838 protein-coding genes, 10 tRNA genes, 1 other RNA gene, 7 pseudogenes and 1 riboswitch (2 of these 857 only partly in view) are annotated in these 912,345 nt (G+C 70.4%); of the genes and pseudogenes, 347 read left to right on the forward strand and 509 right to left on the reverse strand.

All coding sequences use genetic code 11. The features are described 5' to 3' along the window. On the reverse strand, positions 1–960 hold the 5' portion of the coding sequence (locus tag FZ046_RS20655; RefSeq protein ID WP_070353794.1) for an LLM class flavin-dependent oxidoreductase. The gene continues 486 nt to the left of window position 1, outside the view; 960 of the gene's 1,446 nt are visible here — the first part of the coding sequence; the start codon lies at positions 958–960; the stop codon falls past the left edge of the window. A gap of 212 nt (positions 961–1,172) precedes the next feature. Between FZ046_RS20655 and FZ046_RS20660 the strand changes: the two genes are divergently transcribed. Then, the gene (locus FZ046_RS20660; RefSeq protein WP_070353793.1) at positions 1,173–5,369 is read left to right on the forward strand and encodes a SpoIIE family protein phosphatase; all 4,197 of its coding nucleotides are present in this window, start codon (positions 1,173–1,175) and stop codon (positions 5,367–5,369) included. Further along, positions 5,369–5,683 (forward strand): STAS domain-containing protein, encoded by a 315-nt coding sequence (locus FZ046_RS20665; RefSeq protein ID WP_070353792.1) that lies wholly within the window; start codon positions 5,369–5,371, stop codon positions 5,681–5,683. Before FZ046_RS20660 ends, FZ046_RS20665 begins: the two co-directional genes overlap by 1 nt. A gap of 10 nt (positions 5,684–5,693) precedes the next feature. Here the strand turns inward: FZ046_RS20665 and FZ046_RS20670 are convergent, their stop codons facing one another. The 3 genes from FZ046_RS20670 to FZ046_RS20680 are packed head-to-tail and all read right to left on the reverse strand — an operon-like array spanning position 5,694 to position 8,457. After that, positions 5,694–6,251, reverse strand: a complete 558-nt coding sequence (locus FZ046_RS20670; RefSeq protein WP_070353816.1) for a TenA family protein — start codon at positions 6,249–6,251, stop codon at positions 5,694–5,696. 10 nt (positions 6,252–6,261) lie between these two features. Next, positions 6,262–6,813, reverse strand: a complete 552-nt coding sequence (locus FZ046_RS20675) for a class I SAM-dependent methyltransferase (protein ID WP_070353791.1) — start codon at positions 6,811–6,813, stop codon at positions 6,262–6,264. Positions 6,814–6,846: 33 nt separating this feature from the next. Beyond that, positions 6,847–8,457 (reverse strand): class I adenylate-forming enzyme family protein, encoded by a 1,611-nt coding sequence (locus tag FZ046_RS20680; protein WP_083298296.1) that lies wholly within the window; start codon positions 8,455–8,457, stop codon positions 6,847–6,849. Between the two features lie 47 nt (positions 8,458–8,504). Here FZ046_RS20680 and FZ046_RS20685 point away from each other — a divergent pair, with 47 nt between their 5' ends. After that, on the forward strand, positions 8,505–9,524 hold the full coding sequence (locus tag FZ046_RS20685) for an NADP-dependent oxidoreductase (RefSeq protein WP_070353789.1): 1,020 nt from the start codon (positions 8,505–8,507) through the stop codon (positions 9,522–9,524). Between the two features lie 729 nt (positions 9,525–10,253). On the opposite strand, the gene FZ046_RS20690 is transcribed toward FZ046_RS20685, so the two are convergent. Next, complete coding sequence (locus FZ046_RS20690; RefSeq protein WP_070353788.1) at positions 10,254–12,629, reverse strand: ATP-binding cassette domain-containing protein; 2,376 nt, start codon at positions 12,627–12,629, stop codon at positions 10,254–10,256. Between the two features lie 82 nt (positions 12,630–12,711). Here FZ046_RS20690 and FZ046_RS20695 point away from each other — a divergent pair, with 82 nt between their 5' ends. After that, positions 12,712–13,116 (forward strand): NYN domain-containing protein, encoded by a 405-nt coding sequence (locus FZ046_RS20695; RefSeq protein WP_070353787.1) that lies wholly within the window; start codon positions 12,712–12,714, stop codon positions 13,114–13,116. A 45-nt stretch (positions 13,117–13,161) separates the two neighbouring features. Then, positions 13,162–14,622, forward strand: a complete 1,461-nt coding sequence (locus FZ046_RS20700) for an FAD/NAD(P)-binding protein (protein ID WP_070353786.1) — start codon at positions 13,162–13,164, stop codon at positions 14,620–14,622. A 3-nt stretch (positions 14,623–14,625) separates the two neighbouring features. On the opposite strand, the gene FZ046_RS20705 is transcribed toward FZ046_RS20700, so the two are convergent. Continuing rightward, a complete protein-coding gene (locus FZ046_RS20705) occupies positions 14,626–15,399 on the reverse strand; it encodes a DUF899 domain-containing protein (protein ID WP_070353785.1) in 774 nt (257 codons plus the stop codon). 79 nt (positions 15,400–15,478) lie between these two features. Here FZ046_RS20705 and FZ046_RS20710 point away from each other — a divergent pair, with 79 nt between their 5' ends. From FZ046_RS20710 to FZ046_RS20725, 4 genes are read left to right on the forward strand one after another with little or no spacing between them, the layout of a single operon-like run. Beyond that, positions 15,479–15,823, forward strand: a complete 345-nt coding sequence (locus tag FZ046_RS20710; protein ID WP_070353784.1) for an ArsR/SmtB family transcription factor — start codon at positions 15,479–15,481, stop codon at positions 15,821–15,823. After that, positions 15,820–16,275: an SRPBCC family protein gene (locus FZ046_RS20715; RefSeq protein WP_070353783.1), complete on the forward strand. Its 456-nt coding sequence runs from the start codon at positions 15,820–15,822 to the stop codon at positions 16,273–16,275. The genes FZ046_RS20710 and FZ046_RS20715 overlap by 4 nt, the downstream gene beginning before the upstream one ends. Before the next feature lie 10 nt (positions 16,276–16,285). Beyond that, on the forward strand, positions 16,286–16,699 hold the full coding sequence (locus FZ046_RS20720) for a GlcG/HbpS family heme-binding protein (RefSeq protein WP_070353782.1): 414 nt from the start codon (positions 16,286–16,288) through the stop codon (positions 16,697–16,699). 51 nt (positions 16,700–16,750) lie between these two features. Further along, positions 16,751–17,863, forward strand: coding sequence for a spore photoproduct lyase family protein (locus tag FZ046_RS20725; RefSeq protein ID WP_070353781.1), 1,113 nt, complete (start codon positions 16,751–16,753; stop codon positions 17,861–17,863). Here the strand turns inward: FZ046_RS20725 and FZ046_RS20730 are convergent. Both FZ046_RS20730 and FZ046_RS20735 read right to left on the reverse strand, forming a co-directional pair. Next, positions 17,831–19,213, reverse strand: a complete 1,383-nt coding sequence (locus tag FZ046_RS20730) for an NAD(P)/FAD-dependent oxidoreductase (RefSeq protein WP_407664425.1) — start codon at positions 19,211–19,213, stop codon at positions 17,831–17,833. The two genes, FZ046_RS20725 and FZ046_RS20730, sit on opposite strands and share 33 nt — an antisense overlap. A gap of 3 nt (positions 19,214–19,216) precedes the next feature. Continuing rightward, entirely contained in the window at positions 19,217–19,618 is a 402-nt protein-coding gene (locus FZ046_RS20735) for a nuclear transport factor 2 family protein (protein ID WP_070353814.1), read from the reverse strand. Between the two features lie 114 nt (positions 19,619–19,732). On the opposite strand from FZ046_RS20735, the gene FZ046_RS20740 reads away from it, so the two are divergent. Then, on the forward strand, positions 19,733–21,064 hold the full coding sequence (locus tag FZ046_RS20740) for an APC family permease (RefSeq protein ID WP_070353780.1): 1,332 nt from the start codon (positions 19,733–19,735) through the stop codon (positions 21,062–21,064). Between the two features lie 46 nt (positions 21,065–21,110). Here FZ046_RS20740 and FZ046_RS20745 read toward each other — a convergent pair whose 3' ends face one another. Continuing rightward, positions 21,111–21,788 (reverse strand): alpha/beta hydrolase family protein, encoded by a 678-nt coding sequence (locus FZ046_RS20745; protein ID WP_070353813.1) that lies wholly within the window; start codon positions 21,786–21,788, stop codon positions 21,111–21,113. A gap of 116 nt (positions 21,789–21,904) precedes the next feature. On the opposite strand from FZ046_RS20745, the gene FZ046_RS27485 reads away from it, so the two are divergent. Beyond that, a complete protein-coding gene (locus tag FZ046_RS27485; protein ID WP_170292453.1) occupies positions 21,905–22,048 on the forward strand; it encodes a hypothetical protein in 144 nt (47 codons plus the stop codon). 1 nt (position 22,049) lies between these two features. Here FZ046_RS27485 and aceA read toward each other — a convergent pair. Together aceA and FZ046_RS20755 are read right to left on the reverse strand one after the other, a co-directional pair. Next, positions 22,050–24,344 (reverse strand): annotated as a pseudogene (gene aceA, locus FZ046_RS28185) (isocitrate lyase ICL2). A 129-nt stretch (positions 24,345–24,473) separates the two neighbouring features. Further along, positions 24,474–24,701 carry a hypothetical protein gene (locus tag FZ046_RS20755; protein ID WP_070353779.1) on the reverse strand — a complete coding sequence of 76 codons (228 nt, stop codon included), beginning with the start codon at positions 24,699–24,701 and terminating at the stop codon, positions 24,474–24,476. Positions 24,702–24,795: 94 nt separating this feature from the next. On the opposite strand from FZ046_RS20755, the gene FZ046_RS20760 reads away from it, so the two are divergent. Both FZ046_RS20760 and FZ046_RS20765 read left to right on the forward strand, forming a co-directional pair. Then, a complete protein-coding gene (locus FZ046_RS20760) occupies positions 24,796–25,092 on the forward strand; it encodes a hypothetical protein (protein WP_070353812.1) in 297 nt (98 codons plus the stop codon). An 87-nt stretch (positions 25,093–25,179) separates the two neighbouring features. Next, positions 25,180–25,701 carry a COG4315 family predicted lipoprotein gene (locus tag FZ046_RS20765; RefSeq protein WP_246182827.1) on the forward strand — a complete coding sequence of 174 codons (522 nt, stop codon included), beginning with the start codon at positions 25,180–25,182 and terminating at the stop codon, positions 25,699–25,701. A gap of 3 nt (positions 25,702–25,704) precedes the next feature. Here FZ046_RS20765 and FZ046_RS20770 read toward each other — a convergent pair whose 3' ends face one another. From FZ046_RS20770 to FZ046_RS20785, 4 genes are all read right to left on the reverse strand, one after another. Then, a complete protein-coding gene (locus tag FZ046_RS20770; protein WP_070353811.1) occupies positions 25,705–29,085 on the reverse strand; it encodes an ATP-binding protein in 3,381 nt (1,126 codons plus the stop codon). After that, complete coding sequence (locus tag FZ046_RS20775; RefSeq protein WP_070353777.1) at positions 29,078–29,800, reverse strand: DUF4194 domain-containing protein; 723 nt, start codon at positions 29,798–29,800, stop codon at positions 29,078–29,080. Before FZ046_RS20775 ends, FZ046_RS20770 begins: the two co-directional genes overlap by 8 nt. After that, positions 29,797–31,338, reverse strand: coding sequence for a DUF3375 domain-containing protein (locus FZ046_RS20780; RefSeq protein WP_083298294.1), 1,542 nt, complete (start codon positions 31,336–31,338; stop codon positions 29,797–29,799). Before FZ046_RS20780 ends, FZ046_RS20775 begins: the two co-directional genes overlap by 4 nt. Positions 31,339–31,478: 140 nt before the next feature. Beyond that, positions 31,479–31,844, reverse strand: coding sequence for an Hsp15 family ribosome-associated heat shock protein (locus tag FZ046_RS20785; RefSeq protein ID WP_099045950.1), 366 nt, complete (start codon positions 31,842–31,844; stop codon positions 31,479–31,481). Between the two features lie 68 nt (positions 31,845–31,912). Here FZ046_RS20785 and FZ046_RS20790 point away from each other — a divergent pair, with 68 nt between their 5' ends. Together FZ046_RS20790 and FZ046_RS20795 are read left to right on the forward strand one after the other, a co-directional pair. Continuing rightward, positions 31,913–32,218, forward strand: a complete 306-nt coding sequence (locus FZ046_RS20790; protein ID WP_070353774.1) for an ArsR/SmtB family transcription factor — start codon at positions 31,913–31,915, stop codon at positions 32,216–32,218. After that, the gene (locus FZ046_RS20795; RefSeq protein WP_070353773.1) at positions 32,215–32,607 is read left to right on the forward strand and encodes a VOC family protein; all 393 of its coding nucleotides are present in this window, start codon (positions 32,215–32,217) and stop codon (positions 32,605–32,607) included. The genes FZ046_RS20790 and FZ046_RS20795 overlap by 4 nt, the downstream gene beginning before the upstream one ends. A 12-nt stretch (positions 32,608–32,619) precedes the next feature. Here the strand turns inward: FZ046_RS20795 and FZ046_RS20800 are convergent, their stop codons facing one another. Further along, entirely contained in the window at positions 32,620–33,429 is an 810-nt protein-coding gene (locus FZ046_RS20800) for a DNA-formamidopyrimidine glycosylase family protein (RefSeq protein WP_070353772.1), read from the reverse strand. 102 nt (positions 33,430–33,531) lie between these two features. Between FZ046_RS20800 and FZ046_RS20805 the strand changes: the two genes are divergently transcribed. Then, complete coding sequence (locus FZ046_RS20805) at positions 33,532–33,876, forward strand: VOC family protein (RefSeq protein ID WP_211372251.1); 345 nt, start codon at positions 33,532–33,534, stop codon at positions 33,874–33,876. A gap of 84 nt (positions 33,877–33,960) precedes the next feature. Here FZ046_RS20805 and FZ046_RS20810 read toward each other — a convergent pair whose 3' ends face one another. Then, the gene (locus FZ046_RS20810) at positions 33,961–35,514 is read right to left on the reverse strand and encodes an FAD-dependent oxidoreductase (RefSeq protein ID WP_070353771.1); all 1,554 of its coding nucleotides are present in this window, start codon (positions 35,512–35,514) and stop codon (positions 33,961–33,963) included. After that, positions 35,511–36,317, reverse strand: coding sequence for a carotenoid biosynthesis protein (locus FZ046_RS20815; protein ID WP_083298293.1), 807 nt, complete (start codon positions 36,315–36,317; stop codon positions 35,511–35,513). Before FZ046_RS20815 ends, FZ046_RS20810 begins: the two co-directional genes overlap by 4 nt. Positions 36,318–36,414: 97 nt before the next feature. On the opposite strand from FZ046_RS20815, the gene FZ046_RS20820 reads away from it, so the two are divergent. Together FZ046_RS20820 and FZ046_RS20825 are read left to right on the forward strand one after the other, a co-directional pair. Continuing rightward, positions 36,415–37,542: a glycosyltransferase family 2 protein gene (locus FZ046_RS20820; RefSeq protein ID WP_070353769.1), complete on the forward strand. Its 1,128-nt coding sequence runs from the start codon at positions 36,415–36,417 to the stop codon at positions 37,540–37,542. After that, positions 37,539–39,089: a phytoene desaturase family protein gene (locus FZ046_RS20825; protein WP_070353768.1), complete on the forward strand. Its 1,551-nt coding sequence runs from the start codon at positions 37,539–37,541 to the stop codon at positions 39,087–39,089. Before FZ046_RS20820 ends, FZ046_RS20825 begins: the two co-directional genes overlap by 4 nt. Here the strand turns inward: FZ046_RS20825 and FZ046_RS20830 are convergent. Beyond that, positions 38,992–39,657, reverse strand: coding sequence for a CDP-alcohol phosphatidyltransferase family protein (locus tag FZ046_RS20830; protein WP_070353767.1), 666 nt, complete (start codon positions 39,655–39,657; stop codon positions 38,992–38,994). The genes FZ046_RS20825 and FZ046_RS20830 overlap by 98 nt on opposite strands. 45 nt (positions 39,658–39,702) lie before the next feature. Here FZ046_RS20830 and FZ046_RS20835 point away from each other — a divergent pair, with 45 nt between their 5' ends. Both FZ046_RS20835 and FZ046_RS20840 read left to right on the forward strand, forming a co-directional pair. Further along, positions 39,703–40,509, forward strand: coding sequence for a YhjD/YihY/BrkB family envelope integrity protein (locus FZ046_RS20835; RefSeq protein WP_070353766.1), 807 nt, complete (start codon positions 39,703–39,705; stop codon positions 40,507–40,509). 18 nt (positions 40,510–40,527) lie between these two features. Further along, positions 40,528–40,707, forward strand: coding sequence for a DUF2256 domain-containing protein (locus FZ046_RS20840; protein ID WP_070353765.1), 180 nt, complete (start codon positions 40,528–40,530; stop codon positions 40,705–40,707). A 3-nt stretch (positions 40,708–40,710) separates the two neighbouring features. On the opposite strand, the gene FZ046_RS20845 is transcribed toward FZ046_RS20840, so the two are convergent. Continuing rightward, the gene (locus FZ046_RS20845) at positions 40,711–41,082 is read right to left on the reverse strand and encodes a hypothetical protein (protein ID WP_070353764.1); all 372 of its coding nucleotides are present in this window, start codon (positions 41,080–41,082) and stop codon (positions 40,711–40,713) included. Between the two features lie 66 nt (positions 41,083–41,148). On the opposite strand from FZ046_RS20845, the gene FZ046_RS20850 reads away from it, so the two are divergent. Next, positions 41,149–41,760, forward strand: a complete 612-nt coding sequence (locus tag FZ046_RS20850) for an NAD(P)H-dependent oxidoreductase (RefSeq protein ID WP_070353763.1) — start codon at positions 41,149–41,151, stop codon at positions 41,758–41,760. Between the two features lie 9 nt (positions 41,761–41,769). Here FZ046_RS20850 and FZ046_RS20855 read toward each other — a convergent pair whose 3' ends face one another. After that, entirely contained in the window at positions 41,770–42,408 is a 639-nt protein-coding gene (locus tag FZ046_RS20855; protein WP_070353809.1) for an FKBP-type peptidyl-prolyl cis-trans isomerase, read from the reverse strand. Positions 42,409–42,492: 84 nt separating this feature from the next. On the opposite strand from FZ046_RS20855, the gene FZ046_RS20860 reads away from it, so the two are divergent. After that, positions 42,493–43,650: an AI-2E family transporter gene (locus FZ046_RS20860; RefSeq protein ID WP_099045948.1), complete on the forward strand. Its 1,158-nt coding sequence runs from the start codon at positions 42,493–42,495 to the stop codon at positions 43,648–43,650. Positions 43,651–43,672: 22 nt separating this feature from the next. Here FZ046_RS20860 and FZ046_RS20865 read toward each other — a convergent pair whose 3' ends face one another. The 5 genes from FZ046_RS20865 to FZ046_RS20885 all read right to left on the reverse strand — a co-directional run bounded on the left by FZ046_RS20865 (position 43,673) and on the right by FZ046_RS20885 (position 46,605). Beyond that, positions 43,673–43,948: a hypothetical protein gene (locus FZ046_RS20865; RefSeq protein ID WP_070353761.1), complete on the reverse strand. Its 276-nt coding sequence runs from the start codon at positions 43,946–43,948 to the stop codon at positions 43,673–43,675. Positions 43,949–44,079: 131 nt separating this feature from the next. Beyond that, positions 44,080–44,760, reverse strand: coding sequence for a sensor domain-containing protein (locus tag FZ046_RS20870; RefSeq protein ID WP_070353760.1), 681 nt, complete (start codon positions 44,758–44,760; stop codon positions 44,080–44,082). A 162-nt stretch (positions 44,761–44,922) separates the two neighbouring features. Next, positions 44,923–45,495 carry an ATPase gene (locus tag FZ046_RS20875; RefSeq protein ID WP_070353759.1) on the reverse strand — a complete coding sequence of 191 codons (573 nt, stop codon included), beginning with the start codon at positions 45,493–45,495 and terminating at the stop codon, positions 44,923–44,925. A gap of 34 nt (positions 45,496–45,529) precedes the next feature. Then, positions 45,530–45,934: a TA system antitoxin ParD family protein gene (locus FZ046_RS20880; protein WP_070353758.1), complete on the reverse strand. Its 405-nt coding sequence runs from the start codon at positions 45,932–45,934 to the stop codon at positions 45,530–45,532. Between the two features lie 83 nt (positions 45,935–46,017). Then, complete coding sequence (locus tag FZ046_RS20885) at positions 46,018–46,605, reverse strand: TetR/AcrR family transcriptional regulator (RefSeq protein WP_070353757.1); 588 nt, start codon at positions 46,603–46,605, stop codon at positions 46,018–46,020. Positions 46,606–46,706: 101 nt separating this feature from the next. On the opposite strand from FZ046_RS20885, the gene FZ046_RS20890 reads away from it, so the two are divergent. Genes FZ046_RS20890 through FZ046_RS20900 form a run of 3 tightly spaced genes read left to right on the forward strand, consistent with a single transcriptional unit; the run spans position 46,707 to position 47,908 of the window. Next, positions 46,707–47,183: a DUF1772 domain-containing protein gene (locus tag FZ046_RS20890; protein ID WP_070353756.1), complete on the forward strand. Its 477-nt coding sequence runs from the start codon at positions 46,707–46,709 to the stop codon at positions 47,181–47,183. 44 nt (positions 47,184–47,227) lie between these two features. Further along, positions 47,228–47,533, forward strand: a complete 306-nt coding sequence (locus FZ046_RS20895; RefSeq protein WP_070353755.1) for an NIPSNAP family protein — start codon at positions 47,228–47,230, stop codon at positions 47,531–47,533. A gap of 12 nt (positions 47,534–47,545) precedes the next feature. Continuing rightward, positions 47,546–47,908 (forward strand): DUF4267 domain-containing protein, encoded by a 363-nt coding sequence (locus FZ046_RS20900; protein WP_070353754.1) that lies wholly within the window; start codon positions 47,546–47,548, stop codon positions 47,906–47,908. A 17-nt stretch (positions 47,909–47,925) separates the two neighbouring features. On the opposite strand, the gene FZ046_RS20905 is transcribed toward FZ046_RS20900, so the two are convergent. Next, positions 47,926–48,390 carry a MarR family winged helix-turn-helix transcriptional regulator gene (locus tag FZ046_RS20905; RefSeq protein WP_070353753.1) on the reverse strand — a complete coding sequence of 155 codons (465 nt, stop codon included), beginning with the start codon at positions 48,388–48,390 and terminating at the stop codon, positions 47,926–47,928. Between the two features lie 62 nt (positions 48,391–48,452). Here FZ046_RS20905 and FZ046_RS20910 point away from each other — a divergent pair, with 62 nt between their 5' ends. Next, positions 48,453–48,908: a RidA family protein gene (locus FZ046_RS20910; protein ID WP_070353752.1), complete on the forward strand. Its 456-nt coding sequence runs from the start codon at positions 48,453–48,455 to the stop codon at positions 48,906–48,908. 26 nt (positions 48,909–48,934) lie between these two features. Further along, complete coding sequence (locus FZ046_RS20915) at positions 48,935–49,783, forward strand: NAD(P)-dependent oxidoreductase (protein ID WP_070353808.1); 849 nt, start codon at positions 48,935–48,937, stop codon at positions 49,781–49,783. Positions 49,784–49,835: 52 nt separating this feature from the next. On the opposite strand, the gene FZ046_RS20920 is transcribed toward FZ046_RS20915, so the two are convergent. Both FZ046_RS20920 and FZ046_RS27490 read right to left on the reverse strand, forming a co-directional pair. Then, positions 49,836–51,236, reverse strand: a complete 1,401-nt coding sequence (locus FZ046_RS20920) for an alpha/beta hydrolase (protein WP_070353751.1) — start codon at positions 51,234–51,236, stop codon at positions 49,836–49,838. Positions 51,237–51,409: 173 nt separating this feature from the next. Next, positions 51,410–51,724, reverse strand: coding sequence for a hypothetical protein (locus tag FZ046_RS27490; RefSeq protein ID WP_211372252.1), 315 nt, complete (start codon positions 51,722–51,724; stop codon positions 51,410–51,412). 187 nt (positions 51,725–51,911) lie between these two features. Here FZ046_RS27490 and FZ046_RS27495 point away from each other — a divergent pair, with 187 nt between their 5' ends. Both FZ046_RS27495 and FZ046_RS20935 read left to right on the forward strand, forming a co-directional pair. Further along, positions 51,912–52,550 (forward strand): TetR/AcrR family transcriptional regulator, encoded by a 639-nt coding sequence (locus FZ046_RS27495; RefSeq protein ID WP_070353807.1) that lies wholly within the window; start codon positions 51,912–51,914, stop codon positions 52,548–52,550. A 2-nt stretch (positions 52,551–52,552) separates the two neighbouring features. Next, positions 52,553–55,879: an ATP-binding protein gene (locus FZ046_RS20935; RefSeq protein ID WP_170292455.1), complete on the forward strand. Its 3,327-nt coding sequence runs from the start codon at positions 52,553–52,555 to the stop codon at positions 55,877–55,879. Here FZ046_RS20935 and FZ046_RS20940 read toward each other — a convergent pair. Then, positions 55,836–56,525, reverse strand: a complete 690-nt coding sequence (locus FZ046_RS20940; RefSeq protein ID WP_170292456.1) for a hemerythrin domain-containing protein — start codon at positions 56,523–56,525, stop codon at positions 55,836–55,838. The genes FZ046_RS20935 and FZ046_RS20940 overlap by 44 nt on opposite strands. Positions 56,526–56,633: 108 nt before the next feature. On the opposite strand from FZ046_RS20940, the gene FZ046_RS20945 reads away from it, so the two are divergent. After that, positions 56,634–57,671 carry a zinc-dependent alcohol dehydrogenase family protein gene (locus FZ046_RS20945; protein WP_070353748.1) on the forward strand — a complete coding sequence of 346 codons (1,038 nt, stop codon included), beginning with the start codon at positions 56,634–56,636 and terminating at the stop codon, positions 57,669–57,671. Between the two features lie 8 nt (positions 57,672–57,679). Here FZ046_RS20945 and FZ046_RS20950 read toward each other — a convergent pair whose 3' ends face one another. From FZ046_RS20950 to FZ046_RS27695, 3 genes are all read right to left on the reverse strand, one after another. Then, the gene (locus FZ046_RS20950; protein WP_070353747.1) at positions 57,680–58,861 is read right to left on the reverse strand and encodes a S1C family serine protease; all 1,182 of its coding nucleotides are present in this window, start codon (positions 58,859–58,861) and stop codon (positions 57,680–57,682) included. Between the two features lie 106 nt (positions 58,862–58,967). Next, positions 58,968–59,783, reverse strand: coding sequence for a helix-turn-helix transcriptional regulator (locus FZ046_RS20955; RefSeq protein ID WP_149484307.1), 816 nt, complete (start codon positions 59,781–59,783; stop codon positions 58,968–58,970). Positions 59,784–59,837: 54 nt separating this feature from the next. Next, complete coding sequence (locus FZ046_RS27695; RefSeq protein ID WP_070353746.1) at positions 59,838–60,809, reverse strand: aldo/keto reductase; 972 nt, start codon at positions 60,807–60,809, stop codon at positions 59,838–59,840. Positions 60,810–60,893: 84 nt separating this feature from the next. Here FZ046_RS27695 and FZ046_RS27700 point away from each other — a divergent pair, with 84 nt between their 5' ends. Beyond that, positions 60,894–61,193: an MGMT family protein gene (locus FZ046_RS27700; protein ID WP_070353745.1), complete on the forward strand. Its 300-nt coding sequence runs from the start codon at positions 60,894–60,896 to the stop codon at positions 61,191–61,193. Here FZ046_RS27700 and FZ046_RS28190 read toward each other — a convergent pair. Next, complete coding sequence (locus FZ046_RS28190; RefSeq protein ID WP_170292459.1) at positions 61,190–62,761, reverse strand: PGRS repeat-containing protein; 1,572 nt, start codon at positions 62,759–62,761, stop codon at positions 61,190–61,192. The genes FZ046_RS27700 and FZ046_RS28190 overlap by 4 nt on opposite strands. Positions 62,762–62,950: 189 nt before the next feature. Between FZ046_RS28190 and FZ046_RS20975 the strand changes: the two genes are divergently transcribed. Together FZ046_RS20975 and FZ046_RS20980 are read left to right on the forward strand one after the other, a co-directional pair. Further along, positions 62,951–63,652 (forward strand): helix-turn-helix transcriptional regulator, encoded by a 702-nt coding sequence (locus tag FZ046_RS20975; RefSeq protein WP_070355900.1) that lies wholly within the window; start codon positions 62,951–62,953, stop codon positions 63,650–63,652. A 63-nt stretch (positions 63,653–63,715) separates the two neighbouring features. Continuing rightward, positions 63,716–64,309, forward strand: coding sequence for a nuclear transport factor 2 family protein (locus FZ046_RS20980; protein ID WP_070355899.1), 594 nt, complete (start codon positions 63,716–63,718; stop codon positions 64,307–64,309). Positions 64,310–64,313: 4 nt separating this feature from the next. Here FZ046_RS20980 and FZ046_RS20985 read toward each other — a convergent pair whose 3' ends face one another. Beyond that, a complete protein-coding gene (locus tag FZ046_RS20985; protein ID WP_070355898.1) occupies positions 64,314–65,123 on the reverse strand; it encodes an LLM class F420-dependent oxidoreductase in 810 nt (269 codons plus the stop codon). A gap of 151 nt (positions 65,124–65,274) precedes the next feature. Here FZ046_RS20985 and FZ046_RS27515 point away from each other — a divergent pair, with 151 nt between their 5' ends. Next, the gene (locus FZ046_RS27515; protein WP_170292460.1) at positions 65,275–65,424 is read left to right on the forward strand and encodes a hypothetical protein; all 150 of its coding nucleotides are present in this window, start codon (positions 65,275–65,277) and stop codon (positions 65,422–65,424) included. A 39-nt stretch (positions 65,425–65,463) separates the two neighbouring features. Here the strand turns inward: FZ046_RS27515 and FZ046_RS20990 are convergent, their stop codons facing one another. Both FZ046_RS20990 and FZ046_RS20995 read right to left on the reverse strand, forming a co-directional pair. Then, a complete protein-coding gene (locus FZ046_RS20990; protein ID WP_070355897.1) occupies positions 65,464–66,216 on the reverse strand; it encodes an SDR family NAD(P)-dependent oxidoreductase in 753 nt (250 codons plus the stop codon). An 85-nt stretch (positions 66,217–66,301) separates the two neighbouring features. Then, complete coding sequence (locus FZ046_RS20995; RefSeq protein WP_246182828.1) at positions 66,302–67,108, reverse strand: helix-turn-helix transcriptional regulator; 807 nt, start codon at positions 67,106–67,108, stop codon at positions 66,302–66,304. Between the two features lie 187 nt (positions 67,109–67,295). On the opposite strand from FZ046_RS20995, the gene FZ046_RS21000 reads away from it, so the two are divergent. Next, positions 67,296–67,790 (forward strand): GAF domain-containing protein, encoded by a 495-nt coding sequence (locus FZ046_RS21000; protein WP_070355904.1) that lies wholly within the window; start codon positions 67,296–67,298, stop codon positions 67,788–67,790. A 110-nt stretch (positions 67,791–67,900) separates the two neighbouring features. Then, positions 67,901–70,135 carry a catalase gene (locus FZ046_RS21005; protein ID WP_070355896.1) on the forward strand — a complete coding sequence of 745 codons (2,235 nt, stop codon included), beginning with the start codon at positions 67,901–67,903 and terminating at the stop codon, positions 70,133–70,135. 39 nt (positions 70,136–70,174) lie between these two features. Here FZ046_RS21005 and thiD read toward each other — a convergent pair whose 3' ends face one another. Further along, on the reverse strand, positions 70,175–71,032 hold the full coding sequence (thiD, locus tag FZ046_RS21010; RefSeq protein WP_070355895.1) for a bifunctional hydroxymethylpyrimidine kinase/phosphomethylpyrimidine kinase: 858 nt from the start codon (positions 71,030–71,032) through the stop codon (positions 70,175–70,177). A gap of 75 nt (positions 71,033–71,107) precedes the next feature. Beyond that, entirely contained in the window at positions 71,108–71,716 is a 609-nt protein-coding gene (locus FZ046_RS21015; protein WP_083298556.1) for a class I SAM-dependent methyltransferase, read from the reverse strand. 128 nt (positions 71,717–71,844) lie between these two features. Between FZ046_RS21015 and FZ046_RS21020 the strand changes: the two genes are divergently transcribed. Beyond that, positions 71,845–72,279: a pyridoxamine 5'-phosphate oxidase family protein gene (locus FZ046_RS21020; RefSeq protein ID WP_176749662.1), complete on the forward strand. Its 435-nt coding sequence runs from the start codon at positions 71,845–71,847 to the stop codon at positions 72,277–72,279. An 8-nt stretch (positions 72,280–72,287) separates the two neighbouring features. On the opposite strand, the gene FZ046_RS21025 is transcribed toward FZ046_RS21020, so the two are convergent. After that, positions 72,288–73,058, reverse strand: a complete 771-nt coding sequence (locus FZ046_RS21025) for a class I SAM-dependent methyltransferase (RefSeq protein WP_070355893.1) — start codon at positions 73,056–73,058, stop codon at positions 72,288–72,290. Positions 73,059–73,134: 76 nt separating this feature from the next. Continuing rightward, the gene (locus FZ046_RS21030) at positions 73,135–74,166 is read right to left on the reverse strand and encodes an NADPH:quinone reductase (protein WP_070355892.1); all 1,032 of its coding nucleotides are present in this window, start codon (positions 74,164–74,166) and stop codon (positions 73,135–73,137) included. Positions 74,167–74,281: 115 nt separating this feature from the next. Here FZ046_RS21030 and FZ046_RS21035 point away from each other — a divergent pair, with 115 nt between their 5' ends. Next, positions 74,282–74,701: a hypothetical protein gene (locus FZ046_RS21035; protein ID WP_070355891.1), complete on the forward strand. Its 420-nt coding sequence runs from the start codon at positions 74,282–74,284 to the stop codon at positions 74,699–74,701. Positions 74,702–74,705: 4 nt separating this feature from the next. Here FZ046_RS21035 and FZ046_RS21040 read toward each other — a convergent pair whose 3' ends face one another. Further along, positions 74,706–75,308 carry a TetR/AcrR family transcriptional regulator gene (locus FZ046_RS21040; protein WP_070355890.1) on the reverse strand — a complete coding sequence of 201 codons (603 nt, stop codon included), beginning with the start codon at positions 75,306–75,308 and terminating at the stop codon, positions 74,706–74,708. Between the two features lie 67 nt (positions 75,309–75,375). Here FZ046_RS21040 and FZ046_RS21045 point away from each other — a divergent pair, with 67 nt between their 5' ends. Then, complete coding sequence (locus FZ046_RS21045) at positions 75,376–76,527, forward strand: aromatic ring-hydroxylating oxygenase subunit alpha (protein ID WP_070355889.1); 1,152 nt, start codon at positions 75,376–75,378, stop codon at positions 76,525–76,527. Between the two features lie 78 nt (positions 76,528–76,605). On the opposite strand, the gene FZ046_RS21050 is transcribed toward FZ046_RS21045, so the two are convergent. Further along, complete coding sequence (locus FZ046_RS21050; protein ID WP_070355888.1) at positions 76,606–77,157, reverse strand: YaeQ family protein; 552 nt, start codon at positions 77,155–77,157, stop codon at positions 76,606–76,608. 66 nt (positions 77,158–77,223) lie between these two features. On the opposite strand from FZ046_RS21050, the gene FZ046_RS21055 reads away from it, so the two are divergent. Next, a complete protein-coding gene (locus tag FZ046_RS21055; RefSeq protein WP_070355887.1) occupies positions 77,224–78,246 on the forward strand; it encodes an LLM class flavin-dependent oxidoreductase in 1,023 nt (340 codons plus the stop codon). A 61-nt stretch (positions 78,247–78,307) separates the two neighbouring features. Then, positions 78,308–79,270 (forward strand): alpha/beta hydrolase, encoded by a 963-nt coding sequence (locus FZ046_RS21060; RefSeq protein WP_070355886.1) that lies wholly within the window; start codon positions 78,308–78,310, stop codon positions 79,268–79,270. 320 nt (positions 79,271–79,590) lie between these two features. Here the strand turns inward: FZ046_RS21060 and FZ046_RS27520 are convergent, their stop codons facing one another. Next, a complete protein-coding gene (locus FZ046_RS27520; RefSeq protein WP_099046077.1) occupies positions 79,591–79,749 on the reverse strand; it encodes a hypothetical protein in 159 nt (52 codons plus the stop codon). Positions 79,750–79,863: 114 nt separating this feature from the next. Between FZ046_RS27520 and FZ046_RS21065 the strand changes: the two genes are divergently transcribed. The 4 genes from FZ046_RS21065 (at position 79,864) to FZ046_RS21080 (ending at position 82,574) form a co-directional block, all read left to right on the forward strand. Next, a complete protein-coding gene (locus FZ046_RS21065; RefSeq protein ID WP_070355885.1) occupies positions 79,864–80,115 on the forward strand; it encodes a hypothetical protein in 252 nt (83 codons plus the stop codon). Positions 80,116–80,126: 11 nt separating this feature from the next. Further along, positions 80,127–80,429 carry a hypothetical protein gene (locus tag FZ046_RS21070; protein WP_070355884.1) on the forward strand — a complete coding sequence of 101 codons (303 nt, stop codon included), beginning with the start codon at positions 80,127–80,129 and terminating at the stop codon, positions 80,427–80,429. 129 nt (positions 80,430–80,558) lie between these two features. Continuing rightward, the gene (locus tag FZ046_RS21075) at positions 80,559–80,807 is read left to right on the forward strand and encodes a DUF3297 family protein (protein ID WP_070355902.1); all 249 of its coding nucleotides are present in this window, start codon (positions 80,559–80,561) and stop codon (positions 80,805–80,807) included. Positions 80,808–81,530: 723 nt separating this feature from the next. Next, positions 81,531–82,574, forward strand: coding sequence for an NAD-dependent epimerase/dehydratase family protein (locus FZ046_RS21080; RefSeq protein ID WP_211372253.1), 1,044 nt, complete (start codon positions 81,531–81,533; stop codon positions 82,572–82,574). 199 nt (positions 82,575–82,773) lie between these two features. On the opposite strand, the gene glmS is transcribed toward FZ046_RS21080, so the two are convergent. The 3 genes from glmS to FZ046_RS21095 form a co-directional block, all read right to left on the reverse strand. After that, positions 82,774–84,642, reverse strand: a complete 1,869-nt coding sequence (glmS, locus tag FZ046_RS21085; protein ID WP_149484308.1) for a glutamine--fructose-6-phosphate transaminase (isomerizing) — start codon at positions 84,640–84,642, stop codon at positions 82,774–82,776. Positions 84,643–84,701: 59 nt separating this feature from the next. Next, positions 84,702–85,460 (reverse strand): SDR family oxidoreductase, encoded by a 759-nt coding sequence (locus FZ046_RS21090; RefSeq protein WP_070354023.1) that lies wholly within the window; start codon positions 85,458–85,460, stop codon positions 84,702–84,704. A 206-nt stretch (positions 85,461–85,666) separates the two neighbouring features. Further along, on the reverse strand, positions 85,667–86,245 hold the full coding sequence (locus tag FZ046_RS21095; RefSeq protein ID WP_246182829.1) for an SDR family NAD(P)-dependent oxidoreductase: 579 nt from the start codon (positions 86,243–86,245) through the stop codon (positions 85,667–85,669). Positions 86,246–86,460: 215 nt separating this feature from the next. Between FZ046_RS21095 and FZ046_RS21100 the strand changes: the two genes are divergently transcribed. After that, positions 86,461–89,253: an AAA family ATPase gene (locus FZ046_RS21100; protein WP_328514402.1), complete on the forward strand. Its 2,793-nt coding sequence runs from the start codon at positions 86,461–86,463 to the stop codon at positions 89,251–89,253. Between the two features lie 48 nt (positions 89,254–89,301). On the opposite strand, the gene FZ046_RS21105 is transcribed toward FZ046_RS21100, so the two are convergent. Genes FZ046_RS21105 through FZ046_RS27525 form a run of 6 tightly spaced genes read right to left on the reverse strand, consistent with a single transcriptional unit; the run spans position 89,302 to position 93,122 of the window. Beyond that, positions 89,302–89,955, reverse strand: coding sequence for a nitroreductase (locus FZ046_RS21105; RefSeq protein ID WP_407664426.1), 654 nt, complete (start codon positions 89,953–89,955; stop codon positions 89,302–89,304). Between the two features lie 7 nt (positions 89,956–89,962). Then, on the reverse strand, positions 89,963–90,691 hold the full coding sequence (locus FZ046_RS21110) for an SDR family NAD(P)-dependent oxidoreductase (protein ID WP_070354026.1): 729 nt from the start codon (positions 90,689–90,691) through the stop codon (positions 89,963–89,965). Next, positions 90,688–91,431 carry an SDR family oxidoreductase gene (locus tag FZ046_RS21115; RefSeq protein WP_070354027.1) on the reverse strand — a complete coding sequence of 248 codons (744 nt, stop codon included), beginning with the start codon at positions 91,429–91,431 and terminating at the stop codon, positions 90,688–90,690. The genes FZ046_RS21110 and FZ046_RS21115 overlap by 4 nt, the downstream gene beginning before the upstream one ends. Further along, positions 91,431–91,832, reverse strand: a complete 402-nt coding sequence (locus tag FZ046_RS21120) for a cupin domain-containing protein (protein ID WP_070354057.1) — start codon at positions 91,830–91,832, stop codon at positions 91,431–91,433. The genes FZ046_RS21115 and FZ046_RS21120 overlap by 1 nt, the downstream gene beginning before the upstream one ends. After that, positions 91,825–92,985: an NAD(P)/FAD-dependent oxidoreductase gene (locus FZ046_RS21125; protein ID WP_070354028.1), complete on the reverse strand. Its 1,161-nt coding sequence runs from the start codon at positions 92,983–92,985 to the stop codon at positions 91,825–91,827. Before FZ046_RS21125 ends, FZ046_RS21120 begins: the two co-directional genes overlap by 8 nt. Continuing rightward, the gene (locus FZ046_RS27525; protein WP_170292461.1) at positions 92,982–93,122 is read right to left on the reverse strand and encodes a hypothetical protein; all 141 of its coding nucleotides are present in this window, start codon (positions 93,120–93,122) and stop codon (positions 92,982–92,984) included. The genes FZ046_RS21125 and FZ046_RS27525 overlap by 4 nt, the downstream gene beginning before the upstream one ends. 887 nt (positions 93,123–94,009) lie before the next feature. Between FZ046_RS27525 and FZ046_RS21135 the strand changes: the two genes are divergently transcribed. The 8 genes from FZ046_RS21135 to FZ046_RS21170 all read left to right on the forward strand — a co-directional run bounded on the left by FZ046_RS21135 (position 94,010) and on the right by FZ046_RS21170 (position 101,841). Next, positions 94,010–95,209 carry a hypothetical protein gene (locus FZ046_RS21135; RefSeq protein WP_070940868.1) on the forward strand — a complete coding sequence of 400 codons (1,200 nt, stop codon included), beginning with the start codon at positions 94,010–94,012 and terminating at the stop codon, positions 95,207–95,209. A 103-nt stretch (positions 95,210–95,312) separates the two neighbouring features. Beyond that, on the forward strand, positions 95,313–95,777 hold the full coding sequence (locus tag FZ046_RS21140) for a TnsA-like heteromeric transposase endonuclease subunit (RefSeq protein ID WP_170292462.1): 465 nt from the start codon (positions 95,313–95,315) through the stop codon (positions 95,775–95,777). 96 nt (positions 95,778–95,873) lie between these two features. Beyond that, complete coding sequence (locus FZ046_RS21145) at positions 95,874–97,109, forward strand: IS256 family transposase (protein ID WP_070356446.1); 1,236 nt, start codon at positions 95,874–95,876, stop codon at positions 97,107–97,109. Positions 97,110–97,270: 161 nt separating this feature from the next. Next, positions 97,271–97,507, forward strand: a complete 237-nt coding sequence (locus FZ046_RS21150; protein WP_170292463.1) for a hypothetical protein — start codon at positions 97,271–97,273, stop codon at positions 97,505–97,507. After that, positions 97,504–99,567 (forward strand): Mu transposase C-terminal domain-containing protein, encoded by a 2,064-nt coding sequence (locus tag FZ046_RS21155; RefSeq protein ID WP_246182830.1) that lies wholly within the window; start codon positions 97,504–97,506, stop codon positions 99,565–99,567. The genes FZ046_RS21150 and FZ046_RS21155 overlap by 4 nt, the downstream gene beginning before the upstream one ends. A gap of 7 nt (positions 99,568–99,574) precedes the next feature. Then, complete coding sequence (locus FZ046_RS21160) at positions 99,575–100,606, forward strand: TniB family NTP-binding protein (RefSeq protein ID WP_070354033.1); 1,032 nt, start codon at positions 99,575–99,577, stop codon at positions 100,604–100,606. 9 nt (positions 100,607–100,615) lie between these two features. Further along, positions 100,616–101,524 carry a TniQ family protein gene (locus FZ046_RS21165; protein ID WP_083298321.1) on the forward strand — a complete coding sequence of 303 codons (909 nt, stop codon included), beginning with the start codon at positions 100,616–100,618 and terminating at the stop codon, positions 101,522–101,524. A gap of 2 nt (positions 101,525–101,526) precedes the next feature. Further along, positions 101,527–101,841: a hypothetical protein gene (locus FZ046_RS21170; RefSeq protein ID WP_125939735.1), complete on the forward strand. Its 315-nt coding sequence runs from the start codon at positions 101,527–101,529 to the stop codon at positions 101,839–101,841. 13 nt (positions 101,842–101,854) lie between these two features. Here FZ046_RS21170 and FZ046_RS21175 read toward each other — a convergent pair whose 3' ends face one another. After that, on the reverse strand, positions 101,855–105,334 hold the full coding sequence (locus tag FZ046_RS21175) for a DEAD/DEAH box helicase (protein WP_149484311.1): 3,480 nt from the start codon (positions 105,332–105,334) through the stop codon (positions 101,855–101,857). Positions 105,335–105,458: 124 nt separating this feature from the next. Between FZ046_RS21175 and FZ046_RS21180 the strand changes: the two genes are divergently transcribed. The 10 genes and pseudogenes from FZ046_RS21180 to FZ046_RS21220 all read left to right on the forward strand — a co-directional run bounded on the left by FZ046_RS21180 (position 105,459) and on the right by FZ046_RS21220 (position 120,583). Continuing rightward, positions 105,459–108,869 (forward strand): helicase-related protein, encoded by a 3,411-nt coding sequence (locus tag FZ046_RS21180; protein WP_070354036.1) that lies wholly within the window; start codon positions 105,459–105,461, stop codon positions 108,867–108,869. Between the two features lie 47 nt (positions 108,870–108,916). Next, positions 108,917–109,063: pseudogene (locus FZ046_RS28010) on the forward strand (DUF1156 domain-containing protein); the annotation flags it as partial. 618 nt (positions 109,064–109,681) lie between these two features. Next, positions 109,682–111,121 carry a DUF1156 domain-containing protein gene (locus FZ046_RS28015; protein ID WP_246183106.1) on the forward strand — a complete coding sequence of 480 codons (1,440 nt, stop codon included), beginning with the start codon at positions 109,682–109,684 and terminating at the stop codon, positions 111,119–111,121. Positions 111,122–111,197: 76 nt separating this feature from the next. Next, the gene (locus FZ046_RS21190; protein WP_070356442.1) at positions 111,198–112,604 is read left to right on the forward strand and encodes an IS1380 family transposase; all 1,407 of its coding nucleotides are present in this window, start codon (positions 111,198–111,200) and stop codon (positions 112,602–112,604) included. Between the two features lie 205 nt (positions 112,605–112,809). Next, the gene (locus FZ046_RS21195; RefSeq protein WP_149484313.1) at positions 112,810–113,337 is read left to right on the forward strand and encodes a DUF8807 domain-containing protein; all 528 of its coding nucleotides are present in this window, start codon (positions 112,810–112,812) and stop codon (positions 113,335–113,337) included. 19 nt (positions 113,338–113,356) lie between these two features. Continuing rightward, positions 113,357–115,180 (forward strand): GmrSD restriction endonuclease domain-containing protein, encoded by a 1,824-nt coding sequence (locus FZ046_RS21200; RefSeq protein WP_246182831.1) that lies wholly within the window; start codon positions 113,357–113,359, stop codon positions 115,178–115,180. Continuing rightward, positions 115,180–118,542: a Swt1 family HEPN domain-containing protein gene (locus FZ046_RS21205; protein ID WP_176749585.1), complete on the forward strand. Its 3,363-nt coding sequence runs from the start codon at positions 115,180–115,182 to the stop codon at positions 118,540–118,542. Before FZ046_RS21200 ends, FZ046_RS21205 begins: the two co-directional genes overlap by 1 nt. Before the next feature lie 33 nt (positions 118,543–118,575). Continuing rightward, positions 118,576–119,091, forward strand: a complete 516-nt coding sequence (locus FZ046_RS21210) for a T3SS (YopN, CesT) and YbjN peptide-binding chaperone 1 (RefSeq protein WP_070354038.1) — start codon at positions 118,576–118,578, stop codon at positions 119,089–119,091. Beyond that, positions 119,066–119,998, forward strand: a complete 933-nt coding sequence (locus FZ046_RS21215) for a S1C family serine protease (RefSeq protein WP_246182832.1) — start codon at positions 119,066–119,068, stop codon at positions 119,996–119,998. Before FZ046_RS21210 ends, FZ046_RS21215 begins: the two co-directional genes overlap by 26 nt. Positions 119,999–120,157: 159 nt before the next feature. Beyond that, positions 120,158–120,583, forward strand: a complete 426-nt coding sequence (locus FZ046_RS21220) for a hypothetical protein (protein WP_246182833.1) — start codon at positions 120,158–120,160, stop codon at positions 120,581–120,583. 624 nt (positions 120,584–121,207) lie between these two features. Here FZ046_RS21220 and FZ046_RS21225 read toward each other — a convergent pair. The 4 genes from FZ046_RS21225 to FZ046_RS21240 form a co-directional block, all read right to left on the reverse strand. Continuing rightward, on the reverse strand, positions 121,208–122,188 hold the full coding sequence (locus tag FZ046_RS21225) for a hypothetical protein (protein ID WP_070354064.1): 981 nt from the start codon (positions 122,186–122,188) through the stop codon (positions 121,208–121,210). Between the two features lie 263 nt (positions 122,189–122,451). Further along, complete coding sequence (locus tag FZ046_RS28335) at positions 122,452–124,179, reverse strand: macro domain-containing protein (RefSeq protein ID WP_081343674.1); 1,728 nt, start codon at positions 124,177–124,179, stop codon at positions 122,452–122,454. 689 nt (positions 124,180–124,868) lie between these two features. Continuing rightward, positions 124,869–126,122, reverse strand: a complete 1,254-nt coding sequence (locus FZ046_RS21235) for a spinster family MFS transporter (protein ID WP_070354065.1) — start codon at positions 126,120–126,122, stop codon at positions 124,869–124,871. Between the two features lie 23 nt (positions 126,123–126,145). Beyond that, positions 126,146–126,907 (reverse strand): IclR family transcriptional regulator, encoded by a 762-nt coding sequence (locus FZ046_RS21240; RefSeq protein ID WP_070354041.1) that lies wholly within the window; start codon positions 126,905–126,907, stop codon positions 126,146–126,148. A 171-nt stretch (positions 126,908–127,078) separates the two neighbouring features. Between FZ046_RS21240 and FZ046_RS21245 the strand changes: the two genes are divergently transcribed. Continuing rightward, a complete protein-coding gene (locus tag FZ046_RS21245; protein WP_070354042.1) occupies positions 127,079–128,368 on the forward strand; it encodes a DUF6986 family protein in 1,290 nt (429 codons plus the stop codon). Further along, positions 128,365–129,192, forward strand: coding sequence for a bifunctional allantoicase/(S)-ureidoglycine aminohydrolase (locus FZ046_RS21250; protein WP_070354043.1), 828 nt, complete (start codon positions 128,365–128,367; stop codon positions 129,190–129,192). The genes FZ046_RS21245 and FZ046_RS21250 overlap by 4 nt, the downstream gene beginning before the upstream one ends. A gap of 18 nt (positions 129,193–129,210) precedes the next feature. Here FZ046_RS21250 and FZ046_RS21255 read toward each other — a convergent pair whose 3' ends face one another. Beyond that, a complete protein-coding gene (locus FZ046_RS21255; protein WP_070354044.1) occupies positions 129,211–129,933 on the reverse strand; it encodes an aspartate/glutamate racemase family protein in 723 nt (240 codons plus the stop codon). A gap of 7 nt (positions 129,934–129,940) precedes the next feature. Then, positions 129,941–131,449, reverse strand: a complete 1,509-nt coding sequence (locus tag FZ046_RS21260) for an NCS1 family nucleobase:cation symporter-1 (RefSeq protein ID WP_070354045.1) — start codon at positions 131,447–131,449, stop codon at positions 129,941–129,943. 222 nt (positions 131,450–131,671) lie between these two features. On the opposite strand from FZ046_RS21260, the gene allB reads away from it, so the two are divergent. Continuing rightward, entirely contained in the window at positions 131,672–133,039 is a 1,368-nt protein-coding gene (gene allB / locus FZ046_RS21265; RefSeq protein ID WP_070354046.1) for an allantoinase AllB, read from the forward strand. 13 nt (positions 133,040–133,052) lie between these two features. On the opposite strand, the gene FZ046_RS21270 is transcribed toward allB, so the two are convergent. The 3 genes from FZ046_RS21270 to FZ046_RS21280 form a co-directional block, all read right to left on the reverse strand. Continuing rightward, positions 133,053–133,919: a helix-turn-helix transcriptional regulator gene (locus FZ046_RS21270; protein ID WP_070354047.1), complete on the reverse strand. Its 867-nt coding sequence runs from the start codon at positions 133,917–133,919 to the stop codon at positions 133,053–133,055. 27 nt (positions 133,920–133,946) lie between these two features. Beyond that, positions 133,947–134,771 (reverse strand): SDR family oxidoreductase, encoded by an 825-nt coding sequence (locus FZ046_RS21275; RefSeq protein ID WP_211372296.1) that lies wholly within the window; start codon positions 134,769–134,771, stop codon positions 133,947–133,949. A gap of 138 nt (positions 134,772–134,909) precedes the next feature. Continuing rightward, positions 134,910–135,812: a LysR family transcriptional regulator gene (locus FZ046_RS21280; protein ID WP_070354049.1), complete on the reverse strand. Its 903-nt coding sequence runs from the start codon at positions 135,810–135,812 to the stop codon at positions 134,910–134,912. A gap of 141 nt (positions 135,813–135,953) precedes the next feature. Here FZ046_RS21280 and FZ046_RS21285 point away from each other — a divergent pair, with 141 nt between their 5' ends. The 4 genes from FZ046_RS21285 to FZ046_RS21300 all read left to right on the forward strand — a co-directional run bounded on the left by FZ046_RS21285 (position 135,954) and on the right by FZ046_RS21300 (position 137,980). Further along, entirely contained in the window at positions 135,954–136,727 is a 774-nt protein-coding gene (locus tag FZ046_RS21285) for an SDR family NAD(P)-dependent oxidoreductase (RefSeq protein ID WP_070354066.1), read from the forward strand. 115 nt (positions 136,728–136,842) lie between these two features. Further along, a complete protein-coding gene (locus tag FZ046_RS21290; protein WP_070354067.1) occupies positions 136,843–137,271 on the forward strand; it encodes a nitroreductase family deazaflavin-dependent oxidoreductase in 429 nt (142 codons plus the stop codon). A 3-nt stretch (positions 137,272–137,274) separates the two neighbouring features. Next, positions 137,275–137,568, forward strand: a complete 294-nt coding sequence (locus FZ046_RS21295; RefSeq protein ID WP_070354050.1) for a putative quinol monooxygenase — start codon at positions 137,275–137,277, stop codon at positions 137,566–137,568. Positions 137,569–137,662: 94 nt separating this feature from the next. Then, positions 137,663–137,980 (forward strand): hypothetical protein, encoded by a 318-nt coding sequence (locus tag FZ046_RS21300; protein WP_125939736.1) that lies wholly within the window; start codon positions 137,663–137,665, stop codon positions 137,978–137,980. A 48-nt stretch (positions 137,981–138,028) separates the two neighbouring features. On the opposite strand, the gene FZ046_RS21305 is transcribed toward FZ046_RS21300, so the two are convergent. Then, positions 138,029–138,799, reverse strand: a complete 771-nt coding sequence (locus FZ046_RS21305; RefSeq protein ID WP_070354052.1) for a CDP-diacylglycerol diphosphatase — start codon at positions 138,797–138,799, stop codon at positions 138,029–138,031. Positions 138,800–138,860: 61 nt separating this feature from the next. Between FZ046_RS21305 and FZ046_RS21310 the strand changes: the two genes are divergently transcribed. The 7 genes from FZ046_RS21310 (at position 138,861) to FZ046_RS21340 (ending at position 145,284) form a co-directional block, all read left to right on the forward strand. Continuing rightward, complete coding sequence (locus FZ046_RS21310; RefSeq protein ID WP_070354053.1) at positions 138,861–139,628, forward strand: DUF2127 domain-containing protein; 768 nt, start codon at positions 138,861–138,863, stop codon at positions 139,626–139,628. Between the two features lie 100 nt (positions 139,629–139,728). Further along, entirely contained in the window at positions 139,729–139,968 is a 240-nt protein-coding gene (locus FZ046_RS21315; RefSeq protein ID WP_125939737.1) for a hypothetical protein, read from the forward strand. Between the two features lie 64 nt (positions 139,969–140,032). Then, positions 140,033–141,307 (forward strand): GTP cyclohydrolase II, encoded by a 1,275-nt coding sequence (locus FZ046_RS21320; protein WP_070354054.1) that lies wholly within the window; start codon positions 140,033–140,035, stop codon positions 141,305–141,307. Further along, on the forward strand, positions 141,304–142,542 hold the full coding sequence (locus tag FZ046_RS21325) for a URC4/urg3 family protein (RefSeq protein ID WP_070354055.1): 1,239 nt from the start codon (positions 141,304–141,306) through the stop codon (positions 142,540–142,542). Before FZ046_RS21320 ends, FZ046_RS21325 begins: the two co-directional genes overlap by 4 nt. Positions 142,543–142,597: 55 nt before the next feature. Then, positions 142,598–143,173, forward strand: a complete 576-nt coding sequence (gene upp / locus FZ046_RS21330; RefSeq protein ID WP_070354068.1) for a uracil phosphoribosyltransferase — start codon at positions 142,598–142,600, stop codon at positions 143,171–143,173. A 46-nt stretch (positions 143,174–143,219) separates the two neighbouring features. Further along, positions 143,220–144,587: a D-alanyl-D-alanine carboxypeptidase/D-alanyl-D-alanine endopeptidase gene (gene dacB, locus FZ046_RS21335; protein ID WP_149484314.1), complete on the forward strand. Its 1,368-nt coding sequence runs from the start codon at positions 143,220–143,222 to the stop codon at positions 144,585–144,587. Between the two features lie 130 nt (positions 144,588–144,717). Next, complete coding sequence (locus FZ046_RS21340; RefSeq protein ID WP_070351380.1) at positions 144,718–145,284, forward strand: hypothetical protein; 567 nt, start codon at positions 144,718–144,720, stop codon at positions 145,282–145,284. On the opposite strand, the gene FZ046_RS21345 is transcribed toward FZ046_RS21340, so the two are convergent. Next, the gene (locus FZ046_RS21345; protein ID WP_070351381.1) at positions 145,262–146,473 is read right to left on the reverse strand and encodes an acyl-CoA dehydrogenase family protein; all 1,212 of its coding nucleotides are present in this window, start codon (positions 146,471–146,473) and stop codon (positions 145,262–145,264) included. The genes FZ046_RS21340 and FZ046_RS21345 overlap by 23 nt on opposite strands. A gap of 165 nt (positions 146,474–146,638) precedes the next feature. On the opposite strand from FZ046_RS21345, the gene FZ046_RS21350 reads away from it, so the two are divergent. After that, complete coding sequence (locus FZ046_RS21350; protein WP_070351474.1) at positions 146,639–147,796, forward strand: epoxide hydrolase family protein; 1,158 nt, start codon at positions 146,639–146,641, stop codon at positions 147,794–147,796. 13 nt (positions 147,797–147,809) lie between these two features. On the opposite strand, the gene FZ046_RS21355 is transcribed toward FZ046_RS21350, so the two are convergent. The 3 genes from FZ046_RS21355 to FZ046_RS21365 are packed head-to-tail and all read right to left on the reverse strand — an operon-like array spanning position 147,810 to position 150,281. Next, complete coding sequence (locus FZ046_RS21355) at positions 147,810–148,298, reverse strand: phosphate-starvation-inducible PsiE family protein (RefSeq protein ID WP_070351382.1); 489 nt, start codon at positions 148,296–148,298, stop codon at positions 147,810–147,812. A gap of 7 nt (positions 148,299–148,305) precedes the next feature. Further along, positions 148,306–148,785, reverse strand: a complete 480-nt coding sequence (locus tag FZ046_RS21360; RefSeq protein WP_070351383.1) for a TspO/MBR family protein — start codon at positions 148,783–148,785, stop codon at positions 148,306–148,308. Positions 148,786–148,787: 2 nt separating this feature from the next. Further along, a complete protein-coding gene (locus FZ046_RS21365; protein WP_070351384.1) occupies positions 148,788–150,281 on the reverse strand; it encodes a purine-cytosine permease family protein in 1,494 nt (497 codons plus the stop codon). 221 nt (positions 150,282–150,502) lie between these two features. Between FZ046_RS21365 and FZ046_RS21370 the strand changes: the two genes are divergently transcribed. From FZ046_RS21370 to FZ046_RS21385, 4 genes are read left to right on the forward strand one after another with little or no spacing between them, the layout of a single operon-like run. Further along, positions 150,503–151,720, forward strand: coding sequence for an ABC transporter ATP-binding protein (locus tag FZ046_RS21370; RefSeq protein WP_083297973.1), 1,218 nt, complete (start codon positions 150,503–150,505; stop codon positions 151,718–151,720). A 51-nt stretch (positions 151,721–151,771) separates the two neighbouring features. Then, positions 151,772–152,953 (forward strand): polyamine ABC transporter substrate-binding protein, encoded by a 1,182-nt coding sequence (locus FZ046_RS21375; protein ID WP_070351385.1) that lies wholly within the window; start codon positions 151,772–151,774, stop codon positions 152,951–152,953. A 1-nt stretch (position 152,954) separates the two neighbouring features. After that, positions 152,955–153,830, forward strand: coding sequence for an ABC transporter permease (locus tag FZ046_RS21380; RefSeq protein ID WP_070351386.1), 876 nt, complete (start codon positions 152,955–152,957; stop codon positions 153,828–153,830). After that, positions 153,827–154,699 carry an ABC transporter permease gene (locus FZ046_RS21385; protein WP_070351387.1) on the forward strand — a complete coding sequence of 291 codons (873 nt, stop codon included), beginning with the start codon at positions 153,827–153,829 and terminating at the stop codon, positions 154,697–154,699. The genes FZ046_RS21380 and FZ046_RS21385 overlap by 4 nt, the downstream gene beginning before the upstream one ends. Positions 154,700–154,727: 28 nt before the next feature. On the opposite strand, the gene FZ046_RS21390 is transcribed toward FZ046_RS21385, so the two are convergent. The 3 genes from FZ046_RS21390 to FZ046_RS21395 form a co-directional block, all read right to left on the reverse strand. Then, the gene (locus tag FZ046_RS21390) at positions 154,728–156,521 is read right to left on the reverse strand and encodes an MMPL family transporter (RefSeq protein WP_246182834.1); all 1,794 of its coding nucleotides are present in this window, start codon (positions 156,519–156,521) and stop codon (positions 154,728–154,730) included. 12 nt (positions 156,522–156,533) lie between these two features. Beyond that, entirely contained in the window at positions 156,534–156,920 is a 387-nt protein-coding gene (locus FZ046_RS28025; RefSeq protein ID WP_246182835.1) for a hypothetical protein, read from the reverse strand. A gap of 95 nt (positions 156,921–157,015) precedes the next feature. Beyond that, positions 157,016–157,888, reverse strand: coding sequence for an EamA family transporter (locus FZ046_RS21395; RefSeq protein ID WP_070351388.1), 873 nt, complete (start codon positions 157,886–157,888; stop codon positions 157,016–157,018). Between the two features lie 96 nt (positions 157,889–157,984). Between FZ046_RS21395 and FZ046_RS21400 the strand changes: the two genes are divergently transcribed. Together FZ046_RS21400 and FZ046_RS21405 are read left to right on the forward strand one after the other, a co-directional pair. Continuing rightward, complete coding sequence (locus FZ046_RS21400) at positions 157,985–158,614, forward strand: flavin reductase family protein (RefSeq protein WP_070351476.1); 630 nt, start codon at positions 157,985–157,987, stop codon at positions 158,612–158,614. A gap of 119 nt (positions 158,615–158,733) precedes the next feature. Beyond that, positions 158,734–159,636: an alpha/beta hydrolase gene (locus tag FZ046_RS21405; protein WP_070351389.1), complete on the forward strand. Its 903-nt coding sequence runs from the start codon at positions 158,734–158,736 to the stop codon at positions 159,634–159,636. A gap of 9 nt (positions 159,637–159,645) precedes the next feature. Here the strand turns inward: FZ046_RS21405 and FZ046_RS21410 are convergent, their stop codons facing one another. Genes FZ046_RS21410 through eltD form a run of 8 tightly spaced genes read right to left on the reverse strand, consistent with a single transcriptional unit; the run spans position 159,646 to position 168,528 of the window. After that, the gene (locus tag FZ046_RS21410) at positions 159,646–160,113 is read right to left on the reverse strand and encodes a ribose-5-phosphate isomerase (RefSeq protein WP_070351390.1); all 468 of its coding nucleotides are present in this window, start codon (positions 160,111–160,113) and stop codon (positions 159,646–159,648) included. Then, positions 160,110–161,867, reverse strand: a complete 1,758-nt coding sequence (gene derK, locus FZ046_RS21415; protein WP_070351391.1) for a D-erythrulose 4-kinase — start codon at positions 161,865–161,867, stop codon at positions 160,110–160,112. Before derK ends, FZ046_RS21410 begins: the two co-directional genes overlap by 4 nt. After that, positions 161,864–162,997 carry an ABC transporter ATP-binding protein gene (locus FZ046_RS21420; protein WP_070351392.1) on the reverse strand — a complete coding sequence of 378 codons (1,134 nt, stop codon included), beginning with the start codon at positions 162,995–162,997 and terminating at the stop codon, positions 161,864–161,866. The genes derK and FZ046_RS21420 overlap by 4 nt, the downstream gene beginning before the upstream one ends. After that, a complete protein-coding gene (locus tag FZ046_RS21425; protein ID WP_070351393.1) occupies positions 162,994–164,136 on the reverse strand; it encodes an ABC transporter ATP-binding protein in 1,143 nt (380 codons plus the stop codon). Before FZ046_RS21425 ends, FZ046_RS21420 begins: the two co-directional genes overlap by 4 nt. Further along, positions 164,136–165,014: a carbohydrate ABC transporter permease gene (locus FZ046_RS21430; protein ID WP_070351394.1), complete on the reverse strand. Its 879-nt coding sequence runs from the start codon at positions 165,012–165,014 to the stop codon at positions 164,136–164,138. The genes FZ046_RS21425 and FZ046_RS21430 overlap by 1 nt, the downstream gene beginning before the upstream one ends. 3 nt (positions 165,015–165,017) lie before the next feature. Then, a complete protein-coding gene (locus tag FZ046_RS21435; protein ID WP_070351395.1) occupies positions 165,018–165,974 on the reverse strand; it encodes a carbohydrate ABC transporter permease in 957 nt (318 codons plus the stop codon). Between the two features lie 32 nt (positions 165,975–166,006). Continuing rightward, the gene (locus tag FZ046_RS21440; RefSeq protein WP_099045801.1) at positions 166,007–167,425 is read right to left on the reverse strand and encodes an extracellular solute-binding protein; all 1,419 of its coding nucleotides are present in this window, start codon (positions 167,423–167,425) and stop codon (positions 166,007–166,009) included. A 14-nt stretch (positions 167,426–167,439) separates the two neighbouring features. Next, entirely contained in the window at positions 167,440–168,528 is a 1,089-nt protein-coding gene (gene eltD, locus FZ046_RS21445; RefSeq protein ID WP_070351478.1) for an erythritol/L-threitol dehyrogenase, read from the reverse strand. Between the two features lie 140 nt (positions 168,529–168,668). Here eltD and FZ046_RS21450 point away from each other — a divergent pair, with 140 nt between their 5' ends. Beyond that, entirely contained in the window at positions 168,669–169,718 is a 1,050-nt protein-coding gene (locus FZ046_RS21450; RefSeq protein WP_070351396.1) for a sugar-binding transcriptional regulator, read from the forward strand. Between the two features lie 9 nt (positions 169,719–169,727). Next, a complete protein-coding gene (locus FZ046_RS21455; RefSeq protein ID WP_083297981.1) occupies positions 169,728–170,018 on the forward strand; it encodes a hypothetical protein in 291 nt (96 codons plus the stop codon). Positions 170,019–170,022: 4 nt separating this feature from the next. Here FZ046_RS21455 and FZ046_RS21460 read toward each other — a convergent pair whose 3' ends face one another. Continuing rightward, positions 170,023–171,516 carry an FGGY-family carbohydrate kinase gene (locus FZ046_RS21460; RefSeq protein WP_070351397.1) on the reverse strand — a complete coding sequence of 498 codons (1,494 nt, stop codon included), beginning with the start codon at positions 171,514–171,516 and terminating at the stop codon, positions 170,023–170,025. Between the two features lie 48 nt (positions 171,517–171,564). Then, on the reverse strand, positions 171,565–172,377 hold the full coding sequence (locus FZ046_RS21465; RefSeq protein ID WP_070351479.1) for an acyl-CoA thioesterase domain-containing protein: 813 nt from the start codon (positions 172,375–172,377) through the stop codon (positions 171,565–171,567). Positions 172,378–172,445: 68 nt separating this feature from the next. On the opposite strand from FZ046_RS21465, the gene FZ046_RS21470 reads away from it, so the two are divergent. After that, positions 172,446–173,393 carry a LysR family transcriptional regulator gene (locus tag FZ046_RS21470; protein ID WP_070351398.1) on the forward strand — a complete coding sequence of 316 codons (948 nt, stop codon included), beginning with the start codon at positions 172,446–172,448 and terminating at the stop codon, positions 173,391–173,393. Here the strand turns inward: FZ046_RS21470 and xylB are convergent. Next, a complete protein-coding gene (gene xylB / locus FZ046_RS21475; RefSeq protein ID WP_070351399.1) occupies positions 173,377–174,774 on the reverse strand; it encodes a xylulokinase in 1,398 nt (465 codons plus the stop codon). The two genes, FZ046_RS21470 and xylB, sit on opposite strands and share 17 nt — an antisense overlap. 149 nt (positions 174,775–174,923) lie before the next feature. Here xylB and FZ046_RS21480 point away from each other — a divergent pair, with 149 nt between their 5' ends. Further along, a complete protein-coding gene (locus FZ046_RS21480) occupies positions 174,924–176,036 on the forward strand; it encodes a DoxX family protein (RefSeq protein WP_070351400.1) in 1,113 nt (370 codons plus the stop codon). Between the two features lie 68 nt (positions 176,037–176,104). Here the strand turns inward: FZ046_RS21480 and FZ046_RS21485 are convergent, their stop codons facing one another. Together FZ046_RS21485 and FZ046_RS21490 are read right to left on the reverse strand one after the other, a co-directional pair. Beyond that, entirely contained in the window at positions 176,105–177,502 is a 1,398-nt protein-coding gene (locus FZ046_RS21485; protein WP_070351401.1) for a GntP family permease, read from the reverse strand. Continuing rightward, positions 177,502–178,008, reverse strand: a complete 507-nt coding sequence (locus FZ046_RS21490; RefSeq protein ID WP_070351402.1) for a gluconokinase — start codon at positions 178,006–178,008, stop codon at positions 177,502–177,504. The genes FZ046_RS21485 and FZ046_RS21490 overlap by 1 nt, the downstream gene beginning before the upstream one ends. A 125-nt stretch (positions 178,009–178,133) precedes the next feature. Between FZ046_RS21490 and FZ046_RS21495 the strand changes: the two genes are divergently transcribed. Both FZ046_RS21495 and FZ046_RS21500 read left to right on the forward strand, forming a co-directional pair. Beyond that, positions 178,134–178,838, forward strand: coding sequence for a FadR/GntR family transcriptional regulator (locus FZ046_RS21495; RefSeq protein WP_070351403.1), 705 nt, complete (start codon positions 178,134–178,136; stop codon positions 178,836–178,838). An 8-nt stretch (positions 178,839–178,846) separates the two neighbouring features. Continuing rightward, the gene (locus FZ046_RS21500; protein WP_070351404.1) at positions 178,847–179,740 is read left to right on the forward strand and encodes an SCO6745 family protein; all 894 of its coding nucleotides are present in this window, start codon (positions 178,847–178,849) and stop codon (positions 179,738–179,740) included. A 10-nt stretch (positions 179,741–179,750) separates the two neighbouring features. On the opposite strand, the gene FZ046_RS21505 is transcribed toward FZ046_RS21500, so the two are convergent. Both FZ046_RS21505 and FZ046_RS21510 read right to left on the reverse strand, forming a co-directional pair. Further along, positions 179,751–180,077: a YnfA family protein gene (locus FZ046_RS21505; RefSeq protein ID WP_070351405.1), complete on the reverse strand. Its 327-nt coding sequence runs from the start codon at positions 180,075–180,077 to the stop codon at positions 179,751–179,753. Between the two features lie 28 nt (positions 180,078–180,105). After that, positions 180,106–182,112 carry a DUF7064 domain-containing protein gene (locus tag FZ046_RS21510; protein WP_246182836.1) on the reverse strand — a complete coding sequence of 669 codons (2,007 nt, stop codon included), beginning with the start codon at positions 182,110–182,112 and terminating at the stop codon, positions 180,106–180,108. A 205-nt stretch (positions 182,113–182,317) separates the two neighbouring features. On the opposite strand from FZ046_RS21510, the gene FZ046_RS21515 reads away from it, so the two are divergent. Then, complete coding sequence (locus FZ046_RS21515) at positions 182,318–183,118, forward strand: class I SAM-dependent methyltransferase (protein WP_246182837.1); 801 nt, start codon at positions 182,318–182,320, stop codon at positions 183,116–183,118. A gap of 10 nt (positions 183,119–183,128) precedes the next feature. Here the strand turns inward: FZ046_RS21515 and FZ046_RS21520 are convergent, their stop codons facing one another. Continuing rightward, positions 183,129–184,637, reverse strand: coding sequence for a carboxylesterase/lipase family protein (locus FZ046_RS21520; protein WP_070351407.1), 1,509 nt, complete (start codon positions 184,635–184,637; stop codon positions 183,129–183,131). Positions 184,638–184,725: 88 nt separating this feature from the next. On the opposite strand from FZ046_RS21520, the gene FZ046_RS21525 reads away from it, so the two are divergent. Beyond that, entirely contained in the window at positions 184,726–185,409 is a 684-nt protein-coding gene (locus FZ046_RS21525) for a hypothetical protein (RefSeq protein WP_070351481.1), read from the forward strand. Positions 185,410–185,423: 14 nt separating this feature from the next. On the opposite strand, the gene FZ046_RS21530 is transcribed toward FZ046_RS21525, so the two are convergent. The 8 genes from FZ046_RS21530 to FZ046_RS21565 form a co-directional block, all read right to left on the reverse strand. Next, positions 185,424–186,521 carry an LLM class flavin-dependent oxidoreductase gene (locus FZ046_RS21530; protein ID WP_070351408.1) on the reverse strand — a complete coding sequence of 366 codons (1,098 nt, stop codon included), beginning with the start codon at positions 186,519–186,521 and terminating at the stop codon, positions 185,424–185,426. Positions 186,522–186,529: 8 nt separating this feature from the next. Further along, on the reverse strand, positions 186,530–187,564 hold the full coding sequence (locus FZ046_RS21535) for an ABC transporter substrate-binding protein (RefSeq protein WP_070351409.1): 1,035 nt from the start codon (positions 187,562–187,564) through the stop codon (positions 186,530–186,532). Between the two features lie 29 nt (positions 187,565–187,593). Next, positions 187,594–188,331, reverse strand: a complete 738-nt coding sequence (locus FZ046_RS21540; RefSeq protein ID WP_070351410.1) for an ABC transporter ATP-binding protein — start codon at positions 188,329–188,331, stop codon at positions 187,594–187,596. Next, on the reverse strand, positions 188,328–189,143 hold the full coding sequence (locus FZ046_RS21545) for an ABC transporter permease (protein ID WP_176749493.1): 816 nt from the start codon (positions 189,141–189,143) through the stop codon (positions 188,328–188,330). The genes FZ046_RS21540 and FZ046_RS21545 overlap by 4 nt, the downstream gene beginning before the upstream one ends. A gap of 154 nt (positions 189,144–189,297) precedes the next feature. Beyond that, positions 189,298–190,023: a hypothetical protein gene (locus tag FZ046_RS21550; RefSeq protein WP_070351482.1), complete on the reverse strand. Its 726-nt coding sequence runs from the start codon at positions 190,021–190,023 to the stop codon at positions 189,298–189,300. A gap of 115 nt (positions 190,024–190,138) precedes the next feature. Continuing rightward, complete coding sequence (locus FZ046_RS21555; protein WP_099045802.1) at positions 190,139–191,329, reverse strand: alpha/beta hydrolase; 1,191 nt, start codon at positions 191,327–191,329, stop codon at positions 190,139–190,141. 160 nt (positions 191,330–191,489) lie between these two features. After that, positions 191,490–193,169: a RecQ family ATP-dependent DNA helicase gene (locus FZ046_RS21560; RefSeq protein WP_070351413.1), complete on the reverse strand. Its 1,680-nt coding sequence runs from the start codon at positions 193,167–193,169 to the stop codon at positions 191,490–191,492. Positions 193,170–193,202: 33 nt separating this feature from the next. Continuing rightward, a complete protein-coding gene (locus FZ046_RS21565) occupies positions 193,203–193,553 on the reverse strand; it encodes a hypothetical protein (protein WP_407664485.1) in 351 nt (116 codons plus the stop codon). 129 nt (positions 193,554–193,682) lie between these two features. On the opposite strand from FZ046_RS21565, the gene FZ046_RS21570 reads away from it, so the two are divergent. Beyond that, positions 193,683–194,018, forward strand: a complete 336-nt coding sequence (locus FZ046_RS21570) for an RNA polymerase-binding protein RbpA (protein ID WP_070351483.1) — start codon at positions 193,683–193,685, stop codon at positions 194,016–194,018. 3 nt (positions 194,019–194,021) lie between these two features. Here FZ046_RS21570 and FZ046_RS21575 read toward each other — a convergent pair whose 3' ends face one another. The 6 genes from FZ046_RS21575 to FZ046_RS21600 are packed head-to-tail and all read right to left on the reverse strand — an operon-like array spanning position 194,022 to position 199,475. After that, complete coding sequence (locus tag FZ046_RS21575; protein WP_070351415.1) at positions 194,022–194,783, reverse strand: polyprenol monophosphomannose synthase; 762 nt, start codon at positions 194,781–194,783, stop codon at positions 194,022–194,024. Then, on the reverse strand, positions 194,780–196,546 hold the full coding sequence (lnt, locus tag FZ046_RS21580; RefSeq protein ID WP_083297975.1) for an apolipoprotein N-acyltransferase: 1,767 nt from the start codon (positions 196,544–196,546) through the stop codon (positions 194,780–194,782). The genes FZ046_RS21575 and lnt overlap by 4 nt, the downstream gene beginning before the upstream one ends. Further along, positions 196,539–198,107, reverse strand: coding sequence for an amidohydrolase (locus tag FZ046_RS21585; RefSeq protein WP_176749497.1), 1,569 nt, complete (start codon positions 198,105–198,107; stop codon positions 196,539–196,541). The genes lnt and FZ046_RS21585 overlap by 8 nt, the downstream gene beginning before the upstream one ends. A gap of 43 nt (positions 198,108–198,150) precedes the next feature. Continuing rightward, positions 198,151–198,636, reverse strand: coding sequence for an FxsA family protein (locus tag FZ046_RS21590; protein ID WP_176749494.1), 486 nt, complete (start codon positions 198,634–198,636; stop codon positions 198,151–198,153). Between the two features lie 6 nt (positions 198,637–198,642). Further along, on the reverse strand, positions 198,643–199,074 hold the full coding sequence (locus FZ046_RS21595; RefSeq protein ID WP_070351418.1) for a PPOX class F420-dependent oxidoreductase: 432 nt from the start codon (positions 199,072–199,074) through the stop codon (positions 198,643–198,645). Between the two features lie 2 nt (positions 199,075–199,076). After that, entirely contained in the window at positions 199,077–199,475 is a 399-nt protein-coding gene (locus tag FZ046_RS21600) for a PPOX class F420-dependent oxidoreductase (RefSeq protein ID WP_070351419.1), read from the reverse strand. A 389-nt stretch (positions 199,476–199,864) separates the two neighbouring features. Here FZ046_RS21600 and FZ046_RS21605 point away from each other — a divergent pair, with 389 nt between their 5' ends. Both FZ046_RS21605 and cobG read left to right on the forward strand, forming a co-directional pair. Next, positions 199,865–200,812: a TauD/TfdA dioxygenase family protein gene (locus FZ046_RS21605; protein WP_070351420.1), complete on the forward strand. Its 948-nt coding sequence runs from the start codon at positions 199,865–199,867 to the stop codon at positions 200,810–200,812. A 5-nt stretch (positions 200,813–200,817) separates the two neighbouring features. Next, positions 200,818–201,951 (forward strand): precorrin-3B synthase, encoded by a 1,134-nt coding sequence (gene cobG / locus FZ046_RS21610; RefSeq protein WP_070351421.1) that lies wholly within the window; start codon positions 200,818–200,820, stop codon positions 201,949–201,951. Here the strand turns inward: cobG and FZ046_RS21615 are convergent. The 6 genes from FZ046_RS21615 to FZ046_RS21640 all read right to left on the reverse strand — a co-directional run bounded on the left by FZ046_RS21615 (position 201,948) and on the right by FZ046_RS21640 (position 207,383). Further along, positions 201,948–202,289, reverse strand: coding sequence for a glycerol dehydratase reactivase beta/small subunit family protein (locus FZ046_RS21615; RefSeq protein ID WP_246182838.1), 342 nt, complete (start codon positions 202,287–202,289; stop codon positions 201,948–201,950). The genes cobG and FZ046_RS21615 overlap by 4 nt on opposite strands. Continuing rightward, entirely contained in the window at positions 202,286–204,133 is a 1,848-nt protein-coding gene (locus FZ046_RS21620) for a diol dehydratase reactivase subunit alpha (RefSeq protein ID WP_070351422.1), read from the reverse strand. Before FZ046_RS21620 ends, FZ046_RS21615 begins: the two co-directional genes overlap by 4 nt. 4 nt (positions 204,134–204,137) lie before the next feature. Further along, the gene (locus FZ046_RS21625; protein ID WP_070351423.1) at positions 204,138–204,758 is read right to left on the reverse strand and encodes a propanediol/glycerol family dehydratase medium subunit; all 621 of its coding nucleotides are present in this window, start codon (positions 204,756–204,758) and stop codon (positions 204,138–204,140) included. A gap of 2 nt (positions 204,759–204,760) precedes the next feature. Further along, the gene (locus tag FZ046_RS21630) at positions 204,761–206,470 is read right to left on the reverse strand and encodes a propanediol/glycerol family dehydratase large subunit (RefSeq protein ID WP_070351424.1); all 1,710 of its coding nucleotides are present in this window, start codon (positions 206,468–206,470) and stop codon (positions 204,761–204,763) included. A 9-nt stretch (positions 206,471–206,479) separates the two neighbouring features. Next, positions 206,480–206,908 (reverse strand): diol dehydratase small subunit, encoded by a 429-nt coding sequence (locus tag FZ046_RS21635; protein WP_070351425.1) that lies wholly within the window; start codon positions 206,906–206,908, stop codon positions 206,480–206,482. 76 nt (positions 206,909–206,984) lie between these two features. After that, on the reverse strand, positions 206,985–207,383 hold the full coding sequence (locus tag FZ046_RS21640; RefSeq protein ID WP_070351426.1) for a GlcG/HbpS family heme-binding protein: 399 nt from the start codon (positions 207,381–207,383) through the stop codon (positions 206,985–206,987). 251 nt (positions 207,384–207,634) lie between these two features. Here FZ046_RS21640 and FZ046_RS21645 point away from each other — a divergent pair, with 251 nt between their 5' ends. The 5 genes from FZ046_RS21645 to FZ046_RS21665 all read left to right on the forward strand — a co-directional run bounded on the left by FZ046_RS21645 (position 207,635) and on the right by FZ046_RS21665 (position 214,187). Next, the gene (locus FZ046_RS21645) at positions 207,635–208,906 is read left to right on the forward strand and encodes a sigma-54-dependent transcriptional regulator family protein (protein ID WP_070351485.1); all 1,272 of its coding nucleotides are present in this window, start codon (positions 207,635–207,637) and stop codon (positions 208,904–208,906) included. 99 nt (positions 208,907–209,005) lie between these two features. Then, entirely contained in the window at positions 209,006–210,913 is a 1,908-nt protein-coding gene (locus tag FZ046_RS21650) for an AMP-binding protein (RefSeq protein ID WP_070351427.1), read from the forward strand. Positions 210,914–210,956: 43 nt separating this feature from the next. Next, on the forward strand, positions 210,957–211,583 hold the full coding sequence (locus FZ046_RS21655) for a precorrin-8X methylmutase (RefSeq protein WP_070351428.1): 627 nt from the start codon (positions 210,957–210,959) through the stop codon (positions 211,581–211,583). Next, positions 211,580–213,064 (forward strand): precorrin-2 C(20)-methyltransferase, encoded by a 1,485-nt coding sequence (locus tag FZ046_RS21660; RefSeq protein ID WP_070351429.1) that lies wholly within the window; start codon positions 211,580–211,582, stop codon positions 213,062–213,064. The genes FZ046_RS21655 and FZ046_RS21660 overlap by 4 nt, the downstream gene beginning before the upstream one ends. Positions 213,065–213,107: 43 nt before the next feature. Further along, entirely contained in the window at positions 213,108–214,187 is a 1,080-nt protein-coding gene (locus FZ046_RS21665) for a phosphotransferase family protein (RefSeq protein WP_070351430.1), read from the forward strand. Between the two features lie 22 nt (positions 214,188–214,209). On the opposite strand, the gene FZ046_RS21670 is transcribed toward FZ046_RS21665, so the two are convergent. Beyond that, positions 214,210–214,953 carry a decaprenylphospho-beta-D-erythro-pentofuranosid-2-ulose 2-reductase gene (locus FZ046_RS21670; RefSeq protein WP_070351431.1) on the reverse strand — a complete coding sequence of 248 codons (744 nt, stop codon included), beginning with the start codon at positions 214,951–214,953 and terminating at the stop codon, positions 214,210–214,212. A 34-nt stretch (positions 214,954–214,987) separates the two neighbouring features. Here FZ046_RS21670 and FZ046_RS21675 point away from each other — a divergent pair, with 34 nt between their 5' ends. Beyond that, the gene (locus tag FZ046_RS21675) at positions 214,988–215,413 is read left to right on the forward strand and encodes a F420-dependent biliverdin reductase (RefSeq protein ID WP_070351432.1); all 426 of its coding nucleotides are present in this window, start codon (positions 214,988–214,990) and stop codon (positions 215,411–215,413) included. Positions 215,414–215,417: 4 nt separating this feature from the next. Here the strand turns inward: FZ046_RS21675 and FZ046_RS21680 are convergent, their stop codons facing one another. Next, the gene (locus FZ046_RS21680) at positions 215,418–216,569 is read right to left on the reverse strand and encodes a M24 family metallopeptidase (protein WP_070351433.1); all 1,152 of its coding nucleotides are present in this window, start codon (positions 216,567–216,569) and stop codon (positions 215,418–215,420) included. Between the two features lie 171 nt (positions 216,570–216,740). Between FZ046_RS21680 and FZ046_RS21685 the strand changes: the two genes are divergently transcribed. Further along, positions 216,741–217,697 carry a 5'-3' exonuclease gene (locus tag FZ046_RS21685; RefSeq protein ID WP_070351434.1) on the forward strand — a complete coding sequence of 319 codons (957 nt, stop codon included), beginning with the start codon at positions 216,741–216,743 and terminating at the stop codon, positions 217,695–217,697. A 6-nt stretch (positions 217,698–217,703) separates the two neighbouring features. Here FZ046_RS21685 and FZ046_RS21690 read toward each other — a convergent pair whose 3' ends face one another. From FZ046_RS21690 to dop, 15 genes are all read right to left on the reverse strand, one after another. Continuing rightward, the gene (locus FZ046_RS21690) at positions 217,704–218,489 is read right to left on the reverse strand and encodes a DUF4333 domain-containing protein (protein WP_070351486.1); all 786 of its coding nucleotides are present in this window, start codon (positions 218,487–218,489) and stop codon (positions 217,704–217,706) included. Positions 218,490–218,537: 48 nt separating this feature from the next. Beyond that, positions 218,538–221,345 carry a DEAD/DEAH box helicase gene (locus tag FZ046_RS21695; RefSeq protein WP_070351435.1) on the reverse strand — a complete coding sequence of 936 codons (2,808 nt, stop codon included), beginning with the start codon at positions 221,343–221,345 and terminating at the stop codon, positions 218,538–218,540. Then, positions 221,329–222,273, reverse strand: a complete 945-nt coding sequence (gene tatC / locus FZ046_RS21700) for a twin-arginine translocase subunit TatC (RefSeq protein WP_070351487.1) — start codon at positions 222,271–222,273, stop codon at positions 221,329–221,331. Before tatC ends, FZ046_RS21695 begins: the two co-directional genes overlap by 17 nt. A 61-nt stretch (positions 222,274–222,334) precedes the next feature. Then, positions 222,335–222,586 (reverse strand): Sec-independent protein translocase subunit TatA, encoded by a 252-nt coding sequence (tatA, locus tag FZ046_RS21705; protein ID WP_070351436.1) that lies wholly within the window; start codon positions 222,584–222,586, stop codon positions 222,335–222,337. Positions 222,587–222,616: 30 nt separating this feature from the next. Next, positions 222,617–223,600 (reverse strand): helix-turn-helix transcriptional regulator, encoded by a 984-nt coding sequence (locus FZ046_RS21710; protein ID WP_070351437.1) that lies wholly within the window; start codon positions 223,598–223,600, stop codon positions 222,617–222,619. Next, on the reverse strand, positions 223,597–224,610 hold the full coding sequence (locus tag FZ046_RS21715) for a helix-turn-helix transcriptional regulator (protein ID WP_176749495.1): 1,014 nt from the start codon (positions 224,608–224,610) through the stop codon (positions 223,597–223,599). The genes FZ046_RS21710 and FZ046_RS21715 overlap by 4 nt, the downstream gene beginning before the upstream one ends. A 70-nt stretch (positions 224,611–224,680) precedes the next feature. Beyond that, positions 224,681–226,039 (reverse strand): Pup--protein ligase, encoded by a 1,359-nt coding sequence (pafA, locus tag FZ046_RS21720; protein ID WP_099045803.1) that lies wholly within the window; start codon positions 226,037–226,039, stop codon positions 224,681–224,683. A gap of 149 nt (positions 226,040–226,188) precedes the next feature. Continuing rightward, positions 226,189–227,970 (reverse strand): putative nucleotidyltransferase substrate binding domain-containing protein, encoded by a 1,782-nt coding sequence (locus FZ046_RS21725; protein ID WP_083297977.1) that lies wholly within the window; start codon positions 227,968–227,970, stop codon positions 226,189–226,191. Between the two features lie 52 nt (positions 227,971–228,022). Then, entirely contained in the window at positions 228,023–229,540 is a 1,518-nt protein-coding gene (locus FZ046_RS21730) for a GMC family oxidoreductase (protein WP_070351441.1), read from the reverse strand. Continuing rightward, positions 229,533–231,053: an APC family permease gene (locus FZ046_RS21735; protein WP_070351442.1), complete on the reverse strand. Its 1,521-nt coding sequence runs from the start codon at positions 231,051–231,053 to the stop codon at positions 229,533–229,535. Before FZ046_RS21735 ends, FZ046_RS21730 begins: the two co-directional genes overlap by 8 nt. Positions 231,054–231,074: 21 nt before the next feature. Beyond that, complete coding sequence (locus FZ046_RS21740) at positions 231,075–232,574, reverse strand: aldehyde dehydrogenase family protein (RefSeq protein WP_070351443.1); 1,500 nt, start codon at positions 232,572–232,574, stop codon at positions 231,075–231,077. A gap of 65 nt (positions 232,575–232,639) precedes the next feature. Next, positions 232,640–233,371, reverse strand: coding sequence for a proteasome subunit alpha (gene prcA / locus FZ046_RS21745; RefSeq protein ID WP_070351444.1), 732 nt, complete (start codon positions 233,369–233,371; stop codon positions 232,640–232,642). After that, positions 233,368–234,273, reverse strand: a complete 906-nt coding sequence (gene prcB, locus FZ046_RS21750; RefSeq protein WP_070351445.1) for a proteasome subunit beta — start codon at positions 234,271–234,273, stop codon at positions 233,368–233,370. Before prcB ends, prcA begins: the two co-directional genes overlap by 4 nt. Further along, the gene (locus FZ046_RS21755) at positions 234,270–234,464 is read right to left on the reverse strand and encodes a ubiquitin-like protein Pup (RefSeq protein WP_070351488.1); all 195 of its coding nucleotides are present in this window, start codon (positions 234,462–234,464) and stop codon (positions 234,270–234,272) included. The genes prcB and FZ046_RS21755 overlap by 4 nt, the downstream gene beginning before the upstream one ends. Before the next feature lie 108 nt (positions 234,465–234,572). Next, entirely contained in the window at positions 234,573–236,081 is a 1,509-nt protein-coding gene (dop, locus tag FZ046_RS21760; RefSeq protein ID WP_070351446.1) for a depupylase/deamidase Dop, read from the reverse strand. 65 nt (positions 236,082–236,146) lie between these two features. Between dop and FZ046_RS21765 the strand changes: the two genes are divergently transcribed. The 3 genes from FZ046_RS21765 (at position 236,147) to FZ046_RS21775 (ending at position 239,381) form a co-directional block, all read left to right on the forward strand. Next, positions 236,147–237,415, forward strand: a complete 1,269-nt coding sequence (locus tag FZ046_RS21765) for a metal-dependent hydrolase family protein (protein WP_070351447.1) — start codon at positions 236,147–236,149, stop codon at positions 237,413–237,415. Then, positions 237,412–238,614 carry a hypothetical protein gene (locus FZ046_RS21770; protein WP_070351448.1) on the forward strand — a complete coding sequence of 401 codons (1,203 nt, stop codon included), beginning with the start codon at positions 237,412–237,414 and terminating at the stop codon, positions 238,612–238,614. The genes FZ046_RS21765 and FZ046_RS21770 overlap by 4 nt, the downstream gene beginning before the upstream one ends. Before the next feature lie 62 nt (positions 238,615–238,676). Then, entirely contained in the window at positions 238,677–239,381 is a 705-nt protein-coding gene (locus FZ046_RS21775) for a response regulator transcription factor (protein ID WP_070351449.1), read from the forward strand. Here FZ046_RS21775 and FZ046_RS21780 read toward each other — a convergent pair. Together FZ046_RS21780 and arc are read right to left on the reverse strand one after the other, a co-directional pair. Further along, a complete protein-coding gene (locus FZ046_RS21780; protein WP_070351450.1) occupies positions 239,359–240,708 on the reverse strand; it encodes a sensor histidine kinase in 1,350 nt (449 codons plus the stop codon). The genes FZ046_RS21775 and FZ046_RS21780 overlap by 23 nt on opposite strands. 90 nt (positions 240,709–240,798) lie before the next feature. Beyond that, on the reverse strand, positions 240,799–242,637 hold the full coding sequence (arc, locus tag FZ046_RS21785; RefSeq protein WP_070351451.1) for a proteasome ATPase: 1,839 nt from the start codon (positions 242,635–242,637) through the stop codon (positions 240,799–240,801). Positions 242,638–242,782: 145 nt separating this feature from the next. Here arc and FZ046_RS21790 point away from each other — a divergent pair, with 145 nt between their 5' ends. The 3 genes from FZ046_RS21790 to FZ046_RS21800 are packed head-to-tail and all read left to right on the forward strand — an operon-like array spanning position 242,783 to position 244,115. Further along, positions 242,783–243,280 (forward strand): MTB12 family secreted protein, encoded by a 498-nt coding sequence (locus tag FZ046_RS21790; protein ID WP_070351452.1) that lies wholly within the window; start codon positions 242,783–242,785, stop codon positions 243,278–243,280. 11 nt (positions 243,281–243,291) lie between these two features. After that, positions 243,292–243,816, forward strand: coding sequence for a lipoprotein LppK (locus FZ046_RS21795; protein ID WP_070351453.1), 525 nt, complete (start codon positions 243,292–243,294; stop codon positions 243,814–243,816). 5 nt (positions 243,817–243,821) lie between these two features. Beyond that, the gene (locus FZ046_RS21800; RefSeq protein ID WP_070351489.1) at positions 243,822–244,115 is read left to right on the forward strand and encodes a DUF503 domain-containing protein; all 294 of its coding nucleotides are present in this window, start codon (positions 243,822–243,824) and stop codon (positions 244,113–244,115) included. A gap of 22 nt (positions 244,116–244,137) precedes the next feature. Here the strand turns inward: FZ046_RS21800 and FZ046_RS21805 are convergent, their stop codons facing one another. Continuing rightward, positions 244,138–244,965, reverse strand: a complete 828-nt coding sequence (locus tag FZ046_RS21805) for a tRNA (adenine-N1)-methyltransferase (RefSeq protein WP_070351454.1) — start codon at positions 244,963–244,965, stop codon at positions 244,138–244,140. A gap of 141 nt (positions 244,966–245,106) precedes the next feature. Here FZ046_RS21805 and FZ046_RS21810 point away from each other — a divergent pair, with 141 nt between their 5' ends. Both FZ046_RS21810 and FZ046_RS21815 read left to right on the forward strand, forming a co-directional pair. After that, complete coding sequence (locus FZ046_RS21810; protein ID WP_170292464.1) at positions 245,107–245,979, forward strand: RecB family exonuclease; 873 nt, start codon at positions 245,107–245,109, stop codon at positions 245,977–245,979. Further along, positions 245,976–246,770 carry a thioesterase family protein gene (locus tag FZ046_RS21815; RefSeq protein ID WP_070351456.1) on the forward strand — a complete coding sequence of 265 codons (795 nt, stop codon included), beginning with the start codon at positions 245,976–245,978 and terminating at the stop codon, positions 246,768–246,770. The genes FZ046_RS21810 and FZ046_RS21815 overlap by 4 nt, the downstream gene beginning before the upstream one ends. Before the next feature lies 1 nt (position 246,771). Here the strand turns inward: FZ046_RS21815 and FZ046_RS21820 are convergent, their stop codons facing one another. From FZ046_RS21820 to metH, 8 genes are all read right to left on the reverse strand, one after another. Beyond that, on the reverse strand, positions 246,772–248,142 hold the full coding sequence (locus FZ046_RS21820) for an FAD-containing oxidoreductase (protein ID WP_070351457.1): 1,371 nt from the start codon (positions 248,140–248,142) through the stop codon (positions 246,772–246,774). Beyond that, complete coding sequence (locus tag FZ046_RS21825) at positions 248,139–248,636, reverse strand: DUF4126 family protein (RefSeq protein ID WP_070351458.1); 498 nt, start codon at positions 248,634–248,636, stop codon at positions 248,139–248,141. Before FZ046_RS21825 ends, FZ046_RS21820 begins: the two co-directional genes overlap by 4 nt. Before the next feature lie 66 nt (positions 248,637–248,702). Then, positions 248,703–249,554: an ATP phosphoribosyltransferase gene (hisG, locus tag FZ046_RS21830; protein WP_070351490.1), complete on the reverse strand. Its 852-nt coding sequence runs from the start codon at positions 249,552–249,554 to the stop codon at positions 248,703–248,705. A gap of 5 nt (positions 249,555–249,559) precedes the next feature. Next, complete coding sequence (locus FZ046_RS21835) at positions 249,560–249,841, reverse strand: phosphoribosyl-ATP diphosphatase (RefSeq protein WP_070351459.1); 282 nt, start codon at positions 249,839–249,841, stop codon at positions 249,560–249,562. A 40-nt stretch (positions 249,842–249,881) separates the two neighbouring features. Beyond that, on the reverse strand, positions 249,882–251,354 hold the full coding sequence (locus tag FZ046_RS21840; RefSeq protein ID WP_070351460.1) for a sugar porter family MFS transporter: 1,473 nt from the start codon (positions 251,352–251,354) through the stop codon (positions 249,882–249,884). Between the two features lie 79 nt (positions 251,355–251,433). Continuing rightward, entirely contained in the window at positions 251,434–252,114 is a 681-nt protein-coding gene (locus FZ046_RS21845; RefSeq protein WP_070351491.1) for an HAD family hydrolase, read from the reverse strand. A gap of 70 nt (positions 252,115–252,184) precedes the next feature. Further along, complete coding sequence (locus tag FZ046_RS21850; RefSeq protein ID WP_070351461.1) at positions 252,185–253,420, reverse strand: HNH endonuclease signature motif containing protein; 1,236 nt, start codon at positions 253,418–253,420, stop codon at positions 252,185–252,187. A gap of 67 nt (positions 253,421–253,487) precedes the next feature. Beyond that, a complete protein-coding gene (gene metH, locus FZ046_RS21855; RefSeq protein WP_083297978.1) occupies positions 253,488–257,252 on the reverse strand; it encodes a methionine synthase in 3,765 nt (1,254 codons plus the stop codon). A 225-nt stretch (positions 257,253–257,477) separates the two neighbouring features. Between metH and FZ046_RS21860 the strand changes: the two genes are divergently transcribed. Further along, a complete protein-coding gene (locus tag FZ046_RS21860; RefSeq protein ID WP_070351492.1) occupies positions 257,478–258,329 on the forward strand; it encodes a PAC2 family protein in 852 nt (283 codons plus the stop codon). A gap of 4 nt (positions 258,330–258,333) precedes the next feature. On the opposite strand, the gene FZ046_RS21865 is transcribed toward FZ046_RS21860, so the two are convergent. The 9 genes from FZ046_RS21865 to FZ046_RS21905 all read right to left on the reverse strand — a co-directional run bounded on the left by FZ046_RS21865 (position 258,334) and on the right by FZ046_RS21905 (position 265,556). Continuing rightward, positions 258,334–259,233: an SDR family oxidoreductase gene (locus tag FZ046_RS21865; protein ID WP_070351463.1), complete on the reverse strand. Its 900-nt coding sequence runs from the start codon at positions 259,231–259,233 to the stop codon at positions 258,334–258,336. 55 nt (positions 259,234–259,288) lie between these two features. Continuing rightward, positions 259,289–260,530, reverse strand: a complete 1,242-nt coding sequence (gene mshC, locus FZ046_RS21870) for a cysteine--1-D-myo-inosityl 2-amino-2-deoxy-alpha-D-glucopyranoside ligase (protein ID WP_070351464.1) — start codon at positions 260,528–260,530, stop codon at positions 259,289–259,291. A 141-nt stretch (positions 260,531–260,671) separates the two neighbouring features. Next, a complete protein-coding gene (locus FZ046_RS21875) occupies positions 260,672–261,460 on the reverse strand; it encodes a 3'(2'),5'-bisphosphate nucleotidase CysQ (RefSeq protein WP_070351465.1) in 789 nt (262 codons plus the stop codon). Then, a complete protein-coding gene (locus FZ046_RS21880) occupies positions 261,457–262,122 on the reverse strand; it encodes a GNAT family N-acetyltransferase (protein ID WP_070351493.1) in 666 nt (221 codons plus the stop codon). Before FZ046_RS21880 ends, FZ046_RS21875 begins: the two co-directional genes overlap by 4 nt. A gap of 35 nt (positions 262,123–262,157) precedes the next feature. After that, positions 262,158–263,039, reverse strand: coding sequence for an Rv2133c family protein (locus tag FZ046_RS21885; protein ID WP_070351494.1), 882 nt, complete (start codon positions 263,037–263,039; stop codon positions 262,158–262,160). Continuing rightward, on the reverse strand, positions 263,023–263,610 hold the full coding sequence (locus tag FZ046_RS21890; RefSeq protein WP_070351466.1) for an Rv2134c family protein: 588 nt from the start codon (positions 263,608–263,610) through the stop codon (positions 263,023–263,025). Before FZ046_RS21890 ends, FZ046_RS21885 begins: the two co-directional genes overlap by 17 nt. Positions 263,611–263,677: 67 nt before the next feature. Then, positions 263,678–264,379, reverse strand: coding sequence for a histidine phosphatase family protein (locus FZ046_RS21895; protein WP_070351467.1), 702 nt, complete (start codon positions 264,377–264,379; stop codon positions 263,678–263,680). After that, on the reverse strand, positions 264,376–265,206 hold the full coding sequence (locus tag FZ046_RS21900; RefSeq protein ID WP_070351495.1) for an undecaprenyl-diphosphate phosphatase: 831 nt from the start codon (positions 265,204–265,206) through the stop codon (positions 264,376–264,378). Before FZ046_RS21900 ends, FZ046_RS21895 begins: the two co-directional genes overlap by 4 nt. A 38-nt stretch (positions 265,207–265,244) precedes the next feature. Next, complete coding sequence (locus tag FZ046_RS21905) at positions 265,245–265,556, reverse strand: hypothetical protein (RefSeq protein ID WP_070351468.1); 312 nt, start codon at positions 265,554–265,556, stop codon at positions 265,245–265,247. A gap of 160 nt (positions 265,557–265,716) precedes the next feature. On the opposite strand from FZ046_RS21905, the gene FZ046_RS21910 reads away from it, so the two are divergent. Genes FZ046_RS21910 through FZ046_RS21920 form a run of 3 tightly spaced genes read left to right on the forward strand, consistent with a single transcriptional unit; the run spans position 265,717 to position 268,027 of the window. Further along, on the forward strand, positions 265,717–266,712 hold the full coding sequence (locus FZ046_RS21910; RefSeq protein WP_070351496.1) for a YncE family protein: 996 nt from the start codon (positions 265,717–265,719) through the stop codon (positions 266,710–266,712). After that, complete coding sequence (locus FZ046_RS21915; protein WP_070351469.1) at positions 266,709–266,966, forward strand: DUF5703 family protein; 258 nt, start codon at positions 266,709–266,711, stop codon at positions 266,964–266,966. Before FZ046_RS21910 ends, FZ046_RS21915 begins: the two co-directional genes overlap by 4 nt. Next, positions 266,966–268,027, forward strand: coding sequence for a quinone-dependent dihydroorotate dehydrogenase (locus FZ046_RS21920; RefSeq protein ID WP_070351470.1), 1,062 nt, complete (start codon positions 266,966–266,968; stop codon positions 268,025–268,027). The genes FZ046_RS21915 and FZ046_RS21920 overlap by 1 nt, the downstream gene beginning before the upstream one ends. 3 nt (positions 268,028–268,030) lie before the next feature. Here the strand turns inward: FZ046_RS21920 and FZ046_RS21925 are convergent, their stop codons facing one another. After that, positions 268,031–268,564, reverse strand: coding sequence for a YbhB/YbcL family Raf kinase inhibitor-like protein (locus tag FZ046_RS21925; protein WP_070351471.1), 534 nt, complete (start codon positions 268,562–268,564; stop codon positions 268,031–268,033). 22 nt (positions 268,565–268,586) lie between these two features. Then, positions 268,587–269,921, reverse strand: a complete 1,335-nt coding sequence (locus FZ046_RS21930; RefSeq protein ID WP_070351472.1) for a M20/M25/M40 family metallo-hydrolase — start codon at positions 269,919–269,921, stop codon at positions 268,587–268,589. Between the two features lie 87 nt (positions 269,922–270,008). Between FZ046_RS21930 and FZ046_RS21935 the strand changes: the two genes are divergently transcribed. Further along, positions 270,009–270,097 (forward strand) — tRNA-Leu (locus FZ046_RS21935). A 235-nt stretch (positions 270,098–270,332) separates the two neighbouring features. Further along, positions 270,333–270,704 (forward strand): DUF732 domain-containing protein, encoded by a 372-nt coding sequence (locus FZ046_RS21940; RefSeq protein WP_099045809.1) that lies wholly within the window; start codon positions 270,333–270,335, stop codon positions 270,702–270,704. Positions 270,705–270,707: 3 nt separating this feature from the next. Here the strand turns inward: FZ046_RS21940 and FZ046_RS21945 are convergent, their stop codons facing one another. Both FZ046_RS21945 and FZ046_RS21950 read right to left on the reverse strand, forming a co-directional pair. Next, a complete protein-coding gene (locus FZ046_RS21945) occupies positions 270,708–274,712 on the reverse strand; it encodes a bifunctional nitrate reductase/sulfite reductase flavoprotein subunit alpha (protein ID WP_149484315.1) in 4,005 nt (1,334 codons plus the stop codon). After that, positions 274,709–276,127 (reverse strand): nitrate/nitrite transporter, encoded by a 1,419-nt coding sequence (locus tag FZ046_RS21950; RefSeq protein ID WP_070355539.1) that lies wholly within the window; start codon positions 276,125–276,127, stop codon positions 274,709–274,711. Before FZ046_RS21950 ends, FZ046_RS21945 begins: the two co-directional genes overlap by 4 nt. Positions 276,128–276,316: 189 nt before the next feature. Between FZ046_RS21950 and FZ046_RS21955 the strand changes: the two genes are divergently transcribed. Genes FZ046_RS21955 through FZ046_RS21965 form a run of 3 tightly spaced genes read left to right on the forward strand, consistent with a single transcriptional unit; the run spans position 276,317 to position 279,467 of the window. After that, on the forward strand, positions 276,317–276,673 hold the full coding sequence (locus FZ046_RS21955) for a molybdopterin oxidoreductase (RefSeq protein ID WP_070355538.1): 357 nt from the start codon (positions 276,317–276,319) through the stop codon (positions 276,671–276,673). A 29-nt stretch (positions 276,674–276,702) separates the two neighbouring features. Further along, entirely contained in the window at positions 276,703–279,138 is a 2,436-nt protein-coding gene (gene nirB / locus FZ046_RS21960) for a nitrite reductase large subunit NirB (protein WP_070355547.1), read from the forward strand. Continuing rightward, the gene (locus FZ046_RS21965; protein ID WP_083298506.1) at positions 279,135–279,467 is read left to right on the forward strand and encodes a Rieske (2Fe-2S) protein; all 333 of its coding nucleotides are present in this window, start codon (positions 279,135–279,137) and stop codon (positions 279,465–279,467) included. The genes nirB and FZ046_RS21965 overlap by 4 nt, the downstream gene beginning before the upstream one ends. Here FZ046_RS21965 and FZ046_RS21970 read toward each other — a convergent pair. From FZ046_RS21970 to FZ046_RS21995, 6 genes are all read right to left on the reverse strand, one after another. Beyond that, positions 279,464–280,243, reverse strand: coding sequence for a DUF1206 domain-containing protein (locus FZ046_RS21970; RefSeq protein WP_070355537.1), 780 nt, complete (start codon positions 280,241–280,243; stop codon positions 279,464–279,466). The genes FZ046_RS21965 and FZ046_RS21970 overlap by 4 nt on opposite strands. Before the next feature lie 103 nt (positions 280,244–280,346). Then, on the reverse strand, positions 280,347–282,659 hold the full coding sequence (locus FZ046_RS21975) for a beta strand repeat-containing protein (RefSeq protein ID WP_070355536.1): 2,313 nt from the start codon (positions 282,657–282,659) through the stop codon (positions 280,347–280,349). A gap of 860 nt (positions 282,660–283,519) precedes the next feature. Then, the gene (locus FZ046_RS21980; protein ID WP_070355534.1) at positions 283,520–283,912 is read right to left on the reverse strand and encodes a universal stress protein; all 393 of its coding nucleotides are present in this window, start codon (positions 283,910–283,912) and stop codon (positions 283,520–283,522) included. Between the two features lie 28 nt (positions 283,913–283,940). Next, positions 283,941–285,482, reverse strand: coding sequence for a tripartite tricarboxylate transporter permease (locus FZ046_RS21985; protein WP_070355533.1), 1,542 nt, complete (start codon positions 285,480–285,482; stop codon positions 283,941–283,943). Further along, entirely contained in the window at positions 285,483–286,013 is a 531-nt protein-coding gene (locus FZ046_RS21990; RefSeq protein ID WP_246182839.1) for a tripartite tricarboxylate transporter TctB family protein, read from the reverse strand. It lies immediately after the preceding gene. Then, entirely contained in the window at positions 286,010–286,993 is a 984-nt protein-coding gene (locus tag FZ046_RS21995; RefSeq protein WP_070355532.1) for a Bug family tripartite tricarboxylate transporter substrate binding protein, read from the reverse strand. Before FZ046_RS21995 ends, FZ046_RS21990 begins: the two co-directional genes overlap by 4 nt. Positions 286,994–287,055: 62 nt before the next feature. On the opposite strand from FZ046_RS21995, the gene FZ046_RS22000 reads away from it, so the two are divergent. Continuing rightward, positions 287,056–288,690 (forward strand): sensor histidine kinase, encoded by a 1,635-nt coding sequence (locus FZ046_RS22000; RefSeq protein WP_083298505.1) that lies wholly within the window; start codon positions 287,056–287,058, stop codon positions 288,688–288,690. After that, positions 288,683–289,348: a response regulator gene (locus FZ046_RS22005; RefSeq protein ID WP_070355530.1), complete on the forward strand. Its 666-nt coding sequence runs from the start codon at positions 288,683–288,685 to the stop codon at positions 289,346–289,348. The genes FZ046_RS22000 and FZ046_RS22005 overlap by 8 nt, the downstream gene beginning before the upstream one ends. 4 nt (positions 289,349–289,352) lie before the next feature. On the opposite strand, the gene FZ046_RS22010 is transcribed toward FZ046_RS22005, so the two are convergent. Then, positions 289,353–290,945 carry a phospholipase D family protein gene (locus FZ046_RS22010; protein ID WP_070355529.1) on the reverse strand — a complete coding sequence of 531 codons (1,593 nt, stop codon included), beginning with the start codon at positions 290,943–290,945 and terminating at the stop codon, positions 289,353–289,355. Between the two features lie 66 nt (positions 290,946–291,011). Here FZ046_RS22010 and FZ046_RS22015 point away from each other — a divergent pair, with 66 nt between their 5' ends. Further along, the gene (locus FZ046_RS22015) at positions 291,012–291,734 is read left to right on the forward strand and encodes a type 1 glutamine amidotransferase (protein WP_246182840.1); all 723 of its coding nucleotides are present in this window, start codon (positions 291,012–291,014) and stop codon (positions 291,732–291,734) included. On the opposite strand, the gene FZ046_RS22020 is transcribed toward FZ046_RS22015, so the two are convergent. Further along, entirely contained in the window at positions 291,711–293,063 is a 1,353-nt protein-coding gene (locus tag FZ046_RS22020) for a TIGR01777 family oxidoreductase (protein ID WP_070355528.1), read from the reverse strand. The two genes, FZ046_RS22015 and FZ046_RS22020, sit on opposite strands and share 24 nt — an antisense overlap. Before the next feature lie 82 nt (positions 293,064–293,145). Between FZ046_RS22020 and FZ046_RS22025 the strand changes: the two genes are divergently transcribed. Beyond that, positions 293,146–293,808 carry a phosphoribosyltransferase gene (locus FZ046_RS22025; protein WP_070355527.1) on the forward strand — a complete coding sequence of 221 codons (663 nt, stop codon included), beginning with the start codon at positions 293,146–293,148 and terminating at the stop codon, positions 293,806–293,808. Here the strand turns inward: FZ046_RS22025 and FZ046_RS22030 are convergent. Continuing rightward, positions 293,805–294,287, reverse strand: a complete 483-nt coding sequence (locus FZ046_RS22030; RefSeq protein ID WP_070355526.1) for a hypothetical protein — start codon at positions 294,285–294,287, stop codon at positions 293,805–293,807. The genes FZ046_RS22025 and FZ046_RS22030 overlap by 4 nt on opposite strands. A gap of 113 nt (positions 294,288–294,400) precedes the next feature. On the opposite strand from FZ046_RS22030, the gene FZ046_RS22035 reads away from it, so the two are divergent. Further along, positions 294,401–295,792 carry an ISNCY family transposase gene (locus FZ046_RS22035; protein ID WP_074338281.1) on the forward strand — a complete coding sequence of 464 codons (1,392 nt, stop codon included), beginning with the start codon at positions 294,401–294,403 and terminating at the stop codon, positions 295,790–295,792. 88 nt (positions 295,793–295,880) lie between these two features. Here the strand turns inward: FZ046_RS22035 and wag31 are convergent, their stop codons facing one another. The 18 genes from wag31 to FZ046_RS22125 all read right to left on the reverse strand — a co-directional run bounded on the left by wag31 (position 295,881) and on the right by FZ046_RS22125 (position 315,900). Beyond that, positions 295,881–296,699 (reverse strand): DivIVA-like cell division protein Wag31, encoded by an 819-nt coding sequence (gene wag31, locus FZ046_RS22040; protein WP_070355525.1) that lies wholly within the window; start codon positions 296,697–296,699, stop codon positions 295,881–295,883. Between the two features lie 180 nt (positions 296,700–296,879). Continuing rightward, positions 296,880–297,170, reverse strand: a complete 291-nt coding sequence (locus FZ046_RS22045; protein ID WP_070355544.1) for a YggT family protein — start codon at positions 297,168–297,170, stop codon at positions 296,880–296,882. Positions 297,171–297,289: 119 nt separating this feature from the next. Continuing rightward, positions 297,290–297,958, reverse strand: coding sequence for a cell division protein SepF (locus FZ046_RS22050; protein WP_070355524.1), 669 nt, complete (start codon positions 297,956–297,958; stop codon positions 297,290–297,292). 64 nt (positions 297,959–298,022) lie between these two features. After that, positions 298,023–298,778 carry a YggS family pyridoxal phosphate-dependent enzyme gene (locus FZ046_RS22055; protein WP_070355543.1) on the reverse strand — a complete coding sequence of 252 codons (756 nt, stop codon included), beginning with the start codon at positions 298,776–298,778 and terminating at the stop codon, positions 298,023–298,025. Between the two features lie 5 nt (positions 298,779–298,783). Next, positions 298,784–299,488: a peptidoglycan editing factor PgeF gene (gene pgeF / locus FZ046_RS22060; RefSeq protein WP_070355523.1), complete on the reverse strand. Its 705-nt coding sequence runs from the start codon at positions 299,486–299,488 to the stop codon at positions 298,784–298,786. A 23-nt stretch (positions 299,489–299,511) separates the two neighbouring features. After that, the gene (gene ftsZ, locus FZ046_RS22065; RefSeq protein WP_070355522.1) at positions 299,512–300,654 is read right to left on the reverse strand and encodes a cell division protein FtsZ; all 1,143 of its coding nucleotides are present in this window, start codon (positions 300,652–300,654) and stop codon (positions 299,512–299,514) included. A gap of 175 nt (positions 300,655–300,829) precedes the next feature. Next, a complete protein-coding gene (locus tag FZ046_RS22070; RefSeq protein WP_099046057.1) occupies positions 300,830–301,825 on the reverse strand; it encodes a cell division protein FtsQ/DivIB in 996 nt (331 codons plus the stop codon). Continuing rightward, on the reverse strand, positions 301,822–303,222 hold the full coding sequence (gene murC / locus FZ046_RS22075) for a UDP-N-acetylmuramate--L-alanine ligase (protein WP_407664486.1): 1,401 nt from the start codon (positions 303,220–303,222) through the stop codon (positions 301,822–301,824). The genes FZ046_RS22070 and murC overlap by 4 nt, the downstream gene beginning before the upstream one ends. 38 nt (positions 303,223–303,260) lie before the next feature. Then, a complete protein-coding gene (gene murG / locus FZ046_RS22080; RefSeq protein WP_246183084.1) occupies positions 303,261–304,325 on the reverse strand; it encodes an undecaprenyldiphospho-muramoylpentapeptide beta-N-acetylglucosaminyltransferase in 1,065 nt (354 codons plus the stop codon). 62 nt (positions 304,326–304,387) lie between these two features. Further along, positions 304,388–306,016 (reverse strand): putative lipid II flippase FtsW, encoded by a 1,629-nt coding sequence (ftsW, locus tag FZ046_RS22085; RefSeq protein ID WP_070356301.1) that lies wholly within the window; start codon positions 306,014–306,016, stop codon positions 304,388–304,390. Between the two features lie 272 nt (positions 306,017–306,288). Further along, a complete protein-coding gene (gene mraY, locus FZ046_RS22090) occupies positions 306,289–307,368 on the reverse strand; it encodes a phospho-N-acetylmuramoyl-pentapeptide-transferase (protein ID WP_070356302.1) in 1,080 nt (359 codons plus the stop codon). Continuing rightward, the gene (locus FZ046_RS22095; protein WP_070356303.1) at positions 307,365–308,954 is read right to left on the reverse strand and encodes a UDP-N-acetylmuramoyl-tripeptide--D-alanyl-D-alanine ligase; all 1,590 of its coding nucleotides are present in this window, start codon (positions 308,952–308,954) and stop codon (positions 307,365–307,367) included. The genes mraY and FZ046_RS22095 overlap by 4 nt, the downstream gene beginning before the upstream one ends. Continuing rightward, complete coding sequence (locus tag FZ046_RS22100) at positions 308,951–310,471, reverse strand: UDP-N-acetylmuramoyl-L-alanyl-D-glutamate--2,6-diaminopimelate ligase (protein WP_070356304.1); 1,521 nt, start codon at positions 310,469–310,471, stop codon at positions 308,951–308,953. The genes FZ046_RS22095 and FZ046_RS22100 overlap by 4 nt, the downstream gene beginning before the upstream one ends. A 52-nt stretch (positions 310,472–310,523) precedes the next feature. Continuing rightward, entirely contained in the window at positions 310,524–312,434 is a 1,911-nt protein-coding gene (locus FZ046_RS22105; RefSeq protein ID WP_149484316.1) for a peptidoglycan D,D-transpeptidase FtsI family protein, read from the reverse strand. Further along, complete coding sequence (locus FZ046_RS22110; protein WP_149484317.1) at positions 312,431–313,486, reverse strand: cell division protein FtsL; 1,056 nt, start codon at positions 313,484–313,486, stop codon at positions 312,431–312,433. Before FZ046_RS22110 ends, FZ046_RS22105 begins: the two co-directional genes overlap by 4 nt. Positions 313,487–313,506: 20 nt before the next feature. After that, positions 313,507–314,703 (reverse strand): 16S rRNA (cytosine(1402)-N(4))-methyltransferase RsmH, encoded by a 1,197-nt coding sequence (gene rsmH, locus FZ046_RS22115; protein ID WP_099046070.1) that lies wholly within the window; start codon positions 314,701–314,703, stop codon positions 313,507–313,509. Next, a complete protein-coding gene (gene mraZ, locus FZ046_RS22120) occupies positions 314,678–315,109 on the reverse strand; it encodes a division/cell wall cluster transcriptional repressor MraZ (protein ID WP_070355715.1) in 432 nt (143 codons plus the stop codon). Before mraZ ends, rsmH begins: the two co-directional genes overlap by 26 nt. A gap of 383 nt (positions 315,110–315,492) precedes the next feature. Next, entirely contained in the window at positions 315,493–315,900 is a 408-nt protein-coding gene (locus FZ046_RS22125) for an SCO2097 family morphological protein (RefSeq protein WP_070355716.1), read from the reverse strand. A gap of 247 nt (positions 315,901–316,147) precedes the next feature. Between FZ046_RS22125 and FZ046_RS22130 the strand changes: the two genes are divergently transcribed. The 4 genes from FZ046_RS22130 to FZ046_RS22145 are packed head-to-tail and all read left to right on the forward strand — an operon-like array spanning position 316,148 to position 320,172. Then, the gene (locus tag FZ046_RS22130; RefSeq protein ID WP_070355717.1) at positions 316,148–316,738 is read left to right on the forward strand and encodes a GNAT family N-acetyltransferase; all 591 of its coding nucleotides are present in this window, start codon (positions 316,148–316,150) and stop codon (positions 316,736–316,738) included. 50 nt (positions 316,739–316,788) lie between these two features. Continuing rightward, positions 316,789–317,523 carry an LppM family (lipo)protein gene (locus tag FZ046_RS22135; RefSeq protein WP_407664427.1) on the forward strand — a complete coding sequence of 245 codons (735 nt, stop codon included), beginning with the start codon at positions 316,789–316,791 and terminating at the stop codon, positions 317,521–317,523. 2 nt (positions 317,524–317,525) lie between these two features. Then, entirely contained in the window at positions 317,526–318,629 is a 1,104-nt protein-coding gene (gene idsA2, locus FZ046_RS22140) for a bifunctional (2E,6E)-farnesyl/geranyl diphosphate synthase (RefSeq protein WP_070355718.1), read from the forward strand. A 19-nt stretch (positions 318,630–318,648) separates the two neighbouring features. Next, complete coding sequence (locus FZ046_RS22145; RefSeq protein ID WP_070355719.1) at positions 318,649–320,172, forward strand: alpha-(1->6)-mannopyranosyltransferase A; 1,524 nt, start codon at positions 318,649–318,651, stop codon at positions 320,170–320,172. Here the strand turns inward: FZ046_RS22145 and FZ046_RS22150 are convergent. After that, positions 320,169–320,573 (reverse strand): Rv2175c family DNA-binding protein, encoded by a 405-nt coding sequence (locus FZ046_RS22150; RefSeq protein WP_070355720.1) that lies wholly within the window; start codon positions 320,571–320,573, stop codon positions 320,169–320,171. The genes FZ046_RS22145 and FZ046_RS22150 overlap by 4 nt on opposite strands. Positions 320,574–320,596: 23 nt before the next feature. Here FZ046_RS22150 and FZ046_RS22155 point away from each other — a divergent pair, with 23 nt between their 5' ends. Further along, positions 320,597–321,784: a protein kinase domain-containing protein gene (locus FZ046_RS22155; RefSeq protein WP_070355721.1), complete on the forward strand. Its 1,188-nt coding sequence runs from the start codon at positions 320,597–320,599 to the stop codon at positions 321,782–321,784. Positions 321,785–321,807: 23 nt separating this feature from the next. On the opposite strand, the gene FZ046_RS22160 is transcribed toward FZ046_RS22155, so the two are convergent. Genes FZ046_RS22160 through FZ046_RS22170 form a run of 3 tightly spaced genes read right to left on the reverse strand, consistent with a single transcriptional unit; the run spans position 321,808 to position 324,625 of the window. Further along, entirely contained in the window at positions 321,808–323,196 is a 1,389-nt protein-coding gene (locus FZ046_RS22160; protein ID WP_070355722.1) for a class II 3-deoxy-7-phosphoheptulonate synthase, read from the reverse strand. Positions 323,197–323,248: 52 nt separating this feature from the next. Further along, positions 323,249–323,758 carry a polyadenylate-specific 3'-exoribonuclease AS gene (locus FZ046_RS22165; protein ID WP_070355723.1) on the reverse strand — a complete coding sequence of 170 codons (510 nt, stop codon included), beginning with the start codon at positions 323,756–323,758 and terminating at the stop codon, positions 323,249–323,251. Further along, positions 323,759–324,625 carry a hypothetical protein gene (locus FZ046_RS22170; protein WP_149484318.1) on the reverse strand — a complete coding sequence of 289 codons (867 nt, stop codon included), beginning with the start codon at positions 324,623–324,625 and terminating at the stop codon, positions 323,759–323,761. Positions 324,626–324,709: 84 nt separating this feature from the next. Between FZ046_RS22170 and FZ046_RS22175 the strand changes: the two genes are divergently transcribed. After that, positions 324,710–326,050, forward strand: a complete 1,341-nt coding sequence (locus tag FZ046_RS22175; protein WP_070355725.1) for a glycosyltransferase 87 family protein — start codon at positions 324,710–324,712, stop codon at positions 326,048–326,050. 26 nt (positions 326,051–326,076) lie between these two features. On the opposite strand, the gene FZ046_RS22180 is transcribed toward FZ046_RS22175, so the two are convergent. The 5 genes from FZ046_RS22180 to FZ046_RS22200 form a co-directional block, all read right to left on the reverse strand. After that, a complete protein-coding gene (locus FZ046_RS22180) occupies positions 326,077–326,796 on the reverse strand; it encodes a lysophospholipid acyltransferase family protein (RefSeq protein ID WP_070355726.1) in 720 nt (239 codons plus the stop codon). A 107-nt stretch (positions 326,797–326,903) separates the two neighbouring features. Beyond that, a complete protein-coding gene (locus FZ046_RS22185; protein ID WP_070355735.1) occupies positions 326,904–327,302 on the reverse strand; it encodes a hypothetical protein in 399 nt (132 codons plus the stop codon). Beyond that, complete coding sequence (locus tag FZ046_RS22190) at positions 327,299–328,558, reverse strand: ArsA family ATPase (RefSeq protein WP_070355727.1); 1,260 nt, start codon at positions 328,556–328,558, stop codon at positions 327,299–327,301. Before FZ046_RS22190 ends, FZ046_RS22185 begins: the two co-directional genes overlap by 4 nt. Beyond that, the gene (locus FZ046_RS22195) at positions 328,551–328,988 is read right to left on the reverse strand and encodes an SRPBCC family protein (RefSeq protein ID WP_070355728.1); all 438 of its coding nucleotides are present in this window, start codon (positions 328,986–328,988) and stop codon (positions 328,551–328,553) included. The genes FZ046_RS22190 and FZ046_RS22195 overlap by 8 nt, the downstream gene beginning before the upstream one ends. Before the next feature lie 130 nt (positions 328,989–329,118). Next, positions 329,119–329,508, reverse strand: coding sequence for a polyketide cyclase / dehydrase and lipid transport (locus FZ046_RS22200; RefSeq protein WP_070355729.1), 390 nt, complete (start codon positions 329,506–329,508; stop codon positions 329,119–329,121). 109 nt (positions 329,509–329,617) lie between these two features. Between FZ046_RS22200 and FZ046_RS22205 the strand changes: the two genes are divergently transcribed. After that, on the forward strand, positions 329,618–331,417 hold the full coding sequence (locus FZ046_RS22205) for an AMP-dependent synthetase/ligase (RefSeq protein WP_070355730.1): 1,800 nt from the start codon (positions 329,618–329,620) through the stop codon (positions 331,415–331,417). 9 nt (positions 331,418–331,426) lie between these two features. Here FZ046_RS22205 and FZ046_RS22210 read toward each other — a convergent pair whose 3' ends face one another. The 4 genes from FZ046_RS22210 to FZ046_RS28030 form a co-directional block, all read right to left on the reverse strand. Further along, positions 331,427–332,569 carry a glycosyltransferase family 4 protein gene (locus tag FZ046_RS22210; protein WP_070355736.1) on the reverse strand — a complete coding sequence of 381 codons (1,143 nt, stop codon included), beginning with the start codon at positions 332,567–332,569 and terminating at the stop codon, positions 331,427–331,429. A 46-nt stretch (positions 332,570–332,615) separates the two neighbouring features. Then, complete coding sequence (locus FZ046_RS22215; protein ID WP_070355731.1) at positions 332,616–333,443, reverse strand: peptidase; 828 nt, start codon at positions 333,441–333,443, stop codon at positions 332,616–332,618. Next, positions 333,412–334,545 (reverse strand): peptidoglycan hydrolase RipC, encoded by a 1,134-nt coding sequence (ripC, locus tag FZ046_RS22220; RefSeq protein WP_070355737.1) that lies wholly within the window; start codon positions 334,543–334,545, stop codon positions 333,412–333,414. The genes FZ046_RS22215 and ripC overlap by 32 nt, the downstream gene beginning before the upstream one ends. A 151-nt stretch (positions 334,546–334,696) precedes the next feature. Further along, positions 334,697–334,930, reverse strand: a complete 234-nt coding sequence (locus FZ046_RS28030) for a hypothetical protein (RefSeq protein ID WP_070355732.1) — start codon at positions 334,928–334,930, stop codon at positions 334,697–334,699. Positions 334,931–335,077: 147 nt separating this feature from the next. Here FZ046_RS28030 and FZ046_RS22230 point away from each other — a divergent pair, with 147 nt between their 5' ends. Next, the gene (locus tag FZ046_RS22230; RefSeq protein WP_407664428.1) at positions 335,078–336,946 is read left to right on the forward strand and encodes a DEDD exonuclease domain-containing protein; all 1,869 of its coding nucleotides are present in this window, start codon (positions 335,078–335,080) and stop codon (positions 336,944–336,946) included. Between the two features lie 19 nt (positions 336,947–336,965). Here the strand turns inward: FZ046_RS22230 and trpD are convergent, their stop codons facing one another. Continuing rightward, on the reverse strand, positions 336,966–338,024 hold the full coding sequence (trpD, locus tag FZ046_RS22235; RefSeq protein WP_328514427.1) for an anthranilate phosphoribosyltransferase: 1,059 nt from the start codon (positions 338,022–338,024) through the stop codon (positions 336,966–336,968). A gap of 125 nt (positions 338,025–338,149) precedes the next feature. On the opposite strand from trpD, the gene ctaE reads away from it, so the two are divergent. Genes ctaE through qcrB form a run of 4 tightly spaced genes read left to right on the forward strand, consistent with a single transcriptional unit; the run spans position 338,150 to position 342,553 of the window. Further along, positions 338,150–338,761: an aa3-type cytochrome oxidase subunit III gene (gene ctaE / locus FZ046_RS22240; RefSeq protein WP_083298586.1), complete on the forward strand. Its 612-nt coding sequence runs from the start codon at positions 338,150–338,152 to the stop codon at positions 338,759–338,761. Positions 338,762–338,787: 26 nt separating this feature from the next. Continuing rightward, complete coding sequence (gene qcrC, locus FZ046_RS22245; protein ID WP_070356134.1) at positions 338,788–339,600, forward strand: cytochrome bc1 complex diheme cytochrome c subunit; 813 nt, start codon at positions 338,788–338,790, stop codon at positions 339,598–339,600. After that, complete coding sequence (gene qcrA / locus FZ046_RS22250) at positions 339,597–340,829, forward strand: cytochrome bc1 complex Rieske iron-sulfur subunit (protein WP_070356135.1); 1,233 nt, start codon at positions 339,597–339,599, stop codon at positions 340,827–340,829. Before qcrC ends, qcrA begins: the two co-directional genes overlap by 4 nt. Beyond that, complete coding sequence (gene qcrB, locus FZ046_RS22255; protein WP_070356136.1) at positions 340,826–342,553, forward strand: cytochrome bc1 complex cytochrome b subunit; 1,728 nt, start codon at positions 340,826–340,828, stop codon at positions 342,551–342,553. Before qcrA ends, qcrB begins: the two co-directional genes overlap by 4 nt. 607 nt (positions 342,554–343,160) lie before the next feature. Here the strand turns inward: qcrB and FZ046_RS22260 are convergent. From FZ046_RS22260 to ctaC, 4 genes are all read right to left on the reverse strand, one after another. Beyond that, a complete protein-coding gene (locus FZ046_RS22260) occupies positions 343,161–343,814 on the reverse strand; it encodes a DUF2561 family protein (RefSeq protein ID WP_070356137.1) in 654 nt (217 codons plus the stop codon). Then, the gene (locus tag FZ046_RS22265; protein WP_070356138.1) at positions 343,814–344,647 is read right to left on the reverse strand and encodes an MmpS family transport accessory protein; all 834 of its coding nucleotides are present in this window, start codon (positions 344,645–344,647) and stop codon (positions 343,814–343,816) included. Before FZ046_RS22265 ends, FZ046_RS22260 begins: the two co-directional genes overlap by 1 nt. Before the next feature lie 113 nt (positions 344,648–344,760). Continuing rightward, positions 344,761–345,180 (reverse strand): cytochrome c oxidase subunit 4, encoded by a 420-nt coding sequence (locus FZ046_RS22270; protein ID WP_070356139.1) that lies wholly within the window; start codon positions 345,178–345,180, stop codon positions 344,761–344,763. 16 nt (positions 345,181–345,196) lie between these two features. Continuing rightward, the gene (gene ctaC / locus FZ046_RS22275; RefSeq protein WP_070356140.1) at positions 345,197–346,225 is read right to left on the reverse strand and encodes an aa3-type cytochrome oxidase subunit II; all 1,029 of its coding nucleotides are present in this window, start codon (positions 346,223–346,225) and stop codon (positions 345,197–345,199) included. A 158-nt stretch (positions 346,226–346,383) separates the two neighbouring features. On the opposite strand from ctaC, the gene asnB reads away from it, so the two are divergent. Continuing rightward, entirely contained in the window at positions 346,384–348,327 is a 1,944-nt protein-coding gene (gene asnB, locus FZ046_RS22280; RefSeq protein ID WP_070356143.1) for an asparagine synthase (glutamine-hydrolyzing), read from the forward strand. A gap of 10 nt (positions 348,328–348,337) precedes the next feature. Here the strand turns inward: asnB and FZ046_RS22285 are convergent, their stop codons facing one another. Then, entirely contained in the window at positions 348,338–349,312 is a 975-nt protein-coding gene (locus FZ046_RS22285) for a carbohydrate kinase family protein (RefSeq protein ID WP_070356144.1), read from the reverse strand. Positions 349,313–349,421: 109 nt separating this feature from the next. On the opposite strand from FZ046_RS22285, the gene FZ046_RS22290 reads away from it, so the two are divergent. Next, complete coding sequence (locus tag FZ046_RS22290) at positions 349,422–350,078, forward strand: Rv0361 family membrane protein (RefSeq protein WP_070356141.1); 657 nt, start codon at positions 349,422–349,424, stop codon at positions 350,076–350,078. A 45-nt stretch (positions 350,079–350,123) separates the two neighbouring features. On the opposite strand, the gene FZ046_RS22295 is transcribed toward FZ046_RS22290, so the two are convergent. Then, a complete protein-coding gene (locus tag FZ046_RS22295) occupies positions 350,124–350,480 on the reverse strand; it encodes a HesB/IscA family protein (RefSeq protein ID WP_070356142.1) in 357 nt (118 codons plus the stop codon). Positions 350,481–350,537: 57 nt separating this feature from the next. After that, the gene (locus tag FZ046_RS22300; protein ID WP_149484319.1) at positions 350,538–351,635 is read right to left on the reverse strand and encodes a glycerate kinase family protein; all 1,098 of its coding nucleotides are present in this window, start codon (positions 351,633–351,635) and stop codon (positions 350,538–350,540) included. Positions 351,636–351,692: 57 nt separating this feature from the next. Here FZ046_RS22300 and FZ046_RS22305 point away from each other — a divergent pair, with 57 nt between their 5' ends. Genes FZ046_RS22305 through FZ046_RS22315 form a run of 3 tightly spaced genes read left to right on the forward strand, consistent with a single transcriptional unit; the run spans position 351,693 to position 354,209 of the window. Then, positions 351,693–352,367 carry a DUF3043 domain-containing protein gene (locus tag FZ046_RS22305; protein WP_070356260.1) on the forward strand — a complete coding sequence of 225 codons (675 nt, stop codon included), beginning with the start codon at positions 351,693–351,695 and terminating at the stop codon, positions 352,365–352,367. Between the two features lie 16 nt (positions 352,368–352,383). Then, entirely contained in the window at positions 352,384–353,484 is a 1,101-nt protein-coding gene (gene cobT, locus FZ046_RS22310) for a nicotinate-nucleotide--dimethylbenzimidazole phosphoribosyltransferase (RefSeq protein ID WP_070356259.1), read from the forward strand. Next, positions 353,481–354,209, forward strand: a complete 729-nt coding sequence (locus FZ046_RS22315; RefSeq protein ID WP_070356258.1) for an adenosylcobinamide-GDP ribazoletransferase — start codon at positions 353,481–353,483, stop codon at positions 354,207–354,209. The genes cobT and FZ046_RS22315 overlap by 4 nt, the downstream gene beginning before the upstream one ends. 4 nt (positions 354,210–354,213) lie before the next feature. Here the strand turns inward: FZ046_RS22315 and FZ046_RS22320 are convergent, their stop codons facing one another. The 3 genes from FZ046_RS22320 to gcvT all read right to left on the reverse strand — a co-directional run bounded on the left by FZ046_RS22320 (position 354,214) and on the right by gcvT (position 356,852). After that, entirely contained in the window at positions 354,214–354,531 is a 318-nt protein-coding gene (locus FZ046_RS22320; protein WP_070356257.1) for a DMT family transporter, read from the reverse strand. 11 nt (positions 354,532–354,542) lie between these two features. Next, a riboswitch (guanidine-III (ykkC-III) riboswitch) is annotated at positions 354,543–354,608 on the reverse strand. Positions 354,609–354,625: 17 nt separating this feature from the next. Next, positions 354,626–355,732, reverse strand: a complete 1,107-nt coding sequence (locus FZ046_RS22325; protein WP_070356256.1) for a branched-chain amino acid aminotransferase — start codon at positions 355,730–355,732, stop codon at positions 354,626–354,628. Between the two features lie 22 nt (positions 355,733–355,754). Then, positions 355,755–356,852 (reverse strand): glycine cleavage system aminomethyltransferase GcvT, encoded by a 1,098-nt coding sequence (gcvT, locus tag FZ046_RS22330; RefSeq protein WP_070356255.1) that lies wholly within the window; start codon positions 356,850–356,852, stop codon positions 355,755–355,757. Positions 356,853–356,890: 38 nt separating this feature from the next. Here gcvT and FZ046_RS22335 point away from each other — a divergent pair, with 38 nt between their 5' ends. Continuing rightward, entirely contained in the window at positions 356,891–358,408 is a 1,518-nt protein-coding gene (locus FZ046_RS22335; RefSeq protein ID WP_070356254.1) for a leucyl aminopeptidase, read from the forward strand. A gap of 28 nt (positions 358,409–358,436) precedes the next feature. Here the strand turns inward: FZ046_RS22335 and FZ046_RS22340 are convergent, their stop codons facing one another. Then, positions 358,437–360,203, reverse strand: coding sequence for an SDR family oxidoreductase (locus FZ046_RS22340; RefSeq protein WP_070356253.1), 1,767 nt, complete (start codon positions 360,201–360,203; stop codon positions 358,437–358,439). After that, the gene (locus FZ046_RS22345; RefSeq protein ID WP_070356252.1) at positions 360,200–360,556 is read right to left on the reverse strand and encodes an oxidoreductase; all 357 of its coding nucleotides are present in this window, start codon (positions 360,554–360,556) and stop codon (positions 360,200–360,202) included. Before FZ046_RS22345 ends, FZ046_RS22340 begins: the two co-directional genes overlap by 4 nt. A 161-nt stretch (positions 360,557–360,717) precedes the next feature. Here FZ046_RS22345 and sucB point away from each other — a divergent pair, with 161 nt between their 5' ends. The 6 genes from sucB (at position 360,718) to FZ046_RS22375 (ending at position 367,884) form a co-directional block, all read left to right on the forward strand. After that, on the forward strand, positions 360,718–362,604 hold the full coding sequence (gene sucB / locus FZ046_RS22350; RefSeq protein WP_149484320.1) for a 2-oxoglutarate dehydrogenase, E2 component, dihydrolipoamide succinyltransferase: 1,887 nt from the start codon (positions 360,718–360,720) through the stop codon (positions 362,602–362,604). A gap of 15 nt (positions 362,605–362,619) precedes the next feature. Further along, positions 362,620–363,543, forward strand: a complete 924-nt coding sequence (locus tag FZ046_RS22355; protein ID WP_070355669.1) for a TIGR01777 family oxidoreductase — start codon at positions 362,620–362,622, stop codon at positions 363,541–363,543. 19 nt (positions 363,544–363,562) lie between these two features. After that, entirely contained in the window at positions 363,563–364,264 is a 702-nt protein-coding gene (lipB, locus tag FZ046_RS22360) for a lipoyl(octanoyl) transferase LipB (protein ID WP_070355685.1), read from the forward strand. Continuing rightward, a complete protein-coding gene (lipA, locus tag FZ046_RS22365; RefSeq protein WP_070355670.1) occupies positions 364,261–365,196 on the forward strand; it encodes a lipoyl synthase in 936 nt (311 codons plus the stop codon). Before lipB ends, lipA begins: the two co-directional genes overlap by 4 nt. A 41-nt stretch (positions 365,197–365,237) precedes the next feature. Then, the gene (locus FZ046_RS22370; protein WP_070355671.1) at positions 365,238–365,993 is read left to right on the forward strand and encodes a DUF4191 domain-containing protein; all 756 of its coding nucleotides are present in this window, start codon (positions 365,238–365,240) and stop codon (positions 365,991–365,993) included. Positions 365,994–366,057: 64 nt separating this feature from the next. Next, entirely contained in the window at positions 366,058–367,884 is a 1,827-nt protein-coding gene (locus tag FZ046_RS22375) for an amidohydrolase (RefSeq protein WP_070355672.1), read from the forward strand. Between the two features lie 19 nt (positions 367,885–367,903). Here FZ046_RS22375 and FZ046_RS22380 read toward each other — a convergent pair whose 3' ends face one another. Continuing rightward, positions 367,904–368,371, reverse strand: coding sequence for an RDD family protein (locus FZ046_RS22380; protein WP_070355673.1), 468 nt, complete (start codon positions 368,369–368,371; stop codon positions 367,904–367,906). A gap of 115 nt (positions 368,372–368,486) precedes the next feature. On the opposite strand from FZ046_RS22380, the gene glnA (FZ046_RS22385) reads away from it, so the two are divergent. Further along, positions 368,487–369,923 carry a type I glutamate--ammonia ligase gene (gene glnA / locus FZ046_RS22385; protein ID WP_070355674.1) on the forward strand — a complete coding sequence of 479 codons (1,437 nt, stop codon included), beginning with the start codon at positions 368,487–368,489 and terminating at the stop codon, positions 369,921–369,923. Positions 369,924–370,102: 179 nt separating this feature from the next. On the opposite strand, the pseudogene FZ046_RS22390 reads toward glnA (FZ046_RS22385), so the two are convergent. Further along, positions 370,103–371,178 (reverse strand): annotated as a pseudogene (locus tag FZ046_RS22390) (threonine aldolase family protein). 83 nt (positions 371,179–371,261) lie between these two features. Between FZ046_RS22390 and FZ046_RS22395 the strand changes: the two are divergent. Next, entirely contained in the window at positions 371,262–371,684 is a 423-nt protein-coding gene (locus FZ046_RS22395; protein WP_070355675.1) for a DoxX family protein, read from the forward strand. Between the two features lie 37 nt (positions 371,685–371,721). Continuing rightward, positions 371,722–372,144 (forward strand): DoxX family protein, encoded by a 423-nt coding sequence (locus FZ046_RS22400; protein ID WP_070355676.1) that lies wholly within the window; start codon positions 371,722–371,724, stop codon positions 372,142–372,144. On the opposite strand, the gene FZ046_RS22405 is transcribed toward FZ046_RS22400, so the two are convergent. From FZ046_RS22405 to FZ046_RS22435, 7 genes are all read right to left on the reverse strand, one after another. Continuing rightward, entirely contained in the window at positions 372,141–373,001 is an 861-nt protein-coding gene (locus tag FZ046_RS22405; RefSeq protein WP_070355686.1) for a TIGR03619 family F420-dependent LLM class oxidoreductase, read from the reverse strand. The two genes, FZ046_RS22400 and FZ046_RS22405, sit on opposite strands and share 4 nt — an antisense overlap. Next, a complete protein-coding gene (locus FZ046_RS22410) occupies positions 372,998–373,651 on the reverse strand; it encodes a PaaI family thioesterase (RefSeq protein ID WP_070355677.1) in 654 nt (217 codons plus the stop codon). Before FZ046_RS22410 ends, FZ046_RS22405 begins: the two co-directional genes overlap by 4 nt. Next, a complete protein-coding gene (locus FZ046_RS22415) occupies positions 373,652–376,627 on the reverse strand; it encodes a bifunctional [glutamine synthetase] adenylyltransferase/[glutamine synthetase]-adenylyl-L-tyrosine phosphorylase (protein WP_070355678.1) in 2,976 nt (991 codons plus the stop codon). It abuts the gene before it with no gap. 49 nt (positions 376,628–376,676) lie between these two features. Next, entirely contained in the window at positions 376,677–378,017 is a 1,341-nt protein-coding gene (glnA, locus tag FZ046_RS22420) for a type I glutamate--ammonia ligase (protein ID WP_070355679.1), read from the reverse strand. 45 nt (positions 378,018–378,062) lie between these two features. After that, positions 378,063–379,592, reverse strand: a complete 1,530-nt coding sequence (locus FZ046_RS22425) for an alpha/beta hydrolase (protein WP_070355680.1) — start codon at positions 379,590–379,592, stop codon at positions 378,063–378,065. A gap of 88 nt (positions 379,593–379,680) precedes the next feature. Next, complete coding sequence (locus FZ046_RS22430; protein ID WP_281288479.1) at positions 379,681–381,192, reverse strand: alpha/beta hydrolase; 1,512 nt, start codon at positions 381,190–381,192, stop codon at positions 379,681–379,683. Positions 381,193–381,261: 69 nt separating this feature from the next. Beyond that, positions 381,262–382,662 (reverse strand): WS/DGAT/MGAT family O-acyltransferase, encoded by a 1,401-nt coding sequence (locus FZ046_RS22435; protein ID WP_149484321.1) that lies wholly within the window; start codon positions 382,660–382,662, stop codon positions 381,262–381,264. A 155-nt stretch (positions 382,663–382,817) separates the two neighbouring features. On the opposite strand from FZ046_RS22435, the gene panB reads away from it, so the two are divergent. Next, positions 382,818–383,666: a 3-methyl-2-oxobutanoate hydroxymethyltransferase gene (gene panB / locus FZ046_RS22440; RefSeq protein WP_070355683.1), complete on the forward strand. Its 849-nt coding sequence runs from the start codon at positions 382,818–382,820 to the stop codon at positions 383,664–383,666. A gap of 21 nt (positions 383,667–383,687) precedes the next feature. On the opposite strand, the gene FZ046_RS22445 is transcribed toward panB, so the two are convergent. Then, the gene (locus FZ046_RS22445; protein ID WP_070355684.1) at positions 383,688–384,467 is read right to left on the reverse strand and encodes an enoyl-CoA hydratase/isomerase family protein; all 780 of its coding nucleotides are present in this window, start codon (positions 384,465–384,467) and stop codon (positions 383,688–383,690) included. 163 nt (positions 384,468–384,630) lie between these two features. On the opposite strand from FZ046_RS22445, the gene FZ046_RS22450 reads away from it, so the two are divergent. From FZ046_RS22450 to FZ046_RS22475, 6 genes are all read left to right on the forward strand, one after another. After that, positions 384,631–386,121: a CYTH and CHAD domain-containing protein gene (locus tag FZ046_RS22450; RefSeq protein ID WP_070355687.1), complete on the forward strand. Its 1,491-nt coding sequence runs from the start codon at positions 384,631–384,633 to the stop codon at positions 386,119–386,121. A gap of 439 nt (positions 386,122–386,560) precedes the next feature. Next, positions 386,561–387,796 (forward strand): IS256 family transposase, encoded by a 1,236-nt coding sequence (locus tag FZ046_RS22455; protein WP_070356446.1) that lies wholly within the window; start codon positions 386,561–386,563, stop codon positions 387,794–387,796. Between the two features lie 175 nt (positions 387,797–387,971). Continuing rightward, a complete protein-coding gene (locus FZ046_RS22460) occupies positions 387,972–388,241 on the forward strand; it encodes a hypothetical protein (protein WP_070354320.1) in 270 nt (89 codons plus the stop codon). Further along, positions 388,238–388,597 (forward strand): hypothetical protein, encoded by a 360-nt coding sequence (locus tag FZ046_RS22465; RefSeq protein ID WP_070354319.1) that lies wholly within the window; start codon positions 388,238–388,240, stop codon positions 388,595–388,597. The genes FZ046_RS22460 and FZ046_RS22465 overlap by 4 nt, the downstream gene beginning before the upstream one ends. Continuing rightward, a complete protein-coding gene (locus FZ046_RS22470) occupies positions 388,594–388,965 on the forward strand; it encodes a hypothetical protein (protein WP_070354318.1) in 372 nt (123 codons plus the stop codon). Before FZ046_RS22465 ends, FZ046_RS22470 begins: the two co-directional genes overlap by 4 nt. Before the next feature lie 56 nt (positions 388,966–389,021). After that, on the forward strand, positions 389,022–389,543 hold the full coding sequence (locus FZ046_RS22475; protein WP_149484322.1) for a hypothetical protein: 522 nt from the start codon (positions 389,022–389,024) through the stop codon (positions 389,541–389,543). Between the two features lie 197 nt (positions 389,544–389,740). On the opposite strand, the gene FZ046_RS22480 is transcribed toward FZ046_RS22475, so the two are convergent. Continuing rightward, positions 389,741–389,962 (reverse strand): hypothetical protein, encoded by a 222-nt coding sequence (locus tag FZ046_RS22480; RefSeq protein WP_125939747.1) that lies wholly within the window; start codon positions 389,960–389,962, stop codon positions 389,741–389,743. 32 nt (positions 389,963–389,994) lie between these two features. Next, positions 389,995–390,450 (reverse strand): hypothetical protein, encoded by a 456-nt coding sequence (locus FZ046_RS22485; RefSeq protein ID WP_070354316.1) that lies wholly within the window; start codon positions 390,448–390,450, stop codon positions 389,995–389,997. A gap of 100 nt (positions 390,451–390,550) precedes the next feature. On the opposite strand from FZ046_RS22485, the gene FZ046_RS22490 reads away from it, so the two are divergent. Then, positions 390,551–390,772, forward strand: a complete 222-nt coding sequence (locus FZ046_RS22490) for a hypothetical protein (protein ID WP_125939746.1) — start codon at positions 390,551–390,553, stop codon at positions 390,770–390,772. Between the two features lie 12 nt (positions 390,773–390,784). On the opposite strand, the gene FZ046_RS27530 is transcribed toward FZ046_RS22490, so the two are convergent. The 10 genes from FZ046_RS27530 to FZ046_RS22540 all read right to left on the reverse strand — a co-directional run bounded on the left by FZ046_RS27530 (position 390,785) and on the right by FZ046_RS22540 (position 399,986). After that, entirely contained in the window at positions 390,785–390,961 is a 177-nt protein-coding gene (locus FZ046_RS27530; RefSeq protein ID WP_170292465.1) for a hypothetical protein, read from the reverse strand. Between the two features lie 93 nt (positions 390,962–391,054). Beyond that, a complete protein-coding gene (locus tag FZ046_RS22495) occupies positions 391,055–391,378 on the reverse strand; it encodes a hypothetical protein (RefSeq protein ID WP_070354314.1) in 324 nt (107 codons plus the stop codon). 420 nt (positions 391,379–391,798) lie between these two features. Further along, entirely contained in the window at positions 391,799–395,785 is a 3,987-nt protein-coding gene (locus FZ046_RS28195) for a transglycosylase family protein (protein WP_070354313.1), read from the reverse strand. A gap of 223 nt (positions 395,786–396,008) precedes the next feature. After that, entirely contained in the window at positions 396,009–396,764 is a 756-nt protein-coding gene (locus FZ046_RS22510; RefSeq protein ID WP_125939744.1) for a hypothetical protein, read from the reverse strand. Between the two features lie 653 nt (positions 396,765–397,417). Continuing rightward, positions 397,418–397,657 (reverse strand): hypothetical protein, encoded by a 240-nt coding sequence (locus tag FZ046_RS22520; RefSeq protein ID WP_070354310.1) that lies wholly within the window; start codon positions 397,655–397,657, stop codon positions 397,418–397,420. Beyond that, complete coding sequence (locus FZ046_RS22525) at positions 397,654–398,709, reverse strand: hypothetical protein (protein ID WP_125939743.1); 1,056 nt, start codon at positions 398,707–398,709, stop codon at positions 397,654–397,656. Before FZ046_RS22525 ends, FZ046_RS22520 begins: the two co-directional genes overlap by 4 nt. Before the next feature lie 18 nt (positions 398,710–398,727). Next, positions 398,728–399,234: a hypothetical protein gene (locus FZ046_RS22530; RefSeq protein ID WP_070354308.1), complete on the reverse strand. Its 507-nt coding sequence runs from the start codon at positions 399,232–399,234 to the stop codon at positions 398,728–398,730. Further along, positions 399,235–399,420: a zinc finger domain-containing protein gene (locus FZ046_RS22535; protein WP_070354307.1), complete on the reverse strand. Its 186-nt coding sequence runs from the start codon at positions 399,418–399,420 to the stop codon at positions 399,235–399,237. After that, positions 399,420–399,563 carry a hypothetical protein gene (locus FZ046_RS27540; RefSeq protein WP_170292466.1) on the reverse strand — a complete coding sequence of 48 codons (144 nt, stop codon included), beginning with the start codon at positions 399,561–399,563 and terminating at the stop codon, positions 399,420–399,422. The genes FZ046_RS22535 and FZ046_RS27540 overlap by 1 nt, the downstream gene beginning before the upstream one ends. A 180-nt stretch (positions 399,564–399,743) precedes the next feature. Further along, the gene (locus FZ046_RS22540; protein WP_083298351.1) at positions 399,744–399,986 is read right to left on the reverse strand and encodes a helix-turn-helix transcriptional regulator; all 243 of its coding nucleotides are present in this window, start codon (positions 399,984–399,986) and stop codon (positions 399,744–399,746) included. 106 nt (positions 399,987–400,092) lie between these two features. On the opposite strand from FZ046_RS22540, the gene FZ046_RS22545 reads away from it, so the two are divergent. Continuing rightward, positions 400,093–400,788 carry a helix-turn-helix domain-containing protein gene (locus FZ046_RS22545; protein ID WP_170292467.1) on the forward strand — a complete coding sequence of 232 codons (696 nt, stop codon included), beginning with the start codon at positions 400,093–400,095 and terminating at the stop codon, positions 400,786–400,788. Beyond that, positions 400,772–401,950: a tyrosine-type recombinase/integrase gene (locus FZ046_RS22550; RefSeq protein ID WP_083298347.1), complete on the forward strand. Its 1,179-nt coding sequence runs from the start codon at positions 400,772–400,774 to the stop codon at positions 401,948–401,950. Before FZ046_RS22545 ends, FZ046_RS22550 begins: the two co-directional genes overlap by 17 nt. 23 nt (positions 401,951–401,973) lie before the next feature. On the opposite strand, the gene rnpB is transcribed toward FZ046_RS22550, so the two are convergent. Continuing rightward, an RNA gene (gene rnpB, locus FZ046_RS22555) (RNase P RNA component class A) lies at positions 401,974–402,379 on the reverse strand. A 10-nt stretch (positions 402,380–402,389) separates the two neighbouring features. After that, positions 402,390–403,946, reverse strand: coding sequence for an FAD-dependent oxidoreductase (locus tag FZ046_RS28235; protein WP_070354305.1), 1,557 nt, complete (start codon positions 403,944–403,946; stop codon positions 402,390–402,392). 48 nt (positions 403,947–403,994) lie between these two features. Between FZ046_RS28235 and FZ046_RS22565 the strand changes: the two genes are divergently transcribed. Continuing rightward, positions 403,995–404,630 (forward strand): type II toxin-antitoxin system RelB family anti-toxin, encoded by a 636-nt coding sequence (locus FZ046_RS22565; protein WP_083298346.1) that lies wholly within the window; start codon positions 403,995–403,997, stop codon positions 404,628–404,630. Here FZ046_RS22565 and FZ046_RS22570 read toward each other — a convergent pair whose 3' ends face one another. The 3 genes from FZ046_RS22570 to FZ046_RS22580 are packed head-to-tail and all read right to left on the reverse strand — an operon-like array spanning position 404,631 to position 407,577. Then, positions 404,631–405,734, reverse strand: a complete 1,104-nt coding sequence (locus tag FZ046_RS22570; RefSeq protein WP_070354304.1) for a bifunctional RNase H/acid phosphatase — start codon at positions 405,732–405,734, stop codon at positions 404,631–404,633. Continuing rightward, positions 405,731–406,459: a zinc ribbon domain-containing protein gene (locus FZ046_RS22575; RefSeq protein WP_070354303.1), complete on the reverse strand. Its 729-nt coding sequence runs from the start codon at positions 406,457–406,459 to the stop codon at positions 405,731–405,733. Before FZ046_RS22575 ends, FZ046_RS22570 begins: the two co-directional genes overlap by 4 nt. Beyond that, complete coding sequence (locus FZ046_RS22580; protein ID WP_070354302.1) at positions 406,456–407,577, reverse strand: Nif3-like dinuclear metal center hexameric protein; 1,122 nt, start codon at positions 407,575–407,577, stop codon at positions 406,456–406,458. The genes FZ046_RS22575 and FZ046_RS22580 overlap by 4 nt, the downstream gene beginning before the upstream one ends. 47 nt (positions 407,578–407,624) lie before the next feature. On the opposite strand from FZ046_RS22580, the gene FZ046_RS22585 reads away from it, so the two are divergent. Genes FZ046_RS22585 through FZ046_RS22595 form a run of 3 tightly spaced genes read left to right on the forward strand, consistent with a single transcriptional unit; the run spans position 407,625 to position 409,607 of the window. Further along, on the forward strand, positions 407,625–408,272 hold the full coding sequence (locus FZ046_RS22585) for an HAD hydrolase-like protein (RefSeq protein WP_070354301.1): 648 nt from the start codon (positions 407,625–407,627) through the stop codon (positions 408,270–408,272). Positions 408,273–408,324: 52 nt separating this feature from the next. Continuing rightward, positions 408,325–408,762 carry an arsenate reductase/protein-tyrosine-phosphatase family protein gene (locus FZ046_RS22590; protein WP_070354330.1) on the forward strand — a complete coding sequence of 146 codons (438 nt, stop codon included), beginning with the start codon at positions 408,325–408,327 and terminating at the stop codon, positions 408,760–408,762. Continuing rightward, positions 408,762–409,607 carry an SURF1 family cytochrome oxidase biogenesis protein gene (locus FZ046_RS22595; protein WP_070354300.1) on the forward strand — a complete coding sequence of 282 codons (846 nt, stop codon included), beginning with the start codon at positions 408,762–408,764 and terminating at the stop codon, positions 409,605–409,607. The genes FZ046_RS22590 and FZ046_RS22595 overlap by 1 nt, the downstream gene beginning before the upstream one ends. Before the next feature lie 49 nt (positions 409,608–409,656). Here the strand turns inward: FZ046_RS22595 and FZ046_RS22600 are convergent, their stop codons facing one another. From FZ046_RS22600 to FZ046_RS22620, 5 genes are all read right to left on the reverse strand, one after another. Then, positions 409,657–411,495, reverse strand: coding sequence for a cellulase family glycosylhydrolase (locus FZ046_RS22600; RefSeq protein WP_170292468.1), 1,839 nt, complete (start codon positions 411,493–411,495; stop codon positions 409,657–409,659). Between the two features lie 478 nt (positions 411,496–411,973). Continuing rightward, positions 411,974–412,045: transfer RNA gene (locus tag FZ046_RS22605), tRNA-Val, on the reverse strand. A 56-nt stretch (positions 412,046–412,101) separates the two neighbouring features. Then, positions 412,102–412,566 (reverse strand): peroxiredoxin, encoded by a 465-nt coding sequence (locus FZ046_RS22610; protein ID WP_070354298.1) that lies wholly within the window; start codon positions 412,564–412,566, stop codon positions 412,102–412,104. Further along, positions 412,566–412,988 carry a DUF3052 domain-containing protein gene (locus FZ046_RS22615; RefSeq protein ID WP_070354297.1) on the reverse strand — a complete coding sequence of 141 codons (423 nt, stop codon included), beginning with the start codon at positions 412,986–412,988 and terminating at the stop codon, positions 412,566–412,568. The genes FZ046_RS22610 and FZ046_RS22615 overlap by 1 nt, the downstream gene beginning before the upstream one ends. A 95-nt stretch (positions 412,989–413,083) precedes the next feature. Beyond that, on the reverse strand, positions 413,084–413,656 hold the full coding sequence (locus FZ046_RS22620) for an Rv2240c family protein (protein WP_246182841.1): 573 nt from the start codon (positions 413,654–413,656) through the stop codon (positions 413,084–413,086). A 151-nt stretch (positions 413,657–413,807) separates the two neighbouring features. Here FZ046_RS22620 and aceE point away from each other — a divergent pair, with 151 nt between their 5' ends. The 7 genes from aceE (at position 413,808) to FZ046_RS22655 (ending at position 423,479) form a co-directional block, all read left to right on the forward strand. Further along, positions 413,808–416,597, forward strand: a complete 2,790-nt coding sequence (gene aceE / locus FZ046_RS22625) for a pyruvate dehydrogenase (acetyl-transferring), homodimeric type (RefSeq protein WP_070354296.1) — start codon at positions 413,808–413,810, stop codon at positions 416,595–416,597. Positions 416,598–416,726: 129 nt separating this feature from the next. After that, positions 416,727–418,016, forward strand: a complete 1,290-nt coding sequence (locus FZ046_RS22630; protein WP_070354295.1) for a PucR family transcriptional regulator — start codon at positions 416,727–416,729, stop codon at positions 418,014–418,016. Between the two features lie 149 nt (positions 418,017–418,165). Next, the gene (locus FZ046_RS22635) at positions 418,166–419,083 is read left to right on the forward strand and encodes an ACP S-malonyltransferase (protein ID WP_083298344.1); all 918 of its coding nucleotides are present in this window, start codon (positions 418,166–418,168) and stop codon (positions 419,081–419,083) included. Positions 419,084–419,177: 94 nt separating this feature from the next. After that, positions 419,178–419,474 (forward strand): meromycolate extension acyl carrier protein AcpM, encoded by a 297-nt coding sequence (gene acpM / locus FZ046_RS22640; RefSeq protein WP_066897787.1) that lies wholly within the window; start codon positions 419,178–419,180, stop codon positions 419,472–419,474. Further along, entirely contained in the window at positions 419,471–420,721 is a 1,251-nt protein-coding gene (gene kasA / locus FZ046_RS22645) for a 3-oxoacyl-ACP synthase KasA (RefSeq protein ID WP_070354293.1), read from the forward strand. Before acpM ends, kasA begins: the two co-directional genes overlap by 4 nt. Positions 420,722–420,749: 28 nt before the next feature. Further along, positions 420,750–422,012, forward strand: a complete 1,263-nt coding sequence (kasB, locus tag FZ046_RS22650; protein WP_070354292.1) for a 3-oxoacyl-ACP synthase KasB — start codon at positions 420,750–420,752, stop codon at positions 422,010–422,012. Positions 422,013–422,057: 45 nt separating this feature from the next. Then, a complete protein-coding gene (locus FZ046_RS22655) occupies positions 422,058–423,479 on the forward strand; it encodes an acyl-CoA carboxylase subunit beta (RefSeq protein ID WP_070354291.1) in 1,422 nt (473 codons plus the stop codon). Between the two features lie 71 nt (positions 423,480–423,550). On the opposite strand, the gene FZ046_RS22660 is transcribed toward FZ046_RS22655, so the two are convergent. Both FZ046_RS22660 and FZ046_RS22665 read right to left on the reverse strand, forming a co-directional pair. Then, positions 423,551–425,095 carry a glycerol-3-phosphate dehydrogenase/oxidase gene (locus FZ046_RS22660; RefSeq protein WP_070354290.1) on the reverse strand — a complete coding sequence of 515 codons (1,545 nt, stop codon included), beginning with the start codon at positions 425,093–425,095 and terminating at the stop codon, positions 423,551–423,553. Beyond that, positions 425,092–425,676, reverse strand: coding sequence for a TetR/AcrR family transcriptional regulator (locus FZ046_RS22665; protein ID WP_070354289.1), 585 nt, complete (start codon positions 425,674–425,676; stop codon positions 425,092–425,094). Before FZ046_RS22665 ends, FZ046_RS22660 begins: the two co-directional genes overlap by 4 nt. Positions 425,677–425,720: 44 nt before the next feature. Here FZ046_RS22665 and FZ046_RS22670 point away from each other — a divergent pair, with 44 nt between their 5' ends. Together FZ046_RS22670 and FZ046_RS22675 are read left to right on the forward strand one after the other, a co-directional pair. Continuing rightward, on the forward strand, positions 425,721–427,310 hold the full coding sequence (locus FZ046_RS22670) for an FAD-binding oxidoreductase (protein WP_149484372.1): 1,590 nt from the start codon (positions 425,721–425,723) through the stop codon (positions 427,308–427,310). Next, positions 427,307–428,227 carry a diacylglycerol kinase gene (locus FZ046_RS22675; protein WP_246182842.1) on the forward strand — a complete coding sequence of 307 codons (921 nt, stop codon included), beginning with the start codon at positions 427,307–427,309 and terminating at the stop codon, positions 428,225–428,227. Before FZ046_RS22670 ends, FZ046_RS22675 begins: the two co-directional genes overlap by 4 nt. Here the strand turns inward: FZ046_RS22675 and FZ046_RS22680 are convergent, their stop codons facing one another. Together FZ046_RS22680 and FZ046_RS22685 are read right to left on the reverse strand one after the other, a co-directional pair. After that, positions 428,228–428,743, reverse strand: coding sequence for a DUF3145 domain-containing protein (locus tag FZ046_RS22680; protein ID WP_070354326.1), 516 nt, complete (start codon positions 428,741–428,743; stop codon positions 428,228–428,230). A gap of 113 nt (positions 428,744–428,856) precedes the next feature. Next, positions 428,857–429,681 carry a serine hydrolase domain-containing protein gene (locus FZ046_RS22685; protein WP_070354288.1) on the reverse strand — a complete coding sequence of 275 codons (825 nt, stop codon included), beginning with the start codon at positions 429,679–429,681 and terminating at the stop codon, positions 428,857–428,859. Between the two features lie 122 nt (positions 429,682–429,803). Here FZ046_RS22685 and FZ046_RS22690 point away from each other — a divergent pair, with 122 nt between their 5' ends. Then, on the forward strand, positions 429,804–430,889 hold the full coding sequence (locus FZ046_RS22690; RefSeq protein ID WP_070354287.1) for an S-(hydroxymethyl)mycothiol dehydrogenase: 1,086 nt from the start codon (positions 429,804–429,806) through the stop codon (positions 430,887–430,889). A 31-nt stretch (positions 430,890–430,920) separates the two neighbouring features. Beyond that, positions 430,921–431,547, forward strand: a complete 627-nt coding sequence (locus tag FZ046_RS22695; protein WP_099045980.1) for an MBL fold metallo-hydrolase — start codon at positions 430,921–430,923, stop codon at positions 431,545–431,547. Between the two features lie 36 nt (positions 431,548–431,583). Here the strand turns inward: FZ046_RS22695 and FZ046_RS22700 are convergent, their stop codons facing one another. Beyond that, a complete protein-coding gene (locus FZ046_RS22700; RefSeq protein ID WP_070354285.1) occupies positions 431,584–432,282 on the reverse strand; it encodes an SHOCT domain-containing protein in 699 nt (232 codons plus the stop codon). 45 nt (positions 432,283–432,327) lie between these two features. Between FZ046_RS22700 and FZ046_RS22705 the strand changes: the two genes are divergently transcribed. Further along, a complete protein-coding gene (locus FZ046_RS22705) occupies positions 432,328–433,413 on the forward strand; it encodes a class I SAM-dependent methyltransferase (protein WP_070354284.1) in 1,086 nt (361 codons plus the stop codon). Between the two features lie 29 nt (positions 433,414–433,442). Here FZ046_RS22705 and FZ046_RS22710 read toward each other — a convergent pair whose 3' ends face one another. After that, positions 433,443–434,411, reverse strand: a complete 969-nt coding sequence (locus tag FZ046_RS22710; RefSeq protein ID WP_070354283.1) for a GlxA family transcriptional regulator — start codon at positions 434,409–434,411, stop codon at positions 433,443–433,445. 95 nt (positions 434,412–434,506) lie between these two features. Here FZ046_RS22710 and FZ046_RS22715 point away from each other — a divergent pair, with 95 nt between their 5' ends. After that, positions 434,507–435,160, forward strand: a complete 654-nt coding sequence (locus FZ046_RS22715; protein ID WP_070354282.1) for a DJ-1/PfpI family protein — start codon at positions 434,507–434,509, stop codon at positions 435,158–435,160. Then, positions 435,160–435,453: a hypothetical protein gene (locus FZ046_RS22720; protein WP_070354325.1), complete on the forward strand. Its 294-nt coding sequence runs from the start codon at positions 435,160–435,162 to the stop codon at positions 435,451–435,453. The genes FZ046_RS22715 and FZ046_RS22720 overlap by 1 nt, the downstream gene beginning before the upstream one ends. Here the strand turns inward: FZ046_RS22720 and FZ046_RS22725 are convergent. Genes FZ046_RS22725 through FZ046_RS22740 form a run of 4 tightly spaced genes read right to left on the reverse strand, consistent with a single transcriptional unit; the run spans position 435,450 to position 439,599 of the window. Then, positions 435,450–437,171, reverse strand: a complete 1,722-nt coding sequence (locus tag FZ046_RS22725) for an Hsp70 family protein (RefSeq protein ID WP_070354281.1) — start codon at positions 437,169–437,171, stop codon at positions 435,450–435,452. The two genes, FZ046_RS22720 and FZ046_RS22725, sit on opposite strands and share 4 nt — an antisense overlap. A gap of 1 nt (position 437,172) precedes the next feature. Beyond that, complete coding sequence (locus tag FZ046_RS22730; RefSeq protein ID WP_070354324.1) at positions 437,173–438,201, reverse strand: NAD(P)H-dependent amine dehydrogenase family protein; 1,029 nt, start codon at positions 438,199–438,201, stop codon at positions 437,173–437,175. Between the two features lie 47 nt (positions 438,202–438,248). Next, positions 438,249–439,019, reverse strand: coding sequence for a potassium channel family protein (locus tag FZ046_RS22735; RefSeq protein ID WP_070354280.1), 771 nt, complete (start codon positions 439,017–439,019; stop codon positions 438,249–438,251). A gap of 34 nt (positions 439,020–439,053) precedes the next feature. Beyond that, a complete protein-coding gene (locus FZ046_RS22740; RefSeq protein WP_070354279.1) occupies positions 439,054–439,599 on the reverse strand; it encodes a hypothetical protein in 546 nt (181 codons plus the stop codon). A gap of 88 nt (positions 439,600–439,687) precedes the next feature. On the opposite strand from FZ046_RS22740, the gene FZ046_RS22745 reads away from it, so the two are divergent. Continuing rightward, positions 439,688–440,428, forward strand: coding sequence for an SDR family NAD(P)-dependent oxidoreductase (locus FZ046_RS22745; RefSeq protein WP_070354278.1), 741 nt, complete (start codon positions 439,688–439,690; stop codon positions 440,426–440,428). A gap of 101 nt (positions 440,429–440,529) precedes the next feature. After that, positions 440,530–443,046, forward strand: a complete 2,517-nt coding sequence (locus FZ046_RS22750; protein WP_070354323.1) for a glycogen/starch/alpha-glucan phosphorylase — start codon at positions 440,530–440,532, stop codon at positions 443,044–443,046. Positions 443,047–443,058: 12 nt separating this feature from the next. On the opposite strand, the gene FZ046_RS22755 is transcribed toward FZ046_RS22750, so the two are convergent. Then, entirely contained in the window at positions 443,059–443,646 is a 588-nt protein-coding gene (locus FZ046_RS22755; protein WP_070354277.1) for a TetR-like C-terminal domain-containing protein, read from the reverse strand. A 64-nt stretch (positions 443,647–443,710) separates the two neighbouring features. On the opposite strand from FZ046_RS22755, the gene FZ046_RS22760 reads away from it, so the two are divergent. Continuing rightward, positions 443,711–444,745 carry an alpha/beta fold hydrolase gene (locus tag FZ046_RS22760; protein WP_070354276.1) on the forward strand — a complete coding sequence of 345 codons (1,035 nt, stop codon included), beginning with the start codon at positions 443,711–443,713 and terminating at the stop codon, positions 444,743–444,745. Here the strand turns inward: FZ046_RS22760 and FZ046_RS22765 are convergent. Then, the gene (locus tag FZ046_RS22765) at positions 444,729–445,661 is read right to left on the reverse strand and encodes an LLM class flavin-dependent oxidoreductase (protein ID WP_070354275.1); all 933 of its coding nucleotides are present in this window, start codon (positions 445,659–445,661) and stop codon (positions 444,729–444,731) included. The two genes, FZ046_RS22760 and FZ046_RS22765, sit on opposite strands and share 17 nt — an antisense overlap. Continuing rightward, entirely contained in the window at positions 445,658–446,284 is a 627-nt protein-coding gene (locus tag FZ046_RS22770; RefSeq protein WP_070354274.1) for a TetR/AcrR family transcriptional regulator, read from the reverse strand. The genes FZ046_RS22765 and FZ046_RS22770 overlap by 4 nt, the downstream gene beginning before the upstream one ends. Before the next feature lie 118 nt (positions 446,285–446,402). On the opposite strand from FZ046_RS22770, the gene FZ046_RS22775 reads away from it, so the two are divergent. Continuing rightward, positions 446,403–447,608 carry a cytochrome P450 gene (locus FZ046_RS22775; RefSeq protein ID WP_070354273.1) on the forward strand — a complete coding sequence of 402 codons (1,206 nt, stop codon included), beginning with the start codon at positions 446,403–446,405 and terminating at the stop codon, positions 447,606–447,608. Here FZ046_RS22775 and FZ046_RS22780 read toward each other — a convergent pair. Then, entirely contained in the window at positions 447,605–447,997 is a 393-nt protein-coding gene (locus tag FZ046_RS22780; protein ID WP_070354272.1) for a DUF732 domain-containing protein, read from the reverse strand. The genes FZ046_RS22775 and FZ046_RS22780 overlap by 4 nt on opposite strands. A gap of 211 nt (positions 447,998–448,208) precedes the next feature. Here FZ046_RS22780 and FZ046_RS22785 point away from each other — a divergent pair, with 211 nt between their 5' ends. From FZ046_RS22785 to FZ046_RS22795, 3 genes are all read left to right on the forward strand, one after another. Then, on the forward strand, positions 448,209–448,640 hold the full coding sequence (locus FZ046_RS22785; protein WP_070354271.1) for an MmpS family transport accessory protein: 432 nt from the start codon (positions 448,209–448,211) through the stop codon (positions 448,638–448,640). After that, positions 448,637–451,549 carry an MMPL/RND family transporter gene (locus tag FZ046_RS22790; RefSeq protein WP_070354270.1) on the forward strand — a complete coding sequence of 971 codons (2,913 nt, stop codon included), beginning with the start codon at positions 448,637–448,639 and terminating at the stop codon, positions 451,547–451,549. The genes FZ046_RS22785 and FZ046_RS22790 overlap by 4 nt, the downstream gene beginning before the upstream one ends. 83 nt (positions 451,550–451,632) lie before the next feature. Further along, positions 451,633–452,034, forward strand: a complete 402-nt coding sequence (locus FZ046_RS22795; protein ID WP_246183089.1) for a DUF5078 domain-containing protein — start codon at positions 451,633–451,635, stop codon at positions 452,032–452,034. A gap of 37 nt (positions 452,035–452,071) precedes the next feature. On the opposite strand, the gene FZ046_RS22800 is transcribed toward FZ046_RS22795, so the two are convergent. The 6 genes from FZ046_RS22800 to FZ046_RS22825 form a co-directional block, all read right to left on the reverse strand. Next, entirely contained in the window at positions 452,072–452,776 is a 705-nt protein-coding gene (locus FZ046_RS22800; protein WP_246182843.1) for a M15 family metallopeptidase, read from the reverse strand. Further along, a complete protein-coding gene (locus tag FZ046_RS22805) occupies positions 452,773–454,545 on the reverse strand; it encodes a hypothetical protein (protein WP_149484323.1) in 1,773 nt (590 codons plus the stop codon). Before FZ046_RS22805 ends, FZ046_RS22800 begins: the two co-directional genes overlap by 4 nt. 143 nt (positions 454,546–454,688) lie before the next feature. After that, positions 454,689–456,308 carry a dipeptide ABC transporter ATP-binding protein gene (locus tag FZ046_RS22810; RefSeq protein WP_070355955.1) on the reverse strand — a complete coding sequence of 540 codons (1,620 nt, stop codon included), beginning with the start codon at positions 456,306–456,308 and terminating at the stop codon, positions 454,689–454,691. Next, positions 456,305–457,195 carry an ABC transporter permease gene (locus tag FZ046_RS22815; RefSeq protein ID WP_070355954.1) on the reverse strand — a complete coding sequence of 297 codons (891 nt, stop codon included), beginning with the start codon at positions 457,193–457,195 and terminating at the stop codon, positions 456,305–456,307. Before FZ046_RS22815 ends, FZ046_RS22810 begins: the two co-directional genes overlap by 4 nt. Continuing rightward, entirely contained in the window at positions 457,192–458,136 is a 945-nt protein-coding gene (locus FZ046_RS22820) for an ABC transporter permease (protein WP_070355953.1), read from the reverse strand. The genes FZ046_RS22815 and FZ046_RS22820 overlap by 4 nt, the downstream gene beginning before the upstream one ends. Next, on the reverse strand, positions 458,133–459,659 hold the full coding sequence (locus FZ046_RS22825; protein ID WP_070355952.1) for an ABC transporter substrate-binding protein: 1,527 nt from the start codon (positions 459,657–459,659) through the stop codon (positions 458,133–458,135). The genes FZ046_RS22820 and FZ046_RS22825 overlap by 4 nt, the downstream gene beginning before the upstream one ends. Before the next feature lie 16 nt (positions 459,660–459,675). Here FZ046_RS22825 and FZ046_RS22830 point away from each other — a divergent pair, with 16 nt between their 5' ends. After that, complete coding sequence (locus FZ046_RS22830) at positions 459,676–461,244, forward strand: HNH endonuclease signature motif containing protein (RefSeq protein WP_070355951.1); 1,569 nt, start codon at positions 459,676–459,678, stop codon at positions 461,242–461,244. Here the strand turns inward: FZ046_RS22830 and FZ046_RS22835 are convergent. After that, the gene (locus FZ046_RS22835) at positions 461,241–462,128 is read right to left on the reverse strand and encodes an Lrp/AsnC family transcriptional regulator (protein ID WP_070355950.1); all 888 of its coding nucleotides are present in this window, start codon (positions 462,126–462,128) and stop codon (positions 461,241–461,243) included. The two genes, FZ046_RS22830 and FZ046_RS22835, sit on opposite strands and share 4 nt — an antisense overlap. Before the next feature lie 219 nt (positions 462,129–462,347). Between FZ046_RS22835 and FZ046_RS22840 the strand changes: the two genes are divergently transcribed. From FZ046_RS22840 to FZ046_RS22865, 6 genes are read left to right on the forward strand one after another with little or no spacing between them, the layout of a single operon-like run. Further along, positions 462,348–463,910, forward strand: coding sequence for a purine-cytosine permease family protein (locus FZ046_RS22840; protein WP_070355949.1), 1,563 nt, complete (start codon positions 462,348–462,350; stop codon positions 463,908–463,910). Continuing rightward, positions 463,907–464,854 carry an agmatinase gene (gene speB / locus FZ046_RS22845; RefSeq protein WP_070355948.1) on the forward strand — a complete coding sequence of 316 codons (948 nt, stop codon included), beginning with the start codon at positions 463,907–463,909 and terminating at the stop codon, positions 464,852–464,854. Before FZ046_RS22840 ends, speB begins: the two co-directional genes overlap by 4 nt. Then, positions 464,851–466,524 (forward strand): thiamine pyrophosphate-binding protein, encoded by a 1,674-nt coding sequence (locus FZ046_RS22850; protein WP_083298561.1) that lies wholly within the window; start codon positions 464,851–464,853, stop codon positions 466,522–466,524. The genes speB and FZ046_RS22850 overlap by 4 nt, the downstream gene beginning before the upstream one ends. 9 nt (positions 466,525–466,533) lie before the next feature. After that, positions 466,534–468,006, forward strand: a complete 1,473-nt coding sequence (locus tag FZ046_RS22855) for a sodium:solute symporter family protein (RefSeq protein WP_070355947.1) — start codon at positions 466,534–466,536, stop codon at positions 468,004–468,006. A gap of 36 nt (positions 468,007–468,042) precedes the next feature. Continuing rightward, positions 468,043–468,543, forward strand: a complete 501-nt coding sequence (locus FZ046_RS22860) for a hypothetical protein (RefSeq protein WP_070355946.1) — start codon at positions 468,043–468,045, stop codon at positions 468,541–468,543. 4 nt (positions 468,544–468,547) lie between these two features. Beyond that, complete coding sequence (locus FZ046_RS22865; protein ID WP_070355945.1) at positions 468,548–469,339, forward strand: LLM class flavin-dependent oxidoreductase; 792 nt, start codon at positions 468,548–468,550, stop codon at positions 469,337–469,339. Between the two features lie 5 nt (positions 469,340–469,344). Here the strand turns inward: FZ046_RS22865 and FZ046_RS22870 are convergent, their stop codons facing one another. The 3 genes from FZ046_RS22870 to FZ046_RS22880 form a co-directional block, all read right to left on the reverse strand. After that, complete coding sequence (locus tag FZ046_RS22870; protein ID WP_070355944.1) at positions 469,345–469,569, reverse strand: hypothetical protein; 225 nt, start codon at positions 469,567–469,569, stop codon at positions 469,345–469,347. 143 nt (positions 469,570–469,712) lie between these two features. Further along, positions 469,713–469,934, reverse strand: a complete 222-nt coding sequence (locus FZ046_RS22875; RefSeq protein ID WP_125939842.1) for a hypothetical protein — start codon at positions 469,932–469,934, stop codon at positions 469,713–469,715. A 51-nt stretch (positions 469,935–469,985) separates the two neighbouring features. Then, positions 469,986–471,011, reverse strand: coding sequence for an alcohol dehydrogenase catalytic domain-containing protein (locus FZ046_RS22880; protein WP_070355943.1), 1,026 nt, complete (start codon positions 471,009–471,011; stop codon positions 469,986–469,988). 36 nt (positions 471,012–471,047) lie between these two features. Between FZ046_RS22880 and FZ046_RS22885 the strand changes: the two genes are divergently transcribed. Continuing rightward, positions 471,048–471,776 (forward strand): TVP38/TMEM64 family protein, encoded by a 729-nt coding sequence (locus FZ046_RS22885; protein ID WP_083298563.1) that lies wholly within the window; start codon positions 471,048–471,050, stop codon positions 471,774–471,776. Here the strand turns inward: FZ046_RS22885 and FZ046_RS22890 are convergent. The 5 genes from FZ046_RS22890 to FZ046_RS22910 all read right to left on the reverse strand — a co-directional run bounded on the left by FZ046_RS22890 (position 471,773) and on the right by FZ046_RS22910 (position 476,721). Next, complete coding sequence (locus tag FZ046_RS22890) at positions 471,773–473,311, reverse strand: FAD-binding protein (RefSeq protein WP_070355942.1); 1,539 nt, start codon at positions 473,309–473,311, stop codon at positions 471,773–471,775. The two genes, FZ046_RS22885 and FZ046_RS22890, sit on opposite strands and share 4 nt — an antisense overlap. A gap of 37 nt (positions 473,312–473,348) precedes the next feature. Continuing rightward, positions 473,349–473,621, reverse strand: a complete 273-nt coding sequence (locus FZ046_RS22895; RefSeq protein WP_070355941.1) for a hypothetical protein — start codon at positions 473,619–473,621, stop codon at positions 473,349–473,351. Positions 473,622–473,704: 83 nt separating this feature from the next. Next, a tRNA-Ile gene (locus FZ046_RS22900) sits at positions 473,705–473,778 on the reverse strand. A gap of 58 nt (positions 473,779–473,836) precedes the next feature. Next, positions 473,837–475,207, reverse strand: a complete 1,371-nt coding sequence (locus FZ046_RS22905) for a metallopeptidase TldD-related protein (RefSeq protein ID WP_149484324.1) — start codon at positions 475,205–475,207, stop codon at positions 473,837–473,839. Beyond that, a complete protein-coding gene (locus tag FZ046_RS22910) occupies positions 475,204–476,721 on the reverse strand; it encodes a TldD/PmbA family protein (RefSeq protein WP_070356156.1) in 1,518 nt (505 codons plus the stop codon). The genes FZ046_RS22905 and FZ046_RS22910 overlap by 4 nt, the downstream gene beginning before the upstream one ends. Positions 476,722–476,767: 46 nt before the next feature. On the opposite strand from FZ046_RS22910, the gene FZ046_RS22915 reads away from it, so the two are divergent. From FZ046_RS22915 to FZ046_RS22925, 3 genes are read left to right on the forward strand one after another with little or no spacing between them, the layout of a single operon-like run. Next, the gene (locus FZ046_RS22915) at positions 476,768–477,640 is read left to right on the forward strand and encodes a carbohydrate ABC transporter permease (RefSeq protein WP_070356155.1); all 873 of its coding nucleotides are present in this window, start codon (positions 476,768–476,770) and stop codon (positions 477,638–477,640) included. After that, complete coding sequence (locus FZ046_RS22920; protein ID WP_070356154.1) at positions 477,627–478,451, forward strand: carbohydrate ABC transporter permease; 825 nt, start codon at positions 477,627–477,629, stop codon at positions 478,449–478,451. Before FZ046_RS22915 ends, FZ046_RS22920 begins: the two co-directional genes overlap by 14 nt. Before the next feature lie 11 nt (positions 478,452–478,462). Beyond that, on the forward strand, positions 478,463–479,806 hold the full coding sequence (locus tag FZ046_RS22925) for an ABC transporter substrate-binding protein (protein WP_070356153.1): 1,344 nt from the start codon (positions 478,463–478,465) through the stop codon (positions 479,804–479,806). On the opposite strand, the gene FZ046_RS22930 is transcribed toward FZ046_RS22925, so the two are convergent. After that, positions 479,803–480,636, reverse strand: a complete 834-nt coding sequence (locus FZ046_RS22930) for a CbiQ family ECF transporter T component (protein WP_070356152.1) — start codon at positions 480,634–480,636, stop codon at positions 479,803–479,805. The two genes, FZ046_RS22925 and FZ046_RS22930, sit on opposite strands and share 4 nt — an antisense overlap. Next, entirely contained in the window at positions 480,633–482,735 is a 2,103-nt protein-coding gene (locus FZ046_RS22935; protein ID WP_070356151.1) for an ABC transporter ATP-binding protein, read from the reverse strand. Before FZ046_RS22935 ends, FZ046_RS22930 begins: the two co-directional genes overlap by 4 nt. A 104-nt stretch (positions 482,736–482,839) precedes the next feature. Here FZ046_RS22935 and FZ046_RS22940 point away from each other — a divergent pair, with 104 nt between their 5' ends. Together FZ046_RS22940 and FZ046_RS22945 are read left to right on the forward strand one after the other, a co-directional pair. Then, positions 482,840–483,283 carry a MarR family winged helix-turn-helix transcriptional regulator gene (locus FZ046_RS22940; RefSeq protein WP_070356150.1) on the forward strand — a complete coding sequence of 148 codons (444 nt, stop codon included), beginning with the start codon at positions 482,840–482,842 and terminating at the stop codon, positions 483,281–483,283. Between the two features lie 29 nt (positions 483,284–483,312). Next, positions 483,313–484,560 carry an MFS transporter gene (locus tag FZ046_RS22945; protein WP_070356149.1) on the forward strand — a complete coding sequence of 416 codons (1,248 nt, stop codon included), beginning with the start codon at positions 483,313–483,315 and terminating at the stop codon, positions 484,558–484,560. 7 nt (positions 484,561–484,567) lie between these two features. Here the strand turns inward: FZ046_RS22945 and FZ046_RS22950 are convergent, their stop codons facing one another. Then, positions 484,568–485,290 carry a VIT1/CCC1 transporter family protein gene (locus FZ046_RS22950; RefSeq protein WP_070356148.1) on the reverse strand — a complete coding sequence of 241 codons (723 nt, stop codon included), beginning with the start codon at positions 485,288–485,290 and terminating at the stop codon, positions 484,568–484,570. Between the two features lie 102 nt (positions 485,291–485,392). Here FZ046_RS22950 and FZ046_RS22955 point away from each other — a divergent pair, with 102 nt between their 5' ends. Then, positions 485,393–487,381: an acyl-CoA dehydrogenase family protein gene (locus tag FZ046_RS22955; RefSeq protein WP_070356147.1), complete on the forward strand. Its 1,989-nt coding sequence runs from the start codon at positions 485,393–485,395 to the stop codon at positions 487,379–487,381. A 73-nt stretch (positions 487,382–487,454) separates the two neighbouring features. On the opposite strand, the gene FZ046_RS22960 is transcribed toward FZ046_RS22955, so the two are convergent. Beyond that, positions 487,455–487,937, reverse strand: coding sequence for an LppP/LprE family lipoprotein (locus FZ046_RS22960; RefSeq protein WP_070356146.1), 483 nt, complete (start codon positions 487,935–487,937; stop codon positions 487,455–487,457). A gap of 19 nt (positions 487,938–487,956) precedes the next feature. Next, positions 487,957–488,029, reverse strand: a tRNA-Asn gene (locus tag FZ046_RS22965). Positions 488,030–488,194: 165 nt separating this feature from the next. Here FZ046_RS22965 and FZ046_RS22970 point away from each other — a divergent pair. Beyond that, positions 488,195–488,440: a hypothetical protein gene (locus tag FZ046_RS22970; RefSeq protein WP_070356145.1), complete on the forward strand. Its 246-nt coding sequence runs from the start codon at positions 488,195–488,197 to the stop codon at positions 488,438–488,440. Positions 488,441–488,450: 10 nt separating this feature from the next. Here the strand turns inward: FZ046_RS22970 and FZ046_RS22975 are convergent, their stop codons facing one another. From FZ046_RS22975 to FZ046_RS22985, 3 genes are read right to left on the reverse strand one after another with little or no spacing between them, the layout of a single operon-like run. Continuing rightward, positions 488,451–488,753: a DUF7155 family protein gene (locus FZ046_RS22975; RefSeq protein ID WP_070356157.1), complete on the reverse strand. Its 303-nt coding sequence runs from the start codon at positions 488,751–488,753 to the stop codon at positions 488,451–488,453. Positions 488,754–488,805: 52 nt separating this feature from the next. Further along, a complete protein-coding gene (gene dnaG, locus FZ046_RS22980; RefSeq protein WP_149484325.1) occupies positions 488,806–490,746 on the reverse strand; it encodes a DNA primase in 1,941 nt (646 codons plus the stop codon). Between the two features lie 4 nt (positions 490,747–490,750). Further along, positions 490,751–491,989: a deoxyguanosinetriphosphate triphosphohydrolase gene (locus FZ046_RS22985; RefSeq protein WP_070356426.1), complete on the reverse strand. Its 1,239-nt coding sequence runs from the start codon at positions 491,987–491,989 to the stop codon at positions 490,751–490,753. Positions 491,990–492,063: 74 nt separating this feature from the next. Here FZ046_RS22985 and FZ046_RS22990 point away from each other — a divergent pair, with 74 nt between their 5' ends. After that, positions 492,064–494,133 (forward strand): TPM domain-containing protein, encoded by a 2,070-nt coding sequence (locus FZ046_RS22990; protein WP_407664429.1) that lies wholly within the window; start codon positions 492,064–492,066, stop codon positions 494,131–494,133. Between the two features lie 13 nt (positions 494,134–494,146). Here the strand turns inward: FZ046_RS22990 and FZ046_RS22995 are convergent, their stop codons facing one another. Further along, positions 494,147–495,532, reverse strand: coding sequence for a glycine--tRNA ligase (locus FZ046_RS22995; protein WP_070355518.1), 1,386 nt, complete (start codon positions 495,530–495,532; stop codon positions 494,147–494,149). Between the two features lie 87 nt (positions 495,533–495,619). On the opposite strand from FZ046_RS22995, the gene FZ046_RS23000 reads away from it, so the two are divergent. After that, the gene (locus FZ046_RS23000; protein WP_070355517.1) at positions 495,620–495,994 is read left to right on the forward strand and encodes an ArsR/SmtB family transcription factor; all 375 of its coding nucleotides are present in this window, start codon (positions 495,620–495,622) and stop codon (positions 495,992–495,994) included. Continuing rightward, a complete protein-coding gene (locus FZ046_RS23005; protein WP_070355516.1) occupies positions 495,991–496,392 on the forward strand; it encodes a Fur family transcriptional regulator in 402 nt (133 codons plus the stop codon). The genes FZ046_RS23000 and FZ046_RS23005 overlap by 4 nt, the downstream gene beginning before the upstream one ends. Here the strand turns inward: FZ046_RS23005 and FZ046_RS23010 are convergent. The 4 genes from FZ046_RS23010 to recO all read right to left on the reverse strand — a co-directional run bounded on the left by FZ046_RS23010 (position 496,385) and on the right by recO (position 498,918). Continuing rightward, positions 496,385–496,768, reverse strand: a complete 384-nt coding sequence (locus FZ046_RS23010) for an NUDIX hydrolase (RefSeq protein ID WP_070355515.1) — start codon at positions 496,766–496,768, stop codon at positions 496,385–496,387. The genes FZ046_RS23005 and FZ046_RS23010 overlap by 8 nt on opposite strands. Then, positions 496,765–497,169, reverse strand: a complete 405-nt coding sequence (locus FZ046_RS23015; RefSeq protein WP_070355521.1) for a hypothetical protein — start codon at positions 497,167–497,169, stop codon at positions 496,765–496,767. The genes FZ046_RS23010 and FZ046_RS23015 overlap by 4 nt, the downstream gene beginning before the upstream one ends. A 65-nt stretch (positions 497,170–497,234) precedes the next feature. Next, a complete protein-coding gene (locus FZ046_RS23020) occupies positions 497,235–498,116 on the reverse strand; it encodes a decaprenyl diphosphate synthase (RefSeq protein WP_070355514.1) in 882 nt (293 codons plus the stop codon). Then, complete coding sequence (recO, locus tag FZ046_RS23025; RefSeq protein WP_070355513.1) at positions 498,064–498,918, reverse strand: DNA repair protein RecO; 855 nt, start codon at positions 498,916–498,918, stop codon at positions 498,064–498,066. The genes FZ046_RS23020 and recO overlap by 53 nt, the downstream gene beginning before the upstream one ends. A 78-nt stretch (positions 498,919–498,996) precedes the next feature. On the opposite strand from recO, the gene FZ046_RS23030 reads away from it, so the two are divergent. After that, positions 498,997–500,439, forward strand: a complete 1,443-nt coding sequence (locus FZ046_RS23030) for an amidase (protein ID WP_070355512.1) — start codon at positions 498,997–498,999, stop codon at positions 500,437–500,439. Between the two features lie 73 nt (positions 500,440–500,512). Then, on the forward strand, positions 500,513–500,992 hold the full coding sequence (locus FZ046_RS23035) for a CAP domain-containing protein (protein ID WP_246182844.1): 480 nt from the start codon (positions 500,513–500,515) through the stop codon (positions 500,990–500,992). Here the strand turns inward: FZ046_RS23035 and era are convergent. The 8 genes from era to hrcA all read right to left on the reverse strand — a co-directional run bounded on the left by era (position 500,989) and on the right by hrcA (position 508,171). Next, entirely contained in the window at positions 500,989–501,903 is a 915-nt protein-coding gene (era, locus tag FZ046_RS23040; protein WP_070355511.1) for a GTPase Era, read from the reverse strand. The genes FZ046_RS23035 and era overlap by 4 nt on opposite strands. Next, positions 501,900–502,169 carry a cytidine deaminase-like protein gene (locus FZ046_RS23045; protein ID WP_070355519.1) on the reverse strand — a complete coding sequence of 90 codons (270 nt, stop codon included), beginning with the start codon at positions 502,167–502,169 and terminating at the stop codon, positions 501,900–501,902. Before FZ046_RS23045 ends, era begins: the two co-directional genes overlap by 4 nt. A 53-nt stretch (positions 502,170–502,222) precedes the next feature. Beyond that, positions 502,223–503,512, reverse strand: coding sequence for a hemolysin family protein (locus tag FZ046_RS23050; RefSeq protein ID WP_070355510.1), 1,290 nt, complete (start codon positions 503,510–503,512; stop codon positions 502,223–502,225). Next, a complete protein-coding gene (gene ybeY / locus FZ046_RS23055) occupies positions 503,509–504,045 on the reverse strand; it encodes an rRNA maturation RNase YbeY (RefSeq protein WP_070355509.1) in 537 nt (178 codons plus the stop codon). The genes FZ046_RS23050 and ybeY overlap by 4 nt, the downstream gene beginning before the upstream one ends. Then, positions 504,042–505,094, reverse strand: coding sequence for a PhoH family protein (locus FZ046_RS23060; RefSeq protein WP_070355508.1), 1,053 nt, complete (start codon positions 505,092–505,094; stop codon positions 504,042–504,044). Before FZ046_RS23060 ends, ybeY begins: the two co-directional genes overlap by 4 nt. Before the next feature lie 97 nt (positions 505,095–505,191). Then, complete coding sequence (locus tag FZ046_RS23065; RefSeq protein ID WP_070355507.1) at positions 505,192–505,950, reverse strand: 16S rRNA (uracil(1498)-N(3))-methyltransferase; 759 nt, start codon at positions 505,948–505,950, stop codon at positions 505,192–505,194. Between the two features lies 1 nt (position 505,951). Beyond that, positions 505,952–507,091, reverse strand: a complete 1,140-nt coding sequence (gene dnaJ / locus FZ046_RS23070; protein ID WP_070355506.1) for a molecular chaperone DnaJ — start codon at positions 507,089–507,091, stop codon at positions 505,952–505,954. Between the two features lie 48 nt (positions 507,092–507,139). Next, positions 507,140–508,171, reverse strand: coding sequence for a heat-inducible transcriptional repressor HrcA (gene hrcA, locus FZ046_RS23075; protein ID WP_070355505.1), 1,032 nt, complete (start codon positions 508,169–508,171; stop codon positions 507,140–507,142). 146 nt (positions 508,172–508,317) lie between these two features. On the opposite strand from hrcA, the gene FZ046_RS23080 reads away from it, so the two are divergent. After that, positions 508,318–508,647, forward strand: coding sequence for a type II toxin-antitoxin system VapB family antitoxin (locus FZ046_RS23080; RefSeq protein ID WP_070355504.1), 330 nt, complete (start codon positions 508,318–508,320; stop codon positions 508,645–508,647). Here the strand turns inward: FZ046_RS23080 and FZ046_RS23085 are convergent. The 9 genes from FZ046_RS23085 to FZ046_RS23125 are packed head-to-tail and all read right to left on the reverse strand — an operon-like array spanning position 508,638 to position 529,157. Further along, positions 508,638–509,210: a DUF998 domain-containing protein gene (locus tag FZ046_RS23085; RefSeq protein WP_070355503.1), complete on the reverse strand. Its 573-nt coding sequence runs from the start codon at positions 509,208–509,210 to the stop codon at positions 508,638–508,640. The two genes, FZ046_RS23080 and FZ046_RS23085, sit on opposite strands and share 10 nt — an antisense overlap. A gap of 34 nt (positions 509,211–509,244) precedes the next feature. Continuing rightward, positions 509,245–509,457, reverse strand: coding sequence for an MbtH family protein (locus FZ046_RS23090; RefSeq protein WP_070355502.1), 213 nt, complete (start codon positions 509,455–509,457; stop codon positions 509,245–509,247). Further along, positions 509,435–510,745 carry an NADPH-dependent L-lysine N(6)-monooxygenase MbtG gene (gene mbtG / locus FZ046_RS23095; protein WP_070355501.1) on the reverse strand — a complete coding sequence of 437 codons (1,311 nt, stop codon included), beginning with the start codon at positions 510,743–510,745 and terminating at the stop codon, positions 509,435–509,437. Before mbtG ends, FZ046_RS23090 begins: the two co-directional genes overlap by 23 nt. A 1-nt stretch (position 510,746) precedes the next feature. After that, positions 510,747–515,156, reverse strand: coding sequence for a non-ribosomal peptide synthetase (locus FZ046_RS23100; RefSeq protein ID WP_070355500.1), 4,410 nt, complete (start codon positions 515,154–515,156; stop codon positions 510,747–510,749). Then, the gene (locus tag FZ046_RS23105; protein ID WP_070355499.1) at positions 515,153–520,591 is read right to left on the reverse strand and encodes a non-ribosomal peptide synthetase; all 5,439 of its coding nucleotides are present in this window, start codon (positions 520,589–520,591) and stop codon (positions 515,153–515,155) included. The genes FZ046_RS23100 and FZ046_RS23105 overlap by 4 nt, the downstream gene beginning before the upstream one ends. Further along, the gene (mbtD, locus tag FZ046_RS23110; protein WP_149484326.1) at positions 520,588–523,575 is read right to left on the reverse strand and encodes a mycobactin polyketide synthase MbtD; all 2,988 of its coding nucleotides are present in this window, start codon (positions 523,573–523,575) and stop codon (positions 520,588–520,590) included. The genes FZ046_RS23105 and mbtD overlap by 4 nt, the downstream gene beginning before the upstream one ends. Beyond that, complete coding sequence (locus FZ046_RS23115; protein WP_070356310.1) at positions 523,575–524,918, reverse strand: beta-ketoacyl [acyl carrier protein] synthase domain-containing protein; 1,344 nt, start codon at positions 524,916–524,918, stop codon at positions 523,575–523,577. The genes mbtD and FZ046_RS23115 overlap by 1 nt, the downstream gene beginning before the upstream one ends. Then, positions 524,908–525,651, reverse strand: coding sequence for a thioesterase II family protein (locus FZ046_RS23120; protein WP_070356309.1), 744 nt, complete (start codon positions 525,649–525,651; stop codon positions 524,908–524,910). Before FZ046_RS23120 ends, FZ046_RS23115 begins: the two co-directional genes overlap by 11 nt. Beyond that, a complete protein-coding gene (locus tag FZ046_RS23125) occupies positions 525,648–529,157 on the reverse strand; it encodes a non-ribosomal peptide synthetase (RefSeq protein ID WP_070356308.1) in 3,510 nt (1,169 codons plus the stop codon). The genes FZ046_RS23120 and FZ046_RS23125 overlap by 4 nt, the downstream gene beginning before the upstream one ends. 102 nt (positions 529,158–529,259) lie before the next feature. On the opposite strand from FZ046_RS23125, the gene FZ046_RS23130 reads away from it, so the two are divergent. Continuing rightward, positions 529,260–530,915: a (2,3-dihydroxybenzoyl)adenylate synthase gene (locus FZ046_RS23130; RefSeq protein WP_070356307.1), complete on the forward strand. Its 1,656-nt coding sequence runs from the start codon at positions 529,260–529,262 to the stop codon at positions 530,913–530,915. Between the two features lie 49 nt (positions 530,916–530,964). On the opposite strand, the gene FZ046_RS23135 is transcribed toward FZ046_RS23130, so the two are convergent. Beyond that, positions 530,965–536,097: a type I polyketide synthase gene (locus FZ046_RS23135; RefSeq protein ID WP_149484327.1), complete on the reverse strand. Its 5,133-nt coding sequence runs from the start codon at positions 536,095–536,097 to the stop codon at positions 530,965–530,967. Positions 536,098–536,221: 124 nt separating this feature from the next. After that, positions 536,222–537,352, reverse strand: coding sequence for a radical SAM family heme chaperone HemW (gene hemW / locus FZ046_RS23140; RefSeq protein ID WP_246182845.1), 1,131 nt, complete (start codon positions 537,350–537,352; stop codon positions 536,222–536,224). Positions 537,353–537,413: 61 nt separating this feature from the next. Here hemW and FZ046_RS28340 point away from each other — a divergent pair, with 61 nt between their 5' ends. From FZ046_RS28340 to FZ046_RS23155, 4 genes are all read left to right on the forward strand, one after another. Next, the gene (locus FZ046_RS28340) at positions 537,414–537,539 is read left to right on the forward strand and encodes an Ms4527A family Cys-rich leader peptide (protein WP_407664430.1); all 126 of its coding nucleotides are present in this window, start codon (positions 537,414–537,416) and stop codon (positions 537,537–537,539) included. Positions 537,540–537,662: 123 nt separating this feature from the next. Continuing rightward, the gene (locus FZ046_RS23145) at positions 537,663–539,336 is read left to right on the forward strand and encodes a nitrite/sulfite reductase (RefSeq protein WP_070354835.1); all 1,674 of its coding nucleotides are present in this window, start codon (positions 537,663–537,665) and stop codon (positions 539,334–539,336) included. Further along, positions 539,333–540,037, forward strand: coding sequence for a phosphoadenylyl-sulfate reductase (locus tag FZ046_RS23150; protein ID WP_070354836.1), 705 nt, complete (start codon positions 539,333–539,335; stop codon positions 540,035–540,037). Before FZ046_RS23145 ends, FZ046_RS23150 begins: the two co-directional genes overlap by 4 nt. Then, positions 540,016–540,759, forward strand: coding sequence for a sirohydrochlorin chelatase (locus FZ046_RS23155; RefSeq protein WP_070354837.1), 744 nt, complete (start codon positions 540,016–540,018; stop codon positions 540,757–540,759). The genes FZ046_RS23150 and FZ046_RS23155 overlap by 22 nt, the downstream gene beginning before the upstream one ends. A gap of 32 nt (positions 540,760–540,791) precedes the next feature. Here FZ046_RS23155 and FZ046_RS23160 read toward each other — a convergent pair whose 3' ends face one another. From FZ046_RS23160 to FZ046_RS23180, 6 genes are all read right to left on the reverse strand, one after another. Further along, positions 540,792–541,850 (reverse strand): sulfate/molybdate ABC transporter ATP-binding protein, encoded by a 1,059-nt coding sequence (locus FZ046_RS23160; protein WP_070354838.1) that lies wholly within the window; start codon positions 541,848–541,850, stop codon positions 540,792–540,794. A gap of 31 nt (positions 541,851–541,881) precedes the next feature. After that, complete coding sequence (gene cysW, locus FZ046_RS23165) at positions 541,882–542,694, reverse strand: sulfate ABC transporter permease subunit CysW (RefSeq protein ID WP_070354839.1); 813 nt, start codon at positions 542,692–542,694, stop codon at positions 541,882–541,884. Next, entirely contained in the window at positions 542,691–543,563 is an 873-nt protein-coding gene (gene cysT / locus FZ046_RS23170) for a sulfate ABC transporter permease subunit CysT (protein ID WP_070354840.1), read from the reverse strand. The genes cysW and cysT overlap by 4 nt, the downstream gene beginning before the upstream one ends. Next, a complete protein-coding gene (locus FZ046_RS23175) occupies positions 543,560–544,591 on the reverse strand; it encodes a sulfate ABC transporter substrate-binding protein (RefSeq protein ID WP_070354841.1) in 1,032 nt (343 codons plus the stop codon). The genes cysT and FZ046_RS23175 overlap by 4 nt, the downstream gene beginning before the upstream one ends. Before the next feature lie 114 nt (positions 544,592–544,705). Continuing rightward, positions 544,706–544,798 (reverse strand): Ms4533A family Cys-rich leader peptide, encoded by a 93-nt coding sequence (locus tag FZ046_RS28240; RefSeq protein ID WP_328514413.1) that lies wholly within the window; start codon positions 544,796–544,798, stop codon positions 544,706–544,708. Between the two features lie 136 nt (positions 544,799–544,934). Beyond that, positions 544,935–545,129 carry a hypothetical protein gene (locus FZ046_RS23180; RefSeq protein ID WP_070354863.1) on the reverse strand — a complete coding sequence of 65 codons (195 nt, stop codon included), beginning with the start codon at positions 545,127–545,129 and terminating at the stop codon, positions 544,935–544,937. An 81-nt stretch (positions 545,130–545,210) separates the two neighbouring features. Between FZ046_RS23180 and FZ046_RS23185 the strand changes: the two genes are divergently transcribed. The 3 genes from FZ046_RS23185 to FZ046_RS23195 all read left to right on the forward strand — a co-directional run bounded on the left by FZ046_RS23185 (position 545,211) and on the right by FZ046_RS23195 (position 548,809). Then, a complete protein-coding gene (locus FZ046_RS23185) occupies positions 545,211–546,380 on the forward strand; it encodes an FAD-dependent oxidoreductase (RefSeq protein WP_099046013.1) in 1,170 nt (389 codons plus the stop codon). Positions 546,381–546,442: 62 nt separating this feature from the next. Further along, the gene (locus FZ046_RS23190; protein ID WP_070354865.1) at positions 546,443–548,461 is read left to right on the forward strand and encodes a glycoside hydrolase family 15 protein; all 2,019 of its coding nucleotides are present in this window, start codon (positions 546,443–546,445) and stop codon (positions 548,459–548,461) included. Positions 548,462–548,545: 84 nt separating this feature from the next. Continuing rightward, on the forward strand, positions 548,546–548,809 hold the full coding sequence (locus FZ046_RS23195) for an ANTAR domain-containing protein (RefSeq protein WP_070354842.1): 264 nt from the start codon (positions 548,546–548,548) through the stop codon (positions 548,807–548,809). A 331-nt stretch (positions 548,810–549,140) separates the two neighbouring features. Here FZ046_RS23195 and FZ046_RS23200 read toward each other — a convergent pair whose 3' ends face one another. The 7 genes from FZ046_RS23200 to lepA form a co-directional block, all read right to left on the reverse strand. Further along, positions 549,141–550,367 (reverse strand): acyl-CoA dehydrogenase family protein, encoded by a 1,227-nt coding sequence (locus tag FZ046_RS23200; protein WP_070354843.1) that lies wholly within the window; start codon positions 550,365–550,367, stop codon positions 549,141–549,143. Then, positions 550,364–551,344: a GNAT family N-acetyltransferase gene (locus tag FZ046_RS23205; protein ID WP_083298428.1), complete on the reverse strand. Its 981-nt coding sequence runs from the start codon at positions 551,342–551,344 to the stop codon at positions 550,364–550,366. Before FZ046_RS23205 ends, FZ046_RS23200 begins: the two co-directional genes overlap by 4 nt. Next, positions 551,341–552,909, reverse strand: coding sequence for an APC family permease (locus FZ046_RS23210; RefSeq protein WP_070354844.1), 1,569 nt, complete (start codon positions 552,907–552,909; stop codon positions 551,341–551,343). Before FZ046_RS23210 ends, FZ046_RS23205 begins: the two co-directional genes overlap by 4 nt. Positions 552,910–553,064: 155 nt before the next feature. Further along, positions 553,065–554,363, reverse strand: a complete 1,299-nt coding sequence (locus FZ046_RS23215; RefSeq protein WP_070354845.1) for an NtaA/DmoA family FMN-dependent monooxygenase — start codon at positions 554,361–554,363, stop codon at positions 553,065–553,067. 141 nt (positions 554,364–554,504) lie between these two features. Continuing rightward, entirely contained in the window at positions 554,505–554,627 is a 123-nt protein-coding gene (locus FZ046_RS28200) for a hypothetical protein (protein ID WP_256277858.1), read from the reverse strand. Positions 554,628–554,763: 136 nt separating this feature from the next. Next, positions 554,764–555,450 (reverse strand): sensor domain-containing protein, encoded by a 687-nt coding sequence (locus FZ046_RS23220; protein ID WP_125939809.1) that lies wholly within the window; start codon positions 555,448–555,450, stop codon positions 554,764–554,766. Positions 555,451–555,493: 43 nt separating this feature from the next. Beyond that, the gene (gene lepA, locus FZ046_RS23225; RefSeq protein WP_070354868.1) at positions 555,494–557,380 is read right to left on the reverse strand and encodes a translation elongation factor 4; all 1,887 of its coding nucleotides are present in this window, start codon (positions 557,378–557,380) and stop codon (positions 555,494–555,496) included. Positions 557,381–557,424: 44 nt separating this feature from the next. On the opposite strand from lepA, the gene FZ046_RS23230 reads away from it, so the two are divergent. Continuing rightward, positions 557,425–558,039 carry a type II toxin-antitoxin system PemK/MazF family toxin gene (locus tag FZ046_RS23230; protein WP_099046014.1) on the forward strand — a complete coding sequence of 205 codons (615 nt, stop codon included), beginning with the start codon at positions 557,425–557,427 and terminating at the stop codon, positions 558,037–558,039. 7 nt (positions 558,040–558,046) lie between these two features. Here the strand turns inward: FZ046_RS23230 and FZ046_RS23235 are convergent, their stop codons facing one another. From FZ046_RS23235 to FZ046_RS23265, 7 genes are all read right to left on the reverse strand, one after another. Then, entirely contained in the window at positions 558,047–559,291 is a 1,245-nt protein-coding gene (locus FZ046_RS23235; RefSeq protein ID WP_070354847.1) for an acyl-CoA dehydrogenase family protein, read from the reverse strand. Then, positions 559,288–560,658, reverse strand: coding sequence for an LLM class flavin-dependent oxidoreductase (locus FZ046_RS23240; protein WP_070354848.1), 1,371 nt, complete (start codon positions 560,656–560,658; stop codon positions 559,288–559,290). The genes FZ046_RS23235 and FZ046_RS23240 overlap by 4 nt, the downstream gene beginning before the upstream one ends. 1 nt (position 560,659) lies before the next feature. Next, positions 560,660–562,291: a dipeptide ABC transporter ATP-binding protein gene (locus FZ046_RS23245; protein ID WP_211372298.1), complete on the reverse strand. Its 1,632-nt coding sequence runs from the start codon at positions 562,289–562,291 to the stop codon at positions 560,660–560,662. A gap of 11 nt (positions 562,292–562,302) precedes the next feature. Further along, positions 562,303–563,169 carry an ABC transporter permease gene (locus FZ046_RS23250; RefSeq protein WP_070354850.1) on the reverse strand — a complete coding sequence of 289 codons (867 nt, stop codon included), beginning with the start codon at positions 563,167–563,169 and terminating at the stop codon, positions 562,303–562,305. Next, positions 563,166–564,137 (reverse strand): ABC transporter permease, encoded by a 972-nt coding sequence (locus FZ046_RS23255; RefSeq protein WP_070354851.1) that lies wholly within the window; start codon positions 564,135–564,137, stop codon positions 563,166–563,168. Before FZ046_RS23255 ends, FZ046_RS23250 begins: the two co-directional genes overlap by 4 nt. After that, positions 564,134–565,798, reverse strand: coding sequence for an ABC transporter substrate-binding protein (locus tag FZ046_RS23260; protein ID WP_070354852.1), 1,665 nt, complete (start codon positions 565,796–565,798; stop codon positions 564,134–564,136). The genes FZ046_RS23255 and FZ046_RS23260 overlap by 4 nt, the downstream gene beginning before the upstream one ends. A gap of 212 nt (positions 565,799–566,010) precedes the next feature. Next, positions 566,011–566,628, reverse strand: coding sequence for a GNAT family N-acetyltransferase (locus FZ046_RS23265; RefSeq protein WP_070354853.1), 618 nt, complete (start codon positions 566,626–566,628; stop codon positions 566,011–566,013). A gap of 562 nt (positions 566,629–567,190) precedes the next feature. Between FZ046_RS23265 and FZ046_RS23270 the strand changes: the two genes are divergently transcribed. The 4 genes from FZ046_RS23270 to FZ046_RS23285 are packed head-to-tail and all read left to right on the forward strand — an operon-like array spanning position 567,191 to position 571,213. After that, positions 567,191–568,189: a methionine ABC transporter ATP-binding protein gene (locus FZ046_RS23270; RefSeq protein ID WP_070354854.1), complete on the forward strand. Its 999-nt coding sequence runs from the start codon at positions 567,191–567,193 to the stop codon at positions 568,187–568,189. After that, positions 568,186–568,869 carry a methionine ABC transporter permease gene (locus tag FZ046_RS23275; protein ID WP_070354855.1) on the forward strand — a complete coding sequence of 228 codons (684 nt, stop codon included), beginning with the start codon at positions 568,186–568,188 and terminating at the stop codon, positions 568,867–568,869. Before FZ046_RS23270 ends, FZ046_RS23275 begins: the two co-directional genes overlap by 4 nt. A 38-nt stretch (positions 568,870–568,907) precedes the next feature. Beyond that, positions 568,908–569,804, forward strand: a complete 897-nt coding sequence (locus tag FZ046_RS23280) for a MetQ/NlpA family ABC transporter substrate-binding protein (protein ID WP_070354856.1) — start codon at positions 568,908–568,910, stop codon at positions 569,802–569,804. Between the two features lie 35 nt (positions 569,805–569,839). After that, positions 569,840–571,213, forward strand: a complete 1,374-nt coding sequence (locus FZ046_RS23285; RefSeq protein WP_070354869.1) for an NtaA/DmoA family FMN-dependent monooxygenase — start codon at positions 569,840–569,842, stop codon at positions 571,211–571,213. Here the strand turns inward: FZ046_RS23285 and FZ046_RS23290 are convergent. Further along, entirely contained in the window at positions 571,210–571,638 is a 429-nt protein-coding gene (locus tag FZ046_RS23290) for a CBS domain-containing protein (RefSeq protein WP_070354870.1), read from the reverse strand. The genes FZ046_RS23285 and FZ046_RS23290 overlap by 4 nt on opposite strands. A 133-nt stretch (positions 571,639–571,771) precedes the next feature. Here FZ046_RS23290 and FZ046_RS23295 point away from each other — a divergent pair, with 133 nt between their 5' ends. Beyond that, a complete protein-coding gene (locus FZ046_RS23295; RefSeq protein WP_070354857.1) occupies positions 571,772–572,647 on the forward strand; it encodes a ribonuclease Z in 876 nt (291 codons plus the stop codon). On the opposite strand, the gene FZ046_RS23300 is transcribed toward FZ046_RS23295, so the two are convergent. The 3 genes from FZ046_RS23300 to FZ046_RS23310 are packed head-to-tail and all read right to left on the reverse strand — an operon-like array spanning position 572,631 to position 576,191. Beyond that, positions 572,631–573,470 (reverse strand): transglutaminase family protein, encoded by an 840-nt coding sequence (locus FZ046_RS23300; RefSeq protein WP_070354858.1) that lies wholly within the window; start codon positions 573,468–573,470, stop codon positions 572,631–572,633. The genes FZ046_RS23295 and FZ046_RS23300 overlap by 17 nt on opposite strands. Further along, positions 573,471–574,448, reverse strand: coding sequence for an alpha-E domain-containing protein (locus FZ046_RS23305; RefSeq protein WP_070354859.1), 978 nt, complete (start codon positions 574,446–574,448; stop codon positions 573,471–573,473). It abuts the gene before it with no gap. 12 nt (positions 574,449–574,460) lie between these two features. After that, complete coding sequence (locus FZ046_RS23310; RefSeq protein WP_246182846.1) at positions 574,461–576,191, reverse strand: circularly permuted type 2 ATP-grasp protein; 1,731 nt, start codon at positions 576,189–576,191, stop codon at positions 574,461–574,463. Between the two features lie 148 nt (positions 576,192–576,339). Here FZ046_RS23310 and rpsT point away from each other — a divergent pair, with 148 nt between their 5' ends. Next, positions 576,340–576,600 carry a 30S ribosomal protein S20 gene (gene rpsT, locus FZ046_RS23315; RefSeq protein ID WP_070354860.1) on the forward strand — a complete coding sequence of 87 codons (261 nt, stop codon included), beginning with the start codon at positions 576,340–576,342 and terminating at the stop codon, positions 576,598–576,600. A 7-nt stretch (positions 576,601–576,607) separates the two neighbouring features. On the opposite strand, the gene holA is transcribed toward rpsT, so the two are convergent. The 4 genes from holA to FZ046_RS23335 all read right to left on the reverse strand — a co-directional run bounded on the left by holA (position 576,608) and on the right by FZ046_RS23335 (position 580,524). Beyond that, positions 576,608–577,561: a DNA polymerase III subunit delta gene (gene holA, locus FZ046_RS23320; protein ID WP_070354861.1), complete on the reverse strand. Its 954-nt coding sequence runs from the start codon at positions 577,559–577,561 to the stop codon at positions 576,608–576,610. Between the two features lie 12 nt (positions 577,562–577,573). Continuing rightward, complete coding sequence (locus tag FZ046_RS23325) at positions 577,574–579,046, reverse strand: ComEC/Rec2 family competence protein (protein ID WP_149484374.1); 1,473 nt, start codon at positions 579,044–579,046, stop codon at positions 577,574–577,576. A 53-nt stretch (positions 579,047–579,099) separates the two neighbouring features. Continuing rightward, positions 579,100–579,957 carry a ComEA family DNA-binding protein gene (locus FZ046_RS23330; RefSeq protein WP_149484329.1) on the reverse strand — a complete coding sequence of 286 codons (858 nt, stop codon included), beginning with the start codon at positions 579,955–579,957 and terminating at the stop codon, positions 579,100–579,102. 135 nt (positions 579,958–580,092) lie between these two features. Continuing rightward, entirely contained in the window at positions 580,093–580,524 is a 432-nt protein-coding gene (locus FZ046_RS23335; protein WP_070354196.1) for a RidA family protein, read from the reverse strand. Positions 580,525–580,647: 123 nt separating this feature from the next. On the opposite strand from FZ046_RS23335, the gene FZ046_RS23340 reads away from it, so the two are divergent. Continuing rightward, positions 580,648–581,694 (forward strand): NAD(P)H-dependent amine dehydrogenase family protein, encoded by a 1,047-nt coding sequence (locus FZ046_RS23340; protein WP_070354195.1) that lies wholly within the window; start codon positions 580,648–580,650, stop codon positions 581,692–581,694. On the opposite strand, the gene FZ046_RS23345 is transcribed toward FZ046_RS23340, so the two are convergent. The 9 genes from FZ046_RS23345 to FZ046_RS23385 form a co-directional block, all read right to left on the reverse strand. After that, a complete protein-coding gene (locus FZ046_RS23345; protein ID WP_070354194.1) occupies positions 581,691–582,308 on the reverse strand; it encodes a maleylpyruvate isomerase family mycothiol-dependent enzyme in 618 nt (205 codons plus the stop codon). The two genes, FZ046_RS23340 and FZ046_RS23345, sit on opposite strands and share 4 nt — an antisense overlap. 8 nt (positions 582,309–582,316) lie before the next feature. Continuing rightward, positions 582,317–583,153 carry a DegV family protein gene (locus tag FZ046_RS23350; protein ID WP_070354193.1) on the reverse strand — a complete coding sequence of 279 codons (837 nt, stop codon included), beginning with the start codon at positions 583,151–583,153 and terminating at the stop codon, positions 582,317–582,319. Between the two features lies 1 nt (position 583,154). Next, positions 583,155–583,898 (reverse strand): diglucosylglycerate octanoyltransferase, encoded by a 744-nt coding sequence (octT, locus tag FZ046_RS23355; RefSeq protein WP_070354192.1) that lies wholly within the window; start codon positions 583,896–583,898, stop codon positions 583,155–583,157. Further along, positions 583,888–584,556: a glucosyl-3-phosphoglycerate phosphatase gene (gpgP, locus tag FZ046_RS23360; RefSeq protein ID WP_070354191.1), complete on the reverse strand. Its 669-nt coding sequence runs from the start codon at positions 584,554–584,556 to the stop codon at positions 583,888–583,890. Before gpgP ends, octT begins: the two co-directional genes overlap by 11 nt. Continuing rightward, positions 584,553–584,942, reverse strand: coding sequence for a ribosome silencing factor (rsfS, locus tag FZ046_RS23365; protein WP_070354190.1), 390 nt, complete (start codon positions 584,940–584,942; stop codon positions 584,553–584,555). The genes gpgP and rsfS overlap by 4 nt, the downstream gene beginning before the upstream one ends. Then, positions 584,939–585,553, reverse strand: a complete 615-nt coding sequence (nadD, locus tag FZ046_RS23370) for a nicotinate-nucleotide adenylyltransferase (RefSeq protein WP_070354189.1) — start codon at positions 585,551–585,553, stop codon at positions 584,939–584,941. Before nadD ends, rsfS begins: the two co-directional genes overlap by 4 nt. 92 nt (positions 585,554–585,645) lie before the next feature. Then, on the reverse strand, positions 585,646–587,088 hold the full coding sequence (locus FZ046_RS23375) for a vWA domain-containing protein (RefSeq protein WP_070354188.1): 1,443 nt from the start codon (positions 587,086–587,088) through the stop codon (positions 585,646–585,648). 10 nt (positions 587,089–587,098) lie between these two features. Continuing rightward, the gene (locus tag FZ046_RS23380) at positions 587,099–587,983 is read right to left on the reverse strand and encodes an AAA family ATPase (RefSeq protein WP_070354208.1); all 885 of its coding nucleotides are present in this window, start codon (positions 587,981–587,983) and stop codon (positions 587,099–587,101) included. Between the two features lie 64 nt (positions 587,984–588,047). Next, entirely contained in the window at positions 588,048–589,292 is a 1,245-nt protein-coding gene (locus FZ046_RS23385) for a glutamate-5-semialdehyde dehydrogenase (RefSeq protein WP_070354187.1), read from the reverse strand. A gap of 119 nt (positions 589,293–589,411) precedes the next feature. On the opposite strand from FZ046_RS23385, the gene FZ046_RS23390 reads away from it, so the two are divergent. Together FZ046_RS23390 and FZ046_RS23395 are read left to right on the forward strand one after the other, a co-directional pair. After that, positions 589,412–590,254, forward strand: a complete 843-nt coding sequence (locus FZ046_RS23390; protein WP_070354207.1) for a PfkB family carbohydrate kinase — start codon at positions 589,412–589,414, stop codon at positions 590,252–590,254. Further along, positions 590,251–591,093, forward strand: coding sequence for an enoyl-CoA hydratase/isomerase family protein (locus tag FZ046_RS23395; RefSeq protein WP_176749590.1), 843 nt, complete (start codon positions 590,251–590,253; stop codon positions 591,091–591,093). The genes FZ046_RS23390 and FZ046_RS23395 overlap by 4 nt, the downstream gene beginning before the upstream one ends. Before the next feature lie 18 nt (positions 591,094–591,111). Here FZ046_RS23395 and FZ046_RS23400 read toward each other — a convergent pair whose 3' ends face one another. Both FZ046_RS23400 and FZ046_RS23405 read right to left on the reverse strand, forming a co-directional pair. Beyond that, on the reverse strand, positions 591,112–591,918 hold the full coding sequence (locus FZ046_RS23400) for a GntR family transcriptional regulator (protein ID WP_070354186.1): 807 nt from the start codon (positions 591,916–591,918) through the stop codon (positions 591,112–591,114). Positions 591,919–591,967: 49 nt separating this feature from the next. Continuing rightward, entirely contained in the window at positions 591,968–594,010 is a 2,043-nt protein-coding gene (locus FZ046_RS23405; protein ID WP_070354185.1) for an NAD(+) synthase, read from the reverse strand. 89 nt (positions 594,011–594,099) lie between these two features. On the opposite strand from FZ046_RS23405, the gene FZ046_RS23410 reads away from it, so the two are divergent. Beyond that, positions 594,100–594,930 carry an NAD-dependent protein deacetylase gene (locus FZ046_RS23410; protein ID WP_070354184.1) on the forward strand — a complete coding sequence of 277 codons (831 nt, stop codon included), beginning with the start codon at positions 594,100–594,102 and terminating at the stop codon, positions 594,928–594,930. Here the strand turns inward: FZ046_RS23410 and FZ046_RS23415 are convergent. After that, positions 594,927–596,201, reverse strand: a complete 1,275-nt coding sequence (locus FZ046_RS23415; RefSeq protein WP_149484330.1) for a cytochrome P450 — start codon at positions 596,199–596,201, stop codon at positions 594,927–594,929. The two genes, FZ046_RS23410 and FZ046_RS23415, sit on opposite strands and share 4 nt — an antisense overlap. Before the next feature lie 66 nt (positions 596,202–596,267). Here FZ046_RS23415 and FZ046_RS23420 point away from each other — a divergent pair, with 66 nt between their 5' ends. Continuing rightward, positions 596,268–596,897 (forward strand): TetR/AcrR family transcriptional regulator, encoded by a 630-nt coding sequence (locus FZ046_RS23420; RefSeq protein ID WP_070354182.1) that lies wholly within the window; start codon positions 596,268–596,270, stop codon positions 596,895–596,897. Here FZ046_RS23420 and proB read toward each other — a convergent pair. From proB to FZ046_RS23475, 11 genes are all read right to left on the reverse strand, one after another. Next, entirely contained in the window at positions 596,894–598,012 is a 1,119-nt protein-coding gene (gene proB / locus FZ046_RS23425; protein ID WP_070354205.1) for a glutamate 5-kinase, read from the reverse strand. The two genes, FZ046_RS23420 and proB, sit on opposite strands and share 4 nt — an antisense overlap. Positions 598,013–598,032: 20 nt before the next feature. Beyond that, the gene (gene obgE, locus FZ046_RS23430) at positions 598,033–599,481 is read right to left on the reverse strand and encodes a GTPase ObgE (RefSeq protein WP_070354181.1); all 1,449 of its coding nucleotides are present in this window, start codon (positions 599,479–599,481) and stop codon (positions 598,033–598,035) included. A gap of 89 nt (positions 599,482–599,570) precedes the next feature. After that, the gene (rpmA, locus tag FZ046_RS23435; RefSeq protein WP_070354180.1) at positions 599,571–599,837 is read right to left on the reverse strand and encodes a 50S ribosomal protein L27; all 267 of its coding nucleotides are present in this window, start codon (positions 599,835–599,837) and stop codon (positions 599,571–599,573) included. A 16-nt stretch (positions 599,838–599,853) separates the two neighbouring features. Beyond that, positions 599,854–600,165, reverse strand: a complete 312-nt coding sequence (gene rplU, locus FZ046_RS23440; protein WP_070354179.1) for a 50S ribosomal protein L21 — start codon at positions 600,163–600,165, stop codon at positions 599,854–599,856. A gap of 186 nt (positions 600,166–600,351) precedes the next feature. After that, on the reverse strand, positions 600,352–603,204 hold the full coding sequence (locus FZ046_RS23445; RefSeq protein WP_412770114.1) for a ribonuclease E: 2,853 nt from the start codon (positions 603,202–603,204) through the stop codon (positions 600,352–600,354). Between the two features lie 434 nt (positions 603,205–603,638). After that, on the reverse strand, positions 603,639–604,049 hold the full coding sequence (ndk, locus tag FZ046_RS23450; protein WP_070354177.1) for a nucleoside-diphosphate kinase: 411 nt from the start codon (positions 604,047–604,049) through the stop codon (positions 603,639–603,641). A 17-nt stretch (positions 604,050–604,066) separates the two neighbouring features. Continuing rightward, entirely contained in the window at positions 604,067–604,465 is a 399-nt protein-coding gene (locus FZ046_RS23455; RefSeq protein WP_070354176.1) for a DUF4233 domain-containing protein, read from the reverse strand. Beyond that, positions 604,462–605,880, reverse strand: a complete 1,419-nt coding sequence (gene folC / locus FZ046_RS23460) for a bifunctional tetrahydrofolate synthase/dihydrofolate synthase (protein WP_070354175.1) — start codon at positions 605,878–605,880, stop codon at positions 604,462–604,464. Before folC ends, FZ046_RS23455 begins: the two co-directional genes overlap by 4 nt. Next, positions 605,877–608,555 (reverse strand): valine--tRNA ligase, encoded by a 2,679-nt coding sequence (locus FZ046_RS23465; RefSeq protein WP_070354174.1) that lies wholly within the window; start codon positions 608,553–608,555, stop codon positions 605,877–605,879. The genes folC and FZ046_RS23465 overlap by 4 nt, the downstream gene beginning before the upstream one ends. A 45-nt stretch (positions 608,556–608,600) precedes the next feature. Further along, entirely contained in the window at positions 608,601–609,857 is a 1,257-nt protein-coding gene (locus tag FZ046_RS23470) for a saccharopine dehydrogenase family protein (protein ID WP_070354173.1), read from the reverse strand. 19 nt (positions 609,858–609,876) lie between these two features. Beyond that, positions 609,877–611,862, reverse strand: a complete 1,986-nt coding sequence (locus FZ046_RS23475; protein WP_407664487.1) for a S9 family peptidase — start codon at positions 611,860–611,862, stop codon at positions 609,877–609,879. Between the two features lie 130 nt (positions 611,863–611,992). On the opposite strand from FZ046_RS23475, the gene FZ046_RS23480 reads away from it, so the two are divergent. From FZ046_RS23480 to FZ046_RS23490, 3 genes are read left to right on the forward strand one after another with little or no spacing between them, the layout of a single operon-like run. Further along, a complete protein-coding gene (locus FZ046_RS23480; RefSeq protein WP_070354172.1) occupies positions 611,993–612,376 on the forward strand; it encodes a winged helix-turn-helix transcriptional regulator in 384 nt (127 codons plus the stop codon). Between the two features lie 2 nt (positions 612,377–612,378). Further along, positions 612,379–612,903 carry a PaaI family thioesterase gene (locus tag FZ046_RS23485; RefSeq protein WP_070354203.1) on the forward strand — a complete coding sequence of 175 codons (525 nt, stop codon included), beginning with the start codon at positions 612,379–612,381 and terminating at the stop codon, positions 612,901–612,903. Positions 612,904–612,923: 20 nt separating this feature from the next. Then, positions 612,924–614,075: an FAD-dependent monooxygenase gene (locus FZ046_RS23490; protein WP_070354171.1), complete on the forward strand. Its 1,152-nt coding sequence runs from the start codon at positions 612,924–612,926 to the stop codon at positions 614,073–614,075. A 25-nt stretch (positions 614,076–614,100) separates the two neighbouring features. Here the strand turns inward: FZ046_RS23490 and FZ046_RS23495 are convergent, their stop codons facing one another. The 7 genes from FZ046_RS23495 to FZ046_RS23525 form a co-directional block, all read right to left on the reverse strand. Next, positions 614,101–614,598, reverse strand: coding sequence for a transglycosylase family protein (locus tag FZ046_RS23495; RefSeq protein ID WP_070354170.1), 498 nt, complete (start codon positions 614,596–614,598; stop codon positions 614,101–614,103). Between the two features lie 252 nt (positions 614,599–614,850). Then, the gene (locus FZ046_RS23500) at positions 614,851–615,174 is read right to left on the reverse strand and encodes a transglycosylase family protein (RefSeq protein WP_070354169.1); all 324 of its coding nucleotides are present in this window, start codon (positions 615,172–615,174) and stop codon (positions 614,851–614,853) included. 1,043 nt (positions 615,175–616,217) lie between these two features. Next, positions 616,218–616,733 (reverse strand): molybdenum cofactor guanylyltransferase, encoded by a 516-nt coding sequence (gene mobA / locus FZ046_RS23505; RefSeq protein ID WP_070354168.1) that lies wholly within the window; start codon positions 616,731–616,733, stop codon positions 616,218–616,220. Between the two features lie 61 nt (positions 616,734–616,794). After that, positions 616,795–617,883: a 2-oxoacid:ferredoxin oxidoreductase subunit beta gene (locus FZ046_RS23510; RefSeq protein WP_070354167.1), complete on the reverse strand. Its 1,089-nt coding sequence runs from the start codon at positions 617,881–617,883 to the stop codon at positions 616,795–616,797. Continuing rightward, complete coding sequence (locus FZ046_RS23515; RefSeq protein ID WP_070354166.1) at positions 617,880–619,832, reverse strand: 2-oxoacid:acceptor oxidoreductase subunit alpha; 1,953 nt, start codon at positions 619,830–619,832, stop codon at positions 617,880–617,882. The genes FZ046_RS23510 and FZ046_RS23515 overlap by 4 nt, the downstream gene beginning before the upstream one ends. 339 nt (positions 619,833–620,171) lie before the next feature. After that, the gene (locus tag FZ046_RS23520) at positions 620,172–621,068 is read right to left on the reverse strand and encodes a PfkB family carbohydrate kinase (RefSeq protein WP_246182848.1); all 897 of its coding nucleotides are present in this window, start codon (positions 621,066–621,068) and stop codon (positions 620,172–620,174) included. Between the two features lie 62 nt (positions 621,069–621,130). Continuing rightward, positions 621,131–622,135 carry a LacI family DNA-binding transcriptional regulator gene (locus tag FZ046_RS23525; RefSeq protein ID WP_070354201.1) on the reverse strand — a complete coding sequence of 335 codons (1,005 nt, stop codon included), beginning with the start codon at positions 622,133–622,135 and terminating at the stop codon, positions 621,131–621,133. A gap of 88 nt (positions 622,136–622,223) precedes the next feature. Between FZ046_RS23525 and FZ046_RS23530 the strand changes: the two genes are divergently transcribed. From FZ046_RS23530 to FZ046_RS23545, 4 genes are read left to right on the forward strand one after another with little or no spacing between them, the layout of a single operon-like run. Then, entirely contained in the window at positions 622,224–623,390 is a 1,167-nt protein-coding gene (locus FZ046_RS23530; protein ID WP_070354165.1) for a phytanoyl-CoA dioxygenase family protein, read from the forward strand. Continuing rightward, complete coding sequence (locus tag FZ046_RS23535) at positions 623,387–624,403, forward strand: Gfo/Idh/MocA family protein (RefSeq protein ID WP_070354164.1); 1,017 nt, start codon at positions 623,387–623,389, stop codon at positions 624,401–624,403. The genes FZ046_RS23530 and FZ046_RS23535 overlap by 4 nt, the downstream gene beginning before the upstream one ends. Further along, a complete protein-coding gene (locus FZ046_RS23540; protein ID WP_070354163.1) occupies positions 624,403–625,263 on the forward strand; it encodes a sugar phosphate isomerase/epimerase family protein in 861 nt (286 codons plus the stop codon). The genes FZ046_RS23535 and FZ046_RS23540 overlap by 1 nt, the downstream gene beginning before the upstream one ends. Then, positions 625,260–626,261, forward strand: coding sequence for a Gfo/Idh/MocA family protein (locus FZ046_RS23545; RefSeq protein WP_070354162.1), 1,002 nt, complete (start codon positions 625,260–625,262; stop codon positions 626,259–626,261). Before FZ046_RS23540 ends, FZ046_RS23545 begins: the two co-directional genes overlap by 4 nt. A 9-nt stretch (positions 626,262–626,270) precedes the next feature. Here FZ046_RS23545 and FZ046_RS23550 read toward each other — a convergent pair whose 3' ends face one another. The 6 genes from FZ046_RS23550 to FZ046_RS23575 all read right to left on the reverse strand — a co-directional run bounded on the left by FZ046_RS23550 (position 626,271) and on the right by FZ046_RS23575 (position 632,342). After that, on the reverse strand, positions 626,271–626,744 hold the full coding sequence (locus FZ046_RS23550; protein WP_070354161.1) for an SRPBCC family protein: 474 nt from the start codon (positions 626,742–626,744) through the stop codon (positions 626,271–626,273). A 55-nt stretch (positions 626,745–626,799) separates the two neighbouring features. Beyond that, a complete protein-coding gene (locus tag FZ046_RS23555) occupies positions 626,800–627,624 on the reverse strand; it encodes an ATP-binding cassette domain-containing protein (protein ID WP_070354200.1) in 825 nt (274 codons plus the stop codon). A gap of 4 nt (positions 627,625–627,628) precedes the next feature. Further along, the gene (locus FZ046_RS23560) at positions 627,629–628,687 is read right to left on the reverse strand and encodes an ABC transporter permease (protein ID WP_070354160.1); all 1,059 of its coding nucleotides are present in this window, start codon (positions 628,685–628,687) and stop codon (positions 627,629–627,631) included. A 17-nt stretch (positions 628,688–628,704) separates the two neighbouring features. Continuing rightward, positions 628,705–629,724, reverse strand: coding sequence for a substrate-binding domain-containing protein (locus FZ046_RS23565; RefSeq protein ID WP_070354159.1), 1,020 nt, complete (start codon positions 629,722–629,724; stop codon positions 628,705–628,707). Between the two features lie 177 nt (positions 629,725–629,901). Further along, positions 629,902–631,323 (reverse strand): sugar porter family MFS transporter, encoded by a 1,422-nt coding sequence (locus FZ046_RS23570; protein ID WP_070354158.1) that lies wholly within the window; start codon positions 631,321–631,323, stop codon positions 629,902–629,904. Between the two features lie 14 nt (positions 631,324–631,337). After that, positions 631,338–632,342 (reverse strand): sugar phosphate isomerase/epimerase family protein, encoded by a 1,005-nt coding sequence (locus FZ046_RS23575; protein ID WP_070354157.1) that lies wholly within the window; start codon positions 632,340–632,342, stop codon positions 631,338–631,340. 142 nt (positions 632,343–632,484) lie between these two features. Between FZ046_RS23575 and FZ046_RS23580 the strand changes: the two genes are divergently transcribed. Then, positions 632,485–633,492: a LacI family DNA-binding transcriptional regulator gene (locus tag FZ046_RS23580; RefSeq protein WP_149484375.1), complete on the forward strand. Its 1,008-nt coding sequence runs from the start codon at positions 632,485–632,487 to the stop codon at positions 633,490–633,492. Here FZ046_RS23580 and FZ046_RS23585 read toward each other — a convergent pair. Further along, positions 633,462–634,193, reverse strand: coding sequence for a GntR family transcriptional regulator (locus FZ046_RS23585; RefSeq protein ID WP_070354156.1), 732 nt, complete (start codon positions 634,191–634,193; stop codon positions 633,462–633,464). The genes FZ046_RS23580 and FZ046_RS23585 overlap by 31 nt on opposite strands. 161 nt (positions 634,194–634,354) lie before the next feature. On the opposite strand from FZ046_RS23585, the gene iolC reads away from it, so the two are divergent. The 7 genes from iolC to FZ046_RS23620 are packed head-to-tail and all read left to right on the forward strand — an operon-like array spanning position 634,355 to position 641,928. Further along, entirely contained in the window at positions 634,355–635,350 is a 996-nt protein-coding gene (iolC, locus tag FZ046_RS23590) for a 5-dehydro-2-deoxygluconokinase (protein WP_246182849.1), read from the forward strand. Continuing rightward, the gene (locus tag FZ046_RS23595; RefSeq protein ID WP_070354154.1) at positions 635,343–636,245 is read left to right on the forward strand and encodes a Cgl0159 family (beta/alpha)8-fold protein; all 903 of its coding nucleotides are present in this window, start codon (positions 635,343–635,345) and stop codon (positions 636,243–636,245) included. The genes iolC and FZ046_RS23595 overlap by 8 nt, the downstream gene beginning before the upstream one ends. Position 636,246: 1 nt before the next feature. After that, positions 636,247–637,116 (forward strand): 5-deoxy-glucuronate isomerase, encoded by an 870-nt coding sequence (gene iolB, locus FZ046_RS23600; protein ID WP_070354153.1) that lies wholly within the window; start codon positions 636,247–636,249, stop codon positions 637,114–637,116. A 2-nt stretch (positions 637,117–637,118) separates the two neighbouring features. Then, positions 637,119–639,068, forward strand: coding sequence for a 3D-(3,5/4)-trihydroxycyclohexane-1,2-dione acylhydrolase (decyclizing) (iolD, locus tag FZ046_RS23605; RefSeq protein WP_070354198.1), 1,950 nt, complete (start codon positions 637,119–637,121; stop codon positions 639,066–639,068). Between the two features lie 14 nt (positions 639,069–639,082). Next, entirely contained in the window at positions 639,083–640,003 is a 921-nt protein-coding gene (locus FZ046_RS23610; protein WP_070354152.1) for a sugar phosphate isomerase/epimerase family protein, read from the forward strand. A 16-nt stretch (positions 640,004–640,019) separates the two neighbouring features. Next, the gene (locus FZ046_RS23615) at positions 640,020–641,051 is read left to right on the forward strand and encodes a Gfo/Idh/MocA family protein (protein ID WP_070354151.1); all 1,032 of its coding nucleotides are present in this window, start codon (positions 640,020–640,022) and stop codon (positions 641,049–641,051) included. A gap of 1 nt (position 641,052) precedes the next feature. Further along, positions 641,053–641,928: a sugar phosphate isomerase/epimerase family protein gene (locus FZ046_RS23620; RefSeq protein ID WP_070354150.1), complete on the forward strand. Its 876-nt coding sequence runs from the start codon at positions 641,053–641,055 to the stop codon at positions 641,926–641,928. Positions 641,929–642,011: 83 nt separating this feature from the next. Here FZ046_RS23620 and FZ046_RS23625 read toward each other — a convergent pair whose 3' ends face one another. Beyond that, positions 642,012–644,189: a glutamine synthetase III family protein gene (locus FZ046_RS23625; RefSeq protein ID WP_070354149.1), complete on the reverse strand. Its 2,178-nt coding sequence runs from the start codon at positions 644,187–644,189 to the stop codon at positions 642,012–642,014. Between the two features lie 160 nt (positions 644,190–644,349). On the opposite strand from FZ046_RS23625, the gene FZ046_RS23630 reads away from it, so the two are divergent. The 5 genes from FZ046_RS23630 (at position 644,350) to FZ046_RS23650 (ending at position 650,756) form a co-directional block, all read left to right on the forward strand. Continuing rightward, positions 644,350–645,456 (forward strand): NHL repeat-containing protein, encoded by a 1,107-nt coding sequence (locus FZ046_RS23630; RefSeq protein ID WP_070354148.1) that lies wholly within the window; start codon positions 644,350–644,352, stop codon positions 645,454–645,456. Between the two features lie 71 nt (positions 645,457–645,527). Further along, complete coding sequence (fdhD, locus tag FZ046_RS23635; RefSeq protein WP_070354147.1) at positions 645,528–646,352, forward strand: formate dehydrogenase accessory sulfurtransferase FdhD; 825 nt, start codon at positions 645,528–645,530, stop codon at positions 646,350–646,352. A 133-nt stretch (positions 646,353–646,485) separates the two neighbouring features. Then, a complete protein-coding gene (locus FZ046_RS23640) occupies positions 646,486–647,811 on the forward strand; it encodes a nucleotide disphospho-sugar-binding domain-containing protein (protein ID WP_070354146.1) in 1,326 nt (441 codons plus the stop codon). Positions 647,812–647,851: 40 nt separating this feature from the next. Next, positions 647,852–648,913 (forward strand): glycosyltransferase, encoded by a 1,062-nt coding sequence (locus FZ046_RS23645; protein WP_070354145.1) that lies wholly within the window; start codon positions 647,852–647,854, stop codon positions 648,911–648,913. A 4-nt stretch (positions 648,914–648,917) separates the two neighbouring features. Further along, complete coding sequence (locus tag FZ046_RS23650; RefSeq protein ID WP_149484331.1) at positions 648,918–650,756, forward strand: FUSC family protein; 1,839 nt, start codon at positions 648,918–648,920, stop codon at positions 650,754–650,756. A 48-nt stretch (positions 650,757–650,804) separates the two neighbouring features. On the opposite strand, the gene clpX is transcribed toward FZ046_RS23650, so the two are convergent. From clpX to FZ046_RS23675, 5 genes are all read right to left on the reverse strand, one after another. After that, entirely contained in the window at positions 650,805–652,085 is a 1,281-nt protein-coding gene (clpX, locus tag FZ046_RS23655; protein WP_070354708.1) for an ATP-dependent Clp protease ATP-binding subunit ClpX, read from the reverse strand. A 287-nt stretch (positions 652,086–652,372) separates the two neighbouring features. After that, positions 652,373–653,032, reverse strand: a complete 660-nt coding sequence (locus FZ046_RS23660; RefSeq protein WP_070354707.1) for an ATP-dependent Clp protease proteolytic subunit — start codon at positions 653,030–653,032, stop codon at positions 652,373–652,375. Continuing rightward, positions 653,029–653,631 (reverse strand): ATP-dependent Clp protease proteolytic subunit, encoded by a 603-nt coding sequence (locus tag FZ046_RS23665; RefSeq protein WP_070354717.1) that lies wholly within the window; start codon positions 653,629–653,631, stop codon positions 653,029–653,031. The genes FZ046_RS23660 and FZ046_RS23665 overlap by 4 nt, the downstream gene beginning before the upstream one ends. A gap of 141 nt (positions 653,632–653,772) precedes the next feature. Next, positions 653,773–655,194 carry a trigger factor gene (tig, locus tag FZ046_RS23670; RefSeq protein ID WP_070354706.1) on the reverse strand — a complete coding sequence of 474 codons (1,422 nt, stop codon included), beginning with the start codon at positions 655,192–655,194 and terminating at the stop codon, positions 653,773–653,775. Between the two features lie 40 nt (positions 655,195–655,234). Further along, a tRNA-Pro gene (locus tag FZ046_RS23675) sits at positions 655,235–655,308 on the reverse strand. 97 nt (positions 655,309–655,405) lie between these two features. On the opposite strand from FZ046_RS23675, the gene FZ046_RS23680 reads away from it, so the two are divergent. Further along, positions 655,406–655,476, forward strand: a tRNA-Gly gene (locus tag FZ046_RS23680). A gap of 177 nt (positions 655,477–655,653) precedes the next feature. Next, a complete protein-coding gene (locus FZ046_RS23685; protein ID WP_407664431.1) occupies positions 655,654–656,310 on the forward strand; it encodes a cutinase family protein in 657 nt (218 codons plus the stop codon). 7 nt (positions 656,311–656,317) lie between these two features. On the opposite strand, the gene FZ046_RS23690 is transcribed toward FZ046_RS23685, so the two are convergent. Continuing rightward, the gene (locus FZ046_RS23690) at positions 656,318–658,012 is read right to left on the reverse strand and encodes a hypothetical protein (RefSeq protein WP_070354704.1); all 1,695 of its coding nucleotides are present in this window, start codon (positions 658,010–658,012) and stop codon (positions 656,318–656,320) included. Between the two features lie 302 nt (positions 658,013–658,314). Between FZ046_RS23690 and FZ046_RS23695 the strand changes: the two genes are divergently transcribed. Continuing rightward, positions 658,315–659,154 carry a hypothetical protein gene (locus tag FZ046_RS23695; protein WP_070354703.1) on the forward strand — a complete coding sequence of 280 codons (840 nt, stop codon included), beginning with the start codon at positions 658,315–658,317 and terminating at the stop codon, positions 659,152–659,154. A gap of 24 nt (positions 659,155–659,178) precedes the next feature. Here the strand turns inward: FZ046_RS23695 and FZ046_RS23700 are convergent, their stop codons facing one another. The 7 genes from FZ046_RS23700 to FZ046_RS23730 are packed head-to-tail and all read right to left on the reverse strand — an operon-like array spanning position 659,179 to position 665,708. After that, positions 659,179–660,870: a cation:proton antiporter gene (locus FZ046_RS23700; protein WP_070354702.1), complete on the reverse strand. Its 1,692-nt coding sequence runs from the start codon at positions 660,868–660,870 to the stop codon at positions 659,179–659,181. Positions 660,871–660,918: 48 nt separating this feature from the next. Next, entirely contained in the window at positions 660,919–661,713 is a 795-nt protein-coding gene (locus FZ046_RS23705; protein WP_070354701.1) for an Fpg/Nei family DNA glycosylase, read from the reverse strand. A 3-nt stretch (positions 661,714–661,716) separates the two neighbouring features. Then, positions 661,717–662,196 carry a ribose-5-phosphate isomerase gene (locus FZ046_RS23710; protein ID WP_070354716.1) on the reverse strand — a complete coding sequence of 160 codons (480 nt, stop codon included), beginning with the start codon at positions 662,194–662,196 and terminating at the stop codon, positions 661,717–661,719. Between the two features lie 35 nt (positions 662,197–662,231). Then, positions 662,232–663,185, reverse strand: coding sequence for an isopenicillin N synthase family dioxygenase (locus FZ046_RS23715; RefSeq protein WP_070354715.1), 954 nt, complete (start codon positions 663,183–663,185; stop codon positions 662,232–662,234). Positions 663,186–663,222: 37 nt separating this feature from the next. Then, on the reverse strand, positions 663,223–663,648 hold the full coding sequence (locus FZ046_RS23720; RefSeq protein ID WP_176749612.1) for a nucleoside deaminase: 426 nt from the start codon (positions 663,646–663,648) through the stop codon (positions 663,223–663,225). A gap of 11 nt (positions 663,649–663,659) precedes the next feature. Continuing rightward, positions 663,660–665,051 carry a purine-cytosine permease family protein gene (locus FZ046_RS23725; RefSeq protein WP_070354699.1) on the reverse strand — a complete coding sequence of 464 codons (1,392 nt, stop codon included), beginning with the start codon at positions 665,049–665,051 and terminating at the stop codon, positions 663,660–663,662. 48 nt (positions 665,052–665,099) lie between these two features. Beyond that, positions 665,100–665,708, reverse strand: coding sequence for a mycothiol-dependent nitroreductase Rv2466c family protein (locus FZ046_RS23730; RefSeq protein ID WP_070354698.1), 609 nt, complete (start codon positions 665,706–665,708; stop codon positions 665,100–665,102). 104 nt (positions 665,709–665,812) lie between these two features. Between FZ046_RS23730 and pepN the strand changes: the two genes are divergently transcribed. Together pepN and FZ046_RS23740 are read left to right on the forward strand one after the other, a co-directional pair. Beyond that, positions 665,813–668,389 (forward strand): aminopeptidase N, encoded by a 2,577-nt coding sequence (pepN, locus tag FZ046_RS23735; RefSeq protein WP_070354714.1) that lies wholly within the window; start codon positions 665,813–665,815, stop codon positions 668,387–668,389. Positions 668,390–668,518: 129 nt separating this feature from the next. After that, positions 668,519–668,881 carry an HNH endonuclease gene (locus FZ046_RS23740; protein WP_070354697.1) on the forward strand — a complete coding sequence of 121 codons (363 nt, stop codon included), beginning with the start codon at positions 668,519–668,521 and terminating at the stop codon, positions 668,879–668,881. A gap of 10 nt (positions 668,882–668,891) precedes the next feature. Here the strand turns inward: FZ046_RS23740 and FZ046_RS23745 are convergent, their stop codons facing one another. The 3 genes from FZ046_RS23745 to FZ046_RS23755 form a co-directional block, all read right to left on the reverse strand. After that, a complete protein-coding gene (locus tag FZ046_RS23745) occupies positions 668,892–669,362 on the reverse strand; it encodes a DUF5130 domain-containing protein (RefSeq protein ID WP_070354696.1) in 471 nt (156 codons plus the stop codon). Continuing rightward, complete coding sequence (gene ctaJ / locus FZ046_RS23750; RefSeq protein WP_070354713.1) at positions 669,349–669,552, reverse strand: aa3-type cytochrome oxidase subunit CtaJ; 204 nt, start codon at positions 669,550–669,552, stop codon at positions 669,349–669,351. Before ctaJ ends, FZ046_RS23745 begins: the two co-directional genes overlap by 14 nt. Positions 669,553–669,651: 99 nt before the next feature. Next, positions 669,652–670,305, reverse strand: a complete 654-nt coding sequence (locus FZ046_RS23755; protein WP_070354695.1) for an HNH endonuclease — start codon at positions 670,303–670,305, stop codon at positions 669,652–669,654. A gap of 145 nt (positions 670,306–670,450) precedes the next feature. On the opposite strand from FZ046_RS23755, the gene FZ046_RS23760 reads away from it, so the two are divergent. Then, positions 670,451–670,855, forward strand: coding sequence for a globin (locus FZ046_RS23760; protein ID WP_170292472.1), 405 nt, complete (start codon positions 670,451–670,453; stop codon positions 670,853–670,855). Between the two features lie 63 nt (positions 670,856–670,918). Next, on the forward strand, positions 670,919–672,490 hold the full coding sequence (locus tag FZ046_RS23765) for a glycoside hydrolase family 13 protein (RefSeq protein ID WP_070354694.1): 1,572 nt from the start codon (positions 670,919–670,921) through the stop codon (positions 672,488–672,490). A gap of 63 nt (positions 672,491–672,553) precedes the next feature. On the opposite strand, the gene FZ046_RS23770 is transcribed toward FZ046_RS23765, so the two are convergent. From FZ046_RS23770 to FZ046_RS23815, 9 genes are all read right to left on the reverse strand, one after another. Then, positions 672,554–673,240 carry a DUF8185 domain-containing protein gene (locus FZ046_RS23770; RefSeq protein ID WP_070354693.1) on the reverse strand — a complete coding sequence of 229 codons (687 nt, stop codon included), beginning with the start codon at positions 673,238–673,240 and terminating at the stop codon, positions 672,554–672,556. Next, on the reverse strand, positions 673,237–673,677 hold the full coding sequence (locus FZ046_RS23775) for an acyl-CoA thioesterase (protein WP_125939797.1): 441 nt from the start codon (positions 673,675–673,677) through the stop codon (positions 673,237–673,239). Before FZ046_RS23775 ends, FZ046_RS23770 begins: the two co-directional genes overlap by 4 nt. Then, the gene (locus FZ046_RS23780) at positions 673,674–678,536 is read right to left on the reverse strand and encodes an NAD-glutamate dehydrogenase (protein ID WP_070354692.1); all 4,863 of its coding nucleotides are present in this window, start codon (positions 678,534–678,536) and stop codon (positions 673,674–673,676) included. Before FZ046_RS23780 ends, FZ046_RS23775 begins: the two co-directional genes overlap by 4 nt. A gap of 86 nt (positions 678,537–678,622) precedes the next feature. Then, positions 678,623–680,296, reverse strand: coding sequence for an energy-dependent translational throttle protein EttA (gene ettA / locus FZ046_RS23785; RefSeq protein ID WP_070354691.1), 1,674 nt, complete (start codon positions 680,294–680,296; stop codon positions 678,623–678,625). Between the two features lie 79 nt (positions 680,297–680,375). Then, on the reverse strand, positions 680,376–680,837 hold the full coding sequence (locus tag FZ046_RS23790; RefSeq protein WP_070354690.1) for a single-stranded DNA-binding protein: 462 nt from the start codon (positions 680,835–680,837) through the stop codon (positions 680,376–680,378). Positions 680,838–681,234: 397 nt separating this feature from the next. Next, positions 681,235–683,235, reverse strand: a complete 2,001-nt coding sequence (locus FZ046_RS23800; protein WP_070354689.1) for a bifunctional copper resistance protein CopD/cytochrome c oxidase assembly protein — start codon at positions 683,233–683,235, stop codon at positions 681,235–681,237. 33 nt (positions 683,236–683,268) lie between these two features. Then, entirely contained in the window at positions 683,269–685,635 is a 2,367-nt protein-coding gene (locus FZ046_RS23805; RefSeq protein ID WP_070354688.1) for a glycerol-3-phosphate 1-O-acyltransferase, read from the reverse strand. Next, the gene (locus tag FZ046_RS23810; protein ID WP_070354687.1) at positions 685,632–687,323 is read right to left on the reverse strand and encodes an HAD-IB family hydrolase/lysophospholipid acyltransferase family protein; all 1,692 of its coding nucleotides are present in this window, start codon (positions 687,321–687,323) and stop codon (positions 685,632–685,634) included. Before FZ046_RS23810 ends, FZ046_RS23805 begins: the two co-directional genes overlap by 4 nt. Next, entirely contained in the window at positions 687,320–688,795 is a 1,476-nt protein-coding gene (locus tag FZ046_RS23815) for a wax ester/triacylglycerol synthase family O-acyltransferase (RefSeq protein ID WP_070354686.1), read from the reverse strand. Before FZ046_RS23815 ends, FZ046_RS23810 begins: the two co-directional genes overlap by 4 nt. Positions 688,796–688,921: 126 nt before the next feature. Between FZ046_RS23815 and FZ046_RS23820 the strand changes: the two genes are divergently transcribed. Beyond that, a tRNA-Arg gene (locus tag FZ046_RS23820) sits at positions 688,922–688,995 on the forward strand. Here FZ046_RS23820 and FZ046_RS23825 read toward each other — a convergent pair. Then, positions 688,957–689,739, reverse strand: coding sequence for a TMEM165/GDT1 family protein (locus FZ046_RS23825; protein WP_083298417.1), 783 nt, complete (start codon positions 689,737–689,739; stop codon positions 688,957–688,959). The two genes, FZ046_RS23820 and FZ046_RS23825, sit on opposite strands and share 39 nt — an antisense overlap. Positions 689,740–690,120: 381 nt before the next feature. On the opposite strand from FZ046_RS23825, the gene FZ046_RS23830 reads away from it, so the two are divergent. Continuing rightward, positions 690,121–690,870, forward strand: a complete 750-nt coding sequence (locus tag FZ046_RS23830; RefSeq protein WP_070354685.1) for an acyl-[acyl-carrier-protein] thioesterase — start codon at positions 690,121–690,123, stop codon at positions 690,868–690,870. 26 nt (positions 690,871–690,896) lie between these two features. On the opposite strand, the gene FZ046_RS23835 is transcribed toward FZ046_RS23830, so the two are convergent. Beyond that, positions 690,897–692,837, reverse strand: a complete 1,941-nt coding sequence (locus FZ046_RS23835; RefSeq protein WP_407664432.1) for a heavy metal translocating P-type ATPase — start codon at positions 692,835–692,837, stop codon at positions 690,897–690,899. Between the two features lie 70 nt (positions 692,838–692,907). On the opposite strand from FZ046_RS23835, the gene FZ046_RS23840 reads away from it, so the two are divergent. Beyond that, positions 692,908–693,261, forward strand: a complete 354-nt coding sequence (locus tag FZ046_RS23840) for an ArsR/SmtB family transcription factor (protein ID WP_070354710.1) — start codon at positions 692,908–692,910, stop codon at positions 693,259–693,261. A 4-nt stretch (positions 693,262–693,265) separates the two neighbouring features. On the opposite strand, the gene FZ046_RS23845 is transcribed toward FZ046_RS23840, so the two are convergent. Then, positions 693,266–693,973: an SDR family oxidoreductase gene (locus tag FZ046_RS23845; protein ID WP_070354683.1), complete on the reverse strand. Its 708-nt coding sequence runs from the start codon at positions 693,971–693,973 to the stop codon at positions 693,266–693,268. Between the two features lie 80 nt (positions 693,974–694,053). Here FZ046_RS23845 and FZ046_RS23850 point away from each other — a divergent pair, with 80 nt between their 5' ends. Both FZ046_RS23850 and FZ046_RS23855 read left to right on the forward strand, forming a co-directional pair. Then, entirely contained in the window at positions 694,054–694,611 is a 558-nt protein-coding gene (locus FZ046_RS23850; protein ID WP_070354682.1) for a hypothetical protein, read from the forward strand. Beyond that, positions 694,608–695,684, forward strand: coding sequence for a PrsW family intramembrane metalloprotease (locus FZ046_RS23855; RefSeq protein WP_070354681.1), 1,077 nt, complete (start codon positions 694,608–694,610; stop codon positions 695,682–695,684). Before FZ046_RS23850 ends, FZ046_RS23855 begins: the two co-directional genes overlap by 4 nt. A 3-nt stretch (positions 695,685–695,687) precedes the next feature. On the opposite strand, the gene FZ046_RS23860 is transcribed toward FZ046_RS23855, so the two are convergent. Beyond that, entirely contained in the window at positions 695,688–697,847 is a 2,160-nt protein-coding gene (locus FZ046_RS23860) for a hypothetical protein (protein ID WP_170292473.1), read from the reverse strand. 135 nt (positions 697,848–697,982) lie between these two features. Here FZ046_RS23860 and FZ046_RS23875 point away from each other — a divergent pair, with 135 nt between their 5' ends. The 3 genes from FZ046_RS23875 to FZ046_RS23880 all read left to right on the forward strand — a co-directional run bounded on the left by FZ046_RS23875 (position 697,983) and on the right by FZ046_RS23880 (position 699,701). Next, entirely contained in the window at positions 697,983–698,516 is a 534-nt protein-coding gene (locus FZ046_RS23875; protein WP_170292474.1) for a hypothetical protein, read from the forward strand. Continuing rightward, a complete protein-coding gene (locus FZ046_RS27545; RefSeq protein ID WP_170292475.1) occupies positions 698,473–698,754 on the forward strand; it encodes a hypothetical protein in 282 nt (93 codons plus the stop codon). Before FZ046_RS23875 ends, FZ046_RS27545 begins: the two co-directional genes overlap by 44 nt. 194 nt (positions 698,755–698,948) lie before the next feature. Then, positions 698,949–699,701 carry an enoyl-CoA hydratase gene (locus FZ046_RS23880; RefSeq protein WP_070355466.1) on the forward strand — a complete coding sequence of 251 codons (753 nt, stop codon included), beginning with the start codon at positions 698,949–698,951 and terminating at the stop codon, positions 699,699–699,701. A 64-nt stretch (positions 699,702–699,765) separates the two neighbouring features. Here FZ046_RS23880 and FZ046_RS23885 read toward each other — a convergent pair whose 3' ends face one another. From FZ046_RS23885 to FZ046_RS23920, 8 genes are all read right to left on the reverse strand, one after another. After that, positions 699,766–700,947 carry a dihydrolipoamide acetyltransferase family protein gene (locus FZ046_RS23885; RefSeq protein WP_070355465.1) on the reverse strand — a complete coding sequence of 394 codons (1,182 nt, stop codon included), beginning with the start codon at positions 700,945–700,947 and terminating at the stop codon, positions 699,766–699,768. Further along, positions 700,944–701,975: an alpha-ketoacid dehydrogenase subunit beta gene (locus FZ046_RS23890; protein ID WP_070355464.1), complete on the reverse strand. Its 1,032-nt coding sequence runs from the start codon at positions 701,973–701,975 to the stop codon at positions 700,944–700,946. The genes FZ046_RS23885 and FZ046_RS23890 overlap by 4 nt, the downstream gene beginning before the upstream one ends. 2 nt (positions 701,976–701,977) lie before the next feature. Further along, complete coding sequence (gene pdhA, locus FZ046_RS23895; protein WP_070355463.1) at positions 701,978–703,069, reverse strand: pyruvate dehydrogenase (acetyl-transferring) E1 component subunit alpha; 1,092 nt, start codon at positions 703,067–703,069, stop codon at positions 701,978–701,980. A 103-nt stretch (positions 703,070–703,172) separates the two neighbouring features. Further along, positions 703,173–703,991, reverse strand: coding sequence for an HpcH/HpaI aldolase/citrate lyase family protein (locus FZ046_RS23900; RefSeq protein WP_070355472.1), 819 nt, complete (start codon positions 703,989–703,991; stop codon positions 703,173–703,175). Next, positions 703,988–704,476, reverse strand: coding sequence for a MaoC family dehydratase (locus FZ046_RS23905; protein WP_070355462.1), 489 nt, complete (start codon positions 704,474–704,476; stop codon positions 703,988–703,990). The genes FZ046_RS23900 and FZ046_RS23905 overlap by 4 nt, the downstream gene beginning before the upstream one ends. Then, positions 704,473–705,633, reverse strand: a complete 1,161-nt coding sequence (locus FZ046_RS23910) for an acyl-CoA dehydrogenase family protein (RefSeq protein ID WP_070355461.1) — start codon at positions 705,631–705,633, stop codon at positions 704,473–704,475. Before FZ046_RS23910 ends, FZ046_RS23905 begins: the two co-directional genes overlap by 4 nt. Then, a complete protein-coding gene (locus FZ046_RS23915) occupies positions 705,630–707,618 on the reverse strand; it encodes an acetyl/propionyl/methylcrotonyl-CoA carboxylase subunit alpha (protein ID WP_070355471.1) in 1,989 nt (662 codons plus the stop codon). Before FZ046_RS23915 ends, FZ046_RS23910 begins: the two co-directional genes overlap by 4 nt. Before the next feature lie 5 nt (positions 707,619–707,623). After that, complete coding sequence (locus FZ046_RS23920; protein ID WP_070355460.1) at positions 707,624–709,174, reverse strand: carboxyl transferase domain-containing protein; 1,551 nt, start codon at positions 709,172–709,174, stop codon at positions 707,624–707,626. A gap of 93 nt (positions 709,175–709,267) precedes the next feature. Here FZ046_RS23920 and FZ046_RS23925 point away from each other — a divergent pair, with 93 nt between their 5' ends. Further along, entirely contained in the window at positions 709,268–709,903 is a 636-nt protein-coding gene (locus FZ046_RS23925; protein ID WP_070355459.1) for an SACE_7040 family transcriptional regulator, read from the forward strand. Positions 709,904–709,907: 4 nt separating this feature from the next. Here the strand turns inward: FZ046_RS23925 and FZ046_RS27550 are convergent, their stop codons facing one another. Together FZ046_RS27550 and FZ046_RS23930 are read right to left on the reverse strand one after the other, a co-directional pair. After that, positions 709,908–710,063, reverse strand: a complete 156-nt coding sequence (locus tag FZ046_RS27550; RefSeq protein ID WP_099046051.1) for a DUF6131 family protein — start codon at positions 710,061–710,063, stop codon at positions 709,908–709,910. Between the two features lie 40 nt (positions 710,064–710,103). Further along, entirely contained in the window at positions 710,104–710,313 is a 210-nt protein-coding gene (locus FZ046_RS23930; protein ID WP_070355458.1) for a hypothetical protein, read from the reverse strand. A 156-nt stretch (positions 710,314–710,469) separates the two neighbouring features. On the opposite strand from FZ046_RS23930, the gene FZ046_RS23935 reads away from it, so the two are divergent. Then, positions 710,470–711,222, forward strand: coding sequence for an MmpS family transport accessory protein (locus FZ046_RS23935; protein WP_070355470.1), 753 nt, complete (start codon positions 710,470–710,472; stop codon positions 711,220–711,222). Here the strand turns inward: FZ046_RS23935 and FZ046_RS23940 are convergent. Further along, positions 711,193–712,551, reverse strand: a complete 1,359-nt coding sequence (locus FZ046_RS23940; protein ID WP_070355457.1) for an MFS transporter — start codon at positions 712,549–712,551, stop codon at positions 711,193–711,195. The two genes, FZ046_RS23935 and FZ046_RS23940, sit on opposite strands and share 30 nt — an antisense overlap. A gap of 65 nt (positions 712,552–712,616) precedes the next feature. On the opposite strand from FZ046_RS23940, the gene cmrA reads away from it, so the two are divergent. After that, positions 712,617–713,423, forward strand: a complete 807-nt coding sequence (gene cmrA / locus FZ046_RS23945) for a mycolate reductase (protein ID WP_070355456.1) — start codon at positions 712,617–712,619, stop codon at positions 713,421–713,423. A gap of 19 nt (positions 713,424–713,442) precedes the next feature. Here the strand turns inward: cmrA and FZ046_RS23950 are convergent, their stop codons facing one another. After that, positions 713,443–715,047 (reverse strand): helicase HerA-like domain-containing protein, encoded by a 1,605-nt coding sequence (locus FZ046_RS23950; protein ID WP_070355455.1) that lies wholly within the window; start codon positions 715,045–715,047, stop codon positions 713,443–713,445. A 104-nt stretch (positions 715,048–715,151) separates the two neighbouring features. Here FZ046_RS23950 and orn point away from each other — a divergent pair, with 104 nt between their 5' ends. After that, on the forward strand, positions 715,152–715,787 hold the full coding sequence (gene orn / locus FZ046_RS23955) for an oligoribonuclease (RefSeq protein ID WP_070355454.1): 636 nt from the start codon (positions 715,152–715,154) through the stop codon (positions 715,785–715,787). Positions 715,788–715,828: 41 nt separating this feature from the next. Continuing rightward, positions 715,829–715,901 (forward strand) — tRNA-His (locus FZ046_RS23960). A gap of 59 nt (positions 715,902–715,960) precedes the next feature. Here the strand turns inward: FZ046_RS23960 and FZ046_RS23965 are convergent. Beyond that, complete coding sequence (locus tag FZ046_RS23965; RefSeq protein WP_070355469.1) at positions 715,961–717,190, reverse strand: L,D-transpeptidase; 1,230 nt, start codon at positions 717,188–717,190, stop codon at positions 715,961–715,963. Between the two features lie 163 nt (positions 717,191–717,353). On the opposite strand from FZ046_RS23965, the gene FZ046_RS23970 reads away from it, so the two are divergent. Further along, positions 717,354–717,426 (forward strand) — tRNA-Lys (locus FZ046_RS23970). Positions 717,427–717,736: 310 nt separating this feature from the next. Next, complete coding sequence (locus tag FZ046_RS23975) at positions 717,737–718,192, forward strand: hypothetical protein (protein WP_070355453.1); 456 nt, start codon at positions 717,737–717,739, stop codon at positions 718,190–718,192. Between the two features lie 607 nt (positions 718,193–718,799). Here FZ046_RS23975 and FZ046_RS23980 read toward each other — a convergent pair. Then, a complete protein-coding gene (locus FZ046_RS23980) occupies positions 718,800–719,027 on the reverse strand; it encodes a DUF3618 domain-containing protein (protein WP_070355452.1) in 228 nt (75 codons plus the stop codon). Between the two features lie 119 nt (positions 719,028–719,146). On the opposite strand from FZ046_RS23980, the gene bcp reads away from it, so the two are divergent. Beyond that, a complete protein-coding gene (gene bcp / locus FZ046_RS23985) occupies positions 719,147–719,620 on the forward strand; it encodes a thioredoxin-dependent thiol peroxidase (RefSeq protein WP_070355451.1) in 474 nt (157 codons plus the stop codon). Here bcp and FZ046_RS23990 read toward each other — a convergent pair. The 3 genes from FZ046_RS23990 to FZ046_RS24000 are packed head-to-tail and all read right to left on the reverse strand — an operon-like array spanning position 719,617 to position 730,697. Next, positions 719,617–721,017 (reverse strand): dipeptidase, encoded by a 1,401-nt coding sequence (locus FZ046_RS23990; protein WP_099046049.1) that lies wholly within the window; start codon positions 721,015–721,017, stop codon positions 719,617–719,619. The genes bcp and FZ046_RS23990 overlap by 4 nt on opposite strands. Before the next feature lie 10 nt (positions 721,018–721,027). Next, positions 721,028–721,447: a holo-ACP synthase AcpS gene (acpS, locus tag FZ046_RS23995; RefSeq protein ID WP_070355450.1), complete on the reverse strand. Its 420-nt coding sequence runs from the start codon at positions 721,445–721,447 to the stop codon at positions 721,028–721,030. Between the two features lie 22 nt (positions 721,448–721,469). Next, entirely contained in the window at positions 721,470–730,697 is a 9,228-nt protein-coding gene (locus FZ046_RS24000) for a type I polyketide synthase (protein ID WP_149484334.1), read from the reverse strand. Positions 730,698–731,544: 847 nt separating this feature from the next. Between FZ046_RS24000 and FZ046_RS24010 the strand changes: the two genes are divergently transcribed. From FZ046_RS24010 to FZ046_RS24025, 4 genes are all read left to right on the forward strand, one after another. Next, positions 731,545–732,624, forward strand: coding sequence for an ABC transporter ATP-binding protein (locus FZ046_RS24010; RefSeq protein ID WP_070355491.1), 1,080 nt, complete (start codon positions 731,545–731,547; stop codon positions 732,622–732,624). 88 nt (positions 732,625–732,712) lie between these two features. Beyond that, a complete protein-coding gene (locus FZ046_RS24015) occupies positions 732,713–733,897 on the forward strand; it encodes an ABC transporter substrate-binding protein (protein ID WP_070355490.1) in 1,185 nt (394 codons plus the stop codon). After that, positions 733,876–734,766 carry an ABC transporter permease gene (locus FZ046_RS24020; protein WP_083298502.1) on the forward strand — a complete coding sequence of 297 codons (891 nt, stop codon included), beginning with the start codon at positions 733,876–733,878 and terminating at the stop codon, positions 734,764–734,766. The genes FZ046_RS24015 and FZ046_RS24020 overlap by 22 nt, the downstream gene beginning before the upstream one ends. After that, positions 734,766–735,566 carry an ABC transporter permease gene (locus tag FZ046_RS24025; RefSeq protein ID WP_070355488.1) on the forward strand — a complete coding sequence of 267 codons (801 nt, stop codon included), beginning with the start codon at positions 734,766–734,768 and terminating at the stop codon, positions 735,564–735,566. The genes FZ046_RS24020 and FZ046_RS24025 overlap by 1 nt, the downstream gene beginning before the upstream one ends. A 1-nt stretch (position 735,567) precedes the next feature. On the opposite strand, the gene FZ046_RS24030 is transcribed toward FZ046_RS24025, so the two are convergent. After that, positions 735,568–736,296 (reverse strand): MerR family transcriptional regulator, encoded by a 729-nt coding sequence (locus tag FZ046_RS24030; protein WP_070355487.1) that lies wholly within the window; start codon positions 736,294–736,296, stop codon positions 735,568–735,570. 207 nt (positions 736,297–736,503) lie between these two features. Here FZ046_RS24030 and FZ046_RS24035 point away from each other — a divergent pair, with 207 nt between their 5' ends. After that, positions 736,504–737,787: an MFS transporter gene (locus FZ046_RS24035; RefSeq protein WP_070355486.1), complete on the forward strand. Its 1,284-nt coding sequence runs from the start codon at positions 736,504–736,506 to the stop codon at positions 737,785–737,787. On the opposite strand, the gene FZ046_RS24040 is transcribed toward FZ046_RS24035, so the two are convergent. Both FZ046_RS24040 and FZ046_RS24045 read right to left on the reverse strand, forming a co-directional pair. Beyond that, positions 737,788–738,207, reverse strand: a complete 420-nt coding sequence (locus FZ046_RS24040; RefSeq protein ID WP_070355497.1) for a ChaB family protein — start codon at positions 738,205–738,207, stop codon at positions 737,788–737,790. A 106-nt stretch (positions 738,208–738,313) separates the two neighbouring features. Then, complete coding sequence (locus tag FZ046_RS24045; RefSeq protein WP_070355485.1) at positions 738,314–739,558, reverse strand: low temperature requirement protein A; 1,245 nt, start codon at positions 739,556–739,558, stop codon at positions 738,314–738,316. Positions 739,559–739,682: 124 nt separating this feature from the next. On the opposite strand from FZ046_RS24045, the gene FZ046_RS24050 reads away from it, so the two are divergent. Continuing rightward, positions 739,683–740,363: an IspD/TarI family cytidylyltransferase gene (locus tag FZ046_RS24050; protein WP_070355496.1), complete on the forward strand. Its 681-nt coding sequence runs from the start codon at positions 739,683–739,685 to the stop codon at positions 740,361–740,363. On the opposite strand, the gene FZ046_RS24055 is transcribed toward FZ046_RS24050, so the two are convergent. The 6 genes from FZ046_RS24055 to FZ046_RS24080 all read right to left on the reverse strand — a co-directional run bounded on the left by FZ046_RS24055 (position 740,332) and on the right by FZ046_RS24080 (position 747,048). Continuing rightward, on the reverse strand, positions 740,332–741,030 hold the full coding sequence (locus tag FZ046_RS24055; protein ID WP_070355484.1) for an IspD/TarI family cytidylyltransferase: 699 nt from the start codon (positions 741,028–741,030) through the stop codon (positions 740,332–740,334). The two genes, FZ046_RS24050 and FZ046_RS24055, sit on opposite strands and share 32 nt — an antisense overlap. Before the next feature lie 29 nt (positions 741,031–741,059). Beyond that, on the reverse strand, positions 741,060–741,719 hold the full coding sequence (locus tag FZ046_RS24060) for an Rv1363c family protein (RefSeq protein WP_070355483.1): 660 nt from the start codon (positions 741,717–741,719) through the stop codon (positions 741,060–741,062). Continuing rightward, complete coding sequence (locus FZ046_RS24065) at positions 741,716–742,603, reverse strand: Rv1363c family protein (protein WP_070355482.1); 888 nt, start codon at positions 742,601–742,603, stop codon at positions 741,716–741,718. Before FZ046_RS24065 ends, FZ046_RS24060 begins: the two co-directional genes overlap by 4 nt. Positions 742,604–742,748: 145 nt before the next feature. Continuing rightward, positions 742,749–744,200, reverse strand: coding sequence for a FadD3 family acyl-CoA ligase (locus FZ046_RS24070; RefSeq protein ID WP_083298500.1), 1,452 nt, complete (start codon positions 744,198–744,200; stop codon positions 742,749–742,751). Continuing rightward, positions 744,200–745,390 (reverse strand): amidohydrolase family protein, encoded by a 1,191-nt coding sequence (locus tag FZ046_RS24075; RefSeq protein WP_070355481.1) that lies wholly within the window; start codon positions 745,388–745,390, stop codon positions 744,200–744,202. The genes FZ046_RS24070 and FZ046_RS24075 overlap by 1 nt, the downstream gene beginning before the upstream one ends. Before the next feature lie 35 nt (positions 745,391–745,425). Further along, entirely contained in the window at positions 745,426–747,048 is a 1,623-nt protein-coding gene (locus FZ046_RS24080) for an AMP-binding protein (protein ID WP_070355480.1), read from the reverse strand. Positions 747,049–747,210: 162 nt separating this feature from the next. Between FZ046_RS24080 and FZ046_RS24085 the strand changes: the two genes are divergently transcribed. Further along, entirely contained in the window at positions 747,211–747,927 is a 717-nt protein-coding gene (locus FZ046_RS24085) for an enoyl-CoA hydratase/isomerase family protein (RefSeq protein ID WP_070355494.1), read from the forward strand. 31 nt (positions 747,928–747,958) lie between these two features. On the opposite strand, the gene FZ046_RS24090 is transcribed toward FZ046_RS24085, so the two are convergent. Then, positions 747,959–748,762, reverse strand: coding sequence for an SDR family NAD(P)-dependent oxidoreductase (locus FZ046_RS24090; RefSeq protein WP_170292476.1), 804 nt, complete (start codon positions 748,760–748,762; stop codon positions 747,959–747,961). Further along, positions 748,755–749,213 (reverse strand): nuclear transport factor 2 family protein, encoded by a 459-nt coding sequence (locus tag FZ046_RS24095; protein ID WP_070355478.1) that lies wholly within the window; start codon positions 749,211–749,213, stop codon positions 748,755–748,757. The genes FZ046_RS24090 and FZ046_RS24095 overlap by 8 nt, the downstream gene beginning before the upstream one ends. A 63-nt stretch (positions 749,214–749,276) precedes the next feature. Here FZ046_RS24095 and FZ046_RS24100 point away from each other — a divergent pair, with 63 nt between their 5' ends. Further along, on the forward strand, positions 749,277–749,693 hold the full coding sequence (locus FZ046_RS24100; RefSeq protein WP_099046052.1) for an Rv2576c family protein: 417 nt from the start codon (positions 749,277–749,279) through the stop codon (positions 749,691–749,693). 8 nt (positions 749,694–749,701) lie between these two features. Here the strand turns inward: FZ046_RS24100 and FZ046_RS24105 are convergent, their stop codons facing one another. Next, positions 749,702–750,313, reverse strand: a complete 612-nt coding sequence (locus FZ046_RS24105) for a TetR/AcrR family transcriptional regulator (RefSeq protein ID WP_070355477.1) — start codon at positions 750,311–750,313, stop codon at positions 749,702–749,704. Between the two features lie 191 nt (positions 750,314–750,504). Between FZ046_RS24105 and FZ046_RS24110 the strand changes: the two genes are divergently transcribed. Together FZ046_RS24110 and FZ046_RS24115 are read left to right on the forward strand one after the other, a co-directional pair. Beyond that, on the forward strand, positions 750,505–751,788 hold the full coding sequence (locus FZ046_RS24110) for a cytochrome P450 (protein ID WP_070355476.1): 1,284 nt from the start codon (positions 750,505–750,507) through the stop codon (positions 751,786–751,788). Between the two features lie 107 nt (positions 751,789–751,895). Then, complete coding sequence (locus tag FZ046_RS24115) at positions 751,896–752,384, forward strand: hypothetical protein (protein ID WP_070355475.1); 489 nt, start codon at positions 751,896–751,898, stop codon at positions 752,382–752,384. Between the two features lie 16 nt (positions 752,385–752,400). On the opposite strand, the gene FZ046_RS24120 is transcribed toward FZ046_RS24115, so the two are convergent. Continuing rightward, entirely contained in the window at positions 752,401–752,802 is a 402-nt protein-coding gene (locus FZ046_RS24120) for a hypothetical protein (protein WP_070355492.1), read from the reverse strand. Between the two features lie 199 nt (positions 752,803–753,001). On the opposite strand from FZ046_RS24120, the gene FZ046_RS24125 reads away from it, so the two are divergent. Continuing rightward, positions 753,002–753,523, forward strand: coding sequence for an Rv2253/PknI dimerization domain-containing protein (locus tag FZ046_RS24125; RefSeq protein ID WP_070355474.1), 522 nt, complete (start codon positions 753,002–753,004; stop codon positions 753,521–753,523). A 78-nt stretch (positions 753,524–753,601) separates the two neighbouring features. Here FZ046_RS24125 and FZ046_RS24130 read toward each other — a convergent pair whose 3' ends face one another. From FZ046_RS24130 to FZ046_RS24185, 12 genes are read right to left on the reverse strand one after another with little or no spacing between them, the layout of a single operon-like run. Further along, positions 753,602–755,374 carry an MCE family protein gene (locus tag FZ046_RS24130; protein ID WP_070355473.1) on the reverse strand — a complete coding sequence of 591 codons (1,773 nt, stop codon included), beginning with the start codon at positions 755,372–755,374 and terminating at the stop codon, positions 753,602–753,604. Further along, complete coding sequence (locus tag FZ046_RS24135) at positions 755,374–756,756, reverse strand: MCE family protein (RefSeq protein ID WP_149484335.1); 1,383 nt, start codon at positions 756,754–756,756, stop codon at positions 755,374–755,376. Before FZ046_RS24135 ends, FZ046_RS24130 begins: the two co-directional genes overlap by 1 nt. Next, positions 756,753–758,267, reverse strand: a complete 1,515-nt coding sequence (locus tag FZ046_RS24140) for an MCE family protein (protein ID WP_070353869.1) — start codon at positions 758,265–758,267, stop codon at positions 756,753–756,755. The genes FZ046_RS24135 and FZ046_RS24140 overlap by 4 nt, the downstream gene beginning before the upstream one ends. Next, positions 758,264–759,355: an MCE family protein gene (locus FZ046_RS24145; protein WP_070353868.1), complete on the reverse strand. Its 1,092-nt coding sequence runs from the start codon at positions 759,353–759,355 to the stop codon at positions 758,264–758,266. Before FZ046_RS24145 ends, FZ046_RS24140 begins: the two co-directional genes overlap by 4 nt. Next, on the reverse strand, positions 759,355–760,380 hold the full coding sequence (locus FZ046_RS24150) for an MCE family protein (RefSeq protein WP_070353867.1): 1,026 nt from the start codon (positions 760,378–760,380) through the stop codon (positions 759,355–759,357). Before FZ046_RS24150 ends, FZ046_RS24145 begins: the two co-directional genes overlap by 1 nt. Continuing rightward, a complete protein-coding gene (locus FZ046_RS24155) occupies positions 760,377–761,579 on the reverse strand; it encodes an MCE family protein (RefSeq protein WP_070353866.1) in 1,203 nt (400 codons plus the stop codon). The genes FZ046_RS24150 and FZ046_RS24155 overlap by 4 nt, the downstream gene beginning before the upstream one ends. A 10-nt stretch (positions 761,580–761,589) precedes the next feature. Further along, entirely contained in the window at positions 761,590–762,447 is an 858-nt protein-coding gene (locus FZ046_RS24160) for an ABC transporter permease (protein WP_070353865.1), read from the reverse strand. 10 nt (positions 762,448–762,457) lie between these two features. Then, positions 762,458–763,267 (reverse strand): MlaE family ABC transporter permease, encoded by an 810-nt coding sequence (locus tag FZ046_RS24165; protein WP_070353864.1) that lies wholly within the window; start codon positions 763,265–763,267, stop codon positions 762,458–762,460. Next, positions 763,257–764,426: a thiolase C-terminal domain-containing protein gene (locus tag FZ046_RS24170; protein ID WP_070353863.1), complete on the reverse strand. Its 1,170-nt coding sequence runs from the start codon at positions 764,424–764,426 to the stop codon at positions 763,257–763,259. The genes FZ046_RS24165 and FZ046_RS24170 overlap by 11 nt, the downstream gene beginning before the upstream one ends. After that, positions 764,423–765,658: an OB-fold domain-containing protein gene (locus FZ046_RS24175; protein ID WP_070353862.1), complete on the reverse strand. Its 1,236-nt coding sequence runs from the start codon at positions 765,656–765,658 to the stop codon at positions 764,423–764,425. Before FZ046_RS24175 ends, FZ046_RS24170 begins: the two co-directional genes overlap by 4 nt. 19 nt (positions 765,659–765,677) lie before the next feature. After that, positions 765,678–766,886, reverse strand: a complete 1,209-nt coding sequence (locus FZ046_RS24180) for a CaiB/BaiF CoA transferase family protein (RefSeq protein WP_070353888.1) — start codon at positions 766,884–766,886, stop codon at positions 765,678–765,680. 31 nt (positions 766,887–766,917) lie between these two features. Next, positions 766,918–768,420, reverse strand: a complete 1,503-nt coding sequence (locus tag FZ046_RS24185) for an aldehyde dehydrogenase family protein (RefSeq protein ID WP_070353861.1) — start codon at positions 768,418–768,420, stop codon at positions 766,918–766,920. A 286-nt stretch (positions 768,421–768,706) separates the two neighbouring features. Here FZ046_RS24185 and FZ046_RS24190 point away from each other — a divergent pair, with 286 nt between their 5' ends. From FZ046_RS24190 to FZ046_RS24205, 4 genes are read left to right on the forward strand one after another with little or no spacing between them, the layout of a single operon-like run. Beyond that, positions 768,707–769,408: an SDR family NAD(P)-dependent oxidoreductase gene (locus FZ046_RS24190; RefSeq protein WP_070353860.1), complete on the forward strand. Its 702-nt coding sequence runs from the start codon at positions 768,707–768,709 to the stop codon at positions 769,406–769,408. A 48-nt stretch (positions 769,409–769,456) separates the two neighbouring features. Next, positions 769,457–770,317, forward strand: a complete 861-nt coding sequence (locus FZ046_RS24195) for a mycofactocin-coupled SDR family oxidoreductase (RefSeq protein ID WP_070353859.1) — start codon at positions 769,457–769,459, stop codon at positions 770,315–770,317. Positions 770,318–770,360: 43 nt separating this feature from the next. Next, the gene (locus FZ046_RS24200; RefSeq protein ID WP_070353858.1) at positions 770,361–770,552 is read left to right on the forward strand and encodes a ferredoxin; all 192 of its coding nucleotides are present in this window, start codon (positions 770,361–770,363) and stop codon (positions 770,550–770,552) included. A 46-nt stretch (positions 770,553–770,598) separates the two neighbouring features. Next, positions 770,599–771,963: a cytochrome P450 gene (locus FZ046_RS24205; RefSeq protein ID WP_070353857.1), complete on the forward strand. Its 1,365-nt coding sequence runs from the start codon at positions 770,599–770,601 to the stop codon at positions 771,961–771,963. Positions 771,964–772,067: 104 nt separating this feature from the next. Here the strand turns inward: FZ046_RS24205 and FZ046_RS24210 are convergent, their stop codons facing one another. Beyond that, positions 772,068–773,243, reverse strand: a complete 1,176-nt coding sequence (locus FZ046_RS24210; RefSeq protein WP_070353856.1) for an acyl-CoA dehydrogenase family protein — start codon at positions 773,241–773,243, stop codon at positions 772,068–772,070. Further along, positions 773,227–774,225: an acyl-CoA dehydrogenase family protein gene (locus FZ046_RS24215; RefSeq protein WP_070353855.1), complete on the reverse strand. Its 999-nt coding sequence runs from the start codon at positions 774,223–774,225 to the stop codon at positions 773,227–773,229. Before FZ046_RS24215 ends, FZ046_RS24210 begins: the two co-directional genes overlap by 17 nt. Positions 774,226–774,473: 248 nt before the next feature. Here FZ046_RS24215 and FZ046_RS24220 point away from each other — a divergent pair, with 248 nt between their 5' ends. The 4 genes from FZ046_RS24220 to FZ046_RS24235 all read left to right on the forward strand — a co-directional run bounded on the left by FZ046_RS24220 (position 774,474) and on the right by FZ046_RS24235 (position 778,060). Next, positions 774,474–775,577 (forward strand): amidohydrolase family protein, encoded by a 1,104-nt coding sequence (locus FZ046_RS24220; RefSeq protein ID WP_176749576.1) that lies wholly within the window; start codon positions 774,474–774,476, stop codon positions 775,575–775,577. 19 nt (positions 775,578–775,596) lie between these two features. After that, entirely contained in the window at positions 775,597–776,742 is a 1,146-nt protein-coding gene (locus FZ046_RS24225) for an amidohydrolase family protein (RefSeq protein WP_070353854.1), read from the forward strand. Positions 776,743–776,745: 3 nt separating this feature from the next. Continuing rightward, positions 776,746–777,159: a Rieske (2Fe-2S) protein gene (locus FZ046_RS24230; RefSeq protein ID WP_070353853.1), complete on the forward strand. Its 414-nt coding sequence runs from the start codon at positions 776,746–776,748 to the stop codon at positions 777,157–777,159. 76 nt (positions 777,160–777,235) lie between these two features. Next, the gene (locus FZ046_RS24235; RefSeq protein ID WP_125939732.1) at positions 777,236–778,060 is read left to right on the forward strand and encodes an alpha/beta fold hydrolase; all 825 of its coding nucleotides are present in this window, start codon (positions 777,236–777,238) and stop codon (positions 778,058–778,060) included. A 7-nt stretch (positions 778,061–778,067) separates the two neighbouring features. On the opposite strand, the gene FZ046_RS24240 is transcribed toward FZ046_RS24235, so the two are convergent. Beyond that, positions 778,068–778,550 (reverse strand): hypothetical protein, encoded by a 483-nt coding sequence (locus FZ046_RS24240; RefSeq protein ID WP_070353851.1) that lies wholly within the window; start codon positions 778,548–778,550, stop codon positions 778,068–778,070. Positions 778,551–778,586: 36 nt separating this feature from the next. Between FZ046_RS24240 and FZ046_RS24245 the strand changes: the two genes are divergently transcribed. The 9 genes and pseudogenes from FZ046_RS24245 to FZ046_RS24285 form a co-directional block, all read left to right on the forward strand. Beyond that, positions 778,587–779,888, forward strand: a complete 1,302-nt coding sequence (locus FZ046_RS24245; RefSeq protein ID WP_246182850.1) for an NADH-ubiquinone oxidoreductase-F iron-sulfur binding region domain-containing protein — start codon at positions 778,587–778,589, stop codon at positions 779,886–779,888. Between the two features lie 8 nt (positions 779,889–779,896). Continuing rightward, positions 779,897–780,139, forward strand: coding sequence for a ferredoxin (locus tag FZ046_RS24250; protein WP_070353885.1), 243 nt, complete (start codon positions 779,897–779,899; stop codon positions 780,137–780,139). A 1-nt stretch (position 780,140) separates the two neighbouring features. Continuing rightward, positions 780,141–781,805 (forward strand): thiolase C-terminal domain-containing protein, encoded by a 1,665-nt coding sequence (locus FZ046_RS24255; RefSeq protein WP_070353850.1) that lies wholly within the window; start codon positions 780,141–780,143, stop codon positions 781,803–781,805. Then, positions 781,802–782,680 (forward strand): alpha/beta hydrolase, encoded by an 879-nt coding sequence (locus FZ046_RS24260; RefSeq protein WP_070353849.1) that lies wholly within the window; start codon positions 781,802–781,804, stop codon positions 782,678–782,680. The genes FZ046_RS24255 and FZ046_RS24260 overlap by 4 nt, the downstream gene beginning before the upstream one ends. Then, the gene (locus tag FZ046_RS24265; protein WP_070353883.1) at positions 782,680–783,498 is read left to right on the forward strand and encodes an NAD(P)-dependent oxidoreductase; all 819 of its coding nucleotides are present in this window, start codon (positions 782,680–782,682) and stop codon (positions 783,496–783,498) included. The genes FZ046_RS24260 and FZ046_RS24265 overlap by 1 nt, the downstream gene beginning before the upstream one ends. A gap of 26 nt (positions 783,499–783,524) precedes the next feature. Further along, positions 783,525–784,286: an NAD(P)-dependent oxidoreductase gene (locus FZ046_RS24270; protein ID WP_070353884.1), complete on the forward strand. Its 762-nt coding sequence runs from the start codon at positions 783,525–783,527 to the stop codon at positions 784,284–784,286. Positions 784,287–784,402: 116 nt separating this feature from the next. Then, positions 784,403–785,605 carry a cytochrome P450 gene (locus tag FZ046_RS24275; RefSeq protein WP_070353848.1) on the forward strand — a complete coding sequence of 401 codons (1,203 nt, stop codon included), beginning with the start codon at positions 784,403–784,405 and terminating at the stop codon, positions 785,603–785,605. Next, complete coding sequence (locus tag FZ046_RS24280; protein ID WP_070353847.1) at positions 785,602–785,802, forward strand: ferredoxin; 201 nt, start codon at positions 785,602–785,604, stop codon at positions 785,800–785,802. Before FZ046_RS24275 ends, FZ046_RS24280 begins: the two co-directional genes overlap by 4 nt. Positions 785,803–785,806: 4 nt before the next feature. Beyond that, positions 785,807–786,199: pseudogene (locus FZ046_RS24285) on the forward strand (hypothetical protein); the annotation flags it as partial. A 64-nt stretch (positions 786,200–786,263) separates the two neighbouring features. On the opposite strand, the gene FZ046_RS24290 reads toward FZ046_RS24285, so the two are convergent. The 13 genes from FZ046_RS24290 to FZ046_RS24350 form a co-directional block, all read right to left on the reverse strand. Further along, on the reverse strand, positions 786,264–786,551 hold the full coding sequence (locus FZ046_RS24290; RefSeq protein WP_070353846.1) for a DUF1330 domain-containing protein: 288 nt from the start codon (positions 786,549–786,551) through the stop codon (positions 786,264–786,266). Positions 786,552–786,564: 13 nt separating this feature from the next. Further along, positions 786,565–786,756, reverse strand: a complete 192-nt coding sequence (locus tag FZ046_RS24295; RefSeq protein WP_070353845.1) for a ferredoxin — start codon at positions 786,754–786,756, stop codon at positions 786,565–786,567. Beyond that, positions 786,753–788,027 (reverse strand): cytochrome P450, encoded by a 1,275-nt coding sequence (locus FZ046_RS24300; protein ID WP_070353844.1) that lies wholly within the window; start codon positions 788,025–788,027, stop codon positions 786,753–786,755. Before FZ046_RS24300 ends, FZ046_RS24295 begins: the two co-directional genes overlap by 4 nt. Before the next feature lie 80 nt (positions 788,028–788,107). Beyond that, positions 788,108–788,638 carry a carboxymuconolactone decarboxylase family protein gene (locus tag FZ046_RS24305; protein ID WP_070353843.1) on the reverse strand — a complete coding sequence of 177 codons (531 nt, stop codon included), beginning with the start codon at positions 788,636–788,638 and terminating at the stop codon, positions 788,108–788,110. Beyond that, positions 788,639–789,484: a TauD/TfdA dioxygenase family protein gene (locus FZ046_RS24310; RefSeq protein WP_070353842.1), complete on the reverse strand. Its 846-nt coding sequence runs from the start codon at positions 789,482–789,484 to the stop codon at positions 788,639–788,641. 34 nt (positions 789,485–789,518) lie between these two features. Continuing rightward, entirely contained in the window at positions 789,519–789,848 is a 330-nt protein-coding gene (locus FZ046_RS24315; protein ID WP_070353882.1) for a hypothetical protein, read from the reverse strand. 2 nt (positions 789,849–789,850) lie between these two features. Then, on the reverse strand, positions 789,851–791,122 hold the full coding sequence (locus FZ046_RS24320) for an aromatic ring-hydroxylating oxygenase subunit alpha (RefSeq protein WP_070353841.1): 1,272 nt from the start codon (positions 791,120–791,122) through the stop codon (positions 789,851–789,853). Between the two features lie 33 nt (positions 791,123–791,155). Then, on the reverse strand, positions 791,156–791,860 hold the full coding sequence (locus FZ046_RS24325; RefSeq protein WP_070353881.1) for an SDR family NAD(P)-dependent oxidoreductase: 705 nt from the start codon (positions 791,858–791,860) through the stop codon (positions 791,156–791,158). Positions 791,861–791,914: 54 nt separating this feature from the next. Beyond that, on the reverse strand, positions 791,915–792,943 hold the full coding sequence (locus FZ046_RS24330) for a ferredoxin--NADP reductase (protein ID WP_070353840.1): 1,029 nt from the start codon (positions 792,941–792,943) through the stop codon (positions 791,915–791,917). 68 nt (positions 792,944–793,011) lie between these two features. After that, complete coding sequence (locus tag FZ046_RS24335) at positions 793,012–793,464, reverse strand: MarR family winged helix-turn-helix transcriptional regulator (RefSeq protein WP_070353880.1); 453 nt, start codon at positions 793,462–793,464, stop codon at positions 793,012–793,014. A gap of 33 nt (positions 793,465–793,497) precedes the next feature. Beyond that, entirely contained in the window at positions 793,498–794,763 is a 1,266-nt protein-coding gene (locus tag FZ046_RS24340) for a metal-dependent hydrolase family protein (RefSeq protein ID WP_070353839.1), read from the reverse strand. After that, positions 794,760–795,101: a hypothetical protein gene (locus tag FZ046_RS24345; protein WP_070353838.1), complete on the reverse strand. Its 342-nt coding sequence runs from the start codon at positions 795,099–795,101 to the stop codon at positions 794,760–794,762. Before FZ046_RS24345 ends, FZ046_RS24340 begins: the two co-directional genes overlap by 4 nt. 5 nt (positions 795,102–795,106) lie before the next feature. Next, the gene (locus FZ046_RS24350) at positions 795,107–796,372 is read right to left on the reverse strand and encodes an aromatic ring-hydroxylating oxygenase subunit alpha (protein ID WP_070353879.1); all 1,266 of its coding nucleotides are present in this window, start codon (positions 796,370–796,372) and stop codon (positions 795,107–795,109) included. Between the two features lie 166 nt (positions 796,373–796,538). Here FZ046_RS24350 and FZ046_RS24355 point away from each other — a divergent pair, with 166 nt between their 5' ends. From FZ046_RS24355 to FZ046_RS24375, 5 genes are read left to right on the forward strand one after another with little or no spacing between them, the layout of a single operon-like run. Next, positions 796,539–797,993, forward strand: a complete 1,455-nt coding sequence (locus FZ046_RS24355; RefSeq protein ID WP_070353837.1) for an aldehyde dehydrogenase — start codon at positions 796,539–796,541, stop codon at positions 797,991–797,993. Between the two features lie 2 nt (positions 797,994–797,995). Then, positions 797,996–798,778 carry an emopamil-binding protein gene (locus tag FZ046_RS24360; RefSeq protein WP_070353836.1) on the forward strand — a complete coding sequence of 261 codons (783 nt, stop codon included), beginning with the start codon at positions 797,996–797,998 and terminating at the stop codon, positions 798,776–798,778. Positions 798,779–798,804: 26 nt separating this feature from the next. Continuing rightward, a complete protein-coding gene (locus tag FZ046_RS24365; RefSeq protein ID WP_070353878.1) occupies positions 798,805–799,710 on the forward strand; it encodes an NAD-dependent epimerase/dehydratase family protein in 906 nt (301 codons plus the stop codon). After that, the gene (locus tag FZ046_RS24370; protein ID WP_070353835.1) at positions 799,707–800,480 is read left to right on the forward strand and encodes a hypothetical protein; all 774 of its coding nucleotides are present in this window, start codon (positions 799,707–799,709) and stop codon (positions 800,478–800,480) included. The genes FZ046_RS24365 and FZ046_RS24370 overlap by 4 nt, the downstream gene beginning before the upstream one ends. Positions 800,481–800,492: 12 nt before the next feature. After that, complete coding sequence (locus FZ046_RS24375) at positions 800,493–801,440, forward strand: TIGR03564 family F420-dependent LLM class oxidoreductase (protein ID WP_070353834.1); 948 nt, start codon at positions 800,493–800,495, stop codon at positions 801,438–801,440. A gap of 11 nt (positions 801,441–801,451) precedes the next feature. On the opposite strand, the gene FZ046_RS27555 is transcribed toward FZ046_RS24375, so the two are convergent. From FZ046_RS27555 to FZ046_RS24425, 11 genes are all read right to left on the reverse strand, one after another. Beyond that, positions 801,452–801,628 (reverse strand): hypothetical protein, encoded by a 177-nt coding sequence (locus tag FZ046_RS27555; RefSeq protein ID WP_099045952.1) that lies wholly within the window; start codon positions 801,626–801,628, stop codon positions 801,452–801,454. Between the two features lie 37 nt (positions 801,629–801,665). Further along, a complete protein-coding gene (locus FZ046_RS24380) occupies positions 801,666–805,058 on the reverse strand; it encodes a pyruvate carboxylase (RefSeq protein ID WP_070353833.1) in 3,393 nt (1,130 codons plus the stop codon). Then, positions 805,055–806,806: a dihydroxy-acid dehydratase gene (locus FZ046_RS24385; RefSeq protein WP_070353877.1), complete on the reverse strand. Its 1,752-nt coding sequence runs from the start codon at positions 806,804–806,806 to the stop codon at positions 805,055–805,057. The genes FZ046_RS24380 and FZ046_RS24385 overlap by 4 nt, the downstream gene beginning before the upstream one ends. Positions 806,807–806,817: 11 nt before the next feature. After that, complete coding sequence (locus FZ046_RS24390; RefSeq protein WP_070353832.1) at positions 806,818–808,536, reverse strand: phytoene desaturase family protein; 1,719 nt, start codon at positions 808,534–808,536, stop codon at positions 806,818–806,820. Beyond that, the gene (locus FZ046_RS24395; RefSeq protein ID WP_070353831.1) at positions 808,526–808,843 is read right to left on the reverse strand and encodes a RedY/HapK family protein; all 318 of its coding nucleotides are present in this window, start codon (positions 808,841–808,843) and stop codon (positions 808,526–808,528) included. The genes FZ046_RS24390 and FZ046_RS24395 overlap by 11 nt, the downstream gene beginning before the upstream one ends. 1 nt (position 808,844) lies before the next feature. Next, a complete protein-coding gene (locus FZ046_RS24400) occupies positions 808,845–810,281 on the reverse strand; it encodes an aminobutyraldehyde dehydrogenase (RefSeq protein ID WP_070353830.1) in 1,437 nt (478 codons plus the stop codon). Further along, positions 810,278–810,829, reverse strand: a complete 552-nt coding sequence (locus FZ046_RS24405) for a TetR/AcrR family transcriptional regulator (RefSeq protein ID WP_170292477.1) — start codon at positions 810,827–810,829, stop codon at positions 810,278–810,280. The genes FZ046_RS24400 and FZ046_RS24405 overlap by 4 nt, the downstream gene beginning before the upstream one ends. 147 nt (positions 810,830–810,976) lie before the next feature. Next, positions 810,977–812,530, reverse strand: coding sequence for an APC family permease (locus tag FZ046_RS24410; RefSeq protein ID WP_170292478.1), 1,554 nt, complete (start codon positions 812,528–812,530; stop codon positions 810,977–810,979). 91 nt (positions 812,531–812,621) lie between these two features. Further along, positions 812,622–813,581: a 4-hydroxy-2-oxovalerate aldolase gene (dmpG, locus tag FZ046_RS24415; protein ID WP_070353875.1), complete on the reverse strand. Its 960-nt coding sequence runs from the start codon at positions 813,579–813,581 to the stop codon at positions 812,622–812,624. 56 nt (positions 813,582–813,637) lie between these two features. Continuing rightward, on the reverse strand, positions 813,638–814,582 hold the full coding sequence (locus FZ046_RS24420) for an acetaldehyde dehydrogenase (acetylating) (protein ID WP_070353828.1): 945 nt from the start codon (positions 814,580–814,582) through the stop codon (positions 813,638–813,640). Positions 814,583–814,602: 20 nt separating this feature from the next. Then, positions 814,603–815,565: a radical SAM protein gene (locus FZ046_RS24425; RefSeq protein WP_083298300.1), complete on the reverse strand. Its 963-nt coding sequence runs from the start codon at positions 815,563–815,565 to the stop codon at positions 814,603–814,605. A gap of 150 nt (positions 815,566–815,715) precedes the next feature. Here FZ046_RS24425 and FZ046_RS24430 point away from each other — a divergent pair, with 150 nt between their 5' ends. The 6 genes from FZ046_RS24430 (at position 815,716) to FZ046_RS24455 (ending at position 821,299) form a co-directional block, all read left to right on the forward strand. Continuing rightward, positions 815,716–816,489 (forward strand): IclR family transcriptional regulator, encoded by a 774-nt coding sequence (locus FZ046_RS24430; protein ID WP_070353827.1) that lies wholly within the window; start codon positions 815,716–815,718, stop codon positions 816,487–816,489. Beyond that, on the forward strand, positions 816,486–817,250 hold the full coding sequence (locus FZ046_RS24435; protein WP_246182851.1) for an SDR family NAD(P)-dependent oxidoreductase: 765 nt from the start codon (positions 816,486–816,488) through the stop codon (positions 817,248–817,250). The genes FZ046_RS24430 and FZ046_RS24435 overlap by 4 nt, the downstream gene beginning before the upstream one ends. A 76-nt stretch (positions 817,251–817,326) precedes the next feature. After that, a complete protein-coding gene (locus FZ046_RS24440; RefSeq protein WP_070353826.1) occupies positions 817,327–817,980 on the forward strand; it encodes a TetR/AcrR family transcriptional regulator in 654 nt (217 codons plus the stop codon). A gap of 18 nt (positions 817,981–817,998) precedes the next feature. After that, a complete protein-coding gene (locus tag FZ046_RS24445) occupies positions 817,999–819,297 on the forward strand; it encodes an acyl-CoA dehydrogenase family protein (RefSeq protein ID WP_070353825.1) in 1,299 nt (432 codons plus the stop codon). A 47-nt stretch (positions 819,298–819,344) separates the two neighbouring features. After that, entirely contained in the window at positions 819,345–820,331 is a 987-nt protein-coding gene (locus FZ046_RS24450) for a phosphotransferase family protein (RefSeq protein WP_070353872.1), read from the forward strand. Beyond that, a complete protein-coding gene (locus tag FZ046_RS24455; RefSeq protein WP_070353824.1) occupies positions 820,331–821,299 on the forward strand; it encodes an NADPH:quinone oxidoreductase family protein in 969 nt (322 codons plus the stop codon). Before FZ046_RS24450 ends, FZ046_RS24455 begins: the two co-directional genes overlap by 1 nt. 18 nt (positions 821,300–821,317) lie before the next feature. On the opposite strand, the gene FZ046_RS24460 is transcribed toward FZ046_RS24455, so the two are convergent. From FZ046_RS24460 to FZ046_RS24500, 9 genes are all read right to left on the reverse strand, one after another. After that, positions 821,318–821,821, reverse strand: a complete 504-nt coding sequence (locus FZ046_RS24460; RefSeq protein WP_070353823.1) for a hypothetical protein — start codon at positions 821,819–821,821, stop codon at positions 821,318–821,320. After that, entirely contained in the window at positions 821,818–822,468 is a 651-nt protein-coding gene (locus FZ046_RS24465) for a TetR/AcrR family transcriptional regulator (RefSeq protein WP_070353822.1), read from the reverse strand. The genes FZ046_RS24460 and FZ046_RS24465 overlap by 4 nt, the downstream gene beginning before the upstream one ends. A gap of 166 nt (positions 822,469–822,634) precedes the next feature. Next, a complete protein-coding gene (locus FZ046_RS24470; protein WP_070353821.1) occupies positions 822,635–823,783 on the reverse strand; it encodes an acyl-CoA dehydrogenase family protein in 1,149 nt (382 codons plus the stop codon). A gap of 16 nt (positions 823,784–823,799) precedes the next feature. Further along, positions 823,800–824,954 carry a thiolase family protein gene (locus FZ046_RS24475; RefSeq protein WP_070353820.1) on the reverse strand — a complete coding sequence of 385 codons (1,155 nt, stop codon included), beginning with the start codon at positions 824,952–824,954 and terminating at the stop codon, positions 823,800–823,802. Further along, on the reverse strand, positions 824,954–825,766 hold the full coding sequence (locus tag FZ046_RS24480; protein ID WP_070353819.1) for an enoyl-CoA hydratase/isomerase family protein: 813 nt from the start codon (positions 825,764–825,766) through the stop codon (positions 824,954–824,956). Before FZ046_RS24480 ends, FZ046_RS24475 begins: the two co-directional genes overlap by 1 nt. Then, a complete protein-coding gene (locus FZ046_RS24485; protein ID WP_070353871.1) occupies positions 825,763–826,941 on the reverse strand; it encodes a CaiB/BaiF CoA transferase family protein in 1,179 nt (392 codons plus the stop codon). The genes FZ046_RS24480 and FZ046_RS24485 overlap by 4 nt, the downstream gene beginning before the upstream one ends. A 68-nt stretch (positions 826,942–827,009) precedes the next feature. Next, positions 827,010–827,765, reverse strand: a complete 756-nt coding sequence (locus FZ046_RS24490; RefSeq protein WP_149484376.1) for an SDR family NAD(P)-dependent oxidoreductase — start codon at positions 827,763–827,765, stop codon at positions 827,010–827,012. 21 nt (positions 827,766–827,786) lie between these two features. Next, positions 827,787–828,965, reverse strand: a complete 1,179-nt coding sequence (locus tag FZ046_RS24495; protein ID WP_070355916.1) for an acyl-CoA dehydrogenase family protein — start codon at positions 828,963–828,965, stop codon at positions 827,787–827,789. A gap of 127 nt (positions 828,966–829,092) precedes the next feature. Next, positions 829,093–830,388 (reverse strand): amidohydrolase family protein, encoded by a 1,296-nt coding sequence (locus FZ046_RS24500; RefSeq protein ID WP_070355915.1) that lies wholly within the window; start codon positions 830,386–830,388, stop codon positions 829,093–829,095. A 291-nt stretch (positions 830,389–830,679) separates the two neighbouring features. Between FZ046_RS24500 and FZ046_RS24505 the strand changes: the two genes are divergently transcribed. The 7 genes from FZ046_RS24505 to FZ046_RS24535 are packed head-to-tail and all read left to right on the forward strand — an operon-like array spanning position 830,680 to position 836,499. Continuing rightward, positions 830,680–831,210 carry a carboxymuconolactone decarboxylase family protein gene (locus FZ046_RS24505; RefSeq protein WP_070355923.1) on the forward strand — a complete coding sequence of 177 codons (531 nt, stop codon included), beginning with the start codon at positions 830,680–830,682 and terminating at the stop codon, positions 831,208–831,210. A gap of 1 nt (position 831,211) precedes the next feature. Beyond that, complete coding sequence (locus tag FZ046_RS24510) at positions 831,212–832,558, forward strand: aromatic ring-hydroxylating oxygenase subunit alpha (RefSeq protein WP_070355914.1); 1,347 nt, start codon at positions 831,212–831,214, stop codon at positions 832,556–832,558. Beyond that, the gene (locus FZ046_RS24515) at positions 832,551–832,880 is read left to right on the forward strand and encodes a hypothetical protein (RefSeq protein ID WP_070355913.1); all 330 of its coding nucleotides are present in this window, start codon (positions 832,551–832,553) and stop codon (positions 832,878–832,880) included. The genes FZ046_RS24510 and FZ046_RS24515 overlap by 8 nt, the downstream gene beginning before the upstream one ends. A 2-nt stretch (positions 832,881–832,882) precedes the next feature. Then, complete coding sequence (locus tag FZ046_RS24520) at positions 832,883–834,142, forward strand: metal-dependent hydrolase family protein (protein WP_246182852.1); 1,260 nt, start codon at positions 832,883–832,885, stop codon at positions 834,140–834,142. Then, positions 834,123–834,554, forward strand: coding sequence for a nuclear transport factor 2 family protein (locus FZ046_RS24525; protein ID WP_070355912.1), 432 nt, complete (start codon positions 834,123–834,125; stop codon positions 834,552–834,554). The genes FZ046_RS24520 and FZ046_RS24525 overlap by 20 nt, the downstream gene beginning before the upstream one ends. Then, the gene (locus tag FZ046_RS24530) at positions 834,551–835,675 is read left to right on the forward strand and encodes an acyl-CoA dehydrogenase family protein (RefSeq protein ID WP_070355911.1); all 1,125 of its coding nucleotides are present in this window, start codon (positions 834,551–834,553) and stop codon (positions 835,673–835,675) included. The genes FZ046_RS24525 and FZ046_RS24530 overlap by 4 nt, the downstream gene beginning before the upstream one ends. Before the next feature lie 44 nt (positions 835,676–835,719). Further along, the gene (locus FZ046_RS24535; RefSeq protein ID WP_070355922.1) at positions 835,720–836,499 is read left to right on the forward strand and encodes an acyl-CoA dehydrogenase family protein; all 780 of its coding nucleotides are present in this window, start codon (positions 835,720–835,722) and stop codon (positions 836,497–836,499) included. Between the two features lie 25 nt (positions 836,500–836,524). On the opposite strand, the gene FZ046_RS24540 is transcribed toward FZ046_RS24535, so the two are convergent. After that, positions 836,525–837,700, reverse strand: coding sequence for an acyl-CoA dehydrogenase family protein (locus FZ046_RS24540; RefSeq protein WP_070355910.1), 1,176 nt, complete (start codon positions 837,698–837,700; stop codon positions 836,525–836,527). Between the two features lie 185 nt (positions 837,701–837,885). Between FZ046_RS24540 and FZ046_RS24545 the strand changes: the two genes are divergently transcribed. From FZ046_RS24545 to fadD12, 4 genes are all read left to right on the forward strand, one after another. After that, complete coding sequence (locus FZ046_RS24545; RefSeq protein WP_083298558.1) at positions 837,886–838,602, forward strand: TetR/AcrR family transcriptional regulator; 717 nt, start codon at positions 837,886–837,888, stop codon at positions 838,600–838,602. Between the two features lie 314 nt (positions 838,603–838,916). After that, positions 838,917–839,753 (forward strand): mycofactocin-coupled SDR family oxidoreductase, encoded by an 837-nt coding sequence (locus tag FZ046_RS24550; protein WP_070355908.1) that lies wholly within the window; start codon positions 838,917–838,919, stop codon positions 839,751–839,753. 36 nt (positions 839,754–839,789) lie between these two features. Beyond that, entirely contained in the window at positions 839,790–840,608 is an 819-nt protein-coding gene (locus FZ046_RS24555; RefSeq protein WP_070355907.1) for a lysophospholipid acyltransferase family protein, read from the forward strand. A 5-nt stretch (positions 840,609–840,613) separates the two neighbouring features. Next, complete coding sequence (gene fadD12 / locus FZ046_RS24560; RefSeq protein ID WP_246182853.1) at positions 840,614–842,260, forward strand: acyl-CoA ligase FadD12; 1,647 nt, start codon at positions 840,614–840,616, stop codon at positions 842,258–842,260. On the opposite strand, the gene FZ046_RS24565 is transcribed toward fadD12, so the two are convergent. Then, positions 842,257–843,687 (reverse strand): WS/DGAT/MGAT family O-acyltransferase, encoded by a 1,431-nt coding sequence (locus FZ046_RS24565; protein WP_176749663.1) that lies wholly within the window; start codon positions 843,685–843,687, stop codon positions 842,257–842,259. The two genes, fadD12 and FZ046_RS24565, sit on opposite strands and share 4 nt — an antisense overlap. 184 nt (positions 843,688–843,871) lie before the next feature. Here FZ046_RS24565 and FZ046_RS24570 point away from each other — a divergent pair, with 184 nt between their 5' ends. From FZ046_RS24570 to FZ046_RS24590, 5 genes are all read left to right on the forward strand, one after another. Beyond that, positions 843,872–845,101 carry a cytochrome P450 gene (locus FZ046_RS24570; RefSeq protein ID WP_246182854.1) on the forward strand — a complete coding sequence of 410 codons (1,230 nt, stop codon included), beginning with the start codon at positions 843,872–843,874 and terminating at the stop codon, positions 845,099–845,101. Positions 845,102–845,186: 85 nt separating this feature from the next. Then, positions 845,187–846,158, forward strand: a complete 972-nt coding sequence (locus tag FZ046_RS24575) for an enoyl-CoA hydratase/isomerase family protein (RefSeq protein ID WP_070355906.1) — start codon at positions 845,187–845,189, stop codon at positions 846,156–846,158. Positions 846,159–846,191: 33 nt separating this feature from the next. Then, positions 846,192–848,561 carry a CaiB/BaiF CoA transferase family protein gene (locus FZ046_RS24580; protein ID WP_407664433.1) on the forward strand — a complete coding sequence of 790 codons (2,370 nt, stop codon included), beginning with the start codon at positions 846,192–846,194 and terminating at the stop codon, positions 848,559–848,561. Then, on the forward strand, positions 848,558–849,328 hold the full coding sequence (locus FZ046_RS24585) for an SDR family NAD(P)-dependent oxidoreductase (protein WP_149484336.1): 771 nt from the start codon (positions 848,558–848,560) through the stop codon (positions 849,326–849,328). The genes FZ046_RS24580 and FZ046_RS24585 overlap by 4 nt, the downstream gene beginning before the upstream one ends. Further along, positions 849,325–850,593, forward strand: a complete 1,269-nt coding sequence (locus FZ046_RS24590) for a hypothetical protein (protein WP_070351834.1) — start codon at positions 849,325–849,327, stop codon at positions 850,591–850,593. The genes FZ046_RS24585 and FZ046_RS24590 overlap by 4 nt, the downstream gene beginning before the upstream one ends. Here the strand turns inward: FZ046_RS24590 and FZ046_RS24595 are convergent. From FZ046_RS24595 to FZ046_RS28050, 3 genes are read right to left on the reverse strand one after another with little or no spacing between them, the layout of a single operon-like run. Continuing rightward, a complete protein-coding gene (locus tag FZ046_RS24595) occupies positions 850,583–851,860 on the reverse strand; it encodes a cytochrome P450 (protein WP_070351835.1) in 1,278 nt (425 codons plus the stop codon). The genes FZ046_RS24590 and FZ046_RS24595 overlap by 11 nt on opposite strands. Positions 851,861–851,885: 25 nt before the next feature. Then, positions 851,886–852,545, reverse strand: coding sequence for a TetR/AcrR family transcriptional regulator (locus tag FZ046_RS24600; RefSeq protein ID WP_070351836.1), 660 nt, complete (start codon positions 852,543–852,545; stop codon positions 851,886–851,888). Beyond that, positions 852,542–853,465, reverse strand: a complete 924-nt coding sequence (locus tag FZ046_RS28050; RefSeq protein ID WP_070351918.1) for a DUF7064 domain-containing protein — start codon at positions 853,463–853,465, stop codon at positions 852,542–852,544. The genes FZ046_RS24600 and FZ046_RS28050 overlap by 4 nt, the downstream gene beginning before the upstream one ends. A gap of 183 nt (positions 853,466–853,648) precedes the next feature. Here FZ046_RS28050 and FZ046_RS24610 point away from each other — a divergent pair, with 183 nt between their 5' ends. Then, a complete protein-coding gene (locus FZ046_RS24610; protein ID WP_070351837.1) occupies positions 853,649–853,867 on the forward strand; it encodes a hypothetical protein in 219 nt (72 codons plus the stop codon). Between the two features lie 8 nt (positions 853,868–853,875). Here the strand turns inward: FZ046_RS24610 and FZ046_RS24615 are convergent, their stop codons facing one another. From FZ046_RS24615 to FZ046_RS24700, 18 genes and pseudogenes are all read right to left on the reverse strand, one after another. Continuing rightward, positions 853,876–856,305 (reverse strand): CaiB/BaiF CoA-transferase family protein, encoded by a 2,430-nt coding sequence (locus tag FZ046_RS24615; RefSeq protein ID WP_070351838.1) that lies wholly within the window; start codon positions 856,303–856,305, stop codon positions 853,876–853,878. After that, positions 856,302–857,267, reverse strand: coding sequence for an enoyl-CoA hydratase/isomerase family protein (locus tag FZ046_RS24620; protein WP_070351919.1), 966 nt, complete (start codon positions 857,265–857,267; stop codon positions 856,302–856,304). Before FZ046_RS24620 ends, FZ046_RS24615 begins: the two co-directional genes overlap by 4 nt. Positions 857,268–857,272: 5 nt before the next feature. After that, complete coding sequence (locus FZ046_RS24625) at positions 857,273–858,412, reverse strand: M24 family metallopeptidase (RefSeq protein ID WP_070351839.1); 1,140 nt, start codon at positions 858,410–858,412, stop codon at positions 857,273–857,275. A gap of 9 nt (positions 858,413–858,421) precedes the next feature. Further along, positions 858,422–859,597, reverse strand: coding sequence for a M24 family metallopeptidase (locus FZ046_RS24630; protein WP_083298036.1), 1,176 nt, complete (start codon positions 859,595–859,597; stop codon positions 858,422–858,424). A gap of 68 nt (positions 859,598–859,665) precedes the next feature. Continuing rightward, positions 859,666–860,832 carry an amidohydrolase family protein gene (locus FZ046_RS24635; protein WP_070351841.1) on the reverse strand — a complete coding sequence of 389 codons (1,167 nt, stop codon included), beginning with the start codon at positions 860,830–860,832 and terminating at the stop codon, positions 859,666–859,668. A 32-nt stretch (positions 860,833–860,864) separates the two neighbouring features. After that, the gene (locus FZ046_RS24640; RefSeq protein ID WP_070351842.1) at positions 860,865–862,094 is read right to left on the reverse strand and encodes a cytochrome P450; all 1,230 of its coding nucleotides are present in this window, start codon (positions 862,092–862,094) and stop codon (positions 860,865–860,867) included. Further along, on the reverse strand, positions 862,091–862,291 hold the full coding sequence (locus tag FZ046_RS24645) for a ferredoxin (protein WP_070351843.1): 201 nt from the start codon (positions 862,289–862,291) through the stop codon (positions 862,091–862,093). Before FZ046_RS24645 ends, FZ046_RS24640 begins: the two co-directional genes overlap by 4 nt. Further along, on the reverse strand, positions 862,288–862,971 hold the full coding sequence (locus tag FZ046_RS24650) for a TetR/AcrR family transcriptional regulator (RefSeq protein WP_070351844.1): 684 nt from the start codon (positions 862,969–862,971) through the stop codon (positions 862,288–862,290). Before FZ046_RS24650 ends, FZ046_RS24645 begins: the two co-directional genes overlap by 4 nt. 81 nt (positions 862,972–863,052) lie before the next feature. Continuing rightward, the gene (locus FZ046_RS24655) at positions 863,053–863,874 is read right to left on the reverse strand and encodes an SDR family NAD(P)-dependent oxidoreductase (RefSeq protein ID WP_070351845.1); all 822 of its coding nucleotides are present in this window, start codon (positions 863,872–863,874) and stop codon (positions 863,053–863,055) included. Position 863,875: 1 nt separating this feature from the next. Continuing rightward, positions 863,876–864,697, reverse strand: coding sequence for an alpha/beta fold hydrolase (locus tag FZ046_RS24660; RefSeq protein ID WP_070351846.1), 822 nt, complete (start codon positions 864,695–864,697; stop codon positions 863,876–863,878). 5 nt (positions 864,698–864,702) lie between these two features. Continuing rightward, positions 864,703–865,266, reverse strand: a complete 564-nt coding sequence (locus FZ046_RS24665) for an NADPH-dependent FMN reductase (protein ID WP_070351847.1) — start codon at positions 865,264–865,266, stop codon at positions 864,703–864,705. Positions 865,267–865,275: 9 nt separating this feature from the next. Beyond that, entirely contained in the window at positions 865,276–866,268 is a 993-nt protein-coding gene (locus tag FZ046_RS24670) for a cyclase family protein (protein ID WP_070351848.1), read from the reverse strand. Next, positions 866,252–867,154, reverse strand: coding sequence for a coniferyl-alcohol dehydrogenase (locus FZ046_RS24675; protein ID WP_083298028.1), 903 nt, complete (start codon positions 867,152–867,154; stop codon positions 866,252–866,254). The genes FZ046_RS24670 and FZ046_RS24675 overlap by 17 nt, the downstream gene beginning before the upstream one ends. A gap of 11 nt (positions 867,155–867,165) precedes the next feature. Beyond that, positions 867,166–868,476, reverse strand: coding sequence for an LLM class flavin-dependent oxidoreductase (locus FZ046_RS24680; protein ID WP_070351849.1), 1,311 nt, complete (start codon positions 868,474–868,476; stop codon positions 867,166–867,168). Positions 868,477–868,478: 2 nt separating this feature from the next. Next, positions 868,479–870,170, reverse strand: a complete 1,692-nt coding sequence (locus FZ046_RS24685) for an FAD-binding protein (protein ID WP_246183093.1) — start codon at positions 870,168–870,170, stop codon at positions 868,479–868,481. Positions 870,171–870,226: 56 nt separating this feature from the next. Further along, the gene (locus tag FZ046_RS24690) at positions 870,227–871,147 is read right to left on the reverse strand and encodes a 3-carboxyethylcatechol 2,3-dioxygenase (RefSeq protein ID WP_070351920.1); all 921 of its coding nucleotides are present in this window, start codon (positions 871,145–871,147) and stop codon (positions 870,227–870,229) included. A 130-nt stretch (positions 871,148–871,277) separates the two neighbouring features. Next, positions 871,278–872,891, reverse strand: a pseudogene (locus FZ046_RS24695) (bifunctional 3-(3-hydroxy-phenyl)propionate/3-hydroxycinnamic acid hydroxylase); the annotation flags it as partial. Further along, on the reverse strand, positions 872,888–873,754 hold the full coding sequence (locus tag FZ046_RS24700) for an alpha/beta fold hydrolase (protein WP_070351851.1): 867 nt from the start codon (positions 873,752–873,754) through the stop codon (positions 872,888–872,890). The gene FZ046_RS24700 and the pseudogene FZ046_RS24695, both read right to left, overlap by 4 nt. A gap of 108 nt (positions 873,755–873,862) precedes the next feature. On the opposite strand from FZ046_RS24700, the gene FZ046_RS24705 reads away from it, so the two are divergent. From FZ046_RS24705 to FZ046_RS24715, 3 genes are all read left to right on the forward strand, one after another. After that, positions 873,863–874,579 (forward strand): IclR family transcriptional regulator, encoded by a 717-nt coding sequence (locus tag FZ046_RS24705; protein ID WP_070351852.1) that lies wholly within the window; start codon positions 873,863–873,865, stop codon positions 874,577–874,579. Between the two features lie 14 nt (positions 874,580–874,593). Next, complete coding sequence (locus FZ046_RS24710; protein WP_070351853.1) at positions 874,594–876,213, forward strand: FAD-dependent oxidoreductase; 1,620 nt, start codon at positions 874,594–874,596, stop codon at positions 876,211–876,213. Between the two features lie 230 nt (positions 876,214–876,443). Next, complete coding sequence (locus tag FZ046_RS24715) at positions 876,444–877,124, forward strand: hypothetical protein (protein WP_125939673.1); 681 nt, start codon at positions 876,444–876,446, stop codon at positions 877,122–877,124. A 31-nt stretch (positions 877,125–877,155) separates the two neighbouring features. Here the strand turns inward: FZ046_RS24715 and FZ046_RS24720 are convergent, their stop codons facing one another. Genes FZ046_RS24720 through meaB form a run of 4 tightly spaced genes read right to left on the reverse strand, consistent with a single transcriptional unit; the run spans position 877,156 to position 880,697 of the window. Then, positions 877,156–878,052, reverse strand: a complete 897-nt coding sequence (locus FZ046_RS24720) for an enoyl-CoA hydratase (RefSeq protein WP_070351854.1) — start codon at positions 878,050–878,052, stop codon at positions 877,156–877,158. 48 nt (positions 878,053–878,100) lie between these two features. After that, positions 878,101–879,246: a thiolase family protein gene (locus FZ046_RS24725; protein ID WP_070351855.1), complete on the reverse strand. Its 1,146-nt coding sequence runs from the start codon at positions 879,244–879,246 to the stop codon at positions 878,101–878,103. A 4-nt stretch (positions 879,247–879,250) separates the two neighbouring features. Next, complete coding sequence (locus FZ046_RS24730) at positions 879,251–879,691, reverse strand: Zn-ribbon domain-containing OB-fold protein (RefSeq protein WP_070351921.1); 441 nt, start codon at positions 879,689–879,691, stop codon at positions 879,251–879,253. Between the two features lie 52 nt (positions 879,692–879,743). Beyond that, positions 879,744–880,697 carry a methylmalonyl Co-A mutase-associated GTPase MeaB gene (meaB, locus tag FZ046_RS24735; RefSeq protein ID WP_083298038.1) on the reverse strand — a complete coding sequence of 318 codons (954 nt, stop codon included), beginning with the start codon at positions 880,695–880,697 and terminating at the stop codon, positions 879,744–879,746. A 123-nt stretch (positions 880,698–880,820) separates the two neighbouring features. Here meaB and FZ046_RS24740 point away from each other — a divergent pair, with 123 nt between their 5' ends. Beyond that, positions 880,821–881,585: an SDR family NAD(P)-dependent oxidoreductase gene (locus FZ046_RS24740; RefSeq protein ID WP_070351856.1), complete on the forward strand. Its 765-nt coding sequence runs from the start codon at positions 880,821–880,823 to the stop codon at positions 881,583–881,585. Between the two features lie 2 nt (positions 881,586–881,587). Beyond that, complete coding sequence (locus tag FZ046_RS24745; RefSeq protein WP_070351922.1) at positions 881,588–882,325, forward strand: SDR family NAD(P)-dependent oxidoreductase; 738 nt, start codon at positions 881,588–881,590, stop codon at positions 882,323–882,325. 16 nt (positions 882,326–882,341) lie between these two features. On the opposite strand, the gene FZ046_RS24750 is transcribed toward FZ046_RS24745, so the two are convergent. Genes FZ046_RS24750 through FZ046_RS24765 form a run of 4 tightly spaced genes read right to left on the reverse strand, consistent with a single transcriptional unit; the run spans position 882,342 to position 886,456 of the window. Further along, positions 882,342–883,106, reverse strand: coding sequence for an enoyl-CoA hydratase/isomerase family protein (locus FZ046_RS24750; protein WP_070351857.1), 765 nt, complete (start codon positions 883,104–883,106; stop codon positions 882,342–882,344). A 29-nt stretch (positions 883,107–883,135) separates the two neighbouring features. Then, complete coding sequence (locus tag FZ046_RS24755; RefSeq protein WP_070351858.1) at positions 883,136–884,239, reverse strand: acyl-CoA dehydrogenase family protein; 1,104 nt, start codon at positions 884,237–884,239, stop codon at positions 883,136–883,138. Then, positions 884,226–885,041 carry an acyl-CoA dehydrogenase family protein gene (locus tag FZ046_RS24760; protein ID WP_070351859.1) on the reverse strand — a complete coding sequence of 272 codons (816 nt, stop codon included), beginning with the start codon at positions 885,039–885,041 and terminating at the stop codon, positions 884,226–884,228. Before FZ046_RS24760 ends, FZ046_RS24755 begins: the two co-directional genes overlap by 14 nt. Beyond that, positions 885,026–886,456 (reverse strand): class I adenylate-forming enzyme family protein, encoded by a 1,431-nt coding sequence (locus tag FZ046_RS24765; protein ID WP_070351860.1) that lies wholly within the window; start codon positions 886,454–886,456, stop codon positions 885,026–885,028. The genes FZ046_RS24760 and FZ046_RS24765 overlap by 16 nt, the downstream gene beginning before the upstream one ends. 114 nt (positions 886,457–886,570) lie before the next feature. Here FZ046_RS24765 and FZ046_RS24770 point away from each other — a divergent pair, with 114 nt between their 5' ends. Beyond that, positions 886,571–886,876: a 2Fe-2S iron-sulfur cluster-binding protein gene (locus FZ046_RS24770; RefSeq protein ID WP_070351861.1), complete on the forward strand. Its 306-nt coding sequence runs from the start codon at positions 886,571–886,573 to the stop codon at positions 886,874–886,876. Here FZ046_RS24770 and FZ046_RS24775 read toward each other — a convergent pair. The 4 genes from FZ046_RS24775 to FZ046_RS24790 form a co-directional block, all read right to left on the reverse strand. Next, positions 886,864–887,913, reverse strand: a complete 1,050-nt coding sequence (locus FZ046_RS24775) for a CaiB/BaiF CoA transferase family protein (RefSeq protein ID WP_070351862.1) — start codon at positions 887,911–887,913, stop codon at positions 886,864–886,866. The two genes, FZ046_RS24770 and FZ046_RS24775, sit on opposite strands and share 13 nt — an antisense overlap. A gap of 92 nt (positions 887,914–888,005) precedes the next feature. After that, the gene (locus FZ046_RS24780) at positions 888,006–888,962 is read right to left on the reverse strand and encodes an LLM class F420-dependent oxidoreductase (protein WP_070351863.1); all 957 of its coding nucleotides are present in this window, start codon (positions 888,960–888,962) and stop codon (positions 888,006–888,008) included. A gap of 49 nt (positions 888,963–889,011) precedes the next feature. Then, positions 889,012–889,437 (reverse strand): cobalamin B12-binding domain-containing protein, encoded by a 426-nt coding sequence (locus FZ046_RS24785; RefSeq protein WP_070351864.1) that lies wholly within the window; start codon positions 889,435–889,437, stop codon positions 889,012–889,014. A gap of 2 nt (positions 889,438–889,439) precedes the next feature. Further along, positions 889,440–891,017: a methylmalonyl-CoA mutase family protein gene (locus tag FZ046_RS24790; protein WP_070351865.1), complete on the reverse strand. Its 1,578-nt coding sequence runs from the start codon at positions 891,015–891,017 to the stop codon at positions 889,440–889,442. Positions 891,018–891,249: 232 nt separating this feature from the next. Between FZ046_RS24790 and FZ046_RS24795 the strand changes: the two genes are divergently transcribed. The 4 genes from FZ046_RS24795 to FZ046_RS24810 all read left to right on the forward strand — a co-directional run bounded on the left by FZ046_RS24795 (position 891,250) and on the right by FZ046_RS24810 (position 894,920). Then, a complete protein-coding gene (locus FZ046_RS24795; RefSeq protein WP_070351866.1) occupies positions 891,250–892,080 on the forward strand; it encodes an SDR family oxidoreductase in 831 nt (276 codons plus the stop codon). After that, positions 892,077–893,591 (forward strand): class I adenylate-forming enzyme family protein, encoded by a 1,515-nt coding sequence (locus tag FZ046_RS24800; protein WP_070351867.1) that lies wholly within the window; start codon positions 892,077–892,079, stop codon positions 893,589–893,591. Before FZ046_RS24795 ends, FZ046_RS24800 begins: the two co-directional genes overlap by 4 nt. After that, complete coding sequence (locus tag FZ046_RS24805) at positions 893,588–893,890, forward strand: hypothetical protein (protein ID WP_070351868.1); 303 nt, start codon at positions 893,588–893,590, stop codon at positions 893,888–893,890. Before FZ046_RS24800 ends, FZ046_RS24805 begins: the two co-directional genes overlap by 4 nt. A gap of 166 nt (positions 893,891–894,056) precedes the next feature. Next, positions 894,057–894,920, forward strand: coding sequence for a GAF and ANTAR domain-containing protein (locus FZ046_RS24810; RefSeq protein ID WP_070351869.1), 864 nt, complete (start codon positions 894,057–894,059; stop codon positions 894,918–894,920). A 33-nt stretch (positions 894,921–894,953) separates the two neighbouring features. On the opposite strand, the gene FZ046_RS24815 is transcribed toward FZ046_RS24810, so the two are convergent. After that, positions 894,954–895,724 carry a FadR/GntR family transcriptional regulator gene (locus tag FZ046_RS24815; protein WP_070351870.1) on the reverse strand — a complete coding sequence of 257 codons (771 nt, stop codon included), beginning with the start codon at positions 895,722–895,724 and terminating at the stop codon, positions 894,954–894,956. 58 nt (positions 895,725–895,782) lie between these two features. Here FZ046_RS24815 and FZ046_RS24820 point away from each other — a divergent pair. The 4 genes and pseudogenes from FZ046_RS24820 (at position 895,783) to FZ046_RS24835 (ending at position 899,839) form a co-directional block, all read left to right on the forward strand. Then, positions 895,783–896,936 (forward strand): annotated as a pseudogene (locus FZ046_RS24820) (acyl-CoA dehydrogenase family protein). Continuing rightward, positions 896,933–897,618: pseudogene (locus FZ046_RS24825) on the forward strand (acyl-CoA dehydrogenase family protein). The pseudogenes FZ046_RS24820 and FZ046_RS24825 overlap by 4 nt, the downstream one beginning before the upstream one ends. Then, entirely contained in the window at positions 897,615–898,805 is a 1,191-nt protein-coding gene (locus tag FZ046_RS24830) for an acyl-CoA dehydrogenase family protein (RefSeq protein ID WP_070351873.1), read from the forward strand. The pseudogene FZ046_RS24825 and the gene FZ046_RS24830 overlap by 4 nt, the downstream one beginning before the upstream one ends. After that, entirely contained in the window at positions 898,802–899,839 is a 1,038-nt protein-coding gene (locus FZ046_RS24835) for an acyl-CoA dehydrogenase family protein (protein WP_070351874.1), read from the forward strand. The genes FZ046_RS24830 and FZ046_RS24835 overlap by 4 nt, the downstream gene beginning before the upstream one ends. A gap of 32 nt (positions 899,840–899,871) precedes the next feature. Here the strand turns inward: FZ046_RS24835 and FZ046_RS24840 are convergent, their stop codons facing one another. Next, positions 899,872–900,324, reverse strand: coding sequence for a MarR family winged helix-turn-helix transcriptional regulator (locus tag FZ046_RS24840; protein ID WP_070351875.1), 453 nt, complete (start codon positions 900,322–900,324; stop codon positions 899,872–899,874). A 72-nt stretch (positions 900,325–900,396) separates the two neighbouring features. Here FZ046_RS24840 and FZ046_RS24845 point away from each other — a divergent pair, with 72 nt between their 5' ends. The 4 genes from FZ046_RS24845 to FZ046_RS24860 all read left to right on the forward strand — a co-directional run bounded on the left by FZ046_RS24845 (position 900,397) and on the right by FZ046_RS24860 (position 907,666). Then, positions 900,397–901,692, forward strand: coding sequence for a multidrug effflux MFS transporter (locus FZ046_RS24845; protein ID WP_149484337.1), 1,296 nt, complete (start codon positions 900,397–900,399; stop codon positions 901,690–901,692). Between the two features lie 83 nt (positions 901,693–901,775). Beyond that, positions 901,776–903,560: a penicillin-binding transpeptidase domain-containing protein gene (locus FZ046_RS24850; protein ID WP_070351877.1), complete on the forward strand. Its 1,785-nt coding sequence runs from the start codon at positions 901,776–901,778 to the stop codon at positions 903,558–903,560. A 46-nt stretch (positions 903,561–903,606) separates the two neighbouring features. Then, the gene (locus FZ046_RS24855; protein ID WP_070351878.1) at positions 903,607–905,973 is read left to right on the forward strand and encodes a lysylphosphatidylglycerol synthase transmembrane domain-containing protein; all 2,367 of its coding nucleotides are present in this window, start codon (positions 903,607–903,609) and stop codon (positions 905,971–905,973) included. Between the two features lie 55 nt (positions 905,974–906,028). Beyond that, positions 906,029–907,666: a peptide chain release factor 3 gene (locus tag FZ046_RS24860; RefSeq protein WP_070351879.1), complete on the forward strand. Its 1,638-nt coding sequence runs from the start codon at positions 906,029–906,031 to the stop codon at positions 907,664–907,666. 84 nt (positions 907,667–907,750) lie between these two features. Here the strand turns inward: FZ046_RS24860 and FZ046_RS24865 are convergent. Beyond that, positions 907,751–907,833 (reverse strand) — tRNA-Leu (locus FZ046_RS24865). 140 nt (positions 907,834–907,973) lie between these two features. Between FZ046_RS24865 and FZ046_RS24870 the strand changes: the two genes are divergently transcribed. Next, positions 907,974–908,372 (forward strand): hypothetical protein, encoded by a 399-nt coding sequence (locus FZ046_RS24870; RefSeq protein WP_070351880.1) that lies wholly within the window; start codon positions 907,974–907,976, stop codon positions 908,370–908,372. Beyond that, the gene (locus tag FZ046_RS24875) at positions 908,372–908,752 is read left to right on the forward strand and encodes a DUF3817 domain-containing protein (RefSeq protein WP_083298033.1); all 381 of its coding nucleotides are present in this window, start codon (positions 908,372–908,374) and stop codon (positions 908,750–908,752) included. The genes FZ046_RS24870 and FZ046_RS24875 overlap by 1 nt, the downstream gene beginning before the upstream one ends. Here the strand turns inward: FZ046_RS24875 and FZ046_RS24880 are convergent. The 4 genes in view from FZ046_RS24880 to FZ046_RS24895 are tightly spaced (at most 50 nt apart) and all read right to left on the reverse strand, a layout consistent with a single transcriptional unit that may run on beyond the window. After that, a complete protein-coding gene (locus tag FZ046_RS24880) occupies positions 908,727–910,643 on the reverse strand; it encodes an MFS transporter (protein ID WP_246182855.1) in 1,917 nt (638 codons plus the stop codon). The two genes, FZ046_RS24875 and FZ046_RS24880, sit on opposite strands and share 26 nt — an antisense overlap. Before the next feature lie 50 nt (positions 910,644–910,693). Continuing rightward, positions 910,694–911,293 (reverse strand): RdgB/HAM1 family non-canonical purine NTP pyrophosphatase, encoded by a 600-nt coding sequence (rdgB, locus tag FZ046_RS24885; protein ID WP_070351881.1) that lies wholly within the window; start codon positions 911,291–911,293, stop codon positions 910,694–910,696. A 3-nt stretch (positions 911,294–911,296) separates the two neighbouring features. Next, complete coding sequence (gene rph / locus FZ046_RS24890) at positions 911,297–912,079, reverse strand: ribonuclease PH (protein WP_070351882.1); 783 nt, start codon at positions 912,077–912,079, stop codon at positions 911,297–911,299. Between the two features lie 35 nt (positions 912,080–912,114). Further along, a protein-coding gene (locus FZ046_RS24895) for a cyclic nucleotide-degrading phosphodiesterase (RefSeq protein ID WP_070351883.1) crosses the window boundary here: on the reverse strand, positions 912,115–912,345 show its end. 543 nt of this gene lie beyond the right edge of the window; the window shows 231 of its 774 coding nt (coding positions 544–774); its start codon lies beyond the right edge, outside the window — the gene reads right to left on this strand; its stop codon occupies positions 912,115–912,117.

Consider the following 912,345-nt stretch of genomic DNA (forward strand, 5'->3'; position numbering starts at 1 on the left):
GAGGTCGATGCCCATCCAGCCGGACATGAACACCAGGGCGCCCTCGGCATCGCCGTAGGACAGGTACTCGGCGTGCTTGGCACGCGCCTCGTCCTCGGTCGCCGCGGTGATGACCGTCGACAGGTTGAAGATCTTCGCCGCATACGGGTCGCGGCCGGCCAGTTCCAGCTCGCGGCGGATGGTGTCGACCGTCTCGCGCAGGATCGCCTTGGTGGGCGCCGCGGTGAAGATGGCCTCGGCGTTCTCGGCGGCGAACCGCACCCCGCGCGGGGACGCGCCCGCCTGGAAGATCACCGGCGTGCGCTGCGGCGACGGTTCGGACAGGTGGATGCCCGGGACGCTGAAGTGCGTTCCGTCGTGGCCGATGTGGTGCACCTTGGCCGGATCGGTGAACACGCCGCGGTCGCGGTCGCGAATCACGGCGTCGTCCTCCCAGGAGCCCTCCCAGAGCTTGTAGAGCACCTCGAGGTACTCGTCGGCATGGTCGTAGCGGGCGTCGTGGGCGGGCTGGTCGGTCTGACCCATGTTGCGTGCGGCGGCGGGCAGGTAGCCGGTGACGACGTTCCAGCCGATGCGTCCGCCGGTGAGGTGGTCGAGCGTCGAGATCCGGCGGGCAAAAGGGTAGGGATGTTCGAACCCGGTGCCGGTGGTGATGCCGAAACCGAGATGTCGCGTGACGAACGCCATCGCCGAGACGAGCAGCAGGGGATCGTTGACCGGCACCTGCGCCGCCTGCCGGATGGCGGCCTCGTCGCTGGCGCCGTAGACGTCGTAGGTACCGAGCACGTCGGCGATGAAGAGCCCGTCGAAGCGACCGCGCTCGAGCAGCTGGGCCAGATCGGTCCAGTAGTGCAGGTCCTTGTAGCGCCAGGACTGGTCCTGCGGGTGGCGCCATAGACCGGGTGACTGATGGGCCACGCAGTTCATGTCGAATGCATTGAAGCGGATCGTGCGGGTCACTGGCCCGAGTGTGGGCCACCGCGAGCGAGTCGTCACCGGTTGCGTTCACGACGATTCGAAGACGGCTCGGGGCCCTTCGGCGCGGCGATCGGTTTGAGCAGCGACTTCTCGTGGTAGAGCCTTCTGAGCCCGACGCACCAATGCGCCGATTCGACCGGCACGCGGCCCGCGGGAGGGGAGACTGGTCGGGATCGTCGGAGAGGAATGCCTGGGTGAGTACGAGCGACGCCGACGAGCTGTCGTTGAGCGCGCCCGAGCCGGCGGTGTTCAGCGCCGACCCCGACGTGGGCCGCGACCTCGCGCGCGTCGACTGGGCAGCCACGCCGCTGGGCCCGCCGGACACCTGGCCGCAGAGTCTGCAGACCGCCGTCGCGATCCTGCTGTCGTCCCGGTTCTCCATGTGGATGGCGTGGGGTCCGGAACTCACGTTCTTCTGCAACGACGCGTACCGCCGCGACACGCTGGCCGCCAAGTACCCCTGGGCGCTGGGTCGGCCCGCGAGCGAGGTGTGGGCGGAGATCTGGGACGACATCGGTCCCCGCATCGACGGGGTGCTGACCACCGGCCGCGCGACCTGGGACGCCGCGCTACTGCTGTTCGTCGAACGCTCGGGGTACACCGAGGAGAGCTACCACACGTTCTCTTACAGCCCCCTGCGCGACGACGCCGGCGACGTCGTCGGGATGCTGTGCGTGGTCAGCGAGGTCACCCAGCAGGTGATCAGCGAGCGGCGGCTCGCGACGCTGCGCGACCTCGGTTCCGATCCGAGCGTGCTCCCCTCCGAGGAGCGCATGCTCAACGTCGCGGCCGATCAACTGGGCCACAACCTTCGGGACCTGCCATTCACCCTGACCTACCTCTTCGACGAGGACGGCGTCGCGCAGCTCGCCGCGGCCAGCGGCATCCAGGCGGGTCACCCGGCTGCACCCGTGGTCCTCCCGCACGACGACGGACCCTGGCCCGTCACCGCGCCGGCGCGCGGCGAGACGGTGCTGGTGGATCTCGAGCCGTTCACCGACCTGCCGACCGGGGATTGGGCCGAGCCGCCGACGCAGGCTCTGGTCGTGCCCCTGATGCAGCAGGGCACGTCGTGCGGATTCCTCGTCGCGGCGCTCAACCGCTACCGATTGTTCGACGACGAGTACCGCGGCTTCGTCGACCTGGTCGCCGCTCACATCTCTGCGGAGATCGGCAGCGCGCGCAGCTACCGCGCCGAGCAGCGCCGCGCTGAACAGCTCGCCGAACTGGACCGCGCCAAGACCACGTTCTTCTCGAACATCAGCCACGAGTTCCGCACCCCGCTGACGCTGATCCTCGGTCCGGTGGCCGAACTGCGCGCCCGCACCGCCGGCGTCGACGACGAGGCGCGCGCCGAACTCGAGGTGATCAACCGCAACGGGCTGCGGCTGGCCAAGCTGGTCAACACGCTGCTCGACTTCTCGCGTATCGAGGCCGGCCGCATGCAGGCCAGCTTCGAGGCCGTCGACCTGGCGGCCGCCACCGCGGATCTGGCCAGCGTCTTCCGCTCGGCGATCGACCGGGCGGGGCTCGACCTCGTCGTGGACTGCCCGCCGCTCGACGAACCCGTGTACGTCGACCGGGACATGTGGGAGAAGGTCGTCCTGAACCTGCTCTCGAACGCCCTGAAGTTCACCTTCGACGGCGCCGTGACGGTCCGGGTGCGCCGCGACGGGGATGACGCCGTCGTCACCATCGCCGACACCGGCATCGGCGTCGCCGAGGACGAGATGCCCCGGCTCTTCGAGCGCTTCCATCGCATCGAGAACGCCCGCGCACGGTCGAACGAGGGCAGCGGAATCGGCCTGGCTCTGGTCAAGGAACTCGTCGGCCTGCACGGCGGCATCATCTCCGCCGAGAGTTCGGTCGACGTCGGCACCACGTTCACCGTCCGGCTGCCGTTCGGCACCTCGCACCTCGCTCCCGAGTCGATCGTCGCCGCGGGCGATGCCCGTCCGGCGCCCGCCGCCGCCGACCCGTACCTGCAGGAAGCGCTGCGCTGGCTCCCGGCGGGCGTCGACGGCCAGGCCGACAACGGGGCCGCCGACACCGGCGCGGCAGAGGCCGAGGCCGCCGTGCCGATCGACACCGCCGTCTCGCCGTCACCCGGTCCGGTCACCACCGCGCGGGTCCTGGTGGCCGACGACAACGCCGACATGCGCGAGTACCTGAGCCGGTTGCTGCTCACCGCCGGCTACGAGGTCGAGGGCGTGCAGGACGGTCAGCAGGCGCTCGACCGCATCCGCGCGACGCTGCCGGACCTCGTCGTCAGCGACGTGATGATGCCCCGTCTCGACGGCCTGGCCCTGGTCGCGGCGCTGCGCTCGGACACCCGCACCGCGTCGGTGCCGGTACTGCTGCTGTCGGCGCGCGCCGGACAGGAGGCCTCCATCGAGGGACTGCAGGCCGGTGCGGACGACTACCTGGTCAAGCCGTTCGCGGCCGCCGAACTGCTCGCGCGGGTTCGCGCGAACGTCGAGCTGGCGAAGCTGCGCGGACATCATGCGCGGTGGCGCACCGCGCTCGTCGAGTCGTTGCAGGAGGCGTTCTTCGTCTGCGACGAGACCGGTGCCGTCATCGAGATCAACGCCGCCTTCACCGACGTCCTGGGCTACGGGCCGGAGGGCCTGCCGTACCACGCCGTACACCCGTGGTGGCCGGACGCCGAGCACGACCCGGAGGCGCACCGCCTCGTCGCCGAGGCGTTCGACGGGTTGGTCGGCCGCCCGCGCGGCACCTACACCGTGCCGGTGACCCACCGCGATGGGCACCGACTGTGGGTGACGTTCAGCTTCAACCACGCCTCCGACCCGGACACCGGCAGGCAGATCATGGTGGGCACGCTGCGCGACACCACCGCCGAGCACTACACCGCCCAGCGGCAGTCCGCGCTTGCCGAGCTGAATCGCGTTCTCGCGCAGGCAGATACGGTCGGTGAGGCGCTTCGCCTCGCCACCGAGGAGATGCGCAGGCTGTGGAACGCGCGCCGGGTCCTCGGGATTACCTTCCCGCCGCAGTCCGCCACGCCGCTCACCGACGAGAGCGTGACCGCCGGCGACGCCGTGTCCTTCGCCGACCTGCCGCTGACGACGCGGGAAGCGATCGAGACGCTCAGCCAACGCGACCTGCTGACGGTGGACACCGCTCGCGCCGGCGCCGTCGGCATCGTCCTGCAGCATCCGCGCGGCGTGGTGGTGGTGTGGATCGAACTGGCCGACCACCGCCGGTTCACCACCGAGGACCATACGCTGCTGACGGTGCTGGCCGGTCGCCTCGGCCAGGGCCTGCAGCGGGTCCATCAACTCGATCAGCAGCGCGAAACCGCTCTGGCGCTGCAGTTCTCGATCCTCGGACCGTCGAAGTTGCCCGACGGGTTCGCCGTCCGGTACCAGCCCGCGACGCGTCCCCTGCACGTCGGCGGAGACTGGTACGACGTGGTCGACCTCGACGACGGCCGGGTGGCGCTGGTGGTGGGCGACTGCGTCGGCCACGGTCTGGCGGCGGCCACCGTCATGGGCCAGCTCCGCAGTGCCTGTCGTGCCCTGTTGCTCGAGGACCCGAATCCGCGGGCGGCGCTGACCGGCCTGGACCGGTTCGCCGCCCGGTTGCGCGGCGCGGCCTGCACCACGGCGTTCTGCGCGGTGCTCGATCCGGCGGCCGGCGAGATGGTGTACTCCAGCGCCGGTCATCCGCCGCCCATCCTGGTGCACGCCGACCGCACCGTGTCGATCCTCGAGGAGGGGCGCACCATTCCACTCGGCATCCGCACCGACCGGGAGCGTCCCGAGGCGCGGGTGTCGATCCCGCCGCGCAGCACGCTGTTGCTGTACACCGACGGGCTCGTGGAGCGACGCCGCGACTCGCTGGACCACGGCATCGCCCGCGCCGCAGCGGCGGTGCGCGAGGGCGCCGAGTGCACGCTGGAGGACCTGGCGAGCCAGATCATGACGCAGATGGCCCAGGGGGACGGCTATCAGGACGACGTCGCCCTCCTGCTGTACCGGCAGCCGGCGCCGCTGTGTCTGACCTTCCCGGCGCACCCCAGCCACCTCGCGACGACCCGGAATGCGTTGCGCGAGTGGCTGGTCAATGCCGGTCTCGGCGACGAGCAGGTACAGAGCCTGCTCGTGGCGGTCGGCGAGGCGGTGGCCAATGCCATCGAGCACGGACACCGCGACCGGCCCGAGGGCATCGTCTCCCTGGAGGCCGTCGCGTCCGTCGACCAGGTACGCCTGTCGGTGATCGACAGCGGCACCTGGAAGCCGGTGCGGACCGTCGCCGACATCGGGCGGGGTCGCGGCATCGCGTTGATGGAGGCGCTCGCCGACCACGTCGACATCGAGCGGCACCCGTCCGGGACGACCGTTTCCCTGCAGGCGAGGATTGTCTGATGACCACACCGCTGACCATCGACTCGGGGCCGCGTGAGGATGGCTCGTACGTGGTCGCCGCCGACGGTGAGATCGACATGAGCAACGTCGCGATGTTCACGACGGCCATCGAGACGGCGGTCCGCGCATCCGACGGCGGGACCGGCGTGAAGGTCGACCTGAGTTCGGTGGACTACCTCGACAGCGGAGCGATCAACACGCTGTTCGCGCACGCCGATCACATCCGCGTGGTGGCCAATCCCATCCTGCTTCCGGTCCTCACCGTCAGCGGCCTGACCGAACTGGTGACCGTCGAGGCGGCACCGTCGGGCTGACCGGTGAGGTTCAGCGCAGCGCCATGTCCCAGAACGCCACCTCGAGGGTGAGCACCTCGGCGATCAGCTCGTCTCGACCCGACGGCACGGCGACGGCGCCGAGTTGCTCGACGTAGTCGGCGAAACCGGGATGCGTCCAGTGCTCGGTGAACTCGCGCAGCGGCGACGACGGCGACGTCGCGGTGGTCCACGCCAGCAGGTACACCCGTTCCAGCACCCACAACGCGGTGACCGCGTCGTCGAACGGAGCGGCGTCGAGCCGCTCGAGCAGTGAGCGGTAGGCGAGGGTCGCGTCGAGCGCCCGCTGGCCGAGGTCGAGGCCACGACGGGCGGCCTGCTCGTCGAACCAGTCGAGTTCGTCCACCAGGGCCGCACAGCCGCCGGCGAGCACCCGCTGCGAACTGCGCGGCGCGCGGGCCAGCAGCCGGGCCTGGAACCACAGCAGATCGGCGACGAAGAGCACGTCCTGCGCCAGCCAGCGATCGAAGGCGTCGGCGGTGATGGTGCCCTCGCGGACGGCGTCGAGGAAGGGGTGGCGGGTCGCGGCGGTCCACAGGTCGTCGAGCACGTCGCGCACCCTATCGGGTCCGTCGGGCCAGCAGCCACGCTCGTCCATCGGACTCCCCGGCCGTCACGACGTGCAGTCCGCCGAAGGCCGCGGGCAGCGCGCCGGGGCGGGCGCGGAAGCGGCCGGGCGTCGCTCCGACCTCGCTGAGCACCGAGATCGCCAACAGGCCGCCCGGCGCCAACCGTTCGACGATCGGACCGTCGAGGCGCGGGTCGCGGAACAGCTGGCAGACCAGGACGTCGACGGGTGGTCCCGGCGGCAGTCCGTCGTCGAGGTCGGCGACGGAGAACCGGCAGCGGTCGTCGACGCCGACGCGGCGAGCGAGTGCCGCAGCGCAGTCGATGGCCACCGGCGAGACGTCGACGGCGGTGACCTCGATGCCGCGCAGCGTCAGCCAGACCGCGACGACACCAGTGCCGCAGGCGATCTCGAGACCACGCCCGCCGGTCGGGAACTCGTCGGCGACGGCGGCGAAGCACTCCGGCGGCCGGGGCACCACGCCCGGTGACGGCGTCCGTGCGGCGTACCGCTCGTCCCAGCGCATCCGATCGGCGTCCGACATCGCGGCCAGCCTAGTGCCGTCGTGGTCGTCGGCTCAGAGCGCGTCGAACGCGCCCTCGCGCACGCGCGCGCGGACCGTCCTGCGGTCGAGCTTGCCGCTCGGCAGCGTCGGGATCTGGTCGGCGGCCGCACGGAACCACCGCGTCGGCACCTTGTAGACGGACAGCTGGGCACGCGTGCGTGCGGTGAGATCCGCGGCTGCGGCTTGCGGTGTGGTTGGCGTTGTGGATGGCGTTGTGGAAGGCGCTGCGGGAACGATGACGGCGCAGACCTCCTCACCGCGCTCGGGGTGGTCGAGGCCGACGACGACGCACTGCGTGACGTCGTCGAAGCGCTCGACGACGGCCTCGACCTCCAGCGGTGACACGTTGGCACCGCTGGACTTGATCATGTCGCCGGTGCGGCCGACGTAGAACAGCCGCGGGTCACCGGTGCGCCGGTAGACGCGGTCGCCGGTGTGGTACCAGCCGTCGGCGTCGAAGGTGTCCACGCGTTCGCGCTTGTTGTAGCCCGCCATGACGCCGACGCCACGGACGAGCAGCTCGCCGACCTCGCCGTCGGGAACCGGGCCGCCGGTTTCGTCGACGATCGCCATCTCGGTGTGCGCGAAGCCGCCGGCGGTCTCGGACATCGTGCGGTGCACCGGGTAGCCGTCCGGGACGTCGACCATGGCGATGTCGAGCGGACCGTCACGCAACAGCGGTGCACTCGACAGGTCGCGGTCGGCGAAGGTGGGGTGGTCGCGCAGGCGCTGGGTGAACGCGGGCCAGCCGATGACGCCGGTGGCGCGCTCCCGCTCGACGAGGTCCAGCGCGACGCCGGGGTCGAGGTTGGGCTGCACCAGCACGGTGACGGGGCCGTGCAGTGCACCGGTGGTCGCCAGCAATCCGCCGATCCAGAAGAAGGGCATCGCGCACAGCACCTTTGGCGGCCCTGGATTGCCGGTCACCGCGCGGATGGCGGCGGGCCAGGTCGCGGTCTGGCGCGTCAGGGTGCCGTGGGTGTGCAGCACGCCCTTGGGGTCGGCGGTGGACCCGGAGGTGTGCACCATCACGGCGAGGTCGGCAGGGGAGACCTCGGCCTCGGCGGCGGCGAGCACATCGGGTGAGACCAAACTTCGCTCTGAGATCCCCCCGGCCGGCGCGGCGGTGGCCCAGCCGGGGCAATCGGCGGGTGCGCCGGTGAGCACGATCGACCGGAGATGCGGCGCGGCCGGCAGGGCGATCCGGTCGGCCCGTTGGCCGGCCAGCCCGTCGAGGGCGCCTTCGAGGCGTGCGGGGACGTCGATGCCGAGCACGCGCCGCGGGGCGACGAGGGTCGAGACGTCGCTGAGCCGGAGCACCCTGGCGAGTTCGGCCGGCGGGTACAGCGTGCTGAGCGGTATCACCAGCGCACCGACGCGGGACGCGGCCAGCCACCACGTCACCCACTGCGTGCCGTTGGGGAAGTAGAGGCCGAGGCGGGTGCCCTTGCCGATGCCGCGCCATAGCAGGAAGCGGGCCAGGTGCGCGGAGCGTCGTTCGGCGTCGGCGTAGGTGAGGCGGTCGTCGGGGGCGGCGTCGGGGGTGATGACGTAGGGATGATCGCCGTGGTCCCGCGCGATGCGGTGCAGCAGGGCGGGCACCGTGAGTGCGTGGGCGGTCACGCTGGCATTCTCGCCGATACGGCGTGCTTTCTGGGTAGCGTCACGGCGTGCCCGAGTCGACGAATCGTCAGGTGGTCCTGCGGCGCAGGCCGGTGGGGTTGGTGGTGCCCGAGGACGTCGAACTCGTCTCCGCGCCCCTGCCCGAACTGGCCGACGGTGAGGCGTTGCTGCGCAACACCTACGTCGGCATCGACGCCGCGGTGCGGACGTGGCTGAACGACCAGCCCGGGTACCTGCCGCCCGTCGGGCTCGGCGAGGTGATTCGGGCCGCGGGCATCGGCGAGGTGGTGGCGACGCGCTGCGACGCCTACGCCGTCGGTGACGTGGTGACGACGCTGTCCGGGTTCCAGGAGTACTGCGTCATCCGCGACGATCTCTTCTCGACGCCGATGCCGGGACTGACCGATCAACTGGCGATCATGTCGGTGTACGGGCCCACCGGTGCCACTGCGTACTTCGGGATGATGGACATCGGCCGGCCCCGCGAGGGGGAGACCGTGGTGGTGTCGGCGGCCGCCGGCGCGACGGGATCCGTGGCCGGGCAGATCGCCAAGGTGCACGGCGCGCGGGTGGTGGGGATCGCCGGCGGTCCGGAGAAGTGCCGGGCAGTCGTCGAGTCGTTCGGGTTCGACGCGTGCATCGACTACCGCGCCGGTGACATCGCCGCGGCGCTGAAGCAGCACTGTCCGCGCGGGGTCGACGTCTACTTCGACAACGTCGGCGGCCCGATCCTCGACGCCGTGCTCGGGCGGCTGGCCCGCAACGCCCGCGTCGTGCTGTGCGGGGTGATCTCGAGCTACCTCGACGGCAGGCACCCCGGTCCGTCGAATTACGTCAACCTGCTGGCGAAGACGGCACGCATGGAGGGGTTCAACGCGCTCGACCAGTGGGGGCGGTTCGACGAGGCGTTCACGGCGCTGCGCCGCTGGGAGCAGGACGGGCTGCTCAAGCACCGGCAGACGGTGTACCACGGTGTCGAGGCGTGCGTCGACGCGCTCAACGGGCTGTTCACCGGCGCGAACATCGGCAAGATGCTGGTCGAGGTCGGCGCGCCGACCACCCGCTGAGCGCAGGATGCGCGTGACCCCCGGGTCGCAGGACCGGGATAGGCGGCCCCGTTGGGCGGCCGCGGTCGAGGCTAGCTTTAGAGGGTCCATGTCTCGAATGCCCGCCTCTGAGCGACAACTCGCGACAATGCACGTCGCGGTGTGAGCCGGCGGCCGCCGACACCAATCCGGGATAGGCGGCCCCGTTGGGCGGCCGCGGTCAAGGTTAGCTTTAGAGGGTCGGTGTCTCGAACGCCCGCCTCTGAGCGACAACTCGCGACAATGCACGTCGCGGTGTGAGCCGGCGGCCGCCGACACCAATCCGGGACAGGCGGCCCCCTTGGGCGGCCGCGGTCGAGGCTAGCTCCGGAAAGTCCCTGTCTGAATGCCCATCTTCGAGCGACAACTCGCGACAATTACTACCCGCGCACGGGCTTGTCGCGAGTTGTCGCGCAGAGGCGGGCAATCGACAAGCACTCTTCCGGGCACGGGTCTCGAAACCCCGGCGCGGCGGACCAAGACCCTCGCGAACCCTCTATATGCGCGTTGTCGCGAGTTGTCGCGCAGAGGCGGGCAATCGAGAAGCACTCCTCCCGGCGACGGGTCTCGAAACCCCGACCGCCGAAGCCAAGACCCTCGCGAATCCTCTATATGCGCGTTGTCGCGAGTTGTCGCGCAGAGGCGGGCAATCGAGAAGCACTTCTCCGGACGACGGGACCGCGCCGCCAGCTCGGTTGCAGGACCCCGCCTTCAGGCGCCCACGTACTCCGCGAGGTGCCGGCCGGTGAGCGTGGACCGGTCGGCGACGAGGTCGGCGGGCGTGCCCTCGAAGACCACCCGGCCACCGTCGTGGCCGGCGCCCGGGCCGAGGTCGATGATCCAGTCGGCGTGCGCCATCACCGCCTGATGGTGCTCGATCACCAGCACCGACTTGCCGCCGTCGACCAACCGGTCCAGCAGCCCGAGGAGCTGCTCGACGTCGGCGAGATGCAGCCCCGACGTCGGCTCGTCGAGCACGTACACCCGAGCGGCCTTGTCGCCCATGTGCGAGGCCAGCTTCAGCCGCTGCCGCTCACCGCCCGACAGCGTCGTCAGCGGCTGCCCGAGCGTCAGGTATCCCAGGCCGACGTCGACGAGCCGATCGAGGATGTCCCGGGCCTTCGGCGTCGACGTCTCACCGTCGCCGAAGAACACCGCGGCCTCGTCCACCGACATCGCGAGCACCTCGCTGATGTCCCGCCCACCGAACCGGTATCCCAGCACCGACGCGTCGAACCGCCGGCCCTCACACACCTCGCACGGCGCGGCGACGCCGGCCATGATCGCCAGATCCGTGTACACCACGCCTGCGCCCTTGCAGTTCGGGCAGGCACCGTCCGAATTCGCGCTGAAGAGCGCCGGTTTGACGCCGTTGGCCTTCGCGAAGGCCTTGCGGATGGGCTCCAACAGCCCGGTGTAGGTCGCGGGATTGCTCCGTCGCGATCCGCGAATCGGCGCCTGATCCACGGTGACGACACCCTCGACACCGGCCACCGACCCGTGCACCAGCGAACTCTTGCCCGAACCCGCGACACCGGTGATGACGGTCAGCACGCCCAGTGGGATGTCGACGTCGACGTCGCACAGGTTGTGCGCGTTCGCCCCACGCACCTCGAGCACCTGGGTCGCCCGACGCACGGAGGTCTTCAACGCCGCCCGGTCGTCGAGATGCCTTCCGGTGCGCGTACCGCTGCGCCGCAGTCCGGCGACGGTCCCCTCGAAGACGATCTCGCCCCCGCCCGCCCCAGCACCCGGGCCGAGGTCCACGACGTGGTCGGCGATCGCGATCGTTTCCGGCTCGTGCTCCACGACCAGCACGGTGTTGCCCTTGTCCCGCAGCCTTGACAGCAGGTCGTTCATCCGGGCGACGTCGTGCGGATGCAGGCCGATCGTCGGCTCGTCGAAGACGTAGGTCACGTCGGTCAGGGCCGACCCGAGATGACGAATCATCTTCACCCGCTGCGACTCTCCACCCGACAGCGTGCCCGTCGGTCGGTCCAGCGACAGGTAGCCCAACCCGATCTCGACGAAGGAGTCGAGCGTGCGCCGCAGTGCGTCGAGCAGGGGCGCCACCGACCGGTCGCCGATGCCCCGAACCCACTCGGCGAGATCGGTGATCTGCATCGCCGACACCTCGGCGATGTTCCGCCCCGCGACCGTCGACGAGCGGGCGAGCTCGGATAGTCGCGTGCCGTCGCAGTCCGGGCACGTCGTGAAGGTCACCGCACGCTCGACGAAAGCCCGGATGTGCGGCTGCATCGCCTCGACGTCCTTGGCGAGGAACGACTTCTCAATCTGCGGTATCAACCCGAGGTAGGTCAGGTTGACGCCGTCGATGGTGAGCTTCGTCGCCTCCTTGTACAGCAGCGCATCACGCTCGCGCTTGGTGAATTTGGCGATCGGCTTGTCCGGGTCGAAGAAGCCGCAGCCGCGGAAGATCCGGCCGTACCAGCCGTCCATGCTGAAGCCGGGAATGGTCAGCGCGCCGTCGTTGAGTGATTTGGTCTCGTCGTAGAGGGCCGTCAGGTCGATGTCGTTGATCGCGCCGCGCCCCTCGCAGCGCGGGCACATGCCGCCGGTGATGCTGAACTCGCGGCGCTCCTTGACCGTCGTCCCGCCGCGCTCGACGGTCACCGCACCGGCACCGCTGATCGACGCGACGTTGAACGAGAACGCCTGCGGCGACCCGATGTGGGGGTCGCCGAGCCTGCTGAACAGAATCCGCAGCATCGCCCCGGTGTCCGTCGCCGTCCCGACCGTCGAGCGCGGATCGGCGCCCATGCGCTCCTGATCGACGATGATGGCCGGCGTCAGGCCCTCGAGCACGTCGACGTCGGGCCGGCCCAACGACGGCATGAAGCCCTGGACGAACGCGCTGTAGGTCTCGTTAATCAGTCGTTGGGACTCGGCGGCGATGGTGCCGAACACCAAGGAACTCTTGCCCGAACCGGACACGCCGGTGAAGACCGTCAACCGACGCTTGGGGATCTCGACGTCGACGTTGCGGAGGTTGTTGACCCGCGAGCCCGTCACGCGGATGACGTCGTGACCGTCGGCGGCCGTCCTGCCACTGCGTACCGACGCCACCTCAGCGCACCTCGGGAATGCTCGCCACGCGGGCGATCGTGCCACGCGGGATCAAGCTTGCCTAGCACGTACGGTCGTCGGCGTGCGGTGGATCGTCGACGCGATGAACGTCATCGGCTCGCGGCCCGACGGATGGTGGCGCGACCGCCATGCCGCGACCGTGGCGCTGCTCGACGCCGTCGCGCGGTGGGCCGAGGCGCACGACGAACGGGTCACCGTCGTGCTCGAACGGCCGCCGCGCGCGCCGCTCGACCCGTCGTCCGGTTCGGGACGCGTCGACGTCGGGTGGGCCCCGTCGCCCGCGCCGAACTCCGCCGACGACGAGATCGTACGGCGCGTGTCCGCGGACCCGGAGCCGGCGAGCCTGCGAGTCGTGACCTCCGACGCCGGGCTGATCGAGCGCGTCGCCGCCGCCGGCGCCGCGACGTTTCCGGCCAAGGCGTTCCGCGATCTGGTCGATCCGCCGCCCGACGCGGGTCCGCATTGACTTTCGACCACGGCGTCGTCCAACCCGTGACGAGGACGGCCTTCGATGGTAACCACGGATGATGCCCTGCGAGTCGACGCCGTGACCATCCCCTTCCCGCACGTCGCCGTCATCGGAGGCGGGTTCAGCGGCGCGATGACCGCGGTGAACCTCGCCCGCCTCGCCGACGACCCGCTGCACGTGACGGTCATCGACCCCGTCGAGACGGTCGGCCGCGGTACGGCCTACGCGCAACGACGACCCGAGTTCCTGCTCAACGTGGCGGCGCGCAACATGTCGGCGTTCCCCGACGAGCCGGACCACTTCCTGCAGTGGCTGCGGACCCGCTCGGAGTACGCGGCAACTCCGGAGGTCGCCCTGCGGGAGAGCTTCATTCCCCGCCAGATCTACGGCGACTACCTCGCGGCGATCGTGCACCATCACCTGCGCAGCCCGGGGGAGCGGGCGCCGGTCTCGGCGACGTTCGTGACCGGCGAGGCCGTCGACGTCGACGCCGACGGCGTGGTGCGGCTGGCCGACGGGACGACGATCGCCGCCGACCGCGTCGTACTCGCCACCGGCAACGAGACGCCCGCAGGCCTGCCGGGTGCCGAGGACGTGGCGGAGCACCCGGCATGGGTGGCCGATCCGTGGCGGCCGTGGGAGGACCGCCTGCCAACAGACGACGGCGCGGTGGTCATCCTCGGTACCGGGCTCACCGCCGTCGACGTCATCGTCACGCTGCGCGCCGTGGGGTGGGCGGGCCCCATCCACGCGGTGTCCCGGCACGGATGGTTCCCGCACGGCCATTTCCGGGGCATCGAGTACCCCGAGTTCCCGCCGGCCGGCCTCGACCTCGGCGCACTGGGCTTGGACGGTCTGGTGGCCCTGGTCAACGAGCACTGCACGCGCCTGCACGAACGCAATGCGCATCCGGCGATCATCGTCGACAAGCTGCGGCCGTACACCCAGCGGCTGTGGCGCGGCTTCACCCGTGAGGAGCGGCTCGCGTTCGCCACCGAACACGCCGCCCGCTGGAACGTCCATCGACACCGGATCGCACCGGAGATCCATGGCCAGGTGACTCAGGCGCAACTGACCGGTCAGCTCCAGGTGCACGCCGCGGCGATCGACCGCGTCCACGCCGTCGACGGGCGCATCGTGACCCAGCTCGCCGGCGGTCCGAGTCTCGAGGGCGATCTGGTCGTCAACGCGACCGGCCCGTCGAGCCGGCTCACCCGCACCCGGTCGACGCTGCTACGAAACCTGTTGCACAGCGGCATGATCGCACCGGACGACGTCGATCTCGGTGTCCGCGTGGCGGGCGACCACACCGCCGTCACGGCCACCGGTGACCGCTCGCCGGCACTGCTGGTGCTGGGACCGCTACTGAAGGGCACCTACTGGGAGACGGTCGCGGTGCCCGAACTGCGCGGGCAGGCGCGCCGGGTCGCCGAGACCGTGCTCGACCGGGTGCACCAGGACGACGAGGACCGGGCCCTCGCACTGCTCGAGCACATGCTGTGACGCTCACCGGCAGCAGTGGTCACCGCTCTCGGCGGGACGCGGGGGACGGGGGTCCCGCGGGTCACTGGGGTCGGGATCGCCGAACCAGCGTGTGGGCTCGCGCACGCCGTATTCGTCGTGGCGACACCACCATTCGTAGGGGCGGGTCTGCGGATATCCCGGTGGGGAGTCCTCCCACGTCTCCTGTCGGCCCAGCGCGGTCACGTCCAGCAGTGCCCACGTCGCGACGAACGCCTCGTCGCCGCGCGCGTCGACGAAGTAGGTGCGGTACACCCGGTCGCCGTCACGGATGAAGGCGTTGGTGCCGTGCCAGTCGCGGACACCGAAGTCGACGTCGAACTCGATCCCCGCCGACGGCAGGATGGTGAACCACGGGTGCCGCCAACCCATCCGCTGCGTGATGCGCTGAAGTTCGGCCTGACCACCGCGCGAGGCGTAGACCAGGGTGGTGTCCCGCGCGTTGAGGTGCGCCAGATGTCCGACGTGGTCGGCCATCAGCGAGCATCCGACGCACCCGCGATCGGGCCAGCCGTCGAGGTCGGGATCGAAGAACGCTCGGTACACCAGCAGTTGGCGACGCCCATCGAACAGGTCGAGCAGGCCGACCTCGCCGTCGGGGCCGTCGAAGCGGTAGTCCTTCTCGACCGGGGTCCACGGCATCCGGCGTCGCCGCGCGGCGAGTGCGTCCCGCGCCCGGGTGAACTCCTTCTCCGCCGGTAGCAGTCGCGCTCTGGCGTCCTCCCACTGCTGCGCCGAGACGATCTCCGGCAACTCCATCCTCGACTCCTCATCGTTCAACGTATTGGTTCAATGAATGACGCCCAGCACAACACGTCATGCCGCTATAGTCAACGGAATGATTGAACGTTCGGTATCCCCGGCGAACCCGACGCTGGACCGCACCTACGCCGCGCTGGCCGACCCGACGCGGCGGTGGATGCTCGAGACGCTGCGCGGCGGCGACGCCCGCATCAGCGACCTCGCCGAGCCGCTGCCCATGAGCTTCGCCGGCGTCTCCCGCCACGTCGGCGTCCTGGAGGCCGCCGGTCTGGTGCACCGGGAAGTGCGGGGCCGGGAACACTGGCTGTCCGTCCAACCCGAGGCGCTCTCGGCGGCGAGTGCGTGGCTCGACCAGCAGACGGCGTTCTGGTCGACCCGTGCCGATGCGCTCGCCCGGCGGCTCGCGAAGCGCGACCGGTGACCGACGAGTCGGTCGCCCGCGTGCGGCGCGTGCTGCCGGCGCCGCCGGAGGTGGTGTTCGACCACTGGCTCGACCCCGAATCGCTGGCCGACTGGATGTGTCCGCGCCCCTCACGCTGCGTCGCCATCGTCGTCGAACCGCGCGTCGGGGGAACGGTGCGATTCGACGTCGACGACGCCGGCGCGCTCGTCCTCATCATCGGTCGCTTCCTGCGCCTCGACCGGCCGCACGGCCTCTCGTTCACCTGGAGTCACTCCGGGTGGGCCGATCCGACCGCCGCAAGCGTCGTCGACGTGTCGTTCACGCCGAGCGGTGCGGACGAGACGCTGATGACCATCGAGCACCGACTGCTGCCGCCGGAGGGGTTCGACGACCACCACGACGGGTGGTCGGTGGTCGCCGACCAGCTCGCCGGCGCGCTCGTGCGGACACGGTCGGACCCCGGCACGTAGGTTGACCGCCATGACGCTCGACACCGCCCTGCGCGCCATCGCCGCCGCCCACGCCGAAGCCCGACGGCGCGGCGTCCTGGTGTCGGCCGCCGTGGTGGACGCCGGCGGCAACCTCGTCGCGTTCGGGCGGATGGACGGTGCCGAGATCGCCGGACCGACGCTCGCCGTCGACAAGGCCTACACCGCCGTCGCCAACCGCATCGCCACCTCCGAGCTGGCCCGGCTCGCCGCCCCCGGTGGCGAGCTGTACGGCCTGCACGCCACCGCGGGTGGACGGTTCGTCATCTTCGGCGGCGGGCTGCCCGTCTTCCACGACGGTGAGGTGGTCGCCGGTGTCGGCGTCAGCGGCGCCGCCACCAGCGACGACGAGGCCTGCGCCGCACTCGGGGTGGCGGCGATCGACGGAGAGCAAACGCACTCGTGACGTTCCCGCGGAATCCGGAACCGCCTGGAGAACCGCGCCGTTGAACGTGCCATGCAGCCATCGACAGACGACGTCGAGTCGCCGCGCCGTACGCCGGCCGATCTGGCCGACCGACTCCTCGACGTCAACCGGATCTACCACGAACCGAACATCGACCGCTTCGCCCGGGCGCGCGAGGTGCTCGCCCGCTACCCGGACGCCGAACGCATCGAAGTGCTGTCCCACCAGGCCATTCCGGGCCTCTACGGCAACGAGGGCAACGTCGGCGATTGGGTGAAGAACAAGCGCGAAGTACTGGTCCTCGGCGAGAAGAAGAGCCTTTCGGCCCGCCGCAACGAGCGCTCCAGCGACTGGATCGCCCCGTCGACCGCCAACGGCTGCGCCATGGCGTGCTCCTACTGCTACGTGCCGCGACGCAAGGGCTACGCCAACCCGATCACGGTGTTCGCCAACATCGAGCAGATCCTCGGCTACCTCGAACGCCACGCCGGCCGCCAGGGCGTCAAGTCCGTGCCCAACCAGTGCGACCCGGTGGACTGGGTCTACGACCTCGGCGAGAACAGCGACTGCTCGGTCGACGCGATGGTGTCCGACAACGTCCGCGACCTCGTCGAGCTGTTCGGTCGCCTGCCCAACGCCAAGGCCAGCTTCGCGACCAAGCTGGTCAACCGCGACCTGCTGGACTACGACCCGCGCGGCGGCACTCGCGTGCGGTTCAGCCTGATGCCCGCGGAGACCTCCCGCGTGGTCGACGTGCGCACGTCGAAGATCGCCGACCGCATCGCCGCGATCGACGACTTCGTGGAGGCGGGCTACGAGGTGCACCTCAACTTCAGCCCCGTCATCGTGCACGAGAACTGGCTGGCGGACTGGGCCGAGCTGCTCGACCAGATCGCCGACGGCACCAATGAGCGCACCAAGGCGCAGCTGGCCGCCGAGGTCATCTTCCTGACTCACAACGAGCAACTGCACGACGTCAACCTCGGCTGGCATCCCAAGGGCGAGGACCTGCTGTGGCGTCCGGACCTGCAACAGCTCAAGCGCAGCCAGAACGGCCAGTGGAACGTCCGCTACAAGACGACGTGGAAGCGCCGCTGGGTCGACGAACTCACCGACCTGGTGGCCCAGAAGCTACCCAGCTGCCGAATCCGGTACGCGTTCTGACCCGTCGCGGGTGCTGTGGTGGCCCTGGTGCACGGGCGACTCCCAGGTGTACGGCTCCTCCGGATGCCCAGAGCCGCCGAGGATGAACGTGCGGTCGCTGCGGTTCGCCCGGGCGATCGATGCCATCCACGTCGTCACCGTGCTGAAGCGGTTGCGCACGCCGGTGAGGAACGCGATGTGGATGAAGCCCCAACTGAGCCATCCGAGCAGCCCGGTGAACTTGACCGGACCGGCCTGCAGCAGTGCGTGGCCGCGGCTGATGTACGCCGCCGACCCCAGGTCGCGGTAGCGGAAGTCCTTGCGCGGCTGGGCCGAGAGGTCGCGCCGGATGCACGCGGCCGCATGCAGGCCGCCCTGCATGGCGTTCTCCGCCACCCCGGGCAACCCGTCGCGGCCCGCGAGGTCGCCGATAACGAACACCTCGGGATGCCCCGGCACCGACAGGTCGGGGTTGACCGCGACGCGCCCGGAACGGTCGGTCGTGGCGCCCAGGACCTCGGCGGCGTGCCGGGCGAAGGGCACCGCTTCCACACCGGCGGTCCACAGCACCGTGCGGGCGGCGTAGTCCTCACTGGGGCCGCCACCCTTGCGCGTCACCGTGACGCCGTCGCGGCGTACGTCGGTGACGTGCACCCCGAAGTGCATCTCGACGCCGAGTTTCTTCAGGATGTCCGCGGCCCGGCCGGCCAGCGCCGGCGCGAAGCTCTTCAGTACGCGGTCGCCGCCGTCGAACAGCAGCACCCGCGCCTCCTCGGGTTCGATCTCGTGGAACTCATTGGCCAGCGCGCGGGTCGCGAGTTCCCGGATCTGTCCGGCGAGTTCGACGCCCGTCGGCCCGCCGCCGCTGACGACGAACGTCAGCCAGCCGTCGCGTTCCGGTCCCGGTGGCAGCGTCTCGGCGATCTCGAAGGCGGCGAACACCCGGCGCCGGATGCTCAGCGCGTCGTCGAGCGTCTTCATCCCCGGCGCCCATGCGGCGAACTCCTCGCGACCGAAGTAGGACTGCCGCATCCCGGCCGCGATCACCAGGTAGTCGTACTCCAGGGTGAAGGTGGTCTCGTCGGGCCGGCGGGCGGTCACCTGCCGCGCCGTCGGGTCGAGGCGCACGGCCTCGCCGAGCAAGGTCGTGACGTTGTGGTGGTCGGCCAGCTCTTCGCGCAGCGAGCGGCTGATCTGACCGATGCTCAGGGTGCCGGTCGCGCACTGGTAGAGCAACGGTTGGAAGACGTGGCACGCGGCCCGATCGAGCAGGGTGACGTCGACGTCGAGCTTGCCGAACCGCCGGGCGCAGAACAGTCCGCCGAAGCCACCGCCGATGATCAGGACCTTGGGACGTCCGTCGTTCACCACGGCCTAATCTTCCGCCAGGCGTCCCCGCGTGGCGTCCGTTTGCAGGAACGCCGCCGTGTCGTAGTAGGTCCGGAAGGCGTTGATCTGATCCTCCGCACCCTCCAGCACGCTGATGCCGTCGTAGGTGAAGGACGTGCCGTCCCGCAGCGTGCCCTTGCTGGTCCACTCCAGGTACGCGATGCCCTCGTCGGTCACCTGGTGGCTGAAGTCCGAGGAGATCTCGTCGAACACCTCGCGGTACTGCTGCCAGAACGTCCGTGCGCCGTCCTTGCCCTTCTCCTCGTGCGGCACGCCGACCTTGCTGAGCGTGGCGTCATCGGCGAACAGGTCGGCGATCGGACCGGCGTCCTTGCTGCTGTGCAACTCTTCGAGTGCGGTGACGAACCGCTGTGCGATGTCGTGCATACCGACCCGCATACCCGCCGGACCGTCGCTCACACCGACCGGTCGGCAGGCTTAGCCGGCGCCGAACCGGGTAATCCCGCTCGATTCGTCGACCGGCACACCCGCGGAGGACACATGACATCGGAGGCGCCAGCCAACGCCGTGGAGGCCGGCAGTACGGGCAAGCTCGCCCGCAGGATCACCGGCCCGCTGCTGTTCCTGTTCATCCTCGGCGACGTTCTCGGCGCGGGCATCTACGCCCTGATGGGGGTGCTTGCGAAGGACGTCGGCGGCGTGCTGTGGGCACCGCTGGTCGCGGCGCTGCTGCTGGCGCTGCTGACGGCCGGCTCGTATGCGGAGTTGGTCACCAAGTACCCGCGGGCCGGCGGTGCGGCGGTATTCGCCGAGCGCGCCTTCGGCAAGCCCTGGGTCTCCTTCCTCGTCGGCTTCTGCATGCTCGCCGCGGGCGTCACCAGCGCCGCCGGACTGTCGTTGGCCTTCGCCGGTGACTACCTGTCGACGTTCGTCGACGTGCCGCCCGTCCCGGCGGCCATCGTGTTCCTCGCCCTGGTGGCCTGCCTCAACGCGCGAGGGATCAGCGAATCGCTCAAGAGCAACGTCGTGATGACCGTCATCGAACTCAGCGGCCTGCTCATCGTCATCGTCGTCGTCGCCATCATGGTCGGCGGCGGCCGCGGCGACGTCAGCCGCATCGGCCAATTCCCCGAGGGCGCCACACCGGCCCTGGCCATCCTCGGCGGCGCGATCGTCGCCTACTACTCCTTCGTCGGCTTCGAGACGTCGGCCAACGTCGCCGAGGAGATCCGCAACCCGAGCAAGGTGTACCCGAGGGCGCTGTTCGGCGCGCTGATCACCGCAGGGGTGGTGTACGCCCTCGTTGGCATCGCCAGCGCCATCGCCCTGTCGCCCGACGAGCTGGCCGAGTCCTCGGGGCCGCTGCTCGCCGTGGTCGGCGCGTCCGGCGTCGCGGTTCCGGACTGGCTGTTCAGCGCGATCGCGTTGGTCGCCGTCGCCAACGGCGCCCTGCTCACCATGATCATGTCCAGTCGGCTCACCTACGGCATGGCCGACAACGGGCTCCTGCCTGCCGTGTTGAGTCGTATTCTGCCGCAACGACGTACGCCCTGGGTGGCGATCGTCGCGACGACGGTGGTGGCCATGCTGCTCACGTTGATCGGCGACCTGTCGACGCTCGCCGAGACGGTGGTGCTCCTGCTGCTATTCGTGTTCATCTCCACCAACGTCGCCGTGCTGGTGCTGCGCCGCGACCACGTCGATCACCCGCACTTCCGGGTGTGGACGGTGGTACCGGTCCTGGGCGTCGCGTCGTGCATCCTGCTGCTGACGCAGCAGAGCGCCAAGGTCTGGCTGTTCGCGGCCATCCTGCTCGCCGTGGGCGCCGTGCTCTACCTGCCGGTGCGCGCCGACGCCCGCCGGACGAGCTAGCGGCCCGCCGCTGCAGTTGTTTCAGTGGCCCGCCGCTGATGCACTTCTAGCGGCCTGCCGCTGTCGCAATCCGGGAGGCGACGTCGTCCGCCACCGCCAGCGTCCGCGGATCGTCGGACGGGTCGTAGCGGTCGGCCGACGGATCGAACCGCGCACCGGCGATCGACCCGTGATCGGCCGCCAGCTCCACGTACTCGGCCCGGCGGCCGCACGCCTGCAACTGCTCGGCGAACACCCGGCTCGTCTCGGTCGGGACGACGTCGTCGGCGACGCCGTGCAGCAACGTGAACGGCGTCCGCGCCGCCGAGGAGGAGCGCAGCACGTCGTCGAGCGCGACGCCGGTGAACGGGTCGTCGGCCATGAACGCTCCCGCCAATGTCACGGTGTGCGCGACCGGGACCCCGAGCCGGTCCGCGCCCAGCGTCAACCCCGCCGCGGCGGCGCCTCCCATGGACCACCCGACGACGACGAGGCCCGCGGGCTCGGCGGCGCGGCGCTGCGCGAACTCGACCGACGCCAACAGGGCGCTGCGACCGCGGTCCTCGGCGCGGGCATCCCAGTCCGGCACCACCACCTGCAGGCCGCGCGCCGCCAGCGCCTCCGCCAGCGGACCGAGTGCCGCGCGGGAGTGGCGCTGCAGGCCGTGCCACAGCAGCACGGTCGGCGCGGTGTGCTCGCCGTAGGCGTCGACGCCCAGGCCGGGGGAGTACTCGAAGGTGGTCACCGACACGGGGTTCCCGGATCGCGTCGACCCATGCTCCCGACGGGGAACCCGCCGTCGGTTGACCCGCCGCCGCTTCGGGTAGTCGAGCGCGAGCACGCACCGACGAAGGGATCGCCATGACGGCACCGGGAGGCCCGCGCGAACACGAGGAGCACCTCGCCGCGGAGGAGGACGACGGCTCGGCCGAGCTGCAACCCGAGGACGGCGGCTACGCACCGGCCCCACCCGGGAAGCCGCAGCGCCCGCCAACCCGCGACTGAGTCAGTCCTCCTTGCGGATCAGCCGGGTCAGGGCCTCGCGGTCCGGGGCCAGCAGCTCGTCGATCCGCGGCTGGTTCACGTCGGCCACGATGATCTCGCCGACCTCCTGGTAGACGTCGCTGAAGATGCCGTGCGACTTCATCTTGTCGGTCTGGTAGATGTTGTCCTCGGTCGGCGTCACGTAGTACACGATCTCGGCCTTGAAGCGGTGGATCAGCCACAGGTGGATTACGTCCATCAGGCGCTTCTGCCGCAACTTCTCGGCGAACGTGTTCTGGTCGCGCACGGTCAGGATGCTGCGGCCGTGCCGGTCCTTGATCGGGTCCACCACGACGTTCGCCAACGGGTCGTCGCCGTCGCCGAGGATCTGCAGGTCCAGCACGTCGGAACCCGCGCGGCGGGGACGGAGCTGCACGCGCAGCGTCTCGCCGAGCTGGTAATGCTCACTCCACAGTGCCAGCCACTCCTCCAGGAGCTTCTTCGGCACCTCGGTCTGCACCAGATGTTGATGCTGGGTGGACCCCTTGCCCATGGCCTTCGTCGTGGCGGTCCGGCCGGACGACGCCGCCAGTGCCGCATCGCTGCGCGGCCCGCCGACGAGCGTCTGCGGTGTGCGATAGGGGGATTCGACGAGGCGCATCTTGCGTTGCAGCCGGGCCAGCGCCAGCATGCCCTCCTGCCGCAACGACGTCGCGAACTCCTCGCAGGCGACGCCGTCGACCTGGTGGCCGCCGTAGGTGATGAAGTTGAAGACGAACCCCATCTTGCCGAGTTCCTCGGGGAACGCCCGCATCTCGTCGTCGGTCATGCCGGTGGTGTCCCAGTTGAACGACGGCGACAGGTTGTAGGCCAGCATCTGGTCGGGGTACACCGCGTGGATGGCGTCGGCGAACTGCCGGGCGTCGGCGAGGTCGGCCGTCTTGGTCTCCATCCACAGGATGTCGGCGAACTGCGCGGCCGCCAACGACTTCGCGATCGCGTACGGGATGCCGCCGCGCACCTGGTAATAGCCCTCGGGCGTCTTCGCACGCTCGCAGTCCCAGGCGACATCGGCGCCCAACTCGCGGGCCTTCTCCCGGGCGGTGTACAGCGGGGCGCTCTCGGCGAAGCGGCGCCACTCCTCGACGCTCATCGACGCGCTCTCGCCCTCGCGGTCGCGGAACTCGAGCAGTTCGGCGACCGCCTCGCCGTAGGTCTGCAGGCCCGAATCCACCTGCCACACATCGACGAACTTCGACTCGACCTCGTCGTAGACCGCGTCGACCGACGAGGCACGGCCGTCCAGCCACGCCGCCGCGGCGTCGTCGATGACGTCGGTGAGCCCTTGACGATCCAGCCACGCCTGCGCAGTGGCGTACTCGCCGTCGGGCAGCGCATAGAGCAGGTGACCGTTGAGTTCGGTGACGCCGCGGTCGTAGAACCGCCGCATCATCGCCAGGAAGCACGCCTTGTACGACGGGATCTTGAGGTTGGTGACGCCCAGCAGGAAGGGCTGGTCGCGTTCGTCGGCCCGGCTGTCGATCAGGTTGGCCGCCTCGGCGTCGGTGCGCGCCACGATGATGCCCGGCACGCCCATCACGTCGAGTTGGAAGCGGGCGGTGTTGAGGCGCTTGAGCTGTTCGTCGGACGGCACCAGCACCTTGCCGCCCTGGTGGCCGCACTTCTTGGTGCCGGGCCGCTGGTCCTCGATGTGGTAACCCGGCACGCCGGCCTCGACGAAGCGGCGAATCAGGTTGCGTACGTGCGGATCTCCGCCATGACCGGTGTCGGCGTCGGCGATGATGAACGGGCGGTAGTCGTATGCCGGCGTCGCCGCGCGCTGCTCCTCGGTCATCTGCAGGCGCAGGTAGTGCTGATTGCGGTCGGCGGTGAGCAGCGCGCGCACCAGGCCTGCGGCCTCCTCGGGCACCTGACTCAGGGGGTAGCTCGCGAGGTCGGGTCCCGGGTCCTCGCTGATCGACCCCTTGGCCGACGTCGCCCAGCCACCGAGGTAGATGCCCTCGATGCCCATGCGCTTCATGACCACGGCCTGGCCGGGGGAGTACGGGCCGAACGTCGTGATCGACCGCTTCTGCGCGAACAGCTCCCGCAGGTGCGGGTAGAACGCGGTGGCCGCCTCGCGCGCCACCACGTAGTCGCTCGGGATCGTGCCGCGCTGCTCGACCACCTGGCGCGCCGACTACAGCCGGACGATGCCCTCGAAACGGGGACTGTCGAAGTACTCCTGCACCGCGGCGACCTGCCGGTCGAACGGGGTCTGGGCGGCTGCGCTGGCGGCGTCGGCGTCGAGTGCCATGGGTTCCTGCTCCTCGTTGAGCGTGCGTCCGGCGATGGGAATTCGAGTCTATCGCCGCCGCGCCGCCCCAAACCGGAACGCCCATTTTCGCCGAAAGGGAACCGGCGGCGAGGGGACGGGGGGACGGGGTCAGACCGTCCAGCCGGTGGCGGCGGGCCAGCGGTCGACCTCGCGGTCGCCGGCGCGCAGCGTCACCCACGCGTAGCCGTGCTCGGCGGCGGTCGCCACGGTGTCGGTGTAGACGCGGCGCGCCTCGGCCTCGTCGCTGCGGGCGAGCACCTCTTCGGCCGCACCGTCGGCCGGGTCACCCGGGTTGTGCGCCGTGGCGGCGACCACCTGCCAGTCCGATTCACTCATGCCCGACGGCGTACCCACCTGCCGCGACCCGACACCCGCCGACCCGACACCCGAGGCCGACATCCGGGAAGTGGCGGCGTCCTACACTCGCCCGGTGGCCGAACCGGAGCGCACCGCGGACGGGCATTACGTCGTCATCCACGGGCGCAAGTGGCGCGCCACCGATCCCGACGTCCCGCCCGACCGCCGTACCGAACTGGTGCGGATCCTCATGGCGTGGCGACGCGAGGTGAAGCGCACCAAGGGCACCGACGGCGAGGCGGCCGCGCGCGCCGGCGTCAACGCCGCCAAGGTCGCGCTCGGCGAGCGCGGCACCCCACCGTGGTGGGAGCAGAGCGCCGACGAGCGACGCGCCCGGTGGGAGACGCTCGTCGACGAGCCCCCGTCCTGAGACCGGCGTTTCGAAACGCCTCGCGAGTGGAAACGACACGACATGCCCGTACGCCCGTCCCCGCGTCCCCTCCGACTGTGCGCAACCGTGGCGGTGCTCGCCACCGGACTGACCGGGTGCGCAGCCATCGAGAACGACAGGACCGAGCAGCCGGAGGCCACCACCAAGAGTTCGGTCGCCGCGCCGCGCACCGACGCCACCACCACGCCGAACCCGATCCCGGCGACCGACGCGAAGCCGTCGGTCGGCGACGTCTCCCTGGCCAGCGACGACCGCGGCGACCTCGGCGCCATCCTGGTCGACGGCACCGGCCGCACCGTGTATGCGTTCTCCCGCGATCCCGACGGTCAACCCACCTGCTATGACGCCTGCGCCGCCACGTGGCTGCCGGTGCTGGCGACCGGCGATCCCGCCGGCGGCATCGGCATCGACGTGGCCGCCGCCCGGACCGTGGCGCGCCGCGACGGTGGGCAGCAGGTGACCTACCGCGGGCACCCGCTGTACCACTACGCCGGCGACGCGACCGACCGCGACGCCAAGGGCCAGGGCCTCGACCTGTTCGGCGGCGAATGGCACGTCCTCACCAAGGACGGCCAGGTACTCGGCTGACGGTCAGACGCCGGCGGGCACCCGGTCACGGTCGGCGGACCGGAGTTCCTGACGCAGCGCGGTGAAGTCGGAGATCGTCTTCGTCACCACCGTGGCGACCGGCCGCGCGTCGCGTCCGGTCGCCTCCCGCTTCGACACCATGACGACGCTGTCGATGTAGGGCTGGATGGTGGTGGCGTTCTGCACCGTCGCCACGATCACCAGCTGGAAGCCGAACTTCCGGAACGCCTGCAGCGCCTGCTGCGCGAACTGCGGATCGGACTTGGAGAACGCCTCGTCGAGCATCAGCTGCGCGAACACCGGCGTGTTGTCCGGAACGCCTCCGGCGGCGCTGGGCGCGGCCAGGTTGAAGCTCAGCGCGCCGGCGAGACAGAACGCCATCAACTTCTCCTGCTCGCCGCCGGAGTTGTCGCCGGCATTGCTGTGCGTGCGGATCAGCTCACTGCTCGCGACGTCCCATTCGGCGCAGTCGAACGTGAACCGGTTCCGCACGTCCAGTGCGTCGCGCGTCCAGGCCCGGTCCTCGGGTGCCGTGGACGCCAGCCGGTTGCGCAGCCGCAGGATGTCGGCGTACTGGTCGAGGATCGCCTGCTTGTCCCCGAGGCCCACCTCGGCGATCCGCCGCGAGATGGCCCGCACGACGTCGGTGAACTCGGCGACCGCGGTCAGACTCCGCTGGGTCGCGCGCAGCGTCAGTCGGGTGCCGCGGTTGAACTCCACCGACCCGAGTCCGGTGTTCACCCGGTCGATCTGCTCGCTGATCCGCCGTGCCTCCTGGTCGGCGATGCGGTGCAGCGTCAGGATCGCGTCCGGTGCCTGCTCGGTCACCAGCCGCATCATCCGCTCGTAGGCGTCCGGCAGCTCGCGTTCGTCGATGTGGCGGCACAGGGCGACGTAGTCGTGCACCCGCTCGTCGAAGACGTCGCTGTCGTTGGGGATGGCGTCGGGGAACGCCGTGTCGAAGGTGTTGAGGATGCGGGCCAGCTCGTCGTAGGACCGCCTGCGGTTCTCCCGGAGTTGTTCGCGCTCACGGCGAATGGCCGCGAACACCGCATCGCGGTGCGGTTCCGGGTTGAGCAGCTCCAGGGTCACCGGTACCTGGCCGGCGTACCGGTCGAGCAGTTCGGTCAGCGGCTCGGACACGAACGCCGGTGCGAGGCGCTCCTGCAGTTCGAGCAGCCGGGTGCGGCGACCGTCGAGGTCGTCGCGGCGGGTCTGCGTCGCACCGCGGCGCGTCATCAGCGCCTGGATCTCCTCCCACACCCGGTCGGCCCGCGCGGTGAGCGCCTCGATGTCCGGGTGGTCGGCGAGCAGCAGTTCGAACTGCTCGCGCAGCCGGTCGGCATGGCCGTCGGCGGTGTCGGCGTCGACGTGGTTCCACTGCGGGAACTGGTCGCAGATCGCCTTGCACGCCGTCGCGCGGTCGCGCATCCGCTGCCGCTGCGCGGCGATGTCGTCGGCGGCGCGGCGGGCGGCCTGGTAGGCCTCCTCGGCGGCGGCCAGATCGACGGTCAGCGCGTCGATCTTGGCCCGCACGTCGCCCTGGTAGATGTAGTCGGACTGCCGCAGCGCCCGGCGGTCGTCCTTCACCGCGAGCCGGTCGGAGTCCTTGAACAGCCCGGTGTCGGTGACGGCCCGCCGGAACCGGGCGAACACCTCCGGGGTGTCGACGCACACGTGGTCGCCCGCCGCGGCGACGAGGTCGGCGGCCTCGGCCGCGCATACGTGCGTCGGGTCGACGACGAAGAGCTTGCCCGCCAACGTGTTCGGCTCCGCCTCGACCGGCGTGGCGCCGACCAGCTTGGCCCGCACGTGGTGCAGCTGCAGCCGGCCGCGCATGTCGGTTTCGTTGACGAAGCGGAGCACGGCGGCGTGGTGCCGGTCGGGCACCAGCAGGCGTAGACCGACGCCGCGCAGCACCTTCTCCACCGCGATGCGCCACCGGCTCTGGTCGGGCCGCAGGTCCATCAGCTCGGCGACGTAGGGCAGGTCGGCGGGGTCGATGCCGATTGCCGCGCAGATCATGTCGCGCATCGCGATCGCCGACTCGGGCAGCGCGGAACCGACGTGTTCGACGCGGCGCAGTTCCTTGGCGGCATCGTCGCGGGCGATGCGGGCCACCTTCTGGGCGTACTCGGCGTCGGTGGAGGCTTCCCGACCGCGGTCGAGGGTGGCCAGTAATTCGGTGATCTGCGCGGTCAGGTCCTCGCGCAGATTCCAGAACTCGTCGGCCGTCTCGGGCACGTCGAGGTCCAGGGCGGCGAGCATGGCCTCGTAGGCGGCGCGGCGGCGGGTGACCTCCTCGGCCTCCGCCTCCGCGGCGGCGACCTGGGACTGCAGCGGCCCGATGCTGGCACTCGATCCGCTGATCTGGGCGTTGAGCGAATCACCCTCGGCCTTGGCCAGATTGAGCTGGCGCGTGACGTCCTCGTACTCGTTGCCGAGCTGGTCGATGGTCGTGTCGAGCGCGGCGATCTGCGCCGGGCACTGCGCGAGGCGGACGTGGTCGGTCCAGGCGCGCACCATCGGCTGGTCGACGAGGTCGATGATGCCGAGGTCGGAGGACTCCAGTGCGTAGCGCTGCTGAATCGCCTCGATGTCGCCGAGGATCTTGCGCTTGCGCTGCGCAACGGCCAGCAGCTCGCGGGCGTCGACCAGGGGATCGATCTGCTTGAGCGCCTCCGGCAGTCGCGCGACGCTGTCGGGTTCGTCGAGCATGAACTCGCGGACGAACTGCTCGAGCCCACCGACGCTCTTGAGCGACTTCGCCTTGCCGAGCAGCTGCTGGGCGGCGTCGGAGGCGCGGATGCCGATCGTGGCGTACAGCTGGGCGAGGTACTGCGACTCCACCTTGGTCGAGAACCGCCAGTCGTCGGTCTTGAACACCCCGGCGTCGAAACGGCCTGCCGCCCAACGGTTGCAGACGTCCTCGATGTCGCGGTCGCCGTCGGCGAGGACGAAGCGGCTCGACGAGTCCGACCGCGACTCGCCGGTGAGCCACTTGAGCACCAGACCGGTGACGGTGCGGCCGCCGGTGCTGGCGTAGGTGACCGCGATGGCCGACCACGCCGTCCCGTCGCCGCGCAGGTACATCACCCGGCTGGTGCCCCCGTCGCTGCGCTGGCCCCAGGCGCCGCGGACGTACTTGTCGACGGTGCGCCGTCCGGCGCTCGACCCGGCGGCCGTGTTGTCGCCGGAGGCGTTGAAGTTGCGCCGGTTGAACGGCAGGAAGCCCAGGGAGATGGCGTCCAGCAGTGAGGACTTGCCGCTTCCGGACGCGCCGGCGATCAGCGCGCCGCCGGCGCTGAACGGGATGGAGTGGTAGCCGTCGAAGACGCCCCAGTTGATCACCTGCAGCCGCGACAGGTGGAACTGCTCAGTCATCGCGATCTCCTTCCTCGTCGTGGTCGCGCGGGGTCTGGCCGCCGCCACTCAGCAAGCTCTCGAACTGCTGCTGCAGCTCCGCGATCACCGACGCGGTCATCACCGCCGAGATCACGGGGCTGACGGTGTAGCTGTCCTCGTCGTCGCGACTGCGACGCAGGATCTCCAGCGACGTCAGCCGTGCGATGGCGCCGTCGATGCGCGCGGCGAAGGTGACCGCATCGCGGTCGACGTCGTTGAGCACCCCGGCGAACAGGCCGTGCACCTCCTCGCGGCTGATCAGCACGCTCTGTCCGCCGGACGCCCGCATCATCTGTGCGAGGTGCAGCGCCAGGATCGAGTCGTAGGTGCCCAGCGGTTCCCGGCGCAGCAGCTTCACACCGCGCGCGGATTCGTAGCGGGCCTGTTCGACGAAGGCGACGCCGCCGCCGTCGTAGCCGACCTCGACGACGCGCAGCAGCAGGTCGAGTTCGGACAGCCGCACGGTCAGCGGGGCGCGGTACTCGAGCACCCAGCCATAGAGGTCGCGGTCGCTCTCGGCGCTGATGTAGCGGCGGGTCAACAGGTGCTGCAGGGCCCAGCAGGCGCGGTCGGGCAACTCGCTGACGTCTCCCTCGAACCGCGGGCGGCGCTGATGCGGGGCGCGCGCGGTCTGGTCGACCTCGGGCAGCGAGGAGAAGTCGACGTCGCGGTCGGTCTGCGGATCGGCGGTCACGAGGCGGCGCTCAGCACGGTCGAGACGGGTTCGGTGAACACGAGTCGGGGGACCTCCATCGCACGGTCGCGGCCGTCGAGGGAGCGGAAGCGCACCGTCACCGGCTCCGGCGTCCGGTCGGCGTGCGGCTGCTTCAGCGCCCAGGACCACAGCACGATGACGTGGCCGAGGTAGGCGCCCTGCCCCTCGGCGGCGAGCATGTCCACCGCGTCGGGCAGCGCAAGCGGCCCGCGGGCGATGGCGTCGTTGATCATGTCGGACATCGCGGGTGCGTCGACCTGGGTGGTCAGCGCCGCGAAGCTCGTCAGGTCCACCTCGCCCTGGGCTGCGGCGGCCGGACGCGGGTGGGACAGGTCGCCGATGCGGAAGCTCAGCGCTCCCACGGAGCTGATCGCGTGCCGGGCGAGCGGCACTTCGACGTCGATCCGGGAGTCGATCAGCGACGTCTTCAACAGCGTCCGCGCCGCGCCGATCGCATCGTTCAGCTGGCGGGCGACGCCCCGGCTCTGCTCGAGCGTGCCGAATGCGGTGAACCGCTTGACGCGCTGCGCACAGCGCTGCTGGATGCGCTCCACCTCGTCGATCTGATGGCCGACGAGTTCGAAGAAGCCGGCCATGACGCGCCGCAGCGCGGGGTCCAGGGCGGGCAGTGCCCCGGCGACCGCGGCGACGTCGGCCTCGAAGTCGGCCCGCTGGTCGGGGTCGTTGATCATGCGCAGGAACGCCCGGTGGCTGTCGCGGCCCTGCGAGTCCCAGGCGGCCTGGTAGTCGGCGTACATCTGGCGCTGCCGGTCGCGGTACTCGACGTTGGTGTCGATCGGCTCGTCGAGCGCTGCGGTGGCCTGCTCGATCATCGTGCCGTACTGGCCGATGTCGGTGATGAGCCGTTCCATCTGCAGGGCAATGGCCCGCGCCTCGTCGTAGACGTCGGTCAGGTCGGTCTCACCCAGCCGGTGCCCGGCGTACGCGTCGTCGAGGGCGTCATCGGAGGCCCCATCGGAGGCGTCGTCACGGGCGTCCTCCTGGCGGGCGTCGAGCGCGTCGAGTTCGGCGCGCAGCGCGGCGATCTCGGCCTCGATTCCCGCGCGCACCCGGTCGGGATCGGAGCCGACGCGCAGGGCGACCTGCTTGAGCCGCGACGCGATGCCGGTGATGGACCCGCCGGTCGCGATGGTGTCCTGGCGCCGCATGCCGCGCACGAAGTCGAGCGCCCGGCGCGCGTCCTGGGTGAGGTAGCAGAGGTTGCGTTCGACGCCGGTGCGCTGGTCGGCGACGCGGTGCAGCCAGCCCTGGCTGGCCCACGACTTGATGAGCGCGAGGCCGGTCTGCCCGTCGGGGTGGCCGAGTTCGTCGAGGTCGCGCTCCAGCCACACGACGAGTTCGGTCTCGGGCACCACGCCGCCGCTGAGGTGACGTTCCATCAGGGTCGCGATGACGCCCAAGTTCTGCGTCGACAGCAGGCGGATGGTCGGGGAGCCCTGGATCTCGCGGTTGCGGTCGAGCAGGTCGGCGGCCGCCGGGGTCACCTCGTCGTCCACGCGTCTCCTCACTGCTGCACCGGGCACGGCACCGAGTGCCGGGCCGCCCCACAGTAGTCACGGCGGCCGCGAGCGCCCACCCGACACCCGGGGCTGAGACAACTGAGGCGGATGTGACGGACAGGTCCAGCGACGGCCGCTCAGCCCCGCCCGGCGCGCCAGGCGTCGAGGACGCGCCGGTCGCGCTTGGTGGGCCGGCCGGCGCCCCGGTCGCGGACGGCGATCGGCGCGTAAAGCAGCGGCGCACGCGGCGGTGAGTGGTCGCGGTAGCACGTCACGGCGTCGGCGGCCCCCACACGCTTCTGGATCACCCGGACCACCTCGACGATGCGGGTCCGGTCGCCGAGCATCGCCGTCACCCGGTCACCCGGCGCCACCGCCGTCGACGGCTTGGCCGGCCGGTCGTTGACGCGGACGTGACCGCCGCGGCACGCCGCCGCCGCGTCCGGCCGGGTCTTGGTCAGCCGGACGGACCACAGCCACCGATCGAGGCGGGTCGTCTCCATGCCGTCCATCATGGCCCGTCACACCGACCCATTGACATGCAAGTGGATACTTGCCTAACGTCACCGGCGTGGGAGACGTCTTCAAGGCCCTGGCCGATCCCACGCGCCGCACCATCCTCGACGAGCTGACCGCCCGCGACGGCCAGACACTCTTCGAGCTGTGTGGGCGCCTCACCACGAACCACGGCCTCGGTTCGTCGCGGCAAGCGATCTCGCAACACCTCGACGTGCTGGTCGCCGCCGGGCTGGTCGAGACCCGCCGCGAGGGCCGCTACAAGTTCCATCACGTCGACGTCACGCCGCTGCGGGACATCACTGCGCGCTGGCTGCCCACGGCCGCCTCGCACCCGGGCGGCACCGAGGAGGAGTCATGAGGATCGGCCTGACCAGCATCCTGGTCGACGACCAGGACCGGGCGCTGCGGTTCTACACCGAGGCCCTGGGATTCGCGCTCAAGCACGACGTCCCGATGGGGGTGCACCGGTGGATCACCGTGGTGTCCCCGGAGCAACCGGACGGCACCGAACTCGTACTCGAGCCCGACGAGCACCCCGCCGCGCGGCCGTTCAAGGAGGCACTGGTGTCCGACGGCATCCCGTTCACCGCCTTCACCGTGGACAACGTCGAGGCCGAGTACCGTTGCCTGACCAGGCTGGGCGTCCGCTTCACCCAGCCGCCCACCGCGATGGGGCCCGTCACCACCGCGGTGTTCGACGACACCTGCGGCAACCTCATTCAGATCCAGACCCCCACCCCTACGTGATGTCGGCGCCGGTCAGCCCGGCGGTCCCTGCGGCCCGGGCTGGCAGTGCGGACACCACCAGGTGCGGCGCCGCTCCGGGTCGTTGGCGACTTCGGCCACCACGCGGACGCGGGTGCCGCAGCGCAGGCACGGCCGTCCCGCCCGGCCCGCCACCCAGTGCTGCTCACCCTTGCGCCGGTCGCCGGTGGTCACCTGCATCGCGCCCGGCACGGTCGCGGAGTGACGCAGCGCGCGGGCACCGAGGTCGAGCAGGGCCGGCACGTCGACGTCGTCGACCGGCGTCCACGGACTGTGCCCGCGCAGGAAGCACAGCTCGTTGGCCCATAGGTTGCCGAAGCCGGCGACGCACCGCTGATCGAGCAGTGCGGCAGCGAGCGGGCGGTCGGGCGTCTCGCCGATGCGCCGGGCGGCCTCGGCCGGATCCCAGTCGGCGCGCAGCGGATCCGGGCCGAGGTGACCGATCACGTCGCGTTCGTCGCGGGTACGCAGCAGGCCGACGACCGGGAGCTTGACGCCGTAGGCGGCCGGTCCGTCGGTGCGCAGGATCACGCGCACGTCGGGCATGACCGCGGGTGGCAGCCACCGCCCGTTCGCTGACACCGTCCAGGAGCCCGACATCCGCAGGTGCGTGTGCAGGGTCAGCCCGTCCGACAACCGGGTCAGCAGGTGCTTGCCGTGCGTGTCGTGTTCCAGCACCGTCGATCCCGCGAGATTCGCGGTGGCGTGCGCAGGCACCCGGAGTTCGCCGTGCGTCAGGACGCGTCCGGTCAGCGCGGCGTCCAGGCGTCGCGCCAGTGCGTACACGGTGTCGCCTTCGGGCACGTCTCCATCGTCCCCGACGGCGACCGATGGTGTGGCGACGGCGGCAACGGGTAGTAGGAGAGCGTTGACGACGTCGAATCTGGAGGAACAGTGGCAAGTGGTGTGGCGACCGTGTGGGTACCGGTCGAGGACATGGACCGGGCGAAGAAGTTCTACAGCGAGACGCTGGGACTGGAACTGAAGAACGAGGGCGACGACTGGACCGAGCTGGACGCCAACGGCGTCACGATCGGCCTCAATGCGCGCGAGGGCACGCACAAGGGCAGTGGCGGCGGCGCAGTGCTGACGTTCCAGCCCGACGTGGACCTGTTCGACGAGGTGGTGCGCCTCACTGACGCCGGCGTCCAGTTCGCCGGTGACGTCAGCCAGCACCCGTGGGGCAAGATCGCAACCTTCAAGGACTCCGAGGGCAACGACCTGCAGCTGTTCGAAGGCCCGTCCGAGTAGGACGACACGCGAGACACGTTGCTGGCGCCGGGTTTCCGACGCCGGCAACGTCACGTTCGGGACGTCGTGTGCAAGCGCCGACGGTCAGGCTCGCACGGGGCGGCCGATCCGGGGCAGTCCGGCGAGCAGCCCGCGTTGGGGCACGCCCATGATGGGCTCGGCGGCGACGCCGAGTTCGGCGAAGACGTCGTTGGCGGCCAGCGCGCCGGACATCGCCGCGCGTTCCATGAGACCGGACAGGTAGGGCAGGTCGAGATAGTCACCGGCGAGCCGGATTCCGCGGGCGTCGGTACGCACTCCGGGACGCGTGCCCGCCGACCCCGGGGGAAACGCGGGAGCGGTGGCCTCCAGCCGGTCGGTGCGGTGCAGGACCGTCGCCGCGGTGGTCTCCGGCCACAGCACGCCGAGTTCGCGCCGAAGGGCGTCGCCGGCGGCCGTCGCGTCCGGCAGGCGACACGAGTAGGAATGCACCTCGATCACGGAACCCCCCGTGGCGCGCGCCCATTGGGCGCTCGGCTCCTCGAGACGCGAGTAGATCGCGATCGAATCGAGGGTGGGCTGGCCGCTCACGGCGCAGAACGGCGCCCGCTCCGGATCGACGTCGCGGTCCAGCCACAACCGGGTGACCGCGAACGGCGGTGCCACGCGCAGGTTCTCGGCGTACCGGGCCAGCCGCGGCGCGGCCGCCGCCGTGGCTGGCGAGCGGTCCAGCACGGCGGTGAGGGCCCCGGGGTCCACCGCGAGCACCAGGTGCGCCGTCGACAGATCCCCGTCGTCTCCGACGATCCGCCACCGCCCGCCGTCCGGCTCGATGGCGGTGACCGGTGACCCGGCGCGGACGTCCGCGCCGTGCGCTTCGAGGTGGCGCCGCAACGGGTTCCAGATCGCCGTTGCGTGGTCGGTGTTCGGCACGTCGAAGCCGATGCCCTCGGGGTTGCCAAGGAAGTAGTAGTGGAACATCGCGACCAGTTCGGCGGCGGACAGCTCGCCCTGGTTGCAGAAGAACGACCGCGCGAAGGCCTCGAACAGCATGCTGCGGCTGCGCGCGCTCATGCCGAACTGATCGAGGAAGCTCGCGGCGTCGAGGTCGTCGTACTCCGCGTACGTCGTGGCCCGGTCGTAGGCGAGCAGCGCCCGGCCGGTGTCGGCGTCGGCGCGGACGAGTTCGCGGCTGGTGAGGCTCTTGCTACGCACCGCCAGCGCGAGCAGGTTCAGCGGCGGCGCGGCGGGCAACCCGGAGAGATCCTCGGCAGGCCAGTCGGCGGAGATCACCGGGTAGCTGCGCACCGGGGCGAGGAAGGCCAGCTCCGGGTCGGCGCGCCGCAGGATCGAGCGCCACGTGTAGTAGTGCCGGAAGAACGCGTGGAAGCCGTGCTCGACGATCTGCTCGCTGCCGTCGGGCAGGCGTTCGGGCCATGCGCCGAGCCGGCCGCCGAGGTGATCGGCGGCCTCCAGCAGCGTCACCCGCACGCCGCGCTCGGCGAGCACCACCGCCGCCGAGACGCCCGCGATGCCACCGCCGACCACGACGGCCTCGGTGCCGGGCGGCACCTCGCGTGGCAGCAGCGGATCGGGCGTGACGAGGCGGCGCGGACGCATCCGCAGCGGGGCGGCACGGCTGGTCATGGCGTCGCTCACGCCGTCTCCTTCTCGAAGAGTAACCCGTCGGACCGCGCCAGGCGGGCGATCGCGACGCCGAACGGTACCGCGACGAGACCCATCAGCACGCCGCCGGTGATCGCCGACCCGGGCAGCCCGAAGAACACCGCGTGCGCGAGCACCGACGAGGCGTACACCCACAGGTACAGGGTGGCCGCGGGTGCCGATGGGCGATCGGTGCGGGGCAGGGCGTGGTGCAGGGTGATCATCACCAGCGTCGAGACCAGCAACCAGCCGGCGTAGTTCGTCAGCGGAATCCCTGGGATGAGCGGCAGGCCGTGGCCGGGGTCCAGCCAGGACCAGTGGCCGGCGGAGACCATCTGTGGGTCGAGGAAGACGTCCCACGCCGTGAGCGCGCACGCCGCCACCGCGATGACGAAGGGCCCGCGCCGCGCCAGCGTCCGCCCCACCACCAGGGCGGGCCAGGCCATCATCACCCACGCCATCGGCACCACCAGGGGCACGCCCAGCACTTCGGCGCCGAGGGTGCCGGTGTAGGCGTACTGCCCGAACGGCCACCCGGTCGCCACGCCCACCGACTCGGCGAGCAGGCCGCCGCCACCGGCGGTGGCCACCAGGACCGCGGCGCCGCGCAAGCCGTGCACGCGGGCCGCGTCGGCGACGGCGGCAAGGCAGAACACCACGACGCTCAACACGGTGACCTCGGTGCGCCACGCCTCCGGCGTCAGGGGATAGAGGATCTGCACCGCGATCGCGGCGGCCACCAACGCCCAGACGGCGGTCGTCGAACGCGCCGGCGCGAGGGGCACCGCAAACGCCACTGTGTCGTAACCTCCACCGTCGAGTCGTCTCTCACCGGCTCGTTGCCGACGCCGCCCACGAGCGGAGTGCTCGGCCCCGTCTGCGTAGAGTTCGTAGGTGCCCGATGCGCGCTCCACCAAAACCCTACGCGCCGTCGTGGCCACCGGATCGGCGCTGGCCTGCCTCGGAACGGCGCACCAGGTCGTCAACCTCTCCCGGCTGCGGCGCCCGCCGGCAGATCCGCCCGCGGTGACCGCCGCGGTGTCGTTGCTGGTTCCGGCCCGCGACGAAGCACACCGCATCGCGCCGACCATCTCGTCGCTGGTGGCTCAACGTGGGCTCGACGACGCCGAGATCGTGGTGCTCGACGACGGTTCCACCGACGGCACGGCGGACGTGGTCCGCGCGGCCGGCGGTGAGCGGGTACGGGTGCTGACCGGCACGCCGCCGCCGCCGGGCTGGCTGGGCAAGCCGCACGCCTGCGCGCAACTCGCCGACGTCGCCCGCGGCGAGATCCTCGTCTACGTGGACGCCGACGTGGTGTTGGCGCCGCATGCGGTCGCCGCCGCGGCGGCGGTCCTGCGCGGGCGGCGCCCCCTGGACCTGCTCAGCCCGTGGCCGCGTCAGATCACCAGCGGTGTCCTGGGCCGGCTGATCCAGCCGCTGCTCGCGTGGTCGTGGCTGACGACGCTGCCGCTGCGCCGCGCGGAGCGCTCCGCGCGGCCGTCGATGGCGATCGCCAACGGCCAGTTCCTCGTCGTCGACGCCGCGGCGCTGGCGCGCGCGGGCGGCTGGGGGACCGTCAAGGATGCCGTGCTCGACGACATCGGGCTCGCGCGCGCCGTGCGGGCCGCCGGAGGACGCACCGGCGTCGCGGACGGGTCGGCGCTGGCAACGTGCCGCATGTACGCCACGGGCCGCGACGTCAGTGCGGGCTACCGCAAGTCGCTCTGGGCGGCGTTCGGTTCCCCGGCCGGCGCGGTGGCAGTCGGGTCCGCGCTGGCCGTGGTCTACGTGCTGCCCGCCGCCGCGGCCGCGACGGGGTCGCCCGTCGGTCTGGTCGGGTACGCCGCCGGGGTCGCCGGCCGGGTGGCCGCCGCCCGCTGGTGTCGGGCGACGGGACGGGCCGCGGCCCTCGACGCTGCGGCACATCCGCTCTCGGTGCTGGCGATGCTGACGCTGCTGGCGGCGTCGTGGGTGGGGCACCTGCGGGGAACGCTCGACTGGAAGGGGCGGACGCTGTGAGCGACGTGGTGGTGGTCGGCGCTGGGCTGGGCGGTCTGGCCGCTGCGGCGCGTCTGGCCGCCGCGGGGCACCGCGTCACCGTCTTCGAGGCCGCCGCGACGGTCGGCGGCAAGCTCGGGGTGCTCGAGCGCGACGGCTTCACCTTCGACACCGGGCCGTCGCTGGTGACCGTGCCGGCCGTCCTCACCGAACTGTTCGCCGACACCGGCGGTGCCGCCGATCTGCCGCTGGCGCCAGTGCATCCGGCGACGGCGTACCGCTTCGCCGACGGTACCGATCTGGTGCTGCCGCACGATCCGGCCGATGTGCCCGCCGCGCTCGACGCCGCGCTGGGGGCGGGAGCCGGTGCGTCCTGGCAGCGCCTGCACGAACGGTCCCGGCGGCTGTGGGATCTGGTCGGCGAACCCGTGTTGCGACAACCGATCTCATTGTCAGCGCTGATTCGGATGAGCACCCGGCCCGCGGACCTGCGGGCGGTGGCGCCGTGGGCGACGATCGACGGTCTGGGCCGGCGCATGCTCACCGACCCGCGGCTGCGGACCTGGCTCAACCGGTACGCCACGTACTCCGGATCCGACCCGCGCCGCACGCCTGCGGTGCTGTCGGTGACGTCGTTCGTGGAGCAGGAGTACGGCGCCTGGTACGTGCCGGGCGGGCTGCGCCGGATCGTCGAGGCGCTGGCGCAGCGGTGCGAGGACCTCGGCGTCGCGATCCACACCGACTGCCCCGTCGACGCCGTGCTGACCGCGGGCGGGCGGGCGAGCGGCGTGCGGGTCGACGGCCGCGACGTCGCCGCCGACGTCGTGGTGTGCAACGCCGACGCCGCCGTGCTGTATCAGCGACTGCTGCCCGCTGCGGCGGCGCGGTCCGTGGGCCGCGCCCTGCGGCGGACCACCCGGTCGATGGCGGGTTTCGTCCTGCTGCTGGGCCTTTCGGGTCGCACGCCGGGCGCCGCGCACCGGGTGTACTTCCCGGCGGACTACGACGCCGAGTTCGACGCGATCTTCGGGCGCCGTCCGCACCCCGTCGACGATCCGACCGTCTACGTGCATGCCCCCGACGACCCGGCGCTGCGCCCCGACAACGACTCGGAGGGGTGGTTCGTCCTGGTCAACGCTCCCGCGCACGATCCGGCGGGCGGCATGGACTGGGACGCGCGTGGGCTGCGCGAGCGCTACGCCGCACGGGTGCTCGAGGTGCTGGCCGCCCGCGGCGTCGACGTGCGCCCGCGCATCCGCGTCGCCGAGACCCTCACGCCCGCCGACCTGGAACGCCGCACCGGCGCACCGGGCGGCGCCATCTACGGCACCGCGTCGCACGGGCCGCGCGCCGCGCTGCGCCGGCCGGCCAACCGCAGCCCGCTGCCGGGTCTCTACCTCGTCGGTGGTTCGGCGCACCCCGGGGGCGGCATACCGCTGGTGCTGATGAGCGCGGAGATCGTCGCGCGCCTCATCGGTCCGGCGGGAAGTGGCGCGGCATCGCGCGACGGACGCCGCGCAGCAGCTGCGCCAGGCCGACGACACCAACCACGGTCCAGGCGATCGTGAGCGAACCCGCGAAGTCCCACCCGAGCAGGGGGACCCGGGGCCCGGCGACCGCCACGCCCGCGGCGGCGACCCCCACCAGGATCAGCCGCGTCGGGCGTTCGGCGACGGTGACCGCACCGACGCCCGGCATGCCGACCGCCTGCGCCCGGGCACGGACGTACTCGAGCAGGAACACCAGGATCACCGCGGCGAGCGCCCACCCCCACGACGCACCGAGCGCCACCAGGATCGCCCCGAGCAGGAGGTCTCCGATGCGGTCGGCCACCGAGTCCACCACCGCGCCCAGCGGCCGCGCCCGCCCGGTCCGCAACGCCACCGCGCCGTCGAGCCCGTCGAGGATGCCGGCGGCCAGGACGAGCGGGACGACGGCGGCGGGCCAGCCCGGCCCGGCGACGGCCCACCACGCGGCGGCCAGGGCGACGATGCCGGCCACCGACAGGGCGTCCGGCGGGATCCGGGTCACCGGCCCCGCGGCGAGCAGCCGCACCAGTCGCAGCCAGCCACGCACCACCGGTGACGGCTGGACGCCGCCGTGCAGCTCGGACCAGCCGGAGTCCTCCGACGTCATGCGACCAGCCTGCCAGGGTGGGCACCGGGGTGCGGAGGAGATGTCGTGAGTCGACTCCGCGATCTGGCGTCCGGAGTGCGCCGAACCTTCCCTGGCAGCGACCTTGCGCTGTGGGCCGCCGGCGCCACCTACTTCGGCGTGATCGGACTGGTGCCGTTGGCCCTGGCGTCGCTGTGGGCGGTGGGGGCGCTCGCCGGCCACGACACCGTCACCGGGGCTATGGAGGCCGCCATCGGCGGCTTGCCCAGCGGACACGGGACGCCGGAGGCGTTGCGCACGTTGACGTCGGTGGCGCTGTCGATGTCGTGGGTGCAGGCGCTCGTCGTGCTGTTCCCGGCCAGCCTCTACGGCGAGGGCCTGCGCCGGGCGTTCGTGCAGATGACCTCGGCGCGCGACACGCTGACCGGGTGGCGCGGCCGCGCGGGGCTGCTGGGCGTCGCGGCCGTCGCGCCGTTCCTGGTGCTCGCGGTGCTGTTCTCCGCGCCGTACGTCGGCCCGCTGTACGCCGGGGACGGGTGGTCGCTGGTGTGGGGCATCGTGGTCGCCTTCCACGTCGTGTGGCTCGCGGTGTCGACGGCGCTGCTGGGGGTCTTCGGCCTGATCGGTCCGGGGCGCATCGGCTGGCGCGCCCTGCTGATCGGCGGGTTCGGCACCGGCGCGATCCTCGCCGGCTTCCTGCAGGGCTTCATCCTGTTCCTCGCCATCCCGGTCCCATGGTCGGCGCCGTTCGGGGGGCTGCCGATCATCGGCGCCGTCTCGGCGCTGGCGCTGTGGCTGTTTCTGCTGCACATCCTGGTGCTCTGCGGTTTTCGGGTGACGGTCGTGCTCGACGAGTTACTCCGCGGGCGTTGACCGGGTACACCGGTCACCGTGGCGAGGAACCGCGCAGCCAAGACGACCGGGCCGAAGGGTGCCGTGCCGAGGGATGCCGAGGTCAAGACGTGCGTGGCGTGCGGACGTCCGTTCGCCAACCGCAAGAAGTGGCGGACCCGCGGGATCTGGGACCAGGTGATCTACTGCTCGAAGCGGTGCCAGGACGCCGGGCGGTGACCCTCAGCGGCGCTGCCACGTCCACGCGCACAGCCACACCACCGCGGTGGTGAGCAGCAGCGCCCCGGGCACGTGCAGGTACAGCGTCATCCCGGCGCCCCACCACGCCTGCAGGAACGTGTAGCCGAAGGCCAACACCGCCACGGCGGCCGGCCACCGGTTGGCGGGCGTGGTGCGCGCGGACCCCAGCAACGCGATGGCCAGGGCGCCGGTGACCACGTGCAGCACGATCGCCGCGGTGCCGTGCACGTCCTCGGCGCGGTGGTCTTGCAGCAGGACGCCAGCGGTGGCGAAGGACACGACGAGTACCGCCAGGCTCGCGAGGGCGAGGGCCCTCGAGGCGATCAACCATGGCGACGTCCGAGCGGTGCTCACGGGAGGAGATTAGCCCCGGTGTGGCCCGTCGGTTTGCCGATCGCCGACACCTAGACTCAGCTCTCCGTGACCTACCTCCTGCACCTCGACTCGTCCGCCAACGTCGCCTCCTCGGCGTCGCGACTGCTGACTGCCGAGGTCGCGGCGCGCTGGGCGGCCGCGGCGCCGGGCCGCGAGATCCGCCACCGGGACCTGCACGCCGATCCGCTGCCGCACCTGCCCACCAACGCGTTGCACTTCACCGCCGAGCAGCGACCGCCGGACGCGGTCGCCCCGGATGCCGGCGTCGTCGCACTGCAGACGGCGCTGCTCGACGAACTCTCCGGAGCGGCGGGCGTGCTGATCGGCGCGCCGATGTACAACTTCTCGATGCCGTCGACGCTCAAGGCCTGGCTCGACTACGTGCACGTCATCGGTGCCACCTCGCCGGCTGCCCAGGGCGTCGCCCCGCTGCGGTCGAAGCCCGTGCTGGTGGTGTCGTCGCGGGCGACCCCGACCGGCGCCGATCCGCGGACGGACTTCGTGCTCGGCCCGTTCTTCACGATCCTCGGCGAGTTCATGGCCATGGACGTCGACGGCGTCGTCGTGCACACCGAGCCGCCGGCCGAGCCGGGCGACTACCACCGTCCGGCCGACGAGGTCCGCGGCGAACTCGCCGCCCTCGTCGACGCGTGGTGACCGGGTTGGTCAGGCCGTTGCGTCGAGGATCTTGATCGCGAACACCAGCGAGTCGCCCGGCTGGATGCCCGCAGCCGGCTGGCCTTCGGGGTAGCCGTCGGCGGGCACCATCGCGACGGCCACCGTCGAACCGACCTTCTGGCCGGCGATGGCCTTCTGGAAGCCGGGAACGACACCGCCGAGCGGGAATTCGGCCGGGGTGCCGCGTTCGTAGCTGCTGTCGAACACCGAGCCGTCACGTCCGTTGACGCCCATGTAGCAGACCGACACCGTGGCGGTGTCGGCGACGACCGGCCCGGTGCCCGGCACCAGGGTGTGCACCTGGGTCTCGGCGACGCTGAACGGTCCGTCGACCTTGACGTACGGAGCAGTGGTGTCGGTGGAGCCGCTGACCGCCACGCTGCCGGTCGCGCCCGGCACGGTCCACTCCGGTGTCGCCGGGGCCTGCGGCGCGGCGGTGGGGCAGGAACTCGCGGCGGCGGGCGTCGGCGCGGTGGCCGAGGACGTCGACATCTCGGACACCGACGGCGACGTCGCGGAGGCCGAGCTGGTCGGCGCCGCCTCGGTGTCCGAGCCGCAGGCGGCGAGCGTCATGGCGAAGGCGGCGGCGAGGATCGCACCGGACACGGAAGCGCGGGAGGTGTTCATCGCCGCCACGCTACAGCCACCGCGTCGCCGTCCCCGCCGACTCCCGTCGGCGGGCCGACGCCGCGACACGTGGAGGATGGAGGCATGGCTCCCACCCGCGGTGCGATCTACGGTGCCCATCTTCGATCGAGTGCGACCGTCGCCGTGCAGGTGGTCGCGGTGGCCGCCGCGCTGTGGGTGCTCGCGTGGGTGGTGGGCAAGGCGTGGGTGGTCGTGCTGCCCGTGGTGCTGGCGCTGATCGTGTGCACGGTGCTGTGGCCGCCGGTCGGATGGCTGTTGCGCAAGGGCGTCCCCCCGGCAGCGGCCGTTCTGCTGGTGCTCGTGCTCGCGGTGGGTGTCGTCGCGGGCGTGGTTGCCGCCGTCGCCCCGGCGATCGTGGAACAGACGACGGAGCTGGCCAACCAGGCATCGGCGGGCGTGGTCAAGGTGCGGGACTGGCTCGGTGGCCCGCCGCTGAACATCGACGACCAGCAGTTGAACTCGGCCGTCTCGGCGATCACCGACCGGCTGAACTCGAGCAGCGATCAGATCGCGGCCGGTGTCTTCACCGGCGTCGGTGCCGCAACCTCGGCGCTGGTCACGCTGTTCACCACCATCGTGGTGACCTTCTTCTTCCTCAAGGACGGTCCGCGCTTCGTCCCGTGGCTGCGCCGCGTCGTCGGCAATCCGGCCGCACCGCACGTCACCGAGGTCGTGGGACGGGTGTGGGCGACGCTCGGCGGATTCATCCGCACTCAAGCTCTGGTCAGCCTCGTCGATGCGGTGCTGATCGGCATCGGCCTGCTGGTGCTCGGCGTTCCGCTGGCCTATGCGTTGGCGATCATCACGTTCATCGGCGGCTTCGTGCCGATCGTCGGCGCGTTCGTCGCCGGCGGTCTGGCGGTGCTGATCGCGCTGGTGGCCAACGGGCCGGTGAACGCGCTGATCGTGCTGGGCATCATCCTGGCCGTGCAGCAGTTGGAGGGCAACGTGCTGCAGCCCTGGCTGCAGTCGAAGTCGATGAAGCTGCACGCGGTGATCGTCCTGCTGGCGGTGACGCTGGGCGCGTCGACGTTCGGCGTCATCGGCGCGTTCCTGGCCGTGCCGGTGGCCGCGGCAGGCGCCGTGCTGGTGCGCTACTACGGCGAGCAGGTGGGCCACCGGGCCGGTGAGGGGTCCGCCGAACCCGATACCGCTGAATCCGACACCGCCGACTCCGACCGCGCTCAGGTCGACGGTGGCGACCGCAGCGGCCACGGGTAGGCCCGCCGCGGTCGCCCGACCGTCAGATGCAGAACTCGAAGACGCAGAAGCCACCGGGCGGCTGCCACCCGTTGGCCCAGCCGCCGGGGATCGGCCCGGCACCGGGCGGCGGAGCCCAGCCGACGGGACCGGGCCCGGGGCCGTCCCGCCATGGCGGCGGAGGCGGGGGAGGACCCCACCGGCTCGGCAGCGGCCCGGGAGCCGGCGCGGCGTTGGCCGTGCCCGCACCGAGGCCCAAGACGCCGACGGTAAGGGCGCCGGTCGCCAGCATGCCCGCGATCAGCTTCGTGGCGTTCATGATTCGCTCCTTCCGCGAACGGAGGAAGCAGTCACCCCACGTGACGTCTGCCGACCGTTCACGGTCCCATCGTCGATGGCGAAGGTGGGTACCGGCTTTGCGTGGGATCAGGAGGAGCTATCGGTTCGAGTTCACCACTGTGCGGCGACGGTCTCACCGATCTGGTTGGCGATGCGCAGGGCGGAGTCGCCGGGAGCGGCGCTGCACGTGTTGACGTCGATGACGACGTTGTTGCGCAGCGCGATTGCCCGGCCGCAACCCCATCCGGGTGCGGCGGCCTCCTGCTGGGTGACCACCGTGCTGAGCGTGCCGTGGGCGTAGCTGATCGGCCCGACGGACCACCGCGACCCGGACTGCGGGTGCGTGAATTCGCTGCAGGTCCGCCATTGGCGGGCGGACGCGTCGAGGAAGGCGGTTGCCTGGTCGACGACCGGGTAGAGCACCACCGCCTGCTTGAGGTAGTGGGTGAAGCGGTCGCCGTTGTTGAAGCTCTGGTCCCGCTCGGCGGTGAATCCGTTGTTGGCGTACACCGCAGCCTCGGCGGGTCCGTCGAGCGCGAGGCACTCGGCGGGGGCCACGCCGGCGCTGTTGTCGGCCATGGCCGATCCGCTGCTGGTGATCGCCATGCCCGTCGTCTGCATGGCTGCGTTCACCTGATCGGCGGTGAGCAGCAGGGCGCCCAGTTCGCGCTCGACCAACGGGCGCGGGATGAAGGAGGGCGCCTTGGCCCGCACGGCATGGCCCGCGGTGGTGCATCCGGCCAACAGGACGCTCACGACGAGCGTGACGAGCACGATCGGAGGCTGGCGCATGCTCCATCCCTCCCCACTTCCGGCGACGTCAAACCCGAGATCGCCATGGTCGCAAGCCGGGGTCGTCGTCCGCGTCAGAAACTTCGGAGTGTCGGGTCACGATGCCTGCGCTGCTTGGTAACGAGGCGGTGGAGCCCGGCGTCGTGCCGGGCGGTGGCGCGCTCAGCCGAGCCCCGCGAGCGGCGCGGGCGTCCACGCCGGCCACCGCGGAGCGCCGATGACGACGCCGGCGGTGAGTTGGGCGACGATCCTCGGACCTTCGCGATGCGAGCCGTCGTACACCGTCGCGACGTCGGCCATGCCTACGGCCGTGCGCACGAGGTCCCACAGTCGGCGGTGACGCTCGCGAATCTTGGCCTCGGGCACGGAGTGCCCACCGTGCCGGACGCGCCGAGCGACGCGTTCGACCGACAGGTCCTCGGGGACCATCAGCACGTGCAGCGCCACGGTGTACCCGGCTCGACGAGCGGCGTCGATCAGCTCCAGCTTCGAGGGATGGGAGAACACCGTCTCCGCGATGAAGGACCGGCCGAGGTCGATCAGCCGGGCCCGCGTGTCGGCGGCGATGCGGGCGGCCTCATACGCGTGCGCGGCCGGGTCGTCGGGCCAGCGGAGCTTGGCGATCTCGTCGGCGTTGACGAAGACGTGGCGCGGGAGCAGGGGTGCGAGCGTGAGTTCGACGAACGTCGACTTGCCGGCGCCGTTGGGTCCGACGACCAGATCGAGTCGCTTCACACCGCGGCGATCTCGCCGCGCGGTGGGTCAGCGGTCACTCGGCTCGTCGGGATCCGGCGATGTCGACTACCGACGTGCTGCCGTCCGGGCGGTACTCCACGATGTCGCCGTTGGCGTCGAGGGCGACCGTGGTGATGCCGCGGGCGGCGAGCACGGCGCCGTAGTCGGCCGTGGCGAGGCTCTCCTCGATGGCGGCGGAGACCTCGGCGCCGAACACGGTGCCCTCGTCGTCGGTGAGTGCCGTGACGTCGAGGTCACCGGCGAGGGCGGCCTCGATGCGGCGGCGCGATGCGCTCTGATGGCTCGACACCGCCCGGCCCACGCGGGCCCAGTGGTCGAGTTGCTGTTTCGCGGAACGACTTTGGCGGGCGCCCTCGGCGGCGGCGCTCTCCACCAGGTCGGATGCGACGCGGGTGACGCGGTCGGCGACGTTGGTCATCGAGGCCTCCTTCGTAACAGTCTGCTACACGTGTAGCACCATGCTACGCCTCGCGCCACGACCGTCCCGTCCGAGAGCGACGGTCACTGCGCCGCGCGCGCGAAGCGCGAGACGAGCAGGTCGACGCGTTCGGCGACGTGGTCGGGGCGCAATCGTCCCGCGCGATCGAGGGCGACGAGACCGTGCAGGGCGGCCCACACCACCTCGGTCAGGGTGTCGGCGTCCTGGCCGTCGGCGATCGCGGCGACGGCGGCGCGCAATTCGGCGAAGGCGCCGGTCAACTCCGGGGGAGTGTCGTCGACGGCGAACCGCACGCTCGTCGTCCGAGTGAACATGGCGTCGTACAGCGACGGGTTCTCGCGCGCGAAGTCGAGGTATGCCCGGGAGACCCTGGCGAGGGCGGGGTGCGCGCCCGCCGTGTCGGCACCGGACCGTGCGGAACGCATGGCCTCGCCCAACTCGGTGAAGCCGTCGAGGGCGACCGCGTCGGCGATCGCGTCCATGCCGCCGAAGTGCTTGTACAGCACGGGCTGGCTGTACTCGATCTCGGTGGCCAGCCGACGGGTCGTCACCGCGTCCCACCCCTCGGCCTCGGCGAGTCGACGCGCGGTGGTGACGATCAACCGCCGCCGGGCGGCCCGGTCGCGCTCCCGCCGTTCCTCGATGGCCATACCGCAGAGTAGCACCGCTAGTGCCGCTAGCGTCGCTATTGACGCCATTGATTGCCGGGGTTAGCGTTGCTAACAGTTACTCGTTCGACCGGAGGCGTGACATGACCCTCGACCTGCTCGCCCGCATCACTGCCGTCATCGCCGTACTCGGCACCGCGGTGGTGTACGGGACCGACGTGTTCTGCGCCCTCGTGCTGCGGCCCGCACTGGCGGCGGTCGACGATCGCGTGCTCGTCACGGTCACCGGGAAGGTGCACCGCTTCGGCGATCGACGGATGCCGGTGCCCGGCGTCCTGGGCATCGCCGCCTCGGCCGCGAGTGCGGCACTGGCCGCTGCGGCGTCGCACTGGTGGCAGGCCGCGGCGGCCGGCGCGGCCTTCGTCCTGTTGCTCGTCTGGCTGGCGATCTACGTCCGCATCAGCGCACCCGTCAACCGGGTGCTCACCGCGGCGTCCGACGATGGGCGGTCACTGCCCGACGGTCGTGCGCTGCAGGCCCGCTGGGATGGGGCGATCAACGCCCGCGCGACGGTGCAGGGCCTCGCCGTGGCCGGGCTGTGCGTCGCCCTGCTCGCCTGACTCCGGCTCCATCGCCGTAATCCGTCGCAGAGAGAGGTCGCACGATGATGCAACTGCGGATCTACACCCTCCGTTCACCCGAGGCCCTGCAGCGCTATGCCGCCGTGCACTGGGCCCGTCACGTTGCCACTTTCGCCGCCTTCGGCATCACCACCCACGGCGTGTGGACCGAACACGGCGGCACCGCACCCCGACTCGTGGCGCTGATCGGCTGCCCGCCGGGAGCCGACCCCGACGACGTCACGCGACGCGTCATGGGTACCGCCGACATGGCGGGTTTCGACGTCACCGACATCGTCGACGTGCAGACCACCCTGCTCGATCCGACATCCTTCTCACCCGTCCGATAGGAAGTACATCTCGTGATCACCATCGGCTTCGTCCTCGCCGGCATCCTGGCCGCCGCCATCATCGCCATCGGCGCCCGCTTCCTCGTGGCACCCGCCGTCGCCGCCACCGGTTACGGCGTTCCCGCCGAGGGCAGCGGCGCGTACCTCAGCGCCAAGGGCGTGCGGGACATCGCGTCCGGACTCCTCGTCGCCGTCGCGATGACGCACGGCGACGCCCACCTGCTCGGCGCGCTCGTGCTGGCGGCCACCGTCATCCCGGTCGCCGACGCCGCGATCGTGCTGCGCCACGGCGGCGCGAGGTCCATCGCGTACGGCGTGCACGGCGGCACGGCCGCGGTCATGCTCGCCACGGCGGCGCTACTGCTGCTCGGCTAGAGCCCGGCCTCGACCGATCACTCCTCGCCCAACCGGATGCGCAGTGTCGCGGCGATGTGGGTGAGTGCCCGCTGGTCGGCGGCCGACAGGCGATCGAGGACGAGTTCGCGGACCGACCGGACGTGGATCGGCGCCGCCTTCACGACGAGGCGATGACCGACGTCGGTCAGTTCGGCGATGGTGTAGCGGCCGTCGTCCGGATCGGGGTAGCGGAGCATCCACCCGCGCTGCTCGAAGCGCTTGACCACGTTCGACAACCGGGACAGGGATCCGTTCGCCAGAAACGCCAACTCGCTCATGCGAATACGTCGCCCGGGCGCCTCGGAGACGTGACTCAGCGTCAGGTACTCGAACAGCGTCAGGTCGACCTGCCGCAGCGGGGCCTCGAGCCGACCGGGCAGCAGCAGCAGGACCGAGATGAGACTCGTCCACGCTTCCTTCTCCCGGGGACTCAGCCACTGCGGATCGTCGTCGTGCGCCATCGTGGGTCCTCCTCGGTCGGTCATGAGTTTACACGTGAAGTGAATAGCGGTATGTTGAGTTCATGAATGAAGTCAAAGATCGGGCAGGGGTCGAGTTCTTCGTCACGCCGGGATACGGCGAGATGTTGCGCGCGGAACGGCATTACAGTCAGGCGGTTCGGATCGGAGACCGGGTGGAGATCTCCGGGCAGGGCGGCTGGGACGACGCCCTGAACTTCCCGGAGTCGCTCACCGCCGAGATCGAGCGGGCCTTCGAGAACGTGTCTCGGACGCTCGAGTCCGCGGGCGCGTCGTGGGCGGACGTGGTGCACGTCAACTCGTATCACGTGGCTACCGAAACGGATTCGATCGGTGCCGCACACAACGACGTGATGATCGAGCAACTGCGTCGGTGGATGCCGGAGCGGGCACCGATCTGGACCGAAACCGGCGTCACCGCCCTCGGGGCGCCCGGGATGCGGGTCGAGATCCGCGTCACCGCCATCGTCGGCGCCCGGGGGACCGCGTCGCCCGAGTGACGTCCGCTGGGCGCAGAATGGCGGTCATGCGAGTCACGGTTCTGGGTACGGGCGCCATGGGCGCCGGCATGGCGCAGTCGCTGCTGCGCGAGGGCGTCGAGGTGATGGTGTGGAACCGCACCGCCGAGCGATCCGAGCCGCTTGCCGACGACGGCGCGACCGTCGCCCTGGATCCGGTGGCGGCCGTCGCCGACGCCGACGTCGTGGTGGCGATGCTGTTCGACACGGCGGCCACCCTCGACGTCATGAACACCGTGTTGCCGCACGTTCGCGACGGTGCGGTGTTCGTCCAGTGTGCGACCGTCGGCGTCGAGGGCGCGTCGCAGACGGCGGCGCTCGCCGCCCACCACGGCGTGGCCTTCCTCGACTGTCCGGTGCTCGGGACGAAGGCGCCCGCGGAGCAGGGCAAACTCGTCATGTTGGCGTCGGGCGATCCAGGGTTGCGCGACCGCGTCCAGCCGGCGTTCGACGCCATGGCGAGCAAGACGATCTGGGTGGGCACCGAACCCGGCGAGGGCTCGAAACTGAAGCTGGTCTGCAACGCGTGGATCGGCGCCCTCGCCGCGGCCGTCGGGCAGTCGATGGCGCTCGCCAAGGGCCTCGGCGTGGACCAGCGCTTGATGCTGGAGGCGTTCGACGGGTCGGCCGCCGGCTCGCCCTATCTGCAGATGAAGGGCGCGGCGATCATCGACGACGCCTACGCGCCGCAATTCAGCGTCGACGGTGTCCGCAAGGACGTCGGGCTCATCCGCGAGGCCATCACCGACGCGCGCGTGTCGACGGCCCTGATCGACGGCGTACGTGCCGCCTTCGACGCCGCCAGTGCGGCCGGTCACGGGAACGACGACATGGCCGCTGTCTACTTCGGTTACTAGGGCGGCTGCGGGTGGCTGCCGGTTGCCGGTTGCCGGTTTCCTGGACCGCGTCTCAGGAACGCGGCGGCACGCCCGGTAGCGGAACCTTCGGCGCGTCGGGACTGCCCACCGCCCCCGCGAGCCAGGGCAGCGCCGCCGTGAACGCCTTGGCGCCGGAGGGCCAGTCGTGCTCGCCGGGGATGCTGACCACCGAGCAGTCGATGCCGTTGCTGCTCGCGACGCGGCACAGGTAGTTGGCGATCGTCGTGCGGTTCCCCGGATAGGGCCGCGGTCCGGGGTCGGTCCCGGCCTGCGCAGCCGCCGTGCGCAGGATCGTCTCGGTGTCCTCGGAGACGTTGATCCATCCCGCCATCGGGGGATAGGGCCCGTGCGCCGCCATCACCAGCGCCGGGTCCCACGACCGGAACGCCGCGGCATCGCCGCCGAAGAGCCGGTCGATGGTGTCCTGCTCGGACTCACCGGCATTGGGGAACGCGTCGCCGTCGATGTCGAGGAAGGCGCCGAAGGAGTCGGGGTACTTCGCCGCGAGTGTCACCGCGCAGGTACCGCCCATCGACCAGCCGGCGACGCCCCAGTTCGCGCGGTCGCGGCTGACGGCGAAGTGCGACGTGACGAAGGGGATGACCTCGCGGATCACGTGGTCGGCGGCGTTCCCACGCGAGCTGTTGACGCATTCGGTGTCGTTGGTGAAGTCCCCGGCGACGTCGGGGAAGACGAACACCGGCGCGTAGCCGTCGTGTGCGGCCGCGAAGTCGTCGATGACGTGCTTGGCGCCGCCCGCCCGGAACCAGTCGGCGGGCGTGCCCAGCTGGCCGCCGATCATGACCACGGCGGGCAACGTCGGCGGCGGGCTGGTGAACCATGCCGGCGGAAGGTAGACCAGTTCCTCGCGGTGAAGGAACCCCGACGCGTCGTCCGGGGTGCTGATCGACACGATCGCGCCGCCCTCGGCGGGTTTCTCGCCGCGCAGCCGCATGTCGAGCGCCGTCCGCTCGTCGATCTCGCCCACCAGGGGCTTGCCCGTCACCTGATCCCACCCGCTGCCGACGGTGGGCACGTAGCCGGTCCACACGTTCAACGCCAGCGCGACGCACAGCAGCGCCGCGACGACCGACAGCACCGACGTCAGCCGGCGCCACCACGGAGTGCGGAGCCAGCCCAACCCCACGACGCCGACCGCAAACCCGCTCAACGCCACCCACGCGTAGAGCGATGTGGGCGCCGGGACGTCGCCGGAGATGCCCGAGGTCTCGACGTAGGCGTACGTGGCACCGGCGGTCAGGACTCCTACGCCGACCGCGAGCGGCACGCAGGTCAGCCGCCAGCGCCGCGTCCGCCAGCCGGTCGCGAGCACCACCAGAGCGATCGCGACGACCTGCGCAGCGACCGGCAGCCACCCCGACAGCAGCGAGATGCTGCCGGCGTCCAGCACACCCGCTGCAGCTGCCCGCATGCAGCCACCGTACCGAGCAGCGGGGACGGCGCCGGGCAGGCGAGGCGGCGCTGGCATGGGCGGTGCGCACCGCCGTCGCAGCGCTCGGGCCGGATGAGACGTCCGATGAACGTGCCGGCCGACGACGGGCCGTGTGGTTCGTGCGCGCCGCCGATCCGCAGTGGTGACCGCGGTCAGCAGCCGGTGTTGCCTCCCGCATCGCCGGCGGCGCTACCGCCGATGCCCTGCGGCGGAGTGACGACGCCGGCGCCGCCCGCGGTACCGCCGTTGGCGCCCGTGCCGGTACCGCCCGGGACGGAGCCGTTGTTGTTGCTCCCGCTACCACCGGTGGCGTTGGTGCATCCGTTCGCAGCGGTGCCCGGCCCGGCAAGAGATTCAACGCTCGAGCCGGCGGCCGCCCCGGTGACCGCACCGAGTGACAACGTGACGGCGGAAAGGGCAACGATCAAGGTCTTCGACATGGTCGTTCGAATAACCCAGGTGGCCACTCGTCACCGCGTCGGCGCTCGCCGGTCACCGGAACGTCATTCGACGGAGCCACGGCGCGTCTGCAATTCACCACCGCGACGAGGGTGCGCGGGAGAACGCGTCGGCTGGCGGACCCCGGGGAGTGTCCACCACGACACCGCGCCTCCGATGTCGCAGGCGCGGCACCGCGCGACGTACCGTGAGCCCATGGCCAGCGCTGCGACCGAGGACTCCGGCACCGCGTCTCGACCGGAGACCACCCGCGACGTCATCCTGCGGACGGCCAAACGGGTGTTCCTCGAGCGGGGCTACGAGCAGACGAGCATGGATGAGATCGCCCTTCGGTCCGGTGTCGCGCGGCGCACCCTCTACAACCAATTCGCCAGCAAGAAGGCGCTGTTCGACGCGACCATGGCACGTGCGTGGGAGCGCATGACCCTCGACGCCCTCACCGGCAGCACCGTGGAAGCGCGGCCGCCCGAGGTGGTCCTGCGCGAGATTGGGCGCGCCATCGCCGCGTTCTGGGCACCGCCGGAGGCCGTTGCGCTGCTTCGCCTGGTGATCTGGGAAAGCGCGCGGTTTCCCGAACTGGGCGAGAGCTTCCTGCACAACGGTCGCGCTCCGGCCCGTCGGGCGGTGACGCGCTACGTCGAACGGCTGAGCGAGCACCCCGACTTCGCCATCGACGACCCCGAGTTGGCCGCCACCGCATTCCTCGACGTCATCCTCGGCGAGGTCGTGCTCGAACGGCTGGTCGTGACCTCCGCACCACCCCTCGACGAGGGTCGGTGCGCGAGGGTCGTCGACGAAGCGGTGGCGCTGTTCCTGGCGCGCCATCGCCGATGACCGTGACGTCGACGAGCGGGATCCGCATCGGGCTGTTCGGGCCGCTCACCGTGCACCGCGGCGAGGCGCCGATCGATCTGCGGGGACCGCAGTCCCGCGCCGTCCTCGCCCGCCTCGCCGTCGCCGGCGGGGACGTGGTGTCGACGGACCGCCTCATCGACGACATCTGGTCCGGTGAGCCACCACCGAAGGCGCTCGGCGGCCTGCAGGCGCACGTGTCCCATCTCCGTCGCGCGCTCGAACCCGACCGGCCCCGCCGCACACCGGCGCGCATCCTCGTCAGCTCGCCGCCCGGATACGCCCTGCGGCTCCCGACCGACGCGGTCGACGCCTGGCGCTTCGAGGCGCTGCTGCGCGACGCCGACGCCGCGGCCGACGCCGACTCGCGGGCTCGGCTGCTGCGGGCGGCGCTGGACTGCTGGACCGGTGCCGTGCTGCCCGAGTTCGTGGACGCGGAGTGGGCCGCCACGGCATCGGTCCGCCTGACGGGGCTGCGGGCTGCGGCGGTCGAGCGTTACGCCGCCACCGGTCTGGACCTCGGGTGGGACGTGGCGCTGCTCGGCGAACTGGAGCGCCATGTCGCCGACGAGCCGCTGCGCGAGGAGGCCGTCCGGCTCCTCGCCATGGCCCTCTATCGCGCGGGGCGCCAAGGCGACGCGCTGGCCCACCTGCGCGCCGCCCGCCGGCGGTTGGCCGATGACCTCGGCGTGGAACCCGGGCCGGCGCTGCGCGCCCTCGAGAGCGACATCCTCACCCAGTCCGCAGCCCTGCTGGGACCGGCCGCGAACCCAGCGGCGGCGACTTCCGCATCATCGCGCGCCGCGACTACCGCCCCGCCACGCAGCGGGCACGACGACCGTCATCGAGCCACGCTCGTCGGCCGCTCCGCCGAACTGCGTCGCATCGACGCAGCCGCGGACGCGGTGGTGGCACGAGGTTTCGGTGCGGTGTGGGTGGGCGCCGACGCGGGTGCGGGGAAGACCACGCTGGCGGCCGTGGCGGCCGAGCGATTGACGGCCCGGGGCTTCGCCTTTGCGCGGGGACGCTGTCCCGAGGTCGACGGTGCCCCGCCGGCGTGGGCGTGGTCGGAGGTCGTGCAATCCCTCGGCGAGGCGACGACGCCCGGCGCCGGGTCGGCATTCGACCTCGCCGTGGCGATCGACGAGGTGCTGCGCACGACGACCACGCGGGGGCCGCTCCTGATCGTCCTCGACGACCTGCACCGGGCCGACGGCGCGACGCTGCAGGTGTTGCGCCACCTGGCCCACGACCTCGCCGACCGTCCCATCCTGGTGCTCGGCGCCCACCGCGGCGCCGAGGCCACCACAGATCTGACCGCGACCTTCGCCGCCCTGGCCCCGGTGACCCTGGACCGGCTCGACCTCGGCGGCTTGAACCGAAACGGCGTCGTCGTCCTGATGCGCGAATACGCACCGGAGGCGGGCCTGGAGCGCGAGCCCGACGTCGTCGACGCGGTCATCGACCGCACCGGCGGCAACCCGCTGTTCGTGACGGAGTTGATCCGGCTCGTCGCCGCCGAAGGAGGCCAGGCCGCCACCGTCGCCGTGCCGGCCGGTGTGCGGGACGTGTTGCGCCGCAGGATCGATCGCCTTCCCGGATCCGCGCGAACGGTGCTGCAGCAAGCCGCGGTGCTCGGTCGGGAAGTGGACGTCGACCTACTGATCCGCATGGCGCGCCACGCCGAGGACGAGGTCCTCGACGGTCTCGAGGCCGCCGTGCTGGCCGGCCTCCTCGGCGAACCCGGACCGGGCCGGGTGCGCTTCACCCACGCGCTCGTCCGGGAGACGCTCTACGAGGACACCCCCCGGCTGCGCCGCGCCCGCTGGCATGCCACGGCGCTGGCCGAACTGCGCGCGATGCCGGCCCCGGACGTCGCGACCCTCGCCCATCACGCCCTGGCTGCCGCCACCGCGGCCACCGCCGCCGACGCGGCGGCGCTCGCATCAGCCGCTGCCGCACGGGCTTTGGACCTCAACGCTCCGGCGGAGGCCATGCACCTCGCGGCGGCGGCGGTCGAAACGGCGGACCTGGCCGACCATGGCGTGCCGGTCGATGCTCGCGTGGCGATGCTGATCCAGCTCACGCGCGCAGCGGCACAGGCCGGCGCAGTCGACCGGGCCCGTCCCGCCCGCGCCCGTGCCGTGCACCTCGCGAGCGCGGTCGGTGACGACGACCTACTACTGCAGGCGCTGACGGCCTACCGGGTGCCGATCTCGTGGACCGTCCGTGGATTCGGCGACAGCGACGACGATCTCGAGCAGCCCCTGCGGCGCGCCCTGGCTCAGCACCCGGACGTCGATGCCTCGACCAGGGTGTGGCTGCTGGTGGCGTTGATCTTCGAGACGGAGAACGACGCGGCGGCCCATGGAATGGGCGAGGTCCTCGCCTGGTCGGAGGAGGCCGTGGCGATCGCACGCGGCTCGGGCGACCCGACGACGCTGTGCGCCGCACTGAACGCCCGGGCCTACCTCTCGCTGGGACCCGATCTGGTCGCCGAGCGCGAAACCCTCGCGACGGAACTGCTCGACGTGTCGCGTGGGCACGGTCTCCTCGGCTACGAGGCGCTGGCCCACTGGTTCCTGTTCCTCTGCGCCTCGGCCCGCACCGATCTCGTCGAGGCCGTCCGGCAGGCCGACCTCGCGGTCGAGAAGTCCACGAGCGGTCAGTTGGCGGCGCTGGTACAGGTCGTCGAGGTGTACCGCGCGGTGCTCAGCGTTCTTGCCGGCCGACTCGACGACGCCCAGGAGGCATACCGCCGCCTGGCGCGGCGGATGGCGGCGACCGGGATGACCAATGCCGCCGAGGCGGCCGTCGTCTTCGAGCTGGTGCTCGCGTTCGCGCACGGGGACACGTCGCCACTGACCGACACGATGGTCGCGATGCACGACGTGTATCCCGACGCGATGATCGAGGCGCTGGTGCTGTGCCTGCTCGACGCCGGACGGCTCGACGAGGCTCGCGCCCGCTGGGCGACGCGTACCCCGGTGCGGCGCAACTACTATTGGCTGGCTCGCATGGCGTTGTTCGTCCGCGCCGCGGTGGGCGTCGGCGACACTGAGGCGTGCCGCTCCGCGTACGCCGAACTGCTGCCCTGGGCGGGCCGGGTCGCCGGCATCGACTCGGGATCGGTGGCCTTCGGACCGGTCGACGATGCCCTGGCGCTGCTGGCCGACGCGACCGGCCGCCCGGCCGACGCCGCACGGCACCGTGCCGACGCCGACGAGGTGCGTGCCCGGCTCGCGGCCGACCTCGCCGCCGTCGGCGTCACCCCCAGATCGCCTTCTCCATCCGGCGATACCCCGGCCTGACGAAGAACAGCAGGACGTCGATCATCGGGCCGGCGTCCGCCTTGAGCCTGCCCAGTTCCGCCGGGGTGACGGCCGCGGCGATGCGCGGCAGTTCGAAGCTCATGCGGGCGCCGTGCTTGCGGATGCGGTTCTCGACGTCCCGCCAGTCGGCCACGGACAGGTAGCAGCGGATGACCGGGAACGTATCGCGTTCTTCCTCGGCGATGTGCTCGACGAGCATGGTCCGCACCTCCACCAGTCGCGACGCGAGGACGCCGGCCGTCCGACGAGACGCATCGGAGCCGAACTGCGACACGGCGTTTCGCAAACCGTCGAGCTTGGGGTCGAGCGCTTCGTGGTCCTCGGTCAGTGCCGTCAGGTCGATGTGCGATCCGGCGCGCTGCTCGATGACCGGCCAGAGGACGTCGTCCTCGGCCCGGTGATGGTGGTGAATGGACTCGGCCATCAGTCCCAGGTAACGGACGAAGGCGCGCGCACGCCGGCGGGTGACGGGCACGCCGCCGTCGGCCATCGCCATCGCCATGCCCGTGGCGCGGTCGAGGTCGCGCAGCATCACCCGGTGGGCGATCTGCATGCCGAGGACGTCGGGGACGGCCGCGTCGATCGTGGTGTGGGACTGCCGGGTGGCGGCGGGTTCGGTGTTCACTGCGGGGCTCCTCGTGGACGTCGTGCTGACGACCATGACGATGTCCCGCGGCACTTGCCACCGACTTGGCGCCGACTTGGCGGGCCGGGCGGCGCCTAGGCTGGGCCGATGCGCGCAGTGGTGATGGACCGCTTCGGTGGCCGGCTCGAGGTGCGCCACGTCGCGGATCCGACGCCGCCGGACGGCGGGGTGGTCGTCGCGGTGCACGCCACCGGGCTGTGCCGCAGCGATTGGCACGCCTGGGCGGGACACGAGGCCGTGACCCTGCCGCACGTTCCCGGACACGAGCTGGCCGGGGTCGTGCACGCCGTCGGCGCCGGCGTCGAGCGGTGGACGCCGGGGGACCGGGTCACCGTGCCGTTCGTGTCGGGTTGTGGCACGTGTGAGTGGTGCCGCTCCGGCAACGCGCAGGTCTGTCCTCGCCAGGAGCAGCCCGGCTTCACGTACTGGGGTTCCTTCGCGGAGTACGTCGCACTGCCGGCGGCGGACACCAATCTCGTGGCCATCCCCGACGCAGTGTCCTACGCCGCCGCGGCGAGCCTGGGCTGCCGGTTCGCCACCGCCTACCGTGCGCTCACCGACCGTGCCGCCCTGAGTGCGGCGGAGTGGCTGACGGTGGTCGGGGCGGGCGGAGTGGGCCTGAGCGCCGTCATGATCGGCACGGCGCTGGGCGCACGCGTGATCGCGGTCGACCGCAGCGCGGCCGCATTGGAGATCGCACGATCCGCCGGTGCGGATCACGTCGTGCTCGCCGACGATGGCGACGTCGCGGCACGCGTCCACGAGATCACCGGCCGCGGCAGCGACGTCGCCATGGATGCGGTCGGCAGCGAGATCGCCTGTTACACCGCCATTCACGCTCTCCGGCGCCAAGGCCGCCACGTGCAAGTGGGCCTGCTCCCGCCGGTCGACGGTCACCCGCGGGTGCCGATGGACCGCGTGATCGCCTGGGAACTCGACCTCCGCGGCAGTCATGGGATGGCGGCGGTCGACTACCCGTCGATGCTGGCGATGATCGACCGCGGCGAACTTCGGCCACAGGACCTGGTCTCGCGGACGATCGGGCTCGAGGACGCGGCCGTCGAACTGCCTCTGGTCGATACCGCCCCGACGGCGGGTATCACCATCGCCGACCCCCGGCGCTGACGTCCGAGTCAGGCCGCGCCGAGGGTGACCTGGGTCGTGCGGAGCGCGCCGGAGCCGTCGCGGTAGGTGAGCGTCACGGTCTCACCCGGGGCCTTCGACTTCACTGCGGCGGCAAGCGCTTCCGGGCCATCGATGACCTGGTCGTCCACCTTGGTGATCACGGCACCGCTCGGCAGGCCGACCTTGGCGGCCGGACCGTCGGCCGAGACGGCGGCGATCGTGGCGCCCGCGGCGTCGCCGTGGCTGTCGCCCAACTGGACCCCCAGCGCACCGTGGCCGGCGGTGCCCGTCGCGATGAGTTCGTCGGCGATGCGCTTGGCCTGGTCGGACGGGATCGCGAAGCCGAGCCCGATCGAGCCCGAACTCGCTCCGGAGCCCAGGCTGGCACCGGCGGAGTTGACGCCGATCAGGTTTCCGTTCATGTCGACCAGGGGGCCGCCGGAGTTCCCGGGGTTGATCGCCGCGTCGGTCTGCAGCGCGTCGAGGACGGCGGGGGTGGGACCGTCGCCCGCCGTCACCGGGCGGTTGACCGCGCTGACGATGCCCTTCGTGACGGTGCCCTGCAGTCCCAGCGGCGAGCCGATCGCCACCACCTGCTGACCGATACGGACGTCCTTCGACGAGCCGACGGTGATCGGCGTCAGCCCCGTCACTCCGTCGGCGCGCACGACGGCGAGGTCGCCGGTGGGGTCGGTGCCGACGATGCTGAACGGCGCGGAGCGGCCGTCGGAGAACGTCACCGTCCTGGTGACGTCGCCACCCTCCAGCGCAGCCGGCTGCGTCTGCGGACCGTCACCACCCGTGGCCGGTGCCACGACGTGATTGTTCGTCAGGATCAGCCCGTCGGAGCTGAGCACGATGCCCGACCCCTCGTCACCCCCCTCGCCAGTGACGATCGTCAGCTTCACGACGCTGGGCATCACCTTCGCGGCGACGTCCTCGATCGATCCGCGGGTCGGCCCCGCTGCCGGTCGCACGGATGGCGCGGTCGCGGCGGGTGGCTGCGTGGGGGTCGGTCGCTCGTGCTGGGTGTAGGCCACTGCGGCGGCCGCGCCCGCGCCGCCGCCCGCGACGGCCAGCGCGACGGCGCCCACCAGAACGGCACCGTGACGGGCCTTCCTGCGGGCCGGTGGCCTCCGGTGCGACTCCTGCCGGAATACCTGGTGGACATGGGGTGGCGGAGTCGTCATCGCTGTCGTTCCCTTCGTCGCGCCGCGAATGTGACTCCACCGTGCCGACTCCCACTGAGACGCGACTGAGAACCAGTTCGGCGTACCCCCAGAAACGGATCGACGCTCAGGTGGTTCGCGACGACGCCGTGAGTTGCCGCAGAGCTGCGGCGCTCGGCGATCCGGGGTCGGCGTGGTACACGACGAGTTCCTGGCCGGGACTCGACCGGACGTCGAACGTGTGCACCGTCAGCGTCAACGCGCCGACGTGAGGATGGTGAAACGACTTGCGATTGCGGGACTTTCGTCGCACGTCGTTGCGCACCCACAGCTCGGCGAATTCCGGGCTCGCGGCGAGCAGTTCGTCACGGACCCGGAGGATGCGGGCGTCATCGGGCGCCACGCCGAGTCCGTGCCGGAAGTCCGCCACGGCGTCGCGGGCGACGACCGGCCAGTCGACGTAGAAGCGCTTGGCATCGGGGTCGGTGAACACGGCGTGCAACATGTTCGCCGACCTCGCCCACTGCGGGAACAGGGCATTGGCCGACTCGTTGCCGGCCAGTACGTCGTAGGCGCGGTCGTAGACGAAGGCGGGGTTGTGCGGCCACGTGTCGAGCAGGCTGAGCAGGGCCGGATCGACGTCCGTATCCCCGTCTCGGCGCTCTCGCGGGGTGAGCCCCGCCAGCCGGAACAGGTGGTGGCGAGCGTCGTCGTGGAGAGTGAGCGCGGTCGCCAGCGCGTCGACGACCTGGGGGGACGGGCGGCGCTCCCGCCCCTGTTCCAGCCGGGTGTAGTAATCGACGTTGATTCCAGCGAGGGCAGCGACTTCCGGTCGCCGCAAGCCGCTCACGCGGCGACGTCCGCCGTTCGGTAACCCCACCTCCGCGGGGGACACCGCGGCGCGACGCGAGCGCAGATACTCGCCGAGATCGTTGCCCGACATGGCCGTCCATGCTAGTCGGGCGCCTGGGGCTCGGCGCCGGGAAGCGACGACGTGTCAGCGCACGCCGCGGTCGGCGTAGCGTCCGCCCGTCACCCGATCGCTGAGGGGCTGCAGTTCGTCGAGCGCGTCGTCGTCGAGTTCGACGTCGAGAGATGCGACGTTCTGGTCGAGCCGTTCGGCGCGGCGGGTTCCGGGGATGGGGACCACCGGGAGGCCCAAACGAGGCGCCTGAGCGTAAACCCAGGCCAGGGCGACCTGCGCCGCTGAGACACCGAGCCGCTCGGCGACGCCGCGCACGGTGTCGGCGATGACTTGGTTCTGCTGGCCGGCGTCGCCGGTGAACCGCGGATTGCGGGCGCGAAAGTCGTTCGGCTCCAGGGCCGCGGCCTGCACGGCGCCGGTGAGGAAGCCCCGTCCGAGGGGGGCGTAGGGCACCAGCCCAATGCCCAGCTCGGCCATCACGGGGGTTACCTGCTCGACGTCCCTCGTCCACAGCGAGTACTCGCTCTGCACGGCCGCGATCGGATGCACCGCATGCGCTCGGCGCAGCAGCTCGGCGCTGACCTCGCTGAGACCGAGGTACCGGACCTTGCCGGCCTCGACGAGTTCGGCCATCGCACCGACGGTGTCCTCGATCTCGGCGTTTTGCGGCGGCCGGTGCAGGTAGTAGAGATCGATGTGGTCGACACCCAAGCGCAGCAACGAGGCGTCACACGACCGTTTCACGTAGGGCGGATCGCCACGGTGCACCCGGGCGTCGTCACCGCCGCTGCGGTCGATGCCGAACTTGGTGGCGATCTGGACGTCGTCCCGCCGGCCGGCGATCCCGCGTCCGACGAGCACCTCGTTGTGGCCGGCGCCGTACTGGTCGGCGGTGTCGAAGAATGTGATCCCGATGTCGATCGCGTGGCCGATCGTGGCGATGCTGGTGTCCCAGTCGGTCGCCCCGTAGTACTCACTCATCCCCATGCAGCCCAGGCCCTGGGCCGAGACTTCCAGGCCGCCGAGCGCGACACGCGTGATCATGACGTCGACGGTAGTCACGTCCCGTCGCCTCAGGATGGGCGCAGTACACCCACCCACCGTCGGCACGGTGCTACGAATGACGTCGTGAGCGACGGGCACGACGACTTCGCCGACGCGGTGCTCGAGGTCGTCGACGACATCCCGCCGGGCCGGGTCATGACCTACGGCGACATCGCCGAGTTCCTGCAGCGCGGCGGACCGCGCGGTGTCGGGGGAGTCATGGCTCGCGACGGCGCGGCGGTGACGTGGTGGCGCGTGGTCCGCGCCAACGGGACGCTGCCGCCGCACCTGATGATCGAAGCGCAGACGCAATGGCTCTACGAGGGCACGCCGCTGCGACGGGGGATCGTCGACGTTGCCGCCGCGCGGTGGTGGCCGGACTAACCCGTGCCGTCGGACCCCGAAGCACCCGACGCGCCCGCGCCCCCCGACGTCCCGCTGCCGCCGGTGGCGCCGTGGCCGCCGCTCCCGGTGCCGCCCTGTCCCGGGGTACCGGTCGCGCCACCCTGGCCGCCCGCTCCGCCCGCGCCCTTGACGCCCGGAAGGCCCCCGTTGTTGTTGGCGCCGATCGAGCCTCCGTTGCCGCCCTGACCGCCCGTGCCGCCGGTGCCGCCGGAGCCCGACGCACCGCCGTCGCCTCCGCGTCCGCTCGACCCGAAGAGTCCGCTGCCGCCGCCGGCGCCACCCGTGCCACCGCTTCCGCCGACCCCACCAGTGCCGCCCGTACCGCCGCGACCGCCCGCACCCGCGTTGCCGGCCTGCAAAGATTCACCGGTGCCGTTGCCGGTGTCGGCGTTATCAGGACCGATGGCTCCGCCGGAACCACCGCTGCCGCCGACCGCGCCGCTGCCACCGTCACCACCGCCGCCGCCGGCTCCACCGTTGCCGCCGCTGCCGGTCAACAGCCCGCCGCGGCCGCCCGCGCCACCCTGGCCACCCGCGGTCCCGGCGCCGCCAGTCGTTCCGGCACCGCCGGCGCCGCCCGCACCGGCATTGCCGCCCTTGCCGGTCGCGCCGAACCCGTAGCCGTTGTAGTCCGCGATGGCGCCCCCGGTGCCGCCGGCTCCGCCACCGGAGCCGCCCGGTCCACCGTCACCGGCATTGCCCCCGTTGCCGCGGCCGCCGTAGAAGAGCGCTGCGCCGTTGTCACGGCCGATGCCTCCGCCGTCGCCACCTCGGCCGCCGCCGTCTCCCCCCGCGCCTCCGGCACCGGCATTGCCGCCGACGCTCGTGCCGCCGACGACGTTCTTGCCGTTGTTGGCGCCGATGGAACCGCCGTTGCCGCCGTTCTGACCGGTGGAACCCGCGAGGCCCGCTCCTGCGTCGACGGCGCTGCGGCCGTTGTAACCGTTGCCGTCGCCGACGCTGACGCCATCGGAAGCGCGCATGGTCGGGGTATCGGGGTTGACCGCGTTGACACCGGTTCGGCCGTTCCCGCCTCGGCCCCCATTGCCGCCGCTGCCGGCGATCAGGCCGGCGTCACCGCCGTTGCCCCCTTTGGTGGCCGCGGTGGTCGCGGTGGCGTCTACGCCGTTACCCCCGGTGCCGCCGCTGCCGAAGAACCATCCACCGCTGCCGCCGTTGCCGCCGTCCCGTCCGGCGACGGTGCTGGTCCACCCGTTGCCGCCGTTGCCGAAGAGCAGACCACCGCCCTGGCCGTCGGGGGCGTCCTCGGTGCCGTCGGCACCGTTGCAGATCAAGCCGCAGACCGCCGGACGTGGCAGCGGCGCGAGAACGGCGACCCGCTCGACGGCCGCCGCCTGCCCCAGGCGCGGTTCGTGGGCGTCGCCGATCCACCACGGGTCGGTCTGATCCGCCGATGCGGTGTCGACGGGAGGGCCGTCGGCCCACGCGATGGCCACGGGACCGGCGACGACCATCCCGCACGCCAGCAGCGCGCCGGCCAGCGCGGTGGTGTTCCAGTTCGACGAGTGGGCGGCATGACGAGCCATGGGTGAACTCCAAGGTGGTGGTGATCCGTGTGCCGAAGGCGGCAATGGCAGCGACGTGCCGGGCCGAGTATGTCGCGCCGTCACGGCCAATACGGCCATTTGCACTACTGCAAATTGGCGACGGGACTACTGCAATGCCCTCCGACGGGACCGACGACGTCCGGACTTGCCCCTGCATAGGCTCGGCCGGTGAGCCGCTCGGACCGTCTCTACGCCATCGTCGAGGAACTGCGCGCGGTGTCACCGCGACCGCGCACTGCTGCCTGGCTCGCGCGGCGATTCGAGATCAGCACCCGCACCATCGAGCGCGACCTGACGGCACTGCGTGACTCTGGCGTGGCGATCCGAGGGGGAGTGGGACGCGCCGGCGGGTACTTCCTCGACCGCGAGCGCACGCTGCCTCCGGTGACGCTCACCGCGCCCGAGGCGCTGGCGATTAGCGTCTCCTTGCGCTCGATCGGCGACTCGCCCTTCGCGTCCTCGGCGCGTGTCGCCGCGCAGAAGGTGCTGGCGGTCCTTCCGGCCGACGTGCGGCGTCGCGAGGAGGCGCTGGCTGCGCGGGTGCACACGCTCGGCGAGGACGAATCGCCGCGAACCGCGGCCAGGATCAGCGAGACCGTGACGGAGGCCGTCGCGACCGAGCGGGTGGTTCATCTCGACTACGTCGGCCGGGACGGGGCGCGAACGTCCCGCGACGTCGAGCCGCTCGGTCTGTTGTGGTCACCGGTCGGGTGGTATCTCGCCGGCTGGTGTCGGCTGCGTTCCGGCGTTCGCGGCTTCCACCTCGCCCGCATCGCCGCTGCGACGTTGAGCGACGAGCACGCCCCGGCACGTGAACTCGAGTTCAGCGCGGAACTCGACCGCATCGACGCCAGTCCACTCGAGCGCTGACGAATGAATGTGACGCCGAACACCGACACGACGCTGTCGCCTCGGCTTGGAACAGTGATTGTCATGGACATCGACGGAATCACCGAACTGACCACGACGTGGTGCCGCATGTGGAACGAGGACGCGGCGCTGGCACACCAGCTGATGACCGACGACTGCGTGCAGTGGTGGTCCGGCGGGCCCGACCTCGATGCCGTCGTCGGCCCGGCAGCGCAGGAAGCATTCGTCAGAACGGCTCAAACCCAGATCGGGAACGTCTTCCGCCCGCGCCTCTACGTGGCCGACGACGACATGTTCGCCTATCTGTGGGATGCCACGTCTCCCGACGGAACCGTGGTGACCGGTATCGACGTGAACGCGTTGTCACACAACCGAGTTCGAGAGAACTGGACGTTCGTCGGACCGCACCGCGATGCGCAAGACCAGCCGCTCGGCGACGTCCATGACCGCGACACCCTTGCGACGGCCGCGTCTCGCTGGGCGGTGACGATGGGACACTCCGTGCACCGACGGTTGATCATCGATGCACGGAGTGGCCGAATCGCCATGTTGCGCACCACCTCCGACGGTGCGGGTGGCGTCGACCTGCTCGCCGTCGGCGATGGCACCGTGGAACCGATCTGGTCGGTGACCGGGAAGCGAGCGTTCCGCTACTGAGCGCTCAGCCGTTGTCCCGCCACGCCAGGACCTCCTTCAGCGACCCCAGGTCGTACCCGTTCTTGGCGGTGAGTTCGGTCTGGAAGAGCGTGACGCCGGCCTCGCGGAAGGCGTCGGCGCTCTCGCCGTTCTCCCATAGCGTCGAGCGTTCGATGTCGGCGCCGTTGCGACCGAACGACGCCGCCAGTTCGTCGACGCGCTCGCTGGACGTGCGGAACGCGTCGAGACCCTGGAACGCGTGCCAGATGTCGGCGTGGCGGGCGATCGCGGGCAGCGAGCGCTTCGGTCCGGTGCCGCCGATGAGGATCGGCAACTTCCGCACGGGCGGCGGGTTGAGGGCGGCGAGTCGGTTCTCGATGCGGATCAAGCTCTCGTCGAACAGATCGAATCGCGAAGCGAACGTCCCGAATTCGTATCCGTAGGTCGTGTAGTCCTTCTCGTACCAGCCCGCGCCCAGGCCCAGGATGAGTCGGCCGCCGCTGATGTGGTCGACAGTGCGAGCCATGTCGGCGAGCAGGTCCGGGTTGCGGTAGCCGACGCCGGTGACCAACAACCCGATCTCGGCGTGCGAGGTGATCTCGCCCCACGATGCGAGCGCCGTCCAGCCCTCGAAGTTCGGGACGTCCGGTTGGTCCTCGGTCAGAATCGGCTTGCCGTCGACGATGCCCTCCATCGCCGGGAAGTGGAAGTGGTCGTAGCCGAAGATCACGTCGACGCCGAGGTCGTCGGCGGCGACGACGGCGTCGCGCCACGTGGCGTAGTCGGGCGTGCCACCGGGCTGGATCTGCACGGCGACGCGAACGGGACGGGTCATGGAAGCTCCTGAGTCGGAGGAAGGGGCGACTCTCGAGCCAAGGTCACCGGTCGCGGTTTTATTCCGAGTCCGAGCACCCGGGTGATTCGACACCACGCGAACCGGGCACCCCCCACACCTCATCCGCGACAGGAAAGAAGGATCACCGGAGATGACGATGCCCAGCGACGCCACGGACGCCATCGAGAACCAGGGGCCCAATGAGGGACCACGCGACCACGAGGGCATCGACACCGAACACTCGCCGTACGTCGACGAGGACAACGTCCCTCATCCCGGAGACATCAACGAGCGCCGCTGACCAGCCACACGGTCCTGCTTTGGTCCTCGGGACGGACGGTCAGTGGGCCGTCAGGCCGCCGTCGATGACGAGTTCGGCTCCCGTCATGAACGAGGAGTCATCCGAGGCGAGGAAGAGCATTCCGGCCGCGATTTCGGCGGCCGTTCCCGAGCGCTTCATCGGTGTGCGCTGGATGTCGCGCTGCTGCTCTCCCTCGGCATCGAGGATCTCCTGAATCATGGGGGTTTCGATCACGCCGGGGTGAATGGAGTTGACCCGGACACCGTGAGTGGCGTATTCAACCGCCGCTGTCTTCGTGAGCAGTCGAACCGCGCCCTTCGACGCGTGGTACGCAGCCGCACCGCCACCTCCGATGATGCCGAGGACCGACGAGGTGTTGACGATGGAGGCAACGCCAGATTCGCGCAGCGCGGGGAGAGCAGCCTTCATGCCCAGCCACGTGCCGGTCTGGTTGACCGCGATCACGTGGGCCCACGTGGCTTCATCGGTGTCCTCGACTCCGTGCCACCTCACCACGCCGGCAACGTTGATGAGTACGTCGAGGCGTCCGAACCGTTCCATCCCGGCCTGCACCGCGGCAGTCCAGGACGACGCATCGGTCACGTCCAACTCGCACCCGACGGCCTCCGCACCTGCCGACGTCAGCTCGTCGACCAACGCGTCGACGCTCTCACGGTCGAGATCGGCGACGATGAGGCGCGCACCTTCCGCTGCGAACAGCCGTGCCGTGGCGCTACCGATGCCGCCGGTGGCTCCGGTGATGAGCGCGACCTTCGTCGACAGCTTCCCCATGGGCCTTCCTTCCGCGTCCTAGAGGTTTCGGGAACGACCATCGACCGTAGGCAGCGGAGGAGCAGGTGGGCAGGCCCTGAGTTGGCTAGGTGTGACAGGGCCACCCGGCGCGTCCGGGTGTGCGAGCCGGGTCGTCGAAACTGCTCAGCAGTGCGAGCGCGGCGGCACTCTCGCTCCCCGGCTCGGCCTCGTACACCAATAGCTGCTGCCCGGGCGCGCCGCGGACGTCGAAGGCGTGGTAGGTCAGCGTGAGCGGACCGACCCGGGGGTGCCGGAACTCCTTCGGTTCGTGCGTCTTGCCCCGCACATCCTGTTGAGCCCACAACCTCCGAAAATCCGAACTTCCCTCGGACAGTTGCTCGATCAGCGCGGCTGCGTCCGCGCGCGACGCATCGCGTCCCGTGACGGCGCGAAGATTGGCCACCGTTGCCTGCGCTGCACGGGACCAATCGGCATGGAACGCTCGACCGTGTGGGTGAAGGAACGTCATCCTCGCCATGTTGTCCTCGTCGCCGTAGCCGCTGTACAGCAACCGCCAGAGTCGGTTTCGGGCCACCACGTTCATCAGCTCGTCCAGGATGACGGCGGGGTTCGTCGGCCACGAGCCGATGAGACGTTGGAGTTCGGGGCTGACGTGGCACTCCGCCGGTGAATTGGATCGCGGGCTGGCGAGGCCGGCCAACGCGTAGAGATGCAGTCGCTCGTCCGCGTTCATTCGCAACCCTCGTGCCAGCGCTTCGGTGACGTTCGCGGACGGGTGGTGTTCGCGTCCCTGCTCGATGCGGGTGTAGTAGTCCACGCTGATCCCACAGATGACGGCGACCTCCTCCCTGCGGAGGCCGCTCACCCGGCGTGCACCGCCGGACGGCAGGCCGACGTCAGCTGGAGACACGGCCGCGCGCTTGGCCCTGATGAAGTCACCAATACCAGGGTCCGCCACGAGCCAAGGCTACTTCGGAGGACGTCGGCGGCGGGCGTGGGCGAGGACGCCCCCGGCCGAGCGCCGGGGAAACGGAATGAAAGGCGGGATCCGAGGTGACGGAGTTGTGCGGCCCGCCGCGCACACGAACAATGAAGCCGTGACCTCAGAACCTTTCGCCACTGATTCCACGCCGTCGCTGGCACCGCTGACCGGTGATCTGGATGCGCTGGCGGCTCGCCTGGGCGTCAAGTCCGTGCTGGTGATGCGATCCGACCCGGCGTCGATGGTGGTGGCCGCGACCGCGGGCGAAGCGACCAAGCACTACACCGTGGGCGCGGCTGGCCAGAAGGCCCTTGCCTCAGACGATCGGGTCCCGCTGTACTGCGAGCGCGTCGTGGACTCCGACGACACGTTGTACGTCAAGGATTCCCGGGCAGACGAGACGTTCGCCGGCAACGAGGACGAGACCGAATTCGGGTTGTCCAATTACCTGGGCATGGCGGTGCACGACAGCACGGGACGCGTCGTCGGCACCGTCTGCGTGCTGGACGACTCGGCGCGTGAGTACTCCGACGAGGAACGCGCCGAACTCGCTGCGGTGCGCAAGAAGGTCGAGGACATCGTCGCGCGTGACGGCGACGCGCTCGGGTAGGGATCGGCGCGGACCTCCCGCCCGCGTTTAGGTCGGTGCCCACGGGGAAGTCGGGCGGTCGATCCAAGCGAGCCCATCCGACGGTGCCCGCTGCGTGCAGAGGGGATGCAATGGCCACCGACCGCGGAGCCAAGGAGACCATCAAGAGCGTCGTCAAGGACGCCAAGGACAAGGTCGTGGAGGCTGCCGAGCGGCTGCAGCAACACAGCCCGAAGTACGTTCCGGGCGCACCGGCCCCGGAGCCGGCGCCCTTCGACGAACCGACCAGCGCTCGTGCGGCGTTGCCGCCGAAGCCGGATCAGGGCGGACCGGATCTGCGCACGGCCACCGGCCTCGGTGTTGGCGGTGGCCAGACCGCACGCGGACAGCAGGGGGAGTACCTCACCACCGCCCAGGGTGCACGCCTCTACGACACCGACCACTCGTTGAAGGCCGGGCAACGCGGACCGACGTTGCTGCAGGATCACCATCTGCGCGAGAAGATCACCCACTTCGACCACGAGCGCATCCCCGAGCGTGCGGTGCACGCCCGCGGCGCGGCGGCGCACGGCGTCTTCCATGCCAACGGTGCCGCGGAGAAGATCAGCATGGCCGGGTTCCTGAAGTCGGGCGCAGAAACCGACGTGTTCGTGCGCTTCTCGACGGTGCTCGGGTCCCGGGGATCGGCCGACACGGTGCGTGACACCCGCGGCTTCGCGACCAAGTTCTACACCGACGAGGGCACGTTCGACCTCGTCGGCAATAACATCCCGGTGTTCTTCGTCCAGGACGGCATCAAGTTCCCCGACGTCGTCCACGCCGCCAAACCGCATCCCGACCGTGAGATCCCGCAGGCTCAGAGTGCGCACGACACGTTCTGGGACTTCGTCTCCCTGCATACCGAGGCGCAGGCGCACACCATGTGGAACATGTCCGATCGGGGCATCCCGCGGTCCTACCGGATGATGGAGGGCTTCGGCGTGCACACCTTCCGGCTGACCGGCCCGGACGGGTCGACGTCGCTGGTCAAGTTCCATTGGAAGCCACGACTCGGCGTGCACTCCTTGGTGTGGGAAGAGGCGCAGATCGCCGCCGGAATGGATCCGGACCTGCATCGACGCGACCTCGCCGACGCGATCGAGAAGGGCGCCTATCCCGAATGGGACCTCGGCGTGCAGGTGCTCCCGGACTCCCCGGACCAGATGTTCGAGGGCATCGACCTGCTCGACCCCACCAAGATCGTGCCCGAGGAGCTGGCACCGGTGCAGGTGATCGGCACCATGCAGCTCAACCGCAATCCCACGAACTACTTCGCCGAGACCGAGCAGGTCGCGTTTCACCCGGGGCATCTGGTGCCCGGCATCGACGTCACCGATGACCCGCTGCTGCAGGCGCGGCTGTTCTCCTACCTCGACACCCAGCTCAGCAGGCTGGGCGGGCCGAACTTCGGTCAGATCCCGATCAATCGCCCGCATGCACCCGTGAACGACATGCTTCGCGACGGCTTCCACCAGCACGGCGTGCATCCGGGAGTGGCGCCGTACAAGCCGAATTCGCTGGACGGCGGATGCCCGTTCTTCGCCGGCGCGGATACCGGCGCGTTCATCGAGGCGCCGGCGGTCGTCGCGGAGTCGACGAAACTGCGTGGGGCACCGGCCTCCTACGACGACCACTTCAGCCAGGTGACGATGTTCTACCGCAGCCTGACCCCCGTCGAGCAGGCTCACGTCGCCGACGCGTACACCTTCGAACTGGGCAAGTGCTACGAGCAGGCGATCAAGGAGCGGCAGCTTGCGGTTCTGGCGAACATCGACGCCGAGCTGTGCGCGACGGTCGCCGCCGGACTGGGTCTCGAGCCGCCTGCCCCCACCGTGGCACCTACCGAGCCGACCGCGTTGAGCCCGGCGGTGTCTCAGCTGGGCCAGCGCTGGCCGGCCGACGGCCGCAACATCGGCGTCCTCGTCGGCCCGGATTCCGACCTCGGTGACGTGTCGACGGTGGTGGATGCGCTCGGTGCAGCGAAGTTGGTGCCCCTGGTGATCGCGCCGCACGGCGGCACGCTGAGTCACGAGGGCGGCAGTGTGCCGATCTCGCGGACGTACGCGACTGCGCGGTCGATCGAGTTCGACGCTCTGGTGATCGCGGGCTCGCCGGCCACCGTGCAGGCCAAGATCCTCGTCGACGAGGTGTTCCGGCACTTCAAGGGGATCGCGGTGTTGCCGCAGGGCAGCGACCTCCTGGCGCGGGCAGGGGTGGCCGACGGCGCCGAGGGCGTCCTCAGCGGTTCGGAAGCCTCGACGTTGGCCGCGTCGCTCATCGACAGCCTCGGCGAGCATCGGGTCTGGGGGCGCACCGTCGGCGTCTGACCCGAACGTGGTGGCACGTCTCATCGCGTGACCGCGGTGTCAGCACTCCGTGGACCGAGACAATCGGGCCATGCCGTTGACCGGGCCGTGGCCCCCGCCCAGGGGGTAGGCACCGCGGATGCAGTCGGTGACCCACGACTTGCCGAAACGGACCGCCTCGGGCACCGAGTGACCGTGCGCGAGCGCGGCGGTGATCGCTGCGGCGAGATTGTCTCCCGCACCGTGATCGTGGGGGGTGTCGATTCGCGTCGCCGTGAACCGATGGACCTCGGAGCCGTCGAACAAGAGGTCGGAGCTCGTCCGCGAGGCGCGCAGGTGGCCACCTTTGACTAGAGCCCACCGCGGCCCCAACGCGTGCAGAGCCCGTGCGGCGGCGTACTGGCTGTCGTCGTCGATCACGTCGATGCCGACGAGGAGCCGTACTTCGTCGAGGTTGGGCGTCACCAGGGTGGCCAGGGGGATCAGTTCCTCGCGCATGGCGTCGAGCGCATTCGGATGGAGAAGAGGCTCACCGACGTTGGATGCGCAGACTGGATCGACAACTAGAGGGACGGTCCCGTCGAGCCCCTCGGACGTCCAGGTCGCCACGATGGTCCTGATGATCTCCCTGGACGCGAGCATCCCGGTCTTGGCCGCTTCGATGCCGATGTCGGACGCCACCGCGCTGATCTGTCCCGCGACGACGTCGATGGGAACTTCGTGAAACTCTCTGACGCCCAGCGTGTTCTGCACGGTGACGGCCGTCACCGCCGCGCACCCATGGACGCCGAGCATCGCGAAGGCGCGCAGGTCGGCCTGCAGGCCCGCGCTGCCGCCGGAATCGGAGCCGGCGATCGTCAGGACCCGGTGCGGTGTCCGTCCCAGCGGAGTGATCGGGAGGGAAGTGCTCTCGGCCATGGCTCATTGTGACAAGGGTCGAGAACGGCCCGCACGCACACCTTCGCCCGGCTGCGCTCTCGGACTCCCGCAGCGCTATCGGACGCGTCGCGCGCGCAACACCTCGTCGTGGGTGTGGCCCGAGCCAGCCCCAGCGGGCACGTCACGGAGGCGGCGCTCATCGACCTCGACATCCCAACCGTCGTCGAGCAGCGCTGCGACGTCGGCCGGCATCACGTAGTCGGCGGGTTCGAAGCCGTGCGTCCTCGCGGCTTCGACGTCGATGTCGGCGTGGTGGACGACCAGCAGCGTGCCGCCAGGGGCGACGGCGTCCATCAGCGTGCGCTCAGCGTCGTTGGTCGGTGTCCGGAGCAGTGCCGGGTATTGGGCGGACACGAGGTCGAAGGCGCTCGGAGCGAGCCCTGCCTCCAGAAGGCCCGCATGCACCCATTCGATCGTGGCGGCCGCGGCGCCGACGCTGCGCTTCGCGCGATCGAGTGCCACCCGAGAGACGTCGAGCGCCGTCACTCGCCAGCCGTGCTCGACCAGCCAGGCGGTGTCGCCGCCTTCTCCGCAGCCGACGTCGAGTGCACGGCCGGGAGCCATTCCCGCCACCTCGGCAGCGAGGGCGCCGTTCGGCCGCCCACTGAACAGCTGATCTTCCTGCGAGTACCGCTCGTCCCACGCGGCGCCGTCATTCGTCATGCCTCCAGCGTGCCGGTGTCCGGGGATCGAGCGCAAAGGCGATTGCCGATCTGGCAAGCATGCCGCGCCGTCGGCCGCCGGCGCCCGAGGTCGGGAATCGTGCCGGGGAAGAGGAGGTTGGTCTCATCATGTCGAAGATGACCAGCACAGAACGTGAGACGTACCTGGCCGAGCTGCACGTGGGTGTAATCGCCGTCGAACGCCCTGATCGCGCCCCGTTGTCCGTACCGATCTGGTATGCCTACGAACCCGGCGGCGAGGTTGTCGTCTCCAGCCTCGCGGGGTCGCTCAAGGCTCGCCTGATCACCGCGGCCGGGCGCTTCTCCATCACTGCTCAGGACGAGAGCTATCCCTACCGCTACGTCACCGCCGAAGGATCGGTGACGTCCATCGAGACCGCCGACGACGCCACGATGCGCGCGATCGCCATTCGCTACCTGGGTGAGGAGGGCGGCAACGCCTTCACCGAGTCCTTCGCCAAGGACCATCCCGACGCCGAGTCGCTGTTGTTTCGGATGCGACCCGAGCACTGGCTCAGCGTCGACTACACGAAGGACGCCTGACCACCACGTCAGCGGCGAAGATCCGCGCGCATCTGCGCGAAGTGAAATAGGCCGGGTCGGCCCACGACGGCCTCGTAGGCGGCGACCACGTCGGCAATGAACCGGTCGCGCTCGTCCACCGGGAGCCGATCGGTCCAGGCCGTGCAGCCGACGGCGCACCAGCGGTGAAAGGCCTCGCGCGAATCGAATCGCCACGTCTCGTCGGCCACGGTCACGTCGTCGACGCGAAGACCCACCGTCTCCGCGACGACGCGAAAGTCACTCGGAGCGACGTGGACGAACGGCGCCGACAAACCGATGAACCGGTCGCGCCACGCGCGGTCGTGGGCTACCGACATCGCCGTGGCCTCGAGGCTGGTGCGTTCTCCCGCGCACACCATCTGCACGGTGATCCGGCCCCCGGGCTTGACCACGCCGGCGATCTGCCGCAGCGCCACGCCCTGTTGCGGCACCCAGTGCAGGGCGTTGAAGGACACCGCCGCATCGAAGCACTGCGTGAACGGCAGGGCGCGAGCGTCGGCCACTACGAAGAGCGGTGTCGAGTCGCCCCCCGCGACGGAGGCCGTCGCCACGTCGATCATCCGCGGCGACGCGTCGGCTCCCACCGCACCGCCGGACGGGACCATCCCGGCGATCTCGGCGGTGAGATGGCCGTCCCCACAACCGATGTCGAGCACCCAGTCATCCGGTTCGAACCGAAGATGCGCCATCGCCTTTGCGATCATGGTGCGCTGCAGGACACTGACGTCGACGTAGTCGGACCCGCTCCAGTCAGTCACCCCCACAGTCAACCCGATCGCCGTCCCGCGTGCAGGCGCGACGGGCGTGGGCCTGGGTCGACTACGGTACCGCGGCTCAATCGCCGACCCGGATGAGGACCTTGCCGGTCACCCCGGCTTCGACGGCGTCGTGCGCGGCAGCAGTCTTGTCGAGATCGAAGACGTGCAGCGGCAGGCCGGCTTCCTCGCCGACGTTCAACGCACCGGCGGCGGCCGCTGCCGTCAGATCCTCGGCAGCGTGGCGCAGCGCCTCGTCGCCGACGGTGTACAGGATGAGGAACTGATACCGGGCGTTGAGCATCATGTTGGGCCCGATGTCGAGTGTGAGGGTGCCACCACCGTCGTTGGCGTAGATCGCGATCGACGCTCTGTTGTTCGCGACGGCGGCATCCAGGCCGGCATTCTGCGCGGGCGCGACCTCGACGATGATGTCGACGCCGCCGGGCGCAAGGCTCCGAATGGCCGACACGGCATCCTCGGTCTTGTAGTTGACCACGTGGTGCGCGCCGGCGGCGGTCGCCAGCGCAGCCTTCTCCGGTCCGCTGACGGTGGTGATCACCCGTGCCCCCGCCCAGCGGGCGAGTTGAACTGCGGCATGGCCGACGGCCCCAGCGCCGCCGGCGACCAGAACCGTGGCGCCGTCGAGCGAGCCGGGGGCCAACCGAGCCGGCCAGTCCTCGGCGACGGTCAGCGCTCGGTGCGCGGTCATCGCCGGCACGCCGAGGCTGGCCCCGACCTCGAAGCTGGCGCCTTCGGGCAGCGGGACGACGTTGGTCGACGGCAGCACCACGTATTCCTGCGCGGTGCCACCCGGGCGCTGATTCTGCGACATGAAGACCCATACCCGGTCGCCGACGGCGAACCCGGTGACGTCCGCGCCGATCGCGTCCACCACACCCGCGCCGTCCTGGTTGGGCACCACTTCCGGGAAGTCCAGTTCCAGGCCGGCGACACCGGCGGCGCCGGCACGGCGCTTCCAGTCGGTCGGGTTGACGCCCGAAATCATCACGCGCACACGCACTTCGTCAGCGCCTGGCTCGGCGACGTCGCGCTCGGTCAGCTGCAGGACGGAGCTGTCGCCGGTTCGGGAGTACGTGATCGCCTTCACGTCACAAGCCAACGCGGAGCGACCCGCGACGTATTCCGGCTACGGGCACGACTGAACGAGGGTCGACTCTGCGAAGTTGGGACCGGTAGGGGTTCGGGCGATCTCTACTGGACGCATGAAGAACATCGTCATCGGCGCGATCGCGACGGGTTGCACCGCGCTCAGCCTCGGCCTCGCAGCACCCGCCAACGCGGATCTCGCCCCGGGCGACTACCACCACCGCAGCATCATGGCGAACGGGGTCGTCACCGACAACCTGATGAGGGTGACGGGTTGCGGCCCCGGGTGCATCTCGATCCTCAACCTCACCTCGAACACATACCAGGGTCAGGCGCACAAATCGGGCAACCAGTACGTGCTCGACCAATTCGTCCCCGGCGGCGCGTTCTGCCCCGACGGGCGACCGATCGACGTGGTCACCCGCTCGACCTTCGACCTCGACGGCACGAACGGTCTCTACACGTTCAACGGCCCCAACCCCTGCGGCACCAGCGGCCCGGTGGGCGAGACGCGATTCACGTTCACGCCGGCGTGAGCGCTCACCGCAGCGCGTGGGCATCGACCGCGGGCGCGATCCAGGCCCTCAGCCACACGCGCATGCCGTCGCCTTGACGGTCCGTCCCGCCGGGATCGACGATGAACGACTGAAGGGTCCGCAGCATGAACTCGACCAGATCGTCGAGCACCTCGCCAGTGAAACCTGCTGTCGCCCAGTCGACATCGAAGCGTTGCAGTATGGAACGACCGAATCCGACGGCCAGCTCCGAGGTCACTCCAGCAGTGAATGCGCTGGCTTTGCCCGGCTGCAGGACCAAGCTCAAGTACCGATCGTTGCCCAGCTGCTCGAAGGTGTAGGCAATGCCTTCGACGACCGCGTCGGTCGGATCGGTGATCGATCCCAGCTGTGCGGCGAGGCGATCGAGGAAGCCGTCGACTGACGCCAGGGCGGTCGCGGCCATCAGGTACTCCTGCGTCGGGAAGTACCGATACACCGTCTGACGAGTCACGCCCAGAGCTGCAGCCACGTCCGAAACGCTGACCGTGCCGCGCTCGTCGATGGCCCGCCGGGCAGCGTCGAGGATGCGGCCTTCGGCTTCCGCGTCGTCGACGGGTATGTCACCCGCCCAGCCATGCCTGCGCATCCGACGATCGTCGCACGAGGAGGTCGAGTCTTGACAAGACATTCAATCCCCGATGTATGGTCAGCGAATGATGGTCGACATCGACGACGCTCTCACCGAACGCGCGTTGCGACACGCGCTCAACGGCACTACGGACATGGCCGACCGCGAACTCCGGGTTCCGCTGCACTACTACCGCGATCCCAAGATCACCGAGATCGAAGAATCGCAGATCCTGCGCCGAGTGCCGTTGGCGATCGTCCCGTCCGCCCACATCGGCGAGAACAACGACTACACGGTGCGCTCCGTCCTCGGCGACTCTCTGCTGGTGACGCGCGACCGCACCGGCGTCAGCCACGTCCTGCTGAACTACTGCCGCCACCGTGGCGCGATGCCGGCGTGTGGATCGGGAAACGCCTCCCGCTTCGTCTGCCCGTATCACGCGTGGACTTACCGCAACACTGGCGAGCTGTTGACCGTCCCGGGCAGAGCCGGATTCGACTCGATGGACCGGAGCGACTACGGATTGGTCGAGTTGCCTTCGGAGGAACGTCACGGCTTCATCTGGGCTGTGCTGACCGCCGACGCCGCAATCGACCTCGACGCCCACCTCGGTCCGCTCGACGACGAACTGGCCCGATGGGATTACGCCAACTACGGATATCACACCGACCGCGAATTCTCGTCCGAGGTGTCCTGGAAGGGCGCGCTCGAGGCGTTCGCCGAGAGCTACCATTTTCCATTCGTCCACGGGCAGAGCGTCATCGGCCAGAACACCTTGCCCAACACCTCGGTCTACGACGGTTTCGGTAAGCACCATCGGATGGGTTTCCCGTTCACCTGGATCAAGAATCTGGCCGCGGACCCGAACGCGGCCCGCGATCCGTCGGCCAACATGGGCGTCATCTATTGGATCTATCCGAACCTCATCCTCGCCAACAGCCCGGTCGGCGTCGAGATCATCGACATGCTGCCCGAGGGCGATCCGACCCGCTGCACGGTGCGGCATAGCTGGATGGGGCGCATCCCGGCCACCACAGACGACATGCGTGCGGCTTACGACACGGTGTACGAAAGCGTGCATGCCGCCGTGCGGGACGAGGATTTCGCCATGCTGCCGCAATGCGGGCAGGGCGTTCGACACGGTCAACACGATCACATGGTGATCGGCCGCAACGAGATCGGCGTGCAGCACATGATCAAGGTGTTCGCCCAGGAACTCGGTGTTGCGCTGGCCTGACGTGGCCCGCCCCGCGGGCCAGTCATGTCGAGTCTGCTCGATCGCGTCACCGGTAACGCCGGCACCTCGGGTTCACGGTCACTGCAATCGCTCGGGCGTAAAGGTGACGTCGATGTCGCCGACGGTCATCGTTACCTGACCTTCGAGCACCATGACCTGAGCCGAGAACCGTCGATCGACATTCTGGGCGAGTTGCTGCACCCGTGCGTGCGGTATCCGGGTCACCGACAGATTCGTCAGTCCCCCCACCTTGGGGCCGACGGTGCGCCACCAGGTGGCCACGCTGGCGGCGAACGGGAACAGCAGCACCTGGTCGGCCTGGCTCGCCGCCTTGCCCAAGCCGCGTTCGTCGGGCTGCCCGACGTCGATCCATTCCACGATTCGGCCCGTATAGTCCCCGAGCCGCAGGTCTGACACGCCCGGGGTGGACAGCCCCGCCCCGAACGTCAATTCACCATCGATGTCGTTGAGCCGATGAGCGCGTAGCCCGAACGCCAGTATTCGCACGACCATCCGCTCGTCGGTCTCGCTGGGATGACGGGCCACGGTCAGCGTGTGGTCGGCGTAATACCCGTGATCGACGTCGGAGACGCCGAGTTCGACTTTGAAGACCGTTGCGGAAAGAGCCACGTCATAGTGTGCACTCGAGGTAGTCCGTGGAGGAATGCGAGGTCGCCGCAGCAGGTTGTCGCACGGGTGAAGAACATCGGCTTCCTGTCGTTCGGGCACTGGTCGGACAGTCCGCATTCGCGCGTCCGCTCCGCGGCCGACGCCCTGCTGCAGTCAGTCGAACTCGCCATCGCCGCCGAGGAGATCGGTGCTGACGGCGCCTACTTCCGTGTGCACCACTTCGCCCGCCAGCTCGGTTCTCCGTTCCCGCTGCTGTCCGCGGCGGCTGCCCGCACCCACCGCATCGAACTCGGAACCGGCATCATCGACATGCGCTACGAGAACCCCCTGTACATGGCAGAAGACGCGGGAGCGGCGGACCTGATCTCGAGCGGCCGGCTGCAGCTCGGCATCAGCCGCGGCTCGCCCGAGCAGGTCATCGAGGGGTACCGCTACTTCGGTTACGAGCCCAGCGCAGACGACGTCGATGGCGCGGCGATGGCACGCGAACACACGCGGGTGTTCCTCGACGTGTTGACGGGGGAGGGATTCGCACAACCCAACCCGCGGCCCATGTTTCCCAACCCGCCCGGCTTGTTGAGGATCGAGCCGCACTCGCCGGGGCTGCGCGAGCGGATCTGGTGGGGTGCGGGCAGCCGTGCCACCGCCGAGTGGACGGCGCGGCAGGGCATGAACCTCATGAGTTCGACGCTGCTGACCGAAGACACGGGCGTTCCGTTTCATCAATTGCAGGCCGAGCAGATTCAGCGCTTCCGCGATGCCTGGACGGCGGCGGGCCATCAGCGTGACCCACGAGTCTCAGTGAGTCGCAGTATCTTTCCGATCGTCAGCGACCTGGACAAGCAGCTGTTTTGGCACAACCGGGACAGCACTGACCAGGTCGGGTTCCTCGATGGCGGAACGGCTCGTTTCGGCAAGACTTATGCGGGCGAGCCCGACGAACTCGTTGCGCAGCTCGCAGAGGACGAGGCCGTGGCCGCTGCCGACACCCTGCTGCTGACGGTGCCGAATCAGCTCGGGGTCGACTACAACGCGCACGTCATCGAGAGCCTGCTCACCCATGTCGCGCCGGAGTTGGGTTGGCGTTGACGAGTGCGACCGCCCACTGCAGCGCCGACCGGGCGGTGCCGACCCGATTTAAGGTGTCGATGTGGCACTGAGCATGGATCCCGACGTGGCCGCGGCGCTGGCCGCCCTGGTCGGCGAGCAGGAGCACGTCGAACCATCACCTCGCGACATCGCGACCCGGCGCAGCGAGTCCACCGCCTTGTTCGACGCGGTGGCCGCGTCCTGGCCGGTCGCCACGGGCGTCGAGGTGCACGACTACGCGTTGACCACCGCCGACGGTGCCGAGCTGCCGCTGTGGTGGTACCGCCCGGAGGGCACGGACACGTCCGGTCCAGGGCTGCTCTACCTGCACGGTGGCGGCATGATCCTGGCGTGGGGTCACGTCGGCCGCGTCTACGACGCGGTGCTGCGTGAGTACGTGGTGTCCTCGGGGGTGCCCGCGCTGGTCGTCGACTACCGAGTTGCCCCGGAGCATCCGGACCCGACGCCGGTGTCGGACTGTTACGCCGCCCTGCAATGGCTCGCGGAACACGCCGGCGAACTCGGAGTCGACCCGGCTCGGATCGGCGTAGCTGGAGACAGCGCCGGCGGGGGACTGGCGGCCGGTGTGTCGCTGATGGCCCGCGACCGCGGCGGTCCGGCGATAGCGCAGCAGCTGCTCGCCTATCCGATGCTCGACGACCGCACTGTGGAGCCGGATCCGCAGCTGCCGCCCGACGCGCTCATCTGGACGTACGACGACAACGCCACGGGGTGGGGTGCACTGCTCGGTGACGCCGCAGGCGGTCCGGACGTCTCGGCGTACGCCGCTCCCGCACGGGCCACGGATCTCACCGGCTTGCCGCCCACCTACATCGACACCGGCGATCTGGACATCTTCCGCAACGAGGACGTCGAGTTCGCCCGGCGGCTGGCGCTCGCCGGCGTGCCCACGGAACTGCACGTGCACCCGGGCTGCCCGCACGGGTTCGAGACCTTCGCCCCGGGAACGTCGGCGTCCCGACAAGCGATCGACAACCGGGTGCGCTGGTTGCGCCGGCTCTGAGCCGCGGACGCGGACGCGACGCTGGCCGCCGTGCTGGCCCTCTCTCGAGCGTCAGTCGTTCGCCAGCTGCCGCGCCGAAGGGCAATTGACGGATCGCCTCACCGGTATCCCGTGTCCACGTCGCAGTAGGACGATGTCACGCCGGAAAGACGTACTGGTGCGGGGGTTTCGAGTCCCTTCGTAGGGCAGCGTGACCGTTGGGACAAGTGCTCCGAGCGAGACCTTCGTTCCGGATCGCCCCCAGCCGAGGTCGATCGTCTCGCGTGCTCGACACCACGGCGGGTGAGGGCCGGACGGCCATCCGCCACCAGCCGATTGCGTCAGTCGTCCGTCCGCTCGTCCTCCTCGTTGCGGCGGCGCGCAGCGTCGATGATCTCCGGGGGAGCCGGCTTACTCAACCAGGCGCGTACCCGTAACAGTCCACCGGCGACGGTGCCGATGGCGAGGACGACGACGAGGATCCAGAGCGCGGTGGACATACGACCATTGTCCTCACGCCGCAAAGGATCCTGCCGTCTTCGGAAGCACTGGCCGGCCGGTTGATCAGGCGTAGCATCGGCCCAGGTCGGGGAATCATCGACAAGGGGAGTGCAATGACGTTCGACTCGACCCGCTCGCTCGCCGCCGTAGCCGCGACGTTGCTCGCGCTGAGTTGCAGCAGCGCGGTGGCCGCCGCCGACCCGCCGGCACCGGGAACCGCGTGTGGTGACGGCAAGGTGATCACGTCGATCGGTAGCTGCGAGCCGCTCAACTCGTCCTGCACGGGTTACGACAGCATGGTGATCGGCCGCGTGGCCGCCGACGGGCGGTGCGTGATTCCCGGACTCGACGGCACCACCTGGTAGTCGGTGACGGTGTGCAACGCGATGAATTGCTCACGCGCTATCGAGAGTTGGTCCGCCACAAGTTGCCGCAACGAGGGCGGGACGGCCGCTGGGTGGTGACCAAGGACCATTGTTTCGGCCGCATCCTGCTCGACCACGCCGTCGGCGGCTGCTGGTACGACGTCCTCGACCGGCGCCGCTCGCCGGCCTTCGCTCAACTCGACGATGCGCAACTCGCCGCTGCCGTAGGGCTCGGCGAACGCGTCGTGCGCGAAGGCGACGTGCTCTTGCGACGGTTGAATGCGCAGAGCCTGACATGGCGCGGCAAGCTGTGACCGCGACCGGTGGTCGCCATCGACGGAACCACGCCCCAGGTCAGGGGATCGGTCGGCGCCTGGCGTCGGTCGCGTAGATTCCTCGGGAACGATTTCGAGCACCCGACCGAGCATGCACCGAAGGCGATCATGTCCGACGAACAAAACACCGACGTCCCACCGAACCACCTCTCCATCGATCCGCGCAGCGCGTTCTACGACGAGGAGGTGCTGAGCCGCGGCGTGGGCATCCGCGTCAACGGCACCGAGAAGACCAACGTCCACGAATACGACGTGGCCGAGGGATGGGTGCGCGTCGAGGTCCCCACTGCGAAGGATCGCCGCGGCAACCCGATGGTGGTCAAGATCAAGGGCACGGTCGAACCGTTCTTCCGCTGAGCTGCCGGTTGGCCTATCGGGGTCGGACGGGGTGGTCCTCGGGCAGCTGCCGCTGCCGGTCAGCCAGCAGACTGACGAAGCCCTCGAGCAACGCTGAGTCAGGCTAGATCCGCGCTGCCGCTTCCCGGCGGGACGTCGTCTGCGGAGATGTTCATCGAGAAGCGTGCCAACTACGAAACCCGGCGCGAATCGCACCGCTAGGCTGCGCGACTTCACGCCGCTGCCCGGACCCTCACACGACGAGCCGCCGTGGTCTGGCCGCGCCGTCCCATCACCACTGAGCTACTGGCAACGACGCGAAACACGTTCATGCGCAGCGGTTCGAAGACGCCTGGCGCGAAGGCGAATCATGGCAGTTCACCGACGTCCTGGCCGTGGACTCGCTCGATCTCGCATCCTGGATCTCGGCCCTTGAAAGGACGAGACGCCCAGGTTGGCGACACCACTCGGCCGGACGGAAGTTCGCCCCGGCGTCGACCCGACGACTACGAACTTCGCGGGGTCCCGTCCATCGCCGCGAGGCGAAGACTGGTGTCGTGTCCTATCAAGTGCACCGCCGTGAACACCCACGCCCGGTGAAAGCCGCTCATGCAGTGATGATCTCGGCGATCAGCGTCCCCGGAAGGCATGTGGTGAAGGGCCGGTCGCAAATGTTATTGGCGGGCTGGCGTGCACTCGCTTGTCCACCTGCGCCGGCGGGCATGTGGCGGGATTCGGCCATGAGTGCGGGAGTTGTTCGCGATGCGTGATCAACCAACCGTTCTGGTCACTGGCGCCGCCGGCTACGTCGGCAGCCATGTGGTGAACCAGTTACTCGGAAGAGGCTATGCCGTGCGGGCCGCTGTTCGCAGCGAGCGACGGCTGCAAGCGGTCATGGACACTGTTGCATCTGCTGGCCTCGATCCGCATGACGTCGACTTCGCGGTTGTCGACCTCGCTGCAGACGACGGCTGGCCGGCAGCCGTTGCGGGAACACGCTACGTCATGCATATCGCGTCACCGTTTCCGGCGGAAAGCCCGGACGACGACGATGACATCATCATCCCGGCTCATCAGGGAACGTTGCGCGTTCTGCGGCATGCTCGAGACGGGGGCTGCGAGAAAGTGGTCTTCACGTCGTCATTCGCGGCAGTCGGATACTCCTCCAAGGGCAGCGAGCAATGGTCTGAGGACGACTGGACCGACCCCGATGATGACAACACCGCCTATGTCCGTTCGAAAGCGATCGCCGAACGGGCAGCTTGGGACTTCGTCGTCCGTGAGGGCGGGAGCCTGCAGCTCACCACTCTCGTACCAGTGGGGATATTCGGCCCTACCCTCGGCCCGCACTTGTCTACCTCGGTGAGGTTCATCCAGTCCATGCTCACCGGTCAACTGGAGCACCTCGTGCCTCAGTACTTCGGCGTCGTCGATGTGCGCGACGTCGCGACCGCGCACCTCCAGGCGATGACCAACGACAATGCCTCCGGTGAGCGTTTCCTGCTAGCGGCGGATGGTCCACCGCAGAGCTTCCACGGAATCGCCGCGATCCTGCGTGAACGGTTGGGTGCAGCGGGCGCGCAGGTCCCCACCGAGGAACTCAGCGAAGGGGAAGTACGTCAGCTCGCCGACACTGTTCCTGCGCTCCGCGAAGCGCTCACTCACTTGGGTAAGCGGCCACAGATCAGCAACGCCAAAGCCAAGTCCATCCTCGGATGGACCCCTCGTCCGGTGACCGAAACCATCTATGACACGGCGCGATCGCTCATCGATCGAGGTCTCGTGTGATCTATGACCAGCGGCCCGCTTGCGGATCGTGATCCTCGTTCTTCGTCAGGGCGTCACGTGTAGTGAGAAGGCCGACTGCGGTACTCGTGAATGACTTCGCGCTGTGACCAGTCCGCAGAGCGGGTCGGTGTTACTTCGCCGTGGTTAGTTCGTTCCAGGATGCACGTGGGATGTCGCTGGCCCGACCGGCCCATCGGCGCTATTCGACGGTGACGGATTTGGCGAGGTTGCGGGGTTTGTCGACGTCGTAGCCGCGGGCTTGGGCGACGCCGGCGGCGAACACCTGCAGCGGGATCGTCGACAGCAGCGGCTGGAACAGCGTGGAGACCGCGGGGATCTCGATGAGGTGATCGGCGTAGGGCGCGACGGTGTCGTCGCCCTCCTCGGCGATGACGATCGTGACCGCGCCGCGGGCCTGGATCTCGCGGATGTTGCTCAGCAGCTTGGAGTGCAGCGTCGCGGCGTTCTTGGGCGAGGGCATGACCACGATCACCGGCAGGTCGTCCTCGATGAGCGCGATCGGGCCGTGCTTGAGTTCACCGGCCGCGAAGCCCTCGGCGTGCATGTACGCCAACTCCTTGAGCTTGAGCGCACCCTCCAGTGCCACCGGGTAGCCGACGTGACGGCCCAGGAACAGCACCGTCGACGACGAGGCGAAGCGGTGCGCCAGGTCGGTCACCGGGCCCATGCACCCCAGCACCTGCTCGACGCGGCCCGACATCGACTCCAGCTCGTGGTACTCGCGGGCCACCTCGTCGGGGTACTTGGTGCCCCGTGCCTGCGCCAACGCCAAGCCCACCAGGTAGTTCGCCGCGACCTGCGCGAGGAACGTCTTGGTCGACGCCACGCCGATCTCCGGCCCGGCGCGGGTGTAGAGCACCGCGTCGGCCTCGCGCGGGATCTGGCTGCCGTTGGTGTTGCAGATCGCCAACACCTTGGCCTTCTGCTCCTTGGCGTGCCGCACGGCCTCCAAGGTGTCGGCGGTCTCGCCGGACTGGCTGATGGCGATCACCAGCGTGCTGCGGTCCAGCACCGGGTCGCGGTAGCGGAACTCGCTGGCCAGCTCGACCTCCACCGGCAGCCGCGTCCAGTGCTCGATGGCGTACTTGGCCAACAGCCCCGAGTGATACGCCGTGCCGCACGCGACGATGAACACCTTGTCGATCTCGCGCAGCTCCTGATCGGAGAGGCGCTGCTCGTCGAGCACGATGCGCCCGTCGGCGAAGTGACCCAGCAGGGTGTCGGCCACCGCCGTCGGCTGCTCGGCGATCTCCTTGAGCATGAAGTACTCGAAGCCGCCCTTCTCGGCGGCCGAGAGGTCCCAGTCGATGTGGAACGGGCGGGCACGATCGGAGGCGTCGTTGCCGGCGAAGTCGGTGATCCGATAGCCCTCGGCGGTGATCACCACGGCCTGATCCTGACCGAGTTCCACCGCCTCGCGGGTGTGCTCGATGAACGCCGCGACGTCCGAGCCGATGAACATCTCACCGTCACCGACACCGACCACCAGCGGCGTGGAGCGCCGCGCGGCGACGATCGTGCCGGGATCCTCGGCGTTGGCGAACACCAGCGTGAAGTGGCCCTCCAGCCGCGGCAGCACCGCCATCACCGAGCCGACGAAATCACCCGCGCACGGGCCGTGGTGGTACTGCCAGGACACCAAGTGCACCGCCACCTCGGTGTCGGTGTCACTGGCGAACTCGACGCCGGTGGCCTCCAGCTCGGCGCGCAGCGCCGCGAAGTTCTCGATGATGCCGTTGTGAACCACCGCGATCTTGCCCGCGCCGTCGCGGTGCGGATGCGCGTTGCGATCCGTAGGCCTGCCGTGCGAAGCCCACCGAGTATGGCCGACGCCGGTCCTGCCGACGAAAGCGTTGCTGTCAAGGTCCTCCAGCGCCGCTTCGAGATTGACCAACCTGCCGGCACGTTTCCGGACGGTCAGCCCGCCATGACCGTCCAGCAGGGCGACGCCCGACGAGTCATACCCGCGGTACTCCATCCGCCGCAGCGCGCCCATCAGAATGCTGCAGGCGGGCCGACGCCCCACATAACCGACGATTGCACACATGTCCGCGAATCCTTTCGTGGTGACGAGTCATGCGCCGGCCGGCTGGCGGCGCGAGCGGATCAGCGGCGCGCCAGCCAGTCGATCAGCCGCGTGGTGCCCAGTTCGGCCGCATCGTTGGTGACGAGCGTCGTGTAGTCGATGTTCAGCCCGCTGTACGTCGCCGACGGGTCGTCGAGGACGCTGAGCGGTCGGCTCTGGTGGCGCAGGACGGCGCGCGCCATGTCGGAGAAGGACATCTTTTGCGGCCCTCCGACGTCGTGAATCGTGTTGAGCGGCTCGCTGACGGCGACTCGGGCCAGGATTGCGGCGACCTCGGCGGAGTCGATCGGCTGGATCAGCGCGGTCGGGGCGCGCACCTCGTCACCGGCGATGAGGGATTCGGTGATGGGTTCAGCCAACTCGTGAAATTGCGTGGCTCGCAGGACCGTCCAGGGAACGCCCGAGGTAGTCGCTGCCCTTTCCTGCGCGACCTTGCCGCGGATGTATCCGGCTTTGGGGGCCATCTCGTCTGCACCGACGATGGACAGCACGACGTAATGTCGGGCGCCGGCCCTGGCGGCGGCAGCAGACAGATTGCCCGCGGTCTGCTTGAAGAAGGCTTCGGCGGAGTCCTCGGGGGTGGCGGAATTGATTACGTCGATGACGACCTCGGCGTCGGCGAGAGCATCATCGAGACCCTGCCCGGTGAGCAGGTCGACGCCGGAGTCACGGGAGGCTGCCGTGACGTGGTGACCAGCGCCGCGGAGTAGGGGGAGGAGTTGACGGCCGATCAGGCCTGTAGCGCCGATGACGGTGATGCTCTTCGAGGGTTCGGCCATCGCCGTACTGCCTTTCTGTCGAGGTGATCCCCTTGATGGGATCCGAGGAAGGTGTTCGAGTTACGGATCAGTGCGTGGAAGTCCGGTGTCGGCGCTTTCGACCATCGTGATTCGACGGTTGAGCTTCACGAAGTCGTGCAGGACGGCGTTCGGGCGGACGATGGCGGTCGGCACTCCGGTGGCGTTCACAGGCCGTCCGTGCGCTTTCACGCGTCACGCGCTCGCCAGACGGCGACCCCACCGTCAACACTCAGGGTTGCGCCGGTGATGCAGCGTGCGCGGGGCGAAGCGAGAAACGCGATTGCTTCGGCGATTTCACTTGGCTCCGCCCTTCGCCTGAGTGCATTGTCGGCTCCCGGGGGGCCGTGAGCGACGCTGTTGACCCGGATGCCGTGACGGCCGAATTCGGCCGCCCAGGTGCGGGTCAAAGAACGGACTGGACCGCTGAATTCAGGCGCGCTCGGGAGAAGGTTGATCATCGCCCCGCCGCCACGGCGGATCATCGGCGGGGCCACCGCGGCCACCAGAAAGTACAAGCCCTGCAAGAGGTGCAGGTCGGCGATGACAGCGGCGGCGACCAGAATGTCGATGGGGGTCTGCCGTGCAAGGAAATCGACGTCCCCCAGATCGCGAAGGCTAGCGGCAAGGAACCGCGTGCCACTTCCGAGCCGAGTTGCGGCCAGCCTGCCCCGATCGGCGTCCGCATCACTGACGATGACATGGGCGCCGGCGTGTGACAGCAGCCGTGCGGTCGCCAATCCGATGTCCGACGTCCCGCCCGTCACCAGGGCAGTGCTACCCCTCAGTTCCGCAACGCTCACGTAGCCTCCAATATCGCGTCACGTCAACACTGTCAGGGGCTCGGGGTCCAAGGCCCACGGAAACCCCGTAGTCCGATGGGACAGGCACGCTAGCCGCCGGATCCGGTCGCACATGGCGTGCATGACCACGGGTGTCCACGTCCCGGCGTCACCCGTAGTTCCACCTTCAGTGCGCAAGCGTGGCAGAATTCGCCCGTGCTTGGCCCACGGGTCGCGAGTTGACGACCGTCTCCTCCGAGGTTGCAGCGTTGTCGGGCCGCGACCCCGAGTGCCAGAGGCTGCGACAGCTGCATACTGCCTTGCGGTCTGGTCGCAGCGAAGTTCTGGTGCTCAGCGGCGAGGCCGGTATCGGTAAGACCGCTCTCCTACAGAACCTCCGGGACTCGGCGGCTGACTGCACTGTGCTGTCCGTGGCTGGTGTGGAGTCCGACATGGACCTGGCGTTCGCCGGTTTGCAGCAGCTGTGCGCACCAGTGCTCGGCTTCCGCGGGGGACTTTCGCTACCGCAACGCGAAGCCCTGGAGCACGCCTTTGGCATCAGCTCTGCAGGCGGCGCGCCCAGTCGCTTCTTGGTCGGGCTCGCGGTGCTGGGGCTGCTGGCTGCCGCCGCAGAGGGACGGCCGGTGCTTTGCTTGGTCGACGACGCGCAGTGGCTGGACTCGGTGTCGGCGCAGACGCTGTTCTTCGTTGCGCGTCGTCTGGAGGCCGAGGCGGTCGGGCTGGTGTTCGCGCTACGCACTCCGAATGACGGTACGGCAGGCCTGCCGACCCTGGCGGTCGGCGGGCTCAACGACGGGGACGCCCGCAACCTGCTGGAGTTGGCGTTTCCGGGGCGCCTCGACCCCGCCATCGTGGACCGAATCGTCGCAGAGTCGCACGGTAACCCCTTGGCACTACTCGAAAGTTCCAAGGAGGTCCGTGTTTCCGACTCCGCCGCAGCGCAACGTGGGCCGGTGAGCGCTAGCGTCGAAGGGCGATACCTGGAGCTGGTGTCTCAACTACCCGCCGAAACGCAGATGTGCCTGGTGACGGCTGCCGCGGAACCCTTGGGTGATCCGGCGCTGCTGTTTCGCGCGCTGGCGCATATGGACCTCAAGCCCGTCGCGACGATGCCGGCGCAGGACGTCGGACTACTCCGGATCGACACCCGCGTGCAGTTCCATCACCCGCTGGCACGTTCGGCCGCCTACCGTTCGGCCACTCCGGAACAACGGCGGCACGCGCATGGGGCACTGGCCGCGGTGACCGACCCCGAGGCGGATCCGGACCGACGGGCCTGGCACCGTGCGTTGGCCTGCGAGGCACTTGACGAACCGGTGGCGCTCGAGTTGGAGTCCTCGGCGGGTCGAGCGCGGCAACGGGGCGGAACAGCCGCCGCGGCGGCTTTCCTGACGCGCGCAGCCGAATTGACTCCCGACCCATCCATGCGCAGTACACGCGCGCTGACCGCCGCGGAAGCTCACTACGAGACCGCGTCCTTCGACCAGTCACGTCACCTGCTGGCAACGGCCGAACTGGGGCCGTTGACCGACCTGCAGCGGGCACGATTGGCCCAGCTGCGGACGCGATTGGCCTTCACGTCGGCGCGGGCCTCCGGGCAGGCCGCTGCCCTCGCCGAGGCAGTCTCCGAATTCGCCGCCGTGGCTGCGCAACTGAGTGTCCTCGACGCTGCTCTGGCTACCGAGACCTACCTGGAAGCGCTGAGTGCAGCGATGTACGCGGGTCGCAGCGCACCCGGCCTGACTGTGCAGATCGCCGAGACCGTCCGGGCAGCGCTGGTTGTCCTGCCACCGCAGACGCCACTGGAGGTGATCACCCACGCGCTGGCTGATCGCCTGGCCTTGGGAGCCGCGGCGGCGATGCCCGCGATGCGCCGCGCACGGGATGCCCTCCTGGAGTGCGTCCGCTCGGAATCAGGTTGGTTCTGGCGAGCCTTTCCGCTGGTGCACGAATGCGTGATCCATGAGACGTGGGAGGAGGGCTGGAGCGCGGTGTCGGCGCACGCCGTGCGCTTGGCAACTGATGCCGGGGCATTGGCACTGCTGCCGTCGGCGATGCTATCGCGCGCCGGTGCTCACGTCGCGAACGGTGAATTGACCCAAGCTACTGCGTTGGTCGCCGAGGCCAGCGACTTGGCGAACGCCATCAACTACGCCCCATTGCGGTATCACGGTCTCAACGTGGCGGCATGGAAGGGTGACGACCACGAGGTTGCCGCGCTCGCTACCGCCGCGATCGAGTCGAGCCAACTTCGCGGCGAGGGCCGCGCCATTGGGTTGGCGCATTACGCTACGGCGTTGGTCGACAATGGGCGGGGCCGTTATCCCGACGCACTGGCTGCTGCCCGCCGCGGACTTCAGTATGAGGATCTCGGCTTTCACGGCTACTTGTTGATCGAAGCGATCGAAGCGGCCGTGCGCACGAACGACGTGTATTTCGCCGAGCAAGCACTTGAGCAACTGCGCGAGCGGACACTGGCGGCTGGCACGGCGCGGGCGCTGGGTTCGCTCACCCGCTCGGAAGCGCTGCTCAGCAGCGGAAGACGCGCAGAAACGCTGTACTTGGAGAGCATCGGGCATTTCGAGGCCACCTCCCAGGCGGTGCAGCTGGCTCGGGTGCGGCTGTTATACGGAGAGTGGTTGCGCCGCAACGGCCCTGCCACCGCAGCGCGAGAGCCGCTACGCGTTGCCCATAGGGATCTCGTCGCGATGGGGTCGATGGCGTTCGCTGAGCGCGCCCGCCGCGAGCTGCAGGCTACGGGGCAGAAAACGAGGAAGTCGCCCACCGCCGCCGGCGATGACCTGAGCCCTCAAGAGCGCCAGATCGCCGAACTGGCAGGCAAGGGTCTGACCAACCAGGAGGTCGCCAGTCAGCTGTTTCTCAGTGCACACACCGTGGATTGGCATCTGCGCAAGGTCTACACCAAGTTGGGCGTTCGCACCAGACGCGAACTCCGACAGAAATTCGCTTGACTGGCGTCCGGGGAGGACGGTCCGAAGCTCGTCTCGACGATCCGAAGTCTAGTCTTCGCGGATCACGACGTTCTCGGTAACCGGATTTCGCGGCGTGACGATGTTGTTGGCCGCGAAGGCGGGGTCGGCGTAGCCGATGCACAGGCCGCACAGAATGGTCAGATCGTCGGGAATGTCGAGCTGCTGGCGCACCAGGTCCGGGTAGAGCGCGGTGGAAACCTGCACGCAACTGTCGAGACCGCGCTCGGTCAGGGCGAGCAGCAGCGTTTGCAAGTACATACCCACGCCGACGGCATCGGGCAGCCCGAGATCGCGGTGCATGCAGACGATTCCGGCGACCGGGGCGTTGAAGAAATCCCAGTTGCGCAGCTGTGCGTTCCAACGTCCCTCGCTGTCGTCGCGTGCCACCCCCATCGCACCGTAGAGCAGCGCGCCGAGCTGGCGGCGCAAATGCCCGTGGGAGTCGGGCAGACCCAGCGTGGGCGGCGGGTCGGTGCGTACCTTCGCGGCCAACGACGCGGCGAGGCGGTCACGGCGAGCCCCCGTTGCCAGGAACAGCCGCCAGGGTTGAACATTCGAGTTCGACGGTGCCCGGATGGCCAACGCCAGAGCTTCGTTCAGCAGTTCCCGAGGTACGGGCTTGTCGGACAGAAACATCCGCGAGGAGTGGCGGCGAACCACCACGTCATCGAAATCCATCATGATCCTCCTAGACGGCGGTACCGCCGCCATCGACGTGCAGTGTGGTGCCGGTGATGAAACTGGCGCGTGGTGAGGCCAGGAAGTAGATCGCCTCGGCGATCTCTGCAGGATCGGCGGTGCGTCCCAGGGGGAGCGCGCGGCCGAGTTCATCGTTGGTCGCGCCCCATTCGGCGACGACGCCCTCGGTGGCGGTCGGGCCCGGGGCGACGTTGTTCACCCGGACGTTGTGGGCGCCGAACTCAACGGCCCAGGTTCGGGTCAGCTGCTCGACGGCAGCTTTCGACGCGCTGTACACCGAGGCGCCGGGAACACCTTTGGACGCCACCATGGAGGTGATGTTCACGATGGCCCCGCCGCCGCGTCGAATCATCGCGGGAACCGTTGCAGCGACGAGGAAGTAGAGTCCGCGGACGTTGGTGGCGAAGGTGCGCCCGAACTCGCTCTCGTCCTGGTCAACGGTCAGGGCGGCGGGAAATCGTGCCGCGTTGTTGATCAGGATGTCGAGTTCGTAGTCACGCGAGAGCCGGTCCACCCCGTCCGGATCGGCCATGTCGACCGCAACGAACCGCGCGTGCGGTCCGAGTTCTTCCTGCGCCCGTCCGCCGCGTTCTCGGTTGCGTCCAGTGACGACGACGAAGGCGCCGGCGTCCACGAGTCGACGAGCGGCGGCAAGGCCGATGCCGGCGGTGCCGCCGGTGACCAGCGCAGTGCGGCCTGCCGGCTCGCCTTCGATCACCGTCGACCCAGCCAGTCGATCAGACGGGTGCTGCCGAGTTCAGCGCCGTCATCGGTGACCAGGCTGTTCCGTTCGACGGGAACGCCGAAGTAGGTAGCTTGCGGGTCGACGGTGATGGGTACGTTCTTGCCTCGAAGCGTGAACACGGTGTGGGCCATCTCGGCGAACGGCATCTTCTCCGGCCCGCCGAGTTCGAGCACGCCGTTGCGCGGCGCCTCGGCGGCAACCCGCGCGATGAGGCCGGCGACCTCGGCCGCGGCGACGGGCTGGATCAGCGCGTCTGGTGCGCGGATTTCACCGTCGACCACGAGTGAATCGGCGATGCCTTCGGTGAATTCGTGGAACTGGGTGGCCCGAACGATGGTGTAGGGGACACCGGCGGCGGACACCAGTTCCTCCTGTAGAAGTTTTCCGCGCAAGTAACCGTCGGCATCGATCCCGTCTACGCCGACGATGGATAGCAAGACGTAGTGCTGCACGGCGGCGTTCTTGGCTGCCATCAGCAGGGTGGAGGCCGAGTCAGTGAAGAACTCCAATGCCGGGCCGGGTTCCAGGGTAGGGGAGTTGAGGACGTCGACGATGACGTCGGCACCGTCGAACGCCTCCGCCACACCGTTGCCCGAGATGGCATCCACTCCCGATGAGCGCGACGCCGCGGTGACCTGATGGCCTGCGCCGGTGAGCAATGCGACGACCTGGGATCCGATCTGTCCGGTCGCGCCGACCACGGTGATCTTCATCAGTGACCTTTCGGGATCCGGCGGTCTTTGCGTCGTTCGAGTTCGGCTTCGTCGACGAGGACGAACATGTCGATGCCCGGTCGGCATAGCATGGTGACCAGGAACCGCAGCGGGATGTCGTCGCGGTTGTTGCCGTCGGAGTAGTGGATGACGTCGCCACCCGGTTCCCAGAACGCTTCGCCGGCCTTGATGACGCGGGGCGCTTCACCTTCCAGCTCGAAGAGCATCTCGCCTTCCAGGACGTAGCCGAAGCACGGTCCGCCGGGGTGGCGGTGCGGCGGCGCGCCCGCGTCGCCGGGGCCCCATTCGATGATCGCATCGGCGCCCTGGGGGATGATCGGCGGTGTGACGGATTGGATGACCGTCATGGCCTGCACGAGTTTCTCCATCACCTCAGACATGCGCCGCACCCTCCTGCAGACTCTGTTGCCTCTTACCGCCTTTGGGCCAGAAGTAGCTACCCGGCTTGCGGGCCTCCTTGGTCAGGAACGACACGGTGCCCTTGCACACTTGCTCTTTGATGGTGGCCGCGAGGCGCCCGCCGAGATGCATCGGCATGGCGACATCGTTGAAATGCGACATTTGAATGGTGCCGGCGTGGCGGCCCAGGCTGATGCATTGACCCACTGAGGCAGGGTTCAGTTTCGTAGGTGTCTCGCCATCGAGGCGGGCCAGTAGGGTGTCGGCGGCGAGGGAGGCTAGCGGCATGGCGAGCTGGCAGCTCATCCGCAGCGGCACGCCGGACGGGGATGCAGCGTCGCCGGCGGCGATGATCGATGAATCATCGATGCTGGTGAGGGTTTCGTCGGTGAGCAGCCGGCCGAGCCGGTCAGTGGTCAAGCCGCTGGCGGCAGCCAGATTCGGTACACCGAACCCGGCTGTCCACACCGTCGCTGAACTGGGCACGTCCGTGCCGTCGCGCAACGTGACGCGATCCGCATGCACCTCGCTGACGACGGCATCTTCCCTTACGGTGACGCCGAGCATCTTCAGCCGTTTGGCCACGGATCGGCGGCCCCCGTTGGCAAGCGACGGGCCCAGCGCATCGGTCACCAGGGTGACGTGTCGGCCGGCCTCGGCGAGTTCGGACGCCGCTTCGATCCCGGTCAGGCCTCCGCCGACGACCACGATGGGCGCCTCGAGCGGGAGGTCCGACAGTCGCTGGGTGAGCCGTTGGGCAGCCTCATATTCACCGATCGGATAGGCGAAGTCGTGGGCACCGGGTACTGCAGCGGGCACCGGTGCGGTGCTGCCGACGGCGTACACCAGGTAGTCGTAGTCCAGCGTGGATCCCGAATCCAGGTGCAGTTGACGGCCGGTGGCGTCGATGCGCGTGGCGGTGTCGACCACCAGCTTGGCGCGGTCGGTCAGCACCGTCGTGTAGTCCTGCACGGCATCGTCATTGCCGGCCACCATCTGGTGCAGGCGAATCCGCTCGACGAAATGCGGGCGCGGGTTGACCATGATGATGTCCGCGTCGGAACGTTGGCTCAACCGGTTGGCGGCCAGCACGCCGGCGTATCCGCCGCCGACGACGACGACAGTGGTGGTCACGAGGCCTCCTGTGCATAGGCGCTGTCGTCGGGGTGACCGGCCATCGCGAGCGACGCGTCAGTCGAGCCCAGCAGCATCGTGCCCACCGCGCTCCGCACTTCCGGGAGGCCGCCGTCGACTATCAGAACGTCTTTCATGCCGCCGTGCCCTTCAGTCGTGGAGTCATGTCTCGACAGTGGCATGCGGCGCGGCGGGGAAGGACCACGCGACGAAGCCCGTAGTCCACGACGGGCTGCTGATCGGGAAAAACCTCACCTGACATAATGTGGCTTATCGGTACGAATCTGCGTCCCAGGTGAGATTGCGTCCCGCCCGTCGCGCGGGGTCACGCCGTTGATGTCGTTTTGCAGTTGATCTCCGACTTTTTCACTCGTTCGAGAATTAGCGCATGGCCCTTTCCAGTCCTTCGCCTACTGGATGTCGCATCTCGTGACGCTTCCGCGCCGGTGGCGTGATCAGCTTCCGCCCGAGTTCCGCCCCGCACCGTCCTCGGTCGCTACGGCCGCGGGACCCGACCAATTCGTCACTGTGACGTATTAGTCGAGTCGGGCTTCTCCATTAGGCCCCTCGTATGGCGGTTACGCTCCGCCCTCATTGCTGTCTTGGATCCTTTGCGCATGGCGGTCCCGGGCGGCACGCCTATCCGCGTCAGCAGAGAGATCATCAAAGTCCGAGGCCAGTTGGGTATAGCCAACATCAAGGGCTTGTTCATGCAGTGCGTCTGCCCCGGCCCTGAGCAGCGCACGAAGCACGTCGGCTTCCGTTGGTATTTCGGCTGGGACCCACCCTTGCCGCCTGGTCCATCGTCGCAGAGCTTCCGCCGCGGGCGAATCCTGACTGAGGTAGGGGGATATCACCGTTTCGTCGGCTTCCCTCAGGATCAGGCTGACGCGTCTAACCACGTTGTCAATGATGACATCACCGCCACCCTCGCGTTTAGTCACTGTGACGGTTTGGGTCGTATTAGCCGGTGGCCTTGTCGGAGCCGAGACCTATTGTGAGGGCTTGTTGTGCGGCGGAATAGGTGAAGGACGGGCAGATGGCCAAGCGTGGTGACCGTATGGCGGCGAAGCGGCGCCGGCAAGAGCGCGAGAAGCAACGTCGTCATACGGTTCCCGAGACCGATCCCGGTCCGGAGGCCTTCGGCATCAAAATGCCATCGCCGGCCGCTCCAGGCGGCCCCGCCTCGCGGCCTGACTTCTCGGAGGTGGATTGGGACAAGCTCAAGGCTGCGTACCCGGACGGCGCGCACGGGCTCATGCGAGCGATGTTTCTTGGGCTCATCGGTGAACGCGCCAAGCGAGCAAAAGATCTTCTGTCGTGGGGTCTGCGGCCCAATCCGATCCATCGCGAGAGCCGCCTCGCATTCGACGATGTGGCAGTCACACTCGAGGATGAAACGAATTTGGTTAGCTCGACGGCGCTCTATCCGACCATGAACGCGTGCGAAAATCTCGCGGCGGCGGCCGAGGTCATTGCGCTGGCACTCACACAGGGGCAAATCCGAACGTCGGCAACGGCGGCGCTGTGCCGTATTGCGATAGAATCGTCGGCCAAGACCATCTGGCTGATTTCCGAGACGGACACGGAAGAACGGATTCGCCGCTGCTACGGATTCCTCAAGGCTGAGCGTGGCCGGCAAGAAGAGTTCGAGAGGCTTGAGGCTGAGGCTCTGGTAGCACGAACAGACCCACTGGCGGAAGTCGATCTGACCAACTTTGAGAAGCGGCGCGAACGGGTGGCTGCTCGGCAGGCCAAGATCGCGGCGTTATCCGCCGAGCATATAACTGGGCCAAGTGGCGGACCGCTCAAATTGGTTGAAGGCGCGGAGATTTGGATGGACGAGCAACTGCCACGCAAGGCTGACGCCGAGTTGGACGCCGTGATGCACCCACGTAGCGCCAAGAGCTTCTACTCACTGGGCTCGGGGTTCGTTCACGGATTCAAGTGGCTGATGGGATACGTGCTCAACGACGAAGAACTCGACGACACGCCACTGCTGGCGATCACTCTCGACTCCTTTGGAAACGCAATTCGCATGACTGAGGCTGCAGTGTCGCTGTACGAGGCACAGTCGATTGGCCCCCGTCCAGACCCCAAGCGAGCTCGCAACTATCCCGACGGTGTGGCAGACGCCGTAGAGGTACTGGCTCCGCAATATCGGTTCGCGGAGAAGAGAACGCCGACTGAGCTCGGTGAGGGCCACCGCGGCAGCGGAGCATGACAGTGCATGGGCATCGCCGGTCATATGGATGCGGCTCTCCATATCGGGCGATTCAGGCGTGTCGGACGAGTAGTTCGCCGATCTCGGCCATACCATCAGAGACGTGCCCACCCATGGGCGCGCGGCGGCGCAGATTCGAAACAGCGAGCTGATTGATTACCGGCCCGCTGAGGGTGAACCTGTCGCTCAAATTCCGGCCGACGAGCTGTGGTCGGTGCCGTTCGAGAGATGTGCGCCGGTCCGCAAAGCCACGACGTACAAGGGTCAGAAAAACTTCACCGGCGAGTGGTGGTGCTCGACCACAGAGTCGCACATCCCATTCGAATCGTGGGTTGAACGGGACTTTCTGATCGCGGCCGACTTCGATCCAGACATCATTGGAATATCCGTACAGCCCTTCGCTTTTCGCTTCACTTCGGTCGCAGGGAAACAGCGGCAGCACACACCTGATGTGTTCCTCCGAACCAGATCCGGCGACGGCGTCGTCGTGGATGTTCGACCAGACCGACTCGTGGACGGTGACGCACGCGGGTTGCGTCCACCAAGGTGGTGTACGAGTCGGACCTGATCAGCGGTACCGGCGTGTCGTAGCCGAATGATTGAAGGTCATCGCGTGATTCTTCGAGAGACCGACCAAAGTTTCTCGAGCAAAGGAACCGACGCGATGACCACTGCCCACAATATCGACCTGCCCACCGTGCTGGCCGAACGACTCACCACCGCCCATCCCGACGTGCTGCGCGAGCTGCTCGCCACATTCATCCACACCCTGATGGGCGCTGAGGCCGACGCCCTGTGCGGCGCCGGATACGGCGAACGCAGCACCGAGCGCACCAACTCCCGCAACGGCTACCGGCACCGCCAATTCGACACCCGCGCAGGCTCATTGGATCTCGCGATCCCGAAGCTGCGCCACGGCTCCTACTTCCCGGACTGGCTGCTGGAACGCCGCAAACGCGCCGAACGGGCTCTGACCACGGTAGTCGCGACCTGCTACCTGCTGGGGGTCTCGACGCGGCGGATGGACAAGCTGGTGGAGACCCTGGGGATCACGTCGCTGTCGAAGTCCCAGGTCAGCGTGATGGCTAAGGAACTCGACGCCGCCGTCGAAGCCTTCCGCACCCGGCCCTTGGACGCCGGCCCGTACACGTTCGTGGCCGCCGACGCCCTGGTGCTCAAGGTCCGCGAGGGCGGGCGGGTGGTCAACGTGCACGCCCTGATCGCGGTCGGGGTCAACGCCGAGGGCCATCGCGAAATCCTGGGTATTGACGTCAGTACCGCCGAGGACGGAGCGGGCTGGTTGACGTTCTGGCGGTCGCTGACCGCCCGCGGCCTGTCCGGGGTCAAATTGGTCACCAGCGACGCCCATGCCGGGCTGGTAGCGGCCATTGGGGCGACGCTGCCCGGGGCGGCCTGGCAGCGGTGCAGAACGCATTACACGACCAACCTGATGGCCGTCACTCCCAAGTCGTCGTGGCCGTGGGTCCGGACATTGTTGCATTCGGTGTTCGATCAACCAGACGCTGAATCGGTTGCTGCGCAATATGATCGGATCATCGAGGCCCTCGCGGACAAGCTCCCCAAGGTCGCCGACCACCTGGAAGAAGCCCGGGCGGACCTGCTGGCGTTCACTGCGTTTCCCAAGCAGATCTGGCGCCAGATCTGGAGCAACAACCCCCAGGAACGCCTCAACAAGGAGATCCGCCGACGCACCGACGTCGTCGGCATCTTCCCCGACCGAAACGCTCTGATCCGCCTCGTCGGCGCCGTCCTGGCCGAACAACACGACGAATGGGCAGAATCGCGGCGCTACCTCGGCCTCGACGTCCTCAGCAAATCACGCACCGTCAACGACACACCGACAGAACAGGAGGCCACCCCAGCGGCACTGACCGCCTGACCCAACTACCTCGAAGAATCACACGACGACGTCGTACACCACGTCCCTGGACTTGACCCGCACGCGAGGCATTCGAATCGACCAGTGCGCTGTGCGGGCGTACTGGGTCTGGGTGGACCTACCGCCGTGTTGGAGATCAGCCACCGATCCGAGCCGCGAACTTGCGTTGGCTCGCCGGTTACCGGAACCCACGAAATCGACGGCAGGACGTCGTCACCAACCTGACCTCGCTACTGGCCCACAACCCGAAGACAATCGGCGCAGCCGCCCTCGCGGCGGGCGAACCGCTATTGGTATTACCCACTGTCTATCACCTGCTCTGGACACACGAGATCGACGTCGATATCGACTCGGCACCGATCGGTGAACATACGCTGATCCGGTTGGCCAAACGATGACTGCTGAGCCCGCCAGAATCGCCATCGGCGACTTTTGTCGCTACGACGGCAAGTTCTGCGAGCTGGTGGCGATCGACGGAATGATAGCGAAGCTACGTCGCGAGGACGGTCAGCTCGCAGCAGTCAAGATTGCGGACTTGTTCGCGGACAGTTCATTCGACGTCCTATCCCCCAGCGTTCGTCGCCGCCCAATCCCACCCGACTACTTCTCCGCGCTGCCGAGACGGGTCCAGGAGCGCGTCCTCTGGCTCGAGCACCACATCTCCGAAGTGGTCGACGGGATACCAGTCGGCTCACCGCCGCAGACCACTCCACGGAACGGATACGACATTCGATCGACATCACTCGGACAGCGAGAACGCAACAAATGCTCCGAACTTGAGTCCGCTGGAACGCCATTGGGCCTGAAGTACTTCCAAGAACTCCGTCGGCGTTACGAACGATCCGGCGTTGCCGGGCTGGTTGACGGCCGTCTTCACCGTAGGCGCTCGCCAACCCGTCGGGTCGATAGTCGCTACGTGGGCGTGCTGTTGGAGGTGCTGAACGAGAACGAATTGCAGTCGACGCGCACAGAGATTGCCATGAAGTGGCACGTGGACCGGCGAGTGGTCGACAAGTTCGGCGACGGAGTGAAACTACCTTCTCACACCACATTTCATCGGCTGATGAAACAGCTCCCCCAAGCGCGTCACGCCACTGGATCCGCACGAACCCGGCAGACGAAGAACCATCAGCCGGAGGGCGTGTTCGGTAAGGTGGTCGCGAGCCGTCCCGGGGAGTGGATGCAAATCGACACCACGCCGTTCGATGTCGGCATCCGGCTCGATGAGTCGGTGAGGGGTCGGGTGGAGCTGACGGGCCTCGTCGACGCTGCGACGCGCACAATCGTCGCGGCGGTTCTCCGACCTACGACGAAGGCAGTAGACGCATCCCTTCTTGTCGCGAAATCGATGACGCCGGAACCGATGCGGCCAGGATGGATCGATGCCGTCCGAATGTCGAACTCGGTCCTGCCCTACCACGCAATGCGGTCTGTCGATGACAGACTTGAGCACGCTGCTGCCCGCCCCGTCATCGTTCCCGAGAACATCGTGTACGACAACGGCGCCGTCTATCTGTCGAGCACTTTCCGCTCTGCATGCCGATCGCTCGGGATCAGCATGCAGCCTGCACACAAGGACGAGCCTACCGATAAGCCGATCGTCGAACGCACCTTGGGATCGGTCAAAACCCTTTTCGCACAATACGTCACGGGCTACCTCGGATCATCGGTCGAGAACCGAGGCAAGAACGCCGAGCAGAACGCAGTATTCTCGCTGCAAGAGCTTCAGGATCTGCTGGACGAATGGGTCGTCGTCGCCTGGCAGAACAGACCCCACGATGGACTGCGGGACCCCTTGAACCCGCAAAGAAAGCTGACCCCGAACGAGAAGTACGCGTCCATGCTCGCCGTCAGCGGATATATCCCCGCGCCGTTGACCTCCGACCAATACATCGCACTCCTACCCAGCCTGTACCGGACGGTGACAGCCGCAGGCATCACCATCGACTACCGGACCTACGACAGCGACGACTTGGACGCTGCGCGGGGTGAGATCTCCGGGGTACCCGGCAAGGGCACGCAGTGGCAGGTCCACTACGACCCCTACGACGTCAGTCGCATCTGGGTTCGCAACCACCACGGCGAGGGCTACCTGATGGCCTGCTGGACGCAGCTCCACACCGCACCGCAGCCGTTTGGGTCGTCACTGTGGGAGCATGCACGTCAACTCGAGACAAGTCGAGGAGAGCGGCGAACCTCGCAAGAGGCGATCACGGCCGCAGTCGAGGACCTCTTGGGACGTGCGTCCGTGGCGCCCGAGCCGGCGACCCGGCGTCGCCGCACCGCAAAGGACCGCCGAGCCATCGCGCGTACACGGGCGGCGGCGGAGTTACCACCCACATTGCCACCAGCAGAGGAAAAGCCGACGCCCCATTTGTCTCCGGCGGAGGACGACGATATCGCCGACGTCATCCCACTACCCGTATTCGACGCCGAGAAGGAGGCCGACACATGGTGATTCGAAGATGACCGTCGATGAGCAGGCGGCCGAGCCCGACCTCGACCCCCGCCAGCTGCCGTCAGTAACGCTTGATGGTTGGCGCAGATTCGTCGACGCCAAACCCGCAATATTTGACCTACCCGATCACGATTACTACAGCACGCTCACCGGTGCGGAGAAGCTCGCATTCGATGACCGACGCATGGCCTACCACTCGGAGTTGGTCATCATCGAGACTTCAACGGTCCGCCACATCACCCGCCAGGGCCGGCTGTTGACTCTGCTCAATCAACGTGAATGTGGCGCCCGCCGATCCATGATCGTGTCAGGGCCGTGGGCGAGCGGGAAGACCACCACCATCAAGTTGCTCGGAAAGATCCACGAGCAGAACGTACGCCGCCGGTATCCCGGCCAGGACCGGATACCTGTCGTCTACATCACAACACCGCCGAAAGGCTCGCCCCGCAAGCTCGCTTCAGAGTTCGCCAACTTCCTCGGACTTCCTACGCGGCAACGTCACAACACCACTGACATCGCCGATGCGGTGTGCCACGTGCTCACCGAGGCCCGGACCGAACTCGTCATTGTCGACGAGATCCACAACCTCAACCTTGCCAGTGCCGCCGGCGAGGACATGTCCGATCATCTGAAGTACTTCAGCGAGCACATGCCCGCCACATTCGTCTACGCGGGCATCAATGTGGAGCGCTCCGGGCTGTTCACCGGAGTCCGCGGCCGGCAGATCTCAGGACGGTCCGTTCTGATCAAGACAGGCAACTTTCCATTCAACGACGAATGGAAATCGCTTGTCGCATCAATGGAATCAGCATTGCGCCTGTACAAGCACCGAGACGGCACGCTGACGCGCAACTCGAAATACCTACACCAACGAACGGGTGGGTCGATCAGCAGTCTGAGTCATCTCATCCGAGTCGCGGCGATCACGGCCATCCTCAGCGGAGACGACGCGATCACGCGTGAGGCACTCGACGCAGCCATCATCGACCACGCAGCGGAGGCCGCAACCAGCCACCCAGTCGCCCCCAAGGCCGGGTAGGTCACGATCATGACAACGCTCACGTCCAGCATCGGCAACCCAACACTTCCCCGTCCGGTGAGGCCCCTGCCGAACGAAGTGCTTGCCGAATACCTCGCCCGTCTGGCGAAGGCGAACGGCATCAGCCGTGCTCGCCTGGAAGCACTGCTGACCCGCCGGGGGCCAACGACGCGAGCCGCTCTCGCCGCCTGCGTGTCGATGAGCGATCGCGCCCTCGCCTTCGCACTGCCCGAACTGCGAATTGCGGGCGATACCGACGCCTATCCTGAGTTGTTGCAGCGCGAAGTGGAATCGGTCGGGCCCGGATGTCCACTGTGCGCATCGAGACACGGGCAACGTATTTCCTTCCCGCAGGTGTGGTCCACCCACGACAACGTGGTGTGCGTCCACCACAGCATGTGGCTCAACGGCACGGCCTTTCGTGCCGACCCAACCCGCCCGATCGTCAAAATCGTTGGCGCCTCACGTGCCGATATTCTGCTTGCACACCGGCGGCATCAACGTCTCATCCACCAACACGGCCGGCCCGCGATTCTGCAATCTGTCACCGACGCCTACGACATCGTGGAGCAGTGGAACTACTGGCGACCGCTGGAAGCGATCGGATTCCGACTCTCCGAACTCCAACCCGATGAAGCCCAACGAGGCACGGGCACTGCGAGCCGCAACGCAGCCATGTATCCCGAGATCATTCGGCTGGCCACCGTGCTCAGCGACTCGGCGTGGCGCAGGCGGCTGCTCGCGAAAGACAGAGCAAGACGCGGCAAGGCCATGCTCGACCTTTTTGAACTCGTCCTGGATGGCGACGCCCCCTACCGTGCCGCGGATCCGATCTACGAATGGAGGCTGCGCCAACTGGCGGCAGCGGATGTCACGAAGCTTGAGCGCAGGGGCAGTCAAGAGAACACGAGGGGATGATGATGACGACAGTCGATCAGGTTGGACCTGCGCTGCCCCACGGCGCAGCAGGATGCACCGACTGGCAGCTGGATGGCGACGAGCTATACAGGATCGTCTATACCGACGAGGAAAGCGTCGAGGGTTACGACGTCGGCGTACACCTGTCCGCCATTCAACACCCCAACGGAGAACTCAGCTCTCATGACTTCGTCGAGATCTACCTTGACATCGCTGGTAATGGTCCGCTGTCCGCGGAACAATCACGTGCGCTGGCTCGAATACTGCTCGACGCCGCCGAACAAGCCGAGCATTGGGCGACGGTGCTGGCGCGCTGAGATTTCAAAGTAGTCAAGCGCACTCGCCGGCATGGATCGTAAAGCACGACGGACACACCGCGTCACCTGAGCGTGTGCCAGCGGACTTCTGATCTATGCGCTGGGCCGCGAGCACCGCTTTCTGAAGCTCGCTCATGACGTGCTTGTTGCGGAGCAGCCTGCCCACCCGTTCCACAAGTTCGCCAGCCGATAGCGATTGGCCGGCGGACACGGTGCGGCAGTACTGCTGCACCTCCCTCAAAGGCACAATATCGATCGTCCGGGGGCCGAGTTCGCGTGCGACGGTTAATGACTGGTTCCGCAGTCTGAAAGTCCGTGGTTTGTTACCGGACTGATTCAATGGGTTTTCCGACACGATGCGCTGCTGCCGCTCGGCAGCTGAAATAGCCCGATTGAGCAGACGCGAGAACTCATCGTGAGACTCTCGGCCCGTCGCGCACTTTCGGTAGACCTGGTGCAACCGCCACCCAGTCAGAGGACCCTCCGCACCCACGATGCGAACGATGTTGTCGATGACCCGGTCGGCAGGTGTCTGCGAGATCGGTGATAAAGGCTCAGAGAAAACGGGATACCTCTGCAGCGCGGGAGGCGCAGAGCTGGAGGTCTGCGGCCGCGCATCGCTGGTTGAAGCCGGTGATTGAAGGCGTTCTGGAACCACGCGACGGGGTCGGTCCACACGGCTCTCCGAACGAGTCAAGTTCTGCACTGGCGGTCCAGGTCTCACAACGCGGTGACGAGTCGCTGGTGCAGTCGGTCTGACAGATTCCGTCGTGGTCGTTGCCGGTCGAGATACGGTCGGCTTCTCAGTCGGGGGCGACGTCTTCGGTGGCTCATTTGGCGCTGTCGAGGGCGCGGTCTTCACCGATTGACCGAAAAGCCGCTCGCGTTCGGCAGCGATGATGTCGCGTGCGAGTTCGGCCTCTGTGACGTCGTAGGCTTCCGGGGCGCTTGCAGCGGTTTCACTTTCGCGGGCAAAGCTCTCGAAGAGTTCCTTCTTGGTGGCCAGGATCTCACGGAGTCTCTGATCGACTCCTTCGTCGGACAGAAGTCGGTGGACTTGAACGGATTCGAGCTGGCCCATGCGGTGCGCCCGTGCGATGGCTTGCCACTCGGTGGTCGGTTTGAGCTGCGGTTCGCAGATCACAACCACTGAGGCCGCCTGGATGTTGAGACCCACTCCGCCAGCGACGATTTGGGCAACCAGCACGGCCCCCTTGTTGGCAGCGGAGAAGTCGTCGACCATTACCTGGCGTTGGCTGGCGGCGACAGAGCCGGTCAGTGGTCCAAAGACCCGGCCCGGCATATGCCGTGCAACGTCGCTCAAAATATCGAGGAAGTGCGAAAAGACGACGACGCGGCGGCCGTTGGCCTCTGCCTCTTGAACGATCTCGACCAGGCGTTGCATCTTGGTCGATTTGATTCCCTGCTTCATCGTCGCCTGGCGCATCGCCATGAAGTTGCGCTGCTCCACGGCGGAGCGGTACGCCGCGGCGTCGTCGCCCGACATCGGCATCCACTCGTCGACCTCAACGAGTTCGGGAAGCTCGGTGAGGACATCTTCTTGGTTGCGGCGCAGGTATGCCGGCGCTACCTGGCGGCGAAACTTCTTAGGCGCGAATTCGTTCGCATCCAACACGAGGTCCGGGCGGAGGTAACCGACGAGGTTGCGGAACTCGTCAAGTCGATTCTCCAGTGGCGTGCCGGTGAGCAGAATCGCCCGTTCACACGAGTCGATGAGCTGCGCGGTTCGTTGCGTGCGAAGCGCATCGGGATTCTTAATGTAGTGCGCCTCGTCGACGACCACGCAACTGAGCGCCGGGATCGACACCTCATCGTTGAGCCATCGCAGCGTATCGAAGGTCGTGACGCCCACGCCGCCGTTGCGTTGCCAGTTCTTCGCCGCCCATTGCCGGTCGGGGCCGTGCAGACGGTGTACGGGCAGTTTTGACTTCGCGCTGACCTCGCGGACCCAGTTGGTCACCACGGCGGCGGGGCACACGACCAGGAAGTTGTGGTCACCCTTTGCTCGCAGGTGCGCCAGCGTGGCGATGGCCTCGACGGTCTTGCCCAGGTCCATCTCGTCTCCGATGATGACCTTGCGCTGGACCAGTGCGAAACGTGCCGCAAAGCTCTGGTAGCCGCGTAGCGATGCAGTGAGGTAGTCGCCCTTCAACTCGAAATCACGTACTGCTTCGATGATTTCGGTAGGCAGGTCACCGTGAGTCTTCTCGTCGTCCTCGGTGATGAATCCCAGTTCAGCCAGTAGTGCGAAGTAGTCGGCTGGCCGGGTGAGGAAGTCTTCCCAGGGATCGCCGGTTGTTGCGGCGTCTTGGGCGTCGGCGATCGCTCGGGCTGCTCGGGCGACTATCTGAACGGCGTCCCGGAAGTCCGCGACGGTCGACAAGGCGGTGGGGATGACGATGGCGTGGGTGACCGTGTTGTCGATGACTGCTGCGACGGGTGCCAACTCTTCGACGATTGCCATGTCCGCCGACGAAGCGGTGGCCCTACGCGCCGCGTCCCACCCGCGCAGGTGGCGAAGGAAGTCGGTGTGCTCCGGGGTGCGGTTCTTGATGTCGATGCGCATCGGCATCTCGTCGTAGGTGTTCTGCCGCAGCGTCCGGGCGGCTGCGCGAATGCGGGTTGCGGAGGTTTCCCCGATGCCGTCGAAGTGCTCGAGAATGCCTTCGTTAGCCAAGACAGCGAGGACAGTGGTGATGCCGTTGTCGGTTAGAGCGCCGATGCGGATCTTGTCGCGGGTGGCTTCGCGTAGCCGTTCCACGGACATGTCGGCCAGCATGCGATCGGTCTCTTTGGCGCGGACGGCGTTTCCCGCGTCGACCGCGGCTTTGCGCAGCTTGGACTCTTCAGTAGCCGCACGGTGGATGACGGCGGTGGCATTCGGGAGGATCGCGAAGGTCGTCGAGTCGACCAGCTCGGCAGTTTGGCCGTGGTCGGGTAGCTGCTGTCTGAAGCCCACCCAGTCGGTCAGCACGTCGTGCACCGTGAGGCCGCGGATCCGGGGATCATCGACCGGCTTGGCCTGCTCGATCGCCTGTCCAACACCGCTAGTCAGGAACCACCGGCGGTAGTCGGTGAGAAACTGCGCCGCTTGATTGGCTTTCTCTCGGGTTCCGCCGAACAGCAGCAGGCGACCGAACCCCGTGACCTTTCTCAGGTCCTCCGTGGCCGCCGCGACTTCGGTGGTGAGCCGGTCGAGCTCTCGTTGAACGTCCGGATGAACAGGCGCGAGGCAGGATGCCCTCGCCATCGTCTGGACGAGCGTCTGATCGTCGGCGCGCAGCGGGATGACATGCCAAAGGTCGCGATTGTCGCGCCGCGCCGTCGCGGTGCGCGCTCGTAGCGCGGTGGACTGCGCGGCTGCTGCGCTAGCAATCTCATGGCGTGCTGCTGCCACCGCCCTGGCGGCATCAACCCAGCCTCGTACTTCGTCACCGATAGCCGATGTTGACGGCTGTTCGTCGCTGCCCATAGTCCCCGTTGATCGACTCGCTCCCTAGCGGGAGATTAGCGGACCTAGCGACGATTCGCGGACGACCACGGATACTGTCGGAGGGGTCGACTAGTGGGCCGGCTATCGACGGGGAGGACAAGAAGTGCTGCTGGAAGAGCTAAAGCCTGGCTTGCGCATCGACGGGCTGATCCCGTCCCAGGTAATCACGGTGATCTTTGCCCAATGGCACGGCACCGACGCGCTGGAGCTCACCTACAAGACCAACGACGGTGCACTCGGCCAGCAGGTCGTGTTCCGCAAGGACCAAGACAGCCTCACCGTCGCCCAGACCGGCAGCCGCGCGTTCGACGCCAACGCCACCGACTTCAAGATGGTCGCGGAGGCCCAAAGGATCACCCTGGCCGGACTGTTCGACCCGATGTTGGCCGTGGCCACCAGCGACGTCCGGCCGCTTCCTCATCAGATCCGGGCCGTCTACGGCGAGCTTCTCCCCCGTACCCCGCTGCGATTCCTGCTCGCCGACGACCCGGGCGCCGGGAAGACCATCATGGCCGGCCTCTACATCAAAGAACTGCTGCTGCGTGACGACGTGCGACAGTGCCTAATCGTCGCGCCCGGCGGGCTGGTCGAACAGTGGCAAGACGAGCTGTTCTTCAAGTTCGGGCTGCGCTTCGACCTGCTCACCAACCAACTGATCGACGCCAACGTCAACCTCAACGTCTTCGAGACGAACCCACTGCTGATCGGCCGAATGGATCAGCTGTCGCGCAATGAGGACCTGCAGGCCCAGCTCGCCGAAACCGAGTGGGACCTGATCATCGTCGACGAGGCGCACCGCATGGGCGCGCACTACTTCGGCGGCAAGCTGGAAAAGACGAAACGCTTCCTACTCGGAGAGATGCTCGGGCGGATCACCCGCCACTTGCTGCTGATGACCGCGACGCCGCACTCCGGTAAGGAAGAAGACTTCCAGCTGTTCCTCACCCTGCTCGACCGTGATCGGTTCGAAGGCAAGAACACCAAGACCGCCAACACCGACGGCATCATGCGCCGGATGGTCAAAGAAGACCTGCTGACCTTCGAGGGCAAGAAGCTGTTTCCCGAGCGTCGCGCCGAGACCGTGCCCTACGAGCTCACTGAACTGGAGTACTCGCTGTACGCACAGGTCACCGACTACGTGCGCGAAGGCATGAACCGTGCCGACCGGGTCGGCGGCAAACGCAAGAACACCGTCGGATTCGCCCTGACGGTGCTGCAGCGTCGCCTGGCCTCCAGCCCGGAGGCCATCTACAAGAGTCTCGTGCGTCGCACCGAGCGCCTTGAGCGCAAGAAACAGGAGATTCTGAGCGGGACGTACACCGACAAAGAACCCACCATCGACCTCGAAGGCCTCGACTCCGACGACTACAACTCAGAACAGATTGAAGAACTCGAAGAGGAGCTGCTCGACGCCGCGACCGCAGCCCAGACGGTGGAGGAACTCGATGCCGAACTCCTCGAGCTGAGAGAGCTGACGACCGTCGCCAAGCAGGTCCGCGACTCCGGAACCGACCGCAAGTGGACCGAGCTGAGCAGAATCCTGCAGGACGAGGCGCTGACCGTTGACGCCAACGGGTGGCCGCGCAAGCTCATCATCTTCACTGAGCACCGCGACACCCTGGACTACCTCGCCGGACGCATCAGGACCCTGATCGGGAAGCCCAACGCCGTACAGGCCATCCATGGCGGGGTGCGCCGCAAGGAGCGGCGCATGATCACCGAGGAGTTCACCAAGAACCGCGACTGCCAGATCCTGCTGGCCACCGATGCCGCCGGCGAAGGTCTCAACCTGCAGGCCGCCCACCTCATGGTCAACTACGACCTGCCGTGGAATCCCAACCGCATCGAACAGCGCTTCGGCCGCATCCACCGCATTGGGCAGGAAGAAGTTTGTCGGCTGTGGAATCTGGTCGCCAGCAACACCCGCGAAGGTGCCGTGTTCGAACGCCTGCTGCAAAAGATCGAAGAGCAGCGGAAGGCCTACGGCGGCAAAGTCTTCGACGTTCTCGGCGAAGCGTTCTTCGAGACACCGCTTCGCGAACTGCTCCTGGAGGCCATCCGCTACGGGGAACGCGACGATGTGAAGGCCAAGATGCACGAGGTCATCGATCACAAGGTGGCTGACGGGCTCAAGGAGTTGCTCGACGAACGTGCCCTGGCGTCGGATCATCTCGCCGACGCCGATTTGGCCAAGCTGCGTGCGGCTATGGACGAGGCACGTGCACGCCGTCTGCAACCGCACTACATCGAACTTGCTTTCAAGGCCGCGTTCACCCGCCTTGGTGGGCGCATCGCCAAACGTGAACGCGGTCGCTACGAGATCGCCAACGTGCCGGCGCAAATCAGGGCTAGCAAGTACCAGCCGATCGCGACCAAGTACGACCGAGTCACCTTCGACCTGGAGCACGTGCACTCCGAGGAACTGGCACGCGCCGATCTGCTCGCACCAGGACACCCGCTACATGACGCGGTGATGGACGAAACGATCCGCCACTTCGGCGGCACACTCAACAGCGGCACGGTACTGGTGTCTGCGACGCTGGAAGAGCCTCATCTGCTAGTCGGTGTTGTCGAAGAAATCGCCGATGCCACCGGTGCTGCCGTATCCAGACGGTTCGGATACGCATACGTTGACAGTCACGGCGGGGTGACGCCTGCCGGGCCGGCACCGTATCTCGATTGCGTCGCAGCACCGGATACTCCAGCTGTCGCGTCGGCACGCCAACTTCCTTGGCTGGCGGAGGCGGAGGATCGTGCCACCAGTTGGATCATCACCACCCAGCTCCCCGAGTACCTCGCAGAGGTACAGCCACGACGTGCGGCCGAACTCGAAAAGACGCGTGAACTCGTAGTCAAACGCCTTGAGGGTGAACGTGATCGGATGCTTCTCGACGCCGCCGTGGCAGCCGAAAAGGAGCAAGCAGGCGAGAAGCCCAAGGAGTCGGCTGAAAGCCTCAACCGAAAAGCCGTCGAGCTTGACGCCCGCCTACGCAACCGCCTCGGGCTACTCGACAAGCAGGCGTTGATGTCGACCAAGCCGCCACGCATCATGACCGCCGCACTGGTACTGCCGGCAAGCATGGTCGACGGCGAGTTGCCACCTTCGGCACCGATGCACGCCAAGGAGACCAAAGAGGTCGAACGCCGAGGCGTCGATCTGGTGATGGCGGCAGAGCGAGCTGTTGGCCGTACACCGGTCGAGCAGGCATTCAACAATAAGGGATTCGATATTCTGTCCTCGGATGCCAGTGGAGATACCTACCGCATCGAGGTCAAAGCCCGTTTGGACGGCGCCGCCGACTTCTTCGTCACCCACAACGAAGTGATGGTCGGCAAGAACGCAGCACCGCGATACCGACTGGCTTTAGTCAAGGTCGACCCGCGAGGCGCAGGCCATGACGAAGTCCGATACCTAGACAACCCGTTCGCCTCGACGGATCTTGGCGACTTCGACGCCACAGGCGTGCGCGGCGACTGGAACAAAATGTGGAACAAGGGAACCGAGCCATTCTGATGACATCCGAAATGCAAGTACCAAAGCGCAAACTGATCGAGGTTGCTATGCCCCTCGTAGCAATCAACCGAGAGTCAGCGCGGGAGAAATCAATTCGCCATGGCCATCCTTCAATGCTGCATATATGGTGGGCGCGTCGCCCCTTGGCGGCGTGTAGGGCGGTCGTATTCGCCCAGATGGTTGACGATCCGTCCTCGCACCCTGACCTATTTCCTACCGCTGAAGCTCAGGCAATCGAGCGGCAAAGGCTGCTAGACCTCATTAGTCAATTGGTTGTTTGGGAAAACAGCAGCGAAGATTCCCTACTACGCGCTGCGAGGGAAGAAATTCGCCGCTCCAACCCAGAGGGCACCCCACTGCTCGTCGACCCTTTCGCAGGCGGCGGTTCCATTCCGATAGAGGCACAGCGACTCGGACTGCAGGTTGAAGCTTCTGATCTTAATCCAGTGGCAGTGCTAATTAATAAAGCGCTTGTTGAGATCCCCCCGCGCTGGGTCGACACTCCACCAGTGTTCCCTGGAAGTGCAAATTCAGGCTTGTTTCGTGGTACCGGTCTGGCAGGCTTGGCGGAAGATATCCGTCGCTATGGCACCGCAGTCCGCGATTCGGCGCGTAATCGATGCGCGGCGATGTATCCAAATAGCCACCATCCCGACGGCACGCCAGCTTCAACTCTGGCGTGGATTTGGTCACGGACCTGTCGCTGCCCAAACCCAGCGTGTGGCGCCGAAGTCATCTGTGCGAGTACGTGGTGGCTATCGAGGAAGGCTGGAAAACTTTGCTGGATCACTCCGCGGGTCGAGGGAGACTCAGTGCAGACGCGGGTGACGACAGGAACCGGTGGACCGCAAGCGCCCCCAAAACAGGGGCGGGGAGCACAATTCAAATGCCTTGTCTGTGGTGACATTACGACGGACGCCTACGTCAAGGGTGAAGGGCTCGCGGGGCGACTCGGACGACGCTTACTTGCCGTTGTCGCTGGTGGCGACCGGCAGCGCTTCTATTTGAACCCGACACCGCGCGACATTGAAGCGGCTTCGATAGAAAGGCCTGACAACGCACCACAGTCTCTCATGCCTACGAATCCCCGTTGGTTCTCGCCGCCTGCATTTGGCATGACAGCCTTTGCTGACGTGTTCACTGATCGGCAGCTCGTGGCCATTAATACGCTCATCGAGGAAATTGCGCGGTGCCAGGCGCAGATCGTTGCAGATGCAAGAGCCGCAGCAATGTCGGCGGCCGATGCGACAGCGTATGCGGAGGCTGTGACGACGTATCTCGGTTTGGCCCTCAGCCGCGTTGCCGACATGAATAACTCACTTGTCCAGTGGTCAAACGCGCGTGATCAAGCAGTGCATTTGTTTGGTCGACAAGCCATTCCGATGGTCTGGGATTTCGCCGAAGTCGATCCCTTCGCTGGTGCCGCAGGTGACTTTGCAGTCGCTTGCTCAACCCAGGCCCGCGCGATCGAAGGGCTTCGCCCGAACGGCTCTGGACATTCGTCCCAGCGCGACGCAACAGCATTGGCTTCCCACGGCGTTGTCATCACGACGGACCCGCCGTACTACGACAATATTGGATACGCTGACCTTTCCGACTTTTTCTATGTGTGGCTTCGACGCTCGATGGGTTCTATTTACCCAGACCTCACCCGCACTTTGCTTACGCCAAAAATGGATGAATTGGTCGCTGCCCCAGACCGTTTCAACGGTAAGCGAGCTGCAGAGACACACTTCAGAGACGGACTTCAGAAGACGTTCGAAGCGGCTGCTTTGGCGACAACAGACGCAGCCCCGGTGGTCTTCTTCTATGCGTTCAAGCAAGCTGAAGTGGTCAGCGAGGGGACAGCATCAACCGGCTGGGAGACAATGCTCAGCGGCCTCTTAAGAGCGGGTTTCGCCGTCGTTGCCACTTGGCCGATGCGCACGGAACGAGATCAGGGCCTCAAGACTGGCACCAATGTGTTGGCTTCTTCAGTCGTGCTCGTTTGCAGACGACGGGCACCTGACACCAAACCTATCGATCGGCGCGAATTCCTTGCACGGCTGCGGGACGAGCTTCCAGAGGCTTTGCGGGACTTACAGCAAGCCTCCATCGCGCCCGTCGACCTACCTCAAGCCGCGATTGGCCCCGGAATGGCTGTGTTCTCGCGATACCCCGCCGTGCTCGAGGCGAACGGCGATCAAATTACTGTGAGAGCCGCACTAGCCCAGATTTTTCGCGGATTCTCGCTTGTGGTGGTGTGTAGATAAGCGAAAGTGCCTGTCCTGCAAGGGATAATTGGACTTCTCTAAGGTTCAAGTATTCCTACGGGAAGGCACTTCGCAGGTGAAGAATATCGCGGCCGCATCGCGGGTGAAAGTGTCGGCTGACGGCCGTGGTGTCGTGTCGCATGCCGGGATGGGCTTGCTACGTGAACTTGCCGATCTGACCGGGTTATCGGCGCAGGTCACCGCCGCGTTGGCCGACACCTACCGCGGCCCGTGGGTGTACGCGCCCGGGGAGGTTTTCGCTGATCTGGCGGCCGCGATTGCTGACGGCGCCGATTGCATCGACGGTGTCGGGCAGTTGTGCGGCGACCGTGAGCACGTGTTCGGCGCGAAAGCCTCGACGACCACGATGTGGCGGTTGATCGATGAGCGGATCGACGCCGCGCACCTACCCGCGGTGCGGGCGGCTCGCGCCCATGCCAGAACGGCGGCGTGGGCTGCAGGCGCTGCCCCCGCGGTCAGACGATGGCTGCATATCGACATCGATGCCACCCTGGTGATCGACCACTCCGACAACAAGACCGGCGCCACACCGACCTGGAAGAAAACGTTCGGGCACCATCCGCTGCTGGCGTTCCTGGACCGACCGGAGATCGCCGGCGGGGAAGCCCTGGCCGGGATGCTGCGCACCGGCAACGCCGGCTCCAACACCGCCAGTGACCACGTCATCGTCTTGGAGCAGGCACTGGCATCCCTGCCCGCCCGGTGGCGGCCCGACCCCACTCGTGGCGATGATCCAGACCGACCACAGGTGTTGGTGCGCTGCGACACCGCCGGGGCCACCCACCGGTTCGCCGATGCCTGCCGCGAGCAGGGGGTGGGGTTCTCCTTCGGCTACCCCGTCGATGCCCGGGTGCAGGACGCCGTGGACACCCTCAACATCGGCCAGTGCTGGTATCCGGCGATCGACACCGACGGCGGCATCCGCGACGGCGCCTGGGTCGCCGAAGCCACCGACCTGGTCAACCTCTCGACATGGCCGCCCGGCACCCGGCTGATCCTGCGCAAAGAGAGACCGCATCCCGGCGCGCAGCTGCGGTTCACCGACGCCGACGGCATGCGGGTCACCGCGTTCATCACCGACACACCACCCGGTGTCATACCCGGCCAAGTCGCCGGTCTGGAACTGCGCCACCGCCAGCACGCCCGCGTCGAGGACCGCATCCGTGAACTCAAAGCCACCGGCCTACGCAACCTGCCATGCCACAGCTTCTGGGCCAACGCCGCATGGCTGGAAATCGTGCTCGCCGCCGCCGACCTGGTCACCTGGACCCGCCTCATCGGTTTCGGTGACCAACCCCCGCTGGCCCGCGCCGAGATCACCACCTTCCGCTACCGAGTCCTGCACGTCGCGGCCCGCATCACCCGCGGCGCCCGCCAACAACGGCTGCGCATCGACGCCACCTGGCGGTGGGCCGCCCAGATCGCGACCGCCTGGCAGGCCATCCGCACCGCCTTCGGATAGCACCAGGCCCACCCGACCCACCAATCAGAAAGACCAGGCCCCAGGAAAGCCCGTCCCACCCGGCGACACGGGATACCCCTCCACATCGCTACGCAGAAAGCCCCATCCAGCAACACAATTCAGCGGCAGAACGGCCCGGCATCAATTCGATGCAAAATCGAGGCTAGCTGCGATCAATACAGTTCTTGACGAAGCACTGAGCAATATGGAAAGTGACTTTGATTCGGCTACCCGGTTCGCCATCGCGTGGTACCGGCAACACGGCTACAACGCTGGGAGTTTCGGGGACGCCAACAACCTCGCCAACGCTCGTAATACGGCGGTGGACGCGATGGAGCGCAACGGCATCCTTACGAGCCGGGGCGGCAAGGTTCAGCTGATCAAACCGTCAGATTTGGATCCAGACTACGACGTCATCAACGACCTCCAAACCAGCGCTTGGGAGGTTTTACATCACCTCATTAAGGCGCTCGACACCGAGGGCATCGTCGCAGCCAGCGAATTCCTGCGCGCAGCGGCGAGTCGACCCGATGGGGGGATCGAGTCCGACCTGGTCAAGGAGCTTGCGCACCTGCTCTTTCGGCTAGCGGAAAGTAATGGCTGGGCCAAAGATGCACTCAGTTTCAACGGCTTGGTTGCGAGTTGGCCAGAGATAGTTGGAGGACTGGTTAGCACGTCGAGCAATGAGGCTATTCAAGACTCATTCGCGTTTGATGAAGAGACGGAAAGCTGACATGGGATTCCTAACGCCGATGTACGAGTTGGGTGAGTACCTGAAGTGGACTCGTTCCGGGGAAATTCAGTTGCCGGACTTCCAGCGCGGATACAAGTGGGAAGACGAACGTATCCGTCAGCTCTTGGTGACGGTGCTGCGCGGACACCCGATGGGTGCGGTCATGCTGCTGAAGACCGGCAACTCACAGGTGCGGTTCAAGCCGCGCGCCATCGAGGGTGTAGGCCTCACCCCAGGCGCCGAGGCGAAGTACCTCTTGTTGGACGGGCAGCAGCGTCTGACATCGCTGACCCAAGCCCTCAGCGGGAATGGTGTGGTCGCAACGAAAGACAGCCGCGGACGATTGCTCGACCGGCGCTACTTCGTCCAGATGGAAACTGCGCTCAGCGATCCGAACCGTGTTGACGAGGCCGTGATTTCGGTGCCGGCCGACGGCGTCATTAGGTCGAACTTCGGCAAAGACGTGGTGCTCGACCTCAGCGACCAAGACAAGCAACATCAGCACGGCTACTTCCCGCTGAACCTGCTCTACGGGGACTACATGAGCTGGATCCTGGAACTGCAGAACCCGGCGTTAGGCAAGCAGTTCCATGACCAGTTCATCAAGCAGTCGGCCACCTACGACATCCCCGCGATCGTGTTGGACGAGGACACCGACAAGGCGGCCGTGGCCACCGTCTTCGAAAAGGTGAACATCGGTGGCCTGCCTCTCAACGTGTTCGAACTGCTCACCGCCGTCTTCGCCGGCGACGCCGACTACTACGCCAAGACCGGTGAAGACTTCCGGCTCAACGACGACTGGCGGGAGACCCAACTCAAGTGGTCGTCCTACCCGGTTCTAGCTGCCGTCGAGAACACCGACTTCCTCCAAGCGGTCACCATGCTCACCACCCGCCAACGCCACCTCGCCGACACCTCCGACCGGCCGCCAGCCATCTCGGCCAAGCGCGAGGATGTCTTGAAGCTGACCTTGAACGACTATCTGCAGTGGCGCGACCCACTGCGCGAAGCGTTCATCTGGGCGTCGACATTCTTGGCTGACCGCCACATCTTCGCGCGACGCGATGTACCCTACCCGAAACAGCTGGTTCCGCTGGCCGCCATCAAGGTGGCGCTGGGCAAGCAAGCCGATCTGATCAGTGTCAGTGAACGTCTCGTGCGCTGGTATTGGTGCGGTGTGCTCGGCGAACTCTACGGCTCGGCAATCGAATCACGGTTCGCCCGAGACATCGAGATGGTTCCGCCGTGGGCGACAGACGGCTCCGCACCCGTCCCGAGGACTGTTCAGGACGCGAGCTTCACCGAGTCCCGTCTGCACTCACTTCGAACACGCAACGCCGCTGCCTATAAGGGGATCGCCGCGCTCATCCTTGCCGGGGGTGCTCGGGACTGGATGGAAGACAAAGCGCTCGACAAGGTTCAGTACGTCGACCTCGCGATCGACATCCATCACATCTTCCCCCAGAAGTGGTGCGATACCAATGGCATCGATGCAGAGCATCGAGAGAGCATCGTCAACAAGACGACGATCAGCGCACGAACCAACCGCACGATCGGCGGTGTCGCCCCGTCGTCGTACCTCCCGGTGATCGAGACCCGAGCGCAGATCGACTCGGCGCATCTCGACGGCCTTGTGGCCACTCACCTTATTCCGGCCGACCTCCTCCGCCAGGACCACTTCGAGAACTTTTTCCGTACGCGGCGCGAATCACTATGCGAGCTGGTCGAAAAAGCAATCGGTAAGGCAGTGCAGCGAGACATCGAATTGGGATTCGCCGAGGAAGATTCGGCACAGTTCGAGCCCGATGAGTTTCCCAACGAAGCAGGCATGGAGAACGACTGATGGCGCTGAGCAACCGCGACCGCATCAACCGTATGTTCGAGACGATGGCGCCAGCCTTAGACGACTTCATCGCCTCGGTGATAGGCCAGGGCGATCCTGCCCTGGGAGCGGCTTGGACCAAGCTCGTCCAACTCAAGGACGGGAAAAAGGGCGCACCCGCCGACAAGACGTACAACCCCCTTGATCCCCAGGTTCAATTTCGCATTCTCACCGAGAGCAGTATCACCAGCAGTCTCAAGCCCGGCTGGTACCCGTTCAACAAAACCTTTGGCAAGGCCGGGGAATCCTTCGCCATCGAACTGCGCGAAGTCCGCAATAACTGGGCCCACAACGGCACATTCAGCGACGATGACGCCTACCGCGCCCTGGATACCGGCGAGCGGCTGCTCAAACTCATCGGCGCCGCGAAGGAAGCCGACGAGGTCCACGCGATTCGGCTGAACCTCCGCCGTGTGGCGGCTGACAAGGACGACAAGAAGACACTTAAGGCCGCCGTCGACAACCCCGAAGCCGCTGGGCTCAAACCCTGGCGCGAAGTGCTGCCGCCGCATCACGACGTCGCGACCGGAAACTTCGCAGCCTCCGAATTCGCCGCCGATCTCTACAAGGTGGCCTTTGGCGGTGAACAAGACTCCGGCTACGCCGATGCGGTCGAGTTCTTCCGCCGCACCTACCTCACCGAAGGCCTCACCGATCTCGTTGGCCGAGCAGTACGCCGGCTTTCTGGCGACGACAACGCTCCTCCCGTCATCAACCTGCAGACCAACTTCGGTGGCGGCAAGACACATTCGATGCTCGCACTGTGGCACGTCGCCGCAGGACTGCCCGTCGGACAGTTCCCCCAGGACACCCAGGAACTGCTCACCAAGAACGGCTACACCGGCGCCAAGGTCAACCGGGTCGCCATCGTCGGCAACCACTTCAGCCCGGCAGGATCGACAAAGGACGACGGCACCCACGTCAACACCATCTGGGGCGAGCTCGCCTGGCAACTGGGTGGCGCAGAGGCCTACGCCCTAGTTGCGAAGGCCGACGCAGACCGCACTACACCCGGGGAGGCACTCCACGACCTGCTCGCGAGGTACTCCCCCGCAGTCATCCTGATCGACGAGTGGGTCGCCTACGCCCGCTCACTGGTCGGCCGCGACGATCTGGCCGGCGGTACCTTCGATGACCAGTTCACCTTCGCACAGTCCCTCACCGAAGCGGCAAAGGGCACGTCCGGTGTTCTGCTGGTCATTTCCATCCCCGCGTCGGAAACCGGGGACGATTCCGACAAGATCGTGGCCGGCAATGCTGAAGAAGTCGGCGGAGCACATGGCCTCGAAGCGCTCAAACGACTGCAGAACGTCGTGCGGCGCGTCGCTGAACAATGGCGCCCCGCTTCCTCCGCCGAGGCGTACCAGATTGTCCGACAGCGCTTGTTCGTCCAGCCCGACGGTGCAGCACTTGCCTCCATCGGCGCCACTGCGCGCGCGTACGTCGACATGTACCGCAAGTACACCGACGATTTCCCGCGCGAATCCCGCGACACTGCGTATGAGGACCGCATCAAACGGACCTACCCCATCCATCCCGAACTGTTCGACCGCCTCTACGAAGAGTGGTCTTCGCTGGAGCGGTTTCAACGCACCCGCGGCGTACTGCGGCTGATGAGCACCGTCATTCACGCGCTGTGGACCGGTGAGGACGCCGCACCCTTGATCATGCCCGGGTCCATCCCACTGGCCACCGCCAACGTGAACGCCGAACTCACCCAGTACCTTCAGGATTCCTGGAAAGCCATCATCGACGCCGATGTCGACGGGCCAACCTCAGAACCTGCGCGTATCGACAAAGAGAAGCCCGTATTCGGGCAGCGGTCGCTGACCAAGCGGCTGGCCCGCACAGTTTTCTTCGGCGCCGCACCCACCATCGGGTCGGCCCATAAGGGCCTCGAAACCCAGCGGGTCTTCCTGGGCACTGCTGTCCCGGGTGACGTTCCGGGGAACTTCCATTCCGCGCTGACCCAGCTTGGCGACCGGGCCACGTACTTCTACTCCGGGTCTGGCAAGTATTGGTACGACCTGCAGGCCAACATCACCCGCACCGCCAAGGACCAGGCGGAGAGACTGCACAAGGAAGATGTCTGGGCCGAGATCGCCCGTCGCCTACAAGGGCAGGCCAAGACTCGCGGCGACTTCGCCGGTGTGCACGTGTGCCCTGAATCGAACGCGGATATCCCCGACACTGACGAAGCCCGACTGGTCGTCCTGCATCCGAAGGTGGCGCACAAACGCGGGTCGGACTCGCCTGCCAAGGCGTTCGCGCACAAGGCAACTGAGCAGCGTGGCACCGCGAATCGGACCAACCGCAACATGCTGGTGTTCTTGGCAGCCGACGAAGCACGACTCGAGGAACTCGATGCCGCCGCGCGGGACTACCTTGGCTGGTCACACGTGCTGGCCAACGAGGCCGACCTGGATCTCACCCAGAACCAGAAGAATCAAGCGTCCACTCGGCAGGCGCAGGCCGACCAGACGGTGAAGTCTCGTCTGCTGCAGACGTTTACGTGGGCGTTGGTCCCGTCTCAGCCTGATGCGAGCGCTCCCTTCGTTGTGCGGGAAACGAAGGTCGAAGGTCAGTCGGAGTCGCTGGCTGAGCGGGTCTCCCGCCGGCTCGGAAACGACGGTGATCTGTCCGTTCGCCAAGCGGCCGTGACGATTCGCCTCGCCATCAATAAGGTGCCCCAAATCTGGCAGGACGGGCACGTCACTCTGGGCTCGCTATGGGGACTCTACTGCCAGTACCCGTACATGCCGCGGCTGCGGGATCGGCGCGTTCTTGAGGAGGGCGTGCTCGATCTTCCGATGATCTGGGAGACCGACGCGTTTGCCCTGGCAACCGGCATCGACGCTGCCACAGGACGGTTTGTCGGACTCTGGATCCCAGGAGACACCAATTCAGCACCCAGTCCAGCGGACTCGCTGCTCTTGGTGCGTCCTGACGTCGCGATCCATCAGCGAAAGCACGAGAAGAAAACCGAAGAGGGTTCCGACACCGGCACTGAAACCGAAGAGGGCACCGGGACTGGAACTGGGACTGGGACAAGCGCCGGAACTGGATCCGGCCCCGGCCCTATCGATATCGCGTTCACGCGGTTCTACGGAGTCAAGACGCTCAGCTCGGACAAGATCGCGATGGACTTCAAGAACATCGCCGATGAGGTGATCGCCAACCTTCGTGAACAGGGCATCAACCTGATCGTGAAGATCGAGATCGAGGCGGTCGACGCAACAGGCTTTGATGAGAACAAGATTCGTACGGTGTCGGAGAACGCGAAGACACTGAAGTTCGACCAGTCGGGGTTTGAGAAAGAATGACCGCCGGCAATTTCGCAGAGCGGAGCTGATGAGTTGTCCCGATTCGCACCACGGATACAGTCGACGCCGCTTCTTGGCCGAATATTCGGGTCCAGCGGCGACAACCGCACCGGCGAGCTCGACAAGTGGCTCGAAGAAACACTCAAGCGCGAGTTCAGGGTTGACGCGATAGAGCGTGACGAGGACGGCGACATTCCGATCCCCCACGGCAGCGCAGTCGTGTTCGTACACACCGCGGATGACGATCCGCCGCGCATCGAGATTTTCTCCCCGCTGCTGGAGGACTTCACCATGCGCCCCGAGGTGTTTGCGGCAGTGAATACCATCAATCGGAATACGCCGTTCGCCAAGGCGTATGTCGACCCGGACAATGCTCAAATCGTGCTGACCGCAGAGTTGTACATCTTCGATGGACTCTCCCCCGAGCAACTTCTGGCCACCATCGATCTTGTAGCCGACCGCGCGGACCATTACGACAGCCTTCTCCAGAAACGGTTCGGCGGCAGAACCATGCTCGACGACGATGAAGGCGACGAGTTCGATGTCTAACACACCGGGGCGGTTGCTCCGGCAGTTCAGTGACGAGATCATCGACCTGGCCGAGCGGGTTGTGCTCTCCACTGCCATCGTCAAGGGACAAACCCACGATTTCGAGGAAGGCGGCGGGTCGGCCTTCCTTTACGACGCCGAACACCTCGTCACGAACAATCATGTGATTGGAGGGATGGTCGAGCCGATCTATGTTCAGTTGCCCGGCGCGCAGCAGACCGAGGCGCGGGTTGTCGGCCGTGACCCGTTGACCGATCTAGCGGTCCTCCGCGTAGACCCGCAATCCGCTGAGCCACTGATAATTTCACCCATGGGGGCTCGACTTGGCGAACTCTGCTTCGCGTTCGGCAGCCCACTTGGCGAGTTCCCGGAAAGCATCAGCATCGGCATCGTGAGCGGGCTGAAGCGGAGCCTGCCAACAGGTGACAAGCAGGCGATTTTCGACGTCATTCAGACGGATGCTGCGATCAATCCGGGGAACTCCGGCGGCCCGTTGGTGAACGTCGACGGCCAAGTTATCGGAGTAAATACGGCAGCGATACCCGAGGCGGACGGCATCGGCTTCGCGGTTCCCGCCGACACCGTCGCTGAGGTCGCCCGTGAGCTCATCACCTACGGAGCAGTTGAACGCGCGTCGCTCGGAGTCAGCGTCGCGCGCCGGGCCGTCGACCGCGCACCCGGTGGCCATGCTCTTGTGGTGACCGCTGTTCGCGATAATTCAGCAGGCCCTTTCGAGCGCGGTGATGCCATAGTCGCTGTCGGCGATCGCGACATTCAATCCCAGAATGACCTGCTGCGCGCATTGCGGAGAGATGTCGCCAACCGAAGGGTCAACGTTGTGGTTCTGCGTGGTAACCACGAAGTCTCGATCGAGTGTCGGCCCCGCAGCGTACGAACCTTCGGCTGATCGGAGGCAACGTTGATCGGTGTCTTCGAAGTGCCACCCCGAATCCGGCATCGCATGCACCTTCGAACGTCTCATCCCACTTCAAGCAATTCGGCGGTATGTAACAGTTGGTTCATGGTCCCTACTGGCGAATGCCCTCATGATTCAATTCGCGCAGAGATGCAGCAGATCCTGATCGACCACCCCCGCACCCGCTATGCCAAGGTGCTGATCGGCATGCTGCGCGGGCTTACCGACGCCGGAATGGCGAAAGAGGCCGCCGAAGCAGGGGAACCGATCAGTGCCGACAGCATTGCCAATGTTCGCAGGTTGGTTCGCTTGTCCATGGACGACAAACTTGTGCCGGCTCCGTCTGACGCCGAAGGGCAAGCTGGACTTTATCGCGAACTGCTGAACTACCGGCGTTCACCTGAACTGACACAACACATCAAGACCAAGCTGGCAAAGCTGCGGGAGCTAGACCCAAAGATTCTGCTGACGCCTCTCGGTCATGTCCATCTCGGCGCGAACGATCCCTCGAAGCCAGAGAAGCCGGAAAAAGTTTGTCCTTACTGCTATTTGGTGCATGCAGGAGAGTGTCCATGAGCACCAGACTTGGCGTTATCTCAGCTCACGTCCCGTGTCTCCAACGTGGCGCGGGCTATCCGGCATCAGACGTCGGGGCCACTGAGAAGTGAGTAACTCGGAAAACCCGCCACGCCTCTGCAATCTGAAGAACCCGGCGCACAAGGTCGAAATATGCCAGCGCTGCCAGCGATTGCTCCGCAGTCCGGAAGCTCGCCAAAACCTTCGCGAAAAGAGGAAGGCGGATCGACGCACTGAGAAGTATTATGACGCGATGCGCAATCCTATGCGGGTCGTGCAAGGCGGGCTAGGGTCCGGCAACAAGTAGAACGGCGCGGCGCGAGGTCATGCTGCCGGATACATGCCATCTGATCGGGGAGGAGGCAGTCGATGGGATTTCACGGCGCGCAGTGCCTGCCATCCCACCTGAGCAGTTCCGCAATGCAGGTGCCCTTTGGCGCATGAACGCATGCAGTCCACCGTGGCGTACTGGCGCAAATGCTCTTGCCGTCCGCTCCGGGGCCTGCAAGCTCGACTTTGATGAGGTCCCCCTCACCGGCCCAGTTCGCGGAACCCTTAACGACCGGGAACTCGAACGCCCTGGTACTGCCGCGGGACCGAGTTTCGGCTGACTGACGAACCGAGCTACCACTCCCCGTCAGGGACTACGTCGGGGCTGACCCCACCGATGGCGACCACTGTCTTCGGATCGATGGGAACAAACGGATCCTCCTTAGTGCCAAGCTTTCTGCCGACGCTCTCGACGTTCGACAAGATCTTGGACTGTGAGAGGTCCTGCGCATCGGCGTCGTAGTAGTCGAACCAAGGCAACCCGGCTTCTACGTAAGCGTCCCGGTCAACCGGAGTCGACGGCGGCACCTCTCCGGTGATCGCGGTCCACTGCGCGGCCGAGCACAGGTGGACGAAGACCCGCCGGGCGCCATCCTCGTCGTAGTCGGCCAGCGGGCGATCGTCGGCGTACACCTCTTGACGCATCCGGCCGCCAGCCCCCAATCCCATACTGCTCCCCGAGGGCGCCGGCAGCGGTCCGCCATCCGCAAGATCCTCGCAGCACATCACTTGCAGCGTCTGTTCGGCGTGCCACGCCGCCAACGCTTGCTCGGTCAGAGCGACAGCTCGGAGTTGCACGCCACCGTGGGTCTCCTCCCCCGTCACCTGCCCTTCGACTGTGGCTCCCGAACCGAGCGGCACGGCAACGAACTGGCGGATGAACCCATCCCCCGAGTTGATGCCGTCCAGCCAGGGCTGCTGGGGCAACGCCACGTAGTTCTGCGGGTCACCGACGAGGTGATCAATCCACGGCAAGCCGCTAACCGCGCACACCTTGCCCACGCCAATCTGCAGCGCTGCGGGCTCGGAAGCGCTGAACGACAGCCACATCGCCTCGCGCTGGTAGACCGGCAGCATCACCCCGCCACGAACTAGCCATTCGGCTGGTGCGGTATTGGGGTAGTCCGCGACCCGCCGCAACGGAAACCGGCCCAGACCCGGCGGCAGCGGATGCAACCCCGTCTCGGGGATACGCAGCGTCCTCTGAAAACTCACCGTCACTGCACCCAGCACCAGCGAATCGCTGACGATCTTTACCGGCGCGCTCTGCGTCATGACTACCTCCATCTAGGGCGTACTGCACTATGGATAGCACCAGGCACTGACACCCGTGGGGTCGCGCCGCAGGCCGGGACCCCCGGTACCTCACCTTGCGCCACTCGACATTCACCGAGGTATCGGACAGGTGTGCAAGGCCGTGGATGTCGAACCTTTTCAGATTCGGTCGGATTGCACACTCGCGGTGCGAGTTCGGAGACGCGATTCGGCTGCGCTGCATGGAAAGCGTATTCACACCACCCGCTGTTAAGGGGCGTGACTCAACTCATGGAATCCAGTTGCGCCTGGCCGAGGGCGATCAGTATCTGATTAGTCGCGTCCCGCACCTGCGCAACGAACTCGTCCTGACCGTCGATCGCGAAAGCTTCTCCATCCGACCAGGTTCTGAGTATCTGCACGCCAGGGCGGACGTGGATCTGAATGCCGGCTTTCTTACTGTCCAGCCACTGGTGAAGGCTTTCCTCTTCGTCTGCGCGGGCGTACCCGCGCTCCACCAGCCACTGGAAGAAGCGCGGATCGGCTATCTCATCGCGGGTTCGACCGCCGGCGCGCCCGTCATGGAAATCGTCGACCCATTGCCGCAAGTAGTCGCCTGCGGACAGCAGTCTGGTCGGGAACCAGCGTTGAAGCGGTTGGGCAAACCGATGCGCAAGTTGAAAGTTGGGCTCGACAGTGAAACCGTCGTGAGTGTTCAGTTCAAGGAGGGCGTCGACTCTTGCCGAATTCGAGTACATATGCGTGTATTGCGGCTGGAGTTCCGCCGGCCAGACACCCAAATGAACGTACTTATCGTCAAAGAATAGAGCTGCGCGGTCGGCGCCGCGGACGTGATCGGCGGCGAATTTGATTGTGACGCCGGGCAACAGCGGGTCTCCCCGCGGGATAAGCGTTCCTTCCACCGCGCTGGCTTTCGGGGACAGCCCCGTCGCCTTCTGCAGAATCGTCTCGAGTCGATGCAGGGCGTTCGCCGTGTCGTCCGGCGTTGAGGTCGATGGCAGTGATGGCATCGGAGCGGATCTCCTTGGGGCAATGGCGGCTGGCTCGGGCGGGCGAGGATGACTGATGCCGCTTCCCCAGCCGATCTCCCACCCCGCACTGGCGTCGAAGTATTCGGCGTATGCGACGGGTGGCAACTGGAATTGCTCGACCAGGCGCATGAGTTCGGCGAACCAGGAAACGTAGGCGGGATCGTCATCGGTCGGAGCGGTCCCAGGCAGTTCGTTCAGGATCAGTTCGGCGACCGATTCGGGTCTGGTTGTCACGGTCACCTCACTCCCGGCGAATTCGGTAAGTCCGCCCGTCGAATACTGCAGTGCGGTGTCGAGGTCGATGACGTGTGGGAAGCTCACATGGTCCATCAGATTGTCAGCGGCGGTGATAGCGACGCGCCAGTACATCCCTGAGGGACTCACTCCCGGCAAAATGCGCAATCGATGGTAGCCGCGCTGATGCAGGACCTGAACCCCTTGCAAGATGCGAATCGGGGTCGACGAAGCCAAATGCATTAGCACTTGCTCGTGTATCTCGGAGTCGAAGGCCACCAGTCGCACCTCCTCGACACGAGTGTTGACGGCGGCAATGGTTTCGATCGCGGCGGCGATCGCATCTTGCCGTGGCCAGCCGAAGGCGCCTGTGCTGATGAGCGGAAAGGCAATGATGCGAGCGCCGAGTTCGTCAGCAACTTCCAAAGCCCGGCGGTAGCAGGATTCAAGAAGCGAACGGTCTCTCTGCCCAGTGTTGTAGTTCGGGCCGACGGTGTGGATGACCCACTGGGCAGGCAAGTCGCCTGCTGTCGTCCAACCGGCGTCACCTGTGGCCAGTCCGTCGGGGAACCGCTTGACGCAGTCGCGCAGAATCGCAGGGCCTCCCGCGCGATGAATCGCGCCATCCGCGCCGCCACCCCCGCGCATAGCGGTGTTCGCGGGGTTGACTATTGCGTCAACCTCTTGCTCCGCGATGTCGCCACGAACCGCGGTGATTGTCAGCACGCAGCCCAGTATGCATCTGGGCACCGACGTCAACGTGGTGTACGGCTACGGCGGCGGCGGACTTGCCCCGAACCCGTCCGTGACCATCCCGGCATCCCTTCGCGATCTTCGATCACCCCTGGCCGCGGTTAGCTGCAAAATTGGCGCTGAGCGGTTTGCGCTTTATCTCTGCTGTGCAGGTCAGCAGCTGCCGTCGGCGAGGGTCATCTGCAAACTGACAGTTGATCAGGTCCTGTCCATGCGAAATCGCCCCAACCTAGGTGAAGCCCAGGCCGGGCCGTTCCTAGCCCGCTGGATTCGCACCCGGCCGATGGCGTCCGGACCGTTCCCGGCCCGGTTCCGCATTCGACGGACCGTAATTCACGTGCTCGCGCAGCTGGGTTCAAGCGCCCGACAGGCCAATCCCACGACGAGTCGGACCGATCCGCGTAGAGCCGGTCCGTCCGTGGGCTCATGAATTCGTCACGGTGACGAATCTGCCTGCCGCGCAGAGCTTTCGACCCTGCCACGTTTGCCCGGACGAACGGCGCGGCCGAAGCTTGCGCGGAGCGGCTCTCACGGCGCGCCCCCCCGCCTGGCGCCGGCCACGGTGGTGACGTCAGCGGTCGACCGCCCGACCCTCCTCCCGGCCGCGACACCGCTCCGGCCCACCATAACGTCACAGTGACGATATGCAGCGCGTCGGCTGATCAAGCCTCCTCAACGACGTCGGCTCGAAACCGCTGCGCGGCAACCGCATAGCAACCAATCGCCACCAACTGCATGCTCGGCACCAGGATGAGCAGCGCGCGGCCCAGGGCCTGCGGGCCCAGCTCGGCAGTCAGCGCGTCGCTGATCACACCGGTCAGGAACGGCCCGACGGCACCCAGCGTGGCGTTGAAGAACAGGAACACCGCGGACGCCGTCGCACGCTGCTCGGGCAGCACCAGACGCTGAACCGCCGCGATGGACGGCGCGAGGTACGCCGTGCCGATGACGTAGGCCAGTGCCAGCAGCCAGACGCACCACGTACGACTCTCGACGACGAACGCCAACACCGACGCCGGCAGCAGAACGGCGATCAGGACGACCACGATCCACAACAGCCAACGTGGGTCGCGGGTGGCCAACCGGTCGGCAATCCGCCCGACGATCAACAGCCCGAGGACTCCGAGCAGACCGGTGGCGAGGCCGTACTCGACGCCAACCTCGCCGATGGACATCTCACGCGTGCGCATCAGGAACGCGGGCGCGAAGGTCGTCAACGAATAGCCGGCCGCCGACACCAGCGCGGTGCCGCCCACCATCGCCAAAAAACTGGGCTTGCGCAACAGATCCCACCAATGCGGCGCGGCGTGGCGCTCCTGCGGCGCTGCGGCAGGCAGCCGCTGCCGGATTCCGAGCACCACCAGCACCAGCGGCGCCAGCAGTACGCTGATGCCGCCCATCACCACGAACGCCATCCGCCAGCCCATGCTCTCGGCAAGCAGACCGCCGCCGAGCAGACTCGCGGCACTGGCCAGCGGGATGGACATCGTCATCACCGCCAACGGCGCCGACCGCTTCTCCGGGATGAAGTTGTGCGCCACGTACGCATGCCCCGCCGGCGTGCTCCCCGCCTCGCCGACCGCCACGCCGACGCGGGTCAGTGCCAGTTGGAGGCCGGACTGCACCGCGCCACCCAGCATGGTCATCGACCCCCACAACGCCAGGCAGCCGGCGATCACCGTGCCGAACATCCCACGATCGGCGAAACGCGCGATCACGATGCCCAGCACGGCGTACACGATGAGGAACCCGAATCCATTGATGACGCCAATGGCCGTGTCCGACAACGACAGTTCCCGTTTGATGGGCTCGGCCAGCACGCCGGGCAGAAAGCGGTCGACGTAGTTCAGGGTGCCGACGAGGGCGAGCACCGCCACGGCAGCCCAGGCCCGCGCCGACCCGTGTGCTGACGGCATCGTCCCGTGCTCGGCGCCAGACGTCACTGTTCCCTCGCCCCGATCAACGCCTCCGAGATGACACTGGTCGCCTTCCTCAGCGCGGGGACGGCGCGGGCGATCAGGTCCTTGCTCATGTGCGCTGCGGGACCGGAGATGCCGATGGCCATGGGCGTGGGCGCACCGGGCACCGCCATCGCCACGGATCGGACACCGATCTCGCACTCCTCGTCGTCGGTCGCGTAGCCGTCGGCACGTACCCGTTCGACGTTCGCGAACACCGTGGACAGGGTCGACGCACTATTCTTCGTCGGCGCCGGGAGCCCGGATTGCGTCACCAGTTTCAGCACGCGCGCGTCCTCGAGTTCGGCCAGCACGGCCTTTCCCACCCCCGAGGTGTGCAGACCGACGCGCCTGCCGACCTCACTGTCGGTTCGCGTCGACGTCGACGACGGAACCTGCCCGGTGTAGATCACCATGTCGCCGTCGAGCACCGCGAGACTCGCCGTCTCCGACAGCTCGTCGACCAGAGCGCGCAACACCGGGCCGGCGACCGCACCCAACTGTCGGTTTGCGACTTCACCCAGCCGAATCAGGCGCGGCCCGAGCGCATAACGACGGTTGGCCAGTTGTCGCACGTAACCGAGACCGACCAGCGTGCGCAGGAGACGATGAATCGTCGGCGGCGGCAATGGAGACTCCGCCGACAATTCCGTCAGCGAGCACTCCCCTCCCGCACGGCCGATCAGCTCCATCAACTCGAACGCGCGCTCCACCGACTGCACACCGCCGGGCTTCTCCGCCATACCTTCCACTTCCGACTCGAGATGGTCGTTCCATTGAACAAGCCGCCGTTGCATTCCGCAATGTGGAATCTTTGTCCCGTCGACGAGAGTCTGACGCCATGTCGCAAGAGCTGCACGGTAAACTCCGCATTGTGGAATTCTGTCTCCACGACCCACGAGAGAAGGACACCCATGACGCGACGTCTCGATGACGCGGTGCTCGCCGACGTCGAACGCCGCCTGTCCTCCGCCGACGACGCACTGGCGCACCGATATCCGGGCGACGACGGCCGTCGGCAACCGGTCCACACCGTCTACGTCCCGGGCACCCGGTACTCCGCGACGACACCCGCCGACTGGGGATCCGCCGCTCTGGCGGCCGCACGGGACGCCGGTGGACTCGACGCCGTGGCCGCGCTCGTCGGTGCGAACGACGACAGCGATCGTTCCGCCGACACGCTCGCCGCGCTCGTCGAACACAAGCTGACCACCGAGCCCATCGAAGACCTCCGCATCGACTTCGAGGACGGCTACTCCCCCTCGGATGGCACCGCCGACGACGCGGCCGAGGACGCCGACGTGGCACGGTCGATCACCGTCCTGCGCACCGCGCTCGACGCCGGCACCTCGACGCCGTTCGTCGGCATCCGGTTCAAGTCCTTCGAAGCCGGCACCCGGGCGCGCGGAGTGCGCACACTGGACCTCTTCGTCAGCGGACTCGTCGCCGCCGGAGGCCTGCCCGACGGTCTCACACTCACCCTGCCCAAGGTGACGTCCGTCGACCAGGTCGAGGCGATGGTCGCGGTCGCCAGCGCCCTGGAGGCCGCCAACGGACTTCCCCACGGCCGCATCCGCTTCGAAGTGCAGGTCGAGACACCGCAGGCAATCCTCGACGCCGACGGTCGCGCGCCCGTCGCCCGATTCATCCACGCCGGCCAGGGTCGCGTCAGCTCGCTGCACTACGGGACCTACGACTACTCGGCGTCCCTCGGCATCGCCGCCGCTTACCAGTCGATGGAGCACCCCGCCGCGGACCACGCCAAGAACGTCATGCAGCTCGCCGTCGCCGGCACCGGCGTCCACATGTCCGACGGCTCGACCAACGTCCTTCCGATCGGCGACCGCGACAACGTCGCGACGGCCTGGAAGTTGCACGCGCGCCTCGTCCGGCGCCACCTGGAACGTGGGATCTACCAAGGTTGGGACCTGCACCCTGCCCAGCTCGTCACCCGGTACCTGGCAACGTACGCGTTCTACCGCGGCGCGTTCGCCCCCGCCGCCGCGCGGCTACGCACCTACGTCCAGCAGCTCGACTCGACGGTGATGGACGAACCGGCGACTGCTCGGGCACTTGCGAGCGTGATCCACCGTGGCAGCGTGTGCGGCGCCCTGACCGCCGACGAAATCGAGACGGCCACCGACCTCCCCCTCTCCACCGTGCGCGGCATCGCGCTCGGCCGCCCAACCAGGAGCACCCCGTGACCACTGCGCCGAAGCCTGCGTCGTACTACACGCCCCGCGGCGGACTACCCCCGCAGACCGACCTGCTGACCGACCGCGCGATCGTCACCGAGGCCTACACGGTCATCCCCCGCGGCGTCCTCTCCGACATCGTCGCCTCGTTGTTCCCGGAGTGGACCTACACGCGGGCATGGATCCTCAACCGACCGGTCGCGGGCGGCGCGACGACGTACTTCGAGGCGATCGTCGAGGTCAAGCCGGGCGGCGCTGCGCAACGACCCGAACCGCAACCCGAGGTGCAGGGTTTCCTCTTCGTCACCTCCGGCGCGCTCACCGTCGACGCCGTGGGCGAAACCCGGACCCTCACCGAGGGCGGCTTCGCCTACCTTCCCGCGGGCACCGACTGGTCGGCCCGCAACGACGGCGACGCCGACGCGACATTCGTGTGGATCCGCAAGCGCTACGAGGCCATCGACGGTCACACGCCGTCGGTGTCGTTCGGCAACGAGCAGGACATCGAGCCGTCGGCAATGCCCGGCACCGACGGCAAGTGGCGCACCACGCGCATGCTCGATCCGCTCGACCTCGCCTACGACATGCACGTCAACATCGTCACCTTCGAGCCCGGCGCCACGATCCCCTTCGCCGAGACACACGTGATGGAACACGGCCTGTTGATGCTCGAGGGCAAGGCCGTCTATCACCTCAACGGCGACTGGGTGGAAGTGCAGGAAGGCGACTTCCTCTCGCTGCGCGCCTTCTGCCCGCAAGCCTGCTATGCGGGCGGGCCATCGAACTTCCGCTACCTGCTCTACAAGGACGTCAACCGCCAGATCCTGCTGTGACGCAGCGTGTTCGGCGGCTCACAGCCGAAACGGCCAGCCGATGACGTTCTTCGCGCGCGGCGTCGCGTAGGTACGCACCTTCGACGTCGACAGACCCATGCGCACCAGACCCTCGGCGATGGTGACCGCAGCACGGACGCCGTCGACGATCGGGACGCCGGTCGCGGCGGACACCCTCTCCTCGAGTTCGGCCATGCCGCCGCACCCGAGACAGATCACCTCGGCGTGGTCCTTCTCGACGGCCTCGCGCGCCTGGCGGACGATCGCCTCGACCGCGCGGTCCGCGTCGGACCCCAGCTCGAGCACACCGAGACCCGAGGCCCGGACCGAGGCGCACCGGGCGTCGAGACCCGCGAGCTTGAGACGGTCCTCGATCAACGGGACGGTGCGGTCGAGGGTGGTGACCACCGAGTACCTGTGGCCCAGATACATCGCCGTGGACGCGGCCGCCTCGGTGATGTCGACGACCGGGACGTCGAGCAACTCCTGCAGACCTTCCCGGCCGTGCTCGCCGTAGCCGGCCTGGATCACGGCGTCGAACGGCTCGGGATACGAGGTGATCGCATCCATGACCGCAATCGCCGCGAGGTAGCTCTCGAAGTTGCCTTCGCACGAATCCGCGCCGAACCGCGGTGTGATGCCGATGATTTCGGTGCCCGCCGACGCGACGCCGCGCGCGGACTCGGCGATGGCATCGGTCATCGAGGCCGTCGTGTTGACGTTCGCGACGAGGATCTTCATGGGCTCCCTAATGGTGCGTGCTGGCCACGGCGATGGGTTCGCCGGAGACATCGTTGAACGGTCCCCCGCGTCGTGCAACCAGGAGGTACACGACCGCACCGAGCCCGGCGCCGATGAACCAGGAGAACTCCGAGACGACCTCGAACGCCGGGACGAAGGCCATCAGGAGTGCGGCCAGCGCGGTGATGACGAGCGCGACGACGGCGCGGACGTTGACGCCCTTCGCGTAGTGGTAGTCGCCCGCCTCGTCGGTCGTGAACAGCGCCAGGACGTTGATCCGAGACCGGCGCACCAGCCAGTAATCGGCCATGATGATGCCGAACAGCGGACCGAGGATGGCGCCGAGCCCGCCGAGGAAGTAATTGATGACCGCGGGCGAGTTGTAGAGGTTCCACGGCAGGATCACCAGGCCGATGACGGCCGAGATGAGCGCTGCGCGACGGAAGTTCAGGTGCTTGGGGAAGAGGTTGTTGAGCGCGTAGATCGGGGCGACGAAGTTGGCCATCAGGTTCACGGCGACGGTCAGGATGAGCAGCGCGAGAGCCGCGAGCACCAGCAGCAGGGTGTTCGGCACTTCCTGGACGATGTCGGCGGGCGCTTCGATGATGCGTCCGTCGATGCGGAACTGAGCACCGGCGAGCGTGATGACGATGCCGCCGAACACCAGCATGTTGAGCGGGATGCCCCAGAAGTTGCCTGCCACGATGGCCCGCTTCGACGTCGCGTTTCGGGTGAAGTCGCAGAAGTTGAGCACGAACGTGCCGTAGATCGCCACCCACAGGCTGGCGCCACCGATGATCTGCAGCCACATGTCGACCCCGGTCAGCGAGTCGGGCGTCGTCCACGCGATGGACCAGTCGGCGTTGCTCAACATCCAGAGCGCGAGCGCGATCATCGTGATCAGGATGACCGGACCGGCGAAGGCCTCGTACCTGCGGATCATCTCCATGCCGTAGCTGACGATGATCACCTGGATCACCCACAGCGCGACGAACGAGATCCAACCGAGTGTCGACAGACCCAGGAAGCTGTTCGCGTCGAGGGTCTCGGCGGACGGTGCGAGCGCGATGATCAGGATCCGCAGCACCACCGAGGCGAGATAGGTCTGAATGCCGAACCAGGCGATCGCGATCGCGCCGCGGATGAGGGCCGGGATCTGGGCACCGCGGGTGCCGAAGGCGATGCGGCTCATGACCGGGAACGGGACGCCGGTCTTCTCCCCCATGAACCCGCTCAAGTTGAGCAGCAGGAAGAGGAAGGCACCGCCCAGACCGAGCGCCAGGAGGATCTGCCAACCACCGAGGCCGAGGGCGAACAGTCCGATGGCGAACGAGTAATTGCCGAGGCTGTGCACGTCGTTCGCCCAGAGGGTGAAGATGTTGTACGCGCTCCACCGACGGCCGTCGCGCTTGGTGGGCGCGAGATCGGGGTTGTACAACATCGGGCTCACGCCGGCGGCGGAGGGTGCATCGGGACGCTGGGACTCGCCGATGAGCCCGGTGGACTCTGTGCTCATGAATACGCCTGTCACGGTCGGAGCGCCGGCGCTCGGCGCCGGCATGGGTATTCCATTCTGCGGAAGTCGCGTTCCCCAGATTCGGTAAGTAAGGCGCACGCGGCAGCCGCCTGTCAAGCTTTTCGGACGATTGACTGTGCCCACGCTCACACCTAGAGTCACCTGACAGTGGGGAAAAACTTCCACGATGAGGAATCACTACCGTGACGACGGAGAGCAGCCATGACCGCCGACGGCCCCGAGCAGTCGAACCAACCGCACTTCGACCTGGTGGTCCGCGGTGAACGCATGCTGACGACGGCAGGAATCGTCGCTCGCGAGATCGGCATTCGCGACGGCCGCATCGTGGCGATCGAACCGCTCGGCAGCGGCCTCACCGGTGCCGAGACCGTCGAACTCACCGACCAGCAGGTCATGATCCCTGGTCTGGTCGACACCCACGTGCACGTCAACGAGCCGGGACGCACCGAGTGGGAGGGATTCGACTCCGCGACCCGCGCCGCCGCGGCGGGCGGTGTGACGACCTTGATCGACATGCCGCTCAACTCGATTCCGCCCACCGTCACCGTCGAGGCACTCGACGTCAAGCGTGCGGCGGCTTCCGGCAAGACGCACGTCGACGTCGGTTTCTGGGGCGGTGCCATCCCCGGCAACACCGGTGATCTGCGTGGTCTGCACGACGACGGCGTGTTCGGCTTCAAGTGCTTCCTGCTGCACTCCGGCGTCGACGAGTTCCCGCATCTCGACGCCGACGAGATGGAGAAGGACATGGCCGTGCTGGCCGGCTTCGACTCCATGATGATCGTGCACGCCGAGGACTCCCGCGCCATCGACCGTGCACCGTCGGCCGAGGGCAACAGATACGAACGCTTTCTCGCCTCGCGTCCGCGCGGCGCCGAGAACGTGGCGATCGCCGAAGTCATCGAGCGGGCACGGTGGACCGGCGTCCGGGCACACATCCTGCACCTGTCGTCGTCGGACGCACTGCCGATGCTCGCGACCGCCAAGCGCGACGGCGTCAAGATCACGGTCGAGACGTGTCCGCACTACCTGACGCTGCTCGCCGAGGAGATCCCGAACGGCGCCACGGCATTCAAGTGCTGCCCGCCGATCCGCGAGGCGTCGAACCGCGAGCTGCTGTGGCAGGGCCTGCTCGACGGCACGATCGACTGCATCGTCTCGGACCATTCACCGTCGACGCTCGACCTCAAGGACGTCGAGAACGGCGACTTCGGGGTCGCCTGGGGTGGCGTCGCGTCACTGCAGCTCGGTCTGTCGTTGATCTGGACCGAGGCCAAGCGCCGCGGCATCGAACTCACCCAGGTGGTGCAGTGGATGGCGGCCAACCCCGCGGCGCTGGCCGGGCTGAACACCAAGGGCAAGATCGCGCTGGGCTACGACGCCGACTTCGCGATCTTCGAGCCCGAGTCCGCGCAGGTCGTCGACGTGCACGAGCTGCATCACAAGAACCCGATCAGCCCGTACGACGGGCGGGCCCTCGCCGGCGTCGTGCGCAGTACCTATCTGCGCGGCAACAAGATCGACTTCCGGAACGCTCGAGGGCGGATGCTGCGCCGCGGCGGCGTGTAGCGGCGCCGCCCGGTCACCGCGTCTCGCCGGCCGTCCACGACGCCAGCGCGACGAGACCGTCGGCGGCCGCGCTTCCCGCGGGTGCGGTGTAGACGTTGAGTTGCAGGCCGGCTTCGGTGGGCAGGTCCATGGACTCGAAGTCCAGCTCGAGCCGGCCCACGGCCGGGTGGTCGACGCGCTTGCGCCCGTAGCCGTGCAACCGCACGTCCTGGGTCGCCCATTGCCGGCGGAAGAGTTCGCTGCCCGCCGCCAGCTCGCCGACGAGATCGACCAGATCCTCGTCGTGGGGATCGCGGATGGCCTCCCTCCGCAGCATCGCGGCCACGTTCGGGCTGATCCGGTCGTAGTCGACGAAGAACGACGCGGCGGCGTCAGGATTGAGGTAGACGAAGCGCGCGGTGTTCGCCGGCCGTCGCCCATCGGCGAGCATCGGCGCATACAGCGCTCGGCCGAGATGGTTCAGGGCAAGCACGTCGTGGCGGCGGTTGCGGATCAGCGCCGGCGCGTCGGTGATCGCGTCGAGGACCCCTTGCCAGGCCGGGCGCACCGTAGTCGACGGGTCGCCACGACGTCCACCGGGCGGCATGGCGGACTGGCGCGCGAGGTCGAACAAGTGATCGCGTTCCACGTCGTCGAGGCGAAGAGCCGAGGCCACCGCATCGAGCACGGCCTCGGAGGTCCCGGCCAGGGCACCACGCTCCATGCGCACGTAGTACTCGACCGACACCCCGGCCAGCAGCGCCACTTCCTCGCGGCGCAGACCCGGCACGCGACGATGGCCGCCGTAGGCGGACAGGCCCGCCTTCTGCGGCGTGATCCGGGAGCGACGTGACCGGAGGAAGTCTCGGATCTCGGTGCGCAGGTCGATCGTGGCGGCCACACCCCCACCGTAAACCCGGCCTCGCCACTACGCGGTCGTGGCGATCCCGCCGTCGACGGGGATGATGGCTCCCGTCAGGTAGGCCCCCGCCCGGCTGGCGAGGAAGACGGCGACACCCGCCATGTCGTCGTCACGGCCGATGCGGCGCAGTGGCGCCGACGCCGCGATCGCCTCGCCGAACTCGTCGAGGGTCGCCGCCATCATCGTCGACGGAAACGGCCCAGGCGCAACGGCATTGACGGTGACGTGCTGCGGACCCAGTTCCTTCGCGAGAACTCGGGTGAGTTGGTGCAGTGCGGCCTTGCTGCTGGAGTACGAGTAGTTGGGCCGGTTGGGAATGTGGATGGCGGCGATGCTGCCGACGTTGATGATGCGAGCGGGGTCCTCGGCGGTGCCCGCACGGTGAAGCGCGGGCAGCAGGGCCTGGGTCAGCCAGAACGGCGACTTCAGGTTGAGGTCGACCACGGTGTCCCAGGCCTCGTCCGGGAACGTCGCCAGCGGCTCGTCCCACATCGCGCCCGCATTGTTGACCAGGATGTCGAGACGGCCCGAGTCGGCGGTGACGACTTCGGACAGCCGGCGGCACTCGTCGTGACGGGACAGATCGGCGGGAATGGCCCGAATCTCACCGAACGTCGACAGGTCCTCCTGCGCCCGGGCGCACGCGTCCGCCGAACGCGAGCTGATGACGACACCGGCGCCGGCTTGCAGGAGGCCACGGGCGATCATCATGCCGATGCCCCTCGTGCCACCGGTGACGAGTGCCCGTCGTCCGGTCAGATCGAACAGTGCCGAATGCGCAGTAAAGGCACCGTCTTTCACGTGCGCCGTCCTTCTCGAATCGGGTGACATCATGCCCAGAAGGTAGGCTCGAGCGCGGGCGGCTGGGAGACACCAGCGATACGGGTACTGCCAGGGCCCCTTTCCCGCGGACTGGTCGCATGCACGACCGACCCGCGCCGAGCCCGTGAGATCGGATCCTCGAATCCCTCAGTCGGCAATGCCGAGAAGTGTCCTGCCGCACCAGGTCTGTCGATCGAGGCGCTCCAGCAGGGCCAGTTCGGCCGTACCCGGGTGCGGACGCACACCGGCGATCACCGGCTCGGTCAGCGCAGGGGTCAAGGGGCATGCCAAATTTTCGAAGCCCTCTGGCACGGCCGAGGCCGGGACCACCGTCACACCCAGGCCCTGCGCCACCAGCCGCACCGCGGTGGAGATCTGCGATGCGCGGGCGACGGTGTGCGGACTCAAACCCCCATCCGCCAGCAGACGGGCGAGGTACTCGTCGAGGAGACTCGCGCGCCGGAAGCGGATCCATCCCTGCGACGCGAGGTCGTCGAGGCGAAGGGCGGCGCCGCCGGCCCGCAGCGGATGCGCCGTCGGCACCACGGCGACATAGGCCTCCTCGCCGAGAGGATGCGGGGCGAACGTGCAGCCCGTGGGGATGCGATGCACGAGGACCATGTCGAGAACTCCCTGACGAAGGAGTCGCTCCATGTCCGCCGGGTCGGGCTCCTCGTGAAGCGTCACCTGCAACTTCGGGTGCACGCTACGCAACTCCCCCAATGCCTGTGGCAGTTGGCGCGCTCCGAGACCCATGTGAACCGCGACGATGAGTTCGCCCGTCAGTTCACCGTCGGCGGCCCGTGCGGCCGTGATGGCCCGCCGCGATGCGGTCGTGGCTATCTCGGCCTCCGCGAGGAAGGCGCGTCCCGCGACCGTCACCGTGACCCCACTCGGAGTGCGCGTGAAGAGTTGCACCCCGAGGTGTTTCTCTAGGGCGCCTATCTGCTGCGACAGAGAAGGCTGCGTGACCCGCAGCCGCTCCGCAGCCGCCGTCATGGACCCTTCCTCCGCCACGGCCAGCGCGTACTCGTATTGGCGCAGATTCATCGGCCACCTTTCGCCGTGTCATAGAAGACGTCAATGCAGATTATGACGATCCACTATTTGCGTCTATGCACACAGCGCCCTACCGTGATCCGTGCCGGCCCCCGCGTTGGTGGGATTATGCGAAAGGCGAACGGCGACAACATGACTCGACCATTGGATGATGGCCTGCGCCTGAAGGACAAGGCCGCCCTCGTCACCGGCGGTAGCGCAGGACTTGGACTGGCGATCGCCCAGCGATTCGCACGCGAAGGTGCTCACGTCTACATCACGGGGCGACGGCGGGAATCGCTCGACGCCGCGTCGGCCGCCATTCAGGGACGCGTCACGGCGGTCGTCGCCGACGTCACCGTGTCGGGCGATCTCGACTCCGTGATGGACGTCGTCGAGCGGGAAAGCGGACACCTCGACGTCGTCCTCGCGAACGCCGGAAGCATCGAGCGGATGGACTTCGGCGAGGTGACCGAGAAGCACTTCGACGACACCTTCGACCTCAACGCACGAGGCACGCTGTTCACCGTGCAGAAAGCGTTGCCGCTGCTACGGCCGGGCGGGTCGATCATCCTCGTCGGCTCGATCACGGCGAGCAAGGGCCTCGCCGGCTCGACGACGTACAGCGCCGCGAAAGCCGCCGTACGTTCCTACGCGCGTACCTGGGCGGCGGAGTTCGCCGACCGCGGCCACCGGGTGAACGTGCTGTCGCCCGGCCCGTTCGACACCCCCATCATCGACGGTCAGGCCCGCTACTTCGGCCAGGATCCTGTGGCTCTGCGCGCTCAGATGGCGACGCATGTGCCCCTTGGCCGCCTCGGACGTCCCGAGGAACTCGCCGGTGCCGCGTTGTTCCTCGCCTCCGACGACAGCACCTTCATGACGGGCGCCGAACTCTGCATCGACGGTGGCATGGCGCAGGTGTAAGCCCAGTACCGCCGTCGAATCCCGCTACCCGGGAATAACGGTCCGATCCGGACCGCTGAGGCTGACGACGCCGGCACGACGCCACGTGCCGCCGATGACACGCGAGGGAGTGTTCATGCCGGAGCCCACGGACTTCGACGCGATGAACCGTCAGGTGATCGCGGAGTTCCGCGAGAACGGTGGACGAGCCGGCGGCATCTTCGAGGGCAAGCCGCTCATCCTCGTGCACCACACCGGCGCCAAGTCCGGCATCGAGCGCATCGCGCCGCTGGTGCCCTACGTCGACGGCGACCGGTTGTACGTCTTCGCCAGCAAGGGCGGTGCCGACACCCACCCCGACTGGTATCACAACCTGGTGGCCCACCCGGACACCACCGTGGAATACGGGAACGACGCGTTCAGCGTCACCGCGCGGGTGCTCAGCGGGTCCGAGCGCGACGCCGTGTACGCGAAACAGGTCGAGGTCGAACCACAATTCGGCGAGTATCAGCGCAAGACGTCGCGGGTCATCCCCGTGATCGAGCTGGAACGAAACGGAGGCTGAACGATGGCGAACACGGTGCTCCTCGAATTGCGCTTCAAGCCCGAATCCGTGGCCGCGGCCCGCGAATTGATGGGGCGCGAACTGCAGACCACGCGCGCCTTCGAGGGCAACCTCGCGACCGACGTCATCGTCGACGAGGACGACCCCGCCCACTGGATCATCTACGAGCGGTGGGAGTCGGTCGAGCACGACGAGGCCTACCGGGCGTACCGCGCCGGCGACGGCAAGATCGAGGGGCTGCCCGCGCTGCTCGCGGCACCGCCGGTCAAGATCCGCTACCTCGACACCGACGTCTGAATCTCCGCTCGGGGACCGAGCGGCTCGCAACGCCCAGAATCGGGTATACCGCCCTTCGACGACGAGCACTCGACGGAGAGGCGACCCAGTGGGCGTGAAGGACGACGTGAAGGCCGATTTGCGGGAGGCATACCCCGGATTCAGCCGGTCCGACATCGAGAAGATCCTCGAGATGCTGCGCCAGGCTCCCGCAGGGCACGCGGGAAGCAGCGTCGGCGCAGCGCTCGAACCCGTCTTCCCGCAGGCCTCCAGCCGGCTGGTGTCCGCGTCCGACGGCGACCGGACGAGCTACCTCATCGCCCTCAAGGGCGCGTGCGTCGCGGCCCTGCAGTCGTGGCCGGACGGCTCGGACGCCAAGCCCGACCTGTCGCGGATCGAGACCTTCGTCGACGACGTCGAGGGCGACGGCTGAATCGCCGAGGACACGATGAGGCCGGCTCCCCGCGGGCCGGTCGCCGAGTCACTTGGCCCAGGTGTTGCGCGGCGGTGGACAGTCGTCGTGGTCCTGCAACTCCTCGCCACTGGCGAGGTTCGTCCCGTCGGCGCGGTCGGTCAGTACGACGAAACCGGGCCGGCCGTCGCCGAACCACGCGCCGACGACGACCAGGGTGTGCAGCCCCATCTCGGTGCGCGCGCCCGGCATGCCGTCGGCCAGCAGCAGGAACGGATCGGCGCCGTCGAGGTCGTCGCCCCGGACGGCCGTCGCCTCGTAGTGATGGCTGGCGAGTGGCTCCGGAAACGCCGTCCAGTCCGGACCCAACTCGTTGACGTGACGCTGCACCGCGTCACGGACGTCGCTGCGCACGCAGTCGACGTGGACGTGCAACTGATCCTGCGTGCGACCGACCTCCGAATTGACCGCGAGGCTGAGCCAGTCGCGCGGCAGCACCTCGCCCGCACGCTGATCGACGAACGTCCGCGCCCGCCACGCCGCCGCGAAGTAGTTCGACGATCCCGGCTGGAGCAGTTCCGGACTCTCGATGCCGGTGATGCGCGCGGTGGGGATCAGTAGGAACTGCGTGGCGCCCACGAGGTCCTTCAGCACGGCGAACCCACCGGGACCCTCCGCGACGAGCGCGCACGGCGCCGGATCGCCGTGCGCCTGCTGGTCGGGCACGCACTGGCCGTCGACGATCTTCCACAGCGCATCGGGGTCGGCGGCCGAGGCTGGCGACGCCTGGCCCAGCGCGACACCGGCCGCAATGACCGCGGACGCGACACGACGAAGCATTCGGCGCACGAGGTGAGGGTAAGCCGCGGCGCGGCGGGCGTGGAACGGGGAGGATACGTCGATGCCGACACGCCACCACGACGGTCGCCGCTGGGAGCTCGTGACGTGCGCACTCACCGGGCACGTCACCTACGCCCCGGTCGACACCGCACTCGCCGCGCGCCTTCGGGGCACCACCGGGCTCGGAGAGGTGTGGCGCTGCCTGCGCTGCGGCGACTTCACCCTCGGACCGGCGCACGGCTCCGGCCCCGCCGAGGACGCTCCCCTCGTCGCGCGCGGCACCGCGCTGCGGCAGGTCTTCATCGTCCGGGCACTGGCGGTCGAACGACTGCTGCGGGCACTCGTGCTGGCAGCGGCGGCGTGGGGGGTCTGGGAGTTCCGCGGCGCGCGGCTGTCGCTTCAGGCCGCGTTCGACCGCGCCCTGCCGCTGCTGCGGGAGTCGGGCTTCCGCATCGACCAGTTGACGTTCGTCCACGACCTCCAGAGGGCGCTGGCCGCCAACCCACGCACCCTCGCGCTCATCGTCGCCGCACTGGCCGGCTATGCCGCACTCGAACTCGTCGAGGCAGTGGGACTCTGGCTGCTGAAGCGCTGGGGTGAGTACTTCGCCGTCATCGCGACGTCGGTGTTCCTGCCGTGGGAGGTCTACGACCTGACCCACGGGGTCACCGCGACGCGTGCCGTGACGTTCGCCATCAACGTCGCCGCCGTCGTGTATCTGGTGTTCTCCAAACGGCTGTTCGGCCTCCGCGGCGGCCGCGCCGCCTACGACGCCGAACGTCACGGAGAGCAGCTCCTCGACGTCGAACGCGCCGCGTCGATGCTCTGACCCGCCACCACGCGGGGTCCGGATCGATGCGTGATTCGCTTCGATCCGGGTAGTTCGCCGGCGCCGGCGCCGACGACGTCGCCGGCGGAAGGAGCGAATCATGCGAACGACGACGGCCCGGGTACTGGGCTGGACTGGAGCAACCGCCATCGTGGCCGCCGCGGTAGCGGTGGGGATGAGCGGCGCGAGCCAGGCCGAACCGGAACCGGCACCGCCGGGTCCCGTCACCACGCCGGTGATGAGCACGGCGGAGACGACGGTGGATCTCTCCCCCGAGGCCACGGAGGCCCCGACGGTCGCCACGCCGCCGGTCACGGCGTCGACCACCGAACCCGGCTGAGCGCGTCCGACGGCACGCCCGCCGCCGACTCGATAAGCTGGCTCCTCCCCCTCGAGGAGGCACGATGTCAGCCGATGCCACACCCGCGCCCGCCGTTGCGAGGACGGCCGGGCACATCCGGCTGACCTCGCACACCGGCGGTCTGGACGCCCCGCCCATCGTCTGGGGCGCCGCGACGGCCGCCGAACGCGGGCCGGTCATCGGCACGACCACCACGCGCGCCCACCGCAACGTCATCGGCACGCACAGCGGCTCCTACGGCGTCTACCGCGCGCTCGCGGTCGCGGCCGGCGCGCTGTCCCGTCAGCACCGCGCCGACCTCACCAATACCTCGCCGACCGACCTCATCGGCCCGCATCCGCAGTGGGCCGACCCGGACGCCATCGTCAGCATCGACCCGTGGGGCGCCACGGTCGCCGACGCCTTCGGCGACCAGATCGCGGCCGGCTACGACATCCGGCCCACGATCGCCGTCACCAAGGCGCACGTGATCCTGCCCGAGATCGCCGACGCCATCGCCCGCGGCCGGCTGCGGCCCGACGGTCGGTTCCTGCTCGACGGCGGCGCCGCGCTGGTGACCAAGGCGGCCATCGAGCCGGTCTGGTACCTGCCCGGCGTCGCCCGCCGCTTCGGGTGCACCGAGACCGACCTGCGCCGCGCGCTGTTCGAGGAGACCGGCGGCATGTACCCCGAGCTGGTCACCCGCTCGGACCTCGAAGTGTTCCTCCCGCCCATCGGCGGGCAGACGCTGTACGTCTTCGGCTCCCCCGCCGACCTGTCGAACCCCGACGTCGAACTCACCGCCCGCGTGCACGACGAGTGCAACGGTTCCGACGTCTTCGGCTCGGACATCTGCACGTGCCGGCCGTACCTCACCCACGCCATCGAGGAGTGCATCCTCGGCGCTCAGCGCGGCGGCGTCGGTCTGGTCGCCTACTCGCGCAAGGAGGGCCGCGCGCTCGGCGAGGTGACCAAGTTCCTCGTCTACAACGCCCGCAAGCGTCAGCTCGGCGGCGACACCGCCGATCAGTACTTCGCCCGAACGGAATGCGTTGCGGGCGTGCAGGACATGCGCTTTCAGGAGCTGATGCCCGACGTGCTGCACTGGCTCGGCATCCGCACCATCCACCGCCTGGTGTCGATGAGCAACATGAAGTACGACGCCATCGTCGGTTCCGGCATCGACGTGGGCGTGCGGGTCAACATCCCCGACGACCTCATCCCCGCCGACGCCCGCGTCGAGATCGACGCCAAGACCGCCGCGGGCTACTTCACGCCCGGCCCCGTGCCGGACGCCGACGAACTGAAGAAGGCCAAGGGCCGCGGGCTCGACGCGTGAGCCCCGCCCCGCCCACCGGCAGCGCCACGACCACGACGCCTGCCGCGGTCGCCACCCTGCGCTCGACCGCCACGATTCGCGAGCGCGCCCGCTGGCTCACCGCCCGCGCCCGCGCCGGCGATTCACCGCACTTCACCGTCCACGACGACCGGATCGCTGCTGCCGCAGCCGATGTCGCGACGCTGACCCGCACCCGCTTCCCCGACCTGGCGGTGCCCTACCACAGCCGGTGGCGGCACTTCGAAGCCGGCGGCGTCGACCGCAAGGCCGCCCTCGAGCGACTGCTCGGCGACCTCAACGCCGCCGACCGGGCGCGCGCGATGATCGACCTGACGGTCGTCAGCGTCCTGCTCGACGCAGGCGCCGGTCCCGACTGGCGCTACCGCGAACCCGGCACCGGCGCGACGTTCGCGCGCTCGGAAGGCCTCGGCGTCGCGAGCTTTCACGCCTTCACCGCCGGCCTGTTCTCCAGTGCTGCCGCAACGCCGTTGCAAGCCGACGCCGACGGACTGCGCCGCCTCGACGCCCGCGCCCTCGCGACCGCCTTCGGCGTCGACGCCGCCAATCCGATGGTCGGACTGGCGGGCCGGGTGGAGGTGCTGCGCCGCCTCGGCGACGCCATGACGGCCCGCCCGGACGTCTTCGGCACGCCCGCACGGCCCGGCGGCCTGTACGACGCCCTCGCCGGCACCGGGCACGTCACCGCGCACGCCATCCTGACCGCACTGCTCGACGCGCTGTCGCCGATCTGGCCGTCGCGCAACGCCGTCGACGGCGTGCCGCTCGGCGACTGCTGGCACCACGCCGCCGTGCCCGGCGCCGACGGCACGGCGGGCTGGGTGCCGTTCCACAAGCTGTCGCAGTGGCTCACCTACTCGCTGCTCGAACCGTTCGCCTGGGCCGGCGTCACCGTCGACGGCCTCGACGAACTGACCGCGCTGCCGGAGTACCGCAACGGCGGACTGCTGCTCGACACCGGCGTCCTCGCGCTACGCGACCCCACCGCCACGCAGCGGACGTGGACGCCCGCGGACGAACTGGTCGTCGAGTGGCGGGCGTTGACCGTCGCCCTGCTCGACGACGTCGCCGACGCGGTGTGCGCCGACCTCGGCGTCCCGGTACCCCTGGCCTGCGTCCTCGAGGGCGGTACCTGGGCGGCCGGCCGCGCCACCGCTCAACGGCTGCGCGGCGGGCTGCCACCCTTGGCCATCGACAGCGACGGGACGGTGTTCTGACGTGCACGACGTTCATCTGGTCGACCATCCGCTGGTGCGGCACAAGCTGACGCTCATGCGGCGAAAGGACGCCTCCACCAACAGCTTCCGGCAGCTGCTCCACGAGGTGTCGATGCTCATGGCCTACGAGGTGCTTCGCGACATCCCGACCCAGGAGGTCGAGATCCAGACACCGCTGGAGCAGACCACCGGCGAGGTGATCGACGGCAAGAAGCTCGTCTTCGTGTCGATCCTGCGCGCCGGCAGCGGCATCCTCGACGGCATGCTGGCCGTCGTCCCGGGCGCGCGCGTCGGCCACATCGGGCTCTACCGCGACCCGAAGACGCTCGTCGCCGTCGAGTACTACTTCAAGCTGCCCGGCGACCTGCACGAGCGCGACGTGGTGGTGGTCGACCCCATGCTCGCCACCGGCAACTCCGCCGTCGCCGCCGTGGAGCGGCTCAAGGAGTGCCGGCCCCGGTCGATCAAGTTCGTCTGCCTGCTCACCTGCCCGGAGGGCATCGCCGCCCTGGGTGACGCGCACCCCGACGTGCCGATCTACACCGCCGCCGTCGACCGGCAGCTCGACGAGCACGGCTACATCGTCCCCGGCCTAGGCGACGCCGGCGACCGCATCTTCGGAACCAAGTAGCCGCCCCGGGTTTGCCCGGGCCGACGGGCGTGCCCGACAATCGGGCGTGACCTCGCGGCGCCGCACCGGCCTCCTCGTGGCTGCCGTCGTCGTCCTGCTCGTCATCGCCGGCGTCGGCGGCTACGCCTACGCCCGCTGGGCCGGCGCCGCCGACGAGGCGTCCGCCGGGCCCTCCCGACCCGCCGCCGCACGGCCGACCCCGCTGGCCGCCCTCACCACCGACGCCCCGACGCCCGGCGCCGACGGGCTCGCCGCGGCCCTGGCGCCCGCGCTGGCCAATCCCGATCTCGGCGTCCTCACCGGCCAGATCACCGACGCCGCCACCGGCGACGTGCTGTGGCGGCGCGACGCGGACGTCGCGCAGACACCCGGCTCGGTCACCAAGGTGCTCACGGCCGCCGCCGCGCTGCTCGTGCTGTCCCCGGCGCACCGCATCCCCACCACCGTGGTGCCCGGCGCCGCACCCGGCGAGCTGGTGCTGGTCGGCGGCGGCGACCCCACCCTGACGGCCCAGCCCGCGGGCGAGGACGGGTACTACACCGACGCGCCCCGACTCGACGACCTCGTCGAGCAGATCGTGGCCTCCGGGATCCCCGTGCGGAGCCTGCTCGTCGACGACTCGCTGTTCGGCCAGCCGAGCATGGCCGAGGGCTGGCTCACCGTGGACATCGCCGGCGGCAGCATCGCGCCCATCGAGTCGGTGATGCTCGACGGTGGCCGACAACCGCCGCTGGTCGACTACTCGCCCCGCACCGCGACACCGGCCCTCGATGCCGGTCGCACCCTGGCGCAGCGGCTCGGACTGGACCCCGGCACCGTGGCGCTCGGGACCGCACCGACCACGGCCGAGCCGATCGCCACCGTGTGGTCGGCACCGCTGAGTGTGCGCCTGCACCAGATGATGGTGCAGTCCGACGACGTCACCGCCGAGACGATCGGACGGGAGATCGCCCGCGCGGCAGGCAAACCCGCCACGTTCGAGGGCACCGTGGCCGCGGTGACCGACGCCGTGTCCGCCTCGGGCATCGACGTCTCCGGGCTCGTGCTGCGCGACGCCAGCGGGTTGTCCACCGAGGACCGCATCCCGGCGCGGCTGCTCGACGACGTGCTCACCGCCGCGACGGGTGACGGTGACGCCGCCGACGAACTCCGTCCGCTCGTCGACGACCTGGCGGTGGGCGGCGGCAGCGGCACGCTGTGGGACCGCTTCGTCAGCCCGTCGCCGGGCGCCGGATGGGTGCGGGCGAAGACCGGCACGCTCGACTTCGTCAACGCGCTCGCCGGCATCGTCACCGACGTCGACGGCCGGGCGCTGACCTTCACGCTGATGTCCACCGGCACGCCGTCCGCGGTGGCCAAGCCGGCCCTCGACGCGGTCGCGGTCACGCTGCGCGAGTGCGGCTGCCGCCAGTAACGGTCAGCGCGGCGGACGTCCGGCGCCGTGGGGGCTAGCACTACCGACGAGTGTCACGCCAGCGCCATCGACCCGTCGAACGTCGGTGGCACAAGATCATTGGCGTACCGACACACGAAGGAGACCCGCCATGAGCACCACCGTCCGCGACGACCTCATCCTCTCCCACGCCGCCATCACCGCCGAGGTGGACGCACCGTTCGACCACGTCGACATCGGCGAATGGCTGAAGACGCTGCCCACGCACGAATACCAGCGCTGCGCCCCCGGCGACCACAAGGCCGCGGGCTACACCGTCGACGACGACGGCACGCCCATGTCGATCAACGTGGAGATGATCGGCACGGGCCTGGTGGTGCAGCAGTACCGCTTCGATGTCACCGGTCCGCACTACTGCCGCATGGTGTCGCTCTCCGACGTCCTCACGCCCGCGGGCTGGACGACAACGCAGGTGATCTGGGAGCTGCGCATGGAGCAGCTCGACGGCGACCACTGCCGCTACACCAACACCGTGACCTCGCACCCGACGGAGGACTTCCTGGCCTTCGTCGCGGCGCAGGGTCAGACCTTCGAGGAGGCGGCCCGGGCGCGACAGGACGCGTCGGGTCGGCACTGCGAGAAGGAGACTCCGCTGTACGCGCAGAGCATCGCCCGGCACGCCGCGGCGCGCCGCCCTATTTCAGCGGCAGCCCGGTGATCGCGCGGGCCATCACCAGGCGCTGAATCTCGCTGGTGCCCTCGAAGATCGTGAAGATCTTCGCGTCGCGGTGCATGCGTTCCACCGGGTAGTCGCGGGTGTAGCCGTTGCCGCCGAGGATCTGGATCGCCTCGTCGGTGACGTACACCGCGGTCTCGCTGGCGACGAGCTTCGCCATCGAGCCCTCGGCGTTGTCGAAGGGCAGGTTGTTGCGGGCCATCCAGCCCGCGCGCCAGACCAGCAGCCGCGCGGCGTCGATGCGACTGCGCATGTCGGCCAGCTTGAAGGCGATCGCCTGGAAGTCGCCGATCTTGCGGCCGAACTGCTCGCGCTCCTGCGCGTAGTCGAGCGCGTACTCGTAGGCGGCCCGCGCCACGCCGAGCGCCATGGCGCCGACCGAGGGCCGGGTGCGCTCGAAGGTCTTCATGGCGGCCTGGCTGGCGGAGCGCTTGCCCTCGCGGGCACGGGCGACGCGCTCGTCGAACTTCTCCTTGCCGCCGATGATGAGGTTGCCGGGCAGCCGCACGTCGTCGAGCACCACCTCGGCGGTGTGCGAGGCGCGGATGCCGTGCTTCTTGAACTTCTGGCCCTGGCTGAAGCCCTTGGTGCCCGGCGGGATGATGAACGTCGCCTGGCCGCGCGAGCCGAGATCGGGTTCCACCGAGGCGACCACGATGTGGACGTTGGCGATGCCGCCGTTGGTGGCCCACGTCTTGGTGCCGTTGAGGACCCATTCGTCGGTGGCCTCGTCGTAGCGGGCGCGCGTGATGATCGCGGCGACGTCGGACCCCGCGCCGGGCTCCGAGGAGCAGAACGAGCCGAGCTGCGGATCGCTGACGTCACCGAACATCTGCGGCAGCCACTCGCCGATCTGCTCGGGAGTGCCGCTGCCGGCGAGCGACGCGGCGGCCAAACCGGTGCCGAGGATCGACAGCGCAATGCCCGCGTCACCCCAGAACATCTCCTCGAAGGCCGTCAGCATGCCCAGCCCGCTGGGTTCGGCGCTCTGCTCGGCGAAGAACTCCATCGAGTAGATGCCGACCTTCGCGGCTTCCTGGATGATCGGCCAGGGCGTCTCCTCCCGCTCGTCCCATTCGGCGGCGGCGGGGCGCACCACGGTCTCAGCGAACTCGTGCACCCAATCGCGGATCTGGACGACGTCCTCGGACGGCTCGAGCGAAAACGACATGCGACTTGTCCTTTCGGAGGGTCCTGGTTCGGGCGCGCCGATGCGGGCATGCCACATCAGCAACCGAATCCCGGCTTCGGTGAACGACTGTACACACCGTGCCCGGCGGGTCCAACCCCTACGGCGGACGTCACAGGCCATCGCGCCGCGGCCATGATGGGATTCATGACCTCCCCATCCGACGTCACCCCCTTCCGGATCGACGTGCCCGAGGACGTGCTCGACGACCTGCGCCGGCGCCTGCACGCCACCCGCTGGCCAGAGCCCGAGACCGTCGGCGACGGTGGCGATCCGGACTGGACGCAGGGCATGCCGCTGGCGTACGCGCGCGAGCTGGCCGCCTACTGGGCCGACGACTACGACTGGCGCACGCGCGAGGCAGCGCTGAACCGCTTCGACCAGTTCACCACCGAGATCGACGGCCTCGACATCCACTTCATCCACCAGCGTTCCCGCCACGCCGACGCCTTTCCGCTGATCATCACCCACGGGTGGCCGGGTTCGGTGGTGGAGTTCGCGAAGGTGATCGAGCCGCTCACCGACCCGACCGCCCACGGCGGCCGCGCCGAGGATGCCTTCCACATCGTGTGCCCGTCACTGCCGGGCTACGGCTTCTCCGGCAAGCCCGAGGCGACCGGGTGGAACGTTGAACGGACCGCCACGGCGTGGGAGACGCTGATGACGCGCCTGGGCTACGACCGCTACGGCGCGCAGGGTGGCGACTGGGGCGGTGCCATCACCGCGCAGATCGGCCGCAACGGCGGGCACTGCGCGGCCATCCACACCAACTTCCCCATCGGCGCGCCGACCGAGGAGGCGAAGACCAACCCGACCGCCGAGGACCGGGCGGCGTTCGAGGGCCTGAACCACTACCGCACCCAGGACAACGGCTACTTCAAGCAGCAGTCCACGCGACCGCAGACGGTCGGCTACGGGCTGACGGATTCACCGGTCGCGCAACTGGCGTGGATCGTGGAGAAGTTCTGGTCGTGGACCGACTGCGACGGCCACCCCGAGAATGCGCTCACGCGCGACGAGATGCTCGACGACGTCATGCTCTACTGGGTCACCGGCACGGCGGCGTCCTCGGCGCGGATGTACTGGGAGAGCCAGCACTCCTTCGGTTCGTCAAACCGCGTCGAGGTCCCCACAGGCGTCGCCTCGTTCCCCAAGGAGATCGGTCCGACGCCGCGGTCCTGGTGCGAGGCGAACTACCGCATCACGCGCTGGACGACGATGCCGCGCGGCGGCCACTTCGCCGCCTTCGAACAGCCGGAACTGTTCGTCGACGACGTGCGCGCCTTCTTCGCGACCGTGCGCTGACGCCGCACCGGGCTCACGTCTCGGCCTGCGGCCCGCCGTCGCGCACGCGTTGGCGCATGACCAGCGCCGAGATCGAGAGCACCAGGACCACGCCACCGAGAACGCCGATCTGGACTGCCGCACGCGAGAATTCGGGACCCTTGGGCAGCAGCGTGGCCGCTTCGACGGACAGCACCACGATCTCCTTGATCGCCGCGAGGATGCCGACGATCAAGAACGGCTCCACGGCGATCTCGTGCGAGCGCAGACTGACCCGCACGGCGTAGAGCAGCTCGACGAAGATGAAGATGAGCAGCAACCCGTCGAGGACCTCGATGGCGAGCGTCGACGTCGGGGTGTCGCGCAGGTGGAGCAGCTTGACGAACTGCGCGACGAGCAACGCCGTCGATCCCAGGACCAGGACCACGGCGATGGCCCAGTAGATGGCGTCCTCGACCCAGCCCAGGACCCGGTCGGCCAGCCGTTGCCGTTCGCGTTCGTCGTCGCCGGTCGCCTTGGCCATCACGTGCTCAGCGGTTCAGCATCCAGATGCGGGTCGACAGCGCCGTCGCGAAGGCGCACCACAGTGGGTACAGGCCGAGCACCCCGGCCGGTGCACCGTTGGTGCGGACCGCCCGGCGGGTCAGGTCGGCACTGCTGACGGTGAGTGCGGCGGCGGCGACCGCCGAGGCGCCGAGTTGGCGACGGTTGAAGAACAGCCACGACCACCCGCCGTTGAGGACGAGATTCAGCGCCAGCAGCGCCGAGTACTTCGACGCTTCGTCGTTGCGGCTCTGCTCGTTCAGGGTGTCGATGGTGGTGGCCGACACCGCGGCGATGTCGGCGTACAGCAGCGGCCACACGATGGGGAACGCCTGGCGCGGTGGCTGGAAGCTCGGCTTGCGGAGCCGGGCGTACCACAGGGACTGGGCGGGACGGCTGGCGAGACCGCCCACGACCGCGGTCGCCAGCGTGGCGGCTCCCGTCTTGGCGAGCGTCTGGGTGCGCATGCTCATTCCTCTCCGTCCCGCGCGGGTTCCGACGCGGGCGTCACTGGTGTCGACACGGACGATGGCCGGCGCGACCACCGGTACCCACCGTAGAGGACCAGCGCGACGGCGAAGTCGACGAAGTACGCCACGTCGGCGCCGTGCCACGCGAGCGCCACGGGTCCCTGGATCAGGGTGGTGTTCATGAACGGCACGGCCGCGACGTACGCGACGACGAAGGCCACCAGCGCCGCGACCGCGTCGGCGCGGCCGGTGCGCTCGACGGCGGGATCGACGACGGCCACGCCGCTGCCGACGTCGGCGCCGCTGACCACGGTGCGCCGCCTCAGCCGGAGGACCCAGTCGATCACCACCACGGCGACGAACCCGGGGATCCAGTACCCGATGAGCAGCAGCACGTCCTGGAAGCGGGTGGCGGTGTCGGCGGCGTGCAACCACAGGATGAGCGCGAACGCCGCAACCGTGACGACGACCGACGACACCGGCCTGCGCAGCCGGACGCCGAGCGTCTGCAGGGCAAGCGACCCGCTGTAGTCGTTCATGACCCCCGACCCGACCGACGCGAGCGCGATGATGGCCAGCGCCAGCGCGCCGATCACGCCGCCACCCATCACGCTCTGCACGCCCTCCACCGAGTGTTCGGAGACCAGCTCGCCCGCGGCAACGCCGATGCCCTGAATGAAGGTGTACGCCACCGCGATGCCGGCGAACGAGTAGCCGAACACCCGCAGCGGCGACGAGTCGGCGGGCAGGTACCGGCTGAAGTCGGCGGCGTAGCTTGCCCAGGACACCGACAGGCTCAGCGCGATCGTCACCTCGAGCACGAAGGCCCCGACGAGGTCGGCACCGGTGACGGTCGCCGGCACCACCACGTCGTGACCGCCGACCAGACGGACCGCGAACACCACGAACGTCGCGAGCAGCACCACGGTCAGGACCGCCTGCAGGCGGTGAATGAGCTCGTAGCCGAAGAAGCCGACGACGCCCTGCACGCCGAGGACGATCAGCACGGCGGCCCAGAACGGGATGCCGAGCAGGGCGGCCAGCGCCTCGCCGCCGAACAGCCCGACCAAAGCGTCCCAGGCAATCGATGACAGCCACTGCAGCGCGGCGGGCAGGACGACGGTGCCGCCGAAGGCCATCCGACCGGTCGGCAACTGGGCGGTGCCGGTCCGCGGCCCCCACGTGGACAGGTAGCCGACCACGAGTGAGCCGAGCACCGTGCCGATCACCATGGCGAGCATGCCGAGCCAGAAGCCGAGCCCGAGGGTGATGGCCAGCGCGCCGGTGAAGACGCCGGTCATGTTCACCTGCGGTGCGAACCAGACGGTGAACAGCCGCCGCGGCGATCCATAGCGACGGTCGAGCGGTATCGGGGCGATCCCGTGCGTCTCGACGCGAAGGTCTCCCGCGCCCGCCGGGGTGCGGCCGGAGAACGGCGGGGCGCTCAGCGCGCTCGACGGCGGCGGAGTCTGGGTGAGCGGACGCTCGGTCATGCGCTCATTCGACCACGCAGGTGCTCACCAGCGTGCACGCGCGTGCCGAAGGTACGAGATCCGGCGCGGATTCGGCGTCTGAGCAACGTTCAGGATGAGGAAATCCATTGTTCGATGGCGAAAACGTTGCGGAAACGGTTGCGAAGGTGCGTCCGATGGGTGAAGGTTTACCCACAGCGCACGGGCTGAGCAGGGCTGCCATCGCCCTGGCGACGTCAGCCATGCCTGCGAGGCACGAGGAGAGACTTCTGACCGGCACGAGCAGCACAGCCGTCGACCACCCGACGGGAGAGGACGGGACCACCCGCGGCGCGGGACGCCCCGTCATCGAGATCGACCACGTCACGAAGCGCTTCGACGATTACGTCGCAGTCGCCGACGCACACTTCTCGATCGCCTCCGGCGAGTTCTTCTCCATGCTGGGCCCATCGGGCTGCGGCAAGACCACCACGCTGCGGATGATCGCGGGCTTCGAGACGCCGACGACGGGGGCCATCCGCCTCGAGGGCGCCGACGTATCGAAGGTCCCGCCGCACAAGCGCAACGTCAACACCGTCTTTCAGCACTACGCGCTCTTCCCGCACATGTCGGTGTGGGACAACGTCGCCTACGGCCCGCGGTCGATGAAGAAGGGCAAGGCCGAGGTCACCCGCCGCGTCGACGAGATCCTCGAGATCGTCCGGCTCACCGACTTCGCCAAGCGCAAGCCCGGCCAGCTGTCCGGCGGTCAGCAGCAGCGCGTCGCCCTGGCCCGCGCGTTGGTCAACTACCCCAGCGCACTGCTGCTCGACGAACCCCTCGGCGCACTCGATCTCAAGCTGCGACATGCAATGCAATTCGAGCTCAAGCGCATCCAGCGCGAGGTCGGCATCACGTTCATCTACGTGACGCACGATCAAGAGGAGGCGCTCACCATGAGTGACCGCATCGCCGTGATGAACGCCGGCAACGTCGAGCAAATCGGCTCTCCCACCGAGATCTACGACGCGCCCGCCACCGTGTTCGTCGCCAACTTCATCGGCCAGGCCAATCTGTGGCCGGGACGCCAGCAGCGCGTCGACGGCGGAGTCGCCGAGATGGCGGTGCTCGGCACCACGCTGCGTGCCCGCGCCGGCGAGACCGCGATCGAAGCCGGCGGCCGCGCGACGCTGATGGTGCGCCCGGAACGGGTGCGCGTGTCGACCGAACCGTTCGGCGGCGACCATGCGTCGGTCGCGGGCACCGTCGCCGACGTTACGTTCCAGGGTCCGGTGCTGCGAGTCTCGGTCACGGCGCCCGACGACTCGACCATCGTCGCGCACGTCGGGCCCGAGCACGGCCTGCCGACGCTGCGGCCGGGCGACCGGGTGCACGCCGGCTGGACGCCCGACGCGTCGCTGGTGCTGCCCGCCGCCGACATCCCGACCACCGAAGACCTCGAGGACATGCTCGACGATTAGTCGGGCGATGACCGCCTCCCCTCCCCTCCTCGACGAAAGGCACTCTCCGCCATGGCTTCCGACTCTCAGTTCGACCCGCGCCGCCTGGCCGCCACCCGCACCAACCGCCGTCGGTTCATCGGCGGCGGCGCCGCAGCCGCGGCGGCGGCCATCCTCGGTCCGTCGTTCCTGGCGGCGTGCGGGTCGGACAGCTCCTCGTCCGGCTCCGGCGGCAGCGACACCACCGGCACGTCGAGCAACACGCTGCGCATCTCCAACTGGCCGCTGTACATGGCCGACGGCTTCGTCGCGGCGTTCCAAACGGCCTCCGGTCTGACCGTGGACTACAAGGAGGACTACAACGACAACGAGCAGTGGTTCGCCAAGGTCAAGGAGCCGTTGTCGCGCAAGCAGGACATCGGCGCCGACCTCGTCGTGCCGACGCAGTTCATGGCGACCCGCATCAAGGGCCTGAACTGGCTGAACGAGATCAGCGACGCCGGCGTCCCGAACCGCAAGAACCTGCGGCAGGATCTGCTCGACGCGAAGGTCGACCCGGGCCGCAAGTTCACCGCGCCGTACATGACGGGCATGGTGGGCCTGGCCTACAACCGCGCCGCGACCGGACGTGACATCCGGTCGATCGACGATCTATGGGATCCCACGTTCAAGGGCCGGGTCAGCCTCTTCTCCGACGTGCAGGACGGCCTCGGCATGATCATGTCGTCGCAGGGCAATTCGGTGGAGGACCCGACGAGCGACGGCGTCAAGAAGGCCGTCGACCTGGTGCGCGAGCAGAAGGACAAGGGCCAGATCCGGCGGTTCACCGGCAACGACTACGCCGACGACCTGGCCTCGGGCAACATCGCGATCGCGCAAGCGTATTCGGGCGACATCGTGCAATTGCAGGCCGACAATCCCGACCTGCAGTTCGTGGTGCCGGAGTCCGGTGGCGTCTGGTTCATCGACACGATGGTGGTGCCCTACACCACGCAGAACCAGAAGGGCGCCGAGCAGTGGATCGACTACGTCTACGACCGCGCCAACTACGCGAAGCTCGTCGCCTTCGTGCAGTACGTGCCGGTGCTCAGTGACATGACCGACGAACTGACCAAGGTCGATCCCGCGGTCGCGAAGAACCCGCTGATCAACCCGCCGGAGAACATGCAATCCAACCTCAAGTCCTGGGCGGCGCTGTCCGACGAGCAGACGCAGGAGTTCAACACCCTGTACGCCGCCGTGACCGGCGGCTGACATGGCAGGAGTCGCGACCAGCGGGAGGCAACGCAGCAAGCTCGCGCCCTACCTGATGATCCTGCCGGCGCTGGTGTATCTCGGGGTCTTCTTCGTGGTGCCGCTGGTGACGCTGGCGCGGACGTCGCTGTCGTCGACCGGCGGCTCGGTGTACCTGCCGACGCTCACGTTCGACTGGAACTTCGGCAATTACGCGACGGCGTTCCGGCAGTACGAGGACCAGATCCTCCGGTCGTTCGGCTATGCCGCCGTCGCCACCGTGGTGTGCCTGCTGCTGGCGTACCCGTTGGCGTACGTCATCGCGTTCAAGGCCGGCCGGTACAAGAACCTGATCCTCGGCCTGGTGATCCTGCCGTTCTTCGTCACGTTCCTCATCCGCACGATCGCCTGGAAGACGATCCTGGCCGACGAGGGCTGGGTGGTGCAGGCACTCGGAGCGGTGGGTCTGCTGCCCGAGGAGGGCCGGTTGCTGTCGACCGGCTGGGCGGTCATCGGCGGGCTGATCTACAACTGGATCATCTTCATGATCCTGCCGCTGTACGTGAGCTTGGAGAAGATCGACCCGCGGCTGCTGGAGGCGTCGAAGGACCTGTACTCCTCCAGCCCCCGGAGTTTCGGCAAGGTGATCCTGCCGCTGTCGATGCCCGGTGTGCTGGCGGGCAGCATGCTGGTGTTCATCCCGGCGGTCGGCGACTTCATCAACGCCGACTACCTGGGCAGCACGCAGACCACGATGATCGGCAACGTGATTCAGAAGCAGTTCCTGGTGGTCAAGGACTACCCGGCGGCTGCCGCGCTGAGTTTCCTGCTGATGGCGCTGATCCTCGTCGGGGTGCTGCTCTACACCCGGGCACTGGGAACCGAGGACCTGGTATGACGATCCGAGACCGCATCGCCGAGGCCAACGCGGACGTCGCCGCCACTCACGACGACGCGACGCCGAAGCGCTCGCTGGCCACACGACTCAATCTTGGCGACAACGCATTGCGCGTCGTCGCCGGACTGGTGCTCCTGTATCTGTTCCTGCCGATCTTCGTGATCATCCTGTTCTCGTTCAACAAGCCGACGGGCAAGTTCAACTACACGTGGCGCGGTTTCACGCTCGAGAACTGGGCCGATCCGTTCAAGTACCCGGCGCTGACCGAGGCACTGAAGCTGAGCCTCAGCATTGCGGCCGTGTCGACGCTCATCGCCCTGGTGCTCGGCACGTTGGTCGCGATCGCTCTGGTGCGCCAACGGTTCCGCGGGTCGCGCGCGGTGGACACGTTCCTGGTGCTGCCGCTGACCGCACCCGAGGTCGTGATGGGCGCGTCGCTGCTGACGCTGTTCCTCGACCTCAACTGGGCGGCCGGCTATACGACGATCCTCATCGCCCACGTCGCCTTCGAGGTGAGCTTCATCGCGATGACGGTCCGGGCCCGCGTGCGGGGCTTCGACTGGACGTTGGAGGACGCCTCGATGGACCTGGGCGCCAGCCCGACGCGAACGTTCTTCCGGGTGACGCTACCGCTGATCGTCCCCGGAATCGTTGCCGCAGCGATGCTCTCGTTCGCGCTGTCCCTCGACGACTTCATCATCACCTACTTCGTCAGCGGATCCACCACGACGTATCCGCTGTACGTCAACGCGGCGGTGAAGGCGGCGGTGCCTCCGCAGATCAACGTGCTCGCCACCGCGATCCTGTTGATCAGCCTACTGCTGCTGGCGGTCGGCACGCTGTACCGCCGCAAGCGGATCGACACCTGACGCTCGGCGACGGACTCGGGCGTCCACGTCAGGCGTCGACGCGCGCCTGGTGCCTCTCCTCGAGCGCCGCGCCCTCGATGTCGACGTCGGGGACGTACCGGCCGAACCACCTCGAGTGCGCCCACGCCGTGCTGCCGAGCATCGCGAGGACGGCGGGGATCAGCGTCAGCCGCACCACGAACGCGTCGAGGAACACCCCGGCCGCGAGGGTCAGGCCGACCGACTTGATGATCGGGTCGCCGCCGGCGAGGAACGCGATGAACACGCCGAACATGATGAGCGCGGCGGCGGTCACGACGCGTGCGGACAACCCGACGCCGCGGCGGACCGCCTCCCGCGCGTCCTCGGGATGGCGGCTGTACTCCTCCTTGATGCGCGAGACGACGAACACCTGGTAGTCGCTGGAGAGGCCGAACACGATGGCCAGCACGATGATCGGCAGGAAGCTGATCGTCTCGCCCGGCGTGATGCCGAGCAGTCCCGCCGCCCAACCCCACTGGAAGATGGCGACCTGCACGCCCATCGCCGCGAACACCGACAGCAGGAATCCGACGATCGACGTGATCGGGACGATCGCGGTGCGGAACGCGATCGTCAGCAACACGAACGCCAGTCCGACGACGACGAGCAGGAACACCGGCAACGCGCTGGCGAGCTTGTCCGAGGTGTCGATGTTGGACGCGGTGTTGCCGCCGACGAGGATGGTCGCGCCGGTGTTGCCGACGATGGCCTCGCGGTCGGCGCGGATCCGCTTGACGAGGTCAGCGGTCTCGGTGTCGTTGGGTCCCGTCGTCGGGATGACCTGAATGACACCCGTTGCGTTCTGCACCACGGCGGGAGCAGCGGTCACCACGCCGTCCTCGCCGCGCAGGTTGGCGGCGATGGCCTCGACGGCGCGGGGGTCCGACGCCGCGGAGAGATCGGCGACGACGAGCAGTGGCCCGTTGAAGCCCGCTCCGAGGTGCTCGGTCGTCGCGTCGTAGGCCTTGCGGGCGGTGTTCGTCTCGGGCTGCGAGGCGCCGCTCGGCAGCCCGAGGTGCATGCCGAGGGTGGGCAGGCCGATGATCACCAGGGCAGCGACCCCGGCGGTGAGCAGCGGCACGCGGAACCGGACCACGAACCGCGCCCATTTGGCCCCCATCGTGCGCTGCGGCGTGTAGGCCGCGACCTGCGCGACCTCCTTGGCGCGGTTCGGCTGCCCGGGGGTCTTGATGAAGGTGGCCACCTTGCGGCCGGCGAAACCGAGCAGAGCGGGCAGCAGCGTGAGCGCGATCAGCAGAGCCACGAGCACCGACAGGGCGGCGGCGATGCCCATGTAGGTGAGGAACGGGATGCCCACGACCGCGAGTCCGCACAGCGCGATGATGACGGTCAGCGCCGCGAACACGACAGCGCTCCCCGCGGTGCCGACGGCCAGGCCGACGGCTTCGTCCTCGGGCTTCAGGAGCAGCAGGTTGTTGCGGTAGCGGTTGAGGATGAACAACGCGTAGTCGATGCCACAGGACAGTCCGAGCATCAGCGCCAACGACAGTGCGGCCGAGGGCATGTCGATGAACGCGGCGACGGCGAAGATGCCCATCGCGCCGATGCCGACGCCGATGCTGGCGGTGAGGATCGGCAGACCCGCGGCGACGACGGCACCGAAGGTGACCAGCAGGATGAGGAACGCGACGACGATGCCGATGATCTCGGGCAGGTGCGGGACGGTCACCTTGTAGCCGGGGTACACGCTGCCGCCGTACTCGACGTCGAGTCCGGCGGCCTGCACGGGCGCCATCGCCGCGCTGAGCTGGCCCAGGGAGCCGTCGGTGACCTCGCCCATGGGGGCCTTCCACTACACCGTGCCCAGCCCGACGCGCCCATCGGGAGCGACCAGGCGCGTCTGGGTCGGCCCCGCCGCCATGGCGACGTCGGGCGATGCGGCCACCGTCGCCATGGCGCGGTCGATCGCCGGCGCGAGTGCCGGATCGTTGAGCGACCGGCCCGGCTGCGCGATGAACGCCACCTGGGTCTGCGCGCCGCTGAACGCGGGCGCCTTCTGCTGCAACTGCTCGACGGCCTGCTGCGACTCGGTGCCGGGGATGCTGAAGTCGTCCTTCGGCTGGCCGCCCAGGCCGAGGCCCGCGGCGACGACGGCGCCGAGCACCACCAGCCACGCCACGAGCACCAGCCAGCGGCGTCGATGGCTGAAGCGGGCGAGGGCGTACAGATAGCGCGACATCGTGGAGATCCTCCGCTGGGCGAAACCGGACACCCGTCCATTGCCCGCTGTCGGGCGGATCAATCGCCCGGGTGGGTGGAATCACCCTCGTCGCATCACCCGGTCACCTCGGCCGGCACCGGCGGTACGGTCCGCGCACCGGTGCGGGCGGCCCCTACGCCCGCGGCCACGACCAGCGCGATCCCGACCAATCCGGCCGGACCGGGCACCTGGTGCAGGACGACGAAGCCGACCAGCATCGCGAAACCGGGTTCGAGAGCCATCAGCGTGCCGAACGCCGCGGTGGTGAGGCGCCGCAGCGCCAGCATCTCGAGGGTGAATGGCACCACCGGGAGCAGCAGCGCCAAACCGATGCCGACGAGCAGGATCTCCGGCGTCACGCGCGGCAGCACGACCGGACCCACGACGAGTGTGGAGAACACCGCGGCGGTGCCCATGGACACCGCGAGTCCGTTGATGCCCTCGACGGCGTCACCGACGCGTTGCGTGAGCAGGATGTAAAGCCCCCAGCACACCGCGGCGGCCAGCGCGAAGCCGACGCCGACCACGTCGACGGTGCCCGACCACGGCTGGGTCAGGAGCAGCACGCCGAGCGCGGCGAGGCCGGGCCACAGGAACCGCGAGCGGCCCCGACCCAGCAGCACCGCGACGCCGAGAGGGCCGAGGAATTCGAGCGCGCTCGCCGTACCGAGCGGGATGCGGGCGATAGCCGCCATGAACAGCAGCGTCACGCCCGCGGTGACGACGCCCAACAGGACGCAGGTGAGGAACGCAGGCCGGGTGAAGGCGGCGCGACGGGGACGGACGAGCAGCAGCAGGAGCACCCCCGCCCAGGCCAGCCGCAACCAGGCCGCGCCCTCGACGCCGATGCGGTCGACGAGGGTCAATGAGAGGGCGAGGCCGACCTGCACGCTCAGCATCGATCCGGTCGCCATCGCCGCGCCGGTGCGGGCCTGATTGGATGTCACCCGAGCATTGAACGGGAGGCGAAACGTTCGCGTCCACGTCATTTATGCGGATATACCGTTCACGATCGTCGAACGGTCACTCAGGAAGGCATGACGATGGCGCGAGACGATGCGCACTTCTACCGACCCGCCGAGGGCACCGGTCTCCCCCACGACCCGTTCAACGCCATCGTGGGTCCGCGGCCGATCGGCTGGATCTCGACCGTCGATGCCGCGGGAATCCGAAACCTGGCGCCGTACAGCTTCTTCAACGGCTTCAACTACCACCCGCCGATCATCGGCTTCAGTTCGATCGGCTGGAAGGACAGCGTCGCCAACGCCGAGGCGACCGGTGAGTTCGTCTGGAACCTGGCCACGCGGGCACTGGCCGAGCCGATGAACGCCACGTCGGCCGCCGTGGCGGCCGACGTCGACGAGTTCGACCGCAGCGGTCTGACGGCGGCGCCGTCCCGCGAGGTGACGGCGCCGCGCGTCCTGGAGAGCCCGGTGAACTTCGAATGCCGGGTGACGCAACTGATTCGGCTCGCCGACGTCGACGGCAGCGAGGTCGACTCCTGGCTCGTTCTCGGCCAGGTGGTCGCCGTGCACATCGACCGCGAGCACCTGGTGGACGGCGTGTACGACACCTACGGCGCGCGCCCGATCCTGCGGGCCGGCGGCCCGGCGAACTACGCCGAGATCGGCCCGGACGACAAGTTCGAGATGGTCCGCCCGGACGACCGGTGAATCGGACGCGGGCACCAGGCGTTCCACCGTGACGACCACCCCTTCGTGACGGCCAGCCCTGCGCGGGTCCTGCGTCCGCCACTCGGCGTCCCCATGCGTCCCGACCGGAAGCGAGCACCGTGTCCCTCCTGTCCACCCCGCTGATCGCCGACGCACTCGCCCGGCTCTTCGCGAGAGCCGTCACTCCCCGACCACGGGTGCGGCTTCCCGAGATCGCGGTGCCGACGACGACGGTCGGCATTCCCACCCGGCACGGCGACGTCGAGGCGACCATCTACCGCCCGGCCACCGCCATCGGCGCACCGGTCTACGTCAACGTGCACGGCGGCGGCTTCGTGGTGGGGCACCGCGAGCAGGACGACCCCTGGTGCCGGTATCTCGCCGACCGGGCCGGCGTCACCGTGGTGAACGTCGACTACGTCCTGGCACCGCACCGGCGCTTCCCCGCCCCGGTAGAACAGGTGCACGACGTCCTGCGATGGGCGGCGGACGACGGACGCGACTGGGATGGCGCGCGGCTCTGCGTCGGCGGGCAGAGCGCCGGCGGCAACCTCGCGGCGGGCGCCGCCCGGCTCGCCCTGCGGTCCGGCGGGCCCGCCATTGCGCTGCAGGTGGTGCATTACGCGCCACTGGATCTCGTCACGGCGACCGCCGACAAGCCGAGCCCCCTCGGCGACGGAGCCGTCATGAAGCCGTGGATGGGAGCGATCTTCGACACGGCCTACGTGCCGAACCCGGCCCGGCGACGCGACCCGCTGGTCTCGCCGGCCTGGTCCGGAGACGCCGAGGATCTCTCCGGCATCGCCCCGGCGCTGATCGTCACCGCCGAGTACGACCGGCTGCGCGACGAGGCGCGGCGCTACGCCGAGCGGCTCGACGCCGTCGGCGCGCTCGTCGAGTACCTCGAGGTGCCCGGCGTCGACCACGGCTACAACATCATGAGCGACGCCCCCGACGCCGAGACCGTGACGCGGGACGTCTACGCGCGCATCGCCGCGCACGTCACGCGGGCCACCGCCTGACGGCGGCGGCTACTGCGCGACGGGCTCGTAGGAGCAGATCGCGTCGACCTTGTCGGCGGACTTGCTGTTCGGGTCGAACTCGTAGCCCAGCCATTCCCTGGCCAGCCGGCGCGCCAGTTCGAGGCCGATCACGCGCTGCCCGAAGCACAGCACCTGGGCGTTGTTGCTGAGCACCGACCGCTCGACGGAGAACCCGTCGTGCGCGGTGACGGCCCGGATGCCGGGCACCTTGTTGGCGCTGATCGCGACGCCGAGTCCGGTGCCGCACACCAGCAGTGCGCGATCGGCCTTGCCCTCGGCCACCAGCCGTGCCGCCGCGACCGCGATGTGCGGATACGCGGTGTCCTCCTCGGTGCCCACGCCCACGTCGGTCACCTCGGCCACCCGCGGGTCCGCGTTCAGGTCGCCCTTGAGCGTCTCCTTGTACTCGTAACCGGCGTCGTCGGAGCCGACGACGATCCGCAGGGGCTTGCTCATTTCCCGTCCTCCTTCGCGCTGCGCGCGTAGCTCTCGGCGACCGTCCGGGCGCACATCGCCAGCGACGTGGCCCCCGCGTCGGGGGTGCCGACGCTGCGCTCGGCGAGCGGTCGCGCGCGCCCGACCTTCGGGCGCATGTCCGCGGTGGCCTTGGCCGCGTCGGTGGCGACCTCGGCCGCGGCACGCCAGGCGTCCTGCCAGTCGCTGCCGTCACCGACGCGGCGTTCCAGTTCCTCGGTGAAGGGCAGCAGCGCGTCGAGCATCGTCTTGTCGCCCGGCGACGCGCCGCCCAGTCGGATCAACGCGTCGTAGCCGTCGCGCATGCCCGCGGCCACGGTCGCCGATTCCGGCGTGCCGGTATCGCCGAGCCGCGCGCCGAGTGCGGTCAGCAGTGCGCCCCAGAGCACGCCGGACGTCCCGCCGGCCTTGGCCGCCCACGCCTTGCCCGCCGCGGCGAGCGTAGAGCCCGGCCCGGCACCGTCGGCGACGGCCTCGGCGGCGGCGGCGCTGGCCGCCGTGGAGCCCTTGACCATGCCGCGGCCGTGGTCGCCGTCACCGGCCACGGCGTCGATGCGGCCCAGTTCGTCCTCCACCCCGGCGAGCATGGTCGCGATGGCGTCGAGCGCTCGGGCGATGCGCGCCGCGGCGGCGCGGCCCTCGTCGTCGGAGAGGGCCGCGAGGTCCACCACCGGCGCGGCGGCGTCGGCCGCGGCGTCGGTACGCACGGCCGCCGAATCCGACTGTGCCGCAGCACCCTTGCGGTAGGCCGGGCTGTCGGCCGGTGCCCGCCAGTACCGCTCCAGCTCATCGTCCAGCCACATCACCGTCAGCGAGCAGCCCGCCATGTCGAGGCTGGTCACCAGCTCCCCGACCTCCGGCTCGATCACCTCGTAGCCACGCTCGCGCAGCAGCCGCGACACCGTGCCCCACACGACGAAGAGTTCCTCGTACTTGGTGCGACCCAGCCCGTTGAGGATGACGGCGATGCGCGTGCCGTGGGCAGCGCCGTCGGCGGCCTCGTAGTCGCCCAGCACCCCGTCGACGAGGGTGTGCGCCAGCCGTTCGGCCGTTGGCATTTCCTCGTCGGCCACGCCCGGCTCGCCGTGGATGCCCAGGCCGAGGCCCATGTGTCCCTCGGGCACCGTGAATAGCGGATGGTCCGCGCCGGGCAGCGTGCAGCCGTCGAACGCCACACCGAGCGTGCGGGTGGCGGCGTTGGCCGCCTCGGCCACCCGGATGACACCGGCCAGGTCGAGGCCCTCCTCGGCCGCTGCGCTGGCGCACTTGAACACCGTGAAGTCCCCGGCGATGCCGCGGCGCTTGGTCTCCTCGCCCTGCGGGGCGCTCGCCACGTCGTCGGTGACGGCGAAGTACGCCGCCTCGATGCCCTCGCTGCGCAACTGGTCCACGGCGAGGGTGAAGTTCATGACGTCACCGGCGTAATTGCCGGTGGTGAGCAGGACGCCCGCATCCCCGTGCGCGGCGCGCGCGACCGAGGCGGCCTCCTCGGCCGACGGCGAGGTGAAGATGTTGCCGACCACCGCGCCGTCGGCGAATCCCGTTCCCACGGTGCCGCAGAACGCCGGATAGTGGCCGGATCCGCCGCCGATCACCACGGCGACCTTGCCGGGACGGGTCTCGTATGCCCGCACGACGCCGCCGGGGACGCCGACGACGTAGCGCGCGTTGGCGTCGAGGAAACCCACCAGCATGTCCTCGGTGAAGCGGGCGGGATCGTTGAACAGCTTCGTCATCGCAGCCGCTCCCCCGTGCCGGCGTCGAACAGGTACACCCGTTCGGCCGGGGCGGTCACGACCACCTTCTGCTCGGGCTGGTACTCCTCGGCTGCGGGCGTCTGCACGACGATGCCGTCCTCCATGCCCGCGACGGTACTGGTGGCCAGACCGAATTCGAGCAGGTGCTCGAAGTAGGCGACGGTGACCGCGACGCCGGATCCGGCAGGCACATCGGCTGACAGTGCGCAATCCTGCGGCCGGATGCCCACGGTGACCTCGGTGCCGTCGGCGACGGACGTCGCCGTCGTCTCGAGTGACCCGGCGCCGGAGCCGATCTCGACGCGGGTCCGCCCGTCGGCCACCCGTGCGACACCGCGGACGACGTTGATCTGCGGTTCGCCGACGAACTGGGCGACGAACAGGTTCGCCGGATCGTCGAACACCTCGTCCGGCGTGCCGAACTGTTGCACCACGCCCGCGTCCATCACGGCGAGGCGGTCGGCCAGTGACAGCGCCTCCACCTGATCGTGGGTGACGACGATCGTGGTGTAGCCGAATTCCCGCTGCAGCACCTTCAGTTCGCGCCGCACCCGCTGCCGGGCCGAGGCATCGAGGTGGCTGAGTGGCTCGTCGAGCAGCAGCACCGGTGGGTTGCGCACCAGCGCGCGCGCCAGCGCCACGCGCTGCTTCTGCCCGCTGGACAGGCCCGCGGGCCGCAGACCGAGCAGATCGTCCATCTCGAGCCGCGCACTGATCGAGTCGACCATCTGCTCTGCGCCGGCGACCTTGCGCGCCTTCAGGCCGTACAGCAGGTTGTCCCGCACCGACAGCGGCGGGTACAGCGCGTAGCTCTCGAAGCCGACGCCGATGCCGCGCTTGGCAGCCGGCAGCTGCGAGATCTCGCGATCGCCGATCCTGATCGACCCGCTGGTGACGGTCTCCAACCCGGCGATCATCCGCAGCGTCGTGGTCTTGCCGCAGCCCGACGGTCCCAGCAGCGCGACGAGTTCCCCGGGCGCGATGTCCAGGTTGATCCCCTTGACGGCCTGGAAGCTCTCCCGTCCGCGGGCGCTGTAGGTCTTCACCAGGTCGGTGAGCGTCAGGCTCTGGGCGGTGGTGGTCGTGGGGGTGGGAATGGTCGCGGTCACTCCGCTGCCTCCAGGATCTGGTCGTGGGCACCGAGCCGCCGGGTGTCGCCGTCACCGGCGTCACCGCCCGGGTCCGGCTGGGCGGCGAAGACGTGGACGTCGGCATCGGCGACGGTCATCGACACCTCACTGCCCTCGCCGACGCCCTCCCTGCCGGACGCCAGCACGATGAGCTGTTCGCCGCCGATGGCGACGGTCAGCTCGACGTTGCGGCCCAGCCGCTCGGCCAGTCGCACGGTGCCGCGCAGGTGTCCGTCGCCGGCGACGTGCACGTCGCACGGCCGCAGGCCCACGCGTACCCGGTCACCCGAGCTGACGGTGACGTCCGGGGGCACGGGCACGTCGAACGAGCCGTCCCCGGTCGCGCTACCGAGCCGGATCCGGCTGCCGTCGACGACGCCGTCGAGGAGGTTGATCTCGGGCTGGCCGAGGGCCTTGGCGACGAACGTGTCGGCGGGCGAGCGCCAGATCTCCTCCGGCGTGCCGATCTGCACCAGCCTGCCGTGACGCATCACCGCGATGCGGTCACCGAGCGCGAGCGCCTCCTGGTAGTCGTGGGTGACGTAGATCGTCGTCGTGCTCGACATGGCGCCCAGCTGCTTGAGTTCGGCACGCATCGCCGCGCGCAGCTTGGCGTCGAGGTGGCTGAGCGGCTCGTCGAGCAGGTAGACGTCGGCCGGACGGACCAGCACCCGGCCCAGCGCGACGCGCTGGCGCTGGCCGTTGGACAGCTCGCGCGGGAAGCGCTTGAGCAGGTGGTCGATGCCGAGCGTGGTGGTCACCTGCTTGATGCGCTCGGTCTGCTGCGCGTCGGTGTAGCGGCCGGTGCGCCCCGACTTCAACGGCGACGCCAGGTTCTCGCTCACCGTCTTCTGCGGGTACAGTGCGTAGCTCTCGAACGCCATCGCCACGTTGCGGTGGTAGGGCTCGACCGCGGTGACGTCCGTGCCGCCGATGGTGACCGAGCCGCCGTCGATGTCGACGAGGCCCGCCACGGACTTCAGCGTGGTGGTCTTGCCGGCGCCGCTGGGGCCGAGGATGACGAAGAACTCGCCGTTGGCGATGTCGACGCTGAGATCATCCACCGCCTGGGTCTTGCCGTAGGCCTTGGACAGCCCCTTGAGGGACAAAGTAGCCATCAGGCCTTCACCGCCCCGAAGGACAGGCCGCGCACCAGGTACCGCTGGATGGTGAGCGCGAGGACCAGCGGTGGGAGCGCCGCGATGAGCGCCGCCGCCGCGGTGAGGTTGTAGTAGGCCTGGCCGCCGCCGCCGAGGAACTTGGTGATGGCGACGGTGACGGTACCGGCGTTGCTGTCGGCGAGGATCAGCGGGAACACGTAGTTGTTCCACGCGAAGATGAAAGCCAGCAGCGCCGCCGCGGCGATGCCGGGCCGCACGATCGGCAGCGCGACCATCAGGAAGGCGCGTCGCCGCGTGTAACCGTCCAGCAGCGCGGCCTGCTCGAGGTCCTCGGGCAGGTCCTGGAAGTAGGACCGCAGGATCCACACCACCAGCGGCATGGTGACCAACTGCAGCACCCAGATCATCCCGACCTTGGTGTCGAACAGACCGATCTGGTTGTAGATCACGAACAGCGGGACGATCACCATCAACTCCGGCGCGAACCGGAACGAGAGCATCTGGAACATCAGGTCATTGGAGCCCCGGTACTGCCAGCGCCCCGCGGCGTAGGCGGCCGGGATGCCGATGACGAGCGAGACGATCACGGCCCCACCGCAGTTCAGCAGGCTGGTGAGCAGCGACGTCTTGAAGTCGACGCTCGTCATCTGCGTGCCCTTGTCGGACAGCACGGTGGCGAAGTTCGACCATGTCGGGCTGAACTGGAAGTAGGTGGTGGTCTGCTGCTCGGGATTCTTCAGCGCCAGCATCAGCATCCAGAAGATCGGGAACAGCGAGAAGAGGAACCAGAACACCAGTCCCACGTCGGCGGCCACCGACCCGATGGACAGTCGCTTCTGACCCGGCAGCAGCTCGGATCGGGAAAACAGGGCCATGCGTCAGGACTCCGCTCCGGCAGCTCGACGCTGCGCCTTGCCGAGCACGCTCACCAGGTAGCGCGCGGTGATGAACACGATGATCCAGAGCAGCAACATGTAGGTACTGCCCCGGGAGTAGTCGAGGTTGATGATCGAATCCTCGAAGGCGCCGATCTGCAGGGACCGGGTGGCGACGCCGGGGCCGCCCGCGGTGAGCACGTAGATGTGGTCGAAGACCTTGAGGTTGTCCATGAACCGGAAGATGACGGCGACCAGGATGTAGGGCCACAGCATCGGCAGCATGAGCTTGCGGAACATGTAGAACCAGTTGGCGCCGTCGACCTCGGACGCCTCGAACGGTTCCTTGGGCAGCGACCGGATGCCGGCCAGCACGAGGATGGCCACGAACGGGGTGAAGATCCAGACGTCGACGAGGACGACCGAGAACAGGGCGTTGCCCGCGGACAGCCAGTCGAACGTGTTGCCCAGCCCCAGAACGTGATTGAGGATGCCGAACTGGGGGTTGAACATCAGCTTCCAGATCACGCCCGCAATCACCGGCGCGATCATCAGCGGGAGGATCAACACCTTCTCGAAGATCTTGCCGATGATCGACGAGCGATTGAGCAGCAGCGCGAGCCCGACGCCGAGCACCGTCTCGACCGCGGTGGCGGCCACCGCGAACGTCAGCGTGACCTGGACGCTCTTCCAGAACACCTGGTCGCCGAGGACCGAGGCGAAGTTCTGGAACCACACGAAGTGCGGATTCGGATTCACCGCAGCGTAATTGAGGAAGGCGTAGTAGGCACCCACCACGAACGGGTAGAGGATCCCGATCACGATCACCAGGGCGGGGATCGACAGCAGATAGGGCCTCAGCGAGCGGCGCCAGGCGGGCACCTCGGGCAGGGTGCGGCGGGACGCCGCGGCGGGCTGGTCCGGCGAGGTGGCCGGCGCCTTCGGGGTCTGGGTCGTCACGAGGGGTCCTGTTCGGCCATCGGCCACGGCTCCTAGAGGTTGACCTTGGAGGTGTTGGTCTTGGCGAGGCTGCGGAGCCTCGTCGCGGCGTCGTCCCCGCCGTAGATGTCCTGCAGCGCCACCGCCCAGTTCTGCGTCGTATCGAAGAACTTCTTCTGGGGGGTGAACTGGATCTTGGACTGGCCGATGACGGTCTCGAACGCCTCGAGGTAGCCGTACTGGTCGGCGGCGACCTGCTTGAAGGTGGTGTCGAACACCGACTTGCGGACGGGGTCGGCGTAAGTGCCACCCCGGACGGCCTTGTTCATCGAGTCCTTGCCGGTGGCCCACTGGATGAACAGCCATGCGGGCAGCTTGTTGCGCGAGTTCGCGCTCATCGCCCAACTCCAGGTCCACAGGTTCGTCTTGTAGTTGCCGTCCGGTCCGGCGGGCCCCGCGTACCAGGCGATGTTGCCGGCCTCCTTGCTCGCACCCGGCTTGTTCTTCGGGTACGTCGCGCTGTCGGCGTCGAACACCATCATCGCCTTGCCGTCACCGAGATCGCCGGTGGCGTTCGGGTAGTCGTAGGTGGTCCACGACGTCGGGCCGGCCTGGTGCTGGAGGTCGATCCACTTGCGGGTGAAGTCGATGGCGTCGTCGCTGTCCATCTCGGCGATCAGTTCCGAGCCGTTCCAGGTGTAGTCGACCGCGCCCTGCCGGGTGTACTGCGTCATGAAGCCGGGGTGGATGGTGGCCCAGGACTTCGAGCCGCGTGTCGACAGGCCGTACCGGTTCTCCGAGCGGTCGGTGAGATCGATGGCCAGCTGGATGAAGTCGTCGAGGTTGTCGGGCAGCTTGGTGATGCCCTTCTCGTCGAAGATCCGCTTGTTGTAGGCGACGACGTTGTTCTCGAAACCCCACGGGATGGCCCACTGCCCACCGGTTCCGAGCGGGTTGCCCAGCGTGAAGTCCCAGCGCGTCGAGGTCCGCAGTCCCTCGAAGATGTCCTCGAAGTCGTACTCCGCGCTCGTCGCCGAGGTGTTCTGCAGCCACGGGGTGAGGTCCTCCACCCAGCCCGGCGGACCGTACTGCCAGATGAAGTAGGCGCCGAGCATGAAGGCATCGTGCTTGCCCGAGCCGCCCGCCAGTTCGGTGTTGAGCTTCGTGAAGTAGTCGGCCTCCGGCACCAGGTCCACGTTGACGGTGATCCCGGTGAGTTCGGTGAACTCCTTGAGCAGCGGCTGGTAGGACAGCTGGTAGGGGTGCGGGGTCTGCAGGATGTTGATGGTCGACCCGGCGGCCTTGCGCCAGTCGAAGCCGCCGCCGACCTCGCCTGCGCCGTTCGGGGCGCTGGCCTTGCCTCCCACTCCGCACGCGGAGAGCACGGGCAGGCTGACGGCGGCGGTACCCGCCAACCCCATGGCGGTGAGCATGTTTCGGCGCGAGAGCCGAGGTCCGGTGAAGCGTGTCATGTCGTCGATGCCTCTCAGGCCGGGATGAGTGAGACCTTGACCGACTCCTTGCCACTGGCCACCAGGTCGAGGCCCTTCTGGAATTCGGTCAGTGGCAGCTGGTGGGTGCAGATCTCGTCCATCGGCAACGTGCCGGACTCGATCATCTTGATGGCGGCGGGCCAGCAGTACGGGCCGAGATGGGCGCCCAGCACGTCGAGTTCCTTGTCGTCGCTGATGATGCTCCAGTCGACGGTCACGTCACTGCCGAAGACGCCGTACTCGACGTAGCGGCCCAGCTTGCGCAAGAGGTTGAGGCCCTGCGGCACCGCGGAGGTGTGGCCGGTGCCCTCGAGGTAGACGTCGGCGCCGTAGCCCTCGGTGAGGTCCTTGACGATCTTCTCCGCGTCCTCCTCTGCGATGTTGATCGTCAGGTCGGCGCCGCACTTGGCCGCCAACTTCAGCTTCTCCGGGGCCAGGTCGAGGGCGATGACGCGCATCGCGTTCTTCGCCTTGGCGCCGGCGATCATGCCGAGCCCGATGGGGCCGCAGCCGGCGACGACGACGGTGTCCTCGAAGGTGATCTGGGCACGCTCGACGGCGTGCAGCGCGCACGACAGCGGCTCGGCGAACGCCGCGTGCTGGGGAGCGATGTCACCGGAGACCTTGTGCACCAGCGCTTCCGCCGGGTAGACCATGTAACTCGCCATGGCGCCGGGCGTGCGGCGCTTGAAGCCGTACAGGTCGTGGGGCTGGCACATGTGGTACTGCCCGCGCTTGCAGAACCGGCATTCCCAGCACGGCACGATCTGCTCGGAGACCACGCGGTCGCCGACCGCGATCCCCCAGCGTCGAGCGGCCTCGTCGTCGAGTTCGACGACCCGGCCGACGAATTCGTGCCCGGGGATCACCATCGTCTCGGCCCAGGCAGGGCGGTTCTCGTCACCCCAGAACTTCGCGGCGCCGTGGTAGCACTTGAGGTCGCTCGCGCAGATGCCGACCGCTTCGACCCGGATGAGCGCCTCGCCGGGCTTGCGCTGCGGGACGGCGACCTCCTCGAGCCGGTAGTCGTTGGGTCCGTGACAGACGACTGCCTGCATCTTCTCGGGGATTCCGTCGCTCATCGCACGCCCTTCCATGGCAGTGAACGCATGTGTGGTCGCGCTCACAGTATCGGCGCTCTGCACATTTGTCCAGAACGTCTGTTCAACAAAATTCCGCTCAGAACATATGTGCATGCGGGATTCGGTGACATACTCGGGGCATGCCTCGGCCGGCCCAGCCCAACCCCGCGGTGGCCGTCGACGGTGCGGCCGGCGGTGCCGTGCCCATGGCCGAGACCAGCCACTTTCCGCCGGCGCTGCTGTACACCGCGGCGCGGCTGTACTACGAGGACGACGCCACGCAGGCCGAGGTGGCCGAGAAACTCGGCACCAGCCGCGCCACGGTGAGCCGCCTCCTCGCCGAGGCCAAGCGCCAGGGCATCGTCCGGATCGAGGTGGTGCCGCCCGCGGAGGCCCGTCCCGGCGACCTCGCCGACCAGCTCGCCCGCGCGCTCAAGCTCGAGAGCGTCTACCTCAGTGCGCCGCTACCGATTCCGGCCCCCGGCCGCACCGTGCTGGACGTCATGGGACGCGCGCTCGCCCCCGCGGTGGGGCGGGCACTGAGCGAGGCGGGGCTGCTCCCCGGTGACGTGCTCCTGGTGTCCTCGGGCCGCACCGTCTACGAGGTGGCACAGCACGAACTCACGTCGCTGCCCGGCGTCGTCGTCGCCCCCACCGTCGGCGGCAACGACCAGCCCGAGGAGTGGTACCAGACCAACGAGATCACCCGGCTGGTCGCCAATCGCGTCGGTGGTCGCGCGAATTATCTGTTCGCTCCGGCACTTCCGGGCCCGGAGCTGTACCGGTCGCTGTTGAAGGACCCCAGCATCCAGCGGGTGCTGCACCAGTGGCCGACCGCGCGGTGCGCGCTGATGGGCGTCGGTGCGCCACCGCTGACCCGTTCGGACATCCCGCGATTCGTGCCGACCGGCTCGTCGTCGCTGCGCGCCGCCGTGGGCGACGTCTGCTCACGCTTCTACGACCGGGCCGGAGCGCCCGTGCACTTCGAGGGCAGCGACCGCCTCATCGCCCTAGAACTCGAGTCGCTGCACCACGTTCCGGTCACCATCGCGGTGGCCGTGGGCCAGGACAAGATCTCCTCGATCACCGCCGGCGCCCGCGGCGGATACTTCAAGCAGCTCGTCACCGACCCGGTCACGGCGCAGGCGCTGCTCGACGACGTCCGGACCGGTAACCCCGGGAAGGATTAGCATGTGGGGGTGTTCGCGCATCGTCGACGCATCTTCCGCGACCCGCCCGTGCCGCTGACCGCAGCTCGGGAACGCGCGGCCAACCACGCCGCGGCACGGTCCGCGCGCGAGGCGCGTCGGTCGTTTCGTACGATCCGCGGCCAATACCGGCGCTATCGCGCCGATGCGGGCCCGCAGTATCTCGATTGGCCGCGCTGGCGCTCGGCATACCTTCGCGAGTATCGCGGAGGCGACCAGGTCAACGAAGGCGGCCTCACATCGTCCAGTCACCCCCTGACGGGAGGCATGGGCGCTCCCTGAGTACTCAGCCGGCAGGTGGCGCCGGATCGGTGGTCGCCAGCCGGTGCACCTGCGTCCGCGTCGCCGGATACAGCTCGCGCCACGTGCCGTAGAGGTCTTCGTAGAGGGCCCGGGTGCCCGGATTCGGGACGATCTCGCGCGAGATCCTGGCCCAGTCCGTCCCGGCCGGCACCATGCCGACGCCGATCGCCGCGAGCAGGGCGTCGCCGTAACTCGCCCCGATGGCCTGCTCGGGCACCAGTTGGACGCGACCGGTGACGTCGCTGACGGCCTGCGCCCACACCGGGCTGCGGAGACCACCGCCCACGGCGACGGTCCGCGTGCCCGAATGGGCGTCGTCGAAGCGCTCCAGGATCTGCCGGATCCCAAAGGCGATGCCCTCGTAGGCCGCCCGGAAGAGATGGCCGCGGCCGTGCCGCAGCGTGAGGCCTGCCAGCACGCCGCGCGCCTTCGGATCGAACACCGGGGTCCGTTCACCGGCGAAGTACGGCAGCACCAGCAGCCCCTCGCTGCCGGGCGGGACCGCCGCGGCCTCGGCCACCAGCTCGTCGAACGGCGCTCCGCCGGTGACGGTCTGCAGCCACCCGATCAGGCTGCCCGCGGTCGACGTGCCCGCGGCGAGAGCGAGGCTGCCGTGCTCGATGCCGGCCGTGGTCCATAGCGTCGGATCGCTGAAGTACTCGTCGATGATCTGAACGAGGAACATCGTCGAGCCGTACATCAGCATCTGGTCACCGGGGTGGCGGACGCCCACCGAGAACGCCTCGGAGTACGCGTCGACGGTGCCGGCGACGACGGGCGTGCCCACCGGCACTCCCGTGGCGGCCGCCGCGGCGGCGTGCACGGTGCCGACCACGTCGCTGGGCCACACCAGCCGCGGCAGCGGCAGGTGGCCGCAGATCCGCTTGGCCCACGGCAGGTTCCAGTCGAAGTCGCGGGTGGCGTACAACGGGTCGCACTGGCTGGCGGTGTGGTGATCCATCACGTACTCGCCGGTGAGCTTGGCGGCGACGTAGGAGTTCGAGCCGTACCACCCTGCCGCGGCGGCGAACACCTCCGGCTCGTGCCGGTGCACCCACTCGAGCTTCGGCCCGACGGCCTGGCTGGACAGCAGGGTACCCGCCCGTTCCAAGATGGCATCGGTGCCGAATTCGTCCGTCAGCGAATCGATTTCGTCGACGGCGCGAGTGTCCACGCCGTAGAGGATTGCCGGTCGCAGCGGCCGCAGGTCGGCGTCGCAGAGCACCAGGCAGGGACCCACGCCGCTGACGCACAGGGCGCCCAGCACGCCGCCGGTGGGCATCCGGGCGACCAGCTTGCCCGCCACCTCGCACACCTCGCGCCACCACAGCCCCTCGGCGTCGACCTCGGCCCAGCCCGGGCGGGGCAGCGACATCGCGTGGGGAACCGTCTCGGTGGCGATGACCGACCCGGCGGCGTCGACCAGGACGCCCTTCGTGCTCCCCGTCCCCATGTCGATGCCGAGCAGCAGGTCCACGCCGCCAACCCTACGTCGGGGGTCCGCCCGGGAGGGCGGGGACGGCGGTCATCGCGTCCGGTCGGGGAAGGGGTCGTCGGTGAAGTCGATCTGCGCCGCCGGGTTGCTCACGGCGGTCACCATGCCGGTGCCGAACGGGCCCGCGTCGTCGAACAGCGTGGCAGTACCGACGCCGATGCCGTCGGCCGTCCAGTGCGCGTCGGCCTGCACCCCGATCCAGCCGTCCTTCGGCAGTCGCGCCAGCGCGACGGTGAGGTCGCCATTGATGTAGCCGACGCCCGCCGAGCCGAGGTTGGTCACCAGGCTGGTGCCCTCGGCGGCCATCGCGGCGTTCACCAGCGGCGCGTTCTGCCGGCCCTCGATGGCGTCGATCGAGCGGTTCAGACACCGCTTGCGCTGCGCGTTCTGATGGTCGGCGATCGCCGTGGTCCAGCCGTGCCCGTCCGAACCGACGTAGATGTGCCTGCCGTCCACGACGTCGTCGGGCCGTTCGAACACCGGCTCGGCCCTCCACTCCTCGCCGCGCGGCGGCTCCGAGCGGCGGTACTGCACCAGGACCGCGCGCACGATCGTGGCGTCGTCCTGCACCAGCTCGCACTCGGCATTGCGCACCCGGCGGCCCTCGCGCAGCACCCGGGTCCGGACGAGCGTCGGACGGCTCCGGCCGGCCTTGAACAGGTCGACCGTCAGGCGGGCCGGGGTGAACTCCGGGTCGCCGTAGCGGTCGTCGAGCGCCGCTGCGGCGAGCCCGACGAGCGCCGGGCCGTTGAGGTGGTCGTCGCCCCAGTGGCTCTGCGCGAACGGCGTCGGCGCGAACACGTCGTCAGAGGTTCGGGTGAAGTGCGCCGGGCGAGCGGTCATCTCGGCATCGTCGCACATGGCGAAACGGTCGCCCGCCGTGCGTTCGGCATGGGCGCACAATGTGTGCCGTGGACACGCGCCGACTGCACCTGCTGCTCGCCCTGTCGCGGTTGGGGTCGATGCGTGCCGTCGCCGAGACCCACCGGCTCACCACCTCGACGGTGTCGCAGCAGATCGCCGCGCTTGCCCGGGAGGCCGGCACGCCGCTGATCGAACCCGAGGGCCGCCGGGTGCGGCTCACCCCGGCCGGGCGGCGGCTGGCCGACCACGCCGTCACGATCCTCGCTGCGGTCGACGCCGCCCGCCTCGACCTGGACCCGGACGCCGAACCCGTCGGCACGCTGCGCGTCGGCGGCTTCGCGACCGGCATCCGGGTGTCGCTGCTGCCGATCGTCGCCGACCTCGCGCGGCGGCACCCCGGGATCGAGGTGGTGATCTCCGAGTACGAGCCGCGGGAGGCGTTCGCGCTGCTGGCCGACGACGACCTGGACCTCGCGCTGACCTACGACTACGACCTGGCGCCCGCAGCACCCGGGCCGGTGCTGGAACCGGTCGCGCTGTGGTCCGCCCGCTGGGGACTCGGCGTGCGGGCCGGGGACGCCACCGGTCCCGACGTGGCACTCGCCGACTTCGCCGAGCACACCTGGATCGTCAACTCGCGCAACACCGCCGACGAGGATGCGGTGCGCACGCTCGGCGCGCTCGCCGGGTTCACCCCGCGGATCGCACACCAGATCGACAGCCTCGACCTGGTCGAGGACCTCATCACCGCGGGCTACGGCGTCGGATTGCTGCCGCTCGACCGGCCGACCGCCGCCGGCGTGGACGTCCTGCCGCTGCGCGACCACACCGTCACGCTCACCGCCTATGCGGTCACCCGGGTGGGACGGTCGACGTGGCCGCCGCTGCGGGCCGTGCTGGACGGGCTGCGACCCGACGACGCACCCTCGCAGGCACGGTGGCCGCGCCCGACGGCCCGCGAGCGCCCGGGCACCGCGCTCACTGACCCAGCGTGAGCCGCTGCGCGGCGTGGTAGCGCTCGACCACCGCGGGCGTCGGGTCGGCCTCGTAGGTGGCCGTCTCGCCGATCGTCCACGCGGGCGGGGCGTCGCCGCCGGCCGCCGCCCACGCCGCCTGACGCGCGGCGCCCAGGGCCACGTACTCCCCCGGGGTCGGCACGTGCACCGGCTTGCCGAGGATCGCCGGGGCGATGCGTCGGACGGCCTCGGAGCGCGCGCCGCCCCCCACCAGGATCACGCGGTGGACGGCGATGCCCTCGGCAGCGATGCGGTCCAGACAGAAGGCGATGGAACTGAGCAGCCCCTCGACCGCGGCCCGCGCCACGTTGCCGGGGGTGAGATTGCGCGTCGTCACCCCGTGCAGCGCACCCTCGGCGTCGGGCAGGTTGGGTGAGCGTTCGCCGTCGAAGTAGGGCACCAGCGCCAGCCCCTGCGCGCCGGCGGGCGCGGCGAGCGCCAGCCGGTCGAGTTCGGCGAAGTCGACCCCCAGCATGCGCGTGACCGCGGCGAGGACCGGAGCCCCGTTCAGCGTGCACACCAGGGGCAGCTGGCGGCCGGTGGCGTCGGCGAAACCGGCCACCAGCCCGGAGGCGTCGTGCGGCGCGGCATCGCCCACGGCGCTGACCACGCCGGACGTGCCCAGCGAGACCACGCAGTCGCCGGGACCGGCCCCGACGCCCAGCGCGGCGGCGGCGTTGTCGCCGGCGCCGGCGCCGAGCAGCGCCCCGGAACGAGTCGTACCGGCGGTTCCGGCCGGGGCGACTACCTCCGGGGTGGCCGGCCGGCGGCCCCGCATCGCCAGTTCGAGCAGTTCGACGTCGTAGGTGCCGTCGGCGGCGGAAAAGTAGCCGGTGCCGCTGGCGTCGCTGCGGTCGGTGCGCAGGTCGGCGAGGTCGGCGCCGCCGGTCAGCCGCCACGTCAGCCAGTCGTGCGGAAGACACACGGCCGCGGTCGCGTCGGCGTGCCCCGGTTCGTGGTCGACCAGCCAGCGCAGCTTGGACGCGGTGATGGCGGCGACCGGGACGACGCCGATGCGGTCCGCCCACGCGGCCGGACCGCCGAGTTCGTCGACCAGTGCCGCGGCGGCGCCGCTGGAGCGGGTGTCGTTCCACAGCAGCGCGGGCCGCACCACCTCGCCGCCCGCGTCGAGGCACACCATGCCGTGCTGCTGGGCGCCCACCGAGACCGCGGCGACGTCGTCGAGGCCACCCGCGGCCGCGGCGGCGTCGCCCAGCGCCGCCCACCAGGCGGCGGGATCCACCTCGGTGCCGTCCGGGTGCGTCGCCGAACCCGACCGCACGATCTCGCCGGTGTCGGCGTCGCAGACCAACACCTTGCAGGACTGCGTGGACGAGTCGATTCCCGCGACGAGGGTCACCGCGTTCTCCTTGCTCTCAGGGGTCACCGACAGAAGCTACCTGCGCTGAAGGGGCTGCGGGCAGTGCCTCGCTGACGGCGCAACGGCCACCCCGGATCTAGATCAGATGCGGTGTTTGTCGCCCCGACCCCGGGGGAATAACCGGGGCCATGTTGATCAGACGCGTCGCCCGACCCATGTTGGCCACCACCTTCATCGCTCGCGGTGTCGATTCGCTGCGCAGCCCGAAACCCGCCGCGGACGCGGCGCGTCCGACGCTGGACGGCCTGAGCAAGCTCCCCGACCCGGTCGGCCCCAACGTCCCCACCGACGCCGAGACGGTCGCCAAGGTCACGGCAGGCGTGCAGATCGGCGCGGGTCTGCTGCTCGCCACCGGTAAGCTGCCGCGACTGGCGTCGGCCGCCCTCGCGTTCAGCGTGGTGCCGGGAAGCCTTGGCGCACACGCGTTCTGGAACGAGACGGATCCCGAGCGCAAGGCCAACGAGCGGCGCGCCTTCCTCGCCGACGTCAGCCTCATCGGCGGCCTGATTATCGCCGCCGTCGACACCGAGGGCAAGCCGTCGCTGGGGTGGCGCGGGCGTCGGGCCGCCCGCAAGGTCTCCGACTCCGTCGCCGGCGTCCTGCCCTCGTCGTCGTCGGGCGCACTGATCGACAGCGACCTGGTCGACCGCGTCGGGCAGAACCTGCAGAGCGGGCTGCACGTGGGTGCCGAGCGGGGCCGCGAGCTGGCGCAGGTGGCCTCCAAGCGCGGTGCGGAGTTCGCCGAGGTGGCCTCGAAGCGCGGAGCCGAACTCGCCGAGGTCGCGCAGAAGCGCGGTGCGGTGCTGGCCGAGGTGGCCCGTGACCGTGGCGCCGAGCTGGCCGAGGTCGCCCGCGACCGCGGTGCCGAGTTCGCCGACGTCGCGTCCAAGCGGGGCAGCGAGTGGGCCGACGTCGCGTCGAAGCGGGGCAGCGAGTTCGCCGACGTCGCCTCCAAGCGCGGTGACAAGCTCGCCAAAAAGGCGCAGAAGCGCAGCGAGAAGCTGGCTGCCGAGGCGCAGAAGCGCAGCGACAAGCTGGCGAAGAAGGCGCAGAAGCGCGGTCCCGAGCTGGTGTCCGTGGCGCGGTCGCGCGGCCTCGACCTGGCCGACCGCGCCATCGATCGGGGCTATGAGTTCGCCGATCTGGCGTCCGACCGTGGCGCCGAGTTGGCCGAGACCGCACGCAAGCAGGCCAAGCAGGCCCGCAAGGACGCCAAGAAGCAGGCTCGCCGGCTCAGCTGACCCGCGGCCGACATCGACGAAGCCGGGTCCCCGTCGGGGGCCCGGCTTCGTCGTATGCGCCGGTCGCGTCAGATCACCAGGTCGAGCAGGAGCACCACGGCCAGGCCGCTGACCGACAGCACGGTCTCCATGATCGACCAGGTCTTGATGGTCTGGCCTACGGTGAGCCGGAAGTACTGGTTGACCAGCCAGAAGCCGGCGTCGTTGACGTGGGAGAAGAACAGCGAACCGGCGCCGACGGCCAGCACGACCAGCGACACCTCGCCGGAACTCATGCCCTCGATCAGCCCGATCATGAGCGACGACGCCGTCACCGTGGCGACGGTCGCCGAGCCGGTGGCGAGGCGGATGAGCACCGCCAGGCCCCAGGCGAGCAGCAGGACCGACACGTTGGTGCCCTCGGCGAGGTTCTTCAGCGCGGTGCCGATGCCGGTGTCGACGAGCACCTCCTTGAAGCCGCCGCCCGCGGCGACGATGAGGATGATGCCCGCGACGGGCGGCAGGCTCGATTCGATGGTCGTGGTGATGCGGTCACGGCCCATGCCGGCGCCGCGGCCGAGGGTCACCATGCCGACGATGACGGCGATGAGCAGGGCCACCAGCGGTGTGCCCAGGGTGTCGAACAGCACCCGGAACCACTGCGACTCGTCGTCGATGAAGATGTCGACGAGCGCCTTGCCCAGCATGAGGAACACCGGCAGCAGCACCGAGAACAGCGTGATGCCGAAGGACGGCCGGGCGCGGGTCTCGCGTTCGGCGTCGTCGTCGGTCTCCCAGGTGTCCGGTGCGCCGACCACGACCCAGCGACCCGCGAGCTTCCCGAACAGCGGGCCGGCGATGACGATGGTGGGTACCGCGACCAGCACGCCGAGTGCGAGCGTCACGCCCAGGTCGGCCTCCAGGTAGCCGATCGCGGCGAGCGGTCCGGGGTGCGGCGGGACGAACCCGTGCATGGCGGACAGACCCGCCAGCGCCGGGATGCCGATCGTGATCAGCGACAGCCCCGAGCGCCGAGCCACCAGGTAGATCACCGGCATCAGCAGGACCAGGCCGATCTCGAAGAACATCGGCAGGCCGATGATCGCGCCCACCAGTGCCATCGCCCACGGCAGCATGCGCGGCGACGCGTGGCCGACGATGGTGTCGACGATCTCGTCGGCTCCGCCGGAGTCGGCCAGGAGTTTCGCGAACATCGCGCCGAGCGCGATGAGGATGCCGACGCTCGCCGCCGTCTTGCCGAACCCGTCGGTGAACGACGCCAGCACGGTGGTGAAGGACTCCCCGGCCACCACGCCGACGGCGAACCCCCCGAAGATCAGGCCGAGGAACGGATGCAGCTTCACCACCGTGATGAGCAGGACGATGACGGCGATGCCGACGGCGAACGCCAGCGCCAACCGTGGCGTGGAGGCGACCGGCTCGGCCAGTTCGGGCGCGTCGGCGAGCAGGGTGACCACGGTGTTCATCACTTCTCCAGTCCCGTCAGCGTGACGTAGTCGTCGATGATCGAATCGATGTTCTGGTCGACGTCGATGGCGACGCCGCGCTCGTCCGGACCAAGCGGCTCGAGGATGTCGAACTGCGACTGCAGCAGCGATGCCGGCATGAAGTGGCCAGGGCGGCTCGCCTGCCGGCGGCCGATCACCTCGGGGGTGCCACTGAGGTGCAGGAAGCCGACGTCGGGGCAGTGTCGGCGCAACTGGTCGCGGTAGGACCGCTTGAGTGCCGAACAGCTCATCACGCCGCCGTCGTCGTGTTCGGCGAGCCACTGTCCGATGGCTTCCAGCCAGGGGCGACGGTCGTCGTCGTCGAGCGGATGACCGGCGGACATCTTGGCGATGTTGGCGGCGGGATGGAAGTCGTCGGCGTCGGCGAACGGGACCCGCAGGCGCTGAGCCAGCGCGGCGCCGACGGTCGACTTGCCGGAGCCGGACACGCCCATCACGACCACGGGTCCGTGGGCGGCGGTCATCGGCGACCGCCTACGCAGTGGTGCTTCACGTCACACACTCTCTCGCAATAGTCTGACCATTGCAAGCAGACACCGATATTGTTCAGTCCAGAGGACCGCGCGACCCGGTATGACAGGATGTATCCGTGTCCGGTCCGTCCAATGTCAGCGCGCTGCACGACAGCCTGCTGACCGCGATCGGGTCGGAGATCGTCTCCGGGACGCTGCCCAGTGGAGACGTGATCACCCTCGACGGCGTCAGTGCGACGCACGGAGTGTCCCGCAGCGTCGCGCGCGAGGCGATCCGCGTGCTCGAGTCGATGGGCATGGTGTCCTCGCGCCGCCGGGTGGGCATCACCATCCAGCCGGCCGAGCAGTGGAACGTCTTCGACCCCCGCGTCATCCGCTGGCGCCTCGACTCGGGCGACCGCGCCGCACAGCTGGTCTCGCTGTCCGAGCTGCGCCGCGGCTTCGAGCCGGCCGCCGCGGCGCTGGCCGCCCACCGCGCCGATCCGCACCAGTGCCGCATCATGGCCGCCGCGGTGTCCGACATGGTGATGCACGGCCGGTCCGGCGACCTCGAGTCGTACCTGTTGGCGGACAAGGTGTTTCACCGCACACTCCTCGAGGCGAGCGGCAACGAGATGTTCCGCGCACTCAACGGCGTCGTCGCCGAGGTGCTCACCGGCCGCACGCATCACGGGTTGATGCCCGAAACGCCCAACCCGGCGGCGATCGAGTTGCACGACCAGGTCGCCAGAGCGATCCGGCTGCGCGACGAGGCGGCCGCCGAGGCCGCCATGCGGGCGATCATCGACGAGGCCGCCAGCAGCGTCATTGAGGGTGATTGACTGCATCGATGACCCGGTCGCCGTCGCTCGCCCGTCGCCTGTTCGAGCGCATCGAACCCGTCCATGCGCTGACCTACTTCGCTCCCGAGGCGCTCGACGCGTTCACCGCCGCCGGCTACCGCGGCTTCTGGATGGGCTACTTCGCGGGCCGGGCGGCGCCGCTCGGCGAGGTGCCCGCGGACGTCGTCGCCGCGGCGTTCTACAACTTCGCCGCCGATCACGTGGGGCGGGCGTTGCCCGCGGCGTGGACGATCGCCGCGCCGGGCGTCGCCCTCGCCACCCGGGAGGCGTCGGCGGTCGCGGCGCTGAACCGTTGCGGCGTTGCCGATTCGGAGGCGGTGCGGATCGCGGGAGGGCTGCTCACCAAGGCCGCGCACGCCGCCGACGGCGGCGGTCGCCCGCTGTTCGCGGCGAACCGCGCGCTGCCGTGGCCGCAGGAGCCGGTGGCCGCGCTTTGGCACGCCACCACGCTGCTGCGCGAGCAACGCGGCGACGCGCACGTGGCGGTTCTGGTCGCCGAGGGCGTCGGCGGCCGGGAGTGCAACGTGCTGCACGCCCTGGCCGACCGGGTACCGCGAGACTTCATCATGCTCAGCCGCAAGTACGACGAGCGGGAGTGGGCGGCCTGCACCGAGGCGCTGCGGGCGCGCGGCCTCGTCGACGACGACGGCGCGCTCACCCCGGAGGGCACCGCCTTCAAGGTTCACGTCGAGGATCGCACCGATGCGCTGGCACTGCCGGTGCTCGACGCCTTGAGCGACGACGAGGTCGAGCGTCTGTTCGCCACCCTCACGCCGCTGACCCGGGCAGTCGTCGCCGCCGGCGACATCCCTGCGGCGACGCCGATGGGGCTGCGCCGCGAGGACCTCGACGACGACAGCGCCCACCTCGGCGCGCGCTGAGCGCGTCCGCTCAGCGCGGCGCGTACATGATAAGACCGACGCCGGCCAGCGCCACGACGGCGCCCGCGAGGTCCCAGCGGTCGGGGCGGAAGCCGTCGGCGACCATGCCCCACAGCAGCGATCCGGCGATGAAGACGCCGCCGTAGGCCGCCAGTACCCGACCGAAGTGGGCGTCCGGCTGGAAGGCCGCCACGAACCCGTAGGCGCCGAGCGCCAGCACGCCGACGCCGATCCACGGCCACCCGCGGTGCTCGCGCACGCCCTGCCACACCAGCCACGCCCCACCGATCTCCAGCAGCGCGGCAGCGAGGAACAGGGCTATCGACTTGGCCACCATTTCCGACAGCCTCCCATGCGGGCCGCCGTCAGGTCGGGTTGCGGTTCCATTCGATCCACCCGACGCCGGTCCGGCCGTCGGCGGCCGCCACCGTCGCCCAGGCGCGCGGGAACCGGCTGACCCGCCCGTCGGTCGCGGTGAGCCGCACCGGCGCGTGGCCGCGCACGTCGACGGTGAGAGCGAGATCGCCGGGGGCGCAGTCGAGGACCGTCGACACCGGGAGGTCGTCGGCGCCGAACGTCTCGCGCGCCGTGACGTGGGTGAGTTCCACCAGCGGCTCGCCGTCGCGCTGCACGTACCCCGCGGCGAGCGGCGGCGCGCCCGGGATGCGCAGGTCGAGTCCGTGCACGTGGGTGCCGTCGTCGAGGTGCAGCGCGCTCCACACCCAATCCATGCTCCACCAGTCGCGCGCCGCCCAGGAGTGGTCGCGCTGACCCGGCACGCCATCGATCCGCCACGACCGCCCGTCGGCGGTGACGCGTCCGGACACCACGCACGGAATCTCGTACCGCGTGGAGAGTCGGTACTGGTAGGGCACGCCCACGGTCGTCCACTCGAGTTCCATCTCGAGGTCGACGGGCCGGCCGTCCTCGCCGCGCAGCAGCGCCGCGGGGTCGTCGTAGGCGGCCGCCCGCCCGCGCAGGGACACCCGATAGGTGCGCAGTGGGTCGACGGCGTCGAGGTCGAGGCTGGCGCCGTCGCCGCGCACGCGGGTGTGCTCGGCGGGCAGTGGCGCGTCGAAGTCGAGCAGCGCGACGGTCGGCATTCCCGGCCCGCATACCAGGCCGTTGATCCAGGCGTGGCCCTGATTGGGCACCAGGCCCAGGCGGATCCAGCCGCCGACGTCCTGGGCGGCGTCGACGAAGTCGAAGTACCAACTCTCACTCCACGCCGGTTCGTCGGTGGGCGGGTGCGGACCCTCGTCGACGGCGCTGGGCTGCAACGGTTCCGGGGCACTGGGCGCCGGAAGGACGGCCAGCGCATCGGTGTCGAGGACGTGCTGACAGTGCCGCTCGATCATCGCCATGAACATCTGGTCGCCGCGCTCGGTCCGCTCGACGAGCATCGGCGAGACGATGGCCATGAGCACGCCGAAGAACGTCTGGCGCCGCACCCCGTCGCGCACGTCGTCGAGCGTCACGCCCGAGTCCGGGCCGAGTGCGGCGTGATAGGCGGCGAGCAGATCGTCGTAGTGCGCGCGGCGCCGCTCCACCGGCAGCGCGCAGCCCAGGAAGTAGGCCACGTCGGTGAATGCGGGTCCCCAGGTGACGGTCTGCCAGTCCACGACGGTCAGTTCGCGCGCGGCGCCCGCCTGGCCGAACAGCATGTTGTCGAGGCGGTAGTCGCCGTGCATCAGGCCGCGCGGCCGGTCGGCGGCGTCCTCGGCCGCGACGTAGGCGTCGAAGGTGTCGACGAGCCGGTCGCACACCTCGCGGTGCTCGACGGCGATCTGGTCGGCGTAGCGCTCGACGAACCCGGCGTACAGCGCGGCCAGCAGGCCCTGGTTGACCGGCGACTCGCGGTTGAGCCAGTCCGCGCCGGCCAGCGACTCGTCGTTCAGCAGCGGGCCGTGGACGAGCCCGAGCTGGGTCAGCGCCGTGGTGGCCTGTTCCGGTGTGGCGCCGCGGATCTCGTCGCCGACCTCGGCGGGCGCCGCGTCGGCGAGCAGCAGGTCGAAGATGCCGGTCTCGGGGTCGTAGGCGGTGTGGAAGCACGGCGCGACCGGGCCTACGAGCGTGGGGGCCACGTCGGCGTAGAAGCGGACCTCGCGCTCGTAGAGCCCCATCGCCAGCCCCGTCTGCCGGCTGCTCGCGTCCGCGGCGGCGACCTTGAGCACCACCGACGACGGGCCGCCCGCGTCGGCGTCGTAACTCAGCCGCACCCGGTAGCACTCGCTCATCTGTCCGGTGCCGATGCGTTCGACAAAGAAGTCGGTGACGGTACCGGCGTCGAGGACGGCGGTCAGCCACTGCGCGGTCAGGTCGGACGGGCGTTCGATGAGGGCGGGGGCATGCACCCCGTCAACGTAGGACACGCATCGGCTCCGCCACAGCGGATTCGGGCGATCGGTTGACGGGTGTCAACTCGGGGCTGCGGCACCGCCCTGGACGCCATCCGAACGACGGGCGTGTATTAATTGTCGTGAACGTAAACCTTGGGAGGGGTTCATGGGGGTCACTGACGCTGTCACGAAGTTCGACGTATACCGCGGAATGGGCCGGTGGTTCGTCAATGGGTTCATGGATCGGCACGTGCTGACCATGGTCGCCATCATCGACTCGGTGCAGCGCGAGCGCGGTGTTCGTGGTGGAGTCGCCGAGATCGGCGTCCACCAGGGCAAGTTCTTCATCGGCCTGCACCTTCTGCAGAGACGCAGCGAGAAGTCCGTGGCCATCGACGTGTTCGACGACCAGGAACTGAACATCGACAAGTCGGGTCGCGGGAATCTGCGCCGGTTCCGTAGGAACCTTCGGGTCTGGTCATCGGAAGGCGAGGTGGTGATCAAAAAGGGCGACTCGACCAAACTCACGCCGGAGGCGCTCGGCGAACTGGCCGACGGTCGCATCCGCCTCTTCAGCGTCGACGGAGGACACACCGAGGACATCGTGCTGAGCGACATGCGCCTGGCCGACGCCGTACTCGCGGAGGGCGGCGTCGTCGTCGCGGACGACGTCTTCAATCAGGCGTGGCCCGGAGTGGCCGGCGGCACGATGCGGTACCTGGACGGAGACGCCAACCTCGTGCCCTTCGCCGTCGGGTTCAACAAGGTGTTGTTCACTCAGCCCGAGCACGTCGAGAGCTATCAGGGTGCACTGGTCGCGCAGTTCGAGGACCGACCGTGGCGCCTGACTCACAAGCGTTCGACCTTCGCCGGCCATTCCGTCGTCGTCCTCGGACCGCGCTCGGTGGGGGACCTGCTGTTCCGCAACGAACAGGCCGAGGACTTCTGGCGTGACACCTACCGCTCCGTCGTCGACGGCGCGCGACGTCGTCGTCAGTCCCTCGTAGCTGGCGGCACGCACACGGGGTCGGGCCACTAGGTCCGAGCGGTCAGTGCGCGGTGAGGGTGAAGCCCTCCCATGCGCGACGCCGTTCGGGGCTCGGGTCGTTCTCGACGCGGGTGCGTCGGTCGAACACCAGGACGGGCCGGTCGGCGGTGTCGTAGACGGGCCAGCCCTCCCCCGGGACGCCGGAGCGGCTGAAGGACCGCCAGCGGTTCTGCACGTCGTTGCTCACGCGCCGCGCGGACCGTTGATCGGCGGCCGCGGTGAGCAGCGCGCCGAAGCGCGTCCGGTAGACGTCGAACACCGCGAACAGCTCGGTGGCGTGCGTCGCGCCGAGGCCCGACCAGTGGAACGTCCGCGGCGCATAGTCGTAGCGGTAGACGTAGGTCGGTTGGTACCGGGAGTGCGCCTCGGCGATCTGCCACGCCGCGGTGCCGAACGCGAAGTCGCCGCCGAGCCGTACGCACGCCGCCGCGCTGGGATAACCGGGGTAGGCCTTGGTGATCCGCTCCCGGACCTCGATGTCGCTGTCGGCCAGCAGCATCTCGATGGCGGGCTCGGTGGTCGGCAGCAGCTGTAGGAAGCGGGTGAACAGCCGCCCCTCGGACTTGTTGGTGCCGACGATCAGGGGCACCCGGTGCGCGTCGCCGTCGCGCATCGCCGCAACCGGGTCCTTGGGCAGCATGTCGGTGTCGTACGTGGGCCCGACGGGGAAGGCGCCGCGCATGGCCTTCATGCCGTCGATCATCAGCTGATCGAGTGCCTTGACGAGCGTCCGCGGGCTCGCCGACATCACGGTGGCCGCGCCGTCCGCGGGCGCCACGCCGAGCAGTTTCGTGAAGTCCTCGGCGAACGCGGCGGCCACCTCGGCGCTGCCCGCCATGCCGCTCGCGGGACTCTCGGCGATGGCGCGGTGGAACAGTCCGGCCGCCGACGGCGTGGCGAGCAGCGTGGCGACGGCGTGCGCGCCGGCGCTCTCCCCGAAGATCGTCACGTTGTCCGCGTCGCCGCCGAACGCCGCCGCATTGCGCTGCACCCACTGCAGGGCCAGTACCAGGTCGCGCAGGAAGAGGTTGTCGTCGATCGGGTCGTCGGCGGTGGACAGCGAGGAGAGGTCTAGGCAGCCCAGCGGCCCGAGGCGGTAGTTGACCGAGACGTAGACGCAGCCGCGCCGGGCGAGTGCGGCACCGTCGTAGATCGGGGTGGCCGAACTGCCCAGGATGTAGCCGCCGCCGTGGATGAACACCATCACCGGCAGCGGGCCGCCGTCGGAGTGCTCGGGCGTCACGACGTTGAGCGTCAGGCAGTCCTCGCTCATCGGTTGGTACTTGTTGACCCCGGTGAGCGTGTACTTCCGGTCCTGCGGCGCGCAGTAGGCGTAACCGTGGCAGTACCGTACGCCGCGCCACGGCTGCGGGGGTTGCGGCGCCCGGTAGCGCAGCCGTCCCACCGGGGGCCGCGCGTATGGGACCGAACGCCACCGATGGACGCCGTCACGGGTGAAGCCCTCGATGGTGCCGCTGTCGATCGTCACGCGAACCGTGCGCTCGTGCATGACAAGACGGTAGCGAAGTCCCTGTATGCCCTGCACGGTGCGGCCCCGTCGGTGGGTCCTCCCAATGGTGGCGATTACCCTGGCCCGCATGCGACTGGCCGTGCTGCTCGGGGCGTCCGCGCTGGTGGCGGCGTGTTCGCCGACCTCCGGCGACGAGCCGTCGACGCCCGCGCTGACCACGCCGTCGACCTCGGTGACGTCGAGCGCGTCGAGCAGGTTTCCGTCGTCGTCGGTCGTGCCGACCACTGCACCGGGTCCCGGCAGCCCGATCGCCGCCGTGATCGCCTGGGTGGAGGCGGGCGCCCCGACCGACGTCGCCGACTATCACGCGGCGACGCGCGACGGCGTGCGCACCGACCTCGGCGCCGACGTGGCCTTCACCGGGCCGGCGGGAACGCCGAACTGCATGACCGACGCCCGCGCCGACGGGGCGCTGGCGTGCCTGGTGGACCTGCGCGACCCGCCGCCTCGCCCCGCCGAGGTGTACGGGCAGTGGAAGGGCAACTGGGTGGACTTCGACGGGCCCAGCGTCGTCGTCGGCTCGGCGCACGGCGATCCCGGCCGGTTCGGCAACGGTGTGGGCGCCGAGCTGCCGCCGGGTGCCAGCCTGACGTTCGGCGACTACCGCTGCCGCACCGACGAGGCCGCCGTGTGGTGCGTCGACTACGCGCACCGCTCGGCGGTGTCCTTCGCCGCCGACGGCATCGGGACCTTCGGGTGCCTGCGGGCGACGCCCGCGCCTGCCGACGTCGGCCGGCGCTACGCCTGCTGACGGTCCCGGAGACGTCAGGCGACGCCCTTGTGTCGCAACAGTGGCAGCACGCCCTCGGCGAACCAGTACGCCTCCTCGAGGTGCGGGTAGCCGGACAGGATGAATTCGTCGAACCCGACCGAGTGGTACTCGTAGATCAGGTCGGCGACCTCCTGGTGGCTGCCGACCAGCGCGGTGCCCGCGCCGCCGCGGACGAGCCCGACGCCGGCCCACAGGTTGGGGTAGATCTCCAGCTGGTCGAGCTTGCCGCCGTGCAGCGCGGTCATCCGGCGCTGCCCCTCGGATTGCGACTTCGCATGCAGCGCGGTCTGTTTCGCGACGTGCTCCGGATCGAGTTCGGCGACCAGCTGGTGGGCGACGGCCCAGGCGGCCTCCGAGGTGTCGCGGCTGATGGTGTGCAACCGGATGCCGAACCGGATCTCTCGGCCGCGTTCGGCGGCGAGGTCGCGGACCCTGGTGATCTTCGCGGCGGCATCCGACGGCGGTTCGCCCCAGGTGAGGTAGGTGTCGACGTACTCTGCGGCGATCGGCAGCGCTGCCGGTGAGGAGCCGCCGAAGTAGATGCGCGGCAACGGATCCGGCGGCGTGGACACCCGCGCGTCGGCCACCCGGTAGTGCTCGCCGGTGAAGTCGACGGGCTCGCCGCGCCAGATCGACCGGACGAGGTGCAGGAACTCCCCCGTACGCGCGTAGCGCTCGTCGTGGTCGAGCCAGTCGCCGAACCGGCGTTGCTCCAGGTCGTCGCCGCCGGTGACGATGTTGAGCAGCACGCGTCCCTCGGAGAACCGCTGCAGGGTGGCGGCCTGCTGGGCGGCCAGTGTGGGTGGCACCAGCCCGGGCCGGAAGGCCACCAGGAACTTGAGTCGCTCGGTCTCGGCGAGCAGCGCCGACGCGGTCAACCAGGCGTCCTCGCACCAAGTTCCGGTGGGCGTGAGGACGCCTTCGAAGCCGAGCCGGTCGGCGGCGCGGGCGATCTCCGCGAGGTAGCGGCGGGTCGGTGGCCGGTAACCGTCGGGGACGGACTGCTGCGACGAGGCGTGCGACGACCCGACGATGGAGCGGCTGTCGCCACTGGTGGGCAGGAACCAATGGAACTTGGCCGTGCTTGTCACGAGGGCTCCTATCCGCGGTCGACGTAGAACGGCGTCAGGCGCTCGGAGAAGCGCCGGTCGACGAAGTCGGCGAAGCGCGGCGCGCCGGCGATCTGCCCGGACTCGGCGAACAGGTCCGTCATCTCCTGTTCGGTGGCGATCAGTTCGTCGGAGAGGTCGGCGGGCAGGCGCAGGCTGCGGCCCTGCGCGAGCGCCGCGACGTCCGGCGGAAGGGAGACCTCCGTGGCGTACTTGGCGGCCCAGTCGTCGGGGTTGTCCTTCGCCCACCGGACGGCCTTGGCGTAGCGCACCAGTAGATCGCCGAGTGCGGTGTTGCGCCGCGGGTCGCTCAGCGCCTCGTCGGACGCCACCCCGAAGCCGGCGCCGTTGGTGACGCCGGTGGCGCTGGCGACGCTGCGCACGGGGACCTCCTTCTCGGTCTGCGCGGTGTAGGGATCCCACACCGCCCAGGCGTCGACACGGCGCTGCGTGAAGGCGGTGAGCGCGTCGGCGGGTTGCAGGAAGACGAGCTTCACGTCGGCCGGGGTGAGGCCTGCCCGGTCGAGCTGAACGAGCACATGGCCGTGCGCCGAGCTGCCCTTGGCCAGCGCGATGCTCTTGCCGCGCAGGTCGGCGACGGTGCGCAGCGGCGCGTCGTCGTGCACCAGGATCTGATCGCCGACACCGCCCCCGTCGTAGGTGGAGACGACCTTCACCTTGGCGTTGGCGGCCGCACCGAAGATCGGCGGGGTGTTGCCGGTGATGGCGAAGTCGATCTTGCCGGCGGTCGCCGCTTCGATCTGGGGCGGCCCCGAGGTGAAGGTGGAGAACTCGACGCGGTACGGCAGCCCCTCGAGCTGGCCGGCCGAGCGCAGCAGGGCCTCGGTGCCGCCCTTCTGGTCGCCGACGTGCAGGACGAGGTCGGACAGCTCGGAGAGCGGAACGTCCGACGGCGCCGTCTGGGTGCCGCCGGTCTGCTCGCGCGAGACACAGCCGGCGAGGAGGCCGAGCACGGCGATGAGTGCGGCCAGCCGCAACGCAGCCGACCGCCGGGTCGTGGACACGAATGTTCCCCCTTCGATGAGTGGCGGCGTCAGAACTGGACGCCGAGGTGGTCGAGCAGCGTGGCGCGGTCGCGTTCGGTGTCGGCGGACGGATCACCGGGCGGGCGGCGCACGTCGGCGACGTCGAGGGTGTGCACGATGCGGCCGGCCTCGAGGACGACCACCCGGTCGGCGAGGGCGACCGCCTCGTCGACGTCGTGGGTGACCAGCAGCACCCCGAAGCGGTGTTGGCGCCACAGGTCGAGCAGCAGTGCGCGCATCGTCAGCCGGGTCAGCGCGTCGAGGGCACCGAACGGTTCGTCGAGCAGCAGCAGCTGCGGCTCGGCGACGAGCGCTCGTGCCAGCGAGACCCGTTGCGCCTGACCGCCCGACAGCGTGACCGGCCAGGCGTCGGCGCGGTCGGCCAGGCCGACGTCGGTGAGAGCGGCCTCGGCTCGGGCCAAGACCTCGGACCTGCGCAGCCGCGCCCGGGTCAAGCCGTAGGCGACGTTGGTGCGGACGTCGCGCCACGGGAACAGCCGCGGTTCCTGGAAGGCGAGCGCCGGCGCCCCGGCGACGACGCGTTCGCCGCCGTGGTCGTCGGTCAGGCCGGCGAGGACGCGCAGCACGGTCGACTTGCCCGATCCGCTGCGGCCGATCAGGGCGACGATCTCGCCGGTGGCGATGCGGAGCGACACGTCGACGAGGACGTGGTGGTCGCCGTACCACTTGTCGACGCCGCGCAGTTCGGCGGCGGTGCCGGTGGAGCGTTCGGAGGTGAGGGTCACTGGCGGTACCTCAGGGCTCGGCGTTCGAGGATGCGGACGACGGCATCGGTGCCGATGCCGAGCAGGGCGTAGACGATCAGCCCGAAGATGATGACGTCGATGCGCAGGAAGTCGCGGGCGTTGTTGATCAGGAAGCCGATCCCCGAGTCGGCGTTGATCTGTTCGGCCACGATCAGCGTCAGCCACGCGATCGCCAGCGACTGCCGGAAGCCGACGAGGATCTGCGGCGCGGCGCTCGGCACGATGATGTCGAGGAACTTCTGCCGGAACGAGAAGCCCAGGACGGTGGCGGTCTCGAACAGCTTCGGGTCCACCTGCCGGATCGCCGAGAAGGTGTTGAGGTACAGCGGAAAGCTGACGCCCAGCGCGACGAGCAGCACCTTGGGCAGTTCGCCGATGCCGAACCAGAGGATGAACAACGGGATCAACCCGAGGTGGGGCAGCGCGCGCACCATCTGCATGGGCGGGTCGATGGTGGCTTCGCACCACCGGGACAGTCCGACCGCGGTGCCGAGCGCGACACCGACGACGCCGCCGAGGAGCAGTCCCTCGATCACGCGCAGGCCGGACACGCCGAGCGCGTCGGCCAGTTGACCGTTGCGGATCAGGTCGACGCCGGCCTCGAGGATGAGTGACGGCGCGGGCAGGACGTCCTGCGGGATGAGGCCAAGGGCGCTGCCGAGCTGCCAGAGCGCGAGCAGCACGACCGGTGACGCGAGCCGGATGAGAGCCCACCGGCGTTGCGACGGAGCGGTTCTCGGGGTGGGTCGGGCCACCGTGGCAGCGGCGGCGGCGTCGATGGGAGCAGTCACGATGCCGCGACGCTACGTGCCGGTGCGGCGGGTGAGAACCGTTCGGTTCGGCACGAGGAAAAGCCCGGGGCTCGACGGAACCAGGACCCTGGGAGATGCCGAGGGCCCCGCCGCCGCCCGGACGATCGGACGGTGGCGGGGCCCCGGGGTGGCGTCAGCCGAAGCGGGTCGTGCCGGTGACCAGCGTGCCGGTCACGTCGCGCCCGTTGATCTTCGAGGTGAGCGTGCCGTTGCCGAGCTTCACGTTCTGGTCGGCCTGCTGCAGCAGGCGCTTGCTGCGCACCTGCGCCTGGAACTGAGCGGTGTTGAGCTGTTGCAGCTGAGCCTGTTCGAAGTCACGGCCGGACACGCCGCCGTTGAACTGGACGCCGGTGACGGTGCCGTCCGGGCGCACGATCCAGGAGGCGCGGACGCCGTCGAGGGCGGCGGTGTACATGCCCGCCGCTCCGCTCACCTGCGGGGCGGTGAAGCGGTAGGTGACGCCGTTCATGACGAGGTCGCCGGTGAGGTCGGTGCCGGTGAAGGAGGCCTTGAGCGTGTCGCGGAACTTGCTGGTGATGCCGATGTCGTCGCCGTTCCTGGTGCCGAAGAACCACGCCTCGTCGTCGACGCCGTTGCAGGCGTAGGCGGTCACGCTGTCGCCGTCGACGGAGATGCCGATCGCCATCTTCTTGCCGTCGGCCTCGGTGTCGGCCATGAAGCGCGCCGAGGCGGGGAACGGTGCCGGCGTCGCCGCCTCGGGCGACGTGGACGACGTGGCCGACGTGGACGGGGCCGCCGAGCTGGACGACTCGGACGACGTTCCCGAGGAGCAGGCCGACAGGGCGAGGGCCAGTAGTGCGATGAGCCCGACCATCAGGGTGCGGAGATGTCTTGTCATGTCCACCAGCATGGAGATCTTGATTCGACCGCGCATGGAGTTTTCATGGAGATTGCGTGGAGATGCGGCCGAGTCACCCGGCTGGGATCACCCGGCGGCGGTCACCCGGCAGGGATCACCCGGCAGCGAGAAAGGCAGCGACCTCGTCGCGGAAGACGGCCCAGGCGGGTTCGGTTTCGGTGAGCAGGTGATTGTTGCTCTCCAGCGCGACGAGGCGCGAGTCCGGGATCAGCGCCGCGAGTTCCTCGCCGTAGCGCATCGGCACGCGGTGGTCCTCTCGGGAGTGCATGATCAGCGTCGGGCAGCGCACGGCCTGCGCCAGGTCGCGGACGTCGATCCGCCCGAACTCGGACAGGAAGCGGACGGCGTTCTCGGACGAGGTGGTGCGGCGTTGCAGGTGATCGAACGCCTCCCAGTCGGCTCGGGTGCCGTCGGGAAGGAACTGGGCGGCGAACACCTGACGGAAGGCCGGATCGTCGCGCCCCCAGCCGACGCGCGCGAGATCCAGGTCGAGCGCGGCCGCACGGCGCTCCTCGTCGTTGACGGCCCGCACGCCGCGGCCGCGTGCGTAGGCGCCACACAGTACGAGCCGGGTCACCTGCTCGGGGTGCTTGGCGGCATAGGCGACGGCCACGGCCCCGCCCTGCGACACACCGAGCAGCGGAAACCGTTCCAGGCCAAGCGCATCGACGACGGTCTCGAGGTCGGTCACCCAGTCGTCGAAGCCGAACGCGCCGGCCTCCCAGTCCGACAGCCCGCAGCCACGCTCGTCGTAGCGGATGAACCGGTTGTGGGCGGCGAGGTCGCGCACCCAGTGCCGCCACACCGGGCTCTCGATGTCGTACCCGAGGTGGGTCATCCAGTTCGCGGCACGGACCAACGGCGGGCCCTCCCCCGCGACGGCGTACGCCAATCGCACGCCGTCGGCCGCGCGGCAGAACGCGATGTGTTGGCGCGGCGGTGGCGCCGACGCGGCGACGGCGATAGGCGGCGCGGACACGGCACCGTCGAGGGCGGCGACGAACTGATAGCCGCGCCCGCGGACGGTGCGGATGAAGCGCTGCGACTCCCCGTCGTCGCCGAGCGCGCGACGGGCGGCCTTGATGCGACTGGTGAGTGCGGCCTCGCCGACGAAGCGGCCGCCCCACACGGTGTCGAACAACTCCTCCTTGGTGACGAACCTGTCGTGGTGGCGCACCAGGTGGGTGAGGACGTCGAACACCTGCGGCTCGACGCGGATCACGTCGTCGCCGTGGCGCAGTTCGTAGCGGGCGGTGTCGAGCGCGAAGCCACCGAAGCGCCACACCGGGGACGCCTCCGCGCCGCCCGGAGTGGACGGATCGGGAAGCGGCGCGGCGGGTTCGGGCGCGGACGGTGGGGGCGCGGACGTCGGTGGTGTGGACACGGCAATCCATCTCGGCGGTCGGACGCCTCATCCTACGGCGTCGACCCGTCCGAGGGGCGGCTCAGCGCGTCGTGAGCAGGTGGTTCTCCTCGACGGCCTTCATCGCGAGCGTCCGGTAGCCGACGTCGTCGAACAGGACCGTGATGCGGTCGGTGTCGCCGCCGATCACCACGCCCGGTCCCCACGTGGTGTGCGAGACCGCGGTGTCCACCGGAATCGCAGGGTGGTCGCCGTCGGCGTCGGCGAGGTCGTCGACGGCGCTGCAACGGTCGCAGTTGCCGCACGGGTCCTCGAGTTCGTCGCCGAAGTAGGTGAGCAGGAACTGCCGCCGGCAGTGCCGCGTCTCGGCGTAGCCGCGCATCATCTCCACGCGGCTCTGGTCGACGCGTTCGCGCTGCTCGACGACCTCCACGGCGGCGCGGACCGCCTCGGCCGGCTCCTGCCCGGAGGTCAGCAGACCCTTGCGCGTCGCGGTGACCGCGCCGGCCTCCTCGAGGAGGTTGACGGCATTGGTCAGCTTGCGGCCGCGGACGTCCAACGCATCGCGCAGGCGTCCGATGCGGGTGGGCTCGTCGGCGTCCAGGACGCGGTACACCGCGTCGAGGAGTTCCTCGTCCGGGCGGTGGGTGGTGAAGAAGCGGGCGAGCCCGAGGTCCTCGGCCCGATAGAACAGCAGGGCCAGCGCCTCGTCGCCGTCGCGGCCGGCGCGGCCGATCTGCTGGTAGTAGGAGTCCAGGGAGTCGGGCACCGACGCGTGCACGACGTAGCGGACGTTGGGTTTGTCGATGCCCATGCCGAACGCCGACGTCGCGACCACGACGTCGTAGGTCTCGTCGCCGCCCTCCTGTCCGCCGTGGCGGAAGGCGTCGTGCACCTCGCTGCGCCGGGCGGCGTCCAGTCCGGCGTGGTACACCGCCGCACGCAGCCCGCGCTCGGCGAGGTCGGTGGCGTAGCGTTCGGCGTCCTTGCGCGTCGCGGCGTAGAGGAGACCGGGCCCGTCGAGGCCGGCGACGGTGTCGACCACGTCGCGGCGCTTGTCGGCGTCGTCGACGAACTGACGCGCCTCGAGCCTCAGGTTGGGCCGGTCGAAGCCGCCGATCACGAGTTCTGCGTCCTCGAGCCGCAACCGCTCGACGATCTCGCGGCGGACGACGCCCGAGGCGGTGGCGGTGAGGGCGACCACTGGAGCCTTCGGCGCCACCGTGGCGAAGGCGTCGGCCAGGCGCAGATAGTCCGGTCGGAAGTCGTGCCCCCACGCCGACACGCAGTGCGCCTCGTCGACGACGACGAGCGACACGGGCACCTCGGCCAGCGCGGCCACCACCTCGTCGTTGGCCAGTTGCTCCGGCGAGACGAAGACGTAGTCGGCGGTGCCCTCGCGCAGCGCCTTCCAACTGGCCTTGCGCTGGGTGGCGCGCTGGGCGGAGTGGATCGCGACGGCGTCGAGATCGCCGGTGTCGGTGAGCCCGGCGATCTGGTCGGCCTGCAGGGCGATCAGCGGCGACACGACCAGCGTGACGCCGTCCAGCAGGACCGCGGGGACCTGGTAGATGGCCGACTTGCCGGAACCGGTCGGCAGGACGGCCAGCACGTCGCGACCGGCGACGAGGGCCGACATCGCCTGCAGCTGTTCGGGGTGCAGTTCCTCCCAGCCGAAGACCCGTCGCGCGACGTCGCACAGTTGCTCGTCGGCGGGAGCGTCGGGTTCGGTTGCCTGCGCGCGTGTTTCGTCATCGACCACCGCGCCCTACTACCCGGCGGACGGGCTCTCAACCTAGCGCCAGCCGTCGGCTTCCTTCGCCGCCCGGACGAGTGCGTCACACAACTCCCGGAGTTCGGCCGGGGCGGCGCCCTCGTCGACGGCGGTCGCGACGTCCTCGGCCGCACAGCGCACCTGGTACACGCGGTCGGACAGATCGGCCGCCTCCTCGGCGGTGAGTACCACGGCGTCGGCAGGTACCGATGTCCCCTTCACCAGCGCGCGCTGCTCGTAGGCGCGCTGCCGGCAGGACTGCCTGCAGTACTGGCGACGCCTGCCGATGCCGGCGTCGGCCACTTCGCGGCCGCACCACCGGCAGGGCTGTGGGCGGGCGCGTCGCCGGCCGGCGGTCGGGGTTGGGCTCACCACGCACCAGACTCTAAACGGCCAGAAGCGGGTATCCCGGTATCATGGCCGGTCGGGTCGCGGGAACTTCCCGGCGCCGCGCGGCGTTGAGAATCCCGGATGAATTTCGCATGACGAGGAGTGATGACGATGGCTGATCGTGTGTTGAGGGGCAGCCGCCTCGGGGCCGTGAGCTACGAGACGGACCGCAATCACGACCTGGCGCCGCGTCAGGTCGCTCGCTACCGCACCGACAACGGTGAGGAGTTCGAGGTCCCGTTCGCCGACGACGCCGAGATCCCCGGCACGTGGCCCTGCCGCAACGGCATGGAGGGCACGCTGATCGACGGTGACGTGCCGGAGCCGAAGAAGGCGAAGCCGCCGCGTACGCACTGGGACATGCTGCTCGAGCGCCGGTCGATCGAGGAACTCGAGGAGCTGCTCAAGGAGCGGCTCGACCTGATCAAGACGCGCCGCCGGGGCTGAGCGCTAGCGGGAGACGCCGCGGGCGCGATCGAGGCGCCCGCGGATGCCCCACTGGGCGATCCGGACGATCGCCTCGCGGATGTTGGATCCGCTCATCTTCGACTTGCCGAGTTCGCGTTCGGTGAACGTGATCGGTACCTCGACGACCACGAAGCCGGCGCTGATCGTGCGCCAGGTGAGGTCGACCTGGAAGCAGTAGCCCTTCGAGTCGACGGCGGCGAGGTCGATCTTCTCCAGCACCTCGCGCCGGTAGGCGCGGTAGCCGGCGGTGATGTCGCGGACGTCGACGCCGAGTGAGATGCGCGAATACGTGTTGGCGGTCTGCGAGAGCACCTTGCGTCGCCGCGGCCAGTTCCGGACGGTGCCGCCGTCGACGTAGCGCGAGCCGATCGCGAGGTCGGCTCCGGCGTCGACGGCGTCGAGCAGCCGGGACAGTTCCTCGGGGGCGTGCGAGCCGTCGGCGTCCATTTCGACGAGCACGGCGTAGCCACGGCCGAGACCCCAGGCGAACCCGGCGAGATACGCCGCGCCCAGCCCGTCCTTGCTGGTGCGGTGCATGACGTGCACGCGGTCCGGATCGGCAAGGGCCAACTCGTCGGCGAGTTCGCCGGTGCCGTCGGGGCTGCCGTCGTCGACGATGAGCAGGTGCACGTCGGGCCGCGCGGCGTGCAGCCGCGTGGCGATGAGCGGCAGGTTGTCGCGCTCGTTGTACGTCGGGATGATGACCAGCGTGCGCTGACTCGGCGATCCGCCACCCGCTGTCATGCCACTCCTTCGTCGTTGGCCGTGTGGCCCGTGGCCGACGCCACCCGTCGGCGACGGCGTGCGAAATCTACCTCGTACAGCAGGGCGATGACCACCGCCGCGAGTCCGAGGGCCACCAGCACGCCCTCGATCAGCGGACCCCATCGGGTGGCCGGGGTCAGGTCGGACCTGAGCTTGATCTGCATGTCCAGGTACGCCGGCTCGAAGAATTCGGTGTGGGCCATCTCACGGCCGTCGGGCGCGATGATCGCGCTGATCCCCGTGGTGCCGGCCACCACCGCGTACCGGTCGTGCTCGACGGCGCGGACCCGGGCGAAGGCGAGCTGCTGGGCACTCATCGCAGCGTCGAACGTGGCGTTGTTGGCCGGGACCGCGAGCAGCTGGGCGCCGCCCAGCACGGACTCGCGCGCCGCCCGGTCGAAGATGACCTCCCAGCAGGTGGTCACCCCGATCGGAACGTCGGCGGCGTGCACGACACCATTGCCCTCGCCGGGGATGAAGTAGCCGGCACGGTCGGCGTACGACGACAGCTTGCGGAAAAAGCTCCGCCACGGCAAGTACTCGCCGAAGGGCTGCACGATCTTCTTGTCGTGCCGCTCCCCCGGACCGGTGGCGCCGTCCCAGACGATGACGGAGTTGGTGGCCACCGGTGCGTCCGGCCGGTACCCCGGGGCGCGCAGCACCGTGCCCACCAGGATCGGCGCACCGATGGCGTCGGCGGCGGCGCTGATCTGCTCGCCGGCGTCGGGGTTGGCGATCGGATCGATGTCCGACGAGTTCTCCGGCCAGATCACCACCGCCGGTGCGGGCGCGCGGCCGGCGCGGACGTCCTCGGCGAGCCGCATGGTCTCCCGCACGTGGTTGTCCAGCACGGCGCGGCGCTGGGCGTTGAACTCGAGGCCGAGTCGCGGCACGTTGCCCTGGATGGCCGCGACGGTGACCGTCGGATCGTCGCCGCCGACGCCGGCACGGCGCACCGCGGGCCCGGCGGTGGCGATGAGCAGCAGCACTGCCACGATGCACAGCCCGGGCACGAGCACCGCGGGCACGGTGGTGCGGGCGACGTGCGGCTCGTGCCGCCACCAGCGGACCGCTTCGATGAGCAGCCCGGCGAGGCTGAATCCGACGAGGACGGTCGCGAACGACACGAGTGGCGCGCCGCCGACGCGTGCGACGGCCAGCAGCGGACTGTCGGCCTGACTGAACGCGACCGCTCCCCAGGGGAAGCCGCCGAACGGCACCACCGACTTCAGCCACTCGGCGACCATCCAGGCGCCCGCGAACCACAGCGGCCAGCCGGGCAGCCGCCGCACGACGACGGCCAGCAACCCGAACAGGCCACAGAACAGCGCCTCGAGCGCCGCGAGGCCGACCCACGGCGCGGCGCCGACCAAGCCACTGATCCACGGCAGCAGCGGCAGATAGAAGGCGAGCCCGAACAGGAAGGCGTAACCGAAGCCGCCGCGGCGGTTCGTGGCCGGCGACACCAGCACCCACGCCAGCAGCGCTGCGGCGGGCAACGCGAGGAACCACCAGCCGAACGGCGGAAACGCCAGGCACAGCAGCAGGCCGGCGCCGATCGACGCCGACAGCCGGAACACGCGCGGGCTCAGCGCCCGCCACACGCGCGCGGCGACGCGCGCCGGTCGGCCCGGAGCGCGGGCCTCGTCGCGAGGTTGGTCTGCGGCCCGGGTGTCGGGGGCGGTCTCGCGATCGCTCTCGCGGTCGGGCTCCCGGTTGGTCTCGCGGTCGGTCTCAGCCATGGAGCACCTCGCCCCGGTGCACGGTTCGGCGGCAGGTCGGCAGCGGCCGGTCGGCGTCGAGCCGCGGCAGTGCGGGGACCCGCGAGTTGGGTTCGGTGGACCACCGCTGCACCTGGTCGGCCGGCGCGGCGACCTCGAGCGCGGCGGCGCCGTCGACCACGTCCCACACGGCGTAGGAGGCGGGCGCGCCGGGCACCAGCGTGCCGGTCACGCCGTCGCGGACGCCGGCCGCACGCCACGCGCCGCGGGTGGCGGCGGCGAACGCGGCCCGCGGGGAGATGGCACTGCCGGGGGTACGGTGCCGGGTGGCGGCGCGGACGCCGACCCACGGGTCCAGCGTGGTGACCGGCGAATCCGATCCCAGCGCCAGCGGGACGCCCGCGGCGGCCAGAGCCGAGAACGGGTTGAGGCCGCGAGCCCTCTCGGTGCCGAGGCGCCGGGCATACATGCCGTCCGCGCCACCCCAGAGGTCGTCGAAGGTGGGTTGCACGCTGGCGATGATGCCCCATGAGCCGAGGCGGGCGGCCTGCTCGGCAGTCACCATCTCGAGGTGTTCCAGGCGGTGTCCGCAGCGCGCGACGGCCGGTGCGCCGACCTCGTCGACGAGGCGTGCCAGCGCCTCGACCACGGTGGCCACCGCGGCATCGCCGATGACGTGGAAGCCGGCGGGGATGCCGACCGCGGTGCATGCGGACAGGTGCGCGTAGACCGCGTCGACGTCGAGGTAGGCGTTGCCGCACGTGTCCGCGTCGGTGTACGGCCGGTGCAGCCAGGCGGTGCGCGAACCCAGCGCTCCGTCGACGAACAGGTCTCCGGCCAAGCCGGCGGCGCCCGTCGCCGCGATCAGATCCCGCGCCTCGTCGGGAGTGCGGACCGCCTGGCCCCAGTAGCCGACGACGTCCACCCCGTGGTCGTGGTCGCGCAGGGCCAGCCAGTCGTCGAGGCCGCCGATCTGCGGCCCGGCGCACTCGTGCACGGCGGCGATGCCGAGCCGGGCAGCGAGATCGAGCGCCGCGGTCCGGGCGGAGGTGAGCTGCCCGGGCGTCAGCAGACCGCGGGCCACGGCCCGCACGCGGTGGTGCGCCTCGGCGGTGAGCGGTTGGTCTGGGTGCCAACCCGCCGCGCCGGCGGCGTCGGCCGCGAGGACGCGCAGTGCGGTGCTGGCGACCGCCGAGTGCACGTCGACGCGGGCCAGATAGGCCGGCCGGTCGCCGAGCACCCCGTCGAGATCCGCGGTGGTGGGGGCGACCGGGTGCGGCCAGCCCGTCTCGTCCCAGCCGTGCCCCCACACCGGCCCCTCGGGGTGCCGTCGCGCGTACTCGGAGACGCGGCGCAGCAGGTCCTCCCGCGACGTCGAGCCCCGCAGGTCGAGGCCGTCGACCGACAGGCCCGTGGCCGTCACGTGGACGTGCGCGTCGACGAAGGCGGGCGCGACGAAGGCGCCGTCGAGGTCGATCACCTCGGCGTACGGGAACTGGCGCCGCCCGACGTCGTCGGCGCCGAGCCAGCGCACCGCGGCGTCCGACCCGTCCCCGACCGCCATCGCGGTCGCGTCGGGCATGGCCGGGCTGTGGATCCGGCCGTTGAGCAGCAGCGTGGTCAAGTCAGTCGATGGGCGGGCGGGGCAGCCGCGGCTGCTGGTAGTCCGTGACGTCGACGACCTCGCCGTCGACGTAATCGCCGTCGATGTAATCCCCGTGCGCGGTGCGACGCGGCATGCCGGTCGCGACGAGCAGCGGCATGCGGCCGAGGGTGCGCGCGGCCAGCGCCGCCACCGCCGGGCGGGCGAGCACCCGGGTGGGCGGAGCGAGCAGCAGCAGGCCCAGCAGGGAGGTGAGCAGACCCGGCACGACGGTCAGCACGGTGCCCAGCGCCACCAGCATGCCGTCGGAGACCGCGCTCTGCGGCGCGCCGAGCCCGGACCGCAGCCGACGGACCTGCGCCTTGAGCTGGGAGCCGGCGAGGGCGAGCCCGAGCGCGAACGTGGCGACCAGCAGCAGCACCGTCCAGCCGAACCCGATGGTCGACCCGAGCGCCACCACCACCGCGAGTTCGGCGAGGACGTAGATCAGGAAGAGCCGCATACCCATGCCAGGTCAACGCCCGGGGTTCGGCCCGGGTTCCGCACCGCCGGTCGGGCCCGACGGCGGTGCCGTGACCTCGATCGCGGCGTGCACCTTGTCGATTCCACCCCGCAGAATCGCCTGCGGGATGAAGTACCAGGCGTGATTCCAGTACCGCTTGATGATCATGTCGAACACCCGACGCGTCTCGGACTTTGGCAGCATGCGCGCGACGGCCTCGACGGGCTCGCCCTTGACCTTGCCCAGCACGCCGCACTTCTGGATGGTGACGCGCGGGGTATTGGTGATGCGCTTGGTCTTCCACGATCCGTCATCGGTGATGATGAGCAGCTTGTCGCCGTCGGGCACGCCCCACACCGGCGTGGGCTTGGGCTTGCCGTCCTTGGTGAACGTCGTCAGGAGCAGGTACTTCTCGCGCGACACCTCGGCGAAGGTGGGAGCCACGGTCAGCGGCCTCCCGTCGCGTCGTCGGCGGTGATCTCGATGGTGACGTTCTTGTCCATGCCGCCGCGCAGCTTGGAGAAGAAGTTGAAGGTCTTGCCGAGCAGGCCGTAGCGCTGTCCCAGGGCGTCGTAGGTCTTCGCGTTCGACGACTTCGGCAGGATCGCCGCGCGGGCCTCGACGGCCTCGCTCTTGGGGTTGCCGCTGCGGTCGCAGGTCGCGATGGTGACTCGGGGGGTGTTGCGGATGCGCTTGACCTTCCAGGACTTCTCCTGCGTGATCGCGATCAGCGCGTCACCCGCCGGGGCGGCCCAGATGGCGGTCGGCTTGGGCCTGCCGTCCTTGGTGAAGGTGGTCAACAGGATGTAGTCGGACTTGGCGACGTCGGCGAAGGTCACGGCCATGGGTTCAACTTAACCCGTCGGTGCCGTGACCACCCGGCCCGTCGCCGGCCGACCTCGTCAGCGGTCGTCGGTGCCCCAGCGGCTCTGCCACGACTGCGGGTAGGGCAGTCCGGTCAGCGCGAGCAACCCGATGACGACGGCGGCGAACACGATGAGAGTGACCATGGTCGTTTCCCTTCTCCTCCACCGGCGGACCTCGTGCCACACCGGTGGCTCGTCACGAAACGTAGTACCGCCGGTACCGGGTTCTCCAGCGTTCGTGCGCGACCGAACATGGCCGACGACGCGGTGACCGGCATCACACCAAGCGTCGCCACGTGGGACGGTGACTTCGAATCGTGGGAAGCGAAACCCTCGTCGGATGTCGTGCGATCTGCGGAAATGACCCGATGGCTTCCCCATCCCCCGCCTACGCCAGCCCGTCCGTCGTCAAGCTCGGCGCCCACATCGGTGCCCGCATCGACGGCGTCCGCATCAGCGGTGACCTCGACCCGGCGACCGTCGCCACCATCAATCACGCACTGCTCGAGCACAAGGTCGTCTTCTTCCGCGACCAGCACCATCTCGACGACGCCGGACAGCTGGCCTTCGCCCGCGCCCTGGGCACCCCCACCCTGGCGCACCCGACCGTGCTGTCCCGCGGCACCGACGTGCTGCCGATCGACTCCCGCTACGACAAGGCCAACTCGTGGCACACCGACGTGACGTTCGTCGACCGGATCCCCAAGGCCTCGCTGCTGCGGGCGGTGACCCTGCCGGCCTACGGCGGCACCACCACGTGGGCGTCCACCGAGGCGGCCTACGACCAGTTGCCGGAACCGCTGCGCCTGCTGGTCGAGAACCTGTGGGCGATCCACACCAACGACTACGACTACGTCCGCGACTACGACGACGCGCGCGACGCCGTCTCGACGACGACGCGGGAGTACCGCGACGAGTTCGTCTCCGACACTTACGAGACCGAGCACCCCGTGGTGCGCGTGCACCCCGAGACGGGACGCAAGGTGCTGCTGCTCGGACACTTCGTGAAGCGGTTCGTCGGCCTGGGCACGCACGAGTCGGCCACGCTGCTCGCGCTGCTGCAGGCCCGCGTCACGCGCCTGGAGAACACCATCCGGTGGAACTGGGAGGCAGGCGACCTCGCGATCTGGGACAACCGCGCCACGCAGCACTACGCCGTCTCCGACTACGACGACCAGTACCGCAAGCTCAGTCGCATCACGCTGGCCGGTGACATCCCGGTCGACGTGCACGGCAATCGCAGCCGCGTCATCACCGGCGATGCATCGCACTACTCCGACGTCGTGGCACCCGTCCGGCTGACCGCCGTACCGTAGGAGGCGTGAGCAGGACCCGCGCCGACGACGCCTGCCCGGGCGCCCTGCAGGTGCACCGGGCCGCCGACGGTGCGCTGGCGCGGGTGCGGCTCCCCGGTGGCATGATCACCGCCGCGCAGCTCGCCGCGCTGGCCGCGGCGGCACTGCGGTTCGGGTCGCCGTCGATGGAGCTGACCTCCCGCGGCAACCTGCAGATCCGCGCCGTGAGCGATCCCTCCGCGCTCGCCGACGCCATCGCCGCCGCCGGCCTGCTGCCGTCGCCGAGCCACGAACGCGTCCGCAACGTGCTGGCGTCACCGCTGACCGGCCGCGTCGGGGGCGTTGCCGACCTCCGCGGTACCGTGCGGGCCCTCGACGCGGCGATCCAGGCCGACGCCCACTTGGCCGAGCTGCCGGGTCGATTCGTGTTCGCACTCGACGACGGCCGCGGCGACGTCTCGGGCCTCGGCGCAGACGTCGGCGCACATCTGCTCTCGCCGACCGAGGCCGCGCTGCTCCTCGGCGGCGTGGACACCGGCGTGCGGATGGCGGTCGACGAGGTCGTCGCGGTGCTGACGACGGTGGCCCGCCGGTTCGTCGCGGTGCGCGAGAAGCAGTGGCGGATCGGTGAATTGGACGACCCGGACGTAGTGCTCGACGGGTTCGACCGCGTCGCGCCCGCCGGGGCGACGTGGCCGCCGGTCGAGGTGCCGCCGGTGGGCTGGCTGCCGCAGGACGACGGCGCGGTGACCCTCGGCGCGGGTGCGCGCCTCGGCGTGCTGGATGCCCGCACCGCCGAGTTCCTCGCCGCCGTCGAAGCGCCGCTGGTGATCACCCCGTGGCGGTCGGTGCTGGTGTGCGACCTCGACGAGGGCGTCGCCGACGTGGCGCTGCGGGTGCTGGCGCCGCGCGGGCTCGTCTTCGACGCCGAATCGCCGTGGCTGCGGGTCAGTTCCTGCACCGGCAGCCCCGGCTGTGACCGCTCACTCACCGACGTCCGGCGCGACGCCGCCGACGCCGCCGACCCTTCGGCCACCGACCCCGCCGCCACCGGCGCCCAAGTGCACCGGCACTTCGTCGGGTGTGACCGCGCCTGCGGCAGCCCAGCGAACGGCGAGGTGCTCATCGCCACGGGCGACGGCTACCGCCTCCGCGGCTAGCGGGAGCCCTTCAGCGGCAGACCCGAACAGATGCGGGCCGCATCGTGTCCCAGCGTCCGGGCGGCGGCGACCGCGGCCGGAGTCGCGACCAGTTCGGGGATGGGGTCGGCGACCTTCTCCGGTTGCACGCACACCGCCCCGTCGCCGTCGATGCCGATCCCGACCCCCAACGGCGACTGGCGCGCCGCGGTGCGCGCGAGGTCCACCGCCCGGCCGGTGGTCACCCGCTCGACCACCGCCGGGACGCCCTCCTCCTCGATGCCGGCCAGCACGGCGTCCTCCACCGGGCCGGCCGCGACGCTGGCCACCACGATGGCCGGCCGCACCGGACGCGTCACGGCACCGTCCGCGTGCGGGCATGCGAGACCACCAGCCCCGTCGCGACCGCGTTGCGCGGGCCCTCGGTGGCGCGTACGTTGCCGGTGCCACAGACGATCCCGTGCGGCGCGAGGGCGTCGGCGATCAACTGCGGGATCTCGAAGTCCAGCGCACAGCCACCGAGCAGGACGACGAAGCCGATCCGGCGCAGGTCGCCGTCGGGTGCCACCCGCCGCAGCGCGCGCACCGCGTTGACCACGAACACCCGCTCCTTGGCCGAGCGGCGCACCGCGCGGATCCGCTCCAGCGAGTGCCTCGTCGGAATGGGTGTCATCGCGTGCTCACCGAGCGTGAGCACCCGGCCGAAAGCCGGTGCGGGCAGCGGTTTCTCGAAGAACTGAACGGTGCCGTTCTCCAAGCGGACGTGGAAGAAGCTCTCCGCCTTGGCCAGCGGATGCCGCTTGATCTCCTCGGCCAGTTCGAGGTCGTCGGTCCCGAGTTCGGCGTCGATCAGCTTGGTGACGAGGTCCCCGGCGCCGGCGAGATGCACGGTCCGCACGGCGTCGTCGGCGTCGAGCAGGGCCGCGTCGGTGCTGCCGCCACCAAGGTCGAGGACCACCAGCGGGGTGTCGGTGCCCGGCGTGGTCAGCGCTCCGAGCACCGCCATCTCGGCCTCGACGCCGCCGACGCGCACCTCGACGCGCCCGGCGCCGGCGTCCCGCAGCGCCACCCGCACCGCCTCGGCGACGGCCTGCATGCCGCTCTGCCGGGTGCGCACCATGGCGGCCAGCGCCACGGCGTTCTCGAGCGCCACCTCCCCGGCGAGGCCGCCGCGCACCTCCTGCGGCACGAACGTGTCCACGCCCAGCAGGTCGCCGATCCGGACGTCGGCGAGGTCGTGGCCGCACAGGTCGGCCATGTGCTGCCGGACCCCGGAGATCATGCCGCCGGTGTTGGTGCCGGACTCCCCCTCCACGTCGACGAGCGGGCCGACCCGTTCGACGGCCGCCATGATGTCGGCGGCGCCGGCCGACACGTCGACGGTGGCCCTGCGCTGCTCGCCGGCCAGCACCAGGGTGCCCGCCGGGATGACGCGGTCGCCGACGTCGCCCGACGGCGTGCGCACCACGACGGCCGACCGGTTGCCGGTCAGCGCGCGTGCGACCGGCGCCACCTGCCGGGTCTGGTCGGGGTCGAGCCCGAAGATCGTCGCCAGTCCGTAGGCGTTGGACAGCGTGCGGATCGACTGGCCCGGCCCGGCCACCTCGACGGCGGCCTGCATGCCGAGCGGCACGGCGTCGATGCGCGACACCTCGTCGATCACCGGGATGCGGACGTCGAGCCGGTTGACCACCAACACCGCGTCGTCGTTGCACAGGATGGCCCCCGCGACGGCGACCCCGCGCGCACCGGCGGCGTTGAGGGCCGCAGCGGCGTCGTCGAAGTCGACGTCGGCGGGGACGGTGACGATCACCGGATCGCCGGGCCTGGCCGCGGCCAGCTCGGCGAACGGGAGCACCGTGCCGATGCCGAGCCCGCGCCCGCCCGGGGTCCGTGGGTCGTGCCCGATCATCGTCGACTCGGTGATGATCGTCTCGGTGATGGTCTCCATCGCCAGGCCGCTGATCACCGGCGTCGCCTCGTTGAGCAGCAGCAGGTCCAGCTCGGCCAGCGGCACCCGCGACGCGTTCAGCGCGTCACGGACCGCGGCGACCACGCCGTCGACGTTGCGGACCGTGCCCTTGACGCCGGTGGTCGGGGTGAGCGCGCCACCGAGGAACGCGACCGCACCGTCGTCGCCCACCTCGGCCGCGCTGGCCTCGGTGGTGGAGTTGCCGATGTCGACGCCGACGGTCCGGAGCACGCCGTCAGCTCGCCCGGGAGAACTGGGCCCGCACCTCCATGGGACGCGCCTGCTTGACGATCTGCTCGGTCTCCTTGAGGTGCAGCAGCGCGGCCTTGGCCTGCCAGCGCGGTCGCGCCATCTGGTCGTTGAGCGTCGGAACCGGTTCCGGCGACTCGCCCTTGGCGTACCGGGCGGCGTTCGAGCCGATCCGGCGGTAGGTCTCGAGCGTCATCAGCGGGCACTGCGGGAAGAGTTCCAGGCTCGACAGCCGCGGCAGGTCGCGCTGGTGGATCATGGTCGTCCCGCGGGACAGCAGGCCGATGCCGATGCCCGAGCCGGACAGCTTCGCGCCGGTGTGCGCGACCACCGCGAGGTCGGAGCTGTGCGCGACGCGGATGCAGCGCGCCTCGACCTCCTGCTCCTCGATCCCGGCGAGCACCTGGCGGATGACCTCGGCGTGCGGGATGCCGACGATGGTCTTGGAGAAGAACGCCGCGAACGCCGGCGACACCGCGACGATCACCTCGTCAGAGCGCGTGCCGCGCTGCGCCGGACCGACGTCGACGAGGCTGAGGTCGCGGTCCGCGGCCGCCTGGGGATTGGCGGTCTGGGGTTTGGCGACCTGGGGATCGGTGACGGCCATGGTCAGTCCACCTCCTCTTCCGGGTTCGCCGCGCTGGTGACGTGCCGCAGCTTCTTCATCTCCTCCCACCGCGCGCCCGACGGGCGGTACCCGGTGCCGGGGCCGGCGTAGTCGTTGCGGTCGTTGATCGCCGACAGCGGCAGCAGGTCGCGGGTGAGGATCGCCGAGGTCTGCAGCATGTCGCCGGACACCCGCTGCCGCAAGACGGTGAGGATGTGGTCGGCGATCGTGGAGAAGCCCGTCGACTCGAGCGCCTTGACGATGTCGAGGCCGGTGATCTTCCGGTCCATCACCTGCTGGGCGCTCTTGATGTCCTCCAGCACGTCGCGCGGGATCAGCTCGTTGCTGCCGTGGGCGTACACCGCGGCGTCGATCTCGTCGTCGGTGATCGGCGCGAGGTCGAGGTAGCGGAACACCGCCTGCAGCGCCTTGGCCGCGTGGTGGCGCACCGCGAGGATGTCGGCTTCCTTGACGTGCCGCAGACCACCGTCGACCTGGAAGTCGCGCTGCAGCGTGTTGAAGTCGTCGAAGTCCTCGGCGTCCACGTTGGAGCCCGCGAACATGTTGTCGTAGTTGGGCGTCGCCGAATAGCCGCTGCAGACGAAGTCGGTGCCCGGCATCAGCTGCGGCATCAGCCGCGCCGTGCGCCGCATCGGCGAATGCGAGAAGGACTGGTCGTTGCCCGAGGCGCACTCGAGGTCGAGCGCCGAGGCGATCATGTTCTCCGCCGCCACCGCACGGATGCCGGCGGGCACCGCGCCGGGGACGCCGATGCAGGAGATGGAGCCGTTCTGCAGGCCCTGCACGCCCGCACCCTTGGCGATCATGATGCAGCGAATCTCGAGGTACAGCATCGAGCGGCCTTGGGCATTGCCCATCTGCACCTCGGACCCGGTACCGGAGGTGAAGCGCATCTTGATGCCGCGCGAGGCGTAGGCCGCCGCCAGGAAGGCCTTCGACCACGGGGTGTCGTCGCCGTCGACGAACACCGGTTCGGTGCCGTACACCGAGATGGTCTCGGCGTAGCCGGTGATGCCGCGCATGCCCAGCTCGAGTTCGGTGGCCTCCTCCAGCGCGCACTGCGTCAGAGGCCCGCCGTCGCCGGCCTGGCTGCCGATGAGCAGCGCCATGGCGACCAGCGGCGCGTACCGCACGACGCCGAGCGTGGTCTCGACCTCGCTGAAGCCTCGGATGGCGGCCTCGGCGGCCTCGCACACCACCTGCAGCGGGTTGTCCCGCGCGCTGGTGCAGTGGGCCTGGTTGGCCGGGGTGCGCCGGGCCCGCATCTTCTGCATGCCCATCATGATCTCGACGATGTTCATCGCCTTGGCCACCTCGAGCAGCTTGGCCGGGGTGAGGCCTCGCGTCACGGAGAGCACCTCGTCGCGCGTCACGCCCGGGTCGACGAGCATGCGGGCGACGTCCGCGGCGGGGATCGCCATCGACTGCTCGGTGCTCGCCACGTCGATCGCGTGGTCGGCGATGAACTGGTCGATGAAGTCGAATTCGGCGCGGGTGCGGCCGTCCATCTCGACGATGGCGCCGTCGGCGACGCGGACGCTGGGCTCGGGATCGAAGGCGCTGTCGAGCGCCACCATGCCGGCCTCCGGCCACTCCTCGACGAAGCCGTCGAGGTTGACCGGCCGGTCCTCCAGGGCCTGGGTGCGCGCGGACCGGCGCTCGGCGGCGATGCGGTGTGCGGCTGAGGTCATGACGGCTCCCTACTCGGCCACGGCCAGGACGTCGCGGCGCTCGTACACGTCGGCCGCCTCGCGGACCAGGGCGGCGAGCAACGAAGCGCCGTACTGGGATTCAAGTTCGTCGGCGATGGCCTCGAGTTCGGCCTTGCTCGACGCGTTGGGCCGCAGCGCGTTGTAGATCTCGAGGACGCGCTCGTCGCTGATCGCGGTCATCTCGGCCGCGCGCCGCAGGTTGGCTCCCAGCTGGGGTCGGCCCACCTTCTCGGCCAGCTGGGCCTGCAGGCGCAGCGTGTCCGGCGTGATGCGGAGGTCGTTGGCCTCGACGTCGCCGGCCATGACGGCGTCGATGGTGATGTCCTCGATCGACTTGCCGGTCGGGGTGAACAGGACGTCGGGGCGGTGCACGCTCAGCGGATAGTCCGCGGCGGGGTCCAGGATCGGTTCCGTCACGCCGACGATTGTGCGCTGAGTCACGTTGCAGCGCCGTTGCAGGCCAGGTCAGCCGAACCGGCCGGCAGCCGGTGTCCTACAGCGCGGCGACCCCGGCCTCGGCGACCGAGACGTCCTGGTCGACGCTGCCCGCGCTGACCCCGATCGCCCCGATGACCTCGCCGTCGGATTCGAGCAGCAATCCACCGCCGAACAGCACCAGACCGCCGGCGAGTTGCTCCAGGCCGTACAGCTCCGCACCGGGTTGGGAGACGTCCATCAGCGCGCTGGTCGGCAGGTTCATCATGATCGACGTCCGTGCCTTGCGGATCGAGATGTCGATGCTGGCCTTGATCGCCCCGTCCATCCGGGCGAACGCGACGAGGTGCCCACCGTCGTCGACGACGGCGATGTTCATCGGCTGGCCGATCTCCACGGCCTTCGCCGCGGCGGCGTCGACGATCCTCTGGGCGGTCTGCAGCACGAGTCGAGTCATCGACGTTCCCTTCGAAAGACGTTGTGCGAGCCAGTGATTGCCTGACGGGTGGCACCCGGGGCCGGAGTGGCCCGGCGTCGACGGCGGACGTAGCACCGGCCGACGAGCGTCGATGATAGGCACGACCGCGGCCGGATGACGCGCGAACGCGTCCGACGCCTGCAGCGCCGCCGTTGGGGCTATCGTGGGGGGACACGCGTCAGCGCGGGCACCGAGGCCCTCGGACGCGAGGAAGCCCGAAGAACGTGTCGATGTCCCGGAATGACCCCCGCGGGGGCCGCGAGCCCGCCTTTGCGCTGCGGCATGCCCACGACCTGTACGCCGCGCGTCGGATCGGGACGTCCACGCCCACCGCCCTGCGCCCCCTGGTCGCCGAGAGCTGGCTGCGCAGCCTCGCCACCGGCGTGAACCCCGACCTGCGCGGCGCACCGGCCTCGGTGGGCGGCGACACCGACCTGCGCGTGCGGCATCCGCTGGCGCCCGCACTGCCGGTGATCCGCCGCCTGCTGGTCGACGAGGCCGTCGACACCGGCGTCGTCGTCGCGGTGTCCGCCGCGGACGGCACGCTGCTGTGGGTCGAAGGCGACCCGACCGCCTGCCGCAAGGCCGAGGCGATGAACTTCGTGCCGGGTGCCGACTGGAGCGAGCGCGGGGCGGGGACGAACGCGCCGGGCACCGCCCTGGCGCTGGATCGCGAACTGCAGATCTCCGGACCCGAGCACTTCTGCCAGGTGGCTCAGGAGTGGTCGTGTTCGGCGGTGCCCGTGCACGACCCGGTGACCGGGGCGCTGCTCGGTGCCATCGACATCACCGGCGGCAGGCACGTCGCCTCCTCCACCGCGATGGCGTGGGTACGGGCGGCGGTGGTCGCCATCGAGAACCACCTCGCGGTGTTGCGGTTGCGGCCCGCGCCGGTCGACCCGATCTCACTGCCGCGGCTGACGGTGCTCGGCGCCGACCGTCCCCGCTGGCAGGTCACCGACGAGTACGGGCAGTCCCGGGTGCACACGCTGACGCCGCGCAACGCCGAGATCCTGGTGCTGCTGAGCCATCACCCCGAGGGACTCAGCACCGACCACCTGGCGCTGCTGCTCGACGAGAAGGACCTCGACGGCGTGACGATCCGCGCCGAGATGTCGCGGCTGCGCCGGGTGATCGGGTCGGGCTTCATCGGTTCACGGCCCTACCGGCTCACCCGCCCCATCGTCACCGACGTCGGCGCGACGTTCGAGGCGCTGGCCGCCGGCGACGTCGCCACCGCGGTGCAGCGCTACCGCGGACCGCTTCTGCCGCAATCGCTGTCGCCGTCCATCGCGCGGCTGCGGATGGAGTTGAGCACCAGCTTGCGCAGCGCGGTGCTCGCCTCCGGCGACCTCGGCCTGTTGCGGCGGTGGCTCGAGGGCCCCGACGGCCAGGACGACCGCGACGGCTGGCGGCTGCTGCACGAGCGCGCCGACGCCGGTTCCGCGCACTGGGCCCGGGCCCGCGGCCACCTCGCGGGCATCGACTTCGAACTGGGCTGACCCCGCCGCGCCGCGGCGCGCGTGCAACCCCGATGCAACGGTGACCCGCGACACTTTCTCCCGACGGCCACACCCGTCCCCGCGAGAGAGAGGTCGACGTTGACGCGCAGCGATACCCCCGGAGTCCTCGAACCGGCGGCAGGCGCCCACCGGGCGAGCATCGCCGACCCCGAACGGTTCTGGCTGCGCGCCGCCGAGGCGATCGACTGGGACGTCGCCCCGCGCACCGCGCTGGACCACGCCGACCCGCACGCGTGGCAGTGGTTCCCCGACGGCGTGCTCAACACCAGCGCGAACGCGCTGGACCGGCACGTCGACGCCGGTCACGGCGACCGGACGGCCCTGATCTTCGATTCGGCGATGACCGGCACGCAGCGCCGGTTCACCTACGCCGAGCTGCGCGACGAGGTGGCGACACTGGCCGGGGCCCTGCGGTCGGTCGGGGTGGGCATGGGCGACCGCGTGGTCATCTACCTGCCGATGATCCCCGAGGCCCTCATCGCGATGCTGGCGTGCGCACGCATCGGCGCGATCCACTCAGTCGTGTTCGGCGGGTTCGCCGCCGCCGAGCTGGCCGCCCGGATCGACGACGCCCAGCCGACCGCCCTGCTGACCGCGTCCGGCGGTCTGGAGCCCGGCCGGACCGTCGACTACCTCCCCACCGTGGCCAAGGCGCTCGAGGCGAGCAGCACGCCGCCCGGCATCGTGGTGGTCAAGCACCGCCCCGAGGTGACTTCCGACGCGACGCCGACGGAGGGTTGGCTGGACTGGGATGCCCTGGTCGATGGCGCCGAGCCGGTCCCGCCCGTGCCGGTGCCCGCGACGCATCCGCTCTACGTGCTCTACACCTCGGGCACCACGGGCAAGCCGAAGGGCGTGGTGCGCGACCACGGCGGGCACGCCGTGGCGATGGCGTGGTCGATGGCCCACGTCTACGACGTGCACGCCGGCGACGTCATGTGGGCCGCCTCCGACGTGGGCTGGGTGGTCGGCCACTCCTACATCGTCTACGCGCCGCTGATCGCCGGTGCGACGACCGTGCTCTACGAGGGCAAGCCCGTCGGCACCCCCGACGCGGGCGCGTTCTGGCGCGTGGTCACCGAGCACGACGTCAACGTGCTGTTCTGCGCGCCGACGGCGCTGCGCGCCATCCGCAAGGAGGATCCGGACGGCACGTTGCTCGCCGACCGCCCGATGCCGTCGCTGCACACGGTGTTCGCCGCCGGCGAGCGCCTGGATCCGGAGACCTACCACTGGGCGGCCGACCGGCTGGGCCGTCCGGTGATCGACCACTGGTGGCAGACCGAGACCGGGTGGTCCATCTGCGCCAACCTGCGCGGCCTGGAACCGCTGCCGGTCAAGCCGGGGTCCGCGTCACGGCCGGTGCCCGGCTTCGACGTCCGGGTACTCGACGCCGACGGCACCGAGGTGGGCCCGAACCAGGAGGGCAACATCGCCATCCGGCTGCCGCTGCCGCCGGGGTCGCTGCAGGGGCTGTGGAATGCGCCGGAGCGCTTCGCGTCGTCGTACCTGCAGGCGTTCCCCGGGCACTACGCCACCGGCGACACCGGCTACTTCGACGACGACGGCTACCTGTACGTGCTAGGCCGCAGCGACGACGTCATCAACGTCGCGGGTCACCGCCTGACGACGGGCTCGATGGAGGCCGTCGTGGCCACGCACCCCGCGGTCGCCGAGTGTGCGGTCATCGGCATCCCGGACGAGGTGAAGGGCCAGCGGCCCGCGGCGTACGTGGTGCTCAAGGCCGGCGCCGACGTCGACGCGGCTACCCTCGCCGCCGACGTCGTCGCCCTGGTGCGGGACCAGATCGGCGCGGTGGCCGCCCTCAAGGACGTCTACGCGGTGCCCGCGCTGCCCAAGACGCGGTCGGGCAAGATCCTGCGCCGCACCATGCGCGAGATCGCCGCGGGACTCGACTACAAGGTGCCGCCCACGATCGAGGACGCCGGCGTGTTGGAGACCCTGCGCGCGGTCATGGCCGGCTGAGTGGCACGGAGGCGCACCTCCGGCAGGGTCGTAGGGTAGGCGGGTGCTCGACTACGTCCGCGACGCTGCGGAGATCTACCGGCAATCCTTCGCGACCATCCGCGCGGAGGCCGACCTCGCCCGCTTCCCGGCCGACGTCGCACGGGTCGTGGTGCGGTTGATCCACACCTGCGGTCAGGTCGATCTCACCGAGCACGTGGCCTACACCGACGACGTGGTGGCCCGCACCCACGCTGCCCTCGCCGCCGGGGCGCCCATCCTGTGCGACGCGTCGATGGTGGCCGCCGGCATCACCCGGTCCCGGTTGCCCGCCGACAACGAGGTGGTGCCGCTGGTGTCCGACGCCCGCGCCGCCGACCTGGCGCTCCAGCTCGGCAGCACGAGATCGGCTGCGGGAGTTGACCTCTGGGCCGACCGGCTCGACGGCGCGGTGCTCGCGATCGGCAACGCCCCGACCGCGCTGTTCCGGCTGCTCGAACTCGTCGACCAGGGTGCGCCGGTCCCGGCCGCGGTGCTCGGCGGCCCGGTGGGCTTCGTCGGTTCCGCGCAGTCCAAGGACGAGCTGATCGCGCGGCCACGCGGCATGAGCTACCTGGTGGTCACCGGGCGCCGCGGCGGCAGCGCCATGGCCGCGGCGGCCGTCAACGCGATCGCGAGCGAACGCGAATGACCGGCGCGACGCGGCGCGGGCGGCTGTGGGGCGTCGGCCTCGGCCCCGGCGACCCGGAACTCGTCACGGTCAAGGCCGCCCGGGTGATCGGCGAGGCGGACGTCGTCGCCTATCACAGTGCGCGGCACGGACGGAGCATCGCGCGCGGCATCGCCGAGCGCTACCTGCAGCCCGGGCAGGTCGAGGAGCACCTGGTGTACCCGGTGACCACCGAGACCACCGATCACCCCGGCGGGTACGACGGTGCGATGGAGGACTTCTACCGCGAGTCCGCCGACCGGATCGCCGCGCACCTGGAGGCGGGACGCGACGTCGCGCTGCTGGCCGAGGGCGACCCGCTGTTCTACAGCTCCTACATGCACATGCACACCCGGCTCACCGAGCGCTTCGACGCGGTCATCGTCCCCGGCGTGACGTCGGTGAGCGCCGCGTCGGCCGCCACCGGCACCCCGCTGGTGCAGGGCGAGGAAGTGCTCACCATCCTGCCCGGGACGCTGCCGCCCGACGAGCTGCGCCGTCGCCTCGCCGACACCGACGCCGCGGTGATCATGAAGTTGGGCAGGACGTACCCCGATGTGCTGCAAGCTCTTACGGCGGCCGGGCGGATCGATGACGCGTTCTACGTCGAGCGGGCGAGCACCGACCGGCAGCGCGTCCTGCCCGCCGTCGACGCCGATCCGGCGTCGGTGCCCTACTTCGCGATCGCCATGCTGCCCGGCATGACCCCGCGCCGGCCCGATCCGGTGGGCAGCGTCGCCGTCGTGGGCCTCGGCCCCGGCGACGTCGAGTGGATGACGCCGCAGTCGCGCCGCGAACTGGCCGCCGCCACCGACCTCATCGGCTACGGGCCGTACCTGGACCGCGTCGTCGGACGCGACGGCCAGGTCCGCCATCCCAGTGACAACACCGACGAGCCGGAGCGTGCGCGGCTGGCCTGCACGCTGGCCCAGCAGGGCCGCACCGTGGCCGTGGTGTCGTCCGGCGATCCCGGCGTGTTCGCGATGGCGACGGCGGTGCTCGAGGAGGCCAAGGAGTGGCCCGGCGTCGAGGTCCGCGTCATCCCGGCGATGACCGCCGCGCAGGCCGTCGCCAGCCGGGTCGGGGCGCCGCTCGGCCACGACTACGCCGTCCTCTCGCTGTCCGACCGGCTCAAGCCGTGGGACGTCATCGAGGCCCGGCTCACCGCCGCGGCCACCGCCGACCTGGTGCTGGCCATCTACAACCCGGCCAGCAAGACCCGTACCTGGCAGGTCGGCGCGATGCGCGACCTGCTGCTCGCCCACCGCGACCCCGGCACGCCCGTAGTGATCGGCCGTGACGTCTCCGGCCCGCGCGAGGAGGTCAAGGTGGTCCGGCTGGCCGACCTGGACCCGGCCGACGTCGACATGCGCTGCCTGCTCATCGTCGGCTCCTCGCAGACCCAGTGGCACACCGACGAGACCGGTGACCGGGTGTACACGCTGCGGCGCTACCCCGGCTGAGCGTCGTTGACAGGCGTCAGCACCGGGGTTACCGTCCAGCGGCATGACGCCACCGTCGTCGGACGCCGCTGCGGCCGTGTCGATTCCGCGCAGTCCCGACGACGTGACGCCCCGGTGGCTGAGTTCGGCGCTCGACACCGAGGTGACGGCCGTGACCGCCACCCCCATCGGTACCGGGCAGACCGGGGCGACCTACCGGCTGTGCGTCGACTACGCCGCTGACACCGGCTTGCCGCGGACGTTCGCGGTGAAGCTGCCGTCCCAGGACGAGACGGTGCGCGAGCGGGTGGCGCTCGGCTACCGCTCCGAGCACGCCTTCTACACCGGCATCGCCGGCGCGGTGTCGGTGCCGACACCGCGGGTCTTCCACTGCGACATCTCCCCCGACGGCGGCGACATCGTGCTGCTGCTCGCCGACATGGCGCCCGCCGAGCAGGGCGATCAGATCGCCGGCTGCGACGCTGCCGAGGCCGAGCTGGCCGCCCGCGCCATCGCCGGGTTGCACGGACCGACGTGGTGCGATTCCGCCTGGGCCGAGTATCCGGGCCTGGTGATGCCGTTGCCCACCGCCGACGCCGCCAAGGGTCTCGGCGAGATCGCCGTCATGGCCACCCAGATGACGCTCGACCGCCTCGGCGCCGACATGACCGACGAGAACCGCCGCACCGCAACCGAAGCGATGGCACGGGTGACGCCGTGGCTGCTCGCGGAGCCGGGGCGGTTCGCGCTGCTGCACGGTGACTACCGGCTGGACAACCTGCTGTTCACCCCGGACCATTCGGCCATCACGGTGGTGGACTGGCAGACCCTCGGCGCCGGTCTGCCCGCACGCGATCTCGCGTTCTTCGCGTCGACCAGCCTGCTGCCGGAACGGCGTGCCGACGTCGACGAGCACCTGGTGGCGGCCTACCACGACGAGCTGTTGAGCTACGGCGTCACCGACTACGACCGCGACGCCTGCTGGCGCGACTACCGGCTCGGGATGCTGCAGGCGCCGCTCATCACCACCCTTGGCTGTGCGTTCTCGGCCAACACCGAACGCGGCGACGAGATGATGCGCGTCATGCTCGAACGTGGCTGCCAGGCCATCCGCGACCTCGACAGCCTGGCGTTGATCGGCTGAACGCCAGGGCCGTCGGATGCGGTCAGCGCGGGAGGTTGCGCCACGCCGCCCGCGGCAGGAGTCGAAACGCCAGCACCAGCAGGGCCAGCCGGCGGGGCACCCACACCCGCGTGCGCCCGGCGCGCAGCGCGGCGACGGTGGCCTCGGCGACCTGCGCCGGGGTGCTCGACAGCGGCGCGGGCGACATGCCCTCGGTCATCCGGCCGATCACGAAGCCCGGCCGCACCAGCAGCAGTCGCACGCCCGATCCGTGCAGCGCGTCGGTGAGTCCGCTCGCGAAACCGTCGAGTCCGGCCTTCGCCGAGCCGTAGACGTAGTTGGCCCGCCGGACGCGTGCGCCCGCGACCGACGAGAACACCACCAGGTCACCGCGGCCGCGGCGGCGCATGTCGGCGGCCAGCACCGTCAGCAGGGAGACCTGCGCGGTGAAGTCGGTGTGGACGATCGCCGCCGCGTGCGCCGGATCGACCTCGGCCCGGGACTGGTCGCCGAGGATCCCGAAGGCCAGCACCGCGGTGTCGATGGGTCCGTGCGCGGCGGTGATCGCGGCGACCAGCCCGTCGTGCGAGGCGAGGTCGTCGGCATCGAAGTCGACGGCGTGCACCGCGGCCGCGCCGGCGGCCCGCAACGCTGCGGACTCCTCGGCGAGCTGGTCGGCGCGGCGTGCGGCGAGCACCACCACGGCGCCGCGGGCCAGCCGGCGGGCGACCTCGAGACCGATCTCGCTGCGCCCGCCGAAGATCGCGATGACGCCCGTGTCCTCCACGGCGACGATTATGTCCTGCGCTACCTTGGACCCGATGGCTACCTCAGGTCGGAAGGCCACCACCCGGCTCACCAACGACGCGATCGCGTTCCTGACCGAACGCCATCTCGCCATGTTGACGACGCTGCGGTCGGACAACTCCCCGCACGTGGTCGCCGTCGGCTTCACCTTCGACCCCAAGACCCACGTCGCGCGGGTCATCACCACGGGTGGCTCGCAGAAGGCCGTCAACGCCGCCGAGCGTGGCGTGGCCGTGCTCAGCCAGGTCGACGGCGCGCGGTGGCTGTCGCTGGAGGGCACCGCGAGCGTGAGCGGCGATCCCGAGGACGTCCGCGACGCCGAGCTGCGCTACGCCCAGCGCTACCGGACGCCGCGGGTGAATCCGCGTCGCGTCGTCATCAGCGTGCGCGTCGAGCGGGTGCTCGGGTCGTCCGGCCTGCTCGACCGCTCCGACGGCTGACGCCTCAGCCTGCGGCGGGCACCACGACGAGGTCGTGCGGCTGGTTGTTCACCGACAGCGCCCCGTCGGCGGTGACGACCACGATGTCCTCGATCCGGGCGCCCCAGTCGCCGGCGAAGTAGATGCCGGGTTCGACGCTGAAGGCCATGCCCTCCTCCAACGGGAGGTCGTTGCCGGCGACGATGTAGGGCTCCTCGTGCACCGACAGTCCGATGCCGTGCCCGGTGCGGTGCACGAACGCCTCGGCAAGGCCCTCGGCAGCGAGCACGTCGCGCGCGGCGGCGTCGACCTGCTCGGCGGTCACGCCCGGGCGCACCGCCGCGACCGCCGCCTGCTGCGCGCGCTGCAGGACCGCGTAGCGGCGCGCGACGTCGGGTGCCGGCTCGCCGATGCTGTAGGTGCGCGTGGAGTCGGAGTTGTAGCCGGGCGCGTACGGGCCGCCGATGTCGACGACCACGACGTCGCCGGCCCGTAGGGTGCGGTCCGAGCATTCGTGGTGCGGGTCGGCGCCGTTGGGCCCGGAGCCGACGATGATGAACGCCACTTCCGAATGCCCCTCGGCCACAATGGCTTCGGCGATGTCGGCGGCGACGTCGGCCTCGGTGCGTCCGGGCACCAGGAACTCCGGGACGCGGGCGTGTACGCGGTCGATCGCCGCGCCGGCCTTGCGCAGGGCGTCGATCTCGGCGGCGTCCTTGACCATCCGCAGTCGGCGCAGCACGTCGGTGGCGAGCACCGGCACCCGGCCGAGGACGTCGGCCAGCGGCAGCAGGTGCAGCGCGGGCATGGCGTCGGTGACCGCCGTGGCGATGCCAGTGGTGCCGGTGGTGCCGGGTGCGCCGCCGAGCGCGTCGGCGACCAGCCGGTAGGGATCCTCGCCGTCCACCCAATCGCGCACCGTCAGGCCGAGATCGGGGATCGCCGACTCGCGCAGCGCCGCCAGTTCCAACCGCGGCACCACGACGGTGCCCGTCCCGTCGGCGGCCAGCACCAGCGCGGTGAGCCGCTCGAAGGTTTGTGCGCGCGACCCGACGAGATAGCGCAGGTCGTAGCCGGGCGTGATGACCAGCCCGGCGAGCCCCGCGTCGGCGGTCGCCGCGGCCGCCGCCGTCAGACGCTGCGCGTACACCTCTGTGCTGAACCGACCGGATGCCATGCCGTCGAGGCTAATCGGCGGGTGCCGGACTGGCGACCTCGGTGCCGCCCGGCGTGTGCCGCGTGTCCTGGCCCGCCGAGTGTGAATCTCACGACGCCCGACCCGGGAAATGCGTCGCCAGATGCACAGTCGCGCGACCGGGGCGCGCACCCGCCGCGCTAGTGTCACCGGATGACCGCGCCACTCCTGCTGCTCGACGGGGCCAGCATGTGGTTCCGCTCCTTCTACGGGGTGCCGTCGTCGATCACCGCGCCGGACGGCCGGCCGGTCAACGCGCTGCGCGGCTTCCTCGACACCGTCGCGACGCTGATCACCCAGCACCGCCCCCGCCGCCTGGTGGTGTGCCTCGACCTGGACTGGCGGCCGCAGTGGCGCGTCGACCTCGTCCCGTCGTACAAGGCGCACCGCGTCGAGGCCGAGCGCCCGGCCGGCGAACCCGACGTCGAGGAGGTGCCCGACGACCTCACCCCGCAGGTCGACATGATCATGGCGATGCTCGACGCGTTCGGCATCGCCACGGCGGGCGCCGCGGGCTACGAGGCCGACGACGTGCTGGGCACGCTGGCGGTCGCCGAGCGCACCGACCCGGTGATCGTCGTGAGCGGCGACCGCGACCTGCTGCAGCTCGTCGGCGACGAGCACGTGCCGGTCCAGGTGTTCTACATCGGCCGCGGCCTGTCCAAGGCGGTGCTGTTCGGTCCGGCGGAGGTCGCCGAGACCTACGCCGTGCCCGTCGACCGCGCCGGGCCGGCCTACGCCGAGTTGGCGCTGCTGCGCGGCGACCCCTCCGACGGGCTCCCCGGCGTCCCGGGCATCGGCGAGAAGACCGCCGCGACGCTGCTGGCGCGGTACGGCTCGCTGGCCGACATCCTCGCCGCCGCGAGCGACCCGGCGTCGAAGATGCCGACGGCACAACGGAAGAAGCTGCGCGCCGCACTCGACTACGTCGAGGCCGCCGAACCCGTCGTGCGGGTGGCCCGGGACGCGCCGGTGCGGATGTCGACGTCGTCGGACGTGCTGCCGCTGTCGGCCGCGCACCCGCGCAAGGTGGCCGAGCTGGCCGCCGAATACGGCGTCACCTCGTCGGTGGGGCGCCTGCAGAAGGCGCTCGACGCGCTTCCCGACTGAGCCGGCCTACTTCGGCCGACCGACCTCGTAGGTGCCGTCGTCGTCCTGGAACGTCACGGTGACCTGACGCTTCGTGCCGTCGATGCTCACCTCGCAGGTAAAGGTGTCGCCCTTCTTCACCTGCGGGTTGGTGCCGTCGTTGCACTGGACGTCGGAGACGTTCTTGGCGCCGTAGCCGTTGGCCTCGTCCTCGAGCACCTGGGTGACACCGGTCTGGGCGGCGTTGACGTCGAGTTGCTTGGTCACGAACCAGCCGGGCGTGAAGAAGCCGAGGACCACGACGACGATCACCAGGATCGCCAGCAGGCCACCACCGATGGCCAGGATGGTCCGCAGCGACTTCTTGGAGCCCTCGGCCGCCCCCGGCGCCTGGTACTGCGGGTACTGCTGATCGGGCTGGCCGTACTGGCCGGGCTGTCCCGGCTGACCGTATTGCGGCTGGCCGTACTGCGGTTGGCCGTACTGCCCGTACTGCTGCGGTTGACCGTACTGGGGCTGGCCGTACTGCGGCTGCGCGTACTGCTGACCGTAGGCGTCGGGCTGCGGCTGCTGATAGGACGTGGGCCCGTACGCGGTGGGCTGTTGGCCGAACTGCTCGGTCGGCGCGTACTGCTGCGGGCTGTAGGCCGGCGGGTGCTGTTGCCACGCCGGATCACCACCGGGCTGCGGCGAGCCGGTCTGCGGGGAGCCGGCCTGCGCAGCGCCGGGCTGCTGCCAGGCCGACTGGTCGGGCTGGGCCGACTGCTGACCCGGCCACTGCTGGTTGGGGTCGGATCCCTGCGGTCCGCTCATCGTCACTCCTCGATGGTCCATCGCCGTAACCGACGCGCTGACGACACCCTACCCTGCATCAACTGCGACGACGCCGCGCCGAATGTCGGCGATCGCGCGTTTCGCCGACGTCCGCAGACCCGTTGTGGGAGCGGCGTTGCGGACCTGATCGAGCAGGTCGAGCACCTGGCGGCACCAGCGCACGAAGTCGCCCGCCGACAGCGGCGATCCGGTTCCCGCGGCGTCCGACGCGGCCAGTGCCGCGGTCAGATCGCCGGTGGTCACCCACTGGTGGATCGCAGCCACGAAACCGGGGTCGGTCTCGCGGCTGGGGGCCAGGTGGTGCCGCTGCTCGTCGGCCCGGATGTCGGCACACGTCCGGCGGGTCTGGGCGAGCGCCCGCCGCATCGTCTGGCCGTACATTTCGAGATTCGGCGTGGCGCCGGGCGTGTCGCCGCGCGTCTCGTAGAGCACCGTCGACAGCACCGCCGCCAGCTCGGCGGGCGCCAGGCCGTCCCAGGTGCCCTCGCGGAGGCACTCGGCCACCAACAGGTCGCTCTCGCTGTAGATCCGGGCGAGCAGGCGGCCGTCGGGGGTCACCTGCGGCAGCCCGGCCGACTCCCCTACTTCGGGGTCCCCTGCGGAATCTGCGCCATCGGTGACGTAGCCGCGCTCGGTCAGCAGCTCGACGATGCGGTCGAACGTGCGAGCCAGCGAGTTGGTCGCCGCGGCGACCTTCTTCTGGATGTCGGCGTTGTCGCGTTCGATGCGCAGATACCGTTCGGCCGTGCGCATCCGGTCCTCGCGGTCGGGCGCCTGGTGCACCGGGTGGGCGCGGATGCGGTCGCGCAGCGCGATCAGTTCCGGGTCGATGTCGGGTTCGCGGTCCGGCTCGCCGCGACGCCGCCGCGACGGCAGCTCGAACCCGGCGGCCGCGACGCGCAGGGCGGCGGCAAGGTCGCGCCGCACCCGGGGCTGCCGATGCTCGACGCGCTTGGGCAGGCTCATGGTGCCCAGCCGCGCCGACCCACCCGCGAAGTCCGCCGACGAGATCCTGCCCGCCCACCGCTGTTCGGTGAGGACCAGCGGCCGCGGATCGTCGACGTCGCCGGCCGGCTCCAGCACCACCGCGAGCCCCGAGCGCCTGCCCTGACCGATCGTGATGACGTCGCCGCGACGCAGCGTCGCCAGCACGTCGTTGGTGGCCTTGCGCCGCTGGACGCGCGAGGCGCGCGACTGTGCCCGCTCGCGTGCCGACACCGCCGCGCGCAACCGCGCGTACTCCAGTGTCGGCGAGTCCTTTCCGCCCAGTTCGGCGGCGATCTCGCCGAGCATGCGCTCGCCGCGGGCCACCCCGCGTACCAGACCCGACACCGACCGGTCGGCCTGGTACTGGGCGAACGACTGCTCGAGCAGGCGACGCGCCTGGTCGGGGCCCATCTGCCCGAGCAGGTTGATGGTCATGTTGTAGGACGGCGCGAACGAACTGCGCAAAGGAAACGTGCGGGTCGACGCCAGACCGGCGACGTCGGCGGGTTCGACGCTGACGTCGTTGGGCTGCCACAGCACGACGGCGTGACCCTCGACGTCGATGCCGCGCCGTCCGGCCCGCCCGGTCAACTGGGTGTACTCACCGGGTGTCAGCGGCGCGTGCTGTTCGCCGTTGAACTTGACCAGACGCTCGAGCACCACCGTGCGAGCCGGCATGTTGATGCCGAGGGCCAGTGTCTCCGTGGCGAACACGGCCTTCACCAGGCCGGCGGTGAACAACTCTTCGACGGTGTGCCGGAACACCGGCAGCAGACCGGCGTGATGGGCGGCCAGGCCGCGCAGGAGCCCCTCGCGCCATTCGTGGTAGCCGAGGACGACGAGGTCGGCCTCGTCGAGGTCGGCGCACCGCCGGTCGACGACCTCCGCGATGCGGGCGCGCTCGTCGCGGTTGGTCAGCCGCAGGGGCGAGCGCAGGCACTGCTTGACCGCGGCGTCGCACCCCACCCGGGAGAACACGAAGGTGATGGCGGGCAGCAGGCCGGCCGCGTCGAGCGTGGTGATCACGTCGGGCCGCGACGGCGGACGGTACAGCGTCGGCCGGCCACCCCGGCCGTCGCCGCGCCCCGACCGGCCCCGACCGCGGGGCTGCCAGTCGGTCATCCGGTCGGCTTCCCGGCGCAAGGTGATGTGCCGCAGCAGGTCCGGGTCGACCTTGGCCCGGCCGCCGCCCGGTTCGCCGCCCGCGAACAGGTCGAACAGCCGCTTGCCGACCATCATGTGCTGCCACAGCGGGACGGGCCGGTGCTCGTCGACCACTACCGTGGTGTCCCCGCGGACGGTCTGAATCCAGCCGCCGAATTCCTCGGCGTTGCTCACCGTCGCCGACAGACTGACCAGGCGGACGTCGTCGGGCAGGTGCAGGATCACCTCCTCCCACACCGCGCCGCGCATGCGGTCGGCCAGGAAGTGCACCTCGTCCATGACGACGTGCGAGAGGCCCTGCAACGCCGCGGAGTTGGCGTACAGCATGTTCCGCAGCACCTCGGTGGTCATCACCACCACGTCGGCGTCGCCGTTGATCGACTGGTCACCGGTCAGCAGGCCGATGCGCTCGGCACCGTACCGGCGGACCAGATCGGCGTGCTTCTGGTTGCTCAGCGCCTTGATCGGGGTGGTGTAGAAGCACTTGCGGCCGGCGGCCAGCGCCAGGTGCACCGCGAACTCGCCAACGACCGTCTTGCCGGCGCCCGTCGGCGCGCACACCAGCACGCCGTGACCGCTCTCCAGGGCGCGGCAGGCCTCGCGCTGGAAGCCGTCCAGACCGAACGGGAGATCGGCGGCGAACTGGGCCAGCTCGCCGGTCAGGACCTCAGGTGGCGTCGTCATCGACCACGACGCGGGACGGGGCGGGAACGGTGCTGGGTGCGCCGACGTCCTCGGCGGCCCCGATCGGCGCGGCCTGGTCGTCGGGAACGTCCTCCAGGGCCGCCCGGCGAGCCTTGCGGCGGTCGTTGAGCCGCGACACCTGGATGGCCACCTCGAGCAGCACGGTCAGCGCCAGCGCCAGGGCGAGCATCGAGAACGGGTCGGATCCGGGCGTCGCGAACGCCGCGAAGACGAACAACCCGAAGATGAGCCCGCGGCGCCACGCCTTCAGCCGGTCGTAGGTGAGCACCCCGACCAGGTTCAGCATGATGATCAGCAGGGGGAACTCGAAGCTGATGCCGAACACCAGCAGCAGGTTGATGAGGAACCCGAAGTACTGGTCGCCCGACAGCGCGGTCACCTGCACGTCGCTGCCGACGGTGAGCAGGAATGCCAGCGCCTTGGACAGCACCACGTAGGCGAGCACCGCGCCCGCGATGAACAGCGCCGCCCCGAACAGCACGAACACCGAGGCGAACCGGCGCTCCTTCTTGTACAGCCCCGGCGTGATGAACGCCCAGATCTGGTGGAGCCACACCGGACACGCCAGGACGACGCCCGCCGTGAGGGCGACCTTGAGTCGCAGCATGAACTGGTCGAACGGCGCGGTCGCCAAGAGGCGGCACTGCCCGTCCGGGGCGATGGTGGCCCGCGCCGACGCGGGCAGCGCGCAGTACGGCTCGCGCAGCCAATCACCCAGGCTGGGCGTGCCGAACACGCCGTGGGTGTACCAGAAGAATCCGAACGTGGTGGTCACCACCACCGCCGCAACCGCGATGAGCAGCCGGTTGCGCAACTCGGCCAGATGGTCGACCAGCGACATCGTGCCGTCGGGATTGACCCGTGCCCGCCGCCGACGCGGGTCGAACTTACTCAGAACTGTGCGCACGTGACCCTCGGTGAACGCCACCCATCGACGCGGTTCTCACCGCGGTCGACGTGGGGACGGGTCAGGCCGTGCGCTTGTCGGACTGCGGATCGGCCGTCGACTCGACGCGTTCCGAGGCGATCGGCTTCGCGGGCGCCGGCGTGGCGTCCGCGGAATCCGACTTGCCCTCGGCCTGCATCTCCTTGATCTCCGACTTGAAGATGCGCATGGACTTGCCCAGCGAACGCGCCGCGTCCGGGAGCTTCTTGGCGCCGAACAGCAGCACGAACACTGCGATCACGATCACCCAATGCCAGGGTTGCAGACCACCCATTTCGGTCACCTCCAGACGTCGTGGTCGAGTCTACCCGTCGCCCCCGGCCGCACTGACGTCGTAGGCACTCAGCGCGGCGACGGCCGCCTCGCGGACCCGGTCGACCAGCGACTGCGGTTCCACCACGCGGACGGCCGCGCCGAAACCCAGGACGAAGCGCGCCATCCACGCATCCGAGGCGTAGGTCATCGTGGCCTCGCAGGAGCCGTCGGCCAGCTCGCGCACCACCCGCAGTGGGTAGTAGTCGAACATCCACGACGCCGACGGGTCGATCAGCAGCGTGGCCGACGGCAGCGCGGGATCGCCGTCGAACAGCGACGTGTCCGGGCCCGCGGCCACCGCGGGCTCCGGTGGCGCCGCGGGCTCGTCGAGCACGCGGGCGTCGACGATGCGGTCGAAGCGGAACAGCCGCACGCCCTCCGCCGTCCGGCACCACGCCTCGAGATAGCTGTGGTCGCCGACGAGGACCACGCGGATCGGGTCGACGGTGCGCGTCGTCATCGCGTCGTGCGAGGCCGAGTAGTAGTCGATGGTCAGCGCGCGGTCGTTGCGGACGGCCTCGCGCACCGCGGCGGCCGCGGCACTCTCGGCCGGCGCGGGCTCCTCGGCGGCCGCGGCGACGCCGTCCTCGTGGCCGGTCGCCGTCCCCGCCGCCGACTCGATCTTGGCGATCGCGCTGCGCGCCGCCGCCGGGTCCACCATGCCGGGCACGTCGAGCAGCGCCCGCAGCGCGACGAGGATGCCGGTGGCCTCCGGCGACGTCAGCCGCAGCGGGTGATCCATCCCCGCGGAGAACGTCACCTCGATGGTCCGGCCGGACATCTCGAAGTCGATGAGGTCGCCCGGGCCGTACCCGGGCAGCCCGCACAGGAACAGCTGCTGCAGATCGTCGCGCAGCTGCTGGACGCTCACCCCGAGGTCGATCGCCGCCTCCTCGAACGTGATCCGGGGATTGGCCTGGAAGTACGGCACCATGTTCAGCAGGCGCACCAGACGCCCCGAGACGCTACTCATGCGCGATCCGCTCCGCTCCTGATTGGCACATCGGCTTGCGCCCGCAGGCGCGCGATCACCTCGTCGCGCAGCGACGGCGGGTCCAGCACGATGGCGTCGGCGCCGTAACCCGCGATCTCTCTGGCCAGCCGGTCGTACATGCCGATGTCGACGGCGAGTTCGTCGCCGACCCGTCCGCCGATGGTCCGGGTGGCCATCTCCGTGGCGGCGCGGCGCAGCGCCGTGGCCTTGCCCTCGGCCACCCACACTCGGGCTTGCGCGCCCGGCGGCCACTCCGCCACCGCGCGGTGCACGATCTCGCGCAGATCGACCCCGTCGGGCCTGCCGACCGCGCCGCGCGGGCCGAACGGCTCGACCTCCGCGCCGATCCGGGACAGCCGGAACGTCCGGGTGTCGTCGCGGTCGCGGTCGTGGCCCACCAGGTACCACCGGCCGCGGTAGGTGACGACGCCCCACGGTTCGACCGTGCGGGTCTGGTACGGCGACGTGCGGGTGGACCGGTGCGGGAACCGCACGGCCTGCCCGGCGTCGATGGCCGACAGCAGCGCGTTGAGCACGTCCTCGGAACCGCGCAGTCCCGGCATGGAGGCGGTGGTGCTGATCATGACGTCGCTGTCCGGGGCGTCGACGTCGACGCCCGCGGCGCGCAGCTTGAGCAGCGCGCCCTGGGTGGCGGTGACGAGTTCGGGCGACTCCCACAGCTGGGTGGCGATGGCGACGGCCGCCGCCTCGTCGGCGGTCAGCTCGACGGCGGGCAGCGCGTAGGCCTTGCGGTTGATCCGGTAACCCTCGGTGGGATCCATCGACGAGACCCGGCCGGTCTCCAGCGGGATGCCCAGATCGCGCAGTTCGTTCTTGTCCCGCTCGAACATCCGGGAGAACGCCTCGTCGCTGGGGCTGTCGCCGTAGCCGTAGACGGTCTTGCGGATCCGTTCGGCGGTGATGAAGGTGCGGGTCGACAGCAGTGCGATGACGAGGTTCATCAACCGCTCGACTTTGGAGATCCCCACGGGTGTCCAGCCTAGTGCCCGGCGGCCCAGCTGCCGACGACCCGAGCAGCCCCCGGGGTCGGGCGCCGTGTCACATGCTGGCGATGAGCCGCTTCACGCGTTCGTCGACCGAGCGGAACGGGTCCTTGCACAACACCGTCCGCTGCGCCTGATCGTTGAGCTTGAGGTGCACCCAGTCGACGGTGAAGTCGCGGCCCGCGGCCTGGGCCGCGCTGATGAACTCGCCGCGCAGCTTCGCCCGGGTGGTCTGCGGCGGCTCGTCGACGGCGGTCTCGATCTCCTCGTCGGTGGTGACGCGCGCCGCGAGCCCCTTGCGCTGCAGCAGGTCGAAGACGCCGCGGCCGCGCTTGATGTCGTGGTACGCGAGGTCGAGCTGAGCGATCTTGGGGTCGGACAGCTCCATGTCGTAGCGGTCCTGATAGCGCTGGAACAGCTTGCGCTTGATCACCCAGTCGATCTCGGTGTCGACCTTCGCGAAGTCCTGGCTCTCCACCGCGTCGAGCTGGCGGCCCCACAGGTCGACGACCTGCTCGATCTGTGCGTTCGGCTCCCGGGTCTGCAGGTGCTCGACGGCGCGGCTGTAGTACTCGCGCTGAATGTCCAGGGCGCTGGCTTGCCGCCCGCCGGCGAGCCGCACGGGGCGGCGTCCGGTGAGGTCGTGGCTGACCTCGCGGATCGCCCGGATCGGATTGTCGAGCGAGAAGTCGCGGAACGGCACGCCCGCCTCGATCATCTCGAGTACCAGCGCGGCCGTCCCCACCTTGAGCATGGTGGTCGTCTCGCTCATGTTGGAGTCGCCGACGATGACGTGCAGGCGGCGGTACTTTTCGGCGTCGGCGTGCGGCTCGTCGCGGGTGTTGATGATCGGTCGGCTGCGGGTGGTGGCGCTCGAGACGCCCTCCCAGATGTGCTCGGCCCGCTGGCTGAGGCAGAACGTCGCGGCCTTGGGCGTCTGCAGCACCTTGCCCGCGCCGCAGATCAGCTGGCGGGTGACCAGGAAGGGCAGCAGGACGTCGGAGATCCGGGAGAACTCCCCGGCCCGCACGATCAGGTAGTTCTCGTGGCAGCCGTACGAGTTGCCCGCCGAGTCGGTGTTGTTCTTGAACAGGTAGATGTCGCCGCCGATGCCCTCGTCGGCCAGGCGCTGCTCGGCGTCGATCAGCAGGTCCTCCAGGACCCGCTCCCCCGCCCGGTCGTGCGTGACCAGCTGGGTGAGGCTGTCGCACTCGGCCGTGGCGTACTCGGGGTGGCTGCCGACGTCGAGGTAGAGCCGGGCGCCGTTGCGGAGGAACACGTTGGAGCTACGACCCCAGGACACCACACGCCGGAAGAGGTACCGGGCCACCTCGTCCGGGCTGAGTCGACGGTGGCCGTGGAACGTGCACGTCACACCGAATTCGGTCTCGATGCCCATGATTCGCCGCTGCACGTCATCGAGCTTACGGGCTCGACCCGTGCGAAGTGACGACAGCTGGGGTTACGGGTCCGTGGCGCCGGTCCGCCGCAGCCGTGACAGACGCCCGGTCATTCGTAAGCCCGGCCGGCCGGGCGGGTCGCTCGGGGGTCCAGTGGGTGTCCTCAGCCCACCGTGAAGGCGGTGCCGCGGACGCGGCGCTGCACCGCGGCGATCTCGCGCAGGCCGTCGCCGAGCAGGCTGCGGTTCAGCGGCGAGAGGTCGGCCATGGTGACGACGTCACCGGGTGGATGGCCAGAGGCGAGCTGCTCGACCTGATGGGCCATCCGCAGCCGCTGCAGCATCGCGAAGACGTCGCCCAGGGTGGCGGCGTCGGACTCGGTCATGGCGCCGGCCGCGGCCGCCGCACCGAGCCGCACCGGGGTGGACGCCGAACCGACGTCGGCTGCCAGTCCGCCCCACCGCGCCAGGTTGACCAGCGGTGTCACCGCATGCGCCTTGAGGTCGAACGTGCCGCCGCGCCGCGACAGGACGTCGCGCAGCGACCAGCCACGCACCCGGTCGGACAGCGCGTTGAGCAGTTGCAGCCGCAGCGCATTCGGGTGCTGCTCGCGCATCCGCCGGTACGCCGCCGGGATGGGGTTCAACGCCGGGTCGCCCCGCACCACCCGGCCGTCGATGAGCAGCGAGGACAGTACGATCCCGCGGTCGCGCAGCGGGTCGTCGAGCCAGCCCCGCGCCGCCGCCGACCACTCCGAGCGCGACCGCGCGAAGTGCGGGCTGGCGGCCACGGCGCCGTTGCGGTCCGACGGCAGCCCGCACCCGTCGAGGATCGCGTGCGTCCGCGTCGCCAGCGCCCGCAGCGTGGGCGCGTGACCCGCCAGCTCGTCGCGCCACGACAGGGCGCTGTCCACGTCCGACGACGGCATCGCCTCACGCCGCGCGACGCTGCCGAGCAGCAGCCAGGCGAACCCGGCGGGCACCGTGTCGGGCGCGCCCGTCTCCTCGAGGGCCAGCTGCACCGCCCTGCGCACCAACCCGTCGATGACGACGGCGAGGATCGCGCTGGTCGCCGAGGCCTTGGTGCCGCCGAGGAACAGGTTGCGCGGCAGGGCGCGCAGCCGGTCGCCGACGCGCTGCAGTTCGCTCGCGGTCGTCGCGTCGCCGATCTCGCGGCGCAACAGGAAGCTCTGTCGCGCCGACGCGGCGAGCAGGTCGGCGTCCTCCAGCACGCCGAGCACCTCGCCGCGCGCCGACAGCACCGGCATGTGCCGCAGCCCGCACTCGAGCATGTCGAGCAGCACCGCCTCGGCCGTGGCGTCGGCGGTGACGGTCCGCGCCGGAACGCTCGCCACCGAAGCCACCGGCGCGTCGACGGAGCGACCGGCGGCCACGACCCGCGCGCGTAGGTCGCGGTCGGTGAAGATGCCGAGGTCGCCGCCGGGGGTTCGCAGCAGCGCGTAGGAGACGTGGGCATCGGTCATCGCCCGCACCGCGTCGCGCACCGAGGCGCCGGCGTCGACGATCAGCGGCGCACCGCGCAGCAGCGCCGCCACCGGCGCGGTGTCGATGGCGGGGGCGAGCACGTCGCGGTCGGCGCCCGTCGTCGCCCACGCCGAGGACGCCAGGAACGCGAGTCCGGCGGGCCGGGCGAACTGCCGGCGCACCACCGCCTCGGGCAGCCGGATCAGCCTGCTGGGCACCGCCGTCCGGGCGACGAAGTCGAGGCCCGCTCCGGTGAGCAGCGGCGTGTACCCGAACAGTCCGCCCGGCTCGACGGTGTCGAGCGCGTGCACGTCACCACCGGCGTGCAGGGTCACGCGTCCACTGCGGACCATCCACACCCCGGCAGGCGCGGGTCCGCCGTAGTCGGCCACCACGGCACCGGCCGGGAAGTCCACCAGCGCCGACCCGGCGGCCAACTCGGCGCACTCGTCGTCGGACATGCCCTGAAACGGCGTGTGCGCGCCGAGGAACGCCGCGAGGTCGTCGGGTCCGTTACCCGGAGCGGATGAGGTCAGCGCACTTCTCCGCCATCGTCATCACGGTGATGTTCGGGTTCACCGCAGGCAGTTTCGGCATCGCCGACGCGTCGACGACCCGCAGCCGCGACACCCCCTTGACCCGCAGCTCGGGATCGAGCACCGCCATCGGGTCGTCCGGCGCACCCATCCGCGCGGTCGCCGCCGGGTGATACACCGTGTTGTGGCACTGGTGCACGTAGTCCAGCAGCTCGTCGTCGGTCACCGCGTCCGGTCCCGGAGCGAGTTCGCGGGACACCCAGCCCCGCAACGGCTCTCGCGCGGCGATCTCGCGTGCCAGCCGCAGCCCGGCCAGCATGATGCGCTCGTCGTAGCCCTCCGGGTCGGTGAAGTACCGCGGGTCGACGCGGGCCCGGTCGCGGAAGTCCCTGGTGCGCAACCGCACCGTGCCGCGTGACCGTCCCTGGGTCACGTTGGGCGTCAGGCAGAACCCGTTGTCGGTGGTCGGGTAGCCGCGCCGCAGCGTGTTCATGTCGAACGGCACGCTGCCGTAGTGCATCATCAGGTCCGGTTGCGTCACGCCGTCGTCGATGCACGTGAACAGGCCAATCTCCCACCACTGCGTCGACGTGGTGACCATGGGCCGGGCCGCCTCCCAGAACACCAGGCCCTCCACGTGGTCGTCGAGGTTGGCGCCCACCCCCGGGGAGTCGACCCGCACCTCGATGCCCAGCTCGCGCAGGTGTGCCGTCGGCCCGATCCCGGACAGCATCAACAGCTTCGGGGTGTCGATGGCACCCGCGCAGAGGATCACCTCGCGACGTGCCGTCACCGTGTCGTAGCCGGTGAGATCCGGCCGCTGGTAACGCACGCCGGTCGCCGCACGCTGCTCGTCGAACAGGATCTCGGCGATCCAGCAGTCCGTGCGGACCTCGAGATTGCGCCGGGCGTCCAGGATGGGATGCAGGTACGCGTGCGAACTCGAGTTGCGGATGCCGTCCTCGGTGGCGTTGATCTGGAACCAGCCCGCCCCGCGGCGCACCGTCTCGCCGCGGTTGAAGGCGACTGTCGGCAGGCCCAGTTGCGCGGCGGACTCCAACAGCGCTGCCCCGCACGGATCCTCGGGTGGTACGTCGCGCAGCCCCACCGTGCCGGTCAGCCGTGCCACCAGCGGGGCGATGTCGGCCGCGCTCCACCCCGTCGCACCGTGCGCTGCCCACTCGTCGAGCGCCTCGGCGGGCGGCCAGAAGGCGATGCAGGAATTGTGCGAGGAACACCCGCCGAGCACCTTCGCGCGGGCGTGCCGCATGAACGAGTTGCCGCGTTCCTGCGGTTCCACCGGATAGTCCCAGTCGTAACCGGAGTCCAGCAGGTGCATCCACTGCGACAGGTTCAGGATGGCGTCGTCGCCCACGTCGCTGGGCCCGGCCTCCACCAGGCACACCGTGACGTCGGGATCCTCGGACAGCCGCGCCGCCAGCGCGCACCCCGCGGTGCCCCCACCCGCAATCACGTAATCGAATGCGTCAGCCATCCGAGGCCTCAGCGGCATGGGATTTCAGGCACCCGATGTGCCTGCGGCCCTTCAGCGCGTACCAGAGCAGGCCGGCGCCGAGGATCACGCCGATGTAGACGAAGGCGCCCCAGGTGTTGTACCAGGGATCGCCGTACACGGCCGAGCGCGGCCACGCGAGGTTGAGCGCCATGCCGGCGCCCCACACCACCGCGACCACGTTGACCGCCAGCCCCCATCTCCCCATCGTGAAGTAGCCGCCGTCGGCGAGGTCGCGCGGCGGCCACTGGCCTTGCAACCGCTTCTTGAGCATCGGTCCCGTCACCATCAGGTACGCCAGGTAGATCATGATGATGGCGATCGACGTCAACACCGTGAAGATCTTCGGCTGGCCGATGTTGATCACCAGGATCACCACCGAGATGACGCCGATGGTGACGGCCGGGATGATCGGCGTCTGCGTCCGCGGGTGCACCGTGGCGAGCTTCTCGCCGAACGGCAGCGCGTTGTCCCGCGCCATCGCGAACGTCAGCCGGATGGCCGCGGTGTGGACGGCGAGCGTGCACACCGTCACCGCGATCACGATGCAGACGAGGAAGATCTTGCCCAGCGGACCCCACATCACCTGCTCGACGATGTACTGCAGCCCGCCGGTGCTCTCCCCCAGCGCCGGGTCGGCGGGGTCGGGCGCCGCCATCACCGCGAAGACCAGGATGGCGCCGCCGATCACGAACGACGCGAGGATGGCCCGCGCGATGGCCTTCGGTGCGGTGCGCCGCGGTTCGACGGTCTCCTCGCCCAGTGAGCTGGCGGTGTCGAACCCGTACATCACGTACCCCGACGCCAGCGACGCCACCAGGAACGCCCCGAGGTAACCCATGCTCTCCCCGGCGCCGTACCCGTTCGCGGAGAAGAACACCTGGGGACCGCGTTCGGCGTTGGCCGCGAGCAGGATCGCGATGAGGACCGCGGCGATGAGTTCGATGAAGACGCCCGCGCTGTTGATGCGCGCCATCAGCTTGACGCCGAGCGCATTCACCAGCGTGGTGAAGGCGATCAGGGCGGTCCCGAGCAGCACCGCATTGGCCGCGTAGTCGTAGGTGCCGGTGCCGTCACCGATGATCTGGAATCCGCTCCACAGCCGCGGCAGGTTCAGCTGGTAGGCCAGCGCCACCGCGGAGATCGTGACGATGGACGCGGTGAGCATCAGCCAGCCGGACATCCACCCGACGAGCCGGCTGGCGAGCTTCTTGCTCCAGTTGTAGACCGACCCGGCGACGGGATACTTGGCCGCCAGTTCCATGAAGCACAGGGCGACGGCCATCTGACCGACGAACACCAGGGGCCAGGACCACAGGTACGCCGGTCCGGCGGTGCCGTAGCCGAAGTAGAAGAGCTGGAACGTCCCGGTGAGGATGGAGATGTAGCTGACGCCGGCGGCGAAGCTCGCGAACTTGCCGATGCTGCGGTCCAACGACTCTCGATAGCCGAAGTCCTCGAGGCCGCTGTCGGTGTGCGGTTGCCCGATCACCATGGTGGGATCCTTCCCAGGCACCTATCCCGTGAACCAGCCTGCCGGCTTGGGTGCGGTGTTGTGCCAGATGTGCTTGATCTCCTGGTATTCCGCGAGCCCGGTAGGTCCGAGTTCGCGACCGTTGCCCGACTTCCCGAAGCCGCCCCACTCGGCGGCGGCGGTGTAGTAGCCGAAGTCGTTGAGCCACACCGTGCCGTGCCGAAGTGCCCGCACCACACGTTCGCCCCGCGCGGCGTCCGAGGTGCGTACCCCGGCCGCGAGACCGTATTCCGTGTCGTTGCCGAGCGCGATCGCCTCGGCCTCGTCGGTGAATCGCTCCACCGTGAGGATCGGGCCGAAGGTCTCCTCGGCGACGATCCTCATCGACCGGTCGCACCGGTCGAAGATCGTGGGCAGGTAGAAGCTGCCCTTGGCGAGCGCGGGATCGCTCGGGCGGGCACCACCGGTCACCAGTACGGCGCCCTCCGAGATGCCCAGTGCGACATACGCTTCGACCTTGGCGCGGTGCTCCTCGGAGACCAGTGGCCCAGTCTCGCTGGCCGGGTCCCGGCCGTCGCCGATGCGGATCCGTTCGGCGCGCGCGGCGAGTGCGGCGACGAAGTCGTCGGCGATGGACTCCTCGACGATGAGCCGGGTACCCGCGGAGCACACTTGGCCGGAGTGCAGGAAGACCCCGGTGAGGACGTGGTCGACGGCGGCCTCCCAGCCGTCTTCGCCGACGTCGGCGAAGACGATGTGTGGATTCTTGCCGCCGAGTTCGACCGCGACCTTGGTGACGTTCTCGGCCGCCGCCCGCGAGATGGTCCGCCCGGTGGCCAGCCCGCCGGTGAACGAGATGAAGTCGACGCGCCCGTCGGTGGTCAGCGCCTCGCCGAGGACGGCGCCGCTGCCCTGAACGAGGTTGACCACGCCGGCGGGGACCTCGAATTCCCGCATCGCCTCCTCGAGGAGCCCGGTGAAGGCGATGGTGGTCAGCGGCGTCACCTCGCTGGGTTTCATCACCAGCGTGCAGCCCGCGCCCAGGGCGGGCGCGACCTTCCACGACATCTGCAGCAGTGGGTAGTTCCACGGCGCGATGAGCACGCAGACGCCGATGGGCTCGCGCACCACCCGGCTGATCACGTCGGGATCGCCGACGTCGACCACCCGGTCGGCGAGCGTGCCGACCAGCTTCGCGTAGTACCGGAACACCGAGGTGACGTCGTCGACGTCGATCCTGCTCTCTGCGAGCGTCTTTCCGGTGTCGACGGTCTCCAGGTCCGCGAGCCGCTCGCGGTCGCGCTGGAGTAGGTCGGCGATCCGGTCGAGCAACGCGGCGCGGTGCCCGGCGGTCGTCGCCCGCCACGGACCCTCGTCGAAGGCGTTGCGCGCCGCGGCGATGGCGTCGCGAGCGTCCGCGGGCGTCGCCTCGTCCACCACCTCGGCCGTGCTGCCGTCGGCGGGGTTGACCACGTCGCGCGTCCCGCCGTCGGCGGCGTGCCGCCACGTACCCGCGACGAAGAGGTCGGGCTCGCCGTCCATCGGTCACCCCCTACGCGTCGACACGTGGGGACACTACCCCCACCGGGGGCCGAACGGGCGGTGAACTATTGGGTGTCGTCGCCGGCGGACTCGGCGGCCGGCAGCAGCGCCTCGAGCGCCGCGCCGGTGATGCGGCGGAACGCACGCCGCGGGCGCTTGGCGTCGAGGATGGCGACCTCGAGCGTCGACGGTCCCAGCGTGCGGGCCTGATCGCCGTTGCCCGCCCCGGCGTGCAGGGCGTCGACGGCCACCTTCACCGCCTCGTCGAGGCTCGCGTTCTCCGCGTACGACTCGCCCAGCGCCGTGATGATGGGCTCGGTGGTGCCGCCCATGACGACGAAGTGCGGCTCGTCCGCGATCGACCCGTCGTACGTGATGCGGTACAGCTCCGGCGATTTCGACTCGCCGTAGTGGGCGACCTCCGCGACGCACAGCTCCACCTCGTAGGGCTTCGCCTGCTCGGTGAAGATGGTGCCCAGGGTCTGGGCATACACGTTGGCGAGTTGCCGACCCGTCACGTCGCGCCGGTCGTAGGCGTACCCGCGGGTATCGGCGAACTGGATGCCCCCGCGGCGCAGGTTGTCGAACTCGTTGAAACGGCCCACGGCGGCGAAGCCGACGCGGTCGTACAGCTCGCTCACCTTCTGCAGCGAGCGCGACGGGTTCTCGGCGACGAACAGCACGCCGTCGGCGTAGGCGAGGGCGATGACGCTGCGGCCCCGCGAGATGCCCTTGCGTGCGAGTTCGCTGCGCTCCCGCATCGCCTGTTCGGGCGAGATGAAGTACGGGAAGCTCACAGCTCGACCCTTCCGTCGTCGGGGCCGAACGTGTCGGCGCGCGAGCGGCTCTCGATGACCTCGCGGGCCAGCGCGGCGATGCGGTCCTCCGCGACCTCCTCGGCGCCCTCGGCACCGATCACGACGGCCGTCGGGTAGATGCCGCGCACCAGATCCGGTCCGCCGGTGGCGGAGTCGTCGTCGGCGGCGTCGTAGAGCGCCTCGACGGCGACCCGCAGCGCCGACTCCGGATCGGAGACCCGCGCGTAGAGCTTCTTCATCGACGACTTCGCGAAGATCGACCCGGAACCCACCGACTGGTAGCCCTCGAGTTCGACGTTCCAGCCGCCGGCGGCGTCGAACGAGACGATGCGGCCCGCCGCCTGGGGATCGGGGTCGTCGAGGTCGTAGCCCACCAGCAGCGGCAGGGCGACGAAGCCCTGCAGCGCGGCACCGAGGTTGCCGCGCACCATGATCGCGAGGCGGTTCACCTTGCCCGCGAACGTCAGCGGGACGCCCTCGAGCTTCTCGTAGTGCTCGAGTTCCACGGCGTACAACCGGGCGAACTCGACGGCGATGGCCGCGGTGCCGGCGATGCCGGTCGCGGTGTAATCGTCGGTGACGTAAACCTTCTGCACGTCGCGCCCGGCGATCATGTTGCCCTGGGTCGAGCGGCGATCACCGGCGATCAGCACGCCGCCGGGGAACTTCAGCGCGACGATCGTCGTGCCGTGCGGCACGGCGTTGGTCGGCGCCACATGACCGCCGTGCCCGCCCGCGGCGGGCAGCAGGTGGGGCGCCTGCCGGCGCAGCAACTCGGAGAAGGACGACGAGTCCATCTGCAACGACGGGGCTCCGGGGAGCCCGTGGGATCGGTTCGAGGTGGAGAAGGGGCCCAGCTGATCGCTATTCGGCCAGGTCACTGGCCGCCCTTTTGGACGTATGCCCGCACGAAGTCCTCGGCGTTCTCCTCGAGGACGTCGTCGATCTCGTCCAGCAGATCGTCGGTCTCCTCGGTCAGCTTCTCGCGACGCTCCTGGCCCGCGGCCGTGCTCCCGGTGACGTCGTCGTCGTCACCGCCGCCACCGCCCCGCTTGGTCTGCTCCTGGGCCATCGCTGCCTCCTGCGTCTCGATCGACGGGTTCTCACGCCGCCCGTCGGTCACCCCACCCTACCGGTCGACCGGCGAACGGACCGGGATGCCCCGCATCCCGCGGGCCGCTCAGGTGGTCAGCTGCTCCACCAGTTCGACCGCGCTGTCCACCGAATCGAGCAACGCGCCGACGTGGGCCTTGCTTCCGCGCAGCGGCTCGAGGGTCGGGATGCGCACCAGCGAGTCGCCGCCGAGGTCGAAGATCACCGAGTCCCAACTGGCCGCGGCGATGTCGGCCCCGAAGCGCCGCAGGCACTCACCGCGGAAGTAGGCGCGGGTATCGGTCGGCGGGTTGTCCACCGCGTCGAGCACCTGCTGCTCGGTGACCAGACGCTTCATCGAGCCACGCGCCACCAGGCGGTTGTACAGCCCCTTGTCGAGCCGGACGTCGGAGTACTGCAGGTCCACCAGATGCAGCCGCGGCGCCGACCAGCTGAGGTTCTCCCGCCGGCGGAAGCCCTCGAGCAGCCGCAGCTTCGCCGGCCAGTCGAGGAGGTCGGCGCATTCCATCGGATCGCGCTCCAGCAGGTCCAGCACCTCGGCCCAGGTCTGCAGCACGTGCGTGGCGCGGGGATCGGGGTCGCGGGCGTCGACCAGCTTGGCCACCCGCTCGAGGTAGATCCGCTGCAGCGCGAGCGCGGTCAGCTCGCGTCCGTCGGCGAGTGCGACGGTGGCGCGCAGCGACGGGTCGCGACTGATCACGTGCACGGCGTGCACCGGCCGGGCGAGCGCCAGATCGGACAGATCCAGACCGTGCGCGGGCCCCTCCTCGATGAGGTCGAGGACGAGCGAGGTGGTGCCGACCTTGAGGTAGGTCGACGTCTCGGCGAGGTTGGCGTCGCCGATGATGACGTGCAGCCGGCGGTACTTGTCGGCGTCGGCGTGCGGCTCGTCGCGCGTGTTGATGATGCCGCGCTTGAGCGTCGTCTCCAGACCGACCTCGACCTCGATGTAGTCGGCTCGCTGGGTCAGCTGGAAGCCCGGCTCGTCGCCGGACGGGCCGATGCCGACGCGACCGGAGCCGGTCACGACCTGGCGGGACACCATGAACGGCGTCAGACCGGCGATGACCGCGGCGAACGGCGTCTGCCGGCTCATCAGGTAGTTCTCGTGGGTGCCGTACGACGCGCCCTTGCCGTCCACGTTGTTCTTGTAGAGCTGCAGCTTGGCGGCGCCGGGCACGCTCGCGACGTGGCGTGCAGCGGCCTCCATGACGCGCTCGCCGGCCTTGTCCCAGATGACCGCGTCCATCGGATCGGTGACCTCGGGCGCCGAGTACTCCGGGTGCGCGTGGTCGACGTAGAGCCGGGCGCCGTTGGTGAGGATCATGTTGGCCGCGCCGACCTCGTCGGCGTCGATCACCGGCGGCGGACCGGAGCCGCGGCTGAGGTCGAACCCGCGTGCGTCGCGCAGCGGCGACTCCACCTCGTAGTCCCAGCGGGTGCGCTTGGCGCGCTGGATCCCGGCCGCTGCGGCGTATGCGAGCACCGCCTGCGTCGACGTCAGGATCGGATTCGCGGTCGGGTCGGACGGCGACGAGATGCCGTACTCGACCTCGGTTCCGATGATCCGTTGCATGAGGCCAGCGTAGACAACGCCGAAGTGGTTGCGGTCGGCGCGGTTGCTTGGTGCAGTGGTCGACGATGAACGCTCCCCCGCCCGCGACGACGAGTTCGGTGACCGTCTTCCACGATTGCATCCTGATCGACGGCACCGGTGCCGCTCCCGTGTCCCCCGCCGTCGTCGTGGTCGCCGACGGGCGCATCCGCTCGGCCGGCCCGGCGCCGGACGGATTCGACCCGGCGGCAACGTATCCGGGTGCCGAGCTGGTGGCGCTCGGTGGTCACACGATGTGTCCCGGCTTCTTCGACTGCCACGTCCACCTCGGCCTGCCGGGTACCGGCGGCCCGCCGCTCGACACCGCCCTTCGACCGTCGTCCTACCTGCACTTCCAACTCATCGAGCGCCTTCGCGTCACCCTGCACGCCGGGGTGACCAGCGCGCGTGACTTGATGGGGGTCGACGCCGGGGTGCGTGCAGCGATCGCCGACGGTCCCATCGCGGGTCCACGCCTGCAGGTGGCCATCGACATGCTGAGCCAGACGTGCGGGCACGCGGACTTCGCTCTGCCCTCCGGTCTCGATCCGACGCCCCTGCTCGGCGGCTCGATCGTCGACACGGTCGACGCGGCGCGCACGCGGGTCCGCCACCTCGTCCGGGCGGGCGCCGACGTGATCAAAGTCGCCACCAGCGGCGGGATCAGTTCGCCCAACGACGATCCCGATTGGTTGGGGCTGCGTCGCGAGGCGGTCGCGGCAGTGGTGGAGGAGGCGCGCAACCTCGGTGGCAGGCCGGTCGCGGCCCATGCCATCGGTCGCGCCGGCATCGAAGCGGCCGTGGCGGCCGGCGTGCACAGCATCGAACACGGCTATGCGCTGGACGACGAGTTGCGTCACCGCATGGTCGAGGGGCACGTCTTCTTGGTCCCCACCCTGCTCGAGACGGTGCGACCGGTCACCGCATCGCCGCAGGGGGCGCGCAAGAGCGCGATCTGGCATCGCCTGGCCCAGGAATCGGTGCGCGCGTCGGTCGCCGCGGGCGTACCGATCGCGGTGGGTACCGACGCCGGTCTGGGGCCTGCCCACGGTACGAATCTGCGCGAACTGGCGCTGCTCGTCGAGTACGGCGGAATGACCCCGATGCAGGCCATCGTCGCCGGCACGCGGACCTCGGCTCAGCTGTGCGGCGTCGAGGACGACCTCGGAACCCTCGAGGAAGGCAAGTGGGCCGACCTCATCGTGGTTCGTGGTGATCCCCTTCGGGACGTCTCCCTCCTGGGCGATCCGGAGAACGTGCTGCTCGTCGTCAAGGGCGGCGAGACCGCCGTCGACCGCGCCGGGCTTCGGCGGTGACCGCTGCGCCGCCCACGCCCGGCGGCGACCGCGTCGCCGCGGAACGATGGTTCCTGCGTCACGGGCTGCCGTCGGTCCTCACCCCGCGAGCCCGATGGCGACGGCTGTGGTCCCGCAGCGCCCCGACGCTGGCCGCCCTGGCCGTGCTGCTCGTTGCGATCGGCGCGGTGAGCGCCGTCTCGGGCGGCGCGGAGGTCGACATCGACGCCGACCTCACCCGCGCGGACGTCGTCGTCCTCGCCGTCGTGGCGCTGGCCCCGCTGCTCGCGGGTGTGGCGGCCTGGCTGATGGGGCGGATCGCGGGCGACGGCGCCCGCCGCACCATCGGCGTGGCGGCCGTCGCGGTCGGTGCCCTCGCCGCGGCGGTCGGTGGACCGGCGACCGACGTGCCCGGCGACCTCGTCGCCACCGCGCTCGGCGTCGGTGCGGTGCTCACCGCAACCGGACTCGGCCTCGGTTCGGTGCTGGGCTGGGCGGTCCGCCTGACGCTGACCCGGCTCGGCTCGGTCGGCGACCTGTTCACCCGCGCCCTTCCGGTCCTGCTGCTCACCGTGCTGGTCTTCTTCAACGGTCCGGTCTGGTCGATGGCGGCCACCATCGGCCGCGGCCGGATGTGGCTGCTGATCGCCCTGCTGGCATCGATCGCCGGGGCCTTCGTCTTCACCGGCGTCGTCGAGCGGGTGCGGGCGGCTCTGCGCAGCAACCCCACCGACGCCGGCGGAAACGACGGCGACGCCGGCAGCGACGTCGGCACCGAGCCGACCGCAGCCGCTGCGGCGCTGGCCGGGACGCCGTTCGCCGCGATGCCCGCGGGCGGGTCGGTGCCGCCGTTGACGCGCGGTGAGCGCGCCAACGTCGTCTTCGTCGTCGCCGCAGCGCAATTCGTGCAACTCGCGGTCGTCGCCGCCGTCACGTCGGTGATCTTCCTGGCGATCGGACTGGTTGCGGTAACCCCGCGCCTCCTGACGCGGCTGACCGTCGACGGTGACCCGCAGGGCACCCTCCTCGGGATGACGCTGCCGATACCGCAGGCGCTGATCCACGTCGCGATGTTCCTCGGCGCGCTCACGTTCATGTACGTCAGCGCCCGGTCGGTGGGCGACGGCGAATACCGGTCGCGCTTCCTCGACCCCTTGATCGAGGACCTGCGCACGGTTCTGCTGGCGCGCAGCAGGTACCGGGCCGCCCTCGCCCGCTGACACCGGCACGGACACCGGCACGGACCGCCCCGAGCGACGCGGATGGCAGAATCGGGACCGCGATGAAGGTCCTAGTCGTCGAAGACGAACCCCTGCTGGCGTCCACCCTCACCATCGGGTTGCGCGCCGAGGGCTTCGTCGTGGTCGCGGCCGACAACGGCGTCGACGGACTGTGGCAGGCCGTCGAGAACGACTTCGACGTCATCGTCCTCGACATCATGCTGCCCGGCCTGTCCGGCTACGAGGTGCTGCGCCGGATGCGCGCCAAGGACGTGTGGACGCCGGTGCTGATGCTCACCGCCAAGGACGGCGAGTACGACCAGACCGACGCGTTCGACCTCGGCGCCGACGACTACATGACCAAGCCGTTCTCGTTCATCGTGCTCGTCGCGCGCCTGCGGGCGCTGGTGCGGCGGTCCGCGCCACAGCGCCCGGCGGTGCTCACCGCGGGCAGCCTGACGTTGGACCCGTCCCGACGCGCGGTGCACCGCGACGGCACGCCCATCGCGCTCACGCCGCGCGAGTACGGGCTGCTCGAGTTCCTCATGCGGAACAAGGACGCCGTGCTGACGAAGACCGAGATCCTGCAGAACGTCTGGGACGCGCACTACGAGGGCGCCGACAACGTCGTCGAGGTGTACGTCGGCTACGTCCGTCGCAAGATCGACATCCCGTTCGGCACCAGCACCATCGAGACGATCCGCGGGGTCGGATACCGGCTCGACTCCGGTGAGCACCGCCAGGTCAGCACGGCAACCGGAGGGTGACCACGGTGCCGGCACCGTCCCGGTCGCCGATCGTCACGGTGCCGCCGTGCGCGCCGACGATCTCGCGCACGATCGCCAGCCCGAGCCCGGTGCCGCCGGCACTGCGCGAGCGGTCGGGATCGAGCCGGACGAAGCGGTCGAAGACGCGCTGACGGTCGTCCGCCGGAATGCCGGGACCGTCGTCGGCGACGGCCAGCACGACGTGGTCCGGCGCGGCGGTGAGCGTGACGTCGATGCGCGAATGGGCATGTCGCGCAGCGTTGTCGAGGAGGTTGCGCAACACCCGGGACAGGGCGGCCGCGTCGCCGGTGATGCGGGCCGGCGCGACGTCGGCGCGCACGGTGAGGTTGGTGTCGTGGCGGAGCCGGTCGACCTCCGCGGCGGTGACGTCGTCGAGGTCGACGTCACCGCGGGCCACGGTCAAGCCCCGTTCGTCGGCGCGCGCCAGCAACAGCAGGTCGTCGATCAGCACCTTCATGCGCTGCGCCTCGGGGATGAGCGTGCGTGCCGCGGTCTGCGCGTCGAACACCTCGGGGTGCGCGGCGGCGACCTCGAGCGCGGAGATGATCGTGGTGAGCGGGCTGCGCAGCTCGTGTGACGCGTCGCCCACGAATCGTTGCTGCGCGGCGTGGCCGGCCTCGATGCGTGCCAGCATCTCGTTCATCGTGACCGCCAGCGCGGCGATCTCGTCGCGACTCTCCGGCACGGGCACCCGTTCGGCGAGATCGCTCGTCGTGATCTCCGCGACGCGCGAACGGATCTCGTCGACCGACCGCATCGACCGCCGCACCAGGAGGTAGGTGGCCACGCCCGAGACGCCGATCACCACCGGCGCCGCCAGGGCCAGCGCCAGGATGACGTTGCGGACCGTCGAGCCGATCGTGGCGCTGCCCTCGCCGACCAGGATCGTGTAGCGCCCCTGCGGCCCGTCGACGGTCTGCGCCCCGAACCGGATCCTGCCGTAGGGCGACGTGGGACCGGGGACGCCGATGAGCAGGCCCGTACCCACCTCCGACACCGGCAGCAGCGGCGTCTCCGGCGCCGACGCCGAGCGGCGCACCACGGTGCCGTCGGAGGCGATCACCTGGACCGCGACGATGCGCTCGTCGGTGTTGAGCAGTCCGCCGTCCACGGCGTCCGGGCCGCCGGTGCGCAGTTCCTCGGCTACCGCCTCGACGCGCGACGCGGCCGCGCTGTCCACGCCGTAGAGCAGGGTGCGGTACTGCACGGCGGCCAGGCCGGCGCCGGCGACGGCGAGCGCGACGAACACCACCGTCGCGGCCACGAACGCCGACCGCGCGGACACGCCCCACGTGAACCTCGCCATAGTGCGCCCAGTCCACCACGAGGTCGCCGCGTCCCGACGCGAAGCGGCCCGCCACCGCGAGGGTGACGGGCCGCAGCGTGGTCCGGTGTCCTACAGGTACTGGCCCAGGTTGGACTCGGTGTCGATGGCCCGGCTGGCGCTGCTGCTCTTGCCGGTGACGAGCGTGCGGATGTAGACGATCCGCTCGCCCTTCTTGCCCGAGATCCGTGCCCAGTCATCGGGATTGGTGGTGTTGGGCAGGTCCTCGTTCTCGGCGAACTCGTCGACGATCGAGTCGAGCAGGTGCTGGATGCGCAGACCCCGCTGCCCCGTCTCGAGCACCGACTTGATCGCGTACTTCTTCGCCCGGTCGACGACGTTCTGGATCATCGCCCCGGAGTTGAAGTCCTTGAAGTACATGACTTCCTTGTCACCGTTGGCATAGGTGACCTCCAGGAACCGGTTGTCGTCGATCTCGGCGTACATCCGGTCGACGATCTTCTCGATCATCGTCTTGATGGTCAGGCCGCGGTCGCCGTCGAACTCGGCCAGATCCTCGGCGTTCACCGGCAGTTCCTCGGTGAGGTACTTGCTGAAGATGTCCTGCGCGGCTTCGGCATCCGGACGCTCGATCTTGATCTTCACGTCCAGGCGACCGGGCCGAAGGATCGCGGGGTCGATCATGTCCTCGCGGTTGGATGCGCCGATCACGATGACGTTCTCGAGCCCCTCGACGCCGTCGATCTCGCTGAGCAGCTGCGGCACGACCGTCGTCTCCACGTCGGAGCTGACGCCGGTGCCGCGGGTGCGGAAGATCGAGTCCATCTCGTCGAAGAACACGATCACCGGCGTGCCCTCGGACGCCTTCTCACGCGCCCGCTGGAAGATCAACCGGATGTGCCGCTCGGTCTCGCCGACGAACTTGTTGAGCAGCTCGGGGCCCTTGATGTTGAGGAAGTAGGACTTCGCCTCGCGCGAATCCTCACCACGCAGCTCGGCCATCTTCTTGGCCAGCGAGTTGGCGACCGCCTTGGCGATCAGCGTCTTGCCGCACCCGGGCGGGCCGTAGAGCAGCACGCCCTTGGGCGGGCGCAGCGAGTACTCGCGGTACAGGTCCTTGTGCAGGAAGGGCAGCTCGACGGCGTCGCGGATCTGCTCGATCTGACGGGTGAGGCCGCCGATGTCGCCGTAGCTGACGTCGGGCACCTCCTCCAGCACGAGATCCTCGACCTCGGCCTTCGGGATCCGCTCGAACGCGTAACCGGCCTTGGTGTCGACCAGCAGCGAGTCGCCGGGCCGCAGCCGGCGGGCGCGCTGCTCCTCGTCGAGTTCGGCGGCCTCCGGCGCACCGTCGGCGAGGAAGTCGGCGGCCACCAGCGGCTCGGCGAGCCACACGATGCGCTCCTCGTCGGCGTGGCCGACCACGAGCGCACGGCGACCGTCGTCGAGCACCTCGCGCAGCGTGCTGATCTCACCGACCGACTCGTACGAGCCGGCCTCGACGACCGTCAGCGCCTCGTTGAGACGGACCGTCTGACCCTGCTTCAGTTCGGCGGTCTCGATGTTCGGCGAGCACGTGAGCCGCATCTTGCGGCCGGACGTGAACACGTCGACCGTGTCGTCCTCGTGGGTGGACAGCAGCACGCCGTAGCCGCTGGGCGGCTGACCGAGCCGGTCGACCTCCTCGCGGAGCGCGAGCAGCTGCTGCCGCGCCTCCTTGAGGGTGTCCATCAGCTTTGCGTTCCGCGCGGCGAGCGAATCGATCCTGGCCTCGAGCTGGTGGGCGTCACGCGGGCTGCGCGCACCCCCGTGCTCGGCGGCGGCGCGTGCGAGTTGATCCCGCAAAACCGCCGCCTCCCGGCGAAGCTCCTCCAATTCAGCGGCATCGTCGCTGGACATGGGAGTGGTGAAGCCTTCATCGAAGGCCCCCGAACGCCCTGACTCACTCATCTTGCGCTCCTCCCCGCACCGAAAGTTGGTGCAGTAACAACTTCAACGCTACCGGCGATTCAGTCATCGTGTGCGGTGTAGTAATTCGACACACCAGCGCCGCTGTTAACCTCTCATCTGAGATGGCCTGATGGAAAGGACCGCCGTGACCCTGAAAACCCTCGTTACCGGCATCGCAGCAACCGCCGTGGTCGCCGCCGCCGCGGGTGGTGTGACATCGCTTGCCACGGGCGCGTCGCTCGCATCGGGCGCACCGGCTGTCACCCCGGTCGTCTGGGACGTTCCGATGCCGCAGGCACCGGCCCCCGACCTGCAGGCACCGTTGACGCAGACCCTCAGCGGCCTCGCCGGACCCGGCTCCTTCTCGTCGAAGGCCGCCTACATCCAGGGCGGCCTCGGCCGCGTCGAGACCCGCCTCGCCGACCGCAAGTACGCCGACGCCGCCGCCAAGGGGTACTTCCCGTTGACGTTCACCGTCGTCGACATCGACGCCAACGGGCCGATCGTCACCGCCAACGTGACGGCCACCGCGGCCACCGGTGCCACCGCGACGCAGCCGGTGACGTTCGTGCAGGGCCCCAGCCCGACCGGGTACCAGATCACCAAGGACTCCGCGCTGGCCGTGCTGTCGGCGGTGGGCTGACCCCACCACCGGTGCACCGCACCTTCGACGTCCTCCTGAGCGCCGTCACGATCTCGATCGTGGCGGCGTTCGGGCTGTCGGGGTGCGGTGCGGACCGCAGTGCCGACGCCCCTGAACGGCCGCGCACCTCGGCGTCCGCACCCGCCCCCGACGCCGTCCCGCTGCCGGCGCCCGAGGCGCTCAGCACGGTGCTGCTGCGGCTGGCGGACGTCGCCGTGCCGCCGCCGGAGAAGGTCGGGCTGCTGCAGTACGGCACACCGGACGACGAGCCGGTCCTGCGCGGCTTCGGCGACGCCCTCGCGGCCAACGGCTACGCGCCGCTGTCCGTCGAGGCCACCAACCTCGCGTGGGCACCGCAACCCGGCAGCGTGTCCGCGACGGTCACGTTCTCGTCACCCGATCCCGCCGTCGCGCCGTTCACGTACCCGATGGAGTTCGCCCCGTCGCGCAACGGCTGGCAGCTTTCCCGGCGTACCGCCGAGCAGATCCTCCCCCTGGTGAGCGCCGGCCAGACACCGCCGATACCGCCGCGGTGACCGCCATGTGGATCGGCTGGCTCGAATTCGACCTGCTGTTGGGCGACGTGCACTCGCTCAAGGAGAAGCGCTCCGTGATCCGGCCGGTGGTCGCCGAACTCCGGCGACGCTTCGCGGTGTCGGCCGCCGAGACCGGGGACCAGGACCTGTACCGCCGGGCCGGCATCGGTGTCGCGCTGGTGGCCGCGGACCGCGCCCACGTCGTGGACGTGCTCGATGCCGCCGAGCGACTGGTCGCGTCGCGGCCCGAACTCCAGCTGCTGTCGGCCCGCCGCGGACTGCACCGCAGCGACGACTAGATCGTGCGCTTCCTGCGCAGTGCTAGATCGTGCGCTTCCTGCGCAGTGGCGTCGGGGTGACCGCACCGGGCGCCAGCCGCCGCGCGCTGATCAGGAAGGCCGTGTGCCCGCGCATCGAGTGCTGCGGACGCACCGCGAGCCCGACGACGTCCCAGCCGCGCTGCAGGCTCTCCCACGACCGCGGCTCGGTCCAGCACTGCTGCTCGCGCAGCGCCTCCACGGTGCGGGAGAGCTGCGTGACGGTCGCGACGTAGACGATCAGCACGCCGCCGGGGACCAGGGCGCGCGACACGGCGTCGAGCACCTCCCACGGCGCCAGCATGTCCAACACGATGCGGTCCACCTCGCCGCCGTCGTAGTCCACGAGGTCGGCGATCCGCAGGTCCCAGTTGGCCGGACGTTCCCGGAAGAACGTCGTGACGTTGCGGACGGCGTGCTCGGCGTGGTCCTCGCGCACCTCGTAGGACGTCACCGTCCCGGTCGGGCCGACCGCACGCAGCAGCGAGCACGTCAACGCTCCGGAACCCGCGCCCGCCTCGAGCACCCGCGCTCCGGGGAACACGTCGCCCTCGTGCACGATCTGCGCGGCGTCCTTGGGGTAGATCACCTGCGCGCCCCGCGGCATCGACAGTACGTAGTCGATGAGCAGCGGCCGCAGCACCAGGAACTGGTCACCGTTGGTCGACTTCACCACGCTGCCCTCCGGCTGGCCGATCACCGAGTCGTGCGTGATCGCGCCGCGATGGGTGTGGAACTCGTCGCCGGGGGCGAGGACCATCGTGTAGTGCCGCCCCTTGGCATCGGTCAACTGGACGCGATCGCCGACGACGAAGGGACCGGTGGTGGGCATGGGCACCTACCCTGCCACAGCCGTACGTCCGGTCGACGGACGCGCCGGATCCGGTGCCCGGGGATGTCCGACCCGCGCCATAGGCTGGGGCCGACGAACCAGGTGACGGAGAATTCGGGTGACGGAGAAGGGAGCAGCGCCATGACGGAGTCAGCCGCGCTCGCAGCGTCGCCCGGGGTGGGGGCACGGTCCGAGGTGCGCCGGCCGGCGCTGTCGCCGTCGCGCGCCAGCGACTTCAAGCAGTGCCCGCTGCTCTACCGCTTCCGCGCCATCGACCGGCTGCCGGAACCCTCGTCGAGCGCGCAGGTCCGCGGGTCGGTGGTGCACGCCGCCCTCGAGCAGCTCTACGCGCTGCCGGCGGCCGACCGCGGCCCGGACACCGCCCTCGCGCTGATCGATCCGGCGTGGCAGCGCATCGCGGTCGAGAAGCCGCAGCTGGCCGCCGAGTTCGCGCCCGAGCTGCGCGACGAGCTGCTCGAGCAGGCCCGCCGGCTCCTCAGTGGCTACTACCGGCTGGAGGACCCGACGCGCTTCTCCCCGCAGAGCTGTGAGCAACGCGTCGAGGTCGAGCTGGCCGACGGGACGCTGCTGCGCGGCTTCGTCGACCGCATCGACGTCGCCCCGACGGGCGAGCTGCGCGTGGTCGACTACAAGACCGGCCGGGCGCCGTCGGAGACGCGGGCGCTGGCCGAGGCGAAGGCGATGTTCCAGATGAAGTTCTACGCGGTCGCCCTGCTGCGGTCGCGCGACGTGCTGCCCGCACGGCTGCGGCTCATCTACCTCGCCGACGGCCAGGTCCTGGACTACACCCCGGATCTCGACGAGCTGCTGCGCTTCGAGAAGACGCTGATGGCGATGTGGCGTGCCATCCAGTCCGCGGGCCGCACCGGCGACTTCCGGCCCAAGCCGTCACGGCTGTGCGACTGGTGCGTGCACCACGACCTGTGCCCGGTGTTCGGCGGCACCCCGCCGCCGTACCCGGGGTGGCCCGAGGTGACGGAGCCCGCGGCGTGACCGAAAGCCTCTACCGCCGGCTGCCCGCCGACGGCGAGTACGCCGTGTTCGACTCGTCGTTCGGCACGGCCAGCAATTGGGATCCGTCGATCCAGCACGGCTCGCCGCCGCTGGCGCTGCTGACCAAGGCCGTCGAGGAGCTGACCGCCGGGTCGGGGCTGCGCATCGGCCGGTTGACGCTCGACATCCTGGGCGCGATCCCCGTGGCACCGGTGAAGGTCCGGGCCTGGCGGGAGCGACCGGGCACCCGCATCGCGCTGACGGCGGCCGAGATGCTCGCGACCCGGCCGGACGGCACTGACCGGGCGGTGGCCCGGCTCAGCGTCTGGTCGATGGCGCCCAGCGACACCGTCGACGCCGCCACCGACCGCTATCCCCCGCTGATCGAGGGCGCGCCCGTGGCCAATCCGCACGCCTGGCTGGGTGCGCCCGGCTATCTGGAGACGGTCAGCTGGCGCAAGCAGGACACCGCCGACGGTGACGCCGCGGTGGTGTGGATGAGCCCCCTGGTCGGCCTCGTCGACGACGAACCGGTCACCGACGTGCAGCGGCTGGCGATGGTCGTCGACTCCGCCAACGGCGTCGGCGCGGCCATCGATCCGAATGCGTTCGTCTTCATGAACACCGACACCACGGTGCACCTGCACCGGTTGCCGCGGGGCACCGACTTCGCGCTGCGGGCGCGGGGCTCGATCGGTCCCGACGGCATCGGCGCGACCACCGCCGAACTGTTCGACCGCGACGGCTTCATCGGCACGTCGGCCCAGGCGCTGCTGGTGCAGCGCCGCTGACTCACTCGAGCGGTTCGAGGCCCTGCAACAGGGTCGGTACCAGCTCGCTGACCGTCGGGTGGATGTGCATGGTGCGCGAGATCGCGGTGTAGGGCAGGTCGGCGGTCATGACGTCGAGGATGTCCTGCACCACCTCGTCGCCACCGACGCCGAGGATGGCCGCCCCGAGGATGCGCTCGGTCTCGGCGTCCACGACGACCTTCATGAACCCCTGCGTCTCGCCCTTCTCCACGGCCCGGCCCACCCGGGTCATCGGACGCGTGGCGACCAGCGCGCGGCGTCCCGAGCGGCGCACCTCGTCGACCGTCATGCCTGCACGCCCCAGCGGCGGGTCGATGTACAGCGCGTAGGTGGAGATCCGGTCGCTGACGCGGCGCGGATCGTCGTCGAGGAGGTTCGCGGCGACGATCTCGAAGTCGTTGTAGGACGTGTGCGTGAAGGCGCCCTTGCCGTTGCAGTCACCCATCGCCCAGATGCCCTCGGCGGTCGTGCGCAGCTGGTCGTCGACGATCACGTAGCCACGGTCGTCGGTCTGGACCCCGGCGGCATCGAGACCGAGGTCGTCGGTGTTGGGCCTGCGGCCGGTCGCGACCAGCAGGTGCGACCCGGACACCGGCTGCGCACCGCCGCCGAGGTGCAGGTCGAAACCCGTGTCGGTCTTCGCCACCCGCATGTCGGTGGCGTCGAGGTGGACCTCGATGCCCTCGGCTTCGAGGATGTCCTTGATCGCGGCCGACACATCGGTGTCCTCGCGCGCCGTCAGCCGCGAACCCCGCTCGACGACGCTGACCCGCGCCCCGAATCTGCGGTACATCTGCGCGAATTCGAGCGCGATGTAACTGCCGCCCACCACCACCAGGTGCTCCGGCAGCACGTCGAGGTCGAGGATGCCGACGTTGGTGAGGTAGTCGACCTCGTCGAGTCCGGGGATGTTCGGGATGGTCGCGCGCCCACCGGTGTTGAGGAAGATCTGCGGCGCGGTGAGCACCTCGTCGCCCACCCGCACGGTGTGCGCGTCCTCGAAGCGCGCATGGCCGCGGATCAGGGTCGCGCCCGGCATGTTCTCGATCCAGGACTCGACGCCGCGCCGGTCGCCGGTCGAGATCTCGTCCTTGCGCGCCTTGACCTTCGCCATGTCGACGGTCACCTCGCCGGTGAAGACGCCGAAATCGGTGCTGCGGCGCGCGATGTGGGCGGCGTGGGCGCTGGCCACCAGCGTCTTGGTCGGGATGCAGCCGTAGTTCACGCAGGTGCCGCCGACGAGCTTGCGCTCGATGACGGCGACGGTGCGCCCGGCGTCGGTGAGCCGCCCGGCCAGCGGCGGGCCGGCCTGCCCGGCGCCGATGACGATCGCGTCGAACTCGCGCGTCACAGGCTGGCGCCGGCGAGGTAGACGATGACGAAACCGGCGACGACGGCGACGACGTCCTCGATGATCGCGGCCGGCCGGTCACGGCCGAACCGCGCGCCGAGCGCGCCGCGGACCTGAGCCCCGCCGAGCGTCCCGAGGACCGCGCCGACCATGCCGGCTCCGATGGCGCTGAAGATGTGGCCGAACGGCGTTCCGATCACAGCACCGGCGAGCGCGCCGATCAGGATGCGGGTGCCGAACTGCGCAGGCACCCTGCGGCTCGGCGTCTTCGGCAACTGGTCGGTGACGAGTTCACCGACCAGCAGAACGGTGAGGACGACGACGGCGATGACGTTGCCGAGCCACGACGACCACTGCCCGTGCGGTGCGTCGGCCAGGTTGATCCAGCCGAGGAATGCTCCCCAGGAGAGGGCGGCCAGCGGCGTCATCGCCCGCAGTCCGGCCACGATTCCGAGGAGCAGGGCGAACAGCAGGGCAAGGATCACGTAGTTCATGACTGCCTTCCGACCGGATTGTCGTACGAGACGCTAACACCGGGGACGATCGGACGCCCTTCGATCTCAGAAGCGGCAGAACCGGATGTCGGACGCCAGGATCGCCTTGGCCCCGATGGCCGCCAGCTCGTCCATGATCGCGTTGACGTCGCGGCGCGGCACCAGCGCACGAACGGCCACCCAGTCCGCATCGGCGAGCGGGGCGATCGTCGGCGATTCCAGGCCCGGGGTCACCGCGGTGGCGCGCTCGAGAACCGTACGCGGACAGTCGTAGTCGAGCATCAGGTACTGCTGACCGAACACCACGCCCTGCACCCGGGCGGCGAGCTGGTCACGCGCGCCGGCCGTCGCCGGGTTCGGTTGGCTGCTCTCGATGAGCACCGCCTCCGACTCGCACAGCGGATCCCCGAAGGCCACCAGGTCGTGCAGGCCCAGGGTGCGCCCCGACCCCACCACGTCGGCGATGACGTCGGCGACCCCGAGTTGCACGGAGATCTCGACCGCACCGTCGAGGCGGATCACCGTGGCCTCGATCCCGTGGGCGGCCAGGTCCTTGCGGACGAGGTTCGGGAACGACGTGGCGATGCGCGTGCCGGCCAGGTCGGCGACCGTCCAGGTGCGGTCCTTCGGCCCGGCGTAACGGAACGTCGAGTTGCCGAAGCCCAGCGCCAGCCGCTCGTGCACCGACGCGTCGGAGTCGGCGGCCAGGTCGCGGCCGGTGATGCCGAAGTCCAGCTGGCCGGAGCCGACGTAGATCGCGATGTCCTTCGGGCGCAGGAAGAAGAATTCGACGTTGTTCACCGGGTCGATGACGGTGAGGTCCTTGGGGTCGCGCCGCCGGCGGTAGCCCGCCTCGGAGAGGATCTCGGCCGCCGACTCGCTCAGCGCGCCCTTGTTGGGCACGGCCACCCGCAGCAGCGCGGTCACAGCTGGGCGTAGACGTCGTCGAGGGACAGGCCGCGCTTGATCATCAACACCTGCGTCCAGTACAGCAGCTGGCTGATCTCGCCGGCCAGGGCATCGTCGCCCTCGTGTTCGGCGGCCAGCCACACCTCGCCGGCCTCCTCGAGGATCTTCTTGCCGAGCCCGTGGACGCCGCCGTCGAGCGCGGCGACGGTGCCGCTGCCCTCGGGCCGGGTGCGGGCACGCTCGCTCAATTCGGCGAACAGGGCGTCGAACGTCTTCACGGCAGGCGATTGTTCCACGCCGCCGACGACGTCGTCACGGCGGTTTCGCGGTTTCGGGTCAGGACGTCCGTGCGGGTTTGGCGGTGTCGAGGATCTCGCCGTGCATGTCCTCCAGCGACACGCCCTTGGTCTCCATCACCCAGCGCCAGACGAAGAGGCCGGACAGCACCGCGCACAGCCCGTAGAAGCCGTAGGCGAGCCCCAGGTGCTCGCGCAGGCCGGGGAACGTGACGGTGATCAGCCAGTTGGCCGCCCACTGCCCCGCGGCGGCCAGCCCGAGCGCGGCGGCGCGGATGCGGTTGGGGAACATCTCCCCGAGCAGCACCCAGACCACCGGCCCCCAGGACATGCCGAAGGCGACGACGAACAGGTTGGCCGCGATCAGCGCGATCACGCCGGACGCTCCGGGCAGGCTCGGCGTGCCGTCGGGGCCGACGGTGGCGTTGGCGAAGATGACGGCCATCGTGATGAGGGTGACGGCCATGCCGGTCGATCCGATGAGCAGCAGCGGCTTGCGGCCGATCTTGTCGATGAGCGCGATCGCGATCAGCGTGGTCAGCACGTTGATGACGCTGGTGATGACGGTGTAGATCGCGGACTGGTCGGCGCTGAATCCGACGGCCTGCCACAGCACGTTGCTGTAGTAGAAGATGACGTTGATCCCGACGAACTGCTGGAAGATCGACAGGCCGAGGCCGACCCACACGATGCCGTAGATGCCGCCGGTGGGCTTGCGCATGTCGCGCCACGACGGCTTGTCCTCGCGCTCGAGCGTCTCCTGGATGCGGGTGATCGTGATCTCGAGGTTCTTCTGGCCCAGCAGGCGGCTGAGCACCCGGCGGGCCTCCGGGACCTTGTGGCTCGCGACGAGGTACCGGGGCGACTCGGGGATGGTGAACGTCAGCGAGCCGTACAGGATCGCGGGCACCGCCATGGCGAGGAACATCCAGCGCCAGGCATCCAGGCCGAGCCACAGCGGCTCGTTGGGGCCGCCGGCTGCCCACTGCAGCAGCCAGTTCACCGCGAAGGACAGGAAGATGCCGGACACGATGGCGAGCTGCTGCAGCGACCCGAGGCGGCCGCGGATGCCGGGCGGCGACGTCTCGGCGATGTAGGCCGGCGCGATGACCGATGCGACGCCGACGCCCACGCCGCCGACGATGCGGAACAGCACCACGGCCCACACCTCGTGGGCGAAGCCGGTGCCGAAGGCGCTGATGAGGAAGAGCACCGCAGCGATCTTCATCACCGAGATGCGGCCGATGCGGTCGGCGATGCGGCCCGCGGTCATGGCGCCGGCGGCGGCACCGAGCAGCGCCGAGGCCACCGCGAACCCGAGTTCGGCGTTTCCGATGCCGAAGTCCTCCTGGATGGAATCCACCGCGCCGTTGATGACGGCACTGTCGTAGCCGAACAGCAGGCCGCCCAGCGCCGCGACGGACGCGATCCGCACCGCGGTGCGGCCGGACGCGAAGTCGTCGTCGGAGAAGGGTGCGGCCGACTCGTCGACGGGCGGACCTTGACCAGCCATGAGAAGTCCTTTCGCAGCGCTGCGTGACGTGAGACACATTCAAGCACTCGGCGCGGTGCGCTGTGGGCGTACGAGGGCCCTAGTGCAGTACCCCTGCGCCGGAGTTCAAATCGGCATGGATGCCGCGCAGGTCAGCCACGGTCACTGCCGCGAGCGTCGGCAGGTGCCTGCGCCGGGGACTCTCGGGCACGGCGACGTCCTGTGGGACGACGACCACCGGGCAGCCCGCGGCTTCCGCGGCGGTGGTGCCGGCGACGGAGTCCTCGATGGCCAGGCAGTCCCCGATCGGGACGTCGATCAATTCCGCGGCGCGACGGTAGATGTCGGGCGCGGGTTTGCCGCGCGGCACTTCGTCACCGCAGACGGTCGCCGAGAAGTACTGCCGGCCAATGCTGTTGAGGGCCTGCTCGGTGAGGTCGCGGCGGGTGTTGGTGACCAGCGCCATCGGGACGCCGGCAGCCGACAGCGCCTCGAGCAGTTCCCGGGCGCCGGGCTGCCACGGCAGGCCGGCGGCGAAGAGTTCGCCGACGTAGTCGTGTAGCCAGTCGATTTCGGCGGCGAAGGCCGCCGGCTCGCGGGCCAGGCCGAGGTCGGCGTAGACGATCGCCATGACGTCCTCGGCCGATCCCCCGACGGTGGATTCGCGCATCTCGGCCGTGAGCACGCCGCCGTGCCTGCGGTACAGCTCGTGCAGCGCGACGTCCCACAGTTTCTCGGAGTCGACGAGAGTCCCGTCCATGTCCCAGAGGACGGCCCTCAACGCTGCGCTCACGTCGGCGATTCTTTCACGCGCCGGCGACGACGGCTAAATCGTGCGGTGCACGAGGCGACTAGTTCGTGGCCGGTGGTGGTTGCGGTTGGAAGGGGTCGTACCACCACCATTGGGCGCGTTCGCCGGTCGGTCCGGGACACGGCGGCACGTCCGGCGGCGGCGCGGTCGGTGTTCGCGCCAGCGCTCGGTCGTGCAGGGCGGTGCCGTCGGCGTCGGCGACACTGAGGTGCTCGGCCGGCCCGCTGATGACGATCAGCCCGCGGTGATGCGCCCGGTGATGATACGGACACACCAGCACCAGGTTGTCCAGATCGGTCGGCCCGCCGTCCTCCCAGTGCACCACGTGATGCGCATGCAGCCCCCGGGTCGCCCCGCACCCGGGAACCACGCAGCAGCGGTCGCGATGCTCCAACGCCCGGCGCAGCCGGCGACTGATCTGCCGGGACTCCCGCCCACACCCGATCGGGCGGCCATCGCGCTCGAACCACGCCTCGAACGTCGCATCACAGGTCAGGTGTCGGCGGTCGGCGTCGGTCAGCACCGGACCCAGGTGCAGTGACCCCACCCGCCGGTCGACGTCGACGTGCACCACCACCGTGGTGCGCTGCCCGTGCGGACGCGCCGCCGCCTCGCTGTCCCAGCCCGCGGTGACCAGCGCCAGGAATGCGTCGACAGTGTTCGGCATGGGCGGCGCACCCCCGGTCGCGTCGGCGCCGTCGGCGTGGTCGAGCTTCCACGCGGTGACCAACCGGTCCAGGTGTGACGCCAGCGCCGCGTCGAGCACCGCGGCCTCGTCGTGGGGCAGCGTGATCCGCCACGTGCACGACGTCTCGTCGCTGGTCTTGCCGATCGACCGCTTCGGGTCCGGTGTCGGTCGCGGCGGGCGGGGTTCGAGTTTCACCGCGGTCCGCAGCTGGGTCACCGTGGCGACCTCGACCAGCGGGGCGTAGTGCTCATCGGATCCGTCGGCGGCCTGCTCGGCGATCACCCCCACCTGATCCAGCGACACCCGCCCGTCGCGCAAACCCGCAGTGCAGCGCGGGAACTCGGCACTGCGGCGGGCGACGGCCACCACCGTCTCGGCGTTGCGCGGGGACACCCCGGTCTTCCACGCCACCAACGCCGGCACCGATTTCGCGCCGGTCATGCCACACAGGCCCTCGCGGTCGATCTCGGCGACGACGTCCACGATCGCGCCATCGATCGCATTGCGCTGCCCCGTCAGCTCCGCCAACCGGTCGAACAACGCCTCCAACCGCTCACCCGGAGACACCGAAGTCGAGGCGGAGGACATGACCCCATCCTGCCGACGGGGTCCGACACGTCAGCGTCGAACGACGACCGCCGGTCGCGGCCTCATGTCAGTCCTCGGGGTTGTAGCCGAGATTCGGCGCGAGCCACCGCTCGGCCTCGGCCAGCGTCCAGCCCTTGCGCTTCGCGTAGTCGGCGACCTGGTCCTGGGCCAGCCGGCCCACGACGAAGTACTGCGACTGCGGATGCGAGAAGTACCAGCCGCTCACCGCGGCACCGGGCCACATCGCCATCGACTCGGTCAGTTCGATGCCGGTCCGCTCGGTCACGTCGAGCAGCGAGAACAGCGTCGTCTTCTCGGTGTGCTCCGGACAGGCCGGGTAGCCGGGCGCCGGGCGGATGCCCCGGTACTTCTCCTCGATCAGCTCGACGTTGTCGAGTTGCTCGTCGGGCTGGTACCCCCAGAACTCGGTGCGGACCCGCTGGTGCATCCGCTCGGCGAAGGCCTCGGCCAGCCGGTCGGCGAGCGACTCCAGCAGGATGGCGCTGTAATCGTCGTTGGCGGCCTTGAATTCCGCGATCCGGTCCTGCCCGCCGAGTCCCGCCGTGACGGCGAAGGCACCGACGTGATCGGCCAGCCCGGTGGTCTTCGGCGCGACGAAGTCGCCGAGGCTGCGGTTCGGGATGCCCTCGCGGTGCTCACCCTGCTGCCGCAGGTTGCGCAACGTGGTCAGCACCTCGGTGCGGCTCTCGTCGGTGTAGACCTCGATGTCGTCGCCGACCGCGTTCGCCGGGAAGAAGCCGATGACCCCGTTGGCGGTCAGCCACTTCTCCTTGATCAGGGTGTCGAGCATCTCCTGAGCGTCGTCGTAGAGCTTGCGGGCGGCCTCCCCCGAAGCCGGGTTGTTGAGGATGTCGGGGAACCGGCCCTTCATCTCCCAGGCGTTGAAGAACGGCTGCCAGTCGATGTACTCGCGCAGCTCGGCGATGTCGTAGTCCAAGAATTCGCGCACCCCGAGACCCTGGGCGGGCACGGGCGGCGTGTAACCGTCCCAGTCGATCGGCGTTCGGTTGGCCCGGGCCTTCTCCAGGGTGAGCATGGGCCGCTCGTTCTTCTGCGCGTGCCGCTCGCGCAGCGACGCGTAGTCCTTCTCCGTCGCCTCGAGCAGCGCGGGACGCTGCTTGTCGTCGAGCAGCGCGGCCGCCACCGGCACCGAGCGCGACGCATCCTTGACCCAGACCACCGGGCCGGACCGCCGCGGCGAGATCTTCACGGCCGTGTGCGCACGCGACGTGGTCGCGCCGCCGATCAGCAGCGGGATCTTCAGGCCTTCGCGTTCCATCTCGACCGCGAAGTTGCTCATCTCGTCCAGCGACGGGGTGATCAGCCCCGACAGCCCGATGATGTCGGCGTCGTGCTCCTTGGCCGCGTCCAGGATCTTCTGGGCGGGCACCATCACGCCGAGGTCGATGACCTCGTAGTTGTTGCACTGCAACACGACTCCGACGATGTTCTTGCCGATGTCGTGGACGTCGCCCTTGACCGTGGCCATGACGATGGTGCCGTTGGTGTCCTTGCTCTTGGCCGCGGCCGCGTTCTGTTCCTTCTCCGCCTCGATGAACGGCAGCAGGTAGGCCACGGCCTTCTTCATGACGCGCGCCGACTTCACGACCTGGGGCAGGAACATCTTGCCGGAGCCGAAGAGGTCGCCGACGACGTTCATGCCGTCCATCAGCGGGCCCTCGATCACTTCGATCGGACGGCCGCCGGCCGCGGCGATCTCGGCGCGCAGTTCCTCGGTGTCGTCGTCGACGTGGGCGTCGATACCCTTGACCAGGGCGTGGGTGATGCGCTCGCGCACCGGCAGGCTGCGCCACTCCGCCGCCCCGCGTTCCTCGGCCGCGTCGGTCTTGTTGTACCGCTCGGCGATCTCGAGGAGCCGCTCGGCGGCGTCGTCGCGGCGGTTCAGCACCACGTCTTCGATGCGGTTCCGCAGCTCGGTGTCGATCGAGTCGTAGGGCACCAGCGCACCGGCGTTGACGATGCCCATGTCCAGACCGGCCTTGATGGCGTGGAACAGGAACACCGAGTGGATGGCCTCGCGGACCGGGTTGTTGCCGCGGAACGAGAACGACACGTTGGAGATGCCGCCGGAGATGTGCACCCCGGGAAGGTTCTCCTTGATCCACGCGCACGCCTCGATGAAGTCGATGCCGTAGGTCGCGTGCTCCTCGATGCCCGTCGCCAGCGCGAAGCAGTTCGGGTCGAAGATGATGTCCTCGGGCGGGAAGCCGACGTCCTCGGTGAGGATCCGGTAGGCACGACCGCAGATCTCCTTGCGGCGCTCCAGGTTGTCGGCCTGGCCCAGTTCGTCGAAGGCCATCACGACGACCGCGGCGCCGTACTTGCGGCACAGCTTCGCCTCGCGGACGAACTTCTCCTCGCCCTCCTTCAGGGAGATCGAGTTGACGATCGGCTTGCCCTGCACGTTCTTCAGGCCCGCCTCGATGACGTCCCACTTGCTGGAGTCGATCATCACCGGAACGCGGCTGATGTCCGGCTCGGCCGCGATCAGCTTGGTGAAGCGATCCATCGCGGCGATGCCGTCGATCATCCCCTCGTCCATGTTGATGTCGATGACCTGCGCCCCGACTTCCACCTGCTGCAGGGCCACCGACAGCGCACTGTCGTAGTCCTCGGCCTTGATTAGGTTGCGGAACCGGGCGGAGCCGGTGATGTTGGTGCGCTCGCCGATGTTGACGAACAGCGAGTCGTCGGTGATGTTGAGCGGCTCCAGGCCCGACAGCCGGGTGGCGACCGGGATCGACGGCAGCGTGCGCGGCGACTTTCCGTCGACCACCTTGGCGATCTCGGCGATGTGCGGCGGCGCCGTGCCGCAGCAGCCGCCGACGAGGTTCACCAGCCCCGCCTCGGCGAAGTCGGCGATGTACCCCGCCTGCCGCTCCGGGGTCTCGTCGTACTCGCCGAAGGCGTTGGGCAGCCCGGCGTTCGGGTAGCAGGACACGTAGGTGTCGGCGATCCGCGCCATCTCGGCGATGTAGGGCCGCATCTCCGGCGCGCCCAGGGCGCAGTTGAGCCCGACCGCGATCGGCCTGGCATGCCGGATCGCGTTCCAGAACGCCTCGGTGACCTGGCCGGACAGCGTCCGGCCCGACGCGTCGGTGATGGTGCCCGAGATGATCAGCGGCCAGCGGCGACCGCGCTCCTCGAACAGCGTCTCCACGGCGAACACCGCGGCCTTCGCGTTGAGCGAGTCGAAGATGGTCTCGACGATGAGCAGGTCGGCGCCCCCGTCGACGAGGCCGTTGGCGGCCTCCAGGTAGGCGGCGACGAGCTGGTCGTAGGAGACGTTGCGCGCACCGGGGTCGTTGACGTCGGGCGAGATCGACGCCGTCCGCGTCGTCGGGCCGATGGCGCCGGCGACGTAGCGGGGCTTGTCCGGGGTGCTGAAGTCGTCGGCGGCCTTGCGCGCCAGGGCGGCACCGGCGTAGTTCAGCTCGTAGGCGAACTCGTGCATGTCGTAGTCGGACAGCGAGATGGCGTTCGCGTTGAACGTGTTGGTCTCGAGGATGTCGGCGCCCGCCTCGAGGTACTCGCGGTGGATGGCCTCGATGATCTGCGGCTGCGTCAGGTTCAGCAGGTCGTTGTTGCCCTGCAGCGCGGTGGGCCACTCGCGGAACCGGTCGCCGCGGTAGCCCTCCTCGTCGGGCCGGTCACGCTGGATCGCCGTGCCCATCGCGCCGTCGATCACCATGATGCGCTCGTTCAGGGCAGCCTTCAGCGCGTCGGTGCAGTCCGGGCGGACGTTCGGCTCGAATGTCGCAGCTACGGCGTTCACGTGCACTCCTTCCATGGCGGAAGGCGTCCTTGACTCTGCCGAGCGTGGCGGCTACCAGGGACCCCCGGCACCGTTGCAACGCCTCTCGACCCGATGAAGTCTACGTCGTCCGTCGAACGAGTTCTCGTCCCGACCGACGTCTCGCCCAGCGTGGGTCAACCACGACGACGCCGTGCGCATTCCGCCGGGTGATGGACGTGCGCCGTCGGGCGCAAGGCTTACGCTGGGTTGGTGACAGACCTGCCCGAACTGCATGACCCCATCGTGGTCGCGGCCTTCGAGGGCTGGAACGACGCGGGCGATGCGGCGAGTGACGCGCTGGAGCACCTCGACGCGATCTGGGAGGCCGAGACGATCGTCGAGATCGACGACGAGGCCTACTACGACTACCAGGTCAATCGTCCGGTGATCCGGCAGATCGACGGCGTCACCCGCGAGCTGGTGTGGCCGTCGATGCGGATCTCGTACTGCCGGCCGCCGGGCAGCGACCGCGACATCGTCCTGATGCACGGCGTCGAGCCCAACATGCGCTGGCGGACGTTCTGCGCCGAGTTGCTGGCGATCGCCGACAAGCTCAACGTCGACACCGTCGTGATCCTGGGGGCGCTGCTCGCCGACACCCCGCACACCCGGCCGGTGCCGGTGTCGGGCGCCGCCTACTCCCCCGAGTCGGCCAAGTACTTCGGCCTGGAGGAGACCCGGTACGAGGGCCCGACCGGCATCGCCGGGGTCTTCCAGGACGCGTGCGTGGCCGCCGGCATCCCCGCCGTCACCTTCTGGGCGGCGGTGCCGCACTACGTCTCGCAGCCGCCGAACCCGAAGGCCACCGTGGCGCTGCTGCGCCGGGTCGAGGACGTACTCGACATCGAGGTGCCGCTCGCCGATCTGCCGACCGCGGCCGAGGAGTGGGAGCAGGCCGTCACCGAGATGACCGCCGAGGACGAGGAGATCGCCGAGTACGTGCACTCCCTCGAGGAGCGCGGTGACGCCGAGGTCGACATGACCGAGGCGCTCGGCAAGATCGACGGCGATGCGCTGGCCGCCGAGTTCGAGCGCTACCTGCGCCGCCGCGGGCCCGGCTTCCGGGGCTGAGCCGTCACGGAATGGTCGGCTTGGTCTTCTCGTCGCTCCAGGTGTGCGAGTACTGGCTGGTGGAACGGCCCAGCGCGGCGACCTCGGCGTCCATCTTCGGCAGCACGTCGGGCACGATCGCGCGCACCGGCAGTTCGCCGAGACGCGTCGACATCAGCGGCTTGAGCCAGCGCGCCACCGCGACCCACTCCGGGCAGAACACCCGCGACTTGCGCCGCTCGATGCCCTTGACGAACGCCTCGCCGCACTTCTCGACCGACGTCGTGGACGAGAGCGGGCCGGGCAGCCGGGACAGCATCTCGGCGAACGAACTGAGGTCCTTCTTGGTGTCGTTCACCATCGCGGTGTCGATCCACGACATGTGCGCCGAGCCGACGTCGACGCCCCGGTGGGCCACCTCGAGGCGCAGGGCGTTCGCGAACTGCTCGACGGCCGCCTTGGACGCGTTGTAGGGCGCCAGCCCGGGCGCGGCGGCGTACGCCGCGAGCGAGGACACGATCAGCACGTAACCGCGGCGGTCGATGACCGAGGGCAGCGCGGCCCGCACCGTGTGGAAGACCCCCAGCACGTTGATCTCCAGGAGGCGCTTGAACACCTGCGGGTCCACCTGCAGCACCGACCCGTAGCTCGCGATGCCGGCGTTGGCCACCACGACGTCGATGCCGCCGAACCGCTCGACGGCCGCGTCCACGGCGGCCTGCATGGCGGCGAGGTCGCGCACGTCGGCCACGGCGGTGAGCACGCGGTCGGTGCCGAGCGCCGCGGCGCGCTCGGCGAGCGCGTCGGCGTCCAGGTCGGTGAGCACGAGCCGCGCCCCCCGGGCGTGCAGTCGGCGCGCCACCTCCGCGCCGACGCCGGCGGCCCCGCCGGTGATGAGGACGACCTTGTCGCGAACTGAAGGCATGCGCGAAAACGTACTGCACCGCGGCCGCCGGGAGTAGCCGCGAGGGGGCGCCGTCCTACAGCGCGATGCCCAGCAGCGCGTCGACCGCCGTGGCGACGGTGCGTGGCGCGGCCGCGTCGTGCCCGCCGTAGGTGAGCGCATCGGTCGCCCAACCGTCAAGCGCGGCAAGCGCTTTGGGCGTGTCGAGGTCATCGGCGAGGTACTGGCGCACCCGCGCGACGACGTCGGCGGCGTCCGGTCCGGCGGGCAACGCGGTCGCTTCGCGCCACCGGGCGAGTCGGGTGCGGGCCTCGTCGAGCACGGCGTCGCTCCAGGACCGGTCCTCGCGGTAGTGCCCGGCGAACAGGCCCAGCCGGATCGCGGCGGGGTCGACGCCGTCTGCGCGCAACCGTGACACCAGCACCAGGTTGCCGCGGCTCTTGCTCATCTTGTGGCCGTCCCAGCCAATCATGCCGCCGTGCACGTAGTGCCGTGCGAAGCGGCGCTCCCCCGTGACGGACTCGGCGTGCGCGGCGGAGAACTCGTGGTGCGGGAAGACGAGGTCGCTGCCGCCGCCCTGGACGTCGAGGTCCGTGCCGATGCGGGTGAGCGCGATTGCCGCACACTCGACGTGCCACCCCGGCCGGCCCGGCCCGAACGGCGAGGGCCAGCTCGGTTCCCCCGGGCGCTCGGCGCGCCACAGCAGCGCGTCGAGCGGGTCGGACTTGCCTGCCCGGTCCGGGTCGCCGCCGCGCTCGCCGAACAGCGTCAGCATGGTGTCGCGGTCGTAGCCCGATTCGTAGCCGAACTGCAAGGTGGCGTCGGCGCGGAAGTACACGTCGGGATGACCGTCGCCCGCGTCCACGACGTAGGCGGCACCGGACGCCAACATCTTCTCCACCAGCTCGACGACCTCGGCGATGGCGTCGGTGGCGGCGACGTAGTCGTGCGGCGGCAGCACCCGCAGCGCCGCCATGTCCTCGCGGAACAGTTGCGTTTCGCGATCGCCGAGGGCCCGCCAGTCGACACCGTCGCGGGCGGCGCGCTCGAACAGCGGGTCGTCGACGTCGGTCACGTTCTGCACGTAGTGCACCCGGCGGCCCGAGTCCAGCCACAGCCGGTACACCAGGTCGAAGGCCAGGTAGGTGGCGGCGTGGCCGAGGTGGGTGGCGTCGTACGGCGTGATGCCGCAGACGTACATCGAGGCCGTGTCCCCCGTCGTGACGGGCCGCACCTGACGGTCGGCGCTGTCGTACAGCCGCAGTTCCGGGCCACGGCCCGGCAACTCCGGTACGTGCGGCGCGGGCCAGGAGTGCATGGCTGAAACTCTAGGGTTCACGGCGGACTGGGCGCGTGCGGGGGTGAGCGCGTTCACCGGCGGACTCCCATCGGTTGGTCATTCGACGTCCAACGACACCGCGCGCCGCGATTTGATTCCCGCCGGGCGTGACGGCGGGCGTCACCAGATGGAGCGGATGCCCTCGAGCAGCGTGTCGGCCAGCTCGGGCCGGCACATCAGCAGGTCCGGCAGGTAGGGGTCGGGACGGTTGTAGAGCAGCGGCGACCCGTCGATGCGCGACGCATGCAGTCCGGCGGCGCGCACCACGCCGGCCGGTGCGGCCGAGTCCCACTCCCACTGCCCGCCGGCGTGGATGTAGGCGTCGACGTCGCCGCGCACGACGGCCATCGCCTTCGCGCCCGCCGAGCCGATGCCGATCAACTCGACGTCGAGGACGTCGCGTAGCCACCACAGCACCGTCGGCGGGCGGTGCCTGCTGGTCGCGATGCGGATCGGCCCGGGTTCGCGCGGCGGCGGGCCGGTCACGGTGTCGGTGCGGTAGACCGTGCCGACGGCCGGCAGTCCGACGACGGCATCGGTGATGCCGCCGTGTCCGGCCCCGTCATGGTCGCGCCCGTCGTCTGCGGGCCCGCCGTGGCGCTGCCACAGCGCGATGTGCACCGCCCAGTCGACGCGGCCGGGCAGGGAGAACTCGCGGGTGCCGTCCACCGGGTCGACGATCCACACCCGGTCCGCCCGGATCCGCGCGAGGTCGTCGGCGGCCTCCTCGCTCAGCACGGCGTCGTCGGGCCGCTCTTCGCGCAAGCGCCGCAGGATGAAGTCGTTCGCCTGCCGGTCACCGAGGTCGCCGAGGTCGTACGGGTGGGCGAACCCGACCTCCTCCCGGAGGGCCACCAGCAGTGCGCCGGCCTCCTCCGCCACCTGCGCGGCCAGGGCCGCGTCGGTCACCGCGGCGTCGCGCCGGGTGCCCGGACCACCATCGGCACGGCCGGGAAGTAGGCCGCCATCTCCGAGCGGCAGCGACGCAGCGCGGCGGTGCCGTACCCGCAGTGGCGGTGGTCGGGATGAATCCAGATCCGCACGTTGACCTCGCCGCCGACGAGTTCGCCGAACACCATGCCGACCTTCTGGGACGACTCCTCGGCCACGAACCAGACGGCCTCCTCGGCCGACACCCGGGCGAGCGCGGCGGCGATCTCGTCGTCCAGGCTGCCTGCCGGCCCACCCGAGCCGTCGCCGGACGCGCCGACGTCCTGGGTGCGGGCGGCGAACACGTCGCGGTCCTCGGCACCGGAGAACGGCCGCAGCGTCAGGCCCTCGCCGGAGCTGGCAGGCCGATCGGCGAAGGTGAACGTCAGTTGCTTGTTGAGGTCGTCGAGTTCCTGGGCGATGCGGCGACGGGAGTCGCGGGTCAGCCGATCGAACTGCATGGCCATCACCGCCTCGCCACCGAGGTGCGACGTGCCGAGCAGCTTGGCGATCGCCTCGACGGCGGCGGCCTTGTCGTCGGCCTCGACGATCACGTCGAGCACCTCGTGCCTGCGGTCGAGTGCCTTCTGGAGGGCATCGGTGATCTCGCGGCGGGCGGCAGCCCGGTCATGATCGGTCATCGGGCCAGCGTAGAACACTCACCCGCGCCGGCGGCTCAGAACGCCGGCCACGGGATGGGCCGGTGCCGGTCGGGCGTCGGCATGACCGGGTTGGCAAGCAGCGCAACGGTTCTGGACCGCAGGGCGGCAACCTCGTCGCGCGTGACGTGCGCGCGCATTTCGTCGGCCAGGTCACCGCGGAGCGCGTCGCGCAGGGCGGCCACCCGGGCCAGCAGCTCGTCGTCGACGGGCTTGCCCGCCCAGCCCCACAGCACGGTGCGCAGCTTGTCCTCGGCGTGCAGGCTCACGCCGTGATCGACGCCGTACACCCGGCCGTCGACCCCGGCGAGGATGTGGCCACCCTTGCGGTCGGCGTTGTTGATCAGCACGTCGAACACCGCCATCCGGTGCAGCCGGGGGTCGTCGGCGTGCACCAGGGTGACCTCGTCACCGTGGTAGTCGTAGGCCTGCAGGATGGGCAGGTAACCGGGCGGGATGCGGCCCGCGGGCACCAGGTCGACCAGGTCCGGCCCCGGATCGGGTTCAGCAGTGGGCTCGTCCGAGAGATCGTCGTCGGGGTCTTCTTCGGCGGACGGCTCGTCGTCCCCGGACAGGACGTCGCCCGGTTGGTCGACCCAGCGCTGCACCATGCCCGGGCCGGCCGGCCCGTCGCGCACCACGGTGAGCGGCACGACGTCCCAGCCGAGCGCCGCGGACACCAGGTAGGCGCCGTACTCCCGGCCGGCCAGCGTGCCGTCGGGGAAGTCCCACAGCGGCGCCTCGCCGGCGACGGGCTTGTAGACGCAGTGGACGGAGGTCTGGTCGAGCACGGCCTCGCACAGGAACGTCGCGTTGCTGGCCGAGCGGATGCGGCCGAGCACCGTCAGCTCACCGCAGACCAGGACGTCGCGCGCGGCGGTCTCAGAGTTCGGGTTCATCGTCTCCCGCGCCGAGCGCACCGCGCCGGTAGCCGTTGGTCCGGACGCAGATGTGCCCGGCCGGGTCGAGGGGCTCGTCGCACAGCGGGCACGGCGGGCGGCCCGCCGAGATGACGCGGTTGGAACGGGCGGCGAACTGGCGCGCCGACTCGGGGCTGAGGAACACCCGGACCGCGTCGGGCCCGTCCTCGGCGTCGTCGAGCACCACAGACGCGTCGAACTCGGTCTCGGAGACGGCGAGCAGTTCGACCACCACCGTCTGCGCCTCGGAGTCCCAACCGAGCCCCATGGTGCCGACGCGGAACTCGGCGTCCACCGGCATCACCAGCGGGCTGAGGTCGTCGACGTCGTCGACCTCGGGCGGGATCGGCGTGCCGAAGCGGCGGTTGATCTCGAGCAGCAGCGCCGAGATGCGTTCGGCGAGCACGGCGACCTGCTGCTTCTCCAGCATCACCGACACCACCCGCTTGTCGTGGACCGCCTGCAGATAGAACGTCCGGTTCCCCGGTTGCCCGACGGTCCCGGCCACGAAGCGGTCGGGTGAGCGGAAGACGTGAATCGAGCGGGTCATGGCCTTTCCAAAATACCGGTAAGCGGCGGCGCTGCCGCAATTCGCACGGCCCGCGGTCGTCGGGTGATCAGTCGGTGCTGCCACCCACGACGGCATCCGTCGCCGCCACCTCGCCGTCGGCGGCGGGCGTGGGAGGGGGCGGGGTGAGCGCCGAGGTGAGTCCGGCGCCGGTGTGGTTGACGTGCAGGACGAACGGACGGACGGCGGTGTAGCGCACGACGCTCATCGAGGCCGGGTCGGCGGTGATGCGCTGGAAGCCGTCGAGATGCACCCCGAGCGCGTCGGCCAGCACGGCCTTGATGACGTCGCCGTGCGTGCACGCCACCCACAGCGCGTCGCCGCCGTGGCGTTCGGCCAGCAGCCGGTCGTGCTCGCGGACCGCACGCACCGCGCGGTGCTGCACGTCGGCGAGTCCTTCCCCTCCCGGGAAGACGGCGGCGCTGGGCTGCTGCTGGACCACGGCCCACAGCGGCTCCTTGACGAGATCGCCGATCTTGCGGCCGGTCCACTCGCCGTAGTCGACCTCGACCAGCCCGTCCTCGACGACCGGGTCGAGCCCGAGCGCGGCCGCCAGCGGCTCGACCGTGCGGGCACACCGCAGCAGCGGCGAGCGCACGATCGCCCGCACCGGGAGGTCGCCGATGCGCTCGACCACGGTCCGGGCCTGTTCGGCGCCCTTCTCGTCGAGGTCGACGCCCTCGGACCGCCCGGCGAGGGTGTGCGCGGTGTTCGACGTGGACCGGCCGTGCCGGAGCAGGATGACGGTCACTGGGCGGCCAGCACGCCGGTGCTCAGCAGGACCAGCACGGTGACGCCCACGATGATCCGGTAGCCGACGAACCAGTACATGCTGTGCCGGACCAGGAACTTGAGGAACCACGCGATCGCGGCGTAGCCGACCACGAAGGCGATGACCGTGCCGACGAGGAGTTGCAGGCCGGTCGCGCTCTGTCCGGCACCCTCGGGGTGGAAGGCGTCCGGCAGCGAGAACAACCCGGAGGCCAGCACCGCCGGGATGGCCAGCAGGAAGCCGAACCGCGCGGCGGCCTCCCGCTTCTGGCCGAGGAAGAGGCCTGCGCTGATCGTCACACCGGACCGGGACACGCCCGGGATGAGCGCCAGCGCCTGCGACGTGCCGACGATCAGGCTGTCCTTCCAGGTGAAGTCGCGGATCTCGCGGGTCTGCCTGCCGACGTACTCGGCGGCGGCGATCACGGCGGAGAAGACGATCAGCGCGGTCGCGATGATCCACAGGTTGCGGATGTCGTCTCGGATGTAGTGCTTGAAGGCGAGTCCGGCGACGGCGATCGGGATCGTGCCGAGGATCACCCACCAGCCCAACCAGTAGTCGGCGGTGCGCTTGGCCGCGTCGAAGAGCCCGGCGAACCAGGCCGAGAGGATGCGGGCGATGTCACGGGCGAAGTAGATGAGCACCGCGATCTCGGTGCCGATCTGGATGACGGCGGTGAACGACGCGCCCGCGTCGCGGCCGAAGAACGCCTGGGACACGATCGCGAGGTGGCCCGAGGACGAGACCGGCAGGAACTCCGTCAGGCCCTGCACCACCGACAACACCACCACCTGCAGCCACGACACGTCGTTCACGGGAGAAGACCGTACCGCGCGGACCTGCGTCAGCGATGTGAGCGCGGCACCGGTTGCGCGTCGGACACGGCGTCGCGGACCGCAGCGCCGAGACTGCGCTCGTCGGTGAGGTCCACGTGGGAGAGGTCGCGGGTGGCGGTGGCCACCACGTCCTCGGCCTGCGGGACCAGCGCGCGCAACCGCAGGCGGTACACCTCGACCAGCAGCGTCTGCCGCTCGACGTGGAACGAGAAGGAGCGGCCGTCACCGACCGAGCCGAAGCCGCTGGCGTGCAGACCGGTGGAGATGTCCTCGATCACGAACTGGTCGTGGTCGACGTCCCGATTCGCCACGACGCTCATGCCGGCACCCTACCCACGCTGCGCGCCGAACCGGGCCCGTACGCGGCCGATCTCCGACCCGCGACGTGCCTACACTTGCCGGTTGTACGACCAGTCATCCGCACGTCGCGAGAGCTACCCTTTGCCGCCCTTCCGAAACCACCGACTTTCCCCGGCTCCCATCGCCGTGCTCGGCGCACTGGCGGTTGCCCTCGCCGGCTGCTCGTCGGATCCGGCCGATTCGCCACCGCCGACCATCGCGCCCGCCGTCGCCGCCGACTCGCCGCCGGTGACCGGGACACCCGACGGTGCCGTGCTCCCGTTGCCGGGCAACGGCGTCACCAGTGTGTTCGACCGCGGTACCGGTGCGCTGGCGGTGCTCGTCGGCGACGGGGCCGGTGCGGTGACGCTGGCGGTGGTGCCCGCCAAGGGGCCGGTGCGCACGGTGGCGCTGCCGTCCCCGGCGACGGCGCTGGCAGCCTCCGGGGACGGCACCGTCTACGCGGCGACGCGCGGCGGCTACCTGCGCGTCGGCCTCACCGCGGCGGTACCGGACGTGCGTCGGGTGACGGTCGACGGCGCCGCGGACGTGGACTTCACCGCGATCGCGCGCCGCGGTGACGGCCGATTGACGCTGGGCAGCGCCGACGGCGCGGTGTACACGCTGCGCGGGGACGACACCGTGGCGGCGCGGCTGCCGCTGTTCGCGCGCGTCGACGCGTTGGCCGCCCAGGGCGACACCGTGGTGGTGCTCGACCGGGGGCAGACGTCGGTGACCACCGTCGACCCGGCGGGCGACGAGGCCGACCACGCGCTGCGGGCCGGCGAGGGGGCGACGACGATCGCGGCCGACGCCGCCGGGCGCGTCCTGGTGGCCGACACGCGCGGCGGCGCCCTGCTGGTCTTCGGGGCCGACCCGTTGATGCTGCGGCAGCGCTACCCGGTGGGCGGCGCGCCCTACGGTCTCACCGGCTCCGGCCGGCTGGCCTGGGTGTCCGAGACGGCGACGAACAGCGTCGTTGGCTACGATCTGGCCACTGGAATACCGGTCGAGAAGGCGCGTTATAGAACCGTTCGGCAACCGAACTCGCTGTCCTTCGACGACGCCTCGAACACGCTCTTCGTGGTGTCCGGCGCAGGCGGCGGCGTCCAGGTGATCAGGGAGGCGGTGACGTGACGGCGATTCATCGGGGGCGGATGCCCGCCGGCTGGGAGTCGGATCTCTCCGACGAGTACGAGTGGATTCCGCTGCGGCTGCCGCCCGACGTCACGCGGGTCTCGGCGTCGACCCGACTGTCGATCGAGGCCGAGTACCGCGGCTGGGAGCTGACGCGGGTGCGGCTGTACACCGACGGCAGTCGACGGGTGCTGTTGCGCCGCAAGAAGACGGCCGCCGACCGACTCGGCGTCGGCGACCAGCCGGGCGCGTGATGTACGCCCTGCTGCGGCGAATCCTGTTCCTGGTCGCGCCCGAGCGCATCCACACCCTCGTCTTCGCCGCGCTGCGCGGCGCGACGGCACCGCAGGGGCTGCGGGCGGCGCTGGCCCGTCGCCTCGCGCCCTCCGACCCGGTGCTCGCGTCCACGGCGTTCGGGGTGCGCTTCCCCGGGCCGCTCGGGCTCGCCGCCGGCTTCGACAAGGACGGCACGGGGTTGCACACCTGGGGCGCACTGGGTTTCGGATACGCCGAGGTGGGCACCGTGACGGCGCAAGCACAGCCCGGCAATCCCACGCCACGGATGTTCCGGCTGCCCGAGGACCGGGCGCTGCTCAACCGGATGGGCTTCAACAACCACGGTTCGGCGGCGCTGGCGACCCGCATGGCGTCGCGGACGTCGACGGTGCCGATCGGCGTCAACATCGGCAAGACCAAGGCCACCCCGGCGACCGAGGCGGTCCGCGACTACGCCGAGAGCGCGCGGCTGCTCGGTCCCGTCGCGGACTACCTGGTGGTCAACGTGAGTTCGCCGAACACCCCGGGGTTGCGCGACCTGCAGGCGGTGGCGTCGCTGCGGCCGATCTTGGAAGCGGTCCGCGCGGAGACGACGGCGCCGGTGCTGGTGAAGATCGCCCCGGACCTGTCGGACGCGGACGTCGACGAGATCGCCGACCTCGCGGTCGAACTGGGCCTCGCGGGCATCGTCGCCACCAACACGACGATCTCCCGCGATGGGCTGCGCACCCCCGGGGCGGCGGACCTCGGCGCCGGCGGCGTCTCCGGCGCCCCGGTCGCCGCGCGGTCACTGGAGATCCTGCGCCGGCTGCACCGGCGCGTCGGCAACCGGTTGGTCCTCGTCAGCGTCGGCGGCATCGAAAGCGCCGATGACGCCTGGGAGCGGATCGTCAACGGCGCAGCGCTGGTGCAGGCGTACACCGGCTTCGTCTACGGCGGCGGTCTCTGGGCCAAGCGCGTGCACGACGGCCTGGCCCAGCGACTGCACGCCGGCGGGTTCGGCTCGCTGGCCGAGGCCGTGGGTTCGGCCACCCGCTGACGCCTACTGCTCCTGCTGCTCGTAGGTGCCGTGGATGACGGCGCGGGCGATGGCGTGGCTGAACAGGTTGAAGCCGAGGTAGGCCGGAGTCGCGTCCTCGGGCAGGTCCAGCTTCTCCACGTCGACGGCGTGCACGGCGATGTAGTAGCGGTGCGGCCCGTGCCCGGGAGGCGGGGCCGCGCCGATGAAGCGCGGCAGCCCGGCGTCGTTGCGCAGCGTGAGCGCATCGCCGGGGAAGCCGCTGTGGCTGCCGTCGCCGACGCCGGCGGGCAGCTCGGTCACCGTGGCGGGGAGGTTCGCGACCGCCCAGTGCCAGAAGCCCGAGCCGGTGGGCGCGTCCGGGTCGTACATCGTCACCGCGAAGCTGCGGGTCTCCTCCGGGAAGCCGCTCCACGCGAGGTCGGGCGAGACGTCCGAGCCGCCGGCACCCATGATGCCGCTGACCTGGTCGTTGCCGAACGGCTGGCCGTCGGTGACGGCCTTGCTGGTCAGGGTGAAGGTGGGCAGCTGGGGCAGAGCGTCGTACGGCGAAGTCATGCGCGTCCTCTCGGTCGGTCGGTCAGCAGTGCGACAGGAAGTGTTCGAGTACCTCGGTACCGAATTCCAGTGCGTCGACGGGTACCCGTTCGTCGACGCCGTGGAACAGCGCAGAGAAGTCGAGGTCCGGCGGCAGACGCAGCGGGGCGAAGCCGAAGCAGCGAATTCCCAGTCGTACGAACGCCTTTGCGTCCGTTCCGCCGGACAGCATGTAGGGCACGGGGCGGGCGTCCGGGTCGACGGCGAGCAGCGCCGCGTTCATGGCGTCGACCAGGTCACCGTCGAACGTCGTCTCCACCGACGGCAGGTCGCGCTCCCAGGTGCGCGTGACGTGCGGGCCGATCAGCTCGTCGACCTCGCGTTCGAAGGCGGCCTTGCGGCCGGGCAGGACGCGGCAGTCGATCATCGCCTCGGCGGTCGCGGGGATGACGTTGGCCTTGTAGCCGGCCTTCAGCATGGTGGGGTTGGCGGTGTCGCGCAGGGTGGCGCCGACGATGCGGGCGATGCCTCCCAGCTTGGCGATCGCGCCGTCGAGGTCGGGCGATGCGGGATCGAAGTCGACGCCCATCTCCTCCCCCACCGCGGCGAGGAACTGGGCGACCGAATCGGTGAGCACGAGCGGGAACTGGTGACGGCCCAGTCGCGCGACGGCCTCGGCGACGGCGGTGACGGCATTGTCGTCGTGCACCATCGAGCCGTGCCCGGCGCGGCCACGCGCACTCAGCCGCATCCACGACAGGCCCTTCTCGGCCGTCTCGATCAGGTACAGGCGGCGTTCGCCCCCGTCGCGGGTGGGCACGGTGAGCGAGAAGCCGCCCACCTCGCCGATCGCCTCGGTGACGCCGGCGAAGAGGTCGGGCCGGTTGTCGACGAGCCACTGACCGCCGTAGGTGCCGCCGTGCTCCTCGTCGGAGAGGAACGCGAACACCAGGTCGCGCGGCGGGACGATGCCGGCGCGCTTGAAGTGGCGGGCGACCGCGAGGGTCATGCCGACCATGTCCTTCATGTCCACGGCGCCGCGACCCCATACGTAGCCGTCGGAGACCGCGCCGGAGAACGGGTGCACGCTCCAGTCCGCCGGTTCGGCGGGCACCACGTCGAGGTGGCCGTGGATCATCAGCGCGCCGCGATCCGGGTCGCTGCCACGCAGGCGGGCGAAGACGTTGCCGCGGCCCGGTGCGCCGGCCTCGGCGTACTCGGTCTCGTAGCCGACCTCCTCGAGCCGGGCCGCCACCCAGCGCGCGCACTCCTCCTCGCCCTTGGTGGTCGCGGGGTCGCCGGTGTTGGAGGTGTCGAACCGGATCAGTTCGCTGACGAGGCCGACGACCTCGCTGATGGCATCCGGGGCGTCCGTCACGACCTCATTCGTACACCACCCGGCGGGCCCGCGTCGTGCTGGTTTGGGTCCGGGGCCCGGTATCCGATAGCCTTAGTCGCCCACTGAGTCCGAGTGGCGGAATGGCAGACGCGCTAGCTTGAGGTGCTAGTGCCCTATTAACGGGCGTGGGGGTTCAAGTCCCCCCTCGGACACCAGCAGTCCTTAGGGACTCAGCATCATCGCGCCGCGGCGGCGCGGGCGGATCTCCCGTCACCGCCGAGTGTGAATCCGGCGACGCTTCACCTGAGATGCGCGTCGCCAGAATCACACTCGAGCATCGCCACCTCTCCTGTTGGGCAGGCGCATCCGCCACCGTTCTGACGCGCGTGTCAGACCCCGGCGGTAACGTTTCGCATGCGGTCGGGGGGCCGCATCCAGGGGGTGGAGAGAATGAATCAAGCAGTTCGCATCGTGCTTGCGTCGGCGTGCGTGATGGCCGCCGGCACGGCGCTCGCATCGCCCGCAGCGGCCGACCCGATCGACTACGTGATGATGCTCGACGACGAGGGCGTGTACTACGCATCGATGACCGACGTGATAGACCTCGGGAAGTTCACCTGCCGGCTGCTGCGCTCCGGTGCGCCGGTGCCCGTGGCGTTGGGCACGGTGAGCGACGCCGGGTACGCGCCGTTCGAGGTGGGCATCATCGTCTACGCGGCCGGGTCGACGATGTGTCCGGACGTGCTGCCCACCATCGAGTCCTGGGCGGCACGCAACCAGGGCGGCGACGTGACGTCGAACGCTCCGGTCAGCCTGCGCTGAAGGTCAATACACGTCGCGCACATACCGTTTGGCGGCGACCAGCTCGCGCTTGTAGTCGCGGGCGGCGTCGTCGGACAGCGCGCCGTGCCGCCGGATGATCGCGAGCAGCGCGTCGTCGACGTCGCGGGCCATGCGGGTGGCGTCGCCGCACACGTAGACGTGCGCACCGTCCTCGAGCCAGCGCCACACGTCGGCGCCGTAGTCGGTCATCTTGTGCTGTACGTAGATCCGCTCGGCCTGGTCGCGGGAGAACGCGAGGTCCAGCCGGTTGAGCAGGCCGTCGTCCACCATGTCCTCGAGGTCGTGACGGTAGTAGAAGTTCTCCGCCCGGTGCCGATCGCCGAAGAACAACCAGTTGGGTCCCCGGTGCCCCAGCGCGCGGCGCTCCTGCAGGAAGCCGCGGAACGGCGCGATGCCCGTGCCCGGCCCCACCATGATCATCGGGAGGTCGCCGTCCTCGGGCGGCCGGAAGTGCGGCGATGGCTGCAGGAACACCTCGGCGTGCGTGGCACGGTCGGCCAAGAAGGTGGATCCGACACCGCCGCGCTGCACCCCACGCGGGGTGCGGTACCGCAGCACGGACACCGTCGTCTGCACCTCGTGCGGACTCACCAGCGGACTCGACGCGATCGAGTACGAACGGGGGGTCAATCGCACCAGCGCGTCCAGCCACTCCTCGGGAGCCGCCCGCACCGGGAACTCCTCGACGACGTCGATGCCGTTGCGGCCGCACAGCCACTGCTCGCGCTCGGACCGCGCGGTGCCGAGCAGCCGCGCCGCCGCCCGGTCGCCGCACCGTTCCGCCACGAACGACAGCAGGCCCGGCGTCACCCGCTGCACGTCGAACGACGCCGCGAGCGCCTCGCGCAGCGCCACGTCGGCGCCGTCGACGTGCACCACCTCGTCGCCGGACAGCCCGGTGGCCCGCAGCCAGTCCGCCACCGCTTCCGGTGCAGTGCGCACGAAGACGCCGAGCGCGTCGCCGACCGCGTAGCTCACGTCGTGCTCGGAGACGTCGAAGCCGAACCAGCGCACCTCCTTGGCGGCCGTCGGCGGGGTCAGCAGGACGTTGCGGCTCAGCGGCACCCGCAGCGGCTGGGCGCGGGTGAACGGCTGCGCGACGGGCGCGGCCGGGGCCGACGCGGCGGCGGGGCCTTTGGTGGCGGCGGCGGGGGCGGCGGTCCCCCCGCTCGCCGGGCCCAGGACGTCGACCAGGCGGTCGGTCCACTGCGCCATGGGCTCGTCGTCGAAGGCCTCGCAATCGGCGCGGTCCACCAGCCGGGTGGCGCCGAGGTCGGCGAACCGGCGGTCCAGCGACTTGGCGTAGCCGCAGAATTCGTCGTAGGACCGGTCGCCGATGCCCAGCACCGCGAACCGGACCCCGTCCAGCGCCGGGGCCTCGGAGGACTCCAGACGGTCCCAGAAGTCCGCGCCGTTGTCGGGCGGTCCGCCGTCGCCGAAGGTGCTCGTCACCACCACCACGTCGCGCCCGCCGGTGAGGTCGTCGACCGCGGCGTCGTTCATCGCCAACAGCCGCGCACCGCCGAGCCGGCCCGCCACCGACGTCGCCAACTCCTCGGCGGTACCGGTCTGCGACGCCCACAGCACCAGCGGACCGTCGGCCTCGTCTTGGCGCCCCCCGTCGGGGACCGCCCGGGAGTACCGCCCGGCGAGCAGGCCGTCGACCCACAGCCGCACCGCCGCCCGCACCGGCGCCGACGGCGGCAACACGGGCACCCCGGTGACCGACGGGCCCAGCGCGGTGAAGAACCCGGCGAGGTACAGCCGTTCCTCCTCGGTCGGCGCGGGAGCCGGCGCGGCCAGCTCGGCGGGCACGGCGGCCACCGGCGCTAGCGCCACCGCGCAGGCCTTGAACTCGGGTTGCAGCGAGTCGGGGTCGACGGCGTCGTTGGTGACCGCGTTGATGGTCAGGTCGGGCCCCTGCTCGTCGTTCCAGTGGAACGGTGCGAAGCAGTCCCCGGGCCGCACCCGGTCGGTCACGACCGCAGGGAGCACCACGCGCCCACGCCGCGACGTCACTTCGACGGACGCACCGTCGACGATGCCGAGCGGCGTCGCGTCCTCGGGATGCACCTCGATGAACGGCCGGCCGTTGAGCCGGTTCAGCTTGTCGACCCGGCCCGTCTTGGTCATGGTGTGCCATTGATGTTGCAGCCGACCGGTATTGAGCACCAGGGGATAGTCGGCGTCCGGCCGTTCGGCGGGATCCACGTGCGGACGCGGGTGGAAGACCGCGCGCCGCGACGGCGTCGGGAACGCCAGACGCGGCCGCCGGCCGGTGGCGTCGACGTACGCGTCCTGGCTGACGCCGTCGTTGAGATAGCGGATCGGGTTGCGGTCGCCACGGTTCGGCGGCGCCGGCCACTGCACGGGGCTGCTGCGGAGCCGGTCGTAGTCGACGCCCCGTAAGTCGTAACCCGTCCTGGGATTGGAGAATCGGCGAATCTCGTCGAACACCTCCGCGCTGCTGGCGAAGGCGAAGGCGGCACCGAAGCCGAGCTGCTCGGCGACGCGGCAGATGAGCTTCCAGTCCGGCATCGCCTGTCCCGGTGCGGGAATCGACTGGCCGAGTAGGGTCAGGGTGCGGTCGGAGTTCACCATCACGGCGTCGGATTCGGCCCACAGCGTGGCCGGCAGTACCACGTCGGCGTAGCGAGTCGTGGCGGTGTCGCGGTACGCGTCCTGCACCACGACGAGATCGGCCCGCTCCAGTCCCGCGACCGTGACGGCGCGGTTGGGCATCGACGCGACCGGGTTGGTGCAGATGATCCAGCAGGCCTTGATCTCCCCGGCGGCGAGCCGTTCGAACAGGTCGACCGCACCCGGCCCGAAGTCGGTGCGGATGGTGCCCGCCGGCAGTCCCCACTGCGTCTCGACGAAGGCGCGGTCGTCGGCGGACGTGACGGCGCGCTGCCCGGGCAGACCGGGTCCCATGTACCCCATCTCGCGGCCGCCCATGGCATTCGGCTGGCCGGTGAGCGACATCGGTCCGCTGCCGGGGCGGCAGATGGCGCCGGTCGCGAGGTGCAGGTTGCATATTGCGTTGGTGTTCCAGGTGCCGTGCGTGCTCTGGTTCATGCCGACCGCCCAGCAGGTCATCCACTCCCCCGCCTCGGCGATCATCGCGGCGACCGCGCGAACGTCGTCCTCGGCGAGACCGGTCAGCTCGGCCACGACGGCGGGTGGGTAGTCCGCGAGGAACGCGGGCATGGCGTCCCACCCCTCGGTGTGCTCGGCGATGAAGGCCTCGTCGACGTCGCCGTTCTCGACGAGCAGATGCAGGATGCCGTTGAGTAGCGCCAGATCCGACCCCGGCCGGATCGGCAGGTACAGGTCGGCCTTCTCGGCCGTGGCGGTGCGCCGGGGGTCGACGACGATGAGCTTCGCGCCGGCCTTGAGCCGGTCGGCCATGCGCAGGTACAGAATCGGGTGGCAGTCGGCCATGTTCGAGCCGATGACGAAGAACAGGTTGGTGTGGTCGAAGTCGGCGTACGAACCCGGCGGCCCGTCGGCACCGAGGGACTGCTTGTAGCCGGTGCCGGCACTGGCCATGCACAGCCGCGAGTTCGACTCGATGTACTTCGTGCGGAGGTACCCCTTGGCCAGCTTGGTGGCCAGGTACTGCGCCTCGATCGACATCTGCCCCGACACGTACAGCGCGACGGCGTCCGGTCCGTGCTCGTCGACGATCGCGCGCAGCCTCCGGCCGGCCTCGGCGATGGCCTCGTCGACGTCGACCTCGGCGGGTGCGCCGCTGCGGTCGGCGCGCACCAGTCCGGTGGTCAGCCGGCCCTCGGTGGCCGCCATCATCTCCGCGTGGGTGGCGCCCTTCGTGCAGAGCCGCCCGGCGTTGGTGGGGTGCAACCGGTCGCCGGACACCCGGGCGATGACGGGCGCACCGGTGCTGGGGTCGGCGCGGGTCTCGACCGAAATCCCGCAGCCGACCCCGCAGTAGGAACACGCGGTGCGCGTGGTGTGCGACGTCAACCGACCGGCGCGGGTGCCCGGCCCACGTGCTCGCCGGTGACGGTGCGCACCGACTGCATCCGCAGGAAGACGAACCAGGTGACGACGGCGCAGACGACGTAGAACGCGAGGAACACCCAGAAGGCGTTGGTGGCCGACTTCGCCTCCCCGACGTACGACAGGCGCAGCGCGATGTTGATGAAGACGCCCCCCAGGGCGCCGACGGCACCGGCGAAGCCGATCAGCGCGCCCGACATGCGCCGCGACCACGCGGCCTTGGCCTCGGCGTCCCAACCGTCCTTGTCGGCGGCCCGCGCCTCGAAGATCGACGGGATCATCTTGTAGGTGGAGCCGTTGCCGATGCCCGACAGCACGAACAGCACGATGAATCCTGCGACGTAGCCGGCCATCTGGCCGCCGGTCGGGGCGCCGCCCATCCGGTCGTCGAGCATGCCGGTGACGACCAGGATGCCCGCGGCGAAGATCATCGCGACGAACGTGTACAGGGTGATCCTGCCGCCGCCGATGCGGTCGGCGAGCTTGCCGCCGAACGGTCGGGAGATGGACCCGAGCAGCGGGCCGAGGAAGGAGATCTGCGCGGCGTGCAGGGCGGCCTGCGCGGCGGTGTCACCACCGGCGAGGAAGTTGATCTGCAGCACCTGCCCGAAGGCGAACGAGAAGCCGATGAACGAGCCGAAGGTGCCGATGTAGAGGAAGCTCATCACCCAGGAGTGCCGGTAGCGCAACGCTTCTGCGAGCGCACCTAGGTTGGACGTCTGGTTGCGCAGGTTGTCCATGAACAGCGCCGCACCCATGGCGGCGCAGCCGATGAGGACGAGGTAGATGGCGCACACCAGCTCGGGGGCGGTGTTGCCGACCGTCGCGATGATCAACAGGCCGATCAGCTGGATGACCGGGACGCCGATGTTGCCGCCGCCGGCGTTGAGGCCGAGCGCCCAGCCCTTGAGCCGTTGCGGGTAGAAGGCGTTGATGTTCGTCATCGAGGAGGCGAAGTTGCCGCCGCCGAAGCCGGCGAACGCCGCCACGACCATGAAGGTGGTGTAGCTGGTGCCGGGCGTGGTCATCGCCCACAGCGTGAGCAACGTCGGGACGAGCAGCAGCAGCGCGCTGACGATGGTCCAGTTGCGGCCGCCGAACCGGGCCGGTGCCACGGTGTACGGGATGCGCATGAACGCGCCGACCAGCGTGGGCACCGCCACCAGGTAGAACTTGCCTGCCGCGTCGATGCCGTAGACGTTCTGCGGCATGAACAGGACCATCACCGACCAGATGGACCAGATCGAGAAGCCGACGTGCTCGGCGACGATCGACCAGATCAGGTTGCGCTTGGCGATCCTGTCGTTGCCGCCCTCCCAGGCGGCGACGTCTTCGGCGTCCCAGTGGGCAATGTCGTGGTCGCGGGTGAATCTGGACATCGAAGTCCTTCCGGAAGCGGTGCGGTCGCCGATCAGTACACCGTCGTACGGTGTTGCGTCCGTTGCGCATCCGTATCCGATGTGTCAACACCCGCTCACACGGTGCGACACGCGCCGAGTGCGCAACGGTATTCCTGCCCGAAGCGCGCCGGAAACAGTCCGGAAACAGACCACCCCTATTGGTTGAGCATGAGCGACGGCAGCACTCCCCGGTTCTTGCAGGGCGCCTACTCCTTCGCCGGGACCGGTCTGGACGATCCCGCCACCATCGACGGCACGTTGCGGTACGTGGTGCCCGCCGGCGCGGTCGCCCAACCGGTGTACTTCCGCGGCGGCAACTCGACCGACGAGATGGTCAGCGTGGTGTTGATGCGCGACGGCGCCCCGATGCGGTGGTTTCCGATCGCCGCCCGGGGCGCCACCCACGTGGCGCTGCGCGTCGTGGAGGACCTGCTCGGTGACACCGCTCTGGAACTGCGGATCGCCGCGCCGCCGGGCTGCACGGGCACGGTGGTCGTCGACCTCGGCCTGGTGGAGATCTCGTGACGCCGCGGCTGGTGGTCGTCGGCAACGGCATGGCCGGGATTCGCGCCATCGAGGAGGTGCTGGCGCGCGGGGGCGGCGACGTCTTTGACATCACCGTGTTCGGCGACGAACCGTACGGCAACTACAACCGCATCCTGCTCTCCAACGTGCTTGCGGGCAGCGATGATCCGGGCGGCATCTACCTCAACGGCCTGGACTGGTACGCCGACAACCGCATCGACCTGCGCGCCGGGGTGCGGGTCGTGCGCATCGACGCCTTCGCCCACCTCGTGCACGCCGACGACGGCACCAGCATGCGCTACGACAAGCTGATCCTCGCAACCGGCAGCCGGTCGTTCTTCCCGCCGATGAAGGGTCTGTGGGCCGACGACAAGACGCTCGCCGACGGGGTGTTCGGGTTCCGCACGCTCGACGACACCGCGGCCATGATCACCGCAGCGCATGCCAGGAGCCGGGCCGTGGTGATCGGCGGCGGGCTGCTGGGCCTGGAAGCCGCCCGCGGGCTGCAGAACCGCGGCTTGGCGGTCGACGTGGTGCATGCCGGGCCGACGCTGATGAACGCGCAACTCGACGACCTCGCGGGGGCCATTCTGCGAAAGTCGGTGCAGAGCCTCGGCATCGGCGTGCACACCGACAAGCGGACCACCGAGGTGCTGCTGGCCGACGACGGCCGACTGTCCGGCGTCGCGTTCGCCGACGGCAGCCGGCTGGACTGCGACATGCTGGTGATCGCGGCGGGTATCCGGCCCAACGTCGGTCTGGCGCAACGGGCCGGGCTGACGGTGGAGCGGGCGATCGTCACCGACGACCACATGCGCTCGGTCGACGACGACGACGTCTACGTGGTCGGTGAGTGCGCACAGCACCGCGGCCAGGTCTACGGTCTGGTCGCGCCGCTGTGGGAGCAGGCACGGGTCCTCGCCGACCACCTCACCGGCAACGACCCGGCGGCCACCTATCACGGGTCGCGGGTGGCGACGAAGCTCAAGGTGGCCGGCGTCGACGTCGCGGCGATGGGCATCAAGGCCCCCGAACGCGACGACGACGAATTCGTGCAGTACTCCGAACCGCGGCACGGCGTCTACAAGACCGTCGTCATCCGGGATGGCAAACTGGTGGGCGCCACCCTGGTCGGCGACGTGTCGAAGGTGGCGTTCCTGACCCAGGCCTTCGACAGCGGCCTCCCCCTGCCGGACGAGCGCGTGTCGTTGATGTTCGACATCGGCACGCCCGACGTGGGCGTCGGCGTCGGCGAGCTGGCCGACGACGCGCAGGTGTGCAACTGCAACGGCGTGTCCAAGGGTGCGCTGGTGTCCTGCGTGCGCGGCGGCGAGACCTCGCTGACGGGAGTGATGGCGAAGACCAAGGCGGGCAAGGGCTGTGGGTCGTGCAAGGAACTCGTCGGCCAGATCGTCGAGTGGGCGGCCGACGGCGCGGTCACCGAGGACCCGTCGGCGTCCTGGTACGTGCCGGCGATCCCGTACGACAAGCCGACGCTGATGCGTCACGTGCGGGAACTCCGTCTGCACTCGGTGTCGTCGGTCTTCGTCGCGCTCGCGCCGGACGGCAAGCCCGATGCCGGATCCAAGATGGCCTTGGCGTCGCTGCTGGAGACGATGTGGGCCGACGAGTTCGTCGACGAGCGCGACGCGCGGTTCATCAACGACCGCGTGCACGCCAACATCCAGCGTGACGGCACGTTCTCGGTGGTGCCGCAGATGAAGGGCGGGGTCACCAGCGCGGCGCAGCTCCGCCGCATCGCCGACGTCGCCGAGAAGTACGAGATCCCGATGATCAAGCTGACCGGCGGACAGCGCATCGACCTGCTGGGCGTGCGCAAGGAGGACCTGCCCGCGGTGTGGGCCGACCTCGACATGCCGTCGGGCTACGCCTACGGGAAGAGCTTCCGGACGGTCAAGACGTGCGTGGGGACCGACTTCTGCCGCTACGGGCTCGGCGACTCGACGGCGCTGGGCATCGCGATCGAGGAGCGGTACCAGGGGCTGGCGAGCCCGGCGAAGATGAAGCTGGCCGTGACGGGGTGCCCGCGCAACTGCGCCGAGGCGCTGTGCAAGGACCTCGGCGTGGTGGCGGTCGGTGACGGGCGCTGGGAGATCTACGTCGGCGGTGCCGCGGGCGCACACGTCCGCAAGGGCGACCTGCTGGCCACCGTCGACTCGCCGGAGGAGGTGATGACGCTGACCGGACGCTTCCTGCAGTACTACCGGGAGAACGCCAACTGGCTGGAGCGCACGTATGCCTTCGTGCCGCGGGTCGGCATCGACCACGTCCGCGCCGTCGTGGTCGACGACGCGGAGGGCAGCGCCGCCGCCCTGGACGCCAACATGGCCAGATCGGTGGCGGCATACCGTGATCCGTGGCAGGACGGTCGTGAACCGGCCACCGAGGGTCAGTTCCGCACGTCGCTGCCCCTGACCCCGCTGCCCCGGGTGCCGGCACGGTGACCGGGCAGGGCGGCACCCCCGTGGGTCACGTCGACGAGATCCCGGTCGGTGAGGGCCGCACGTACGCACTCGGCGGGGAGCAGGTGGCGGTGTACCGCATGCGGGACGGCTCGCTGCGGGCGCTGGGCGCGGTCTGCCCGCACCGCGGCGGACCGCTGGCCGACGGCTTGACCGATGACGACGTGGTGGTGTGCCCGCTGCACGGCTACGGCTACGACCTGCGCACGGGACGCGAGGTCTCCGACAGCGGCTTGGCGGTCTGCGCGCACCGGGCGACGGTCGACGCCGACGGCGCCATCCGGATCTCGCCGTGCGGTGACGTGCCCTAGCTCATGTCGGCGTGCCGGCTGCGGATGATGCTGAACACGCCGTAGGCCGCGATGCCCAGAGCCGCGAGCACCAGCAGGATGCGCCCGAACGGAGCCGCGCCGAGGGTCTTGACCGCCGCATCGATGCCGGAGGCCTTGGCCGGGTCGGACGTGAAGGTGGCGACGAGGACCAGGATGCCCGCCCCGGCGAGCACCAGACCCTTGGCGGTGTAGCCGATGACGCCGGCCGGGGTGACCACGGGGCCGCGCCGGCGCGTCAATTCCTTCTCGAACCGCTTGGTGACGCCCTTGTACACGTGGTAGCCACCGACGCCGAGCAGGACCAGCGCGACGACGACCAGAACCGCCTTGCCCCAGCCGGATTGCATCAGCTGAGCAGACAGCCCGGCGTTCTGCTGTCCGCTGGACTGTCCGCTGCCGGTGGCGAAGCGGGCCGCCGAGAAGGCGAGTGCGAGGTTGACGATCCCGACGGCGGCGGCCTTCACGCGGTCCTTGGTGTCGTCCTCGGTGAACGCCTCGACGAGGTGCCAAAGGCCCAACGCGGCCAAGCCGAAGGCGGCCAGCCACAGCATCACCGCGCCGCCGGTCTGACTGCCGAGGGTGGCGAGCGCGCCGGACTGGTCGGCGCTGCCGCCACCGCCGAAGGCCAGGCGGAGCACGATCCACGCCAGCAGGAGATGGAGCACGCCGCTGGCCACGAATCCCGCACGTGCGGCACGTTCGAACCACGGACTGTCGGCGGCGTTGCGCGCAGCCGTTCGGGCATTCGTCGTCATGGCGGGCGGGTACCCGGGCCGCTCGCGACGCCAAACCAGTAATTGACGCGAACGTGGGCCCCTCCCGGAGGAGGGGCCCACGGTCGTGTCGACGCCGGATCGGCTAGCTGCTGGAGCCGCCCGAATCGCCGCCGCTGGACGAGCCGCCCGAGCCGCTGGAGCTGCCCGAGTCACCACCCGTGCTCGACGACGTGGAGGACGTCTCCGAACCGCTCGAGGACGAGCCGCCGCCGGTCTTGCTCGACGTGCCCGCCTTGGTCGTCGGCTCGGACTTGTTGCCGTCCTTGCCCTCGGTGCTACCCGCATCGGACTTGGTGGTGCTCGACGACCCGGTGCTGCTGGAGCCGGTGGTGCTGGATTCCTTCGTCGTGGTCGAGGATTCCTTCGTCGTGCTGGTGGACTCCTTGGTCGTCGACTCCTTGGTCGTCGACTCCTCGGCACCCTTGACGGTTCCCGCCGTCTCCGTGGCGGCCGTCTCGGTGGCCGCCGCCTCCGGGGCCGACGCGGGCTCCGCGGCCACCGAGGTCCGCAGCGCCGTCCGCTGCACGGCGGAGGTGTCCGCGACGGTCGGCTCGACCGGCGTCTCGGGCGTCGTGGCGGCCGGACCGGTGATGATCCCGACGGCGTCGCCGACCGCGTTGTTCAGCGTGTTGCCGACCTGGCCGACGGTCTGCACGGCCGTGTTGCCGGCCCCGCCGATGCCCGTGATGACCTGATTGCCGGTCTGGCCGAGGCCGTTGACCGCGAGGCTGCCGGCCTGACCGGCACCGGCGACCAGGACGTTGCCCGCCGTCCCGAGACCCTGGACGGCCGTGTTGAGTGCCGTGCCGATGGTGCCCACCACCGTCGCGAGCGCCGTGGCGTAGCTGTTGAAGTCCAGCGGGTTGGCGAGGATCGCACCGAGCGCCGCACCGCCACCGTTGAGCAGCGTGTTGCCGACCGCGCCGAGCGTCTGAATCGCGGTGTTGCCCAACGCGCCCACGGTGGCCAGGCCGATCAGGCCCAGGCCGCCGATGGTGCCGACCGCGGTGATCCCGGCGCCGCCCAGCCCGGTGAGGAGCTGCGTGCCCGCCGTGCCGAAGCCGACGATGCCCTGCTGCAGCGCCGTGCCGACGCCCGACAGCAGGACGGTACCGGCCGTGCCGATGTCCCCCGGGGTGAGTGCCAGCGTCGAGACACCGGTGTCCGACGGGGTGACCGCGGCGGCCAGCGCCACGCGACCGGCGGCCGGGGCCACGGGGTCCGCGACCGGCGGTGCGCCGGTGATCAGGCTGATCGCCTGCGACAGAGCGGTGTTCAGCGTGTTGCCCGCGCTGCCGAGGGTGGCGATGATCGTGTTGCCGATGCCGCCGGCACCGCCGATGAGCGTGTTGCCGATGGTGCCGAGCGTGCCGATGGTGGCGGCACCGGCGTTGCCGAGGGTCTGCACCAGCGTGGTGCCGGCGAGGCCCAGGGTGCCGAGGAACGTGCCGCCGATGTCGCCGAGGCCGTTCACGAGGAGGTTGCCGGTGGCGCCGGCGCCGAGCAGGCCCTGGTTCACCGCGGTGCCGACGCCGCTGACGAGGGTGTTGAGCGCGGACGAGTAGCTGTCCGGATTCAGCGGGTTGGACAGGATGGTGCCGAGCGCGCCGAGCAGCGTGCCGGACAGCGTGTTGCCGACGGCTCCGATCGTGGCGATGGCCGAATTACCTACCGCGCCAACGGTGTTCACCAGCGCGTTGCCCGTGGCACCGAGGCCGAGGACGGTCTGGGTACCGGCGGCGCCGAGGCCGCCGATCAGCGCGGCGCCCGCGCCACCGAAGCCGGCGAGTGCCTGCACGCCCGCACCCCCGATGGTGCCGACGAGCTGCGTACCGACCGATCCGGCGCCCAGGAAGGCGTCGTTGATCGCGGTCGCCGCGCCCGCGGCGAGCACGCCGATCGCGGCGAGGATGTCACCGGGCGCCAGCGACGCCAGGGCGGCGAGGGCTGCGCCGCCGGTGAGTTCGTTGCCGATGGCGCCGAGGGTCTGCAGCGTGGTGTTGCCGATGGCGCCGAGGGTTGCCAGTGCCTGCTGCCCAGCGACGCCGAGTCCGGAGATGCCGTTGGTCAGTGCCGCACCGCCGCCGGTCAGCAGCAGCGCGAGCGCCGCGGGGTAGGCGGCCGGATTGAGCGGATTGGCGGCGATGGCACCGAGCGCTCCGGCACCCGTGGCGCCCAGGGCGTTGCCGAACTCGCCCGCCGTGGCGATGACGGTGTTGCCGATCCCCCCGAGTCCGGTGATCGCCGTGTTGCCCACGGTCCCGACGCCGTTGATCAGCTCGGTGAGCGCGCTGGCGAGGCTGGTGGGTGTGTAGTCGGCGTAGACCGAGGAGATCTGCGCGGCGACGTGCTCGGCCCGGGCGCCGAGGTCCGGCGCGGGCGCGATCGGAGTCATCGCAATTGCCGTTGCTCCGACCAGGGCTACGCCGGCCGAAAGCGGAGAACGAAGAGCACGTTGCATTGCAACCCCCTAGATAGGCACCAATCCGATCAGCAAAAGTTACATGACGGCTACGTCGATAACTAGCCATTTGCATTCAGACCTTTGGCATGTAATTCCGCGCTGGTCGACCATTTGCCAAATGGATTGCCGGCATGACTTGCCCTTTTCGCGACTCGACGGTGACTGGCAACGTCTCGGGCGGCCACACGGAGCCCGCCACCATTGATGGCTAGCACATCTATCCGTCGGCCGAGGCGACCACGACGCACCGTCGCTGACGGACCCGTCGATACCGGTTGATCTTGGCTTACCCATCATCGGTGGGTTAGCCGCCGGCGTGTCACCCCCACGGCGCCGGCCGGACGGGCAACCGGGTCGGTCGGCCACCCCCGGCATCGGCGCACCGCCGTGGCGCACACGCCCGATCCCTGCATTCCTTCGCTGACCATGACGTCGCCCACGAGCGCCACGGCCGCGTCGCGAGCGAAGGACGCGTCGCCAGCGCCGAACGTCCCGGCGTGGCGTCGCACCGCGGCGGGTGTGTCGCGGCGGCGCGGCGTCGATAGCGCCGTGCGCTGGACGTCTCCCGCGGTCACGCCGCCGTCGAAGACCATGCGGACGACATGTTTAGTGGGTTCGTCCGCTGGGAATCATTGACGCCTCCGCAAGCGAATGCACTCGCCATTCGATGCGAAATGCACGCCGACCGTTCCACCATGGAACACCCGTCGTGCATTTGCGCGTGCCGAATCGGCGCATTCGGTGCGTTGTGTGCTAATTCGCGTCACGTTTCCATCACCGGGACGTCGTGGCTAACTCTCCGCGGGTTTCACCGCCAGCACCGGTTTCGGACATTCGAGCAGCACCTGCTGTGACACGCTCCCCAACAGCAGCTTGCCGACGGGATTGCGGTGCTTCACGCCGATCACCAGCAGCTCGGCCTCCGGTCGCTCCATGGCGGCGAGCAGTTCCCCGGCCGCATCGACGCCGACCGGTTGGACGAACTCCGACGGCACGCCGGACGACGCGAGCCGTGCCGTGACGTCGCGGGCGCGGTCACCCTGGGCGAAGGCCGGGTCGGCGTAGGAGTCCCCCGCCGTCGAGTTGATGACCAGGACGCCGGTGTCGCGCAGCCGCGCCTCGGCGATGCCGTGGTCCAGCGCGGCCTGCCCGAAGGCGTCGGCGGTGTATCCAATGACGATCACTGGTTCTCCTCGCGTAGGCGTTCGTCGGTCACTGCTGGGCCGCCTTCTCGCGTTGGTCGCGGTCGTCCTCGACGACCAGCAGGGTCTCCTCGTCACGGTGCAGCAGGCGCAGGACCAGCGGGATCAGCAGGAGGATCGCCATCGCGACGTAGGTGCCGATCGCCACCGGCTCGGTGAACAGGCTGCCCCACTCACCGCCGCCCAGCTGCAGGCTCTGTCGCAGCTGACGTTCGATGCGCGGCCCGAGGATGACGCCGATGATCAACGGCAGCACGGGAAGTCCGAAGCGCCGCATCATCAGACCGAGCAGGCCGAAGATGAGCAGCAGCGCCAGATCGAGCGGCTGGAGGTTGACCGCGAACGCACCGAGCGTCGCGAAGAACAGGATGCCGGCGTAGAGGTACGGCCGGGGCGTGCGGAGCAGCTTCGCCCACAGCGGCGCCAGCGGCAGGTTCAGTGCCAGCAGCAGGAAGTTGCCGATGAACAGGCTGGCGATGAGCGTCCAGATGAGCAGCGGCTCCTTTTCGAACAGCGTGGGGCCGGGCTGGATGCCGTAGGACACGAACGCGGTGAGCATCACCGCTGCGGTGGCGTTGGTCGGCAGTCCGAGCGAGAGCATGGGCACCAACGTGCCTGCCGCCGAGGCGTTGTTGGCCGCCTCGGGTCCCGCGACGCCCTCGATGGCACCCTTGCCGAACTGCTCGGGATTCTTGCTCAGCTTCTTCTCGGTGATGTAGCTGAGGAAGGTCGGCAGCTCCGCGCCACCGGCGGGCAACGCGCCGAAGGGGAATCCGTACGCCGTACCGCGCAACCACGGCTTCCACGATCGCTTGAAGTCGTCCTTGCCCATCCACGGCCGACCGACCGGGATGACCTCGGCCGGACGACGGCGCAAGTGGGCGGCGACCCACAGGGCCTCACCGAGTGCGAAGATCGCGACCGCGATGACGACGATGTCGATGCCGTCGGACAGCTGCGGGATGCCGAACGTGGCACGCGGCTGACCCGTCAGGAAGTCGATGCCCACGATGCCGATCGCGAGCCCGAGCACCAGCGAGATCGCCCCGCGCAGTTTGGAACTGCCGAGCACTGCGGTGACCGCGACGAGCGCGAACAGCATGATCGCCAGGTACGACGGGGCGCCCAGCGTGACCGCGAACCGGGAGATGACCGGAGCGAACGCAGCGAGCAGCGTCGTGCCGATGGCGCCGGCCACGAACGACCCGATGGCCGCGGTGGCGAGCGCCTGCGCGGCCCGGCCCGCCTTGGCCATCTTGTTGCCCTCGATCGCGGTGATCACCGAGGACGATTCGCCCGGCGTATTCAACAGGATCGACGTCGTCGAGCCGCCGTACATGCCGCCGTAGAAGATGCCCGCGAACATGATGAACGCGGCACTGGGGCTGACGTTGTAGGTGATCGGCAGCAGCAGTGCCACCGTCATCGCGGGACCGATGCCGGGCAGCACGCCCACGGCGGTGCCCAGCAGCACGCCGATCACGGCGTACAGCAGGTTCATCGGGGTCGCCGCCTCGGCGAAGCCCTGCAGGAGCCAGTCGAAGTTGTTCATCTAGAGGATTCCGTCCAAGATGCCTGCGGGCAGCGGGATTCCGAGCCCTGAATAGAACGCGTAGAAGCTGGCCAGCGCCAGGATCAGACCGATCCCGACGTTGCGCACGTAGTGCTTGCTGCCGAGGATCGTTGCCGCACCGCCGAAGAAGAGCGTGCTGGTGATGACCCAACCGAGCGGCTCGACCAGCAGGATCATCCCGACGAAACACGCGACGAGCAGGCCGACGGTCTTCCAGTCGCTCGGCATGTCCGGATCGATGTCCTCGCCCGCGTCGGCCTCGCCGCGCGAGCCGCGCGGGATCGCGATGGCCAGGACGACGGCCAGCACCAGCGCGGCGATGCCGATGACCATCGGGAAGAACGCCGGCCCGACGGGGTCGACCTTCGCGAACCCCTCGGGCAGGGTCATGGCATTCCACACCAGGAAGGCGCCCACGACGGCGAGCACCGCGACGACCAGGTACTGCGCGTAATCCACCCGCTTCTCGGTGTCCACCCGCTTCTCGGGCGACTGCTCGGGCGCGCTCACAGCAGGCCCAGTTCCGTCAACGTCGAGGACACCCGTTCGTCCTGATCGGTCAGGAACCGGTCGAACTCCTCGCCGGTGGCGAACGCGTCGCTCCAGCCGTTCTTCACCAGGGCTTCCTTCCATTCGTCGGTGGCGTGCAGTTCTTCGAGCACCTTCACGAGTGCGGCCCGGTCATCGGGCGAGATGTCCGGTGGTGCAAGCACTCCGCGCCAGTTGGTGAAGGTCAGATCGATGCCGGCCTCCCGCAGGGTCGGGGCGTCGACGCCCTCGACCCGTTCGTCACCGGACACGGCGAGCACCCGCACCTGGCCGGCCTCGATCTGGTCGACGTATTCGCCCAGTCCCGAGGTGCCGACCGCGATCTTCTTGCCCAGCAGCGCGGTCAGCAGGTCGCCGCCGCCGTCGTAGGAGATGAAGTTGACCCGTCGGGGGTCGATGCCGGCGGCGCGGGCCGTCTCCATGGGGAACAGGTGGTCGGGTCCGCCGGGCGAGGACCCGCCGCCGACGGTCACCTTGGCCGGGTCGGCCTTCCACGCCGCGACGAGATCGGCCACCGTGCGAAACGGCGAATCGGCGGGGACCAGGATCCCCTCCTGCTCCTCGACCATGCGGGCCAGCGGGGTGGCGTCCGACGCACGCGCCTTCGAGCCGTTGGTGTACGTCGCACCGACGACGCCGAGACCCATCATCATCATCAGGTCGCCGTTGCCCCGCTCGTTCATCAGGCGCGCCATCGCGACGGTGCCGCCGGCGCCGATGACGTTGAACACCTCGACGCGGCCGGTGATGTCCCGGTCCTCCATGATCTTGACCGCGGTGCGGGCCGTGAGGTCGTAGCCGCCGCCCGGGCTGTTGGGAACCATCATCCGCAGGCGGTGCATGCCCTCCGGATCGTCACCGCGGGTCACCCCGCATCCCGTCACCGCCGTGGCGAGCAGCAGCACCGCTGCCAGCCACCTCGTGAGGAGCCTCGTCGACACAGTCGTCCCTTCGTCGTGTGATGCTGATTGATACTGGGGCCACACAGTGATCCACGTCACTCTTGCGGACGAAAAGGAAGTTTTGGTCGTTGAGTAAGCTCTCGGCGCGCAGCCTCGCCGGTCAGTTCCTGGCGTTCCAGCTGGTGGTGGTCCTCATCGTGCTGGGCGCGGTCGCGGCCGTGTCGGTGGCCCAGTCCTCGCACGAGTTCCGCGAGGTGCGGGGTCAGCGGATGATCGCGGTCGCGGAGAACCTCGCCTCCACGCCGATCGTGCGGGACCGCTACGCCGATCCGTTCGCCGCACGGGTGCTGGCGCCGGACGTCGACCGGGCCGTCGCGCTGTCGGGGGCGCGACTGGTGGAGATCACCGCCCCCGACGGCGTCGTGCGCGCGTCGTCGGACCCGTCCCGCGCCGGCGCGCGGGTGGCGTTCGGCGAGAGCCGCGTGGTGGAGGGCCGTGCATGGTCGGGCGACCTCGAGATCGACGGCCTGCACTCGCTGGTCGGGCAGGTACCGATCCTCGGGATCGACGGTGCGGTGCTCGCGGTGGTCACCGTCAGTGAGCCGTACCCCTCGGCGTGGCAGCTCCTCGGCGCCGCCGGCGAGCGGCTGCTGCTCTACCTGGGGCTGGGCGCCGCGCTGGGGCTGGTGGCGTCGTGGCTGCTGTCGCGGCGCATCAAGCGCCACACCCGCGGCCTGGAGGTCGCCGAGATCGCCGGCCTCGCCGATCATCGCGAGGCGCTGCTGCACAGCATCCGCGAGGGCGTCGTGGCCGTCGACGCCGAAGGACGGATCACGCTGCTCAACGACAGCGCCGTCGAGCTGCTCGACATCGCGGCCGACGCCGTCGGACGCCCCGTCACGTCGGTGAACCTCGACCCCGCGGTGAGCCGCTTCCTGCTGTCCGGGGAGGAGGGTACCGACGTCGTGATCACCACGCGGACACGGGTTCTCGCGCTGAACCGGCGACCGGCCAGCACCGGTGGCCGGCGCATCGGTACCGTCACCACCATGCGCGACAGCACCGAGCTGGCGTCGATGCAGGGACAGCTGTCCTCGCACAAGAGCGTCACCGACACGCTGCGGGCGCAGACCCACGAGTTCGCCAACCAGTTGCACACCATCAGCGGCCTGGTGCAGCTCGGCGAGTACGACGCCGTGCGCGACCTGGTCGGCACGCTCACCCGCAGGCGCGCCGAGATCAGCGACGCGGTGACCCGGCGCGTCAGCGACCCCGCCGTGGCGGCACTGCTGATCGCCAAGACGTCCCTGGCCGCCGAGAGCGGCGTCGCGCTCGAACTCGACGAGCACAGTCACCTCGCCGCGCTCCCGCCCGCCATCGCCACCGACGTGATCACGGTGCTGGGCAACCTGATCGACAACGCCGTGGACGTCTCGGAGGGGTCCGCCCGCGCGGCGGTGCGGGTGCGCATCGACGACCAGGACGGGTTGGTGCTGGTGGTCGCCGACTCCGGTCCCGGCGTGCCCGAGCACATGCGCGAAACGATCTTCGCGCGCGGCATCACCAGCAAGCCGGAGGTGCCCGGCGGTCGCGGCATCGGTCTGGCGCTGGTGCGGCTGGTCAGCTCGCAGCTCGGCGGTTCGGTCGAGGTGTCCGACGGCCCCACCGGCGGTGCGGTCTTCGAGGTACGGCTGCCCGCGGTGCGCGCCGGCGAGCGGGTGACCGCCGGTGCGTGAGGTCCTGGTGGTCGACGACGACTTCATGGTGGCCGACATCCACCGGCGCTTCGTGGACCGCGTCGAGGGCTTCCACGCCGTGGCGGTCGCGCGCACCGGCGCCGAGGCGCTCCGGCAGGCCGCCGCGCTGCATCCCGACCTCATCCTGCTCGACGTCTATCTGCCCGACATGACCGGTCTGGAGGTGCTGCAGCGCCTGCGCTCCGCAGGTGACGGGGTGGGCGTCATCATGATCACAGCCGCCCGCGAACTCGACACCGTGGCCGGCGCGTTGGACGGCGGGGCCGCCGACTACCTCATCAAGCCGTTCGAATTCGACCAGTTCCGAGGCAAACTCGAGGCGTTCGCCGCTCGGCAGGACGCGCTGCGCCACGGCGTGGGCGCCGACCAGTCCCTGATCGACGCGCTGTTCGGTGGCACCGCCGCCGGTCGGGCCGAGCAGCTGCCCAAGGGACTCGGTGCGGAGACCGGGCGACTGGTTCTCCGGGCCGTCGCCACCGCGGGCGAGGTGTCCGCCGCGGAGTGCGCGGAGCTGGTGGGCATCTCGCGGGTCAGCGCCCGGCGCTACCTCGAGCACTATCTGGCCGCGGGGGCGTTGGAGCTGCGCCTGCAGTACGGAGCCGGCAGGCCCGAGCGGCGCTACCGCCAGGCCGGCTGAGCGCTCACCACCGGCCGCGCAGCCGGTCGCGGTAGGACCGGCCGTCGGGGTCGTACACGGCGCGGTACACCGGCTGCGCCCACAACCGGGTGACGGCGGAGAGCCGTTCGGTGCGGTGCCGGCGCAGCCGCCCGGGCGGGCGCGGACCGGTCCGGCCGCCGTCGTACCACGCGTCGAGCGCCGCCGCCGTCGACGTCACCGCTTCGACCGCCGCCAGCGGGTCCAGCAGATCGTCGTCGGCACTGCCGTCGGGGTCGCGGTCGAGGTGCTCGCGCAACAGCCGCAGCCGCAGGTCGCGGGCGAAGACGCGTGCCCCGTCGCCGGTGCCGGCCGGGTCGCGCGGCGCCCGCTCGTCGCGCGTGGCGTCGAGCACGGCGCAGGACAGTTCGCTGTCGTGCGTCCACGACCGACGGTTGAAGTTGTCACTGCCGACGCTGGCCCACACGTCGTCGACGACGCAGACCTTGGCGTGCACGTACACCGGTGTGCCGACGTGGTTCTCGAGGTCGAACACGTGCACCCGGTCCGGGCCGGCCGCACGGCACGCGTCGATCGCCTGCCTGCGCCCGATCAGATTGGGCGGCAACGAGAGTCGGCCGTCGACGTCGGGGTACCGCGGCACCACCGCAATCAGGTGCAGCTCCGGGTTGGCCCGCAGCGCCGCGGCGAACAGGTCGGCCACCTGCCGCGACCACAGATACTGGTCCTCGACGTAGATCAGGCGCCGCGCACGACGCACCGCCTTGGTGTAGCCCCGCGCGATGGTGCGCTCACCCGAGGGCGCGAAGGCGTACGAGAAGTGGGCATCGGGATACGTGCGCAGCGGCTGCACCGCGACCGACCCGCACGCCAGGGGCGGCGGCGGACGCGGCGGCAGCCGGTCGGGCACCAGGTCCGCGCGGGTGAACTTGTCGCGCAGCCACGCCAGCGGCGACATCATGTCCAGCGGCGCGGGATCGGTCCAGCGCTCGCGGAACGTCGCATCGAGCGCGTCGACGATCGGCCCGTGCAGTTCCAGCTGGACGTCATGCCACGGCGGACGGTCGCCGTACGCCGCGGCCATCGCGATCGCGCACGGGTCGCCGAGGTGCTCGGCGTCGTCGCGGCGCGACTTGCACAGGTCGATGCCGCCGGCGAACGCCACGTCGCGCTCGGGTTCCGCGGGGTGCCGGATGACCACCAGCTTCTGGTGATGTGAACCGCCGAAGCGGACGCGCTGATCCAGCAGCACCTCGCCCCCGGCCGCCTCGATGGCCTCGCCGAAGTGCCGGTTCTCCTCCTCGCTGTACTGCAGCGCGTCGAGGTGCGACCGCCACACCAGTGCCTTGACCACCACGCCGCGTTCGGCGGCGGAGCTGAACAGTTCGGCCATCGTCGGCCCACCGTCGGCCGCCACCTGGTCGGGGTCCCCGCGCCAGTCGGTGAAGAACACGTAGTCGCCGGGCCCGCAGGCGTCGACCTCCTCCGCCAGGCGGGCAAAGTAGGTGGCGCCGTGCACCAGCGGTTCGGCGCGGTTGCCGTCGGTCCACGGCGGCAGGTCACTGTGCGGATTGCCCCGCTCGTCCGTGGTGAGGAACCACTCGGTCGGATCCGTCACGCCACCTCCTGGTCGGTCCCGGTGCCTAGGATGCCAGGGTGAGCCCGCACGAGCGATGATGCCCCGGTGGCACCGACCGTCCTGTTCCTGCGCAACGAGCACATCGCCACCGAGGCCATGCTCGGCGAGGCCTTCGCCGAGTGCGGTTTCGACGTGGCGACCTTCGACGTCGTCCCGGCCGGGCACGCCGACGCACCCGACCTCGACGTGACCTTTCCCGACCCGCGCGCCTACGACGTCCTCGTCCCGCTCGGCGCGAGCTGGCCGGTGTACGGCGGCGCGCTGCGCTGGGTGGACGCCGAGATGGCGATGATGCGCGACGCCGCGGCCGCGGGCGTGGCGACGCTGGGCGTCTGCTTCGGCGGTCAACTGCTCGCGCAGGCGTTCGGTGGCACGGTGTCGCGCTCCCCCGCCCCGGAAATCGGCTGGTACGAGGTGGCGTCAGCCGACGAGGACCTGGTCCCGGGCGGCCGCTGGTTCCAATGGCACTTCGACCGGTGGACGGTGCCGCCCGGCGCGACGGAGATCGCGCGCACGGCCGACGCATCGCAGGCCTTCGTGCTGGGCCGCACGCTGGCGCTGCAGTTCCACCCCGAACTCGACGAGGCGGTGCTGGAGACGTGGCTGGCAGCCGACCGCGACGGCGACGTCGTCGGCCTAGGGTTGAGCGCCGACGAACTACGCGCTGCGACAACGGAACTGACGCCGGACGCCGCCCTGCGGATCCGGCGCCTGGTCCGCGGGTTCACCCGGCGGCTGGTGCGCTCAGCCGTGCCCGAGCTGATGTGAGAGCGCCGCGCTGACCTCGGGATGCCGAAAGCGGTGGCCCACCGCGGCCAGCTTGGCGGCGACCACCCGCTGATTGGCCTCGGCCAGTTCGCGCACCCCCTGTTCGCCCAGCAGCAGCCGCGGGCCGACGCTCGGCACCGGCAGCAGCGCCGGACGGTGCAGCACGGACGCGAGCGCCTCGGTGTACTCGGCGTTGCGAACGGGATGGGGCGCCACGGCGTTCACCGGTCCGCTCAGCCGCTGGTCGTACAGCGCCCGGTAGTACACGTCGAGCAGGTCGTCGATGCCGATCCAGGACAGCCACTGCCTGCCGCTGCCGAGCCGTCCGCCGAGCCCGGCGGCGAACAGCGGACGCAGCAGTTTGAGCGTGCCGCCGTCAGCGGCCTGGACGATGCCGGTACGGACGGTGACGACGCGCAGCCCGGCGTCGACCGCCGGCGCCGTGGCCGCCTCCCAGTCGGCGACGACGTCGGCGAGGAACCCGTCGCCGCGCGTCGCGTCCTCGGTCAGCGAAACGTCACCGCGGTCGTAGCCGTAGAAGCCGATGGCCGAGGCGCTCACGAACGTCGCCGGCCCGTCGGGGGTGCGGGCAGCCAGCGCGGCCAGCTCGTGGGTCGGGGCGATGCGGCTGTCGCGCACGGCGCGGCGGTGCGCCTCCGTGAAGCGTCCCGCGATCGACTCGCCGGCCAGGTGCACCACCGCGTCGACGCCCGCGAGCAGGTCGTCGGCGGGCCGCGCCGGGTCCCAGCGCCGTTCACCGTCCCGGGGGACGCCGCGGACGAGACGCACCACCCGGTGGCCGCCGGTGCTCAGCAGGGCGCACAGCGCGGTGCCGACGAGGCCGGACGACCCGGTCACCGCTACCGTCATCGGCGCGGCCCCCGCGTCGCGGGCGTCGCGGTGCGCGGCGAGGTCGTCGGCGAGCTGCCGGTGCCGGTACACGAACGTCGGCCGCAGGCCCGCGCCGGGCACGGTGGTGTCGACGTGGTCGTGCACCCGGGTGGTCCCCGCGGTCGGGCCGTCGGCGAAGTCGTGGGTGTGCCGCCACCAGCCGATCACCCGCGGCGGTAGTGACCGCAGGCCATCGGAGGACAGCTCGTCGACGAAGCGGTGCGGCGGGTCGTAGGCGTCGGCGACGTGCTGCGCCACCCAGCGCAGACCGGCAGGCAGCCCGAGGATGGCCCGCCCGTCGGCGAGCGATTCGGTCTCCGCGACCACCCGCATCGGCTGCCACGGCGGCACCAGCCGCCGCATCGCGCCCGGCCGGGTGTGCCAGGCGAAGACCTCGTCCAGCGGATGGTCGACGATGCTCTCGTATTCGATGCCCACGATGATCGATTCGTTGTCGGGACCGGGTTGGATCGGAGCCGATCGGTGAGAGACCGGCCACGGGTGAGCCTAGGCTGGACGCATCGCACGCGCAGCCACCGAACGACCGTTCCGGGATCGCCGGGACGCCGGCAGGACGCTGGCCCGACTCCTGGGCGCATACCGCGGCCGCGACGTCGTCGTGCTGGCACTCCCCCGCGGCGGCGTGCCCGTCGGGCTCGAGGTGGCACTCGCCCTGGACGCGCCACTCGACGTCTTCGTCGTCCGCAAGCTCGGCGTGCCGCACCGCAACGAGCTGGCCATGGGGGCCATCGCCTCCGGCGGCGCGAGCGTCCGCAACGAGGAGCTGATCCTCGGCCTCGGGATCGACGCCGCGGCCTTCTTCACGGCCGTCGCGCGGGAATCGGCCGAACTTCGGCGTCGCGAGCAGGCCTACCGGGGTGACCGGCCACCGCTCGATCTGTCCGGCAGGACCGCGGTGCTGGTGGACGACGGCATCGCCACGGGCGCGACCACGAGGGTGGCGCTGCAGGCGGTACGACGTCGGCGTCCGGCGGGCGTCGTCGTGGCCGTGCCGGTGGCGCCGGCCACCGTCGTCACCGCGTTGTGCGCGGACGCCGACGACGTGGTGTGCGCGGTGACGCCGCCCGACTTCCGCGCCGTGGGTCAGGTGTACGCCGACTTCCGGCAGGTCGACGACGACGAGGTGCGGACCGCGTTGGCGGCCGCCCCGGGCGGCGGTTAGGCCCGCTCGTTGCGGGTCGCGTCGGGGGTGTGATCGATCGACTCGGCGGCGGTAGCGGCATCACTGGTCGCCGCATCACTGGTCGCCGCATCACTGGTCGCGGCATCACCGGTCGCCCCATTACCGGTCTCGGCCTCGCTGCCCCGACCATCAGCGGCCGGGGTCGCGCTGACCTGGGTGTCGGCGGCCCGGGTGTCCGGCTCGTCCTCCACCGCCGGGAGGTGCGTCGTCGGCTCGTCGGGGTAGTCCTCGGCGGCGGGCAGTACGGTGGTCTGCTCGTCGGCGTCGGGACCGGGCTCGTCGGCGTCCGCGCCCGGCGCGTCGTGCTTGCGGTCGCGCAGCGCGTCGACGATGAGCAGCAGGACGCCGATGACGCTGGCGCCGATGCAGACCCAGGCGATCAGCTCGTTACTGGTGACGACGGCGGTGACGAGCGCCGCCAGGCCGATGACGGCAAGGACCAGCGCAACGATCAGCACGGACGGCCCCTAGCTACTTCGACCTGAAAAAGTCGGGCGTGGCGACGGGCCCGGTCGCTCCTTGAGCTGGGACAATGTCCTCGAACCCTTGGCGAGAAGGATTCGAGGACATTGTGTTTCGTACTGTAAATGATCAGCCGACGTTGTGGGATTCAATCCTGCCGGCCGAGCTGTTGGTGTTGCCTGTGGAGCTGGGCCGAGTCGATGCACTACTCGACGATCCGGTCTTCTTCACACCATTCGCAACCTACTTCGATGCCAGGATCGGTCGGCCATCTATCCCGATGGAAACCTACCTGCGGTTGATGTTCCTGAAGTTCCGCTACAGGCTGGGCTATGAGTCGCTGTGCCGCGAGGTCTCGGATTCGATCTCCTGGCAGCGGTTTTGCCGGATTCCGTTCGGTACCCGGGTGCCGCATCCGACGACGTTGATGAAGATCACCACCCGCTGCGGCGACGACGCGGTCGCCGGGCTCAACGAAGCACTGCTGGCCAAAGCGGCCAACGCCAAGCTGCTGCGCACCGACAAGGTCCGGGCCGACACCACCGTCATCCCGGCCGCGGTGTCCTATCCGACCGACTCGGGTCTGCTGGCCAAAGCGATCGGCTCGATGGCCCGCAGTGTGGCGCGGATCAAGGCCGCTGGCGGTGCCACCCGGACTGCATCGCGAGATCGGCGACGTTCGGCCGGGCGCCGCGCCCGCTCCATCGCCGCGAAACTGAAACTACGCGGTGAACAGCAACGCGATGCGGCCCAGGCCGCGGTGCGCCGGATCACCGGGGAACTCGCGGGTATCGCCGAGGAGGCGATGCGCGAAGCCACCGCGGTGATCCGCAACGCCCGACGCGCGCTGCGCACGGTGAAGGGGCACCGCAAAGGGCAACTGCACCGGGCGATCAACCGTCTGCAGACCGTCGTGGTAACCGCGGAACGCGTTGTGGCCCAGACCCGTAGCCGCCTGGCCGGGGTGATGCCCGAGTCAGCGACCCGGGTGGTCAGCTTCCACGATGTCGATGCCCGCCCGATCCGCAAGGGACGCCTGGGCAAGCCCGTCGAGTTCGGCTACAAAGCGCAGATCGTCGACAACGCCGACGGGGTCATCCTCGATCACAACGTCGAGGTCGGAAACCCCGCGGACGCCCCGCAACTGGCCCCGGCGATCGCCCGAGTCGCCGCCCGCACCGGGCACGCTCCACGAGCGGTCACCGCCGACCGAGGCTACGGGCAGGCATCGGTGGAACACGACCTGCACGACCTCGGTGTCCGAGCCGTGGCGATCCCACGAACGAGTAAACCCAGCGCGGCACGCCGCGAGTTCGAACACCGCCGCGCCTTCCGGGAGAAGGTGAAATGGCGGACCGGATCAGAGGGCCGGATCAACCACATCAAACGCAGCTACGGCTGGAACCGCACCGAACTCACCGGCCTCAATGGAGCCCGAACCTGGTGCGGACACGGCGTCTTCGCCCACAATCTCGTCAAGATCGGTACCCTCGCCGCATAAATCACCACCGTCAGCGGCGCGTGCGACACCAATCGACGCAAACTCGGCCACGCGAAACGCCCATCAAGGGTTTTTCAGGTCGAAGTAGCTAGTTGTTGCCCCGGTTGAACTGGTTGAAGCCGCCGCCGTCGTTGCCGGCGGTGGAGTCGACCGGCGCGGCCGAGCCGCGCTGCCCGAGTTCCTCCAGCTGCGACTCGAGGTAGGTCTTCAGACGGGTGCGGTACTCGCGCTCGAAGGTGCGGAGCTGCTCGAGGCGACCCTCCAGCACCGTGCGCTGCTGGTTGATGGTGCCCATGATCTCGGAGTGCTTGCGCTCGGCGTCGGCCTGCAGGGCGTCGGCCTTCTCCTGCGCCTGACGCAGCTGCGTCTCCGACCGGGTCTGCGCGTCGAGCAGCATCGCGTCGGAGCGCTGCTTGGCGTCGGCCACCGTCGTCTCGGCGGTCTGGCGCGCCTCGCTGACCAGCAGGTCGGCCTGGGCGCGGGCGTCCGACAGCATCTTGTCGGACTCCGCCTTGGCGGTACTGGTGAGCCGGTCGGCGGTGTCCTGGGCGAGGCTCAGCACCTTGGCCGCGCGCATGGCGGCGTCCTCGTTCGACGACTGCGTCGGCGCGGGGGTCGGCGCCGGCGGCTCGTAGACGGGCTGCGGGGTGGGCTCGGGCTCAGGCTCGGGCTGGTAGCTCTGCACCGGCTGCGCGGCCTGGCCGCCACCGCCGGCACGCGCCGACGCGAGTTCGGAGTCCAGCTCGCCGACGCGCTGGCGAAGGTCGGCGTTCTCCTCGATGAGCCGGCTCAGCTCGTTCTCGACCAGATCGAGGAACGCGTCGACCTCGTCTTCGTTGTAGCCGCGCTTGCCGATGGGTGGCTTGCTGAACGCGACATTGTGAACGTCGGCGGGTGTGAGCGGCATCGTCTGCCCCCTTGGGTTCTGGACCGTCAACCGGTCTCAAAGTGTAAAGCCATGCGGGTAGTAACTGGCGTCCATCCTGTCACAGGGAACCCGGCGGTTACAGGCGAGGTCGAGAATCAATGACGAATCGAGACCTGGGCGCCGTGACCGGCCGCCGCGACAGCGGCGCTCGGGCAGCCGTCAGGCCGCCGCACCGAAGGCCAGTTGCATCCCGATGAAGGCCACCAGCAGCAACACCATGATGGAGAGGTCGAACCGCACCGCACCTATCGTGAGCTGCGGAATCAGGCGACGCAGCAGCTTCACCGGCGGATCGGTGACCGTCATGATCACCTCCAGGATCACCACGGTCAGACCCGTGGGACGCCAGTCCCGGCTGAACGACCGGATGAACTCCACCACGACCCTGGCGATGAGCAGGAGCCAGAAGACGAACAGCGCAAAGCCCAGGATCTCGAAGAACAACGCCAACTCGGGCGACCTCACTCCAGACGGATTGACACCGCGGGCACACCGGTCGGGCGCGCGCGGACGGGATTGACCTCGAGCCTACCCGTCCGGCGCGCGCCGGCGTGGCCGGCGCCGACCGGTCACTGGTAGCTGTAGAACCCGGCCTCGGCGATGCGGCGGCGCTCCTCGGCGCTGACGTCGACGTCCGCCGGCGACAGCAGGAACACCTTGGTCGCCACCTTGTCGAACGAGCCGCGCAGGGCGAACGCGAGGCCGGCCGCGAAGTCGACGAGCCGCTTGGCGTCGGCGTTCGGCATCGACACCAGATCCATGATCACCGGGGTGCCGTCGCGGAAGCGCTCGCCGATGGTGCGAGCTTCGCTGTAGTCCTTGGGCCGCAGCGTGGTGATCTTCGCCAGCGGGCTGCCGGCCTCGAACAGCTCGGCCATCCGGCGCGGCTCCATGGCGACCGCGCCGCGGGTGGCACCGCGCAGCGTGTTGAAGCGCGGCCGTTCGAACTCGCGCCGCGGTCCGCCGCGGAACGCGGGCTCATCGGCGTAGCCGCCGCGGTAGCCGGCCGGCACGGGTTCCATCTCGCGACCGAACTCACGCTCGAATTCCCGTGCGGCGACGCGCTCTTCGTAACCGCGGCTCTCCATGCGCCCGTAGGAGTCCTCCTCGAAGCGCTCCTCGCGGGGCCGGCGGGCGTACGGGCGGGCCGGGCGGTCCTCGTCCTCGTAGTACTCGTCCTCGTAGTCGTCCATGGGCGCCATACCGAAGTAGGCCTTGACCTTGTGCAGAGTGCTCATCCCGGGCCCTTCTGAAGACTGTGATTGGTGTGATTCGTGATGATGCTGTGACTGGTGTGACTACTCAGGGTGACGTTAGCGGTCGAGGTCCCATGAGCGCGGTTCCGACACGCACACACGTCGAGCCGTGTCGCACCGCCGCCTCGAGGTCACCGGACATCCCCGCCGACAGACCGAGGCGCCGCGCACTCCCCACCTGCAACCGGTCGCGCTCCGCGGCCAGCCGCGCGAAGGCCTCGTCGGCGTCGGCGCCCAACGGCGGAATGGCCATCAGCCCTGCGAGCTCGAGCCCGTCGGTGCCCGCGGCGGCTGCGCAGACGTCGTCGACCAGGGCAGGCTCGCGCACGTCGACGCCACTGCGCTCCGGGTCGCCGTCGAGGCTCAGCTGCACGAACACCCGCAGCGGCGCCGAGCGGCCGCCGCCCTCGAGCGCGGCGACCGCACCGCGGCCGAGCGCCTGGATCAGTGCGATGCCGTCGACCGAGTGCGCGGTGTGGGCCCATGCCGCGACGGCCTTGGCCTTGTTGCGCTGGATCCGGCCGACCATGTGCCAGCGCAGCGCGGCGTCGGGCAGCTCGTCGGCCACCTCGGCGATCTTGCGGGACGCCTCCTGTTCGCGCGACTCCCCGAAGGCCTCGCAGCCGAGGCCGTGCAGGGCGACGACGTCGGAGGCGGGGAAGAACTTGGTGACCGGCAGCAGCTCCACCTCGCCGGCGACCCGTCCGGCGGCCTCGACGGCGCGGTCAAGGCGCGTGCGCAGCGTGGCGAGGGCCGCACCGAGATCGTCCGCGCGGGACGCCGGCCGTCGGGAATCGGCCATGTCCGTCACTCCATCCAGACCAGCGACGCGAGCCGGCCCGTGGGCGCCCCGCGGCGGTGGCTGAACAGCGCGCGATCGGCCACCGTGCAGCGCGGGTCGACGTCGATGGCCGTCACCCCGAGCCCGCGCAGCTGCCGCACCAGCCCGGCACGCAGGTCGAGGCCGGCGGTGCCGCGGGCGGTCCTGGTCCGGCTGCCGGGCAGCGCGGCCTCCACCTCGGCGGCCATCGCCTCGGGCACCTCGTAGTTGGCGCCGCTGACCGCGGGGCCCAGGAACGCCGAGACGTGCTCGACGCGGGCGCCCTGGCGTTCCATCTCCGCGACGGTGTTGACCACGACGCCGTGCTGCGCGCCGACCCGGCCGGCGTGCACGGCCCCGACCACGCCGGCGCGTGCATCGGCCAGCAGCACCGGCACGCAGTCGGCGGTCACCACGGCCAGCGCCAGCCGCGGCGTGGTGGTGACCAGCGCGTCGGCCGCGTCGACCGTGGGACCCGGACCGTCGACGGTGACGACGCGGCTGGAGTGCACCTGGTTCATCCAGCGCACGCCGTCGTCGCCGAGACCGGTGGCCGCCGCCAGCCGCGCGCGGTTGGCCGCGACCGCGGCGGCGTCGTCACCGACGTGGTCGCCGAGGTTGAAGGTGTCGAAGGGCGGGGCCGAGACCCCACCCGCCCGGGTCGTGGTGACCCGGCGAATGCGAACGCTCACGGCACGTGCGGGCCTCGCCCGGCTCAGTGCCGCATGAAGGGCGGCACGTCGACGTCGTCGTCATCGTCGCCGCCCCCGCCGATGCTGACGGTCGCGCCGTTGGTGTGCAGCGGCACGTCGGCCGGATCGGCCGTCTCGAACGGCGAGGCCACCTTGCCCGCGCGACCCGGCGCGATCGCCTGGCCGGCGGTCGGCGCGGCCGCCGGCTTCGTGCGCGGACCGGCGGCGTCGAAGCCCGCCGCGATGACCGTGACGCGCACCTCGTCGCCGAGCGAATCGTCGATCACCGTGCCGAAGATGATGTTGGCGTCCTGGTGGGCGGCGTCCTGCACCAGCGACGCGGCCTCGTTGATCTCGAAGAGGCCGAGGTCGCTGCCGCCGGCCACCGACAGCAGCACGCCCTGGGCGCCCTCCATCGAGGCCTCCAGCAGCGGCGAGTTGATCGCGATCTCGGCGGCCTTGAGCGCCCGGCCGTCACCGCGCGCCGAGCCGATGCCCATCAGGGCCGTGCCCGCACCGCTCATCACGCCCTTGACGTCGGCGAAGTCGACGTTGATGAGACCGGGCGTGGTGATCAGGTCGGTGATGCCCTGCACGCCGTTGAGCAGCACCTCGTCGGCGCTGCGGAACGCGTCCATCAGCGAGACGGCGGCGTCGCCCATCTGCAGCAGCCGGTCGTTGGGGATCACGATGAGGGTGTCGCAGCTCTCGCGCAGCGCGGTGATGCCGTTCTCGGCCTGGTTGGACCGGCGCTTGCCCTCGAACGAGAACGGCCGGGTCACGACGCCCACGGTGAGTGCGCCCAGCTTGCGGGCGATGGTCGCCACCACGGGCGCGCCGCCGGTGCCGGTGCCGCCGCCCTCGCCGGCGGTGACGAACACCATGTCGGCGCCGCGCAGCAGCTCCTCGATGTCGTCCTTGGCGTCCTCGGCGGCCTTGCGGCCCACCTCGGGGTCCGCGCCGGCGCCGAGACCGCGGGTGGAGTCGCGGCCCACGTCGAGCTTGACGTCGGCGTCGCTCATCAGCAGTGCCTGCGCGTCGGTGTTGATCGCGATGAACTCGACGCCCTTGAGGCCCTGTTCGATCATCCGGTTGACGGCATTCACGCCGCCGCCACCGATGCCGACGACCTTGATGACGGCGAGATAGTTGTGCGGGGGCGTCATGGTTCGCCTTCCTCCCTGAGTGCCTTCACGGATGTCGGTACCCCTCGAGCGAAACCCTCAACCTCAACCATAGGCTTAGAGTTATGTCAAGTAGTGCCGTACGTCGAAGACGCTAGGGCCAGTCCGGAAGCTAGCCGCGCAGGCGCGCCGTGCGTGTCGCGCGATTTCGCATTCGTCACTTGACGGTGGGCAGATCCGGGCTCGACACGTCATAGGTCCGGCCCGGCTGCGTGAGCAGCGCACCGAGCTTCAGGGCCTTCTCCTCGGTCCGGTCGGTGGTCCCCCAGATCACGTCGCGGCCGTCCCACAGCTTGAGCGTGATCGACGCCACCGACGGCGCCGCGATCCGGCTGACCTGCCCGGCCACCTCGGGTCGCAGCGCCAGCAGCACCTCGAGTGCGGCCCTGGTCGGGGCGTCGTTCGGGCCGGGCGCGTCCGCGTCGAGGTATGGCAGGCCCGGCGGTGGCGCGTCGGTGGCGAAGTCGACGCCGTCGCGGTCGAACAGGTGCGGGCCGTCGGGATAGTCCTTGACCGCCACCGGCACCCGTTCGGTGACGGTGATGCGCAGCGTCGACGGGTACTCGCGCTGCACCCGGGCGCTCGCGACGCGCCGGATCGTCGCGACCCGCTCGGCGACCGCGTCGGTGTCGATCTGCAGCAGCGGCGTGTCGGGGGCCACCGCGGCGGCCTGCTCGACCTCCTCCTGCGTGACGACGACCAGGCCGGTGATGACGATCGACCGCGCGGCCATGATCGGCGTGAAGTACAGCAGGAGCCCGGTGCCCACGGCCAGGACGCTGATCAGCGCCGACCACAACAGGGCCTTGAGGCCGCGAATCAGGCCGCGCGCGGGGCGTTTCGGCTGCTCCGGGGACTTGCCGACCGCGCGGCGCTTCGCCTCGCGCCGCGCGTTCTCGATCGCGACGGCCCGCGCCTGCGCGGCACGGCGCTCCTCGCGCTCCCGCCGCGCGCGCCGCCGGGGTCCCTCGAAGTCGTCGTCCCCATCTGCCGCGCCGTCTCCCGCGTGTGCGTCGTCGCCCTCGTCGCCGGCAGGCGCGGGATCCGGCACCGTGGGCTCGGTGGCCGCGGCGGCGTCGTCCGGTCGATCACCGTCCGGTGAGTCACCGTGTGGTCGGTCGCCGTCCGGTCGGTCGGGGTCCGGGCCGGTCATCCGCCCGGCGCCTGATCGGCCAGCGCCGCCAGGATCTCCTGCCCGAGCAGCGTCACGTCGCCGGCGCCCATCGTCACCACGACGTCGCCCGGCCGGGCGGCCGCCGCCACCCGCGCGGCGACGGCCGAGAAGTCCGGCACGTAGTGGCAGCGCACGGACACGTGCTCGGCCACCGAGGCGCCGCTGACCCCGGCCAGCGGCTGCTCCCGCGCGGCGTACACGTCCAGGACGAAGGCCTCGTCGGCCAGATCGAGCGCCTGCCCGAACTCGCGGGCGAAGGCCTGGGTCCGGGAGTACAGGTGCGGCTGGAACACCACGAGGGCGCGCCCGTCCCCCGCGACCGCGCGGACCGCCTGAAGCGTCGCGCGCACCTCGGTCGGGTGGTGGGCGTAGTCGTCGAACACGCGGACCCCAGCCATGGTGCCCACGGCCTCGAAACGGCGCCGCACGCCCTCGAAGGCGGCCAGCCCGTCGAGGACGCCGCCGGCCTCGGCGCCCGCCTCCCGCGCGGCGAGCACCGCGGCCAGCGCGTTGAGGGCCATGTGCCGCCCCGGCACCGCCAGGCGCATGCCGCGCGGATGCGGCTCGCCGGCCAGCGCGATGGTCGCCACGCCACCGGTCCCCTGCTGCGTCCAATCCAGCAGCGTCCCCGCCAGATTCGCGTCGGTGGCCGCGCTGCCCCCCACGGCGCTGCCGTAGCCGAGCACGCGCACGCCCGCGTCGCGGGAGCGCTGCGCCAGCGCCGCCGAGCCCGGGTCGTCGAGGCACACCACCAGCGCGCCGCCCGGCCGCAGCCGCGCGACGAAGTCGTCGAACACCTGGCCGTAGGCCGCCTCGGTGCCGAAGAAGTCGAGGTGATCGGCCTCGACGTTGGTCACGACCGCGACGTCCGGGGTGTACTCCAGCAGCGAGCCGTCGCTCTCGTCGGCCTCGGCGACGAACACGTCGCCGCTGCCGTGGTGGGCGTTGGTGCCGGCTTCGCCGAGATCGCCGCCGACGGCGAAGGACGGATCGAAACCGTTGTGCTGCAACGCCACGATGATCATCGACGTGGTGGTGGTCTTGCCGTGCGTCCCGGTCACCAGCACGGTGCGGTAACCGGCCATCAGCTTGGCCAGGACCGCGGGCCGCATGATGACGGGCAGGCCGCGGCGCCGCGCCTCCACCAGCTCGGGATTGTCCTTCGGGATCGCGGCGTGCGTGCTCACCACCGCGGTCGGGCCGCCGTCGAGCACGTCGAGCGCCGACGCGTCGTGGCCCACCCGCACCAGTGCGCCGCGCGCCTCGAGGGCCGCCAGCCCGCGCGAGGCCTTGGCGTCCGAGCCCGACACCTGGCCGCCGCGGTCGAGCAGGATGCGGGCGATGCCGGACATGCCCGCGCCACCGATGCCCACCATGTGGACGCGGCGCAGTTCGGGGGGCAGCTCGTGCGGCGTCACCGGCGCGCCCGCCCGTGCTCCGCGGCGACGGCAAGCGCCACCTCGGCCACCCGCCGGGCCGCGTCGGGGTGGCCCGCCAGCACGGCGGCCGACGTCATGGCGGCCAGGCGCGGCGCATCGGACATCAGGCCCGCGACGGTGGTGGCGACGTAGTCCGGCAGCAGATCCGCGTCGTCGATCAGCATGCCGCCGCCCGCCTGCACCACCGGCAGGGCGTTGAGGCGCTGCTCGCCGTTGCCGATCGGCAGCGGCACGTAGATCGCCGGCAGCCCCACCGCGCTAACCTCGGCGACCGTCATGGCCCCGGACCGGCAGATGGCCAGGTCGGCGGCGGCGTAGGCGAGATCCATCCGGTTGACGTAGGGCAGCGCGACGTACGGCGGCTCACCGGGAGCGCTCTCCCGCAGGTCGAGGACGTTCTTGGCGCCGTAGGCGTGCAGCACCGAGATGCCCGCGGCGGCCAGCGCGTCGGCCGCCCCCGAGACCGCCCGGTTGATCGACTGGGCCCCCTGCGAACCGCCGAAGGCCAGCAGCACCTTGGCGTCCTGGGGCAGGCCGAAGTGCGCGCGGGCCTCGGCGCGCAGCGCCGCGCGGTCCAGTGCGGTGATGGTCTCGCGCACCGGCACGCCGACCACCTCGACGTGCCGCAGCCCCGGGTCGGGGACCGCCGCCAGCACCCGGGTCGCGGTGCGCGCACCCACCTTGTTGGCCCACCCGGCGCTGGCGTTCGCCTCGTGCACGACCACGGGGACGGCGTGACGCCGCAGGGCGCCGCCGCGCGCGGCCAGGTAGGCGGGCAGCGCCACGTAGCCGCCGAAGCCGATGACGACGTCGGCGTGCACGCCGTCGAGGACGGCCCGGGTCTGCCGCACCGCCTCGCGCACGCGGAACGGCAGGCGCGCCAGGTCAGCGGTGGGTTTGCGCGGCAGCGGAACCGGGGTGATCAGCTCGAGGTCGTAGCCGCGTTCGGGCACCAGCCGGGTCTCCAGCCCGCGCTGGGTGCCCAGTGCGGTGATCCGGGTGCCCGGCCGCAGCGCGGTCAACGCGTCGGCGACGGCCATGGCGGGCTCCACGTGTCCCGCGGTGCCGCCGCCGGCGAGAACCACGGACAAGACGCGGTCGTTCACCCGTGACGTTGGCCTTCCAGTGCGCGGGCGCGGCGGCCCGATTGGCGTTGACGGCCTCCATGATGCACTGCGTCGGCGGCGCGCCGGCGATCGGCCGCCTCGTCGGGGCGTGGGCGTTCGCCGCGGCCCGGGGTGGGCTGCCGGGTCCGACCGCGGGGTTCGCCCGTCGGCACGCTCCTGACGGCCCGTCCCTTCGGCGGTGCGGCCCGCGTGGACACACCCTTCGCCCCGGCCTTCGCGGACCCGGCCTTCGCCGGCAGCGCCGTACGCGCCGGAGGCTTGCCCTTCAGGGCCTTGGCCGGGGGCTTGGTCGGGGACTTGGCCGGAAGCTTGGTCGGCGGCTTGGTCTTGGTGCGGAGCCGGTCCTTGGCGGCCTCCAGCCGGCTCGGCACGTACGGTTCGGGCAGCGGCAGGCGCAGCAGGCGGTTCATCCGGTCGTCGCGGCCGGCCCGCAGCGTGGCCACCGCCTCCGGTTCGTGGCGCGCCGCGTTCGCGATGATGCCCATCATGAACAACGTCGTCGCCGTCGACGTGCCGCCCGCCGATATCAGTGGCAGCTGCAGGCCGGTGACGGGCAGCAGGCCCACGACGTAGCCGACGTTGATGAAGGCCTGTCCCAGCACCCATAGCGTGGTGGTGGCGGTGAGCAGCCGCAGGAACGGGTCGGCCGACCGGCGGGCGATGCGCATGCCGGCGTAGGCGAACAGGCCGAAGAGCAGCAGCAGCCCGCCCGCGCCGATGAACCCGAGTTCCTCGCCGATGATCGCGAAGATGAAGTCGTTGTGGGCGTTGGGCAAGTAGTTCCACTTGGCCGTGCCCTGCCCCAGCCCGTCACCGAAGATGCCGCCGTTGGCCAGCGCGAAGCGCGCCTGCCGGGACTGGTAGCCCGAGCCCTGCGCGTCGGCGCTGGGGTTGAGCCAGGACTGCACGCGCGCCGATCGGTAACCGGCCGACACCGCCAGTACGGCGCCGGCTGCGACGACCGCGCCGAGCGAGGTGAGGAACACCCGCAGCGGCAGGCCGGCGTACCAGAGCAGGCCCAGCAGGATGATGCCCATCGAGACCGTCTGCCCGAGGTCGGGCTGGATGACGATCAGCGTCAGGGCCACGAAGGCGCCTGGGATCAGCGGGAACAGCATCTCCTTGAGCGAGGCCCGCTCCATGCGCCGCGACGCGAGCAGGTGGGCGCCCCAGATCGCGAACGCGATCTTCGCCAGCTCGGACGGCTGCATGGAGAAACCGGCGACGACGAACCAGCCGCGCGAGCCGTTGGACAGCGTGCCGATGCCGGGGATGAGGACCAGGACCAGCAGGACGATGGTGAAGGCGAAGGCGGGGAAGGCCATGCGCCGCATGACGCTGATCCGGATGCGGATCGCGATCCAGAAGGCGACGAGGCCGACGCAGGTCCACAGCACCTGCTTGCCGAAGATGGCCCACGGGGTGCCGTCCTCGTCGTAGGAGTGCACGCCCGACGCCGAGAGCACCATGATCAGACCGAGCGTGGTGAGCAGCGCGGCGACGGCGATGATGAGGTGGAACGACGTCATGGGCCGTCCGAGCCAGGCGCCGAACTTGGTGCGCGGGCCGCCCGGCGACACGGCCGCCGGGGCGCTCGCCGTCACGCGCCCGCCGTTGGCGGCCTCTGAGGCACCCTCGGGTGCCCGACGGCGCCACGGGAGGCGGATCGCGGGCGCCCTCACGGGCGCCGTCCGGCGGCCGTCGACCGACGAGTCACATCTGTCTCATCAACCTCAGGCGTCCCAAGCACCCCAGAATCCTCCCCCGCCGCGCACCGGATGCGCCGGACATCGGGCGCGTGTCGCGAATCCGTCAGCGCCGCCCGAGGAAGCCACCCCAGGAGCCGCCCGAGGAGCCGCCGAGGGTCGTGTGCGGGTCAGCCGCCGACGGCGGTGAGCCATTCGCTGTAGAACAGCGCGACGCCCAACCCGCACGCGATGGCGGTCAGCAGCCAGAACCGGATGATCACGGTGGTCTCGGCCCAGCCGACCAGCTCGAAGTGGTGATGGAACGGCGCCATCCGGAACACCCGGCGGCCCGTGGTGCGGAAGGCCATGATCTGCACGACCACCGAGGTGACCTCGGCGACGAACAGCGCACCGAGCACGATCGCCAGCGTCTCGGTGCGGCTGGTCACCGACAGGCCGGCGATGATGCCGCCCAGTGCCAGCGAACCCGTGTCGCCCATGAAGATCTTCGCGGGTGCGGCGTTCCACCACAGGAAACCGATGCACGCGCCGGCGGTCGCTGCGGCGACGAGCGCCAGGTCCAGCGGGTCGCGCACGTTGTAGCAGCCGAGTCCCGGGCTGGTGGCGCACGCGTTGCGGAACTGCCAGAACGTGATGATCACGTAGGCCGCGGTGACCATCGCCATCGCACCGGCCGCCAGCCCGTCGAGGCCGTCGGTGAGGTTCACCGCGTTGGACCAGGCGCTCACCAGGACGACGACGAACAGCACGAACAGCGCGGGGGCGAACGTCACCGTCGCGATCTCGCGGACGTAGGACAGTTCCGGGCTGCCGGGCGTCAGGCCGTCGGCGTTGCGGAATTGCAGCGCCAGCACGCCGAACAGCACCGCGGCGACCAGCTGGCCGACGGTCTTCGCCGTCTTGTTCAGCCCGAGGTTGCGCGACCGGCGGATCTTGATCAGGTCGTCGATGAATCCCACGGCCCCGAGCGCGGTGGCCAGCCCCAGCACCAGCAGACCCGACGCCGAGGGGCCGCGGCCGTCGAGCGCCAGCCCGACCAGGTGCGTGCCCAGGTAGCCGGCCCACATGCCGGCGAGGATCGCGACGCCACCCATCGACGGGGTGCCGCGCTTCTTGTGGTGGCTGGGTGGGCCGTCCTCGCGGATCTCGTGGCCGAAGCCCTGCCGGGTGAACAACCGGATCAGTGCCGGCGTCAGCAGGATGGAGACCGCCAGCGCGATGCCGACGGCGATGAGGATCTGTCTCACGCCGGCTCGGTCCCGCCGATATCGATCCCCGAGTCGCTGCGCTCCTGCCCGCCGGTATCGATCCCCGAGTCGCTGCGCTCCTGCCCGCCGGTATCAGCCGCCAGCGCGTCGGCGAGCGGGCCCAGCCCCGCCGAGTTCGACGCCTTCACCAGCACCACGTCGCCCGGCGCCAGTTCCGCCCGGAGCAGCTCCAGCGCGGCGTCCGCGTCGGCGACCATCGTGGACTCACTGCCCCACGATCCCTCCATGACGGCCCCGTGATGCATGGCGCTCATCGACCTCCCGGTTCCCACGACGACGAGTCGAGACACATCTAAGCGCACCGCCAGTCGACCGATGCTGTCATGCTCACCGATCGCGTCGTCACCGAGTTCGGCCATCTCGCCCAGCACGGCCCAGCTACGGCGACGTTCCGCGTCGCCCGCACCGCGGCCCGCCATCCACGCCAGGGCCTTGAGCCCGGCACGCATCGAGTCGGGGTTGGCGTTGTAGGCGTCGTTGACGACGGTGACGCCGTCGGACCGGGTGCTCACCTGCATGCGGCGCTGCGACACCGGGCCCGCGGTGGCCAGCGCCGTCGCGACTATCTCGGGGCTGGCGCCGCACTCGAGCGCCACGGCGGCCGCGCACAGCGCGTTGGACACCTGGTGGTCGCCGTGCACGGCGAGCCGCACCGGCACCTCGGCGGTCCGGGTGTGCAGCGTGAACCGCGGTCGCGCGAGGTCGTCGAGGGTGACGTCGTCGGCCCACGCGTCGGCCCAGTCGGCGCCCGGGGTGCGCGACACCCGCACCACCCGCGCGGCCGTGACGTCGGCCATGGCGGCCACCGCGGCGTCGTCGCCGTTGAGCACGACCACGCCCGAGGACGGAACCGCTTGCGGCAGTTCGGATTTCGTGGCGGCGATGGCTTCACGCGAACCGAACTCGCCGAGGTGGGCGGTGCCGACGTTGAGCACCACGCCGATCGAGGGCGGCGCGATCGCAGCCAGCGCGGCGATGTTGCCCGGGTGCCGCGCCGACATCTCGAGAATGAGGTAGTCGGTGTCGACGGTCGCCCGCAACACCGTCCACGGGTGGCCGAGTTCGTTGTTGAACGAGCCGGGCGGCGCGACCACCTCGCCGAGCGGTTCGAGGACCGCGGCGAGCAGGTCCTTGGTCGAGGTCTTGCCCGACGATCCGGTGACCCCGACGATCACCAGGCCGCCCGCGACGAGTTCGGCGGCGACGGCGGCGGCGAGTGCGGCCAGTGCCGCCAGGACGGCCGCCCCGGATCCGTCGCCGTCGTGCTCGAGCACGCCCGCTCCGGGGTCGGCCACCGTAGCGACCGGCGGCACCACGACGGCCGGGACGCCGACGGGGCGGGCGGCCAGCACCGCCACCGCGCCGGCCTCCACGGCGGCCGCCGCGAAGTCGTGCCCGTCGGACCGGGCTCCGGGCAGCGCCAGGAACAGGCCACCGGGGCCGACGGCGCGCGAGTCGAACTCCACGGTGCCGGTGACGTGGAGGCGTTCGGCGTCCTCGCGCGAGACGTCGGAGAGCCGGCCGCCGACGATGTCGGCGATCCGGGCGAGACTGAGGTCGATCACTTGGCGGCTCCCAGCGCGTCGAGGGCTCGGGCGAGTTCGTCGCGGTCGTCGAACGGACGGGTGTGGCCGCGGGCGGTCTGGCCGGACTCGTGGCCCTTGCCGGCCACCAGGACGACGTCGCCGGTACGTGCCCACGTCACGGCGTGCGCGATCGCCGCGGCGCGGTCGCCGATCTCGGTGACCTCGGTGTCCGCCGAGGCCGTCGCCCGCGCGGCGTCGGTGATCGCGGCACGGATCAGCGCCGGGTCCTCGTCGCGCGGATTGTCGTCGGTGACCACCACCAGGTCGGCCAGCTCGGCGGCGACGCGACCCATCGGTTCCCGCTTGCCGGCGTCGCGGTTTCCGCCGGCGCCGAAGACGACCGCGATGCGACCGCGCGCCTGTGCCCGCAGGGTCTCCAGCACGGCGGCCAGCGCGCCCGGCTTGTGCGCGTAGTCGACGACGGCGAGGAAGTCCTGTCCCCGGTCGACCGGCTCCAACCGGCCCGGAACGGTGGCGGTGCGCAGACCGGGTGCGGCCTCGTCCGGCGTGACGCCGACCTGGGCCAGCAGCGCCGCGGCGAGCAGCGCGTTGGTGACGTTGAACCTGCCGGGCAACGCCACGGCCAGCTCGTAGCGCCCGCCGGTCGGGTCGATGGCGACGAACCGCTGGCCGCCGCTGGCGGTGGACGTCACGTCGACGGCGCGCCAGTCACCGGCCCCGTCGACGGCGACGGTCACCGGGGCGTGCGCGCGCCCGGCGATGGTGCGGCCGGCCTCGTCGTCGACGCACACCACCGAGACGTCGGCGTGCGTGGCGAAGGCCGGGTCGAACAGCCGGGCCTTGGCGTTCAGGTAGTCGGCCATGGTCGGGTGGAAGTCGAGGTGGTCGCGGGAGAGGTTGGTGAAGCCGCCGACGGCGAAGTGGACCGCGTCGACCCGGCCGAGCGTCAGTGCGTGGCTGGACACCTCCATGACCACGGTGTCGACGCCGCGTTCGGCCATGGCGGCGAGCAGCGCCTGCAGGTCGGGCGCCTCGGGCGTGGTGAGCGCGCTGGGCTCGGGCCGGCCGTCGATGCGGACGCCGACCGTGCCCACCAGGCCGGCGACCCGTCCGGCGGCGCGCAGGCCGGCCTCCACCAGATACGTCGTGGTGGTCTTGCCGGAGGTCCCGGTGACGCCGATGACGCGCAGCCGGTCCGACGGCCGGCCGTACACCGTCGCGGACACGTCACCGAGCACCGACCGCGGGTCCGGATGCACCAGCAGCGGCACGGCGGGATCGACGAGCTGAGCCGCCCCGTCCGGGTCGGTGAGGATGGACACCGCGCCGCGGTCGACGGCCTCGGCGGCGTAGCGGGCGCCGTGCGACGTCGCCCCGGGCAGCGCGGCGAAGAGATCGCCGGGCTGGGCGTCCTGGCCGCGCAGCGTGACGCCGGTGACGCGGAGCCCACCGTGCGTGGGATCGGCGTCGGCACCGGAGAGTGCTGCCAGGTGCGCGAGGTCGGCACCCGCCGGGTGCGAGGGACGCAACTTCATGGCCCTGACACAGTACCGGGGTCAACCGGCGACCCCGACGGCCGCGCTCGGCTCAACTGCGCAGCACCAGCGGCGGTCCGGGGTCCGGGGACAGCGGCACGTTCTCCCGCTGCAGCAGCCAGGACGCGATGTTGTGGAACAGCGGCGCCGACGTGGTGCCGGGCTGGCCGTCGGCCGTCCGCTGCGGGTTGTCCATCATCACGCCGACGACGTAGCGGGGATCGTTCGACGGCACCATGCCGGCGAAGGTGATCCAGTAGACGTTGTCGTAGTAGCACCCGCACGCCGGGTTGATCTGCTGCGCCGTACCGGTCTTGCCGGCGATCTGGTAGCCCTCGACCCCGGCCTGCCAGCCGGTGCCCTGCTGGACGCCCATCGGGTCGCGTTGAATGGTGGCGCGCAGCATGTTCCGCACCGTCCGGGCGGTATCGGCGGAGACGACGCGCACGCCCTCGGGCCGCGGCTGGTCCTCGCGGGTGCCGTCGTCGGCGATCACCGAGCGGATGATGCGCGGCGGCACCCGCACGCCGTCGTTGGCGATGGCCTGGTACATGCCGGTCATCTGCAGCAGCGTCATCGACAGGCCCTGCCCGATCGGCAGGTTCGCGAACGAGCTGCCCGACCACTGATCGATCGGCGGCACCAGGCCGGAACTCTCGCCCGGCAGGCCGACGCCGGTCCGCTGCCCGAGGCCGAACTTCGTCGCCATGTCGTTCCAGCGTTCCGGTCCGATGCGCTGCGCCAGCATCAGCGTGCCGACGTTGGACGACTTCCCGAAGACGCCGGTGGTGGTGTACGGCTCCACGCCGTGGCTCCACGCGTCGCGGACGGTGACGCCGCCCATGTCGATCGACCCCGGCACCTGCAGCGTCTCGTCGGGGTTGGTCAGCCCGAACTCGATCGCAGACGCCGCGGTGATGATCTTGTTCACCGAGCCCGGCTCGAACGGCGAGGTGACCGACAGGTTCCCCAGCTCGCGATCCTCCTGGCGGCCGATGTCCTGGCTGGGATCGAAGGTGTTGTCGTTGCTCATGGCGAGCACCTCGCCGGTCTTCGCGTCGAGCACGACGGCCGAGACGTTCTTGGCGCCCGACAGGTTCTTCGCCTGCTGCACCTGCTGCTGCACGTAGAACTGGATGTCGTCGTCGATGGTGAGCTGCACGGTGGCGCCGTCGACCGCGTCGTGGCGGTTGCGGTAGCTCCCCGGGATCACCACCCCGTCGGAGCCGCGGTCGTAGGTGACCGACCCGTCGCTGCCGGAGAGCTTGGCGTCCAGCGCGTCTTCTAGGCCGAGCAGTCCGTGACCGTCCCAGTCGATGCCGCCGACGATGTTGGCGGCCAGCGCGCCACCCGGGTACTGGCGGATGTCTTGGCGCTCGGCACCCACCTCGGGGTACTTCGTGATGATCGCGTCGGCGATCGTCGGGTCGACCGCGCGGGCCAGGTAGGTGAAGGAGTCCTTGCCCGAGAGCTTCTTGAGCAGCGTCGGCGCGTCCGGCTTGTTGTTCAGCAGCCCGGAGACGCCCTTGGCGATCTCGGCGAGACGCTTCGCGGGCTCCGGGGCGGACGGCTTGGCGGCCTTGGCGTCGGCCAACTGCTTTTGAATCTTGACGGGCTGGAACGTCAGCGCCCGCGCCTCGATGGTGAAGGCGAGCTTGTCGTCGTTGCGGTCGACGATGCTGCCGCGCACGGCCTTGTCGACGTCGGTCACCTTGAGCTGACCGGCCGCCTCGGCGCGCAGCCCTTCGGCGCGCGGGCCCTGCAGGGTGAACAGCTGCGCGGCGGCCACCACCAGCAGCAGGGCGATGACGGCGTTGCCGGCGCGGTGCCGGAAGGCGAACGACGATCCGCGGCTCACGCCGTCCGGCGCGGCCTTGCGGACGCGGCGCGCCCGCGCCGAGTGCGGCTGGTCGGCACGCTTGCGGGTGGTCGGCTGCGCGGCGCGGCCCCCCTGCCACCTCATGCCGGCGCCCCGGGTGCGACCGGCGCGACGGCGGGCTCGGCGGCCACCGGCGGGCCGGGCAGCGCCGGCACCTCGGGGGTCGGCAGGTGCTGGGCGTCCGCGCCGAGCGGCGCCGCGGGCATCGCCGCATCCGGGACGCCGGCGGGGGCGGGGGTCTCGGCGAGCGGCGCACCGGGCGGCACCGCAGCCGGGGCGGCGGGTACCTGTGCGCCGGGCAGCGGCGCGACGGGCGCGGCGAGCACGGCGCCGGGCACCGGAACCTCGGGGTTGCGCTGCGGCGCGACCCGAGCGGGCACACGGACGACCTGTTCACGCGGGTCGGTCACCTGGGGCGCCGGGCGGGCCGGCGGCGCGGGCGGTGCGGGATCGGGCAGCGGCGCGTTGAGCGGCGGGGGTGGCACGCCCTCGGCGGGCTTGGGCGTGCCGACGACCGTCCAGACGCCGTTGGGGTCCTGCACCAGGTGCGCGGTGTCGCGCGACGGGATCATGCCGAGCTGGCGGGCCGATTCGGCCAGGGCCGGTGCGGCCTGGGCCTCGAGGACGTCGCGCTCCAGCGCCTCCTTCTGCTGCAGCAGGGCCTGGTTCGTCTCGCGGGCGTGGCCCAGCTGGTAGGACCGCTGCGCGGCGTCGGTGGACAGCCACAGCGTGACGCCGAGGCCGATGCCGAGCGCGCCGATCACCAGCACCACGAAGGGGACGCGGGTGACGAGCTGGCGGGGGTTGAGTTCGATGGCGGCGAGCCGGACGAGGATCCGTTCCCGCAGTGGCGGACGGACGACCTTCGGCGCCTTGGCCTTGCGGGCCTTCGCCCGCGCCTTGGCCTGCGCCGCGTTCTTCGGCCGGCTGGGGCCCTCGGTCGGCCGCGGGATCGGGCTGGTCTGCGGCCCGGACGAGGTCGGACGCTGCGGCCGCTCGCGGACCGGCCGGCGTCCCCGGATGGGCGCCTCTGCGGCGCGCCGCGCCGCGGCCGAGTCGCGTCCGCTGGACCTGCGCCGTGCCGCGTCGCGACGCTGGCCCGGCCCGGCCGGTTCGGCGGACTTGCGGGTGCGCACCGGTTCTCTCCGCTTGGCCACTAGGACACTTCCCTTCCGTCGACCTTCTCCAGGGCGCGCAGCCGAACCGATGCGCTGCGGGGATTGACGTCGATCTCGGCGTCGGAGGCCTTCTCGGCACCACGCACCAGCGCGACGAACGGGGCCTCGTGGCCGGGCAGTTCCACGGGCAGGCCCGCGGGGGTGCGCGACGCGGTGGCGTCCGCGAACACCGACTTGACGATCTTGTCCTCGAGGGACTGGTAGGCCAGGACGACGATCCGGCCGCCCGGGGCGAGCGCGTCGAGCGCCGCGGGCAGTGCAGCGCGCAGCGAGTCCAGCTCGGCGTTGACGACGGTGCGCAGGGCCTGGAAGGTCCGCTTCGCCGGGTGGCCGCCGGTGCGACGGGTGGCCGCCGGGATCGCGGCGTAGAGCACGTCGACGAGTTCACCGGTGGTGCGCAACGGGTTTCGCGCACGGCGCCGGCCGATCTCGGCGGCGATGCGCGAGGCGAAGCGCTCGTCGCCGAACTCGCGCAGCGCCCGGGCGATGTCCTTCTCGGACCAGGTGTTCACCACCTCGGCGGCGGTGAGCGGCGCATCGGGGTCCATCCGCATGTCCAGCGGCGCGTCCTGGGCGTAGGAGAACCCGCGCTCGGCCCGGTCCAGCTGCATCGACGACACGCCGAGGTCGAACAGGACGCCGTCGACGGTCGGCTCGGGGCGGTCGGACCAGTAGCCGTCGTAGGTGGTGCGGACGAAGCGGACCCGGTCACCGAATCCGGCGAGCCGCGCACCGGCGAGGTCCAGCGCGGTGGGGTCGCGGTCGAGGGCGACGACCCGCAGAGCGGGCAGGTCGGTGAGGAAGCGCTCGGTGTGTCCGCCCGCTCCGAGCGTGGCGTCGACGAGCACGGCGCCTGCTCCGTCGGCGCCGTGGCGGGTGAGTGCCGGGGTGAGCAGCTCGACGCAGCGGTCGAGCAGGACCGGGACGTGCGGCGCGGCGGGTGCGTCGTGGCTGGCGTCGGGATCCGACATCGTCGCCCTCCGCTCGATCCGTGTCGTCTGCGTCCGTGTCGTGAGGGTGCGGGCCCTCCGGACCATCCCCGTCCCGTGGTCTCTGTCCGAGACGGCGAACCTGGCGTCGGGGAAGTACGTCAGGGTCGGTTCGGACAGAGGCCACGGGACGGCGATGTTCTTCGGTGCGACCTCCCGGTCAGATGAAGTCGCGCAGAGTTTCATCGTTGGCCGCGGAGAAGTTCTCTTCGTGGGCGGCCTGGTACTCCTGCCAGGCCTGTGCGTCCCAGATCTCCAGGTACGTGATCGAGCCGGTGACCACGCACTCCTTCGTCAGGTTGGCGTACCGCCGGTGGTCGGCCGTGAGCGTGATCCGGCCCTGGGCATCCGGATGCTGCTCGTCGGTCGCGGCGGCGAGATTGCGGAGGTAGGCGCGGGCCTCGGGGTTGCTGCGCGAGGCCTGCGTCAGCCGTGCGGCCAGCGCCTCGAACTCCGCACGCGGGTAGACGGCGAGGCTGTGGTCCTGACTCTTGGTGACCATCAACCCCCCTGCCAGTGCGTCGCGGAACTTGGCGGGCAGCGTGAGCCGCCCCTTGTCGTCGAGCTTTGGCGTGTAGGTGCCGAGAAACATCCCGCCACCTCCCACCACCCGGAGCCCCGGTCGCTCCGATGTCCGCCACTTTACCCCACAATCCCCCACTCCGGACCACAAACAGGGTCCGCAGCCCCTCGACGCCCCACCACGACCCCCGTAACGCCGATCGGCGGCGCGCAGGGGTCATCGAAGATGCCGCAACCGCGGCCGAACGCGCAGGTCAGCGGTGCGAAGCGGCGTGGTGGGGCGCCGTGGGGCACGCGGGGGGACGAGACGGCCCGGCAACCACACCCACCGTGCTATCGGCGTGTCGCACCGGCGCGTCAGCGGGTGCGCACACGACGAAGGGGTAGCTCCGGTGCGGAGCTACCCCTTCGGTCGAGTGTTCAGGTGCCGGAGATCGGCAGGGTGTGGAGCCGCTATTCGTCGAAGCGACGACGGAAGCGGTCCTCCATGCGGCTGGTGAACGAGCCGCCGCCAGAACCCTTCGCCTTGCGGGAGCGAGCCGGACCGGTCTCCGGTGCGGACTTGTCCCGACCGCCGGCGACCCGCGGGCCGGTGATGGCGAACACCACGCCACCGAACATCACGATGAAGCCGACCACCGAGAGGATGGGCAGGCTCCCGATCCACGTGGCCTTCAGTGCGATGCCGGCGACGAGCAACGCCAGCCCGACGAGGAATAGCACACCGCCCTGCAACCGGCGCCGCGCCGAGGGGGCCCGAAGAGTTCCGCCTCGCACACTCGAGGCGAACTTGGGATCCTCGGCGTAGAGAGCGCTCTCGATCTGGTCGAGCATGCGCTGCTCATGATCGGAGAGTGGCATCCGTGCCTCCCAGCTTGCCGCGGCCGCGTCGATCGTCCGCCAGTTCGTCAACATCGGGTATGCCCGCGGTGACGGGCATCCAACACAGATGATACGAGGTCGATCTGACCCTTACCACCTTGTTCGTCCTCGATTGTACGGCTCGTCGGCGACGCGCCGAGGCGCCACGTCGCCCGGCGACGGTGCACCGGATCGCCGACCCGATAATGGAGTCGATTTCCTCGGACCGCGCGAAGGGCATGCGACGTTGGCGACGTTTCTGATCGACCTCTCACCGGTCGACATGCAGCGGCGCCTCGGCGATGCGCTCACCGTCTACGTCGCGGCCATGCGCTACCCCAAGGGCACCGAGGAGCAGCGCGCGTCGATGTGGCTCGAGCACACCCGCAGGCACGGATGGAAGGCCGTCGCGGCGGTCGCCGCGGAGTCGGCGACGCCCACCACGGACGACCTCGCGTCGGCGCCCATCCTCGGCGTCGCGTACGGCTACTGCGGCGCCCCCGACCAGTGGTGGCAGCAGCAGGTGGTCGCCGGGTTGCAGCGCGGCGGTACCGACGCCGAGCGCATCGCCGAGCTGATGGGCAGCTACTTCGAACTCACCGAACTGCACATCCACCCCGACGCGCAGGGACACGGGCTCGGCGAGGCCCTGGCCCGCCGGCTGCTGGCCGGGCGGCCCGAGAGCCACGTCCTGCTGTCCACGCCGGAGATCAACGGCGAGGACAACCGCGCCTGGCGGCTCTACCGCCGGCTCGGCTTCGGCGACGTCATCCGGGGTTACCACTTCGCCGGCGACCCCCGTCCCTTCGCGATCCTCGGCCGTCCGCTGCCGCTGTGAGAGCCCCACATCGACCGTCGGAGCCCGTGCCGGTCTGGCACGATGACCGGGTGCTCGTGCGTTCCGGCCCCGCGCCACGCCTCTCCCACCGGTCACCGCACCGCCGCAGCCGACGACTGGTCGCGTTGCTGCTACTGCTGGTGATCGTCCCGGCGGCCGCGGGCTGCGTGCGGGTGCGCGCGTCGATCACCGTCTCCCCCGACGACCGCGTGTCCGGTCAGATCATCGCCGCCGCCAAGCCGCGTGACGCGGACGACAAGGGCCCTCAGCTGCTCAATACACTGCCGTTCAGCAACAAGGTGTCGGTGTCGTCCTACGAGCGCGACGACTACGTGGGCTCCCAGGCGGTGTTCTCCGACCTGACGTTCGCCGAGCTGCCTCAGCTCGCCGGGATGAACCGCGACGCCGCCGGCGTCGACGTGAACCTCCGCCGCGCGGGCGACCTGGTGATCCTCGAGGGACGCGCGGACCTGACGTCGCTGAGCGATCCGGACGCCGACGTCTCGCTGTCGGTCTCGTTCCCCGGCGAGGTCACGTCCACCAACGGCGACCAGGTGTCGTCCGACATCGTCGAATGGAAACTGCGGCCCGGGGTGGTGAGCACGATGAACGCCCAGGCCCGCTACACCGATCCGAGCGCACGGTCCTTCACCGGCGCGGCGATCTGGCTGTCGCTGGGCTCCTTCGTCGTCGCCGGCATCATCGGCACGCTCGCCTGGCTGAGCCGCGACCGCAGCCCCGTGCCGGGCGATCCGTACGAACCGGGAGAAAGGGGCGTCCGCTGAGCGTGGATGCGACCGCGGCACCGTCGCCCGTCGAACTGGTGGCGGCCGTCACCGAGGAATTGCGCGCCTACCTGCGCGAACGGCGCACGGCGGCAAGCTACATCGGCGACCACTACGCCGAGCTGACCGCGAGCCTCGAGGAATTCGTCCTGCGCGGCGGCAAGCGGCTGCGGCCCGCCTTCGCGTACTGGGGCTGGCGCGCCGTCGCCGACGTCGGCGATGGCACGGCGGCCGATGTCCTGCCCGCGGACGTGCTGCGGCTGGTCTCGGCGCTCGAGTTGCTGCACGCGTGCGCGCTGGTGCACGACGACGTCATCGACGCCTCGGCCACCCGCCGCGGGCTGCCCACCGTGCACCGCCACTTCGCCGACGTGCACCGCACCCGCGACTGGCACGGCTCGTCCGATCAGTACGGCATCTCCGCGGCCATCCTCCTCGGCGACCTGTCCCTGGTGTGGGCCGACGACGTCGTCGCCACCGCCGGGCTGTCCGACGCCGCCTACCGCCGCGTGCAGCGGGTCTGGTCGGACATCCGCACCGAGGTGCTCGGCGGGCAGTACCTCGACATCGCGGCCGAGGCGAGCCGCGCCGAGACCGTCGCGTCCGCCCTCAACGTCAACACGTTCAAGACCGCGTCCTACACCGTGTCGCGTCCGTTGCAGTTCGGCGCGGCGGCCGCCGCCGACCGGCCGGACGTGCAGGCGGTGTTCCACGAGCTGGGCACCGATCTCGGCGTCGCGTTCCAGTTGCGCGACGACGTGCTCGGCGTGTTCGGCGACCCCGTGGTCACCGGCAAGCCCGCCGGCGACGACCTGCGCTCGGGCAAGCGGACGGTACTGCTGGCCGAGACCCTCGAGCGTGCCGACGAGACCGACGCCGCCGCGGCGAAGCTGATCCGCACGTCGATCGGCACCGACCTCACCGACGAGCGGGTCGCCGAACTGTGCGCCGCCATCGAGTCGGTCGGTGCGCTCGCCGCGGTCGAGACCCGCATCGCCGAACTCACCGACCGCGGTCTCGAGGTGCTCGAGGCGGCCCCGATCGACGGGCACGCCAAGGTCGGTCTGGCCGAACTCGCCAGATTGGCCTCGAACCGGTCCGCCTGACGCGGTCCGCCTGACGATCATGACGACCCCGGCCACCGCACACCACCCCGAACCCGGTCGCACCGCCGGCCTGTCACGGCTGACGGCGTTCGCCCGCTCCCCCGAGGCCCGCCCGGCGTTGCTCGGCTTCCTCGGCGCCTGCCTGATAAGCCTCGGCGGACTGGGCGCCGGCAGCACGCGACTGCACGACCCGCTGCTGGAGTCGCTGCACCTGTCCTGGCTGCGCTTCGGCCACGGGCTGGTGGTGTCGTCGATCCTGCTCTGGGGCGGCGTCGCGCTGATGCTGTTCGCCTGGCTGTTCCTCGGCCGGCGCGTGATCGACCGCAGCGCAACCGAATACACGATGGTCGCGACCACCGGATTCTGGCTGGCGCCGCTGCTGCTCAGCGCGCCCGTGTTCAGCAGGGACACGTACTCCTACCTGGCGCAGGGCGCGCTGCTGCGCGACGGGTTCGACCCCTACGTGGTCGGGCCGGTCGAGAACGTGAATTCGCTGCTGGACAACGTCAGTCCGATCTGGACGACGACCACGGCGCCCTACGGTCCGGCGTTCATCCTGATCGCCAAGTTCGTCACGCTGATCGTCGGCGAGGACGTCGTCGCCGGCACGATGCTGCTGCGGTTGTGCATGCTGCCCGGCCTGATCCTGTTGATCTGGGCCGCCCCCCGCGTGGCGCGCACGCTGGGCGCGAACGGCGCGGTGGCGCTGTGGATCTGCGTGCTCAACCCGCTGGTGATCATCCATCTCATGGGCGGCGTGCACAACGAGATGCTCATGGTCGGGCTGATGATGGCCGCGATCGCGCTGACACTCGGCGACCGCCCGGCCTGGGGTGTCTCGCTGATCGCGCTGGCCGTGGCCGTCAAGGCGACCGCGGGCATCGCCCTGCCGTTCATGGTGTGGATGTGGATGCACCGCATGCGCGCCCGGCGGCCGATGGGTCACGTGCGGGCGTTCGCGCTCGCGACGGCCGCCTCCGCCGCGATCTTCGTCGCGGTGTTCGCCGTCGTGTCACTGCTCGCGGGCGTCGGCCTGGGCTGGCTCACCGCGCTGGCGGGGTCGGTGAAGATCATCAACTGGCTGACCGTGCCGACGGCGGTGGCGAACCTGGTCAATGCCGTGGGCGGCCTGTTGCTGCCGGTGAACTTCTACGCGGTGCTGGAGGTGACGCGGATCGTCGGCATCGGCATCATCGCCGTGGCGCTTCCGCTGCTGTGGTGGCGGTTCCGGCACGACGACCGCGAGGCGATGACCGGCATCGCGCTCGCCATGCTGGTGGTCGTGCTGTTCGTGCCCGCCGCACTGCCGTGGTACTACACCTGGCCGCTGGCCATCCTGTCGGCGCTCGCGCAGAGCCGCCCGGCGATCGCCGTGATCGCCGGGTTCTCGACGTGGATCATGGTGATCTTCAAACCCGATGGCAGCCACGGGATGTACTCCTGGATCCACGTGCTGCTGGCCACCGCGTGCGCGGTGGGCGCCTGGTGGTGGTTGGCCCGGGGGCGTGCGACCGAGCCCGCCGGGTCCGCGACGCCGGTCTAGTACGCCATCGCCTGCGCGCGCCGCAGCACCTCGCGCGCCTGGTGGCTGTGCAGGGCGTCGATGGGCCGGGCGTTGCGCTGCGGTTCGGCGCCACCGTCGCGCGTGATCGACAGCGACTCGTCGGGCGTGAACAGCCACCGCACGATCTCGGTCTCGCGGTACCCGCCGTCGTGCAGCACGACCAGCAACCCGGGCAGCGGCTTGATGACGTGGCCGTCGTCGTCGAAGAAGATCTGGGGCACCACGATGTCACCGCGGCGCCGGACGGCGACGAGATGCTTCTCCTTGAGGTGCTGCAGCACCTTCGACACCGGGATGCGTAGCAGCTTCGCCACGTCGGACAGCTGGTACACGGCCTCGTCGGGGTCCAGGACGTCGTCTGCGGCCGGAATGGAACTCACGACTGCGAGTCTAAGATGCGTGCGTGGAGACCAGCCAGCGATCGGACCCGCTCGTCGGCGCCGTTCTGGACGGGCGCTACCGCGTCGACGTGCCGATCGCGACCGGCGGCATGTCCACGGTGTACCGCGGTCTCGACGTCCGTCTCGACCGCCCGGTGGCGCTGAAGGTGATGGACTCCCGCTACTCCGGGGATCAGCAGTTCCTGACCCGGTTCCAGCGCGAGGCGCGCGCGGTGGCGCGGCTGAAGGACCCTGGCCTGGTGGCGGTCTACGACCAGGGCGTCGACGGACCGCACCCCTTCCTGGTGATGGAGCTCATCGAGGGCGGGACGCTGCGCGAGCTGCTGCGCGAACGCGGCCCGATGCCGCCGCACGCCGCCGCGGCCGTGCTGGCACCGGTACTGGGTGGCCTGGCGGCCGCGCACCGGGCGGGGCTGGTGCACCGCGACGTCAAGCCCGAGAACGTGCTGATCTCCGACGACGGGGAGGTGAAGCTCGCCGACTTCGGGTTGGTGCGGGCCGTCGCCGAGGCGAAGATCACCTCCACCAGCGTCATCCTGGGCACGGCCGCCTACCTGTCACCGGAGCAGGTGGGCACCGGTGACGCGGGCCCGCGCAGCGACGTCTACGCCGCGGGGATCCTGACCTACGAGCTGCTGACCGGTGACACGCCCTTCACTGGGGACAACCCGCTGTCGGTGGCGTATCAGCGGATGGACGCCGACGTGCCACCGCCGAGCGCCGCGATCGCCGGTGTCCCACGGCGTTTCGACGACCTGGTGGCCTGGGCGACGGCCCGCGACCCTGCCGGCCGGTTCGCCGATGCTCAGGAGATGGGCGACGAATTGGCCGACGCCGTCGCCGAACTCGGCCTGCCGCCCTTCCGGGTGCCCGCGCCGCGGCACTCCGCGCAGCACGCCGCCGCGACGGTGCAGCACCACGTGCGCCCGCCCGACGTGCACCCGGCCGACGTGCACCCGGTCCAGCACACCGAACCGCCGCCGCTGCGGCACACCCGCGCACTGGGCCGCCCACCCGAGACCAGCAATCGCTCAACGCGATTCGCCGGCATCGAGATCGACGAGTTCGAGTGGGCACGGCAGCGCAGCCGGCGCACGGTGCTGTTCTGGGTGATCGCAATCCTCACCCTGACCGCGGCCGTGGCCGCCGGGGCATGGACGCTGGGCAGCAACCTGTCCGGACTGCTCTAGCCGCACGGTCTACCCGCGCATCCTCAACCGCGCAGCATCTCCGCGACGAGGAAGGCCAACTCGAGCGACTGCTGGGTGTTGAGCCGCGGATCGCAGGCCGTCTCGTACCGGCCGGCCAGGTCGGTGTCCGAGATGTCCTGTGCGCCACCGAGACACTCGGTGACGTTCTCCCCGGTGATCTCGACGTGGATGCCGCCGGGGTGCGTGCCGAGCCCGTGGTGCACCTCGAAGAAGCCCTGCACCTCGTCGACGATGCGGTCGAAGTGGCGCGTCTTGTACCCGGTCGAGGACTCGTGGGTGTTGCCGTGCATGGGGTCGCACTGCCAGATCACCTGGTGGCCGGAGGCCTGCACCTTCTCGATGATCGGCGGCAGCACGTCGCGCACCTTGTGGTTGCCCATCCGGCTGACCAGGGTGAGGCGGCCGGGCTCGTTGTTCGGGTCCAGCCGCTCGACGTACTCGACGGCCAGTTCGGGCGACGTCGTCGGCCCGATCTTGACGCCGATGGGGTTGCTGATCACCTCCGCGAACGCGACGTGCGCGCCGTCGAGCTGACGGGTGCGCTCCCCGATCCAGAGGTAGTGCGCGGAGAGGTCGTAGAGCTTCGGGCCGCCCACGGCCTCGGCATCCATCCGCAGCATCGCCCGCTCGTAATCCATCACCAGCGCCTCGTGGCTGGCGAAGATCTCGGCGGTCTGCAGGTTGCGGTCGTCGACGCCGCAGGCGCTCATGAAGCGCAACCCGCGGTCGATCTCCCCCGCCAGCGCCTCGTAGCGCGCCCCGGCGGGCGAGGTGCGGACGAATTCGCGGTTCCAGTCGTGCACCTTCTGCAGCGACGCCATGCCCGACGACGTCAACGCCCGCACCAGGTTCATGGCCGCACTGGCGTTGGCGTAGGCACGCACCAGGCGCGACGCATCGTGCTGGCGGACCGACGCGTCGGGAGCGAACCCGTTGACCATGTCGCCGCGGTAGGACGTCAGGCCCAGCGCGTCGACGTCGCTCGAGCGCGGCTTGGCGTACTGGCCGGCGATGCGGGCCACCTTCACCACCGGCGTGCTGGCGCCGTAGGTGAGGACGACGGCCATCTGCAGCAGCGTGCGGATGTTGGCCCGGATGTGCGGTTCGGTGTTGTCGACGAACGTCTCGGCACAGTCCCCGCCCTGCAGCAGGAACGCCTCGCCGCGTGCGACGGCGGCGAGCTGGGTCTTCAGCTTCTCGACCTCCGACGGCACCGTGACCGGCGGCACGCTCTCGAGCACCGTCCGCATGGCCTTCGCCTGGCCGGCGTCCCAGCTGGGCTGCTGCAGCGCGGGTCGGGCGAGCGCAGCGTCGAGCCGCTGCCGCAGGTCACCGGGCAGCGGCGGCAGATCCGGCAGCTGATCGATGGGTACGTCGACGGTCCAGTTCACCCATCCATGGTAACGGTCGTCGCAGGCCGATCCGACCAGCCATCACCGCAGCTCAGGAGCGTGCGGCCCACGCGCCGTCGTCGTCGTGCGCCGTCATGAGGCGGTAGCGCCGCAGGTTGTGCTTGGCGTCGACCAGCGCGTCGTGGGCGTCGCGCGGGCGCGGGGGCATGCGCGGCGATCCGCGGTCCTCCCAGAACTGGCGCAGCTCCCGGGTGAACCGCGGGATCGCCGGCGGCAGGTCGGTCATCGGACCCCACAGCTGGCACAGCACCACGTGGTCGTAGGCGCCCACCCACGCCCACAGCTCGATCGGCTCGTCACCGTCGACGTCGAAGAAGTCCTCGAGGTCGGTGCGGATCTGGCGGCGCGACCGCCACAGCTTCGACGACGGCGACGGCAGCTTCGGCAGCACGTTCTTGCGCACCCAGGCGCCGGCCCGGTCCGGGTCGAACTCGGTGGAGATGGCGTAGTACTCGCGGCCGTCCTCGGCGGCCACCCCGATGGAGATCAACTCGATGGTGCGGCCGTTGTCGATGAACTCCGTGTCGTAGAAGAACCGCACTCAGGCCGCTCCCTGGCTCGCGCTCGGGGCGGGCGCGGCGTGGATCTCGCGGTCCAATTCCTGGTCCACCTTCGCGTCGTCGGGAAACTGCGGCTCGCCGGCGACGACGTGCTGCAGCCACAGCTTGGCCTGCACGACGGGCCGGCGTAACCGGCGTTCCCGCTCGAGCGCCGTGTGCATCTTGCGCGGCCGCGACGTGTAGCGCCACCGCGCCCACGGCGCGTGCGGCCGGGACAGGCGCAGCGCCCCGACGAACAGCAGCGGCGTGATGAACATGCCGATCAGGCCCGTCCACACCTTGCCCTTCAGCAGCACGATCACCGCCAGGCCGAGCGTCAGCACGGCGATCACCACGACGCTGACCCGCGCCTCGACCGAGTGATCGTCGCGCCAGATGCCGACGTCGAAGAACGACAGCGGGTTGAAGCCGAGGACTAGCAGCCCCGCCACCGCGACCGCGGCGAACACCGCGTCCACCGACGTGCGGCCGTCCTCGGCCCAGTAGACGTCCTGCAGGTGCAGGATCAGCGCGAACTCGTCGAGGACCAGCGCCGCCCCGATGCCGAACAGGATGGCCGCGGCGGTGAACTCGGCGACGCCGCCGTTCACCGCCAAGGTCACCATGGTGACTCCGGAGACCATCACCAGCACGATGCCGATGACGACGTGGTGCAGGTGAAGTCCGCCGCCGCCGACGGAGATGTTGCGGGGCTGCCACCACTTGCGCGGGGCGTCGCTGCCGGCGTGGCTGCGGATGTAGCGCACGATGGTGCGCGTCACGAAGAACGTCAGGATGAAGGCCACCAGACAGCAGAGCAGCGGCAGACGATCGCGCGACACGAAATCCCACTGGATCGAGACGTGCACGGTCGAGAACTTACGCGCACCGGCGGGCGTCCCGCGGTGGTTGCTCCCCGACGCGCCGGGACCCACCGATACGCTGTCCGGGTCATGATGAAGCGGCGGACGCCCGGCGGGGCCAAGGGGTGGCCGAGGTGGTGGCCCGTCGCCGCGTGGCGGTCGTTCCAGCTGATCACCGTCGTCGCGGTGGTCTGGGCCGGCTGGCGGCTCCTGGGCCACACCCCGTACCGGATCGACATCGACGTGTACCGGATGGGCGGCCGCGCGTGGCTGGACGGCCACCCGCTCTACAGCGACGGCACCATCTTCCACACCCTCGCGGGCCTCGACCTGCCGTTCACCTACCCGCCGTTGGCGGCCGTCGTGTTCGCGCCGTTCGCGTGGCTGCCGCTGCCCGTGGCGAGCGCGCTGATCACGTCCGTGACGTTGGTGCTGCTGGTCGTCTCGACGTGGATCGTGCTGACCCGGCTGCGGCTGTGGGACGGCCCCAGCGCCGTGGGCGCCCCGGCGTGGCAGCGGCGGGCCTGGCTCGCCGCGGCGATCGTCGCGCCGGCCGTGGTGCACCTCGAGCCGATCCGCGCCAACTTCGAGTTTGGCCAGATCAACGTCGTGCTGATGACGCTGGTGATCGCCGACCTGGTCCCGCGTCGCACCCCGTGGCCGCGCGGCCTGCTGCTCGGCATCGGCGTCGCGCTCAAGCTGACCCCCGCGGTGTTCGTCCTCTACCTGCTGCTGCGCCGCGACGTCCGCGCGATCGTCGTGACCGCCGCATCGACGATCGGCGCGACGCTCGTCGGGTTCGCCCTGGCCTGGCGTGACTCGTTCCAGTACTGGACGCACACGGTGCACGACACCGACCGGATCGGCACGGCCACGCTCAACACCAACCAGAACATCGCCGGCACGCTCGCCCGCCTCGGCATCGGCGACGACCTGCGCTTCGGCCTGTGGGTCGCCGCGTGCTTCGCGGTGCTCGCGGTGACGGCGTGGGCCGCGCACCGCGTCCTGCGCGGCGACCGCGCCGCCGGCCTGCCGCCGTGCGACGAGGCCCCCGTGCTCGCGCTGATCTGCGTGGCCATGTTCGGCCTCGTGGTCTCACCGGTGTCCTGGTCGCACCACTGGGTGTGGGTACTGCCGACCCTGCTGGTCATCGTCGTGCTCGCCTACCGCTACCGCGACGCGGCCCTCGGCGTCGTCGGCGCCGTCGGGCTCGGCCTGATGGTCTGGACGCCGATCACGCTGATGGTGCCGCACGAGGAGACCGCCGCACCGCTGTGGCGTCAGCTGGCGGGCGGGTCCTACCCGTGGTGGGCGCTCGCGGTCATCGTCGTCGCGGGAGCCGTCGGCGCCCGTCTCGCGCGGCGCGCGGCAGCGGGCCCGGGGAGCGACCGCACCGCTGCGGGGACCTCGCCGGTCACCGCCTCCAACTGAAGCGGACGTCCAACTGATTCGGGCCGTCAGCCGGCCGCCGCGGCCGGGATGCGCCGGGCGGGCTGTCCGGACTCCTCGGCGTTCTTCACGTCGGCGGCGTACAGGTCGACGTACTCCTGGCCCGAGAGCTGCATCAGCTCGTAGACGATCTCGTCGATGACGGCGCGCTCGATGAAGCGGTTGCCCTCCAGGCCCTCAAAGCGGGAGAAGTCCATCGGCTTGCCGAAGCGCACCTCGACGCGGCCGAAGCGCCACATCTTGCTGCCCGGCGGGTTGACGACGTCGGTGCCGACCATGGCGACCGGGATCACCGGGACACCGGTCTTCAGCGCCAGCCGGGCCAGCCCGGTCTTGCCCTTGTACAGCCGGCCGTCGGGGCTGCGGGTGCCCTCGGGATACATGCCGAGCAGCTTGCCCTGGCTCAGGATGCGTTCGGCGGTGTGCAGCGCGGCCTGCGCGGAATCGGCGTCGGTGCGGTCGATCGGCACCTGCCCGGCCACTGTGTAGAACCAGCGCTGGAACCAGCCCTTGAGCCCGGTGCCGGTGAAGTACTCGCTCTTGGCCAGGAACGTGATGCGCCGCTTGACCACCAGCGGCAGGTAGAAGCTGTCGGCGACCGCCAGGTGGTTGCTGGCGAGGATCACCGCACCGTTGTCCGGAACGTGTTCGAGCCCTTGCACTTTGGGACGGCCGAGCAGCGACAGCAACGGTCCCATGAAGACGTACTTGAACAGCCAATACCACATAGGACCTCCCGCGGTGGGCGCCCGGACGGTGCCCTGCGACAACCTTACCCACGGGCCGAGAGCCCGACCACAGGACCGCGGTACGGGCGGCCCCCGTCACCGGAGGGCTACTCGTCGATCGTGACGTCGATGCGCTGGTAGCGCCCGGGCGCCGGGCGGGGCCGGTCCTCCCCGGGAGGTGCGGGGGGCCCGGAGTCCGGCGTCGGCTCCGCAGTTGGCGCCGAAGGGGTTGCCTGCTGGCTGGATTGGTCGAGCTGGTCGATCGCGGCCCGCACCACGGCCAGCAACGACACGCTGTGCTCGGCCACCACCGTGAGCAGCGGGTGCGACTCACCGCCGATGAACGCCGCAAGCGCGCACACCGGGCACCACACCTGCTGGCACGGCCCGGCCGCGCCGCCGGTCGCGCGCGCCGCGGCGAGGCGCACCGCGGGGTCGAGCCGGTCGAGGATCGTCTGAGCCAGTGCCCGAAGCTCCGGGCCCAGGTCGGAGTGCACGCCACTCACGTCGGCCACACCTCCGGATCGGGTCGGAACCGCACGGTCAGCTCGGTGCCACGCAGCTGTGCGCCGGTGACGGTGCACCGCCGCAGGACGGACGCCAGCCGGACGCGGCGCCGCATCCCGCCCGCACCGATGATCAGATCGTCGTCGACCCGGCCCAGCGTCAGCGCCGCCGGATCGACCTGCGGCAACTCTAGCCGGAGCCGGTAGACGGCCTCCAGGCCGGTTCCGGACTCGCGGTCCACGACCGGGGCCAGCGGCGCCGGTGGCGGTGCGCCGTCGCGCCGGCGGGCGGCGTCGAGCAGCTCGCCGAGCGCCTTCGGCCCGATCGGTTCGCCGGCCACGTGCGGCACCAGCACCTGTTTCACGTCGCCGATCGTGGCGTCGAGGTGCGCGAGCACCGACCGCTGCTCGGCGATGCGCTCGGTGTACCAGTCGAAGGCGGGATGGTCGGGCAGGTTGGCGTACTCGTACGAATCGTCCTCGATGAGAACCTGATTGACGAGCAGCTCGTCGACCGTCACGCCCATCAGCGCGAGCGCGCCGAGCGTGCGGGCGGCCTCGGCGGCGACGACGCGCTCGGGCGTCAGCACCAGCCGGGCGGTCACCCGGTCGCCGTCGGCCAGCAGGGCGCTCAGCCGTTCGGTGCCCGCGCTGATCCGCTCGAGCAATTCGACGATCCCCGCCGAGCGGGCGTCGCCGGCGGCCAGCGAGAGCCGGCGATGCCGCGGCCACGCACGCTCGAGGTAGAGCGCGAAGGTGGCGGGCAGGGTGAGCATGCGCATCGCGTCGGCGGTCGAGGCGCAGTCCACCACCACGTGGTCCCAGGCGCCCGAGTCGGCCAGCTCCCCCACCTCGTGCAGGCCCAGCACCTCCTGGATGCCGGGCAGCGCCGAGAGTTCCTCCGGCGCAACGTCTCCGAGATCGGATTCGACGAAGCGCGCGGACAGCACGCCGGCGACGTCGCGCCACCGCTCCTCGAGCAGCGCCAAGGTGTCCAGGGCGAGCGCGTCGAGGAATCCCCCGGCGTCCGGGCTGCCGGTGTCGAGGTCGGCGAGGATCCGGGTGGGCTCGCGCCGGCCGGTCGGCGTCACCTCGACGCCGAGCACGTCTCCGGTCGAGTGCGCCTGGTCGGTCGAGACGATCAGCACCCGCGCGCCGTTGCGGGCGTCGCGGACGGCGCTGGCCGTGGCCAGCGTCGACTTGCCCACCCCGCCCTTGCCGACGAAGAGGCTGACCCTGGTGCCTACGTCACTCAGCCTCGACTCGCTTCTTCAGGTCCTTCAGCGCGGTGTCGGTCAACCGGCGCTCCGCCTTGCGCTTGAGCAGGCCGATCATCGGGATCACCAGGTCCACGGAGAGTTCGTAGGTGACGTCGGTGCCCGACCCCTTCGGCGTCAGGCGGTAGGCGCCGTCGAGTGCCTTGAGCAGCGAACTCGAGACCAGCGACCAGGTGACCGACATCCGGTCCGCCGGCCAGGAGTACTCCAGCACCATCGCGTCCTTGAGCACGGCCGCGTCGAGTACCAGCCGCGCGGTGCGCGGGTACCCGTCGTCGTCGACCTCGAGGACCTCGGTCTCCTTGTACTCGGCCACCCAGTCCGGGTAGGAACCGATGTCGGCGATCACGTCCATCACGGTGCCGGGCGCAGCGTCGATGTGGATCGTCTGCGCAGTCTTGTCCGCCACGTGTTCCCTTCCCTGGCTGCTCGACCGCCGTGGTCACCGGGCGTGGGCGCCAGCGTCCACGAGCTACCCGGTGCCTCCCGGAGAAACATACCCGCATCGACCGGGGCCGCTGGTCAGCCGGTCGGGGCCCTCAGGCCAGGCGGGACACCCCGACGGGGCGGGCCGCCTCGAGGCGCCGCTTGCACTCGAAGGACATCTCCTTGCCCGCGACCCGGCGCCGGTGGTTGAGCGCGGGCAGGTCCATCTTGGCGAGCTGCCAGGCGGCGACTCCGGCCGGTTCGGCGTGCAGGAAGTAGTGCAGGACGACGCCGTCCATCACCGGCTCGAGCCACACCTCCATGGTTCCGGTCAGCGCGCCGGTGACCGTCCACCGTTGCCCGGCCGGGCCGCGGTCCTCGACGACGGTCAGCCGCAGATCCGGCCACCAGCGCCGCCAGTTGGCGGGATCGGCGACCATCGCGCCGACGTCCGCGGGGTCGGCGCACACGAATGTCTCGTCCGCGATCTGGAAGCTGTTCATCGCGTCTCAGCTTCACACACCGGCCCGTCCCGGGGGCAGCCGGACCGGCGACCTGCGGCGCGGCGACTAGGCTGACGCTCGGTCGCCGTCCGACTCGAAAGGCCCCACCGTGCGCGAGTTCACCGTTCCCGCCTCCTTCACCGTCGAGGAGTACGACAACGTCGTCGGCGTCGTCTTCGACCACGAGCGCGACGATCCGCACCACGTGATCGCGCAGCGCCAGGTCGACGGGGCGTGGACCGACGTGACGTGCGCCGAGGTGGCCGCTCAGGTGCGGGCCACCGCCCTCGGCCTGATCGCCCAGGGCGTCGGGGCCGGCGACCGGGTCGCCATCCTGTCCGCCACGCGCTACGAGTGGCCGATCATCGACTTCGCGATCCTGTCGGTCGGCGCGGTGACCGTGCCGATCTACGAGACCTCCTCGGCCGAGCAGATCCGCTTCGTGCTGTCCGACTCGGGCGCCGTCGCGGCGTTCGCCGAGACCGACGCGCACGCCGGCACCATCGCGCAGCTGCGCGACGAGCTGCCGGAGCTGCGGGAGGTGTACTGCATCGACGGCGCCGACGGCACGGCACTGGACCGGCTGGCCGCGGCCGGCGCGGGCACCGACGCGGCGGCGCTGACCGAGCGCCTCGCGGGCATCCGGTCGGCCGACCCCGCGACGTTGATCTACACCTCCGGCACCACCGGCCGCCCCAAGGGCTGCCAGCTCACCCACTCGAACCTGCTGCACGAGATCCGCGGCGCCAAGGCGTGCTTCCCCACCCAGCTGGCCAAGGGCGAGAAGCTGCTGGTGTTCCTGCCGCTCGCGCACGTGCTGGCGCGCGCGATCACCGTTGCGGCCTTCACCAACCGGGTGACGCTCGGTTTCACCAACGACATCAAGAACCTGGTGCCCACGCTGGCCGTCTTCACCCCGACGCTGGTGGTGTCGGTGCCGCGCGTGTTCGAGAAGGTCTACAACACCGCCGAGCAGAACGCCCGCAACGACGGCAAGGGTGCGATCTTCGGCGTGGCGGCCAACACGGCCATCGAATACTCTCAGGCGCTCGACGCGGGTGGCCCGGGCCTGCTGCTCAAGCTGAAGCACGCGGTGTTCGACAAGCTGGTCTACGGCAAGCTGCGCGCTGCGCTGGGCGGCAGCTGCCGCTCGGCCATCTCGGGCGGCGCGCCGCTCGGCGCGCGACTCGGCCACTTCTACCGCGGCGTCGGGCTGTCCATCTACGAGGGCTACGGCCTGACCGAGACCAGTGCGGCGATCACGGTGAACCGCGTGGACGACCTGAAGGTCGGTTCGGTCGGAAAGCTGGTGCCCGGCAACAGCATGCGCATCGACGACGACGGCGAGCTGCTCGTCAAGGGCGGCGTGGTGTTCAGCGGCTACTGGCACAACGACGAGGAGACGGCCGCCGTCTTCACCGACGGGTGGTTCCACACCGGTGATCTCGGCGCCATCGACGACGACGGCTTCCTCACCATCGTCGGCCGCAAGAAGGAGATCATCGTGACGGCGGGCGGCAAGAACGTCGCACCGGCACTGCTCGAGGACCGCCTGCGCGCCCACCCGCTGATCAGCCAGGCCATGTGCGTCGGCGACCAGCAGCCGTTCATCGCGGCGCTCATCACCATCGACCCGGAGGCCTTCCCGGCGTGGAAGGCGCGCAACGGCAAGGACGCCGGCGCCTCGGTGGGCGACCTCGCCGACGACCCCGACCTGACGGCCGAGGTGGACCTCGCGGTCAAGGAGGCCAATCAGGCGGTGTCCAAGGCCGAGGCGATCCGCAAGTTCCGCATCCTGGGAGTCGACTTCACCGAGGACACCGGGGAACTCACCCCGACGCTCAAGGTCAAGCGCAAGGTGGTCGCCGAGAAGTTCGCCGGCGACATCGACGCGTTGTACGCGAAGTAGGGTGCGCCGCTAGTCGGTGAGCAATTCGGAGAGCCGGCGCGCCCTCGCGCTCCACTGCCAGTGGTCGATGGCCCAGCGGCGTCCCGCGGTGCCCAGCTCGGCGGCGCGGTTGGGGTCGGCCAGCAGGTCACCCACGGCAGCGGCCACCGCGCCGACGTCGCCACCGTCGACCACCAGGCCGGTCTCGCCGTCGCGCACCGTCTCCGGCGCCCCGCCGGAGCGGCCCGCCACCACCGGCACGCCGGACGCCGACGCCTCGAGGTAGACGATGCCCAGGCCCTCCACGTCCAGGCCCGCTCCGCGGGTGCGGCACGGCATTGCGAAGACGTCGGCCATCGCGTGGTGGGCGGGGAGTTCCTCGGCGGGCACCCCGTCGGTGAACACCACGTGGTCGGTGACGCCGAACTCGGCGGCGAGGTCGTGCAGCGTCGCGCGGTACGGGCCGCCGCCCACGATCACCAGCGCCGCGTCGGCGACGCGGTCGCGGATGGCGGGCAGGGCGCGGATCAGCACGTCCTGGCCCTTGCGTGGCACCAGCCGGGACACGCACACCACGACGGGCCGCGTGCCCAGCCCGTAGCGGGCCCGCATCTCGGCGCGCGCCACCGAGTCGGGCGCGAAGCGGTCGGTGTCGACACCCGACGGCAGATGCTCCAGGGCGGCGCGCGGTCCGAATGCCGAGGCGAAGCGGGACCGGGTGTAGTGGCTGACGAAGGTCACGACGTCGGCGTCGTCGCCGATGCGGCGCAGGGCGCTGCGCGCGACCGGCAGCATGGACCAGCCCACCTCGTGTCCGTGCGTGGACGCGAGGATGCGGCGGGCGCCGGCACGGCGGGCCAGCGGCGACAGCAGCGCGAGCGGTGCGGCCGCGCCGAACCAGACGGTGTCGACGTCGTGGCGGGCGACCAGCTCGCGCATGCGCCGCGCCACCGTCGGCTCGGGCAGCATCAGCGTGGTCGGGTGGCGGATCACCTCGTAGCCGGACGCCGCTGCCACGCGGTCGTGGTCCTCGGCGCCCTTCCACGACGGCGCGTACACCGTCAGGGCGACGTCGCCGGACGCGACCAGGTGGTCGACGAGGTTCTCCAGGTAGGACTGGATGCCGCCACGGCGCGGCGGGAAGTCGTTGGTCACCAGCAGCACCCGGGACATCGACGTCACGGTAGTCGAGTCGGATCGGTGCAGTCAGGTCAGCAGGTCAGCCGGTCAGCCACTGCCGCCACCCGACGAGCAGCCCGGACATCGTCATCCCGAGTTCGGCGCGCACGGCGCTGGCGACGTCGGTGTGGCCGGGGGCGCACGCCGCGAGGTAGAGACGGCGCAGGGCGTCGGGGCCGCGCGTCTCGGCGACGTACCGGGCGAACCACCACGCGCGGTCGTAGGACGCCGACCGCACGGTGCCCTCGGTCGCGAGGTCGGCATCGGTGGGGACCCGGGCCAGTTCGGCGGCGATGGCGGGCCCCGGCCGGGCGGTGGGCGGGCGGCCGACGTAGTCGGCGACGCCCTCGGTGAGCCACTGCGGCGCGTCGGCGGCGGTGCGGTCGCGCGCGGCGTAGTGAAAGAGTTCGTGACGCACCAGGATTCGCAGCGACGCCGGGCTGACGTGCGCCGCGCCGGGCGCGAAGACGATCCGCTCGGGAGTCGTCAACGCGGCGATGTCGGGGCTGACGTCGCGGCCTCCCCCGGCCAGCAGGGCCACCTGCATCGCCGAACCGGTGGCGACGATCGTGATGTCGCGCCGCCAGTCGTCACCCCAGAACGCGGTCACCGCCGCGGCGGCGCCGTCCAGTTCGGCGCGGATGCGGTTCGCCAACTCGACGGTGTCCGGGCCGCCCATCGGGATGACGTCGGCGACGCGGCCGTCGCGCAGCGTCGTGTGCGCGGACGCCTCGACCGGCGCGACGACGCGGGGCGGCGGCGCGGGCTGACCGCGGGTGAGCAGCACCAGGCCCACGGCCAGCTCGACGGCGAGGAGCAGACCGAGGACGCGACGCTCAGTAGCGGCGGACGTTGTGGATCGGCGCATTGTTCACCGGGGCGACCGCCACCGGTGAGCCGTAGGTGGATGCGTGCACCATCATCCCGTCACCGATGTAGATGCCGACGTGCGACGCGTCGGAGTAGTAGGTGACGAGGTCGCCGGGCTGCATCTGGTCCATCGACACCGGCTGCCCGCCGCGGGCCAGCGCCTGGCTGGAGTGCGGCAGGTTGACGCCGGCCTGGCCGAACGCCCACATCACCAGACCGGAGCAGTCGAACGCGTTGGGCCCGGAGGCGCCCCAGGAGTACGGCGAGCCGATGCGGGTCAGCGCGGCCTGGACGGCGGTGACGCCCTCGGCGGCGGGGGCGCCCGGCACGACCGCGGCCTCGGGCGGCGCGACGTTCGGCCCGGGAGCGGCGGCGAGGACCTCCGGTCCGCCGTCACCCGGAGGGACGGCACCGGGCGGCGGGGCGGGTGCCGGCGCGGGCGGCAGGGCCGCGAGCGTCTCGCGCTGCGCCGGGGTGAGCCGGTTGTACTGCGACTTGACGACCGCGATCTGCACCTGCAGCTTGCTCTGCTTGGACTGCAGGTCGGCGCGGACCGCGGCGGCCTGCTCGGCGGCGGTCTTGGCATCCGAGGCGGACTTCGCGGATTCGGCCTCGGTCTTCGTGGCCTCGGCGCTCACGCGCTGGAAGTTCTGCATCTGCACCGACATCTCGGTGGCCATCACGCGCTGCACCGCGAGCTGATCGATGAGACCCTGGGGGGAGGCGGCGGTGAGCATCGCGTCGAGGCCGTCGGTGCGCCCGCCCATGTACTGCGCGGCAGCAACCTTGTTCACAGCAGACTGGAAGGTTGCCAGCTGCGCCTTCGCCGTATCCGCCGCCGAGGCGTCCGCGGCGTGTTGCGCGTCGGCCACCTGCTGCGCGGCGACCTTGTCGGCGAGATCCAGCTGGGCGGTGTGCATGGCCTCGGTGGTCTGCTCCGCCTCGCGAGACAGCTCGTTCAGCTTCGCCAGGGCGTCGTCGGCCGGGTCGGCCTGCACCCCCGACGCCCAAATCCCTGACAGGAGCGTCAATCCCGCTATCGCACCTGCGACGGGTCGACGAATCTCACGTGTGCGCCGGTGCGTGCGGTCGAACCTCAAGGTGATTGCGTCCTTCAACTGCCGTAGCGTGCCGCGTCGAACTGCTTCAGGTCTCGAATAGGTTACGAAACGGCTTCGGGCTTGTCCAACGGAAGTCGCAAATTTATCAGGCGCGCGGGAATTTTTTCGCTACACGCCGGGTTGCGCGTCGTCAGGCAACGCCCGATTGGCCGTGACGGTGAATCGGCACCAGCCGCAGCCGGGGTGCGAGACCCACGTCAGCCAGCACCTCGAGAGCCCGCTGTTCGTCGGGCCGAAGCGTCTCCGGAACTCCCAGCAAAACACTGACCACGCAGTCGTCACAACCCGGGCCCCGCACGGCGCAGTCGTCGCAGTCGATCACCACGCTGCCCGTGTCGCGGCCGGACGTCTCGTCCCTTGCCATGGCGGCACTCCCTTCGTTCGAGTCATCCGCACGCTAACGAGGCCCACCGACAAGCCGCGCCGCCGGCGAACCCGGGCGGGTGGCGGGCAGGCGGGTCGCGGCGTGGGAATCACACCGATGTCGGTCCCGCGGCCTACGGTCACCGTCATGGGTCGCCCCCGCCCCGACGAGTCCGCCCAGTTGGCGCTCGACGACCTCGACGCCGACGCCGGCCTGCCGTCCCTGCGGGACGTCACGTTCGTCGTCGTCGACCTCGAGACCACCGGAGGGCGCAACTCCGAGAGCGCGCCGGGCCGCGGCGACCACGACCAGATCACCGAGATCGGCGCGGTCAAGGTGCGCGGCGGTGAGGTGATCGGCGAACTCGCGACGCTCGTCGACCCGGGACGGTCCATCCCGCCCCAGATCGTCGCGCTCACCGGCATCACCACCGCCATGGTGTGCGACGCGCCGCGCATCGAGTCCGTGCTGCCGTCGTTCCTCGAATTCTCGCGTGGCGCAGTGCTCGTCGCGCACAACGCGGGCTTCGACATCGGGTTCCTCCGCGCCGCCGCGCAGCGCTGCGACCTCGTCTGGCCCAAGCCCCCGGTGCTGTGCACGGTCAAGTTGGCCCGCCGCGTGCTTACCCGCGACGAGGCGCCGAGCGTCAAGCTCTCCGCGCTGGCCCGGTTGTTCGACGCGAGCACCACGCCGACCCACCGCGCCCTCGACGACGCGCGCGCCACCGTCGACGTGCTGCACGCGCTCATCGAGCGCGTCGGCAACCAGGGCGTGCACACCCTCGCCGAACTGCGCTCCTACCTGCCCGACGTCACCCCCGCACAGCGCAGCAAGCGGCACCTCGCCGCCGGCCTGCCGCAGGCGCCCGGGGTGTACCAGTTCCGCGGTCCGTCGGACGAGGTGCTGTACGTCGGCACGGCGGTCGACCTGCGCCGCCGGGTCCGGCAGTACTTCAACGGCGCCGACCCGCGCACCCGGATGAAGGAGATGGTGGCCCTGGCCACCCGCGTCGAGCACGTCGAGTGTGCGCACGACCTGGAGGCGGGCGTCCGTGAGCTGCGCCTGCTCGCGGCGCACGCGCCGCCCTACAACCGGCGGTCGAAGTTCCCGCACCGCTGGTGGTGGGTGACGCTGACCGACGAGCCGTTCCCGCGGTTCTCCGTCGTCCGCGCACCCACCCACGACCTGGTGATCGGCCCGTTCCGGGTGCGCGCGGACGCGGCGGAGACCGCCGAGGTGCTTGCACGGTTTACCGGCGTGCGCAGCTGCGGCAAGCGGCTGGCCCGCTCGGCCCGGCACGGGCCCGCCTGTCCGGAGCGCGAGCTGTCGCCGTGCCCGGCGGCCCGCGACGTCTCGGCCGAGCAGTACGCGCCGACGGCCGCCGGCGCCCACCGGCTCATCGCCGGCGTCGAGCACGGCGCGCTCCGGACCGCCCTGGCCCACGTCGAGGACCTCGCGGCGCGGGGACGCTACGAGACCGCGGCGCGGCTGCGCGATCACGTAGCGACCGCGATCGAGGCGCTGTGGCGCGGTCAGCGGCTGCGCGCCCTGGCGGCCGTCGACGAGCTGGTGGCCGCGCGCTCGGACGGAGCGGGCGGCTGGCACCTGGTGGTCGTCCGGCGGGGGCAGCTCGGCGCCGCGGGGACGGCGCGCCGCGGCGTCCCGCCCATGCCGGTCGTGGACGCCATCTGCGCGGCCGCGCAGACCATCCTGACCGCTCCCGCACCGCTGGGCGGTGCCCTGGTCGAGGAGACGGCGCTCATCGCGCGGTGGCTCGTCGGGCCGGGCGTCCGGATCGTGCGCGTGGAGTCGTCCTCGGGCGACGGCTGGGCCAGCCCGGTGGGCGCGGCCGGTGCGCTCGCCCCGTGGGCCGCACTCGCGCGGTCGGCGCGTGCCGCCGACCGGCGCTACGCCGAGGACCCGTTCGACGACCGCTACGGCGTCACGCCGGTCCCACGACCACGGAACCCCGAACGCGTTGTCGGAGCGCCGATGTCGCTGCGTCCGTCCGGCTGAGCCTCAGAAGTTCTAGCCCTCAGAGCTTCTGAGTGAACCGCACCCACTTGGCGAGCAGCTGTTCGGCCGCGCCGGAGTCGATCGCCTCGGCGGCGCGGCGGAGACCCGACTCCCACGCCGGCACCCACTTGGCGTCGCTGGACAGCCCGGCATGAGCGACCATCGCGCCCGCGGCGTTCAGCACCACCGCGTCGCGGACCGGACCCGTGGCGCCGCCGAACACCTCGCGCACCGACTTCGCGTTGGCCTCGGCGTCCCCGCCGGTCAACTCCTCGAGCTGGGCGCGCTGGAAGCCGAACGCCGCCGGGTCGAACGTCAGACGCTCCACGGTGCCCGCCTGCACGCGCCAGATGGTGCTGGTCGTCGTCGTAGTGAGTTCGTCCAGACCGTCGTCGCCGTGCACGACCAGCACGCTGGAGCCGCGCTGGGCGAAGACGCCGGCCATCACCTCGGCGAGGTCGCCCCACGCGCAGCCGATCAGACCGGCGCGCGGCGCCGCCGGGTTGGCCAGCGGACCCAGCAGGTTGAACACCGTCGGCACCCCGATCTCGCGGCGCACCACCGACGCGTGCCGGTAGGACGGGTGGAACTGCGGGGCGAAGGCGAACCCGATGCCGACCTCGGCGACGCAGCGGGCCACCTCGTCGGGCCCCAGGTCGATCTTCGCGCCGAGCGCCTCGAGGGTGTCGGCGCCGCCCGACAGCGACGACGCGGCGCGGTTCCCGTGCTTGATCACCGGCACGCCGCAGGAGGCAACCACGAGGGCGGCCATCGTCGACAGGTTGACGGTGTTGGCGCCGTCGCCGCCGGTTCCCACCACGTCCACGGTCTCGCGGCCGATCGCGTCGGTCGGGACCTTGCGGGCGTGCCGCAGCATGATGTCGGCGAGTTCGGCGACCTCCGCCGAGGTCGGCCGCTTCATCTTCATCGACACCGCGAATCCGGCGATCTGGGCAGGCGTCGCCGCACCCGTCATGATCTGGTCCATCGCCCACGCGGCCTGCCCGGTGAGCAGCGTCTGACCGGTCGTCAGACGGCCGAGGATCTTGGGCCAGGTGAGCGAATCGTCGGATGTCACGCCGGTGAGCCTATCGGCTGGCCGATGAGCCCCGATGACGCCCGCGGGGGCGGTGGAGACACGAATATGACGAATCGGGCGACCCGGGTGGAGTTCGACAACTACAAAGCGTCATACTTGCGGATGTGACGAGCGCTGTAGGGACTTCGGGAACCGCGATCACGTCGCGAGTTCATTCGCTGAACCGGCCGAACATGGTCAGTGTGGGCACCATCGTGTGGCTGTCCAGCGAGCTGATGTTCTTTGCCGGGCTGTTCGCGATGTACTTCACCGCCCGGGCGCAGGCCGGTGGCGATTGGCCCCCGGCCCCCACCGAGCTGAACCTGGCGCTGGCCGTCCCCGTGACGCTGGTCCTCATCGCCTCGTCGTTCACCTGCCAGATGGGCGTGTTCGCCGCCGAACGCGGCGACGTCTACGGCCTGCGCCGGTGGTACCTGCTGACCTTCTTCATGGGGCTGTTCTTCGTGCTCGGTCAGGGCTACGAGTACTACCACCTCGTCGGCGAGGGCACCACGATCCCGGGCAGCGCCTACGGCACTGTCTTCTACCTGGCCACCGGCTTCCACGGCCTGCACGTCATCGGCGGTCTCGTCGCCTTCCTGATGCTGCTCGCGCGTACCCGGATGAGCAAGTTCACCCCGGCGCAGGCCACCGCGGCGATCGTCGTGTCCTACTACTGGCACTTCGTCGACATCGTGTGGATCGCCCTGTTCGCCGTCATCTACTTCGTCCGATGAGGATCAGGCTGTTGAGAAGGGGTTCGATGACCAGCAAGTCCCGCCGACGGTTCCGCCGTCGCCTATCGGCAGCGGTGTTGCTGCTGGTCGGACTCGCAGTCGCCGGTGGCCTGGCGGCCACCCTGACGCCGAAGCCGCAGGTGGCCCAGGCCGACGAGTCGCAGCTCGCGCTGCTGCGCACGGGCAAGCAATTGTTCGAGACGTCCTGCGTCAGCTGCCACGGCGCCAACCTGCAGGGCGTTCCCGACCGCGGGCCCAGCCTGATCGGCACCGGCGAGGCGGCCGTCTACTTCCAGGTCGCGACCGGCCGCATGCCCGCCATGCGCGGTGAGGCCCAGGCCCAGCGCAAGGCCCCGGCGTTCGACGAGCACCAGGTCGACGCGATCGGCGCGTACGTGCAGGCCAACGGCGGTGGACCCGTCGTGCCCCGCGAGGCCAACGGCGAGATCTCCAACCAGTCGCTGCTCGGTGACGACGTCGCCCGCGGTGGCGACCTGTTCCGGCTGAACTGCGCGTCCTGCCACAACTTCACCGGCAAGGGCGGCGCGCTGTCCTCGGGCAAGTACGCGCCCGACCTCGGCGACGCCGCGTCCGTGCCGGCGCAGGTGTACACGGCGATGCTGACCGGTCCGCAGAACATGCCCAAGTTCTCCGACCGTCAGCTCACGCCGGACGAGAAGAAGGACATCGTCGCCTACGTCCGGCACGCCGCCGAGACGCGCGACCCGGGCGGCTACGGCCTCGGCGGGTTCGGCCCGACGTCCGAGGGTATGGCGGCATGGATCATCGGAATGGTCGGCGTCATCGGCGCTGCATTGTGGGTGGGATCGCGAGCATGAGCACGTATTCGGACGACGACGCGCCGAAGGGCGACGCCCCGAAGGGCACCGACTCCCCCGGCATGCTCGGTGCCCCCGAGCAGCCCTCCGACGAGCAGCTGGCCACCATGAGCCAGGAGGACCTGGTTCGCCTCGGCGGCAAGCTCGACGGCGTCGAGACGGTCTTCAAGGAGACGCGCTGGCCCGTCGAGGGCACCAAGGCCGAGAAGCGCGCCGAGCGCTCGGTGGCCGCGTGGCTGCTGTTCGGTGGCATCACCGGCCTCGCACTGCTCGTCATCTTCATCTTCTGGCCGTGGGAGTACCAGCCCTTCGGCTCCGAGGGCGAGTTCGTGTACTCGCTCGCCACGCCGCTGTACGGCCTGACGTTCGGTCTGTCCGTGCTCGCCATCGGCATCGGCGCCGTGCTGTACCAGAAGAAGTTCATCCCCGAGGAGATCTCGATCCAGGAGCGCCACGACGGCGCCTCCCCGGAGATCCACCGCAAGACGGTCGCGGCGCAGCTGACCGGGGCGCTGGACGACTCGACGTTCAAGCGCCGCAAGATGATTGGGCTCTCCCTCGGCGTCGGCCTCGGCGCCTTCGGGCTCGGCACGCTGGTCGCCTTCATCGGCGGTCTGATCAAGAACCCGTGGAAGCCTGTGGTCCCCACCGCCGAGGGCAAGAAGGCCGTGCTGTGGACGTCGGGCTGGACCCCGCGCTTCACCGGCGAGACCATCTACCTGGCCCGCGCGACCGGCACGCCCGGTGAGTCGCCCTTCGTGAAGATGCGTCCCGAGGACCTCGACGCCGGCGGCATGGAGACCGTGTACCCGTGGCGCGAGTCCGACGGCGACGGCACCACCGTCGAGTCGTCGCACAAGCTCACCGAGATCGCCATGGGCGTGCGCAACCCCGTCATGCTCATCCGCATCCGGCCCGAGGACATGCCGCGCGTGGTCAAGCGCCAGGGCCAGGAGAGCTTCAACTTCGGCGACCTGTTCGCCTACACCAAGGTGTGCTCGCACCTCGGATGCCCGTCGTCGCTGTACGAGCAGCAGACCTACCGCATCCTGTGCCCGTGCCACCAGTCGCAGTTCGACGCGCTGCACTTCGCCAAGCCGATCTTCGGCCCTGCGGCGCGCGCACTCGCACAGCTACCCATCACCGTCGATCGGGATGGGTACATGGTCGCCAACGGCGACTACATCGAACCGGTCGGGCCCGCCTTCTGGGAACGGAGGACATCATGAGTCCCAAGCTTGCCGACATGGCTGCCGCACAGGGCGACGCCATTGATTCGAGGTACCACCCGTCGGCGGCAGTACGCCGGCAGCTGAACAAGGTCTTCCCGACGCACTGGTCGTTCCTGCTCGGTGAGATCGCGCTGTACAGCTTCATCGTGCTGCTGATCACGGGTGTGTGGCTGACGCTGTTCTTCGACCCGTCCATGTCGGAGGTCGAGTACGGCGGCGTCTACCAGCCGCTCAACGGCGTGCAGATGTCGAAGGCGTACGCCTCGGCACTGGACATCAGCTTCGAGGTGCGCGGCGGCCTGTTCGTCCGTCAGGTTCACCACTGGGCGGCCCTGCTGTTCGCCGCGGCTATCATGGTCCACCTGGCGCGCATCTTCTTCACCGGCGCGTTCCGCCGGCCGCGTGAGGCGAACTGGGTCATCGGCTCGCTGCTGCTGATCCTGGCGATGTTCGAGGGCTTCTTCGGCTACTCGCTGCCCGACGACCTGCTGTCGGGCACCGGCATTCGCGCGGCGCTCTCCGGCATCACGATGAGCATCCCGGTGGTCGGTACGTGGTTGCACTGGGCGCTGTTCGGCGGCGACTTCCCCGGCACGATCCTCATCCCGCGGCTGTACGCACTGCACATCCTGCTGATCCCGGGCATCATTCTGGCGCTCATCGGCGCGCACCTCGCGCTGGTGTGGTTCCAGAAGCACACCCAGTTCCCCGGACCGGGCCGCACCGAGACCAACGTCGTCGGCGTCCGCGTCATGCCGGTCTTCGCGATCAAGTCGGGCGCGTTCTTCGCCATGACCGTCGGCATCCTCGGCCTCATGGGCGGTCTGCTGCAGATCAACCCGATCTGGGTGTTGGGCCCGTACAAGCCATCTCAGGTGTCCGCGGGTAGCCAGCCGGACTTCTACATGATGTGGACCGACGGCCTGATCCGTCTGTGGCCGGCGTGGGAGTTCTACATCGGCAACTACACGATCCCGCAGCCGGTGTGGATCGCCCTGCTGATGGGTCTGATTCTGGGTCTGCTGACCGTCTATCCGTTCCTGGAGAAGAAGTTCTCCGGCGACGACGCGCACCACAACCTGCTGCAGCGTCCGCGTGACGCACCGGTCCGCACGGCGATCGGCGCGATGGCGATCTCGTTCTACATCCTGCTCACGTTCGCATGCATGAACGACATCATCGCGCTGAAGTTCCACATTTCGCTGAACGCGACGACGTGGATCGGCCGCATCGGCATGGTCGTGCTGCCGGCGATCGTGTACTACATCGCCTACCGCTGGGCCGTCAGCCTGCAGCGCAGCGACCGCGAGGTGCTCGAGCACGGCATCGAGACGGGCATCATCAAGCGGCTGCCGCACGGTGCGTACATCGAGTTGCACCAGCCGCTCGGCCCGGTCGACGACCACGGCCACCCGATCCCCCTGGAGTACCAGGGCGCCGCACTGCCCAAGCGCATGAACAAGCTGGGCTCCGGCGGAGCGACGGGTACCGGCAGCTTCCTGTTCGCCGACCCGGTCGGCGAGAGCAAGGCGCTCACCGACGCGGCCCACGCGTCCGAGCACCGCGCCCTCGTCGCGCTGAAGGAGTACCAGGACACCGAGCACGGCTCGAATGGCCACGGTTCCAATGGACACGGCTCCAACGGACACGGCACGAACGGCCACGGGTCGAACGGTCACGGCGCCAACGGCAACGGCAACGGGTCGAACGGTCACCACTAGGCCTTGACGCCCGCCGAGACGGCACTCACGGTCGCCACCGACGTCAGGTGGTGACGGTGGGTGCCGTTTCGGCGTTGCGGGGTCCTGGCGCGGTGGACAGTAGCCCCTCCCCTACCCCGCCGGATCGTCCCGTCGCAAGATCAAGCCCACGGCTGTGATCCCGCCTAATTCACGACCCTCACCGCAATCTTGACGCAGCGGCCGCGAACAGCCGTCGCGAGATCGACACCAAGGCCGTGAATCGGCCCCCACCCACGACCCTCACGTCGATTTCGCGATGACGCGCATCGAGACTGCGCCCACGGCTGCGATTTCGCCTAGTTCACGACCCTCACCGCAATCTCGGGCAGATGCTCGTCGCGAGATCGACACCAGGGCCGTGAATCAGCCCCAGCCGACGACCCTCACGTCGATCTCTCGACGCCGAGGCGATGAAAAGGCGCCCACGGCTGTGATTTCGCCGGCATCACGACCCTCAGCGCAATCTCGACGCCGGGCGGCAGGACACCCATCGCGAGATCGACACCAGGGCCGTGAACCAGCCCCAGCCCACGACCCTCACGTCGATCTCGCAGCCACGCGCAGCGACACAGACCCCGCGAGGGACTTACGCCAGGACGGTACGCAGCTGGCGGAGGAAGAAGACCGGGATGGCGGGCATCGCGACGACGACGAGCGCGGCGAGCCCGTAGGCCGCCCACGCGGTCCCGTCGTTGTCGGTGGCCGCGAGGTAGGTGGCGATGCCGGTCAGAGCGGTCGCACCGCCCATGGCCGCGGCGATCGACACCGGGCAGCGCAGGAAGATGCGTTCGACGGCGCGGGTGGGGAAACCGACCCGACTGCTGGCCGGCGGCGGCACGGGTGAGCGTCGGATCACCGGCGAGCCGACGGGCCGCACGCTTGCGACCGGATCGCCGAAAGCCGCACCCGGCCGCTCGGACGCCACGGGAGACGCAGCGACGGGACCGGCCGCCGATCCGCCGTCACCGGAGGCGAGCGACTCCCGACGGGCCCGGATCAGCAGCGGCACGGCCGCGATGATCACCACGGCCGACACCCCGATGACGGCGTACAGCAGCCACGGCGTCTCACCGTCCCCGCCGCCGTTCGCGTCCCCGAGCTTGCTCAGCGCGACGATGGCGGCCACCCCCGCGCCGAGAGCGAGCAGCCACAAGACGGCGCACACGCCCAGCAGGATGCGGTCGGTCTTGTCGAGCGAGGACGGGTCGAACCCCGTACGCACTCCGGTGTCGGAAGTCATCAGCAGCTGGTCTGCCAATCGTTGGTCTGTGACGACGCAATCGTCTGGCCGTCGCTGGTGGTGATCGAGCAGTTGAGCTTGGACAACCGCAGCAGGCTGGACGCCTGCACGGAGCCGTACTCGGACATGGAGATCGGCGTGACGGTCAGCGACCACGGGATGTACACGTTCTGCTGCGTCCGCTGCCGGCCAGACGCGTCGGTGTAAGTGACCGAGATGCGGTCCAGCGGCGCCTTCGTGCCGGTCACCGTGTAGGTGATGAACCGCGGTCCCGCCGGGGCGGCGGTGGTCGTGGGCGGCGGTGGCGGCGGGGCCTCGACCGGCGGCGCGGGCGGCGGCTCCTCGCTCGGCGGGGGCGGCGGTGGCGGCGGCGCCTCGCTGGTCGGCGGCGGAGGCGGCGGCGGTTCCTCGGTCGTCGGCGGCGGCGGAGGCGGCGGCTCCGTCGTGGTCGTCGTCGTGGTGGTGATCTCGTCCTGCACCGGCGGTGCCGACGTGGTCGTGCTGGTGCCCGGGGTCGCGAGGTCGGTGCTGTCGGTCCTGGCCACCAGCAACGTCACGGACACCACCAGGGCGATCGCCGCGACGATGGCGACGACGCCGACCACCCACGGCCACTTCGGCGGATCGTGCTGGACGGGCGGCGGCGCGGACTCGTAGGCCTCGTAGTCGTAGAGGCCCGGTTCCGGCGGGACGTAGGGCCCGCTGGTGAACTGCTCGGACTCCGGGGCGGAGTACGCGCGCGAGTAGATCTCGGTCTCACCGGTGACGGGTGCGTCGCGCCCCGGCTCGTCCGGCTTCGGAGAATCCGACCCGGGGGTATTGGGCCCGCTCATCGCCTGTCCTTACCAGCCTTCCAACGCGTGCTCCGGCAACACTACCCAACGGGCACGGCGTCGGATCCCGCGACGCGGCGTGGCGGCCGGATCGTGATCTGCGCGAAGAGGCGTCAGTGCTTCTCGGGGCCGGTGTAGTACTCGAAGACGAGTCCGGCGACCGACGACAGCACGAAGCACACGCCGGCGACGATCAGCCACGGCAGCCACAGCGCCATGCCGACGGCGGTGACGGACGCGGAGAGCGCGATCAACAGGGGCCACCAGCTGTGCGGGCTGTAGAAGCCCAGCTCGCCGGCGCCGTCGGCGATCTCCGCGTCCTCGTAGTCCTCCGGCCGGGTGTCCAGACGGCGGGCGACGAAGCGGAAGAACGTGCCGGTGATGAGCGACAGCCCGGTGGTCAGCACCAAGGCGGTGGTGCCTGCCCACTCGATGCCGCCGGTGGCGTACAGCGCGGTCAGCGCGCCGTACACGACGGCGCACAGCGCGAAGAACGCGGTGAGGAACTCGAACAGCCTGGCTTCGATGTGCATGAGGTGTCGTCCCTACCTATCTCGCCTGCGGAGCCTGCTCACCGCGACGGGTGTCGAACGGCTTGGTCGTGACGGCGGTCGCGGGCAGCCCGATGGCGGCCAGCGCGTCGGCGTTGGTGGCGTTCGGGTTGTCCTGGCGGTACTGGATGTAGGCCTTGAAGTCGTTGGGCTCCACGACCCGGACCTCGAACTGCATCATCGCGTGGTACGTGCCGCACATCTCGGTGCAGCGGCCGACGAAGGCGCCGGTCTCCTCGATCTTCGAGATCTGGAAGACGTTGTCGGAGTTGTTGGCCTTCGGGTCCGGCAGCACGTCGCGCTTGAATAGGAACTCCGGCACCCAGAAGCCGTGGATGACGTCGGCCGAGGCGATCTGGAACTCGACGCGACGGTCCTTCGGCAGCACCAGGATCGGGATCTCGGTGCTGGTGCCGACGGTCTCGATCTTGTCGAAGTTCAGGTAGGTGCGGTCCTCGGGGTTCAGCCCGCGGATGGGGCCGACGAGTTCCTCGCCGTGCTCGTCGGTGCCCTCGGGGCGCGACGTCATGGCCTGCTTGCGGGCGTCGTCGGCGCCGTCGTAGTCGAACGTGCCGTCGGTGAAGGCGATCTTCTGGTAGCCGAACTTCCAGTTCCACTGGAACGCCGTGACGTCGATGACGACCTCGGGGTTCGGCTCCTTGTGCAGGATCTTCTCCTGCACCACGACGGTGAAGTAGAACAGCACCGAGATGATGACGAAGGGGATGACGGTGAGCGTCAGCTCCAGCGGCATGTTGTAGCCGAACTGGCGCGGCAGGTCGGTGTCGGTCTTCTTCTTCCGGTGGAAGGCGCTGGTCCAGAAGATCAGCGCGAACACCATGGCGCCGACGACCAGCGCGGCGATGACCGAGCCGATCCACAGCTCGCGGTTCGCCTTGCCTTCGGGCGTGATGCCGTCGGGCCAGCCGAGGCCCAGCGCTTCGGACCAGCTGCAGCCGCTGAGCAGGACCGTCATCCCGCCCAGGACGACGGCCAACGCCACCAACTTCGGACCGCGAGCGGACACGTTGGCGCCTCCTATGACGTCGGTCGACCGCTCGGCGGTCGGTGACTTGGGGTGAATACTACGCAGCGTAGACCACGCCGCTCGACCCCCGCGAAGCGACCGGCGGATGTGCCCGGGTGCAGGTCGGCACGGTCGCTCCGATTCGGCATACTGGCGCGGTGTGCGGACTCCTGGCCTACCTGACCGATCCGTCCGCGCAGGCTGCTGCGGGCCTGGTGGACGCGGTGTCCGGCGCCTCCCACCTGATGCGTCACCGCGGTCCCGACGAGCCCGGGACGTGGGCCGACGACACCGCCGCGCCGGCGGTGGTGCTGGGCTTCAACCGGCTGTCGATCATCGACATCGCGCACAGCCACCAGCCGTTGCGCTGGGGACCGCCGGAGACCCCGGACCGCTACGTGCTGGTGTTCAACGGCGAGATCTACAACTACCTCGAACTGCGTGACGAGCTGACCCGCACGCACGGCGCGCACTTCGCGACCGACGGCGACGGCGAGGCGATCGTCGCGGCCTACCACCACTGGGGTCCCGACGCGCTGCACCGGCTGCGTGGCATGTTCGCGTTCGCGCTGTGGGACACCGCGGAGCGCGAGCTGTTCTGCGCCCGCGATCCCTTCGGCATCAAGCCGCTGTACATGGCGACCGGCCCCGCCGGCACGGTGTTCGGCAGCGAGAAGAAGTGCCTGCTGGACCTGGCGGCGACCGCCGGGCTGGACCTCGACGTCGACGAGCGCGCCGTGCAGCACTACACCGTGCTGCAGTACGTTCCCGAGCCCGAGACCCTGCACCGCGGCATCCGCCGGCTGGAGTCGGGCAGCTACGCGCGCCTGCGCCCGGGCGGCACGCCGTCCGTGACCCGGTACTTCACGCCCCGGTTCGCCGCCGTGCCGTTCGTCGCCGGCCGCGAGCAGCAGCGCTACGACGAGATCACCGCCGTCCTGGAGGACTCGGTGGCCAAGCACATGCGCGCCGACGTCACCGTGGGGGCCTTCCTGTCCGGCGGCATCGACTCCACCGCGATCGCCGCGCTGGCGATGCGGCACAACCCCCGCCTGATCACCTTCACCACCGGTTTCGAGCGGGAAGGTTTCTCCGAGGTCGACGTCGCGGTCGCCTCGGCGGAGGCGATCGGCGCCCGGCACGTCACCAAGGTGGTCAGCCAGGCCGAGTTCGTCGAGGCCCTGCCGCAGATCGTGTGGTACCTCGACGAGCCGGTCGCCGATCCGGCGTTGGTGCCGCTGTATTTCGTCGCCCGCGAGGCCCGCAAGCACGTCAAGGTGGTGCTGTCCGGCGAGGGCGCCGACGAACTGTTCGGCGGCTACACCATCTACCGGGAACCGTTGTCGCTCAAGGCGTTCGACTACCTGCCCCGGCCGGTGCGCCGGTCACTGGGCAAGGCGTCCCGGCCGCTGCCCGACGGCATGCGCGGCAAGAGCCTGCTGCACCGCGGATCGCTGACGCTGGAGCAGCGCTACTACGGCAACGCGCGCAGCTTCTCCGACGACCAGCTGCGCGCGGTGCTGCGCGGCTTCCGCCCGGAGTGGACGCACACCGACGTCACCGCGAGCCTCTATGCCGCCTCGGACGGCTGGGACCCGGTGGCCCGCATGCAGCACGTCGACCTGTTCACCTGGCTGCGCGGCGACATCCTGGTCAAGGCCGACAAGATGACGATGGCCAACTCCCTGGAGCTGCGGGTGCCGTTCCTGGACCCCGAGGTGTTCGCCGTGGCGGCGCGACTGCCGTTCGACCAGAAGATCACCCGGGCCACGACGAAGTTCGCGCTGCGGCGGGCACTGGAGCCGATCGTGCCCGCACACGTGCTGAACCGGCCGAAGCTGGGCTTCCCCGTGCCGATCCGGCACTGGCTGCGCGCCGGCGAGCTGCTCGATTGGGCGTACGCCACCGTGGCGGCGTCGCAGACCGGTGAACTCGTCGACGCCGACGCGGTGCGCCGCATGCTCGACGAGCACCGCACCGGGGCTGCCGATCACAGCCGGCGGCTGTGGACGGTGCTGATCTTCATGCTGTGGCACGCCATCTTCGTCGAGGGCAGCGTCACGCCGCGGATCGAGGAGCCGCACTACCCCGTGCAGCTCTGACGGCGACCGCCTAGGCCAGGGCTGCGGCGATCTCGGCGGCCACGTCGGCGCCGTAGGCGCTGCTCAGCCGCTCCACGCCGGCGTCCTTGTCCCAGGACCACTCCTGCGGGCCCGGCGCCTCGAGCACCAGGGTGGCGACCAGCGACGCGAGCTGGGCGGACCGCTCCAGGCTCAGACCGGCGCTGCGTCCGGTGAGGAAGCCGGCCCGGAAGGCGTCGCCGATGCCGGTGGGGTCGGCCTTGTGGGTCTCGGGGACGACGTCGACGTGTACGAAGGTGCCGTCGCGGCCGACGAGGTCGACGCCCTTCTCCCCCAGCGTCGTGACGCGCAGCTCGATCTGGGCCATCACCTCGGCCTCCGACCAGCCGGACTTCTGCAGCAGCAGGTCCCACTCGTAGTCGTTGGTGAACAGGTAGGCGGCGCCGTCGATGAGGCGGCGGATCTCGTCGCGGCCGAGGCGGGCCAGCTGCTGCGACGGATCGGCGGCGAAGCGCAGGCCGAGCTTCCGGCACTCCTCGGTGTGCAGGAACATCGCGTCGGGATCGTTGGCGCCGATGATCACCAGGTCCGGCGTGCCGGCACCCTCGACCACGGCGGCCAGCGAGATCTCCCGGGCCTCCGACATGGCACCCGGGTAGAAGGACGCGAGTTGCGCCATGTCTTGGTCGGTGGTGCAGACGAAGCGGGCGGTGTAGGCGCTGTCGGACACCCGCACGTGCGTGCAGTCGACCCCGTGCGAGGTCAGCCAGGAGCGGTAGTCGTCGAAGTCCTTGCCCACCGCGCCGACCAACGTGGGGCTACCGCCGAGGATGCCCATCGCGTAGGCCATGTTCCCCGCCACGCCACCGCGGTGCATCACCAGATCGTCGACCAGGAAGCTCAGCGAGACCTTCTGCAGGTGCTCGGCGAGCAGCTGCTCGGCGAACCTCCCGGGGAACGTCATCAGGTGGTCGGTGGCGATCGATCCGGTTACCGCAATGGTCACGAAGTGCACCCCTCGTCAGTGTTGGACACAGCCGCCCAGGCTACTCCGAAGCCTTGTCACGCTGCGATTTCCGCGTCGCCGCAGGTCGGTGCGATAGCCTAACAACGTCATGGCCGGCCCATTCCCGTACCCCGAGTCCCCGCACCCCGAGTCGGCGCCGCATCCGCCGCCTCCGCCGTTCCCGCCCTCGGGTGCGCCCTACGGTCCGCCGGGGGGTTACGGCCCGCAGGTGCCGTCGCCGTATCCGGGCGCGCTGCCGCCGCCGGTGCCCTACCCGAAGCGCTCGCGACGGCGCCCGGTGCTCATCGGCATGGGTGCGCTCGCGGTGGTGATCGTGGCGGCCGTCGTCGCGTCGCTGCTCCTGGCCAACCGGTCCGACGACGACGCCACGGGCGCGCTGACGCCGGACCGCGCCAAGACCGCGATCCAGGACTACCTCACGGCGCTCACCGAGGGCGACGACGAGACGATCGCGCGCAACGCGTCCTGCGGGGTGTTCGACGAGATCAAGGACCGCGGCTCGGACATGTCGCTGGCCAACCTCGCGAGCGACGCCTTCCGCCGGCAGTACAAGACCGCTCAGGTCACGTCGATCGACAAGGTCGTCGCGTGGTCACCCAATCAGGCGCAGGTGCTGTTCACCATGCAGGTGCAGGGCGCGCGCACGCAGGGTGGCAGCGCCGAACGGCAGGCGCTGGCGCAGATCCTCACCCAGGGCGACGACGTGCTGGTGTGCTCGTACCTGCCCCGCACCGGACAGTTCTAGCGGCCCCGGCTCAGGCGTACCTGGCCGGGGCCCACTGGCCGGGTGTCAGTTGAACGAGTCGCCGCAGGCGCAGGAGCCGGTGGCGTTCGGGTTGTCGATCGTGAAGCCCTGCTTCTCGATCGTGTCGACGAAGTCGATGGTGGCGCCCTGCACGTACGGGGCGCTCATCCGGTCGACGGTCAGCGCGACGCCGCCGAACTCGGCGGTCAGGTCGCCGTCGAGCGAGCGGTCGTCGAAGAAGAGGTTGTAGCGCAGCCCGGCGCAGCCACCCGGCTGCACGGCGATGCGCAGCGCCAGGTCGTCCCGACCCTCCTGGTCCAACAGGGCCTTGGCCTTGGACGCAGCGGCATCGGTGAGGAGCACACCGTGCGTGGTGGTGGCGGCCTCGTCCTGAACAGTCATTGATTCTCCCTGTGCAACTCGTGCGTCGGTCACCTTCAACGGTACCCCGTCGACCGACTATTCCCTCACTTCTCCGAGGCCACTCCCCGCGTCCCACCCGGCCGCGGTGACGCGCGCCAGGCCCTCCAGCTGACGGGCGGCGTCGTCGATGGCCCGTTGCACCGATCCGGCGTGGTCGACGATCGAGCGGGCCGCCGTCACCCCGGCCGCGGTGAGCGCGTCGGCGTCCAGGGTCACCTGGCCGGCGAGCACCAACACCGCGGCGCCCTGCGCGGCGGCCAGGCCGGTCAGGGCGCTGACCACCTTGCCGTGCAGCGACTGGTCGTCGAACCGGCCCTCACCGGTGATGACGAGGTCGGCGGCGGCGACGTCGACGGGCAGATCGGTGACGTCGGCGATGACGGCGGCGCCGGAGGCGCGACGCCCGCCGAGCGCGAGCAGGGCCGCACCGAGTCCGCCGGCCGCCCCCGCGCCGGGCTCGGCGGCGACGTCGCGCCCGGCGACAGCGGCGAGGTCGACGGCCCAGGCGGCGAGCCGGCGCTCGAGTACCGCGACGGTCGCCGGATCGGCACCCTTCTGCGGCCCGAACACCGCGGCGGCACCGCGGGGCCCGAGCAGTGGGTGCTCGACGTCGGTGGCGGCGATGACGTCGATCCCGGCCAGGCGGTCACGGGCGGCGTCGAGCCCGCCGAGCGCGTCGATCAGACCGCGGCCGCCGTCGGTGCAGCCGCTGCCGCCGAGCCCGACGACGACGCGGCGCGCACCGGCCGCCAACGCCGCGTCGACCAGCTGGCCGACGCCCCGGCTGTGGGCCTCGAGTGCCGTGCGGACGGTCGGGGGCCCGCCGAGCAGCGCCAGCCCACAGGCCTGCGCGCACTCGACGTAGGCGGTGGCGGCAGCGTCGTCGTACACCCACTCGGCGGTGACCTCGTCGGCCAGCGGCCCGCTGACCCGCGCCGTCCGCAGCCGTCCCAGGCGATTGGCCAGCACGCCGACGAAGCCGGGTCCGCCGTCGGACTGCGGCGCGCACGTCAGCTGGTCACCGGGACGGGCGCCACCCCAGCCCGCGGCGATCGCCTCGGCCGCCTCGACCGCGGTCAGGCTGTCGCCGTAGCAGTCCGGGGCGATGAGGACGCGAAGCGCGGTGCCCGTCATCCCAGCAGGCTACGACCACGCCCGATCAGGTGCAGGACGTGAAGTAACCTGGCGGGTGTGAAACTGCTCGGCCGCAAGAACGACGACCCTCGACCCGAGGACGCCGTCTCGGTCGACGCACCCGCCGTCCAGGAGGCACCCGTCGACCCGCGCGTCACCGCCCCCAAGGGCCGGCCGACGCCGAAGCGCAACGAGGGCGCCCGACGCCGCGGCCCGGTTGCGCCGGCCCCGATGACGTCCGCGGAGGCTCGCAAGCGCCGCAAGGAGGTCGGCGGTCGCAAGCTCACCAAGGAGGAGCGCCGCGCCGACAAGGTCGCCCGCCGCGCCGCGATGACCGAACGTCGCGAGAAGATGATGTCCGGCCAGGAGTCCTACCTGCTGCCGCGCGACAAGGGCCCGGTGCGCCGGCTGGCCCGCGACGTGGTGGACGCCCGCCGCAACGTCCTCGGGCTGTTCATGCCCGCCGCACTGGGTCTGGTGTTCGTGATGATGAGCATTCCCTCCGTCGCGGTCCAGCAGCTGATCTCGCCAGCCATGCTCCTGCTCGTGGTCGTCATGGTGATCGACGGCTTCGTCATCGGCCGCAAGGTCAACAAGGCCGTCGACGCCAAGTTCCCCGACAACGTCGAAAGTAGTTGGAAGCTCGGCTTCTACGCTGCCAGCCGCGCGTCGCAGCTGCGCCGCATGCGCGCCCCGCGGCCGCAGGTGAACCGCGGCGACAAGGTCGCCTGACCCCGGTGCAGGTGCGATGAGCGCCGTCGACTTCCCCGTCGTCGCGCCACCCGACGCCGCCGCGGCGGCCGCCGCGCGCGACCGCCAGGACACCCTGACCAAGCCGCCGGGTGCGCTCGGCCGCCTCGAGGACCTCTCGGTCTGGGTGGCCGCATGCCAGGGGCAGTGCCCGCCGCGGCAGTTCGCCCGTGCCCGGGTGGTCGTCTTCGCCGGCGACCACGGGGTGACCGCGGCCGGGGTGTCGGCGTTCCCCGCCGAGGTAACCGCGCAGATGGTCGGGAACTTCCTCGCCGGCGGTGCCGCGATCAACGTGCTCGCCGAACTCGCGGGCGCCGGGGTCCGCGTGGTCGACGTGGCCGTCGACGGACCGACCGACGCGGCCGTCGGCACGCACAAGGTGCGCCGCGGCAGCGGTGACATCACGGTCGAGGACGCGCTCACCCACGACGAAGTCGTCGCCGCCATCGAGGCCGGCCGGGCCATCGCCGACGAGGAGGTCGACGCGGGCGCCGATCTGCTGATCGCCGGTGACATGGGCATCGGCAACACCACCCCGGCCACCACGTTGGTCGCGGCGCTGACCGACACCGAACCGGTCGCCGTCGTCGGCCGCGGCACCGGCGTGGACGACGCGGGGTGGGGACGCAAGACCGCCGCCATCCGCGACGCGCTGTTCCGGGCCCGCGCCGCGGTCGCCGATCCCGTTGCGCTGCTGCGCATCTGCGGCGGGGCGGACCTGGCCGCGATGGCCGGGTTCCTCGGTCAGGCGGCGGTGCGCCGTACCCCGGTGCTGCTCGACGGCGTGGTGGTCACCGCGGCCGCGCTGACCGCGGACCGACTGGTGCCGGGCGCGCGGCAGTGGTGGCAGGCCGGGCACCGGAGCACCGAACCCGCGCACGCGCTGGCACTGACCCGGCTGGGCCTCGAGCCGATCGTGGACCTCGGCATGCGCCTGGGCGAGGGCACCGGCGCGGCCGTCGCGCTGCCGGTGGTGCGCGCGGCGGTGGCGACGTTGGGGTCGATGGCGACGTTCACCGAGGCCGCCGTATCGGACGGCCCCGTGTCGGACGGTCCCGTGTCGGACGGTCCCGCATCGGACGCTCCCGTCATCCCGTGATCGGACCGCTGGTCTCGGCGCTGTCCTTCGCGACGGTGCTGCCGGTGCGCACCCGACACCCGTTCGGTCGCGGCGCCATGACCGCGCTGCCGGTCGTCGGCGTGCTGCTCGGCCTGCTCGCCACGGCCGTGATGTGGCTCGCGGCACGGGGTTTCGGTGACGGCAGCCCGTTGACCGGGATACTCGCGGTCGCGGCACTGCTGCTCGTCACCCGCGGCCTGCACCTCGACGGGCTGTCCGACACCGCCGACGGGCTGGGCTGCTACGGGCCGCCGGAGCGTGCGCTGGCCGTGATGCGCGACGGCACCGCGGGACCCTTCGGCGTCGCGGTGGTCGTCGTCGTCATCGCGCTGCAGAGCCTCGCCTTCGCCGCCGCCGCCTCACCGGCCGCCGTGGTGGTGGCGGTGACGGCGGGACGGGTGGCCGCGGTCCTGGCCTGCCGGCGATCGGTGCCTGCCGCGGCGGGCAGCTCGCTGGGGGCCGCGGTCGCCGGCACGCAGCCGTCGTGGGTGGCACTGGCCTGGGTGGTCGTAGTCGCCGCGGCCGCCGCCGTGGCCACGCCCCGGCCGTGGCAGGGTCCGCTCGCCGTCGTCGTCGCGGTGGCGGTGGCCGCGCTGCTGGTGGCGCACTGCGTGCGGCGCTTCGGCGGCATCACCGGCGACGTGCTAGGCGCGGCGGTCGAGGTGACGACCACCGTCGCCGCGCTGGGGCTCGCGGTGCGCTGACGGCTCAGTCGTGCAACACCTTGAGCCCGATCACCGAGGCGGTGATCAGCGCCAGCAGCACGATCTTCGTCGCCGACACGGCCTCGTCCCCGGTGGCGAACGAGTAGGTGGCGGTCAGCACCGCTCCGATCCCCACCCACACCACGTAGCTGGTGGCGACGGGGAGGTCGCGCATGGCGTACGCCAGGCCCGCCATCGAGAGGAGCACGGCCACCGCGAACACGACCGTAGGAACGGGCTTGGAGAAGCCCTCCGACTTGCCGAGCGCCACCGCCCACACGGATTCCAGGACGCCGGAGACGACGAGTACGAGCCAGGACACGGGGCACCTCCAGGGCGCCGTCTTGTCGCTGGCCGGGTACGGTGCTGCTCGTCCGGTGTCGCCGGACGGCGACCTCCCCAACCTACCCGCGCAGCTACCCGAGCCGGGTCATCCACCCGTGGGTGTCCGCGAAGGTCCCGCGCTGGATGCCGGTCAGCGTGTCGCGCAGCGCCATCGTCACCTCACCGGGCTGCCCGTCGGCGATCGTGAAGTCGCCGTCGCCGGACTTCACGTGCGAGACGGGCGTGATGACCGCGGCGGTGCCGCACGCGAACACCTCGGTGATCTCGCCGGCGGCGGCCTTCTTCTGCCACTCGGCCACGTCGATCTTGCGCTCCTCGACCGCGAAGCCGGCGTCGGTGGCCAACTGCAACAACGAGTCTCGCGTGATGCCCGGCAGCAGGGATCCGCTCAGCTCCGGCGTGACGAGCCGCGCGGACCCGCCACTGCCGAAGACGAAGAACAGGTTCATGCCGCCCATCTCCTCGACGTAGCGGCGTTCCAGCGCGTCGAGCCACACCACCTGGTCGCAGCCGTGGTCGGCGGCCTCGGCCTGCGCCAGCAGCGACGCCGCGTAGTTGCCGCCGAACTTGGCCGCCCCGGTGCCGCCCGGGCTGGCCCGCACGTACTCGGTCGACAGCCACACCGACACCGGCTTGATGCCGCCCTTGAAGTAGGCGCCCGCGGGCGACCCGATCACCATGTAGCGGTACTGCGTGGCCGGACGGACGCCGAGGCCGGGTTCGGTGGCGAAGATGAAGGGCCGCAGGTAGAGCGACTCCTCGCCGCCGGCCGCGGGCACCCAGCCGCCGTCGACGGCGATGAGCTGACGCAACGACTCGATGAAGACCTCGTCGGGCAGCTCGGGGATGGCGAGCCGGTGCGCCGAGCTGCGTAGCCGCGCGGCGTTGGCCTCGGGACGGAACGACACGATCGACCCGTCGGCCCAGCGGTAGGCCTTCAGACCCTCGAAGACCTCCTGCGCGTAGTGCAGCACGATAGCCGACGGATCGAGTTCGATCGGCCCGTAGGGCAGCACGCGGGCGTCGTGCCAGCCGCGGCCCTCGGTGTAGTCGATCGAGATCATGTGGTCGGTGTGGTACCGGCCGAACCCGGGCTCGCGGAGGATGTCGGCTCGTACCTCGTCGCTTGCCGGGGTGGCGTTCGGGGCAAGCGAGAACTCGAGGTGGCCGTTGGTCATGGAGAAATCGTACAACTCGCGACTAGCGAGTTTTCGCGTCCACGAACGGGGGCTTGACCACCTCGCACTCCAGCGCGCGGCCCCGGACGTCGACGCTGACGAGCTGCCCGTCGGCGACGTCGGCCGCGGTGTCGATCAGAGCGAGCGCGATGCCGACCTTGAGTGTCGGAGAGAACGTTCCGGACGTCGTCACGCCCACCGGCGTGCCGTCGGCGAGCACCGTCATGTCGGCGCGCAGCACGCCGCGGCCGGTGGCCTTGAGGCCGCGCAGCAGCCGCTTCGGACCCGCCTCCTTCTCGGCCACCAGGGCGTCGCGGCCCCAGAACACGTCCTTGCGCCAGCCGACCGCCCAGCCGCAGCGCGCCTGCACCGGCGAGATCGTCGGTGACAGCTCGTGGCCGTGCAGCGGGTAGCCCATCTCGGTGCGCAGGGTGTCGCGCGCACCGAGGCCGGCCAGCTCGCCGCCGGCGTCACGGACCCTTCCGACGAGCGCGTCGAACACGACGCCGGCGCGTTCCCACTCCGGCAGCAGCTCGTAGCCCTGCTCGCCGGTGTAGCCGGTGCGGCAGACCCGCACCGGCACGCCGTCGACCTCGGCGTCGGCCCACCCCATGTAGTCCATGTCGGTCGGCAGGCCGAGCCCGCCGAGGACCTCCGCCGACTTCGGACCCTGCACGGCGAGCACCGCGTAGGACCGGTGTTCGTCGGTGACGGTGATGCCGGCGGGGGCGCTGGCCGAGAGGGCGGCGACGACGGCGGCGGTGTTGGCCGCGTTGGGTACCAGGAACACCTCGTCGTCGGAGACGTAGTAGGCGATCAGGTCGTCGACGACGCCGCCGGACTCGGTGCAGCACAGCGTGTACTGCGCCTTGCCGGGGCCGATGCGGGTGAGGTCGTTGGTGAGTGCGGCGTTGACGAAGGCCGCGGCGCCCGGGCCCTTCACCAGCGCCTTGCCGAGGTGGCTGACGTCGAAGAGGCCGACGGCGGTGCGCGTGGCGTTGTGCTCGGTGACGGTGCCCGCGTAGGACACCGGCATCAGCCATCCTCCGAATTCGGCGAAGCTGGCGCCCAGCTCGCGGTGACGGTCCTCCAGGGGGCCATGCAGCACGTCGTCGGTCACGTGCCCACCCTAGTGCCCACGTGATTAGGGTTGATGCGATGAGCACCGCACCCGGATACCAGTCCCCTGCCGTCACCGTGGCCTCGAGCCTGCCCAAGCGGCCGAAGGCGTCGTCGGTGCTGATCGTTCCCGTGGTCGCCGCCGACGGCGACGGCCCGGGCGACGCGCGGGTGGTCGCGACCGACCTGCTCGACGCGGCCGCGGTCGGCGAGATCGAATCGGCGCTGCGGGCCCTCGGCGCCAAGGGCGGCGCCGACCAGGTGACGCGCGTGGTAGCGCCGTCGCTGCGGGTGGCCAGCGTGCTGGCGGTCGGTCTCGGCTCCGCGCGCGAGGCCTGGACCCCCGAGGCCATCCGCCGCGCCGCGGGCGTGGCGGCCCGTGCGCTGTCGGGGACGGAGTCCGTCATCACGACGCTCTCCGAACTCGACGTGGCCGCGGCCGTCGAAGGGCTGATCCTCGGCGCCTACCGCTTCACCGACTTCCGCAGCGCGAAGACGGCGCCGAAGGACGCGCCGCTGCAGGAGATCACCGCACTGTCGACGGCCAAGGGCGCCAAGGACCTCGCCGTGCGCGGCGCCGACGTCGCGACCGCGGTCGCCACCGCGCGCGACCTCGTCAACACCCCGCCGAGCCACCTCTTCCCGGCCGAGTTCGCCCGCCGGGCCAAGGCGCTCGGCGAGTCGGTGGGCCTCGACGTCGAGGTGCTCGACGAGAAGGCGCTGGACAAGGGCGGTTACGGCGGCATCGTGGGCGTCGGCAAGGGTTCGTCGCGGCCGCCGCGGCTGGTCCGCCTGACGTACAAGGGCAGCGGCCGCAAGCGCAAGCGGGTGGCGCTGGTGGGCAAGGGCATCACGTTCGACACCGGCGGCATCTCCATCAAGCCGGCCGCGAACATGCACCAGATGACGTCCGACATGGGCGGCGCCGCCGCGGTGATCGCGACGGTCGTGCTGGCCGCCAAGCAGAAGGTGGGCGTGGACGTGATCGCGACGGTGCCCATGGCGGAGAACATGCCGTCGTCCACGGCGCAGCGGCCCGGCGACGTGCTGACCCAGTACGGCGGCATCACGGTGGAGGTGCTCAACACCGACGCCGAGGGCCGCCTGATCCTGGCCGACGGCATCGTGCGCGCCTGCGAGGACGACCCGGACTACCTCATCGAGACGTCCACGCTGACCGGTGCGCAGACGGTGGCGCTCGGCGGTCGCACGCCCGGCGTGATGGGCAGCGACGCGTTCCGCGACCGGGTGGCGCGGCTGTCGCAGCAGGTCGGCGAGAACGGCTGGCCGATGCCGCTGCCCGAGGAATTGAAGGACGATCTCAAGTCGACGGTCGCCGACATCGCCAACGTCAGCGGCTCGCGCTACGCCGGCATGCTGGTGGCCGGGGTCTATCTGCGCGAGTTCGTCGCCGACGGCGTGCAGTGGGCGCACGTCGACGTCGCCGGGCCGGCCTACAACACCGGCGGTCCGTGGGGTTACACCGGCAAGGGTGGCACCGGCGTTCCGGTGCGGACGATGTTCGCGGCCATCGAGGACATCGCAACCAACGGCTGATCGGGCTGCCGCAGCCAACGGCTGAGCGCTAGAGGACGCTGCCGCGGGCGGTGCTGCGCAGGATCTGCGGCGCCACCCGCGACGTCCCGTACAGCAGGTAGGCCTCGGGAGCGACGGGCCGGATCGGCGTGTCCTTGGCGACCGCCGAGAGGATCGCGCGGGCCACCTTGTCGGGTCCGTAGCGGCGGGCCGCGAACAGCGCCTCGAGTTGCCGGCGTCGCCCGGCCACCTGCCCACCCTTGCCCGCCGGCGGGTCGAAGCGGGTGGTGTGCACGATGTTGGTGTCGATGACGCCCGGGCAGACGGTGGTCAATCCGATTCCGGCAGCAGACAATTCGGCACGCAGGCAGTCGGAGAACATGTAGACCGCCGCCTTGGAGGTGCAGTAGGCGTTCATCGACTGCAGCGGCGCGTAGGCGGCCATCGAGGAGACGTTGACGACGTGGCCGCCGGTGCCGCGGTCGACGAGCCGTCGGGCGAAGGCGCGGCAGCCGTTGACGACGCCGCCCAGGTTGACGTCCAGCACGCGGTCCCACTGCTCGGCCGGGGTGTCCAGGAACGACCCGGCCTGCCCGATCCCGGCGTTGTTGACCACGATGTCGGGAACGCCGTGCGCGGCGCAGACCTCGTCGGCGAAGGCCTCGACGGCCGCGGCGTCGGACACGTCCAGCACGTAGGCGTGGGCGGTGCCGCCGCGCGCGGCGACCCGAGCGGCGGTCTCGCGGACGCCGGCCTCGTCGACGTCGCTGACGATGACCTCGGCACCCTCGGCGGCGAAGGCCAGCGCGGTCTCGCGTCCGATGCCGCTGCCCGCCCCGGTCACCGACACCAGCGTGTCGCCGAAACGGTCACGGGCGCGGCCGATTTCGGCGCGGCGCAGGGCACGTGCGGGTGCCGCGCCGTCGAGGTGGTCGGCCAGTTCGGCGACCGCTGCGGCGAGGACCTGGGGATGCGACATCGGTGACCAGTGCCCGGCCCGCACGTCGCGCCGCCACAGCCGCGAACACCACCGGGACGCGTCGTCGTAGAGGTACGGGCGCACGAAGGGGTCGCGGGCGTTGACGAGGAGTTGCACCGGCACGTCGACGCGGTGGTCGCGTCGGCCGCCCGCGAGCGCGCGAAAGTAATTGGCGGGGTACACCTTCAGACTGGCGACGGCGTCCGCGCGATGGGTCGGCGCGTGGTGCACGCGGTCGGCGGGGATGCCGTCCCGCCGTCGCAGGATGCCGTCCAGGACGCCGGCGCGCAGGCCGATCCGGACGGCCAGCGGCGCGAGCACCGGGATCGAGAAGAACGCCATGTAGGTCAGCCGGACGAGCTGCACGATCGCACGGGCGAAGCGACGCGGCCGGTAGGGCTGGGTCAGGGCGCCGACGACGAAGCGGTGTAGGTGGTCGGTGCTCGGCCCCGAGACCGAGGTGAACGAGGCGATCCGCTGCGCGGCCTCCGGCCGGGCGAGGTACTCCCAGACACCGACCGACCCCCAGTCGTGGGCGAGCACGTGCACGGGCCGGTCCGGCGAGACCGCGTCGAGCACGGCGGCGACGTCGTCGGCGTAGCGGGCCATCGCGTGCGCGGCGACCGGCTTCGGCGCGTCCGACCCGCCGACGCCGCGATTGTCGTAGCGGACCACTCGGAAGCGGTCGGCGAGCAGCGGCGCGACGCCGTCCCACAGCACGTGCGAATCCGGCCAGCCGTGTACCAGCAGCACGGTCGGGCCGTCGGGGCGGCCCTCCTCGTGGACCGCGAGCCGGACGCCGTCGGCGCTGGTGACGGTCCGCTGGCGAGCGGTCATCGGTCCTCGAGTTCGCGACGCGCAGCGCGTTGACGTTCGATGCGCCGCTTGGCGTCGTAGTCGCGCATCCGCTGCGGGTAGCCGACCTTCTGCACGTCGTAGACGGGGATGCCGAGGCGTTGGTTGAGCCGGCGGGCGCCGGCCGGACCGCCGGTGCGGCGGCGGGTCCACTCGCCGTCGGCGGCCACCAGCACGACGGTCAGTTCGGTGACGGTGGTCTGCGGTTCCACGAAGGCCTCGACGCCGGTGTGCGTGGCGACCCACTGGCGCAGGTACGCGAGGTCGGCGGCGGAGTCGTCACCCGCGCGGCCGCGGCCCGCGCCGCGGCGGCGGAACACGTCGAACAGTCCCACGTCGACTCCACTCCTTCCGTCACAGCCGGTGCCATCGGCTCTCTCGATAGTGCCAGAGCACGCAGTCCGCCGGTCCGCGACGACCGGCGCACCCGAACGTGGAAGGATGGGTGGCGCGAGAATTCGACAGGCACGCGCGACCGTTCGAGGAGTCAACACACATGGCCATCTCCGTCCAGATGCCGGCACTCGGTGAGAGCGTCACAGAGGGCACCGTCACGCGATGGCTGAAGCAGGAGGGTGACACCGTCGAGGTCGACGAGCCCCTGCTCGAGGTCTCGACCGACAAGGTGGACACCGAGATCCCGTCGCCGGCCGCCGGTGTGCTGACCAAGATCATCGCGCAGGAGGACGACACCGTCGAGGTCGGCGGCGACCTCGCGACGATCGGCGAGGAAGGCGAGGACGCCGGCTCCGATTCCTCCGGCTCCGATGACGCCGGCGACTCCGGCTCGGACGACGCCGATTCCGGCGATGCGGGTGAGTCCGGCGCGGAGGCCGAGAGGCCCGCCGAGGAGCCGGCCGCCCAGCCCGAGACGGCGTCCGAGGAGACCGAGGAGCCGGCCGAGTCCGAGCCCGAGTCGAAGCCCGCCGAGTCGAAGCCCGCCGCCGCGAGCGGATCCTCCGGCGGCGACGCCACGTCGGTGAAGATGCCCGAGCTGGGCGAGTCGGTCACCGAGGGCACCGTCACCCGGTGGCTGAAGAAGGTGGGCGACAGCGTCGAGGTCGACGAACCCCTCGTCGAGGTCTCCACCGACAAGGTGGACACCGAGATCCCGTCCCCGGTGGCCGGCACGCTGCTGTCGATCAGCGCCGAGGAGGACGACGTCGTCGAGGTGGGCGGCGAGCTGGCGAAGATCGGCGCCGAAGGCGCCGCGACGGCCGAGCCCGAACCGGAGCCCGAGCCGGAGCCGGAACCCGAACCGGAGCCCGAGCCGGAGCCCGAACCCAAGCAAGAGACCAAGCCCGAGCCCGAGCCCGAACAAGAGACGAAGCCCGAGCCCGAGTCCAAGCCGGAGCCGAAGCAGGAGTCGAAGCCCGAACCCGAGCCGAAGCAGGAACCGGCGTCCTCGGATTCCGGATCCTCGGATTCCTCCTCGGATGCCAGCCCCTACGTCACGCCGCTGGTGCGCAAGCTCGCCACCGAGCACGGCGTCGACCTCGCGTCGGTGAAGGGAACCGGCGTCGGCGGCCGGATCCGCAAGCAGGACGTGCTGGCCGCGGCCGAGGCCGCGAAGGCCCCGGAGCCGGCGGCCGAGCCGGAACGGCCCGCCGCTGCGCCGGCCGCCAAGGCGTCGTCGGCACCGGCCCCGGCGCTGTCGCACCTGCGCGGCACCACGCAGAAGGCCAACCGCATCCGTCAGATCACGGCGAAGAAGACGCGCGAGAGCCTGCAGACCACCGCGCAGCTGACCCAGACCCACGAGGTCGACCTGACGAAGATCGTCGCGCTGCGGGCGAAGGCGAAGGCGAGCTTCGCCGAGCGGGAGGGCGTCAACCTGACGTTCCTGCCGTTCTTCGCGGTGGCAGTCGTCGACGCGCTCAAGGCGCACCCGAACGTCAACGCCAGCTACGACGAGGACAGCAAGCAGATCACCTACTACGACGCCGAGCACCTCGGCTTCGCGGTGGACACCGAGCAGGGCCTGCTGTCCCCCGTCGTGCACAACGCCGGCGACCTCTCGCTGGCGGGTCTGGCGCGGGCGATCGCCGACATCGCCGCGCGTGCCCGCTCCGGCAACCTCAAGCCCGACGAGCTGAGCGGCGGCACGTTCACGATCACCAACATCGGCAGCCAGGGCGCGCTGTTCGACACGCCGATCCTGGTGCCGCCGCAGGCGGCGATGCTGGGCACGGGCGCGATCGTCAAGCGGCCGCGGGTGATCGTCGACGAGTTCGGCAACGAGTCGATCGGCGTGCGGTCGGTGGCCTACCTGCCGCTGACCTACGACCACCGCCTCATCGACGGCGCGGACGCCGGCCGGTTCCTCACCACCGTGAAGCGACGTCTCGAAGAAGGAGCCTTCGAGGCCGACCTGGGCCTGTAGGGCGGAGCGAGCGACGTGACCTTCCCGGGCGGCAACTCGGTGATCGCGATCGCGGGCTCCTCCGGTCTGATCGGTTCGGCGCTGGTGACGGCGCTGCGCGCGGCCGATCACCGGGTGCGCCGCATCGTGCGCAAGGCGCCGACGCATGCCGACGACGTGTTCTGGAACCCGGCGACCGGTGAGTTCGATCCGGCCACGCTGAGCGACGTCGACGCCGTGGTGAACCTGTGCGGTGTCGGCGTCGCCGACAAGCGGTGGTCGGGGGCGTTCAAGCAGAGCCTGCGTGACAGCCGGATCGCGCCGACCGAGGTCCTCGCCCAGGCGGTGGCGGCCGCCGGGGTGCCGGTGCTGGTGAACGCCAGCGCGGTCGGGTTCTACGGCGACACCCGCAACCGCGTCGTCGACGAGAGCGCCCCCCGCGGCGACGGCTTCCTGGCGCGCCTCTGCGAGGACTGGGAGGCCGCCACCGGCGCGGCCGCGGCAGCCGGTGCCCGGGTGGTCCTGCTGCGCACCGGGCTGGTGCTGTCCCCGTCGGGAGGGCTGCTCGCCCGGCTGCGGCCGCTGTTCGCGCTCGGGCTCGGCGCCCGGCTCGGCAATGGGCGGCAGTACATGCCGTGGATCAGCCTCGAGGACGTGGTGCGCGCCGTGCTGTTCGCCATGGGCCACGACGACGTCGCGGGCCCGCTCAACCTCACCGGCCCCGCGCCGGTGACCAACGCGGAGTTCACCGCGGCCGTCGGGCGGGCCGTCCACCGGCCGACCCCGTTGGCCGTGCCCGGCATCGCGTTGCGCACGATCCTCGGCGAGTTCGCCGAGGAGGGGCTGCTCGGCGGTCAGCGGGCGATCCCCGCGGCGCTCGAGCGGGCCGGATTCGCGTTCCATCACAACACCATCGGCGAGGCGCTCGCCTTCGCCACGGCACCGAAGAGCGGCGGCTGACGCGAGTACCGTGAACACCATGGCAGCTGGGTCCCCGAAGGCGTCGGTCCGCAGCGCGGCGACACCGGTGGACGTCCGCCGTCTCGGCACCGTCGAGTACCGCGAGGCGTGGGACCTGCAGCGCGAACTGGCGGCGGCACGGGTGGCCGGTGGGCCCGACACGCTGCTGCTGCTCGAGCATCCGCCGACCTACACCGCGGGCAAGCGCACCGAGCCGCACGAGCGGCCGCACGACGGCACCCCGGTGATCGACACCGACCGGGGCGGCAAGATCACCTGGCACGGTCCCGGACAGCTCGTCGGCTACCCGATCATCGGGCTCGCCGAGCCCATGGACGTCGTCGAGTTCGTCCGGCGGCTCGAGGACGCCCTCATCGCGGTGTGCGCCGATCTCGGCGTGCCGACGCGTCGCGTCGCGGGCCGGTCGGGGGTGTGGGTGGCCGCCGACGATCCCGCGGTCGGCTTCCGGCCCGCCCGGAAAATAGCCGCGATCGGCATCCGGGTGGCCCGGGCGACGACACTGCACGGCTTCGCCCTGAACTGTGATTGTGATCTCGGCGCCTACGGGTCGATCGTGCCGTGTGGCATCGCCGACGCCGGCGTCACCTCGCTGACCGCGGAACTCGGCCGCCGCGTCGCCGTCGACGACGTCGCCGAGCGGGTGGCCGCGTCCGTGCGCGACGCCCTCGACGGCGTGGCGGCAGTAGCATTGACGTCGTGAGCGTCGACCCGGGAACCCGCAAGCTGCTGCGCCTCGAGGTCCGCAACGCCGAAACGCCCATCGAGCGCAAGCCGCCGTGGATCAAGACGACGCTGCGGACCGGCCCCGAGTACAAGGAACTCAAGGCGCTGGTGCGCCGCGAGGGCCTGCACACGGTGTGCGAGGAGGCGGGCTGCCCCAACATCTACGAGTGCTGGGAGGACCGCGAGGCCACGTTCCTCATCGGCGGCGAGCAGTGCACCCGCCGCTGCGACTTCTGCCAGATCGACACCGGCAAGCCGGCCGACCTGGACCGCGACGAGCCGCGCCGGGTGGCCGAGAGCGTGCAGGCGATGGGTCTGCGTTATTCCACGGTGACGGGCGTCGCGCGCGACGACCTGCCCGACGGCGGCGCGTGGCTGTACGCCGAGACGGTTCGGCAGATCAAGGCGCTGAACCCGAACACCGGCGTCGAGCTGCTCATCCCGGACTTCAACGCGATTCCCGAGCAACTGGAGACGGTGTTCGAGACCCGCCCGGAGGTGTTGGCGCACAACGTCGAAACCGTGCCGCGCATCTTCAAGCGGATCCGGCCGGCGTTCCGCTACCAGCGCAGCATGGACGTCATCACCGCCGCCCGCGACTACGGTCTGGTGACGAAGAGCAACCTGATCCTCGGCATGGGCGAGACGCCCGAGGAAGTCCGCGCCGCACTCGACGACCTGCTCGCGGCGGGCTGCGACATCGTCACCATCACCCAGTACCTGCGGCCCTCGGCGCGGCACCACCCCGTGGAACGGTGGGTCAAGCCGGAGGAGTTCGTCGAGCACCAGGAGTACGCGCAGCGCATCGGGTTCATCGGCGTGCTGGCCGGTCCCCTGGTCCGCAGCTCGTACCGCGCCGGCCGGCTCTACGCCGAGGCTGCGCGCATCCGGGCCGCCGCTTCGTCCTGACCGCCTCGTCCTGACCGGGGCCATCCCCGTATCCTGGACCAATGGCGAAGACGCGCAACAAGGCCGAACTGAAGGCCGCCAAGGCCGAGGCGAAGGCCACCCGCAAGGCGGCCGCCAAGGAGCGGCGCAGCCAGCTGTGGCAGGCGTTCCAGATCCAGCGCAAGGAGGACAAGCGCCTCCTGCCGTACATGATCGGCGCGTTCGTGGTGATCGTGGCGGCGGCCGTCGTCGCCGGCATCCTGAGCGGCAGCACGTTCACCCTCGCGACGCTGGTCCCCCTCGGCGTGGTGCTCGGCGCGCTCGTCGCGTTCATCGTGTTCGGCCGGCGCGCGCAGAAGTCGGTCTACCGCAAAGCGGAGGGCCAGACCGGCGCGGCGGCATGGGCGCTGGACAACCTGCGCGGCAAGTGGCGCGTGACCCCGGGCGTCGCGGCGACCGGTCACTTCGACGCCGTGCACCGCGTCATCGGCCGCCCGGGCGTGATCTTCGTCGGCGAGGGTGCCGCCCAGCGCGTCAAACCCCTGCTGGCGCAGGAGAAGAAGCGGACCGCCCGCATCGTCGGCGACGTGCCGATCTACGACTTCGTCGTGGGCAACGGCGAGGGCGAGGTACCGCTGTCGAAGCTCGAGCGGCACCTGACCAAGCTGCCCGCCAACATCACGGCCAAGCAGATGGACTCGCTGGAGTCCCGGCTGGCCGCGCTGGGGTCGCGCGTCGGCCCCGCCGCGATGCCCAAGGGACCGCTGCCGGGCAACGCCAAGATGCGCGGTGTGCAACGCACGGTGCGCCGCCGCTGACCGTCCCGACGCCGATCGGCGATTACGCCGCCACCGTTATTTGACGTAGGCAACAATATGCGGCGTGTGTACCGCATGCGCCTGGGCCCCGCACTTCGCCGCCCTGGGCGCCCCCACCACCCGCCGCACGGCATTGCGCACCGCCGCCGCGGTCGTCCTCGCGGCGACCGCCGTCACGGCCTGCTCGTCCGGGTCGACCTCGTCCGGAGATGACGCGGGCGCCGGCGGGAACGCGGACGCCGACTCGGCCGCGGACGTCGTCCTGCACAACGGACGCGTCTACACCGTCGCCGGCCCTGCACCGTGGGCACAGGCGGTCGCCGTGCGCGGCAACGTCATCGCCTACGTCGGCGACGACCCGGGCGCCTTGGCCCTGGCCGGCCCCGGCACGCGCGTCGTCGACCTGGGCGGCAAGCTGCTCATGCCGGGCTTCGTCGAGGGGCACATCCACCCCTTCCTGGGGGCGTTCCTCGGCCACGGCGTCGACCTGCAGGTGGACACCAAGGACGACGCGCTGGCCGCCATCGCGGCGTACGCCGCAGAGCACCCCGACGGGCCGGTGCGCGGATTCGGCTGGCGGGTGGACATGTTCGGCCCCGACGGTCCCACCCGGGCGGACCTCGACCGCGTCCTGCCCGACCGGCCGGGCTTCATCTTCGCCATCGACGCGCACAGCATGTGGGCCAACAGCGCGGCCCTCGAGGCCGCCGGCGTGGGACGCGACACCCCGGATCCGGTACCCGGCTTCAGCTACTACGCCCGCGACGCGCACGGCGACCCGACCGGCTACGTCCTCGAGATCAACGCGGTGCTGAGCCTCGTCAACGCCGTCGACCCGATCTCCCCCGACGGCATGCAGCGCATGCTCGAGGAGTGGCTGCCCCGCGCAGCCGAGGCGGGCATCACGTCGGTGTTCGACGCCGGCGTGCCGCCGGTCGGCGGCGACCAGGCCGAGATCATCGCCCTCTACGCCGACGTCGAGGCCAAGGGCGCCCTGCCGTTCCGCGTCGTCGCCTCCTACAGCGTCAAGTCCCCGCCCTTCGACGACGCCGTCGCGAAGCTGACCGAGGCGCGCCGGCGGGTCCGGACCGACCTCGTCGACGTCAGCGTCGTCAAGATCGTCGGCGACGGCACCCAGGGCGGCTACACGGCCTGGCTCATCGAGCCCTACGCCGACGAACCGGACTCGACCGGCGGCTCGCCGTTCACCGAGGCGCAGTGGCACGACATGATCGCCGCGATCGACGCCGCCGGGATCGACGTGCACGTGCACGCGTGTGGGGAACGCACCACGCGCGTCGCCCTGGACGCGATCGAGAAGGCGATCGCCGCCAACGGTCCGCGGGACCGCAGGCATGCGATCGCCCACCTCGTCTACGTGCAGGACCCGGACAGCGCGCGGTTCGCCGCCACCGGCGTGGTTGCGCAGTTCTCGGCCAACTGGTTCTCCGCCGATCCCGACACCGTGCTCAACATGGCCGCGCGCTACGGGTCGCCGCGCAAGGACCTCTTCTACCGCGCCCAGGACGTGCTGCGCTCCGGCGGGCGCATCTCGCTGGGCACCGACTGGCCGGCCGCGGGCTACTTCTCCACCTACCGGCCGCTCGACTCGATCCAGATCGGCGTCACCCGGCAGCTGATCGGCCGCCCCGACGCGCCGGTCCTCGCGCCGGCCGACCAGGCGCTCTCGGTCGCCGAGGCCGTGCACGCCAACACCCTCGGCGCGGCCTACCAGATCCGGCTCGACGACCGCGTCGGCTCGATCGAGGTCGGCAAGCTCGCCGACCTCATCGTGCTGGACCGCAACATCCTCGAGGGCGACCCGCACGACATCCACGCCGCCAAGGTCGTGCTGACGATGATGGACGGCCGCGTTCGGCACCAGGCGTGACGGCCCTACCTCCGGATGGCTACCTGCGGATGACGACGGTCTTCGAGGCGAGGTCGTGCAGGCCGCGGTGATCGGCGTCGGTGAACAACGCGGGGATGACGAGGACGATCAGCACGCCGCGCAGCAGCGCCCGACCCCATCCGACGTGGTCGCGACCGTCGGCCGTCGCCACCATCAGGCCCAGCGCGTACTGGCCCGGGGTGAAGCCGAACAACCGCACCGCCACCACCCCGAGCACCAGCCAGATCACCAGCACGGCCGTCGAGAGCGCCCCGGACGACACCCAGCCGAGCGCGATCGCCAGACCGGCGAGGCCGTAACCGATCAGCCAGTCGATCAGCAGCGCGCCCATGCGCCGGCCGAACCGCGCGATCGACCGCGACCCCTGATCGGGCAGGCCGAGGCGTTGACCGGGGTAGTCGCCGTGGGTCGGGTCCCCCGCGCCGGGCGGCGGACCGGACAGCCACGAACCGAAGCTGCGCGCCATGGCCCCAGCATAGGAGGAGCCGCATTGCGTAACGTCCACGCAACATCCGGTTGACTGGCGTGCAACATCGTGTCCATAGCGTCAACCGGCGGGTTACCAGACAAGGAGAGCATTAGTGGCAGAAAAGACCGCCGATGACATCATCAAGCTGATCACGGACGAGAACGTCGAGTACGTCGACATTCGGTTCTGCGACCTGCCCGGTGTCGTCCAGCACTTCTCGATCCCGGCTGCGGCCTTCGACGAGAGCGTCTTCGAGGACGGGCTCGCGTTCGACGGCTCCTCGGTCCGCGGCTTCCAGAGCATCCACGAGTCGGACATGATGCTGCTGCCGGATCCCGAGACCGCGCGGATCGACCCGTTCCGCAATGCGAAGACGCTGAACCTCAGCTTCTTCGTGCACGACCCGTTCACCCGCGAGGCGTACTCGCGCGACCCGCGCAACGTCGCCCGCAAGGCGGAGAACTACCTCGCCTCCACCGGCATCGCCGACACCGCCTACTTCGGCGCCGAGGCCGAGTTCTACATCTTCGACTCGGTCAGCTTCGACTCGAAGATGAACGGCACCTTCTACGAGGTCGACTCCGAGTCGGGCTGGTGGAACTCCGGTGAGCCGTTCGAGGCCGACGGCAGCCCCAACCGCGGCTACAAGGTGCGCCCCAAGGGCGGCTACTTCCCGGTCGCCCCGTACGACCACTACGTCGACCTGCGCGACGAGATGTCGACCAATCTGCAGAACGCCGGGTTCATCCTGGAGCGCGGTCACCACGAGGTGGGCACCGCCGGCCAGGCCGAGATCAACTACAAGTTCAACACGCTGCTGCACGCAGCCGATGACGTGCAGTTGTTCAAGTACATCATCAAGAACACCGCCTGGGCGAACGGCAAGACCGTCACCTTCATGCCCAAGCCGCTGTTCGGTGACAACGGCTCCGGCATGCACGCCCACCAGTCGCTGTGGAAGGACGGCAAGCCGCTGTTCCACGACGAGGCCGGGTACGCCGGGCTGTCGGACCTCGCCCGCCACTACATCGGCGGCATCCTGCATCACGCGCCGTCGCTGCTGGCGTTCACCAACCCGACGGTGAACTCCTACAAGCGCCTGGTGCCGGGCTACGAGGCCCCGATCAACCTGGTCTACAGCCAGCGCAACCGCTCCGCCTGCGTCCGCATCCCGATCACCGGCAACAACCCGAAGGCCAAGCGCCTCGAGTTCCGTTGCCCGGACAGCTCGGGCAACCCGTACCTGGCGTTCGCGGCCATGCTCATGGCCGGCATCGACGGCATCAAGAAGAAGATCGAGCCGCTGACCCCGGTCGACAAGGACCTCTACGAGCTGCCGCCGGACGAGGCCGCCGCGATCCCGCAGGCGCCCACCTCGCTGTCGGCCGTCATCGACAAGCTCGAAGAGGACCACGAATACCTCACCGAGGGTGGCGTCTTCACCGAGGACCTCATCGAGACGTGGATCTCCTACAAGCGCGAGAACGAGATCATGCCCGTGCAGATCCGTCCGCACCCGTACGAGTTCTCGCTCTACTACGACGTGTGAGTCGGCTCCGCCGACGCGACGTGTGAGTCGGCTCCGCCGACGCGACGTGTGAGTCGGCTCCGCCGACGCGACGTGTGAGTCGGCTCCGCCGACGCGACGTGTGAGTCGGCTCCGCCGACGCGACGTCTGAGTCGCCACCCGCCCGGGTTCTGCCCGGGCGGGTGGTGTCGTTTCGGGGGTCACCCGGCGAGGGCCCGCCGCAGCGCGGCGACGAAGGCGTCGACGTCGTCCGCGGTGGTGTCGAAGGCGCACATCCACCGCACCTCACCGCACCGGTCGCGGCATTCCAGTCGTAGAACCGGAACTCGGAGCGCAGGCGGTCGGCGACCCCCGGCGGCAGCACGGCGAACACCGCGTTGGCCTGGGTGGCCTGGGTGACGGTCACGCCCGGCAGATCCTGCACCGCGGCGCGCAGCCGGGCGGCCATGGCGTTGGCGTGGGCGGCCGAGCGCAGGTACAGGTCGTCGCTCAGCAGCGCGACGAGCTGCGCCGAGACGAAGCGCATCTTGCTGGTCAGCTGCATGTCGAGCTTGCGCAGGTAGGTCAGTCCGTCGCACGCCGACGGGTCGAGCACCACGACGGCCTCGCCGAACAGCAGCCCGTTCTTGGTGCCACCGAAGGACAGCACGTCGACGCCGGCGTCGGTGGTGAAGGCCCGTAGCCCGACGCCGAGGAAGGCGGCGGCGTTGGCGATCCGGGCGCCGTCGACGTGCAGCCGCATGCCGCGGGCGTGCGCGTGGTTGGCGATGGCGCGGACCTCGTCGGGCGTGTACGCGGTGCCGAGTTCGGTGGTCTGCGTGATGGATACGGCCAGCGGTTGCGCGCGGTGCTCGTCGCCCCAGCCCCAGGCCTCGCGGTCGATCAGTTCCGGGGTCAGCTTGCCGTCGGGGGTCGGCACGGTGAGCAGCTTGAGGCCGGCGACGCGTTCCGGGGCGGCGTTCTCGTCGGTGTGGATGTGCGCGGTCGACGCGCAGATCACCGCACCCCAGCGCGGCAGCATCGACTGCAGGCCGATCACGTTGGCGCCGGTGCCGTTGAACACGGGGAAGGCCTCGGCCGCGTCGCCGAAGTGCTCGGCGATCACCTCCTGCAACCGTGCGGTGTACGCGTCGCCGCCGTAGGCGGTCTGGTGTCCGCCGTTGGCCGCCGCGATCGCGGCGAGCACCTCGGGGTGCGCGCCGGCGTAGTTGTCGCTGGCGAAGTCGCGGCGGTCGGGGTCATGCAGGCGCAGGCCGTCCTGCGGGTCGTGGGTCACCCGTCCAGTGTGACGGCCGAATCCGCTCGGCGACCGGCGCGCCCACCTATCCGGACCCAAGTCCGAATAGTAATCTCTCCCCCATGAACCGACTGGAGTCCCGGCTCGCCGCCGTCACGCCCGCCATGTTGAGCGTGTTCCGCATCGTCTTCGGCCTGCTCTTCACCGTGCACGCCACCCAGAAGCTGTTCGCGTGGCCGGTCGCCGGTCCCAGCGGCGGCGCGGTGCCGGTGGGCACGTGGCCGTACTGGTGGGCCGGCGTCATCGAGCTGGTCGTCGGCCTGCTGCTGCTGGTCGGCCTGGTGACCCGGCTGGCCGCGTTCGTCGGTGCCGGCGAGATGGCGTTCGCCTACTTCACCCAGCACCAGCCGTCCGCGCTGTGGCCCATCGAGAACGGCGGCGAGCTGGCCGTCCTGTATTGCTTCGGCTTCCTGCTACTGGTGTTCGCCGGTGGCGGCGCCTACGCGGTGGACGCCATGCGATCGTCGACCACCCGCCGACGGTAGCCCTGACGCGGGCCGGGTGCGTCGGTACGGTCGAGCCATGACGCCATCCGTCGAGGCACGGCTCAACGCCGTCGCGCCCGCCGTGCTGAGCCTGTTCCGCATCGTCCTGGGTCTGCTGTTCACCGTGCACGGCGCCGCAAAGCTGTTCGCCTGGCCGGTCGACATGGGCAGCGGTCCCATCCCCGCCGGCACGTGGCCGGCATGGTGGGCCGGCCTCATCGAAGTGGTCGCCGGGCTGCTGATCATGACCGGCCTGTTCACCCGCATCGCCGCATTCATCGCGTCGGGCACCATGGCGGTCGCCTACTTCTGGCAGCACCAGCCCGACGGGCTGCATCCGCTGCAGAACGGCGGCGAGTCCGCGGTCCTGTTCTGCTTCGGCTTCTTCCTGCTGGTGTTCACCGGCGGCGGCGCCTGGGCGCTCGACGCACTGCTGCGTCGGCGCCGTAGCACCGTTTAGGCGTCGAGCGCCAGGTCGGCGCGGAAGCGCTGCATGCCGTCGATCTTCTGCGCCAGTGTGGCGTCGGGACCGCTGTAGAACATCCACGGCATGGTGATGACGCCGGTGATGCCCGCCGCCTCGGCGCGCGCGTAGTGCTCGGGAGTGAAGGCATCGGTCAGCGGGGTCAGCACGGTGAAGTCGTCCATCGTCGCGCCGCGTTCGGCGCGCAGCGCGCGCAACGTCGCGACGGCCTCGACCGCGCGGTCGGTCGAGATGAGGTCGCCGATCCACCCGTCGTTGCGCGCCGCCCGGCGCAGCGCGACGTCCGACAGCCCGCCGACGTAGACCGGGATGCGCGGCGGCGTGGGCTCCATCTCCAGCCGCGGCGTGCGGTAGAACTCGCCGTCGAACTCCGTCCAGCCCGGCTCCCAGAGGGCGCGCATTAGCTCGAGCATCTCGTCGGTGCGCCTGCCGCGGCGGTCGAAGCGCTGCCCGAGGAGCGCGAATTCCTCGGCGCACCAGCCGACGCCGATGCCGAGTTCCAGGCGCCCACCGGCGAGGCACGCCGCAGTGCCGATCGCCTTGGCCGCCGAGTACGGGTCGCGCATGGCGGGCAGGTACACGGTGGTGACGAAGCGCAGCCGCCGGGTCGCCAGCGCGATCGCGCCGATCATCACCCACGGGTCCGGCCAGTGGGTGAACGGCTCCCACCGCCGAGAGCCGTCCTTGGTGTAGGGGTACGGCGTCGCCAGCGTCTCGAGGTTGACGACGTGGTCCGGGATGCCCATCCCGTCGTAGCCGAGTTCGTCGGCGGCACGGGCGACGTCGACCACCTCGGCGACGTCGAGGAAGGCGGTGCTGACGTAGAACCTCACGCGCTGGCCCGGCCGCCGGGCCGGGCCCACGCCGGCATGATGAACACGCCCTCGGCCTCGACGGTGCGCCCCGCGGCGTCGGCGAGGTGGCCGCGGGCGTAGGTCTTGATGCCCTCGGTGCGGTCGACGTGTGCCTCGGCGCGCACCCGCCCGAGCGGCGTGCCCCGCAGGTAGCGCAGCGTGATGGTGCCGGTGAACAGCGACTTGGTCAGCCCGTCGCTGGCCACCTCGCCGAGGATGTGGTCGAGCATCAGCGCGCAGATCCCGCCGTGCACCAGCCCGGGCGGTCCCTCGTAGGCGGCACCGAGGGTGAACTCGGCCCAGCAGCCACCGCCCGGTTCGTGGGTGATGTGCATCGGCGGGGCGATCGGATTGCGCAGTCCCACCGCGGGATTCGCCCAGGCGAGCGGGCGGCCGGTGTCAGCGTGCCGCAGCGTGGAGGTGGTGTCGTGACGTACTCCGCCCAGCACCTCGGCGGCCGCGTCGATGGCGGCGCGCGCGGTCTCGATCTCCGCCGCGTCGACGCCGGTGCGCAGGCCGACGTCGATCAGCCGGCGCATCGACTCGGTGAGCGGCTCGTACAGCGCACGCAGCCGGGTGTACTCGTCGTCGGCGATGACGTCGAACGGGAACTCGGTCTGCTCGGCCATCTATTCTCCGAAGATCTTGCGCACCACGGTCTTCGCGCGGCGCGTCACGCGCAGGTAGTTGTCCAGGAATTCGCCGCCGTCGCCGTTGGCCCAGCCCGCAGCCACGGCGACGGCGTTGAGCTGGCGGCCCGGTCCGGGCAGCTGGTCGGTGGGCTTGCCGCGCACCAACACCAGCGCGTTGCGCGCGCGGGTCGCGGTCAGCCATGCCTGGCGCAGCAGGTCGACGTCGCCCTCGGCGACCAGCTCCGCGGCGCCGATCGCATCGAGCGATTGCAGCGTCGAGGTGTTGTGCAGCGCGGGAATGCGATGGGCGTGCCGCAGCGCCAGCAGCTGGACGGTCCACTCGATGTCGGCCAGACCGCCGCGACCCAGCTTGGTGTGGGTGTTGGGGTCGGCGCCGCGCGGCAGACGCTCGGCGTCGACGCGGGCCTTGATGCGGCGGATCTCCTGCACCGCCTCGGCCGACACGCCGTTCGGCGGATAGCGGATGTCGTCGATCATCAGCAGGAACCGGTGCCCCAGGTCGGCGTCGCCGGCCACGCAGTGCGCGCGCAGCAGCGCCTGCACCTCCCACGGTTGCGCCCACTGCGCGTAGTAGGCGGCATAGGACGCCAGCGTGCGGACCAGCGGCCCGTTGCGACCCTCCGGCCGCAGGTTGGCATCGACCTCCAGCGGCGGGTCCGCGCTGGGCGTGCCGAGCCGGGCGCGCACCTGTTCGGCGATGCTCACCGACCACTTCACCGCGACGGATTCGTCAGTGTCCCCGAGCGGTTCGCACACGAACAGGACGTCGGCGTCCGAGCCGTAACCCAGCTCGCCGCCGCCCAGGCGGCCCATGCCGATCACCGCGATCGTCGCGGGCGGGCCGGCGGCGGGGGTGTTGGCGCGGACCACCACGTCGAGCGCCGCCTGCAGCACCGCCACCCACACCGACGTCAGCGCCGTGCACACGTCGGTCACCGAGAGCAGGCCCAGCAGGTCCGCCGACGCGATGCGCGCGAGTTCGCGACGACGCAGTGTGCGCGCGGCCGCGATCGCCCGCACCGGGTCGGAATGCCGTCCGGCCGAGGCGACGAGCGCGCGGCACACGGTGTCGGGTTCGACGTCGAGCAGCTTGGCGCCCCGCGGTCCGTCGGCGTACTGCTGGATCACCTCGGGCGCGCGCATCAGCAGTTCGGGCACGTACGCGCTGGTCCCGAGCACCCGCATCAGCCGCTTGGCCACCGCACCCTCATCGCGCAGCGCCGCCAGATACCACCGCTGGTCGGCCATCTCCTCGCTGATCCGGCGGTAGGCCAGCAGCCCCGCGTCGGGATCCGGTGTGTCCGAGAGCCAGTCGAGCAGGGTGGGCAGCAGCACCTGCTGCACGCGGCTGCGCCGGGTGCCGCCACCCGTCAGCGCGGCGAGGTGGGTCAGCGCGCTCTGCGGGCCCTCGTAACCCAATGCGGCGAGCTGACGTTCGGCGGCCTTGGCCGTCATGCCCTCGCCGAAGTCGACCGCCGGACGCCCGACCGATTCCAGCAGCGGCTGGTAGAAGAGCTTGGCGTGCAACCGCGACACCCGCAGGCTCTGCCGCTTGAGTTCCTCGCGCAGCACCCCGAGCGCGTCGTGCTGACCGTCCGGACGCATGTGCGCGGCGCGCGCCAGCCAGCGCAGCGCCTCGTCGTCGTCCGGCTCGGGCAGCATGTGGGTGCGCTTGAGCCGCTGCAGCTGCAGCCGGTGTTCGAGCAGCCGGAGGAACTCGTAGGACGCGGTGAGGTTCGCGGCGTCGTCGCGCCCGACATAGCCGCCGGCGGCGAGCGCGGCCAGCGCGTCGACCGTCGAGGACACGTGCAGCGAGTCGTCGGTGCGGCCGTGCACCAATTGCAGGAGCTGGACCGCGAATTCGACGTCGCGCAGGCCGCCGGTACCGAGTTTGATCTCTCGCGAGCGGACGCCCGCGGGCACCAGTTCCTCGACCCGGCGGCGCATGGCCTGCACGTCGGGCACGAAGTCCTCGCGCTCGCACGCCGTCCAGACCATGGGCACGAGGGCGGCGAGGTAGCGCTCACCGAGGTCGGCGTCGCCGACGGCGAACCGCGCCTTGAGCAGCGCCTGGAATTCCCACGTCTTGGCCCACCGCTCGTAGTAGGCGACGTGCGAGGACAGCGTGCGGACCAGCTGCCCGCGCTTGCCCTCGGGGCGCAGCGCGGCGTCCACCTCGAAGAAGGCATCGCCGGCGAATCGCATCATCTCCCCCGCGATGCGGGTGTTGAGCGCCATCGTCGACTCCGAGGCGTCCTCGGCGACGAAGATGACGTCGACGTCGCTGACGTAGTTCAGTTCCCGCGCACCGCACTTGCCCATGGCGATGACGGCCAGCGCGGGCGGTTCCTTCTCGTCGCCGCACACCGTGCGGGTCGCCACCACGCGCGCGGCCTCGAGAGCCGCGTCGGCCAGGTCGGCGAGGTGACTGCCGACGGTGGCGAAGGGCAGCACCGGTTCGTTCTCCACCGTGGGCGCCAGGTCGAGCGCCGCGAGCACCAGCAGCCGGTCGCGGTACATCGACCGCAGCGACGTCATGGCCGTTGTTGCCGAGGCACTTTCGGCGACGGCCACGAACTCGCGACGGATCTGGCGCGCCTCGGGGAGCCGCACGGTGCCGGCCAGCAGGTGCCACGACGCCGGCTGCGCGACCAGGTGGTCGCCGAGTGCGAGCGACGAGCCCAGGACGGCGAACAGGCGGCCGCGCAGCGGCTTGTCCGCGATCAGCGCGCGGTTGAGCTCGGCCCAGCCGGACCCCAGCGCCTCGGACAGCCGCACCATCGCCCGCAGCGCCTCGTCGGCGTCGGGCGCGCGCGAGAGCGACCACAGCAGCTCGACGTGCGCGTCGGTGTTCCAGCCCAGCCGGTCGAGGTCGTCACGGGCGGTGGGTGCGACGAGTCCCAGCCTGCCGACACTGGGCAGCGTGGGCCGCTGCGTCGCGGGTTTTGGCACGCCCCGACGTTAGCGCACGCCGGCGCGCCGCCGGCTCAGAGCAACGGGCTCACAGCGACAGGTAGGCCTTCAGCTCGAACGGCGTGACGTGGCTGCGGTAGTTCTCCCACTCGGTGCGCTTGTTGCGCAGGAAGAAGTCGAAGACGTGTTCGCCGAGCGCCTCGGCCACCAGCTCGGAGTTCTCCATCTCGCTCAGCGCCACGCCGAGGCTGCCGGGCAGCTCCTTGTAGCCCATCGCGCGACGCTCCTCGGGGGTCAGCGTCCACACGTTGTCCTCGGCCTCCGGGGCCAGCTGATAGTTCTTCTCGACGCCGCGCAGCCCGGCGGCGAGCAGCACCGCGAAGGCCAGGTAGGGGTTGCAGGCGGAGTCGGGGCTGCGCACCTCGATGCGTCGGGACGACGCCTTGCGCGGCGTGTACATCGGCACCCGCACCAGGGCCGAGCGGTTGGCCGCGCCCCACGACGCGGCGGTCGGCGCCTCGCCGCCGTGCACCAGCCGCTTGTAGGAGTTCACCCACTGGTTGGTGACGGCGCTGATCTCGCTGGCGTGCTCCAGGATGCCGGCGATGAAGGCCTTGCCGACGTCGGAGAGCTGCAGCGGGTCGTCGGAGCTGTGGAAGGCGTTGGACTCGCCCTCGAACAGGCTCATGTGGGTGTGCATGGCAGAGCCCGGGTACTCGGCGAACGGCTTGGGCATGAACGACGCCCGCACGCCCTCGCCGAGTGCCACCTCCTTGACCACGTACCGGAACGTCATGACGTTGTCGGCCATGGACAACGCATCGGCGTAACGCAGGTCGATCTCCTGCTGCCCCGGCGCGCCCTCGTGGTGGCTGAACTCCACCGAGATGCCCATCTGCTCGAGCGCGTCGATCGCGTGCCGGCGGAAGTTCGGGGCGGCGTCGTGCACGGCCTGGTCGAAGTAGCCGCCGTTGTCGGCGGGCACCGGCGGCGTGCCGTCGTCCTTGCCGGGCTCGAGGAGGAAGAACTCGATCTCGGGGTGCACGTAGCAGGAGAAGCCGAGATCGCTGGCCTTGGCGAGCTGCCGGCGCAGCACGTGCCGCGAATCGGCCCACGACGGCGAACCGTCGGGCATGGTGATGTCGCAGAACATCCGTGCGGAGTGGTGCTTGCCCGCCGACGTCGTCCACGGAAGCACCTGGAACGTCGAGGGATCCGGACGCGCGACCATGTCGGCCTCGGACACCCGGGCGAAGCCCTCGATGGACGAGCCGTCGAAGCCGATGCCCTCCTCGAAGGCGCCTTCGAGTTCGGCCGGCGCGATCGCGACCGACTTCAGGTAGCCGAGCACGTCGGTGAACCACAGCCGGACGAAGCGGATGTCGCGTTCCTCCAGCGTGCGCAGCACGAATTCCTTCTGCCGGTCCATGTGCGAAGCGTAGGCACCGGCTGTTAAATCCGTGTTACGTCGCGGCTAGCACCGCAGGTCTGCCACCGGCGGTCGGGAGTTCACCAGGAAGTCGACCACGGCGCCGTCGACGCAGGCGTCCCCGTTGAACACCACGGTGTGCTGCGTGCCGTCGAACGTGATGAGCGATGCGCCCAGCTCGCGTGCCAGCTCCACACCCGCCTGATAGGGCGTCGCGGGGTCCCGCGTGGTGGAGACGACCACCACCTTGCCCGGCCCGGGCGACACCGCGGGATGCGGTTGCGACGTCGGTGGCACCGGCCACAGCGCGCACAGGTCGCGCGGCGCGTACCCGGTGAAGGCGCCGTAGGACATGAACGGTGCGACGAGGCGCGCCTGCCGGTCCGCCTCGGCCCATGCGGCGGAGTCGGTGGGGTACGGCGCGTCGACGCACCGGATCGCGGTGAACGCGTCCTGCTGGTTGGAGTACTGCCCGGTCGGTCCGCGCTGCTGGTAGTCGTCGGCGAGCAGCAGCAGGTCGCCCGGGTCGGTCCCGCGCGCGAGGCCGAGCAGGCCGCTGGTGAGGTACTTCCAGTACTGCTGGGTGTACAGCGCGTTGGCGGTGCCGGTGATGGCGTCGGAGTAGCTCAGCCCGCGCGGGTCGCCCGTGGCGGCCGGCGTCGTCGCCAGCGGGTCGACGAGTTGGTGGTAGCGCGCGACGAACCGTGCCGGGTCCTGTCCCAGCGGGCAGTCCGCGGACCGTGCGCAGTCCGCGGCGTAGGCGTCGAATGCGGTCTGGAAGCCGGCGAGCTGGCGGACGTTCTCGCCGATCGGGTCCGACCCCGGGTCCACGGCACCGTCGAGCACCATCGCGCGCACCCGCTCCGGATAGCGCTCGGCATAGGCGGCGCCCAGCTCGGTGCCGTAGGAGTAGCCGAGGTAGTTGACCTGCGTCTCCCCCAGCGCCGCCCGCACGACGTCCATGTCCTGAGCGGTCGAGCTGGTCCCGACGTGGGCGAGGAAGTCGCGCCCGGTGCGGTCGAGGCAGCCCTGGATCACCCCGGCGTAGATCGACTCGATCGCGGCGACGCCCGCAGGGCTGTAATCGACCATTGGCTCACGGCGGTACGCGTCGAACTCCGCGTCGGTGCGGCACCGCACCTGCGGGGTGGAGTGGCCGACGCCGCGCGGGTCGAACCCGACGAGGTCGAAGCGCTGGGCGATCTCAGTGCCTGCCAGGCCCGCCGCCATGCCGGCGACGGTGTCGACCGCCGAGGCGCCGGGCCCGCCCGGGTTGACCATCAGCACGCCGAGCTTCTCGCCCGCGGCCGGCACCCGGATCACGGCGAGGTGCGCCTGCGGACCGGTCGGGTTCTGGTAGTCGACGGGGACGTCGATGGTGCCGCACTGGGCGGTCGGGATCCGTCCGGCGTCACCCACCCAGGCCGCGCAACTCCCCCACGCGGGCGGCTGCCCGTAGCTCGCGACGGCCTCGCCCTCGGGGGACGCGGCCGCCGTCGGACACAGCACGCCCGCGAGCGCCATGGTGGCGAGCGGTGCCGAGATGAACCTACCCACCCGCCACATGGCGATCATGCTCGCACGCAACGGTTGTCATCGCCGCAGCCGGCCCGATCCGGTGACGACTCGGCAACCCGACGGTGACCGGCCGGTGACCTGCCGCTCAGCACCGGGCGCCGGGCGGCGGCACCGTGACGTCCACCAGGTAGGTGGCGGCGATGTCGTCGACGCAGCTGTTGCCCTGGAACACCACGGTGTGCTGGGTGCCGTCGAAGGTGAGCAACGCGCCGCCCAGCTGCTTGGCCAGGTCGACGCCCGCCTGATACGGCGTGGCCGGGTCATTGGTGGTGGAGACCACCAGCGTCGGCGGCAGTCCCTTCACGGCGACCTCGTGCGGCTTCGACGTCGGCGGCACCGGCCAGAAGGCGCACGTGCCCAACGGTGCGTTGCCGGTGAAGGCGCCGTAGCTCATGAACGGCGCCACCTCGCGGGCGCGGCGGTCCTGCTCGATCACCTTGGCGCGGTCGGTGACCGGCGGCTCGTCGACGCAATTGACCGCCACCCGGACGTCGGTCGAGTTGTTGTAGTGCCCCTGCGGGTCGCGGCCCATGTAGAGGTCGGCGAGCGCCAGCATGGTGTCGCCGCGGCCGGCGCGCAGCTCGCTGAGTGCCTGGGTGAGGTGACGCCACAGGTTCGGCGAGTACAGCGGCAGGATGGTCCCGATGATGGCGTCGCCGTAGCTCAGACCGCGCCGATCGTCGGTCTTGGCGGGCTTGGACACCAGCGGGTCGACGAGTGACTTGTAGACCTCGACGGCCTTGGCCGGGTCGGTGCCCAGTGGACAGCTCGGGTCCTTCGCGCAGTCCGCGGCGTAGTCGTTGAACGCGGTCTGGAACGCCGCCGCCTGCCGGATGTCGGCCTCCAGCGGGTCGGCGTTGGGGTCCACGGCGCCGTCGAGGATCATCGCGCGAACCTTGTCGGGGAACAGCTCGGCGTAGGTGGCGCCGATGCGCGTGCCGTAGGAGTAGCCGAGGTAGGTCAGCTTGTCGTCGCCCAGGGCCTGCCGGATCGAGTCGAGATCCTTTGCCACGCTCGCGGTTCCGACGTTGGCCAGGAACTCCTCGCCCATCTTGTCGACGCAGCGCGCCACGAAGTCCTTGGTCTCGGACTCGATGTGCGCGACGCCCTCGGGTGAGTAGTCCACCTGCGGGTCGGCGCGGATGCGGTCGTTGTCCTCGTCGGAGTTGCACCACACCGCGGGCGTGGAGCTGCCGACCCCGCGCGGGTCGAAGCCGACCAGGTCGAAGCGCTCGCGCACCGACTCCGGCAGGCTGCCCACCAGGGAGGCCGCCGCGCCGACACCGGATTCGCCGGGCCCACCGGGGTTGACGACGAGCGAGCCGATCTTCCGTCCCGTGGCGGGGAACTTGATCATCGCCAGCTGCGCGACGTCACCGTCGGGCTTGGCGTAGTCGACGGGGACCGAGAGCATGCCGCACTCCGCACCCGAGGGCAGGGGCGAGTCCCCGCCGGCGTCCTCCTCGCAGGCCGACCAGTCGACCGGCGATCCGGGCGGCGGGGCACCGACCAGGGCGCGGCCGTCCACGACGTTGCTGCAGCCGGCCACCAGTGCGATGACCGTGGTAGCCGCGAGGACCCCGCTGGAGAGCTTCATGGCTGACCATGCTGCCATGCGTCGGCATCGCCGCTGATGAGGACGGTCGCGCGGCAGTGCGCGTCCCCGTCAGGAGATGGCAGCCAGCAACGCGTCGAGTTCCACCTGGAAGTCGTCGGCCATGTCCCACAGGTCCGGCAGCAACTCCGGGCAGGAGATGATGCCGACGTCGAGCGTGCCGCGCAGCGACATCACCGTGACGTTCAGCCCGGACCCGTGGAAGATCGGGCCGAGCGGATACATGGCCTTCACCTCCGCGCCGAGGAAGTAGAGCGGGATCTGCGGTCCGGGCACGTTGGAGAGCACCAGGTTGTGCACGGGCTTGGCGCTGGCCAGCCGGCTCGCCGCATAGACGCGCATCGCGACGCCGAACACCGCCGGCGCGGCGAATTGCGTCCAGTCCTGCAGCAGCGTGGCGCCGATGGCCGAACTGTGCTGCTTGGCAACGGAATTCGCATCAGCGATCGCCTTGATCCGTTCGACGGGATCGGCGATGTTGGTCTCCAGCCGGGCGAACATCCCGGACACCTGGTTGCGGCCCGGCCGGTCGGAGCGGTCGTGCACCGACACCGGCACCATCGCCACCAGCGAGCTGTCGGGCAGTTCGCCGCGGTCGAGCAGGAAGCGGCGCAGCGCCCCGGACACCAGGGCCATCACCACGTCGTTGACCTTGACGCCGAAGTGGTTCTTGACGCGCTTGACGTCCTCGAGGTCCAGCTGGGCGAACGCGATGTTGCGGTGGCCGGTGATGTTGGCGTTGAACGCCGTCTTCGGGGCGGCGAACGGCGGCGCCATCGTCAGGCCGCTGCGCGCCCGCTTCACGGTGTCGACCACGGTGGAGACGGTCGTGGGCAGCACGTTGACCAACCGCAGGGGCCGCGCGGCGAAGCGGATCGCCCCGCCGAGCGCGATCTCCAGGTCCGTCGCCGAGCCCGCACCCGGTACCGGGTCCGGCGGCGGCGCATCGGGTTCGGTGGTGCACAGCTGCGACATCAGGTTGGCACCGGTCACGCCGTCCACGCCCGAGTGGTGCACCTTGGTCAGCACGGCCAGCCGGCCGCCGTCGTGGGCGTCGGTGCCGGCCACGTTCTCGATCACCCACATCTCCCACAGCGGTCTGCTGCGGTCCAGCGGCAGGGACGCGATGTGCGCGCAGATCTCGGCGAGTTCGACCCGGCCGCCCGGCGCGGGCAGCCCTATCCGGTGCAGGTGCCGGTCGACGTCGAAGTCCTTGTCCTCCACGCGAACCGGGTGGTCGAGGTTGAGCCGGTTGTCCACCAGCTTCTCCCGGAACTCCGGCATCGCCTTGATCCGCAGGCTCAGCGCGTCCCGCAGCCGGTCGAAGGTGTAGCCGCCCGGCATGGTGGACGTGTCGACCTCCAGCACCGAGCAGACGTGGAGCGGCTGGGCGGCCGTCTCGAGGTAGAGGATTCTGGCGTCGAGTCCGCTGAGCCGCTGGAAGCCGGGCATGTCCGCGATCGTAGGCGCGTGCGCGGCCGCGATGTGAGGAAATGCACGTCACGCGGTGTTCACCTGGGGGCAGGTGGGATGCAACACTGGTGTGGTCAGACGACCCGGGGACCCGATGTGGCCTCGAGGACGACACGACCACACGAGGGACGACGATGTCTGAGCAGACGGTATACGGTGCTGCCACCGATTCGGCCGAGACCAAGCCGCGCGTGCGCGTCCGCACGCACCACCTGGGCAAGTGGAAGGCCGAGGGCCACAAGTGGGCCATGCTGACGGCCTACGACTACTCCACCGCACGCGTCTTCGACGATGCCGGCATCCCGGTGCTGCTGGTGGGCGACTCGGCCGCCAACGTGGTGTACGGCTACGACACCACGGTGCCGGTGACCGCCGACGAGCTGATCCCGCTGGTGCGCGGCGTGGTGCGCGGCGCCCCGCACGCGCTGGTGGTCGCCGACCTGCCCTTCGGCAGCTATGAGGCCGGGCCCCAGCAGGCGCTCGCCACCGCGACGCGCTTCCTCAAGGAGACCGGCGCGGCGGCGGTCAAGCTCGAGGGCGGCGAGCGCGTCGCCGAGCAGATCGCCACGCTCACCCAGGCCGGCATCCCGGTCGTCGCGCACATCGGCTTCACCCCGCAGAGCGTCAACGGCCTGGGCGGCTTCCGCGTCCAGGGCCGCGGCGACGCGGGCGAGCAGACCATCCACGACGCCATCGCCGTCGCCGAGGCCGGCGCCATCGCCGTGGTGCTGGAGATGGTGCCCGCCGAGCTGGCCACCCAGATCACCGGCAAGCTGACGATCCCCACCGTCGGCATCGGCGCCGGTCCGAACTGCGACGCGCAGGTGCTCGTCTGGCAGGACATGGCCGGGATGACGGCGGGCCGGACCGCGAAGTTCGTCAAGCGCTTCGGCGCCGTCGGCGACGAACTGCGGCGCGCCGCAGCCGATTACGCCCGCGAGGTGGCGACCGGGGCATTTCCGGCCGAGGAGCACTCCTTCTAAGCCGCGGTTGACGCCCGGCGCTCAGCCGAACGTCGGTGCGCGCTTGTCCAGGAACGCCGCGATGCCCTCCTGGCCGTCGGCGGCGGTGGCGCACTCGGCGATCGCCCGGGCCTCGAGTTCCATCTGCTCTTCGATGCCGGTGGCGAACGTGTCGAGCAGCAGCCGCTTGACCGCGGCGTTGGACGTGCGCGACGTCGTCGCCATCTGCTGCGCCAATGCCCGTGCGCGGTCGGCCAGTTCGGCGTCGGACACCACCTCGGTGAGCATCCCCCAGTCGAGGGCCTCGGCGGCCGTCAGCGTCCGGTTGGTCAGCATCAACTGCTGGGTGCGGCGGATGCCGATCAGCCGCGGCAGGTAGTACGACGAGCTGCCGTCCGGGCTGAGCCCGGCCTTGGTGTAGGCCATGGTGAACTTCGCCGACTCGGCTGCCAGGACCAGGTCCCCGGTGACGGCCAGGCTGAACCCCGCGCCGGCGGCCGTGCCGTTGACGACGGTGATGACGACGGCGTCCATCCGGGCGAACGTGGACAGCGCACGGTGCAGGTCGTCGGCGATCCCCTTGACGAAGACGCCCGCGTCGGGCGCGGCGGCCATGGCCCGCAGGTCCCCGCCGGCACTGAAGAAGCGCCCCGCTCCGGTGATCGTGACGACCTTGGTGGCAGGGGTGTCGCACAGTGCCGCCGCGGACGCCAGCTCGCGGGTCAACACGTCGTTCATGCCGTTGGCCGCGTCGGGCCGGTTCAGCACGATCTCGGCGACGGGTCCGGACTGGGAGAACTGCAGCGTCTCGAATTCGGCCATGTCGGAACGTTAGCGCACCGGTTCTTACGGCCGGCGGGCGATCTGTAACGCATCCGGGCAGACGGCCGGGTGGCCGGCGGACGCGGTGGGGCGATTCGTTCACCTCGGTGTGGCACCCTGTTCACACTCTGGACCCAGCAACCCCCGCCGACCGAAGGTGAAGATGGCATCCGACAAGCGCAAGGCGTCCCGACACACGGAGATCGAGCGGAAGTTCGCCGTGTCCGAGGACACCGTGTCCCCGTCGTTCCAGGGCCTGTCGGCGGTGGGCCGGGTGGACCGGTTGGAGCCCGCGCACCTCGACGCGGTCTACTACGACACCCCCGGCCAGGACCTGGCGGCCCACCGCGTCACGCTGCGTCGCCGCACCGGCGGCACCGACGCCGGCTGGCACCTCAAGCTGCCTGCCGGCGCGGACGCGAGAACCGAGGTGCGCCTTCCCCTGTCGGAGGGTGACGCGGTTCCCGACGAGTTGCGCGACGTCGTGCTGGCGCTGGTCCGCGACCGCGATCTCGCACCGGTCGCCCGGATCAGCACCACGCGCAACGTCGACCTCCTGTTCGCCCAGGACGGCACACCACTCGCCGAGTTCTGCGACGACCACGTCACCGCATCGGCCGTCGGCGGCGAAGAGCAGTTCTGGCGCGAGTGGGAACTCGAACTCGCCGAGGGGGCGGATCCCGCCCTGCTCGAACGGCTGGCGAACCGCCTGTTCGATGCGGGCGCCGAACCCGCCGGACACGGCTCGAAACTCGCCAAGGTGCTCTCGGCCACGGCGCCTCGACGCCCACCGCTGCCCGAGGACCCGGTGCACCGCGCGGTGGCCGAGCAGTTCGCCGAGCTGCTCGAGTGGGACCGCGCGGTCCGCGCGGACGCCTGGGACGCGGTGCACCAGATGCGGGTGATCACCCGCAAGATCCGCAGTCTCGTGAAGGGATCCGAGGAGTCCTTCGGGCTCTCCGGTGACGCGTGGGTGCTCGAGGAACTGAAGCTGCTGGCCGGCGTGCTCGGCGTGGCCCGCGACGCCGAGGTGCTCGCCGAGAAGTACGAGAAGGCGCTCGACGAGCTGCCGCCGGAGCTGGTGCGCGGTCCGGTGCGCCAGCGCCTGATCGACGGTGCCAAGCGCCGCTACGCCGCCGGCCACAAGCGGTCGCTCGCGGCCATGCGCTCCGAGCGGTATTTCCGGCTGCTCGATGCCCTCGACGAGCTGGCCACGGCCGAGCCGGCGACCACCGCCGGCGGCGAGGAGCCGAAGCAGGCCACCGTCGCGTCGGCGTACCGCAAGGTGCGCAAGTACACGAAGGCGGCGCGCGAGGCCCAGGCGTCGACCGAGCTGTCCGCCGAGGAGAAGGACGAGGCACTGCACCGGATCCGCAAGGGCGCGAAGCGTCTTCGGTACACCGCGGCGGCGACCGGCGCCGCCGAGGTGGCCGACCGGTCGAAGGCCATCCAGTCGCTGCTCGGCGACCACCAGGACAGCGTGGTGAGCCGCAGGCACCTGTCCAGTGAGGCCACCGCGGCGCACGTCGCGGGCGAGGACACCTTCACCTACGGCCTGCTGTTCGCCCACGAGGACGCCGTCGCCCGCGCCGCCGAGGAGCAGCTCGACGGCGTGCTCAAGCAACTCGCGAAGGCGGTCGAGAAGTCGGGCTGACCGGCCCGGCGTGGGCGGACGAGTTGGCCTGTAAGCCGGAGTCTGCCCGCTGGGCGTTTGTGTTGTCGATGGACGTTGGTTCGATCTGTCGGGTCCAGGTCAGGGCGTTGGCAACGTTGGCGTTGCACCCCCGTCGCTAGACGGACTGCGGACGGACTGCGGACGGAAACCGCACCCCGGATTCGAGGGCCGCCCGGTAGCGGCCTTTCGGCGTCTCGCTACTCGAACGCGTTCCGAGATTGAACTTTCGCAGAAATGACTGAAGGCGGCTCCCCGGCAAGGGAACCGCCCTCGAAAGTCCTTCAGGTTGCGTCCACCAAGGTGGTGTACGAGTCGGACCTGATCAGCGGTACCGGCGTGTCGTAGCCGAATGATTGAAGGTCATCGCGTGATTCTTCGAGAGACCGACCAAAGTTTCTCGAGCAAAGGAACCGACGCGATGACCACTGCCCACAATATCGACCTGCCCACCGTGCTGGCCGAACGACTCACCACCGCCCATCCCGACGTGCTGCGCGAGCTGCTCGCCACATTCATCCACACCCTGATGGGCGCTGAGGCCGACGCCCTGTGCGGCGCCGGATACGGCGAACGCAGCACCGAGCGCACCAACTCCCGCAACGGCTACCGGCACCGCCAATTCGACACCCGCGCAGGCTCATTGGATCTCGCGATCCCGAAGCTGCGCCACGGCTCCTACTTCCCGGACTGGCTGCTGGAACGCCGCAAACGCGCCGAACGGGCTCTGACCACGGTAGTCGCGACCTGCTACCTGCTGGGGGTCTCGACGCGGCGGATGGACAAGCTGGTGGAGACCCTGGGGATCACGTCGCTGTCGAAGTCCCAGGTCAGCGTGATGGCTAAGGAACTCGACGCCGCCGTCGAAGCCTTCCGCACCCGGCCCTTGGACGCCGGCCCGTACACGTTCGTGGCCGCCGACGCCCTGGTGCTCAAGGTCCGCGAGGGCGGGCGGGTGGTCAACGTGCACGCCCTGATCGCGGTCGGGGTCAACGCCGAGGGCCATCGCGAAATCCTGGGTATTGACGTCAGTACCGCCGAGGACGGAGCGGGCTGGTTGACGTTCTGGCGGTCGCTGACCGCCCGCGGCCTGTCCGGGGTCAAATTGGTCACCAGCGACGCCCATGCCGGGCTGGTAGCGGCCATTGGGGCGACGCTGCCCGGGGCGGCCTGGCAGCGGTGCAGAACGCATTACACGACCAACCTGATGGCCGTCACTCCCAAGTCGTCGTGGCCGTGGGTCCGGACATTGTTGCATTCGGTGTTCGATCAACCAGACGCTGAATCGGTTGCTGCGCAATATGATCGGATCATCGAGGCCCTCGCGGACAAGCTCCCCAAGGTCGCCGACCACCTGGAAGAAGCCCGGGCGGACCTGCTGGCGTTCACTGCGTTTCCCAAGCAGATCTGGCGCCAGATCTGGAGCAACAACCCCCAGGAACGCCTCAACAAGGAGATCCGCCGACGCACCGACGTCGTCGGCATCTTCCCCGACCGAAACGCTCTGATCCGCCTCGTCGGCGCCGTCCTGGCCGAACAACACGACGAATGGGCAGAATCGCGGCGCTACCTCGGCCTCGACGTCCTCAGCAAATCACGCACCGTCAACGACACACCGACAGAACAGGAGGCCACCCCAGCGGCACTGACCGCCTGACCCAACTACCTCGAAGAATCACACGACGACGTCGTACACCACGTCCCTGGACTTGACCGTCCTTCACCGCCCGGACTAGGGGCGGATCAACATCACGACACTTGGAGATTAACCCATGCCTGAAAACGGCACAATCCACGCAACAAAAGTCGAACAAGCCGTTCAGAATGTTCCCTTGCCTGCCGGCGCTGACGACGCCACCAATTGGTGGGACTCCGACGACGAGTACCGCATCGTCTACACACCGGAGCTGGCGACCGGGAACGCCACCATCTACGGCTCTGCGGTCCAGCGGCCCGACGGGACGCTGATGGGCGCAGAGGATCCGCCGCGGGTGTACCCGCAGAACGCGTGCCCCGAGGAGGGCTTGACCCTCGACGAGGCGCGGCAGCTCGCCTGCCAGATCCTCACGACCGTCGAGCTGCTGGAGGGGTGGCAGCGATGAGCATCGACATGAGCCGCCACGTCTGCACGGAATGGTGCACGGTCGACCGACCTGACCATGGCGGCGATCCTGCGTGTTGGGGCAGCGACGTCCATCAGGTGGCGTTGACGCTCGAGGACGGTTACCCGCACGACGCCACGGTGGTGGAGGCGTTCCGCGGCGACTGCCCGAAGATCGGCGTCTATGCCTACCGGCCCGAAATTGGCCGGGTTGAGCGGGTGAAGCTGCACCTGTACCGGCCGAGCGACAACGATTACCGGTACCTGGACGACGAGTTGCATCTGACCGTGGCTGAAGTGCACCAGTTGCGCGCAGAGTTGGAAGCCGTCCTGGCGGAGCTAGGCGGTGCTCGATGACCGAGAAGCACGAATGCCGTTTTGACTGGTGCAACAGCACCCTGGACGGGCACCCCGAGGCGTTGACCGAGCACTTCTCCGAGACGGTTAAGGTCAGCGCCACCCACGACATGCAGTACCGGTTCGACGACGACCGCCTGCCGTTCGTGGGGGTTGGGCTGTGGTTGGAGGAGGGGTTGGAGGTCGCGCCGCACGTCTACCTCTTGGCGTCGACGACGAAGGTCGAGGCGTCGATGGACATGCGGTTGGACGAGGCGATCGTTTTGCATGATCTGCTTGGCCGGCTGATTGATCAGGGGCTCGTCGGTACCGGCTTGGACCGTGACAAGGTGCTCGCGGTTGCCATGCGGATGGGGGCGGTCCAGTGACCGAACCGACCGTAATCCCGAGTTCGGGAGTAGCGGACCCGTTGCCGCCTGGTGCGTTGTCGACTGACGGGTGGTCGGGGTGGGACGACGAGGAGGGTCCGCACCGTCTGCTGTACGGGCGGCGTCACCAGGTCGGGGCGGCGGTCGTCGGCGGGTGGGCGATGCAGGAGATCGTCGACAGGAACTCTGGTGGCACCAGAGTTCACGTCGAGTCGTCGAGTGAGGTGTACGTCGACCGCATCGACCAGCACGGGCAGCAGGTGCAGTGCTTCGACTTGACCCGGCAGGAGGCCCGGGAGTTGGCGGTGGCGCTGCTGCGGGCCGCGAGCGACGTCGACACCATGGCCGGCGTTGAGAAGGAGTGCGACTCCCGCTCAAACCGCATGCTGGTCGCCGATGACACCGAGGGCCGCATCGAGGTCGAGTGCCGGCCGTTCGAGCCCGACATGCCGGACTACGACGGGCAACGTTTCCTCGCCATCCACGTCGACGGGCGAGAGGAATCGTTCGTCTGCCTCACCGCCGAGCAGGCGGCCGAGCTGGCGGCGCTGCTGGTGGTGGAACCCGCGGCGTCCTAGATAGCGAAAAGGTCCGGTAAACGAGACTTCTCGTTTACCGGACCTTTTCGTTGGCGCCAGCAGAAAGGTCTTGTCGGTGCCCGCTGCCACCATGTGGGTCAGACCCCCACCACGTCACCGCTCAGCGGGCTACCCGCCAGGGCCGTCCGTCCAAGTAGAGCAAGTGGCACTTGCTTTACGGGCGGAGGTGTATCCACTCAATCCGACGCAGCGCCCTGTTGCGCCCGAACGTCCCGCACGACTCGGACGACCTCTTCATCGTTCGGGGTCACGCCCAATTCGACAAGCTGCTGCCGGACACTCGCCACCGCTTCTTCCTCGGACCCGCCGAGGGGTACCTGCAGTCCACCCGAGAATTGACCTTCGAGGTTCTCTTGCAGCCGCTTCAGTCCGTCGTTGTTAAACCTGAATCCGCTCATGGGTTTGGCCTCCTTCGTCGCGGTGCGTGCCGTTAGTCGGACAGGATGCTGACGAACGAGCCGGGATCGACGCGCCAGAACATGAGGTCGCCGTCGTACCCGATGTGCACTGTTACCGAGTCGCTCCGTCCATTGCTGCGGACTACCTCAGCCTGTCCCTCGAACATGTTTCCGGTCATGTGCATGATGTGGATGTATCGGGTCTGCAGGCCAATGTCGCTGAAGCGTTCGTCGGCCCGGAACGATTCGTTCATCGAGTCCTTCACCCTGCTGGCAAGGCCGGTCGAGTAAGGCCGGGTCGATTGCCAGTACGAGATGCCGAAGCCGGCGCCGATGAGGACCGCGGTAGCGACGGCGGCCACGATGAGCACGAAGCGGCGGGTCGCGTACTGCGGCGGCTTTGGCGCCGGCGGCGCGTAGGTGTAGTTCACATAGTCGGCGTCGTGTCCGACCGGCGATGGATAGGCGTTGTCTGTGGTCTCCCCCATGGCGCGGAGCTTATCCGGGAGCCCGGACAACACGGGGCGCAATCGAGGCGTCGGCCGTGCTGCCTACCTTGGTCGCATGATCAGCGGTGCCATAACTCGAGTGACGCTAACCCGCACCATCGAGCCGTCCGAGACGGACTTCACCGCCTTGCCCGGTGTCGAGCAGTGGGTGGTGTCCTGGACGGTCGCCGGCCGCCGCGAGGACAACCACCTGCGGCAACCGCACTGCTCCGAGAAAGCGGCCCGTAGGCACATCGACGGGCTACTGAAGCGCCGACCTCCGGGGATGCCCGTCGAGCGCGTGTACGTCGAGAAGCTTTAGAACCTGGTCAGATCAAGCGTCAGTCTGCCGTTCAGGGATGACCTGCCCGGGCATGTACTGGCCGGGCTTGAGGTACCGCTTGCCCACGCTCCCGTCCGCACGTCGAACGGGTTCGAAGTCTCCTGGAATGATCAGGACGAAGTCGGGTGCAAGCAAGGGCTCGTCCTCATTGATCACGGGTTCGCTCATGTGAACCAGTCTGACTGAAGACGCTGACAGAATAAGGACGGGCGGCGCCCTCCCTTACATGGAAGTGCACCGCCCGTGCAGAGATCTCCGTGCCTATGGGGTGAGCGAGACTGACTCCGCCCAAGTGTGCTCGCGCTCAGCTTCAGGGCTGAGGACAGGCGGCTCGTCGTCCTCCTCATCGTCGGCAAGCCGAATGGCGCCCGAGACGAACTCGACTTCCACAAGCTTCAAGATGCCCTCGACGAATAGTGCCGCTCGCGTCGGTGAGGACGCGACGACAGGAATGACGAGCATGGGCTCATCGCCGTCTTCGAGCAGGATGGTCCCCGGTACCAGATCAGTGATCCGTCGCAGGGGCAGCCAACCCGATTCGTCGTATACCGGCTTCGTGATCGCTTCCACCGTGAACAACGTCATGACCGCTCCTCCTTCCGTGGAGTATGTCCCTTGTGCGGAACCTCAACCCCGAGGCGCCGCAGAACCGCCGTAGCGTTCTTATCTCCCCTGTGGTCCGATGGCGTCTTGCCGAACGTCACAGGCGCCGCGGGTCGGTTCCGATACGGATCTTCGAGTCCTTCGGGAGGTGTGAACCGAGGATGACCGTCAGATGTCTCGTCATAGGTCCAACCAGCCTCCTTCGCCGCTTCCCAGAGCGGACGCAGCCGCTTTGGAACCCCCGCCACGTTTCGAACTGTAAACGAAACCGAGAGCAAAATCGTCCCCGATTCGAAAACGGCAGTTCAGCGTGTTTTCTTCCTTACTCGATCTTGAACGGTCCGCAAAGTTCGTTCCGGTCCATTTTCGCCGATCGAATCGCTGCCGGTTCGTCGCCGGGTCTCACCGGCCGGGGCCTTGGTACATGTAGCTGAGGTGCTTCTCGATCGTCTTGCCGTTCTGATCCTCGTCGGCCTTGTTGTTCGTCAGGTTGACGGTGTTGTTGACCGTGGTGTTGCGGGTGTTCTGCGCACCGGCGCTACCGGGCATCTGCGGGGCGCCTTGAGCCTGTCCGAGTCCGCCTCCGCCAGCCGTGTTGTTCTTGGCGGGGCGTGCGCCTGCGAGGCCGCCGGCGAGCTTGCCGAACCAGGAGTTTCCGGCCGCGCCGAGCGGTGAGCCGGATGGCAGGAACGTCTCCATCAGACCCTGCACCCCGATCGCCGCGGCCTGACCGCCAAACTGAATCGCCCTATTGGCCAGCTGCAGGGCGGCACCAGAACCCGGGGCGAACGCATTCGCGGCGGCCATCGCCGCAGCCATCGGAGCGCCACCGAGACCGGGGCCAGCGCCGCCGGGTGTCGCCACGGGTGCCAGACCCGTATCGAACCCTGCAGGGCCGCCAGCGGCGGCCCCGATGCCAGGACCGGCGGTCAATGGACCGGGGTACCCCTGTCCGCCGAATCCGGCGGGCAGTGTCGGCAGGGCGCCGGCAGCGCCGGGCTGGAACCAGTCCGGGTGTGCCGCGGACGTCGCCGGCCACGCGCCCGGGCCCTGTCCGGCGAGGACATTGTTCCCAACGGCCATCTGCTGCTGCGGGGACGCCATCCACGCCTCCGGCGCGTACTGGCTGCCGCCATAGGAGTTCCAAGTACTCGGGGAGAACTGCAGGCCACCGGAGTAGCCGTTGCCGGTGTTCGCCGCCCAATTACCCGAGGCTTCGGCACCGGCGATGGCGTTCCACTGCTGCGACGACAAACCCATTCCGGCCATCCCAGGTGCGGAGACGACGGTGACCGGCACGGTGCCGCTCGAGGTGGTGTATCCCGCTGCACCGAACCCGCCCGGCAGTGGGGTGATGTTCCCCGGGTTGCCGGGCTTGTAGAACGCGTGCACGTGGTCTTCGTGGTTCTGGGTGGGGCTGCCACGGTCGGGCATGGGAGTGCCGGTAGTACCGTGACCGTAGCCATACGACGTGCGGTTGAAGATCGCGCCGTACACGTTCGGATCCGAAAGAACCTGCGAAAGCACGCGATTGCCCTCAGCAATGCTGCCGACCATGATGTCTATAGCACCGTTTTGGTGCTCGCCGTACTTGTCTGCGGCATGATCACCAACGGTGAAACCCTGGCTTTGCCAATACGGCATCATGGCGCGGTGGGCGAAGTCCCTGCCCGATTCGCCGGGCATGGCAGCGGCTGAGTAGGCCGGCATGCCGACGCCGCCGCCGAGAGGCGACGGACCCATCGTTGATGCGCCGTTCGACAGCAGCCCAAGCGCGGCGGCTTGCAGGCTCGGGTTGGATGCGATGGCGGAGCCGAGGGCCAGGTTGCCGAACGTCTTCACCAGGTTCTCGACAAGACCGGGGATGCCCTTGCTGATGCCGAAGTCCTGGTCGAGCGGGGCGAAAATGGCATCGAGGCCGCCGACAGCGTCGCTCATCTTGCTCGTTGCCTGCTGCATCTGGCCGGTGCGCGCCAGGATGGCGTCCTGCTGGGCGGCCCACTGGGCGCGTTCGGCCTCTTGGAGGTCGTTGCGGGCGGTGAGGAGTTCCTGCTGGGTGGCGTTGCCCTTGGCCTCGAGGACTTGGTTCGCCAGGCGCTTCTGCTCGAGATTGTGGGTGGCGGTGAGCAGCTTCGAGTCGGCGTCGTACAGGGCCTGTTGGTCGACACCGGCGGCAGCCGCCGGCAGACCGGCGAGCGGGTCACCCATGAGGTACTTCGACGGATCGACGAACGGCGTTGCAGTAGAGCCGGACCCGCCACCCGATCCACCGTCGGTGACCGTCGGCGGCACGTAGGGCGTAACCCCCGGAGCGGTGGGGTTGAGCGCGGAGTACGTTGCGCCGCCGCGGCGATCGGCCTGGGCGCCGGGAAGGCCACCTGCGGGGGCAGTAGGAAGCCGGAAGCCATATCGGTCGCGCTGGGCGTTGGGGCCGCCGTACTGATCCGGTGCGGCGACGGGAAGCTTGTTCGAGGAGAACGCACCCGCCGAGGACGGGACGCCCATGACGATGGTGCCGGTGTTGTTGCGGGTCAGTTCGCCGAGCTTGCCCTGCGGATCGGTCGCGGTCTGCTGACCCGGGAACTGAGCGAAGTCCTTCGTCGCGTTGTCGTACACCGACTTCCCGGCGTCGTACATCAAGAACGTCAACCACGCGGGGACGGCGACCTTCGACAGCGCGGACGAGATGCCGTTGGCTCCGCGCGTGGCGGCGTTCGGTAGTCCTACGCCGAGGGCGTTGTTGACGTCGCCGAGCATCTTCAGTAGCTGCAGAGGCCCTTGCATCGTCTTCCAGGCGATGAATGCCGTCACGGCCGCCTCCGCGCCACCGGGGATGCGGTTGAGGATGTCGAGGCCCTGCCGGACGATCGGCAGCCACGCATTGGCTGCGGAGACGCCAGCACGGAACACACCCGCGACGACCGGACCCGCGGTAGTCGCGATGTCCTTGAGCTGACCGAGCATGTCTCGGCCCTCGGCAAAGTAGTTCTGTAGCTTCGTCTGACCGTCGGTCGAGTTGAGGAACAACGACATCTTCGCGGTGGCGGACTCGAGAGTGCCGAGCAGACCCGCCCCGCCTCCAGCGGCCTGCGTGAGCGCGGTGACGCTCTGACCGATGTTCAGGACCGTGTTCCCCAGCTGCGTAAAGCCTGTCAGGCCATCATCGATCCAGCGGTCCAAGCGGCCATCGCCATCGGCTGCGGTGATAAAGCGGTCGAACCGATCGGCGACGTCACCGACGGCCGATGCCAGCCGAGGCAGACTGTCGGTGCCTGCGGTGGTCAGGGTGCCGATGGCGTGAATGGCCGGGTCGATCGCTGCGGTCAACTGGGCCTGCGCCGTGGCGGTGTTGCCGAAGATCCTGTCCAAGAACCCTTGCGAGGACGAGGAGCCAAGGGAGTTCATCGCCTGCAGGAGGTTCTGATTGATCCCCTTCGAGATGCCGTCCACGCCGCGAGTGACGGCCGGGAGGTCGGCGGCGACGAGCCCCTTCAGGCCGTCCGAGACGCCGGCGAACATGTTGTTGCCGGCGATGTTCCGTAGTTCCGTGAAGGTGCCTTTGAGTCCCGCGACCGTCTTGACAGTGTCGGCCTGGGCGGGGGCGAGGTCGGCGAGCGCCTTGTTCGCCGCAGTCACTGACGCTTCCGTGCCGTCAGCAGCCTTGTTGACCGCCTCGAGCGCGTCAGACATCCCGTGCATGCCCAGCGCGCCAACCCCCACCGAGGAGGCGATGCCGGCGAAGATGCCCGGCAGCGCCAAGCCCGCCCCGGCGAGCTGCTGCACGGCTCCCGCGACGTCGGTGATTGCCGTAGCCGCTGCTGGCAACAGGCCGATGCCCGCCAAGCCGAGGTTGAGCTTGAGGCCGGTGCCGAAACTCGCCTGCGCCTTCGTAAACGATGCCTGCAGGTCCGACAGACCACCACCGGCCGACTTGTACGCCTCCCCCGCTTCGCGGACGGCACGCGCCTTATCCCGCTCCGCACGCGACACCGCAGCAGCCGACGACACCAACTTAGCGTCGACGTCGAGTTGCTTCTGCCGGAGGACGACGAGCTTCTCCTCCGACGCCGCGATGGCGTCGGCGTTGTTCGCGTTCCGGGCGGCAGCCAGCTTCGACTCCTCGGCGGTGACCGCGGCGGTGATGGCCTTCGACCGCTCCATTTGGGCGGCTCGTTTCTTCTCGGCGGCCTCGATCTTGCCGAGGTTGTCCGCCACCTTGTCCGCAGCCGCCTGGATGCGCCCATCGCGCTCCATCGCCCGGGCGAAACTCGACGAGTACGTCTGGCCGGCGTTCGTCCCGGCATTGTCGAAGTACCGCTTCGCGTCCTCCGCAGCCTTCCGGCCGGAGGCATCGTCGAAACGCGACTTGACCTGGATAAAGACGGCCATTACCGGTCCACCTCCGCACTCGCGTGAGGCGGCGCGAATGCCTCCTCAAGAAAACTCAGGGGTCTGGACTGCGAGGGACCTAGGGGCAGGTGGGAGGTCAGGCCGCTCGTCGGGGACATCCCCCAGGGTGTGCGCTTGGGGGAAACCGCGTAACTCGCGGCGGCAGCAATTTGCCTAGGGGCAGGTGGGGCTGAGGCCGGCGTCACGGGATCGGTCCCCACCCTCAGCGTCCGTTCCGCGCCTCGGCGATCGCCTGCTCGCGGGCCTGGCGTTCCTGGGTGGGTGTGATGCCGTTGGTGAAGCGGTTGTTCAGGACGTGGGATGCGCTGAGGGACGGCTCGGCGTCGGCGTAGGACTGGACCTCGGCGAGGCTGAGGTTCTGCAGTTCGGTGGGGCGCGGGAGGTTGGCACCGAGGGCACCGCCGAGTTTGGAGACGCGGCTGTCGAGGGTGTTGCGGAGGGATACGAGTTCGGCGAGGGTGTCGGCGACGGTGGCGTGGTTGACGGCGTAGTGGTCGACGACGTCGTTCCAGCGTGCTTCCCAGGCGCGCATGACGACGGCCTTGGCGAGGATGGTGTCGCCGGAGAGTTCGGCGGTGCCGAGGAGTTTGGCGGCGGCCTCGTCGTTGTCGAGCTTGGAGGCGCGGTCGACGGCGTCGCGGAAGGACACGGCGTCGGCGCCGGCGGAGTCGGCTGCGGTGCCGAACACCTGTCGCTCGAGTTTGTTGTAGCGGGTGACGAGGGTGTCGAAGTCGGCCTGCTGGAGGCGGGCGATCTCGGTCTTGGTGTTGACCCAGGCCCGAGCGATGAGCTGTTGCTTGCCGAGTTCACTGAGGCTGATGTCGCCGCGGACGTCGTCGCACGCCTTGGTGTAGGCGGCCTTGAGGTCGATGATCTGCTGCCGGTGCGAGGTGCTGGTGGCTGCGGCGCCGACGTCGTTACTCGTTGCCCGGATGGCTTCGTTTAGCCAGTTGCTCACGGTGGTCCTCTCGTCGCTGCTGGGCGTGGGCGAGAACCCGGTCCCGAGGGAACCAGTACGCTCGACCACCGCTGCGATGAGTGCCGTAAAGCTCACGCGCGATGCGTCTTACGTGCCGTTCCGAGCATCCGATGAGCACGGCCGCTTCGGATGTTCGGACCAGGTCCTCGCTCACTGTCGACTCTGCTGCATTGTCGGAGGTGTTGCGAGTAGCGGACATTGGATCGGACATGGTGTAGAGCCAGCGGTGTGCGTACCGGACTTCGGCGGGTACGGCGCCGTGTCGGTCGGCCATGAGGCTGCTGACGGCCCAGAGGAGGACGGGCACCATGTCTTGGGGGATGCGGGGTCCGGTCACTAGGCGACGTCCACCGCCTTGGGTCGGCCGCCTGCGGAGGGCACGTTCAATCGGCCGGCGATGACGCCCTTGGGCCGCTGCGACGGTCGGAGGCTGACGAACCACTCACCGCACGCCTCGAGCGATGGGCAGGCCAAGCACAAGTGCAGCGCCGCCTCATACCGTTCTGCGACAACCGCTTTGTCCTCATCGGACTCGCCGGCATCGAAGAGATGCGACCGGCCGCGGCACCGAGCGCCGGGTAACTTTGGCGCGCCAGCGAGGGCCAGCAGCAGGCCGGCGCCGTAGCCCGCGCTCATACGGCAGCCCTCCAATCGAAGCTCCACGTGGTGAACACGTCCGGGTCGAGAGGGGTCGGGAAGACGACGAGAAAGTCGGTGAGCGACAGGGTTTCGCCCTGCATGTCGACCAACCACTCCTTCCCATCCCGGCCGACGATGGGGAACACGTCCTCGCCGCTGTCGATCCAGTCCTGACGGGTGCCGGTCTTGTACTTGACGATCACGTGCGTCGGGTCGACCTCGAAAAGCGTCACACTGCCTCCTTGCGGCGCGGCATCGACGCCGGAGACGGGCGACCGGAGGCCGGCGTCGGGGACGGTGCTGATAGCGCGGCAAGCTGTTCGTCCGTAGCCTCAACAAACCCTTCGAGGGGGTCGCCCGTCACGGGCATGCCGTCGCCGCCCAGAGTCTTGTGAAGCTCGGACACCAGTGTCAGCAGCACGCCCACGGAGATGCGGTCCTCCGTCTTGAAGCGGTCGGCTGCCTTATCCCACCGCGGATCCATGCGCAGACGGTCGACGGCCTTCAGCAGCTCGAGTGCTTCACCGACGTTGCGGCGGAACGCCGTCGGGATCTGCACCTTGCGCCCCGACTCCGACTCGGCCGCCACCTCGACCGGCTTCGGCGGGGACACCTTGTCGATGAACGTCGTCAGCTTCCCCACCGCGTCGCGGATTACGTCGACCTTCTCCCGCACCGCGTCGCCGTCGACCTCGGCCGGGTCCAAGCCGTCGATTGCCATCACCATGCCGTCCAGGCGCGGGGCGATGCGCTCCACCACCTTCCGCGGAGTGACCACCGGCGCCGACTTGGGCTTCGACTTCTCCCGCTTGAACGATTTCCCGTCCACCGTCGTGATCGTCTCCGACGGCGGCAACACCTCCACCGCGGCGTCCGACGATGAGGTGTCCAACTCCTGGACACCTGCATCGGGGCCAGGTGTCCAACCACTGGACACCTGCGAAAGATCGTTCGCCACAGTCGACTTCGACACACCCGTCACCGACGCGATCGCCCGCGTCGACATGCCCTCACCCGCCAGGTACGCCACCACCTCCAGGCGGTCCTCCCCCGGCAATTGCAGCCGGCCGCCCAGCGCGTCCATCAGATACGCCGGCCACGACTTGTACCCCAACGCCTCATGGATGCGGCCCTGCTTGGCCTCCTCCACCAGCTCGGCCACCTTCACCAGCTGCGCACGCGCACTCTCGGCCAGACGACGGATACGACCGTCCAGCCGCTCCGCATCTTCCCGACCCAACATCACCACGACGTCGTGCGCCTCGGTGGTCACCACTTCACTCATGCCTCTTGTTCTCCTTGACTAGTTGTATTCCTGGAAGGGATCCGAACCCGCGCCACGCCACCTCGGGTGGTCCGGCACCGACGTCGGGTGGTCACCTTCTCCTGGCCTGTCCTTGCCTGGCCTGTCCTGTCCTGTGTTGTCCCAAGGGACGTCCCCGGGGACAGTCCCGGGGACGGCAGCACCATCACCCTTCTTCTGAGCGCGCTGACGAGCCTTCTTCTGCCGCTCCCGCGCCCGCATGTTCTCGAGTGCCACCAGCTGGTCCTTCGACGTCTGCGTCACCACGTAGTCGGTGATCAGCCAGCCCTTCTCAAGCGGTTGCCAGAGACCGGCGGCCACCATGGCCTGGACGCTCTTCGCGGCGAAGTTGGGGATGAGGCCCAGGTCTTCGGGTTCGATCACCCCGTCGGTGCGGTTGGTAACTGACCACACCAACGAGGTGATGAACGCCCGGAAGTGCGCGTCGTTCAGCCGCTGCAGACGCCTGTCCTGCAGCCACCGATCGGGGATCCGCGCGTCAGTCATCTACTCGTCGGCCTCCCCACGGGCGTCCTCGGCGGCCCGGACCCGTTCGGCGTGGGCGGCGAAGTGGACGACGGGCTTGCCGGTCACCAGGTTGGTGCACTGGGTCCCGGCCGGCGCGTCGCAGAACCCGCAGTCGACGGTGAAGGGGTCGACCGCCGAGAACGGCTGATACCGGCGGCGCCCCACTAGGACTTCTTCCCGTAGCCGGACGCCAGTGCCTTCGCGAGGATCTTCTGCAGCTCCGCGGGGAGGCCAGGGGCATGCGCGTGCCGGGGGTCGACGGTCTTGCCGTTCGAATCCCGGCGACCGCGGGGGTTGGGTACAGTCACTAGTGACTCACTCTCTTGCTGATGGTTGGGTCCGCACGGCCCTCGCCCAGCGCGCCAACGCTGGATCTCGCGGGGGCCGCGTTCGCATATTCGTTCGCATGTCCTCGGTGCGGTCGTCGTCGACGAGCTGCATGTCCTCGATGACGTCCCGGTCCAGTTGCGTGGTGTGCGGGTGAGACATCAGGCTGCGTCTCCGCCGCCGCGCTGATCGGCTGCCGCCTGTTCCTGCTGTTCGATCCAACGGCGCACCGCACCTCGGCGGTAGACCCGCCGGCCCTGCAGCTTGAAGCTCGGCGGACCGACTCCGGTGCTGTCCCAATACCTCACCGAGCCCTGCGGTGCTCCTGTCATACGAGCTACCTCGGGCACTCGGATGATGTCGTCGTCGTCATCCCGCTCGACGGCCTCGCGTACTTCGCCCATCCACCACTCCTCTCGCTTGAGATGCTTGCGGCGCATCCTCATGCTGCATCCGCATGACCATTGTGGGGCTTGTTTGATGTGCGCGTCAAGCATTACGATGTGCCACGTGCAAGACAGCGCGGCTGACCCCCTGCAGGCTGAAGCAGCGTTTGGGCAGCGCGTGCGGGCACATCGCCAGCAGCGCAAGTGGACTCAACGAAGACTTGCCGATCTGATCGGCGTTGACGCCTCTGCGGTTTCTCGAATCGAGCAAGGCGTACGCGCCGTTCGGCTCGGTGAAGCTGCGTCAATCGCGAAAGCACTGGACGTCGATCTCGACCGATTGGTATTCGGCGGCGCTGTACCGCCGGAGGAGTGGCTCCGGAAATCCAGGGAAGCCGCCAATAGCAGCATGCATGTCGCTCGAGCGGCGGCGGTCGAGATGGCCGACGCTTACCTTGAGATTGCCGAGGCTCTCAGCAAGCATCCGTCGCTTTTCGAGACGTTCGATGACGGCAACTCGAAATGGGTGCCGAAAACGGTCGACGAATACTTCGCTTGGGTCCTACAGCGGATCGAACGCATCTATGACAACGACCCAAATAATTCGGCACGGGCCTTCACGACGGACGGCGAACTTGCCATCAAGATCACCGCTCTTATTGAAGCGATGATGAATGGCGTAATTACTGATATTCCGTTCCCCGAGAGCGAAGTCGACCTCACCGATGAGGAAGAAGCCGCGGCGCTGGGGCGCGGCCTGCAAGGTTTAATTCCGCGAGACACCGACCACCCTGGGGGCGGTGATGGCGCAGACACGTAACCGCCGCGCCGGGGTTGAGGACCGGTGGAACAAGACCGTCCGCGTGGACGGCAAGTTGCAGACGGTGCCGAGTAAGTCGCACGGAGTCGGGCTCCGTTGGCGTGCCCGCTATGTCGACGACACGGGGCGCGAGCATGCGAAGGGCTTCAGTCGAAAGGTCGACGCGCAGCGGTGGATTGATGAGTTCACTGCCGCAGTGGTGACGGGTCAGTACGTCGACCCGAAGGCCGGGCGCATCACTTTCCGTGAGTACGCGGAGCGGTGGCGGGAGATTCAGGTTCAGCGACCCAGCTCCCGGGCGCATGTCGAGACGATGTTGCGCAGACACGCGTACCCGACGCTGGGGGCGCGACCCCTGTCGTCGATCCTTCCAAGCGACATTCAGGCGTGGGTGAGGAGCCTTGACCTCGCGCCGGCGACCGTCGGGGTGGTGCACGGCGTGGTGTCGACCATCATGAAGTCGGCCATCCGTGACCGTCGCATCGTCGCGAATCCGTGCGAGGGAACGAAGCTGCCGAAGAGGGAACGGACGCAGATCGAGCCGTTAACCACCGACCAGGTGTACGCGGTGCGCGACGCGCTCCCGGGGTCGTTGCAAGCTTTGGTGACGCTGGCGGCCGGCACGGGCATGCGGCAGGGCGAGTGCTTCGGCCTGACCGTCGACCGAGTCAAGTTCCTCGAGCGCACGGTGAAGGTGGATCGGCAACTGGTCACGGTGTCGGGCACCGCGCCGACGCTCGGACCGCCGAAGACCGACGCCAGCGACCGGACGATCCCGCTACCCACCGTGGTGGTCGACGCGCTCGCTGCTCACCTGGCGGCGTTCCCGGCCGGCGACGACGGACTGATCTTCACCCTGTCGGGCAAGCCCATCGGCCGGTCGGCGTTCGGCCACAAGTGGCGTCGCGCCGTCAAGACCGCGGGGTTGCCAAAGGGCACCGGCTTTCATTCGCTGCGGCACTACTACGCGAGCTTGCTGATCCGTCACGGAGAGAGTGTCAAGACGGTGCAGGCCCGCCTCGGGCACGCCAGTGCGGTCGAAACGTTGGACACCTACTCGCACTTGTGGCCGGACTCCGATGACCGCACACGCGATGCCATCGACACGGTGCTCGGTGCCGCTGCGGACGAACTGCGGACGGGCGGGGTGGCTGCGGAGTGAAGGTGCAGCTAGACGCGTCGGGGCGGACGAGTTGGCCTGTAAGCCGGATTCTGTTCCCCGCCGGGAGGCGGGGCGGCGACCATCCATCTGGACACACCGTCACCGGGTGCCTCGAGCGGCCTACCCGCAGGCTCGGGCGAGCAACCCTCGGACACCTGCGCAGCCGCGACCGGGTCGCGGCCTTCTTGGCCTTGCTTCGGGTGGGGTTTGCCGAGCCACCCCGGTCACCCGGGGTGCTGGTGCGCTCTTACCGCACCGTTTCACCCTTACCCCCGTCGAGTCCTAGGACCCGCCGGCGGCGGTCTGTTCTCTGTGGCACTTTCCCGCGAGTCACCTCGGATTGCCGTTGGCAATCACCCTGCTCTGTGAAGTCCGGACTTTCCTCGAACACCGGGAGAACCCGGTGTCCGCGGCCGCCCGGCCAACTCGTCCGCGCCGATCAGGCTACTCCAATCCGCCGCAGGACCATGACGTTGTCGACGAGGTCGACATGCCCACCGTCGGGTCCGGTGGCCTGGCGGGTGACGGCCTCCACCCGCACCCGGTCCCACTGCTCGTCCGGCAGGTCGAGGCCGGCCAGCACCTCCTCGGGCGCGGGGAACGGGTGGTCGTGGTGGGTCATCGTGGATCCCGGCGGCATGCCGCCGTGGTCCACGATCACCAGGTGACCGCCGGGCGACACGGCGGCCGCGGCAGCGCGCAGGATCGTCGGTCGTTCCAGGCGCACCGTCGAGTGCAGGAACTGCGCGGACACCAGGTCGAACGTCCCGTCGGGGAAGCCGTCGGACAGGTCGTACTGGGCGAAGTCGATGCCGTCGGCGACCCCGCGGGCCTGCGCCTCGGCCCGTGCCCGCGCCAGGGCGGTCTCGGAGATGTCGACGGCGGTGACGTGCCAGCCGCGCTCGGCGAGCCACACCGCGTCGCCACCCTCGCCGCACCCGAGGTCCAGTGCCCGGCCGGCGGGCAGGTCCTCGACCACGGTCGCCAGCTGGGGGTTCACCCGGCCGCTCCAGACCTTCTCCCGCGCCCCGTAGTGCCGCTCCCAGTGCTCTTGGGCCGGTACGGCCACGGTGGGCCACGGCGGCACCGGCAGCCCGACGTCCTCGCCGGCGAGCGTCTGCACCACCGCCGCCGCGGCCAGGCTTCCCGATGCCACCGCGGCAGCGACCTGCGGAAGCTGCGCGGCGAGGTCGCCGGCGGCGAACAGGCCCGGCACCGACGTGCGCCCGAACTCGTCGACGTGCAGAGCGTCGAGCGCGAGCGGGCTCGGCCGGACCGCGGCGCCGAGCTGCGCGGAAAGCGACGAGCGCTGGTGCAGCGTCGTGGCGACCAGCGCCGCACGGCGCTCGAGCACGCCGCCGTCGGCGAATTCGACGGCGGTCAGCACGCCATCGGAGGAGGCAAACCGGGTGACGGCGCGATCGTCGGTCCCGATGCCCGCGGCCGCCAGGGCAGTGCGCGCCTCGTCGGACAGGTCGCCGCCGTTCGGCAGCACCACGACGTCGTCGGTCCAGCCGCGGATCATCAGCGCCGAGTGCAGGGCGCGGTCCCCGGCGGCGACCACCGCCACCGGCTGGTCGCGCACCTCCCACCCGTGACAGAACGGACAGTGGAACACCGAACGGCCCCAGAGCGGTTCGACCCCCGCGATCGCGGGCGGCCGGTACTCCAGGCCCGTGGCCAGCAGCACGGTGCGGGCGCGTTCGGTGCTGCCGTCGGCGAGCGCGACGGTGAAACCCCGGTGCCCGCCGATCACCTCGCCGCTCCGGACCTCGACGTCGGGGTAGGCGGCCACCTCGGCGCGACCGCGTGCGTACAGTTCGGCCGGCGGCCGGCCGTCGTGTCCGAGCAAGCCACCGATGCCGTGTGCCGACGCGTTGCTGGGCGCTCCCGCGTCCACCAGCAGCGTTCGACGCCGAGCCCGGCCCAGGACCAGCGCTGCGCTGAGACCCGCGGCGCCGCCGCCCACGACGATGCAATCCCATGTGTCGGTCATGCCCTCGACCTTGCCCCCGGATGCGACCAGGTGCCAAGCTGTCTTGCCATGCAGGCAAAGGACCGTACCGCCGCACAGCACGACGCCGGACAGCACGCCGCCCGACAGCACGAAGCCCGACAGCACGACGACGTCGACGCCCGCGTCCGCCGCCGACTGCGCGAACTCCGCACGCAGCGCGGCATGACGCTCGAGGAGGTGGCGTCACGGGCCGACATCGACGTGTCGACGCTCAGCAGGCTGGAGTCCGGCAAGCGCCGGTTGGCCCTCGACCACCTACCGCGGCTGGCGTCGGCGCTGTCGGTCACCACCGACGACCTGATGCGGGCACCCGAAACGCCGGACCCGCGGGTGCGCGGGGCGTCGCACACCGCCAACGGCGTGACCTTCTGGCCGCTGACCCGCAGCGGTCCGGCGGGCGGATTGCACGCCTACAAGATCCGCGTCAGCGCACGCCGCCGGACGCCTCCCGACGAACTACCCGTGCACGACGGCCAGGAGTGGCTCTACGTCATGTCCGGCAAGCTGCGGCTGCTGCTCGGCGAGCGCGACATGATCGTCAAACCCGGTGAAGCGGTGGAGTTCTCGACGTGGACGCCACACTGGTTCGGCACCGTCGACGGGCCGGTCGAGGCCGTGGCCATCTTCGGCCAGCACGGCGAGCGGGTGCACCTGCACACCTGACTACAGGTACGAGGTCTGGTTCACCAGGCGCACCGAGGACGCCCCGTCGGGATAGAACTCGGCGACCGACAGCGACGCCAGGTCGAGGTGCAGCCGGTACAGCACGCCCTCCCCCGCGTCGAGCGCCAGCCGCAGGATCGTCTTGATCGGCGTCACGTGCGAGACCACCAGCACCGTGGCGCCACCGTAGGCGTCGACGATCCGGTCGCGCGCTCGCCGCACCCGCACGGCAACGTCATCGAAGCTCTCCCCGCCGGGCGGCGCCAAGCTGGTGTCGCGCAACCACGTCGAGTGCACGTCCGGGTCGCGTTCGGACGCCTCGGCGAACGTGAGGCCCTCCCACTCGCCGAAGTCGGTCTCGATCAGGTCGTCGTCCACCCGGACGTCGAGCCCCAGACCTCGGGCCGCGGCGTCGGCGGTGATGAGCGCACGCTGCAGCGGCGAGCTGATGACCGCCGCGACGCCGCCGCGGTCGGCGAGGTGCGCGGCGGCGGCCTCGGCCTGCGCGCGTCCCAGGTCGGTCAGCGGCGGGTTGCCACGTCCGGAGTACCGGCGTCCGACCGACAGCTCGGTCTGCCCATGCCGCAGCAGCAAGAACCGCGTCGGCGCGCCACGCGCGCCGGACCAACCCGAGGGCGCCGACGTCGCCGCGCCGGCCGGGGTCTCCGCGACCGCCGCGTCGACCGGCGCGCCGGGGGTCCCGGCGGCCCCATCCATCGCCTCGTTGGCCAGCTTGTCGGCATGGGCGTTGCGCTCGCGCGGGATCCAGCCGTAGCTCACCCGGTCGAATCGATCCGCGAGCGCGCGTGCCTGCTGGTGCAGCGGGGCGAGGTCGGGGTGCTTCACTCGCCACCGACCGGCCATCTGCTCGACGACGAGCTTGGAGTCCATCCGCACGTCCACCTCGGTGGCCCCGACGTCCGCGGCCGCCGTCAAACCGGCCACGAGGCCCCGATATTCGGCGACGTTGTTGGTCGCGATACCGATCGACTCGCGTCGCTCGGCCAGCACGTCGGCGTGGTCGGCCGACCAGACGACGGCGCCGTAGCCGGCGGGGCCGGGGTTGCCGCGCGAGCCGCCGTCGGCCTCCATCACGACCTTCATCGCGCCTCCCGCAGCAGGACCGCACCGCACTCCGGGCAGCGCAGCACGTCGTCCTCGGCGGCCGCGGTGATGCGGGCCATGTCGGCGCGGTCGATCTCGATGCGGCAGGCGCCGCACCGACGCCCCTGCAGCACACCGGCTCCCGGTCCCCCGCCCGCCCGTTGGCGGTCGTAGAGCGTCACCAGGTCCGCGGAGACGTTCGTGACGAGTTCGGCGCGCCGCCGCTGGGCAACCTCTCGCGCGTCGTCGATCTCGACCAGCGCCTGGTCGCGCGCCACCTGGGCGGTCACCACGGCCGCATGCAGCTCGTCGGCGGCGCGCTGGGCGTCGTCGCGCTGGTTCTGCAGCTCCTCGCGGCGCTCCATGACCTCCAGCTGGTCGTCCTCGAGGCTGGCCTGACGCCGCTGCAGCGTCTCGAGTTCATGCTGCAGTTCGGTGAGCTGCTTGGCGTTCACGGTGCCCGACGCCAGCAGGTTGCGGTCCCGGTCCTCGCGCTGGCGCACCGAGTGGATCTCGGCGTCGAACCTGGCGATCTCACCGTCGAGGTCGCCGAGCGCGATGGTCAGCGCCGCCGCCCGGTCGGCTGCGGCCCGGTGCTCGGTGACGACCTCGTCGAGGCGCTGCTGCTCGGCCAGGTTCCGTGCCCGGTGGGTCAGGCGGCCGATCTCGGCGTCCAGGACGGTCAGCTCGCCCAGCAGGCGTTGTTGTGCGACATCGGCTTTCATGCATACTCCACGTTCCACGGATCGGTGCGGGCGGCGCTCGCCCGCACCTCGAGAGCACCGCCGAAGTGGCGGCGCAACAGGTCGGCGGCCTGCCCACACCAGGGTTGTTCGCTGGCCCAGTGGGCCACGTCCACCAAGGCCACGTCGGACGCGCGCAGGTGCTCGTCCGCCGGATGATGCCGCAGGTCCGCGGTGAGGTAGACCTGCACGCCGGCCGACACCGCCGCGCCGAGCAGCGAGTCGCCCGCCCCGCCGCACACCGCCACGCGCGACACCGTCGCCTCCGGATCTCCGGCGGCGCGGACGCCCCACGTCGTCGCGGGAAGCCGGTGCGCGACGCGGGAGACGAAGGCGGACAATGGTTCCGGTTCGGACAGGCTGCACACCCGGCCGAGACCCGTCCCGCTGGGCAGCGGGGCGAGCGCGAAGACGTCGAAGGCGGGCTCCTCGTACGGGTGGGCGGCGCGGAGCGCGGCGAGCACGTCGGCGCGGCGCGACGCCGGCGCGATGACCTCGATGCGTCGTTCGGTCACGTGCTCGATCTCCCCCACGCGGCCGATCGCCGGCGTCGCCCCGTCGCGGGGCAGGAACTGACCCGTGCCGCCGGTGCTCCAGCAGCAGTGCGAGTAGTCGCCGAGTCGACCGGCGCCGGCCGCGAACACCGCCTCTCGGACCGCGACCGCGGCGTCGTCCGGAACGAAGAGCACCCACTTGTCGAGGCGGCGCCCGTCGGACTGCGGGTCCAGCACGTCCTCGACGGTCAGGCCCAGGGCACCGGCGAGCGCGTCGGACACCCCGGGCGCGGCGGCGTCGGCATTGGTGTGCGCGGTGAACAGCGCGCTGCCGCGGCGGATCAACCGGTGCAGCAGCGCGCCCTTCGCGGTGTCCGCGGCCACCGTGTCGACGCCGCGCAGCAGCAGCGGGTGGTGAGCGAGCAGCAGGCTGCGCTCCGGGAGGTCGGCCACCACGGCCTCGGTCGCGTCGACCGCCACCGTCACCGTCTCGACCGGCTCCGAGGGGTCACCGCAGACCAGACCCACCGAGTCCCAGTCCTGCGCGAGGGCGGGGGGATACGCCGCGTCGAGCACGTCGATGACGTCGGCCAGCCGCACGCTCACCGGATCTGCCTTGCCACAGCACGACCCTAGTCGGCGACAATGGACCGGTGAGCGCCCAGTTGGTGATCTTCGACCTCGACGGCACGCTGACCGATTCGGCGAGCGGCATCGTGTCGAGCTTCCGCCATGCGCTCGCCACCATCGGCGCCGAGGTGCCCGACGGCGACCTGGCCGCCCTGGTGGTGGGGCCGCCCATGCACGTGACGCTGGCCGGCATGGGGCTGGGTGACCGGGCCGCCGAGGCGATCGCCGCCTACCGCGCCGACTACACGACGCGCGGCTGGTCGATGAACGGCGTCTTCGACGGCATCCCGGCACTGCTGGCGGACCTGCGGGCCCAGGGGGTGCGGCTGGCGGTCGCGACGTCGAAGGCCGAGCACATGGCGCAGCGCATCGTCGAGCACTTCGGTCTCGACGGCCACTTCGAGGTGGTCGCCGGCGCCAGCGTCGACGGCGCGCGATCGTCGAAGGCCGACGTCGTCGCCCATGCGCTCGCCCAGCTCGAGCCGCTGCCGGACGACATCCTGATGGTCGGCGACCGCGACCACGACGTGCTGGGGGCCGCCGCGCACGGGATCGACACCGTGGTCGTCGGCTGGGGGTATGGCGCCGGCGACTTCGACGGCCCGTCGGCCGCGGTGCCCGCCGGCCGCGTCGCGACCGTCGCGGAGTTGCGCGAGGTGCTCGGTGTCTGATCCACGGGTGCACGTCACGTTCGTCTGCTCGGGCAACATCTGCCGCTCCCCCATGGCCAAGAAGATGTTCGCCCACCAGATCGCCGAACGCGGTCTCGCCGACGCGGTCCGCGTGACGAGCGCCGGCACCGGCGGCTGGCATGCCGGCGACCCGGCCGACGAGCGCGCCGGGCGGGTGCTGGTCGACCACGGGTACCCCGCCGATCACCGGGCCGCGCAGCTGGACGACGACCACCTGGCCGCCGATCTGGTGGTGGCCATGGGACGCAACCACACCCGCATCCTGCGTGACCTCGGGGTGCCCGCGGAGCGGCTGCGCATGCTGCGGTCGTTCGATCCGCGCTCGGCTGCGCACGCGCTGGACGTCGAGGATCCGTACTACGGCACCCGATCGGATTTCGAGGACGTCTTCGCGGTGATCGAGGCGTCGCTGCCCGGCCTGCACGACTGGGTGGACGAGCACCTGCGGACCCGCGAGGCGGTGAGCTGATGCGCCGGTTCGCCTTCCTGCTGCGGCCCCAGTGGCTGGCGCTCTACGTGGTGGTGATCGGCTTCGCCTACCTGTGCTTCACGGTGCTGGCGCCGTGGCAGCTGGGCAAGAACACCAAGACCTCGCGCGAGAACGCGCAGATCTCCGCCTCCCTGACCGCCGATCCCGTGCCGGTGGGCACGGTGCTGCCGCGCATCGACTCCGCCGCACCCGACGACGCCTGGAAGCGCGTCACGGCCACCGGTCGGTATCTTCCGCAGGGCCAGGTGCTGGCCCGGTTGCGGTCGGTCGATGGCGAACCGGCGTTCGAGGTGCTGGTGCCGTTCGCCGTGGAGGGCGGACCAACCGTGCTCGTCGACCGCGGTTACGTCCGTCCCGAGGAGGGCTCGAAGGTGCCGGACATCCCGGCGGCGCCGAACGGCACCGTGACGGTGACGGCCCGGCTGCGCAACTCGGAGATGGTCGCCGCCGGCAAGCAGCCGTTCCGCCAGGACGGGGCGATGCAGTTCTATTCGATCAACACCGACCAGATCGCCTCGGTCACCGGCATTCCGACCGCCGGGTCCTATCTGCAACTGGTCGAGGACCAGCCGGGCGGTCTGGGCGTGATCCCGCTGCCGCACCTGGACTCCGGACCGTTCCTGTCCTACGGCATCCAGTGGATCGCGTTCGGGATCATCGCCCCGGTCGGCGTCGGCTACTTCGTGGTGGCGGAGTACAAGCAGCGCCGTCGCGAGAAGGCGGCCCGGCCGGCCGATCCCACCCCCACCACAGCCAACCCCAGTACGGCCGCGCCCCGGACCGCCGACGAGAAGCTCGCCGACCGCTACGGCCGCCGGCGCTGACACGCGACGGCGGGCGGGTCCGAAGACCCGCCCGCCGGGCGTGGGGTGGTCAGCGACGGGTGCCGGTGCGGTCCTTCTTCTTCGTCTGATCGGTGCTCGACTTGGTGGTGCCACCGGTCGAACCGCCCGTCGTGCCGGAACTGCTCGACGTGGTGCCCGCCGTCGTACCCGTGCCGGTGGTCGTCCCGCCCGTGGTCCCGGTGGTCGCCCCGCCCGTGGTCCCGGTGGTCGCCCCGCCCGTGGTCCCGGTGCTCGGTGCCGTGCTCGTCGAGTCGGGCACCTGAACGGTGCGCGACGGGTCGAGGCTCGTCGACGGGACGTCGGCCGGCGCGGTCGGAGCCACCGCGATGGTCGGCTGCTGCAGCGTCGGCGTGGCGATGGTCGGCGTGGCGATGGTCGGCTCCGCCATGGTCGGCGCGGTGGTCGTCGACTGCACCGGGGCGGGCGCCGTCGACGTCGGGGCCGTCGTCGGTGCCGGGGCGGCCGTCGTCGAGGGAGCCGGTGCGCTCGCCGTCGTCGGCGCGGTCGCCGGGGCGGGGGCCGCAAGCGTGGGCTGCATCAAGGTCGGCGCGGCGATGGTCGGTTCCGCCAGAGCGGGTTGAGTCACCGAGGGCTGCACCACGGCGGGTGCGGTCGGGTCGGTCACCGTGGCCGTCGGCGCCGTCGCCGCCATCTGTGTGGTGGCGGCGGTCAGCTGCGTCTGCGTCGTGGGATCGGTCGGCCCGGCGATCTGCTGCAGCGTGGCGAGCGCAGCCGGATCGGCGGTGTCGGCCTGGGGAAGCGCCAGCGCCATCTGCGCCATCTGCGGCGTGGTGTTCTGCGACTGCGCGAGTTCCTGCACCACGTAGGCCGCCGGCTTCCAGGTGCCGTCGCTACGGATCAGCCCGAACGTCGCCTCCGGATCGGTGCTGCTGCTGTCGGTGTCCTGCAGCGTGTAGACGAAGGCCGGTCCGGTGTAACCGATCTGGCGCCAGGTGGTCAACATGTCCCGGATGTAGGCCGCCTGCTGCTCTTCGGTCGCGACCGCCGTCGGCTCGCCGTACTCACTGGCCCAGATGAGCTTGCCGGCGTCGCCGTTGGCGACCATCAGGTCGTGGATGTCGTCGAGCTGGTTGAGCGGCGAATCCGGATGGTAGCCGCCCTCGGAGAACGGCATCGTGTACTGGTACGGATGGAACGACAGGGCGTCGAAGTAGCCCTGCGCGCCGGCCTGGTACATCTGGTCGACGAACGTGACCGGGTTCAGCGTGAGATTGCCGTAGGTGACCGTCGACCCGACGACGCCGCCGACGACGGTGGCGTTGGGATCCGCCGCCTTGATGGCGGGATAGGCCGCCTTGAGCAATTCGGTGTAACCCGCCGGGTCCGGCGCCGGACCGTAGAACGGCGCGGCGTTCGGTTCGTTCCAGATCTCGTAGGCGCCTACCTTGCCGGCATAACGCTGAGCGGCCAGGCCCGCGAACTCGCCGTAGGCGGCAGGGTCGACCGGCGCGCTGTAGACGCCCGAACCGTTCTGCTGGTAGCCCGGCGTGGTGGTGATGACGGCGAGGATGCCCATCCCCCGCGCATCGGCGGCGTTGATGAGGTAGTCCGACTGCGACCAGTCGTAGTAGCCGGGGATCGGGTTGATGCCGGCCCACGGGATGCCGATGCGGACGGTATTGACGCCCATCGCCTGCATCTCGTCGAGCGCCGCGTCGATCGCCGCCGGCGATTCGAAGTACAGATCGGAGTCCGCAATGCCGATCGTGGTGTTCGACTCGTTGATCGCTGCGGCCTCAGCAACGTCCATGGAGACGCTCGGAATTGCCGGCGACAGGGTCAGCGCACCCACCGCGGATACCGCGACGGTGGCGACGCCGGCGACGACGAATCTCTTGACGATCAATCCACTCTGGATGTTGGCGCTTTGCCACATGACTTGCCCTCGTTTCGTATATCCCAGTGGCACCGCCCCCGCGCGTTGCCGTTTTCGACACAGGAAGTGGTTCCCAGCCACGCATGGCGTTAATCACTTTTGAAATATGAAAGGTGGCTTTGAGCTGCGACGATAGGTGCTACAGCAACGTTCGCGCGCTCGAAAAATGACGTAGCACGTCACTTTTAGCAAAGTCAAGATCGGTCACTTTGACGCGCTAGACATATTTGTTCACCGGCGATTTCCGTTTGCTCCGTTCAGTTGATGAACGAACTGGGGTGCGGAGGCAAAGACCTTCAAAATCGATCTTGGCGACCGCGAGATTCGATCGGAGAACACTCGTTAGCAGTTGCGTCCGCAAAGACTTTTGCGGCCGGTCGGCAAACCGTTCAGCGGTGTGGAGGGACCCAGCCAGTCCGCCAGCGGCGGCGCGAATCATCGTCCTGAGTGGGCGCGGAGGGTTTCGAACCCCCGACCGCTGGTGTGTAAAACCAGAGCTCTACCACTGAGCTACACGCCCGTGCTCGGGGGAGGCTACACGCCGATCGCAGGCGACCGGAAATCCTCGTCGGCCGGTCAGCGCGGCGCGAGCGCCCCCAGCGCGTCGGCCCAGACGGACTGGTCACGCTGCTCGCCGGGCTGCTTCATCTCGGCGAACACGATGACCCCCGAGCGGTCGACGACGAACGTGCCACGGTTGGGGAACCCGCTCGCCGCGTCGAGGACGTCGTAGGCCTGGGCCACCGCGCCGTGCGGCCAGAAATCGGACAGCAGCGGGAAGGTGAAGTCGTTCTCGGCGGCCCACACGCGGTGCACCGGCGGCGGGGCCACCGAGATCGCCAGCGTCTGGACGGCACCGTTGGCGTAGACGTCCGGACGGTCCCTGATCTCGGACAATTCTCCGCGGCAGGTCGGGGTGAAGGCGGACGGGAAGAACACCAGCAGCACGTTGCGCGCACCGGCGAAACCGCTCAGCGTCACGGGCTGGCCGGCCTGGTCCTTCAGCGTGAAGTCCGGTGCCCGCGTGCCGGGGCGGAGCATCAGCTCCGGGTCTTGCTCTTGGACTTCGGTTGCACCAGGCGGCTGGCGATCCAGTCGCCGAGGTTCGCCGAGGAGGTCACCACCATGCCGGCGGTCGGGGCGGATTCCGCGATCTCGGCCGGCTGCACGTGCCCGGGCTTGCCCGTCTTGGGCGTCACCACCCAGATGACGCCGTCGTCGGCCAGCGGCGTGATCGCGTCCATCAGACGATCCACCAGGTCGCCGTCGTCGTCGCGCCACCAAAGCAGCACGACGTCGACCACCTCGTCGGCATCCTCGTCGAGCAACTCGGAGCCGGATGCCTCCTCGATGTCCAACCGGATGTCGTCATCGGTGTCCTCGTCCCAGCCGAGTTCCTGAACGACCAGATCCTTCTCGATGCCCAGCCTCTGGGCGTAGTTCGGCGAGTCCGCCGCAACCACCGTTGTCCTCCCTCTGCCCGCGGGTCCGCCGCCGTGTCGGTCGGCCCATACTCGCACGTTACGGCCCAACCGCGGGTGCTGGCGCGCGAGTTGGGTCAATATGCGGCGTCGCAGAGGTCCAGCGCGGCGTCCTGTGCGGCGTTCACGCGGTCGATCGCCGCGTTGAACTCCGACATGCCCGCATCGGCCGAGATCGCCGCCGCCAGCGCCCGCGAGGCGTCCACCCACTCGGTCAGCGCGCCCGCCAGCTCCGGCGTCAGCAGCTCGGTGATTCCCTCGGACACCGCGGCGGCCGAGGCATCGAGTGCCACGACCGCGGGACCCACCCGTTCGACGAGGTCGGGGGCGTTCTCGTTGTAGGCGGTGACGTAACCGTTGACCGCCCCGATCGCGTCGACGCTGGTGGTGCTGAGTGCGTCGCAGGCGGTGTGCACCGCGGCTTGGGTGCGCTTGGCCTGCCGTTCGGATTCCCGGGCCGCCGAGCTGGACGCCGAGGCCGCACTGGAGGACGACACCGACGCCCGGTAGAGCGGCACGTCGGTGCCGTCGAGGGTTGCGGCGCCGTCGGTGATGCTCTGGCATCCGACGACGACCATCGCGACGGCGGCGGCCGCGCCCAGCGCGCATCCCACCAGGCGCGGCCGAGGCCCCGACCGCCGACCGATCACGGAACGAGAACTTACCGGCCGGTGGCGTCCGCCGTCGGTTCATCGACCCAGGTGGTGCACCAAAGGCAAGATGGAGCAGGATGGACGTGGTTGTTCGTGTCACCCACACGGGCGGCCAACCCAACGTATCCGCCAACCGAGGAGTAGTGGGTTGACCACCGAGTTCGCGCGCCAGGACCTGGCCCAAAACTCAAGTAACGCAAAGGAATCCGATCGGGTTCGCGTCATCAGGGAGGGCGTCGCCTCGTACCTGCCGGACATCGACTCCGACGAGACGGCCGAATGGCTGGAGTCGTTCGACCAGTTGGTCGAGAGGTCCGGACCGGCACGCGCCCGCTACCTCATGTTGCGCCTGTTGGAACGCGCCGGAGAGCAACGCGTCGCCATCCCGGCGCTGACGTCCACCGACTACGTCAACACGATTCCCACCGAACTGGAGCCGTGGTTCCCCGGTGACGAGGACGTCGAGCGCCGCTACCGCGCCTGGATCCGGTGGAACGCCGCGATCATGGTGCACCGCGCGCAACGCCCGGGAGTCGGTGTGGGCGGCCACATCTCGACGTACGCCTCCTCGGCGGCACTGTACGAGGTCGGGTTCAACCACTTCTTCCGCGGCAAGAGCCACCCCGGCGGCGGCGACCAGGTCTTCATCCAGGGACACGCGTCGCCGGGCATCTACGCCCGCGCCTACCTCGAGGGTCGCCTCACGGCCGACCAACTGGATGGTTTCCGCCAGGAGCACAGCCATCCCGGTGGCGGCCTGCCGTCCTACCCGCACCCGCGGCTGATGCCCGACTTCTGGGAGTTCCCCACGGTGTCGATGGGGCTGGGCCCGATGAACGCCATCTACCAGGCGCGCTACAACCACTACCTGCACGACCGTGGTCTCAAGGACACCTCCGACCAGCACGTGTGGGCGTTCCTCGGCGACGGCGAGATGGACGAGCCCGAGTCGCGCGGCCTCATCCAGGTGGCGGCCAACGAGGCGCTGGACAACCTCACGTTCGTCATCAACTGCAACCTGCAGCGCCTCGACGGGCCGGTGCGCGGCAACGGCAAGATCATTCAGGAACTGGAGTCGTTCTTCCGCGGCGCCGGCTGGAACGTCATCAAGGTGGTGTGGGGTCGCGAGTGGGACGCGCTGCTGCACGCCGACCGCGACGGCGCACTGGTGAACCTGATGAACACCACGCCCGACGGGGACTACCAGACCTACAAGGCCAACGACGGCGCCTACGTCCGCGACCACTTCTTCGGCCGCGACCCGCGCACCAAGGCGCTCGTCGACAAGATGTCCGACGGCGAGATCTGGAACCTCAAGCGCGGCGGCCACGACTACCGCAAGGTGTACGCCGCCTACCGCGCGGCCATGGAACACAAGGGCCAGCCGACGGTGATCCTCGCCAAGACCATCAAGGGCTACACGCTCGGCAAGCACTTCGAGGGCCGCAACGCCACGCACCAGATGAAGAAGCTGGCGCTGCAGGACCTCAAGGACTTCCGCGACGCCCAGCGCATCCCGGTCAGCGACGCGCAGCTGGAGGAGAACCCCTACCTGCCGCCGTACTACCACCCCGGGCCCAACGCTCCGGAAATCCGTTACATGCTCGACCGGCGCCGCACGCTCGGCGGGTTCCTGCCCGAGCGCCGCACCAAGACCAAGGCGCTGCCGCTTCCGGGCCCGGACACCTACAAGGCGTTGAAGAAGGGCTCGGGCAACCAGGCCGTCGCCACCACCATGGCGACCGTCCGGACGTTCAAGGAACTGTTGCGCGACAAGGAGATCGGCAAGCGCATCGTGCCGATCATCCCCGACGAGGCGCGCACGTTCGGCATGGACTCGTGGTTCCCCAGCCTGAAGATCTACAACCGCAACGGCCAGCTCTACACCGCCGTGGACGCCGAACTCATGTTGGCGTACAAGGAGAGTGAGGTCGGCCAGATCCTGCACGAGGGCATCAACGAGGCGGGCTCGACGGCGTCGTTCACGGCGGTCGGCACGTCCTATGCGACGCACGACGTGCCGATGATCCCGATCTACATCTTCTACTCGATGTTCGGGTTCCAGCGGACCGGTGACGGTCTGTGGGCGGCGGCCGACCAGATGGCCCGCGGCTTCGTCCTCGGCGCCACCGCGGGCCGCACCACGCTGGTGGGCGAGGGCCTGCAGCACGCCGACGGCCACTCGCTGCTGCTGGCGGCCACCAACCCCGCGGCGGTAGCCTACGATCCGGCGTTCGCCTACGAGATCGCCTACATCGTCGAGGACGGTCTGCGCCGGATGTACGGCGAGGACCCCGAGAACGTGTACTTCTACATCACGATCTACAACGAGCCGTACCCGCAGCCGGCCGAGCCGGAGGGCATCGACCACGAGGGGCTGCTGCGCGGCCTCTACCGCTACCGCGCCAGCACGGAAAAGCGCGCCAGCACCGCGCAGATCCTGGCGTCGGGCGTGGCGATGCCGGAGGCGGTCCGCGCCGCCGACCTGCTGGCCGCCGAGTGGGACGTCGCCGCCGACGTCTGGTCGGTGACGAGCTGGGGCGAGCTGAACCGCGACGGCCTGGCCGTCGACCGCGAGGCCATGCGCCACCCCGACCGCACGCCGCGCGCGGCGTACGTGACGACGGCCCTGGCCGACGCCGCCGGTCCGGTGGTCGCGGTCACCGACTGGATGCGCGCGGTGCCCGAGCAGATCCGGCCGTGGGTGCCCGGCACCTACGTCACGCTCGGCACCGACGGGTTCGGCTTCTCCGACACCCGGCCCGCGGCGCGGCGCTACTTCAACACCGACGCCGAGTCGGTGGTGGTCGCGGTGCTCGAGGCGCTGGCACGCGACGGCGAGATCGACCCGTCGGTCGCGATCGCCGCGGCGCGGCAGTACGAGATCGACGACGTGCTCGCCGCCCCGGAGCAGACCTCGGACCCCGGCGTCGCATAGGCCTCCGTGCTCGCCGAGCCTGCTGTGAGATCGCGATCCGACGCGGATTCGCGATCTGGCAGCAGTCTCGGCGGGATTGGGGACAACCGATTGGAGGGTCCCTCCAGATTGGTGGCGTAGCTTTTAGGGGTGGCCAACAATCGATTCGTCCCGCCGGCGTCCACGCTGGAGGTCCTCGAATCGATCCCCGACTCGACGCTGCGACGGCTGAAGCAGTACTCCGGCCGGCTGGCGACCGAGGCGGTGGCCGTCCTCGGTGAGCGGCTGCCGTTCTTCGCCGACCTGGAGGCCTCGCAGCGGGCGAGCGTGCACCTCGTGGTGCAGACGGCGGTCGTCAACTTCGTCGAGTGGATGCGCGACCCGCACAGCAACGTCAGCTACACCGCGCAGGCGTTCGAGGTGGTGCCTCAGGAACTCACCCGCCGCATCGCGCTGCGTCAGACGGTGGAGATGGTGCGGGTCACGATGGAGTACTTCGAGGAGGTCGTGCCGCTGCTCGCCCGTAGCGAGGAGCAGGTGACGGCGCTGACTGCGGGCATCCTGCGGTACAGCCGCGACCTCGCCTTCGCCGCCGCCACGGCGTACGCCGACGCCGCGGAGGCCCGCGGTGCGTGGGACACCCGGATGGAGGCCAACGTCGTCGACGCCGTGGTGCGTGGCAGCGTCGGCGCCGAGCTGCAATCGCAGGCGGCCGCCCTCAACTGGGATGCCACCGCGCCGGCGACGGTCGTCGTCGGCTCGCCGCACCCGGACCGTGCCGACTTCGTCAGCGACGACGTGCATGCCATCGTCGGCAGGCACGGCCGCTCGGCGCTGTCCGACGTGCACGGCACGTGGCTGATCGCCATCGTCTCGGGCCACCTCAGCCCCACCGACCGCATGCTGGCGGAGTTGCTGGGGGTCTTCGCCGACGGCCCGGTGGTGATCGGCCCGACCGCCGCGACGCTGTCGGCCGCGCACTACAGCGCGGTCGAGGCGATCGCCGGCATGACCGCAGTGGCGGGGTGGAGCGGCGCCCCGCGCCCCGTCTCGGCCAGGGAACTCCTGCCCGAACGCGCGCTTATGGGCGACCAGACGGCGCTGGCCGCCCTCGCCACCGAGGTGATGCGGCCGCTGGCCGACGCCGGGCCGGCGCTGACCGAGACGCTCGACGCCTACCTCGACTCCGGGGGTGCCATCGAAGCGTGCGCACGCAAACTGTTCGTTCATCCAAATACGGTTCGCTACCGCCTCAAGCGGATCACCGACTTCACCGGACGCGACCCGATGCTGCCGCGGGACGCCTACGTGCTGAGAGTTGCCACGACGGTGGGACGGCTCGGCCGGCCCCCCGTTCCGACCCTGACCACCCCTGCCGCTGTGGCCCAGGTAACACCCGCTGCGGCGGTCGGCGTCGGCGCAGGTCGGCAGCGCTCTTAGAGAAGGAACGTCGCGACGCGGTATCGATGACGTCCCATCGCGGGCCCATTTTGTAGAGGGTCCACAAAAACCTAAGACGAGGTTCATAATCTCTTACACCGCCCGAATCCGTCTTCACAGTGTTTTCTTAATTCGTGCCTCACGAACCCGTGCTTGCCCTGCTTGCGCCAGGACAGGGATCTCAGACCCCCGGCATGCTCTCCCCGTGGCTGGAGCTGCCCGGCGCCGACGAGCGCGTCGCCGCGTGGTCCGAGGCGATCGGCCTCGACCTCGCCCGGCTCGGCACCACCGCCACCGCCGAGGAGATCACCGACACCGCGGTCACCCAGCCGCTGGTGGTCGCCGCGACGCTGCTGGCCTTCGACGAGGTCACCAAGCGCGGTCTGCTGAACGGCAAGTCCACGGTCACCGCGGGCCACTCGGTCGGTGAGATCGCCGCCTACGCCATCGCCGGCGTGCTGGCCGCCGACGACGCCGTCACCCTGGCCGCCACCCGCGGCGCGGAGATGGCCAAGGCGTGCGCGCTGGAGCCCACCGGCATGGCCGCGGTCCTCGGCGGCGACGAGGCCGAGGTGCTGGGGCGCCTCGAGGCGCTCGACCTGGTGCCGGCCAACCGCAACGCCGCGGGACAGATCGTTGCGGCCGGTGCGGTGTCCGCGCTGGACAAGCTCGCCGAGGATCCGCCGGAGAAGGCCCGGGTGCGCAAGCTCGCCACGGCGGGCGCGTTCCACACCCAGTACATGGCGTCGGCACTGACCGGCTACTCGGCGGCCGCCGACGCGGTCACCGCGCAGGAGCCGACCACCACGCTGCTGTCCAACGCCGACGGCCAGCCGGTCACCACCGCCGCGGACGCGATGACCAAGCTCGTCGCCCAGCTGACCCGGCCGGTGCGCTGGGACCTGTGCACCGCCTACCTGCGCGACCAGGCCGCCGGCCCGGTCGCGGCGATCATCGAGTTCCCGCCCGCCGGGACGCTGGTCGGCATCGCCAAACGAGAACTTCGGGGTGTGCCGACGTACGCCGTCAAGACCCCCGCAGACCTGGACGGGCTCGCTGAGCTGTAGCGCGACCCGCCAGAACCACCGAACACCCGAGCAGTACGTCATGCGGCACTCCACCCCGGAGTGCCGAATCGCCAAGAAGATAGAAGGAGCCACTGTGGCTGCCAGCCAGGAAGAAATCATCGCCGGTCTCGCCGAGATCATCGAAGAGGTCACGGGCATCGAGCCGTCCGAGGTGACCCCGGAGAAGAGCTTCGTCGACGACCTGGACATCGACTCGCTGTCGATGGTGGAGATCGCGGTGCAGACCGAGGACAAGTACGGCGTGAAGATCCCCGACGAGGACCTCGCCGGCCTGCGCACCGTCGGTGACGTCGTCGCCTACATCCAGAAGCTCGAGGAAGAGAACCCCGAGGCTGCCGCCGCGCTGCGCGAGAAGTTCGGCTCGGAATGACCCGTCCTTCCACTGCTAACGGCGGGTTCCCGAGTGTCGTGGTGACCGCCGTCGAGGCCACCACGTCCCTCGCGGCAGACATCGAGAGCACGTGGAAGGGCCTGCTGGCGGGCGAAAGCGGCATCCGCGTCCTCGAGGATGACTTCGTCACCAAGTGGGACCTTCCGGTGCGCATCGGCGGTCACCTGGTCGACGACGTCGACAGCCACATGACTCGCATCGACATGCGTCGCATGTCGTACGTGCAGCGCATGTCCAAGCTGTTGGCCGGTCGACTCTGGGAGAACGCGGGCAAGCCCGAGGTCGACCCGGACCGGTTCGCCGTGATCATCGGCACCGGCCTGGGTGGCGGCGAGAAGATCGTCGAGACCTACGACGCGATGAACGAGGGCGGGCCCCGCAAGGTGTCCCCGCTCGCCGTTCAGATGATCATGCCCAACGGTGCGGCGGCGGTCGCCGGCCTGGAGCTGGGCGCCCGCGCCGGGGTCATCACCCCGGTCTCGGCGTGCTCGTCCGGGTCGGAGGCCATCGCCCACGGCTGGCGCCAGGTCGTCATGGGTGACGCGGACTTCGCGGTCGTCGGCGGCGTGGAGGGCGGCATCGAAGCGCTGCCCATCGCGGCGTTCTCGATGATGCGCGCCATGTCGACCCGCAACGAGGATCCGGCCGGCGCGTCGCGCCCGTTCGACAAGAACCGGGACGGCTTCGTGTTCGGCGAGGCCGGCTGCATGATGATCATCGAGACCGAGGAGCACGCCAAGGCCCGCGGCGCCAAGCCGCTGGCCCGGTTGATGGGGGCCGGCATCACGTCGGACGCCTTCCACATGGTGGCTCCCGCGGCGGACGGCGCACGCGCCGGCGCGGCGATGAAGCGGGCGTTGGAGACGGCAGGCCTGTCCCCCAGTGACATCCAGCACGTCAACGCGCACGCGACGGCCACGCCGATCGGTGACACCGCGGAGGCCAACGCCATTCGCGTCGCCGGTGTGGAGCACGCCGCGGTCTACGCGCCGAAGTCGGCGCTGGGCCACTCGATCGGTGCCGTGGGCGCTCTGGAGTCGGCGTTGACGGTCATGGCGCTGCGTGACGGCGTCATTCCCCCGACGCTGAACTACGAGACGCCCGACCCCGAGATCGATCTCGATGTCGTTGCGGGTGAGCCTCGGTACGGCGACTACCAGTACGCCATCAACAACTCGTTCGGCTTCGGTGGACACAATGTCGCCCTGGCCTTCGGGCGCTACTGACGGTCGAGAAGGGAACGTTCGAGCAGCAATGGCAGGGTTGACCCGACAGTCGACCGGCGACGGTTTCCCCAACGTCGTCGTCACCGGTTTCGCGATGACGACGGCGTTGGCGACCGATGCCGAGGGCACCTGGAAGCGGCTGCTCGACGGTGAGAGCGGCATCCGGCTGCTGGATGACCCGTTCGTCGACGAGTACGACCTGCCGGTCCGCATCGGTGGACATCTGCTGGAGGACTTCGAGGACGAGCTGACGCGCGACGAACTGCGCCGGCTGTCCTACCTGCAGAAGATGTCCACCGTGCTGGGCCGCCGGGCATGGGAGAACGCAGGTTCCCCCACGGTCGATCCCCGGCGTCTGCTGGTGTCGATCGGCACCGGCATGGGCAGCAGCGAGGAGCTGCTCTACGCCTACGACGGCATGCGGGAGAAGGGCCCCGACGCGGTCTCCCCGCTGGCCGTGCAGATGTACATGCCCAACTCCCCCGCGGCGGCGGTCGGTCTGGAGCGCAACGCCCGGGCCGGCGTCGTCACCCCCGTGTCGGCGTGCGCGTCGGGCTCGGAGGGCATCGCGACCGCCTGGCGGTCGGTGGTGCTCGGCGACGCCGACGTCGCCATCTGCGGCGGGGTGGAGACACGCATCGAGGCGGTGCCCATCGCCGGGTTCGCCCAGATGCGCATCGTGCTCTCGACCACCAACGACGATCCCGCGGGCGCCTGCCGCCCGTTCGACGTCGACCGCAACGGCTTCGTCTTCGGCGAGGCCGGCGCGTTGATGGTCATCGAGACCGAGGAGCACGCGAAGGCCCGCGGCGCGAACATCATCGCGCGGCTCATGGGCGCCGCCGTCACCTCGGACGGCTATCACATCGTGGCCCCGGACCCCTCCGGCGAGCAGGCCGGCCGGGCCATGAGCCGGGCCATCGAACTGGCCGGGTTGCAGCCCGGCGACATCGACCACGTCAACGCGCACGCCACCGGCACCTCGGTGGGCGACGTGGCCGAGGGCAAGGCCATCAACAACGCCCTGGGCGCCAACCGGCCCGCGGTGTACGCGCCGAAGTCGGCGCTCGGGCACTCGGTCGGCGCCGTCGGCGCGGTCGAGTCGATCCTGACGGTGCTCGCCCTGCGCGACGGTGTCGTCCCGCCCACCCTGAACCTGCGCAACCTCGATCCGGAGATCGATCTGGACGTGGTGGCCGGGGAACCACGACGGGGCAATTACGAGTACGCGATCAACAACTCATTCGGATTCGGCGGCCACAACGTGGCGCTCGCGTTCGGAAGGTACTGACTTCCCGGCGGTGACGCCGAAGTCGGGGAACTACAGGAGGTTTGGATGACGACCATGGCCCCGGAGACTGCCGCCGAGTCCCTCGACCCGCGCGACCCGCTGCTGCGCCTCGCCACGTTCTTCGACGACGGCAGCGTCGAGCTGCTGCACGAGCGCGACAAGTCCGGCGTGCTGGCCGCGTCGGGCACCGTCAACGGCGTGCGCACCATCGCCTTCTGCACCGACGGCACCGTCATGGGCGGCGCCATGGGCATCGAGGGCTGCAAGCACATCGTGGACGCCTACGACACCGCGATCGAGGAGCAGAGCCCGATCGTCGGCATCTGGCACTCCGGCGGTGCCCGGCTGGCCGAGGGCGTGCGCGCCCTGCATGCCGTGGGTCAGGTCTTCGAGGCGATGATCCGCGCCTCCGGCTACGTCCCGCAGATCTCCGTCGTCGTCGGCTTCGCCGCCGGTGGCGCCGCGTACGGTCCCGCGCTGACCGACGTCGTCATCATGGCCCCGGAGGGCCGCGTGTTCGTCACCGGACCCGACGTGGTCCGCAGCGTCACCGGTGAGGACGTCGACATGGCGTCGCTCGGCGGCCCGGACACCCACCACAAGAAGTCCGGCGTCTGCCACATCGTCGCCGACGACGAACTCGACGCCTACGAGCGCGGCCGCCGCCTCGTCGGCCTGTTCTGCCAGCAGGGCCACTTCGACCGCAGCAAGGCCGAGGCCGGCGACACCGATCTCGCGGCGCTGCTGCCCGATTCGGCCCGCCGCGCCTACGACGTGCACCCGCTGGTGAGCGCCCTGCTCGACGCCGACGCCCCGTTCGAGGAGTTCCAGGCCAAGTGGGCCCCCTCGATGGTGGTCGGCCTCGGCCGCCTGGCGGGCCGCTCGGTCGGCGTGCTGGCCAACAACCCGCTGCGCCTGGGCGGCTGCCTGAACTCCGAGAGTGCCGAGAAGGCAGCGCGTTTCGTGCGGCTGTGCGACGCGTTCGGCATCCCGCTCGTCGTGGTCGTCGACGTGCCCGGCTACCTGCCCGGCGTCGACCAGGAGTGGGGCGGCGTGGTGCGCCGCGGCGCGAAGCTGCTGCACGCGTTCGGCGAGGCGACCGTGCCGCGGGTGACGCTGGTGACCCGCAAGATCTACGGCGGCGCCTACATCGCGATGAACTCCCGCTCGCTCGGCGCCACCAAGGTGTTCGCGTGGCCGGACGCCGAGGTCGCCGTCATGGGCGCCAAGGCCGCGGTCGGCATCCTGCACAAGCGCAAGCTCGCGGCCGCCGCGCCCGAGGAGCGCGAGGCGCTGCACGAGCAGCTCGCCGCCGAGCACGAGAAGATCGCCGGCGGCGTGGACAGCGCCATCGAAATCGGCGTCGTCGACGCCAAGATCGACCCGGCGCACACTCGCAGCGTGGTGACCCAGGCGCTCGCCGAGGCCCCCGCCCGCCGCGGCCGCCACAAGAACATCCCGCTGTAACCCCCCGCCCACTCGGGATTTCGGCGCGCTCACGTTCGCTCAGCGAATGTGAGCGCGCCGAAATCGCTTGGTCAGAGGAATTCCGCGGCGACGTCCGTGACGCGTGCGCGGTCGGCGGCGACCAGGCCGATGCGGGTGCGCCGGTCGACGACGTCGTCGACGGTCAGCGCGCCCTCGTGGGTGACCGCGTACTCGAACTCCGCGCGGGTGACGTCGATGCCCTCGGCCACCGCGTCGCGCGGGCGGTCACCCGTCGCCGCGGCGAACACGTGCGACGCCTCCGCGCCGTAGCGCGCCACCAGTGACCGGGGCAGCGCGGCGTCCGGCCGGCCGTCGCCGACGGGATTGGCCGGCGCGCCGACCAGCGGCAGATCGGTGGTGCGGCACGGTCGCGCGGCGATGCGCCGCTCGGCGAGCGCACGGTCCAGCACGTCCTGCGCCATGTACCGGTACTCGGTGAGCTTGCCGCCGATGACGCTGAAGACGCCGTTGGCCGATTCGGTGACCGCGTGGTCACGCGAGACGTCCGCGGTGCGGCCGCGCCCGTCGGCGCCGACGGCACCGGTGTCGATGAGCGGCCGCAGCCCGGCGTAGGCGCCGATGACGTCGGACTCGGTGAGCGCGACGTCGAGCGCGGTGTTGACGGTGGCGAGCAGGAACGCGACCTCGTCGGGCGTCGGTTGGGGTTCGTCCGGGATCGGCCCCGGCGCATCCTCGTCGGTGAGCCCCAGGTATACCCGGCCGAGCTGCTCGGGCATCGCGAACACGAAGCGGTTCAGCTCGCCGGGGATCGGGACCGTCAACGCGGCCGTCGGGTGCCCGAACGCCGCCGCATCGAGCACCAGATGCGTGCCGCGGCTCGGGCGCAGTCGCAGTGCGGTGTCCACGTCGCCCGCCCACACCCCGGCGGCGTTGATCACCGCGCGCGCTGCGAGCACCGTGCTCTCGCCGGTCAGTTGGTCGGTCAGGCGGACCGAGGTGCCGGTCGCGTCGGCGGCCGCGACCCGGGTCAGGATGCGGGCGCCGTGCTGCGCGGCCGTCCGCGCAACGGCGACCACCAGGCGGGCGTCGTCGATCAGCTGGCCGTCGTAGGCGAGCAGCGCCCCGTCGAGGCCGGCGCGACGCACGTTGGGCGCCAACGCGATCGCGCGGTCGGCCGCGATGCGACGCGAGCACGGCAGCGTGTCCGCGGACGTGCCGGCCAACGCCCGCAGCCCGTCGCCGGCCAGGAAGCCCACCCGGACCAGCGCGCGGGCGGGCGTCCTCATCGACGGCAGCAGCGGCACCAACTGCGGCATGGCGGTCACCAGGTGAGGCGCGTTGCGCGACATCAGGATTCCGCGTTCGATGGCGCTGCGCCGGGCGATGCCGACGTTCCCGGTGGCGAGGTAGCGCAGGCCGCCGTGCACCAGCTTCGAACTCCACCGGCTGGTCCCGAAGGCCAGGTCGTGCTTCTCGACGAGCACCACCGACAGGCCGCGGCTCGCGGCGTCCAGGGCGATCCCGGTACCGGTGATGCCGCCGCCGATGACGACGACGTCCACGGCGGCGCCGTCGCCGAGTGCCTGCAGGTCGGCGGTGCGGCGGGCGGCGGTGAGGGCGGACGAGCCGGTCATGGCCGCAGGTATCCGTCCAGCGCGCGGGCGAGTTCGCCGGCCAGCCGGTCGGACCCGAGGATCGGCGCCACCACGTCGGCGGACAGGATCGTCGACTGCGTGATGAGAAGGCACATCGCGGCGAGCTGGCGGACGTCCCCGTCACGGACGCTGCCGTCGCGTTGCGCCGCGGCGATCTCGTCGGCGACGGCGTCGAGCAGGATCTGCTGGCTGGTGCCGAGCCGCTCGGAGAGGTAGACCATCGCGAGGTCCGGCGCCTGGTGCAGCACGGCCATGATGACGGGTTCCGCGCGCAACAGGTCGGCGACGGCGACGATCCGGGCCACCAGCTGCGGGCGTCCCACGCCGCCGGCCGGAACGGCGTCCAAGGCGCTGACGATCCGGGCGGTGAGCAGCGCGGCCAGGATCGAGCGGGTGTCGGGGTGGCGCCGGTAGACGGTCGGCCGGCTCACCCCGGCGCGCCGGGCGATCTCGGCGAGCGTGACGCGGTCGACCCCGTAGGCCAGCACGCAGCTCGCGGCAGCGTCGAGGATGCGGTCCTCCACGGGCTGCGCCACCGCGTCGTTACTGATTGACACCATGTGTAAGACTGTAACGCATGCCCGAGGTCGACCTTCACCCGCCGATGGCCTGGAACGCGTGGGGCGACCCCGCCGCAGCCAAGCCCCTGTCCGACGGGATCCGCTCCCTGCTGCACCAGGCGCTCGGCGTCGACGCCACACCCGCCGAGGAGCTGACCGAGGACCGGGTGCGGCTGCGCCCGTCAGCGCTGTCGGCCACCGACGCCGCGGCGCTGCGCGACCTCGTCGGCGCGGAGCACTGCATCACCGACGATCACGCCCGCCTGCTGCGCGCGGGCGGCAAGTCCACGCTGGATCTGTTGCGCCGCAGGCACACCGGTGTGCAGGACGCACCCGACGCGGTGCTCCTGCCCGGTGGCGACGACGACGTGGCGGCGGTGCTCGACTACTGCGCCCGCCGCAGCATCGCGGTGGTGCCCTTCGGTGGCGGCACCAGCGTCGTGGGCGGCCTGGACCCCGTGCGCGGCGACTTCCGTGCCGTCGTGTCGCTGGACCTGCGACGGCTGAGCGTGCTGCACGATCTCGACGAGGTGTCCGGCGAGGCCGAACTCGGCGCCGGCGTCACCGGTCCGGAGGCCGAGCGCCTGCTCGGCGCGCGAGGCTTCTCGCTGGGCCACTTCCCGCAGAGCTTCGAGTTCGCCACCATCGGCGGTTTCGCCGCCACCCGGTCGTCGGGGCAGGACTCCGCCGGCTACGGACGATTCGACGACATGGTGCGCGGCGTGCGCCTGGTGACGCCCGCGGGCGTGCTCGACGTGGGCCGGGCCCCGGCGTCCGCCGCCGGGCCGGACCTACGCCAGCTCGTCGTCGGTTCCGAAGGCGTGTTCGGCGTCATCACACGGGTGCGGGTGCGGGTGCACCGCTGCGCCGAGGTGACCCGCTACGAGGCGTGGTCGTTCCCCGACTTCGCCACCGGAGCCGACGCGCTGCGCGCCGTCGCGCAAACCGGCACCGGACCGACCGTCCTGCGGCTCTCCGACGAGGCGGAGACCGGCGTGAACCTCGCGACGACCGAGAGCATCGGGGAACGGACCGTCACCGGCGGCTGCCTCGCGATCACCCTGTTCGAGGGCACCGCCGAGCACGCCGACAGCCGGCACGCCGAGACCCGCGCGCTGCTGGCGGCCCACGGCGGCACGTCACTCGGCGAGGCGCCGGCGCGAGCCTGGGAGCACGGCCGTTTCGGCGCGCCGTACCTGCGCGACGGCCTGCTGTCGGCGGGCGCGTTGTGCGAGACGCTGGAGACCGCGACCACCTGGGCGAACGTCGGCGCCCTGAAGGCCGCCGTGACCGAGGCGCTGACCGGCGCCCTCGCCGATTCGGGCACGTCCGCGTTGGTGATGTGCCACATTTCGCACGTGTACCCCACCGGCGCCTCGCTGTACTTCACGGTGGTCGCCGCGCAACGCGGTGACGCCGCCGCGCAGTGGCGCAGCGCCAAGCGCGCCGCCTCGGACGCCATGGTGCGCTGCGGCGCCACCATCACCCACCATCACGCCGTCGGTGCCGACCACCGGCCGTGGATGCGCGACGAGATCGGCGACCTCGGCGTGGAGGTGCTGCGCGCCGTGAAGGGCGTCCTCGATCCGGCGGGAATCATGAACCCCGGCAAGCTGATTCCGCCACGCGCGTGAGCACCGGCATCGGCTGCGTCACCGTCCTGACCAATCCGTCGTCCGGGCACGGCAACGCGCCCCACGCCGCCGAGCGGGCGGTGACGCGGTTGCAGCAGCGCGGCGTCGACGTCCGGTCGATCGTGGGCACCGACGCGCTGCACGCGCGCCGCCTCGTCGACGACGAACTCGCCCGCGGCACCGACGCGCTGGTGGTGGTCGGCGGCGACGGCATCGTGTCAGTGGCACTGCAGGCCCTGGCATGCGGCCCGGTTCCGCTCGGCATCGTGCCCGCGGGCACCGGCAATGACCACGCGCGCGCCTACGGTCTGCCGACGGGTGATCCGGCGGCGGCCGCCGACGTCGTGCTCGACGGGGTGACCGAGACGGTCGACCTCGGCCGGATCCGCGGCGCGGACGGCACCGACCGCTGGTTCGGCACGGTGATGGCGGCGGGGTTCGACTCGCTGGTCACCGATCGCACGAACCGGATGACGTGGCCGCACGGCCGGATGCGCTACAACCTCGCGATGGTCGCGGAGATCTCCCGGCTGCGCCTGCTGCCGTTCCGACTGGTGTTCGACGACGGCGCCGGTGGTGTCCGCGAGGTCGAGACCCCGTTGACGCTGGCGGCCTTCGGCAACACCCGCAGCTATGGCGGCGGGATGCTCATCTGCCCCGGGGCCGACCCCACCGACGGACTGCTGGACGTGACGATGGTGGCGTCCGCGTCGCGGACCCAGCTGATCCGGCTGTTCCCCACCGTCTTCAAGGGCACCCACGTCGACCTCGACGAGGTCCGGACCGCACGGGCCGCGCACATCACGGTGGACTCGCCCGGCATCAACGCCTACGCCGACGGCGAGTACGCGTGCCCGCTGCCCGTCGAGGTCGCGGCCGTCCCGCGGGCGCTGCGAATCAGGCGGCCCGCGAGGTGACTAGCCGACCCCGCGGTTGAGCCAGGTCATCTCACCGGTGTCGCCGCCGCCGTTGCGGTACGGCTCGAGCGCCTCGTCCCAGGCGGTGCCGAGCACCGTGTCCAGTTCGGCGGCCAGCGTGTCGGCGCCCGAGGACATCAGGCTGCGCAGCCGCATCTCACCGACCATCACGTCGCCGTTGGCGCTCATCGCACCGCTCCACAGCCCGAGCTGCGGGGTGTGGCACCAGCGGTGGCCGTCGACGCCCTCACTGGGGTCCTCGGTCACCTCGAAGCGCAGCACCGACCAGGCCCGCAGGGCATGCGCCAGCGCGGAGCCGGTGCCGACCGGACCGCGCCAGTTGGTGACGGCGCGCAACTGCCCCGGCATGGCCGGTTGTGGCGTCCACCGCAGGTTGGCGCGCGCCAACAGGGTCGACGACAGCGCCCACTCCACGTGTGGGCATACCGCCGCGGGCGAGGCGTGCACGTACACCACACCGGTCGTCGCGTCGGCGAATTGGTTCGACGCACGCATCTTCTGCTCCTTCGGCTCCACCTGGGACGTCTTCCCCAACGGCCTGGTGTAACGAAGGAATGGAATTCGGTGTGTCGAGCGTGTCCATTGTGCCCTGTGTGACTGTTGTTGCGCTAGTGTGCCGCGATTTCTCTCAGGACTCCATCAGAAATCGCAGGCCACAGCTCGTGCGTCCAGTCGCCGAAGTCGCGGTCGGTGAGCACGATCAGCGCGATGTCCACCTCCGGGTCCACCCACAGGAACGTGCCGGACTGACCGAAGTGGCCGAAGGTGCGGGGCGAGTTGTCCGACCCGGTCCAGTGCGGCGACTTGCCGTCGCGCAGCTCGAAGCCCAGGCCCCAGTCGTTCGGGCGTTGCGTGCCGAAACCGGGCAGCACCCCGGCCAGACCGGGGAACTGCACGGTGATCGCGTCGGCGTGCAGCTCGGCCGACACCAGCGCCGGCCGCAGCAGCTCGCGGGCGAACAGCGCGAGGTCGGCGACCGACGCGTGGGCGCCGTACCCGGCCGCCGCGGCCCCGCCGGTCAGCTCCGTGGCCGACGTCCCGAGCGGCGCGAGCACCGCGTCGCGCAGGTACTCGACGAAGTCGATGCCCGACTCCTCCTGCACGAACTCCGCGAGGACGGCGAAACCGGTGTTGGAGTACACCCGTCGGGTCCCGGGCGCGGCGATGACGTCGTCGGAGCGCATCGCGAGACCGGAGGTGTGGGCCAGTAGGTGCCGGACCGTCGCGCCGGGCGGCCCGGCGGGCTGGTCGAGGTCGACGGCGCCCTCCTCGACGGCGACCTGCACGGCCCGCGCCACCAGCGGTTTGGTCGCCGACGCCAGCGCGAACGGACGCTCGACGTCGCCGTGCTCGGCGAGCACGCCGGACGGCCCGACCACCGCCGCGGCCGACGCGGACACCGGCCAGTCGACCAGCGCGTCGAGCGCGCTCATCGGCCGAGGCCGCGGTGCGCGGGGCGGGCGTCGGCGAGGTGGTCGATCAGCGCGTTCATCGACGTCGATCACACCAGGCCCGGACCCGTATCCGCCAGCCCCCGACCCATTAGGTTGGTGCCATGAGTCAGACAGTGCGCGGTGTGATCTCCCGGAGCAAGAAGCAACCCGTCGAGGTGGTCGACGTCGTCATCCCCGACCCCGGCCCCGGTGAGGTGGTAGTGGACGTCATCGCGTGCGGCGTCTGCCACACCGACCTGACCTACCGCGAGGGCGGCATCAACGACGAATACCCCTTCCTGCTCGGCCACGAGGCGGCCGGCACCGTCGAGGCGATCGGCGAAGGCGTCACGAACGTCGTCCCGGGTGACTTCGTGATCCTCAACTGGCGCGCGGTGTGCGGCCAGTGCCGGGCCTGCAAGCGTGGCCGCCCGCACCTGTGCTTCGACACCCACAACGCCGCCCAGAAGATGACGCTGACCGACGGCACCGAACTCACCCCCGCGCTGGGCATCGGCGCCTTCGCCGACAAGACGCTGGTGCACGAGGGCCAGTGCACCAAGGTCGACCCCGAAGCCGACCCGGCGGTGGCCGGACTGCTGGGCTGCGGCGTCATGGCGGGCATCGGCGCTGCGATCAACACCGGCGCGGTCACCCGCGACGACACCGTGGCGGTGATCGGCTGCGGCGGCGTCGGCGACGCGGCGATCGCCGGCGCCGCCCTGGTCGGGGCGAAGAAGATCATCGCCGTCGACACCGACGACACCAAGCTCGACTGGGCACGCGGCTTCGGCGCCACGCACACCATCAACGCCCGCGAACTCGACGTCACCGAGACGATCCAGGACCTGACCGACGGCTTCGGCGCCGACGTCGTCATCGACGCGGTCGGGCGCCCGGAGACCTGGAAGCAGGCGTTCTACGCCCGCGACCTCGCCGGCACCGTCGTCCTCGTCGGCGTCCCCACGCCGGACATGACACTCGAGATGCCGCTGGTCGACTTCTTCTCCCGCGGCGGATCGCTCAAGTCGTCGTGGTACGGCGACTGCCTGCCCGAGCGCGACTTCCCCACGCTGATCAGCCTGTACCGCCAGGGCCGTCTGCCCCTGGAGAAGTTCGTGTCCGAGCGCATCGGACTCGACGGCATCGAGGAGGCCTTCCACCGCATGCACGCCGGTGAGGTGCTGCGCTCGGTGGTGATCCTGTGATGAGCGCTTGCGCGAAGAACGGAGCATGCAGATGAGCGCGTCGATCAGCCGGCTGGTCACCAGCGGCACCTTCGAACTCGACGGCGGCAGCTGGGACGTCGACAACAACATCTGGCTCGTCGGTGACGACGACGACGTCATCGTGTTCGACGCCGCCCACACCGCCGAGCCGATCGTCGAGGCCGTCGCCGGCCGCAACGTCGTCGCCGTGGTGTGCACCCATGGCCACAACGACCACGTGACGGTCGCGCCGGAACTGGGCCGCACGCTCGACGCCCCGGTGTTCCTGCACCCGGCCGACGACGTGCTGTGGCGAATGACGCACCCCGACAGCGACTTCCGCGCCGTCGACGACGGCCTGGTGCTGCGCGTCGGCGGTGTCGAACTGCGGGCACTGCACACCCCGGGCCATTCCCCGGGCTCGGTGTGCTGGTCGGCGCCGGACCTGGGCGCGGTGTTCAGCGGCGACACGCTGTTCCAGGGCGGCCCCGGAGCCACCGGCCGGTCCTACTCGGACTTCCCCACCATTCTCGAGTCGATCAAGGGGCGCCTCGGCGCCCTGCCCGGCGAGACGGTGGTCTACACCGGCCACGGCGACACCACCACCGTCGGCGGCGAGATCGTGCACTACGACGACTGGGTGGCGCGCGGCCACTGAGCCATCGGTACCCGTCGCCGTCGGTACCCGTCCCCGTCAGTACCCGTCGAGGATCCGCTTCTTCTCGGCGGCGAACTCGGCGTCGGTCAGCGCGCCCGAGTCACGCAGGCGGCTGAGCGTGTCGAGGGCCTCGATGCGGATCCCCTGATCGGTGGGGACCACGTATCCCGACGGCCCGGCGAGCGGGACGGCGCGGCGACGCACGCGCGCCGCCCAGACTCGGGCGATGACGAGATCGACCAGCGCGATGCCGAAGACCACCGCGAGAATCACCGGCAGGTGGCCGCGGCGGTTGGGCTGGCCGAACGCCAGCGTGGGGTTCACGTACGCACTGACCCGGCCCTCGGTCGTGATCCGATAGGTGCCCTCGGCCGCGACCCGGGCGGACCACACCCGCACGCGCGCATCACCGTTCACGGTCGTGGTGCCGCCGATGTCCTCGGTCAGCACCGGGTCGGCAACGCCGTCGGGCGGGTCGATGGCGACCGACATCCGGGGCACCGGCAGTCCGCCGCCGCCCGAGCTGCCGATGATCGGAGTGTGGAAGCTGATGACCACCTCGCCTGCGGGAAGGTGGACCTCGGCCGATCCCGGGATGGGCACCTCGCCGTAGGCGTCGAAGTCGTCCCACAGTACGGCGCCCAGCACGAGGGTGGCGACGAACCCGATGGCGGACGCGATCGCGGTCACCGCGGCGATGACCGTGAGCAGCCGCGGAGCGGTCCCCCGATTCATGGCCGCAGTCTGACATGGGCGCGTTCTGCGAGCTACCGTTCGTACATGCCCGAGTCGAGTGTGGTCGTCCGACCGGAGCCGAAGGACAGCGGCTGGTACAGCGCTGCGTCGCGACTGCAGGCCGCCGGTTTGCGCAAGGCGATGGACCTCTTCGAGGCCGCCGCCGCCGAAGTGTCCATCCCGCGGTCGCCGCGCCCGATCGTCGTCGCCGACTACGGCGCGGGCACCGGCCTCAATTCCATGCTGCCGATGTGCGCGGCGATCACCGCGCTGCGCAGGCGGACGCAGCCCGAGCACTCGATCCTGGTGACGCACACCGACCTGCCCGACAACGACTTCACCGCGCTGTTCCGCACGCTGGCCGACGACCCGCACTCCTACCTGCAGCACGACCGCGCCGCGTTCGGCTCCGCGGTCGGGCGGTCCTACTTCACCCAGATCCTGCCGTCGAACAGCGTCAACCTGGCTTGGTCGGCGTGGGCGCTGCACTGGCTCGGGCGGGTGCCCATGCCGGTCGGCGATCACCTGCTCGCCGCCTACAGCGGAGACACCGCGGTCCGCGCCGCCTACGCGCGGCAGGCCGCACTGGACTGGCACGAATTCGTCGCATTCCGCGGCCGTGAGCTGTGCCCCGGCGGCCGGTTGGTGGTGATGACGCTGGGCCTCGACGCCGATGGACAGCTGGGTTTCCGGCCGGTGGTCGAGGCCATGACCGACGCGCTGGCCGAACTGGTGGGCCGGGGACTGCTCAGCGCCGCGGAGCGGGCGGCGATGACGATCCCGATCGTGGGGCGGACCGCCAAGGACTTCGAGTCACCGTTCGCCCCGTCGGGGACGTTCGAGGAGTCGTCGATCGTGCACCTCGACCTGTTCGACGGGGAGGACCGGTTCTACCGGCAGTACCGCAGCGATGGCAAGGCCGACGTCTTCGGCGCGCAGTGGGCGGCGTTCGCACGGGCGGCACTCTTCGGCATCCTCGACGCCGCGCTGGCGCCGGACCGGCCCGGTGACCGGGGCACGCTGCACGACGCGCTGGAAGCCGGCGTCGCCGCGCGGCTCGCGGCCCACCCCGAGGAGGTGCGCATCCCGCTGGCGCAGGTCGTCATCGAGAAGAAGATGCCCCGCACGTGAGGCGGCGTCTCCCCGAGCCGTTCTGACGATCAGCCTGCGATGCGGGCGCGGAACGTCGTCCGGTAGACCTGCGGCGAGACGCCGGCGAGCCGGCGGAACTGCTCGCGGAAGTTCGCCGGTGAGGCGAAGCCGACCTCCCTGCCGATCCGCTCCACGGCCAGATCGGTGCTCTCCAGCAGCTGCTGGGCGTGGCGGACCCGCACCCCGGCGAGCCACTGCATCGGCGACTGCCCGGTCTCGTCCTGGAACCGCCGGTTGAGCGTCCGCACGCTGACCGCCGCTCGGGCGGCGACGTCGTCGAGCGTCAGGTCCCGGTGCGCCTCGGTCTCCAACCAGGCCAGCAGGTCGTCGAGTCGGGTCTGCCTGCCCAGCACCCGGGCGGCGGTGGCAGCGGCCACGTTCCGCACGATGAACTGTGCCTGACCGCCGCTGCGGTGCAGCGGCGCGACCGCGAGCCGGGCGGCGTGGGCCGCGGCCGCCGCGCCGTGATCGCGCTGCACCATGTGCAGGCACAGGTCGAGTCCGGCCGACGCCCCCGCGGACGTGAGCACCTGGCCGTCGTCGACGTACAGGACGTCGGGGTCGAGGTCGACCGCGGGATACGCGGCGCGGAACACGTCGGCGGCCACCCAGTGCGTGGTGGCGCGCCGTCCGTCCAGCAGGCCGGCCTGCGCCAGCGTGAAGGCACCGGAGCAGATGGACGCCAGGCGCTTCCCCGCGGTGTAGGCGGTGCGCAACGCCGCGACGACGTCGTCCGCCACCGGGGTGACGACGTCGTTGCGGCCCGGAACCACGATCGTGTCGGCCTCCGCGAGCGTCTCGAGACCGTGGTCGGTGGCGATGCGCAGCGGGCCGGCGTCGACGACGGGCGCGCTACCGCAGACCACGGTGCGGTACGGATTGCGTCCGTCCACGTCGACGCGGCCGAACACCTCGACCGGGGTGGCGAGGTCGAAGGCCACGGTGTCCGGGAGGGCAAGGACCGCGATGGTGTGCACCCACGCGAGGTTAGCAGGGGCCTTGGCAAGATCCCGTTGCCGATTGTCTTTCTGGACACTGTTGCGGGACCTCCGCGTCGGCGACGCTTCTCGGCATGGAAGCGCAGATCGTGTTGTTCGACGGATTCGACCCGCTCGACGTCATCGCCCCCTTCGAGGTGCTCTCCGCGGGCGGGCAGGCGCTGGGCGGTGAGCTGACCGTCACGCTGGTGTCCGCGGAGGGTGCGCGAAGCGTGCTGAGCGGCAACGGTTTACGCCTGGACGCGACGGCAGCGCTGGACCCCACCAGGGGCGGCTACGTCATCGTCCCGGGGGCGGTCGGGCCGATGGTCGGCGACCCCGACGAGGGTGTCGACACCATCCCGGTGCTGCTGGCGCGCTTCGCCCAGGGCCCGGCGGCCGAGCCCCTGCGGGCGGCGCTGGCCGAGCCGGCGGTGACCGTCGCGACCGTGTGCGGCGGCGCCCTGGCCCTGGCGATGGCCGGGCTGATCGAGGGCAGGCACGCATCGACGCACCACCTCGGCATGGAGGTGCTCGACGCGACGGGAGTGCACGCGGTCTCGGCGCGCGTCGTCGACGACGGCGACCTCGTCTCGTCCGGCGCCGTGACGTCCGGGCTCGACCTGGCGCTGTACCTGCTCGAGCGCGACTTCGGCGCCCGCATCGCCCTCGCCGTCGCCGACCTGTTCGGCTACGAGCGGCGCGGCACCGTGTGGTCCGCGACGGGCCGCACGCCGGTGGAGTTCTGATGGTGCTCGACGGCACCTGGGACGTCACGATCACCACGCCGATCGGATCCCTGCGGCCGGTGTACGTCTTCGACGACGTCACGGGCACGGCGACCCTCGGGGACGAGACCGTCGACCTCGTCGACCTCCTCGTCGACGGTGCCCGGGCGACGTGGCGACAGTCCGTGCGCCGGCCGATGCGACTGCACCTCGCCTTCGACGTCACCGTGGACGGCGATGCGCTGCACGGCCACAGCCGGGCCGGGCGGCTGCCACGGACCACCGTCACGGGCACCCGCCGCCCGCCGGGCTAGGGCTGCTGCGGCTGGAACGGCGACGGCACGAACGGCAGACCCGGGATGGTCTGGTAGGGCAGCGTCGGGATGACCGGCGGATTCGTCGTCGGCGCCTGGGTCGTCGGCGGCGGTTCGGTGGTGGCCGGTGGCGGTGGCGCCTCGGTGGTGGCCGGTGGCGGTGGCGCCTCGGTGGTCGCGGGCGGCGGCGCTTCGGTGGCCGGCGGCGGCGCGGGCGCCTGCGTCCTCGGTGCCCGTGGGGTGACGGTGGCCGGCGGTGCGGCGGGAGCCTCGGTGGGTTCGGGAGCGGCGGACGTCGACGGCAGCGTGGTCGTCACGGGGCCGGTCGGCGTGGTGGTGGCGGGCGATTCGGCCGGTTCGTCGTCGCGGGTGGCGACCACGAAGACGGCCACGCCGATCGCGAGGAGCACCGCCAGCAGGCCGGCGGCGAGCAGCGCGGCCGGCCGCCGGTACATCGGTGGCGGTGGGGCTGGGGCGTCCTCGGGCTCGGCGAAGGCGAACCGGGGCCGTGCCGCCTCGGGTTCGTCGGGGTCGTCGGTCCGCTCGTCGACGGCCGGGAGGACGTCGGGGATCTCGTCGGCGGCCGACCACGCCAGCGCCGGAGCGGCCGCGGCCGGCGCCAGTCCGGTGGGGAGATCCGCGGCTGCGACCGGCGCGACCACCGGAGCGACAGCCGGGGCCAGCGCGGTCGCCTCACCGGCGCCCGTCCCGCGCACCGCGGCCAGTCCGGCACCGATCGCGGCGGCCAGCTGTGGGGTGGGTCCGGTGACGATCGGGACCCGCAGATGTTCCGACAGCGTCGTCGTCACGAGCGGGATCCGCGCGCCGCCACCGGTGGTGGCGACCGCCGCCAGCTCGACCGGACGAACACCGTTGCGCTGCAGAACGTCCCGGATCTCGGCGAGGAAGTCAGCGAGGGGTTGGCGCAGCACGTCGTCCACTTCGCCCCGGGTCAGCCGGATCTCGGCCTCCCGGCCCGACACGTCGGCGGTCAGGGTGGTGACGGTGGCAGCGCTCAACCTCTCCTTCGCGGCGCGGCATTGTGCACGCAGGCGCGCCAGCGACCCGATCGCCGATGTACCGGTGAGGTCGGCAGAGTCGGCGGCGTGACGCAGGACGTGCGCGAGCAAGGCCTGATCGACGAGGTCACCGGACAGGTCGGGGTAGCGCACGGTCGGGGCGATGGGCGTCAGGCCCGCGGCGTCGGCCAGCGTGATGCTGGTGCCGGTCGCCCCGAGATCGCACAGCGCGACGACGCCGCGGGCCGGCAGTCCGGGGTCTGCCCGTAGCGCCGTCAGCGCCGCGACGGCGTCGGGCAGCAGCACCGCGCGGGCGAGGTCCGGTCGCGCCGTCAGGGCACCGCGCAGCGCCTCGACGGCGGGGGGCCGCCAGTGCGCCGGATGCGCGATGCCCACGGGCTCGTCGCCGGGGTGCGGCAGCGCGTGCACCATGGCGCGCAGCGCATCGGCGGTCAGCGCCTCGGCACGGTGGGTGGATCCGTCGGCGGCGACGAGTGGCACGGGATCACCGACGCGGTCGACGAAGTCGGTGACGACGAGGCCTCGCTCCGCCGCCAGCGCCGGGTTCTCGGCCGGTACGCCGACTTCGGGCGGCCGGTGGCCGAACAGCGTGAGCACGGCGGTGCGCCGGACCGCGGCGCGATCCACCGCCACCGCGGTGAACGACGCGGCGCCGACGGACAACCCGATACCGGACACGTCAGCGAATCGTGCCGACGCCGGCGATCAGGGGCAGGTCGAGCGGCGTCACCCAGCCCGGCGGCAGGTCGTTGACGGCCGGCACCGAGTTCAGGGCGCGCATGCCGGTCGCGAGACATCCGGCGGCGGCCGCATCGCGGCCGGAGCCGTCGGTGAACCGGAAGGCCGTCTCCTGCGAGATGCTGGGGCTGCCCTCGATCTCGACGCGGTAGACGTCCTTCTGGTTGCCGGTCGGCCAGTCCGGCGCCGATCCCTCCCCCACCCGGTTGACGTGCTCGAGGGAGATGCGGGTCTCGCCGCGGAAGACGCCGTTGATCGTGAACCGCACCGCGGCGACGTCGCCGGGCCGAACGACGCCCTTGGCGGTCTCGATCTCGGTGTCGGTGACCCACGTGTCCCAGGTGGTGGTGATCTCGTCGAGTTCGATTCCCGCGGCATGCGCAATCATCGGAACCGTTGCGCCCCAGGCGAACACCAGGATGTCGGGGTTCTGCAGCAGGGGCCGGTGCTCGGGCGGCTTGCCGATGCCCATCTCGAACTCGTAGTCGCCCTCGTAGTTCGTGTAGTCGAGCAGTTCGGACGCCCGCACCGAGCGGACCTCACCGCACAGCCCCATGAGGGTCATCGGGAACAGGTCGTTGGCGAAGCCGGGGTCGATGCCGGTGGTGAAGCACGACGCGCCGCCGGCCTCGCAGGCCGCGGTGACCGGTTCGATCCAGTTCGGCGGATTGAGCGACATCGCGGGCCACACCCACGGCGTCATGGCCGTCGAGCACACGTCGATGCCCGCGCGCAGGAAGCGCGTGATCAGCGTGATGTTGTCATCGGCCTGCGCGGCGGTCGGCCCGTAGTGCACCAGCGCGTCGGGCCGCAGGGCAATCAGCGCGTCGACGTCGTCGGTGGCCGCGAGGCCGATCGTTCGGCCCAGACCGCAGATCTCGCCGACGTCGAGGCCGACCTTGTCCGGGTTGCTGACCCCGACGCCGATCAGATCGAAGGAGGGGTGGTCGACGATCTCGGCGATCACCATCTTGCCGACGAAGCCGGTGCCCCACACGACGATGCGCTTGCTGGCGTTCACGCGTCGCCCCTCCCTCCGGTCGAGTGGTCGGCTTCACCATAGGCGGGCCCGGCGTTGCTCCGGAGCGTCTCGGTGAGTTCGGCGATCTCGCTGCGCAACTGGTCGATCTGCGCGGCCGTGGCGGCCGTGCCCGCGGTGTCCTCCTCGGCGACCCGTTCGACGATCCAGGACGCCAGCGTCGCGGTGACGACACCGAGCAGGCTCACCCCGGCGACCATGAGGGCCACGGCCACGAACCGGCCCGCCACCGTGACCGGGACGGTGTCGCCGTAGCCGACGGTGGTCACGGTCGTGAACGACCACCACAGCGCGTCGCCGAAGTTGGCGATCTTGTCGTTGTGGTCGCGCTCGGCCTGCAGAATCGCCAGCGAGGCGCCGTAGACGATGATCGCCGCGCCCGAGGCGGTGAACACGATGACCCGCCCCCGGATGTTGTGGCCGATCGCGCGTTGCAGCGCCCCGATGACGACGGCGAGGCTCAACAGCCGCAGCGGCCGCAGCGCCGGCAACGCGATGATCGCGAGGTCGAGCAGGTGGCGGATGAACCACCGCCCCCGGGGCTGGGCGAGGTACAGCCGGGCGAGGTAGTCGGCCACGAACACGGCGTAGGTCGCGGCGGTCGCCGCACTGAGGACGGAGTCCAGCGTTCCGGTCGGGTTGGCCAGCACGTCCACCGAGAACAGCACCAGGAAGAGCACGGCGACCGCCGCCAGTGGCCATTCGGTGCGGCGCTCGAAACGCGCGAGGCGGGTGGGCTCAGCGGTCACCGGGTGACCTTAAACGGCGAACCTGGGCGGCCCGTCAGAAGCAGCGCTTCAGACCACCCGGCTCGCAGTACAGGGGGTAGCGGTCGACCGGCAGCGGCAGCGGCCCCTCGTAGGCGAGCGTGAACGGGGTCTTGATGAGGTTTGCGGCCACCTGACCGTCGCAGACGTCGCCGTAGGACACCTGGCGGGTGCCCGACATCGTACGGTCGTCGAACTCGTAGACCTCCATGATCGGCGCGGTGGTCTTGCCGTCCGGGCACGTCAGCCCGTCCTTCTTGTTCGTCGAGAACTGCCACACCCCGCCTGCGAGCCGGGCGTCGCCGCCGCTCACCTTGGTCGACGGCGTCGGCGCCACGTGCAGCCGGCACGCCACCGGGAGTTCGAGGTTGTCGCGCAGGTCGCCGACCGTGGGCACGCAGCTCGGGTAGATCGTCCACTCCGCCACCACGTCACCCTGGGTGTAGGTGTACACGCCCTCCATCACCTGGTCGGCCTGCGCCGGTCCGGCGAGACCGAGCGAGGCCGCGGCGACGGTGGTGGCGACGGTGGCGGCGGCGGCGAGCAACCGGGTGAGCGTCATGGGGGCAGTATCTCAGCGAACACCGGCACCGTCTGCGGTTCGGTCGCATGAGAGGCTGCGGTGAGCCGCGGAGTCGAGGAGCAGCGTGATGTCCACACTCGAGGGCAAGGTCGCCCTGATCACCGGTGCGTCGGCCGGTCTGGGCGCGACGACGGCACGGCTGTTCGCCGAGCGTGGCGCGACGGTGTTCGGCATCGCCCGTGACGGCGACCGCATGGCGGAGGTCTTCGCCGACGTTCCCGGCGGACGTCACCTGTCCACCGACGTCACCTCGGCCGCCGCGTGTCGCGCGGCCGTCGACGCGTGCGTGGCGGCGTTCGGCCGGCTCGACGTCCTGGTGAACGTCGCCGGCTATCACCAGATGCGGCACACCGCGACGATGACCGACGAGGAGTGGGAGCGCGACCTCGCGGTCAACCTCAACGGCCCCTTCTACCTCTGCCGCGCGGCGCTGCCGGCGCTGCTCGAGACCGGCGGCAACATCGTCAACGTCAGCTCCATCGCCGGTGTCGAGGGCGAGGTGTACTCCGCCGGGTACTGCGCCGCCAAGCACGGCCTGGTGGGGCTGACCCGTGCGCTGGCAATCGAGTTCACCAAGGAACGCCTGCGGGTGAACGCGGTGTGCCCCGGCGGCATGCCGACGGCGCAGACCACCGAATTCAGTGCCCCCGACGGCGCCGACTGGGACCTCATCATGCGCATCGCGTCCCCGCGGGGCTTCATGGAGACCGTCGACGTCGCGAAGACGATCGCCTTCCTGGCCAGCGACGACGCCGCCGCGGTCCACGGCGCGGTGTACCGCGTCGACAACGGCAAGGGCGCCGGGTAGGCGCGACGTCACCGGCGCCGTCGCCCGGCGGTCGTGACGAATTCATTCCGGCGACGCCGGCTGCGCATGCGGTGGGCGCGCGGCGCTGCCACAATCGCGCGGTGACCGACGTCGTCCAGGGCTCCGAGCGCCCCGACTCCTCCGCACCCGCCGATCCCTCGCACGTCCGTACCGGCCTCGACGCCGAGGACCTGCGGGAGGCGATCACCGACCACCTGCGGTACTCGATCGGCAGGCCGGCCGCGGCGCTGCGGCCCGAGCACTACTACCGGGCGCTGGCCCTCGCGGTGCGCGACCGCATGCAGGACAACCGCGTGGCGTCCACGCAGACCTCGCTCGACCTCGGCAAGAAGGTCACCTGTTATCTGTCCGCCGAGTTCCTGATGGGCCCGCAGTTGGGGAACAACCTGCTGAACCTCGGCATCGAGGACGCCGCCGGGTCCGCGCTGGCGTCGCTCGGCCAGGACCTCGACGAGGTGCTCGCCTGCGAGCCGGAGCCGGGCCTCGGCAACGGCGGCCTGGGTCGGCTCGCCGCGTGCTACCTCGACTCGCTGGCCACTCTCGAGCGGCCGGCGATCGGTTACGGAATTCGCTATGAGTTCGGCATCTTTCGCCAGGAGTTCTCCGACGGCTGGCAGATCGAGCTGACCGACAACTGGCTGGCCAACGGAAACCCGTGGGAGATCGCCAAACCGGACGTCAACTACCTCGTCAACTGGGGCGGGCACACCGAGCAGTACGTCGACGACTCCGGCGCGCTGCGGGTCCGCTGGCTGCCGCGCCAGGTCATCAAGGGCGTCGCCTACGACACCCCCATCCAGGGTTACGGCGTGCACACCTGCAACGTGCTGACGCTGTGGAGTGCGCGCGCCGTCGAGTCGTTCGCGCTCGACGCCTTCAACACCGGCGACTACTACCGCGCGGTGGAGTCCGAGGTGACCTCGGAAACGGTCACCAAGGTGCTCTACCCCAACGACGAGCCCGAGGCCGGCAAGCGGCTCCGCCTGCTGCAGCAGTACTTCTTCGTGTCGTGCTCGCTGCAGCACGTCGTGCACATCATGGACGACCTCGCCGACGCATCGCTGGTCGACCTGCCCGAGCGATTTGCCCTGCAGCTCAACGACACCCACCCGTCGATCGGCGTGGCCGAGCTGATGCGCATCCTCGTCGACGAGCGCCGGCTGGCCTGGGACGAGGCGTGGCGAATCACCGTCGCGACGTTCGGCTACACGAACCACACGTTGCTGCCCGAGGCGCTGGAGAAGTGGCCGCTGGAGCTGTTCCGCGACTCGCTGCCCCGGCACCTGGAGATCATCTACGAGATCAACCGCCGCTTCCTCGACGAGGTGCGCGCCCACTTCCCCGGCGACGTCGACCGCGTCCGCCGGATGTCGCTGATCGGTGAGGACGGCGGCAAGACCGTGCGCATGGCGCACCTGGCGACCGTCGGCAGCCATGCCATCAACGGCGTCGCGGCGCTGCACTCGGACCTGCTGAAGGCCAGCGTCCTGAAGGACTTCTACGAGCTGTGGCCGGAGCGCTTCTCCAACAAGACCAACGGCGTGACGCCACGGCGCTTCCTCGCGCTCTCGAATCCGGGCCTGCGCGGTCTGCTGGACCGCACCATCGGCGACGGCTGGCTGACGCACCTCGACCGCCTGCGCGGTCTGGAGGACGTCGTCGACGATCCCGACTTCCGCCGCGAGTGGCGGGACATCAAGCGCGCGAACAAGTTCCGCCTGTCGAATTATCTGCACGCCACGATCGGCGTCGAGCTGGACCCGACGTGGATGTTCGACATCCAGGTCAAGCGCATCCACGAGTACAAGCGCCAGCACCTGTCGGTCCTGCACATCATCCGGCAGTACCTGCGACTCAAGGCGGACCCCGGCCTCGAGATCGCCCCGCGGGCCTACGTCTTCGGCGGCAAGGCGGCGCCGGGCTACTTCATGGCCAAGCGCATCATCAAGCTGATCAACGCGGTCGCCGAGACGGTGAACGGCGACCCCGAGGTCAACCGCGCGATGAAGGTGGCGTTCGTCCCGAACTTCAACGTCCAGAGCGCTCACCTCATCTACCCGGCGGCCAATCTGAGCGAGCAGATCTCCACGGCAGGCAAGGAAGCGTCGGGCACGGGCAACATGAAGTTCATGCTCAACGGCGCGGTGACGATCGGCACGCTGGACGGCGCCAACGTCGAGATCCGCGACGAGGCGGGACCCGAGAACTTCTTCCTGTTCGGCCTGACCGAATCGGAGGTCGAGCAGCTCAAGCGCGACGGCTACCGACCGGAGGACTACGTCGCCGCCAACGAGGAGCTGCGCACGGTGCTCGACCTCATCTCGTCGGGCCAGTTCTCGCACGGCGACACCGAGGTGTTCCGTCCGCTGGTGGACAACCTGCGCCACGACGACCCGTTCCTGGTGTGCGCGGACTATGCGTCCTACGTCGAGTGTCAGGACCGCGTCGCGGCGGCCTGGCAGGACCGCGACGCGTGGTCGCGGATGTCGATCCTCAACACCGCCCGCAGCGGCAAGTTCTCCTCCGACCGGGCGATCACCGAGTACTGCGACGACATCTGGAACGTCGGCCCCGTGACGGTGACGCTGCAGGACTGACCCGCCGCGCCGTCACCGGACCATGGCGAGGACGTCGGAGACCAGCCGGGGCGCGTAGGCGTCGTCGACCGGCAGCGCGAACGCCACCCGGTGGTGCAGCGGCGCGACCACGTGGTCGAGGATCTGCTCGACGGTCGGCGCCGCCTCGCCACGGTCACCGGCTCGGCGCACCATCAGTGCCGCCTGCTCGCGGCGCATCTCGAACACCGGACAGCTCGACACGGCCGCCACCCGGGCGGCGACGGTGGCGCGGAGGTAGCGGGTGCGCTCGGGGCGCGTGATGTCCGCGGCGATGACGCGTGCCCACTCGGTGAGGTCCCGCTCGAGGGACCCGGTGTCGGGCACCGCCTCGCCGTCGCGTGTGAGCGCCGCGACCGCGACCGCCTCGAGGAGCGCGTCGATGCTCGCCCAGCGCCGGTACAGCGTCGTGGGGTTGATGCCCGCCCGCTCGGCGACGACGGGAAAGCTGAGCTTGCCGGCGCCCTCCCCGACGAGTTCACCGACCGCGGTGTAGATCGCCGTCAGGACTCGTTCGGCCCGTCCACCGGGACGCGACGTCGGTGCGGTATCAGACACAGCCGTGAGCATACGCAAAGACATTTGCTTTAACGGCGACCGCGACGTAGCGTCAAAAGCAAAGATCTTTGCCTTCGACGGGAATCGCATGCCCACCTCCCTGGCCGCACACAGCGCCGTAACGCCTCGCCACACCACTCACTACGTCGAGTGCGGGCCGGCCGACGGACCGCTCCTGATCTTCCTGCACGGCTGGCCCAGCCTCGGCGTGATGTGGCGCGCGCACCTGGAGGCCTTCGCCGCCGACGGATGGCACTGCGTCGCTCCCGACCTCCGCGGCTACGGCGGATCCTCCGTGCCGGCGGGCACGGAGGCGTACGCCATCGAACGGGTCGTCGAGGACATGGTGGCACTGCACGACCACCTGGGCGGTGAGCCCGCGATCTGGGTGGGTCATGACTGGGGCTGCGTCGTCGCCGCGAGCCTGGCGGGCCACGTCGGTGCGCGCAGCCGCGGCGTCGTGCTCACCTCGCTGGCCTATCAGCCCGACGGGCACGCGCTGCCGACGCTGATTCCCCTGGTGGACCGGGCCGTCTATCCGCTCGATCGGTATCCCGACGGGCAGTGGGACTACTACCGCTACTACACCACGCACTTCGCGGAAGCGGTCGCCGATCTCGACGCCGACCGCCGGTCATCGCTGGCGTCGATATTCCGCCCCGGCGACCCCGCCGCCATCGACGACGTCTCTCCCCTCGCCGTGGTGTCGCGGCACGGCGGACGGTTCGGCGCCGCACATCGGGCTCCGCCGACCGAACCCGACGAATCCCTCTGGCCGCCAGCGGACTTCGCGGAACTGGTCCGCGCGTTCGGCGTGCACGGCTTCGGTCCGCCGTGCGCGTGGTATCTGAACGACGAGGCCAACGTCGCGTTCGCGCGTCGAGCGCCCCGGGGTGGTCGACTCGCGCAGCCCGTGCTGTTCGTCGACGGCGATTACGACCAGGTCTGCCGCATTGCCGGCAACCGCCAGGGCGACCCGATGCGTGCGGCGTGCGAGGACCTCACCGTGACGTCATTGCCCGCGGGGCACTGGCTGCCGCTGGAACGCACGGCCGAGCACATCGAGGTCATCCGTTCTTGGTTGCGGAACAACGATCTTCGGCCGGTTACAGTGCGTCGATGACCGTCGACGCCAGCAGGTCCAGCGTCTGATCCGACGCGCGGTCGTGGGTGAACAGGACGATCTGGCCGAAGCCGAGGGCGGCGAGTTCCCCGATGCGGTCGACGATGGCCGGGGCGGTGCCCACCAGGCCGCCTTCGCGCAGCCCGAAACCCGGATGCCCGAAGCGCTTCTCGGCCACCTGGCGCACCGCGGGCAGGGCGGCGTCGTCGGCGGCGAGCGCCATGACGGCTTCGACCGAGAGCACGATGGTGTCCGGGTCGCGACCGATGGTGGCACACTCGGCGTGCAGGGCGTCACGGGCACGTTCGAGATCGCCGAGCGCGTAGGTGGGCACGTTCCACACGTCGGCATGGCGCGCCACCAACGGCAGCGTGAAACGCTTCCCCACCCCGCCGACGACCAGCGGGGGCCGCGGCGACTGCACGGCGCGCGGAACGACGGGCATGTCCCGCACGGTGTAGTGCGGACCGGTGACGTCGATGCGCCCGTCGGCGAAGGCCTGCTCGAGCACCCGCAACGTCTCGCCGAGCCGCTCGGACCGTTCCCGCAACGTCCCCCAGGGCAGGCCCATGCGGGTGTGCTCGTCCTCGATCGATCCGCTTCCCAGGCCGAGCGACAGCCGCCCGCCCGAGATGTGGTCGAGCGTCGTGGCCATCTTGGCGAGGACGGCGGGGTGGCGGAACTGGTTGCACAGCACCAGGTGTCCGACCCGCAGCCGTTCGGTCTGGGCGAGCAGGGCGGTGGCCAGCGTCCACGCCTCCAGCGAGTCGACCTCGGGCGCGCCCGGCGCGTACATGTGGTCGTACAGCCACAGCGAGTCGATGCCGAGGTCCTCGCACCGCCGGGCGCGGTGCAGCACCTCGGTGTAGGAGAAACCGAGCTGCGGCACGTACACGCCGATCTCGAGGGCGGTCACCGGGCCTGCATCCCGCGCCAGGCTTGGGCGACGAAGTTCTCCAGCATGGCGCCGCGCGCCGCGGTCGCACGCGGCGTGGTGGTGAGCAGCGCGTAGAGACCGAGCAGGAAGGACACCGCGGACAGCGCGGGATCGACCGACCCGTCCACGTCCCCGTGGTCGCGCGCCTCGGCGATCCAGTCGGTGAGGACGACGATGATCTCGTGGTCGGTCCACTCGTCGTCCGGCGGCCGCGAGGGCGAGAAATGCACGGCCAGAACGTCCTTGAACAGTAGGACGCCGAGCCGCCGCTCGGCGGCGACGACCAGCCGGACCAGCTCGGCCAGCCGCTCGGGCAGTGCGTCCGCAGCGCCGGCGACCCGCGCCATCTCGGTGGCGATGCGCACCTCCTCCTGGCGTTCGAGTTCGAGGAGCACGTGCTCCTTGCTCGGGAAGTGAAAGTAGAAGGTGCCACGTGCGACGCCGGCCGCGGTGACGATCGCCCCGATGTCGGCGTCGGCCATGCCGGTGCGCCGGAACTCGGCCAGAGCGGCCCGGAAGATGCGCTGGTGCGTCTGCCGGCGCTGCAGATCGGCCGCCGTCGGCCTGCGTTCGCCGACGGCCGGGCTCTTCGACCTCGTCATGCCCCCATCGTCACCTCGAAGGCTGACGGACGTCAATGCCGTCGGGATCGACCATTGACATCCGTCAGTGAAACACTGACAGTCGTCAGTGACGCACTTTCAACGGAGAGGTCCGCCCATGACGGTCGCCCACGGATACAACGTCCGATACGACCCGTACGACCAGGAACTCAACCGCGACCCGTACCCGGTTCTGCGGCGCCTGCGCGAGGACTCCCCCCTGTACTACGACGAGCGGTACGACTTCTACGCACTGACCCGGTTCGAGGACGTCAGCGCGGCGCTGGTCGACCACCGGACCTTCAGTTCGGCTCGCGGCGTCGTGCTCGAACTCATCCAGTCCGACGTCGAGATCCCGCCCGGCACGCTGGTATTCGAGGACCCGCCCGTGCACGACATCCACCGCAAGCTGGTTGCGCGGATGTTCACCCCGCGCCGCATCGCCCAGCTGGAGGAGCGCATCCGCGCCTTCTGCGCGCAGAGCCTCGATCCGCTGGTCGGCACCGGCCGCTTCGACTTCGTCACCGACCTCGGCGCGCAGATGCCGATGCGGGTGATCAGCTCACTGCTCGGCATCCCGGAGTCCGACCAGGAGTCGATCCGCGACCACGGCAACGCGCAGATGACGAGCGAGGCGGGTGCCCCGATGCGGATGGCTACCGAGGGACTCGACCCGGGTCAGGTGTTCGCCGAGTACGTCGACTGGCGCGCCGAGCATCCCTCCGACGACCTCATGACCGACCTGCTGACCGTCGAGTTCACCGACGAACACGGCGTGACCCGCAGGCTGCGGCGCGACGAGCTGTTGATGTACCTCAACGTGGTGGCCACCGCGGGCAACGAGACCACGACCCGGCTGATCGGCTGGGCAGGCAAGGTGCTCGCCGATCATCCCGACCAACGCCGGGCGGTGGCGGCCGACCGGTCCCTGATCCCCCGCGCCGTCGAGGAACTGCTGCGCTTCGAACCGCCGGCGCAGAACGTGGGCCGCTACGTGACGCGCGACGTCGAGTACTACGGACGCACCGTCCCGGCCGGCAGCGCCATGCTGCTCCTCACCGGAGCGGCCAACCGCGACCACCGGCAGTTCCCGCCGGACGGCGACGTGTTCGACGTCCACCGCGAGCCGCGCGCGCATCTGGCGTTCGGGGTGGGCGCGCACTACTGCCTGGGATCGGCGCTCGCGCGACTGGAGGGTCGCATCGCGCTCGACGAGATCTTGAACCGGTTCCCGGAGTGGGATCTGAACCTGTCCACCGCGACGCTGATCTCGACCGCCGCCGTGCGCGGCTGGGACTCGATGCCCGCGCTGATCCCGGTCTAGCGCTCCTCGGCCGGGAGCAGGTCGGCGGGCGGCGGCGCGGGCTTGCCGGCGAGGCGGTCGAGCACGACCTGCTGATCGGGGCAGTAGTAACGGATCGACGCGCCGAGGAAGTCGTAGACCTGCTGCTCGCTGCTGTCCTTGTGCAGGTTGGTCTTCAGGAAGGTGGCGGCCTCGTAGGCGTCGGCGTCCAGGCCCGTGCGCATGCGCTTGCAGACGATCTTGGCGATCCAGGCGTTGTAGTCCTTTTGCCCGTAGATGCCGTAGGAGTGGAGTTCGTTCGCGAAATCGCTGTCGACGTCGGCGTGCGCCGGGGCGGACAGGACGAGCGCGGCAGCGCCGACACTCGCGGCGACGGCGGCCTTGGCCCAGCGGATTCCGTGTGTACCCATTTGCGGACTTACCCTATCTCACGGCGGACATGCTTGACTCGTCCTGTCGATCCCCTGATCAGCACCGCTCGCGGTGTGTCACCGGTCACACGCGGCGCGGACAGTGGGGGTCGCCATGAACAACTTAACCAGGCTAATCTATCAGTTACATTGACTAACCTGTGACCTAGATGAGACGAATGTCAAAGAACGATGAGAATGAGGTGCAGTCGTGACGGCGCTCGCGAAGAAGGCGTGGATCCCGATCGTGATCCTCGTCGTGGTCCTCGTCGCCGGGTTCACCGTCAGCCGCATTCGTACCTTCTTCGGCGCCGAGGGCATCACCGTCACGCCCGTCCAGTTCGCGGATGACCCCGAGCCGTTCGACCCCAAGATCGTGAAGTACGAGATCTTCGGCGAACCGGGCGCCTACGCCGACATCAACTACCTCGACCTGGACGCGAAGCCGCAACGCGTCGACGGTGCCTCGCTGCCCTGGGAACTCGTGCTCAGCACCACCGCGCCGGCGGCTCAACCGAACATCGTCGCGCAGGGCAACGGCAGTTCGATCACCTGCCGGGTCACGGTGGATGACGAGGTCAAGGCCGAGCGGACCTCCACCGGGCTGAACGCCCAGACCTTCTGCTTGGTGAAATCTGCATGAGTCATCCGACCTCGGACGCGACCACCGACGCGTTCCCGGCCGCCCGCGCTTACGATCGCCCGTTCATCCCGCGGATGATCCGCACCCTCGCGGTGCCGATCGTGCTCGGGTGGATCGCGGTGATCGCCATCCTCAACACCCCGGCGATCACGCCGCAGCTCGAGACGGTCGGGCAGATGCGCGCCGTCTCGATGAGCCCGCAGGACGCGCCGTCGATGATCTCGATGAAGCGCGTCGGCGAGGTGTTTCAGGAGGGCAACTCCGACAGCTCGGCGATGATCGTGCTCGAGGGCGAGCAGCCGCTCGGTGACGAGGCGCACGCCTACTACGACCAGCTGATCGAGAAGCTGCGCTCCGATCCGAAGCACGTGCAGTCGATCCAGGACTTCTGGAGCGACCCGCTGACGGCGTCGGGCTCGCAGTCCTCCGACGGCAAGGCCGCCTATGTCCAGGTCAAGACCGCGGGCAATCAGGGCGAGACGCTCGCCAACGAGTCCATCGAAGCAGTGCAGAAGATCGTCGACAGCGTGCCGGCGCCGCCGGGGCTCAAGACCTACGTCACCGGCCCCGCCGCGCTGGCCGCCGACCAGCACATCGCCAGCGACCGCAGCATGACGATGATCGAGATCGCCACCTTCACGGTCATCATCGTGATGCTGCTGCTGGTCTACCGGTCGATCATCACCGTGTTGCTGACCCTCGTGATGGTGGTGCTGTCGCTGTCCGCGTCGCGCGGTTTCGTCGCGTTCCTCGGCTACTACGAGATCATCGGGCTGTCGACGTTCGCGACGAACCTGCTGGTCACCCTCGCCATCGCCGCCGCCACCGACTACGCGATCTTCCTCATCGGCCGGTATCAGGAAGCCCGAAGTCTCGGTGAGGACAAGGAGCAGGCGTACTACACGATGTTCGGAGGCACCGCGCACGTGGTGCTGGGCTCCGGCCTCACCATCGCCGGCGCGACGTTCTGCCTGTCGTTCACCCGGCTGCCGTACTTCCAGACGCTCGGCGTCCCGCTGGCGATCGGCATGGTCATCTGCGTGCTGACCGCACTGACGCTGGGCTCGGCGATCGTCACCATCGCCACCCGCTTCGGTGCGCTCGAACCGAAGCGCGCGCTGCGCACCAGGGGCTGGCGCCGCATCGGCGCGGCCGTCGTGCGCTGGCCGGGCCCCATCCTGATCGCGACGGTCGCCCTGTCGCTGATCGGCCTGCTGACGCTGCCCGGTTACCGGACGAACTACAACGACCGCAACTACCTGCCGGCGGACCTGCCCGCCAACGCGGGGTACGCCGCTGCCGACCGGCACTTCTCCCAGGCGCGGATGAATCCCGAGCTGCTGATGGTCGAGAGCGACCACGACCTGCGCAATTCGGCGGACTTCCTCGTCGTCGACAAGATCGCCAAGGCCGTCTTCCGCGTCGAGGGCATCGCCCGCGTGCAGACCATCACCCGTCCCGAGGGCAAGCCGATCGAGCACACCTCGATCCCCTTCCTGATCAGCATGCAGGGCACGACCCAGAAGCTGAACGAGAAGTACATGCAGGACATGATGGGCAACATCAAGAAGCAGGCCGACGACATGCAGACCACCATCGATTCGATGGAGAAGATGTCGGGTCTGACCAAGCAGATGGCCGACGTCACGCACCAGATGGTGTCGAAGATGAAGGACATGACCGTCGACATCGCGGAGTTGCGGGACAACATCGCGAACTTCGACGACTTCTTCCGGCCCATCCGCAACTACTTCTACTGGGAACCGCACTGCTACGACATCCCGGTCTGCTGGTCGATCCGGTCGGTCTTCGACACCCTCGACGGCATCAACACCATGACCGACGACATCCAGCAGCTGGTGCCGCTGATGGAGCGGCTCGACACCCTGATGCCCCAGATGGTCGCGTTGATGCCCGAGATGATCTCGACGATGAAGACCATGAAGACGATGCTGCTGACCCAGTACGCCACCCAGAAGGGCATGCAGGACCAGCAGGCCGAGGGGTCGGAGAACTCGTCGGCGATGGGCGAGGCGTTCGACGCGTCGATGAACGACGACTCGTTCTACCTGCCGCCGGAGATCTTCGACAACGAGGACTTCAAGCGCGGCATGAAGAACTTCATCTCCCCCGACGGAAAGTCGGTGCGGTTCATCATCTCCCACGAGGGCGACCCGATGAGCCCGGAGGGCATCGCCCGCATCGACGCCATCAAGATGGCGGCGAAGGAGGCGATCAAGGGCACTCCGCTGGAGGGGTCGAAGGTCTACCTCGCCGGTACCGCGGCGGTCTTCAAGGACATGTCCGACGGCAACACGTTCGACCTGTTGATCGCCGGCATCTCGGCGCTGGCGCTGATCTTCATCATCATGTTGATCATCACGCGGGCCGTCGTCGCCTCGGCCGTGATCGTCGGCACCGTCGTGCTGTCGCTCGGCGCATCGTTCGGCCTGTCGGTGCTGATCTGGCAGCACATCCTGGGCATCGAACTGCACTGGATGGTCATGGCCATGGCGGTGATCATCCTGCTGGCCGTGGGCGCGGACTACAACCTGCTGCTGGTCTCCCGGTTCAAGGAGGAGATCCACGCGGGGTTGAACACCGGCATCATCCGGTCGATGGGCGGCACCGGGTCGGTGGTCACGTCGGCGGGTCTGGTGTTCGCGTTCACGATGATGTCGATGGCCGTGAGTGAGCTGACCGTCATCGGACAGGTGGGCACCACGATCGGCCTGGGCCTGCTGTTCGACACCCTGGTGGTGCGCTCGCTGATGACGCCGTCGATCGCCGCCCTGCTCGGCCGCTGGTTCTGGTGGCCGCACAACGTGCGCACCCGCCCGCTGCCCGCACCGTGGCCGACGCCCCCGCCGCCCGCGCCCAAGGATCCCGAACCGGTACCCACCGCATGACCAGGAGGAGCAGTATGAAGAGCATGCGTGACCTGACGCGTCGAGGTGGCCTGCTGGCCGCTGCGTGCGGTGTCGCGGCGACGATGTTCGCCGGACCGGCCGCGGCGGATGCGACCGACGACTACCCGATCCCGCACCGCATCATCATCACGCAGTGCGACACCGAGCAGTACATGCAGGCGGCGCGGGACACCAGCCCGGTGTACTTCGAGCGCTACATGATCGACCGGAGCAACCGCCCGGCGGACATCCAGCAGTGGGCGTTCGACCGCATCCACTGGTTCTTCTCGCTGGACGCCGCGGCACGTCGGCAGTACTCCGAGGACACCGCCACCAACGTGTACTACGAGCAGGTGGCCACCCGCTGGGGCAACTGGGCGAAGCTGTTCTTCAACAACAAGGGCGTGGTCGCGAAGGCGACCGACGTGTGCATGAACTACCCGCGCGGCGACATGTCCGTGTGGGACTGGCCCGTCGCCCGCTAGGCCCATCGCGCGCTAGGCCCGTCGCCCGCGGGGACCGTCAGCGCTTCTCGAAGTGCTGATAGTCCTTGGGCGCGCGCCACTTTCCGCCCCACTGCCAGCCCCGTGTCTCGAAGGCGGTGACGACGGGGTCGCCGGCGTGCAGCATGCCCGGGTCGGTCCGTCCGCGGTCGAGGTAGGGCGTCCCGGTGGCCGGTTGGACGCCGTCGCTGCCGACGTACGGGTTCAGCAGGGGGTTGACGTCGACGGCGCGGCCCAGCGCATGCTGGGACCACCGACCGCTGGCGAGCCGGCGGCAGTTGAACGCCGAGGTGTTGTCGTCGCGCATCGACGTCTCGTCGTCGGCGCCCGGGTAGTGATCGACGGTGCGCATTCGGGTGATCGGGTAGCGCAGTCGGTACAACTGGGCGAACACGTCGATGGTGTCGTCGACGAGGTCGGCGGCGACCACGAGGTCACCCCGTTGCGTGCGCCCTCCGAAGTCGAGATAGCTCACCGTGATCCGGCGCAGGCCGGTGGGCGGCACCGGGCACTCCGGGCGCCAGGTGGCGCCCAGGTCGGCCGCGGTCACCTCGGACACGACCGCGGGTGCCGGGACGGGCGAGGCGGCGGGTTTCGGGGCGGACGACGCGACAGGTGGAGCGGCGGACCGCGGTGTGATGGGCGCGGGCGGACCGGCCCCGCACCCGACGACGGCAGCGGTGACCGCGACCATCGTCGCGAGCACCGCTGCCGGTCGTGTCACGCGCGGCGTCGGCGTCCCATCGCCATGGCCAGCGCCACCGCGCCGACGGCGAGCACCGCGCACAGGCCCGCCGCCGACAGCAGGTAGACGTCGCGGCGGTTCAATCCGGCCTCCGGCGTCTGCTCCGACAGCAGCCGCAGCTGGTAGTCACCGGGCAGCGGCGCTTCGCGCGGTTCGTCGAAGCCCGGGAACTGCTGGGTCCGGTGCACCTCGAATTGCCGCTCCCCCGCCGGGGTTTGGGTCCACTGGCCCCACGCCGGGGTGACGCCGTCGAGCAGGACCTTGCGCTCGCCCCACTGCCGGTCGTCCCCGACGTCGATGATGCGCTGCACCCGGAACGGTTCATAGCGCTGCTGGGAGTAGTTCACGAACACCGGCACGTTGTCGTAGCGCACCAGCGCCGGCGGAGGCGGCGGCAGCGGGAGGCCGATGCCCGGGAAGTATCCGCCGCCGAAGAAGGTGCCGACCGCGACGTTCACGGCGGTGTTCACCGCGGTGTTGATCGCGTTGGTCACCACGGCGGTGAACGAGTACGCCGCATACTGCGCGACCTCGAGCACGATCCGCGACAGCGGCGGGATGTACGCGATCCGCGGCCGGTTGTCGACGACGTAGACGATCTGCACCGGGTCGCGGTACGGGTTGCTCAGCACGGGACGGAAGTAGTCGTCGTAGGACACCCAGTCCGGGCTCCACTGCCGCACGTTGCGGTCCCACGCACCGGCCAGCCGCACCGGGTCGGCGATGCGAGCCGCGTCGCGCAGGCCGGGCTGCTGCAGGTCGCGCGGCAGCACCGGCAGGTCGATCGCCGTGGCGATCTTCGCGAGGTCCTGCACCGAGGCGGGTTGCGGGTCCGGCAGCTCGACGACCTTGGCGGTCTTGGCGACCTCGACGTCCTCGATCGGCGCCTGCAGCGTCTGCGGCTTCAGCGTCTCGAGTTCCTTCGCGGCCTGCGACACGGTCGACGTGGCCGTCGACTCGCCCGACCTCGAGGATTCCGGTGCCGACGATGCGGACGACGATTCTCCGGCCGTCGGACGCGCCCCGGACTCGGACGCCGCGGTGGACGGATCATCCGAGGGCTTGCCCGACTCGGTCGGGGACGCCGGTGCCGACTCGGGCCCGGAGGACGGTGCGGCGGACTCCGAGGGCGCGAGCCGCGGCCTCGGGTCGTCCTGGCTCGCCGACGGGGCCGCGCTCTCGCTCGGCTCGGCCGCCCGGCTCGGCGCGGCGGGGGTCGACGCGGGGGCCGACGGCGCGACGGTGGTGGCCGTGCTGGTCGGCGGCTTGGCGGTGCTGCTCGGTGCCGGGGCGCTGCTCGGTGCCGGGGCGCTGCTCGGCGCCGTTGCGCGCGGTGCGGGAGCCTCGGCGGTCTCGGCCGTCCGGGGCGCAGGGGCCTGCGTCTCCCGCGGCGCGGGCGCCTCCTGGACGGGTGCCTGCCGGACCGGCGCCTCCGCGACGGGAGCCTGCTGCACGGGCGCCTGCTGCACCGGGGCCTCCTGCTGAGGAGCCGACGGCGCCTCGGGCTGCGGGGCCTGCTTGGGAGCGTCGGCCTTGGGCTCCTGCGCCTTGGGCTCTTCGGCCTTTGGCTGCTCCGGCTCGGGCGCGACGGTGGTGACCGGACCCGAACCTCCGCCGCCACCCCCGCCGCCGGGCTCGGCGTAGGCGGGCGTGATGCCCGCGGTGAGTGCCGTCAAGGACACGACCACGCCGGTGGCGACCGTCGCCGCCACCCGCTTGTCGATCCGCACGTCTCGTGGTGCACGCATCGTGATTCGGACTCCTTCGTTTCCCAGGTCGCGTGGCGTCGCCGTCACACCGCCCTGCGCAGCCATCTCCCCCGACGCTGGTCCCTGTACCAGTAATCGCCGCGACCGCTACACAAGATCAATCCGTCCGCGGCAGTGATTCGTTACAGCCGGGGTCGTGCCGGCGGCACGGCGGCGAGCAGGGCCCGGGTGTACTCCTGCTCGGGGGCCGCGAAGAGGTCGGCTGCCGGGCGGTATTCGACCGCCTCGCCGGCGCGCATCACCAGCACGTCGTGGCTCATCCGCTGGATCACGGCCAGGTCGTGGCCGATGAAGAGGTAGGTCAGCGTCAGCTCGTCCTGGAGTTCGGTCAGCAGGTCCAGGACCCGCGCCTGCACCGAGACGTCGAGCGAGGCGGTCGACTCGTCGAGGATCAGCAGGTCCGGTTCCAGCGCGAGGGCCCGGGCGATGCTGACCCGCTGCCGCTGACCGCCGGACAGTTCGTGCGGGTAGCGGGAGGCGAAGGCAGCGGGCAGGCCGACGCGGTCCAGCAGCTCGGCGACGCGCCTTCGGCGCGCGGCGCGGTCGGGAGCCAGGCGGTGCACCCGCAGCGGCTCGGCGATCGCGGCCTCGACCGCTGCGCGCGGATCGAGGGACGAGAAGGGATCCTGGAACACCAGGCCGACGCGTCGGCGCAGCGCCCTGCCCGCCCGCCCGCGGACCGCGAGGAGGTCGTCCCCGGCCAGCGTCGCGGTGCCGCCGTCGGGGGTCACCAACCCGGTCAGCGCCGACGCGACGGTCGACTTGCCGGAGCCGGACTCGCCGACCAGTCCCAGCGTGGTGCCGCGGCGGATCCGGAAGGTGAGGTCGCGCACCGCGTGCACCGACGTGCGGCCGGTCGGCGTCGTCACGGGGAAGCGGACGTCGAGCGAGCGGACGTCGAGCAGCACCGGTGCATCGGCGGGCGGAGCTTCCGGCGAGGACACCCCGAGAACCGGCCGTGCCGCGAGCAGTTCGCGGGTGTAGTCGTGTTGCGGACGGTCGAAGACGTCGCCGATGGTGGCCTGTTCGATGGCCTCGCCCTCGCGGAGCACGGTGACGTCGTCGGCCACCTGCCCGATGACGCCGAGGTCGTGGCTGATCCAGATCACCGCAGTACCGAAGTCGCGTTGCAGGGCGCGCACCAGATCGATCACCTGGGCCTGGGTGGTCACGTCCAGCGAGGTGGTCGGCTCGTCCGCCACCAGGAGTTCGGGGTCGCAGGCAAGTGCGATCGCCAGCATGACGCGCTGCCGCTGGCCGCCGGACAACTGGTGCGGGTAAGACCGCAGCCGCTGCCCGGGGTCGGGCAGGCCGACTGCCCTTAGCAGTTCGGTCGCACGCGCGGTCGCCTCCCGGCGCCCGAGCCGGCGGTGCGTCTCCAGGGACTCGGTGATCTGCCGCTCGATGGTCAACATGGGGTTGAGCGACGTGCCCGGATCCTGGAAGACGAAGCCGATCCGGCCGCCGTGCACCTGCCGCAGGACCTTCGGTGTCGCACCGACCAGTTCGGTGCGCGCGGCGTCGCCGTGGCCGCCGAGCACGCTGGACCCGCTGACCACCGCGGCCGGCGCGTCGAGGAGTCCGGTGGCGGCGAGCACCGTCATGGACTTGCCCGAGCCGGACTCCCCGACGATGCCGAGGGTCTGCTCCCGCTCGACGCGGAAGTCGATGCCGGCCACGATGTCGCGGCGGCCGATGCAGACACCCAAGCCGGACACCTCGAGCACGGGGTCGCCGGTCATCGGGCCCGCTCCGTGCGGCGCGCCTCGACGGCCGAGCGCTGCCGCGGGTCGAGGACGTCGCGCAGCCCGTCGCCCAGCAGGTTGAAGGCCAGCACGATCGCGAAGATCGCCGCGCCGGGGAACACCGCCATCCACCAGGCGAGCGTGACGAAGCCCTGCGAGTCGAAGATCATCCGGCCCAGGGACGGCTCGGGCGGCTGGATGCCGAGTCCCAGGAACGACAGCGCCGCCTCGCTGAGGATGGCGAACGCCAGGGACAGCGACGTCTGCACGATGAGCGGCGCCGCGACGTTCGGCAGCACGTGGCGCAGCAGGATGAAGCCGTGGCCGGTTCCCATCGAGCGGGATACGGCCACGAACGGCTCGACGCGCACCGACAGCGTGCTGGCACGGGCGACCCGGGCGAAGATGGGGGTGTACACCACGCCGATCGCGAGCATCGTCGTGGTGACACCGGGTCCGAGGATTGCGACGATCGCGAGCGCCAGCAGCAGTACCGGGAACGCGAACAGCACGTCGACGATCCGCATGAACACCGTGTCGACCCAGCCGCCGCGGTAGCCGGCGACGACGCCGAAGGTCACGCCGACCACGGCCGCGAACGCCACGCTCGCGACGGCCACCCGCAGCGACGCCTGGATGGCGACGAGGACGCGGGACAGGACGTCGCGACCGAGTTCGTCGGTGCCGAACCAGTGCGCGCCGCTCGGGGGCTGTAGCGCGCTGGGCACGTCCACGTCGTTGATGCCGTAGGGAGCGATCCACGACGCCGTCAGCGCCACGACGACGAGGACGATCAGCAGCAGCGCGCTGACGACCGTCACCGGGTTGCCGAGCAGCAGCCGCCAGGACGACACCCTGGTGGACGGGGGCGCGACGTCGATCATGACAGCCGGATCCTCGGGTCGACGACCGCGTACAGCACGTCCACGATCAGGTTGATCAGCAGGAACAGGGCGGCGATGAGGAGCACCGCGCCCTGGATGACTGGGTAGTCGCGGGCGGCTACGGCGTTGTAGACCAGGCGACCCAGCCCGGGCCAGGCGAAGACGACTTCCACGACGATGACCCCGCCGAGGACGGTGGCGAGCTGGATGCCGGTGATCGTCAGGATCGGCACCAGGGCGTTGCGCACGGTGTGCCGGAACGTCACGATGGCCGGCGGGAGCCCCTTGGACCGCGCGGTGCGCACATAGCCCGCGCCGGCGACGTCGAGCACCGCCGACCGCACGTACCGCGTCATGATCGCGCCCGCGACCAGTCCGACGACCACCGCGGGCAGCAGGATGTGCGAGAGCCACCCGAGCGGATCGCCGAACAGCGGTCGGTAGCCCGACGTCGGTAGCCAACCCAGCGTGGTGGCGAACAGGGCAATGAGCAGGATCCCCATCCAGAAGTCCGGGACCGATACCCCGACCTGACTGGTGACGCGCACGATGGCGTCGCTCAACCGTCCTTCCCGCAGCGCCGAGAAGATGCCGGCGGGCAGGGCGATCAGCAGCGCGACGACGATGCCGGCCAGGGCCAGCGACACCGTGGCGGGCAGGCGTTCGGCGAGGACGCCCGCGACGGGGTCGCCGTTGCGGAAGCTGACGCCGAGGTCGCCCCGCAGTGCGCCGGCGAGGTAGCCGAAGAATTGTTGCGCCAGCGGGCGGTCGAGTCCGCTGGCCGCCCGCAGCGCCTCGTACGCCTCGGGCGTGTAGCGGGTGCCGAGCGCGATGCGCACCGGATCGCCGGGCACCAGGTGGACCAGCGCGAAGACGACGATGAGGACGCCGACCAGGACGACGAGCGAGTACGCGAGGCGGCGGGCGAGGAAGCGCGTCACGGTTCGGTCGCCTCCCCCAGCCGTGCGGTGCGGAAGCGGACGGCGCCGTCGCGCCTGGCCTCGTAACCCGTGAGGTCGGGGCGCCATCCCTGGATGACCGACGGGTTGTACAGGTAGAGGTAGCTGACCTCGTCGGCGATGCGGGTGGCGGCCCGGGCGTAGTCGGCGGCGCGGGCCTCGCGGTCGACCTGGACGCGGCCGGCGTCCAGCAGGCGGTCGACCTCGGGGTCGGAGAACTTCTGCGCGTTGTTCGAACCGCCGGTGTGGTGCTGGGCGTAGTAGAAGTCGTCCGGATCGATGTTGCCGAGCCAGCCCATCATCAGCATGTCGAAGTGACCGGTGTTCTGCTCGTCGAGCCACGTCGCCATGTCGACGGTGCGGATGTTCACCTCGACGCCCAGCGGAGCGAGGTTGTCGGCGATCACCTGCGCCGCCGTCACCGTCTCCGGGTACTCGCTGGTGACGAGCATGTCCAGGGGCAGCGACCCGGTGATGCCGGCCTCGGCGAGCAGGCGCTTCGCCTCGTCGACGTCGTAGCGGTAGCGGTCGTACGGCACGTACCAGGGGTTCCCTTGCGGGATGGCCAGCTGATTGGCGACGGCGGTGCCGTAGCTGGTGGCCTGCACGATGGCGTCGCGGTCGATGGCGTAGGCGATCGCCTGCCGCACGCGCACGTCGTTCCACGGCGCGCGGGCCTCGTTGAGTGCCAGATACCAGTAGTCGTTGCTCGGCGTGACGGCGAGGTGGATCGACTCATCGTCAAGCAGCTGCTGCACCCGTTGGGTGGGGATGGAGTCGGTCCAGTCGATCTCGCCGGCCTGCAGCGCTGAGAGCGCCGTGGACGGCTCGGAAATGAACTGGAAGGTGACGCCAGGAATGGCCGGGGCGCCGCCCCAGTAGGACGGGTTGGCGGCCAGCGTGATCGAGTCGCCGCTGCGCTGGGAGACGAACGAGAACGGTCCGGTGCCGACGGGATGCGTGGCGATCTGGCCGCTCTCGACGTTGCGCCGGGAGACGATCGCCATGCCCTTGAAGCCGCCGAGGTTGGTGAGCAGGTTGGGGGTCGGCTGCTTCACGCGGATGACGACGGTGTCGGGTCCGGCTGCGCGGACGTCGGTAACGGCGGCGAACTTGTCGACGTTGGAGAGCTTCTCGTCGATGATGCGGCGGTAGGAGTAGACGACGTCATCGGCGGTGAACGGGCTGCCGTCGTGGAACGTGACCCCACGGCGTAGGCGGAAGGTCCACTGCAGCTGGTCCGGCGAGACCGTCCACGATTCGGCGAGTGCGGGGCGCATGGTGAGGTTCGCGTCCGGCTCGACGAGGGTGTCGAAGACGTTCTCCAGCACCTCGAAGGAGAAGTAGGCACTGGTCTTCTGCGGGTCGAGCTGGTCGGGCTCTCCGCCGATCGCGGCGATGAGGTTGCCCGAGGACTGCCCGAGATCGACGCGCTCGGCGGGTGCACAGGCGACGAGGGACAGCAGGGCAGCGACGACGGCAACGAAGGTCGCGGGCCTGCGCATTGCTGTCCTTTACCCCATGGGCCGCGTCGGCACACCCATGCTGTCGGTGGGCACCTACCCCATGGGCCGCGTCGGCACACCCATGCTGTCGGTGGGCACCACTATCATCGAACACATGAGCGAATCGGCCGCACCGGAGGCTCGGCTGCTCGAGCGCGCAGCCGCGGCGGCGCGCGACGAGGCGCGGGCCGCGGCCGCCCGGCTGTCGGCCGTCGGCGAGTTCGTCGACCGCCGTAGCGCCGCGGTCGGCTCGGCCACCGACGAGTGGCTGGTCGACGTGGTCTCGGCCGCCGCGGCCGAGGTCGCCGCGGCGCTGCGCATCTCGCACGGTCTGGCCGAGTGGCAGATCCGCTACGCCCACGCGATGCGGCACCAGCTCCCGGCCCTGGCCGCACGCTTCGCCGCCGGTCACGTGAGCGAGATGGCGTTCAAGGCCGCTGTCTACCGCACCGGGCTCATCACCGATCCGGACCTGCTGGCCCGCGTCGATGCGGCGTTGGCGAACCTGATGCCGCGCTGGGGCACCGCGGGCCGGTCGGATCTGAGTGCGCGCATCGACGCGGTCGTGGCGCGGTCGGACCGCGATGCCGTGCGCCGCCGGGAGGACCGGCGCGCGGCGCGCGGCATGTCGTCGGAGCCGGTCGACGCGGGGCTGACGGAGATCACCGCGGTCGTGTACGCACCGGACGGTCGCGCCTTCAGCAACCGGGTGCGGACGCTGGCGAACACCGTCTGCCCGAACGATCCCCGTACGTTCGCCGAGCGGCTGTCGGACGCCTTTGGGGCCATCGGCTACGGCTGGGACCGGCTGCCGTGCCGGTGCGGCGGGGCGGAGTGCGCGGCGACGGCCAGCGCCGAGCAGTCGTCAGTGGTGATCCACGTCGTCACCGACGCGGCGAGTCTCTCCCCGAGTTCGCCCCGGGCCGGCACGGGCGGCGTCATGCACGGCCACGACGGACTGCTCCCACCCGACCTGCTCGTCGAGCTGGCCGAGCACGCCGCGCTGCGGCCGGTCACCCACCCCGGCGGTGCCGCGCCCGAGCCGAGATACCGGCCGTCGCGGGCGCTGGCCGAGTTCGTCCGGTGCCGCGACCTCATTTGCCGCTTCCCGAACTGCGGGACGTCGGCCTGGGCGTGCGACGTCGACCACACGGTGCCCTGGGGTGATGGCGGCACCACGCACGCGTCGAACCTGAAGTCACTGTGCCGTCTTCACCACCTGCTGAAGACGTTCTGGGGCTGGCACGACGAGCAACTGCCCGATGGCCGGGTGGTGTGGACGTCGCCGCAGGGCCGCACCTACGTGACGCGTGCCGACGGGGCGATGCACTTCGGCGGCCTGGCCGCGCCGACCGCCCCGGCGCCCGCACCCCGGCCGGCACCCGAGCGGTGCGGTGACAAGTCGGTGCTGATGCCACGCCGGCAGCGCAGTCGCACCCAGCAGCGCTCCGCCGACATCGCGGCGCAGCGGCGCGCCAACCTCGCGGCCCGCACGACGCGAAAACCATTGCACGACCACGTCGAGGACTACCACTACGACGAGACGTTCCTCGAGAACCGCGAGCCGATTCCGCCGCCCTACTAGGCGTCGAGACCCGACGCGTAGCTCTCCTTGACCACCTCGAGGTGGGTCCAGCTGTCCACCGCACTGACCGCCGGGAGGGCACGGACCGTGTCGAGGACCTCGACGAGCTGCGCGGCGGAGAAGCCCCGGACGGTGGCCAGCAGGTCGAACCGACCGAGCGTGCGAGCCAGGAAGAGCACCGACGGCAGCCCGGCGATCGCCGCGACGACATCGGCGTGGTCACCGGCGAGGCGGACGCCGAAGCCCATGGCACTCTGCCGGTCCTGACCGGAGTGCCGCACCACCGCACCCACCCGCACCACCTGCGCCTCCACCAGGCGCACCACCCGCCGGCGCGCACCGGCCGGTGACAGCCCGACCCGCGCGGCCAGCTCGACGTAGGACGAACGGCCGTCCTCCTGCAGCGCACGCAGCAGTGCGCGATCGGTGTCGTCGACGTCGGTCGTCACCTCGCCGACGGGGCCGACGACGTCGCGGACCACCTCGACGTAGCTGAGCGTGTCGACGCCGACCACGTGCTTCAGCGCCCGCAACTCGGCGATCGAACGGTCGATCTCGCGGGGCGACGGCGCGCGCACCTCCGCGATGAGCCCGTGGACGCCGCTCGTCAGCGAGAGGAACGGCACGTCTGCACGGCGGGCGATCTCGCGGGCCACCGGCGCCGCAGGACCGTCGACGGCGAGCGAGACGTGCGCCAAGGCGCCGCGGCCGATGACGGCGGGATGCACCACGCCCCGGACCACCACCTGACCGCTCGCGATGAGCCGCTGCACGCGGACCGCGGCAGCCGACCGGGACAGCCCGACCGCCCGTGCGATCTCGCGGTGCGTCAGGCGGCCGTCGGCTTCGAGCAGCTCCACGATCGCCTCGTCGACCTCGTCCACGCCGCACCTCCCCGAAATTCGTCGAGCGAATTCGTGCCCGGGCGACCGGACAGATCGTGCACCCAGCGGTCCCGAAGAAGAACCCTAGTCCTGCATCGACCGGCAGCACCGGCGCTTCGTGATCCGAAACCCCTCTGTAACGAACGGATCGATTGCCGACGTCGGCCGAGCAGCCCTACAGTGATCCGCACCACACGATTCCGAGCACCGAGGACGGCCATGGCCACGTTCGACACCGCGCCGGCACCGAAGGTGACCGCCGTCGAGACGCACGGCGTGGAGCCGATCCCCGACGCCGAGCGCTCGGCACGGCCCCTGGACCTGTTCCGGTTGACCTTCGGCGGTGCGAACACCATCGCGACCGTCGTCCTCGGCAGCTTCCCCATCGTGTTCGGCCTGTCGTTCCGCGACGCCGTGCTGGCCACTCTGCTCGGCGTCGTGGCAGGCGCCGCGATCCTGGCGCCGATGGCGCTGTTCGGTCCGCGCAACGGGACCAACAACGCAGTGTCCTCCTCCGCGCACCTCGGTGTGCACGGCCGCGTCGTCGGCTCGTTCCTCTCCCTGCTCACCGCCGTGGCGTTCTTCTCCATCTCGGTGTGGACCTCGGGTGAAGTGCTCGTCGGCGGCGCCAACCGCGCCGTGGGCCTGCCCCGCACCGACGCCGCGATCGCCGTCGCCTACGGCATCTTCGCCGTCCTCGTCCTCGTCGTCTGCATCTACGGCTTTCGATTCATGTTGCTGGTCAACAAGATCGCCGTCCTCGCCGCCACGGTGCTCTTCCTCCTCGGCGTCATCGCCTTCGGCGGGACGTTCGACCCGGGCTACCCGGGGATCTTCGGCGACGGCGCCGACGCCGCGACCAACGCGCTGTACTGGCCGTCGTTCGTCGGAGCGGCGCTCATCGTGATGAGCAACCCGGTGAGCTTCGGAGCGTTCCTCGGGGACTGGGCGCGCTACATTCCGCGTGACACCCCCGGCTGGCGGTCGATGGCAGCGGCCTTCCTCGCCCAGCTGGCGACGCTCGTCCCCTTTGGGTTCGGACTCGTCACCGCGACCGTGATCGCCACGACCGCACCGGAATTCGTGGAGGGCGGTGATTACGTCGGTGGGCTGCTGGCGGTGTCGCCCGGCTGGTACTTCCTTCCGGTCTGCCTCATCGCGCTGATCGGCGGCATGTCCACCGGCACCACGGCCCTCTACGGCACCGGACTCGACTTCTCCAGCGTGTTCCCGCGCTTCAATCGGGTGCAGGCGACGGTGTTCATCGGCGTCATCGCCATCGCCTTCATCTTCGTCGGCCGCTTCGCCTTCGACGTGGTGCAGTCGATCTCGACGTTCGCCGTGCTGATCGTGACGTGCACCGCGCCCTGGATGGTCGTCATGATGATCGGCTGGTTCACCCGGCGGGGCTGGTACGACTCCGACGCACTGCAGGTGTTCAACCGGCGCCAACGCGGCGGCCGCTACTGGTTCGCGCACGGCTGGAACTGGCGGGGCCTCCTGGCGTGGCTGGTGTCGGCGGCACTGAGCATCTGCTTCGTCAATCTGCCCGGGCAGTTCATCGGACCGCTCGGCACGCTGGCGGCGGGCATCGATCTCTCCATCCCCGTCGGCCTCGGACTGGCCGCGGTGCTGTATCCCGTTCTGCTGTACGCGTTTCCCGAGCCCGCTGACGCGTTCGGTCCCCTCGGACCGCGGATGGTTCCCGCGGGTCCGCCCGCCGACGTCCCCATCACCGCCATCACCGCCACCCCCACGACGCCCAAGGAGGCCTCGTCATGACCATCGGCCCGATCGACGCCTCGAAGACACCGCGCTTCGCCGGCCCCGCCTCGTTCGCGCGGCTCCCCCGCCTCGACCAGGTCGAGCACGCCGACGTCGTCGTGGCCGGTGTGCCGTTCGACTCCGGGGTCTCCTACCGGCCGGGGGCCCGGTTCGGTCCCACCCACGTCCGTGAGGCGTCGCGGTTGTTGCGGCCGTACCACCCCGGGCTCGACGTGTCGCCGTTCGACATCGCCCAGGTCGCCGACGCCGGTGACATCGCGGTGAACCCGTTCAACATCGGCGAGGCCATCGAGACCATCGAGGGTGCGGCGACCGACCTCACCTCCGACGGCACCCGCCTGGTGACCATCGGCGGCGACCACACCATCGCCCTGCCGCTGCTGCGCGCCGCCGCCGCGCACCACGGACCGGTCGCGCTGGTGCACTTCGACGCCCACCTGGACACCTGGGACACCTACTTCGGCGCGGAGTACACCCACGGCACGCCTTTCCGCCGGGCGGTCGAGGAGGGCATCCTCGACACCGAGGCGCTCTCGCACGTCGGGACCCGCGGGCCGCTGTACGGCAAGAAGGACCTCGAGGACGACCGCCGGTTCGGCTTCGGCATCGTCACGTCCTCCGACGTCTACTACCAGGGCGTCCGCGAGGTCGTCGACAAGCTGCGCGACCGACTCGGCGACCGGCCGGTGTACGTGTCGATCGACATCGACGTGCTCGACCCGGCGCATGCCCCCGGCACGGGGACGCCCGAGGCGGGCGGCATGACGAGCCGGGAGCTACTCGAGATCCTGCGCGGCTTCCGCGGATTGAACCTCGTCGGCGCCGACGTCGTGGAGGTCTCCCCCGCCTACGACCACGCCGAGATCACCGGGGTGGCGGCATCGCACGTGGCCTACGACCTGGTGTCGCTGCTCGCGATGCGGCACGACGCCACCCGATGAGCGACGGGAGGAACGGCCCGGGCGAGCGCAGCGACGGGAGAAACGGCCCGGGCGAGCGAAGCGACGGGAGAAATGGAGGCGACGTCGTCGTCGAAACGCTGACGGCATTGGGTGTTTCGCACGTCTTCGGCATCCCCGGGCAGAACGCGCTGGGACTGTTCGACGCCATCCGCCGCAGCGAGCTGACCTTCGTCAGCTCGCGCGTGGAGAACAACTCGGCGTTCGGCGCCGACGGGTATGCCCGGGCCACCGGTGAGGTGGGCGTGCTGTTCCTGTCCACCGGGCCCGGCGCACTCACCGCGCTGGGCGCGCTGCAGGAGGCGCACGCCAGCGCCGTCCCGATCCTGGTGATCGCGAGCCAGATCCCGCGCGCGGGCATCGGGTTGCGCCGCGGCATGCTGCACCAGCTCGACGACCAGGCGCGCAGCGCCCGCAACGTCACCAAGAGCACCGCGCAGGCGCGCCACGCCGCCGAGATCCCCAGCCTGCTCGCCGACGCCTGGGCGCTCGCGCGCTCGGCACCCGCCGGCCCGACCTGGGTCGAGATCCCCCAGGACGTGCTGACCGGCAGCGCCGACGTCCCGCCGGTGACGTCGGCACCACACCGGGTCGTCCAGCGCGCGCCGCGCGACGAGGTGGTCGCGGCGGCGGCCACGGTGCTCGAGGCCGCCCGCCGGCCGGTGATCCTGGCCGGCGGTGGCGTGCGCCGCTCGCCGGGTGGGCCACAGGCGCTGGTGGAAGTGGCCGAACGCCTCGACGCTCCGGTGGTGTCGACCGTCGGTGGCAAGGGCGCCATCGCGTTCGACCACTCACTGTCGGCGGGCTCCTGGATCGAGGACCGGCACACCACCGACCTGCTCGCCGACGCCGACGTCCTCCTCGCGGTGGGCACCGCGCTCGGCGAGGTGACGAGCAACTACTTCACGCTGCGACCCCGCGGCCGCATCGTCCACGTCGACGCCGAGGCGCGGGTGCTCGAGGCCAACCACCCCGCGCTGGCGGTGCACGCCGACGCGGGCACGGCACTGCGGGCCCTGGCGCCGCGCATCACCCCGCGGCCGCCCGGCGACGGCTCGTCGATCGCGTCCGGGTTGCGCCGCGCGGTCGCCGACCGGCTCGACGCGCAGGACCTCGACGCCGAACGCGGGTTGCTCGCAGCACTGCGCGCCGCGGTGCCGTCGGAGGTCCACACGTTCTGGGACATGACGATCGCCGCCTACTGGGCGTGGTCGGCGTGGGATTCGCGCGACGGCGCCTTCCACTCCGCGCAGGGGTCGGGCGGTCTGGGCTTCGCCTTTCCCGCCGCGGTCGCCGCGGCCGTCGGCTCCGGCCGCCGCACGTTCGCCGTCACCGGCGACGGCGGCGCCATGTACTCCATCGCCGAACTCGCCACCGCCCGCCAGCACGACGCCGACGTCACGTGGCTCGTCGTCGACGACGGCGGCTACGGCATCCTGCGCGAGTACATGACCGATGCGTTCGGTCACGCCACGGCCACCGAATTGCACCGGCCCGACTTCGTCGCGCTCGCAGCGAGTTTCGGTGTCCCCGCCCACCGCGCGTCGCTCGACGACGTGGGCGAGGTCATCGCCCGGACCTTCGGCACCGACGGCCCCGCCGTCGTCGTCCTGCCCGCCCGCCTGGCCATGTTCGCCCCCACCCACCTGTAGGAGACCACCATGGGGAAACCACTAGACATCGTCATCGTCGTCGTCTACCTCGCGGCGATGCTCGCCTTCGGCTTCTGGGGCAAGACCCGCACCCGCGACTCCGCCGACTTCCTGGTCGCCGGCCGTCGCCTCGGGCCCACCCTCTACACCGGCACCATGGCGGCCGTCGTGCTCGGCGGCGCGTCGACCGTCGGCGGCGTCGGACTCGGCTACGAGTACGGCCTGTCCGGCATGTGGCTCGTCGTCGCCATCGCCGTCGGCCTGCTGGCATTGAGCCTGCTGTTCGCCGGACGCATCCAACGACTGCGGGTCTACACCGTCGCGCAGATGCTGAAGCTGCGCTACGGCATGGACGCGACGTCGGCGTCGGGGATCGTCATGGTGGCGTACACGCTGATGCTGTCGGTCACCTCGACCATCGCCTACGCCACGGTGTTCAACGTCCTGTTCGGCACCAACCGCACCGTGTCGGTGATCATCGGCGGCGCGATCGTCATGCTCTACTCCGCGATCGGCGGCATGTGGTCGATCACCCTGACCGACATGGTGCAGTTCGTCCTCAAGACCATCGGCATCTTCGCGCTGCTGCTGCCCTTCACGTGGCACCGGGCCGGCGGCCTCGACGGCATCCGGGAACGGGCCGGCGACGCGGTCTTCGACGTGGGCGCCATCGGCACCCAGACCATCATCACGTTCTTCGTCGTGTACAGCTTCGGCATGCTGATCGGCCAGGACATCTGGCAGCGCGTGTTCACGGCGCGCTCGCCGCGGGTGGCGAAGTGGGGCGGCACGGCAGCCGCGGTCTACTGCCTGTTCTACGGCGTCGCCGGCGCCCTGATCGGCGCAGCCGCCTCGACGTTCCTGTCCGACGTCGAGGCCAGCGACGACGTCTACGCGCAGATCGCCGAGAGCATCCTGCCGGTCGGCATCAGCGGCGTCGTCCTCGCCGCCGCGGTGGCCGCCATGATGTCCACCGCATCCGGCGCCCTGATCGCCACGGCGACCGTCGCCCGTACCGACGTCATGCCGCTGCTGGGCAGGCTCATCGGTCGCGGCGAGGAGACCGCGGACGTCGACGACGCCCGCGACGTGCACTCCGACCGCCGCTACGTGGTGGTGCTCGGCATCGTCGTCATCGTCATCGCCGCACTGCTCAACGACGTCGTCGCCGCGCTCACCGTCGCCTACGACATCCTGGTCGGCGGACTGCTGGTGTCGATCCTCGGCGGCTTCCTGTGGAGACGCGCCACCGGGACCGGTGCGCTGTGGTCGATGATCGCCGGCACGGTCGTCACGCTCGGCACCATGGTCGCCGTCGGCGACGTCCTCGCCAACGAGCCGATCTACTTCGGCCTCGCCGCGAGCCTGCTGGCCTACGTCGTCGGCAGCCTGCTGACCACGCGCACCCCGGCCGAGGTGCTCGACGTGTGGACCACGCGGCTAGCCGGCCGGGACGACGCCGTGCCCGCCACCCGGACCTGACCCCAAACCCGTTCGCCTACGCCTAGACTCACGCCCATGATCCGCCCGGCGCCGTGCGTCGCGAGCGTCGTGCTCGCGCTGCTCACCGCGTGTTCCGGCGGTGCAGGTCCGGCCGTGCCGGCCGTGCCGTCTACGGCGGTGGCCCAGCCGAGCAGCGCCGAACCACCGCCGGCCGTCGCGCGGCCACCCGTCGTCAAGCCGTGGGTGGACCTCACCGTCGGCGAGTGCGTCGCCGACGTCCCGGCCGTCGACGTCGGCGAGTCGACGGTGTCGGTGGTCGACTGCGCGGCACCCCATCGCGCGGAGGTGTACCTGCTCGCGCCGGTGGCGGTCGACGCCGCGCTCGCCGACGTCGGCGACCAGGCCTGCGCGGCCGGCGTCGACGCCTACACCGGAGGGCGTCGCGACCTGGCGGTCACCTACCTGATCGACTCGAAACAGGACCGCACTGGAGCCATCCGGTTGCCCAGCACGGTCATCTGCATGCTGCAGTCCGCGACCGGCGCGCCGCTCACGGCGCCCGTCGCGCGAGGATGACGCGATGACCGTCGATCCCATCGTGGGCTGCGTCTTCCGCCCGCAGAACCCCCCCGAACGCCTCACCGCGGCAGCGCGGGCCGCCGACGACGTGGGCGTCGAGGAGATCTGGCTGTGGGAGGACTGCTTCCTGCACGGCGGCCTCACCGCCGCGGCGATCACGCTGGCGGGCAGCGAACGGGTGCGGATCGGCGTCGGCGTGCTGCCGGTCCCGCTGCGCAACGTCGCCCTCACCGCCATGGAGATCGCCACGCTGGAGCGCGCCTTCCCGGGACGGCTGCGCGTCGGCGTCGGCCACGGCGTGCAGGACTGGATGAGCCAGGTCGGCGCCCGGGTCGCCTCGCCGCTGACCCTGCTGCGCGAGTACGCCACGGCGCTGCACCGGCTGCTGCGCGGCGACACCGTCACCGTCGCCGGCCGCTACGTGACGCTGACCGACGTGCGACTCGACTGGCCGCCGCCCGCGCCGGTGGACGTGCTGCTCGGTGCCACCGGTCCCAAGACCCTCGCGCTGGCCGGCGAGGTGGCCGCCGGGACGGTGCTCACTGGCGGCACCAGCCCGGACGGCGTCCGCGACGCCGTGGCCGTGATCCGTGCGCACGCGCCGGATCCCGACGCGCACCGGGTGGTCACCTACGTGCCGGTCGACGGCGACGCCGCCGCGCTGGCCGATGCGGTCCGGCGGTGGCATCGTGCGGGCAGCGACACCGTGGTGCTCGAACCTCCCGCGGACGCCGACGGCGTGGCGTTCATCCGCGCCGTCGGCGACGGCGTGCTTCCCGCGTTGCGCGGCTGAGCATCTCAGATGCCGGTGAGGTAACCGTACGGGTACTCGAACGGCGACGGCGCCGGCGCGGTCGGGCCGAAGCGACCCTCGTAGTCGCCGGGCGTCTCGCACACCGCCGGCGTCCGCGCACCGTCGCTGCAGGACGGTGCATCGGCAGACGCGCTCGGACTCAGGGCGATTCCGGCAGCGATCGCACCGGCTGCCAGTCCGGCCAGGATCAGGGTCGGCTGAACGGTCATGTCGTGCTCCTTCAGGTCCTCTGCGCTCGCGGTGAGCGCTCGTCGAGCATCTCCCCGGCGACCACCCCGTGGCATCGCCGCGAGCACCCACCGATCGGTCGGGCATTCCGCACGCGGCACTACCGGCTAGCGGTACCCGGCGCTCAGCGGGTCAGTTCGGCGACGATCGTCGGCGACCACGCCGCGACGCGGCCATCGACACCATGTCGGCGCGCGGCGACGTCGTCACGACCCCAGACTCCGCCGATCGCGTTGCGTTGCAACCGATCCCAATCCGGCAGCGGCCCGCGGTCGCGCACCCGTTGCGGCACGCACCACAGCCGCTGCCACCTCCGGCGGTCCCCCGGCCCTTCTCCCCTACCCATGCACCGACGATAGAAAGCGACCACCGTCGGCGTCGAACGATTTTCCGCCTCTCAGGGCGTCAGCGTCACCTTGACGCAGTCGGCCGAGCGCGCGGCCACCGCGGCATAGGCGGCGTCGGCATCGGCCAGGGCGAAGGAGTGGGTGAACACGTCATTGGCGTCGAGCCGGCCGGCCCGCAACAGCGGGATCAGCTGCGGCCAGGTCGACTGCACCGGCGCGGTGGTCATCCGCAGCGTCACGCTGCGGACCAGACTCATCAGCGCCGGGAACGGAAACGGCTCGAGGTCGTGCACGCCCACCACCGACACGGTGCCGCCGGCGCGCACGCAGTTCAGCGCGGCGGTCATCGTGGTGTCGTTGCCGACGGCGTCGATCACCGATGCCGCCCCGCGACCGGCAGTGGCGGCGTGCACCTCGCCGACGTCTTCCGGTGCCAGCGGTGTGGCACCGCTTTGCGCGGCACGCTCCCGGCGGCCCGGCACCGGGTCGACGGCGAACACCGTGCCCGCGCCCTGGGCGACGGCGCTGCGCACCGCGCACAGACCGACGGCCCCGAGTCCGAAGACCACCACCGTGGCACCGGGGGTGATGTCGGCGCGCTGCGCGCCCGCCCACCCGGTGGCCAGATTGTCGGTGAGCAGCAGTGCCGCCTCGGTGCCGACGTCCTCGGGCAGTGCCAGCAGCTGGAAGTCGGCGGCGGGCACCGCCAGCAGTTCGGCCTGCGCACCACCGAGCGCCCCGGAGCCGAAGATCCGCGGACCCGACACGCACGTCACCGGGTCCGCGGTCGCACATCCCGCGCAGTGGCCGCATCCGGCTACCGACGACACCAGCACCTGGTCGCCCACCCGCACCGTCCGCACGTCGGGGCCGACCTCGACCACCTCGCCGACCGCCTCGTGGCCGAGCGAGACGGGCGCGACGAGCGGATAGTCGCCCTCATAGAAGTGCAGGTCGGACCCGCAGATCGCCGTCGCCGTGACCCGCACCACGGCGCCGTCCGGTCCGGGCAGCACCGGGTCGGGCAGCGTGTCGACGCGGACGGTGCCGGGGGTGTCGATGACGACGGCGCGCATGGCTGCCGAGTGTATTGCGGCACAATCGCGGTCGACATGAAGAACGAGGACATCGGCGGGAACGAGGACGTCGGCGACAGCGAGGCCGTCGGCGACAGCGAGGCCACGGGCAGCCGTCGCCCGCACGTCGTGCGGCTGGTCGTGTTCGCGGCGTTCCTGGCGGTGTTGTTCGTGCTCTTCACCGTCACCGGCGTCCTCGACGTCGGCGCGGTGCGCGGCGCCGTCGCCGAAACCGGGCCACTCGCGCCGGTCGCGTACGTCGTGGCGTCGGCGTGCCTGGGCGCGATCCTGGTGCCGGGGCCGATCCTGGCGGCGGGCAGCGGCCTGCTGTTCGGTCCGCTACTCGGCACGTTCGTGACGCTCGGCTCGGCGATGGGCACCGCCGTGCTCACCAGCCTGATCGGCCGGCGGGCCGGCCGGGACAGCGCCCGTGCCCTGCTCGGCCCGCGGCGCGCCGACTGGCTCGACGACCGCATCGAACGGCTGGGGTTGTGGGCGGTCGTCGGGCAGCGGTTCGTGCCGGGGATCTCCGACGCGCTCGCCTCGTATGCGTTCGGCGCGTTCGGAGTTCCGGTGTGGCAGATGGCCGTTGGCGCCTTCATCGGGTCGGCACCGCGGGCGTTCGTCTACACCGCCCTGGGCGCATCGATCGGGGATCTCTCGGCGCCGCTGGCCTATTCGGCGATCGCCGTCTGGTGCGTCACCGCCATCGTCGGGGCCTTCGCCGCGCACCGCGGCTACCGGGCCTGGCGCAGGCGGTCCTAGCCACGGGTCGCCATGTGCCGCGCGGCGAGGTAACTGAACAGCAGCGAGGCGCCGATGGGGTTGCCGCCGCCGGGGTAAGTCTCACCGGATACCGCGGCCATGGTGTTGCCCGCCGCGTACAGGCCCGCAATCGGCCGATCCGCCGCGTCGAGCACCCGGCCGTGCACGTCGGTCCGCAGGCCGCCCTTGGTCCCGAGGTCGGACACCCCGAACGCCGCAGCGCGGTAGGGCGGGGTGTCGATGGGCGTCATCGGCGGTGCGCCACCGGTGAACGCGAGGTCGAAGGGCTCGCTGCCGCGGCCGAAGTCGTCGTCGGCGCCGGCGGCCACCAGCTCGTTGAACCGCCGCACGGTCGCTGCCAGGGCGTCGGCGGGCACGTCGATCACCTCGGCCAGTTCGTCGAGCGTCGCCGCCGAGCGCCACAGGCCCGAGGAGGCGTACTCGTCGGCCGGGGCGAGGGAGACGTTGGTCGCCAGCACGGGTGGCGCCTCCCCGGCGCGGCTGTCGTAGACCAACCAGAACGGCCGGTCGACGGTGCCGTCGGCCATGGCGGCCAGGATGCGGCGGCCGGACCGGTCGTAGGCCGCGGACTCGTCGACGAAGCGCTGCCCGGACCGGTCGACGAAGACGCCGCCGGTGATGCCGAGCGCGAACGCCGCACGGCCGTCGGGGTGGATCAATCCGGGCGACCACCACGCCTGGTCCATCAGGTCGGTGGCGGCACCGGCGGCGATGGCGGCGCGGTGCGCGAGGCCGACGTTGGCCGGCGCGCCCATGGTGTCCTCGACGCGTCCGGGCACGCCGAACTCGGCGCGCATGGCGGCGTTCCGTTCGAAACCGCCGGCGGCCAGCAGCACGCCGCGCCGGGCGCGGATCACCTGCCGCTCGCCCTGATGCTCCACGACCGCGCCGATGACGTCGCCGTCGTCGACGACGAGGTCCACCAGCCGGGTGGACAGGTGCGCGGTCACCCGTTCGTCGTCGGCCATCGCGGCCAGGAAGCGTCCGACCAGTGCCCGCCCGCCGGTGAGCAATTCGGGCTGCGGGGCGCCGAGCCGTTCGTGGTCGAGCGGCCCGCGCACCAGCCCGCGGAAGCGGCCGAGTCGCTCGTCGGGGATCGCCTTGGACACGATGTGCCGCATGCCGTCGGCGCGGGCACCGTCGACCGCGCCGTAGTAGTCCGGCCAGGGCAGCACCTTGAAGCCGAACCGCGAGTCGGCCTCCAGGTACTCGATGAACGCGGCGCCGCCGCGGACGTAGGCCTCCTGCAGCGCGGCGGGCGTGCGGTCACCGACGACCGCACGGAAGTACCGCAGCGCGTCGTCGACGGTGTCGTCGCACCCCGCGCGCACCAGGACCGGGTTGCACGGAAACCACATGCCGCCGCCACCGGAGTAGGCGGTGGTACCGCCGAAGCGGTCGGTGGCCTCGATCAGCGCGACGGAGAGTCCCTCGCGCGCAGCGGTATACGCCCCGGCGACACCGCCGCCCGAACCGACGACCAGGACGTCGACCACCTCGTCGAGGGCCTTCACGCAGTGAGACCCTACGCGGGACGGACCCGCGCCGCGGTCAGTTCGGGTGGTTGCCCGGCAGGTTGCCCGGCGCCGGCGTCGGCAGGCCCGGCGCCTTGACCGTCGGGGTGAACAGGTTGCCGCCGGTGGGGTTGATGCTCTTCTCGGTGGGCGACGGCGGCGGAGCGGACGTCGTCGAGGTGGTCGTGGTCGTCGACGGCGTGGACGGCTCGGTGCCCTCGTCGTTGGAGCACGCCACCAGCGCCGCCCCGGCCACCGCGGCGATGCCCACCGCGGCTGCGGCGCGACGCCGCCAGTCAGTCTTCGTCATCTCGTTCGCCCTTCCCGTACCGATGTACGAAGCGCAGCATAGGCACTCCGGCGGCGGCGCGCGCGGGCAGCGGGGAACTCGGGTGGGGCGGGCGGGGCTCGAACCCGCGACCTAGGGATTATGAGTCCCCAGCTCTGACCGACTGAGCTACCGCCCCCGGTGCGCATGGCGCCGGCCCATCTTGTCATGGGCGCGCCCGCCGCACGCCCGGGCGGTCAGCGCGCCTGGCTGACCGACGACATGTGGAAGTCCGGGATGCGCAGCGACGGCATCGCCGCGCGGGTCGCCCAGTCGCCCCACTCCCGCGGCAGCGTGACCTCGCTGACGCCGGCCTCGGTGGTCCGCCGCAGCAGGTCCAGCGGACTCTCGTTGAACCGGAAGTTGTTCACCTCGGCGGTGACCTCGCCGTCCTCGATCAGGTACACCCCGTCGCGGGTCAGCCCGGTCAGCAGCAGCACCGTGGGGTCGACCTCGCGGATGTACCACAGCGTCGTCAGCAACAGCCCGCGTTCGGTGCGCGCCACCATGTCCGCGAGGGTCGCGGTGCCCCCGGTCATCAGCAGGTTGTCGGCGCCCACGGTCACCGGCACGTCGAATTCGCGTGCGGCGGCGCGCGGATAGGCCAGGGCGTTCACCGCGCCATCGCGGATCCAGTCGACCCGGCCGACGTCCATGCCGTTGTCGAACACCGACAGCCGCTGCGACGAACTGGCCGCCGTCACGAAGGGCGTGCACTCCAAGCCCGTGGCGGCGGCGTCGGAGTACAGGTCCAAACCCAGATCGGTGAGGCGCTCCCCCACCCGGGTGCCGCCCGGGGCCGACAGCGCGGTGCGGCCCTCCTGCGCGCCGCGGCCGTCCATGCTCCAGGTCAGGTAGATCATCATGTCGGCCACCGTCGACGGCGGCATCAGCGTCTCGTAGCGGCCTGCCGGCAGCTCCACCGACCGGCGGCCCCAGTCGAGCCGCGTCGACAGGTCGGCCAGCATGGACTCGACGGGGACGTCGACGAAGTCGGGCGTGCTGACACCGGCCCACGCGCTCGAGCCACTGCGCTTGGCGTTGATCTCCACCGTGCCGGTCGGCTGGGTGTGCCTGCGCCGCAATCCGTTCGACGTCGCCACGAACACGGTCTCCAGCTCGTGCCGGGCGAAGCCGTAGAGCACGTCCTCGCCACGGAACCCCTGCGCGAGGTCGCCGGCGACCCCGCCGAAGACGTCGGCGCCGGTCGTCGGGACCGGGGCGTGCCAGTCCGCGGGCTCGGCGGTGCCGGCGAGCGCAGGTGCGGCGTCGCGCGCCTCGGTGGCCGCCGCGGCCGCGCGCTGCGACGCCCGCACCAGCGCGGCGACCGCCTCGGGGTGCACCTCGCTCGAGGTGACCGACCCGACGAACGCCCGATCATCCCGGCGGATGATCGAGACGACGGTCGTGTCGCGGCTGCGGGACTCGCCGTTGGTGGTCATCGAGTTGCCCGCCCACCGCAGCGACGCCGCGGACCGGTCGGTCACCAGGACGATCGTCTCGTCGGCGCCGCGCAACCGCGCCGCCTCGGCCAGCGCGAGTTCGACCACCCGGGGTGCACCGATCATCGGCCGGACTCCTCGCGGGTGTTGAGCACGTTGATGCCGCGGAACAGCGCCGACGGACAGCCGTGGCTGACCGCGGCCACCTGGCCCGGCTGCGCCTTCCCACAGTTGAACGCGCCACCCAGACGCCAGGTCCCGGGCCCGCCGACCGCCTCCATCGCGCCCCAGAAATCCGTCGTCGTCGCCTGATAGGCCACGTCGCGCAACTGCCCGTCGAGCCGGCCGTCGCGGATCCGGTAGAAGCGCTGCCCGGTGAACTGGAAGTTGTAACGCTGCATGTCGATCGACCACGACTTGTCCCCGACGACGTAGATGCCGTCGTCGACCCGCGCGATCAGGTCGTCGGTGGAGACGTCCTCGGCCGCGGGCCGCAGCGAGACGTTGGCCATCCGCTGGATCGGGACGTGGTGCGGCGAGTCGGCGTAGGAACACCCGTTGGACCGTGCCTCGCCCAGCCGCGGCGCGAACACCCGGTCGAGCTGGTAGCCGACGAAGACGCCGTCGCGCACCAGATCCCAGCTCTGCGCACGCACGCCTTCGTCGTCGTAGCCGATGCTCGCCAGTCCGTGCTCGACGGTGCGGTCGGCGGTCACGTGCATCACCTCGGAGCCGTACCGCATGGTGCCGAGCTTGTCCGGGGTCGCGAACGACGTCCCCGCGTAGGCGGCCTCGTAGCCGATCGCCCGGTCGTATTCGGTGGCGTGGCCGATGGATTCGTGGATGGTGAGCCACAGGTTGCTCGGGTCGATCACCAGGTCGGTCGGACCGGCGACGACGCTGAGCGCCTTCACCTTCTCGGCCAGCAGCGACGGCAGCTCCGCCAATTCGGCCGTCCAGTCCCACACCTCGTCGCCGACGACGTACTCCCAACCGCGGGCGGTCGGCGGGGCGAGCGAGCGCATCGACTCGAACGACCCGGCCGCCGGGTCGACCGACACCGCGTCGATCGAGGGCTGCACCCGCACCCGCTGCTGGGTGATCGACGACCCGAAGGTGTCGGCGTAGTGGGTCTGCTCCTTGGCGGCGTAGAGGCTCGCCGAGACGTGGTCGACGCCGTCGGAGGCCAGCAGCCGGCCCGAGTACTCCCCCAGCACGCCGATCTTCTCCGCGGCGGGCACCTCGAACGGGTCGATGCGGTAGTCCGACACCCAGGTGGCGTTGGCGTACACCGGTTCGGGGGCCAGCTCGATGCGTTCGGCGTTCAGCGGCGCCAGGGTGGTCGCGACGGCCACCGCGCGGCGGGCGGTGTCGGCGGCGACGCGGGGCGCCAGCTCGGCGTGCGAGGCGAATCCCCACGTGCCGTCGACGATCACCCGCACGGCCAGGCCGATCTCGCGGGTCAGCACCGACGTCTCGAGTTCGCCGTCGCGCAGCTGCACGATCTCGGTGGTGATCCGGTGGATGCGCAGGTCGGCGTAACTGGCCCCGGCCGCGACGGCCGCGGTCAGCGCCGCGGCGGCCAGTTCCGACCGGGGCAGCGCGAGGAAGTCGGCATCCACGCGTCGGTACGCTGTCACGCCTCCACCGTAGTGGCATCGGGTGCCAGAGGGCTTTAATGGCCCGGTGACGCGTGCACGGCGGGCCGAGGCGCTGCGGGGCTATGCCCTGCTCGCGCCGAGCCTGTTCGGGGTGGCGACGTTCCTACTGCTGCCCATGCTGGTGGTCGCCTGGCTCAGCCTGCACCGCTGGGACCTGCTGGGTCCGATCGACTATGTCGGACTGGCCAATTGGCGCTCCGTGCTCACCGATGTCCAATTCGGGCGGTCGCTGGCGGTGACGCTCGGCTTCATCGCGATGGTGGTGCCGGTGCAGACCGTGCTGGGCCTGTTCGCCGCGTCGATGCTCGCCCGCGGCCTACCCGGCAGCGGCGTGTTCCGCACGCTGTACGTGCTGCCGTGGATATGCTCACCGCTCGCCATCGCCGTGCTATGGCGCTGGATCCTCGCCCCGACCGACGGCGCCGTCGGCACCGTGCTCGGCCGGCGCATCGAGTGGCTGACCGATCCGACGCTCGCGCTGCCGGTGGTGTCGGCGGTGACGGTGTGGACCAACGTCGGCTACGTGACGCTGTTCTTCCTGGCCGGCATCCTCAACATCCCCGCCGACGTGCAGAACGCGGCCCGACTCGACGGCGCGACGTCCTGGCAGCGGTTCCGGCGCATCACGCTGCCGATGCTGCGCCCGACGACCTTCTTCGTCCTGGTGACCGGCATCGTCAGCGCCGCGCAGGTCTTCGACACGGTCTACGCGCTGACCGACGGCGGACCTCGGGGCCGCACCGACCTGGTGGCGCACCGCATCTACGCCGAAGCCTTCGAGGTCGCCTCGGTCGGGCGCGCGGCGGTCATGGCGCTGGTGCTGTTCGCGTTGCTCGTCGGCGTCACGGTGGTGCAGCAGCGCTACTTCCGACGGAGGATCACCCATGACCTCGTCTAGCGCCTCGAAGGTGGTGACCGTCTACGCGGTGCTGGCCGTCGGCGCGGTGCTGACGTTGCTGCCGTTCCTCGCCGGGCTGCTCACGTCGCTCACCTCGCCGGAGCAGTTCGCGGCCGGATCACCGCTGGCACTGCCGGATCCGCCGACGCTCGCGAACTACACCGGGCTGGCCGACGCGGGCTTCGGGCGGGCCGTCGTCGTCACCGCACTGGTGACGGCGGTCATCCTCATCGGGCAGCTGACATTCTCGGTCCTGGCCGCGTATGCCTTCGCGCGACTCGAGTTTCCGGGGCGCGACGCCCTGTTCTGGGTGTACGTCGCGACGCTGATGGTCCCCGCGACGGTGACGGTGGTGCCGCTCTACCTGATGATGGCGCAGGCCGGTCTGCGGAACACGTTCTGGGCCTTGGTGTTGCCCTTCATGTTCGGCTCGCCGTACGCGATCTTCCTGCTGCGCGAGTACTTCCGCACCATCCCGGCCGACCTGATCCGCGCCGCCCGCGTCGACGGCGCCCACACCCTCGACGTGATCGCCCACGTCGTCGTCCCCGCCAGCAAGCCGATCCTCGTCACGCTCGCGTTGATCACCGTCGTCTCGCAGTGGAACAACTTCATGTGGCCGCTCGTCATCACCAGCGGCTCGGACTGGCGGGTGCTGACGGTCGCGACCGCCGGTCTGCAGACCCGCTACGACGCACAGTGGACGCTGGTCATGGCCGCGACCACGGTCGCGATCGTGCCGCTCATCGTCGTGTTCGTCGCGCTCGGCAGGCACGTCGCGCGGTCGATCGTCGTCACGGGGCTGCGATGAGGCGGCCTCGGGTGACGCGCCCCCGCCGCAGCACGCTGTGGTTCTCCGGCCTCGCGCTGCTGCTGGTCGCGCTGCTCGGCGTGGCCCTGCTGTTGGGCCGGGACGCGGATTCGGACGGGCGGACCGTGGTCACCGTGCGGCTGTGGGACGAGAAGGTGGCCGATGCGTACCGCGCGTCCTTCGCCGCATTCGGCCGCGCCAACCCGGACATCGAGGTGCGGGTCAACGTGGTCGCCTACGCGTCCTACTTCGACGCGCTGCGCACCGACGTGGCGGGCGGCGGAGCGGACGACGTGTTCTGGCTGTCGAACGCCTACTACGCCGGCTACGCCGACACGGGACGCCTGCTCGACGTCGGGCGCACGCTGGGCGCCGACGCCTCCGAACCGTGGGACCCGTCGGTGGTCCGCCAGTTCACCCGTGGCGGCACGCTCTGGGCGGTGCCGCAGCTCACCGACGCCGGCATCGCCGTGTACTTCAACGCCGATCTCGTCGAGCGGGCCGGCGTCGACCTCGTCGACCTGGTGGACCTGCGGTGGTCACCCGGTGGCGCCGCCGCGGGCGACACCTTGCGCGACGTCGCGCGGCGGTTGACGTTCGATGCCGACGGTCACCGCGCCGACGCGCCGGACTTCAATCCAGACCGCGTCCGACAGTGGGGGTACAACGCCGCCAACGACCTGCAGGGCATCTACCTGAACTACATCGGCTCCGCGGGTGGGACGTTCAGCGACGGCGACGCGTTCACGTTCGACGACGCCGGGGCCCGGCAGGCCTTCGCGTACCTGGTGAACCTGATCAACGGCGATCACGTCGCGCCGCCGGCGTCGGACACCAACGGCAACGGCGACTTCACCCGCAACCAGTTCCTCGCCGGACGGCTGGCGCTGTTCCAGTCGGGCACCTACAACCTGGCCGCGGTCGCCGACGGCGCACGGTTCCGCTGGGGCGTGGTGCTGCTGCCCGCCGGCCCGACCGGGCGGGTCAGCGTCACGAACGGCATCGCCGCAGCGGGCAACGCCGCGACCGAGCACCCCGACGCCGTGCGGCGGGTACTCGCCTGGATGGGCAGCACGGAGGGCAACGCATACCTCGGCGCCGGCGGCGCCGCCATCCCCGCGGTGACCGCCGCCCAACCGGTGTACTTCCGGTACTGGGCGTCCCGCGGCGTCGACGTGACGCCGTTCTTCCGCGTCCTGAACGGCCCCCGCATCGCGGCTCCCGGCGGCGCCGGCTTCGCGGCCGGATTCGAGGCGCTGCAGCCCTATTTCGACGAGATGTTCCTCGGTCGCCGGGACGTGGCGGGCACCCTCGCCGAGGCGCAGGCCGCGGCCAACGCCGCGGGGCGCCGCTAGGTCCGGCTGGTCGCCAGCGGCGTCAGGATCTCGACGTACAGCGACACCGCGCACAGCAGCGCGATGACGGCGAAGGCCGCCACGTCGCGGCGCCCGGGCCGCGACGGCAGCGCCGAGAGTTGGCCGGTGCCGCCGCGCGCGGTGATGGCGTCGCCCATCTCGTCGGCACGACGCAGCGCGACGGTGACGGCCGCCGAGAGCAGGTCGACGATCTCGATGCCCCAGCGCCGGAAGCGACTGCCCGGCACGTCGAGCGGTGGTCGCAGCCGGCGGGCGGCGTAGAGCACGCGGAACTCGTCGATCAGCATCGGGAAGGCGCGCAGCGCCAGCGCCAGCGCGACCGCCCAGTCGTCGACCGGGAGGCGGAAGGCCCGCAGCGGCCGGCCGAGCTTCGCGACGGCCGGCGCGATCTCGGCGACGTTGGTGGTCCACGACACCAGCGCACCCAGGCCGAGCAGCACGATGGACAGCACGGTGATGCGCAGGAAGTTGAGCAGCCCGCCGAAGCCGAGCGTTACCGAACCGATCTCGAGTTCGGGCGTGCCGCCGGCCAGCGCGGCGGTGAACCCGCCGAGGAACAGCAGCGCCCACAGGAAGCGTGGGATCGACGGCAGCGCGCCGCGCGGGACGTGGGCCGTGCGCGCGGTCACGACGACGAGCAGACCGACGAGCGCGATGGGAATCCAGCCCGGATAGAACGTGAGCAGGATGCCGATGCCGGCGACGACGAGCAGCTTGGTGCCCGCCCACATCTCGTGGATGGCCGACGTGCCCGGCACGGGGCGCAGCAGCACGACCGGACGGCGCTGCCGATTGCGGTCGCCGCTCACGACATTCCTCCACCCGACAGTCCGCCACCTGACATTCCGCCACCTGCTGGAGTGGGAGCCGGTGCGACGACGCCGTTCTCGAGGTGCAGGGTGCGGGGGCACAGCCCCTCGAGGCCGGAGAAGTCGTGCGAGATGACCACGACGGTCAGCCCGGTGGTGCGGCGCAGGTCCTCGAGAACCGACAGCAACCCGCGCTGGCTGGCCGCGTCGAGACCGGCCAGGGGCTCGTCGAGGATGATCGCGCGGGGCCTGCGGGCCAGCAGGCCGGCCAGCACCACCCGGCGCATCTGACCGCCGCTGAGCTGGTCGATGCGGCGCAGACCGAGGGCCGGGTCGAGCCCGACGGTCCCCAGCGCGCGCTCCACCTGGCGGTGGTCGTGATAGTCGAAGCCGGCGCTCGAGGCGATCTCGAGATCGACCCGTCCGCGCATCAGCTGCAGCCGGGCCGCCTGGAACGAGATCGCCACCGACCCCACCTGATCGGAGACCGGAGTCCCGTCGAGCAGGCACTCGCCGGAGGTGGGCACGGTGAGGCCCGCCATGATCCAGGCGAGCGTCGACTTGCCCGAGCCGTTGAGACCGTGGATCAGCAGGCCGTCACCCTCGTCGACGGCGACGTCGACGTCGCGCAGCGCGGTCGACGCCCACGGGGTACCGGTGCCGTACTCGTGGCTGACGCCGCGCACCTCGAGCAGCGCGCGCCCGGTGGACGCCGGTGCGGCCGCGGCGGTCGGCACGGGCGCGGTGGGCACCATCTCGACGTCGTCGGCGGCGCCGAAGCCGACGTTGTCCGCGGCGCCGCCGTTGCCGACGAGGTTGACGGTCCGGTCGGCCGAATCGGCTTCGTCGTTGTAGTGCGTGATGTGCACCAGCGACATCTGGCGCCGGTCGGTCAGCCCGGACAGTACCTCGATGAGCCCGTCGCGACCCTGCTGGTCGACCATGCTGGTGACCTCGTCGGCGATGAGCAGGCTGGGCTTGCGGGCGAGGGCCGCGGCGACGGCAAGACGCTGCAGTTCGCCGCCGGACAGTCCGCCGGTGTCCCGCTCGGCGAGCCCGTCGAGCCCGACCTCCGCCAGCAGCGCATCGACGTCGACGTGCGTTCCGGGCGGCAGTCCCCACACCACGTCGTCGGCGACGCGGGTGCCGAGCACCTGGCTCTCGGGGTGCTGCATGACGACCGCGGTGCCGCCCACGCGACCGAGCTCCACCTCGCCGGGTCGCTCGATGGTGCCGCCCGTGGGCTGACGGCCCGAGAGCAGCAGCATCAGCGTGGTCTTGCCGGAGCCGTTGGCACCGGTGATCGCGACGTGCTCGCCGCGCGCCACCTCCAGCGACACCGGCCCGACGGCGTCGCGGTCGGTGCCCGGGTAGCGGAAGCGGACGTCGTGCAGCCGGACCGGGACCGGGCCTGCGCCGGCGCCGGTGGGCTCGGGGGCGTCGAGCTTGTGCACGTCGGGCACGCCGAACAGCCGGCCGAGCACGCGCGAGAGCGCCCACCAGCCCACCATGCTGACGAACGTGATGCTGGTGATGCCGGACGCGATGATCAGCAGCGGCCAGTAGTCGAGCAGGGTGGCGACGTCGTCGCGCAGGCGCTGCGCGGTGGGCTCGAGGCCCGGGATGCTCTCGAGGACGCGGGCGGTGCCGGTGACGTTGGCGGTGATGGTCTCGAAGATGAGGTTGCGCAGCCGCGAGAGCACGGCCAGCGCGGCGGCCGCGACGATGCCGAACACGGTGCCGGCGACCAGCGCGGCGACGAACGCCGTCGGCGCGCCACGGCCTTTGCGCTTGACGATGCCGGTCAGTCCGCCGATGTAGGCGCAGTCCACCACCGTCATGAAGCCGCCCATGCCGGCGATGAGGAACGCGATGATCGCACCGGCGACGGTGGCGGTGAACAGCACCCGCAGCCGGTAGCGGTACGCCAACAGGCCCATCGGCACGGTGCCGAGCATCGAGATGCCCGCGGCGAACGGGACGACGACGGCGATGATGGCGATCGCGGCGCACAGTGCGGCCATGACGGCGGCGTGGGCGAGTTCGGGCGGTTTCAGCGATCCGGCACGGCGAGAGTCGCTCACCCCGGTCGCAGCCATCTCCCGATTCTGCCAGCCGCCCGTGGAGAACCCTCTCAGCAGGTTGTGAGGATCGACACCGCGACGGCGGCCGTCTGCATAGAGAACCTATGTAAACTGGTCTCATGCCCGCCCGCGCGTCCAGCACCACCGCCCTGTCCTCGGACCTGTTGTCGGTGGTCGCCCGCATCAATCGCCTGGCCAATCAGCGGGTCCGGCTCGAACTCCCCTTCGCCCAGGCGCGCCTCCTCGCGGCCATCGAGGACCAGGGCGCGGCGCGGATCTCCGACCTCGCGGCCCTCGACAACTGCTCGCAGCCGACCATGACGACGCAGGTGCGCCGCCTCGAGGACGCCGGCCTGGTATCGCGGACCACCGATCCGGCCGACGGCCGCGCGGTGCTGATCAGCATCACCGATCAGGGCGTCGACACGCTGGCGCGCGTGCGCGCCGACCGCGGCGCCGTCATCGATCCCTACCTGTCCCGACTCTCCGACGACGACCGCCGGACGCTCGGCGACGCCGTCCGCATCATGCGCACCCTGCTCGAGGACGCGCAGCAGCGCTAGCAGAACCCCACCCGAAGGAGGTCCCGCCCGTGTGGCGCCAACCCAAGGCCGTCTGGGCCGTCGCGTTCGCATCGGTCGTCGCGTTCATGGGGATCGGTCTCGTCGACCCGATCCTCAAGCCGATCGCCGACAACCTCGACGCGTCGCCGTCGCAGGTCTCGCTGCTGTTCACCAGCTACATGGCGGTGATGGGCGTGGCGATGCTGATCACCGGCGTGGTGTCCAGCCGCATCGGGCCCAAGCGCACGCTGCTGCTCGGCCTCGTCGTCATCATCGCCGGCGCCGGGCTCGCCGGGGCCAGTGAGACCGTCATGCAGATCGTCGGATGGCGCGCCGTGTGGGGGCTGGGCAACGCACTGTTCATCGCCACCGCACTGGCGACGATCGTCAACTCCGCGCGCGGCTCGGTGGCCCAGGCGATCATCCTGTACGAGGCGGCACTCGGGCTCGGCATCGCCGTCGGGCCCCTCGTCGGCGGCGTCCTGGGCTCCATCTCCTGGCGCGGCCCGTTCTTCGGCGTCTCGGTCCTCATGGCACTGGCGCTCGTCATCACCGCATTCCTGCTGCCCGAGACCCCTCGCCCGCAGCGCGCCACCACGCTGGCCGACCCGTTCCGGGCGCTGCGCCACCGCGGGCTGCTGGGCGTCGGCGTCACCGCACTGCTCTACAACTTCGGTTTCTTCACGCTGCTCGCCTTCACGCCGTTCCCCCTCGACATGTCGGCCCACCAGATCGGGCTGATCTTCTTCGGGTGGGGCCTGGCGCTGGCGTTCACCTCCGTCGTCGTCGCACCGCGTCTGCAGCACCGGTTCGGCACCGTGCGCGTGCTGATCCTCAACCTGCTGGTGTTCAGCGCCACGCTGGTCGTCATGGCCGTCGGCACCGACAGCAAGGCGGTGCTCGCGGCGTGCGTCGTGATCGCCGGACTCTTCATCGGCGTCAACAACACCCTGATCACCGAGACGGTCATGAAGGCCGCGCCGGCGGGCAGGAGCGCAGCGACCGGGGAATCGACGGGGGTGGAGCGCGGCGTCGCCTCGGCGGCGTACAGCTTCCTGCGCTTCGGCGGCGCTGCGGTCGCCCCGTGGCTGGCCGGCGTTCTCGGCGAGGAGGTCAGCGTGCACCTGCCCTACTGGGTGGGCGCGGGCGCGGTGCTCCTCGGCGCGGTGGTGCTGTTCGCCGTGCGCCGGCACCTGGCCCACGTCGACGCCGAGGAGGACGCGCTCGACGAGTCCCTCGACGAGGCGACCGCCGTCACCGTCGGCAGCGAGAGCTAGCTCGGCCTCAGCTGACCGCGGCGCCGATGAGGTGGCCTACCGCGTAGGTGGCCCCGATCGCCACCGCGCCGAAGGCCAACTGCCGCACCGAGCCCAGCACGACGCCCTTGCGGGTGACGCTCGCCGCGACGCCGCCGGCGAGCAGCAGCCCCACGCCGCCGCACGCGAGGCCCGCCCACAGCGACCCGAGGCCCAGGAGGTACGGCAGCAGCGGGATCACCGCGCCGACCGCGAACATCAGGAACGACGCCGCGGCCGCGACGTACGGCGACGGCCTCTCGCGCGGATCGATGCCGAGTTCCTGCACCAGGTGGAAGTTCAGCGCGCGGTTCTCGTCGCGGTGGATCTCCTCGGTCGCCCGGCCCGCCGTCTCCGGCGTCATGCCCATGTCGACGAGCATCGCGCGCAGCTCGGCCCGTTCGGCCTTCGGGTGCTTGCGGAACGCGCGTTGCTCCACGCGCACCTCGGCGTCGAGTTGCTCGTTGGCCGTCGTGATCGACGTGTACTCGCCGAGCGCCATCGAGAACGCCCCCGCCAGCAGTCCCGCCACGCCGGACACCAGCACGGTGTGCGGGCTGGCCGTCGCGGCCACGCCGGCGATCAGCGCGGTGTTGCTGACCAGCCCGTCCATGGCGCCGAACGTCGCCGCGCGCAGCCAGCCGCCGGAGACGTCGGCGTGCCGGTGATCGATCTCGTGGGGCAGCCCGTCGAAGCCCAGGGAGTCCGTCATGGGCATGATTCAACGCCGCGGCGCCGCGCAGGTTCCGATGAGGTTGCCCTGGGTTTGCGACATCACAGTTTCCCCAGGCCTCGGTCGGGCTACCGTCTGACCATGACGACCACCGTGTCCACGAAGAGCACTGCCGATCACCTCCGCGATGCGCTCGACGGGCGCTGGCGGGACGTCAAGAACCGCATGCGCACCGAACTCAGCAGCGATGTCTTCAAGCCGCACTACACGCCGAACACCGTCATCGCCCGCACCAAGGTGGGCGAGCAGATGCGGATCATGGCGGCCAAGGGCGCGGCTGAGGACGGCTTCAAGAAGGAGCACGGCGGCAACGGCGACGTCGGCGCCGCCGTCACCCAGATCGAGATGCTCGCCATGAGCGACCTGTCGCTGATGGTCAAGGCCGGCGTGCAGTGGGGCCTGTTCGGCGGCGCCATCGAGAACCTCGGTACCGAACGGCATCACGACGCCTACGTCCGCCCGCTCATCGACCTCGAACTGCTCGGCTGCTTCGCCATGACCGAGACCGGGCACGGCAGCGACGTGCAGTCGCTGGAGACCACCGCGACGTACGACCCGGATACCCAGGAGTTCGTCATCGACTCCCCCACCCCGACGTCGCGCAAGGACTACATCGGCGGCGCCGCCGAAACCGCGCGCGTGGCAGCGGTGTTCGCCCAGCTGATCACTCAGGGCGAGGGGCACGGCGTGCACTGCTTCGTGGTGCCGCTGCGCGACGACGAGGGCAACGACCTGCCCGGCGTCACCACGTCGGACTGCCACTACAAGGGCGGGCTGCCCGGCGTCGACAACGGCCGCATCCAGTTCGACCAGGTCCGCATCCCGCGGGTCAACCTGCTCAACAAGTACGCCGACGTCGCCGAGGACGGCACCTACAGCTCTCCCATCGAGAACCCCAACCGCCGATTCTTCACGATGCTCGGCACGCTGATCCGCGGTCGCGTCACGGTCGGCGGCAGCGCGGCGGCCGCCGCCCGCGTCGCCCTGGACATCGCGACCCGGTATGCCCTGACGCGCAGGCAGTTCGGTGCACCGGACTCCGACGACGAGATACTGGTGATGGACTACCTGGTGCACCAGCGCCGACTGTTCCCGCTGATCGCCAAGTCCTACGCGCTGCAGTTCGCGCAGAACGAGCTGGTGGCCAAGTGCCACGAGATGCAGACCGCCGACCACCCGGACGCCGAGGAACAGCGCGAGCTGGAGTCCCGCGCCGCCGGGCTCAAGGCCGCCAACACCTGGCACGCCACGCGCGCGATCCAGGAGGCCCGCGAAGCGTGCGGCGGCGCAGGCTATCTCGCGGAGAACCGGTTGATCGCGCTCAAGGCCGACACCGACGTCTTCACCACCTTCGAGGGCGACAACCACGTCCTCACCCAGCTGGTGGCCAAGGAACTGCTGACGGCCTACGCCGACGACATCAAGGGCATGAGCCCGGCCCAGTGGGTCCGCTTCGCCGCCAACTTCGCCGGTGAGCGCGTACTCAAGCGGACCGCCGCCCAGACGATCATGCAGACCATCCTCGACACCCGCCAGGACAACGAGGAGGAGGGCTCGCTGTTCAACCGCGGCACCCAGGTCCAAATGTTCGAGGACCGCGAGCAGTACATGCTCGCCTCGGTGGCGCGGCGCCTGCAGGGCAAGTCGAAGGAGATGTCGTCGTTCGAGGCCTTCAACGCCGTGCAGGACCACGTGCTGCATACGGCGCAGGCGCACATCGACCGGATCATCCTGGAGGCCTTCGTCGCCGGCATCGACGCCTGCGAGGACGAGGGAGCCCGCGAGATCCTCGGCATGGTGTGCGACCTGTACGCCCTGTCGGTGATCGAGGAGGACAAGGCCTGGTTCATCGAGCACAAGTTCCTGTCCACCGAGCGGGCCAAGGCCGTCACCCGCGGCATCAACGACCGCTGCCGTCGGCTGCGCCCGCACGCCGAGCTGCTCGTCGACGGCTTCGGCGTCCCCGAGTCGCTGCGTTACGCCGAGATGCTGCACCCCGAGCACATCCCGGACGCCGACGAGCATCAGGAGCAGGACGCCGTCAGCTCCGGGACCATCGAGCCCAAGTAGCTCTCCCCCCGCCGAGACTGCTGTCAGATCGCGAATTCGGGTCGAACCGTGATCTCACAGCAGTCTCGGCGCATCAGGGGCCGGGGATCGGGTCCAGCGCGTCGAGCCCGCCGTCGCCGGCGCGGAACCGTGCGGTGCCGATGCCCGTGGGACAGCACGCCTGATCGCCGCCCTGACGCCACTGGTACTGCACGGTGACCGTGTCGGCGCCGGAGTTCACCACCGAGACGTACGGCCGCGGCTGCGGCGTCGGCGTGCCCAGCGGCGCCGCGCGGTCGAAGAACAGCACTTGCCCGGGCGCGTCCGGCGCGGTCCCGTCGGCTACCTGCACCCAGTTCAGCCGGCAATCCGTGGTGTGCCCGCGGCCGACCTCGCGCCACTGCCCGCCCGCGGGCAGCGTGGCGATCTGAGCGGCCACCACGTCGGGACCGGGCGCGTCGCCCGCGGCGCACGCGGCGGTGCTCTGGGTGGCCTGATTACCGCTCGGTGGACTCCAGCCGCAGCCCGCCACGGCGAGGACGGTCAGGGACACCAGGAGGGATATACGAGCCCGCATGACAGCGAGACTACGGTTGCTCCCCCGGATGGACTCGAACCATCAACCGCCCGATTAACAGTCGGGAGCTCTGCCAATTGAGCTACAGGGGACTACTCGTCGGAGCGCGGTACCCGACCGCGAACCGAGGAATGACTCTAGCGCACACCCGCCCGAACTCCGCCATCGGGCAGGTCATCACGCTCGGTGCCACTCCACCGCCCGGCACGAGGCAGGATGGAGACACCACACCGTCGAGGACACCAGGGAGGAGTCCAGTGCTCCGCATCGCCGCCGTCATGGCCGTCGGATACGTCTTGGGCGCCAAGGCCGGCAGGCGCCGCTACGAGCAGATCGCCGGGACCTACCGCGCGGTCACGGAGAGCCCGCGCACGAAGGCGCTCGTCGACGCAGGGCGCCGCAAGGTGGCCGAACGGGTCTCACCGGACCCGCAGCTGGTGAATCTGACGCCGATCGATGCGACGACGTCGGTGTTGCGGCCGGAGAGTCCGGCCGACCGCTAGGGAGCGCCGCTCAGCCGAGCGGCGTCGTCCACGTCTGACCGGGCAGCAAGGGGCCGGTCGTGACGCCGATGCCGCCGCCGGGCAGGCTGCCGGAGTTCGGGCCGTAGACGCCGAAGTCGGGAGTGCCGACGTTGATGCCGTTGCCGTTGGAGTAGCCGGCGCAGACGTTGTCCTCGAGGTTGCCGATGTGCGAGAGGCACTTCGGCCCCGCGACGGCGGAGTCGACACTGGTCAGCGAGACGGCGAGCGGAGCGGCCACGGCGGCGACGGCGAGCGCGCCGGCGGCGACGAGACGGGATGCCCGAATGGTCATGAGATGCCTTTCCAGGGTCGACTGCGCGTTCACCATATCGTGATCACGGCGTTCACGCAGTAAGGTCGTCGCCGCTGGCCTGCTCGATCAGGCTCTTGCGGTACGTCTCGAGCGCGATGAGGTCGCCGTACAGGGCGTGGTACTCGTCGCTCTGGTCGACCGAGGACATGCGGTGCAGCTTCGACTTCATCTCCGCGATCTGCCTGCCGACCCACACCTCCTGCTGGCGGGCGAGCACCGCCGCGATGTAGCGGGGCAGCCGCTCGTCGTCGACGACGTTGATCGCCTCGACGCTCAGCTCGTTGACCAGACCGGCCAGTTCGGGCGACGCGACGCGGTCGCGGACCGCCTCGATCCACTCGGCGCCCGACAATCCGGCCGCCGTCCCGCCGGCCGCTTCGATCGCCGCCCGCACGCCGCGGTAGGCGGGGTGGGCGAAGCTGTCGGCCGCCAGCGCGTCGAACACCGGCCCCGACAGCACCGGGTACTGCAGTGCCCCCTTGAGCGCCTCGCGCTGCGTCCACAGCGTCGGGTCGCGCGGGTCCGGCCGCGTCACGGGCGCGGCCGCGGCGCGCGACCGCCCGGTCGCCTCGGCGGGCTGACCGCGACGGCCCGCCGGGCGCCCACCGGAGCGGCCCGCCTCCTCGCGGACCCGCCCGACCACCTGACCCACGTCCTCCCAGCCGACCCAGCCGGCGAGCTGGCGGGCGTACTCCTCGCGCAGCGAGGGGTCCTTGATCTGTGCGACCATCGGCACGCAGCGGCGCAGCGCGGCGACCCGCCCCTCGGCGCTGTCCAGGTCGTACTCGGCCAGAGCGGTGCGAATCGTGAACTCGAACAACGGCGTTCGCCGCGCCACCAGGTCGCGCAGCGCCACGTCGCCGGACGCCAGCCGCAGGTCGCACGGGTCCATGCCGTCGGCGGCGACGGCGACGAAGGACTGGCCGGCGAGATTCTGCTCCCCCGCAAACGCCTTGACCGCCGCCGCCCGGCCCGCGGCGTCGCCGTCGAAGACGTAGATGAGTTCACCGCGGAAGAAGTTGTCGTCCATCATGAGCCGCCGCAGCATCGACAGGTGCTCCTCGCCGAACGCGGTGCCACACGACGCGACCGCCGTGGTCACCCCGGCGAGGTGCATCGCCATGACGTCGGTGTAGCCCTCCACCACCACCGCCTGGTGCCCGCGGGCGATGTCGCGCTTGGCCAGGTCCAGCCCGAACAGCACGTGCGACTTCTTGTACAGCACGGTCTCGGGCGTGTTGACGTACTTGGCCTCCATGTGGTCGTCGTCGAAGAGGCGCCGGGCGCCGAAGCCGATGACCTCGCCGGTCGACGCCCGGATCGGCCACAGCAGCCGCCGGTGGAACCGGTCCATGGGGCCACGCTTGCCCTCCCGCGACAGCCCGGCCGCCTCCAGCTCCTTGAATTCGAAGCCCTTGCGCAGCAGATGCTTCGTCAGCTGGTCCCAGCCGGACGGGGCGAACCCGCAGCCGAACCGCGCGGCCGCGTCGGCGTCGAAGTTGCGCTCCAGCAGGTACTGCCGGGCCGGGGCGGCCTCCGCGGAGCGCAGCGCCTCGGCGTAGAACTCCTGGGCGGCGGCGTTGGCGGCCAGCAGCCGCGAGCGGCTGCCGCGGTCGCGCTGCACGTTGGTGGTCGACCCGCCGGTGTAGGTGACGGTGTAGCCGATCCGGTCGGCCAGCAGCTCCACCGACTCGACGAACGTGACGTGTTCGATCTTCTGCACGAAGGCGTAGACGTCGCCGCCCTCGCCGCAGCCGAAGCAGTGGAAGTGCCCGTGGTTGGGCCGGACGTGGAACGACGGGGACTTTTCGTCGTGGAACGGGCACAGGCCCTTGAGCGAGTCGACACCGGCGCGGCGCAGCTGCACGTAGTCGCCGACGACGTCCTCGATGCGGATGCGTTCGCGGATCGCCGCGATGTCGCGGTCGGGGATGCGCCCCCGGCTGCGCGTCTCGCCCCTGCCCGCCGTCACCGGGTCAGTCTAGAGGCCGCGGCGAGCGCGCCTCGTGCACGCGTTCGAGCCGCCCCTCGGTGTAGGACGCGATCTGGTCGATGACGACCCGCAGCCGGGCGCCGTCGTCGGCGGCCGCGTCGAACTCGGGCGCGAACTGCGGATCCAGGCTGCCCGGCGCCTGCCCCCACAGCGACAGCGCCACCTCCTCGATGCGGGTGCGCTGGTCGGCCTGCAGCCGCAGGTGGCCGTGGTCGCTCATGATGAACTGCAGCGCCAGCATCTTGAGCACCGCGACCTCGGCGCGGACCAGGTCGGGCACCGCAAGGTCGGTGTCGAAACGGCGCAGCGGGCCGTCGCCGGCCACCGCACGGGTCTGGCTGATCGCGGCGTTGGCGAAACGGCCCACCAGCTCGCTGGTCATCCGCTTGAGCGCGACCGACGCGGTCAGGGTGCCGTCGTATCCAGCGACGTCGGACACCACCGGCATCTCCGAGAGCCGCTGCGCCGCGGCCAGCAGGTCGTCGTCGGACAGCGACGGGAACGCCTCGGCACCGAGGCGCGCGAGGGTTGCCGCGGCGTCGGCGTCGGCCAGCACCCGCAGGTCGATGCGCCCGGAGATCACGCCGTCCTCCACGTCGTGCACGGAGTAGGCGACGTCGTCGGCCCAGTCCATGACCTGCGCCTCCAGGCACGCCCGTTCGGCGGGCGCGCCGTCGCGCACCCAGTCCGCGGCGGTGCCGTCGTCGCCGGCGAACCCGACGTAGAAGCCGAACTTGCGCCGTTCCCCGTACCGCGGCCACGGGTACTTCGTCACCGCGTCGAGCGCGGCCCGCGTCAGGTTCAGGCCCGCCGAGCGCCCGTCGGGGTCAAGCACTTTGGGTTCGAGTCGGGTGAGGATCCGAAAGTTCTGCGCATTGCCCTCGAAGCCGCCGAAGGACTTGGCGATCTCGTTGAGCGCGCGCTCGCCGTTGTGCCCGTAGGGCGGGTGGCCGATGTCGTGCGCCAGGCCGGCGAGGTCGACGAGGTCGGGGTCGCAGCCGAGGCCGACGGCCATTCCCCGTCCGATCTGCGCGACCTCCAGCGAGTGCGTCAGCCGGGTGCGGGGCGTCTCGCTCTGGCGCGGGCCGACCACCTGCGTCTTGTCGGCCAGCCGGCGCAGCGCCGCGCAGTGCAGGACGCGGGCGCGGTCACGGGCGAAGTCGGTGCGGCGCTCGGCGTCGCTGCCCGGCAGGGCGGCACCCTTGGGCGCCTCGACCACCATGCGCTGCCGGTCGAAGTCGTCGTATGCGTGTCGCGTCGTGGTGGTCACCGCCGAACAGTCTGCCAGGAGCGATCATGGCCGGGCGTCGGCCGGTGGCCATTAGATTGGCGGCCATGCGCACCCACTGTCGGGCCGTCCGCCTCCTCGCCCTGCTGCTCGCGGTGACCGCGGGACTGCTGCTGCCGCCGGCGTCGGCGTGGGCCGATCCCCCGCAGCGGCTCGCCGACTACGTCACCGACGACGCCGGCGTCCTCACCCCGGACCAGCTGTCCCGCGTCGAGGGTGCGGTCGAAGGCCTCTACACCCAGCGCCGGGTGCGGCTCTGGGTGATCTACGTCGACTCGTTCTCTGGGCAGACGGCCGAGGCGTGGGCGCGGAACACGATGCGCGCCAACGACTTCGGCGACCAGGATGCTCTGCTGGCCGTCGCCACCGGTGACCGGGCGTATGCGCTGCTGGTCGCCAACGCCTCGCTCGGCGGGGTCGACGTGGACACGTTGCGCCGCAACGACGTCGAGCCGGCCCTGCGCCGCGGTGACTGGGCCGGCGCCGCGGTGGCCGCCGCCGAGGGCCTCGAGCAGCCCACGGGCGGCGGCAGTTCGGGGTGGGCGCTTCCTCTGGTGCTGCTGGGCGTCATCGCGCTCGCGCTGATCGGGCTGCTCCTCTGGCGGCGCCAGCAGCGCCGCAGGCGCCGCGAGGCCGAGTTCGCCGCGGCCCAGCGGGTCGACGCGTCCGACCCGGCCGCCCTGGCGGCGGTGCCGCTCGACGCGCTCGACGAGTTGTCCCGCGCCAAGGTCGTCGAGGTCGACAACGCCGTGCGGACCAGCGAGAACGAACTCGCCCTGGCGATCGAGGAGTTCGGAGAACACGACACCGCGCCGTTCACCGCGGCGGTCAACGGCGCGAAGACCACCCTGACGCAGGCGTTCAACGTCCGGCAGATCCTCGACGACGCGGTTCCAGAGACCCCGCAGCAGCGCCGCGACCTGCTGACCCGCGTCGTCGTCGCGGCGGCCCGGGCCGACGACGAACTCGACGCCCAGCGCGACGCCTTCGCGGCGCTGCGCGACCTGGTGATCACCGCGCCGACCAAGCTGGACGCACTCACCCAGCAGCTGGTGGACCTCACCGCCCGCACCGAGCCCGCGGAGCGCACGCTGGCCGAGCTGCGCACCCGCTTCGCCGAGTCGGCGCTGGCCTCGGTGCTCGGCAACGTCGACACCGCCCGGCAGCGACTGTCGTTCGCCGACACCACCATCGACACCGCGCGGTCCCTCGTGGCGCGGCCGGCGGGCAGTCAGAGCGGACTCGTCGACGCGGTGCGCGCCGCCGAGGCCGCCCTCGGCCAGGCCCGCACCCTGCTCGACGCCGTCGACAGCGCCGCCACCGACATCACCCGCGCCGTCAACGGCCTGCCCGCGGCAATCGCCGACCTCCGCCGCGGCATCGAACACGCCGGCGAGCTGCTGGGCCAGGGCGCGGTGCCCCGCGGGGCGGAGCTGACCGCCGCGCGCGCTGCGGCCGAGGCGGCGCTGGCCGACGCCGAGCGCGACGGCGCGGCTGACCCGCTCGGCGCCTTCACGTCGCTCACCCGGGCCGACGCCGATCTGGATCAGCTGATCGACACCGTCGCAGGCGAACGAGAGGCCGCCGAGCGGCTCAGCCGCGCGTTCGACCAGGCGCTGTTCACCGCCCAGTCCCGGGTGCGGGCGGTCTCGGACTTCATCGACACCCGCCGCGGCAGTGTCGGACCGGAGGCCCGGACCCGGCTCGCCGAGGCGGTGCGGCAGCTCGACGCCGCGCAGGCCAAGCGCGCCACCAATCTGCCGGAGGCCATCGCGCACGCCAACGGCGCGGCGATGCTGGCCGGACAGGCCCAAACCCACGCCAACGCCGACGTGGCCAATGCCCAGCAGGCCTACACCAACCGCTACGGCGGCGGTGGTGGCGGCAGCAGCGCGGGCGCCGTCCTCGGCGGCATCATCATCGGCAACATCCTGTCCGGGGCGCTGCGCGGCGGCGGTGGCTTCGGGGGCGGCGGCTTCGGGGGCGGCGGCTTCGGGGGCGGCGGTTTCGGCGGCGGGAGCCCGGGGTCCTTCGGCGGGTCCGGCGGCGGCTTCAGCGGTGGCGGCGGGCGGTTCTAGACCGCACCCGCCGTCAGGCGCCCTTGAGCCGCACGGCCAGGTAGTCGCTGACGGCGTCGATGGCCACGCGCTCCTGGGTCATCGCGTCGCGTTCGCGGACCGTCACGGCGTGATCGTCGAGCGAGTCGAAGTCCAGCGTCACGCAGAACGGCGTGCCGATCTCGTCCTGGCGGCGGTAACGCCGGCCGATGGCACCGGCGTCGTCGAAGTCGACGTTCCAGTTGCGGCGTAGCTCGGTGGCGAGGTCGCGGGCCTTGGGCGACAGGTCGGCGTGGCGCGACAGCGGCAGTACCGCGGCCTTGACCGGCGCCAGCCGCGGATCGAGCTTGAGCACCGTGCGCTTGTCGACGCCGCCCTTGGCGTTGGGCGCCTCGTCCTCGGTGTAGGCGTCCACGAGGAAGGCCATCAGCGAGCGGGTGAGCCCGGCGGCCGGTTCGATGACGTACGGCGTGTACCGCGTCTCGGTCGACTGGTCGTAGTAGGAGAGGTCGACGCCGGAGTGCTTGGCGTGGGTGGAGAGGTCGTAGTCGGTGCGGTTCGCGACACCCTCGAGTTCGCCCCATGCGCTGCCGGTGAAGCCGAACTTGTACTCGATGTCCACGGTGCGGTCGCTGTAGTGCGACAGCTTCTCGGCGGGGTGCTCGTAGAGCCGCAGGTTCGCCGGGTCGATGCCGAGGTCGACGTACCACTGGAAGCGGGTGTCGATCCAGTACTGGTGCCACTCGGCGGCGGTCGACGGCTCGACGAAGAACTCCATCTCCATCTGCTCGAACTCGCGGGTGCGAAAGATGAAGTTGCCCGGCGTGATCTCGTTGCGGAAGCTCTTGCCGATCTGGCCGATGCCGAAGGGCGGCTTGCGGCGCGACGTCGTCACCACGTTGGCGAAGTTGACGAAGATGCCCTGGGCGGTCTCGGGCCGCAGGTAGTGCAGTCCCTCCTCGGTCTCGATCGGGCCGAGGTAGGTCTTGAGCATCATGTTGAAGTCGCGCGGCTCGGTCCACTGGCCCTTGGTGCCGCACTCCGGGCAGACGATCTCCGACATCGGGACCGCATCCGGATCGTCGAGCTTCTTCTTCTCGGCGTACGCCTCCTGCATGTGGTCCTGACGCTGACGCTTGTGGCAGTTCAGGCACTCCACCAGCGGGTCGTTGAAGACCGCGACGTGGCCCGAGGCCACCCACACCTCGCGCGGCAGGATGATCGCGCTGTCCAGGCCGACGACGTCGTCGCGGCCGGTCACCATCGAGCGCCACCACTGCCGCTTGATGTTCTCCTTCAGCTCGACGCCGAGCGGACCGTAGTCCCACGCCGACTTGGTCCCGCCGTAGATCTCCCCGGACTGGTAGACCAGGCCACGGCGTTTCGCCAGGTTCGCGACGGTGTCGATGATGGAAGCCACGGGGTGACAGCCTAGTCGGCGGCCACAGGCGTCCCTCACGCCCGGCGGCGTTGACATGCACGACCGTGCATGTATCCTCGACGGATAATGAAAACGATTTCCAGTTCGACGGACAGCGGCACCGGTGCGCACGACCACCACGGCCATGACGGCCCGCCACCGGTCGACCTGCCGCCGCGGGAGGTCCTCGACGCCGCAGGCGAACTGCTGCGCGCCCTCGCCGCGCCGATCCGCATCGCGATCGTGCTGCAGCTGCGCGAGTCCTCGCGCTGCGTGCACGAACTGGTCGACGCCCTGGAGGTGCCGCAGCCGCTGGTGAGCCAGCACCTGCGCATCCTCAAGTCGGCGGGCGTCGTGGCCGGCGAACGGTCCGGGCGCGAGGTGCACTACCGGCTGGTGGACCACCACCTGTGCGACATCGTGCTCGCCGCGGTCGACCACGCCGCCGAGGAGCGGTCGTGACCGGCGTGGCGGTGCGCGCCACCAAGCAGCGGGCCGCGATCGCCGCGCTGTTGGAGAGCGTCGACGAATTCCGTTCTGCGCAGGAACTGCACGACGAACTGCGCCGCCGCGGCGAGGGCATCGGGCTGACCACCGTCTACCGGACGCTGCAGACGATGGCCGCCTCGGGCCAGGTCGACACGCTGCGGACGGACACCGGCGAGTCGGTGTACCGGCGCTGCTCGGCGCACCACCACCATCACCTGGTCTGCCGCGACTGCGGCACCACCGTGGAGGTCCGTGGCGGCGCCGCCGAGAAGTGGGCGGCCAGCGTCGCCCGCGAGCACGGCTTCACCGACGTCACGCACACCATGGAGATCTTCGGCCGCTGCGCGTCGTGCGGACCCGAGGTCAGCTGAGCAACGCAAGCACCGCGTCGCGCGTCAGCGGTGCCAGCTCGACGGCGTCGGGGCGGTGCGGATCCAGCCACGTCAGCTCCGCGATCTCGGCGGCCGCCCGCGGCGGTCCGTCGAGCGTCACGGCGAACAGTTCGGCCGCCACGGTGTGACCCGGCTCGTTGGCCGCCGCGGCGGTGTGCCTGCCCAGCGGACGGACCGTCGCGATGCCCACGCCGAGTTCCTCGCGGACCTCGCGGCGGAGCGCGGCCACCGCGTCCTCCCCTGTCTCGAACTTGCCGCCGGGCTGCATGAACGCCGACGTGCCGCGCTTGCGGACCACCAGCAGTCGACCGTGCTCGTCGACGACCACGGCCGCGACCACGTGGATCACCGTCACCGGGCGAGGCTGCGGCGGACGTCCACCCCGCCGGAGAGCACCAGCAGCAGCAGCGTCGCGAGGGCATCGTCGGAGAGCCCCGCCGCGGGAAAGTTGTAGCGCAGCAGCACGTCCGCCACCTTCTTCGCGCTCGACCGGCGGGTGGTCGAGGTCTTCGCGGCGCCGTTGGCCGGTGTCTCGACGAGCTTCTCCACCAGCACCACCGCGCCCAGCATCGTGCGGCCCGCGTGCTCGGCGACCCGCTCGCGCGTCGCGTTGGTCAACGGCAGATCCCACGCCAGCGGTTGGGTGAGCGACACCATCTCCAGCCCGTCGGCGATCGTGACGACGCGCAGCGACGCCACGGTGCCCTCGTGCCCGACGGTCACCGACTCGGCGTCGGACTCGAGGACGGTGATCATGTCCCCGAGCCCGGTCGAGAGCCGGGCCAGCAGCGGCGAGCCGGCATCACCGGAGGCGGACACGGTCAGGCCCGCCCGAAGCGGCGGTTGCGGTGCACGTACTCCTCGCACGCCGCCCACAGGTCGCGGCGGTCGTAGTCCGGCCACAGCTTCTCCTGGAACACGTACTCCGCGTAGGCGGCCTGCCACAGCATGAAGTTGCTGGCCCGCTGCTCTCCCGAGGTGCGGATGAACAGGTCGACGTCGGGGATGTCGGCGCGGTGCAGGTGCTTGGCGAACGACGCCTCGCTGATGCGGCCCGGGTTGATCCGGCCCTCCGCCGCCTCCTGCGCCAATTGGCGTGTCGCCTCGATGATCTCGGTGCGACCACCGTAGTTCACGCAGTAGTTGATGGTGATGACGTCGTTGCCGACCGTCATCTCCTCGGCGATGTCGAACTCCTTGATGACGCTGCGCCACATCCGCGGCCGCGACCCCACCCAGCGCATCCGCACGCCCATCGCGTTGAGGTTCTCCCGGCGGCGGCGCACCACCTCGCGGTTGAAGCCCATCAGGAAGCGCACCTCCTCGGTGCTGCGCTTCCAGTTCTCGGTGGAGAACGCGTACACGGTCAGGTGCTTGACGCCGATTTCGATGGCACCGCAGGTGATGTCGATGAGGACGGCCTCGCCCATCTTGTGCCCCTCGGTGCGGCTCAGCCCGCGCTGGGTGGCCCACCGGCCGTTGCCGTCCATCACCACCGCGACGTGCTGGGGCACCTGCTCGGCCGGGATGAGCGGTGCGGACGCCTTCGACGGATGCTGCGGCGGTCGGGAGAACCGGCCGTTCGTGCGGGCGGGCAACTCCGGGAACACGACCGGCCAGGTCGACTTGTCCGGGAACGTCGGATAGTCCTCAGGCGCTGGAGGCAGTTGGGGGTAGTGCTCCTTCACCCGTTTGCTTGCCATGCGCCTCATCCTGCCCGACCGACGCGGCCGTCAGTTGCCCGACCGTCGTGGCCACCGCGGGGTCGACCCGGTAGACCCGTTCGACCAGCGGCAACGTCCGCATCTGGCGTTCCAGGTGCCACTGCAGGTGGGCGGCGACCAGACCGCTGGCCTGGCTGCGGTGCGCACCGGTCGACGCCTCGGCGGCCTCCCAGTCGCCGTCGTGCAGCGCGCTCATCAGCTCGACGACCGCCTGCGGCGGCGTCACCGATCCCGACGGGCGGCAGTGCACGCAGACGCTGCCCCCCGCGGCGACGTGGAACGCGCGGTGCGGTCCAGGAGTGGCGCACCGGGCGCACTCGACGAGCGCCGGTGCCCAGCCCGCGATCGACATGGCCCGCAGCAGGTAGGCGTCGAGCACCAGTTCGCGTGACCGGGCGCCGTCCGCGACCGCCCGCAGCGCCGCCACGGTCAGCCGGTGCAGCGCGGGCGCCGGAGCCCGCTCCTCACCGGCGATGCGCTCGGCGGTCTCCAGGATGGCGCAGCCGGAGGTGTACCGGCCGTAGTCGCTGACGATGTCGCTCGCGAACGCGTCGATCGCCTGCACCTGGGTGACGATGTCGAGGTTGCGACCGGGATGGAGCTGCACGTCGATGTGCGCGAACGGCTCCAGCCGGGAGCCGAACTTGCTGCGGGTGCGCCGGACGCCCTTGGCCACGGCGCGCACCAGCCCGTGGTCGCGGGTCAGCAGCGTGACGATGCGGTCGGCCTCGCCGAGCTTGTGCTGACGCAGCACGACGGCTCGATCCCGGTACAACCGCACTGGCCCAGTCTCCCATCCGCCACCGACGAGGTCGGCTCGACATGCCCGCGACCCCCGCCCGATATTCTCGCCAGTGACATGGCTCAAACCTCGGCACGCTCCACCTCGCACCGCTTCCCCACCCTGACGCAGCAACTCTTCGGCCTGGCCAGCGGCCAGACCACCTCCGAGACCCTCGTCCGGCGTTCGCTGGACGCCATCGAGGCGAGCCAGCCGACGCTCAACGCCTTCCGCGTCGTCCTGCGGGAACGGGCCATCGCCGACGCCCGGGCGGCCGACCGCACCCGCGCCTCGGGGCGCTACCTGCCGTTGCTGGGAATCCCGATCGCGGTCAAGGACGACGTCGACGTCGCGGGCGTGCCGACCCGCTTCGGCACCGCAGGCGACCCGCTGCCGGCCACCGCCGACAGCGAGGTGGTGCGCCGGCTGCGCGCGGCCGGCGCCGTCATCGTCGGCAAGACCAACACCTGCGAACTGGGGCAGTGGCCGTTCACCAGCGGGCCCGGCTTCGGCCACACCCGCAACCCCTGGTCGGCCGAGCACTCCCCCGGCGGGTCGTCCGGCGGCAGCGCCGCAGCGGTCGCCGCCGGGCTCGTCACCGCGGCGATCGGCTCCGATGGCGCTGGCAGCGTCCGCATCCCCGCCGCGTGGACGCACCTCGTCGGCATCAAGCCGCAGCGCGGCCGCATCTCGACGTGGCCGCTGCCCGAGGCGTTCAACGGCATCACCGTCAACGGCGTGCTCGCCCGAACCGTCACCGACGCCGCCCTGGTGCTCGACGCGGCGTCGGGCAACGTCGACGGCGACCTGCACCGGCCGCCGCCCATCCGGGCGACCGAGTACGTCGCGCACGCGCCGGGCCCGGTGACCGTCGCGCTGTCCACCGCGTTCCCCTTCACGCTGTTCCGTGCGACGTTGCACCCCGAGATCCGGGCGGCGATGCAGGTGATCGCCGGTCAGCTGGAGGAACTCGGGCACACCGTGCGCCGCGCCGATCCCGACTACGGCGTCCGGATGTCGTGGGACTTCCTGTCCCGGTCCACGTCCGGCCTGCTCGACTGGGCCGACCGGCTCGGCCCCCTGGTCGACTGGGAAAAGCGCACCACGAGCAATATGCGCACCGGCCGCCTGCTCAGCGAGCAGGTGCTGCGCAAGGCCCGCGCCCGGGAGGCCGCCACGCAGCGGCGCATCGGCTGGATCTTCAACCTCGCCGACGTGGTGCTGGCGCCCACGACGGCCCTGCCGCCGCCGCGCGTGCACGACTACGACGGTCGCGGCGGTCTGGCCACCGACCGCGCGATGATCCGCGAATGCCCCGTGACCTGGCCGTGGAACGTCCTCGGCTGGCCGTCGATCAACATCCCGGCGGGGTTCACCTCCGACGGTCTGCCGATCGGGGTGCAGCTGATGGGCCCGGCCAACAGCGAGCCGCTGCTCATCTCCCTGGCCGCCGAACTCGAGGTGGTCGGCAACTGGGCCCGCCGCCAACCCGACCCGTGGTGGACCCGCGACGAGGCGTAGCCCCTCGGACGCACCCGTCGTCCGGCGCCGCCGCGGCGTAGGGTGCCGCTGCGTGAGGATCGCTGCGGTAAACATGCCGGCGGTGAACGTGCTGGCGGTGAACGTGCTGACCGTCGGCGTGCTGCTCGTGGCCGCGCCCACGGCCGGGGCGGACAACGCGCGGCTCAACGACGGCGTCGTCGCCAACGTCTACACCGTGCAGCACCAGGCGGGCTGCGACACCGACCTGACCATCGACCCCCGGCTGCGGCTGGCCGCGCAGTGGCACGCGAACGACGTGCTGGCCAACCGGGCACTCGACGGTGACGTCGGCAGCGACGGGTCCACGGTGCGGAGCCGCGCCGAGGCGGCCGGCTTCCGCGGCGAGGTCGCCGAGACGGTGGCGATAACCCCGGCGCTGGCGATCAACGGCGTCGAGATCCTCGACCAGTGGTATCACCGGCCCGACTACTTCGCCATCATGAGCGACTGCACCCACAGCCGGATCGGCGTGTGGTCGGAGAACGCGCTCGACCGCAGCGTGGTGGTCGCGGTGTACGGCCGGCCCGCCTAGAACCCGAGGCGGCCGAGCTGCTTGGGGTCGCGCTGCCAGTTCTTGGCGATCTTCACCCGCAGGTCGAGATAGACCTTGGTGCCCAGCAGCTTCTCGATCTGGGTCCGTGCGGCGGTGCCCACCTCGCGCAGCCGTGCGCCGCCCTTGCCGATGACGATGCCCTTCTGGCTGTCCCGTTCGACGTACAGGATGGCGTGCACGTCGATCAGCGGATCGTCCTCCGGCCGGTTCGGACGCTCCTCGACCTCGTCGATGACGACGGCCAGCGAGTGCGGCAGCTCGTCGCGCACGCCCTCCAGAGCGGCCTCGCGGATCAGTTCGGCCATGAGGACTTCCTCGGGCTCGTCGGTCAGTTCCCCATCCGGGTAGAACGCGGGGCCCGGCGGCAACTGGGCGGCCAGCACGTCGACGAGGACGTCGACCTGCTCGCCGGTGGTCGCCGAGACGGGCACGATCTCCGCGGCGCCGTCGGTCAGCTCACTGACCGCCAGCAACTGGGCCGCAACCTCGTCCCTCGCGACCTTGTCGGTCTTGGTGACGACGACGACGAGCGTGGTCCTGGGGGCCACCGCGCGGATCTGCTGGTAGATCCAGCGGTCCCCGGGCCCGATCGCCTCGTCGGCGGGGATGCAGAGGACGATGACGTCGACCTCGGAGTAGGTGTCCTTCACCAGCTCGTTGAGCCGCTGCCCGAGCAGCGTCCGCGGTCGGTGCAGCCCCGGGGTGTCGACGAGCACGATCTGGAAGGCCTTGCGGTGCACGATGCCGCGGATGGTGTGCCGGGTGGTCTGCGGCCGGTTGGACGTGATCGCGACCTTCTGTCCGACCATCGCGTTGGTGAGCGTCGACTTGCCGGTGTTCGGCCGCCCGACGAGGCAGACGAAGCCGGAACGGAACTCGTCGTCGCTCATGACGGCTGCGGGGTGCCCGAGCGGTCGGTGACGATCACCGCGGCATCGGCGGACATCTCGCGCACCGCGGCGATCCCGGCGTCGTCGGTCGATCCGCCGACCAGGACGGCGGCCTCGAGCCCTGCGGCCCCGCTCGACACCGCCGCCGCGACGGCGGCCTGCAGCGCCGTGAGGCGCAGGGCGTCGAGGGTCACGGGCGCGCCGGCGTACGTGCGGCCGTCGAGGTCCCGCACGGCGGCACCACCGGCGGCGTCGGCGCGGGCCATGGCACCGCGGGCGAGCACCACCAGCTTGGCGTCCTCGGCGTCGAGTTCGGCGCTCACTGTTCGGTGTCCTCCTCGGGGGTTTCGGTGCGGCTCACCAGGACGGTGCCCACACGGACGCGACCGCGGTGGTCCTGGCCGCCCTCGGCGCGCAGCCGCAGCCCGTCCCAGGTGACCTCGGCGCCGGGCAGCGGCACCCGGCCCAGCTCGTGGGCCAGCAACCCGCCGACGGTGTCCACGTCGAGGTCCTCGTCGATGTCGAGATCGGTGAACAGCTCACCGAGGTCCTCCAGCGGCAGGCGCGCCGACACGCGGAACGCGTCGTCGCCCAGGTCCTCCCAGGGCTGCACCTCGTCGGTGTCGTACTCGTCGGCGATCTCGCCGACGATCTCCTCGAGCACGTCCTCGATGGTGACGAGCCCGGCGATGGCGCCGTACTCGTCGACGAGCAGCGCCATGTGGTTGCGGTCGCGCTGCATCTCGCGCAGCAGTTCGTCGAGCGGCTTGGAGTCGGGCACGAACACCGGCGGGCGCATCAGGTCGGCGACCTTGGTGTCCCGGCCGCCGCTGGTGAAGGTCCGCTGCACCAGGTCCTTGAGGTAGATGACGCCCACGACGTCGTCGACGTTCTCCCCGATGACCGGGATGCGGGAGTGGCCGCTGCGCACCGCGAGCGACGTCGCCTGCGCAGCCGTCTTGTCCGCCTCGATCCACACCATCTCGGTGCGCGGCACCATGATCTCGCGCGCCCCGGTGTCGCCGAGTTCGAAGACCGACTGGATCATCCGCCGCTCGTCGTCAGCGACCACGCCGCTCTGCTGCGCCAGGTCGACCACCTCGCGCAACTCGATCTCGGAGGCGAACGGCCCGTTGCGGAATCCGCGACCGGGCGTCAGCGCGTTGCCGATCAACACCAGCAGCCGGCTGATCGGGGTGAGCAGCACCGCGATCGCCTGCAGCGGGAAGACGGCCACCAGCGCGATGGTGTAGGCGTTCTGCCTGCCGATGGTGCGCGGCCCGACACCGATCGCGACGAAGCTCACCACCACCATGATCGCGGCGGCCGCCACCAGACCCCAGCGGAGCCCGAGATCGTCGACGAGGTAGGCGACGAGCAGCACCGTGGCGATCGTCTCGCACGTGATGCGCAGCAGGACGACGAGATTGACGTACCGCGGCCGGTCGGCCATCAGCCGCGCGAGCCGGGCAGCCCCGGGACGCTCGTTGCGCACCATCTCCTCGACCCGGGCCAGCGAGACCGTGCCGATGGCGGCGTCGACGGCCGCGAACAGGCCGCCGATGAAGATCAGCGCGATGGCCCCGACCAGGGGCGCAATGCCACTCACGACTGATCGTAGAAGCGCGACTCGTCGAGCAGCCGGCGGTCGCGCTCGGTCTGCCGGTCACGGTGGTAGCCGTCCACCTGGTCGGCGACCCACCCCTCGAGCAGTTCGCGTTGCAACGCGAACATCTCCTTCTCCTCGTCGGGTTCGGCGTGGTCGTAGCCCAGCAGGTGCAGCACGCCGTGGACGGTCAGCAGCGCCAACTCCTGACCGAGCGAATGCCCGGCCGCCTCGGCCTGTTTCGCCGCGAAGTCCGGGCAGAGCACGATGTCGCCGAGCATCGACGGGCCGGGCTCGGGTGCGTCGGGACGGCCACCGGGCTCCAGTTCGTCCATCGGGAAGCTCATCACGTCGGTGGGACCCGGCAGGTCCATCCACCGCATGTGCAGGTCGGCCATCGCCGCGGAGTCGAGCAGCACCATGGACAGCTCGGCGGCGGGGTTGACGTCCATCCGCTCGATCACGAAGCGGGCCACGCTGATCAGCTCGGTCTCGGACACCTCGACGCCGGACTCGTTGGAGACCTCGATGCTCACCGGCGCGACCTGCCGACGTTCGCGCGTCGCTGCGCCCGGTTCACCCCGGAGCCGTCACCCTCGAATCGTGCGTAGGCGTCCACGATCTCGCCGACCAGCCGGTGCCGCACGACGTCGGCGCTGGTGAGTTCCGAGACGTGGATGTCGTCGATGCCGTCGAGGATGTCGACCGCCGCCCGCAGTCCGGACCGCGCACCACCGGGAAGGTCGATCTGGGTGGTGTCACCGGTGACGACGATCTTCGAGCCGAACCCGAGTCGGGTGAGGAACATCTTCATCTGCTCGGCGGTCGTGTTCTGCGCCTCGTCGAGGATGATGAAGGCGTCATTGAGCGTGCGACCACGCATGTATGCCAGCGGTGCGACCTCGATGACGCCGGTGCTCATCAGCTTCGGGATGAGTTCGGTGTCCATCATGTCGTGCAGGGCGTCGTACAGCGGCCGCAGGTACGGGTCGATCTTCTCGCTGAGCGTGCCGGGCAGGAACCCAAGGCGCTCACCGGCTTCCACGGCCGGACGGGTGAGGATGATGCGTGAGACCTGCTTGCTCTGCAGCGCGCTGACCGCCTTGGCCATCGCGAGGTAGGTCTTGCCGGTGCCGGCCGGGCCGATGCCGAACACGATGGTGTTCGCGTCGATCGCGTCGACGTAGCGCTTCTGGTTGAGCGTCTTGGGCCGGATCCTCTTGCCGCGCCGGGACAGGATGTCCAGGGTCAATACGTCCGCGGGCGACTCGCTGCCGGTGCCGGTCAGCATCGTCACGGTGTGCCGGACGGCGTCGGGCGTCAACGTCTGACCGCTGGCGACGACCGCCATCAGCTCGGACAGCGCACGCTCGGCCAGCGCGACGTCGGCGGGCTCACCGGACAGCGTCAGCGCATTGCCGCGGGCATGGATGTCGGCGGTGATCAGCCGTTCGAGTGCGCGCAGGTTCTCGTCGGCGGAACCGAGCAGGCCCACGACGAGTTCGGGCGGCACGTTGATGTTGCTGCGAACCGAGGTGTTGCTTCGCGCGGAGGACGAGGCAGCGTTCGTGTCTCGGGGCGTCACGTGGGGTTCAGTGCCTGCTTTCCGTGTTCGTGGACTTGGCGTGGACCGGGTGCGTCCGAGTTTACCGCCGGTCGCCGTCACGGCCCAAGGCAAAACCTCACCACCTGCTGGTCAGCGCCCCCAACGCCCCCAGCGCGACCGCCGCGGCCGACGACGTGCGCAGCACCGACGGCCCCAGCCGCACGGCCACCGCGCCGGCGCCGGTCAGCGCGGCGATCTCGTCGTCGCTGATCCCGCCCTCCGGTCCGACCAGCAGGAACACCGCCGGCGCGGCGGTCAGTCGGGCGCGTAGCGCGGGTCCGGTCAGCGGTTCGGTAGCCGACTCGTGCAGCGCGAGCACCAGGGCTCCGGCGGCGGCCTCGGCGGCCACGCGGTCGGTCACCTGGCGGCTGGTCAGCAGCGTCCCGACCTCGGGTACCCACGGGCGGCGCGACTGGCGGGCCGCCGAGCGCGCGACGGCCTGCCACCGGCGCAGGCCCTTGTCGACCTTGGCGGCACCGTCCCAGCGCGCCACGCACCGGTCGGACTGCCAGGCCAGGAAGCCGTCGGCGCCGGCCTCGGTGGCCAGCTCGACGGCGAGTTCGGCACGGTCGGACTTGGGCAGCGCCTGCACGACGGTCACGGTCGGCGTCGGCGGCGCGACGTCGCGGACCGCCAGGACGCGGGCCGACAGGCGGCCCTTGGCGACGTCGTCGACGGTGCAGTGCGCGACGCGGCCGGCACCGTCGGAGACGTCGATCTCCTCGCCGACGCGGATGCGCCGGACCGTGGCGGCGTGGAAGCCCTCGTCACCGTCGATGACGACGGCGGCACCGGTCTGCGGCGGTGCGTCGACGTAGAAGAGTGCCCGGCTCAGGTCAGCGCCCGGTGAACGTCTCGCGCAGCCTGCTGAACAGGCCGCCGCCCGACGGCGCGGCGTGCGTCGACTTCACCTCGGCGACGTCGCGGCTGCGGTTCTCCTTGAGCTTGCGCAACAGGTCGGTGTCCTGGTGGTCGAGGCGCGACGGCACCACGACCTCGACGTGGGCGTGCAGGTCGCCGCGCACGCCGGAGCGCAGGTGCGGCATGCCGTGACCGCGCAGTGTCGTGACGGTGCCAGGCTGAGTGCCCGGCGCGATCGTGATGTCGGTCGGCCCGTCGAGGATGGCGTCCACCGACACCGTGGTGCCCAGCGCCGCGTCGACCATCGGCACCGACACCGTGCAGTGCAGGTCGTCGCCGTCGCGCACGAACACGTCGTGCGGCTGTTCGTGCACCTCGACGTAGAGGTCGCCGGCCGGGCCGCCGCCGGGGCCGACCTCGCCCTGGGCGGCCAGCCGCACCCGCATGCCCTCGCCGACGCCCGCCGGGATCTTCACGCTGACCTCGCGCCGCGCGCGCACCCGCCCGTCGCCGCCGCAGCGGTGGCACGGGTCGGGGATCACCTCGCCGACGCCGGCGCACACCGGGCAGGGACGCGTGGTCATGACCTGGCCGAGCAGGGACCGCTGGACGGTCTGCACCTCGCCCTGGCCGTGGCAGGTGTCGCACGTCGCGGGCGTCGAGTCGCCGTGCGTGCCCTTGCCCTGGCAGACGTCGCAGAGCACGGCCGTGTCGACGGTGACCTGCTTGGTGACGCCGGTCGCGCACTCGGTGAGGTCCATGCGCATGCGCAGCAGCGAGTCCGAACCGGGCCGCACGCGCCCGATGGGTCCGCGGGTCCCTCCGCCGCCGCCGAAGAAGGCCTCGAACACGTCGCCGAGCCCGCCGAAGCCGCCGCCGAACCCGTTGCCGCCGCCCGGGCCGGCCTCCATCGGGTCGGCGCCCATGTCGACGATGCGCCGCTTCTCCGGATCGCTGAGCACCTCGTAGGCGAGCTTCACCTCGGTGAACTCGTCGCCCGCGTCGGGATTCACGTCCGGATGCAGCTTGCGCGCCAACTTCCGGTACGCAGCCTTGATCTCCGAGTCGCTCGCGCCCTTGCTCAACCTTAGCAGGCCGTAGTAATCGCGTGCCACGCCAAACCCTTCCACCGATCGGCCGCCGTCCGCGGCCGGTGCGCACCCCTAACGGGTGCCCAGAACTTCGCCTATGTACAGAGCAACCGCCGCAACGTTGGCGATGGTTCCCGGGTAGTCCATGCGCGTGGGCCCCACCACACCCATGCCGCCGTAGATCTTGCCGAGCGAGCCGTAGGCCGTGCTGATCACCGACGTTCCCGCCATCTGCTCGGCCTCGGTCTCGTGCCCGATCCTCACCGTGACCTTACCGGCCTCCTGCTGGGCGGCCAGCAGTCGGAGGACCACGACCTGCTCCTCGAGCGCCTCGAGCACCGACCGCAGCGAGCCGCCGAAGTCGGCGGTGTTGCGCGTCAGGTTCGCCGTCCCACCCAGCAGCAACCGCTCCTCGGTGTGTTCGACGAGCGTCTCCACCAGGACCGTGGCGGCGCGGCCCACCGCGTCCCCCAGCCCGCCGTGGCCGTCGAGGTGCGACGCCAGGTCGGCGACCGCCACCGACGCCGCCGACAGCGGCTTGCCCTCCAGCGCCTGCCCCAGCCGCTCGCGCAGCTGCGCGAGCTGGTGCTCGTCGAGGGCGTCGCCGAGTTCGACGATGCGCTGATCGACGCGCCCGGTGTCGGTGATCACCACCAACAGCAGCCGCGCGGGCGTCAGCGCCACGACTTCGAGGTGGCGGACCGTCGAGGTGGTGAGCGTCGGGTACTGCACGATCGCGACCTGCCGGGTGAGCTGCGCCAGCAGCCGCACCGCGCGGCGCAGCACGTCGTCGAGGTCGACGCCGTTCTCCAGGAACGTCAGGATCGCCCGGCGCTCGCTGGTCGACAACGGCTTGACGTCGTCGAGCCGGTCGACGAACTCGCGGTAGCCCTTCTCCGTGGGCACCCGTCCGGAACTGGTGTGCGGCTGCGCGATGTAGCCCTCGGCCTCCAGCACGGCCATGTCGTTGCGGACGGTCGCGCTGGAGACCCCGAGGTTGTGCCGCTCGACGAGCGCCTTGGAGCCGATCGGCTCCTGCGTGGTCACGAAATCGGCCACGATGGCGCGCAGCACCTCGAACCGCCGATCATCGGCACTACCCATGCGTCTCACCCACCTCGAGTCACCGTCTGACGAATTGCACACCAAGTACCCCATTTTACGGTGACCTGGACGGACAACCGGCGACGTGGGCACTAACCTCGACCCATGCCGTCGATGCGGAGTTCCGGGTCAGCGCAGTCCCGCCGATGATCTTCAAGGGTGTCCGCGACGGCAAGCCGTATCCCGAGCACGGCCTGACCCACCGGCAGTGGGCGCAGATCCCGCCGCGTCAGATCCGCCTCGACGAACTGATCACCACCACCACGGTGCTGGCGCTGGACCGGCTGCTCAGCGAGGACTCCACCTTCTACGGCGACCTGTTCCCGCACGCCGTGCGCTGGCAGGGCGCGGTCTACCTCGAGGACGGCCTGCACCGCGCCGTGCGCGCCGCGCTGCGCAACCGCACGGTGCTGCACGCCCGGGTGTACGACACCGCCGTGCCGTTCGAGCAGCAGACCGGCCCGACTCACCTCTGACGCGGGCGAACCAGCAGCGCGACGCCCATGCCGACCTGCCAGGCGTAGATCGCGTAGACGCTGACCCGTTCCCACGCGCCGCTCGGCGGCACGCCCGCCAGCAGGATCGCCAACCCCACGAGACCCGTGACGCCCGCGGCGAGCGCGGCACACGACGGTCGACCCCGCGACCAGGCGAACGCCGCCGCGATCGCGGTGAGGTTGCCGCCGACGATGGCGATCCCGGCCCCCACCACGTGCCACGGCGAGCCGGTACCGGTGGGCACCGTCGCCACCAGGACGTTGCCGATCCCGTTGCCCACGGCGCAGACCCGCAGCAGCACCGCGCTGCGGGTGCGCGCCAGGCCGGCCACCAGCCACGCCCCGAGCGAAAAGGCCACCGCCTGTACCAGCAGCGCGCCGTTCAGCCACCCCGCGCGCGGGGACCAGGCCGGTTGGCCGAGCGTGCTGATGACGTCGGTCGCGTAGGAGTACCCGGGCATGCCCGCCGCGGCGACCGCCTCGGCCACGACGTACCACGCCGCGGACACCAGCCAGCAGACGGCGGCAACGCGTCGGGCCATTCGCTCAGCCTAGGAGCGGCGGGTCCGGACCGGCTCAGTCGGCCATCGCCTCGCGCAGGCTCCTCGGCCGCAGGTCGGTCCAGTGCTCCTCGACGTAGGCCAGGCAGTCGGCGCGCGTGCTCTCGCCGAACACGATGCGCCAGCCGGCCGGCACCTCGGCGAACGTCGGCCACAGGCTGTGCTGCTCCTCGTCGTTCACCAGGACGTAGAAGGTGCCGTCCTCGTCATCGAACGGATTGGTGCTCATCGAGTCTCCTCATCGACGGATTGATCAGCGACGCGCCCAGGACGCGGTCGGACAGCAGTCCCAGGCAGCTGAGGTTCGGGAATCCGGGCCCCTGGGTGAGGCCGGAGAGCCCCGGCAGGAACAACTTGGGGAAGACGTGGCTCACGGCGAGGTCGTAGCCGATCGCCTCCTGCAGCGACTCACCGGTCAGCGGACCGCCGAGTCCGAGTTCCAGGAGGTCGAGCGCGTCGGGGGTGAACAGCGGCAGGAACCACAGCGAGTCGGCGCCCGAGCCGTCGATCACCAGGTCGAAGCCGTGCACGGTCTCGACCGCCTCGCCGCCGGTGTTGGTCGACAGCGTGAGGCGGATCCGGCCGTCGCGCGCCACCGCGTGCGCGACCCGACCCCGCAGGTGCCGGATCCGGTCGTCGGCCAGCAGCACGTCCTGCACGCGCGCAGAAAACACGCCACGGTCGGTGCGCGACAACGCATCCCGACGCTCGGCCATGGTGAGGCCGGTCCACCCGGTCGGGTCGGAGAACAGGGTGTTCTCGAAGAAGCTCTCACCACGGGTGAACAGCGTGACCGTCGGCGAGATCACCGTGATGGTCGACACCCGGTGGCCGAACAACTCGTTGAGCATCGACGCCGCGGTCTCGCCGCCCCCGATCACCGCGACCCGCTCGGCCGAGATGCGTTCGTGCGCCGCCGCGTGATGCCAGAACTGCGCGATCGACATCACCCGCGGATTGCCCGGCAGCACCGAGCGTTCGGCCTGTCCGGGCCCGGTCACCATGACGCCGTCGGCGAGCACCGTGGTCTCCGCCGTGCGCAGCGCCCAGCGGGTCCGGCCGCCGTCCTCGAGGCAGTCTGAGATGCCGATGCTCTCGACCTCGCCGGCCACGACGGACATCCCGACGTCCTCGGCCACCCAGCGCAGGTACTGACTCCAGCGTTCGTGCTTCGGTGCCGGGCGCCCGCGGTCGATCCACTCGGCGAAGCCGCCGGTCGAGATCAGGTACGCCTGCCAGCTGTGCCGGGTCATCCGCTCGTCGAGTTCGGCGTTGCGCCGCGGCACCAGCGACGACCGGTACGGGAAGCCGACGTCCTTCTCCGGCCCGGTGCCCAGGCGATGGTTGCCGTCGGTCCAGCCGCCGCCGGACTGCCAGTTCGCGGCGATGCCGGACCGCTCGATCGCGACGACGTCGGGGACGTCGACGCCCATCGCGCGCAGTTCGGCGGCCTTCGCCGCGACGGCGACCGCCTTCGCGCCGGCGCCGATCACGGCCAGGGTTCCGGTGGCACTCACGTCAGATCACCTCTCGCAGGGCGTCGCGCCAGATCGCCTGCATTTCGGCGACGTCGGCGGCGGACAGGATGTCGGGCAGGGTGCGCCACTGCGAGCCGAGCACCGCGTGACCGTCCCGCTCGAGCACCGCGGCCATCACCGTCACCTCATGGGCGACGGCGAGGTTCGGTTCGGGCAGCCGCGACGCCTCGGTCAGCAGGTCGCGGTCGGACTGCAGCGCGTTGGCCGGCGCATCCTGGTGGAACCGGCCCAGATAGTTCACCAGCACCTGCGGATCGCGGTGCGCAGCAAGCCGTTCGGCAGTGTCGGCCCGCAGGTAGCGCAGGAGCCCGAAGTCGATGCCGTCGCCCGGCACGGCGGCGAGCGTCGCGGCCACGCCGGCGGGATCGGCGGCGTCGATGCGCATCGGGTAGATGGCACTGAGCAGGCCGACGGTGTCGCCGGTGTCCACGTCGGCGGCCTCGCCGTCGAGGCCGGCCGCCACCACCGCATCCGCGCGGCCCAGCGTCTCGAGCGCCAGCAGCGGCGTCGGCGTCGGCTGTCCGCGACGACGCCGCCACTCGGTGACCGCCCGCGCCATGGCCGCGATGAGCACCTCGGTCACGGGGACCGGCCCGGCGAGAATGCGTGCGGTCACGTCGGGATCGGCGAGGGCGAGGGTCACCACGACGTCGGCGACGCGGTCGCGATCCGGGTCGAGCCGCCGGGCGCCCAGCGCGGGGTCCGGTCCGGCGAGCTGAGCCTCCCAGAAGTCGACGGTGTCGAGCTTGAGCGCCCGGTCGGCGAGCAGCCGCGACCACGACCGCAGCGAGGTGTGTTCGCGTGCCGGCGTCGGCTCCCGGCCCGACGCCATTGCGTGCCAGGCGGTTTCGAGTTCGCCGAGGACGATGCGCCACGACGCCGGATCGACGGCGAGGACGTGCGGCGTCAGCAGCAGCACCCCGGGGTCGGGCTCGCCGTCGCCCCCGTCGCGACGCAGCCACACCGCGTCCAGCATGGCGCCGCGTCGGGGGTCGAGACGCTCCGTGGCCGGGCCGGTCTGCGCGGCGACGGCGGCCGCCAGGTCCCCGGTGACCGTCGCCTCGCGCAGCAGCTCGCGCACCGCGCCTACGTCGCCGCGCGGGCGGGGCACCAGCGTCATCGACGCGACGTCGAGGGTGCTGCGCAGCGCCGGGTGGCCGTCGATCACCGCGCCGAGCATCGCCTCGAGGTGCCCGCGGGTGATGCCCTCGGGCAGCCGGATCGCCTCGGCCTGGGCGAGTCGTCGCGCATCGCCGTGGGCCAGCAGCCAATGACCGTTGGGCAGCAATGGGATCGGCTCGACGTCGTCGGCCGCCACGGCCGCCTCGGCGCGGGTGTCGGCGTCCATCGCCGCGGCCAGTTCGCGGACGGTCGCGCAGTCCAGCATCAGCCGGGCGCGCAACGGCAGGCCGCGCCGGCGCACCGCCTGCACGACGGTCAGCGCGACGATGCTGTCCAGCCCGAGGTCGAGGAAGTCCGCGGCGACGTCGATGCGCTCGGCCCCCAGCACCTCGGCGAACACCTCGGCCAGCACGGTCTCGGTCGCGGTCGCCGGCGCGGTGAACCGCTCGGCCGAGTCCTGCGCGTCGATGGCGGCCAGTGCCCGGTCGTCGACCTTGCCGTTGACGTTGAGCGGGATCTCGTCGACGACGACGATGTGGTGCGGCACCAGGTATCTCGGCAGCGCGTCGGTCAGCATCGCGCGCAGGTCGGCGACGTCGGCGTCGGTGGCGACGTAGGCCACCAGGCGTGGGCCGCTGCGGTGGCGACGGACCGCCACGTGCGCACCGCGCACCCCGCGGTGGCGGTGCAGCGCCGCGACGACCTCCCCCGGCTCGACGCGGAAGCCGCGGATCTTGACCTGGTCGTCACTGCGGCCGAGGAACGCGATCGCGCCGTCGCGGCGCAGGCACACCACGTCGCCGGTCCGGTACATCCGCCGGCCCGCGACGAACGGGTCGGGCACGAACCGGGCGGCCGTCTCCGCCGCGCGGCCCAGGTAGCCGCGCGTCAGCTGTCCGCCGGCGAGGTACAGCTCCCCCGCGACGCCGTCGGGTACCGGGCGCAGCCAGGAGTCCAGGACGTAGGCCGACGTGGTGTCGGTGGGGTGCCCGATGCAGGGTTCGGCGTGGTCGGCGATCGCCGCGACGACGGCCTCGACCGTGGTCTCGGTGGGTCCGTAGCAGTTGTGCGCCACCATTCCCGTGCGCGCGCACTCGGCCTGGATGCCGCGCCAGGCCGCGACGTCGATCGCCTCGCCGCCCAGTGCCAGCACGGCCAGCGGCACGGTGGTGAGCAGCCCGGCGGCGCGCAGCTGGGTGAACATCGACGGCGTCGTGTCGATCATGTCGATGCCGTACCGACCGATCTCCTCGACCAGCGACTCGGCGTCGCGTTGCACGGCGTCGCCGACGACGTGCACGGCGTGACCGTCGAGCAGCGCCACCAGCGGCTGCCACGCCGCGTCGAACGTGAACGACCAGGCGTGCGCGATGCGCAGGGGCCGGCCCAGGCGGCGCGCGCCGGGCGTCAGCACGTGACGTGCGTGGTCGGCGCCGTAGGCCAGCAGCGCATCGTGGGTACCGATGACGCCCTTGGGCTTTCCGGTGGTTCCCGACGTGAAGACGACGTAGGCACCCTGGCCGGGGGTGACGTCGGCGGGCCGGTAGTCGGCGGGCACCGGCCGGGCCGATGCGGCGGCGAGCACCGCGTCGTCGACGACGATCGACGCCCCGGTCTGACCGACGATCTCGGCGACGCGCTCGTCCGGCATGCCGGGGTCGAGCGGCACGATGAGCCCGCCGGCCTTCAGCACGGCCAGCATGGCCACGACGTAGTCCGGCCCGCGGCGCAGCAGGATCGGCACCGGCGTCTCGGCGCGCACGCCGCGGCGCAGCAGCTCGGCGGCGAGCCGGTCGGCCGCCTCGTCGAGTTGGGCGTAGCTGAGTTCGCCGCCGTCCCACCCGAGTGCGATCGCCGACGGCCGCGCGGCGGCGACCGCCGCGATCGAGGTGTGCACGCCGCCGCTGGGCCACGTCGGCTCCAACGCCGCTGCAGCAGAACGAATTTCGCCGTCGAGCGTGACGGGCACGTCGCGCAGCGGGCGGTCCCAGGCGGCGAGCAGCCGTGACACGACGGCGAGCACGCGGCGGCCGAGATCGTCGGGGCGCAGCGCGCCGAGGGCGCCGGGGAGCGTCTCGACGAGGACGGTCAGCCGGCCGTGGGTCGGATGCGCGGCGATGGTGACCGGGAAGTGCGACAGGCTCTCCAGCGCCGCGGGCACCAGCGTGGCGCCGGGAAGGGCGAACTCGTCGCTGCCGACCAGTCCGCCGGGCGGGAAGTTCTCGTAGACCAGCAGGCTGTCGTACAGCTCGCCGATCCCGGCGAGCGAGCGGATCTCGGTGTGCGACAGATGGCTGTGGTCGCGCAGCTCGGCGGCCTCGCGCTGCAGCGCCAGGCACTGCCGCCCGACCGGGGCCCTGGCGTCGAGGCGCACGCGCAGCGGGACGGTGTTGATGAACAGCCCGACCATCGATTCGACGCCGGACAGGTCGTCGGGCCGCCCGGACACCGTGACGCCGTAGACGACGTCGGCACGGTCGGTGAACGCCGAGACGATGACGGCCCAGGCCATCTGGAACAACGTGTTGACGGTGACGCCACGGACGCGGCAGCCCTCGAGGACCGCCGCGGTGGTCGCCTCGTCGAGGGTCACCTCGGTGCGCTCGGGCAGTCCGGGCGCCGCCTCGCGGCCGGATAGCGCCGGGGAGAGCAGCGTGGGTCCGGCCAGGCCGTGCAGATGCGTGCGCCAGCGGGTCCGGCTGGCCTCCGGGTCGCGTCCGGCGAGCCACCCGATGTAGTCGCGGTAGGGCCGCGGCGCCGGTGGCAGTGCCGTCGCGTCGCCGCCCGCGCAGTACAGCGCCAGCAGCTCGCCGACGAAGACCGGCAGCGACCAGCCGTCGATGACGATGTGATGCGCCACCACGACGAGGCGCCAGGCGTCGTCGGGCTTCTCGATGAGCAGCACCCTCAGTGCGGGACCACGCCCCAGGTCGAATGAGCGGCGCCGGGCGTCCGCCTCGAGCGCCTCGGCCTGCGCGGCGGTGGCCCGCACGTGGCGGAACGGCAGGGTCACCGCGGTCGGCACGACGGCGACCGGACGGCTGAGAGTGCCCTGGAAGAACGTCGAGCGCAGGTTCGGGTGCCGGACGAGCATCGCCTCGGCGCAGGATCGGAACAGGTCCACGTCCACGCGGCCGTGCACGTCGGCCGCCATGGCGATGACGTACGGATCGGTGCCGTCCTCGTGGTCGGTGAGTCCGGCCAGCGAGTACAGCCCCTGCTGCAGCGGGCTCAACGCCAGGACGTCCTCGACGCCGGGCGCGCTCACGGCGTCCCGTCGCCGTCGGCGCTCCAGCCCGCCGTGAGCGCCGCGAGTTCGTCCGGCGACAACCCTGACGCGGACATCGCTTCGTGCCGGACGTCGGTCGCGCCGCCGCCACCCGTGGCGTCCAGTGCGGCGGCGAGGTCCGCGATCTCGGGGTGTTCGAAGATCATCCGGGCGGTGAGCGGCACTCCGGCATCCCGGGCCCGCGCGGCGAACTGCACGGCGAGGATGCTGTCCCCGCCGAGGGTGAAGAAGTCGTCGTGCCTGCCGACCCGGTCCACGCCGAGCACCGCGGTGAGCAGCTCGACGAGGCGACGCTCGCCGTCGGTGCGTGCTGGCTCCGTCGAACCGCCCGCCGCGAAGACCGGACGCGTGAGGCCGCGCGGGTCGACGTCGTCGACCACGGTCAGCGACGGCGGCACCAGGTCGTCGGGCAGTGCCGAACGGACCCGCTCGGCGAACGCTTCCCGTTCGGCGGCGGCGTGGATCGGCGTCTCGGGGACGACGTAGGCCGCCAGCTGGTGGCCGACGCGCCCGGGCCACGTGCGGGTCGCGGCCGCGGCGACGCCGTCGATGGCCTCGAGCGCGGCCTGCACGCGGTGATCGCCGGCGTCGACGACGTCGAGACGGCCGTCGGCGGTCCAGCGGGCCCGCTCCCCCGTGCGGTAGAGGTACGCACCGCCGTGCCCGGTGCCGAAGGGGTTGCGGGAGAATCGGATCGACCCGACGGCGGTGGCCCGAGCGGCCGCGTCGTCGACCGCACCGCCGGCGTAGTGCACGTCGCCGAGGACGCCGACGCCCGCTGGCTCGCCCCACGCGTCGAGGACGAAGACGTGCGTGGCGCCCGCGGTCTGCGGCAGACCCTCCGGCGGCACCGCGGTGCGGCTCCACTCGTCGAGCACAAGGCGGCGCTCGGCCGGGTCCACCACGGTGAGGTCGCGCAGTGTCTGGTGCGGGTCGTCGGCGAAGGCCTCGATCACCCGGTGCAGCAACGCGACCAGGCGTTCGGCGGTGGCGCGTTCGTACAGCTCGGTGCGGTAGATGACGGTGCCCTGGTAGCCGCCGTCGCCGCCGGAGGCGAAGAAGTTCAGCGACAGGTCCGCGTGTGCCACGTCGAACGTCGGTTCCAATGCGGTGAACCGGGTTTCGCCGTCCGGACCGGAGTCGATCACCTGGTCGGCCGGCAGCTCCTCGCGGACGTGCACGACGACGCCGAACAGCGGGTTGCGCGACAGCGACCGCACCGGGCTGACGGCGTCGACGACCCGGTCGAACGGCAGGTCCTGGTGCTCGTACGCCGCGAGCGCCATCTCGCGGGACCGGCGCAGTACCTCGCGCAGCGAGGGGTTGCCGGACAGGTCGTTGCGCAGCACCACGATGTTGATGAAGAAGCCGATCAGCTGATCGAGCTGGGGTTCGGTGCGCCCGGCGACCGGGGTGCCCAGCGGGATGTCGACACCTTCGCCGGCGGCGTGCAGGGCCACGGCGACGGCCGCCTGCAGCAGCATGAACTCGGTGACGCCGAGGTCGCGGACCAGCTCGCCGAGCTTGGCACGGGTGGCGCCGTCGATCGTGAAGTCCAGCGCCGCACCGCCACCGGACGGCACGGGAGGGCGCGGGAAGTCCGGACGCAGCCCGTTCTCCTCCGGCAGCCCGGCCAGCTGCGTCGTCCAGTAGTCGCGCTGGGCACGCACGGCGTCGCCGTCCTCGGCGAGCAGCCGGGCCTGCCAGGCGGCGAAGTCGGCGTACTGCACCGGCAGCGGGGGCAGCACCGGGGCTGACGGCTCGCCGGCGCGACGCGCGCGGTAGGCGGTCAGCACGTCGGTGAAGAGCACGCCGGCCGACCAGTGGTCGGCGGCGATGTGGTGCACGACGATCGACAGCACGTGGCATTCCGGGGTGGACAGCACCGCGGCCCGGATCGGCCAGTCGGTCTCCAGCTCGAAGCAGTACGTCCGCTCGGCGTCGAGTTCGGTCCGCAGCCACTGCTCGGAGTCACCGCGAGCCCGACGCACCCGCAGCGGCGCGGCCGGATGCACCACCTGGTAAGGGGCGCCGTCGATCTCGCGGTAGGTGGTGCGCAGGATCTCGTGCCGGGCGACCACCTCGTCGAGCGCGGCGATGAGCGCCGTCACGTCGCTCGGTCCGGTGACCCGTGCGGCGAACGGGATGTTGTTCACCGGGTTCGGCCCGTCGATGCGGAACTGGAACCACTGGCGCAGCTGGGCTGCCGACATCTGCAGCGGCCCGTCGTGCGGGATGGCCTCGATGGGCGGACGGCCGGATCCGCCTCCGGTGGCGAGCAGTTCGTCGACGCGGGCCGCGAGGTCGGCGACGGTCGCGAGTTCGAACACGTCCTGCACGCCGACGTCCACGCCGCACTGGGCCCGCACGGCGGCGACGAGCTTGGTGGCCAGCAGCGAGTGGCCGCCGAGGTCGAAGAACGAGTCGTCGGCACCCACCCGCTCGCGGTCGAGCAGCTCACCGAACAGTGCGGCGACGCGCCGTTCGGTGTCGGTGACCGGTTCGCGGTAGGCGGTGGCGGCGCGGATCTCGGGTTCGGGTAGTGCCCTGCGGTCGATCTTGCCGTTGGCGGTGATGGGGATCTCGGGGATGGCGACGTAGGCCGCGGGCACCATGTACTCCGGCAGCGCCGCGGCGACGCGGGCGCGGATCCGGTCGATCTCGACGGCGTCGGCGTCGCTCGCCGGGGTGACGTAGGCGACGAGGCTCTTGCCGAGCGTCGGCAGGTCGCTGACGACCACCACGGCCTGACCCACGGACGGGTCGACCGAGATGGCGGCGCCGACCTCGCCGAGTTCGATGCGGAATCCGCGGATCTTGACCTGTTCGTCGGCGCGACCGACGAACTCGACGTCACCGTCGGCGTTGCGCCGGGCCAGGTCACCGGACCGGTACATCCGGCCGCCGGGGGTGAACGGGTCGGCGACGAACCGCTCGGCGGTGAGCCCGAACCGGTCGTGGTAGCCGTGCGCGACGTGGGTGCCACCGATGTAGATCTCGCCGATCACCCCGACCGGCACCGGCTGCAGCGCGTCGTCGAGCAGGTGGATGGTGGTGTTGATCTTCGGGGTGCCGATCGGCACGGTGCGGGTGCCCTGCTTGCCGCGCACTTCGTAGCGAGTGCAGTTCAGCACGGTCTCGGTGGGCCCGTAGAAGTTGTGCAGCAGCGCGTCGAAGGTGGCGTGGAACTTGTCGGCGATTTCGCCGGGCAGCGCCTCGCCGCCGATCGGGACGCGCTGCAGCGTCCGCCACTCGTTGACGCCGGGCAGGGACAGGAAGAGCCCGAGCAGCGAGGGCACGAAGTGCATGGAGGTGATGCCCTCGGTGCGCAGCAGTTCGGTGAGGTAACCGATGTCGCTCAGGCCGCCGGGTCGTGGGATGACGAGCCGGGCTCCGGCGGCGAGCATGCCGAAGATCTCGCCGATCGAAACGTCGAAGCTCTGTGAGGCGACCTGCAGCAGCCGGTCGTCGGCCGAGACGCCGTAGTCCTCACCGAACCAGACGAAGTACTCGGCGATCGGCCGGTGCGGCACGGGCACGCCCTTGGGCAGGCCCGTCGAGCCCGAGGTGTAGATGAGGTAGGCGGTGTTGTCGGGCCGCAGCGGACGCACGCGGTCGACGTCGGTCGGGTCGGTGACCGGGTGGTCGTCGAGACCGGAAACGGGCTCGCGGAGAACCATACTCGGGCGGGAGTCGGTGAGGATGTGGGTGAGCCGGTCGGCGGGGTAGGTCGGGTCGACCGGCAGGTACACCGCGCCGGCCTTCATGATGCCCAGGGCGGTGATCACCAGTTCCGGGGACTTCTCCAGGAGCACCGCGACGCGGTCCTCCGCGCCGATGCCCTGCCCGATGAGCCAGTGCGCCAGTTGGTTCGCCGACGCGTTGACCTCGCGGTAGGTGTAGTGCCTGCCCTCGTAGACGACGGCGACGGCGTCCGGCGTCCGCGCGGCCTGCTGCGTCACCAGGTCGGCGAGTGTGGTGGCCGGTGTCTCGAAGCGCTCGCCCTCGGCGACGCGGCGCAGCCACGCCTCGTCGGCGGCGGTGAACAGGGGCAGCGCCCGCAGCGGCCGCTCGGGGTCGGCCAGCGCGCCGTCGAGCAGCACCGCGAAGTGGTCGAGCATCTGGGCGGCCAGGCGCGCGTCGAGCACCTCGGTGAGGTGTTCGGCCTCGACGGTGGCCCCGGAGTCGTCGACCTCGATCATGAAGCCGAGCGGCAGTTGCGTGGTGTGGCCGCGGAGTTCGGCCCGCGCGCTGCGCACGCCCTCGGGACTGAAGCCGCCGCCGTCGGGCTCGCGGAACCCGAAGCTGACCCGCGTCATGCGCTCGGCGCCGTGCCTGCGGTCGGGGTTCAGCTCCCGGACCACCCGGTCGAGGTTGATGCGCTGGTGGGCGAAGGCGCCGAGCGCGGTGTCGCGGGTGGCGTCGACCAGCGCACGGAAACCCCGCGACCGGTCCGGTCGCAGGCGCATCGCGACGGTGTTGCCGTAGTAGCCGATGGTCTCGTCGGTGTCGCGGTTGAGCACCGGGGAGGCGACCAGGAAGTCGTCGGCGTGGGTGTAGCGGCCGATGAGTGCACCGAACGCCGCCAACAGCACCATGTAGGGCGTCGCCCCCGTCTCGCGGGCGAACTCGGTGACCCGCTCGACGGTGGCGGCGGACAACCGCAGCGTGCTGCGCTGGGACCGGAAGCCGGTGGGCACCACCGAACCGTGCGGGCCCGGGAGTTCCAGCGGCTCGGGCGGATCGGCCAGCACCGCGCGCCAGTACGCGAGGTCCTCGGCGGTGGTGTCGGCGCCGGCCGCCGGCGGGCGCGGCGTCGCGGGCAGCGTCTCGCCGGAGTAGGCGCGGGTGAGGTCGGTGAAGAACACGGCCCACGAGCCGTCGTCCCAGGCGATGTGGTGCGCGACGAGCAGCATGACGTGCTCGGCCGGTCCGGTGCGGATCAGCGTGATGCGCAGCGACGACTCGGCGGACAGGTCGAACGGCCGGTTGAACTCGCGCTGCGCGAGCACCTCCAGTCGCAGTGCCCGGGCACGCTCGGATTTGTCGGACAGATCCTGCACCGACCAGGCGGGCAGCAGGTCGTCGTGCACGGTGGCGCGGGGTTCGCCGTTCTCGTCGGCGGCGTAGGTGGTGCGCAGGACGGGGTGACGCCGGGCGACGGCGGCCAGCGCGTCGGCGAGCCGGGCGGCATCCAGCGGCCCCGTGAGGCGGTAGGACAGGCAGATGTTGAGCAGCACGCCGCTCGGGTCGACGGCCTGCACGAACCACATCCGGCGCTGACCGTCGGACAGCGCGCCCGGGTCGACCTCGGTGGTGTCGGCGGCCGGCGTCGACGCGAGCCCGCGTTCGGCGAGCTTGCGCCGCAGCAGCTCCAGGCGGTCGGTGCGGGTGCCGTCCACGGTGTCAGTCACTTGGCGAGTGCCTTCTTCTCGGAGTTGGTCAGGATGTCGATCACCTCAGTGGCGGTGGCCCCGCCAAGGATCGTGGCCAGCGGCACGGTGTGCCCGGTGGCCTTCACCAGCCGCTTGCGCAGGTCCAGTGCGAGCAGCGAATCCACCCCCAGGTCGAGCAGCGACGCGTCGAGGTCGATCGCGTCGGCATCGGCGAGGCTCAGCACCGCGCCCAGGGCGGCGCGCAGGGCCGCCGCCGGATCGCCGCCGGGTTCGGGCGTCGGGGCCGCCGCCATCTCCGGGTCCGCCGCGCTGGGCGGCCGGGGCTCCTCGCCGAGGAACGTCCGCAGGCGCCGCGGGTCCGCGGAGAACACCAGCGGGTCGCCGTCGTGGTCGCGCAGGCTCTCCTCGAGCGCGCGTTCCGGGTTCATCGCCCGCAGTCCGGAGCGTTCGACGGCGGCGGCCTCCTCCGTGCCGATGACGCCGGTGGTCTCCCACAGTCCCCAGCGCACCGCGGTGCAGCGCCTGCCGTGGGCGCGCAACTCGGCGGCATGGACGTCGAGGAGTCGGTTGGCGGCGGCGTAGACGGCGTGGCCCCTGCCGCCCCACAGGCCGGATACCGAGGAGCACAACAGGATTCGCGCGTCCGGCGTGACGGGCCACGCGGCGAGCAGGTGGTGCACGCCGAGCACCTTGGCGGCCAGCGTGTCGTGCACCGCCCGGGCACCGAGGTCGGCGTACGAGGCGATCGCGGCGACGGCGGCCGCGTGGACGACGAGGGTCGCTCCCCCGCCGGCGTGCGCGGCGGCGACGTCGGCGACCCGATCCGGGTCGGTGAGGTCGCAGGGTGGCGCCACCACGTCGGCGCCGGTGCGGCCGGCCACGTCGGCGAGCACGTCGGCGGGGACGCCGCGGCGGCTGAGCAGCACGATGCGGCGGGCACCGCGGGCGGCGAGCACCCGGGCGCAGCGCAGGCCGATCGCGCCGCCGCCGCCGGTGATCACCACCTCGTCGAGCACGCCTGATGCGGCCGTCCACGCCGGTGCCGCGGGGGCGACGCCGTCGGTGCTGCGCCGCAGGATCGTCGGCGCGCCGGCACGCATCCGCACGGCGACCTCGTCGTGGTCACTCAGCAGCGCGGTGACCCCGGCATCGAATCCGGCATCGAACTCGGCACCGCATCCGGTGTCCGGGGCCAGGTCGAGATGGGCGAAGCGGACGTCGGGGAATTCCAGGCCGATGCTGCGGTGCATGGCGGCCAGCGCCGCCTGCGCGGGACGGCCCGGGCCGTCCGCGGCGTCGACGCGGTCGCCGCCCACGGTCACCAGCCACACCTCGCGCGTGGCCGGCCCCATGGCGCGGGTGGGATTCCACCGGCCGACGAGGGCGGTGATCTCGTCGACGGCACCCACGGCATCGGACGCCGCGGTGCGTGGCGCCGCGACCACGAGCAGCTCCGCGTCCTCCGGTGCGACGCTCTCGACGCCGGCGCGCCGCTCGAGCGCGGCGCGCAGTCCCGGGGCCAACCCCTCGTCCCCGCCGGCGAGCACGGCGACGCGATGGACCGCCGCGCGGCCGGACGGCGTCACCGGGTGCCACTGTTCGACGGCGACGGTGATGCCGGCGACGGGGGGTAGCGGATCCGCGGCTGCCCAGTGGTGTTCGGCGCGCATCGGCGCGAACGGGAACGGCCGCAGCGCCTTTCGCGGCGCGACGAGATCGGCCCAGCGGTAACCGGTGTCGGTGAGCGCGACGGCGGCGACGTTGGCCGACAGCCGGTCGGCGATCGGCTCGTCACGCCGCCCGGAGCCCACCACCACGGTGCCGCCGTCGGTGACGTCGGGGATGGCGTCGAGGACGTCGCCGATCGCGAAGAGCAGGGCGGGGTGGGCGGACATCTCGACGAAGGTGCGGGCGCCGTGCGCGACGGCGGCGGCGACCGCGCGGTCGAAGCGCACCGTGGCGCGCAGGTTGGTGAACCAGTAGTCGGCGAAGTCGGTGCCGGCGGGCACGACGTCACCGGTGGCCGAGCCGATGACGCGGACGGCGGTGTCGCGGAACGCCCCGTCGGGCAGCAGCGCGTCGAGGTCGGCCCGCATGGAGTCCAGCGCGGTGGTGTGCGCCGGGAACCACATCTCGATCTCCTTGGCGAATGCGCCGCCCGCGGCGACGGCGCGAACCGCGGTCGCGACGGCGCCGCCGTCACCGGACACGGCCACCGAGGACGCGGAGTTCACCACGGACAGTTCGATCCAGCCCGGCACGTCGGCGATGACCTCGCGGGCCCGTGCGGCGGAGACGCCCAGCACGCCGACGCGGTAGGGGCCGGTCAGCCGGTCGAGCAGCGTGGCCCGGGCGATGACGACGCCGACGGCGACGGACAGCGCGAGCGCACCCGCGACGTAGGCGGCGCCGATCTCGCCGAGGCTGTGGCCCACCACGAGATCGGGCAGCACACCCGCCGACCGCCACACCCGCGCGAGGGCGACGCCGTGGACGAACTGCGCGCCCTGGATCTGCACCTGGGAGAAGTCGTTGGTCACGGCACCCGGCGCTGCGAGCAGGTAGTCCAGGGGTGACGGCGCCCCGGCCGCGGCGAAGACCTCGGCGCAGGCGTCGACCTCGGCGCGGTAGGCGGGCAGGTGCGCGTAGGCGTCGACGCCCATCGACGGCCACTGGCTGCCCTGGCCCGGGAAGACGAACGCCACGGCGCCGGCAGCCGCGCGCGGCGCGAGGGCGCGGGCGACCAAGGGGTGCTCCTCGCCGGCGGCGACGGCGGCCAGGCCGGTGCGCAGTTCGGCGACGTCGTGCGCGCGCACGGCCGCCCGGTGCCTGCGCAGCCGCCGGGTGGCGAGCACGGTGGCGGCCACGGCCGCGGCGTCGGTCACCTCGGGGTGCCCGTCGAGGTGGGCCAGGATCGCCCGGGCGTCGGCGCGCACCAGATCGTCGGCGTGGGCGCTGAGCACGACGGGGGTCCGCCCGTCGGGCAGGGTTGCGCTCGACATCAGGCGGCCCTCCCGTCGGCACCGCCGTCCGGCACGGCGACCACGACGTGCGCGTTCGTGCCACTCATGCCGAAGGCGGACACCGCCGCGACGCGGGTGCCGTCGATCGCCGGCCACGCTGTCTGCGTGGTGGCCAGCCGCAAACCCTGGGCGTCCCAGTCGATCTCGCGGCTCGCCTCGTCGGCGTGCAGCGTGGCGGGGACGGTCGCGCGTTCGGCGGCGAGCAGCACCTTCGCCAGACCCAGCCCGCCGGCGGCGGCCTGGGCGTGTCCGACGTTCGACTTGACCGAGCCGAGCAGCGCACCGCGGCCGGGTTCGGTGGCGCCGTAGGTCTGCGCCAGGGACCGCAGTTCGGTGCGGTCCCCGAGACGCGTGCCGGTGCCGTGCCCCTCGATCATCCCGACGTCCTCGGGCCGCACGCCGGCGACGTCGATGGCCTTGCTAAACAGCCGTGCCTGCGCGGTGCCGCTGGGCGCGGTGAGACCGACGGTGCGCCCGTCGGAGTTGACGCAGGTCGCCCGCACCTCGGCGAGCACGTGGCGGCCGTCGGCGCGCGCCCGGGACCGGCGCTGCAGCACGAACATCGCCGCACCCTCGGCCCACACGGTGCCGCTCGCGAGCGCGCTGTACGGGCGGCAGTGGCCGTCGTCGCTCAGCGCGTGCTGCTTGGCGAACTCGACGAAGTAGCCGGGCGTGCCCATGACGCAGACGCCGCCGGTCAGGGCCATGTCGCAGTCACCGTTGCGGACCGCGTGCGCGGCGGTGTGGAACGCGGTGAGCGCCGACGAGCAGGAGGTGTCGACCGTCATCGCCGGCCCGGCGAGGTCCAGGGTATAGGCGATGCGCCCGGAGATCACGCCGAGCGACGTCCCGGTGATGAGATGGCCGCTGTGGGAGGAGAACTCGGCCAGCGGCGGCCCGTACTCGAGGTAGGAGGCCCCGACGTAGCAGCCGACGTCGTGTCCGGCGAGGTCGTCGGGGTTGATGCCGCCGTCCTCGAGGGCACGCCACGCCAGGCGCAGCGCGACGCGCTGCTGCGGATCCATCGCGACGGCCTCGCGCGGCGAGATGCCGAAGAACGCGGGGTCGAACGTCGCGGCGCCGGCGAGAAAGCCGCCGAGGTCGTGGATGGCCGTGAAGCCGTCGCGGCGCGACCCGTCGAGCAGGTCGCGGATCGCCCAGCCCCGGTCGGTCGGGAAGTGCCCGAGACCCTCGCGCCGTTCGGTCAGCAGCGCCCAGTACGCGTCGGCGGTGTCGATGCCGCCGGGCGCCTCGACGGCCATGCCGACGATGACCACCGGATCGTCGCCCGGGTGTCCGGGAGTCACGCGGTCAGAGGTCATGGACCAGCTCCGCCACGTCGGTGACGTGGTCGTTGACGTAGAAGTGTCCGCCGTCGAACAGCGACAGCGTGAAGGCCCCCGAGGTGTGGGTCTCCCAGCGGCGCAACATGTCCTCGCTGACGCGGTGGTCGCGGTCGCCGCCGAGGGCGTGGATGTCGGCGCTGATGCGGACGCCCGCGTCGCAGGCGTAGCGGTTGAAGGCCGCGTAGTCGGCGCGCACGGCCAGCAGGAGCAGCTCGACGAAGTCGTCGTCGGCGAGCAGCCGGGGGTCGGTGCCGCCGAGGTCGACCATCTCGGCGAGGATCTCGTCCTGCGCCATCGGCAGGTTCGGGCGGCCCGCGACGGTCGCCGGCGCCTCGCTGGCCGACACCCACAGCGCGTCGACGGCGACGCCGGCCCTTTCGGCGACGCGAGCGAACTCGAATGCCACCACCGCGCCCATACAGTGCCCGAACAGCCGCAGCGGCGCGAGCGCGGCCCAGTCGGCGGCGTCGAACAAGTCGGTCGCGAGGGCCTCGACGGTGGCCGGTGCGGGGTGGGCAAGCCGGTCGCCGCGCTGCGGGTACTGCATCACGTAGGCGTCGCTGCCCGCGGCGGCCAGTGCGGTGCCCAGTGCGCGGTAGGCCAGCGCGGCACCGCCCGCGTGCGGGAACACCAGCGTCGCGACGGCGCCCCCGCCGGTCGCGGCGGGATAGCGCTTGATCCAGGGCGTGACGTCGAGCGGCCGGGTCATCGGCTCGCCGACGCGCGTTCCAGCTCGGAACTGACCGCGGCGTTGTCCATGTCGGCGATCTCCAGGTACAGCTCGGCGACCTGGGCGAGGCGGTCGCTGCCCGCCTCGCGGGCCGTCAGGCGGTCGGCCAGCGCGGCGATCGTGCGGGTGGCGAACACGTCGGGCACCATGACCGTCGGCGTGTCCAGCCAATCGCGGATCCGCGCGACGGTCGCCGTGGCCAGCACCGAGTCGCCGCCGAGCGCGAAGAAGTCGTCGTCCACGCTGATCTCGCTGCGCCCCAACACCTCCGAGACGATCGAGGCGAGTGCCTTCTCGAGCGGGGTGGTCGGCGGGCGGTGGCCGCGTCCCGCGGGCACGCCGGCATCGGCGAGCCGCTGCGCGACGCCGCGACGGTCGATCTTGCCGTTGTGGAACGGGATGCGGTCGGTGGCGACGACCAGCTGCGGCACCATGTGCGGCGGCAGGATCTCGGCGACCCGGGCTGCCACCGCGTCGGTGCCGACCTCCGGGTCGTCGATCCGGACGAGCGCGCCAAGCACGTCGCGGCCGCCCTCGACGGCGACGACGGAAGCGACCGCAGCGCCGACGCCGGGGACGCGCCCCAGGGCGGCCTCGATCTCGCCGAGTTCGATGCGGTAGCCGCTCACCTTGACCCGGTGATCGGCGCGACCGACGAACTCGAGCGTGCCGTCGGGCCAGTAGCGCGCCAGATCGCCGGAGCGGTACCAGATCCGGCCGTCGTGCTCGACGAACTTCTCCGCGGTGAGGTCGGGGCGGCCGCGGTAACCCCGGGCGATGCCGCGACCGGAGAACCAGACCTCGCCGGGCACCCAGTCCGGGCAGTCCTCGCCGCGGGCATTCACCACGCGACAGGCGTTGTTGCCGAACGGGACGCCGTATGGGATGGACGCCCAGCCGGCGGGCGGCTCCTCGGTGACCTCGAACAGCGTGGCGTGGATGGCGGTCTCGGTGGCGCCGCCGAGACCGGCGAACCGGACGCCGGGTGCGCGCCTGCGCACCGCGCGGGCGAGTTCGGGACGCACCCAGTCACCGCCGGTGAGGACGACGCGCAGCGAGTCGAGCGCACCGGGCACCTCAACGAGCATCTCCAGCCAGCCGGGCAGGAAGTTGACCACCGTGACGTGGTGCTCGGCGATCAGGCGCGCCCAGGTGTCCGGGTCGCGGCGGTGCTCCTCGTCGACGACGACGACCGAGGCGCCGACCCGCAGCGTGCCGAAGACGTCGGGCACCGACATGTCCGACTCCAGGTGCGACAGCGCGAGCGCGCGGTCGCTCGGGCCGATCCCGAAGTGGTCGTAGAGGAATTCCAGCGTGTTGAGCACGGCGTCGTGGGTGAGTTCGACGCCCTTCGGCTCGCCGGTCGATCCGGAGGTGAACAGCACGTAGGCGAGGTCGTCGGGTGCGGTCGCCGGCGCCTCGAAGTGCGCGGGATCGCCGATGATCTCGGCGTCGGCGACGGTCAGCGCCGGAACGCCGGTGCCGTCCAGCAGGTCGGGGACCTCGGATCCGGTGACGAGCGCGAACTCGACGCCGCCGGTCGCGAGGATCCGGGTGGCGCGTTCGGCCGGCTGGTCGACGCCGATCGGCAGGTACGCCGCGCCGGCGGTGAGGATCCCGAGCAGTGCCGGGATCTGTTCGGCGTTCTTCGGTCCGAGGACGGCGACGACGTCGCCGCGGTGCACCCCGCGCGACTGCAGCGCGGCGGCGATGGCCAGCGCGCGCTCGCGCAGTTCCGCGTAGGTCACGGTGCCCCCGGTGGCGATGACCGCGGTGGCGTCCGGGGTGGCCTCGGCGTGGCGGTGGAAGCCGTCGAGCAGGGTGTCGCCGCTCGGCGGGAAGGAGGTGGCGTTCGCGGCGTCGCGCACCGCCAGGGACTGCGCCGAGACTGCGGGCGGGTCGGCGGCCTCCCAGGCCGCGTCGTCGGTGGCGAGACGGGTGAGTTCGGCCAGCTGATGGGCGAACATGGCCTCCGGCACGCCGGCCGGGAAGGCCTCGACGCGGACGTCCCAGTTGATCATCAGACCGTTGGCGAGCGGGGTGGCCTGCGCGTCGATGAGGACCTGCGGTCCCTGCGAGATGGTCCACACCGGCTCGCCGAACTGGTCGGTGACGTCGCCGGCGAACAGGTCGCCGAGACCGAGCGCGCTGGTGTAGACGATGGTGGCCAGCGTCTGCGTGCCGCGGTGCCTGCTGACGTCGCGCAGCACGTCGAGGCCGGAGACCGCGGAGTGCTGCGCGGTGGCGTGCAGCAGCTCCTGCACGGCGCGCGAGCGCGACGCCGCCGTGTCGGTGCCGGTGAGGTCGATGTCGAGCATCAGTGACGAGGTGAAGTCGCCGACGAGCTTCTCGACGTCGGGGTGGTAGGGCTCGCGGCCGAACATCGGCAGGTTGAGCAGGAACCGCGAGTCGGTCGACCAGTGCGCCAACGTGTTCGCGTAGGCGGCGGCGACCGCCATCGCGGGCGTGATGCCGCGGCGGTGGGCGGCCGCGAACAGCGCATCGCGGGTGGGCACGTCGAGGACGTGCCAGAGCCGGACGCTGCGCAGCGGATTGGCCTGCGCGTCGCGCGGAATCAGAGGCAGCGCGGGCGGTTCCGCGAGGTCGGGCACCCGCTCGGCCCACCAGGCGAGGTCCTCCTCCGACGGCGGCGGCGTGGTCGCGGTCAGCGTCGCGCGGTACTCGCGGTAGGTGTAGCCCAGCTCCGGGAGGTCGGCACCGCGGTAGAAGGCCGCGAGGTCGGCCATGAAGTTGCGGTAGCTGACGGCGTCGGCCGCCTGCATGTCCATGTCGACGTGCAGCCGGGTGCGTCCGTCGGGCAGCAGCGACAGCGAGATCTGCAGGACCTCGCCCTCGAGCAGCTGGTGGGACTTGGCGTCGCGAATCCGCTCGAGTTCGGCCTCGGCGGAGGCGACGTCGCGGTCACGGAGGTCGAAGACGGTGACCGGCAGGTCGCGGTCGCTGATGCGCTGGGTGCCGTCGGGGAGGATCTCCTGGCGCAGCATGGGATGGCGCGCATTGAGTTTCGCGGCGGCGCTGCGCAGCCGTTCGGGATCGACTGCGCTGCCGTCGAATTCGACGTAGAGGTGGGCGGCCACGCCGCCGAGTTCCTGCTCGCCGTGCCGGCCGACCCACATCGCGTGCTGGATCGGCGCCAGCGGGAACGGCGCGTCGGCGTCCTCCGGACGGCCGGCGTCGGCGTCCACGCGGGCACTGCCCTCCGACGGCGCGGCGCTCTCCGTCGGCGCGGCGGTGTGTTCGGCCACCAGGGCGATCCACGCTTCGACCGTGGGACTGGCCGCCAGGTCTGCGAATCCGAGGTTGATGCCCTGCTTGCGCCACCGTCCGGACAGCGACATCATCCGGATCGAATCGAGGCCGGAAGCGATCAGATCCGCGGTGGGATCGAGGGCGTCGGGTGACACGCCGAGCAGTTCGGCGACCTCGTCGCGCACCGTCTGCGGACCCGTCGCACCAGCACCCACCGTGGCTCCTCCAAAGAATTAGTACAGGCTGCCCTAACTTCGCAGAGGCTACCCTATTGTCGACCTACCGAGAACACCTACCCGGAGAGGCCGACGCCGACGATGAGCACCGGAATCCCGCCCGATCAACGCGATCTGACATGGGGTTTCGTGCTTTTCCCCGCCGCACGCGCGCAGGCCTACCGCGAGGCCGGGTACTGGCGGGGCCGGGCGCTGGACGGCGTCCTGCGGGAGGCCGCGCGGCAATGGCCGGACAAGCCCGGCGTCGTCGACGGGAGCGGTACCTACACCTTCGCCGAACTCGACGTGCGCGCCGACCGGATCGCCGCGGCACTGGCGGCCCGCGGCATCGCACCCGGTGACCGCGTGCTGCTGCAGTTGCCGAACTCGCGCGAGTTCGCGGTCGCCGCGTTCGCGCTGCTGCGCGCCGGCGTCGTCCCGGTGCTGTGCCTGCCCGGTCACCGGTCGGCGGAGATGGGGCACTTCGCGGCGGTGAGCGGCGCCGTGGGTCTCGTCATCCCGGACGTCGTCGGCGGGTTCGACTACCGCGAGATGGCCGCACAGGTCGTCGCCGAACACCCCGACCTGCGGCACGTGCTGGTGCTCGGCGACCCGGGCCCGTTCGAGGACTGGTCGGCGCTGGCGGACGCCGCGGGTGGAACGTCGGCACCGGACCTCGACGTCGACACCGGCGGGCCCGCCGTGCTGCTGGTCTCCGGCGGCACCACCGGCCTGCCGAAGCTCATCGCCCGCACCCACGACGATTACGTCTACAACGCGACCGCCTGCGCGCAGGCAGTCGGCATGGTGCACGACGACGTCTACCTCGTGGTGCTGCCCGCCGGGCACAACTTCCCGTTCGCCTGCCCGGGGCTGGTGGGCTCGATGACCGTCGGCGCCACCACGGTGTTCACCGACGATCCGAGCCCCGAGTCGGCGTTCCCGCTGATCGACCGCCACGGAGTCACCGTCACCGCTCTGGTCAACGCGCTGGCCAAGCTGTGGACGCAGGCGTGCGACTGGGAACCCGTGCTGCCGACGTCGCTGCGCGTGGTGCAGGTGGGCGGCTCCCGGCTCTCCCCCGACGAGGCCCGGTACATCCACGACGGGTTGTCCACCGGCCTGCAGCAGATCTTCGGCATGGCCGAGGGCATGCTGCAGTTCACCCGGCCCGGCGATCCGGTCGACGTCGTCACCCACACCCAGGGCCGGCCGATGTCGCCGCTCGACGAGCTGCGGGTGGTCGACGAGGCGGGCGTAGACGTGGCGCCCGGCGAGGAGGGCGAACTGCTCGTGCGCGGGCCGTACACCATCAACGGCTACTACCGCGCCGAGGAGGCCAACGCCCGGTCCTTCAGCCCGGACGGGTTCTACCGGTCCGGTGACCGCGTGCGCATCTTCGCCGACGGTCCACTCGCCGGCAACGTCGAGGTGGTCGGCCGCATCAAGGACGTCATCCACCGCGGCGGCGAGACGGTCTCGGCCACCGACCTCGAGGACCACCTCCTCACCCATCCGGCGATCTACGCCGCCGCGGCCGTCGCCCTGCCCGACGAGTACCTCGGCGAGAAGATCGGCGCCGCCGTCGTGTTCCGCGGCGCACCGGTGGGGCTTGCCGATCTCAACGCGTTCCTCGACGCGCGGGGCGCCTCGACGCACGCCCGTCCCGACGTGCTGGTGCCGTTGCCTGCGCTGCCCACGACCGCGGTCGGCAAGGTCGACAAGAAGGCCCTCGTCGCCGCGATCACCGCCCCCTAGCGATTTCGGCGCGCTTTCCGCGGGCGAACGCCCGGCAAGCGCGCCGAAATCACGGGGTGGGGCAGAGCATCTCCGCCAGGCGGTCGGTGACGGCCGCCGCGGTGGGGTGTTCCCAGAGCAGCGTCGGCGGCAGCGTCAGACCCGTCTGCTTCTCCAGCTGCCGGCGCAGCCGGACGGTCATGATCGAATCGACGCCGAGTTCCACCAGCGGCAGACCCGGGTCGACGTCGGCCGCCGCGAGCCCCAGCTGACCGGCGACGGCGTCGAGGACCTGCTCGGCGAGCGTGCGCGTGTCGTGGGCGCCGTCGACGGCCCCGTCGGCCGGGTCCTCGTCGTCGGTGGGCGCGATGTCGGAGAGCATCGGCACCGCAGCGGCCGCGGGCAGCACCGGCAGCACCACGACGTTGGCCGCGTCGGCACGCATCGCGAGATCGAGTGCGCGCCAGGCGTCGTCGGCCGTCACGGTGCCCATGCCCAGCGCGTCGAGCTGCGCGGCCACGAACTCCGACGCCGACCCCATGCCCAGCCCGCGCCAGGCCGTCCACGCCACGGCCGTCGTGCGGTCGCCGAGGCCCCGGCGGTGGCGGGCCAGCCCGTCGAGGAACGCGTTGGCGCATCCGTAGGCGGCCTGGCCGGGGAAGCCGGCGAGGTATCCGCAGGACGAGAACAGGATCATCCAGTCCAGCTGCTCGGGTGGGAACACCTCGTGCAACACCAGGGATCCTTCCACCTTGGGGTGCATGGCCGCGGCGAAGTCCTCGGACGTCGAATGCGCGAGCAGCGCACCGGCTTCGACGCCGGCGGCGTGCACGACACCCCGCACCGCGGGCAGCGGCGCGAGCGCGGCTCGCAGCGCGTCGGCCGAGCCCGGTGCCCCCAGGTCGAGCGCCGCCACGGTCACGGAGACCCCGCGCTCCTCCAGCGCGGCGACCGCGCGCACCGCTTCGGTCCGCGCGTCACCCCACCTCGCGCGCGGCGGCAGCCCGGACCGTGACAGCAGTACCAGTCGCCGGGCCCCGAGGTCCGCGAGACGCTGGGCGGTCCGCAACCCGAGCACGCCGGTGCCGCCGGTGATGAGGTAGGTGCCACCCGGCGCGCACTGCAGCGGCGACGCCGATCCCGCGGCGGCCGGCGCCAAGCGCGCGACGCGCGCCACGCCGTCGCGCAGCACCACCACGCCGTGCCCGGCCAGCGACGCCAACGCGCCGACCGGCACCCGGCCGTCCGCGACGTCCAGCGCGCCGCCCCAGCTCTGCGGGTGCTCGGCGGCGGCGACGCGCGCCAGGCCCCACAGCGGCGCGTGCGCCGGGTTCGCGCCCTCGTGCACGCCGGTGGTGAGCACCCACAGCCGGGCCGGTGACGATGCCTCCTGCAGCGCGGCGAGCGTGCGCACGACGAGGTCGACGGTGTCGGTGGGCGCGTCGTCCTGGCGCGGCACGACGAGCACGGCGGCCGAGGGTGCGAGGTCGGCGGCGGGAAGCGCGGACAGTTCGGCGGGATCCTCCACCGCGCGGTAGGCCACGCCGGCCGCGGTCAGGTCGCGGACCGCGCGATCCAGTCCGTCGACGTCGCCGCCGACGAGGACGACGACGCTCGGCCGGTCCTCGGGACGCCACGGCACCTCGTGCCACGCCACGTGGTGCAGCATGCCGGCGACGTCGGTGCCGGAGTTCTCGAGTTCCTCGAAGGTCATGCCGCACAGGGACATCAGCACTGAGCCGTCGGCGTCGGTGATGGCGACGTCGGTGGTCGTCGTGCCGGGGCGACGGCGCACCAGCAGGGTCGCCTCGGCGGGCGGGGCGGCGTGGCAGTCGACGCGTTCGATCCGGGCGGGCATCCGCAGCCGTGGCGGCCCATCGAAGATCGTCGACGCCGCCGACGTCGCGGCGTCGAGCAGCGAGGCCCAGGACGTCGGTACCGAGCCGTCGGCCTCCGCGGCGACGACGGCGACCAGTTCGCCGGTCCCCCGGTGCATCTCGCGGACCTCCCAGCCGAAGCCCATGGCGGCGACGCCGAGCGTGGCGAGGGTGTCGACGACGTGTCGCGGCGGCAGCGCCTCGGTGCACCGCCTGCGGGCCGCGTCGAGGTCCGCCGACGTGCGCAGCAGCTCGTCGACGTCGTCCGCGGCGGCCACGACGGCGCGACTGTGCACCAGCCAGCCGCCGTCCTGAGCGTCGTCGGCGTCGACCAGGCGCGAGGACAGCGTCAGGTCGCGGTCGGCTAGGACGACCTGCAGGTCGCGGAGGCGCGCGGGCGCGACCGGGGTGCGCAGCCGGACGTCGGCGAGCCCGGCGCCGGGCTGGTGCACGGTGCGCGCCGCGGTCAGGAACGTGGTGAGCAGCACCGCTGCGGGCACGATCTCGGTGCCCTGCACGGGGTGCTCGCCCGGGTACGGCCGGCTGTCGAGGTCCAGTCGGGTCTGCCACATCCTCGTCGTCGCGGTGCCGGTGACGTCGGTGCGGCCGCCGAGCAGGGTGTGGCTGGCGACGTCGTGCACGCCGCGCCCGCCGGGTGGCGGTGTGGGGGTGCGCCAGAACCGCCGGTGTTGCCACCGGGTGGCGGGCAGGTCGGCGGCCCACTCGTCTGCGGCCGTGACGCCGTGCGCGACGGTCGCGCCGTGGCAGTGCAGCGCGGCGACGGCGGTGGCGACGGCCCTGTGCTCGTCGGTGTTGCGACGATGCACCGGAACGACGGCGTGCTCGTCGATGCCGAGGGCGAGCAGCGTCTCGACGATCGAGTGCGACACCACCGGATGGGCCGACACCTCCAGGAACAGCCGGTGGCCGTCCTCGGCCGCGGCGGTCACCGCTTCGGCGAAGCGCACCCGGCCGCGCAGGTTGGTCACCCAGTACTCCGGTCCGCGCGGCGCCGTCGACCGCGGATCGGCGAGTGCCGTGCTGTAGAGCGGGATCTCGGCCGGACGCGGGTCGGGCAGCGCCGCGACGTTGCGGGCGAGGTCGGCGGTGAGGGCGTCCATGGCGGGGCTGTGGAAGGCGACGTCGGTGTTGACGCGGCGCACCTCGATGCCCTCGGCGGCCCACGCGTCGGCGACGGCGACCACCGCGTCGGTGCGCCCGGACACGACGGTCGACTCCGTGGAGGCGGAGATGGCGGCGACGACGTCGTCGCGGCCGGCGAGCCGTGCCGCGGCTTCGGCGAACGGCATTCGGACCAGCACCATGGAGCCCTGGCCGGCCACCGCGCGGAAGCCGCGGGCGCGGTGGCAGGCGACGGCCGCACCCTGGCGAAGGGTGAACGTGCCGGCGACCACGCAGGCGGCCACCTCGCCCACCGAGTGACCGATCACCGCGGCGGGCGTGACCCCGCGCCGGCGCAGCACCGCGGCGAGGCCGACCTGCATGGCGAAGGTGAGCGCCTGCACGCGGTCGGTGCCGCCCAGGTCGCCGCTGCTCAGCGCCTCTCGCGCCGAGAACCCCAGCCCGGCGGCGAAGACGTCGTCGACCTCGTCGATGACGGCGGCGAACTCCGGTGCAGCCGTGAGCAGTTCGCGTCCCATGCCGGACCAGTGCGAGCCGTGCCCGGAGAACACCCACACGGCGTCGCGCGGGGCGCCTGCGGTGCCGGTGACGAGGGCGGTCGTCGACTCACCGCGGGCCAGGGCGTCGAGTCCGGCCACCAGCTCGTGGGGGTGGGCGGCGACGACGGCGGCGCGGAACGGCTCGTGCGCGCGGCGGGCCCAGAGGGTGGCTGCGACGGCGGCGGTGTCGACGGTCCGGCCGCGCAGGTGGTCCGCGAGCGCCTCCGCCTGCCCGGCCAGCCGGGCCGCCGAGCGGGCCGACACCGGCACGACGACGGGTGCGGCCCCGCCCGTGGCCGCCGTCGCGGCGCGGGCGGGCGCCTCCTCGAGCAGGACGTGCGCGATCGTGCCGCCGTAGCCGTAGCTGCAGACGGCGGCGCGCCGCGGCGTGGTACCGCGCGGCCACGGCTCGACCGCCGTGGGCACGCGCAGCCCGCTGGTCGCCCAGTCGACGGCCGGGGTGAGGGTGCGCACGTTCGCCGTCGGCGGGATGGTCTCGTGGTGCAGCGCCAGGACGGCCTTGATGAGGCCGATGACGCCGGCGCCTCCCTCGAGGTGACCCACGTTCGGTTTGACCGAGCCGATGCGGCACGGGTCGCCGGACCGCCCGGCGCCGTAGACCTCCGCGAGGGCGCCGACCTCGGTCGGATCGCCCGTGGGCGTGCCGGTTCCGTGCGCCTCGACGAAGTCGACGCTCGCCGGGTCGACGCCCGATGCCGCGCAGGCGGTGCGGAACATGTCCGCCTGGGCGGCCCCGTTGGGCGACATGATGCCCACGGTCCGGCCGTCGGAGGCGACGGCACCGCCGCGCACCACGGCCAACACCCGGTCGCCGTCGCGCAGCGCATCGGACAGGCGCTTGAGCACGACGACGCCGGCGCCCTCGCCGCGACCGTAGCCGTCGGCGGCGGCGTCGAACGTCTTGCAGCGGCCGTCCGGGGCGGTGGCCCCGGCTTCGTCGAGCACCCGGACCAGGCCGGGTCCGATGAGCGCGCTGACGCCGCCGGCGAGCGCGAGCGACGTCTCCCCGGCGCGCAGCATCTGGCAGGCCTGGTGCACCGCGACCAGCGACGCGGCGCACGCCGCGTCGAGCGCGACGCTCGGCCCGCGCAGATCCAGCAGATGCGACACGCGGTTGGCGATCCCGCACAGCGACGTGCCGATCCCCGTCCACGCCTCGATGCCGGGAAGGTCCTCCATGATCAACTTGCCGTAGTCGTCGCTGTTGACGCCCATCAGCACGGCGGTGTCGGTGCCGGCCAGGTCGCGCGGGGTCACCCCGGCGTGTTCCAGTGCTTCCCAACTGACCTCGAGTGCGAGGCGCTGCTGCGGATCCATGAGTTCGGCCTCGCGCGGCGAGACGCCGAAGAACTCGGCGTCGAACCCGGGCAGGTCGTCGAGGAACGTGCCCCAGCGGGTGGTGTCGCGCAGCACCGCGGCGTTGCGCGGGTCGCGTCGCAGGTAGGGCTCCCAGCGCTCGGCCGGGACCTCGCGGACGTCGCTGCGCCCCTCGAGCAGGAAGGACCAGAACGCCGCCGGCGTGGTGACGTCGCCGGCGACGCGGCAGCCGAGTCCGATGACGGCGATGGGTTCGGGCTGGGCCGCCGGGTGTTGGGCAGTGGCCTCGCTTCGGTGATTCGCCACGTCAGCGTCCGACCCGTGCCATCGAGGTCTGGATAGGCTTGCCTAAGTACATGCCGACAATCTTGGCACGAGGCGCGATGCGTCGGGCGACTACCCGGTGGCCGCCGCGAGACGACCCCGACGCTCAGACGAGCAGGTCGCGCACCACGGCATCGGCGAGCAGTCGGCCGCGGTCGGTCAGCGCCAACCGGTCCCCCGCCATCGTGAGAAGCCCGTCGTCGCACAGACTTTGGGCGCGCCGGCGTTCATCGGACGCCAGCGCGTCGACGCGCAGACCGGGGCGCAACCGCATCCCGAGCATCACGTCCTCGACGTGACGTTCGGCCGCCGAGGGCTCCTCGCTGCCCGCGATCGGCAGCTCGCCGGCGGCGAGCCGCTGGGCGTAGGCGCTCGGATGCTTGACGTTCCACCAGCGGACGCCGTCGACGTACCCGTGCGCACCCGGGCCGGCGCCCCACCACTCGCCGCCGTCCCAGTACCCGAGGTTGTGTCGGCACTCACCGCCCGGCCGGCTCCAGTTCGACACCTCGTACCAGTCGAAGCCCGCATCGGTGAGTGCATCGTCGAGCAGTTCGTAGCGGGCTGCCAGCACGTCGTCGTCGGGTGCGGGCACCTCGCCCCGGCGCACCCGGCGCGCCAGCGCAGTGCCCTCCTCGACGATCAGCGAATAGGCCGACACGTGGTCCACTCCCGCGCCGACGGCCGCCTCGACCGACCGCAGCAGGTCGTCGTCGCTCTCACCGGGGGTGCCGTAGATCAGGTCGAGGTTGACGTGGCCGAAGCCCGCGGCCCGCGCTTCGGCCGCCGCAGCCGGCGCCCGGCCCGGCGAGTGCACCCGGTCCAGGACCGCCAGCACGTGCGACGCCGTCGACTGCATCCCGAGCGAGATGCGGGTGTATCCGGCCGCGAGCAGCGCGGCGAAGAACGCCGGCGACGTCGACTCCGGGTTGCACTCCGTGGTCACCTCGGCGCCGGGCGCGAGGTCGAAGGCGGAGCGCACGGCGGCCAGCACCTCGGCCAGCCCGGACGCGCCGAGCATCGACGGCGTGCCGCCCCCGACGAACACGGTGTCGACGCGGCGTCCCGGGCCCACCCGCCGCGCCGCCAGGGCCAGCTCGATGCGCAGGGCCGCCAGCCAGCCGTCGGGGCTGGCGTCGCCCAGCTCGGCGGGCGTGTAGGTGTTGAAGTCGCAGTACCCGCAGCGCGTCGCACAGAACGGCACGTGGACGTAGACGCCGAACGGAACCGAACTCACCAGACCAGTGTCGCAGAGCGACTTCGGATCACCACGAGTCTGAATCTGGGCCGGTTGGGGCATGTCACCCGGTCCGTGGCACAATGGCCCGGTGACTGCCGCCGTCGACCCCACCACCCGCGTCTCGCTGGTGGCCCGGCGGCACATCGACTTCAAGCGCGTATGTAGCTGTTGCTGTCTGCCTTGACGTGCGTCTGATTTCGGAGACCTAGCCCGCATTGACCTCAGCTGGCCGCCGGATCTGCGCCGCCGGACCAGCCCCCGGTGACGTTCGCGATTCGCCAGCCAGCTCCTCCTCCAAGGAGCCACCATGACCACAGCCACACCCAAGCCCGCCAAGCGCCCCCGCGGCGAGGGCCAGTGGGCGCTCGGCTACCGCGAGCCGCTCAACGCCAACGAGCAGTCCAAGAAGGACGACAACCCGCTCAACGTCCGCCAGCGGATCGAGACCAACTACGCGATCAACGGATTCTCCTCGATCGACAAGGGTGACCTTCGCGGCCGCTTCCGCTGGTGGGGTCTCTACACCCAGCGCAAGCCCGGCTACGACGGCACGTGGACCGGTGACGAGAACACCGACATGCTCGAGGACGAGTACTTCATGCTGCGGGTGCGCAGCGACGGCGGAGCGCTCACCGTGGCGGCGCTGCGCACGCTGGGCCAGATCTCCACCGAGTTCGCCCGCGACACCGCCGACATCTCCGACCGGCAGAACATCCAGTACCACTGGATCGACGTGCGGAACATGCCGGAGATCTGGCGCCGCCTCGACGAGGTCGGCCTGCAGACCACCGAGGCGTGCGGCGACTGCCCGCGCGTGGTGCTCGGATCGCCCCTGGCCGGTGAATCGCTCGACGAGGTCATCGACGGGACGCCCGCGGTCAACGAGATCGTGAAGCGCTACGTCGGCAAGCCGGAGTACTCGAATTTGCCGCGCAAGTTCAAGACCGCGATCTCCGGTCTGCAGGACGTGGTGCACGAGGTCAACGACGTCGCGTTCATCGGCGTCGAGCATCCCGAACACGGCCCCGGCTTCGACCTGTGGGTCGGCGGCGGGCTGTCGACCAACCCGATGCTGGGTCAGCGGGTCGGCGCCTGGGTGCCGCTCGACGAGGTGCCCGACGTGTGGGAGGGCGTGGTCAGCGTGTTCCGCGACTACGGCTACCGTCGCCTGCGGGCCAAGGCGCGGTTGAAGTTCCTCATCAAGGACTGGGGCGTGGAGAAGTTCCGCCAGGTTCTCGAATCGGAGTACCTCAAGCGACCGCTGATCGACGGCCCCGCGCCCGACCCGGTGGCCCGCCCGATCGACCACGTCGGCGTGCAGAAGCTGAAGAACGGGCTCAACGCGGTGGGCGTCGCCCCGATCGCCGGCCGCGTGTCCGGGACCATCCTCAGCAAGGTGGCCGACCTCGCGGAGGCGGCCGGCTCCGACCGGATCCGCTTCACGCCGTACCAGAAGCTCATCGTGCTCGACGTGCCCGACGACCATCTCGACACGCTGCGCGCCGGCCTGGACGCCCTCGGGCTGCCGTCGACGCCGTCGCACTGGCGGCGCAATCTGATGGCATGCACGGGCATCGAGTTCTGCAAGCTGTCGTTCGCCGAGACCCGTAGCCGCTCCCAGGTGCTCGTTCCCGAGCTGGAGAAGCGGCTCGACGACATCAACGCCCAGCTCGACGTGCCGGTCACGATCAACATCAACGGCTGCCCGAACTCCTGCGCGCGCATCCAGGTCGCCGACATCGGCTTCAAGGGCCAGATGATCGACGACGGGAACGGTCCCGAGGAGGGTTTCCAGGTCCACCTGGGGGGCAGTCTGGGTCTGGACAGCGGTTTCGGCCGCAAACTGCGTCAGCACAAGGTGCTCTCCACCGAACTCGGCGACTACATCGAGCGGGTCGTCCGGAACTTCGTGAAACAACGCGAGCAGGGTGAGCGTTTCGCTACGTGGGCACTACGAGCAGACGAGGCGGACCTGAGGTGACTGACGTCCTGACCGAGAACGAATTGGTTCAACTGGCCGAGCGCGGCGCCGCCGAACTAGCGGATGCGTCGGCCGAGGAGCTGCTGCGCTGGACCGACGAGCACTTCGGCGGCGACTACGTCGTCGCGTCGAACATGCAGGACGGCGTGCTCGTCCACATGGCCGCCCAGCAGCGACCCGGCGTCGACGTCCTGTTCCTCGACACCGGCTATCACTTCGCCGAGACCATCGGCACCCGGGACGCCGTCGAGGCCGTCTACGGCGTGAACGTGGTCAACGTCACCCCGGAGCGCAGCGTCGCCGAGCAGGACGCGCTGCTCGGCAAGGACCTCTTCGCCCGCGACGCCGCCGCGTGCTGCCGGATGCGCAAGGTCGAACCGCTGTCGAAGGCGCTGGCGGGCTACTCGGCGTGGGTGACCGGCATCCGCCGCGTCGAGGCGCCCACCCGCGCCAACGCGCCGCTGATCAGCTTCGACAAGGCGTTCGGGCTGGTGAAGATCAACCCGATCGCGGCGTGGTCCGACGACGACATGCAGGCCTACATCGACGAGCACGACGTGCTGGTCAACCCGCTGGTCGACGAGGGCTACCCGTCCATCGGCTGCGCGCCGTGCACGTCGAAGCCGGCCCTCGGCGCCGACCCGCGCAGTGGCCGTTGGGCCGGTCAGTCCAAGACCGAATGCGGGCTGCACGCGTCGTGACCCCGGCGCCGACGCTGATCCTCGTCGCGCACGGCAGCACCGATCCCCGCTCACCGGAGGTGGCGCGCGCCCTCGTGGGCCGCATCCGCCGGCTGCGACCGTCACTCGACGTTCGGGTCGCGTTCCTGGAGAAGTCGGGACCGGACGTCCGCGAGGTGCTCGCCGACGTCGCCCGCCACGGCGCGCGCGCAGTGGCCGTGCCGATGCTGCTGGCGTCGGCCTATCACGCCCGCGTCGACCTTCCCGGGGCCATCGCCGAGTCCGGGGCCGACGTCCGGCAGGCCGCCGCGCTGGGCGAGGATCCGACGCTGATCGCGCTGCTCGGACAGCGGCTCGCCGAGGCGGGCTACTTCCCCGTGCAACGCCACGTCGGCGTCATCGTGACAGCGGTCGGTTCGTCGGACGACGCCGCCAACGGCCGCACGGCCACGGTGGCGACGGCACTCGCCCGTGGCGCCCGCTGGGCCGGGGTCGGCGTGGCGTTCGGCACCGGGCCGCGGCCCACGCTCGCCGAGGCGGCCGAGGACCTGCGCACCCGCGGCGCGACGCACCTGGTGGCGGCGCCCTGGTTCCTGGCCCCGGGCGTCATCACCGATCGGATCGCCCGGGCCGCCGAGACGCTGGACGTCGCGGTCGCGCAGCCGCTCGGATCGCACAACCTGGTGGCCGCGGCGCTGCTCGACCGTTACGACGAGGCCGTCACCGCCCGCGTCGCGGCCTGACGGCTCGGCCGCCCGCGCCGCCGCTCAGCGGCTCACGCCTCCGTCAGCTCCTTGGCGTCGGTCTTCTCGGCGACCGGCGCCGGCCGGGCGCCGTCGGGGATCGTCGGCACGCGCGTGGCCCGGACGTACACGGTGTCGCCCTCCTTCAGACCCAGCGCCTCGGCGTCGCCGCGGGTGATCTGCGCCGTGAACGGCCCGTGGTCGGCCGCGCCGGTGAGTTCCACGCGCACCTCGAAGCCGAGCATCACCACGCGGTCGATCGTCGCGCGCACCACGCCGGTCGACGAGACGCTGCCGTCGGCGGTGGCGATCGCCATGTCGGGATTGCGCCCCACCCGGATGTCGTGCGGCCGCACCAGCGTGCCGTTGAGCGACGACACCGCGCCGAGGAACGACATCACGAACGCGTTGGCCGGGGCGTCGTAGACCTCGGTCGGCGAGCCGACCTGCTCGATGCGGCCCTTGTTCAGCACGGCGATGCGATCGGAGACGTCGAGGGCCTCTGCCTGGTCGTGCGTGACGAGCACGGTGGTGACGTGCACCTCGTCGTGCAGGCGGCGCAGCCACGCGCGCAGGTCCTCGCGCACCTTGGCGTCCAGCGCGCCGAACGGCTCGTCGAGCAGCAGCACCTCGGGGTCGATGGCCAGCGCCCGGGCCAGTGCCATGCGCTGGCGCTGCCCGCCGGAGAGCTGGTTGGGGTAGCGGCTCTGGAAGCCGCCGAGGCCCACCACGTCGAGGAGGTCGTCGACCTTCTGCTTGATCTCCTTGGCCGGACGCTTGCGGATCTTCAGCCCGAACGCCACGTTGTCGCGCACCGTCAGGTGCTTGAACGCGGCGTAGTGCTGGAACACGAAGCCGATGCCCCGGCGCTGCGGCGGCTCGCTCGTGACGTCGCGCCCGTTGATGGTGATGGTGCCGGTGTCGGGCTGGTCGAGTCCGGCGATGGCGCGCAGCAGCGTCGACTTGCCCGAGCCGCTGGGCCCGAGCAGCGACGTCAGCGACCCCTTCGGCACCTCGAAGTCGACGTCGTCGAGTGCGGCGAAGTCGCCGTACCTCTTGTTGGCACCTCGCACGATGATGGCGTCGGTCATGACTTCAGTCTTCCCAATCTCGAGCGCAGAGTCACTTGCTCTGCTTGGCGCGGCGGGCGTCGAGCACCACCTGGACGATGAGCACGATGACGGCGACCGTCATCAGCAGCGTGGAGATCGCGTAGGCGCCGTACATGTCGGCGCGGTTGTACCGGTCGGACACCAGCAGCGTCAGTGTCTGGGAGATGCCGGGCAGGTTGGACGAGACCATGACGACGGCGCCGAATTCGCCGAGTGTGCGGGCGATGGTCAGCACGATGCCGTACGTCAGGCCCCAGCGGATCGACGGCAGGGTGATCCGCCAGAACGTCTGCCACCACGACGAGCCCAGCGTCGACGCCGCCTCCTCCTGGTCGGTGCCGAGTTCGTGCAGCACCGGTTCCACCTCGCGGATGACGAACGGGACGGTGACGAAGATGCTGGCGAGCACGATGCCCGGGAACCCGAAGATGATCTTCAGGCCCAGGTCGTTCTCGACGAACCCGAAGACACCCGCCGTACCCCAGAGCAGGATCAGCGCGACGCCGACGACGATCGGGGACACCGCGAACGGCAGGTCGATGACGGCCTGCAGCGCGCTCTTGCCGCGAAACCTGTTGCGCGCGAGCACCAGTGCGGTGGGCACACCGAACAGCACGTTGAGCGGCACCACGATCGCGACCGTCAGCAGCGAGAGTTGCAGCGCCGACTGTGCCGCCGGCGTGGAGATCGACGAGAAGAACGTGCCCAGGCCGGGTGCGAACGTCCGGTAGAGGATCAGCCCGACTGGGACGATCAGGAGAGCGGCAAGGTATACGAGCGCGGTGTAGCGCAGCAGGTGCTTCACCACCGGCGATGACGTCACGATGCCAGCTCCTGCCGCTTCGCCGCGCGCGACCCGATGGCGCGCAGTATGAACAGGATGACGAAGGAGATCACCAGCAGGACGATGGAGATCGCCGCCGCGCCGGTCCGGTCGTCGTTCTCGATGAGCGTCCGGATCCACTGCGAGGACACCTCGGTCTCGCCCGGGACGGCACCGCCGATGAGCACCACCGAGCCGTACTCGCCGATGGCCCGGGAGAACGCCAGACCGGCACCGGACAGCAGGGACGGCAGCAGTGCGGGCAGCACGATCTTCGTGAAGATCGTCCAGTTGTTGGCGCCCAGCGACGCCGCGGCCTCCTCGGCCTCGCGGTCGAGTTCCTGCAGCACCGGCTGCACGGACCGCACCACGAAGGGCAACGTGACGAAGAGCAGGGCGATGCCGACGCCCCACTTGGTGAAGTTGAGCTGCACGCCGATCGGGCTGGCCGGACCGTAGAGGGCCAGCATCACCAGGCTGGCCACGATGGTGGGCAGCGCGAACGGCAGGTCGATGATCGCGTCGACCAGGCGCTTGCCCGGGAAGTCGTCGCGCACCAGCACCCACGCCACCAGCAGGCCGAAGAACAGGTTGATGACGGCAACCGAGATGGAGATGGTGAGGGTCACCCGGAACGAACTGAGGGCGGCGTTGGACGTGACGGCCGTCCAGAACGCCTGCGGGCCCCCGCCGACGGACTGCCACACGATCGCCGCCAACGGCAGCAGCACGATGACGCTGAGCCAGATCGACGCGGCACCGACCCTCAGCGACGTGGTCCCGTAGCGGCCACGCCCGAACCCGCGGGCCCCCCCGGGGCCGGAGTCACCGGCACCCGGGGTGGTCACCTCGGAGATGGTGGAGGTCATCCAGTGGCCTTGCCGTAGATGGTCGAGATCAGGCCGTTGGACTTGTCGAACAGCTTGGGATCGGCGTCCTTCCAACCGCCGAGGTCGGCGATCGTCCACAGCTTCTGCGGGGCCGGGAACTGATCGGCGAACTGCTGCAGCACCGCCGGATCCACCGGGCGGAAACCGGCCTCGGCCCAGGCCTTCTGACCTTCGGGGGTGTAGAGGAAGTTCTTCAGCGCCGTGGCCTTGGCCTCGTGGGGGCCGCCCTTGATGACCGCGACCGGGTTCTCGATCTTGAAGGTCTGCGGCGGGGTGACCCATTCGATGTCCGGGTGTGTCTTCTTGGAGTTGATCGCCTCGTTCTCGTAGGCGATCAGCACGTCACCGCTGCCCTGCAGGAAGACGTCGGTCGCCTCGCGACCCGAGCCCGGGCGCACCTTCAGGTGCTCGTTGGTGAGCAGCTGATTGAGGTAGTCGAGGCCGGCCTGCTGGTTCGCACCGCCGTTGCTCTTGGCCGCGTACGGTGCCAGCAGATTCCACTTCGCCGAGCCGGAACTCAGCGGGTTGGGCGTGACGACCTCGACGCCGGGCTTGAGCAGGTCGTCCCAGTCGCGGATGCCCTTCGGGTTGCCCTGCCGGACCACCAGCGTGACCACCGAGCCGAACGGGATGCCCTTGGTGGCGTCGGCGTTCCAGTCCTCGGCCACCTTGCCGGCCTTGACCAGGCGGGTGATGTCGGGCTCGACGGAGAAGTTGACGATGTCGGCGGGGGTGCCGGCCTCGACCTTGCGGGACTGGTCGCCCGAGGCGCCGTAGGAGCCGGTGACCGCCACGCCCTTGCCGTCGTCGGTCTTGGCGAACGCCGCCCCGACGTTCTTCCAACCCGGTTCCGGCACCGCGTAGGCGACCAGGGTCAGCGTCGTGTCGGCCGCGGGCTGATCGCCGCCGCCCGCCACGTCGCTCGAACCGCCGCCGCCGCACGCCGCGACCAGCGTCGCGGTGAGTGCAGCGGCGCCGGCCGCGAGCCAGGACCTTCTGACGTTCATGGATGACCTTTCGTCGAAACGGGAGGGTGGATACCCGTCACGGCGAACGGCGAAGACTCAGACGATGGGCACGACGGCCCTACTCCTGACACCACACACCGTGAACGGGCGGGGTCAGCGACAACAGGAGACGTCGGCGACAGCGCAGGAACCGACGGCGATGAGGGCCAGGACGTGGCCCTCGATGCTGCCGACGGGTGCGTGCATGGCGCGAAGAGTAGCAGAACCGGACGACGGCGACACCGCTGCGGGTGCGCCCGTCAGTGGGTGACGAGCCACATGACGATCACCAGCACCACCAGGGCGACGAGGATCAGCGTCACCCGGGAACGCGGCAGGCCGGTCATGTTTCGTCCTCCTCGGCGTGGAGCGCGCGGCGAAGCAACGCGATGCCGTTGCCCAGCGCGCCGTCGAGTATCACGGCGGCCCCCCACGCGAGGAGCAGCACCACCGGCATCACCACCACGGTCTGCACGACGAAGCCGAGCCCGGACAACCACAACTCGACCCCATCCCACCAATTCAAGATGCCGGTCATCGGGTCCACCCTACGATCATCGGCGTGGACACCCCCGTCGCCTCGACGACGTGCCTGGTCGCCGGTGGTGGGCCGGCCGGCATGATGCTCGCGCTGCTGCTCGCCCGCGCCGGCATCGACGTCACCGTCATGGAGAAGCACGCCGACTTCCTCCGGGACTTCCGCGGTGACACCGTGCACGCGAGCACGCTGCGGCTGCTCGACGAACTCGGTCTGGGTCCCGCATTCGCCGCGCTGCCGCACCGGCTGATCGACAGCATCGACGCGCGCGTGCAGGGCAGCGCGCTCTCGTTCGACCTGAGCGGCCTGCCCGGCCGGCACCAGCACATCGCGCTGGTGCCGCAATGGGACTTCCTCGAGCTGCTGGCCACGGCGGCCGAGCGCGAGCCGCGCTTCCGGCTGCTGCGCAGCACCGAGGTGCTGGCGCCGGTCCGCTCCGGTGGGCGGGTGACCGGGGTGCGCTACCGCGGCGCCGACGGCACGGTCGCCGAGATGAGCGCGCACCTGACGGTCGCCTGCGACGGCCGGTCGTCGACCCTGCGCGCCGCTGCCGGGCTGGTGCCGCGCGACTTCGGCGCCCCGATGGACGTCTGGTGGTTCCGGCTGTCCCGGCGCCCCGGCGACCCGCACGGCCTCAACGGCGTGTTCGCGTCGGGACACGGCTGCGCGGTGATCGACCGGGGCGACTACTTCCAGATCGCCTACATGATCCGCAAGGGGACCGACGACGAGATCCGGGCCGAGGGCATCGACGTGCTGCGCCGCCAACTGGGCGAGCTGTTGCCCTGGCTCGCCGACCGCACCGACGAACTGCGGACCTTCGACGACGTGAAACTGCTCGACGTCCAGCTGAACCGGCTGCGGCGGTGGTACGTCGACGGGCTGCTGTGCATCGGCGACGCCGCGCACGCCATGTCACCCATCGGCGGCGTCGGCATCAACCTGGCCGTGGCCGACGCGGTGGCCGCCGCGCGGCTGCTCGCCGAGCCGCTGCTGAACCGGGCGGTGACCACCTCCGAACTCGCCCGGGTGCAGCGGCGCCGCTGGCTGCCGACGGCCATCGTCCAGCGCGTGCAGCGCACCCTGCAGAACCGGGCGGTCGCACCGGCGATCTCCGCGGACGCCGCCCCGTCGCAGAACCCGCGGGTCATCGGGCTGGCCAACCGGTTCCCCGCCCTGCGGGCGGTGGCCGCCTACGGCGTCGCGATCGGCCCGCTGCCCGAGCACGCACCCGCGTTCGCCCGCCGCTGATCAGGGACGACACGGCCGCCACGAGTAGACGGCGGGGTGCTTCGCGGTCGATGATGTCCGACATGGTTCTGCAGCCCACCGAGTCCTCGAGCGAGCCCCGCAGCAACGGCCGCGCCGGCGCCGAGAACACCACGCCGTTCACCGTGACCGGGCCGGTGCCCTACACCGGCGGCGGGCTCCGCAACCCGTTCCCGCCGATCGCCGACTACGGGTTCCTGTCGGACTGCGAGACCACCTGCCTGGTGTCGTCGGCCGGCTCGATCGAGTGGCTGTGCGTGCCGCGGCCCGACTCCCCCAGCGTCTTCGGGGCGATCCTGGACCGCGGTGCCGGCCACTTCCGGCTCGCGCCCTACGGGGTATCGGTGCCTGCGGCCCGGCGCTACCTGCCCGGCAGCCTGATCCTCGAGACGACGTGGCAGACCCACACCGGCTGGCTGATCGTCCGCGAGGCGCTGGTGCAGGGCCCCTGGCACGACCTCGAGCGGCGTTCGCGCACCCACCGGCGCACGCCGATGGACTGGGACGCCGAACACATCCTGCTGCGCACCGTCCGCTGCGTCAGCGGCACCGTCGAGCTGGTGATGAGCTGCGAGCCGTCGTTCGACTACCACCGCATCCCGGCCAAGTGGGAGTACTCCGGCCCCGCCTACGGCGAGGCGATCGCGCGGGCGAGCCGCAACCCGGACGCGCATCCGACGCTGCGGCTGACCACCAATCTGCGGCTCGGCCTGGAGGGGCACGAGGCGCGCGCCCGCACGCGGCTCACCGAGGGTGACAACGTCTTCGTCGCGCTGTCCTGGTCGGGCCATCCCGCGCCGCAGACGTTCGACGAGGCGGCCAACAAGATGTGGCAGACCAGCGAGATGTGGCGGCAGTGGATCAACATCGGCGACTTCCCCGACCATCCGTGGCGGTCGTACCTGCAGCGCAGCGCGCTGACACTGAAGGGCCTGACCTACTCGCCGACCGGCGCGCTGCTGGCAGCGAGCACGACGTCGCTGCCGGAAACCCCGCAGGGCGAACGCAATTGGGACTACCGCTACGCGTGGATCCGCGACTCGACCTTCGCGCTGTGGGGGCTCTACACGCTGGGCCTCGACCGGGAGGCCGACGACTTCTTCGCGTTCATCGCCGACGTGTCCGGCGCCAACAACGGCGAGCGGCACCCGCTGCAGGTGATGTACGCCGTCGGCGGTGAGCGCAGCCTCGTCGAGGAGGAGCTGCACCACCTGTCCGGCTACGACAACTCACGGCCGGTGCGCATCGGCAACGGGGCGTACAACCAGATGCAGCACGACATCTGGGGCACGATGCTGGATTCGGTGTACCTGCACGCGAAGTCGCGCGAGCAGATCCCGGAGATGCTGTGGCCGGTGCTGAAGAACCAGGTCGAGGAGGCCGTCAAGCACTGGAAGGAACCCGACCGCGGCATCTGGGAGGTGCGCGGCGAGCCGCAGCACTTCACGTCGAGCAAGATCATGTGCTGGGTGGCGCTCGACCGCGGCGCGAAACTCGCCGAACTGCAGGGCGAGAAGAGCTACGCCCAGCAGTGGTCGACGACCGCCGAGGAGATCAAGGCCGACATCCTCGCCCACGGCGTCGACGACCGCGGCGTGCTGACCCAGCGCTACGGCGACCCCGCCCTCGACGCGTCGCTGCTGCTGGCCCCCCTGGTGCGGTTCCTGCCGTCGGACGACCCGATCGTGCGCAACACGGTCCTCGCCATCGCCGACGAACTCACCGAGGACGGGCTGGTGCTGCGGTACCGGACCGAGGAGACCGACGACGGATTGTCCGGCGAGGAGGGGTCGTTCACGATCTGCTCGTTCTGGCTGGTGTCGGCGCTCGTCGAGATCGGTGAGGTGAGCCGCGCCCGGCACCTGTGCGAGCGGCTGCTGTCGTTCGCCAGCCCGCTGCACCTCTACGCCGAGGAGATCGAGCCCCGCACCGGCAGGCACCTCGGCAACTTCCCGCAGGCGTTCACCCACCTGGCGCTCATCAACGCCGTCGTGCACGTCATCCGCGCCGAGGAGGAAGCCGACAGCACCGGCGGGTTCCAGCCCGCCAACGCACCGGCCTGACGCCAGACTCGTGCTGGTCCGATGTCTTGTCGGCCGCCCCGGCGCCGACGGAGCATGGTGACGTCGTCTTCGAAAGGACCCACCATGGCTCAGCCCGGCACCGTCTCGCGGCGCGACCTCGACGTCGCCATCGGCATCCTCGTCGGCCTGCGCGGGTGCTCGGAGCGCGAGGCGTTCGACGAACTCGTCGGCGTCGCACACCGCAGCGGGCAGGGCGCCTTCAACGTCGCGCGCAGCCTGGCCGCGGTCGCCGCCGGCTCGTCCTCGTCCGACGACAGCGAGGCCTTCAGCGCCTGGGGTGACCTCATCCGCCGCGCCCGCGACGCCCGGCTCGCCCCAGCGTCGTAGCGCGCACCGGGTCACGCGTTGAGATTGCGTTCACGGCTGCGATTCCGATCGATTCACGACCCTGAATGCAATCTCGACGCGCCACCCCGGCCGCCGTCATCGCGAGATCGACGCCAGGGCTGCGTGCGGCAGGCGCACCACGACCCTCACGTCGATCTCGCGAACACCCGGCGCGCCGAGACTTCACTTGGTGACGAAAAACGGCCGTGAAACGTCAACTTCCGTAGTCTCGCGGAACGTCTGCGTTGAGGTTGCGCTGACGGCTGCGATCCCGGCACATCTACGACCCTGGGTGCAATCTCGACGCGCCAACCCGGCCGCCGTCCGGCCCCTAGTTCCCCTGACCACCGCGGCCGAGCGCTGCGAGGTTCGACACCGGGGAGCGGCCGTTGACCACCCAGTCCCCCAGCAGGCGGGCCTTGTACACGCGCGGGTTGTGCGACGCCAGCGTCCGGGCGTTGCGCCAGTGCCGGTCGAGCCCGTGCTCCTCCGACACCCCGGAGGCGCCGAGCGCGTCGAATACCTCCGTCGTGGCCCGCAGCGCCGCAGCCACTATCACCAACTGCGCCTGTGCGACGGCCACTTCGGCGTCGACGAGCAGCCGCTCGACGTCGCCGCCGTCGATGCGGGCCGCGGTGATGGCGTCGAGCGCGCGGGTCGCCCGGTCGAGGGCCGCCTCGGCGGCGAACGCGTCGGCCGACACCTGCCCGATGACCTGCAGCAGCTGCGCGTCGTCGGACGGCACGGCGGTCAGCCCCTGCGGATAGTTGCGCCCGCGGGCACGCAGCCGGACGGTGCCGTCGCGCAGGGCCGCCCGGGTGATGCCGGTGAGCACCGACAGCATCGCGGTCTGGTAAAAGTGCGCCTGGTAGGCGAAGCGGTCGGCCGCCGGGAACACGTCGCCGTCCTCGGCCCGCGCCTCGGCGTAGCGCGCCGATCCGCTGGCGGTGGTGCGCTGGCCGAAGCCGCGCCAGTCGTCGACGAGTTCGACGCCCGGGTCGTCGGCGCGGACCAGCGCGGTGCGCAGCGCGCCGTCGTCGTCCTTGCCCAGGACGTCGAGCCAGTCGGCGTAGAAGCTGCCGGTGGCGTAGTACTTGGCGCCGGTGACCACCCAGTGGTCGTCACGGGCGGTCACGGTCGAGGCGATGTTCGCCAGCGTCACGTCGTTCGCCTCGGTCCACCCGCCGCCGACGAACTCACCGGCGAGGAACCGCTTGAGCCACGCGTCGTTCGACGGTGACCGGGGCGCGTTCAACCGGTCCTCGACGAACGCCAGGTGGTTGCGGAAGACGTGCGCGACGTTGGGGTCGGCGACGGCGAGGTCCGCGAGCAGCGCAAAGGTCTGCTGCAGCGACGCCCCGAAACCGCCGTCCCGCACCGGGATCCGGAGCACGCCGAAGCCGGCCTCCTGGAGCCGGCGCACCTCGTCGCGCGGGAAGATGCGGGACCGTTCCCGGTCGACGTTGCCCACGGCGACGGCGTCGAACACCGGTGTGAAGATCGCTCGGAGTTCGTCGTCGGAGGCGCTGGGCGATCGGAGGTAGGTCTCGGTGGTCACGGTCGCTCCTGGACGGCGTCGATGCGGTAGGCGTACTGGCTCTGCACGGCGACGTAGCCGAGCCGCTCGTAGAGCAGATGAGCGTTGCTGCGGTTGCGGATGTCGGTGCCCAGGGACGCCGCGGTCAGCCCGCGTCGCAGAGCGGCCAGCCAGACCTTGCGCAGCAGCAGTTCGCCGATCCCCCGCTTCCGGTGGTCACCACGCACGCCGATGTAATCGGTGTGGGCGCTGCGCTCGTCGTGCGGCGCGGCACCGGAGGTGAACGTCGAGCCGAGGACGTAGCCGATGACCTCGCCGGCGTCGTCCACGGCGGCGAGGCTGAAATCCGGTGTGAACGCCCGGCTCCGCACGTGACGCGCGAAGGCCTCCGGAGACTTCGACATGCTGCCGAAGTGCTCGAGGAACGTGTCGTACTGGACGCGGCGCACCTGCTCGCCGAGCCCGTGCTGCTCCACGTCGGCCCAGCCGAGCACCGTGATGCCCGGGATGGCCGCGGCGGCCAACGCGTCCCGGTCCTCCCCGATCAGCGGCTTGCGCGTCCGACGGAACTGCGCCTCGCGCCAGGCGCCCTGGCGGGTCAGGGCGTCGATGGCGGCCTGCTGGTCGTCGCCGAGGATTGCCCGCAGGTACGCCGCCGGGTTCGTCGTCTCGGCGTGGAAGCGGTCGACCGTCGCGGTGACCACGTCACGCACCACCCGCGTCGGGACGTCGACGTCGAAGACGAACTCCGCGGCCACCTCGTCGCCGTGCGCCTCGCGGTGCACCGCGAAGCCGCGCACGTCGCCGTCGGCGTCGCGCACCAGGCTGACACCCGCGGCGCCGTCGAGGTGCTCGGCGACGTCGCGGGAGTCGGAGGCGAACTTCCGCCCCGCGAGTCCCGGCGTGGTGGCGAGGAAATCGGCGACGGCGGGGTGATCGACCGGACGAGCCTCGGCGACGGTCCAGGTGGCGGCGTCGCGGTGATCGATCAGCGTCACGGTGCCACCGTCTCCCTTGCCACCTCGGCGTCCGGGTCACCGTCGGGATCGCGGGCGTCGCGACGCCGATCCTCCCGGGCCACCTCGAGGATGCCCGCCTCGGCGAGTCGACGCTGCTCCTCCTCCGAGAGCGTCTGGATGGTGCCGATGCGTTGCGCCACGGCGGGTTTCGTCCACCGCAGGTAGCCGTACCAGGCGACACCGGCGAGCAGAATCGCCCCGTAGACGAACGGCAACACGTCGTACGGCGACTCGGGCACCGGATAGAAGTTGCTGAAGATGACGTAGCCGAGCGCGATCGCCGCGGCCGCCGACACCGCCAGACGCAGCGGCGTCAGCGCCTTGATCCGAGCGAGCCAGATCGGGGTGGCGATGACCACCAGCAGGTAGGCGCCGAGGAATCCCCAGGTGGCGACGTAGCCGCCGTAAACGTCGAACACCAGCCGGCCGGCCGAACTGAACGTGGCGACCGCCGAGAAGATCAGCGCCAGCGCGCCGACGAAGACCACGCCCACCCACGGCGTGCGGTACCGGTCGTGCACCTTCGCGAACACCGCGGGCAGCGCGCCCTCGTGGGCGAAGGTGAACAGCGAGCGGGCCGCCGACGTGGTGACCGCGGTGACGAACACGATGAAGGCGACCGCCACCGCGGCGCTCACCACGTAGTTCACCCACCCGACGCCGACGGCGTCCGCCAACTGCGGCAGCACCGCCTTGTCCCCGTCGATGTCGTCGAAGTACACGATCTGCGGATAGGTGGCGATGACGTACAGCACGCCCAGCAGCAGCACGACCCGCAGCAGCGAGCGCGCGATGTTGCGGTGCGCGTCCTTGGCCTCGGCGCCCAGCGAGGCGACGCTCTCGAAACCGGCGTACGACCCGACGGCGGTGACCGCCGCGATGAACGTGGCACTCGACCCCAGATGGGCCGGATTCCACTGCTCCCAGTCGATCCGGAAGCCGTACGCCACGTAGGAGCCGACGATGATGACGAGGATCGAGGCGATGGCGAGCAGTTCGAAGGCGAGTTCGTAGCGCGCCGTGAGCGACACCCCGCGGTAGGGCAGGTAGACCGCGGCGGCGACGACGACCGCGACGAGCACGAGCTTGAACCAGGTGGCCTCCGAACCCAACCCGATCGACTGCAGGAACGCGTCGAGGTACAGCACGCCGCCGAGCGTGCCGGTGGTGGCGAAGCCGATGTAGCCGAGCAGCAGGCTGAACCCCGCCGCGAAGGCGAATCCCGGGCCGAGACCGTTGCCGGTGTAGGTACCCAGCGATCCCGAGGACACCGTGCGCTTGGCCTGGAAGCTGATGGTCGTGGCCAGCAGGACGGCGATGGCCAGGCCGACGAGCACCGCCCAGGCCGCGCCCTTACCCGCTGCGACGAAGAGGGAGAACGGCACCACGGCGACGGCGACACTCGGGGCTGCGGCGGCGAGGCCCTGGGCGAAGACACCCCAGGAGCCGAGCACACCGCGTCCGAGGCCGGTGTCCTCCGCCGATCTCAAGGTCCGCCCGGAGAGGGACACCTCCGTCGAACCGGGATGATCTCGTAACGTCATGGCTGGCTGCCTCTCATGCGAGCGTCGCGGCGGTGCATTCGGAAACCGTTGTCGCAACGGCGGTTAACGCAGAATTGATCTTGGGAGAACCATGACGCAACCGTGACGTATCCGGCAGCCATCCGCTCGCCGCGATTCTTATCGCCGATACCGCGTCACGACGAGGTGTCGAACCGCGCGGGCACGTCGAGGCCGAGGTGGTCGCGCAGCGTCCTCCCGCCATACTCGTGACGGAACAGGCCGCGCTTGCGCAGCAGCGGAACCACCTGGTCGACGAAGACGTCGAGCTGACCGGGCACGCCGGAGTCGCCGAGGACGAATCCGTCGCACGCCTGGGTGTGGAACCACTCCTCGATCTCGTCGGCCACCCGTTCTGCCGAGCCGACGATCTGCGCTCCCCAGCCGTTCACGGTGCGGTAGAGGAACTCTCGCACCGTCGGACTTCCCTCGCGTGCGAGCGCGCGGTAACCGGCCAGGGCCGTCTGATGGGTCTCGGTGTGGTCGGGGAACGCCGAGTCCGGAACCGGCCCGTCGAGGTCGGCACCGGTGACGTCGACGTCGACCTCCAGCAGCCAGCCGGCCTGATACTCGGGGCTGAAGTGCTCGTAGGCCGTACGTTCGACGCGTGCGGCCTCTTCCTCGGTGGATCCCACCACGAACCGGAGCGATGGCGTGATGAGCGGTGGGCGACGCCGTCCGAGTGCGTAGGCCTTGCTGTGAATCAAGCGGTAGAAGTCCTGCGCCCGCGCGCGATTGCCCTGGCCGGTGAAGATGACCTCGGCGTGCCGGGCGGCGAATGCGCTGCCCGTCGCCGACGATCCCGCTTGGAACACCACCGGGCGACCCTGGGGCGAGCGAGCGGCACCGATGGGTCCCGTCACGTCGAAGTAGCGGCCGTGGTGGTTGGTGACGTGGATGCGGTCGACGTCGTTGTAGACCCCGGTGCTGCGGTCGGCGACGATGGTGTCCTCCCCCCATCCGTCCCACAGCGACATCACGACCTCGATGGCTTCCTCCGCGATGCGATAGCGCTCGTCGTGGTCCACGACGCCGCGGGCGCTGAAGTTGTCTGCCGCCGCGGCGGCGAAGCTGGTGACCAGGTTCCAGCCGGTGCGGCCGCCACTGAGGTGCTCGACCGAGAGGAACTGCCGGGCGAGGTGGTACGGGTGGGTCAACGTGGCCGAGCCGGTGAGGACGAAGCCGACGTGGTCGACCACCTGCGACAGCGCCGCCGCCGTGGTCAGCGGCTCGAAGTCCTCGGTGGTCTTGTACGCCCACGTCGCGGGCGGCCCGTAGTTCAGTCCGTCGGCGAAGAACAGGGCGTCGAAGGTCCCGCGTTCGGCGGTACGCGCCCGCTCGAGGAGTTCGCGCCGGACGCTCGCGGTGTCGTGCTGGACGTCGGGGTGCCGCCACGGTCCGGCCGATCGGGTGTTGCCGAACAGCAGCAAGTGCATCTGACGCGTCACCGTGGTCGACCTCCGAAACGTGTGCAGGCTGGGGCTTTTCGTACGCTAGGTGCCTCGCGTCCTGCCGTCGCCGGTTGTGCGCGCCGCGAGCGAAAAGGGTTGCCGCGCAACGTCGCCGAAGCTTCGGCCCTACGCCGGTGAGTAGAGCACGCCGCCGAGGACGACGATGGCGACGCCGGCCAGCAGCACCAGCCACGGCCACGCGCGGACCGCCCAGGAACCGCCCGCGGCGGGAGGGATGCCGGAGATCACGCGGTCACGCTAGCGCCGACACGCCCGCGGGTGCGGCGACCACCACGCGCCACCGCGACCACCAGCCACGTCGAAGGCGTTGCGCGACAACGACGTCGACGCCCGCGCGACATTCGACTCGTGCTGGCTCGAACCGTCAGGCCTGCGACGCGTTCTCCAGCATGCGCTCGGCGATGGCGACGGCGCCGTCGGTGGATCCGAACGCGCACGCCCACGTCTCGACGACAAGGTTCGACGCGTGCGACATGGCGTGCTGGCATCGCCAGTCGTCGTAGTCCTGCTCGGTGGTGACCTGCGTGATCATGTAGTCGGCTTCCTCGAGCGGGCCGACGTCCCACACGTAGCCGACGTCGGTGTCGTCGAGGGACACCGAGGAGCCCGCGCACCGGCTCCACATCGCGGTGGCGTCGCCGTAGAAACCGTGCGCCTGCTCCTCGGACGGGAACAGCACCGCCGTCTGCTCGATCCAGTGCTCGTCGTCCGGGTCGCCGACGACGTGGTCGCGCACCGCGGTCCAGCCGCTGCCCGCGTACACCGCGTCCTCGGCGCCCATGATGGCGCCCAGGCACGCCGGGTCGGAGACGACGTCGACGTTGTCCGACATCTCCTCGCTGTCGAGGATCGTCTCGAGTTCGGACGCGCCGACGATCGTGGCGAGGTCGGCGAGACCGAGCATGACGTCGTCGAGCTGCGCCTCGCGCAGCTGTGGCACGTCGGGTGCCGCCGACGCGCCGGTCCGCACCGCCGTGCCCGTCACGGTGCTCGAGCATCCCGCGACCAGGCAGGCGGCGGCCACCCAGAGCACCCAGCGGGACGCGTTCACGCCCTCATCGTGCCCCACGTCGCGCGGCGACGGGGGCGGTCGTTCACTTCTTGGGCTTGTCGCTGGCGGCGTCGGTGGACAGCGCCGCCACGAAGGCCTCCTGCGGGACGTCGACGCGGCCGATCGTCTTCATCCGCTTCTTGCCCTCCTTCTGCTTCTCCAGCAGCTTGCGCTTGCGGGTGATGTCGCCGCCGTAGCACTTGGAGAGCACGTCCTTGCGGATGGCGCGGATGTTCTCGCGGGCGATGATGCGCGAGCCGATCGCGGCCTGCACCGGCACCTCGAACTGCTGCCGCGGAATCAATTCCTTGAGCTTGGTGGTCATCTTGTTGCCGTAGGCGCTGGCCCCGTCCTTGTGCACGATGGCGCTGAACGCGTCGACCGGCTCGCCCTGCAGCAGGATGTCGACCTTCACCAGGTCGGCCTCCTGCTCGCCGGCCTCCTCGTAGTCGAGGCTGGCGTAGCCGCGGGTGCGCGACTTCAACGAGTCGAAGAAGTCGAAGATGATCTCGCCGAGCGGCATCGTGTAGCGCAGCTCCACGCGCTCGGGCGACAGGTAGTCCATGCCTCCGAGTTCCCCGCGACGGGCCTGGCAGAGTTCCATGATCGTGCCGATGAATTCGCTCGGGGCGATCACCGTGGTCTTCACCACCGGCTCGTACACCTCGCGGACCTTGCCGTCGGGCCAGTCCGACGGGTTGGTGACGATGATCTCCGTGCCGTCGTCCTTGATCACGCGGTAGACCACGTTCGGCGCGGTCGAGATGAGGTCGAGGTTGAACTCGCGCTCGAGACGCTCGCGGGTGATCTCCATGTGCAGCAGTCCGAGGAAGCCGCAGCGGAAGCCGAAGCCGAGCGCCACCGACGTCTCCGGCTCGTAGGTGAGCGCGGCGTCGTTGAGCTGCAGCTTGTCCAGCGCTTCACGCAGCACCGGGTAGTCCGAGCCGTCGACGGGATACAGGCCGGAGTAGACCATCGGCCGCGGCTCCCGGTAGCCGGTCAGCGCCTCGGTCGCCCCCTTGCGGGCGGTGGTCACGGTGTCGCCGACCTTGGACTGCCGGACGTCCTTCACACCGGTGATGAGGTAGCCGACCTCGCCGACGCCCAGCCCGTCGGACGCCTTCGGTTCCGGTGACACGATGCCGACCTCGAGCAGCTCGTGGGTGGCGCCGGTCGACATCATCGCGATGCGTTCGCGCGGGGTGATCTTGCCGTCGACGACGCGCACGTAGGTGACGACGCCGCGGTAGATGTCGTAGACGGAGTCGAAGATCATCGCCCGCGCGGGCGCGTCCGGGTCGCCGGTCGGCGCAGGCACCTGGCGGACGACCTCGTCGAGCAGTTCCGACACGCCTGCACCGGTCTTGCCGGACACCCGCAGCACGTCGGACGGCTCGCAGCCGATGATGTGCGCCAGTTCGGCGGCGTAGCGATCCGGGTCGGCGGCGGGCAGGTCGATCTTGTTCAGCACCGGGATGATCGTCAGGTCGCGGTCCAGCGCCAGGTAGAGGTTGGCCAGCGTCTGCGCCTCGATGCCCTGCGCCGCGTCGACCAGCAGCACCGCGCCCTCGCACGCCTCCAGCGCGCGCGACACCTCGTAGGTGAAGTCGACGTGGCCGGGCGTGTCGATCAGGTGCAGGACGTACTCGTCGCCGGAGACCGCCCAGGGCAGCCGCACGTTCTGCGCCTTGATCGTGATGCCGCGCTCGCGCTCGATGTCCATCCGGTCCAGGTACTGGGCGCGCATAGAGCGGTCGTCGACCACGCCGGTGAGCTGCAGCATGCGGTCGGCCAGCGTCGACTTGCCGTGGTCGATGTGGGCGATGATGCAGAAGTTCCGAATCTGCGCCGGCGCGGTGAAGGTCTTGTCAGCGAAACTGCTGATGGGGTTTCTCCTGGTGAGTCCGTGTTCGAGGCCCCACCAGCGTATCCAGCAACCGCCGTGCCGACACAATCGTGCCTATGCTCGTTGCCATGGCGTCGCAGTGGAGGACGTTCCAGAAGATCCTTCGGGGCGCGGAGACCGTCGTACGCAGCGAGGCGCCCAAGATCATCCGGCAGTTGCCGAAGGGCGAGGGGCTGCAGCGGAACATCCAGCAGGGCATCAAACTCGGGATCGACGCGGGTCTCGCGGCGCTGGCCAACGCCGCGACGCAGCCGCCGCCGCAGGCGATCACCGCGGGCAGGCCCGTCACCCAGCGCAGCGCCCCGACGGCGCACCGTGCCCGCCGGATCCACTACGCCCCCGACCTGGACGGACGGGCCGACCCGGGCGAGATCGTGTGGACGTGGGTGGTCTACGAGGACGATCCGACGCGGGGCAAGGACCGGCCGGTGCTCGTCGTCGGCCGCGACGCCGGCACCCTGCTGGGGTTGATGCTGTCGAGCCAGGACCGGCACCGCGGCGAGCGCGACTGGGTGGAGATCGGCACCGGCACGTGGGACTACGAGGGCCGGGTCAGTTGGGTACGCCTCGACCGGGTGCTCGACGTCCCCGAGGAGGGCATCCGGCGCGAGGGCGCCGTGCTCGACCGCGAGCGCTTCGAGGTGGTCGCGCGCCGGCTGCGGGCCGAGTACTCCTGGTCCTGACCGGCGGTCAGAAGTAGCCGCTGCCCGGCAACCGCGCGCCGCGGGCGTGGTAGGCACCGACCGCCTGGGCCTTGTACGGCGTCGGATTGTGCGAGGCGAGCGTGCGGACGTTGCGCCAGTGCCGGTCGAGCAGGTGCGCCCGACGCACGACGGACGCGCCGCCCACGTCGAAGATTTGGCCGGCCGCCTTCTGCGCGAGGGCGTCGACGACGACCTTGGCCTCGGCGGCGCGTAGCGACGCCTCGTGCGCCAGGTCGAGGTCGGGGTCGGTCTTCCGAACGTCGGCGTCGAAGGAGACGGCCAGGGCATCGGCGGCCGCGAGCACCGTGGCCTCCGCGGCGAACGCGGCGGCGGCGATCTCGCCGATCTCGCGCTGCAGCAGCGGGTCGTCGGCCGGTGCCGGGGTCGGCGCCCACGCGAAGCTACGCGCGCGCTGATGCACGTGGGCGACGGCGTCGTCGCGCAGCGCCTGGAGCACACCGGCCTCCAGCGCCGTGACGTAGAGCTGGAAGAACGCGCCGGACAGATAGAGCGGCGGCGGGTCACTGCCGGCGTCCGGCGGCGCGAAGCCGAGCAGCTCGTCGGGCTCGACCGCGACGTCGTCGAAGATGGCCGTCCCGGTACCCGTGGCGCGCTGCCCCATGCCGTCCCAGTCGTCGCGCACCGTCACACCGGGCCGGTCGGTGGGGATCAGGGCGATCACGGTGGCACCGTCGGGGTCGCTGGCCAGGACCTCGGCGTAGTCGGCGTACAGCGTGCCGGTCGTGAAGTACTTCGTGCCGTTCAGGCGCAGGCCGCCGTCGGCGCGGGTGAGCCGGGTCTGCCAGGTGAATTCGCCGACGGTGGTGGTGCCGAGTTCGGTGGACGCATTGCCGACGATGGCCCCGCTCAGTGCGAGTGCCACCGCACGGTCGCGATCCGGGCCGTGCAGGCGCAGCCGCTCCTCGACGTGCGAGAAGTGCCCGCGCAGGATGTGCGCGACGTTGACGTCGGCGGCCGCGAGCGCGATGACGACGGCGAACAGCTCCCGCAGCGTCGCGCCGCCGCCGCCTTCGGCCCGCGGTACCCGCAACGCTCTGAGCCGCTCGCGCTTGAGCTGCTCGATCACCGCGAAGGGCCGCTCGTTCGCCTGTTCGCGTGCCAACGCGCCGGACCCGGTCTCGGCGATCAGCCGGGCCAAGCGGTCGGACCCGTAGGTCGGCGGCCCGGAGACCGTGGGGTCGTCGACCGCCGTCGTGCCAATGGTGGTCATCGTCCTACCTCCTCGGTGACGCGACGGTACCGCGCCGCGCGGTGGGTCTGCGGAAGACGCGGTCCGCGCCCGAACAGCTTGTGGCGCAGCGTGCCCTCCTCGTAGGAGGTCTTGTGCACCCCGCGGCGCTGCAGTTCGGGCACGACGTGGTCGACGAAGTCGACGAACGATCCCGGGGTGATGGCGTTGGTGACGTTGAAGCCGTCGACGTCGGTCTCCTCCACCCACTCCTGCAGGTCGTCGGCGACCTGCCGGGGCGAGCCGACGCTGAAGCCGCCCTCGACGTCGATGGCGTGCGCGTCGACGAAGTCCCGCAGCGTCCACTGGCCCTGGCCGAAGTTCTCCACCGACGACTTGAGGAACTCGTTGTCGGTGACCGCGACGGGGTCGTCGAGGTCGAAGCGGGACAGGTCGGAGCCCAGCCAGCCCGACCAGAGCGCCAGCGCCCCCTCGGGATCGACGTACTGCCGCAGGTCGTCGAGACGGGCGCGGGCGGCGGCTTCGTCGGCGCCGGTCACGACGACGTGCCCGTTGACGATCTTCACGTCGTACGGATCACGGCCCGCCGACTCGGCACGTGCCCGGATGTCGGCGACGGTCGCGCGCAGCGCCTCCTTGGTGGGGGCGCCGACGAAGACGACCTCGGCGTTCTCGGCGCCGAACTGCTTGCCCCGGTCCGACGCGCCGGCCTGGTACAGCACCGGCGTGCGTTGCGGCGACGGCTCGCACAGGTGGATGCCGGGCACGCGAAAGTGCCTGCCCCGATGATCGATCGGGTGCACCTTGGCAGGGTCGGCGTACGCGGCACGCCCGGGATCGGCACCGACGGCGTCGTCGTCCCAGGAGCCTTCCCACAGCTTGTAGAGCACCTCGGTGTACTCGTCGGCGATGTCGTACCGGTCGGCGTGCGGGGTGATCGCGTCGAATCCGTGGTTGCGCGCGGCACTCTCGAGGTATCCGGTCACGACGTTCCATCCGACGCGGCCGTCGGTGAGGTGGTCGAGGGTCGACATGCGCCGGGCGAACGAGTAGGGATGCTCGAAGGACGTCGCCGCGGTGACCCCAAAGCCGAGGTGCTCGGTGACGGTCGCCATCGCGGGCACCACCAGCAACGGGTCGTTGACCGGGACCTGCGCGGCCGAGCGCAGCGCGGCGTCGGGTCCGCCGCCGTAGACGTCGTACACGCCCAGGACGTCGGCGATGAAGAGGCCGTCGAACAGGCCACGCTCGAGCAGCCGGGCCAGGTCCAGCCAGTAGCCGAGGTCCTTGTAGCGGGCGGCCTGGGACTCGGGATGCCGCCAGGTGCCGGCGACGATGTGGGTCACGCAGTTCATGTCGAACGCGTTGAGGATCATTCGTCGTGCCATGTCAGCCTCCGGGAACGGTCTGCGGCTCGGCCCGCTGCAGGCTCGCGAGGAGTCGCTGGGTGTACGGGTGACGGGGTTGCGCGAATACGTCTTCGGCGGAACCCGATTCGACGATCCGGCCGTCGTGCATCACCAGCACGCGGTCGGCCAGGTGGTGGATGACGCCGAGGTCGTGCGAGATGAACAGGTACGACAGCCGCAGCCGCTGCTGCAGATCGGTCAGCAGGTCGAGCACCTGCGCCTGGATCGTCACGTCGAGCGCGGACACCGGCTCGTCGCACACGATGAGGTCCGGCTCCGACGCAAGGGCCCGCGCGATCGACACCCGTTGCCGTTGCCCGCCGGAGAGCAGCAGGGGTCGTCGGTCGAGGTGCTCGGCGGGCAGTCCGACGTCGGCCAGCAGCTCGTCGATGCGGTCGCGACGACGCACCGAATCGGTGGACACCTCGGCGGGCAAGGCGTCCTCGAGGATCCGACGCACCGTCCACCGCGGATCGAATGATCCCAGCGGGTCCTGCTGCACGACGGAGATGCGGCGTCGCCGCGACCGGCGCCGGGCCTCGTCGACCGCACTCCACGGCTCGCCCGCAAGTTCGACGACGCCGTCGTCGGGGCTGAGCAGTGCCAGCGCCAGACGTGCGGTGGTGGTCTTCCCCGACCCGGACTCGCCGACGATGCCGACCGTTTCACCGATGCCCACCTCGAACGAAACGTCTTCGACCGCCGCGCGTTCCACGCCGTCGGGACCGCGGAACCGCTTCGTCACGCCCCGTACGGACAGCAAGGCGCCGTCCCCGGACGGGGTGCGCCGTGAGGTCGAGCCCCCCGTCCGGGGCGGGACCCCGGACAACCGCGTGCCCTTGCGGTGCGTCGCGGGCACCGCGTCGAGGAGGGCTCGCGTGTAGGCGTGCTGCGGGTCGCCGAGGACGTCGGCGGCGGCGCCCTGCTCGACGATCACCCCGCCGCGCATCACGGCGACGCGGTCGGCCAGCCGACTCACGACCGAGAGGTCGTGACTGATCAGGATGAGGCCGGTGCCGCGACGCCGCCGCTCGGCGAGCAGGTCGAGGATCTGTGCCTGCACGGTCACGTCGAGCGCGGTGGTCGGTTCGTCGGCGATCAACAGGGCGGGGTCCAGGGCGATCGCCGAGGCGATCAGCGCCCGCTGCCGCTGGCCGCCGGACAGCTGGTGTGGGAGCTGACGGGCCCGCAGCTCGGGTTCCGGGACGCCGACCGACGCGAGCAGGTCGAGCACGCGCTCGCGACGACGGGCACGGCCGCCGAACCGGTGCAACCGCAGCGTCTCGGCGATCTCGGCGCCGACCGTCCGCAGCGGATCCAGTGACACCAGGGCGTCCTGCAGCATGAAACCCACCTCGGCACCGCGGATCCGGCGCCATTCCCGGTCGCCATTACCCAGCAGGGACCTGCCGTGCAACGCCAGCGTCGTCGCCCCGACGTGTGCTTCCGGACCGGCGAGGCCGAGCAGAGCCCGTGCGGTCACGCTCTTCCCGGAACCGGATTCGCCGACGATCGCGAGGCACTCCCCCGTGCCGACGTGGAACGACACGCCGCGCACCACGGGCGGCGCGTCGCGGTGCCCGAAGGCGACGTGCAGATCCTCCACGTGCATCAGCGGTGCGGTCACGGGAGCCGTCCTTCCAGTCGCTGCTGCACGTGGCGCCCGATGACCGTCACCGCGAGCGTGCAGCCGATGATCGCGAGGCCCGGGAACAGCTCCAACCACCATGCCGTGGAGACGAAGTCACGGCCCGCGTCCAGCATGGCGCCCCATTCCGGTGCCGGTGGCGCGACGCCGAGTCCCAGGAAGCTCAGCGACGACGCCCACACGATCGACTGGCCGACGCCCAGGGTGGCCACGGCGACCAGCGGGCGCATCGCGTTGGGGAGCACGTGCCTGCCGATGATGCGACGCGGTCGGTGCCCGAGGGCGACGGCCGCCTCGACGTAGTCGGAGCCCTTGACGGCGATGACCTGGCCGCGCACCATCCACGCGTATCCGGCGGCCGAGCCGATGGCCACCGCGATGATCTCGGTGGTCACGCCCGGCCCGGACATCGCGATGAACACCAGGGCGATCAGCAGGCCCGGAATGGCCAGCAGGACTTCGACGAATCGACTGATGAGACCGTCGGTGATCCGGCCGCCGAGGCCGGCCGCGACGCCCAGCGCGATGGCGACGGCGAGGGCCGCCGCGGTCGCGCCGAGCCCGATCAGCAGCGAGCTGCGCGCGCCGAACACCACGCGGGTGTAGATGTCGCGGCCCGAGGCGTCCGTACCGAACCAGTGTTGCGACGACGGTCCGCGCAGGGCCGCGTCGATGTCGGTGTCGAAGGGCGACCCGGTGGTGAAGGCGGCGGGTGCGACGGCCCACGCGACGATCAGCACCAGGAACGCCACCGACAGCCACAGTGCGGGGCGGAGCCTGCGGACGACGACGGGACGCAGCCCGGACCGGATGGCGTGCGCGTCGGCGATGTCGACGGTCATCGGTCCGCCCTCCGCAGCCGGGGGTCGACTCGGGTGAACGCGACGTTGACCACCAGGTTGGCCACTACGTAGACCGCCGCGACGAATAGCGTGACGCCGACCACGACGGGCATGTCGTGGGCGACGACCGCGTCGACCAGCACCCGGCCCAGACCCGGCCGCACGAAGATGGTCTCGACGATGACGGCCGTGGAGAACAGCGAGCCCAACGCCCACCCCGACAGCGTCAGGCCCGGAAGGACTGCGTGGCGCAGGGCGTGTCGCCACCGCACGCCCCAGTCGCTCATGCCTCGGGCCCGGGCGGACACCGCGAATGGCTGTTCCATCGCCACGGAGAATTCGTCGCGGGTCACCTGTCCCAGAAAGCCCGCCAGCGGCAGCGCCAGGGTCAACGCGGGCAGGACGAGGCCCTCCAACCCGCCGTCACCGACGACCGGCAGCACGTGCAGGTGGAAGGCGAAGATCACGAGCAGCACGATGCCGAGCCAGTACTGCGGCAGCGCGGCCAGGAACGTCTCGAGGCCGGAACCCAGCGCCGCGACGGCGCGGTGACGGTGCGCCGTCAGCAGCGTCACGGCGACCGCCACGATCCATGCGGCGACGAGCGCCACGGCCGTCAGCGTCAACGTCGGGCCGACCTGCTGGGCGATGATGTCGGCGACCGGTTGCTTGCGGCTGTAGGACGTGCCCAGGTCGCCGTGCAGCAGTCCGGTCAGGTAGTCGGCGTACTGCTCGAGGACCGGCCGGTCGAGTCCGTACTGCACGCGCACGGCGGCGACCTGCTCGGGCGTCGGCTTGGCCCCGGCGCCACCGAGGATCGCCAGCACCGGATCGGTCGGCATCACGTGCTGGGCGATGAACGTCAACGTCGCTGCGCCCCAGAGCACTCCGAGCACGCCGGCGACGCGGCCGGCCACTCGCCGCAGCGACCGGCGGTGCCCGCCCGGAGTGGAGACGGGGTCGGTCACTGGGCGAACCAGGCGTCGTGCAGTACCGGCTCGCCTTCCGACGGCTCGATCCACACGTCCTGCAGCCGCTTCTTGGTGACCAGCCGCGTCGTCTGCGGGTAGAGCCCCAGGAAGTAGGCGTTCTCGGCGACGGTCTTCTGCACCGAGCCGTACAGCTGCTCCTGCTGCTTGGGGTCGGTGGACGCGGCCACCTGACGCAATGGCCCGTCGATGGCCGGGTTGCGCACCCACGACATGTTGTTGCCGGGTGCCAGGTTCAGCGAGTCGGTCGAGTAGTTGATCGAGAGCACCAGCGGTGTCGGGCTGTTCCAGTACGCCCCTGCCAGCGCGTCGTAGGCGTTCTGGTCGGTGAACGCGGCGTAGTACTGATCCTGCGGAAGCGGCTTGAGTACCAGGTTGAAGCCGATCTCCTTCACCGCCGCCTGGACGTCTTGATAGAGGGTGAGGTCGGCGGGCGGGGTGTCACCGGGGTCGGACGAGTAGACGACGGTGGCGGCGAGCTGCTTGCCGTCCTTGGTGCGGTAGCCGTCGCCGTCGCGCTGGGTCCAGCCCGCGGCATCGAGCAGCTGGTTCGCCTTGGCCGGGTCGTGGGCGAAGTAGTCGCCGAGGTCCCCGTCGAAGAACGGCGTGGTGGACGTCAGCGGCCCGTGCTCCCAGTCGAACACGCCGAGGTAGGCGCTCTTCACGGCGGCCTCGGCATTGGCCCCGTGGACGAACGCCTGCCGCACCGCGGTATCGGTGAACGGGAAGCGGGTCGTGTTGAGCGCGAACCCGTTCGGTTGGCCGGTGTGGGTGAACTCCTGCAGGGCGAGGTTCGGATCGGCCTTGAGCGTGGCGTCCTGCTGCGGAGGCGGGTTGAAGATGACGTCGGCACCCTGGCCCTGCACCGCGGCGAAGCGGACGGAGCCGTCCTCCAGGAACTTCCAGCTCACGTGGTCGAGATAGGCCGGGCCCTGGTGCTTGGCGTCGGCCGGTGCCGAATCGTAGTCGGGATTGCGGTCGAGTTCGACGCTCTGCCCGTGCACCCACTCCTTGACGATGAAGGGGCCCGTCCCGACCGGCGACTGGCAGTTGTCCTTCAGACCGCGGGCCATCGCCTTCGGGGACTGGATGCCGAAGAACGCCTGCGACAGCACGGGCAGTAGTGCCGAATACGGTCTGGAGAGGGTGATCTCGAACGTCGACGGGTCGATCGCCCGCGACGACGCGTAGTACGGCCGCAGGTAGCCGGCGTCGGTCAGCGACTGCGTGGCGGGGTCGAGCATGTGGTCGAAGTTCGCCTTCACCGCAGCCGCGTCGAGCGTCGTGCCGTCGTGGAACTTCACCCCCTGCTTGATCCGGAAGGTGTACGTCAACCCGTCGGGACTCACCGTCCAGGAGTCGGCCAGCCAGGGGACGACGGTGCCGTCGGGCCGCTCGGAGACCAGTGAGTCGAGGAACTGCCGGGCGACGTAGGTCTGCGGCATGTCGCCGTTGTTGTGCGGGTCCAGGCACAGCGGTTCCCGGTCCGCGCCGTAGACGATCGAGCCGCCGCTGACCGGCGGACCCGACGGCGCCGACGAGGACGAGTCCCCGCCGCTGCACCCGGCCAGGGCGACGGTGACCGCCATGGTCAGTGCGCCGGCGAGGTAGCTGCTGCGGACGGCGGCGATTGCACGCATCGTGAGACTGCCTTTCGCGAACGGTCGATGAAACTGCCCACCCGATGAGCATGGGTTTGCACGACCGCACGATCGGCAATGCCTTGGGACTCGATGGCGACGTCACTATGCCGCCCCGGCCGAATCGGGCAGAAGGAATGAAATCGCCACGAGTCTTGAAGATGGCGGCGGCAGGGCCCGCTTACTTCACCGCGGGCGGCGCCGCGTCGGGATCACCGCGGTCGGCGCCACATCGGAATGAGGCTTGGCCCGTCCGGCAGCGTGATCTCGCCGGTGACCTCGAAGCCGAATCGCTCGTAGTACGGCACGTTGTCCGGGTTGCTCGACTCCAGGTAGGCCGGCGCGTACTCCGCGTCGCAGCGGTCGAGGCGCGACCGCATCAGCGCATTGCCGAAGCCCTTGCCGCGCACGGTGGGGTCGCTGCCGATGATCGCGAGGTACCAGTGCGGCTCCTCGGGGTGCACGGCCGCCATCCGCTCGTCGACGAGCATGCCGCGCCGCACGGCCGCGCCGAAGGCCCACAGGAAGCTGGGTATGGCGCGCAGTTGTTCGGCGGCGCTCTGCTGCCATCGCCCCGGCGGATCCCACAGCGCCGCCGCTGCGACCGTCGACCCGTCGAGTGCCACCTCGACGCCGCCGCGGCCGAGGTGACCGTGCTGAGTCAGCGCCCGGAACACCCGTGGCAGCCGACGGCGCCGGTCGGCCGCGTCGGGCAACATCCACGCCATCACCGGATCGTCGGCGAAGGCCTTGCTCAACGTCTCGGACAGGGCCGGGACGTCGGCGCGGCTCGCGGGCCGCACCTGCACCCGGGCGGATTCGGTGGCCATCGGACCACCCTCGCACAGCTTGCCCGCCTGCAGGGGCGGATGGCGGCCACCGCATCGAGATTGCATCCAGGGCTGCTCTCGCCGCGGATTCACGACCCTCAACGCAATCTCGACGCGTCGCCCGGGCGTGCCATCCCCGCGAGATCGACACCAGGGCCGCGCACACGCCGCTAGTCATGACCCTCACGTCGATCTCGCGACACACCCCGGCGGATGGCGGCCACCGCGTCGAGATTGCACCCAGGGTTGCGATCACCGCGGATTCACGACCCTCGACGCAATCTCGACGCGTTGCGCGGGCGCGTTATCTCCGCGAGATCGACACCAGGGCTGCGCCCACGCCGCTTGCCACGACCCTCACGTCGATCTCGCGACATACCCCGGTCGACGCGCATCGCGGGCGTGGCGGTCGAATGCCGTTGCACGCGTTGCTGACTGACCACCGAAGCACTGACTTCCGATCACCGCGATCAGGACTCTGTCCGCGGTCCGTCGACCTGCGTACCTTCAGCGGCTGACCCATCGTCGACCCGAGCGGCTCGACCCAGCAGGAAGTGCCATCGTGATCGAGATCGAGAACCTGACCAAGCGTTTCGGCGAGCGGACCGTCCTCGACGACGTCTCGCTGTCCGTGGGCAGCGGCGAGATCCTCGCGGTCGTCGGGCCGAGCGGCGCGGGCAAGAGCACGCTGTCGCGCTGCGTCAGCTTCCTCGAACGCCCCACCAGCGGCTCGGTGCGCGTGGACGGCAAGGACTTCACCCGCCTGGACCGCTCGGAGCTGATCGCGGCGCGCCGCAGCATCGGCGTGATCTTCCAGACGGCTCCGCTGCTGCGCCGGCGCACGGTGGCGCAGAACGTCGCGCTGCCCCTCGCGTACCTCGGCGCCACGGAGGAGTCGGCGAATCGACGGGTTGCCGAGCTGCTCGAGCGCGTCGGCCTGGCCGACCGCAGCACCTACTACCCGGCCCAGCTGTCGGGCGGTCAGAAGCAACGCGTCGGCATCGCCCGCGCCCTCGCCCTGGGGCCGTCCGTCCTGCTGTCCGACGAGTCGACGTCCGGGCTCGATCCGGCCACCACCACGTCGATCCTCGGTCTGCTCAGCACGCTGCGCGACGACTTCGGCCTGTCGATCATCCTGATCACCCACGAGATGGACGTGGTCCGCGAGATCGCCGACTCGGTGGCCCGCATCGAGGACGGCCGCATCATCGAGCGCGGTTCGGTCACCGACGTCATCCTCGACCCGACCTCGACGCTGGCGCGCGAGCTGCTTCCGGACCGCCCGAGCGTGCCGTCGAACGGCGGGGAAGTGTGGGAGGTGTCCTACGCGTCCCGCTCGGTCCCGCTGGACTGGCTCACCTCGCTGCAGACCATCCCGGGAGTCGCGGGCACGCGCGTGGACGTGCTGTCGGCCAGCGTCGAGTCGATCCGCGGGATCGCCGTCGGACGCGCGGTCCTGGCCTTCTCCCCCAGCGCGCCCCCGGGTTTCGCCGACAGGCTGCGCGAACGCGGCCTCAACGTCCGCGCGACCGAGCGCACGCGCGCGGAGGAGGCGGCGTGACGCTGCTGGCTGCCGAGGACTTCAACACCCCCTGGGCGCACGTCCCCGATCTGCTGCTGCCGGCCTACGGCGAAACCTGGGTCATGGTCGGTGTGACCATGGCGCTGGTGGTGGCGATCGGACTGCCGCTGGGGGTCGTGCTACACAACTCCTCGGAGTTCGGCCTCTTCCCCGACGCGCGCGCCTTCACCGTGCTGAACACCGTCGTCAACGTCGGACGGTCGCTGCCGTTCCTCATCCTGATGACCGCCATCATCCCGGTCACCCGCCTCATCGTCGGCACCACCGTCGGCATCGCCGCGGCGATCGTGCCGATGACCGTGGCGGGGATCCCGTTCTTCGCCCGGCTGGTGCAGAACGCGCTGCGCGAAGTGCGCACCGACGTGACGGACATGGGGCTGGTGTCGGGCGGCACGCAGCTGCAGGTGATCCGATCGGTGCAACTGTCGGAGGCGCTGCCCGCCCTCGCGGGGGCCCTCACCGTCAACACGATCGCGATGATCGAGTACTCCGCGATCGCCGGCTCGATCGGCGCCGGCGGCGTCGGCAACCTCGCGATCACCTACGGCTACAACCGGTTCGACGACAACATCATGATCGCCACCGTGGTGGCACTGATCATCACCGTGCAGGCGGTGCAGTTCATCGGCGACCGCGTCGTCACGGCGCTCACGCGCTGACCACCCTCTCACCGAAGCACCTCACCAAAGGAAGATTCATGACCGATCAGCTCAGCTCGCCGCCCGGCATCGACGTCGAGATCCGCAGGCGTCGGCGATGGCCGTGGATCGCCGGCGCGATCGTGGCCGTGCTCGCCATCGCGGGCGGCATCGCGTTCGCCAACTACTCGAACCAGGACAAGCCCTTCGGCACCACCCTGAAGGTCGCCACCTGGAGTACCGACATCGCCGCGGAGAACCTGCTGACCTACATCGGCGCCAACATCGCACCCGATCACGGCATCACGATCGAGCCGGTGAAGATCGACAACCTCATCGAGATCAACCGCGCCGTCGACGCCGGTACCGTCGCGGGCAACTTCTTCGAACACCAGCCGTTCCTCAACGACGCCATCGCCGCCAACGGGTTCGAGTTGACCCTGGCCGCACCGACGTTCACGTGGGATCAGGCGACGTACTCGAACCGCTACCGCAGCTGGGCGGAGGTCCCCCGCGGCGCCAAGATCGCGCTGCGCGACGACCCGGCCGGACAGGCCATCGCCCTGCTCGATCTTGCGCACGACGGGCAGATCACGCTGAAACCGGGCAAGGACACGCTCGCCGGCCTGCCGCAGCTCGGCGACATCGCCGAGAACCCGAAGGACTACCAGTTCGTCCAGGTACCGATCGGTCAGTTGGCCCGCAGCCTCGCCGACGTCGACGCGATCGTCGTGCACATCTCCGACGTCTACGCCGCCGGCCTGACCGAGCAGCAGATCCTCGCCCGCGAACCGGCGCCCAAGGGAAGCGAGGGCGGGCTGGTGGTGAGCAACGCCCACCTCGACGACCCGAACGTCCAGAAGCTCATCGCCACCTTCAAAGACCCGCGGATCGCCGAGTACCTCAAGACCACCGATGACGAGTTGATCCGCAACACGCTGGGACCCATCTCGTGAGCCCGCGCAAGCCGCTGTACTTCTCGGCGTTCGTGATGAACACCGCGTCGCACGTCCTACACGGGCTGTGGCGGGCGCCCGAGGCGCGCAACCACCACTTCAACTCCCTGACGCACTGGACGGACCTGGCCCGCCAGGTCGACCGGGCGGGGTATGACCTGTTGTTCTTCGCCGACGTCTTCGGGCTGCGGCAGACTTGGAACGGCAACTGGCGCAAAGCCGCCGAGGGTGGCATCCAGATTCCGGTGAACGACCCGTCGGTGCTGGCGTCGGCGCTCGCCGCCGCGACCGAGAACCTCGGCATCGTGTTCACCAGCTCGATCGTGCAGGACCATCCCTTCGACTTCGCGCGCCGGATGTCGTCGCTCGATCACTACACCGACGGCCGGCTCGGCTGGAACATCGTGACGAGCTTCAACGAGAACATGTTCCGCAGCTTCGGGCTCGAGGGGACGCTGGCGCACGACGAGCGCTACGAGTGGGCCTACGAATACGTCGACGTCGTCTACAAGCTCTGGGAGGGCTCCTGGGACGACGACGCCCTCGTGCAGGACAAGGACGCCGGCATCCACGCGGATCCGTCGAAGATCCACAAGATCAACCACACCGGCAAGCGCTACCGCGTCGAAGGTCCGCACTTCTCGTCGCCGTCGCCGCAGCGCACCCCGGTGCTGTTCCAGGCCGGCTCCTCGCCTGCGGGGCAACTGTTCTCGGCCCGCAATGCCGAGGGCGTATACATCAGCAGCCCGACTCCGACTGCCGCACACGGACTCGTGACCGAGACCCGGGCGTTGGCGGCGGCAAATGGCCGCAGCCCGGAGGACATCACGTTCGCCCAGGGGTTGTCGTTCGTCATCGGCGATACCCACGCCGAGGCCGTGCGCCGCAACGATGACCTCAAGCGCTACCTCGACCTGGAGGGCATCGCGCTGCACGCCCTCGGCGACGCCGGCGTCGACGCGGGCAGACTGCCGCTGGACACGCCGATCAGCGCACTCGGCGAGTTCACCGGCATCAAGAGCTTCATCCGGTGGGCCTCGGAGGTGTCCGGCAACGCGGACCCCACGATCCGGGACATGGCGTGGGTGCTGGAGGGCGCCAACCGCGTGGTGGGTACGCCCGAGGAGATCGCCGACCAGCTCGAGGAGTGGCGTGAGGCCGGCGTGGACGGCGTGAACGTCTATCACGCGACGGTGCCGCACTCCTTCGCCGAGGTCGCCGACCGGCTCTTCCCCGTGCTGCGCGAGCGGGGGTTGATCGCCACGGACAAGTCCGGCACGCTGCGGCACAAGGTCCTCGGAAAGGGCGACCGGCTTCCCGACTCGCATCCGGCTGCCGCCTACCGCGGTGCGTTCGCCGACAACGATCTGCTCAACGGCGTCGACGAGTTGGCCGGCGCGGCCGGCTAACCCTGGGCGATGTAGTTCTCGAGATGCTCCTGTTGCTGCTCGAGTTCGGACATGCGGGTCTTGACGACGTCGCCGATGCTGACGATGCCCGCCAGCGCGCCGTCGTCGACGACCGGCACGTGGCGGACCCGGTGGGTGGTCATCAGGGCACTGAGTGCATCCACGGAGTCACCGGGTGCGCAGGTGACGACGTGGGTCGACATGATGTCGGCGACGGTCAGGTCGAGCAGCCCGGCGCCGCGGGCGTGCAGGTGCCGCACGACGTCGCGTTCGGAGACGATGCCGACGGGACGACCGGCATCGACGACGACCAGTGCGCCGACGTTGCGCGTGACCAGACAGCCGAGCAGCGTGCCCAGCGTCGCGTCCGGCGCCACCGTCAGCACTCCGGCGCCCTTGCTCTTCAGCACGTCCGAGATCCGCACCGCCACCTCCGCGAAGTGATGCTCGTCACATCAGGCTAGGACGGATCCGCGCCCGAGGAAACCCCCGCGTCGGTGTGCGCCGCATCCGCGCGATACCGCCTCGCCGGCCGACGTCCGGCGGTATAACCGGGCCATGATCGAGGTCACCCTGCTCGGCACCGGCTCCCCGATCCCCGACCCCCGGCGGGCCGGTCCGGCGACGCTAGTGCGCGCCGGGGATCAGACGTTCCTCGTCGACTGCGGTCGCGGCGTGCAGCAGCGTCTGGCCGCCGCCGGGGCGTCGGCGGGCGCGCTGACCGCCCTGCTGCTGACGCACCTGCACAGCGACCACATCGCCGACCTCGGTGACCTGCTGATCACCCGGTGGGTCACCACCTTCGACCCCGACGCCCCCGCGTTGCCCATCATCGGGCCGCCCGGGACGCGCGACGTCGTCGACGGGATGCTCGCCGCGTTCGGCCACGACATCGGCTACCGCATCGCCCACCACCCGGACCTCACCGGACCGCCTCGCGTGGACGTGCGCGAGGTCGAGTCGGGCACGGTGTGGGAACGGGGTGACGTCCAGGTCCGCGTCGGCGCCACCGATCACCGTCCGGTCGCCCCCACCCTCGGGTTTCGCATCGAGCACGCCGGCGCATCGGTCGTGCTGGCCGGCGACACCGTGCCGTGCGCGGGCCTCGACGACCTCGCCCGCGGCGCAGGAGCGTTGGTGCACACCGTGATCCGGAAGGACCTCATCTCGCTGCTGCCGCAGCAGCGCGCCCGGGACATCTGCGACTACCACTCCTCGGTCGAGGAGGCGGGCGCGACGGCCACCCGCGCGGGCGTCGGGATCCTGGTGCTCACCCACTACGTGCCTGGCATCGCGCCCGGCCAGGAGGAGGAGTGGCGCGCCCTGGCCGCCACGACGTTCCACCGGCAGATCGAGTTGGGTGACGATCTGCACCGCGTCGAGGTGCACCCCGGGATGTGCGGCGCCCCGGACGAGATCAGGCCAGGCGCGTGATCTCGACGATGACGTCGAGGTCGGTGGACCCCTCGCCGGAGTAGATGCCCTTCAGCGGGCTCACGTCGGCGTAGTCCCGGCCGACGCCCACGCTGACGTACTGCTCGGAGATGTCCTTGTCGTTGGTGGGGTCGTAGTTCCACCAGCCGCCGAACCAGGCCTGGATCCACGCGTGGCTCTGACCGTCGATGGTCTCGCCGATCTCCGCCTCCTTCCGTGGGTGCAGGTAACCGGACACGTAGCGGGCCGGAATGCCCATGCTGCGCAACAGGATCAGCGTGAGGTGTGCGAAGTCCTGGCACACGCCCTTGCCCTCGCGCAGCGCGTCCAAGCCGGACGAGTGCACCCCGGTGGTGCCCGGCACGTAGGCGAGTTCGCTGTGCACCCAGTTGGCGGCGGCCACGACCGCGTCGCGCGGTTCGTGTTCCTTGGCGAGCTTCTGCCCCACCCGTCCGATCCGCTTGCTCGCCGGCGTGTAGTGCGTCGGCGACAGGACCTCGTCGAAGCGGTCGATCACCGCCTCCGAGCGCAGGTCGTCCCACGTGGCGATCTCCTCGGGAGCCTCGCCGACGTCGGTCTCCACCACCGAGGACGACGTGACCTCCAGTTCGGTGTGCGGGGCGTGCAGGTCGAACGCCGTCACCGCGGTGCCCCAGTAGTCGACGTAGCGGTAGGAACGCGTGGCCGGCACCGTCTCGACGCGGTTGAGGATGACGTTCTGCCGGGTGTCCGAGCGCGGCGTCAGCCGAGCCTCGTTGAACGACGCCGTGACCGGCGACTTGTACGCGTACCCCGTCGAATGCACGACGCGCAGACGCCACATCTAGATCTCACCTTCCTCGATCGCCAGCGAGCCGTTGCGTCCCGCGTCGGTCCACGCCACCCACGGCGCCGAGTGGAAGTACTCCAGCGCCAGCGCCTCTCCCACGTCGAAGCAGGTGCGTTGCAACCCGGCGAGCCGTTCCTCCAGCGACTCCAGCAGCACGCCGGGGCGCAGGAACTCCAGCTCGCTGCGGGCGCGACCCAGCAGGCGCTGCGCCTCCGCGGTGGCACCCACCCGGTTGTGCGCCCGGTGGTGCAGTTCGTCGAGGCTGTGCTCGGCCAGCCGCAGCGAATAGAACACCGACCGCGGGAACAGCCGGTCCAGCAGCATGAATTCGACCACCCGCACGGCGTCGAGCACGCCCCGGTAGGTCCGCAGGTACGTGTCGTGGGCGCCGGCCGAGCGCAGCACCGTCACCCACGCCGGCGACGACGCGCTGTCGCCGACGCGGGCCAGCAGCAGCCGCACCGTCATGTCGACCCGTTCGATGGCCCGGCCGAGCACCATGAAGCGGTAGCCGTCGTCGCGGGACAGCGTCGAGTCGGCGAGCCCGGCGAACATGGCCGCGCGACCCTCCACGTAACCGAGGAACTCGTGCGGACCGAGCCGCTTGGCGGCCCGCTCGCGTTCGGCGAGGGCGTTGTAGGTGGTGTTGAGGCACTCCCACATCTCGGTCGACGTGACTTCCCGTGCGCCGCGGGCATTCTCGCGGGCGGCGGAGATCGACTCGACGATCGAGCACCCGCCCTGGTTGTCCCGGCTGAAGGCGACGACGTCGGTCAGCGACCACACGTCGAGCGCCGTCGTCGGCGGCTCCATGCCCAGGACCCGCAGCAGGGTGCGCGACGCCTGGTCCGGGTCCACGCTCGAGTCCTCCAGCAACTGGTGCACGGTGACGTCCAGGATCCGCGCGGTGTCGTCGGCCCGCTCGACGTAGCGGCCGATCCAGTACAACGATTCGGCATTGCGTGCCAGCATGTCTCGTCCCGTCTACTGCTGCTGCTGTTGCTGGCTCTGGCTGGGCGTGGGCCCCTGCTGCTGCTGGGCGGCCGCGGCCGCGTCGCCGCCGCGCTCGGGCTTGCTGCCCTTGCCCGACGCCGGCAGCGCCCGCACCACCTCCGCCGCGGCGAGTTCACGGTCGGCGGCCGACGTCCGCGACGCCAGCACCCAGGTGTCCTTGGAGCCGCCGCCCTGGCTGGAGTTGACCACCAGGGAGCCCTCCGGCAACGCGACGCGGGTCAACCCGCCCGGCAGCACCCACACGTCGTCACCGTCGTTGACGGCGAACGGCCGCAGGTCGACGTGTCGCGGCGCGAGTTCGTCGCCGATCTGCGTCGGCACCGTCGACAGCTGCACCACGGGCTGGGCGATCCAACCGCGCGGGTCGTTGCGGATCTTCTTGCTGATCGTCGCCAGTTCCTTCTCCGAGGCGTCCGGGCCGAACACGATGCCGTAGCCGCCGGAGCCCTCGACGGGCTTGATGACGAGTTCGGCGACGCGGTCGAGCACCTCCTCGCGCTCGTCGTCGAGCCAGCAGCGGAAGGTGTCGACGTTGGCGACCAGCGGCTTCTCGCCGAGGTAGTACTCGATGATCGTCGGCACGTAGGTGTAGACCAGCTTGTCGTCGCCGACGCCGTTGCCGACCGCGCTCGAGATGACCACGTTGCCCGCCCGCGCCGCGTTGAGCACCCCGGCGACGCCCAGCACCGAATCCGGCTTGAACTGCATCGGATCCAGGAACTCGTCGTCGATGCGCCGGTAGATGACGTCGACCTGCCGCTCGCCCTCGGTGGTGCGCATGTAGACGGTGTTGTCGCGGCAGAACAGGTCGCGTCCCTCGACGAGTTCGACGCCCATCTGCCGCGCCAGCAGCGAGTGCTCGAAGTAGGCGGAGTTGTAGACGCCCGGCGTCAGCACCACCACCGTCGGGTCGGCCTCGTTCGACGCGGCGGCGTTGCGCAGGGCGCGCAGCAGGTGTGAGGAGTAGTCGCCGACCGCGCGAACCCGGTGCGTCGCGAAGAGATTCGGGAACACCCGCGCCATGGTGCGGCGGTTCTCCATGACGTAGGAGACCCCCGACGGCGAGCGCAGGTTGTCCTCGAGCACCCGAAAGGTGCCCTGCGCGTCGCGCACCAGATCGATGCCGGCGACGTGGATGCGCACCCCGTTGGGCGGCACGATGCCCGCGGCCTCGCGGTGGAAGTGCTCGCACGACGTGATGAGCCGGCGCGGTATGACGCCGTCGCGCAGGATCTCCTGCTCGCCGTAGATGTCGTCGAGGTACATCTCCAGCGCCTTGACGCGCTGCTTGATGCCCCGCTCCAGCCGCGACCACTCGGCGGCGGAGATCACGCGCGGCACCAGGTCGAGCGGGAACGGGCGTTCCTGACCGGACAGCGAGAACGTGATGCCCTGGTCGATGAACGCACGGCCCAGCGCGTCGTTGCGGGCGGCGAGTTCGGACGCGTCCGACGGCGAGAGTTCCTTGAAGATGCCCTTGTACGGGCCGCGCACGTTGCCGTCGGCGTCGAACATCTCGTCGAAGGCCCGGCTGTAGCCGCCGATGTCGTTGTAGCCGTCGAAGATGCCCTCGTGCCGCTTCGCCGTGCGGGCCCCGCCGCGCGTCGACCGGCCGTTCTCCGCGGACTTCTCCCCAGACTTGGTGGCGGTCTTCTCGGTGGGCTTCTCGGCGGGCAGGGTGCGTAGGCTCACAGGGGACATGCTGCCCCAATCGTCGTGTTTCGGCAGGCCAGCGACTCTCACTTTGGGCATTTACCCCGCCCGCTGGTAGTCTGAACCCTCGCTGCCCGCCGTCGGGCGCCAAGACTCGTAACAACCCCGAACTGAGCATCACGAAGGAATCACACGCGTGGCCAACATCAAGTCGCAGAAGAAGCGCAACCTCACCAACGAGCGCCGCCGGCAGCGCAACCAGTCGGTGAAGTCCTCGCTGCGCACGGCCGTCCGCGGTTTCCGTGAGGCCATCGACGCGGGCGAGAAGGAGAAGGCCGGCGAGCTGCTCGCCGCGACCAGCCGCAAGCTCGACAAGGCCGCCAGCAAGGGCGTCATCCACAAGAACCAGGCCGCCAACAAGAAGTCGGCGCTCGCTCTGGCACTCAACAAGCTCTGACCTCCGTCTAGGCGGACTCGGCCAGCTCGGCCACCTTCCGCACCGCGGTCTCGAGGGCGTAGTCGGCATCTGCCGCTGCGCCCTTGACGTCTGCGTTGAGTGCGGCCACCAGGCGCATCGCCTCGGCGACCGAATCCCGCGTCCACCGGCGGGCCTGGCGCTGCACCTTCTGCACCCGCCACGGCGGCATGCCCAACTCGCCGGCCAGCTGATGCTGGTTGCCCGACAGCGGCGCGACACGGGCGATCGCGTGGACGGCCTCGGCCAGCGCGTCGGCGAGCACGACGTGCGCCTCCCCACCCATCACCGCCCAGCGCAGCGCCTCGGCCGCACCCTCGACGTCTCCACCGACGGCGAGATCCGCGATCGCGTACCCCTTCACCTCCGCCTTGCCGTTGTGGTACTTCCGCACCGCAGGCACGTCCACGACGCCGCCCGTGTCGGCGACCAGCTGCGAGCAGACGGCGGCCAGCTCCCGCAGGTCCGAGCCGACGGCGTCGAGGAGTGCGGTGACCGTGTCGTCGCTCACCTTCACGCGATGACCGCGGAACTCCCGCTTGACGAAGTCGGCGCGCTCGGACGGCTTGCCGAGCTTGGCGCAGGGGTGGACCGTGGCGCCCATCTTCTTGAGCTGGTCGGCCAGTGCCTTGGCCCGGCCGCCGCCGGAGTGCACGACGACGAGCACGGTGCCGGGCGGCAGGTCGGCGGCGGCGCCGGCGATGACCCCGACCGCCTCCTTGCCCGCATCGGCCGCGGATTCGAGCACCAGCACCCGCTCGTCGGCGAACAGCGACGGGCTCAGCAACTCGGCGAGTTCGTTGGCACTCACCTCCCCCGCCCGCATCCGGTCGATGGGCACGTCGGCGACGCCGGCGCTGGTCCGCGCCTCGGCGATCACCGCGGACACGGCCCGCTCGACCAGCAGGTCTTCGTCACCCAGGACGAGGTGCAGTTGGCTCACGCGACGATGGTGTCACGCGCCGGGGACACCGGCGCGGACCGCCCACGCCACGACGCCGCACGCGCCGCACGACAGCAGCACCCGGCCCCAGCGCCGTCGCGCCAGCGCCACCGCGCCGACCGTGGCACCGCCGACCAGCGCCGCGCCGACGGGCCCGTCGGGAACCGGCAGTACCGCGCCCGGCACCGCGGCGGCCCCGTGCGCCACGCGCAGCAGCCACCACAGCTCGGGTCCGGTGAACCGGATCAGCAGACCGGCGCCCGCCGGCCACACCCCGGCGAGCGCCGCCGCGGCCGTGCCCAGCACCGTGATCGGCGGAATCACCACGGCCACCGCGAGATTGGCGAGCACGCCGATGACCGACACGCTGCCCGAGATGCCGGCGACCAGCGGTGCGGTGACCAGTTGCGCCGCGACGGCGACCGCCACCGCGCCGGCCAGCGGCCGCGGCCAGCCCCGCGCCTCGAGCCGCGCCGACCACGCCGGTGCGACGACCACGAGCGCGGCCGTGGCGACCACCGACAGTGCGAACCCGACGTCGACCGCCATCTCGGGCCAACCGACCATGACGACCAGCACGGTCGTCGCCAACGCGGGGATCGCCTGCCGCCGGCGATGGGACGCCACGGCCAGCAGCGCGATGGCGCCCATCACCGCGGCGCGCAGCACACTGGCGCTCGGCTGAACGACGATCACGAAGCAGACCAGCGCGACACCGGCGAGCACCACCGCCGCCCGCGGTCCGATCAGCATGGCGGACAGCAGCACCGCGCCGCAGACGATCGTCACGTTGGCCCCGGACACCGCCGTCAGGTGCGTCAGGCCCGCGGATCGGAAGTCGGCGACCGTCGTCGCCGGAAGTGCCCCGGTGTCGCCGAGCGCGAGCGCGGGCAGCAGCGCCGCCTGCTCACCCGGGAGCACGTCCCGCGCGACGGCGGCGAAGTCCCGCCGGACGTCGGCCGCGATCCGGTTCGGCACGCTCGCCCGCCCCAGGCGCGGTGCGCCGGTGGCCGACAACGCCGCCACGGTCAGGTCCCGGCGTAGCGGCGCGGCGACGCGCGCCCGGAACTCGGCGGGTCGGCCGGCGCTCAGGTCGCCGAACCCCGACGCCGAGGCGAACACCAGCACCCGGCCATCGAGGGGGTGACCGGCCACCGCACGGAGCGCGCCGCGGAACATGACCCGGGCGCCGGACACCGGGCGCGGCGACTCCGTCGGCGTCACGGTCACGACCACGGTCCGGCCGGTCTGTCCGGTGAGTGGGTGGTGTGCCACGTCGTGGGCGCGGATGCCGACCGCGAGGGCGAACGTCACCCCAGCCACCGCGACGGCTGCCGCTGCGGCCCCGACCCGTGTCGTCGTCGCGCCCGCCGGCCGGATGCGATGGACGGCCAGCGCCGTAACCGCCGTCAGCAGCGCCGCGACCAGGACCGACCAGGCGGGCGGCCAGAGGATCCCCGCGGCGGTGACCAGCCAGGCGGTCATCGCCGCGGGAACGAGCCGCAGGTCGACCGGCACGTTCGGCACGTCCGGCAGGCTCACACATCGACCAGGTCGCGCAGTTTGTCCAGCCGCGCCGGGCCGATGCCGTCGACCTCGGAGAGCTGATCGACCGAGGAGAACCGACCGTTGGCGTCGCGCCAGGCGATGATCGCCGCGGCGGTCACCGGACCGACCCCGGGTAGGGCGTCGAGTTGCTCGGCGGTCGCGGTGTTCAGGTCGACCGGGCCTGCGGCCGGACCATCGCGGGGCGCCTGCCCCGCCCCGCCCGCTTCCGGCGCGCCGGCGACGCCGCGCGGCTCGGGCGCCCCTGCGCCGCCCGCCTCCGGCGAGGTGATCGAGCTGCCCATCGACGCCGGTGCCCCGGGCGGCCCCGCGATGCCGACGACGATCTGCTCGCCGTCGCTGACCCGGCGGGCGACGTTCAGACCCACGAGGTCCGCCCCGCCCAGGACGCCGCCCGCGGCGGTCAGCGCGTCGTCGACCCGTGCGCCGGGCCCGAGGGTGACCAGCCCCGGCCGGTGCACCAGGCCGACGACGCTCACCACCACCTGACCTCCGTCGGGAGGCGCCTCCGGCGAGGGCGCCGAGGACGCCATCCGCACCGGCGGCAGGTCGGCCGCGACGACCGGAGGGGGTTCGTCACCGGTGACGGTGAACACCGTGATGAGGACGGCGACGGCACCCACCACGGCGAGGGCGATGGCGCCGGACCGCCCGGGATCGGCACGGATCGCGGAGAGCCATTGGGCGCGTTGCCGTTCCGGCTGATCGGGCAGCCACCGCGACAGTGACGTCTCCGACGCCTCGGCCGCGTCGGGATCGGTGGCGTCGACGGAGCGATCCACGCCGGCGAGGCGTCGGTGCGCGCGGTCCGGAGGGGGTTCGAGGGCCATGGCGCGACCGTAGGCCGCGCGGACGACGGAACCGGCCGCCGGCGGTCCGGTGACCGGCGGCCTGTGGATGAAGTCGGCTCTGTGGATGGCGCCGGTGCCGTGGGCAGAGCCGGCGCCGTGGATGCAGCCGGCGGTTCAGCCGTTCGCGCGGACGTCGCGCCACCCGGCCTCGCGCCAGCAGATCCAGTCGATCTCGACGAGCGCGCCGACCGCCAGTCCGGTGACCCCGACGCAGGTGCGCGACGGCAGGCGCCCCGGGAACCACCGCGCGTAGGCGTCGTTGAAGACGGCGTAGTCGTCCCAGTCGAGCAGGAAGGCGCGGACCGAGACGACGTCGTCGAGCGAGCCGCCGCACAGTTCGGTGACGCGCACCAGATTGCGCAGCACCTGATCGGTCTGGACCGCGACGTCGCGCGGGTCGCCGTCCACCACCGCGCCGGTCGCATCGGTCGGCATCTGTCCGGTGACCCACAGCGTCGGCCCGGCGGCGGTGGCGTGGGCGAACGGTGCGACGCCCGGCGGGACGCCGTCGGCCGGGGTGAACGTGAAGGACTGGATGCCGGTCATGCCGCCGGATCCTGCCACCAGAACCGACCTCGCCGAAACGGCGGCGGCAGTCTCGCCGTGGCGTATACACGTACACCGAAGGTGTCTACTCACCCGCCCCGCGAACCACGAGGAGGAGTCGGCATGACCGACCGGCCGCTGAAGGTGATCCAGTGGACCACCGGCAACATCGGTAGGCGTTCGTTGCACGCGATCATCGGCCGCGACGACATGGAGCTGGTCGGGGTCTACGCGCATGGCGCCGAGAAGGTGGGCGTCGACGCGGCGGACCTCGCCGGCTGGCCGGAACCGACCGGCGTCCGCGCCACCGACGACGTCGACGCGCTGCTGGCACTCGGTGCGGACGCCTGCTGCTACAACCCGCTGTGGCCCAGGGTCGACGAACTCGTCGCGCTGCTCGAAGCCGGTGTCAACGTCTGTTCGAGCGCGGCGTGGATCACCGGCGGCAAGCAGTCACCCGAGGACCTCGACCGCATCCGAAAGGCCTGTGCGACGGGGCAGTCGACGATCTTCGGCAGCGGCGCCCACCCGGGCATGACGAACATGGTGGGCATGGTGCTCTCGGGGGCGTGCGAGGACGTCACCGAGATCCGGATCACCGAGTCCGTCGACTGCTCGACCTACGAGTCCGCGGGCACCCAGTCGGCGATGGGGTTCGGCCGGGACCCCGACACCCCGGGCCTCGCCGAGAGCGTGCGCCGCGAAAGCGAGGTGTTCGCGGAGTCCGCCGCGATGATGGCCGACGCGATCGGCGCGCCGCTGGACCGGATGACGTTCGACGTCGAGTTCACCGCGGCAACCGGCGACAGCGACCTCGGGTTCATGACGATCCCGGCGGGCACGGTCGGCGGCGTGTACGGCTATCACCGCGGCTGGGTCGGCGAGCGCAACGTGGTCAGCGTCGGCTTCAACTGGACCATGGGCAGCCACGTCACACCGCCCAAGCCGCTCGAGCACGGGCATGTCATCCAGGTCTTCGGCACCCCGAACATGCGCACGGTGCTGCATTGCCTGCCGCCACGGGACTGGACCGAGCCGGGCTTCATGGGCCTCGGGATGATCTACACCGCCATGCCGGTCACCAACGCGGTGCCGGCGGTCGTGGCGGCGGCGCCGGGCATCGTCTCGCTCAAGGACTTGCCGCCGGTGGCGGGACGCTTCGCCGGCTAGACCCGGGCCGCGAGGCGGTCCACGCCGGGACCGGACAGGTCGCCCAGTGCGTCGCGGCGGCCCGCCATCACCACGAGCAGCGCCTCACCGCTACCCCGGACCTCGGGGCCACGGCCGGCCGCCCAGTCCAGGTCGTCGGCGACCAGGCGGACGCCGCGGGCGCGCCAAGCGCCGCGGATCAGCGGCGCCCAGCGCGCGAAGTCCAACGCGACGCACAGCCGGTCGGCGGCGACGACGCGCGGCAGACCGAGCGGCCGCCGGACGTCCTGCTGATGAATCATGTTGTCGGTCAATGCGATCCGCCCGCCGAAGCCCGCACCGAGCCCGGTCGGCGTCGCATGCCGGCGCAGCATCGCGACCAGCTCGTCGGGCGGCGTGCCGGCCAGCGCGGCCACCGCCAGTGCGTTGATGCGGTCGGTCCGCAGCCGGCCCGCCGCGAACCGGCGTGCGAGGGCCGCCGGTGGCAGCCCCTCGTAGCTCAGGATGTGAGCGACGACGTCCCGCACCCGCCAGTGCTCGCACAGCGTGGGCGCCGACCACTGGTCCGGCGTCAATCCCTCGAGCAGGTCCGCGAACTCGAGGCGCTCGGCACGCGCGAGGTCCAGAGCGTCCATGGTGGCGGTTACCCGTCGACGGTGAGCGCCACACCGATGGCGCCCGCACCGACGTGCACCGCCAGGACGGGTCCCATGTCGGTGACGGTCAGCGACTCGACCTGCGGCAGCCGCGCGGTGAGCGCGGCGCCGAGCGCGTCCGCGTCGTCGTGGTTGTCCACGTGGTGCACGACGACCGACGCGCTGCGCTCGCCGATGGCGTCGGCCACCGCGTCGAGCAGCGCGGCGTGCGCCTTGGAGACCGTCCGGATGCGTTGCACGGGAACCAGCCGGCCGTCGACGTCGATGCCGAGCAGCGGCTTGAGGGCCAGTGCGGTGCCCAACCAGGACGCCGCGGCACCGATCCGGCCGCTGCGCCGCAGGTTGTCCAGGCGGTGGACGACGATGAAGGCGTGCCCGCGCGTGACCGCGGACCGCGCGGCGTCCTCCACGGCGTCGAGGTCCGCACCGGTGGCCGCGGCCCGTGCCGCCGCCGTCGCGACGAAACCCACGCACGCCGCCGCGGAGCGCGAATTGACGACGCGCACCGCCGATCCGAACTCCCGCGCCACGGCGCAGGCGGTGCTGAACGTGCCCGAGAGCGCCGCGGACAGGTGCACGGCCACGACGCCGTCGCCGCCGCTGTCGGCGAGCGCCTTGCGGTAGGTCTCGGCCAGGTCCGCCGGGGACGCACCCGAGGTGGTGACGTGACTGCGGGCGTGCACGTCGTGCGGGACGGCGTCGACGCCGTCGCGCAGGTCGGTGCCGTCGATCAGCACGTGCAGCGGCACCTGCCGGATCCCCCACCGCTGCGCCTCGTCGGCGCTCATCCGCGCCGACGAATCGGTGACGACGACGACGGTCACGTCAGCCCGCGGCCGCGACGGGGACGCCGGCCTCGGCGAGGCCCTTGAGCATCAGGTCGGCGACGTTCGCGTGCGCCTCGAAGTTCCAGTGGATGCCGTCGGGATTGCCGCGGCCGCTCAGCACCTCGTCGCCGACGGCGGCCTTCAGATCGACGACGGGGACGTCGTGCTGCGCGGCCCAGGTGGTGATGGCATTCACCGTCGCGTCGCGCCAACGGTGCGACGTGCCGTAGGTCTCGGCGATGTGCACCGAGGGCACGCACGCGACGAACGGGATGCCGGGGCGGTTGAAGTCGATGGCCGCGCGGGTCTGTTCGAGGTACTCGGCGCTCAGGTGCGGCGGCAGCGCGGGACGGGCGATCGGCGAGAGGCGGGGCTGCAGCCACCCGTAGCCGTCGCGGACCCAGCGCCGCAGCAGCGGCGGCCGGACGTAGCGGATCGTCTCGCGCAGTGCCGTGGGCAGGGGCGACGGCAGCGAATCCATGCCGCAGGTCGCGAAGACGACCGCCCCGGCCCTCGGCAGGGCCGCCCACGACCGCGGGTCCTGGATCGCCGCCCACCACACGTCACGGCACGTCCACCCGATGCGGCCGATCAGCTCCAGGTCCCAATCCAGGTTGCGCGCAACGATGTTCGGCCAGATGCGGGGGTCGTCGGACGGCAGCCCGCCGGTCGGCCCGTAGTAGGACAGCGAATCGCAGAAGACGAGCAGCGTCGGGCGGTCGGCGGGCCGTTCAGAGGACATCGTTGGCGACCTGGGCCGAGGCGTTCCACACGTCGAGACGCCACCGCACGTCGACGAAGTCCGCGTCGCGCGCCGAATGTCCCGACAGCTGCACCCAGCTCGCGTTGCCCATGCCGCCCAGCACCGGCCAGTTGTCCACCGGCAGGCCGAGGACCGCTCCGGTGAGCGCGGCGATCAGGCCGCCGTGCGCCACCAGCACCACCGGCCGCTCATCGCCGTCCAGACCCCACTCGTATTGTGCCCCGGCGATCTCCGCGACCAGCGGCAGACTGCGCTCGGCGACGTCGACGCGGCTCTCGCCGCCGTGCGGGGCCCAGCGGGCGTCGTCGCGCCACGCGAGCCGCGCACCGGGCGCGACGGCGTCGACCTCGAGGTGCGTCATGCCCTGCCAGTCACCGAGGTGCGTCTCGCGCAACCGGACGTCGGTGTCGACCGGCAGGCCGGTGCGCTCGCCGAGCGCCACGGCCGTGTCGAGCGCACGGCGCAGATCGGACGACACGATGAGCAGCGGCTGCCGCTTGCCCAGCACCTCGGCGGCGGCGACGGCCTGCTCGCGGCCGAGGTCGGACAGGTCGGTGTCGAGCTGTCCCTGCATGCGGCTGCCCGCGTTGTACTCGGTCTGGCCGTGCCGCAGCATCACCAGGCGGCGGACCCTCATTCGGCGTCCTCGTCGGCTCTGGGCTCGTCGTCGAGGTCGACCGGCACCAACGGGCAGTCCCGCCACAGCCGGTCGAGGGCGTAGAAGTTGCGTTCGTCCTGATGCTGGATGTGGACGACGATGTCGACGTAGTCCAGCAGCACCCAGCGGCCCTCCCGGGTGCCCTCGCGGCGGGCCGGCTTGTGGCCCGCGACGCGCATCTTCTCCTCGACCTCGTCGACGATCGCGTTGACCTGCCGGTCGTTGGACGCCGACGCGATGACGAAGCAGTCGGTGATGACCAGCTGGCCCGAGACGTCGATGACGACGATGTCGTCGGCGAGCTTGGATGCGGCGGCGTGAGCGGCCACGGTGGCCATGCCGATCGCTTCGGTCGATGCACTCATCGGTGCGCCTCCTCGGCGTGGTGGACGGTACTGGGATAGAGGTTGCGCTTGGAGACGTACTGCACGACGCCGTCGGGCACCAGGTACCAGATCGGCCGGTCGGCCTCGGCGCGGTCGCGGCACTCGCTCGACGAGATCGCCAGCGCAGGCACCTCGACCAGGTTGAGGGCGTCGGGCGGCAGTTCCTTCATGGCCGCCGCGATGTGCTGCCCGTCGAGTTCGTAGCCGGGCCGGCTGACGCCGACGAAGTGGGCCAGGGAGAACAGGTCCTCCCAGTTTTGCCAGCTCAGGATGGAGCCGAGCGCGTCGGCGCCGGTGATGAAGTACAGATCGGTCTCCGGGTTCTGCCGGGCGAGGTCGCGCAGCGTGTCCTTGGTGTATGTGGGTCCGCCGCGGTCGATGTCGACGCGGCTCACCGAGAACCGCGGGTTGGCCGCCGTCGCGATCACCGTCATGAGGTACCGGTCCTCGGCCGGGGTGACCGACCGTCCACGCTTCTGCCAGGGCTCGCCGGTCGGCACGAACACGACCTCGTCGAGGTCGAACAGGTCGGCGACCTCACTGGCGGCCACCAGGTGACCGTGGTGGATGGGGTCGAACGTCCCGCCCATCACTCCCAGCCTGCGTCGAGTCACGACTAGGCAGCTTACGGGAGCGCTCGGCATCGGCTCCCTGCTCGGCCGGCCCGAGCGACCGCGGGCACTCAGACCGGCAGCAGCTGGTCGATCACGGCGGCGAGCTGCTTGGCCGAACGGCACTCGTGCATGGTGATGACGTCGGAGTAGCGCGGCACCGCCGAGTCGCCGCTGCCCCACAGGTGCCGCGGCTCGGGGTTGAGCCAGTGCGCGTGCCGGGCCGCGTTCACCATGTGCGCCAGCAGGTCGACCTCGGGGTTGCGGTAGTTGTTGCGGCCGTCGCCGAGGATCAGCAGCGAGCTGCGCGGCGACAGCGCGTGCGGCCAGCGGTCCAGGAACGAGACGAACGCGTGGCCGTAGTCGGAATGCCCGTCGCGGGTGTACACGGCGGCCTCCCGGGTGATGCGCTGGACCGCGACGGCGAGGTCGGCCTCGGGGCCGAACAGCTCGGTGACCTCGTCGGTGGTGTCGATGAACGCGAACACCCGCACGCGCGAGAACTGCTGGCGCAGCGCGCTGACGAGCATCAGCGTGAAGTGGCTGAAGCCGGCCACCGAACCCGAGACGTCGCACAGCACGACGAGTTCCGGGCGCGCGGGATGCGGCTTCTTCAGCACCACGTCGATGGGCACCCCGCCGGTCGACATCGACTTGCGCAGCGTCTTGCGCAGGTCGATCTCGCCCGCCCGCGACCGGCGCCGGCGCGCCGCGAGCCGCGTCGCCAGCGTGCGCGCGAGCGGGGCCACCACCCGCCGCATCTGCCGGAGCTGCTCACCGGAGGCGCGCAGGAACTCCACGTTCTCGGCGAGCTGCGGGATGCCGTACATCTGCACGTGGTCCCGGCCGAGCTGCTCGGCGGTCCGCCGCTTGGTCTCGGCCTCGACCATGCGCCGCAGCTGCGAGACGCGCTTGGCCGCCAGCGCCTTCGCGATCTCCTCCTGCGTGGGGGTGGGCTCGTCACCGTAGGGGGCCAGCAGCCCGGCGAGCAGCCGGCCCTCGAGTTCGTCGAGCGCCATCGCCTTGAGTGCCTGGTACGACGAGTACGACGGTCCGCGGCTCGAGCTGTACCGGCCGAAGGACTCGACGATTTGGGCGATCATCGCCGACAGCCGGTCGTCGGAGTCCCGAAGATCGGGGTTCGCGTCGAGCAGGGCGACCAGGGCGTCGCGCAGCCCCTCGACGTCCTGCGGCGGCGGCCCGTCGGTCGCCTCGGCGGATTCGGCGTCGGCCACCACGGCCCGCGCCCCCAGCGCGGCGGGCCACCACAGGTCGAACATGGCGTCGTAGGTGTCGCGGTGGTCGGCGCGGCGCAGCACGGCGCACGCGAGGCCCTCGCGCAGCGCCTCCCGGTCGGCGAAGCCGTGGGTGGCGATCACCCGGCCGGCGTCGACGGTCTCCGACGGGCCGACGGCGATCCCCACGCCGCGCAGGGCCTCGACGAACTCGACGAGGTGTCCCGGGATCCCGTGCGGGGCCAACGGTTGCGGGGGGCGGGTGCGCCTGGCGGCCATGACCGTTCTCCTAGTTCAACCGCAGCTCGCCGGCTGCGCGCTGCTGATCGGACTGGTGCTTCAGCACGACGCCGAGGGTCGCCGCGATCATCGAATCGTCGATCGTGTCGAGCCCCAACGCCAGCACGGTGCGGCCCCAGTCGATGGTCTCGGCGACCGACGGCACCTTCTTGAGCTGCATGCCGCGCAGCACGCCGACGATGCGCACCAGTTCCTCGGCCAGCCGCTCGGGCAGCTCGGGCACCCGCGACAGCAGGATGCGGCGCTCCAGGTCGGGGTCGGGGAAGTCGATGTGCAGGAACAGGCAGCGCCGCTTGAGGGCTTCGGACAGTTCCCGGGTGGCGTTGGAGGTGAGCAGCACGAACGGCGGCCGCTCGGCGACGATCGTGCCCAGCTCGGGGACCGTGACGGCGAAGTCGCTGAGCACCTCCAGCAGCAGGCCCTCGATCTCGATGTCGGCCTTGTCGGTCTCGTCGATCAGCAGCACCGTCGGTTCGGTGCGCTTGATCGCCGTCAGCAACGGCCGCGTCAGCAGGAACTCCTCGCTGAACACGTCGGTCTTGGTCTGGTCCCAGTCGCCGCCGCCCTGATTGCCTGCCTGGATGCGCAGGATCTGCTTGGCGTGGTTCCACTCGTAGAGGGCGCGCGCCTCGTCGACGCCCTCGTAGCACTGCAGGCGGACCAGACCGGACCCGGTCGTCTGGGCCACCGCGCGCGCGAGTTCGGTCTTGCCGACGCCCGCGGGGCCCTCGACGAGCAGCGGCTTGCCCAGCCGGTCGGCAAGGAAGACCGCCGTGGCGGTCGCGGTGTCGGCGAGGTAGCCGGTCTCGGCGAGCCGCGTGCCGACGTCCTCGATGTCGGCGAACAGCGGTGCCGGGCGGGCGGGGACGCTCATCAGGTTCTCCTCTTCGCGCACGCGCGCATCGGGCGTCGGATGGTTCGGGAGGCTCGTGCGAGACCTAGGCCGGCCGGGTGTGGCCGTCGCCCCAGACGATCCACTTGGTCGACGTCAGCTCGGGCAGCCCCATCGGTCCGCGGGCGTGCAGCTTCTGGGTGGAGATGCCGATCTCGGCGCCGAAGCCGAACTGCTCGCCGTCGGTGAACGACGTGGCGGCGTTCACCATCACCGCGGCGGAGTCGACCTCGGCCGTGAACCGTTCGGCGGCAGCCAGTTCGGTGGTCACGATGGCCTCGGTGTGCCCGGTGCCGAACTCGTTGACGTGGGCGATCGCCGCGTCGAGCCCGTCGACCACCGCGAGCGCGATGTCCAGGGACAGGAACTCGGCGCGCAGCTCGTCCTCACTGGGATCCTCGTGCACCGCCACCCCGGCCGCGCGCAGCGCACCGACCAGCCGGGGCAGTGCGCGGTCGGCGATCGCGGCGTCCACGAGCAGCGTCTCGGCGGCGTTGCACACGCTCGGGCGACGGGTCTTGGAGTTCAGCAGGATGCGCTCGGCGACGTCCAGGTCGGCGGCGGCGTGCACGTAGACGTGGCAGTTGCCCACGCCGGTCTCGATCGTGGGCACCAGCGCGTCACGCACGACGGCGTCGATCAGCCCGGCGCCGCCCCGGGGGATCACCACGTCGACCAGTCCGCGCGCCTGGATCAGGTGCGTGACGCTCGCGCGGTCCTCACTGGGCAGCAGCTGCACCGCGTCGGCGGGTAGGTCCTCGGACAGCAGCGCGACGCGCAGCGCTTCGACGAGCGCGGTGTTGGAGTGCCTGGCCGACGAACTCCCGCGCAGCAGTGCGGCATTGCCGGACTTCAGGGTCAGGCCGAACGCGTCGACGGTGACGTTGGGGCGGCCCTCGTAGACCATGCCGACCACGCCGAGGGGCACCCGCTGCTGCCGGATCCGCAACCCGTTGGGCAGCGTGCGGCCGCGCAGCACCTCGCCGACCGGGTCGGGCAGGCCGGCGACCTGGCGCAGACCCGCCGCGATGCCGTCGATGCGCTGCGGGTTCAGTGCCAGCCGGTCGAGCATCGCCTCGGGCGTGCCGGCCTCGCGGGCGGCGTCGAGGTCGAGTTGGTTGGCGGCCAGGACGTCGTGGACGGCGGCGAGCACCGCGTCCGCGGCGGCATGCAGGGCGCGGTCCTTGGTGGCGGCGTTCAGGGTGCCCAGCACCCGTGCCGCGCCGCGGGCCCGCCGCGCCGCGTCGTGCACCGTCCGGCGCAGGTCGGCCACGGGAGCGTGCACACTCATCGGCCCAGCGTATCGGCCTAACCCGGGTACGGCCCGGTCGGGGTTACGGTAGGGCCGTGACCCCGTCCGGCAACCGCGTGTGCGTGGTGGGCAGCGTCAACCTCGACCAGTCATTGCGGATGCGGGCGCTGCCCCGCCCGGGTGAGACGGTGCTGGCGTCGGAGACCTTGTGGGCGCCCGGCGGCAAGGGCGGCAACCAGGCGGTCGCCGCGGCACGCGCCGGTGCCCGCGTCGACCTCGTCGCGGCCCTCGGCGACGACGACGCCGCGGCGCGGCTGCGTGCCCACCTGACGGACAACGGCGTCGGCCTGGACGGCGTGCTGACCGTGCCCGGCCCGAGCGGCACCGCGGTGATCCTGCTCGACGACGCCGCCGAGAACTCGATCGTCGTCGCCCCGGGCGCCAACGGTCACCTGCACCTGTCGTCGGCGGGCACCCGTGAAGTCATCGGCGCGGCCGACGTGGTGCTGCTACAACTGGAGATCCCGATGGACACGGTGCTGGCCGCGGCGCGGCTGGCCCGCGAGGCCGGTGCGGTGGTGATCCTCAACGCCTCGCCCGCCGCCGAGCCCGCGGCGCTGACCGAACTCGCCCGGACGGTCGACGTCGTGGTGGTCAACGCCACCGAGGCCCGCCAGTGGCAGTGGCCCGTGCCGCATCTGATCGTCACCCGTGGCGCCGACGGCGTGGACCACGACGGACCGGACGGGCACGCCCACGTCGCGCCGCCTGCGGTCGAGCCCGTCGACACCACCGGCGCGGGCGACGTGTTCGCCGGCGTGCTGGCCGCCGACTGGCACCGCGGCCCGAGCGTGGCCGTGCGCCGCGCCTGCGTGGCCGGCGCGCTCGCCACCCTCGTCGCCGGCGCCGGTGACTGCGCCCCGACCGCCGCGGCGATCGACGCCGCGCTCGACCCGACCACCGACGACGTACAGGCCCTCGACCACCCGGGAGATCCGTGACCGACACCGTGACTCACACCGCACCGCACACGCCGCGCCCGCCCGAGGGCGACTGGCTGGGTACGCCGTTCCTGCGCTTCGAACGTCGGGGACCGTTCGGGGTGGTCACCCTCGACCGTCCCGAGGCGCGCAACGCGATGACCCCGGCGATGTACTTCGGCATCCGGTACGCGGTGACGCACGTGGAGGCCGACCCGGATCTGGCCGGCCTGCTGATCACCGGCACCGGTGACGTCTTCGCGCCCGGCGGCGACCTCGGCGGCGGCGACGGCAGCGACGACTGGATGAGCTTCGGCCCGGCGCTGTCCATGGACGTCACGCCGTTCGAGACGTTGCGGCAGTCGGTCAAGCCGGTGGTGTCGGCGGTCAACGGCCTGTGCCAGGGCGGGGGCCTGCAGATCGCCATCTGCAGCGACATGGCGGTGGTCAGCGACCGAGCGACGTTCCGGGTGCCGGAGCTGTACCGCGGAATCGCCGACACCTACTACAGCCAGATGCTGGCCCGGGTGATCGGGCCCGTACGCACCCGCGACCTGATGTTCACCGGCCGCACGCTGACCGCGGCGGAAGCCGCCGAGTGGGGCATGGTGGCGCGGGTGGTGCCCCACGACGACCTGGACGCGGCCGCCCGCGAGGTGCTCGCCCAGTGCTGCCGGACCGCGCCCAAGGCGCGCGCGGTGGTGAAGTCCAGCCTCGACAACTACCTGGGTCTCTACGACCGGATCGGCATGAAGGCCTCCTACGGCGGCGCCGAGGCGGTCGAGGGCTTCGTCGCCTTCAAGGAGCGCCGGTCCCCCGACTGGGTGCATCCAGACCTGCGTACCGACGGCCGTCTCTGACGGCCGTCTGACGGCCGGTCAGACCGTCGGCCGCCGCACGTCGTGGGCGATGCCCATGCCGGTCCCGGCGGAGAACTCGGCGGCGGTCTGGCTGAGCAGTACGCGACTCCTGCTGGGCGACATGGCGATCGACAACAGGTGATGCGGCCGCCCGCCCGCGTGCGCCACGGTGTTCACCCGGATCACCGCCGCCCCGATGGCCGTGCCGAGCAGCGCCGCGATGCGCGGCCCCGCGACCTCCGCCGACAACTCGTGGTCCAGCCCGTCGAGGCCGACGCCGGCGCCGTAGAGCAACTGGTAGAGCGGCGCACCCGCGAGCGCGTCGGCACTCAGCCGCGCCTCGAGGGTCGCGGGCAGCCACGCCTCGGTGAGCATCAACGGTTCGGAGGTGCTGCGCTCGCGCCGCAACCGCAGCACGTGCAAGGCTGCCTCGGCGTGCCCGAGGCGGCTCGCCACGGCGACGGGCGGTTGCCGGACGCCGAACTCGAGCACCTCGACCTCGGTCTCGAACTCCACCTGCCGCAACTCGTCGAGATAGGAGCGGGTGGGGTCGTGCCCGCGCCGTGTGGCGGTGTCGGTGACGAACGACCCGACGCCGTGGCGGCGCTCGATCATCCCGGCGTCGACGAGGTCGGCCAGCGCGCGGCGCACGGTGATGCGCGAGACGCCGAACTGCCGACACAGCTCCTGCTCGGTCGGCAGTGCCTCACCGGCCGCCACCGCTCCGCGGGCGATCTCGTCGTGCAGGACCAGGAACAGCTGCCGGTGCAGCGGCACGCCGGCGGCGGCGCTGACCAGCGCCTCGCCCCCGCCGAGTTCGGACATCGCGGTGATCTTCGCACGGCCACCGCCGGCGCGTCCGGCGCTCGCGGAGTCAGGACTCGGGGATCTCCCGTTCGATCTCGTCGAGCCAGGTGCGGGCGGACATGTCCGACGGTGCGCGCCAGTCGCCGCGCGGGCTCAGGGCGCCGCCCGCCGACACCTTCGGACCGTTGGGCAGCGCCGAGCGCTTGAACTGGCTGAAGGAGTAGAACCGCTGCACGAAGACGGTGAGCCAGCGCCGGATCTCGGCGAGGTCGTAGGACGGCCGCTCGTCCTCGGGGAAGCCCGCCGGCCAGTCGCCGTGCGACACGTCGTGCCACGCGTGCCATGCCAGGAACGCCACCTTGGACGGTCGGAATCCGAAGCGCAGCACCTGGAACAATGAGAAGTCCTGTAGCGCATACGGTCCCACCTTCGCCTGGCTGCTCTGCACCTCCTCGTCCTCGCCGGCGGGCACCAGTTCGGGGGTGATTTCGGTGTCGAGCACCGACTGCAGGATGCCGTTCACGGTGTCGTCGAACTGGCCCGACGAGACGACCCAGCGGATCAGGTGCTGGATGAGCGTCTTCGGCACGCCGCCGTTGACGTTGTAGTGCGACATCTGGTCGCCGACGCCGTAGGTCGACCAGCCCAGCGCCAGCTCGGACAGATCGCCGGTGCCCAGCACGATGCCGCCACGCTGGTTGGCGAGCCGGAACAGGTAGTCGGTGCGCAACCCCGCCTGCACGTTCTCGAACGTGACGTCGTAGACCTTCTCGCCGCGGGCGAAGGGGTGATCCATCTCGGTCAGCATCAGCGAGGCGGTGTCGCGGATGTCGATCTCGGCGAACGTCACGCCGAGCGCCTCGCTGAGCGCGATCGCGTTGCCCTTGGTGCGGTCGCCGGTGGCGAAGCCCGGCAGGGTGAAGGCGAGGATGTCGCTGCGCGGCCGACCTTCGCGGTCCATCGCCTTGGCCGCCACGATCAGGGCGTGGGTGGAGTCGAGTCCGCCCGAGGCGCCGATGACGATCTTCGGGTACTGCAGCGCCCGCAGCCGCTGTTCCAGCCCGGACACCTGGATGTTGTAGGCCTCGTAGCAATCCCGTTGCAGCCGTTCGGCATCGGACGGTACGAACGGGAAGCGCTCGACCTCGCGGCGCAGGCCGATGTCGTCGGTGGGCGGATCGACGGTGAAGTCGATGCGACGGTAGGCGTCGAGGCGTTCGCCGTGGTGGCGCCGATTGTCGTCGAAGGTGCCCATCCGGATGCGTTCGGCGCGCAGCAGTTCGGTGTCCACGTCGGCGATCGAGCGGCGCTCGCCCTTCGGGAAGCGCTCGGACTCGGCGAGCAGCACGCCGTTCTCGTAGATCATGGTCTGGCCGTCCCAGGCGAGGTCGGTCGTCGACTCCCCCTCGCCCGCCGCGGCGTACACGTAGGCCGCCAGGCAGCGCGACGACGCCGACTTGGCCAGCAATTGGCGATCGTCGGCGCGGCCGATGGTGATGGGGCTGCCGGACAGGTTGGCCAGCACGGTGGCACCGGCGAGGGCGGCTTCGGCGCTCGGCGGGACCGGTACCCACATGTCCTCGCACACCTCGACGTGTAGCACGAAGCTGGGGAGGTCAGTCGCGGTGAACAGCAGGTCCGGCCCGAACGGGACGTCGGCGGCCCCCACGCGGATGGTGCCGCGGACGTCGTCGCCGGGTGCGATCTGCCTGCGCTCGTAGAACTCCCGGTAGGTGGGCAGGTAGGACTTCGGCACGACGCCCAGCACGACGCCGCGGTGGATCACGACGGCGGTGTTGTAGATCCGGTTGCGGTGACGCAGCGGGGCGCCGACCACGAGCACCGGCAGCAGCCCCGCCGAGGCGGCGACGATGTCGGCGATCGCCCGTTCCACGGCGTCGAGCAGGCCCTCCTGCAGCAGGATGTCCTCGATGGAGTAGCCGCACAGCGTCAGCTCCGGGAACACCGCGAGCGCGACGCCGTCGGCATCGCACTCCCGTGCCAGCCCCAGCACGGTCTCGGCGTTGGCGGCCGGATCGGCGAGCGTCGTGTGGTGCGTGCACGCGGCCACCCGCACGAAGCCGTGCCGGTAGGCGGAATAGAAGCTCATGGGGTCATTCTTGCCCGAATCGACGGCGCTCAAGCAGCAGCATCGCGGGCGAAACGGGGCACCGCCGGCGCACGCCTACCCTGGATGGGGTGGAAGGTCCCGAACTGCTGCGCGTGCTCGCAGGTCAGCGCGTCGCGGTGCTGACCGGCGCAGGCATGTCGACCGACTCCGGCATCCCCGACTACCGCGGACCGGACTCACCGCCTGCCAACCCGATGACGATCCGCCAGTTCACCTCCGATGCCACGTTCCGGCAGCGGTACTGGGCGCGCAACCACGTCGGGTGGCGGCACATGGCCGCCACCCTGCCCAACGCCGGGCACCGCGCGCTGGCGGCACTCGAACGCGCCGGCGTGGTGACCGGGGTGATCACCCAGAACGTCGACCTGCTGCACACCAAGGCCGGGAGCCGCAACGTCGTCGACCTGCACGGGACGTACGCCCGCGTGGTGTGCCTGACGTGCGACTTCGCGATGTCGCGCGCCGACCTGGCCGATCAGCTCGAGGCCCTCAATCCCGGCTTCCTGGAGCGCGCCGAGCGGCTCGGGGGCATCGCCGTGGCGCCCGACGCCGACGCCACCGTGGACGACACCGCCTCGTTCCGCTTCCTGGACTGCCCGCAGTGCGGCGGCATGCTCAAACCCGACATCGTGTACTTCGGCGAGAGCGTCCCGAAACCGCGAGTGGCGCAGGCGTACTCGATCGTCGACGACGCCGACGCGCTGTTGGTGGCCGGCTCGTCGCTGACGGTGTTCTCCGGCCTGCGCTTCGTCCGGCACGCCGCCGCGGCGGGCAAGCCGATCGCGATCCTCAACCGCGGCGCCACCCGCGGTGACGCGCTGGCGACGGTGAAGGTGCACGGCGGGTGCTCGGAGCTGCTGGCGCTGCTCGCCGACGAGCTGGCGCTGCCGACCGGCTAGAACGTCACCGGCATCGCACGGATGGCGTGCACGAAGTTCCCGCGCAGGTAATCGGGCTCGCCGGCCGTGATGCCGGGCAGCTGGGTGAGCAGTTCGCCGAGCATCGCCCGCAGCTGGGCGCGCGCCACGTGCGCCCCGAGGCAGAAGTGCCGTCCGCCGCCGCCGAACCCGACGTGGGGGTTGGGCTTGCGGGCGAGGTCGAGCCGGTGCGGCGCCTCGAAGACGTCGGTGTCGAAGTTGCCGGACGCGTAGAACATCACCACCTTCTCCCCCGCCGCGATCCGCCGGCCGCCGAGTTCGCAGTCGACCGCCGCGGTGCGCCGGAACGTCATGACGGGGGTCGCCCAGCGGACGAACTCCTCCACGGCCGTGCCGATCCGGTCGTCGAAGTCCGCGAGCAGCCAGCGGCGCTGGTCGTCGAAGTCGGTGAGCGCGCGGACGGCGTGGCTGATCGTCTGCCGGGTGGTGTCGTTGCCGGCGACCGCCAGCAACACGAAGAACGCCGCCACCTCGGCGTCGGTGAGGCGGTCACCGTCCACCTCGGCGTGCACCAGGGCGCTGATCAGGTCGTCGCCCGGGTGGGCGCGCCGGTCGGCGGCCAGGGCCCCGGCCACCTGGTGCAGGTACATCTGGCTCCCGACCAGGACCTCCAGCGGGTTGCGGCCGGCGAGATAGGCCGGATCGCCCCAGGAGACCAGCGCGTCGGCAGCATGCGCGACCTGGGTGCGCTCGGAGGCCGGGATGCCGACCATGTCGGCGAGGGTGCGGATCGGGAGTTCCTTGGCGCAGTGCTCGACGAGGTCGGCACCGCTGCCCGCCGCACGCAGTTCATCGACGATGGCGCGGGCGTTGGCCTGGATCGAGTCCTCGATGCGCCGCACCTGTCGCGGGGTGAACGCCGCGTGCGCCACCTTCCGGAGCATGGTGTGCCGCGGCGCGTCCATGGCCAGGAAGGACTGCGACGCCTCGAGCAGCTCCTCGGGCACGGTCTCGAACAGCACGCCCTTTCCGGAGAGGAACGTCTCGCTGTCCCGGCTGACGGCGACGATGTCGGCGTGCCGGGTGACCGCCCAGTAACCGCGGTCCTCGGGGTCGTGCATCAGCGCGTCCTCGACCGGCGGATGCCAGCTGACCGGGCGTTCGGCACGCAGGACGGCGAAGGACTGCTCGCGCTGCGCGGCCGTCGTCGACCAGAACCGCCGTGACGAAAGGTCCACGGGGTCGTACTGGCGGTCCCCGGCAGCAGCCGGTGTGAGCGACGTCACGGTCATGACTCCGACGCTACGTCTAGACAGTGTGTCCAGTCAAGCGCAGGAGGCGGTGACTACCCTGAATGGATGCCGTCCGTGACGCGTCGCACGCAGGCCACCCGGCAGGAACGCCGGGAGCGGATCGAGCGGCAGCTGTTGGACGCCACCGAGCGGTTGATGAGCCACGGCACGAGCTTCACCGAACTCAGCGTCGACCGGCTGGCCACCGAGGCAGGCATCTCGCGTGCGAGCTTCTACGTCTACTTCGAGGACAAGGGCCACCTGCTGCGCCGGCTGGCGGGCCAGGTGTTCGGCGATCTCGCCGACGGTGCGGAGCGCTGGTGGAGCGTCGCCGACCGCCGCGATCCCGCCGACGCCCATGCCGCGCTGACCGCGATCGTCGCCGCCTATCGCACCCATCAGCCGCTGCTGATCGCGCTGAGCGAGATGTCGGCGTACGACCCGCAGGTCGGGTCCACCTACGCCGACCTCATGACGCGCATCGCCGAGCGGTTGACGGCGGTCATCCGTCAGGGCCAGCAGGAGGGCACCATCCGCCGCGAGCTGATCGCGGAGTCGACGGCCGTCACGCTGACCTGGATGGTCGAGCGCGCCTGCCAGCAGAGCCTGCCCGGCCGTCCGTCGTCGCACGATGCCGAGTTGGCCGACACCCTGACCCAGATCATCTGGGCGGCGCTCTATCTGGAGAAGCCCTAGATTGCGACGAGGTCGTCGGCGTGCACGGCGGGCCGGCGCATATCCGCCGGGAGGTCCGCGGTGGACCGGCCGATGACCTTCGCCAGTTCACCGGCTTCGTAGGCGACCACCCCGCGCGCGACGGTCTCGTCGTCCGGGCCGCGCAGGTCGACGACGTCGCCGCCGTGGAACCGACCGGAGACCGCGGTGATCCCGACGGCCAGCAGCGATCGGCGCTGACCCACCACCGCGCGCACCGCACCGGCGTCGAGGGTGAGGACACCTGCCGACTCCGCGGCGTAGCGCACCCAGAACCGACGCGCCGACATCCGCTCGGACCGCGGCGCGAACACGGTGCCCACCGACGCGTCGGCCAGCGCGGTCGGCGCGTCCGCCGCGGCGGCCAGCAGCACCGGGACGCCCGCGTCCGCGGCGAGCAACGCCGAGGAGAGCTTGGACGCCATGCCGCCGGTGCCGAGCCGACTGCCGCCGCCGGCGACCACGCCGTCGAGGTCGTCGGGCGCGGCCACCTCCGGGATGAAGCGCGCCGGGGCCTCCGGCGTCGCCTTGCGGGGGTCGCCGTCGTAGAGGCCGTCGATGTCACTCAGCAGGATGAGTGCGTCCGCGCCGACGAGGTGCGCGACCAGTGCGGAGAGCCGGTCGTTGTCGCCGAAGCGGATCTCGTTGGTGGCGACGGTGTCGTTCTCGTTGACGATCGCGACGGCGTGCAGCGCCCGCAACCGGTCGAGGGTGCGCTGGGCATTGTTGTGCTGCACCCGCATCGAGATGTCGTGGGCCGTCAGCAGCACCTGGCCGACGGTGCGCTGGTAGCGACCGAACGCCGCGCTCCAGGCGTTGACCAGAGCGACCTGTCCGACGCTGGCCGCCGCCTGCTTGGTGGCCAGGTCGGACGGTCGGCGGGTGAGACCCAGAGGTTCCATGCCGGCGGCGATGGCACCGGACGACACGATCACGACGTCGGAGCCCGCCTTCATCCGTGACTCGATCGCGTCGGCGAGGGTCGCGAGCCGGCCCGCGTCGAACGCGCCCGAGGCATCGGTGAGCGCCGTCGTGCCGATCTTCACGACGACGCTGCGCGCCGTCCGCACCGCCTCACGGTGCGTGGACCGCTGCAGACCGTCGTGCGCCACGCTCGTCACTCGTCGTCACCGTCGGAGCGACGGCGCTCGCGCCGGGCGGCCTTGCGTTCCGCGGCGCCCACGCGATCGGTCTGCTCGAGGCGGACGTCGGTGCCGCGCCCCGACAAGGGCAGGTCGACACCCGCCGGAGTCTGCGGCTCCCAATCGAAGGTCATGTCGCCGATCGTCACGGCACACCCGGGCCGGGCACCGAGCTTGAAGAGTTCCTCCTCGACGCCCAAACGCGCCAGCCGGTCGCCCAGATAGCCGACCGCTTCGTCGTTCTCGAAGTCGGTCTGCGCGATCCAGCGTTCCGGCCGGGTGCCTCGCACGACGAAACCGCCCCGGCCGTCCGCGGCCACGGTGAAGCCGCTCTCGTCGATGGGCACCGGCCGGATGACCGGGCGGCGCGCCACCACCGCGGGTTGTGCGGCACGGTAGGCGTTCACCATCTCTGCGAGCGCGAACGTCAACGGGCGCAGACCATCTCGTGACACCGTCGAGATCTCGAACACCGGCCAGCCGTAGCGCTTGGCCACGTCGTCGCGGATGAAGTCGGCCATCTCGTGCGCATCGGGCACGTCGATCTTGTTGAGCACGACGGCACGGGGGCGCTGAGCCAGATCGCCCAGGGTCGAGTCCCCCTGCAGCGTCGGCGTGTACGCGGCCAGTTCCGCCTCGAGGGCGTCGATGTCGGAGATCGGGTCGCGTCCCGGTTCCATGGTCGCGCAGTCCACGACGTGCACCAGCACCGCGCAGCGCTCGATGTGACGCAGGAAGTCGAGTCCGAGGCCGCGGCCCTCCGAGGCGCCCGGGATGAGGCCCGGCACGTCGGCGACGGTGAACGTGTCATCGCCCGCCGACACCACCCCGAGGTTGGGGGCCAGCGTGGTGAAGGGGTAGTCCGCGATCTTGGGTTTGGCCGCCGAGATGACCGACACCAGGGACGACTTGCCGGCGGAGGGGAATCCGACCAGACCGACGTCCGCGACGGTCTTCAGTTCGAGCGTGAGGTCGCGTTCCTGGCCCTTCTCGCCCAGCAGCGCGAAACCCGGGGCCTTGCGGGCCCGCGAGGCGAGCGCCGCGTTGCCGAGGCCGCCCCGGCCACCGGCCGCGGCGTCGAAGCGGGTACCCGCGCCGACCAGATCCGCCAGCAGCCTGCCGTGCTCGTCGAGGACGACCGTCCCGTCGGGCACACGGACCTCGAGGTCGGCGCCGGCAGCACCGTCGCGGTTGCTGCCCGCGCCCTGCTTGCCCGACGGCGCGACGACGTGCGGGTGGAAGTGGAAGTCGAGCAGCGTGTGGACCTGCGGGTCGACGACCAGCACGACACTGCCGCCCCGGCCGCCGTTGCCGCCGTCGGGGCCGCCGAGCGGCTTGAACTTCTCGCGGTGCACCGACGCGCAGCCGTTACCGCCGTTGCCGGCCCGCGCATGGATGACGACGCGGTCGACGAAGCGGGGCATGACGGATCCTTCCCGAGTGTGAAGCTGACGTGGCGAGTGGTCCTAGAGAACTCGCAGCAGCTTCACGTTCGCGGAAAGTCCTCGGGGGATCAGGCTTCCGGTCGTGCGACGCGGACGATGTTGACCGTCTTGCGGCCGCGCTTCACGCCGAACTCCACGGCGCCCGGAGCAGTGGCGAACAGCGTGTCGTCGCCGCCACGGCCGACGTTGACGCCGGGGTGGAAGTGCGTGCCACGCTGGCGGACCAGGATCTCCCCCGCCTTGACGACCTGACCGCCGAAACGCTTCACGCCGAGGCGCTGGGCATTGGAATCACGACCGTTGCGCGAGCTGGAGGCGCCCTTCTTGTGTGCCATTGGTTCGCTCCCTTGCCTACTTGATTCCGGTGACCTTGACGACCGTCAGCTGCTGACGGTGGCCCTGCCGCTTGTGGTAGCCGGTCTTGTTCTTGAACTTGTGGATGCGGATCTTCGGACCCTTGGTGTGCTCGAGCACCTCGCCGGTGACGGCGACCTTCTCCAGGTCCTGCGCATCGGTGGTGACGTTCGCACCGTCGACGACGAGCGCCACCGGCAGCGACACCGACGCGCCGGGCTCGCCGTCGAGCTTCTCGACCTTGACCACGTCGCCGACCGCGACCTTGTACTGCTTGCCGCCGGTCTTGACGATTGCGTACGTCGCCATCGTTTCGTCTTCCTCTGCTTCGCTGGTGCGGGCGCGCGCTACCCGAGGGCGCGAGCGCGGGTCTGGGGGTGCGGGGCGTCAGTGTTCCCTCGCAAACCGATGTCGCCACCGGCCGCGCTGGTCACGCCGCCGAAACACAACTGTGCAAGGTTACGTGACCAGCGGGTTGAGGGTCAAACCGGCTGACTAGCCGTCGTGTGCCGGCGGACCCGCCGGTCGCGCGGCCGCACGGCGGCGGCGGGGACGCGCGGTGACGACCACGGGCTCGTCCTCGTCCTCGTCGTCCGAATCCTCGTCGTCCGAGTCGTCGTCGTCCTCGTCGTCTTCTTCGTCATCGGAGTAGTCGTCGTCGGAGTCCTCGTCGTCGTCGGAGTCCTCGTCGTCGGAGTCCTCGTCGTCGGAATCCTCGTCGCGGTCGATGACCTCGATGTCGTCGTCCTCGTCGTCATCCGAGTCGTCATCATCCGAGTCGTCATCATCGGAGTCGTCGTCATCCGAGTCCTCGTCGTCGAGGGTCGCGTCCTCGTCGTCGGTGTCGTCGGACTCCTCGTCGGTGTCGTCGACGAGGCGTTCGGCGTCGTCCGCCGCGCCCTCGCCGATCACCGTCGACTCGTCGGCATCCTCGACATCGGTGTCGGTGCCGTCGTCCTCGTCGTCCTCGTCGTGCTTGCCGTTGGCGGCTGCCATGGCCTTGAACATCGGATGCTCGCCGGCGGCGTGCGAGGGCACCTTGGCCACGGGGACGTCCTCGCTGCGGCCGTTCTTCTTGCCCCGCTTGCCGCGCCGACCACCACCGCCGCCGCCACCACCGGACTCCGACTTGCGGCCCGACGATCCGGACGGCGCGGAGTCCACCGGGTCGCCGTGCAGCACGATGCCGCGCCCGCCGCAGTGCGAACACGTGGTCGAGAACGCCTCGATCAGCCCGGTGCCCAGGCGCTTGCGCGTCAGCTGGACCAGACCCAGGGAGGTCACCTCGGACACCTGGTGGCGGGTGCGGTCCCGGGCGAGTGCCTCGGTGAGCCGGCGCAGCACCAGGTCGCGGTTCGACTCGAGCACCATGTCGATGAAGTCGATGACCACGATGCCGCCGATGTCGCGCAACCGCAGCTGGCGCACGATCTCCTCGGCGGCCTCAAGATTGTTGCGGGTGACGGTCTGCTCGAGGTTGCCGCCCGAGCCGGTGAACTTGCCGGTGTTGACGTCGACCACCGTCATCGCCTCGGTGCGGTCGATGACCAGCGTGCCGCCGGACGGCAGCCAGACCTTGCGGTCCAGGGCCTTGGTCAGCTGTTCGTCGATGCGGTGCACGGCGAAGACGTCCGGTCCCCCGGCACCGCCGGCGGGTTCGAACTTCGTCATCCGCTCCAGCAGTTCGGGCGCCACGGACTGGACGTAGTCGTTGATGGTCTTCCAGGCGTCGTCGCCGGAGACGACGAGACCGGAGAAGTCCTCGTTGAACAGGTCGCGAATCACCTTGACCAGGACGTCGGGCTCCTCGTACAGCGCCACGGCGGCGCCGGCGGCCTTCCCGGTGATCTCGGTGGCCTTGGCCTCGATCTGGTTCCAGCGCTCCTGCAACCGGTTGACGTCGGTCCGGATGTCTTCTTCCTTCACGCCCTCCGAGGCGGTGCGGATGATGACGCCGGCGTCCGACGGGACGACTTCCTTGAGGATCTCCTTCAACCGCTGCCGCTCGGTGTCGGGCAGCTTGCGGCTGATGCCGGTCGACGAGGCACCGGGCACGTAGACGAGGTAGCGGCCGGCCAACGACACCTGCGTGGTCAGCCGCGCGCCCTTGTGACCCACCGGGTCCTTGCTGACCTGCACGACGACGTAGTCGCCGGGCTTGAGGGCCTGCTCGATCTTGCGCTGAGCGCCGCCGAGCCCGGCGGCCTCCCAGTTGACCTCGCCGGCGTAGAGCACGCCGTTGCGGCCGCGGCCGATGTCGACGAACGCCGCCTCCATCGAGGGCAGCACGTTCTGCACGATGCCGAGGTAGATGTTGCCGACCAGCGACGCCGACGCCGCGGACGTCACGAAGTGCTCGACCACGACGCCGTCCTCGAGCACGGCGATCTGGGTGTAGCGGGCGCCTTCGTGCGGCGGCTCGGTGCGGACCTTGTCGCGCACCACCATGACGCGCTCGACGGCTTCGCGACGGGCCAGGAACTCCGCTTCGCTCAGGATCGGCGGGCGGCGGCGTCCGGCATCGCGTCCGTCGCGGCGGCGCTGGCGCTTCGCCTCGAGGCGGGTGGACCCGGAGATGCCTTGAATCTCATCGGACTTCGAGGACTTCTCCGAGCGCTCGCGCGGGGCACGCTCGTGCACGACGGTGTTGGGCGGGTCGTCCGGCGACGCCTCGGCGCCGTTGCCGTCGCCGCCATCGCTGGAGCCGGACTTGCGCCGACGGCGGCGGCGACGACGGCGGCTGGCGCCCTCGCCGGTGCCGTTGTCCTCGTCGCCGTCGTCCTCGTCACCCTCATCGGAGTCCGAGTCCGCGTCGGCAGTCGCATCGGTGGCGTCGTCGTCGTTGTCGGCGCCGTCGTCGGAGGCCTGTTCGCCCCGGCCGCGACCACGTCCGCGGCGGCCACGTCGGCGCCGGCGGTTGGCGGGCCGGTCGGAGCCGTCGTCGGAGTCGTCGTCACCGGACGCGTCGTCGGTGTCCTCGTCGTCCTCGTCGTCGTCGGTGTCCTCGTCGCGCGGCGCGTACGTCACGGGCTGCGGCGCCACGAACAGCGGGAGGTAGTCGGCGACCGGCGCGGCGGCGGCGGGCGGCGGGGTCTCGAGCAGCAGCCGGGACTCCGGCTCCGCTTCGGGATCCTCGACGGGCTGGGCGGCCTCATCGGCAGGAGGCTCATCGGCAGCGTCGTCGGCGGCGGGCTGTTCGGCCTCGTCGGCGGGCTGTTCGGCCTCGTCGGCGGGCTGTTCGGCCTCGTCGGCGGGCTGTTCGACGGCGTCTGCCGGATCCGGCTGAACGGCCACCTGCGCCTCGTCGCCGGTCGACTCCTCGGCGGGCCGGTCGACGGCCTCGGTCACGTCGCCGACGTCACCGATCGGCTCGGCCGGCTCCGCGGAGCCGAGATCATTCAGCTGCGCAGGAGCGTCCTGCTGGATGTCTTCGGGCTGATCTTGGGTAGGCGCATCCTGGGCCACGTATTCTCCTCGAGCCCCCGGGCGCGTCTGTGAGGACGCGGCCACGCGAGGGCTTCCGCTATGAGCCCGGGGGGTTCCCCGAGCTTGTATGGTCTCGCTCCGAGCAACCCCACTTCGAGGCCCTCAGTGCCTGGCTGAATGACGGCTGGACGGTCGGCGCCGCACCTGACTCTTCGTCACGTGGTCGCGCTCGTCGAAGTCTTCATCCGGGCTTCCGCTTCTGGTATGAAGCCGGTCACCCGTGGCCAGTATCCCACACGATCGCGGTGTTCCCGACGAGGTGCCGTCCGGACGGGCCGGACGGCACGCTCAGGCAGCTAACGCCCGGGGAACCAGAGTTCGATCTCGCGGGCCGCCGACTCCGGGGAATCCGACCCGTGCACCAGGTTGTCCTGAGTGACGAGGGCCAGGTCACCGCGGATCGTGCCGGGTGTGGCCTTTTCCACCGGATCGGTGCCGCCGGCGATCTGCCGGAACGCGGCAACGGCACGCGGGCCTTCGACGATGGCGGCCACCACGGGGCCCGAGGTGATGAATTCGAGCAGCGAGCCGAAGAACGGCTTGTCCTCGTGCTCGGCGTAGTGCGCGCGGGCCAGCTCGTCGCTGACGGTCTTCAGTTCCAGCGCCGCCAACGTCAGGCCCTTGCGCTCGATCCTGCTCAGAATCTCACCGACGAGGAGGCGCTTGACGCCGTCGGGCTTCACCAAAACCAGGGTCCGTTCCGTCACGGCGCACAGCGTACCGGTCAGTCGTGAAGGTTCTGCTGCCCAGGCAGCTGACCGTGCTCCTGACGGCGTTTGACCTCTGCCCGCAGGTAGGCGATGAGCCCCCAGACCGCCGCGAAGACCACCCCGATGAAGCCGACGGCGAGGTGGATGACCGCACCGACGATGAGGACCACCTGCATGCCGAGGTTCACCCGCAGCGCCCACGGCCGCCCCTGCACGCCCGACAGCAGCACCAGGAGCACCGCCACGCCGACGAGGTAGCCGCCCGTCCAGGCCGTCAGTCCCCCCTTGGCGACGGACACCACGGGCAGGGCCAGCAGCACGACGATGGCCTCGAGGACCAGCGTCCCCGCCATGACGCCGCGGAAGCTCTTCCAGGGATCGGGCGGTGCGGGCGTCGTGGGTGGTTGGGTCATCGTGGGTCCCGTCCGAAGAGCGTGCGTGCGGCACCGGCGGTGACGACCGAACCGGTGATGACGATGCCGGCGCCGGAGAACCCGACCTCGTCGTCGCCGGCGCCCTCCTGTTCCACCAGCGTCGTGGCGGTCTCGATGGCGTCGGGCAGGGTGGCGGCGGTGACGACGCGTTCCGGGCCGAACCGCTCCTCGGCGCGCAGGGCGAGGGCCTCGACGTCCAACGCCCGCGGCGACCCGTTGTGCGTGACGACGAGCATGTCGAAGGCCGGCTCGAGGGCGCTGAGGATGCCGTCGACGTCCTTGTCCGACATCACCGACACCACGCCGACGAGGTACCGGAAATCGAACTCCTGCTCCAGCGTGGCGGCGAGCGCCGCGGCACCGGCCGGGTTGTGCGCGGCGTCGATGAACACCGTGGGCGCGCTGCGCATGCGTTCCATCCGGCCGGGGCTCGCGGCCGCGGCGAACCCGGCGCGGACGGCGTCCACGTCGAGCTGGCGGTCGGCGCCCGCGCCGAAGAAGGCTTCGACCGCGGCCAGCGCGACGACGGCGTTGTGGGCCTGATGCTCGCCGTGCAGCGGCAGGAAGACGTCGGAGTACACGCCGCCGAGGCCCTGCAGCTCCAGCAGCTGTCCGCCGATCGCCGTCTCGCGGCGCAGCACCGCGAACTCGGAGTCCTCCCGGGCGACGGCGGCGTCGCTGCGCACCGTCTGAGCGAGGAGCACCTCCATCGCCTCGGGCGCCTGCTGCCCGATGACGGCAACCGTGTCGACCGGCACCAGGTCGTCCTCGGCGCGGGTGATGATGCCCGCCTTCTCGGCGGCGATCTCGGCGATGGTGTCGCCGAGGTAGTCGGCGTGGTCGATGCCGATCGGGGTGATCACCGCGACCGGGGCGTTGATCACGTTGGTGGCGTCCCACCGGCCGCCCATCCCGACCTCCACGACGGCGACGTCGACCGGGGCGTCGGCGAAGGCGGCGAACGCCATCGCCGTCAGCACCTCGAACTTGCTCATCTTCGGACCGCCTGCGGCTTCCGACTGCCGGTCGACCAGTTCGACGAACGGCTCGATCTCGCGGTAGACCTCGACGTAGCGCGCCGGGCTGATCGGCATGCCGTCGATGGCGATGCGCTCCACGGCGGACTGCAGGTGCGGGCTGGTGGTGCGGCCGGTGCGCCGGTGCAGGGCGACCAGCAGCGCGTCGATCAGGCGCACCACCGACGTCTTGCCGTTGGTGCCGGCCACGTGGATGCTCGGGTACGCGCGCTGCGGTGAGCCCAGCAGCTCGAGCAGCGCGCTGATGCGGGCGGTGCTCGGCTCGAGCTTCGTCTCCGGCCACCGCTGGTCGAGCAGGTGCTCGACCTGGAGCAGCGCCGCGATCTCGTCCGGGGTCGGCTCCGCGGGAATCGTCATGCCAGACCGGCGAGGCGACCGGTGATTCGTTCGACCTCTTCGGCGGCCACCCGGCTCCGGGCACGGATCTTCTCGACGACGGGTTCGGGCGCCTTGGCGAGGAACGCCTCGTTGCCGAGCTTTGCGGTGGTCTGCGCGAGTTCCTTCTCGGCTGCGGCGAGGTCCTTCTCGAGGCGGCGACGCTCGGCGGCGACGTCGACGGTGCCGGAGGTGTCCAGTTCGACCACCACGGTGGCGCCCGACAGCCGGACCTCCACCGATGCCGACGGCGTGAATCCGTCCGCCGGCTCGGTGAGCCAGGCCAGCGACGCCACCGCGCTCACCTGAGTGGAGAGGTCGGCCTCGGCGATGCCGACGAGGCGCGCCGGCACCCGCTGCCGGTCGTTGAGGCCCTGGTCGCTGCGGAAGCGGCGCACCTCGGTCACCAGTCGCTGCATGTCCGAGATGCGCTGTGCCGCAACGCCGTCGAGCGCGATGCCGGACGCGGTCGGCCAGTCGGCCACCACCAGCGACGCCGCCGCGCCCGTCGTTCCGGTCAACGTCTTCCACAGCGTCTCGGTGACGAACGGCATCACCGGATGCAGCAGCTTGAGCAGCGCGTCCAGCACCGCCGCGAGCACCGCGTTGGTCGGACCATCCGGCCGCTCATTCAGCTGCACCTTCGCCAATTCCAGGTACCAGTCGCAGAATTCGTCCCAGGCGAAGTGGTAGAGCGCCTCGCAGGCGCGGCTGAACTCGTAGGCGTCGAAGGCCGCGTCCACCTCGGCGCGCACCTCGTCGAGGCGGCCCAGGATCCAGCGGTCGGCGTCGGTGAGGTCCTCGAGGCCCGGCAGGTCGGCCGGGGCGGCGCCGTTCATCAGCGCGAAGCGGGTGGCGTTGAACAGTTTCGTGGCGAAGTTGCGTGACGCGCGGGCGTGGTCCTCGCCGATGGACAGGTCGCCACCGGGACTGGCGCCGCGGGCGAGGGTGAAGCGCAGGGCGTCGGCGCCGAACTGCTCCACCCAGTCCAGCGGGTCGATGCCGTTGCCCTTCGACTTGCTCATCTTGCGGCCGTGCTCGTCGCGGATCAGGCCGTGCAGGAAGACGTTCTCGAACGGGACCGGCGCGCTGCGTTGCCCGCCGTTGGTGATGGCCGGGTCGTCGGCGACGAAGGTGCCGAACATCATCATCCGCGCCACCCAGAAGAAGATGATGTCGTAGCCGGTGACCAGCACCGTGGTGGGATAGAAGTTCTCGAGTTCGGGCGTGCGATCGGGCCAGCCCATCGTGGAGAACGGCCACAGCGCCGAGGAGAACCAGGTGTCCAGGACGTCGGGGTCCTGCACCCAGCCCTCCGGCGGGGTCTCGTCGGGGCCGACGCAGACCTTCTCGCCGTTCGGACCGTGCCAGATCGGGATGCGATGGCCCCACCACAGCTGCCGCGAGATGGTCCAGTCGTGCATGTCGTCGACCCAGGCGAACCAGCGCGACTCCAGGCTCTTCGGATGAATGACGGTGTCGCCGTTGCGGACTGCGTCACCGGCGGCCTTCGCCAGCGTTTCCACCTTGACGAACCACTGCAGCGACAGCCGCGGTTCGACCGGCTCGCCACTGCGCTCGGAGTGGCCGACGCTGTGCAGGTACGGGCGCTTCTCGGCGACCACGCGGCCCTCGGCCGCGAGCGCTTCACGCACCGCCACCCGCGCGTCGAAGCGGTCCATGCCGTCGAATCGCGTTCCGGTGCCGGCGATTCGGCCCCTGGTGTCCAGGATCGTCGGCATCGGCAGGTCGTGGCGCAGGCCGATCTCGAAGTCGTTGGGGTCGTGTGCGGGAGTGACCTTGACGGCGCCGGTGCCGAATTCCGGGTCGACGTGCTCGTCGGCGACGATGACCACCTCGGTGTCGAGGAAGGGATGCGGCAGACGCTGGCCGACCAGGTGGCGGTAGCGGTCGTCGTCGGGGTGCACCGCGATCGCGGTGTCGCCGAGCATGGTCTCCATGCGGGTGGTGGCCACCACGATGTGCGGTTCGTCGTCGTTCATCGAACCGTAGCGGAAGGAGACCAGCTCGCCTTCCACGTCGGAGTACTTGACCTCCAGGTCGGAGATGGCGGTCTCGAGCACCGGCGACCAGTTGACGAGCCGCTCGGCCTGGTAGATCAGGCCGGCGTCGTAGAGCCGCTTGAAGATGGCGCGCACGGCCCGCGACAGACCGTCGTCCATGGTGAACCGGTCGCGGCTCCAGTCCACGCCGTCGCCGAGGCGGCGCATCTGCGCGCCGATGGTGCCGCCGGATTCGCGCTTCCAGTCCCACACCTTGTCCACGAACGCCTCGCGGCCGAGGTCCTCCTTGGTGGTGCCTTCGGCGGCGAGCTGCTTCTCCACCAGGCTCTGCGTCGCGATGCCCGCGTGGTCCATGCCGGGCAGCCAGAGCACCTCGTACCCCTGCATCCGCTTGCGGCGCGTGAGCACGTCCATCAGCGTGTGGTCGAGTGCGTGCCCCATGTGCAGGCTGCCGGTCACGTTGGGCGGCGGCAGCACGATGGAGTAGCCCGGCTTGGTACTGGCCGGATCGGCGGTGAAGTACCCGGCGTCGACCCAGCCCTGGTACAGCTCGGCCTCTACCTCGCTCGGATCCCACGACTTCGGCAGGGCCGAGGCCCCGGTGTTCTCGGCGGGTGTGGAGGTAGCAGTCACCCAAGCATTCTAGGAAGTGGCCGGTCGACGCCGCGAAAGCCCCCGTCAGGCCAGTCGCTCGGTCTCCAGGGTCACGCCGGCGCGGCGCAGCCGGTGCAGCAGCGCGTCGCCGAGGCTCGCCGCGGGCGTCAGGACGCCATGCAGATCCGACAGCTCCTCGCGGTCGACGGCGAGGGTGAGCCCGCATTCGCCGAGCAGCACGGCGGTCGCCTTGTAGCCCGGATCGCCCTGCTGCGACATCGTCGTGCGGTAGCGCGCACCGGTCGTCGTCGTGGTGTAGGTCTCGACGGTGTAGTGGCCGCGCTCCCGGGTCCGCTCGCTGGGACCGGTGCCCGGCTTGGGCAGGATGCGCTCGACGAGTCCGCGCGGGACCTTGTCGAAGTAGCGGCTGCCGAGACCGAGCACGGCGACGTTGGCCGCCGTGGTGACGGCCGACGCGACGGGCGCGAGCACCGAGGACCCGGTGCTCATCGCCTCGGCGTAGCGGAAGGTGCGTCCGTAGGACCAGTCCAGCAGCGCGTTGCTTCGACGCACGATCCGGGAGTTCGGCGCCCCCATCGCGAACGCCGCGGTCCACACGCCGTCGAGTTCGGGAGCGATCTCGCGGCCGCGTCGCCACGGGGTGTCGGACTGCGGGCCGAGATCGGGTTCGGCAGCGCGGTCGGTGGTCAGCGTGTACGGATCGGACATCTCCCGGCGGGCGTCCGGGTCGGCCGACGAGGTGGCCAGCACCTCGATCATCGAGGCGAGCGTGCCGCCCGAGACGCCGCCGGCGAAGCGGCGCACCACCATCGTCGTGTCACCGAGTTCCCCGGTGCCGTCCTGCTGCGCCTGCTTGTACAGGGCGTAGACCGTGAGATCCGACGGCACGGAGTCGAATCCGCAGGAGTGCACGATCCGTGCGCCGTTGTCCGCGGCCTGCTCGTGATACGTGTCGATGCTCTGCCGGATGAACATGGTCTCGCCGGTCAGGTCGGCGTAGTCGGTGCCCGCAGCGGCGCACGCGGCCACCAGCGGCAGACCGTACTTCGTGTAGGGACCCACGGTGGTCACCACGACGCGCGTGCGCGCGGCCATGTCGTTGAGCTGTGACGGCTGCCCGGCGTCGGCCTCGATGAGCGGCCACTCGCGGGCGACGTCGCCCAGCGAGTCGCGTACCGCGCGCAGCTTGCCGACCGACCGGCCGGCCAGCGCGATCCGCGCGTCGCCTCCGGACCGGGCCAGGTACTCCGCGGTCAACTTCCCGACGAATCCGGTCGCGCCGTACAGGACGACGTCGAACTCACGCTGCTCTGCGGCCATGCCCCCAACCTACCGGTGGTCAGCCGAGCAGCTCGGGCGTCTCCTCCTCGTGGCCGAGGACGTGCACGCCGAGGAAGGACGCGACGACCTGGTACCAGAGCTTCGCGTGCTGCGGCGCGGTCACCCAGTGCCCTTCGTTCGGGAAGTAGAGGAAGCGGTGCGGGCTGGTGCCGTCGGCGCCCGCGGGCAGCGCCGACGCGGACAGCAGTTCGTACCAGAGTCGCAGGCCTTCCCCGATCGGCACGCGGTAGTCCTTGTCGCCGTGGATGACGAGCATCGGCGTGCGGATGCGGTCGACGTGCCGGTGCGGCGAGTTGCCTGCCGTCATCTCCTCGGTCATCTCCCGTGCCCACCAGTACGCCCCGTCGGTGGTGTGGCCGAACTGGTCGAGTGCCCACAGGCTGGCGTGGGTGACGATCGCGCGGAAGCGGTCGGTGTGGCCGGCGATCCAGTTGGCCATGTAGCCGCCGAACGAGCCGCCCATCGCCGCGGTGCGCGTGGCATCGACGCGGGGATGCCGGCACGCGGCGTCGGTGGCGGCCATCAGGTCGGTGAACGGCGCTGCACCCCAGGCGCCCCAGCCGCGCTGGACGAAACGCTGTCCGTAGCCGGTCGACAGGGCCGGGTCGGGCAGGAGCACGGCGTAACCGCGTGCGGCCAACAGCCATGGGCACCACCGCCAGTGCCAGGCGTTCCAGCTGGCGAGCGGGCCGCCGTGCACCCAGAGCAGCAGCGGCGCGGGTTCGGGTCCCGTGGGGAGCACCAGCCAGGAGCGGATCTCGGTGCCGTCGCCGGCGTCGGCACTCACCTCCACCAGCTCGCCGGGCGGGTCGGGGTACGCCACGCACGGCAGCTCGACGACCGCGCCGTCCGGATCGACCCGGACCGGGTGCGGCGGGCGGAGATACGAGCTGCGCAGCGCGAAGAAGACGCCGCCGGGCGCGGGTCGGACGTCGGTGTAGGTGAAGTCGTCGTGGGTACGGCGCGTCACCGCGGACGTCTGGACATCGACCGCGAACACCGGTCCCCTGCCGTGGTCGTCGGCGGTGACGAGCAGCGTGGCGCCGTCGTCGCTCCACGCGACCGACGTCGGCCAGCGGTCCCATCCCTCGGTGAGCGGGCGGTTGGCGCCGTCGGGTGAGAGCCACCACAGCGTGATCCGCGGCGCCTCGGTCGGGCTGGAGTGGGTTTCGCGCAGGTAGGCGACGGAGCGGCCGTCGGGGGCGAGGACCGGGTGCGACAGGTCGGCATCCGCGTCGTCGACCAGCACGGTGCGCTCGCCGGTGACGACGTCGATGCACACCAGCGTGCTGCGGACCGATGCCCCCGCAGCCGGGACGTGCCACGAGGTGACGACGGTGCGGCCGTCCCTGCTCACGTCGGTCTCGGCGTCGCGTAGCGCCGGCCCCGGACGGGGCGTGAGGTCACGCGCACCGTCGACGGCCAGCAGATGCGGCTGCGACGGGCCGATGTCGTGGTCCCAGTACCGCACTGGGTAGCCGTGGTGCAGGACGGCGGTGACCTTGGCGTCCGTGCGGCGAGTGCGCCGGCGCTGGTCGTCGTCGACGTCGTGCGCTGAGGGCAGCAGCGGCACGCGGGCGAGGACGACGTCGGCGTCCGCCGCCGGGAACACCGCGTCGATCCCGCCCGCCGGGGCGAGGTCTCGACGGGCCTCCCCACCGCTCGACGGGAGCCGCCACAGCGCCGTGGGCGCGTCCTCCTCGTCCGCCGCCGGGCGGGCGGCGAGGAACAGCAGGTCGCCGTCGTGCGTGAACGCGGGGGCGGACTCCCCCGTGGCCCCGTGCGTCAGGCGGCGGGCGGGGCGGTCGCCGTGCGGGTCGAGTTCCCAGACCGCGGTGACGTACTTCGTGCGCGTCGCATCGAGTTCCGCGACCGTCGTCACGACGCGCGATCCGTCGGGCGCGACGGCGAGCCCGGCGACGCGGGGCAGGGCGAGGAAGGCGTCCAGGTCGGCGAAGGCGTCCAGGTCGGCGAAGGCGTCCAGGTCGGCCAAGGTGTCGGGCCGGGGTGCGGGCTTGGGGTCGGGCGCGGCAGCGGTCACGGAACCGTTCGTAGCACAGCCGTCGACTTCGTACGGTTTGACTTTCAAACCATCGACGCGGCACGGTGAGCGGGTGTCCACGGTCGAACTCGCCGGTCTGCCCGGGCGGCCGTGTCCCATCGCCGCGGCACTGGAACTCGTCGGGGAACGGTGGGCTCTGCTCGTCGTCCGTGAGATCGCGCTCGGCGCCACCCGTTTCAGCCAGATCGTCCGCGGCACGGGCGCCCCTCGGGACCGGATCGCCGCACGGCTGAAGACGCTCGAGGCCGCCGGGGTGGTCGAGCGCGTGCCCCGCACCGCGCACCGCGACGAGTACGCGCTGACGGCCGCCGGTCGGGCCTTGACGCCCGTCCTGAACGCCCTGCTCGCCTGGGGCGCGGCGCACGCCGTCGCCGCCGACGACCCCGCCCGTCTGGACCACTACCGCAGCGTCACCCGAGGAGAGGACACCCCGTGACCGTGCACCCCACCGACGCGACCGCCAGGACCACCTGGGGCGAACGCCGCACGAAGACCGTCACCTGGCACGACCCGGCGCCGACCACGGCGCGCGGCCTGGCGATGGCCGGCCTGGACTACCTGCGGGCCATGGTCGACGGCGAACTCCCCCCACCGCCCATCGCGGGGCTGATGGCCTTCGACATGGTCTCGGCCGAGCACGGCCGCGTCGTGTTCCGGTGCATGCCCGACGAATCGGCCTTCAATCCCATCGGCGCCATCCACGGCGGCGTGGTGTGCACGTTGCTCGATTCGGTGGCAGGTTGTGCACTGCACAGCACGCTGCCCGCCGGACGGGGGTACACCTCGATCGAGATCAAGGTGAACTACCTCAAGGCGGTGCGACCCGCGAGCGGTCCACTGCTCGCGACCGGCACGGTCGTGAAGGCGGGGGCGCGCGTGGGCTTCACCGAGGGCGTGGTGACCGACGCGAGTGGCGCGGTGGTCGCCACCGCGAGCAGCACACTGCTCGTCTTCGATCTCTGACGTCGCCTAGATTCCTGGGCGTGGGCGCACGCATCCTGGTCGTCGGTGCCGGCATCGCCGGCCTGGCCGTCGGCGTCGCCCTGCAACGCGCCGGGCACGACGTCACCGTGCTCGAGGAGCGCACCGACACCTCCGCGGGCACCGGGATCAGCATCTGGCCCAATGCCCTCGCCGCCTTGGACGCCATCGGCGTCGGCGGCGAGGTGCGGGCGTCCGGCGGTCGGGTGACCGCGGGCGCCATGCGGTGGAGTGACGGCCGATGGCTCCGTACGCCGGACGGCGAGCGCCTGGTGACCGCGCTCGGCGAGCCGCTGGTGGTGGTCCGCCGCTCCGCGTTGCTGGCCGTGCTCGCCGCCGCCCTCGAGCCGGGCACCGTCCAGTCCGGCGGGTCCGCAGCCGATGTCGCGACGACTCCGGGTGGCGCACGGGTGACCCTCGCCGACGGCACCGCGCTCGACGCCGATGCCGTCGTCGGCGCCGACGGCGTCGGGTCCGTGGTCGCACGTCGCCTCAACGGGCCGCTGCGACGGCACTACACGGGATACACGGCCTGGCGCGGCGTGGCCCGGGTGCGCATCGACGAGCGGCTGGCTGGCGAAACCCTGGGCGCGGGAACGCAGTTCGGACACGTGCCACTCGACGACGAGCACACGTACTGGTTCGGAACCCAGCGCCGACCGGAGGGAACGTCCTCGCCCGGCGGCGAGGCGCATCACCTGCGCCTGCGCTACGGCGGCTGGCCCGAACCCATTCCGGCGCTGCTGGCGGCCACTGACGATGGCGACCTGCTGCGCAGCGACCTCTACGACCGCGACGAGGCGCGCACGTGGGCGCAGGGACCGCTCGTCCTCCTGGGTGACGCGGCGCATCCGATGCGACCCCATCTGGGGCAGGGCGGCTGTCAGGGGATCGAGGACGCGGCCGTGCTGGCGCACTGCGTGGCCGGCGCGGCCGATCTGCCCTCGGCATTCCATCGGTTCGCCCGGGCACGACGTCCACGGGTGCGGGCGGTGGCGCGGGAGGCACGGTGGATCGGCCAGGTGGTGAACCTGCGGCCGACGGTGCTGGGCGCCGCTGCCGTGCGGGCGTCGGCGTGGGTGCCCGAATCGGTTCTGATGCGGCACCTCGCGACGATCGCGTCGCGACGGGCGTTCGTGCTGCCGGACCGGTAGCGCGTGGCCTCAGCGCTGACCGGCCTCAGCGCTGACCGACGAGCGGCGCCAGGAACGAGCAGATCGTGCGGAGGTCGACGATGCCGAGGACGCCGCCGGGGCGGATCGCCGAACATCCGGTGGCCGGCGCGGCAGGTGACGCCGGCGCGTTCCAGGCGACCGGCGCACCGCCGAAGGCACCGCACTTGGGCCAGGCCTTCGATCCCTGACTGCGCAGGACGTTCTCCGCGACCCGGATCTGCTCTTCCCGCGAAGCCGCGGACGGAGAGCCGAACCCGCCGTTGGAACTCCAGGTGGCCTGCTTGAACTGCAGGCCTCCGAAGTGGCCGTTGCCGGTATTGGCCGACCAGTTGCCGCCGGACTCGCACTGGGCGACGGCATCCCAATTCATGGCATCGGCGTGGGCGGACCCGGACCCGAAGGCGGTGCTGAACGCCACGGCGGCCAGCGCGGCGGCGCCGCTCAGGAGGACGGCGCGCGCGGCGCCGATCAGGAGGCGGCGAATGGTGCGGCTGGCGTTCATCTCTGCGGTCCTTCCCCGACCGATCGACACGAGGACCGGTCGGTGTTCGTCGCGAACGTCCGACGCAGTCACGGGGTACGTCGTGTGACGGACCTCACGCGTTACGGAAGGGGAAGATGATCGTCATCGAGACGTGACGGACGGAAGAGATGCACGCGACGTCCGGGACGGACGAGAACGGTGCCGGACGCACCGTCCGACACCGTTCTCGTCACGGCGGGCATGGCCCGCGCCCGCGTGGGGGGACCGAGATCAGCCCCGCTTGCCACACACCGGCCAGGCACCGATGCCCTGGGAGTTCAGCACGTTGTTGGCGACGCGGATCTGCTCCTCGCGGCTCGCGTTGTGCGGCGAGCCGGCGCCACCGTTGGAGTGCCAGGTGCCCATGGTGAACTGCAGGCCGCCGTAGTAGCCGTTGCCCGTGTTGATCGCCCAGTTGCCACCGGACTCACAGGCGGCAACGGCGTCCCAGTTCACGCCGTCCGCATTCGCGGTACCGGCGCCGAAGGCGATCGGGGCCACTGCGAGCGCCCCGGCAATCGTCGCCAGCCCGAACGTCGTGCGGATGTTCTTCAACTTCTGTCCTTTCGCCAAGCGCGCGCCATCGCACGTCCGCGTAGGCGCGGACGTGGTTCACCCGGGTTCGGGCGCGTGTCGACGGGGTCGTGCCGTCTCGGTCGGGCACGCCAGTGGGAGGCGACATCGGCCAGGTCGGACGCATCGGGTCCGGCCACCGCATGGCTCGGATCGACGTCTGCGTCCGGCCACCGGTCCCACTCACACACAGGTTCGTGGTTTCTTGAGTTATTTGCTCCGTTGGAGACATTGGGGACCGTACAAACCCGAACGAGCGATGTCATATCCGCCGAGACGCGCATCCGCGACCGATCACGGTTTGATCACGGAAGAGGATCTCGACGGTGTACGCAGGTCAGCACGTGTGCTTAGGCGACCTGCCCAAAGGACCTGCGGCCCGGCTGCCCGTGACGCACATCACCGGCATATTGTGGCGTGGCACACAGCTTTCGGATGTTTAGAGCCATGACCGAAGCGAATACCGCTCGCCCGCAGGCGTACTCGTGCGGACACGCCGCCCCACCGGCCCGTCGATTTGCCAGATGAGCGGACGGCGCGCATCCGCCAGAATCGTCGACGATGCTGCGGCTGAGCATGTTTCGCCGTTCCGCTCGGCGGCTCGGTGGTGACGTCCGTCGACCGGATCGCCCCTCGAGGCCGTGAAACCGACTCCTGGACAACGGCGTCGACGGACATCATCGCATCGCCGTCGACGGACGCCGATGACGTCGAGAGATCACCGCAGTGACACACCATGATTGGCGTGGATGTGGTTCTCCCATTGTGACACTCGAGCGCGGCCCTGGAAACGTCGTCAATCGTTGCTGATTGGACGACCAAAACCCCATTCAACGCTGAAACACGGTGTCGCTCAATGTCGTCGAATCTCGACCGTGGGGCGAACGCACACGACGGTCCGAGAAGGCGTGCAGCCATTCGTGCGTCAACCTCGTGCCCCATCCGTCACGAGAATTCCGCATTCGGGCGCCGTCTAGCGAATTCGCGCAATGACACGAGCCAATGCGGTATTTGCCGGTCGAATGTCAGCGGAGATCCGCGGGGGCGTTGACGTTGATAAGGGCGCGGCGTTCGGCCATCACGACCCGCTGGGTGTCGACCTGGTCGACCAGGGCGCGCATGCTGCGCGCGCCGGCCGCCACGAGCGCGTCGGCCCGTGCAGCCAAGCGGGTGCGGTAGACGCCGGCGAGATAGTGGTCCCGGCCATCCCAGGGCAGCACCACGTCGACGCCCAGCCGCCGCGCCGGACCGGCCAGTTCGTCGACGAGGTCGACGTCCAGATGGGGCATGTCGACCGCGCTGACGAAGGCCAGGTCGCAGTCGGCGGCAGCGGCGGCGTGCAGGCCGCGCGCGGTGGCCAGCAGCGGGCCGACACCGCGCACCTCGTCGCGCAGCACGGTGGCGGCGGCGAGGTCGGGCAGCGGCTGTCCGGGGGCGGCGATCACGAAGATCGGCGCGCAGCGTCCACTCAGTGTGCCGACGATGCGCTCGACCAGCGTGCCGCCCTCGCCGAACGGCATCGTGGCCTTGTCCCGGCCCATACGCCGAGACGCCCCGCCGGCCAGCACGATGGCGGCCAACGGGGCGTCTGCGGTCCGAACGTCAGTCGACGGTCCAGGTGTCTTTCCCACGCAGCAAGGATTGCAGAGCCGCGGTGTCGTGGGGCTTGGATTGCATGGCGGAGCTGACCTGGTCGCGTGCCATCTCGTCGTACGTCGGCCGGTGCACCTGCCGGAAGATGCCCATCACGGTGTGCGCGAGGTTCTGCTCCGACAGCCGGGACAGCGCGAAGGCGTAGGCCGGGTCGTCGACCTCCGCGTCGTGCACCACGATGTCGGAGGAGGCGACGTCGGCGGTCTTGGCGACCTCCAGGCCGTAGCCCGACTTGACCACGCAGTACTCACCCTCGGCTCCGAAGGTGATCGGCTGACCGTGCGTCACGGAGATGAGCCGCTCCTCGGCGCCCTCCTTGCGCAGCGCGTCGAAGGAGCCGTCGTTGAAGATCGGGCAGTCCTGCATGATCTCGACGAGCGCCGCACCGCGGTGCGCAGCCGCGCCGCGAAGGACCTCGGTGAGCCCCTTGCGGTCGGAGTCCAGTGCGCGGCCGACGAACGTCGCCTCGGCGCCCAGGGCGAGCGACACGGGGTTGAATGGGTAGTCCAGCGAGCCCATCGGGGTGGACTTCGTGACCTTGCCGACCTCGGACGTCGGCGAGTACTGGCCCTTCGTCAACCCGTAGATGCGGTTGTTGAACAGCAGGATCGTCAGGTTGACGTTGCGGCGCAGCGCGTGGATCAGGTGGTTGCCGCCGATCGACAACGCGTCGCCGTCACCGGTCACGACCCAGACCGAGAGGTCCTCGCGCGCCAGGGCGAGCCCCGTCGCGATGGTCGGCGCACGCCCGTGGATGGAGTGCAGACCGTAGGTCTCCAAGTAGTACGGGAACCGGCTCGAGCAGCCGATCCCGCTGACGAACACCATGTTCTCCCGGCGCAGCCCGAGTTCCGGCAGGAAGTTGCGGATGGTGTTGAGGATGACGTAGTCACCGCAGCCGGGGCACCAGCGGACCTCCTGGTCACTGGTGAAGTCCTTGGCCTTCTGCGGCTGGTCCGTGGTCGGCACCGCGCTGGTCTTCGTCAGGGCGGGCGTCAGGCCCAGGTCCCGGTGGTCGTGTCCGATCAGGTCGGTCATGCCTCTGCTCCCACTCCCGCGACGGAGGTCTCGACGGTTGCGGCTGCCAACCGAGCGAACGTCGTCTTCTCAGTTTCCTTCTCGGCCAGGGTCCCGTCCAGGGCGGCGGCGATGATGCCCTCCACCTCGTCGGCGAGGAACGCCATGCCCTCGACCTTCGTCACCGATTGGACGTCGACCAGGTACTTCGCCCGCAGCAGCGTCGCCAGCTGTCCGAGGTTCATCTCCGGCAGGACCACCTGGCGGTAGCTGCGCAGCACGTCGCCCAGGTTGGCGGGCAGCGGGTTCAGGTACTGCACGTGCGCGTGGGCGATCTTGGTGCCCTGCCGCCGGGCCCGCCGGCACGCTTCGCCGATCGGGCCGTACGAGCTGCCCCAGCCGAGGATGAGCAGCTCGGCGTCACCGGTCGGGTCGTCGACGACGAGATCGGGGACCGTGATGCCGTCGATCTTCGCCTGCCGCACCCGGACCATGAGGTCGTGGTTCTTCGGCTCGTAGGAGATGTTGCCCGAGCCGTTGGCCTTCTCCAGGCCACCGATGCGGTGCTCGAGGCCCGGCGTACCGGGTACGGCGAACTGTCGGGCCAGCGTCTCCGGGTCGCGTGCGTAGGGCTCGAACGGCTCGCCGGCTTTCGCGAACTCGTGATCGATGGCCGGGTATGTCGACACGTCGGGGATGCGCCACGGCTCCGAGCCGTTGGCGATCGCGCCATCGGACAGCACGATGACCGGCGTCCGGTAGGTCAGCGCGATCCGCGCGGCCTCGACGGCGATGTCGAAGCAGTCCGACGGCGATCGCGGCGCGAGCACCGCGACGGGCGACTCGCCGTTGCGGCCGTAGAGCGCCTGCAGCAGGTCGGCCTGTTCGGTCTTCGTCGGCAGACCGGTCGACGGGCCACCGCGTTGCACGTCGACGATGAGCAGCGGCAGCTCCATCATCACGCCGAGGCCGATCGCCTCCGCCTTCAGCGCGACGCCGGGACCCGACGTGCTGGTCACGCCGAGCGCGCCGCCGTAGGACGCGCCGAGCGCGGCGCCGATGCCGGCGATCTCGTCCTCGGCCTGGAACGTCAGCACGTTGAAGTTCTTGTGCTTGGACAGCTCGTGCAGGATGTCCGACGCCGGCGTGATCGGGTAGGTGCCGAGCACGACCTGGGTGTCGGCCAGCCGGCCGGCGGCGACGATGCCGTAGGCGAGCGCCGTGTTGCCCGAGATCTGGCGGTATTCGCCGGAGTTCAGCTTGGCGGGCGACACCTCGTAGGTGGTGGCGAACGCCTCGGTGGTCTCGCCGTAGTTCCAGCCGGCCTTCAGCGCCAGGACGTTCGCCTCGGCGACCTCGGGCTTGCGGGCGAACTTCTCCCGAATGAACGACTCGCTGTGTTCGAGTTCGCGGCCGTACATCCACGACAGCAGCCCGAGGGCGAACATGTTCTTGGCGCGCTGGCCGTCCTTCTTGGTGGCGCCGATCGGCTCCACGGCACCCAGCGTCAGCGTCGTCATGGCGACGGCCTGTACGACGTAGTCGCTCAGTTCGTCGGTCTCGAGCGGGTTGGCCTCGTAGCCCACCTTCGCGAGGTTGCGCTTGGTGAACTCGTCGGAGTTGGCGATGATGAGCCCGCCGCGGGGCAGGTCGGCCACATTCGCCTTGAGTGCGGCGGGGTTCATCGCGACGAGCACGTCGGGACGGTCGCCCGCGGTGAGGATGTCGTAGTCGGCGATCTGGATCTGGAACGACGAGACGCCCGGCAGCGTGCCCTGTGGGGCACGGATCTCGGCCGGGTAGTTCGGCTGGGTCGCGAGGTCGTTGCCGAAGAGGGCCGCCTCGGAGGTGAACCGGTCACCGGTCAGCTGCATGCCGTCGCCCGAGTCGCCGGCGAAGCGGATGACGACCTTCTCGAGCTTCTGGCGCGGTGCCGCCCCGTTGCTGGTGCCGTTGCCGTTCGGACTCACGACCCCCGCCTTTCACGTTGGATTCGGGTCACGTCTCGCCGGGTCGCGATCGAGGCGTCCGGAGGGGGTTCCGGGGAGGCCTGGTGCGCGATGCGCCGCCGGGATATCGTCCACCCAAGTTTCTGTCACTGGCAGTCACGATTATTGCACTTCTCTTAGGTGGCCCTTCACCGGACTCGCCGGTTACCTGCAGGTAAAGGTCCGCGAACTCCGCAGGTCAGCAGCGTGAATTCGACTCGACAGGTGTCGATTTGTGGTCTTCGTCACCTTTCGAGAACGTCGTTCTCTAAGACGCCGGTTACCGGTGGGTATTCGGCTGCGGGCACGTCCGACCTGCGACTACACCGGGTCGACGATGCCCTGCCGGACGCGCTTGTCCAGTTCGCGCGCGACGAGTTCGCTGGCGTGTCGGGCGGAGTCGACCGGCCCGTCGCCCGCGGCACGGTGGGCGACGTAGCAGGCCGTGAACATGTCCCCCGCCCCGGTCGTCTGCACGCCGTCGACGCGCCAGGCCGCGGGAACGCGCTGCACCACGCCGTCGGTGTAGATGTCGCATCCCTCCGAGCCGAAGGTCACCACGATCTCGGGAACGCCGAGGCGGCGCGCCGTCGCGAGGTCGAACTGGCCATTGGCGACCACGACGGCCTCGTCCTCGGCCAGCTTGAGCATGGCGATGTGCTCGAGCAGGTCGGGTGGGAAGTGCGGGTCCTCCAGCAGCGGCCCGACCCGGTCGGCGCGGACGAGTCCCTGTCCGTCGTAGGCGACGCGGTGCCCGCGGGCCGCGAGCAGCGCGAGCGTGTCCGGCGGGAAGTCGGTGCGCAGCAGCGGCGCCAGGTGCACCCAGGTGGTGTCCGGGTCGGCGGCCTCGATCTCGGCGGGCCCCCACACCGGGCCGATCGCGTCGACCGACATGCGGCGGTGGTTGGTGTCGACGTAGTCGAGGCGGAAACCGCTGGTGACGCGCGAGGGCAGGATGTGCACCAGGTCGCCGAACCGGGCCAGCAGCGGGTCGAACAGCGCGTGGTCGTCGGGCGCGCCGAGGGCGACGATGCGGCCGGGGCCGCCGACCGCTTCGAGCGCCACGCCGGCGAACGACGCGCACCCGCCCGGGCTGGGCGGCGCACCGTCGATGACGTCGACTGCCAGGTTGCCCAACACGGTCACCCCGGCGACGAGTCCGTCGAGTCCTCGCTGCACCGCCACGCTCTCCTGGTTCTGCTGATCGATCCCTGCCATCCCGACGTACCGGGATGCGGCGAAAGCGTAGTCCGCATCGGCGGGAATGCACGATCGACGGGTCATCCGGGCAGGTTGTACGGCGTGACGACCTGGATGGGCGCATGCCGTGCGGGCTCGAACGGCAGCGCGCGGTGCTGTGCCAGGATCAGCCGGATCGCGGTGCGGGCGTCGGCACGCAGATCGTTGTGCAGCACGACCGACACCCGACCGTCCCGCAGAAGCCGCCGGTTGTCGGCGTCGAGGTCGTGGGCCACGAACACCCGGCATCGACGCCCGAGCCGGTCGAACGCCGCCACCGTGGCGGTGTTGCCACCACCGGCGGAGTACACCGCCTCCACAGACGGGTGGCGTCGCAGCGCCTCGAGTACCAGGGCCTCGTTGGTCGCGTCGATGCCGTCGCTGTCGCTGACCTCCACGATGGCACGTCCCGATCCCCGCAGCCCCGCCCGGAACCCCACCTCGCGCTCGCCTTCACCGCGAAAGACCGTGCGGCTGAGCGTGATCAGCACGTCGGACGGCGCATCGCCGAGCCACTGGTCCATCAGGTACGCCGCCGTCATGCCGGCGCCGTGATTGTCGATGCCCACGTAGCCCACGCGCGCGGACGTCGGAACGTCGGTCGAGTAGGTGACGACCGGGACCCCCGACGCCACCAGTGCGTCGACGGCTTCGGCCACCGCGGGTTCGTCCTGCGCCTTGAGCACCACCCCGTGGCTGCCCCGGATGCGCGCCAGCACGTCGACGGTCGCCTCCGCCGAACCGGCCTCCCAGAGGTGGAAGCGGGCGCGCACCATGGCGGGCGCGAAGGACGGCAGCTCGGCTTCGATGGCCGCGCGCACGGCGTCGGAGAACCGCCGCGGGGTCTGCATGACCACGTCGACGAGGTACCGACGTCCGGACAAGCGCAACTGTGCCCGCTGCTTGTCCAGGTCGGCGATGGCCTGCAGCACCTCGGCGCGGGTGTTCTCCCGCACGCCGGGCCGCTCGTTGAGCACGCGGTCCACGGTCGCCTCGCTGAGCCCGGACTGCTGAGCGATCTCGCGCACCTTGTAGCGGTGTGGCACGGCCACTCCCCTCCCGCCCACGGCATGAGGTGTTTTTGATGGCTTTCTGCCGTTGTTCATGGCGTGAATCACCGCAAGACTAACCGCCATGCCGAGTTCCGCCACCACCTACGCCGCCGGGGCCTGGATCGAACCGTCCGACTGCTCCCTCGACGCGTTCCGCGCGTCCCTGGCCGTCGAGACGGTCGCGTCGGACTACCCGTTGGCCGACGAGGTCCGCCACGGCGTGCTGGTCTACTCCGCCGCCTCGGTCGCCGGCGCCGACCGCCAGGCGCTCCGGACCGAACTCATCCGGGCGTTGGCCGACGGCCCTGGCGTCGTGGTGTTCGCCGCGGCGTTCGACCACGACGTGGTCGACGCGGCGAGCGCCGCCTTCGCCGCGATCATCGCCGAACAGCACGCCGGCGGCGCGGCAGCCGGCGACCACTTCGGCGCAGCCGGCGCGAACGACCGCATCTGGAACGCCGCCCAGAAGCTCGCGCTGCACGCACCCGAGGTCTTCGCCGCCTACTACGCGGCCGACGCGCTGGCCGTCGTCAGCGAGGCATGGCTGGGGCCGCGCTACCAGGTCACCTCCCAGGTCAACGTCGTCAATCCCGGTGGTGCCGCGCAGGTTCCGCATCGCGACTACCACCTCGGCTTCGTCGACGTCGACCAGTTGACCGCCTATCCCGCGCACCTGCACGCCATGTCGGCCGTGCTGACGCTGCAGGGTGCCGTCGCGCACTGCGACATGCCGATCGAGAGCGGACCGACGATGCTGCTGCCGGGTTCCCAGCGCTTCGCCGCGGGCTACCTGGCCTTCTACCGGCAGGAGTTCATCGACTACTTCGCCGCCCACCACGTGCAATTGCCGCTGCGCAAGGGCGACGCCGTGTTCTTCAACCCCGCGCTGTTCCACGGTGCCGGCGCCAACACCTCCACCGACATCCGGCGCATGGCCAACCTCCTGCAGGTGTCCTCGCCCTTCGGCCGGGCCATGGAGGCACTGGACCGCACGGCGATGGTGCGGGTCGTGTACCCGGCGCTGCTGGCGATGAAGGCCGCGGGCCGGCCCGAGCGCGAGTTGCACAACGTCGTCAACGCCACCGCGGAGGGCTACGCCTTCCCGACCAATCTCGACTCCGACCCGCCCATCGGCAGCCTCGCGCCCCCCAGCCAGGTGGACACCGTGCTCGACGCTCTGCGCGAGGACCTGTCCCCGGCACGACTGGACGTCCTTCTCACCGCACGCAACGAACGGAGACTCCCATGACCACCCTCGGCGTCATCGGCCTCGGGCGCATCGGCGCCTTCCACACCGAGACCCTGTCGAGCCTCGAGGGGCTCGACGGGCTCGTCGTCACCGACGAACGTCCCGACGTTGCCGCAGCGGTCGCCGCCAAGCACGGCGTCACGGCCGTCGACTCGGTCGCCGACCTGCTGTCCTCCGGCGTCGACGGCGTCGTGGTCGCCGCCGCCACCCCGGCGCACGCCGAACTGACCCTCGCCGCCGTGGAACGCGGCATCCCGACGTTCTGCGAGAAGCCCATTGCGGCGACGGCCGCCGAGAGCGCCCGCGTCGCCGAGGTGATCGCGCGCAGCGGCGTGCCCGTCCAGGTGGGCTATCAGCGTCGCTTCGACGCCGCCTTCGCCGCGGCCAAGCGCGCGGTGGACAGCGGCGCACTGGGCACGCTGCACACCGTCCGCAGCACCACCATGGATCCCGCTCCCCCGCCGATGGACTACATCAAGGGCTCGGGCGGCATCTTCCGCGACTGCGCCGTGCACGACTTCGACGTGCTCCGCTGGATCACCGGCCAGAACGCCGTCGAGGTCTATGCGACCGGCACGGTGCAGGGCGACCCGTTGTTCGCCGAGTACGGCGACGTGGACACCGCCGCCGTCGTCGTCACGTTCGACGGCGGCGCAACGGGTCTCGTCTCGGCCGCGCGCTACAACGCCCGGGGGTACGACTGCCGCCTGGAGGTGCACGGTTTCCACGACAGCGTGGCCGCCGGCTGGGACCACGGCGTGCCGGTGCGCAACACCGACCCGCGGTTCGCCGCGGCCGAGGACTTCCCGCAGGGCCCGGCGCACCACTTCTTCATGGACCGCTTCACCGAGGCGTTCCGCACCGAACTCGCGGCGTTCGTCGACGTCGCCAAGGGCGCTGCCATCCCCGGCGCCACGGTGGACGACGCCGTCGAGGTGGCCTGGCTCGCCGAGGCCGCCACCGAGTCCCTGCGCCGGCACGCGCCGGTGCGCATCGAGGAGGTACGCCGATGATGAGGATCGCCGGAGCGCCCATCTCGTGGGGCGTCTGCGAGGTTCCCGGCTGGGGCCATCAACTCGACCGCGACCGCGTCCTCGGCGAGATGCGCGGTGCCGGGCTGAGTGCGACCGAACTCGGTCCGGATGGCTTCCTGCCCGGTGACGCCGCCGAACTCGCCGCGGCGCTGGCCGACCACGAGTTGGCCTGCGTGGGTGGCTTCGTCCCGGTGGTGCTCCACGACCCCGGCCACGACCCGGCCCCGGACGCCGCCGCACCGCTCGACGCGCTCGTCGCCGCCGGCGCCGGTGTCGTGGTGTTCGCCGCGGCGACCGGCGCCGTCGGTTACGACGCGCGGCCCGATCTCGATGACGCCCAGTGGTCCACGTTGCTCGCGAACCTCGACCGGCTCGCCGACCTCGCCGCGGCCCGCGGGCTGGTGGCGGTGCTGCATCCGCACGTCGGCACGATGGTGGAGACGCGCGCGGACGTCGACCGCGTCCTGGCCGGCTCGGCCATCCCACTGTGCCTGGACACCGGACACCTGCTGATCGGCGGCACCGATCCGCTGGAGCTGGCCAAGGCCGTGCCGCACCGGATAGCACACACCCACCTCAAGGACGTCGACGCCACGCTGGCGGCTCGGGTCCGCTCCGGCGAGCTGACCTACACCGACGCGGTGAGGGCCGGCATGTACACCCCGCTGGGCACCGGTGACGTCGACATCGCAGGAATCGTCTCGGTGTTGCGCGACAACGGTTTCGACGGCTGGTACGTGCTCGAGCAGGACACCATCCTCGACGGCGAGCCGGCTGGCGAGGGTCCGGTGCGCGACGTCCGGGCGAGCGTCGACTACCTGCGCACGGTCACCACGTGAGCGCGGCCGCCCCGCTACGCATCGGCGTGCTGGGCGCGTCGCGGATCGCGGCCAACGCGATCGTCGCGCCCGCCGCCGAACTGGGCCACCGACTCGTCGCCGTCGCGGCCCGCGACCCGGCGCGCGCCGAGGCCTTCGCCGCGACCCACGGCGCGGAACGCGCACTGGCGACGTACCAGGACGTCGTCGACGATCCCGAGGTCGACGTCGTCTACAACCCGCTGGCCAATGCGCTGCACGCCCCGTGGAACCTTGCCGCGATCGCGGCGGGCAAACCGGTGCTGAGCGAAAAACCGTTCGCCCGCAACCACGTCGAGGCCCGGGACGTCGCCGCGGCGGCAACCCGGGCGGGCGTCGCGGTCCTGGAGGGATTCCACTACGCGTTCCATCCGGTGACCCGCGGTGCCTTCGCCCTCGCCGCGGACGGCACCCTGGGCGAGGTGCGCCGCATCGAGGTGCGCATGGCGATGCCCACACCCGCCGACGACGATCCGCGGTGGTCCTACGCGCTGGCCGGTGGGGCGCTGATGGACCTCGGCTGCTACGGCCTGCACGTGATGCGGACCCTGGGAGCACTCGACGTCGCTGGCGTCAACGGCCCGCCTGCCATCACCGCGGCCCGAGCGACGGAACGCGGCGCGGGCATCGATGCGGAGTGCGACGTGGAGGTCGCGTTCCCCGGCGGCGCGACCGGTGTGAGCACCAACTCGATGCTCGCCGAGGACTTCTCGTTCACCCTCGCCATCACCGGCACCCTCGGCGCCGCACTGGTCCACGACTTCATCCGCCCGAGCCAGGACGACCGGCTGACGGTGACGACGGCCGACCGCACCACCGTCGAGCGGCTCGGCACGCGGTCGTCGTATGCCTACCAACTCGAGGCGTTCGCGGCGCACCTCGCTACCGGTGCTGCTCTGCCCTTCGGACTCGACGACGCGGTGGCCAACATGGCGCTGATCGACGAGGCCTACCGCGCAGCGGGGCTACCGCCGCGCTGATGGGAGCCCTCAGCGCGTCTCGAAGCGCTGCGCGAGCGCGGTGAGGGTCGACTCGATGCCGTCGGCGTTCTTCTTCTGGTAGCCGGTGAGTTCGATGACGAACGGCAGCTTCGCGGTCGAGTAGTCGAAGGTCTCGGTGACCTTCGTGGTCCCCGGGCTCACCTCGGCGAATTCCCAGCGCCACTTGTGGCCCAGGGGATGCTGCCACTCGACGACGTGGTTCTCCTCGACGGCCGTGGCCGTGGAGGTGATCTTGTAGGGCACGCCGTACTGCGTCATCCCCACGGTGAACCTGTCCCCCTCCTTCAGCCGGTGCGGCCCCTTGACGTCGACGTCGCGTACGGTGCCCGACCCGTCCAGGTCGTGGTGCCGGTGCGGATCGGCGATCAGGGCGAACACCTCGGCGACCGGCGCGGCCACCTGGACGCTGCGGCTGACGCGACGGGGACCGGTGTCTTCTGTCTTGAGAGTCGAGACGGTCATGGGCGCTCTCATACCCGCGGTCCCCGTCGGCCAATCGGTCGACGGGGACGTCGGGTCACTTGGCGCCGCGCAGTTCGTGCGTCAGCGCCTCGAGTTCGTCGCCACCGGCCATCTGCTGGGTGAGGTGCTCCAGGGTGATGTCGTCGTAGGCGCAGTCCAGCTTCTGCCGGCCGCGGTTGAGCAGGACGAAGTGGTCGCCGACCATGTGCGCGTGGTGCGGGTTGTGGGTGATGAACACGACGCCGAACCCGGCCTCCTTCGCGGCGGTGATGTACTTCAGCACCACGCCGGACTGCTTGACGCCCAGTGCCGCGGTCGGCTCGTCGAGGATCAGGACGCGCGCTCCGAAGAACACGGCCCGCGCGATCGCGACGCACTGCCGCTGCCCACCGGACAGCGAACCGATCGGCACGTCGACGTCGGGCAGGTCGATGCCCATCTTCGCCAACTCGCTGAGCGTGGTCGCCCGCATCGCGTTGGCGTCGAGGGCGAACGGGAAGGTCTTCTTCCGGACCTCCTGGCCGAGGAAGAAGTTGCGCCACACCGGCATCAGCGGCACGACGGCGAGGTTCTGATACACCGTGGCGATGCCCTTGCCGAGCGCGTCGGCCGGCGAGGCGAATCGCGTCGGCTCGCCGTCGACGAGGAGTTCGCCCTCGGTCTGCTGGTGCAGACCGGCCATGATCTTGATCAGCGTGGACTTGCCGGCACCGTTGTCACCGAGGATGCCGGTCACCTCCCCGGCCCGGACGCGCAGGCAGATGTCGGCCAGCGCGGTGATGTTGCCGTAGGACTTGCCGACGTGCTTCAGCTCGATCAGCGGGGTCTTGCCGCCGCCGGACGGGGCGTTGTCGGTCGGCTTTTCGACGGAGATGGTCATCACTTCACTTCTTCGAGGCGTAGGAGCGGAAGGCGTTGTTGGCGATCACCGCGAACAGCAGCATCCCGCCGAGGAAGAACTTGAACCAGTCGGGGTCCCAGCCGGCGTACACGATGCCCTGGTTGGTCATACCGAAGATGAAGGCGCCGATGGCCGCCCCGATCGCGGTGCCGTAACCGCCGGTGAGCAGGCAGCCACCGATCACCGCGGCGATGATGTAGAAGAACTCGTTGCCGATGCCCTGACCGGACTGCACGGTGTTGAAGGCGAACAGCAGGTGCATGCCGACGAACCAGGCGCAGAACCCGACGAACATGAACAGCCCGATCTTCACCTTCGTGACGGGCACGCCGACCGCGCGGGCACTGTCGGCGTCACCGCCGACGGCGAAGATCCAGTTGCCGACGCGGGTCTTGAACAACACCCAGGTGGCGATCGCGGTGAACACCAGCCACCACACGACGGTGATGCGGATGCCGACGCCGAAGACCGTGAAGGACGAGGCGAAGACGGTGCGCGCCGATTCGAAGCCCTGCATGTCGCTGACGCTCTGCGTGGCGACCTGCCCGGCGACGAGCTTGGTGACCGCGAGGTTGATGCCCGCGAGCATGAAGAAGGTGCTCAGGGTGATGAGGAAGCTGGGAATCCTTGTGCGCATCACCAGGAAGCCGTTGAAGAAGCCGACTGCCAAGGCGAGCACCAGGGCCAGCGCCGCGCCGACCCACAGGTTCAGGTGCAGGTTGTAGGCCAGCATCGACGCCGCCAGTGAGCTGAAGGTGACTGCGACGCCGGCCGACAGGTCGAACTCGCCGCCGATCATCAGGACCGCCACACCGCAGGCCATGATGCCGATCGTGGAGCTGGCATAGAGCACGGTCGCCAGCGAGGAGGCCTCGCGGAACGGTGCCGCGACGACGAGGAAGAAGACGAAGATGCCGACGGCACCGATGCCTGCGCCCATCTCGGGGCGGATCAGCAGGCGCTGCAGCCGGTTTCGTTCCTTCACGCGTTCGTCGCGGACGACCGCGTGCGAGGTGACGTCGAGGGCTTCTCGGGTGGTCATGTCGTGTCTCCTGCTCGTCAGCGCGTGCCGGCCTTGGCCAGCTCCGCCACGGCGTCGATGTTCGACGGGTCGATGAAGGACGGACCGGTCAGGGTCGCTTGACCGCCGCCGATCAGGTTCTTGTTGTTGAGGTAGAGCCACAGCGAGTCGATTGCGAGGTAGCCCTGCAGGTACGGCTGCTGGTCGACCGCCCACTGCACCTGGCCACCCTTGATGGCGTCGACGAGCGCGGCGTTGGTGTCGAAGGTGACGATCTTGGCCGTGCTGCCCGCGTTGCCTGCCGACTGCACCGCCGTCAGCGCGATGGGGGCGCCGAGGGCGACGACGTGGTCGATCGACGGGTCCTGCTGCAGCTTCGCGGTGATCGTCGCCTCGACCGACGGCATGTCCTTGCTGTTGACGTTCAGGATCTCGCTGGCACCCTTGAAGCCCTGCCGCACGCCGGCGCACCGCGACTCCAGTGACGCCTGCCCCTGCTCCTGGATGACGCAGACGACCTTCTTGGCGCCGTCGGCGGTGAGCTTCTCGCCGGCCGAGATGCCGGCCAGCTTCTCGTCCTGGCCGAAGTACTGCTGCACGCCCATCGACTTCCAGTTGTCGAACCCGGAGTTGAACGCGACGACCGGAATGCCCTTGTCCAGAGCGGCCTTCACGGCGGGCGCCATGGCGTCGGGCTTGGCCAGCGTGACGGCGATGCCGTCGACGCCGCTGTCGATGGCGCTCTGCACCAGGTTGGCCTGAGCCGGCGCCTCCGGATCGTTGGAGTAGCGCAGCTCGATGTTGTCCTTGCGGGCCGCCGCCTCGGCGCCCTTGCGGATGAGGTCCCAGAACGAGTCGCCGGGCACCTCGTGGGTGATCATCGCGACGGTGAGCCGCGGGGTGTCGACGGTGCCGCCACCGCCGCCGTCGGCGGATCCCTGCGGTCTGCCTCCCGTGGAGGAGCACGCCACCAGGCCGAGGGCGAGGATGCCCGCTCCAGCCAGTGCCGCGAGCCGCGTGAACGGCCGACGTCCTTCGCTCTCGTGCCGAGCGCTCATCCGATCTCCTGTTCTCGACAGCCGGTCGCGTCGTCGATCCGGTGGGATCGTGCACTGCGACACGTCTCACGGGTGATGTAATACGGCTCACACCGGAATGTCAACACTTTGTCCTGACATTAGGACTGCAGACGGCGGACGCCAACGGGTCGCAGAGGGCTGGCGGACCTGCAGGCGTCAGTGCGCGACGGAGCCCACGTGCTCGGCCTCGAAGCGCTCTTCCAGCTCCTCCAGGCTCGCCCCCTTGGTCTCGGGAACCAGGCGCTGCACGAAGAACCACGAGCCGACGTTGACGGCCACGAACAGCAGGAAGGTACCGGTCGAACCCAGCGCGGAGTTCAGCAGCGGGAAGAGGAACGAGATGATCGCGTTCGTGCACCACAGCACGAACACCGCGATGCCCATTGCGAATCCGCGGATGCTCAGCGGGAAGATCTCGGAGAGCAGCAGCCACACCACCGTGCCGATGAACATCTGCACGAACCCGACGAACAGGATCATGCCGGTCAGGATCACGTAGCTGCGCATCGTCGACTCGCCGAGCAGGAATGCCAACGCCAGCGCCAGCTGCGACCCGGCGACGCCGGCGAAACCGATGAGCAGCATGGCGCGTCGGCCGACGAATCCCAGCAGGACGATGCCGATGATCGTGGTGACGACCGAGGTGACGCCGACCGCGATGGTGGCGACCAGCGAGGCGCTCACCCCGAGTCCGCTCTCCTCCAGGATGGTCGGCGCGTAGTAGTTGACGGTGTTGATGCCGGTCGCCTGCTGCACCACGGCGAGTCCACACCCGATGAGCAGCACGCGGCGGATCCACGGCACGTCGCGGATGACACTGAGGGGCGCGCTCCTGGACGTGAGCATGTGTTCGGTGTGGTCGACGATCACCCCGTACTCGGCGTCGGCCTCGGCCGGCGGGCGGCTCAGTCCGAGCACCGCGCGAGCCTCCGCCATTCGACCCCGCAACCCGTACCACCGTGGCGAGTCCGGTAGCACCAGCATGCCCAGCAGCAATGCCACCGCGGGCACGGTGGCTACGGCCAGCATGATGCGCCAGACGTGCGGATCGTGAAACAGGCGGTCCAGCAACGCATTCGTGGCGAAGGCCAGCATCTGGCCGGTGACGATCATCAGCTCGTTGATGGTCACCATGCGACCGCGCCGGTCGGCGGGTGCCATCTCGGCCAGGTACAGCGGGCAGGTGACCGCCGCCGCGCCGACGCCGAGGCCGAGCACGATGCGCGCCGCGACCATCAGCTGGACGTTCGGGGCGATGGCGCAGCCGAGCGCACCGACCAGGAACAGCCCCGCGCAGACGAGCAGGCTGCGCTTGCGTCCGATCCGGTCGGCCACCCGACCGCCGAACAGTGCGCCGAAGGCCGCTCCGGGGAAGAGCAGCGAACTGACGACGGTCGCCTCGCCGAAGGCGCTGAGCTGCAGGTCGTCCTTCATGTAGAGCAACGCGCCGGAGATGACGCCGGTGTCGTACCCGAACAGCAGCCCACCCAGGGTGGCGATGACGGTGAGTTTGGTGAGGAACCGTCCGGAGGACGCGCCGGAGACGGCGGGTGTGGCCGGGTTGGCGGGTGTGCGCATGATGTCGCTCTCGATCAGAAGGTTTGCAGCGCAGCGGCGCTGGCGAGATGCAGGGTGTCGGCAGCCATCCGAAGACCTTCGAGCTGGCCCAGTTCGGTGTCTTCGTGTTCGATGTTGACCGCCATGTCGGGATCGACGTGGTGCAGCGCGGCGAGGAACCGGGACCAGAACTCGACGTCGTGGCCGCGCCCGACCGCGACGAAGTCCCAGCTGGAGTCTGCCGGCCACCGGTTGACGACGTGGCGGCCGCCGAGGCCGGTGGGGTTCTCGTCGGCGGGGACGCGGGTGAAGCGGTCGTCGAGCACACCGACCACGGCGCAGGCCGGGTTGATGCGGGTGTCCTTGGCCGCCGCGTGAAGCACCAGATCACCCAGGTACTCGATGGCTGCGACGGGGTCGATCCCCTGCCAGAACAGGTGGCTCGGGTCCATCTCGGCCCCGACGTGGGTGGCACCCACCTTCTCAACCAATCGGCGCAAGGTCGGCGGATTGAACACCAGGTTCTGCGGGTGCATCTCGATGGCGACCTCGACGTCGTGGTCGCGGGCCAGTGCGTCGATCTCCCGCCAGAACGGCACGGCAACCGAATCCCACTGATAGTCCAGCGAATCGAGGTATCCACTGTCCCACGTGTTGACGTGCCAGGCCGGCCACCGACCGCCGGCGTGCGCTGCCGGCAGGCCCGACATGGTGACTACCCGCCGCACGCCGAGCAACGCCGCGACGCGGATGGCCCGGCGGAGGTCCTCGGCATCCTCGGGGCCGACCTCGGGGTCGGCGTGCAGCGGGTTGCCGTTGACGTTGAGACCGGTCAAGGCGACGCCGGCCGCGGCGAAGGAGGCGAGGTATTCACCGGGGTCGAGGCGGCCGCCGAGCAGGTCGTCAACCGGCAGGTGCGGGCTCGGCAGGAACCCACCGGCGTTGATCTCGGCACCGTCGAGCCCGAGGGAGCGGATGGTCCGCAGGGCTTCCGGCAGTGGCTGGTCGTGCAGAACGGCGGTGTAGACGCCCAATTTCATGTCGTGTCACCCTTGCGACTAAAGCGCGTTAGTAATGCGCGTTAGGGCTACTATGGGTGACGACCCAGGTTGTGTCAACCGTCACATCGCGAGGAGCCCCGTGGCCACCACACCGGCGCACGAGCGCCACCGACCGCCCACCATGGCCGACGTGGCCCGACGTGCCGGAGTATCCCGTACGCTCGTGTCGTTCGTGCTCGACGGGAAGCCGGGCGCCAGCGAGGCCACGAAGCGCCGCGTTCTCGACGTCGCACGGAAAATCGGCTACCGGCCGGATTCCGCGGCGCGCCTGCTCGCCCGGGGCCGCAGCCGCACACTCGGCGTACTGATGGACGTCCGGCAGCTGTTCGAAGCCGAACTGGTCACCCGCATCTACCCCGCTGCCGAGGCGGCCGGATACGAGGTGCTGCTGTCCGCCAACCTCCCCGACCGCGCCGAATCCGTGCCGATCGAGGCGCTGTTGAGCCACCGCTGCGGCAGCCTCGTCCTGCTCGGCCCCGCGTCAGACACCGGCTACGTGCACGGACTGGCCGAGCGCACTCCGGTCGTCGTGGTCGGTCGCCGTCTCGATCCCGCCCCGGGGCTCGCGACGGTCCGTACCAATGACGCCAAGGGCATTCGGCAGGCCGTCGCCTACCTGGTCGGACTCGGTCACGTCGACATCCATCACGTCGATGGCGGCACCGACCCCGGTTCGGCCGACCGCCGTCGCGCCTATCGAGCGGCCATGCGCGTGCACGGGATCTCTGCGCACGCGAGAGTGATCGCCGGCGCGCACACCGAGGCGGCAGGCGCCGCAGCGGCGCGGGCGATGCTGGCCTCCGACGCGCTACCCACCGCGGTACTGGCCGGCAACGACCGGTGCGCGCTGGGACTCCTCGACGTGCTCACCCGCGCCGGCGTCGACGTTCCCGGGCAGCTGTCGCTGATCGGTTACGACGACAGCGCGCTGTCGGACAACCCGCGCATCGATCTGACGACGGTCCACCAGGACGCCGAAGCGCTGGCACGGCACGCGGTGCGGCTGTCGATCGCGATGGTGGAAGGCGACGATCTCGACACGGCCGACGTGGTGCTCGAACCGCGCCTGGTGATCCGCGGAACCACCGCGCCACCGCCTCAGCGGTCGACGAGCGTGGTCTCGAAGTAGTAGCGGGACGCGCGGTAACAGTGACTGCCGAATTCCACCGCCCGGCCGGAGTCGTCGAACGCCGTCCGGCTCATGGTCAGCAGTGGCGAGCCGGCTTTCTCGTCGAGCAGCCGGGCCTCGTTGCGCGTGGCCGGCTTCGCGCCGATGCGCTGACGCGCGAGCCGGATGTGCACGCCGCGGCCCCGCAACGCCTGATAGAGACCGCTGGCCTCGAGTTCCTCGGCTCCCGGCGCGATCTCGACCGGAAGATGATTGGTCATCACGGCCAGCGGTTCGCCGTTCGCGCACCGGAGCCGCTGAATCGTGACGATCTCGTGGTCCTTGCCGAGATTGAGTTCGGCCGCGATCTCCTCGTCGACGACACCGCAGTGGTACTCCAACAGCTGAGTCGTGGGGTCCTGTCCGGACTTGGCGAGGTCGTCGAAGAGGCTGGTGAGTTCGACGCGCCGGTGCACCGGGTTCTGCACCACCTGGGTGCCGACACCGCGCTTGCGGACCAGCAGCCCCTTGTCGACGAGTTCCTGGATGGCCCGCCGGGTGGTGGGTCGGGACAACGCCAACCTGCTCGCCAGCGCGAGTTCGTTCTCGAACCGGTCGCCGGGGGCCAAATCCCCGTTGCGGATCGCTGCCTCGATCGCTTGGGCGAGCTGGTAGTAGAGCGGTACGGGACTGGACCTGTCGAGTTCCACAGCTAGGGGCACGTCTACTCCGATCCCGCCGATCTGAGGCCTGTCGAGCTGAAGAGTAACCGAATCCGGACGATATGACCGAAAGTAATAATGTCCGGACAAACTATTGACATGGACGAGTGACGGGAGGCACAGTCATGGGTGACGAGCCCGCTCACGACCAGGGAGCCACAGTGTCCTTCGAAAGACCGTCCAGCACGGAACGGTTCGACGTCATCGCCATCGGGCGAGCCGGCGTCGACGTCTATCCCCTGCAGATCGGCATCGGACTCGAGGACGTCGAATCATTCGGCAAGTTCCTCGGCGGCAGCGCGGCCAACGTCGCCGTCGCCGCCGCGCGGCTCGGCAACACGGCCGCCTTGATCTCCGGCGCGGGCAACGATCCCTTCGGCCGCTACGTGCGCGCCGAACTGGCTCGCCTCGGCGTCGACAACCGGTACGTGCGCACGCACGGCGATTTCCCCACCCCGGTCACGTTCTGCGAGATCTTCCCGCCGGACGACTTCCCGCTGTACTTCTACCGCAAGCCCTCGGCCCCGGACCTGCAGATCACCGCCGATGACATCGACACCGACGCCGTGCGCGACGCCCGGTTGTACTGGTCGACCGTCACCGGTTTGTCGGAGGAGCCGAGCCGCAACGCACACTTCGCTGCCTGGGAGGCACGCAACGCGCACGGCCGGGCACCGCTGACGGTCCTCGACCTCGACTACCGCCCGATGTTCTGGGAGACTCCCACCGCCGCATCCGAGCAGGTACGGAAGGCCTTGCAGTACGTCTCGGTCGCCGTCGGCAACCGCGAGGAATGCGAGATCGCCGTCGGCGAGACCAACCCACACAAGGCCGCCGACGCGCTGCTGGATCTCGGCGTCGAACTGGCCATCGTCAAGCAGGGCCCGCGCGGTGTGCTCGGCAAGACCAGGCACAGCTCGGTGACCGTGCCGCCCAACGCGGTCGACGTGGTCAACGGCCTCGGTGCCGGGGACGCCTTCGGCGGCAGCCTCATCCACGGCCTGCTGCACGGTTGGTCGCTGGAGAAGACCCTGCGCTATGCCAATGCCGCGGGCGCCATCGTCGCCTCCCGCCTCGAATGCTCGACCGCGATGCCGACCGCCGCCGAGGTGGCCGCACTCGCCGAACAGACCGCTGTGGAGGCCGTCAATGTCTAGGCCCGCATCGGCTCCCGGCGTCGCCCGAGCCACGAGCTACGCCGACCTCACCGAGATCCGCACCGCCGATCCCGCCGCAGTCGCGCAGGCCTGGCAGGCCCGCACCACGCGGCCGACGGTCCGCGGCGACGGCCGCCTGATGATCGTCGCCGCCGATCACCCGGCCCGCGGTGCGCTCGCCGTCGGGGACCGGCCGACCGCCATGAACAGCCGGGTCGACCTGCTCGACCGGTTGCGCGCCGCACTCGCCGATCCCGGCGTCGACGGGGTGCTCGCCACCGCCGACATCCTCGACGACCTCGTCCTGCTGGGCGCGCTCGAGGACAAGGTGGTGTTCTCCTCCTTCAACCGCGGCGGGCTGGCCGGGGCACGCTTCGAACTGGACGACCGGATGACCGGCGCCACCGCGGCATCGACCGCCGCGGCGAAGATGAACGGCGGAAAGATGTTGTGCCGCATCGACCTCGACGACGCCGGCACCGTCGCCACCATGGCGGCCTGCGCGCAGGCGGTCGACGAACTGGCCGCGCACGGGCTGATCGCCATGCTGGAGCCGTTTCTGTCCACCCGCGTCAACGGCAAGGTTCGCAACGACCTCTCCCCCGACGCCGTCATCAAATCGGTGCACATCAGTCAGGGCCTTGGATCGACCTCGGCCTACACCTGGATGAAGCTGCCCGTCGTCGACGAGATGGACCGCGTCATGGAGTCCACGACCATGCCGACCCTGCTGCTGGGCGGCGACCCGACCGATCCCGATGCCGCGTTCGCCAGTTGGGAGAAGGCGCTGGCGCTGCCGGCCGTCAAGGGTCTGATCGTCGGGCGCACCCTGCTCTACCCGTCCGACGACGATGTCGCCGGGGCCGTCTCGAACGCCGTGAAGCTGGTGCGCTGAGATGAAGGGCAAGTGGTACATCCCGGCCCGGTCCGCGACCGCGCCCTACACCGTCGACGTCACCCCGCAGTCGGCCGGCTGGGCCGAGTCCAGCCTGCTGGTCGTCGATCTCGACGTGGACGGGTCGGTGACCCGCAGCACCGGCGACGACGAGGTGATGATCCTGCCGCTGTCCGGCGGCGGATCCGTGCAGGCCGGGGACGACACCTTCGAACTGTCGCCGCGGGCATCGGTGTTCGACGGTCCGGCCGACATGGTCTACCTCGGCATCGACCAGACCTACACCCTGTCCGGGCATGGTCGCATCGCCATCTGTGGTGCGCGGGCCAGCCGGCCGTTCCCGAACCGCCGAGTCGCGGCCGCCGATGTGCCCGTCGAGTTGCGCGGGGCGGGCAACTGCAGCAGGCAGGTACACAACTTCGGGACGGCCACGACGTTCGAGGCCGACTCGCTGATCGCCTGTGAGGTCATCACCCCCGGCGGCAACTGGTCGAGCTACCCGGCCCACAAGCACGACGAGAACACCGATGTGGAAACGCAGCTCGAGGAGATCTACTACTTCGAGATCGACGACAGTCCAGCCGGCACACCGGGATTCGGATACCACCGGGTGTTCGGCACCCCCGAACGGCCCATCGAGGTGCTCGAGGAGGTCCGCTCCGGTGACGTCGTGCTGGTACCGCACGGCTACCACGGTCCCTCCATCGCCGCCCCCGGCCACCACATGTACTACCTCAACGTGATGGCCGGCTCCGGACCCGACCGGGCCTGGCTGATCTGCGACAACCCCGACCACACCTGGCTACGCGCCAGCTGGGAACACCAGGACATCGACCCGCGCCTGCCGATGCGCAAGACCCAAGGAGTGTGACCATGGTTTCCACCGCCCCGAAGGGAGGCGAGAAGCACGCCGACACCGAGGCAACCGTGCGGCTCACCGTGGCCCAGGCCACCGTCCGGTTCCTCGCCAACCAGTACGTCGAACACGACGGGGAACGCACCAAGTTCTTCGCCGGCTGCTTCGGCATCTTCGGCCACGGCAACGTGGCCGGGCTGGGCCAGGCGCTGCTGCAGGACGAGGTCGAATCGTGGGAAGCCGGGCGCGCACCCGGCCTGAAGTACGTGCTGGGCCGCAACGAGCAGGCCATGGTGCACAGCGCAGTCGCCTACGCCAGGCAGAAGGACCGGTTGCAGACCTGGGCCGTCACCGCCAGCGTCGGTCCCGGGTCGACCAACATGCTCACCGGCGCGGCGCTGGCGACCATCAACCGGCTCCCGGTGCTGCTGCTGCCCGCGGACACCTTCGCCACCCGCGTCAGCTCGCCCGTGCTGCAAGAACTCGAGCTGCCCTCCTCCGGCGACGTCACCGTCAACGACGCGTTCAAGCCGCTGTCCCGCTACTTCGACCGGGTGTGGCGGCCCGAGCAACTGCCGGCGGCCCTGCTGGGCGCGATGCGCGTGCTGACCGATCCGGTCGAGACGGGTGCGGCGACGGTGTCCATCCCGCAGGACGTCCAGGCCGAGGCACACGACTGGCCGGAATCACTGTTCGCCGAACGCACCTGGCACATCGCCCGCCCGCTGCCCGAGCGTTCGGTGATCGCCCGCGCCGCCGAGGTCATCGCGTCGGCCACCAAGCCACTGATCGTGGCCGGCGGCGGGGTGCACTACTCCTTCGCCGAGGAAGCCCTTGCTGCGCTGGCCGCACGGACCGGCATCCCGGTGGCCGAGAGCCAGGCGGGTAAGGGATCACTGAGCTACGACCACCCGCAGAGCGTCGGCGCCATCGGATCGACCGGCACCACCGCCGCCAACGCGCTGGCCTCCGAGGCCGATGTGGTCATCGGGATCGGCACTCGCTACAGCGATTTCACGTCCGCATCGCGCACCGCCTTCAACGATCCCGAGGTGCGGTTCGTCAACATCAACGTGGCCTCGCTGGACTCGGTGAAGCAGGGCGGTATCAGTGTGGTCTCCGATGCCCGCGAGGCGATCGAGGCGCTCGGGTCGGCGCTGGCCGACTACACCGTCGGCGACGAATACCGCACCCGGGTCACCGAACTCGCCGCCGAATGGGACGACACGGTGTCGTCGGTGTACGCCACCGAAGACGGTGTGCAGCTCAACCAGAACCAGGTCATCGGCCTGGTGAACACGCTGTCGGATCCGCGGGACGTGGTGGTCTGCGCCGCCGGGTCGATGCCCGGTGATCTGCACAAGCTGTGGCGCACCCGGGACCGGAAGGGCTACCACGTCGAGTACGGGTTCTCCTGCATGGGCTACGAGATCGCCGGCGGCATCGGGGTCCGGATGGGCGCTCCCGACCGCGACGTGTTCATCATGGTCGGTGACGGTTCCTACCTGATGATGGCCACCGAGATCGCCACCGCGGTGCAGGAAGGCGTCAAGGTCATCCCGGTGCTGGTCCAGAACCACGGATTCGCCTCCATCGGTGGACTTTCCGAGTCGCTCGGTTCCCAGCGCTTCGGCACCGACTACCGTTACCGCGGGGCGCAGGGTCGCCTCGACGGGGACAAGCTGCCGGTGGATCTGGCCGCCAACGCGGCGAGCCTGGGCGCCGACGTCATCAAGGTGGCCACCGCCGCGGAGTTCGCCGACGCGGTCAAGGTCGCCAAGGCCGCCGACGTCACCACGGTGATCTACGTCGAGACCGACCCGCGGATCTACGCCCCGGACAGCTTCTCCTGGTGGGACGTCCCCGTCAGCGAGACCTCCACCCTGGAATCCACCCAGACCGCCTACCAGAGGTATGCGGACTGGAAGAAGGTACAGCGCCCCCTGCTCCGTCCGTCCGATCGTTAGAAGGAAACACCGCAATGTCATCGATTCTCGTGGGATCCGCCCCCGACTCCTGGGGCGTCTGGTTCCCGGATGACCCGCAGCAGACCCCGTACACCCGCTTCCTCGACGAGGTCGCCGAATCGGGTTACGAGTGGATCGAACTCGGCCCGTACGGCTACCTGCCAACCGATCCGCAACGGCTTCTCGACGAACTCGGGTCCCGTGGACTGAAGCTCTCGGCCGGCACGGTGTTCGAGCACCTGCACCAGTCGCAGACCCGTGGGGACGACGCCTGGAACTCCGTGTGGAGCCAGATCGAAGACGTCGCCAAGCTGACCGCCGCGGTCGGCGGCAAGCATGTCGTCGTCATTCCGGAGATGTGGCGTGACCCCGCCACCGGAGCGGTGCTGGAAGACCGCAACCTCACCCCCGAGCAGTGGCGCCAGAAGACCCAGGGGATGAACGAGCTGGGCAAGGCGATGTTCGAGAAGTACGGTGTGCGTGCGCAATACCACCCGCACGCCGACAGCCATGTCGACACCGAGGAGAACGTCTACCGCTTCCTCGACGGCACCGACGGCGAGTTCGTGAACCTGTGCCTGGACACCGGCCACATCTCCTACTGCGGCGGCGACAACATCGCGATCATCCGGCGCGCCCCCGAGCGCATCGGTTACCTGCACCTCAAGCAGGTCGATCCCGAGGTCCGCGCCAAGGTGGAGGCCGAGGATCTGCCCTTCGGGGAGGCCGTCAAGCTCGGCGCCATGACCGAACCGCCGCTGGGCATCCCGGACATGCCGCCGCTGCTGGCCGAGATCGAGAAGCTGGGCATCGATGTGTTCGCCATCGTCGAGCAGGACATGTACCCGTGCGAGGTCGACGCGCCCCTGCCCATCGCCAAGCGCACCCAGAAATACCTGGGTTCATGTGGTGTCCCCTCCGTCCGTTTCAACTAGAGAGCCTCTGAAAGCCATGTCTGACCTGAAGATCGCAGTTCTGGGTGTCGGCATGATGGGCGCCGACCACGTCGCCCGCATCACCGCCCGCATCTCCGGTGCCCGCGTGGTCGTGGTCAACGACTACCTCACCGAGAAGGCCGAGGCGATCGCCGCCGGGATCCCCGGCTGCCGCGCCATCGCCGATCCGCTCGATGCCATCGCCGATCCGGAGGTGGACGCGGTGGTACTGGCCACCCCCGGCCCGACACACGAGAAGCAGCTGCTGGCCTGCCTGGAGCACGGCAAGCCGGTGCTCTGCGAGAAGCCGCTGACCACCGACGTCGAAAGCTCCCTCGCCGTCGTCAAGGCCGAGGCCGCGCAGGGCAAGCGGCTGATCCAGGTCGGTTTCATGCGCCGCTTCGACCACGAGTACGTGCAGCTGAAGTCGTTGATGGACGCCGGCGAGTTCGGTGAACCGCTGGTACTGCACTGCGTGCACCGCAACCCCGCCGTGCCGCCGAATTTCGACAGCTCGATGATCGTGCGGGACTCACTGGTCCACGAGGTGGACGTCACGCGATTCCTGTTCGACGAAGAGATCGTGTCCGTACAGATCATCCGGCCCGCCGCGAATCCCGGTGCGCCGCAGGGCCTGCAGGACCCGCAGATCGCCATCTTCAAGACGGCCTCGGGCAAGCACGTCGACGTCGAGGTGTTCGTGACCACCGGTGTCGCCTACGAGGTGCGCACCGAACTGGTCGGCGAGAAGGGCAGCGCCTTCATCGGCCTGGATGTCGGCCTGGTCCGCAAGGGTGCCCCCGGCACCTGGGGCGGCCAGATCACCCCGTCGTTCAAGGAGCGCTTCGGCCAGGCCTACGACACCGAATTCCAGCGCTGGGTGGACGCGGTCAAGGCCGGCGATGACGCCGGAGACTACACAGATGGTCCGACCGCCTGGGACGGCTACGCCGCCGCCGCGGTGTGCGAGGCCGGCGTGGAATCGCTGAACACCGGTCAGCCGGTCGCGGTGAAGCTGGTCGACCGCGCCTCCATCACCGGGGCGTGACGTGAAGATCGCATTGGATCCGACGCCGTTCCACCATGATCACGATCTGCTCGACTTCCCGAAGGTGGTGGCCGAGCTGGGATACGAGTACCTGCAGCTGACCCCGCACCGGGACTTCATCCCGTTCTTCAACCATCCCCGCGCCGACGACGACCTGGTGGCCACGTTCCGCAAGGCCTGCGCCGATGCCGGTGTCGGCATCGCTTCGGTACTGCCGGTGTTGCGCTGGTCCAGCCCGGACCCGGATGCCCGGGAGGCCGCGGTGCGCAACTGGAAGCGGGTCATCCAGATCACCGTGGACCTCGGGGTGAACGTCATCAACACCGAGTTCTCCGGCCGGCCCGAGAAGGCGGAGGAGTCCGAGCGTGCCTTCTTCCGATCGATGGAGGAACTGCTGCCCATCATCGAGCGCGAAGGCATCGACGTCCGGATCGACCCGCACCCCGACGATTTCGTCGAGGACGGCCTGGAGGCGGTGCGCATCATCCGCGGCGTGAACTCCCCCAACATCGGCATGGTGTACGTCGCCTGTCACACGTTCCACATGGGGGGCAACATGGCCGAGATCATGCGCGCCGCCGGCGACAAGCTGCGCCTGGTGCACGTGGCCGACACCATGGATCACCACCGCAGCCACGGCCTGCGCTACATCACCAACCCGCCGGGCAACCCGGTACGGGTGCATCAGCACCTCAAGATCGGCGACGGTGACGTCGACTGGGACGACTTCTTCGGCGGCCTGGCCGAACTCGGGTTCTACGACCGCGACGACACGGTGATGGTGTCCTCGGTATTCGCCGAGGACGAAACCGCCCACGAGGTGTCCCGCTATCAACTCAAGACCATGACCGACTACGTCGCCAAGCACCGCGGCTGACCGCGCCCCACTTCACACCGAGACTGCTGTCAGATCGCGACACGCCGAACGCAGGCGATCTGACAGCAGTCTCGGCGGCTGAATCAGAGGATGTACAGCATCTCCTGGTAGGTGGGCAGCGGCCAGAGGTCGTCGGCCACCACGCTCTCCAGCGTGTCGGCGGCAGCCCGCACGGCGTCCATCGCCGGTAGCAGCACACCCTGTGCGTGGGTCGCCTCGTCCAGCGCCGACTCCGCGGAGTGATCCGACAGGCCCGCCGCCAAGGTGTTCAGCGCCGCGCTGAGATCGGCCAGCGGAGCCGAGACCGCCTGCAGCAGCGTCAGGTCCGCGTCGATGCCCGCGGCCTTCAGGGTGGCGACGTTCTGGGCCAGCTCGGTCTGGTAGCGCATCGCCGCCGGGAGGATCACCGTCGTCCCGATCTCCAGCGCCAGCTTGGCCTCCACGCCGATGGTGAGCGCGTACTGCTCGAGGCGCACCTCGTAGCGGCTGTGCAACTCTCGTTCGTTGAACACCCCGTAGCGCTCGAACACCTCGACCGCCTCGGGTTTGATCAGCTCGGGGATCGCGTCGAGCGTGGTCTTGAGGTTCGGCAGACCCCGCTCGGCCGCCTCGATCTGCCAGTTCTCCGAGTAGCCGTCGCCGTTGAACACCACCGCACCGTGCTCGGTGATGATCTCGGTCAGCAGGGTCTGCACCGCGGCATCGAAGTCCTCGCCGGCCCCGACGGCCTTCTCCAGCGCCGTGGCCATGTAGTCCAGCGAGTCGGCCATGATGGTGTTGAGGATGATCATCGGCACGTTGATGGTCTGCCCCGAGCCCGGCGCGCGGAACTCGAACCGGTTGCCGGTGAACGCAAATGGGCTGGTGCGATTGCGGTCGCCCGGATCGGTGGGCAGCTCGGGCAGGGTGTCGACGCCGATGATCATCGAGCCCTTCCCCTTCGACGACGTCGCCGCGCCCTTGGCGATCTGCTCGAACACATCGGCCAGCTGCGCACCGAGGAAGATGGAGATGATCGCCGGCGGCGCCTCGTTGGCGCCGAGCCGGTGGTCGTTGGTCGCCGAGGCCACCGACACCCGCAGCAGCCCGGCGAACCGGTGCACGGCGCGGATGACCGCGGCGCAGAACACCAGGAACTGCGCGTTCTCGTGCGGGGTGTCGCCCGGCACCAGCAAGCTGCCGAACTGCGCGTTGCCCACCGAGAAGTTGACGTGCTTGCCCGACCCGTTCACCCCGGCGAACGGCTTCTCGTGGAACAGGCACTCCATGCCGTGCTTCTTGGCGACGGTGCGGAAGACCGTCATCAGCAGCTGCTGGTGATCGGCGGCGATGTTGGCCCGCTCGAACATCGGCGCGATCTCGAACTGACCGGGCGCGACCTCGTTGTGGCGGGTCTTCGCCGGGATGCCGAGCTTGAACAGCTCGCGCTCGGTGTCCATCATGAACGCCAGCACGCGGTCGGGGACCGACCCGAAGTAGTGGTCGTCGAACTCCTGTCCCTTGGGCGGCTTGGCGCCGAACAGGGTGCGGCCGGCGTTGATCAGGTCGGGCCGGGCGAGGAAGAAGTGCCGATCGACCAGGAAGTACTCCTGCTCGGGACCGCAGAAGGACACGATGTGGTCGAAACCGGTGTGGCCGAACAGTTTCAGGATGCGCTCGGCCTGCGCGCCCATCGCCTGCTGGCTGCGCAGCAGCGGGGTCTTGTAGTCCAGCGCCTCCCCCGTCATCGAGACGAACACCGTGGGGATGCACAACGTGTTGCCGTTCGGGTTCTCCAGGATGTACGCCGGGCTGGTGACGTCCCACCCGGTGTAGCCGCGCGCCTCGAAGGTGCTGCGCAATCCGCCGGACGGAAAGCTGGAGGCGTCCGGCTCGCCCTGGATGAGGGTTTTGCCGGCGAACTCGGCCAGCGTCTGCCCGTCGGACACCGGCTCCAGGAAGCTGTCGTGCTTCTCGGCCGTGAGACCGGTCATCGGATAGAAGACGTGCGCGTAATGCGTGGCGCCCTTCGACAGCGCCCAGTCCTTCATCGCCGATGCCACCGAATCGGCGACGGCGGGATCGAGCTTCGCGCCCTTCTCGATGGTCGCGACGACGGACTTGTACACCGACTTCGGCAACCGCAGCTGCATCTCCGCCTTGGTGAAGACGTTCGAGCCGAACACCTCGCCGGGCGCCTCGGCGGGGTCGAAGCTGATGGCCGGGGGCACGTAGGCCTCGACGTGGTTGATGGCCTGCAACCGGACGGCATTACCGCTCAATGAAGTTCCTCTCCCCGCATCCGTCCGCAACCGTTTCGCGGACGTGACCGGCCCACCCTAGGAACGGCTCGTGTTGATCGCGTTACGGCTGCGTCACGTCCGAGTTCTTACGGATCCGGCGTCCGTGCCTGATCGCGGCGCGGCGGGGTACCCGCCACACATGCGTCGCTTCACCGTCCTCGCCGTCGCCCTGCTCCTCGCCGGCTGCGGCGGTCAGGCGGATCAGCCCAACGGGTCCTCGTCGTCCGCGTCGTCCTCGGGAGCCGCGCCGGCGACGGGAGCCGCGCCGGCGACCACGACAGGGCTACTGCCGCCCGGCGTCCCCACCGAGGGCAGCCGACCCCCAGCCGATGCGCTGCCGCCGCCCGCCGAGCCGCAGCAGGCGCCGGCGCCCAGCGGCCCGGTGCCCGGCATGCAGGTGCCGGTCGGCGCCGCCCCGGAGGGCATCGTCGCCGACGCCCAGACCCGGACCGTCGCCGTCGCGAAGCGCAACCCCAATGAGCTGGTGCTCATCAACGCCGACACCGGCGTCGTCACCGGCCGCACACCGCTGCCCGGCGTCGTCCGCCACCTCCAGCTCGCCCGGCCCGGCGGACCCGTGCTGGTGCCCGTCGAGAGCGCCAACGCGCTGGTGCGCGTCGACCTGCCGGGCGGCCGCGCCGAGCCTCAGGTCATCACCGGCACCGTGCCGCACGATGCGTCGGAGGCTCCCAACGGCACGGTCTTCGTCGCGAACGAACACGGCGGCACGGTGGCGGCCGTCCGCGGCGACCAGGTCGTCAAGGTCTTCACCGACAGCGTGCAGCCCGCCGGCCTGGCCCCGGTCGGCAACCGGATGGGTCTGCTCGACGTCCGCAAGAACGACCTCACGGTGTACGACGCCGACGCGTTGAGCATCGTGGGGTCCACGCCGGCCGGCGACGGGCCCACGCACCTCGTCGCCGACCGGCACGGCCGACTCATCGCCGCCGACACCCGCGGCGACGCGGTGCGGGTGTTCAGCACCGAACCGCGCCAGCTCGCCGAAGTCGCCCAACCCGGCGGCCCCTACGGCATTGCCTACGACCCCACCCGCGACCAGCTGTGGGTGGCCTCGTCGGGCACCAACGAAGTGATCGGTTACGACATGGCGACCGAACGGCCCCGCGAGGTCAAGCGCGTCGCGACCGTCCAGAACCCCTACACCGTGGCCGTCGACGAACTCACCGGTCGACTCTTCGTCGCGGGCGTCACGGCCGGCGTCGTGCAGATGGTGGATCCGACCTGAGCCGGGACCCCCGCCTAGGCTGGTGGACATGCCCACCCTGCGCCCGACGTCCGCCCGGGCGGTGACGCCCCATGGGTAGGGTCACCGCCCGCCGCAGGGCCAGCCACCTCACCGCCGACGCGGTGACCACGAGGCCGGAGACCCTCGTGGTCGAGGAGCCCCTGGAGATCCGCGTCGACGGTGCCGCGCTGACCGTCACGATGCGGACCCCCGGGTCGGACGTCGAACTGGCGCAGGGCTTCCTGCTCACCGAGGGCGTCATCGGCCACCGTGACGACGTCGCGCGCGTGGCCTACTGCCGCGGCTCGGGCGACGACGGACTGAACACCTACAACGTCCTCGACGTGACGCTCGCCGACGGCGTCCCCGCGCCGAGCGTCGACGTGACGCGCAACTTCTACACCACCTCGTCGTGCGGGGTGTGCGGCAAGGGTTCCATCGACGCCGTCCGCACCGTCAGCAGGCACTCGCCCGGCGACGACCCGACCGTCGTCGCCGCGGCCACGCTGTCGGCCATGCCCGACCAACTCCGCCGCGCGCAGAAGGTGTTCGCCGCCACCGGAGGTCTGCACGGCGCCGCGCTGTTCGACGCCCGCGGCGACATGCTGGTGGTGCGCGAGGACGTCGGCAGGCACAACGCGGTGGACAAGGTCATCGGCTGGGCCGTCGAGAACCGCCGCGTTCCGCTGACCGGGACGGTGCTGCTGGTCAGCGGGCGCGCCTCGTTCGAATTGACCCAGAAGGCCGTGATGGCCGGCATTCCCGTCCTCGCGGCGGTCTCCGCCCCGTCGTCGCTGGCCGTCGACCTCGCGAGCCAGGCCGGGCTCACGCTGGTGGCGTTCCTGCGCGGACAGTCGATGAACGTCTACACCCGCACCGACCGCGTCGCGCACTGACCCGGTCCTGCCACCGATCTCCACCCGTTCTCCACAGAACCTCCAAGCCCCGCCTCCTCCGCGCGGGCGAGCATCGGATCGTCACCGGACACCAGCCGATGACGACCCGTGCCGAGCCCCCGAGGAGACCCCCGTGGCCCATGTCCTGATCGCCGCCTGCCCACCCGTGGGGCACGTCGCACCCCTGCTCAACGTCGCGCGCGGCCTCGTCGCCCGCGGCGACGAGGTCACCGTCCTCACCTCCGTCCGGCATGCCGACGAGGTCCGTGCCGCCGGCGCGCGCCTGCATCCCCTGCCCTACGGCGCCGACGTGGACGACGCGACGCTGGACGCCGACCTGCCCGGCCGGGCGGCCACGTCGGGCATCGCCCGGATCAACTTCGACGTCAAGCACGTCTTCGTCCGGCCGATGCCGCATCAGGCCGCTGCCCTGGCGGAGATCCTCGCCGGCGGGTCCGTCGACGCGATCCTCGTCGACGCCTTCTTCCTCGGCGTCCTGCCGTTGCTGCTCGACACGGACACGCCCCGCCCGCCGATCCTCACCTATTCGACCACCCCGCTGTTCCTCACCAGCCGCGACACCGCGCCGGGCGGGACCGGCCTGCCGCCGGCGTCGGGACCGCTGGGACGGCTGCGCAACCGCGTCCTCACCGTCGCATCCCAACGCTGGCTGCTGCGTCCTGCACACCGTGCCGCACAGACCATGCTCGACGCGTTGGGCCTGCCGCCGCTGCCGGTGTTCGTGCTGGACTCCGCGGCCCTCGCCGACCGGCTCATCGTCCCGACGATCCCGGAATTCGAGTACCCCCGCACCGATCTGCCGGCTCACGTGCGCTTCGTCGGTGCCGTCACCCCGGAGCGCACCGAGCGCTTCGTGGTGCCCGCGTGGTGGCCCGAACTGTTCCGCGGGCGGCCCGTCGTGCACGTCACGCAGGGCACGATCGACAACGCGGATCTCGGCCGTCTCATCGCACCGACGATCGCCGCGCTGGCCGACGAGGACGTCACCGTCGTGGTCACCACGGGCGGCCGCCCGTTGCAGATGCTGCCGGACCCGTTGCCCGACAACGTGTTCGTCGCCGAATTCATCCCGCACGACGTGCTGCTGCCGCACGTCGACGTCATGGTCACCAACGGCGGGTACGGCGCGGTGCAGCGAGCCCTCCTCGACGGCGTGCCCCTTGTGGTGGCGGGCAACACCGAGGACAAGCCGGAGGTGGCCGCTCGCGTCGCCTGGTGCGGCGCGGGCATCGACCTGAAGACCGGAACACCGTCGGCCGCCGCGGTGCGCCGCGCGGTACGCGACGTCCTGGACCGGCCCGAATACCGCCTCGCCGCGGCCCGGCTGCGCGATGCGCACGCCCGGCGCGACGGCGTCGCCGAGATCGCCGCACTCATCGACGACGTCATCACCGAGCGGCGCGTGGCCGAGCGAGCCGTGGTGGCCGGCCGTGCCTGACCCCGGCTTCATGCCCGCCGACGCGTGCCGAGGCTGACCGGTGGCTCACGTCCTCATCGCCACGTCGTCGTCGCCGGCCCAGCCCAGCCCGCTCCTCACCGTCGGCGTCGACCTGGTGGCGCGTGGTCACCGGGTGACGGTCGTGACCGGCACCGCCGGCCCGCGGCCCGAACCGGTCCATGCCCTGCTGAACAGTCTGCGAGAGGCGTTGCGCGACAACACGATCGACGTGGCGATTGCGGACCGCACCTGCACCGGATTGATCGGCCTGGCGGTCGGCGACCGCACCCGGCGCCCGCCCGTCCTGCAGTGGACGCCCGCGCCGGGACGGCTTGCCGACGCGGGCGCAAACCTCGACGTGCGGCCGGCGCGGATCGTCGTGCCGTCGGTGCCGGCATTCGAATGCCCCGGTGAGTCCGTGCCCGACACGGTGCGCTTCGTCGGTGCGGTCTATGCCCCAATGACTCGGGCCCCCATGACTCAGGCCCCGGTGACGTGGGCCCCGGTGACGTGCGACCCGCGATGGCGGCCGCCGCACCAGCTGCCCGACCGGCCGGTGGTCCACGTCGCCCAAAGGAGCGCCCGGGGCGCCGGGGACCTGGTGGCGCCCACCCTCGCCGCCCTCGCCGACGAGGACGTGACCGTCGTCGTCACGACGGGCGGCCCAGCACCGGCCGGTGGGCCGATGCCCGCGAACGTCCGCGTCGTGGAGACGATCTCGGACGTCGTCCCGTTCCCCGCGGTGACCGTCACCGACGGCGGCGGCGACGCCGTACCGCGCGCGCTGTCCTCGGGCGTTCCGCTGGTGATCGGCGGCGGTGTGCACTCCGACACCGGCGCGCGGGTGGCGCGCTCCGGGGCCGGCATCCACCTGGGCGACGCCCCCGTCACGCCGGAGCGGGTGCGCGCCGCCGTGCGCACGGTGCTCGGCGACCGCCGCTACGTGTGCCGCGCCCGGTACTTCGAGGCGGCGTTCGCCCGGCGCGACGGGCTCGCCGAGATCGCCGCGCTCGTCGACGAGGTCGTCGCCGGATACCGCGGTATCCGCACCGACGGGTGCCGTCGTCCGCGACCGAACCCGGCCGCCCGGCCGCTACATTGAGCCCGTGCCCGCCGATCCGTCCCACGGCCGCGGACTCGGCACGCGATTCGCCGCGGCGCTGCGGTTACGGCCGGCACCGCCCCGCTGGCCGTACGGCCTTCGCGCCGCCGTCAGCACGCTCATCCCCATCCTGGTCGGGTGGGCCGCCGGCGACGTCGCCGCCGGGCTGATCGCGACGCTCGGCGCGTTCACGTGCCGATTCGGAGCGGGCCGGCCGTACCTCGACCGCGGCGTGCACCTGGCGGTCATCGCCGTGGCACTCGCCGGCGCCGTCACGCTCGGCGCGTGGGCAGCTCCCGCGCCTGCGGTGGCGGTGGCGACCGTCACGGCGATCGCCGTCGTGGCGGTGTGGCTGTGCGCGGCGCTGTCGGTCGGACCACCGGGGGCCTACGTCTTCGTCATCGTCTGTGCGGCCGGCGTCGGCGTCTCGGCGTCGCATCTGCCGCCGTGGCGGATCGGCGCGCTGGTCCTCGCCGGCGGCGCGACGGCCTGGGCGACGCACATGGTGGGCGCACTCGTCGACGGGCGGGCACCCGAACGTGCCGCCGTCCGCGCCGCCGGGGACGCGGTGGCCGCCGCCGTGGCCGACGCCGGCGGCCCGGACGCGACGACCTCGCGGGCCCGGGCGGCGGGAGCCCTGTACCGCGCGTGGACCGTCCTGGTCAGCCAGCAGCGGTGGCCCACCCGCGCCGGCAGCACGCTGGACCGGTTACGCGCCGCGACCCACGCGCTACACGTTCTGTTCGCCGACGCGATGCGCAGTGCTGCCGCGGGCCGCCCCGTCCCCCAGGGCACCGCGGCGACCGCTCTCGGCCTCGGTGCGCTCTCGGTCGACCCGTCCACGGTGGCACCGCGGGACCCCCGGCGCACCGTGCTGGCGCCCCCGTCGGTGCGGGAGCTGCTGGCCGAGGCCGTGGCCGCGGGCGCGCAGACCCGCCGCGTGATGTGGCGGGTGGCCGTCGCCGCGCCGTTGGCCGGGGGCGCCGCGGTGGCGGTCGGCGCGGGGCACCCGTACTGGGCCATCGCCGCGGCGGTGCTGGTCCTGCACGCCGGTGGTGACCGCCGCGGCACGCTGCGCAAGGGCGCCGAGCGGCTGGCCGGCACCTGGGTGGGGTTGGCGCTCGCTGCCGCGATCCTGCTCGTGCATCCGCAGGGCGTCGCGTTGGCGGTCGTGGTGGCGGCGCTGCAGTTCGTCATCGAGATGCTAGTGGTGCGCAACTATGCGCTCGCCAGCGTCTTCATCACCGCCGCGGCCCTCACCGTCTCGTCGGCCGCGCACCCGGTCGACGTCGCCGACGTCCTCGTCGACCGAGGGCTCGACACCCTGCTCGGCTGCGCGGTCGGGGTGGCGGTGTACCTGGTGACCGCGCCGCGGCAGGAGACCAACCGGGTCCCTGCCGCCGTGGCGGACGTGCTCGAGCAGACGGCCGTCGTCGCCGGGCATCTCGGCGCCGGCACCACGCCGACCCTGGCTGCCCGGGCGGCCCGCCGCGACCTGCACCGCAGGATCGTCGTTCTGGCCGCCGCCCTCGATGCCGCGGCCGCGGGCACGGTGGCGCAGCAGCGACGGGCCGCCGATCTGACGAGATCCGTGGTGGCCGCCGAGCACCTCGGGCAGCTCACCATCGCCGGCTGCTGGGCCGCCGAGCACGACCCGTCGTTCGAGGCGGACCCCGGCATCGACCCTGACGCCGACCCCGACTATGGGGGCGATTCCTCCCCCGATGCCTCCCCTGACGCCTATGTCGCCCGGCTGCGCCGGTTGGCCGACGCCGCGCGCCGTGGCGAGGACGTGAGCGCCGACCTGGTCGCGACGTCGCCCATGACGCACCGAAGGCCGTGAGTCGGGCGACTCACGGCCTTCGGTGACGGTACGGCGAGGACGGTACGGCTAGGCGCTCTTGTCGCGGCGCTCGCTGCGCGACGGCTTGCGCGGCACGATCGTCGGCAGCACGTTGTCGTCCACGGTCTCCTTGGTGACGACCACCTTGGCGACGTCGTCGCGGCTGGGGATGTCGTACATCACCGGCAGCAGGACTTCCTCCATGATGGCGCGCAGCCCGCGTGCACCGGTGCCGCGGTGAATGGCCTGGTCGGCGATCGCCTCGAGTGCGTCCTCGGCGAACTCCAACTCGACGCCGTCCATCTCGAACAGCCGGGTGTACTGCTTCACCAGCGCATTCTTCGGCGTCGACAGGATCTGCACCAGCGATTCCTTGTCCAGGTTGGTCACCGAGGCGACCACCGGGAGACGGCCGATGAACTCGGGGATCAGACCGAACTTGATCAGGTCCTCCGGCATGACTTCGGCGAAGTGATCCTGCGTGTCGATCTCGGCCTTGGACCGCACCTCGGCGCCGAAGCCCAGCCCGCGCTTGCCGACGCGGTCGGAGACGATCTTCTCCAGACCGGCGAAGGCACCGGCGACGATGAACAACACGTTGGTGGTGTCGATCTGGATGAACTCCTGGTGCGGGTGCTTGCGACCACCCTGCGGAGGCACCGATGCCTGCGTGCCCTCGAGGATCTTCAGCAGCGCCTGCTGCACGCCCTCGCCGGAGACGTCGCGCGTGATCGACGGGTTCTCGCTCTTGCGGGCGATCTTGTCGACCTCGTCGATGTAGATGATGCCGGTCTCGGCGCGCTTCACGTCGTAGTCGGCGGCCTGGATGAGCTTCAGCAGGATGTTCTCGACGTCCTCGCCGACGTAGCCCGCCTCGGTGAGCGCGGTGGCGTCGGCGATCGCGAACGGCACGTTGAGCATCTTGGCGAGCGTCTGCGCGAGGTACGTCTTGCCGCACCCCGTGGGGCCCAGCATGAGGATGTTCGACTTCGCCAGCTCGACCGGCTCACTACGTGAATCGCGCGACTTCTCTTGAGCCTGAATGCGCTTGTAGTGGTTGTAGACCGCGACGGCCAACGTCCGCTTGGCGGTGTCCTGACCGATGACGTAGCCCTCGAGGAACTCGCGGATCTCGGCGGGCTTGGGCAGCTCGTCGAGCTTCACGTCGTCGGCGTCGGCGAGTTCCTCTTCGATGATCTCGTTGCAGAGATCGATGCACTCGTCGCAGATGTACACGCCGGGGCCGGCGATGAGCTTCTTGACCTGCTTCTGGCTCTTGCCACAGAACGAGCACTTGAGCAGATCAGCGCCATCTCCAATGCGAGCCATGGTCCTGATGGCCTACTTTCTGCGATCGGCGTCGATTGACTGTCCTGATGGGCAATGCCGGGCTTGGCACCCGACGCTACCCGCTTGTTCCCACGCTCTGCGACCGTTGAAGCCGAATCGCGTCGGTGTATTTCCCCGTGGAGGAGAACATATCCCCTGGGGCCGTTCCCGCGTGCGGGACGCGCCACCGTGTCGCCACCGTGTCACCGCTGGACGACCGGCCGGGCGGACGCGGTGGAACTCCGTCCACCAACGTACCGTCCTTCCCGACCGGTCGGCCGACGTCGTCAGGCGTTCTGCGCCGAGAGCTTGCGGTACTCCAGGACCGTGTCGATGATCCCGTACTCCTTGGCCGCCTCGGCGGTGAGGATCTTGTCGCGATCGGTGTCCTTGCGGATCTGATCGGCCGGCTTGCCGGTGTGCCGCGACAGCGTCTCCTCCATGAGGGTGCGCATGCGCTCGATCTCGGCGGCCTGGATCTCCAGGTCGGAGAACTGGCCCTGGATCACTCCGCCGAGGGCGGGCTGGTGGATCAGCACGCGGGCGTTGGGGAGCGCCAGGCGCTTGCCCGGCGTGCCGGCCGCCAGCAGCACAGCCGCGGCAGAGGCCGCCTGGCCCAGGCACACGGTCTGGATGTCGGCGCGCACGTATTGCATGGTGTCGTAGATCGCCATCAGCGAGGTGAAGGAACCACCCGGCGAGTTGATGTACATCGTGATGTCGCGGTCCGGGTCGAGGGACTCGAGCACCAGCAGCTGCGCCATGATGTCGTTCGCCGAGGCGTCGTCCACCTGCACGCCGAGGAAGATGATGCGCTCCTCGAACAGCTTGTTGTACGGGTTGGACTCCTTGACGCCGAAGCTCGAGTGCTCGATGAACGACGGCAGGATGTAGCGGGCCCGAGGCTGCACGCGCGGGTCCAGGGAGGGGTGGATGTCGTTGCTCATTTGTCTAGTCCTGCTCCCGGTCCGTCGCCGTTGATGCTCGCGCTGGTGATGATGTGATCGACGAAGCCGTACTCGAGGGCCTCCTGGGCCGTGAACCAGCGGTCGCGGTCCGAGTCGGCCTCGATGCGCTCGATGGTCTGGCCGGTGAACTCGGCGTTGAGCCGGAACATCTCCTTCTTGATGCTGGAGAACTGCTCGGCCTGGATGGCGATGTCCGCGGCGCCACCGGTGATGCCGCCGAGCGGCTGGTGCATGAGGATGCGGGCGTGCGGCAGGGCGTAGCGCTTGCCCTTGGTCCCCGCGGCGAGCAGGAACTCGCCCATCGAGGCGGCCATGCCCATGGCGTAGGTGGCGACGTCGCACGGCGCGAGCACCATCGTGTCGTAGATCGCCATGCCGGCGCTGATCGAGCCGCCGGGCGAGTTGATGTAGAGGTGGATGTCCTTGGTGGGGTCCTCCGCCGACAGCAGCAGGATCTGCGCGCAGAGCCGGTTGGCGATGTCGTCGTCGACCTGCGACCCGAGGAAGATGATGCGCTCGGACAGCAGCCGCTCGTAGACCGAGTCGACCAGGTTCAGGCCGCCCCCGGCGGAACGCATGTCAGTCACGACTGGATACCTGCTTTCTCGAGTGTGCGTACTCGTCGTTCACGTTTTCGACACTAACCAACGCCGGCGACTTCCGAGCGCCCGGAGCGGCGTCGTTCGCTCAGGGCTGCATCCCGCCCCGGGCGGCGTACGTCACTTTGCGTCGTCGTCGCCCGCGTCATCACCCGCGTCAGCGGCGTCGTCGACGGCCGTGTCCGCGGCGTCATCGGCGGCGCCGGCTTCGGCCGCCTGGCCGGACGGGCCGAAGAACTCCGCGGTGTCGACCTCGTTGCCCTCGCTGTCGGTGACGGTGGCGCCGTGGACGACGGCGGCGATCGTCAGGCCGCGTCGCACATCGGCGAACATGGCCGGCAGCTGATTGTTCTGCTGCAGCACCTGCAGCAGCTGCTGGGGCTCGATGCCGTACTGGCGCGACATCAGCACCAGGCGCTCGGTGAGGTCGGCCTGGCCGACCTCGATCTTCAGCTGGTCGGCGACCGCGTCCATCAGCAGCTGGGTCTTGACGGCCTTCTCGGCGTTGCCGCGGTTGTCGGCGTCGAACTCCTCGCGGGTGCTGCCTTCCTTCTCCAGCGCCTCGGCGAACTTCGTCTCGTCGTGGTCGAGGCCGTGGATGGCGTTGTGCAGCGTGTCGTCGACCTGCGCCTGCACGATCGCCTCGGGCAGCGGCACCTCGGTCTGCTCGAGCAGCGTCTCGAGGGCCTTGTCGCGGATCTGCTCGGCCTGCTGGATGCGCTTGACCCGCTTCACCTGCTCGACGAGGCTGTCCTTCAGCTCGTCGATGGTGTCGTATTCGCTTGCCAGTTGCGCGAATTCGTCATCCGGCTCGGGCAGCTCGCGCACCTTGACGGAGTTGAGCTTGACGGTGACCTCGGCCTCCTCGCCGGCGTGCTCACCCGCGACGAGCGTCGTGGTGAACACCTTGGTCTCGCCGGCCGAGAGGCCCTTGATCGCGTCGTCGAGGCCGTCGATGAGGTTGCCGGAGCCGATCTCGTGCGACAGGCCCTCGGTCTTCGCGTCCTCGACCTCCGTGCCGTCCACGGTGGCCGAGAGATCGATCGACACGAAGTCGCCGTCCTCGGCGGGACGCTCGACGCCGGTCAGCGTGCCGAAGCGGGCCCGCAGGTTCTGCAGCTCGGCGTCCACCTCGTCGTCGTCGACCGAGATCGCGTCGACCTCGATCTTCAACGCGGACAGGTCGGGCAGCGTGATCTCCGGACGCACGTCCACCTCGGCGGTGAAGGTGAGGTCCTCGCCGTACTGCTTGTTGGTGATGTCGATCTCCGGCTGGCCGAGCGGCTGCACCTCGGCGCTGGCGACGGCCTCGCTGTAACGGCCCGGCACGACCTCCCCGACCACCTGGTCGAGCATGGCCTGACGGTCCACGCGCTGCTCCAGCAGCTTCACCGGCACCTTGCCGGGACGGAATCCGGGCAGGCGGATCTGCTTGGCCATCTCCTTGTAGGCGGCCGTGAAGTCCGGCTCCAGCTCAGTGAAGGGCACCTCCACGTTGATGCGAACCCGGGTCGGGCTCAACTTCTCGACGGTGCTCTTCACTGCGTGCTCCTTGCATGGTCGTCTAGCGTCGGTGTCACAGTCGGGGTGACAGGATTTGAACCTGCGGCCTTCCGCTCCCAAAGCGGATGCGCTACCAAGCTGCGCTACACCCCGGTGTCTCGCTGCGGTCGAGATACTACGGCCTGGACACGCGACGCATTCAATTGGATTTGCCTACGTCATCGCCGGTACAGTCTGCGGTGCAGTGCACGCGGGCGTAGCTCAATGGTAGAGCCCTAGTCTTCCAAACTAGCTACGCGGGTTCGATTCCCGTCGCCCGCTCCGCCGAGGCCCGTCCCGCAGGGGGCGGGCCTTTCTGCTGTCCGCGTGTTGCCGACACCCCAGCGCCTGACGACTGCGCAGTGCCAGGTCACGGTCCGGTCACTACCAGAGTGACGAAAGTGACGCCTGGGTACAGACTGGATTGATCATGAACTGTCGAGCCGGTCGGGAGCAGCGGTGAACGTCAAGCGGGGTCTCGCGGTCGCGGCGGCGCTGGCCGCCGTGCTCGGCACGACGGTGACCGGAGCGGTGGCGGCGGCGCCCACCGCGGCCGCCGCCGCCGACTGCCCCGACGTCGAGCTGATCTTCGCGCGCGGCACCGACGAGCCGCCCGGCATCGGCGTCGTCGGTCAGGCGCTGCTCGACTCGCTGCGCTCGAAGGTGAAGAAGAAGGACGTCCGCGCCTACGCCGTGCGCTACCCCGCGTCGTGGGACTTCACCGGCGTCGCCGTCGGCGCCAACGACGCCAGCGCCCACGCCCAGGCCACCGCTGCCTCCTGCCCGAAGACCGACATCGTGTTGGGCGGCTACTCCCAGGGTGCCGCGGTGGTCGACGTCGTCACCACCTCCCCGATCGCCGGGCTCGGCTTCCGCAACCCGATGCCGGCCGCGATGGCCGACCGGGTCAGCGCCGTCGCGGTCTTCGGAAACCCGTCGGCGCGCGTCGGCCAGCCGCTGACGATGCTCAGCCCGCTCTACGGCGCCAAGACCGCCGACCTCTGCAACACCGCCGACCCGATCTGCTCGCTGGGCCGAAACTGGCCGTCGCACACCAGCTATCCGCAGTCCGGACTGGTGAAGGTCGCGGCGGACTGGATCACCAAGCATCTTTGACGTGGCGTCAGCGTGGCAGGACGACGCCGCCGAGCCCGCCGACGATCCCGAACACCAGGCCCAGCAGCGACGCCACCGGATTCTGCGGCGGCGGGCCGGGTGGCGGCGTCCCCGGATCAACCGGACCGCCCGGGTTCCCGGGTGGCGTGCCGGGCTGGCCGTCCTTCATCGTCACCCGTGCGCCACCCAGCGGTGACCACATGATGGTGCCGTTCTCGAACTCGCACTGGCTGCCGAGCTGGCCGCCGGTCTCGTCGGTGACGGCCAGACCGAGCGCGGGCGTCCAGGCGTCGTAGATGGCGCGGCGCGCCGAATGTGCGCCCGTCGCAGGCGAATACCAGATCCGCAGGCCGTCGTAGCGGTCGAAGTCCTGGTACCCGTTGGCGAACGGCGTCGTGGGCACCGTGCCGTACAGCCCGGCCTTGCGCGCCACCGGCGCGGGCGAGGTCACGAAGCCCGACGGCAGCTCGTACACCGACGCCTCGGTGCGGATCTGCGCCCACGTCGTCGGGTTCGCCCGGTACACCGGGCTCAGCGGCGTGCCGAGCGCCGGGTCGGTGACCGTCGCGAAGCGGCCGAACTCCGGTGCGGACGGCAGCGCGCCGCCCGCGGCGCTGCGCACGGTGGCCAGCGCGGGCTTGGGCGTCCAATCGGTGCGGATGACGCCGAACGTGTCCTCCGTGCCGAGGCTCCCGCTCCGACGGTCTCGGGTGGTGTAGACGTACATCGGCCCCGTGTAGGGCAGTTCGCGCCACTTGGTGACGATGTCGCTGATGAACGCGTCCTGCTGGGCGTCGCCACCCTGCGACGTCGGCTCGCCGTACTCCGTCGACCAGATCTTCTTGTCGCCGTCGCCGTTGGCCACCATCGTCTGCCGCATCGCCATCAGCTGCTGCAGCGGCGACCCGTCCACCGACATGCCGTCGGAGAACTTCAGCGAGTACTGGTACGGGTGGAACACCATGGCGTCGAAGAAGCCAGCGGCCCCGGCGGCGTACATCTGCTCGAGGAACTTCGGCGGGCTGATCGACACCGCCGCCACGTCCAGGATCGCGCCCAACGAACCGCCGAGCACCACGATCGACGGGTCGACGGCCTTGATCCGCGGATAACTCGCCTTGAGCAGATCGACGTAGCCGGCGGGATCGGGTAGCGGCGTGTAGAAGGTGACGGCGTTCGGTTCGTTCCAGATCTCCAGCGCTGCGATGGTCCCCCGGTAGCGACTCGCCACCTTGGCCACGAAGTCGCCGTACGCCGCCGGAGAGGCGGGCCGACCGCTCAGGTACTGCCCGCCCGGGGCGACAGCCCACAGCGGCGTGGAGTTGACGACCCCCACCACGGCGAGCCCGCGGGACGCCGCCGACGTCACCGTCTTGTCCACCATGCTCCAGTCGAGCTGACCCTGACGCTGCTCGACGCCCGCCCAAGGGATGAGCAGGCGCACCGAGCGGACGTTCGCCGCGCGGATCGCGTCCATGGTCGTGTCGACGTCGGCCTGGCTCATGCCGTAGACGTCCGAGTCGGCGATCGCGACCGTGCCCGACGACGGGTCGATGGACGCCGCGGTGGCCACGACCACCGTCCGGTGCCGCGGCGCTCGAAGGTCGGTACCGATGGCCGCCGTGCATGCCAGCGCGACGATGACGGCGAGCGCGACGGTCGAGGTGCGACGGCGGTGCCGCGGACGTCGGGGTGAGGGCACGTGGGCTCCGGGTCAGTAGGACGATCGCCGCGCGATCCGGCGGCCGGGGTGCGCCCGGTGCCGATCTTGACTTTCCTGTGCGTGCGCGTCGATGTCGAGTCTCGGTACGGCATCGGTTTGCCCACGGACACCGATATCGACGCTGGCTGCAATTATCCGGAGTGGCGCGATTCCCCAGGCTTCGCGGGCGAAGCGTCGCGGTGCGTTTGCCGCGTCGGCTGCGCGTCGTTCCGCTGAGAGCGCACTCAGACGCCGCTGCCGACGCCGCTGACTGGGCGTTTCCCGTCGGTAGGCTGGGGCGCATGAACGGCTTCCTGCTGGTGCTCATCCTCCTCGTGGTCGTCCTCATCGGCGTGGCGGTCTACAGCACGAAGAAGGCCAGCGGCGCCCGGGAGGCCACCTCCTTGGCCGACGCCAAGGCCGACGCACGTCGCGTGATCGAGCGGCTCGGCGGGCAGGTGCTCAACCTCAGCGGCACCGACGACGCCTCCAAGCAGGCGATGGCCGACGCGTCGGAGCGCTACACGGCGGCGGCGTCGCAGATCGACCAGGCGACCACCGCGCGGCAGGCGCTGCTCGCCAAGGAGAGTGCGATCGAGGGGCTGTACTATGTCCGCGCGGCGCGCACGGCGATGGGCATGGATCCCGGTCCGGAGCTCGAGTCGCTCGACGGCCAGCGCTCGGCGGGCACCGTCACCGAGGATCGCCGCGTCGAGTTCGAGGGCCGGCAGATCGAGGCATCGCCGATGCCGTCGCAGCGCACCCCGAACTACTACCCCGGCGGTCGCGTCGCGGGTCGTCCGGTGCCCGCCGGCTGGTACTCCGAGCCGTGGTGGAAGCCGGCCCTGGTCGCCGGCGCGTGGGGTCTGGGCTCCGCGCTGCTCTTCTCGTCGCTGTTCAGCGGCATGGGCGGGGTCGGCTACGACGCGCAGGCCTTCGAGAACGGTTACGGCGACGGCTTCGACCAGGGCTTCGAGCAGGGCCAGCTCGACGGTGCCGGCCAGGACGCCGCCGGGTTCGACGGCGGCGGAGACGGTGGCGGCTGGGGTGGCGACGGTGGCGGCTGGGGCGGCGACGGCGGCGGCTGGGGCGGCGGGGACTTCGGCGGCGGCGACTTCGGTGGCGGGGACTTCGGGTTCTGACCCCGGCTCGAACGTGATGCCCGACTAGAACCGGCTCTCCAGGCGCGCGGACACGCCAGCCTCCTGCAGGTCGAGACGCTCGAGCATCACCCGGACGGCCTCGTCCTCGATGCGACCCTCGTCGCGCTCGGCGATCAGCGCGGCCCGCTGCGCGGCGAGCACGTCGCGGTACAGCGACGAGAAGATCCGCGCCCGCTTCGTGGGAGCCTCCGGGTCGGGCATCTCGTCGACGTCCTCGGACTGCCGGGCGATCGCGGCGCGGATCTCGGCGACCAGCCGCGGGTCGAGCCCCTCCGGCGGATGCGCGCGGAACGCGTCGAGCACCTCGTCCGCGGCGGCGTGCACCACGCGTTCGGCCTTCAGTTCCTCCTCGCGGTCGGCGGCGTGGTCGTCGGAGAACCGCGACAGGTGCAGCCGGCGGATCAGCGCGGGTAGCGACCAGCCCTGGATCAGCAGCGTGCCGACGCTCGTGACGAAGGCGATCGCCTGGATCGTCGCGCGCTCCGGGAACGGCTCGCCGGTCACCGTGGTGGCCGGGATCGCCGCGGCGGCGGCCAGCGTCACCACGCCGCGCATGCCGGTCCACGACACCACGACGTTCTCCTGCCAGCTCAGTGAGCGGCGGTCGATGCGCGACGTCCACCGCCGGGGTGGGCGGGCACGCCGCCGGGTGCCCAACGCGCCGCGGCCGCCGTGTTCGGGTACCGGCACGCTCAGCCGCTTCTCGACGTGGCTGGACAGCTTGCTGCGGCCGAACATCAGGAACACCGACAGCGGCCGGATCACCAGCACGATCAGCAGGACGACCGCCGACGCGACGGCGACCTCGCCGAGCGACTCGTGCGCCTCGCGCAGGTCCTCGAGGACGAACCGCAGGTGCAGGCCGATGTAGGCGAAGACGAAGGCCTCCAGCAGCACGTCGACCGAATTCCACACGTACCGCTCCTGCAGCCGGGTCTGATATCCGGCGTCCAGCGTGCCGTTGCCGACGACGAACCCGGCCACGACGACGGCGAGCACCCCGGAGGCGTGCAACTCCTCGGCGGCGATGAACGCCGCGAACGGCACCACCAGCCCCTGCACGGTCTCCAGCCCGGGATTGGCGAGCCGCCGCCGGATCCACAGCGTCACGTAGCCCAGAACGGCACCGACCACGGGACCCACGGTCGCGCTGTAGCCGAACAGCAGGAAGGGGTTCTCGATGAACGTGTGACCGCCGGCGACCTGCACCACGGCGATCGAGAAGAGGGTGAGCGCGGCCGCGTCGTTGATGAGGCTCTCACCGGTGAGGATCGCCATCACCCGCTTCGGCAGCCCGAGCTTGCGGCCGACGGCCACCGCGGTCACCGCATCGGGCGGCGCGACGATCGCGCCGAGCACCAGCGCGGTGCCGAACGTCAGCGGCACCACCACGAGCCACGACGAGATCGCCGCGACGGCGAACGCCGTGACCACCACCAGGCCGACGCCCAGGCCGAGGATGGGGCGGATGTTGCGCAGGAACGTCGGGAACGAGAAGTTCAGCGCCGCCGAGTACAGCAGCGGCGGCAGCACGACCGTCAGCAGGATGTGCGAGTCGAGTTCGGGCGCTTCGAAGCCCGGCAGGAACGACACTGCGCTGCCGATGACGACGATGACCAGCGCGGGTTCGAGGCCGCGCCGGTGGGCGACGGCCGTGACGACGATGGCGCCGACGACGACGAGGATGAGTTCCACCCGTCGATCATCCCGGGTCGCGGCGATCCTCTCGCGCCGAGCGGGGCCTCAGACCTGACAGGTGGGGCACCAGAACAGGTTGCGCCCCTCCATCACCTCGGTGCGGATGGTGTCCCCGCAGATCCGGCACGCGTCGCCCGCGCGACGGTAGACGTACGTGCGGGGGCGGCCCTGGCGGTACGACGCGGGCCCCTTGTCGTCCTCCCGGCGGATCGTGATGATCTTGCCGCGGCTCACGCCGACCTTCATCAGCGCGACGAGGTCGTCCCACGCCTCGTCGAACTCGTCGTGGGCGATGCTGGTGCCCGGCCGGTGCGGTTCGATGTGGTGCCGGTAGAGCAACTCGTTGCGGTACACGTTGCCGACGCCGGCGATCACCGACTGGTCCATCAGCAGCGCGCCGATGGGCCTGCGCGACTTGGCGATCCGGTCCCACGCTTTCTCGGTGTCGGGGTTGCGGCGCAGCGGGTCCGGGCCGAGCCGGGCGAGGATCTCGTCGACCTCGGCCCGGTGCAGCACCTCGCACGCGGTCGGGCCGCGCAGGTCGGTGCCGTACTCCTCGCCCTCCATCCGCATCCGCACCTGACCGACCGGTGCGGACATCGGCATCCGGCTTTCGTTGAACTTGCCGTACAGGCCGAGGTGCACGTGGACGATGAGGCCGCCCGCGTAGTCGTGGAACAGGTGCTTGCCCCACGCGCTCGCACGGCGCAGCACGCGGCCGTCGACGGCGGCGGCGCCCTCGGCGAACCGCCCCTGCGGGCTGCTCACCCGTACGGGAGCGCCGGCGTACCGCTTCTGGTGCAACCGGGCGAGCCGGTGCAGGGTGTGGCCTTCGGGCACGGACTAGGCCGGCGCGCCGGGAACGGGCGGGGCGACGTGCGTCGACTCGTACTCGGCGAGGATGTCGATGCGACGCTGGTGGCGCGGCTCCTCCGACCACGGCGTCGTGAGGAACGCGTCGACGATCGCGATCGCCTCCTCCAGGGTGTGCATGCGGCCGCCGATGCCGATTAGCTGCGCGTTGTTGTGTTGCCGTGCCAGCTGGGCGGTTTCGACGCTCCAGGCCAGCGCGCAGCGGGCGCCGGGCACCTTGTTGGCCGCGATCTGTTCGCCGTTGCCGGAGCCGCCGAGCACGATGCCGAGGCTGCCCGGATCGGCGACCGTCTTCTCCGCCGCGGCGATGCAGAACGCCGGGTAGTCGTCCTGGGCGTCGTAGGCGAAGGCGCCGCAGTCGACGGGCTCGTGGCCGCCCTGGCGCAGGTGGTCGACGATGGCCTGCTTGAGTTCGAATCCGGCGTGGTCGGCACCGAGATAGACGCGCATGGCCGCCATTGTGACAGAGCGCGGCCGATGCCCGGTCAGCCGACGGTGATGGCGTCGAGACGCTGCTTGATGAAGTCCGACGACGTGACGGGTTCCAGCCCGTCGATACTGCCCACCGGGGGTGCCAGCGGTCGGATCACGGCGTCGTGGTTGGCCTCGTAGAAGTAGATCAGCGAGACCAGGTCCTCCTCGGGCGCCTCGGGCTGCGGCGGCAGTACGCGGTGACGGCCCGACGGCCACCGCCGCCCACTCCAGTACTCGAGCAAGTCGCCGATGTTGACCGTGAGCGCAGCGGGGTCGTACGGCGCGTCCTCCCAACCGGTGGCCTCGGAGTAGACCTGCAGTCCCCCGGCGCCCGGCTCGCGGTCCAGCACGGTGACGGTGCCGAAGTCGGTGTGCGGGCCGATGCGGAACTGACCCGGCTCGGGCTCGCCGATGACGCTGACGGGCGGGTAGTGGTTGATGTTCATCGTCCACGTCGGACGGCTCGCCAGCGTCGCCCACGGATCGTCGGGCAGTCCGAGCGCATGGGCGAACAGCGCCAGCAGGTCGTCGGACACCCGGCGCATCGCCGCGGTGTAGCGGGTGACGAGGTCGCGCAGTTCGGGTACCTCGGCCGGCCACACGTTGGGGGCGAACCAGATCCGGTCGACCTCCGGATCGCCCGTGGCGGTCTCCGCGCCCAGGCTGAAACTCTCCTTGAGGTCCGGCGGCGTCTCCGTGCCCTCGGCGTAGCCGTTGGCCTCGGCGCCGGGACCGAGCCAGCCGTGCCCGCCGACCGGCACGCCGTAACCCCGTTTGACCGCCTCGGGTTGGGCGAAGAACGCCCGGCTGGCGGCGCGGACGTCGGCGGCCAGAGCCGGGTCGACGCCGTGGCCGGTGACCAGGATGAAGCCGGCCCGCTGCAGGCCGGCGTCCACCTCCGCTGCGACCGCGTCGGCCTCGGATCCGCCTGCGCGCCAACGGGACAGGTCGATCGTCGCGATCACGCCGCCCACCTCGTCATCCCGGTCCACTCCCTCGTGCTCATTCTCCGATGTCCTCCGCCCACAGCTCGGGGCGCTCCTCGATGAAGTCGGTCATCATCGACACGCAGCGCTGGTCCTCGAGCACGGTCACCGACACGCCGTGCTCGGCGAGCCAGTCGTGACCGCCGTGGAAGGTCGTGGCCTCGCCGATCACCAGCGCGCCGATGTTGAACTGCCGCACCAGGCCGCTGCAGTACCAGCACGGCGACAGCGTCGTGACCATCACCGTCGACCGGTAGTGGCGTTGCCGTCCGGCGTTGCGGAAGGCATCGGTCTCGGCGTGCACCGACGGGTCGTCGGACTGCACGCGGCGGTTGTGCCCGCGGCCCAGCAGTGTGCCGTCGGCGGCGAACAGCGCGGCGCCGATCGGAATGCCGCCCTCCGACAGCCCCTTCCGCGCCTCCTCGACCGCCACGTCGAGCATCTCCTCGGGTGTCACGCGCGCTCCGTGGCGATCTTCGACCGGCACAGCAGCAGGTACAGCCCACCCGCGAGCAGGAAGCCGACGAAGAACGTGACGTCACCGAGCTGCGGCAGGCCCTTGGCCACTACGCCGACGAGCTTCTCCTGATTGGCGAATAGCAGCACCGACGCGACGAGTCCGATCACGAAGGCCGCCAACCCGTTCCAGTTGGCGTAGCTGCGGTCGTAGAGGAAGCCGGCGATTACCTGGCCCCGCCGCAGGTACTGGTCGGCGAACACGACGCCCAGCCACGGTCCCACCCAGTAGGCGATGATCAGCAGGAACGCCTCGTAGCTGTGCGCGGCGTCGGGCAGCGCCCACCACGCGACGAGGAACCCGGCGATCCCGAAGAACACCGTCACCAGGGCACGTGCGACGTGCGGCGGCAGCTTGATGCCAATCGTCACGAACGCCATGGCGCCGGAGTACACGTTGATGGCGTTGGCCGCGATGGCGCCGACCGCGATCGCCAGCAGCGTCGCCTTGGCCAACGGGGACGCCAGTTCCGCGGTGAACGACCCGGTCGGGTCGGCGAGGCTCGCCTCCCCCGTCGTCACCGAGGCCGCGCCGACCACCTCGAGCACGACGCAGGCGGTGAACAGCCCTGCGGCGGCGAAGAACCCGGTCCGCGGCCGCGACACCGTCGACGGGAGGTAACGGGTGAAGTCCGCGGCGTACGGCGTCCAGCCCGCGGCGTAGCCGAAGGACGTCCCGACCGTCAGCAGGAAACCGCCCATGCCGCCCACACCGCCGGCGGCGACTACGTCGTTGCCCAGGTCGGCGTGGCTGAAGATCGCCACCGAGGTGATGACGAAGATGACGGCGAGCACCGGGAAGGAGAACCGCTCGAACGCCTGCACCAGGTTGTGACCGAAGAACGCCAGCGCGGTCTGCAGCAGCACGATGACGATCAGGCCGACCAGCGGGCCGAAGCCGAACAGCGTCGACAACGCGAACGCGCCGCTGACGCTGTTGGTCGCGAACCACCCCACCCCTGCGGTGATCGACATGAGCACGGCGGGAACGGCATTGCCGCGGAAGCCGAACGGCAACCGGCCGAGCACCATCTGCGGCACGCCGTGCAGCGGCCCACGCGCGGACAGGACGTAGTGTGCGAGCGCCCCGAGCCCGGTGCCGACGACGATGCCGGCGACGGCCTGCCAGAAGGTCATCCCGAAGGCGAGCACCGACAGCATGCCGACGAAGATCGTCGCGAACTCCAGGTTCGGCGAGGTCCACGTCCAGAACAGCTGGTGCGGGGAGCCGTGCCGGTCGGCGTCGGCGATGTACTCGTTGCCCCCCGGTTCGACCGCGACGATCCGGTCGCGGTACGAGCCGTCGGTGGTCGGTTCGGCGACTGTCATTCGCCTACCGTTCACCGAGATGACCCGGCCCGCAACCGGAGCGGGCGCTCAGTCGAACTCGGGCGACTCCGTGCGGCTGCGCTTGAGCTCCCAGAAGTGCGGATAGGAGGCGAAGGTCACCGACGCGTCCCACAGCTTGCCGGCCTCCTCGCCGCGCGGGATGCGCGACAGCACCGGACCGAAGAACGCGACGCCGTTGACGTGGATGGTGGGTGTGCCGACGTCGGGGCCGACGGCGTCCATGCCTTCGTGGTGGCTCTTGCGCAACGCCTCGTCGTGGGCGTCGGAGTCGGCCGCCTTCGCCAGGTCGGCGGGCAGGCCCAGCTCGTCGAGTGACCCGGCGATGACGTCGGCGAAGTCCTTGTTTCCCTCGTTGTGGATGCGGGTGCCCATCGCGGTGTACAGCGGACGGAGGATCTCCTGGCCGTGGGCCTGTTCGGCGGCGATCGCCACCCGCACCGGTCCCCACGCCTTCTTCATCATCTCGCGGTATTCCTCGGGGAGGTCGCGTCCCTCGTTGAGCACCGCGAGGCTCATCACGTGGAAGTCGATCTCGATGTCGCGCACCTTCTCGACCTCGAGCACCCAGCGCGAGGTGATCCACGCCCACGGGCAGAGCGGGTCGAACCAGAAACCTGCGACGTCCTTCTGAGCCATGGGTGCGTTCCTCTCGGGGTGGGACGGGATCGACGGCAGAGTTGCGTTCAGCACAACCATGCACGACCTCCGGGTGTTCCCGCTGCGGTCTAGTGTTGGACGGCGTGGCACTTCCCAACTTGACCCGCGACCAGGCCGCCGAGCGCGCCGCCCTCGTCACCGTCGACGACTACCGCATCGTCCTCGACCTGACCGACGGGAACGGCGCCCCCGGTGAGCGCACCTTCCGGTCCACGACGACCGTGGAGTTCAGTGCGTTGGCGGGCGCGGACACCGTCATCGACATCGCCGCCGACGCCATCCGCGGCGCGACGCTCAACGGCGTGGAGATCGACGTCTCCGGCTACGACGAGTCGACCGGCATCCCGCTGGTGGGGCTGGCCGAGCGCAACACCGTGGTCGTCGACGCCGACTGCCTCTACTCCAACACCGGCGAGGGGCTGCACCGCTTCGTCGACCCCGTCGACGACGAGGTCTACCTGTACTCGCAGTTCGAGACGGCCGACGCCAAGCGGATGTTCGCCTGCTTCGACCAGCCCGACCTGAAGGCCACCTTCGACGTCACGGTCACCGCACCCGCCCACTGGCAGGTGGTGTCCAACGGCGCCACGGTCTCCGCCGAGAACGGCGTGCACGTCTTCGCCACCACGCCGAGGATGAGCACCTACCTGGTGGCGCTGATCGCGGGGCCCTACGCCCGCTGGGACGACGTCTACGCCGACGAGCACGGCGAGATCCCGCTCGGCATCTTCTGCCGGGCCTCGCTGGCGGAGTTCATGGACGCCGAGCGACTCTTCACCGAGACCAAGCAGGGGTTCGGCTTCTACCACCGCAACTTCGGCGTGCCGTACGCCTTCGGCAAGTACGACCAGCTGTTCGTGCCGGAGTTCAACGCGGGCGCGATGGAGAACGCGGGCGCGGTGACGTTCCTCGAGGACTACGTCTTCCGGTCCAAGGTGACCCGCTACAGCTACGAGCGGCGCGCCGAGACCGTCCTGCACGAGATGGCGCACATGTGGTTCGGCGACCTCGTCACCATGCAGTGGTGGGACGACCTGTGGCTCAACGAGTCGTTCGCCACCTTCGCCTCGGTGCTGTGCCAGGCCGAGGCCACCGAGTACACCCAGGCCTGGACGACGTTCGCGAACGTGGAGAAGTCCTGGGCCTATCGGCAGGACCAGCTGCCCTCCACCCACCCCGTCGCCGCCGACATCCCCGACCTGGCCGCCGTGGAGGTCAACTTCGACGGCATCACCTACGCCAAGGGCGCCAGCGTCCTCAAGCAGCTGGTCGCCTACGTCGGCCTGGAGTCGTTCCTGGCCGGGCTGCGCGACTACTTCCGCGACCACGCCTTCGGCAACGCGACGTTCGGCGACCTGCTCGGCGCGCTGGAGAAGTCGTCGGGCCGCGACCTGTCTGGCTGGGGACGGCAGTGGCTCAAGACCACCGGGCTGAACACGCTGCGCGCCGACTTCGACGTCGACGGTGACGGCGCCTTCACCCGCTTCACCATCGAGCAGTCCGGCGCCGCGCCGGGTGCCGGCGAGACCCGCGTGCACCGGCTCGCGGTGGGCATCTACGACGACGACCCGACGACCGGCAAGCTGGTCCGCGTGCACCGCGAGGAACTCGACGTCGAGGGCGACACCACCGACGTGCCTGCGCTGCAGGGTGTTTCACGCGGCAAGCTCATCCTGGTCAACGACGACGACCTGACCTACTGCTCGCTGCGCCTGGATCCCGACTCGCTGCGGACCGTGCTCAGCCGGATCGCCGACATCGACGAGCCGCTCCCCCGCACCCTGGCCTGGTCGGCGGCCTGGGAGATGACGCGCGAGGCCGAGCTGCCCGCCCGTGACTTCGTCGCACTGGTGATGAGCGGCCTGCACGCCGAGTCGGAGGTCGGCGTCGCGCAGCGGCTGCTGCTGCAGGCACAGACCGCCCTCGGCTCGTACGCCGATCCGACGTGGGCCGCGGAGAACGGCTGGCCCGCGTTCGGCGACACGCTGCTCGACCTGGCGCGCGAGGCGACGCCGGGATCGGATCACCAGCTGGCGTTCGTCAACGCGCTGTGCAGCTCGGTGCTGGCACCCAACCACGTCGCCGTGCTGTCGACGCTGCTCGACAACGAGCCGGCCGAGGTCAACCTCACCGGCCTGGTCGTCGACACCGACCTGCGCTGGCGCATCGTCACCGCGCTGGCCCGCGCCGGCGTCGTCGACGCCGACGGGACCGCGACGCCGTTCATCGACGCCGAGGCGGAGCGCGACCGGACCGCCGCCGGCCGGCGCAACGCCGCCGCCGCCGCGGCGGCCCGGCCCCGGGCCGACGTGAAGGCGGGCGTCTGGGAGCAGGTGATCGAGGACGACACCATCGCCAACATCACCACCCGCGCCATCGTCACCGGCTTCGTGCAGCCCGGCCAGGCCGACCTGCTGGCCCCGTTCGGCGAGAAGTACTTCGCCTCGATCTCCGGTGTCTGGCAGCGGCGGTCCTCGGAGGTCGCGCAGACCGTGGTGATCGGGCTGTACCCGTCCTGGGACATCAGCCAGGCCGGGCTCGACGCCGCCGACCGCTTCCTCGCCGACGGCGACGTGCCGCCCGCACTGCGCCGGCTGGTGATCGAGGGCCGCGCCGGTGTGGAACGGGCGCTGCGCGCCCGCCGGTTCGACGCCTCCTGATCTCCGGCGCACCCGTCGACCGTCGCCGAACTAGAGCGTCACGTCGCCCCAGCGGTCCGCTGACGACGTGACGCTCTGGTTCGGCGCGGGAGACCGGGGATCGCGGCGATCGGCACCTACGCTTCGGCCATGGCCGCATCGAACAGCCGCCGGGCACGCGCAGCGCGCCGCCGGCAACGCCGCGTCGCGAGCGTCGTCAACGACCTGACCGCCGCGCAGTGGTCGGCGATCCAGGCGGCGTGGCAGGGCTGCGCCTACTGCGGCGCCCCGGACGGGCCGATGCAGCGGGACTGCGTCATGGCGATCTCGCGCGGCGGGCGCTACACCATCGACAACGTGGTGCCGGCGTGCGCGTCGTGCAACGCCAGCAAGTGCAACGACGAGGTCACCGGCTGGCTGCGGCGCAAGCGACTCGACGAGCGCGCGTTTCTGGAGCGCTACGTGCGGATCCGGGCCGACCTGCTGGCCGGCGACCTCGAAGAGGCGACCTGAGGGCGGACGGTCAGCGCGGCGAGACGCCGGCCGACAGCACGCGCACGGCGCTGATCAGGCCGTCGATCAGGTTCCCCGCGGCGAACGACGCGGCCGCGGCGGACACGCCCAGCGGCGCGGCCTCCTCGATGCCGCGGCCCTTGACCGCGGAACCGTAGACCACCTCGATGGCCCGCTGATCCGGGGAGACCGCGAGCAGCACGGCGTTGTCCGGGGTCGGCACCTTGGCCAGGATCTCGCGCGCCGTGGCAGCGGTGTCGTCACCGAGGCCGCCGACGTAGACGGCGAAGCGGGCCTTGGCGGCGCGCGAGCCGTACTGCAGCGCGTCGTCGAGGACGACGAGGTCCTTCACCGGGAACGGGTAGTGCACCGACAGCTCGCCGGGCTCGGTGACCGCGGAGATGCGACCACTCGAGGTCAGTGCGGCGCCGTAGGGCAGGACGACGTTGTCGGGGGCCTTGACGACCTCACCACCGGCCACTGGCGCCACCTCCCACGGTCAGGTGCGCACCATGGCCGCCATGGCCATGGTCGACGGGCTCCGGGGACGCCCAGAGAATCGGCTCGTGCGTCCACGGCTCGGACAGCTGATACGTCGCCGGGTGCGGTCCCTTGCGGCGGTAGATCAACGCCGCCAGCAGCAACAGCACCAACAGCGGGACGCCACCCATCAGGGAGTGCGCCAGTGCCACTTCGCTCACGAGCAGAACCGTATCAGCCGCGCCCGCGGCACTGCTCGGGTGAAGGCCCCGAACGTGACGGGGTCGACCTCACGCCGCGCCTTCGCCGAGGTAGCGCACCCACGCCGGGTCGAGTTCCTTGACCGTCGACAGCAGCCGCCAGTGCTGCCCCTTCGGCGGCAACGGCACCGACCGCAGCGTCCAGCCCAACTCGCTCAGCAGGTGGTCGGCCTTGCGGTGATTGCACTGCGCGCACGCCGCCACGCAGTTCTCCCACGAGTGGTCCCCGCCGCGGCTGCGCGGGATGACGTGATCGACGGTGTCGGCCTTCATGCCGCAGTAGGCGCAGCGGAACCGGTCGCGATGCATGAGCGCCGCCCGCGTCATCGGAATCCTCGCCCGGTAGGGCACCCGCACGAACGTCCGCAGCCGGATCACCGACGGCACCGTGATGGTCCGCGTCGCGGAGTGGATGACGGGGCCGCCGGGGTCCTCGTGTACGACGTCGGCCTTGCCGCACATCAGCATGATGACCGCGCGGCGCATGGGCAGCGCGGTCAGCGGTTCGTAGGTGGAGTTGAGCAGCAGCACCCGGCGGCGGCCCCAGATCGACGTCGCCGTCCCGGTGAGCGCGACGTCGGCGGCTCCGTGGGTCAGGGCCTGCGCAGACGCAGCCGAGAGCCCGAACGAACTCGCCGCGGCTCCGTGGTGCCGGTGGCCGCGACCTCTTCCTCGCTGCGACATGGGCCCTCCGAGGAGACAGTCCACCACGGATCGGGTCCGACTGCACGGCAATTCCGGGCGAGTGCGCAGGTCAGTTCGGTGAACAACCGATGACGCGGACGCATTGGCCGGCGCCTACCCATCGACGCCGGTGCCGACGTGGATGATGGACGGCGTGACTGAGGATCCCCGCTCGTTCTACGACGCGGTCGGCGGCGCCGAGACCTTCCACGCCATCGTCGCGCGGTTCTACGAGTTGGTGCGTGACGACGAGATCCTGCGTCCGCTGTACCCGGAGGATGACTTCGCCGGCGCCGAGGTGCGGCTGCGGATGTTCCTCGAGCAGTACTGGGGCGGGCCGCGCACGTACTCCGACCAGCGCGGCCATCCGCGGCTGCGGATGCGGCACGCACCGTTTCGGATCGGCTTCCTGGAGCGCGACGCCTGGCTGCGGTGCATGCACACCGCCGTCGCGGAGATTCCCGCACAGACCCTCGACGACGCGCACCGCAAGGCCCTGCTCGACTACCTGGAGATGGCCGCCCAATCGATGGTGAACTCCGCGTTCTGATCCGCCGTCGGGCGGGGGTCTCGCCGCGCACGCACCGCCGCACCTGCGGCAGGATGGGAACGCGTGACCGATCCCCACTCCGGCGCGTGGTGGTCCCGCGCCGTGTTCTACCAGGCCTACCCGCGCTCGTTCCGCGACAGCGACGGCGATGGCGTCGGTGACCTCGACGGCGTGACCGCCGGGCTGGACTACCTGGCGCGCCTCGGCGTCGACGCCTTGTGGCTGAACCCCGTCATGGTGTCGCCGATGGCCGACCACGGCTACGACGTCGCCGACCCGCGCGACGTCGACCCGCTGTTCGGCGGCCTGGAGGCGCTCGACCGGCTCGTCGACGCGGCGCACGCCCGCGGCATCAAGGTGACGATGGACCTGGTGCCCAACCACACCTCGTCGCAGCACCCGTGGTTCGCCGCCGCGCTGGCCGCCGGTCCCGGCAGCGCGCAGCGCGAGCGGTACGTGTTCCGCGACGGCAAGGGCCCCGGTGGGGTGCACCCGCCGAACAACTGGATCTCGGTCTTCGGCGGGCCGGCGTGGACCCGCATCGTCGAGCCGGACGGCAACCCCGGCCAGTGGTACCTGCACCTGTTCGACAGCGAGCAGCCCGACCTCAACTGGGACAACCCGGAGGTCTTCGACGACCTCGAGAAGACCCTGCGGTTCTGGCTCGAGCGTGGGGTGGACGGGTTCCGCATCGACGTCGCGCACGGCATGGCGAAGCCGGCGGGGCTGCCCGACATGGGCGACCCCGACTTGCCGATGCTGGCGCTCGCCGAGAACGATCCGCGGTTCAACCAGGACGGCGTGCACGACATCCACCGCGGCATCCGCACCGTGCTCAACGACCATCCCGACGCGGTGACCGTCGGCGAGATCTGGGTGTTCGACAACGAGGACTTCGCCAAGTACCTGCGGCCCGACGAGCTGCACCTGGGCTTCAACTTCCGGCTGGTGCGCGCCGACTTCGACGCGGCCGAGATCCGCGAGGCCATCGAGAATTCGCTCGCCGCAGCCGATCTCGCGGGGTCGCCGCCGACGTGGACGCTGGCCAACCACGACGTCGACCGGGAGGTCAGCCGGTACGGCGGCGGCCCGGCCGGGCTCGCGCGGGCGCGGGCGATGGCGCTGGTCATGCTGGCCCTGCCCGGGGTCGTGTTCGTCTACAACGGCGAGGAACTCGGCCTGCCGAACGTCGATCTGCCCGACGAGGTGCTGCAGGACCCGACGTGGGAGCGCTCCGGCCGGACGGTGCGTGGTCGTGACGGCTGCCGCGTGCCGATGCCGTGGTCCGGCGACGCTCCGCCGTACGGCTTCTCCACCTCGGCCGACACCTGGCTGCCGATGCCCGAGGACTGGGCGGGGCTGACGGTCGCGGCGCAGGACGGCGTCGACTCCTCGACGCTGGAACTGTTCCGCCGGGCCATCGAGATCCGCCACGGCCGAGGCGATCTCGGCGCGGGCATCGAGTGGCTGACCGCCGCCGACGGCGTCGTCGGCTTCCGCGGCCCCGACGGCGTGGCGTGCCTGCTGAACGCCGGAGCCGGTGACGCCGAGCTGCCGGCCGGGGAGGTGCTGCTGGCCAGCGGTCCGCTCACCGGCGGTGCGCTGCCCGTCGACACCGCCGTCTGGATCCGCTGACCGATGCGATTCACGAGCGCTCGCGTTCGGTGAGCGAACGTCAGCGCTCGTGAATCGCGGCTGTCAGCGCAGGACGACCGCCGGGTCGCCGCGACGGCGGTAGACGCTGCCGAAGCGGGCGTCGATCCGCAGCCACGCCGGCAGCACGCGCACCCGCACCACCTCGTCGGCCGCGACGGACTCGGGGGTGAAGTCGTCGCTGCGGCGCGTCGACTGCGGCAGGAAGCCCATGGCGGTGAGGGCGAAGACGCAGCGCATCGGGATGCCGACGCTCTCCGACCCGGCGCTGACGGCCACCACCTCCTGGTCGAGCAGCGACGCCGGTGGCCCGTGCGCGCTGCCGTGCTCCTTGGCCAGCGCGACGCCGCGCTGCGCGAGGTCCAGCACGACCCGGGCAGGGACGTCGTCGAGGTGAGCGAACCCCGCGTCCGGGGGCAGCGCGCCGCGCCACGCCGAGTCCATCGCGAACCCGGGCTCGACGAAACCGGACCGGTCCATCGCGGGCAGGGCGCGCGCCAACGCGTCGGCCCCCGCCGAGAGGTCACCCGGGCGCACCCGGCCGCCGATCACGCGGCTGGCCAGCACGTCGAAACCCGTTGCCACCCAGGCGACCACCTGACCACCGGGTCGCTCCCGCAGCCGGATGACGGCCGCCTCGTCGAGCCGCAGCGCGCGGTCGACGAACGTCTCGAGGTCGACGCGGTGCGCCGCGTCCTCGAGCCACAGACCGCGCTCGACCGCGTCGCTCATCGGGCGAAGCGCTGCAGGTACGCCCGGTGGTGCGGCGCCAGGCGCACCAGCTTCTGTTCTCCGATGTCGAACGCCGCCAGCTGCGTCTCGGCGATCACCGCGGGCTTCGAGTCGGGATCGGCGAGCACCGACCGGACCTCGTAGCCGAGGGTGAAGTCCACCGCGCGCATCCGGTTCACCCAGATGGTCACCTGCAACGGCGAATCCGCGAGCCGCAGCTGCCCCTTGTACGCGACGCGCACCTCGGCGATGAGCAGGCCGGTCGTCGCGAAGTCCTCGGCGAAGGGCTCGGAGAGGAACGGGACGCGCGCCTCCTCCAGGATCGTCACCATGGTCGCGTGGTTGACGTGCTGGTACATGTCGATGTCGCTCCAGCGCACCGGTACCGGCGTGATGAAGCGCTCGCGGGCGTCGGCGGACGACTGATCGGCGGTCAACTGGTGGCTCCCGTCCCACTGGTCCTGGTCATGCTGCGGATCTGGCGTGCAGCCACCGACAGCGTGGCGAGGTCCTTGCCGCCGTCGTCGTAGATCTCGGTGAGCGTGCGGCGCGCGCGGGCGACCCGGGAGCTGTTGGTGACCTCCCATTCCTCGATCTTCTGCTCGCCGGTCTCCTCCGGCTCGCCGACGGCGAGCACGTCGAGGCACAGCGCACGGATCGAGCCGTACACGTCGTCGCGAATCGCCAGACGCGCCAGCGAATGCCATCGGTCGTCGCGCGGCAGGCCGGACACCGCGGTCAGCAGGCCGTCGGTGCCGAGGTGGTCCATCAGCGCGAAGTACGCGTCGGCCACCTCGGCGGGGTCGCGATCGGTGATGTCGGCGATGTCGATGACGTCGAGCAGGCTGAACTGGTAGAGCCCGGTGGCCACCATGTAGGCCAGGTCCTCGGACACGCCCTTGTCGACCATCTCGCCGGTCTGCTTCATGACGATGTCGCGGTCGTCGCCGCGCAGCCACTCCGACATCCGCGGCGTGAGTTCGGCGATCTTCGCGGCGAACCGGTTCACCTCCGCGCCGACCGCCAGCGGCTGGGGCCGATAGTTCAGCAGCCACCGGCCGGCCCGGTCGATGAGCCGGCGCAGGTCGAGGGTCATGCGGTCGGTGACCGCCACCGACACCCCGTCGGCACCGGCGGCGCGGATGCGGTGCCACACCTCGCCGACCCGGAAGATCTCGTCGGTGGCGACGTAGCTGCGGATGGCGTCGACGGGCCCGACGCCGGTGTCCTCGGTGATCCGGAACGCATACGTGATGCCGGCCGTGTCGACGAGGTCGTTGACGAGCATGGTGGTGACGATCTCGCGGCGCAGCTGGTGGGTACGGATGTCCGGGCCGAACCGCTCGCGCAGCGGCAGCGGGAAGTACTCCGGCAGCCGGGCGGCGAACACCTCCTGGTCGGGGACGTCGGTGCCGAGCAGTTCGTCCTTGAGCGCCAGCTTGACGTGCGCCATCAGGGTGGCCAGCTCCGGGGACGACAGTCCCAGCCCCAGCTCGGTGCGGCGGCGGATCTCCTTGTCCGACGGCAGCGCCTCGAGTTCCCGGTTCAGGCCGCGGTCGGCGGCCAGGTCGCGAATCTGACGGGCGTGCACGGTCAGCAGGCTCGCGGCGTTGGCGCGGCTGGTGCCCATCAGATCGTTCTGCGAGGCGTTGTCGGCGAGCACCAGGTCGGACACCTCGTCGGTCATCGACATCAGCAGCTCGGTGCGCTCCCCGGCGTCCACCTTGCCCGCGGTGACCAGCGAGTCGACGAGGATCTTGATGTTGACCTCGTGGTCGGAGCAGTCCACGCCGGCCGAGTTGTCCATCGCGTCGGTGTTGATCCTGCCGCCGGCGAGGTCGAACTCGATGCGCCCGCGCTGGGTGACGCCCAGGTTGCCGCCCTCGCCGATCACCTTGACGCGCAACTGGTTTCCGTTGACCCGGATCGGGTCGTTGGCGCGGTCGCCGACGTCGGCGTCCGACTCGGTCTCGGCCTTGACGTAGGTGCCGATGCCGCCGTTCCAGAACAGGTCGACCGGCGCGAGCAGGACGGCCTTCATCAGCGCGGGCGGCGTCATCTCCGTGACGTCACCAGCCACGCCGAGCGCCGCGCGCACCTCCGGACTGATCGGGATGGACTTCTGGTCGCGGCTGTAGACGCCACCGCCGGCACTGATGAGGCTGCGGTCGTAGTCGTCCCAGCTCGACCGCGGCAGTCCGAACAGCCGGCGCCGCTCGGCGAAGGACGTCGCCGCGTCCGGGTCGGGGTCGAGGAACACGTGCCGGTGGTCGAACGCGGCGATGAGTCGGATGTGTTCGGAGAGCAGCATGCCGTTGCCGAACACGTCGCCGCTCATGTCGCCGACGCCGACGACGGTGAAGTCCTGCGACTGGGTGTCGACGCCCATCTCGCGGAAGTGCCGCTTCACCGATTCCCAGGCGCCCTTGGCCGTGATGCCCATGGCCTTGTGGTCGTAGCCGACGGAGCCGCCGGAGGCGAACGCGTCGCCCAGCCAGAAGCCGTAGGACTTGGCGACGTCGTTGGCGATGTCGGAGAAGGTGGCGGTGCCCTTGTCGGCGGCCACCACCAGGTAGGCGTCGTCGCCGTCGCGGCGCACCACGCCGTCGGGGGTGACGACGTCGCCGGTGGCGGTGTCGACGTTGTCGGTGACGTCGAGCAGACCGCCGATGAACAGCCGGTAGCAGGCGACGGCTTCGGTGCGCTGCGCGTCGCGGTCGGCCGCGGCGTCCCCCGTCGGCGCGGGCGGCGACTTCAGCACGAAGCCACCCTTCGCGCCGACCGGCACGATTACCGCGTTCTTCACCGCCTGCGCCTTGACCAGGCCGAGGATCTCGGTGCGGAAGTCCTCCTTGCGGTCCGACCAGCGCAGGCCGCCGCGGGCCACGTTGCCGAACCGCAGGTGCACGCCCTCGACCCGCGGCGAGTACACGAAGATCTCGTACTTCGGTCGTGGCAGCGGCAATTCGTCGATGAGCTGCGGGTCGAGCTTGACCGAGAGCACGTCGGATCCGCGTGCCGAGCCCTCCCGGGTGACGAAGTAGTTGGTCCGCAGGGTCGCCTGGATCATCGACGCAAACGCCCGCAGCACGCGGTCGGTGTCGAGGCTCACCAGCGCCTCGATGTCGGCGGCGACCACCGCCACCGCGGCCTGCGCGTCCGGGCGGGTGTCGGAGTCCGACGGGTCGAACAGGGCCTCGAACAGCCGCACCAGCGCCGCCGCGGTGTGCGGGTTGTCGTTGACGACGGTCTCGATGTGCGACTGGCTGTACGGAAAACCGGCCTGCCGCAGGTACTTCGCGTAGGCGCGCAGCACGGTCACCTGCCGCCAGTTCAGGCCGGCACGCAGCACCAGCTCGTTGAACCGGTCGATCTCGACGCGGCCCTGCCAGATGGCGGTCACCGCGTCGGCGAAGCGTTCGGCGGTCGCGGTGCGCTCGTCGGCGTCCTGGGGATCGGGGATGGACGGGTGCACGGCGATCTTGAACTGGTAGATCCAGACCGGAAGGCCGTCGGCGCGGGTCACCGTGAAGGGCCGCTCCTCGAGGACCACCACGCCCATCGACTGCAGCATGGGCAGCAGCTCGCTCAGTGACGCGCTGCGCCCGCCGAGGTACCAGGTGAGTTGCGCAGCGTGGGATTCGCGCCCCTCGGCGAAGACGAGCTTGACCGTGTCGGCCCGCAGGCCCTCGATGATCTCGATGTCGCCGATGGCGTCGGTCGGGCTGAACGCCTGCTTGTAGACCTCGGGGAAGGCCGCTGCGTAGTGCTCGGCGTGGCGCTGCCCGATCGCGCCGTCCTTGACCGCGCCGAGCAGCCGGTCGCCCCAGGTCCGGGCGGCCTCGGTGAGCAGGTCCTGGATGCGCGCCTCGTTGGCGGCCGTGACGTCGACGCTGTCCGGGCTGGTGCCGTCGGGCAGCTTGACCGTGAAGTGCACCAGCGCCCAGGGGGATTCGCTGACGCGCGCGGTGTACTCGATGGACACGCCGCCGAGTTCGCGGACCAGGATGTCCTGCATCTCCAGGCGGACCGCGGTGGTGTAGCGGTCGCGCGGCAGGTACACCAGGCAGGACGCGAAGTGGGCGAGCTTGTCCCCGCGCAGGAACAGCAGAGCGCGCCGCCGCGAGCCCAGATCGACCACGGCCGTGGCCATCTCGAGCAGATCGCGGGCGTTCAGCGCGAACAGCTCCGAACGTGGCACGGTCTGGATGATGTCCAGCATCAGCTGGCCGGGGTGGCCGGGGTCGCCCTGGGCCAGGGCGAGCGCCTCGTTGACCCGCCGCGAGATCAGCGGGATCTCCAGCACGTTGGCGTTCATCGCCGCGACCGTGAACAGGCCGACGAACCGGTGCTCGACGGTGGTGCCGAGCGGGGCGGACTCCCGCACCACCACGATGTAGGGGTAGGTGCCGTACCGCAGGAAGCTCGGGATGGTGGCCTGGGCGAGCACCAGCAGGTCGTCGTCGCCGGACAGCTGCGGCAGCACGTCGGTGCGCAACTTCAGCACCCCGAGCCGGCTGGCCGGTTCCACCGACGCCTTGCCGTCGTCGACGACGCAGCGCTGATAGCCGAGCAGCACGAAGTGGCCGGCGGCCAGCCACCGCAGCAGGGCGGCCACGTCGCGGCGGTCGTATCCGGGAAAGCTGCCGGACACGTCGGCGTCCAACGCGTTGGCCAGCCCGACGAGCGTGGCGTTGAGTGCGCCGGCGTCGATCGCGACCTGGCGCGCGTCGGCGAGCACGTTGGGCAGCAGGGTCGCGGCCTCGGTGACGGCGCCCGCGTCGGCCGAGGGCGACAACTCGACGTGGATCCAGGACTCCTCGATGCCCTCCCGGGGCGCCTCGGGGTCGGCGACCGGCCACATGGCGAGCAGCTCGCCACTCGCGCTGCGGTGCACCCGGAACACCGGGTTCATGATCGCGGTGTAGGCGACGCCGAGCCGGTGCAGCAGCACCGTCACCGAGTCCATGAGCATCGCGCTGCGGTCGGTGACGATCTGCACGGCCGGGCCGACGCCCGACTCGTCGCCAGAGGCGTAGACGGCGACCTTGGTCTCCCCCAGCGCGCGCTGCCTGCCGACCTTGGCGTGGGCGGCGAGCAGCGCCGGGGTGACGGCGCCGCCGGTCGGTGCGATCGGGGCGGTGACCGTGGCGTCGGCGGCGGGGGCGTCGCCGTGCGGGCCCTGGTGGGTCTGCAGGTAGGCGCGGGCGAGCGCGGCGTTGGGATCGCGCTTGAGGACCGTCGTCGGTTCGGCCGAACCCTCGAAGTCCCTGCCGCTGTTGCCGATCGCCGTCATGTTCCGCTCCTGCCCACGTGGCCTCGTTGACACGCAGAAGCGACTGTAGTGTCCGCCCGAGTCGCTCCGCTCCCCCCGTCGCCGGATCAGTCCCGGGTGAGACGCCGGTGCGTCACGCGGTGTGGACGCGCGGCGTCGATGCCGAGCCGCTCGACCTTGTTCTCCTCGTAGGCACCGAAGTTGCCCTCGAACCAGAACCACTTGGCCTCGTTGTCGACGTCGCCCTCCCACGCCAGGATGTGCGTGCACGTGCGGTCCAGGAACCACCGGTCGTGCGAGATCACCACGGCGCAGCCCGGGAACGCCTCGAGCGCGTTCTCCAGCGAGCTGAGCGTCTCGACGTCGAGGTCGTTGGTGGGCTCGTCGAGCAGGATGAGGTTGCCGCCCTCCTTGAGGGTGAGCGCCAGGTTGAGCCGGTTGCGCTCGCCGCCGGACAGCACGCCGGCCGGCTTCTGCTGATCCGGGCCCTTGAACCCGAACGCCGACACGTAGGCCCGCGAGGGGATCTCGTTCTGCCCGACCTCGATGAAGTCGAGGCCGTCGGAGACGACCTGCCAGACGTTCTTCTTCGGGTCGATGCCGGAACGGGACTGGTCGACGTAGCTCAGCTTGACCGTCTCGCCGACCTTCACCTCGCCGCTGTCCGGTTGCTCGAGTCCGACGATGGTCTTGAACAGCGTGGTCTTGCCGACGCCGTTGGGGCCGATGACGCCGACGATGCCGTTGCGCGGCAACGTGAAGGACAGATCCTTGATGAGCGTGCGACCCTCGAAGCCCTTGTCGAGGTGGCTGACCTCGACCACGACGTTGCCCAGCCGCGGCGGCGTCGGGATCTGGATCTCCTCGAAGTCGAGCTTGCGGCTCTTCTCCGCCTCGGCGGCCATCTCCTCGTACCGGCCGAGGCGGGCCTTGTTCTTCGCCTGTCGGGCCTTCGCGCCGGAGCGCACCCAGGCCAGCTCCTCCTGCAGGCGCTTGTGCAGCTTGGCGTCCTTGCGCCCCTGGACTGCGATGCGCTCGGCCTTCTTCTCGAGGTAGGTGGAGTAGTTGCCCTCGTACGGGTACGCCCGGCCGCGGTCCAGCTCGAGGATCCACTCGGCGACGTTGTCCAGGAAGTACCGGTCGTGCGTCACGGCCAGGATCGCACCCTGGTAGGACGCGAGGTGCTGCTCGAGCCACAGGACGCTCTCGGCGTCGAGGTGGTTGGTCGGTTCGTCGAGCAGCAGCAGATCCGGCTTGCTCAGCAGCAGCTTGCACAGGGCGACGCGGCGGCGCTCGCCACCGGAGAGATGCGTGACGGGCTCGTCGGGGGGCGGGCAGCGCAGCGCGTCCATCGCCTGCTCGAGCTGGCTGTCGATGTCCCACGCGTCGGCGGCGTCGAGTTCCTCCTGGAGCTTCCCCATCTCCTCCATCAACTCGTCGGAGTAGTCGGTGGCCATGAGTTCGGCGACCTCGTTGTAGCGATTCAACTTGGCCTTGATCGCCACGCCGTCCTCGACGTTCTGCCGAACGGTCTTCGTCTCGTCGAGTTCCGGCTCCTGCATGAGGATGCCCACCGACGCGCCCGGCTGCAGGTACGCGTCGCCGTTGTTGGCCTGGTCGAGCCCGGCCATGATCCGCAAGACGCTCGACTTGCCCGCCCCGTTGGGACCGACGACGCCGATCTTCGCGCCCGGAAGGAAGTTCAGGGTGACGTCGTCAAGGATGACCTTGTCGCCGTGCGCCTTGCGGACCTTCCGCATCGTGTAGATGAATTCGGCCATGCCGGTTGGTGCCTTTCGATGGTCTGGTTCTCGCCCCGGACCATCCTAGGCGCGTCCCCGTGGGCCGACGAGGGCGGCGTCAGGCCGTCAGCGGCAGCCCCTGCTCGGGCATCGGGTCCGCATCATCGGCGGGATCGGCGACGCCGGTGGCCGGAGCTTCGGCGTCCGGTGTCGGCTGCTCGGCCTGCTGCCGACGGTCCAGTCGTGCGCCGCACCGGGCCAGGTCCGGCCCGACGGCGGTGGCGCGGACCTCGACCGACGAGCGGCGGTTGCCGTCGCGGTCGTCGTACTCGCTGGTGTGGATGTGCCCGACGACGATCACGGGGTCTCCCTTCACCAGCGCGGCACTGGTGCCGGCGACCACCCGGCCCCAGCAGCTCACGGTGACGTAGAGGGAGTTGGACGTCTCCCAGGTTCCGTCGTCGGTGCGGCGCCGCGAGTTGCTCGCGACCCGGAACCGGACCATCTCCTGCTCGCCGACCCGACGGTGGACGGGATCGGTGACGATGGTGCCGACGACGGTGAACGGTGTCTCGAACATGATCTTCCTTCGCTGTTCTTCCGATGCGGCGCACCCGAACGGCGCCGCTGGTGCCATTCACCGCGGCGTCACCGACGGAACACCCGCTGCACGTCCCGCGACGGCGGAGGCCTGTGGATGAAGCGAGCACTGTGGATGGTCGAGTGAAGTCGGCCGTTGGTCGCCGTAAGCGTGAGACGAACCGTCAGCGTGAGACGAAGACGCCGGCGGCGACGGCGGCGAGGGCTGCGTCGACCGCCCGTCGGGCATCCCGGGGCCGGGACGGGATGCCACCCGGTGAGGAACTGGTAGTACTTCCGCCGCGAAGATGGCCGTGAACAGTCGGCCCCGTCGCGGATGGGCCAGCGTCGGCGGCACCAGGCGCGCGTTGGCCAGGGAGTCGCCGCCCCGCCTGAGGCTAACGGCCCTCGCGTTGCGCCAACTGCGCCAGCATCGCGTTGTAGGCGGCGAGGTCGGCGTCGTCGTCGCGGTCAGCGGCCCGGTCGAGGCGCTTGGCGGTACGGCGGTCGCTGCGCGTCCACTGGATGAGCAGCGCCAACAGCACCAGGACCAGCGGCACCTCGCCGGCCGACCAGGCGATCCCGCCGCCGAGTTTCTGATCGTCGAGCAGATCGGTGTGCCACGGCAGTTTCAGCGACTCGTAGAACGACCCGGCGAGTACCTGCTGCGTGCCCATCAGCACGACGCCGAAGAAGGCGTGCAACGGCAGCGACGCGAACACGACGGCGAGCTTGGCCAACGGCGGGATGGGTCGCGGCGTCGGGTCGACGCCGATCACCACCCAGTAGAAGAGATAGCCGCTGAGCAGGAAGTGCAGGTTCATCGCGAGGTGCGCGGCGTGGGTTCCGGCGGCGGCGTCGAAGATGCCGCCGAAGTACAGGCCGTAGAAGCCGGCCACGAACAGGACCAGCGCCACGATCGGATGGGTGAGCACCCGCGACACCCGGCTGTGCAGAGCGGCCAGCAGCCATTCGCGCGGGCCGGGCGGCTCGCCGCGACCCGCCACCGGCAGCGCCCGCAGAGCGAGGGTGACCGGCGCGCCGAGCACCAGGAGGACCGGGACGAGCATCGACAGCAGCATGTGCGCGGCCATGTGCACGCTGAACATGGCCGGCATGTACCGCCCGATCCCCGACGACGTGGCGATGAGCAGCACGGCGCAGCCCAGGATCCAGGCGACGAGCCGTCCGGTGGGCCAGGCGTCGCCGCGGCGGCGCAGACGCACCACGCCCGCGACGTAGACCGCGGCGAACAGCAGCGCGGCGGTGCCGAAGATCAGGTCGAAGCGCCAGTCGAACATGAGCCTGCCGACCGTCGGCGGTCCGGCGAGGTCGTAGCCGAGTTCGACGTTCGGGATCGACGGGTTCAGCACGACGGGGGGCGGCGGCGGGGTGCGGCCCAGCGCGACGGCGATGCCGAACGTGATGCCGAAGACGGCCGCCTCGACCACGGCGAGCCGCAGCAGCATCCGGCGGTCGGCGGGGTCGCCGGCGAGGGCCGCGACGCCGCGGCGGCGCTGTTGCCAGCCGAGGCCGCCGAGGACCAGCAGAGCGGCCACCTTGCCGAGCACCAGCCAGCCGTAGCTGCTCGTGACGAGGTCGCTCGGCCGGACGCGGACCAGGGCGTTGACGATGCCCGACAGCGCCATCGCCACGAAGCACCACAGCGCGACGGCCGAGAACCGGCGCGCGGCGACGTCGGCGTGTTCGCCGCCACGCAGGGCGTGGGCCAGCAGCGCCAGCAGCCCGCCGGCCCAGATCGCGCCGGCGACGAGATGAATGAGGAGGCTGTTGGTGGCGAGGTCGTGCGAGCCACCCGAGGAGGAGTGTCCGGACAGCGCCAGCGGCAGCAGGGTGATCAGCGATCCGCCGAACAGCACCGGCGTCCACGCCCAGCGCAGCACCGGCAGGCCGGCGATCGTGACGATCGCGGCCAGGGCCGCGGTCCAGCGCCATGCGCCCGCGGTCTCGACCAGGCCGGCGATCGACCACACGTCCGTCGGCGTCAGTGACGACACCGGCTGGCCGGTGACGTCCGACGCCGTCAGCGGCACCAGCAGCGCGGCACTGACCGCCCACACCGCCGAGGCGAAGGTGCCGATCCGCAACGCGCGGTAGCCCGCCACGTCGAGCACGCCGGAGGTCTGCGGCGGAACCAGAAAGGCGGCCAACAGGAACGAGCCGACCGCGACGACGGCGGCGATCTCCCCCGCCGCCCGCACGAACGGCAGCCCGTAGTTCGTGACCGGCCCGGGGTTGGGCAGGCCGGTGGCCAGCAGTGCGTCGGTGAGGGCGAGCGCGGCGATCGCCGCCGCCGTGACGCCCGCCAGCAGTCCGACGCCCAGCAGCACCGGACCCACCGACGCCTGACGGGTGGCGCGTGGCGCGACGGTGGTCATCTCACCAGCGTATGGCGGCCGGCTGGGAGTGCGTCAGCGGGCGGGTTCCCGACGCTGCCGTTCGCGCTCCGCGAACTGCCGCCGGGACAGCTTCTCCACGGTGTCCATGTCGGCCAGGATGGCGCGCAGCTCGTCGACGAACGCTTCCCGCCGCTCGGCGAGATCGGCCGCCGGGGTGAGCAGGTTCTGGTCGGCGCACACCTGCCGGGCCGTCGTGAAGAGCAGCGCCGACACCGACTCGTTGCTCCGCACCCGGTCCTGCGCGACGTACTGCGCTCCGACGCCCAGCGCCCGCTGGGTCAGCTCCTTCTCCGGCACCTCGGCGGGCGAGTCGCAGAGCACGTCGGCGACGATCTCGTAGGCCTCGAAGAACGGCCGCAGCATGGCGCCGGCGACCAGCGGCCGCTTCTCGTGCAGCATCTCCTGGATGCATTCCGGCCCGGCGACGACGTCCTCCTGCCACGTCGACGACGCGTCGCCGGTGCGGCTGCGCGCCAGCCAGGACATCTCCTCGTCGACGTGCTCGCGGAACGCCGCGGAATCGGCGAAGTAGAAGTCGAACTTCAGCAGATCGCGCAGTCGCAGCGCCTGGGCCCAGAACGCCTCGACGCGGTCGCCCTCGGCGTGGGCGGCGTGCGCGAGCGCGAGGTCGACGATCGACGTCTCGAGGAACGCGTCGACGAGCGTGTTCCGGTAGAACGCGGCCTCGTGCTCGTCCTGCGGGGCGATCAGCCACACCGGCTCCCGGCCACCGTCGACGCGCGTGACCGGGTGTCCGCCGGAGAGCGCGTCGACCGCGGACCGCACGCCCTCGGGAGTCCGCAGCCGCAGCGCGCTGTTGGTGATCGGGGTCCGCTTGCGCTCGAGGTAGTCGAGCGAGTCCTGCAGCGTGTGGTGCAGCTGGTCCAGGGTCAGCGCGACACCGCGCGTCGTGAGCAGCAGGGCGGCGACCAACGCGGTGGCGTTGATCGGCGTCGCGCGCAGGATTCGCCAGGCCACCTCGAACGCCATCTTCTGCATGGCGAGGCGCTTGGCGTCGGCATCGGTGGTCATCGGCCCGTGCGGCTCGCCGAGGTACTCCCGCATCGACACCGCCTCCGGGAAGCGGACGTAGATCTTGCCGTAGCTGCGTTCACCCTGGGCCTTGATGTACCGGTACATCCAGGACAGGCCCTCGGGCGTCTTCTCGCCGCCGCGGGCGTAGGCGGCGTACTCGGCGGTCTCGTGCAGCTGGTCGAAGCTGATCGACACCGGCTGCAGCAAGATGTCGTCACTGCGCCCGTCGAGATAGGCGTCGGCGACGTAGGCCAGCAGACCGAGCTTGGGCGGCAACATCTTTCCGGTGCGCGACCGGGTGCCCTCGATGGCCCAGCTGAGGTTGAACCGCTTCTCCACGATGTAGCCGACGAATTGCCGCAGCACGTACTTGTACAGCGGGTCGTCGAGCTTGCGGCGCAGGAAGATGACCCCCGAGTGCCGCATCAGCGGACCCATGAACGCGAACGACAGGTTGACGCCGGCGAACGTGTGCACCGGCGGCAGCCGGTTCTCCTGCATGGCGACCGGGACGATGACCCCGTCCAGGTAGGACCGGTGGGAGAACAGCAGGACCGCCGGGTGGTTTTCCAACGCCTTGCGCATGGCCTCGACCTGCGCGCGGTCGTAGTCGACGTTCGGGTCGAAGCCGCGGCTGAAGATGGCGCGCCCCAGCGACGGGATCAGGTCCACCGAGAACCTGCTCCACCCCGTGGAGAGTTCGTCGAGCATCTCCCCGGCCTTCTCCACCGTGGCGTCCGGGATCTGCTCGAGCCCCTCGCGGAACTTGGCCGACGCCAGCATCTCCGGCTTGACCAGGCGCGGCGACTTGTACTCCGGTCCGAGCAGTCGCAGCTCGACCCGTTCGATGGCGAGGATCGCGCGGCGCAGGACGAAACGGGCGAATTCGCGTGGGTTCTCGGCGGTCGTCGTGTCGGACCACTGCCGGTGCAGCTCGGCGACCGTCGCCGGTTCGCCCGCCACGACGCGCGCCCGGGACGCGTCGCGCGCGAGGATGCGGCGCTGCAGGACGGTCGGCGGGCGGTAGGTGTCGCGGCCGGACAGCAGCGAGACGACCTTCGACCGCGTCGGCAGGCCGCCGGGCACCCAGAACACCCGGACCGGGACCACCGACCGGTCGTCGTCGGCCTCGAGCAGCTCCACCAGGCTCGCGAGCGCCGCCGCGGGCGGATCGTCGTCACCGGGAAGTTCGAGCACCTCGATGCGCGCCTCGGGATGCCTGCTGCGTTGGTCGGTCAGCCAGTCGGCCAGCAGTTCCCGCTCCGCGGCCGACCCGACCGACGCCAGCACGAGCGCGTCACCGGTGGGGTTGAAGGTGGCGAACTCGTCGGCCGACGGCTTCACCGACGGCCCTTGGCGGTGCGGCCGGTCGTGCCCTCCGCGGCGGTGGCGGCGTTCGGGGCGGCCTTATTGGCGGGCGCCTTCTTGGCAGCCGCTTTCTTGGCAGGAGCCTTCTTGGCGGGCGTCTTCTCGGCAGCCGCCTTCTTCGGGGGAGCCTTCTCTGCGCCGGCCTTCTTCCCGGCAGCCGAAGCCGTGTGCGCGTACGGCGGCAGCCCGTCGGGCAGGCCGTCATAGGGCCAGTCGGCCAGGGTGTCGACGTAGAGCTGGCGCACCTCGGCGATGCGGTCGTCGAGGTTCTCGCTGTTCCAGTCGTGCACCGGGATCGGCGGGAACACCGCGATGTCCACGAGCCCCGGGTTGAACGTGCTGGAGTTGCGGTGCGCGATCACCTCCGCGTTGCGGATGACGATGGGCACGATGGGCACCCCCGCGGACATCGCAATGCGGAACGGCCCCTTCTTGAACGGGCCGACGCTGGTGGTGTCGAGGCGCGTGCCCTCCGGCGCGATGAGCACCGACAGGCCCTTGCGGGCGAGTTCCTCGATCTTGTGCAGGCTCTCCACCGCGGCGGCCGGGTCGTCACGGTCGATGAACGCCGCGTCCATCACCTTGCCGATGCTGCCCATCAGCGGGTCCTTCTCCAGTTCCTTCTTGCCGACCGAGGTGAAGTCACTGCTGATCAGCCGGCCGGCGATCAGCGGATCGGCCTGGTTGCGGTGGTTGAAGACGAACACCGCGGGCCGCTGGGCGGTGAGGTTCTCCTCCCCGATCACGTTGAGGTCGATGCCGATGACGGTCATCAGCAGCCTGCTCCAGGTGGAGGTGAAGAAGTTGACCCCGGTGCGGCGATTGCGGGTCAGCAGGCCGATCCCGAGCGCGCCCGCCGCGGCGGGCACCAGCGACGCGATGCCCGCGACGGTCCTGATTTGCGACACCGGGCTGCTGCCGCTGCGGCTGGTGAACCGCAGGACCGGCCAACCCCGTTTGGCCGCAACGGCTTCCATCTTGCCGCCGGGATTGGTGGGCCGCGGGTTGCCCACCAGGTACATGAGCGCCACGTCCTCGTCGCCGTCGGCGTAGAAATAGCTCTTGGCGAGGTCGATGTCGTGTTGCGCCGCAAAGGCCTGCACGGCGCGGGCCTTGCCGGGCCCCCAGATGATGGGCCGCTTCACCTCGCCGCTGATGAGGCCGTCATCGTCGGTCTCGAACTCGTTGCACAACACGTTGTCGATGCCGAGGAACCGTGCCACCGGTTCGACCTGCACGGTGAGCGCCGAGGAGCTGAGCACCACCGTGTGCCCGCGAGCCTGGTGGGCACGCACCATGTCCCGCATCTCGGGGTACACCCGCTTCTCGACGTGCTGCAGGAACAGCCGCTCACCGAGTTCGGTGATGTCGCTCAGCGAGTTCCCGTGCAGCATGCGGGCGCCCTTGCCGATGAGGTCCTCGAACTCGCTGCGGCCAAGCTGATGGTTGAGGCCAGCCTGCACCATGCCGATGAACTCGCCGACGTTCATCTGTCCGCGGCGCAGCCGGTCCTGCGTCATCATGACGCCCGTGAACCCGGCGACCAGCGTGCCGTCGAGGTCGAAGAACGCCCCGATCTCCGGGCCCTCGGGACTGGCCTGGATCTCGGCCACCGATCCCGGCAGGCGCAGGTCGCGCCGGGGTTGACCGTTCTGCGAACTCACTGGGGCACGCTCCCGTCGGGTGGTGTCGGATGCTCGGGGTCGAGGCGGAACGAAGCGGGTACGGCGTGCGCGTCGCCGCCGAGGGCGAGCACCTCGTCGAAGCCCGCGGCCAGGCAGCGCGCCCAGGTCCGGTCCTCGGTGATCGACGCGCGGTCGTAGCGGGTGGTGATGGTGCAGTACCCGGCGCGCGACACCAGGACGACCATCATCGCCACGCCGGGCAGCGGCCCGAGTCCGTAGTGCCGCAGGATCTTCGCGCCGGAGATGAAGGTGTCGCCGGGGTAGATCGGCACGTTGCTCGCCTGCACGTCCGACCCGACCACCGAACCGGCGACGGACTCCAGGACGGGGTCGGGCAGCAGACTCAGGACCGGCGCCACCGAGCCGACGAGGTCGATGGCCCGCTCCTCGCGCTTGCGCGTCATCTGCGAGCGCACCTTGCGGATCCGCGCGGCGGCGTCGACGATGCCGACCGGCGCGGCCAGGTTGACCCCGGCGAAGCGGTTGCCGCCGGCGGGGTCGTCGTCGGAGCGCAGGTTGACCGGAACGGCCATCGGCACCGTGTCGACCGGGATGCCGCGGGCGTCGTGGTACAGCCGCAGCGCCCCGCACAGGCCGGCCAGGTAGGCGTCGTTGATCGACCCTCCGGCGGCCTTGGCGGCGCGGTGCAGATCCCCGAACTCGATGTCGATGGCCTCGCTGCGCGAGGACAGGCTGCGTCGGCGCAGCAGCGGCGACGGCTGGGACACCGGTGCCATCACCCGCGCTCCCGACCGGGCGTACTCGACGACGCCGCCGACCGCCGACACGGGATTGCGGATGACCCGCCCCGCGGCGGACGCCGCACCGCCGAGCGCGCCGAGCATACCGCCCACCAACGAGCCGGGCAGCCGGTTGATGCCCTCACGCATCAGGTCCGACGGGGAGAGGTCCTGCGGGATCGGCAGCGGCGCCTGCCGGTGGGCGGGCGCGTCCCGCTCGAAGTCGTAGATGCTCGCGAACATCTCCACCCCGCCGACGCCGTCGGTCACGGCGTGGCTGAGATGCAGGATCGTCGCCGCACGCCCGTCGGCCATGCCCTCGACCAGGGTGGCCGACCACAGCGGCCGGGAGATGTCCATGGGGCTCTGCAACGCGACCTCGGCGAGGTCGAGCACCTCGCGCAGCGTGCCGGGTTCGGGCACCCGCACCCGGCGGACGTGGAAGTCGAGGTTGAAGTCGGGGTCGACCACCCAGCGTGGGGCGACGGTCGGCAGCGTCGGCATGACGACCTTCTGGCGCAGGCGCAGCACCTTGCGGGAGGCCTGCTCGAAGGTGGCCCGGAAGCGACTCCACTCCGGCGTGGCGTCGAGCAGTTCGACGCCCATGATCCCCGACCGGGTGCGCGGGTTCGCCTCACCGCGGTGCAACAGCTGGTCGACCGCACTCAGCTCGTCGGGCCCTGCCGCGTCCAGCTCCGACGCGTCGCTCACCGTGTCGCCCTCCTCCCGGTCCGCCGTGCGAGCACCACGCTAGTCGGCTCCGGTGTCAGCGCGGGGGCAATCGGTGCGCGCGCAGCCTCCTGTGGATGGGCTGGGAGATACACTCTCGCCAGCGTTGCCTCCGTAGCTCAGTTGGATAGAGCAAGGGCCTTCTAATCCCTAGGTCGCAGGTTCGATTCCTGCCGGGGGCGCTCCGCCGCGGTGGCGACATCGGGCACCAGGGTCGGCGGTTCGGGTGCGGCGTCGACGACGGGTCGCGGCCGGAGCACCGCAGGCCGCCACCTTTCCGGCAACCCCCGCAGCACCGCGGCGACGACCAGCAGGATCGCCGCGGTGACCGCGGCGAGCACGGCCACCGGCAGCGCCGGGAACAGGTTCTCCAGCAGCAGGTAGACGCCGAAGAGTCCGAACAGGGCGGCGGCGCCGATCTGGATGAGGCGCTCGGGGAGGTGCTTGCCGGCCACCGCGCCGACGATGATGGCCAGGCCGTCGGCGGCCACCATGCCGAGCGTCGAACCGATCCAGACACCCAGCCAGTCGTTGTCGGCGGCCAGGGTGATGGTTGCCAGCATCGTCTTGTCGCCGAGTTCGGCCAGCATGAACGCCGAGGTGACGACGAAGAAGGCCGGCGCGGTGGCACGCTGGGCGCGCGACGCCTCCTCGTCGGTCAGCGAGTCGCCGCGCAACGTCCACAGTCCGAACAGCACGAACATCGCGCCGGCGATCAGGCCGAGCAGGTGGGTGGGCAGCGCAGCCCCCAGGTAGTGCCCGATCGCGACGGACAGCACGTGCACCGCGGTGGTGGCGGCGAGGATGGCGGTCAGGACCACCCACCAGCGGTAGCGCAGCGCGAACATCATCGCCATCAACTGGCTCTTGTCGCCCAACTCGGCGATGAAGATGACGGCGAAGCTCAGCAGCAGTGCGGCGAACACCCACGACTCCTCGGTCGGCGGCCGCCCACCGGGGCTGAACGCCTCCGGCCGACGACCGAAACGGTCTCCTACGGCCGAAGGTCTCGCCCACCGGCGGGTGCCGGTCCGGACAACCGGGCCGGGCGAATGGTCGCCGCGGCCAGTGTGTCGACTGCCCGATTCGGGGGCTACTCCCCTTCGTTGCGGCCCAGCTTACGCACACCGCGCCACCGCGCGCAACGGCTACCATGCGAAAGTGCGCCCGCGACAATGTTTTTGGTGACTCCACGCCGATTCTTCGGGTACCCGCACTTTCATCGTGGCAACGCCGGACGACCGTCGCGCCGGCTCGGCACGCGGCCGGGTCCGGCGTCGGCCCGGGCACGAGGTACACATGACGCGATGTCCGACGTCGACGAACGCCTACGACCCCGGCCCGACAGCGGCTACGTCTATCGCACGTCGTGGCCGGTGACGACCGGCGACATCGACTCGGATCTGCACCTGCGTCTGGACGGCGTCGCGCGCTACATCCAGGAGGTCGGCGCCGAGAACCTCGTCGACGCGGGCGAGGCCGAACAGCACCCGCACTGGCTGGTGCAGCGCACCGTCATCGACGTCGTCGAACCGATCGAATGGCCCACCGAGGTCGCGTTCAGCAGGTGGTGTTCGGCGCTGTCGACCCGCTGGTGCACGATGCGCGTCGACGTCGAGGGCGCCGAGGGCGGTCGCATCGAGACCGAGGGGTTCTGGATCGCCATCAATCAGGAGACGCTGACGCCACAGCGCGTCTCGGACAGCCTGATCGACCGCTTCGCCTCCACCACCTACGAACACCGCCTCAAGTGGCGACCCTGGCTCCACAACCTCGAGTCGGCCGAGCACGAGATCCCATTCGCGTTGCGTCGCACCGACATCGACGTCTTCTCCCACGTCACGAACACCGCCTACTGGCACGCGATCCACGAAGTGGTGGCCGAGGAGCCCGACGTGTGCGCGGCGCCCTACCGCGCGGTGGTCGAGTACCGCCGGCCCATCCAGTACGGCGAAGACGTGACGCTGCGCTGGACGCGCCGCGACGACGCCGTCGACATCGCCCTCACCGTGGGCGACGAGGTCCGCGCCGCGGCCCTGTTGCGCGCCTTGCCCTGAGTCGACGTTCGGCCCCTCGCGCCGAGTCAGCGGGCAGCAGCCCGCCGCCACGCGCGATTGGTCAACAGCCGCAAGCCGTTCAACGCCACCACGATCGTCGATCCCTCGTGCCCGGCCACCCCGAGGGGCAGCGGCAGATCGCCGACGAGGTCCCACGTCACCAGCGTGACGATGACCGTTCCCGCGATCACCAGGTTGGCGATGACGACCCGGCGCGCACGCCGTGCCAGGGCGACCACCGTGGGGATGACGCTCAGTTCGTCGCGGACGGTGACGGCGTCGGCGGTGTCGATGCTGAGGTCGGCCCCGGTACGTCCCATCGCGATCGACGCGTGCGCCGACGCCATCGCGGGTGCGTCGTTGACGCCGTCGCCGACGACGAGGACCCGGCTTCCGGACTCCTCCAGATCCCTGATGGCCATTGCCTTCTCATCCGGCAACCGCTCCGCCCGAACGTCGAGGATGCCGACGCGTGCGGCCACGTTCGCCGCGGCGCGCGGATTGTCTCCGGTCAACAGCACCGGCGGGACGCCGGTCATCGCGGTGAGCCGGGTGACCGCATCCGCGGCGTCGTCCCGGAGCCGGTCGGTCAGCCCCAGCACGCCCGTGACGCGACCGTCCACCACGACGAGCACGGCGGTGACGCCCTCGTCGGCGAGGTCGGCGGCCTCAGCCACCTCGTCGGGACGCTCCGGCGCCCGCACCACGACGTCGCGGCCGTCCACCTCGGCGCGCACGCCACGGCCCGGCAACGCCGCGAAGTCGCGCGCCGGCGGCACCGTGATGCCCCGCGCCCGTGCGGCGGCCACGACCGCGCGCCCGAGCGGGTGCTCGCTGTACTGCTCGGCGGCCGCGGCCCACCGGAGCAGAGCGCCGGGTTCCGCTCCGTCCGCGACGGGCAGCACCGCGGCCAGTTCGGGCGTGCCGCGGGTGAGGGTGCCCGTTTTGTCGAGGACCACCACGTCCGCGTCGGCGAGATGCTCGATGGCCACGGCCGACTTCACCAGCACGCCATGCCGTCCGGCGTTGGCGATCGCCGAGAGCAGCGGCGGCATCGTCGCGAGCACCAGCGCGCATGGCGAGGCGACGATCATGAACGTCATGGCGCGCAGCAGCGTGGCCGAGAAGTCGTGTCCCAGCAGCAGCGGCACGGTCAGCAGTGCCACCGTGGCGACGACCACCGCCGTGGAGTACCGCTGCTCGACCTTCTCGATGAAGAGTTGCGTGGTGGCCTTGGTCGCGGACGCCTCGGCCACCAACGCCACGATGCGGGCGACCACCGTCTGCGAAGGGTCCCGGTCGACCGCGATGCGCAACATGCCGCGCCCATTCACCGTGCCCGCGTACACCGCGTCGCCCGCCGTCTTGGCGACCGGCAACGGCTCGCCCGTGATCGACGACTGGTCGACGTCGGACGTTCCCGCGACGACCCGGCCGTCGGCCGAGATCCGCTCACCCGGACGGACGAGCACGTGGTCACCGACGGTGAGTTGGTCGGCGGCCACGACCCGTTCGGCACCCTCGTCGTCGACCAGGGTGGCCGTCTGCGGCGTCAGCACCAGGAGTGCGTTGACGCTGTCCTCCGTGCGCTTCGTGGCCACGTCCTCCAACGCACCGGAGGTGGCGAAGATGACGATGAGCAGCGCGCCGTCGAAGACTTGGCCGATGGCCGCCGCACCGATCGCGGCGACGATCATCAGCAGGTCGACGTCGAGTCGCTTGTCGCGCAACGCCTTCAGGCCGTCGAGCCCGGGCTCCCACCCGCCCGCGGCGTAGCAGGCGAGGTAGAGCACCCACGTGACGGCAGTGGGCATCCCCGCGAGCTGGGCAGCGAGCCCGACTCCGAACAGCGCGAGCGCGACGACGGCCCAGCGGACCGACGGCAGCGACCACGCGGCGGCCCACGGTCCGGGCGCGCGGTGTCCCGCGCGGGCAGCGGTGGACGGGAGCGTGCTCGAGAAAGTCACATCCGCATGTATACATGTACAGTTCTAGATGTGTCATATGTCTTCGCGGACACATGCTTGAATGGTGCGCATGGGCCATGGCGTCGAGGGACGGTCGACACCGCCGGCGACCCTCGACCCCTCGTCGGCGGCGAAGGTCGCCGAGACGCTCCAGGCGCTCGCCTCCCCGAACCGGCTACTCATCCTCACGCGCCTCCGGCAGGCGCCCTGCACGGTGACCGACCTGTCAACCGCCGTGGGCATGGAACAACCCGCCGTGTCACACCAGCTGCGGCTGCTGCGCGCCCTCGGCCTGGTCACCGGAGACCGACACGGACGCAACATCGTCTACCGGCTCTACGACGACCACGTCGCCCTTCTCCTCGACGAGGCCGTCTACCACATCGAGCACTTGCGGCTCGGCGCCCGCGACACCACCGCCTGAGGGGTCAACCGCGGTCGGCGAATCGCGGATAGACCCCGGACACGCCGCCCGACAGCCCCGCCTGAACGCCGCGACTGACGTCGTCGGCAAGGACCTCGAACTCGCCGGCGGCGACGCCGTCGATGGCGAGCGCCGCCACCGTCGCCGGATCGTGCTTCGGCACGTCGCTGCCCCGCATCATGTCGGTGTCCATGGCGCCGACGTGCAGGGCCGTCACCGCGATACCGCGGTCCGCCACGCTGAGACGCACCGCGTTGGTCATCGACCACGCCGCCGACTTCGAAGCGCAATACCCGCCCGCGGCAGGCAGACTCAGCCAGGACAGCACCGAGAGCACGTTGAGGATGGCGCCACCACCGTTGCCTTCGATGACCGGGACGAAGGCGCGCGTGACCGCCAGCGTGCCGAAGTAATTGGTCTCCATCTCGCGGCGCGCAGCGTCGAGATCGCCGTCGAGGAGGTCGCCTCCCACGGAGACGCCGGCGTTGTTGACCAGCAGAGTGACGTCACCGGCCGTCCGGGCCGCGGCGGTGATCGACTCGGGGTCGTCGAGGTCGACGCGCAGGGCGACCGCGCCCTCGACGTCGACGGTGCCGGGATCGCGGGCGCCGGCATACACCGTGGCGCCGCGCCGCAGCAGCTCGGTGACGAAGTGCCGACCGAGTCCGCGGTTGGCGCCGGTGACGAGTGCCGTGCACGACGAGACGTCCATGCCGACATCCTGCCCTGACAGTGCACGCCGACATCGCGTAACCGCATACTGACGGCTGCGTCAGAATATGCTCTCCGACCGTGACCGCTCCTCCGCCCACACGCCACCTCACCCAGAGACCCGCCGCCGCGGCGCTCGCCGCGACACTGCTCGCCATCCCCGGCATCCCGTTGCTCGCCGACGCGGTGCTGCCCGAGCGGACGTGGGAGCCCGCTGCGGCGGTCGGACCCACCGTCGACATCCTGTCCGCCGACGGACACGGCGTGACCGTCGGCGTGCCCGATGGCTGGGAGAGCCAGGACCAAGGCGACGGCGCCGTCCTGCGCACCGCGGGCGCCACCGTCATCGTCTCGGTGTACGACCGCAACGCGCGCGAACCCCGCGCACTCGCCGACCGCGTCATGCGCTCCAACCGCCTCGCCGGCATCCACGCCGCCTGGGACGGCGGCCGGGTCGGGTCCACCGACGGCAGCCTCACCGGCGACACGTGCGTCGCCGTCACGACCGACGCTGCGGGCGGCTGCGCGTTCGTCGTCGACGACGACGTGGTCGTGTCGGTCATCTCGCTCGCCGATGCCGACCACCCGGCGGTGCCCGTCACCGACGTCGTCGCGCCCCTTCGGAGGAGCGCCGAATGACGCTGCTCGCCGAACCCACGACCGCAGCGCGGACCCCGGTGGTCTACCGACCCGAGTGCGCGGTGTTCTGGGTGTACGTCGCCGCCCTGGCTGCCGGCATCTACCTGCTCGTCGTCGGCAACGGCGCCGCGATGTACGCGACGCTCGACGCCCAACTGGTTCTCGGGCCCATCTGGGTGCTGTTCGTCGCCGCACTCGTCTGGCTGATGTTCCGCTTCGACCCGATGCGCAGTGTGCGGCGCGTTCCACAGGGCCTGCTGGCGGGCACCGCACTCGGCGCCACCACCGCCGTCGTCATGGCCATGAACGGCAACACCGCCCTGCAGAACGTGCTCGGCCGGTTCCTGGATCCCGACACGCTGACCCGGTGGTCGGCCGCGCTCACCGCGCCGCTCATCGAGGAGGCCTCCAAGGCAACCTGCGCTGCGGTCATCCTCGTGCTCGGTTGCTCGGTGTTCCACAGGATTTCGCATGCCCTGTTGGTCGGCATGTTCGTCGGCCTCGGCTTCGACGTCGTCGAGGACCTCACGTACGCCACGATGGGTGCCCTGAACAGTCTCGACTCCGACGTCTCCGGAGCGAGCGGCGATCTGATCCTGCGCATCCTCACCGCGATCCCCTCGCACTGGGCGTTCGCTTCGTTGTCGGCCGTCGGGGTCCTCCTGCTGCTGCCGTCGTTCTCCGAGCGTGCCGTCTGGCCACGGCACCGGCGGATCCTGGTGGCCGTCGCGCTGTTCCTCAGTGCCTGGTTCATGCACTTCCTGTGGGACGCACCAGGTCCGGAGGGACCGGCGGGTGCAGGTGTCGCCCTGCTGAAGGTGGTCGTCAACCTCGCGATCTTCCTCGCCTGGGCGCTGTGGCTGCTGCGTTTCGAACGGCGCTGGCTCGCCGAGCGCATCGCCACCCTGCCTGCCGGAGTGCCCGCGAGTCCCGACCTGCTGGCGTCGCTGAGTACCCGGCGTCGGCAGCGCCGGCTGCAGCGGCACGCCCGCCGTACCGGCGGACGGCCCGCCGCCCGCGCCGTGCGTCGCGAGCAGCGGGCCGTCCTCGACGAGATCCAGTCCGCGGGCTGACCGCTACCAGCGGCCGCTGCCCGGAGCCGTCGCCGGCGGGGCGACGGGCGCGCCCGGCGCGGTCGGTCCCGCCGGTGCCGACCAGTTGCCGGCCGTGCACACCATGTCGGTCGGCATGGTGATCTGAGTCGGCAGGGGTACACCCAGCCCGCTCACCGCCGGCAGGTTGAGTGCCGGCAGGGCGAACAGTCCGCCCTGACCGGGCACCAGCGCCGGCTGCGGCACGTACTGCGTCGCCAGCGCCGCGGCTCCGGTCAGCGGTGCGACCACCTGCGCGGGGATCGGCTGCGCCGCCGCCAGGGGCCCGAGCATTCCCGTCGCGGCCGCTGCGGGGATCCCGGCGGCCTGGGTGATGACGGCGGGACCGCCGGCCGCCGCACCGCCTCCGGCCGCTCCTGCACCCGCAGCACCCGCGCCAGCACCGCCACCGGCACCGCCTGCACCTGCGCCGCCTGCGCCGCCCGCGCCGGCACCCGCACCGCCACCGGCGCCCGCACCACCGGCACCGCCTGCACCTGCACCGCCCGCGCCAGCACCGCCACCGGCACCACCCCCGGCACCTGCACCGCTCGCGCCGCCTGCGCCGGAACCCGCACCGCCCGCACCACCCGCACCTGCGCCGCCCGCGCCGCCCGCGCCGGCACCGCCCGCGCCACCGGCGTCACCGACGACCGCGGCCGGGGCTGCTGCGGCAGCCGGAGCCGCTACCGGAGGGGCCGGCGCGGCCACCGGGGCCGCCTCCGCCGCGGCGACGGGCGCACCGACCGCTGCCGCCTGCTCGACCGCCGCGCCCGGCACGCCGACGTGGCCTTCCGGCAGGCCGGCTCCTCCTCCGGCACCCGAACCGGCACCCAGGCCGGCGGCCTGATCGGCCGCGGCCCGCGCGGCGTCCTGCTCGAGGGCCGCCCGTGCGGCCGCATCGTCGACGGCCGCCGCCTGCGCCAACGCCTCCGGACCTCCGGCACCGCCTGCGGCGGGGACACCTGCGCCACCGACGCCCGGGCCACCCGCGCCCCCGGCGGCGGGGACGCCGCCACCGATCGGGGCGCCGCCGCCCCCGGCGGCGGGAACACCCGCGCCGCCGGCACCCGGCAGACCACCACCACCCGCCGCGGGAACACCGGCACCGCCTGCGCCCGGCAGACCGCCACCGCCCCCCGCGGGAACACCGGCACCGCCCGCACCGGGCAGACCGCCGCCACCGGCCGCGGGAACGCCACCGGCCGCGGGAACCGCCGCCGCCGCCGGAGCTCCGGCACCACCGGCCACGGGCACGCCCGCGCCGCCGACCGCAGGCGCACCGACGCCGCCGGCAGCGGGAACGGCTGCCGCGGAGGCGGTTTCGATCGCACCGACCGCAGGCGCACCCGCAGCCGTACCGCCGGTTACCCCCGTCGCACCGCCACCGGTCGCACCGCCGGCGCCCGGGATGGCGTTCAGGGCAGCCGACGGCAGACCCAGCGGAACCGTGCCCGCCGACGGCGGGCTGATCGTGGGGATGCTCATGCTGGGCACCTCGACACCGGGAATGCCCGGAATGGGAACGCTCGCCGGCGCCCCGGTGGCCACCTGGGCCGCGGCCGGTGCTCCGCCGGCCACCGCACCGGAATTCTGCACAGCCGCCGCCGCGGGGGCCTGGACCGCCGCGGGTGCGGCGACCTCCACGGCACCGCCCGCCGGCGCGCCACCCACCGTCACCTCACCGCCGGGTGTCGCGACCGCAGCCGCGTCGCCGGCGGGCACCGCCGCGGCGCCCGCATCGGCGGCCGGGACTGCCGCGGCGCCCGCATCGGCGGCCGGAACCGCGGCGACGTCGGCCAGTGGAACGGCCGCCGCGCCGCCGTCACCGACCGGGACACCGCCGCCGATCGGAGCGCCACCACCCACCGGAGCGCCACCGCCAACCGGGGCCGCCGCCGGGACGCCGCCACCCGCCGGAGCGCCGCCACCGACCGGAGCGGCCGCCGGGACGCCGCCACCCGCCGGAGCACCACCGCCCACCGGAGCGCCACCGCCAACCGGAGCGCCGCCACCCACCGGAGCCGCCGCGGGCGCACCGCCGCCTAGCGGAGCGCCACCGCCCGGCGCGGCCAGTGCGTCGGCCGGAACCGCCTCTGCCACAGGCCCTGCGGCGCCGGCCGCGGTGTCGACGGGCGCGGCCACACCCGCCGCATCCTGTAGCTGACCGGCGCCAAGACCTGTGCCGCCCTCGCCGCCGCCCACACCGGCGCCCTCTCCGCCGCCCACGCCGCTACCGCCTCCGAGTCCGCCGCCATCGCCGACGACTGCCGCGTTCGGGTGCACCTCGCCGACCGGCGCGCCCCCATCGGCGACCGCGCCACCGCCCGGCCCGCCCGCCACGCCCGCGGCGTCCTGCAGGACTGCGGCGTCTGCACCGCCCGCACCGGCACCGCCTGCTCCGGCGCCACCCCCGGCGCCACCTGCTCCGGCGCCGCCCGCACCGGCCCCGCCTGCTCCGGCACCACCGGCCGCGCCGCCCGCGGCGCCACCGCCCGCGCCTCCGGCGCCCCCGGCACCGCCCGCGCCACCCGCGGCTCCTGCGCCACCAGCACCGTCACCCGCACCTGCGCCTCCGGCGCCGCCAGCGGCACCAGCGCCGCCGCCGGCACCACCACCGCCCGCCGCGCCGCCGCCCGCTGCGCCGGCACCGCCTGCAGTGCCGGCACCACCGGCCGCACCCGCGGAGCCGGCCGCACCGGCACCGCCCGCACCGGCGCCGCCCGCACCGGTACCCGCGCCCCCGGCCGCGACGTTCGTCGCCGGCGGAATGACCACGGACGCCTGCGGCGCGCCGGCGCCGGTCAGCGCTGAGGCCGCGTTCTGGAAGGTCTGCGGCACGTTCGCCGGCGCGGCGGCGAAGGTCTCGAAGATGTTGGCGCACGGCACGCCACCGCTACCCGCCGATTGGTGGGCCGGCTCGGCGAAGCTCACCGCGCTCGGCAGCATGAACGGCCAGCAGATGGCCGTAATCGCTACTGCGCCTACGGTCAGGCGTTTCGTCGTCGGTGACATTCGTCCTCCAGCTCGTCAGACCCTGTGGTCACGCTGAAGGTACGACCGGCATATTTACTTTCCCGTAAGACAATATCGGCGTTTATCGATCCGTTGCGAAGGCGTTGAGGGCCCGTGACAGTCAGCGGGAAGTCCGTGCCTCGGACGTCCGGTCACCGAGCGTGGGATCGGGTTGTCATGACGCTCCGACCTGCTGAAACGTCGCCGCATGGGGTCACTAGGCTCGGGCACGTGACCGATCCCGTTTTGACGCAGGTCGCCGACCGCGTCGCCCTCATCACCGTCAACGACCCCGACCGCCGCAACGCCGTGACGGCCGAGAGTTCGGCCGCACTGCGTGCCGCGGTCGAGGCCGCCGAGGCCGATCCCGGCGTCCACGCCGTCGTCGTGACCGGCGCCGGAAGGGCGTTCTGCGCCGGTGCCGACCTCACCGCCCTCGGCGCCGCCACCGAGGACGGTCTGCGCGTGATCTACGACGGGTTCCTCGCCGTCGCCCAATGCACGCTGCCGACGATCGCCGCGGTCAACGGCCCCGCCGTCGGCGCCGGACTCAACCTCGCCCTGGCCGCCGACATCCGAATCGCCGGTCCGGCAGCGGTTTTCGATCCGCGCTTCCAGAAGCTCGGCATCCATCCCGGCGGTGGCGCGACGTGGATGCTGCAGCGCGCCATCGGTCCGCAGGCCGCCCGCGCTGCGTTGCTGTTCGGCATGCGCTTCGACGCCGAGGCCGCGGTGCGGCACGGCCTCGCCCTCGAGGTGGCCGAGGATCCGGTCGCCGCCGCCCTCGCCCTGGCTGCGGGACCGGCCGGCGCGCCGCGCGAGGTCGTCCTCGACACCAAGGCGTCGATGCGCGCCACCGCCAACCCGGGCACCGTCGACCTCGATCAGCACCGACTCGCCGTCGACGTCGAGATCGTCCCGCAGGCCCGCTCCATCGAATCCCCGGAGTTCGCCGCCCGCCTCGCCGCCGCCAAGCGCCGCTGACCGTAGCGATTCGTGCACGACGAGCCGCGCTCACCGCGGTTCACCGTGCACGAATCGCTAGGGCCTACAGGTGCAGCAACGCCGATTCCGGAGTCTCGACGAGCCGGCGTAGGTCACCGAGGAAGGCTGCCACCTGGGCGCCGTCGGCGACGCGGTGGTCGAAGGCGCACGTCAACCGCATCGTGGGACGGACCACCACCGACCCGTCCACCACGACGGCGCGCTCGCGCAACGACCCGACCCCGAGGATCGCCGCCTCCGGGTGGTTGATCACCGGCACGCCATCGTCGAGACCGAGCGCGCCGAAGTTCGACACGGTGAACGTCGAGCCCCCGAGTTCAGCGGGGGCGAGCGTACCGGCCCGCGCCGCCGCGATGAGTCGGGCGACCTCCTCGACCAACTCGCGGGTGGTCCGGCGGTGCGCATCGGTCACCACCGGCACCAGCAGCCCGCGCGGCGCGGCGACCCCGATGCCGAGGTGCACGCCGGCGTGCTCGTGCACCCGCGGGCCCTCCGCGGTGTCGAGCCACGTCGCGTTGAGCACCGGGTGCCGGGTGAGCGCGAGTGCCACCATCCGCAGCAGCACCGCGAACGGCGTGACGTCGGGAGCGCCGTCCGCACGCCACCGGTCGCGCAGCCGCAGCAACGCCGACCCGTCGACCTCGACCGACGCGTGCGCGTCCGGAATCTCGCGTCGCGACAACGCCATTCGGCGTGCCATCTCCAGGCGCACGCCGCCGACCGCGGTCCCCGGGTCGGCGGCCCGGGGTTCCGCGGCCAGGACGTCGGCACGCGTGACGATGCCGTCGGGACCCGATCCCGGGTGCACGGCGGCGAGGTCCACGTTCAGATCCCGGGCGAGCTTGCGCACCCGCGGCTTGGCCCGGGGCCGACGCCGGCTGCCGTCCAACCCGGCGTCGACGCCGTAACCGACCAGCACCGGCGTGCGCACCGACGCGGTCGGCGGTGGTTGGGTCGTCGGCGGTGCGGTCGGTGGCGCACCCGCTACCGCGATCCGCGCCAGCACGGACCCGACCGGAAGCGTCTGGCCCTCCGTCCCGCCGAGTTCGGCGACGCGACCGGCGTACGGGCTGGGGATCTCGACCTCGGCCTTGTTGGTCTCGACCGTGCACAGCGGCTGATTGAGCGCGACCTCGTCGCCGACCGCGACCAACCACGTCGTGATCGTCGCGTCCTCGAGTCCCTCGCCGAGGTCGGGCACCAGGAAGTCCCGGACGGCGCTCATGGCTGGCTCATCGCCTTCTCGACGCAGTCGAGCAACCGGTCGACACCCGGCAGCCACGACTTCTCCAGTCGTGCAGGCGGATACGGTGTGTCGAAGCCGGTGGCCCGCAGCACCGGCGCCTCCAGTTCGTAGAAGCAGTCCTCCGAGATGCGGGCCGCCAGTTCGGCGCCGAATCCCAGTGTCCGCGGGCCCTCGTGCAGCACCACGGCGCGGCCGGTCCGCCGGACGGAGGCGACGACGGTGTCGACGTCGAGCGGATTGAGCGACCGTAGGTCGACGACCTCGAGGCTCACCGGGGTCAGCTCCGCGGCGGCCAGGGCCGTCGCCACCAGGGGTCCGTAGACCAGGACGGTCACGTCGGTGCCCGCACGACGGATCACCGCCCGGCCCATCGGTGGTGCAGGACTACGGGTGTCGACCGGCCCCTTGGCCCAGTAACGCCGCTTGGGTTCCAGGAACACCACCGGGTCACGGTCGGCGATGGCGTGCCGCAGCAGCCAGTACGCGTCGTGGGGTGTCGACGGCGTGACCACCTTCAATCCGGCGGAGTGCAGCCAGTAGGTCTCGGTGGACTCCGAATGGTGTTCCACCGCGCCGATGCCGCCGAATGACGGGATGCGGACCGTGACCGGCATGTCGACGTCGCCACGGGTGCGCATGCGGTACTTGGCGAGGTGGCTCACCATCTGATCGAAGGCGGGTGCGGCGAACCCGTCGAACTGGATCTCCGGTACGGGCACCATTCCGCGCAGTGCCATGCCGACGGCAACGCCGATGATGGCCGATTCGGCCAGGGGCGTGTCGAAGCAGCGGCCCTCGCCGAACGTGGCGGCCAGCCCCTCGGTCACCCGGAACACGCCGCCGAGGCGCGCGACGTCCTCCCCGAAGACCAACATCCGGTCGTCGGCGCTCATCGCGTCGTGCAGGGCCCGGTTTATTGCCTGTGCCATCGTCGAATCCACAGCAACGGGGTGCGGATCCGGCTCGTCGTCGGCGACGCCGGACGGTCGTTCGATCAGCTGTGTCACCGTCAGACCTCCCTCGCCAGCTCGGCCAGCAGGGCGTCGCGCTGGCGCGCCAGGTCGGGCGTGATGTCGTGATAGACGGTGTCGAACACCTCGGTCACGTCGATGTCGGGTTCGGAGATCATCGCCGCCCGCAGGTCGGCACACAGCCGCTGCGCGCGGTGGTCGACGCGCTCCTGCAGCCGCGACGTCCACACCCCGAGTCCCTCGAGGTAGGTGCGGTAGCGGCTGATCGGGTCGCGGGCCAGCCAGTCGCGTACCTCGCCGGGGTCGCGGTAACGGGTCGGGTCGTCGGAGGTGGTGTGCGGGCCCATCCGGTAGGTGACGGCCTCGATGAGCGTGGGACCGCCGCCACCGCGCGCCCGCGCCGCCGCCTGCTCCATCACCGCGTAGCAGGCCAGGACGTCGTTGCCGTCCACGCGGATGCCGGGCATGCCGTAGCCGATCGCGCGGTGCGCCAGCGTGGGGCCCGCGGTCTGCCGCTGCACGGGCACCGAGATGGCCCACTGGTTGTTCTGCACGAAGAAGACCACCGGCGCGGCGAACACGGCGGCGAGATTCAGGGCTTCGTGCGCGTCCCCCTCGGAGGTGGCGCCGTCCCCGAGGAAGGCCACGGTCACCGAGTCCTCCTCGAGCCGCTGCGCAGCCATCGCCGCGCCCACCGCGTGCAGGCCGTGGGTGCCGATCGGGATGGCCAGCGGCGCGCAGCACTTCTCGGTGAAGCCGAGACCGCCGTGCCAGCGGCCCCGCCACACGGCGCCCATCTGCGCGGGGGCGATGCCGCGCACCAGGAGCGCGCCGAGTTCGCGGTACTGCGGGAACAGCCAGTCGGTCTTGCGCAGGCACGCCGCCGCGCCGACCTGCGCGGCCTCCTGCCCGCGGCACGACGCGTACAACGCGAGTTCACCCTGGCGCTGCAGGTTGACGAACTCGGTGTCCAGCGCCCGCGTCACCACCATCGACTCGTAGAGCCAGGACAGGGTCTCGGGCGGGAGGTCGCGGCGATGTCTGGTCTCGGCGGTGGGCGTCCCGTCGGGCGCCACCAGTCTCATCGGCTCGACCTCGACCTGCGCCGGGGGTGCCTCGAATCCAGCCATACCGCCTCCTAGGGTCACTGACGGCGGGTCGCGCCGTCAGGCGACTGAGGTGTCTCAGTACGGAGGCGTTGTCGAGCAGGGACCTCGGTGTGAGGCCGGTCCGTCAGCGGCCGGGGTGTGGCGCCAACGCGGCGATGCGCTCTGCCCGCCGCAGTACTGGGGCATCGACCATTATGCCCTCGAACGCGAAGACGCCGCGGGAGTTTCGGGCCGTGTCGAGGACCCGGCGCGCCCAGCCGACCTGCTCGTCGGTCGGCGCGTAGGCGGCGCGGATGACCGCGACCTGGGTGGGATGGATCGCGACCTTGGCGTCGAATCCGACCGCCACCGCATCGTCGCTCTCGGCGCGCAGCCCGTCGAGGTCGTTGATGTCCAGGTAGACCGAATCGAGCGCCATCTTGCCGAATGCCTTCGCCGCGAGCAGGCTCTGCGACCGGACGTGCCGGGCGACGTCGCGGTAGCTCCCGTCGGGCCAGCGGTTGGCGGTGCCGCCGGTGACGGCGAACAGGTCCTCGGCGCCCCACATCACGGCATGGGCGTTCTCGACGCGTGCGGTCTCGGTGACGGCCAGCGCCCCCAGGGGAGTCTCGACGAGCACGATGACGCGCAGCGGTGCCAGTGCGGCGACCTGGTCGGCGGACTCGGTCTTGGCGAGCATCACGGTGTCGTAGGCCGTGGCGCGCAGCGCCTCCAGGTCGGCGGCGTGGTCCGCGGTGGCGGTGGGGTTGACCCGGACGACGGTCCGCGCCGGGTCGAGCGGGGTGTCGATCAGCGCCCGGCGGGCGGCGTCGCGGTCCTTCGCCGCCACGCCGTCCTCGAGATCGAGGATGACGACGTCGGCGGCCGCGGCGGCCTTGGCGAAGCGTTCGGGGCGGTCGGCGGGGCAGAACAGCCAGCCGGGCCCGTTGGTGCCGAGCATCAGGCCTCCTCGGCGGGGCGCTTGCGCACCATGGTCTTTCGCGACGCCGTGGCGACGACGTCGCCGTGCTGGTTGCGTCCCACGTGGCTGAAGGTGACGATGCCCTCCCCCGGCCGGCTCTTCGACTCCCGCTTGTCGGTCACCTCGGTCTCCGCGTACAGCGTGTCGCCGTGGAACAGCGGTTTGGGGAAGGCGACCTCTCCGAACCCGAGGTTGCCGACGATGGTGCCCTGCGTCAGCTGCGCGACCGACAGCCCGACGAGCGTGGACAGCGTGAACATCGAGTTGACCAGTCGCTGGTGGAACGGCGGTAGCGCGTCGGAGAACGCCGCATCGAGGTGCAGCGCCTGGGTGTTCATGGTGAGCGTCGTGAAGAGCACGTTGTCGGCCTCGGTGATGGTGCGGCCGGGCCGGTGCTGGTAGAGGACGCCGGCCTCGAATTCCTCGAACCACAGTCCGCGCTGAACGACGACCCGCCGCTCGCTCACAGGCCGGCCTCCCGCGCGATCAGCATGAGCTGGACCTCGGTCGTGCCTTCGCCGATCTCGAGGATCTTGCTGTCGCGGTAGTGCCGCGCCACGAGGTACTCGTTCATGTAGCCGTACCCGCCGAAGACCTGGGTGGCGTCGCGGGCGTTGTCCATGGCGGCCTCGCTGGCGACGAGCTTGGCGACGGCGGCGGCCTTCTTGAACGGCTTGCCGGACAACATGAGTGCCGCGGCGTCGTAGTAGGCGGCGCGTGCGGCGTGGGCCCGGGCCTCCATGCGCGCGATCTTGAAGGACACCGCCTGGTAGGTGCCGATCGCGGCGCCGAACGCCTCGCGTTCCTTGGCGTAGCGCACGCACTCGTCGACGCAGCCCTGGGCGGCGCCGACCGACAGCGCGGCGATGGCGATGCGGCCCTCGTCGAGGATGCGCAGGAAGTTCGCGTAGCCGCGGCCGCGCTCGCCGAGCAGGTTCTCCGCGGGCACGCGGACGTCGTCGAAGCTCAGTGGATGGGTGTCCGAGGCGTTCCAGCCGACCTTGTCGTAGGCCGGTTCGGCGGTGAAGCCGTCGGTGGGCACGGGCACCAGGATCGAGGAGATCTCCTTCTTGCCGTCGCGGTCGCCCGTCACGGCGGTGACGGTGACCAGCTTGGTGATGTCGGTGCCCGAGTTCGTGATGAACTGCTTGGAGCCGTTGATGACCCAGTGCCCGTCGTCGAGTGTCGCGGTGGTCCTGGTGGCTCCGGCGTCGGTGCCACCGCCGGCTTCGGTGAGCCCGAAGGCGCCGAGCGCCTTGCCGCTGGCCAGCAGCGGCAGCCATTCCTGCTTCTGCTCCTCGGTGCCGAACCGGTGAATCGGCATGGCGCCCAGCGATACTCCGGCCTCGAGGGTGATCGCGACGCTCTGGTCCACCTTCCCGAGTTCCTCCAGCGCCAGGCACAACGCGAAGTAGTCGCCGCCCATGCCGCCGTACTCCTCGGGGAACGGCAGACCGAACAGGCCCATGTCGGCCATCCCGGCGACGACCTCGTAGGGGAACGAGTGCTCGCGGTCGTGCGTGGCGGCCACCGGCGCGACGACGGTGCGGGCGAAGTCGCGGACGGTCTTGGCGAGCTGCTCGTAGTGGTCGGGCAGCGTGCCGGTGGACAGGAAGTCGGTCACGGGTTCTCCTCGGTTGCGGCGATGATGCGGGCCAGCGGCTGGCCCACCTTGACCTGGTCGCCCACGGCGACGAGCAGTTCGACGACGCCGGCGACGGGTGCGGCCAGCGCGTGCTCCATCTTCATGGCCTCGACGGTGACCACGACGTCGCCGGCCGCCACCGCGGCGCCGTCGTCGGCGCCGACGGCGACCACCGATCCGGGCATGGGGCTGACGAGTTCGGCGTCGCCGGCGTGTTGGTCCTCGGGCCGCACCGGCGCCTCGCGCACCTCGGTGATCAGGCAGGTGCCCCGCGGCCCGGCAAGCCACGTCGCGTCGCCGTCGGACGCGACGACGTACACGGTGCGCACGCCGTCGAGCACGACGGTCAGGTTCGCCCCGTCGCGTGCCGCCGTCAACGCACGGCGTTCGCCGTCCTCGATGCGGACGCTCGCCCCAGCGGGGGTACCGCTGACGTGGACGTGGTCGGTGCGCTCGCCGGCGCGCAGCCGCGCCGTCGTCGGGGCGTGTGCGCCGGTGCGCCAGCCCGAGGGCACGGCCCACGGGTCGCCGGGCTCGGCCGGCCACCGCGCGAGCCAGTGCCACGCGGCGGCGGCGATCAGCTCGTCGTCACCGGCCTCGGCGGCGACGTAATCGGGTGTGCGGCGGTCGAGCAGCCCGGTGTCGAGCCGCCCGGCCGCGACGTCGTCGTCGGCGAGCAGGAAGCGCAGGAAGTCGACGTTGGTGGTCACGCCGAGAACGGCGGTATCGGCGAGCGCGCGGTCCAGCGCCCGCAGGGCGGCGGGACGGTCGGCGGCGTGTGCGATGACCTTGGCGAGCATCGGGTCGTAGTCGCTGCCGACGACGGTGCCCGCCCGGATGCCCGAATCCGTGCGCGCGGAGACGCTTTCCCGGACGTCGAGGACGGTGCCACCGGTGGGCAGGAATCCATGGGCGGGGTCTTCGGCGTAGACGCGCGCCTCGATCGCGTGGCCGGTCAGCGTGACGTCGTCCTGGCGCATCGGCAGCGGCTCGCCCGCCGCGATGCGGACCTGCAGCTCGACCAGGTCGACGCCGGTGACCAGTTCGGTGACCGGGTGTTCCACCTGCAGGCGGGTGTTCATCTCCATGAAGAAGAACTCGTCGGGCCGGTCGGCGGAGACGATGAACTCGACGGTGCCCGCCCCGGTGTAGTCCACGCTGCGTGCGGTGTCGCACGCCGCGGCGCCGATGCGTGCCCGGGTGGCGGCGTCCAGCAGCGGCGAGGGCGCCTCCTCGATGACCTTCTGGTGGCGCCGCTGCAGGCTGCACTCGCGCTCGCCGAAGTGCACGACGGCGCCGTGCCCGTCGGCGACCACCTGCACCTCGATGTGGCGCGGGTTGAGCACGAAGCGCTCCAGGAACAGGGTGTCGTCGCCGAACGCGGCAGCCGCTTCCCGGCGGGCCGAGACCAACGCGGCCGGCAGGTCGGCGGCGCGTTCGACGACGCGCATGCCCTTGCCACCGCCGCCCGCCGACGGCTTCACCAGGACCGGGAACCCCACCTCGGGCGCACCGCCGATGAGATCGTCGTCGGACAGGCCGGGCCGGGAGATGCCGGGCACCACGGGCACGCCGAACGCCGACACCGCCGCCTTGGCCGTGATCTTGTCCCCCATCGTCCGGATGGCCCTCACCGGCGGGCCGACGAAGGCCACCCCGGCGGACGCGAGGGCCTCGGCGAACGCGGCGTTCTCGGAGAGGAATCCGTATCCCGGGTGGACGGCCTGGGCTCCGGTGCGCGCGACCGCCGCCAGGATCGCCTCGATGGACAGGTAGCTCTGCCGCGCGGCGGCGGGACCGATCCGCACGGCGACGTCGGCCTCGGCGACGTGGCGGGCCCCGGCGTCGGCGTCGCTGTAGACGGCCACCGAGCGGATGCCCATGGCGCGCAGCGTGCGCATGACGCGGACCGCGATCTCGCCGCGGTTGGCGACCAGGACGGTGTCGAACGCGTTCGGGGACATCGCACTCACATCCTGAAGACGCCGTAGGACACCGGCTCGAGCGGCGCCTGGGCCACCACCGAGAGAGCCAGTCCGAGAACGGTTCTGGTGTCGGCCGGGTCGATCACGCCGTCGTCCCACAGCCGCGCCGTGGAGTAGTAGGGATTGCCCTGGTGCTCGTACTGCTCACGGATCGGCGCCTTGAACGCCTCGGTCTCGTCGGGCGTCATGTCGCCGCGCACGGTGGCGAGCACCGATGCGGCCTGCTCGCCGCCCATCACCGAGATCCGGGCGTTGGGCCACATCCACAGGAAGCGCGGCGAGTACGCGCGGCCGCACATCGAGTAGTTGCCCGCACCGTAGGAGCCGCCGATCACCACGGTCAGCTTCGGCACCCGTGCGCACGCCACCGCGGTCACCATCTTGGCGCCGTGCTTGGCGATGCCCCCGGCCTCGTAGTCACGCCCCACCATGAAGCCCGCGATGTTCTGCAGGAAGAGCAGCGGCGTGGAGCGCTTGTCGCACAGCTCGATGAAATGCGCTCCCTTGAGCGCGGATTCGCCGAACAGCACCCCGTTGTTGGCGACGATGCCCACCGGGTGGCCGTGGATGCGGGCGAAGCCCGTCACCAGCGTGGTGCCGTATTCGGCCTTGAACTCCGTGAACTCGGCACCGTCGACGATCCGGGTGACCACCTCGTGGACGTCGTAGGGCACGCGAGCGTCGGTGGGCACGACGTCGTAGAGCTCGGTCTGGTCGGCGACCGCGTCGACGGCGGGAGCCACGTCCCACGGGGTCGGGGTGCGCGGGCCGAGCGTCGCGACGATGCGGCGCACGATGCGCAGGGCGTCGCGGTCGTCGTGGGCGAGGTGGTCGGTGACACCGGAGACCTTGGCGTGCAGGTCGCCGCCGCCGAGGTCCTCGGCGCTGACGACCTCGCCGGTCGCGGCCTTCACCAGCGGCGGCCCCCCGAGGAAGATGGTGCCCTGGTTGCGGACGATCACCGCTTCGTCGCTCATGGCGGGCACGTAAGCGCCTCCGGCGGTGCAGGACCCGAGCACCGCCGCGATCTGCGGGATGCCCCGGGCGCTCAGGGTGGCCTGGTTGAAGAAGATGCGGCCGAAGTGGTCGCGGTCGGGGAAGACCTCGTCCTGACGGGGCAGGAAGGCGCCGCCGGAGTCGACGAGGTAGATGCACGGGAGCCGGTTCTGGCCGGCGACCTCCTGGGCCCGCAGGTGCTTCTTCACCGTCACCGGGTAGTAGGTGCCGCCCTTGACCGTCGCGTCGTTGGCGACGATGACGCACTCGCGCCCGGACACCCGCCCGATCCCGGTGATGATGCCGGCGCCGGGGCACTCGTCGCCGTACATGCCGTCGGCCGCCAGCGGCGCGATCTCCAGGAACGGTGAACCCGGATCGAGCAGTCCGTCGACGCGGTCGCGCGGCAGCAGCTTGCCGCGACCGACGTGACGCTCCCGGGCACGGTCGGGACCGCCGCGGGCCGCGGCCGCCAACTTGTCCCGCAGTTCCTCGACCAGCACCAGGTGCTGCTCGCGATGCGATACCCGCGTCGGCATCGGCGCCCCACCTCAGTTCAGTTAATGACGACTAACCGGTGGTATGTTAGTCACGATTAACCGAGAAGTCCATGCCCGAAGCGAGGTGCGTCGATGACCGAGCCGATCGCACCCGGTGCGGAAACGCGCCGCAGCAGGGCCAAGTCCGACCGGCGCACGCAGCTCATCGCCGCCGCCGAGCGGCTCATGGCCGAACGCGGCTATCTGGCGGTGCGCATCGAGGACATCGGTGCCGCGGCCGGCGTCAGCGGGCCGGCGATCTACCGGCACTTCCCGAACAAGGAGGCGCTGCTCGTCGAAATCCTGGTGGGCATCAGCACCCGGCTGCTGCAGGGCGCCGAAGCGGTGGTGTCCGACGCGCGCGACGCACGGGCCGTGCTGGACGGGTTGATCGACTTCCACCTCGACTTCGCCCTGGGTGAGTCGGACCTGATCCGCATTCAGGACCGCGACCTGGATCACCTGCCCACGGCGGCGCGACGGCAGGTACGCAAGGCCCAGCGGCAGTACGTCGAGATCTGGGTGGACGCGTTGCGCCGCCTCGACTCCCGGCTCGCCGACGCCGACGCTCGGCTCATGGCCCATGCGACGTTCGGGCTGCTGAACTCGACGCCGTACAGCGTGGGACGAACGACGCCGCCATCGTCATCACGCTCGGTACTGCGCGCGATGACGACGGCGGCGTTGACGTCTCGGGGCGGGCACGCGGCCCGCCCGGCCAAGCACTAGTCGGCTAATACCAGACGCGTCGCCCACCCACGGCGTGCCCGGCGGCGCCCAGCAGCCAGAAGACCGCGCCGATGACGAGGGCGACGACGCCGATGTAGGTGAGGATCGGCACGCTGAAGATCAGGCCGAGGATGAGGAGGATCGCTCCGATGGCAATCATGGTGACTTCCTTTCGTGGGGTGGTCGTCGACGGCGACCGGTTACTGACTGGGTTCGGGGAGCTTGCAATCCATGACCTTCGGATTGACTCCGGCGTAGTTGAGCGGCCCCGAGACGACCGTCAGCGCGATGGTCCCCGCTGTCCCGCAACTGTTCTCGGACGTCTCGAAGTAGCCGCGCTGGTATGCGGCGACGACGCCGATGAGCAGCCAGACGAGAACGATGACGCCGAGAATTCCGCCACCTCGCATGATGGGCCTCCATTCCTCGTGCGCCACCGTGGCGCGTGATCTTGGATTTACCCCGGTGAAAAATCGGCTAAACGCCGCCGCGCCGCGCCCGGACGGGTGTCGGCACCGGGCTGCGTCGGCAGCGGGCGCGGGTACCGTGGGGCGCATGAGGTGGGCATGACCGAGTCACCCCGTCGCGACGGGCCGGAGCCGACGCAACCGCCGTCGCACCCCCATTCCGGCTACTCCGATCCCGCCTACGCGAGCCAGACCCCCTACGGGTCGGCCTACCAGCCGCCGCCGGCGCAGGACACCACGCGGCAGCTGCCGCCCTACGATCCGTACGCCTACCAGGCGCCTCCCACCGAGCAGTTCGGTGCGCCGCCCACCACTCCCGGCGAACCGGATCGGCCCGGCCCGGCCCTCTGGCTGTGGGCACTGGCTGCGCTGTCGGTGGTGATCGTGGTGGGCCTGGTGATCGCGCTCGTCGTCGTCAACGGCTCGCAGTCTCAGACCGTGGTCGCACCGCCCGACGCGCCGCCGGAGCCGTCGTTGGGCACCAGCACGCCGAGCACCACCCGCACGCCATCGACGACGTCGCCCATCCCGATTCCCGTGCCACCGCCGGCCACGACGCCCGCACCCGGAGAGACCGCGACACCCGGCCCGACCGAGACCGTCGTCTACGACGTGCAGGGCGACGGCCGCGCCATCAACATCACCTACATCGACAGCGGCGGGGTGTTCCAGACCGAGTTCAACGTCATGCTGCCGTGGAGCAAGGAAGTGCGACTCAGCGCGCCGGCCCGGCAATCGGCCAGCGTCAGCATCATCAACGTCGGCCGGGAGATCACCTGCGCGATCTCCGTCGACGGTGCGCAGGTCCAGCAGCGCACGGGGTCAGGGCTGACGATCTGCAGCCCGGTCTGACCCCACCGGCGCCGGGCCGGACTCGGCCGCGCGCCGTGGCGTGCGCACCAGCAGCATGGCCAGCAGCCCCAGCGCCAGCACGGTGATCAGCCCGCCCATGCCGGCGCGATCGGTGCCGAAGATGCCGATGAACGACGCGAACAGCCACGGCGCCAGCGGCGTGGCCGCCCGCCCGGTGGTCGTGTAGAGCCCGAAGGCGACGCCCTCCTTGCCCTCGGTGGTCAGCCGCAGCATCTGCGTACGCGCCGAGGACTGTGTGGGCCCGATGAACAGGCACAGCAGCAGGCCGCAGGTCCAGAACGCCAGCGGCCCGTCGAGCGTCAGCAGCGTGCCGGCCACGATCAGCATGGCCGTCAGCGAGCCGACGATCACCGGCTTGGAGCCGACGCGGTCGTCGAGCATGCCGCCGAGCACCGCGCCGACGGCCGCCACGACGCACGCGCACACGCCGAACAGCAGCACGTCGGCCTGCGAGACTCCGTAGACCGTGACGCCGAGCACCGCGCCGAAGGTGAAGACGCCCGTCAGGCCGTCCCGGAAGATCGCGCTCGCCGCGAGGTAGTAGACGATGTTGTGGTCGCGGCGCCACTGATCGGTCAGTTCGCCCCACAGCCTGCGGTAGGCCTCCAGCACGCCGACCCTCGCGACGGATTCCTCCGCCGAGACCGCACGTCGGCCCAGCAGCAGCGGCAGGGCGAACAGGACGAACCACGCGGCGGTGACGAGCATCGCCGCGCGCACCGGCCACCCGTCGGCTGCGGGGACGCCCAGCAGTCCGCGGGTGTCGCCGTCTCCGGCGATGAGCCCGAGGTAGACGAACAGGAGCAACGCGACACTGCCGAAATAGCCTGCCGCAGCGCCGAATCCGGAGATCCGGCCGGACGTCTCCGGCGTCGACAGCTCGCGCAGCATCGCGTTGTACGGCACGGTCGCGAGGTCGCTGCACGCCGCCGTGCACGCCAGCAGCGCCAGCCCGGGCAGCAGGTAGTCCGGGTCGTCGCGGATGAGGCTCATCGCCGCGGTCAGCAGTACCGCGACGCCCGTCAGCGTCGTCAGCACCAGGCGTCGGCGGTGCGCGCCGTCGACCCACACGCCGGTGGCCGGCGCGAGCAGCGCCACCACCACGCCCGACAGCGTCAGCGCCCGGCCGAGCCACTCCGCCGGCGTCGTCGCCCCGGACAGACCGGCGCCCACCTGCCCGGTGAGGTACACCGAGAACACGAAGGTGACGACGATGGCGTTGACTCCGGTGGCGCCGCAATCCCACAGCGCCCAGGCGGCGACTCGGGACCGCCCGGGGATCGGCGCGACCGCGCCGGGGCTGCTCATGGCCCCAACTCTATGGGCCCGAGCCACTGCTCCACCGCACGCCGCCGGTCCCTACGATTGGCGCCATGCCAGTACCCGCACCCCATCCCGACGCCCGCGCGGTGGTCACCGGCGCCTCGCAGAACATCGGCGAGGCCTTGGCCACCGAACTCGCCGCCCGCGGACATCACCTCATCGTGACGGCTCGTCGCGAGGAGGTGCTGAGTGCACTGGCGACGCGGCTGTCCGAGCGCTACGGCGTCACGGTCGAGGTCCGTGCCGTCGACCTCACCGATCCCGCCGCGCGGGAGATCTTCTGCGAGGAGCTGGCGCAGCGCGAGGTCTCCATCCTCTGCGCCAACGCCGGCACCGCCACCTTCGGTCCGGTCGCCAACCTGGATCCCAAGGGCGAGCGGGATCAGGTGCAGCTCAACGTGCAGGGCGTGCACGACCTCGTCCTGGCGGTGCTGCCGGGCATGGTCCGCCGCCGCGCCGGCGGCATCCTCATCTCGGGTTCGGCGGCCGGCAACTCCCCCATCCCGAACAACGCCACTTACGCCGCGTCCAAGGCGTTCGCCAACACCTTCAGCGAGTCGCTGCGCGGAGAGGTGAAGAGCCACGGCATCCACGTCACGCTGCTGGCCCCCGGTCCGGTACGCACCGAGCTGCCCGATCCCGACGACCAGTCGCTCGTCGAGAAGCTCATCCCGGACTTCCTGTGGATCTCCACCGAGCACACCGCGAAGCTCTCGCTCGACGGACTCGAGCGCAACAAGATGCGCGTCGTGCCGGGCGTGACGTCGAAGGCGATGTCGGTCGCCAGCGGCTACACCCCGCGCGCGATCGTCACCCCGATCGTCGGCGCCGTCTACAAGAAGCTCGGCGGCGACTAACCCTCGGCGGAAGAAGTGGTCAGCGGCGGCGGCGCCGGCGGGCGGTCCCGAAGATGCTGCGGGTGATCTCGCGGCCGATCACCGTGCCCGCCGACCGCATGGCGCTCTGGAACGCCGGGCTGTCGACGACCTTCTCGAACATGCTGGGACCGGTCGGCTCGCCGCCCCAGGTCGGCTCCGCACCCCAGGGATCCGGCGGCACGTACACCGGCGGCGGCAGGTCACCGGCAGGCGGTGCGACCGGCGGCGGCGTGGGCTCGGGCTCGGCGACGCGTGCGGTGAGCCGCTCGTAGGCGGACTCCCGGTCGACGGTCTGGCCGTATTCCGCCTGCAGCGGTGACGCCGCGGCCGCCGCGCGGATGGCGTCGGGCCCGATGGTGTCCATCAGCGACCGGGGCGCACGCATCCGGGTCCAGGCGACCGGCGTCGGCGCGCCGCGTTCGGAGAGCACCGTGACGATGGCCTCGCCGATGCCGAGCGACGTCAGCGCCTCCTCGAGGTCGTAGACGGCGGTCTTCGGGTAGGTCCGGACCGTCTTCGTCAGCGCCTTCTGGTCGTCGGGGGTGAAGGCCCGCAGCGCGTGCTGGATGCGGGCGCCGAGCTGACTCAGGACGCCGTTGGGCACGTCGGTCGGCAGCTGCGTGCAGAAGAACACGCCGACGCCCTTGGAGCGGATCAGCTTGACGGTCTGCTCGACCTGGGCGAGGAAGGCCTTCGAGGCGTCGTCGAACAGCAGGTGCGCCTCGTCGAAGAAGAACACCAGGTTCGGCTTCTCGACGTCGCCGACCTCGGGCAGCGTCGTGAACAGATCGGCGAGCACCCACATCAGGAACGTCGAGAACAGGACCGGGCGGGCGGCCTGATCGCCGAGTTCGAGCAGCGTGATGATGCCACGGCCCTGCGCGTCGCACCGGATGAGGTCCTTCGGTTCCAGCTCGGGCTCACCGAAGAAGGTGTCGCCGCCCTCGGCCTCCAGGTTGACCAGGGCGCGCAGGATGACGCCCGCGGTGGCGGTCGACACGGCGCCGAGTTCCTTGCGCGCGGGCTTGCCCTCGTCACTGGTGAGGAAGCCGATCACCGCCCGCAGGTCCTTGAGGTCGAGCAGGGCGAGGCCCTGCTGATCGGCCCAGTGGAAGATCAGCCCGAGCGTCGACTCCTGAGTCGCGTTCAGTCCCAACACCTTCGACAGCAGGATCGGTCCGAAGCTGGTCACGGTGGCGCGCACCGGCACGCCCAGACCGCCGGTGCCGAGCGAGAGGAACTCGACGGGGTACGCCGTCGCCGTCCACTGATCGCCGGTATCGGCGGCGCGCGCCGTGGTGCGGTCACTGGTCTCGCCCGGACGGGACAGCCCGGACAGATCACCCTTCACGTCGGCCATCAGCACCGGCACGCCGGCCGCCGAGAGTTGCTCGGCCAGCACCTGCAGCGACTTCGTCTTGCCCGTCCCGGTCGCGCCCGCCACCAGGCCGTGCCGGTTCACCGTCGCCAGCGGGATCCGCACCCGGGCGGTCGGGTCGACCGTGCCGCCGACCACCACGGTGCCCAGTTCCAGCGCGGGTCCTTCGGCGGCGTAACCGGCCGCGATCTGCTGGGCGGACGTCGCCGCCGGGTCTGCGGTCATGGGGCAGACCCTACTGCCGTGGCCTGCGTACCGACCGTCGGCGGACACGGCGTTCGGCGGACTCGCGCTCCCGGCGTCGGGGCGTGCGCCTACCCTGGGACGCTGTGCGTGACGAACTGGTGTGGATCGACTGCGAGATGACCGGCCTGGATCTGGGGTCCGATCGGCTCATCGAGATCGCGGCGCTGGTGACCGATGCCGAGCTGAACGTGCTCGGCGACGGCATCGACGTGGTGATCCACGCGGACGACGAGGCGCTCGACGGCATGGTCGAGGTGGTCGCCACGATGCACCGCAAGTCCGGACTCACCGAAGAGGTGCGGACGTCGACCGTGGATCTCGAGACCGCCGAGAAGCTCGTCCTGGACTACGTGCGCGAGCACGTCAAGCAGCCCAAGACGGCGCCGTTGTGCGGCAACTCCATCGCCACCGACCGCGGCTTCATCGCGCGCGACATGCCCGCGCTCGACGACTACCTGCACTACCGCATGATCGACGTCAGCTCGATCAAGGAGTTGTGCCGGCGGTGGTACCCGCGGATCTACTTCGGCCAGCCCGAGAAGGGCCTCGCGCACCGCGCCCTGGCCGACATCCACGAGTCGATCCGCGAGCTGCAGTACTACCGACGCACCGCATTCGTCGCGCCCCCCGGGCCCGCGACCAGCGACATCGCCGCCGTCGCGGCCGAACTTGGCCCCCCGGGAGCCAAGGATTCGGCTCCTGGGGCTTCGAGCGGCTAGTATCTTTCACGCTGCACTGCCCATCCGGGTCGGCGGCGATGGTGGCTGTAGTTCAGTTGGTAGAGCACCAGGTTGTGATCCTGGCTGTCGCGGGTTCGAGTCCCGTCAGCCACCCAACGCAAAGCGCCCCATCCGCTTCGGCGGGTGGGGCGCTTTCGTCGTGACGGGGCGGATCAGACCGTCGCGTTGCCGGCCTTCCACTGCTCCCACGGGACGTTCCAGTCACCGAGACCGTCGACCCCGGGCAGCACGGATCCCACGGTGTTGAGGACCTCGACGATGTCGCCGCGCTTGGTGTTCTCGTAGAACCACTGCGCGTTGCTGGTGCTCACGTTGAGGCAGCCGTGGCTGACGTTGCTGTATCCCTGGCTGCCGACCGACCACGGCGCACCGTGGACGTAGATGCCGCTGTAGGACATCTGGGTGGCCCAGTCGACCTCGGTGCGGTAGCCGTTGGGCGAGTTCGACGGGACGCCGTAGGTCGACGAATCCATCACCAGGTGCGAGAAGCGGTCGCCGATGATGTACACGCCGTTGTTGGTCGGCGTGGTGTTCTTGCCCATGGAGATCGGCATCGTCTTGATGACCTCGCCGTTGCGGCGCACGGTCAGCGTCTTGGTGTCGTCGTCCGCGACGGCGATCACCTGGTCACCGATGGTGAAGTGGGTGGTGGCGTTGTCCTGGCCGAACAGACCGTCGCCGAGGTCGACGCCGTAGGTGTCGACCGTGACGTCGACCGTGGTGCCGGGCTTCCAGTACTCGGCGGGTCGCCAGCGCACCTCGCGGTTGCTCAGCCAGTAGAACGCGCCCTCCACGGGCGGGTTGGTGGTGACGGTGATCGCCTTCTCGGCCGCCGCGCGGTTCGGGATGTTCTCGTCGAAGCGGACGGCGATCGGCTGACCGACGCCGACGACCTCGCCGTCGTTGGGCAGCACGTAGGGCATCGTGAGGTTCTCGGGCGAGTGCGTCTGGAACGTCATGGACCGACTGGTCACGCCGCCGAGCCCCAGGGACTGCGCGTTGAGCGTGTAGCGGGCGTTGTAGTCCAGCGGATCGGTGGTCGACCACTGCAGGCCGTCCTTCGTCAGCTGCCCCGCGACGGGCTCGCCGTCGGCGTCGGTCATCGTGACCGCGCCGAGGACACCGTCCTCGGCGCTCACCGTGACCGGCGCGTCGACGGTGACGCCGACGGCACCGTCGGTGACCGATGCCGTCAGCTTCGGCACCAGCAGGTCGGCGAACGGCGTGCCCTTGTCGGTGATCGTCTGCGGCTGCGGCGCCGCCTCCTGGTCGCTGCTGCATCCCGCCAGCGCGAGTACGGCGGCGGGCACCAGGACGAACGCCGTCAGCAGCGTCGGGCGACGACGGTTGACGGGACGGGCCACGGTATGGACTCGCGGCATGCTGGACTCCACCTCACGACTGGACTGAACGGGACGACACCCTAAGTTGGCAATAGTCTAAGGGAAACCGCCGACAGGGGCGTGATCGTTACATCCGCCTCCGAGCGGGCCCGAGACGTGCTGATTTCATCTCCGCCGCGCCGCCTGTTATCGTCTTCCACGCGCGCCGTTAGCTCAGTTGGTAGAGCAGCTGACTCTTAATCAGCGGGTCCGGGGTTCGAAACCCTGACGGCGCACTCGTCGCGAAAGCCCCGCTTCGGCGGGGCTTTCGTCGTTTCTCGGGTGCTCCCGTGTCGGCGCTGTATCGGTTGCGGAATCCGCGGCGTTACAGGTCCTTCGAAGTTCGTAGCAAACGCCCACTGGGTCGAATACACGTATTCTTCGAACCATCCCAGGTCACGCCGTATACGCGAGAAAAGTTCGCCCGCACCGTGTTTGACGATCAGTCGAACGGTCATCCCCTCATCAGGTCGGGGCATCGTCGGTGACCGCTTCCCCGAGCGGCAACCGATGGAAAGCACAGAAGACGAACGAGGAGGTTCCGACATGGATGTGAAGAAGATTGCGGCCGGCATGGCGACGGCGGGCGTACTGGGCCTGGGCGGCCTGGGGATGGGTGCGGGTCTGGCGCAGGCCGATCCCTCGTCCCCGCCGCCGCGGCCCACCCCGAACGCTCCGGACCGGCCGGGCAATGACCAGCGACCCGCACCGCGTCCCGATGCCGTCACCGGCCCGGGCGTGAACGCCGGCGACCCGGGCAACCCGCTGCCCCCGGGGCTGGGCTACCTGCCGCCTCCCGGACACGGCGGCCCGATGCCGCAGGACCGCATCGCGTTCGACGAGGTGCCGTCGTGGGTCCTCGATCCCGTGACGCCGCCGCTCGACGCACCGCTGCGACCCGACGTGCCGGACTGGGCCGTCGACCTGCCGGTCGTGTGGAACCCCGACCTCGGCGTGTGGGGCGTCTTCGACGACGAGACCGACACCTTCGTGCGTCTCTAGCCCCACGGGCCCTTGACGGCCGCCTCGCGCTCGGCGCGGGGCGGCCGTCCGCGTGTCCGGAGGATGCGTCGGCGAACCCGCTCGAGCGGGCACCCACCGCAGAAGTCGCGAAGCGCCCGAATCGCCGTGCGCTGGGCATACGTGGCGAACGGTTGGCCGAGCGAGCGTGCGATTGCAGGTGACGGCTGCGTCGAATCGGCGCGGACTTTGCCAGCGGCTATCACCGGGGTGTGCTGGAATCACCGCGGAAGTCACTTTCCAGCGCGATGTTGAATCGCAACCGCTCGTAGCGTAACTGCATGATCAGCGGATATCACGCGTTTGATGGAGCGACGTGCCGGGTAAGCCTGGTACGCTCGAAGTTAGCTGCCTAGCGGGGAGGCAAGTGCCACGATGGATCGACGGGGGAACGGAGGTATTAGCTAGATGACGTCATCGAGCGCATCGGCCGCTACCTTCGCCGCACCGGACGTTTGCGATGCCGACGCCGCCGAACGGCCGGTCGCGGTGTATTCGTGCAGCCGGATCGGGCTCCGGGCGAACCCGCCTCGACGGTTCTCGCTGCTGGGTCTGTTCCGGCGCAATCGACGCCGCTGACCCGGATGCGTCAGCGGTCGCGGATGCGCCGCACCACCAGGACCAGCACCACCGAGCCGATGCCGGCGATCGTGATGGCCACCGGCGGCTTCGTGACGAATTCGAGCAACCCGGCCTTCAGGTCGTCGGCGAGGCGACGGGGATTGGCGCGCACGGCCAGCTCGTCCACGGTCGCGGCCAACTGATCGCGCGCCTGGTCGATCTCCTGCTTGATGGTGTCCGGATCCCTGTCCGCCACGTCAGCCCTCCATCTCGCCGTGCGCCTTGTCGCATACCCTATGTCAGCCACCACCCCGTCGCGTCGGTCGCCCCGGCAGACCGCGTCGGCGAGGGAGCGGCCGAGAGAAGGGACTGACCATGGCACCTACGCCGCGCTTGCAGGTGGGTGACACCGCCCCCGCGTTCACCCTCACCGACGCCGACGGCAACACCACGAGCCTCGCCGACTTCGCGGGCCGCAAGGTGATCGTGTACTTCTACCCCGCGGCGTCCACGCCCGGGTGCACCAAGCAGGCCTGCGACTTCCGCGACAGCATCGCCGAATTGAACAGCGCCGGGCTCGACGTCGTCGGCATCTCCCCCGACAAGCCCGCGAAGCTGGCGAAGTTCCGTGACGCGCAGGGGCTGAACTTCCCACTGCTGTCCGACCCGGACCGCGAGGTCCTCACCGCGTGGGGCGCATTCGGCGAGAAGACCATGTACGGCAAGACCGTTCAGGGCGTCATCCGGTCGACGTTCGTCGTCGACGAGGAGGGCAGGATCGAGGTCGCGCAGTACAACGTCAAGGCGACCGGCCACGTCGCGAAGCTGCTGCGCGACATCTCGGTCTAACCGGCGGCGCCGCCCAGATCCCCGGCAGGGCCCAGTTCCCCGGCACGGCCCAGTTCCTCGAGCAGCAGCGCCTCGGCGGTCGCGGCCTTCGCCAGCACGCCCAGGTGCAGGCTCTCGTCGATGCTGTGCGCCTGCGTCCCGGGGTCCTCGACGCCGGTCACCAGGATGCGGGCGTTCGGGAAGGTGCGGGCGAACTCGGCGATGAACGGGATGGATCCGCCCATGCCCATGTCGATGGGGTCGCGTCCCCACGCCGTACGGAAGGCCGCGCGCGCCGCGTCGTACACCGGTCCGGCGGCGTCGATCGCGTACGGCTGACCCACGTCCCCGGGCGTCACGGTGACCTTCGCGCCCCACGGCGCGTGCGTCTCGAGGTGCCGGGTGAGCGCCGCGAGGTGCTCGCGCGCGTCACCGCCGGGAGCCACCCGCATGCTGACCTTCGCGCGGGCACGGGGAATGAGCGTGTTCGACGACCGCGCGACGGTCGTGGTGTCCACTCCGATGACCGTGATGGCCGGCTTGGCCCACAGCCGCTGCACCACCGAGCCGCTGCCGACCTCCGAAACCCCGTCCAGCAGTCCGGAATCGGCGCGGACGCGCTCGGGCGGGTAGTCCACCTCGGCGGCGCTGCCGACGTGCAGCCCGGCGACCGCGACGTTGCCCTCGTCGTCGTGCAGCGTGGCCAGCAGCCGGATCAGCGCGCCCAGCGCGTCGGGAACGACGCCGCCCCACAGGCCGGAGTGCAGGCCGTGGTCGAGCGTCTCGACCTCCACGACGCAGTCGGCGAGACCCCGCAGCGACACCGTGAGCGCCGGGATCTCGGTGCTCCAGTTGTCCGAGTCGGCGATCACGATGACGTCGGCGGCCAGCGCGTCGCGGTGCGCCGCCAACAGCGCCCCCAGCGACGGCGAGCCGGACTCCTCCTCGCCCTCGACGAAGACCGTGACCCCGACCGGCGGACGTCCGTCGTGCGCGCGGAACGCCGCCAGGTGCGTGGCGATGCCCGCCTTGTCGTCGGCCGTGCCGCGGCCGTACAGCCGGCCGTCGCGTTCGGTCGGCTCGAACGGCGGTGACGCCCACTGCCCGGCGTCGCCCTCGGGTTGCACGTCGTGGTGGGCGTACAGCAGTACCGTCGGCGCCCCCGGCGGGGCGGGATGCGACGCGATGACGGCCGGCGCGCCGCCCTCGCTGACGATGCGGACGTCGTCGAAACCGGCCTCGGACAACAACTTCGAGACTGCTTCGGCGCTGCGCACGACCTCGTCGCGGCGGGCCGGATCCGCCCACACCGACGGGATGCGCACCAGGTCCTCGAGATCGGCGCGAACGGCGGGCAGCACCTCGCGGACCCGGGCGAGGAGCGCATCCTCGCGTCCGCTGGAGACGACGTCGGTCACGGACCTCAGGCTAGTCCGCGTCACCGCCGGACGTCGGCGCTGCCGTCTCGAGGACCGCCACCGCCGCCGCGGTGTCGCCCTCGTGCGTCAGTGACAGGTGGATCGTGATGTCGGCGAGGTGCTCGGCGATCGCGCCGGCGAGCCGCACCTTGGGCCGTCCCCACATGTCGGTGACGACCTCGATGTCGCGGTGGATGCCCTCCGGCAGCATCGGCCGCTTGGAGAACCGCGACCCCGACCACGCCTTGATCACGGCCTCCTTGGCGGCCCACCGGGCGGCGAGGTGGCGCGCCGCGGACGAACTCTTGTCCGCCGCGTCGCGCCGCTCGCCCGGGGTGAACGTCTCGGCGAACACGGTCCCCGGCTGATCCACCTGCTCGGCGAAGTCCGGGATGGAGACCAGATCGATGCCGACTCCGACGATGCTCACGCCGTGACGCTACCCAACGACGTCACCGGGCGTACCAACCGTCCTCGCCGAGGCGCGAGCCGGCGTCCAGGAGCATGTCCGCCTCCTGCCGCTTCTCGGGCGCGTCGTGGCCGAAGCGCCGGTCGGCGGGACGCTCGTACAGCGCGGGCCCGCCGGCGATCGCCGACGCGAGCCGGCGCTGACCGTTGAGCACCCGCTCGCCCGAGCGGCGCAGGTAGTCCTCGCGTTGCTCCTCGTCGAGCGCCGCCAGGAACGCCTGCGGATGCACCAGCGCCACCAGACCCGACACGTGCCCGAACCCGAGGCTGGTGACCAGACCCGCCTTCAGCGGCAGCTTGTCGCCCAGCCGCAGGGTCTCGCGCACCCACACGAAGTGGCGGGCGTGCGACAGCTCGTCGTCGACGCAGTCCAGGCTGCGATTCGGCGGGATGACGCCGTCGCGCAGCATCTGGCACATGCCCATCATCTGGAACGCCGCGGCACCGCCCTTGCTGTGGCCGGTCAGGCTCTTCTGGCTGACCACGAACAGCGGTGCGCCCTCCGACCGTCCCAGCGAGGCCGCGAGCCGCTCGTGCAGCTCGGTCTCGTTGGGGTCGTTCGCCAGCGTCGACGTGTCGTGCTTCGAGATCACGCCGATGTCGTCGGGGCCGACGCCGAGCTTGGCCAGGTTGCGGGCCAGTTGCGACTGCCGTCCGCCGCGACCGGCGCCCAGCGCGCCCAGGCCGGGTGCGGGGATCGAGGTGTGCACGCCGTCGCCGAAGGACGACGCATACCCCACGACCGCCAGCACGGGCAGCCCCATCGCCAGGGCGAGGTCACCGCGGGCCAGCAGGATGGTGCCGCCGCCCTGGGACTCGACGAAGCCGAGCCGGCGCCGGTCGTTGGCGCGGGAGAACTTCGCGTCGCTGATGCCCTTGGCGCGCATCATCTCGGTGTCTGCGGTGGCCGACATGTCGCCGAAGCCGATGATGGCCTCCAGCGTCAGGTCGTCGTAGCCGCCGGCGACCACGAACTCGGCCTTGCCGAGCGTGATCTTGTCGACGCCCTCCTCGACCGACACCGCCGCGGTGGCGCAGGCGGCCACCGGGTGGATCATCGAGCCGTAGCTGCCGATGTAGCTCTGCACCACGTGGCCGGCGAAGACGTTCGGCAGGACCTCCTGCAGGATGTCGTTCGGCTTGTTCTGCCCGAGCAGGTTGCCGTGGTACATCGTCTGCATCGACGTCAGGCCGCCCATGCCGGTGCCCTGCGTGCTGGCCACCAGACTGGGGTGCACCCAGCGCATCAGCTCGGTCGGCGTGAAGCCCGACGACAGGAACGCGTCGACGGTCGTGACCAGGTTCCACAGCGCCACCCGGTCGATCGAGGTGGCCATGTCCTGGCTGACGCCGTACACGGTCGGGTCGAACCCGGTGGGGATCTGCGCCCCGACGGTCCGGGACAGCTTCACCTTGCGCGGCACGCGGATCTCGGTGCCCGCCTTGCGCGTCACCTGCCAGTCCGAGCTGTCCGGCACGGGGGCGATCACGGTGTGCTCGGGATCGAACTGCGCGAACCCGCGGGCGTCCGCCTCGGAGGACACCACGAAGGTGAAGTCCTTGTCGAGGAATACCGAGACCAGCAGCGGCGAGGCGTGATCCGGGTCGATGGCACCGTCGTCGACCCACTGCCGGATGCCGACCCGCTCGAGGACGGCGTCGTGGTACCGCTCCACCAGCTCGCCCTCGTCGACCAGGTCGCCGGTCTGGGTGTCGTACCAGCCCGGCTTCGGGTCGTCCTCCCAGGTGACCAGACCGGTGGTCCAGGCCAGCTCCAGGACGCCGGCCGCCGACAGCTCGCCGGAGGTCTCCACCTCGAAGCGGGTGCGCGACGAGCCGTACGGGCCGAGTTCGGCGCCGCCGACGATCACCACCATGTCGGCGGGGTCGACGTCGACGTGACCCCACTCCGGCGGCGGCGCTGCGGCGTACCCGCGCGGCGGCGAGGGCAGGGCGCGGAGGCCGGTGACGTCCTCCTCGGCGTCGGCGGCGGACTCGCCCGCCATCTCCTCGCGCGCCTTGGCGGCCAGCTCGGCCATGTCGATCTCGACGTCCCCGAGCCCACCGGTCAGGTCGACCTTCAGCGGCTCCCGAGCGGCGGCGACCTTCGACTCGATGTCACACAGCGCCAACAGCATCGACGCCATCTCGGCCGTCGTGTACGTCGTGACGCCGGCCTCCTCGACCGCACCGACGATCGCGTCGTTGTGGCCCATCAGCCCGGTGCCCTTGGTCCAGCCGATCAGGGCGTGCGCCAGCGAGACTCGCTGCGACCACGACGTCTCGGCCTTCCACCGCGTCACCACCGCGTCGAGCGCGGACTTCGACTCGCCGTAGGCGCCGTCGCCGCCGAACATGCCGCGGTTCGGCGAGCCGGGCAGCACCACGTGCAGACGCGACGCGATGTCGCGCTCGGCGCCGATGTGCGACAGCCCGCCGATGAGCCGCTGCACGGCCCACAGCAGCACCTTCATCTCCATCTCGGAACGCGACCCGGCCTCCGACATGTCCCCGGCCACGCGCGGCGCGGCGAACGGGAACAGCAGCGTCGGGGTGAGCGCGTCCTTGAGGTGGATGGACTGCGGCCCGAGGCTCTCGGACTGCTCGTTGCCGATCCAGTCGACCAGCGCGTCGATGTCCGAGTAGGACGCCATGTTCGCCGGGACCACCCACAGGGTGGCGCCGAAGCGGGCGTTGTCGCGGTAGAGCTCCTTGTAGAACGCCAGCCGGTCGTCGTCGAGCCGGCTGGTGGTCGCGATGACCGTCGCGCCGCCGTCGAGCAGCTGCGCGGCCACCGAGGAGGCGATCGACCCCTTCGACGCACCGGTCACCACCGCGACCTCGTTGGCGTAGCGGCCGCTGGCCGGGTTCTCCGCACCTGCGGCGGCCCTGCCGTACAGCGAGGCGTGCACGGTGCGGCCGGCTGCCAGCGCCTTGCCCTGCCACCAGCTCGCCTGCGTGGCGACGACGTGGCCCGCGCCCTCGAAGCGCTCCGACAGCCGCGCCCAGTCGGCGTCGATGTCGCCCTCGTCGACCAGCCACAGCCGGGCCAGGTCCTCGCGGGCACTCGCCCACCGGTCGTCGAACAGCACCGCCTTGCGGCCGTCGAACGTCGGGGCGACCAGACGCGGCCAGTCCGAACCGAGTTCGGCGGTCACCAGGTCGATCAGGTCAGCGTCGTTGACGGTCTCGCCGACGCTGACCGGGGTGTCCAGGCCGAGCTGGCCGAGGATCAGCCGGGCCGCCGAGGCGAGCACGCCGTCGCGTCCGGTGACGGTCTCGGCGAACTCGCCGAGCGCCGCGGAGTCGACCACGCCGCCACCACCACCGGCAGCAGCCGGCAGCGACACCGCGATGCCCTTGCGGGCGCCGACGGCGCTCACGGCGGCGTCGACCACCTTGTCGAACGACGCGGCGTCCGGCAGCGCACCGTCGTGCAGGCCGCCCAGCGCTCCGCCGCGGACGCTGCTGCCCTCGCGGGTGCCCAGCGCCAGCTCGGCGGTGACGTGCTTGACCCAGCCCTCGCCCAGCTCCCACGTCTTGGTGACGCGCTCGGCGATGGCGGCCGGCCGCTTGCCCGAGGGCCCGAGGACCGTCCGCAGCTGGTCGTTGATGGCGTCGCCGAGCACCGGCCCGAACGGCTTGTAGGTACGGGCGAGCTTGGTGACCTGCCCCTTGAGCCCGGCGAGGTCGGCCTCCGCGGCACCGTCGATGGCACCGAGGTTGAGTTCCGAACCGAGGTCGACGAGCAGCTGATTGCGTCGCGAGGACGCGCCGTCGGTGATCGACTCGATGGAGTCCAGCGGTTCGATCTGGTCGATGCGCATCTTGGCCGACAGCGCGATGAGCACCATCGTGGCGTCGGCGGCGTCGAACGGCACGTCGTCCGGGCGCGGGCCGCCGGTGGGTGCGGCGGCGGGCGCCGGTGCGGCGGGCGCGGCGGCGGGGGCCGCCTCGACCGGCGCGGCCTCGGCGACCGGCGCCTCGTCGACCTCCGGCTCCGGGTCGGTGTCGGTGGCGAACAGCACCGCGGCGTCGCGCTCGACATTGAGCACCTCGGTGGTGCTGTGCGAGTACTCCGGCAGCTTGAGCGTGTTGGTCGCGAGCCCGGCGACGGTCGGCGCCGACTTCACGCCGATCTCGACGAAGCGCTCGATGCCCAGGCCGCCCGCGGCCTCCTCGATGAACAGCAGGTCCTGGGTCTCGATCCAGCGCACCGGGCTGGCGAACTGCCAGGCGAGCAGCTCGATGACCACCTTGCGGCACAGCTCGCGCGGCTTCTCGGTGATCCAGGTGTCGTAGTCGGCGAGCACCTCGTCGAGCGGCTCGGCGGGCACCAGATCGCGGATCTCCTGGATGAAGTCGCGGTCCAGGGTGAACAGTCGCGGCACCAGGTTCGGGATGTAGCGGCCGACGATCAGCGCGGGATCCTGGTCGCGCGGCATGACGCGCTCCAGCGAGCGGCGGAAGTCGGCGACGCCGACGCGCAGCACCTCGGAGTGGAACGGCACGTCGATGCCCGGCACCAGGATGAACGACCGCTTGCCGCCGCTGATCTCGCGGCGCCGTTCGATCTCCTCCTCGAGTGCCTCCAGGCCGCGCACGGTGCCCGCGATGGCGTACTGCGAGCCACGCAGGTTGAAGTTCACGATCTGTAGGAATTCGCCGGTGCGCGAGGAGATCTCGGCGACGAAGTCGGTGACGTCGTCGTCGTCCAGGTCGATCTGGGACGGCCGGATGGCCGCCAGTCGGTAGTTCGACCGGCCCTTCTCGTCACGCGGCACGATGTCGTGCATCTTCGAGCCGCGGTGGAACACGACCTCCAGCAGCGCCTCGAGTTCGTAGACACCCGACACGCAGGCCAGCGCGGTGTACTCGCCGACGGAGTGACCGCACGCGATCGCGCCCTCGACGAAGGCGCCCTGCTCGCGCATCTCGGCCACCTGCGCGGCGGCGACGGTCGCCATGGCCACCTGGGTGAACTGCGTCAGGTACAGCACGCCCTCGGGGTGGTGGTAGTGCACGCCGGAGGCGATGAGGCTCGTCGGGTTGTCCCGCACCACGTGCAGTACCGAGAAGCCGAGGGTGTCGCGGGTGAACCGGTCGGCGGTGTCCCACACCTTGCGGGCCGCCTTCGAGCGGGCACGGACCTCCATGCCCATGCCCTTGTGCTGGATGCCCTGACCGGGGAACGCGTAGACGGTCTTCGGCGCGGCCAGCTGCGCGGTCGCGGCCATGACCAGCTCGCCGCCGACCTTGGCGGTGACGTCGATGATCTCCGCGCCGCGGTCGATGCCGACCCGGTCGACGCGGAATTCGATCTCGTCGCCGGGCAGCACCATGCCGAGGAAGCGCGAGGTCCAGCCGACCAGGCGTGCGGGCGGGGTGGCCCGTCCGTCGGTGGCGGTGACCACGTGCTGCGCGGCGGCCGAGAGCCACATGCCGTGCACGATGGGCGATTTCAGCCCGGCCAGCAGCGCGGCGGCGCGGTCGGTGTGGATCGGGTTGTGATCGCCGGACACGACCGCGAACGCGCTCATGTCGGTGGGCGCGGTCACGGTGACGTCGCGCCGGCGGCGGCGCGGGGTCTCGGTGGCGTTGTCGGTGATCGCACCGCCTGCGCGCAGCGGGTCGGCGAGTTCGGCGGGACCGCTGCGCCCGCGGATCGCGAAGCGCTCCTCCAGCGTGGCCAGGACGGTGCCCGCGGCGTCGGCGATGCGGACGCTGACCGGCACGACGCGGCCGACCTCGGTGTCGGTCGCCGCGGCTGCCGTTGCGGTGACCGTCAGTTCGGCCGCGGTCTTCGGCATGGGCGCCAGCAGGTGTGCGGCGTGGTCGAGGTGCACCAGGCTCAGCAGGCCCTCGACGACCGGGAAGCCGGATTCGGTGACGGCCGAACCGATCACGGAGAACACGGCGGGCCAGCAGCGGCCCACCAGGGCGTCGGGCACCAGGGTCAGGCCCGGCGCCAACGGGGCACCGAACGTGGCGGTGACGCCGGTATGGTCGGCGACCTCCTCGGGGTCCCACGCCACCGTGACCGTAGTGGTGTCGTCGTGCACCGGCGGAAGCGCTTCGGGTCCTTCGACGTTCGCGGCGATCGCGAGCACGGCGCGCATTGCGGCCGCGGCGTCGTCGGTGGTGACGACGGGCATGCCGCCGTCGACGGTCGCCGAGGGCAGCGTGAAGCGGATGGTGATCCAGATGTCGGACAGCGGCACGCTGAGCACGACGGCGTCGCCGTCGATCTCCAGGCGCGCACCGGTGGACGGGTGCGTGGCCGAACGGTTCTGGTTGACCTGCCACTCCCCCGGGTGCCCGATGCGGTGCACCGGGTTGATCGACACCCGGCCGGCCCACAGCACGTCCGGCGAGTCGAGGACCACGGCCAGCGGACCGGTGACGTCGGCACGGGCCTGGCGTCGGGAGACCGCGGGCACCGGCTGCGCGCCGGAGCCGACGACCTCGTCGATGGAGGCCTGCTCGAAGCGGTCGAGCAGGTCGCCCACGGGCTCGTCGACGCGGGTGATGCCCGCGACCGCGGCCGTGCCGGGGATGATGCAGACCTGGTCGGCGGTGTAGCGGGCGTCGTGGGCCTGCCACAGCGAGTCGCTGCGCCACCAGCGCCGCACGTCCTTGTCGATGACCGGGACGAAGTTGACCGGCTTGCCGAGCGTCTTGCACAGGGTGATGAAGAACGGCACGTCGGCGGGGTGCAGCTTGACCGACTCGGCGTCGGGGTAGCGCTCCAGCAGGGCCGTCAGCGCCCGCTCGGGGTTCTCGAGCAGCTCCTCGCCGTCGGCGCCGTAGAGGGTCTCGATGGACCCGGAGTCCTGCGGGTGCAGGCGGGCCTCGGCACGCTTGAGCATCTCGGCGAACCGGTCGCGCCAGCTGACGTCGAGCCACGGCGAGCCGGCCTTCTTGGTGTCCGCGGTGCTCGAGCCGTCGCCGATGGCGAGGTCGACGTAGCGCTGGAGCCACTGCAGGTAGGTCATGTCGGCGACGTCGCCGAAGTACGGCTTGGCCGTGACGGCCATCGCGGCGATGATCTCGTCGCGGCGCTCGGCGACCGCGTCGGCGTCACCGGCGACGTCGTCGAGCAGTCGGCCGCAGCGCGACGCCGCGTTGTCGATCTCGTGGATGTCGGCGCCGAGCTGGCTGCGCCCGGACGCCATGCCGCCCTGCGCCTTGCCCGCGCCGACCCACGTCGGGGTGCCGTTGGTCTCGACGAGCAACTGCTTGACGGCCGGGGAGGTGGTGGCCTCCTTCGTCGCCATCGCGGCGGTGCCGACGAGGATGCCGTCGACCGGCATGAGCGGGAAGCCGTAGGCCTCGGACCACCGGCCGGACAGGTACTCGGCCGCACGCTCGGGCGTTCCGATGCCGCCGCCCACGCAGATGGTGATGTTGGCGTACTTGCGCAGGTCCGCGTAGGTCGCCAGGAGCAGGTCGTCGAGGTCCTCCCAGGAGTGGTGGCCACCGGCGCGGCCGCCCTCGATGTGCACGATCACGTCGCGGTCGGGAACCTCGTTGGCGATCTTGATGACCGACTTGATCTGGTCGACGGTGCCGGGCTTGAACGTGACGTGGGTGATGCCGACCTCGGTGAGTTCGCCGATCAGGTCGACGGCCTCGTCGAGTTCCGGGACGCCTGCCGTGACGACCAGACCGTCGATGGGGGCACCGGACTGGCGGGCCTTCTGCACCAGCCGCTTGGCACCGACCTGCAGCTTCCACAGGTAGGGGTCCAGGAACAGCGAGTTGAACTGCACCGCGCGGCCGGGCTCGAGCAGCGTGGTCAGTTCGGCGATGCGGTCGTCGAAGATGGGCTCGGTGACCTGGCCGCCGCCGGCGAGTTCGGCCCAGTGACCGGCGTTCGCCGCGGCCGCGACGATCTTCGCGTCGACCGTGGTCGGCGTCATGCCCGCGAGCAGGATCGGCGAGCGACCGGTGAGGCGGGTGAACTTCGTGGACAGCTTCACCGCGCCGTCGGGCAGCGTCACCAGCGACGGCGCGTAGCTCGACCACGGCGGCGCCACCTCGGGTGCGGCGCCGACGGTGAACAGGCTGCGCTGACCGGCGCGGGTGGCGGCCGGGACGATGCCCACGCCGAGGCCGCGGATCACCGGCGCGGTGAGGCGGGTGAGCGTGTCGCTCGGCCCGAGGTCGACGATCCACCTGGCGCCGGCGTCGTGCATGCGCTCGACCTCGGCGACCCAGTCGATGGGCCGGACGAAGATCGACTCGGTCATCTCGTGGGCGAGGTCGGCGTCGATGCCGGTGCGTGCGGCCCAGCGGTCGACGACCTCGACGCCGTCGGCGAGGCGCGGAGTGTGGAAGCCGACCTCGACCTGCACGCTGTGGAAGACGGGCGCGAACACGGCGCCGCCGCGCGTCTTGGCCTTGCGCTCGGCCTCCTCCTTCTCGGTGATCTTGCTGCAGTACAGCTCGAAGCGGGCGAGCTGCTCCGGGGTACCGGTGATGACGACCGAGCGGCGGCCGTTGCGGATGGACAGCACGGGCGGCAGGACCGTGCGGACGTCCTTCGAGAACTCCTCGAGCAGCTCGGCGATGCGCTGCGGGTCGGCGTTGGTGACGGACACCATCGGCGACTTGTCCCCGCGCCCGACCATGCCGCGGCGCCGGGACACCAGCGAGCCGGCGGCACCTATCAACTGCAGCAGCGCCAGCAGCTCGGCATCGCGAGCGCCGGCGGCCTTGAGCGATTCCACGGCGACGATGCCCTGCGAGTGGCCGGCCATCGCGACCGGAGGCGTGCCGCGCAGGTCGAGGCCCTGGCGGCTGACGGCGCGGATGGCCGCCATCTGGGCCAGCAGGATGCCCGGACCGGAGATGGCGGCGGTGGTCAGCTGCTTGGCGGTCGGCAGCTGCTCCTCGGCGGCGAGCGCACGCACCCACTGGATCGGCTCGAAGCCGACGGGGCGGACGACGACGAGTTCGCGCGCGACCGGCTCGAGCAGCAGCGCCGCCTCACCGACGACCTCACTCAGCTCGGACTCGATGCCCGCCGAGCTGATCAGCTCCTCGAGGTTCTCCAGCCAGTTGCCACCCTGCCCGCCGAAGGCGACGGCGTAGGGCTCGCCGGCGTTCAACAGATCGACCAGGGCACTCGCTCCCGCCGCGGAGGCGGGCCGATCGGCGCCACCTCCCGCGCGTCCGGCGGCCACTCGGTCGTGTTCGTTGATCGTCACGTTGTGCCATCTCCTCGTGCGCCCGGGGGCGCGTATCGCTCGTCTGCGGCGTGTCGTCTCGGCGGTCGGCTCGCGTCCCTGCGAGGCCCGGGGTGATTCGGCATCGAATCGCGGCTGGGTCGACCCGTCTCTCGTCTGGACTGGGCGCTGTCGACGCGGCGGCCGGCAGGAGCCCGTTCCCGCCCTAGTAAGAGTGTCATAAGAACCGACCCCATTTTCGGGCCCTAAATGGTTACTGGCGAGTTCTACGCTCAAGTAACAAGGGATTGCGTAACGCGCCCGTCGAAACCGCTCGCGATGTTCTGGAACAAACGTCCTGCATGCGCGTGGTTACGGTCGAGTAGCTACAACGCTGCAGGCCACGGCAGTACTGTTACCAAATCGTTATGTCCCATCATCGCGGCGCAAAACGACGACGTCAGCGGCTCGACGGGCGAACACTTCGGATCGACGTGTCCGGTCGCCCGTCGGCGGTGTGCGGAATAGTTTGCTGACGCTACTTACTGATCGGTAAGGTTCGTCCGCCCGCGGCCCGCCCCGGGCCGGCCGCCGCTGCCGGCGGTCACCGCCACGGCCTCGGCAGGCCCCGGCGCGCGACCGGCACGCTGCTCGGGCCGGACGTTCACCTGGCCACCCGCGCCTGGGCCGCGCTCACGCGCCGACACGCGTCGGAGACCGTCGAACGTGCGTTTGCCCGTCGATCACGGCGTCCGTCCGGGCGCGGTGACCGCCCACACGACTGAGGACGCGCTGTGACGGTGACGACGAAAGCCGCAACGCGGACGCCGCGAAAGTCACGAATCCGCAATGGCGCTGCGATGTCGCGAAGGAATTCATAGGATCAGCCATGCCTTCCGGAGGGGTCGACGCGTCCCCAGCTCCCGCGCCGTCCACCACGGGCGCCGGCATCGAACTCGTCGGGGTGCGGAAAGTCTTCGGTGACCGCGGCACGGACGTCGTCGCGGTGCACGGTGCCGACCTGACCGTGCACGACGGCGAGCTGTTCGCCATCCTCGGCCCGTCCGGCTCCGGAAAGACCACGGTCCTGCGGATGATCGCTGGTTTCGACGACCCCACCGCCGGGGTCATCCGGCTCGGCGGCGTCGACGTCACCGGAGTGCCGGCGCGGCACCGCGACGTCAACACCGTCTTCCAGGAGTACGCGCTGTTCCCGCACATGACGGTCGCCCAGAACGTCGAGTACGGCCTCAAGGTGAAGGGCGTCCCGAAGGCGCAGCGGCGCACCCGCGTCGCCGACGCCCTCGACCTGGTGCGCCTCGCCGACGTCGGACCGCGGCGGCCGGAGCAGCTCTCCGGCGGGCAGCGCCAACGGGTTGCGCTCGCCCGCGCCCTCGTCGGCCGCCCGCGCGTCCTGCTGCTCGACGAACCGCTCGGGGCGCTGGACCTCAAACTGCGCGAGCAGATGCAGATCGAATTGAAGGCGATCCAGCGCGAGATGGGCATCACCTTCGTGATCGTCACCCACGACCAGGACGAGGCCCTGACCCTGTGCGACCGGCTCGCGGTGTTCAACGACGGCCGCATCGAGCAGATCGGCGCCGCACGCGAGGTCTACGAGCAGCCGGCCAACCGCTTCGTCGCCGACTTCGTCGGCACGTCCAACGTGTTCGACGGCGACGCCGCCGCCACACTGCTCGGCCGCCGGGGCCAGTACGCGGTGCGGCCGGAGAAGATCGCGGTGTTGCCCGCAGGAGACCCCGGCACCCCGGGCACTCAGACCGTGGCCGCGACGGTCGCCGAGGTCATCTACGCCGGTGCCGTCACGCGCGTGGCCGCCGTCGCCACGCCCGGTATCACGCTCACCGCCACGGTGCTCAACGCCGCGGCCACTCTTCCCGACGACCTCGGCCACGGCTCCCCCGTCACGCTGGCGTGGCCCGAGGACGCCGTCCGCGACCTGTCCTGACCCTCGTCCCCCACCAATCGTTCCCCGTGAATCGTTGCTAAAGAAACGTCCCCCCACGAATCGTTGCCCCGACGAGAAGGAGCCATCCGTGAAGACCCATGCCATCCGCCTCGGCCTCGCGCTCAGCGCGTGCGTCGCCCTGGTCGCCGCCTGCTCCGGCTCGCAGAGCGGTGGCGGCGAGGAGCCGCCGAAGATCGAACCGCTCGGCGCGCTCGGCCAGAACGAGGGCGAACTGAACCTCATCGCCTGGGCCGGCTACGCCGAGAACGGCACGAACGACCCGGCGGTGAACTGGGTGACCCCGTTCGAGAAGGAATCCGGGTGCAAGGTCAACGTCAAGATCGGCAACACGTCCGACGAGATGGTGCAGCTGATGCGCAGCGGCCAGTACGACGGCGTCTCGGCGTCCGGTGACGCGACGCTGCGCCTCATCTACGCCGGGGACGTCGCGCCGGTGAATACCTCGCTGGTGCCGAACTACGAGACCATCGCGCCCTTCCTCAAGGACAAGCCGTGGAACTCCGTCGACGGCCAGATGTACGGCATTCCGCACGGCTGGGGCGCCAATCTGCTGATGTACAACGTCGACGTGGTCCGCGACGCCCCGAACTCCTGGGGCGCGGTGTTCACCGACGCCGCCAAGTACAAGGGCAAGGTGACGGCGTACGACTCGCCCATCTACATCGCCGACGCCGCGCTCTACCTGTCGAAGACCAAGCCGGAGTTGGGGATCGAGGACCCGTACTCGCTGACCGCCGAGCAGCTCGACGCGGTGGTCGAGCTGCTGAAGGCCCAGCGCGAGAACGTCGGCGAGTACTGGTCGGACTACACCAAGGAGGTGCAGGCCTTCGAATCCGGCACGTCGGTGATCGGCACGACCTGGCAGGTCATCGCCAACACGATCGGCTCGGGCAACAAGGTTCAGGTGAACACGGTGCTCCCCAAGGAGGGCGCCACCGGGTGGTCGGACACCTGGATGGTCTCGGCCAAGGCCGCGCACCCGAACTGCATGTACTCGTGGATGAACTGGATCACCAAGCCGGAGATCAACGCGCAGGCCGCCGAGTACTTCGGTGAGGCGCCCGGGCAGACGAAGGCCTGCGCCTTCACCACCGAGAAGGACTACTGCGACATCTACCACGCGACCGATGCGGACTTCGCCGCGCAAATCCACTACTGGACCACGCCGCAGAAGAAGTGCGTCGACGGCAGCGGGGACCAGTGCACGGCCTACGACGAGTGGGTCGACAAGTGGCAGCAGATCAAGGGGTGACGCAGGCCGCCTCGCCACCGCACCGCACCGCACCGCCGACGCCGGGACTCCGGCGTCGGTGGGCGCTGGCGCTGCTGCTCGTCCCGCCGCTGGGCTGGCTCGCCGTCGCCTACCTCGGTTCGCTGGCGGTCCTGCTGGTCTCGGCGCTGTGGACGACGAGTTCGTTCACCGGCGCGGTCGTGCGCCGCGTCAGCACCGACAACGTCGTGCGCGTCCTGACCGACGAACTTTTCCGCGCGGTGACCATCCGGACCGTGGGCGTCGCCCTGGTCGTCACGGTGCTGTGCGCCGTGCTGGCGGTGCCGTTGGCGCTGTACATGGCGAAGGTCGCCAGTCCCCGCGTCCGCCTCGCCCTCGTCGTCGCCGTCACCACCCCGCTGTGGGCGAGCTATCTGGTCAAGGCGTACGCGTGGCGGATGCTGCTGTCACCGGACGGACCGCTGGACTGGGCCGTCGGCTACTCGCCTGGCTACGGATTGATCGCCACCGTGATCGTGCTGACCTATCTCTGGCTGCCGTACATGGTCATCCCGGTGTTCGCGGCGTTCGACCGCGTGCCCGACGCGCTCGTCGACGCCAGCGCCGACCTCGGCGCCTCCGATCCGACGATCATGCGGACGGTCATGGCGCCGTTGGTGTTTCCCGGCATCGCCGCCGGATCCATCTTCACGTTCTCGCTGTCGCTGGGCGACTACATCGCGGTGACGATCGTCGGCGGCAAGACCCAACTGCTCGGCAACGTCATCTACGGACAGCTGGTGACGGCCAACGACCAGCCGCTCGCCGCGGCGCTGTCGGTGATCCCGCTGCTCGCGATCATCGCCTACCTGCTCGCCATGCGGCGCACCGGCGCGCTGGAGAACGTCTGATGCGCTCCTCGGCCACCCGACGGTTCCTGCGCATCTGGACGTTCGTCGTCCTCGCGTTCCTGTACGTGCCGCTACTGCTGGTCGTGGTGAACGCCTTCAACGCCTCGCGGACGTTCGCCTTCCCGCCCACCGGCTTCACCCTGCAGTGGTGGCGGGCCGCCGCGGCCAGCGACGGCATGTGGCAGTCGCTGGCCAACTCGGCGATCGTCGGTGCCTGCGCGACCGCCATCGCGCTGGTCCTGGGCACCATGGCCGCCTTCGCCGTCCAGCGCTTCGCCTTCTTCGGGCGGCACACCGTCAGCTTCCTGGTCGTGCTGCCGATCACCCTGCCCGGCATCGTCACCGGCATCGCGCTCAACGCGACCTTCACCTCGGCGCTGGGGCTGACGCTCGGACTCGGGACCGTCATCGTCGGGCACGCGACGTTCTGCATCGTCATCGTCTTCAACAACACCCAGGCGCGGCTGCGCCGGCTCGGCACCAGTCTCGAGGCGGCCTCCGCGGACCTCGGGGCCTCGTCGTGGCAGACGTTCCGCTACGTCACCTTCCCGATGATGCGCGGGTCGCTGGTGGCCGGCGCCGTGCTGGCGTTCGCCCTGAGCTTCGACGAGGTCGTCGTCACCACCTTCACGGCGGGGCCGTCGGTGCAGACGCTGCCGATCTGGATCTTCGGCAACCTCTTCCGGCCGAACCAGGCACCGGTGATCAACGTCGTCGCCGCGGCCCTGACGCTGGTGGCCGTCATCCCGGTGTGGCTGGCCCAGCGCATCGGCGGCGATCCGGCAGGCACCCGGGTCTGAGTCAGCGGCCGTCGGACGTCCAGTTGCCGCCGAGCAGCACGTCGGTGGTGTACTCGGACACGGCGGTCGTCATGTGCCGCTGCATCGCCGCGTCGAGCCGGTCGGCGATCACGCGCTCGCCGAGCGCGCGGTGGTCGGCGACGATCCGGCGCAGCGCGTCCATGTCCTCGCCGGTCGGCGCGGCAGGCAAACCGAAGCGTTCGGTGGCGACGTCCTTGAGCGTGGCGACCACCACCGCGGCGAGCGCGTCGATCTCGTCGCGCGCGGCCTCGGCCACCCGCAGGACGGCGCGCACGTAGGCAACCGGGTCGGCGGCACGGGCCAGAATGCCGGCGAGTTCGGTGTCGGGGACGACCAGGTGGCCGTCGACGAGGTCGGCCATGCCCAGTTCGCGCAGGCGCTGCGCTTCGGGTCCGTCCGGGTCGATGCCGACCTCGGCCGCCGTACGCGCGCGCCGGTTGCCGAACAGCGCGTCGTGCATGCCGAGGACGTCCCCGAGGTCGTGTCCGTCGCGGATGCCGGCGATGAACTCGGCGATGTGGGCCGTGCTGAAGCCGCGGCGCAGCAGGCTGCTGATCGCCTGCAGCTGAGCGAGGTGTCGTTCGTCGTACACCGCCGATCGCCCCTGCCGTCGTGGCGGATCCAGCAGGCCACGCTCCCGGTAGGCCCGGATGTTGCGTGCACTGACGCCCGAGGCGACCTCGAGGTCGGTCAGTCGATACTCAGCCAACGCGTCCGAACTCTCCTTTGCCGTCGCGCGCCATCGCCATGCCGGTCCGCAACAGTACATTCGTTCACTGAGAATGTCACCACACCCGCCTGAACACCGGAGTACCGCGCCGAAGGTGCGCGCGCGTGCGAGTTCAGCGAACGATCAAGATCAACGGTGCACCGCGGAGGTTGGCTTGCACGGCCGGCGTGGACGACGATGTGTCGAGTGCGCGCCTGGATCATCTGGCTGACGGGACTGCTGGCCTACGTGATCGCCGTCCTCGACCGCACCACGCTCGGCGTATCCGGTCTGGCGGCCGCCGATCGCTTCGCCGCCACCCCGAGCCTGCTCTCCACGTTCGTGGTGCTGCAGGTGGTGGTCTACGCCTGCGCCCAGGTCCCGGCGGGCATCCTGCTGGACCGCTACGGCTCGCGCGTGCTCATCGTCACCGGAGCCGCGCTGATGGCGGCCGGGCAGCTGACGCTCGCGCTGACCTCCGCGCTGCCCTTGGCGATCGGCGCCCGGGCCGTCGTGGGACTGGGCGACGCGCTCACGTTCATCTCGGTGCTGCGACTGGTACCGCACTGGTTCGCCCCACGTCGCGTGCCGCTGATCACGCAGCTCACCGGCATCTGCGGCCAGCTCGGTCAGGTGCTCTCGGCGATCCCGTTCCTCGCCCTGCTCAGCGGCGCCGGCTGGGCCACCGCGTACGCCTCGGTGACCGCGCTCGGCGCGCTGGCGATGGCGCTGGCCTTCGCCCTGGTGAAGGACACGCCGCACGGCCGCGTGGTGGCGACCGACACGCTGTCGGTCCGCTCGACGCTGGGTGGGGTGCGGACGGTCTGGCTGCGCCCGGGCACTCGCCTGGGGTTCTTCACCCACATGGGCACGCAGTTCTCGGTGACGGTGTTCGCCCTCATGTGGGGGGTGCCGTACCTGACCGTCGCCCAAGGCCTGTCGACGGCGACCGCGGGTGCGCTCCTGACGATCTCGGTGGTCGCGGCCATCTCGGCCGGCATCGTGATCGGCCTGGCCACCGGCCGCCTGCCGCACCGCCGGTCGCGCATCGTGCTCGGCATCATCGTCAGCAACGCGCTGGCGTGGACCGCCGTCCTCGCCCTGCCGCATCGGGCACCGCTGTGGCTGTTGATCCTGCTGGTGATCGTCATCTCGGTCGGCGGTCCCGGCTCCATGGTGGGCTTCGACTTCGCCCGGACCTTCAATCCGAGCGCGACGCTCGGGACCGCCCAGGGCATGGTCAACATGGGCGGCTTCCTGGCGGCGCTCACGGTGATGCAGGTGATGGGCGCGATCCTCGACGCCACCGGCGGCTACTCGTTCGACGCGTTTCGCCTTGCGTGGACCGTGCAGTACGCCATCTGGGCGCTCGCGATCGTCGGCATCCTGATCACGCGCCGCAAGGCTCGTCAGCAGATCAAGGACGAACTCGGGGTGCCCGCCGCGAGCCGGTTGGACCGGTCGCTGCTGGAGGCGTTCGAGGCGCGCTGATCAGCGGTTGGCGGCCGTGGAGCGGCGGTTCGCCTTCTTGATCGCGTCGACCAGCTCGTCCTTGGTCATCTTCGAACGGCCGGTGACGTCGAGCCGGCGTGCCACGTCCAGAAGGTGCTTCTTGCTCGCATTGGCGTCGACGCCCTCGGCGGTCTTGCCGCTGGGATTCGCTCCGCCGCTGCGCGCGCGCTGGTCGGACGGGCCCTTCTCGTCCTTGGGCTCCCAGTGGTCGCCGACCTTCTCGAAGCTGTGCTTGAGCGCGCTGTAGGCGACCCGGTGCGCCCGTTCGCCTTCGCCGTACTCGTCGGCGGCCGAGTCATGGGCCTTGGTGAACGTGCGCTGCGCCTTGGCGGGCGACTTCTTCAGCGTGCTGGGCAGTTCGCTCTTCTTGGCGGAACCGTCCTTGGCGGTCTTCGGCATGTCTACCTCCACGGTGGAGCGCGGTGGCGTACCGCGCGCTCCTCGTCGCCTACCCGCCCCGCCGCGGTTCCAACCGCCGTGACTACCCGCCCGTGCCGACCACCGACTACCCGCCCGTGCCGGCCACCGCCGCCCGCCGGTGTCCGATCACCTCGAAGCCGACGACGCTGATCGCCGGGCCGAGGGTGAGCACCAGCAGACACGCCGTCATCGGCACGCCGAGCAGCGCGCACGCCACCGCGGCGATCAGCACCGCCATCGTCGCGCCGGCCAGCAGCAGGTGCAGCGCGTCCCACGTCCGCGTCATCAGCCCGTAGAGGACGAAGATCAGCGCGACGTACACCGCGACCGGGATGGCCACCGACAGGACCGTACCCGTGGCGCCGAGCGCCGAGTGCTCCTCGACGTAGTACGCCGCGGTGTGCAGGCCGGCGCCGGTCGCGACGATGGCTCCGAACACGGCGATGTGCAGGTAGCCGAAGGCGAAGCTGCGCTCACGGTGGGCGTGGAGCAGGTCGGCGCTCGGCACCGCGAAGTAGATCCACCACATTCCGAACGTCAGGCCGGTGCCCGCCACGGCGAGCAGGACCGCGTCCGGCGTCCAGCCGTGCTCGCCGACCACTGCCGTCAGCGACGCGACGGTGCCCACCACGCCCTCGCCGAGCGCGATGATCGCCAGCAGCCCGTAGCGCTCGGCGATGTGGTGGGCATGCCATGGCGTGCCGCCGCGCCGGGTCTCGGCCAGCAGTGGACCGACCATCTCCGCGAGGGCCAGCACCACGAACATCGCCAGCCCCACCGTCACGTTCACGGGCAGCAGGATCGCCCCGATCCAGCCGACCTGCACCATCGTGATGACGCATGCGTAGGTGAGCGACGCCCGCCGGCGGGCGGGGTCCTGCCGCGCCGCGCGCAGCCACTGCGCGACCAGCGCCACGCGCATCACGACGTAGCCGGCGACGACCATCTCGTTGGCGAGGTGCCCGCCGTGGGAGATGGACGCGAAGAACGGCGGGATGCCGAGCGCGAGGATCAGCACGCCGACCATCTGCACCATCGTCAACACGCGGTACACCCAGTCGTCGGTGTCGTAGGCCGATGCGAACCAGGTGAAGTTGATCCACGCCCAGCACGTCGCGAAGGTGGCGAAGAAGAACCCGGTGAGCGCCGCCGCGACGTGGTCGGCGGCGAGCCCGTGCGCCAGCTCGGAGGCCGCCACGCCGAAGGCGATGACGAACGTCAGGTCGAAGAGCAGTTCCAGCGGAGTCGCCACGCGGTGGCGCTCGTGGGGGTCCCGCCCACCCATTCGGCGTATCCGGTGCGTCGCCGCCCGCGGCTGCGAATCGTCCATGGCCTGCTCCCTCCGACGGCGGAACCGTACCGGGTGCGCGGACTCGCCGCCACGCCCGTCTAGCGTGTCAGCCGTGCACGCATCGACCGGACCGGCCGCGGTGGGCGTGGTGCTGGCTGCGGGCATGGGGACCCGGGTCGGCGCCGACGGCAACAAGGCCTATCTGCCGCTGGCGGGCCGCAGCATGGTGGCGTGGTCGGTCGACGCCGTGGCCGACGCCCCCGGGATCGGCCGCACCGTCCTGGTGTACCGCCGCGGGGAGCGCGAGCTGGCCGCGCGGACGGTCGCTGCCGAGGTGCGCTGCCGGACCGTCGAACTCGTCGAGGGCGGCGACACCCGGCACGGCTCGGAGTGGAACGTGCTGCGGTACCTGAGCGACGACATCGAGGCCGGGTCGGTCGGACTCGTGCTCATCCACGACGCCGCACGGCCGCTCGCCGGCTGCGACATGATGCACGCGGCACTGACGACGGCCGACGAATTCGGTGGCGCGATACCGGGTTTGGCGGCCCGTGACGTGGTCCGCGAGGACGGGCCGGAGGCGTTTCACGCCGTTGCGGGGACGCTGGTGCGGGTGCAGACGCCGCAGGCATTCCGTGCGGCCCCGCTGCTGGCGGCCTACCGCGCCGCCGCCGCCGAGGGCTTCGACGGCACCGACACCTCGGCGTGCATGCAGCGCTTCACCGACGTCGACGTGCACGTGTTCCCCGGCGCTGCCACGAACCTCAAGGTGACGTTCGGCCACGACGTCGCCCTCGCGTCACACCTGCTCGCTAGGCGCGCGGAGCACCCCGGACGGCCATGATCGCCTCCAGCAGCGCGGCGTCCGCGGGCAGGTCGGCGGCGACCGCGTCGGGATCGCCGGGCACGGTGGCGACCGTCGCGCCGTCAGCGAGCGCCGCGACGAATTCGTCGCCGGAGTCCCCCGCCACCGACCACCGACCCAGCACCGAGGACAGCACCGAGGCGCGATAGCCGCGCGGGTACTGCACGGCGCGCATTGCCGTCCGGTCGACGGTGTCGAGCACGGCGCCCGAGTCCGAGACGGCCTTGACGGTGTCGGTCACCGGCAGGACGGGTACCGCCACCTCGGCGCCGCCGGCGACGCGTTCGAGCACGCGCTCGACGACGGCAGGCGAGGTCAACGGGCTGCGGTGATCGTGCACGAGGATCACGGGATCCGTTGTCGCGCCGACGTATTCGAGGCCGGCCGCGATGCAGTGCCGGCGCGTCGCCGGATCGGGAGCGGCCACCACCGCGACGTTCAGCCCGGCGACGCGCAGCGCCGCGGTGGCCGGTTCGACGAGCGCGGCGTCGGCGGTCACCACGACGTCGGCGGCCGTCACACCGCCTGCGTCGAGGAGTCCGGTGAGCACGCGCACCAGTGCGGGCTCACCGGCGACGGGACACAGCGCCGCGTCGCGGGTGATCGCACGGGCCAGCGGAACGATGGCGCGGACGTCGGAGGTCATCGGGCGTCACCGTATCCGACCGGCGAACCTCACACCGGGTCGAACGCCCGGATCAGCCACGTGCCGCCGGACTTCACCATGCCCACCTTGACGCTGCTCGCCGTGAACGAGCCGTTCGGGTTCTCCTTGCTCGTGGTCTGCTGGTTGATGAACACCAGCACCACCGCGGAGTCGGGCGTGAGTTCGGACACCGCCGACCGGACCACCTGCGCCGAGGTCTTGACGTCCTTCTGCTTGGCCGCCGGCGTGACGATGTCGGTGGTGAACTGGTTGTAGTAGTCCAGGAATTCACCGGTGAGGTGCGTCTTGGCCGCGGCGAAGTCCTCGTCCAGGGTGCCCGGCGAGTAGGACAGCAGCGCCACGGTTCCCGCGGACGCAGCGTCGACGGCCTGCGCGGCCGCGGTGGCGCTCGTCTGCTGGTCGGGCCGGAACTCGCGCAGGTAGAGGAACGTCGCCAGGCCGGCGGACGTGAGCAGCAGGACGGCCAGGACGGTGGGCACCAGCACCCGCGTGAGCCCGGAGCGGCGGCGCGTCGTGGTGGCCGCCGGAACGGCGCCGGACGGGGCAGTCCCGGACGCGGTGGTGTCGGATGCGGCGGCCTCGGACGCGGCGGCCTCTGTTCCGCCGGTTTGGGTGATCTCCCGGGCGTCGGCCGCGTCGCCGGTGTGGGACGGGTCGTTCTCGGTCATGGCACGAACTCCACCTTCGCGAGCTTGATCTGGTCGCCGTCGCGCGCGACGCCCACGATGAGGCGCCAGGACCGGGGCTCCTGCTTCGCGCTGGCGGCGTTGGAGACCTGGGTGGTGACGGCGACGAGCACGGTGGCGTCCCGGTCGGACATCGCCTGCACCGCGGTCGCCGTGACGGTCGCCTCGGTGACCACCTTCGACTGCTGGGCCACCTGCGTGAAGGACTCGGCCTGGCTCTCGAAGTCCTTGCGGAAGTCGCCGGTGGTGTTGTCGAGGATGCGCTGCACGTCCTCCTCGGCGCGCGTGAAGTCGAGCGACATCAGCGTCACCACGCCTTGGCGCGCCGCGGCGGCGTACTCCGCCGAGCGCTGCTCGGCGGCGACGACGCGCTGGTGGTGCCAGATCATGTAGCCACTCGCGCCGAGCAGGCCGAGGGTCAGGACGACGGCGAGGGCGCCGACCACCGCGCGCAGCGGCACGGTTCGCCGGCGCGCCGGGGCCTCGGCGACCGGTTCCGCCTCGGTCACGTCGGGTTCGGTTGTGGCCGCGCCGGGCTCGGCGTCGAGCGAGGTGTTCGGCTCGGCGACGGTCTCGGGCGGTGCGGCAGGGGCCGCCTCGACGGTTGCGGACGTGCCCGTCTCGGGCGGTGTGGACGTGCCCGTCTCGGGCGGTGTGGGAGTGCCCGTCTCGGGCGGTGTGGCGGCGGCGCGCCGCAGCCGGATGGCACGGGCGCGGGCCCGGGCCGCCGCCGCGACCGCTTCGGCCTCGGCGGCCTCGGCCTCGGCCTCCTCGGCCAACGCCAGCGCGTCCTCCGGCGACGTCGGATCGCGGGGCGCGGGCGTGGAGTCACCGCCTCGCTGCGAGGTGCGCTCGCTCGCGGCCATGCGGTCTCCTGTCCTCCTCGGTCACGGCTCACACCGTGAGAATGGCGTTTCCGTCGTTGCCGTCGGCCCGACCCTACCGGACGCAGCTGAGCGCTCATTCCGGCCATTGCGCTGCGCAAATGCGGTTGACGCGTCCAGCGGCGCCTCAGCGCAGGCGGTCCTTGACCACCTTGCCGGTGGCGTTGGTCGGTAGCTCGTCGAGGAACTGTACCGACCGCGGCACCTTGTATCCCGCCATCCGCTCACGACTCCAGGCGATCACGTCCTCCTCCGACGGCCCGTCGGCGTCGCGGCGCAGCACCAGGAAGGCCTTGCCGACCTGTCCGAGCCGTTCGTCGGGGACGCCGATGACGGCGGCCTGCGCGACGGCCGGGTGCTGCAGGAGGAAGCCCTCGATCTCGGCCGGGTAGGCATTGAACCCGCCGACGATGTACATGTCCTTCTTGCGGCCGACGATGCGCAGGCGGCCGGAGTCGGTGAACTCGCCGAGATCGCCGGTGTGCAGCCAGCCATCGGCGTCGATGGCCTCGGCCGTCGCCGCGGGATCGTCGAGGTAGCCCTGCATGACGTTGTAGCCGCGCACCAGCACCTCGCCGTCGCCTGCCACGCGCACCTCGACGTCGTCGCACGGCAGCCCGGCGGTCGTCGCGACGTCGACCGCGCCGTCGCCGGGACGCGACAGCGTCACGTTGCCCGCTTCGGTGAGTCCGTAGCCGGTCATCAGCGATTGGAACGGCAGTTCCTCGCGAATGCGTCGGATCAGCTCGACCGGGATGTCGGCGGCGCCGGTCACCCCGGCGCGCAGCGTGGCCAGCCGGCTCTTGTCGGACACCGTGAGCAGCGAGTGGTACAGCGTCGGCGGCCCCGGCAGCATGGTGACCCGTTCGCGTTCGATCAGGTCCACCACCACGTCGACGTCGAACGCCGCCACCGGCAGCATCGTCGCACCGCGCAGGAACGAGGCGACGAGACCGGCCTTCAACCCGAAGGTGTGGAAGTAGGGGTTGATCATCAGGTAGCGGTCGCCCTCGCGCAGGTCGGCGAGCGTCGCCCACTCCTCGTAGGCGCGCAGCGTCTGGCGGTGGTTCATCATGGCGCCCTTGGGGCGGCCGGTGGTGCCGGAGGTGAAGATGACGTCGGCGATGTCGTCGCCGTGCAGCCACTCGGTGGGCGCCCGGTCGAACGGAGTTGCCGCGGTGAGGAATTCGGACCGGAGGTCGATGGTGGGCACGTCGAGCGCCACGCCGAAGTCCTGCCCCAGGAAGCCGGGCTGCACCAGCACGGCGCGGGCACCGCTGCGGGCGATGACGTCGGCGGCCTCTTCGGCCTTGAACCGGGTGTTCACCGGCACCAGGACGCCGCCGGCGGTCATGACGCCGAAGGCCGCGATGATCCAGTGCGCCGAGTTGGGCGCCCACAGGGCAACCCGGTCGCCCTTGGCGACGCCGAACTCGGCGAACGCGCCCGCGGCGCTGCGGATGCGCTCGCCGAGTTCGGCGAAGGACAGGCGCAGCGGACCGTCGACGACGGCTTCGGAGTCACCGAAGCGGTCCGCTGCGCTCAGCACCATCTCGGGGATGGTCTGCCACGGTGTCATCAGGTCGTGACGAGACGCCCCAGGTTCCCGCCCATGATCTTCGCCTGGTCCTCCACGGCGAGGTGCTCCAGGGCCGTCACGTAGTGCGTCGGCTCCGCGAGCCCCTCGGGGTGCGGCCAGTCCGACCCGTACAGCACCTGGTCGACGCCGATCAGGTTGATCAGGTCGTCGATGCCCTCCTCGTAGAACGGGCTGACGTAGATGCGGTTCTTGATCTCCTCCATCGGGTTGCCCAGGAAGGCCTCGGGGGCCTTCTTGTAGACCTCCGCCATGGAGTCGAGCAGCGGGAACATCCACTTCGAGCCGGCCTCGACGATGCCGACCTTGAGCTTCGGGAAGCGGAACAGCGCACCGTGGATGACCCAGGAGGCCACCGCGTCCTGAATCGGCCGCCACTCGTTGAGGATCGACATCGCGTTGGTCTGGAACGGCAACATCTCCTGCGCCGCGCCGTCCCACTCCGAGGTGTAGCGCGAGTAGCCGCTGTCCGAGGAGTGCATGCCGACGAAGATGTCGTGCTCGACGCAGCGCTCCCAGAACGGGTCGAACTCCGGCAGGGCGAACGACCGCGGGCCGCGGAAGCCGGGGACCGGGGCGGGCCGGATGAGGATGGCGCGGGCACCGCGCTTGACCGCCCACTCCAGCTCTTCGATCGCCTTCTCCACGATGGGCAGCGTGATCACCGGGGTGGTGAAGATGCGGTTCTGGTAGTTGAAGCCCCAGACCTCGTGCAGCCATTCGTTGAGGGCGTGGATGATGACGTGGATGGCGACCGGGTCATCGCTCAGCCGCTCCTCGATGAGGCTCGCCAGCGTCGGGAACATCAGGCTGCGGTCGACGCCGAGTTCGTCCATCACCTTGATGCGCGGCTCGGGTTCGAAGAACGCCGGGATCGCCTTCATCGGCTCGCCGAACAGCTCGCGCTTGCTCTTGCCGTCGGGGTTGCCGAACTTGAAGTACTCCTCCCACGCACCGGGCTTGGCGACGACGGAGAACGTCGGGTTCGGGATGTAGTTGCTGATCTGCCCCTTGAGCGCGATCTTGGTGCGCCCGTTGATCTCGACGTACTGAACGACGTCCTTGTACTCCTTCGGGAGGTACTTGGTCATCGCCTCGGGCGGCTCGTACAGGTGGTTGTCCGCATCGAAGAGCGGAAACGGAATGTCGACGCGGTGCGACAGCTGGCCCATGGAATGCTCCTTTTCCTATCGTGAGAATCGTATTCTCATTTGGTGGGTGCCGCAACGACCGGGTTGCCGGTCACTTCGCGGGACGGGTTCACCGGGCCGGCCCACAGGCCGTGCCGGATGACGTACTTCTGCACCTTGCCGCTCGCCGTGCGCGGGTAGTCGGTGACTTCGTGCAGTTCCTCGGGCCACTTCTGTCGGGCGATTCCGGCCCGCTCGAAGTGGTTGCGGACGGCGTCCAGGGACGGCAGGTCGGCACCAGACCTGAGGCGCAGCACCGCGGCGACGTGCTCGCCGAGCCGCTCGTCGGGCGCGGCCACCACGACGGCCTCGGCGACCTCGGGCATCGCCAGCAGCACCTCCTCGACCTCGAGCGCGCTGATGTTCTCGCCGCCGCGGATGATGACGTCCGCCTTGCGGTCGGTGATGGTCAGGTAACCGTCCTCGTCGAGCACGCCGACGTCGCCGGTGTGGTACCAGCCCTCGTCGTCGAACGCAGTCGCCGTCAGCTCCGGGTCGGTGTAGCCCAGGCAGAGATCCGGTCCGCGACTGAGGATCTCGCCCTCCTCGGTGAGCCGGATCTCGACGCCGGGCCGCGGGTTGCCGTCGGTGTAGAGACGCTTGTCCTCCGGCGCGTACGGGCTCGAGCCGGTGATCGACGGATGCTCGGTACTGCCGTAGGACCGGAAAACCAGCACGCCGCGGTCGGACAGCCGACGCGTCACCGCGGCGGGCACCGTCGAACCGCCCAGTCCGGCCGTCGTGATGAGCCGCATGTGGTCGGACGTGAAGTCGGGGTGGTCCATGAGGCTGGTCAGGAAGTACGGCGGACCGCCGCCGATCGAGAGGCCGTCCGACGACATCAGCGCGAGCACCCGCCCCGGGTCCCACACGTCGCACAGGTCGATGGCCGTGCCCTCCAGGACCGGGATGAGGAATGCGCCGAGCATGCCGATGAAGTGCCCGACGGGCGTCGCGGTGAGCTGCCGTCCCCGGTCCGGCGGATAGTTGGCCAGCAGTTGCCGGGTCTCGCAGTTGAGCGTCTGGTGGCTGTGGATGACGCCCTTGGGGTCGCGCGTGGTCCCGGAGGTGAAGGCGATGAGCGCCGGTGAGGCGGGGTCAGTCGGCACCACCTCGGTCAACGGCTCGGCGGCGAGCAACGCGTCGAAGTCCTCGACGGCCCCGGCGTCCTCGACGGCGGTCCGCGCGCCGACCAGCGCGACGATGGGGACGTCGGCGCACAGGTCCGGGTGAAACGTCATGCGGCCGAACCGCTCGGTGGTGACGAAGACCTTCGGCGCCGCCGTGCCGATGATGTGGGCGAGTTCCTTGCGGCCGTAGAAGTGCACGATGGGCACCACGACCGCGCCGAGGTAGGCCGCCGCCCAGAACGTGACGGCCGCCTCTCGCCAGTTCGGCAGTTGCATCGCGACCACGTCGCCGGGGACGACGCCGCGGGCGTGCAGACCCGCGGCCAGCCGACGCGCCAGGTGGTCGACCTCACCGCAGGTGCCCCGGAACGGGCGGATGTCGGAATGCACCGCGAACGTCGCGTCGGGCGCGGCCCGCAGGCCACCGGCGATCAGGTCGCCCAGGGTTTCGGCGGTCCACCAGCCCTCGGCCTCGTACCGGGCCACGAGGTCCTCGGGGATCCTCCGCATGGTTCTCCCTCCGCTCGTCCGAGCAGCACTGCTGGTGATGTTATTCTCCGAAAGCGAGAATGCCAATACCGCAGATAGAGAACGTTTCACTCGGGCGGCCGCATGGTAGAGGTGTACTGCACGCGACAGCTCGAGACGGAGGCATGGGTGGACGACAGCCAGATGGTGAACGTGGACGTGACCGACGGGCTCGCCGTCATCACCATCGACCGCCCGCACGCCCGCAACGCGATCTCGCTCACCACGATGGATCGGCTGGACGACGCACTGGACGCCGTGGCCGGTGCCCGTGCGCTGGTCATCAAGGGCGCCGGCGACAAGGCGTTCGTCTCCGGCGGCGACCTCAAGGAGCTGGCCGCGCTGCGTACCGAGGAGGACGCCGCGGGAATGGCGTGGCGCATGCGTCGCGTGTGCGACCGCATCGCGGCCTTTCCCGGCCCGACGCTGGCCGCACTCAACGGGCACGCGCTGGGCGGGGGCGCGGAGGTCGCGGTGGCCGCCGACATCCGCCTCGCCGCCGACGACGTCAAGATCGGCTTCAACCAGGTGGCACTGGAGATCATGCCCGCCTGGGGCGGCGCCGAACGGCTGTCGGCCCTGGTCGGCAAGAGCCGGGCGCTGCTACTCGCCGGGACCGGCGCCATCCTCGACGCCGCGGAGGCCGAACGCGTGGGCCTCGTTCAGCGGGTCGTGCCGCGCGGCGCCTTCGAGGCCGAATGGCGTTCCGTGGCAGCCCAGTTGGCGCATCCGGCCGCCAGCGAGATCAAGCGCGTCGTCGGCGGAACCACCACCGAGGACGCCGTGGCGGCGTTCGCCCGGCTGTGGGTCTCCGATGCGCACTGGGAGGCTGCGGACAAGGTGCTCAAGCGGGTCCGGTGAGCCGTCGCGGCCTGCGCCGCGCGAGCGCACGTCAGCGGCGCCCGCGGTGGGCCGCGAAGTCCCGCGACGCCGCGCTCATCAGCTCGACCAGGGTGCGCCGATCGACGGTCCACACCTGCTCGGCGACCGCCCGGTTGTGTTCGCCGACGACGTGGACCGGACCGTTGCCGATGTTCTCCACGATCTCGCGGGCGACGGCCTCGGCCGTCATCTGCTGATCCGGGTCGTAGGCGACGCCCATGCGCTCCAGCGCGGGCGTGAACGTCATCCCGAGGGGCGTGCAGCAGACGTCCACACCGTAGGGCAGGAGTTCGGCCCACAGGCCCTCGGCGAAGGTGTGCTGGAAGGCCTTCACGCCGGCGTACATGGCGAGCGTCGCCGACCCCGCCACGCAGGCGAGCGACGCCACGAAGACCAATCCCCCACGGCCACGCGCGCGCATCGCGGGACCGAAGTGCCGTGCCAGCGCCACCGGGCCGGTGCAGTCGAGCGCGATCTGGGAGCGCGAGTAGGCGTAGTCGGTGTCGAGGAAGTCCGAGGTCCGATCCGACGCGCCGGCGTTGTAGAACATCGACCCGACCTCGAGGTCGGCCGTTGCCGCCGCGACGCGGTCGGCGACGTCGTCGACGGTGAGGTCCAGCACCAGCGGCCGGACCTCGACGCCGTGTCTCGTCGCGACGTCGGCTGCCACCCGGTCGAGCAGGGCCCCGTTGCGCGCGATGAGCACCACGTGGCAGCCCCGTGCGGCGACGTCGTCGGCCAGGCACGCACCGATGCCCTCCGACGCGCCGGCGATAACCGCCCACGGCCCGTAGCGGGTGGCGAAGTCAGGCACCGTCGATGCCCGCCGACGTCGCCGCATCGGCCCGGGCGCCGCCGGTCAGCATCCGGGCCATGTGCGTCGAGCGCGCCGAGATGCGCCACCCATCGGCGGTGCGCACCAGCACGTCCTCGTAGTGTCCGACGACGTCGATCCAGTTGTCGCGGTCGTCCGGGGTGAGCAGCAGGACGGCGTGCACGTAACAGCGCGCCGTCGCGCGATCGCCGACGACGTCGACCACGATGTTCGACAGCCGGTGATACGTCGGCCCCATCGAGCCGTGCAGTTGGGCCATGAGGTCGGTGAAGGCGTCCGGGTCGGTGAAGGTGCCCACCTCGGCGTAGTCGACGTCGATCTCGTCGGCCCAGCAGGTGCGGAACAGCGCCCAGTCCTTGGTGTCGATGCCGGTGGCGTAGCGCGTCAGCACGTCGCCGATCTCTGCGGTGTCGGGGTCCACGTGTGCCATTCACGCACACCGGCGTGAATCGCGTTCTACTCTTTCGGAAACCCGATTCCCGGAGGTCGACCCATGGTGCTGGCGAAGCTCGCCGCGATACTGCTGCTGGGCGCCGGCGGCTCGTTGGTGACGGCGCCCGGCGTCGGTGCGGAGGAACCCGTCCTGCACCACGTCAAGTACACGGTGTTCACCGAAATCCCGTACGCGAACGCCGAGATCTACTACCGCAACGCCGATCCCGCGAACTTCGCGGACTACAGTCACGACCCCTACGTCTTCAGCCCGAACGTCGAGGCGGACCTCGGACCCGACCGGATGTGGACCATGGACGTCATGCTGGCCAACCCCGATCAGTGGGCGATGGTCACCGCCACGAGCCTCGATTCACCACAGCGCCCGAACTTCCACTGCGTGCTGGCCGTGGACGGCCGGGTGGTCGCGACGAACCAGGGCCCCAAGGGCGCCCTGTGCTCCATCCGCACCTGGTGACCGACGCGTCAGGCCGACGTCGCCGACGGCAGCGGCACCCGCTCGCCCTCCAGTTCGCGCAACCACTGCTCGCAGAACGCCTGCATCTCGGTGTGCCCGAACGAGATGCCGAGCGAGTCCTCCAGGGCCAGCACGCGCGAGACGCTCGTCGCGTACACCGCCCACACCACCGGCGGGACGTCCGAGGCGTCCTGACCGTGGCGCCGCAACGCGACGGTCAGCACCTCGACCTGCTGCTGACGGAACTGATCGGCGAACCGGGCGATCTCCGCGCGCAACGCCTTGCGGTGGTTGGCCAGACCCATGAACTCCATCGTCAACCGCGCGACGTGGGGATCCATGCCGAACTCCCACATCGCCCACAGCGGCTGCGGCGAGTCGAGCACCGCACCGTGGGCCTGCAGGCCGAGCTGCGACATGCGCCGGAAGACTTCGATGAACAGGTCGTCCATGGTGCGGAAGTAGTAATGCACCAGTTGGGGTTTCAGCCCGGCACGGTCGGCGACCCGCCGCGAGGTCACCGCGGCGTAGCCCTCCTCGAGCATCAACTGCTCCGCCGCGTCGAGGAGGACGCCGCGGTTCTTGGCGTCCGGTCCGCCGATCCGTCGATCCGATGCCATGCCGCACCTCCCCTTGCTCGCGCCGGTTCGTATCCGCCGATCGTAAACCCAGGCGGCGCCGCGTCCTTGACCGCGACCCTACGTCATGCTAAGCAGGTGCTCAGCACTTTCAGCCCATCTCGCACCAGGCGATCGCCCGGCGCGCAGCCACACCTCGTGCCCGGCACGGCCCTGGAAGGAACCTCCCCCTCATGACCGCCGACTTCGACACCGTCGACTACTTCACCGACCAGTCGCTGATCCCCGACCCGCACCCGTACTTCGACCACCTGCGGAGCAAGTGTCCGATCACCCTGGAGCCGAACTACGGCGTCCTGGCGATCACGGGCTACGAGGAAGCCGGCGTGGTGCTCAAGGACACCGACACGTTCTCGTCGTGCATCGCGGTCGCCGGACCGTTCCCGCCGCTGCCCTTCACCCCCGAGGGCGCCGACATCACCGAGCAGATCACCGCGCACCGGCCGCAGATGCCCATGTTCGAGCACATGGTGACGATGGACCCGCCCGACCACACCAATGCGCGCTCCCTGCTGAACCGGTTGCTCACGCCGCGCCGGCTCAAGGAGAACGAGGACTTCATGTGGCGGCTCGCCGACGAGGTCCTCGACGACTTCGTCGCCAACGGGCGCTGCGAATTCCTCACCGCGTACGCGAAACCGTTCTCGCTGTTGGTGATCGCCGACATGCTCGGCGTCCCCGAGGAGGACCACGACGAGTTCCGCACCGTTCTCGGCGCACCGCGCCCCGGCGCCAACGTCGGCTCGCTCGACCACAGTGACCTGGTGGTGAGCAATCCATTGGCATGGCTCGACGAGAAGTTCATCGCCTACCTGGAGGACCGCCGCTCGAACCCGCGCGACGACGTCCTGACCGCGTTGGCCACGGCGAAGTACCCGGACGGGTCGGTGCCGCCGGTGATCGAGGTGGTGCGCTCGGCGACGTTCCTCTTCGCCGCCGGACAGGAGACGACGACGAAGTTGCTCTCCGCCGCGATCAAGGTCCTCGGCGATCAGCCCGAGGTGCAGCAGGCGCTCCGCGACGATCGCAGCCGCATCCCGGTGTTCGTCGAGGAGGCACTGCGCATGGACGCGCCGGTGAAGAGTCAGTTTCGACTGGCCAAGAAGGACACCAGGATCGGTGATCTCGACGTCAAGGCGGGCACCACGCTCATGGTGTGCCCCGGCGCGGTCAACCGCGACCCGAACCGCTTCGAGAACCCGCACGAGTTCGACCTCGACCGCAAGAACGTGCGCGAGCACATCGCATTCGGCCGCGGCGTGCACTCCTGCCCCGGTGGACCGCTCGCCCGCGTGGAGGGGCGCGTCTCCATCGAGCGCATCCTCGACCGCATGGCCGACATCACGATCGACGACGAGAAGCACGGCCCGGCGGGACAGCGCACCTTCAACTACGAGCCCACCTTCATCCTGCGCGGCCTCACCGAGATCAACATCGAGTTCACGCCGGTCGACTGACGGATCCGACGCGCAAACCGCCTCCGGCGTCGGCGATCTCGCTGACGCCGGAGTCGCGTCCCGATAGGCTCGCCGGGACGCCGCACGATCGACGACGGGAGACGGCGATGACGCTCACCAGGGTGGCCCTGCCCGCTCTCGCGGCCGTGGTGCTGAGCGCGGCAACGCCTCTCGCGCCCACCGCGCACGCAGCCGCCGAGATGAAGATCGGCAACTACGAGGTCGCGAACGACCGTTGGAACGACCACTCCTGGGTGTGGGTGGTGACGCACTCGTGCGGAGCTCCCGATTGCGGCACGGTCTTCGAGGATCCCGTGATCGCCCCGGAGACCCCGAACGTCAACGTCATCGGCGTTCCCCGGCCGCTCAAGAGTCAACGTTTCCAGAACACCGCGTTCTACGCCGACGGGCGGTACACCCTGACCGTGGACGTGATCGACGGCGTGCGCTGCGTCGGCTACAACCTGCCGTCACACGACGTGTACTCCTGGGACGCGGCGACCCTTGCCGGCACGATCGTCTCGACCTACGACGCCGGTTGCTACGGGGCGCCCGGAGGTACCAGCACCTACACGTTCGGGCTGAACCGCATGTGACGCGGCGGCGGCCCGGTCAGAGGTCGCCGCGCGTCCACGTCGACGCGCCGTCGCGCGCGTCGCACGACAGGAACAGGCCGTCGGGTGCCTGCGCCATCTCGCCGTCGCGGCCCGAGCAGTTGCTGCCCTCGATCTTGACGCCCCGCAGTTCGGTCGAGCGGAACCACCGCGGCGCCAGACGTCGTGGCGAGCCGCAGAACACGATGCGCCCCCACGACGTCACGCCGAAGACGTAGTAGGTCGTGTTGGTGCACGGTGCGCCCAGGACGGCACCGGGCGCGATGCCGGGGACGCACGACGGCTCGTTGCACTCGGCGGCGGGTGGCGGCGCGGGCGCGGGCGGCTCTGCTCCCGCAACGGGCGCAGTGAGGAGGCCTGCGGTGAGCAGACCGGCAGCAGCTGCCACGACGACACGCACGGAATCCACTCTGACACAACGTCGAGCGGTTGTCCCGGCTTCCGCCCGAAGCGCTACGCGGGCGACGACCGACGCGTCGCACACCCGCGGTCTGGCAACCCCGCCGAAGCCCGGTAGCAGTACCTTCGAAAGTGTTAGTCTGCGCGTACACAACGGCATTCCCGCGGCCGGCGGCACGGACACTTCGAGGAGCGCTTCCATGGGTGCAGCCAAGGCGCTGTCGGCCCCCGCCCTGCTGGGGGCCGCCCTCCTCGCCACCACACTGCTCGCGGCGCCGGAGGCCACGGCCGAGTACGAGAAGTACGCGATGAACGGCACCTTCTCCGTGGTCTCCAACGGCGAGTGGGCCAGGATGAACGACCGCTACCAGGACGAGCCGTCGGTGCGCAGCACCTGGGACGTGACGACCACGTGCAGCTCCGCGATCACCTGCTCCGGGAAGGTCACCAGCAGCCTCGGCTGGACCGAGGACGTCTACACCATGGCGGGCAACCTCTGGTTCGTCAAACACTACGTGCCGGACTGGATCCCGTGCCCCGACGGCACCCGGGCGCCGGGACTGCAGGTGTACAAGTTCTATCCCGCCAACGAGGACGGACAGTCCGAGCGCATCTCCGACCTGTGGGTGGGTGAGGACATCACCACCGGAGAGAGCGGCAACTGCGGAAGGAACAAGTCGCTGGTGCTCAACCTGCCGGTGAAGATCTCGAAGATCCCCTGACGCAACGCGTTTCGCTCGAGGAGCGGTCCGCGCGCGGACGGGACACGGGCCCCGCCCCATGGGCGGGGCCCGTCCTCGTCAGTGCGGCAGCAGGTCCTGCCAGCTCTTCGACATCGGGGCATCGGCCACCAGGTTCGTCACCTGGTACAGCTTGCCGTCGGATCCCACGTATTCGCCGGTCCGCGGGTTGTACTGCGCCACGGCAACACTGGGCGTCTTGGTGGTCGACGGCGAGCCGAACGCACTGGGCGCCACCGGCGTCGCACCGCCGGGCGCCAGTCCCAGCGGACCGGGAGCAGAACCCGGCGCCGGTCCGGTCACGGGCTCCGGCGCGACGGCCGGTCCGGGAGCGGGCCCGACCGGTGCCGTGGCGGGCTCCGCAGCCGGCGCAGCGTCGGCCGCGGGGATCGGTTGGCCGTTGAGTGAATTGCCGGGCGGCGGTGGCGGCGGCACCGCCGTCGCGATGGGCGCCTCCAGCGGCGACACCGTCGGGCCGGGCAGCGGCAGGGCGTCGGGCGGGGTCCCCGCCGGCGTGGCGCCCGGCGGCAGCGGCGTCCCCTCCACGGGTGCGTACAGGTCGTCACCCAGCGCGGTGCGGTCGTCGATCGGGATGCCCTGGGCGACCAGGCTGGGGTCGAACGGGTAGGGCCCGAGGGCGTGCTGTCGCATCGCGAGCGGCACGAAGGGCTTGTCGCTGTTGCAGATCTGGATCGTCGGCGCCCGCTTCCCGGGATGGCGCATGCAGGGGAAGTTGCGGAGGCCGCGTACGGCGATCGGGGAATCCTGCGGCAGCTTGCAGTAGATGCCATCCGGGGTGTCGATGTCCGACTCATCGGCCGGCGAGCGCCAGGACGACGGCGGCAGGAAGCCGACCGTGCACGCCGGCGGATCGCTCACCGTGACCGCGAAGTCGCCGCGCGCCGAACCGGTCGCATCCGATCCGGTGTTGTACGACTGCTGCTGGGCGATGTACGGCGGCAACAGCACCAGGAGTTGTTCCAGCGACGCGTTGTAGGTCATCAGGATCTCGCTGACGGTACCGAGGTTCGCGAGCAGCACGGGCAGCGTCGGCTTGAGTTCGTTGAGCAGTCCGCTCACCTCGCCACTGAAGCCGGGGAACGTCTGCAACACCGTCCGGAACTGGGGGTCGCTGGCACGTAGCTGGCCGGTGAACCCGGCGAGGCTGCTCGCCCACGTCCGGATCGACTCGGCCGTCGCCGCCTGCCCCTCGAGGAGCGGCCGGGTGTCGTCGGCCAGCGTTCGGGTCTGATCGGCGATCCCGTTGAGATCACGGCCGAGGGTCGCGCTGGAGTCGATCAGCGAGCCGAAGTCGTACCCCGCACCGTTGAAGCCCTGGTACGTCTCGTCGAGTAGGTCGCTCAACCGGTCCTTCGGGAAGCTCCCGACCAGCGCGCTCACCCGGTCCAGGACCGGTCCGACCGGCGCGGGGATCACGGTGTTCTGCGCTTCGATCACCGATCCGTTGCCGAGGAACGGCCCGGAATCGGTGCGCGGCCGCAGATCGACGTACTGCTCACCGACGGCCGACACACTGCGCACCTCGGCCTGCAGGTCGGCGGGGACCTTCGGCGACGTGGCGATCGACATGGTCGCCTCCGCCCCCGTGGGCGTCACCCGGACCTCGGTGACCTTGCCGATCTCGACCCCGCGGTAGGTGACGTTGCTGAACCGGTAGAGACCGCCGGACGAGGGCAGCTTCAGCGTCACCTCGTAGCGCCCGATTCCCAGCAACGTCGGGACTTGCACGTAGCTGATGAACATGACGGCCATGCCGATGAGCCCGACGATCGCGAAGATCGCCAGCTGGATCTTGATGAAGCGCGTCAGCATCAGTTGCCCCCATACGGTCCGGCGAAGATCGGCCCGCCGCCCGGTGGTGGCGGCGCGGCGTCACCCGCCGTCGCGTCCATCCCGTTGCCCTGCGGCACCACGGGCAGCACCGGCCCGGTCACCGGCGGCAGCGGCGGCGCCTCCGGCGGCGGGCCCGCCGCGGGCAGTGACCCCGGCCCGGGCAGGCTGCGCTCGGCGCCGGGCGGATCGGCCTGCAGGCCGGCGGTGGGCGGGTTGCCCGGGAGCGCGGAGAGCGGGCCGCCGGCCGGCGGCGGGTTGAGTGGGCGGCCCATGGGGTCGTAGGTGTACCGCTGGAAGAACGGCTCCCCGGGCAGCGGCACCAGGTCGCGGCCCTCCTGGCCGAGCCGCGTCCCGAGGAAGAGGGACTTGCGCAGGCGCGGTCCCGAGATGTCCACGGTGGCGAAGAGATTGATGAAATCGCCGCGGACGGCGCGGTCGATGAGGTTCTGGCCGTACGGGAACACCGTGGCATACGCCAGACTCGCGTCCAGGTCGGGGCCGACGTCGGCGAGCGCCTGGATCGTCGGTTGCAGGCCCTGCAGGTTCTTCACCAGGTCGGCCTGGGTGTCGTTGACGAGGCGGTTCGCCACGTCGCTGAACTGGCCCAGCTTCGTCAGCGCGGTGGTGAGCTGCGGCCGCTCGCGGTCGAGCACCTCCAGTGCACGCGGAATGCGTTGCAGCGCGCGGGTGATGACGTCGCTGCGGCCGGCGAAGCTCGCGGCCACACGGTTGAGTGCGTCGATCGTCGCCACCAGGCTCTGCCGCTGCGCATCGAGGGTGCCGACGAAGGAGTCGAGTTCGCGCAGCAGGCCGCGGAAGTCCTCCTCACGTCCCGACAGCGCCTGGTTGAACGTGTGCACCACGTCGCCGATCTGGCCCAACCCGCCCGCGTTGAGCACGACCGACAGCGACGAGAGCGTCTGCTCGGTGGTCGGATAGGTCGACGAGTCGTTGAGCCCGATCGTGGCGCCGGGCGCGAGCCGACCCTCGGGCTGCTGCCCCAGCGGCGGGTTGAGTGCGAGGTGCATCGAGCCGAGCAGGCTGGTCTGTCCGACGCGCGCCACCGCATTGGCCGGAATGATCACGTCGGGCTTCACCGAGATCTCGACGTTCGCGTGCCAGTCCTGAACGTTCATCGCGCCGACGCTGCCCACGACGACGTCGTTCAGCAGCACCGGCGAATTCGATTCCAGTGTAGCGACGTTGGCGATCTCGACGTGGTACCGCACCGCGTCGGATCCGCGACCGACGGCACCGGGCAGCGGCAGCGAGTTGACGCCCTGGAAGGCGCAGCCCGTCCCGGTGAGCGTCACGCAGGCACTCACGGCCACGAGCCGGCGGATGGCGCGTCCGCGAATCATGGTGTCCCCTCGGCAGGAAGCAGTGGCCCGGGCGGCGGACCCGCCGGTTGCGCTTCGGCGGGCAGGAGCATGCCCGGCAAGCTCGGCGGGGCCGACTCGACGGGTGCCGGTGCGGCGGGGGCGCCGGGTGGCGGCGGACCGATCCGCGGTGGATCGGTCGGCACCGGAGCGCCCGGATACAGAGCCGGGAAGGGCGCCACGGGCAGGCGCTCGTTGGTCGGCAGCGGCACCCCCGGTGGTCCCATGCCCGGTGGCGGCGGCACGTCGCCGTTGAGCCCGGTGTAGGCCGATACCACCGGCGGGATCTCGGGTGGCTGCGGAACGCCGCCCTCACCACCGGGCGCCAGCTTCGGATCGCTGTAGATGATGTTCTCCGGCGACGCCGACTTCGCCAGGTACGGATTGATCGGCACCGGAATGTAGTTGAGGTTGAGCAGGCGCAGCGCCGGTCCGAGGTAGTCGTGGCAGAGCTTGGCGGTCTCCGGCGCGGTGGTGTTCTGCGTCGCGCCGATCATGCCGCAGACGAACTGCATGGGACTGGCGAGGTTGGGGATCGAGAAGCCACCGCGCGGCGTGCCGGTGTCGGGATCGTAGATGTTGTAGGCGTTGGCGAAGGCGTTCGGCGTCACGTGCAGCACCTGCTCGAGATCGTCCTTGACCGAGACGAGGGTCTGCGTCACCTGTGCGAGCCCCTGAACCTGCTCGACGGTCTGGGCACGCGTCCCCGACACGAAGCGCTTGACGTCGGAGATGGCCACCGACAGATTGGTCAGTGCCGCGTCGAGATCGCTGCGGCTGCCGTCGAGCACGCTCGACAGGGTGGCGAGGCGGTCGTTGAGTTGCACGATCTGCTGGTTGCTGTCTCGCAGCGCCGTGACGAAGACCTGCAGGTTCTTCACGGTCGCCACGAAGTCGCCGCTACCTTCGGCGAGTGTCCGTGCGACGCCCGACAATTCGGTCAGCGTGCTGCGCAGCTTGTCGCCGTTGCCGTCGAGGGCGTTGGCGGCACTGTCGATGAAGCGACCGACGGAGGTGGTCGACGTGTCGCCGGAGGGACCGAGGTCGGTGGCGAGCCGTTCGAGCTGTCGCTTGACCTCGTCCCACTCCACCGGCACCGCCGTGCGGTCCTGCGGGATCACGGCGTCGTCGGCCATCGTCGGTCCGCCTTCGGACGCCCGGTACGCCGGGGTCAGCTGAACGTAGCGCGCCGCCACCAGGTTCTGGGCGACGATCACGGCCTTCGCATCGGCGGGGACGGCGACGCCGTGGTCGACGTGGAGCACGAGCTTGGTCCGGGTGCCCTCCGGTTCGATCGTGTCGATCGTGCCGACCTTGACGCCCGACACCCGCACGTCGTCACCGGGGTAGATCGCGGTCGCCGTGGGGAAGAACGCGGTGATCGTGGTGGGGGCGTAGAAGAGGGCCCGTACGGCCAGGCCGACGCCGATCAGTGCGACCACCAGGGCCGCGACGATCGCGGGGATCAGCCATCTGCGCGAGCGCACCGTCATCGCGATCCTCCCGGAACGCCGTTGTACGGCAGGTTGAGTTCGGCTCGCGGTCCGGTCTCGGGAGACGTGGGCGGCGCGCCGGCGCCGAAGGCCCCGCGCCGGAAGCCGAAGGCGTAGTCCAGGAACGGCTGCAACAGACCGCCGGGGGTCACGTTCGGCACGTAGGCCGTGTAGTAGGCGCCGCTGGACACCGCCTCGCTGAGCGTCGCCTGGTACTTTGCCGCCCCGGGGATCGCCTTGGCGAGGTTGTCGCGGTTGCGCACCAGCACGTCGTTGACCTCGTTGAGCCGTTCCAACGTCGGCGCCAGTTCGGCTTCGTTGTCCTTGACCAGTCCTGTCAACTGCCGAGACACCGCCGAGGTGTTGGCGAGCAGGTCGACGACGGCCTGCCGGCGCGCGACTAGCACGGCGAGCAGGTCGTTGGCGTTGAGGATGAGGCTGTTCACCTGCTGGCTGCGTTCGCTCAGCACGCCCGTGACCGACGACGCGGCCCGCAGCAGTTCGCCGAGCGTCTCGTTGCGGGCGTTGATCGCCTGCGACACGCGGCTGAGTCCGTCGAACGTCGGACCGAGTTGCGGCGCAATCTGGTCGAGGGTTTGCGACAGCGTGTCGAGCGACTGGTTGAGCTGCCCGGTGTCGGTGCCCGCCGTGTTGGTGGTGAGTTCGCCGACGGCGTCGCTGAGCGAGTAGGGCGATGACGTCCGGGTGACCGGGATGGGTTCGGTGCGGTCGAGGGCTCCGGTCCCCTCGGAGTCCACGGTGAGAACGCGTTCGCCGAGCAGCGTTCCGGTCTTGATGTGGGCGCTGGTCTCCGAACCGAGCGGGTAGCGGCTGGCGACGGTGAAGCGCACCAGGGCGTCGCCGTCGTCGAGTTCGACGTCGGTCACCGAGCCGATCTTGATACCGGCCAGCGTGACGTCGTTGCCGACGACGATGCCGCCGGCCTCGGCGAAGCGGGCGGAGTACTGCAGCGACGTGGCATATGCCATGAGCCGCTCGGGCTGCAGGCCGACGGCGATGATCAGGATGGCCAGCACGACGCCCAGGAAGCCGGCCCGGGCGAGACGCGCACCTCGGTACTTCAGCATCAGGGCTCAGCGCACCTTCCGTTTTCCTGCTTGACGAAGGGGAAGAACGACGCCCGACCCTGCAGATCGGTGACGCGAATCGACAGCTCGCAGATGTAGTACTGCACGAACGAGCCGTAGGCGCCGATGCGCGCCAGCTTGCGGTAGTTGCCGGGCGCCCGCATCAGCGCGCCGTCGAGATAGCCCTTGCCGCTCGCGAGATTCGGTGCGAGGCGGTTCAACTGGTCCACCGTGCCGGCCAGCGGCGGGCGGGCCTGGGTCAGGAGGTCGGCGATCGAGGCGGTGCCGTTGTCGAGCGAGGTGATGGCGGTGCCGATCGGGTCGCGGTCGGCGGACAGCCCCGCGATGAGGGTCTCCAGCCGGGTGATGGCGTCGGAGAACTGGTCGCCGTCCTTCGCGATGGTGCGCAGCATCGTGTTGAGGTTGTCGATCAGCGCCTGCACCGTCTGGTTGTCGTCGGCGAGGGTGTTGCTGAACGAGGAGGTCTTGCTCAGCAGCGAGTCGATGGTGCCGCCCTCGCCCTGGAACACCTGGATGAGCGACGCGGTGAGCGCGTTGACGTCCTGCGGGTTGAGTCCCTGGATCACCGGCTTCAGACCGCTCAGCAGCAGGTCCAGATCGAGCGCGGGTTCGGTGCGCTCCACCGGGATCTGGGCGCCCACGGGCATCAGCTTGGTGGACCCCGGCCCGTCGACGAGGTCGAGGTACCGGTCGCCGGTGAGGTTCAGGTACCGGATCGCAGCCTTCGTCCCGGTGGTCAGTTTGACCTTCTGGTCGGCGTCGAACTCGACGAGCACCTGGTCGTCGGACTGCAGCGAGACACCCGTCACCGTGCCGACGCGGATGCCGGCCACGCGGACGGTGTCCCCCGTCGCCAGGCGCGAGGCGTTGGTGAACACCGCCGAGTAGCCGTTGGTGGAGCCGGTGCGGTACTGGCCGAAGGTGAAGAACAAGAAGACGGTCAGCACCGCCATCACCGTCGCGAAGACGCCGAACTTGACGATCATCGACTTCGAGCCGCTCATCCGGGCATGCCGATCTGTGCGCTGTTGCGCGGCGGACCGTCGATGGGCCCGAACAGCGCCTGCTTGAGGCCGTCGGAGTTGACGAGCCAGCCCTGGTTGCCGTACTTCCAGGGGTTGGTACCGGTGTCGGTGACGAGGTAGGGCGGCCGCTTGCCGATCGGGATCACCGGCAGCATCTGGTCCTTGCACGACGAGCCGCTCTTCGCGGCGACCTTCGGGAGGTCCATCGGATACCGGTACCGGTCCACGCCGAGCGTGAAGTTCGCGGTGACGTCCACGCCGGGCCGGTCCGGCGGCGGGGTGTGCACGAACGCGTTGAGTCCCTGGATGCCGCAGCGGAGGTTGTCGCTGTACTGACTGGCCACCGTGGTGGTGGGAACCAGCATCCGCAGCACGTCGGTGAGCGGCTGGCGGTTGGTGCCGACGACGTCGGTTCCGGTGTCGGCAAGGCCGATTGCGCTGACCAGGAAGCGGTCGAGCTGGTCCTGCTGGTCGACGAGGGTGTCGCCGACGGCGGTGGTGTTGTCGAGCACGTCGACCAGGCTGGGCGCGGCGTCGGCATAGGCGCCCAACGCGACCGGTGCCACCTCGAGGTCGCGGCTGATGTTGCCCAGGCTCGGGTTGATCGAGCGGAAGAAGGCGTTCAGGTCGGTGACGGCCTGGCCGAACTTCTCGCCGCGGCCGTTGAGCGCGCCGGAGATCGCGCCGAGGGTTTCGTTGAGCTTGACCGGGTCGACGGCCTTGAGCACCGAGGTGAGTTGCTGAAACAGCGTGTTGGTCTCGACGGTGACGTGTCCGGCGTCGAGCTGCTGGCCGGCGGCCAGCGGGCGTGAGGACGGGTCCGGCGGGGCGACGAACTCGACGAACTTGGCGCCGAACACCGTCGAGGAGGTGATGTCGACGTTCACGTTGTCCGGGATCGAGGACAGCGCAGCGGGATCCATCGCCAGGTGCAGGACCGCCGAGCCGTCGGCGCGCGACTCGATGCTCTCGACCTGCCCGACCTGCACGCCGCGCATCTTGACCTTGGCCTCGGGGTTCATCACCAGGCCGGCGCGCTCGGACACCACCGTCACCGGCACGGTGCGGCCGAAGCCGCCGGTGAACATCACCAGCGAGAACACGACGATACCCACCAGCACCAGGACCATCGCCAGCCCGGCCAGCGTGCGCACGCCGTTGCTCGACACGTTCGACATCGCCTCTCCCCTAGCCCGACAGGTTGAAGTTGCCGTTGGAGCCGTAGACGGCGAGGGACACCAGCAGGGTCACCGAGACGACGATGATGAGCGAGGTCCGCACCGCGTTGCCGACCGCGACGCCGACGCCGGAGGGCCCGCCGGCGGCGAAGTAGCCGTAGTAGGTGTGCACCAGCAGGATCGTCAGCGCCATGAGGATCGCCTGCAGGAACGACCACAGCAGGTCGAAGGGGTTGAGGAACGTGGTGAAGTAGTGGTCGTAGAGCCCGCCGGACTGGCCGAACAGGAACACCGTGGTGAACCGGCTGGCGAGGAAGGACAGGATCACCGCGACCGAGTACAGCGGAGTGATCGCGATCATCCCGGCCACCAGGCGGGTCGAGACGAGGTACTGCACCGGCGGGATGCCCATCGACTCCAGGGCGTCGATCTCCTCGTTGATGCGCATGGCGCCCAACTGCGCGGTGACGCCCGCGCCGAAGGTGGCGGCCAGGCCGATCCCGGCGACCACCGGAGCGGCGATGCGGACGTTGATGAACGCCGACAGGAAGCCCGTCAGCGCCTCGATGCCGATGTCGCCGAGCGACGAGTAGCCCTGCACGGCCAGCGTGCCGCCGGTGGCCAGGGTGAGGAACCCGACGATGACGAGCGTGCCACCGATCATCGCGAGTACGCCTGCGCCCATGCTGATCTCGGCGATGAGCCGGATGATCTCCTTGCGGAAGTGCGCAGCGGCATATGGCGCACCGGCGATCGCCTTGCCGAAGAACAGCGTCTGATCGCCGATGCGGCCCAGCACGTCCACCGGACGCTTCACCGTCCGACTCAGCCGCGGGTAGGTCCCCCGGATGACCTGCAACGTACCCATGGCGGCGGCCCTACTTGGCCGTCATCTGGATGCCGACCGCGGTCACTACCACGTTGATGACGAACAGCGCCATGAAGGCGAACACGACGGTCTCGTTGACGGCGTTGCCGACCGCCTTCGCCCCGCCGCCGGTGATCATCAGCCCCCGGTAGCACGCCACCAACCCGGCGATGAGTCCGAACAGGAGTGCCTTCACGCTCGAGATGATCACCTCCGGGACCCCGGTGAGCAGCGTGATCCCTGCCGCGAACGCACCCGGGTTCACGTCCTGGACGAAGACGGAGAAGAAGTAGCCGCCCAGGATGCCGATGATCACCACCAGGCTGTTCAACAGGAACGCCACCAGCCCCGACGCCAGCAGGCGCGGCGTCACCAGTCGCTGCACCGGGTTGATGCCCAGCACCTCCATGGCGTCGATCTCCTCGCGGATGGTGCGCGAGCCCAGATCGGCGCACATCGCCGTCGCACCGGCGCCCGCCACGATGAGCACCGTCACCAACGGCCCCACCTGGGTCACCGCGCCGAACGCCGCACCTGCACCGGACAAATCGGCCGCACCGAGTTCACGCAGCAGGATGTTGAGGATGAAGCTGACCAACACGGTGAACGGGATGGCGACCAGCATCGTGGGGGCCAGCGACACGCGCGCGACGAACCACGACTGCTCCAGGAACTCGCGCCACTGGAACGGCCGCACGAACACGAACTTCAGGGCGTCGACGCCCATGGCGAACAAGCCACCCACGGCCTGCGCGGGCGCCGCCAGCCCCTTCGGCAGCGAGATGCCCGGCGACCACCGCTCTGGTCCCTTAGTCGCCATCTGAACCGGGTCCCTCCAAGATCGTCACGGCCGATACAGCTGTCGGGCCGCCAATGTTGTGCGCCAGCGCGATTCGTGCGCCGTCGACCTGATTGACGGCCTCGCCCCGCAGCTGTTGGAACAACTCGACGCACTGTGCCACACCAGTGGCACCCGGCGGGTGGCCTTTGGCTTTTAAACCCCCACTGGGATTGACGGGCAAAGCCCCGCCGAGACTGGTGGTCTCGGTCTCGACGAGCTTGGCCGCGCCAAAACGCTCGGCGAAGCCGAGGTCCTCATAGCTCATCAGTTCCAGGCCGGTGAAGTAGTCGTGCACCTCGGCGACGTCGATGTCGGCAGGCGTCAGCCCCGCCATCGCGAAGGCCCGCTTCGCCGCGCGCGTGGTCGCGGGAAACGTCGTCATGTCGGTCTTGTGTTGATGCATAACGGAATCGAGTCCCAAGCCGACGCCGCGGATCCACACCGGGCGGGCGGTGAATCGGTCGACGACGTCCTCGGCGGCCAGGATCAGGGCGGCGGCACCGTCGCTCTGCGGCGCGCAGTCGTACAGGCGAAACGGCGTCACGACGGTCGGCGCCGCGAGCGCCTGCTCCAGCGTGATCTCGAACCGCAACCGGGCCTTCGGGTTGGTCGCACCATGTCGGTGGTTCTTCACCGCAACCATCGCGAGGTGTTCGGGGGTCGCTGCCGACTCATACAGATACCGGCGCACGTGTAACGCGAAGCCGGCCGGAGCGACGACGCCGAGCGGATAGTCCCAGGCCATGTCGCGGGCCATCGCCTCCCACTCCCACATCATGTCCGCCGACGCGGTGTCGCGGAGCTTGTCCGCGCCCATCACCAGAGCCACGTCGAACGCGCCGGAGGCGACGCCGAACAGCGCGTTGCGGACGGCGTCGTTGCCGGTGGCGCAGGAGTTCTCCACGCGGGTGACCGGCAGGTCGGGCAGCCCCAGCGAGTCGGCGAGGATTCCGGCCGGGAACCCGTCGGACGTGCCCATCGCGCCGAACCAGGCCGCCTGCAGGTCGGAGGTGTCGATGCCGGCGTCGACGCTGGCCGCGCACTCGGCGAACGCCATGGGCAGCAGATCCTTGAGTCCCAGCGCGAAGTGCTCGCCGAACGAGGTCATGCCCGCGCCGACCACCGCCACGCGCCTCACGCCGCACCCCGACCCGCGTCGTGCTGCGTCACGGCGGGCAGGAAGGCGTAGCCGTAGTCGGGCACGCCCGAGCGCACCGCCACGCGGCGCAGGACCAGGTGGCCGCGGTCGCCGATGTCGACCGCGCCCGCCCGCGACCCGGTCACCGTGACCAGTGCGCGCACGTCCACGCCGTCGAGTTCGACGATCACCAGGGAGTACGGCGTCCGCAGCCCGGGCACCGGCACGTGCACGGTGGCCTCGGTGTACACCGTGCCGGTCCGCGGCAGCGGCACCATCTCGTAGCGCGTGCGCAGCGACCCGTCCGCGGCGACGCGGTACCGCGGCGGGAAGTCGAGGTCGCCCGCCGGGGCGCCGTCGGCGTCGGTGGGGGCGTCGGCGTCGGCGTCGACGAACCTGCCTGCCTCCCAACGCACCTTGGCCTCGAAGGCGCGTTCGTAGGCGGCCAGCGAGATCGGGATGGCGGCACCCGGCCGCTCCGTGGACTCGGGCACCGGCTGGGCCGGCGGCTCGCGGCGCACCACCGCGGCCGTACCGCCACTGACGGTGATGCCGGACAGGCTGGCCTGCTCGGCGGCGACCACGGGCCCGGTGACTCCCGACTCGGCGAGCCAGGCGAGCGCGAACACCCCGGAACTGGCGCCGAGCGTCGGCAGCGGCGGCGGATCGCCCAGACACAGTTCGGCGCCGCGGGCGTGATCCACGCCCGCCATCACCACCGGGGTGTCCAGCCATGCGGCCGCCAGCGAGGCGATGAGACCGCGTTCGTGCAGCAGGCGCGGATCGCCGTAGTCGTGCACCTCGCCGGTCGCGTTGCGGGTGCGGACCGGCAGGCTGCGGGCCACCCGCGCGGCGGTCCGCACGCGCAGCCCGTCCTCGGCGGTCAGCAGTGCCGCCGCCCCCGCCGGTTGCAGGTCCACCCCGATGACGAGCGTCCGCGGCCGGGCCGAACTCACCGCATCCAGCGCGGCCGGCGCACCGCCGAGGCGTTCGTCGACCTCGAGTTCGGGATCCAGCCCAAGGCCGGCGAGCAGGACGGCGGCATTGCTGCCGTCCAGCAGCGGCAGGTCGCGGCTGACGAGCACGACCCGCTCCACGCCGTGGCCGGACTCCAGCGCCGCACGGCCGGCCTCCACCGCCAGCGTCACCGCATCCTCGTCATCACCGGCCACCCGCCGTGCGGTGCTTCCCCAGCACGGCAGGTAGGTCCCGATGGCGGCGATGAACGGCACGCTGATCCGGCTTCCGTCGTCAGGTGACGGCGCCGGCCGTCTTGAGTTCGATGATGCGGTCCCAGTCCAGGTCGAGTTCCAGCAGGATCTCGTCGGTCTGCTCGGCGAAGCCGGGCGCCGGTCCCGTCCGCGGCGCCGCCACGTCGAACTGCACCGGATTGGCCACCAGCTCCAATTCGCCCGTGTCGACCAGGTATTCGTTCGCGCGGATCTGCGCGTCCTGCGCCGCCTGCAGCGTGTCCTGCACCGGCGCCCACGGCCCCGCCAGCGTCGCGAAGCGCTCGCTCCACTCCGGCAGCGTCCTCGTCGCGATCACCTCGCGCAGGATCTCCACCGCCTCGGCGGTGTGCTCGGCGATGGTCTGCGCGGTCGCGAAGCGCGGATCGTCGATGAGGTCCTCGCGGTCGACGTGGCGGCACACGTCGGCCCAGAACTTGGTCGGCTGCATCATCACCAGCGAGATGAAGCGGTCGTCCTTCGTGCGGTACACCCCGACCAGCGGGTTGATCGGCGAGCCGTGGGTGCCCGGCGCGGGCTGCACCATCAGTTGATCGAGGTGCGACGTCAGGGCCACCGTGTGGCCCATCGACCACAGGCCGCTGCCGAGCAGTGAGACGTCGACCACCGACGGCTCGCCGGTGCGCTCGCGCTTCAGCAGCGCCGCCGCGATGCCACCGGCGAGGTTGGTCCCGGAGATGGTGTCTCCGTAGGCCGGTCCGGGCGGACCGATCATGCCCTCGATGCCCGGGGGCGTGATCGTCGCGGCCGTTCCCGCCCGGCACCAGAAGGCGGTCATGTCGTAGCCGCCCTTCGACGCCTCGAGGCCCCGCGGACCGAGTGCGCTGCCCCGGGCGTAGACGATGTTCGGGTTCACCGCGCGGATGTCGTCGACGTCGATGCCGAACCTCTCGCGATGCCCCGGCAGGAAGCTGGTCAGGAAGACGTCCGCGCGACGGGCCAGCTCGAGGAGCACCTCGCGGCCCTCCGGCTTCGACACGTCCAGGCCAATGCTGCGCTTGCCGCGGTTGGCGTGCTCGATGTTCGGGTTCGGGTCGCCCTCCACCCGCAGCGAACCGGTCTGACGCAGCCCGCGCTGCGGGTCGCCGGTCACGGCGTGCTCCACCTTGATGACGTCGGCGCCCCACTCGGCGAGCACCGCCCCCGCCGACGGCACGAAGCCGTACATCGCGACCTCCAGGACGCGGATGCCGTCCAACGGCGCGCTCATCAGAACCATCTCCTCTTCGCGCAAGCGCTCATCAGCCGACCACCGTGGCGAACGTCTTCGACTCCAGGAACTCCTCCAGCCCGGCCGCGCCCATCTCGCGCCCGATGCCCGACTGCTTGAAGCCGCCGAACGGAGTGTCCGGGCTGAAGTAGTTGCCGCCGTTGATGGAGAAGGTGCCGGTGCGGATGCGGCGGGCGAGTGCGACGGCGCGCTCCTCGCTGCCGAACACCGCGCCGGACAGTCCATAGATCGAGTTGTTGGCGATGCGCACCGCGTCGTCGTCATCGTCGTAGGCGATCACCACGAGCACCGGACCGAAGACCTCCTCCTGGGCGATCTCGCTGTCCGGGTCGACGTCGGTGAGCAGCGTCGGGGTGTAGAAGAAGCCCGGGTCCTTCTTCTCCCCGCCGGTCACCAGCGTCGCGCCGGCGTCGACCGCACGCCGGACCATCGCGTCGACCTTGTCGCGCTGCTTGTCGCTGATCAGCGGCCCCATGTAGGTCTTCGGATCGTTGGGATCGCCGTAGCGGACGTGACCGAAGTTGGTCTTGACCGCCTCCACGATCTCGTCGTGGCGGCTGCGCGGCACCAGCAGCCGCGACGTCAGCGCGCACCCCTGGCCCGCGTGAGTCACCATGCTGAACGCCGCGAACATCGCGGCGGTGCCGGCGTCGGCGTCGTCGAGCACGATCGCCGCGGACTTGCCGCCGAGTTCGAGGAACACCTTCTTCAACGTCCCGCTCGCGGCCGCCATGATCGCCCGCCCCGTGGGCGTGGACCCGGTGAAGGTCACCATGTCGACGTCGGTGCTCGTGGTGAGCACCGCGCCGACCTCCGGGGACGACGAACTCAGCACGTTGACCACCCCGGCCGGGATGTCGGTGTGGTTCGCGATCAACTCGCCGATGGCCAGGGTCACCAGCGGGGTGTCGGGGGCGCCCTTCAGCACCACTGTGCAGCCGGCCGCCAGCGCGGGCGCCAACTTCGCCAGCGCCAGCTGGTTCGGATAGTTGTAGGCGACGATCGCCGCCACCACGCCGGCGGCTTCCTTCTCCACCCAGCGGTGATGCTGCATGCCGCGGCTGGAGATGTTGCCGAGGTCCTCGGTGAGCGGGTAGTCCTCGAGCAGTTCGGCGTAGAACCGCACGATGTCGATCGGCTGGTCGAGCTGCGCACCCGCGATGAGCGCGGGCGTCGCGCCGACCTCGGCGATCGTCAGCGCCGCCAACTCGTCGCGGTGCTCGAGCAGTGCGGCGTGGAACTGCTTGAGGCAGCGCACGCGCAGCGCGCGGTCGGTCGCCCAGCCCGACTCCTCGAACGCGCGGCGGGCGGCGGCGACGGCCCGTTCGGCGTCGGCGACCGTCGCGTCCGGCGCGTGCCCCAGCACGTCGCCGGTGGCCGGGTTCAGCGTCGGGAACGTCCGCTCGGCGCCGATCAGCTCGCCGTCGACGAGCATCCGCCGGTCGGGTGGCACCGCAGCCCCGCCGCTGCCGGCATCCGGATCGGCACTGGCTATGGTCGGCGTCTGGGACATCGAGCCTCCTGGCCTCGTCATGGACCACCCAGCGGAACAGCGGGAGCGAGTCCAGGCATTGATGGAAACTTCATTCTCATTCGCGGCGAATCTTACATCCGCCAACTGAGAACACAAGGAAGAACAGACCGCCTCGTCAGACGGTCCCGACCGTTCGGCACCCGTTGCGCGACGACGCGGCCCACCCCGCGAAACCTTGCGACATCGCAGTCGGCGAGAGTACGGTTCTCATATTCGGAAGCATTGTTCTTGGCTTCCGTCGCTGCCTGCTGGGAGGAACCGGGACGTGAAGAACGCCGTAGTGACCGGAGGCGGTTCGGGCATCGGTCGCGCCATCGTCGATCGGCTGCGGGCCGACGGGCACCACGTCGCGGTCCTCGACCTGGCCCCCGGTGACGGCGAGTTCGCCTTCTCCGCCGACGTCACCGACCGGGCGGCGGTCGACGACGCCCTGGCCGGCGTGCGCGCCAAGCTAGGCCCGGTCTCCATCCTGGTGAACGCGGCGGGCCTGGACAGCTTCAAGAAGTTCCACGACGTGTCGTTCGAACGCTGGCAGCGCGTGATCGACGTGAACCTCAATGGCGTCTTCCACTGCGTGCAGGCCGTGCTGCCCGACATGATCGAGGCGGGCTGGGGACGCATCGTCAACATCTCGTCGTCGAGCACCCATTCCGGCGCGCCATACATGGCGCCCTACGTCGCCGCGAAGTCCGCGGTCAACGGACTGACCAAGACCCTCGCCCTGGAGTACGGGCCGGCGGGGATCACGGTCAACGCCGTGCCGCCCGGGTTCATCGACACGCCCATGCTGCGGGCCGCTGCCGACAAGGGCTTCCTCGGCGACATCGACGCCACGATCGCGGCCACGCCGGTGCGGCGCATCGGACGGCCCGAGGACATCGCCGCGGCGTGCGCCTTCCTGGTCTCCGAGGAGGCGGGCTACATCACCGGCCAGATACTCGGCGTCAACGGCGGCCGCAACACCTGACAGCTCGCGTTCCGCCACCGGGATGCGCACGAACGAAGGGACAACGCAATGGGACGTGTCGAGGGCAAGGTCGCATTCGTCACGGGAGCCGCACGCGGCCAGGGCCGCAGCCACGCGGTACGACTGGCCGAGGAGGGTGCCGACATCATCGCGGTCGACATCTGCCGCGACATCGACACCATCGGCTACTCCCTGGCGACGCCCGAGGATCTCGAGGAGACCGCCAAGTTCGTCGAGAAGACCGGCCGCCGCGCGGTCACCGCGCAGGCCGACGTCCGCGACGCCGGCCAGTTGCGCGAGGCTCTCGAGCGCGGGTTGGAGGAGTTCGGCAAGGTCGACATCGTCGTCGCCCAGGCCGGCATCGCGGGCATGAAGGGCCAACCGCCCCTGCAGGCCTGGACCGACGGGATCAACACCAACTTCGTCGGCACGATCAACGCCATCCAAGTGGCCCTGCCGCATCTGAAGGAGGGCGCCTCGATCATCGCCACCGCGTCGGCGGCGGCACTGATGGACGCGTCGAAGAAGGACAACCCGGGCTCCGACCCCGGCGGCATGGGCTACATGACCTCCAAGCGCCTCATCTCCCAGTACATGCACGATCTGGCGACCCAGTTGGCCGTTCGGAACATCCGGGCGAACGTCATCCACCCGACCAACTGCAACACCCCGATGCTGCAGAGCGAGCCGATGTACCGGTCCTTCCGGCCCGATCTCGACAAGCCCACGCGGGCGGACGCCGAATTGGCGTTCGGCGTGCAGCAGGCCATGCCCGTCCCCTACATCGAACCCGAGGACATCAGCAACGCCGTTTTGTGGCTGGCCTCCGACGAGTCGCGTTTCGTCACCGGCATGCAGCTGCGCGTCGACGCGGGCGGCTACCTCAAGTGGTACGACTACCACGTGTGATCCATTTCGCCGCAACGCAATACACCGACTGGAGGGTAACGACGTGAGAGTCTCGGTTGATGGTCAGCGGTGTCAGGGACACACGCTGTGCGCGATGATCGCCCCCGATTCGTTCGAACTCGACGACGTCGACGGGCACGCCTCGCCGGTGCACGACGACGTCCCCGCCGACCAGCAGGACCAGGTGGCCGAGGCCGCCCACTCCTGTCCCGAACAGGCCATCGTCATCGAATGACGGTGTCCGCGAGGCCGTCAGGGAACCCCGCTAGGAGAGACACGCCGTGAGCACCGAGAGCGACGTCACGACCGACGACGACCGCAAGAAGAACACCTTCCACTTCGACCGGCACACCCCCGAGTACCGGTTGCAGTTCGAGAAGATCACCGAGGAGATGCAGTCCCGCTGCCCGCTGGCGTGGACCGACGTCTACGACGGGCACTGGGTGGCCGCCGACAGCAAGCACGTCTTCGAACTCGCACGGTGCCCCGTGGTGTCCAACCACCACGACATCAGCGGCGAGACGCCGTTCAAGGGCATCACGATCCCGAAGGCCAGTCGTGCCACCGTCGTCCGCGGCGGCATCCTGGAGATGGACGAGCCCGACCACAGCACCTACCGCGGTGCGCTGAATCCCTACCTCTCCCCGGCGGCCATCAAGCGCTGGGAGCCGTTCGTCGACGAGATCACCCGTGCCGCCCTCGACGAACACGTCGCCAGCGGCCGCATCGACTTCGTCGAGCATCTGGCCAATGTCGTACCCGCGGTGTTCACGCTCGCGATGATGGGCATCGAACTCAAGAAGTGGAACGTCTACAGCGAGCCGACGCACGCCTCGGTGTACACACCCGAGCACGCCCCGGAACGCGAGAAGATCAACGAGCAGCACCGCGACATGGGCATCGATCTCATCACCAACATGATGGAGATCCGGGAGAACCCCCGGCCCGGACTGGTGAATGCGTTGCTGCAGTTGCGCATCGACGGTGAGCCGGCGCCGGACATGGAGATCCTGGGCAACCTCGGGCTCATCATCGGCGGCGGCTTCGACACCACGACCGCGCTGACCGCGCACGCGCTCGAGTGGCTCGGTGAGCATCCCGCCGAGCGGGAACGTCTCAGCCGCGAACGGGACAGCTTGCTGCATCCCGCCACCGAGGAGTTCCTGCGCTTCTTCACCCCCGCGCCGGGCGACGGCCGGACGTTCGCCGAGGACGTCGAGGTCGAGGGCCAGCAGTTCAAGCAGTTCGAGCGGCTGTGGCTGTCGTGGGCGATGGCCAATCGCGACCCGTCGGTCTTCGAGAAGCCCAATGAGCTGATCATGGACCGGAAGGGCAACCGCCACTTCAGCTTCGGCATTGGCGTGCATCGCTGCGTGGGATCCAACGTCGCGCGGACGGTGTTCAAGTCGATGCTCACCGCCGTCCTGGACCGGATGCCCGACTACGTGTGCGACCCCGAGGGCACCGTGCACTACGACACCATCGGCGTCATCCAGGGCATGCGCAACCTGCCGGCGACCTTCACGCCGAGCGAACCGCTGGGTCCGGGCCTCGACGAGACGATCGAGAAGCTGCAGCGCATCTGCAACGAGCAGGAGCTGGCGCGCCCGATCACCGAGCGCAAGGAACGCGCCGTCATCGACTAGCGGTCCATTCGACCGACGACGAAGCCCCCGGACCATCGTCCGGGGGCTTCGTCGTCGGCAGGCGTCGTCGGCAGGCGTCGCAGGGCGGTGCGTACCGCCCGTGCTCAGCCGCGCGGCAGCCCCAGCACCTGCTGGGCGATGATGTTGCGCTGGATCTCCGACGTCCCGCCGGCGATGGTGCCCGAGAAGCTGCGGGCGTAGCGCTCGAACCAGCTGGCGAAGTAGTGGTCGAGGTTCATGTGCGCATACGGCCCCGACGTGGCGGGATGGATCAACCCGTCCGGGCCCGCCGATTCCAGGGCGTTGCGCGCGGCCCGCATCTCCGCCTCGGCGCCCAGCAGCTTGGGGATCGACACCGCGGCGACGTCGACCTCACCGCGTGCGGCCTGCGCGAGTCCCACCGATCCGAGCAGCCGCAGCGCCTGGTAATCCATGATGGTGCTGGCCAGTTCGTCGCGTTCGAGGTCGTTGCGCGGCCGGAAGTCGCCGATCGAGTTGGCGATCCGGTCGGCGAAGCCCAGCCACATCATGGTGCGCTCGTGGCCGAGCGATCCGTTGATGACCTTCCAGCCGCCGTTGAGCGGGCCGACGAGGTTCTCCGCGGGCACGCGGACGTCGCTGAAGAACACCTCGTTGAAGTCCTTGTCGTCCTCACCGCAGATGTCGGCGAACGGACGGCAGACCACCCCCGGGAGATCGGTCGGGATGATGAGGCAGCTGATCCCCTTGTGCTTCGGCGCATCCGGATCGGTGCGGACGAACGTCAGCAGCCAGTCCGCGTCGTGAGCGCCCGACGTCCACACCTTCTGGCCGTTGACCACGAAGTCGTCGCCGTCGCGGACGGCCCGGGTGCGCAGCGACCCGAGATCGGAGCCGGCGCTGGGCTCGCTCATGCCGAGCGACGCCGTCTTCTCGCCCCGCAGCACCGGTACCGCCCACTGTTGCTTCTGCTCGTCGCTGCCGAACGTGATGAGCGACGCCGCAACGATGTTGACGCCTTGGGGATTGAAGCTGTGGTAGATGCGGCGGGTGCACAGTTCCTCGAGGTGCACGTACTGCTGCAGCACGGTGGCATTGCGACCGCCGAATTCCGGCGGCTGCGCCGGCAGCAGCCAGCCGTTGTCGAACAGCAGCCGCTGCCAGTCCCGGGCCCACTGCGGCATGTGCGACGTCGACCGCGGCCGTTCCAGCGTCTCGGCCGGCGAGGGCAGGTGCTCGTCGAGGAAGGCCGCGAACTCCGTGCGAAATTCCTCGACGTCGCGATCAAATGTGAGCTGCATCGAATTCCTCGCTGATCATCGCCCGGTGCTCGGCAGCGCCGCCGAGCAGCAATTCGCCCGCCTTCGCGCGCTTCAGCGCGAACTGCAGGTCGTTCTCCCACGTGAAGCCCATGGCGCCGAAGGTCTGCAGGCCGTGACGGAACACCAGTGCCTGACACTCCCCCGCCGAGGCCTTGGCCATCGCCGCGGCGAGGCGGCGGCGCGGGTCGTCGGCGGCGATCGTGAGCGCCGAGAAGTACGCCAGCGCGCGGGCCCGCTCGATCGCGACGTGCATGTCGACGGCCTTGTGCTGGATCGCCTGGAAGGACCCGATGGGCACGCCGAACTGGTAGCGGCTCTTCGCGTGGTCGAGCGCAAGATCCAGGATTCGCTGGCAGGCACCGACCATCGTGATCGACATCCCCATCAGTGCGACGTGTCGCGCCTTCTCGGTGTCCACCGCGAGCCGGTCGGCGTCGGCGACGTGCGCACCGGCGAAGGAGACCTCCGCGACGTGCAGCACGGGATCGAAGATCTGGTTGCGCCGGATCGACGCGGCGTCGGCGTCGACGAGGAACACTCCCGCGTCGGTGACGACGGCGAGCCGGTCGGCGCGGTCGCCGTCGAGCACGAAGCGGTCGGTTCCGCTGAGCACCCACCCGTCGGCGTCGCGGTAGGCGCTGACGCCGGAGAACACCGCGGCCCCGGTGCCCTGGACGTCGTAGCGGTCGCCGACCAGCGGGGCGAACTGCGTGAGCGTCGCGAGGTACGGCGTGGGATCGGTGGCGCGGCCGAGTTCCTCGAGGACGATCGCGAGTTCGACTGCGTTCTCGCTGTCGGTGAGCTCCGTCCACCCTGCGTCGACGTAGGTCTGCCACAGCGGCATGGGATCGGTGCCGTCCTCGGCGACGTTGCGGACCAACGAGGCCGGGCACTGCTTGCCCACTGCGTCGCGGACGGTCTCCTGCCACAACCGCTGATCCGCGTCGAACTCCAAGAGCATGGGCCGCCTCCACTTCGCCAGTTAACGGAGCGAGAATAGCATTCTCGCGATGTGCTGCACACGTTCTCTCCGCGGGCGTACGACGTTCCGTCGGTGGCACGCGACGGCCCCGACCTGCACATGCGCCGACCAGCGCCGACGCCAGGGGGAAGACAGGAGAAGGGTGTTCTTGATATAGAAGAACTACGATCTACACTGAGATCAGTCCCGGCCTTCGATGGGCCGCGGAGTGCGAAGGGACGCATCGAGTGAAGGAACACCGCGACGCGGACGGCAGCACCGTGACGACGCCCGTCATCGACGCGAGCGTGCACGTGTTCTTCGGGTCGAGCAAGGACCTCCGCCGGAACTTCCTGCGTGAGCCGTTCAGCAGCCGCGGCTTCCCCGATTACGAAATGGACTGGTACGGCGCCCCGGGCGGCGAGTACGCCGAGGGCACCGAGGGACCCGACGGGCAGTACCCCGGCTCGGATCCCGACGTGGTGGCCCGTCACCTGTTCGCCGAGCGCGGCGTCGACGTCGCGGTGCTTCATCCAATGACGCGCGGCATCATGCCCGACCGCCACCTCGGCACGGCCATCGCCGCGGCCCACAACGAGATGCTGGTGACGCGCTGGCTCGAGCACCCCGAGCACGGCGAGCGCTTCCGGGGCACCATCCGGGTGAACCCCGACGACGTGACCGGCTCGCTGCGCGAGATCGCGAAGTACGCCGACCATCCGCGCGTGGTGCAGCTCGGCATTCCGCTGCAGTCGCGCGAACTGTACGGAAAGCCGCAGTACTGGCCGCTGTGGGAAGCGGCAGCGGCCGCCGGGCTCCCCGTCGCCGTGCACCTCGAGACCGGCGAGGGCATCGCCGCGCCGCCCACGCCGAACGGCCACACGCTGACCTACGAGCACTTCCACGCGTTCATGGGGCTGAACTACCTGTACCACCTCATGAACATGATCGCCGAGGGCGTCTTCGAACGGCTGCCGTCGCTGAAGTTCGTGTTCGCCGACGGCGCCGGCGACATGCTGACGCCGTTCATGTGGCGCATGGACTGCTTCGGCCGACCGCACCTCGAGCAGACGCCGTGGGCGCCGAAGATGCCGAGTGACTACCTGCCCGAGCACGTGTACTTCGTGCAGAACGGCTTCGACGGGCCCGGCGACGTCGACTTCGCCGGTGAGTGGTTCGGCTTCACCGGCAAGGAGGACATGGTGATGTACGGATCGAGCTATCCGCACTGGCACCTCAACGAGCTGTCGGTGCCCCGGGCGTTCACCGCGGAACAACGCGACCGACTGTGCTGGCGCAACGCGGCCGAGCTGTACGGGATCGACGTCCCGGCCGCCTCGGTCGCACGGTAGAGATCGACAGGAGGCCCCCATGACGGTCACGCAGACGAGGGAACGGGTACCGGCTGCGGAGCACGTCGCCGTGCGGTGCGTCGACTCCGACGTCCACCCCATGCCGCGCCGCGGCGCGCTGCTCGAGCACATCCCCGAGCCGTGGCGCAGCACGTACTTCACCAACCACAAGGTCGGCGAGCTGATCTACTACGACGCACCCGACTACGCGCATGCGTACGCCATGCGCGTCGACACCTTTCCTTCCGACGGCGAATTCGCCGGCAGCGATCCGGATCTCATGCTCGAGCAGCTGGTCATGGAGGCCGGCGCCGATATCGTCATCCTGGAACCCACCGACCGCATCGCGCGGCTGCCCGAGGCCACGGCCGCGATGAGTTCGGCGGTGAACAGCTGGCTCGCCACCGAGTGGCTCGACGGCAGGCACAACTGGCACCAGCGGTGGCGCGGCTCCATCTGCGCCGCCATCGAGGAGCCCCAGCTCGCCGCCGCCGAGATCGAGAAGTGGGCCGGCCACCCCTACATGGCCCAGATCCTCATCAAGGCCGAGCCACGCCCGTCCTGGGGTCACCCGAAGTACGATCCGATCTGGGCGGCCGCCACCAAGCACGACATCACGGTCAGCTGCCACCTCTCCCGCGGCACCTACGAGACGCTGCCGATGCCGCCGGTCGGGCTGCCGAGCTACAACCACGACTTCATGGTCACCTACTCCCTCACCGCGCTGAACCAGGTGCTCAGCCTGATCTTCGACGGGGTGTTCGACCGCTTCCCGACGCTGCGCATCGTGTTCGTGGAGCACGCGTTCACCTGGGTGCTGCCGCTCATGTGGCGCATGGACGCCATCTACGAGGCACGCAAGTCACGGCTCGACATCAAGCGCAAGCCGAGCGAATACCTCAAGGACCACATCAAGTTCACGACGCAGCCCTTGGACTACCCCGAGGACAAGACCGAACTCACCCGGGCCTTCGAGTGGATGGAGTGCGAGAAGATCCTGCTCTACAGCAGCGACTATCCGCACTGGACGTTCGACGACCCGCGCTGGCTGGTCAAGCACCTGCCCGAGCATGCCCGCGAGGCGGTCATGTTCCGCAACGGCCTTGCGACCTACAAGCTGCCGGACACCGTTCCGGCGCTCGAGGGTCAGGTCCGGGTCTTCTAACCCATGGCCGAGAACGAGACGCCCGGGCTGGCAGCGGGGCGCGAGCCCCGACTCGCACAGGGCCGGGAACACGCCGTCGCCACCGTCGACGAAATCCCGCCGGGCACACACAAACTGGTGCCGATCGGTCGGCACGGCGTCGGCGTCTACAACGTCAACGGCACCTTCTACGCCATCGCGAACTACTGTCCGCACGAGGGCGGGCCGCTGTGCGCGGGCCGGGCCCGCGGCCGCAACGTCGTCGACGAGAGCGTCCCGGGCGACGCCGTCATGGTGCGCGACATGGAGTTCATCTACTGCCCGTGGCACCAGTGGGGATTCGAACTCGCCACCGGCACCACGGCGGTGAAGCCGGAGTGGAGCATCCGCACCTACCCGGTCCGGGTCGTCGGCAACGACGTCCTGGTGCAGGCCTGACGGTCGTCCCCGAGGAAGTGGAGTCGAGTTGCCCAACAAGCACGTCGAGATCAACGGCGGCAAGGTCGTCTACGAGATGCTGGGCAAGGAGGGCGACGTCATCGTCCTCACGCCCGGTGGCCGGTTCAGCAAGGACATCCCCGGGCTGAAGCCGCTCGCGCGCAAGCTCGTCGAGGGCGGCTACCGGGTGCTGCTGTGGGACCGGCCGAACTGCGGCAAGTCCGACGTGCAGTTCTACGGGCAGAGCGAATCCCACATGCGCGCCGAGACGCTGAGCCGACTGATCGACGCACTCGAGATCGGGCCCTGCATCCTGGCGGGCGGTTCCGGCGGCGCCCGCGACTCGATGCTGACCACCATGCTGCATCCCGAGCAGGTGACCAAGCTGGTGGTCTGGAACATCGTCGGCGGCGTGTACGGCTCGTTCGTGCTGGGCTCCTACTACATCGTGCCAAGCATCCTGGCCGTCCGTGGCGCGGGCATGCCGGCCGTCGCCCAGGTCGGTGAGTGGCGCGAGCGGATCGCCGAGAACGCCGACAACGAGCAGCGCATCCTGTCCGAGGATCCCGACCGCTTCCTCAAGCTGATGTTGCGCTGGCTCAACGCCTTCGTCCCCAAGCCCGGGCAGACCATTCCCGGCGTCGAGGACGAGATGTTCGACGAGATCCGGGTACCGACGCTGATCATCCGCGGCGGCGAGAACGATCTGGACCACCCGAAGCGGACCTCGTTGGAGGTGAGCTGTCTGATCAAGGGCAGCACCCTGATCGACCCGCCGTGGCCGGAGGACGCCTGGGAGCGCGCGAGTGAGAAGCGCGCACAGGGCAAGGTCAAGCGATTCAACATGTTCGACACGTGGGTGCAGGCGGCCCCGGCCATCCTGAGCTTCCTGGACGGCTGAGAATGCCTCAAACCGTGCGGATGTGGACCTCGCAGTTGAGCGAGGCCTCCAACGCCGTGTGCACCCGGCTCTCGCCGATCCGCTCCAGGTCGGCCCTGCGCAGCGTCACCCGGACCACGTCCCACCCCGCGGGGTCGGCGTCGCGTTCGATCTCGCCCGTGATGCCGAATCCGGCCAGGATGCCCCGCGCGTCGTGGTCGGTGCCGCGGCTGACGTACGTGACGACCCCGGCGGCCGGTTCCACCCCGAAGGTCCCGAACGCCTTGCGGCACAACGCGACCGCGCGGTGCGTCACCACCTCGGCGTCGTCGCCGGCGATGAGGACCTCGACCTGCCTGCGGCCCGCGGGCAACGCACCGAGGTCCGCCGCCACCACGTCCGCGCCCGCGTCGGCGGCCGATCGCGCCAGGGTGGCCATGCCGTCGGTCAACTGTGCCGACGTCAGCCGTGCGGAGGGATCGACGTCCACGCGCACCACCGCCGTTCTCATGCCCGTCAGCCTATCCACGGGCCGGAAGGACCTCACGTGACGACCTCCATCCCGACCTCCGTTCCGCTCAACGCCATCCCGACCACGGCGTGGCCCGGACTCGCGCCGCGCCTGCTCCACACCGCCGGGGGCGTCGAGGGATACGCCGATTACGTCGGGGCGGGCGGCTACCTCCCGCTCGACGACCCCGACCACCTGTTGGCCGAGGTCGACCGCAGCGGTCTGCTCGGCCGCGGCGGCGCCGCGTTCCCCCTGGCGCGCAAGCTCCGTACCGTCCGCGCCGCGCACCAGGCCGGTGCGCGAACCGTGCTGCTCGCCAACGGCGAGGAGGGCGAACCGGCGTCGGTCAAGGACAAGTGGCTGTTGCGCAACCGGCCACACCTCGTCCTCGACGGCATCCGACTCGCCGCCGCCCTCGTCGGCGCGGACCGGGCCTACGTGTACGTGTCCGACCCGGCTGCCGCCGCCGCCGTCGCGACCGCACTCGCCGACGTCCCGCCCGGGGAACCGTCGATCCGGGTGGTGTCGGTGTCCGCGGGCTACGTCGCCGGCGAGGAGAGCGCGGCCGTGCGCGCCGTCAACGGCGGTCCGGCCAAGCCCACCGACAAGCCGCCGCGGCCGTTCCAGGTGGGCGTCGACGGACTGCCCACGCTGGTGAGCAACGTCGAGACGCTCGCCAATCTGCCGTTCGTCCATCGCGACGGCGGACAGGCGTACCGCGCGATCGGAACGTCGGACTCCCCCGGCACGTTCCTCGCCACGGTCACCGGGGGTGGCCGGCCGCCGGCGCTCTACGAACTGCCGCACGGCGTCGCGGTGACCGACGTCGTACGGCACCACGGCGTGTCGCCCGACGCGGTCAACGGCGTCCTGATGGGTGGTTACTTCGCCGGGCTCGTCAACCGCACCGTGCTGGACGCCACGCTGGACCACGAGACCATGCGATCGGTCGGCAGCGCGCTGGGCTGCGGGGCACTGGCCATTCTCACCGAGGACTGCCCCGTCGCCGTCGCCGCCGCCGTCATGGCCTACTTCGACCGGGAGAACGCCGGCCAGTGCGGGTCCTGCTTCAACGGCACCGCGGCGATGTCGGCGGTGACGTCGGCCCTGCGTGACGGTGCCGCGACCGACGAGGACCTCGAGCGACTGCGTCGCTGGTCGGTGGTGCTGCGCGGTCGCGGTGCGTGCGCGACGCTGGACGCGGCCACCAACGTCGCCGCGAGCCTGCTCGCCCAGTTCCCCGATCTCGTCGCCGAGCACCTCTCCGGTGCGTGCGACCCCTGCCGGTCGAGCGCCTTCAGCGCCACCCGGCCCTACGAGGTGGAGGCGATCGCGTGAGCGAGCCGATGCGGGTGAAACTCGACCGGACGGTGTGCGACGGCTTCGGGATCTGCGCCCGGCACGCGCCGGCGTACTTCTCGCTCGACGACTGGGACTACGCCACGCTCGAGGGAGACGGCACGGTGCCCGACGCCGATCGCCCGGCCGTCACGCGCGCGCTGCTCGACTGCCCCGTGCACGCCATCGCGGAGGTCGAGGCCGACGGCACCCCCAAGAGGGCCAACGGCGCGGCGGCGGCGGGCATTTGACGTGGACGTCCCCGGCCGTCCGCTACCCCAGCTCACCGCGCAGAACGAATTCTTTTGGACCTCCGGCGCCGACGGCCGGTTGCGCATCCAGGAATGCCGGACCTGCCGGGCGCTGATCCACCCGCCGGCGCCCATCTGCCGCTACTGCCGCAGCCGCGACCTCGGCGTCCGCGCGGTGTCCGGCAAGGCGACGCTGTCGGCATTCACGGTCAATCACCGGTTCGGCTTTCCGGACCTGCCGCCGCCCTACGTGGTGGCGCAGGTCGCGGTGGCCGAGGACCCGCGGGTGCGCCTGACGACCAACATCGTGGACGCCGACCCGGACGACCTGACGATCGGCCAGGCGGTCGAGGTGGTCTTCCAGGAGGTCGCCGACGTCCACCTACCGGTGTTCCGGCCGTGCGCCGACGGTGACCCGGACGAGGGCCACGGCGCGCTGCCCGCCGACGAGATCGCGCCGCCGGACGTCGCCACGTACGTCCGTGCGCCGCTGACGACGTCGAAGTTCGAGGACCACTCGGCGATCACCGGCATCGGAGCGTCGCGGCTGGGCCGCCGACTGATGGCGCCGCCGCTGGAGCTGACCATCGAGGCGTGCACGGCGGCCGTCGCCGACGCCGGCCTGACCTTCGACGACATCGACGGTCTCTCCACCTACCCCGGCCTCGACGTGGCCGGAATGGGCGAGGGCGGCGTCACCGCACTGGAAGGCGTCCTGGGCCTGCGTCCGACGTGGATCAACGGCGGCATGGACACCTTCGGCCCCGGCGGGTCGGTGATCGCGGCCATGATGGCCGTCGCCACCGGGATGGCGCGGCACGTGCTGTGCTTCCGGACGCTGTGGGAGGCGACGTTCGGCGAGCTGCTCAAGCAGGGCCGGATGTCCCCGCCGGGTGGGTCGCGGACCACGAGCTGGCAGATGCCGTTCGGTGCGACGTCGGCGGCACACACGTTGGCGCTCAACGCCCAACGCCACTTCGACCGCTACGGCACCACCCGCGAGACGCTCGGCTGGATCGCGCTGAACCAGCGGGCCAACGCGGCGCTGAACCCCACCGCCATCTACCGCGATCCGATGTCGATGGACGACTACCTGTCGGCGCGGCTCATCACCACGCCCTTCGGGCTCTACGACTGCGACGTGCCGTGCGACGGCGCGGTGGCCGTGATCGTCTCGGCCGCCGACGTCGCCCGCGACATGCCCAAGCCGCCGGTGTTCTTCGAGGCCGTCGGCACGCAGATCGTGGAACGCACCGACTGGGACCAGACGACGCTCACCCACGAGCCGCAGGTGCTCGGCCAGGCGGCGCACCTGTGGACCCGGACGTCGTTGCGGCCGCACGACGTCGACGTCGCCGAACTGTACGACGGGTTCACGTTCAACTGCCTGTCCTGGCTGGAGGCTCTCGGCTTCTGCGGCATCGGCGAGTCGAAGGACTTCCTCGACGGCGGCGCCGCCATCGCGCGGGACGGCGTCATCCCGCTCAACACCCACGGCGGGCAGCTGTCGCACGGTCGCACGCACGGCATGGGACTCATCCACGAGGCAGTGGTGCAGTTGCGCGGCGAGGCGGGTGACCGGCAGGTCGCCGACGCGAAGGTCGCGGTGGCGAGCAGCGGCGGTCTCACGCCCAGCGGGGTGCTCCTGATGCGGACGGAGGGATGACCGCGCCGACGCCGCGCGTCGTCGTCGTCGACGGCGTGCCGATGTCGGGGCTGACCGGTGTGGCCGAGGCACCGCGGGCCGTCGTCGTCGCCGTGCACGGCGGCGCCACGTCGTCGGCGTACTTCGACTGTCCGGGCCACCCGGACCTCTCGCTGCTGCGGACGGCGCCGGCCGCGGGGTTCACCGTGGTCGCCCTGGACCGGCCCGGTTACGGCGCCTCGGCGCTGTACGCCGACGAGATGGCCGACCCCGACCGGCGGACCGCGCTGGCGTGGGGCGCGGTGCGGACGATGCTCGGCGACACGGCCGGTGTCCCGGTGTTCCTGCTGGCTCATTCGGCGGGATGCGAACTGGCACTGCGGATGGCGCTCGACCCGCACGGCGCGGACGTCGTCGGCATCGAGCTGGCCGGCACCGGCCTGCGCTACCACCCCGACGCCGTGCCGATCCTCGCCGAGGCGACGGTCACGTCGCGGCCGGCCGGACTGCGCGACCTGCTGTGGCAACCCGTGGCGGGGTACCCGCCGGAGGTGCTGACCGGAAGGCTGTCGGCGCCCGGCGTGCGCTATGAGGGCCGCGTCACCGAGCGCTGGGCGAGGCAGGACTTTCCGGCGCTCGCGGCCCGCGTGACGGTGCCCGTGCAGTTCAGCGTGGCCGAACACGAAGCCGTGTGGGACGCCTCCCCGGAGGCCGTCGACGCGGTGCTCGCGGCGTTCGTCGACGCGCCTCTCACGCGGCTCAACCGGATGGCCGACAGCGGCCACAACCTGAGCGTCGGCCACACCGCCGGCGTCTACCACCAGCGGGTGCTCGCGTTCGTGGCCGAATGCACGGCCCGCGGCGCATCCGGCAGCGACGAACGGGAGGCAGGGTGATGCGCGTCGGTTTCATCGGGTTGGGCAGCCAGGGTGGGCCGATGGCCCGCCGGATCGTCGAGGGCGGTTGGGAATTGACGCTGTGGGCGCGACGCGCGGCGTCGGTCGAACCCTATGCGGACACCGCGGCGAAGGTCGCCTCGACGCCCGCCGAACTCGGCGCCGCGAGCGACCTGGTGTGCCTGTGCGTCGTCGGCGACGACGACGTGCGTCAGGTGCTCGACGGCCCGGACGGGGTGCTCGCCGGGATGGCGAGCGGCGGATTGCTCGCCATTCACAGCACCGTGCATCCCGACACGTGTCGGGCGATCGCCGAACTCGCCGCGCAGTGCGGTGTTTCGGTGATCGACGCCCCCGTGAGCGGCGGCGGTCCTGCGGCGGCCGAGGGCACCCTCCTGGTGATGGCCGGCGGTGAGGAGGCCGATGTCGAGCGCGCCCGGCCGGTGTTCGCGACGTTCGCCGACCCGGTCGTGCACCTGGGTGGGCTCGGCAGCGGGCAGGTCACCAAGATCCTGAACAACCTGCTGTTCAGCGCCAACCTCGGCAGTGCGGTGAGCACGCTCGACCTCGGCGAGGCGCTGGGCGTGCCCCGCGACCGGCTGTGCCAGGTGCTGGCGCGGGGTTCGGCGACGAGCAAGGCCGTCAACAGCATCTCGATGTTCGGCGGCACGCTCGAGGGCCTCGCGCCCATCGCCGGGGCGCTGCTGCAGAAGGACGTCCGGCACGCCGCGGCGCTCGCCGACGACGCGTCGGCCCCGCAGGGGTCGGTGTTCACGGCCGCCGACACGGCCCTGGAGTCGATGGACCATCCGAGGTGAGGATCGGCGTCGTCGGTGCCGGGCGCATGGGCAGACCCATGGTGCGACGGCTGGTCGACGCCGGTCACGACGTGCGCGCCGTCGGCCGCACCGAGGCCCGGCGCGCCGAGGTCGCGTCCCTCGGCGCACGTCCCGTCGGCGCACTGGCGGAGGCCGCTCGTGACGCCGACGCCGTCGTCGTGTGCCTGTTCACCGACGATCAGGTCCGCGACGTCTGCCTCGACGGTGAGCTGGTGGCGGCGATGCCGTCCGGCTCGGTGCTGGTGCTGCACACGACCGGGAGCCCGCGGACCGCGCAGGCGATCGCCCAGCGATTCGGCCACGTCGACGTCGTCGACGCGCCGGTGAGCGGCGGGCCGCACGACGTGGCCGCCGGCCGGGTGACGGTCTTCGTCGGTGGCACCGACGACGCGGTCGCCCGCGTACGGCCGGTGCTCGACGCCTACGCGGATCCCATCCTGCGTGCCGGTGCGACCGGGGCCGGGCAACTGGTGAAGCTGGTGAACAACGCGATGTTCGCCGCGCAGATCGGTCTGGTGGCCGAGGGCGCCCGACTCGGCGCGCGGCTCGGCATCGCCGAGAAGCCGCTGCTGGAGGCGCTGGTGCACGGCAGTGCGGCGAGCCGGGCGCTCGGCATGGTCGCCGGTGCCGGGTCGGCCGACGCGTTCCTCGCCGCCGTCGGCGGGTTCATCGGCAAGGACGTCGCGGTGGTCCGGGCGACGGCGGCCGAGCTGGGCGGTGATCTCGGCGCCCTCGAACCCCTGGTGGACGTCGCGCTGCCGGGGTGATCAACGAATCTGCGAGAGTTGGCGATTCGGCTGTTTTCCACCACACCGTGTCGCATACTGTGCCCGTTACAGAACTGCAGCCGTGCGTAACGACGTTCCGCGCCGAGGAGGACCTCGTGACCAAGCCGAGCCTGGAATTCGATCCCGTATCGCAGGAATACTTCGACAATCCGTACGAGATCTACCGGCGGATGCGTGACGAGGCGCCGCTCTACTACGACGAGCGCGAGGACTTCTACGCCCTGACCCGGCACGCCGACGTCGCAGCCGCGCTGAAGGACCACGAGTCGTTCTCGTCGTCGCGCGGCTGCGATCTGGCGATGGTGCGCTCCGAGGAGGGGCCGCAGAAGTCGATCATCTTCATGGACCCGCCGGACCACCGGCACATGCGCAGCCTGCTGAACAAGGCGTTCACCCCGCGCGCCATCCAGTCTCAGCGCGAGACGATCGTCGAACTCGTCGAGCGCTACCTCGGCCGGGTGAATCCCGACCACTTCGACGTGGTGCAGGACTTCTCCGCGCCGTTCCCGGTCGAGGTGATCACCCGCATGGCCGGCGTGCCCGAGGAATTCAGCCAGCAGGTGCGGCACTGGATCGACGTCAGCCTGGAACGGCAGCCCGGGCAGATCGGGTGGACCGACAGGAACATGCAGGCGAACATCGACTCGGGGATGTACTACTACGGGCTGGTCCAGGAACGTCGGGAGAGTCCCCAGGACGACATGATCAGCCGCTTGATTGCCGCGGAGATCCCCGGCCCCGACGGCGCGATGCGTCGCCTCGACGACCTGGAGATCACGGGTTTCGCGGTGCTGCTCGGCGGCGCCGGCGCCGAGACGGTCACCAAGCTCGTCGGCAGCGCCGTGGTCGAGTTCGCCCGGCACCCCGAGCAGTGGCAGCTGCTGCTCGACGACCGCAGCCTGATCCCGGCGGCCGTCGAGGAGCTGCTGCGCTACGTCGGGCCGGTGCAGTACAACGTGCGCTACACGCTCAAGGAGGCCGAGCTGCCCAGCGGCACCGTGCCCGCGCACAAGCCGGTGTTCCTGATGAAGGCGTCGGCGAACCGCGATCCGCGTGCGTTCACCGACGCCGAGACCTTCGACATCACCCGCGACCGCACCGAGGCACAGAACCTCGGGCTGGGGTACGGAATTCACAGCTGCCTCGGCGCGGCACTGGCCCGCCTCGAGACGGCAATCGCGCTGGAGCACCTGCTCGACTTCATGCCGCGCTTCGAGGTGGACTTCGACGGCCTGCAGCGCGTGGCCATGCAGAACGTTGCGGGCTACCACCACGTTCCGGTGCGGGTGCTGCGGTGACCCAGCGCATTGAGGTCGACTTCGGCCTGTGCGAGAGCAACGGCGTCTGCATGGGCATCATCCCGGAGGTCTTCGAACTCGACGACGAGGACTACCTGCACGTGCTCACCGACGAGGTCACCCCGGACAACGAGCAGCAGGTTCGCGAATCCGTCCGGCAGTGCCCCCGCCAGGCGATCGCCATCGTCGACGCCTAGCTGCAAGGGCGCACGCGGTATTCGACGTCTGCGCGAAGTGATCGACCTGATGGACGGTGGAGCGCAGTCACCGAAGGAGACGTGGTTGCGACTGTTGCTCATCGACGCCGGCTATCCGCGGCCGCGGACGCAGATTCCGGTGTCCGACGACGCCGGCCGCGCCTTCGCCTATCTGGACATGGGTTGGGACGACGACGTGAAGATCGCGGTGGAGTACGACGGCGAGCAGCACCGGACGGACCGCGACCAGTGGACCTGGGACGTCCGGCGGCTGCGCGAGGTCACCGACCGAGGATGGCTGCACGTCGAGGTCATCGCCGGTGATCGGCCGGCCGACGTCCTGCGCCGTGTCGCTCGAGCGTGGGCTCAGCGCCGAACCGGCAATCAGAGTGCTTGAACGGCCCGCTTCGTCACACGGAATGTCATTCCGGCGCAGACCGGGCGGCGCACACGCGAGGCAGCTAGCCGAGGCCCGTCACGAGGGCGCCGGTGCAGTGGGCGGCCGACTGTCGGATCTTGGCGGCCTCCTGGTACTGGTCGGACTCGTACCAGGCCCGCGCGGCGTCCGGGGACTCGAACTCCAGGATCACGGTCTGCGGGCCGTGCCAATCGCCTTCCAGCGGCTGGGGCGACGGATCGAAGGCCAGCAGGGTGGCGCCCGCCATCGCCTTGCCGGCGAGCTTGCCGTACTCGGCGAACTTCTCGGGGTCGTGCACGTCCTCGGTGATCACGATGTACGCCTTGGGCACTGCGGTCTCCTCCTCAGTCGGCTTCGCTGATCGCCCGTTCCGGGCAGTTCTGAATCGCCTCGCGCGCAGCGGCTTCGAGGTCGACGGGTACTTCGGAGGGCACGGCGACCGCCCAGCCGTCGTCGGTCATGTCGAACACCTCGGGGCACAGCGTCAGGCACATACCGTGACCGGCGCACCGGTCCTCGTCGACGACCACCCTCATCGCGCGTCGAACTCCAGGTGCAGCTGGGTCAGCCCGCGCAGGATGTAGGTGGGGATGTAGTCGTACCGGCGGTCGCCGGCGGACCCGTGGTGCTCCTCGCTGATGCGGATGTCGGTGGTGCGGTCCAAGAGTCGCTCGAGGCCGACGCGCGTCTCGGCGCGGGCCAGCGGCGCCCCCGGGCAGCTGTGGATGCCGCGACCGAACGCGAGGTGTTGCCGGGCGTTCTTGCGGTCGGGATCGAAGTCATCGGGGTTCTCGAACCGCCGCGGATCCCGGTTGGCCGCACCGTTGATCACCATGACCGTGGTCCCGGCGCCGAGGGTCTGGTCGCCGACGGTGGTGGGGACGCGCGAGAGCCGGAAGTCGCCCTTGACCGGGCTCTCGATGCGCAGGCACTCCTCGATGAAGTTCGGCAGCAGGCTGCGGTCCTCGCGCAGCCGCCGCTGCACGTCGGGCCGGTCGCCGATCACCTTCAACGCCGTGCTCAGCAGCCGGACCGTGGTCTCCTGGCCGGCGGAGAACACGTTGGTGGCGACGCGGACGACGTCGGCCACCTCCGGCACCGTGCCGTCCGGGAAGCTGGCGGTGGCCAACCCCGTCAGCACGTCGTCGCGGGGCTCGGTGCGGCGTTCCTCGACGTAGGTGGCGAACACCTCGTAGAGGTACTCCAGCGGCGTCTTGTTCATCGTCTTGTCCGCGTTGCCGACGGCACTGCCGTGGGTGCCGCGCGCCAGCCGCTCGAGCAGCTCGGGGCGGTCCTCCTCCGGCACGCCGAGGAGGTCGGCGATGATGCGCAGCGTGAAGGGCGCCGCGAAGCCGGAGATGAACTCGCCGCCGCCGGGCGCCAGGAAGCCGTCGAGGATGTCGTCGGCGATCTGCCACATCGCGTCCTCGTTCTCCTTGAGGCGCTTGGGCGTGATGAGGCGCATGAGCAGCGCCCGGTGGTTGGTGTGCGTCGGCGGGTCGAGCGTGGGCAGCTGGTCGGAGAACGGGATCTCGTCGCGGTGCTCGACGATGAGGTCGGTGACGTCGTCCCCCTCGAGCGGGACGGGGAAGCCCGGGAAGGGCCCGGTGACCGAGATGCACGACGAGAAGGTCTCGGCGTCGTTGTAGACGTCGACGGCCTCCTGCCAGCCGGTCACCATGGTGACGCCGTAGTGGTCCTCGCGGGCGACGGGGCACTTGGTGCGCAGCGCCTCGTAGAAGCGGTACGGGTCGTCGGTGAGCCGCCCGTCCCGGAAGAAGTCGACCGTGGTGAGGTCCTCCGACATGCCAGCTCCGTTCGACGGTGAGTCAGTGAGAATATGATTCTCATCTTTGGCTATCACATTTTCATACCGGCCGTAGCGCGTCAACGACCGTCGATGCCGAAGGCGTTCACCGCCAGCGCCAGCAGGTGGTACGCCCCCACGGTGAACACCAGGTCCATGCGCTGCCGCTCGTCGAAGTAGTCGCTCAGCGCGGCCCACGTCGACGCAGACAGAGTGTTGCGGGTGTCGAGTTCGTCGGCGGCCGCGACGACCAGCAGGTCGACGTCCTCGAGGTCGGCGCCGCCGCCCGCCCGCACCGCGGCGATCTCCGCGTCGGTGAGCCCGACGCGCCGTGCCAGCGGCACGTGGTGGTCCCACAGGTACTCCGACTCGCGGTGCAGCGCCGCCCGCAGGATCGCCACTTCGCGCACCCGCGGCGTCAGCGTCGACCGCAACAGCAGGTGCGCGTTGAAGTGCAGGTAGGCCTGCGTCAGCGACTCGTGCCGCAGCAGCGTCGCCAGCAGCGTGCCGGCGTCGCGGGGATTGGCCCGGTCGGCGGGCAGCAGGGGGCTCAGCGCCTCGCGCACCGCCGAGTCCCACTGCTCGTCCGGCAGCGGCGTGATCCGCGACATCTACTGAATCGGTTCGTCGCCGAGCACCGTGGTGCGCAACATCTCCCGCGGCGAGTCCGGGTCGTAGGGCGCCGCCCGGTGCAGCACGCCGTTGTTGTCCCAAATGACGGTGTCCCCCACCGACCAACGGTGCCGGTACACCAGGTGCGGCGCGGTGGCGCGGTCGAGCAGTTCGGCGAGCAGCGCCCGGCCCTCGTCGAGGTCCATGCCGACGACGTGGTCGGCCGACGCACCCAGCACCAGCGACCGGCGCCCGCTGCGGTGCGTCCACACCAGCGGGTGTTCGTGGGTGGGACGGGAGCGCCAGCGCGCCAACTCCTCGGGCGACGGGTCGGCATTCACCCGCCGCTGCGACGCCTCTAGCGAGTGCACCACCCGCAGTGCGCCGTAGCGCTCCTTCTCCTCGTCACTGAACGCCTCGTACGCGGCGTAGGAGTTGGCGAACTCGGTCTCGCCACCCCGGGTGGCGACCTGCTTGGCCGACAGCACGGTGGCCTTCTGCGGGCACTCGTCGTGCAGCGGGGTACAGCCGTCGATGTGCCAGTCGAACGTCGCCCGCAGGTAGGCAGCCGAGGAATTCTTCGCCTGGTCGAGCGTCACGGGATAGATGCCGGGCACCGGGTGATGGCCGTCGGACGAGTGGTCGATCGCACCGAGCCGACGGCAGAACGCCACCTGCGCTTCGGGTTTCAGCCCGAGGCGCGGGAAGACGAGGACGCCGGTGTCCTCGAGCGCGTCGAGCACGGACCGGGCCAGCGAGTCGTCGGCCGCCAGCCGCTCGGGATCGACGCCGGTCACCTCGGCGCCCACCGAGTCGGTGAGCGCGGTGATGGTCAACAGGGCCATGGGGTGGTCCTTCCTCGGGGGGTCGCGGGAGCGCTCACGGCACGGGTGCGCTGATGCGGTCGATGACGGCGTCGGCCGAGTCGGCCGGCTTCTGCGTGCCGAACACCTCGATGGCCATCGAGACCATGATCATCGAGTAGACGAGGTGCAGCAGGTTGAGCGCGTCGTCGGGCAGGCCATCGAGCGGGTACTTGTCGCAGTAGTCGATGGCCTCTTCGAACCGCGGCGTGAACGCGTCGTAGAAGTCGTGCAGTTCGGGCATCGACGTGGCGAGGCGAGCCTCCCACCGCTCGGGTTCGGTGGCCAGACACCACTTCTCGGCGAATCGCTCGTACTCGGCGAAGGCGCTGGGCAGTCGGCTCACCGTCACACCTCCACCGGTCGGCGCTCGCGCTGGTATTCGGTGACCCACTCGACGGCCACGTCATGCAGGTGGCGGACCAGGATCTCCTGGTCGCTCAGCGGGTAGTCGTCGACGATGGGTTCGTCGAGTCCGTACTCCAGCGCCGCCTGCGTACCACTGAGCATGCCGGCGTCCTGCAGCGCGAACTCCTTCAACACCACCGACGCCACCTCGTGTTCGATCCGCTCGCGCACCGTGCGGGCCGGATGAAAGGCGTTGTAGGCCTCGAACCGATGAGTGTTGTGCGACGTGGGCCAGTAGCGGTAGAGCAGGTACCAGCCGTGGTAGATCAGGATCTCCAGGTTGGGGAAGATCTGGAAGTTCGTGATGCCCCACGGTTCGATGCCGCCCGGATTCAGACCGGCCGAGAAGTGCGTCTCGGGGGTGCGCCAGGGGCCGACGAGCCCACTGCGGGTGACGCGTTCGACGGGATACATGAACTCGTCGGCGAGCAGCCAGCGCCGGGTGCCCGCCGTGGACACCAGCCGGTGCGGCCCGTCGATCTGGAAGTGCCCGCACTCGAACGTCGCATTGGGCTGGCGCACCTCGGTCGGCACCTGTTGACTGTGCAGCGACGGCACGTGGTAGTACTCCTGGAAGGCGTCGGCGAAGATCTTCCAGTTGCTGTCGTTGTGGGCGACGAAGTCATAGCGCTCGGTCATGTCCCCGAACGGGTAGTCGTCGAGCGCGGTGATCATCGGCCCGAGGAAGTCGCGCAGCGACCACCGGGGCTCGTCGTCGAAGTTGATGAACACGAAGCCGTTCCAGACGTCGCACTGCACCGGCTTAAGACCGTACTGCTTCTCGTCGAGGCCGAAGAACTCTCCGGGTTGCTGCACGAAGGTCAGCCCGCCGTCGAGGCCGTAGCGCCACCCGTGGTACTTGCAGGTGAACTGCCGGCAGGTGCCCTTGACCTCGACGCCGGGGAAGTCGTTCCACGCCAGCTTGTTTCCGCGGTGGCGGCAGATGTTGTGGAACGCTCGGATCCGCTGATCGCGTCCGCGCACGACGATCACCGAGGTGTTGGCCGCCTCGACCTCCTTGGTCAGGTAGCTCCCGACGCGCGGCAACTCCTCGACGCGGGCGACGTTGAGCCATGCCCGCTTGAACACCGCCTCCCGTTCGAGTGCGTAGAACTCGGGGGAGGTGGAGTCGCGGAACGACACCGGGCCGGTGCCGAGATCCGGATAGTGTTCCGTCCAGCTGCCCTCGGCGGGCTTCGGCCACTTAGCCATGCGAACCTCCCAGTCCTGGTGCGGTATTCGTCGTCACATCACGGCCCCGCCGTTGACGCCGAGGGTCTGCCCGGTGATGAAGCCGGCCTCCTCGGAGCACAGGAACCCGACGGCCGCGGCGATGTCGGCGCCGGTGCCGAGGCGGCCGAGCGGGATGCTGGCCGCCATCTGCTCGTTCGGCGGCAGATGCCCGGCGGCCTGCGACTGGTGCTGCATCGGCGTCTCGATGCCCGACGGCGGGATGTTGTTGACGGTGATGCCCGACGATCCGTATTCGCGGGCCAGCGAGCGGGTCAGGGACAGCAGCGCCCCCTTGGACGCGGCGTAGTGCGCCATGCCCGGCGAGCCGCGCTGGGCACTCGACGACGAGATCATCACGATGCGGCCCCACCCGGCGGCGAGCATGTCGGGGATCGCCACCTGCGCGCAGTGGAACGTGCCGGTGAGATTGACGTCGATGAGCTTCTGCCAGGACGCGAGGGAGATGTCGACGAAGGGGGCGAAGTCGACCAGGCCGGCACTCGTCACCAGCACGTGCACCGGCCCCAGCTCGGTGCGAACCTTCGCGAAGGCCTCCTCGACGGCCCCACGGTCGCTGACGTCCGCCGCGACCCCGAGCGCGGTGACGCCCTCGGCGCGCAGATCCTCGGTCACCCGTTGCGCGGCAGCGCCGTCGAGGTCCAGTACGGCCACCGGGTGGCCGCGCCTGCCCAGCTCGTGGCACGTCGCCTCCCCCATGCCGGAGGCACCGCCCGTCACCACCGCCACCCGTGTCGTTCCCACCGACGCCTCCTACTCGTAGACCACGTGCACCGCACGACTGGTCGGCAGCGTCTGGCAGGTGAGCACCCAGCCCTCGGCCACCTCGTCGTCGTCCAGCGCGTCGTTGTTGAGCATGCGCGCGGTGCCTTCCACCACGCGGGCCATGCACGTTCCGCACGAACCGGTTTCGCACGACGCCGGCGCGCGCAGACCGGCCATGCGGGCGGTCTGCAGCAGCGTGTCCCCCACCCGGTACTCGGCGCGGGTGGTCCGGCGGTCGAGGTCGATGACGACCTCCTCGGTCGCGGCGGACACCGCGTCGGCGTCGTCGGCCGCTGTCGCGACCGTGAATCGTTCGAGGTGCACCCGCGATTCCTTCACGCCGGCGGCCAGCAGGGTGCGTTCGACGGCGTCCATGAACGGCGTCGGACCGCAGACGTAGTAGTGCGCGTCGCCGGCAGGCGCGATGAAGGACTCGATGGCTTCGGGGGTGACGACGCCGACCTCGGCGTCGTAGTGGTGCTCGAGGACGAGCCGGTCGGCGTGGCGCGCGGCGAGTTCGGCCAACGGGTCGGCGAAGATCACCGACTCGCGGGACCTGTTGGCGTAGAACAGCCGAACCCGGCGGCCCGGGTCGGCGAGCGCGGCACGGGCCAGCGACATGATCGGCGTGATCCCACTGCCGCCGGCGAAGGCGACGACCTCGGTGGCGCCACTGAGGTCGCCGCGCAGGACGAACCGTCCCTCCGGCGGTGCCGCATGCAGCTCGTCGCCCGCGCGTGCGGAGTCGTTGAGCCAGTTCGACACCACGCCACCGGGGTCGCGCTTCACGGTGATCCGCAGTTCGCCGTCGACCGGCGCCGAGGACATCGAGTAACAGCGCCGCAGATCGTGGCCGTCGATCCGCACGCGCAGCGTCAGGAACTGGCCGGCCTCGTAGCGGTACCGGTGTGAGCACTCCGCGGGCACGTCGAGCACCAGCGAGACGGCATCGGAGGTCTCGCGCACCACCCGCGCGATGCGCAGTGGCGTGAATCCGTCGGTCGTCGAAGCAGCCATCGTCGCAATGTTATCAAGTACTTGTCATTAATCTCAAGTAGTTGACGCCTTTTCTCCCGCGATCGACGTCAGCCCTCGACGTGGTCGGCGTAGAGCTGATGCCCGGTGCCCTGCTCGACGACGCGGCCGAGCAGTTCACGCAGCGTCTTCTGCTCGGCGGCGCTCAGCACGCCGAACACCTTGTCGTGCGCGGCGACGGCGTCGTGGACCACCGCTGCGGCGACGTCGCGGCCCTGCTCGGTGAGGAACGCCTGCAGGATGCGACCGTGCTGCGGATCCTGCCTGCGCTCCACGAGCCCGCGCTTCTCCAGGGCGGTCAGCGCCAACTGCACGCCCTGCGGACTGATCAGCAGGCGACGGGCGAGTTCGGCGCCCGAGAGACCCGGTTGATTCGACAGTTGCCGCAGCACGCCGATCTGCGCGGTGCTGACGCCGTGACCGCTGACCGCGTCATTGACCGACGTCAGCGAGAAGTAGAACGCCTGCTTGAGCAGCCACAGGATGTTGTCGGTCAGTTCGATGCCCACCGCGTCGCGCTCGCCCATGCCTAGACGTTAACCGCCCGCAAAACCGCCCGTACCGCCGCGGTGGATCACTCCGTCCTTCATGACGAAGCGCACGTCGAGCAGGGCCGCGACGTCCGCCGACGGGTCTCCCGGCACCGCGATCACGTCGGCGAGGAATCCCGGTGCGAGGCGGCCCAGTTCGTCGGCGACGTCGATGAGGTCGGCGCTCGTGACGGTCGCCGCCCGGATCGCCTCCATCGGCGTCATGCCGCGGGACACCAGCGCGATCAGCTCCTTGGCGTTCTGGCCGTGCGGAACCGCGGGAGCATCGGTGCCGCAGGCGATTCGCACGCCTGCGGCGATGGCCTTGGGCAGCATGGCTTGGGCACGCGGAAAGACGTCCTCGGCCTTGCGGCGCAACTCGGGTGCGATGCGGTCGACGGCCATCGCCTCGGTGAGGTACGTCGTCGACACCAGGAACGTCCCGTGGTCGACCATCATCTGGATGGTGTCGTCACTGGCGAGGAAGCCGTGTTCGATGCAGTCGATGCCGGCGCGAATGCAGGCGCGAATGGCGCTGTCTCCCACGGCGTGCGCGGCCACCCGGACGCCGGCGCGGTGGGCCTCGTCGGCGATCGCGGCGAACTCGTCGTCGGAGTACTGCTGGGCGCCGGGGGCCGTGCTGTGCGACATGACGCCGCCGGAGGCCGACACCTTGATCAGCTTCGCGCCGTGCCGCACCTGGTACCGCACGCAGGCGCGCACCTCGTCGATGCCGTTCGCGATGCCCTCGGCCACCGACAGCGGCATGATGCCCGGCGCAAGGCGCTGGAACACCGTCGGGTCGAGGTGCCCGCCGTAGGGCGTCACGGCATGGCCGGCCGGGAAGATCCGCGGGCCGACGTGCCAGCCCTGGTCGATCGCGCGCATGAGCGCGACGTCGAGCAGGTACCCCCCAGTCTTGACCATGAGACCGAGATTCCGCACGGTGGTGAACCCGGCATCGAGCGTGGTGCGGGCATTCACGGCGCCGCGCAGCGTGCGGTAGGCCGGATCGTCCTGCACGCCGTGCATCGGGCTCGGCAGGCCCTCGGGACCGCCCGGACCGCCGATGAGCAGGTTCAGTTCCATGTCCATCAGACCCGGCAGCAACGTCACGTCGCCGAGATCGTGGACCTGCGCCGCCTCCGCCGGCTCCACGGCGGGGTTGACCGCCGTGATGCGGTTGCCCTCGATCACCAGCACGGCGGGCGAGCGCACCACGCCGGCCTCGACGTCGGCCCAGCGGGCCGCACGCAGGACGGTGACGGTCACGGCACCGGCTCGGAGTCGCAATTCAAGGACGTCGCACCGGAATCCGGTACCCGCGGCTGCTTCCAGCACTCGACGGGGAAGGACACCATGATCATCGAGTAGAGCAGGTGCATCAGGTTGAGCACGTCCTCGGGCAGGTCGTCGAGGGGAAACTTGTCACAGAAGGCGATCGCCTCCTCGGCCCGCGGCGTGATGGCGTCGTAGAACGCCTGCATCTCGCGCATGGAGGTGGCGAGCCGCTTGGCGTAGCGCTCCCCCTCCGAGCCCAGGCACCAGTCGGAGAAGCGCTCCAGATCGGCGAATTCGACGGGCAGCAGCGACGTCTGGCTGACGGTCATCGCCCTCACACCTCGACTGTCTTGCGACGGTAGTCCGCCACCCAGGCGGCAGTCTCGGAGTGCAAGTGCCGGATGAGCACTTCCTGGTCGCACAGCACGAAGTCGTCGAGCACCCGCGACTCGATCATGCTCTGCGTCGCCTCGAGGGTGTTCGCGTCCTGCAGGCCGTACTCCTTGAACGACACCGCCGCCAACTCCTGAGCGATGCGCTCGCGCGGGGTGCGCGGCTCCGGGAAGTAGACCGTGCCCTCGAAGACGTGCGTGTTGTGCGACGTCGGCCAGTAGTGATACGTGAGGTACCACCCCTGGCCCCAGAACAGGATGACGAAGTTCGGGAAGAGCTGAAACGAATCGAGCCCCCACGGCTCGCATTTCGCCGGGTTGAGACCGGCGGGCATCGCGCCGAGGTCCTGGGCGTCCCACGGACCGAACAGTCCACTGCGGCAGATGTCTTCGATGGGCTTGCGCATCTCGTCGGCCATCTCCCAGGCCCGCACTCCGGAGGTGCTCACCAGGCGGTGTGGCCCCTCGATGCGGTAGTGCGGCGCTTCGAACCCTGCCTCGGCGGCGGCCTTCGAGTACGCGGTCGGCGACTGGTTCGCATGCAGTACCGGTGCGTGGTAGAACTCCTGGAACGCGTCCATGTAGAGCTTCCAATTGGCCTTGACCTCGGACTGGTAATGCCAGCGCGAGGTCATGCGTTCGAAGGGATAGCCCTCGAGATTCGTGATCATGGGTCCCAGGAAGTCGCGCAGGGACTGCTCGGGTTCGGCGGCGAAGTTGACGAATACGAAGCCCTCCCAGACGTCGCAGTGCACCTCGACGAGGCCGTAGCGGCTCTTGTCCAGGTCGAAGAACTCGCCTTCCTGCTGCACGAAGGTCAGGTTGCCGTCGAGGTCGTAGCGCCAGGCGTGGTACTTGCAGGTGAACTGTCGGCAGACGCCGCTGGTCTCCTCCAGCGGCATGTCGTTCCACACCAGCTTGTTGCCGCGGTGCCGGCAGATGTTGTGGAAGGTCTTGATCTCCCCGCTCGTCGTGCGCACGACGATGATCGAGGTGTTGACGACCTTCAGCTCCTTGGTGAAGTAGCTGCCCTTGCGCGGGATGCGCTCCACGCGGCCGACGTTGAGCCATGCCCGCCGGAACACGGCTCTGCGCTCGACCTCGTAGAACTCCGGGTCGATCGAGTCCTCGTAGGACACCGGTGCCGTGCCGAGTTCGGGATAGTGCTCGGTCCAGCTGCCCTCGGGCGGTTTCGGGAATCGGGCCATCGTCGCCTCCTGGTGGGTGGGAACCCTGCTGCCGCCACTCGCGAACCGCGTCGGATCGAACACGCGCAGCTGACGTTTCGCCATTTCGGAGGAGCCGGCACGGCCGACGGTATATGCTTCGCCGAGCAATCGCAAGTAGTTGATATTGAGCCGGAGGTCTCGCGGAGTGCACGTCGACGAGCTGTACATCGGTGGACGGTGGCGCTCACCGAGCACCGACGGCCACATCGAGGTCGTCTCCCCGCACACCGAGGACGCCGTCGCCCGCGTCGCGGCCGCCGGGCCCGCCGACGTCGACGCCGCCGTCACCGCCGCCCGCGCGGCCATCGATGGGGGCCCGTGGCCGCACACTCCGCCGGCGGAGCGCATCGCCACCCTCCGGCGGCTCGCGTCCGCCTACGGCGCCCGGCGAGAGGAGATGGCGCAGACCATCACCGCTTCGATCGGTGCCCCCATCTCGTTCGCTCGGCGCGCGCAGGTGGCCCTGCCGTGCTCGATGATCGAGGCCTTCTGCGACCTCGCCGAGGATCACCCGTGGCGGGAGACGCGCGCCGGCCGCTATGGCGCCGACGTGCACGTGCGACGCGAGCCGGTGGGCGTGGTGGCCGCGATCGTGCCGTGGAACATGCCGCAGTTCCTCACGATCACCAAGCTCGTCCCCGCGCTGCTCGCGGGGTGCGCCGTCGTGCTCAAGCCCGCGCCCGAGTCACCGCTGGACGCACAGCTGCTCGCCGAGATCCTCGACGAGGTGGGGCTGCCGGACGGCGTGGTCAGCGTGCTGCCCGGCGGCGTCACGGTCGGCGAGGCACTGGTGGGCCATCGCGGCGTCGACAAGGTGTCGTTCACCGGCTCCACCGCGGCGGGCCGCGCCGTCGCCACGGCGTGCGCGGGCGACCTGCGGCGCGTCAGCCTGGAACTCGGCGGCAAGTCCGCCGCGATCGTGCTCGACGACGCCGACCCCGCGACCGTCGCCACCGGCGTCCGCGCCGCCAGCCTGTCCAACAGCGGCCAGATCTGCAATGCGTTGACGCGCATCCTCGTTCCGCGGACCCGGGCCGACGTGTTTACCGCGGCGCTCGCCGCGGAGATGGACGCACTGACCGTGGGCGATCCCACCGACCCGGCGACGCAGCTGGGGCCCCTGGTCGCTCGACGTCAACAGGAGCGGGTCACCGGGTACATCGAGCAGGGCAGCGCCGACGGCGCACGTCTGGTGACCGGCGGGACGGGCATGCCCGACGGCGTCGACCGCGGCTGGTACGTCCGGCCGACGCTGTTCGACCGGGTCGACAACGCGATGGCCATCGCGCGCGAGGAGATCTTCGGCCCGGTCCTCGCGGTGCTCCCCTACGCCGACACCGAGGATGCCGTCCGCATCGCCAACGACTCCGACTACGGCCTGGCCGGATCGGTGTGGACCGACGACGACGACCGCGGCCTCGCCGTCGCCGCGGCCATCCATACCGGAACCTTCGGCGTCAACCAGGGCTACACCATGGATCCGTTCGCCCCGTTCGGCGGAGTCAAGGCCAGCGGGTACGGCCGCGAACTGGGCCGTGAGGGCATCGACGGCTACACCGACACCAAATCGATCGCCGTGGCACCGAGAAGGAGCGCCTAGACATGACGACCGTCCGCAATCCCGAACCCACCGCGGCCCGGCCGTGGGCGCCGCACCGCGCCCGCATCTACTTGGGCACGGCGGTGTTCACGTTCGCGGTGTTCCTGTTCATGACCATCGGCGTGGCCACCGGTCTGGTGGAGCCGACGTTCACCGCCGACGTCGTGGCCAACCTGCTGTTCGGCATCCCGGTCCTGTTGCTCCCGCTGGTGATCCTCTGGGACGCGCCGGGTGAGCGGCGGACGAAGCTGGACAAGGCATCCGAGCTGACGCTGTTCTACCTGCCCTACACGGCCGGCAGCCAGATCGGCTACGAACTCGTGTTCCTCGTCGGCCACCCGCTGGGCCTGTGGGCGCCCACCGACGACCCGGGCTGGAAGTGGTTGTGGTGGCAGTACGCACTCGCCGACACCCGCTACGTCAGCGGCAATCCGTGGATCTTCGCCCTCGAGGTGGTCGGCGTGCTGACCGGCGTGACGGTCTTCGTCGCGTGGTCGCGGCTCATCACACCCGAACTGCCGCTGGAGTCCCGCATCCGGTGCCTCTGGGTGGCGTTCGCCGGCGTCGCGGTGTTGATGAGCAGCACCGCGGTCTACTTCCTCGCCGAGGTCGGCGCCGGCTTCGCCAACATCGGCCAGGGCGCGTTCGGCTTGTGGTTCAAGTTCATCGGCGAGAACGTCCCGTTCATCGTGCTTCCGCCCCTGGTGCTCTACGCCACCCACCTGCAGATCGATCACCTCACCCGCCGCGCCGGTCCACGCCAGGACGACGTCACGACGGCGTGACGGTCACGCACGAGAAGGGGAGCACGATGCTCGACGGCCAGAAGATCCTCGTCACCGGCGCGACCGGCAAGATCGCCTTTCCGATCGCCCGTGCGCTGGCGGGTCGCCACGAGGTGTGGGGGGCGGCGCGGTTGCGCGACCCCGCGGACCGCGCACGGCTCGAGGACGCCGGAATCCGTCCGCTGCCACTCGATCTCGCCGACGGCGACCTGTCCGGCGTGCCCGCCGACGTCGATTACGTCTTCCACGCCGCGGTCGATCCGGGGCTCGACGACTGGACGCGGTGCGTCGAGACCAACGCCCAGCGATCCGGAGACCTGCTGTACCACTGCCGCGCGGCGAAGGGCTTCGTGCTGTGCAGCACCGGTTCGGTCTACGGCTACCAGGGAAGGCGCCCGCTGGCCGAGTCGGATCCACCCGGCGTCCCGCTGCGCTCCAACTACAGCTTCTCGAAGGTCGCCGCCGAAGCGGTGTGCACCTGGATCGCCAACCGCTTCGGCGTGCCGCTGAGCATCATTCGCATCTGCTCGACCTACGGCCCCGAGGGCGGCGCGCCCGCCGACCGGCTCGAGGCGATCCTCGCCCGCCGCCCGATCCGGCTGCATCCCGATCGACCGAACAACTACCACCCGATCTACGAGGACGACTACGTCGCGTTCGGCATCCGCGCCATGGAGATCGCGAGCACGCCGCCCGAGGTCGTCAACTGGGCAGGCAGCGAAACCGTGAGCGTCGAGGAGTACTGCGCCTATCTCGGCGAACTCGTCGGCATCGAGCCGATCTTCGAGTACACCGACACCGCGCACACCCCGCTGTGGCCGGACGTCACCCACATGCACGAGGTCCTGGGCCGCACCGCCGTGCCCTGGCGCGAGGGGTTCCGCCGGATGGTGGCGGCCCGGCATCCCGAACTCGTCGGCGGGCAGCGATGACGGCGTCGCCCACGGAGCTGCCGGGCACGGAGCTGCCGGGCACGCCGTCCGACGACGTTCCCGACGTCCTGGCCGCGGGCCGGGGCGACGTCACGACGCTCTTCGTGTCCATGGCGACCCGGCACCCGCAGGGGCGCGATGCGGAGTACCTGCGGTGGCACACGCTCGACCACCGGCCCGAACAGCACCGCCTGACTGCGGTGCGCGCGTCGCTGCGACTGGTGTCGACGCCCGAGTGCCGTGCCGCCCGGCTCGCCGGGGATGCGCGCTTCGACGCCGTCGACCACGTCATGACGTACTTCTTCACCGATCCGTCGGGGATGCAGCCGTTCCTCGACCTGTCCGCCGCGCTCGGCGCGGCCGGCCGCAAGCTCGCCCTGCTGCCACCGGTCGAACGCGGGGTGTACGACGTCGCCGCCAAGGCCGCGGCGGGCCGCGCCAGGATCGGTGCCGACGTGCTCCCCTGGTGGCCGGTACGCGGCGCCTTCTTGATCCTGGGTCTCGAATCCCTGCCCGCCGCAGCGCTGCTGGAGGTCGACGGTGTGATCGGCGTGTGGTCGGCGACGACGCGCGCCGTGCCGGCCCGTCTCGCCAGCGCCCCGGCCGGCCGGCACCTCGCGTACTGCTTCCTCGACGACGACCCAGTTGCCGTGGCCGCGCGGCTGGCACCGGTCCTCGACCGGCACACCGCCGAGACCGGCACGGCTCCGCTGTTCGCGGCCCCGTTCCACCCGGTGGTACCGCACGAGTGGAGTCGTCATGTGCCCTGAGCCGGAGGCGCCGTGCGCATCGGCATGATGGTCGGCTCCGACCGCGAGCGACCCCGCCGAGACCGGCTGGCCGGCCTGCTCGCCGACGGCGCCGACGCCGAGGCCGCCGGCTTCGCGTCGTTCTGGTTCCCGCAGGTTCCCGGCTACCTGGACGCGATGACGGCGCTGGCGCTGCTCGGAGCGGCGACGTCGCGCATCGAACTCGGCACGGCCGTGGTCCCGGTCCAGACCCGGCATCCGGTCATCCTGGCGCAGCAGGCGCTCACCACGGCGCTGGCCTGCGGCGGCCGCTTCGCCCTCGGACTCGGCGTGTCTCACGACTGGATCATCGACGGCCAGCTCGGGTTGTCGTACGAACGACCCGTTCGCCAGTTGTCCGATCACCTCGACGTGGTGCTGGCGGCCCTGGCCGGCCCGGGGCCGATCGAGGTGCGCAACGACCACGTCCGCGTGCGGGCGACCGTGGACGTCGCGGACGCGACCGGGATACCGGTCCTGCTGGCCGCGCTGGGCCCCACGATGCTGCGGATCGCCGGCGAACGCGCCGACGGCACGATCTTGTGGATGGCCGACGAGCGCGCGATCGCCGAGCACGTCGTCCCGAGGATCACCGCCGCCGCTGCCGGGCGGCCGCGGCCCCGCGTCGTCGCCGGCATCCCCGTCGCGCTGTGCCGGCCCGGGGAGGTGGCCGACGCGCGCGCCATGGCGAGCGACGTCCTCGGCCATGCGCACCATTCCCCCAACTACGTCCGGCTCCTCGAGCACGGCGACGCCGAGGACGTCGGCGACACGATGGCCGCGGGTGACGAATCGGCCGTGCTGGCCCGGCTACGGGCCTACCGCGACGCCGGCGTCACCGACCTCGCCGCTCGGATCATCCCGGTCGGCACGGACCCCGCGGCGCGGGACGCATCGCGCCGTCGAACACGGGACTTCCTGGCCTCGCTGGCAGCGTCGTAACCCGCTGCCCTTCAGCCACTTCGACGCAGGGTCGCGACCGCGACGCAGCATCCCACCGCCAACGCGAAGACGCCGACCACGACGTGCCGGAGCCCGCCGGTCGCGACGTGGGCCCAGATCTGCAGCCCGCCTGCGGTGAGCGCCAGCACCGCGAACAGCAGAGCGGCGATCCGTAGCGGCCGGGTCATGGGATCCAGTGTGCCCGCGAGCCGTGCTGCGGCGCCGTCACTCGATCACCGCGAGCAGGTCACCGCCCTCCACCTGCGCGGTCACCGCGACCGCGATGCGACGCACCGTGCCGGCGCGGGCGGCGGTGATGGCGGCTTCCATCTTCATGGCCTCGATGGTGGCGACGGTCTGCCCCTCGTCCACCGCGTCGCCCTCGCCGACGGTGAGGGTGACGACCCCGGCGAACGGGGCGGCGACGTGGCCGGGGTTGCCGCGGTCGGCCCGCTCGGCGGTCGGCACCGTCGAGGCGATGGTGCGGTCGCGGACCACGACGGGCCGCAGCTGACCGTTCATGACGCACATGACCGTGCGCATGCCCCGCTCGTCGGCATCGGAGATGGCCTCCAGGCCGATGAGCAGCTCGACGCCCTTTTCGAGTTCCACGCGGTGCTCCTCGCCCTGGCGCAAGCCGTAGAGGAACTGGTTGGCGCTCAGCCGCGACGTGTCGCCGTAGGTGTCGCGATGCTGCTCGAACTCCTCGGTCGGTCCTGGGAACAACAGCCGGTTCAGCATCGCTTGCCGCTTCGGCCCCGGCTGCGCGAGGGCCGTCTCCTCGTCGAACGTCAGCTCCCGCACCGGCCGGGCCGGGCCGCGGCCGGCCAAGGCTCTGCTGCGCAACGGTTCCGGCCAGCCGCCCGGTGGGTCGCCGAGTTCGCCGCGCAGGAAACCGATGACGCTGTCGGGGACGTCGACGCGCGCGGGGTCGGCCGCGAACTCGTCGGCCGACACCCCCGCACCGACGAGGGCCAACGCGAGATCGCCGACGACCTTGCTCGACGGGGTCACCTTCACCGGGCGGCCCAGCACCCGGTCGGCATCCGCGTAGTTGGCTTCGATGGTCTCGAAGCGATCGCCCAGGCCCAGCGCAATGGCCTGCTGACGCAGGTTCGACAGCTGCCCGCCGGGGATCTCGTGGGTGTAGACGCGTCCCGTGGGCGCAGCGGGACCCGAGCCCGCGACGTCGAAGGGCGCATAGACCTTGCGCAGCGCCTCCCAATAGGGCTCGAGTGCGCAGACCGCGTCCAGGTCGAGGCCGGTGTCGTGACGGCCGTGCGCCGTCGCGGCGACGATGGCGCTCAGCGCCGGCTGACTCGTCGTCCCGGCCAACGGCGCGGCTGCCCCGTCCACCGCGGAGGCGCCGGCCTGCCAGGCCGCCAGATAGGTGGCGAGCTGGCCGCCCGGGGTGTCGTGGGTGTGCACGTGCACGGGCAGGTCGAACCGCGACACCAGCGCCGAGACCAGGGTGTCCGCCGCGGGCGGCCGCAGCAGTCCCGCCATGTCCTTGATGGCGAGCACGTGGGCGCCGGCCGCCACGATCCGCTCGGCCAGGCCCAGGTAGTAGTCCAGTGTGTAGAGCCGCTCGGCCGGATCGGACAGGTCGCCCGAATAGCACATGGCCACTTCGGCGACCGCGGTCCCGGTGGCGCGCACCGCGTCGATCGCGGGCCTCATCGACGCGACGTCGTTCAGGGCATCGAAGATCCGGAAGACGTCGACGCCGGTCCCGGTGGCCTCGTCGACGAACGCCGAAGTCACTGAGTCGGGATACGGCGTGTAGCCGACGGTGTTGCGGCCGCGCAGCAGCATCTGCAGACAGATGTTGGGCACCGCTTCCCGCACGGCCGCCAACCGCTCCCACGGATCCTCCTTGAGGAATCGCAGGGCCACGTCGTAGGTGGCGCCGCCCCAGCACTCGACCGACAGCAGCTGCGGCGTCAACCGCGCGACGTACGGGGCGACCCGCAACAGGCCGGTGCTGCGGAGGCGCGTCGCGAGCAGGGACTGATGGGCATCGCGGAACGTGGTGTCGGTGACCTTGACGCCGGGAGACTCCTTGAGCCAATGCGCGAATCCGTCCGGGCCGAGGTCGGCGAGGAGCTGCTTGGTGCCGGCGGGCGGCGCGGCGGTCAGGTCCACGTCGGGCAGCTTGTCGTGCGGATATACCGCCGACGGCCGGTCGCCGTGCGGCTTGTTCACCGTGACGTCGGCGAGATACGCGAGCATCTTGGTACCGCGGTCGGCGCTCGACCGGGCGGTGAGCAGTGCGGGACGGTCGTCGATGAACGACGTCGTGACCCGTCCCGACACGAAGTCCGGGTCGTCGAGCACCGCGCCGAGGAAGGCGATGTTCGTCGAGACCCCGCGAATGCGGAACTCGGCCAGCGCGCGCCGCGCCCGCCGGATCGCGGTGGCGAAATCGGTTCCGCGGCAAATCAGTTTGACGAGCATCGAGTCGAAGTGGGCGCTGACGTCCGCCCCGAGGTGGGTGCCGCCGTCCAGGCGAATGCCCGCACCGCCGGGCGACCGGTAGGCCGTGATGCGGCCGGTGTCCGGGCGGAACCCATTGGCGGGATCCTCGGTGGTGATCCGGCACTGCAGCGCCGCGCCGTGGACGCGCACGGCGTCTTGGGACAGGCCCAGGTCGGCCAGCGACTCCCCCGCGGCGATCCGCAGTTGCGCCGACACCAGATCCACGTCGGTGATCTCCTCGGTCACCGTGTGCTCGACCTGGATGCGCGGATTCATCTCGATGAAGACGTGGTGGCCCCGCTCGTCGAGCAGGAACTCCACCGTGCCCGCGCAGGTGTAGTCGATCTGGCGGGCGAACGCCACCGCGTCGGCGCAGATGCGTTCCCGCAGGCGTGGATCGAGGTGGGGTGCGGGGGCGAGTTCGATCACCTTCTGGTGGCGGCGCTGCACCGAGCAGTCGCGTTCGTAGAGGTGGATCACCTCACCGTGGCCGTCGGCGAGGATCTGCACCTCGATGTGCCGTGGGTCGACCACCGCCTGTTCGAGGAACACCGTCGGGTCACCGAAGGCCGACTCGGCCTCCCGGGACGCCGCCTCGACGGCCGCGCGCAGCGCGTCGGGTGTCGCGACCCGGCGCATGCCCCGACCCCCACCGCCGGCGACGGCCTTGACGAAGAGCGGGAACGTCATCGACTCGGCGGCCGCGAGCAGGTCGGCCACGTCCGCCGAGGGCCGAGACGACGCCAGCACCGGTAGGCCCGCCGCCCGGGCGGCCGCGATCGCCCGCGACTTGTTCCCGGTCAGCTCCAGCACTTCGGCAGACGGCCCGACGAACACCAGCCCGGCTGCGGCGCACGCGGCTGCCAATGCCGGGTTCTCCGAACCGAAGCCGTATCCGGGATACACGGCGTCCGCGCCGGCCGCCAGCGCGGTCCGAACGATCTCGTCGACCGACAGGTACGCCCGCACCGGATGGCCGACCTCGCCGATCTGATACGACTCGTCGGCCTTCGATCGGTGCACGGAGTTGCGGTCCTCGTAGGCATACACCGCGACGGTGCCGATGCCGAGTTCGTAGGCGGCGCGGAACGCCCGGATTGCGATCTCGCCGCGATTGGCGACGAGGACCTTCGAGATCACCAGCCGCCCACCCAGCCGTCGAAGATGGCGTCCGGTTCGGACTCGGGATGCTCCGAACGCCCGACCAGGAAGTCGAAGTCACAACCCCGATCGGCCTGCAGCACGCGGTCGACGTACATCGCCGCGTAGCCGCGGGAATGCCGGGGAGGCGGAAGCACGAGGGCCTCGCGTCGCGAGGCGAGTTCCTCGTCGGTCACCAGGACCTCCAGCAGGCCCGCGTGGGCGTCGAGGGAGATGACGTCCCCGTCGCGTACCAGGGCCAGCGGCCCGCCCGCCGCCGACTCTGGGCTGACGTGCAACACGCAGGTGCCGTAGGCGGTTCCGCTCATCCGGGCGTCGGAGATGCGCACCATGTCGGTCACGCCCTGGCGGAGCAGCTTGCTCGGGATCGGCAGCTGTCCCCATTCGGGCATTCCCGGGCCGCCGCGCGGACCCGCGCTGCGCAGCACCAGCACGGAGTCCGCCGTGACGTCGAGGTCGGGATCGTCGAACCGCGCCAGCATGTCCCGCATGTTCTCGAAGACCACCGCGGGCCCCTGGTGCACCAGTAGCTCCGGACTGGCAGCGGCGCACTTGAGCACCGCGCCGCCCGGGGCCAGATTGCCGCGCACCACCGCGAGCCCCCGGGGGGGTTGGAAGGGCTCGGCCGGCGACGCGATGACCGAGGTGTCGGCGGCAGGCTGGGCGGGCAGGTTGTCGGCGACGGTCTTGCCGGTCACGGTGAGGGCATCGGTGTGCAGCAGCGTCTCCACCGACTTCATCACCGCCGGAATGCCCCCGGCGTGGAACACCTGCTCGACGAGGTGCTCACCGGCGGGCCGCACGTTCACGACCAGCGGCGTGCGCGAGGACAATTCGTGGAATCGGTCGAGGGTCAGCGGTACTCCGGCGCGTCCGGCGATCGCGAGCAGATGCACGATCGCGTTGGTCGACCCACCCACCGCCAGCATCAGCGTGATCGCGTTGTCGAACGCCTCGGCGGTGAGGATCCGGGACGGTCGCAGTCCCTCGGTGGCCAGCCCGACGGCCCGGGCGCCCACCTCCTCGGCCACCTGCAGGCGACGGGAGTCCATCGCCGGCACCGCCGCGGTACCCGGCAGCGTCATGCCGAGTCCTTCGACGATCGTGGCCATCGTCGACGCCGTGCCCATCTCCGGGCAGTGTCCGCGCGACGGGCCCGCCGCCGCCTCCAACCGCTCGTACTCGGCCATCGACATCCGGCCGGCCCGCACGTCGTCGATGTACTCCCACAGATCGGTACCCACCCCGAGTTGCCTGCCGTTGAACACCGCCGGCGACGCGGGGCCACCGGTGAGCGCGATGGCGGGCACGTCGGCGCTCGCCGCCCCCATGAGCTGCGCGGGCACCGTCTTGTCGCATCCGCCCAGCAGGACGACCGCGTCGAACGGATAGGCCCGGATGGACTCCTCCACGTCCATCGCCATCAGGTTGCGGAACAGCATCGTCGTCGGCTTCATCAGCTGTTCGCCCAGCGCGATGGTCGGGAACTCCAGTGGGAAGCCGCCGGCGGCCAGGACGCCGCGGCGGACCGAGTCGGCCAGGCCGCGGAAGTGCATGTTGCAGTTCACGACTTCCGACCAGGAGTTGGCGATTCCGACGATCGGCCTGCCCTCGAACGCCATCCGGGAGAAGCCCGACGCCCGCATCGCGGAGCGGTGGACGAAGCCGGGGACGTTGCGGCCCGCGAACCACTTGGCGCTGCGCAGGCCGCCCGGTGGCGGGGTCACCGAACCCAGCGTCACCGGACGCGTGCGGCGTAGGCGGTGATCTTGCGCAGCGCGGGCTGACGCGCGGCCCGATAGCCGACCCAGCGACCGGATTTCGTACTCATCAGCGCACCGACCATCCGCTGCTGCCACGGCACCGTGGCGGTGCGCGTCGCGGGCCGTCCGGTCGCCATCGGCACACCCGCGGCGTCGGCGAGCGCCACCTTGGCCGCGTTGTGCCCGTTGGCGCCCATCACGCCGCCACCGGGGTGGGTGCCCGAGCCGCACAGGTAGTAATTGCGCACCGGCGTGCGGTAATTCGCCAGTTCCGGTATGGGCCGGGCGCCGAAGAGCTGGTCGAGCATCATGCTGCCGTGGAAGATGTTGCCGTCGGTGATGAGGTACTCGTTGGCCAGGTCGTCGGGGGTGATGACGACCCGGTCGAGGATGTGGTCCCGTAGATTCGGGGCGTAGGTGAACAGGTCCTCGAGCACCAGGTCGGCCCACTTCTCCTTCTCCGCCGCCCAGGTGGTGCCGGTGAGTTCGGACGGCAGTTGCTGAATGCCCAGGGTCAAGGTGTGCAGCCCCGCCGGCGCCAGCGAGTCGTCGGTGACCGACTGGGTGACCGCCTCGATGACGAACGTGCTCGGGAAGGTGCCGCGCCGCTGCGCCTCGTAGGCCTCCTCGAACGCCTCCCGGCTCGGACCGAGCAGCTGATGGCCATGGTGCTGCGGCCCCTCGGTGGCGTCCTCGAACGGAAGGTACTGGGGCAGTTCGTCGACCAGGAGATGGATCCGGGCCATGGAGCCGCGGGTGTCGATGTTCTCCACGTCGCGCATCAGCTTCGCCGGCAGCACCCCGGGCGCGATCAACCCGAGCAGCGAGCGCTTCGGATCGGCGTTGGAGAACACCTGGGCGGCGGTGATCGTCGACCCGTCGGCGAGCCGCACCCCGGTGGCCACGCCGCGTTCGACGATGACCTCTTCCACCGGCGACGAGGTCCGGATCGTGGCGCCGTGGGCCCGTGCGGCGGCCGCGAGTGCCTCGCTGATGGCGCCCATGCCGCCGCGGGCCAGTCCGAACTGCCCGAAGTTGCCGTTGAACTCGCCCCAGGAGTGATGGCCATAGGTGTAGGCGGTGCCGGGAGTGGACGGGCCACCGAAGATCGACACCATCCCGAAGAACGTCAGCATGCTCTTGAGTCGTTCGTCCTCGAAGTACCGGTCGAGCAGATCGCGGACCGAGAGCAGCGTGAACTCGTCGAACAGCGTCTGCTCGCCGGCCGCCTCGAAGGCGGCGAACACCTCGGAGCGCTCCGGGGGCGGCGCGAGCAGGTACGGGGTGACCAGACCGGCGAAGCGTTGCAACCGCACGCCGAAGTCGAGGAAGGCCTGCGCATCCTTCTTGTTGAGCTTCTCGATCTCGCGCAGCGTCCGGTCGGTCTCCTTCCACATCGTGAAGGACGTGCCGTCACGGAAGAGGCTATACGACAGCGCATCTCCCTGGTAGAGGTCGAGGCCGTACGTGGCCAACTCCAGCTCGGCGATGATCTCCGGCCGCAGCAGGCCGGCGATGAACGCGCACGACGACCACTTCGAACCGGGAATCAGCTCCTCGGTGACGCAGGCGCCGCCCACGATCTCGCGGGCTTCGAGGACCAGGACCCGCTTGCCGGCGCGGGCGAGGTAGTTCGCGGTGACCAGTCCGTTGTGGCCGGCGCCGATGATGACGGCATCGTAGTCAGTGGGCATCGGGACTCCTGAGTGGGGAATGGCGGGTGAAGACGGTGGTGACGCTGCCGGGTTCGACGAGTTCGTCGAACCGGGTGACGACGGGGGCGAGTTCGGGTGCGTTGTCGCGCACCGTCTCCCACTGCGGCCATGACGTGACCGTCATGACTTCGACCACGGTGCCGTCGTCGGAGAGGTAGACCTCGAAGCCGAGGACCTCGTCGAAGGCCAGGCAGGTGGGCCGGTCGAGTTCGGCCGAGAACCGTTCGAATTCCTCGACCTCGACACCCGGCCGCAGCCGGAAGGTGTTGATCGCGCTCACGGCCATGTCAGGCGCTCTCGCGGTTGATCATCACGTGCTTGATCTCGGTGTACTCCTCCAGCGCGTACACGGACATGTCCTTGCCGTTGCCCGACTGCTTGAAGCCGCCGTGCGGCATCTCCGGCGTCACCGGCAGGTGGTCGTTGACCCACACCGTGCCGAACTGCAACTCGCTCGACGCGGTCATGGCGCGACCGATGTCCTGGGTGAACACCGATGCGGCCAAACCGTATTCGGTGTCGTTGGCCCAGGCGATGACGTCGTCGCCGTCGCCGAACCGGGTCACCGAGGTGACCGGGCCGAAGACCTCGGTGCTGACGATCTCGTCGCCCTGACGGGCACCGACCACCACGGTGGGGGCGGTGTAGAAGCCGGTGCCGGGGTTGTCGCCCTGGATCAGCTCGGTGTGGCCGGTCTCCTTGGCGCGGGCGACGAAACCCTCGACGCGGTCGCGGTGCTCGGCGGTGATGACCGGCCCCATCGCCGTGTTCTCGTCGGCGATGTCGCCCATGTCCAGTGCCGTGACGGCCTTCTCGAGTCCGGAGACCAGCTCGTCGTGCACCGAGTCGTGCACGTAGAGCCGCGAGGCCGCCATGCAGTCCTGCCCGGAGTTGCAGAATGCGCCCTCCATGATCTTGGCGACCGCCAGCGGGATGTCGGCATCGGAGTACACCAGCACCGGTGCCTTGCCGCCGAGTTCGAGGTGCAGCCGCTTGAGGTTGGTGTCCGCCGAGGCGCGCAGCAGCGCCCGGCCGGTGTCCACCGATCCGGTCAGCGACGACATCCGCACCGTCGGGTGCGCGACCAGGCGGGCGCCGACGTCGTCGCCGTCACCGGTGACCACGTTGAAGACACCGGCCGGGAACAGGTCGGCGGCCAGTTCGGCCAGACGCAGGGCGGAGAACGGCGTGTGCTCGGAGGGCTTGAGCACGAGCGTGTTACCGGTCAGCAGGGCCGGCGAGATCTTCCAGATCGCCATCAGGAGCGGGTAGTTCCACGGTGCGACCGAGCCGACGACGCCGAGCGGATCACGGCGGATGATGCTGGTCTTGCCGGGGACGAACTCGCCGGCGGCGCGGCCCTCCATGGTGCGTGCGGCACCGGCGAAGAAGCGCAGGTGATCGGGGATCATCTCCATCTCTTCGAGCGCCAGCCCTATCGGCTTGCCGACGTTGCGCGATTCGATCTCGGCGAGGGTGCGGGCGTCGTCCTCGACGCGGTCGGCGAGCTTGAGGAAGGCGCGGGCCCGTTCACCCGCCGGTGTGCGCGCCCAGCCGGGGAACGCGGCGTGGGCGGCGGCGACGGCGCGGTCGACGTCCGCGATGGACCCGTGGGCCATCTCGGCGAAGGCCTCTCCGGTGGCCGGCGCGAGGATCTGGTCCGTCGCGCCCTGGGCGGCGTCGGTCCAGGCACCGTCGATGAACATCTTGCTGTGGAAGGTCATGTCGTACTCCTCGTGTCTGATGGCGGTCGGTTGTCGGTGGCGCCGGCGTTGGCGTTGGCGGCCGTGGTCAGCAGAGCGCGGACCGCGTCCTTGGACATCGGTTGCGTGGCGATGGACATGTGGACCATCAACCCCTCGATGACCACGTCGATCAACCGCGCGGTGGCGCGGTCGAAGTGCTGTGCCAGGGCGTCTTCCGCGCGCTCCATCCACTGCTGGGTGATGCGCTTGTTGTCGGTCCTGCGCACGGCGTCGCCGTAGAGTTCGTAGGTCACGGCGAGTTCGTTCGGGTTGGCGGCGAGGTCGTCGGTGATCGCCGAGGCGATGCAGTCGATGAGATCCGCCCCCGCCTCGCAGCCGGCCAGCCGCGCTTCGAAGCGGGTCGCCAGCTTGTCGACGTGGGCCGCGAAGGCCTGGTCGACGATGTCGTCGAGCGTGGCGAAGTGGTAGGTGATGGAGCCGAGTGGCACGTCGGCGGCCTCGCCGATGGCGCGGTGGGTGATACCGGCGACACCGTCGCGGGCCAGGACGGCCAGGGCCGAGGACACGATGCGTTCCTTTCTGTCGGGATCGTGACGGCGCGCGCGCCGAGGTGCGGTGACCATGGCCCTCCTTGATCGGAACGTTTGTTCTCAACGATGAGGACAAACGTACCTATCTGCGGTCAGTCGTGCGCGCTGTTCGCGGCGATTCGGCTAACGGGCCTCGGGAGCCGGTTCGTCGAGTTCGCGTTCGTTGAGCGCCCTGCCGACGACCTCGTACTTGGCCGGGACGAAGAAGCGCAGGTAGAGGCCGTAGGCCATGCCCGCGAGCAAGGCCACGAACACCAGGGAGAGCATCACCACCGCGGTGGCACCGGTGACTCCCAACAGGACGTCGAGGCTGTTCAGCGTCAGGACGAAGAAGGCAGCGAGTCCGACGACGGCGAGGACGGGCGCCACCACCGTGTTCCACACCCGCTTGTCGACGTTCGACCTGCGGAAGAAGACGAAGATCGCGATGCCGGCGACCAGCTGGGAGAAGATCACGCCGATGGTGCCGATGCCGGTGGCCCAGGTGAACAGGGTGGCGAACGGATCGAGGTGGGCGACGGCGAAGCCGGCGATGACGATGCCGACCATCGCGCTCTGCACGATCGACGCGACCCACGGCGTCTGACGGCGGGGCAACGTCCAGCCCAGTGGCTTCCACACCAAAGTCTGGCGGCCGAGCGAGAACAGGTACCGCGAGACGTTGTTGTGGAAGGTCACGATCGCGGCGAAGGTCGCGGTGACGATGAGGATCTGGAAGAGCAACGAGATGTTGTGACCGATGATGGTGTCACTGGCGGCGAAGATGAAGTTCCCGCCCGTCTCGTTCGCGATCGCGACCACGTCGTCCAGGCCCAGCGCGTTCATGATGAGCCAGCCCGAGACCGCGTAGAGGCCGCCCATGAACGCGATCGAGAGGTACGTCGCCCGCGGGATGGTGCGGGCGGGGTCGCGCGCCTCCTCGCCGTAGATGGCCGAGCCCTCGAAGCCGATGAAGGAGGCGTGCGCGAACATGAGGGCGACGCCGAGCGCACCGCCGAACACCATGCTGGGCGCGAACGGCTCGAGGGAGAAGTCCGAGGCCGGAACGTTGCCCCCGAAGAGGCTGAACAGGCTGAGGACGGTGATCATGGTGACCTCCAGGGTCATGAAGACCCCGAGCACCTTGGCGCCGGAATGCACGCCCTGAACCCCCAGCCCCAGACAGGCCAGCAGAGCGACGAATGCGTACGCCCACCACGGAATCGCCACCCCGAGAACGGGGTTGAGCAGTTCGCTCGCGTAGTAACCGAAGCCACCGTATAGACCGGCCTGGATGGCGTTGTAGGCGAAGATCGCCAGCGACGCCGACCCCAGTCCCGTGATGCGCCCCAGCCCCAGGGTGACGTAGGCATAGAAGGCTCCGGCATTGGTGACGTGCCGGCTCATCGCGACGTACCCGACCGCGAAGATCATCAGCACGACCGCAGCGATGACGAACGCGCCGGGCATGCCCACGCCGTTGCCGGCGCCGATGATGATCGGATACAGCGCGACCACGACCGTCAGCGGCGACGCGGCGGCGATGATGTAGAAGAAGATGCTGGGGACACCCAGGCTGTTCTTCTTGAGCCCGTGATTGACGCGTCGACTTTCCGGCGGTGGGACGCTGCCGGGGTCGACGGAATGGCGGTTGCCGAGCCGCCTGCGCGGCGGCTCGAGTGTGGGGGTCTCTTCCATGGTGGTCATCTCTCGTGAGTCACGGGGCTGAAGCGGCATGTCCTGCCTGGGCGCCCAGCCGTTGGCGGTCGAGCGCGCGGATGGGGTCTGGTCACCTCCTCGTGTCGAGCGCGAGGTCGAGAAGGAGGTCCTCCTGGCCGCCGACCATGGATCGGCGACCGGCTTCGACGAGTAGCTCACGCGTCTCGACGCCCACGTCGGCGGCGATGCGTTCAGCATGCAGCAGAAAGCTCGAGTACACCCCGGCGAAACCGAGAGTGAGGGTCTCCCGGTCGACGCGTACGGGCCGCGTCTGCAGGGGACGCACGATGTCCTCGGCGGCGTCCATCAGGGCGAACAGGTCGCACCCGTGAGCCCAGCCGTTGAGTTCGGCGACGGCGACGAACACCTCGAGCGGACAGTTCCCGGCGCCGGCGCCGAGGCCGGTCAGCGAGGCGTCGACCCGGTGCACTCCCTCCTCGACCGCGGCGATCGAGTTGGCGACCCCGAGCGCGAGGTTGTGGTGTGCGTGGATGCCGATCGTCGTCGACGGTGACAGGACGTCGCGGTAGGACCGTACCCGGTCGCGCACGTCGGTCATGGTGAGCCGGCCACCCGAGTCGGTGACGTACACGCACTGCGCGCCGGCGTCCTCCATGATCTTGGCTTGTGCCGCAAGCCGTTCGGGGTCGGCGAGGTGGGCCATCATGAGGAAGCCCGCCACGTCGAGGCCGAGGCTGCGTGCAGTGGAGACGTGCTGGCGCGCGATGTCCGCTTCGGTGCAGTGCGTGGCGATCCGCACCGACGTGATGCCGACGTCGACGGCGGCACGCAGGTCGTCGAGCGTGCCGATGCCCGGGATGAGCAGCGTGGTCAGCCGGGCGTGGCGGATGACGTCGGCTGCGGCCGCGATCCACTCCGCGTCGCTGTGGGCGCCGGCGCCGTAGGTGAGGCTGCCGCCCGCGAGACCGTCACCGTGGGCGACTTCGATGGCGGCCACCCCGGCCTCGTCCAGGGCGCGGGCGATGCGGGTGGTGTCGGACAGGCTGAGCGAGTGACCGACGGCGTGCATGCCGTCGCGCAGCGTCACGTCCTGGACGTAGATCTCGGTGGTCGTATCGGTGGGGGTCACCGTGCGACTCCTTCGAGCTGCGCCGCCTCGACCGCCGCCTCGGCGACCCGGACCGCGGCCGCCGTCATGATGTCGAGGTTCCCCGCGTAGGCGGGCAGGTAGTCGCCTGCGCCCTCGACCTCCAGGAACACCGTCACCTGCGCGAGATCGGCCGTACGGTCGGCCGGGTCCACCAGCCGCCGACGCGGATCATCCTGCGCCACCGGTGAATGGCGCACGTCCTGGCGGAGCCGGTAGCCGGGGACGTACTGTGCGACGTCGGCGACCATGGCCCGGACCGCACCGGCGATCGCCGCCTCGTCGGCCGCCCCCACCAGCGCGCTGACGGTGTCGCGCATGATCATCGGGGGTTCGGCCGGATTCAGGATGATGATGGCCTTGCCCCGGGCTGCGCCGCCGACCGTCTCGATCGCCCGGGCGGTGGTCTGGGTGAACTCGTCGATGTTGGCCCGGGTGCCCGGGCCCGCCGAACGCGACGAGATCGACGCCACGATCTCGGCGTAGTGGACCCGGGTGACCGACGACAGTGCGCCGACGATGGGCACCGTCGCCTGGCCGCCGCACGTCACCATGTTGAGGTTGCGACGCCCGGCCAGGTCGGCCATGTTGACCGCCGGCACCACGAAGGGCCCGATGGCGGCCGGGGTCAGATCGAGGACGAGGCGTCCGGTCGGCTTCAGCGCGGCGTCGTTGCCGTGGTGGGCCGTGGCGCTGGTGGCGTCGAAGACGACCGCGACGTCGTCGAAGGCGGGCATGGCCAGCAGGCCCTCCACGCCCGCCGCCGTCACCGGGACGCCGAGCGCGGCCGCGCGGGCGAGACCGTCGCTCTCGGGGTCGATTCCGACCATGGCGGCGATGTCGAGCACGGCCGAACGGCGGAGCTTGTGCATCAGATCGGTGCCGATGTTGCCCGAGCCGATGACGGCGGCGTGGTGTCTCATGATGTCTGCTCGCAGTCCGGTCAGTTGGCGAGTGCGGGGCTGGCCGTGCGCGGCCGCGGCGAGACGACGACGTCGGGGGTGCTGGTGCGGGCCAGTTCGTTGAGGATCGCCGCGTGCCGCACCTTGTGGCGGATGAGTTCGGTGTGGAACTCCGGGCGGACCCAGCCGTTGTACATGACGGCCTCGGACTCGCCCGGCTCGATCTTGAAGTACACCGGACCCGCGACGCGGGCGATGTCGCCGGCCTCCCACAGCCGGTTCATCCCGCCGAACGACTCGAACGTCTCGGCCCACACGTCGAGCGGGACGTCGACGTGGCGCCGGATCGCCGCGAGCATCGGGCGGCTCAGGTCGCCGACCGGGTTCACGCTGTCGGCGCCGAGGTCCTGCAGGATCCGGATGGATGCCGGGTTGGCGTGTCCGGCGTAGACGGAGATCTTGAACTTGACGTCGGCCGGGATGTGGCCGGCGTCGCGAGCCTTGTTGAGGATGTCGAGGACGCCCTCGTCCCAGACCAGGACACCGCGGATGCCGGTCGAGAAGATGCGCAGGTAGTCGTCGAGCAGGTAGCGCACGTTGTCCAGGCCCCGCACGCGACGACCGCCGGCGGTGCCCTCGGTGCTCAGCGCCTGACGGCCGAGGTCCCAGCCGGTGCGCGGACCGGGAACCGCGATCAGCTCGATGCCGTTCTCCGCGGCCAGCGCGGCGACGTCGCTGAGTTCGCCGGTGTTCAGCAGCGTGGTGCCGCCGCCGAAGGCGATGACGCGGTGGATGAACACGTCCTGCTTGGCGGCCTCGTCGAGCATCACCTCGAGCGTGGAAAGCCGTTCGATGCCGGAGATCTCGAGCCGATACTGCCCGCCGTCGTCGAACGACTTGGTCGACGTGGCGAGCGAGTAGTCATCGGCCGACAGGAGTCCCTGGGCCGCCAGGATGGCGGCTCCGTCGACTGTCGATGCGGAACCGTCGGCTGCGGGGGGCATTGCGTCTCCTTCGGGGACGTCGGGTGGCGGAAGCGCTTTTTCATTCACTGAAACCATTGTGCGCTGAATGAAAACTAACGCACTGCAACCGGCTCGTCAACCGCAACCAACCGGCGTCGTCCTGCACCGTGCGCTGGTAGCCTTCACTGAGTGAAAACCCAAGAGCGATCCGAGAAGGGTTCGACCCTGGTCGGTGTCGAGCGCACGGCGCGCATCCTGAGCGCCATCGCGGACGCGAATTCCGCCAATCTGACCGAGATTTCGCGTCGGACGGAGTTGAACGAGGCCACCGTGCTCCGGTATCTCGGCAGCCTCGCGGCGCTCGGGTACGTCGAACGCTTCGATGCGACCCAGTACCGGCTCGGGTGGGAGGTCTTCCGCCTGGGGCAGCGGGCCTTCTCCGGCCAGGTGCCGTCGGAGGCGGTGCTGCCCACGATGGAGCGGCTGATGCACGAGTTCAACGAGACCGTGAACTTCGCCGCCCACAAGGAGCGCAGCGTGGTGATCCTCGAGGTGGTCGAGGGACGGCGTGCCATCAAGAAGGTCAGCGACGTCGGACAATCCGACCCGTGGCATGCCTCGGCCCTGGGCAAGGCGCTCCTGGCCACCATGCCCGACAGCGTGTGGCGCGACGTCGTGGCCTCGGCGGGGCTGGCCGAACTCACGCCGCACACGATCACGACGATGAAGAAGCTGGATGCCGAGATCGAAGCAATTCGCCGACAAGGCTTCTCGGTCGATCGCGAGGAGGCCGCCGAGGAGCTGACCTGCGTCGCCGCGGCCATCCCCACCTCCGATGGCAGTGCGTCCCGATACGCGCTGAGCATCAGCTTCCTCACCCACCGGCTCACCCCCGAGAACCTCGAGCACGCCGGAGCACAGGTGATCGCAGGAGCCCGGGAGATCGCCACGAAGCTCCCGTGACCAACGGGCAGGCGGTGCCCGGGCGGCTGGCCGACGGGGTCGCGATCGTGACCGGCGCCACGTCCGGCATCGGACTGGCGACCGCCCGCCGGCTGCACGCCGAGGGCGCCCGCGTGCTGGCCACCGGCCGCGACGAGACCCGAGGCCGCCAACTGGCCGAGACCCTGGGCGACAGAGCGCGATTCGTCGCCGTCGACCTGACCGCTCCCGGCTCCGCCGACCGGGTCGTGCGGGCGTGCGTCGCGTCCTTCGGTGCGCCCGATGCCCTGGTCAACAGCGCGGGACTCGACCACACCGGCGACTTCACGACGACGCCGCTGGAGGCCGTGCGCCGCGTCTTCGAGGTGAACGCGTTCGCCACCATCGCGATGATGCAGAGCGCTGCGCGCGCGATGTCCCGCGGCGGGGCGATCGTCAACATCACGTCCCGGCTGGCCACCGTGGGGGTGCCGACGATGGGGATCTATGCGGCGTCCAAGGGCGCGATCCGGGCGTTGACCGCGTCGGCCGCGGTCGAACTCGCACCGCTCGACATCCGGGTCAACGACGTGGCGCCGGGTATGACGAAGACTCCCCTGTACGACGACTGGCTCGCGCGCACGTCGGCGTCCGCGGAGGCCGACGTCGTCGCCGACATCCCGCTCGGGCGGCTGGCGACGACGGACGACGTCGCCGCCGCCGTGGCGTACCTGGTCTCCGACGACGCTCGCTACGTCACCGGGACGACGCTACGCGTCGACGGCGGATACACCGCTCGTTGAGCGGGCCGGGGTGCTCCTGCTTCGCGGCGGTTCGCTGACCCTGGTCAGCACGATGCTGACGCGCTAAGGTGCACCGATGTCGCAGAAGTCGCGCACCGTCAGCGCTGACCACGGTCAGCGTCGGGCGACCCTGCAGCGCCCTCGGTCCTGCGAGACCAAGCGGATGCTGGTGCAGGCCGCGATGGCACTGTGGCGCACCAAGGGATACGCGAGCACCACCGTCGTTGAGATCTGCACCGCCGCAGGCGTGTCCAAGGCGCTGTTCTACTTCTACTTCCCCCGCAAGGAGGACGTGCTGTTCGAGGTCGGGGTCCTGTCGACCCAGTCCGCGCAGCGGGCCATCACCGCCCAGCTGGACGGGGACTACGACGTCGGGGCCGTGATCGGCGCAGCACTGGCGGCCTTCGAACGCTCCATGCTGCGCAATCCGCGCGAACTCGTCATCGAGACCATCCTCGAGGGGTACCGGCACGAGCACCGGTTGCTCGCCGACGGCACCCGCCTCGACCCGGAGGCCGACATGTTCACCGAGCTGTTCCGCCGCGCCGCCGCCGACGGAAAGCTCGGCCGCGACCTCGACGCGACGGGCGTCGCCCATCTCGCCTACCTCGCACAGACGCTCGTCAGCGAAGGCGCCCGGCACTGGGCGGCGGGAGCCTTCGGCGACCGCGGCTTCGCCGACGTCGTCACCACCGACATCCGCACGCTGCTGCGCGGCTACCGCCACTGACGGCACCAGGGAGAACCCATGTGGAGTTTCGAGACCGACCCCGAGTACCAGGAACTGCTGGACTGGGCCGACGAGTTCGTCCGCGCCGAGATCGAGCCGCTGGACCTGGTGTGGCCGCACCAGCAGTTCACCCCGCTGACCGCGGCGCGGCGCGCGGTCGTCGATCCGCTCAAGGAGCAGGTGGGCCAACGTGGCCTGTGGGCAACGCATCTCGGCCCGGATCTCGGCGGCCAGGGCTACGGGCAGCTCAAACTGGCGCTGCTGAACGAGATCCTCGGCCGCTCGCCGTGGGCACCGATCGTGTTCGGCTGCCAGGCGCCCGACACCGGCAACGCCGAGATCATCGCCCACTTCGGCACACCGGAGCAGAAGGAGCGCTACCTGCGCCCCCTGCTCGAGGGGGAACTCTTCTCCAGCTATTCGATGACCGAACCGCAGGGCGGCGCCGACCCCACGCAGTTCACCACCCGCGCGGTCCGCGACGGCGACCACTGGGTGATCAACGGCTGGAAGTACTTCTCCTCCAACGCCGCCACGGCGTCGTTCCTCATCGTCATGGTCGTGACCAACCCCGACGTCAGCCCGTACCAGGGCATGTCGATGTTCCTGCTGCCGACCGACACGCCCGGGGTGCGCATCGTGCGCAACGTCGGCCTGTACGGCGAACCCGACGGCGAGGGCAGCCATGCGCTGATCCACTACGACGACGTGCGCGTCCCGGACACCGCGCTGCTCGGCGGCGAGGGGCAGGCCTTCGCCATCGCGCAGACCCGGCTCGGCGGCGGCCGCATCCATCACGCCATGCGCACCATCGGACTCGCGCAGCGGGCGCTCGACATGATGTGCGAGCGGGCCCTGAGTAGGCACACCGCCGGCAGCCTGCTCGCCGACAAGCAGACCGTGCAGGCCTACGTCGCCGACTCGTACGCCCAGCTGCTGCAGTTCCGGCTGATGGTGCTCTACACCGCCTGGCGCATCGACAGGGTCAACGACTACAAGGTGGTGCGCAAGGACATCGCGGCGGTCAAGGTGGTGATGCCGACGGTGCTGCACGACATCGCGTGGCGCGCGATGCAGGTGCACGGTGCGCTCGGCGTCACCAACGAGATGCCGTTCCTGGGCATGGTGACCGGGGCGGCCGTCATGGGACTGGCCGACGGTCCCACCGAGGTGCACCGGACGACGGTGGCCAAGCAGGTGCTGCGCGACTACTCGGCGACCGACGACGTGTGGCCCTCGGAGTGGTTGCCGCGCAAGCGCGACGAGGCGCGCCACCGCTTCGCCGAGTACCTCGACCTCGAGGTGGGCAACCAGTGAGCGACGCCGACGCCGGACGTCTGGACACTGCACGCCTCGCCGCGTGGATGGATGCCGCCGGGCTCCCCGGTAGCGGCGCCCCGCTGCACGCGCGCTTCCTGTCCGGCGGCACGCAGAACGTGATCTACGAACTCACCCGCGGCGACGCGCGCTGCGTCCTGCGGATGCCACCGACCGGCGCCCCGCCGGATCGGGACGCCGGCATCCTGCGCGAGTGGCGCATCATCGCCGCGCTCGACGGATCCGACGTGCCGCACACCGCGGCGATCGCGGTGTGCGAGGACGCCGCCGTCCTCGGCCGCCCGTTCTATCTGATGGGCTTCGTCGACGGTTGGTCGCCGATGGATCGGCATGCCCGCTGGCCGGAGCCGTTCGATTCCGATCTCGATGCCCGGCCGGGCCTGAGTTACGCACTGGCCGAGGGCATCGCGCTGCTGTCGACGGTGGACTGGCGCGCCCGGGGACTGCACGACCTGGGTCGTCCCGACGGCTTCCACGAGCGCCAGGTCGCGCGCTGGACCGGCTTCCTGGAGCGGATCCGCGGCCGCGAGCTGCCCGGTCTCGACGAGGCGACGGCCTGGCTGCGGACCCACGGGCCGCTCGACTTCGTCCCCGGTCTGATGCACGGCGACTACCAGTTCGCCAACGTCATGTACCGGCACGGCGCCCCGGCACGGCTGGCGGCGATCGTGGACTGGGAGATGGGGACGGTCGGCGACCCGAAGCTCGACCTGGCCTGGATGGTGCAGTCCTGGCCCGTCGACACGAACGCACCGGCGCCCTCGGAGATGGGGTACGTCGACATGCGGGGCATGCCGTCACGCGACGACGTGGTGGCGCACTACGCCGAGGTGTCCGGACGGCAGGTCGACGATCTGGACTACTACCTGGTGCTGGCGAAGTGGAAGCTCGCGATCGTTCTGGAGCAGGGATTCCAGCGTGCCGGCGACGACGAGAAGCTGCTGGCGTTCGGGCCGGTCGTGCTCGACCTGATGGCCTCGGCCGCCGACCTCGCCGCGACCTCCGACTACTGATGCGGGCCGCAGTGTGTCCCGTCCACGGCGGACCGGACGTCGTCCGCACCGTCGAGCTGCCCGTCCCGGAGCCGGCCGACGGCGAGGCCCTGGTCCGCGTCGACGTCGCGGCGGTGAACTTCCCGGACGTCCTGCTGATCGCCGGCCGTTACCAGGTGGACGTGCGGCCGCCGTTCGTGCCGGGCAGCGAGTACGCCGGCACCGTCGTCGCCGTCCGCGGTGACGTCGGCGACCTCGCCGTCGGTGACCGCGTGACCGGAACCGGACTCGTCGGCGCCTTCGCCGAGCGGGTGGCCGCCCCGGCGGCCACGCTGCGCCGGATCCCCGACGGCATGACCGCGGCCACGGCGGCGGCCGCCGGCGTCGCACACCGGACGGCGCACCACGCCCTGCGGTCCATGGCCCGGATCGCCCCCGGCGACCGCCTGCTGGTGCTCGGCGCGGGCGGCGGCGTCGGCCTGGCGGCGGTGCAGCTCGGCACCGCGATGGGCGCACGCGTGACCGCCGTGGCGTCGACCGCCGAGAAGCTTGCCGCGACAACACGTTACGGCGCCGAGGTCACCGTGCGCCACGGAGACGGCGACCTGCGGGAGCTGCTCCGCGCGGCAGTGCCGGACGGGCACGACGCGGCGCTCGACCCGGTGGGCGGTGCGCTCGCCGAGCCCGCGCTGCGCACCCTGCGGCGCGGCGGACGGTTCGTCACGGTGGGTTTCGCGTCCGGCGTCATCCCCCGCATCCCGCTGAACCTCGTCCTGGTCAAGGGGGTGCGGATCCTCGGCTTCCAGTTCCAGGACGTGCCGGCCGACGAATTCGCGCGGACCGAGGCCGACCTCGCCGAGCTACTCGCCTCGGGGCAGGTGACGCCGCACGTCGGCGCGGTGTATCCACTCGACGACGCGGCGACGGCGCTGCGTCACGTCGCCGACGGCCGGGCGGTGGGCAAGGTGCTCATCCGCGTCGGCACGTGACCGGCGGGCACGCCGAGATCAGCTGGCGGGCACCAGGTCGGCCGCGACCGACGGGCAGGCCGTGACGCCGCAGAGGAAGGTCTCGGCCCGCTCGACCGCGCCCTCGAGGTTCGACGCCGCCATGGCTTGGGTCTTGAATGCGCGGGCCGCGGCGCTCAGGTGGTGCTCGACCGACGCGACGGTGGCGTCGAGTTCGGCGGGCCAGGCCTGACCCCACAGGGTCACCTCGGTCATGCCGTGGTCGAGGGCGTTGAGCACGCCCTCGCGGACGCGGGCGTCGGACGCGAACAGGTCCGCGGCGACGGCGACGGTCTGCGGATGCGGACGCTCGGCCCACTCCGTCAGGGCGATCTCGAGGTCCTGCACCTCGACGCCGAGGATTTCCAACGGCCGCAGGTCGTCGCCGCCGGTGATCAGCACGGTGACGTCCCAGCCGGCCATGACGCGGTCGACGAGCCACCCGCCGGCGTACTGGACCACCTCGGGCACGCTGGCGGCCACGACGTCGAGCCGGTACCTCACGTCGATGATCCCGGCGTCGGCGCGGCCGTGGCCGGCAGGGTGAAGTCGCGGGCCAGCATCTCGCCGTACCCCTTGAACACGTCGTTCAGGGGTATCGAAGGATCGAGCAGCCATGCGGTCTCCATTCCGTTGATGAATGCCAGGATCTCCACGGCCTTGATGGCCGGGTCGAAGTCGGTGCGGTAGCGGCCCGCGGTCTGACCACCGCGGATGATGTCGGCGACGATGTCGACGGCCGCGCGCTGGCGTTGCAGCAGCCGGTCGTGCAGCGGCGCATCGGGGGCGATGTTCTCGATCAGCAGCACGGTGAAGGTGCCGACGAGTTCGGGCGCGCGGTCGAAGCGCTCGGCCACCCGGCAGATCTCGGTGACGAGGTCGCCGGTGCGGTCGGCGTGGCTGTCGTCGTCGAAGTCACGGGCGTCGAGCACCGCGTTGAGCAACTGCTCCTTCGACTCGAAGTGGTGCAGCAGACCGGCGGCACTGACGCCGGCCTCCTTGGCGATCTGCGCGAGGGAGGTGTTGCGCCAACCGTTGCGCGCGAGCAGGCGTTCGGCCACGGCGAGGATGCGCTGTTTGCGGTCCTCCCCCTTGGCGAGCAGCGACTCGTAGGGGCGCTGACGCGCCGTCTCGGTCTGCGCTGTGGACACTGAACCCCTTCGTTCGAACCAACTAACTGAATACACAGTAGGTAGGTTGGCGCGGTGTGACAAGAGTCTCAGCGCGGAAATGTTTGAGCCTGCGTCACACCACCCGTTGCCGGCGATTTCGGCGCGGAATCCGTCGCTCAGCGATCGAAAACGCGCCGAAATCGCACTAGAGGCCGAGGGACTTGGCGATGATGACCTTCATGACCTCGCTGGTGCCGGCATAGATGCGGGCCACACGGGCGTCGGTGTACAGCCGGGCGATCGGATACTCGGTCATGTAGCCGTAGCCGCCGAACAGCTGCAGACAGCGATCGACCACGCGCTGCTGCATTTCGGTGCAGAAGAGCTTCACCCGCGCCGCGTCGGGCGCACTCAGCTCCCCCTCGACGTGCAGCGCCACGGCCCGGTCGAGCATGGCCTGCCCCGCCTCGACGTCCGTGGAGCACGCCGCCAGCTCGAACTTGGTGTTCTGGAACGACGCCACCGGCGTGCCGAACGCCGTCCGGGTGCGGGTGTACTCGATCGCCGCGGCGATCGCCGAGCGGGCCTGCGCCACCGACCCGACCGCCACGGTCAGACGCTCCTGCGGCAGGTTGTGGCCGAGGTAGGCGAAGGCCCCGTCGACCTCCCCCAGCACGTTGGCCGCGGGCACCCGGACGTCGGTGAACGACAACTCGGCGGTGTCCTGCACCTTGCAGCCCATCTTCTCCAGCTCGCGGCCCCGCACGAAGCCCGGCATGCCGTCCTCCACGACGAGCAGCGTCAGACCCTTGCGCCGGTCGTCCGGATCGGTGGACGTCCGCGCCACGACGACGACGAGGTCGGCCTGCATGCCGCCGGTGATGAACGTCTTGGCGCCGTTGACGACGTAGTCGTCGCCGTCCCGCACGGCGGTGGTGCGCATGCCGGCGAGGTCCGATCCGGTCCCCGGCTCCGTCATCGCGATCGCCGTCAGCAGCTCGCCGCTCGCCAGCCCGGGGAACCACCGACCGCGCTGCTCGTCGTTCGCGTAGTGCAAGAAGTACGGCAGGATCACCTCGAGCTGGGTGCGCACCGTCGACAGCGTCACCAGGGCCTTCGCGGCCTCCTCCTGCAACACCACGTTGTACCGGTAGTCGGGTTCGCCGCCGCCGCCGTACTCCTCGGGGATCGCCATGCCGAGCATGCCGAGTTCCCCCATGCGCGCGAACACCTCGCGCGGCATCCGGCCGCCCTTCTCCCACTGCGGGTAGTGCGGCACGACCTCCTTCTCGACGAAGTCCCGCGCGAGTTCGCGGAACGCCTCGTGGTCGTTGGTGAACAGGTCTCGGCGCACGGCGCCTCCTCTCGGGTCAGGGCAGCAGTTCGACGATGGTGGCGTTGGCGGTGCCGCCGCCCTCGCACATGGTCTGCAGGCCGTAGCGAATCCCGTTGTCCCGCATGTGATGGATCATCCGGGTCATCAGCACGGCGCCGGACGCGCCCAGCGGATGCCCCAGGGCGATGGCACCGCCCAGCGGGTTGAGCTTCGACTCGTCGGCACCGGTGTCGACCTGCCAGGCCAACGGCACGGGCGCGAACGCCTCGTTGACCTCGAACACGCCGATGTCCGACAACGCCAGACCGGCCTTGTGCAACACCTTCTCGGTGGCCGGGATCGGTCCGGTCAGCATCAGTTTCGGGTCGGCTCCGGTCACGGCACCGGCGCAGTAGCGCACCAGCGGGGTCAGGCCCAGGGTGACGGCGTTCTCGGCGGTCATGACGAGCAGCGCCGCCGCGCCGTCGGAGATCTGCGACGAGTTGCCGGCGTGGATGACGCCGTCCTCGGTGAATGCCGGCTTCAGACCGGCCAGCTTCTCCGCGGTCGTCCCGCGCCGGATGCCCTCGTCGTCGGTCACGACGCCCGCGGTCTCGCCCGCGGTGAACACCGGCACGATCTGGTCGGTGAACGCCCCGGCGTCCTGGGCGGCGGCGGCGCGTTCGTGCGACCGCGCGGAGTATTCGTCGAGCCGGGCCCGCGAGAACCCCCACTTCTCGGCGATCAGCTCCGCGCAGATGCCCTGGTTGAACGAGAAACCGTCGTAGCGCTCCAGCACCTTCGGTCCGTAGGGCATGCCGGTCGCGCGCGCCGATCCCAGCGGGACGCGGCTCATCACCTCCACGCCGCCGGCAACCACGACGTCCTGCTGACCGGACATCACCGCCTGCACGGCGAAGTCGAGGGCCTGCTGGCTCGACCCGCACGCCCGGTTCACCGTCGTGCCGGGGATGTGCTCGGGCCACCCCGCGGCCAGAACCGCATACCGGCCGATGTTGCTCGACTGGTCCCCCACCTGCGACACGCACCCCCACACGACGTCGTCGACCACCTCGGGGTCGACGCCCGTCCGCTCGGCCAGTTCGCCGAGCACCACCGCCGACAGATCGGCCGCGTGCTGGTCCGACAGCCCCCCGTTGCGCTTGCCGACCGGCGTACGCACCGCTCCGACGATCACCGTCTCCCGCATCAGCTCTGCTCCTCGTGTGTGTCGGCGGCCCGCTCGTACAGAGCCCACGAGCCACTGAACGTCGGGTCGCGTCGGGCGGCGAACGCGGCGTACGCCTCCATTGAATCGGTCGTCGCGAAGTTACCGGGCTGGGCGCGGGCCTCGTTGGCCAATGCCTGCCGCAGTGTCACGTCGGCGCCGTCGTTGAGCAGCGCCTTGCTCTGCGCGAGCGCGAACGGCGGTCCGGCCGCGAGTCGACCGGCGAGATCGGCCACGAACGCGTCCACCTCGTCGGCGGCGCGCACCCAGGTGACCAGCCCCAGCGCGTGGGCTTCCGCGGCGTCGATGGTCTCGGCGAGCAGCACCAGCCGCTTGGCCTGTTGCAGCCCAACGAGTTTCGGCAGCAGCCACGACCCGCCGAGGTCCACCGACAGCCCGCGCCGAGCGAAGGTCTGGCTGAACCGCGCCTCGGGCGTCGCGACGACGAGGTCGCACCCCAGCGCCAGGTTCCAGCCGGCGCCGACGGCGATCCCGGTGACCTTCGCGATGGTCGGTACCGCCAACTCGTGCAGTGCCAGGGCGACGTCGGTCAGCCGGTCGAGCTTGTAGCGCGGATGGATGGTTTCAGGCGTGGCGATGTCCGCGCCCGAGCAGAACGCTCCGCCCGCGCCGGTGAGCACCAGCGCTCGCACCGACGGGTCGCGCCGGACCGCACGCAGCGCATCGGCGAGATCGACCCACAGCGCGGGGTCGAGTGCGTTCTTGCGCTCGGGACGGTTCAGCGTCAGCGTCCGGACGCCTTGGTGATCCGACGACAGCAGGGCCGCGCTCATCGGTGCGCCGGGCCGATCACGCCGTCGGCGCGCAGAGCGGCCAATTCCGCAGCGCTGACCCCGATTTCGGTCAGTACGGCGTCGGTGTGCTCGCCGAGGCCCGGGATCGCGCCCATCGGCTGGTCGAAGCCGGTGATCACCGGCGGCGGACGCAGCGCCTGGATGTCCCCGACCGGCGTGGCGACGGTGCGCCACCGGTCGCGGGCGGCCAGTTGCGGGTGCGCCACCACCTCGCTGGGCAGGTTGTAGCGCGCATTGCCGATCCCCGCCCGGTCCGCGACGTCCTGGACGTGCGCGAGATCGTGTTGCGCGCACCAGGTGGCGATGGCCTCGGACACGACGTCGCGGTGCGCGCAGCGGCCCGGGTTCGTCGCCAGCCGCGGATCGTCGGCGAGGTCGGGCCGGTCGATGACGTCGCGCGCCACCCGCTGCCACTCGCGGTCGTTGGTGGTGCCGAGCACCACCGTCTGTCCGTCGCGGGTGTCGAAGGCGCCGTAGGGCGCCACCGCGGGCGAGCCGACGCCGAGCGGTTGCTGGTCGACGCCGGAGTGCTGGGTGTAGGTGAGCGCATAGCCCATCACGTCGGTCATCACGTCGAAGAGGCTCAGCTCGACGGCGGGCGCCGGCGCCGCGGCGTCCCGCCGCCCCCGGCCGACGAGCAGCGCCAGGATCGAGATGGCCGCGTAGAGGCCGGTGCTGAAGTCCGCCATCGCAGGACCGGGTTTGGCCGGCATGCCGGGATTGCCGGTGACGGCGCACGAACCCGCCTCGGCCTGCACCAGCAGGTCGTAGGCGCGCTTGTGCGAGATCGGACCGCCGGGGCCGTAGCCGTCGATCTCGACCGGGATCACGTGCGGGTGCCGCTCGGCGAGATCGGCCGGGGCCAGGCCGAGGCGCGAGGTCGCGCCGGGAGCGAGGTTCGAGACGAACGCGTCGGCGCGGTCGAGCAGGCGGTGCAGCAGGTCGAGGCCCGCCGGCGCCTTCGTGTCGAGGGTGACCGACTCCTTGCCGCGGTTGCACCAGACGAAGTGCGCGGCCATTCCGCCCGGCCCGTTGACCACGTCGTCGTAGTACCGGGCGAAGTCGCCACCGCGGGGGTTCTCGATCTTGATGATCCGGGCCCCGAAGTCGGCCAGCACGCGCGTGCACATCGGCGCGGCGACGGCCTGTTCCATGGCCACCACCGTGATGCCCGCCAGCGGAGCGCCGTGACCGGCCGACCCGCTTCCCGTGTCCGGTCGGGTCACATCACCATGCCGCCGTCGACCGGCAGCACCTGCCCGGTGACGTACGAGGCGGCGTCGGACGCCATGAACACGAACGCACCCGCGACCTCGGCGGGATCGGCCCACCGCTTCATCGGGATGCGGTTCATCATGGTGGCGGCGAACTTCTCGTTGGTGCGGATCGTCTCGGTCATCGGCGTCGCGGCGAGCGGCGCCAGGGCGTTCACCGCGATGCGCTTGGTGGCGAGTTCGCGCGCCAGCGACTTGGTGAAGCCGATGATGCCGGCCTTGGCGACGGAGTAGTTGACCTGTCCCAGGGTGCCCGTGAGGCCGGCCGCCGACGTGACGTTGACGATGCGTCCGGTGCCGTCGGTGGGGATGTGCGGCAGGGCGGCCTGCGTGACGTTGAATGCGCCCAGGACGTGGACGTCGAACAGCAGTTGGAACGACTCCGCGGTGGTCTTGTCGAACATCGCCGGCCGGGTCACGCCGGCGTTGTTGATCACCACGTGCAGCGCGCCGCCCGCCAGGGCCGCCGCGCGGGCGGCCGCGTCGTCCGCGGCGGCCCGATCGGACACGTCGAGGGCGACGCCGTCGGCCGTGCCCCCCGCGTCGGTGATGCGCCGAGCCACCGCAGCGGCCGCGTCACCGTCGAGATCGGTGACCAGCACCGCCGCGCCGGCCTCGGCCAACGCCGCCGCCACTGCCGAGCCGATGCCGCCCGCGGCGCCGGTGACCAGCGCCGAGCGCCCGGACAAGTCGAAGTACCCCATCGTCGTCGACATTCCCTCTCGTCAGTAGCTACGGGGCAGACCCAGGACGTGCTCGCCGAGGAAGTTCAGCACCATCTCCTGGCTGACCGGGGCGATCTTCATCAATCGGGACTCACGGAAGTAGCGCGACACGTGGTACTCCTCGGAGTAGCCCATGCCGCCGTGCAGTTGCAGCGCACGGTCGGCCGCGCCGAAGCCGGCGTCGGCGCACAGGTACTTCGCCGTATTCGCCTCGCGCGCACAGGGTTTGCCGTTGTCGTAGAGCCACGTCGCCTTGCGGAGCACGAGTTCGGCGGCGTCCAGGCGGGCCAGCGAGTCCGCGAGCGGGAACTGCAGACCCTGGTTCATGCCGATCGGCCGGTTGAACACCACGCGCTCGTTGCCGTACTTGACCGCCTTTTCGAGCGCCACCCGGCCGATGCCGAGCGCCTCGGCGGCGATGAGCATGCGTTCCGGGTTGAGTCCGTCGAGGATGTACCGAAAACCCTGGCCCTCCTCGCCGACCCGGTCCTCGACCGGCACCATCAGGTCGTCGATGAACAACTCGTTGGAGCTGACGGCGTTGCGGCCCATCTTCTTGATGGGACGGATGTCGACGTGGTCGCGGTCGAGGTCGGTGAGGAACAGCGTCATCCCGTCGGTCTTCTTCGCGCCACGGGCCACCAGCTCGTCGGGGGTCTCGGTGCGGGTCAGCAGCAGGACCTTCTCCGACTCCAGTGCCTTGGAGATCCACACCTTGCGACCGTTGACGCGGTAGGCGTCACCCTCGCGCCGGGCGAAGGTCGTGATCCGCGAGGTGTCCAGTCCGGCACCGGGTTCGGTGACGCCGAAGCACACGTGCAGATCGCCGTCGACGATGCGTGGCAGCGTGCGGGCCTTGAGTTCCTCGGACCCGTGCTTGACCACCGGCTGCATGCCGAAGATCGACAGGTGGATGGCGCTGGCGGCGTTCATGGCGCCGCCGGAGCGGGCGACCTCCTCGAGCAGCAGCGTCGCCTCGGTGATGCCGAGACCGTGGCCGCCGTAGGCCTCGGGAATGGTCATGCCGAGCCAGCCGCCCGAGGCGATGGCGTCATAGAACTCCCTGGGAAATTCGTGGTTCTGGTCCTTGGTCATCCAATAGTGATCGTCGAACCTGGCCGCCAGTTCGGCGACGGACTTGCGGATCAGCTGTTGATCCTCGGTCAGCTCGAAGCTCATTCCGTCGGACACGGTGTCTCCTTACGTCCGTTCTCGGCTACCCGAATCACTTCGGAAGGCTATGCATTACCAGACACGCGGACGCCCGCGGCCCGGATCGACACCGCACCGACGGACGCTCGCGCAGCTAGTCCTTGTTACCGGTCAACGACTTGGCGTTCGCCGCGAAGTCGGCGAAGTTCGCTCCGGTCTTCTCCTTGTGCGACAGCGCACGGACGCTGACGTCGTGCCCCTCGGCCGCCTTGCGCAGCGCACCCACGGTCGCCTGCTCACGGCTGATGTGCGTGAACGGATCCCAGTGGTACCACCGCATCGCGTTCTCGTAGGTCATCTTGTCGATCTCGCCGTCGGGGACGTCGTTGGCCTTGAGCACCTCGTCGAGCTGCTCGGGCGCACCGGGCCACATCGAGTCCGAGTGCGGGTAGTCGGCTTCCCAGCAGATGTTGTCGACGCCGATCTGATGCCGGGTGGCGACGCCGACCGGATCGGCGATGAAGCACGTCAGGAAGTGGTCGCGGAACACCTCGCTGGGCAGCTTGCCCTTGAAGTCCTGACCGGTCCAGGTCGAGTGCATCTCGTAAGTGCGGTCGACGCGCTCGAGGAAGTACGGGATCCACCCGGTGCCACCCTCGCTCAGGGCGATCTTCAGGTCGGGGTACTCCTTGATGGGGCGCGACCAGAGCAGGTCCGCGGCGGCCTGCACGATGTTCATGGGCTGCAGGGTGATCATCACGTCCATCGGCGCGTCGGGCGCCGTGATCGCCAGCCGGCCCGACGAACCGATGTGCACGTTCAGGACGGTGTCGGTGTCGACGAGCGCGTCCCACATCGGCTTCCAGTAGTCGAAGTCGTGGAAGCTGGGATAGCCCATGGCCGAGGGGTTCTCGGAGAAGGTCAGCGAGTGCACGCCGCGGGCGGCGTTGCGGCGGATCTCCGCTGCGCACGCCACCGGATCCCAGATCACCGGCAGGGTCATGGGGATGAAGCGGGCCGGGTAGGCCCCGCACCACTCCTCGACGTGCCAGTCGTTGTACGCCTGCACCAGTGCCAGCGAGAACTCCGGGTCCTCGGTCGCGAACAGCCGGCCCGCGAAGCCCGGGAACGACGGGAAGCACATCGACCCGAGGATGCCGCCGGCATTCATGTCCTTGACGCGCTCGTCCACGTCGTAACAGCCCTTGCGGATCTCGTCGAGGCCCTGGGGCTCGAGGCCGTATTCCTCCTTGGGCCGACCGGCAACCGCGTTCAGGGCGACGTTGGGGATGACGATGTCACGGAACTGCCAGGTGTCCGAGCCGTCGGCGTTGTGCACCAGGCGTGGCGCCTCGTCGCGGTACTTGGCGGACAGGTGGTTGCGGAACATGTCCGGCGGTTCGACGATGTGGTCGTCCACCGAGATCAAGATCATGTCGTCCTTGTTCACGGACGCTCCTTCCGTTCGGCGCTGACAGCCCGTGCGACCAGGGTAATCGGGACCCCGTTCTCTATCTAGGGAAACTAGCCTCTCGTTCTGAGAGAATCAACGTCCGACGAAGGCATCCAGCGCGTGCAACGCGCCGTCACGTGGCCGGGCCCCGGCCGTGAACGCCCAGTCCAGCAGCTCTTTCGTGGCGCGTCCGTTGACGTTTCGACCCAGGGGTGGAAATCTATTGGTCAAATATGAGAATCTGATTCTCATAACGGACGACGGACCGACGAAAGGTGGAGCGTGACCGTGCGCGTGGCGCCCTTGCAGGCCGAGGAGTGGGACGACGACGTCGTCAAGGCACTGTCGGTGATGGTGTCCCCGGACCGCATCGAGCGGCGCGACGCCGGCAGCGCGTTGGCCGTCCTCGCCCGCCACCCGAAGCTGACCCGCGCCTTCCTGCGGTTCAACGGCTATCTGCTCTTCGCCTCGACGCTGCCACCGCGGCTGCGCGAACTGGCCATCCTGCGCGTCGCACACCGGCGATCGTGCACCTACGAGTGGCTGCACCACGTCGAGATGGGTGGCGAGGTCGGCCTGACCGCCGACGTCATCGACGGCATCCAGCGGGGCGAGGCCACCGATCCCCTCGACGCCGCGGTGCTCGCCGCCGTCGACGAACTCGAGGAGACGTCCAACGTGGCCGACGCCACCTGGGCGGCCCTCGCCGAGCACCTCGACGAGCGTCAGCGCATGGACCTCGTCTTCACCGTCGGTTCGTACGGCCTTCTCGCGATGGCCTTCAACACCTTTGGCGTAGTACCGGAACAGGAGATGTGACATGCCCTTCTTCCCCAAGCCCGACGCGGGTAGCTGGACCGAGAACTGGCCCGAACTGGGGACCGCGCCGGTCAACTACGAGGACTCGATCGACCCCGAGCACTGGAAGCTGGAGCAGCAGGCCATCTTCCGCAAGACCTGGCTGCAGATGGGTCGGATCGAACTCATCCCCAAGAAGGGCCGCTACATCACCCGCGAGCTGCCCTCGGTCGGCCCTGGCGTGTCGATCATCATCGTCAACGACGGCGACGAGATCCGGGCGTTCTACAACATGTGCCGTCATCGCGGCAACAAGCTGGTGTGGAACGACTACCCCGGCGAGGAGGTCTCCGGTACCTGCCGCCAGTTCGTCTGCAAGTACCACGCCTGGCGGTACGACCTGAAGGGGAACCTGACCTTCATCCAGCAGGAGGGCGAGTTCTTCGACGTCGACAAGGCGGATTACCCGCTCAAGTCGGTGCGGTGCGAGGTGTGGGAGGGCTTCGTCTTCGTGAACTTCGACGACGACGCCGAGCCCCTGGAGGACTACCTGGGTGACTTCGGCCGGGGCTTGAAGGGCTACCCGTTCCACGAGATGACCGAGCACTACAGCTACCGCTCCGAGGTCAAGGCGAACTGGAAGCTGTTCATCGACGCGTTCACCGAGTTCTACCACGCGCCGATCCTGCACATGAAGCAGGCGGAGAAGGCCGAGGCCGAGAAGCTGGCCAACTTCGGCTTCGAGGCGCTGGCCTACGACATCAAGGGCGACCACTCGATGGTGTCGTCGTGGGGCGGGATGAGCCCGCCGAAGGACCTGAACATGGTCAAGCCCATCGAGCGCATCCTGCACAGCGGGCTGTTCGGTCCCTGGGACCGGCCCGACATCGAGGGCATCCTGCCCGACGAGCTACCACCGGCCATCAACCCCGGCCGCCACAAGACTTGGGGCACCGACTCGTTCGAGTTCTTCCCGAACTGGACCCTGCTGTTCTGGGCCCCGGGCTGGTACCTCACCTACAACTACTGGCCCACCGGCGTGGACAGCCACATCTTCGAGGCCGACCTGTACTTCGTGCCGCCGAAGAACCTCCGCCAGCGACTCTCCCAGGAGCTCGCCGCGGTGACGTTCAAGGAGTACGCGTTCCAGGACGCCAACACCCTGGAGGCCACCCAGACCCAGATCGGCACCCGCGCGGTGCTCGACTTCCCGCTGTGCGACCAGGAGATCCTGCTGCGCCATCTGCACATGACCGCTCACCAGTACGTCGACCGCTACAAGGCCGAGCAGGCAGCCAGATCCAACGGGACGAGCAACGGCGCCGCCAATGGCGCGAAGGCGTCGGAGAAGGAGCAGGTGAATGTCTAAGCTGCCCGAGGAATTCGCCGATCTGGAACGGTTCGCGGACTGGTGCCTGCCCACCGAGGAGGAGCGCTACCAGAAGCGGCTCAACTCCACGATGGAGGAGATGCAGGAACTCTACGACGCCGGGCTGGAGCGGCTCGAGGACATCATGGTCTACGTCGATGCCCGCTTCCCGCTGGCGAGCATGCCCGAGGACGCGAAGGCGCTGGTGCACCTGGGACAGTCGATCGTCATGGTGAGCTTCCCGATCGAGGTGTGGAAGCAGCCGCGCGTGCTCGACAGCGGCGCGGCCTACATCCAGCTGATCAAGGAGCCGGTGGTCTAACGGTGTCCGATGCGCAGCGCAGCATCAGAACACCGCTGACCCTGCGGGCCGCGGGATACGTCGACGTCGATGCCGGCGAGATCGTCTCGCCAGCAGTCGTGCACGTCGCCGACGGCGTCATCGTCGGCGTCGGCGGGGACGGTCCGCCCGACGCCGAGGTCATCGACCTCGGCGACGCCATCCTCCTGCCCGGACTGATGGACATGGAGGTCAACCTGCTGATGGGCGGTCGCGGGGAGAACCCCGGCCTGTCGCAGGTGCAGGACGATCCGCCGACCCGCACGCTGCGCGCCGTCGGCAACGCCCGGCGCACCCTGCGGGCGGGGTTCACCACCGTGCGCAACCTCGGCCTGTTCGTCAAGACCGGCGGATACCTGCTGGACGTGGCCCTGGGCAAGGCCATCGACGCGGGCTGGATCGAGGGTCCCCGGGTCATCCCCGCGGGACACGCGATCACGCCGACCGGCGGGCACCTCGATCCCACGATGTTCGCCGCGTTCATGCCCGGCGCGCTCGAGCTGACGATCGAGGAGGGCATCGCCAACGGCGTCGACGAGATCCGCAAGGCGGTGCGCTACCAGATCAAGCACGGCGCCCAGCTTATCAAGGTCTGCGTCTCGGGCGGCGTCATGTCGCTCACCGGCGAGGCGGGCGCACAGCACTACTCCGACGAGGAGCTGCGCGCGATCGTCGACGAGGCGCACCGGCGCGGACTGCGCGTCGCGGCCCACACCCACGGCGCCGAAGCCGTCAAGCACGCCGTCGCGTGTGGCATCGACTGCATCGAGCACGGCTTCCTGATGGACGACGAGGCCATCCAGATGCTGGTGGACAACGACCGCTTCCTGGTCACCACCCGGCGCCTGGCGCAGGCGATGGACGTCTCGAAGGCACCGAAGGCGTTGCAGGACAAGGCGGCCGAGATGTTCCCCAAGGCCGAGACGTCGATCAAGGCCGCCTACGAGGCAGGCGTGAAGATCGCCGTCGGCACCGACGCGCCGGCGATCCCGCACGGCAGGAACGCCGACGAACTCGTCACCCTGGTCGAGTGGGGCATGCCGCCCGACGCCGTGCTGCGCGCGGCGACGGTGGTCGCGGCCGACCTCGTCCGCATGCCGAACCTCGGCCGCATCGCGGAGGGGTATCTGGCCGACGTCATCGCGGTGCCCGGCGACCCCCTCGCCGACATCACCGTTACACAGCGGGTCAACTTCGTAATGAAGGGCGGTAAGGTCTTCAAAGATGACGCCAACAAGGACTGAGGACCTGGTCGCGATCCAGCAGCTCCTCGCGAAGTACGCGGTGACCATCACCCAGGGCGACGTCGACGGCCTGGTCGAGGTCTTCGCCCCGGACGGCACCTACAGCGCGTTCGGAGACACGTACACGCTCAACCGCTTTCCGGTGCTGGTGGACGCCGCGCCGAAGGGTCTGTTCATGACCGGCACCGCGCTGGTCGATCTGGTCGAAGGAGCGGACACCGCAACGGGCACGCAGCCGCTGTGCTTCATCGAGCACTCGAAGCACGACATGCGCATCGGCTACTACAACGACACCTACCTGCGCACCGAGGACGGCTGGCGGCTCAAGACCCGCGCCATGACGTTCATCCGGCGCAGCGGCGACCACGACTCGGGCCGCCCCCATGCGATCGGGAGGCCGGAAGCGGGATGACCGACCCCAACGACCCCGCGGCCTTTCGCGCGGACCTGCGGACGTGGCTGGACGAGCACGACCTGGCGCCCGCCCCCGACGACGACTCCCTGGAGGCCCACCAGACGCAGCACCGGCGGGTGCTGCGGGCGCTCTACGACGCCGGCTGGATGCGGTACGGCTGGCCGGAGTCCGCCGGCGGACTGGGCGGGCCGGATCTGTTGCGCGCCATCGTCGGCGAGGAGGTCGTGGGCCGCGGCCTCGACCACCCCGGTCCCTACTCGATGCTGGACGTGTTGACGCCCACCATGATCGACTTCGCGCGCCCCGAACTGGCCGCCGAGATGGTGCCGCGGCTGCTGTCCGGCGAGGAGACCTGGTGCCAGGGCTTCTCCGAACCCGGCTCGGGCAGTGATCTCGCCTCCCTGACCACCCGCGCCGTGCAGCGCGGCGACGAGTGGGTGGTCAACGGCCAGAAGGTGTGGACGAGCTACGCGCAGTTCGCCAAGCGGTGCATCCTGCTGACCCGCACCGGTGACGCCGACACCCCGAACCACGAGGCGATCACCGCCTTCTTCGTCGACCTGGACAGCCCCGGTGTCACCGTGCGGCCGCTGCGCACCATGCACGGCGTCGACGAGTTCTGCGAGGTGTACTTCGACGACGTCGTGGTCCCCGCCGACCGCATGCTCGGCGCGCCGGGCCAGGGCTGGCAGGTCGCGATGGATCTGCTGCCCTACGAGCGGTCCACCTGCTTCTGGCAGCGCATCGCCTACCTGTACGCCCGCTTCGACGCCCTCATCGGCGAGGTGAAGGGCCAGGGTCAGGTCGTCGACGCCGACATGGGCGAGGCCTATCTGGCGCTGCACACGCTGCGCTGCCGCTCGCGCGCCACCCAGCACCGCCTGGGCGACGGCGAGAAGCTCGGCGCGGACACCTCGATCGACAAGGTGCTGCTGGCCGGCGCCGAGCAGCGACTGTTCGACACCGCGCGCGACCTGATGCCCGGACGGATCGAACTCGACGACGACGAGTGGCGCACCGAGTACCTGTACTCGAGGGCGTCCACGATCTACGGCGGCACGGCCGAGGTGCAGCGCAACATCATCGCCCGGCGACTGCTCGACCTCGGAAGGGAGTGAGCGTGCAGGATTCACCGACCGCGTTCGACGCGGCGTCACTGGACATGCTCGAGGGCTCGCTGCGCAAGACCATGCTGGCGGCCTCGGGTCCCGACCTCGACGCGGCGCTGACGGAGATGGGCTGGGCCGACATGCTCACCGACGTCCCGGATCTGGCGGTGCCGCTGGTGTTCCGGCTGCTCGGCGAAACCGGTTCGCACGCCTCGGCACTCGTCGACGTCGTCCTGCACGCGACGGGCAACGCGATCGGCGACACCGTGGAGCTGCCGCTGCCCTATGCCGGCAACGCCTGGGTGGTGTGGGACCGCATCAGCGTCCACGGCATCGATCCGACACTCGGCGGTCTGCCGCTGCGGCGTGAGGAGGAGGGCTACCCCATCCGCGTCGCCGAGGCGCGACTGGCCGTCGGCTGGTGGCTCGTCGGATCGGCGCGGGCGATGCTCGCCCTGGCCCGTCGGCACGCGCTGGACCGCGTGCAGTTCGGCAAGCCCATCGCGAGCTTCCAGGCGGTCCGGCACCGGCTCGCGGAGACGCTGGTGGCGATCGAGGGCGCCGAGGCGACGCTGACCCTGCCCGGGTCGGCCAACCCCGACCTGACCGCGCTGCTGGCGAAGGCGGCCGCGGGCAAGGCCGCCCTGACGGCGGCCAGGAACTGTCAGCAGGTGCTCGGCGGCATCGGCTTCACCGCCGAACACGATCTGCAGCACCACGTGAAGCGCGTGTTGGTCCTCGACGGATTACTCGGTAGCTCACGGGAACTGACGAAGCGCGCGGGCGCCGGCCTGCGTGCCCGCGGTTCGGCGCCGCGCCTCGCGGACCTCTGACGGCCGGCGGACCCCCGCCCGCCGGTCACTTCCGGGGCAGCCCCAGGACGCGCTGGGCGACGATGTTGCGCTGGATCTCCGAGGTGCCGCCCGCGATCGTGCCCGCGAAGGACCGGATGTAGCGGTCGGCCCAGCTTCCCGCGTAGCCGTCGTGATTGAGCGCCTCGTAGCGCGTCGACATGGCCGGGTGGATCAGCCCCTCGGGTCCCTGGGCGGCCAGTGCGACCTCCCCCGCCGCCTGACCGGCTTCGGCGCCGAGCAGTTTGAGCACCGACAGTGCGGCCACGTCCTCCTCGCCGCGCGCCGCACGGGCGATCGCCGCCGAACCGAGCAGGCGCAGCGCCTGGTTGTCCATGACCAGCGTGGCGAAGCGGTCACGCTCGACGCGGGTGCGCGGCCGCCAGTCGACGAGGAGGTCGGCGAGCCGGTCGGCGTAACTGAGCCACAGCATGGTGCGCTCGTGCCCGAGGGATCCGTTGGCCACCGACCAGCCGTCGTTGAGCGCGCCCACCAGGTGGGCGGCGGGGACGCGTGCGTCGTTGAAGAACACCTCGTTGAAGTCCATGTCGTCGCGGTCGGCCGCGGACGCGAAGGGCCGGCAGGTGACACCGGGCGCGTCGGTCGGGACGAGCAGCACGCTGATGCCACGGTGCTTCGGGGCGTCGGGATCGGTGCGGACGAACGTCAGCAGGACGTCGGCGTCGTGCGCGCCGGACGTCCACACCTTCTGACCGTTGAGCACGAAGTGGTCGCCGTCGGCGGTCGCCCGGGTGCGCAGCGACGCGAGGTCGGATCCCGCACCGGGCTCGCTCATCCCGAGGGCGGCGGTGATCTCACCACGCAGAATGGGGATCGCCCACTGCTGCTTCTGCTCGTCGGTGCCGAACGTGATCAACGACGCGGCGATGATGCCGACGCCCTGGGTGTTGAAACTGGGCACCATGCGCCGGCGGGACAGCTCGATCTGGTGCACGTATTGCTGCAGGACGGTGGCATTGCGGCCGCCGAACTCCGGCGGATGGCCGGGCACCAGCCACCCGTTGTCGAAGAGCAGGCGCTGCCACCGGCGGGCCCAGTCGGGCAGGTCCGACGACGACCTCGGGCGCTGCAGCAGTTCCGCGTCGGGCGGGCGGTGTGCGTCGAGGAACTCGACGAACTCGGCTCGGAACGCCTCGACGTCGGCATCGAAGGTCAGCTGCATGGCACTCCAGACGGTGGGCTCCGCCGCGCCGCCCGCGACCCCGTCGTACCGAGAATGACCTGCCTCGATGAGGGAATGCGGGCTTTCCGCGAAGTCTTCTGAAAAGACACCGATGAGAATACTATTCTCACCATGAGAAAGTTACAATCTCAGACACATCGTCTGCGAGGGGGTCTAGCACCGCTATGCCACGTCGTTCTCCGGTACAGTTCATCCATGCGCTTCCCGACCACCCTGCAGCCGAGCCGCTGGTGAGCAGCCCCAGCGAGGAGCCGGCCTGGAAGCAGCGGGCGGTCGAGCGATCCATCAAGACGGCCAAGTTGCGGGCCGCCCAGCGCGTGCAACGGTTCCTCGATGCCGCCCAGGCGATCATCATCGAGAAGGGCAGCACCGACTTCACGGTCCAGGAGGTCGTCGACCGCTCGCGGCAGTCGCTTCGCAGCTTCTATCTCCAATTCGACGGCAAGCACGAGCTGCTGCTGGCGTTGTTCGAGGACGCGCTGAGCCGGTCCGCCGACCAGATCCGCGCGGCCACCGGCAGCCACACCGATCCGATCGAGCGGCTCAAGGTCGCGATCCAGCTGCTCTTCGAGTCGTCCCGCCCCGATCCCGCCGCCAAGCGGCCGCTGTTCACCGACTTCGCGCCGCGGCTGCTGGTGTCGCACCCGTCGGAGGTGAAGGTGGCGCACGCGCCGCTGATCGCCCTGCTCACCGAACTCATGGAGGACGCCGCGGCCGCCGGGGCGCTGCGCGCATCCATCAATCCCCGCCGCATGGCCGCCATGACCATGCAGACCGTCATGTTCGTCGCCCAGTCGAGCGGCGCCGAGGACGGCACCAACAAGCCGATCTCCGCCGACGAGGTGTGGGACTTCGTCGCGCACGGCTTCTCCGCCGACTGACCGAGAACCGCGTTCTCGTAGACGCGCGTCACCGCGCGTGACGCCGCGCCCGTAGCGCGGCCACAACCCCTTGACGCGGACCCCGGGTCCGCCCGGCGATCCGCCGCGCCCGTCGACACCGGCCGGGTCCGCGCTGACGGTGCCGACTCCGGTGCCGACTCGGGCATCGATTCCCCCTGCACGCAGTGCCGTCTAAGCGGTCAGTACAAACGGCCCGAAGCGAGTTCGCCGTTGACACAATGGGTTACCGGTGACAGAGTGCTGAGCGAGTGCACAGCAATTCGTTGATGCCCATCAGGGAGCAGAGGATTCACATGGCAGGGCGGTTAGAGGGCAAGGTCGCGTTCATCACCGGAGCCGCGCGCGGGCAGGGCCGTGCCCACGCCGTGCGCATGGCCCAGGAGGGCGCGGACATCATCGCCGTCGACATCTGCAAGCAGATCGACAGCGTGCTCATCCCCCTCGCGAATCCCGAGGATCTCGCCGAGACCGCCGACATGGTGAAGAACCTCGACCGGCGGATCTACACCGCGGAGGTCGACACCCGGGACTTCGACGCGCTGAAGGCCGCCGTCGACGCCGGCGTCGAGGAGTTCGGACGGCTCGACGTCATCGTCGCCAATGCCGGCATCGGCAACGGCGGCCAGACGCTCGACAAGACCAGTGAGCCCGACTGGGACGACATGATCGCCGTCAACCTCTCCGGTGTGTGGAAGACCGTCAAGGCCGGTGTCCCGCACATCATCGAGGGCGGCCGCGGCGGCTCGATCATCCTCACCAGCTCGGTCGGCGGCCTCAAGGCCTACCCGCACACCGGCCATTACGTCGCCGCCAAGCACGGCGTCGTCGGCCTGATGCGCACCTTCGCCGTCGAACTGGGCGCGCAGAACATCCGGGTCAACTCCGTACACCCGACCAACGTCAACACGCCGCTGTTCATGAACGAGCCGACGATGAAGCTGTTCCGCCCGGACCTGGAGAACCCGGGCCCGGAGGACATCAAGGTCATCGGACAGATGATGCACACCTTGCCGATCGGCTGGGTCGAACCCGAGGACATCGCCAACGCCGTGCTGTTCCTTGCCTCCGACGAGGCGCGGTACATCACCGGCGTCACCCTGCCGGTCGACGGCGGCAGCTGCCTGAAGTAGCCACGGTCCCCGGCAGCGGCTGACACACTGGAGACCATGAGCGACGACGAGGTCGCCGAGCCGGCCACCGGCGTGCTCGACGCGTTCAGCCCGGGCGTCACCCGGCAGGTCGTCGAGCGCGTCGGGCCGGTGTTGCGCAGGTGGTTTCGCGCCGAGACGCACGGCATGGACGTGTTCCCCGCCACCGGCGGCGCCCTGGTGGTGTCGAACCACTCCGGCGGCATGCTGACGCCCGACGTGCTGCTCTTCGGCTCGGCGTTCTATCGCCGCTTCGGCTTCGACGACCGGCCACTCATCACCCTCGCGCACTACGGGGTGGTGATGGGCCCGCTCGGCGAACTGATGCCGAAGGTCGGCGTCATCGAGGCCAGCCGCGAGAATGCCCATGCCGCACTGCGATCGGGCGCCGTGGTGCTGGTGTTCCCGGGCGGTGACTACGACTCCTACCGGCCCACCATGGCCGACTCGACGATCGACTTCGACGGCCGCACCGGCTACGTGCGGACCGCGATCGCCGCGGGGGTACCCATCGTCCCGGCCGTCTCGATCGGCGGTCAGGAGAGCCAGTTGTTCCTCACGCGCGGCAACCGGCTGGCGAAACTGCTGGGCCTGTCGAAGGCGCGGATGGAGATCCTGCCGGTCACCTTCGGGTTCCCGTTCGGTTTCAGCGTGCTGATCCCGCCCAATCTGCCGTTGCCGACCAAGATCGTCACGCGGGTCCTCGAACCGATCGACGTGCACGCCCGCTTCGGCCCCGATCCCGACGTGGCCGAGGTCGACGTCTACGTCCGCTCGATGATGCAGAACGCCCTCGACGAGCTGTCGCGCAAGCGCCGGTTCCCGCTTCTCGGCTGAGCGCGGTGCTGCCCTCGCTGTCCGCCGTCACGGGCGTCGCCGCCGAGATCGCTACCATCATCGGCACTCTCGTCCGAGCCGGCGTGCTCGCCCCGTTGCGGCCGGATCGCTACCTGCGGATGGCCGCCGCTGCGCGCGACGGCGGGTCGGTGACGCTCGGCTTCGCGCTCACCGCCGGACGCTGCCCCGACCGCACCGGTCTCGTCGACGAAATCGGGTCGCTCACCTGGCGGCAGCTCGACGCTCGCGCCGCCGCCCTCGCCGCGGCGCTCGAGGCCCTGCCCGGCGGGGCGACCACGGTCGGCATCATGTGCCGCAACCACCGCGGGTTCGTGACCGCCCTGATGGCGGCCGACCGCATCGGCGTCGACGTGCTGCTGCTCAACACGTCCTTCGCCGGTCCGGCCATGGCGGAGGTGGTGACGCGCGAAGGCGTCGACGTCGTCGTCTACGACGACGAGTTCACCCCGGCCGTCGACCGGGCGCTGGCCGACCACCCCGGTGTCACCCGCATCCTCGGGTGGGTCGACGCCGGCCCGCGCGAGCACCCCACCGTCGAGGAACTGATCGCCGAGCACGCCGGGAACCGTCCTGGCCGCTCCGAGCGGCGCAGCAAGGTCGTGCTGCTGACCTCCGGCACCACGGGCACGCCCAAGGGCGCGCGGTCCACCTCCGGCGGCGGCGCCGGCGAACTGGTCGGCATCCTCGAGCGCATCCCGTGGCGCACCGAGGAGGTCACCGTCATCGCTGCGCCGATGTTCCACGCCTGGGGCTACTCGCAACTGATCTTCGCCGCGTTCATGGCGACCACCATCGTCACCCGGCGACGGTTCGACCCCGAGGCGACGTTGGAACTCGTCGACCGGCACGACGCCACCGGCCTGGTCGTCGTGCCGGTCATGCTGGACCGGATCATGGACCTCCCCGACGACGTACGGCGGCGCCACCCGTGCCGCGCACTGCGCTTCGTCACGGCGTCGGGCTCGCGGATGCGACCCGACGTCGTCACCCGCTTCATGGACGAGTTCGGGGACATCGTCTACAACAACTACAACGCCACCGAGGCGGGCATGATCGCCACCGCCACGCCGGCGGATCTGCGTGTCGCGCCCGACACCGCCGGCCGCCCTGCCGCGGGCACCGAGGTCCGCATCCTCGACGACACCCACCAGCCGGTGGCCGACGGCGAGGTCGGGCAGATCTACGTGCGCAGCGGGACGCTGTTCGACGGCTACACCGAGGGATCGGCCGCCGGCGGCAAGCACTTCCACGACGGCTTCATGGCGTCGGGCGACCTCGGTCGGCTCGACGCCGCCGGACGCCTGTTCGTCGTCGGCCGCGACGACGAGATGATCGTGTCCGGCGGCGAGAACGTCTACCCGATCGAGGTGGAGAAGACGCTGACCGCCCATCCCGACGTCGCGGAGGCCACCGTCGTCGGCGTCTCGGACGCCGAGTACGGCCAGCGGCTCGTCGCCTTCGTGGTCACCCGGCCGGGTGCCGCAGCCGATCCCGAGGCGCTGCGCGGCCACGTCCGCGAGCAGCTCGCCACCTACAAGGTGCCGCGCGAGATCGTCCTGCTCGACGAACTCCCCCGCAACGCCACGGGAAAGATCCTGCGCGCCGAACTCCGCACGCGCGCCGAGGGTTAGTCGTCCGCGCCGACGGCCGGCAGCGCGGTGTCCACCACCGCCGGCTCCTCGGGCAGCCCGGCCGCCCGGTGGATCTCGGCGAAGGAGGCGACCAGCGCGTCGGTCGCCTCGTGCACGTCGCCGAAGGTCTGATCGTCGGTGAGTACCGCGATGCCCATCTGGTCGACGTAACTCCACACGGTGATGTTGACCGGCGCACCGAGCGACAGCACGCCGGTCGAGTAGATCTCGCTCACCGGCGCACCGGCGAAGTGACCGCGCTCGCGAGGACCCGCCACGTTCGACACGGCGACGTTCATCATGCGGTTGCGTCCCTGTCGGGTGGACAGCCACCGGAACGCCTGCGGCGCCACGGCCGTGGGGAGATAGGTCATCATGCGGCAATACAGTTCCGGACCGATCAGCTCGTGGTCCTCCTTGGCGCGCCGGGTCGCCAGCGCCACCAGACGGACGCGCTCCAGCACGTCGGACACGTGCACCGGCAGCGAGATGGACAGGCCGCTGATCTCGTTGCCCGTGATGCGATCCGGTGACTTGTCGGTGGCGGTCGGCACCGAGGCGATGATCGGCTCGTCGGCGCGTCCGTCGTAGCGGAGCAGCAGCTCGCGCAGGGCGCCCGCCGCCGTCGCCAGGACCACGTCGTTGATGCTGACCTCGAGGCGCTTCGCGGTCCGTTTGACGTCCGCCAGCGCCAGCGTGGCGCTCGCGAACCGCCGCGCCGGGGACACCTGGTGGTTCAGGAACGTCTCCGGGGCGTCGAACGGCTCGGCGAGATCGGGATGGGCCCCGCGCTCCCGCGCGCGGCGGCGCACCCGGCGCATCCCCGTCACGGCGTCCCCCAGCAGTCCCGGCAACTCGCCGATCTGCCGGACGTGATCGCGGCCGGCCTCCGCGAGCAGCTCGGCGTCACCGGGCACCTCGCACGCGTCGGCGGGGTCGCGCTCGTCGGTCTCGCCGCCGACGATGTCCATCGCCCGCGCGAGCAGATTCACCGACGCCACGCCGTCGGCGAGCGCGTGGTGGATCTTGCCGATCAGCGCGACGCGGTCGCCTGCCAGACCCTCGGCGACGTGGAATTCCCACAGCGGCCGGGTGCGGTCCAACGGTGTCGAGGCGACCGCGGAGATCACCTCGTCGAGTTCGCGCCGGCCGCCGGGCTCGGGTACGCGGACCCGCCGCAGGTGGTAGTCGAGGTCGACCTCGCAGTCCTCCAACCACATCGGGTGGTGCAGCCGCCACGGAATCTCCACCAGGCGGTAGCGCAGGGGCGCCAGCAGGTGCAGCCGCCGGGACAGGTGGTCGCGGAACGCGTCGAAGCCGAACCCGTGGGTCGACGCGTCGACGATCGCGACCTTGAGCGTGTGCGAATGCAGATTCGGCGTCTCGGTGTACAGCAGATAGGCGTCCATGCCGTTGAGCCGCTTCACGGTGCACCTCCGAAGGTCACGGCGTCCGAGCCACCCGAGCCACATGACGACACGGCGGGCCTACCCACTGGCTCGATTCGCCACACGGGTCGAACCGCGAGGTATTAAGCGAAGGGTCTAAACGCCACGCCGGCACCGGCAACGCTGCGAAACTGGCCACGAATCGGCGAAAGGCGAGGCATTCGTGGCAGTCAGCACCAACGACGAGATCGGTTCGGGGATCGACGAAGACGTCCACTACGACCCGTACGACGTCGACCTGAACATCGATCCGCACCCGATGTTCGGCCGCATCCGCGAGGAAGCGCCGCTCTACTACAACGCGCAGCACGACTTCTACGCGCTGAGCCGCTTCGACGACGTCGACGCGGCGTTGCTCGACCACGAGACGTTCAGCTCCGCGCGCGGCGCGATCCTCGAGATCATCAAGTCGGGCATGGAGATCCCCCCGGGCACCCTGATCTTCGAGGACCCGCCCATCCACAACGTGCACCGCAAGCTGCTGTCGCGGATCTTCACCCCCCGCAAGGTGGCGGCGCTGGAGCCGAAGATCCGCGAATTCACCGCGCGCTGCCTCGACCCCCTCGTCGGCGGCGGCCGCTTCGACTTCGTGACCGACCTCGGGGCGCAGATGCCGATGCGGGTGATCGGGATGCTGCTGGGCATCCCGGAAGCCGACCAGCAGCACGTCATCGACCACGGCGACTCGACGCTGCGCACCGAGCGCGGCGGCAAGATGACCGAGAATCCGGACGGGGCGATCGCCACCGGCGAGGTGTTCGCCGAGTTCATCGACTGGCGGGCGAAGCACCCGGCCGACGACATCATGACCGAGCTGCTCACCGCCGAGTTCGCCGACGAGACCGGCGCCCGGCGCCGCCTCGGCCGCGACGAACTGCTGCTCTACCTCCAGGTCATCGCCACCGCGGGAAGCGAGACCACCACCCGGCTAATCGGCTGGGCGGGCAAGCTGCTCGCCGAACATCCCGACCAACGGCGGGACCTGGTCGCCAACCGCAGCCTGCTGCCGAACGCGGTCGAGGAGGTCGTGCGCTACGAGCCGCCCGCCCCGCACATCAGCCGCTACGTCACTCGCGACGTCGAGTTCTACGGCCAGACGGTGCCCGCCGGCAACGCGATGATGATGATCATCGGCGCCGCGAACCGCGATCCACGCCGATTTGGTCCTACTGCAGGACATTTCGACGTGCACCGCGAAATCCGCCAGCACCTCGGCTTCGGCGTCGGCACCCACTTCTGCCTCGGCAACGCGCTCGCCCGGATGGAGGGCCGGATCGCGCTCGACGAGATCCTCGACCGCTTCCCGGAGTGGGACGTCGACCTCACCAACGCAGAGCTGAGCCCCACCTCGACCGTCCGCGGCTGGGAGTCCATGCCCGCCGTCCTGCCCTGACGCCGTCCGGCGACCGACCCGCCTCACCCGTCGCACCCCACCCCTCGAACCCCGCCCGCCGAACCCCCGAACGAAGGAGACCCTCGTGCCCGAATACGACTACGAAGAGATGAAGAAGGAAGCCGAGCAGTACATCCGGTTCGAGAAGGACCGCGCGAACCGCATCGCCACCATCACCTTCGACCGTCCGGACGCGCAGAACGCGACGAGCCTGGGCATGCGCCAGCTGTACGCGGACCTCATCCATAAGTGCAACGTCGACGACGACGTGAAGGTCGTCGTGATCCGCGGGGAGGGCGACGACTTCGGCAGCGGCGGGGACCTGCCCGAGCAGCGCGGCATGATCGAGAACCCCGGGATGCCGCTCCCCCACGAGCTGGCGATCAACGACGACGACGTCACGTATCCGCCCGGCGACTCCTATCGCTACCTGTCCACCGTCACCGACTTCTACGCCAAGGCCCGCGCCGGCAATCGACCGCTGCAGGAACTGCGCAAGGTCAGCATCATCGAGGCCAAGGGCTACTGCTACGGCTGGCACTTCTACCAGGCCGGTGACGCCGACCTGGTGGTGTCCTCCGACGACGCGCTCTTCGGCCACCCCGCCTTCCGCTACGTCGGCTGGGGCCCGCGGCTGTGGTGGTGGGCGGAGACGATGGGGCTGCGCAAGTTCTCCGAAATGCTGTTCACCGGACGGCCGTTCAGCGCCAAGGAGATGTACGACTGCGGCTTCGTCAACAGCGTCGTGCCGCGCGAGGACCTCGAGGCCGAGACGCTGAAGTACGCGATGGCCTGTTCGAAGTCGCGGCCCACCGACACCGTCGCCGTGCAGAAGGGCTTCCTCGAGATCTACAAGCAGCACAAGGGCGAATACATGGGCAGCCTGCTCACCGGCATGGTCGAGGGCATGCTGCCGATGATCCGCAACGACGTGGAGAACACCGTCGACCTGACCGCCGGCACCTTCGAGAAGGGCCTCAACAACGTGGTCAAGGACAACGACATGAACTTCCCGCCCGAGTGGCGGCTGAGCAAGTCGGGCCGCGCCAAGCCCTGACGACGCGTGCCCGATCGCGCGGCCCCCTCCGCCGTGACCACGCCATCGATCCCCGCGCTCGGCGGCTTCCGCATCATCGAGACGGCCGAGACGCCTGCCGGCGAGTACTGCGGCAAGCTGCTTGCCGACTTCGGCGCGGAGGTCGTGAAGATCGAACGTCCCGGGTCGGGCGCACCGACCCGGGACGCCGCACCTCGCATCGCCGGCGTCAACCCGGGCTTCGCCTTCCGCAACACCAACAAGCGCTCGGTCGTCATCGACGTGGCCGGCCCGGAGGGCCGTGAACGGCTGCACCGCCTGGTGGCGTCGGCCGACGCGGTCGTCGACGACCACGACGCGCCGTGGCTGGCCAACGTGGGACTCGACGACGCGGCGGCGCGGCAGCGGCATCCGCGCCTCGTCGTCTGCTCGGTCACGCCCTTCGGGCTCGACGCACCGCCGGAGGGGCACCCCGCGACGAGCCTGACCGTGTTCCACGCCAGTGGGTGGGGTCACCACACCCCGAGCCACGCCGATCCCGCGTCGCCACCGCTGCAGGGTCCGGGCCGCCACTCCCCCGATCACGAGGCGGGCCTCGACGCCGCACTCTGCGTCGCTGCCGCGCTCTTCGCCCAGATCCACCGCGGTACCGGAGAGTTCATCGACGTCTCGCACCAGGCGGCACTGGCCTCGCGGGCCGACTGCATCCTCGGACGCTTCCTCTCCGGCGAGATCACCCCGGATGGCAGCCGCGCCGACTACGACCAGCAGGGGCCCGCCGCGTTCTTCCCGTGCGCCGACGGCTACGTCTACCTCTACGTCACCAACCGTGCGCACTGGGCGGCCCTCGGCGAACTGCTCGGACGCCCGGGCTGGTTCGACGACTTCGAGGACGACTGGCTCGAATTCTCCGTCACCGCGGACAAGGTGGCGCGGTTCCACGACGGCTTCGCCCCCTGGATCGCCGGCCTCGACCAGGAGACCGCCGCCACCCGCGCGCAGCGACTGGGCGTGCCCCTGGTGCCGGTCAACGCGGTCGACGCGCTCGCCACGCTGCCCCAGTACCGGCACCGGGGGTTCTTCCGCGCCGTCCCACATCCCGTCTCGGGCACCGTCCGCCATCCGGGCGTGCCGTACGTGTTCTCGGTATCCCCCGCCGACATCGTCAGCGCTGCACCGGATCTGGGCCAGGACTCCGCCGCCGCTTCCGCCGATGCCGCCGGGCGGCGTCGACCGCCGACGCCGCGCTCCGGGCCACCGCGGGCACCGGTCCGCCCGCGCGGCGGTCCGCTTCAGGGCGTGCGCGTCGTGGAGCTGACCAAGGTCTGGGCCGGCCCCTATGCGGGCAAGCTGCTGGCCTTCCTCGGTGCCGAGGTGATCAAGGTGGAGAACTCGGCAATGCCGGAGGAGATGCGCGCCTACGGCGGCACCGACGTCGACCACGCGCCCTTCTTCCTGTCCATCAACCCCGAGGTGCTGAGCGTCGACATCGACTACTCCACCGCTGCGGGCATGTCGCGGCTGCGCGACCTCATCGCCGATAGCGACGTCGTGCTGAACAACCTGCGGCCCGGTGCGATGGAACGGCACGGACTGGGTCACGACGACCTGGTGGCCCTCAAGGACGACATCGTGTCGGTGTCGATCAAGATGTGGGGCAACGACGGACCGCTCGGCTACCAGACCGGTTACGCCCCGTGCTTCGCCGCCCTGGCCGGCATGGCATCGCTCGTCGGCCATCCCGGCGGCCCGCCGCTGGGCGCGAGCATGCGCTACGGCGACTCCACCGTCGGCGCGGCCGCGGCCTACGCCGCCGTCGTCGCGCTGCTGCACCGCGACGTCACCGGACGGGGCCAGTCCGTCGACGTGTCGGCCGTCGAGGTGTTGACGACGATGATCGGCGACCGCGTGCTCGAGCAGGCACTGAGCGGCGAGCCCCTGGATCCCGACGGCCCCGGCCATCCCGATTACGCGCCGCACGGCTGCTTCCGTTGCGACGACGGGTGGCTCGCGCTCGCCGTGTCCGACGACGACGCGTGGCACCGCGTGTGCGACGTACTCGACGCACCCGGCCTCGCGGCCGACCCGCGCTTCGCCACGGCGGCCGGCCGAGCCGGGCACGCCGACGTTCTGGACGCCGAGCTGACCGCCGTGCTCGCCGGACACTCCGCCGCCGCGCTGGCCGCCCGCCTGCGTGGAGCTGGGGTCGCGGCGACCAGGAGCGCCACCGCGCTGGACGTCATCGCCGACGAGTCGCTGTGGCAGCGCGAGGCCTATCGTTTCGTCTCGGACCACGTGGAGGGGCTGCGACCCGTCCTGGGGACCTCGTGGCGCCTGCGCCGCGACCCGACCCGGATCGAGTACGGCGCGCCGCGGCTCGGCGAACACGACGACGTCATCTTCGGACAGGTGGACTCACGATGAACGATTCCGCACCGCTCGCGGGCACGGTGGCGCTGGTGACCGGCGCCAGCAGCGGCATCGGCGCGGCGACCGCCGAGGCGCTCGCCGCCGACGGCGCCGCGGTCGCCCTGCTCGCACGACGCGCCGACCGGCTCGACGCGCTGGCCGACGCCATCCGGGCGGCGGGCGGTACGGCGCTGGCGGTGCCCGGCGACGTCACGGATGCCGCCGGGGTCGCCGCGGCGGTCGAGCGCACCGTCGAGCGGCTGGGCCGGCTCGACGTCCTGGTCAACAACGCCGGTCTGATGCGGATGGGCGCCGCCACCGAGGCCGCCCTCGGGGACTGGGACGACCTCGTCGCCGTCAACGTCCAGGGCGTGCTGTACGTGACGCGGGCGGCGCTCCCGCACCTCGTCGCCGCGGCCGCCGATGCGCCGCGCGGCGTGGCCGACGTGGTGACGGTCAGCTCGACGGCCGGGTGGGTGGCGCGGCCGGGGACGGCGGTCTACTCGCTGACCAAGTTCGGCATCAACGCGTTCAGTGAGGGCATCCGTCAGGAGCTCATCGGCAGCCGCGTGCGCGTCGGCGTCGTCGGGCCGGGCACCGTCGACACCGAGATCAGCGACCATCTGCCCGAGGCCGCCCGCGCCGCCGTCGCCGAACGCACCGCGGGCATGGTCAAGCTCGACGCCGCGGACGTCGCCGACGCGGTGCGATACATGGTGACCCGGCCGCGACGGGTCGCGGTCAACCACATGCTGGTGCGCGCCGCCGAGCAGACCTGGTGATCGGAGTCCCCGGCGATCATCTCGGCCTCCCGATCCCGGTCGATCCCGCCGCGCTGCGCACCGCCGGGACCGCTTGGCTCACCGAGGCGTTCCGCGTCGCGGGGAGCCTGCCGACCGACGACCGGGTCACCGCCGTCGAGCGCTGCGAGGAGGTCGCCGGCGGGAGCACGGGGCGCAAGGCCGTCCTCGACGTGCGCTACGCGCGGGCCCGTTCGAGTTCCGAGTTGTTCGTCAAGTTCTCCCGCGACCTCACCGACCCCCTGCGCGACCGCGGGCGGACGCAGCTGGCGGCCGAGGTGCGCTTCGCCCTGCTGGCACGCTCTCCCGCGTTCCCCATCCCGGTAGCCCGCCCGGTGTTCGCCGACTACCACGCCGCCTCGGGCACGGGCATCCTCGTCACCGAACGGATCCCGTTCGGTCGCAACGGCATCGAGCCCCACCAACCGAAGTGCCTGGACCACCTGCTGGACCGGCCCGTCGAGCACTACCGTGCGCTGCTCCTGGCTCTGGCGCGGCTCGCCGGAACCGACCGGTCCGGCGCCCTGGGCTCGCACCTCGCCGACCAGTTCCCGGTGGACCTGCGCGCGGCGACGGTCGGCGAACCGCCGCTGCTGACCCCGCAGCGACTCGAGCGCCGGCTCGACCGCCTCGACGCGTTCGCGCAGCGATACCCGGGTCTGCTGTCCCCGGCGGTGACCGCGACGACCTTCCGTTCGCGCCTGCGCGTCGAGGCGCCGCGGGTACTGGGGGCCGAGCCGGCGATCTGGCGCATGCTGACCGCGTCGACGGACCACGTCGCGCTGTGCCACTGGAATGCCAACGTGGACAACGCGTGGTTCTGGCGCGCCGACGACGGTGCGCTGCACTGCGGGCTGTTGGACTGGGGTTGCGTCAGCCGGATGAACGTCGCGATGGCTCTGTGGGGTTCGCTGTCGGGTGCCGAGGCGTGGTTGTGGGACCGCCATCTCGACGAGCTGATCGAATCGTTCTGCGCCGAGTACCACCGGGCGGGCGGCCCGCTCGTCGACCCGGGGCGGCTGCGCGGCGAGGTGGTCGTCTACACCGCGCTGATGGCCCTCACCTGGCTGCTCGACGTCCCCGCGCTCGTGGCGTCGCGGGCGGAGTCGGCCACCGATTGCACCGATCCGCGGATCGCGGGCGACGAGAGTCTCCGCGCGCCGCTACGGATGCTGGACAATGCGTTGAACCTCTGGGCCACATCGGATCTCGCGACCGTGCTGGACGGCCTGCCGGTCACCAGGTGACGGGCAGCTCGTAGAGCCCGTACGCCAGTGCGTCGTGCTTGAAGGGCAGTTCGTCGCGCGGCACGGCCAGCCGCAGCCCGGGGATCCGGCGCAGGAGTGTCGGCAGCAGGATCTGCAGCTCCATCCGGGCGAGCTGCTGTCCCACGCACTGATGCCGCCCGTAGCCGAAGGCGACGTGCGGGCCGTCTTGCCGGGTCAGGTCGAGCCGGTCCGGCTGCGGGAATTGCCGTGCGTCCCAGTTGGCCGGCGCGACGTCGAGGATGATGCCCTCGCCCGCGCGGATCACCTCACCGCCCACCTCGATGTCCTCGGTGGCGATGCGCCGCTGGCCGGTCTGGATGATGCTGCAGTACCGCAGCAGCTCCTCGACCGCGGTGGCAATCACCTTGGGGTCCTCGGCGTCGCGGAGCAGCGCCATCTGGTCGGGATGCTCCAACAGCGCGACGATGCTGATGCTCACCTGACCGGCGGTGGTCTCGTGCCCGGCGATCAGCACCCCGGTCGCGAGTTGCGCCGCCTCGCGCACGCTGAGTTCGCCGGCCTTGACCCGCTCGGCGAGGTCGGACACCAGGTCCTCGGCGGGGTCGTCCATCTTGGCCAGCAGCAGGTTCTTCAGGTATCGCGCCAGCGCACCTGCGCCCTCGGCGGCGTCCTCGGCCGTCGCGTAGCGGCTCATGCCGCGGTTGGCCTGCTCCTGGAAGAAGCCGGCATCGGAATACGGCACGCCCAGCGCCTCGCTGATCACCAGCGACGGGATGGGCAGGGCGAGACCCTCGACGAGGTCGGCGGGTTTGGGACCGGCCAGGATTGCGGCGACGTGGTCGTCGGTGATCTTCTGCACGGCCGGGCGCAGCGCTTCGACCCGGCGGAACGTGAACGGCTTGCTCAGCATGCGCCGGAAGCGGGTGTGCTCCTCGGCGTCGGCCGTGAAGACCGATCGCGGCCGCTTGTGCACCGTCGCGAGCATGCCCTCGTTCCAGTGCGGGTAGCCCGGCAACCGGTCATCGACGCTGGCGCGGCCGTCGGCGAACAGTGCTCTGATCGCCTCGTAGCCGGTGACCAGCCAGGGCGTGCTGCCGTCCCAGATGCGCACCCGGAACAGCTGCGCCGACGCGGTGCGCTCGACGACCGCCGGTGGCGGCGCGAACGGGCATCCCGGTGCGCGGGCCATCGGGAAGTCGTCGATGGCGTCCTCGTCGGTCGACGAGTCGATCACGCTGGGATCGGACGTCACGCTGGGATCGGACGTCACGCTGGGATCGGACATGGTCCTCCGCTTCCTCGGGTCGGCGTCAGCGCCGAACGGTCCTGTGAACTGGCGCCTTCCAGATACCGACGACGGCGTCGACGAGCCCCTCGGCGGCGTCGGCCCACGGCGCCCGCGCCCGTGACCCCCGGGTGGCGAACTCGCCCTCGTATTCGGCACAGGTGTGCATCAGCAGATTGCGCGCCATGACGATGCGCTGCATGCGGACGCGCTTGGGCAGCGCCGGCAGGCACCGGTTGAAGCCGTTGATGGCCTCGACGAGGTGCGTGGAGGACAGCGCATCGCGGGTGACGACGTCGCGGTAGGTGGGATCGGCCATGGCCTGGGCGGCGAAGCGCGCGTACCAGCTGGGGTTGCCGAGGCCGCTGAGGTGATCGGTGAGCGGGCGCACCAGGGTGCTCACCCAGTCGCGTAGGTCCGACGAGCCGTGCACCTCGCGCAGCAGGGCGGCGCGGAGGGTCTCGATCGGTTCGCGGTGCTTGTCCTCGATGGCGCGCAGCAGATCGGTCCGGGTGCCGAAGTGGTAGCAGGCTGCCGCGTTGTTGCCCTGGCCGGCGGCCTCGCTGATCTGCCGGTTGGACACGGCGTACATGCCACGTTCGGCGAACAGCCGCTCCGCCGCCGCGAGCAGCACCTCGCGGGTGGCCACCGACCGCTCGGTGCGCAGGTCGCGTGCGGCGGTCACCGGAGTGCCCTTCCGGCGAGTTCGCGGACCTTCTCGCGGCCCATGAACTCCTGGTTCTCGCCCCAGCCCCGATGCCCGTTCCACCGCCAGTCGGTCAGCGTCCAGTAGGTGAGCCGTCCGGGCCAGCCCAGCCAGCGCAGCGCCGTGCGGATCTCGCCGGAGGCGTGCACGGTCCGGCCCTGGTCGTCGACGGCCTCGAAGAGGACGTGCGCCGGCGCTCCGTCGCATCGCGCGGCGACCCGCCGCGTCCCCGAGACGAGTTCGCCCGCAACGCCGTCGGCGACGAGGTACCCGCCGACGACGTGGTCGACGCCGTCGCCGCGACCTGCCATGGTGATGGCGTGCCAGTGGTCCCGCGGCGAGGCGATGGCCCACAGGTAGTCCCCCGAGCGGATGGCCCCGGAACGGTGCGGACCCCAGGTGCGGTCGCGCATCGAGAAGCAGTCCACCTCGAGGCGTTCGCCGTCGAGGCACAGCGTGCCCTGCAGGCGCCCGGGCTGGTCGAAGTGCCCGGCGGAATCGTCCACGGGGCCCAGCGGGTGCGGCGGCATCAGCGACGTCCAGTCGAGGGTGAACTCGAGGCCCGGCCGATCGTAGGACACACGGTGGTGCACGGAGGGTTCGAGTACCTGGTGGCGTAGGCCGTTGGGCAGGGTGAAGTCCGTGAAGCGCAGGGCGCCGGTGGGCGGCTGGCGCCACTGCCAGTCGTAGTAGCGGCAGTCGTACTGGTGCTCACCGGACGGGTCCCACAGCGCGGGACCGCCGCCTGCGGTGCCCAGGCGCGCGTCGTAGAAGAAGTACACGAAGCCGGTCAGGTCGCGCTCGGGCACCGAGACCGCGAAGCACCCGCTCTCCGCCCAGTCCGGATGGTCGGTGGCGGCGTGGAAGTCGCCGTCGTGCGGATGCGGAGCGGGAGGCACCTCCCGAGTGAACACCGGAGCCACGATTAAATCAAGCGATTCATTTAACTCCAGGGCGGATATGCGATCGCTATGAAGACGTTTGCCCCGAGGCCCCGGCTCCCTAGATTGGGTAATCGAAGGTCACGTCGCCGGTTCGGTCGTCGACGAACCCGAAGGGAGATCGCCATGAGGCTTCGCAGGATGCCCCTCGTCTTCGCGATCGGCGCGGGTGCCGTCGCCGTCGCCGTCGCACCCATCACCGCGGCGGTGGATCTCGGCGCGCACGAGGTGAAGCCCGTCAGCGCCACCGTCACCGAGCAGGACGTCGGGGTGCCGTTCGTCGCCACGCCGGGTGCGGTGGCCGAACCGCGTGGCTACGGGGACTTCCCGTCCGCCGCGTCGCTGCCGCACTGGGACTGACGCCGTGATTAGCGCGCAGGCGCACGGCGACCCGCGGGCTCGGTGCCGATGACCCCCTCGTCGTGCAACCGGTCGATCTCCGCGTCACTCAGCCCCACCTCGGCCAGGATCTGCCGGTTGTGCTGGCCGAGCAGCGGCGCCGGATGCCGGTGCCAGCGCACCGGTCCGGAGGCCAGCCGCACCGGCAGTGTGCTGTGCAGCGACGCCGGGTTCACCGGATGGTCGACACGGGCGAAGAACCCGCGGTGAGCCAGCTGCTCGAGTTCGGTCTGCCGGTGCGGCTGCAGCACTTTCGCGACCGGCACGCCGGCGGGCCACAGCGTGGCGACGACCTCGTCGCCGGTGCGCTGCCGGCACCACGCACCCAGGTCTCGGTCGATCGCATCGTGGTGGGCGCGCCGTCCCGCCGAGCCGTCCAGCGCCGGATCCATCGCCCACGGTGGTCGTCCCAACGCGTCCCGGAGTGCCCGCCACTGCGCGTCGTCGGCCACGGCGATCGCCACCCAGCAGTCGTCGCGGCCGAACTCGTCGATTCCGTCGACCTGGTAGAGGTTCTGCGGTGCCGCCGCCGGGCCGCGATTGCCGTCGCGCTGCAGCAGCGCGCCGTACGCACTGTGTTCGACCACCTGCTCGGCGGCCACGTTCAGCGCCGCATCGACCATCGCCGCCTCGACGAGCACGCCCTCGCCGGTGCGGCGACGGTGCTCGAGGGCGAGCAGGACGGCGCTCAGCGCGTGCAGGCCGGCGTTGGGGTCGCCGAGTGAGTAGGGCTCGTACGGGTTGCGGTCGGGATACCCGGTGAGCCAACTGATTCCGGAGGCGTCCTCGATGATGTAGGCGAACGCCGGGTTGTCGCGCCACGGCCCGTCCAGGCCGAAGCCCGGCATGCGCACCATGATGACGTCGTCGCGCAGCGCCCGCACCGCGGCGAAGTCCAGCCCCAGCTGATCGATGACGCGTGGGGTGAAGTTCTCGAGCACCACGTCGCACGTGCCGATCAGCCGTTTCAGTACGTCGCGTCCCGCCTCGGTCTGGAAGTCCAGCGTCAGGCCCGCTTTGTTGGTGTTGAGCGCCGAGAAGATGGGTGAGCGCTCCCACCACCGCGGCTCGGTGGCCGGGATGCCGGCGATCAGCCGGGTGCCATCGGGGCGACGCGTCGACTCCAGGTGGATGACCTCCGCGCCGAGCATCGCCAGGGCGTGGCTGCACGACGGACCCGCCCAGAAGGTCGTCATGTCCAGTACGCGCAGACCCCGAAGCGGCAGTCCACCGTCACCGTCACCGGTGACCGCGACCCGGGGCCGTGCCCGGGTTTCCGCCGCGCGGTGCGCGGCGGTGTGCTCGCCCAGCCGCGGTGCGGGTCGCGGCGGATGCAGTGCCACCTCACCGATCCGGTAGGGATGCGCGGGTTGGAGGAAGCCGTCGGGATGCGACGTGAAGGCGCCGCGGGCGACGTAGTGGTCCATGCCGGTCACGTTCTCGCCGTTGGCCACCGGCGAGTTGGGGATGCGGAACGCCGAGGCGAGGTCGCGGACGTCGTCGACGCGTTGCTCCCGCAGCCACCGGTACAACTCGTCGGCGTGGAGGTTCGCCTGCTGGGTGATCGTGAGGTCCGACGATTCGTCGATCCACTCGTCGTGGCCCGACATGGCGCACAGGTCGAACCACTGCTGGGCCGTGCCGCAGCCGAGCGCGACGAGACCGTCCGCCGCCTGCGCCACCCCGGGCACCGTCGGCTTCCGTTCGGTCCGCCAGGGCCGACCGAGCATCTCCTGGTAGGTCACCGGGTAGTAGGTGAGGCAGAGCACCTGCGTCTCGAGCATCGACAGGTCGAGGAGTTCGCCGTTGCCGTCCCGCAGCGCCCGCTCCCGGAACGCCAGTGTCAGGGCGGACGCGTAGGCGCCGGCGAGCCACTCCCCGACCTGACCGCCCACGTGCACGGGCGCGCGGTCCTGGGATCCGCGCCCGATGCCGATCGCCCCGCCCGACCAGGCCTGCAACGTGAATTCCGTCGCCGCCCGGTCCGACCACGGCCCGTCCAGCCCGAACGGCGTGAGCGAGGTGACCACCAGATGCGGGTGGCGGGCGAAGATGGCGGCGGGCGCGTACGCGTCGGCTGCGGCGAGACGGGATCCGCGCGACCACACGACCGCGTCGGCCGACGCGATCAGCCGGTCCACCATCGCGAGGTCCGCTGCGTCGCCGGGATCGGCGACGACGCTCTGCTTCCCGGCGGCCAGGAAGGCGAACAGGGCGCCGTGGCCACGGGTCTCGGCGCCCGACGCCGACCACGTCCGCAGCGGATCCCCCTCGGGCGCCTCGATCTTGACGACGTCGGCCCCGGCGTCGGCGAGCATCTTGGTGCAGTAGGCGCCGGCGATCCCGGTCGACAGGTCGACCACGGCGTAGCCCCGCAGCGGCGGCTCGGCGGCGGTCACGGCGACGCTTCCGGCGACGGGTTCCGCGCCGACTTGCTCAGCCGGAACTCGGGCGGGAAGTCCGCGTCATTGGCGTTGACGGCGTCGGCGAGACCCGCGTCGAGCGCGTCGGCCAGCATGAAGTCCCCGGCGTCGGGACGGGCCGTGCCGCCGAGGGACTCGAACACCGCCGACAGCAGGCTGCCGAGGTACTCGCCCTGGAACTGCTTGACCACCTCGAAGAACATCTTCTGTTGAAAGACGCTGTCCACCGGGCGGTTCCGTGCACACGCCCGTGCATACTTCGCCACCTCGGCCTCGAGGTCCTCGCGGGCGACGACGGTGTTGAGGAAGTTGCACTCCTTCATCTGCGCGGCGGTGAAGGGACGTCCGGTGAACACCATCTCCTGAAAGGGCCGCAGACCCATGGTGAGCACCCACGTCCACATCCGTGGCCCCCAGCCGAAGTAGCGAAACGACGGATGGCCGAACAGCGCATCGTCGCTCGCGATGACGAGATCGGCGTCGGCGCACTGGTAGAAGTGCCAGCCGTAGCAGTAGCCCTTCGCCTCGACGATGCTGATCTTCTTGCACTCCTGCAGCGCACGATTGCCCGCGGCCACGTTGGCGTACCAGGCGCCCATCGTGGCGCCGTGCCGGAAGGAGCCCTGCGGTGGGTGCACGACGTCCGGGTCGTCGATCCGCAGTTCGGCGAGCCGATCGGCGTCCGTGCCCGCCATGAAGTCCGGCAGATCGGCGCCGCTGCCCAGGTTCTCGCCCACGCCGCGGATGACCACGACCTTCACGTCGTCGTCGACCGTGATGCCGCGCAGCAGGTCGGCGTAGCGCAGCCGCGCCGCCGACGTCGGCGCATTCAGGTACTCCGGACGGTCGAAGGTGATCGTCGCGATCTTGGTGTCGGGGTCCTTGGCGTAGCGGACGATCTCCTCGGGCGGCGGCGGCTCCTGCGCGCGAGCGGGCATCGGCGTCAGAAGCTGACGGCCTGCGCCCACGCCGGGCTCGACGTGAGCACCTCGGGGCCGTCGTCGCCGACGAGGACGGCGTCGCGGTGGAACACCGCACCGACGCCGGGTTCCCACACGTACGCGCTGACGGCGAGCACCATGCCGGGATCCAGCCGCTCGTCGGCCACGGTCCGGGGCAGGTCGGGCGAGATCACCGGCGGGTCGAAACCCAGGCCGAGGCCGTGTGCGACCGGGATGGGCGGCAGCGCCTCACCCGCGTCGTCGTAGGCGTCCAGCAGACCGCCGGCCGAGGCACCCGGACGACACACCTCGACGAGGCGCTCCCACAACGCGTTCGAGCGACGGAACAGCGCTCGCACCCCTGGGGCGTCCGACGCGCCGCCGACCGGCCAGGTGCGGCCGACCTCGCCGACGTATCCGTCGGCCAGCGCACCGGCGGCGAAGGCCACCAGATCGCCGTCGGCGATCCGGCGATCGCGCCGACCGACGCGCCAGGCGTGTTCGGGCGAGGTGATCCACGCCCCGTCCTGGGTGGCCGACGTGCTGTACCCGCCCGCGGTCATCGCCTCCATGAGGACGCCGTTGAGCCCCTGCTCGGTCATCCCCACGGCGAGTTCGGAGACCGCCGCGGCGAGCCCGCGCTCGGCGACGGCCAGTGCCCCGCGCAGGACCTCGATCTCCTCGGCCGTCTTGGTCCGGCGCGCCGCCTTCATCGCCACCTCGGCGTCGACGAACTCCGCCCGGGGGAAGGCCATCGGTAGCAATCGCGCGAACGACGGCGACATGGCGTCGGTACCGACGCGCTTGGCGTCCGCGGCGCCCTCGATGCCCTTGAGGACCTCGATGATGGTCATCGGGTTCCAGGCCAGCCCGTAGAGGTGCTCGTGTCCGATTTCCTCGGGGATGCCCTCGTCCCATGTGCTGTTGAGGTGGATGTCACCGGTGGCGCGCACCAGCACGCAGATCGGTGCGAACGGCCGGGTGCCCGCCACCCACAGCTGCGGCGCTCCGGTGACGTACCGGACGTTGGCCTGTCGGCCGAGCACCAGGACGTCGAGGCCGTGGGCGTCCATCTGGGCGATGGCGCGCTCACGGCGCCCGGCGCGCAGCACCGGGCCGTCGGGGACGATGTCTTCTGCCATGTTCTCGCCTCAGCTCGGCCCGTAGGGCGCGTACGGGTAGTCGGTGATGGACTGGTAGCCGTCCTCGGTGATGATCACGATCTCCTCACCGCGGTACCCACCGGTGCCGTCCTGCCAGACGACGGGCTCCAGCACCAGCAGCATGCCGGCGGGGAACACGAAGCCGTCGTCGAACTCCGCGCCGAGATCGGTTCCGATCATGGGCATCTCGGCGGCGTTGGTGCCGATGCCGTGACCGAGGTAGAAGTGCGGCAGCCACGGCTTGGCACCGCCGTTCGCCGCGATCGCGGCGCGGGCCAGATCGCCGGCGGTGGCACCCGCCCTGGTGACCGCCAGGACCGCGTCGAGGATGCCGCGCCACGTCGTGAAGTTCGCGTGCTGCTCGGGCGTCGGGTCCTGGCCCACCACCCAGGTTCGCCCCCAGTCCGAGCAGTACCCCTCGTAGGTGATGCTGATGTCGGTCCACAACACGTCGCCCTTGGCCAACGGCTTCTCCGTCGGCAGCAACGGCAGGGCCAGGTCGCCGGTGGTGGTCCACACCGCACCGCTGCTGCGGGTCGTCGGCATCACCTGCCAGATCGCCTCGATCATGTTCGTCGTCGCGCCGAGTTCGAAGGCCCGCCGGACGAAACGCGCCGAGAGGTCCAGCTGGCTGACGCCGGGAGCGACGTAGGGCTGGACGTCACCGAGCGCCTGCTCGGTGATGCGGCAGGCCCGTCGGACGGCGGAGATCTGGTCGACGGTCTTGACCAGTTTCGCGGGCCCGACCACCAGGGCGGCGTCGGTCGGCGGACCGGCCGGGAACAGGCGTCCGGCCGCGCGGCGCATCGCACCGGTGAGTTCGTCGACGGCGATGCGCGCGGTCGGTGCGACGAGCCCGGCGAGCACGGAGCCGAAACGCTCGACGCCCTCGTCGAACTCGAGGTACAGCGGGCCGTGGACGTGATCGGCGGGCACCTCGGTGTCGAAGGCGCTGCCCTCGCGGAACGGCATGAACAGGTGCGGGTGCTCGTCGTCGGCGAGCACCACCGCCACCGGCCGCTCCACGTGCGAGAGACCGGCGTCGAGCAGCGGCCAACTGGCACCCGTGGCGTAGACCACGTTGCCGTTGCCGAGCAGGACGAGCGCGTCGACGCCCTCGTCCCGCATCGCCGCGCGCAACCGGGCGCCGCATTCGCGGTACATCCGGGCCCGGTCGGGCACGTCGGGGATGTCCAGGAGCGCCGATCCCGCCGACGGTGCGACGGTGGCCGTCACGCGATCCCCAGGAAGTTCTTCACGTTGGTGCTGACGATCTTCGTGGCGGCCTCGGGCCCGACGGCGTCGACGACGGTCTTCAGCGACTTCTCGGAGTAGCCGAACGTCGACTCGTTGTGCGGGTAGTCGCTCGACCACATCACGTTGTCCACGCCGATCTGGTCGATCAACCGCAGGCCGAGCGGATCGACCATGAACGACGCGCTCATGTGCTGGTCCCAGTAGTGCCGAACGTCGTGCTGCAGTTCGTGATTGAACATGTGCCGGTAGGAGGCCAGCATGTGCTCGGCGTCCTGCAGGGCGGTGGGCACCCAGGCGATCCCGCCCTCGAACCAGCCGACCTTCAGGCTCGGGTGCCGGTCCAGGATCCCGGAGAAGACGTACTTGGCGAACTGCTCGCGGAACGAGTCGACGTTGACCATCATGCCGACCACCACGCTGTTGTTCTGGCACGGCGTCTTCGGCGGCGTCTCGCCGATGTGGTGGCTGACAGGTAGGCCGGCAGCCTCGATCTCGTCCCACACGGCGTCCATGGCGGTACTGCCGTAGTCGTAGATATTGCCGTCGTCGTCCTTGCCGGGGTTCAGCGGCAGCAGGAACGTGCGCAGCCCCAGGGACTTCAGCTCCTCGAGCGTGCTGCGGGTGCCCTTCGGGTCCCACCAGTTGATCAAGCCGACACCGTGGAAGTGGCCCTTGCTGCGCTCCTGCAGTTCGGCGATGTGCTCGTTGTAGATGCGGAACACGCGCTCGCGCAACGACTTGTCGGGGTAGTGGAACAGCGCGAGCACCGCGTTGGGGAAGGCCAGCTCCTTGTCGATGCCGTCCTCGGCGAGTTCGCGGATGCGCGCGTCGATGTCATTGGACGCCGCGCCGGCCAGGTCGTCGTACTGCATCAGCACGCGGCCGAAGTCGCCTCCCGTCCACGCCTTGCCCTTCATGCCGACCATGTAGGCGCCGTCCTCGTACCAGATGCGCGGCGCGGCACCCTTCAGCTCCTCGGGGAAGCGCTCGTAGAAGATGTCGTCGGCAACGGAGATGTGGTTGTCGGCGGAGAAGATCTCGGTGTCGGTCGGCAACCCGTGCTCGCGGGTGGCGTGGCCCTTGCGGAACTTCGGCGCGCCGAAGCCCTCGGCTGGGTACAGCGTGGCGGTGGGGGTGGACATCGGTGACTCCAATCGGGCTGAGCCGGACCTGACTACCAGGTGACCGGAAGTTCGTAGACGCCGTAGGCGAGACGGTCGTGCTTGAACGGCACGTCGTCGAACGGGATGGCCAGTGCCATCGTGGGGATGCGGCGCAGCAGTGTGTGGAACACGATCTGCAGTTCGGCGCGGGCCAACTGCTGACCGACGCACTGGTGGCGGCCGTAGCCGAAGCCGAGCTGCTGGCCGGCGTCGCGGGTGAGGTCGAGTCGGTCGGGAGCGGGATAGGTGGCCGGGTCCCAGTTCGCCGGCGCCAGGTCGATGATGATGCCGTCGCCGGCGCGGATGGTCGCACCGCCGACTTCGATGTCCTCGATCGCGACCCGGCGCTGACCGTTCTGGATGATCGACAGGTAGCGCATGAGTTCCTCGACCGCGTTGGCGACGAACTTCGGGTCGTCCGAATCCCGCAGCAGCGCCGCCTGTTCGGGGTGCTCGAGCAGAGCCAGGATCCCGATGCCGATCATGTTCGCCGTGGTCTCGTGGCCGGCGATCAGGAGACCGGTGCCGAGCTGCGCGGCCTCCTTGACGCTGATCTCGCCGGCGGTGACCCGCTCGGCGAGGTCGGACACGGCGTCCTCCGCCGGATGCGCCTGCTTCTCCTCGACCAGGTTGATGAGGTACTGGTGCAGGCTCATCGCGCCCTTCTGCATGGCGTCCGCGGCGGCGAACCGCGCGAGCCCCGCGTTGGCGTGCTCCTGGAAGAACTCGTGGTCGGCGTAGGGCACGCCGAGCATGTCGCTGATGACGCGGGTGGGCACCGGCAGGGCCAGCCGGGCCACCAGGTCGGCGGGCTGCGGGCCGGCGAGGATCTCGTCGATGCAGGCGTCGGTCACCTCCTGGATCACCGGGCGCAGCGCCTCGACGCGGCGGAAGGTGAACGGCTTGCTCAGCATGCGGCGGAAGCGGGTGTGCTCCTCGGCGTCGGCGGTGAAGACCGACCGCGGCCGCTTGTCCACCGTGGAGAGCATGTGTTCGTTCCAGTGCGGGAAGCCCGAGCGGCGGTCGTCGACGCTGACCCGGGAGTCGGCGAACAGCGCGCGGGCCACCTCGTGGCCGGTCACCAGCCACGGCGTGCTGCCGTTCCAGATCCGCACGCGCGACAGCGGCGCGGTCTGGTTCATCTCGAGCATCTGCGCCGGCGGCGCGAATGGGCATCCCGCCGAGCGCTCCATCGGGTAGTCCGGGGTCGCGGCCACCGCCGCGTCGATCAGGTCGGTCATCCGTGCTCCTCGATGTGGATCGCCAGGGCCGGGCAGGCGGCCGCGGCCTTGCGGGTCTCGTCGGCGTACTCGGGCCCGGGCTCGGGCATCAGCAGCTCCACCACGCCGTCGTCGTCGCGCTGATCGAACACGTCCATCGCGTTGAGGACGCACTGCCCGGACGACACGCACCGGTCCTGGTCGACGGTCACCCTCATCGGGGCTCCTCGCTGACCGGGGCCTGCCAGAGGCCGACCATGGCGTCGATGAGACCCGACGCGGCGGCACTCCAGGTCAGGCGCGGCACGGGGGCACCCTTCGCCAGGCCGCGTTCCCGATCGGCGCAGCTGTGCATCAACAGGTTGCGCCCCATGACATTTCGCTCGGCGCGGACGTCGGCGGGCAGCTCGGGCAGGCACGTGCTGATGCCGCTGATCACCTCGACCAGCGACGGCGAGGACAGCGCGTCGCGCACGATCATGCCGTGGTATGCGGGATCGGTCATCACCTGCGCGGCGAAGCGGGCGTACCAGGTCGGGTTGCCGAGCTGCTCGAGGTGGTCGGTCAGCGGACGGACCAGGCAGGCGACCCAGGCGCGCATGTCGGGCGCCGGACCGAGCTGTGCCACCATCTGCTCGCGCAGGTGCTCGATGGGCCCGCGGTGCTTGTGCTCGATCGCGCGGACCAGGTCGACCTTCGTACCGAAGTGGTAGCCCACCGCGGCGTTGTTGCCCTGTCCCGCAGCCTCGCTGACCTGGCGATTGGAGACCGCGAAGACGCCGTGCTCGGCGTAGAGCCGCTCGGCGGCTGCGAGGATCGCCTCTCGCGTGGTGCTGGCGCGATCCGCTCGCGGTGCCTTGACCTTCGCCGTCCCGACTGTGTCGACCGTCACGCTCATAGTCAACGCCGCGTTCCCCTTTAAGTCAAGCGATTGATTTAACCAATGGTCGTCCAACGGGCGGGGCGCCGCCACGGCGCGTCAGTCGCGCCTCTCGCCGCGCGGTGGGCGGACGATCACCTTGCCGGCCACGGTGCCGCCGTCGACGGGCAGCACGGTGCCGGTGACGTAGCGCGACCGGTCCGTGCCGAAGTACAGCGCCGCCTCGGCGACGTCGTTCGCGGTGCCCTCACGCTTGAGCGGACGGTCGTCGCGCATCTGCGCACGGATCCTTGCCTCGAACCTCTCGAGCCGCTCGCGGTCCTCCTCGGTCGCCGACGACCGCAGGATGGGCGTCGGGATGTTGCCCGGCGCAATGCAATTCACCCGAATCTCGTAGTGCGCCAGCTCGATGGCCGCCGACTTGGTGAACTGGATGATCGCCGCCTTCGAGGCACGGTAGGTGGCGACGCCGCCGCCGGCGAGAATGCCGCCGATCGAGGCCATGTTGATGATCGAGCCGCCGCCGTGGTCGGCCATGTACCGTCCGGCGTCGCGCGTGCCCGCCATGACGCCGAGCAGGTTCACCCGCATGACGCTGTCGAATTCGGCGAAGTCCTCGTCGAACAGCCCCTTCTTCAGCGGACTCGACCGGCCCGCATTGTTGACCATCACGTCCAGCCCGCCGAAGCGGTCGACGGCGACGTCGACGAGGTTCGCCACCTGCGCCTGTTCACCGACGTCCGCCCGGTGGAACACCGCCGCGTCACCCAGGTCCTCGGCCAGGGCCTCGCCGAGTTCGGTCTGCACGTCTGCGAGCACCACCCACGCGCCCTCGGCCACGAAGCGCTCGGCGATGCCGCGGCCGATGCCCGACGCGGCACCCGTGACGACGGCGACCTTGCCCTCGAGTTCTCCGGCCATCTCAGCATCCCTCCAGGAAGTCCAGCAGCAGGTCGTTGACGACGTCGGGACGCTCGATCTGCGGGCAGTGGCCCGCGTCGTCCACCACCGCCGACCGCGCGCCGGCGATGCGTCCGGCGACGTCGGCGGCCCATCCGGTCGGCAGTAGCTTGTCGCCGCCACCCTCGAGGACGAGGGTCGGCACCGCGATGCGGTCGTAGGCGCGTGCGGTCGACGGCGTCGCCGGCGCGGGGGCGCCCGGCCGGCGGAACCGCGCGGCGGCGATCGCCTCCCACGCCCCGGGTTGGGTGGCGGACACCTGCCGGCGCAGGACGTACTCGTCGTCGGCCGGCCAGGCCGGGTCGACGAACAGTGCGGTGACGATGCGCCGCATCGCGTCGAGGGTCGCGTCGTAGTCGTACAGCGCGGCGCTGTGTTCGTTGCGCCGGATCTCGCCGCCGCCGCAGATCAGCGCGAGGCTGCGCACCGGGAGCACCGGCGCCTCCGACGTCGTGTCGGTGAGCAGGTTGATGGCGCCCATCGAGTTGCCGACGAAGTGCGCCGAGGACACCCCGAGCACCTCGCAGAACCGGGCGACGTGCCGGATGCGCGAACCCCGACCGTCGACGAAGTCGACCACCTTGGCGCTCAGGCCGTAGCCGAGCATGTCCGGGGCCAGGACGCGGTGACGCGCGGCCAGCGCGCCCACGGTGTGCTCCCAGCCGAGGTCCGCACTGGCACCGAATTCGCCGCCGTGCAGCAGCACCACCGGATCGCCCGTGCCGGCCTCGAGATAGCCGGTGACCAGTCCGTCGACGATGACGGATTTGCGCTGCACCTCCACGCCGGTCAGGCCGCCCGCGCCGCGCCGGCCACCAGCTGCATGGCCAGCACGTCGAGTTGACCGCTGACGGTGTCGTCGACCAGATCGCCGCGCTCGTCCCAGATCTGGTCGGCGGAGTTGATGGCGACGCCGAGCGGGGTGGGCCAGGCCCGCAGCGCGTGCCCGATGACGCGCAACTGCCCCAGCGTGCCGACGGCGGCCTGCCAGCCGTAGGCACAGCTGATGCAGCCCCACGGGGTGTTGTCCAGGTACACCCGCGCGTCCCCGCGCAGGTCCTCGATGTAGTCCAGTGCGTTCTTCACCAACCCAGAGATGCCGCCGTGGTAGCCCGGCGAGGCGACCACGACCGCGTCCGCGTCGCGCAGCGCGCCGACGAGTGCGGCGGCCTTGGCGGTGCGGGTCTCCTCGTGCGGGTTGTACATCGGCAGGTCGATGTCGTCGCCGCAGAACAGCGCCGTGCGGCCGCCGCGGCTCTCGACGGCCGAGAGGCATTGGCGCAGCGCGCGTTCGGTGGACGAGTTCGAACGCAGCGTGCCGCCGATGCCGACGATGAAGGGTTGTCCGGGCACGGTCGGTCCTTACTTGATCGCGATGGGGTTCAGGGGGGAGCCGACGCCACCGGTGACGCGTAGCGGTGGTGCCACGAGCTGGAACTCGTAGCTGCCGTCGGCGGCGCAGTCCTGCGCCAGGGCGGTGAGGTCCCAGTACTCGCCGAACATCATGCCCATGTCGCGCAGACACAGCATGTGCAGCGGAAGAATGGTGCCGTCGACGCCGGACGCCGGGTTCTCGACCATGAGGTTGTCCGCGGCGACGGCCGCCACCTGGTGGTCGTGCAGCCAGGAGGCGCACGTCCAGTCGAGACCGGCTCCCGGTTCGGTGCCGTCCCCGTGGTCGAGGAACCGGGCCCACCATCCGGTGCGCACCAGCACGATGTCGCCGGGCTCGACGGTCACCCCCTGGGCCCGCGCGGCGGCGTCGAGTTCGGCGGGCGTGATGGGATCGCCGACGTCGGCGCAGAACGTGTCGACGCCGCGGAGCGCCACGAGGTCGAGGAGCACCCCGCGCGAGGTGATGCCCTTGACGTCGACCTTGTCGATGCCGAGATGGAAGGCGCCCAGACTCGACACCGACGACGCGGGAAACCCGTTGTACAGCTGATCCTCGTAGTAGACGTGCGACAGGGCGTCCCACTGCGTGGCGGCCTGCAGCGGCATGATGATCATGTCGTCGTTGAAGCGCATGGGTCCGGCCTCGGAGTAGCCGGCCAGCTGCACGGCGCTCGGGTTCCGCAGCCATGACGGTCCGTACTGCCGCAACGCCTTCTCGTCCCCGCCGTCGATGGTCATGACGTGAACGGGGTTCTGGCGGTAGTGGAACGCACCTTGGGGCCCCGAGGACCCGAAGTCGACGCCGAGGGGAAACACCTTGCCGTGCGTGACCAGGCTCGCCGCCTGGGCGACCTTCTCGGGCGTGATGAGGTTGAGGGTGCCGAGTTCGTCGTCGTCACCCCAGCGGCCCCAGTTGCGGACGTCGGCGGCGACGCGCTGGAAGTCAGTCCACGTGGCCACCGGCCACCATCCTCTCCTGCGTGGTCCCGTCCCCCGCGGCCCCGTCCCCCGCAGCCCCGTCCCCCGCGGCACTGCCCTCCGTGACGAGGCCGGCGTAGATCCTCTCCGCCACGGTGCCGCCGTCGACCCAGATCACCTGTCCGGTCAGATAACTCGCCGCCGCGCTGTTGAGGAACAGCAGGACGCTCGCCTGCTCCTCGGGTCCGGCGACGCGTCCCAGCGGTGTCCGGAAGGAGTCGAGGAACTCCGGACCGTAGGCGCTGCGCAGCTGGTCGAGGATCGGGGTGTCGGTGACGCCGGGTGCGGTGCAATTGATCCGGATGCCGCGGGCGCCGAGCGCGACGACCTGAGCCATGCCGTACAGGATGATCGCCTCCTTGGACAACCGGTAGCCGCCGTCGGCCAGGGCGTCCGGGTGGGCCTCGCACCACGCGACGCCGTCGGACATGGTCGAGGTGTCGAGCAGGCCCGTCGTGACCGCGGCGTTCGCGCGGTATCCGGCGGCCGCGAGGCTCGAGACGTTCGCGATCGCCGAACCCGGCACCATCGACGGAAGCAGCGCCTCGGTGAAGCGCCGGGTCCCGAGGAAGTTGATCGTGACCACCAGCAGCGGGTTGCCGATGCCCGACGACACACCCGCGACGTTGAACAGCGCGTCGACGGGACCGCCCACCGCCTCGACGGCCTGGTCGATCGACACCGGGTCGGACAGATCGAGGTGGTGGAACTCGTTCACGGGGCTCGACGGCGGCCGCACGTCGAGACCCACCACGTGTGCGCCGAGGCCGACGAGCTGGTCGACCAGTGCCGCGCCGATGCCCGACGCGCATCCCGTGACGACGACGCGGCGGCCGGCGTAATCCATTGCGCCGTGCGGAGGTGCCATGGCCGTCCCGCTCAGCTGGCGGCCTCGCGGGTGGCCTTCTCCTGTTGGGCCGCCTTGACGCGGCCCTCGTTGATCTCGGCCATCGCCTCGGGGATCTCCCCCGCGGTGAACTTGCCGCCGCGGCCGGTCGGCAGCCCGCCGAAGGCGTAGGTTTCGTCGAACAGCGGTGCGTCGGAACGCTCGCGGCGTGCCTCGACCTTCTCGATCACCGGCTCGAGGCGCTTCGCCTTCGCGGCGCGGGCCTTCTCGTCGCGGTCGATGAACTCGGGCAGGATCTCGCGGCCCATGATCTCGATGGACTCCATCGTCCCCTCGTGGCTGCGCGGGTTGAGCAGCAGGATGATCTCGTCGACGCCGCTGGCCTCGTAGCCGCGCAGGAACTCCCGGACGGTGTCCGGCGAGCCGATCGCCCCGCGGCCGGGACCGTAGGCGAGCGTCGGGTCGTCCTTGACGGCCTGCTCGTACAGTTCCCATACCTTGGTGCGACCGGGTGTGTGCATTCCGGTGAGGTAGTAGTGCATGATCCCGAAGGAGAAGAAGCCGCCGCCGATGCCGATCCGCTTCAGCGCCTCCTCGTCGCTCTTGGCGACCATCATCGACAGGTCACCGCCGATCGCGAGCAGGTTCGGGTTGATCGCCGGGGTCACCGGGACGCCGTTCTCCTCGAACTCGCGGTAGTAGCCGTCGACGCGGTCCTTGAGTGCTTCGGGTCCGGTGTAGGCGAAACTCAGTGCGCCGATGGCCTTCTGCGCGGCCATCTGCACCGACGCCGGCCGGGTACAGGCGACCCACACCGGCGGGTGCGGCTTCTGCAGCGGCTTGGGCACGACGTTGCGCGCCGGCATCTCGACGTGCTCGCCCTTGAAGCCGCTGAACGGCTCCTCGACCATGCACCGGATGGCGACCTCGAGGGCCTCCTCCCACTGCGCGCGCTTGTCCGCGGGATCGATGTTGAACCCGCCCAGTTCGGCGACCGAGGAGCCCTCGCCGGTGCCGAATTCGACGCGGCCGTTCGACAGGTGGTCCAGGGTGGCGACGCGCTCGGCGATGCGCGCCGGGTGGTTGATCGGCGGCGGCAGGTGCATGACGCCGAAGCCCAGGCGGATGTCCTTGGTGCGCTGGCTGGCCGCCGCGAGGAACATCTCGGGGGCGGTCGAGTGGCAGTACTCCTCGAGGAAGTGGTGCTCGGTGAGCCAGACCGTGGAGAACCCGGCGCGGTCGGCCGCCTCCACCTCGTCGAGGCCGTGCTGGAACAGCTGGTGTTCGTCGTCCTCCGACCACGGCCGGGGCAGCGGGAACTCGTAGAACAGTGAGATCTTCATCATTACCTCCGATAGGTGTCGAGCGTCGAATCCGATGCCGGGCCGGTGGTGGCCGCGCGGGTGTCCGAGATGTGGCGTGCGGCGACGTAGCCGAACGTCATGGCGGGGCCGATCGTGGCTCCCGCCCCGGCGTAGCTGCGGCCCATCACGGCGGCCGTCGCGTTGCCGGTCGCGTACAGTCCGCCGATCGCCGAGCCGTCGTCGCGCAGCACGCGGGCGTGCTCGTCGGTGCGCAGGCCGCCGGACGTGCCCAGGTCACCGAGGATGATCTGGAACGCGAGGTACGGCGGCTCGGTGAGCGGGTGCAGGTTCGGGTTGGGCAGCGTGGGGTCGCCGTAGTAGTTGTCGTACGCGCTGTCGCCGCGCGAGAAGTCGTCGTCGTGGCCGCTGCGGGCTAGCGCGTTGAACCGCTCGGCGGTTGCGCGCAGCGCCTCCGGCGGGACGCCGATCTGGGTGGCCAGGTCCTCGAACGTGCCCGCCTGCTTCACGATTCCCGAGTCGAGCCAGGCCTTCGGCACCTTCCATCCGGTGGGGACGGGCGCGAAGGGGATCTTCGGCAGCGGCAGGTGTCCCCCGACGACGTAGCGGTGGAAGGACCGGGTGTCGGTGACGAGCCAGCACGGGATGTGGGTGGTTCCGGACCGCTGGCCGTCGAGCATCGCGTGCGCGAAGTCCATGTACGGCGCCGCCTCGTTGACGAAGCGCCGGCCGGCTCCGTTGACGACGAACTGCGACGGCATCATCCGCTCGTTGAGCATGAACTGCAGCCGTCCGTCGGGCCAGCACATCGCCGGGAACCACCACGCCTCGTCGAGCAGGTCGAGCGCCGCACCGACCTTCTCCCCGGCTCGGATGCCGTCGCCCATCGACGCGGGATTGCCGAAACTCCAGTCGTGCTCGAGTTCCGGCAGGTGTTCCCGGCGCCAGGCCATGTCGTGGTCGAACCCGCCGGACGCCAGCACCACGCCGTGGCGCGCGCGGACCCGCACGGGGCGGCCGTCCCGTTCGACGACCGCGCCGACGACCCCGCCTTCGACGTCGGTGACGAGTTCGGTCATCGGCGAGCGGAGCCAGAGCGGGATGTCGCGCTCGCCCAGCGCGAGGCGCATGCGGGCCATCAACGACTGCCCGATGGCGGCCATCCGATCGCCGAAGACGTGCGCGCGGACCATGCGCCAGACGAGCTTCACCAGCACGGCCTTGCCGCGCCAGTTCTGCCGCACCTGGTAGAACAGCCGCAGGTCCTTCGGCGCGAACCAGATGCCCTTCGGCGCGAGTGCCAGCGGGGTCAGCAGGTTGGCCTCCTCGTTCCCGAGCCGACGCAAGTCGATCTCCGGGACGTTGATGGTGCTGCCCAGCTCCGAACCGCCGGGCAGCTCCGGATAGTAGTCGGCGTAACCCGGCTTCCACACGAATTCCAGCCAGTCGCTGCACTTCTCGAGGAACTCCATCATCTCCGGGGCGGCGTCGACGTAGCGGCGCAGCCGCGCGTCGTCGACCAGTCCCGCGGTGATGGTCTTCAGGTAGGTGACGACGTCCTCGGGGTCGGGGACGTACCCCGCGCGCCGCTGCGACGGTGCTCCCGGCACCCAGATTCCGCCCCCGGAGAGCGCCGTGGATCCGCCGAACTGCGGTGACTTCTCCACGACCAGGGTGTCGAGGCCCTCGGCGTCGGCGGCGAGCGCGGCGGTCATGCCGCCGCCGCCGGAGCCGACCACCAGCACGTCGACCTCGTGGTCCCAGCCGTCGTTCACGCGACCGTCACCGCCGTGCGCACCGCGAAACCCGCGATGAGTTCCGGGGCGGCGCGGTAGAAGCGCGCGCCCGTTTCGTAGCGCCCCTGCGTGGCCAGCGCGGCGAACGCGGCCACCCAGGTCCGCACCTCGTGCGCTGAATTGCCGGCCTGCGCCGCGATCCAGGCGTTGGTCCACGCGTCGACGTCGGCGACGCGGTTGGTGTCGAGCAGTTCGAGCAAGGCGTTGTCCCAGTCGGGGTTGAGCGGTTGGAGCGGGCTGTCGCCGTGGGCGAAGTCGCGTGCGGCTGCCATCACCGCGGTCTGCCGTGCGGTGCGCTGCTCGGCGGTCATCGGCTCGCCGTGCACGATGCGGCCGAGCGCTGCCGGCGGCGCGGTGGCCAACGTCGGCACCGGCGGATCGTGGCTCAGCCCGCCGGATCCCACGATGAGCACCCGCCGTCCGAGCCCGGCGAGAAAGTCCCCGACGGCGGCGCCGAGCGCCCGCGCCCGCTTGATCGGCGCCAGCGGCGTGGCGACGGAGTTGATGAAGATCGGGATGACCGGTACCGCGTCGGCCGCACCGAAGAGCGTCTCCAGCGGCTGCACCGTGCCGTGATCGACCTCCATGCTCGACGACAGCGCGACGTCGACGTCGGCCGCCCACGCGGCCTCGGCGCAGGCGGTCGCGAGGTCCGACGGCACGTTCAGAGGTCCGGCGTGCGTGCCGTAGTCGCCCACCCCGGTGGCGCCGGTGCCGATGCAGAACGGCGGCATGAGCCGGTAAAAGAACCCGTTGTAGTGGTCCGGGGAGAAGATCACGACGAGGTCGGGGGCGAACTCGCGCACGAACTCCCGCGCCGCGGCGAGCGCGGTGTCGACGTCACCGAGGAGTTCGGATGACGGTCCCGGAAGATTCAGCAGCGGGCTGTGCGACATGCAGCACAGCGCCAGCGGCGTCGTGTCGGTCGGCGTCGTGTCGGTCGGCGTCGTGTCGGTCGGCGTCGTGTCGGTCGGCGTCGTGTCGGTCGGCGTCGTGTCGGTCGGTGTGGTGTTCATCATGGTCGTGGTCACCTCCTTCGGCGGTGTGCAGGACGTCGAACAGGGCGCTGCTCAACTCCGGCGCCAACTGCGCGATGCACGCGCCGGCGATGCACCGGTCGGGGCGCAGGAACAGCACCGACTCGGCGTGGACGTCGAACCAGGACTTCAGCGCGCCGGTGCGGTCACCGACCACGACGACGTCGGGGTCGTCCTGGCCGGTCCAGTGCAGCTGGGTGGACGGGCGGAGGGCGACGAACGTCGCGCCGAGCGCCTGCCACCGGCGGAACGCCACGTCACCGAGGAGTGCACGGGGGTCGTTGTTCCAGGCGAGCACGCCGAAGCCGGGCCCGATCACGTCGTCGAGCAGCACGTTGGCGGCGTCGCGGGTATCGACCCTCGGCTGGATGAACAGGGTGCCGGTGGGCAGGGTCGCACTCGGCGGTGCCACGTCGGCGGAGAGCCGGGCGATCGCGCCCTGCTCGTAGCGCGGCATGGGTTTGAACCGCATCTCCAGGATGTAGCGCTTGAGCGTCGGTACCACCGAGGCGGCGCGGATGACGGTGTCCCGCAGCGTCGCTACGCGCCGATTCGTCGGGGAGATGACGCGTCCCACCATGGTGGAGAGGTCGATCATCGCCCGGGCGTGCTTGCGCCGTTCGGTGTCGTAGGTGTCGAGCAGGGCGTCGCCGGCCTGTCCGTTGACGACCGCCGCGAGTTTCCACCCGAGGTTGGCCGCATCGCGAATGCCGCTGTTGTAACCCTGCCCCTGCCATACCGGCATCAGGTGCGCCGCATCCCCGGCGAGGAACACCCGACCGGAGCGGAAGGCGCCGGCGATGCGGGAGTGGTGGGTGTAGACGCGGTGCCGGATCACGTCGACGCGCTCCGGGTAGGGGACGAAGGGGCGCAGCACGCGCGCAATGAACTCCGGTGTCTCCACGTGCTCGTCGGTCTCGTCGGCGTGGATCATGAACTCGAAGCGCCGGATGCCGTGGGCGATGGAGATGCACGCGTACGGGCGTACCGGGTCGGCACCGACCTCGCTGTTGGGGTGCCCGAGCGGATCGGTCGCGACGTCGATGACGAGCCAGCGGGTCGGCGCGGTGGTGCCCTCGAACGACACCCCGACGGCGCGGCGGGTGGCGCTGCGTCCGCCGTCGCAGCCGACGACGTAGCGGGCGGTGGTCGCTCCGCCGCCCTCGAACTCGACCCGTACGCCGTCGGCGGTTTCGGCGACCGACGTCATCCGCGTCCCCCACGACACGTCGACGCCGTCGAACCGGTCGAGGCCGCGCAGCAGCTCCGCGTCGACCATGGGCTGCACGAACCCGTTGCGTTTCGGCCACCCGAAACGCGCGTCGGGCGGCGCCATCTCGGCCAGCAGCCGTCGGCGCCCGTCGTAGAACCGCAGGATCTGGTTCGGCACGGTGTGCGGCAGGACGGCGTCGACCAGGCCGATCGACTGAAAGGTGCGCAGCGCCTCGTCGTCGAGTCCGACGCCGCGGGGGTAGTCGATCAAGGTGTCCCGCTCGTCGACCACCGTGGTGCGCACGCCGTGGCCGCCCAGGACGTTGGCCAGCGTGAGCCCCACCGGTCCGGCGCCGACGATCAGGACGTCCACCGCGTGCTGCGCCGTCACGAGCGCCCCAGCAGGAAGTCGAGGTGCAACCGGTTGAAGGTCTTGGGATCCTCGTACTGCGGCCAGTGTCCGCAGTCACCCATGACCTCGAACCGCGCGCCGGGAATCATCGATGCGATGCGGCGGCCCTCGCTCACGTCGGCCGTGGGGTCGTCGCTCGTCCACAGCACCAGCGTCGGCGCGGTGATGGCGCCGTATTCGTTGGCACCAAGCAGGTTTCGCGCACGGATCTCGGGGTCCTGCAGCGCCATGATGTCGCTCATGGCCGCGACGAAGCCGGGTTGGCGGTAGACGCGCTGCCTGCTGGCGACGATGTCGTCGTAGTCCTTCGACTTGTCGGCCATGAGCCACTTGATGCGGGCGGCCACGGTCTCCCAGGAGGGGTTCTCGGCGGCGGCCATGGACAGCGTGACGATGCGCTTCATCACCTCGGGATCGGCCTGCGAGCCACCGGCGGTGTTGAGCACCAGCCGGTCGATGCGGTCGGGGTGGTCCGACGCCGCGCGGGCCGCGACCCAGCCGCCAAGGGACTCGCCGGACAGGTGCACGCGGTCGGCGCCGATTGCGTCGAAGAACGCCAGCAGGTGGTCGACGTAGTGCCGGACCTCCAACGGGTGCCCCGGCTTGTCGGTGTAGCCGTGGCCGAGCATGTCGATCGACCACGTGGAGAAGTGCTCGGCATGCGTCTCCAGGTTCCGCACGTAGGCCTCGGCGTGACCGCCGGAGCCGTGCAGCAGGACCAGCGCCGGCGCGTCGCGCTCTCCGGCGTGCAGGTAGCGCGTACGCACGCCGCCGACGTCGAGGTAGCCCTGTGAGAACGGGACGCCCTGGAGGTCACTCCAGACGCTCTCGAACTCGGACATCGGTCCCCTTCCTTGCGTACTGATGAGAATGCCATTCTCTTGTACGGCAATCAATGTGTGCTAATATCGCACAACAATGTGCACTATGTATAGAGCATCACTCTCGACATGACCGCTGTCAAGGACGACGGACCAGCGCAGAGGCTGGGTGAGCGCGGCGCGGCGGGATCGCAGACTCTGGCCCGTGGCCTGTCGGCGCTGCAGGCCGTCGCGACGTCGCCGTCGGGTATCACCGCACAGCAGGTGGCCGACCACGTCGGCGTACACCGCACCATCGCCTACCGGTTGCTCAGCACCCTGACGCAGCACCGCATGGTGACCAAGGGCGAGGACGGCCGGTACCGCCCGGCCGCCGCGCTGGCCGTGCTCGGCGCGTCCTTCGACGGCAACGTCCGGGCGCTGTCGGTGCCGACGCTGCGCATGCTCGCCGACGAACTCGGGGCCACGGTGTCCCTGCTGGTGGCCGAGGGCGACCAGCAGGTCGCCATCGCGGTGATCGTGCCGACGCTCGTCTTCTATCAGCTGTCGTTCCACGAGGGCAGCCGCTATCCGCTCGACCGCGGCGCCGCGGGCATCGCCCTGCTGGCCAGCATGCCGCCACGACCCGGCGAACGGGATCTGGTGCCGCTGACCCGCGAACAGGGCTGGGTGGTCACCCACGGCGAGATCGAGCCGGACACCTACGGTCTCGCCGTGCCCGTCCGGCGCCGGCCACCATCACCGCCCACGTGCATCAACCTCATCTCGCACCGCAAGGACGTGCTCGTGCAGGGCCGCGACGCGGTGGTCGCGGCAGCCCACCGGCTGTCCGACATCCTCGGCTAGGAAGGAAGCAACGCGTGACCTGGGATCAGGAAGTCGACGTCGTCGTCCTCGGCACCGGCGGCGCCGGACTGACGGCGGCACTGACTGCCGCCGCCGGCGGCGCGACGGTGGCGGTGTACGAGAAGGCCCACACCGTCGGCGGCACCACCGCGGTGTCCGGGGGCATCGTCTGGATTCCGGCGCACCGCCGCGCCCCCGACGGCGAGCTGACCGTCGAGGACGCGCTGCGCTACCTGGAGGCGCAGTCACTCGGCGCGATGGACGCCGAGCTGGTGGAGACCTTCGTGCGCACCGGACCCGAGATGCTCGACTTCGTCGAGGCCCACAGTGAACTGCGCTTCGAGATCGCCGCGGGATTCCCCGATTACAAGCCCGAGCTGCCCGGCGGGCGGCCCGGCGGCGGGCGGTCGCACAGCGCGCGGCCGTTCGACCTCGCCCGGCTCGGCCCGTGGAAGGACCGCATCACCGCGTTCCCCGTGGACTTCAGCAACGTCGGCATCGACGCCGAGACCCGGGCTCGCATCCACGCAACGGTCGACGCGAGCCTGGCGGAACCCTGCGTCGCGGGGACCGCCCTGGTCGCCGGGCTGCTCCGGGGACTGCTCGACCTCGGGGTCGAACCGGTCACCGACGCGCGGGCGCGCGAGCTGATCGCCGAGGACGGCCGCATCACCGGGGTGCGAATCACGCACGGCGACGGCGATCTTCGGGTGCGCGCCCGGCGCGGCGTGGTGCTGGGCACCGGTGGCTTCGAGTGGGACCCCGGCCTCGTCGAGGCCCATCTGCGCGGACCGATGCGCGGGCCCGTCTCACCGCCGAACAACACCGGCGACGGCCTGCGGATGGCCATGGCGCACGGCGCGGACCTCGCGAACATGAGTGAGGCCTGGTGGGTGCCGGTCATCCAGATCCCCGGCGACACCATCGACGGCCATCCCCGCAGTCGCAGCGTCCGCCTGGAACGGACCCGTCCGCGCAGCATCATCGTCAACCGCGCGGGGAAGCGCTTCCTCAACGAGGCGGGTGAGTACAACTCGATGGCCGGCCCGTTCCATCACCTCGACCCGCGCTTCGGTTACCTCAACGATCCGGCGTGGATCGTGTTCGACTCGCTGCACCTGAAGAAGTACGGCTTCCTCGGCGTGGAACCCGATGGCCCGGCGCCGGAGTGGTTCCGCCAGTCCGCCGACCTCGCCGAGCTGGCGGAGAAGACCGGCATCGACGTCGACGGCCTCACCCGCACGCTGGATTCGTGGAACGCCCACGTCGCCGACGAGGTCGATCCCGACTTCGGTCGCGGCGCCAGCGCCTACGACGGGTACTGGGGAGACAGCAGTGCGGCGACGCCGGCCGGCCAGACGCTCGGGCCCATCGACACCGCCCCCTACTACGCGGTGCCGGTGACGGTCGGCGCCATGGGGACCAAGGGCGGACCGCGGACCGACGCCGACGGCCGCGTGCTGCACGTGACGGGCGCACCGATCGTCGGGTTGTACGCCGCCGGCAATGCGATGGCCGGCGTCACCGGCAAGGCCTACGGCGGCGCCGGTGGAACGCTCGGACCCGCCATGGTGTTCGGCTACCGCGCGGGCCGGGCGCTCACGGCGTCAGGGCGTGACCGGCCGACGGCATGATCGGCCGAGGATCGCCGAGACTCCCGAAGGTGACGTGATAGCGGCGCTTTTCGTCAACTTCCGTAGCCTCGCGGAAGAAATCTTTCCGTTACAAGGAGGCCACGATGAAAGACGGCTACGACACGCAGTCACTGCTATTGCTACTAGAGTCGGCGACTGGCCTAACCGGGCTGACGTCGCCTGGCGGCACTGCCCTTCCCTCCGGACGTCCCTTGCCTCCAGGATGCTTCGTGAAGTTTGAGGGAGGTCCGGGCACCGTCGTAGAACGGGTGGGCATGTGGCAAGAAGGTCCGGAAATCAGCATTGGTGTATGGCCAGGCGAACTCAAGGATCAGTACACCAGGCTGTACTCAAACGAACAGGTAGTCGGCGATCTTCTCGAACACGTCGCGGAGAATCAATGGCGCTTGGAACCCAACTTCCATATCGCCTTTCGATTGGCAAAGCCCGCCCAGCGTTGGTATCCGCATAGAAATCTGACGGCCGCCAGGTATGCGCTGCAGTGGGTCGAGGACTTAGCAGGCGGCCATGCTGGCGGGCGGAGTCGCGAGCAGCTCGAGGATCCACGTTTCCACGACTGGCTGGTCACCCGTCAATACGCTCATCGGGTCGATCTCAAGACGCTGATTCCCTGGCTCCAGTCGCGGTCGCCGTCTGTGAAGTACCACATACGGCCCGGCCTACAACTTAGTAAGGCGTGGCCCTCGGTCGCAGCGCTAGAACTCGAGCAGCGAGATGCTTTCGTTGCCGCCATTCATGGAACGGTCAATCAGATGCTCGAAGCCCTCGGACAACCCAAACTTGGAGAGTCGGTCGCACAGCAGACGCACTCAATTAAGGCGTCAACTACTAACGAAAAGACAAAGCCTTGCCCAGACTGCTACATGGTCCATGCTGGTGAGTGCTACTGATCGTCCACGGATTCTGTAGCTCCGCGGATGGCTAGGGCTCGTCACGCACCGCGGGGGTGATGGGCGGCGCCTCGCGCCAGTTCGGCAGCCCGTCGCTCTCGTTGGCCACCGGGAAGCCACCGCCGTGCGTCCACGCCCAGTGGCTGTGGTTGAGCTGATGCATCGTGAAGCAGGCATTGAGCGAGTTGTAGAAACCCTGGTTGTCCTGCGTCTGGTTGACCGACTCCTTGATGAGCAGTGCGGCCATGGTCGGCACCTTGGCGATGCGGCGCGCGAATTCGACGGTCTTGTCGGCCAATTGGTCGGCCGGGAACACCTTGGAGACCATGCCGAGCGCGTGCGCCTCGTCGACCGACAGCGAGTCGCCGGTCAGCATCAACTCCTTGGTCTTGCGCGCCCCGAATTCCCAGGGGTGCGCGAAGTACTCGACGCCGCACATGCCCAACCGCGTGCCGACGACGTCGGCGAAGGTCGTGTCGTCGGCGGCGACGATGAGGTCGCACGACCACATCAACATCAACGCGGCGGCGTACACGTCGCCGTGCACCTGGGCGACGGTGATCTTGCGCAGATTGCGCCAGCGCCGGGTGTTCTCGAAGAAGTAGTGCCACTCCTGCAGCATCAACTTCTCGGCACCCTCGCGCGTCGCGCCGTTCTGGGTGAAGCTCGGATGCTGGTTCGGGCCGGGCTGGTACTCCTCCATCATCACCTTCGAACCGAGGTCGTGCCCCGAGGAGAACATCGGCCCGTTGCCGCCCAGGATGACCACGCGCACGGCGTCGTCGGCCTCAGCGCGCAGGAAGGCGTCGTTCAGTTCGACGAGCAGGCCGCGCTGCTGCGCGTTGCGCGACTCCGGCCGATTGAGCATGATCCGGGCGATGGTGCCCTCGTCGAGGGTCTCATAGGTGACGAAGCGGTAATCAGCCATGGGCGCACTCTATTCGTAGGAGAACGTCGTTACCGGAACCGGGCCGCGCTACAGCGAGAGGATGGTCGCCGACGCCGTACCCGGCGCCCCGTACACCTGCGCGAGCCCGACACGCGGGCTGCCCGGCACCTGCCGCTCCCCTGCCTCGCCGCGCAACTGGCGCACCAGTTCGTGCATCTGCCGCAGGCCCGAGGCGCCGATGGGCTCGCCGTTGGCGATGAGACCGCCGTCGGTGTTGACCGGGATCGACCCGGTGATCTCGGTCGCGCCCTCGGCGAGCATCTTCTCCTGGTCGCCGTCGGCGCACAGTCCCGTCTCGGCCATGTGGATGACCTCGGCGCCGGCGTCGGTGTCCTGCAACTGCGCGATGTCCACGTCCTCCGGCCCGATCCCGGCGGCCTCGTAGGCGGCCCGGGCGGCGTAGACCGTCGGTGAGGCATCCTCGTCGAGCGGTGCGGACGTCGCGTGCACCTCGTAGGCGCCGAAGCGGCGGGTGCGGATCTCGCTGGCGCGCACGAAGACCGGCTTGTCGGTGAACTGGTGGGCGAGGTCGCCCCGGCACATGATGACCGCCGCCGCACCCTCGTCCGGCGCACAGAACATGTACTGCCGCAGCGGGTAGTTCAGCACCGGCGACGCCATGATCTCCTCGACGGAGATGGGCTTGCGCCGGAACGCGTTGGGGTTCAGCTCGCCGTTGCGGAAGTTCTTGTTCGCCACCCGCGCCAGGGTCTCCTCGGAGATGCCGTGGTCGTGGATGTACTTGTTGGCCTTCATGCCGAAGAACTTCGTGGTGACGAACTGCCCGTTCTCCGCATACCACTGCGGCAGTGCGAGTTTGGCCGGGTCGTCGGTGAACGCGCCGCGCGGGTGCTTGTCGAGCCCGACGGCGATGCCGATGTCGTACTTGCCGAGGCGGATGGTGTCGGCGGTCTGCTGGATCGCGCTCGCGGAGGTGGCGCACGCGTTGAAGACATTGGTGAACGTGATGCCGGTCAGGCCCACCAGCCGCGTCACCGAATCGGGATTCGACACCTCGTAGCTGCCGCCGAAGCCGAACTGGACGTCCTTCCACTCCAGCCCCGCATCGGCCAGCGCGCCGTGGATCGCCTCGGCGCCCATCTGCACCGCCGACTTGTCGAAGCGGCCGAACGGGTGGATGCCGACGCCGATGATGGCTACGTCGTTGGTCATTCGACTACTCCTTCGCGTCCGTGTCCGCACCCGGTACCGGCGTGAAGGCGAACGTGACGATCTCGTTGCCCTCGGCGTCGGTGGTGAACGGGATCATCGTCAGCTCGACCTCCATGCCGAACCGGAGCCGTTGCGGATCGTCCTCGGTGAGGCGGCCCTCGACGCGGATGACGTCGCCGAGTTGCACCAGTCCGACGCCGAACGGCCGGAAGTCCTTGCCGGCCGGTCCGGCGTAGGGCGCTCCCGGCGGGAAGCCCTGCGTCGTCCACGCCACGACGGTGCCGCGCCGCGGCAGCAACGTGCGGCTCATCTCCGCCCTGCTGCACTTCGGGCAGTGCGACTGCTGCGGGAAGACGGTCGCCGAGCAGGCTCCGCAGGTGCTGCCGATCAGCTGGGCGTCCTCCTCGGGCCAGGTCGAGATCGACGGATCGATCGCCTTCTGCATCGCCACTCCTCGCCGTCCGAGAACACGTTGCCGAAATCGTACAATAGGATTACTACAAACCGGTAAGCGCGTTCTCATCCTGGTCGTGGCCGTGGTCTCCGGCGTCGTCGTCGCCGTCCGGGGCACTTCCGAGGGCTGCGCGGCCGGCGCCGTCGAGCAGCGCCGCCGCGGCGGCGTAGACGTCGATGCCACCTGCGGCCACGGCGACCGCCAGATCGTCGAGCGAGGCATGGCCGCGCAACATGCTCTGCGCCAGCGACAGCACCTGGGCGCGCGCACGGGCCGCCCGCCGCGCCGGGCCATCGGCGCGGTGGTGTGCGTCGATCGCCTCGACCAGCTCCGCGATGCCCTCGTCGCGCGCCGCGACGATCTTGAGGATCGGGACGTCGGTCTCGGCGTGCAGGTCGCGTGCCGTCTGGTCGGCCCCCTCGCGGTCGGCCTTGTTGATCGCCACGATGTCCGCCACCTCGAGCAGGCCGGCCTTCGCCGCCTGCACGGCGTCGCCCGCGCCGGGGTTGAGGATGACGACGGCCGGGTCGGCGACGGCGGAGATCTCGATCTCGGACTGCCCGACGCCGACCGTCTCGAGGAGGACCACGTCGAAGGACAGGGCCGCGAGCAGCCGGATCGCCGCGGGTACCGCCGCCGCCAGACCGCCGAGGTGACCGCGGGTGGCGACGGAGCGGATCAGCACGTCGGGATCGTTGATGTGCGCCGCCATCCGGATGCGGTCGCCGAGGAGTGCTCCGCCGCTGTACGGCGAGGACGGGTCGACCGCCAGTACGGCGACCTTGTACCCGCGTCGCCGGTATGCGGCGACGAGGACGCCGATGGTGGTGGACTTGCCGGCGCCCGGCGGGCCGGTGATCCCGACGACGCGGATGGACTCCGACCCGACGGCGGCGAGCACCTCGGCGCGGCGATCGGATTCGACGAGGCTCAACAGGCGCCCCACGGCCCGCGCGGATCCGCTGCGCGCACCAGCGAGCAGTTCCTCGATCGTCATCGTGCGGCTCACCCTAGTGTCGTGCGCCGGGCGCGTCGGGCTGCATCGTCGAGACCTCCTGCGATCCGAATGAGAATGCTATTCTCCCGATCCGAGAGTACTAGTCGCATCGAAGGGATCCAGATGCAGATCGCGGGCAGCTCTGCCATCGTCGTCGGCGGGACCGGCGGACTCGGCGAGGCCACGGTGCGTCGCCTGCACGCCGCCGGCGCCAAGGTCGTCGTCGCCGACGTCGCCGACGACAAGGGTGCCGAACTGGAGTCCGAGCTGGGCATCCGCTACGTGCACACCGACGCGACGTCCGAGGAGTCGGTCAACGCCGCGATCGCCGAGGCGCAGTCGCTGGCGCCCCTGCGCATCTCGGTCGACACCCACGGCGGTCCCGCCAGCGGCGGACGACTGATCGGCAAGGACGGCTCGCCGCTCGACCTCGACGGCTTCAAGAAGACCATCGAGTTCTACCTGACCGCGGTCTTCAACGTCATGCGGCTGTCGGCGGCGGCCATCGCCACGAGTGAACCGCTCGACGAGGGTGCGCGCGGCGTGATCGTCAACACCGCCTCGATCGCCGGCTACGAGGGCCAGATCGGGCAGCTGCCGTACTCGGCGGCCAAGGGCGGCGTCCTGGGCATGACGCTGGTGGCCGCACGCGATCTGTCCCCGTTGGGGATTCGCGTCGTCACCATCGCGCCCGGGACGGTGAACACCCCCGCCTACGGCAAGGCCGCCGACCAGCTCGAGCAGTACTGGGGCCCGCAGGTGCCCTTCCCCAAGCGGATGGGCCGCTCGACGGAGTACGCGCAGCTGGCGCAGAGCATCATCGAGAACGACTACCTCAACGGCGAGATCATCCGCCTCGACGGAGCGCTGCGCTTCCCCCCGAAGTGACCGTGCCGCAGGTACTTCACGGCAAGACGGCGTTCGTCGCCGGCGCCAGCCGCGGCATCGGGGCGACGATCGCACGCCACCTCGCCGCGGCCGGGGCGGCTGTCGCCGTTGCGGCCCGCTCCGAGGTCGAGGGCCGGCTCCCCGGCACCATCGGATCGGTTGCCGACGAGATCGTCCGTGCCGGCGGCCGCGCCCTGCCCGTGACCTGCGACGTCACCGACGAGGCGTCCGTCGAGCGGGCGGTCGCCGACACCGTCGCCGAGTTCGGCGGCATCGACGTCCTCGTCGCCAACGCCGGCGTGCTGGGACTCGACCCCATCGAGACCACGCCGCTGCGGCGATGGCAGCGGTGCCTCGACGTCAACCTGACCGGCGTCTTCCTGGTGACCCGGGCGGTGATTCCGCACGTGCGCGCCCGCGGTGGCGGGTCGCTGCTGGCGATCACCACGACGGGCGTGGCCATGGCCGGCGCCAACGCCTACTGGGTGGCCAAGGCCGCCGCCGAGCGGCTGTACCTCGGCTTGGCGCACGACCTGCGCGCCGACAACGTGGCGGTCAACTGCCTCAGCCCGTCGCGGGTCGTGCTCACCGAGGGGTGGCGCGCCGGCGGTGCGGGTCTGGAGGTCCCGCCCGAGATGGTGGAGCCACCCAAGGCCATGGGTCGCGCAGCGGTACTGCTCGCGACCCAGGACGCCTCCGGCATCACCGGCACCGTGCAGCGCTCGGAGGACCTCGGCTAGTTCGCCGGACCCGGTGTCAGGACTTGGCGATCAGGCCGTCGACGATGCGGTTGAAGTCGCCGGTCCCGAACGAGACGTACTCGGCGAGGTTGGCGTAGTCGAGCGACGCCATCACCGACTTCTCCAGCTGAATGTTCATCAGCCGCTTGGTGGCCTCGACCGCCTGCTGGGGCAGGTCGAGCAGCTTCTTGGCGCAGGCGATCGCCTCGGCGACGGGGTCGGCCACCACGTGGTTGGCCAGCCCCAGCTCGACCGCTCGCGGCGCCTTGATGCGCACGCCGGTGAGCGCGAACTCCTTGGCCTGCAGCAGGCTGATCTGCGAACCCCACACCAGCGGACCGCCGTCGGCGGCCACCAGACCGATCTGCACGTGCGGATCGGCGAAGTGCGCGGTCTCGGCCATGTAGACGACGTCGGACAACGCGGCGAGGCTGCAGCCCAGGCCGACGGCGGGCCCGTTGACCGCGGCGATCACCGGGATGCGGCAGCGCACCATGCCGATGACGAGGTCGCGGCCGTGCTTGATGGTCTTCTGCCGCAGCGCCTCGTCGCGGCGCAGCTCGTCGAGGTAGGTGAAGTCACCACCGGCCGAGAAGGCCCGTCCCGCACCGGTGATCACCGCGGCGCGGGCACCGGCGTCCTCGTTCATCGCCTCCCAGATGCGCGCGAGGCCGACGTGCAGGTTGTCGTTGACCGCGTTGAGGGCGTCCGGCCGGTTGAGCGTGATGATCCGCAGCGCGCCGTCGGCACGGACGTCGATCTCGTCGGGCATGTCGTACATCGGCTACTCCCCTTCCTGCGCGCACGTGCTCACGAGCCGGCCCCGAGGCCGAGGATGCGTTGCGCGATGATGTTCTTCTGGATCTGCGACGTGCCGCCCATGACGCTCTGCGACCGGCTGTACAGGTAGGCGCCGAACAGTTCCTCGTCGGCGGTGCCGACGGTGGCGAGCGTCGCGTGGCCCACCGACTGTTCGGTCCACGTCATCAGCAGCTTGTCCAACGACCCGTCCGGGCCGTGGGTGATGCCGTCGAGCTGCTCGGACAGTCGCCGGCGCACGTGCAGCCGCAGCATCTCGGTCTGCACCCACGCCCAGGACAGCTCGTCGGGTGCCTCACCATCGACGGATGCGGCCAACTGGCGCACCAGTTTTCCGTACCGCGCGGAGAAGCCCAGCGTCGACGGTTCGCGTTCGTGGCTGACGACGGTCATCGCGAGCTTCCAGCCGTCCCCCGGCGCGCCGACCATGTTCTCCGCCGACACCCGGGCACCGTCGAACAGCACCTGCCCGAATTCCTTGGTGACGCCGCTGATCATCTTCAGCGGCCGCTGCTCGATGCCCTCCTGGTGCATCGGCACGATGAACGCCGAGAGCCCCTTGTGCTTCGGCACGTCCCTGTCGGTGCGCGCGAGCAGCAGACACCAGTCGGCGACGTCGGAGTAACTCGTCCACACCTTGTGCCCGTTGAGCACGTAGGTGTCCGGATCGTCTGCACACGGCACGGCGGTGGTGGTGAGCGAGGCCAGATCCGACCCTGCGCCCGGCTCGCTGAACCCCTGGCACCAGCGTTCGGTGCCGTTGATCATGCCGGGCAGGAACCGTTGCCGCAGTTCCTCGCTGCCGTGGTGGCTGAGGCCGACGACGAGGTAGCCGAGACTCGGGCGCGCGGGTGCGCCCGCCTTGGCGATCTCCTCGTCGACGATGACGTCGTACACCGGCGGGAGGTCTTGGCCGCCGTAGCGCGCCGGCCACGACGTACCGAAGAACCCGGCCGCGTACAGCGCCTGGTGCCACGCGCCGGCCTGGGCCCAGTACGCGTCGCCGGACGTGGGGAACCGGCCCTTCTGCTCGACGAGCCAGCCGCGCAGCCGCTCGCGGAACTCGGCCTCGTCGGGGGCGTCACGAAAGTCCAATGGTCAACTCCTTCAACGCGACCGGCCATGCCTCGGTGGCAGCCAGCACCCTGCGCAGGTAGACGTGGGCCAGGCACTCCCAGGTATTGCCGATGCCGCCGTGCACCTGGATCGACGTCTCGCACACCGTGAGCGCCGAGCGCGCGCTGTAGACCTTGGCGACCCGGCAGGCTTCCACGGCCTCGGCGACGGAGAGTTCGTCGACGGCCCACGCGGCGTGCCGCAGCACGCTGATCGACCCCTCGATGAGGGCCTGGCTCTCCGCGAGGAGGTGCCGAACGGCCTGATACGAGCCGATCGTGGCGCCGTACTGCTCGCGGACGGCCGCGTACTCGGTGGCCAGCCGCTGCGCACCCCGCGCCGCCCCGACGATGTCGGCGGTCGTCGCCGCCAGCGCGAGTGCGTGCCAGCGGCCGGCGTCCTCGTCGGAGAGGTCGGCGAGTTCGGCGGGTGAGGTGACGACGCCGGTCAGAGCGTGCGTCAGGTCGATGCCCGCCGGCGGCGCGTCGGGCGCCGCGACCGCGCGGCCGAGCCGGCGCGCCAGGTCGTCGGCGAGGACCGGACCGAGGAACGGCACGTCGACGAGGCCGCGGGCGAACTCCTCGGCGACCAGGGCCACTTCGACCCCGGACGCCTCGTCGGAGCGCAGCGTCCGCCAGCCGGTGGCGGCGACGTTCTTCTCCAGTCGGGCGATCCTGCCCTCGTCGTCGAGGTCGGCGACCGACCCGGGCCCCAGGTCGTCGGCCAGTTCGGCGGCCGCGTCGCGCAGTTGCCGTTGTTCGGCGGTCAGACGGACGTCCATCGCACCCTCTCGTTCTCCGCGCAATCGGTCATCACGCGCTCTCTCAATTTGCGGCGCAGCACCTTTCCCGACGGCAATCGCGGGATCTCCTCGACGAAGACGACGGTCGCCAGGCGCTTGTAGGACGCGAGCCGTTCGGCGACCAGCGTCGTCAGCGTCTCGGCCGTGACCTCGCCGCACCGGCGGACCGCGGCGACGATGGCCTCGCCGTCGCGGGCGTCGGGCACGCCGAAGACGGCGCAGTCCGCGACGGCGGGGTGGCCGTGCAGCACGGCCTCGATCTCGGCCGGCGCGACCTGGAAGCCGCGGACCTTGACCATCTCCTTGGCGCGGTCGGTGATGGACAGCAGGCCGTCGGCGTCGACGTGGCCGACGTCCCCGGTGCGGTACCACCCGTCGGCGAAGGCCCGTGCCGTGTCGTCCTCCGGGAGGTAGCCCGCCATCACCGACGGCGACCGCAGCTGGATCTCGCCGTCCTCGCCGGCAACGAGCGGCTCGCCGGTCTCGAGGTCGACGATGCGCACCGAGACACCCGGCACGACCCGGCCGACGGTGTCGAGGCGGCCGCCGGTGAGTTCGTTGCAGGAGATGACGGGCAGTTCGCTCGCGCCGTACGCGGTCACCCAGGTCAGGCCGGACCGCTCGGTGACCGTGGTGGCGACGCTCTCGGTCACCGGCGTCGCGCACCACATCACGTAGCGCAGCGACGACAGGTCGTAGTCCTCCAGACGCGGATACGCCGCGAGCGCGAGCGCGATCGGGGCCACGGCCATCTCGATCGTGATGCGGTCGGACTCGATGTGGCGCAGCATCGTGTCGATGTCGAACCGGGGGTGCAGCCGGATCCACGAGTCGGCATCCCACGCGGTCGCGATGTTGAGCAGCCCCAGAATGTGCGAGGGCGGCGTCATGATCTGCATCCGGTCCGACGACGTCAGGCCGAGAGCGGCGCGCCAGTGCGCGATCGCGGCGGCGAACCCGCCGTGCGTGTGCCGGACGGCCTTGGGCAGCCCCGTCGTGCCCGAGCTGAACACGAACAGGGCGTCGGAGGCGGGGTCGGGACGATCGAAGGTGCGCCGGCCCGGGGTGACGGGTTGGTCGAGGTCCAGCATGGGCATCGCCTCGGCCAGCACGGGATGGTCGCCGACGGCGTGCGACGGTCCGGTGAGGGCCAGGGCGTGGTCGACCTCGGCGCGCCTCCAGGCGGTGCTGAGCAGCACGACCGACGCCCCGAGCAGCCACACCGCCCGGACGGCCACCACGAATTCCGGACGATTGGACGACATCAGCGCGACCCGGTCCCCGCGCCGGACGCCGCGCTCCTCGAGTACGGTCGCCATGCCACTGGTGAGCGCATCGAGTTCGGCTCTGGTGTACTGCTTCTCACCGAAGGCCAGGACGGGAGGTTCAGTCATGCCGTGCCCTCCGATGCTGGTCCAACCCCGTACGATGCCCGTTGAGAACATCCTATCAATATTTGAGAATGGTATTCTCATAGATACCGAACTTCGACGTCAGGAGTGGATGCGATGAGTGCGGACCCTGCCCCCAGCGGCGACGCCGGCGAGGTCACGATCCTCCTCGACCGCAAGACCGCCACGGTGAAGATGGTCCCCGGCGAGACGCTGCTCGAAGCCGCCCGGCGGGCAGGCATGGGGCCCCCGTTCTCCTGCGAGGCGGGCAACTGCGGCACCTGCATGGCCAAGCTGATCGACGGCGAGGCCACCATGGAGGTCAACGACGCGCTCGACGAGGACGAGGTCGCCGACGGCTACGTGTTGACCTGCCAGGCCGTTCCGGACACGCCGAACGTCCACGTCAGCTACGACGACTGACACCGCGCCGAGTACTCGTCCAGTGCGGGGGCGGGCCGGTACTCCGGGGTGAAGCCCGCGATCTTCACCGAGCCGGCAACCAGACGGTGCTCGCCGGCCGTGACGATCGCCTCGGGCGTCGCCTCCAGCGCCTCCGGCAACGACCGCACCGCGGCGGCCGGGATGCCGAGTGGCCGCAGCCGCTGCTCCCAACCCAGCGCCGTGTCCGTGGCGAGCACCGCGGTCACCAGCGGGAGCACCTCGTCGCGCCGCGCCGAGCGCTCGGCCATCGTCGCGAAACCGCCGATGCCGGCCTCGGCGCAGAACGATCGCCAGAACCCGTCATGGGTGATGAACAGCGCGAGGTAACCGTCCCCGGTCGGAAACAGTTGCGCCGGAACGTAGTACGAGTGCGCACCGTACGGGTGCCGGCGCGGAGCCACCCCGTCGTTCAGGTACGCCGACGCCCGGTAGTTGAGCTGCGAGAGCATCACGTCGCGCAGCGACACGTCGACCTGCCCGCCGCGGCCGGACACGATCTGCGCGAGCAGACCGAGCGCCGCGGTCAGCCCCGTCGAGTTGTCGGCCGACGAATAGCCCGGCAGCGTCGGCGGCCCGTCCGGGTCCCCCGTCATCGCCGCCACCCCGGTCGCCGCCTGCACGACGTAGTCGAACGCGGGGTCGTCGCCGCCGTCGAGCCCGTATCCGGTGAGCGCGACGCACACCAGGCGCGGATTGACACGGGAGAGCGCCTCGTACGTCAGCCCCAGCCGGCGGATCACCGACGGCTTCATGTTGACCAGCAGCGCGTGCGCGTCCGCCGCCAGGTCGGAGAGTCGCCGCTGTCCCTCCTCCGACGCGAGGTCCAGGCAGACGCTGCGCTTGTTGCGGTTCAGGCTCGCGAAATAGCTGTCTCCGACCTGGCGGGAGATCTCGCCGCCCGGCGGCTCCACCTTGATCACCTCGGCGCCGAGATCGGCCAGCATCATCGTCGCGTACGGACCGGCCAGCATCACGCCGACCTCGAGGATGCGGATCCCGGCCAGCGGCCCGCTCATCGGGTCACTCTGCTCTTCGCGCAAGCGCTCATCGGGTCACTCCGCTCTTCGCGCAGGCGCTCATCGGGTCACTCTGCTCTTCGCGCAAGCGCTCATCGCACCCGCTTGGCGAGTTCCGCGATCACCTCGCGCGTCCGGTACTTCGACGCCACCAGCTCGTCGCGGGTGTCGCCGATGGGCAGCAGTCGCACGGACAGATCGGTCACCCCGGCGTCGGCGAACTGCTGGAAGCGGGCCAGGATGGCGTCCTCGTCGCCGGCGGCGCACAGGTCGCCGACGTTGCGCGCCTCCCCGCGGTCGAGCAGCCGCTGGTAGTTGGGCGACGTCTCCGCCTCGGCCAAAATGCGGTTCGCGCGCTCCTTGGCGGCGTTGATCTCCGAGTTCGCGCACAGGCACACCGGGATCCCCGCCACGATGCGCGGCGCGGGCCGGCCCGCCTCGGCGGCCGCCCTGGTGATCTTCGGCGCGATGTGCTCGCCGATGGCCTTCTCGTCGGCCATCCACAGCACGGTGCCGTCGGCGTGCGCACCGGCGATCTGCAGCATGACCGGCCCCAGCGCGGCGACCAGGACCGGCAGCGGCTTCTCGGCGCCCAGCACGGTCGGGTTGTGCACGGTGAACGCGTCGTTCTCCACGTCGACGTCACCCGGGCCCGTCAGCGCGGCGGCGAGCACCTCGAGGTAGTCGCGGGTGTAGGCCGCGGGCTTGTCATAGGGCAGGCCGAGCATGTCCCGCACGATCCAGTGGTGCGACGGTCCGACGCCCAACGCCAGCCGCCCCGCGGCCATCGCGTGCACCGAGAGTGCCTGCCGTGCCAGAGCGATGGGGTGCTGCGCCTGCAGCGGGACGACGGCCGTACCGAGTTCGATGCGGGAGGTGTGTGCGGCCATCAACGCCACCATGGTGAGGCAGTCGAAGTCATCGGGCACCTGTGGCATCCACGCGGTGTCCAGACCAGCGGACTCGGCCCACTCGATGTCGGCCACCAACTTGGTGACCTTGCGCGTCATGTCGCCGCGCTCGGCCCCGATCATCACGCCCAGTCTCATCGCCGACCCCCGTGCTGCCTGCCCCTGCCGGGCTCGCTGATGCGCATCGTCAGTGCTCCACCTTCTCGGTCAGCGCGCGCACGTCGCGGACGAGCATGTCCAGGGGCGTGCCGGTCGGGAACACCGCGGCCGCACCGGCGTCGAGCAGCTTGGGCACGTCGGACTCGGGGATCGTGCCGCCCACCACGACGGCGATGTCACCGGCGTCGGCGGCGCGCAGGGCATCGACGGTGCGGGTCGTCAACGCCACGTGCGCACCCGAGAGGATCGAGAGCCCGACGAGCGCCACGTCCTCCTGCAGCGCGATCGACACGATGTCCTCGATGCGCTGCCGGATGCCGGTGTAGATGACCTCGAAGCCCGCGTCGCGCAACGTGCGTGCGACGATCTTCGCGCCCCGGTCGTGACCGTCCAGACCGGGTTTCGCGACGAGGACGCGGGCCGGGTGGGCGTGGGTGGAAGCGGGTTGCGCCATGGCTAGAACACCACCGGCTGCTGGAATTCGCCCCACACGGACTTGAGCGTCGAGACCATCTCGCCCACCGTGCAGTAGGCGTTCGCGCAGTCGATGAGTCGGTGCATCAGGTTGTCGTCCCCTTCCGCGCCGCGGGCCAACGCGGCCAGCGTCCGTGTGACCGCGACGCCGTCGCGCTCGGCCTTCACCTTCGCGAGCCGCTTGAGTTGCAGATCGCGCCCCTCGGCGTCGAGTTCGTAGGTCGCGATCTCCGGCGCGGGCTCGTCGACGACGAACCTGTTGACGCCCACCACCGGTCGGGCGCCGGACTCCACCTCCTGGTGGATCTTGTACGCCTCGTCGGCGATCAAGCCCTGCAGGTACCCGTCCTCGATGCAGCGGACCATGCCGCCATGAGCTTCCAGGTCGCTCATGATCTCCACGATCTTCGCCTCGGTGGCGTCGGTCAGCGCCTCGACGAAGTACGAACCACCCAGCGGGTCGGCCACCTTCGTCACACCGGTCTCGTACGCCAGGATCTGCTGGGTGCGCAGGGCGAGCGTCGCGGACTCCTCGCTGGGCAGCGCGAAGGGCTCGTCCCACGCCGCGGTGAACATCGATTGCACGCCGCCGAGCACCGACGCCAGCGCCTCGTACGCCACCCGGACCAGATTGTTCTGCGCTTGCGGCGCATAGAGCGACGCCCCACCGGAGACGCAGCCGAACCGGAACATGGACGCCTTGTCGGTCGTCGCGCCGTACCGCTCCCGGACGATGGTCGCCCAACGACGCCGTCCCGCACGGTACTTCGCGATCTCCTCGAAGAAGTCGCCGTGGGTGTAGAAGAAGAACGAGATCTGCGGCGCGAACCGGTCGATGGTCATCCGGCCGCGTTCGACCACGGTGTCGCAGTAGGTGACCCCGTCGGCGAGGGTGAACGCCATCTCCTGCACGGCATTGGCGCCGGCGTCGCGGAAGTGTGCGCCCGCCACGGAGATCGCGTTGAAGCGGGGCACCTCCGCCGCGCAGAACTCGATGGTGTCGGCGATCAGCCGCAGCGACGGCTCCGGCGGCCAGATCCACGTGCCGCGCGACGCGTACTCCTTGAGGATGTCGTTCTGGATGGTGCCGGTGAGCTTCTCGCGCGGCACGCCCTTCTTCTCGGCGGCGGCGACGTAGAACGCCAGCAGGATCGCGGCGGTGCCGTTAATGGTGAAGCTGGTGCTGATGGCGTCCAGCGGGATGCCGTCGAAGAGGACCTCCGCGTCGGCCAGGGTGTCGACCGCCACGCCGACCCGGCCGACCTCCTCGCCGTACTCCTCGTCGTCGGAGTCGTAGCCGCACTGCGTGGGGAGGTCCAGGGCGACCGACAGGCCGGTGCCACCCTGGTCGAGCAGGTACCGGTAGCGGCGGTTGCTCTCCTCGGCGGTGCCGAACCCCGAGTACTGCCGGAAGGTCCAGGTCTTGCCGCGGTAGCCGGACGCGAAGTTCCCGCGCGTGAAGGGATACTCGCCCGGCGCGGACGGCTCGCTCTCGCGGTCGGACGGTCCGTAGACCGGCTCCAGCGGGATGCCCGATGGAGTCTCAACGACGTCACTCATCGGTTGATAACGTACTTGCAGAAAATGAGAATGCCAATACCGCTACACGGAAGGATTGGCGATCGACCGCGTGACGTGCGCCGTCGCAACCCGGGTCGGCGTACGGTCCATTCCCCCTCACTAGTGCGCCCGCGCCGTGTGCGAGCATGACACTTGCAAAAAATGAGAACGTGACTGTCGGTCGGCTACCATCGGAGCACCGACCACGGCGAGGAGCGGAGCGGGATCGCCCATGACACAGCAGCCATTGGCCGATCGGACCCTGGTGGTGAGCGGCGGGAGCCGCGGCATCGGGCTGGCGATCGCGCTGGGTGCCGCGCGGCTCGGCGCCAACGTCGTCCTGTTGGCCAAGACGAGCGAGCCGCACCCCAAGCTGCCCGGCACCGTCCACACGGCGGTCGAGGAGGTGGAGGCCGCCGGCGGCAAGGGCCTCGCGGTGGTCGGCGACGTGCGCAAGGAGGAGGACGTGGCGCGCGCGGTCGAGGCGGCGGTCGATCGCTTCGGCGGCATCGACGTCGTCGTCAACAACGCCAGCGCGATCGCCACCGAGCCCACCGAACGACTGTCGGCCAAGAAGTTCGACCTGATGATGGACATCAACGTCCGCGGCACGTTCCTGCTGACCAAGGCCGCGCTACCCCACCTGCGCGGGGGGACCAACGCACAGGTAATGACCCTGGCGCCGCCGCTGAACCTGAACCCGTACTGGCTCGGCGCCCACCCGTCCTACACGCTGTCGAAGTACGGCATGACACTGCTCAGCCTGGGCTGGGCGAGCGAGTACGCCGACGCCGGAATCGGTTTCAGCTGTCTGTGGCCGCAGACCTACATCGCGACGTCGGCGGTGACCAACCTCGCCGACGGCGACGAACTCGTCCGGCGGTCGCGCAGCGCGGACATCATGGCCGATGCGGCGGCGACGATCCTGACCCGGCCCGCCGGCGAGGTGAACGGTCAGTGCTTCATCGATGCCGACGTGCTCAGCGCATCCGGGGTGACCGACCTGTCCCGTTACGGGGGTGGCGATCAGCCGATGTGGGATATCTTCCTGGACCAGTCATGAGTATCTCGCTGCTTCTGGAAATGGCGTCCTCCGCCGAGCCCGAGCGGACGGCGGTGGTGTCCGGCGACGTCCGGCTCAGCACCGAGGAACTGAGTGCGCTCGCCGACGGCGGCGCCGGCGTGATCGCGGCGTCGGGCGCCCAGCACGTCGCCTACGTGGGCCTGGGCGGCGCACTGCTTCCCCTGCTGCTGTTCTCCGCGGCGCGCGCGGCCGTGCCGGTGACACCGCTCAACTACCGGTTGTCCACCGACGGCCTGCGGGCCCTGCTCGACCGGCTGCCGGAACCGTTGGTCGTGGTCGACGAGGAGTACCGCGATGCCGTCGGCGACGGCTACCGCTCGATGAGCGCCGACGAGTTCCTCGCCGCGGCGCGCACGGCCGAGCCGGTCACCGAGTTCGCCGACCCCGATGCCGTGGCGGTCGTGCTGTTCACCTCGGGCACCACGTCGAAGCCCAAGGCCGTCGAACTCACCCACAACAACCTCACCAGCTACGTGACCGGCACCGTCGAGTTCGCGTCCGCCGAACCCGGTGACGCGGCGCTGATCTGCGTGCCGCCGTACCACATCGCCGGCGTGGGTGCGGCCCTGTCGAATCCCTACGCCGGCCGAAAGATGGTGTACCTCCCGCACTTCGATGCCGCCGAGTGGGTGCGGCTGGTGGGCACCGAGAACGTCACCTCCGCCACGGTGGTGCCCACCATGCTGGACCGCATCGTCACGGTGCTCGACGCCGACGCGATAGCGCTGCCGTCGCTGCGGACGTTGGCCTACGGCGGCTCCAAGGTGCCGCTGCCCCTGGTCCGCAAGGCGCTGTCACTGCTGCCGAACGTCGGGTTCGTCAACGCCTACGGTCTCACCGAGACCAGCTCGACCATCGCCGTGCTCACCCCCGACGACCACCGTGCCGCCCTCGCGGCGACCGACGCCGCCGCCGCCCGCCGGCTCGGCTCGGTGGGTCAGCCCGTCCCCGGCGTCGAGGTCGAGATCCGCGCCGAGGACGGCACGGTGCTGGGCCCGGACGAGACCGGCGAACTGTTCGTGCGGGGCGAACAGGTCTCGGGGCGCTACACCGACATCGGGTCCGTGCTCGACGAGAACGGCTGGTTTCCCACCAAGGACGTCGCGCTGCTCGACGCCGACGGCTACCTGTTCATCGGCGGCCGTTCGGACGACACCATCATCCGCGGCGGGGAGAACATCGCCCCGGCCGAGATCGAGGACGTCCTCGTCGAGCACCCGCACGTGCGCGACTGTGCGGTGGTCGGCGCCGACGACCCCGAATGGGGACAGATCATCGTGGCCGTCGTCGTGCCGGACGCGGGCACCGAACCCGATCCCGAGGATCTGCGATCGCACGTGCGGGCGCAGTTGCGCGGGTCACGCACCCCCGACCGCGTCGTCTTCCGCGACGAACTCCCGACGAATGCGACCGGCAAGGTGCTGCGACGCGAACTCGTCGGCGAGCTGAATTCCGGCACCATCCCCACCGCGACCAAGGAGCCCGCATGATCAAGAACGGCACCCGACTGCAGAGCCAGGTCTGCGACACCCAGGTGATCGTGGTGCGCAGCGCCGACGACCTCGACGACCTGCGCGCCGGCGGCGCACCGATGGTGCCCGTCGGCAGCGACGTCGACGCGGCGCTGTCCCTCGACGAGGGCCTGGCCGAGGGCAACCTGATGGGCAAGCGCTACGTGACCGACTCGGGCGCCGAGGTGCTCGTGACCAAGGCGGGCAAGGGAACGCTCAGCGTCGGCACCACCCCCCTGAACGTCAAGGAAGCCAAGCCGCTGCCCGCCAGCGACTGACGTCTCTCCCCCCGCGCTCGTCGCCGGCGGGGGTTCGTGGAATCCATGCGCGCGGGCACCGTGCGCGGGGTACGTTGACGGCACTAGCACCGAGGTTCGACAGCGCAGCTCCCTTGGTCACCACGAACCCCGTCGGGGTTCCTCGAAGCGAAGGCGGAGCCGGTTGGTGGATGACTCCTCGACCGCGACGGGCGTGGCCGCACCCGCCATCCCGCGTGTCGGGCTGTTGTCCCGGAAGACGATTCGCGCCGCGATCGCCCGCGTGCAGCAGGTGCACGGCCTCACCGACCCCGACGACGGCTTCGGCGCTCTGCAGAAGGCCTCGCAGGCCCACAACGTGAAGCTGCGCGCGGTGGCGGCGGCATTCCTCTCCGAGCGCGAACCGGCCGCCAACGGCAGGCGCCCGCGTCCTGCTGCGCCGGCCCTGACGTTCTCCACTCACGGCGCGGACGCCCAGCCCAACCGCAAGCGCATCCTCACCGATCTGATGACCGGCGTCTCGGCGGCCGCCGGCGCCGACTTCGGCCTCGTCCAACTGCGCGACCCCGTACACGGCGGCCTCATCATCGAGAATCAGCACGGCTTCGACCGCGACTTCCTCGACCTGTTCGCCTATCTGGACGACACCGGCACCGCGAGCGGCACCACGCTGGCCCGGCGGTCCGCGACCGCGGTCGCGGACGTCGCGACCTCGCCGATCTACGGTGCGACCGATCGCGCGGCGATCCTCGCCGCCGGCGTCCGCGCACTGCTCTCGGTCCCCCTGCTCGACGAGCACGGCGACCTGCAGGGGGCGGTGGCGGCGGTCTTCGCGGCGCCGCACGAGGTACCCGAGGCAATCGAGACGATGATCCGGCTGCACGCCGACGAGTGCGCACGGTGGTTGCACTGGTACAACCTCGTCACGATGCCCCGCGTGGTGGCGTCGGTGCACGCTGCGGCGCGCGCGGCCCGCGCCGCGCAGCGCGGCACCGGCGGTGTGAGCCCCACGCCGATCGCGCTGCCGCCGCGGATCTCCGCCATCCAGTAGGACGCTCCCAGCGCTGTCACGGCGTCAGGGGCGTCACCGACTGGCGGCGCGCGGTCCCCGAGCGGCGGCGACGACGTCGCCGGTGAACCGCGACAGCAGGACCGCCTGCGTCGCCGCGAGGTGCCGACGGGTGATGCGGTGGACGTCGTCGGCACGGCCCGCCGCGATGTCGTCGACGAGACGGCGGTGGGTGCGCACGGCACCGCGCGCCTCGGCGGGCGACGGATACTCACCCCGCCGGGAGACCGCGGCCGCCCACTGGCGCTCCTGCGCCGACCACAGCGCGACGAGGCTGCGCACCACGAACCGGATGGTGCCGTTGGGGGTGAAGGCCACGACGAGGTCGTGGAATTCGCGGGCGACGCGGGTGAAGGCCACGCCGTCGGCCACGACCTCCGCCGAGGCGTCCACGTTGGCGGTCAGCGCGGGGACGACCGCCGTCGCGCGGTCGGGCCGCCGAGCCACCTCCGCGGCCGCCAGCGGCTCGAGATGCAGCAGGCCCTCGGCGAGATCGCCGAGCGTCACGCCGGCGCCCTGCAACACCAGTCCGAGGTGGTAGGCCGCCGAGGTCTGGTCGGGGCGGTGCACTTCGGCACCGCCGACGCTGCCCCGGCGGACCGTCACCAGCCCCTCGGTCTCGAGGATCCGCAGCGCCTCCCGCACCGAGGGGTAGCTGACGCCGAACTCGCGCACCAGCTGGTCCTGCGTGGGCAGCCGCTCGCCCTCGGCGCCGGTGAGGATGCGTTCGCGCAGTTCGGCGGCCACGGTCTCCGCGATGCGTTGCTGAGGGATCCGCCCGGTCACGACCGAATACTAGCAATCCTTATAAGGATTGCTCTACGATCGCCGGGTGGACTTCCAAATGAGTGGCGCGGCAACGGCGCTGCGCGAGGAGCTGCGCGGCCTGGTGCGCGACCACCTGCCCGAGGACTTCCTCGGCGCGTTCACGTCCGACCCCGCTGATCTGGAGACCGCCCAGGGGTTCTGCCGCTTGCTCGCCGATCGCGGCCTGCTGTGCATGTCGTGGCCCGAGGAGTTCGGCGGTCGCGGTTCGTCACCCTGGGAGCAGACGGTGGTGCGCGAGGAGATGTGGGCGCACCACGAGCCGCGTGGCGCGCAGTACATGGGCGTCAACTGGGTCGGCCCCACGCTCATGCGGCACGGCACACCCGCCCAGCAGCGCACCCACCTGCCGCCGATCGCGCGCGGCGAGGTCATCTGGTGTCAGGGCTTCAGCGAGCCGGAGGCCGGGTCCGACCTCGCGTCGCTGCGCACCACCGCCACACCCGACGGCGACGGCTGGCGGATCAACGGCCAGAAGATCTGGACGTCCTACGCGACGATGGCGCAGTGGTGCTTCCTGCTGGCCCGCACCACGCGGGTCGGCGACGGCGGCGTGGCCCGCAAGCAGCAGGGGCTGACGATATTCCTCGTGCCCATGGACGATCCGGCGATCACGGTGCGCCCCATCGGCTGCATGATGGGCCCGCACCACCTCAACGAGGTGTTCTTCGACGATCTCCGCGTCACGGCCGACGACGTCCTCGGCGACGTCGACGACGGCTGGTCCATCGTGCAGGCCGTGCTGGCCTTCGAGCGCGTCGGCATCGCGCGGTACGCCCGGTGCGAGCGGCTGCTGCACCTGGCGCCCGACGCGCTCGGCGAGCGGTGGGACGACCTCTCCGTGGAGTTGCGCGGCCGCTGGGTTCGCGCGCTGACCCTGTGCCGCCGGGCGCGCCTGCTGGCCTACCGCGTGGTGGCACTGCAGGCCGGCGGCACGGTGACCCCCACCGACGCCGCGGCCTACCGCATCGCGGTGACGACCTCGATCAGGTCAGCGCCGAGGTGCTGGTCGAGATCGCCGCCGAGATCGGTGCCGACGCCCCGCCGGCGAGCGCACTATTCCTGCGCGAAGTCAACGACCACTGGCGCTACTCGCAGGCCGCCACGGTGTCCTCCGGGAGCATCGAGATGCAACGCATCCTGTTGGCGCGCAGCATGGTGGCGCCGCGATGAACATCGACCTGAGTCCCGAGGCTCTCGAGTTCGGCGCGCAGGCGCGACGCGCATTCGACGCCGCCGGCGGCGACGCGCTGGTTCGGGCCGCCGAGGCTGATCCGCGGTCACGGGAGGCCGTCGCGGGCGCCGTGCTCACCGATCTCGGCGCGTGGGAGCTGACGCCGCGAACGGACGCCGACTCGTTGGAGGCCGCGGCGGCGCTGTGCCGCAGCGCGGGGTACTGGTGCCCTGCTGGACGCTGCTCGGCATGCTCGACCGCGCGCTCGACGTGACGGTCGAGCACGTCCGGTTGCGCCGGCAGTTCGGCCAACCGCTGTCCGGGTTTCAGGGCGTGCAATTCCAGCTCACCGATGCCGAGGTGGAACGCGCCGGCGTCGACGTCCTCGCCAAGTACGCCCTGTGGAGCGCCGGCAGCGGGCGACCGGAGGCGCTCGACGACGCGCTGGCGTTGCGGATGGCCGCCCTCGAGGCCGCCGAGGTCGTCTTCCGGGTGACCCACCAGCTGCACGGGGCGGTCGGTTTCTGCGACGAGACCACGCTGTCCTGGCTGTCCCGGTACAGCCAGCCGCTGCGCCGCCTGCCGCTGGGACTGAGCGCGACGCGCGAGCTGCTCGCCACGCGCACCGGGCGGCACGGCCTGACCGGACTGTTCGGCACCCACCCGGAGCTGACGCGGTGACCGACCTCGACGCCTTCCGCGCCGAGGTGCGGCAGTGGTGCGCCGACCACGTGCCGTCCGATTGGCGGGACACCCAGACCGGCGCCGACGACGCGACGTTCGTCGCCTTCCAGAAGGACTGGTTCGCCCGCCTGCACGCGGCGGGCTATGCGGTGCCCCACTGGCCCGCCGCGTGGGGCGGCGGGATGCCGGTGGCCCAGCAGATCGTGCTGTACCAGGAGTTGGCCGCAGCCGACGCGCCCCGCCTGGTGCTGGCGTTCGTCGGCATCCACCACGCCGCCTCGACCTTGCTCATCGCCGGCACCGAGGAGCAGCGCCGGCGTCACCTGCCGGCGATCCTCGACGGCGAGATCTGGGTGCAGGGCTTCTCCGAACCGGAAGCCGGGTCCGACCTCGCGGCGCTCCGGACGACCGCACGCCGCGAGGGCGACGAGTTCGTCGTCAACGGGCAGAAGCTGTGGGCGAGCGGCGGCCGGCACGCGGACTGGTGCCTGCTGCTGGCCCGCACCGACCCCGACGCGCCGAAACGCAAGGGCATCTCGTACTTCCTGATGGACATGTCGACGCCCGGCATCGACGTGCGGCCGATCCGCAACGCCGTTGGCGACTCGCACTTCTGCGAGATCTTCCTCAACGACGTCGTGATCCCCGCCGCCAACCTCATCGGCCCGGAGAACGCGGGATGGCAGGCGGCACAGGCGACGCTCGGCGCCGAGCGCGGCATGACGATGCTGGAGCTGGCGGAACGGCTGGGCCACGCCGGCTTTCGCTGGTTGGTCGCAGAGTGTGGGCGACCGCGGCCGGACGGCAGCCGACCGCTCGACGACCACGCGGTGGCCGACACGCTCGCGAAATTCGAGACCGAGATCACCGGTCTGCGCGGTCTGTGCCGGGCGGTCGTGGAGGGGCACGACCGCGGCGACGTCGGCCCGGCCGATCCGTCGATCGTCAAGTTGTTCTACAGCGAATTGCTACAACGGATCACCGACTTCGGCGCGGAGATCGGCGGACTGGAGGCGCAGACGGTGCTGACCAAGCCGATGTCCAGCGGGTGGGAATCCGGGGCGTGGATGCTCGACTTCGTCGGGTCCTGGGAGTGGACGATCCCCGGGGGCGCGAGCGAGATCCAGCGCACGATCATCGCCGAACGCGGACTGGGTCTGCCGCGGGATCCGGTGCCGTCGTGAGCGGATTCGAGGAGCTGCACGACGAGTTGCGCGCGGTGGCACGCGACGTCCTCGGCACGGGCGACGCCGACTGGGCCCGGGTGGTGGACGCGGGCTGGACGGGCCTGGAGGTCCCCGACCACCTCGGCGGCGCGGACGCCACGTTCGCCGAGACCGCGGTGGTGCTCGAGGAGTGCGGCCGGGCGGCGTCGCCGGTCGGCCTGCTCGGGGTGACGCTGGCCGTCGGCGTGCTCACCGGGCTGCCCGATGACGCGACCCGCGACGACCTGCTGGCGCGCATCGCCAATGGCGCCACCGCCTGCGTCGCACCGGGTTTCGGGGTGGCAGGCACGTCCGCCGCAGGAACCAGCACCGTAGGAACCAGCACCGCAGGAACTAGCACCGCAACAACCATGGCGACCGGCACCGCGCGGTTCGTGCCGGACGCCCCCGGGGCCGACGTCCTGCTGCTCGTCACCGACGACGCCGTGCTCCTGGCCGACGGTGCCGCGGTGTCGCGCATGGCCGTGGTCGATCCGACGCGCTCCCTGGCGAGCGTCGACGCCGACGGCGCGGCCGTGCTGCACGCCTGGTCCGCGCCCGGTGTGGCCGACCGCTGCGCCCAGCGCGCCGCCGTGGCCGTCGCCTGCGACAGCCTCGGCGTGGCGGAGGCGATGCTGGCCCGGACCGTCGACTACGCCTCGGTCCGGCACCAGTTCGGCAGGCCGATCGGTTCGTTCCAGGCCGTCAAGCACGCGTGTGCCGACATGCTCGTCGGCATTCGCGTCGCACGCCGGTTGGTGGCCGACGCCGTAGCAGGGGTGGCGGCCGGTGCGGATGCCGGCGAGGCCGCGGCCATGGCGAAGTCCTACACCACGGCCATGGCCGTCGACGTCGCAGGCAAGGCGATGCAGCTGCACGGGGGCATCGGCTACACCTGGGAGAGCGGGATCCACCTCTCGCTCAAGCGGGCCGCCCTCAACCGGGTGCTGTTCGGCTCCCCCGCGGAGCACCGCCGTACGCTAGCCGCCCGCTACGCCGACGCGGTGCGTTAGGGCGCGGCCGACCGCGCGACGCGGCGCTTCGGTCAGGACGTTGCCGGAGCCGGAGCGAGGCCGTCCTCGAGTTGCGCGAGCAGTTCGAGCGCTGCGCGGAGGTGACGGGGATCAGCACCGGCGCCGCCGAGCAGCCGGCTCCACTTCGCCCGCAGCCGAGCGAGATTCGCGCCGGCACGGGCGGTCGGATGTAGCCGCGACTGCCGGCCGTCGTGCTCGTCGGCGGTGCGGGCGATCATCCCCTTGGCCTCGAGGTCGCGCAGTGCGCGGCTGAGGTTGCTGCGCTGCATGCCGGTGGCAGCCGCCACCGCGCTCGGCGAGGTGCCGGGGTTGCGGTCGACGAAGCGCATCACGTTGACCTCCGTGGCGGTCAGCTCGACGACGGCGGGATCGGTGTGCGCGTCGGCCGTGATGGCGCGCGCGAGCGCGAGGATGAGGTCGGCCAGGTCGGCGTACTCGGTGTGACGATCGTCGCGTGCGGGCACGGTTCCGAGCCTACGCCGAATGGTTGTAAGCTGATAAGTATCATTTGATAACCATTTGGAAGGGGATGCCCCGTGGCCTCCACCCGCGCCCTGCCGACCGACGCCGGCCGGACGATCACGCCGGCCCTGCTGGTCACGCTGGCACTGCTCTCGGCGGTGGCACCGTTCGCCACCGACCTCTACCTGCCCGCCTTCCCCGCGATGGTTGCCGACCTGCACACCTCCGCCACCGCAGTGCAGCTGACGCTCACCGCGTTCCTCCTCGGCCTCGCCGTGGGACAGCTGGTGTTCGGACCGCTGTCGGACCGCTTCGGCCGCATGCGCCCCCTCGTCGTCGGCGCCGCGGTGTGCGTCGCGGCCAGCGCGGCCACGGTCTTCGCACCCAGCGTCGAGGTCCTCGTCGGCGCCCGGTTCGCGCAGGGCGTCGCCGGTGCCGCCGGCATGGTGATCGGGCGGGCCATCATCGCCGACCTCGCGACGGGCAAGGCCGCGGCGCGCGCCTTCAGCCTGATGATGATCGTCGGCGGCGTCGCACCGGTCGTCGCGCCGCTCGCCGGCGGCGCGCTGGTTGGGCCGATCGGCTGGCGCGGCGCGCTCGCGGTGATCCTCGGCCTGTCGACGCTGATGCTGATGTCGGTCCTGCTCATCGTGCGCGAGACGCACACCGAGCACCGCCGTGCCGCGCTGCGCGCCACCAAGGCCGAACTCGGCTCGCCGCTGCGCGACCTCACCCGTCGCGACTACTTCGGGCACGCCATCGCGTTCTGCGGCGCCTTCGCCACGATGATGGCCTACATCTCCGCGTCGCCGTTCATCTACCAATCGATGATGGGACTGTCCGCAGGCCAGTACGGCGCGATGTTCGGCGTCAACGCCCTCGCCCTGCTCGCCATGAGCGCCACCTCCGCGAAGCTGACGGCCCGCCACGACGTCCGGCGCATCGCCGCCGTGGGCATGGGCGCCATCCTGGTGTCCACCGTGGTCCTGCTGACGCTCGCGCTCAGCGACGTCCCGGCCGGCTGGCTGGCGCTGCCGCTGCTCGTCACCGTCGGCAGCATGGGCCTCATCTTCGGCAACACCACGGCGCTGGCACTCGGCGCGGCACCCCGGGCCGCCGGCACGGCCTCGGCGGTACTGGGCGCGCTGCAGTTCGGCGTGGCCGCGGCGGTCTCACCCCTGGTGAGCATCGCCGGCGCGGGTACGGCCGTGCCCGCGGGGATCGTCATGGTGTCGACCGCCGTTCTCGCGCTGGTCGGCTTCGTCGTGGCAGGCCGCCGCGGCGGCGACGCCCACGCGCCTGCCACCGCCGACGCCGACGCCGCCGACACAGACGCCGACGAACTCGTCGTCGAATGGGGGCGTGCCTAGCGGCGCTCCCCCACCTGGCCCGCCTCGTGGACCCCGCGCGGCGCAACGTCACCGCACCGCATCGTGGTTACCCTCGTACCGACATGAACCGACGATGCGTGCTGGCACTGACGACGTGTGTCCTGCTGCTGGTGTCGACGGGCTGTTCGGCGTTCTCCGGCGGCGGGCCGCGCGACGCCTTCGCCGCCTTCGCCGACGCGCTCGCCCGCCGCGACGTCCCCGCGGCCGCGGCCGCCACCACCGACCAGGCCGCCGCCACGCCGGTCCTCGCCGCCATGTTCGACGGGCTCGGCACGGCCGCCACCGTCGCCGTCGACGTCTCGTCCGCCGCCGACAACGACGACGAGGGCGCGACCCTGCACTACACCTGGACCTTCGGCCCGGACCGGACGCTGCGCTACGACGCGACCGCGACGGCCGTGCAGCGCGGTGACGACTGGCGCGTCACGTGGGCGCCGACCGTCCTGCACCCCGACCTGGCGCCCGGTGTCACGTTCCAGTACAGCGACGACAAGCAGTACCTCACCCCCGTCACCGACCGCGACGGCGTCCCGCTGCTGACGTGGCAGACGGTCGGCGTCGTCACCTTGGCGCGCGACCACCAAGCATCCGCGGCCGCGCTCGCGCCGCTGCTGGCGCAGTTCGCCCCCACCATCACTGACGCCAGCATCACCGACCAGTTCGCCGGCACCGCCGACGCCACGGTGACCGTGGTTCGGCTCCGCGAGGCCGACCTGAACCTGGTGCGCGACCAGCTGGCCGCCATCCCCGGCGTTCAGGTCGCCGAACAGGGCGCACTACTCACCGCGAACCGCGAGCTGTCCTCGCCGGCGATGGCCGGACTGCCCGACCTCTGGCAGAAGGCCATCGACGCCGACGCCGGCTGGTCGGTGCTGCTCATCGACCGCGACGGCCGGCCCACCGAACGACTCGCCGCCACGCCGCCGAAGGACACGCCACCCGTCCGCACGACCCTGGACAGCCGGCTGCAACTGCTGGCCCAGCGGGCGGTCGCCACCGAACGCCGCCCCGCGGTCCTGGTGGCCATCTCCCCGAGCACCGGCGGCATCCTCGCCGCGGCCCAGAACGCCGCGGCCGACGCGCAGGGACCCATCGCCTTCTCGGGCGCCTACCCGCCCGGCTCGACGTTCAAGACCGTCACGACGGCCGCGGCGCTCGAGGCCGGCATCGCCACCCCGGACAGTCCCGAGCCCTGCCCCGGCCGGGTCACCGTGGAGAACCGCACGATCCCCAACGACGACGAGTTCGACCTCGGCACCGTCCCGTTGACCACAGCGTTCGCCCGGTCCTGCAACACCACGATGGCCCTGTTGTCCGACCAGCTGCCCGCCGACGCACTGCCTGCCATGGCCAAGCGCTTCGGCATCGGCGTCGACTACGTCATCCCCGGGCTCACCACCATCACCGGCAAGGTGCCCAACGCCGACAGCCCCGCCCTCAAGGTGGAGAACGGCATCGGGCAGGGCACCGTGACCGTCAGCCCGTTCGGCCTGGCGGTGGCCGAGGCGAGCCTCGGCCACGGCGCGACGATCACGCCGTCGCTCGTCGTCGGTCAGCAGACCACCGCCGACACCGCGGCCACGCCGCTGCCGCCCGGCGTCGTCGACGCGCTGCGGGCGATGATGAGCCAGACCGTGGCCGACGGCACCGCCACCGCGCTGCGCGACGTCCCGGGACTCGGCGGCAAGACCGGCACGGCGGAGTTCGGCGACAACGCCCACTCGCACGGCTGGTTCGCCGGCATCGTCGGTGACATCGCCTTCGCGACGCTGGTGGTCGGCGGGGACACCTCGGCACCGGCCGTCGCGGTCACCGGCGACTTCCTGCGTCCCGCGGTCGCGGGCTGACGGCAGGCGCGCGGTGCCCGTGATCCGAAGCCAGGGACGCTAGGCGATGCGCGTCGACGGCCGGGACATCACCGTCTCGGGCAGGCTGCTGCAGCCGCTGCACCGCCGCACCAACGACATCCTGCGGCTCGGCTTCGCGACCGCGTTCCTGGCCGTGATCGTCACCAGCTCCCTGGTCACGCGTCGCGACTGGGTGGCGCTGGAACGCTCGATCTCCGACATCGTCGGGGTGCTCACGCCGACCCAGTCCAACCTGGTGTACCTCGTGTACGGCATCGCGATCCTCGCCCTGCCGTTCGTCATCCTCATCGGGCTCATCCTGACGCGGCAGTACAAGCTCCTCGGCGCCTACGCGGCCGCCGGGCTACTGGCCATCCTGTCGCTGTCGATCACCGCCAACGGCATCGCCGCACCGCGCTGGCACTTCGACCTGTTCGAACGGCTCAACACCACGCTGTCGCAATTCCTCGACGATCCCCGCTGGATCGCGATGCTGGCCGCCGTCCTGACCGTCTCGGGGCCGTGGGTGCCCGCCCGCTGGCGTCGGTGGTGGTGGACGCTGCTCCTGGCGTTCGTGCCCATCCACCTCGTCGTCAGCGCCGTCGTGCCGGCCCGCTCGCTGCTCGGGCTGTCGGTCGGCTGGTTCGTCGGCGCGCTCACCGTGCTGGTCGTCGGCACCCCGGCCCTGGAGGTCCCGCTGATCGGCGCCGTGCGCGCCCTGGCCCGGCGCGGCTGCACCGCGTCGGGCCTGCGGGTCGTCCGCCCCGCCGGCCCGGGACCGCTGGTGCTGGCCGCCAAATGCAGCGAAGGCGGCGAGCCCGCCGTCGTCGAACTGTATGGACCGAACCAGCGCAGCGGCGGCGCCATGCGGCAGCTGTGGCGCTACCTCACACTGCGCAACGACGAGACCGCGCCGCTGCAGACCTCGATGCGCCGCGCGGTCGAGCACCGTGCGCTGATGGCCATCGCCGTCGACGACCTCGGGCTGTCGAACACCACGACCGTGGCGGTGGCGGCCCTCGACCGCGGGTGGACGCTGTACGCGCACACCGAGGCGCGCGGTGCCACCCTCGACGCGGCAGCCGACGCGTCCGCCGCCTGGACGTCGTTGCGCGACCTGCATTCTCACCAGATCTCGCACGGCGACCTGCGCGCCCGCGAGATCACCGTCGCCGACGGCACCGCACTGTTCGGAGGCTTCGGCAACGCCGAGTACGGCGCGTCGGACGTGCAGCTGCAGTCCGACGTGGCCCAGCTGCTGGTGACGACGACGGCGCTGCACGGCGCCCAGCCCGCCGTCGCGGCCGCGATCGACGCGTTCGACGCCGGCACCGTCCTCACGGCGTCGCGGCGGCTGTCGAGAACGGCCATGCCGCAACGGCTCCGACGCTCGGTCGACGACTTCAAGGCCGTCACCTCGAGCGCACGCGACGAGGTGAAGCGGCAGACCGGCGCCGACCGGATCCAGTCCGAGACCATCACCCGCTTCAGCCGCAACCAGCTCATCCAGATGGTCCTGCTGGTGGCGCTGGTGTACGTCGCCTATCCGTTCATCTCCACCGTGCCGGCGTTCTTCGCCGAACTCGGCACCGCCAACTGGTGGTGGGCGCTGCTCGGGCTCACCGTCTCCGCACTGACCTACGTCGGGGCGGCCGCGGCGCTGTGGGCGTGTGCGTCGGAGAAGGTGCACTTCGGCAACCTGACGATCATGCAGGTGGCCAACACCTTCGCCGCCACCACCACGCCCGCCGGCGTCGGCGGGCTGGCGCTCAGCACGCGCTTCCTGCAGAAGTCCGGACTCGGCGCGCTGCGCGCCACCGCCGCGGTCGCGCTGCAGCAGTCGGTCCAGGTGATCACGCACGTCGCCCTGCTCGTCTTCTTCACCGCGGTCGCCGGCGCGTCGGCCAACCTGGAGCACTTCGTGCCGTCGGCGACCGTGCTGTACCTGATCGGCGGCGCCGCCCTCGGGGTGGTGGGCACGTTCCTGTTCATCCCGAAGGCGCGGCGCTGGCTCGCCACCGCGGTCCGGCCGCGGCTCGGCGAGGTGGCGCACGACCTCGTCGACCTGGCCCGCGAGCCCAAACGCCTGGCCGTGATCGTCCTCGGTTGTGCGGCAACGACTCTCGGCGCCGCGCTGGCGCTGTGGGCCAGCGTCGCGGCGTTCGGCGGGGACACCTCGTTCGTCACCGTCACCGTCGTGACGATGATCGGCGGCACGCTGGCGTCGGCCGCGCCCACGCCGGGCGGCGTCGGCGCCGTGGAGGCCGCCCTGATCGGTGGCCTCGCGGCGTTCGGGGTGCCCGCCGCGATCGCCGTGCCGTCGGTGCTGCTGTACCGCGTCCTGACGTGCTGGCTGCCCGTCTTCATCGGTTGGCCGGTCATGCGGTGGCTGACCCGCAGGGACATGATCTGACCCGCACCGGCGACGATTACGGATTCGCGGCCGACCCCAATATCATCGAGTCAGCATGATCGACAACCCTCCGGCCCCGTCGGCCGTGCGTGGGCCCGCCGCAGACCGCATCTCCGCCGAGGCCCGCCGCCGCCGCACCTTCGCCGTCATCAGTCACCCGGACGCGGGCAAGTCCACGCTCACCGAGGCGCTGGTGCTGCACGCCCGCGTCATCACCGAAGCCGGCGCCATCCACGGCAAGGCCGGCCGCCGCTCGACGGTGTCGGACTGGATGGAGATGGAGAAGGCCAGGGGCATCTCCATCACGTCCACGGCCCTGCAGTTCCCGTACTCGACCCACGGCCAGGACTGCGTCATCAACCTGCTCGACACTCCCGGCCACGCCGACTTCTCCGAGGACACCTACCGGGTGCTCACCGCCGTCGACTGCGCGGTGATGCTCATCGACGCCGCGAAGGGTCTCGAGCCGCAGACGCTGAAGCTCTTTCAGGTCTGCCGGCACCGGCGCATCCCCATCATCACCGTGATCAACAAGTGGGACCGCCCGGGCCGCGAACCGCTCGAGCTGGTCGACGAGATCACCGAGCGGATTGGTCTGCGGCCGACGCCGCTCACCTGGCCGGTCGGCGTGGCGGGCGACTTCAAGGGCGTGCTCGACCGGCGCACCGGCACCTACGTCAAGTTCACCCGGACCGCCGGCGGCGCGACCGCGGCACCCGAGGAGCACTTCGACCCCGAGGGTGCGCGCGTCTCGGCGGGCGACGACTGGGACCGCGCGGTCGAGGAGTCCGAACTGCTGGAGGCCGACGGCGCCGACTACGACCGCGAGACGTTCCTGCGCTGCGAGTCGTCGCCGATGCTGTTCACCTCGGCGGCGCTCAACTTCGGCGTCAACCAGCTGCTCGACGTCCTCGTCGAACTCGCCCCGCCGCCGCACGGCCAGGTCGACGTCGAGGGCCACGCCCGCAGCCCGGAGGAGCCGTTCAGCGCGTTCGTGTTCAAGGTGCAGGCCGGTATGGATTCGGCGCACCGCGACCGCATCGCCTACGCCCGCGTCTGCTCGGGCACCTTCGAGCGCGGCGACGTGCTGACCCACGCGGCGACCGGCAAGCCGTTCGTCACCAAGTACGCGCAGTCGGTGTTCGGTCAGCAGCGGACGACGCTGGACAACGCCTGGCCCGGCGACGTCATCGGCCTGGCCAACGCCAACGCGCTGCGGCCCGGCGACACGCTGTACCGCGACGTGCCGGTGGTGTACCCGCCGATCCCGAGCTTCTCCCCCGAGCACTTCTCGGTGGCGCGCGGCACCGACCCGAGCAAGCACAAGCAGTTCCGCCGGGGCATCGAGCAGCTCGAGCAGGAGGGCGTGGTGCAGGTGCTGCGCTCCGACCGCCGCGGCGACCAGGCGCCGGTGTTCGCGGCCGTCGGGCCCATGCAGTTCGAGGTGGCGACGCACCGGATGGCAACCGAACTCAGCGCGCCGATCTCGCTCGAGCCGCTGCCGTACACCGTCGCGCGCATCGTCGACCCCGAGGACGCCGACTTCGTCAACCGGCAGCCGTCCGCGGAGGTCCTCACCCGCACCGACGGCGTGATGCTCGCGCTGTTCGCCACCAAGTGGCGGCTCGAGGGCTTCCAGCGCGACAACCCGAAGGTGGTCCTGCGCTCCCTGGTCGCCGCCGGCGACGACTGAGCCCGTCGGCCGCCGGCCGAGTGTGAATCGCACGACGCCGTCACGGCGTGTCGCGTCGGGAGGTTCACACTCGACGTCGAGATGTGCGGGCGGTGGGAGTCGAACCCACACGCTCTTTCGAGCACGGACACCTAAAGACCGCGCGTATGCCATTTCGCCACGCCCGCCGCGCCCCGAATACTAGCGCGCCACCCCGCCGTCCTCCCGCACTCACCGCGCCGAACTGGAGCGTCACGTCGTGATCGGGCGGCGCCAGCGACGTGACGCTCTCGTTCGGCGGAGGCACGAGGCGCGGTACCGTTGGACCATGTCCACTACGCGCCGTAGGAGACCCGCGCTGATCGCGCTGGTGTGCCTCGGCGCGGCGGGCTGCCTGGGGCTCGCCTGGTGGCAGTGGACCCGCTACGAGTCGACGTCGGGCAGTTTCCAGAACCTCGGGTACGCGCTGCAGTGGCCGATGTTCGCGGTGTTCTGCTTCTACGCGTACTACAAGTTCGTCCGCTACGAGGACGCCCCGCCGCCCGCCCCGGAGGCCGACCGCCCCACCGAGATCCCCGCCGGGTTGCTGCCCGAGCGCCCGGCGCCCGTGGCGGCCGACGACGATCCGGCACTCACCGCGTACAACGCCTACCTCGCCGAGCTGGCCCGCACCGACCGGGGCGATAAGCCCGATCCGTCCGACCGATCGACCGACAGGACCTCCTGATGACCTCGCCCGACCCCGAAGCGCCCGCCGACCGGCCGGAGGCCGCGGACCCCGTGCCCGCGCCGCCGAAGGACACGATCCTCAAGGCGCTGACCGGTTACCGCGTTCTCGCCTGGGTGACGGGTCTGTGGCTCATCGCGCTCTGCTACGAGATGGTGCTGAAGTACGGCTTCGGCGACGACTCGCTGAGCTGGATCGCCGTCGTGCACGGCTGGGTGTACTTCGTCTACCTGTTGTTCGCGGCGAACCTCGCCGTCAAGGTGCGCTGGCCGATCGGCAAGACCATCGGCGTGCTGCTTGCCGGGACGATCCCGCTCGCGGGCATCATCGTCGAGCACTTCCAAAGCCGCAAGATCAAGGCCGACCTGGGCCTGGCGTAACCACCGCCGCATCGCGCCGCTCGTCGGCGTCGATGCTCCACGCCAGCCGGTCGGCGTACTCGGACAGCGATGCGACGTCGGCGGCCGCCCAGCCGTGCTCCCCGCGCGGTACGGCCCCGCGCAGCCGGTAGAGCAACTCACACCCCCGCGGCGTCAGGTAGAACACCGGCGATCGCCCGTGCTCGACGCGGCCGGTTCCCGACGCGAGGCCGTGGCGCAGCAGCTCCGCCACGTGCCGGCTCGCCGACGGGACGTCCAGACCCGTCGCATCCGCCAGTTCCGTCAGCGTCGTCGATCCCGCCTCGTCGATGTGTCCGAGCACCGCGCGCGACGCACCGGGTGGCGGCCCGCCGCCGTCTGCCGCCGCCGAGTGCCTGCCCAACAGCGAGAGCGACGAATCCAGGTGCGGCGCCGGATCGTCCCACGGCTCGGGTTCGGGCACGGCGTCATCGGAATGCAAAGCGCCGTAGTCCAGGGCGCCGCGACCACTGACCCGTGCCGCCGGGATGAGCAGCGCCAGCACGGCGGCCAGCGCCGCGACCGCGGCCGTCACCAGCAACGCAGTCCGGAAACCGGCCAGCGTGGGCACCTCCCGGCCGGCGAACGACATCGTCATCCCGGCCAGGATCGCGCCGACCACGGCGCTGGAGATCGAGGTTCCCAACGAACGCGCCAGCGCATTGATCCCGTTCGCGGCGGCGGTCTCCGAGATCGGCACCGCGGCGTTGATGAGCGCCGGCATCGACGCGTAGGCGAAGCCGACGCCGATGGACACCAGGACGTTGAGCACCATGATCTGCCACGGCGCGGCCAGCAGCACCAGCCCGGCGAGGTAGGACGCGGCGATGATCAGCGCACCGACCACCAGCGTGAAGCGCGGTCCCCGCACTGCGGCGACCCGCGCGGCCAGTGGCGAGGTCACCATCATGGCGAGGCCGCCGGGAGCCATCCAGAGCCCCGTCCACAGCAGCGACTGGCCGAGTCCGTAGCCGGTGGCGGTGGGCATCTCGAGGATCTGCGGCGCGACGAGGGAGAGCCCGAACATGCCGAAGGCGACGGCGACCGACGCGACGTTGGTGGCGAGCACCGGACGCGTCAACGTCGTGCGCAGGTCGACCGTCGGCGAGGGCACCCGCAGCTGCCACCACACGAAGACGGCGAACACGACGAGCGCCGCGCCGAACATGCCCAGCGTCAGGCCGCTCGTCCACCCCCAGCCCTGACCCTTGGAGATGCCGAGCAGCAGCGTCACCAGTCCGGCGGCGAGCAGGAGCGCGCCGAGCGGGTCGAGCCGGTCCGACGAACGCGACGGCACGTGCGGCACCAGGAAGGTGAACATCAACAGCGCGAGCACACCGAGGGCGGTCGCGAACCAGAACAGCATGTGCCAGTCGTAGTGCTGCGCGATCACCGCCGACAGCGGCAGGCCGAGGGCGCCACCGACGCCGAGCGAGGCGCTCATCGAACCCATGGCGGGACCGACGCGCTCGGCCGGGACGCAGGTGCGCAGCACGCTGATGCCGAGCGGAATGATGGGAATGCCGAAGCCCTGCAGGGCGCGCCCGACGACCAGCGGCAGCAGCGAGCTGGTGCTGGCCGCCACCAGCGAGCCGACGATGAGCATCACCGAGCAGGTGACGAGGATCGGTTTGGGCCCGTACATGTCGCCGAGCCGCCCGAACACCGGTGTGGCCACCGCCGCGGTGAGCAGCGTCGCCGTGACCGCCCACGACGCGTTGGCCGGGCTGGTCGACAGCAGCGACGGCAGACCCGGCACCAGCGGGATGATGAGCGTCTGCATCAGCGAGACGCTGACGCCCGACGCCGCGAGCACCGCGACCAGCAGCGACGGGTGGGCCGCGGACCCGAAGCTCAGCAGACCACGACGCACGCCGCGAACACTACATCGTTAGCCGAACTATGCGAAATGGCGTCGGCCGGTCAGAGCAGCGCGCGCAGCGCCGGGACCAGCAGCGTCAGGGCTCGACCGCGGTGCGACGCCGCGTCCTTCTCCTCCGGGCTCAGCTCGGCCGCGGACCGGTCCGAGCCCTCCGGCACGAACACCGGGTCGTAGCCGAAGCCGCCCGCCCCGCGCGGGGCGTCGGCGATCGTCCCCCGCCACTCGCCGCGCACCACCGTCTCGCCACCGGCGTGCACCAGCGCGCACGCCGAGACGAACGCCGCGCCCCGACGCTCGGCGGGCACGTCGCGCAACTGTCCGAGCAGCAGTGCGGTGTTGGCGGCATCGTCGCCGTGTCTGCCCGACCACCGGGCCGACAGCACGCCCGGCATCCCGTTGAGCGCGTCGACCGCCACCCCCGAATCGTCGGCGACCGAGGCGAGGCCCGTCGCGGCGAAGGCGTCGCGCGCCTTGGCGAGTGCGTTTTCCTCGAACGTCGCGCCGGTCTCGGGGGCCTCGTCGAACGCCGGTACGTCGTCGAGGGACAACAGACGCAGACCGTCGACGCCCGCGGCGCGGAGCACGCGGTGCAGTTCGGCGAGCTTCTTCGCGTTGCGCGACGCGACCAGGACGTCGGTCATGGCTCAGCTGCCGAACGACTTCTTCTGCGGGCCCATCGGCTCGGGCAGCACGCCGGGGTACGGCAGTGCGAGCGCGGTGTTCTGGATGGTGAACAACTCCTCGCACGCCGCCATCGCGGCGTCGAGCATCTTGTCCAGCGTCGTACGCGGGAAGGTGGCGCCCTCGCCGGTGCCCTGGATCTCGACGAGCGTGCCGGTGTCGGTGGCCACGACGTTCATGTCGACCTCGGCGCGGGAGTCCTCCGAGTACGGGAGGTCGACGCGCACCCGGCCGTCGACGACGCCGACCGACACCGCGGCGATCGCGCACGACAGCGGCCGCGGATCGGAGAGCTTGTTGGCGGCCGACAGGTAGGTGACGGCATCGGACAGCGCGACGTAGGCCCCGGTGATCGCCGCCGTCCGCGTCCCGCCGTCGGCCTGCAGCACGTCACAGTCCAAGGCCACGGTGTTCTCCCCGAGCGCCCCCAGGTCGATGCACGCGCGCAGCGAACGGCCGATGAGCCGGCTGATCTCCTGCGTGCGGCCGCCCACGCGACCCTTCACCGACTCGCGGTCCGAGCGGTCGTGCGTCGCGGCCGGCAGCATCGCGTACTCGGCGGTCAGCCAGCCCTTGCCGGAACCCTTGCGCCAGCGCGGCACGCCCTCGGTGACGCTGGCGGTGCACATGACCCGGGTCTGGCCGAACTCGACCAGCACCGACCCCGCCGGATGCGTGGTGAAGCCCCGGGTGATGGTCACCGGGCGCAGCTCGTGGTCGAGGCGGCCGTCTTCTCGTCTGGACACGCGCCAACCCTAGCGGTCGGATCCGACGGCGAACCTCAGGGATGCGTGACGTCGAAGGACTCGTCGCACACCACGGCGTGCACGGGACCGTCGAACTCCGCCTTGGCCTCGCCGATGACGTCCTCGCGCGACGTCCACGGCGGAATGTGGGTCAGCAGCAGCTCCCGCACGCCGGCCGCCGCGGCGGCGCGGCCGGCCTCGGCACCGGACAGGTGCAGCTTCGGGGGCCGGTCCGGGCTGTCGGTCCAGGACGCCTCGCACAGGAA

Source organism: Mycolicibacterium grossiae, assembly GCF_008329645.1.
Lineage (GTDB): Bacteria > Actinomycetota > Actinomycetes > Mycobacteriales > Mycobacteriaceae > Mycobacterium > Mycobacterium grossiae.

Excerpts from the sequence above, each read along its gene's own strand:
- FZ046_RS20665 (WP_070353792.1), top strand. The coding sequence starts at position 5,369 with ATGACCACACCGCTGACCATCGACTCGGGGCCGCGTGAGGATGGCTCG.
- FZ046_RS20675 (WP_070353791.1), bottom strand. The coding sequence starts at position 6,813 with ATGTCGGACGCCGATCGGATGCGCTGGGACGAGCGGTACGCCGCACGG.
- FZ046_RS20700 (WP_070353786.1), top strand. The coding sequence starts at position 13,162 with ATGGTAACCACGGATGATGCCCTGCGAGTCGACGCCGTGACCATCCCC.
- FZ046_RS20705 (WP_070353785.1), bottom strand. The coding sequence starts at position 15,399 with ATGGAGTTGCCGGAGATCGTCTCGGCGCAGCAGTGGGAGGACGCCAGA.
- FZ046_RS20710 (WP_070353784.1), top strand. The coding sequence starts at position 15,479 with ATGATTGAACGTTCGGTATCCCCGGCGAACCCGACGCTGGACCGCACC.
- FZ046_RS20720 (WP_070353782.1), top strand. The coding sequence starts at position 16,286 with ATGACGCTCGACACCGCCCTGCGCGCCATCGCCGCCGCCCACGCCGAA.
- FZ046_RS20725 (WP_070353781.1), top strand. The coding sequence starts at position 16,751 with ATGCAGCCATCGACAGACGACGTCGAGTCGCCGCGCCGTACGCCGGCC.
- FZ046_RS20735 (WP_070353814.1), bottom strand. The coding sequence starts at position 19,618 with ATGCACGACATCGCACAGCGGTTCGTCACCGCACTCGAAGAGTTGCAC.
- FZ046_RS20740 (WP_070353780.1), top strand. The coding sequence starts at position 19,733 with ATGACATCGGAGGCGCCAGCCAACGCCGTGGAGGCCGGCAGTACGGGC.
- FZ046_RS27485 (WP_170292453.1), top strand. The coding sequence starts at position 21,905 with ATGACGGCACCGGGAGGCCCGCGCGAACACGAGGAGCACCTCGCCGCG.
- FZ046_RS20755 (WP_070353779.1), bottom strand. The coding sequence starts at position 24,701 with ATGAGTGAATCGGACTGGCAGGTGGTCGCCGCCACGGCGCACAACCCG.
- FZ046_RS20770 (WP_070353811.1), bottom strand. The coding sequence starts at position 29,085 with ATGACTGAGCAGTTCCACCTGTCGCGGCTGCAGGTGATCAACTGGGGC.
- FZ046_RS20785 (WP_099045950.1), bottom strand. The coding sequence starts at position 31,844 with ATGGAGACGACCCGCCTCGATCGGTGGCTGTGGTCCGTCCGGCTGACC.
- FZ046_RS20795 (WP_070353773.1), top strand. The coding sequence starts at position 32,215 with ATGAGGATCGGCCTGACCAGCATCCTGGTCGACGACCAGGACCGGGCG.
- FZ046_RS20830 (WP_070353767.1), bottom strand. The coding sequence starts at position 39,657 with ATGACGTCGGAGGACTCCGGCTGGTCCGAGCTGCACGGCGGCGTCCAG.
- FZ046_RS20855 (WP_070353809.1), bottom strand. The coding sequence starts at position 42,408 with ATGAACACCTCCCGCGCTTCCGTGTCCGGTGCGATCCTCGCCGCCGCC.
- FZ046_RS20860 (WP_099045948.1), top strand. The coding sequence starts at position 42,493 with ATGGCTCCCACCCGCGGTGCGATCTACGGTGCCCATCTTCGATCGAGT.
- FZ046_RS20865 (WP_070353761.1), bottom strand. The coding sequence starts at position 43,948 with ATGAACGCCACGAAGCTGATCGCGGGCATGCTGGCGACCGGCGCCCTT.
- FZ046_RS20870 (WP_070353760.1), bottom strand. The coding sequence starts at position 44,760 with ATGCGCCAGCCTCCGATCGTGCTCGTCACGCTCGTCGTGAGCGTCCTG.
- FZ046_RS20880 (WP_070353758.1), bottom strand. The coding sequence starts at position 45,934 with ATGACCAACGTCGCCGACCGCGTCACCCGCGTCGCATCCGACCTGGTG.
- FZ046_RS20885 (WP_070353757.1), bottom strand. The coding sequence starts at position 46,605 with ATGGCCATCGAGGAACGGCGGGAGCGCGACCGGGCCGCCCGGCGGCGG.
- FZ046_RS20890 (WP_070353756.1), top strand. The coding sequence starts at position 46,707 with ATGACCCTCGACCTGCTCGCCCGCATCACTGCCGTCATCGCCGTACTC.
- FZ046_RS20895 (WP_070353755.1), top strand. The coding sequence starts at position 47,228 with ATGATGCAACTGCGGATCTACACCCTCCGTTCACCCGAGGCCCTGCAG.
- FZ046_RS20905 (WP_070353753.1), bottom strand. The coding sequence starts at position 48,390 with ATGGCGCACGACGACGATCCGCAGTGGCTGAGTCCCCGGGAGAAGGAA.
- FZ046_RS20910 (WP_070353752.1), top strand. The coding sequence starts at position 48,453 with ATGAATGAAGTCAAAGATCGGGCAGGGGTCGAGTTCTTCGTCACGCCG.
- FZ046_RS20915 (WP_070353808.1), top strand. The coding sequence starts at position 48,935 with ATGCGAGTCACGGTTCTGGGTACGGGCGCCATGGGCGCCGGCATGGCG.
- FZ046_RS20920 (WP_070353751.1), bottom strand. The coding sequence starts at position 51,236 with ATGCGGGCAGCTGCAGCGGGTGTGCTGGACGCCGGCAGCATCTCGCTG.
- FZ046_RS27495 (WP_070353807.1), top strand. The coding sequence starts at position 51,912 with ATGGCCAGCGCTGCGACCGAGGACTCCGGCACCGCGTCTCGACCGGAG.
- FZ046_RS20945 (WP_070353748.1), top strand. The coding sequence starts at position 56,634 with ATGCGCGCAGTGGTGATGGACCGCTTCGGTGGCCGGCTCGAGGTGCGC.
- FZ046_RS20950 (WP_070353747.1), bottom strand. The coding sequence starts at position 58,861 with ATGACGACTCCGCCACCCCATGTCCACCAGGTATTCCGGCAGGAGTCG.
- FZ046_RS20955 (WP_149484307.1), bottom strand. The coding sequence starts at position 59,783 with ATGTCGGGCAACGATCTCGGCGAGTATCTGCGCTCGCGTCGCGCCGCG.
- FZ046_RS27695 (WP_070353746.1), bottom strand. The coding sequence starts at position 60,809 with ATGATCACGCGTGTCGCGCTCGGCGGCCTGGAAGTCTCGGCCCAGGGC.
- FZ046_RS28190 (WP_170292459.1), bottom strand. The coding sequence starts at position 62,761 with ATGGCTCGTCATGCCGCCCACTCGTCGAACTGGAACACCACCGCGCTG.
- FZ046_RS20980 (WP_070355899.1), top strand. The coding sequence starts at position 63,716 with ATGGACATCGACGGAATCACCGAACTGACCACGACGTGGTGCCGCATG.
- FZ046_RS20985 (WP_070355898.1), bottom strand. The coding sequence starts at position 65,123 with ATGACCCGTCCCGTTCGCGTCGCCGTGCAGATCCAGCCCGGTGGCACG.
- FZ046_RS27515 (WP_170292460.1), top strand. The coding sequence starts at position 65,275 with ATGACGATGCCCAGCGACGCCACGGACGCCATCGAGAACCAGGGGCCC.
- FZ046_RS20990 (WP_070355897.1), bottom strand. The coding sequence starts at position 66,216 with ATGGGGAAGCTGTCGACGAAGGTCGCGCTCATCACCGGAGCCACCGGC.
- FZ046_RS21005 (WP_070355896.1), top strand. The coding sequence starts at position 67,901 with ATGGCCACCGACCGCGGAGCCAAGGAGACCATCAAGAGCGTCGTCAAG.
- thiD (WP_070355895.1), bottom strand. The coding sequence starts at position 71,032 with ATGGCCGAGAGCACTTCCCTCCCGATCACTCCGCTGGGACGGACACCG.
- FZ046_RS21015 (WP_083298556.1), bottom strand. The coding sequence starts at position 71,716 with ATGACGAATGACGGCGCCGCGTGGGACGAGCGGTACTCGCAGGAAGAT.
- FZ046_RS21020 (WP_176749662.1), top strand. The coding sequence starts at position 71,845 with ATGTCGAAGATGACCAGCACAGAACGTGAGACGTACCTGGCCGAGCTG.
- FZ046_RS21035 (WP_070355891.1), top strand. The coding sequence starts at position 74,282 with ATGAAGAACATCGTCATCGGCGCGATCGCGACGGGTTGCACCGCGCTC.
- FZ046_RS21040 (WP_070355890.1), bottom strand. The coding sequence starts at position 75,308 with ATGCGCAGGCATGGCTGGGCGGGTGACATACCCGTCGACGACGCGGAA.
- FZ046_RS21045 (WP_070355889.1), top strand. The coding sequence starts at position 75,376 with ATGATGGTCGACATCGACGACGCTCTCACCGAACGCGCGTTGCGACAC.
- FZ046_RS27520 (WP_099046077.1), bottom strand. The coding sequence starts at position 79,749 with ATGTCCACCGCGCTCTGGATCCTCGTCGTCGTCCTCGCCATCGGCACC.
- FZ046_RS21065 (WP_070355885.1), top strand. The coding sequence starts at position 79,864 with ATGACGTTCGACTCGACCCGCTCGCTCGCCGCCGTAGCCGCGACGTTG.
- FZ046_RS21075 (WP_070355902.1), top strand. The coding sequence starts at position 80,559 with ATGTCCGACGAACAAAACACCGACGTCCCACCGAACCACCTCTCCATC.
- glmS (WP_149484308.1), bottom strand. The coding sequence starts at position 84,642 with ATGTGTGCAATCGTCGGTTATGTGGGGCGTCGGCCCGCCTGCAGCATT.
- FZ046_RS21090 (WP_070354023.1), bottom strand. The coding sequence starts at position 85,460 with ATGGCCGAACCCTCGAAGAGCATCACCGTCATCGGCGCTACAGGCCTG.
- FZ046_RS21105 (WP_407664426.1), bottom strand. The coding sequence starts at position 89,955 with ATGATGGATTTCGATGACGTGGTGGTTCGCCGCCACTCCTCGCGGATG.
- FZ046_RS21115 (WP_070354027.1), bottom strand. The coding sequence starts at position 91,431 with ATGAAGATCACCGTGGTCGGCGCGACCGGACAGATCGGATCCCAGGTC.
- FZ046_RS21120 (WP_070354057.1), bottom strand. The coding sequence starts at position 91,832 with ATGTCTGAGGTGATGGAGAAACTCGTGCAGGCCATGACGGTCATCCAA.
- FZ046_RS27525 (WP_170292461.1), bottom strand. The coding sequence starts at position 93,122 with ATGAAAGACGTTCTGATAGTCGACGGCGGCCTCCCGGAAGTGCGGAGC.
- FZ046_RS21145 (WP_070356446.1), top strand. The coding sequence starts at position 95,874 with ATGACCACTGCCCACAATATCGACCTGCCCACCGTGCTGGCCGAACGA.
- FZ046_RS21155 (WP_246182830.1), top strand. The coding sequence starts at position 97,504 with ATGACTGCTGAGCCCGCCAGAATCGCCATCGGCGACTTTTGTCGCTAC.
- FZ046_RS21160 (WP_070354033.1), top strand. The coding sequence starts at position 99,575 with ATGACCGTCGATGAGCAGGCGGCCGAGCCCGACCTCGACCCCCGCCAG.
- FZ046_RS21165 (WP_083298321.1), top strand. The coding sequence starts at position 100,616 with ATGACAACGCTCACGTCCAGCATCGGCAACCCAACACTTCCCCGTCCG.
- FZ046_RS21170 (WP_125939735.1), top strand. The coding sequence starts at position 101,527 with ATGACGACAGTCGATCAGGTTGGACCTGCGCTGCCCCACGGCGCAGCA.
- FZ046_RS21175 (WP_149484311.1), bottom strand. The coding sequence starts at position 105,334 with ATGGGCAGCGACGAACAGCCGTCAACATCGGCTATCGGTGACGAAGTA.
- FZ046_RS21195 (WP_149484313.1), top strand. The coding sequence starts at position 112,810 with ATGGAAAGTGACTTTGATTCGGCTACCCGGTTCGCCATCGCGTGGTAC.
- FZ046_RS21200 (WP_246182831.1), top strand. The coding sequence starts at position 113,357 with ATGTACGAGTTGGGTGAGTACCTGAAGTGGACTCGTTCCGGGGAAATT.
- FZ046_RS21205 (WP_176749585.1), top strand. The coding sequence starts at position 115,180 with ATGGCGCTGAGCAACCGCGACCGCATCAACCGTATGTTCGAGACGATG.
- FZ046_RS21215 (WP_246182832.1), top strand. The coding sequence starts at position 119,066 with ATGAAGGCGACGAGTTCGATGTCTAACACACCGGGGCGGTTGCTCCGG.
- FZ046_RS21220 (WP_246182833.1), top strand. The coding sequence starts at position 120,158 with ATGCAGCAGATCCTGATCGACCACCCCCGCACCCGCTATGCCAAGGTG.
- FZ046_RS21225 (WP_070354064.1), bottom strand. The coding sequence starts at position 122,188 with ATGACGCAGAGCGCGCCGGTAAAGATCGTCAGCGATTCGCTGGTGCTG.
- FZ046_RS21235 (WP_070354065.1), bottom strand. The coding sequence starts at position 126,122 with ATGCCGTCAGCACACGGGTCGGCGCGGGCCTGGGCTGCCGTGGCGGTG.
- FZ046_RS21240 (WP_070354041.1), bottom strand. The coding sequence starts at position 126,907 with ATGGCGGAGAAGCCCGGCGGTGTGCAGTCGGTGGAGCGCGCGTTCGAG.
- FZ046_RS21245 (WP_070354042.1), top strand. The coding sequence starts at position 127,079 with ATGACGCGACGTCTCGATGACGCGGTGCTCGCCGACGTCGAACGCCGC.
- FZ046_RS21255 (WP_070354044.1), bottom strand. The coding sequence starts at position 129,933 with ATGAAGATCCTCGTCGCGAACGTCAACACGACGGCCTCGATGACCGAT.
- FZ046_RS21260 (WP_070354045.1), bottom strand. The coding sequence starts at position 131,449 with ATGAGCACAGAGTCCACCGGGCTCATCGGCGAGTCCCAGCGTCCCGAT.
- allB (WP_070354046.1), top strand. The coding sequence starts at position 131,672 with ATGACCGCCGACGGCCCCGAGCAGTCGAACCAACCGCACTTCGACCTG.
- FZ046_RS21275 (WP_211372296.1), bottom strand. The coding sequence starts at position 134,771 with ATGTCACCCGATTCGAGAAGGACGGCGCACGTGAAAGACGGTGCCTTT.
- FZ046_RS21280 (WP_070354049.1), bottom strand. The coding sequence starts at position 135,812 with ATGAATCTGCGCCAATACGAGTACGCGCTGGCCGTGGCGGAGGAAGGG.
- FZ046_RS21285 (WP_070354066.1), top strand. The coding sequence starts at position 135,954 with ATGACTCGACCATTGGATGATGGCCTGCGCCTGAAGGACAAGGCCGCC.
- FZ046_RS21290 (WP_070354067.1), top strand. The coding sequence starts at position 136,843 with ATGCCGGAGCCCACGGACTTCGACGCGATGAACCGTCAGGTGATCGCG.
- FZ046_RS21295 (WP_070354050.1), top strand. The coding sequence starts at position 137,275 with ATGGCGAACACGGTGCTCCTCGAATTGCGCTTCAAGCCCGAATCCGTG.
- FZ046_RS21305 (WP_070354052.1), bottom strand. The coding sequence starts at position 138,799 with ATGCTTCGTCGTGTCGCGTCCGCGGTCATTGCGGCCGGTGTCGCGCTG.
- FZ046_RS21310 (WP_070354053.1), top strand. The coding sequence starts at position 138,861 with ATGCCGACACGCCACCACGACGGTCGCCGCTGGGAGCTCGTGACGTGC.
- FZ046_RS21315 (WP_125939737.1), top strand. The coding sequence starts at position 139,729 with ATGCGAACGACGACGGCCCGGGTACTGGGCTGGACTGGAGCAACCGCC.
- FZ046_RS21320 (WP_070354054.1), top strand. The coding sequence starts at position 140,033 with ATGTCAGCCGATGCCACACCCGCGCCCGCCGTTGCGAGGACGGCCGGG.
- upp (WP_070354068.1), top strand. The coding sequence starts at position 142,598 with ATGCGGCGAAAGGACGCCTCCACCAACAGCTTCCGGCAGCTGCTCCAC.
- FZ046_RS21340 (WP_070351380.1), top strand. The coding sequence starts at position 144,718 with ATGAGCACCACCGTCCGCGACGACCTCATCCTCTCCCACGCCGCCATC.
- FZ046_RS21345 (WP_070351381.1), bottom strand. The coding sequence starts at position 146,473 with ATGTCGTTTTCGCTCGAGCCGTCCGAGGACGTCGTCCAGATCCGCGAT.
- FZ046_RS21350 (WP_070351474.1), top strand. The coding sequence starts at position 146,639 with ATGACCTCCCCATCCGACGTCACCCCCTTCCGGATCGACGTGCCCGAG.
- FZ046_RS21355 (WP_070351382.1), bottom strand. The coding sequence starts at position 148,298 with ATGGCCAAGGCGACCGGCGACGACGAACGCGAACGGCAACGGCTGGCC.
- FZ046_RS21360 (WP_070351383.1), bottom strand. The coding sequence starts at position 148,785 with ATGCGCACCCAGACGCTCGCCAAGACGGGAGCCGCCACGCTGGCGACC.
- FZ046_RS21365 (WP_070351384.1), bottom strand. The coding sequence starts at position 150,281 with ATGACCGAGCGTCCGCTCACCCAGACTCCGCCGCCGTCGAGCGCGCTG.
- FZ046_RS21370 (WP_083297973.1), top strand. The coding sequence starts at position 150,503 with ATGCCTGCGAGGCACGAGGAGAGACTTCTGACCGGCACGAGCAGCACA.
- FZ046_RS21375 (WP_070351385.1), top strand. The coding sequence starts at position 151,772 with ATGGCTTCCGACTCTCAGTTCGACCCGCGCCGCCTGGCCGCCACCCGC.
- FZ046_RS21380 (WP_070351386.1), top strand. The coding sequence starts at position 152,955 with ATGGCAGGAGTCGCGACCAGCGGGAGGCAACGCAGCAAGCTCGCGCCC.
- FZ046_RS21385 (WP_070351387.1), top strand. The coding sequence starts at position 153,827 with ATGACGATCCGAGACCGCATCGCCGAGGCCAACGCGGACGTCGCCGCC.
- FZ046_RS21390 (WP_246182834.1), bottom strand. The coding sequence starts at position 156,521 with ATGGGCGAGGTCACCGACGGCTCCCTGGGCCAGCTCAGCGCGGCGATG.
- FZ046_RS28025 (WP_246182835.1), bottom strand. The coding sequence starts at position 156,920 with ATGTCGCGCTATCTGTACGCCCTCGCCCGCTTCAGCCATCGACGCCGC.
- FZ046_RS21400 (WP_070351476.1), top strand. The coding sequence starts at position 157,985 with ATGGCGCGAGACGATGCGCACTTCTACCGACCCGCCGAGGGCACCGGT.
- FZ046_RS21410 (WP_070351390.1), bottom strand. The coding sequence starts at position 160,113 with ATGAGCAAGCCCCTGCGGATCGTCGTCGGCTCCGACGACGCCGGTTAC.
- derK (WP_070351391.1), bottom strand. The coding sequence starts at position 161,867 with ATGACGAAGCTGTTCAACGATCCCGCCCGCTTCACCGAGGACATGCTG.
- FZ046_RS21425 (WP_070351393.1), bottom strand. The coding sequence starts at position 164,136 with ATGGCTACTTTGTCCCTCAAGGGGCTGTCCAAGGCCTACGGCAAGACC.
- FZ046_RS21430 (WP_070351394.1), bottom strand. The coding sequence starts at position 165,014 with ATGGCCCTGTTTTCCCGATCCGAGCTGCTGCCGGGTCAGAAGCGACTG.
- FZ046_RS21440 (WP_099045801.1), bottom strand. The coding sequence starts at position 167,425 with ATGACACGCTTCACCGGACCTCGGCTCTCGCGCCGAAACATGCTCACC.
- eltD (WP_070351478.1), bottom strand. The coding sequence starts at position 168,528 with ATGAGCGACGGAATCCCCGAGAAGATGCAGGCAGTCGTCTGTCACGGA.
- FZ046_RS21450 (WP_070351396.1), top strand. The coding sequence starts at position 168,669 with ATGCCTCGGCCGGCCCAGCCCAACCCCGCGGTGGCCGTCGACGGTGCG.
- FZ046_RS21465 (WP_070351479.1), bottom strand. The coding sequence starts at position 172,377 with ATGACCGCTCGCCCGGCGCACTTCACCCGAACCTCTGACGACGTGTTC.
- FZ046_RS21480 (WP_070351400.1), top strand. The coding sequence starts at position 174,924 with ATGTTGATCAGACGCGTCGCCCGACCCATGTTGGCCACCACCTTCATC.
- FZ046_RS21485 (WP_070351401.1), bottom strand. The coding sequence starts at position 177,502 with ATGAACACCGTGGTCACCCTGCTCGCCGACGCGCCCGAACTGGCCGAG.
- FZ046_RS21490 (WP_070351402.1), bottom strand. The coding sequence starts at position 178,008 with ATGACCGCCGCCCACGGACCCGTGGTCGTGATGGGCGTGTCCGGCTCC.
- FZ046_RS21500 (WP_070351404.1), top strand. The coding sequence starts at position 178,847 with ATGACCCGGTCGCCGTCGCTCGCCCGTCGCCTGTTCGAGCGCATCGAA.
- FZ046_RS21505 (WP_070351405.1), bottom strand. The coding sequence starts at position 180,077 with ATGGTGGCCAAGTCGATAGCCCTGTTCCTCGCTGCCGCGCTGCTGGAG.
- FZ046_RS21515 (WP_246182837.1), top strand. The coding sequence starts at position 182,318 with ATGGATCGGCACGTGCTGACCATGGTCGCCATCATCGACTCGGTGCAG.
- FZ046_RS21520 (WP_070351407.1), bottom strand. The coding sequence starts at position 184,637 with ATGCACGAGCGCACGGTTCGCGTGACGATCGACAGCGGCACCATCGAG.
- FZ046_RS21525 (WP_070351481.1), top strand. The coding sequence starts at position 184,726 with ATGCGACTGGCCGTGCTGCTCGGGGCGTCCGCGCTGGTGGCGGCGTGT.
- FZ046_RS21550 (WP_070351482.1), bottom strand. The coding sequence starts at position 190,023 with ATGACAAGACATCTCCGCACCCTGATGGTCGGGCTCATCGCACTACTG.
- FZ046_RS21570 (WP_070351483.1), top strand. The coding sequence starts at position 193,683 with ATGGCTGATCGTGTGTTGAGGGGCAGCCGCCTCGGGGCCGTGAGCTAC.
- FZ046_RS21575 (WP_070351415.1), bottom strand. The coding sequence starts at position 194,783 with ATGACAGCGGGTGGCGGATCGCCGAGTCAGCGCACGCTGGTCATCATC.
- lnt (WP_083297975.1), bottom strand. The coding sequence starts at position 196,546 with ATGGCTGAGACCGACCGCGAGACCAACCGGGAGCCCGACCGCGAGAGC.
- FZ046_RS21585 (WP_176749497.1), bottom strand. The coding sequence starts at position 198,107 with ATGCCCGACGCGACCGCGATGGCGGTCGGGGACGGGTCGGACGCCGCG.
- FZ046_RS21590 (WP_176749494.1), bottom strand. The coding sequence starts at position 198,636 with ATGGGTATGCGGCTCTTCCTGATCTACGTCCTCGCCGAACTCGCGGTG.
- FZ046_RS21600 (WP_070351419.1), bottom strand. The coding sequence starts at position 199,475 with ATGGCCGTGACCTTCGCCGACGTCGCCAAGTCCGACTACATCCTGTTG.
- FZ046_RS21605 (WP_070351420.1), top strand. The coding sequence starts at position 199,865 with ATGGCTTCCCCATCCCCCGCCTACGCCAGCCCGTCCGTCGTCAAGCTC.
- FZ046_RS21625 (WP_070351423.1), bottom strand. The coding sequence starts at position 204,758 with ATGGCCGTCACCGATCCCCAGGTCGCCAAACCCCAGACCGCCAATCCC.
- FZ046_RS21630 (WP_070351424.1), bottom strand. The coding sequence starts at position 206,470 with ATGACCTCAGCCGCACACCGCATCGCCGCCGAGCGCCGGTCCGCGCGC.
- FZ046_RS21640 (WP_070351426.1), bottom strand. The coding sequence starts at position 207,383 with ATGACTCGACTCGTGCTGCAGACCGCCCAGAGGATCGTCGACGCCGCC.
- FZ046_RS21645 (WP_070351485.1), top strand. The coding sequence starts at position 207,635 with ATGTCCCGGAATGACCCCCGCGGGGGCCGCGAGCCCGCCTTTGCGCTG.
- FZ046_RS21660 (WP_070351429.1), top strand. The coding sequence starts at position 211,580 with ATGACCGGCGCGACGCGGCGCGGGCGGCTGTGGGGCGTCGGCCTCGGC.
- FZ046_RS21665 (WP_070351430.1), top strand. The coding sequence starts at position 213,108 with ATGACGCCACCGTCGTCGGACGCCGCTGCGGCCGTGTCGATTCCGCGC.
- FZ046_RS21675 (WP_070351432.1), top strand. The coding sequence starts at position 214,988 with ATGGCTACCTCAGGTCGGAAGGCCACCACCCGGCTCACCAACGACGCG.
- FZ046_RS21680 (WP_070351433.1), bottom strand. The coding sequence starts at position 216,569 with ATGGCATCCGGTCGGTTCAGCACAGAGGTGTACGCGCAGCGTCTGACG.
- FZ046_RS21685 (WP_070351434.1), top strand. The coding sequence starts at position 216,741 with ATGACCGCGCCACTCCTGCTGCTCGACGGGGCCAGCATGTGGTTCCGC.
- FZ046_RS21690 (WP_070351486.1), bottom strand. The coding sequence starts at position 218,489 with ATGAGCGGACCGCAGGGATCCGACCCCAACCAGCAGTGGCCGGGTCAG.
- FZ046_RS21695 (WP_070351435.1), bottom strand. The coding sequence starts at position 221,345 with ATGACGACGCCACCTGAGGTCCTGACCGGCGAGCTGGCCCAGTTCGCC.
- tatA (WP_070351436.1), bottom strand. The coding sequence starts at position 222,586 with ATGGGTGGTCTGCAACCCTGGCATTGGGTGATCGTGATCGCAGTGTTC.
- FZ046_RS21710 (WP_070351437.1), bottom strand. The coding sequence starts at position 223,600 with ATGAGTAGCGTCTCGGGGCGTCTGGTGCGCCTGCTGAACATGGTGCCG.
- FZ046_RS21725 (WP_083297977.1), bottom strand. The coding sequence starts at position 227,970 with ATGTCCGACGACGAGTGCGCCGAGTTGGCCGCCGGGTCGGCGCTGGTG.
- FZ046_RS21730 (WP_070351441.1), bottom strand. The coding sequence starts at position 229,540 with ATGGCTGACGCATTCGATTACGTGATTGCGGGTGGGGGCACCGCGGGG.
- FZ046_RS21735 (WP_070351442.1), bottom strand. The coding sequence starts at position 231,053 with ATGGTGATCGGGCAACCGCACACCGACAGCGGCCTCGAGGACTTCGGC.
- FZ046_RS21740 (WP_070351443.1), bottom strand. The coding sequence starts at position 232,574 with ATGGACGGCGAGCCCGACCTCTTCGTCGCGGGTACGTGGCGGCACGCC.
- FZ046_RS21755 (WP_070351488.1), bottom strand. The coding sequence starts at position 234,464 with ATGGCCCAGGAGCAGACCAAGCGGGGCGGTGGCGGCGGTGACGACGAC.
- dop (WP_070351446.1), bottom strand. The coding sequence starts at position 236,081 with ATGCAACGGATCATCGGAACCGAGGTCGAGTACGGCATCTCGTCGCCG.
- FZ046_RS21765 (WP_070351447.1), top strand. The coding sequence starts at position 236,147 with ATGAACGCTCCCCCGCCCGCGACGACGAGTTCGGTGACCGTCTTCCAC.
- FZ046_RS21775 (WP_070351449.1), top strand. The coding sequence starts at position 238,677 with ATGAAGGTCCTAGTCGTCGAAGACGAACCCCTGCTGGCGTCCACCCTC.
- FZ046_RS21780 (WP_070351450.1), bottom strand. The coding sequence starts at position 240,708 with ATGGCGAGGTTCACGTGGGGCGTGTCCGCGCGGTCGGCGTTCGTGGCC.
- arc (WP_070351451.1), bottom strand. The coding sequence starts at position 242,637 with ATGAGTGAGTCAGGGCGTTCGGGGGCCTTCGATGAAGGCTTCACCACT.
- FZ046_RS21800 (WP_070351489.1), top strand. The coding sequence starts at position 243,822 with ATGTGGATCGGCTGGCTCGAATTCGACCTGCTGTTGGGCGACGTGCAC.
- FZ046_RS21805 (WP_070351454.1), bottom strand. The coding sequence starts at position 244,965 with ATGCCCACCACCGGTCCCTTCGTCGTCGGCGATCGCGTCCAGTTGACC.
- FZ046_RS21810 (WP_170292464.1), top strand. The coding sequence starts at position 245,107 with ATGACGGAGTCAGCCGCGCTCGCAGCGTCGCCCGGGGTGGGGGCACGG.
- FZ046_RS21825 (WP_070351458.1), bottom strand. The coding sequence starts at position 248,636 with ATGAACTACGTGATCCTTGCCCTGCTGTTCGCCCTGCTCCTCGGAATC.
- FZ046_RS21840 (WP_070351460.1), bottom strand. The coding sequence starts at position 251,354 with ATGGCTGGTCAAGGTCCGCCCGTCGACGAGTCGGCCGCACCCTTCTCC.
- FZ046_RS21850 (WP_070351461.1), bottom strand. The coding sequence starts at position 253,420 with ATGTCCTCCGCCTCGACTTCGGTGTCTCCGGGTGAGCGGTTGGAGGCG.
- metH (WP_083297978.1), bottom strand. The coding sequence starts at position 257,252 with ATGGAAGGAGTGCACGTGAACGCCGTAGCTGCGACATTCGAGCCGAAC.
- FZ046_RS21865 (WP_070351463.1), bottom strand. The coding sequence starts at position 259,233 with ATGCCTTCAGTTCGCGACAAGGTCGTCCTCATCACCGGCGGGGCCGCC.
- mshC (WP_070351464.1), bottom strand. The coding sequence starts at position 260,530 with ATGCACTCCTGGCCCGCGCCGCACGTACCGGAGTTGCCGGGCCGTGGC.
- FZ046_RS21880 (WP_070351493.1), bottom strand. The coding sequence starts at position 262,122 with ATGACCGATCATGACCGGGCTGCCGCCCGCCGCGAGATCACCGATGCC.
- FZ046_RS21885 (WP_070351494.1), bottom strand. The coding sequence starts at position 263,039 with ATGAACCCGAACTCTGAGACCGCCGCGCGCGACGTCCTGGTCTGCGGT.
- FZ046_RS21890 (WP_070351466.1), bottom strand. The coding sequence starts at position 263,610 with ATGACCCGCTCGATTCACGTCTTCCGCTCACCCGACCGCTTCGTGGCC.
- FZ046_RS21905 (WP_070351468.1), bottom strand. The coding sequence starts at position 265,556 with ATGAGCGTCGTGGCGAATCGGGACGTCGACCACGACCAGTTCGTGATC.
- FZ046_RS21920 (WP_070351470.1), top strand. The coding sequence starts at position 266,966 with ATGTACGCCCTGCTGCGGCGAATCCTGTTCCTGGTCGCGCCCGAGCGC.
- FZ046_RS21925 (WP_070351471.1), bottom strand. The coding sequence starts at position 268,564 with ATGACTTCGCCGTACGACGCTCTGCCCCAGCTGCCCACCTTCACCCTG.
- FZ046_RS21940 (WP_099045809.1), top strand. The coding sequence starts at position 270,333 with ATGAATCAAGCAGTTCGCATCGTGCTTGCGTCGGCGTGCGTGATGGCC.
- FZ046_RS21950 (WP_070355539.1), bottom strand. The coding sequence starts at position 276,127 with ATGTCCAGATTCACCCGCGACCACGACATTGCCCACTGGGACGCCGAA.
- FZ046_RS21955 (WP_070355538.1), top strand. The coding sequence starts at position 276,317 with ATGAGCGACGGCAGCACTCCCCGGTTCTTGCAGGGCGCCTACTCCTTC.
- nirB (WP_070355547.1), top strand. The coding sequence starts at position 276,703 with ATGGCCGGGATTCGCGCCATCGAGGAGGTGCTGGCGCGCGGGGGCGGC.
- FZ046_RS21970 (WP_070355537.1), bottom strand. The coding sequence starts at position 280,243 with ATGACGACGAATGCCCGAACGGCTGCGCGCAACGCCGCCGACAGTCCG.
- FZ046_RS21975 (WP_070355536.1), bottom strand. The coding sequence starts at position 282,659 with ATGACTCCGATCGCGCCCGCGCCGGACCTCGGCGCCCGGGCCGAGCAC.
- FZ046_RS21985 (WP_070355533.1), bottom strand. The coding sequence starts at position 285,482 with ATGAACAACTTCGACTGGCTCCTGCAGGGCTTCGCCGAGGCGGCGACC.
- wag31 (WP_070355525.1), bottom strand. The coding sequence starts at position 296,699 with ATGCCGCTCACACCCGCCGACGTTCACAATGTCGCGTTCAGCAAGCCA.
- FZ046_RS22050 (WP_070355524.1), bottom strand. The coding sequence starts at position 297,958 with ATGAGCACTCTGCACAAGGTCAAGGCCTACTTCGGTATGGCGCCCATG.
- FZ046_RS22055 (WP_070355543.1), bottom strand. The coding sequence starts at position 298,778 with ATGGCCGATTCCCGACGGCCGGCGTCCCGCGCGGACGATCTCGGTGCG.
- ftsZ (WP_070355522.1), bottom strand. The coding sequence starts at position 300,654 with ATGACGCCCCCGCACAACTATCTCGCCGTCATCAAGGTCGTCGGCATC.
- FZ046_RS22070 (WP_099046057.1), bottom strand. The coding sequence starts at position 301,825 with ATGACCGGCCCGGACCCCGACCGACCGGACGGCGACCGACCACACGGT.
- murC (WP_407664486.1), bottom strand. The coding sequence starts at position 303,222 with ATGGTGGGCATCGGTGGCGCGGGCATGTCCGGCATCGCCCGCATCCTG.
- murG (WP_246183084.1), bottom strand. The coding sequence starts at position 304,325 with ATGGCCGTCGCCGACGCGTTGACCGCGCTGCGGCCGGGCACCCGGATC.
- FZ046_RS22100 (WP_070356304.1), bottom strand. The coding sequence starts at position 310,471 with ATGAAGTTGCGTCCCTCGCACCCGGCGGGTGCCGACCTCGCGCACCTG.
- FZ046_RS22105 (WP_149484316.1), bottom strand. The coding sequence starts at position 312,434 with ATGAGGTGGCAGGGGGGCCGCGCCGCGCAGCCGACCACCCGCAAGCGT.
- rsmH (WP_099046070.1), bottom strand. The coding sequence starts at position 314,703 with ATGAAACTCTGCGCGACTTCATCTGACCGGGAGGTCGCACCGAAGAAC.
- mraZ (WP_070355715.1), bottom strand. The coding sequence starts at position 315,109 with ATGTTTCTCGGCACCTACACGCCAAAGCTCGACGACAAGGGGCGGCTC.
- FZ046_RS22125 (WP_070355716.1), bottom strand. The coding sequence starts at position 315,900 with ATGCCACTCTCCGATCATGAGCAGCGCATGCTCGACCAGATCGAGAGC.
- FZ046_RS22145 (WP_070355719.1), top strand. The coding sequence starts at position 318,649 with ATGACGACCCCGGCCACCGCACACCACCCCGAACCCGGTCGCACCGCC.
- FZ046_RS22175 (WP_070355725.1), top strand. The coding sequence starts at position 324,710 with ATGATGAAGCGGCGGACGCCCGGCGGGGCCAAGGGGTGGCCGAGGTGG.
- FZ046_RS22180 (WP_070355726.1), bottom strand. The coding sequence starts at position 326,796 with ATGTGGTATTGGCTGTTCAAGTACGTCTTCATGGGACCGTTGCTGTCG.
- FZ046_RS22200 (WP_070355729.1), bottom strand. The coding sequence starts at position 329,508 with ATGAACAGCTTCCAGATCGCGGACGAGACATTCGTGTGCGCCGACCCC.
- FZ046_RS22210 (WP_070355736.1), bottom strand. The coding sequence starts at position 332,569 with ATGTCCCGGGTGCTGCTGGTGACCAACGACTTCCCGCCGCGCCGTGGC.
- FZ046_RS22215 (WP_070355731.1), bottom strand. The coding sequence starts at position 333,443 with ATGCGCCGATCCACAACGTCCGCCGCTACTGAGCGTCGCGTCCTCGGT.
- FZ046_RS28030 (WP_070355732.1), bottom strand. The coding sequence starts at position 334,930 with ATGGCAAGGGACGAGACGTCCGGCCGCGACACGGGCAGCGTGGTGATC.
- FZ046_RS22230 (WP_407664428.1), top strand. The coding sequence starts at position 335,078 with ATGGGTCGCCCCCGCCCCGACGAGTCCGCCCAGTTGGCGCTCGACGAC.
- qcrC (WP_070356134.1), top strand. The coding sequence starts at position 338,788 with ATGACCAGCAAGTCCCGCCGACGGTTCCGCCGTCGCCTATCGGCAGCG.
- qcrA (WP_070356135.1), top strand. The coding sequence starts at position 339,597 with ATGAGCACGTATTCGGACGACGACGCGCCGAAGGGCGACGCCCCGAAG.
- qcrB (WP_070356136.1), top strand. The coding sequence starts at position 340,826 with ATGAGTCCCAAGCTTGCCGACATGGCTGCCGCACAGGGCGACGCCATT.
- FZ046_RS22260 (WP_070356137.1), bottom strand. The coding sequence starts at position 343,814 with ATGACTTCCGACACCGGAGTGCGTACGGGGTTCGACCCGTCCTCGCTC.
- FZ046_RS22265 (WP_070356138.1), bottom strand. The coding sequence starts at position 344,647 with ATGAGCGGGCCCAATACCCCCGGGTCGGATTCTCCGAAGCCGGACGAG.
- FZ046_RS22270 (WP_070356139.1), bottom strand. The coding sequence starts at position 345,180 with ATGCACATCGAAGCCAGGCTGTTCGAGTTCCTCACCGCGTTCTTCGCG.
- FZ046_RS22290 (WP_070356141.1), top strand. The coding sequence starts at position 349,422 with ATGGCCGGCCCATTCCCGTACCCCGAGTCCCCGCACCCCGAGTCGGCG.
- FZ046_RS22295 (WP_070356142.1), bottom strand. The coding sequence starts at position 350,480 with ATGACTGTTCAGGACGAGGCCGCCACCACCACGCACGGTGTGCTCCTC.
- FZ046_RS22300 (WP_149484319.1), bottom strand. The coding sequence starts at position 351,635 with ATGACGGGCACCGCGCTTCGCGTCCTCATCGCCCCGGACTGCTACGGC.
- cobT (WP_070356259.1), top strand. The coding sequence starts at position 352,384 with ATGAGCGCCGTCGACTTCCCCGTCGTCGCGCCACCCGACGCCGCCGCG.
- FZ046_RS22325 (WP_070356256.1), bottom strand. The coding sequence starts at position 355,732 with ATGACCAACGGCCACCTCGAGTTCTCGCTTGCCCCGAACGCCACCCCG.
- FZ046_RS22335 (WP_070356254.1), top strand. The coding sequence starts at position 356,891 with ATGAGCACCGCACCCGGATACCAGTCCCCTGCCGTCACCGTGGCCTCG.
- FZ046_RS22340 (WP_070356253.1), bottom strand. The coding sequence starts at position 360,203 with ATGACCGCTCGCCAGCGGACCGTCACCAGCGCCGACGGCGTCCGGCTC.
- sucB (WP_149484320.1), top strand. The coding sequence starts at position 360,718 with ATGGCCATCTCCGTCCAGATGCCGGCACTCGGTGAGAGCGTCACAGAG.
- lipB (WP_070355685.1), top strand. The coding sequence starts at position 363,563 with ATGGCAGCTGGGTCCCCGAAGGCGTCGGTCCGCAGCGCGGCGACACCG.
- FZ046_RS22370 (WP_070355671.1), top strand. The coding sequence starts at position 365,238 with ATGGCGAAGACGCGCAACAAGGCCGAACTGAAGGCCGCCAAGGCCGAG.
- FZ046_RS22380 (WP_070355673.1), bottom strand. The coding sequence starts at position 368,371 with ATGGCGCGCAGCTTCGGTTCGTGGCTGTCCGGTCCGCCGCCCGGCGCG.
- FZ046_RS22395 (WP_070355675.1), top strand. The coding sequence starts at position 371,262 with ATGAACCGACTGGAGTCCCGGCTCGCCGCCGTCACGCCCGCCATGTTG.
- FZ046_RS22400 (WP_070355676.1), top strand. The coding sequence starts at position 371,722 with ATGACGCCATCCGTCGAGGCACGGCTCAACGCCGTCGCGCCCGCCGTG.
- FZ046_RS22410 (WP_070355677.1), bottom strand. The coding sequence starts at position 373,651 with ATGGCCGAGCAGACCGAGTTCCCGTTCGACGTCATCGCCGACGACGAG.
- glnA (WP_070355679.1), bottom strand. The coding sequence starts at position 378,017 with ATGGACCGGCAGAAGGAATTCGTGCTGCGCACGCTGGAGGAACGCGAC.
- FZ046_RS22425 (WP_070355680.1), bottom strand. The coding sequence starts at position 379,592 with ATGATCGCCATGTGGCGGGTGGGTAGGTTCATCTCGGCACCGCTCGCC.
- FZ046_RS22430 (WP_281288479.1), bottom strand. The coding sequence starts at position 381,192 with ATGAAGCTCTCCAGCGGGGTCCTCGCGGCTACCACGGTCATCGCACTG.
- FZ046_RS22435 (WP_149484321.1), bottom strand. The coding sequence starts at position 382,662 with ATGCCCGGCTTCCAGCGGCTCAGCGGACTCGACGCCAGAATCCTCTAC.
- panB (WP_070355683.1), top strand. The coding sequence starts at position 382,818 with ATGTCTGAGCAGACGGTATACGGTGCTGCCACCGATTCGGCCGAGACC.
- FZ046_RS22445 (WP_070355684.1), bottom strand. The coding sequence starts at position 384,467 with ATGGCCGAATTCGAGACGCTGCAGTTCTCCCAGTCCGGACCCGTCGCC.
- FZ046_RS22450 (WP_070355687.1), top strand. The coding sequence starts at position 384,631 with ATGGCATCCGACAAGCGCAAGGCGTCCCGACACACGGAGATCGAGCGG.
- FZ046_RS22455 (WP_070356446.1), top strand. The coding sequence starts at position 386,561 with ATGACCACTGCCCACAATATCGACCTGCCCACCGTGCTGGCCGAACGA.
- FZ046_RS22465 (WP_070354319.1), top strand. The coding sequence starts at position 388,238 with ATGAGCATCGACATGAGCCGCCACGTCTGCACGGAATGGTGCACGGTC.
- FZ046_RS22470 (WP_070354318.1), top strand. The coding sequence starts at position 388,594 with ATGACCGAGAAGCACGAATGCCGTTTTGACTGGTGCAACAGCACCCTG.
- FZ046_RS22480 (WP_125939747.1), bottom strand. The coding sequence starts at position 389,962 with ATGAGCGGATTCAGGTTTAACAACGACGGACTGAAGCGGCTGCAAGAG.
- FZ046_RS22485 (WP_070354316.1), bottom strand. The coding sequence starts at position 390,450 with ATGGGGGAGACCACAGACAACGCCTATCCATCGCCGGTCGGACACGAC.
- FZ046_RS27530 (WP_170292465.1), bottom strand. The coding sequence starts at position 390,961 with ATGAGCGAACCCGTGATCAATGAGGACGAGCCCTTGCTTGCACCCGAC.
- FZ046_RS22495 (WP_070354314.1), bottom strand. The coding sequence starts at position 391,378 with ATGACGTTGTTCACGGTGGAAGCGATCACGAAGCCGGTATACGACGAA.
- FZ046_RS28195 (WP_070354313.1), bottom strand. The coding sequence starts at position 395,785 with ATGGCCGTCTTTATCCAGGTCAAGTCGCGTTTCGACGATGCCTCCGGC.
- FZ046_RS22525 (WP_125939743.1), bottom strand. The coding sequence starts at position 398,709 with ATGAGTGAAGTGGTGACCACCGAGGCGCACGACGTCGTGGTGATGTTG.
- FZ046_RS22530 (WP_070354308.1), bottom strand. The coding sequence starts at position 399,234 with ATGACTGACGCGCGGATCCCCGATCGGTGGCTGCAGGACAGGCGTCTG.
- FZ046_RS22540 (WP_083298351.1), bottom strand. The coding sequence starts at position 399,986 with ATGGGCGAAGTACGCGAGGCCGTCGAGCGGGATGACGACGACGACATC.
- FZ046_RS22550 (WP_083298347.1), top strand. The coding sequence starts at position 400,772 with ATGGCGCAGACACGTAACCGCCGCGCCGGGGTTGAGGACCGGTGGAAC.
- FZ046_RS28235 (WP_070354305.1), bottom strand. The coding sequence starts at position 403,946 with ATGACCGACACATGGGATTGCATCGTCGTGGGCGGCGGCGCCGCGGGT.
- FZ046_RS22565 (WP_083298346.1), top strand. The coding sequence starts at position 403,995 with ATGCAGGCAAAGGACCGTACCGCCGCACAGCACGACGCCGGACAGCAC.
- FZ046_RS22570 (WP_070354304.1), bottom strand. The coding sequence starts at position 405,734 with ATGAAGGTCGTGATGGAGGCCGACGGCGGCTCGCGCGGCAACCCCGGC.
- FZ046_RS22575 (WP_070354303.1), bottom strand. The coding sequence starts at position 406,459 with ATGAAAGCCGATGTCGCACAACAACGCCTGCTGGGCGAGCTGACCGTC.
- FZ046_RS22590 (WP_070354330.1), top strand. The coding sequence starts at position 408,325 with ATGGCCAAGAAGATGTTCGCCCACCAGATCGCCGAACGCGGTCTCGCC.
- FZ046_RS22595 (WP_070354300.1), top strand. The coding sequence starts at position 408,762 with ATGCGCCGGTTCGCCTTCCTGCTGCGGCCCCAGTGGCTGGCGCTCTAC.
- FZ046_RS22610 (WP_070354298.1), bottom strand. The coding sequence starts at position 412,566 with ATGCTCCGCCCCGGCACGCGGGCACCGGACTTCACGCTGAAGGACCAG.
- kasA (WP_070354293.1), top strand. The coding sequence starts at position 419,471 with ATGACCCGTCCTTCCACTGCTAACGGCGGGTTCCCGAGTGTCGTGGTG.
- kasB (WP_070354292.1), top strand. The coding sequence starts at position 420,750 with ATGGCAGGGTTGACCCGACAGTCGACCGGCGACGGTTTCCCCAACGTC.
- FZ046_RS22655 (WP_070354291.1), top strand. The coding sequence starts at position 422,058 with ATGACGACCATGGCCCCGGAGACTGCCGCCGAGTCCCTCGACCCGCGC.
- FZ046_RS22660 (WP_070354290.1), bottom strand. The coding sequence starts at position 425,095 with ATGACCGGCTCGTCCGCCCTCACCGCCGCCCGCCGCACCGCCGACCTG.
- FZ046_RS22665 (WP_070354289.1), bottom strand. The coding sequence starts at position 425,676 with ATGGTGTCAATCAGTAACGACGCGGTGGCGCAGCCCGTGGAGGACCGC.
- FZ046_RS22670 (WP_149484372.1), top strand. The coding sequence starts at position 425,721 with ATGGCCTGGAACGCGTGGGGCGACCCCGCCGCAGCCAAGCCCCTGTCC.
- FZ046_RS22680 (WP_070354326.1), bottom strand. The coding sequence starts at position 428,743 with ATGCGTGCGTCGAACCAATTCGCCGACGCGACGACCGGTGTGGTGTAC.
- FZ046_RS22685 (WP_070354288.1), bottom strand. The coding sequence starts at position 429,681 with ATGAGCGCGCTCGACGCGCTGGTCGACTGGCCGGTGTCCGCGTCGGCC.
- FZ046_RS22690 (WP_070354287.1), top strand. The coding sequence starts at position 429,804 with ATGAGTCAGACAGTGCGCGGTGTGATCTCCCGGAGCAAGAAGCAACCC.
- FZ046_RS22695 (WP_099045980.1), top strand. The coding sequence starts at position 430,921 with ATGAGCGCGTCGATCAGCCGGCTGGTCACCAGCGGCACCTTCGAACTC.
- FZ046_RS22700 (WP_070354285.1), bottom strand. The coding sequence starts at position 432,282 with ATGAATCGGGGGACCGCTCCGCGGCTGCTCACGGTCATCGCCGCGGTG.
- FZ046_RS22705 (WP_070354284.1), top strand. The coding sequence starts at position 432,328 with ATGCCCGAGTCGAGTGTGGTCGTCCGACCGGAGCCGAAGGACAGCGGC.
- FZ046_RS22715 (WP_070354282.1), top strand. The coding sequence starts at position 434,507 with ATGGAAGCGCAGATCGTGTTGTTCGACGGATTCGACCCGCTCGACGTC.
- FZ046_RS22720 (WP_070354325.1), top strand. The coding sequence starts at position 435,160 with ATGGTGCTCGACGGCACCTGGGACGTCACGATCACCACGCCGATCGGA.
- FZ046_RS22730 (WP_070354324.1), bottom strand. The coding sequence starts at position 438,201 with ATGGTGATCGCCGAGATCGTCGACCACCCCTCCTTCGATCTGATCGGC.
- FZ046_RS22740 (WP_070354279.1), bottom strand. The coding sequence starts at position 439,599 with ATGACGCTCACCCGGTTGCTCGCCGCCGCCGCCACCGTCGCCACCACC.
- FZ046_RS22745 (WP_070354278.1), top strand. The coding sequence starts at position 439,688 with ATGTCCACACTCGAGGGCAAGGTCGCCCTGATCACCGGTGCGTCGGCC.
- FZ046_RS22755 (WP_070354277.1), bottom strand. The coding sequence starts at position 443,646 with ATGTCTTTGCGTATGCTCACGGCTGTGTCTGATACCGCACCGACGTCG.
- FZ046_RS22760 (WP_070354276.1), top strand. The coding sequence starts at position 443,711 with ATGCCCACCTCCCTGGCCGCACACAGCGCCGTAACGCCTCGCCACACC.
- FZ046_RS22770 (WP_070354274.1), bottom strand. The coding sequence starts at position 446,284 with ATGACGAGGTCGAAGAGCCCGGCCGTCGGCGAACGCAGGCCGACGGCG.
- FZ046_RS22775 (WP_070354273.1), top strand. The coding sequence starts at position 446,403 with ATGACGGTCGCCCACGGATACAACGTCCGATACGACCCGTACGACCAG.
- FZ046_RS22780 (WP_070354272.1), bottom strand. The coding sequence starts at position 447,997 with ATGGGTACACACGGAATCCGCTGGGCCAAGGCCGCCGTCGCCGCGAGT.
- FZ046_RS22790 (WP_070354270.1), top strand. The coding sequence starts at position 448,637 with ATGAGTCATCCGACCTCGGACGCGACCACCGACGCGTTCCCGGCCGCC.
- FZ046_RS22795 (WP_246183089.1), top strand. The coding sequence starts at position 451,633 with ATGTTCGCCGGACCGGCCGCGGCGGATGCGACCGACGACTACCCGATC.
- FZ046_RS22805 (WP_149484323.1), bottom strand. The coding sequence starts at position 454,545 with ATGCGTGCACCACGAGACGTGCGGATCGACAAGCGGGTGGCGGCGACG.
- FZ046_RS22810 (WP_070355955.1), bottom strand. The coding sequence starts at position 456,308 with ATGACCGGCGACCCCGTGCTCGAGGTGTCCGGCTTGGGTGTCTGCATC.
- FZ046_RS22815 (WP_070355954.1), bottom strand. The coding sequence starts at position 457,195 with ATGATCGACGTCGCGCCCCCGTCCACCAGGGTGTCGTCCTGGCGGCTG.
- FZ046_RS22825 (WP_070355952.1), bottom strand. The coding sequence starts at position 459,659 with ATGCGCAGGCCCGCGACCTTCGTTGCCGTCGTCGCTGCCCTGCTGTCC.
- FZ046_RS22830 (WP_070355951.1), top strand. The coding sequence starts at position 459,676 with ATGGGCCGCGTCGGCACACCCATGCTGTCGGTGGGCACCTACCCCATG.
- FZ046_RS22840 (WP_070355949.1), top strand. The coding sequence starts at position 462,348 with ATGGCCACGTTCGACACCGCGCCGGCACCGAAGGTGACCGCCGTCGAG.
- speB (WP_070355948.1), top strand. The coding sequence starts at position 463,907 with ATGACCATCGGCCCGATCGACGCCTCGAAGACACCGCGCTTCGCCGGC.
- FZ046_RS22850 (WP_083298561.1), top strand. The coding sequence starts at position 464,851 with ATGAGCGACGGGAGGAACGGCCCGGGCGAGCGCAGCGACGGGAGAAAC.
- FZ046_RS22855 (WP_070355947.1), top strand. The coding sequence starts at position 466,534 with ATGGGGAAACCACTAGACATCGTCATCGTCGTCGTCTACCTCGCGGCG.
- FZ046_RS22860 (WP_070355946.1), top strand. The coding sequence starts at position 468,043 with ATGATCCGCCCGGCGCCGTGCGTCGCGAGCGTCGTGCTCGCGCTGCTC.
- FZ046_RS22865 (WP_070355945.1), top strand. The coding sequence starts at position 468,548 with ATGACCGTCGATCCCATCGTGGGCTGCGTCTTCCGCCCGCAGAACCCC.
- FZ046_RS22870 (WP_070355944.1), bottom strand. The coding sequence starts at position 469,569 with ATGACCGTTCAGCCGACCCTGATCCTGGCCGGACTGGCAGCCGGTGCG.
- FZ046_RS22875 (WP_125939842.1), bottom strand. The coding sequence starts at position 469,934 with ATGGGTAGGGGAGAAGGGCCGGGGGACCGCCGGAGGTGGCAGCGGCTG.
- FZ046_RS22880 (WP_070355943.1), bottom strand. The coding sequence starts at position 471,011 with ATGCGCGCCGTCGTCATCGACACCCCCGGCACCGTCCGCGTCGACACG.
- FZ046_RS22885 (WP_083298563.1), top strand. The coding sequence starts at position 471,048 with ATGAAGAACGAGGACATCGGCGGGAACGAGGACGTCGGCGACAGCGAG.
- FZ046_RS22895 (WP_070355941.1), bottom strand. The coding sequence starts at position 473,621 with ATGACGAAGACTGACTGGCGGCGTCGCGCCGCAGCCGCGGTGGGCATC.
- FZ046_RS22905 (WP_149484324.1), bottom strand. The coding sequence starts at position 475,207 with ATGATCGGTGCACCCCGGGTGGTCGAACTCGCGCTGGCCGAGGCGGCG.
- FZ046_RS22920 (WP_070356154.1), top strand. The coding sequence starts at position 477,627 with ATGACCTCGTCTAGCGCCTCGAAGGTGGTGACCGTCTACGCGGTGCTG.
- FZ046_RS22935 (WP_070356151.1), bottom strand. The coding sequence starts at position 482,735 with ATGGCTGCGACCGGGGTGAGCGACTCTCGCCGTGCCGGATCGCTGAAA.
- FZ046_RS22940 (WP_070356150.1), top strand. The coding sequence starts at position 482,840 with ATGCCCGCCCGCGCGTCCAGCACCACCGCCCTGTCCTCGGACCTGTTG.
- FZ046_RS22950 (WP_070356148.1), bottom strand. The coding sequence starts at position 485,290 with ATGACGGACTCCCTGGGCTTCGACGGGCTGCCCCACGAGATCGATCAC.
- FZ046_RS22955 (WP_070356147.1), top strand. The coding sequence starts at position 485,393 with ATGACGACCACCGTGTCCACGAAGAGCACTGCCGATCACCTCCGCGAT.
- FZ046_RS22960 (WP_070356146.1), bottom strand. The coding sequence starts at position 487,937 with ATGCGGGCTCGTATATCCCTCCTGGTGTCCCTGACCGTCCTCGCCGTG.
- FZ046_RS22975 (WP_070356157.1), bottom strand. The coding sequence starts at position 488,753 with ATGACCATTCGGGCATCCCGTCTCGTCGCCGCCGGCGCGCTCGCCGTC.
- FZ046_RS22985 (WP_070356426.1), bottom strand. The coding sequence starts at position 491,989 with ATGGTGGTCGAGGCGCCCAAGGGTGCCGCCCTGCCGGGCAGCGACGCC.
- FZ046_RS22990 (WP_407664429.1), top strand. The coding sequence starts at position 492,064 with ATGGCCGGGCGTCGGCCGGTGGCCATTAGATTGGCGGCCATGCGCACC.
- FZ046_RS23000 (WP_070355517.1), top strand. The coding sequence starts at position 495,620 with ATGAAAACGATTTCCAGTTCGACGGACAGCGGCACCGGTGCGCACGAC.
- FZ046_RS23015 (WP_070355521.1), bottom strand. The coding sequence starts at position 497,169 with ATGATCACCGTCCTCGAGTCCGACGCCGAGTCGGTGACCGTCGGGCAC.
- FZ046_RS23020 (WP_070355514.1), bottom strand. The coding sequence starts at position 498,116 with ATGGCAAGCAAACGGGTGAAGGAGCACTACCCCCAACTGCCTCCAGCG.
- FZ046_RS23030 (WP_070355512.1), top strand. The coding sequence starts at position 498,997 with ATGGCTCAAACCTCGGCACGCTCCACCTCGCACCGCTTCCCCACCCTG.
- FZ046_RS23035 (WP_246182844.1), top strand. The coding sequence starts at position 500,513 with ATGCCGGCGGTGAACGTGCTGGCGGTGAACGTGCTGACCGTCGGCGTG.
- era (WP_070355511.1), bottom strand. The coding sequence starts at position 501,903 with ATGAGCGACGACGAGTTCCGTTCCGGCTTCGTCTGCCTCGTCGGGCGG.
- FZ046_RS23045 (WP_070355519.1), bottom strand. The coding sequence starts at position 502,169 with ATGGCCCGCGCCGACGCCGCCGGTGGTGCCGCCGTGCGGGACCTCGAC.
- hrcA (WP_070355505.1), bottom strand. The coding sequence starts at position 508,171 with ATGGGTAGTGCCGATGATCGGCGGTTCGAGGTGCTGCGCGCCATCGTG.
- FZ046_RS23080 (WP_070355504.1), top strand. The coding sequence starts at position 508,318 with ATGATCTTCAAGGGTGTCCGCGACGGCAAGCCGTATCCCGAGCACGGC.
- FZ046_RS23085 (WP_070355503.1), bottom strand. The coding sequence starts at position 509,210 with ATGGCCCGACGCGTTGCCGCCGTCTGCTGGCTGGTGTCCGCGGCGTGG.
- FZ046_RS23090 (WP_070355502.1), bottom strand. The coding sequence starts at position 509,457 with ATGAGCACCAATCCGTTCGATGACGAGGACGGCACCTTCTACGTCCTG.
- mbtD (WP_149484326.1), bottom strand. The coding sequence starts at position 523,575 with ATGTCGAGCGCAACCCTGCCCGACGGGCGGACCCCCGTCGTGCTCAGC.
- FZ046_RS23115 (WP_070356310.1), bottom strand. The coding sequence starts at position 524,918 with ATGACCTCTGACCGCGTGACTCCCGGACACCCGGGCGACGATCCGGTG.
- FZ046_RS23120 (WP_070356309.1), bottom strand. The coding sequence starts at position 525,651 with ATGACCCGGCCGCTCGACGTCACGCCCTGGATCAAGCGCTATCCCGCC.
- FZ046_RS23130 (WP_070356307.1), top strand. The coding sequence starts at position 529,260 with ATGAGCACCGGAATCCCGCCCGATCAACGCGATCTGACATGGGGTTTC.
- FZ046_RS28340 (WP_407664430.1), top strand. The coding sequence starts at position 537,414 with ATGTCACCCGGTCCGTGGCACAATGGCCCGGTGACTGCCGCCGTCGAC.
- FZ046_RS23145 (WP_070354835.1), top strand. The coding sequence starts at position 537,663 with ATGACCACAGCCACACCCAAGCCCGCCAAGCGCCCCCGCGGCGAGGGC.
- FZ046_RS23155 (WP_070354837.1), top strand. The coding sequence starts at position 540,016 with ATGCGGGCTGCACGCGTCGTGACCCCGGCGCCGACGCTGATCCTCGTC.
- FZ046_RS23160 (WP_070354838.1), bottom strand. The coding sequence starts at position 541,850 with ATGACCGACGCCATCATCGTGCGAGGTGCCAACAAGAGGTACGGCGAC.
- cysT (WP_070354840.1), bottom strand. The coding sequence starts at position 543,563 with ATGACCTCCACCATCTCCGAGGTGACCACCCCGGGTGCCGGTGACTCC.
- FZ046_RS23175 (WP_070354841.1), bottom strand. The coding sequence starts at position 544,591 with ATGAACGTCAGAAGGTCCTGGCTCGCGGCCGGCGCCGCTGCACTCACC.
- FZ046_RS28240 (WP_328514413.1), bottom strand. The coding sequence starts at position 544,798 with ATGCACGCACCCGTCGGCAGCATCGAGGGCCACGTCCTGGCCCTCATC.
- FZ046_RS23180 (WP_070354863.1), bottom strand. The coding sequence starts at position 545,129 with ATGACCGGCATCTTGAATTGGTGGGATGGGGTCGAGTTGTGGTTGTCC.
- FZ046_RS23185 (WP_099046013.1), top strand. The coding sequence starts at position 545,211 with ATGATGCTCGCGCTGCTGCTCGCCCGCGCCGGCATCGACGTCACCGTC.
- FZ046_RS23190 (WP_070354865.1), top strand. The coding sequence starts at position 546,443 with ATGGTTCTGCAGCCCACCGAGTCCTCGAGCGAGCCCCGCAGCAACGGC.
- FZ046_RS23195 (WP_070354842.1), top strand. The coding sequence starts at position 548,546 with ATGGCTCAGCCCGGCACCGTCTCGCGGCGCGACCTCGACGTCGCCATC.
- FZ046_RS23210 (WP_070354844.1), bottom strand. The coding sequence starts at position 552,909 with ATGACGTTACGAGATCATCCCGGTTCGACGGAGGTGTCCCTCTCCGGG.
- FZ046_RS23215 (WP_070354845.1), bottom strand. The coding sequence starts at position 554,363 with ATGCACTTGCTGCTGTTCGGCAACACCCGATCGGCCGGACCGTGGCGG.
- FZ046_RS23230 (WP_099046014.1), top strand. The coding sequence starts at position 557,425 with ATGGCGTCGCAGTGGAGGACGTTCCAGAAGATCCTTCGGGGCGCGGAG.
- FZ046_RS23235 (WP_070354847.1), bottom strand. The coding sequence starts at position 559,291 with ATGACCACCATTGGCACGACGGCGGTCGACGACCCCACGGTCTCCGGG.
- FZ046_RS23240 (WP_070354848.1), bottom strand. The coding sequence starts at position 560,658 with ATGGCACGACGAATGATCCTCAACGCGTTCGACATGAACTGCGTGACC.
- FZ046_RS23245 (WP_211372298.1), bottom strand. The coding sequence starts at position 562,291 with ATGCACGTGGAGGATCTGCACGTCGCCTTCGGGCACCGCGACGCGCCG.
- FZ046_RS23250 (WP_070354850.1), bottom strand. The coding sequence starts at position 563,169 with ATGACCGTCGACATCGCCGACGCGCACGCCATCCGGTCCGGGCTGCGT.
- FZ046_RS23260 (WP_070354852.1), bottom strand. The coding sequence starts at position 565,798 with ATGCGTGCAATCGCCGCCGTCCGCAGCAGCTACCTCGCCGGCGCACTG.
- FZ046_RS23265 (WP_070354853.1), bottom strand. The coding sequence starts at position 566,628 with ATGGCCACCGAATCCGCCCGGGTGCAGGTGCGGCCCGCGAGCCGCGCC.
- FZ046_RS23280 (WP_070354856.1), top strand. The coding sequence starts at position 568,908 with ATGACCGATCAGCTCAGCTCGCCGCCCGGCATCGACGTCGAGATCCGC.
- FZ046_RS23285 (WP_070354869.1), top strand. The coding sequence starts at position 569,840 with ATGAACACCGCGTCGCACGTCCTACACGGGCTGTGGCGGGCGCCCGAG.
- FZ046_RS23295 (WP_070354857.1), top strand. The coding sequence starts at position 571,772 with ATGATCGAGGTCACCCTGCTCGGCACCGGCTCCCCGATCCCCGACCCC.
- FZ046_RS23300 (WP_070354858.1), bottom strand. The coding sequence starts at position 573,470 with ATGTGGCGTCTGCGCGTCGTGCATTCGACGGGGTACGCGTACAAGTCG.
- FZ046_RS23305 (WP_070354859.1), bottom strand. The coding sequence starts at position 574,448 with ATGCTGGCACGCAATGCCGAATCGTTGTACTGGATCGGCCGCTACGTC.
- FZ046_RS23310 (WP_246182846.1), bottom strand. The coding sequence starts at position 576,191 with ATGTCCCCTGTGAGCCTACGCACCCTGCCCGCCGAGAAGCCCACCGAG.
- FZ046_RS23325 (WP_149484374.1), bottom strand. The coding sequence starts at position 579,046 with ATGACCGCCTGGCTGGTCACCGCCGCGGGGATCCTCTGGCCGCCCGCC.
- FZ046_RS23330 (WP_149484329.1), bottom strand. The coding sequence starts at position 579,957 with ATGGCCCTCGAACCCCCTCCGGACCGCGCGCACCGACGCCTCGCCGGC.
- FZ046_RS23335 (WP_070354196.1), bottom strand. The coding sequence starts at position 580,524 with ATGACCGGCATCCAGTCCTTCACGTTCACCCCGGCCGACGGCGTCCCG.
- FZ046_RS23340 (WP_070354195.1), top strand. The coding sequence starts at position 580,648 with ATGACCGACCGGCCGCTGAAGGTGATCCAGTGGACCACCGGCAACATC.
- FZ046_RS23345 (WP_070354194.1), bottom strand. The coding sequence starts at position 582,308 with ATGGACGCTCTGGACCTCGCGCGTGCCGAGCGCCTCGAGTTCGCGGAC.
- octT (WP_070354192.1), bottom strand. The coding sequence starts at position 583,898 with ATGTCCTCTGAACGGCCCGCCGACCGCCCGACGCTGCTCGTCTTCTGC.
- gpgP (WP_070354191.1), bottom strand. The coding sequence starts at position 584,556 with ATGAGGGTCCGCCGCCTGGTGATGCTGCGGCACGGCCAGACCGAGTAC.
- rsfS (WP_070354190.1), bottom strand. The coding sequence starts at position 584,942 with ATGAGTGCATCGACCGAAGCGATCGGCATGGCCACCGTGGCCGCTCAC.
- nadD (WP_070354189.1), bottom strand. The coding sequence starts at position 585,553 with ATGGGCGGGACGTTCGACCCCATCCACCACGGTCACCTGGTGGCCGCC.
- FZ046_RS23375 (WP_070354188.1), bottom strand. The coding sequence starts at position 587,088 with ATGGCCGCCAGGCGCACCCGCCCCCCGCAACCGTTGGCCCCGCACGGG.
- FZ046_RS23380 (WP_070354208.1), bottom strand. The coding sequence starts at position 587,983 with ATGAGCGTCCCCGCCCGCCCGGCACCGCTGTTCGCCGACATCGAGGAC.
- FZ046_RS23385 (WP_070354187.1), bottom strand. The coding sequence starts at position 589,292 with ATGAGTGTGCACGCTCCCGTGGCCGACCTGCGCCGGACGGTGCACGAC.
- FZ046_RS23390 (WP_070354207.1), top strand. The coding sequence starts at position 589,412 with ATGCGGGCGCTGCCCCGCCCGGGTGAGACGGTGCTGGCGTCGGAGACC.
- FZ046_RS23400 (WP_070354186.1), bottom strand. The coding sequence starts at position 591,918 with ATGTCCGAACTCGGCGGGGGCGAGGCGCTGGTCAGCGCCGCCGCCGGC.
- FZ046_RS23405 (WP_070354185.1), bottom strand. The coding sequence starts at position 594,010 with ATGAGCTTCTATTCCGCCTACCGGCACGGCTTCGTGCGGGTGGCCGCG.
- FZ046_RS23415 (WP_149484330.1), bottom strand. The coding sequence starts at position 596,201 with ATGACCGTGACGTCGCTCACACCGGCTGCTGCCGGGGACCGCCAGTAC.
- FZ046_RS23420 (WP_070354182.1), top strand. The coding sequence starts at position 596,268 with ATGCCGTCCGTGACGCGTCGCACGCAGGCCACCCGGCAGGAACGCCGG.
- obgE (WP_070354181.1), bottom strand. The coding sequence starts at position 599,481 with ATGCCCCGCTTCGTCGACCGCGTCGTCATCCATGCGCGGGCCGGCAAC.
- rpmA (WP_070354180.1), bottom strand. The coding sequence starts at position 599,837 with ATGGCACACAAGAAGGGCGCCTCCAGCTCGCGCAACGGTCGTGATTCC.
- rplU (WP_070354179.1), bottom strand. The coding sequence starts at position 600,165 with ATGGCGACGTACGCAATCGTCAAGACCGGCGGCAAGCAGTACAAGGTC.
- FZ046_RS23455 (WP_070354176.1), bottom strand. The coding sequence starts at position 604,465 with ATGACCCAACCACCCACGACGCCCGCACCGCCCGATCCCTGGAAGAGC.
- folC (WP_070354175.1), bottom strand. The coding sequence starts at position 605,880 with ATGACGATTCCCGCGGAGCCGACCCCGGACGAGATCGCGGCGCTGCTC.
- FZ046_RS23470 (WP_070354173.1), bottom strand. The coding sequence starts at position 609,857 with ATGGCCGCAGAGCAGCGTGAGTTCGACGTCGTCCTGTACGGCGCGACC.
- FZ046_RS23495 (WP_070354170.1), bottom strand. The coding sequence starts at position 614,598 with ATGAACGCCAGCCGCACCATTCGCCGCCTCCTGATCGGCGCCGCGCGC.
- mobA (WP_070354168.1), bottom strand. The coding sequence starts at position 616,733 with ATGGGCCGGGACAAGGCCACGATGCCGTTCGGCGAGGGCGGCACGCTG.
- FZ046_RS23510 (WP_070354167.1), bottom strand. The coding sequence starts at position 617,883 with ATGACCGACCTGATCGGACACGACCACCGGGACCTGGGCCTGACGCCC.
- FZ046_RS23520 (WP_246182848.1), bottom strand. The coding sequence starts at position 621,068 with ATGGCAGGGATCGATCAGCAGAACCAGGAGAGCGTGGCGGTGCAGCGA.
- FZ046_RS23530 (WP_070354165.1), top strand. The coding sequence starts at position 622,224 with ATGCCGAGTTCCGCCACCACCTACGCCGCCGGGGCCTGGATCGAACCG.
- FZ046_RS23535 (WP_070354164.1), top strand. The coding sequence starts at position 623,387 with ATGACCACCCTCGGCGTCATCGGCCTCGGGCGCATCGGCGCCTTCCAC.
- FZ046_RS23540 (WP_070354163.1), top strand. The coding sequence starts at position 624,403 with ATGAGGATCGCCGGAGCGCCCATCTCGTGGGGCGTCTGCGAGGTTCCC.
- FZ046_RS23550 (WP_070354161.1), bottom strand. The coding sequence starts at position 626,744 with ATGACCGTCTCGACTCTCAAGACAGAAGACACCGGTCCCCGTCGCGTC.
- FZ046_RS23555 (WP_070354200.1), bottom strand. The coding sequence starts at position 627,624 with ATGACCATCTCCGTCGAAAAGCCGACCGACAACGCCCCGTCCGGCGGC.
- FZ046_RS23560 (WP_070354160.1), bottom strand. The coding sequence starts at position 628,687 with ATGACCACCCGAGAAGCCCTCGACGTCACCTCGCACGCGGTCGTCCGC.
- FZ046_RS23565 (WP_070354159.1), bottom strand. The coding sequence starts at position 629,724 with ATGAGCGCTCGGCACGAGAGCGAAGGACGTCGGCCGTTCACGCGGCTC.
- FZ046_RS23570 (WP_070354158.1), bottom strand. The coding sequence starts at position 631,323 with ATGCGCACACCCGCCAACCCGGCCACACCCGCCGTCTCCGGCGCGTCC.
- FZ046_RS23575 (WP_070354157.1), bottom strand. The coding sequence starts at position 632,342 with ATGAAATTGGGCGTCTACACCGCCGTTCTGCACGACCAGCCACTGCCG.
- FZ046_RS23580 (WP_149484375.1), top strand. The coding sequence starts at position 632,485 with ATGGCCGACGTGGCCCGACGTGCCGGAGTATCCCGTACGCTCGTGTCG.
- FZ046_RS23595 (WP_070354154.1), top strand. The coding sequence starts at position 635,343 with ATGTCTAGGCCCGCATCGGCTCCCGGCGTCGCCCGAGCCACGAGCTAC.
- iolB (WP_070354153.1), top strand. The coding sequence starts at position 636,247 with ATGAAGGGCAAGTGGTACATCCCGGCCCGGTCCGCGACCGCGCCCTAC.
- iolD (WP_070354198.1), top strand. The coding sequence starts at position 637,119 with ATGGTTTCCACCGCCCCGAAGGGAGGCGAGAAGCACGCCGACACCGAG.
- FZ046_RS23610 (WP_070354152.1), top strand. The coding sequence starts at position 639,083 with ATGTCATCGATTCTCGTGGGATCCGCCCCCGACTCCTGGGGCGTCTGG.
- FZ046_RS23615 (WP_070354151.1), top strand. The coding sequence starts at position 640,020 with ATGTCTGACCTGAAGATCGCAGTTCTGGGTGTCGGCATGATGGGCGCC.
- FZ046_RS23630 (WP_070354148.1), top strand. The coding sequence starts at position 644,350 with ATGCGTCGCTTCACCGTCCTCGCCGTCGCCCTGCTCCTCGCCGGCTGC.
- fdhD (WP_070354147.1), top strand. The coding sequence starts at position 645,528 with ATGGGTAGGGTCACCGCCCGCCGCAGGGCCAGCCACCTCACCGCCGAC.
- clpX (WP_070354708.1), bottom strand. The coding sequence starts at position 652,085 with ATGGCTCGCATTGGAGATGGCGCTGATCTGCTCAAGTGCTCGTTCTGT.
- FZ046_RS23660 (WP_070354707.1), bottom strand. The coding sequence starts at position 653,032 with ATGAGCAACGACATCCACCCCTCCCTGGACCCGCGCGTGCAGCCTCGG.
- FZ046_RS23665 (WP_070354717.1), bottom strand. The coding sequence starts at position 653,631 with ATGCGTTCCGCCGGGGGCGGCCTGAACCTGGTCGACTCGGTCTACGAG.
- FZ046_RS23695 (WP_070354703.1), top strand. The coding sequence starts at position 658,315 with ATGAACGGCTTCCTGCTGGTGCTCATCCTCCTCGTGGTCGTCCTCATC.
- FZ046_RS23710 (WP_070354716.1), bottom strand. The coding sequence starts at position 662,196 with ATGCGCGTCTATCTCGGTGCCGACCACGCCGGATTCGAACTCAAGCAG.
- FZ046_RS23720 (WP_176749612.1), bottom strand. The coding sequence starts at position 663,648 with ATGCTCGACGTGGCGGTCGAGGAGGCGCGGAAGGGGCTGTCGGAGGGC.
- FZ046_RS23725 (WP_070354699.1), bottom strand. The coding sequence starts at position 665,051 with ATGACAGTCGCCGAACCGACCACCGACGGCTCGTACCGCGACCGGATC.
- FZ046_RS23730 (WP_070354698.1), bottom strand. The coding sequence starts at position 665,708 with ATGGCTCAGAAGGACGTCGCAGGTTTCTGGTTCGACCCGCTCTGCCCG.
- FZ046_RS23740 (WP_070354697.1), top strand. The coding sequence starts at position 668,519 with ATGGCCGCATCGAACAGCCGCCGGGCACGCGCAGCGCGCCGCCGGCAA.
- ctaJ (WP_070354713.1), bottom strand. The coding sequence starts at position 669,552 with ATGGGTGGCGTCCCGCTGTTGGTGCTGTTGCTGCTGGCGGCGTTGATC.
- FZ046_RS23755 (WP_070354695.1), bottom strand. The coding sequence starts at position 670,305 with ATGTCGCAGCGAGGAAGAGGTCGCGGCCACCGGCACCACGGAGCCGCG.
- FZ046_RS23760 (WP_170292472.1), top strand. The coding sequence starts at position 670,451 with ATGGACGGCGTGACTGAGGATCCCCGCTCGTTCTACGACGCGGTCGGC.
- FZ046_RS23770 (WP_070354693.1), bottom strand. The coding sequence starts at position 673,240 with ATGAGCGACGCGGTCGAGCGCGGTCTGTGGCTCGAGGACGCGGCGCAC.
- FZ046_RS23780 (WP_070354692.1), bottom strand. The coding sequence starts at position 678,536 with ATGACGGCGATCGGCAACAGCGGCAGGGACTTCGAGGGTTCGGCCGAA.
- ettA (WP_070354691.1), bottom strand. The coding sequence starts at position 680,296 with ATGGCCGAATTCATCTACACGATGCGGAAGGTCCGCAAGGCGCACGGC.
- FZ046_RS23790 (WP_070354690.1), bottom strand. The coding sequence starts at position 680,837 with ATGTTCGAGACACCGTTCACCGTCGTCGGCACCATCGTCACCGATCCC.
- FZ046_RS23800 (WP_070354689.1), bottom strand. The coding sequence starts at position 683,235 with ATGACCACCGTCGCGCCACGCGCCACCCGTCAGGCGTCGGTGGGTCCG.
- FZ046_RS23830 (WP_070354685.1), top strand. The coding sequence starts at position 690,121 with ATGTCCGACGTCGACGAACGCCTACGACCCCGGCCCGACAGCGGCTAC.
- FZ046_RS23840 (WP_070354710.1), top strand. The coding sequence starts at position 692,908 with ATGGGCCATGGCGTCGAGGGACGGTCGACACCGCCGGCGACCCTCGAC.
- FZ046_RS23845 (WP_070354683.1), bottom strand. The coding sequence starts at position 693,973 with ATGGACGTCTCGTCGTGCACGGCACTCGTCACCGGCGCCAACCGCGGA.
- FZ046_RS23855 (WP_070354681.1), top strand. The coding sequence starts at position 694,608 with ATGACGCTGCTCGCCGAACCCACGACCGCAGCGCGGACCCCGGTGGTC.
- FZ046_RS27545 (WP_170292475.1), top strand. The coding sequence starts at position 698,473 with ATGACCACGGACGCCTGCGGCGCGCCGGCGCCGGTCAGCGCTGAGGCC.
- FZ046_RS23885 (WP_070355465.1), bottom strand. The coding sequence starts at position 700,947 with ATGAGCGCCGTCCGGGACTTCCTGGTGCCCGACCTCGGCGAGGGACTC.
- pdhA (WP_070355463.1), bottom strand. The coding sequence starts at position 703,069 with ATGGCTGGATTCGAGGCACCCCCGGCGCAGGTCGAGGTCGAGCCGATG.
- FZ046_RS23915 (WP_070355471.1), bottom strand. The coding sequence starts at position 707,618 with ATGTCCCCGAACGCGTTCGACACCGTCCTGGTCGCCAACCGCGGCGAG.
- FZ046_RS23920 (WP_070355460.1), bottom strand. The coding sequence starts at position 709,174 with ATGCCGACGCGGGTATCGCATCGCGAGCAGCACCTGGTGCTGGTCGAG.
- FZ046_RS23925 (WP_070355459.1), top strand. The coding sequence starts at position 709,268 with ATGACCGAGCCGATCGCACCCGGTGCGGAAACGCGCCGCAGCAGGGCC.
- FZ046_RS27550 (WP_099046051.1), bottom strand. The coding sequence starts at position 710,063 with ATGATTGCCATCGGAGCGATCCTCCTCATCCTCGGCCTGATCTTCAGC.
- FZ046_RS23930 (WP_070355458.1), bottom strand. The coding sequence starts at position 710,313 with ATGCGAGGTGGCGGAATTCTCGGCGTCATCGTTCTCGTCTGGCTGCTC.
- FZ046_RS23935 (WP_070355470.1), top strand. The coding sequence starts at position 710,470 with ATGACCGAGTCACCCCGTCGCGACGGGCCGGAGCCGACGCAACCGCCG.
- FZ046_RS23940 (WP_070355457.1), bottom strand. The coding sequence starts at position 712,551 with ATGAGCAGCCCCGGCGCGGTCGCGCCGATCCCCGGGCGGTCCCGAGTC.
- cmrA (WP_070355456.1), top strand. The coding sequence starts at position 712,617 with ATGCCAGTACCCGCACCCCATCCCGACGCCCGCGCGGTGGTCACCGGC.
- FZ046_RS23950 (WP_070355455.1), bottom strand. The coding sequence starts at position 715,047 with ATGACCGCAGACCCGGCGGCGACGTCCGCCCAGCAGATCGCGGCCGGT.
- FZ046_RS23965 (WP_070355469.1), bottom strand. The coding sequence starts at position 717,190 with ATGCCGCGAGTCCATACCGTGGCCCGTCCCGTCAACCGTCGTCGCCCG.
- FZ046_RS23975 (WP_070355453.1), top strand. The coding sequence starts at position 717,737 with ATGGATGTGAAGAAGATTGCGGCCGGCATGGCGACGGCGGGCGTACTG.
- bcp (WP_070355451.1), top strand. The coding sequence starts at position 719,147 with ATGGCACCTACGCCGCGCTTGCAGGTGGGTGACACCGCCCCCGCGTTC.
- FZ046_RS24010 (WP_070355491.1), top strand. The coding sequence starts at position 731,545 with ATGCCTTCCGGAGGGGTCGACGCGTCCCCAGCTCCCGCGCCGTCCACC.
- FZ046_RS24025 (WP_070355488.1), top strand. The coding sequence starts at position 734,766 with ATGCGCTCCTCGGCCACCCGACGGTTCCTGCGCATCTGGACGTTCGTC.
- FZ046_RS24040 (WP_070355497.1), bottom strand. The coding sequence starts at position 738,207 with ATGCCGAAGACCGCCAAGGACGGTTCCGCCAAGAAGAGCGAACTGCCC.
- FZ046_RS24045 (WP_070355485.1), bottom strand. The coding sequence starts at position 739,558 with ATGGACGATTCGCAGCCGCGGGCGGCGACGCACCGGATACGCCGAATG.
- FZ046_RS24050 (WP_070355496.1), top strand. The coding sequence starts at position 739,683 with ATGGGGACCCGGGTCGGCGCCGACGGCAACAAGGCCTATCTGCCGCTG.
- FZ046_RS24055 (WP_070355484.1), bottom strand. The coding sequence starts at position 741,030 with ATGACCTCCGACGTCCGCGCCATCGTTCCGCTGGCCCGTGCGATCACC.
- FZ046_RS24060 (WP_070355483.1), bottom strand. The coding sequence starts at position 741,719 with ATGACCGAGAACGACCCGTCCCACACCGGCGACGCGGCCGACGCCCGG.
- FZ046_RS24065 (WP_070355482.1), bottom strand. The coding sequence starts at position 742,603 with ATGGCCGCGAGCGAGCGCACCTCGCAGCGAGGCGGTGACTCCACGCCC.
- FZ046_RS24070 (WP_083298500.1), bottom strand. The coding sequence starts at position 744,200 with ATGACACCGTGGCAGACCATCCCCGAGATGGTGCTGAGCGCAGCGGAC.
- FZ046_RS24075 (WP_070355481.1), bottom strand. The coding sequence starts at position 745,390 with ATGGGCCAGCTGTCGCACCGCGTCGACATTCCGTTTCCGCTCTTCGAT.
- FZ046_RS24080 (WP_070355480.1), bottom strand. The coding sequence starts at position 747,048 with ATGCGGAGGATCCCCGAGGACCTCGTGGCCCGGTACGAGGCCGAGGGC.
- FZ046_RS24085 (WP_070355494.1), top strand. The coding sequence starts at position 747,211 with ATGGTGAACGTGGACGTGACCGACGGGCTCGCCGTCATCACCATCGAC.
- FZ046_RS24095 (WP_070355478.1), bottom strand. The coding sequence starts at position 749,213 with ATGGCACACGTGGACCCCGACACCGCAGAGATCGGCGACGTGCTGACG.
- FZ046_RS24100 (WP_099046052.1), top strand. The coding sequence starts at position 749,277 with ATGGTGCTGGCGAAGCTCGCCGCGATACTGCTGCTGGGCGCCGGCGGC.
- FZ046_RS24105 (WP_070355477.1), bottom strand. The coding sequence starts at position 750,313 with ATGGCATCGGATCGACGGATCGGCGGACCGGACGCCAAGAACCGCGGC.
- FZ046_RS24110 (WP_070355476.1), top strand. The coding sequence starts at position 750,505 with ATGACCGCCGACTTCGACACCGTCGACTACTTCACCGACCAGTCGCTG.
- FZ046_RS24115 (WP_070355475.1), top strand. The coding sequence starts at position 751,896 with ATGACGCTCACCAGGGTGGCCCTGCCCGCTCTCGCGGCCGTGGTGCTG.
- FZ046_RS24125 (WP_070355474.1), top strand. The coding sequence starts at position 753,002 with ATGGGTGCAGCCAAGGCGCTGTCGGCCCCCGCCCTGCTGGGGGCCGCC.
- FZ046_RS24130 (WP_070355473.1), bottom strand. The coding sequence starts at position 755,374 with ATGCTGACGCGCTTCATCAAGATCCAGCTGGCGATCTTCGCGATCGTC.
- FZ046_RS24135 (WP_149484335.1), bottom strand. The coding sequence starts at position 756,756 with ATGATTCGCGGACGCGCCATCCGCCGGCTCGTGGCCGTGAGTGCCTGC.
- FZ046_RS24140 (WP_070353869.1), bottom strand. The coding sequence starts at position 758,267 with ATGACGGTGCGCTCGCGCAGATGGCTGATCCCCGCGATCGTCGCGGCC.
- FZ046_RS24145 (WP_070353868.1), bottom strand. The coding sequence starts at position 759,355 with ATGCTGAAGTACCGAGGTGCGCGTCTCGCCCGGGCCGGCTTCCTGGGC.
- FZ046_RS24150 (WP_070353867.1), bottom strand. The coding sequence starts at position 760,380 with ATGAGCGGCTCGAAGTCGATGATCGTCAAGTTCGGCGTCTTCGCGACG.
- FZ046_RS24155 (WP_070353866.1), bottom strand. The coding sequence starts at position 761,579 with ATGTCGAACGTGTCGAGCAACGGCGTGCGCACGCTGGCCGGGCTGGCG.
- FZ046_RS24160 (WP_070353865.1), bottom strand. The coding sequence starts at position 762,447 with ATGGGTACGTTGCAGGTCATCCGGGGGACCTACCCGCGGCTGAGTCGG.
- FZ046_RS24165 (WP_070353864.1), bottom strand. The coding sequence starts at position 763,267 with ATGGCGACTAAGGGACCAGAGCGGTGGTCGCCGGGCATCTCGCTGCCG.
- FZ046_RS24180 (WP_070353888.1), bottom strand. The coding sequence starts at position 766,886 with ATGAGCGCGCCGTTGGACGGCATCCGCGTCCTGGAGGTCGCGATGTAC.
- FZ046_RS24185 (WP_070353861.1), bottom strand. The coding sequence starts at position 768,420 with ATGTCCCAGACGCCGACCATAGCCAGTGCCGATCCGGATGCCGGCAGC.
- FZ046_RS24195 (WP_070353859.1), top strand. The coding sequence starts at position 769,457 with ATGGGACGTGTCGAGGGCAAGGTCGCATTCGTCACGGGAGCCGCACGC.
- FZ046_RS24210 (WP_070353856.1), bottom strand. The coding sequence starts at position 773,243 with ATGCAGCTCACATTTGATCGCGACGTCGAGGAATTTCGCACGGAGTTC.
- FZ046_RS24215 (WP_070353855.1), bottom strand. The coding sequence starts at position 774,225 with ATGCTCTTGGAGTTCGACGCGGATCAGCGGTTGTGGCAGGAGACCGTC.
- FZ046_RS24225 (WP_070353854.1), top strand. The coding sequence starts at position 775,597 with ATGACGGTCACGCAGACGAGGGAACGGGTACCGGCTGCGGAGCACGTC.
- FZ046_RS24230 (WP_070353853.1), top strand. The coding sequence starts at position 776,746 with ATGGCCGAGAACGAGACGCCCGGGCTGGCAGCGGGGCGCGAGCCCCGA.
- FZ046_RS24235 (WP_125939732.1), top strand. The coding sequence starts at position 777,236 with ATGCTGGGCAAGGAGGGCGACGTCATCGTCCTCACGCCCGGTGGCCGG.
- FZ046_RS24240 (WP_070353851.1), bottom strand. The coding sequence starts at position 778,550 with ATGAGAACGGCGGTGGTGCGCGTGGACGTCGATCCCTCCGCACGGCTG.
- FZ046_RS24250 (WP_070353885.1), top strand. The coding sequence starts at position 779,897 with ATGCGGGTGAAACTCGACCGGACGGTGTGCGACGGCTTCGGGATCTGC.
- FZ046_RS24260 (WP_070353849.1), top strand. The coding sequence starts at position 781,802 with ATGACCGCGCCGACGCCGCGCGTCGTCGTCGTCGACGGCGTGCCGATG.
- FZ046_RS24265 (WP_070353883.1), top strand. The coding sequence starts at position 782,680 with ATGCGCGTCGGTTTCATCGGGTTGGGCAGCCAGGGTGGGCCGATGGCC.
- FZ046_RS24270 (WP_070353884.1), top strand. The coding sequence starts at position 783,525 with ATGGGCAGACCCATGGTGCGACGGCTGGTCGACGCCGGTCACGACGTG.
- FZ046_RS24295 (WP_070353845.1), bottom strand. The coding sequence starts at position 786,756 with ATGAGGGTGGTCGTCGACGAGGACCGGTGCGCCGGTCACGGTATGTGC.
- FZ046_RS24300 (WP_070353844.1), bottom strand. The coding sequence starts at position 788,027 with ATGTCGGAGGACCTCACCACGGTCGACTTCTTCCGGGACGGGCGGCTC.
- FZ046_RS24305 (WP_070353843.1), bottom strand. The coding sequence starts at position 788,638 with ATGTCGCGGATCACGCCGCTGCCGGACGAGCAGTGGGACTCGGCGGTG.
- FZ046_RS24310 (WP_070353842.1), bottom strand. The coding sequence starts at position 789,484 with ATGGCCCTGTTGACCATCACCGCGCTCACCGACTCGGTGGGCGCCGAG.
- FZ046_RS24320 (WP_070353841.1), bottom strand. The coding sequence starts at position 791,122 with ATGGCTAAGTGGCCGAAGCCCGCCGAGGGCAGCTGGACGGAACACTAT.
- FZ046_RS24325 (WP_070353881.1), bottom strand. The coding sequence starts at position 791,860 with ATGGGGGAGGCGACGTGCCACGAGCTGGGCAGGCGCGGCCACCCGGTG.
- FZ046_RS24330 (WP_070353840.1), bottom strand. The coding sequence starts at position 792,943 with ATGGCTGCTTCGACGACCGACGGATTCACGCCACTGCGCATCGCGCGG.
- FZ046_RS24345 (WP_070353838.1), bottom strand. The coding sequence starts at position 795,101 with ATGACCGTCAGCCAGACGTCGCTGCTGCCCGTCGAATTCGCCGATCTG.
- FZ046_RS24350 (WP_070353879.1), bottom strand. The coding sequence starts at position 796,372 with ATGGCCCGATTCCCGAAACCGCCCGAGGGCAGCTGGACCGAGCACTAT.
- FZ046_RS24360 (WP_070353836.1), top strand. The coding sequence starts at position 797,996 with ATGACGACCGTCCGCAATCCCGAACCCACCGCGGCCCGGCCGTGGGCG.
- FZ046_RS24365 (WP_070353878.1), top strand. The coding sequence starts at position 798,805 with ATGCTCGACGGCCAGAAGATCCTCGTCACCGGCGCGACCGGCAAGATC.
- FZ046_RS24370 (WP_070353835.1), top strand. The coding sequence starts at position 799,707 with ATGACGGCGTCGCCCACGGAGCTGCCGGGCACGGAGCTGCCGGGCACG.
- FZ046_RS27555 (WP_099045952.1), bottom strand. The coding sequence starts at position 801,628 with ATGACCCGGCCGCTACGGATCGCCGCTCTGCTGTTCGCGGTGCTGGCG.
- FZ046_RS24390 (WP_070353832.1), bottom strand. The coding sequence starts at position 808,536 with ATGCCCACTGACTACGATGCCGTCATCATCGGCGCCGGCCACAACGGA.
- FZ046_RS24395 (WP_070353831.1), bottom strand. The coding sequence starts at position 808,843 with ATGGCCGTGAGCGCGATCAACACCTTCCGGCTGCGGCCGGGTGTCGAG.
- FZ046_RS24400 (WP_070353830.1), bottom strand. The coding sequence starts at position 810,281 with ATGACCTTCCACAGCAAGATGTTCATCGACGGTGCCTGGACCGACGCC.
- FZ046_RS24410 (WP_170292478.1), bottom strand. The coding sequence starts at position 812,530 with ATGGAAGAGACCCCCACACTCGAGCCGCCGCGCAGGCGGCTCGGCAAC.
- dmpG (WP_070353875.1), bottom strand. The coding sequence starts at position 813,581 with ATGCACGCCGTCGGTCACTCGCTCAGCCTGTCCGACACCACCCGCATC.
- FZ046_RS24420 (WP_070353828.1), bottom strand. The coding sequence starts at position 814,582 with ATGAGACACCACGCCGCCGTCATCGGCTCGGGCAACATCGGCACCGAT.
- FZ046_RS24425 (WP_083298300.1), bottom strand. The coding sequence starts at position 815,565 with ATGCCCCCCGCAGCCGACGGTTCCGCATCGACAGTCGACGGAGCCGCC.
- FZ046_RS24440 (WP_070353826.1), top strand. The coding sequence starts at position 817,327 with ATGTCGCAGAAGTCGCGCACCGTCAGCGCTGACCACGGTCAGCGTCGG.
- FZ046_RS24445 (WP_070353825.1), top strand. The coding sequence starts at position 817,999 with ATGTGGAGTTTCGAGACCGACCCCGAGTACCAGGAACTGCTGGACTGG.
- FZ046_RS24450 (WP_070353872.1), top strand. The coding sequence starts at position 819,345 with ATGGATGCCGCCGGGCTCCCCGGTAGCGGCGCCCCGCTGCACGCGCGC.
- FZ046_RS24455 (WP_070353824.1), top strand. The coding sequence starts at position 820,331 with ATGCGGGCCGCAGTGTGTCCCGTCCACGGCGGACCGGACGTCGTCCGC.
- FZ046_RS24475 (WP_070353820.1), bottom strand. The coding sequence starts at position 824,954 with ATGCGGGAGACGGTGATCGTCGGAGCGGTGCGTACGCCGGTCGGCAAG.
- FZ046_RS24480 (WP_070353819.1), bottom strand. The coding sequence starts at position 825,766 with ATGAGCGCGGCCCTGCTGTCGTCGGATCACCAAGGCGTCCGGACGCTG.
- FZ046_RS24485 (WP_070353871.1), bottom strand. The coding sequence starts at position 826,941 with ATGGAACAGGCCGTCGCCGCGCCGATGTGCACGCGCGTGCTGGCCGAC.
- FZ046_RS24490 (WP_149484376.1), bottom strand. The coding sequence starts at position 827,765 with ATGGGGTACTTCGACTTGTCCGGGCGCTCGGCGCTGGTCACCGGCGCC.
- FZ046_RS24495 (WP_070355916.1), bottom strand. The coding sequence starts at position 828,965 with ATGAGCTTCGAGCTGACCGAGGATCAACAGCTGATCCGCAAGTCCGTC.
- FZ046_RS24510 (WP_070355914.1), top strand. The coding sequence starts at position 831,212 with ATGCCCTTCTTCCCCAAGCCCGACGCGGGTAGCTGGACCGAGAACTGG.
- FZ046_RS24515 (WP_070355913.1), top strand. The coding sequence starts at position 832,551 with ATGTCTAAGCTGCCCGAGGAATTCGCCGATCTGGAACGGTTCGCGGAC.
- FZ046_RS24525 (WP_070355912.1), top strand. The coding sequence starts at position 834,123 with ATGACGCCAACAAGGACTGAGGACCTGGTCGCGATCCAGCAGCTCCTC.
- FZ046_RS24530 (WP_070355911.1), top strand. The coding sequence starts at position 834,551 with ATGACCGACCCCAACGACCCCGCGGCCTTTCGCGCGGACCTGCGGACG.
- FZ046_RS24535 (WP_070355922.1), top strand. The coding sequence starts at position 835,720 with ATGCTCGAGGGCTCGCTGCGCAAGACCATGCTGGCGGCCTCGGGTCCC.
- FZ046_RS24540 (WP_070355910.1), bottom strand. The coding sequence starts at position 837,700 with ATGCAGCTGACCTTCGATGCCGACGTCGAGGCGTTCCGAGCCGAGTTC.
- FZ046_RS24545 (WP_083298558.1), top strand. The coding sequence starts at position 837,886 with ATGCCACGTCGTTCTCCGGTACAGTTCATCCATGCGCTTCCCGACCAC.
- FZ046_RS24550 (WP_070355908.1), top strand. The coding sequence starts at position 838,917 with ATGGCAGGGCGGTTAGAGGGCAAGGTCGCGTTCATCACCGGAGCCGCG.
- FZ046_RS24555 (WP_070355907.1), top strand. The coding sequence starts at position 839,790 with ATGAGCGACGACGAGGTCGCCGAGCCGGCCACCGGCGTGCTCGACGCG.
- FZ046_RS24585 (WP_149484336.1), top strand. The coding sequence starts at position 848,558 with ATGAACGATTCCGCACCGCTCGCGGGCACGGTGGCGCTGGTGACCGGC.
- FZ046_RS24595 (WP_070351835.1), bottom strand. The coding sequence starts at position 851,860 with ATGTCCGATCCCAGCGTGACGTCCGATCCCAGCGTGACGTCCGATCCC.
- FZ046_RS24610 (WP_070351837.1), top strand. The coding sequence starts at position 853,649 with ATGCCCCTCGTCTTCGCGATCGGCGCGGGTGCCGTCGCCGTCGCCGTC.
- FZ046_RS24620 (WP_070351919.1), bottom strand. The coding sequence starts at position 857,267 with ATGCCCGCTCGCGCGCAGGAGCCGCCGCCGCCCGAGGAGATCGTCCGC.
- FZ046_RS24625 (WP_070351839.1), bottom strand. The coding sequence starts at position 858,412 with ATGGCAGAAGACATCGTCCCCGACGGCCCGGTGCTGCGCGCCGGGCGC.
- FZ046_RS24630 (WP_083298036.1), bottom strand. The coding sequence starts at position 859,597 with ATGTACCGCGAATGCGGCGCCCGGTTGCGCGCGGCGATGCGGGACGAG.
- FZ046_RS24635 (WP_070351841.1), bottom strand. The coding sequence starts at position 860,832 with ATGTCCACCCCCACCGCCACGCTGTACCCAGCCGAGGGCTTCGGCGCG.
- FZ046_RS24640 (WP_070351842.1), bottom strand. The coding sequence starts at position 862,094 with ATGACCGACCTGATCGACGCGGCGGTGGCCGCGACCCCGGACTACCCG.
- FZ046_RS24645 (WP_070351843.1), bottom strand. The coding sequence starts at position 862,291 with ATGAGGGTGACCGTCGACCAGGACCGGTGCGTGTCGTCCGGGCAGTGC.
- FZ046_RS24650 (WP_070351844.1), bottom strand. The coding sequence starts at position 862,971 with ATGAGCGTGACGGTCGACACAGTCGGGACGGCGAAGGTCAAGGCACCG.
- FZ046_RS24655 (WP_070351845.1), bottom strand. The coding sequence starts at position 863,874 with ATGGCCGGAGAACTCGAGGGCAAGGTCGCCGTCGTCACGGGTGCCGCG.
- FZ046_RS24675 (WP_083298028.1), bottom strand. The coding sequence starts at position 867,154 with ATGGCACCTCCGCACGGCGCAATGGATTACGCCGGCCGCCGCGTCGTC.
- FZ046_RS24680 (WP_070351849.1), bottom strand. The coding sequence starts at position 868,476 with ATGAAGATCTCACTGTTCTACGAGTTCCCGCTGCCCCGGCCGTGGTCG.
- FZ046_RS24685 (WP_246183093.1), bottom strand. The coding sequence starts at position 870,170 with ATGACCGCCGCGCTCGCCGCCGACGCCGAGGGCCTCGACACCCTGGTC.
- FZ046_RS24690 (WP_070351920.1), bottom strand. The coding sequence starts at position 871,147 with ATGTCGCACAGCCCGCTGCTGAATCTTCCGGGACCGTCATCCGAACTC.
- FZ046_RS24700 (WP_070351851.1), bottom strand. The coding sequence starts at position 873,754 with ATGTCCGAGTTCGAGAGCGTCTGGAGTGACCTCCAGGGCGTCCCGTTC.
- FZ046_RS24705 (WP_070351852.1), top strand. The coding sequence starts at position 873,863 with ATGACCGCTGTCAAGGACGACGGACCAGCGCAGAGGCTGGGTGAGCGC.
- FZ046_RS24720 (WP_070351854.1), bottom strand. The coding sequence starts at position 878,052 with ATGGCTGATTACCGCTTCGTCACCTATGAGACCCTCGACGAGGGCACC.
- FZ046_RS24725 (WP_070351855.1), bottom strand. The coding sequence starts at position 879,246 with ATGACCAACGACGTAGCCATCATCGGCGTCGGCATCCACCCGTTCGGC.
- FZ046_RS24730 (WP_070351921.1), bottom strand. The coding sequence starts at position 879,691 with ATGCAGAAGGCGATCGATCCGTCGATCTCGACCTGGCCCGAGGAGGAC.
- meaB (WP_083298038.1), bottom strand. The coding sequence starts at position 880,697 with ATGACGATCGAGGAACTGCTCGCTGGTGCGCGCAGCGGATCCGCGCGG.
- FZ046_RS24740 (WP_070351856.1), top strand. The coding sequence starts at position 880,821 with ATGCAGATCGCGGGCAGCTCTGCCATCGTCGTCGGCGGGACCGGCGGA.
- FZ046_RS24750 (WP_070351857.1), bottom strand. The coding sequence starts at position 883,106 with ATGTACGACATGCCCGACGAGATCGACGTCCGTGCCGACGGCGCGCTG.
- FZ046_RS24760 (WP_070351859.1), bottom strand. The coding sequence starts at position 885,041 with ATGGACGTCCGTCTGACCGCCGAACAACGGCAACTGCGCGACGCGGCC.
- FZ046_RS24765 (WP_070351860.1), bottom strand. The coding sequence starts at position 886,456 with ATGACTGAACCTCCCGTCCTGGCCTTCGGTGAGAAGCAGTACACCAGA.
- FZ046_RS24770 (WP_070351861.1), top strand. The coding sequence starts at position 886,571 with ATGAGTGCGGACCCTGCCCCCAGCGGCGACGCCGGCGAGGTCACGATC.
- FZ046_RS24775 (WP_070351862.1), bottom strand. The coding sequence starts at position 887,913 with ATGAGCGGGCCGCTGGCCGGGATCCGCATCCTCGAGGTCGGCGTGATG.
- FZ046_RS24780 (WP_070351863.1), bottom strand. The coding sequence starts at position 888,962 with ATGAGACTGGGCGTGATGATCGGGGCCGAGCGCGGCGACATGACGCGC.
- FZ046_RS24785 (WP_070351864.1), bottom strand. The coding sequence starts at position 889,437 with ATGGCGCAACCCGCTTCCACCCACGCCCACCCGGCCCGCGTCCTCGTC.
- FZ046_RS24790 (WP_070351865.1), bottom strand. The coding sequence starts at position 891,017 with ATGAGTGACGTCGTTGAGACTCCATCGGGCATCCCGCTGGAGCCGGTC.
- FZ046_RS24795 (WP_070351866.1), top strand. The coding sequence starts at position 891,250 with ATGACACAGCAGCCATTGGCCGATCGGACCCTGGTGGTGAGCGGCGGG.
- FZ046_RS24800 (WP_070351867.1), top strand. The coding sequence starts at position 892,077 with ATGAGTATCTCGCTGCTTCTGGAAATGGCGTCCTCCGCCGAGCCCGAG.
- FZ046_RS24805 (WP_070351868.1), top strand. The coding sequence starts at position 893,588 with ATGATCAAGAACGGCACCCGACTGCAGAGCCAGGTCTGCGACACCCAG.
- FZ046_RS24850 (WP_070351877.1), top strand. The coding sequence starts at position 901,776 with ATGAACCGACGATGCGTGCTGGCACTGACGACGTGTGTCCTGCTGCTG.
- FZ046_RS24855 (WP_070351878.1), top strand. The coding sequence starts at position 903,607 with ATGCGCGTCGACGGCCGGGACATCACCGTCTCGGGCAGGCTGCTGCAG.
- FZ046_RS24860 (WP_070351879.1), top strand. The coding sequence starts at position 906,029 with ATGATCGACAACCCTCCGGCCCCGTCGGCCGTGCGTGGGCCCGCCGCA.
- FZ046_RS24870 (WP_070351880.1), top strand. The coding sequence starts at position 907,974 with ATGTCCACTACGCGCCGTAGGAGACCCGCGCTGATCGCGCTGGTGTGC.
- FZ046_RS24875 (WP_083298033.1), top strand. The coding sequence starts at position 908,372 with ATGACCTCGCCCGACCCCGAAGCGCCCGCCGACCGGCCGGAGGCCGCG.
- rdgB (WP_070351881.1), bottom strand. The coding sequence starts at position 911,293 with ATGACCGACGTCCTGGTCGCGTCGCGCAACGCGAAGAAGCTCGCCGAA.